This is a genomic window from Halobacillus litoralis, from assembly GCF_020524085.2.
Taxonomy (GTDB): domain Bacteria; phylum Bacillota; class Bacilli; order Bacillales; family Halobacillaceae; genus Halobacillus; species Halobacillus litoralis_E.
In genome coordinates, this window is the sequence record NZ_CP129016.1 from 1,930,236 (window position 1) to 2,852,981 (window position 922,746).

Below are 922,746 nucleotides of genomic sequence, written 5' to 3' on the forward strand. Positions count from 1 at the left end.
AGAAATGAACCGCCTAATCAAATTCGAGATGGAAGGTTCTATCGGTTAATATTAGAAAAAAAGCCGTGCAGATATCATCTGCACGGCTTTTTTCATCGTGGACTGGTGATTTTATGCTTATTAGTAGTTATTAAAGTATATGGCAGGATCTTGATTTCGAGATGTTTTTCTGGGTTCGTTGCTTTGTTAAGCGGCAGGGATGGTCGGGAAGCTACTCGCTTTCCTGTGGGGATGGCGGAGAGCCTCCTCGAGCTAAAGCTCTGCGGGGTCTCTCCAGCCAATCCATTCCCACGGGAGTCTCGCAGCTTCCCGACCACCCCTTTCGATGTATGCGTGAAACGAACCCCTTTGCTAAGTGGGGTGTCTTCCACTTTCCCGCTGTTATAGCATAAAGCCTTCTATATCAAGCTTTCAGCATCCAAATACACATAAGGTAGAAGGTTTAACGCTCATACTTTCATCAAGTTGGAAAACTTCTTATTCCAAAAGTGGTTTCGAGCCAATTATATGGTCAAAAAGCGGAGGGGAATGGCGAGACTCCTGCGGGAAAAAAGTGCTTGGTGAGACCCCGCAGGACGAAGTCCGAGGAGGCTCACCCGCTCCCGCGGAAAGCGAGCTATTCCCCGCAGCCCCTTTCCACTCAACAAAAGTCTCGAAACTGAGTCTTCCACCATAGCGAGCTTATGTAGTATTAGCAGCAGAATTCAAAAAAACCTATTTTTTATGGGACTGCTTTATACTCCAGTGGAGGCAAGATGTTTTATGAATACAAAACATGATACTATAATATTATCTATTAAGAGTTAAGGAAGATTCGATATGTATTTGATTATGTTTGTGATCGGTTTAATTACCGCCCTGGTCGGAAGTGTGGCAGGCCTTGGAGGAGGCGTTATTTTAGTTCCTGTTCTCCTGTTTTTAGGTGATCATTATGCTTCCTTCAATTGGGTGACCCCCCAGACGATCGTTGGAATTTCTTTAGTAGTGATGATTTTTACGGGGATGTCTTCGGCCATCTCATATATGAAGCACCACCGTGTGGATACGGGAATTGGGCTAGTTTTTTTGTGTGGAAGCATTCCGGGAGGCATTTTCGGCTCCTGGCTGAATCAATTTTTTGAAACTGATGGTTTCTCCCTTTTCTTTGGAATTGTTATGATTGCAGTTTCTTTATTGTTTTTCATTCCGAGAAGACAAGCAGGCCAATCGTTATTTAAAACAGGTATGTCTAGAGAAAAAACAGTGGACGGGAAAGTGTATAAATACCGGATGCCTTTTTGGGTTGGGTTTCTCTTATCGTTTTGCGTAGGGATGTTATCTGGTTTATTAGGCATAGGTGGAGGATCTTTAATGGTGCCAGCAATGATTTTACTATTGAACATCCCCCCTCATATTGCGACAGCGACTTCTATGTTCATGATTTTTTTTGCAAGCATAACAAGCTCTGCGACACATGTCCTTTTAGGGCATGTGGACTGGAGTCATACACTGTGGTTTATTCCGGGAGCTTACTTGGGGGGGACGCTTGGCGCATGGGTCAATCGACGACTTGATGGACAGGTAGTGGAAAGATTCCTGAGAGTACTGCTCGTATTGATTGGCATACGTTTAATTTGGCAAGGTTTAGGGTGAGGAGACTGAAGATGAAGGAAAAATTATACTTTTATTATACAAGCGATCTGCACAGTCACTTTGAAAATTGGCCACAAATCGTCGGGTATTTTAATGAACAGAAAAAGAAACATGAGAAAAAAGGCGAAGAGTACTGGCTTTTTGATAATGGAGATCATGTCGATCGTTTCCATCCGATTGCGGAAGGGTTGATGGGAAAAGGCAATGTTGAGCTATTGAACGACGCTGGATATGATGTGGCAACGATCGGTAATAATGAAGGCATTACTTTAGCGAGTGAAGATCTTCATTCCTTATACGATCATGCGACTTTCCGTGTCGTTTGTGCCAACTTGGATTGTAAGAGTTCCTCATCACCTGCTTGGTTAAAGCCTTATCACGTTCTTGAATCCAAATATGGGACGAAAATCGGTGTATTAGGCTTGACTGCACCATTTCAAGCGTTTTACCAGCAGTTGGGATGGGACGTGCTTCCTCCATTTGACATTCTGGATGGGATGATCGAAGAATTGAGGAATCAAACCGATATCATTATCTTATTATCACACCTTGGTATTAATGAAGATGAAGAAATTGCCAGGCGTTATTCAGACATTGATATAATCATCGGAGGACATACACACCACCTCTTCAAGAATGGTGAATATATTGATGGTGCTTTGTTGACAGCCGCAGGAAAACACGGGACGCATCTTGGTGAAGTTGTGGTTGAATGGAACATCGACACCCGTCATTTGGAGAAAAAAGAGGCCTATGCTATACCAACAGAACAACTGAAAAAAGATGATGAAGTAACTAAAAAAGTCAAGGAGATACGTTCTAAGGCTGTTCACGAATTAGGTACTCCCGTGTCTTATCTCAAAGAACCTCTGCACATTGCTTGGTTCCAAGACACCCCGCTTATGAACCGCTTAACAGAACAATTACGCTTATGGACATCGGCGGATATAGCGATGTTGAATGCAGGTGTGCTTCTCGACCATTTATCCGCTGGAGAGATCACTTATGAAGATATTCATCGCATATGTCCACACCCCATGAATCCCTGTCTTGTGGAGTTGAAAGGGGATGAGCTACTGGAAGTGATACGAGCGGCTCATACGAAAGAACTTACGGAAATAAGGCTGAAAGGTTTTGGATTCAGGGGCGAAGTAATCGGTAAGATGGTTTTTGCAGGTATTGACATAGAATTGGGCATAGATGATGATGGAGGTGAACATGTAAAGCGTGTCACGTTTGATGGTGAACCGATTGATTATGATCGGACCTATCAGTTTGCTACAGCTGACACATTTACGTTTGGCCGATTTTTTCCTGAAATCGCCTATGCCAAGTCAAAGAAATATTTTATGCCGGAACTATTGCGTGATTTATTATCAGAAGCACTTAAATCATAACATGGAGAGCTACCTCTTTAGGTAGCTCTCTTACATAACGGATCGTTAGGAGTTTATTATGAGAGTCGTGGCTGCAAATTCTCTAGTACCAGGGGCTGTTTTAGCTAAAACCATTTACAATGAAAGTGGGCGAGTGCTTCTTCAACAAGGTGTCGCTTTTACACCGCGGATTATTGACCGGTTAAAAGGCTTTGATATTACTTACGTGTATATTGAAGATGGACGAACATCGGATATCATTGCTGACTCTCCTCTTTCTGAAAAGACACGGATGAAGGCGATCCATTCTATTAAGCAGTCCTTTTCCACCATTCATCAATCTGTGTTATCTGATCATCGCTATGTTTTAGAGGAAACAGGCCAGTAAATGCGAGGGATTGTGCGTTCTTTAATTAAAGAATTACGGAATCACGGAGAAGTCATGTCCTTGTTGTCCGATGTTTTCACACATGATGATTACATCTTCACCCACTCACTGAACGTTACTATGTACGCTCTTGCTCTTGGGAAAGAGTTGAACCTGAGTGGTCCGAAGATGGAGGCTCTCGGCCTCGGGGCGATTCTTCATGATGTAGGGAAAATGAACGTACCGAGAGAGATTCTCTTAAAACCAGGAAGATTGACGGAAGATGAATTCAAGTGTATTCAAACTCACACAGAAGCAGGCTTTGAAATTCTTCGCCAGTCATCAAACATTCCCCTGTTAGCTGCTCATTGCGCTTATCAGCATCACGAGAGGCTGGATGGATCAGGGTATCCACGTGGTATCAAGAGTGAGGACATTCATCTATTTGGAAAAATCCTTGCTATTGCAGATGTATTTGATGCTGTAACAAGTAATCGTGTTTATCGGGAAGCCATGCTCCCTCATGAAGGCTTGGAAATTTTATATTCCGGTTCTGGCTGTTTATTTGATCAACGCATGGTAGAAGCTTTCAGACGTTGTATCGCTGTTTATCCGAACGGATTATCTGTGCAACTCGATGATGGGCGTGAAGCGATTGTAGTTAAACAGAACCCAAGTGTATGTGATCGCCCCATAGTAAGGGAAATAAACAAAGATGGGACGAGAGGGCGAGACATCGACTTGTCCAAAGAATTGAATATTATGATTTCCAATTGTCATCTGACATCAGTAAGTTGATGCTTAAACCCTTCTTTTCTTTCATATAGATAGATGAGGAGGGTTGTTCTATGCCAAAAAAGAGTGCGACTACTGGTTCCACGATCGGAAAAAGGATTGTGCTTAGTCTGCTGTTTTTCGCCCTTTTCACAGCGTTAAGCCTTTGGTTCATTAACCGAGGTGTGACTCCGGCGCTTGTTGAAATTGCTGAAACAAAAGCTCAACAGCTGGCTAGGGATGCCATAAATGAAGCCGTCAGTAAAACGATCGCAGAAGATTTACAATTCAATGATCTTGTGAATATGGAGAAGGATAACCAAGGAAACATCGTTTATATGGGGTGGAACTCTGTCGTAGTAAACCGGGCACTTCGTGATACGACCATACGTGTTCAAAACTTTTTAAAAAGGATGGAGCTTGGCGAGCTACCTATGGAGGATACGTCTTTAGAGCCGAATATTGATCCCGATCGCACACAGGAAGAATTAGGAGAACAGCCGGCAACCTTAATTGAACTTCCTATCGGGGTAGCGACGAACAACAGTTTACTTGCGAACCTTGGGCCAAAAGTTCCTGTTCAACTAAGAGTGATTGGAGACGTTCAATCGGAAGTCGATATCAAGATGACGGAGTATGGGATTAATGCAGCTCTGTTTGAATTGACCATTCATTTTGAAGTGAACGTGCGGATTGTTATTCCGTTTTCTACAGAAACGACTGTCGTAACGAATAACATTCCAATTGATCAAGCCACAATACTTGGTAAAGTACCTAATTTCTATGGTGGCATGGGTGGAGAAGGGGATCCATCATTTTCTTATCCAATGGACCCCTTGCAATAAATGCTTGGAATTGTTAAACTTACTGAGAATTGAATATGCGTGACCTTATCAGATCGGTGAGGTAGAGGTGCAAACACCATCAGTAATCAATTGGAGCGAGACAAGCGACGATGATTGATGGAAGGGGATGTTTGCCGAAGTGTTTTATAGTTCGTCAAGCTATAAGACGCTGGTGTATATCTGAACAAGAGATACACTGTCATGCATGCTTTTGGGTGCATGGGGCGCTACTGATCGAAATGGAGGATAATCAAATTGCCACTTACAAAGGCGATGGTAGGTTATTTTCTATCATTGTCTTTTTTTATTCCTCATTTTTTCATCCGCAGTAGCCTTCCATTCCCGTTACATCAAGATTTACGGAGGGGAAAAATCATGGAAGGAACCATCTATTCTTTAATTCCAGCAGTATTAATGTTAATCCTTGTTCTGCTGACAAGGAAAGTCATCCTGTCCTTAGGAATCGGGATCATCGTAGGAGCATTCCTGCTCACTCAAATGGATATTGGCGGAGGATTGACGTTAATTTGGTCAATTTTCGCAAGCATCTTCGTCAGTGAAGGCGCACTGAATATGGGCAACATTTATTTGTTATCATTTCTATTTCTACTAGGAATTACCACTGCCTTCATGACTGCCTCAGGAGGAAGTCGGGCCTTTGGTCGTTGGGCTGTTGAACGTATTCGCACGAGAAAAGGAGCAACACTTGTACCGGCTCTTCTTGGAATCATTATTTTTATTGATGATTACTTCAATGCACTAGCCGTTGGACAAGTGGCGCGCCCTGTAACCGATCGATACAAAGTATCACGGGCGAAATTGGCGTATTACATCGATTCCACATCGGCTCCGATTACTGTTATTTCACCGATTTCCAGCTGGGGAGCTTATATTATTGGAACAATAGGAAGTATCCTTGCTGCTAATGAAATCACACAGTACCAAGCTTTCGAAGCATTTGTGTTAATGATTCCAGCAAACTTATATGTATTTGCAGCATTGTTACTCGTATTCCTAACGATTTATTTAAGGTTGGACCTTGGTCCGATGAAAGTTCATGAAAAACGAGCTATTGAAACAGGTGAATTGAACAATCCTGAAAAGGGAGATGTTCCTGGTGATTTAAATGATGAGTTCAAAGAGCATAATCACGGCAAGATCTCTCATCTGATTTGGCCCATTGTAGCGCTCGTTGTCGGAACTGTGTTAACAATGATCATCACAGGAATGCGTAACACGGAAGGCAATGTTGACCTTCTCTCCATCTTTGCCAACACAAATGTTAATATATCGTTGTTCACAGGCGGAGTCGTTTCTGTAGTTGTTGCGCTTGTTCTGTATATCGGTCAGCCAAAACCTAAATCAGGAATTTCTCTTGTCTTTGGTCAAGGGATGAAAGCTATGTTACCAGCGATCTATATCTTGGTTTTTGCCTGGATGATCGGAGATCTTATCGGCCAGCTACAAACTGGTGAATATTTAGCCCAGCAATTTACTCAAGCAGATATCAATCTTGCCTATCTGCCTTTGATTATTTTCCTGTTGTCAGGCTTTATGGCTTTATCTACAGGTACTTCTTGGGGGAACCTTTGGAATTATGCTTCCCATTGCAGGGGAAATTGCAGCAGTATCTGATCCTACACTGATTCTGCCGGCACTGTCAGCCGTACTCGCTGGGTCTGTATTTGGTGACCATTGTTCACCGATATCAGATACCACGATTCTTTCCTCGACTGGGGCAGGGTCGAACCACATCGATCACGTACTCACACAGCTTCCTTATGCTTTTATCGCGGCAGGAGCTGCTTCGATCGGTTATGTCATCTTAGGCCTATCTGGTGGAGTTTGGCTGCCACTGTTGCTGACGTTGATTATTGTCACAGTTGTAGCATTTATTATTCACAAGTTTAATCATAGTCAACCAACGGAGTAAAATAAGAAGGAATAGTTTTTCCGGAGAGTATGGAACGTCCAACGTCCATACTCTTTTTTTGTTTCCATTCTCCCAAAAATAATTTTGAAATTCTGTCCCGGAATTATAGCTACATGTCTTTTACGTAAAAGGGTATTGTAAATAGATGTGAATCATTCCCTGACTCCCCAAGCACCTCCACTAAATTCTCAATTTGAGACTTACACCATCCGTCCATATAGATCAAATGGTTAAATGTTGAAAATATAAAACCATATTATGGTAGTTATATTTATTCATGTCTTTTATCTCACCTTCCAATTTTTAAAAATTTTAAAATTATTTTGACAAGCTATGCATTGCTAGTTATAATTTAAAGCAGAATAATCAGAAAAATAAAAATTTAAAAACATCTTTTCTAGGATGTTTAACTCAGGGAGGTCTTTCGCATGGAAAATCGTGCACAATGGGGAACACGAGCCGGTTTCATACTGGCGGCCGTTGGCTCAGCTATTGGTTTGGGTAACATTTGGCGTTTCCCGGCAGTAGCTTATGAAAATGGTGGTGGCGCATTTTTTATTCCTTATTTATTTGCTCTATTAACAGCAGGTATACCACTACTTGTCATGGAATTTACCATCGGTCACAAATTTAGAGGATCAGCACCACTTTCATTCTTCAGAATGAATCGTAAGACAGAATGGCTTGGCTGGTGGGCAGTACTTGTATCCTTTGTTATTTCGACATATTATGCTGTCATTATTGCCTGGGCAATTTCATACAGTATCTTCGCATTCAACCTTTCTTGGGGGGATGACACAGAAGGCTTTTTGTTTAGTGATTATTTGCAATTATCCGTAGATCCTGGTCAGACAGGAAGCCTTGTACCTGGTGTTCTTATTCCACTTCTTATCGTTTGGTTGATTACACTTGGTGTACTGTTCAAAGGAGTCAAAAAGGGTATTGAAGCAGCAAATAAAATCTTTATCCCGACATTGATTGTCCTTTTCATGATTATTGTCATCCGAGCGGTTACTCTTCCGGGGGCGGCAGAAGGTCTTCAGACGTTCTTTGCTCCAGATTTTAGTGCTATTACCGATAGTTCCGTTTGGGTAGCAGCTTATGGACAAATTTTCTTCAGTTTATCCATCGCCTTTGCGATTATGATTACGTACTCCAGCTACCTACCGAAGAAATCGGATTTAACAAACAATGCTTTCATTGCTGGCTTTGGTAACTCAAGTTTCGAATTACTTGCTGGTATCGGTGTTTTCGGAGCTTTAGGATTCATGGCTTCTCAAAGTGGCGTCCCAGTTAACGAAGTCGTCAGTGGTGGCGTGGGGCTTGCGTTTGTCGTGTTCCCACAAATCATTAATGAGTTTCCTGCATTGAATGGATTATTTGGTTTCTTATTCTTTGCATCATTAGTACTTGCCGGACTATCCTCATTAATTTCAATTTCTGAAACTTATGTAGCTGCCTTGAGCGAAAAATTTGGAATATCAAGGAAAGCTGCTGTAGGACTTGGTGGAGGATTAGCTGCCGTCATTTCCCTGCTTTTCGCAACACAGGGTGGACTCTATCTCCTAGATGCCGCTGATTACTTCATTAACCAGTTCGGAGTAGCATTTGTCGGACTTGTAGAAGTTCTCGTCATAGCATGGTTCTTACGTAACCTTAATGACTTTCAGGCTCATGCTAACGGTATATCTGATATCCATCTTGGTGGATGGTGGAAGATTTGTCTTGGTGTGATCACGCCAATCGTCCTTGGATTTATGATGTTTGATTTATTCAAGACGAACCTTCTTCAACAATTTGATACAGAAACAGGGAACTATGCAGGATATACAGATGGTTTCATTTTATTCGGGGGGTTGGTTTGTAGCAGCATTTGCCATTGTAGCCGGCTTCTTGATGACATTGAAACGCTGGGATTCTAAGGCCGTTGAAGAAGTTAAGAAGGAGGTAAGCTAATATGTCAGCTGGTGCAGTAACAATGATGATTATCGGAATAGTCGTTATATGGGGTGGCCTGGCTGCCAGTATTACGAATGCCGTTAAAAAATCCAAATCATAAGAAAAGCGTCGCACAATAAAGTGCGGCGCTTTTAATTTTTTGTCATCCTTTCCCATTTTCGCAGGAATGGGTAAGGGTCAAAGGACCATTCATTTTTTCCATTATCTTGATACATGCCATAATGAAGGTGGGGAGGGAACTTTCCGGAGGTTCCAGGTGGTCCATATCCAGAAGCTCCTACCGAACCAATAACATCACCAGGTTGTACAATGTCACCTACTTTAATTTCTTCTGAAAAACTGTGCAAATGGGCGTAATAGTGGTAAATGTTATAAATATCCCGAATCCCAATCCGCCAACCACCAAACTTATTCCACCCTTTCATCTCCACAACTCCATACGTTGTAGATTTAACGGGCACACCGTAATTAGCGAAGATATCGGTGCCTTCGTGAATGCGCCGTCCTCCAAATCCTCGAGCATCCCCCCATGTGCTTCTATAACTATAATTTGCTTGAAGAGGGAGGGGAAAGTCACGGTTTGTCAAATTAACGGTCTGGAATTTTTTAAATACTCCCGCTGTGTTCATAATGGTTTGAACGGTAAGGTCTCTCTTGTAATAATTCCATAAGGCAATTTTAATGTCATCACTCGTAGTACCGAAAGACTTCAAGTATGTGCCTATTGAATACAACACGTCTTCATCATTATCCAACTGAACCTTTTGATCACCATTTCCATCTAAACCCCAGCCTTCCGGAAAAAATGTTGAGGGCATTTCTCCAGCAGAACCGGTCCAAAACATCGGATCTGCTTCAATTGCAGTAACACGGCCATCTTTGGGGTCGTCATGAACTTGTCTCTCATATTGATCAATCGCCGCCAAATACTCCCAGGGAATATCTGTGATGGCTGAGGTTTTCTTATATAATGCCATTCGCGCATCACTCTCTTCATCTGCATGTATGGAACCAGCGAAGAAAAGAGTACACATGCCAAGACATAAGATCATTGAACCGATGTATTTCATAAACTCACCTTCAATGTTTTGATATCTATAGCATGAGGCAGGCATGCTTTTGTTATGAATGGAAAAATAGGGGTGAAATCAATTTTCCATGCCTGTTTCTTCTTTTGTATTCATATTAGGTCCAACATCCGGTTGACTAGGATTGGACTCATCGACTTTCCCTTGTGGTGACTTTTTCATTTTTTTGATAATGCTATCGATCGTATCGTTATACCCTTGATCATACACTGTAGAGTTACTGAGGCTTTGGATATCTCCGAAAGAAGCAGGATTGTCCGATACATATACATGGTAAAAGCTCGGAACTAAAGAATAAGCCGTTTTCTGAACCATATCAGCAGCTGATTCTCGATCTGTATCATCCGCTTTTTTATAGGCAACGAGTACCTCATTATCCGTTACTACTGTGGCTACGTCATCGAATTGATCATAACGGAGGATCATTCTAGAGATCATATCCGCCATTTCTTCACGATTGACTTTAATTTCGCGGTGCTCTTCAGCATCTTGATTTAATTGATCCTTGTTGAAGCGTACATAACCTACTTGACCATCTTTTGGCTTTTCGTTATATCCATCCATCGCATTGCCATTCAACGTGTCATCATCCATCATATTTTTTGCTTGCTCTTCTTTTGTTTCCTGACATCCGGAAACGATGAGTGTAACAAGGGCCAGAAGGGTGAATACATTCCATATTTTTTTCAACATTATTCCTCCTTAATGTAACTCTTTATAATTATTAGATTGAGCAGTTTTACCGGAAACATACTTTTTGCTTTTGTTGTATTACCTAACATGTGAAAAAATGTGATACACTGAAATAGGATAGAGGTGATACAAATGATTGAGCTCGCTGGGAAAACATATGATATCCTAGAGGATTATCAAGAGGGCTTTCAACAAGAAGAAGTAGAAAGTCGATTTAGTGATATCCTGAATAAATATGACTTTATCGTTGGGGATTGGGGTTATGGTCAGTTAAGGTTAAAAGGGTTTTATGATGATCAAAATTCCAAAGCAACGTTTGATACTAAAATCAGTACGCTTGAAGATTATTTGTATGAATACTGTAACTTTGGATGTTCTTACTTTGTACTGAAAAGAATCCGTCAATAAGAAACGGCGCGCAAATCATCGCACGCCGTTTCTTTTGTATTTCACCTATTTAATGAGCTTCCTCAGAAGGCTTCACGTTTTCACCTGTTTCATCATGCGTGGGGTGAGCACCATCCTCATGGCGAGGGAGGTCCTGGTGGAGCCCTTTATTTTCATAGTTGAAAGCGCTGTAATACCGCTGCTCCTCTGTCCATGGCGCACTTTTATCATTGGTTACAGGTTCATATTTGTTTCGGGGTGCACCATAAGGTCCCTCTGGAAGTTGTTCGGGAGTCAAGTAATTACGCTGGGCTTCGACATTGGCAAAATCCGAATATTTACGTTTTTCTTTACCCATAAAAAAACCTCCTTCCGCTTTATTTTTTGCGGAAGGAGATTTTTTATGCCTACTCTCAGAGAAGGTCGGGAAGATAATTCCTTAATTCTTCGGCTTCGATAGCACTGAGTTGAAACATATGTTCCAAGTGGCCGATTTCATTGATATTCTCATGATCAAGCAAAGCTTGACGGTTTTTTGGTAAATTGATCACCATCGTTTGATTTTGAAAATAATCGGCTTTCATGAGAGCAAGTTCAAACCGGTGACTCCCTGCTGTAAACGATACAAAACGTGTGCTTGTATTTTGAGTGACGTCTTCCAGAAGCGGACGTTGCATGATGTGATCATCTCCCATTCGTTGTATTATTTAATCCGCTGCGAAAAAACTTTAGGATTAGTATGCCCGATTTCTATGAATTAAGACACTAAAAATCAGGAAGCGTGAGAGGAAGTCTTTTATGGTATCATGAATTACAAAGCTCATTTTTTGTAGGAGGTTACAAAGATGTATTTCGTGAATCGAGAAAAAATTGAAGAAATTTTATCATATATGGAAAAAACACAAGGGGAATTGGCGGAACACTCTTACAAGCGTTTTGCAGACCAGCTACTCTTAGAACGGGTGACACATTTAAACATTGAAGCCATCATAGACGTCGGAAACATGATGATTGATGGTTTCATCATGAGAGACCCAGGAAGTTATGAAGATATCATCGACATACTGACAGATGAAAAGGTGTTACCTGAGGATGAGCAGGAAGCATATAAGCAATTTGTTCAACTGAGGAAAATGATTGTACAACAATATACGGAAGTCGACCATGAGCAGATCGTACAAGTGTGGCAGGAGCAACAAGCCTCGTTAAAAGCTTTTCCGAATCGAGTCCGTAATTACTTGGATAATGAGCTTGGACCTGTTTCTGCCTTTTCCAAGAGTTGAGGAGTGTAAAGTTATGAGCAAGAAGGAATACAAAGGCTATCTTATTGATCTCGATGGAACCATGTACAAAGGTGCTGAAAGAATTGAAGGGGCGGCTGAATTCGTCGAGTACTTAAAATCGAAGAACCTTCCATTTATGTATTTGACAAATAACTCTTCAAAAACTGTTGATAAAATTGCAGAGAAACTCAATCAAATCGGAGTCCAGGCTAAACCAGAGCAAGTCTATACGAGTAGTCTTGCAACCGCTGAATATATAAGGAGTGAAAAAGAAAATGCCCGCGTTTTTGCCATCGGGGAAGAAGGGTTATTCGATGCATTGCGCCAAGAGGGTTTGGAATTGGTGGAAGAGGGAGCAGACTTCGTGGTGATTGGTATTGACCGGGAAATTAATTATGAGAAGCTGGCCATAGCTTGTTTGGAGGTTAGGAATGGAGCTGCTTTCATAAGTACAAATGGAGACATTGCTATACCTACAGAGCGTGGGCTTGTGCCAGGAAATGGAGCTGTGACATCCGTGATTTCTGTGAGTACCGGTGTGGACCCAGTGTTTGTAGGTAAACCTGAGCCGTTAATTATGTCTAGGGCTCTGAAACGGTTAGGACATAATAAAAAGGACGTCTTAATGGTTGGGGACAATTACAACACAGATATTAAAGCTGGTATGTCAGCGGGTATGGATACATTAATGGTAGAGACTGGATTGAGTACGTTTGATGAAATCAAGGATAATGACCATCAGCCCACATACAAATGCAAAGATTTATTCCAATGGATCCAACATTTGAATTCGAATGAAGAGAAGTAGAAAAACGACCAGAGAATAGCTCTGGTCGTTTTTTCACATCAGGTAGGGACCAAAAAATACAGTAATGAAAAGAACGTGTATCCCTATAAAATAGGTTAATTGGATGGGATTGGACCAATCTTTTGAACGTGCCGCGGCTTTTAATATTCCGTAAGCAATGCCTGCAAAACCAAGTAAAAACAGTATAGGACTACCAGGAAAACTTAAATAATCGGGAGCTCTAGCGAGAAGCGCATCAGAAAACATTGGGTCTCTAACCACAATGGCTGCCACTAGGTATATGAGAATTCCTGTATAAAGAACCCAAGAGCGGTCTTGATCCAGAGCGTCGGCTTTAGAAAACATGATGAATATCATGAATAGCAAAGGCCATAGAAACCAGAATGTAGAGATGATTAGGGCAAATAATCCTGCGGAAAGCATACCAATCGTTTTCCCGGAAGCAAGCAACAACCCTTGTTTTGTTACCTGGTCAGCGCTCTGGACCACTTCAGGTTGGCTTGAAGCTAGTAATAGCTTATGATTGTCTCCTCCATTATCCACCCACAAAACTGTTTCTTCATTTAGCCTAACTGGAAAATTAGAGAATGACGGTGTATTGCTTAACCGTGTTACTGTTGTAGCGCTACTTTCACTGATCGTTGCTTGGTAAATGTTAAATTGTGGGCCAGGTCGAAATAGCGTGTCCGTCCAACCGTTTGCCTTAAAGAGAAGTACTGGTCCGTTCTCCGTATTATGAATGCTTAGGTCTGTTATTTCTTTCAGTTCATCCGTCGAGAAAGGATCTTGAAAATTCACCCTGTTCAGGTCAGGGTTTTCTCCAAAGGGAGCCTCTGCATAGTAATAATGATTTTGAATCCTACCAGATTGGCTTTGTTTTTGTATCGTTGTTACAAGCAGCTGATATCTGTTTTCTTTGGTCGTAAATTGGATATCGTTGACTTGTTCGGATTCTTTGACTGTGAAAGTTGCTTCACCGAGTAGATTTATACTGTTTTCTTCCACTTGGTAGTATTTCAGTAAGTTTCCTGAGGACGTCACTTCATCTGTCAATAAATAAGTACCGTTGTCTGTCTCTGTCATATGGACCGAGGCTTTCGGATTTTCCAGTGATAAAAGCTCTTCACTAGCAGATTCATTTATTTCAAAGCTATAAATCTTATCCTCATTCCTGTAAAAAGCTCCGCTATCGAGAGGGTAAAATGCTTGAACGTCAGTGATTTTCTCCCCTGTCCCTTGATCATACATACTGTAATAATCGGCATAAATCACTTTGTTTTCACCTATGTAGAATTGAGTGAATTTATCGACGGGAATCTCATATGAGTTTTCTTCCTTTATTTCATATTGAGCATTGTAAATGTTTTGTTGGATCCCATTTTCCGTAAGAAAGGAAACGGACGGGTTTCCTTCGTGAAGGCCAACATTAGGGGGCCGTAAAACAGGTGTGGTTCCAATATCCAAGGAACGGCTCCAATTCTCATCCGGAGGCTCGGTGACTTTTTGATAATTATGAGAAAACAGTAAGCTTACAGCGATTAGAACGATAATCGAAGGAAGCAGCCAAACCAACTTTCCTCTCCAACTTTTCATCTATTGCATCTCCTTCCTTTTTCTGTATCTTCTTGTAGTACGTAGTTAAGATTATAAAGGTTTCAGAAAAATAAAAATACGATATGAAAAAAAGTCTGAAAAATCATATATAGCTTATTTCTGCTCCTTATAAAGGTATATGGCAGGATTGTGTAAGGATCAGTTTCGAGATGTGTCCGGGGTTCGTTGCCTTGTTGGGCGTCAGGGTTGGCTGGGAAGCTACTCGCTTTCCTGCGGGGATGATGGCAAGCCACCTCGTGCTTCGCACTGTGGGGTCTTGCCAGTCCATCCATTCACGCGGGAGTCCCGCAGCTTCCCAACCACCCCTTTCGATGTAACGGAGAAACGAACCCTTGTACCATGTTGAATGGTTCTTCCACTATCCAACTGTTAGAGGTGTAAAGTTCTGTGGATCAAGCTTTAACGTACTGTTGATGTGTTCTAGTCATCCACTTCCCATAATCATTCGAGCTGCCCTTTTAGGAGTGGTTTCGAGAATCTTCTTTGGTAAAGGGGGCGGAGGGAAACGGTGAGACTCCTATGGGACGTGTGGGACAAGTGAGACCCCGGAAGGCGTAGCCTGAGGAGGCTCACCGCCCGCCCCATGGAAAGCGAACCTTTTCCCGGAGCCCCTAGAACCACTCAATTGTCTCGAAGCTGAGTCTTCCACAATCGGGAGCTTTTATTGAAGAAGAATTGAGGAAAATAAAAAAGCAGTTCAATGGGAAGGTACAGAACGTACAATACATTGAACTACTTTATACTTACATTATTCATCTTTTATTATACCTCGTTGTCTCCAGCGATGGTGTGGGCGAGTCTGCTGGAAGCGGCGGCAGCAATGGCCCCGACAATGTCATCTAAGAATGTGTGACATTCTCCTGAGGACTTATCATTTAGTTTTTGTAAGATTCATGGTTTTTGTTTATCAATATACCCGTAATTGGTAAAACCGATGGATCCGTAAACGTTAACGATGGAAAAGGCAATGATTTCATCAATTCCATAAAGGCTTTCGTCTACTTCAATGGTGGACTGTAATGGCTCTTCAAGCATTTTCTTTTCTGCCAGACGATCCATTTGAATCCCAGTAATGACTGCATTTTGAACTTCACGCTTTGTAAGTACTTTGTTCACATTAAAGCGGCAGTCATCCATGGATAAATCATCGTGATATTTAGACTGTAAGTAATAGACAAGGTCCGCAATGTCATCAATGGTGACCCCTCTTTCCACCAGCCAATCTCTTGCTGTTTTTTCAAGAGTGGATACTTTTCTTTCTTCTGCCATAGTGAAAAACCTCCCTGCTCATCATGACTTGCACAGCACCATACCCGCGTTTATTATTGCACAAACGGGCGGTGTTATGTTCATTATATCAAAACTTCTTCTTGAAGGTGCAAAAGTGTAGAAGGTTGGAAAGCCTCAATGGTTATTTCCTATGATAAAATAGTAAAAAATGAATGGAGGTTCGATCATTGACGAAACCAAAAGTGTTTATTACCCGCCGTCTCCCTGATGAAGTCGTGGACCCTTATAAAGAACACTTGGATATTGAGATGTGGCCAAGTGAAGTGGAACCTGTAAGTCGCCAAGTGTTGATGGAACATGCCCAATCTTCTCAAGGTTTATTGACCATGTTGACGGAAAATGTTGATGAACAAATGCTTCGAAAATCCAACAATCTGTCCATCATAGCGAATATGGCTGTTGGCTATGATAATGTGGATGTGAAAACAGCGGAGACATTAGATATTGCTGTAACTCATACACCAGATGTGCTTACGGAAACTACAGCGGATCTCACCTTCGGTTTGTTGATGGCTACAGCGAGGAGAGTCGTAGAGGCAAGCCAATACATAAAGGACAACAAGTGGGAGCATTGGTCTCCGCTGATGTTAGCCGGTACGGATATTCACGGGAAAACAATAGGTATTGTCGGGATGGGGAGAATTGGAGAAGCGGTTGCAAAAAGGGCGAAAGGCTTCGGTATGAATATATTGTATTATAATCGTTCTCGTAAACCTGAAGCCGAAGAGTCTCATGGTGCGAGCTATGCAGATTTTAAGGGGTTGCTTGAACAATCCGACTATGTCGTGTGTTTGACTCCTTTAACAGATGAAACCCACCACATGTTTAATAAGGAAGCATTCCATAGTATGAAAAAGGATGCTTTTTTTATCAATGCTTCCAGAGGTGCTACAGTAGATGAAGAAGCGTTATATGAGGCAATTATAAATAAAGATATTGCCGGAGCGGGGCTTGATGTGTTTGAACAAGAACCGATTTCCTCCGACCATCCATTGCTTTCATGCCCTGAAGTGGTCTGTTTGCCGCATATCGGTTCAGCTACGAAGGAAACAAGATATAATATGATGAAGCTTAGTCTGGATAACCTCGTTCATCACTTCCAGGGAAAACCGTTACTTACACCTGTTCCTTAAAATGTCTTTATTTATTTTTCGAGTCTGGAAGTCATCTTGGAGAATTGATTTCGAGATGTTTTTTGAGCGGAGGGGAACTGTGGGGAACGAGTCGCTTTCCAACCAGCCTTGACTTTAAAGATAGCAAACACTTCCCGGATCTAAGTTATCCACAATCGGGAGCTTATTTCACATTAAAATATGGATGAGTATAACAAAAAAAGAGCCGCTCTTATGGAGCGGCTCTTTCGGTCAGGTGTATTAAAATACTTGCTCGACTTCGTAAATTCATGGTACTTCTTGTGCAAGAGCTCTTTCGATCCCTGCTTTCAAAGTGATTGTGGAACTTGGGCAGTTTCCGCAAGCACCCATAAGTCGCAGACGGACGATTCCGTCTTCAACATCGACAAGCTCGACGTCCCCACCGTCACGTAGTAAAAATGGGCGAAGTTTATTGAGTACCTCTTGAACCTGTTCATTCATGTTCAATCTTCCCCTTTCTTAAGTATCATTATAAAACGAAACAGCTAAAAAATCTATGGTTGTCTAAGTCTCTGTATAATAATATTGAGAACTATTATCATTTTATCTTTTTTCTTTTCTTTTGTAAAATAGAAAAAACGGAATATAAAAAGGGAGAGGGTACGGATGGGGGAGCACCAGGAAGTTAGAGTAGCGGTTTATGGAGCTGATGTGAAATGTGCCAGCTGTGTGAACGCACCTGGTTCAAAGGAAACATATGAGTGGCTGCAGGCAGCTATTGGAAGAAAGTATAACGATTCAATGGTTACCTACAATTACTATGATATCCAGGAAGAAGCTCAGGATGGAGCGGATCCTTCTATTATCCAACAGCTGTTAGATGATGAGCTGTTTTATCCTCTCGTCCTTGTTGAGAATGAAATTGTAGGCGAGGGAGATCCTAGATTGAAAAATGTTTATAAGGCCTTGGATAAGAACGGACTCCATCGAAAGGAAAATTCATAGCAGACGTGGCTGACGGTATGATATGATTAGGATGAGATAGGGTTTCATCCAATTTAGAGGTGAAGCGGATGAATCCATTAATTGAATTTTGTATCAATAACTTGATCAGTGGATCGCAGGAAGCAAAAGAAACGCTTGAGAAGGATCCTGATCTTGATGTTGTCGAATATGGGTGTTTAAGAAACTGTGGACTATGTTCCCAGACGTTATATGCTGTTGTAGAAGGAGATCGTGTCATGGCCGATACACCGGATGAATTAGTCGATAAAATTTATGAACATTTGGACGAAACCCTATAAGACGGTGTTGCTATGGAAGGAAAAGGTATCCTTTAAACAAGGGTGCCTTTTCCTTTGCGAATACAGGATGTTTGATTAAAAGATCAGCCATTTAGTATACTGACGATAAGAAGAGAAAGGAGAGGCTTGGTATGATTCTGAATATCACAGAAGCCGCAAGTCACCAAATCAAAGAGATGATGAAAGAAGAAGAAGGAGAAGTTCGTCTTCGCTTCGGTGTTAAAGGTGGAGGCTGCAGTGGATTGTCTTATGCCATGGGCTTCGAAGATGAAATCAATGAGGAACTTGATCTTGTAGAGGAGTCCAGTGGGATCCCGGTAGTCATCAACCGTCAAGACGCCGCTATTGTGGAAGGTACGACCATCGATTTCAAACAGAATATGATGGGTGGCGGGTTCACCATTGATAACCCGAATGCGATTGTGTCATGTGGATGTGGATCTTCGTTCAAAACAGCAACCAATGCTGGAACACCAGATCCAAATTGTTAATATCAAACCTTTCTGTGTTTACAGAAAGGTTTTTCTTATCTCGGAATTAAAAAAGGAAGAAGTCCACTTAAGAGGCTTCTTCCTTTTGCTTTTTTATGAAAACATGCTTGTCGAGTGTTTAGGTTGAACACGAGCACCTGGGTCGATATAGGCTTTAGCGTTGTTAACTGCCGTAGGGCCTTCACCAAAGCCGGAAGCAATCAGTTTCACTTTCCCAGGGTAGGTGCAAATATCCCCCGCTGCATAGATCCCTTTGATATTGGTTTCCATCTTGGAATTGACGACGATGCTGTTCTTTTCGATTTCCAATTCCCAATCTTTTATCGGACCGAGGGAGGAGATGAAACCGTAGTTTACAATCACATCATCAACGTCAATCGTTTCTACTCGATCCCCTTTCACTTCTTTCAATTCCACCTGTTCAATGCGTTCATCACCAATCATTTTTTCAGGAGTGAATGGAGTCATAATTCTGACGTTGGATTCATTGAGCTGTGACACACTATGTTCGTGTGCTCTGAATTTATCTCTTCTATGGACTAGAGTCACTTGTTCAGCAATTGGTTCAAGCATAAGGGCCCAGTCGACAGCAGAGTCTCCGCCGCCGGCAATCATGACTTTTTTATCCCGGAACTTATCCATATTGCTGACGTGGTAATGGAGGTTCGTCTCTTCAAAACGTTCTGTATCTTCAATTTTCAGTTTCCGTGGTTGGAAAGCTCCGTTTCCTGCTGTGATAATAATGGTCTTTGTATAATGAACTTCTTTGTCTGTCGTCAGTTTAATGGTTTCATCATCCATTCTTTCAACGGAAACCACTTCATGGTTCAGAGAGATGGTAGGATTGAACATCATCGCTTGTTCCTCTAAGTTGTCAACAAGCTCTTGTGCTCGCACTTTTGGAAATCCGGCTACGTCGAAAATGTATTTTTCTGGGTAGAGAGCGGTCAGTTGACCTCCTAGATGGGGAAGACTTTCAATGATGTTTACACTTGCTTCACGCATTCCACCATAGAATGCTGTGAATAAACCAACCGGCCCACCGCCGATTACCGTTATATCGTATATTTTTTCACTCATAATAAACCTCCTGATGAAAATTTCACTAAAATACATTCTATCATAAAAAAATTTCTGATGGGAACAATGAGGGGATGTAAACCTTTACAAAGGGGTAATTGTTGTATAATTCCGATAAAGGATTTATGGGTTGAAAATGGTTAAAAAAAGGTCTAAGATAAAAACATAATAAATAGTAAGAATTTGTGACAATTTTCCCCTGAAGCCGATTCAGGTTTTTTCATGTTCTCTTTTGTGAAAATAGTCACAAGCATTAGTCAATGGATCATTATTACGAGATGGAAGTGATTAAATCATGAGAAACCCTAACATTGTGATTCTCGGTGCCGGATATGGCGGGATCATGACAGCAGTGAAGTTACAGAAAAGCTTAGGTGCAAATGATGCAAACGTGACACTTGTCAATAAACATAGCTACCATTATCAAACGACATGGTTGCATGAAAATGCTGCGGGTACTTTACACCATGACCGCACACGCATTCAAATCAAAGATGTCCTCAATACGAGTAAGGTGAATTTCGTCCAAGATACCGTTACGGATATCAAGCCCGAAGAGAAAAAGGTACGGCTAGAAGACGGAGAACTCTCTTATGACTACCTTGTGATCGGCCTTGGCTTTGAGGCGGCCACGTTTGGAATCTCTGGTCTTAAGGAGAATGCCTTTACTATAAACAGCATTAATAGTGCGCGGATGATTCGTCAGCACATTGAATATAACTTCGCAAAATATAACAATGAAGCGGAGAAGAAGCAGGAACGCTTGAACATCGTTGTAGGGGGTGCCGGATTCACAGGCATCGAATTCGTAGGTGAGCTCGCAAACCGTATTCCGGAGCTTTGTAAACAATACGACATCCCGCGTGAAAACGTACGTATCATCAACGTGGAAGCTGCTCCAACGGCACTACCAGGATTTGACCCTGAACTAGTAGAGTACGCAATGAACTCCCTGGAAGCACGAGGCGTTGAATTTAAAATCGGAGCGATGATCAAAGAAGTGACAGAGAACAAACTCGTGTTTGAAAAAGACGAGCAGCGAGAAGAGATTGAAACGAACACGGTTGTGTGGGCGGCTGGTGTCCGTGGAAACTCCCTTGTTGAAAAAGCAGGGTTTGAAGCGAACCGTGGTCGTACCCCAGTAGGAGAGGACTTACGTCCAGAAGGTTTTGACGATGTCTTTATTGTCGGGGATTGTGCTTTGATTATGAATGAGGAAACGGGACGCCCTTATCCACCAACGGCGCAAATTGCCATTCAGCAAGCGGAGCAAACAGCAGCTAACCTCACTCGTCTAATTAGAGGTGACGATCACCTTGAACCATTTGAGCCAGACTTGAAAGGAACCGTAGCCTCTCTTGGTCATAATGATGCCATAGGCGTGGTCTTTGATGACAAGAAATTGTTCGGATGGTCAGCGACGGCGATGAAGAAAATTATCGATAACCGCTACCTGCTGAAACTAGGTGGCGTACCACTTGTCCTTAAAAAAGGAAAACTAAACTTCTTCCATTAAACCTTACGAAAAGCGAAAGCAGAACCACTGCTTTCGCTTTTTTCATAAAAAAATTTACCGTTCTTCTCCTACAATAGCTCCTTATTCTTGAAGGGTCAGTTTCGAGACACTGATGTGGCGAAGAAGCGGAGGGGAATGGCGAGACTCCTGCGGGAAAAGAGTGCTAGGTGAGACCCCGCAAGGCGTCAGCCTGAGGAGGCTCATCGCGCTCCCGCGGAAAGCGAGTTATTCCCCGCAGCTCCAACCCATTCAAAAAAAGCCTCGAAACCGAGTCTTCCACAATCCTGCCAGTTTGTTTAGTAACAAACTGGATCGTTATGGAGAGCTCTTGCGCTTTTTATGTAACCGTTATAGAATGAAATTTGGATTCGTTTGTGTTTCGTTGAACATACATAGGGGGAAACGTTAGTGAATATCGTGCAGTTCATCGTGTCAATGTTGTTATTTTTCGTGTTATTCTTCGGAATCTCTTTCTTATTGAATATGATTTTGCGTTCTTCATGGTTGATGGCCTTTGTGTATCCGATCATCGTGCTTTTCATCGTGGATGACTTTTCATGGACAAAGTATTTATCGGCTCCAGGGACAGCATTTCCTACAGTCTTTGAACAATTATCTAACCTAAAGCTTGTGGATATCGTTATCTTAGCAAGTGGATTCGTAGGGACTATAGTGGCTGGGATTGTAATTAAAAAATTACGTAAAAGTGGATATCAAATGTTTTAAAATGGAAAGGCTAACAGCATGTCGTGCTGTTAGCTTTTTTTGATCTTACTAAAAAGGGGATGAAGCCTCGACTGAATAAAAAAATGGGGCTTGGACATGATTACACCTAGAGGTGATTTCATGAACAAGCGGACGAAGTCTATCTTTTTTATTCTCCTGTTCAGCTTTGCTCTTTATAGTACTTTTACAAATGTAACAAACCTATCGCTCTCAGATTTTGACGAATGGATTTCGTCTAAATTCAAAGGGGAAACCTTAGAAGGGGAGACTCTTCTTCAAAAAGATCGAGCTTTTTCTGAGAAAAGCTTAAAAATGAAAAATGCCCCACAGACCTACGTATCGAGTGCGGTCATAGAAGCGGTAGAACTGTTGGAAGAAACGATTGATTTCAGTCAATACCCGAGCCATGAAGTTGTAGCGACAGGTTATACGGCGGGGTATGAATCCACAGGTAAAACCCCGGAGCACCCTGGGTATGGAATTACGTATTCAGGGGTAAATGTGAAGCGGGATTTATATTCTACCATTGCTGCTGATTTAGAAATGTTTCCGTTAGGGACTGTGTTATTTATCCCTGGTTACGGGTATGGAGTGGTTGCAGATATTGGCGGGGCCATCAAAGGAAATAAGCTTGATCTTTATTTTCCAACCGTGAATGATGTTTACAATCAATGGGGGAAGCAAACACTTAATGTTTATGTAGTTGAAGAGGGCAACGGTCAACTGTCAGAAGAAGATTTTAAGAAATTGAATGAGGATGAATCGTTGCAAGTCTTCCGCTCCCAAATGAGCCAATAAAAAATCTCTTCCGTCCCAATGGATTCGGAAGAGATTTTTTATTTTTTAGTAGATCAGGGAATGAAGAAGGAAAGTGAGCAGAATACCTGTCAGCCCCCCGAAGAAAACTTCAATTGGCTGGTGGCCCAACAGTTCTTTTAGTTCTTCTTTCTTTTGATAGCCTTCTTTTTGCTGCCAGCTTTTGGCTTCACTTACGAACCGGTTGAAATCGTTTAGTAAGATATTCAGCATAATGGCTTGTTCACCCGTTTGTCGCCTTACTCCTGTACTGTCGAACATGACGATGATACTGAACACGCAGGCAATCGCAAAAACGGATGAGCCGAACCCTTGTTCAATACCAACACCTGTGGCCAGTGCGGTAACTGCTGCGGAGTGACTGCTGGGCATGCCGCCTGTACTGAAGGCGAGGCTTGTATTCAATTGTCTAGATGCTATGAATTGAATAGGGATTTTAATCACTTGGGCGAAAAGAATAGCAGCGATCGACGCCCAAAGGGGAAAGTTTTGCACTAAATCTAATAGCATGTTGACATCCTTTCTGATCTTCCGGGGAATAGAAATGACAATCTATGTAGTTGTTCATTCATACAATGTAGTATGGGTGAACAAATAAAGTGCATCCATAAGAGTATGGCATGTTCTTTTGTAGCATTTGTATGATGGTGGAGCAAAGTCATTATACCATATGTCCTGGGGAGCGAGATAGTTATATTCATGTTAAGTTAAGATAGAAAAACGGATCTTTTTCCCAAGGAAAATATAGTGAGATTGTGTATACTTGATATGGAGGTGTATCAATATGTTTACTGTAACAAACGAATGGAAAGATACGGGATCGTTACTTGTGGGACTTTTTGAAGATAAAGAAGTGAACACAGATACGATCGACATGGTGAAAGATTCATGTGGAGTCGATCTTGAAGCATACATAAAAGCCGGACATTTGTCTGCGAAAAGTAATAAACTCGATAAGGTTTTAGTCATGAATGAAAAGGAATTGAAGAGCATTTATGTCATGGGTCTTGGATCATCACATGAATTTGAGGAAAACAAGTACCGCAAAACGCTTGGTCGTGTATTTCAAAGCTTAGTTAAAGACGAAGTGTCCTCTGTTACTGTTTTACTCGAGAGTCTTATTCCTAAAGGGAAAGATACAGAACGGTACTCCGCTCTTCTTTCAGAAGCTATGCTGACATCGACGTATCGTCTTCCTTCTTTTAAAACCAACCAAAAAGAACCGGTGGACATCAATGAACTCACTGTTTGGACAAAACAAGAGGAAAAGACGGTCCTTGAAGCTTTAAATAGAGGGCAAGCCTTCGCGGATGGAGTGAACACGGCAAGGTATTTGGTTCATCTGCCTGCGAATGTTTTGACTGCATCTGAAATGGCTGAGTTCGCTACAACGATGGCAGAAGACTATCAGTTTGAATTGAGCATCCTTGAAAAAGAGGATATGGAAGAACTAGGGATGGGAGCTTTACTGGCTGTCAACCAAGGATCAGTAGAACCGCCCAAAATGATAGTACTCAAATATCAAGGCCCTGGAAGAATGGAAAGATGTCACAGCCCTCGTTGGAAAAGGAATTACTTATGACACAGGTGGCTATTCGATTAAGCCCAAAACCGGAATGCCAGGTATGAAAGGTGATATGGGTGGAGCGGCAGCTGTTCTCGGCGCTATGGAAACCATCGGTCAATTGAAGCCGAAAAAGAACGTGATTGCTGTCATTCCATCATCCGACAATATGATTTCAGGAGATGCCTTTAAGCCGGACGATGTGATTACGTCTATGAGCGGGCTGACGATTGAAGTGTTGAATACAGATGCAGAAGGACGTCTTGCCCTTGCTGATGGGGTCACCTACGCTCAGAGCCAGGGGAGCGAATCGAGTGATTGATGTTGCTACTTTGACTGGGGGCGTCGTTACGGCATTAGGTTCCTGGATGACAGGCGCTATGACAAATGATGAACAGCTTTACAAGGATGTTGAAGGGGCAGGGAAATCTGTAGGAGAGCCGATTTGGCTTTTACCTTACAATGATGATTATAAAGCGCAAGTGAGAAAAAGTTCGATTGCTGATCTGAACAACTCACCGACGAGAAAAGCACACCCAATCATGGGTGGAGCATTTGTCGGTGCCTTCGTTGAAAACGTACCGTGGGTCCACTTGGATATTGCAGGCACATCCATAGCGGATGGTCCTCACGATTTGGGTCCTAAAGGTCCGACTGGGGTCATGTCCAAAACGTTAGCTCAATATATTATGAAATAGTTTTAAAACCTCCCGCTTTTGGGGGGGTTTTTTCATGTTTTTATAGTTCCAGACCTCGCACCTCACAGAACACAGCCGTATAACATATAGGGAGGGAGATGAACGGGGAGGCTGGGAGATGTTCCAACTGACATCGTTGTGGCGGAAAATCCGTCCCTCGTCACGCAAGCGCACCATCCTAAAAATGATAAAAAAGAATCTAGGGACTTTCCTTACCGTTCATACGGTGAATGGTGCTTATTTCGGAAAAGTGGAAAGAGTGTGGGGCGAGAACGTTCTTATCAGCATTGGTGACCGAATCTATGTGGTCAAAATCAACGATATAGAGGAAATTGCACCAAAATGAAAGCACCCACTACATTCACTGTAGGGGTGCTTCTTCATTAGTCTTGAATCGCTGCTTCTAGAGCGACTTCGATCATTTCGTTGAATGTTGTTTGGCGTTCTTCTGCCGTCGTTTCTTCCCCTGTAAGGATATGGTCACTTACCGTCAATACCGATAGAGCCTGACGATTGTATTTTGCTGCTAGGGTGTACAGCGCTGTTGTTTCCATTTCTACTGCCAGCACATTGTATTTCGCGAGGAGATTGAAAAGATCCATCGCTTGATCGCGGTAGAAGCTGTCGCTGGTAAAGACGTTACCGACTTTTAGCTTCAACCCTTTATCTGTTCCCGCATCATACGCATTTTTAAGAAGGTTGAAATCAGCTGTCGGTGCAAAGTCAATGCCGCCGAAGACCATACGGTTCATTTGTGAATCGGTTGTGGATGTAGATGCAAGGATGACGTCACGGACTTTAACGTCGCTTTGCAATGCACCGCAGGAACCGACACGGATCAGCTTTTGAACACCGTAGCTTTCCATCAATTCATTAATGTAGATGGAGATGGATGGAACGCCCATGCCTGTTCCCTGCACGGAAATTCTTTCACCTTTATAAGTACCTGTATAACCGTACATGCCTCGTACTTCGTTATAGCATGTCGCATCTTCTAAAAAGTTTTCTGCAATGTATTTCGCTCGTAGCGGATCACCAGGAAGAAGGATCTTGTCTGCAATGTCTCCAGGTTTCGCTCCAATATGTGTTGTCATGGATATGACCTCCTCCATTACTTTTGACTATATAAAATTACCATACCCTTGAATAGAAAACAAATACGAAAAAAAGCGCTGTCATCCTTCCATTTACCCAAAGTACTGCTTCTCTAAATCATCCAGCTGTTTTTTCGCACTCTGGTTGAATTCCGTTTCTCTTCTCACAAGCTTCGTTTTAAGAGCGTCCACCGCTTCCTTCAAAGAGTCTTCGTAGGAGGGGATTTCTCCTTCAAAAGGCTTAACCGCTTCTTTTTGTACATTCGCTTTTTCATTGTAGCTTAAAGCTTTCCGCTGATGGAAAAAGACTTCTTCCGTTTTGCCTGGGTTATGAAGATCCCCTTGCATCGGGTGTTTAACGACGGCGAGTACTTTTACAAGGTAAAAGCGGTTGCGGTCTTCGACGACTTCTCCGATATAAATACCTGTTTTATAATGGGCTTTCACGAATGAACCGTTTGGAAAATCTGACATACACTCACTCCTCTCACTTACTCCTTCTATTGTAACAAAAATTGAAATTGTGAAGATATCGTGAAGCTCTTCATTGGTGAGGTGAATCTTTGATATACTTCTAGTTAGAAGGATGTGTTGCATTATGATGGAATTTCTATACTTTCCTGAAGATAAATCAGAGTATATTCCAGCAATCGTTATGTTAATGCTTTTTATTGTATTTGCCGCGGTAACAATGATTTGGTTCATTAAGATTTCTAAAAAAGAAGAGCAGAAAGTAGACCAAGCCTACAAAGTAGAAGAGCAAACCAATAGAAAAAATGAAAAGCCGCGTTAGGCCCTGGGCCTGACGGGGCTTTTGTTATATTTTTATAAATCGATGGAGATACTATCCATGGAGTATTTCATGGAACGGAGGATTTATATGAGAGTCTTAATCGGTTTATCGATTGCATTAGTGTTCATTCTTGCTGGCTGTTCGGGAGAAGAGCGTTCTCCCTTGAAAACGTCGATCTATAATGCCGACAACGATAAAATAGGCACGGCAACCCTGACAGAGCAGCCGGAAGGGGTAGAAGTCCAATTGAAAGTAGAAGGTCTTGAACCGGGCATGCATGCCGTGCACATCCATGAGTTTCCGAAATGTGAAGCTCCTGATTTCAAAAGTGCCGGAAATCACTTTAATCCCCTTTCTAAAGACCATGGTTTGATGAATCCAAAGGGCGCTCACGTCGGGGACATGCCGAATGTGGAAGCAGACCAGAGTGGTATGGTGGACACTAAACTAATGCTGCCGGAAGCTAAGCTGAAAGAAGGTCAGAAGTCTTTGCTTAGAGATGAGGGGACATCCATCGTGTTGCACAGCGGTCAGGATGATGGCATGACACAACCAGCAGGAGACTCAGGAGATCGTATCGCTTGTGGGAAAATTACTTTAAAAGCAGATGAAGATGAAACCAGTGATCCTACAGAGCCAGATAAGAAGCAGGAAGAATAAAAAAAGTCTCCCACATAGGGAGACTTTTTTTATTGTTCTTGCGCTTTCACAGCGTCAATGATACGGGTGACGCCGTCTTCAATAATCGGTTTCGGGGCGGCTATATTGAGGCGCATGAACCCTTCCCCTTCATCACCGAAAGAAGCACCATCGTTCAAGCCCACTTTCGCTTCTTTTTGCATAAAACGCTTCAACTCTGTTTGGTCCATCTTCAGTTTTCTACAGTCCAGCCATAGAAGGTAGGTGCCTTCTGCTGGAAAAACGCGGATGGAAGATGTTTCGTTGTGGAAGCGGTGAGTGACGTAATCACGATGATTTTTCAGAACATCCATTAATTCTTCTAACCATTCTTCCCCATGTTCATAGGCCGCTTCCATAGCTGTGAGGCCTAATGTATTCAACATCAACATGCCTTGGTTTTTAAAGTAACGATCGACTTTTTTCTTGTTTGATTCATCTGGAATAACGACGTATGAAGCCTGAAGCCCTGCTAGATTAAATGTCTTTGTTGGTGATAAGCATGTGATGGTTTGTTTGGAAGCTTCTTTTGACAAACTTGCTACAGGAACATGGACGTGTCCATGGTAGATCAAATCTGCGTGAATCTCATCTGCAACCACTTTGACATCGTATTTTAAGCAGATGTCCATCATTTTTTGCAACTCTTCTTTTTTCCATACGCGTCCGACAGGATTGTGAGGATTGCAAAGGATGAACATGGAGACGTTGTGATCTTTGATTTTCTTTTCGAAATCAGTGAAATTAATTTCGTACTGCTCTTCGTTCAATTGAAGAGGATTCTGTACTACATGTCTTCCATGATCCTTAATGACGCTATAAAAGGGAGGATAGACAGGAGTCTGAATAATGATATGGTCACCAATTTCCGTGAGCGATTGAATAATCATATGGAGGGATGGAATAACTCCAGGGCTATACGTGATCCACTCTGGATCTATTTTCCATTGATGACGGCTTTCGAGCCAATGAGTGATGCTTGCTTTGACTTTGTCATCGGGAATCGTGTATCCGAAAATTCCGTGTTCTGCTCTTTCTTTTATAGCCTTCGTTACAGCTGATGGAGTCTTGAAGTCCATATCAGCGACCCACATCGGCAGCACTTCTTTATCCTGATAAAGATCTTCCGCCATGTCCCACTTGACGGACCTTGTTCCTTTTCTTGAAACGACTTCTTCAAAATGTTCCATATCGTTTTCCTCCAATACTCCATTTTGTTATCTATCTTACCCGAATCACTCAGTTGAATGAAAATATGTTGTTTGGGTGCAAGGAGTCCATGAATAGCAAATGGTTCATGGTAGGTGCGGGAGAATAATGAGGATACCTTTAATGGAAAAACGTGGATGTTATAGGTGTGTATTTAATAAAAGGCAAAAAAAAAGCAAAGCGAACGTTCGCTCTGCTTACACAGGGGGAATACGAGAAAGTCTTACGTTATTTAATATAACCATCTTTCATAGATTATAAACCTATTTTTTTAATTTTTTTGTTGATTTAAATCATAGAGGAGATTCATTGCGCGAAGGACGTCCTGTTCTGAGAAGTCACGGGCTTTTTTTTAGGAGGAGTTTTGAACGCTTCACGCCAATTTCCTGTATCAGGTTTTGTAATTCTTCATCCATTTCTGATGAGTTTTCCTCATGGTTTTCCAACAATTCAGAGGCAGGGATATCAAGGACCGTTGAAATCTTAAGGATGGTATCTAATTCAGGAATACGTTCGTCAGTTTCATAACTTTCCAGAGTGTGGACCCCAATTCTTGCTTTCATTGCCAGATCTTCCTTTGAGAAGTTCTTCAATTCGCGGTATTTACGGATGTTGTTACCAGTGGACATAAACATACCTCCTCTGTTCTTTCCTATATTATACCACTTTATTGGATGGGAAATTTCAAACGTTTTGAGAAGTTTAAGTTTACTTTGCTAAATGGTCGCTTTTATGGTAAAATCATTTATTGCGTGAAAAGAAGCGAATAATAATTAAATCAGGAGTTGTATAGCATGTCAGATAAGTTTCAAGAAGGTCAAGTATTAGAAGGTAAAGTCACAGGAATTCAGCCATACGGTGCGTTCGTCGCTTTGGACGAACAAGTACAAGGTCTTGTACACATTTCCGAAGTTACTCACGGCTACGTGAAGGATATCAACGAGCACCTATCCGAGGGTGATGAAGTACAAGTTAAAATTTTGAACATTGATGAGAAGAGCAATAAGTATTCTCTTTCTATCCGTGCGACGCAGGAAGCTCCAAAAGCAGCAACACGCCGTCCACGTAAGCAAGCAGCACCTAAACAAGAAGAGTCAACAGCTGGTTTCAACACGCTGAAAGACAAGTTGGAAGATTGGATCAAGCAATCCGACGACCGTGAGAAATTCCGTAAATAAGAAAGATATGAAAAGGATCAGCCCTATAGGGCTGATCCTTTTTTTATGTTGATTCATTTCTTTAAGATTATTCCGCCGGATCGGATGCCGGTGCGTCCTCATGCTCGGCTATCGGTGAAAAATAAAGAGATATGACGATAAGTCCGCTAATACCGACAAGTGTGTAGATGACTCGTGCAAGCCATGCTCCTTGTTCACCACCTCCGAAAAGTCCAGCAACAAGATCGTATTGAAATAAACCAATCAATCCCCAGTTAATCGCTCCAACAATGACTAGAAGAAGTGCTACACGATTTAACCAATTCATTTAAAACACCTCCTTTCCGCAATTCTTTATTAGCTTAAACACAGGGAAAAATATTATACGAATTGCATATCTTTTGAGAATACCTTGGAATTCGGGGATAATATCATCGTACGCTCAGTTTAGAAAGGAGAATTCCATTATGGATGCTTTTACGTTTCATAATCCGACGAAATTGATTTTCGGTAAAGACCAATTGAATCAATTACCTTCCCAGTTACCGACAGGCACTAAAAAAGTGCTCGTTGTATATGGCGGAGGAAGTATAAAGAAGAACGGTGTCTATGACCAAGTGATGAATCAATTGAACGAAGCGGGTGTAGAAGTTCAGGAACTATCTGGTGTAGAACCCAACCCGAAATTGACGACTGTTGAAAAAGGGGTCCAGATTTGTAAAGAAGAGAACATCGATTTCCTTCTTGCTGTAGGTGGAGGAAGTGTCATTGATTGTACAAAAACGATTGCCGCTGGCGCGAATTACGATGGAGCTCCGTGGGATCTCGTTACAAGAAAAGCGAAGCCTGAATCAGCTCTTCCATTCGGAACCGTACTGACCCTGGCAGCTACAGGATCCGAGATGAATGCAGGTGCTGTCATTACAAATTGGGAAACGAACGAAAAATATGGATGGGGAGCAGCGCCACTAACGAACCCGACTTTCTCTATTCTTGATCCCGCCTACACGGTGAGCGTTCCGAAAGATCAAACGATCTATGGAATTGTTGATATGATGACACACTTGTTTGAACAGTACTTCCACAACCCAACACAATCTCCTGTGCAAGATGAGATGGTGGAAGGTGTATTGAGAACTGTCATCGAAACAGCTCCTAAATTGCTTGAAAACCTAGAGTCACTAGAGCATAGAGAAACGATTTTGTATGCTGGTACCGTGGCACTAAATGGTATGCTTCAAATGGGATATCGAGGCGATTGGGCCAGCCATAACATCGAACACGCAGTATCTGCTGTTTATGATATTCCACACGCAGGCGGACTCGCCATTCTATTCCCGAACTGGATGAAACACAACATGGAGGTCAATGAACAACGTTTTGCGCGTTTGGCTACAAAGGTATTCGGTGTTAATCCAGAAGGAAAAGCGGATAAAGAAGTCGCTGAAGAGGGCATCAAAGCTCTACGTTCTTTCTGGAGTTCAATTGGAGCTCCTGAAACATTGGCTGATTACGATATTGGTGACGACAAATTCGATGTCATCGTCGACCGTGCAATGAAACGAGGACCATTCGGAAACTTCAATCAATTGCATGAAGAAGACGTCCAGAAAATCTTGGAGATGTCCAAATAAAATATGTGAAAATCGGAGGGGTTCCCCTCCGATTTTTTTATCCATTTATTCAGCTAAATGGCAGGATTGTGTAAGACTCAATTTCGAGATGTTTGTGTGCGTGTAGGGGCTCCGGGAAACCGTTCGCTTTCCATGGGGCGGGCGGTGAGCCTCCTCGGACTTCGTCCTGCGGGGTCTCACCTGTCCCACACGTCCCATAGGAGTCTCACCGTTTCCCTCCGCCCCTTGGCCGTATGAGTGTCTCGAAACCACCTCTAGAATATGCAGTTGGGAGTATAAGGATAAAACTCCCATGCCCAGGTATTTGAATCTTGGGAGCTTGATACAGGGCGCTTTATGCTTATAACAGTAGTATAGTGGATGACAATCCAAATGGGTAAAGGGGTTCGTTTCTCACATTCATCGAATGGGGTGGTTGGGAAGCTGCGAGACTCCCGCGGGAATGGATTGGCTGGCGAGACCCCACAGAGCGGAGCTCGAGGAGGCTTGCCGTCATCCCCGCAGGAAAGCGAGCGGCTTTCCAACCACCCCTAACGCTCATTATGGCAACGAACCACGGAAACATCTCGAAACTGAGTCTTCAACTGAAGGAAGCGTTTGTTGAGTTGGTTGGTTATTCTTGGATAAGTAATATTCCAATATTTTTACAGATGTATGAAAGTTTTGTATGTATCCGTTTACAATTTCGGGATGGCTTGATTTGAAGGTAAGGTTTCGATAAAGTGAAATTGGTCAAGCAAAAAATGACGATTTGGAGGGTCATAAATGACACATGTTCGTTTTGATTACGAAAAAGCTTTACCTTTCTTTGGTGAGCATGAACTAGAATACATGCAAGGAGCTGTATCTCTTGCACATAAATCCCTGCACGAAAAAACAGGAGCAGGAAATGACTTCTTAGGGTGGTTGGAACTACCAGAAGCTTACGATAAAGAGGAATTTGCGCGTATTAAAAAATCCGCTGAAAAGATTAAATCAGACTCTGATGTCTTGCTAGTTATCGGAATCGGTGGATCATACTTAGGGGCACGTGCTGCGCTTGAAATGTTGAACCATAGTTTTTATAATGAGTTGTCTTCTGATGACAGAAACACTCCTCAAGTGTTCTTCGTTGGTAACAGCATCAGTGCACCATATATGAATGAACTTTTTGATGTACTTAAAGACAAAGATGTTTCCATTAATGTGATCTCTAAGAGTGGAACGACAACAGAACCGGCTATTGCTTTCCGTATCTTCCGTAAGTTCCTTGAAGAGAAGTATGGCGTAGACGAAGCGCGTAAACGTATCTATGCAACAACTGACAAAAATAAAGGGGCCCTTAAGACACTGGCTAGTGAACAAGGCTACGAGTCCTTCGTGGTACCTGATGATGTAGGCGGTCGTTATTCTGTTTTGACTGCGGTTGGTCTTCTTCCTATTGCTGCAAGCGGAATCGATATTGATGAAATGATGAAAGGTGCACAAGCAGCTCAAAGTGAGTTGAGCACGGATAAGCTTTCTGAAAACCCTGCGTATCAATACGCGGCTGTCAGAAACGTCCTTTATAACAAAGGAAAAACGATTGAAATGCTTGTGAACTATGAACCATCTCTTCAATATTTTGCTGAGTGGTGGAAGCAATTGTTCGGAGAGAGTGAAGGAAAAGACCAAAAAGGAATTTTCCCTGCTTCTGCAAACTTCTCCACGGACTTGCATTCTCTTGGTCAATACGTGCAGGAAGGACGTCGAGACCTGTTTGAAACGGTATTGAACGTAGAAACGCCATCTTCAGACATTACGATTGAGGAAGACAGCCAGAACTTGGACGGCCTCAATTACCTTGCTGGAGCAACAGTGGACGAGGTAAATGAAAAAGCTTACCTTGGTACTATGCTTGCACACACAGATGGGGATGTGCCGAACTTGATCTTGCACCTGCCTAAACGCGATGCATTTACATTTGGATATCTCGTGTACTTCTTCGAAAAAGCATGTGCCATTAGTGGTTATCTATTGGGTGTAAATCCATTCGACCAGCCAGGTGTAGAGGCATACAAAGTCAACATGTTTGCTCTACTTGGTAAGCCTGGATTTGAAAAAGAAAAAGAAGAACTTGAAAATCGCTTGAAATAAAAAAGAAAAGCTCAGGTCATCCAGAAAATGGATGACCTGAGCTTTTTTTGTTTGGGCATAGTAAGGAATAAAGGAGTGATGACAGTGATTCCATTATCTTCACCAATTACAGGGCAAGTGTACACATATAATGATGTAGAAAGTGAACTGAAGGCTATCGGCTTTAAACTTTCCGATAATTGGGATTATGAGCATGGGTACTTTGATTACAAAATTGACGACCATGTAGGTTACCAGTTCATTCGTCTTCCGTTCGTCGTAACTTCAGGCTCTTTAGATGCCCCTGGCGATTATGCCATGATTGAAATGAAAGAACCGTTTCTGCTATCTCATAAATATAATCCAGGACTTGATGATAACGTTAAAGAAGGGAACTTCCGTGCTATTTTCGATCAGTTCCAGGAGCCGGTGGATAAAGATGCCTCTTTTCCTGAAGAACACATCAATAAGGGAAGAGAGCTGCTTGCTCAAGTTGAACAAGTGTTACTTTCGAAGGGGTGAAAAAACGACAAGGACATCCCCTTCTTCCAATACAATATCGGGGTGAAGGTCGAAGGAGAGATCTTCGCCTTTTTTTATGCCGATAATTTGATAATGTTCTTTCAAGTAATGTTCGAAAGCTTTGAGCATAGGTTTTCCAATGAGCTCACCACGAATTATTTCTTCATGAAATTGGCGTTCCGTCAACAAGTCAAGAAGAAGCTCAAAAGGTTTGACCGGATCGTTACGATAGAGCTCCTGGTAAAAGAGGCTGCTCATAAAGTCATTAGAACGAATAATGGTATTGGCGCCTGCCCGTTCTGCATTGATTTTTTGTTTTTCAGTCAGTACTTCCGCGATGATGAACAACCCTGGATGGTGTCCTTTAAGCGAGACAATTTGATGAATGACCGTCTGATCCGACTGTTCTTCTTCCATGGATGGATCAGCGGTTATGATTGCCATTCTCGCTTCACTTACATTGGCTTGTTCGAGCGTTTCTTCATTCGTGGCACTTCCGTTAATGAAATGAACACTGGATAAACGCTGATAAAATTGGTTCATCGTCCGGTCGATCAGAACGATTCTTTCTTGCAGGTTTTGTTCTTCAAGCATGTCCAGCAAGTGACGGGTCCTTTCATTCCATCCAACAAGAATCAGGTGACCGTTTCCTCTGTAGGGTACTTTTCCTTCTGTTAAGTCCGTTTCATGTTTCACTGTAGATGCTGAAAGTGTCGCCATATAGAAGGTTACGAGGCCTCCACCTGACAGAATCAGAAGAATCGCTATGATTTTCCCTGTTGCACTTAACGGGACATAATCACCATAACCGACGGTGGCACCTGTCACAAATGCCCACCAGAGACCATCAAAGAAAGTAGGGAAGTTCTGCGGCTCAATGATATGAATGATCAACCCGAATAATGACATGGTAAACAAAACGGTAGTCAATAACCGCAAAAACAGCGGCATTTGGAAGTATAGGCGGATTAAGGATTGCATGACATATGCCCCTTTTTTATCCTCAGTATGGCTGTTCTGGTCTATATTCAAACATAAAAGGACTTCCTTACATAGTAAGGAAATCCTTTTGGAAATGGGGTTATGAAATTTTTTCTTTCAAATCTTTATAGACACAAGACCAGAAGTCTCGGTTATCGCGATAAGCCTTTGTAATGAACGTAAGCATTTCCTTACGTTTTTCGTTAAAATCGTCAGCATCATGATCTGGGAGATTCGCTAATGAATCATCGATATATGCTTGGATTTCTGGAGCGCGTGGTCCCCAAGTTCCCACTTCATTCCCTTTGGTGTCGATGAAAATAATTTTAGGGATGGATCTAGATTGTCCGTTTGTCAAATATTGATCCATCAACTCTAGATTTTCATCACGCAAAAGGAAGTGAACGGGAATATGTCCCTGCTCTGCAATTTTTAAGAAAATCGGCAGGTTCAGCATCGCATCACCACACCAGTCCTCTGTAAGAACTAGGGCACGTAATTTCTTGCTTTGTACTTTTTCGAATAAGGGCTGATCTTCAACGGGGACCGGGAAGTTTTCATATATATAGATGAAGTCTTTCTGGTGTGTTTGCATGTGATCGACGTAGGTCTGGGCTGTCATTCCTCTGTTAAACCAGTTTTCTAAGTTCATTCCAATTCCTCCTCTACAAACTCCGTACAAGACCATGTTCCCTCATTAGGGTCAGAATAAGCGTCTAATTATAATGGGATTCCTCTTTTTTGGTATGATAAAAGAAAAGGGGGATGATTATGAAAAAAGAACGATTGGACTTTTTGATGGAATTGCTAAACACACCTTCACCATCCAGCATGGAAATGGAAATACAAAAAAGATGGATTAAAGAGATGCGACCATATGCTGATGAAATCAAAACCGATCATGCCGGGAATGCCATCGCTGTATTGAACCCGGAAGCAGAATTCAAAATCCTGTTAGCTGGGCACTGTGATGAAATTGCTCTCGTCATCAACCGTATTGATGAGCAAGGTTATCTTCATTTTGACAAAATGGGAGGCATTAACCCGAAAGCAGCCGTAGGAATGAAGGTTAACATCCTTGGCTATGAAAAGGAACTGACAGGGGTTATTGGAGTGAACGCTCAACACCATGGTGGATTGAAAGGGGACTTCGGTTTAGACGATCTTTTTATTGACTGTGGAGCAAAGACGAAAGAAGAGATGGAGCAATTTGTCCAAATTGGTGACCTTGCTGTTTATAAAAGAGAGCCGGAACTGTTAATGGATCGATACATAGCCGGACGTGGTCTGGATAACCGTACAGGACAATTCATTGTGGGGGAAGTATTGAGAAGGCTTTCTAAAGAAAATATTCAAGTGGGAGTCTATGCGGCAAGCACTGTTAATGAAGAGACCAACATGGGGGGAGCTTATTTCGCTGCGGCAGGCATTGAACCAACGATGGCGATTGCATGTGACGTGACGTTTGCTACCGATTATCCCGGGGTTAACAAAAATAAACACGGGGACGTACGATTAGACGGGGGACCTGTACTGGCAAAAGGAGCCCCGATCAACCGGAAGATTAACAAGCTTCTAGAGAATACAGCGAAAACTCTTGAAATGGATGTGCAGTATGAGCTGACACCTAGAATGACTGGGACGGATGCCGATAAGATGAGACTTACCGGAAAAGGTGTTCCAGTCAGCCTCGTTTCCCTGCCGCTCCGTTATATGCATTCTCCTGTAGAAACTGTAAGTGTTCAGGACATCGAAGAAGAGATCACCTTGATGGTAGAAATGATTAAGAATATGACAGGGAACGAAAGTTTGAATCCGCTAGAAGAATAATCCTTTAAGCACCGAGGGGTCTCCTCGGTGTTTTGTTTATTTAAAGCATAATTGGAGAGAATAGCAGATATAATCTTCTATATTAAGGAGTGATCTGCATGGATCGGGAAGTGCTGCATCAACAAATTTTGACGTTGAAAGGGAAGATTTGTGCCGGACAGCTACAATTGCATGGGTATGATGAATACATTCTCATGCAGCTTGATAAGGTAAAAGATTGCGAAGATGGTCTCGTCGATGTATCTACTGTTTCTTCAACTCTCCGTCTTTTTATAGATGCTACAGAAAAAATGCAGTCTCCATCGGCATGAAGAATAACCACAAGGTGCAATCATGCGCCATGTGGTTATTTTTTTCTTAACATTCTACGCTACTATTAAGGGAAGGCAGTCAAGAAGGTGACGGGTTAAATCAGTAGATAGACCCATCGAATTTGTTATAGATTTTAAACGATACAGGTGACGTTTTAGTTTCACAAAAGAACAGAAAACAATCAGTCACAGAACATTCTACTTGCGCTATCCCGGCGTTTTGTATAAAATAAATTTACAATAATATATCGATTCCATCTTCGGGGCAGGGTGCAATTCCCGACCGACGGTAAGAAGAATTTTGATTCTTCAAGTCCGTGACCCGTATGGTTCGGCCATGCGGTGGACCCGGTGAAAGTCCGGGACCGACAGTTAAAGTCTGGATGGGAGAAGATGTCGAACGGAACTGGTAGATTAAACACTACCTCTATTTCCTATGGACACGACTACCCTTAGCCCTAAGTGCTACAGGGTTATTTTTATGTGTTTTTATAGGCCGTTTACCTTCATCTGGGATGTGAATCGATGAAAAGATGAAGGAGGAGATCGATGATGAACTCATACACGGGGCAATCATCAAAACTGCAAAAGTTAGTCATTTTAGCGTTACTTGGTACAATATCTATGGTGTTAATGTTTTTGAAATTTCCACTTCCTTTTTTACCCCCTTATTTAAAAGTGGACTTTAGTGACATTCCTGCACTTCTAGCTGCGATTTTATTTTCACCACTCGCAGGTATTGTGGTGGAAGCGTTGAAAAATGGCCTATATATGATTTTTACAGGAGTTTCTGATCCCATTGGAGTCGTTGCGAACTTCTTTGCCGGAGTCCTTTTTGTTGTTCCGGTTGCCATTATCTATCGAAAAGGAAAAACGATGAAGTCACTCATTTTAGGTTTGGTTTTTGGTTCCCTCTTTATGGCAGTAACGATGAGCGTACTCAATTATTTCCTTATCCTTCCTGCATACAGCTGGTTTATGGGCTGGGAGACAATGAGTACAGATGTGAAATGGATGACGATAGTAGCGGGTATTCTTCCATTTAATGTAATTAAAGGAGCCATCGCTGGATCCTTGTTTATCATGTTATTCGTGAAGATGAAGGACTGGATCGAACAAAAAAGTGTACGGCAGTCAGCCGCATAAAGAAAGCGAGGGGAATAAACCCCTCGCTTTCTTTTAATTATTTTTTTCTTTTTCAATTTCTTCCACTTTATAACGAGCTGTCGGCATAGCTTCCAAACGCTCAATTGGAATGGGTTCACCTGACTTTTCACTCAAACCATAACGTCCTTCTTCCATACGCTGCAGGGCGTCTTCTACTTCCATTAATTTTTCTCGCGCCTGCTCATAAAATGTTTGTTCTTTCGCTCTCTCAAATTGATCCGTTCCCTGGTCGCCAGGATGGTCAGCCACGCTCGATATTTCACCGGTTCGGTCGTTCTCATAATCTTCTTTCGCTTGATCTTCTTTGTATTCTTCCATTTGTGCTTCTGCTTCTTCCTTCATTTCTAAAAGACGGTCTTTGAATTTTTGTTTTTGATTATCATTCAACATGCTAAACGTGACTCCTTTCAATTAGACAATTCGGTTATTTTTTGGGGACAACCCCTACCGTGCATCGGGATATACACAACAACTCATCAGCTTCATTGACAATTTGTATTTCCCATACCATTGTATTTTTGCCGATATGAGCAGGAGTCGCTGTTCCCTTTACATATCCATCGCGGGCACTTTTTATATGGTTGGCATTGATTTCTATACCAAAAACTTGTTGTTGATCAGGGTCAATGTTCAAAAATGCCCCGATGCTCGCAGCGCTTTCGGCTAATGCCACACTTGCTCCTCCATGGAGAAAACCCATAGGCTGATGGGTACGGTGGTCGACAGGCATACGAATTTGTACCTTTGCTGCGTCTGCCGTCAGAACTTCCATCCCAAGTGCTTCCATCAATGTATTCTTCATCATAGATTTGTTCATTTTCATCCCGTCCTTTTTGTATTATTCCCATTGTAAAAATGGTCAAACCTTCATGTTACATACTGAAATTATAAATGACTTGTTCCACAATCTGTCAGGATTATGGAAGACTCAGTGTCGGGACTATTGTTGAGTGGATGGGGGCTGCGGGTAATAGCTCGCTTTCCGCGGGAGCGCGGTGAGCCTCCTCGGACTGCGTCCTGTGGGGTCTCATCAAGCACTTTTTTCCCGCAGGAGTCTCGCCATTCCCCTCCGCCCTTTTTACAAGTAAGATTCTCGAAATCACTACTTGTAAGATCACCTTGTATGGTTATGGGAAGTGAATCATATAAACTCTACTCAATGGACATTTAGAAAACGTAAATGCTTGATACAAAGCACTTTATGCCTGCCTATGTGGGGAAAATTGGAACCTTACTTATAAGTTTAGGGGTTCTATAATCCACCTTCCACAATCGGGAGCTTTAGTGAAAATAAAAAAGGATGGTGGGGACCATCCTTTTTTTGTTGCTCCTGATGTGTTTTTTCTGGTTCTCTCTTTTAGGAAAGAGGGAAGTTAAGGTGTAATAGTAAGGATAGACCTAGGAGAAAACCATAAATGGTGTTCGTCTGGGCCGTCGCTTTCATCGCAGGCATCATTTCGAGAGGTTGAGTTTTTCCTATAAATCCCTGAATGGCTTTTGTTGCTTTTATTACACTAAAGAAGGTAATGGATGACCATAAAGGCAGTGTACCCAGAATGATTAACACACCTGTCCAGATAAAGGCTACTAGGAAAAGTGAACCGATGAAAACGATAGATCCTTTGTGGCCGAAAAGAATAGCCAGCGTTTTTCTCCCGTTTTCGGCATCACCGACGCGGTCCCTGATGTTGTTGGCTAATAGGATGGTACCGACAAAGATAGCCACAGGAACAGAAACGATGATTACTTCAGCCGTAATCGAAAGAGTTTGAATGAAGTAACTGATTCCAATAATGATCGTTCCCATGAAAAAACCTGCTGTTATTTCACCAAATGGAGTATAGGCGATCGGTAATGGCCCTCCAGTGTAAAGATAGCCGAACAGCATGGAAATCAATCCGATTACAGCTATCCACCAGCTTGAAGAAGCACAAATATAAACGCCTAGTAATCCTGCAAGTATAAAGAAAAGATAGGCTAACGAAAGTACGGTCTTAGGGTTGATTCCGTCACGGACAATGGTCCCTCCGATACCGACCGAATTTTCATTATCTAAGCCTCGCTTGTAATCATAATACTCATTAAACATATTGGTGGCGGCTTGAATGAGGATAGAGGCGAGCAACATGGCTGCAAATAACCAGAAGTTGATCGATTGTTCCATAGCAGCAAGCATTGTCCCTACGAAAACAGGGACAAAGGCAGCCGTCAGTGTGTGTGGTCGCAGCAAACGCCACCATACTTGGAAACCTTCACGTTCATTCAAGGAAGCTTTTAGGTTTTGGTTTTGAACAGAGCTCATTGGTGTTCTCTCCCTTGTCACTATACTCTTGTTATGATAACAGTTTAATTTTAGGGAAACCGTCCTGGAGTGTCAATCAATGTAAGAAAATGTTGGTTTTAAAGTAAGATTCCTTGAGTCAAGAGAAAAAAGAGAATAAAATAGAGAGTGATGCATGCACACAAGAGCATTCATTTGGTGTGTGTGGAGAGAGTAGATAACGTCCCTTAAAGAATGGGAGGAATATATATGCTTCATACGAAGGCCCCTCATATAGAAGAAATGGTAGGGGAAGCTCTTCAGAAAGCACATCATCTTGGGGAACCTCTGTTTATTAGTATTGTTGAACATATAGATGAACAAAATCCCTTTCAATTTTTTGAAACGGGTCAGAATATTGATCACCATCGTTCGTTTTGGCAGAGTGCTGAAAATGATTTGACCATGGTCGGAATAGGGAAGGCCAGTCAATTGTATGCAAAAAGCAAACAACGGTTTCGTGAAGTCCAATCCCTGTGGAATCATTTACAGGAAAATGCGATGTTGCATGATGATTATAATAAAAAAGGAACAGGAATGGTGGCTCTTGGCGGGTTCAGTTTTGACCCTGAACAAAAAGAAGATACACCATGGGAGTCTTTTCCTGATAGTCAAATGACGATTCCTGCTTTTCTGCTTACGAAAGTAGATGGAGAAACTTATTTAACCATCAATGCCCTGATTTTTCCTGAAGATCATCAGCAGCAGATCGCTACTCAAATACAAGAACACCGTGACTTTCTTCTTAAAGAAGGAGAGGTGGCCGGTTCGCTACCTGACATTGAGAAGACTTTTGAGGTAGCTCCTGAAGCTTGGAAAGAATCGGTTAAAAAAGCCACAGAAGACATTACAGCAGGGTTAATGGAGAAAGTCGTCCTGGCAAGAGAGCTCCGTGTCACATTCAAAGAGGATGTGCACATCACCGCTGTTTTGAAAGCTTTGGCTGATAGTCAGCCAAACAGCTATATCTTCTGTTACGAAAGTGAAGGGGACTACTTTATTGGTGCAACCCCTGAGAGGCTTGCGAAAGTGGTAGACAGAGAACTAGTATCCACATGTCTTGCAGGGACGGTTCCTCGTGGTAGGACCGAACAGGAGGATCTGAAGCTTGGGGAGGAATTGCTTGGAGATCCGAAAAATCGTCAAGAGCATCAATTTGTAGTGGAAATGATTAAAGAGGCGGTAGAAGCATGCAGCAGCCAAGTAGAAGTGCCAAATGGACCTGTCCTTTATCCGCTCCGGAACTTGCAGCATTTGTACACACCAGTGAAAGCTGTATTAGATCAAGGATACACATTGCTTGATGTGATTGAAAAGCTCCATCCGACTCCGGCTCTTGGTGGGATGCCTCAGCAGGTTTCCGTCGAGTATATTCGTGCACATGAAACCTTGAATAGAGGCTGGTATGCTGGACCGATTGGTTGGTTTGATGCACAGGATAACGGTGAGTTTGCTGTAGCGATTCGTTCCGCTCTCATTCAGCAAAAGGAAGCTTCATTATTCGCTGGGTGTGGAGTAGTCGAAGATTCCGACCCTGAAGCGGAATATGCTGAAACAGCTGTTAAATTGAAACCGATGATGGATGTATTGGGAGGATCTGAATGGGACATGTAGAAGCTTTATCGAAATATGTCACTCATTTTGTAGACCAACTCGTGTTCTCAGGTGTCGATCATGTCGTCATATCACCAGGTTCCAGGTCTACTCCATTAGCCATGACTTTTGCTGAGCATTCCGAGGTGAATCACTGGGTTCACCTTGATGAACGCTCAGCTGCTTTTTTTGCTCTGGGGATAGCGAAGCAAGAACAAAAGCCGGTAGCGCTCGTTTGCACCTCGGGAACCGCAGCTGCGAATTATTATCCGGCTATTGTCGAGGCTTTTTATAGTCGGGTACCCCTAGTGGTGTTGACCGCTGACAGGCCGCATGAATTAAGGGAAGTCGGGGCCCCTCAAGCCATCAATCAAATACAAATGTACGGCAGTTATGTTAGATGGTATCAGGATCTTGCATTACCAGAAGAAAACAACTTTCACTATGCGAGACAACAGGCAGCGAGAGCGATGGAAGAAGCGATTGCCGGGCAAGGTCCTGTGCATTTGAATATTCCATTTCGTGAACCATTAATTCCAGACTTCGAGTTGGCAGAGGCATGGCGCGGCGGCACCCAGCCGATTCCGAGAGCTCAGAGAGGGAAGTTAGCGATGCCTGATGATCAGGTGAAGCAATTATTTGAACGTCTGGCTCAGGGAGAGAAGGGTTTACTGGTCGTTGGGCCACAAGCGGATTCCCGTTTAGCTGAGGCCGTCACACATCTTGCCTCCTGTCTTGGAGTTCCTGTATTTGCCGATCCTTTATCACAGCTTCGTACAGGGAGTCACGATAAAAGAAATATCATTGAAAATTATGATGCTCTGCTGAAGTCTCCCTCGATTAAAGGTCAAGTCGTGCCCGATTACATCGTACGGTTCGGAGCCATGCCTGTTTCCAAAGCATACTTAAAATGGATCAAGGAATATAAAGACCAGATCGATCATTATGTTGTGGACGATCAACAGGAATTTCGTGAGCCTGCGGGCATTGGGGCGACATTCGTTTGGAGTGAGCCCGTAACATTATGTGAAAGCTTGGCCAGTTTTATGCCTGACGGGAATGTAGAGACATCATGGCTTTCAAGGTGGCAGCAGATGAATGTTTTAGCGAAGAATGAAATGCTGCTCGAACCAGAGCCTTCCCTCAATGAAGGTCATGCGGTCGTTTATTTGGCAGAAACGATTCCTGACCATTCAAATTTATTTGTGGGCAACAGCATGCCGATCAGGGATGTCGACAGTTTCTTCATGTCTTCACCTAAAAATGTCCAGCTGATGGCGAATAGAGGAGCAAATGGGATCGATGGTGTGGTTAGTACAGCAATCGGAACAGCAGCTACAGGCAAACACACAACGCTTCTGTTAGGGGATATTTCATTTTTCCATGATTTAAACGGACTATGGATGGCAAAGAATAAGGGGATCCCGTTGACCATCGTTGTTATTAACAATGACGGAGGGGGGATATTTTCTTACCTGCCTCAATCCAAACATCCGGATCACTTTGAAGAGCTCTTCGGCACTCCTTTAGGTTTGGATCTCGCACCTGTTATCAGCATGTATGGAGGCAAACACAGGCAGGTGACGACTTGGGAGTCTTATAAACGTGCCTTAGCAGAAAGTTATGCAGATCCAGGGCTGAACGTCGTCGAAGTGATGACAAGTCGTGACGACCATGTAGCGTTTCACAGAGAGCGTTGGTCGAATGTAGAAAAAGCGGTTTTGGATTGGAGCGAAAGTTTATGAAAATGAAGGTGAACGGCAGAGAATATTGGGTCGAGGAAGAGGGGGGAAGGTCAAGCTCTCCTCCTGCTCCACGGGTTTACAGGCCGAGCTTCAACTTTTGACTCCATTACTTCCCGTTTGGAAAAATCCTATCGACTAATAAAAGTGGATTTGCCCGGTCATGGAAAAACAGGATCGATTGGAAGGGTAACGATGGAACGTTTTTGCCGGGATCTTAAAGCTTTACTGGATCAGCAGGGATTAGAAAAGGTGTCCTTGCTTGGTTATTCCTTAGGAGGAAGAACAGCTCTATCATTTGCCATGTTATACCCTGAATATGTCGATCGATTAATACTCGAAAGTGCTTCTCCAGGTTTACCGACAACCGAAGAACAGCTGTCACGACAAGCAAAAGATAAAGGTTTGTCAGAAAAATTGATGGAAGAAGGAATCGAATCGTTCGTAGACTTCTGGGAAAGTATCCCGCTTTTTGATTCACAACGAAAGCTTCCTAATGATGTGAAAAAAGCGTTGAGAGAAGTACGCCTGAGTCAGACGGCTGGAGGTCTTTCTGAATCACTTCTCGGTATGGGGACAGGCCACCAGCCCTCCTGGTGGGATCGGTTATCTTCGCTCAAGTGCCCGGTCTTATTAGTGACAGGAGAGGAAGATACAAAGTTCCGAAGCATCAATAGGGAAATGGCTGAGCGTTGCCCACGTGCCACTCATCGGGTTGTAAAAGATGCTGGTCATACTGTCCACCTTGAGAATCCTGGGATTTTTGCTAAAATTGTAGATGGCTTCATGATAAAATGAAAATTGCAGGAAAGCGTTTTTCATGAGGAATTTACGAATTGAATGTAGAAAAAGGAGGAAATACTATGTCTTTTGATTGGGTTAGTGAACGCGAATATGAAGATATTATGTACGAGAGATTTGAAGGGATTGCTAAAATTACGATCAACCGTCCGGAAGTTCGTAATGCTTTCCGTCCGCAAACGGTACATGAATTAATTGATGCTTTTGCTTATGCTCGCGATGACTCCCGAATCGGGGTTATTGTTCTTGCAGGAGCTGGCGATGATGCTTTCTGTGCTGGTGGAGACCAGAAAGTACGTGGCCATGGTGGTTATGTTGGGGATGACCATATCCCTCGTTTGAATGTACTTGATTTGCAACGTTTGATCCGTGTCATTCCAAAGCCTGTGGTAGCTATGGTTTCCGGATATGCAATCGGTGGTGGACATGTATTACATATCGTTTGTGATTTAACGATTGCTGCTGATAACGCCATCTTCGGTCAAACAGGACCAAAAGTGGGAAGCTTCGATGCTGGTTACGGTGCAGGATTGCTTGCTCGTATCGTCGGTCATAAGAAAGCCCGTGAAATTTGGTACTTGTGCCGTCAGTACTCTGCGAGAGAAGCGGAGGAAATGGGACTGGTCAACACAGTTGTACCATTGGAAGATCTTGAAGCGGAGACCGTACAATGGGGTCGTGAAATGCTTGAGAAGTCACCGACTGCCTTGCGTTTCCTGAAGGCTTCTTTCAATGCCGATACCGACGGTTTAGCTGGTCTTCAACAAATGGGGGGAGACGCTACTTTGTTGTATTACACAACAGAGGAAGCCAAAGAAGGGCGCGACGCCTTCAAGGAGAAGAGAAAGCCTGACTTCGATCAGTTCCCTCGTTTCCCTTGATTCGACTCTATATATGAAACCACGTGTGAAGGGGCATCCTGTAGAAAGGATTGCCCCTTTTGTGGTTTGAGCGGAAGTATAAAAGAACTGAGTAAAGGAAGGGTTGAAATGGGCGAACGTATTCCACATTGGTTAGATAAACAGGCATCACTAAACCCACAGCGTACAGCGATTGAAACATCAGACGGGAGGAACATTAGTTTTTCTGAATTAAGGGAAAAAAGCCGTAGGATGGCCGGTGAGCTTATGAAAAACGGGGTGAAGCAGGATGACCACATAGCCCTAATAGCGAGCAATAGTACGCTGTACACGGTTTTCATACACGCGGTAAGCTATGTTGGAGCGGTAGCTGTTCTGTTGAACACGAGGCTGACTGCAGCCGAAATTACGTACCAGCTTACGGATGCGCATGTTTCACATTTATTTTCTGATGATCACCACGTGCCAGTTGCTGCCGAATCGGTAACAGAGATGAACCTTGAGGTGCATAGACTTGAACATCTGAAAATGGAGAAAGGAGTCCCCCATGAACTTCAAACGGACCTCGATCTCGATGACGTTTATACGATGATGTACACATCCGGGACGACAGGGAACCCGAAAGCCGTGATGCATACGTATGGAAACCATTGGCACAGTGCGGTCGCTTCTGCCTTGAATTTAGGAACAGGAGAAAAGGACAAGTGGTTGAATTGTTTGCCTTTGTTCCATGTTGGTGGCTTTTCAATCCTAATGAAGAGTGTCGTTTATGGTATGCCGGTCATGCTTTTTGAAAAGTTCGATGCATGCAAGGTTCACGAAGCTGTTATGGAAAAAGGGGTTACTCATGTATCCGTGGTGACGGTTATGCTGCAGAGGCTAATCGAGATGCTTGATGATGGTACGTATCCAGACGACTTCCGCTGCATGCTTCTTGGTGGGGGACCTGTTCCTGAAGTATTACTCGAAAAGGCATCAGTAAAAGGAATACCTGTTTTCCAAACATATGGAATGACAGAGACTTCCTCCCAAATCGCCACACTCAGTCCAGAATTCGCTTTCTCAAAACTTGGTTCAGCAGGTAAGGCTTTAAGCTCTGCGCATCTTTATATAGACTGCAATGAAAGAGGCGAGGTTGGCGAAATTATCGTTCGTGGTCCGATGGTGTCAAAGGGATATTACAATCGGGAGAAAAGAGAAAACGCGTATTTGCGGACAGGGGACCTCGGATTTGAAGATGAAGATGGATTTTTGTTTGTCGTAGACCGGGTGAAGGATGTGATCATTTCAGGAGGAGAAAACATTTATCCTGCAGAAGTGGAGAGCGTGTTATCATCCATGCCAGGAGTACGGGAAGCAGGTGTGGCCGGTCGTCCTGATGAACATTGGGGAGAAGTTCCTGCAGCGTATATAGTGACTGAAGATGGGTCCAGTCTGACTGACGAAGAAGTGCTGAACTGGTGCAGGAAGCGTTTGGCGAAATATAAATGTCCGAAAGAGGTTCATTGGATCGATGAACTACCGAGAAATGCCTCGAACAAACTATTGCGTAGAGATTTGTCATCCTGCCTCAAGCAAGGGGGAGACGAATGAGAATCCAGTCCGTCCGTTTAAGGAAAGTCTCCATGCCATTAAAAGCTCCGTTCGTTACTCACCAGGCTGAATTGAAAGAGCGTCCTCTTATTATTGTAGAAGTAAGAGATGATGCAGGTTGTATAGGTTATGGCGAGGTGACGGCATTTCCTACCCCTTTTTACACCTATGAAACGTTAGGTACTGCTTGGAATATTTTAGAAAATCATCTGATTCCGTCCCTTTTGAAAAATGGAGCGGAACACCCTTCTGATGTGGCAGAACAAAATGGGGGAGTGCAGGGTCATCCGATGGCAAAAGCGGGTCTGGAAGCAGCGCTATGGGATTTGTATGGAAAGCAAACAGGCAGAAGCCTTGCCGATCTCCTGGGAGGTATCCGTTCATCAGTAAGCGCGGGGGCGGTGATCAGCCTAGGAGATTCGTTAGAAAAAGATGTATCCAGGTTGAAGGAAGAAAGTTTTCAAAGATATAAATTGAAAGTGGTTAAAGGAAAAGAAAAGGAAGCGATCGAAACCATCCAAGAAATCGACCCGTCCCTTCCGATCATGATCGATGCGAATGGTCAATACAATGCAGAGGATATAAGCCATTTACGTTCATTGGATGATTACGGGTTAACAATGATTGAGCAGCCTTTTCCAGGAGGGGACTTTTATTGGCATAAAAAGTTGCAAAAGGAAATGAAGACCCCGATTTGTTTGGATGAATCGATCATGTCTTTACACGATGCCATCCAAGCGGTTGAACTGGGAAGTTGTCAAATCATTAACATAAAAATCAGTCGTGTCGGTGGATTAACCGCAGCGATTCAAATTCATGACTTCTGTCAATCGCGTGGGGTTCCTGTGTGGTGCGGAGGGATGGTGGAATCTGGGATATCCAAAGCGCATAATCTTGCGTTAGCATCCCTGCCAAATTTCACGATTCCAGGTGATTTGTCCGGTTCTACAAGGTATTTTTATAAAGATCTTGTACACCCTGAGATTGTTATGCGTAAAGGTACCATTGAGGTTCCTGCGAAAGCGGGAATGGGTATGGAAGTGGATGAAGAATATTTGGATGAAGTAACACTCGTTTACAAGACCTTTTCCTGAATCATCAATCTGTAATAGGTTTCCCCTCCGTGGTTCACACTAGAGAAGAGGAGGGCGAATGATGGATAAGGATAAGTATTATATCAACATGGGAACAAGGGAAATTTCTTTAAACCACGATGCAAACAATGATGATTTCACGATTTATGCAACGGAAGAGGAAGTAAAAGCGCTAAGAGAAGTATTTGATGAGATTTATAATGCAGATGAAGAGTCTTTCTGGCGGTCCCACGTTCCGTATAATCCCTATCATAACGATCAGGCGAACGATGAAGTGGATCTTGGTATGAAAAAAGCGTTTCAAAAGATTTACGACCTTGGAGATGAAGCGACTAAACATCATATCAGTGAGATGGGTGTATTGAATGAATAATCGAACCGCTTCTTAAAAAGAAGCGGTTTTCTATGCTTCATTAGAATATCACCAGGCATATCTTCCATTTTCTCTGCTTGATTAAGAATGTCCTTAGGTACGACAATCTCTTTAATTTCGTTAAAACGTCTGAATTCACTGTATATGGATTGATTTACCTCAATTTGTTCCCCCATGATCCTCAATTTCAAGTTTCATATCCATACGGAACATTCGGGGTTCGTATGCATCTTAATCGTCGCTACATAGGTTCGCTGAGCCATTATTGTTCTATTCACTTTTTTGCTTTCTTTCTTGTAGATGATAAGAATCGAACGTTTCATGTTTGTGGGTGTTTTTACAATTTTTTCAGAAAAGCGGGAAGTTTGTCTGCTGACCGGTTTGTATTTAGCGTGGCTTGTGGTACGATTTAAACAGGTGAAAGACAGAACGTATATCAAGGATTAAAGGCAGTTGAGCAGACATGAAAACATTTTATGATTATTACCACAACCCTGTCCGGTTATCTTTTGAGGATCATCCTTTTTCCGAGACACCGAAACATGTGTGGGTGATATGCCGATACAAGGATCAATGGCTGCTCACCAAGCATAAAGATCGTGGTCTAGAATTTCCAGGCGGAAAAGTTGAAGAGGGAGAATCAGCGGAAGACGCCGCTGTCAGAGAAGTCAGAGAAGAGACAGGAGCCGTTATTTCTCATTTATCCTACATTGGTCAGTACCATGTAGAAGGGAAAGGGGGGACGGTCATTAAGAATGTGTATTTTGCAATGATTGATTCGATCGATGATCAGGATCATTATTTTGAGACGCACGGACCAGTATTGTTCCGTCATCTCCCGCGTAATTTAAAATCGAATGATCGTTTTAGTTTCATGATGAAAGATGAAGTGTTGCCAGAGTGCTTGAAAAAGGTAGAAAAGTTTAACTAAACTTTTCTACCTTTTTTCTAATGTTTCTTCAACAATCTGGCAGGATTGTTGAAGACTCAGTTTCGAGATGTTTCCGGGGTTCGTTGCTATGTTGGGCGTCAGGGGTGGTCGGGAACCTACTCGCTTTCCTGCGGGGATGACGGCAAGCCTCCTCGTGCTTCGCACTGTGGGGTCTTGCCAGTCCATCCATTCCCGCGGGAGTCTCGCAGCTTCCCAACCACCCCTTTCGGTGTAAGGGAGAAACGAACCCTTGTGCCAAATTGGACGGGTCTTTCACTATCCAACTGTTAGAGGTGTAAAGCGAAGTGGATTAAGCTTTAACGTACTGTTGAGGTGTTCTAGTCATCCACCTCCCATAATCATACGAGCTGACCTTTTAGGAGTGTTTTCGAAAATCTTTCATGGCAATGGGGCGGAGGGAAACGGTGAGACTCCTATGGGACGTGTGGGAGAGGTGAGACCCCGGAAGGCGTAGCCTGAGGAGGCTCACCGCCCGCCCCATGGAAAGCGAACCTTTTCCCGGAGCCCCTAGAATCACTCAATTGTCTCGAAACTGAGTCTTCCACAAACGGGAGCGTTTGTGAGTGGAGGGCATAGAGAAGGCCCCGCTGGAAATCCAGCGGGGCCTTCTTTTATATGAGGAGATGAGGAAACAATTGTTATGACCTGTGGTAGGTCGGTCCTGCATTTTTGATTTCTTCGCTTGCATATGTGAATTTCTTGAAGTTTTCATGAAACTTGCTTGCCAATGACTTGGCACTTTGATCATATGCATCGGCGTCTGCCCATGTTTTTCTAGGAAATAATACTTCATCTGGTACACCAGGGCAGTGTGTAGGAATATTCAAACCGAAAAATGGATCTTGATAAGTTTCAGCAGAGCTTAACTCTCCCTCCAGTGCGGCATGAATCATGGATCTTGTGTAGGCCAGTTTAATTCGCTGCCCTTCCCCGTAAGATCCTCCTGACCAGCCTGTGTTGACCAAATAAACATCTGCGTTGAATTGGTCAATTTTTTCCCCGAGCATTTCTGCATAAGTGGATGGCGGGAGAGGAAGGAACGGTGAACCGAAGCAGGCAGAAAATGTAGCTTGTGGTTCTGTGATTCCTCTTTCAGTCCCTGCAAGTTTACTCGTATATCCACTCAAGAAATGGTACATGGCCTGCTCTTTGGTCAATTTACTGATTGGTGGGAGGACACCTGTTGCATCAGCTGTTAAAAAGATGATGGCATTCGGATGACCGGCGATACTCGGTTGTACAGTATTATCAATATGCTCTAATGGATAAGCCGCTCGTGTATTTTCAGTGAGACTTGTGTCATTGTAGTCGGGCTGGTGGGTCTGTGGATCAAGCACTACGTTTTCCAGGACAGAGCCGAAATGAATGGCATCAAAAATCTGGGGTTCCTTTTCTTGAGAAAGGTTGATACATTTCGCGTAACATCCACCCTCAATATTAAAAACTCCGTAGTTTGACCATGCATGTTCATCATCACCAATCAACCTACGTTGAGGGTCCGCTGATAATGTTGTCTTTCCTGTTCCGGAAAGGCCGAAGAATAAAGCCACATCTCCCCTCTTTACCTACGTTAGCTGAGCAATGCATAGGGAGAACGTTCTTCTCGGGAAGAATATAGTTCATGACAGAGAAGATAGACTTTTTAATCTCTCCGGCATATTCGGTGCCACCAATTAAAACAATACGGTGTTTAAAAGAGATCATGATGAATGCTTCTGAGTTCGTTCCATCGGTCTCCGGATTAGCTTTGAAGGTTGGAGCAGAGATTACAGTAAACTCTGCTTCATGATCTTCTACTTCCTGTTCATCTGGACGAATGAACATTTGCTGTGCGAATAAGTTGTGCCAGGCGAACTCTGTGAGTACCTGAAGAGGAAGACGGTGCTTTTCATCTGCCCCCGCAAAGCCCTTAAAGACAAAAAGTTCATTCCGTTCTTTCAAATAATCCAATACTTTATGATATAGTTTTACAAACGTTTGATCATCTATGGGCTGGTTGACAGCTCCCCAGTGAACTTTATCTTGTGTAACATCATCCTGAACGATGAATTTATCTTTCGGAGATCTTCCAGTATAAGTACCCGTCGTTGCCTGGATGGCCCCTTTTTCTGTCAGGGTACCTTCATTACGGTATAAAATCTTTTCCACTAAGTGTGGAACAGATAGCTGGTGGTGGACATGTTCTTGGGCAAGTAAAAGATTCAGTTCAGACATTTGATTTATGGTACTCATATGTGTCGACCCGCCTTTGCATTTATTATGATCAACCTAATGTGAGATTAGTATAACACATTGAATTCTTTAGTCCATACTATACGTGAAAAAGCTTACATTTTATTTATTCTGAATTATCAAACTAGAAACCCACTCTTTTGTTCAACAATCTGGCAGGATTGTGAAAGACTCAGTTTCGAGACTTTTGTTGAGTGGATGGGGGCTGCGGGGAATAACTCGCTTTCCGCGGGAGCGCGGTGAGCCTCCTCAGGCTAACGCCTTGCGGGGTCTCACCAAGCACTCTTTTCCCGCAGGAGTCTCGCCATTCCCCTCCGCCCCTTTGCTATATCAGTGTCTCGAAACCACTCCCCGAATAATCAGCTATTCAGTTTAATGGGAGTATAAGGATAAAATCCCCGTGCCCAGGTATTTGCACTCTGAGAGCTTAATACAGAGCGTTCTATGCTTTTAACAATCGAGATAGCGGAAGACAATCCAACTTGGTAAAGGGGTTCGTTTCTCACATACATCGAATGGGGTGGTTGGGAAGCTGCGAGACTCCCGTGGGAGAAGGAGATAGGCGAGATCCCGCAGGACGCAGTCCCAGGGAGCTCGGCGCTCCCCTACAGGAAAGCGAGTAGCTTCCCAGCCACCCCTGACTCCCATTATGGCAAACGAAACCCTAAAGCATCTCGAAACTGAGTCTTCAACAAACGGGAGCTTATATGGAAGAGTGGGATATTTCTTATTGAAAAAAGTTTCTAATAATATATGTGAATTTCATTCAAACGTTTACTAAATACGAATACGTTAGAATGAGGTGGAATTCAATTGACAACAAATGAGGTTTTCGATACGATAACGGAGAACGGATACTCTCTTATCCAGAGTTGGTGGAGGGACAGGCCCTTTGAAACCCAGCAACCGTCATGCACATGACACGGTGCTAACCTGAAGCAAGGAGGACATGCTCCTTGGACGATAAGAGCGAAAGGAAGCAGCCCCTTTCCTCGAATAGGAAAGGTTTTTTCTTTTTATAAGGCTTTTTTTCAAACAGAGGGATGAGATTGATTCATCCACTCATTAAAACTCAGCCTTTAATGAAGAAATATTCGAACAGGATAACCTGTAGATATTCCTATGTAATTGCTCCATTGGTTGTGAAAAGAGGCAACATGAACATATATGAAACGTATAAAAGTTTCTGCACATACTGGTAAAGAGTTCCGTCTAATACTTTGTACTTACAGAAGGAGGAGTTTTTAAGAATGCCTGCAAACCGCCGGTTATTCACATCAGAATCCGTCACGGAGGGTCATCCGGACAAAATTTGTGACCAGATTTCTGATGCGATATTAGATGAAATTTTAAAAAACGACCCTAACGCGAGGGTTGCATGTGAGACAACAGTGACAACGGGACTTGTACTGGTTTCTGGTGAGATTAGTACAAATACTTACGTGGATATTCCATCCATCGTACGTCAGACGATCAAAGATATCGGATATACTCGTGCGAAGTACGGGTTTGATGCGGATACATGTGCTGTTCTGACTGCGATTGATGAGCAATCCCCTGATATTGCAGGAGGCGTGGACGTTGCTCTTGAATCCCGTGAAGGAAAAATGAGTGACGATGAAATTGAATCGATTGGTGCAGGAGACTAGGGATTGATGTTTGGTTTTGCTAATAATGAAACCAAAGAATTGATGCCTCTTCCAATCTCCTTGGCTCATAAACTCTCTAAACGTCTATCTGATGTTAGAAATGATGGTACACTTGATTACCTTCGTCCAGATGGAAAAACACAAGTGACGGTAGAGTACGACGAAAATGATCAGCCAGTGCGCGTGGATACAATTGTTATTTCTACCCAGCATGCGGAAGAAGTGACTCTGCAACAGATCCAGGAAGATTTGAAGAAACATGTGATTGGGCCGATCGTGCCTGAAGGATATATTGATGAACAGACGAAGTACTTTATTAATCCAACCGGACGCTTCGTCATTGGAGGTCCACAAGGTGACGCCGGGCTAACCGGAAGAAAGATTATCGTCGACACATATGGTGGCTATGCTCGTCATGGAGGGGGAGCCTTCAGTGGTAAAGATGCTACGAAAGTAGACCGTTCTGCTGCATATGCTGCCCGTTACGTTGCGAAAAATATCGTAGCTGCAGGACTTGCGGATTCTGTTGAAGTTCAGCTTGCTTATGCCATCGGTGTTGCGCAGCCTGTTTCTATTGCTATTAACACGAATGGAACAGGTGCGGTTTCTGAGGAGCAACTGGTGGAAGCTGTCCGTGAACTGTTCGACCTTCGCCCAGCAGGAATTATTAAGATGTTGGACCTGCGTCGTCCTATTTATCGTCAAACGGCTGCTTACGGTCATTTCGGACGTACAGATGTGGAGTTCCCTTGGGAGCGTACAGATAAAGCCGAAGAATTGAAGGCACGCTGTCAGTAATAAAAAAAAACCGTTCCAAACAAAAGTTTGGAACGGTTTTTTTCGTTCAAGTGATCGATTTGTGGCTTCATGATTTTCGTAGTTCTTTATAATATTGCCCTTTTTCCACATAACTCTTTCTGATCCTGTTGAGTTCCTTAATGTCTTCTTCATTTAGTTCTCTTATGACTTTGGCCGGCCGTCCGAAAGCGAGAGTATTTGGTGGAATCACTTTCCCGGGGGGAACAAGACTCCCGGCGCCGATGAAAGCTTGTTCTCCAATAACAGCGCCATCCAGAATAAGAGATCCCATGCCGATCAGCGCGTTTTCTTTTATATGGGCGGAATGTAAAGTGACTTGGTGGCCGACGGTTACCCCGTCCTCAATGATTAATGGTTTGTCTGGGCTTTGATGTAAGAGGCTTAAATCTTGAATGTTGGTGTTCTTGCCAATATGTACGGGAGCTACATCTCCTCTGATCACGGTCTTGAACCAAACACTGGCCTTTTCCTGTATGGTTACATCCCCTGTGATCACAGCATCTTCAGCAACATACGCGCTCGGATGTATGTCAGGTACCTTTCCTTTATATTCGCAAATCATGAAAAACCCCCTTATACTTATACTATTGATAGTATAGCAGAAGAAAAGAGGGAGATGCTGTGAAGAAAGTAGAATCAGTCAATGATCGTGCAACGGTTGTGCTCGTTCATGGGGCCTTTGAACATTCAGGACGGTATCATGAACTGGTCGACCAACTTCAAAAGGATGGGTATTCCGTTATTTATGGGGACCTGCCAGGTCAGGGTCGTTCTTCAGGGAAGAGTGGCCATATCCGTTCTTTTCAGGACTATATCAATACCATTATGATGTGGATTCAAGAGGCGGACCCCAATAAAAAAGTATTTTTAATGGGGCATAGCATGGGAGGCCTTGCGGTTGTTCGTACAATGGAGACCGCTCAACCAAAGGTGGATGGTGTTATTCTTTCTTCTCCTGCGCTAGGGCTCCTGAAAAAAAGCGAGCATCCCCTTGGAAGCTGTGTCTTATATGTTAAATACTTTTATTCCATCATTAAGAATCAAAGCTCCTCAAGATCCCGAATATATCACACGTAATAAGGACAAAATTATAGAGTTTCAACAAGATCCTTTGATTATTGATAAAGTCTCTGTTCGCTGGTACCGTGAATTTCAGAAAGCGACGAGAGAAGCGTTTTCTGATATTCAACGCTTTCCTGATATCCCATTGCTACTGATGCAGGCCGAAGAGGATTATATGGTGAGAATAGAGAAGACCGCTGAATGGTTTGACCGGGTTCAGGTAAAAGAAAAAAGGTACAAACAGTGGCCAGGTCTTTATCATGAAATTTATAACGAGCCGGAATGGAAAGATGTCTATCAACATACGCTATCTTTTTTAGAGGATCATCTAAAGTAAATCGGAAAGGAGGCTTTCTTTTGAGACGTGCAGTCCCAGGTAACGCCATGTTTTTGATGTACAGAGTTTATCGAAATATTTTTCCTGCTGTTCATAATGAATTATCTTACTGGATTGAAAGGGCGAAATCGATTCCTGACGAAGAACTTAGAAGTCAAGCTTTGGCGAGTATTGAAGAAAAGACGTTTCACTGTGAAGGGGGATCTATTTACTCTGCTCTCTCCCGCGGCAACGATAAACAGGCCATTCGATTCATTGTTGCTTATCAAACCATCAGTGACTACTTGGACAACCTTTGTGACCGTAGCACCTCTATGGATCCTGACGATTTCCGCATGTTGCATGAATCTATGATCGACGCCTTGACACCAGGTAACCCATTACAGGATTATTACCAATATCGTGACGAGCAGGATGATGGGGGGTACCTCCATGATCTTGTGAACACGTGCCAGCAAGTCCTTTCCGAGGCGGAAGACTATCAGATCGTCAAGAAGCAGGCGGTAAGGTTAGGTCAGTTGTATGGTGATTTGCAAGTTCATAAGCATGTGATCGAAAACGAGAGGATTCCGAGGCTTCAAAATTGGTTCAAGCACTACCAAAAAGAATGGCCGGAACTCAGCTGGTATGAGTTTTCCGCATGTACAGGGTCTACGTTGGGAATTTTTTGCCTTGTTTCCTATACGCTTAGTGGAAAGATGGATGCAACGTTATCTAATCAAATTGAAAGAAGTTATTTTCCTTATATGCAGGGATTACATATCTTGCTTGATTATTACATTGACCAAGAGGAAGATGAGAAAGAGGGGGATTTGAATTTCTGTGCTTACTACGACCATGAGGATGAAATGAAGAACCGCTTCCGGTATTTTGTTGAAAAGGCCCATGAGGAAATTCAAAGGCTCCCGGATGCAGCGTTTCACCAAATGATACATGAAGGTCTGGTTGGCATGTACTTAGCGGATCGTAAAGTAGGCAGACTTTCAAATGCTAAAAGCTTTGTGAAAGAGATGTTGAAAGTAAGTGGTAAGAAAGCAACGTTCTTTTATTACAATACAAAGGTGTATCATAAATTAAAGCCTGGTCGTGAGATTTAAACGACCAGGCTTTTTCCTTTTAGGAATATAAGAAGTTACGCGGTTTGCTGTTTTTATCCTCCGTCTGGATTTCACCTTAATCCTTAGGAAAGCTTCTCGATGGCTAAGATAAAGGGAGGTGTTCTTTTTTTATTGATAAATCCGTAATGAAGGACTTGGTAGTACTTGGAATCCAACTCTGATACATATTCCATGATGGCATCTTTCTCTTCGGCTCCCCCAGGGTGTCCGTGATAGACAACTAAGACCACCAACCCACCTTTCTTTAGAGTAGCCAGTACGTTTTCAACCGACTGGATCGTCCCTTCAGGCTTGGTTACCACAGTTTTATCACTGCCTGGCAGATAACCTAAATTGTAAATGGCTGCGGATATATTGGTTTGGTGTTTGTCTTGTAGGTAGTTTTGTACGTAGGCATGGGAATCATGGATAAGACTCGTATGGTTTGCAAGCCCATGTTCCTTTAAACGTTCCTGAGTTTTTGAGATCGCTTGATCCTGCACATCAAAGGCATACACATGCCCTTTCTCTCCTACAAGTTGGGCGAGAAAAGCTGTATCGTGACCGTTGCCGCACGTTCCATCTATAACGACATCGCCAGGTTCTATCGTTTTTTTCATCAATGAATGGGCGTAGTCTAAAATTCGTTCAATCGTCATGCTGCATCCTCCAATAGTATTGTTCTTTAGTATTGTAGCACGAATAGACTTTTCATGTAGATGGACGAAAAGCTTGGGCGAATGCCGCTTGACAAAGCTGTTTTCATTCATTAATATACGGTTATAATAGCATGACGTTGAAAAGGAGTAGTAGTGACTCTTTCAAGTGGTAGAGAGGCAGCGGCTGGTGGAAGCTGTCCTTGAAAATCATGAACTCGCCTTGGATGTCGCAGAAGTGAACATAAGTAGTTTCTGCCGGTGTGGTCGCCGTTATCGATGTCAAGTTGAACACAGATGTGTTAATTTGGGTGGTACCGCGGGAATCAAGCCTCTCGTCCCATACTGGGATGAGGGGCTTTTTATATTTTTTAGAGAGATTATGAGGAGGCAATGAAATGGCTTTTGATCATAAGACCATTGAAAAGAAATGGCAAAAATACTGGCTTGAAGAAAAGACATTCAAGACAGACAGTTACTCAGACAAAAAGAAATTCTATGCATTGGATATGTTCCCTTATCCATCAGGTGCCGGTCTACACGTTGGACACCCGGAAGGATACACAGCTACAGACATCCTTTCCCGTATGAAGCGGATGCAGGGATATGAAGTGCTTCATCCGATTGGTTGGGATGCTTTCGGGCTTCCGGCAGAGCAATATGCATTGGATACAGGAAATGATCCTGAAGAATTTACAAAACAAAACATTGACACCTTCCGTAGGCAAATACAAGAACTGGGTTTCTCCTATGATTGGGATCGAGAAGTGAATACAACAGACCCTGATTACTATAAATGGACGCAATGGATCTTTTTGAAACTTTATGAAAAGGGTCTGGCTTATATTGACGAAGTAGCCGTGAACTGGTGTCCGGCTCTTGGCACGGTACTTGCGAATGAAGAAGTTATCGATGGTCGAAGTGAACGAGGAGATCACCCTGTTGAACGTCGCCCGATGAAACAGTGGATGCTGAAGATTACAGCTTATGCGGATCGTCTACTTGAAGACTTGGAAGAGTTGGATTGGCCGGAAAGCATTAAAGATATGCAAAGAAATTGGATTGGCAAGTCAGAAGGGGCAGAGGTCACTTTTGAAATTGATGGTTTTAACCAATCTTTTGATGTGTTTACCACTCGTCCAGACACATTATTTGGTGCAACTTATGCCGTCGTGGCTCCAGAACATCCACTGGTCAATGAAATTGTAACAGCTGAACAGAAAGGTGCCGTATCCACATATATTGAAAAAGCGCAAAACAAGAGTGATCTTGAGCGTACGGACTTGGCTAAGGATAAATCAGGGGTATTCACTGGTTCTTATGCGATCAATCCGATCAATGGTGAAAAGCTTCCAATCTGGGTGGCTGATTACGTATTGATGAGCTACGGCAGCGGTGCCATTATGGCGGTCCCTGCCCATGATGAAAGAGACTTTGAATTCGCCCAGAAATTTGACCTTCCGATCATCCCAGTCGTAGAGGGAGGAAATGTTGAGGAAGAAGCATATACAGGAGATGGTCCTCACATCAACTCTGACTTCTTAAACGGCCTTGGGAAAGAAGAGGCAATTGAAAAGGCAATTCATTGGCTTGAAGAAAACGGGAAAGGTAAGAAACAAACAACTTACCGCCTTCGTGACTGGCTCTTCAGCCGTCAGCGCTATTGGGGTGAACCAATCCCTGTCATCCACTGGGAAGACGGTTCGATTACTGCAGTCAAAGAAGAAGAACTACCTGTTAAACTTCCAAAGACGACGGAAATTAAACCATCCGGCACAGGGGAATCCCCGCTTGCTAATATTGATGAATGGGTTAATGTCGTAGATCCTGAAACAGGCATGAAGGGGCGCAGGGAAACGAATACGATGCCTCAATGGGCAGGTAGCTGCTGGTATTACCTGCGTTATATTGATGCTAATAATGAGGAAACCTTTGCTGATTATGAAGCATTGAAAAAGTGGCTTCCGGTCGATGTGTATATTGGTGGCGCGGAGCACGCGGTTCTTCACTTGTTGTATGCACGTTTCTGGCACAAGGTCCTTTACGATGCAGGAGTTGTTCCAACGAAAGAACCATTCCAAAAGCTATTCAATCAGGGCATGATCCTTGGAGAAAATAATGAAAAAATGAGTAAGTCTAAAGGGAATGTTGTCAATCCTGATGACATCGTCTACTCTCACGGGGCAGACACTCTGAGACTTTATGAAATGTTTATGGGGCCGCTTGATGCATCAGTAGCATGGTCTGAGAATGGCTTGGACGGGGCTCGTCGTTTCCTTGATCGTGTATGGCGACTATTTGTTACTGAAGGTGAATTGTCAGAAGCAGTTAAAGAAAATTCAGGGGATACTACGTTGGAGAAGGTCTACCATGAAACCGTTAAAAAAGTGACTGAAAACTTTGAAGCCCTTCGTTTCAATACAGGAATCTCTCAAATGATGGTCTTTATCAATGATGGGTATAAAGCAGACGTTTTACCGAAAGAGTATGTAGAAGGCTTTGTTAAACTTCTATCTCCTGTCGCTCCACACCTAGCAGAAGAACTATGGCAGAAGCTTGGCCACTCTGAAACGATCAGCTATCAGCCTTGGCCGGAGTTTGACGAATCTAAACTTGTAGAAGATGAAGTGGAAATCGTGGTCCAGGTTATGGGTAAAGTGCGTGCGAAAATGATGGTAAATAAAGAAGCTTCCAAAGAAGATCTAGAGAAGCAAGCACTTGAAAATGACGACGTCAAGCAATGGCTGGAAGGAAAGACAATCAGGAAAGTTGTTGCTGTACCAGGTAAACTAGTCAACATTGTAGCCAATTAAATCATTTGTAAGCACCCTGTTTGTATAGCAGGGTGCTTTATTTGTTATTGGTCATATGCCTTGACTTTAATTAACAGTAAATTAAAATTAATGTGCAAACGATTAATATGGAGGGATGAAAATGAGTCAAATTAAAGAAATCACGCCTCAACAAGTGGAAGAGAAAATCAACAATAACGATGACTTTACTATAATCGATGTAAGAGAAGATGAAGAAGTTTCACAAGGGATGGTTCCGAATGCAAAGCATATACGCCTTGGGGATATTCCTGAAAAAATTGAGAGCCTGCCTAAAGATCAAGAGTATGTGATGATCTGCCGTTCCGGTCGCCGCAGCATGAATGCTGCCGAATTCATGAAAGAACGTGGATTTGGGAACGTACAAAACATGGAAGGCGGAATGTTGAAGTGGCAAGGAGAGCTCGTTTTTTAACACGAGCGGTGTTAAGCGATAACTGCTACAAATAATTTAATACGTTGTGTCAGATGTAACTACACACATTTGATCGGCCCTTTCTATATAGAAGGGGTTTTTTTACTCTCTAATAATGGTTGCATTTATATCAAAGAAATTCTATTAAACTATTGACGTGGGAAAGTTCACCGTGTATTATAGGTAACGTTGCTTATTCAGCAGCACAGAAAACATCTCATTAAGAGATTTATTTCAACAAATTCTATTAAAGCTATTGACGACATATAGTCGATTATGCTAGAATTTGATTACTGTCGGGTGAGGCAGTACTTGATCTTTGAAAACTGAACGAACCAACCAGTACGTCAAAACATTTCTTCTTTATAGAAGAGATTTGAAACAAGCACATTCGGTGTGCAAATGAGCAAGTCAAACTTAACTTTTATGGAGAGTTTGATCCTGACTCAGGACGAACGCTGGCGGCGTGCCTAATACATGCAAGTCGAGCGCGGGAAGCGAGTGGATCCCTTCGGGGTGAAGCTCGTGGAACGAGCGGCGGACGGGTGAGTAACACGTGGGCAACCTGCCTGTAAGATCGGAATAACCCCGGGAAACCGGGGCTAATGCCGGGTAATACTTTCTTTCGCATGAAGGAAAGTTGAAAGATGGCTTCTTGCTATCACTTACAGATGGGCCCGCGGCGCATTAGCTAGTTGGTGAGGTAACGGCTCACCAAGGCGACGATGCGTAGCCGACCTGAGAGGGTGATCGGCCACACTGGGACTGAGACACGGCCCAGACTCCTACGGGAGGCAGCAGTAGGGAATCTTCCGCAATGGACGAAAGTCTGACGGAGCAACGCCGCGTGAACGATGAAGGTCTTCGGATCGTAAAGTTCTGTTGTTAGGGAAGAACAAGTACCGTGCGAATAGAGCGGTACCTTGACGGTACCTAACGAGGAAGCCCCGGCTAACTACGTGCCAGCAGCCGCGGTAATACGTAGGGGGCAAGCGTTGTCCGGAATTATTGGGCGTAAAGCGCGCGCAGGCGGTTCCTTAAGTCTGATGTGAAAGCCCACGGCTCAACCGTGGAGGGTCATTGGAAACTGGGGAACTTGAGGACAGAAGAGGAGAGTGGAATTCCACGTGTAGCGGTGAAATGCGTAGATATGTGGAGGAACACCAGTGGCGAAGGCGACTCTCTGGTCTGTTTCTGACGCTGAGGTGCGAAAGCGTGGGTAGCAAACAGGATTAGATACCCCTGGTAGTCCACGCCGTAAACGATGAGTGCTAGGTGTTAGGGGGCTTCCACCCCTTAGTGCTGAAGTTAACGCATTAAGCACTCCGCCTGGGGAGTACGGCCGCAAGGCTGAAACTCAAAGGAATTGACGGGGGCCCGCACAAGCGGTGGAGCATGTGGTTTAATTCGAAGCAACGCGAAGAACCTTACCAGGTCTTGACATCCTTGGACAATCCTAGAGATAGGACTTTCCCTTCGGGGACCAAGTGACAGGTGGTGCATGGTTGTCGTCAGCTCGTGTCGTGAGATGTTGGGTTAAGTCCCGCAACGAGCGCAACCCCTAATCTTAGTTGCCAGCATTCAGTTGGGCACTCTAAGGTGACTGCCGGTGACAAACCGGAGGAAGGCGGGGATGACGTCAAATCATCATGCCCCTTATGACCTGGGCTACACACGTGCTACAATGGATGGTACAAAGGGCAGCGAAGCCGCGAGGTGTAGCAAATCCCATAAAACCATTCTCAGTTCGGATTGCAGGCTGCAACTCGCCTGCATGAAGCCGGAATCGCTAGTAATCGCGGATCAGCATGCCGCGGTGAATACGTTCCCGGGCCTTGTACACACCGCCCGTCACACCACGAGAGTTGGCAACACCCGAAGTCGGTGAGGTAACCTTTTTGGAGCCAGCCGCCGAAGGTGGGGCCAATGATTGGGGTGAAGTCGTAACAAGGTAGCCGTATCGGAAGGTGCGGCTGGATCACCTCCTTTCTAAGGATATAACGGAAACGTACTGTGTTGGTTGTTCAGTTTTGAGAGATCAAACGATCTTTCAACTTGTGAACCTTGAAAACTGGATAAGGAATCATTGTTTCATCTAACGATGAGACAATTGATGACAAGACATCTAATTGAAATTGTAAACGTCTTTTCACGAAGATAGTTAAGTGAATAAGGGCGCACGGTGGATGCCTTGGTACTAGGAGCCGATGAAGGACGGGACTAACACCGATATGCTCCGGCGAGCCGTAAGTAGGCTTTGACCCGGAGATTTCCGAATGGGGAAACCCACTGTTCGTAATGGAACAGTATCCTATACTGAATACATAGGTATAGGCAGGCACACCCGGGGAACTGAAACATCTAAGTACCCGGAGGAAGAGAAAGCAAACGCGATTTCCCAAGTAGCGGCGAGCGAAACGGAATCAGCCCAAACCAGAAAGCTTGCTTTCTGGGGTTGTAGGACACTCCATTGGAGTTACCAAAGAGGAAGATAGGCGAATCGATCTGGAAAGGTCAGCCAGAGCAGGTAACAGCCCTGTAGTCGAAATCTTTCTCTCTCCGGAGTGGATCCTGAGTACGGCGGAACACGAGGAATTCCGTCGGAATCCGGGAGGACCATCTCCCAAGGCTAAATACTCCCTAGTGACCGATAGTGAACCAGTACCGTGAGGGAAAGGTGAAAAGCACCCCGGAAGGGGAGTGAAAGAGAACCTGAAACCGTGTGCCTACAAGTAGTCGGAGCCCGTTAATGGGTGACGGCGTGCCTTTTGTAGAATGAACCGGCGAGTTACGACCGTATGCGAGGTTAAGCAGCAGAAGCGGAGCCGCAGCGAAAGCGAGTCTGAATAGGGCGAGTGAGTATGCGGTCGTAGACCCGAAACCGTGTGATCTACCCATGTCCAGGGTGAAGGTCAGGTAACACTGACTGGAGGCCCGAACCCACGTAAGTTGAAAATTACGGGGATGAGGTGTGGGTAGGGGTGAAATGCCAATCGAACACGGAGATAGCTGGTTCTCTCCGAAATAGCTTTAGGGCTAGCCTCAGAATAGAAAGTCATGGAGGTAGAGCACTGATTGGACGAGGGGCCCCTATCGGGTTACCGAATTCAGTCAAACTCCGAATGCCATAGACTTTGTTCTGGGAGTCAGACCGTGGGTGATAAGGTTCATGGTCGAGAGGGAAACAGCCCAGACCGCCAGCTAAGGTCCCAAAGTGTGTGTTAAGTGGAAAAGGATGTGGAGTTGCTTAGACAATGGGATGTTGGCTTAGAAGCAGCCATCATTCAAAGAGTGCGTAATAGCTCACTGGTCGAGTGACTCTGCGCCGAAAATGTACCGGGGCTAAACACACCACCGAAGCTGCGGATTGATCTTATGATCAGTGGTAGGAGAGCGTTCTAAGGGCCGTGAAGTCAGACCGTAAGGACTGGTGGAGCGCTTAGAAGTGAGAATGCCGGTATGAGTAGCGAAAAAGAGTGAGAATCTCTTTCACCGAATGCCTAAGGTTTCCTGAGGAAGGCTGTCCTCTCAGGGTTAGTCGGGACCTAAGCCGAGGCCGAAAGGCGTAGGCGATGGACAACAGGTTGATATTCCTGTACCACCTCCTTTCCGTTTGAACGACGGGGGGACGCAGGAGGATAAGGAGAGCGCGCCACTGGATGTGCGCGTCCAAGCAGTGAGACGGTCGGATAGGCAAATCCGTCCGGCAACGTCAAGCTGTGATGGGGAGGAAATATAGTACCGAAGCTCCTGAGTTCACACTGCCAAGAAAATCCTCTAGTGAGGAAAGAGGTGCCCGTACCGCAAACCGACACAGGTAGGCGAGGAGAGGATCCTAAGGTGAGCGGGAGAACTCTCGTTAAGGAACTCGGCAAAATGACCCCGTAACTTCGGGAGAAGGGGTGCTCCTCTGCCGAGGAGCCGCAGTGAAAAGGCCCAAGCGACTGTTTACCAAAAACACAGGTCTCTGCGAAGCCGTAAGGCGAAGTATAGGGGCTGACACCTGCCCGGTGCTGGAAGGTTAAGGGGATGCGTTAGCTTTTGCGAAGCGTTGAACCGAAGCCCCAGTAAACGGCGGCCGTAACTATAACGGTCCTAAGGTAGCGAAATTCCTTGTCGGGTAAGTTCCGACCCGCACGAAAGGTGCAACGACTTGGGCACTGTCTCAACGAGAGACCCGGTGAAATTATACTATGTGTGAAGATGCACATTACCCGCGACAGGACGGAAAGACCCCGTGGAGCTTTACTGTAGCCTGATATTGAATGTTGGTACAGCTTGTACAGGATAGGTAGGAGCCTTGGAAGCCGGAGCGCTAGCTTCGGTGGAGGCGCTGGTGGGATACTACCTGGCTGTACGGACATTCTAACCTGGACCGTAATCCGGTCCGGAGACAGTGTCAGGTGGGCAGTTTGACTGGGGCGGTCGCCTCCCAAAAGGTAACGGAGGCGCCCAAAGGTTCCCTCAGAATGGTTGGAAATCATTCGCAGAGTGTAAAGGCACAAGGGAGCTTGACTGCGAGACCTACAAGTCGAGCAGGGACGAAAGTCGGGCTTAGTGATCCGGCGGTTCCGCATGGAAGGGCCGTCGCTCAACGGATAAAAGCTACCCCGGGGATAACAGGCTTATCTCCCCCCAAGAGTCCACATCGACGGGGAGGTTTGGCACCTCGATGTCGGCTCATCGCATCCTGGGGCTGTAGTCGGTCCCAAGGGTTGGGCTGTTCGCCCATTAAAGCGGTACGCGAGCTGGGTTCAGAACGTCGTGAGACAGTTCGGTCCCTATCCGTCGTGGGCGTTGGAAATTTGAAAGGAGCTGTCCTTAGTACGAGAGGACCGGGATGGACACACCGCTGGTGTACCAGTTGTTCCGCCAGGAGCATCGCTGGGTAGCTACGTGTGGTCGGGATAAGTGCTGAAAGCATCTAAGCATGAAGCCCCCCCTTGAGATGAGATTTCCCTTACCTATAAGGTAATAAGATCCCTCAGAGACGATGAGGTTGATAGGTCCGAGGTGGAAGCGTGGTGACACGTGGAGCTGACGGATACTAATGGATCGATGACTTATCTATCTGATTATAATCATTCGTGAATGACAGTTACTTTTCATAACAGATGTTTCCTTATTCAGTTTTGAAGGTTCACTTCAAACTTTAAATTGATGTGGTAGTGAAGGCGAAGAGGTCACACCTGTTCCCATGCCGAACACAGCAGTTAAGCTCTTCAGCGCCGATGGTAGTCGGGTTTACCCCCGTGAGAGTAGGACGCCGCCACGTCATTCGACAACCCTTCAGGAATATTCCTGAAGGGTTGTTTATTTATGGATATCTGAAAAACATTTGGTAAAATAGTAGTGTACATAGCATTCCTAATTTTTATTAAGTTGAGCCAACCGTAGAAATGACGATTTATTTATGAGAGGAAGGATGTAGACCATGGCAGAATTGGTAAGGAAAAGGAATACGTTTTGGAATTGGAAATACGCAATGATGCTTTTATTGATTCCAATTGGTTTTTATTTCGTATCGTTGAAGGAGGAAATTGGTTTTCTTCAACATATCTTCTTTGTAGCGATTATTATTTGGCTGGCATTTGTCGGAGTATTTGGCATTACCAACCGTTATGAAAGACTAAAAACGTATGGATTCTTATATTTATCTAGTAGTCTTCTTTTCGCTTATTTAGGACTTGTATTTATTTGGTAGAAATGGTTGAGTTTCCTAGTATTCCTCGTTATACTGAATGAGAGAATGTATGTTCGGAGGGACCCAGATGCAACTAGTGCGTTGGAGCTACTCAAGAAGAAAAATGGTCCGAGGGTATTTTGACAAGTTTCCACATTCTACGATTTATTTTAGACGAATTCGAAGGTTTTACATTGTGTATATGGTGGATTGGGATGAGACAGATCCTCTCGTTTCTCAGGAGGATCGTGAAGAGATGCAGCATTTAATAAATGAGGAACTAGGTAGATTGAAAGAGTATGAACAAAGAAAGTCGAGAAAGGGCTGACCCTTTCTCGACTTCTTTTTTTTCAACAATATTGTACTTTAGTTCCGAAGACGCTCGCTTTACTGTGGGTGTGCCACCAGCCAATCCGTTCCTGCGGGAGTCTCCTAGCTTCCCTACAACCCAATCAAGTAGAAGAGAAAAGAACCCTATTCCCCAGGAGCCACTGCCTCTGTGATATAAGCAATAAGCACTCTGCATCAAGCTTTAACGGTTATGAAGCGCGCACCATGGAAAAAGCACATTCCGACTCCCCTATAATCTCACAAATATCTCGAAATCGTGTCTTCCACAATCCAGTCATAAAGGTGAACAAGTTATTGAAGCTACAGATATTTTAAAGTTATGACATAGCTTCCCATGCTGCATGCATACCAGCGACCCTGCCTGTGACCATGGCAGAGGTGATATTGTATCCACCAGTATAACCGTGGATATCAAGGATTTCCCCGCAGAAATAAAGGCGTTCCATAAGCTTGGATTGCATCGTGTTTGGAATGATCTCTTTTATAGAGACACCACCGCCTGTGACGAATGCTTTTTCGATTGGCTGAGAGTCGTGAACATGGACATGGAAGTTCTTCAAAATATGAGTGAAATTCCGCAATTTTTCATTTGAGATGTTGGCAGACTTTTCATCTGGAGATATTTCGGATGTTTCAAGAATGAAATCAAGTAAGCGTTCAGGCACCATACCTTTAATCACATTCCTGAAAGATTTCTTCGAATGTTCTTCCATCATCTTTTGAAGTTTGTTTAATAGATCATTTTCTTTCTCATCAGGCATCGCATCAATTTCAATGGTTACCGGGCGGTGTCCTTTCATGAATTCTTTTACAACATATTGAGAGCATCTTAAAATAGCAGGGCCTGATAAGCCAAAATGGGTGAACAACATGTCCATCCGGTGGGTAACGATTTTTCTTCCTTTTTCATTTAACACAGAGACATCCACGTCCCTGAGAGAGAGACCTTGTAACGTTTTGTTTTTTATAAATGAATCTTTGGAAAGAAGAGGGACCTCTGTAGGAAATAGTTTGGTAATGGTATGCCCAGCTTTTTTTGCCCATGCGTATCCATCACCGGTGGAGCCTGTATGGGGCACAGCTTTACCTCCTACTGCCAGAATCAAGGACCGGGTCACAATCTTTTCTTTTGACTTTAAAATAACGTGGTGTTCGTTTTCTCCGTAATGAATGGCCTCCACGGGAGTTTCTTTACGAACTTCAATATTCAATTCGTCCATCCGATTCAGAAGGGCTTGTACGACATCTTTGGCCTTATTACTGACAGGAAACATTCGTCCGTGGTCTTCTTCTTTCAGTTCGACACCAAGGCCTTCGAAGAAATCGATAATGTCATAATTGTTAAATACTGAAAAAGGACTGTATAAAAATTTCCCATTTCCAGGTATGTGTTTGATCACTTCATTTTCTGGAAGGCGGTTGGTGACGTTACATCGCCCTCCTCCTGATATAGCAAGCTTTGTTCCTAGTTTTTTTCCTTTATCAATGAGTAGAGTGTCTACACCTTGCTCGGCTGCAGCAATAGCAGCCATGAGTCCTGAGGGTCCTCCACCAATGACAGTTACTTGGTAAGTCATGGATGTCTTCCTTTCTTAGGTCATTCGTTCCTTGTTCTTCCTTTATCTATGATAAAATAGATGAGGTCGATTCTACAATAAAATTGAAGGTGAAAAGCGAATTATGTCAAAGATACTTAAAGGTACGATGTTATTAACGGCCGGAACATTTTTGTCAAAGTTTCTAGGAATGATTTATACCGTTCCGTTTGAAAATATGGTAGGTACGGAAGGAACGGATTTATTTTCGATTGCTTACGTACCATACAGCATATTACTTAGTCTTTCCAGTATGGGGGTACCTGTAGCTGTCTCCAAGTTTGTGTCAAAGTATAACTCTTTGGGAGACTATGAAACAGGAAGGAAGATGTTAAAAGCTGGTCTGACTCTCATGTCCATTACTGGTGTATTGGCATTCTTAATTTTGTTCTTTTCTGCAGAGCAGGTGGCTGCATGGACGATCGGGGATGACTCTGATCGCCTTGGACATGCTACGATGGTCATCCAAATGGTCAGCTTTGCATTGCTTGTCATCCCACCGATGAGTATTACCAGAGGATTCTTCCAAGGGCATGAATCCATGGCTCCAACAGCTGTATCACAGGTGATTGAACAAATTGTTAGAATTGTCTTCTTGCTTGTTTCTGTTTTTATTATTGTACAAGTTCTACAAGGGCCTATTCCACAAGCGGTTGGTTTTGCAACGTTCGCCGCTTTCATTGGTGGAATTGCTTCGTGTATCGTCCTTTATTGGTATTGGCGAAAGAGAAAGCCGTTCCTGGATCGTCAGTTAGAGGCTCAGGAGTACACGTATGGTCTCTCCAACAAGGAGATGTTCCAAGAGTTATTCGCCTATGCAGGACCATTTATTTTAGTAGGGATTGCTACACCACTGTATCAGCTTGTCGATCAGTTCACATTAGAAAAAGCAATTAAAGCCTCAGGCTTAGAGTATAACAATGCTTTTTCAATCATTAATTTCCTGAGTCATAAATTAATTATGATTCCGGTCACCTTAGGACTCGGGTTGTCGTTAGCCCTGTTACCGGCGATCACTCAGGCTTATACTAAAAATGAAATGAACCGTCTGAATCACCAGATTAACCAGGCACTGCAAATCGTCGCCCTGTTGATTATCCCAGCGGTCGTTGGTCTTTCAGTTGTTGCCTTTGAGGCCTATGGGACATTCTATGGGGTTGATGAGCTCGAATATCGGGGAGATCTATTGCGCTGGTATGCGCCTGTCGGATTGTTCCTGGCCTTATATACTGTAACTTCATCCATCCTACAAGGGATCAACAAACAGAATTTTGCTGTCATAAGTCTCGGGACAGGAATCCTATTAAAGCTGGGACTGAACTGGTGGCTCATTCAACTATTTGGAGCAAAAGGTGCAATCATTGCAACAGGCATTGGTGTTGCTGCAGCGGTTATCCTTAACTTTGGACGTATTTTCACTTCCATTGAATTTTCTTACCAACAATTGTTTAAGAGGACGTTGCTCGTTCTGATTTTGACGACCATCATGGCCATTGTTGTGCTTTTGATCAAATGGGTGCTTGGTTTCATTTTAGATCCGATGGAAAGTAGACTGGATGCACTGATCGTTCTGTTCTTCAGTATTGGTGCTGGTGGTCTTGTTTACCTGTGGTTAACCTATCAGACAACACTGCTTGAGCGTATCTTAGGTGATCGTGTTCGTGTACTGGATAGATTTTTAAAGAGAGGATAAAAGGAGGTTTTGTCCAAGATGAGAATTGATAAACTTTTAGCTAATATGGGGTATGGCACGAGGAAAGAAGTGAAAACTCTTTTGAAGGGTGGAAACGTACGAATTAATGGCAACCCTGAAAAGAGCCCGAAAACCCATGTGAACCCTAATGAAGATCTGGTCACGGTGATGGGAGAGGAAGTAGAGTATAGAGAATACATTTATTTGATGATGAACAAACCAGGCGATTTAATTTCTGCGACGGAAGATGCGCATGATCCGACGGTGATTGATATTTTGCAGCCAGAGGACCAGGTGTTTGACCCGTTTCCTGTCGGCAGATTAGATAAGGATACAGAGGGGTTGTTGTTGATCACGAATGATGGGCAGCTTAATCATCGACTAACTTCTCCTAAAAAAGATGTCGGGAAGACTTATTTCGCTGTCATTGATGGAAAAGTAACAGAAGAAGATGTGAGGAAATTCTCTGAAGGAGTCACTCTGGATGATGGGTATCACACCAAGCCTGGGAAATTGGTTATTCTCGAATCCGGGGATGTTTCCGAAATAGAGTTAACCATCACAGAGGGGAAATTCCATCAGGTGAAACGGATGTTTGAAGCCGTTGATAAGAAGGTCACGTATCTTAAAAGGGTGATGATCGGCGAGCTTGGTCTGGATGAGGATCTCGACCTTGGAGAATACAGAGAGCTGACAGATGAGGAAATTGACTATTTGATGGGAATTACAAACTTAGAACTGTAGACAACTTTGAATGAGTAACCAAAAAAACACCCGGAATCTTTTCCGGGTGTCATCTATATCCTCATCTTCTATGATATTTTGACTTTCTTTTCAGTGATTGTCCATTTTCCACGGTGCGGACTTGATACCAGCCCGTTGTATTCCAAAATGCTTAAGTCCCTCTGCATAGTACGGTCAGTGATACCGAACTCGTCTGCTAACTCATTAGTCGATACTGTTCCTCGGTCTCTAATATAGAGGTAAACAGCTTTAATCCGATTTAGCATGCGGGATGATGGATGATTCAAAAAACCACTCCTTAATCGTCATTGTATGGAACTTGTGGTGCATGTGAATCTCTGAAGTTGGTTTCATTCTACAATAATGAGACGGAACGTGCTACTATAATCGTTTTAATTTACAGATTATTCATCTAATTTACAAAATATTAAAAGTTAGGAGGCTGGAACTATGATGTTACTTCGGAAAATCTTTTTGAAGATGGTCAGAGTAAACAATACGATACTTTTTACGGCAAGCGCTCTTCTTATTCTTTTCTCGAGTATTTTAATCGTTGTGGTAGAAAATGATACATTCCCAACTTTTTTTGATGGCTTCTGGTGGGTGATGACAACAGTTACGACTGTAGGATATGGGGATTATTATCCGGTGACTGTGGCAGGTCGTTCCATTGCGATACTATTATATGTTATAGGTATTGGACTTATTGGTATTGTCATAGGAAAAATTATTGATGGCTTAGCCATTTTTCGAAAAAAACGACTGGAAGGTGATATCGTGTATAAAGATAGCGGTCATTTCGTCATTATTGGATGGTCCCAAAAAGCCCATTTTGCAGTAAAGGAAATGATGGAAACCAATGAGGAATGCAATATTGTCATCATTGATCAATTAAAAGAAGCTCCTATTCTTACAGAAAATATCCATTACATAAAAGGCGAAGCTTCGGACGAAGAGACTTTGGAAAAGGCAAACATATCCCGAGCAAAGGCTGTCCTTATTTTTGCAGATGAGCGAATGGGGAATGAACAGATGACAGATGGGAAAACTCTCTTAATTGCTTCTTCTATTGAAACCGTAGCCCCGAATGTGCATACCATTGCGGAAATCATGGAAGAGAAACATGTGAAAAATTTTAAACATGCTCAAATCGATGAATTCATTGTTTCAAATGAAACGATTTCTTCCCTAGCCGTTCGTTCTGCTTTCAGAAAAGGTGTCTCCGGCATCTATGGACAGTTGCTTAAGAGATCGGTAGGGGAAGACTTATATTACATTCCGAAAAAAGGAGGCTGGAGCACATACCGAGATGCTTTTCAGTCTTTACTTGATGATGGTGCGACTTTAATTGCTGATCGGAATGACCTGACCATTAATCGAAAATTAGATGAATCCATACCGGACGAGGCTGAGTTATACGCTGTATGTGACAAGCCGACTTATGAAAAAATTCTTAGTAAAGGAGAATGAGAATGGATTTTCATGCTTTGAGTAAGAGGTACGAAAAGGAATATTTAGACAACGTAATGGAATTGTTGAAAATTCCGAGTGTTTTCGAGGAAGATCATGTGTATCCCTATGGAAAACCTATACATGAGGCACTGGAAAAAATGTTGAGTATCGGGGATGAAGACGGTTTTCTTACTAAAAATGTAGATGGGCATGGCGGGCATATTGAATTTGGCGATGGGGATGAGATGATTGGTGTTCTTGGCCATCTGGATGTTGTACCTGCAGGAGAAGGTTGGACTACGCCTCCTTTTGAACCGACAATCCGGGACGGCAAATTATTCGCCCGCGGTGCTCAAGATGATAAAGGACCTGTGATGGCTGCATACATTGCTATGAAAATTTTAAAAGAGCAAGGGTTTCAACCCAGGAAAAAAATCCGTTTAATCCTTGGTACCGATGAGGAGCGGGATTGGAAGGGAATCAATTATTATTTTAAAAACGAGACGATGCCTTCTCTCGGCTTCACCCCTGATGCATCATTTCCGGTCATTCATGCAGAAAAAGGGTTGTTAGACAGCTACATCACTTATCCAGTACCTGAAAATGAGGGGGAAACAAAGGTGGTTTCCGTGCATGGTGGTGACCGCTTGAATATGGTTCCTGACGAAGCAGTGGCATGGATTGAATCGCCGCTGAATATAGTTGAGGTTTTCAATGATTATTCAGCTCAGTACAAGCTTAAAGGGACAGTAAGGGCCGCAGGCGGGCGGTATGAGGTGAAAGTGAAAGGGAATGCCGTTCATGCCAGCAAACCGGAAGAAGGATTGAATGCTATTACAGCTTTATTACGTTTCCTGCAATTCCTACCGCTGGATGGTGAGTATGAGTTATTTATCCAGAAGATATATAAGGCTTTTGAAACGACAGATGGTAAAGGGTTGAATGTAAAACAAATGGATGAAGTGTCCGGAGCCCTCACTTCAAACCTAGGATCGATCGTAATAGATGAACATACGTGTAAGCTTGGGTTCAACCTTAGGTACCCTGTGAGTGCAGATTATAATGGCATTGATCAGCAATTAAAAGATTTTGCTGCAAAAAATAGGGGTACGTATGAAGTCTATGATCACCTAGCATCGATTCACTTGGAAAAGGACCATCCGTTTGTAAGAACATTGCTTTCTGTTTATAACAAAGTTACAGGTGAAGAAGCGGCAGTGAAGACGATGGGAGGGGCGACCTATGCAAGAGCCCTTGAAGCGGGAGTAGCATTCGGAGCGTTATTTGATGATAGTCCGGATACGGCTCACCAAAAGGACGAACATGTCAGGATATCTGATATGATCAAGGCCATTGAAATCTATGCCGAAAGCCTCTATGAATTGACAAAATAAAGAGAGGGACCACTTGATGGCCAGACATTCCACGGAGAGAACATATCGCTTTATTCAGTTGTTTTACTTTTTTACTTTTTTTGCATTCGGTTCAATCTTTCCACTACTTTCTGTCTTTTTAGAAGAGGAAAAAGGGCTGAGCCACACTCAGATTGGCATGGTTATCGCAGCCCTTCCTCTTGTCACCATTTTTGTACAACCTGTTTGGGGAATGCTTAGTGATTATACAAGGAAGCCGAAACGATTGTTAATGATCGCTTCCACTTTCGCTTCCGTGCTTGGAATTTTTTATCCCTGATTGCAACTATTCCCTATCCTTTTACTAGGCATCATTTGTATCGCATTGTTCCAGTCAGGGATCGTCCCATTGTCTGACAGCCTATCATTAAATTTTGTCCAACGGAATGGAAAGGAATATGGAAACATCAGGTTATGGGGAGCGGTGGGCTTCGCTGTCGCTGTATTTGTCTTAGGCCGGTTGACAGAAGCAACTGGTTCGATGACCTGGATTTTTTATTCTTTTTCGTTAGGATTACTGTCCGCCTTAATCACGTTATTTGAATTTCCAAAGCGCGCCGATGAAGTGACGGTTTCCTTTAGTGAAGGATTAAAGACCTTAATCCATGAAAAGCCTTTCCTGCTTTTTCTTGTATCTAATTTTCTCATTTTTGGTCCGGTCCTAGCGAATAATTATTATTTTGGTACGTTTATTTTAGCTGTAGGGGGTACACTTTCAGGTATAGGGCTTGCTTTTTTGCTCGCGGCTGGAAGTGAAGCTCCATTTATGAAATTCGCTCAGATGGTCATCAATCGTTTTGGAGTCGTATTGATTATTATATTTAGTGCATCGGTTTCTTGTTTGAGGTGGTTGTTTTATTATTTTGAACCTTCAAGTACAGTTGTCTATGCAACAACGATTGCTCAGGGGATATCCGTAGGGCTTTACATCCCCGCTGCTCTCATTCTAGTACGTGAATTAGCTCCAAACAATGCAAGGGCGACTGCTGTAGGCTTATATTCAGCGGTCGGGAACGGTCTTGGGAATGCTTGCTTTACATTTGCTGGAGGGTTCATTATCGATCTTTGGAGTGTGTCTTTCATGTATGGTGTGTTTTCTTTCATGACTTTTGTAGGGATCATCATCCTCTTGTTCGTTAACAAAATGGTTCAACCTGAAGTGAAGGGGCGTATAGCATGAGTCACTATTTTATAGGTATAAAAGTCCAATCTGAGATTAGGGAAAAATTAATGAATTGGCAATCCATTCTAAGAGATGCGATGAAGTATAAAGATTGGACCGCAAAAGAAGATCTGCATGTGACATTAAAGTTTCTTGGTAGTTGTTCCGATGAAACGGTTGAACGATATGTCCAACGTTTAAAAAATGAAAGTTGGCCTTCTGAGTATTCTCTAACTGTTGGTCCAGCCGGTGGATTCGGTGATCGGCAGCGACCGAGGGTCTTTCATGCTCAAGTTCAGAGGGCACCTTCTTTAATGGAAACTAAAGAAAAAGTGGACAGTGTTGGTGAAGAATTAGGCTTTCAAAAGGAAAAACGTAAGTTTAATCCGCACATTACATTGGCGAAAAAGCAGGCAGAAGGAGTGTCCCCATTAATGGAGGCATCTAAGGAATCTGTCCTATTTGAGACGTATGAAATGGTTGTAACCCAATTCTCCTTATTCCGTATCCATCCTGGAAGCCATCCAAAATACGAAACTGTTACGACGATTAAAGGTGGTCAGAATATATAATATGGCACAACTGATTAAATTAAGGGATTATATTTCTAGATATGAAACGAATATCTATCAATATCCAAGCCAATTCGTGAAATTAAAAAGTGACCATTGGAATAAAATGAAAAAACGGTTCGAACAAGGATGGGGCGAAGAACCAATAGAAGAAAGCATAAGAAAAGAAGAAGACGTGCAAAAAGGAATTAAAAAGTTTTTCAAAAAGAAACCAAGAGAAGAAGAGGAAAAAAACAGGGAAGCCCCGGTGAGCGGAGATGGTTTCCCGTCCACTCAGGAAGAGTTGAAACAATACTACCTGGATGGTTTGATCCCTTTTCAATTGAAATGGGCTACAACTACTCTAAGAGAAAAATCGTTTCTTGATCCCTCATACAAACAAAATTCTGACTTGAAGTACTTTTTACAACGGTTCCCGGATACTTTCCTTCTTATGTTTGAGCCCGTTGGGCAAATGAAAAGCGCAGAATTGGAGATCGATCATCTGCTAATCGGTCCATCTGGTATTGAAATCATCTCCCTCCTTTCTCACCAAAACGGTGAAGCTATTCATGCTACTTCAGAAAAGAGTTGGTATATTGAAAAAGAGGGAGTGCAAAGTAAGGTGCTGAGCCCGATGCACTCACTCAGGAGAACGGAAACATTTGTGAAAAGTGTACTGAATAAATACCAGTTGGACTTTCCCTATCGTAAAATCGTCTTATCTAAAGACATGTCATTTGTTTCGGGACAAGTGCCCTATAGAACCGACTGGATTGGTAAGGATGGATATTCCTCATGGTTGCACGAGAAAAGGTCGGTAAGAGCTCCTTTGAAGCACGATCAATTAAAGGTAGCAGAAGCCTTGATGAAACATTGCAGGACCATTGCTGTTAAACGTCCGGAGTGGGACATGGACGAAAGTTTTACGGAAGGATGAGTTCCTTTTCCGGCACAGCCTGAGGCTTTCCGATATAGTAACCTTGACCAAAATCAACGCCTAATTGTTGAAGCCATTCCCATTCTTCTTGCAATTCGATCCCTTCAGCAAGAACGTGGATGTTTAACTGTTTTGCCCGCTCCATTACATCGAATAGAAAAGCTTGATTGTTCACATCCGAATGACAATTTTGAATGTAAGAGCGATCAATTTTTAAATAATCCGGTTGAAGCAGGCTGAGCATCTCTAATGTGCTGTAACCGGAACCGACATCATCCAATGCAACTTTCATTCCTGACGCTTTATACGTTTCGAGAATGGATTTTAAATGCTCCACATCATCGATTTTTTCCGTTTCAACGACTTCAAAGACGAGATCTTCGGGGTCAATGTTGAATTCTTTAACGATTTGAAAGGTGTGCTTCAAGCAAAATTCAGGGACATAAATCGTGGATGGAAGGAAGTTAATAAATATCTTATCCCCGGCATTCAGATGTTCTGATTTTGCTTTTACTGCGGTTCTACGGGCTTTTTGATCAAGCATGGACTGTAGACCAGAGCGGCTGGCATATGAGAATAATTGCCCGGGAGGTACAGAAAGGTCTTTCGTTCGAAGAAGCGACTCATATCCGTACACATGGTTGTTCTTCATGTCAACAATCGGTTGTAAGTGCGATTGGAAAAGGCCGGAATGTATCAACTCCGCTAATTCAGGATATTGCAATCTTTCATATAAATGTTGAATAGATATGGGAAATGATTGAGAGCTTTCGGTATTTAAAATATGTATCCAATAATCAGGGGGCGATCCTTCAAACCAATCAACCAGCGCAAGTCTTAATTCCTCTTTACTCCTATAGGTATAAACTTTAGCGTCCTCACTCTTATGGGTGAGAGGAAGTGATGGTTCTTTTCCTGCTTGATTTGAGTGTTTAGGGTTCAAGACTAATGCACCCTGTTCCGGAATAAATACAGAAGTCCCGCAATATTGACAATCCTTCGCCAAAATAAATTCCTCCTTTTTTACTAATAGTATACTAGAATAATAGAAAAGTTGTATAATGATATGATTACACAGGTAGGAGAAATGTCTCATGTACATAATGATTGTCAATCCAGAAGCTGGTAATGGTAAAGCAATGAGCCTGTTTCGGCGCATACAAAATGAACCGCTTTATAAAAAAGAGAATTGTCGGTCATTCCTAACTGAAGAAGCCGGTCATGCAGAAAGCCTCGCTCTTCAAGTAACCAAAATCCATCATGAGTCTTTAAAAGGAATTATTGTCCTTGGTGGGGATGGGACCCTCCACGAAGTCGTGAATGGAATAAGAAATTATCCTGAAACTCCTGTTTGTTTTATACCAGCGGGTTCCGGGAATGATTTTGTCAGGGGGATATCCTTGAAGAAGCGAGGGCTTAAGTTGTTTCGATCTTATGTGAGAAGTCCAAAGAAGTCGAAGGTATTTCTTGCGAATTACAGTCTTAATCAAAGGCAGAAGCATGGAAGGCGTACGTTTATGAACAGTATCGGCTTTGGTCTAGATGGTGTGGTGGCAGCAACAGCCAACCAGCAAAAATACCGATCATGGACTAGGAGGCTTCACCTAACTAAACTTACTTATCCACTAGCTCTTCTTCGATCCATATCGAAGGCTGAACCCGTCCATTTTAACCTTTTTCTTGATGGCAAACAATTGAACATGCATCAAGCCATGATGGTGACCATAACCAATCATCCTTACTATGGTGGTGGAATGAAGATTGCTCCAAAGTCGAAGATAAACAGTAAAGAGATGTCCATCCTTGTAGTCAAACCAATATCAAAGAAGAAGTTATTGGCCATGTTTATCAGTGTATTCTTTGGTCTACATACAAAGATGAAGGAAGTGGAAGAGTGGAAAGCTTCCTCTGTACATATACGCTCAGAACAACCGCTTCCTTTCCAAGTGGACGGTCAAAGTGGCTCTTGCTTTGATTGCAGCATTAAGAAAGCGGAAACATCGACAACATTCTACTCGGATTGATAGATATCTCTTGAAAGTTGACAGAATGATGGGTTAATCTAAAATAAGGTAACTGTTGAATCGGTATCATGAAAATTTTGGATCATTACCAAAGTACGATATACTAGAACAACAAACAAAGACGTGATTCAATCACAAGAGGATTTGAGGAATTGAAGGTGAATTGGTTGGAACATATTCTTGGTAGTAATTGGACGATAACACCAGCAGGCGGTTCGACAGGAGAAGCCTACTACGCTCAGACCGAAGGGAAACGTTTATTCTTAAAACGAAATTCTTCCCCCTTTTTAGCCGTTTTATCTGCTGAAGGTATTGTGCCAAAGCTTGTTTGGACCAAACGGCTTGAGAACGGAGATGTAATTACAGCGCAGGAGTGGCTGGAAGGGCGCGAATTGAAGCCTGAAGAAATGAAACATAGACGTGTGGCAAACCTTCTTAGTAAAATCCACCATTCTACCGAACTTCTTGATATGCTCATGAGGCTCGGGAAACATCCATTAACACCGGATGAAGTACTGAAAGATATAAAAGAAAACCAAAAGATCCTGGATCAAGTAGATCCTCGTATTGAAATACATCAAGCCATCAAGTTCTTAGAAAAACACGCTCACCATGTCCACCATGATGTACACGTCGTTTGTCATTGCGATACAAACCATAATAATTGGTTATTGTCTTCCAAAGACCAGCTGTACCTTATTGACTGGGATAACGCAATGGTAGCTGATCCTGCTCTTGATCTTGGCATGCTATTGTATAATTATATCCCTGAAGACCACTGGAACGTATGGTTAAAAGAATACGGAATCTACCCTGACTCGCATATGTTTGAGCGAATGAAGTGGTACTCTGTATCCCAGGCGCTGGCTTTCATCCAGTGGCATCAAATGAGAGGCGAATACGATGAAGCTTCCATTCGGACAGAGAAGCTGAAAATAATTATGAAAAAGCATGAAATCCTATAAAAAAGTTCCATCTGAATTTATTCAGATGGAACTTTTTAAATTTCATACATTTTCAACTAAATGGCAGGTTTGTGGAAGACAACCCCACTTGGTAAAGGGTTCGTTACTCACATACATTGAATGGGGTGGTTGGGAAGCTACTCGCCACTCCTCACAGGAAAGCGAGTAGCTTCCCAACCACCCCTAACTCCCATTATGGCAAACGAAACCCGTAAACATCTCGAATCCGATTCTTCCACAATCGGGAGCGTTAGTGAAAGAGTAGAGGGTTTAATGTGAAAAAAAAACCGCTGCTTAAGCAACGGTTTTTTCAGTAGCTGGTGTATATTTAAGTTTCTTTTCTTTAACTTCAGCGCTCATCATTTCTGATAATTTTTCAAAAGGATATATAAATAGTGCGTAACCTGCGAATAGTACAGAGAAAACAGCCAATACAGTCAGTTCAATCGCTTTAGAGATCATTTTCATAATTTCGATCATCACTCCTGTTTATTTAATAAGGCACGATATTAATGCTATATCAGTAAGCGCTTACAACCCAACCCCCTAAACCATTCATATTTCGAAATTTATCGTTGATATTCATAGTGGTGTATCATTAGCTCATCCATCGTCTTATATATACGATTTAGATCAGTTTTTCCTCATATAGCAAGGAAAACGAGAAAAATTTTTATTTTTAGCAGCTTCGTGGTACCATTTTATCGATAAGAAGGAGGAATCCATTACATGCGTTTAAGAAATAAACCGTGGGCCGATGATTTTTTAAGGGAAAATGATGAAATTGTCGTCCAACAACCGTTTGAAATGAAAGGTAAATGGAAGGAGCTATTCGATAACCAAGAACAGCCCTTGCATTTAGAAATAGGTTCAGGTAAAGGGCAGTTTATTGCTGGTATGGGGAAACAGCATCAGGATGCTAATTTTGTCGGATTGGAATTTGTAAAGAGTGTAATTGTCGGAGCTGTCAAGAAAGTACTGGCAGCTGAAACAACCAATGTCCGTATGGTTAACGAAAATGCAAAAGATCTAAGGGATTTGTTTGAAGATAACGAAGTAGATCATATTTACTTGAACTTTTCAGATCCATGGCCGAAGAATAAACATGAAAAACGTCGTTTGACTTTCCACACGTTCTTAGAACAGTATAAAGCGGTGTTGAAGGAAGAAGGACAAGTTACATTGAAGACAGATAACAAAGGGCTCTTTGAGTACTCTCTCGTAAGTTTTTCAAATTTCGGGATGATATTGGAAGATGTCTCAGTGGACTTGCATGCAGATGAAGACCTTTTAAATGTGGAGACAGAATACGAGGAGAAGTTTTCCGCAAAGGGACAGCCCATCTATCGTTGTACAGCACGTTTCTCTCAATGATACCGTTTTCATTAGCTCTAGTTATTGTGATAAACTAGAGCTATCTTTGGTATTGGGAGGAGATTTCCTTGGAAAACCTGAAAGTGGGACGGGCTTCATTGACATGGTTGAATGGCGGGGTGACTCATATGGATGGAGGAGCTATGTTCGGAGTGGTTCCGAAACCTTTATGGAGTAAAAAATATCCCGTCAATGATAACAATCAAATTGAATTGAGAACAGACCCGATTTTGTTAGAGGTTGATGGGAAAAAGATGCTGATCGATTCAGGAATAGGAAATGAAAAGATGACAGATAAGCTAAAGCGGAATTTTGGGGTTTGGGAAGAATCATCTGTCGTCCGTTGTTTAGATAGCTTAAATATCAAGCCGGAAGAAATTGATGCATTGCTTATGACACATATGCATTTCGATCATGCTTGCGGAATGACGCGGTGGGAAGAGGATCAGCTTGTTCCTACTTTTCCTAATGCCGTTATTTATACGAGCGAAGTGGAATGGAATGAAATGCGCCATCCCAACATGAGGTCAAAGAATACGTATTGGCAAGCGAACTGGGAAGCTGTTAAAGGAAAGGTACATACATTTAAAGATTCAATGGAGGTGCTGCCTGGTTTGAAGATGATTCATACAAGCGGTCATAGTGATGGACACTCAATCATCACTTTTGAAGATGGCGATGATGTATTCATTCATATGGCAGACCTTATGCCAACTCATGCTCACCAAAATCCACTTTGGGCGCTTGCATATGATGATTATCCTGTCACTTCTGTTCATGAGAAGAAAAAGTGGATGGAGTATGGTTATCAACGACGTGCGTGGTATGTTTTTTACCATGATGCCCTATACAGAGCTTTGAAGTTTGATGAGGAAGGCCAGATCCTGGACACAATTAAGGAAGAAGAACATCACTATCAAATAAAAAATACCCTCGGTCCCGAGGGTATTTTTGTATTTAAGCTGTCGTTTCAGCAACGTCTACAATCGTTCCTGTTTCCGTATCGATGTAAAATTCAAATTGAGATGTTTCGCCGTCCTGGTTTTTAGAAATCCCTCCACGGTACACATCGTAATTGATTCCGTTTTTGTTCAATTCTTCAGGCTTCATGTAAATCCAAGAGCCACTGATCGGTCCTTGCTTTTTAAAAGCTTCTTTAGCAATTTTTAATGCTTTTTCAGGAGTCACTCCTTGGCCATTACTTAATTGCTCTTTTACTACGTAGCCTGCTAATGCTCCTACACCAGCTGCTAGTGCGACTTTTTTCCAGTTCATCAACCAATCACCTCACAACTTATTTCTAATCTTCAGTATACTAAATATTCCCGATAAAAGGAAATCAAAACTTATAAACGTGACTCATTTGTAGAAACGTTTTCAAAATTCCGTTAAACTATGGAAAGAAGGAAAAAAAGGAGATGTACATACTATGAATCAAGAAACGCAAAGTCTTTTTAAAACATTGACCGAACTTCCAGGCGCACCTGGGAATGAACACCTTGTCCGTCAGTTCATGAGGCAGGAACTTGAAAAGTACTCAGATGAGATCGTACAAGACCGTTTGGGCGGCGTTTTTGGATTGAAGAATGGAAAAGGACCTACCGTTATGGTGGCTGGTCATATGGATGAAGTAGGTTTCATGGTTACGCAAATTACGGATAACGGGATGCTTCGCTTCCAAACCCTTGGAGGGTGGTGGAATCAGGTCATGCTTGCACAGCGTGTTCAAGTCATGACGGAGAAAGGTCCTGTAGTAGGAGTGATTGGCTCTATCCCTCCACATAACTTAACACCAGAACAACGGAAAAAGCCGATGGAAATTAAAAATATGCTCATTGACATCGGTGCAGATGACAAAGAAGACGCCAAGGAAATCGGAATAAAGCCCGGTCAGCCGATTGTACCCATTTGTCCATTTACTCCGATGGCTAACGAAAAGAAAGTCCTTGCTAAGGCTTGGGACAACCGCTATGGCTGCGGCCTTTCCATTGAGCTCTTGAAAGAGTTGCAAGGAGAAAACGTTCCAAACAAACTATATTCAGGTGCTACGGTTCAAGAAGAAGTTGGACTTCGGGGAGCACAGGTTGCGGCAAATATGATTCAACCAGACATTTTTTATGCTTTAGATGCGTCTCCTGCCAATGATATGAGTGGGGACAAGAAGGAGTTTGGCCAGTTGGGTAAAGGGGCACTTCTAAGAATCCTAGACCGTTCGATGGTTACGCATAGAGGGATTCGTGAATTTATTCTAGATACTGCTGAAACCAACAATATTCCTTATCAGTATTTTGTTTCTCAAGGAGGAACAGATGCAGGAAGAGTTCATATGGCGAACGATGGGGTACCATCCGCGGTTGTTGGTGTATGTTCCCGTTACATCCATACATCATCCTCCATTATTCATGTGGATGACTATGCTGCAGCGAAAGAACTACTGATCAAGCTTGTAAAAACAACAGACCAAAACACAGTGGATCAGATCAGAAGAAACGTGTAATGGGGTAAAATAAGTCATCCCAGCTGATTTCAGCCAGCGTGACTTTATGCTAAAATTGGTGAACAGGTCCCATTAATCTTGTATGAAGTCCTCGATCAAGAGAAATAATGGCAATAAACGGCTAGAGAAGGAGAAAGGTGCTCGCTATGCTGAAAATTTATGTGGGATCCAAAAACCCTACTAAAATTGAATCCGTAAAAGGTGTATTTCCGGAGATGGAAGTCATCGGTATGGAAGTAGAATCGAAGGTTGCAGCTCAACCTTTTTCTGATGAAGAGACATTAGAAGGGGCAATCAACCGTGCAAGGGAATGTGCATCGCAAAACAAAGCCAATATAGGAATTGGACTTGAAGGTGGGGTCATGGAGATTGAAGATGATCTCTACCTATGTAATTGGGGCGCACTAGTAGACGGTAAAGAGAACATATACACCGCGAGTGGTGCTCGTATCCCCCTTCCTGATGAAATTAAAGCAGGTTTGGAAAAGGGGAAAGAGCTTGGAGAAGTCATGGATGAATTTACGGATAAACATGATGTAAGAAAAAACGAAGGGGCCATCGGTATTTTTACGAATGGTGTCATTCACAGGGAAGAAATGTTCACCCATATAGTAAAATTATTAAAAGGGCAGTGGTCCTACGATCAATAAGAAAAGGATGCATCTAGTTAAGATGCATCCTTTTCTTATGTCCAAGAGTTTATAGTATATAAGCTCCCTATTCATGAAGACTCAGTTTTGAGGTTTCCGGGGTTCGTTTGTCATATATAGCGTTAGGGGTGGTTGGAAAGCGAGTTATTCCCCGCAGCCCCTTCCACTCCATAAATATCTCGAAATTAAATATTCAACAACCCTGCCATATACTTTAATTACTTATTTAAGGCTTATTCGTATAGGTAGGAGAGGACGTCAAGCGCTTGTTCTAGAGTCTCAACGGTTACATCAGCCTGGTTGGATAATTCTTTGAGTGGATGAACAAGAGATTCAGGTCTTACTAAAATTAACGGCTTTCCTGCCTGGAGAGCAGCACCTGCATCCATTGCTGTATTCCACTGTTTGTAAGATTCACCGAAATAGGCAATGACGGCGTCAGATTTTTGGAGCAAGACTCGAGTTCTGAAATTATTTATGCTGGATGCAGCATCATCACGATACACTTTATTTGGCTGTTCACCCAGAATCTTCTCCCCGATATCATCAGAGAGTGCATGATTCTCCTGAGGACTTACAAAGTGAATGGGTAGCTTTTCTTTTTCTGCTTTTTTCCTTATCTCGTTTCGCCAATCATCATGAATTTGACCTGCTAGATAAACGGTTAATTCCATTAGTGCTTCCTCCTTAAATTTCCCTTTTCTTTAGTATGAAAGATGTGAAAAAAGAAGTCCAGCAAAGGAGCTTTTGCTGGACTTCCTTGTAGTTATGATGATAGCCTTTCCTCTTCATGGATAGGTTCTACTTTCTGAATAGATTCCGCGTTTGATTGTTCTTCAATGTTTCTCGTTTCTAATTGGTCTTCTGCTTCATCAAAAGCTTCATCAGTGTCGATTCCTTCCTGATGATCCTCTATGTTTTCTTCTGTTGGTTGATTTTCATTAATGTGGAACTGGCTGATTTCAGCAGATAGTTCTTGAGAAAGTCCTTGAAGGTCAGTAGCTGAATGGTGAACTTTTTCAATGGATGTTAATTGATTTTCACTAGATGCTGCGACTTCCTCTGCTGTAGCTACTGCTTCTTCAGAAATGATACTAATACTTTGCAATCTTTCTTTCACTTCTTCATTTACACGATCCACGCCTTCAACGGCTTCATTTACTTCTTGAATTTGTTCATTCATAGATTGTACATAGGAGGCGATCCGATCAAAAGCATCCCTAGTCTGTGTGACTGCTTGATCCTGAGAGGATTGAAAATGTTTAAATTTCTCTGCTTCATCAGAAAGGGTGGTCATCTGGTTAGACATGGTAGCTACCATGTCTTGAATGCTGCCTGCTTCCTGTTTCGAACGCTCTGCCAATTTTCTTACTTCATCGGCAACGACGGCAAATCCTTTTCCTGCTTCGCCAGCCCGGGCTGATTCAATAGCAGCGTTTAAAGCTAAGAGATTTGTACTGTCTGCGATACCTTCAATGGTTGTAACCACTTTATTAACTTCTTCAGATTTTCTTGATGCATTTTGAACTTCCTGTGTCATATGTGAGGCAAGTTCGATAAAGTCTCTGGAAGTCTTTTCTAATTCAGCGACTGTTTGTAAACCGGCACGTCCTTCTGTTTCTGCTTCCATCAGGTTCGATTCGATCGTTCCCGTGGCTTTTTTTGTATCTGTGATAGCTTCTGTTACTTGCTGGATGAATTGATGAGTTTCATCAATCTTTTGAGCTTGATCCTGAGATCCAGCAGCTACCTGACTAATCGCTTCGTTCACTTCTTCTGCTTGATTTGTTGTTTGATCAGAAATAGATGCCAGACTTTCAGAAGATGTATTAAGGACACCCGTTGCTTCAAGCACTTTACGTACAGATTGTTCCATTCTGTTAGCCATATGGTTGAACTGTAAACCAAGCTCAGCCATCTCGTCTTTGGAAGTCAAATCCACACGATGAGATAGATCCCCATCACCAATAATCGTCGCACTTTCCTTAAGACTGTCGATGGATTTTTTAATAGAACGAATTAAGATGAATCCAGTGGTCAAGATCACTAGTAAAATGATTCCGCCGATAATAGCGAGTAATGTTGTAAGCCATTGCTGCCGCTGTTTCTGATCTTCAAGCATGGCTGCGTTTAATTCATTTGCTGTTGACATGACAAGATCGACTTGACTGGAAACATCTCCTGCAATACCTTCAAATGTTTTGCGGATGGCGTTGGCCTGTGAGAAGGTACTATCCATGGAGTTTATAGTTTGTTCATATTTTAAAAGGTTCCGGCTTAAGGTGGAAGACTGGTTGTCATCCAAATTCATTTCTTTAATCGTATCTTTGAAATTTTGAGAGCTGGCTTTAAATGCGGATAATTGCTCGGAGTTTGGCTCGTTAATGTAATTTCGTTCGCTCACCTTCATGGCGAGCAAAGAATTTTTTAATGGTTCACTATTTACAGACTCAATGACATCATTGAAATTTTCATAAGATGTTTGAATGTGTTGGTGCATCCCTTCATCTTCATTAAATCCTACCAACTTATACATATTGACCAATGGACCTAATTCTTCTTCATATTGAGATGCTTTCTTAGTGATTTCGTTGAACTGACTTTCGATTTTAGGATAACTTTTATACGTACTAGCAAAGTTAGTGGCTGTCTCTTTTACTGATTGGATAGCGGTTGCTGCCGCCTCCCCTTGCTCAGCGCTCGGGTTATGAAAGAACTTTTGCTGCTCAATCAACGTTTTAGACATTAAGTAATTAATTTTTTGACTATCAGCGAGTGACTGTTGTACCTCTTTCGTTCGTTGTGCCATCTCTTTTTGTTCTTGGGAAAAATATGTAGAAAAACCAAAGATAGCAAAAATCCCAACCACCGCCACGATTAACAGAAAACGCATTCGACCTCTAATTGACTTCATTCGACCCCTCCTTTTAAAATTTCACAAATTTCTCTATATACTGATTAATTATAGATCTTTTTATCTAGTAAAACAATAGGAGGAACACGCGATAGAGGGGGCCTTTTGGCTTATATTGATGAGTGTAAGTGTATTTACACCTGTTTAAAATGGGTGTATGATAGTTTTGGTTAAATTCAGGAGGTTGAGCAATGCTTACATTTTTAAAAAGAAAAGGAGTCCAACTGTCCTTTCAGGCTTATTTTGTCACCGCATTAAGCTACATGGCATTAGGGCTGTTTTCTTCATTGATTATTGGATTAATTATTAAAACGATTGGCGAGCAGACAGATATCATCGTTCTTTCTGAATCATTCATCGAGATGGGTACTTTTGCAATGGACACGAAAATATGGGGCGGAGCGATTGGAGCTGCAATTGCATATGGTCTTAAAGCACCTCCGCTTGTGATTTTTGCAGCTTTATTCAGTGGAGCCGCCGGGGCAGAGCTGGGTGGTCCTGCTGGAAGTTATATCGCAGCCTTATTAGCGACCGAATTCGGAAAAATCGTCAGTAAAGAAACAAAAATTGATATCATATTGACTCCCTTTGTTACGATTATTGTGGGTTATTGTGTAGCAGCAGCGATCGGGGCTCCGATCGGACGTTTTATGACAGGCCTAGGGAGCATTATTAACTGGGCAACACAACAGCAGCCAATCATCATGGGAGCTCTTGTAGCTGTTTTAATGGGGATTGCTTTGACAGCACCTATATCCAGCCTGGCTATTGCTTTGATGCTCTCTTTAGAAGGTGTGGCAGCAGGAGCAGCCACCGTAGGATGTGCAGCACAGATGATTGGTTTTGCCACTATCAGTTACAAAGATAACGGGTTTGGAGGAGCTCTCGCTCAAGGGATCGGAACATCCATGCTTCAAATTGCGAACGTGGTGAAAAAACCTCTTATCATTCTTCCTCCAACCATAGCAGGAGCTGTTCTGGCTCCTATTGCAACCGTTTGGTTAAGTGTAGAAAACAATGCCGCGGGGTCAGGGATGGGGACAAGCGGATTTGTCGGCCAAATTATGACATTTGAGTCTATGGGTTTCTCCTGGGAAATCTTCTGGATCATCATCAGTTTTCATTTTATAGGCCCAGCCTTGATCAGCTATCTGGTAGCGTTTTGGTTTCGCAGGAAAGGTTGGATCCAACCCAGGTGATATGATTATTCAATACGATTGATGGTGTGCTAGAATAACGTTGGAGGTGACCTGAAATGATTACATTAGAATCAGATCAACAAATGAAAGAACTTCAAAATAATGAATCTGTCATTTTCTTATTCTCTGCAGACTGGTGTCCAGATTGCAGGGTGATTGAACCATTCCTTCCGGAGTTGGAGGAGAAGTACACAGCTTGGAAATTCGTATATGTCGATCGTGATCAATTCATCCACATCTGCGCAGAAAACGATGTTTTCGGTATTCCGAGTTTTCTCGCTTTCAAAGGTGGAGAAGAAGTCGGCCGTTTTGTCAGTAAAGACCGAAAAACAAAAGAGCAGATCGAAGAATTTATCAACAAACTTGACCAATAAAAGAAACAGACCGTGCGAAAGCGCGGTCTGTTTTTTATTCAATCTAATTTCATTACTAAAGCTCCCTTTTCTTGAAGACTCAGTTTCGAGACGAGTGTGTGGTTCTGGGGCTCCGGGCAAAGGTTCGCTTTCCATGGGGCGGGCGGTGAGCCTCCTCAGGCTACGCCTTCCGGGGTCTCACCTGTCCCACTCGTCCCATAGGAGTCTCACCGTTCCCCTCCGCCCCTTTACCATGGAAGATTCTCGAAACCACTTCTAAAAGGTTAGTTCGTATGATTGAGAGAAGTAGATCATACGAACCCTCCTTAGTACTTAACAGCCTGATCCAGAGCGCTATATATCTCTAACATTTGGATAATGGAAGATCCTCCACTTTGGTACAAGGCGTTCGTTTATCTCTTCTTCGAATGGGGTGGTTGGGAAGCTGCGAGTCTCCCGCAGGAAAGCGAGTAGCTTCCCAGTCCCCCCTGGCGCTTAACCCGGGCAAAGAACCCTGAAAACATCTTGAAACTAAGTTTTCCACAATCCTGCCAGATAGTTGAATAGCGTTGTGCTTTTGTTATGTAGGGGGAAATGTGTATAATAGAAAACGATGTAGTTTGAAGAAACGAAAATAGTAAACAAATTCTTTCTTCCCATAATAAAGGAGGAAAAAAGATGAAGATGACAAGTATTAAAATGAAGAAAAAGCTTGAAGAACGTCTAGCGAATGATCAATGGAAAACGACATTCAATAGAGATAAAGATACTTTCCGTGTCGAGTGGAGCAACACAGGAAAAGGAATTACTATAACTTTGCCTAATGTGATTTCAAAGTATGAAGCACGCGGGGAAGAAGCTATTGATGAGCTCGAAGACCATGTGAAAGAAGCTCTTCGAGTTATGAATGAAGATCACAAGCTGACAGGGAAAGAACAACACATCTTCCCAGTCATACGAGCAGCTTCTTTTCCAACGGAAACCGAACAGGGGAAAAAGTTAGTTCATGTCGACCATACGGCAGAAACACGTATATATTATGCTCTTGATCTAGGCAAATCTTATCAATTAATTGATGAGAAAATGTTAGAAGAAGAAAGTTGGTCTCTAGACAGGATTAAGGAAGTGGCTGGCTTTAATGTGCGTTCTCTTCCTGTTGAGATGAAAAAAGACACTGTGTATGGCAATGACTTTTATTTTCATTCGGCAAGGGATGGCTATGATGCAAGTCGTATCCTAAATGAAGCCCTTCTTGAAAAGCTTAAAGCCGAATGTAAAGGAGAGCTCGCCATCAGCATCCCTCACCAGGATGTCATTATCTTTGCCGATGTCCAAAATTCAGAAGGGTATGATATATTAGCTCAGATGGCTATGAAATTCTTTGCAGAAGGAACGGTGCCCGTTACTTCCTTATCGTTTTTATACGAGGATAAGCAGCTGGAACCGATTTTCATTCTTGCTCAGAAGAAACCGAATAAGGATCGAAAGGAAGAGTAGAACATGGATGTATTTTACAACAAGCAAGGAATCGGAGATGTCCTGATCATCCCTATTAAAGAAGGAGACCGTGATACTTTTAAACAGGAAGCGTACGGAGATGTAGTCAAAATTACCGATAACAAGGATGGTTCTTTGCTCGGCTACAATATTTTTAATGCTTCTAAGTATTTTAACATCGATGGGCAAGGGAAAATGCGTTTGACCGAAGAGATGCTATCCCCAATCAAAGACCTTTTTACAAAAAATCAACTTGACGATGTTCTCGACTTCGATTTAAGTCCTAAGTTCGTCGTTGGATATGTGAAGGAAAAAGCGGGACATGAGAACGCCGACAAATTAAGTGTTTGTCAAGTGGACGTTGGAGATGAGACCTTACAGATTGTCTGTGGTGCTCCAAACATCGATCAGGGGCAAAAAGTCGTTGTTGCTAAAGTAGGAGCGGTTATGCCTGGTGGAATGAAAATCAAAGATGCAGAGTTGAGAGGCGTTCCTTCATCTGGCATGATTTGTTCCGCAAAAGAGTTGAACCTACCAGATGCACCACAAGAAAAAGGAATTTTAGTGCTTGACGAAGATGCTGTTATTGGGCAGCCTTTTGAAGTTTAATCAGGATACAGATAAGCAAAGTAGCCCAGCTGCTTTGCTTTTTTTGATTCAAAAGTCATTTTTAAAGGTATTGTAAACCAACCAATGCCTCAAACCTGTTAAAATAGGAATAATCCTATAAGTGATTTTAAAATTGAAAAGAGAGTGAACGTAATGTGGAAAGACTTAAGAAATAAGATGAAAAAATTGCTGGATACAGAAGAAAAAAATGACCAGGAGACGCTACATAATATAGAAGAAAGAAACGATGTAAACGCTAAAACAAAAATGACGTACCGCTATCCGAAACAAGGGGAATTTCGTTTTCCTGTCATTCCCGATGCTCCAGGAACAGCTCAAAATGATGATGGAAATTATCCTCGTCCTCGACGCAAAAAAGTCAGTTGAAAAACAAGAACATGAAGATGGTGTGTCCCAAAGAAAGAAAAGGCCTAGAAAGAAGGAGGAGGGTTCTGAGGAGTTGCCTGAAACTTCATCGATCCCTTTCACCCCGACCGATGTTCCATCTCCTATTTACGGCTACCAAGCAAGACAACTTACCAAAGGCTTGGAAAGGTTGGAATATGCCGTAGAAGAACAAAAGTCACAGCCGGAATTTTTCACTGATTCCAATGATGAAAAACAATGGCAGGAATTACGTAAACGGATGAGAGCACGTGTCGATGAAGAGAATTCTAGACCAAGAACTGCTTCTGAGCTTCCAAAAATTCTTGAGCGGGAAGAGGCTGCCACCACCGAAAGCACCTTGTCTGAGGAGAAAAAGGAAGAGCGTATAAGTGAGTACAGAGATGGCACTAGACCGAATGTGTCAAATGAGTATTCAGGCCTCTCATTCGCTGATGATGAGTTTGATCATGCAGGAGCCGACCACATCGATGAAACTACTCCAGAAAATGGAAATGTGGGTAAGGGTGTCAGTGGGGATATACTGGAAACTGGGAAAGATGAAGAACACCAAGTGGTTGAAGTTGAAAAAAGTGGACAAGAAAACCTAAACCTTTCAGAATCTCTGCAAGAGGCGATTAAAAGAGGGGAAGAAGACTCATTAAAAGCGGCAGAGGTGAGCGAAAATAAAGAGGAAGAGGATACTGGAGTAGGAGCTTCTGATGGTGAACAAGAAACGTATGATATACAAAATAATTCATCGACAGAATATGAGGAAACAAACAGGGAAGGCACTCCATTCAATCCAGATGAAGAAGTGTCCACTTTATCCATGATGGAAGATCAAGAGGAGTCTCGCTTGACCACGGGAGGTATGGAAGATCAAGAGCTGGAAAATGCAGATCCTGAAACGACGGAGAAACAGGCTGAGGATGAACAAACGAAGATAGAAAGCGAGCAATTGAACAATGAGGTGGACGGTGCTCGTCATGAAGAAGAACGATCTTCCTTAAACGGGAAAGAAGAAACGGTGTCTCAGGAATCCGAAATGCCTAATGAGCAACCAGCAGAGGATGGAGATGATCACTCGATCACAACCGAGTCTTCCAAAGAAAAAACAGAAATGTATCAACAAGCAGAAGTGGAAAAACCTAATAGGGAAGAACAACCTCCATCACAGAACGAAACGAAAAGTAAAGTGGATTCAAATACGGATGAACGTTCGAAAGAGAAAGAAGGACAAAAGCGCCGTGTGCCTTTTAATGTCCTTATGACGCCACGGGATAAAAAAAATCGCGATCATGAGAAAAAGCAAAACATACCAGTAGATAAGCCTGAACCAAAAAAAGAAGAGCCTGCAGCCAGGGGTGTGGAAGAAGAAAAAAGCGTAAGGGTCGAGTATCAGACACCTTTACACTTGCTGGAAGACCCTGTACGTCCAACATCTCTAGATGATAGTTGGATCACAGAACAGATGGAGCTGCTTGAAACGACTCTTCGACACTTCCATGTGCGTGCCAAAGTGGTTAACGCAATGAAGGGACCGACAGTAACAAGGTTTGAAGTGCAGCCTGAACCAGGAGTCAAGGTGAGTAAAATCACAAACTTGTCGGATGATATCAAACTTAGTATGGCTGCAAGAGACATAAGAATTGAGGCCCCGATCCCAGGAAAACAAGCCGTGGGAATCGAAATTCCTAACAAACAATCCATGATGGTCGGTTTACAGGAAATTTTTGAATCTGCTGCTTTCCAGAACGATCATTCTCCTTTGACTGTTGGTCTTGGCCTGGATATCGGTGGAGATTCGATTGTTACAAACCTGAAAAAAATGCCTCACGGGTTGATTGCAGGGGCTACGGGTTCAGGAAAAAGTGTATGTATCAACACAATCTTGATCAGTCTTTTGTATAAAGCACACCATGAAGATGTGAAGTTTTTGCTTATTGATCCAAAAATGGTTGAACTTGCACCATACAATGACCTCCCACACCTTGTGTCCCCGGTCATTACAGACGTTAAAGCTGCCACAACAGCATTGAAGTGGGCTGTGAAGGAAATGGAAGAACGTTATGAGAAATTTGTAGAAGAAGGCGTAAGGGATGTTGAGCGTTATAATGAGAAAATGAAGAAGCAACAGCGGGACTCTGAGAAACTCCCTTATTTAGTCATTGTCATTGATGAACTCGCCGATTTAATGATGGTTTCCCCACAGGATGTTGAAGATGCCATTTGCCGCATTGCACAAAAAGCAAGGGCATGTGGAATTCACTTACTACTAGCAACCCAGCGTCCATCTGTGGATGTCATCACCGGATTAATCAAAGCTAATATACCGACAAGAATCGCTTTCAGTGTGTCATCACAAGTGGATTCTAGAACGATTATTGATTCAGGGGGAGCTGAAAAACTCCTTGGAAGAGGGGATATGCTGTTTGTTGAAAATGGTTCCGGGCAGCCTGTTCGCATCCAGGGAGCTTTCGTATCTGATGACGAGATTGAAAGAGTGACTCACTATGTTAAAAAGATCGCACCACCACAATATCTCTTTCACCAAGAAGAGTTGATGAAGCAGGTTTCAACAGAAGAAGAAACGGATGAGATCTTTGACGAAGCTGTAGATTTTGTGGTCGAGCAGAACGGTGCGAGTGCTTCACTCATTCAACGCCGGTTCAAAGTAGGGTATAATCGTGCTGCCAGATTAATTGACCAGATGGAAGCTTATGGTATTATTTCGGAACAAAAAGGAAGCAAGCCGAGAGACATTTTATTAACGAGGCAGCAAATTGAAGAAATGATGGAGTAACTCCATCATTTCGGCAAAAACCTTGTGCAAAACTTCTCAATTTTATATGATTAACAATGAATGAAAATGAGAGTGATCATGACCTCTATGTTTAAGGAGTTAAGCCATGAAGGAAATAGCACTGAAGTTAAATGGAGAAATCAGCCGGTTAACAAATAAAACGTTTAAGTTTGATGAACGTGTAGCAGAAGGCTGGTTTTCTGCTGTCTACTTTTTAAAGACACGAGATATTGTAGAAAATCATCTACCTGATAATAAAGTAACGATGCAATTCTTTCAAAAGGATCATGCGGTATTGTGTGGGACTGATGAAGTCATCGCATTGATCCATACGTTCGCCGAGCATCCGGAGGAACTTGAGATCCATTCACTGAAAGACGGAGATAAAATCAGTCCTTATGAGACGGTGCTTACGGTAACTGGACCTTATCAGTATTTTGGATTTTTAGAAGGAATCATTGACGGGATATTAGCAAGGAGAACCTCTGTTGCTACCAATGTATATAATGTCGTCAAAGCAGCCCGTTCATCCGGCAAGCAGAAGCCAATCATTTTCATGGGTGACCGGGATGATCATTTCACGCAGCAATCCGGTGATGGATATTCTGCTTTTATCGGTGGTTCCACGGCACAAGCGACACATGCAATGAATGAATGGTGGGGGAAAGAGGGCATGGGAACAATGCCACACGCCCTGATCCAGATGTTCAAAGGGGATGTTGTAGCTGCAACGAAAGCCTATCACCAACAATTTCCAGATGACCAGTTAATGGCCCTGATTGATTACAACAATGATGTCATCACTGATTCTCTCAAGGTAGCTCGGGAATTTGGAAATGAATTGAAAGGTGTTCGCCTAGATACATCACGTAACTTGGTGGACAAGTACTTTTTAAGAAATCAGCATCTCATGGGTACTTTTGACCCAAGGGGAGTGAACCCTGAGCTGATTTTTGCTCTAAGACGTGCCTTGGATCAAGAAGGCTATAAGCATGTGAAAATTGTAGTCAGCGGTGGATTCACAAAGGAACGAATTCGGGCGTTTGAAGAAAAGAAAGTACCTGTAGATATGTATGGCGTCGGCGGTAGCTTATTGAAAATCGGGATCGGTTTTACAGGAGACAATGTATTAATCGATGGTGAACCAGAAGCCAAAGAAGGTAGAAGGTACAAACATAATCCACGCTTGGAATATGTTGAATATACAGGAGCAGAGGAATGATCGCTTGAGAAAGGCACGGACAGTGTTTGTTTGTGCCTTTTGATTGGGTCATATTTACTTTTTCTGTCGTCCATTCCGTGATATGATTGGGTAATGCAGATGCGTGGTTTTTGAAGAGTGCAACTTTAAATCGCATATCCATGAAGATTACATATACTATACTTAAAGTGACCCACTTTATTTTGGAGGTTCTTGTTTATGACAACTTACCATTTCATTGGTATCAAAGGAACAGGAATGAGTTCGCTTGCCCAGATTCTTCATGATTCTGGTGAGAAGGTTCAAGGATCAGATGTTGAAAAACGTTTTTTCACTCAAGAAGTTTTAGAATCTAAGAATATAGAAATTCTGCCTTTTTCAAAGGAAAACATTCAAGAAGGATTGACGATTATTGCAGGGAATGCTTTCAGTGATGATCATGAGGAAATACAAGAAGCAAAAGAGCTGGGACTGCCGTTTTATCGTTATCATGAATTTTTAGGGGAGTGGCTGCAAAACTATACAAGTATTGCAGTGACTGGCGCTCATGGTAAGACCTCAACAACAGGATTATTGGCACATGTTTTATCTGAAAATTATCCGACTTCTTATCTTATTGGAGATGGTACAGGTAAGGGCCATGAAAATAGTCAATACTTTGCTTTTGAGGCTTGCGAATATCGACGTCATTTCCTCTCCTATAAACCGGATTACGCGATCATGACGAATATTGATTTCGACCACCCTGATTATTTCAGTAGTGTGGATGATGTATTCCAGGCTTTTCAGGAGATGGCGAAACAAGTTAAAAAAGGAATCATTGCTTGCGGAGATGATGAGCATCTCCAACATATTCAAGCGAATGTACCGGTTCTGTATTATGGACTGGCAGATACAAATGATTTCCAAGCTCAGAACATAACCGAAACATCAGAAGGAACTTCATTTGATGTTTTCGTCAGAAACAATTATTATGATACCTTTACCATTCCACAGTATGGCAATCATACCGTATTGAATGCGTTAAGTGTCATAGCGTTATGTCACTATGAAAATATGCAGTCAGAGGAAATTAAAAAGCTTGCTACATTTAAGGGTGTTAAACGACGGTTTACAGAAAAACAGTGGCATGACCAGATTTTAGTAGATGATTATGCCCACCACCCGATCGAAATTAACGCCACGATTGAAACGGCTCGTAAAAAATATAAGGATCGACCTGTAGTCGCGATTTTTCAGCCTCATACATTCACCAGAACGAAAACGTTCCTCAATGAGTTCGCTGAAAGTCTGAACGAAGCGGATAACGTTTACCTTTGTGATATTTTCGGCTCTGCACGAGAAAATGAGGGCAAATTGACCATTAATCATTTGCAAGAGTTGATTCCAGACTCCCGCGTTTTACACTTAGAGGAAGTCCAGCAGCTTTCCGCACATGAAAATGGTGTTCTATTGTTTATGGGAGCAGGGGATATTCAGAAGTTCCAAGAGGCTTATGAAAAGCAGAACGATTAAGTAAACATGCGGCTTAAAAAAGCCGCATGTTTTTTTGTTTCTCGAACTCTGTTCCATTGGGGTTGAACAGGATCCATCCAGTGGAAGTTTCCAAGCTTTCCAACCACCCCCATTTGGTATAATGGAGAAACGAACGCTATAACAAATGGGAACGTTCTATTTCCTGAAGGTTTCGCTTCCAAGACCTGATAAATTTAACGGAAACAGACCAAAAGTCTTGAAAATGAGTATAATTTCTGTGTAAGCGCTTGTTGGAATGACCTTTTATCATAGGATAAACAGCAAAAGGTAACTTTTTTGAACAAAATATCCGAATGGTGAAGGAATTTGGGGATAGGATAGCGAATAAGTCCATTTATAGTAGCCATCACGTTTAGAAATGACCATTTAGGGTATAAACTAAACTGTGTTGATTACATAAGAAGGAGTGTGCAGGGGGAATGATTATTATTCTGTACATTGCTGCACTAATTGCAGCAGTGGCTTTTGCTGTTCTTGTCATCTTTTTGGCGAGGACGCTTACGGCCGTGCGCCGTACAATGAACAATGTTGCTGACACACTTGAAGGTGTGGAAAAGCAAATGGAAGGAATCACCTTAGAGACAACCGAGCTCTTGAATAAAACCAATAAATTGGCTGAAGATGTCGGAGAAAAGTCACAAAAGTTGAATACTTTAGTTGACGGAGTCAAGGGAATTGGTGACACAGTTCAAGAATTCAACCAGTCAATTCGATCTGTATCCAAAGGGTTAACCCAGTCAGCCCATGAAAACACGGATACAGCAGCTCAAGCCATGAAATGGGGGCAAGTGGCCATTAATTTGTGGAAGAAAGCAAAGAAAGAAGAGACTAAATCTTAAGGAGGAATTCGTTTATGAGTCAACAAAATCAACAAAATGGTAATGGAAGAGATTTCGTTCTAGGTTCTTTAATTGGTGGACTCGTAGGAGCTGCCGTAGCCCTATTGTTCGCACCAAAATCTGGTCGTGAACTTCGGGATAATATCAATAGCAGCTCCAGTGAATGGAAAGAGCGTGCTGGAGAGTGGAAAGACGTTGCTTATGAGAAAAGTGGCGTATGGAAAGATAAGGCCGTAGAGTCTTCTTCCCAACTTTCTAAAAACGTAACAGAAAAGTCTCAGCAGTTCAGTGGAGCTGTGAAAGATAAAGTGAAGAACTTCCGCTCAAATGAAGAAGATGAAGCTGAAAAAGCAGCTCAAGAAGTGGCAGAAGCCATTGAAGAAGCTGCACAAGAGCTTGAAAAGCAACAAGATTCCACGACATCATCTAATTTATAATGAAAAGTGAGATGGAGGTTGAACATTCAACCTCCATCTTTTCTGTTGAAGGAGGAATTAGCTTGAAACAAGAAGTGATTAAAAACAAAGAGGATTTTATTAACATCGTAGAAGCTTGTAAAGAGTTTTTCTTACTGAAGCATAGTCTAACCTGCCCGATCAGTGCGGCTGCTCATCAACAGTTTGATCGTTTTGCTGAAGAGACATCTGTACCTTGCTTTATTCTATTTGTTCAGGAATCAAGAGCATTATCGGACCATATTGCTGAATACACAGGAATTCGTCATGAATCCCCTCAGGTTATTCAGTTTCAAGAAGGAGAAGCTGTATGGCATGACAGTCATTCGGCTATCACTAAAGAAAGATTGTTAGAAGTCTAACTTCTTATTGGCCTGTATCCAAGCAGGCCTTTTTTGTTTAGGCCGGTATTATGATGGAGGGAATATAAACTTTTGATAAAGAATTTCAGGAAAACCTTATATAGGGGTGACAACTGTCTAAATATTAGCTATAATTGTCCCTAATTATTTAAAGTATTCATCCATTTCATAACACTAAATTCTTGGTAGGGGGACGAACATAATGAGTAATCAAAATCTTGACCAGTTACGTAGCCAATTAGATGAGGTTAATTTACAGCTTTTGAATTTAATCAATAAACGCGGTGATCTGGTAAAGGGAATTGGTCAAATTAAAGAGCAGCAAGGGATGAACCGCTTTGACCCTGTAAGGGAAAGAGCCATGCTCGATCAATTATCTCAACATAATAACGGTCCTTTCGAGGATTCAACAATCGTTCACTTATTCAAAGAAATCTTCAAGGCTGCTTTGGAGTTGCAAGAAGATGACCATAGAAAGGCTCTGCTTGTATCACGGAAGAAAAAGCCCGAAGATACCGTTGTAGAAATCAAAGGGGAAAAGGTCGGAAATGGAGCACCTTCCTTCATCATGGGACCTTGTTCCGTAGAAAGTTACGAACAGGTATCAACGGTTGCAAAAGCTGTTAAAGACCAAGGGCTTAAACTTCTGCGCGGAGGTGCATTCAAGCCGAGAACTTCTCCTTACGACTTCCAAGGACTGGGCATTGAAGGCCTTAAAATGCTCAAGCAGGCAGCGGACGAACAGGATTTAGCCGTTGTCAGTGAAATCGTAAATCCTGCGGACCTGGAGGAGGCACTGGATTACTTGGATGTAATACAAATTGGTGCACGTAACATGCAGAACTTTGAACTACTTAAAGCGGCCGGCTCTGTGAATAAACCGGTCCTATTAAAACGAGGAATGTCCGCGACAATTTCTGAGTTCATTAATGCAGCAGAATACATTATTTCTAGAGGAAACCAGGATATCATTCTTTGTGAACGAGGTATCCGGACGTATGAGAAAGCAACGAGAAACACCCTTGATATCTCTGCTGTACCTATACTAAAACAAGAAACTCATTTACCTGTAATGGTGGATGTGACACACTCTACAGGGCGTCGTGATCTTTTATTGCCTGCAGCGAAAGCAGCTTTAGCCATTGGTGCTGATGGCGTCATGGCAGAGGTTCATCCAGATCCAGCTGTAGCCCTGTCCGATTCAGCGCAACAAATGGATATCCCTACGTTCCACTCATTCATGGAAGAGTTGAAAAAGATTTAACGACTCAAAAAACGAGCAACAGAGATAAAAAGTTAGGCTGGTCAGCCAGTCTAACTTTTTTTGTGTTCAGAGCTATTCCAACAGATTAATCTATGGAAATCTCAATGATGAAGTTTACTTGTATCTTATTCTTTTGCAGGGAAACGGCTATCCGTTATAATAATTAGGGTATAATAATACAGAGAAAAGCTACGAATATTGCGCGGGTAAGCGATTTATCGTATGATTATCCTATTGAACAAAAATGAACGACTGGATTTGACGAAGGAGGATGCATGATGAATGTAACAATATATGATGTAGCAAGAGAGGCCAATGTATCGATGGCGACGGTATCGAGGGTGGTTAATGGGAACCCCAATGTAAAACCAGCGACTCGGAAAAAGGTACATGATGCCATTGAGAGACTTGGGTATCGACCGAACGCTGTCGCTCGTGGATTAGCAAGCAAAAAGACAACAACTGTCGGAGTAATCATTCCCGATATTTCAAGTATTTTCTTTGCAGAATTAGCGCGTGGAATTGAAGATATTGCAACGATGTACAATTACAACATTATTTTGAGCAACTCTGATCAGAATAAAGATAAAGAACTTCATTTAATTAACGCCATGTTAGGTAAACAAGTGGACGGGCTGATCTTCATGGGCGGAGACATTACTGAAGATCATATCCGTGAATTCAAAACTTCATCTGTCCCGATTGCTCTTGCTGCAACGGTAGATGAGACAAAAGAAACACCATCTGTAAATATTAATTACGAAGAAGCTGCTTATGATGCAACGAAGCTGCTACTTGAAAATAATAAGCAAATTGCTTTCGTATCAGGACCTGAAAATACAGTCATTAATACAGGAAAAGTTGAAGGCTTCAAACGTGCCATGAAGGAAAGTGGCGAAGACCAGCCGGAAAAATGGATGGTTACGGGCGATTACTCTTATGATTCAGGACTAGAAGCTGTAGAACAGATCGTGGAGATGGACAACCAGCCAACTGCGATTTTCGTCTCTTCAGATGAAATGGCTCTTGGTGTCATTCACGGAGCCCAAGACCGCGGCATTCGCGTTCCTGAGGACATGGAAGTCTTTGGCTTTGATAACACACGTCTAGCTACAATGGTACGTCCAACGCTTTCTACAGTGGTGCAGCCAATGTATGATATTGGAGCGGTGGCCATGCGTCTTCTAACGAAATTAATGAATAAGGAAGAAGTAGAAGAGCAGAACGTCATTTTGCCACACAGAATTATCGAAAGAAACTCAACTCAGCAAAAATAGTACCGATATATGTACTATAAGGTACTTGTTCGAAACTGAGGAGAGAGTGGAATGACAAAAAAAGATTTATTGACTCCCATCGGAATTACTGTCGGTTTTGCCATGGTCATGTTTGGGATCATGGCAAACGCCGGTTTCGGGGGAGTTAAGTCGTTTATTCAAGTTTCTTCAATCTTTATCGTTCTTGGGGGACTTGCAGCTGCGATTCTAGTAAACTTCAATATGAGCGAAGTGAAGCTCACGTTCCGTGTGACAAAAGAGGCTTTTAAAACGAGTGACATGAATTTAAGAGAGTTGATTTCCTTGTTCGTAAGCTTATCGGAAAAAGCAAGGAGAGAAGGTTTACTTGCTCTTGAGTCAGAACTGGAAGAAGTAGAAGATCCTTTTATTAAAAAGGGGATTCTTCTGGCTGTAGATGGAATTGAACCAGAGGTTATCAACGACATTATGAAAGCAGAAATCGTAGCCGTTGAGGAACGTCATCAAAGAGGGAGAGCCATCATTGAGAAGGCAGGGGAGTATGCACCTGCTTGGGGAATGATTGGGACATTGATTGGGCTGGTGCTTATGCTGCAAAGCTTATCCAATCCTGCAACTCTTGGCCCTCAAATGGCTGTAGCCCTGCTCACTACTTTTTACGGTACATTGCTTGCCAACTTAGTCTTTATTCCAATGGCTGGGAAGCTTGAAAACAAAACTTATGAAGAAATATTTATTAAACAAGTCATTATTGAAGGTGTCATAGGTGTTCAGTCTGGGCAGAACCCTAAAATCTTAGAAGAGAAACTAAGTGCTTTTTTATCTGAAAGTGATAAGAAAGTAGAAGAGAAGGAACAACTGGAGGAAGATACATTAGGAGCTACGGCTAATGAATCTTAAGCGAAGAAAGGATAATAAGAAAGGCGCACCTAAATGGATGACTACATATGCGGATATGATCACATTGGTGCTCGTGTTTTTTATTCTTTTATTCTCCATGTCTCAAATCAACCTAGTAAAGTTTGAAGCCATAGCAGAGTCTTTTCGTAATCGGATGATTTTTGATTTTTACCCATCGGCTATTGAGAGTGATTATCCTACTGAACAGACGAAGATTCAAGAGAGTGGGGAAAAAAATAATGAGTTTGAAGACCCCATAGAAAACCCGGATCATGTGGCATCTAATGAGGCTGAGCAGACGGAAGATCTCGAAGAATTAAAAAAAGAAGTCGATGAATATTTAGAAGAAAACGAACTCAGTGACATCATTGCTGCCACTCAAACAGAGCGGGGTGTCGTTTTGGTATTAGAAGAACAATTGCTGTTTGAAACGAGCCGTGCTGAAATTTTGGATGGGGCAAAACCTTTTTTGGCTAAAGTCGGGAAACTCTTAAAGAATATTCCTAATTTCGTTAAAGTGGAAGGTCATACCGATAACCGGCAAATCAACACTTATCGTTATCCTTCTAACTGGGAGTTATCTGGAGCTAGAGCAAGCAGCGTCATCCGGTATATCATTCAAAATACGGAAGGGTTAGAACCCGAACGTTTTACTGCTGTGGCTTATGGAGAAACAAGGCCGATAGCACCGAATGATTCAGAAGAGAATTGGAGTAAAAACCGGAGAGTTGAAATCGTGATTCTTGATCCGGATTATGAAAGCCCCTCTACTTAATAAAAAGGAAAGCCACTACTGAAAAAGTAGTGGCTTTTTTCGTTTTTACATAGAATTAAACTTTTTTTGATTATGGATTAATTGTAAGGCCTTTGCTAACACTTTTTTGTTCTTTTCCGTTATTTCTTCTCGCCGTGGAATAGGCTTGAAAGCACCTGGCGGATCATGCCATGTTTCCATCAAGTTCACAGGAGCTTCCTTTTGCCATTTTTGTACCCATTCCACTGGTAAGGAACCTTGGAAAGGGGTTTGGTCATTCATCACCTTCCAAATTTGTGCCCACGCCCGTGGAACGACTCTCCAGATGTCATATCCGCCCCCTCCGAGAGCAATCCACTTACCTTCACAGTATTCGTGAGCGAGTTCATGTGCCAATTTGGGAATGGCTTCGTAAATTTTCATTGTAGAGCATAAATGAGTTAAAGGATCAAAATGGTGGGCATCGGCGCCATTTTGTGTGACAATGACATCTGGCTTGAAGAAATCGACAATTTCCCTGAAAGCGGATTCATAAACGTTTAAAAAAGATTCATCTTCTGTAAAGGCATCGATCGGTACATTAAAGGAATAACCGTAGCCTTCTTTCAGTCCACGCTCATTTACGTTTCCCGTGCCAGGAAAGAGGTATCGTCCTGTTTCATGAATGGAAAAAGTGCATACGTTCGGATCATCATAAAAAGCCCACTGTACACCATCGCCATGGTGCGCATCGGTATCCACATACAGGACTTTAGCATCGTATTTTTCTCTTATATATTTAATTCCTACGGCACCATCATTATAGATGCAAAATCCAGAGGCTTTACGTTCAAAACCGTGATGCAAGCCACCGCCCAGGTTCAATGCGTGCTTCACGTTTCCTTCCATGACTGCATCGATTGCCGATAATGTACTCCCGACGAGTAGCTGAGACGCTTTATGCATGCCCTTAAAGATCGGAGTATCTTCGGTGCCTATGCCATATTCCATACCCTCATCTTCTGTCAATAACCCTTGCCCAGCCTTCTTGACAGCTTCAATATACTTTTTACTATGCGCGAGCGATAACTCCTCTTCTGTAGCCAGACGGGGAGCAATAATGTCCTTGTCAGATAATGCACCTGCAGCTTCTAACAATTCTTTGGTCATCACCACACGCATTTGATTGAAAGGGTGATCGTCACGGAAACGGTACGTCGTAAATTCTTCGGAGTAGACGAAACCAGCATGACACGTCATGTTGGAATCCCTGGCATTTGAGGCCACAGAACTTCGTAACCTTCAGATTTTAAATCCTCGATCGTAGGCAAGGGGTTCATTGTTTGGATTCTTACGACAATGATTTTGTATTTAGGGTCAGGTTTATAAGGATAGATCAGCACAGAGCTGATATTTACTTTCCTTTTACCGAATACTTGAGTGACTTGGGGGAGTATTCATGGTTTGTTAATCACTTTCACTTCAATTTGGGAACTTTGGACGTGCGTACCCGTTAGTTGAATGAGCGTGTACAACATATCTTTTTCAGTAATAATTCCGACCAGCTTTTCATCGCGAGTCACGGGTACACAGGCAATTTCCTGCTCATAAAAAATTGAAGCCACTTCTTCTACAAAATCCAGAGGATGGACCGTCGTCACGGGCGAGGTCATGATGGAGCGAATCGGATTCTTCAGCTCATCATGATCGGTTTCTTTTTCAAAGGTTGATGGACTGGCATCTCTTACATCGCGATCTGAGACGATTCCAATGACTTCATTTTCTTCGCTGATAATCGGGATATGACGAATGTGATGTTCATGAAGGAGTTTCAGTGCTTTCTCAATGGTTTCTTCAGGGGAAAGTGTGATAACTTTCTCTTTCATAATTTCTTCCACTAACATATAACTACCTCCTCATTCGATATTGGTGTCTAGTTAAGAACCTTAATTTATCAAATTGTTCAACAGAAGTTTCGGGAACATGGCGTCCTATTTTCACCATCAAGCAGTTTGCAGGGTGGGATATAATTTCCGGATCATCGGTCGGGGAGGGGGTCAGTCCTCCTGCTGCCATCATTTTTTCCATGACTTTTCGATAATCCCAAATGTTCAGTCCCGTACCTTTAAGATCCCAGTGCCAATAGTATTCGGTAGAAATAATGATGTAATTTTCCATATACTCATCCATCATAGAGACTCTTAATAGACGCGAGCCGATACGATAGCCGCGGAATCTTGGAATGACTTCTATAGCTCCAAGCTCTATGAGGTCTTCCATATTTCCTTCTGACCAACGTTCCAGGGGGTCAGGGTGGAGGTAGGTTACATACCCGACAATTTCTTCATTATGCCTTGCAATAATAATGCGTCCTTCTTCAAAGTCTGCAATTCCTTTAATGGCCTCGAATTGTTTTTCTGGGGGACGGAAGGCTGTCAAACCTTCGTTGAATGTGTATTTCTCAAGATCTTCGGAGGGCAATGGACCTTCTACGATGACAGGTCCATGTTTTGTGTCAAATGCCTCGTAATTATACGTTTTTTCATGATTCATTCAGCCACCACCTGTCATAGATTAATAGATAACTTTACTAATTTCCTCCATTATACATGAAACTCTGGTTGTTTTTCATGATGAATAAAAAATCCGACCGGCAAGCCGATCGGATTTTTTATTCATTGTTAATTTTCCTGAGAGTCTGATCCATCATCTGATCCATCATCTGATCCAGAATCATTTCCTCCTGAACCATCGTCAGATCCTTCTCCGGAGCCGGAACCAGAACCATCTCCTCCAGTTCCACCTTCAGAACCATCTCCTCCAGAGTCCTCTCCAGAGTCCTCTCCGGAGTCATCACCTTCGGATCCACTGTCACCAGAATCATTGTTTCCTGATCCATCACCATCGTTTGACTCTCCACCACCTGAATTTCCTTCACCATCTCCAGAATCATTTCCGTTTGAACCGTTGGAGTTACCGTCCCCTTCATTGGAAGATCCGTTATTGGAAGAGTCATTCCCTGAGTTGGAATTTCCTCCAGAATCATTAGAAGAGGTGTCTTCCTCCTCTGACGGTTCTGGTGCGCCTGGGTTCCCTACGGTCGTCGTTCCGGATAATCCTGAAGATTGACCGAAGTAATCGACGGCTCTTACAGCATAAATTCCGCTTCCTCCTGAGAACCCGAGGGAGTTGTCGACCGTACTTCCAATTTGAGTGAATGATCCTCCTGGTGTAGAAGCGCGGTAGACGCGGTATCCGACAACATCGCTACTGGATGATGGTGTCCAGGAAAGAGCCGATCCACTAGCACTCACAGACCTGGTGCGGCTGGTGCTTGTCCATCATTATCAATGGATGAAGCTGTGGAGCCGATACTTTCTGTGGAAGGGAGAGCCACATTAGACCATGCACCTGAATTCGGCAAGAGTTCTCTCAATACTTCAGAACTTGTGTATCCATTTTCTTCTAAGAATTCAGGGCTGAGTGTAACTCCGCCACCATCGATAATAAATTCACCAGGTGTATTTGGACCTGCTACGACCAGTTGATCTTTGACACGTACAAAATCACCGCTAATTAAACTGTCATCTACTTTAGTTGGAGCATAATCGGCGTCGTATAGATCGCTCTTGGCAAGACCGACAGAAGAACATAGATCAGATGCCAGCAATCCTGATGTTGCACAATAAGACCGTGTAACTAAACCACCTGGGCTTTGAAAGTCGTTCTCTGGAATCATCAACTCTGGTCGGAGTTCAGACACGGCATTGACAACGTCCGCCCATAAGCCCTGCGTACGCGAGTTGTAGTTCAAGTGCTGCATGTTTCCTTCCGCAAAACCTGTCCACATGCCTACTGTAACATTAGGGTTCGTAGCTACAAACCAGGAGTCTCGGGTTGATTGTGATGTCCCGGTTTTTCCAGCCCAGTCGACGCCGCGATTGTACAGTAACCCGCGGACTCTTGAACCAGTTCCGTATTCCAAAACATCCCGCATGACATCAATAGTAAGGTAAGCTGCCTGTGGACTGTACACTTCTGTTTCTTCCACTTCATGTTCGTAGATGGTTTCTCCATCTTTTGTTTCGATTTTTTCAATCATGTATGCATCCACGAATTTACCCTTATTCCCAAATGTAGCATAAGCGTTTACGTTGTTTTCAACTGTAATTCCGTACCTAAGCCCACCAAGTGCCATTGACTCATTCGTGTAGTCATCTTTAACTAAGTTCTCTTCCATTCCCATTTTAACTAAATAGTTTTCTACAGGCTTTTGAGATTGAATTTTTTTGTATTGTTTTACTGCAGGCACGTTATAAGATTTGGCAAGGGCATAACGTGCAGAAACAAACCCTCTATGGTTTCTCGAGAAGTTACGAACTTCCTTCCCGCTATTATAGTAAAACGGAACATCTGCAATCACAGAACCAGGTTGAGCTGCTCCCATATCAAAACTAGGTCCATATACTAGTAGCGGCTTCATAGTACTACCGTTTGAACGGCGGGCCTGTGTTGCGTGGTTGAGATTTTCTTCTTCAAAATCATAACCCCCGATGAAACCATAAATCTTGCCTGTAGAGTTTTCAATAATCATACTTCCCAGCTGGAGAGGTGAGTCAACCTTTACCTCCTGGCCTTCACTGTTCAATGCCGTTTCTTTACCCCAAGGCCAGTTCCCTTCCGTATAGGAATCTCTTACTTTCTGCATAGCATCATAGACTTCTTTGTCTAGTGTGGTATGAATCTGGTATCCCCCGGCAGAAAGTTCACTCTCTGCCATCGTCTCATATTCCTCACTTAACTCTTCGTCTTCTGCAAGGTCTTTTTCGGTATGACCGTTTTCTTTCATTAAGTAATCTTTAATGAATGCTTTCGCTCTACCTTGGACTTCCTGGTTAATAGCAGGATATGTCCCTAAAACCGTAGCTTTTGGATCTGTTAACGTTTCTTCATTAATCTGGAACTTCATCGCTTCATCATACTCTGCCTGGGTGATGTACCCAGCCTCATGCATACGTTCCAGAACTTCGTGCATACGGTCGATTCCCGCTTCTAAGTTTTCTGGTTCTTTAATCGTTCCATCATTATAAAAAGGAGTATATCCGAACGGGGATTGAGGTAATCCTGCAATAAAAGCGGATTGAGCCAATGTTAAGTCTTTGGCATCCACACCAAAAATACCTTGGGCGGCTGTTTGTACGCCTGCCACATTTTGACCATTCGCATTTCTGCCAAAAGGTACGATGTTTAAATAGGCTTCCAAAATCTCATCTTTATCAAGGAATCGTTCAATTCTCAGTGCCAGCAGCATTTCTTTGGCTTTACGTTCAAATGATACTTCGTTCGTCAGGATTTGGTTTTTGACCAGCTGTTGGGTCAAGGTACTTCCACCTGTCTTGACGGAGGAGTTGGTTACTTCCTGAACAACAGCCCGCATAACCGCTTTCGGAACCACACCTTTGTGTTCCCCGAAATATTCATCTTCTGTCGCAATTACAGCATTTCTCAAATGTTCATTAATCTGCTCTAATTGGACTTCTTCACGATAGAGATCCGATCTGACATCTCCAATCTCTGTTTTTTCATCGTTGAAGAACATGGTCGAGGTTTCTGAATAGTTATAAATCGTTTCTTTCATCTGCTCTTCACTTCTGACTTCTTCATCTTTCACAAGAGAAGCGAAATAGCCGGCGCCTACACCACCTGCGAAGAATAACCCGATAACACCGATGATGATAAAAAATAAGATGACGTTCCATACGACATCATAGGTGATCCGGCCATTTTTCTGGATGGTGCCACTCTGCCATAAAGAGCGTATATCCAGCTTCTTTCGCCCGTTTTCCGGTTTATTAGACATGATAATACCTCCTAAAAAATCCACCAATATTATAACACACCCAGGGGAGATAGGATATAATTCTACCCCTGGTTTATTGCTTTTTGGATTATGTTGTGATAAATATATACGTAGATGAATATATGTGCGTTGAAGGACTGGAGTAAAAAACAATTCCCTGTCTCAGAGAATCGGCGGCGGGTGAGAGCCGGTACACAATTGTTTTTGAATTACGACCTCCTGGAGCATTCTTCTGGTATGAATCAGAAGACGGTGAAATGCCGTTATCGATCGGAGTGGCACATGATACGTATGTGCAACAAGGGTGGTACCGCGAGACCTCGTCCCTTTATACAAGGGGATGAGGTCTTTTTTGTTTTCAGAAAATTCATCTCTTAGACCTTAGCACAAGTCTACTTATAACAGATTGAGGAGTGATCCAATGGATATTTTGAAGGACTTGCAACAACGTGGTTTAATCAACCAGATGACAGACGAAGAAGGATTGAAAAAGCACCTTGAAACAGAACAGGTAACGTTATACTGTGGCTTTGATCCGACAGCGGATAGTCTGCATATTGGACATCTGCTTCCAGTTCTCATGTTGAAAAGGTTCCAACAAGCAGGGCATCGTCCGATTGCCCTTGTTGGCGGCGGTACAGGCATGATCGGGGACCCGAGTGGCCGCTCAAGTGAAAGGCAGCTGAACAGTGCAGAGGTCGTTCAAGGGTACAGTGAGAGTATCAAAGAACAATTAGCGAGAATCCTTAATTTTGATGAAGGTGAAAATGCAGCGGTTGCGCGAAATAACCATGAGTGGTTATCTCAAATGACCATCATTGATTTCCTTCGGGATACAGGAAAACATTTTGGCATCAACTATATGTTGGCGAAAGATTCTGTAGAGTCCCGCATTGAGCAGGGAATCAGCTATACAGAATTCTCATACATGATCCTGCAGTCTCTTGACTTCCAACAGTTGTATCAAAAAGAAAATTGCACGCTTCAAATCGGTGGAAGCGATCAGTGGGGGAACATTACAGCCGGTCTTGAACTGCTGAGACGATCTGCAGCTGGAGAAGAAGAAGTGGAAGCCTATGGTTTGACTGTTCCATTAATTACGAAAGCCGATGGATCAAAGTTCGGGAAGACAGCTGGCGGTGCAATCTGGCTTGATCCTGAGAAAACGTCCCCTTACGAATTCTATCAATTCTGGATCAACGCAGATGATCGTGATGTCATCCGCTTCCTGAAGTATTTCACGTTCTTGAGCTTAGATGAAATTTCTGAACTTGAAAAAGAAGTAGAAGCTCAACCGGAAAAACGTGTGGCTCAACGTCGTCTAGCTGAAGAAATGACAAAGCTCGTCCATGATGAGGAAGCTTTGAAACAGGCGGAGCGCATTTCTGCTGCTTTATTCAGTGGAGATATCAAGGCTTTATCGGGTGCAGAAATTGAGCAAGGGTTTAAAGATGTTCCGACTTACCATTCCGAAGAAAAAGAACCACAGCTGCTGGAACTACTTGTGAACGCAGGCATTTCCTCTTCTAAGCGTCAAGCGCGGGAGGATATCGGCAATGGTGCTGTTTATATTAACGGAGAACGTAATCAGGATCTGAAACACACGATCAGTGAGGAAGATCGTATTGAGGATCGCTTTACCATTATTCGTCGCGGGAAGAAAAAGTACTTTTTAATTAAATTCCAATAAAAAATAAAGAGGCAGGCCGTTGAGGCCTGCCTCTTTATTTTTGAGCACTTATGAAAAGGGAAGGAGTGTACTTCCTTTTCTGTATAATGTTAAGACATAAAAAAGCACCTTTGAAATGTAATTCACATTCCAAAGGTGCTTTGTCGCCATTCTGCAAAAGCAGAAATTAACGAGAGTAGAATTCAACGATAAGAGCTTCGTTGATTTCAGAAGGAAGCTCAGAACGCTCAGGGAAACGAGTGTACGTTCCTTCACGCTTGTCTTCGTCGAAAGTAAGATATTCTGGTACGAAGTTGTTTACTTCGATCGCTTCTTCTACGACGTTAAGCTTTTGAGATTTTTCGCGAAGGCTGATCATTTGACCAGGAGCTACGCGGTAAGATGGGATATCAACGCGACCGCCATCTACTGTAACGTGACCGTGAGTAACTAGCTGACGAGCTTGGTTGCGCGTACGAGCTAGACCTAGACGGTAAACGATATTATCCAAACGGGATTCAAGAAGGATCATGAAGTTTTCACCGTGGATCCCTTTCATGTTACCCGCTTCTTCAAACAAGCGACGGAATTGACGCTCAGTCAAACCGTACATGAAACGAAGCTTCTGCTTCTCTTGTAGTTGAAGACCGAATTCGGATAGTTTTTTACGTTGGTTTGGACCGTGTTGTCCAGGAGCGTAAGGGCGCTTTTCAAGCTCCTTACCAGTTCCGCTTAAAGAAATACCATAACGACGTGATTTTTTCCAGGTTGGACCTGTATAACGTGCCATAGGAATTTCCTCCTTTTTATTTTATTTTGCATAAAATAAAAACAGTGTGTCCCTTCGGTCATTGCTCATTATGTTTTCATGCACCTTCGCCCCAGCAGCAGAGAGTTACACGATGCACCTCAAAGAGAGGAACAAAATGATGACAATGGTGGTTCACATAGGCTGCCATTTATTTTACACAACGAATATTGTAATCTTATTAGAGATGGAAGTCAAGGGGGTGATCTGAAAAATATAGATATGTATGGGTAAGAGGAAAATGGAATACTTGATCAACATTCTATATATATACATTTAGGGCAGAAACTTCAGCTGGTAATGAGGGAAAGCGATCTCTGAATCATCTTAAGTACAATTTTCCTGTAACCTTATATCCCTGGAAATTCCGCATGCTCTACACGATTGTACCAAAGGGTTGTCCGCATTAGAAAAAAAGGACCAAGTCTTATAAGGGTAAGGTTCAATGTTGGATGATTCCGAACATACAGAAATAGAGTGCTATAATATTGAACATACAGTTAATAATGATATATTTTTACATATTCATGGTCGTATTTGTGATTAAAGTAATGGTACAATATACTCAAATCATTTGTTAGGGAAGATAGGTGAGTCGAATGATTGTCCAATCCCTCATGAAAAAGAGAGTAGAAAAACTACAAAGTCTTTTGTTCCAATATCTTATTTCAGAATCACCCTATACGTATGAACAGTTTGTTGTCAACCTGACTGATGAAATAAAAGAATTTTCAAAAGCCTCTTTTTGTGCCATTTATTTGCTGGATGAGTGGAAAGGTCGGTTTCAAATTCATTCAAAGGATGCGGCTGTGAAAGAATCATTGAGAAGCCACTTTTCTTTGGATGATCTATATGACGAAACAACAAGTCAATCAAATGTGTCACACATCATCGATGCAACATCAACTGTCTCCTCATTAAGAGTTACTTCCCTACACTCCGGGGAAACCGTCTTTGGATATCTAGTTTTGAAGGGGAAGTCTGCCGTCGATATGGAGGAGAAGTTACTACGTGCGATTAGTTCAGAGGTTACGAAGTGTATAAAAAAGTTCGAAGGTTTTTACGCATCCATGGAGGAAGAGAAAAAGTACGAGTTATTATACAAAGTAACTTCTCACTTTCATTCCTCTATTGATACGGATGGAGTGTTAAAAGAAATCATAGACACCTTAAGAAAAACCTATCCAGATTTTCAATACTATTTATTGTTGTCGAATGATTATACAAAAGATAACGATCTTCCTGTCCGCGAGCTCACTTACGACATGGATCTTGAGTCAAGTGCAAGTACACAGGCTTATTTAACCGGAGAAGTACAAATGGAAGATCACCTGGTAGAAAAACGCTCCATTCTGTATGCTCCTCTTAAAGGGAAACAAGGCATCTATGGAGTATTGCAGGTTGTAACACCAGGGTATTTATATTTTCCCAAAAAAGATGTTGAATTTTTCATTTTCATAGCAAACACAGCAGGGAAAGCTCTTGAAAATGCCCAGCTTTATCAGCAATCAAGAAAGTTAAACAGTGATCTGCAATTAATTAATTCCACCTCGCAAAAACTTAACTCCAATATGCGATTAACAGAAAAGATCCGTTACATGGCGCATAAAATTCAACAGTCTTTTCACGCAGATGAAGTCGGTTTTGTTACGTATGAAGAACTTTCAAGTCACACGGTTCTTGAGGGAAGTACAGAATACTTTGCTTCATCCGACTCAAGCACACTGGTGCAATATGTAAAAAGAACCATATCCCATCAAGAGGTCCCGCTTTTTATAAGTGACCTGGAGGCGAAGCCGTTTGAACATGTCCTGCCATACCGTTCTCTGATGGCCGTGCCGATGAAAGATCACGAACATATCAGTGGTCTTGCCATTGTCCTCCATAAAGATCCGTATTTTTTTACATTTGAGTCATTTAAACTTCTGCAATCGCTTGTCGCCCATTCTACACTGGCATTTGCGAATTCAATCCTGAGAGAAGAGTTGGAGAAGGCGGTCATCACTGATTATCTAACAAAACTTCATTCCAGGGTTCATCTGGACCAGTGTGTGGAACACCATGTTAAGCATGATGAGATCGGTAGTTTGATTTTGTTTGATATTGATAATTTTAAAAACATCAATGACACTTATGGGCATCAGGTTGGTGATGAAGTCATTTGCCAGGTAGCTGATATCATTAAATCCGTCATTGGAGGTCAAGGCCTTTCCGCACGATGGGGAGGAGAAGAACTCGCGGTCTACCTTCCTATGGTTCCATCTGAAAAAGCACATGATTTAACGGAAACGATCCGTGAAAAGATAGCGATGTCAACTTCCCCTGCTGTAACGGTTTCCTGTGGAATTGCTCCTTGGAAGGCCGAATGGCTCAGGCCGGACCGCAAGCAAATTGTACAACAGGCGGATCAAGCCTTATATAAAGCTAAAAGTTCGGGAAGAAATCGAATTGTAACCGCTCATCCAATTAAAGAGAGAAGCTAAAAAGAAGCCGCTGGAGTAAAAAACACCCAGCGGCTTCTTTTTAAATATGTTCTTGCAAAGTTTGTACGAATTCGACTAGTTTCTCCTCATCCACTTCATCAAATCTTCCTTTAGAAGGGCTGTCGATGTCAAGGACACCAAAAATTTCACCATTCTTTACTATGGGTACAACAATTTCAGATTGACTGGCGGCATCACAAGCAATATGCCCCGGAAACGCATGGACGTCTTCAATGCGCTGAACTTCATTATCGGCAACGGCTGTACCACAAACCCCTTTGCCTGATGGGATCCGGACACAAGCAGGAAGGCCTTGGAAAGGACCAAGGACAAGCTGGCTTTCTTTCCACAAATAGAAGCCGACCCAATTGACATCCTCTAAGAACTGGTTGAGAAGAGAGGAAGCATTGGACAAGTTTGCGATTTGATCTGGTTCGTCCTCGATGAGAGCTTTTAATTGTTTAATGACCAGATCGTATTTTTCTTTTTTTGTACCTGTATAAGAAGTTGTTTGAAACATCGTTATACCTCCTGAACTTATAATATTCGACAAAAACAGAAATTTCTGTCGGTATTTGATGGACGATTGCAAGCAGGAAATCCACCAATCATGGAGAATCTTTTCCTGAGGGGGAAAAATAATGAGCCGATTAAACGTAACGCGTGACAAAGTGTTAGATGTAGCCTGCCGCCTTTTTTACAGCCAGGGTTTCAATGGAACATCTGTCCGAGATATCGCAAAGGCAGCTAATGTCAATGTCTCGTTGATCCATTACTACTTTAAGAGCAAGCAAGGCCTTTTTGAATCGCTCGCTGTCAGCTATTTTGAGCCTTATCTTGAAATGCTGGAAAACGAGCAACCCTCAGAAGGTGAATATCGTCTAAATGAATTAGTGAAAAAAATTCTACATTATAAACAGTCGAATTATCAACTATCTTGTTTGTTAAATAGGGAGCTGACGTTGAACACAACGTTTGCAAGAGAAATGCTCGTCACTTACTTAGCGAAAGAGAATCACTTACTTACCCAAATCCTTTTCCATAAAAACTCCCATATTGAAGTCACGTTCAAAGAAAAATTATGCTTATTACAATTAAAAGGACTTTTAAATGCTCCGTTCATGATGCCGCATGAATTTAAAGATCCATTTATTACAGATGCTTCCCTCAATCACTTTGTAGAAATATATAGCGGACTAATGAACGATCATCGTTCCGTTCAGGAGCTTGCTAAAGCTTGAGAATCCGGTGGTCGATTGAGCTGTATCCTTGACCTAGGCCTGATGCTGTATGAGCGTCAGAACCATATATTAAAGGAATGCCCATGGAAGAGGCTTGTCTTGCCATTTGTAATGGCGGATAAGTCTCTTTGCAGTGCTCTTTCACTGTCCCTGCCCCGTTATAATCAAGGGTATAGCCGTGATCCTGAACGAGTTGAAGGAACGAATGAGCCTGCTTTTCCCAATTTTCCGGCGCGGGATAGAGGCGTTGGAATTTCTTCACAAGGGTCATATGCCCGACACGGGTTGGTTTGTAATCTCCTAAATCACTGAGTACCGATTGGGTGAGCGTATTGTAGTAGGCTTGGTAAAGTTGACCCACTCCACCGAAATCATGAATAGCTTCTTTATACATGTCCGGGCTGTAGTCGATACAGTACCACTGACTTTGACCCCTTAAGAAGTGAACGGACAGGATGCTGTCATCAAGAGAGGGGCCATAGGTATGAAGAAAGCTTTCCACCTCTTTTTCATACCCTTCGATATAATCCACTTCAAAACCCTTCTGAATGTGAATTTCATTTTTGTATTCTACTTTTAGCTGATCGATTTCTTTTAAATACGCTTCCACTTGTTGAAAAGACATCCCGCTGTCCTTTTCCGGGACGGGATCTTCAAATGTGGAAGGAAGTGGCGCATGCTCTGTAAATGTCATGGAATGATATCCGCATTTTATGGCTTCTTCAATGTAACTTTTAAGCGTGTCTGAAGAGCCGTGGGGGCAATAAGGTGTATGGATGTGACCATCAATCATAGTCGTCTCTCCTTTGCGCTTGAAATTTTTGTCAATATGATAATAAATTTGAAATATTTTAGCCAAAAGGATGTTTTACATGGTATCATTATAAACAACTAAATCACAATTCGGAACGTAATACATCCGTATGGCACGTTTATTGTAAGGAGGCTGTTTATGAAGTACGTCATCGGGGCTATTTTACTACTCATCGCATTGTTCATCATAGGGCTGATTTGGCGGAAAAAGGTCTATGATGAAGTGGATCGCCTGGAAGGTTGGAAAATGGATATCATGAACCGACGCGTCACTGAAGAATTATCCAAAGTGAAAAGTTTAAACCTTTCTGGTGAGACTCAGGAAAAGTTCGAGGCGTGGCGGGCTCGTTGGGATCAAATTTTGACAAAAGAGCTGCCTGAGCTGGAGGAAGACCTTTTCGATGCAGAAGAAGCGGCGGATCGCTATCGTTTTAAACGAGTAAAAGTCGTCTTGGCAAACACCGAGAAAAAGTTAGTAGCCATTGAGGAAGACATCAAAATGATGCTTCAAGAGTTGGAAGACCTCCTTGATTCTGAAAAGCAAAGCCGTTTGGAAATTGAATCGATGGAGCCGGAATTGAAAGAACTAACCAAACTTCTTATTCAAAATCGTCATCAATACGGTAAAGCGGTCCGTGTTTTTGAACAAAGAGTGGGTGAATTGAAGGACAAGCTCAGTGAATATGAACAATTAACCGAGCAAGGGGATTACATCGAAGCCAATACCCTTGTGCAAACGATACGTCAAGAGACTACACAATTGCAGGAGGATATCCAGTATTTTCCTGATCGATTGAAACAAGTGAAAATTGAATTACCTGAACAGTTGAAAGAGCTGAAAAACGGTGTGGAAGAGATGAAGGCGGAAGGTTACCGTATTTCTCATTTTGATTTCCTTCCAGAGTTACATAATTATGAGCGGTCTCTGGAGGAAATGCTCGTTCAAATGGAGCAGGGAGATCAATCAGGAATGGAAGAAACCTTGGCAGAAATACAGACAAGAATCCAGGAAATGTATCAGCTGCTAGAAAGTGAAGCAGTGGCCCATCATTATGTGGAAAAGCAATTTGTACCGCTTAAAGCTCAGTTGGATGAGTTGGAATATGTTTTGGCAGACACGGAACGGGAACTAGAGGAAATACAACAAACGTATCAAGTAGAGGAAGGACATTTGGATTCTCACCGAAGCTTGAAGAAGTGGTTTAATCAAATGCGTAAACGCGTGACGAGTCTTGATTTCAGGCGGGCAGATGGTGAAACATCCTATGTCCTCCTCCGCGAAGAGGTTGAAGATACGGAAAAACAATTGCAAGAACTTGAAGAACAACATGGGTATTTCCAAGAGCGTGTTCAAAACCTCAGAAAAGATGAACGGGAAGCCAAGCAGAAATTGACCAAGATGGAAAACCTTCTTTTAGATACTCATCGTAGATTAAAGAGAAGCAATATTCCTGGTGTTCCTACGTCTATCTATGAAGATATGAAAGCAGCGAGTCATCAAGTAGATGAGGTATTTCAAAGTCTTGAAGCACAGCCGCTGGATATGGCTGTAGTCAATGAAAAACTGGATGAGGCAATGGAAATGACGGAGCAGTTAAGTCGAGATGCTGAAAAGGTAATGGAAACAGCTCAGCTTGCAGAACGTGTCATTCAATGCGGCAATCGTTATAGAAGCAAATATCCAATCTTAGCAGCGAAACTTCTTGAAGCAGAGGAGAAATTCAGGTCTTATCACTATGATCAAGCACTGACTCTTGCTACAGAAGCCATTAAAGAAGTGGACCCAGCTGCACTGTCCAAAATTGACAAAGAGGAAGAAGTCCTAGTTTAGGAAGTGTTTCATTTGAATAAAAGAATCATCATCGGATTAATTTCAGGAACAGTTCTAATATGGGCAAGTGTTCTTACCGTTTTTATTCTAACTTCAGATACCAACGTGTTAGAAAGCGGGGAACATGGTTTTACTCGTTCCATGACAATGGGCAAAAACTTGAATGATCAATCAACCGCTGATTTTTTTGAAAGAAACCAAGGAGTTGAAAATGCTACTCGAACAATCATTGGAGAAAAAACTTTGACAAAAGACTGGGTCCACGATGTTCGTGAAGATGGAAAACTGAGTATCGATACCCTCCTTGAATCTCTTGAATTAAATGATACGGACAATAGTTAGGATGAAGAGCATCTGCTTATGGCAGATGCTCTTTTATTGTTCCTAAACCAGGTGTTTCCTTTGGCTTCGTGTTATGATAAAATAATGAGCTGCAATTCGAAAATAAAGGAGTCAGAGCCCATGATTTACCTAGATAATAGTGCCACAACTCATCCGCACTTCGAAGTGTTGGAGAGTTTTAAAAAGGTCGCAGACCAATATTTTGCCAACCCATCTTCCGTTCATGCTTTCGGGAGTGAAGCTGAACGCTTATTGGATCGATCGAGGAAACAAGCGGCCCAGCTATTAAACGTCCATCCTCAGGAAGTGGTTTTCACATCCGGGGGTACGGAAGGGAATAATATGGCCATTAAAGGGGTTGCGCTTCAACATCAATCCAGAGGGAAACATTTGATTACAACTGCGATTGAACACCCTTCTGTGATGGAAGCATTCAAGGCACTGGAAACATTGGGTTTTGAAGTCACTTATATAAATGTTGATCAGAACGGGAAAGTTAATCCTGAAGATATTAAGCAAGCATTAAGAGAAGATACGATCCTTGTCAGTGTGATGAGTGTAAATAATGAGCTTGGTACCGTTCAACCCGTGCGAGAAATCGGGGAATTACTCAAGGCTTTCCCTAAGGTGTTCTTTCATGTTGATCATGTTCAAGGGTTAGGGAAAATAGAGTTTTTTGTGAAAGATTGGGGCATTGATCTTTGCACCCTTTCTGGTCATAAGATTCATGGATTGAAAGGGACTGGAGCTCTACTCATGCAAAAGCATGTGCGAATTTTTCCCTTATTGCATGGAGGAAGCTAGGAAGGAGAAGTCAGAGCAGGAACAGAAAATCTACCTGGAACGGTATCATTTGTAAAAGCTCTTCGACTGCTTCACGAGAATCGCGCACAAAAAGTGAAACACTTAAGTGAAATGAGAACCAAGTTATGGGAAGGGCTTATGCTTCGAGATTATTGTAAAATTAATTCACCCGAGAACGGGGCTCCCCATATAATGAATTTTTCCGTTCCAGGATATAAACCTGAAGTTGTTATTCACGCTCTTGGGGAAGAAGGAATATTCATCTCAACCAAGTCTGCCTGTTCTTCCAAACAGCCGGACGTGAGCGCTGTACTCAAGGCATGTAACTTAGACTATGAGCGGACGACTTCTGCCTTGCGTGTCAGTCTTTCTACAATAAATGAAATCGATGAGATTGATTTGTTCCTGAAAAAATTAGATCAAACTATTGAAAACTTACAAGCGACGATGGGGTGAGCATAATGAATTTTGACCGGATTATGATTCGATATGGTGAAATGGCGTTGAAAGGGAAAAATAGACGGGCTTTTGAACAAAAACTGCAAAGTAATATCGCCATAAAGCTGAGAAAATATCCAAATACAACGATATAAAAAAAACACAAGGGCGCATGTTCGTCCTGCTGAATGGAGAGGACCCTCACGAAGTAATGAAAGAATGCCAGGAAGTCTTTGGTATTCACAGTCTCAGTTTCGCTGTAAAAGTGGATAAAGAAGAAGAGCAAATGAAAGATGCTGCGATGCTGGCCTTTCATGATGCAAGGAATGCCCACACATTCAAAATATCATCAAAGCGGACCGACAAAACTTTTCCTATCGCTTCCCAGGAGATCAACCCTTTATTAGGTGGACATATCCTTCGTCAAACGGAAGATACAAAGGTTGATGTACACAATCCTGATGTAGAAATAAAAGTAGAGGTCCGTCATGAAGGGTGTTATGTGACCGCACAAGATTACCCAGGAGCGGGTGGATTGCCTGTCGGTACCACAGGAAAGAGTTTGTTGATGCTTTCAGGTGGAATCGACAGTCCTGTCGCCGGTTATTTGACTATGAAGCGCGGAGTTGAAATTGAAGCGATTCATTTTCATTCGCCTCCATACACAAGCGAACGGGCGAAACAAAAAGTCATCGATCTCGCCCAGGCCTTATCCAACTTTGGTTCCAAAGTGAAGATTCATGTCATTCCATTCACAGAAATTCAGCAGAAGATTCACCGTGAAATGCCAGAAGGTTACAGTATGACAATCATGCGCCGAATGATGATGAGGATCAGTGAGCAAGTGGCTGCTAAGAATGAACTTCTTTCCATCACTACCGGCGAAAGCCTAGGACAAGTAGCCAGTCAGACGATGGAGAGCATGAATACCATTAATGAAGTAACCAATTACCCGATTATCAGGCCGCTTGTTTCAATGGACAAAATAGAGATTATCGATATATCAAGAAAAATTGGAACGTATGAGATTTCTATACGCCCTTTTGAAGATTGTTGTACAGTATTTGTGCCAAAAGCACCTAAGACCAAGCCGACAAGAAAAAATGCCAATTATTATGAATCCAATTCAGATTTCACCGAAGATATTGAAAAAGCATTGGAAGATTCCTATATCATTGAAGTCTCCCCTGATCGTCAATCGGGTCAAAAAGACGAAGAATTCGATGATTTACTGTAGATTATATAATCTCTGGTCTCTAAGGCCAGAGATTTTTTATTGTCCAGGAAATAATGAAACCTTACACTGTGATTTAATCAGATAGAACTTTAACATCTCGATGCCTTAGCACAGACACTCACATTTGTTCGTTTAGTAGCTTGTACTTCATTTCTGGCCACATATCGATTATGGTATAGATAAAAGGAAGAAAGAAGGAGTGTTAAAAGTGAAGCTCTGGTATGGTGGAAAAATATATACGATGAAAAAAGAAGGAGAATGGGTGGAAGCGGTCGTGACTTCCAAGGGAAAGGTGAAAGCAGTTGGCGATACACAGCTTTTATATCAAACCTACAAAGATCAAATCAAAGAAGAACACGACCTAAAAGGGGCTGTCATGTACCCGGGATTCACGGATAGTCATTTACACATCATTGGCCACGGGGAACGTCTGATGAGGCTTGACCTTTCATTTATGAAATCTGCAGAAGAAGTGAAACAGGCTTTACAACAGCACGCAGAACAACTGCCACCTGGAGAATGGATCATTGGGGATGGTTGGAATGAAAATCAATGGGAAGAAAAACGCATCATACATAAAGATGAGCTTGATGAAATTTCTTCCGAACATCCTATGATGCTGACAAGGGTGTGCCGACATGCTTTATTAGCCAACACAAAAGCGATGACCATGGCTGGAATTAAGAGAGACACCAAAGACCCTCAGGGAGGCGTGATTGTAAGGGATGGTCATGGTGAGGCGACTGGGTACTTTCATGATCAGGCGCAGGAACTTATTAAAGGGGCCATGCCTGAAGTGACGCCTGAGTATCTAAGAAAAGCTACGGATTTAGCTGTTAAAGATATGCATTCTTTTGGGCTCGTAGGCGGCCATAGTGAAGATTTAAATTATTATGGGGGTTTTAGAAAAACGTACGATGCGTTCCTGAATGTTATTGACGGTAAGGAAACTAAATTCCGTGCCCATCTTTTGATCCATCACGGTGTCATTGAACAGGTAGATCAAGAAAAACTAGGGTTTAAAAAAGGGACGGACTTCGTGGAATTAGGAGCTTTGAAAATTTTCTCTGATGGAGCATTAGGCGGAAGGACGGCATGGTTAAAAGATGCGTATGCAGATGATCCGGAAAACCATGGTGTGGCCATTCACACTACTGAAGAGCTTGATCACCTTGTAAAAGAAGCAAGAAAAAGGGATATGCCGGTTGCTGTACACGCCATTGGTGACGGAGCTGTTGAAGCGGTGGCGAATGCCATTGCGTCTAATCCTCTTAAAAATGGGGAACGTGATCGTATCATTCATGCGCAAATCCTAAGCCCTGCGTTAATCCATCAGTTGCAGCGCTTAAATATCGTTTTGGATATTCAACCAACCTTCGTTGCTTCTGACTTTCCGTGGGTCATAGAACGCCTGGGAAACTTAAGGTTAAAGAATTCCTATTCATGGAAAACGCTGCTTGATGCGGGAATTAAATGTGCTGGAGGATCGGATGCTCCTATAGAAGAAATTAACCCTTTGCTGGGTATCCGAGCAGCTGTAGACAGAAGGGCCTCCTATGATCACGCTGTCTATCAGGCAGAAGAGAAGCTGACCGTTTATGAAGCCATTTCCCTTTATACGAAAGGGAGTGCTCAAGCCATTTACAAGGAGAACGAACAGGGGATGATTCAGGAAGGATTTCTTGCTGATTTTACCGTGTTAGATAGAGACCTTTTTGCTTTGAAATCTCATGAACTCGCAGACGCAACTGTTACTATGACCGTCGTTGATGAAGAAATTGTCTACCAACGCTCCTGACGGCTGATCTATCGATGGAAAGCGCTCTATATCACGCGCTCAACAGGTACTACTGAGCTTGGACGTTTAAATTCTTCCAGCTCCCTTATAAATGAAAGCTTTTTATTCAGAAGGTGGTTTCGAGAGCCGCCATCCACTAAACAAAAGTCTCGGAACTGAGTATTTCACAATGGAGATCTTTAGTAATAGCAGATATATTTAAAACATAAAAGGAACTTCCGATGCCTCGGAAGTTCCTTTTCAGGTGTTAGTCGATATTAAAGAAACGTACGTTTCACGCGGTCCCAATACGTATTATTTTTAAGCTTGACAGTCTTAATAACGTTCTCACTGAGGTTGATCGTGACGTCACGAATGTTACGAACGGAGAATGCCTCGTTATCCATGCCAATAATCGGATAATCATTCCCATCTTGGCGGACTTTGAGCTTGAGAGACCGTTCCCCGCTTAAAATAAAGGAAGAGCCGAGTGTGCGGTAGCGGTTATTGTTAAGAGAAGCAAGCTCACTAATTTGGAAGCACGGAAGCTTCGGATCTACGACCGCACCGTTAATGGATTTATTGTATGCGGTGCTCCCAGTAGGGGTGGCAATAATTAAGCCGTCTCCACGGAAGGTTTCAAAATGCAAGTCATCAATGTGGACATCAATGACGATTGACTTGATCAACGTGGATCGGACGCTGCATTCATTCAAACACATGAATGTGGATTCGTCATTAATTGTTGTTTCAATGACTGGGAAGCGGCGTACTTCAACTTCAGAATTCTTCATCGCATCAATCATTTCATCATGATCATCGATGTCGAAATCGCAGTATAGCCCTGCTTCATGACCGGTTCGAATCCCTACATATAGACAGTCCTGTCGGAAGCCCGTTTTGCGGACAGCCTGCAAGAAGGTGCCATCGCCGCCTACAGCGATGATGATGTTAGCATCTGTGGAATCTTCGACAATGTGAAAATCATTGTCGCGTGCGAGTTGGAATAAGGATTCCAATTTATCATTTAGTTCTTCGGTTTGTTGATAAAAAAAGTATAAATTTCTTCGTTGGTCGTTCATCAAGCATCCTCCTTTTATGTATAGCTTGATGTCATTTTATCATTTCATTCTTGAAACCGCACACAATTTTCAAACAAATCGGGAAAGTTTAACATTGTTGAATTGAAGGGTGGAATTCGATATGGTGGAGATAGATGAAAACGTAAATGAAGGTTGGCGCATCATGTTTGCTTCAAACAGCTGCGCCAATTTCTTTTGAGTTGGTCCTATAAATTTCATTAAGTATGGAAGCAAGATTCTATTTTAAGGAGAATGATTATGAAGCAGGAACAAGTGGAAAAACTATTTCAATGGATCGATGATACTTCAACGGTCATATCCGAAGACTTGAATATCACCTATTTAGAAGCGATTGCAGAAACAATGGATGTCCTGTTCAATGGACAACCTTTTGATGATATGGGCGATTCTTTGCAAACCTTTCTTACGAACGAACTGCTGAAAGTGAAAAAAGAAGAGTTCGAAAAAGAAGAAATACGAAAAGCGGTTCAACTTGCCATTCTAAAAGGAATGAAAGGTGCCACTCAGCAGCAGCATTTGATCACACCAGACTCTGTGGCCATGTTCATGGGTTATCTGGCTTCTAAATTGTTCGAAGGAAAAGAAAGCTTGAAACTCTTTGATCCAGCTTCTGGAAGCGCAAATTTAATGACATCCGTTATGAACCAGCTGGATATGTCGCTGCAAGCATATGCCAGTGAAGTAGACCCTACACTTATTCAGCTTGCCGTTGCGAATGCCAACTTGCAAAAAAATGAAATTGAATTCTTCCACCAGGACAGCCTGGCTCCGTTCTTAATGGAGCCTGTCGACTTTGTACTGGCTGATCTTCCTGTCGGATATTATCCGGATGACGCTCAAGCAGCAAGATATAAGCTTAAAGCGGACGAGGGCTTGTCCTATGCTCACCACCTGTTTATTGAGCAGGGGTTGAATTATACAAAAGAAGGCGGCTTCCTCATGTTCATCGTGCCGAATTTCCTTTTTGAGAGTGAGCAGTCTAAGGCGCTGAATGAATTCTTACGTGAGCATGCTCACATCGTGGGAATGCTTCAGCTTTCCGATAGCTTATTTAAAGATGAAAAACATGGAAAGAGCATTTTGATTTTACAAAAAAAAGGTCAAGAAACGAAGGCGCCGAAGCAAGCATTGTTGGCCAAGCTTCCTTCCTTTAAGAATCCGAACGGAATGGCGGATATCCTTGCTCAAATGAACCAATGGTTTGATGAATATAAAAGGACGCAATTGTGAGAAAATAACGAATATAACAAGTAAACGTTATCATAGCTCAGCGACCTTGAAATCGATGATAACGGGTGATTAAATAGTAGTGGTAGAAAATTACGAACCTATATTTTTAAGGGGATGAGCAACGTTGAGTAATAAAATTCTTGCTATAAACGCAGGTAGTTCATCACTGAAATTCCAACTGATTGAAATGCCTGAAGAAACTGTAATTACCAAAGGTCTAGTAGAGCGTATCGGCTTGAATGATGCTGTATTTACAATTGAAGTAAATGATGAAAAAGATGAAACCGTAACAGATATCCCTGATCATGGAGAAGCTGTAAAAATGCTTCTTGATAAATTGACTGCTAATGGAATCATCGACTCTCTTGATGAAATCAATGGTGTGGGTCACCGTGTCGTTCACGGAGGCGAGCGTTTCAGCGAATCTGTACTCATCACGGATGAAGTCATCCAAGAAATCGAGGAAGTATCCGACTTGGCTCCATTGCATAACCCTGCTAACTTGACTGGAATCAACGCTTTCCGTGAAGTGCTTCCGAATGTACCTCACGTAGCTGTATTTGATACGGCATTCCACCAGTCCATGCCGGAACAGTCTTACCTGTACAGCCTGCCATATGAGTATTATGAAGACTATGGCATCCGTAAGTATGGTTTCCATGGTACTTCCCACAAGTATGTTTCAGAACGTGCTGCTGAGATGTTGGGACGCCCAGTGGAAGAGCTTCGACTTCTTTCCTGCCACCTAGGAAATGGTGCAAGTATTGCAGCCATCGAAGGCGGCAAGTCCATTGACACATCTATGGGCTTCACACCACTTGCTGGGGTTACCATGGGGACGCGCTCTGGTAACATCGACCCTGCATTGATTCCATTCATCATGGAGAAGACAGGTAAAACAGCGAATGAAGTCATGAATGTCTTGAACAAAGAAAGTGGTATGCTTGCACTTTCTGGTTTCTCCAGTGACTTGAGAGATATCGAAAAGCGTGCAGAAGATGGGGACGAGCGTGCGGAGCTCGCTCTTGAAGTCTTTTCCGCTCGTATTCACAAATATATCGGTTCTTACGCTGCGCGTATGCACGGCATCGATGGAATTATCTTCACAGCTGGTGTAGGTGAAAACAGTGTTACGATGCGTGAGCGTGTCTTGAAAGGACTTGAGTTCATGGGTGTGTACTGGGACCCTGCTCTTAACAAAGTTCGTGGAAAAGAAGCATTTGTAAACTACCCTCACTCCCCTGTTAAGGTCATGATTATTCCGACAAACGAAGAAGTCATGATTGCTCGTGACACCGTTGAAAAAGGACTATAATAGGAAAAGCAATCGCACCTGGGTGCGATTGCTTTTTTTTGAGCTTTCAGTCTACAATATATGGTAAGGAACAAAGACGAGGAGGGAGCGCTTTGTCACACCAACGAATTCGTACGGAATTAAAGACATGGTTAGAGCAATACCAACAGTATCAGCCGAATGATTTTGAGATGGTTTATGATCATTGGGTTCAACAAAGTATGATGAATGTAGATCCTCAGGTGAAAAAAGCATTTTTCTCAAAATTAGATGCCTGGTTTTTCCATACCCATGCTTTTTTGCAAGGAACTTCTTATCAATATGAGGCCAGAGAACGAATCTTAACAGTGGGGAGGATTTTTTCCAATCAGATTGAAAAAATCGAAGATATGGAGAAAGAGCTGACCGTGGAACAGTTGACCTACATAGCCGAGCAGCAGATGGCTCGCGGGCGGCTTTATTCTTTTGCCCAGGGTGGCTTGACAGGGGCCGGGGGCTGGCTTTTCTTAGGGATGGATTATCCTTTGATGATGTTAATGAACATAAGAGCCATTCAGCTGATTGGTCTAACATTTGGCCATGAGATGAACCACCCTTACGAAATGATGATCTCCCTCAAAGTTTTTCATGCTGCTACCTTGCCGAAAAGACTGAAAGCAAGTGCTTGGAATGAGTTAATTGAAGAAGTGAAAAAGAAAGAACACCCTTTTATCTTTGCAGGAGAGGATCAATTGACTGATGAAGGTTGGATGGAACAACCGATGAAACAATGTTTCAAATCCTTATTCATCCTCATGTTCAGAAAAAAGCTCGTTCAAGGTCTGCCATTCATCAGTATCGCAATAGGTGCTTATTCAAACTATCATTTAACAAAACAAGTGACAGAGTTCGCTATGAAGTTTTATCAATATCGTCACCTTATGAACAAGGAAGGAGCGTCTTGATTGGCTGTTGAAGAACATAAAACAAGCGCTAGGGATTCGATTTCCTGTCTTGTGCTCACAGTAAGCGACACCCGTACAGAAGAAACGGATAAAAGTGGTAAGCTGATGATTGATAAGCTTACGAAGGAGGGACACACGGTCGGGGCATACCATATTGTTAAAGATGAACAAAGTCAAATTCATGACTATGTGAAGCAAGGTGTGGACCACCCTGATATTGATGCAGTCTTACTAAACGGAGGGACTGGGGTGGCCAAAAGGGATGTAACGATCGAAGTGATTAAAAAAAATGCTGGATAAAGAGATGCCTGGTTTTGGAGAAATCTTCAGAATGCTTAGCTACAAAGAGGATATCGGATCAGCGGCAATTTTATCCCGCGCCATAGCAGGTGTATCTGGACGAACGGCTGTTTTCTCTACCCCGGGTTCTTCCGGTGCTGTCAAACTAGCGATGGATCAATTAATTCTTCCTGAACTTCCACACGTTGTTGGAGAACTGAATAAAGACAAATAAAAGAGCCCTGACCAGGGCTCTTTTATTTGTCTTGGCTTTCTTCTGTGTCATCCGGTCGGACAACAAGTACATCGCAAGTAGCGTATCTTGTGATGTGCTCGGACACACTCCCGATAAAGAAACGTTCCATTGCATTCAATCCTGTTGCACCGCAGATGATTAGGTCGGCATTATATTTCGGAGCGACATCTTTAGCAATTTTTACTTTTGGAGAACCGTATTCAATGTCAACCACTACATTTTTCACACCGGCTTTTTTTTGCTTTTTCCTGGTAGTCATTTAATAATTCGGTCGCATATTGTTCCGCGCGGATCGCAAGGGAACGGTCATAGGCTTCTACGGTCGCAAAGGCTCGTGTATCCACCACGTGAGCTAAAACCAGTTTCGCCTCATTCCGGTTCGCAATGTCAATGGCTTTATTGAATGCCACTTCTGCCGTTACAGAACCGTCGACCGCCACAACAATATCCTTATATTCAAAAGTCATGCTTGATGCCTCCTCTCTTTTCTATATCATTATTATATCATGCCAGTTTGTTGGATAGTCGGGCAATTCATGCATAATTATAACAATTTTTCGAAAACTAAACAGGGAGGTGGTCACATGAAGAAACCGAAGAATCCAATGGAAAAAGAAAAAGAAATGCAAAAGGAACAACAACTCATGCAGTCGATAAATGAAAGTTACCAATCAGGATATAAGAAAAAAGATAAACGTTAATAAAAGCCCCAGCAGCTTTAAGCTGCTTGGGTACTTCTATGATCTTCTTTTTATAAAAAATGGGTAAATGGTGAAGATGACTAAGAACGTTAAGAACCCTGGAGACCATGCATCAGGAAGAAGGAAATAAAGTAGGCTTCCTGTCATTATTGCTCCCATAGCCAAGCAGTTCACATAACGGGGCTTCGTTAAAAGAATTAAATCTTCTTCGTTCAATCGGTTTCTCTTTACAATAAGGTAATCACTACAAATAACAGCTGAAATTGGAATGATCAAACCGCCAAGCAAAGAGATGAATGATTCTGCTTCATTTACAAGGGCGGGGAAGCCACTAAGGAACACACCTACTGAGCCGAAAGCAACCGCCGCTTGAACTCTAGAGAGTTTGGGGAAGGTATTCAAAAGGCTGAACCCTCCTGTGTAAGCATTACTGACATTAATGCTGACCATAGAAATGATGGCGGTTGCAGTAATGATCGCTATAAGAAGCGGAGAATTCGTCAAGTCAGTGGATGATACATATGGGTTGATATCGTGAAATAAATAGGCGGATGCACACCCGATGACCGCTGTTATAAAGAAGCCGATTCCATTTCCGATTAGTAGTCCATAAAAACCATGAGAAGGGGTTTTTGCATACCTTGTCATATCCGCTGATGCACTTACGCCTGATACATACTGCACAAAAGCAAGGCTTGCAAAGAATAACATGGAGGAGAAAGACCCTTCCAAACCTCCCATTTGAAGCATCAACAGTGAATCGGTTGTGTGATTTGTAGTAAAGTAAACATACAAGATCGTTGCTTCACCGATGAGTAATAAAGGTAAAAAATAGCTCATGGCTTGTTTTACCGCATCAAAACCAACAATTGCAAGTGTAACCATGAGGATAGAAAGCGGAATAGAATAAACCCAAAATGGGAGTTCAATACCTGTTAAACGTAGTATCAATTGTTGGATGACATATGTACCACCAATGGTTTGTACACTGAACCAATAAAGAGAAGTGAGACTTCGAATCGGTGCGGATAAAAAACGTGTCCCATTAACTCCAAGAATGGTACGTAATGCATATTGCGCCGGGATGCCGAGTCTTGCACCTGGTAAGGATAAAAATGATACAAGTAAGAAGCCGAGGAGGGCCCCGAGGCTTGTGGAGATGACACCTGTCCAGAAGGAAAGTCCACCTTCCAAGACAGCCAGTGCGGGCACAAGAAAGTTACCTGCGTTGGCAGCTATGGCAATCTGAATGAAAGCAAAGCGGTACCAGGGTGTATCCCCGTCGATCAGGAGGGACAGCTTCTAAACCATATTGTTCAATCACACGTTTCCGTGGTGCATAAGCTTTCAACACATTCACGTCCTTTCTGACCCAATCATTGTACAGAAAGGTGACTCAAGTGTAAATGAAAATGGAGACTTAAGGAGGTTTGGGAAGATGAAACATGCATTGATTACAGCTGGGACCAAGGGGCTTGGCAGGAAAGTAGCCGAACACATGTTGAAACAAAATCATTCCATTACCGTTACATATAGAAATGATGAAGCTAAAGCCCTCACTTTACTCGATGATTTCCCGGGTGATCATGACAGAATACAAATCATACAGGCTGATGTGACAGTTAAAGAAGACATCCATCGCCTTACAGAAAGTACACTGAAGCGCTTTGGAAGAGTAGATTATCTAATCAACAATGCAGGGCCTTATATTTTTGAACGGAAAAAGCTGATGGACTACACAGATGAGGAATGGAACTCGATGATTCGAGGGAATCTTGATGCTGTGTTTTATCTTATGAAAGCCACTATTCCTCATATGAGGAAGCAAAATTTCGGCAGGATCATTAATTATGGGTTCCAAGGTGCACAATCTGCCTCAGGGTGGATCTATCGTTCTGCTTTTGCTGCAGCAAAAGTTGGACTTGTATCCCTGACTAAAACCATTGCCTATGAAGAAGCAGAATATGGCATCACATCAAATATGATATGTCCGGGAAACATAACAGGAGAGTGGAAGGAATCGTGCATTGAGGTGAGCAGAAAAAGTAAAGATGAAGAAACCCCAATAGGACGTCCAGGAACAGGGGAAGATGTGGCACGAACCATTGCTTTTTTATGTGAAGAGGACTCGGATATGATTACGGGTACGATCTATGAAGTCACCGGAGGATTAGACGTTATACACAGACACCGGTAATGGATGTGGAAATGGTCAATCCTGGAGTATTTCCATCACATTTAAAAGATTTGGTACAATGGAAGGGCTTTCTTTTGTTAGTAGTTGTTTTGTTTGAGACCCATTACGAGAAACAGCATAAGGAGGTAGGGTTGCGGTGAAGATAGGTGTACCAAAAGAAGTGAAAAATAATGAGAACCGTATAGCAATGACGCCTGCAGGAGTGGTCAGCTTAACCAATGCAGGACATGAAGTGTTTGTAGAATCAGGTGCAGGATTAGGCTCAGGATTCACTGATGATCAATACAAAGAAGCAGGTGCTTCAATCGTTGAGTCAGCTCAGAAAGCATGGAGTCAGGAAATGGTCATGAAAGTGAAAGAACCTGTTCCGGAAGAGTACGATTATTTTTATGAAGGTTTAATCCTATTCACTTATTTACACTTAGCGCCGGAAGCTGAATTGACAAAGGCTCTCGTGAATAAGAAAGTAATTTCAATTGCATATGAGACCGTCCAATCACCGAATGGATCATTACCGCTTTTAACACCGATGAGTGAAGTAGCAGGAAGGATGGCTTCCCAAATCGGCGCTCAATACCTGGAAAAATCAAAGGGTGGAAAAGGAATTCTGTTAGGAGGCATCCCGGGTGTAAGACGCGGAAGAGTCACTGTTATCGGTGGAGGCGTTGTAGGTACAAATGCAGCTAAGATTGCCATGGGACTCGGAGCGGATGTCACCATCATTGACCTGAACCCTGAACGGCTGCGCCAGCTTGATGATATTTTTGGTTCTGATATCAACACGTTGATGTCGAACCCGCTTAATATTCAGGAGGCCTTGGAAGAGTCTGATCTAGTTATTGGAGCTGTTCTTATTCCGGGAGCTAAAGCGCCAAGCCTTGTTACAGAAGATATGGTCAAATCAATGAAAGAAGGATCTGTCATTGTGGATGTAGCCATTGATCAGGGAGGTATTTTCGAAACGACCGATCGAATCACCACTCATGATGACCCTACTTATGAAAAACATGGGGTGCTTCACTATGCAGTAGCAAACATGCCGGGTGCCGTTCCAAGGACGTCCACCATCGGTTTAACGAATGTAACCGTTCCTTACGCTCTTCAGTTAGCGAATAAGGGGTATGTGAGGGCGTGTCAGGAAAATGGGGCGCTTTATAAGGGACTAAACACGCTTGGTGGACATGTGACCTACAAAGCGGTCGCTGAAGCTCAAGGTCTTGAATATACAGATGCCAAGCAACTTTTTAATAAATAATGATTTAAAAAAGCGAGGACTTTACGTCCACGCTTTTTTTCATAGTCCTAAACCATTCTTACGCCATATAGCAGGATTGTGGAAGATTTGATTTCGATACTTATGTTGAGTGGGTGGGGCGGAGGGGAATGACTCGCTTTCCGCGGGAGCGCGATGAGCCTCCTCAGGCTGACGCCTTGCGGGGGGCTCACCAAGCACTCTTTTCCCGCAGGAGTCTCGTCATTCCCCTCCGCCCCTTTGCTATATCAGTGTCTCGAAACCACTTCCCGAATAATCAGCTATTCAGCTTGATGAGAGGATTAGGATACAACTCCATGCATAGGTATCTGAATCCCTAAAGCTTGAGACAAAGCGTTTTATGCTTTAACAATCGGTGTAACGGAAGACAATCCAACTTGGTAAAGGGTTCGTATCTCACAAACATCTGAATGGGGTGGTGGGAATCTGCGAGACTCCCGTGGGAAAAGGAGATAGGCGAGATCCCTTAGTGCTTCAGACCGCCCGAGGAAGCTCGCCACTCCCCCACAGGAAAGCGAGTAGCTTCCCGGCCACCCCTGATGCTCATGTTGGGCAACGACCCCCGAGAACATTTCGAAACTGAGTTCCACAATTGGGAGCTTTAGTTGAATAATTGGTTGTTAACTGTAGTCTTTTAGGCTGATTTGATATGGTTCTTATTTGTATCTTTTGTGTCTGCATCTTTCTGTTTTCTAAAGATGGTTGCAAGGATCGGGCCTGAGATGTTGTGCCAAACACTGAAAATAGCGCTGGGTACAGCAGCGAGCGGGTTGAAGTGAACTGCTGCGAGAGATGCGCCAAGGCCGGAGTTTTGCATACCAACCTCAATAGAAATGGCTCGTTGTTTTGCCGGCTCCATGTTGAACAACTTTCCTAAACCGTAGCCTGCTAAATAACCGAGGAGGTTATGGACGACGACGATTGCGAATATAGCTGCTCCTGTCTCGGCAATTTGAGATTGATTGACACTTACAACTGCTGCGACGATGGCTACTATACTAATAACCGATATAAGTGGCAGGGCTTTGACTGTCGCTTGTACTTTTTTCTTGAATATGGATTGCACGATAAGACCTAGAATAATCGGCACAAGAACGACCTTAACGATGGAGACGAAAAGATCTCCTGCTGAAACCGGAAGCCACTGGCTAGCAAACACCAAAACGAGTAACGGGGTGAAGAGAGGGGCCAACAGGGTGGATACAGCTGTAATTGAAACAGAAAGAGCGGTATCGCCTTTGGAGAGATACGTCATAACATTGGAAGAAGTCCCTCCTGGACAACATCCCACAAGAATGACACCGACCGCTACTTCTGGTGAAACGGGAAGGATTGTGACTAATAGAAAAGCGAGAAGCGGCATAAGCGTAAACTGTGCTCCCACACCGATCGCTACATCTTTCGGTCGTTTGAAAACTTCATGGAAGTCTTGTTTAGACAGAGTCAATCCCATTCCAAACATGATAATCCCTAATAAGGGAACAATATATGGGGCGATCCATGTAAATCCTCCTGGGAGAAAAAAAGATAAGGCCGCAAAAAGAAGGACCCATATAGCGAAGGTGCTGCCCGCAAATTGACTTATTCTTTCTAATGTTTTCATTCAATTCAACTCCTTATGTAAAAAGATATTTTCTGATTATACGCTCTTTTCAGAAAAAACAAAGGATTAACGACCAGAAAAAAATGAAAAAAACATGAAATGAGCAAGGATTTGAGATTCCTTAAGATCATGCGTAAAATAAAAAGAAAAAAGTGAAACCTTTTAAGAACTTATTGCGTACATACAGGTACACAGGGTCACAGTTGAAGGAGAGGTGAAGATTTGGGTTTCTTTTCTAGATTGTTTTCGAAAAATGAGAAGCAGGCACCAGAAGTGAAAGAGCGAACACCATTGAATATCCAAGTCGGGGACATTGTCACATACGATCTTGTGGATTATGAAGTTGTTGGGAAAATTACGTATCGTGACGGAGGTTACGAGTGGTTCTCTTATCAGCTATTGGAAGGGAATCAAACAAAGTGGCTGGCAGCTGAAATGGATGATGAGCTGGAATTAGGGGTGTATGAGACGGTCAAACTCCCTGTATCCATGCCCTTCCCTGAGAAACTTGAGTATGAGGGCCAAACCTTCTTCAAAGATGAAGAAGGAGAAGCGCGGGTTACGGGAGAAGGAAGAAGTACGAACATTAATGGGCGTACCTCCCGATATGCGGAGTATATCTCAGAAGATGAAGAGACGTATTTAAGCCTTGAATCATGGGGCAGTGAAGTAGAAGTCAGTGTAGGGTATGACATAGAAGCCTATGAAATCAAAATCCTGGCAGGTTCAAAATAAGGAGGAAGAAAAATGTTTAAATTTTTTAATCGTGTAAAGACAGTCGTAGGTTCAGAGTTAAACGCTATGTTGGATAAAGCAGAAGACCCTGTGAAAATGCTTGATCAATTCATGCGTGATATGGAGAATGACATCCGTGAAGCTGAAAGTGCGGTAGCCAAGCAGATTGCTAACGAGAAAATGTTGAAACGAAAATACGATGACTCTCAGGCTCTTGTAGATAAGCGGATGCAGCAGGCAGAGAAAGCCATTGAAGCAGGAAATGAAGATTTGGCTCGTCGTGCCTTGGAAGATAAGAAGAACCATCAGGATCAGGCAGATCAATTCAAGGCTTCCTGGGAGCGTGCTCAACAGGATGCGAATAACCTTCGTCAAAAGCTCGATGAAATGAAGAAGGAATATCAGGAAATGAAATTGAAGAAAGATTCCTTGAAAGCACGTGCCGAATCTGCGAAAACACGTACTAAAATGAACCGTACCATGTCGAACATCGGCGGAGATCAGTCACGCCAAGGTTTTGAACGTATGGAAGAAAAAGTCATGCACTATGAAGCAGAAGCTGAAACGAGTGAGGATATGTCTTCACAATCCCGCTCCTTAGACGATGAATTTGAAGATTTGGATAACAAAGGCAGTGTAGACAGTGAATTGGAAGCGCTGAAGAAAAAGATGAACAAAGAGTAATCTCTGGTCTAACATTCGTGCCTGGCTTAGTGGTCAGGCACGGCTGTTTTATGGACTGGAAAATAACAAATTCCGAGTCGTGGATGGATTGCCTTACTATTGACATCCGGCTTTAGCGCTCAGTGTAACCTGAGCGATTGTTATGTGGAAGGAGGATGTGTGTTGAAAGATTATGCAGGGATCATAGTCGTAGGAATCATTGCCTTTTTCTTATTGTTCAATGTATTCGGTGGGAATGACCAAAGAGGGATGTCCGGTTCTTATACCGAAGATACATATGGAGAACTACCTTCAGAGCCTGATCGGTCAGAGATACTAAGTGGGTTAGAAAATTCAGAAACAAACGATATCGAATCGCTGATTCAGAATCATTTCCCCTTATTGGATACAGTCCGATCTGATCAGGGCATCTCTAGAATTTATATGACAAAAGAATTGTCGTTAACCGAGGTCTCAGATTCTTTGACCTCAGCTATTCCTCCTGAAGAAATAAGTGAAAGGCAGGAAAATAAGCAAGCTCTCATTTATCCTGATCATTTTGTGATCCTCCAGGAAAGTACGGAAGAACCTGGGGTCATTACAATTGAACTTGCATCAGATGATTTTGTGAGAAATCATTATTCTCCCGGTTTCTTTAGTGGGTTATTTTTAGGATCTATTCTTAACCGTTCTTTGGGATCTAATGACTGGTATGAGCGCCGAAGGGCCAATTGTCAGCAAACAGGGAACTGTTATGGTGGATATGGGATGTACGGGAATTATAATTCAGGTGGAACCACTTCTATGAGAGGGTCATCGAATCGTGGTGGAGGTCCTGGTACAGGAAAATAAAGGAGGTTATCATTATGGAACCATTTTTGGCTACGTTAGGTTATTTTGTAATGGCAATTGTGATTGTTGTAATTGGATTGGTTATCTTCGAATGGTTAACCAGGCAGTATAAGGATTGGGAAGAGGTAAAGCAAGGGAATCAGGCAGTGGCGATGTCAATTGCAGGAAAAATCATCGGCATATGTATTGTTCTGTCATTCGCAATCTATCATAGTTTCACTGTATGGGATACGTTGATTTGGGGAGCGTACGGGGTTGTACTTCAAATGATTGCCTACCTATTGTTTGAATTGTTCACACGCAAGTTTTCTGTAGAAACGAAATTAAAGGAAAATAATACAGCGGTCGGAATCATTACAATGGGTGTATCGATCGGTTTAGCTTTTGTTATCGGTGCGTCGATTACATAACGGCCTTGGAATATTTGAGAGAAGCCACTATGATCCATTCTCATAGTGGCTTTTTAACATTCAAGTTTAAGTGGAGTGAACGAAGTGGAAGCGAATATTAGAAAAAGTCATTTTATATACTGGGCCTCAGGCATTGTTTCCATTTGTGGGATTATTTTTGAAGTGTTATTTGGGGCTCTTGGATCTTATATTCTTGGTGATGGTGTAAAACAGTACACATTGACAATCAGCCTGTTCCTTACCGGGATGGGGATTGGTGCGAGCATAAGTGAGAGAGTGATGAAGCAATTGATTGTCACCTTCATCTGGATTGAATTCATGGTGGCCTTAATCGGTGGCTTTTCCAGCTTCACGATGTTTGGGATGACAGCTTTTGCTCCCTCAGGAACGGATGCTCTGTTCTTATATTTAGTCACATTCACCATTGGTGCACTGACCGGTCTTGAGCTGCCTATTCTTATCAGAAAGGCAAATGAAATAGGTGTAGAGCTCAACAGGAGCACGGCGAGGGTACTGTTTTCTGACTACGCAGGTGGATTGATCGGTGGTCTGCTGTTTGCTTTCTATCTCAGGCCGCAAATGGGTATGGTGAAAAGCGCCTTCTTTGTGGCGTGTATCAATTTGGCCGTTGCCGTTTTAGTCTTGTATTTATTCCGCTCTGAAATTAAGACTTTCTCCATCCATTTGACAGGAGCCATTATCATTGGCGTCCTTCTTATTGGTGGGCTGTTTTTCGGTGAAGAAATGGCCTTCTCGTTCGAACAGAAGCTGTATAAAGATCCGATCATTCATATGGAAGAGAGTGCTTATCAACGGATCGTACTTACAAAGGAGCAGGGAGACACACGTCTTTTCTTAAACGGATCCTTGCAGTTCAGTTCAACAGATGAACATCGCTATCATGAAACACTTGTCCATCCTCCCGTCGCTTTTTCTGACAAACATGAACATGTGCTTATCCTTGGGGGAGGAGATGGAATTGCGGCTAGAGAGTTATTAAAGTATGAGGAAATCAAAGAGATTACGCTTGTCGATCTTGATTCTGCAGTCACAAACCTTGCACGATCCAATTTTCATCTGCTGCAAGTAAATAAAGGAGCTCTTGATGATCCGAGGGTTCATGTATTGAATAAAGATGCGTTTAAATTTTTGGAGAATGCGGATCAATTCTATGATGTGATTATTATCGACCTCCCTGATCCGAATAACGAAAGTCTGAACAAACTCTATACACGGGAGTTTTATTCTTTAGTGAGAAACCATCTATCCCCTGGAGGAGCAGTGATGATCCAGGCGACAAGTCCTCTCTTTGCGACAGAAGTGTACTGGACAATCGATAAAACGGTAGCCTCTACGGGACTTTACACTGAGAATTTTCATGTGGATGTTCCGAGCTTTGGAAATTGGGGATTTATTCTGGCTGCACGGAAACCACTGGCGGTTGAAGAGGTCCAATTTAATGTGGAAACTGAATTTCTAACAGAGGAAGTTTTTCAATCTATGACAGTGTTTGGAAAAGATGAAGATGGGGAAATCTTGAATGGAGAAGGCCAAGTGGTCAAGTTGGAACCCAATACTCTGATCAACCCACATCTTATTCAGAAGTATGAACAAGCTTGGCGTAATTATTAAATAAGCAATGTTTAAAAGGAGTGTTATGGATGAAAGTTTCTTATCATGGTCATGCCGTTGTGAAAGTTGAAGCCAATGGAAAGACGATTCTTTTTGATCCTTTTATTTCGGACAACGGGAATACAGATCTCGATGCTGACCAAGTAAAAGCAGATGTGATTCTGCTTACTCATGGTCACAACGATCACGTTGGGGACACATTTGAGATTGCAAAAAGAAATGATGCTCAAGTCATCGCTCCGTTCGAGTTAGCTACTTACCTTGGAAATAAAGGCCTGAACGCTCACCCTATGTATATCGGTGGAGGTCATGAATTCGACTTTGGACATGTGAAATTCACCCAAGCTTTTCATGGTTCTTCTTATCAAGAAGAAGATGGAACGATCGTGTACACAGGAATGCCTACAGGTATATTACTAACGATTGATGGAAAGACCATTTACCATGCCGGAGATACCGGATTGTTCTCTGATATGAAGATGATTGGGGAACGGAACGATATTGATCTTGCTTTCCTCCCTATTGGAGACAATTTTACGATGGGACCATCTGATGCGCTCGTCGCTGCTGAATGGATCCAAGCGAAACAGGTTGTTCCCGTTCACTACAACACCTTTGATTTAATTGCCCAGGATGGGGATGCCTTTGCTCATGAAGTGAAACCAGGTAAAGGGAAGGCTTTAAAGCCGGGAGAATCCATCGAGCTTTAACACCAGGATATTCAAAGCCGTTTGTCTACTCTATGACAAACGGCTTTTTCTGAAACTTCAGGAAGAAATTGCGGATCATCTGTATCAACTGTATAATAACAATTATAAGAAATTGGATTAGTACAGTTAGAAAGTTTGGTGGGCGTATGGCAACAAAACACGAACAGATCCTTGAACATATAGAATCCCTGTCGGTCGGCAGTAAAATATCTGTCAGAAGAATAGCGAAAGCATTGAATGTCAGTGAAGGTACAGCCTACAGGGCTATCAAAGAAGCGGAGAATCAAGACCTTGTCAGCACGATGGAACGGGTCGGGACCATCCGCATTGAAAAGAAGAAAAAAGAAAACATAGAAAAATTGACGTTTGCTGAAATTGTGAATGTCGTTGATGGTCAAGTACTTGGTGGACGGGAAGGTCTTTATAAAACACTAAGTAAATTTGTCATAGGTGCGATGAAACTTGAAGCGATGATGCGTTATACAGAAGCGGGTTCTCTTCTTATAGTGGGAAACCGGACAAATGCACATGAGCTTGCTGTGAAAGAAGGGGCAGCCGTTTTAATTACGGGTGGATTCGATACGAGTGAGACAGTCAAAAAGCTGGCTGACGAGAAGAAGCTCCCCGTCATCTCTACCAGTTATGATACATTTACCGTCGCAACGATGATCAATCGAGCGATTTATGATCAATTAATTAAAAAAGAAATTGTGCTTGTCGATGATATTTATACTTCTTATGAAGATTCAAAGTTCCTTCAAGCATCAGATGCGGTTGCCAGATGGCATGAATTTAACACAACCACAGGCCATAGCCGCTATCCGGTTGTAGATCAGCAGAATCGTGTAGTTGGCATCGTTACTTCAAGAGATGTGATTGGAAAAGATAAGGAGGCACGGATTGAAAAAGTCATGACTCGAAACCCGATGACTGTTCATGCCAAAACCTCCCTTGCGAACGCTGCCCATGTCATGGTTTGGGAAGGGATTGAGTTGATGCCCGTTGTCGATCCTTCACATAAACTCCAAGGGATCATTTCCCGTCAGGATGTGTTAAAAGCCTTGCAACATATCCAGAGGCAGCCTCAGGTAGGCGAAACAATAGATGATCTGGCGACAAATCGCATGGAGGTTATTACAGAAGACGACTCAAACCCTGTGTGGCAAACGAAAGTAACTCCCCAAATGACGAACCCACTTGGAACAATGTCTTATGGTGTTTTTATTTCGTTAATCACAGAAGCCTCGAGTCGATTATTAAGAAAGTATAAAAAGGGCGATCTTGTTGTAGAAAACATTTCTGTCTATTTTATTAAACCTGTTCAAATCGAAAGTGATATAGAAGTGCGTCCGCAAATTTTGGAGGTAGGTAGGAAATTTGCCAAAGTAGACATCGAGGTTCACCATGAGAAATCAATCGTTGGGAAAGCTCTTCTCATGGCTCAGCTCATCGACCGATAAAAAAGTCGCTGAACAACAGCGACTTTTTCTTAGACTTCATGATTGAGGGCTTGTCCGGTGTTTTTGAAACTCTGCTTGGTAGTGCTTGCTTGCTTTCCATCCCAAACGAGCTTGGAAAATACCAAGCGCAATGAATACAAGGCCTACAAAAAGTGAAAGTTTCGTTTGATAGAATACATACTGGTTAATTCCAAAAAAGAAAATGAAACTTCCAAGGAAAAGCTTGGATTTACTATTTAAGTATTCTTGAGTAAGTGGATCATTGGAACGGACAATCATCACCTTGTAGTAAATGTAGAGCACAAAAGAGACTAATATAAGGATCGGAAAAATAATCATTTGATCGACTCCTGCGTTTAATTTTCCCTTTTATTGTAGCTTGTTTCTACGGAAAAGGCTACCTGTACAAAGAATTCTACGATTAAATGACACGGAAAACAAAAGAGGAGGACCTTTTTATGAGTAAGAAGGCCATTATAAAAGCTATTAAAGATTACGAAGTGATCATCATCCATCGTCATGTGCGTCCAGATCCGGATGCCTATGGATCGCAGGCTGGTTTAGCAACATTGATCCAAGCCACTTTTCCACAAAAACAAGTATTTATCACCGGCGCAGCTGAATCGTCTTTGGAGTTTCTTGCTTCGATGGATGAAGTTCCTGATGGAGCCTTTAAAGGAGCTCTTACAATCGTGTGTGATACCGCAAATCAGGCTCGCATCGATGATCAGCGCTATAATCAGGGAGACTTATTAATAAAAATCGATCACCACCCGGAAGTAGATGCTTATGGAGATATCCAGTGGGTGGACACAACAGCAAGCTCCACTTCTGAAATGATCTATCAATTGTACTCTGAGTACGCAGAGGAAGGGTTGGTCCTTACTGATGAGGCAGCTCGACTTCTTTACGCAGGAATTGTAGGGGATACGGGGCGGTTCCTCTTTCCAAGTACGACGAAACAGACGCTGTCTTATGCAGCTGACCTTGTGAATTTTGAGTTCGATCGACCATCATTATACAACGAAATGTATAAGACGCCTGTTCATGTCGCCAAGCTGAAAGGATATGTTTTACAAAATTTCACCGTTCATGATGCTGGCTATTCAACCATCCGTCTGGATCGTAAAACGTTGGATCAGTTTAACGTTTCACCGTCAGAAACGAGTCAGCTCGTAGGTTTGCTGGGAGACATAGAAGGGATGCTGGCATGGGCATTTTTCGTGGAGGAAGAAGATACCATCCGTGTCCGTTTACGTTCGAAAGGTCCGGTGATTAATGGGATCGCAGCCAACCATAATGGAGGAGGTCACCCGATGGCTTCAGGTGCTTCTGCTTCTTCATGGGACGAAACCGCTGAAATCGCAAAAGAACTTGAAGCTGTATGTCTGAAGTATAAAAAAGAGCAGGCGGACTAAGCCTGCTCGGATTTCTATCTTTTTAATTTAATTTCGAGGTGCAGGGTCATGGTTTCACTAACAATTAATTTCGTTACTTTCAACTCATAAGTGAAATCATCGACCACATAGTTTTTGTTTTCGATCGTCGAGATGATGAGATCCACTTGATCAGCAACGATGGAGACATCCTTACCCGATACAGTTACCAGTTGATCTTTGACTAAAGCATTCAGCTGATGCTGAGTTAACAGGTCAACCTCTAGTTTTTTGGCATTCGTAAACGCAACGCTTATTTCTTTGACACTCATGGGCTTGCCTTCAGATTTTTGATTCTGATTGTTTAGGAGAGCTTCATATTTGGTTTCCCACTCACTTAATTGGGCGGTCATTTCTATATGTTCTTCTGTGTATTTTTGCTGTAATTGGCCATGCACGTAAATGAAAAAGGTATAACCGATAATCGCTCCTAAAACAAGACCTGCAAAAAAACGTCTCCATTCCTTGTTTTTATGGTAGGCAGGAAAGTGCATTACGTCACCTCATCACCTAATAACCATTCAAATAAAAGCAAGGCTGTTTTTACTCCACCCATGGCGGCTATAATGATCATCACCTGCTTGAAGATATCAAAAGTGGAACCATCAAAAATTCCTTTTTCAAAATTGCTTATGGCATCAAATGTTCCGCCGATGGCTGCGACAATAGCCCAAATCCTTAAGCCTTTTGCGATCCGAAACATGGATGTCAATGCGGCTTCCCCTGTCAATAAACTTCCTATACTTCCGATAATGGTTCCACCTACAATCACCCCGAACGCGATAAAGAAGCATTGAATCATGGATATGACTAAACGATCTTCCATCTTGTCCCTCTTTTCGCTGTCTGAAAATACTCTCTTATCTAACCATTATTCTTCCACCCCTCTCTTTATGCAGAAGGCTTTCATCCAGTCCCCAGAGTAGCTATAATTTATATGAAAGAAGGTGTGCGAAATGACGTTTACCCATTTGAATGTGCAATCAGGGTACAGCTTGATGAATAGTACGATTAAGATCAAGGACCTTGTACGTACAGCAAAAGCATCCGGGTTTGGTGCTGTTGCCCTCACTGATGAGGGTACAATGAGCGGAGCGGTCTCATTTTATGAGGCATGTAAAAATGAGGGGATTAAACCAATCATTGGACTAAAGACCTCTGTCGTGGATCAAGCATTCTCCTTTCCGATGATTTTGTTGGCGGAAACTACCAGGGGTTATCACAACCTGCTAGAAATAAGTACATTAGTTCAAACAGAAAACTTAACGCTTGAGCAATTGACCATGTACAAAGAAGGTTTGATTTTTATCCAATTGACCTCAAGTTCTCCGTGGGCTGAGTCGATTTCTAATCGTATGACTGACAGCATAGAGAAGTCTAGGAATCGCTGGGTAAATCTCTTGGGTAAGAATCGTTTATACTTGAGTATCCAGGATCGTGATCTGCAGTCAGAGCGACACTTACATACACCTTTAAAAGAATGGGTGGATAAAAACGGAATGAAGGTCGTGGCCATTGGAGATGTCCGTTATTTGGATCGCGGGGATGCGGATGCTTTCCAATGTCTGCGTGCGATTGACGAGGGAATACGGTACAGCCCTGAAAACAATGATCACCACTCCTATTTCAAATCTAAAGAAGAAATGGAGAATTTCTTTGGAGAATGGTGGCCGGAATCCATTGCAGCAACAGAAGAAATTGTGAATGCGTGCCAGGTGGATTTAGAATTAAACAGGCAATTGCTCCCTTCCTATCCTTCCCCGGAAAATAAAAGCTCGGATGATTACTTGCGACAGCTTTGTGAATCCTCATTGCCAGATAAATACGACAAAAAGAATCGCCAACAAGCTGTGGAGAGACTGAATCATGAATTGTCCATCATAGCCTCTATGGGTTTCAGCGATTATTTCTTGATCGTTTGGGATTTCATCAGTTATGCGAGGGAGAACGGCATTCACGCCGGGCTAGGGCGTGGGTCGGCCGCGGGGTCCATCGTCTCCTATTTGCTGGGGATCACTCAGGTTGATCCGTTAGAGTATCATTTGTTATTCGAACGGTTTCTCAATCCTGAAAGAATAACAATGCCGGATATAGATATTGACTTTCCGGACCATCGCAGGGACGAAGTGATCTCCTATGTAGCTGAGAAATATGGGAGTGACCATGTGGCACAAATTTGTACATTTGGTACGTTTGCAGCCAGGAGTGTTTTGAGAGAGTTGTTTAAGGTATTGAAAATAGATGAAAGTGATGCTTCCTTTATTCTTAACCAAATGCCTAAGACGACCGCTTCGTCACTCGTTGATGTCGTGAAGAAATCGGAGGAGCTGAAAGAGTACATTAGAAACTCGGATCGTTTAAAGTTGTTGTTCCGGGTGGCTACGAAGCTTGAAGGGCTTCCGCGACATGTATCGACCCATGCGGCAGGCGTTGTATTGAGTGAAGAACCACTAGTGAACTATACGGCTCTATTGAAAAGTCAGGGACCTGTATCTTTAACCCAGTATGCCATGGGGGACCTGGAAAAAGTGGGGCTCCTTAAAATTGATTTTCTCGGTCTCCGGAATCTCTCTTTCTTGGAAAGAATGGAACGGAAAGTAAAACGATATCGTCAAAAGGACTTTTCAATCAGTCATATTCCGTTGGATGACGCTCTAACTTTTGAACTCTTAAAAGAAGGAAGAACCAATGGAGTTTTTCAACTGGAGTCTCAAGGAATGAAAAATGTACTTCAACGGTTAAAACCGAGTCATTTTGAAGATGTTGTCGCAGTCAACGCTCTTTACAGACCAGGACCGATGGAGTACATCCCTTTGTATATTGAAAGAAAGCATGGACGCGAAAATATTGAATATCCACATCCTGACTTGAAGCCGATTCTTGCCCATACGTTTGGAGTGTTGGTGTATCAAGAACAAATCATGGAAGTGGCTCGTCGTGTGGCGGGATATTCATTGGGAGAAGCCGATCTTTTAAGACGAGCAGTGAGTAAAAAGCAAGCTGGAGTTCTAGAGAAGGAACGGATGACGTTTGTACAAGGATGTAAAACGAAAGGCTATGTTGAGTCGATTGCTCACCAATTGTTTGATTGGATCGTTAAGTTCTCGAATTATGGATTTAACAGGAGCCATGCGGTTGCTTATAGTTTGATCTCTTACAGATTAGCATTCATGAAAGCTCATTATCCTTCTTACTTTATGGCAGAGTTAATGAACGCCCACCTTGGTGATCACGAAAAGATGACGATGTATATTCGTGAAGCCAGGGATATGAACGTAAAAGTTAAAGCTCCATCTGTGAATAGAAGTCAAGCGCTTAACCATGATGACGCAGGGGAAATCAGGATCGGAATGACGGCTGTCAAAGGGATCGGCTATCAAGCTGCCCAGGCTATCATTGAAGAGAGAACAAAAGGACCGTTCCGAAACCTCAACGACTTTTGTTTGCGTGTGGACGGAAAGATTGTTTCAAGAAAAGTAATTGAAGCCCTTGTTCTTGCTGGTGCCTTCGACGACCTGCATCAAAATAGAGCGAGTGTTCTTGCGAGCATTGATCAAGCTTTAGAGCAGGGGGAACTTTTTAAGGAGTTTCAAGATCAACCGGGATTTTTCGGCAATGAATTGGATATGGAAATGGTGGAAGTGGAACCATTCCCTCCTTTAAAGCGTTTGTCGATGGAAAAAGAGGTGTTGGGCACCTATATGTCTCAACATCCATTGGGACACCAACGGAAAGACCTCGATGAGAAGGGGGTTCTTCCCCTTCGAGAGGCTCACCGTTTTACCAAGAAACAAGTGGAGGTTGCTGTTGTAATTGATGGCCTTCGTGAAATACGGACAAAACGAGGCGATCCTATGGCATTTTTGACGATTAGTGATGAAACCGCTGAGATGGATGCCGTCCTTTTTCCGGAAACTTATAGGAATATAAAAGTATGGGTGAAAGAACAAATGCTCGTGCACTTGCAAGGGAAAGTTGATGAGAGAAAAGGGCAGAAACAATTGATCATTAACCATGCAGATCCTTTAGGTATGGATGAATTCCAAGGTGAAAAAAAGCAACGCTTGTTTATTAAGGTGACAGAAGAACATGAACACTATTCCATAGAAAAATTAAAAAAGCTTGCTGAATATTTCCCGGGTAATACACCAATCTTCATTTTTCGATCTGAAGACCGAGTGACTTATAAACTGGATGAAACCTATTGTCTTGAGGTGAATGATGTTTCGATGGGTAAATTGAATGAATTTTTCGGAGAGTCATCCGTAGCAGTCAGACCTGTGAAAGATGGGGCCGGGTAATAAAAGCTCAGTCCGGATTTTTGTATTTCTTTACACTCTATATTCATCTGTTATAATTAAGAGGTTAATGGTGGTCAGACCACCAGGGTCGGTTCACTATAAGTTTAAAAGGAGAGTGTCGTCGTGTCGAATTTAAGAGATGAAGCTTTGCACATACACCGTGTTAATAAAGGGAAACTCGAAACCCATTCTAAGGTTCCTGTGAGGAATGCTAGAGACTTGAGCCTTGCTTATTCCCCTGGGGTGGCAGAACCTTGTAAAGAAATTTATGATCACAAGGATACGGTGTACGATTATACAATGAAGGGCAATATGGTAGCCGTCGTCAGTGATGGATCGGCTGTTCTTGGACTCGGGAATATTGGCCCTGAGGCTGCTTTGCCAGTCATGGAAGGTAAAGCTGCTTTATTCAAGAGTTTTGCAGGAGTAGATGCATTCCCTATTTGTTTGAACACACGTGATATTGATCAGATCGTGCAGACAGTAAAATTGATGGAACCTACTTTCGGCGGTGTGAACCTGGAAGATATCGCAGCACCCAACTGCTTCATCATCGAAGATCGACTGAAGAAAGAGACGAATATCCCGATTTTCCATGACGACCAACATGGTACGGCAATCGTTACAGTAGCAGGATTAATGAATGCATTAAAAATAACCGGGAAAACCTTCTCGGAAATTAAAGTGGTGGCAAACGGCGCTGGAGCTGCTGGAATTGCTATTATTAAATTGCTCTATCACTTCGGTGTCCGTGACATCATCATGTGTGATTCCAAAGGAGCTATCTTTGAAGGACGCGACTACGGAATGAACGATGTGAAAGATGAAATTGCTAAGATTACGAATAAAGACCGGACAGAAGGGAATCTTGAAGAGGTCATGGAAGGTGCGGATGTGTTTATTGGTGTATCCGTTGGTGGATTGCTTTCCAAAGAGACCGTATCTAAAATGAATGATGATTCTATCATTTTTGCCATGGCAAATCCTGAACCTGAAATTATGCCTGAGGATGCAAAAGAAGCCGGAGCGCGTGTCATCGGGACAGGTCGTTCAGACTTTCCTAATCAGGTAAATAATGTGCTGGCATTCCCCGGCATCTTCCGTGGTGCGTTGGATGTAAGAGCGACTAGAATTAATGAAAAGATGAAGATTGCTGCAGCTGAAGCCATTGCCTCCTTAGTAAGCGAGGATGAATTGAGTGAGGACTATGTCATTCCTGCACCATTCGATTCACGAGTGGCCCCAGCTGTTGCTGCAAGCGTAGCGAAAGCGGCGATGGAGTCCGGGGTAGCCCGCCATCATGTAGACCCAGAGGAAGTTGCAGAAAAAACAAGACAACTGACATTAATTGATGAAGATTGATATGAGAGGGAGAAGCCTTTTTGGTTTCTCCTTCTACATAAAATGATTGTGGTTAGAGATGAAAAGAGGTGTCCGTGTAACGTGGCCCAGGAGCAGCGAGGAAAAGTTTATGAAGGTGTTCTTCAACAGTTGAAATCCTACATTGAAGAGCATCGGTTAAAGCCTGGAGATAAGCTCCCTTCAGAACGAGAGTTAAGTGAACAACTGAATGTAGGCAGATCCTCAATCCGGGAAGCCTTTCGGGCGATGGAGCTCTTAGGATTGATTGAAACAAGAAGAGGCGAAGGCACCTATATGAGAGCATATCGTCCTTACCATATGGTCGAGCTGCTTTCCAACTTCTTACTTAACGAATCAAGGACCAAGAGTGAATTGATGACTGCTAAACAAATGATAGAAAAAGAAGTACTGCTTTTGTTGAACGGAAGTTTAGCCCGCCAGGATATGAGCGCATTAAAATCAATCATATCCGGCCATTCCAACACTCAGAGGCACCAAAAGGTATTTGAATATTTGTTCAGCCTTTGTGATCAACCTCTCCTTCTGTCGATGTGGCAATTCATCTCAGGATTTACCCATACCTTCCATGATGTAAGCTATTCTGATGAATGGTATGAAGAATTAGTAAGCGTCATGGAAGAAGAAGAAGATACAATGAAAATTATACGTCTATTTCAATGATCGTATCGTTTAGTGTCGAATCTAATTCGACAGAATGAGTCATATTGCGAATTGGAATTTATGTATATTGTAAAGAAAGGAAGCTTTGTCCCAAAGGAGGAATCACCTTGCTAAGAGACTTTTTCAGCAAGAAAAAAAGATACGCATCCATCCCGAGCCAAGAAGCAAAGCAGGATGTACCTGAAGGTTTGATGCAGAAATGTCCAAACTGCCAGAAAATCTTCTATAGAAAAGAATTAAATCGAAACATGAATGTTTGCCCTCATTGCGATCATCATCATCGTCTAAGTGCGTACGAACGTATCCAACATTTATTTGATGAGGAATCCTTTGTAGAATGGGACAAACATATGATTTCCAACAACCCATTGCATTTCCCGGAATACGAAGAAAAATTGGAAAAGGACCGTCAAAAGTCTGACTTGAATGAAGCGGTTGTCACTGGAAAGGCGAAAATGAATGACATGGAGACAGCTGTGGCCGTCATGGATGCCCGCTTCCGAATGGGAAGCATGGGATCGGTGGTAGGTGAGAAAATTACGAACGCCATCGAAAATGCTAGAAAAGAGAATCTTCCATTTATCATTTTTACAGCATCCGGCGGTGCAAGAATGCAGGAAGGTGTGCTTAGCCTTATGCAAATGGGGAAAACATCGGTCGCTCTCCAGCGTCTTCATGCAGACGGAGGTCTTTTCATTTCCGTCATGACCCATCCGACAACAGGCGGTGTTTCTGCAAGTTTTGCCTCATTAGGTGATTATAATTTTGCAGAGCCTGGTGCTTTAATTGGATTTGCAGGTCGGAGAATCATTGAACAAACGATTCGTGAAAAGCTTCCAGAAGATTTTCAGACAGCTGAATTCCTCCTGGAACATGGTCAACTGGACAAAGTCATTCACCGGCATGACATGAAAAAGACACTAACGACGGTTCTTGATCTTCATAATGTGGGAGGTGACCAATCGTGAAGCACGTACTTGAATTCGAGAAACCGGTCATTGAACTAAGAGAAAAAATCTCTGATTTAAAGCGACTGACTGAAAATAGTGAAATGGATCTAAGTGACGAAATCGTCACGTTAGAGAAGCGATTGGAAAGACTTGAAACAGATGTGTATGATCGAATGGCTCCATGGGATCGTGTGCAAATGGCAAGGCACCCTGAGAGACCAACGACGCTAGATTATATCGAATATCTTTTCACAGACTTTCTTGAGCTTCACGGGGACCGTAATTTTGGTGACGATGCTGCAATCGTCTCTGGAATTGCAAAATTCAAAGGTCGCCCCGTAACCGTGATTGGTCATCAGAGGGGTAAAGATACAAAAGAAAATATACGCCGTAATTTCGGCATGCCTCATCCTGAAGGGTACAGAAAAGCTCTCCGCTTAATGAAACAGGCAGATAAATTCAAGAGACCGATCATTACATTTATCGACACAAAGGGTGCCTATCCTGGGAAAGCAGCAGAGGAAAGAGGCCAAAGTGAAGCAATTGCCAGAAACTTGATGGAAATGGCAGGTCTCACAGTTCCTGTAATATGTATAGTGATTGGTGAAGGTGGTAGCGGTGGTGCGCTCGGCCTTGGTATTGGAGATCGTATTTTCATGCTCGAGAATTCCACATATTCTGTGATTTCCCCAGAAGGGGCTTCCTCTATTTTATGGAAGGATGCAGGCCTAGCCCAGGAAGCGGCAGAATCCATGAAAATTACTTCCTATGACTTGAAAAAATTGAATGTCATTGATGGTGTCATCCCAGAGGTAAGAGGGGGAGCGCACAGGGATATTCAGGCGCAGGCTCAAGAAATTGAGAAAATCATTGCCGAATCTTTAGAGACGTTGAGTACTCTTGAAGTTGAGGAATTATTAGAAAAACGTTTCTTAAAGTATAAAAATATTGGCGATTACACGTATCTTGATTTATAATAGGATGGTTGAAATTAATAAGTCCGTAAAGAAAGGTCGCACTTGGGTGCGGCTTTTCGCATCTTAACAGGATGGTAACGCTATCATTGATGAATGGAATGTTGAAGTTTTATTAATTGTATAGACTAGAGGATAGGCTATCCTTATAAAAATAGACGGAGGTTTCGATTCATCTTTGGGTGGGGACAACATAAATAGAAAACTTTTGAGGTGATGAGAATGAAGAAAATCGGAGTACTTACTAGTGGGGGCGACGCTCCTGGAATGAATGCCGCGATTCGTTCAGTCGTTCGTAAAGCGATCTACCATGGTTTAGAAGTCTATGGAATCAAATACGGTTACCAAGGTTTGATTGATGGGGATATCGAAAAGATGGAACTTGGTTCTGTCGGAGATATCATTCAGCGAGGGGGTACAAAGCTTTATTCTGCTCGTTGTGAAGAATTCAAAACAGAAGAAGGTCAACTTAAAGGGATCGAACAAATGAAAAAACATGGCATCGAGGGCTTGATAGCCATCGGCGGTGATGGTACCTTTATGGGGGCTAAAAAAATTACGGAAAAAGGATACCCATGCATTGGTGTACCAGGAACGATTGATAATGATATTCATGGAACTGATTTCACAATCGGGTTTGACACAGCCTTGAATACCATCATTGATGCCATTGATAAAATTCGTGACACCGCTACATCTCATGAACGCACGTTCATTATCGAAGTGATGGGTCGTGATGCAGGTGATCTTGCACTTTGGGCAGGACTTGCGGACGGTGCTGAAAGTATCATCATTCCAGAAGCTCAAGATGATTTTGAAGATATCATCGATCGTTTGAAGCGCGGACATGATCGTGGCAAGAAGCACAGCATTATCATTGTAGCTGAAGGTGTCGGAAGTGCTGTGGACCTTGGTCGGAAAATTGATGAGGCTGCTGGTTTAGAATCACGTGTGACCGTACTTGGTCATACGCAGCGTGGTGGTTCTCCAAGTGCTGCTGACCGAGTACTAGCAAGCCGCCTCGGTGCGTATGCGGTGGACTTGTTGTTGAATGGACACGCTGGTCGTATGGTAGGTATACAGCAGAATAAATTGGTGGATCATGATATTGTAGAGATCCTGAACAGGAAGCACGAAATCGACTTTGATATGTATCGTCTTTCCAAAGAACTATCTATATAATGCAAGAGGCACTTGAGGAGGAAATAAAATGTTTAGAAAAACAAAAATCGTTAGTACAATCGGACCTGCTTCTGAGTCTGTCGAAAAATTGACCCAGCTGATTGAAGCAGGGATGAATGTCGCTCGTTTGAATTTCTCACACGGAGATTTTGAAGAGCACGGAGCTAGAATCGATAATATCCGTGAAGCTTCTAAAGCGACAGGTAAGACTGTAGCTATTCTACTTGATACAAAAGGTCCGGAAATTCGTACCGGGACATTGAAAGATGGAGAAGCTTATTTGGAAAAAGGCTCAACGACTTATGTATCTATGGACGAAATTGAAGGGGATGCTGAACGCTTCTCTGTCACTTATCCTGGATTGATCAATGATGTTCACCCGGGCTCTAAGATCTTGTTGGATGATGGCCTCGTAGAACTTCAAGTAGAAGAAATCGACAAAGAGAAAAATGAGATTAAGACGACTGTATTGAACAATGGCCCATTGAAAAATAAAAAAGGGGTCAACGTTCCCAATGTAAGTGTCAACTTGCCTGGAATTACGGAAAAAGATGCGAAGGATATCGAGTTCGGAATCGAGCAAGGCGTTGACTTTATCGCTGCATCTTTCGTACGTCGTGCGTCAGATGTTCTAGAAATTAAAGAACTTCTTGAGAAACATAACGCCAGTCACATTCAAATCATTCCAAAAATCGAAAACCAAGAAGGTGTCGACAACATCGATGATATCCTTGAAGTCAGCGATGGCTTGATGGTTGCTCGTGGAGACCTTGGTGTTGAAATTCCAGCTGAAGATGTACCACTTGTACAAAAGCGTTTAATTCGTAAATGTAATGAAGCAGGTAAGCCTGTCATTACAGCTACTCAAATGCTTGACTCAATGCAACGTAACCCACGTCCGACTCGTGCAGAAGCGTCTGACGTTGCGAACGCTATTTTTGATGGTACGGATGCAATTATGCTTTCTGGTGAAACAGCTGCAGGAGATTACCCTGTTGAGGCCGTTCAAACGATGCATAATATTGCAAGCAAAACAGAAACAGGTTTAAACCACATGGCTCTATTGCAAGAACGTTCCAAGCACAGTGACATGACAATCACGGATGCGATCAGCCAGTCGGTTACTCATACGGCGATTAACTTAAACGCAGCAGCTATCGTTACACCTACAGAAAGTGGACATACGGCTCGCATGATTTCTAAGTATCGTCCGAAAGCCCCGATTGTAGCTATTACTTCTGATGAAGAAGTGAACCGTAAGCTATCCCTCGTTTGGGGAGTTTATGCCGTAATGGGACCACGTGCTTACTCTACGGATGATATGCTGGATGTCGCAGTTGAACGCAGCCTTGCTTCCGGTCTTGCTATTCGCGGTGACCGCGTAGTTATCACTGGTGGTGTGCCTGTTGGTGAGAGTGGTACAACGAACTTGATGAAAGTCCACGTCATTGGTGATGTCCTAGTAAAAGGACAAGGCGTTGGCCAGAAGAGTGCTTATGGACGTGCCATCGTAACTAAGAATGCGCAGGAAGCTATCGATCGTGTCGAGGATGGAGACATCTTGGTCACACAAGGAACAGATCGTGACATGATGCCAGCCATTGAAAAAGCTGCCGGTATCATTACAATGGAAGGTGGACTTACTTCTCATGCAGCGGTGGTCGGATTAAGTCTTGGTATTCCAGTCATTGTTGGAGTTAACGATGCTCTTGAATTGATCAAGGATGGTTCTGACATTACCATTGATAGTTCACGTGGTGATATTTATGAAGGGCACGCAAGTGTATTATAAGACTGAAACGAGAGAAGGCAGGGGAGTGTTTACTCCTCTGCCTTTTCTTTTCATTGTATCCTCAAAAGAGGTATAATAGAGGAAATGGAAAGAAGGGAAGATTCTATGTTTCGTTGGTTATTGCTTTTTATTTTAGTGGTACCCGCATTAGAAATTGGTGTACTCATATGGACAGGAAATTTAATCGGACCAATATGGGTCATTCTTTTAATTATATTGACAGGCGTTTTAGGTGCATGGTTGGCTAAAAAGCAGGGGTTAGAAACAATCAGGAACTTTCAGCAGTCCGTACAATATGGACAAATGCCTCAAGATACACTTTTAGATGGTGCCTGCATACTTGTCGGTGGAGCTGTATTGCTTACACCTGGGTTTATCACAGATGCGATTGGATTCTTATTGTTGTTCCCGGCAACCAGGTCCCCTATCAAACGAGTCATACGAAAAGCGATCGAAAAAGCCATGCAAAAAGGAACGATTACCATATACAGAAAATAAAAACAAACTCAGAGATTTATTTCTCTGAGTTTTTTGCTTTTGAACTTACACCCTATTGATTTAACTTAAGCTGTATATAATGTGGAAGATGGGGTTTTGATATAACCAGGTATCAAATCCGTATCAAGAACCAGGGGATCCGGGGAACCTCTCGCTAGTTTTTTCCTAATATATATGTCCAAATTTCTTTGGTCACTCCTGTTTTAACTAATGTCTGAATGGTCATGAGGACGATAGGGCTGATCAGCATCCCTATTCCTCCAAATAGTTGAAAACCGAGAAAAAGACTGATGAGAAGGATAATAGGAGGGACACCAAAGTGATCAGCCAGCAATTTTGGTTCGAGTGTTTGTCTTGTCAGCATGACAACCATATAGAGGATGGATAAGCAGATCGTCATCATAAATTCTCCGGTGAGAAATTGGTAGATAATCCACGGGAGAAAGATGATGCCTGTTCCTACATAGGGGATAAAATCGACAAGAGCTGCGAGAAATGTTATGGTCAAAGGGTGTGGAGCACCGATGATGAGTAACCCCATTGCAATGATAGAAGTTGAAATCATAACGAGCGTGCACTGAGCACGGATCAGTCCTTTGATGGTATGAATAAATTCACCCTGGAAGATATACATACGTTCAGAAAGGTTATCAGGAAAAATTTTATTCAAAAACTTCATTATAATATACCAGTCTTTGCATATGAAGAAAGTAGCAAGCAGGGTAATAAAGACGAAGGCGAAAGAAGATGGAAGCTCTGCAAGAAAAATCCCTGTTGCTTCAAGTGCACTGTTTAACAAGGAGAGACTTGTCTCACTGAATTTCTCCTGAGCTACCTTCATATATTCTTCCAATGTTTGCTGCTGGTTTGCACTTAATTTGTCGGTGAATGCTTCTCCCCTGGATATTAAAGGGCTCAAGAGATGCATAAATCCTTGAGTTAAGTAGTTGGTTAGTAGAGAAAAATGACCAGGAACTCCAGACGCTAAATACTGAATACCTCGAATGATTTCTGCCACTAATAGTGCTAAGAGCCCTCCTGCAAGCCCACCGAAAATGAACAGAACAAGCAAAATAGACGCACCTCTTGGAATCCGCAGGTGTTTGTTAAACAATTGAATAAAGGGTTGGAAGAAGACAGATAACACAATAGCAAATATAAACGGCTGCAAGTATATCCAGGAAAAATAAGTGAAGAATAGAAGGCTGACAGCGATTATGACAACGAAAATAAACCGTAGAATTGCTTGTAATATTTGGTTATCCATATCATCCACCTCCCCATGGTAAAAATGAGTTTGAGCTTTGATTAGGCAATGAAAAAATAGATAGGAACGAATGTATAATTATAATAATTATGTAGGAATATTCGATAAAATCCTGCAAAATTAAACGGTTTCAATTCACATTCTCTTCAGAATACTTTATAATTGTCTGTGGGGTAGTTTTCCTAAAAGGTAAATAAGCAAATAGTAAAGCGTTTTCTTATTAGAGTTTTAAGGAAAAAGGAATTTTTGAAAGGGAGAGATTGTATGTCATCATCAACTAAAGGTCTTGAAGGAATTACAGCAACTGAATCATCCATAAGTTCAATCATCGACGATAAACTGACATATGTCGGATATGATATCGATGACCTGGCAAATAACTCCAGTTTTGAAGAGGTTGTCTACCTTCTCTGGAATCAAAAGCTACCAAATAAAGAAGAATTGGATGCTTTTAAGGAAGAACTTATTTCAAATATGGACATTCCGACTGAAGTTGTCGATCATCTGAAGTCTTATGATCTGTCGACAGTACACCCTATGGCTGCTTTGCGTACGGCTGTTTCCATGCTTGGACTCTACGATCCTGAGTCTGATGTCATGGAAGAGGAAGCGAATAAGCGGAAAGCGCTGCGTTTACAAGCGAAAATCCCTACGGTTGTAACTGCATTTGCTCGTATCCGTAAAGGAGAAGAGCCGGTATCACCTAAAAAAGATTTGAGTTTTGCAGGAAACTTCCTTTATATGCTCAACGGAAAAGACCCTGAAGACTTAGAAGTGGAAGCTTTCAATAAAGCACTTGTCCTTCATGCCGATCACGAGTTGAATGCGTCTACATTTACAGCCCGTGTCTGTGTAGCTACGCTCTCTGATGTGTACTCTGGAGTGACGGCTGCTATTGGAGCTTTGAAAGGCCCATTGCATGGTGGTGCGAATGAACGCGTCATGAAGATGCTTACAGAAATCGGAAGTGTCGAGAACGCAATTCCTGCCATCGAGAAAAAGCTGGAAAACAAAGAAAAAATCATGGGTATGGGGCACCGTGTCTACCGTTCAGGAGATCCACGTGCAAAACACTTGAAAGAAATGTCCCGTGAATTGACAGGACTTACAGGTCACTCCAAATACTATGAAATGTCTATTAAAATTGAGGACTATATTAAAGAGAACAAAGGTCTTCCAGCGAATGTGGACTTTTATTCAGCATCTGTTTATCATAGTCTTGGAATCGATCACGATATTTTCACACCAATCTTCGCCGTTTCCCGTGTGTCCGGCTGGTTGGCGCATATTCTCGAGCAGTACTCCAACAACCGTCTGATTCGTCCACGTGCGGAATACGTAGGACCTAAAGGCCAAAGTTATACACCAATTGAGGATCGATAAGAGAGCAGCCGGTACGCCGGCACGCCTCCCTTTTTATTCAACTTATTTTAACGTATGATAGAAGAGGATGATCCATCCATATTTCTTACAAAATATTAGGAGGGTTTATTGTGACACAAGCACAAAAAATTACAGTAGAACAAAACGGATCACTAAATGTACCAGAGCGTCCGGTTATTCCTTACATCGAAGGTGATGGAATCGGTCCTGATATTTGGGCAGCCGCTAGCCGCGTGATCGAAGCTGCCGTTGATAAAGCATACAATAGTGAGAAATCCATCGAGTGGAAAGAAGTACTTGCTGGTCAGAAAGCTTATGATGAAACAGGTGAGTGGCTTCCAGAAGCAACTCTGGATACAATCAGAGATTACAAGATTGCAATCAAAGGTCCTTTGACGACTCCAATTGGTGGCGGAATCCGTTCATTGAACGTAGCCCTTCGTCAAGAGTTGGACTTGTTTACATGCCTACGTCCTGTACGCTACTTCGAAGGGGTACCTTCTCCGGTTAAGCGTCCAGAAGATACAGATATGGCAATCTTCCGTGAAAACACTGAAGATATTTATGCAGGTATCGAGTGGCAAAAAGGAACACCAGAAGTGAAGAAAGTCATCGACTTCCTTCAAAACGAAATGGGTGTACATAACATTCGTTTCCCTGAAACTTCCGGAATCGGAATTAAGCCGGTATCCGAAGAAGGTACGAAGCGATTGGTTCGTGCAGCAATTGATTATGCATTGAATGAAGGACGTAAAAACGTCACGCTCGTACACAAAGGAAACATTATGAAGTTCACAGAGGGCTCCTTCAAAGCTTGGGGTTATGAAGTTGCTGAAGAGGAATATGCTGATAAAGTATTCACATGGGCAGAATATGACCGTATTGTTGAAAAAGAAGGTAAAGACGCTGCAAACAAAGCTCAGGACGCAGCAGAAGCTGAAGGTAAGATCATCGTAAAAGATGCGATCGCAGATATCTTCCTTCAACAAATTCTTACTCGTCCGAAAGAGTTCGATGTTGTTGCAACGATGAACCTAAACGGAGACTACATCTCTGATGCACTCGCTGCACAAGTGGGTGGAATTGGAATTGCTCCAGGTGCAAACATCAACTTTGAAACAGGACATGCAATCTTTGAAGCGACACATGGTACAGCTCCGAAGTATGCGGGTCTTGATAAAGTGAATCCATCTTCTGTTATCCTTTCTGGTGTGCTTATGCTTGAGCACCTCGGTTGGAGAGAAGCGGCTGATTTAATCACGAAATCTATGGACAAAACAATCGGAAGTAAGGTTGTCACATATGATTTCGCTCGTATGATGGAAGGCGCAACAGAAGTGAAATGCTCTGAGTTCGGTGATGAACTGATTAAGAATATGGATTAATCAATAAGGGAGAGTGGGTCATGATGGCTATTCGTAGAAACAAAGTATCCGTAATCGGTGCTGGTTTCACTGGTGCTACGACAGCGCTTATGCTCGCACAAAAAGAGCTGGGAGATGTTGTACTCGTTGATATTCCCGATATGGAAGATCCAACGAAAGGAAAAGCTCTGGACATGTTGGAAGCGAGTCCTGTTCAGGGATTTGATGCGAAGGTTACTGGAACTTCTGACTATAAGGATACGAAAGATTCAGACCTTGTCATCATCACTGCAGGAATTGCTCGTAAGCCTGGTATGAGTCGTGATGATCTAGTCAATACAAACTCGAAAATAATGAAGAGTGTGACGAAAGAAATCGTCAAAAACTCTCCAGATTGTTTTATCGTTGTGTTGACGAACCCTGTTGATGCCATGACTTATTCTGTATTCTAGGAGGCTGGTTTACCAAAGAATCGTGTCATCGGACAATCCGGTGTCTTGGATACAGCACGCTTCCGTACATTTGTTGCAGAAGAGTTGAATGTATCGATCAAAGATGTAACTGGTTTCGTTCTTGGTGGTCACGGTGACGATATGGTACCACTTACACGTTATTCTTTCGCTGGCGGAATTCCTTTGGAAAAATTAATTTCCAAAGAGCGTTTAGATGCAATTGTAGAGAGAACGCGTAAAGGCGGCGGAGAAATTGTCGGTCTTCTTGGAAATGGAAGTGCCTATTATGCACCTGCGGCTTCGTTAGTCCAAATGGCAGAAGCAATTCTGAAGGATCAGCGTCGTATTCTTCCTTCCATAGCTTACTTGGAAGGGGAATATGGATATGACGGTATCTATCTAGGAGTTCCTACGATCCTTGGTGGAAATGGAATTGAAGAGGTCATTGAGCTTGAACTGACAGAAGAAGAAAAACAGCAGTTGGATAAATCGGCGGATTCTGTTAAAAATGTGTTGAATGTATTAAAATAAAGGTGAAGGGATTCGGGGAAAACCCTCGGGTCCCTTTTTTTAACACTAAAGAAAACGCTTACAAGAGGTGAGGATATGTTAGGAAAAAAGAGAAAGCTTGGAAAGAAAATCAATGATTTGAAAACCGGCGAAAAATTCACGACTTCTTTTACAGTCGAAGACCGTGATTTACTTATGTATCTAGGTTTGACCAATGATGCAAACCCTTTGTATATTCAGCATGATTATGCTTCACAAACACCTTTTAAACGCCCGGTCGTACCGACAGTTATGGTATTTGGTATGGTGTCGTCTATTGTATCCATGCATTTGCCTGGTCCGGGGAGTCACATCATAAAGCAAAATATAGAATACCCTAAACCTGTTTATCATTATTCAGACGTCCGTTTTGACGCTGAAGTAACAGCTATTCACAAAGAAGAACATCAAGTTGAACTGCAAGTGGTAGGACTTGATGAAGAAGGCGACGAGGTCGTGAGAGGAATGCTTGTCGTTCAACCACCGTATGAACCCGATTCTATGAATGCAATCTCATTGGAGAACTTTTATTAAATTCGGAACTGCCGCTTAGTTCTCACTTATTACAACAAGCCGCTCGGACTAAAAAGAGGCCAGCGGCTTATTCCTCTTTTCGCCATACCCCTAAAGATAGGCACACCATCCGCTTCCTTTTCCACATAATCTAAGAGTCTTTAAACGGATGAAAAAGAGCTTAATGTCTATATTAAGATTAAGTAAAAATGGTAAAGATCCGTATTCAAATTGTAAACTTCATTGTATGATGAAAGTAACTTGTAGTAGAGGTGATGGCATTGGAACAAAAAATTCTAATTGTAGATGATGAAGAATCTATTGTAACTTTATTAAAATATAATATTGATCAAGCAGGATATGAGACAGATGTGGCCTTTAACGGAACGGATGCTCTTGAAAAAGCCTCGAAAGACCATTTTGACTTAATCGTCCTTGACGTTATGCTTCCGGGGATGGATGGTATGGAAGTATGTAAGAAATTGAGGCAAATGCAAGTGAATACGCCTGTCCTCATGTTGACTGCTAAAGACGATGAGTTTGATAAGGTACTTGGTCTTGAGCTTGGTGCAGACGATTACTTGACCAAACCATTCAGCCCTAGAGAAGTCGTAGCTAGGATCAAAGCAATCTTGAGAAGAATGGTTCGGGAAAATGTGGTAAACGATCAAAAAATTATTCAAATTGCTGATCTATCTATTTACCCTGAACAATATGAGGCAACAATCAAGGAAGAGCCTTTAACCTTTACCCCGAAAGAATTTGAGCTTCTCTTATACCTGGCTCAAAACTTAGGTCGTGTACTTTCCAGAGACCAACTATTAAGTGCCGTTTGGAATTATGATTTCGCCGGAGACACTCGTATTGTCGATGTCCATGTTAGCCATTTACGTGAAAAAATTGAACCCGAGACGAAAAAACCAGTGTATATAAAAACAATACGTGGGCTCGGTTATAAAATGGAGGAGCCTAAATAAATGAGCTCCAATACTAGGCCACTGATGACCTATACGGTTTTAGTGGTCATTGTCATGCTAGGGCTGGGTATTATTCTTGCTCAACTGACCCGTGGCTATTTTATCAATATATTTGAAGAGCGAGTAGAGTTGGAAAGTCAATATTTCATCACGTACTTGGATCAGTTTACGGAAGATAGGGAAGTAAGTCAGGATGAGTTGTATAATTTTAGTGAACAGTTGAATACAGGCATGATTTTTATATCGGATTCTGGAGAGAGAATAATTGATACGGTTGATGCTGTACCTGTCATAAATACTGATGAAAAGCAGGAAGTGATCAAAAGGGTTGAGAATGGAACCTCCCCGATGAATGAAGGGCAGATGCTGGATGAGATCTTCTATTACCCTGTGAATAATAGTGTGGATGATATTGATGGCACACTTATTCTTCTGTCGCCCGTGGAAGCATTAACTAATATTACAAAAAATATCTGGCTTTTAATCGGGTTTACATTACTTCTTGGTCTTTTAGTTATATTTGTCATTGGCTTTAACGTGTTTTCTAAATATATCCGCCCTATTCGATCAGCCGCTAATGTCGCTACAGAACTTGCGAAAGGAAATTATAAAGCAAGGACTTATGAAGGACATTTTGGTGAAGCTGGGCAACTTAGCCAGTCGATTAATATCCTGGCAAGGAATCTGCAGGAGATGACGAGTACAAAGGGTATGCAGGAGAACCAATTAGAAGCTGTCATCAATAATATGGGGAATGGGTTAGTATTGATTGATGAAAAAGGGTATATTCTACTTTTGAACCGTGCTTTCTTAGAAACGTTTAAAGGAGAGCAAAAAGACTTTATCGGTCATTTGTATCACGATGCTATCCCTTACACAACCATTCACGAGACAGTACAGAAGATTTATATGTTTGAAGAAACGGTGAGTGAAACGTTTGTCCTGCCTGTTAATATAGACAGGAAACACTTGGAGGTCACCGGGGCTCCCATATTCAGCGAAGGCCAAAAATGGAGAGGAGTCGTTTTGGTTTTCCATGATATATCTGAACTGAAACAGTTGGAGCAAATGAGAAAAGACTTTGTAGCTAACGTTTCTCATGAATTGAAAACTCCAATTACTTCTATTCGTGGTTTTTCAGAAACACTGCTTGACGGGGCTATGAAAGATGAAAAGATGCTCGAGCAGTTTTTACAAATCATCTTAAAAGAAAGTGGCCGGTTACAGTCCTTGATTCAAGACCTTTTGGAATTGTCCAAACTTGAAAGGGATGACTTCCTCTTAAATGTTGAACAAGTGGAAGTCCAACGGTTGTTAAATGATTTACTACCAATTGTGGAACAACATGCCGAGCAAAAAGAAGTGAAGTTCCATGCTTCCGTGCATGGGAATACTATGATTCAAGGTGATTCCAGCCGCTTGAAACAAGTGTTTATGAACTTGTTAACGAATGCCATTAATTATTCAGGAGATGAAGGAGAAGTTACATTAGAATTTCAAGAATTAGAAAATCATGTAACGATTAAAATCACTGATAATGGTGTGGGAATACCAGAGGAAGAAATATCCAGGATCTTTGAGAGGTTCTACCGTGTGGATAAAGCGAGAAGCAGGAACTCAGGTGGTACAGGTCTCGGGCTTGCCATTGTAAAACACATTGTAGAAGCTCATGAAGGGACCATCCATGTAGAAAGTGAAGTGGATGTCGGGACGGCATTTTATGTTGAGATTCCAAAGAAGTTTACGGAAAATTAATATTTCATTAAATTAAGGTTAACATTACTTCGATAGAATACCTTTGAAACCCTTTCATCCAAGGTGTTTTCTCTTTTTGGCAGAAGCTTCCCTCGCTTCTGCCTTTTTTTGTTTCGATTCCGTTAAAACCTTGTAAAAATACACCCCCATACTTCCCATTCAAAATTCAATCCCTTAACCAATGTTCTGCTATAGGATGCATTCAATATACTGCAGTTATTATAATAAAGTGCTCTATAACAAGCTTTTCTCATGCGGAATTGCGTCCTTAGTAGTGCATTCTCTTCCAATTACCAAGTGCATAAAGGCAGCTTATTTCGAAGTGGTTTAGAGATACTCATCGGGCAAAGGGGCAGAGGGGAATGGGGAGACTCCTGCGGAAAAAAAGTGCATGGTGAGACCCCACAGGACGAAGTCCGAGGAGGCTCACCGCGCTTCCGCGGAAAGCGAGCCATTCCCCGCAGCCCCCATCCACTCAATAAAAGTCTCGAAATTGATTCTTCAAGAATAGGGAGCTTTAGTGATGATAAAACGAAGGTTACTTTTTTGAAACCTTTTTGTTACATAACCGTAATTATAGTATCCATAAAAGATAAAGGGGAAGTCGATATGAGTCTTAAACAATTTTACAAATGGACGGGCCTTGTCGTCGTGGGGGTGTTGCTGGTCATAGCACTACTTACAACATGGTACACCGTGGATGAATCGGAGCAGGCGGTCGTCCTTACTTTCGGGAAAGCTGAGGATGGCATAACAGAACCAGGCTTGCACTTCAAAATGCCATGGCCGGTCCAAGAAGTAGAAAAAATGTCGAAAGAAACGTTTAGCTTGGATTTCGGGTTCGATGACAGCGGAGACGAAACGGATAAAGTAACGATGATTACAGGAGACGATATGATTTTACAGGCTGATCTCGTCGTCCAATGGAAGATTACGGATCCAGCTGCTTATTTGTTTGCCTCGGAGAAACCTGAACAGGTTTTATTTAATGCCACATCTTCTTCACTTAGAGGTGTCATTGGAAGTAGTGAAATTGATGAAGCTCTAACATCTGGTAAAGCTGAAATTGAAAATGAAGTGAGAGAAGGGTTAGTCAGTTTAATTGATAGCTATGAAATTGGTGTATCCATTATAGATGTTCGTCTGCAGGAGGTCGATCTTCCGAATAAGGAAGTACGCTCGGCGTTTACAAAGGTGACAGATGCGAGGGAACAGAAACAAAGTAAGGTGAATGAAGCGGAGAAGTATGCCAACCAGAAACGCGAAGAAGCGCTTGGTGAAAAAGACGCGATTATTCAAAGGTCGGAAGGTGCGAAAGTAGAGAGAATTCAACAAGCAACCGGTGCTGTTGCTAGTTTTAATGCCTTGCTTGAGGAGTATCAGGGGAACGAAGCGATTACCCGTGAGCGTCTTGTGATGGAGACACTTGAAGAAGTGCTTCCAGAGGCTAACGTCTACATTATGAATGATGATGGAAACACATTGAAATACCTTCCATTAAATCAAGGAACCGTTCAAAATGTTGTACCTCCTAGTTCGGCGGAAGACGAGGAGAGTGAAGAATCATGAGTGAAGAAATCTTTAATGAAAATGAAAAACAAAAGAAGGACCTCAGAAAGTACGTGAAAGCTGGAGTCACATTACTAGTCATTATAGGGATTCTCCTTATAGGTATAAATTCAATGGTGATCGCTAAAGAAGGGGAGTATAAGGTCGTTCGCCAATTTGGAGATGTTGTGAAGATTCACGAAGAGCCGGGTCTTAAGTTCAAGATCCCATTAGTGCAAGAAGTATCCACCCTCTCTAAAAAGAAGATGGTCTACGATGTAGATGAAAAAGAGATCACCACTTTGGATAAAAAGCGGATGATTATCGATAATTATGCCATTTGGAGCATCACTGACCCCGAAAATATGATTGCTAATGCCCGGACTGAGATGAATGCAGAAGCGAGAATGGGAGAGTTTATTTTCTCCATTGTCCGATCTGAATTAGGGAAGATGAATTTTTCTGAGATAATTAATGAGGAAGAGAGTTCCAGAGGCGTATTGAATGAAGAAATTACGGCCAAGGTTAACGAATATCTGCAAAGAGACAATTATGGCATCGTTGTAGATGACGTACGAATAAAGCGGTCTGACCTGCCGGAGGCAAATGAGGAAGCTGTTTTCAATCAAATGATTACAGACCGTGAAAAAATAGCTCAACAGTACTTGTCAGAAGGAGAAGCGGATAAGAGTAGAATTCATGCAGAAGTTGACCGGGAAGTACAGGAAATGTTGTCTACAGCTCGGGCAAATGCTGAAAAAATAAGAGCAGAAGGCGAAAAGGAAGCTGCTCAGATATACAACAATGCCTTTTCTCAAGATCCGGAGTTCTACCAACTTTATCGAACCCTGGAATCTTATAAGAAGACGATTGATGGGGAGACGACCATTATTCTTCCTCAGGATTCTCCTTATGCTGAATTACTTTTAGGTTATTTTGAATAAACGATCAGGCGCGCCTTTTTCCTCTCTACTGCAAACGTGGTAGAATGATGAAAAAGGCGTTTTTACATACCAATGGAACCTCAGAATCCTTTGAAGAAATATACATTGATTCATTAAACCAACGAAGACTAAAAAAAGAAACAGATGGAGATCATCGAGTATCTTCTATAACGAGGAGTGAGCCAATGGCTGAGAAAGTGGTATTAATTGATGGGAACAGTATTGCGTACCGGGCATTTTTTGCATTGCCTTTGTTGAACAATGATAAAGGGGTCTACACGAACGCCGTGTATGGGTTTACAACTATGTTGTTGAAAATTCTTGAAGAAGATCAACCGGATCATCTGCTCGTTGCTTTTGATGCTGGTAAAACAACATTCCGTCATAAAACTTATGAGGATTATAAGGGTGGCCGGCAGAAAACTCCTTCTGAACTATCTGAACAGTTCCCTGTCCTTAAGGAGCTCCTGGATGCATTTGAAGTCAATTATTATCAGCTTGAGAATTATGAAGCGGACGATATCATAGGAACTCTTGCGACACAGGCGGGGGATAAGGGTCTTGAAGTCAAAGTGATTTCAGGGGACAAGGACCTCCTTCAACTTGTGAATGAGAAAATCACCGTGAGCCTGACGAAAAAAGGGATTACTAATGTGGATACATACACCCCTTCCTTCCTTATGGAGAAGATGGAAGTCCGGCCGGATCAGATTATTGACCTGAAGGCGCTCATGGGAGATAGTTCTGATAATATTCCTGGTGTCCCCGGGGTTGGTGAGAAAACGGCGGTCAAACTTTTGAAGCAATTTGATACGCTAGAAAACCTTTATGATAACTTAAGTGATGTGAGTGGGAAGAAGTTGAAAGAAAAACTGGAAACAAATAAGGAAGAGGCGTTGATGAGTCAGCAGCTGGTTACCATCGAGCGTGAAGCGCCGATCGAAATCAACATCTCTGATATTGGTTATCCTGGTTATCAATCTCAAAAAGTGAGTGAGTTTTTTAAAGAGCTTGGATTCCAATCGCTGCTTTCCCGTGTCCAAGAAGGCGGTGCAGAATCTGAAGAAGCCAATGAACTCCCGGAGATTGATGTAGAAGTGGTACAGGAAATAACAGCAGATCTTTTTACAGGGAAAGAGTCGGTGGTTGTCGAAATGCTTTACGACAATTACCATACGGCGCCAGTGGAAGGAATCGCTATTGTAAATGACCAACGAAAATTCGTCCTCACCATGGAAGAGGCTAAAAATTCGGATGCGTTTCAAACGTGGGCGGAAAGTGAAGAAAATGAAAAATGGGTCTTCGATGCGAAAAGGACGTGTGTGGCTCTTTTGCGTCATGGGATTGAGATGAAGGGAATCACATTCGATTTATTGCTTGCTTCTTATTTGATTAACCCTGCTGAGAATAACCATGATATTCCTGCGATTGGCCATCGTTTAGGTGAAACAGCCGTCAAGTACGATGAAGAAGTGTATGGAAAAGGCGCTAAAATGAAACGTCCAGATGATGATCAGGAGTTCTATGAGCATATCGGAAGAAAAGCATCTCTTCTTTACAACATGAAAGAGGATATGGAAAAGAAATTGAAAGAAAATGAACAATATCAGTTATTCAGAGAACTTGAAATGCCGTTAGCGCTTATTCTTGGTCGAATGGAGCACCGTGGTGTGTGTGTAGACGTCGAGAGGTTGGAAAATATGGGGGAGGAACTGGAAGAACGGTTGAATAAGGTTGAACAGGAAATTTACGAACTTGCAGGAGAGAACTTCAACCTCAATTCCCCTAAGCAACTAGGACCGATTTTATTTGAGAAGCTGGAGCTTCCGGTTATCAAAAAAACGAAGACCGGTTATTCCACTTCTGCGGATGTTTTAGAGCAATTGGAAGATCAACATGAGATCATCCCTAAAATCCTTCTTAACCGTCAGCTCAGGAAGCTGAAGTCGACATATATCGAAGGTCTTCTTAAGGTCGTTCATGAAGAGACAGGGAAAATTCATACACGCTTTAACCAAGCTCTTACACAAACCGGGCGACTAAGTTCCACGGATCCTAACTTACAGAACATCCCGATCCGCCTTGAAGAAGGGCGTAAAATAAGGCAGGCCTTTATCCCATCTCAAAAAGGGTGGGTCATGTTTGCCAGTGACTATTCTCAAATTGAACTTCGTGTCCTCGCCCATATTGCCCAGGATCAAAAGCTTATGCAGGCATTCAAAGAAGGCGCAGATATTCACACCCAAACAGCAAGTGAAGTTTTCGGTGTATCCAGAGACGACGTTACAAGTGAAATGAGAAGACAGGCGAAAGCAGTAAACTTCGGGATCGTTTACGGAATCAGTGATTATGGCCTGTCACAAAGCCTTGGTATTACTCGGAAAGAAGCACAAGCTTTCATTGATAAATATTTTGAGAGCTATCCTAGAGTCAAGTCTTATATGGATGAGACCGTGAGGGAAGCGAAAGAGACAGGATATGTATCAACATTTATGAACCGTAGAAGATACCTGCCTGACATTAAGAGCCGGAATTTTAATAAACGCAGCTTTGCCGAACGAACGGCGATGAACACACCGATTCAGGGAAGTGCAGCCGATATTATTAAAAAAGCGATGATTGACCTTGAAGAAAAACTTCAAGAAGAGAACATGCAAGCCAAAGTCCTCCTTCAAGTGCATGACGAATTGATCATTGAAGCACCGAAAGAAGAAGTGAAACAACTAGAAGAGATTGTATCATCTGTCATGGAAAATACCGTTGATTTAGATGTTCCTCTAAAAGTCGATTCTTCTTATGGGGACACTTGGTATGATGCAAAGTAAGAGGAGAATGAAACGATGCCAGAGTTACCTGAAGTAGAAACAGTCAGAAAAACATTGAAACATCTCGCTTTAGGAAAAGAGGTTGAAAAGGTATCCGTGTTTTGGGGGAATATCATTAAACAACCTCAAGATCCAAAAGAGTTTGAGCAGTTATTGGTGGGGCAGACCATTCAAGATATCGATCGTAAAGGAAAGTTTTTAATCTTCCATATGGATGACATTGCACTCGTTTCCCATTTGCGCATGGAGGGGAAGTTTGGTGTTTACGATGGTTCGATCGAAAAGCCGAAGCATACCCACGTGATCTTCCATTTTACTGATGGAACAGAACTTCGATATAACGATGTGCGGAAATTTGGGACGATGCACGCTTTTCCAAAAGGAATGGAGCTTAAAAATAAACCGCTTATTCAATTAGGGCCTGATCCGTTCAATGAAGCTTTCACCGTGGATTATTTTTATGGGAGGCTTAAGAAAACATCTAGAAACATGAAAGCGGTCCTGCTTGACCAATCGATTGTAGCTGGACTAGGGAATATTTATGTAGACGAAGCCCTCTTCAGGGCAGGCATTCATCCTGAGCAAATCGCCAATACTCTGACAAAAATTGAGGTTGAAAAGATTCGTGAAGCTAGTATTTCCGTTATCCTTGAGGCTATTGAACAGGGCGGAACGACCATTCGCTCTTACTTGAACAGTCAGGGAGAAATCGGGATGTTTCAGCAGAAGCTCCGTGTTTATGGAAAGCAGGATTCGGAGTGTGTCGAATGTGGCACGCCGATTACAAAGTTGAAGGTCAGCGGAAGAGGGACTCACATCTGTCCTAATTGTCAACCTTTACACACTACTAGGTAAAACCCCATATACTATCCCACAGCTTAAGATATGAAGGTGTGGGATGCATGGGGATTGGGATGTTCATTTTTTTGTTCGTTACAGCAGTAAGCATCGATAGCTTTGGAATCGGCTGCGTTTTGGGTTTGAAAAAGGTCGGCCTTACTTTAAGAGGCGTCTTTTTAATTGCGAGTGTCTCCGGTTGTATGTTTCTTTTGTCTTCTTATTTTGGACATTTGCTGGCAGCGGTGGTGGCAGCAGAAGACGCCGAACGTGTGGGGGCACTTGCGTTAATCGGAATCGGGATCTACTTCTTATGGCAATTTTTTAAGAAAGAGAAGGATAGTGAAGAAAAGAAAGAGCCTTGGCTTAATCCGGCCAAAGTACTGAACGACCCCTTAGCTGCGGATGTAGACCACTCCGGTGGGATCCAAGGGAAAGAAGTATGGCTGCTTGGAGCAGCACTATCCCTTGATACCATTGGAGCTGGAATCAGCGGAGCGCTTATTGGAATTCCTATCTTTTTTACAGCGGTCATGATTACCGTAGCGACTTTCTGCATGCTTGGGTGTGGAATTTTGAGTGGCTCAAAGCTTAGTGATAAAGCGGAAAGCTTGTCCATTTTACCTTGAGTGTTACTTATCATCATCGGGCTGATCAAGTTGTCTTAAGGAGGTGACAGGATGACTTTAGTCATCGGATTAACAGGAAGTATTGCGAGTGGTAAAAGTACCGTAGCAGAGATGTTCAAAAACATGGATATTCCTGTTATTGATGCTGATCAAATATCAAGGGATGTCGTCCAACCTGGAGAACCTGCCTATCAAGAAATTGTTAAAACCTTTGGAGAACAGGTGCTTGAAGAAGGCGGGGGGCTGGATCGGAAAAAACTCGGCAAGATTGTCTTTAGCGATGAAATGAAGCGGAAGCAGCTAAATGGAATTGTTCACCCTAAAGTAAGGGAGGAGATGATCAGGCGGCGCGAGCAGTATAAGCAGCAACAATATCAAGCAGTCGTCCTGGATATTCCATTGTTGTTTGAAAGCAACTTAACCGATTACGTAGAAAAAATTCTCGTTGTATATGTCGATGAAAGAACGCAATTAGAGCGCTTGATGGAAAGGGATCAGTCTGGGCGAGAGGAAGCTGAAGAGCGGATTCACGCACAGATCCCTGTGAAAAAGAAAGCAGAAATGGCGGATGCGGTCATTGATAATACCGGAACAATTGAACAAAGTTCACAGCAATTAAGAGACATACTGCAAGGTTGGGACATCGTATAATAACACGTCTGGGCAGACGTGTTATTTTTTGTGGAAAGTTTTCGTTCTGTATGTAAAACCGCTTACAATATGTTATACTAATCTAGGAATTACAGAGTAAAAGTATATCATATATAGGGGGCTGGAACAGCATGGGGAAAACAAAGATTGCTATTAACGGGTTGGGAAGAATTGGTCGCATGGTATTTAGAAAGGCTGTGGCGGATGAATCTATGGAGTTGGTTGCCGTTAATGCAAGTTATCCAGCTGAAACAATTGCTCACATGATTAAATACGACAGTGTGCATGGTCGTTTTCAAGGAGAGGTCAATGTCGTAGATGGGGATTTAGTCGTTAATCGGAAAAAAGTGAAATTGTGCTCAACAAGAAACCCATTGGAACTTCCATGGGACGAACTGGATATTGATATTGTAATTGAAGCAACGGGCAAGTTTAAAACAAAAGAAGAAGCAGGTCTTCATTTAGAGTCTGGAGCTAAAAAAGTCATTATTACAGCGCCTGGAAAACAAGTAGATGCGACGATTGTGATGGGTGTTAATGAGGAGACATATATGCCGGGCAGTCATGATGTCATTTCCAATGCTTCCTGTACAACCAATTGTCTTGCCCCTGTAGTGAAAGTGTTGGAAGATGAATTTGGCATCGAGAATGGTTTGATGACAACAGTCCATGCCTTCACCAATGATCAGAAGAATTTAGATAATCCACATAAAGATTTACGAAGAGCCCGCGGGTGTACTCAATCCATCATCCCGACATCCACAGGTGCAGCCAAAGCCTTAGGAGAAGTGATTCCGAGTCTTCAAGGAAAGTTGAATGGCATGGCATTACGCGTACCGACGCCCAATGTATCTCTTGTTGATCTTGTCGTCGATTTAAAAAGGGAAGTTACGGCAGACGAAGTAAATGAAACATTTGAGAGAATGGCTAAGGGTGGAATGAAAGGGATATTGGAATACAATGAAGAGCCACTCGTTTCCATCGATTACACGACTTCTTCATCCTCAGCCATCATAGATGGTTTATCTACACAAGTTATCGATGACCGTAAAGTAAAAGTACTGGCCTGGTATGATAATGAGTGGGGATATTCCTGCCGTGTGGTAGATCTTGCGAAGTATGTCGGTAATATGATGAAAGAAGAGAAAGAGGCACGTGTTTCATAAATGATCGGAACCCTATTGAATCTAAGTCCCCTTGGGAGCGGTGAGGACGGTTGTACAAAAGCCAGTAAAATATTTCTTGCAAATTAAGGGTAAACCATATATACTTTCTCTTGAACTTCTGAATTTCATATAAATTCATGTCTACTCAAAGGGTTAGGACCTCTCAGGACTAACTTTCCCCCGTGGTAGTTCATGGCTGTTATTTCAGAGGTATTGAAGTGAATGTACAAAGGGGGATCCTTAATATGGATACAATGGGAAGACACGTAATTTCTGAATTATGGAATTGTAATGAAGAAAAATTGAACGATATGTCGTATATAGAACAAGTCTTTGTAGATGCTGCTCTTAAAGCTGGTGCAGAAGTGCGGGAAGTCGCGTTTCACAAATTCGCCCCTCACGGCGTCAGTGGAGTAGTCATCATTTCTGAATCACACTTGACGATTCATAGTTTTCCAGAGCATGGATATGCAAGTATTGATGTTTACACATGCGGAGACCGCATTGACCCTAATGTTGCCGCTCAGTACATCGTCGATGCACTAGAAGCGGGTAAGAATGAAACGGTAGAAGTACCAAGAGGAATGGGACCTGTAGAAGTACAGCAGTCTCGTGCTCTATAATGCGAAAAGAAGCCACGCAGGAATCCTGCGTGGCTTCTTTTTGCATTAATCTATATAGTTATTTGCTCTGTGCTATTCGGTAGTATTTCCTTGAGAACATCTGTGAGATGTTAGATGGAGTATAGGGGCTTAAGGGAAGGGCTAGTCTAGTTCTGACACAAACACTACAAACTGTAAAAGAACCTTAGGTTTCAATAATCATTTCTTATTTTCATAAGTCATGTTAAAATAAAGGGAGATTATGTCGAATGGAATTGAAGGGGTTAGGTAAGTGAAAGCATTTATTTCCAGGTATTTCAGCAACCATTCCGAGACGAGTGAAGAGCATAAGGATTCAGCGCTTGTCACACACTATTATAAAGCCAAGCATGATGATCTTTTCCGTGCTGTTGAAGGGTTGTTTTCGTCGCCTTCAGAAATTGTAGCAAGTTCTAAAGAACGTGGAGAACTGACCGTGAAATATAAAGGGAACAGACGCGCGTTTATAGTGGCCACGATCATAATGGTACGCCCATTTCGAACGGCCGTTGACTTTTCTGTCACCACGGACTCAGGAGGTCCTGTTGATTTTGGACACAGCCGAAATCTCATCGTTCAGCTTTATAAAAAATTGGACAGTCAGTTCACAACGGTGGATCCTTCCTGAGTGCTGCCGAAAAGAAGATGATGTGGAGTTGATCATACGTGAAGTGCCCGAATTGCCACTATAAAAGTACAAAAGTCCTTGATTCCAGGCCGATAGAAGAAGGACAGGCGATCAGACGACGCAGAGAGTGTGAACAATGCCAATTCAGGTTCACAACTTTCGAACGGATTGAAGAAGTTCCACTGATTGTCGTGAAAAAAGAAGGCACAAGAGAAGAGTTCAGTCGTGAAAAATTGATGCGTGGACTGATTCGAGCTTGTGAAAAGAGACCGGTGGCCGTGGAGGAACTGGAAAGAGTAACAATGGATGTCGAGAAGGAATTAAGAAATCGTGGCGTTTCTGAAGTCATGAGTGAAGATATTGGTGAAATGGTGATGGAGCGTCTGTCTAACATTGATGAAGTTGCTTATGTTCGTTTTGCTTCCGTATATCGACAGTTCAAGGACATCAACGTTTTCATCGACGAATTAAAAGAATTAATTAAACATGAAGACAATGAATGAGCCTGTTCCGGCTCATTTTCTTTTTCTAGGATCATAGATTGTGGAAGCCATTTGTTGTTTTAGGTTTGAAATGAATTTTAGCTTCCTGTTTGAAATAGAATGAACAAGCTTTAACGATTGAAGGAGGTGGAGGCGGTGAGTTACTCTATTGGCAAACTACTCCCCGTGGACGGATTTAAGATTATACGGAATGGAGAGCTGCCTCGAAGTTTTCATCGTTCCTTATCACATTTATATCAGCCGATTGTAGGAAGGTTGGCGGTTTCGCTATATCACGTCCTGATATCGGAATCGGACATGATTGAAGGGGGGCAGGTACAGTCTCATCATACATTGATGTCTTACCTTTCTGCTCCTTTGGATAAAATTTATGAGGCTAGGGGGAAATTGGAGGCCATCGGACTACTACGAACGTTCCGCTCCATGGATGAGGATCAACAGGCGGTGTATCTGTACTCCGTACACCCTCCTTTTTCTCCTGAGGAGTTTTTTCTTGATGATATGCTCTCTTTGCTTTTGCATCATGAGTTGGGGAAGGAAAAGTATGATCGCTTAAAGAGCCGTTTATTGAATACTGGACAAACGCTTGAGGGTTTCACTGAAGTAACCGCCACTTTTGATGAAGTCTTCCATAATAAAATGATTGAAACTGTCCAAAGAGAAACGGAGACCATTGCGAAGCAGCAAAATTATCAACAAGAATCCAGAGGACCCGTTGCATCCATGAATCGAGTGGATTTCGATTGGCTGAACCATGCATTAAAGAAGCGCATGTATCCATCAGAACAAATATTGACTGGTCGCAACAAAAAATTGATTGTCCAACTGGCGACGTTGTATGACCTTTCAAACACGGAGTTGGAAAAAGCGGTCACCTGGGCTATTGATGAAAACCATTATTTAGTGGAAGAAGAGTTGAAGGCGGCCTGTCATGATTTTATGAAAGAACAAAAAAATAACAGTCAGCGGGATTCAGCTCTAGACCGCAGAGAGAAAATGAAAGTGGAAAACAAGTCAGCCAATGGTACGAAAGAGGACCAGTTTATACAAATGCTAGAGGAAATCTCTCCTAGGGAATTGCTTGAGGATGTATCCAATGGTAACCGTGCTTCTGAACAAGACCTAAAAATGATCCGTGACGTGATGACAGAACAAGGAATTGAACCAGGTGTTATGAATGTGCTTGTCCATTACGTATTATTAAAAACAGATATGAAATTGTCGAAACCTTATCTTGAGAAAATCGCCAGTCACTGGGCGAGGAAAAATGTAACGACCGTGAGACAGGCGATGAATCTGGCTAAGGCGGAGCATCAGAAATATCAGCAATGGGGGAAACAGAAGTCCCAAAAGCGTAAAAACCAAAAAGAAGAAGTCATCCCAGCCTGGTTTAAACAGCAGGACGTGCCCCAGCATGAGGAAAAGGAAGCGGTACAAGTTAATACGGATGACATAGCAGCAAGGATTAAGAAGCTGACGAACAAAGGTAATTAAAAGGGGGGATACCAATGGAACCTATCCAACAATCTTTAAAAAAATGGATGCGTAACAATGAGCAGTTTCAAAAACGAATGAACCATATGAAATCGGAAGTTATGCAATCCTCAGAAGTGAAAAAGTTGATGCAGGAGCATGTAGAATTAACGGAAGAAGCCATTGAGAAACAGTTGATTAAACTGTACGAATACCGGACTCAATCAAAAAATTGTGAGAAATGTCCAACACGGGAAGAATGTATCAACATCCTTCCAGGTTATGTTCCAAGAGTAGAAGTGGAAGGTTCTGATGTGAAGTTGATTTATGATAAATGTCGCCGTCAACGGAAACATGAACAACAGGAAGAGCAAAAGTCCTTAGTGAGAAGTCTCCATATGCCACGTGAAATTCTTGAGGCTTCATTAGAACGGATGGATCTTCAAGACCCGGATAGGGGAGCTGCTGTGGAGCGAACCGTCCACTACATTGAAGGTCTTAATGATGAATTGCCAAGTAAGGGACTTTACTTTCATGGACCATTTGGTGTGGGGAAAACTTATTTCATGGGAGCTATTGCCAATGAACTAAGCTCTAAAAATATTCCTTCCATGGTCATCTACATGCCGGAATTTGTAAGAGAAATTAAAGCATCCATCAAAGACGATTCCATGAATGAGAAGATTGAGGCATTCAAAGAAATTCCTGTACTCATGCTCGATGATATCGGGGCGGAATCTCAATCTGCGTGGTTTAGAGATGAAGTCCTCGGAAGTATCCTGCACTACCGAATGATGGAAAGACTTCCGGTTTTCTTCACATCTAACTACAATTTAAATGAGTTGGAGAAAGTTTTGATGACGAGTAACCGTGGAGATGTAGAACAAGTAAAAGCAAAAAGAATTACAGAGAGAATCCGCCAACTGAGTGAAGGAGTCCACGTGAATGGGCGGAATAGGCGAGGATAACGATTATAAAAAGGAAGTCAATAGCATGATTCCTCCCCTTGTCACATAAATATAACAGGGAATAGCCAACTTTATGTCATAGGTGCGTCATCTTTTAATGGTTGATTTCCAGAGGCTTGTCCTTGAGGTCGTCCATTGAACATAGAAGTTGAATGAAGTCGGGACGAGGGGGAATTTTGGTGTTTTGCATTCATTTTTCTAATCGTACGGAAGCGATCCTATTCTATAATGCGATTGTCTCAGAACAAAAACTTTGGATTTTCAAGGAACACAAAGACGGGTTTGATGTGAAGTTGATGAATGCTTCATTGAATGGAGCGGCTTATGTGCAGGCGATCCGCGCCTTTTTACAAGTTATTCGGAAAAGGAAAATGCTCGGATGGATGGAAGGGGTATTAAAATATCGGTACTACTACGAGGATCCACAAGAAGTTCAACGAATGCTTGAAATTGGACAGGACTTTGAAGATAAACCACCCGCAGGACTCCACCTGCCACCGATTTACCACTACTTACGAGCTTTTATCCAGGACTATTTGATTGCCAGAAGTTTTGTGGAGTTTGATGAACTCAGTGCTGCTTGTTTGCAGTCCGTCCATGACTCGCTGATTGAATATACCGGTAAAATCATTGACGAATATAAACAAGAAGAGTCTTATCAACTGATGGTGGATTCATGGCGTTATCGCGTCCATCATAAGGACACAGGCGTGCAACTGCTTCATTTGCTTGATGATGGTCGCTTGACCTACTACCATGATGAAGGGAATCCGATCAGTGAATCCGAAACAAAACTGTACATGAAGCAATATCCCGATGAAAGCATTGCTCATCTGCCGATTGAATGGCCGGTCACCCCGGCTCTTGCCCATGCCCCTGATGAGCTGATTATCTATTCAGATGAAACGGATCATTCAAATTTAGAGTTATTGATGAATATTTTTGAAGAAAAAGCTTCTTGGAGACCAAAATCACAATTTCCTTTTAAAATGGGTTGATTTCCTTTTCCTAAATGGATATAATAACGTACATATCTAAATAACGGCTTGGAAAAGGACACGAACATAAAGTGGCGCAAGACCAGAGAGAGGGGCCATCGGCTGGAAGCTCCTCGTTGACGGCTTTATTGTTTACCACCTTGGAGCTCTGTCTGTGAACAAACGATTAGTAATGGACAGCGTCTGATCCGCGTTAAGGAGAATGAAGCCGCATTGTATAACTTTGCGGGAATTTGGGTGGAACCACGAGTGATAACGCTCGTCCCTTAGCATATAAGCTGAGGGACGGGCGTTTTTTATATTTATTTAAGATAAAGGAGTGTTAAACATGTCGAATGCGATTCAAATCAAATTTCCAGACGGTAACATGAAGGAGTTTGAGAGAGGGACGACAGGCGAAGAAATCGCACAATCGATCTCCCCTGGCTTAAAAAAGCAAGCCTTGGCGATCAAATTAGACGGCGAACCTTATGATTTAAGAAGGCCGATTGAAGAAGATGGTGCCATTGAAATCTTGACATATAAAAACCCTGAAGGTTTGGAAGTGGTGCGCCACTCCTCTGCTCACTTGATGGCACAGGCAATTAAACGTCTATATGGCAACGTGAAACTTGGTGTCGGTCCAGTGATCGAAAACGGATTTTATTATGATATAGACATGGAAGAATCTCTTACACCAGAGGATCTTCCGAAGATTGAGAAAGAAATGCAGCGCATCGTCGATGAGAATTTAGAAATTGAACGCATCGAACTTTCCCGTGAAGAAGCGATTGAAAAGTATAAAGAGATCGGTGATGATTTGAAACTTGAGCTGATTGAAGCGATCCCTGAAGGAGAGCAAGTGACCATTTATCAGCAAGGAGAGTTCTTCGATCTTTGTCGTGGGATTCATGTTCCGCAGACAAGTAAAATCAAAGTCTTCAAGCTATTGAGCATTTCTGGTGCATACTGGCGTGGAGACAGTGATAATCAGATGCTGCAACGTATTTATGGTACAGCTTTTGAAAAGAAAGCTCATCTGGATGAGTACCTGCAAATGCTTGAAGAAGCAAAAGAAAGAGATCATCGTAAATTAGGAAAAGAACTCGACATTTTCACAGTCAATCAAAAGGTTGGTCAAGGATTGCCGATGTGGCTTCCAAAAGGAGCGACAATCCGTCGTACAATCGAACGGTACATTGTAGATACAGAGGAACGTCTTGGATATGACCACGTGTACACACCTGTTCTTGGAAGTGTAGATTTGTATAAAACAAGTGGACACTGGGATCATTATCAAGATGACATGTTCCCGACAATGGAAATGGACAACGAAGATCTCGTCCTTCGTCCAATGAACTGCCCACACCATATGATGATTTACAAAAATCAATTGCACAGCTACCGTAATCTTCCTGTGCGTATCGCTGAGCTCGGCATGATGCACCGTTACGAAATGTCCGGCGCACTAGCAGGATTGCAGCGTGTACGCGCGATGACATTGAATGACGCACACATCTTCGCTCGTCCGGATCAATTGAAGGATGAATTCAAACGTGTCGTTCGACTTGTTCAGGAAGTGTATCGTGATTTTGGTATCAATGATTACTACTTCCGTCTTTCCTACAGAGATCCAGAGGACAAAGAAAAGTATGTCGACAATGACGCGATGTGGGATAAAGCCCAGGCGATGTTGAAAGAAACAATGGAAGATATGGAGCTTGAGTATGTGGAAGCTGAAGGGGAAGCGGCCTTCTATGGTCCAAAACTCGATGTTCAAGTGAAGACAGCTCTTGGAAAAGATGAAACATTGTCTACTGTTCAGCTTGACTTCCATCTGCCGGAGCGCTTTGATCTGACATACGTTGGAGAAGATGGAGAAGATCACCGCCCGGTTGTTATTCACCGTGGAGTCGTATCAACAATGGAACGCTTTGTTGCTTTCCTTATTGAAGAATATAAAGGTGTATTCCCGACTTGGCTCGCTCCTGTCCAGGCGAAAATCATCCCTGTCTCCGCAGATGTGCATCTTGATTATGCGAAGAAACTTGAAGATGAGTTGCGTGAAGCTGGTGTGCGTGTGGAAGTTGATGAGCGTAATGAGAAAATCGGTTACAAGATCCGTGAAGCTCAAATGCAAAAAATTCCTTTCCAGCTTGTGGTTGGTGACAAAGAAATCGAAGACAATGCCGTCAACGTCCGTCGTTACGGAGAACAAGATTCCGCAACTAAACCGCTGGATACATTCAAACAGGAAATCCGCAACGAAATTGACCAAAAACTTCTACGCAAGTAAAAGAATAAAACCCGAAAGCCTCTCAAAAGGCTTTCGGGTTTTTGTTTTTTATACCCATTTCGCTATATGGCAGGATTGTAGAAGGCTCAGTTTCGAGATGTTTATTGAGTGGTTGGGGCTACAGGAAATGACTCGCTTTCCGCGGGAGCGCCATTTCCCTCCGTCCCTTTACGAAGGAAGATTCTCGAAACCACTTCTGAAAAAATCAGCTTGTATGATCGAATAAAGAGGGTAATATTAATTCTATCCAGTGGGCATTCAGAAAGTAAAAGCTTGATACAAAGCGTTTTATACCTACTCAAGAGGGGAGAGTGGTAGACACTCCATCTCAGTATAGGGGTTCGTTTCTCCCTTACATGGAATGGGGTGGTTGTGAAGCTGCGAGACTCCCGTGGGAGAAAGGAGATAGGCGAGATCCCACAGGAAAGCGAGTTGCTTCTCAGCCACCCCTAACGCTCAATCAGGCAACGAACCCCGGAAACATCTCGAAACTGAGTCTTCCACAATAGGGAGCTTTAGTGGAAGAAGGTGGATTGTGGGTGCTGGCTAAAAAAGGCTTGATTTTTGTGGGGGCATGCCTTATCCTAGTTAAAGTAGTCATGTCGGCGGAGTTTAGTTGTTGACATGCATCATAAGGCATGCTATTATAATTTAGGTAACTGAATGAACGGATCTAGAGACAAGTAGGAGCACCCGCTTCTCACCTGATCGACGCATAGCGCAGTTGGCAGGTCACTTATTCCTTTGATTATTAGGAGTCGTGTGGGTGCAGTATGTGTACCGACACTTTTTTTATTTGCATCAGGAAATCTTGTCGATGACAGATCTCATATAAGTTTTCTAAAATTTGTTGGAGGTGGCTCGATATTAGCAAGGATAACATGAACGTTAATGAAAAAATCCGTGCCCGTGAAGTTCGTCTGATCGACGTGAATGGTGAGCAACTTGGAGTTAAATCACGTAACGAAGCTCTTGATATTGCAGCAAATGCGAATCTTGACCTTGTTATGGTGGCACCAAATGCGAAGCCTCCGGTTTGCCGAGTGATGGACTACGGTAAATATCGTTTCGAGCAGCAAAAGAAAGAGAAAGAAGCTCGTAAGAAACAAACGGTCATCAAAGTTAAAGAAGTTCGTCTCAGCCCTGGGATTGAAGACCACGACTTTAACACAAAACTTCGTAATGCACGTAAGTTCTTGTCTAAAGGTGACAAAGTGAAAGCATCTGTCCGTTTCCGCGGTCGTGCAATCACACACAAAGAACTTGGACAAAAAGTACTTGAACGCATGGCGGAAGAGTGCAAAGACATTGCCCAAGTTGAGACCAAGCCTAAAATGGAAGGTCGTAGTATGTTCTTAATGCTTGCTCCTCTTAACGAGAAGTAAGGAATTGTATCAAGTTAAAGGAGGAAATTCACATGCCAAAAATGAAAACCCATAAAGGTTCTCAAAAACGCTTCAAAAAGACTGGAACAGGTAAGGTGAAACGTTCTCACGCTTACACTAGCCACTTGTTCGCGAACAAATCTACAAAACAAAAGCGTAAGTTGCGTAAAGATGCACTAGTTTCTGCTGGAGACTACCGCCGCATCAAGCACATGCTTCCAAACGACTAATATACATTGATTTAAATAGGAGGGATTATCATGCCACGAGTAAAAGGTGGAACAGTGACACGCCAACGTCGTAACCGTGTCCTTAAACTAGCAAAAGGTTATTATGGTTCAAAACATGCACTATTCAAAACTGCAAAACAACAAGTAATGAAATCAGGTCAGTATGCTTACCGTGACCGTCGTCAGAAAAAGCGCGACTTCCGTAAGCTATGGATCGCTCGTATCAACGCTGCAGCGCGTTTGAACGACATTTCTTACAGCCGTCTAATGCACGGTTTGAAGCTTGCAGGTGTTGAAGTTAACCGTAAGATGCTAGCTGATCTTGCTGTAAACGATGAGCAAGGTTTCGCAAGCCTAGCAGAGCAAGCTAAATCTGCTCTTAAGTAATAAAATGACAATGATAAAGAGCCATTTCCGATCGGTAGGAAATGGCTCTTTTTTATACTCGTAAACTTAGTCATTTACATAGTACATTATTTTTGGGGTTCATTTTCGAGACGTTTGTTTTTGCAAATGGTCTAGATGGGGAGGAATTTTTATGGATATTGTTATCCTTGTTGGTATATATGGAATGGTCATCAATCTGGTCCTTTTCATTATGATGGGCGTGGATAAACGTCGTTCTAAAAGAGGATCTTGGCGTATTGAAGAAAAGAAATTATGGGGAATAGCTTTAGCAGGAGGAGCCCTTGGGGGATGGATTGGAATGAGTGTATTCAGGCATAAAACGAAACATACCTCTTTCAAATTCGGTTTCCCAATCCTAAGCCTCTTCTATATCGCTGGAGCAGCCTACCTAGTGTACCGGTTCTATCTCTAGCTGCTCTGTCATATTATGTAGACAGGGAGGGGGATGAGATGGGCGAAACAACAAGTACCATTTTTGCATGGTTAGAACATCAAGAAGCCTGGGCACCGCTCTTATTTATCGCTATTCATTTATTACGGCCTTTTTTGTTTTTACCTGTTATGCTCGTTTGTATCACGGGTGGCGTTTTGTTTGGTCCGATTGCGGGAAGTGCCTATTCGGTGGTGGGTACAATGCTCTCTAGTTTATTGTTTTATCGCACCATCAGGCTCGTTCCTTCTGGCTTTAAGAAATTGAGATCCTTAAGAGAAAAATGGTTGAAAAAGAACTCTCATTTGACGGTGAAACAGGTCGCAGTCTTAAGACTTGTACCTTTTATTCATTTTCATTTACTTTCCTACTGTTTATTGGAAATCAGTGCAGACTTTAAAGAATATGCGAAGTCCTCATTGTTTGCAAACTTACCCTTGGCCGTCGTTTATACGTCTGTCGGACAATGGATCTCCTTGTTTTCCATTCCAATGATGATTCTCTTTTCGGGAGCTTTGATTGGTTTATGCTTCTTGATACGCAAAAAATATGAAGTTTTTTTATGGAGGGACTTTTTCCAGACGAGTCCATAAAGGCAAGCCTCACTCAAAGGAGTGAGGCTTTTTTTCATCGTGATTTTTTAATGGCTGAATAATTAAACGATTCATCGGGTATTTCCACTCGATGGATGCATAAGGATAGCGGATCAATATTTCTTTTTCCATAAAGTAAAGGTCTTCTCTGTCCAGACCCTGCAACTTTTCAGGGTTGTGTACACTCAAACTAATGTTAATGACTTCAAACGAATCCTCTGTGGTACCTAAGTATTTCTCTCCTTCAAAGACATGTCCCTTTAGAGTCATCAAAAAGTTTTCTTTTGTATTCTCCTTGTTATCATGGAAATAAAATTGTTTTTTGTCTCTAGCAAGCTCCAATTTTCTCCTTGGATTGACAATGAATTTATAGGCGGTATAAATAATGAAGGCTATGGCAATCAGTAAGAGCAAACGGAATAATAAGATGATCATTTCTTTCATCTCCCTGTAAACTGTTCTTTTGCTTCCATACGTATGAACGTATCCTTTTGTTTCAAAAAATGATACATTTAATTAGAAAATTTTTTAATAAGGCCTCACAGGTACTGATGCTTATTAGTAAAGCATATGGGGGATTATGTAAGATTTGATTTTGAAATGTTTCGGGGTTCCTTGCTGAGTGGAGCTCTTAGTTTCACACCATCGCATCAAAACGGAGTCTTCTAAAATTAGCTTATTTAAAATGATTATAGAAGGCTTGTTAAAGGTAATATGAAGGAGTGTCAGGGTATGAATTGGGAAAGATTGTATGAAATGCAGCGGAAACTAGATCAATATATAGAAGAGCAGCACGAGATAAAAGAAGGGCAGAAGATTGAGGAGAAAGTATTAGCTCTGCTTGTTGAGTTGGGTGAGCTTGCAAACGAAACAAGATGCTTCAAGTTCTGGAGTACAAAAGGCCCCAGTGAAAAAAGTGTGATATTAGAGGAGTATGTGGATGGAGTTCACTTCCTTCTTTCTTTAGGTTTGGATCTTGGGTATCGTCATTCATCCACTTCACTAGTGGAGTCTGATTCCCAAACAGCAGCATTTCTTTCTGTCTATTCTTCTATAGAGGATTTAAGGTTGAAACAGAATGAAAGCTCCTATGTAAAAGCTTTTTATGATTATTTAGTTCTCGGTCTTGCACTAGGGATTACCGAGAAAGAATTGATTGAAGCGTACGAAAGGAAGAACGCCATCAACTTCGAGCGTCAAGATGAAGGTTATTGATTTTTGGGAAGACTGTATTTTTGTGAAATCGCTTCAAAAGGTTTATAATATCCATTGGATAGGAAAAGGAGGAATTGTTACATATGGTTAAAAAAGACGAAACATTACAAATGTTAAAAGATTTGACGGACGCTAAAGGCGTTCCTGGAAATGAGCGGGAAGCTCGTGATGTGATGAAGCAGTACATCGCTCCTTATGCAGATGAAGTGTTTACAGATAATTTAGGCAGTTTGATCGCGAAAAAGATCGGAAATAAAAAAGGCCCAAGTGTTATGGTTGCAGGTCACTTGGATGAGGTAGGCTTCATGGTTACCCGTATTGATGACCACGGCTATATTTATTTCCAAACGGTTGGCGGTTGGTGGAGCCAGGTCATGCTCGCCCAGCGCGTGACGATCATGACACGTAATGGAGATTTGACCGGGGTGATTGGTTCTAAACCACCACACATTCTGCCTCCGGAGCAACGTAAAAAAGCCGTGGATATTAAAGATATGTTTATTGATATCGGTGCTTCAAGCAAAGAAGAAGCGATGGAGTTTGGTGTGAAACATGGAGATTCAGTCGTTCCATATTTTGAATTCACACAAATGAAAAATGAGAAGATGCTTCTTGCGAAAGCATGGGATAACCGTATTGGATGTGCGATTGCCATTGAAGTATTGAAGCAGTTGAAAGGTGAAAAACACCCGAATATCGTTTATGGTGTTGGAACCGTCCAGGAAGAAGTAGGTCTTCGTGGTGCTCGTACTTCTGCCAATGTGATTAATCCGGATATCGCTTTTGGTGTTGATGTTGGAATCGCTGGAGATACACCTGGTGTGTCTGATAAAGATGCTTCAAGTAAGATGGGCGAAGGTCCACAAATCATTCTCTATGATGCGTCCATGATTTCACATAAAGGCCTTCGTGATTTCGTAACAGACACCGCGGATGCCAATGAGATTCCGTACCAATTCGATTCTCTTGCAGGGGGCGGAACGGACTCTGGTGCGATTCACTTAAGCCATGATGGTGTTCCTGCGCTATCCATTACGATTGCAACACGCTACATTCACTCTCATGCAGCGATGCTTCATCGTGATGACTTTGAAAATGCGGTACGTTTGATTGTTGAGGTCATTAAAGGACTTGATGCAGATAAAGTCCAGGAAATAACATTTAACTAATGACGTATGATATAAAAAGCCAACCTTTTTCAGGTTGGCTTTTTCTTATTGATTTTGCTTCAATCCCTGCTCTAACGTATCAAGGATTTCTTGTCTTTCTTGTTCATCGGATTCTTTCCATAACATTTCAAAAGACACCAAGGCCAGGAAGCATTTTTTCTTCGCCTTTTTGAAGGGCATCATCGATGGTTGCTTCCAACTGTTCCGCGTTATGTCCGCTGACGTTAGAAAGAATCGCAGCTCTTAAGTTCAAGTTCATCGGTCATTCAACCTCCTTTTCTGCATAACTTCGCGAATATTCTTCTTTAGTTTGACCAACCATGGTCCTGCTATGTATGATGAATGAGAAATAAACACGCAAATGAGGGACTATTATGTTGACTTCCTTACAAAATACAAAAGTGAAGGAATGGAAAAAACTACATAAACGCAAATATAGAAATCAAACAGGAAACTTTATTGTAGAAGGCTTTCATCTCGTAGAAGAAGTGCTGAAGAGCGATTGGGAGATCGTTGAAATGATTGTCCGTGAAGGAACAGACTTTTCAATCCCTGGAGATATTCCTGCGGTAATGGTCAATGATGCTGTGTTTCAGGCAATTGCAGAAACTGAAACACCCCAAGGGATTGCAGCAATCGTCAAACAGAAGGAAGCATCTGTAGATCAAGCTGCATTAACCTTAATGCTTGACTCCGTGCAGGATCCCGGGAATGTAGGTACACTAATTCGGACAGCGGATGCAGCAGGATTCGACCAGGTGATTTTAGGTTCCGGTACTGTGGATGTTTACAATGATAAAGTCATCCGGGCGACGCAAGGATCTATCTTTCACATTCCCGTCATCACGGGCGAGCTAGAAGACTTTGTAGAACCGTTGAAAAAAGAAGGGGTGCAGATTTGGGCATCTGCTCTGAAAGATGCTGCCCCTTTTCAACAACTGCAAGCTCCTTCTAAAGCTGCACTCATTGTAGGGAATGAAGGTCAAGGGATCCAGGAGAACCTTTTGGACCAAGCCGATCAACGGGTCTATATCCCGATTTATGGACAGGCCGAGTCCTTGAATGTAGGAATCGCAGGGGCTGTTCTTATGTATCATTTAAAGGGATGAGGTTGCATCCTTAGTCTTCTTTGACTATAATATATTCAGTTGATAAAAATTAAACAATGAAAAGCAAAGAAAGAGCAAAGTAGATGATGTAAATCGTTATAGGGAGGAAGCACCTTGGACTGGAAGTGCTTCTAACGTGGCATGCATCGAAATTTCACTCTGGAGCTGGCCGCTGGCCCGGATTATATCCGTTATTTTCATCAAAGTGGGCACATGTAATGTGTCAACAAGGGTGGTACCGCGAAACGACCATACAAGTCTCGTCCCTTTTCAGGGAGGAGGCTTTTTTTTATTTTCCAGCCGTTTTTTAACAGTAAAAAGTTCTGAAGCATCAAGGGAAAATGAGTCGAAACGATTTTAAAGGAGGAAAAAGCATGAAGGAACGTTTAGAAGAGCTGCAACAGGAAGCCTTGGCCAAAGTCGATCAAGCGGATTCTGTTCAAGGCTTGAAGGATGTAAGAGTCGAGTACTTAGGGAAAAAGGGTCCTATTACGGAAGTTCTGAGAGGAATGGGCAAATTGTCCAAAGAAGAGCGTCCGGTCATCGGTCAATTGGCTAATGATGTTCGTGAAAGTATTGCTCAAGCCATTGAGACAAAGCAAACAGCACTTGAGGATGCGGAATTAGAGAAACAATTGGAAGAAGAAAGCATTGATGTCACACTCCCTGCCCGTCCTGTGAAAGTCGGCGGTCCGCACTTATTGACGAGCATCGTAGAAGAAATCGAAGACCTCTTCATCGGTATGGGGTTTGAAATCAAAGAGGGTCCTGAAGTGGAGACGGACTATTATAACTTTGAAGCGCTGAATTTGCCGAAAGGCCACCCGGCTAGAGATATGCAGGATTCTTTTTATGTTACGGAAGAACTCTTGATGCGTACCCATACGTCTCCTGTTCAAGCACGAACAATGGGAGCTAAAGATGGCAGTGAACCCGTCAAAATGATCTGCCCTGGTAAGGTGTACCGTCGTGACACAGATGATGCTACGCACTCTCACCAATTCACACAAATTGAGGGACTGTTAGTTGATAAGAACGTCCGAATGAGTGATTTGAAGGGGGTTCTGAATGCATTCGCGAAGCAAATGTTCGGAGCGGATCGTGAAATCCGTCTGCGTCCAAGCTTCTTCCCATTCACAGAGCCATCTGTAGAAATGGATATCTCCTGCAAAGTTTGTGGAGGAAAAGGCTGTTCAGTATGTAAAGGTACCGGCTGGATCGAAATTCTCGGTGGAGGAATGGTTCACCCGAACGTGCTTGAAATGGCGGGCTATGATCCGAAAGAATATTCCGGATTCGCATTCGGTATGGGACCAGAGCGGATTGCGATGTTGAAATATGGAGTAGATGATATCCGTCACTTCTACACCAATGATATTCGATTCTTAGAACAGTACCATAAGGCTTAAAGGAGGAATGAAACCATGCTTGTATCATTGAATTGGTTGCAAGAATATATTGATGTCAGTCGTTACTCGCCAGAAGAGCTGGCAGAAATCATTACGAAGACTGGAATTGAAGTGGAAAGTGTTGAACCTGTAGCAAAAGAGGTCACAGGCGTTGTTGTTGGGTATGTCCGTTCCTGTGAACAGCACCCGAACGCCGATAAATTGAACCTTTGCCAAGTGGACGTAGGAGCAGAAACGCTTCAGATCGTTTGTGGGGCACCGAATGTCGCTGAAGGTCAAAAAGTGGCTGTAGCTACACCAGGAGCGGTACTCCCAGGGAACTTCAAAATTAAGAAGACGAAACTCCGCGGAGAAGAATCCAATGGAATGATTTGTTCGCTTCAGGAGCTTGGAGTCGATGAAAAAGACGTCCCGAAAGAATACGCTGATGGTATTTTCGTATTTCCAGAAGACGTAGAAGTCGGAGCAAATGCCGTTTCCTTGTTGAACCTTGATGATTTAATCATCGAGCTTGGTTTGACACCAAACCGTTCGGATGCTCTAAGCATGGCTGGCGTAGCCTATGAAGTGGCAGCGGCGATCGATGGCACGTATGAATTGGCTGATGAAAATGTCCAAATGTCTGATGAAAAAGCAACAGATCATGTCTCTGTAGTCGTGGAAGACTCTGAAGCGAACCCTTATTATGGAGCTTTCATTATTAAAGACATCCAAGTCGGCCCTTCTCCACTGTGGATGCGCAACCGCCTGACTGCCGCAGGCATCCGTCCAATTAACAATGTCGTGGACATTACAAACTACGTACTTATGGAGTATGGACAGCCGCTACATGCTTTCGATTACGATCGCTTTGGCTCGAATACCATCGTCACACGTCATGCGAAAGATGGAGAAAAGATAACCACACTTGATGACCAGGAACGGACGCTGAAAAGCAATCACCTCGTTATTACAAACGGGGAAAAAGCTCACGCCATTGCTGGTGTCATGGGTGGAGCGGAGTCTGAAGTTCAAGATGATACGAAAAATATTATTTTAGAAGCCGCATATTTCCACCCGTCTGTGGTACGTGAAGCTTCTAAAGGTCATGGACTCCGCAGTGAATCCAGTACACGATTTGAAAAAGGTGTTGATCCGAATCGTGTAGAACGTGCGGGCTTGAGAGCCTGCGAACTTCTTGCAAAATACGCAGGAGGAACGGTATTGGATGGTGTCGTGTCCCATGACGAACTGGACCGCACTGAAAAGCAAGTCACTGTAAACACAAGCACCATCAATGATCGACTAGGAACAGAAATATCCGATGAGGATATCGCTGACATTTTCCGTCGTCTTCAGTTCAATTATGATCAGAATGGGGATGAGTTCCAGGTATCTGTTCCAACGCGCCGTGGGGACATTACGATCTTTGAAGATATGCTGGAAGAAGTGGCGAGGATTTATGGCTATGATAATCTTCCGTACACACTTCCACAAGGTGCGTCTCAAGCAGGAGGCCTTACACTTGAGCAACTGCTGAAACGTAAAGTGAAAGCATACTTTGAAGGTGCGGGACTTCATGAGACCATCACTTATTCCCTTACTCATAAGGATAAAGCTCAAATGCTTGTCAGTCCTGAAGTGAAAGAAAAATCCGTGAGCCCTGTCGCTTTAGCTATGCCTATGAGTGAAGATCATGGAACGCTTCGGTTGAGCATGGTTCCTGAGTTGTTAGAGTCCTTATCCTATAACGTGGCACGTAAACAAGAAAACCTTGCTTTCTATGAAGTTGGTACCGTGTTTATCAGTGAAGAGGAAAACGTAACGAAACAGCCGCAGGAAATGTTGCGTGCATCAGGCGCATTGACAGGGGAATGGCTCTCCCATCCATGGCAGCAGGAGAAAAAATCGGTGGACTTTTTCGTTGCTAAAGGTATATTGGAAGGATTAAGTGAACAGCTGGATCTTCCTTTCACTTATGAAAAATCGAAGTTGGATCATATGCACCCAGGACGTACGGCGACCGTGTCGATCAATGGAGAAGTGATCGGATTTGTGGGGCAGGTTCATCCGAAGCTTCAAAAACAGCTTGGATTGAAAGAAACCTATGTCTTTGATGTGAATTTGGAAGCTCTCATTGAGGAATATCAGAAAGAAGAGAAGTTCCAGACCATCCCACGCCACCCATCTGTTTCTCGTGACATTGCACTCGTCGTAGATGAAAATGTCACTGCAGGATCAATTGAGGAGACGATTGCAGAGGCTGGAACCCCATTAGTGAAGGATGTTCAAGTATTCGACCTATATCAAGGTGAACATTTAGATGAAGGGAAGAAGTCTCTCGCTTTCCGTCTGCTTTACCTGGATCCCCTTCGTACGTTGAAGGATCAAGAAGTAGAAGAGGCACACAACGCTATCCTGGAAGCGGTGAAAAATCAGCATCAGGCTGAGCTTCGGGGATAAACCATAGAATAAACTAAAAAGCTCAGAGTTTCCTTAACTCTGAGCTTTTTGTATAAGCAACTACTGATTATTTAACAAATTTCTTCGCTTTTTCCGTGGTTGCAAAGTGGACTTTGGCTATTTCCTCAAGCTTCTCTTCACCGTAAGCTTCAATGATAGCTGCAGCAGCACGATCGACTTTTCCGGAGGCGCCTTTTGGTACCGGAAGACCTGTATCGAATTCCATCTGGTTCATCGCTTTTACAAAAGCAGATCGTGCAATGATGGAAGCTGTTGCAACAGCAATCGAATAACTTTCCGCTTTTGTCATAAAGTAAACATGTTCTTGGAGCTGCTGATTTTCACTTCTTAAATGCTTCTCGTACACATGTGGTTCTGAGAATTGGTCTATTAAAATTCCATCCGGTTTGACAGGTGCAATTTTCTCGAGAAGACGGTTCAAGGCTTGATGATGGAGGAGCGTTTTCATCTTCCCCTGACTCCAGCCTTTTCTCTGCCACTGGTTGTATTTTTTATTCGGCAGCCGCAGCAGACTGTAAGGGATATTCATGGCCACAATATCTTTCGCCAGATCTGTGATTTGAGCATCCGATAGGTTTTTTGAATCTTTGACACCGATCGCTTTCAATTGTGGAATCTGTTCTTTCGTTACAAAAGCGGCTGCTACAGTTATGGGTCCAAAGTAGTCCCCGGTCCCCGCTTCATCAGATCCAATATGAGAGCTTACGAAAAGCTCCTGATCAGGATGGTAAGCGTGGCGTTTATTCTTGCTCTTGCTATTGCTCTGACCTCCCGAGGTCGGGGATGAAACGGTTCCCCATTTCTCAGCTTCTTCTTCTGGTTTTTGACCTTGGAAAAGCACCTTGCCTGATTTGTAGGCTGTAATCGTACAGTTCGCTGTTTTAGCGGCAAACAACGCCGTCGGAGGACAGTTTTTTTGACTTGAGGCGTAATGCTTCTTCATCTTCTCTAGTGTAGAGGCAGGTAATTTTAATACAACTTGGGGCATAATGGATTCCTTTCTGTCTAAAATGATAGGATTAGTATAGCAAAGTGAATGGGAAAAGAGAACATTTGCGAAAAACATCCATATTGGTTTCCTATTTGTCAAGCTTCGTGTTAATATAAAGTTTAGGATTGAGAGAAACTAGGGGGTATGAATGTGTCGCAGTCAGACCAAGAGAAAAAAAGAATTACAGTGGAGATCAACAAACGATCTTACACTATAGTTGGTCATGAAGAGCCCCATCATATCCGTATGGTATCCAGTCTAGTGGATCAAAAGATGCGAGAGATCCATGAAGCAAACCCAAGCCTGGATACGGCAAAGCTCGCCGTTTTGACCGCTGTGAATACGATGAATGAATATATGAAATTAAAGGAAGAATGTACAGAACTTATGAACTATATTGAAAAGAAAGAGAAAGAGGACAGAGGGTAAAATGATTGATTTATTGTTGTTGTTTATTTTGTTTATTGGTGTAATAACGGGTTTGAAAAGAGGTTTCATTCTACAGCTTTTCCATCTCATTGGATTTGTTGTGGCCTTTGTACTCGCTGTTATCTACTATGATGACCTTGCGCCGAAATTGACGTTATGGGTACCTTATCCAGAACTACCTCAGGATTCTTCATGGGCGATCTTCTTAGGAAATCTGCCATTGGAACAAGCCTTTTATAACGCTGTTGCTTTTGCCATTATCTTTTTTGGAGCCAAAATCATCTTACATATTATTGCGTCCATGTTGGACTTTGTTTCAGAATTGCCGATTCTGCACTCGTTGAATACGTTGTTAGGTGGAATTTTAGGCTTTATTGAAAACTATGTCATCTTATTCGTGGTGCTGTACATAGCGGCACTTGTACCTCTAGCTGGGGTGCAAAGTGCTTTGGACGGATCGATTCTTGCACAGCTGATCATCGAACACACACCAGTCTTTTCAGAACAATTGAAGACGCTGTGGATTGAACATGTAGCTGGCTGAGTGGAATGTTAGGATGAAAGTACAGGTAGAGCCGCTATGATTATGATCATGGCGGCTCTTTTTCATCTTAAAAACAGAATAAAACATGAAGGAGTCGATAAAACATGGCTATCGATAAAAAGCAAGTCATTAAACTGTTGGAGAAAATCGCCGTTTACTTAGAGCTGAAAGGGGAGAACCCTTTTAAAATTTCCGCTTATCGTAAGGCTGCCCAAGCTTTAGAGCGTGACGACAGATCATTAAGTGAGATCGATGATTTCACCAAAATGAAAGGAATCGGAAAAGGTACAGCAACGGTCATCGATGAATACTTAGAAAACGAAGAATCAGATACGTTAAAACAATTACAAGCAGAAGTTCCGGCTGGTCTTGTCCCATTACTTGATCTTCCAGGTCTTGGCGGAAAGAAATTGGCCAAACTTTATCAACAATTAGGTGTGACCGATGCTGAGACATTAAAAGAAGCTTTGGAGGCTGGCAAAGTGGAGGCACTGGACGGTTTCGGGAAAAAGTCTGCTGAAAAGATGTTGAAGGCGATTGAAGAAGCAGGCGCACGTCCTGAGCGTTTACCGATTGCTGTTATGCTTCCTTTAGCTGAGAAAATTGAGCGGTATCTGGAACAGGGGAAGACATTCACACGGTTTTCAAGAGCGGGTAGTTTAAGAAGAATGCGCGAAACGATCAAAGACTTAGATTTCATCATTGCTTCTGAACATGCTGTAGAAACTCGAGATGAGCTATTGGCGTATCCAGATATAAAAGAGGTTATTGCCTCTGGGGAGACGAAAGTTTCTGTGGTTGTTAATGAGGGCTATGATATAGGCATTGATTTCCGTATTGTTGCACCAGAAGAGTTTGCTACGACCTTACACCATTTCACAGGGTCCAAAGACCATAATGTCGCTATGAGACAGCTAGCAAAAGAGAACGATGAAAAAATCAGTGAATATGGGATTGAAAAAACGGAAACCGGAGAAGTCCAAACGTTTGAAACGGAAGAAGAATTTTTCCAACACTTTGGTCTTCATTTCATTCCACCTGAAGTCAGAGAAAACTATGGGGAAGTAGAGAAATTCAAAGAACCTATCGAGCTCGTGGAATTAGAGGATATCCACGGGGATCTTCATATGCACTCGACTTGGAGCGATGGGGCCCAGTCTATTAAAGAAATGGCGGAGAAAGCAAAAGCGAAAGGGTATGAGTACATCGCCATTACCGATCACTCCAAATATTTGCGTGTAGCAAACGGTTTGAATGAAGAGCGCCTGCGTTTGCAAAGAAAAGAAATTGAAAAGGTGAATGCGGAAATGGAGGATTTCCATATCTTTGCAGGCATTGAAATGGACATTCTTCCAGATGGATCACTGGATTTTGATGATGAGTTCCTGAAAGAGATGGACTTTGTCATCGCATCCATCCACTCAAGCTTTCAGCAATCCCAGGATCAAATTATGGAGAGGTTGACCAATGCCCTAGAAAATCCTCATGTCCATATGATTGCTCATCCCACCGGCCGCTTAATCGGACGGCGTGATGGATATGATGTGGATCTTGAAGCATTGATTGAAGGGGCGAAGCGAACAGGGACCATCCTTGAACTCAACGCGAACCCTAACCGATTGGATTTGAGTTGGGAATGGTTGATGAGAGCTCAGGAAGAGGGCGTAAATATTGCTGTTAATACGGATGCGCATAGTTATCCAATGTTGGAGCATATGAAAATAGGAGTTGGATCAGCCAGAAAAGGATGGCTGAGAAAAGATACAGTCATCAACACGTGGACGAAACAACAGTTGATGGATAAGTTCAAGATCCATAAGGAGTAATAAAGGAGACGGTTACACATGAATCAACGCATCCTTCATGTACTAGAATTTAAAAAAAATCATAGAACAATTGAACGAGCAAGCAGCCTCTTCCTTAGGGAAAGAAAAAACGGCGGCTTTGAAACCATCTTCTGACTTGGAAGAGGTTCGCCATTTGCAAATGGAAACAGATGAAGCCGGGCAAGTGCTGCGCTTGAAAGGCCATGTCCCACTTGGCGGCATTTTCGATATTAAGCCAAGCTTGAAGCGGACCACAATAGGGGGGACGCTGAGCGCATTAGAATGCCTGGATGTCGCTAGTACCATTTATGGTGGAAGACAACTGAAGCGTTTCATTGAAGATATGGAAGAACCCGAAATGCCGATTTTAAGAGACATGGTTTCTAAAATCGCTCCATTGAGGGAATTGGAGAGTGAAATCAGAAACTGTATCGATGATCATGGAGGAGTCATGGATGGGGCTTCTGAGAAATTGAGATCCATCCGTTCGAAAATCCGTACCTATGAGAGTCGGGTAAGGGACAAAATGGAGTCTTTTACAAAATCTAAATCCAAAATGCTTTCCGATGCAATTGTCACTATAAGAAATGAACGTTACGTTCTTCCAGTTAAACAAGAATACCGGGGATCTATAGGCGGGATTGTTCATGATCAATCATCTTCTGGGGCGACATTGTTCATAGAACCCCAAACGGTTGTTGATTTGAATAACCAACTGCAGGAAGCCCGAGTCCAAGAAAAAAATGAAATTGAAAAAATCTTGAAAGAACTTTCCGATGCGATTGCTGAGAACCATGAACCATTATATGAAAACGTGAATGTCTTAGGGCATATGGACTTTATGTTTGCCAGAGCGAAGTTGGGTAAGCAGATGAGAGCCGCTATGCCTAAGATGAATGACGAAGGCCGCATTGATATGAAGCAAGCGAGACACCCGCTAATACCTGAAGATGAAGTCGTGCCGAATGACATCGAAATAGGCACGGAATACACATCCATTGTTATTACTGGTCCGAACACAGGGGGAAAAACAGTTACTCTTAAACTCGTAGGGTTGTGCACTTTGATGGCACAGTCCGGATTACAGGTCCCTGCATTGGATGGATGTGAGATGGCTGTATTTAAGGAAGTTTATGCTGACATTGGCGATGAACAGTCCATTGAACAAAGTTTATCTACTTTTTCTTCCCATATGACCAATATCGTAGACATTTTGGATAAAGTAGATGATCAGTCTTTAGTTTTGTTTGATGAACTTGGTGCTGGAACGGATCCGCAGGAAGGGGCAGCTCTTGCGATGTCCATACTGGATGAAGTCGTCAACCGGAAAGCGCGTGTTATCGCAACCACTCACTATCCTGAATTAAAAGCTTATGGCTACAATCGTCCCGATGTTATCAATGCTTCAGTCGAATTTGATATTCAAACGCTTAAACCGACCTACCGCTTGTTGATAGGCGTTCTAGGACGAAGTAATGCGTTTGAGATTTCCAGGCGCTTAGGTTTAAGAGAATCTGTGATTGAATCCGCAAAGGGTCATATTGGAGTAGATTCTCAAAGTGTTGAAAATATGATTGCTTCATTAGAGGAGTCGAAGCGGGGAGCAGAGCAGGATTATGAAGAAGCAGAACGATTGCTTGCAGAAGCGGAAGAGCTACGGAATGAATTGAAACAAAAATGGGACCAATTCGAAGATCAGCGTGAAAAGTTATATGAGAAGGCTGAACAAAAAGCAGAAAAAGCCATTCGACAGGCGAGAGAAGAAGCGGAAACAATCGTTGGCGAAATCCGGAACATGAAATCACAGGCACAAATGAAAGAGCATGAATGGATTGAAGCTCGCAAGATGTTTGATGAAGCACAGCCTGAACTGGCGAAGAAAAAAACGAAAGCATCTCCAGCACCTAAGAAAGAGTCGAAAGAATTGAACCCTGGAGATGAAGTGAAACTACTGACCCTCAACCAGCAAGGAACCATTGTGGAACAAACAGGGAAGAATGAATACCAAGTGCAGGTTGGGGTAATGAAAGTGAAAGCCAAACGCAAAGAAATTGAATTCGTTAAGGCCAAGCAACCATATAAGGAAAAGCCCATGGCGACAGTCAAAGGTAAGGACTTCCATGTGAAAACAGAACTCGATTTACGTGGCGAACGATATGAAGATGCGTTGAACCGTTTAGAGAAATATGTTGATGACGCTCTCTTAGCAGGCTACCCACGAGTATCTATCATTCACGGAAAGGGAACAGGCGCACTTCGGACAGCCGTTCAAAACTTTGCAAAAAACCACCGCAGCATCTCCAGTCAACGGGCAGGAGGCATGAATGAGGGTGGAAGTGGAGTGACCGTACTTGAGTTTCGATAATTCGTTAAAAAGGGAGCGGAGGAATGAGTAATTTTTGGGAATACACGTTAGTGGAAACCGCCGCTCGTTACAGTGTGGTTGTGCTGTGTTTAGTTCTTTTTATGGCGATTTTTGAAATCGTCACTTCTTATAATAACTGGGAAGAGATCAAAAAGGGCAACATTGCTGTAGCGATGGCTACCGGGGGAAAACTATTTGGAATTGCAAACATCTTTCGTTTTTCGATTGAACATAATGACTCACTCACCCAGACAATGGGATGGGGTTTGTATGGATTTGCTCTTCTCCTTTGCGGGTATTTCATTTTCGAATTTTTGACCCCATCTTTTAAGATTGATGAGGAAATTACAAATGATAACCGTGCTGTAGGATTTATTTCCTTAGTCATTTCTATCGGGCTTTCGTATGTAATTGGAGCGAATATCATTTAAGGAGAGAGACAGTGGAAACCTTAGCCAAAATTTTAATGGTCGTTGCCGCGGTATTTCTCATCGTAGGCATCCTGTTTTTTATCATATAAGTATAGGATTCATCATCAAACAAGAAGCTCGATAATAATCGGGCTTTTTGTTTTTTATGTTAATGTAGTAATAGTTATTAAAGTATATGGCAGGTTTCTTAAAGACTCAGTTTCGAGACTTTCCGGGGTTCGTTGCCCGAGTTGAGGGCTAGTCGTGTCTACCAGGGCGATTCCGCATTTGAACACTTTCCTGTGGGGGAGTGGCGAGCTATTCCCCGCAGCTCCCTTCCACTCAACAAAAGTCTCGAAACTGAGTCTTACAATCGGGAGCTTATGTGCAAGAATGGGGTTGGTTTTTAGGGTAATATTTTCAATTTTTTAAATAATAATTCAAATATGAGCCTTTAGTCGTTATAATAGGAGAGAAGACAATTATTAGGGAGGTCTGTCAAAATGAGTGATTTTCAACGTCCATGGCACAAGTTGTACCCACCAGAAGTCCCTGTCACCATTGATTACAAAGAGCAACCACTCCATGATTACCTTAAAGAAAGTGCTGAAGTTTACGGAGAAAAGAAAGCGCTTTATTTTATGGGCAAGGAGTTGGAATATAAAGAAATTTATGAACAGGCCCAAGCATTAGCAAGCTATTTACAGGACCTTGGGTTAGAAAAAGGCGATCGTGTTTCCATTATGTTGCCGAACTGTCCTCAATCCGTCATCTCCTATTATGGAGTCCTTATGGCTGGAGGAATCGTTGTGCAGACGAACCCGCTTTATATGGAAAGGGAATTGGAGTATCAAATGAAAGATTCTGGAGCTAAGATGATCATTTGTCTTGATATCCTTTATCCGAAGGCTGCCAATATCAAACCTGATACCCCTCTTGAACACATCATCGTGACAGGTATTAAAGATTACCTTCCTTTCCCAAAAAACAAAATCTATCCTTTTATCCAAAAACGCCAGTATCAAGTGCTCGTTAAACCGGAACAATCAACGGATACCCATCTGTGGACCCATATCTTGAAAAGCGCAAGTGGAAATGTTGAAGAAGTAGAGATTGATCCTAAAGAGGATCTTGCTTTATTACAATACACCGGGGGAACGACCGGATTTCCAAAAGGTGTGATGCTTACTCACTACAATCTGATTGTGAATACGCAGATGTCGAAAAAATGGTTGTACAAATGCAAAGATGGTGAAGAAACCGTTCTCGCTATTTTACCGTTCTTCCATGTATATGGAATGACTTCGGTTATGAACCTGTCTGTTATGATGGGGAACAAAATGATTCTCATGCCGAAGTTTGAACCCGAAGATGTTTTGAAAGTAATCGAAAAACAAAAACCGACATTATTCCCTGGAGCACCTACCATTTATATTGCATTATTGAACCACCCGAACTTGAAGAAATATGACCTTTCTTCTATTGAAGCGTGTATTAGCGGTTCGGCGCCATTGCCGGTCGAAGTACAAGAACGTTTCGAGGCAGTGACAGGTGGACGGCTTGTTGAAGGGTATGGGTTGACCGAAACCTCTCCAGTTACCCATTCCAACCTTGTGTGGGGACAGCGTATGAGTGGAAGTATCGGTGTACCATGGCCGGATACCGACGCGAAGATCTATAAGATGGATGCTGATGAAGAGGCTGAGAACGGAGAAATCGGAGAAATCGTGGTGAAAGGTCCTCAAGTGATGAGGGGTTACTGGAACAGACCAGAAGAAACCGCCCAAGTTCTCAGTGAAGATGGCTGGTTCCGAACAGGAGATATGGGGTATATGGACGATGCGGGTTACTTCTATATCGTCGATCGAAAAAAAGATATGATTATTGCAGGTGGGTATAACATCTATCCTCGAGAGGTGGAGGAAGTCCTTTATGAGCATTCGGAGATTCAAGAAGCTGTCGTTGTAGGAGTTCCAGATCCTTATCGGGGAGAAACCGTAAAAGCCTTCATCGTTAAAAAACAGGGAAGCGAAATTACAGAAGATGAACTGAATGAATATTGTCGTAAAAATATTGCTTCTTATAAAGTCCCAAGGTTGTATGAATTCAGAGATGAGCTACCAAAAACAGCAGTCGGTAAAATCTTAAGGAGGACTTTAATCGATGAAGAAAAACGTAAGTATGAGGAATCTGAGAGTATTCAATAAACTCAAAAAAGAAAGTTGACAGAATATTTCTTTGCTTGTAGAATAATAGATGAATGATGATTCATTCATTTTTCAGTTCGCAATAGCAAGGAGATATACCATTGAAGAAAAATAAACCGAAATTCAAACAAATCATTGATGCAGCTGTCGAAGTCATTGCTGAAAATGGCTACCACTCTTCACAAGTTTCCAAGATAGCAAAAAAAGCAGGAGTGGCAGATGGAACCATCTATCTTTATTTCAAAAACAAGGAAGATATCCTTGTATCATTGTTTCAAGAAAAAATGGGGCAATTCATAGAAAAAATTGAGCAGGAAACAACCTCTAAGCAGTCAGCGGAACAAAAACTTTTGACTTTAATTCAAACACATTTTGAACAGCTGGCTGCCGATCACCACCTGGCGATTGTGACACAGTTAGAATTGCGCCAATCCAATAAAGAGTTGAGGCAAAAAATCAACCATGTATTGAAGCGCTATTTGAATGTCATTGATCAAATTGTTGAAGAAGGTGTCGAGGAGGAGTTGTTCCGTAGTGGCCTGGATCGCCGTCTTGTACGTCAAATGATTTTTGGGACGATGGATGAGACGGTGACCAACTGGGTTATGAAAGAGCAACGGTATAACATAGAAGAACAGGCCAAAGAAGTCCATAGCTTAATTGTGAATGGATTAGCCCGTCATGATAAGTGAGAAAGGTGATGATGTTTTGTCGACTTTAACTTCACAGGTAAAAGGGAATGTAGCAGAAATCACGATTCAGAGCCCTCCTGCAAACGCACTGTCCAGCTCCATCCTTCAGGATCTTTCCAAGGAACTGGATCAGATTGAAAGCAATCCTTCCGTAAAAGCCATCCTTCTTAAAGGGGAAGGACGCTTCTTCTCTGCAGGAGCAGACATCAAAGAATTTACTTCTCTCCAAGGAGCGGATGATTATAAGGGGTTGGCAGCCAAGGGGCAGCAATTGTTTAGCAGAATTGAAAATTTCCACATCCCCGTGATTGCTGCTATTCATGGAGCAGCACTAGGGGGAGGTCTCGAGCTAGCCATGTCCTGCCACATCCGCTATGTAGCAGATGATGCAAAGTTAGGGTTGCCTGAATTGAATCTTGGAATTATCCCTGGCTTTGCAGGGACGCAAAGGTTGCCAAGGTACGTCGGCACAGCCAAAGCTTATGAAATGATATTGACAGGTGTGCCGATTAGTGGCGAAGAAGCTGCCCGATTAGGTCTAGCTAATCAAAGTTTTTCAAGTGAGGAACTTTTTGAGAAAGCAGAGCAACTGGCTCAAACGATTTCACAGAAAAGCGGGCCGACCATTCATCACATCATGAAGTTGATTCCGTTCGCCCATACTCCTCAGTTTGAAGCAGGGAACCATGCGGAAGCGGACGCCTTCGGAGAGGTGTTTGGGAATGAAGATGCTAAAGAAGGCATCCAAGCATTCATTGAAAAAAGAAAACCAGCATTCAAAAACCAATAGTCCAGGAGGTATATAAACATGAATATTTACGTTTTGTTGAAAAGAACGTTCGACACAGAGGAAAAAATCTCTGTAAGTAATGGAGTGATTGCTGACGATGGGGCAGAGTACATCATCAACCCATACGATGAATATGCGGTGGAAGAAGCGATTAATCTGCGTGACGAGCACGGCGGTGAAGTTACAGTCGTGACCATTGGAGAAGAGGAAGCAGAGAAACAGCTGCGGACAGCTCTGGCTATGGGCGCGGATAAAGCGGTTCTTATTAACACGGAAGATGATCTTGAAGAAGGTGACCAGTTTACAACGGTTAAAATTCTTGAAGCATTCTTTGAAGATAAAGAAGTCGACATTATTCTTGGAGGTAATGTAGCCATTGATGAAGCAAGTGGTCAAGTAGGTCCTCGTCTTGCCGAACGTCTGGATATGCCATGTGTAACGACAATCACGGATATTAAAATTGACGGCACGACAGTAAACATTGAGCGGGACGTCGAAGGGGATGTCGAAAAGGTAGAAACGACACTTCCTGTGTTGGTTACATGTCAGCAAGGCTTGAATGAGCCGAGATATCCGTCTTTGCTAGGAATTATGAAGGCGAAGAAGAAGCCGCTTGATGAGCTTGAAATCGATGATCTCGATCTGGATGAAGATGACGTAGAACCAAAAACAAAAACAACTGAAATTTACCTTCCACCTGAAAAAGAAGCAGGTAAAGTCCTCGAAGGAGAAGTCGATGACCAAGTAAAAGAACTTGTATCATTATTAAAAACAGAAGCGAAAGTACTGTAAATAGACAAGGGAAAGGAGAATCTTTATGAGTAAAAAAGTGTTGGTGATCGGGGAAGCTAGAGAAGGATCTCTTCGTAATGTTACATTTGAAGCCATTGCAGCAGCTAATATCGTCAGTGATGGGGGAGAAGTTGTTGGTGTCCTTTGTGGAGATGGCGATTTAAATGAAATGGGCTAGGAGATGGTTTACTATGGAGCTTCCAAAGTAATCACTGTTTCAAACCCAGAATTGAAAACGTATACATCTGATGGTTATGGTCAAGCGGTATATCAAGTGATCCAGGATGAATCACCAGAAGGAATTATCATGGGTCACACAGCGATTGGTAAAGATTTGACTCCTAAACTGGCCAGTAAGCTAGAATCCGGACTTATCTCAGACGCTACTGAAGTTGTGGCTGAGGGTGGAGATGTTGTTTTCACACGTCCGATCTACTCCGGAAAAGCTTTTGAAAAGAAAGTGGTTACTGAGGGATTGGTATTTGCTACTATTCGCCCAAATAACATTCCACCACTTACAAGAGATGAATCTTTAACAGGAAGCGTATCCGGAAAAGATGTGGAGATTTCAAATATCCGTACGATTATAAAGGATGTGCTTCGCAAGTCTTCGGATGGTGTCGATCTTTCGGAAGCAAAAGTGATCGTCGCCGGTGGTCGTGGCGTGAAGAGCGCGGAAGGTTTTGAACCACTTGAGAAACTTGCCGAAGTTCTTGGTGGTACAGTTGGCGCATCACGTGGAGCTTGTGATGCTGGATACTGTGACTACTCTTTGCAAATTGGTCAGACAGGTAAGGTTGTAACGCCAGACTTGTACATTGCATGTGGTATTTCTGGAGCTATTCAACACTTAGCTGGAATGTCGAACTCTAAAGTCATTGTGGCAATTAACAAGGATCCGGAAGCGAACATTTTCAATGTTGCTGATTACGGAATTGTCGGTGATTTGTTTGATGTTGTTCCTAAATTAATTGAAGAAATTAAAGAAATGAAAGTAAACGCCTAACCATAAAGCCGAAGCCAAATATTTGGCTTCGGCTTTATTACATGTTTAAATAAGGTATAAACAAATTGTTAGTCACTAAAAATAGATAGTGATATACTCTTAACAGACTATTAGGTCGAGGAGGAATTATAGAATGTCAATTGTAAAAGCAACTGATCAAAACTTTACAGAAGAAACAAGTCAGGGTCTTGTCCTAGCTGACTTCTGGGCACCATGGTGTGGACCTTGTAAGATGATTGCACCCGTATTAGAAGAATTGGATGCGGAAATGAGCGATCAAGTGAAAATCGTCAAGCTTGATGTTGACGAAAACCAAGAAACAGCAGGAAAATTCGGTGTCATGAGTATCCCGACACTGCTTCTATTTAAAGATGGTCAAGTGGTTGATCAGGTTATCGGCTTCCAACCGAAAGAAGCCCTGGCTGAACTGATTCAAAAACATTCTTAATGAATGAACTTACTAGGAAAGCCGCGTTGCCAAGCAGCGCGGCTTTCCTCATCTTCACAGGGTGTTCTCAGGTTCAAGATCTTAAGCAGCTTTTTGCGTGATATGAATGACTCGAGACGTTGCTTAAGTTGGTCCCGACGCATTGAACCTGCATACTTGTTCCATAGTTGTGGTATTTTTCAATATATATTCTACAAGTCATGGAGTGAACTTATATGAACTCAACAATTAAAGAAAAACTGGCTGTACTCCCGGACCAGCCTGGCTGTTATTTAATGAAGGATAAAAATGATACAGTCATTTATGTAGGAAAGTCTAAAGTGTTGAAAAACCGAGTCCGCTCCTATTTTACCGGGGCACATGATGGTAAAACGCAAAGACTTGTCCGTGAAATCGTCAACTTTGAATATATCGTGACTACTTCAGAGATTGAAGCTTTAATATTGGAAATGAATTTAATAAAAAAATACGATCCAAAATACAACGTATTATTAAAAGACGATAAAACGTACCCTTATTTGAAGGTAACAGCAGAGAGACATCCCCGGCTGATTGTCACAAGAAACGTGAAGAAAGATAAAGGGAAGTATTTCGGCCCCTATCCAAACGTCATTGCTGCAAGGGAAACGAAGAAGCTTCTGGATCGATTGTACCCGTTAAGAAAATGTAATACCATGCCCGACCGTGTTTGTCTTTATTACCACATGCATCAGTGTCTCGGGCCATGCGAGTATAAGGTCTCTAAAAAAACGAATGAAGAAATTGTTCAAAATATAACGTCCTTTCTAAATGGCGGCCATACGGAAATAAAGAAAGATTTGAAAAAGCGAATGCTTGAAGCATCAGAAGAGCTTGATTTTGAACGTGCGAAAGAGTTGAGAGATCAAATTGAACACATCGAGTCTGTCATGGAACAGCAGAAGATGACGATGAATGATCAAGTAGATAGAGACATATTCGGTTATTCCTATGACAAAGGATGGATGTGCGTACAGGTCTTTTTCGTCCGTCAGGGCAAACTCATCGAACGTGATGTTACGCTGTTTCCATTTTTTGATGATCCAGAAGAAACGTTCATCAGCTATATCGGCCGCTTTTACTTGCATCAAAACCACCCATATCCTAAACAGGTCCTCGTCCCGGTGGCGACGGATGTCGATGTGTTGGAGGGAGCATTAGATACGAAAGTTCACATTCCCATGCGTGGTCGGAAAAAAGAATTGGTTGAGCTTGCAATGAAGAACGCAAAAATTTCGTTAGAAGAAAAATTTGCTTTAATCGAACGAGATGAAGAGCGAACCATAAAAGCTGTGGAAGCACTTGGCAATCATCTCCATATTGAAACACCTCATCGAATTGAAGCTTTTGATAACTCAAATATACAAGGAGCAGATCCTGTCTCTGCGATGGTTGTTTTCATTGATGGAAAACCTCAGAAGAAAGAGTACAGGAAATACAAGATTAGGGATGTAGAGGGTCCAGATGATTATGAAACCATGAGAGAAGTGATTCGAAGAAGGTACAAGCGGGTGTTAAAAGAAGACCTGCCTCTGCCTGATTTAATTGTCGTCGATGGTGGGAAAGGTCAAATGACAGCCGCACTTGATGTCCTGGAGAATGAACTAGGTGTTGATGTTCCTTTATGTGGCTTAGCTAAAGATGATAAACACAAAACCAGTGAATTATTATACGGAGATCCCCCAACTCCTATCGACCTTGATCGTCAGTCGCAAGAATTTTATCTAGTCCAGAGGATTCAAGATGAAGTACACAGATTCGCTATTTCCTTTCACCGTCAGCTTCGTGGCAAGGGTGCCATCCAATCTGAACTGGATCGTATTCCAGGAGTTGGACAGAAACGTAGACGGTTATTGTTGAGGCACTTCAAGTCTGTAACGGAAATTAAGAATGCAGACATTGAAGATATTACAAAGTTAGGTGTTCCTGAACCTGTAGCTAATACCATTCTTATCCATCTCAACCAGGATAACGTAGAAGAACCAGCTGAAGAATAACAGCTGGTTCTTTCCTTTCTTCATTTATCCTTTTAGTGCTTTGATCTCAACAAAGTTTTCTTTGTGGTTTTTCTCTTCAAAACATTCATATGTATGATCACTAATTTGGGAGATGATTTCAGCCATGAACCCACACTCCATGCGGAAATCGACTTCGAACATCTTCTGGTTCAGCCGCTTCTCTATCATATGGCCACTCAATTGAAAAATCATTTCTTTTCTTTTTTCTTTGGTTAAGACAAGTTCTCCCCAGCCCATGTATTGGAAAAACTCATAGAGGTCGTCCAGGGTGCTGATCTCTGTCTGTCTAGCCATGTTTTTCCCCATATAATAAAGGAGGTAGGGGGCATCTTTCCCTAAAAAATCGGGGAGGGTGTAATAACGCATCAGATCAAAGCCTGCGCCTGTCCCTACAAGCGATGAAATGTTGCCGGTTGTTAGCTTCGTAGATTCTTTCAAAACGCTCAGTCCTTTCTCTCCTTATTATCACTCGAAACGAGATTCGGTGCAATAAAAATTGTCCCTTTTCATCGAAAGGAAATAAATGTGTATTTTTGAGCAAATTATGAACGTGCTTTCTTGACGCTCATACGGGATAGAAGTACAATAAACATGTCACAAATTGTACATTGGTCAGACAAGTTAGAAGGGAAGAGGGGCTTTTCCCATTATTTTTAACGCTTAATTAAAGCGCTTAACTGTCTGAAAAATGTCCACATTCAAACTGTTATCATCTTGAGGGGGGTAAATATGGCGGGAACACGCGGATACGTTAATCGAAGACTGCATTCACTTTTGGGAGTCGTCCCAATCGGGATCTTTTTGATCCAACACTTGACTGTGAACTATTTTGCAACACGTGGACCAGAAGCATTTAACGCTGCAGCTCATTTTATGGAGAGCTTGCCATATCGTTATGTACTGGAGACTTTAATTATCTTTTTACCACTGTTGTTTCACTCTATTTACGGGGTGTATATAGCATTCACAGCAAAAAGTAATTTATCCAACTTCGGTTATTTTAGGAACTGGATGTTCATCTTCCAACGAATCACTGGAATCATCACACTCATATTCATCGCATGGCATGTATGGGAAACGAGAATTGCTATTGGTTTCGGTTGGGCAGAATTGAACTATTCGTTGATGGAAGGCATTCTTACTGAACCGTTCTTCTTTTGGTTCTACATAGTAGGGGTCATTTCAACGACTTTCCACTTTTCTAATGGTCTTTGGTCGTTCTTTGTCAGCTGGGGAATCACCGTATCACCTCGCTCACAGAAGATTATGACCTATGCAAGCATCATCATTTTCCTTGCGATTTCTTATGTTGGTGTTCGAACACTGATTCAATTCGCATATGGCATATAAACAATGAAAATTTTAATCAAGAAGCGGTAGATTTTTAGTATTCAAGGGAGTGAGCTTCAATCATGACAAACCGTAATATTGTTGTTGTCGGTGGTGGTTTAGCCGGCCTAATGGCAACAATTAAAGCAGCAGAACAAGGGGTTCACGTGGACTTGCTTTCCATTGTTCCTGTTAAGCGTTCTCACTCTGTATGTGCCCAAGGTGGAATAAATGGGGCAGTTAATACGAAAGGGGAAGGCGATTCCCCATGGGAACACTTTGACGATACAGTTTATGGGGGCGATTTCTTAGCGAACCAGCCTCCAGTAAAAGCAATGTGTGATGCAGCACCGGGAATTATTCACTTGCTTGATCGTATGGGCGTTATGTTCAACCGTACTCCGGAGGGACTGCTTGATTTCCGTCGCTTCGGTGGAACACAACACCACCGTACAGCATTCGCCGGAGCAACGACTGGACAACAACTTCTTTACGCTCTGGATGAGCAAGTGCGTCGTCACGAAGTAAATGGTCTAGTAACAAAATATGAAAACTGGGAATTCCTATCCGCCATTGTCGACGACAATGGCGTAGGCCGAGGCATTATTGGTCAGAACCTTAGTGACCACGAAATTAAAGCCTTCCCAGCAGATGCTGTTATCATGGCAACAGGCGGACCTGGAATCATTTTCGGTAAATCAACAAACTCAGTCATCAACACGGGGTCTGCAGCAGGTTCCCTTTATCAGCAGGGTGTAAATTACGCAAATGGTGAATTTATACAAATTCACCCTACAGCGATTCATGGGGATGACAAACTACGTCTCATGAGTGAATCCGCTCGTGGTGAAGGTGGACGCGTATGGACATATAAAGATGGAGAACCTTGGTATTTCTTGGAAGAAAAATACCCGGCCTATGGAAACCTCGTTCCACGTGATATTGCGACACGGGAAATCTTTGATGTGTGTGTCAATCAAAAGCTTGGGATCAATGGTGAAAACATGGTTTATCTTGACCTTTCCCATAAAGATCCGAAAGAATTGGACGTTAAGCTTGGCGGAATCATTGAAATCTATGAAAAATTCGTAGGGGATGATCCGCGTAAAGTACCGATGAAGATTTTCCCTGCGGTTCACTATTCTATGGGTGGAATGTGGGTTGATTATGACCAAATGACCAATATCCCAGGAATTTTCGCTGCCGGAGAATGTGATTATACTCAACACGGCGGGAACAGACTTGGGGCCAACTCACTTCTTTCTTCCATTTTTGGTGGAATGGTAGCTGGACCGAATGCTGTTAAATATACTGATGGATTAGAAACACTGGCGGATGATATGACATCCAAGCTGTTCGAAGAGAAAGTAAAAGAAGAACAGGATAAATTCGAGGAAATTATGAAGATGGATGGCGATGAAAATGCATACCAAATTCATAAAGAGCTTGGAGAATGGATGACTGATAACGTAACAGTTGTTCGGGAAAACGAAAAGCTTCTTAAAACAGATGAAAAAATCGTGGAATTGATGGATCGTTACAAACGAATTAACATCAATGACACTTCTCGCTGGAGCAACTAGGGAGCGATGTTCACGCGTCAGCTTTGGAACATGCTTCAATTGGCTCGTGTTATTACTCAAGGTGCTTACAATCGTAATGAAAGCCGTGGCGCACACTATAAGCCTGAGTTCCCTGAACGTAATGACGAAGAGTGGCTGAAGACAACGGTTGCCAGCTTTGATAAGGAAAACAATAAGCCGGTATTCCGTTATGACGAAGTCGATACATCCTTAATCGAGCCTCGTAAACGTGATTACTCGAAAAGTAAATAAAGGAGGTAACGATCATGAGCGAAAATAAAACGATCACGATGATCATTACTCGTCAGGACCACCCTGATGAATCATCTTATGAAGAGAAATTCGAGATTCCGTATCGTGAAAATATGAACGTCATCTCTGCGCTTATGGAAATTCGTCGTAACCCTGTCAATGCAGATGGTGAACCGACGACTCCTGTTTATTGGGATATGGGTTGTCTTGAAGAAGTGTGTGGCGCTTGTTCCATGGTAATCAACGGGACACCTCGTCAATCTTGTACAGCACTTGTCGATCAACTCGAACAGCCAATTCGTTTGGCTCCTATGACGACATTCCCGGTCAACCGTGACCTGGCTGTTGACCGTAGCCGGATGTTCGATTCATTGAAGAAAGTAAAAGCCTGGATTCCAATTGATGGAACATATGATCTTGGCCCAGGACCTAAGATGCCGGAAAGTAAACGTCAGTGGGCATATGAGCTATCCAAATGTATGACATGTGGGGTATGCCTGGAAGCTTGCCCGAACGTCAACAGTAAGTCGGACTTCATCGGACCTGCTCCATTGTCTCAAGTTCGTCTATTCAACTCTCATCCTACAGGGGAAATGAATAAGAGCGAACGCTTGCAGACCATTATGGATGAAGAAGGACTTATGGGTTGCGGGAACGCGCAAAACTGTGTACAAGCGTGTCCAAAAGGAATTCCATTAACGACTTCCATTGCTGCACTTAACCGTGACACAGCTATTGAATCTTTCAAAAGCTTCTTCGGAAGTGACCAACGCGTCTAATCTACTACTAAAGAAGCCTCCATTCTATATGGAGGCTTCTTTTTTTGTCATAAACCTATCTCTTCCACAAACGCTCCCGATTGTGGAAGACTCAGTTTCGATACTTTTGTTGAGTGGATGGGGCTGCAGGGAATAGCTCGCTTTCCGCAGGAGCGCGGTGAGCCTCCTCGGACTGCGTCCTGCGGGAAGTGCGTGGTAGATGAGACCCCGCAGAGCATTAGCTCGAGGAGGCTCTTCACTCGCCCGCGGAAAGCGAACCTTTTCCCGGAGCCCCTAAACTCCAATAAAAGTCTCGAAATCAAGTCTTACACAATCCTGCCATATAGCTGAATAACCATAGTCTTTTGACTGGGCAAAAGACTATGGGTTGTAGGCTGTAAGTTCCATAGTATAATAGACATGGTTGAATAATGTACGAAGGTGGATTTATATGCTTAATTTCAAATGGTCACAGTGGCTGGTCCTATCCTTTTTCGTCCTATCTGCTTGTTATATGATCGTATTATCTGTCACACAGCCCTACCTTGGAATCGATGTGAAAGAAAGACAAGGAGAGTGGGTGGTGACCTCTGTCCATAATGGAAGTTGGGGAGACCGTCACAATGTTCCTCTAGGAGGCGAAGTCAATTCAATAAATGATGCCCCCCCAGAGGATCATCGTTCTATTTCTATGTTCAATGAATTGGAGGGGGCCCATTCATTTTCAATACAACATAATGGACAAGAAATTGTCTACAATGATATAGAAAATTCAAGTCCGATTCATTGGTTATTGTATATTGTTCTGCCTGCTCTTTTCTTTTTAGTTATTCTTGGAATATCCTATCTGGTCCATAAGCGGGTCCCGAAAAGGTATTCAGCGGAACAGTTAATTCTGTTTTTCATGGCGATTGCTACTGGATATTTAAGTAATGGTGGGGCAGTAAGGGATGACTTTTATGGCTTGTTTTTAAATACAGGGTTATTTTTGTTTGCGCCTGTGATTTTAATTCACTTCTTATTTAATTATTTCCAGGAACTGAATTTGTATTGGTTTTCTAAAAGAATCGTTCACCTGTTATACGTTACTGTAGGGGTTGTATCGTTACTTGAAGGATACTTTCTTATCAGTGAATCTTACCCAGCTTTTTTTGAACCGGTTCATGGCGGCTTGCTTTTGGTTTTGTATATTATTTCTTTCTATATCATTTACCGGGGACTGTTCATCCACAAAGATACAGCGGTCGGACCTATTTTCAAATATATGTCTATAGGAGTGACGGTTGCGTTCTTTCCTTACATTTTTCTTTATTTGATTCCAGCTTTGGCTTTTGGTGTGAAGGTGATTTCACTTGAGGTTGGAGCTATGTTTCTTATCGCTTTACCCATTACTTTCATGTATTTGGTAACGAGGGAAAGATTGATTGATATTGATTTTGTCATAACACGTGTGCGGTATTACATGATTCTGTCTGTGATCCCGAGTTTAGCTCTGATGTTTACAATTGGCTGGATTGTTGAGGAAGATTTATACGTTGTTAGTTACATTCAAATGTTTTTGTTGTTGCAATCTTCTTTAGTTATATTTTTATCCGTTAAAGAAGTATTGGATTTCAAACTACAGCGTTATTTGTTTTCCGCTCGTTACGGTTATCAGGAGAGCATGCACCGGATGGCTCAGGATATGAAGGACCAGTCCAACGCGGTGGACTTGATGAAGGTCATGCGTGATGAAGTGAAAAATGTACTGAATGTTCGAGATATATACATTTATTCCAAGCATAATAAACGAAATGTGTATTGTGTGTATGACCAGATTCCTGAGGACATCATCGACCATTTTGATGATCATCTGAATAGCCACCATTATGATATTGGGTCCGTGATTGAAACCGAGAAAGGGTTTGGAGTTATTGTAGGCTACTCGTTAGAAAAGCTGACCATGATGTGGTGTGAAGGGAAAAAAGATTACACTAACCTGAACCGTGATGAGAAGACCTATTTGCAGACCATCTCTCATAATGCAAATATCGCCATTCAAAACATGAACACGATTGAAGATTTATTAAAAGAACTTCGTAAGTTGCGAAGCGACCAAACACAAAAATATCCAACCTGGCTTTCAAGGTTATTGTTCACGATTGCTGAAAATCAAAGAAAACAGCTTTCCATTGATTTGCATGACACCGTGTTGCAGGAGCAGTTGTATCTTTATAGAAAGATGGATGATTTGATCAGACAAAGAAATGATTTAACTCCAAGTTTGCACGCAGAGTTGATGGTTTATAAAGAATCCCTCCTTGACAGTATTCACTTGATTCGCGAGACGTGTAATGAGCTGCGCCCGGCATTCATTGAGGAGATGGGACTTGTGCAATCATTAAAAAATTTGATTCATCAATATCAGCTCCGTTCGAACTTTACGGTTTATTTTACGAATGAACGTTTTGATGCAGAATTAGATCAAGAGCGGATCTTAGCTATCTTCAGGGTCGTTCAAGAGCTATTGACAAATGCCATGAAGCACTCTGATGCCAAAATTGTCAAACTGTCATTATCCAGCCAGGAAAATCACGTCATGCTCTTGTATTCCGATAATGGAAAAGGCATGGACTATTCTGTTCAACGTGATTTGTTCTCACATATTGGATTATCGGGTATTGAGCAACGGGTCAATGGTTTAAATGGACACTTGGAAATTGAAACCGCACCAGGCGAAGGCTTTAAGACGATCATTACGTTTCCGATTGAAATAAAAAGGGAGGTCCAAGTATGATGAATGTGTTAATTGTAGATGATCATCCTGCGGTAGGGGCAGGTACGAAATCAATGCTCGAGCAAGAAGGGGATATGCAAGTGGATGTCACTCATGAAAATGACAGTGTAGAACCCCTCTTAAGAGAAAAAAACTACGATATCGTTTTGTTAGATTTATATATGCCCGGAATGAACGGAATTGAATTGGCAAAGAAAATACGGAAGTCCTATCCTGATCTAAAGCTCCTTATTTATACAGGGTTTGACTTAAACACCCACTTCAATATGTTAGTGGAAGCGGACATTAATGGTTTTGTCAGCAAAACAGCGACTAGTGACCAACTGGTAACGGCTATTCGTTGTGCGTGCAGAGACGAGGTTGTCATTCCTTTGCATTTATTTAAACAATTGAGAAGGTCAGAAGCGAGTGTTAGCGCATCTTCTGAAACAGAAAAAGGTAATGGTTTTTCTTTGAATGAAAAAGAACAATCCATCTTACAGGAGGTGGCGTCGGGTTTTACGAATAGAGAAATTGCCCAAACCCTTCACATGTCGCAGCGAAGTGTGGAATACACATTGACCGGCATTTTTAATAAACTGAATGTTAGATCTCGTACAGAGGCGCTCTTCAAAGCCCAAGAACTCGGGCTTGTGTCTAAATCATGAAACCGTAGCACAGGGCGACCTTCCTGTTCATACGATACAGAGACTAAATAATTCCCCTCATATAAGCTCAGGGACAACAAGGAGGGGTACGCTTGTGAAGGAGGACGGCTATCGGCCAACACAAATTCTTACCAAGCGGGAGCGAGAAGTTTTCGAGCTTCTAGTACAGGATAAGACGACACGTGAGATCGCAAAAGAGCTCTTTATTTCAGAGAAAACTGTGCGGAATCACATCTCGAACGCAATGCAAAAGCTAGGGGTGAAAGGACGTTCTCAGGCAGTGGTAGAACTGCTGCGAATGGGAGAACTGGAATTGTGATCTCCATAGAACAGCAAACCATTGCTTTTGAGATGGAGGGGGTCCTTTCAGGTAAGGTCGCGTTTAACGCAGCCATACCTGAAAGGGTTTTTCTTATAATGAGAAGTTAGACCTTGAATTTTTCTGCTCAAACCATGAGAATGGGATTTATAAAGTATTTTCGTTAGGAGTGCTGAATGTGACCAAATCACAACAGACGTCCATGATGGCTGATGTAGAAAAAGAGTTGAGATACATAGCCGGGATTATTAAACAAAGAGGACGAGTTATCTTAAATCATTATCCAATTACAGCTCCACAATTCGTTGCTCTCCAGTGGCTTTTAGAAAAAGGAGACATGACAATCGGAGAGCTCTCAAACTATATCCACCTTGCTTGCAGCACAACGACAGACCTTGTAGATCGTATGGAAAAGAACGAGCTTGTAGAGAGAGTCCGCGATCCTAAAGACCGTCGTGTTGTTCGTATTCATGTCTTGGAAAAGGGAGAGAAGATCATCCATGAGGTGATTGAGAAACGACAGAATTATCTTGAAGAAGTCTTGAAGGGCGTACCTGATGAGGATGTAAAAACACTCAACCGCTTACTCCACGTTCTTCATGAAAACATGAAAGAGACAGATAAGGAATCAGACAACTAAGATAAAAAAGAGGGATGCGAATTGAAACAACCGATAGGAGTCATAGATTCAGGCGTGGGCGGTTTAACGGTGGCAAGAGAATTGATGCGCCAATTACCTAAAGAGACTTTTCTCTATCTAGGGGACACAAAAAGGTGTCCATATGGTCCCCGTTCTGAAGAAGAAGTTCGGGCATTCACTTGGCAAATGGTTAATTTTTTACTAGAGAAAAATATCAAGATGTTGGTGATTGCCTGTAATACAGCCACGGCCTATACGCTAACCGAACTTCAGGAAACGCTCGATATTCCTGTGATTGGTGTTATTGAACCTGGCGCCCGTGCAGCGATTAAATTCAGTCGTAATAAACGTATTGGTGTAATCGGTACGGAAGGAACAATTGAAAGCAAAGCGTATCCAAATGCACTTGTTGCCATTGACCAAAACATCCGAGTCAATGGCCTTGCATGCCCTCCTTTTGTACCGATGGTAGAAGACGGAATTCTATCCGGTCCGAAAGCAGAAGGAATCGTTTCCAATACTCTACAACCTCTGAAAGAGATGAATCATATTGACACCCTTATTCTAGGTTGCACCCATTATCCGTTGATTAAGGACCTCGTGCAAAAAGAGATGGGAAATCATATACAAGTGATTAGTTCTGGTGAAGAAACAGCAAGGGAAGCAAGTTTAATCCTTGCTTATCATAAGTTGTTAGTGAAAGATAATTCTTCACCTGTTCATGAATTTTATACGACGGGAGATCTCGAAAAGTTCCGCTTGGTTGCAAATAGCTGGTTTGACGAACCCGTACAAATTCTTAAATCCGTACAGATTGAACATGTTCCGAGCTCTGCTTATTAAAGCAGAGCTTTTTTTATTTGAAAGACCTGTGGAACTCTTTTCAATCACTGTCTCATTTTCATTCATAAAATCTTCTGGTCTAATCCTCCAAGGGGCTCGTATATATGGTAGTACAATCTATCTCAGGAGGGAAAACTATGAAGAAATACGGCTACAAACCCTTCATGCTCGCAGTTCTATTGCTGTTGAGTACAGGGTTACTTTCAGGCTGCCTTTTTGAAGGAGAGCAATCATTAGAGAAAATGGATACACCTGAAGAGGCGGTTACAACAACGCCAGATCCGAGTAGTGATGAACCTCAACCTGAAGGAGAAGGTGAAAATACAGAAGGGGAAGAAGGAGAAGGAACAGAAGATGCGCCTTCTTCAGCGACGGTCGCTCGTGAGGTGTATTTATTGGACGCGAACGGCATGGTTGCCCCGCAGACCTTAGAGTTGCCGGCATCAGAAGAGGTAGCCACACAGGCCCTTGAGTATATGGTGAAAGATGGACCTGTAACCAACTTGCTGCCAAATGGTTTTGAAGCGGTTCTTCCTGCTGGAACAGAAATTCTTGGAGTGAACGCCAAAGAGGATGGAACGCTTATTGTAGATGTATCGGAAGACTTTAAAAATTATGCGGCTGAAGATGAAGAGAAGATTTTACAAGCCATGACTTATACATTGACTCAGTTTGAAAATGTAAAACGAATTAAGCTTTGGATCAACGGTCATGAGCAGCAAGTAATGCCTGTCGACGGGACTCCAATTTCTAAAGGGGTCTCCCGTGCTGACGGGATCAACCACAGTGTCGGGAACAACACAGATATTATGAACAGTGAGGCGGTCACGGTTTATTTTCCGGCCCAAAATGGGGAACAAGTCTACCAAGTTCCAGTGACTACTCGTGTAGCTAAAGGAAGTGACGAATATACCGCTATGGTACAGGCGTTATTAGAAGGACCTGAACTTGGAAGTGCACTGATGAACCCATTCAATGAAGGAGCAGAGTTGGTCAATTCCAAGCTTGAAAATGGTGTCCTGACGGTTTCCTTTAATGAAAACATACTGACGAGTGTGGACGAGCAACCATCTTTATCTGATGCTGCGTTAGCAAGTCTTGTCATGAGCCTTACCGATCAAGCGGATATAGAATCAGTCGAAGTCCATGTAGATGGAACCGAACAAGTATTCAATGAAGCAGGAGAGCCATTGGCTGAGCCTGTTACAAGACAGGATATCAATGGAGCAGAAGCCATGTAATCACAAAATATTATCATGCATGAAGCGCTTCAAAAGTGAAAAGCTTTTGAGGCGCTTTTCCATTTGAGCTTTAACTACCTCACACATGTAATTTGTGTTAAGATGGGCAAGGATAATGGTGTAGGCAAAAGGAGGTCGTTACTGATGAGAAATGATCATCGGGAAGTCAACGAACTAAGAAAAGTAACAATCGAAACGGATTATGTAAAGCATCCAGAAGGGTCCGTGCTGATCAGCTTTGGAGATACGAAAGTAATTTGTAATGCCAGCGTAGAGGATCGTGTACCTCCTTTTTTACGTGGACAAGGAAAAGGTTGGATTACAGCTGAATATGCAATGCTGCCTCGTGCAACGGAACAAAGAAATATCCGTGAGTCGTCAAAAGGGAAAGTTTCTGGGCGCACGATGGAAATTCAACGTTTGATCGGACGTTCCCTAAGGGCCGTTGTCGATTTAGATAAAATCGGCGAGCGCACGATCTGGGTCGATTGTGATGTCATCCAGGCTGACGGAGGAACACGTACAGCTTCCATTACTGGAGCATTTGTCGCCGTCGTTATTGCTTTAGGCAAACTAGTGAACAAAAAAACCATTAAAGAGCTGCCGATTACAGATTTCTTGACTGCTATTTCTGTAGGTGTAATGCCTGGCGGGGATGAAGTTCTGGACCTTTGCTATGAAGAAGACAGCAAGGCACAGGTGGATATGAACGTCATCATGACTGGAAAAGGTGAATTTGTTGAATTGCAAGGTACTGGAGAAGAAGCAACATTTTCTATGCAGCAGCTGCAAAAGATGTTGTCCCTCGCTGAGGAAGGTGTTACAGATCTAATCAAACTCCAAGGAGAAGCCATTGGAGAATGGTCAGACGTCATTCGTACAAAAGCGGAGGCGACAAAGTAAAATGAAGGAACTGATAGTGGCGACGAAGAACCCAGGTAAAGTGGATGAGTTCCGCCAGATGTTTTCCAAATACAATATTTCTGTGAAATCCTTGTTAGATATTGACCGTTCCATTGACATAGAAGAAACAGGGGCGACATTTGAAGAAAATGCAGCCATTAAAGCAGAAGCTATGGCCGAGCATTTCGGAGTGCCTGTCGTGGCTGACGATTCAGGTTTGGAAGTCGATGCCTTAAACGGGGAACCAGGTGTTTATTCCGCCCGCTATGCAGGAATAGAGAAAGATGACGGGAAAAATACACAAAAACTCTTAAATGAGCTCCATGATGTACCTGAAGAAAAACGTACAGCTAGGTTTGTTTGTGCCGTAGCGGTGGCAAGACCTGGAGAGAATACTTTTGTTAAAAGAGGAACGTGTGAGGGCACGATCGCCAACGAACCTCAAGGTACAAATGGTTTCGGTTATGATCCTGTATTCATACCGGCGGGGTCTTCCCGTACGATGGCTGAACACTCCTCTGAAGAGAAGAACGCAATCAGTCACCGTCATCACGCCATACAAAAAATTGAAGAGTGGTTGAAAACTCAAAGCTAATCGAGGTGAGTCGTATGCCGAAAGTTCTAATTGTGAGTGATACACACGGTTTAAAAAATGAAGTGATCGATATTAAGGAAAGACACCAGGATGTCGATGCTATGATTCATTGTGGGGATTCTGAACTTGCTTATGATTCCAAAGAACTTGAAGGCTTCTCTTATGCAAAAGGGAACTGTGATTTCGAACCAGAAATGGAAGAAGAACAAACCCTGCAAGTAGGAGAAGTGATGTTTTTGGTGGTTCATGGACATTTGCATCAAATCAAATCAACGTTGATGCCCCTCTCTTACCGTGCAGAAGAAGTTGGTGCACAAGTTGCCTGCTTCGGCCATTCCCATATAGCAGGAGCAGAAAAAGTTGGCGACACTCTATTCATTAACCCAGGAAGTGCAAGGCTCCCGAGAGATCGTGAAGAGCCGACGTATGCAATTTTGGAGTGGGAAGATTTAAGTGAAGTCCACTTGCAATTTTATCATGTGAATGGCGACGCTATGCCTGACTTATACATGACAACAGCACTTGCAGCGAAGAATTAAATTCTTTGCTGCAACCTGTTGACATTTTTCCGTATCCTTAATATAATAGTTCTTGTCCGCTTCACAAGACAGCAACAAAACTTGTTTTCTTATAAGCTAACTTTTAACTACGCGGGTGTAGTTTAATGGTAAAACCTCAGCCTTCCAAGCTGATGACGAGGGTTCGATTCCCTTCACCCGCTCCATTACATATCTTAAACTTTAATAAGTATGTCCCAGTAGCTCAGCTGGATAGAGCAACAGCCTTCTAAGCTGTGGGTCGGGAGTTCGAATCTCTCCTGGGACGCTAAAAGAAAAAACTGTTTCTTTTGCTAAAGCAAAGGAAACAGTTTTTTTGTGCTCTACAAGCATCTGCATTCAAGAGGGAATGGTACCATTCCCTTTCAAAGCATTAAAACGGACATAGCGATGATAAACGGTTTTTGACACAGTCTTCTGAACTTATTAAGCATTGCGTCCAGTTCCTGAGATTTGATAAGTGCATTGGTATAATTTTGATCGATGAGATAGGCTTGGTACATTTCTCTTCTCTTAACTTCAATTTTATTTCTTAATCCTTCACAATCCATACAGTATCCCCTTTTTAAATTATTTTACCTTATATAGTTGACGAAGAGTGAAATTTTGAAACCGTTTAGAAAAAATGTCACAATTTAAAGATTATTTTCTGTTTAGGACGCATTAGAAGGAAGGGGATCGCGAGCAAATTCTTTATGCAGTACATCACTATCTTAATTCATTTTAATGATAGTAAAAAGAAGTATAAAAGTATTCATATAAACCTATGAAACTCATAAGTGTAATCCTGAGTTCATGAGAGGGATTGACTTGCGAAAATATCAAGGTTGCAGGAGTAAGAATATGAAGGAACTTTCTGAAGAACATGGCATCAATTATACGTGGGAGGATTGGAATAAGAAGTTCTTGCTTTGTGTAAATCCGTTAATGAGTTATAGGGATCGGTTTTAGGCAATAAAAGGAGCGCCCTTATTTAGGACGCTTCTTTTTGGTGGCAAGGAGTTTATAAAAAGCGCTTTTTGACTTCTGGTGAAGGCATTTGACAGGCTTCCTTTTTACCGAACCATTTGTAACGATTTTTAGACAAGAGGTTGTACGACCAATCCCTTATCCGCTTAGGAATAATAACCATAGCAAAACCGATTTTCCAAATCCCTTTCAAATTTCTACATACTCTCAACGCAGCCGAGGAGTGAAGGTAAGCCTTGGAACCTTCAATGAGGACTAGGCTGTCTACTTCTTTTGGAACTTCATATTTCCGCATGAACGATTCTCCAACTTCACTTTGTTGAGAAGCGAATTTGAAACGTCCTTCTGGATCTCTCTTAATAATGAACTGCACACTTTGATTGCAAAAATTACATTCTCCGTCAAACAGGATGATCCGTTCCATCTTCAATCACCTCTACAAACATTTTACCATGTTTAACGCCATACGTTGTTAAAAGGTTTGCTTGTGGTGGGGCACATGTCACGTATTCTTCATACGCTATGGTGTAGAGGAGTGATACGTTTGATAGCCTTCGCTTATATCCTGATTGGTATGTTTTTTTGTTTTCAACAAGAAGAACCTGTAAACCAGAGCAGAGAAGAGAAGTCCATATACATGTTCGTATTATTAGGTTGGATCATTCTTTGGCCGCTATTCTTAATCCGTTTGTTATTTAAAGGTAAATAAAGGATAGAGAAGATGGTTTTAACTCACATACTTGTCCCTTCTCAAGCACACAATAGGATTGGCTATTAGCCAAGCGATTTGAGGAGTGATCAGGATGGAGAAGAAGAATGTTCAGTGGTTGCCGATTGTCGCTTCTATCGGAATCGGTGCTGCCACCTACAGCATGATGACTGGTCAGGCAGGGCAGTTGCAAAACGTTATCCCGAGCATTGCTAAAATGTCCGGGCAACGTCAGAGCAACTCAACCTCTAATCAATAAAAAGAAAGGGTGTGCTTTCCAGCACACCCTTTCTAAATTCCTCTATAAAAACGTTCTCATTAGGGAGAGCGTTCGATGTCGATTCATGTAAGTTGGAGATTTCCTTCAGGCAATTCCATAGATCGTTTATCAATTTCTTTCGTCAATAAGTGGACGAATTCATCATCTAATTGAAGTTTCACGGATTCTATGTACGTTTCCAGCAATGTTTGATCATCTAGCAATGACAAAACGATACATCTCCTTAAAATTTAATAATTCGGTGAAATTTTATTCACATTCACTTATTTTAGCAAAAAAAACAAAATCATCATGAGCATAAAGTCCTGTTTTGTGCTAATATCAAACATTTTCAGATAACATAGGAGGATAAGGTTTTCGATTGATTGAAGGAATTGTCGCTCCTTGTCTTTACTTAACGGATCATGATGTACAGAAAACGGATTCCAGACCGAGAAGTGTATTCTTTGTGTTTATTGTGAATATACTTTAGTATATCCTAATAAGCTGAATGAATAGAGGTTTGAAAAACAAACGATAAGGATAAAATGAGGGAAGTATAAACTCTAGGGAAGGGTGTCTTATGGAAAATAAAAACGGGAACTTAGTGATGTTCCCAAAATGGAAAACCACTCTGCAACGAGTAGGACTGGAAGCATTAAAGGAAAAAAGGTATAAAGATGCTTCAGAAGCTTTGGAGCCACTAGTAGAGTATGGCGTTGCAAATGCGGATGTCATCACGGGACTTCTGATGAGTTGGATCGAACTTGGTCTGTTCGATGAAGCGGAAGAATTATGTCAAAAGCAAATGAAGGAAGATTACGAACAGTACTATCATTATTTACATATCTATATCACCATCTTATTCCAAAGTAATCAGTATGAAGAAATCATAAATCTTTTGGAAGAAGTGTTTGAATCAGAGGACATCCCTCATCAAAGTCGTACTCAACTCTGGCAGATGTTTGAGGTAAGCCGGAAACTTCTGGAGGATCGTCATAAAGAAGAAGGTACGAAATATTTTGATGAATTTAAACAGGCCTTGGATTCCGATGATATACATAAGCAATGGCAAGCGATAGACCAATTAAAAAAACAATCACCTGACCCTTTTGCGGTGGACTTCCAACGTGTATTAGTGAACGAAAAGGTCCACCCGATAATAAAATCGTCCATCTTAGAATGGTTTCGGGACACAGGTTGGAGTGAAGAGTTGACAATTAAGAAATTTGGGCAGGCATCCACCGTTGTCCCCTCGGAATTAACACAGCTTCATTCTGATTACATCATTAAACAGATTCAGATGAGACTTGGGCAAATTGAACAAAACAACCCGACGATGTACGAGATGATTAATCGCCTTTTATATCATTATTGCTATGTGCGTTATCCAATATTTCCTAATGAAAAGGAAGTCCCGATTCTTGTCGAAGCCCTTAAACAATTAGGGCATGATTATTTACAGCTTCCAATGCCTGAGAATGATGAATGGGAACAAGTGGAGAAATACAAATCTGAAATCGAACTATGTGAACAGCATTATGTATTGATCGTAGGGGAATAAATGAACAGCTCACGGCTTGAAAGGCTGTAGGATTATGTTATAATGTAGTGGTTGCAAACGAGATTCGTATGTAAAAAGAGTCATAGAATCATCAGATCATCGTCTTCGGACGAAAATGAATGAATAGATGTTGGAGGGAATTTTTTATGTCAGCAAAATGGGAAAAGCAAGAAGGCAATCAGGGGACTTTGACAGTAGAAGTACCTGCAAGTGAGTTCGACAAAGCACTTGACCAAGCCTTCAAAAAAGTAGTTCAACAGGTACAAGTACCTGGTTTCCGTAAAGGTAAAGTACCTCGTAAACTTTTCGAACAGCGCTTCGGAGTGGAGTCACTTTATCAGGATGCCCTTGATATTGTACTTCCACAAGCTTATACAGAAGCTGTTGAAGAGACAGGAATCGAACCTGTTGATCGTCCAGAAGTAGACGTGAAACAAATCGAAAAAGGTCAAGACCTTGTATTCACAGCTGAAGTTACTGTGAAGCCAGAAGTTAAGCTTGGCGACTACAAAGGCCTTGTTGTAGAAGAGCAGGATACTGAAGTATCAGATGAAGATGTTGAAAACGAACTGAAGCAGATGCAAGAGCGTCAAGCTGAGCTAGTTGTTAAAGAAGATGCAGCTGTTGAAAATGGCGACACAGTCGTTATGGATTTCGAAGGTTTCGTTGATGGCGAAGCATTCGAAGGTGGACAGGCAGACAACTACTCCCTTGAAGTTGGTTCTGGCTCCTTCATCCCAGGTTTTGAAGAACAGCTGGTTGGTAAAAAAGCAGGAGAAGAAACTGACGTTGAAGTGACTTTCCCTGAAGAATACCATGCGGAAGATCTAGCTGGTAAATCGGCTACTTTCAAAGTGAAAATTCATGAAGTAAAAGGAAAAGAACTTCCTGAGCTTGATGATGAGTTCGCGAAAGATGTCGACGAAGAGGTTGAGTCTCTTGAAGAACTGAAGACAAAAACTCGTGAGCGTCTAGAAGAGCAGAAGAAAACAGATGCTGAAAACAGCAAGCGTGACACGCTTGTAACGCAAGCTTCCGAAAATGCAGAAGTTGAAATTCCTGACGCTATGGTGGACACAGAGCTTGACCGTATGGTTCAAGAATTCGAACAACGTCTACAAATGCAAGGGATGACTAAAGACATGTACTTCCAATTCACTGGTCAAGATGAAGATGCCCTTCGTGAGCAAATGAAAGAAGATGCAGCGAAGCGTGTGAAGACGAACTTGACTCTTGAAGCGATTGCAGAGGCAGAAAATGTTGAAGCTTCTGAAGAAGATGTGAATGCTGAACTTGAGAACATGGCTTCCATGTATCAAACAGACGTTGCTCAACTGACGCAAATGCTTGGCGGGAACACTGACATGATCAAAGAAGATCTTAAAGTCCGCAAAGCCATTGACGTTCTAGTTGCAAATTCTAAAGCTGAATAATAAACTAAGAAGACAAGGTGCATGATCGTACCTTGTCTTCTCATATATTTCTATATTATAGAGTATAGAGGTAGAGATTAATGGGGAAGATAGTTGATACTTCTCCAACAGTTTACATACAATAGTACTGGTGCTCCATCGTTTGACTTATCTGCCGTTGAATTACATAATGAGGATGGTGCAGGAAAAGTTGCGCACACCTCTGAAAAGGTATTGCTTTTTTGTTTGAAGTTAATCTGATATGATGGGCAAAAGAAGTGAAGTGGAAACGTAAACGTCGTATCATGAAACTTCAGTCGCAACGATTGCGTCATTATAATAAGGGGTGAAACGAATGTTTAAATTTAACGATGAAAAAGGACAGTTGAAATGTTCTTTCTGCGGTAAAAGTCAGGAACAAGTCCGTAAACTCGTAGCAGGACCTGGCGTATATATATGTGATGAATGTATTGAACTTTGTACGGAAATCGTTGAAGAAGAGCTGGGTAATGAAGAAGAAGTGGAATTCAAAGAGGTACCGAAACCTCAAGAAATCCGCGAAATCCTCAGTGATTATGTTATTGGTCAGGATCAAGCTAAAAAGAACCTGTCCGTAGCGGTATATAACCACTACAAACGTATCAATGCAGGTGTTAAAAATGATGATGTAGAACTTGCGAAAAGTAACATCCTCATGCTTGGACCTACAGGTAGCGGTAAAACTCTACTTGCTCAAACATTGGCCCGTATTCTAAATGTGCCATTTGCAATTGCTGATGCTACTTCCTTAACAGAAGCCGGTTACGTTGGCGAAGACGTTGAAAACATTCTGTTGAAGTTGATTCAAGCAGCAGACTATGATGTGGAAAAAGCAGAAAAAGGAATCATTTATATCGATGAAATCGATAAAGTGGCTCGTAAATCAGAGAACCCTTCCATTACAAGAGATGTGTCTGGTGAAGGAGTGCAGCAAGCGCTTCTGAAAATCCTTGAAGGTACTCAGGCGAGTGTGCCTCCACAAGGTGGACGTAAACATCCTCATCAAGAGTTCATCCAAATCGATACAACCAATGTATTGTTTATCGTTGGGGGAGCCTTTGATGGAATCGACCAGATCATTAAGCGTCGTCTAGGACGTAAAGTGATCGGCTTCGGTTCTGAACAAGCAGCTGATGAAGCTGAGAAGAAAGAATTGCTTACAAAAGTGCTGCCAGAAGACTTGTTAAGCTATGGCTTGATTCCAGAATTCATCGGTCGTCTTCCAGTCATCGGCAGCCTCGAGCAGCTTGATGAAGATGCGCTTGTAGAAATCCTAACAAAACCGAAGAATGCGCTTGTGAAGCAGTATCAAAAACTATTCCAAATTGACCATGTTGAGTTGGAAATGGAAGAAGATGCGCTTCGGGAAATCGCACGCTTAGCTATAGAACGTAAGACAGGGGCTCGTGGATTGCGCTCGATCATTGAAGGAATCATGCTGGATGTCATGTATGAACTTCCTTCCCGTGATGACATTGAGAAATGTATCATTACGAAAGAGACAGTCACTGCTAAAAATGGACGTCCTAAGCTGGTTTTGACTGACGGCACTGTTGAAGATGATAACAAACAATCTCCTAAAGAGAGTGCGTAAACCTTAAGGAATAAATCCAAGAAGCCGTGCTACGAACATGATGTAGCACGGCTTCTGTTTTATAAAATTGACAAATGGCTACATAAGCATGAAAGGCTGGTTTCTGTTCATAATAAAGTATTAGAGGAGTGAGCCCCTTGACAGTAGATGGTTAGGGGATTTCGGTGATGGCATCATTTGGTGCCGTTTCGTTTACTTTCCAAGTACATTTATATATGATAAAAATACGTAGTTGCAATAATCGGAGGTGCAAGAAATGGCGGATAAACATAGAAAAAAGATACCTCTACTTCCTCTCAGAGGGTTGCTTGTGTACCCTTCAATGGTCCTCCACTTGGATGTGGGGCGTGAAAAGTCGGTACAAGCACTGGAGCAATCCATGATGGATGATAATGAAATTTTTCTCGTGTCACAAAAAGAAGTGAATATTGATGAACCTTCAAACGATGACCTTTATGAGATTGGAACGGTTGCAAGAGTTAAACAAATGGTTAAATTGCCGAACGGCACCAATCGAGTCCTTGTAGAAGGTTTATATAGAGCTCATGTTGAAGAATTAGTCGATGATGAGGACTTTTATCACGCGAACATCTCAAAAATTGAGGATGAGCATGTAGGAGAAAATGAGGAAGAAGCTCTCATGCGCACGCTTTTGGATCAATTCGAAAAGTTCGTCAAAGTTTCTAAAAAAGTAAGTCAGGAAACCTTTAATACCGTGTCCGACATCGATGAACCAAGCCATATGGCAGACATGATCGCTTCCCATTTGCCTGTGAAGCTAAAAGAAAAGCAGTCGATTCTGGAAACAGCGAATGTAAAAGAGCGGCTTCAAAAGCTTGTCGACATGATTGGGAATGAACGTGAAGTTCTGCAAATTGAACAAAAGATTGGAAAAAGGGTAAAAAAATCAATGGAAAAAACGCAAAAAGAATATTATTTGCGTGAACAGATGAAAGCGATCCAAAATGAACTTGGGGATAAAGATGGAAAATCAGGTGAGGTGGCTCAGCTTAAAGAAAAAATAGAGCAGGCCAATATGCCTGAACGAGTGGAAGAAATCGCTTATAAAGAGCTTGGAAGATATGAAAAAGTTCCACAAAGCTCAGCGGAAAGTTCCGTCATCCGTAATTACATTGAATGGCTCGTAGCCTTGCCATGGTCGAATGAGACGGAAGATAATCTGGATGTGAACCGTGCTGAGAAGATCTTAGACGAAGACCATTATGGTTTGGAGAAGGTCAAGGAGCGCGTTCTTGAATATTTAGCGGTTCAAAGACTGACTCAAACGATCAAGGGGCCTATATTGTGTCTGGCTGGACCTCCAGGAGTGGGAAAAACATCCCTTGCTAAGTCTATCGCTCGTTCCATTAATCGAAAATTTGTAAGAATCTCTTTGGGTGGTATTCGAGATGAAGCTGAAATCCGTGGCCATCGCAGAACTTATATTGGGGCTATGCCCGGACGTATTATTCAGGGAATGAAACGTGCAGAGACCGTGAACCCTGTATTTTTACTTGATGAAATTGATAAAATGGCAAGTGATTTCAGAGGAGATCCCTCTTCAGCTATGTTGGAAGTCCTTGACCCGGAACAAAACGGTACGTTCAGTGATCACTTCATTGAAGAGAACTACGATCTATCAAAGGTCATGTTTGTCGCTACAGCCAATAATATTTCAAACATACCGGGGCCATTGCGTGACAGAATGGAGATTATCACCATTGCTGGATATACGGAAGTTGAGAAAGTTCATATTGCTAAAGAGCATCTGCTTCCTAAGCAAGTCAAGGAAAATGGCTTGAAGAAAGGCCAGCTTCAATTACGTGATGATGCGCTCTTGAAATTGATCCGACGGTACACTAGAGAAGCGGGTGTACGGGGGTTGGAACGTGAATTAGCAAGCCTATGCAGAAAAGCTGCCAAGATCATCGTTTCTGGTGAAAAACAACGGGTGGTTGTGACGGAAAAACAACTGGAAGACCTTCTTGGCCGCCCGAAATTCCGTTATGGACGTGCTGAACTGGAAGATCAGATTGGGGCAGCTACAGGCCTTGCTTATACGACAGCAGGTGGAGATACATTATCAATTGAAGTTTCAATTTACCCTGTAAAAGGAAACCTCACATTAACAGGGAAATTAGGAGATGTGATGAAGGAATCTGCACAAGCGGCTTTCAGCTATATTCGTTCTAGAGCGAATGAACTGAACATCGACCCTGAGTTTGTGGAAAAGAACGATATCCATATTCACGTACCTGAAGGCGCAACACCAAAAGATGGCCCTTCTGCCGGCATCACGATGGCGACAGCCCTTGTATCGGCACTGACAGGCCGCCCTGTTCGTAAAGAAGTGGGCATGACTGGTGAAATTACTCTTCGAGGACGCGTTTTGCCTATCGGCGGTTTGAAAGAAAAATCCTTGAGTGCCCACCGTGCAGGATTAACAAAAATCATCATTCCAGATCAAAACGAAAAGGATTTGGAAGATATTCCTGACAGCATCAAGGAAGGTTTGACTTTTGTTCCTGTGAAGCATTTGGATGAAGTTTTAGAACAAGCATTAACGGAGGCAGTACATGAAAGTTAACTCGGCTGACATCGTCATCAGTGCGGCGAGCAAAAAGCAGTACCCAAAAACACCGATTCCTGAAATTGCACTGGCAGGAAGATCGAATGTTGGTAAATCTTCATTTATTAATCGGATGATCCAACGTAAAAATTTAGCAAGAACTTCATCAAAACCTGGGAAAACGCAAACATTAAATTTCTACATCATTAATGATAAATTCCACTTCGTCGATGTGCCTGGTTACGGGTATGCGAAAGTTTCTAAAAAGGAACGAGCGAAGTGGGGAGCGATGATGGAAGAATATTTTGCAGAGCGTGATCAGTTAAAAGCGACAGCTTTAATTATCGACATCCGTCATAAACCAACAGAAGATGATCAATTGATGTATGATTATTTGAAGCACTTTGATCTCCCTGTTATGGTGATCGCTACAAAGCTTGACAAAATCAAAAAGGGTCAACGAAAGAAACAACTGAAGATGATTTTTGATGTCTTGGAAATGGAAGAGGAAGATGCATTGATTCCCTTCTCATCCGAAACCGGTGAAGGTAAGGATGTGGCATGGAGAACCATGCTTTCCCATTTGAATTTATAATGACAGAACCACTTCTCTACACAGGGAAGTGGTTTTTTTAGTGTGTATGTATATTCATGCAAATTTATATTATATTAGAGCAAATTCATGCATTTATACGAAAAGTCTGGCATTTTGCAGGTCATGTCTATTAACAGCAGTATTTAGTAGATTTTGGACTATGTTTAATTTTGGGAATTGTTAGATAACTAGATATAATTTAAAGTGTCGCTATTATTACAGAGAAATGACAAATTGATGAAGGGGAGAATTTTGGTTATGAAAAAATATTTACTAATGATCACCCTAAGCATCTTCATGATTTTCACACTGGCTGCATGCGGTGGAAGTGAGGATGAAGGAGAAACTTCAGGGGATACAAACGAAAATGATTCTAGTAGTGAATCATCAGAAGAAACAGCATATGACCTTGTTGAGGATGGAAAGTTCACGTTTGCTGCTTCTGGTGAATTCCGACCATTCAGTATGACAGATGCAAGCGGGGAAATGACAGGTTTTGATATTGATGTGGCAAATGCCATTGCTGAGGAATTGGGCTTGGAACCAAACCCGCAAAAGCAGAAGTTCGCAAGTATCGTAGAAGGTGTGAAGACAGGCCGTTTTGACGCGGCAGTAGCAAGTCACACCATTACGGAAGAAAGACAAAAGGAAGTGGATTTCTCTACTCCTTACTATTATTCTGGAGCGCAAATTTTCACGCGTCCTGACAGTGATGTGGAAACATTAGAAGATTTAGAAGGAATGGAAATCGCCATTTCTAAAGGTTCTACTTATAGCACGTATGCGGAAGAAGTAACAGAGAATATCAAAACATATGACAGTGATGTTGTAGCATTACAATCGCTAGCAAAAGGTCGTCATGATGCTGTAATCACAGATTTCTTGACCGGGAAGGAAGCTTCAGGAGAAGGTCTTGAAATTGAAGCGAAAGAAATGATTGAGCGTAGTGAACAGGCGGTTGCTGTTGCAAAAGAAAACGAAGCCTTACTTGAAGAAATCAATGCAGCTCTAGAAACACTTCGTGAAGATGGAACACTTGCTGAAATCAGTAAAGAATACTTTGGTGAAGACATTACGACTCTGCCGGAGTAAACGCTCGTTTTTCAGTTGAAGACCGAAGTCAAAAAGAGTGCGCAATGAGCGTACTCTTTTTGACATTATAGAGGAGTTGAAGTCAATTGTATTTGTATTCTGCAAACTTTTGGACAGCACTTATAGATAGTCGAGGCATGTTTTTTGAAGCCGCTCAAATGACCTTGGCCCTTACTGCGGTCTCTATTTTAATTGCGATCGTCATCGGGTTAATGTTTGCTTTTATGAAGATATCCAAAATTAAGCCGTTGGAATGGATCGCGAATGTGTACATTTATGTGGTAAGGGGAACCCCTCTCATTGTTCAAATCTTCGTGTTCTATTATGGACTGACAGAAGTGTGGATGATTAGTGGGTTCTGGTCTGTAGCCCTTGGACTTGCCTTCCACAATGGCGCCTATATTGCAGAGATTTTCCGTGGATCCATTCAATCCATTGGTAAAGGTCAGACAGAAGCTGGTCGTTCACTTGGAATGAGCGGTACCTTGACGATGCGTCGGATCATCCTGCCGCAGGCTTTTAGACGTGCATTGCCTCCGCTTGGCAATCAGTTTATTATTGGTTTGAAGGATTCATCATTGGCAGCATTCATTGGTGTATCCGAAATATTTGCTGTAGCCACCACTCAAGGGGCCAATACATTCGACTATATGACCTGGTTGCTCGTAAGTGCCGTATGGTATTTGATTCTCGTATTCCTTCTGACACTCGTTGTCAGTGCAATTGAGAAGAAAATGGCTGCGAGTGACTAACAGAGGAGGAAAGACAATTGTCAGAGCAAATGATTCGAGTAAATAAATTGAATAAATCGTTTGGGGATCTGCATGTACTCAAGGACATTGATTTTCACGTGGAAGAAAGTGAAGTGGTTGTACTCATCGGGGCCAGCGGGTCCGGAAAAAGTACCATGCTGCGCTGTTTGAACTTTTTAGAAATGAAGAACAGTGGGGAGCTCTTTATTAAAGGCGAACAAATTGATCCTAAAAAAGATAATTTGAACAAAGTAAGACAACAAGTGGGGATGGTATTCCAACACTTTAACCTGTTCCCTCATATGACGGTATTAGGCAACGTTATTGAAGCGCCTACCCAAGTCAAAGGAATCTCTAAAAGTCAGGCGAAAAAAGAAGGCTAGGAGCTTTTAGATAAAGTTGGACTTGGTGATAAGGCCAATGATTACCCATCAAGACTATCAGGTGGTCAGAAACAACGAGTTGCGATCGCCAGGGCTCTTGCAATGAAACCAGAAATCATGCTGTTTGATGAGCCTACATCAGCACTCGACCCTGAACTGGTCGGAGAAGTTCTTGCTACTATGAAAGACCTTGCGAAAGAAGGAATGACAATGGTCGTGGTCACCCACGAAATGGGATTCGCAAGAGAAGTTGCCGACCGCGTTGTTTATATGCATGATGGAAAAATCGTAGAGTCAGGAACTCCGAAAGATTTGTTCGAAAATCCACAAGAAGAAAGAACCCAAGCGTTTCTAAGCTCCATTTTATAAGACGAAAAACAAACCCCAGAGCCTGTCTCTGGGGTTTGTTTTTCGTCTTATTCCTTTAAAGGTAGTTGTTAAAGCATTGTGGAAGACTCAGTTTTCAAGATGTTCTGGTTCGTTGCCCGGTTTTAGCGTCAGGGGTGGGTGAAAAATGAACCCCTCCTCGGCGACAGAATGACTTTCACTATTCTGATGTTAAGCATAACGCGCTCTATAACAAGCTTTCCACATGCAGAATAGCTTCCCTGGGAGTTGATTCCCCTTCCAATTACCATGTGGATCAAAGCAGCTTATTCTAGAAGGGATTTCGAGACACTTCAATGGCAAAAGGGAGGAGGGGAATGGCGAGACTCCTGCGGGAAAAAAAGTGCAGGGTGAGACCCCACAGGACGCAGTCCGAGGAGGCTCACCGCGCTCCCGCGGAAAGCGAGCTATTCCCCGCAGCCCCCATCCACTCAACAAAAGTCTCGGAACTGAGTCTTGTAAAATGTGGAGTTTTAACACAAGAATGGTTATTTCTTTTTTAATAGGTAAAATCCAAAAGCGATCAGGGCAAGTGGCCAGAAACGTTCGATCAATTGAAAAACGCCCTGAATCCATTGGAACCAAGTGGGACTGGTAGGGGCGAACGTGGCAAACAAACCGATGCCAAGAAATAGAAGTGCAGGAATCAACCCATTCTTCGTTTTTCTATAATGCAATAGAAAAGCTACGCCCACAATTATCAGATACATTCCCCAGTGATCGCGCCAGAAAGGGACATGATCAACGGCAATGAAATGCAAGCCGAACCCAGCCAAAATCACACCAGTGAACAAGGATGAATGATCTTTTGTCCAATAGCTATGTAATAGAAAGGCCATTCCTATGAATATTACTAAAGTGGGCCATGAGTAAAACAGGGTCAGTTCGGGAATATTGAGGTGACGAAGGAAATAGTAAACGCCCACCCCGATAAATAACAGTCCGATCAGTGAATTTTGCTTATTCAGCATGAACACATCCTTTTCTATCGTACAAAAATGTCGCATCCTTGCGATTATGCGAAGGTTTTGGTATATTACAATCGGATTATAATTTAAAGTTCTTCTAAACAAATCGTTATTATTTTCTATATTATCTAATTTCATCCTATCATAAGGGATTCAAAATCTGTTCATATTTCTAACGGAAATTCGTCCGGATTTTGTGCTATACTAGTGGATATGTGATAAGTCTTGAACGTTTAATGGGGGTAGATGAAATGCACATTTTAGCTATCGGTCTTAATTACAGAACAGCCCCTGTGGAAATTCGCGAGAAGCTCACATTTTCCGAGGATAAGCTCACAGAAGCCATGCAGCGCCTCAACACTCAAAAAAGTGTTTTGGAAAATGTGATTATTTCTACATGCAACCGAACGGAAATTTATGCGGTTGTGGATCAAATCCACACAGGCCGTTATTATATTAAGCAGTTTCTATCCGACTGGTTTGACATCGACAAAGAAGAGTTCTCTCCTTTTCTTTCCATTTATGAAACTGATGGTGCGATTGAGCACCTGCTGCGTGTCACGGCAGGTCTTGACTCCATGGTCCTTGGAGAAACTCAAATCCTCGGTCAAATGAAGCAGTCTTTCCTTCAGGCACAGGAAGCAGGGACAACAGGTACCATCTTCAATCAGTTGTTCCGTCAAGCGGTCACCATGGCGAAAAAGGGCCATAAAGAAACGGAAATCGGTGAGAATGCTGTATCTGTAAGCTATGCGGCGGTAGAGCTTGCTAAAAAGATTTTTGGTGATCTTGTCCACAAGCATATTGTCATCCTGGGTGCAGGGAAAATGGGGGAATTAGCTGCCAAGAACCTTCATGGTTCTGGTGTGCGAAAAGTTTCGGTGGTCAACCGCACGTTAGCAAAAGCTCAAAACGTAGCGGATCAATTCAACGGACATCCGCACACGATGGACGAGCTTGAGGGTGTGCTGGAGAATGCTGATATCGTCATCAGCTCAACAGGTGCAACAGATTATGTCATTACGAAGGAAAAGATGGAACCTATTCATAAGAAACGAAAAGGGAAGCCTCTCTTCTTTGTAGACATCGCTGTTCCACGAGATTTAGACCCGGCAATGGAAGCGCTGGAAAGTGTATTCTTGTATGATATTGATGACCTGCAAGGGATCGTGGATGCGAATCTCGCACTTCGAAAACAAGCGGCAGCAGAAATTGAAATCATGATTGAAGCGGAAATCGTAGAGTTTAAGCAGTGGTTACAAACGATAGGCGTTGTTCCTGTGATTTCAGCTCTTCGATCAAAAGCTTTGAATATCCAGGCAGAAACGATGAAGAGTATTGAAAGAAAAATGCCGGAGCTTACCGATCGTGAACGAAAAGTATTGAGTAAACACACGAAAAGTATTATCAATCAAATGTTGAAAGAACCGATCTCTCAAGCGAAAGAAATGGCAGCTCAGCCAGATTCAGAGGAAACCCTGCGTTTATTCACTCAGATTTTTGGTATAGAAGAGCAGGTGAAAAAAGAGGCGGAAGAACAAGAAAAAAAAGAACAGCGCGAAGGTGAAGAACGATACAGAGGCCAGTGATTCCATCTCCATCATCAGCCCTGTAGCCCATTCATAAGGTGGAAGTGAAATGCTTGAATTTAAATGGGTTTACGAACTTATCCTTTTTCTATATGGATTGAGTATCATTGGATACTTCATCGACTTTGTACAAAATAACCGGAAGGCGAATATTTCTGCCTTCTGGTTACTTAGTATGGTTTGGGTTTTGCAAACCTTCTTTCTGCTTTCGCAGGTTTTTGTAAAAGAAGATTTTCCGATCATGACCGTTTACGATGGGTTATATTTTTATTCGTGGATTCTAGTGACGTTCTCGCTCATCATTAACAGACTCTTCAAAGTGGATTTTCTCGTATTTTTCACCAATGTGGTTGGTTTTTTAATCATGATCATTCACATCTCCACGCGGGCTCAAAATGTCTTGGAAAACAGGGGAGTGGCTCTCGTCAATGAGCTGCTTGTCATCCATGTCAGTCTAGCGATTATATCTTATGGTTTCTTCACGTTATCTTTTATCTTTTCTGTTATGTATTTGTTGCAGTACCGTCTGTTGAAGAAAAAGAAATGGGATGCAAAATTATTCCGTCTTGGTGATTTAACTAAGCTGGATCACTTCTCTTATGTGTCCATCATATTAGGTGTTCCTCTGTTGTTGATCGCCATCATATTGGGGGTCGTTTGGGGATATGTCTCTACAGCTGTTTTCTACTGGTATGATTCTAAGACACTTGGGTCGTTACTGGTATTAGTCGTCTACATTGTTTATTTGACGCTGAGAGTCATCAAAGGTTATCAGGGACGGACGATCGCCATTTTTAACGCAGCAGCATTTCTATTTCTATTGATCAACTTCTTCTTATTTGGTTCACTATCTAACTTTCATTTTTAGTTTCGAGGAGGAAATGTTTTGAGAAAAATCGTTATCGGATCCCGCAAAAGTAATTTAGCGATCACACAAACAGAATGGGTGATCGAACAGTTGAAACAGATCGATCCATCCTATGAGTTTGAAATCAAACGAATTTCGACGAAAGGTGATCAAATCCTTGACGTCACCCTTTCGAAGGTTGGAGGCAAAGGGCTTTTCATTAAAGAGATCGAGCAGGCCATGTACGATGGAGAAATTGATATGGCTGTGCATAGTATGAAGGATATGCCTGCAGTTGTTGCAGAAGGGTTGATGGTGGCGGCTGTTCCGATTCGTGAAGACCACCGTGATGCTTTTGTTTCTAATGGAAACGTGGCTCTTAAAGATCTTCCCGCTGGAGCAATCGTTGGAACAAGCAGTTTGAGACGAGGATCTCAAATTAAGGCTGTCCGCCCGGACGTAGAGATTAAATGGATTCGTGGAAACATTGATACACGTCTCCGCAAGTGTAAAGAAGAGGACTACGATGCCATTGTCCTTGCAGCTGCAGGATTAAAACGCATGGGCTGGGATGATGATGTCGTAACCGAATATCTAGAGCCTGATGTATGTGTTCCGGCTGTTGGGCAGGGAGCGCTTGCGATTCAATGTCGTGAGAACGATTCTGAATTACGCGATTTCCTTAAAAAATTGAATCATGAATACACTGAAACCACGGTTGCAGCTGAGCGTAAATTCCTCCATGATTTGAATGGTGGATGTCAAGTTCCAATCGGTGGCTATGCCTACCGTAAAGGAGAGGAAATCGTTTTGACAGCGCTTGTCGGAACTCCTGATGGAAAGACCATCTTGCATGAAACGGTTTCAGGTAAAGATCCAATTGAAGTTGGAAAAGAAGCAGCAGATCGTTTGAAAGCTCAAGGGGCACAGGAAATTGTGGATCGTGCGAAAGAGGAGTATGACCAATAATGCAGCCACTGCAAGGGAAGAGAATTCTCGTTACTAGAGGACAGTCCCAAGCACGCTCATTTATTGAAAGAATAGAAGCAGAAGGTGGAGTGGTCTATCATACTCCCCTTCTCTCCTTCCAATTGAATGATTCTGAATCTCATCAAGAGGTTTTGACACGACTTCACGACTATTCATGGGTGTTTATCACAAGCGCGAATGGTGTGAAGTTTTTTTTCGATCTACTAAAAAAGTACAAAGTCGAGATTCCGCATCACCTTAAATTTGCCATCATTGGGTCAAAAACCGAGAAACATTTAAACGAACTTGGATTTCAGGCCGATTTCATCCCCTCAAAATATCATGCGTCTTCGATGGGGGAAGAGTTTTTAGCAAGAGAACCTCTGCCTGGTCACATTTTGTACATAAGAGGAAATCGTTCAAGAGACGCTCTGCCCCGCATGTTTGAGGACAAGGGTGTATTTTTCCATTCCATGACCGTATATGATACGCTACTAGTGGAAGATAAAAAGCCTGAACTCCATGCGTGGATTCAGGAACGAAAAATTGATGCACTGACCTTTACAAGTCCGTCGACTGTCCGTGCATTTGTGTCTATGGTCAGGAATAAAGGGGCGGAGATTCCTTGTTTCTGTATTGGTCCGACGACAGCCAAAGAAGCAGATAAATGTGGGTTTACCAACGTTCATGTCCCGGAGCAGTTCACCATCACCCACATGCTAAAAGAAATGACTTACTATTTTTCTAACGAAGGGAAAAGATAAATATGAATGATTTGCAGTTCAAACGCCACCGTCGCTTGCGCCGAACGGATTCTATGAGAGCGCTTGTGAGAGAGACTCACCTTCGGACGGAAGATTTAATCTATCCGATTTTTGTTGTAGAAGGAGAAGACATCAAAAATCCAGTTGCTTCTATGCCGGGAGTTCATCAAGTCTCCCTCGACCACTTGAACGAGGAAATGGACGAGCTGGTAAAGTTAGAGATTAAATCCGTCATCGTCTTTGGTGTTCCTGCGGAAAAAGATGAGGTAGGAAGTCAAGCCTATAACGATGAGGGGATTGTTCAACGTGCCATTCGTCAAATCAAAGAAGACTTTCCTTCCTTAACCGTGATTGCAGATACTTGCCTATGTCAATATACTGATCACGGTCATTGTGGAATTGTCCGTGATGGGGATATTGCTAATGATGAGTCCTTGACTTACATTACAAAAACGGCGATTACTCAAGCGGAAGCAGGTGCCGATATTATCGCCCCATCCAACATGATGGATGGTTTTGTTGCCGCTATTCGTCAGGGCCTTGATGAAGCTGGCTTCAGCCACATCCCTGTCATGTCTTACGCTGTTAAATATGCTTCTTCTTTTTATGGCCCGTTCCGTGATGCGGCTCACAGTTCCCCTCAATTTGGTGACCGTCGTGCTTACCAGATGGATCCAGCGAACCGCCTGGAAGCTTTAAGAGAGGCAGCATCGGATGTAGAGGAAGGCGCTGATTTCTTAATTGTTAAACCAGCTCTTTCTTATCTTGACATCATGCGTGAAGTGAAAGATCGTTTTAACTTGCCACTGGTCGCCTACAATGTCAGTGGGGAGTATTCCATGATCAAAGCAGCTGCCCAAAATGGCTGGGTCAACGAAGAAGAGATTGTCCTTGAAAAACTGACCTCCATGAAACGAGCAGGAGCGGACCTCATTATTACTTATTTCGCTAAAGATGCAGCTCGTTGGTTAAATCAATAACGCGGACAGAAAGGGTGTCGTATAAATGAAAACATTTGATCGTTCAAAACAAGCCTATACGAAAGCGGTAGAATTAATGCCGGGTGGAGTGAATTCCCCTGTACGCGCATTTAAATCTGTCCAGATGGACCCAATTTTTATGGAAAAAGGCGCAGGTTCTAAACTTTATGACCTCGATGGCAACGAATATATCGATTATGTATTAAGCTTTGGCCCCTTGATTTTAGGCCATGCCGATGAAAAGGTAACAGAAGCGTTAACCAAAGCGACAGCGAATGGGACGAGCTTCGGTGCTCCTACAGAAATGGAAAACAAATTGGCTTCCCTTGTGAGAGAACGCGTGCCTTCTATTGAAATGCTGCGGATGGTGAATTCAGGAACTGAAGCAACGATGAGCGCCCTTCGTGTTGCTCGTGGGTACACAGGTCGCGATAAAATTTTGAAGTTTGAAGGAAATTACCATGGCCATGGAGACTCCTTGCTGATCAAAGCGGGCTCTGGTGTAGCGACTCTTGGCCTGCCTGACTCTCCTGGTGTACCGGAATCTATTGCACAAAATACAATTACGGTCCCATATAATGATATAGAAAGCGTTCGATATGTCTTTGAAGAGTTTGGAGACGATCTAGCAGCTGTCATTATTGAGCCTGTCTCCGGAAATATGGGTGTCGTCCCACCAAACGAAGGTTTCCTGCAAGAGTTAAGAACAATGACGGAAGACAATGGAACGGTTCTGATCTTTGATGAAGTTATGACTGGCTTCCGTGTTGGATACCACAGTGCTCAAGGACACTTTGATGTGACACCTGACATGACATGCCTTGGAAAAGTGATTGGAGGCGGTCTTCCTGTAGGAGCCTATGGTGGAAAGCGGGAAATTATGGAGCGGGTCGCTCCTGTCGGTGACATCTACCAAGCAGGTACGCTTTCTGGAAACCCGCTCGCAATGACGGCAGGTTTTGAAACGATCTCTGCTATGACGGAAGAAGCGTATGCTTCCATCAATAAAAAAGTAGACCGTTTAATTGAAGGTTACCAGCAAGCCGCTGAAAAACACAACATTCCACTGACAGTGAACCGGGCTGGTTCCATGGTCGGTTTCTTCTTTACAAACGAACCTGTGACGAATTTTGAAACAGCCAACCAATCGGATTTGGACATGTTCACGAGTTATTTCCAAGGAATGATTGAAGAAGGGGTATATCTGCCGCCTTCCCAATTTGAAGGGTTGTTCTTGTCTGTCAAACATACGGATGAGGATATCGAGAAAACCATTCAAGCAGCGGAGAAAGTCTTTTCACAAATTAAATCTTAATGTTATAAGCGCATGGGGGTCCTCCATGCGCTTTCGTTATGTATATTACTCTAACTCTCGCATAAGGTGATAATAGAGAAAAGTGTTTATTACCTTAGGGAGGGGACCGAACTTTGCAAAACAAACAAAATGTATTTTCCTTTTATTTAGATGAATCCATATGGTTCAAGGAAGGACAGGGCGTTCGCGAGTTAATCGGTATATCATTAGAACCTGAAATTACTATTGAAGAGCTTGGAGATGAGGTCCGGTTGAAAGGGACCGTCGATCTTGCGGGTGAATACATTCCGACTGGAAGCCAGGATGCGCAGGATGAAAGTCCTCTTGCATCCTCTGTTCGAACCATGGACGTAGTCGAACCATTAGAAGAAGGCATTCATACATTCAACCACTCATTTCCAGTGGAAATTACGGTACCTTTAGAAAGGGTATCGAATTTAGAAGATGTGCTCATCGACATTGAAAGTTTTGATTACGAACTTCCCGCCAATCGTCAACTCAGGCTTCATGCCCATGTGAATATCAATGGACTGGAAGAAAGGCAACAAGAAGCATCGAATAAACCGAATTTTGATGAATCAGCGACTGTGGGTCCCGTCAATTTTCAAGAACAGAGTCAAAAAGAATCGCCTGTTCTGCCAGAGCGGGAAGCCCCTATTTTTCGGATTGATGAAAAAGATGAAAGTGAGCATACAGAAGAAGACGATGGACGATGGTTTTATAAGAAATCACAAAGCTTCCCAGAGTTCTTTGGTCATGCTCAGGAAAATACCCAATTAACTCCGGAAGAGCCATCCTATGATAGTGGGGATTGGGGAGAAGTCAGTATCGAAGAGTCCAGCAGTGAAGAATCAAGCAGCGAAGAGTCTGATCAAGAAAGTGCTCAAGCACCTGGAGGCATGGATGGGATCAAACAAATTTTCAAACACTTGTTCCCGAACAGAGAAGACACGTACACACAGATGAAAATGTATATTGCCCAGGAAGAAGAAACGTTATCTTCGATTGCGGAAAAGTATGACGTATCGGTAAAACAATTAGAACGAGTTAATGATTATAAAGACGACGTTTCTCCTGGGCAGATTGTGTATATTCCGAACTAAATCCATTTATATTTGAAAGCGAGATACAAACCGAGGACCAATCCGAGAAGGAAGATGTCGAAAGTAGTCGGGAAGATGATGGTTCGCAGGGCTTGGAAAATCACGATGGGCAGCAAAGATTTTTCAATGACAAACAGCCACGTTCTGCACCATGGAGGCAGACGATAACGATACAAACGACTCATAAAGAGCACCTCTTTTCATTGGAGGATAAAGGCTCCTGGGCAATCGGCTCAGGGGTTTTCGCCTTTTTCTTTGACGTAGTTGACTAAATGCCTCTTTTTTATATACAATATGTAGTATAGTCTTTATACGTGAAATGCTTAGATAGGGAAGAGTACATGAACAATTCCTTCAGAGAGGAAAACGATTGGTGAGAGTTTTCCAGGAACCCTGTTAATGGAAGGTCGCCCTTGATGCAGCTTCTTTGAACAATGAGTAGGAGAAGCCGGTTAGAAGCCGTTATTTTTATTTGAGTGTACAGGAATGACTTCCTGTAAATTAAAGGTGGTACCACGGAAATGAACCCTTTCGTCCTTTTTTAGGATGAAAGGGTTTTTTATTTTTATAAAGAGAATAAAAGGAGGAAGATCACATGGATCAACAAGATCTTTCAATGCCTACAAAGTATGATCCGGCCGCTGTTGAAAAGGACCGGTATCAGTACTGGGTAGATGGTAAATTTTTTGAAGCTACAGGAGATAAAAACAAGGAACCTTATACAATCGTCATTCCACCGCCGAACGTAACAGGGAAGCTGCACCTCGGTCATGCGTGGGACACGACATTACAGGATATCCTGACACGTGTGAAGCGGATGCAGGGCTATGATGTACTATGGCTGCCAGGTATGGACCATGCGGGGATTGCTACACAAGCAAAAGTGGACGCGAAACTTCGTGAAGAAGGTATCTCCCGGCATGACCTCGGCCGTGAAAAGTTTCTCGAAAAATCGTGGGAGTGGAAGCATGAGTATGCGAAATTCATTCGTGCCCAGTGGGAAAAACTAGGGCTTGGACTGGACTATTCTCGTGAACGTTTCACTCTTGATGAGGGTCTTTCTGAGGCTGTCAAAGAAGTTTTTGTAACACTTTACGAGAAAGGCCTGATCTACCGCGGAGAATATATTATCAACTGGGACCCTGCCACCCAAACAGCTTTGTCTGATATCGAAGTGGAGTATAAAGATGTGCAAGGTGCATTTTACCATATGCGCTACCCATTGAAAGATGAAGAAGGTACGATTGAGATTGCGACCACACGTCCGGAGACGATGCTTGGGGATACAGCCATTGCGGTACATCCGGAAGATGAGCGTTACAAGCACCTGATCGGTAAAAAAGCGGTCCTGCCGATTGTTGGCCGGGAAATTGAAATTGTTGCTGATGATTATGTAGATATGGAATTTGGATCCGGGGCTGTTAAGATTACTCCAGCGCACGACCCTAACGACTTCGAAATCGGTAACCGTCACAACCTGGAACGAATTCTTGTCATGAATGAAGACGGAACGATGAATGAAAATGCCGGCAAGTATAAGGGTATGGATCGATTCGAATGTCGTAAACAAATCGTTAAGGACCTTCAGGATCATGGTGTTCTTTTTGAAATTGAAGAACACATGCACTCGGTTGGTCATTCTGAGCGAAGCGGAGCGGTTGTTGAACCTTATCTTTCCACGCAGTGGTTCGTTGACATGAAGCCACTTGCTGATGCGTCGATCGACTTGCAAAAAGGGAGACGATCAAGTACAGTTTGTTCCTGATCGATTTGAAAAGCCATATCTACACTGGATGGAGAATACAAGAGACTGGTGTATTTCCAGACAATTATGGTGGGGTCACCGTATACCAGCCTGGTACCATAAAGAAACAGGCGAAGTATATGTTGGCAAAGAAGAACCGAAAGATCCAGAAAACTGGAAGCAGGAGGAAGATGTGCTTGATACGTGGTTCTCGTCCGCGCTTTGGCCTTTCTCGACGATGGGGTGGCCGGATGAAAACAGTGAAGATTATAAACGTTACTTCCCAACTAACGTACTCGTAACAGGGTATGACATCATTGGATTCTGGGTAAGCCGCATGATCTTCCAATCCCTTGAGTTCACAAATGAGCGTCCATTCAATGATGTTCTTATTCATGGTCTTGTTCGTGATGCTGAAGGTCGTAAGATGAGTAAATCGCTTGGGAATGGTGTCGATCCAATGGATGTCATCGATAAATATGGAGCCGATTCTCTTCGTTATTTCTTATCTACAGGATCATCTCCTGGTCAAGACCTGCGCTTCCATTGGGAGAAGGTAGAGTCTACGTGGAACTTCGCCAACAAGATTTGGAACGCTTCCCGTTTTGCCTTGATGAACATGGGCGATTTAAAATATGAAGACATTGATATCACTGGTGAAAAATCAGTAGCCGATCAATGGATCCTGACTCGTCTTAACCAGACGATTGAGCAAGTGACGATAAACATCGATAAATATGAATTCGGTGAAGCCGGCCGTCACCTTTACAACTTCATTTGGGATGACTTCTGTGATTGGTATATCGAAATGGCGAAGCTGCCATTGTATGGAGAAGACGAAGCGCGTATCCATACGACCCGTTCTATTCTCGCGTACACGCTCGATCAGACGATGCGTATGCTTCATCCATTCATGCCATTCATTACTGAAGAAATCTGGCAGCACCTTCCTCATGATGGAGAGTCCATCACACAGGCTTCATGGCCGGTGGTAAGAGAAGATTTCCATAATGAAGAAGCGGTGGAAGAAATGAATCGTCTGGTATCCATCATCCGTTCTGTTCGTAATATCCGTTCAGAAGTGGATACACCAATGTCTAAGGAAATCCAGTTGATGATTCAGGCGAAAGATGACGCCATTGTAAAAGAGCTTGAGAAGAACCGTGACTATTTAGAAAGGTTCTGTAACCCTAGTGAATTGACGATTGCCACAGACTTGCAGGCCCCTGACAAAGCGATGTCAGCCGTCATTACTGGAGCCGAATTGTACCTTCCATTAGCGGGCTTGATCAACATCGAAGATGAAATCAAGCGCCTTGAGAACGAATGGAAGAAATGGGATCAGGAAGTCACGCGTGTTCAAAAGAAACTTTCCAATGAAGGTTTCGTAAGTAAAGCCCCGGAACATGTCGTTGAAGAAGAACGCAAAAAAGAAACAGATTATCTTGATAAGCGTGCTAAAGTAGAAGCACGAATCAAAGAGTTAAAAGCATAAAGAAGACGGAGGGTATTCTACGGAGTACTCTCCTTTTTTGAAAAGAGGGAATAGAAATGGAGTATGAAGAAGCAATTGCTTGGATTCACTCTAGAGAGAAATTCAAAGTGAAGCCAGGGTTGAAGCGGATGGAATGGATGATGGAGAGGCTTGGTCATCCAGAGAAAAAATTCAGATCGGTCCATATTGCAGGAACGAACGGGAAAGGGTCCACGCTTTCTTTCCTGCGTCATATTCTTCAACAGCAGGGAATGTCTGTGGGAACCTTCACTTCTCCCTATATAGAGAGGTTCAATGAGCGGATTAGTGTTGATGGACAAGCCATTCAAGATGAAGTTTTAGCTGAGTTAGTGATTAGAATTAGACCGCTATCGGAAGAATTGAGACAAACGCCATTAGGAGAACCGACCGAGTTTGAAATTATAACAGCGATGGCCGTGCTTTACTTTTCCGAGGCTGCACTTGATATTGTATTAATGGAGACCGGTTTAGGAGGAAGGTTTGATTCTACCAACATCCTAACCCCTGTTCTATCTGTTATCACCAATATCGGACATGATCATATGAATGTTCTAGGTTCTACCATAGCAGAAATTGCAGAAGAGAAAGCAGGAATCATCAAACCTGAAATTCCTGTAGTTACGGGCGTCAAGCAGCAGGAAGCTATAAAAGTAATCACCAAAAAAGCGCAGTCATGTCATTCTAAGGTGTTCAAACTTTACCATGATTTTGATGTCACTCATCAATCCAGTAGTCATGAAGGTGAGAGTTTCGTCTTTTCAAATGAATCGTTCCATTCTGAAACCTATGTCAGTCAAATGAAAGGTCCTCATCAGGTGGAAAATGCGTCGTTGGCCATTCAGTCTGCAGAAGTTTTAAGATCCCTTGGAATTCAAATGGATCGCAGTCGTTATGAAAAAGGAATTGCATCCACACGTTGGCCTGCAAGGTTTGAGAAAGTGAAAGACGCTCCTTTGACGATTATAGATGGTGCCCATAATGAAGAAGGCACGAGCGCTCTTGTAGAAACAGTGAAACGTCATTACTCTGGTAAAAAGATTATCCTCGTCTATTCAGCATTAGAAGATAAGCCTGTTAAAAAAATGTTGAAACAATTGGAGAGTGTTGTCGATACAGCATATATGACAACTTTTGATTTTCCGAGAGCCTTGAAAGGTCATGAGCTTGCTGATTACTCGGGGATTACGAAAACCATCGCTATAGAAGATTATAAGCAAGCGATTCGTAAAGCCTCTTCCAATGTTGGAGAAGGTGACGTCCTGCTCATTACGGGATCGCTGTATTTCATCTCTCAGGTAAGGGAATATTTTGAAATTAAAGAAAATTTAAGGTAGGATAGTAATGATCTGAATATTCTTATGATAAAATGGTCATGTTCTAGTATAGGTCTTTAGGTTGGGGTGGTAGGATGACAAAGCAAAAGAAATATGCCGTTTGGTTTGTGTGGGCATCGATTTGGCCTGCTAGTTTAGTTTACTTGTATTTATGGTTATCCCCTGTCTTTGAAGGAAACAGGATAGAGATTGCTGCATTTATTATCCTTGCTTCGATCGTAGCATTATTTCCTCTACAAATTGGAGACCACCCTGTATTTTTTACGCATGGAATTGCCTTTGCCGTTTTTCTATATTATGGACTTTTCATAGAAATCATCGTTTCTCAAGTGGCCATTTTAGCATTGATGGCAAAAATGAGGCTTGGCAGAACAAACCTTCACCGGTTACCGATCAATTTGTTTATGTTTTTACTGATTTCAGTGGTGTCCGCAGGCATCTATTACGCACTTGGAGGCACACACGGCCCCTCAGCTGTGAATGATACAGGAGATGCCCTTCCAATCGTGAGTTATGCACTTTCGCAGATTGTCCTCAACCAATTTTCCATAAAATTTGTAGCCAAAGTACTTTACCATAAAGAGATTAAGTGGCTCGATAAAGGGTTTGTCTGGGAATTGCTAACAGCAAGCCTTGTCCTGCCCATCGGCTTTGTCCTTTATATGGTTTATTCAGAATTCGGAATGAGTGCGATCTTCTTTGTCGGCATTCCTTTTATCTTTATTTCAGGGATGTTAATGCTTTATCATAACAGCAATCAAGTGAATACATATTTAAAAAAGACAAGTATCATAGGCCATGAACTGACAGGAAAACTCGGAGTGAAAGAAGTGCTTGATATTTTCGTCGATCGCTTGAGCGAACTCCTTCCCGTGGATTATATCTATGTGTATGACGTTAGTAAAAACAAGCGGATGGAGCTGATCCGTTTCTTTGATCGATCAGGTGAAATCGATTTTCCACACATTCAACTTTCCAAGGGGCAAAGCATCAGCGGCAATACATGGCAGGAAGGAAAGAGTGTCTTTTATAGAAAGAAAACAGAATGGTCCCACTTGGAAAATCAATATACCCCTGACCGTGCTGAAACAGTCTTGTCTGTCCCTGTGGAGAGAAATGGAGAAATTGTTGGAGTCATTACCATCTACTCCAACAAAAAGCGAGCTTTCTTACAGTTTCAGTTTATGATTTTAAATATCCTGGGAAACTATTTAGGTGTGGCGATAGATAATGCCAGGCACTATGAGAAAACAAAAGCAGAAAGTGAGCATTGTGCTCTTACTGGCTTATACAATTATCGGTATTTTGAGGACCACATCGTGAATATCTTTGAAATATATCAAGGTCAAGAGAAAGTGGAACCTATTTCCCTCGTATTATTAGATATTGATCATTTTAAACGTGTGAATGACACTTATGGACATGAAAGTGGCAATACAGTCCTTGCTGCATTGGCGGAAAGACTTCAAGAAGTAGTTGCAGGGCGAGGGACACTTGCAAGGTATGGTGGAGAAGAATTTGTGCTCCTTTTGCCAGGGCATTCTCAAAGTGAGGCATTAGAAGTGGCTCGTTCCATTCGCAAGAAGATCATACAAAAACCTTTTAGTTCGAACCTGCACATTCATGAAACGCAAGGACCCGTCTCTATCTCAGTCACGGCAAGCATTGGTGTAGCTACGTCCCCGGATCATTGTGAAGGACCTTTTGATCTTATCCGTCAAGCGGATCGAGCGATGTACATTGGCGCAAAACAGAGAGGTAGAAATCGTGTGGCAAGTTACGAAGAACTAATTCAAACTGTTCAATGAAAAGAATTGAACAGTTTTTTGTTTGGTCAATGGGAAATTTGTCGAATGTCACAGGACAAAGTCCTATATTTACGATATAATTTTGATATTAAGTGCAAATTGGGGGAGAAGCAGGATGCCTTACCTTAGGGAGGAGAAAGCATTCTCACTTGTAGAAGTGATTGTTGCCATGGCTTTGCTTCTTGTCGTATTCATTGTTTCGACGCAAATCGTCATGAATACGCTGACACAATCGAATACGATTAATGAGGACTTTACAACTATGGAAATTGCTGATGGTGTGCTGAAAGCCTATCAATCTAAATCTCTTGAAGATTTGGACGATATAAAAGGCGAAGGGGAAATACTTGTGAACATCCCTGACCTGCTGGAATTGCCATCCGCCACAAGTGTCGAACAATATGAAGGTCGTGTGCTGGTGACAGACCCTGATGAGACTAGTTTGGAGAACTACTTAACGAAAATTGTTGTTACGGTCTCGTTAAACAATAAAGACACTCAACTAGAAGGGTATGTTGAGCGATGAACATCAAAAGTGAAAAAGGGATGACCTTAGTAGAGCTTCTAGCGGTTGTCAGTCTCTCGATGATTGTTATGGTGGCCGCTTATCATGCGTTTTACTTTGTCACAGGTGCCGTTGAAACGTCCTCGACAAAGACTGAAATTAGGAAAGAAGCGAACATCCTCATCTTAGCTTTAGAAGAAAACTTGATCAATGTGGATTCAATTGAAGTCCAGAACGATCATACAACTACCTTCCAAGCATTCACTGCAACTTCGACTCGTTTAGATGACATGGATGAAGAATCAACTTTTACTTACATAGATGAAACAACCGATGTCTCCATTCAGAATGGTCATTTACTTATAGGCGGCATTCAGCAAAATGCTGAAGGCATGGACTTATCTAATACATTATTCGAGTTGGATGGTAATAAGTTGACCGTCCATTTAGAAATATTTAAAAAAGATACAGATGAAACCTACAGCCTTGTAAAAATCTTTCGCTTGGGGACTGAGTGATTTTAATGAGAACTCTTTTGAAAAAAGAAGATGGCTATGTCTTAGTTACTGTTCTAATTATGTTTGTTATTTTTAGCATCTTAGGCTTGAGCTTAATGAGTTATACAATCGGTTCTCAGCAATTTTCTTCTGCAAATACCGATTTTATAGAAACGAAAGCGGATGCTGAAATGACAGTACAGGAAGCCCAGGCTTATATTATGAAAGGTGTCGATGAAATTAATGATGATCTAACTGAAGCGACCCCTGGTCTAGGAGGAGTGATCAGCAAGATTAATCGTGTGATTCATCAAGCAGAGCGGAACTTAGGTGAGAAAGGGGTCATTAAGAAAAAGATTTTAAAAGATGGAAAGACTGGTGTTTTTCTACAAAGGGTTGATATAGAGGTTGATGTAGAAGAGTCTGATAAAACGCTTGTCCGCACGTTTACGATTTCTACGATCGCAGATGTATTCAGGTATGGAGCTGTGACCCCGGGGAATATGAAATTGAATGGTGCGCCCTTTATTAAGGGAGATGTATTTGTTGGAAATGATTTAAGGTTACATAACAAAGCCTATTTCATTTCTGAATATGGTCGATGGGCGAATACCTCCTACCCATCCATCCAGGGGGATTTATCCGTAAAGGGAAGGTATGAGATTCATGGTTGGTTTTGGGACTGGAGAATATCAGAAGAGGAATTGAATTCTTACTTTGAGATAAAACCTAGGATAGTGGACGAAAATCCTGATGTTGCCCCGTTAGATGTGATCGAATACATCGCTGAAAAAAGAAATGACCCAATGGGCGACATCACTACAAGAGGATATTCCGGCAACATAGATGAAGTGGATGGTTATCAGGTTATTAAAAAAGGTTACGAAAGACAAGGAAAATCTCCAAAAGCTCCGGATCGGTTTTATGGAGATACCTATATACGTGGTGATCTTAAATTACAAGGGTCTAACTTGAAGGTGGATGGAAACTTAATTGTGGACGGTGAATTGATTATTGAATCCGAAGGAAACGTTGAATCCTCTCTCACCGTTGAAGGTTCCATTTATGTTCATGAGAATGCTGAATTAACTGGAACAATCATATTGCCAGAAGATAAATTTATGTATGTCAATGGATATCCCAAAAATGAGAATTGTAATGGAAACAACTCTCAAAACAATAAGTGCGGTATTTATATAAGTGACCTGACCTTTCAAGGAAGCCTATACACAAATCATGAAATTGATATAAGAGAAGATTTGAATATGAACGGGACACTTTACACGCGTTTGGGCGGTCGTATAGAAAACTTATCCAACGAAAGTGGTGGGACACTCGTTGTAGTAAGTGAAGGGGAATTAACGATCGCCAACAATAATTTGTATAACAATGAACCGAAAGTCATCCATGCATTCTTTTATACGAATAGCGATTTAGATATCTATGGTGTTGGCTCAAACTTAAAAATCCGTGGCGGCGTATATGGAAGAAATGTCACGTTGAATGCCGTTAAAGGGTCATCCAGCGATGATTATTTTCATGGTTCCACCAATTTTTCAAGTAGTCGTGACCCCTTGTATGTACAAAATAATCAAGAATCTATAAACCCTCAATTATCCAGGCTGACCATAGAGTACACTCAAGAGCTTATTTTAAATCCACCTGATGGCATACCTACGGTCGATAAAGTAACAGTGAAAGAAATTGATCAACACTTTTATAGTAAATAAAGAGAGGAGGCAACCACATGATAGATTTTGTTATATGGTTCGTAACAATTGCTATCGCTTTTCTCATTCTTCGATATATTCCAATAAACTTGACTGTGAAGGGCCGGGTTATCTTATGGCTCACAGGATCGTTGATTAGTTCATTAGCTCTGCTGGCAACCATTTCATATACTTTCTGGATGGGGATTCTTGCCTCGCTTGTCCTTGGAGTTGTATTTTCAATCCTATTGCAGGAAAAAGCTCCTCGAGTGTTTGCAGATGAAGCTGATATTACAGGCGAAACATCGGTTGAACCGAAGAGTCACCCTCATACAGGAGACTATGATGAGTGGCACCGTAACGGAAGTGTTGAAGAGCGCATTTTAGAAGATGAAGATTCGAAAGGATTTGTGAATATTCAGTCTGACGAAGGATCTGTCCAAAATGAAGATTTCCCACCCGAAAACCTTGAAAAGGAAGAAGAACAACAAGGAGTTCCTGCTATGGAAACAACGGTTGGGGAAAGAGAACGTTCACAATCATTGGACACTGAAGTTAACTTAAATGAATCTGAAGATTTCATTCATGAGACCGATGATTTGACTGAAGGTTCTTATGTAGAAGATAAACAAAAGCAGGGAGATAAAAGTAGTTTTACTGAGGATGATGAAGCATTTTTATTAGAAGAGGAGCTTGCCCAGCTAAGAATGGGAGAAGAAAGCGTAGGATATGGGGAAGAGCTTGAGGAACCCGAAGATGTTACAGAAGAAGAGTTAATGGCAGAAAGAAATCTTCAGTTAGATATTGAGGGAAATGATCTCGACCGTGATCCTGTAAAAAATGAGAAGTTTCCAAGTAATCTAGACGATACATACGACAGTATTGTCGAAGAAGAATTAGAATCTGAAGAAGAAATCATAAATGAAATCAACGAAACAACAGATTCTGACAAAGATATTACCCGGGAAATGAACATACAGGCAGAAGAGGTGCCTGTAGATAATCAGGAAAAAATCATATCCCCACTCCCTAATCATGATAAGGACCCGGATATTGAAGATAACGAGGACAGCCTAGCTCTTGAGGAAGATCAAGTTGAAGAATTGATAGCGGATGAAGCGTTAAGGAAAAAGCTGCTTGAGTTGATGATTGAAAAGATTGCATATATGGAAGAGCAAATGACAGGAGTCGAGTATGAGAAGTATATTAAAGCTCATCTATCTGAGAAACTACCGGATCTGGAATACTACTCCGTCTCCAAATATTTGATTAAGTATTACATCAAGTACGAAAGAACAGATGAGCTTGAACGGTTTGTAGGCGGGTTGATCGATAAGTTCGCATCCTACTCACTTCTTGTCGAAGAGTTGAGGTATGTGCTTCACCAACAAGTTCAATATACAAAAAAATGATGGGTGTGTAGAATGACTTGAAAAAAAGCCTAGAAGAGTTTTCACCAGGAGAAGTGGAAACTAGAGGATCGAAAGAAGCAAACTCACAAGTCGAACCAAAGAAGACATTTCATTTCTCTACCACCGCTAATCAGGAGCGTGTGAATGATCTTGATCGTAAGCAAGATGAATTGTTAGAAGGGAAACAAGCGACAAAAGACATCGTGAATTCCCAGGGTGAGACCGTTGTCACAGAAGGAGCGGTCTTAACTAAAGATGAAATTGATCAGTTGAAGCGGCACGGTCCTGGTGTCATGGTTGAATTAAGCATGAATGTGAAGTGATTCCGTATTATTCATTGGAGGTGTTCATAGTTGAGACAATCCTTAAACTTTAAGTTGATTTCTTTGGTGGTGGCTGTTGGCATGTCAATGTTTCTGTTTACAATGGGAAGTTCAGCGGCTATTCAATATGTCACCAATGGTGAACACCTCCCGGAGAATACCGTCATCGCTTCTGTTAATCTATCTAAGAAAAGTAAAGAAGAGGCGGTACAACTTCTTTCAGAAAAGGTGCAGAATTGGAAAGATAACCATTCGGTTGTAGTTAGATTGGACGGGAAAGAACTGACCGTTGACCCGGAGATGTTCCAGTTTGATGTAATTGGAACGGTTGAGCAAGCCATGAATACAAGCAAGCGAGATCTGCAGGTGACCATTGATGATTCGTATGTGACGGATTTGAGATCTCATATGAATGATTCACTGGCCACTGAGTTTTATCAGGAACAATTCATTGAAACTGTGAAAAGGGATGCAGCCCAGTTGATAGAATCACCTTTAGAGTACGTGGCATATGAATTTGTAAAAGGGAATACGGCTTCACTTTACGAAAGCATAGGTGAACACAAGGTCATCGTACCACACGAAACGAGCATGGATCGATCTGTGAAGTTATTTGATGGAGAAGAGCTTGAAAATGGGGCGGTCTTTTCATTTAATCGTTTGTTAAACAATGATGGAGTTTACGATGAAGTTTCCTTGGATGTGCTGGCTTCTGCGATCTATGGAGCTAGTTTGAACGCGGGGATGATCATTCAGGAAAGACATATCAGCCATCGATTGCCTGAGTACGCAAGGATTGGTATGGAAGCGAATGTGGACCTTAATCAAGGTCAGGACCTGAAAGTGTATAACCCATTTTCAGGAGATTATCAATTGTCGGTAAGTGTAGAAGAAGGAAGTGTTGATGTTCAATGGATTGGATACCCGACAACCTCTGACTTTCATGTTCAGGTGTTGGATCGTGAAGAAATACCTCCTAAAACGATCATCCAATACTCTTCCCTTGTTAATAAAGGGACATTCAATCTTTTACAAGAAGGCGTGAATGGTGAGGTTGTCTTGGTCTATCGTGTGGATAGATCTTTACCCGAAGGTGTGCAGGAGTTTATTTCTGAAGACTATTATCCACCGATAGCTAGAGTGGAGGAGCATCCTTCTGTTGACGACGAGAGCCCAACAGAGAATTCGGGATCCGATACTGGAGACAGGAGCTCTAATACTGGAAATGCAATAAATGATACGGATGAGTATGACACCGGAGGGAACTCCAGCGACCCTAAATCAATACATAGAGATGAAGACGGGATTTGGGAGGTCGTTCCTGAAGGAGAATCTAAGTGATGGACGAAAAGGGTGAGTCGGTCATGATCAAGAGAAAAAGATTAGGCGATTTGTTAAAAGATGCGGGGATTATCGAAGAGCACCAGATTCAAGAAGCTTTGGAAAGCAAAAAGACGGACCAGAAGCTTGGCGACGTTCTTGTGGAAAAGGGATATGTGACGGAAAAACAATTGATTGAGGTGTTGGAATTCCAACTTGGAATTCCGCATGTCTCTTTGTTTCACTTTCCTATTGATCCTAATGTGATCACCATTGTCAGTAAGGAATTTGCCCTTCGGAATCTACTTGTTCCTATCCAACGGAAAGGGGAAGAGTTGACAGTAGCTATGGCGGATCCAATGGATTATTTTTCTATCGATGATTTGAAAATATCTACGGGTTTCAAAATTTCTCCTGTCATTGCAACGAAGCATGAAATCCTTCAAGCTGTTAACCGACATTATAACTTGAATGATTCGAACCTGGATGAAAATGAAGAAGATACAGAGGAAGCCCCCGCCATTAAGTTAGTCGACCAGTTACTTCAAGCGGGTGTTCAACTGAAGTCGAGCGACATCCATATCGATCCTCAGGAATCGCGGGTTTTAATTCGCTATAGGATTGATGGTGTTTTAAGGACGGAACGTACGTTACCGAAGTCTTTTCAGAACAGTCTAATCGCCCGCGTAAAAATATTGGCTAATCTAAATATCACAGAAAATCGGCTGCCACAGGACGGGCGGATCAAAACGACCGTTGATCGTTCACCGGTTGATTTAAGGATATCCATCCTTCCTACAGTCTATGGAGAAAAGATTGTCATTAGGATTCTTGACCTTTCGAACGCGTTAAGTTCAATAGAAGACCTGGGTTTCAATAAAATCAATGCGCAAAAATATAAGCAATTGATTGAGCAACCTTCTGGTCTTATCCTCATTACAGGCCCTACAGGGTCGGGGAAATCATCCACTCTTTATGCATCCTTGAATCGTTTGAATACAGACGATGTCAACATTATCACAGTAGAGGATCCTGTGGAGTATCAAATCGAAGGACTAAACCAAGTCCAGGTGAACACATCCATTGGATTAACCTTCTCTAAAGGGCTCCGCTCGATCTTACGTCAGGACCCTAACATTGTCATGGTCGGTGAAATCAGGGATTCGGAAACAGCAGAGATTGCTATTCGCGCTTCTCTCACGGGGCACTTAGTCTTGAGCACGTTACATACGAACAGTGCCATTGCCACCATCCCCCGTTTATTTGATATGGATGTGGAACCCTACCTTGTCGTTTCTTCTCTATCAGGTGTTGTCGCTCAGCGCTTGGTCAGAAAAATATGCCGTGATTGCAGACACGCACATCCACTTACTGAGATGGAGAAAAAACACTTTCAAAAACGTGGAATGACGGCAGATACCATTTACAAAGGATCGGGTTGTGACAGTTGTCAAAATACAGGGTACCGTGGCCGTATGGCCATTCAAGAAGTGTTAGTCATTGATGATGAAATCCGGACCATGATGATGAACAATGGCAGCATGGACCAAGTCCGGCGTTACGCATTGAAGCAGGGAATGCTTTTTTTATTAGACGATGGTTTGTTGAAAGTGAAGCAGGGGCTTACGACGTTAGAAGAAGTGATTCGCGTCGCCAAAGTCGACTAGCGAGGTGGTAAGACATGAGAGAGAAATTTGATCAGCTCCTGACGGTTGCGAACGGATATGAGGCCTCTGACATTCATTTGACAGTAGGAGTGCCTCCGATATTCAGAATCCACGGTCAGTTAAGGAAGTATGGTAAAACTCCACTTAAACCAGTAGATACGGATGGGATGGCGAAAGCAATCTTATCTGATGATTTACACCAACAGTTGTTGAGTAACCGTGAAGTGGATGTATCCTACGGTATTGCAGGCGTTTCGAGGTTTCGTATTAATATTTACTATCAAAGAAATTGCCTTTCGATGGCGGTCAGGATTGTTCCCCGGGAAATCCCTTCAATTGAAGACCTTCATATGCCGCAAGTATTAAAGAAAATCAGCGGCTATGCCCAAGGTCTTGTTCTTGTCACAGGTCCTACAGGATCAGGGAAATCGACGACGCTCGCTTCAATGGTTGATTACATAAACCAATCCGCCCGCAAACATATCATCACCTTAGAGGATCCAATTGAGTACACCCATAACCATAAGAACTGCATTGTCGATCAGCGGGAAGTCGGGTTTGATACGAGGAATTTTGCAAATGGATTACGTTCTTGTCTTCGTCAGGATCCTGATGTCATTTTGGTTGGGGAGCTTCGGGACTTTGAAACAATTTCGACAGCACTGACGGCTGCAGAAACCGGTCATCTGGTATTTGGAACCTTACATACGACCAATGCACCAGATACGATTGACAGAATCATTGATGTATTTCCGCCCAATCAACAAGGGCAGGTAAGGGTACAGCTTGCAAACGTCTTACAGGCAATTGTCTCCCAGCGCTTATTCCGCCGTCTGGATAAACAGGGAAGAAGAGCTGCGGTTGAGGTTCTGTTGAATACACCAGCGGTCAAAAATCTGATTAGAAACGAAAAGATACATCAAATAGAAAATGTCATGCAAACGTCCGGGGCTCAGCACATGCAGACGTTGGAGATGTCGATCCAGGAATTGCTGAGAGAAAAAGTCATTGATGAACGTGATGCGGCTCCATATATGAAGGAAGGGGGCTTTTAGCATGCCCTATTATTCCTATCAAGGACGCAGCCTACTTGGCAAAGCTCAAAAGGGCAGGCTGCGTGCAAATTCTAGAAAAGAAGCGGTCATGTCATTAAAAGAGCGGGGTATTACCATTTCGGAAATTAAAGAAATCGATAGTATCTTCCTAAAAGATATTCAAATAGGAAACCCGGTAAAGCCTAAGGATTTTGTTATTTACTTGAGGCAATTTTCTACGCTCATGAGAGCCGGAATTTCTTTGCTTGAGTCGACAAAAATTCTTGCAAAACAATCAAATAGCCGGGCGTTAAGTGAAGCGCTCTATGATATCAGTGAGCAATTAGAAAGTGGGCGCTCTTTTTCTGAAGCAGCTGGTTCCCATTCGAAAATCTTTTCGAACCTATTCATCAATATGGTACGAGCGGGCGAAGTTGGAGGTAATCTTGACGACATCCTGGAACGTTTAGCTGTTTATTATGAAAAACAATACGATACAAGACAGAAAATCATATCCGCATTAACCTACCCACTTGTGGTTGGTCTGATAGCCATTGGCATCGTCATTTTTCTGTTAACCTTCGTAGTACCGAGGTTTGCAAGTATGTTCGACACAATGGGAGGAGAGCTTCCATGGATCACTCAATTGACGCTTAGTATGAGCCAGTTTTTCCAAAACTATTGGTATGCGGCCATCCTTATCCCGGCGCTGTTTATTGTCATATTTAAACTGCTCGTAGATAGAAATCCAAAGCTCCAATATACAGTGGATGTACTGAAGCTTAAAATTCCTGTTTTCGGTCCATTGATACAAAAAGCCGCCCTGGTACGCATGACAAGTACACTGAGTTCTTTAATGAATAGTTCCGTTCCTATATTAAAATCTCTACAAGTGACACAAAATGTCGTAGAAAATAAAGTAGTGGAACGAGCAATCATGAATAGTTACAAATCGTTGGAAAAAGGAAACAACCTCTCCGATCCATTACGGCAGTATCCGATTTTCCCACCATTAGTGATACAGATGATGGCTGTAGGGGAGGAAACAGGTTCTCTCGATTACATGCTTTCAAAGGTGGCTGAATTCTACGAATCTGAACTTGAATATACGACAGACCGATTAAAAACGTTGATTGAGCCATTAATGATCTTAGTCCTCGCACTTGTCGTCGGAGGTATAGTTGCGGCTATCGCTGTGCCGATGTTTTCGATTTTCGACACGATCAATTAAGTTTTTGTAAGAATGTGCAAAAATGCTAGTTTGCAAACTTTTTATCCTTTATAATGAACATAGGACATTTTGCTAATGAAAAAAGTAGTACATATCCGTTAGCAGAAAATCGAAAGTACTACAAAAGGGGAGAGAAAATGAAGAAGTTAAGAGAAATGTTAAAGAATGAGAAAGGTTTCACGTTGATTGAGCTTTTGGCTGTTATTGTTATTTTGGGGATTATTGCTGCGATTGCTATTCCGGCGATCGGAGGGATTATAAATAATACAGAAGCTGATGCACATGATGCTAATGGCTTGTCTCTCATTGAGTCTGCAAGATTAGCTGAAGCAAGTGGTTTAGCAATGGATGATGTGGGTGACGGAACAGATAACGGATACACTATGGATACTCTAGTAACTAACACTTTCTTAGATGCAGTTCCACAAGATCCTGAAGGTGATGGAGGTTATGATAGTGGCTTTGTAGAAATAGCAACGGGTGATGATGGAGTCACTTATACTGTTACCCTAGTTGGATCTGATGGAACTACTAACAGAGTTAATGCTCAAACTAAAACCCAATTATCGAATTAGATCTGTATGATTATAAGAGGAGGACATAATAACCAAGTCCTCCTCATTTACTTAAGGGGAAAATAAATCAAATGCTCAATATATATATGTTTATTACCGGTACCATACTTGGCTCTTTTTTCAACGTCGTCGGCCTACGCTTACCAAAAAACATCCCATTCACAACCTCACGCTCTGCTTGCCCTCACTGTTCCACACCTCTGCAAGCGAGAGACTTAATTCCGCTCTTCTCTTACCTCATAGCTAAAGGTAAATGTAGACACTGTCAGCATTCGATTTCCGTTACATACCCACTCGTTGAACTGATCACAGGGTTCCTTTTTTTAGTTGCATATTTGTATCTAGGCTTATCATGGGAATTCGCAGGGGCTAGTCTGCTAATTTCTCTGGCGGTTATAGTGACAGTGAGTGATTTCCACTACATGTTGATCCCGAATAAACTGTTACTTTTCTTTGCGGCAACCTTTGTTATTTACCGAACTATTAGTCCATTGCAGCCATGGTATGACTCAATTTTTGGTGCACTAGCCGGATTTGTCATCATCTTTCTAATTATTCTAGTGAGCAGAGGTGGCATGGGAGCGGGGGATATGAAACTGTTAGGAACGTTAGGAATTCTGTTGGGTTTTAAATTAACGTTGCTTACTTTATTTTTAGCCACTTTAATTGGGACGGTTGTCAGTCTGACTTTATTGGCCTTCAAAGTGATTGGAAGGAAAGATCCCTTTCCATTTGGACCATCCATTGTGCTCGCTGCGGTCATTAGTTATCTTTACGGCTTTGACCTCTTGCGATTTTATTATGATACGTTTTTCTTATAGGAGGAGAGTCTTTTGTTTCGTTTTTTTAAATCAAGCGGCCGGGTGAACTTCGTTATAAAAAACCACTGCATTCGATATGTGTTTTCAAAATCAGAGAATGCATGGGAGATCGATGACACTGGTGAAATCGTTCTCCCTCCTCATATTATGGAGGACGGGAAAATCAAAGACTCCAGGGGAGCTTATGAGAATTGTTGATAGCTTCATTGAAAATAAAGGGTGGAGCAACAAACGACTCTATTTCACTGTACCGGATCACTCGGTTGTAGTTCGACCTTATGAAGTGCCCGTTCACTTGAAGAATGATGAGATCAAAGGTTACTTATATATGCAATTGGGGGAAACCCTGCATCTTCCTTTTGATGACCCTGCATTCGATTATAGTGTCCTCAGTGAAAATGAGGAAAAGAAAAAGCTGCTTCTCTTCGCTTTTCCAGAAGAACAGATTCGAGTGCTGGACCAGGTATTCAGAGGTGCCAAGCTGAAAACGAAAGCGGCTGATATTAGTGCGCTGTCTATTTATCGTTTATACGAGTATTTGGATTTAACCGTAGACGGAGAACATTTACTGTTGATCGATTGGAATTTGGATGGTTGTGTGCTGACGGTCTTTAACGAACACTTGCCGGCATTTATCAACCATACAAGAAGTCCGCTTCCTATGACGTTATGGAAAAGAGAAAACGGCTGCTACCTATGGCAAGGGGATGAAGAAGGTCCAACCGAATTTACTTATGATCAGGTAAATGAAGTAGAAAGAATTATGGATTTTTATAAATTCTCTGTAATGAATGGTGAAGCCTCGGTATCCAAAGTGCTTCTTACAGGAGATTGGCCGGAGAATGAACGGGTAAGGGAGTTGCTTGAAGAAAGAGGGATCCAGGTCGCTGCTTTGAAAGATGCAGACGTATTCTTGGATGCAGACCAATCTTCAAGCGTTGAATATATGGATGCGATTGGATTATCCATCAAGCCTTAAAGGATGGAGGGGATGAGAGAATGGTAGTAGAAATTAATTTACTGGAACAAAAAGAAAAGAGAAATATCCTCCCGTATCTAGTTGTCGCTTTCTTTGCTCTCCTTTTATTAATTATGTCAATCGTATTCAATGCTCAAAAGTCAACCCTGGTCGAAGAATCTTATCATTTGGATGAGCAGATCTCACAGGTACAGATTGAACAGGAAAGCTTTGCAGCGACATCTGGAGGAGAAGGGACCGAAAGAGAACAGTTGAAGAATTCTCTTGAGCAGCTGAAGGGTACGGTTATTCCTACGATCCCTGTGCTCGAGGGTCTTGTATCTTTGCTCCCGGAGCGAGGATTCTTTGAATCGTTCGCTTTAACAGGAGCGTCTGAAATAACCGTGAATGTAAGGTTTGACACTATCCAGGAAGCGGCTAAATACATGGATATCCTTCTTCAACAATCATTTATCTCTGACGTTGAATTAGCAGGGGTAGATACAGAAGTTGTGGATGATACAGAGGACCTATACGATTATCAACCCCGTTATATTGCGAGTTATTATATCGTTCTTGAGGAATCTATGCTCGCTACTGAGGGGGTGTCTACCCAATGAAAGTCGAATGGAATCGTTCGAGATTATGGGGCATCATTGCTGGAGTTGTCCTTATCATAGCGTTTTACATACTAGGTCAAAGAGTCATTTTGGATCCATACCAGGAGCGGGTGGCAGAAAAGGAAGCGACCTTAGCTCAAGAGCAAAAAATCCTCTCTGCCATAGAGAATAACCAGGAAGAAAGTGATCGAGAACAAATTCTCAGTTCCCGTACAATTCAGCAGCAATTGCCAGTCATTCCTCTCATCGACCAAATGTTGATCGGTCTGGACCGGGCAGAGAATGCTTCTACAAGTTTGATCACCAGTATAGGTATTGCTGATTCTGAGTCATCCGTATCTATTTTACAACAAGAAGATGAATTGAAAATGAATGGTGAAAATGATGAAAGTGAAGAGGTTGTAGATCTACAGAGTGATGAGCCCGTGGAAGATGAGGCTGGGCAAAGGATTGAAGGGCTGCATACCCTTCAGTTCAATGTAGATGTGACTTCTGAAAACTATGATGAAATGGTTTCATTTATGAAAGAGATTCAATCGTTATCACGGGTCATACAAATCGAGTCGATCCAGTTTGATGCACCGGAGAGCGAGAATGAACTTGGCTATTCCATCGTTATGAATAGTTATTATCAGCCATTATATGCCAATCTTGCTAATGAAGCGCCACAATACCATTATGGTGGAAGTTCGAACAAGGTGGACCCTTTTGCTATCGAACAGTGGGATAATCTGAAACCATCTGCATCTACAAGAACTGAGGAAACAGATCAAGAAGAGTCTTTGGATGAAGAAGGTCGTGATCGAGTAGAAGAAAACGAGGAAGAATCCTCCGGTTCAGAAGCTGAAAGTCAATTGTAAGCCGAAATTGTCGAAGGACTACTGACAAATTTCAGCGTCGTTTTCAAAACTGCTGTGATAGGGTTGGAACAAACCTTGCAGGAGTGATCAAACCATGGATTCCAAAAATAAGATCTCCATCTCATTTAGGAACGAACATCAGCAGGAAACAAAACATGAAGTTGTTCGGACACAAAAGGAACAGGCCGCTGCCATAGAGGAAGATAAGGAAGATGAACGTCCCGCTACACGGGTGTACCACATTCCTTTTAAAAAGAAACGCTTTTCTTCAACACCGGTGAGGCCGATAATCACTACCGCTCTAACCGCACTATTTGTTAGTCTTGGTCTTGGTTTCTTGCTACTTCGAATGTTTGTATCTTTAACGGATTCATCCACTACAGATTCAGAAACCGCTCCGGTGTCGGGGGAAACAAATGCAGAAACGGAAGTGGTCACTTCTCAAGAGGCGCCTATGTCTGAGCTTCCAAGTGGTCCTACGCAAACGTTTGATACATATATCGTTCAAGCGGGGGCCTTTTCAACGGAGGGAAAGGCGAATGAATGGCAGAGTAAGTTGACAGCTCTTCTTGTACCTTCACTGGTTTGGCAAAGGGATGGTCAATATTTCTTGTTTGTTGGGAGTGCACCGAATAAACAGGAAGCGGATCAAATTGCTGATCGACTTGCAGGAAAGAGCATTGAGACTTATGTAAAGCCATTTGTTGTTACGGTCGATAAAGAAATACCTCAAGAGTTGACCACCGCAATAGATACCCATGAAATGGGGAGTTTGTCAGAGAATGAAAGAATGAAGCTTATGGATGAAGTGGGTAAGAATACATCACTTGGACAAGCGTTGAATGAATGGGAATCCCAGGATGATACGAATATTAATTGGCTAAAAGTTGCTCAATCATTAGAATAAGGAAAACAACACGTGATATTCTATAAAAAAAGAGTTTTCTAATTAGAAAACTCTTTTTTTATATTATTTTCTTGAAGAAAAAGATTCTTTCTATAATCCTCGGTTTTATGGAAATCTTGTAGAATAGAAAAAGCCCCATGTTTAGAAAGGATGATATTAGAATGAAGCGCTTAGTTTTAGGGTCCCAGTCTCCCAGAAGGAAGGAACTGCTCGAGCTTGCAGGATATCAGTTTGATGTCCGTCCTTCCTATGCTGATGAAGTAATTGAGGAAGGGATGTCACCTGAGGAAGCCGTCCTTCACTTAACGAGGTTAAAGGCTGAAAACGTAAAGGTGGGGGAGAGTGAAGTGCTCCTCACTTCTGATACTGTCGTCGTTTACAATGGTGAAATCCTGGGGAAACCAAAGGATAATCAAGATGCAAGGAAGTATCTAAGAACTTTAAGTGATACGACACACGAGGTTTATACAGGGGTTTGTTTAAAGACAGATCAAACAGTGGATATGTTTCATGTTAAGACAGAAGTGACCTTTTACATGTTGTCAGAGGATGAGATCGATGCCTATATCAGGACCGGGGAGGCCTGGGATAAGGCTGGTGGATACGGCATCCAAGGCAAAGGATCTTTGTTTGTAGAAAAAATTCATGGAGACTATTACAGTGTAGTCGGTCTGCCGCTGTCAAGAGTGGCACGTGAACTTAAGAGGTTAGGCATTTTCCCTGAGTAACTCCTTCTAGCATGGGGACTTAGAAGGAAAGGATGCGGATCATTGACCCAGACGAGTGTTATGATTAAGGATGTTCCGAGGCAAGACCGCCCAAGGGAGCGGCTGATTGAACTCGGAGCTTCTCATTTATCGAATCAGGAATTGTTTGCCATTTTGTTAGGAAGCGGGACGAAACGTGAGTCCGTCATGGAGCTCTCCAACCGGCTTCTAGTCCATTTTGAAGGGATCATGCTTCTTAAAGATGCAACCATTGAAGAGCTGACTGCTATTCGCGGGATTGGATCAGCAAAAGCTGTTTTGCTTCTGGCAGCAATTGAATTAGGAAAACGCATGCAAAAAATGAAGCCTGTGGAACGTTATATGATCAGAAGTCCAGAAGATGGGGCAGACTTTATCATGGAAGAAATGAGAGATTTGAAGCAGGAGCACTTCATCTGTTTGTTTTTAAACACGAAAAATCAGGTCCTCCATCGACAAACCATCTTTATCGGCAGCTTGAATGCTTCGATTGTCCATCCTAGAGAGGTGTTCAAAGAAGCGGTGAAAAGGTCTGCCGCCTCTATTATTTGCGCTCACAACCATCCTTCTGGAGACCCAACTCCATCACAAGAAGATATCCAAGTGACACGCAGGTTAAAAGAATGCGGAAAGATGATTGGCATCGAATTGCTGGATCATCTTGTCATTGGTGATCGCAAATTCATTAGTCTTAAAGAAAAAGGCTATTTGTAACACTATCTATTTTTGTGGATTTTTCGTATAATTGAATAGATGAAAAAGAAAAAGCGCCATTTATAGGATCTCCTTATAAATAGGCGCTTCTTCTAATCATGATTCTATATAGATGCCTAACCCCCGTTGATAGGAAAACGGGTTTTAGAAAGGAAGATATTATTGGGGATTTTTGGATTCTCTCAAGATTTAGGAATTGATTTGGGCACTGCAAATACTCTTGTCTTTTTGAAAGGTAAAGGAGTCATTGTTCGAGAGCCTTCAGTTGTTGCCAAAAATACACAAACTGGTGAAATTGAAGCTGTCGGAAATGATGCACGAAACATGATCGGGCGAACGCCAGGTTACATAAATGTTATCCGACCGATGAAGGATGGCGTAATTGCCGATTATGATACCACTGCTCAAATGATGAAATATTATATAAAAAAGGCGTTAAAAACGCGTTCCTCTTTTGCAAGTAAACCAAATGTCATGGTTTGTGTACCCTCCGGCATTACGATGGTTGAAGAGCGTGCGGTCATTGATGCAACGAAACAGGCGGGAGCAAAAGAAGCCTATCCGATTGCGGAGCCATTTGCGGCCGCCATTGGTGCAGGACTTCCTGTATGGGAACCGACCGGAAGCATGGTTGTTGATATTGGTGGAGGCACAACAGAGGTGGCGATCATCTCTCTTGGTGGAATCGTTACAAGCCAGTCCATCCGTATTGCAGGAGATGAGATGGATGACAATATCATTCAACATGTGCGCAAAAAGTACAACTTGATGATTGGTGAGCGTACGGCTGAAGAAGTGAAAATGGAATTGGGTGGAGCAGGAGAAGTCTCTGAAGTTGACGAAATGGACATTAGGGGACGGGATTTGCTCAGCGGCCTGCCGAAAACCATTACAATCCAAAGCGACGAAATTGTAAGTGCTATGAAAGATACGATTGATTCAATTATAGAAACGGTCAAAAATACGTTAGAAAAAACCCCTCCAGAACTAGCGGCGGATATCATGGAGCGCGGGATTGTCCTTACCGGGGGAGGCGCCTTGCTAAGGAACATCGATACAGTCATCAGTGAAGAAACGAACATGCCCGTATTTATTGCCGACAATCCTCTTGATTGTGTGGCGGTTGGAACAGGAAAGTCTTTGGAGTACATCCATCATTTCCGTTCTCAGCCGAATGTAGCAAGCCGGGCGAAAATGGAGTAATATAACCCGTTATGCCCTCGTTATTTCGTAGAAAAAGACTGATGATTGTATTAGTAGGATTTATCGTACTCGTAGCATTAATCGGCTTTTCGATCCGTGACCGTGATTCGTTAAGCACACCAGAGAAATTTCTACAAGATTCGGTCGGTTGGATGCAAACCGTCTTCCATAAACCGGTCAGTCTTGTGGACAATACCATTGAAAATATTCAAGACATGTTTGGTGTATATGAACAGAACGAAGTATTGAAGGCGAGGCTTTCTGAATATAAGGGTGTCATTCAGGAAAATCAAAGACTTCGTAGTGAAATTGGTGAACTCCAGCAAACGTTGGATAAGTCAGATAGTTTGAGTGAGTATTCCCCTGTGCAGGCAACAGTCATTGCCAGAAGTTCAGACCGTTGGTTTGAGCAGATGACGATCAATAAAGGGGAAGAGCACGGCGTTGAAAAAGATATGGCTGTTATGACAAGTGACGGTCTGATTGGGAAAATCAAGTCTGTTGGTGCTTTTCATTCAACGGTTCAACTCTTAAGTGGGTTCGATCGTTCGAACAAAATTTCAGCTTGGGTCGTTCGGGAGGATCAGGATGAAGCCTTCGGCCTGATTGAAGGCTATGATGATGAAACCGGACGCCTATTACTAGAGGAAATCAAGTTAGATGAAGAGCTTAAGCCTGGGGACAATGTGATCTCATCTGGCTTAGGAGGAGTTTTTCCGAGCAACTTGAGAATCGGAACGGTCGAAGAAGTCGTCAATGACCAGTTTGGGTTGACGCAGACCGCCTATGTAGAACCGTTTGCCGATTTGTTTGATATCAATCATGTAATGGTTGTGGATCGTACAGCAGAAACGGTGGATCCGGAAGCTGAACAGGAGGAAGAAGCATCATGAGTCGATACTTCATTGCACTCCTATGTTTGTTTTTCTTGATCATGCAGGGGATGGCCATGAGTATGCTGCCGGCTAATCTTGTTTACTCTGATTTACTTATGACCCCCCATTGGATTTTGATCTTCCTTTTGATTATTGCCATTTTCTATGACAAGGACGATACGTACAACGCTGTGTGGTATGGCCTGCCTTTCGGCTTATTGATTGATGTCGTCTACACAGGCGTTCTCGGGGTATATATGATTACATATACTTTGATCATTTATACCGTGCATGGTCTAAACAAATGGCTGCATGCCAACTTTTTTTGCGGCTTCCTTATTGGCGGTCGTCGGTGTGGCTTTAGCTGATACGATGTTGTATATCATTTATTCATTCGTACAAATTACATCCATGACTTGGGGAGATTATGCTCTATTGAGACTGCTGCCGACCTTGGCAGCAAATATGATTTTCTTCATCCTCCTCTATCCACTTGTGAAGGAAAAAGTGTATGCCTGGGGAGAAGAAGTGAGCAATATCTAATCTGATGGAAATGTTTGAGGTTTGAGGTGAAAGAGCCTATGGCTGCTAATGTACAGAAGGTGATGATTAAAGGAACAAGAGACGGTCTGACATTGCATTTGGATGATCAATGTTCCTTCTCATCCCTTTTAAAAGAATTGCAAAACCAATTGTCAATGAACGGACTGACAGATGAACATCCGATGATCCGTGTGACGATCAAGCTTGGCAACAGGTATTTGACTGAAGAACAAAAAGAAAAGCTCACAGAGGTTGTACGGGAAAAGCAGAAACTCGTCGTTGAAAAAATCGAGTCGGATGTTTTGACGAAAAAGGAAGCCCTTGAGTGGAAAGAGAATACGGAAATCACCCCTGTCGCTAAAACCGTCCGGTCCGGACAGTTGGTTGAAGTCAAGGGAGATCTACTTTTGATTGGTGATGTGAATCCGGGTGGCCAAATCAAAGCCACGGGTAACATTTTTGTCATGGGAAGTTTGCGCGGAATTGCGCATGCAGGATTTGAAGGGGATACGAATGCGGTGATTGCATCCTCTTACATGCAGCCGAGCCAACTAAGGATTGCCGATCAATTAAGTCGTTCACCAGACTATGAATCTGAGGGTGTGTATATGGAATGTGGATTCATCGATGAGTCCATGGAGAAAATTCGTATCGATCGCATACAAGAGGTTGTAAAAAAGAGACCGGATCTGGTTAGTTTTGAAAGGAGAATGATCAATGGGTGAAGCGATAGTCATTACCTCTGGAAAGGGAGGGGTCGGAAAAACGACAACTACTGCGAACCTGGGGACCGCTTTGGCCTTGCAGAAAAAGAAGGTGTGTCTCGTTGATACTGATATCGGTCTCAGAAATTTGGATGTCGTGATGGGACTTGAAAACCGCATCATCTATGACATTGTCGATGTCGTAAACGAACGCTGCAAAACGAAACAGGCCTTAATTACGGATAAGCGCTTTGATTGCCTTCATTTGCTTCCAGCGGCCCAGACATCAGATAAATCTGAAGTGACTCCGGAAGCGGTCAAAGCCATTGTTCAGGAATTGAAGCAGGAGTATGATTATGTCGTCATCGATTGTCCGGCAGGGATAGAGCAAGGGTATAAAAATGCGGTCGCAGGTGCGGATAAGGCGATTGTAGTCACGACTCCTGAAAAATCAAGCGTCCGTGATGCAGACCGGATTATTGGATTATTAGAGCAAGAAGAAATGGAATCTCCGAAGCTTGTGATCAACCGTATCCGGAATCATATGATGAAGAACGGGGACATGCTTGACGTTGATGAAATCGTCAATGTCCTGTCTATTGATCTATTGGGCATCGTTATTGATGATGACGCAGTTATTAAAGCATCCAATAGTGGAGAGCCTGTGGCCATGAAGCCCAATTCCAAAGCTTCTCTTGCTTATCGAAACATTGCAAGAAGAATTCTAGGGGAAACGGTACCCCTTATGAAGCTTGATGAAGAACGAGGCGTTCTTGCGAAAGTGAAGAAATTCTTCGGCATGCGCACATAACGATCGTTGTTTCACCTGTCACACCTTGTGGCAGGTTTTTTTATTTTGAATTAATAAACCTTCTCCTTGTCCCATAGACTGATAGAAAAAGACGTAGAGAGGGGTTTGGTTGTGAAAAAGAACATCCGCGATGTACGCAAGAATATAGCCGATCGTAAAAAGAGAAAAATGCATAGTCAGGGGACAAGCCCGCCGGGACGTTTCTCTCCACCACAGGATGAAGAAATGCATGGCTATCCCCCACTGGTTAATACCTATGGCCATAAACCGGTGAAGAAGGAAGATCAGTCAAGTGCTACGTCTCGTTTAGGCCTACAGGTGTTATTCGCTGTTTTACTTTTTGCCGTCGTAGCCGTAGGGAAAAATACGGATCTCGCTGTTGTGAAAGTGCCGGGCGATTGGGCAGTTAGTCAAATGCAGGAAGAATTCCCTTTTGCCAAAGTAACGGCCTGGTACAGCGACCGTTTCGGCGATCCATTACAAGTCATCCAGCCGGATGATGATGCGGATCAAGAACCTCTTGCCATGCCTGTAAATGGAACCGTGACGACTCCCTTTCAAAATGATGGGAAGGGGATTATTTTAACAACGGAAAATGGATCTCAAGTAAAAGCGGTGCGAGAAGGAACTGTCATTTTTGCAGGCAATGACCCGGAGTCAGGAAAGACGGTGGTTTTACAGCATGAAGATGGAACGAAAACCACGTACGGGTATCTATCCGCTATCGATGTCCATTTATATGAACATGTCCAATCGCAAAAGGATTTGGGATCCGTGAAAGCGGAAGAGGGGCAGGCAGCTGAATTTTTCTTCGCTATTGAAAAAGACAATACATTTCTAGATCCAGTACAGGTGATCAAAGTGAATGAAAGTCCTTAAATTTCACGACTATATCCATGTTCACCCCCTCTTCTTTTTGCTCGCTCTTTCTGCTTTGTTGACAGGGGCGATTTATGAATTTATCGTTTTATTTTCTATCGTGTTTGTTCATGAACTGGCCCATTTCCTTATGGCCAAACGGTTTAAATGGCGTGTGGAAAAAATGGAAATCTGGCTGTTCGGTGGGGCTGTAGTGAGCGAAGAGCACAACACAAGGCCCTTCCGGGAGCAGATGTTTGTAGTCATGGCTGGTCCTTTTCAGCATTTGTGGATCTTTGTCTTACTTATGACCATTCAATCCATGATAGGCGTTCACCCTTTATTAGATGCCGCCTTTTTTTATAATGGGGTAATTTTTATTTTTAATATGCTCCCGGTTTGGCCGTTAGATGGGGGTAAATTGCTCTTTTACTTATTGAATCGTTTCTTTGCATTCAGAGTTAGTCTTGCTCTAGCTCTCAGCCTATCACTTCTATTCATGACAGTTGCTGGATTTTGGATGTTTATGGAAGGACGCTGGACGTTAGCTGCTATCCTTCTCACCGCTTTTTTAGTTATTGAGAACATCCTGGAATGGAAACGGAAGACTTACACGATGATGCGTTATCTCCTTTATTGCACGTATCAAGACAGGGAAACATTGAAAACCAAATACGTAAACGTGCATCAAGAAACGCTCGTCCGTGATGTGCTGAAGAACATCCACTCCAATCGGCGCCACAAGTATGTATTGAAACATACGAATCCTTTCTATATAGTAGATGAACAAGAGTGTCTCCGCGCTTTTTTTGAACAAAAAAAACCGCATTTAAAAGTCCGGGACATTGCTGAAATCGCTATATGATGAGGGATGACATGAGAAAACTAGTATTACATACAAAGGCAGCTGAAAAATCGGGAGTGGTCATTGAAAATGGGGAAATCCATGAATATGTTATCGACCGGCCCGGTGCTGAAAAGCTCACGGGCTCTATTTTTTTAGGTAAAGTAGAACGGGTGGATCAAGGTTTGGATGCCGCCTTTATTGACATAGGAGCGGATCGATCAGGTTTTCTAAGGAAGGATATGGTTCCATGGTGCGAAGGGAACTTATCAACTGCATTGAATGAAGGGCAGAGAGTTGCTGTACAAGCGATAAAGGAACCTGTGGGGAACAAAGGTGCTGCACTGACCGCTAACGTGACTTTGCCTGGGTTGTACACCGTCTATCAACCTTTTGCTCAAGGGAAACTTTCGATTTCACGAAAGCTGGAAGTCGAGAAAAGAGCTGAGCTGGAATCATGGTTAGAGCAGGAATTGGAAAGTCCTGAAGGTTGTATCATACGAACGGCAGCTGGAGACGTTGCTCCCGAGACCGTTATCGAAGAGCTAAGAGGCCTCCGGGCTGAGTGGAAAACGATGGTACAAAATAACCTTAATCAACCTTGCTGTTTATGGAGTGAGGCGAGCATTCCTGATGCATTCCTTCGTAAATTTCCAGTGACGACCATTCAAGAAGTGCTCATTGATGAAGCGAGCACATCTAAGCGTTTAAAGGAAAAGTTTCCTTCTTTGGCAGAACGCATCCGCTGGGAAAGTGATGTGGAAAAAAAATATGCCTGTATCCTTGGCGCGTCTCCAGGAGCAACTCATCAATCCTCTTGTTGAATTGAATAATGGGATTAGCTTAGTCATTGAAGAAACGGAAGCGATGACAGTGATCGATGTCAATAGCCATAAGATGAAAGGGCGTTCTTTTTCAAACTCCCAGGCTCTTGATGTCAATAGGGCAGCAGCAAAAGAAATTCAAAAGCAGATTCGTTTAAGAAATTTATCCGGCATCATTCTTATTGATTTCATTTCAATGAAAAATGAGAATAAAGAGAAACAGATCGTCTCAGAAATGAGAGATCTTGTGAAAAAGGATCCTACGAAGACGAACGTGTTCGGAATGACTAAGTTGGGACTTTTAGAATTGACCCGGAAAAAGGAAAATGCCAGCCTCCCTTCGTTATTAACCAACCCTAGGGAAGTGAATTTCACGGATGAGACGGCTGTTTATCGTTTAGAAAGAGAGCTTCTTCGGAAGAGAGAAGCGGAGGCCTTGATGATCGCTGTGCATCCGAAGTTCATGGATTGCAAAAAACGATTGCTTTCTGAGCCGATTTCTAGTAAAATTCCACAGGAGCTGTTTGTTAGGCAGGATGCTGACATCTGTGGCTATCAAATAGAGCTTGAAGGGTCTTTGGACATGATCCGGGAAGCTGTTCAGCGTCGCGGATATCATGTTGACAACTTGTTTTGATCTGTGGTAACATTGTTTTGTTATTCTAGTAGCACTCCGTTGCTACAACCGCACAGAACAGGTTTTAAAACCGATTTCCGGTACCTGAATGGCGAGTCTGAGTATATTGAGGAGGTGCAAGTATGTACGCAATTATTGAAACTGGTGGTAAGCAGGTAAAAGTAGAAAAAGGCCAGGAGATCTATGTTGAAAAAATGGACGTAGAAGCTGGTGAGTCTATCACTTTTGACAAAGTTCTTTTCGTAGGTGGAGATAACACGAAAGTTGGTGCTCCATACGTTGACGGTGCTTCTGTAACAGCTAAAGTTGAAAAACAAGGCCTTCAGAAGAAATTGACTGTCTTCAAATACAAGCCTAAAAAGAACTACAAGCGCAAACAAGGTCATCGTCAGCCGTACACGAAACTTGTCGTTGAAGAGATCAACGCGTAAGGTTCGTAACGGATGATACAAGTATCGATGTTTCGCACACAAGGAGAAATTACAGGCTTTGAAATTTCCGGACATGCGGAGAGTGGCCCTTATGGTCATGATCTCGTTTGTGCAGCCGTATCGGCTGTTTCGTTCGGTGCTGTCAATGCCGTTATAAGTCTTTGTGGATTCGAACCTGATGTCGAACAAGGTGGTGAAGGTGGTTATTTAAAAATCACTCTTCCTGAAGATTTGGATGAATCCATTCATTCAAAAGCTCAAACCTTATTAGAAGGCATGCAGGTGTCCTTGGAAACGATTGAACAAGAATACGATCAATATATGAAAATATCCCAACGATAAGGAGGTGAAGACTCATGCTACGTCTTGATTTGCAGTTTTTCGCCCAGAAGAAGGGTGTAGGTAGTACAAAAAACGGTCGTGACTCTGAGTCCAAACGTCTTGGAGCTAAACGTGCAGACGGACAACAAGCAACTGCTGGTTCCATCCTTTACCGTCAACGCGGTACAAAGGTGTACCCTGGTGCGAACGTTGGCCGTGGTGGAGACGACACATTGTTCGCGAAAGTGGACGGTGTTGTTAAATTCGAACGTTACGGACGTAACCGTAAAAAAGTCAGCGTTTATCCTGTAGCACAGGAAGCGTAAGCGAATAGTCCATCAGCAAAAAAGCCGCGCTTTGCTTTTCGCATAAGCGCGGCTTTTTTTATATCTTCAACTTCATTTTTCTATTTAGCAGGTTTGACAGGGATTTTTACTCGTTCGTGTGGGGGGAGATTCTCTAGTCCAATTTAACCCATCCATGTTCAATGGGTTTGTTCTTCCTTCCACTCACCCGCACATAAGTAACGGAACCTACACGCTGAGGTTTTTTGTTTCCTTGAATTTTTGCTATACTTTTTATTATTATGGGTTGAACGAGGGAGCTGAAAGGATGGAAGAAAAAGAAATTATTGCGTTGCTCAGACATAAGCGTCATGACTGGATGAATCAAATTCAATTGCTTCAAGGATACGCTACCCTTGGAAAGCAGGACCGTTTGCTTTCACAAATGGAAGAAATTAAAGAAGAGGCGGAAGAAGAACGGAAATTATTGAACAGTGATGCTCTGAAATTTCCTTTATGGTTGTTATCTTTTAATTGGGTACATAAGACCTACCGACTGCGCTATTTCATAAGGGGAGAAGTTGATTTATCCCGTCATGATCATACATTGTTGGCTTATGGAAAACGGATGATTGAAATCATGGATGGACATATTGGGAATGAAGAACTTTATGAAGGTACATGTACCATCTATGTAGGTGGGCAGGACACGCTTGGATTGAGCTGGGAATGGGAAGGTCTATTTCATGAGCCGGACCGTTTGAAAGAGACGCTCAATGGAGAAGGATTTATTGCAACGATTTTTGACAGTAAAGAACTTTCTATTGAAATGACAATAGAATGAAGAGGTGAATAGACATGTTTGTCGATCAGGTGAAAGTATTTGTAAAAGGTGGAGACGGTGGAAATGGTCTTGTAGCTTATCGCCGTGAAAAATTTGTACCACGAGGCGGACCCGCAGGTGGCGATGGTGGAAATGGTGGAGATGTCATTTTTGAAGTCGATGAAGGTCTCAACACGTTGATGGACTTCAGATATCAACACCATTTTAAAGCGGCTAAAGGTGAAAACGGAATGAACCAGAAGCAGCATGGGAAGAACGCTGATCCATTGGTTGTCAGTGTTCCTCCGGGTACGACAGTGAAAGATGCGGAGACAGATAAAGTCATCGCAGATTTGACGGACCATAAACAAAGAGCGGTCATCGCTAAAGGTGGGCGCGGAGGCCGTGGAAACGCGCGTTTCGCTACAGCAAGGAATCCCGCTCCTGAAATCGCTGAAAATGGAGAGCCAGGCGAAGAGCTTGATGTCGTCGTCGAATTGAAACTGTTGGCCGATGTCGGATTGGTCGGTTTTCCGAGTGTCGGTAAATCAACATTCCTATCCGTCGTAACCGCAGCAAAACCGAAAATTGCGGATTATCATTTCACTACTCTTTCTCCAAACCTTGGGGTGGTTGAAAGTCAGGACCATCGTAGTTTTGTGATGGCCGATCTTCCCGGGCTTATCGAAGGAGCGCATGAAGGAGTCGGTCTTGGTCATCAATTCCTGCGCCATGTAGAGCGGACGCGTTTGCTGCTGCATGTCATTGATATGTCTGGAATGGAAGGCCGCGATCCATATGAGGATTATGTAACGATCAATAATGAATTATCATCTTATGATCAACGGTTAGAAAACCGTCCTCAAATCATTGTCGCGAATAAAATGGATATTCCAGATGCTAAAGAAAATTTAGAACTGTTCAAGGAGCAGCTGGGGAATGATGACATTCCCATTTATTCCATCTCTACCGTTACACGGGACGGATTGGATGAATTGTTATATGCCGTAGCGGATAAACTGGATGAAATTCCGAAACAGGAAGAACAGGTCGAAGAAGTGGACGAGCGAGTCATCTACAAATATGAAAAAGAAGAAGCGCCATTTAAGATTACGCGTGATGATGATGGTGCCTATGTCCTTTATGGAGAAAAGATTGAATCCCTGTTCAAGAGAACAGACTTTTCCCATGACCAATCCATCAACAGGTTTGCACGTCAGATGCGGAGTATGGGTGTGGATGATGCACTCAGAAAACGTGGCGCGAAAGATGGCGACACGGTCAGATTAATGGATTATGAATTTGAGTTTGTCGATTAAAGGGGAGGATTTTTCATGGCGGATTACAATGAGAAATTTTATTTAGTCCGTAGCGACATTCTTCCTGAAGCTATGATGAAAACCATAGAAGCGAAAGAATTATTAGAGCGGGGGAAAGTAGAGTCCATTTTTGAGGCTGTCCAGCAAGTGGGCTTGTCCCGGAGTGCTTTTTATAAATATAGAGATGCTGTTTTTCCTTTTCAGGCAATGGTCAAGGAGCAAATGATTACATTGTTCTTTCACCTTGAAGATCGAAAAGGAACGTTGTCGAATTTGTTAATGACGGTTGCTAAGTCGGGTTGTAATGTTTTGACCATTCATCAGACAATTCCTCTTCAAGGAAAAGCGAATGTGACGCTCTCTTTGAATACTTCCGGAATGGAAGACAGCATAGAAAAACTGTTGCAGCAGCTGCACAAGTTAGATTTTGTAGATCGTGTAGAGATCTTAAGTACGGGAGCTTAATTGGAGGGGAAATCATGACGGAACAACGGATTGGATATTTAGGACCAAAGGGTACGTTTACAAAAATGGCAGTGGATGCTTTGTTTGAAGGTGGAGAGTTCATCGGTTACGAGAACATTCCTGCTTGTCTGGACGCGGTAGAAGCAGGGGAGATTAGTACAGCCGTTGTCCCGATTGAAAATGCGATCGAAGGTTCCGTACACTTGACGGTCGATTACCTCGTGCATCACGTCAACCAATCGATTATTGCAGAGTTAACAGTCCCGATCAAACAACACCTCCTCGTCCATCCGGATCATGAAGGGGAAATTAAAAAAGTTTATTCTCACAGCCATGCCATTGCCCAGTGTCACCAATACTTGCACACAAAGTACCCAAACGCTGAAGTTGAATACACAGCTTCGACAGGGAAAGCCGCTGAAATTGTAGCAAGCGAAGGCCCGGGTGTCGCTGCGATTGCCAATCATTTAGCGGCAGAGCAAAACGGTTTGACATTTATGGATACAGATATCCATGATTATGACAATAACCATACACGGTTTGCGGTCGTTCAGAAGGTCCCGACCACTTTGAAAGTAAAGGATCATCCTATAACAAAACATAAAACGACAGTAATGGTCACACTGCCGAAGGATTATGTCGGCGCCCTGCATCAAGTACTCGCAGCCTTTGCATGGAGAAAAATGAACTTATCTAAAATTGAATCAAGGCCGCTGAAGACTGGTCTTGGTAACTACTTTTTCTTGATAGATGTCGATCAACCATACGATCACGTGCTGTTTCCCGGCGTGCAGGCAGAACTTGAAGCGTTAGGATGTCAGTTGAAGGTGCTCGGAACTTATCCGAGTTACCAAGTCGATGTACCGACCCCTGTGAAATAAGCGTGACCCTCATAACCCCTGAATCCCTTTGTTAATAGGGATTCAGGGGTTTGTTTATATTTTCTTTCAAATTATTATAGGCTTTTTCATCAATGTTTTGGCTTGTGTTGCATAGAGTGTTATGAAGCTATTATTGCCTTATTGTTTTTACAGAATTACAGGAAGGGAGTTGCAGATGTGAGAATTCACATTGTACAAAAAGGAGATACACTCTGGAACATAGCCAAGAAATACGGGGTCGACTTTGAACAGTTGAAATCCATGAATACCCAGCTTTCCAATCCTGATATGATTATGCCGGGTATGAAAATCAAAGTCCCTCAAGGTACAAAGCAAGTGAAAAAAGAGGCTCCTAAAAAAGAAGCCCCTAAACAACAAGCACCCGCACCTAAGAAGGAAATGCCTTCACAACCACCATATAAAGATACGTCACCAAAACCGATTCCGAAGATTAAAGAAGATGAGAAGAAGCCAGTAGCTAAAGGTGTTATGGAAAAACCGATGAAACCGATGCAGCCCATCAATATGAATATGCCGATTACCATGCCGAGTATTGATCAGCAGATGCAGAATTATTATACAACTTTCCACCTTCCACAAATGCCGATGCCGCAGCCTAAAGAAGAATCACCTAAAGAGGCTCTGAAAGAAGAGGTAAAAGGAGAAAAGATGGAAGATGTGAAGGGGATGCAGTCTCCGGAACAAGCTCCAATGCCTCAGCAGCCGTATTATCAACCCATGCAGCAACCTATGCAGCAACCTATGCAGCCGCAGGCGATGCAGCCACAGTTGGTTCACACAGACTTTTACTGCTGCCCACCGTATCCTGTTATGATGCCGATGCACATGCCTATGCATCAACAGCCGATGCCAATGCAGCAGCCCATGCACATGACGGGGGACGAATCAAGCGATGATATGGTCCAAGGCGTGCAAGCAGGTGGAGACTGTGGGTGTGGTGGCGGACAGGGGCAGCAACCATATGGACCAATGATGGGACCGTGGGGTCAGTCTCCTTACGGCGCTCAGCAGCCATGGGAGCAAGCGCCATATGGGGGGGATGCAGCACCCAATGGGTTATGGACCGCAGCAACCTCCTCACATGGGATGGGGTCAGCCACAGCAAGGTTGGGGTCAACCGTATCCACAACAAATGGGGCAGTGGGATCCCCAACAGATGGGCCAAGGATATCAACAGCCTTGGAGGGAAGATGATGTAGATGAAAGCTGAACATCGAATGGGCGATTCATACACGGATCGCCTTTTTCAATGGATGCAAACAGAGGAAAAGCTTCCGATTGAATATGAACAGACCATCAAACCGAAGGTGTACAAAATCCAGTATGACGGGCAGCCATTTATTTTAAAGGGATACCGCCGGTTTCATGTGATTGAAAAACAAGTGGAGTTTTTCGAACATTGGAATTATGCGTATAAAATAGCTGCAAGACCGTACCCTTTCTATGATCGAGTTTTTACCATCAGTAAACTTGGTTGTGACTGGGCTTTATTTGAATGCGTGGAAGGAAGGCATGCAGACTTCAGCCGGCATATGGACAGAAAACAAGCGGTCCGTATTCTCCATCACTTTCATCGAACAACCAAAGGAATTGGAGTATTGTCGGTTCCTAAAGATCCACTATATGTTAAATGGGAAAGGCGCTTAGAACAATTTGAAGAAACGAAAGATCTATTCACAGAGTTACGGAAGCGGGAAATGTACCAGGAACTGCATGCTTGCATGAGCAAGCGTTTGGAAGATTTTACGAATCATCCCTTGGGGGAAGTTGAGGAGAGAGCCTGGGATCGTAATGAATGGCTTCATGGAGACGTGGCTCATCATAACTTCATTGTCGGTTCCGATAAGAATATAAAAATGATTGATTTTGACCTTTTGCATACAGGTCCTCGTTTATATGATCACATTCAATTGGCTCAGCGTTTTTTACCATACGTGGAGCTTAGGAAATCTACATTGTTGCCGTACTTTCCACATGTTAATGATAAGGAGATCTGGTGGAAAGGGGTCCTCGTCCCGGCTGATCTTTTAAGGGAATGGCTATATGGGTACCGCTTAAGCCTGAGAGAAGAAGCATCAATGCCGCGCCATATGAGAAAATTGGAAAAAGCATGGGAAAACCGGAAGAAGTTTGTCCGATATGCTGAGCATATGCTATGATTAGATATCATATGTGTGAAAGGATGAACAATCCGGTGGAACAGAAAGTTGAAAAAATCGTATCCTGGCTACAGGAAAAAGTCAAAGAGGCACATGTAGAAGGGTTAGTCGTCGGGGTCAGTGGTGGAATCGATTCCGCTGTCGTTGCCAACCTGATAAAGAGAGCATTCCCCGATAATTCTTTGGGTGTAATCATGCCATGTAAAAGTCAATCCGATGACCAAGTTCATGCAAAAAGCGTTGTGGAAGCATGTGACCTTCCAATAATGACCGTTGATTTAACGGAAACACACAACGTCATGTTCCGAACGATCAAACAGCAATTGAATGATGCTGGATCTTTCAATGAAGAACAAGAAAAGTTAGCTGATGCTAATTTGAGAGCCCGCCTACGAATGAGTACCCTCTATACAATTGCAACCAACCATAAATACTTAGTGGTTGGTACAGATAATGCAGCCGAATGGTACACCGGGTACTTCACGAAGTTTGGGGATGGAGGCGTGGATCTCGTTCCTATTTCCAACCTCACTAAAGGTGAAGTACGAGAAATGGCTAAATATTTGGGTGTACCTGATGAAGTGATCCATAAACAACCAAGTGCAGGATTGTGGGAAGGGCAGACAGATGAGAACGAAATGGGCACGAGTTATGATATGATTGATCGTCATTTGAAAGGGGAAGAAATCCCTGAAGAAGATCGAAATATTATTGAAGCGATGCACAAGCGCTCTGCGCACAAACGTCAAATGCCACCTGCGCCTCCGAAATAAGCTTGGCGAATATTGACAGACTAAAACATTCTTCTTGAACCCATAGTAAGGGTAAAAGGAGAATGTTTTTATGTGGAAAATTGTTAGTATTCTTATGTTGACCTCGTTATTCATGTTCGCATGTCAGGCGGATGAAACCGCGGAACCGAAAGAAGAAGAATCTTCCCCTTATCAACCTCTTGGTTATGCACAAGATGGAGCCATTGAAAGACGGGGGCAGATTCCTACAGGGAAAGACAGTTATTTCAAACGTACAGCAGAGGAAGAGTTCAGAAATGCGAAGTATGGCGAAACCAATCGTTCCCACGACAATGATTTTAATAACGAAGATGCCATGGCAGTTGTGGAGAAAGTCAATGAACTAAAAGAAATTACGATGACTCAAGCCTATTCGACCGATGAACGTATGTACGTGGCGGTCATGATTAACCCGTATGATCTCAGAGATAAGTCGATCCCGGAGAAAATAGAAGCCAAGGTAAAGCAAGTGACAGATAAAGACTTGATTGTCTATACGAATAACAATAGCTGGGATGAAATGAAAAACTTCAATGCAAGAGAATCGGAAGCACCTGATAAAATTAGACAGAGATTTCGTAACTTTTTCAATCAACAATAGGGGCAAAGGGTTTGCTTTCAAGAAAAATGGGGATTGTGATATATTAGAGAATAGAGTCCAATGCGTAAGTGAGCTTACGTAAAGATACATGGAACTATAAGATTTGTCTGGGAGAGGAGAATGTCCAATGGCTGGCCATTCAAAATGGAGTAATATCAAGCATCGAAAAGGTGCTCAAGATGCGAAACGCGGAAAACTCTTCATGAAGCTTGCTCGCGAAATTTTCATGGCGGCGAAACAAGGAGGCGGCGATCAAGAAACCAATCCTGCCCTGCGTATAGCTGTAGATAAAGCAAGATCAAACAATATGCCGAAAGATAACATCGATCGCGCCATTAAGAAAGCGACCGGAGATCTCGAAGGTGTCAATTATGAGGAATATACGTATGAAGGATACGGTCCTGGCGGGGTAGCGGTCATGGTTAAAGTGTTGACAGATAATAAAAACCGTACGGCAGCAGACGTCAGACACGCTTTCAATAAAAATGATGGCAACTTAGGGGAAAACGGCTGCGTGTCCTTCATGTTCAACCGCTCAGGCTATCTCGTCATCGACCGGGAAGCAACAGAGGCCGATGAAGAAGAAATGATGCTTGAAGTCATAGAAGCCGGTGCAGAGGAAATGGAAACAACAGAAGAACAATTTGAGATCTACACAGATCCGGAATCTTTTTCTGATGTAAAACAGGCCTTGGAGTCTAGTGGATATGTGTTTACCACAAGTGAAGTGACCATGATTCCTGAAACCTATACGGAACTAGGTGAAGAAGGCGTGGAAAAAATGTTGAAACTGATTGATATGCTCGAGGATAATGACGACGTTCAAGAAGTCTATCACAACCTTGATGCAGATGAGGCGATTCTGGAAAAATTATCGTGATCTCCCATTGCTATGATAATAACTTCTGTTTCTGGACACACTAGAAACAGAAGTTATTTTTATTTAGGGGGGATCCTGTCATGAAACGATGGGCCTTAATTGTTGGGTTAGCCATAGGCGTTGCTGTATTGAGTTGGTCGATCATTGATCAAACTCCACCGAAAACCTTTAAAGATAACACGCCACAAAGAGTCATCCAGGGCAAGGAGGAGCAATCAGAGTCAGTGGAAACATTGGTTAAGCCTGAACCTTTGAAATTGACAGTCATTCTGAAGGAGCATTATATAGATGGTGTGACAGAAACCACAAAGAAAGAAGAAACCATCTGGTCTATGATGGATTTTTGGGCTTCCTATGAGGGATGGACGGTTGAAGAACAGGAATTGGATCAAGTAGTTTTTCAAAGAGAAGTTGATGATATTTCTCCTTTGACAAAACAGACAGGGTATTTTGGTTTGACAGAGGATGGGGAATTAGCCGTCTTTCAAGGTCTTCCTGATCAAGGGAAGGTCATTGAGTCCTTTAAACCTATCCCCATTAAGCCGCTTGAAAGTAAAAGAGAGCATGAGTTGAAACAGGGGATTAAAATCAAGGACCACCGGCATTTTGAGCAAGTCGTTCGTCAATTTTCCAAAGAAGAGGAAGTATAAGAGACGTGAAACAGCCACCATTAGTTGTGGCTGTTTTGTTCCGTTTTAAGGGCGATTCACGGCTTTTATTCATGGGCGAACATGTGCTTGTATGTTACAATAGGAAGGATAGCAATAAAGGGTAGAGAGGGAATTTTACAATGATTAGTTACGTGAAAGGTCAATTGACGACACTCGATGAAGGGTCGTTGACAATAGAAACAGGCGGCATAGGATATGAAGTGCTATGCGCAAATCCATATCATTTTCAAGATTCGATGAACAAGGAAGTCAAAGTACATACGTACCATTATATAAGAGAAGATAATCAATCGCTTTTTGGATTCAAGAAAAAAGAAGACAAACAACTATTCGCTCAATTACTGAACGTTTCCGGGATTGGACCTAAAGGAGCTCTTGCTATTCTTGGAACCGTCAGCGTACCAGAATTCGTATCGGCCATTGAGCAGGAAGACGATAAATACTTAACGAAATTTCCGGGAGTAGGAAAGAAGACAGCTCGTCAGATGATCCTTGACTTGAAAGGGAAACTTATTGTCTGGCTTCCTGATGAAGATAATGAGGACACCCTTTTCTATCAGGAAGATTTAACATCGAAAGAGAAAAGGGCTGTAGTGGACGACGCAATTGAAGCGTTGAAGGCTTTAGGTTATACAGAAAAAGAAGTGAAGTTTGTCCGTACAGAACTTGAAAAAGCCAAACATGGCAGCGTGGATGATTATGTCAGACAAGGGCTGCAACTATTGATGAAATCTTAAGGTGAGGAGGGATGAATCTTGGAGGATCGCATGATATCTGGAGAACAACAGGATACCGATCAGGAGATTGAGCTTAGTTTACGACCAGAAACTCTGAAGCAGTATATTGGTCAGGATCAGGTGAAAAATAATCTAAGCATCTTCATTGAAGCAGCAAAAATGCGAAACGAGCCGCTTGATCATGCGCTGTTGTATGGACCACCTGGGTTAGGTAAAACCACACTTGCTTCGATCATTGCTAATGAGATGGGCGTTCAGTTTAGAACAACAGCTGGTCCAGCGATTGAGAGGGCTGGGGATTTGGCCGCGATATTATCATCTTTGGAACCAGGGGATGTCCTCTTCATCGATGAAATCCATCGCCTTCCACGTTCTGTAGAAGAAGTCCTCTATCCTGCAATGGAGGATTTCTGTCTTGATATCGTCGTAGGTACGGGGCCAAGTGCCCGTTCTGTAAGGCTCGATCTTCCCCCTTTCACATTGGTCGGTGCCACCACTCGAGCCGGGTTGCTTTCCGCACCTCTCAGAGATCGGTTCGGGGTGCACAGCCGTCTGGAATATTACGATACCAAAGCGCTTTGTTCCATCGTAGAACGGACAGCAGAAATATTTTCTGTTGAAATCGATGGTGCGGCAGCTGTTGAAGTCGCGCGTCGTTCCAGAGGAACCCCAAGGATTGCCAACCGCTTGTTAAAGCGTGTCCGCGATATTGCTCAAGTAAAAGGTGAGACAGTCATTAGCAAGGAAACGACAAAGGAAGCGTTGAACATGCTGCAAGTAGATGCAGAAGGTCTTGATTTTATCGATCACAAGTTGCTGAAAGGGATCATGGATAGCTTCCAGGGAGGGCCTGTAGGCTTGGATACGATTGCCGCAACGATTGGAGAGGAGCCTCAGACGATTGAAGATGTATATGAGCCCTTCTTGCTGCAAATCGGTTATATCCAACGGACACCAAGAGGCCGTGTGGTCACACCTAAAGCCTACGCTCATTTCAACAGGGAGGTGCCTGGCTCTTGACGGGCTTTGGTAAAATCTTTATTGTAATAGGGATTGTGTTCATATTGATCGGTATACTATGGAGTATATTTGGAAAATTACCAGGGGACCTTAGCTTTAAAAAAGGAAACGTTACGTTCTATTTTCCCATTATGACTTCCATTATTGTGAGCATTGTCCTTTCGTTAATTTTCTATTTCATAAGAAAATTTTGATACATTAAACATAAGAATAGGGGATTCACATGGATATCAAGCAATACGATTTTGATTTGCCGGAGGAGCTGATCGCTCAGGTTCCATTAGAAGATCGGACTGCTTCCCGGCTTATGGTTTGTGATCGTACAGAACAAACCATTGAACATCGGCATTTTTCTCAAATCACTGATTACTTAGAAAAAGGTGACTGCCTTGTATTGAATGACACGAAGGTGTTACCTGCTCGGCTATACGGTGCTAAAGAGGGGACCGGTGGAAAAGTAGAGGTCCTTCTTCTTCACCAGACTGAAGATGATGAGTGGGACGTGCTTGTCAAACCCGCGAAAAAGGTAAAAGTAGGCACCAAGATTGTCTTCGGAGAAGGGAAACTTGTAGCCGAGTGTACGGAATTGCAAGAGCATGGAGGACGCAAGGTCAAATTCAGCTACGAAGGCATTTTCCTTGAGGTATTGGAATCTCTAGGAGAGATGCCTTTACCTCCATATATCAAAGAGCAGTTGTCTGATAGAGATCGATATCAGACCGTCTATGCGAAAGAAGAAGGTTCAGCAGCTGCTCCTACAGCCGGACTGCACTTTACAAAAGAACTGTTAGAGGATTTGCAGGCAAAGGGGATCGAACTTGCGTATTTGACACTTCACGTAGGGCTCGGCACCTTCCGACCCGTCAGTGTAGATCAAGTGGAGGAACATGATATGCATGCCGAATTCTATCAGTTGAGTGGAGAAACAGCCAATCAGTTGAATACGGTCAAAGAAAAAGGCGGAAGAATTATATCTGTTGGTACAACCTCAACCAGAACGCTCGAGACGATCATCCGTGATCACGGAACATTCAAAGAGGCAAGCGGTTGGACGGATATCTTCATTTATCCTCCTCAAAAGCTGAAAGCCATCGATGGATTGATTACAAACTTCCATTTGCCGAAGTCCACATTAATTATGCTGGTCAGCGCCTTTGCCGGTCGCGACTTTATTTTAGAAGCCTATAAACAGGCAGTAGAAGAAAGGTATCGTTTCTTCAGTTTTGGAGATGCGATGTTCATAAAATGATCTTATGGATCAAGAGTGAGAAAGGGTAGAAATCATGGCAATCACATATGAATTGATTAAAACATGTAAGCAGACAGGCGCACGTTTAGGAAAGGTCCATACTCCACACGGATCTTTTGAAACACCAATGTTTATGCCTGTTGGTACACTAGCAACCGTTAAGACAATGAGTCCGGAAGAGTTGGAGCGCATGGGCGCACAAATCATCCTCTCGAATACGTATCACTTGTGGCTGCGCCCCGGGGAAGACATCGTTGAAGAGGCGGGTGGCCTTCACAAGTTCATGAATTGGAACGGTTCCATTCTAACGGACTCCGGCGGATTCCAAGTCTTCAGTTTGAGTGATCTTAGAAAAATTGAAGAAGAGGGTGTCCATTTCCGTAACCATATTAGTGGGGAAAAGCTCTTCTTATCTCCAGAAAAAGCGATGCACATTCAAAACGCCCTTGGACCGGATATTATGATGGCCTTTGATGAGTGTCCCCCATATCCTGCCGAGCATAAGTACATGAAAGATTCTGTAGAGCGTACGAGCCGCTGGGCTGAGCGCTGCTTGGAAGCACACAAACGTCCGCATGATCAAGGCTTATTCGGGATCATTCAGGGTGGAGAGTATGAAGATTTACGCCGTCAAAGTGCTCGTGACCTGACGTCTATGGACTTTCCGGGTTACGCCATCGGTGGTTTGTCTGTTGGTGAGCCGAAAGACGTTATGAACCGTGTTCTTGAATTCACCACTCCTCTGATGCCGGATCAAAAGCCCCGTTATCTGATGGGTGTCGGTTCTCCTGATTCACTTATCGATGGAAGCATCCGCGGAATCGATATGTTTGACTGTGTACTCCCAACACGAATTGCAAGGAATGGTACGCTGATGACTTCTGAGGGAAGACTTGTTGTGAGAAATGCGAAATACGCACGTGATTTCCGTCCCATTGATGAGAATTGTGATTGCCACACATGCCGGAATTACAGCCGGGCTTATATCCGCCACTTAGTCAAAGCTAATGAAACATTCGGTTTCAGACTTACGACTTATCATAATCTTTATTTTCTGTTAAACTTAATGAGGCAAGTGCGTGAAGCCATTAGAGAAGATCGACTCGGTGACTTTAGAGAAGAATTCTTTGAAATGTATGGTTTCAACAAACCAAACGCAAAGAACTTTTAGAAAGGGGGAAAATAAATGGATACATTAGTAGGTTTACTTCCTATAATCCTAATGTTTGTCATTTTCTATTTCCTATTGATTCGACCGCAGCAAAAGAAACAGAAGAAAGTACAACAAATGCAGTCGGACCTCCAAAAAGGCGATAGAGTTATAACAATCGGAGGACTTCACGGAACGATTCATGCGATTGATGAAGGTACGCTTGTGATTTCTGTACAAGATGGTACTCAACTTAAATTCGATCGTTCATCCGTACGTGAAAAATTGAGCTAATCAAATGCAATCCCGCTACATATTCTTGTAGCGGGATTTTACGTTTTATCACCTTTTTACGGTTTTCCTTGGCAGGTTGACCCCTATCATGCCTCCAAGCCAGGCAGCAAGAACCAGGCCTCCAAAATAACTCAACTGAGGCAGGGACACCCATGAGTTTTCAAAAATGACCTGAAATAGAACCATGGCACTGACGAAGATCAGCCCTGTCATCCCTCCAGAGAGCCATCCCTTCTGTTCTCCCTTATAAGCAGCCAGCATGCCACCTATGGCTAATATGCTAATACCGGCGACTAAAGCCAATTGATTGAGTGTCTCATATTCCATCCCAGTAAACCTTAGTAAAAGTGCTAACACTCCAGCAAATACAATCATCAAAATGAAAATAGAGCCGACTCCATACCCCAGGACCCCTGACAATAACTTTTTCATCCCATCCCCCCTTGATATGCTTGTCACTTTTATCTATATGCATGAAAACTCTATAGATAGAAGCAGATATTTTCTTCTGGACTTGAATAAGTATTAGTAAAGTCCGTCCAAAAAGGGGAAGATCTATGTCAACTGTACTCGCAATCCTTATCTTTGTAGCTAGCTATGTACTGATTATGACGGAGAAGTTAAACCGTGCACTGGTAGCTGTAGCAGGTGGCGTTCTTCTTTTAATGACAAAGATTTATGAGTGGGAACAAGCTTTTGGTTTTATAGACTGGAATACCGTTGCCCTCCTTTTTTCTATGATGGTTTTGGTTTCTATCACGAAAAAAACAGGGATTTTCACTTTTTTAGCTATTTGGTTAGCTCAGCTTGTAAAAGGAAGACCTGTTCCGCTTTTGCTAGTAACAGCTCTGTTTACAGCGGTAGGGTCTGCTTTTTTAGATAATGTTACGACGGTCCTCTTGTTTGTACCTGTATTATTAACCCTCGTAGATCGTTTGAAATTACCGGCGTTCCCTTATCTGATCATGACGATTTTCAGCTCTAATATTGGGGGTACGGCTACACTTATCGGTGATCCTCCGAACATTATGATCGGACAGGCGGTGGACCATTTTAGCTTTGTATCCTTTCTTTATCATCTAGGACCTGTGGTATTGATTATCTTTATCCTCGTAACGATTGGCGTCATCTTGTTATTCCGCAAAGGACTCACGTATGATCGGGCATTAGCTGAAGATTTAATGAAAGTAGAGGCGAAAGAACATTTGAAAATGTCTCCTTTGCTCTTTCAATCCGTTTCCGTAATGCTGCTGACTATCATCGGTTTTATGATGCATCCGTTTATCCATATGGATATTACGACTATTGCTGTCAGTGGAGCCCTCTTGTTATTGTTTTTGTCAGAGAAAGAGCTTGATGTGGAACATGTCTTTCAAGAAGTCGAATGGGTGACGTTATTCTTCTTCATGGGCTTGTTTATGCTTGTTGGGGGATTAGAGACGGTGGGCGTGATTGATGAGTTAGCTAGGGGAATGGTATGGATCTCTGGTGGAGATATGCCGGTCACTTCAATGGTGATGCTTTGGAGTGCAGGAATTCTTTCGGGTGTGGTCGACAATATTCCGTTCGTGGCCGCTATGATCCCTGTAGTGCAGGAGCTTCAGGGATATGGAATGATGAACGTCGATCCGGTCTGGTGGTCTTTAGCTTTAGGGGCATGTCTTGGAGGGAACGGCACCCTTGTCGGAGCATCTGCCAATGTGGTTGTTGCCGGTTTAGCAGCCAGCCAGAATAAACCGATCCCTTTTATTAAATTCTCACTCTACGGCCTTCCGGTTTTAATACTCTCCTTAATCGTTTCATCCATTTACGTTTGGTTCCGATATTTGCTGCCATTTCTTTAATAAAACAGGAAAAATAGGTGATGTTAACTAAAGGGAAACCTTTAGGAAAGGTTGTGCTCGGGTTGGTAGTCAGCATTATCATTCGCACACTTATCACCTATTTGATTATCCTTCTTGTTTTCCGCTTCATGGGAAAAAGGGAAATTGGTGAACTTAGTGTTATGGATCTGGTCGTATTTATTATGCTCGCTGAAATTGCCGTCTTCCTTATAGAAAATCCAGATGAGGCTATTTGGAAAGCCATTGTACCGATGGCCGTTCTCCTTGCCATCCAAATTGGTAGTGCATGGATTTCATTGAAAAACCAGCGGTTCAGAAATTGGTTCGATGGAAAGCCTTCCATTATTATTAAACATGGAAAAGTAGATGAGAAAGAGATGAAGCGGCAGCGTTATAATTTCAATGATTTATTGTTACAATTGCGAGAACACGGCATTCAACAAGTCGGTGACGTCGCTTATGCGATCCTGGAACCATCTGGGAAGCTCTCAGTATTCGAAAAGAAAGATGACGGCAGCTCTGATTATGCCGTTGTTTTAATTGCTGATGGTGAAGTGCAATATAGTGGTCTTCAAACAATCCGAAAAAATAAACAATGGCTCGTAAATGAAGTACGAAAGCAAGGGTTTCATTCTTTCAAGGAAATTTCATTATGTACGATTAACGATCAGGGAGAAGTCCAAATCGACCAAAACAACGAATTCCAATAATCCATCTCTTTCTTCGAGAAAGATATCTAAGTTATTCAACAAACTGGCAGGTTTCTTGAAGACTTGATTTCGAGGCTTTTGTTGAGTGGGTGGGGGCTGCGGGGAATCACTCGCTTTCCGCGGGAGCGCGATGAGCCTCCTCAGGCTGACGCCTTCCGGGGTCTCACCTAGCACTCTTTTCCCGCAGGAGTCTCGCCATTCCCCTACGCCCTTTTGCTATATCAGTGTCTCGAAACCACTTCTGGAAAAATCAGCTTGTATGATTGTGGGAAGTGGATAATATTAACTCTCCCAAGTGGACATTCAGAACGTAAAAGTTTAAAACAGAGGGCTTTATGCCTGCTTAGGAGTAAGAATGGGGGACACTTTCTCTCAGTGTAGGGGTTCGTTTCTTCCTTACATGGAATGGGGAGGTTGGGAAGCTGCGAGACTCCCGTGGGAGAAAGGAGATAGGTGAGATCCCGCAGGGCGTTAGCCCGAGGAAGCTCGCCACTCCCCCCACAGGAAAGCGAGTAGCTTCCCAGCCACCCCTGACGCTTAAGTCGGGCAACGAACCCCAAGAACATCTTGAAACTGAGTCTTCAAGAAAAGGGATCTTTAGTGAACGAAGTGAAATTAACAAAGAGGACAAAAAAATAACCGCTTCCAGGCGGTTATTTTTTGTGGAAGAGGCGGTTCCACCAGGGGATCATTTTCACTTCTTCCATTCGGATTAGACGAAAAACGAACAATAGTACAAGGTATAAAACAGTAAGTCCCATCCCCATCGTTAACAACTGCGAAAGAGGTTTACTCTCAAGAAGCCACCAGTGTTTCCATTGAAACCCTACGACCCCGATGATACCGATAACGAGGCCGAATCGAATGAACATCTGTAAAGGAAAGGAAATGACCTTATATTTCATAAGTACAGCTAAGTGCAGCAGTGTAACAACAACGACACCGACTACGATGGCAAGGGCAACTCCATGAATACCGAACTCAGGACGAGAGCTTAACCCGACAAGGACAATAAACTTGATTATGGCTCCAATTAATGTATTCCACATGGCAGGGCGGGCAAGGTCCAATGCTTGCAAGGTTGCTTGAAGAGGTGTCTGGATATAATGAAGTAGAAAGAATGGTGCCATAAACTGAAGCATGAAAGAAGCCTGGCTCGTACCATACACAGTCGTCAAGATGACTGCTGGAAAGATCATAAACACAATTGTGATCAGACCTCCGGATGCAATGGATAATCGGATCGACTGCATGATTCGGTAAGCAATCGTTTCGTTTTTTCCTTGGGCTGCAGCTTCACTAATTGACGGTACGAGTGAAATTGACAGAGCGTGAGTCAGAAAAGTTGGTAAAAACAGCAAGGGCAGCACATAGCCCGTGAGCTCACCATATTGTTTGGTAGATTCTATAGCGGTGATTCCAGCAATAGCCAAACTTTGTGCGACGAGGATCGGTTCAAAAAAATACGTTAAGGAACCAATAAAGCGGCTTCCTGTCGTTGGAAGAGCAATAGTCATCAGTTCATTAAGCGTCTTCTTGCCCTCATGGATATGCTTTTTCCACGATTTACGCAGCCGAAAACTTTTGTGGATATTGAATTGTCTCAACATGTACATCAGGGAAACGAATTCGCCTATGACTGCTGAAACCATAGCTCCAGCGGCTGCATATTGGACGCCGTACGGATAAAGCATTTTTGTGAGGACCACAACTGAACCGATCCGGACGATTTGTTCAATCACTTGAGAAATCGCCTGTGGTTTCATGTTTTGTCTTCCCTGAAAATATCCTCGAATGACAGATGATATGGCGATGATAGGGATGATGGGAGTGACGGCTAGCAAGGGATATAAAGCTCGTGAATCTGTAAGGAAATAATTGGCTACTACGGGGGCTAACAGGAAGAGTCCGATCGTAAACAAAATGCTCAAGGACCCCGTAATTGCAATAGATACCAATAGGATGCGTTTGATTTTACTTTCGTTCCGCGTCGCTTCTGCTTCTGATACTCTCTTTGAAATGGCCACAGGAAGACCGAACTGGGTGATGGTAATAGCTAAAATCAAAGTAGGTAGAGCCATCATGTAGAGCCCCACACCTTCAGGTCCCATTACGCGGGCAACGACGATCCTGTTAATGAAACCGAGTAAACGGGTGATCAGTCCAGCAGCAACCAGAATCAGTGCACCATGTAAAAAAGATTGTTTTGACATATGATTGATCCGCCTTCTCAAAGAAATGAAATTCCGCTACAATGAAGTATATGCGTAAGGATGGACAAGGCATGACACCCGTTTACGAAAACCTTAGAGTGAGGAGTAACCTAATGGATCAGAAAAAAGTGGTCACAAGCTGGAGAAATGAATTGAAAATAGTTTTGCAAAGCAAGGTAGAAGAGTTTCACTTATTAGGTTATAAACGTGCGACCGAAGAAGATGTGTGGGATTGTTTGATAAAAAAAGTTTGGAATGGTGAACCTGAAAAGAGGCTGCACCAAATAGTCCAGGATATCTTGCATTTGCAGACCCATACATACACGAGTTATCTGACAACAGAGGCTTATCAGAATGACGATCTGCTCGCCTCCATTGAAGCATTGAAGGGGCCTTCGGAATATGAATGAGGCGTGATTTCTTTATGGTGATCAGCCTAAACTTTTTCCTATTGTTGCGAAAGTTTGAAAAAGTAGTAGAATAGGTACGGGGATTATCAAATATTGTCTATTAAGCATTTATACATATAGTCGATGGATCATCGCATGTGTTCGTACATAAAGGAGGAACAGGACAGTATGGTGAAACGAGGGCGGATCGTAGCCTTTTTTATCGTGGTTTTATTACTGGCGGCTACGATTGGGACGACCATAACAGGTGTTACAAAAGATATTAAGTTAGGATTAGATTTGCAGGGTGGTTTTGAAATCTTATACGATGTCGAGCCGTTAGATGAGGACCAGGAAGTCAATGATCAGGTTCTTGAGGCTACGGCACGTTCATTGACGGAACGTGTGGATACCCTTGGTATAAGTGAAACGAACATCACTATTGAAGATGGGGGAAGAATCCGAGTACAGCTTGCTGGTGTGGAAGATCAGCAGACAGCAAGAGAACTGCTCTCGACAACCGCTGAACTTTCTTTCCGCGGCACGGATGGGAAGTTGTATATGGATGGTTCAGATCTTGTTGAGGGAAGTGCTCAGCAGTCCTATCATCCAGATACGAATGAACCCATCGTAACGCTGAAGGTTAAAAGTGCTTCAAAATTCTATGATGTTTCAGAGGAAATTTACAACACTCCGAACGATCCAAATACACCATATCCGGACAATCTTTTAGTGATATGGTTGGATTATACTGAAGAGACTTCCTTCGCTGAAGAGTGGGGGAAAGAAGATCCTGCTTATATTTCTGCACCAGGATTTTCAGACGGTCCCGTTCGTAGTAATTCTGTAATGATCAGTGGAGATTTCACGCAGGAATCGGCTAAACAATTGGCAGATATTCTGAATGCTGGATCACTACCAGTAAATCTTGAAGAAACCTATTCAACATCTGTTGGAGCTCAATTCGGGGAGCAAGCCATGAATAAAACAATCCTGGCAGGCTTTATCGGAATTGCAGCGATCTTTTTGTTCATGATTGCTTATTACCGTTTTCATGGGGTCATTGCAACACTTACTTTAAGTGTGTACATCTATTTGATTCTCGTGGTCTTCGAGTTGATGAATGGTGTCTTGACATTGCCTGGAATTGCAGCCTTGATTCTTGGGGTCGGTATGGCAGTAGACGCCAATATTATTACGTATGAACGGATTAAGGAAGAATTGAAATCAGGTAAATCTCTTCTATCAGCATATAAGGCAGGAAACAAACGTTCCTTAGCTACTATTCTTGATGCGAACATTACCACGTTGATTGCAGCGACTGTTCTATTCATTTTCGGAACTAGTTCTGTCAAAGGTTTTGCGACGATGTTGATCGTAAGTATTCTCGTCAGTTTCATAACAGCTGTATATGGTACTCGTTTATTCATGAGTTTATGGGTGAAGAGCCGCTTCTTGAATAAGCGACCGAAGTGGTTTGGAGTGAAACCAGAGGATATCCATGATATTGCTGAAGGAGAAGAAGTAGAAGCGACCTTCATGAAGCGGAAATTCGATTTCGTAGGGCTGAGAAAACGCTTCTTCACGATTTCTATCGTCCTCGTCCTGGCGGGAATCCTGACCCTTGCTTTCTTCCGATTGAATCTAGGAATTGATTTTACAAGTGGCTCTAGAGTGTCGATTTTGTCTGATGGTAACATCACTTCAGAACAAGTGGAACAAACCATGCAAGAAGAATTTGATGTCAGTCCGAAACAGGTCATTATATCCGGGGACAACAGTGAAATTGCAGTTGCTCGGTTCGATGATGAGTTGAGCAAAGGCAAAATTGGCGAAATTCAAAGCTACTATGAAGAAGAGTTCGGTAATACTCCGAACGTCAGCACGGTATCACCGATTGTTGGTCAAGAGCTTGCTAAAAACGCAGCCCTGGCTGTGTTATATGCATCGATCGGAATCATCATCTACGTGACGATCCGATTTGAGATCTTCTTTGCTCTAACTGCCATTATCGCCTTGCTGCATGATGCCTTCTTCATCGTTGCGTTCTTCAGTCTTACAAGATTGGAATTCGATATTACCATCATTGCAGCCATTCTTACCATTGTCGGTTATTCGGTGAACGATACGATTGTCACGTTCGACCGGATCCGGGAAAACTTGAGGATGAAGAAAAAAGTCAAATCCTTTAAAGAGCTTGCTAAAGTCGTCAATGACAGTTTGATGCAGACGCTTGCCCGTAGTTTCAACACGGTCCTTACCGTCATTTTCGCGGCTGTAATGTTGTTATTCTTCGGTGCCTCATCCATTACGAACTTCTCGTTCGCTCTAGTCATCGGACTATTGGCAGGAACGTATTCGTCTCTGTTTATTGCGTCTCAGCTATGGCTCATATGGCGTGGTCGCAATATTAAAGATAACCCGATCAATTATGTGAAAAAGAAAAAAACAGACGGCCCTCAAGTGTAAGACTAGAGGTTCCACATAAAAAAGACCATCCTCGGTGAGGATGGTCTTTTTTGGTTATTACAGCCTCGTTAAGGGTATATGAATAATATAAAGTGAACCTTTATCTATGAAGGAGCGTGTAAGTTATGAAAGGACAAAGCTATCTCATTTTGGCTTTCATTTTTGCATTAGTAATTGCTATTTTTGCCGTCATTAATGTAGATCCTGTTCAGGTCAATTACTTGTTTGGGTCAGGTGAAGCACCACTGATTCTTGTTATTCTAATATCTGTTTTATTAGGTGGGTTAGCCACAGCATCTGTCGGGGCATTACGTTATTACAAATTAAAGAGAGAAAACAGCAGATTGAAATCAGAAGCTGCTTCCTCCCCTGACCGTTTTACAGAAGAAAATGTGAACGTTTCAGGTGAAAAGGAAGCGGCTCCTGAAGAGGAAAGTTCTTCTTCGAAAGTCACATAATTGCGTTTGCTACCCCTGGTTCCCTCTTGTATAATAGATGGGTCAGGGGTGAACTTATGATACAAAGCAAGATGAAATGGAAATTTACATATAGAAATCCGGAAGAAAGTTCTGCAGATCTTCCAGGCGTTACTCCGCTTACTCAGCAGCTTTTAGAAAAAAGAGGGGTGCTTAGTGCGGAAGCGGCGGATCGGTTTTTAAAGCCTTCAATTGATCAGCTTCACGATCCTATGCTCATGGAGGGGATGGATCGTGCCGTGGCTCGTGTGAAAGAAGCCATCGCTTCTGATCAGTCTATTCTTGTTTTTGGTGACTACGATGCAGACGGTGTGACCTCTACATCTGTCATGGTGGAAGCACTCAGAAAAGCGGGAGCGGACTGTGACTTCTATATTCCCAACCGTTTTACAGAAGGGTATGGTCCAAATAAAGAAGCTTTTCAATTTGCCTATGATTCCGGTTATGCTCTGATCATAACTGTGGATACAGGTATCGCTGCTATGGAAGAGGCAACATTCGCGAAAGATTTGGGTATCGATTTGATTATCACCGATCACCACGAAGTACAGGAGGTCCTTCCTGATGCTTATGCCATTATCCACCCGAAGACTTCAGCGGATTATCCATTCCAGTAATTAGCGGGTGTCGGTGTTGCTTTTAAATTCGCCCATGCTTTATTAGGCCGGTTTCCAAAAGAGTTTCTTGACCTTGTTGTGATCGGTACGATTGCCGACCTTGTCCCACTAAAAGGGGAAAACAGGGTGCTTGCTTCCATTGGTCTACAGGCAATCTCCCACTCCTCCCGTCCTGCAATCCAGGCTTTGAGGAAAGTGTGCAGCATTGAGGGGGATATGAATGAAGAGACGATCGGTTTTACAATCGGCCCCCGGCTCAATGCGGTAGGGCGACTGCAAGATGCAACTCCTGCGGTTGATTTATTGCTTTCGGAGCATTCAGAAGAAGCGGAACAAATTGCAACTTTCATTAACCAGTTGAACCAGGAAAGGCAGAAAATTGTCGCTGCTATCGCAAAGGAAGCCGAAGAAATGGTTTCTGTAGAAAATGGGGAAGCTGAGAATGTCATTGTGGTTGCTAAAGAGGGGTGGAACCCAGGCGTTCTTGGAATCGTCGCCTCTAAACTCGTCCGCCAATTTGACCGCCCGGCGATTGTCCTGGCCATTGATGAAGAAAAAGGGGAAGCCAAAGGTTCAGCACGAAGTATTGATGCTTTCGATTTATTCTCAAACTGTATGGAAATTCGCCATCGCTTTATACACTTCGGAGGGCATGCTCAAGCTGCAGGTATGACACTTGCCCTTGATCAAATCGATGATTTGCGAAGCGATTTAATTTCCTTAGCTGAGGAAAAACTATCGGATGACGATTATCAACAAGTCCTTGATATTGAAACAACGGTTGAGTTGGAAGACATATCGCTGAAACAAATTGAGGAAGTCGACCAGCTCCGTCCATTTGGAATGGGCAACCCGAAACCTTTGTTTCATCTTAAGCATACCCCGAAAGAAGTACGATTGATCGGCAGTAAAAAAAATCATCTGAAATTCCAATTCCAAAGCCAGCAGTCTCGCTTGGATGGTATAGCATTCGGAATGGGAGATCTTTATCAGCAAATATCCCCTCAAGCAGCGTTGGATGTTGTAGGAGAACTTGGAATCAATGAATGGAACGGCAGGAAAAACTTACAAGTGATGATCAAGGATCTCCGTGTGAGCGAATGGCAGCTTTTTGATCACAGAGGATCGAAGCATATAGAGAAGAATTTGATTATTCCACCAGATCAAAAGTATGCAGCTGTCAGCTTCCAAGGGGAAGAACAAGCTCCATGCGACGTTCCTGTCATTCAGGCAGAGACAGTAGAACATGGTGATTCCTATGATGGCCTTCTGATTATCGATCTTCCTAAAAGGATGTCGGATTTGACTGAACTTTTATCTAAACTGGAAACTCGTAAAGTTTTTGCCTGCTATCACATACAGGAGAGTACTTTTCTAAAAACATGGCCTTCAAGGGACCACTTCAAATGGTTTTATGGTATGCTATTGAAGCGTGGTCGGTTCAACCTTCATGAAGAAGCAGATTTACTTGCCAATCGTAAGGGATGGGACAAGTCCATGGTGGAATTTATTTCTGAGGTGTTTTTTGAACTCGACTTTGTTAAAATAAAAGACGGGATTATTACAGCAGAATCCGAACCTTCTCAAAAAGATTTACGCGAATCTTCGCTTTATCGTCAACGGGAAGAACAGCTTCAAATCGAACGTACCTTGTATTATTCCACATATAAAGAATTGAAGAGTTGGTTTGACCAATATATGAACCAGCGTTTTAAGCAAGTCAAGGAGGAAGTAACGAATGGATTATAAAGAGCATATTGCGATCGTTGAAGATTGGCCGAAAGAAGGTGTCCAATTTAAGGACATCACTCCATTGATGGACAATGGCCCGGCATTTAAAGCAGCGGTTGATGAAATTGTAGAATACGCAAAAGACAAAGAAATCGATATTGTAGTAGGACCGGAAGCACGTGGATTCATCGTCGGATGCCCTGTCTCTTACGCGTTGGAAATCGGGTTTGCACCTGTGCGTAAAGAAGGAAAGCTTCCACGTGAAACAATTAAAGTGGATTATGGCCTGGAATACGGAAAAGACGTATTGACGATTCATAAAGACGCAATTAAGCCAGGTCAACGAGTACTGATTGTCGACGACCTTCTTGCGACTGGTGGTACAATTGAAGCGACCATCGACCTTGTCGAGCAGTTGGGCGGGGAAGTAGCTGGGTGTGCGTTTTTGATCGAACTCACATACTTAGACGGCCGTAGCAAATTGGACGGACATGACGTCCTTACTTTAATGCAATATTAATGGAAAGAGTGCCCTTATTAGGGGCGCTCTTTGTTTTACAATTGATCATCGGGCTTTTCCCTTTACAAGAAGAGTCCTTTTTTTGATAATGTTAATCAAATATATTTTGAAAGTTCTAAAGAAACTAGGGTGATTGAATGGCGAAAGATACAGTTCTAACTGCGGAAGAAGTCATAGAACAAGCGAGTCAGTATTTGAACGAGTCAGATCTGGCGTTTATTCGTCGTGCTTATGAATTTGCTGAAAAGGCCCATAGCAACCAGTTCCGGAAGTCGGGAGAACCTTACATCATCCATCCCATTCAAGTAGCAGGTATTCTTGTGAATTTAGAGATGGATCCTGAAACAATCGCAGGCGGTTTTCTTCATGATGTCGTAGAGGATACGGATGTCTCTCTGAAAGAAATTGAAGAAGCCTTCAATGAAGAAGTTTCTATGCTGGTTGATGGGGTTACGAAACTGGGTAAAATTAAATATAAATCCAAAGAAGCTCAGCAAGCGGAAAACCATCGAAAAATGTTTGTCGCTATGGCAAAAGATATGCGCGTCATTTTAATTAAGCTTGCCGACAGACTTCACAATATGCGTACATTGAAACACCTTCCAGCTGAAAAACAACGCCGGATTTCAAATGAAACGCTGGAGATTTTTGCCCCTTTGGCTCATAGACTTGGTATTTCCACCATCAAATGGGAGCTGGAAGATACAGCTCTTCGATACTTGAATCCTCAGCAATATTATAGGATCGTTCATTTGATGAAGCAGAAGAGGAATGAACGGGAGCATTATATCGAGGAAGTCATTGATGAAATCCGAGCTCAATTGCAGGAAGTTAACATTGATGCGGATTTATTTGGAAGACCAAAGCACCTTTACAGTATCTACAGGAAGATGGTTCTTCAGAATAAACAGTTCAACGAAATTTATGACTTGTTAGCCGTTAGAATTACAGTCAACAGTATCAAAGATTGTTATGCCGTACTCGGCATCATACACACATGTTGGAAACCAATGCCGGGCCGCTTTAAAGATTATATAGCTATGCCGAAACCTAATCTATATCAATCTCTGCATACGACAGTGATCGGACCAAAAGGAGATCCTCTTGAAGTCCAGATCCGTACACACGAAATGCATGAAATTGCGGAGTATGGAATCGCTGCTCACTGGGCTTATAAAGAAGGGAAGCAAACATCTTCAGAACAATCGTTTGAAGAGAAGCTTACATGGTTCCGTGAGATTCTAGAATGGCAAAGTGAAACACATGATGCTGAAGAGTTCATGGAATCTCTTAAAGTGGATTTGTTTTCTGACATGGTTTACGTCTTCACACCAAAAGGAGACGTTATAGAGCTTCCATCTGGTTCAGTACCTGTGGATTTCGCCTATCGCATTCATACGGAAGTTGGAAATCAAACGATTGGTGCAAAAGTGAATGGCAAGATGGAACCCCTGGATTACGAGTTGAAAACCGGGGACATCGTCGACATCATGACTTCTAAGCATGCGTATGGACCTTCCAAGGATTGGATAAAGCTTGCTCAAACATCACAGGCAAAAAATAAGATCAAGCAATTCTTCAAGAAACAGCAAAAAGACGAGAACATTTCCAAAGGGAAAGAGCTTGTCGAGCGTGAAATTCGCAATTTCGGTATTCAACCTAAAGATGTGTACACAACAGATAATTTGAATCGTGTGTCTGAAAAGTTCAATTTCACAAATGAGGAAGATATGTTTGCCGCTGTTGGATACCAGGGGATTACCGCCGCTCAAATTGCTACTCGGTTAACAGAGAAAATCAGGAAACAGAAGCAGCAGGAGCAAGACCTGGAGCAGACACTTGCTGATGTGAATACAACAGAAATCAAAACACCTGCAAAAACAGGGAAGAAGGATTCCGGAGTACGAGTGGAAGGCGTAGACAATCTTCTTGTACGTCTATCCAAATGCTGTAATCCAGTACCTGGTGATGAGATCGTCGGTTATATTACAAAAGGGCGAGGAGTATCTGTCCACAGAAGCGACTGCCCTAATGTCCATACAGAAGAAGCGCAAACACGTCTATTGCCTGTTAAATGGGAGACTTCAGTTACAGATTCCAAGCAGTATCATGTGGATCTTGAGATTTGGGGATATGATCGACGTGGTTTGCTTAACGAAGTGCTTCAAGCTGTCAATGAAACGAAAACGAATATCACAGCGGTCTCAGGGAAGTCAGATCGTAATAAGATGGCAACCATTCATATAACCATCTTAATACAGAATACGAGCCATTTACGGAAGATTGTTGAGCGAATCAAACAGATTCAGGAAGTGTACACGGTTCGTCGTGTCATGCAATAGAAGTAAAAGGGGAATCTACGATGAAAGCAGTGGTTCAAAGGGCTGTAAACGCCTCAGTCACCGTTGAGGATAAAGCCGTAGGTACCATAGATCGGGGCCTGGTTGTTTTATTAGGTGTAACTCATGAGGATACAGAAGAAGATGCACGGTATTTAGCAAAAAAGATTCCATATTTGCGGATTTTTGAAGATAAAGATGGAAAAATGAATCATTCACTGGTTGATTTAGGCGGACAACTGCTGTCTATTTCTCAATTCACTTTATACGGCGACTGTCGGAAAGGTCGCCGTCCCAACTTCATGCAAGCAGCGAAACCTGACCAAGCTGAAGAGTTGTATGAATCCTTTAATCAGATGGTGGGGCATGAAGGTGTTAAAGTGGAAACAGGACAATTTGGTGCAATGATGGACGTTCAATTGACCAATTCAGGACCAGTGACATTAATCATCGACAGTAAGGAACGATAAGAAAAGCTGTACTCATTCGAGTACAGCTTTTTTGTAGGTATTGTTGAAATTTTAAATGTTCATATTGCTAGTTGAAGTAATTGATCAAACCTTCGGTGATTCCTTGACTGGCTTTCATTTGGTAAGATCGCGTTTTTACTGTTTGTTCTTCTCGTGCATCAGATAAGAAGCCAAGTTCTAATAGAACAGACGGCTTATTGTTCTCTCTGATAACATGGAAATTGCCTTTTTTCGTACCTCGATCTCTAAGCCTTGTCTGTGAAACTAGGGATGTCTGCAAGGCATCCGCAAGTGCTTTGTCATTAGGAGAGTAATAGTAACTATTAAGTCCTCTGGCAATGATATTCAATGGTGCTGCATTGTAATGCAGACTAATGAAAGCATCAGCATTGGAACGGTTCGACTGGAATGAACGGATGGAAAGAGAAATGTATTGATCATTCGTCCTGGTCATCAGTACTTTGGCTCCTTTGCTTTCCAACTGGCTTTTAAGAAGAAAAGCAGTATCCAGAGTTAATGTCTTTTCGAAGCTTCCACTTCTTCCAACTGCTCCGGGGTCGCGTCCACCGTGTCCAGCATCAATCATGATGGTTTTCCCTTTAAGGGAGTTTGAAGTTGCCGGGGCTGTGGAGGCACTTTCTTGATTAACCTCTTCTACAATCCATCCAGCCACATAAGCTGTTTTACTGTTATATGAAATCTTGTACCATTGCCCTTCTTTACTTAAGACTTCAAATCGATCGCCTTTGTGCCCGCGACCGACAATTTTGTAATTAGTAGATGGGCCTGATCTTAAGTTCGTGCCGTTATAGTTTAGGGATACATAGGTGTTTTTCGAAGCAGGGGTGTTCGTTTGATCGTTGTCTGTTTCATTTACAAGCCAACCGGCTACCCAACCTGTATTTCCGCTGCTGTATTTAATTTGATACCAGCGGTCTTTCTTCGCTATGTATTCATAGGTTTCACCTTTACGTATAATTGTAAGGATTCGCCCTCTTGTAGAGTTTTCACTTCTGACATTAAGAACGGCTGTTCCAACTTTCACTTTTCCTTTGACGGTTGATGACGGCCCTTCATCTGCTTCCTTTTCTTTTGGAGGTTCATGAGTTTCACTATTTTGTTTCGTCAGATAGTCCCCATGTACCCAGCCTTTCGTACTTCCTTTTTGTACATAAACCCATTTCCCGTCTTTTTTCTTTGGCTCTACTACATCGCCTTTCATCAAATAGCCTTCAATTTTCCCATCTAAATTCGGAGCCGATCGAATCCTTAGGTAGTCATACTTGGAATAATGGCGCTCGGCTGTGACTTGATCCGCTTTTACTTTTGTCAGCCATTTGGCGACCCATCCGTCCTTGCCGCTTCGCTGAATTTTTAACCAATCGTCTTTCTTATCTAAAATCATGTACGTTTCCCTTGTATGAACTTTGCCAATACGGTCGTAATTCGTTCCGGGTCCGGTCCTTACGTTCAAGTGATCGACCTGGATGACCGCTTTGTCTGCATACACGGATGGAGTCTCATAAAAGCTAAGAACTCCTAAAATAAAAATGAAGAAAATAATTCCTTTTTTCAAAAAATATCCCACCTCCTCTATAGTCTCCTTTCACTATTCGACAAATGCGACCAATATCCTGCTCCATAGGAAAAAGATTGATCTCATTAATTTGTGGTCATAAACTTGACATAAGGTTAAGGAAGATTATATGATTATAATCAATTCTAAAATGATTCGAACAAAACCATTGAGGAAAAAAGTAGTCAGTTTCCATGCGGACAGAGAACGAATGCCTTAGGCTGAAAGCATTCGAACGTTATAATCTGATGAAAGACGTTTCTTAGGTTCTACATCGAAATGACAGTAGGTGTGGACGTACACAGGCGTTAACTGTTTTGAGTGGAGGCTCTCAAGCCTCAAATCAGGGTGGCAACGCGGGTAATCCCGTCCCTTTTTCGCGAGCGCGGAAAAGGGACGGGATTTTTTGTGGTAAAAAATGGTTTATTTCGTTAGGAGGAGTTAGAAATGAGTATGAATGCCCCTCGTGGTACGCAGGATATTCTGCCTGGTACATCTGAAAAATGGCAGTACGTGGAAGAACAATTAGCTGACCTATGCCGTCGCTATCATTATAAAGAAATCAGAACACCTATTTTTGAACATACCGAACTTTTCCAACGTGGTGTCGGGGACAGCACAGACATCGTCCAAAAAGAAATGTACACGTTTGAAGATCGAGGAGGAAGAAGCATTACCTTGAGACCTGAGGGAACAGCTTCTGTCGTTCGTTCCTACGTACAGAATAAAGTTTACGGTTTACCGAACCAGCCGACCAAATACTTCTACATGGGTCCTATGTTCCGCTACGAACGACCACAACAAGGAAGAATGAGGCAGTTTGTGCAGTTTGGTATCGAAGCCTTGGGCAGTGACGATCCGGCCATTGATGCAGAGGTGCTTTCCCTTGCTTTGAACTCATACAGAGAGCTAGGGCTGAAATCATTGAAACTAGTGGTCAACAGTCTCGGTGACAAAGAAAGCAGAGAGGCGCATCGAGCAGCTCTGGTCCGTCACTTTGATCCACACCGGGAGGAACTTTGCGCGGATTGTCAAGTGCGGCTTGATCAAAATCCACTTAGAGTTCTGGATTGTAAAAAGGACCGTGAACATCCGGCGATGAAAACAGCACCATCCATTCTTGAATACTTGAATGATTATTCCAAAGATTATTTTGAACAAGTCAAACAATATTTGGATGTAATGGACATCGATTATGTCGTCGATCCAAACCTCGTTCGCGGACTGGATTATTACAATCACACCGCTTTTGAAATTATGAGTGAAGCTGAAGGTTTTGGTGCTATTACTACACTGAGCGGTGGTGGTCGTTATACAGGTTTAGTTCAAGAAGTGGGCGGTCCTGAAACCTCTGGAATCGGTTTTGCCATGAGTATTGAACGCTTGTTGATGGCATTAGAAGCAGAAAACGTGGAACTCCCTACGGATGAAGGCTTAGATGTGTTCTTTGTTTCACTTGGCGATGAGGCGAATCGTACAGCTGTCAAGTTAACAGATGAATTACGTCGTGCTGGTGTACAAGTGGACAAGGATTACTTAGGGAAAAAAATGAAAGCCCAGTTTAAAGCAGCTGATCGTCTTGGCAGTAAATTTGTACTTGTCCTCGGAGATCAGGAACTTGAAAATGGGGTCATTAATGTAAAAAACATGACATCAGGAGAGCAGCAAGAGGTGGCTCTTGATGGCATCATCGACCATATGAAGAAAGAACTGACAGGAGGCAAATAAGATGGAAAGAACAAAATGTGGATCTATACGCAGAGAACATCTGGAACAAGAGGTCACACTTAATGGATGGGTACAAAAACGCCGTGATTTAGGTGGTTTAATTTTCATCGATTTAAGAGACCGTTCAGGCTTAGTACAGGTCGTTTTCAATCCTGAGACTTCAGGGGAAGCTTTAGAGAAGGCTGAGAATGTTCGCAGCGAATATGTCCTTGAAGTTAAAGGGACGGTTGTTGCACGAGACGCTCAAACCGTTAACAGCAATCTAGGCACGGGAGAGATTGAAGTCGCTGCAAAGGAATTGACGATCCTTAACAAAGCGAAGACGCCTCCGTTCATGATTGAAGATCAGTCAGAGGTATCTGAAGATCTTCGTCTTAAATACCGCTACTTGGACCTGAGAAGAAAGGAAATGCAGGAGACGTTTAAAATGCGTCATCAAACGACTCAGTCGATCCGTAATTTCTTGAACGAAGAAGAATTTCTGGATATGGAAACACCGATGTTGACGAAGAGTACACCAGAAGGAGCACGTGACTATCTTGTTCCGAGTCGGGTTCATGAAGGTGAATTCTATGCATTGCCTCAATCTCCTCAGCTTTTCAAGCAGCTGTTGATGATGTCTGGGTTCGAGAAGTATTATCAGATCGTCCGTTGTTTCCGTGATGAAGACTTGCGTGCTGACCGTCAGCCTGAATTCACACAAGTGGATATTGAGACTTCATTCATGACAACAGAAGATATCATGGCCCTGACTGAACGTATGATGAAGCGCGTCATGAAAGAAGTGAAAGGCCAGGAAATCGAAACCCCGTTCCTTCGTATGCCTTATGATGAGGCGATGGAACGGTACGGTTCTGACAAGCCCGATACTCGCTTCGGTCTTGAATTAGTGAATTTGTCTGACGATGTGAAGGATTCCGGTTTTAAAGTCTTTAGCGGAGCGGTGGCTTCCGGGGGCCAAGTAAGCGCCATTAATGTGGAAGGAAAAGCCGATGAGTTTTCCCGAAAAGATATTGATAAAATGACAGAGGATGTCAAAGTATATGGAGCCAAAGGATTGGCATGGTTGAAAGTGAAAGACGGGGAGTTCAATGGGCCGATTGCGAAATTCTTCTCTGAAGAAGAGACGGCATCGATCAAAGAAAAATTGGCTGCAAAAGATGGGGACCTTCTTCTCTTTGTAGCGGATCAGACTTCCGTTGTTCATGACAGTCTAGGAGCTTTACGTCAAAAGCTTGCCCGTCGATTAGACTTGATTGATGAGACCAAGTTCAATTTCCTTTGGGTGACGGACTGGCCGCTATTTGAGTATGATGAAGATGAAGGCCGATATCATGCGGCGCACCACCCGTTTACGATGCCAGCAGGCGGCCGTATGGATGAACTGAAGAAAAATCCAAAAGACGTCCGAGCAGAAGCCTATGACATCGTCCTAAATGGTTACGAACTTGGTGGAGGTTCCCTGCGTATTTTTGAAAAAGAAATGCAGCAGGAAATGTTCGAGGTGCTTGGTTTCAGTCAGGAAGAAGCGAACGAACAGTTTGGGTTCCTTCTTGAAGCATTAGAATACGGTACGCCGCCGCACGGGGGGATTGCCTTTGGACTGGACAGGCTCGTCATGCTACTAGCTGGCCGTACGAACTTGCGTGACACCATCTTGTTCCCGAAAACGGCGTCAGCCCAAGATCCAATGACAAACGCTCCGGGCCCTGTAAGTGAAGCACAGCTGGATGAACTTCACCTGCAGTTGAAGTTATCTAGTCAGTCTGACTCAGATGAATAAATGTGCTGGTTAATTGTTGATTCTGTTTAGGTTATATGCTAAGATTACATTACAAAATTAAAGAGACCAATCCTGATGTGTACGTTGTTCGAATGTACGTTTTGACCGAACATTTTTGAAACGGGAGCCTGGTGTTTCCATATGGAATGCATGCCTCTTAACCATCATTGATGGGAGGACGCAAGAAATGTGGAACAGGGCACCCACCTGCCTAGAGCGGGTTCAAAACTCATGATACGACGGCACAATTGGGATTGGTTTTTTTAATTGATCTGAAATGAAGAAGAGTGAATAATGGTTGAGCAAAAAAAGCGTTTCCCTGTCAGGGAAACGCTTTTATTAATGGTATTTCAAATGATAAAAAACACCTGTCTACCTATTTACTTATGAAAGAGACATACATCTCCAGCGTTTAGACGCTCAGTTTTTTACTGGTTAACGTGCAAGATTCTCTAGATTCCCGTTTTTCTCCATACGAAATTGAGGTTTATAAGCATGCTCAGAGTCATCAAACATGACCATTTTTCTAGCACGATCCATAATTTGAATCAAGGCCTGGTAATCTTCGGTCATAGCTTCAAGTTGGCCATTTAATTGCTGGTTTTGTTCTACTAACTCTTTATTTTGACGCTCTAGTTCTGAAAGGCGGTTTTGAAGAGAACCAGATTGTTTACTGTCTTGCGTAAGGTTTGTTAAAAATGCAATCACGTCTTCTAAATCAAATTCATGAGAAGACGTTTTCTCTTCATGATTTTCCGAGGTAGCGGGCTCAGGAAGTAGGTAGTCATCTTCCTCTATTTCTGCTTGATACAAAACAGGGGCCTGTGGTCTTTGATAGACGGGTTGCTGCTTCGCTTCTTTCCGCTTCTTCTCTTTTCGTTGCTTCTTCGCAAGCTCAACGGCCTGTTCATATTTTTGTCTGACTTCTGCATTCCATCTGAACCCACAGGCTGCGGAAGTTCGATTCAAAATATCGCCGACTTCATCAAAAGCTTTTAATTGTGTGCTTCCTTCGCGTATGTGTCTCAGGACGGTTTCTGCTAATAAAAGATCATCTTCATGAGACCAAGCATCTTGTCTTACTTTAGGCATATTCACCACTCCTAATTTTACCTTTTAAGATAATAGTTTGTCAGATTTAGTAGTAGTGTAGCCAAGAAGAAATGGAAATATACTCAGGTAGACTTTTGCTTTTTTATTTTACTATAAACTTGCTCAAGAGCTTGTTCGAATTTACCCGTCCGTTTTGGTTCATAGTACTGACGTGTTCTTATGGAATCTGGAAGATATTGCTGATTCACCCATGCATTCTCATAATTATGAGGATACTTGTAATCAATCCCTCTTCCTAGCTTTTCTGCTCCTTTATAATGAGAGTCTTTTAAATGTTGAGGAACCTCTCCGCTTTTTCCATTCCTAATATCAGCAAGCGCCGCATCAAGTGCTTTGTATGCACTGTTGGATTTCGGGGAGAGAGCAAGCTCAGTTACAGCTACCGCTAATGGGATGCGTGCTTCAGGAAACCCGATTCTCTCTGCTGCTTCCACGGCAGACAGGGCTCTAGGCCCTGCCTGGGGGTTGGCGAGACCAATATCTTCGTATGCAATGACTACTAATCTTCTAGCGATACTATCAAGGTCTCCAGCTTCGATTAATCGGCCTAAATAATGAAGGGAAGCATCGACATCACTGCCCCGAATCGATTTTTGAAAGGCTGAGAGGACATCATAGTGAGCATCTCCATCTTTATCGTGTGAGAAACTTTTCTTCTGCATACATTCTTCGGCAACCTCTAAGTTGATCTTTACAAACCCATTTTCATCAGCAGGTGTAGAAAAAGCGGCCAGTTCCAACCCATTCAGAGCGGCGCGCAGATCGCCATTGGAAGATTGAGCAAAGTGGTTAAGAGCTTCGTCCGTAATTTGGATGTTCATGTGACCAAGCCCCTTTTCACGATCCTCGAGCGCCCTGTAAATGGCTTGTTTGATATGATCACTATCTAATCGAAACAGTTCAAATAAATGACAACGGCTTCGAATCGCGGGATTAATGGAATGATAGGGATTGCTTGTTGTACAACCGATCATGGTCAAGCGATTGCTTTCCAGGTGAGGCAGAAGGAAATCCTGCTTTGCTTTATCCAGGCGGTGGACCTCATCAAGTATTAAGACGAGTTGCCCGTGCATCTTCGCTTCTTCAACAGCGATCTCCATATCTTTTTTCTTATCGGTTACCGCATTCAACGTTTTATGAGGGATATTTAAGCTTTTGGCAAGTGCGGTCGCCATCGAAGTTTTCCCTGTCCCAGGTGGCCCGAATAAAATCATTGATGCCAAGCGATCAGCCTTGATCATACGGTTGATGGTTTTTCCTTCGGCGACGAGGTGGGACTGTCCGATAATTTCATCTATATTAGCTGGTCGCAATCGAAAAGCAAGTGGTTGCTGACTCATAGAACATTCTCCTTTTGACAGTTATGATTGTAAGCGTAGAATGATTCTTAGGAAAATGCAAGGGACTTGCCATTCATGCTATAATAGCGTTTGGTATGATAGAGAGAGGAAGATGGCCATGACTTATTTACAAAGGAAAAAGCGCGAAAACTTCATTCGCTGGAGCTTTTTCTTTATTGGTTTAGTCATCCTGGGCCTTGGCATTTCGATGACAATGCAGGTGAAAGAGTTTGGAATTGGACCATGGGATGTCTTTCATTATGGTCTATTTCTTCAACTGGGTCTTACCGTAGGGACCTGGTCGATTATCGCAGGATTGCTGATCGTTCTGACTAGTTCGGTTTTACAAAAAAAGTGGCCGCAGGTAGGGACAATCTTGAATATGATCCTCATCGGTGTTTTTATTGATTTCTTTAATTGGCTATTGCCAGAACCTGAAACATTGATTATGCAATTGTTTATTTTTATATCTGGAACGTTTGTCATTGCTCTAGGAATTGGTGTGTATGTTGCACCTGAAATTGGAGCAGGACCCCCGAGATAGTCTTATGTTACTGATTACAAAGGCAACAGGATGGAAAGTGTCGAGTGTTAGAAATGGAATTGAAATCATCGTAGCCGTTTTAGGCTTTGCCCTTGGAGGGCCGGTTGGAGCAGGAACAGTATTTATTGCTCTGTTTCTAGGTACATTCGTTGAATATACCTTACCACAGGCGAAAACATGGCTACAGTTTTTAATAATGAAGGGTGACATGTATGAAGATATCTACCAAAGGCCGTTACGGGCTAACCATCATGATTGAATTGGCAAGGAAATATGGAGACGGTCCTATTTCTTTGAAACAGATTGCAAGAGACAATGACTTATCCGAACATTATCTGGAGCAGTTGATCGCTCCATTGCGAAACGCAAGTCTTGTGAAAAGTGTTCGTGGTGCCTATGGAGGATATATGCTCACGAAGGCTCCTCATGAGATTACAGCAGGAGATGTGATTCGTGTCCTGGAAGGACCGATCACCCCTGTCGAAGGTATTGAAAATGAAGAGCCTGCCAAGCAAGCCTTGTGGAAGAGGGTCAGAGATGCAGTGAAAGATGTACTTGATACTACGACTCTTGAAGACTTGAAAGATCATGTCGATGATCAGACTCAGGATGCTTATATGTTTTATATTTAATGGTCGGAGGTGAAAAGATGAAGTCAATTTATTTGGACCATGCGGCGACTTCACCAGTCCATCCCAAAGTGATCGAAGAAATGATGCCTGTTTACAAAGAAGTATTTGGTAATCCGTCTAGTGTTCATCAGTTTGGAAGGAAAGCCCGTCGGATTTTGGACGAAGGGCGTAGAAGAATTGCCCATGGCCTCGGTGCGAATGAGAAGGAAATTGTTTTTACAAGCGGAGGAACCGAAGCGGACAATTTAGCGATCATCGGGACGGCAAGAGCCAATCGATCCAAAGGCAAGCATATCATTACCACTTCGATTGAACATCATGCTACATTACATGCAGTCGAATACTTGGAGTCTCATGACTTTGAAGTGACCTATCTGCCTGTGGATGAGCATGGGATCGTAAAAGTGGATGATGTAAAAGATGCGCTTCGTGAAGATACCATTCTTGTCTCCATCATGATGGTCAATAATGAAACGGGAGCCATTCAGCCGGTTGATGAAATAGCCGCTGAGTTAAAGGAACACCAGGCTTATTTTCATTCTGATATCGTACAGGCATACGGTCTGATGGATATTGATGTTTCACAACTTGGCGTTGACTTGATGGCGGTGTCCGGTCATAAGATCAATGGCCCGAAAGGTATCGGATTTTTGTATATCCGTGAAGGCACAGTGATTGAATCGCTTCAATATGGTGGAGAACAAGAACGGAAAAGACGAGCAGGTACAGAAAACATCCCCGCCGTTCAAGGGTTGAAGACAGCTGTAGAGATTATGAAAGCTGAGCGTTCGACGTATAAAGAAAAATACCTTCATTATAAGCAGCTCTTTCTTCAAACACTGAAGGAAGAGAACATTTCATTCGAAGTGAACGGGTCTCATGAGAAAACAATAGAATCAATCGTAAACATCAGTTTTCCGGGAATGAATGTGGAAACACTGCTCACGAACTTTGATTTATCAGGGATCGCTGCCTCTAGTGGAAGTGCCTGTACAGCAGGGTCTGTAGAGCCTTCTCACGTTCTTTCAGCAATGTTTGGTTCCGACCATCCGAAAACGACAAATTCGATTCGGTTCAGTTTTGGACTAGCAAATAATGAAGATGATATAACAGAATCAGCAAGAAGAGTCAGTCAAATTATCAAACGTCTGGCTTGATAAAGGAAGGTGTAAGAAATGAAAGATCCTAAGGATACACGTGTAGTCGTTGGTATGAGTGGCGGGGTCGATTCTTCCGTTGCAGCTCTACTATTGAAAGAACAAGGCTATGACGTCGTCGGTATTTTCATGAAGAACTGGGATGATACGGATGAGAATGGTGTCTGTACAGCTACGGAAGATTATGAAGATGTCATCCGCGTCTGCAACCAGTTGGATATTCCGTATTTTGCAGTGAATTTCGAGAAACAGTATTGGGATAAAGTGTTCACGTATTTCCTTGATGAATATAAAAAAGGTCGAACACCGAATCCAGATGTCATGTGTAACAAAGAGATCAAATTCAAAGCGTTCATGGATCACGCGATGTCTCTTGGTGCAGATTATTTGGCGACAGGCCACTATGCGCAAGTCCGTGAAAACGACGGCACGTATGAAATGCTTCGTGGAGTCGATCACAATAAAGATCAAACGTACTTCTTGAACCAGCTATCACAGGAAGTGCTCTCTAAAGTAATGTTTCCACTAGGCCATCTTGAGAAAAAAGATGTGCGTGTGATTGCTGAAGAGCATGGTCTAGCCACAGCTAAAAAGAAGGATTCCACAGGGATTTGCTTTATCGGCGAGCGTAACTTCAAGGAGTTCCTAAGTGAATATTTACCGGCACAGCCAGGTAATATGGAAACTCTTGATGGTGAAGTGAAAGGGAAGCATGATGGTTTGATGTACTACACATTAGGTCAGCGTCAAGGGTTAGGCATTGGAGGAGCTGGAGATCCATGGTTCGTTGTAGGTAAGAATGTTGCAGATAATATTCTCTACGTTGGGCAAGGGTTCCATCATGATGCACTTTACTCTGACGGTCTCATCGCTTCTGAAGCGAGTTGGACAAAAGGAGATGTACCGACTGAATCATTCAAATGCACCGCTAAATTCCGTTACCGCCAAGAAGATAGTGGAGTGACGGTGTACCCTATGGAAGATGGAACGTGGAAAGTCATGTTTGACGAACCAGAACGTGCCATCACCCCAGGGCAGGCGGTCGTCTTCTACGATGGAGAAGTTTGCTTAGGTGGAGCGACAATCGATGTCGTGCTCAAACAAGATGAAGCGATCACTTATGTAGGATAGAATGAAAAAGTCATGTCCGTATCTTTTGGACATGACTTTTTTATGAGGATAAGGAAAAAGTGAGATAACACTGTTAGTAATGTGTTAGGTGGCATGAAAATGTCGATCAAGGAGAATATGGGAAGGAGAATTTTGAGAATGGATAAACTAAAGCAAGGAATTGAACAGATGCAAAACCATAATTATGAGGAGGCAGCGAAGCTGTTTACGGAGGCCATTGATGAGAATCCAAAAGAGCCTGTTGGGTATATCAACTTCGGTAATTTGCTGACACATATGAATGATCATGAAAGAGGAGAGCGCTTCTTTCTCCGTGCCATCGAATTGGATGAGACGGCCGCAACCGCCTACTATGGTCTAGGTAACGTGTACTATGAGCAGGAGAAGTACACAAAAGCGCAGGAACAGTTCATCCAGGCGATTCAGCATGGGCTGGATGAAGCGGATGTCCACTTCATGTTAGGAATGACATTCATCCATCAAGAATACGTAAAACTTGCTCTGCCTTATCTTCTTAGAGCCTCAGAACTCGCCCCGGAAGACGTTGATGTCCAATTCCAATACGGCTTGTGCCTGGCTCAAAATGGACAGATTGATCAGGCTGAACAAGTGATGAACCATGTGCTACAATTAGAAGAACAACACAGTGATGCGCATTATAACCTTGGTGTCGTTGCTCTTCATAAGGAGAATGCCAAGAAAGCTTTGGAGCATTTTTCTAAAGCTTTGGAAATTAATCCTGAGCATATGCTGGCAGCACATGCTAAGGGGCAAGTTGAACAAGCGTTAAACGAGTAGAGGAGTTCGATGGTCATGACTCAACAATCGCTCTTTCAAGATTCGAATGAAGAACGTCCGTACGTCAAAGGGGAATTGAGTCGGATGATTTTTCATAATGAATCCGAGCACTTTTCGATCGCTTCCATTAATGTTAAGGAAACAAATGAAGTTTTCGAGGAAAAGTCCCTTGTGATCAAAGGGCATTTTTCTCCTTTGGAAGAAGGCGAAACGTATATGTTTTATGGAGAATTCAAAAACCATAAGAAATTCGGGCTGCAATATGAGGTCGACATGTACAATCGTGTCCTGCCTGAAACGAAAGATGGAATCGTCCTTTACTTGTCCAGCGACCTTTTTCACGGCATCGGAAAAAAAACGGCCGAACGAATCGTAGATGAGTTAGGAGAACAAGCGATATCGAGGATACTGGAAAACCGTGATGTGCTGGACACTGTTCCAAAGCTCCCTAAAGAAAAAGCGGATCAACTATATGAAGCCTTAAAAGAGCATCAAGGGTTCGAGCACGTCATGATTCATTTGTCCCAATATGGATTTGGTTTGAAGCTTGCTCAGAAAATTTATGAAGCCTTTAAGGATCAAACGATGGCCATCATTGAAGAGGACCCTTATCAGCTCGTCTTCCATGTGGATGGTTTTGGTTTTCATCGAGCGGATGAAATGGCGAAGATGCAGAACCTTTCCCATGATCATCCCACAAGGATTCGGGCGGCGTGTTTGTATATGATGCAAAAAAGTATGAGTGCGGGTCATGTTTATTTACCTACAGAAGAGTGTCTCGTCCAGGTTGAACAGCTTTTGAATCAGGGTTCCGATCCGGCCATTACTTTTGAACAGCTATCTGAGCAAATGATCCACCTTGGTGAGGAACGTTTTGTGTATATTGAAGAGGAACGTATCTACCTTCCGACACTATATTTTGCCGAAAATGGCTTTTGTGGTCATGTGGATCGTATTCAAGAAAAAGAGGTTGATGCAGCCCATACACAGGCAGATTTGATGAAAATCATCGGGGATCTGGAAGAAGAGGAAGCGATGAGCTATGGGGAAGATCAGTTCACTGCCATCGAAAAAGCTCTTCATTCCAAATTGATGATTTTAACAGGTGGACCGGGAACGGGGAAAACTACAGTTATTAAAGGAATCATCCATACGTATGCAGAATTGAACGATCTTTCTATTGATCCCGGAGATTATGATAGTGACAAGCCATTTCCATTCGTTCTTGCAGCACCTACAGGGAGAGCGGCAAAAAGGATGACAGAATCGACGGGGCTTCCGGCAAGCACTATCCACCGTTTGCTTGGGTGGGATGGGCATGACTCCTTTGAACGCAATCAGAACAACCCACTGGAAGGGAGTGTATTGATCATCGATGAGTTTTCGATGGTCGATATTTGGCTTGCTAACCAGTTGTTCCGTGCCATTCCTGATGATATGCAGGTCTTGCTAGTGGGAGACGAAGACCAACTGCCTTCGGTAGGGCCTGGCCAGGTGCTTGCTGACCTCCTGGCTTCTCACACGCTTCCTTCTGTGAAGTTAACAGAAGTCTATCGTCAAAAGGAAGGTTCGAAAATCATCCAGCTTGCTCATGAAATAAAAAAGGATGCTTGTACTTCTGCCTCTCTTGAAAAGGATCATGATTTCAACTTTATCCCAGCAAGAGAACACCAGTTAAGTGATCTCGTGACAAACATTGTTCAAAAAGCGTTGGACAAGGGGAATGACTTGAAAGATATTCAAGTACTTGCGCCGATGTACCGTACAGACGTGGGGATTCATAAGTTAAATGAAAGCATCCAGCAGACGGTCAATCCGAAAAGTAAACAAAAACGCGACTTGAGGCACTTCGATGTGACCTATCGAAAAGGGGATAAGGTCATCCAATTGGTAAATCAGCCGGAAGATGGTGTTTACAATGGAGATATCGGTGAGATTGTAGCGATTTTCCGAGCGGAAGAAAACGTCGATGGCGTTGAGCAGGTAGTCGTCGATTTTGAAGGAAAAGAAGTAGTTTATCCAAAAAAAGACTTGAACAGTATTATGCACGCCTATTGTACATCCATCCATAAATCACAAGGTAGTGAGTTTTCCATCGTTATTCTGCCAATCGTAAGAAGTTACCGTAGAATGTTGAGAAAGAATCTAATTTATACGGCTATTACAAGATCCAAACAGTCTCTCATCATTTGCGGCGACCCTGCCGCTTTTCTTGACGGTGTGGGAACGACCGATACAAATACGAGATATACCAGGTTGAAAGAGAAACTCCAGGAAGAATCAGCGCCTGAAGTGGACACAGAAGAAGAGGAAGAGCAGTTGTCACCATATGATTTTATGTAGGAGGGAACGTTTTGGCTCATTCTATTGGGTTGTCTGGAAGTACCATCTTGTCCCATCGTGACCGGTTTCCAGAGCTGTTTGATAAAGGATTGCCTCATGTGGAAATAGGAGAGTTTGGGGACAGAGATTCCTACCTCTCCTTTTTGAGTTTAGCCAGAGAGAACAAAGTTAGTTTTGGTATTCATGTTCCTCACTTCAGAGAAAACAGCAAGTATGACCTTTTAGAAGAAGTGAAAATGGAACCGTCCCATGCGAGGAAATTGTTTGTAAAGGAAGTGCAGGAAGCGGCTCGATCAGGGGCTTCCTATGTCCTTGTTCATTTTCCTTACTTCAAAGCTGAGGCGGAGTTTACGCACGAAAAGATAGAGGAAGGATTGCAGTTTTTACATCACTTACAGGAATTGTATGGAATTCCGATTGTGTGTGAACCAAAACTCGGCCAAAATAAATCACCTGCAGGCATTCAGTACTTGTATGATTTTCCTATGAAACTCTGGGAAAAATACGGGCTGAGTATTTGTATCGATATCGGAGATTATAGGATTGCAGTGGGAGACAAGTGGAGAGAGTATATCGAACCGCTTCTTCCATTTACAAAAGTCGTACATATGCATAACGTCCGTTTCACTGATGAAGGGTATATTTGGAGACCCATTCACCCGAATTTTGAAAAACAAGGCACGGCCTTTGATATGGCGCCTTGTATAGAGCTTCTGGCTAAGGGCAGGGACAAATATTTCATACTCGAGCACACCCCGCACACAAATCCTTCTGAAGAAGATGTCGATGAAGGGATCGAATGGGTTACCCAACAACTCAAGTAATGTATGAATCTCATTATCGTGGACATACTATTTGGTAAAAAAAAGGAGTATGTCCGATGAGATGTCCGAACTGCAATAATAAGAACCTTGGGAAAATCGGTAACGAACAATACTATTGTTGGAATTGTTGCCTGGAACTAACGATTGAAGATGGGAAAATGAATATCAACCAAATTGAGGAAGATGGCAGTTTAAGTTCTTTGAATGATATTTTTTATCAGCAAGGATCTTGATGATTCATGAGTGATCGCTCCTCTAAATGGTTGCGGAGATTCACCATCTTTTTTATTATCTTACTTTCTCTCTTATTGCTAGCCTGGTTGTTTCCATATTATGACGGTGTCCTCATCGTCATGGGTAAAGTACTCTTGCCATTTTTGCTCGCTCTCGTTTTGTCTCTTTTGCTGCATCCACTCGTCCACGCGATTGAGGATCTTGGCCTATCCCGTACGGTCAGCATACTTGTGATTTTTGTGCTGTTCTTTTCGTTGACGGCCTTTGGACTGTATAAAGGGATTCCACGTTTGCTTGATCAATTGAAACTTCTGAATGAGCATTTGCCTTATTTGGTTGAGTCCTATCAAAATTGGACAAAGCAGCTTTATGCCCAAACAGAAAAGTTACCGGATGGTCTGCATCATGAAGTGGATGCCCGTTTTGCAAGCTTTGAAGAATGGGTGAGCGGAAGAGTGCTAGCCCTACTAGCTGGTCTTAGCGGGATTTTTAACATGATTGTTCTTCTGGCTGTTGTGCCTGTGATGACCTTTTATTTTCTGAAGGACTATAAGAGCATAGGAAAAACTCTAGTTTTTTTACTTCCTTCTAAATGGCACGAGGAGTCCAAGCGATTGGTTAGAGAGTTGAATCATTCTCTAGGAGGCTATATTCGAGGGCAGCTATTGATCAGTTTATTTGTTGGTGTATTAGCTACCGCGGGTTTTTGGTTGATTGATCTACCTTACCCCTTGGTTTTAGGTTTAATTGCCGGCCTGACCAATATCATTCCCTATTTTGGTCCTCTTCTTGGAGCGGGGCCTGCCGTTATTGTTGCTCTTACTGTCAGTGTGAATACACTCCTTCTTACATTAGCTGTCGTTCTGATCATTCAATTGGTTGAAGGAAATCTCCTTTCTCCGTATATCATGGGTAAGAGTATCCATATCCACCCCTTGTTCATCATCCTGGCCTTACTAGTGGGCGGAGAGGTGGCCGGGATCCCCGGACTGATTTTGGCGGTTCCTGTATTGACTTGTTTGAAAGTAGTGGCGTCTGAAATCCGTACAGGAAGGTTAAATATTGACAGATGAACAACAGTTATCTATAATTACGCTTAGCAAAGACTCTAAGGACGATAGAATACGATGAAGGAAAAAAGTAGGCAATTTGTTCATGAGCAGAGAGGTGCGTTCCAGGCTGAAAAACGCACTGCATGGAGGTTGTTGAAAGCTATTCCGGAGTGCGGTTAATTCCCGCCGGGTTCATGCCCCGTTACAGGCATTCAAGCTGATAGACGTGAATTGTCTATAACCAGGGTGGTACCGCGGAAACAAAACCCCGTCCCTGCCGATACTAAAGGCAGGGACGGGGTTTTTTTGTTCCTTCGTCGTCCGGAACGGTCTCTATATTAACGATGAAACTGAGGAGGTTATTGAAAATGAAATCATTAACATCAGCAGAAGTCCGTCAATTGTTTCTTGACTTCTTTAAAGAGAAGGGACACAGCGTAGAACCAAGTGCGTCACTCGTCCCCCACGAAGACCCTACACTTCTATGGATTAATAGTGGTGTAGCAACATTGAAAAAATACTTCGATGGTCGAGTCATTCCTGAAAACCCGCGTATCGTAAATGCACAAAAATCGATCCGTACGAATGATATTGAAAATGTAGGCTTCACGGCCAGACACCACACCTTCTTTGAGATGCTCGGTAATTTTTCAATTGGAGATTATTTTAAGGAAGAAGCCATGGAATGGGCCTGGGAATTCCTTACGAGTGAACAATGGATTGGGTTTGATCCAGAAAGGCTATCTGTAACCGTACACCCGGAAGATGATGAAGCTTACCAAATTTGGAAAGACAAGATCGGACTAGATGAAGAGCGCATCATCCGCATTGAAGAAAATTTCTGGGATATCGGAGAAGGACCTAGTGGCCCTAACACAGAGATCTTTTATGACCGTGGAGAAAAATACGGAAATGATGCAAATGATCCAGAACTTTACCCTGGTGGAGAAAATGAACGCTATTTGGAAATTTGGAATCTGGTTTTCTCTCAGTTCAACCACAACCCTGATGATACTTATACACCACTTCCTAAGAAAAACATTGATACAGGAATGGGTCTTGAGCGTATTGTTTGTGTTATTCAAGAAACGGAAACGAATTTTGAAACAGATTTATTCCTTCCGATTATTGAAGCGACGGAAAAAATGGCTGACAAAAACTATGGAGACAGCTTCGATACAGATGCTTCCTTCAAAGTGATTGCAGACCATATGAGAACCGTGACATTCGCTGTCAGTGATGGAGCTCTGCCTTCGAATGAAGGGCGCGGATACGTGTTGCGTCGTCTGCTGCGTAGAGCTGTACGGTTTGCAAAGCAGATCGGGATCGACAAACCGTTCATGTATAAACTAGTTCCTGAAGTCTCTAAAATCATGGTCGACTTTTACCCTGAAGTGAAGGAAAAAGAAACCTTTATTCAAAACGTCATTCAAACAGAAGAAGCGCGTTTCCATGAAACATTGAATGATGGGTTGCAAATTCTTTCCACCATCATCAAACAAGAGACAGAAAAAGGAAGCAACGTGTTCCCTGGAACGGAGGTCTTCCGTTTATATGATACGTATGGCTTCCCGAAAGAGCTGACAGAAGAGTATGTAGCAGAAGCTGGCTTCACGATTGATGAAGAAGGTTTCCAAAGCGAAATGCAAAAGCAGCGGGAGCGCGCACGGAGTGCTCGTCAAAAGACCGATTCCATGCAAGTACAGGATGGAGTTCTTGGTGACGTTCACGTCGAAAGTGAATTCATCGGATATGACACCCTTCAAGTCGAAACGGAAATTGTAGAATTGATTAAAGGCAAAGAGTTCAGTGGATATGCAGAAGAGGGCGACACCATTTACCTTTTCCTATCCAAAACTCCTTTCTACGCGGAGAGTGGTGGCCAGATCGCCGATCGCGGTTTCCTGAGAACTGAATCTGCAGTAGTCGAAGTTACCAATGTCCAAAAAGCGCCGAATGGTCAGCATATGCATGAAGCGGTCGTTAAACAAGGTTCTGTAGAAAAAGGAGCCACAGTCAAAGCAGAAGTGGATCAAAGTGGACGTTCCTTTATTGTAAAAAACCATACCGCAACACACCTTCTGCATCAAGCATTGAAAGATGTACTCGGCGAGCATGTCAATCAAGCTGGTTCCCTTGTAGCTCCAGATCGCCTGCGTTTTGACTTTTCACATTTTGGTTCTGTAACGAACGAAGAAATGGAGAAAATTGAGGCCATCGTCAATGAAAAAGTATGGCAGTCTATTCCGGTCTCCATTGAGCTCAATTCCATTGAAGAAGCTAAAGCTAAAGGCGCGATGGCCTTGTTCGGTGAGAAATACGGCGACACGGTTAGAGTCGTTCAGGTTGGCGATTACAGCCTTGAGCTTTGCGGCGGTTGTCATGTCATGAACACAGCGGAAATTGGCTTGTTCAAGATTATTTCAGAATCCGGAATTGGTGCTGGCACCAGAAGAATTGAAGCTGTCACAGCTAAGGATGCCTATTTGTATATGAATGGCAAAGAAGCATTGCTGAAAAAAGCCGGACAGCAGTTGAAAACGAAGCCTGAGCAGGTGCCGGAACGAATTGAAGCTCTTCACAAAGAAATGAAAGATCTTCAAAAAGAAAATGAATCGCTAAGTGCCAAATTATCAAACATGGAGGCCTCCAATATTCTGGATGAAGTGGAGGAAGTCAATGGTGTGAAGGTTCTTGCTAAGCAAGTAGATGTGAAAGATATGAATGCTCTCAGAACCATGGTTGATGATCTGAAACAGAAACTGGACTCTGGAATGATCCTTTTAGCTGCTCCGAATGGAGATAAAGTTCAATTGATTGCAGGAGTATCGAAGGACTTAGTAGAAAAAGGATATCATGCAGGTCAATTGATTAAAGAAGCAGCTACCCGATGTGGTGGCGGCGGTGGAGGCCGTCCAGACATGGCCCAAGCAGGTGGTAAAGACGCTTCTAAAATTCCAGAAGCACTACAATATGCCAAGGAATATGCAAGTCAAAACGCCTAGTTTTTCCTATCGAAGAATTAGGTATATAATAGAGTAAATACTACAAAGTGCGAGGTGACTGTAATGAGTTCAATGGATAAAACGATGAGGTTCAACTTCTCTGAAGAACCGTTTGATCAAGATGTCCAATCCGTACTACTATCTGTTTACGGAGCATTACAAGAGAAAGGGTACAATCCGATCAACCAGATTGTCGGATATTTGCTTTCAGGCGACCCTGCATACATTCCTCGTCATCAGGATGCCAGAAACTTGATCCGCAAAATTGAGCGTGATGAGTTGATTGAAGAACTGGTTAAATCTTACATCAAAGAGAATAAAGAGGGCATTGAATGAAAAAAATAGGATTGGATGTGGGCGAAAAAACGATTGGCATCGCCATATCGGATGCTTTGGGCTGGACGGCCCAAGGCCTCACCACACTCCGTTGGGACGAGCAGGACTATAATACGGCTAAAGAGCCGTTAAGAGAAGTCATACGTGACCATGACGTGACGGAAGCGGTTGTAGGGTTTCCGAAGAATATGAATGGTACGGTCGGCCCTCGCGGAGAAGCGAGCCAGACTTTCGCCTCATGGCTAGAAGAAGAATTTCATCTCCAAACACATCTTTGGGATGAACGTTTAACAACAATGGCAGCCGAACGCGTGCTGCTGGATGCAGATGTCAGCAGGAAAAAACGGAAAAAGGTCATTGATAAAATGGCTGCGGTCATGATTTTACAGAGTTATTTGGATTCGAAACAATAAGGAGGACGTTTATATGGCACTAGAAAAAGAAGAACGCATCATCATTCCTGATGAAAATGGGGAAGAGCATTTATTTGAGGTCTTGTTCACATTTGATGTTGAACAAACAGGACATTCTTATATTGCAGTGGTCCCTGCTGAACAAAAGGATGGGGAAGAAGTAGAAGTCTTTGCCTTCCGTTACGAAGAAAAAGGGAACGAAGAGGATGACCTTGCTCTATTCCAAATCGAATCCGATGATGAATGGGAAATGGTTGAAGAAATGTTGAACACGTTGACAGATGAAGATTTAACATAATTCCTACCGCCTGCAGCGATCAGCTGCAGGCTTTTCTTATACTCTGAGGTAGAATACGCCTCCATACACCCTCTAATTCCATGGAATGAAACATAAAGAGTCTCTTCCCATTGTAGAAAATTAAGGGAATATGTAGAAAGATTCTTTCACTTTATAGTATAATGAACCGGATGAAAGGGGGAAGTCCGTTGTCTAATTCTGACTTTAAAAATCAATATAAAAAAAGATTGAAAAATAGAATAGAGGAAGCGAGTACGGTGAGAAAAATAGTGTCAATCATTCTCACGGTCTTGGTTCTTGCTCTTTTGATCGGCGGGGTTTCCGGCTATTTTTATGTGAAATCTGCTTTAGAGCCTGTAGAGCCGGAGAATGATAAACAGATCAATGTCGAAATACCTTTGGGATCTTCAACATCTTCGATAGCAAGTATTCTTGAAGAGAATGAAATCATTAAAAACGATTTAATTTTCCGCTTTTATACTAAATTCAAAAACGAATCCGGTTTCCAAGCGGGAAATTATCAATTTACATCTTCCATGACGCTGAATGAAATTATTGAGACGTTAAAAACAGGGAAGCTTGTCAAAGAATCTGTGTACAAAGTGACCGTGCCCGAAGGACGTAACCTTGAACAGATCGCAGAAGTTTATGCGGAAGATTTACCATTTACTAAAGAAGAATTCATGGAAAAAGTGGATGATGAGGCCTATATTAAAGAAAAGATGTCTGAATATCCTCAGCTATTGACAGAGGATATATTGAACGAAGAAATCCGCCACCCTTTAGAAGGGTATTTGTTTGCTGCTACCTATGACGTCTATGTTGAGGATCCAACCATTGATCAGATTGTAAAGAAAATGCTGGATCAGACCCAGGCGGTTGTCCTTCCTTATGTCAATCAGATGGGAGACCTTGAAGGGATTGAAAATGTCCACGATCTCGTCACGATGGCATCCCTTCTGGAAAACGAAGCTCGAACAGCAGAAAGTCGTAAAATGATTTCCGGTGTGTTCCAGAACCGTCTGGATAAAGATATGAAGCTTCAAACAGACCCGACCGTGCTTTACGCTCATGGAGAGCATAAAGACCGTGTCTTGTATGAAGATCTTGAAATCGAATCCCCATACAATACTTACTATATCACCGGACTGCCTGTCGGACCGATTTCAAACTTCAATGAGAACTCTTTACAGGCAGCTGCTAAACCGAAGGATCATGATTATTTTTATTTCCTAGCTGATAGTAGTGGAGAAATTCATTACGCCAGTTCACTAGAGGAACATAACCAACTGAAAAATGAGTATATTAATTAACATGTTTTTTGAAGGAATGCAAAAAGATACTCGCATTCCTTCTTTTTTTTATGTTAAAATAGTGGGGTTGTAAATCGGATGTAAAAATGATGGGAAGGGTGAAAACCGGTGAATCAAGAAGAATATTTGCAGTCATTGCTTTCAAAGCCTTCCACAGCTGTAAAGAAAATGGAATCCGATGCAGAAGAAAAGCGAGTGCCAATCATGGAACCATTAGGAATTGATTTTCTCATGCAGCTTCTCAGGATCCAACAACCAAAAAAAATCCTGGAGATCGGTACAGCCATTGGGTATTCAGCGCTACGGATGCTGGAAGCTTGTCCAGGTAGTCAAATAACAACGGTAGAACGTGATGAACAGCGTTACGAGGATGCTTTAAAAAATATTAAGGCTATGAATGCCGAGGAACAGATCCATGTTATAAAAGGAGATGCCCTAGAGGTAGCATCTACCATTGAAGAAGAAGGTCCGTTTGATTTATTATTTATTGATGCAGCCAAAGGGAAGTATGAAGAATTTTTCCACTTGTATTCCCCCATGGTATCCGACAAAGGCGTCATTCTTTCTGACAATGTACTATTTAAAGGTTTTGTTGCTGACGATTCAGAAGCAAATCCAAGAATGGCGAAAATCGCTAATAAGATCAGGAAATTTAATGAGTGGCTTGTCCAACACCCTGATTATTATACAACCATTGTCCCTATCGGAGACGGGGTTGCCATTACTAAAAAGAAAGAAACATAAGAGAAATTATAGATAAGAATGGAATGGATGAAAGGAGCACCCAGGAGCATGAGTGATAAACCAGTAGTGATTGGAGTAGCGGGAGGATCAGGATCAGGAAAAACGAGTGTGACTCGTTCGATCATCCAGCGCTTTACAGATAAGACGTTATTAATGCTAGAACAAGATTATTATTATAAGGATCAAAGTGATGTTCCGTTCGAGGAAAGGTTACAAACAAACTATGATCATCCTCTAGCTTTCGATAATGATCTTCTCATTGAGCATTTGGAACAATTGCTTGAGCAAAAGCCTGTAGAAAAACCGGTCTATGATTATAAGATGCATACCCGCTCAGATGAAACCATTCATGTCGAACCAAAAGAAGTGATCATCGTTGAAGGGATTCTTGTCCTTGAAGATGAACGCCTCAGAGATCTTATGGATATTAAAGTTTTTGTAGATACAGATGCAGATGTAAGAATTATCCGTAGATTAATGAGAGATATTAATGAGAGAGGCCGGTCACTTGACTCTGTCATTGAACAATATATCAACGTGGTTCGTCCTATGCACTTGCAATTCGTAGAACCTACCAAGCGATATGCGGATATCATCATCCCAGAAGGTGGACAAAACCACGTGGCGATTGATCTTATGGCAACGAAAATTCAAACGGTTCTATACGAAAAAGGACAATCAGTGACGAAAGAAAATAGTTGAAATACTACCAAAAATCTGGCATAGTTTTCACTAGTAGTTCTAAAACATAATGTCCTCGGGTAAAGTATAGTAAATCATCTTTAATGAGCGTACAGTCGTACTGCTCATTTCCTATATTAAGGACATCATTTTTTCTTGTATTTAAAGGAGTGTATTTGGACCATGGCAGAAGAAAAAAGTTATTATATGACGGAAGAAGGTAAACAAAAGTTAGAAGAAGAATTGCATCACTTAAAAACAGAGCGACGTAAAGAAGTAGTAGAACGGATTAAAATTGCTCGCGGTTTCGGAGATCTATCAGAGAACTCTGAGTACGATGCAGCAAAAGATGAACAAGCATTTGTAGAAGCACGAATTACACAAGTAGAAAACATGATTCGAAATGCAGTCATTATCGAAAATGATAATGAAAACCCTGACACTGTGACCATGGGTAAATCTGTAACGTTCCAAGAGCTTCCAGATGGAGACGAAGAGACGTACACGATTGTCGGAAGTGCAGAAGCTGACCCATTTGAAGGTAAAATCTCAAATGACTCTCCAATGGCTCAAAGCTTAATTGGACATGTTGTTGGTGACAAGGTCAAAGTCGCGACACCAGGTGGAGAAATCGACGTAAAAATCATTACAGTCGAATAATAAAGAAGGCAGGGGATTCCCCCTGTCTTTTTTTATGCCTACATACGGATCATCTTAAAGAATATGGCAGGTTTGTGGAAGACTTGATTTCGAGACTTTTGATGAGTGGGTGGGGCTGCGGGGAATAGTTCGCTTTCTGCGGGAGCGCGGTGAGCCTCCTCGGACTGTGTCCTGAGGGGTCTCACCCTGCACTTTTTTTCCCGCAGGAGTCTCGCCATTCCCCTCCGCCCCACTACTAAGGAAGATTCTCGAAACCACTTCTGGGAAAATAAGATTATATGATTGTGGGAAGTGGATGATATTAACTCTCGCCGACGAGAATAGTGGGAGATCTCCTTCTTAGTACAGGGGTTCGTTTCTCACCTATATCGAATGGGGTGGTTGGGAAGCTGCGAGACTCCCGTGGGAGAAGGAGATAGGCGAGATCCCGCAGGACGTAGTCCGAGGAAGCTCGGCGCTCCCCCACAGGAAAGCGAGTAGCTTCCCAGCCACCCCTGAATCCCAATATGGCAAACGAAGCCCGAAAACATCTCGAAACTGAGTCTTCAAGTAAAGGGAGCGATAATGTGGTTTGGAATATAGCCCGGGAAATGAGATAGGAAAAAGAAAGCATTGGTAACAATCAAAACTTCATGTATAATAAACGGCGAGTAAAAAGGAGGCAGGAAATCATGTCAAACAAACAATCCCCGTATTCCCGCTCAGGTCGTTATGAGAAAAAGCGTCGTGGTACGAAGATGTTGACTTGGCTTGTAGGGGCAGGCAGTGTTTTCATGGTGTTACTCTTCGGGTTGATGGTCTTCGGTGGAGAGGACCAAAAAGGGCAAGCAAAGGATACAGAAAGTGAAGAGGTCACAAAGGAAGAGCAAGGTTCAAAGGAAGATTCTCAAGCGGAAGCCGGCGAGACCAGTGACAAAAATGACAAAGAAGAAAAAGATAAACAAGAGGAAGATACTGAGGAAAAATCAGATAAGCAACAGGTTTCCATTGAAGAATTCGAAGAGCTGAAGCCGATTGAAGACGAAAAAGGTTTGAAAATTGAAAAAAGTGATGACCCTAATGTCGAGCGTGTCATCACAAAAGATTGGCCGGTTATTCCTACAGAAATGGAGACGAACGGTGAACATCGGATTACTTATCAATCAGGTTCCCAGGACTACAAAGAGTTACAAAAGGCAATCAGAAGCGCTGTAGGACTTTCTGAAGACAATATCATCTATTGGGATGTAAGTAATAGAGGTCACCATCAAAAAGCTAAGGCAACGGTCTCTGACAAAAATAAGACAGGATACCTCAGGGTACAGATTGACTGGATTGAAGGACAAGGATATAAACCAGTCAAACTTGAGATTTTAAAAAATAAAAACGGTTGAGAGAGGAAGTTCAGTTATGGCAATTGGAATCATTGGAGCAATGGATGAAGAAGTTGAATTATTAAAAGCGAATATGGATGTAGCCTCAGAGAAAGAGGTGGCGGGTAGTCTTTTTGTTGATGGCCTTTTGCATGGAAAAGAAGTCGTTCTATTAAAATCTGGCATTGGTAAAGTCAATGCTGCTATGGCTACGACTATTCTTCATGAACAATACAACATTGATGCTGTCATCAATACAGGATCAGCTGGAGGTTTTGCAAAAGACCTTGAAGTCGGAGATGTGGTCATTTCTTCTTTAGTGACACACCATGATGTGGATGTGACAGCTTTTGAGTATAAATATGGTCAAGTTCCAGGCATGCCTGACATGTTTACTGCGGATGAAAACCTTGTAAAACAAGCAATGGATGCTGTTGAGAAAACGGATGCTAAAGCAGCGAAAGGCATCATCGCTACAGGTGATTCCTTTATGCAAGATCAAGCCAGAGTAGATTTTGTTCGTGGTAAGTTCCCAGAGATGATTGCAGCAGAGATGGAAGCCGCTGCGATCGCCCAGGTTTGTTATAAGTATGGAACACCATTTGTTGTCATTCGAGCGTTGTCCGATATCGCTGGTAAAGAATCGTCCATTTCTTTTGATCAATTCTTACCGAAAGCCGCTGAAAATGCAGCCGTCATGATTATGGAAATGGTTAAGAATTACGAATGACAATCATTTCCACCGACACTATGATTCTCATATGTTAGGATTTTCATAGTAGGAGGTGGGCCGTTTTGAATACTTCCCAATGGTTAAAGAAGAAAGTAATGGATTACAAGCGGTTCGTAATGACACTTTTAATTATGAGCACGTATTTATATATAGGTACACTGATTAGCCTTTATGAATACGGTACAAAGGCTTACTTGTTTTTGTATCCTGTCATTGGTATAGCTCTTTTGACAGCATTTATCATGACTCTGAAAATAAGAAAATGGAAACGTCAACTCATAGAGGACTGAATGAAACAGCCACTCCATTCTCATAAGATGGTAGTGGCTGTTTTTTATCCATTCTTCCCTTGTTTACTCTGCTTGTAGAACTCATGAAAGATCTTCATTAATGCCCGCTTTTCAATCCTTGAGACATAACTCCTCGATATACCAAGCTCTTTGGCAATTTCACGCTGAGTTTTCTCTTCTGTTTGATTCAGTCCATATCGAAAAATAATGACTTCTTTTTCCCGCTCATCTAATACAGTGATGAAATCTTTGATCTTTTCTAATTCCATATGAAGTTGGATTTCCTCCACAATATCCGTGACATCTGCCTGTAAAATATCAAGAAGATTTAATTCGTTTCCTTCTTTATCATGGCCGATAGGATCTTGCAGCGATATGTCCTTACTCATTTTTTTCGTCGACCTGAGGTGCATAAGAATTTCGTTCTCAATGCAACGTGCGGCATAAGTGGCAAGTTTCGTCCCTTTTCCTGTCGAATAACTCTCAATTCCTTTGATTAAACCGATGGTACCGATAGAAATAAGGTCTTCAAAGTCTTCTTTCGTGTTTTCAAACTTTTTGACAATGTGCGCAACTAGCCGTAAATTGTGTTCAATTAGTTTGTTCCTGGCATCATGACTTCCTTCTGCCATCAATTGGAGCTGTTTAGCTTCTTCTTCTGGAGGCAGGGGGTTCGGAAAAGCCTGATTTTTTACATAAGACATGAAGAAGAGAGACTCTTTGAAAAAATAAAGGATGGAAGCGATGAGACTGCTCATAGGACGCACCTCCTCAAGGATTAGGCGAATGCCTACAACATACTTATGTCCTTGAGAAGTTGTCTGTGCTTGTCTATGGTTAAAAATAATGTTCATAAAGGGAAAAAAATGCCCCCATTAGAATGGGGGCATGTCGTATTATGTGTCTGGTGCTTGTCGCTTCTGCTCATCTTTGAGAACTTCTGCGTATTCATCCTTTACACTCTTTTCCCAAAGAGGAACGCCGGCGCGGTAGGCAGCTCTCGAAATCATATGTCCGGAGACAGGAGCAGTCAACAGGACGAAGAATATTCCTAGAAGCAGCTTACCACTTACAATGTCATGTTCTACGTAGTGGAATAGAAATGCACCGATCATAATTCCCGCCACTCCCAGGGTCGAACTTTTTGTCGCCGCATGAAGTCGTGTGTACACATCAGGAAAACGTAAAATCCCAATGGAACCAGAAATAAGGAAAAAGGCACCAATCAATAGCGACAGACATATGGTGATGTCGAAAATTAAATTAATCCATGTCCCGCTCAATGATAACACCCTTTTCTAAGAATTTCGCCAGTGCGACCGTACCGATGAATAGAAGAATACCAATCAGCAGGACGACATCATTAAACCTTGTTGTTACGAGCAGGACGGCGATTAGTCCTGCTAAGGCCATTAAATTGATTCCAATGATATCAAGGGCAACCGCCCGGTCAGGATTCGTAGGGCCGAGGATCGCCCGATACAAAAGGAGGATCACGGAGATTGCTACAGTTACAACAGCGATGGTAGCTGATATTTGGATCCATGTTTGTGTCATATCAAGGATATCTTCCATTTAACGGGTCACCTCCATGATACGCTTTTCAAATGAATTTTTAATTTCGCTGACAGATTCTTGAACATCCGGCATATCCATCGCATGAATAAAGATTTTTGTATGATCTTCACTTACGACGACCGACAATGTTCCCGGGGTCAAAGAAATCAAGTTGGCAAGAAGAGTGATTTCAAAGTTTGTTTTCACATCGATTGGTAATGCGAATATCCCTGGCTGCATATCCATTTTTGGCTTATAGACATGCTTCACAATGTCGATGTTGGATAGGACAAGCTCCCGTATAAACAAGAGAATTAGAAGGAAAAACTTCCACGCCCGTTTCATATAGAATGAATCTGGTACAAAACGCTGCAGGACGAAGAGGAGTATGATTCCTAAGATATAACCGACAAAGAACGTTGTGAAATTGTATGTTTCACTCAGGAACATCCACATCATAGCGATGATGATGTTCAGTACGATTTGTAAAGGCATCAGCTTCTACTCCTTTAACACAGAATCAATATAGAGTTCTGGATCCATCATGTATTGAGCAATGATTTCTATTGTCGGGAAAAACCATTCAGCACCTACACCGAGGAGAATGGAAACCGTAAGCAGCCCAGCAGCAGGAAGAGCCATCCGTTTTCCTTTCTTTTTCCGTTCAGGAACAGGAATGTCCATTTTTTCTCCCCAATACCCACTGATGAAAATCCTGATCATCGAGAATAGAATCAATAGACTTGAAATGAGAGCGATAATGACGATGAAAATTTCCTCTTCGCCTAGTCCGCCTCGCAACAATAATAGTTTCCCAATGAAACCACTGAATGGTGGTATACCAGCCAAAACTAATGATGCTAGAAACATAAGCCATCCGAGGACAGGGTAGTGATGGATCAAGCCCCCCATTTTACGAAGATCAGATGTGCCCGCTACATAAGCAGTGGCTCCCACCAGGATGAAGAGTGCTCCTTTGATCACCATATCATGAACAAGGTAATAGATAGTCCCGGTTATGGAAACCTCTGTAAAGATCCCTATACCCATAAGCATAAAGCCTACGGCTGGTATAATATTATACGCGACAATCAGCTTGATATTGTTTGTTGACAGAGCACCAACGACTCCAAAAATCATAGTCAAAGCGGCTAAGTAAATGAACAATGTGTGTGTCAATTCAACCTCTTGATTGAAGATCAGGGTGAACGTCCGCAAGATAGAGTAAACCCCTACTTTCGTTAACAGAGCTCCGAACAAAGCGGATACGACCGGATTTGGAGATATATAAGGCCGTGGCAGCCAATAATAAAGAGGGAAGACCGCCGCTTTTGTTGCAAATACAAAGAAGAACAAAATAGCAATTGTTGTCAAAATCCCTTGCTGTTCCACTTCATGGACACGCTGAGCGGCTTGAGCCATGTTGACTGTTCCTACAACCGAATAAAGAAAGGCGATGGTCGTGACGAACAACATGGAAGAAAATAAGTTGATCAACACATATTTAATCGATTCCCTAAGTTGTGCCTTCCCATTCCCTAGTACGATCAATCCATAGGAAGCCATCAAAAGGACTTCAAAAAACACGAAAAGGTTGAATAAATCTCCGGTTAAAAATGCACCACTTACTCCTGAAATCAACATGAAGAAGAAAGTGTAGAAGTAAAAGGACTCTTCTTTTTCTGATAAGGATTGAGGTGCAAAGAAAACACTAGCTACAGCAATGATGTTTGTCGTAAAAACTAATGTCATTGCAAGTAGATCAGCGACAAGGACGATGCCGAAGGGAGCATCCCAGCTACCCATTTCAAGGACGATGTTCCCGTTGTTTCTCACTTGCATGAAAATCACCCCGGCAACGAGGAGATTAATAATCGCGAAAGCTTTGGATAAAATGCGAACTAATTTTGTTTTTTTGTGTATGAAAGCTAAGAAGATGCCTGCTAATAAAGGCAGCAGAATAGGCAATACAGCTAAATTACTCATAATCGTTACCCCTTAATTGCTCCATATTATCGGTGCCGTTAATTTTCGCAGCACGATAAGCTAATACAAGTAGTAGGCTTGTAACACCGAAACTGATGACGATTGAAGTCAAGATCAACGCCTGCGGGAGCGGATCCGTGTAATTTTCTACTCCTTCAGTCAGTACTGGTGGTGCTCCTGTTTTCAACTCTCCCATTGTCAGGATGAACAGGTGGGCCCCATGAGAAATGAGGCCTGTTCCTATGATAATACGTAACAATTGTTTTTGAAGGAGGTTGTAGACACCCATTGTGAAGAGAATGCCGGCAAGAATGGCCATAATAATTTCCATGTATTATTCCTCCTCCTTGTTCTTTCTTAAACGGATTAATCCGTAGATTGCCATAGCGGCAATCCCTAATACAACAATTTCAAACAATGTATCTAATCCACGAAAGTCTACGAGGATGACGTTTACGATGTTGTCCCCGCCGCCAAGCTTGTATGAATTGTCTGTAAAGTAATCAGAAATAGACTCAAAGAACTTACTGCTGTGAGAAGAAATGGCTACCATTGTCATTAGTGCACCAAAGCCGATAGAAATGACGAGATTGAGTACCTTCGTGCTTGCTGGTTCATCTTTTTTACGAAGCTTTGGTAAATGATAAAAAACAAGCAAGAATAAAGCGACGGTTACCGTTTCAACAATCAACTGAGTAAGAGCTAGGTCGGGTGCTCGGTATAGAACGAATAACATGGACAATCCATAACCTACGACACCTAAAATAAGGATTGCGGCAATTCGGTTATTGGTAAGAGCGGTTCCTATGGCTGCGATGACCATCGTAATGGCGACAAATATTTCAGGAGCCGTAATTTCCGCTACATTAGATGTATCCAATGTAAATCCACCCGTCATCGCCATAAAGGCAAATGAAATGACGATGATGGCTGCTAGAATCAGTCGGACATATCGTCCTAGAGAACCATTCATGTATCCTTTTGTGATCGTAGTAGAGTATCGTTCTACTCGATCAACGGTACCATCGTAAACTTTGTTCATGCTTAATACTCCGGGTACGACATTGTACACGGGTGCCCATACTTTTCTGGAAAGGGCCAAAATACTACCAAAGACGAGTACTGTAAGGGACATAATGAATGGGGGGATGAATCCGTGCCAGAAATATATGTGTTTCTCTTCTAACGCGGCCCCTTTGACAGCTTCAGCAGCATGGGCAATGAATGGCTCATTGATGAAACTCGGGAACAAGCCAATGACAACAACACCTGCGACTAGAACAATCGGTGATATGAGCATACCAATGGGTGCCTCATGCGGTTTCTTAGGCAGTTCATTCAAGTGAGATTGACCACGGAAAGTACCGAAGAAAAAGTACATGGAATAGACGAACGTAAATATACTACCGAAAACAGCTAAGTAAGGTATACTCGTTTGTAAAATTCCAGCAATCCCGGTACTCGCTGCTTCCAAATGCAGCGAAGATTCAAAGAACATTTCTTTACTATAGAACCCGTTTAAGAATGGAAGGGGTACCCCGGCCATTGAGAAAGAAGCAAATAATGCAAGAGTGGCTGTCATAGGCATAAATGTCATTAATCCGCCTAGTTTACGGATGTCTCTAGTTCCTGCCTCATGGTCCACAATACCGGCTACCATAAATAGACTACCTTTGAACGTAGCATGGTTAAGAATATGGAAAACAGCCCCAAAGATCGCGGCTTTTGTACCGAAACCAAGCATAGCCATAATCATTCCAAGCTGACTGATTGTGGAAAAAGCTAGAATTCCTTTCAAGTCTGTTTGTCTTACAGCCATATAAGAACCCCAGCATAATGTGACTATCCCTGCAATGGATACAATGATAAAGAACCACTCATTAGCGGAAAGCATGGGGGAATACCGGGCAACCAGATAGATGCCGGCTTTTACCATTGTTGCCGAGTGTAAATAAGCACTGACCGGAGTGGGAGCTTCCATAGCATCTGGCAGCCAGATGTGGAACGGAAACTGAGCGGACTTTGTAAAAGCACCAAGCAGTAATAGAATCAAAATCAATGGGAAATATTCACTGTTAAGGATCAACTGTTGCTGATCGATCATTCCTCTTATGCTAGACGTGTTCGTTAATACACTCATGAAGATTAGAGCACCCAAAAGACTTAACCCACCAAAAACAGTGATGAGCATCGATTTTAATGCACCGTATCTTGATTCTTTCTTATAGTTCCAAAACCCGATCAATAAGAAAGATGATAGGGAAGTGAATTCCCAAAAACTGTACAGGGCAAATACGTTATCAGATAATACAACTCCCAGCATAGAGCCCATAAATATGAGGAAGTACACATAAAAATGTCCCAGTTGCTCCGATTTATGTAGGTAAAAAACCGAATAGAAGGCAACTAGGGCGCCAATTCCGCTGATTAATAAAACAAATAGTAAGCTCAGTCCATCCAGATGAAAGACCATATTCATATCCAGGGATGGTATCCAGGAGTACTTTTGGACGACCGGTTCAAAACCAGTACCTAAAAAGCGGGCAAAATAAATAAAAATCAACACAGGTACAATCGTAACGAAGAATCCTGTGTGTACTTTTTCTTTCCATTTACTTAAAAATGGGATGAAAATTGCAATAATAAAGGGCAATAATACAGCCACCAACATGTGGTATGTTCCTCCTTTGACGTAACTTTCCTCTATTTTTAATTGGATTTTGGATGATCGTAACGATGTGTTCACTCAATTGTAATCAAAAAAAGGTTCATTATTCAACTGTAGCATACCGGGGATATGCGCCGATAGGCCTTATTTAGTTTGTCCTTATAAATAAGAAGAAAGACATCATTTAACTAAATAAAAAAAGTCATAAAAAAAACTCGTCCTCTGCTGGATGGACGAGTATTCTCCGAATGGAAAGCTATTATTTGTCATTTAGTGTAAAATTTATCCTACATGTGAGATATGCTTATCTAATAGGTGCTGGATGGAACGCAAGTTAATTTCCCGTCTGATTTGTTCAATAAACTCATCTGAAAGATTGAGTTCAATGGCTTTGTGGTAAGATTGTATTAGTAGGGAATCCGATAATTGCTTCATGCCGCTGTCACACATGTGACAGTCACCTCCCGCTTAAATTGGATCACTGAACGTTCGAATTTTTAATGTATTCTTACCTTATCACGACCCTTATTTCGCCACAATATGGAAGTTATCTACATAAAATTGTAGATAACTTTTTGAAAAAAGTGGTTTAGGTGAGTGATAACAAAGAAGTTACTGTGTGGAATATGTGAATAAACTTATCCACAACCTATGATTGTCGGGATTTGTCGAACGATTTTTGTTCTTATCGTAAGTCTTTTTGAAACATGCTTCGATTTTGTATATGATGGTGAAGGAGATTTTGCGGTTGTATGAGGAGATGAACTGTATTGATGTTTAAAAACTTTTTACCAGATGAACATGTACCGAGTGTTTTTGATATCGACCCTGACCATTTAAAAGTAAAAGGGATTAAAGGTGTCATTACCGATTTAGATAATACTCTCGTCGCCTGGGATGAACCGGATGCAACAGAAGACATCAAAGCATGGTTCGATAAAATGAGCAAGCACGGCATCCAGGTTACAATTGCTTCTAACAATAATGAAACGCGAGTAAAGCTATTTTCTGAGCAGCTTGACACTAGGTTTATCCATAGTGCCAGAAAGCCATTATCGAAGGCTTTCAAGAAGGCTCAGAAGCAGATGAAGCTCAAGAAGGATGAAGTAGCTGTTATTGGAGATCAACTGCTCACCGATGTCCTGGGCGGGAATTCTGCTGGTTTCCATACAATCTTAGTTGTTCCTATCGTTGAAACGGACGGTTTTTTTACGAAGTTCAACAGAAAGATTGAAAGACGGATATTAAATTGGATGCGAAGAAAAGGGAAGATTACATGGCAGAGGAGAGATCAGTGATGGCTGAAATACAATGTCAAGGATGCGGAGCCGTCATTCAAACGACAAACCCAGAAGAAGCAGGCTATGCACCTGCTTCAGCACTAGAAAGGGAAGACATCATTTGTAAGAGATGCTTCCGCTTAAAACATTATAATGAAGTGCAGGACGTTCCATTTCAAGATGATGACTTCATGGAGATGTTGAACCAAATCAGTGATACAAAAGGGCTGGTAGTGCAGCTTGTAGATATCTTCGATTTCAATGGAAGTTTTATTTCAGGATTGAAGCGTTTGACTGGAAACAATCCTGTTATTCTTGTAGGGAACAAGATGGACGTCCTTCCAAAGTCAGTGAACCACGGGAAAGTCAAACATTGGTTAAAACGCTCAGCTAAAGAGAATGGCTTAGAGGTTGAGGATGTGTACTTAATCTCAGCAGAGAAAAACCAAGGGATTCAGCAATTATCACAAGCCATCGATCATTACCGTGAAGGTGGAGATGTTTATGTGGTAGGTACGACAAATGTTGGGAAATCAACATTTATCAATACCCTTATTTCCAATACATCTGGTGTTAAGGATGCTATTACAACATCGTATTTTCCGGGGACAACTTTAGGATTTATCGATATTCCTTTGGATGAAAACAGCTCCCTATTCGATACACCTGGAGTCATCCAACGTCATCAGATGGCTCACTACGTATCTGATAAGGATTTAAAGCTAATTACACCACGTAAAGAAGTAAAGCCGAAAGTGTATCAGTTGAATGAAGAGCAGACGCTTTTTATAGGCGGGCTCGCTAGGCTGGACTTTGAGACAGGCGAACGTAGCTCTTTTGTATGTCACTTCTCTAATGAATTGAATATTCATCGAACTAAAATGGAAAAAGCAGATGAACTGTATGAAAATCATTTGGGAGAACTATTATCACCACCAGACCAAGATACAATGACAAAACTTCCTCCGTTAAAAGGACATACGTTAAAAATTAAAGAAAACAAAATGGATATCGTCTTTTCTGGACTCGGATGGGTGACTGTTCCAGAAGGTGGCATTACGGTTACAGCACATGTGCCTGAGGGAGTGAAAGTGTCCTTGAGAGAGTCACTCATATAGGAGGGGATCACTTGTACAAACTAGGATTGATCGGCCACCCGATTGGTCATTCCATGTCTCCATGGATTCATGAGAAGCTTATGGAACAGCAGGGGATTGAAGGAAAGTATGAACTGCTGGAAATCCAGCCGGATGAGTTTGGTGAAAAAGTCAATTTATTGAAAGGAAAAGGGCTGGATGGTTTCAATGTAACCGTGCCTTATAAAGAGAAAATTATCCCTTACCTTGACGGCCTGGACGAAAGCGCACGGCACTTGGGCGCAGTGAACACTGTTCATCACACCGATCAAGGTTGGATCGGATATAACACCGACGGCAGGGGATTTGTCCATTCTTTGAAGAATCGTTTCCCGGATATTTTTCACAAAGATGCAAAAGCCTTGTTGTTAGGAAGCGGAGGGGCAGCAAGAGGGATATTTGAAGCTCTTACGAGAACTGAAATGTCTCGTGTAGATATAGCGAATCGTACGATAAAGAGAGCCGAAGACCTTATTCAGGATATTCCTTCAAAGGGGTATGCTGGTGCTTTGACGCTTGAACAGGCAAAAAATACTCTCATGGATTATGACTTAATCGTTCAAACGACGACGGTCGGGATGAACCCTGATCATGACCAAATGATCGTATCATTGGATCACTTGACAAAAGGCACCGTTGTAAGCGATATTGTTTACCGTCCTATGAAAACGAAATTCTTAAACGAAGCGGAAAAAAGAGGAGCGCGTCTCCATTTTGGACATGAAATGCTGTTACAGCAAGCCGTTTATGCCTTTCAAATATGGACAAACACCGAGCCAGAGTCCTCGCTTTTGCTCACTGAATTCGAACAGAAATTGAAAGGGGTATAGAATGTTAACAAGTAAACAAAAGAAGCACTTACGAGCAGCTTCCCATAATATACAGCCGATTTTTCAAGTAGGAAAAGCTGGCGTGAATGAAAATATGACGAAACAAATTGATGAAGCCCTTGAAAAAAGGGAACTGATAAAAGTGAGCATTTTACAAAATTGCTTTGAAGATAATCATGTTGTGGCTAATGAAATTGTGGAAGCCACAGATGCTCATATTGTTCAGGTGATTGGAAATACAATTATCCTTTATAAAGAGTCCAAAGAAAATAAACAAATCGAATTACCATAAAGGGGAAGATCAATGAAAAAAGTTGGAATTCTTGGTGGTACGTTTGACCCTCTTCATCAAGGTCATTTAATAATGGCTGAGTTTTCCCGTGAAGCCATGACCCTTGATGAAGTATGGTTTATGCCTTCCTATATCCCCCCCCATAAGCAGGAGTCTACAACTAAGCCGGAAACAAGACTTGCCATGGTACAGACAGCAATCGCGAAACATCCGCACTTCCGTATTTGTGATGTTGAATTAGTCCGGAAAGGAACCTCGTTCACGGTTGATACCATGACTGATTTGGTCGAGAGGTTTCCTGACTATCAGTTCTTCTTCATCATTGGAGGGGACATGGTGGAGCATTTACCAAAATGGCACCGGGTCGAAGACCTCTCGAAACTGGTCCAATTTATTGGGGTTGAGAGGCCTGGATATGGGTGGAATAATGAAATTCCAGTCCATTTTGTTGATATTCCATCGGTCGATGTATCCTCGACAATGATACGCGAACGTATTGCACAAGGGAAAAGTGTTCGGTACTTATTGCCGGAAGTTGTTGATTCTTTTATAAAGGAGCATCATCTGTATGAAAATTAGTCGTGAAGAGGCACTTGAATTTGTGCGCCCTGCCTTAAAAACGGCCAGATATGAACACACAGTGAGGGTGACAGACCAGGCGGTTGAACTTGCTGAGAGGTTTCAAGTAAATGTTAAAAAGGCAGAACTGGCAGCTGCCTTTCATGATTATGCGAAATATAAACCTATAGAGCTCATGGAACGTTGGATTGAGAATGACCGCCGACTGCCTAAGGATCTCTTGGATTATCATCATGAGCTGTGGCATGGACCCGTAGGGGCTTTAATGCTCGAGCAAGAGGTAGGGCTTACGGATGCTGAAGTCATTTCTGCTATCAGCTGCCACACGACCGGAAAAAAACATATGTCCACGTTAGATAAAGTTGTGTTTTTAGCCGATTATATAGAACCTGGGCGTGAATTCCCGGGAGTGGATCAAGTTCGGAGGAAAGCAGAAGAAAATTTGGATGAAGCATGTGCCTTAGCTTTGAAAAATACGATCATTTTTCTTATTGGTAAGGAAAGGACCGTTTATCCGGACACGTTTCATGCATATAATGATTTAATATGATCTTTGGATCATGGAAAAGATAGAGATGAAATAGGGAGGAAACTCATGGAAAGTAAAGAACTAGTAAATTTAGCAGCACAAGCGTGCGATGAAAAAAGAGCGCAGGATATTGTTGTTTTAGATATGTCCGAAGTTTCATTAATCGCAGACTATTTCTTAATTTGCGAAGGGTCGAATGAACGCCAAGTGCAGGCTATCGCAAGGGAATTGAAAAATCAAGCGGAAGAAAACGGGATAGAAGTGAAACGAATGGAAGGATTTGAGCAAGCACGCTGGGTCCTTGTCGATCTTAATGACATCGTTTGTCACATTTTCCATAAAGATGAACGCCATTACTACAACCTGGAAAGACTATGGGGCGACGCAGATACGGTCGCTGTAGAAGGGCTAGAAAACTAAAATGAGCTACGGGGATATGGCGCGCGTATATGATCTCCTTATGCAGGATGCACCATATGAACAATGGGTGAATTTTACGAAGCAAATGCTTCAACAATATCATGCCAAAGGTCAAAAAATTCTTGATGTAGGTTGTGGTACAGGGGAGATCACCCATCGTCTCCATGATGAGGGGTACCAAATGACGGGTATCGATTTGTCTTCTGATATGTTGACCGTTGCGCAACAGAAAAACCCTCGAGCTGCAATTGAGTGGATTCAACAGGATATGGCTTCATTAGAAGGATTGTCAGGTTATGATTGTGTCATTAGTTATTGTGATGTCGTCAACTATTTAACCGATGAACAGAAGGTGCAGCAAGCTTTCCGATCTATTTACCAAACCCTTACCCAAGGGGGAGTATTTATATTTGATGTGCACTCTATAGATCATATTCGTAATGATCTCAGTGGTGCAACATTTGCTGAAGTCCGTGATGATCTATCGTTCATCTGGTTTTGTGACCCTGGGGAACTAGAGAATAGCCTTGTACACGATTTGACATTCTTCGTTGAGAGTGATGGAAAATATCAGCGTTTTGATGAAATTCACCAACAGCGAGGGTATGATCATACGGTTTTGCAGTCCTGACTCGCTCAATCAGGCTTTAAGGTGCAAGGAACATTTTCTGATTTTAGTGAAACTCCATCCATCGACGGAGAACGCTGGTTCTTTGTTTGTACGAAGGAATAAAAATTGTGAAAGAGTCCGTAAATGACGGACTCTTTTTTTACGGTCTTTATTATTGAAAAAGGTCCCAAGGTTATTTTTTGCAGGAATTTAGGAACTCATGTCGAATATAAGGGTTATAAATCAATGTGTTTTTTATCCTCTTTATGTTTATTTTGAGTAGCCTCAAACATTTTTTGGAACAAAGGTCCAATGTGATCTTCTAAAGCTTGCAATCCCTCACCTGTAACTCCGCCTTTCACAGTAACCTTTTCCATCAATTCCTCTAACGTCATAACTTTTTGTGCGAGAAGTTCTCCCAGTCCAACCATCATATTTTCCGTTAACGAGGTAGCTTTATCTTTGGGAAGACCAGCAACATCACCAGCAGCTTCAATCCATTGGCTGAGTAAATAACTAATGAAAGCAGGCCCGCAAGAGACGATGTCAGACGCTACACGAATGTGTTCTTCTTTGACTTCGATGGGAGTAGAGATATGCTGGAAAGTCTGCTTTAGTAACTCTCGATTTTCGTTCTTTATTTTCGATCCAAAGGTAAATAAACTTACACCTGACCACGCATGATTTGTAATAGATGGAACAATTCTCGCAACCTGACAAGGAGTTACTTTTTCTAACTGCTCGACAGCGACAGGGCTCGTGATGGAAACAAGACATTGGTTTTCAGACCATTTTCCCTCCAGTGCATCAATGATGTTTTTGTAGTGATGCGGTTTTACACAGATGAAAATGATATCGCTGTTATTTTGTAGTGCGGCTAAATCCTTCGCTACTTGTAGGTTTGGAAATTCTTCTTGGATTTTTACCGCTTTTTCTAGTGTTCGATTGTAAATCGTCAACTTCTCAGCAGGTACGGCCCCGCTTTTAATAAGCGTTGAGATGAGCATACTTCCCATATTCCCTGTGCCGATGATTCCCCATTTCATTGGAATCCCTCCTTAATGATTACCTATATATCCTTATTCCAAAAATTTATATTTATGAAAGAAGGTCAGAACATGAGCGTATTAAAAAAGATACGTGTGGATCATTATTGTCCTTGCGGTCATTGCCTTCCTTTATCTTTCCAATCCATCTAATGAAGGAGAGGTCCAGCTGACGGAGGTGGAGGAAGTGACTATTCAGGACACAGTAAAGAAGAATGCTTCTTCAGGGAGTGTGAAGGTTGACGTGAAAGGAGAAGTGCATAACCCAGGTGTTTATACAATGACAGAGGAAACAAGAGTGGATGATGCCATTAAAAAAGCAGGGGGGAATGACAGAATGGGCAGATCTCACCAGTGTGAATCTGGCGCAAAGAATACAAGATGAAATGGTTATTTTCGTAGCCTCTGACCAATCATCCTCTATTGACTCAGATGAAGTTGCATCACCGACTGGAGAAAAAGTAAGCATCAATCGTGCTTCAGCAAGTGAGATGGAAGCCTTAAATGGAATTGGACCATCAAAAGCTGCTAGTATTATTAAATATAGAGAAGAGAATGGCCCATTTTCCTCTGTGGAAGATCTTGTGAATGTGCCAGGCATTGGTGATAAGACATTAGAAAGTTTAAAGGAACTGATTACTGTTCCCTAGTTTGACGGAATTTAAAGGTCAGAGTAAACTTGATGAAAAAAGTGGGGGTTACATAATGGAGCGGATTACTTGGAATCAATATTTTATGTCTCAAAGCTATTTATTAAAATCACGCAGTACGTGTCAGAGGTTAGCGGTCGGTGCAGTCATTGTAAGAGATAAGCGTATGATTGCCGGAGGGTACAATGGAAGTGTCTCCGGGGGTGTTCATTGTATCGACGAAGGGTGTTATGTGGTGGATGGGCACTGTGTCCGTACCATTCATGCTGAAATGAATGCACTTCTCCAATGTTCAAAATTCGGTGTGGCTACAGAAGGGGCAGAGATCTACGTGACTCATTTTCCTTGTGTGCACTGTACGAAGGCAATTATTCAAGCAGGGGTGAAAGCTGTTTATTACAGCGAAGATTATAAAAATGATCCGTATGCAATTGAATTGTTGCAACAGTCGGGGGTACGTATGCAAAAGGTTCCCGTTGAAAAGGAACCGCTTCAACAGGAACAGCACCTGCTTATACGCCAAATGCTGGAGAAGCTTGAGTCGAATGATGACCCTGAGTCAGAGCAACTCGTACAAGAAGCAGCTCAACTGCTAAGATTGGACAACCGGTGATATTCTTAAGAGGATCTTGGCACATTCCCGTCATAGCCTTTGTGCTTGGCGGGGTGTTATCTATCCAGGAAGGTTTTACGTTTTATGTCGTTGGATGTATGTTTCTTACCTTGTTGTATAGTCAGCGCCAACATCTTCTGTTCCTCTTGATTCTCCTCCTATTCGGGATAGGTGGGTATATCCATCTTCCACTCGATTCCTCTCCTCTTCCTCCTCAACTCCTCTATAATGAATCCATAGAAGGTAAAATCGTATCTGATTTGACAGAAAGTGATCAATCCATTTCCGTCATATTAAAAGGGGAAGGTGGTAAAGTACTCGTTCGCTATTTGAAAGAGAAAGGAAATGAGCCTCCTCTTCCTGAAAGTTTGAAACATGGAGCTTTTTGTAGGGTCCAAGGAGAGATGGAGCCTTTTGAGGGTGCGAGGAATCCAGGACAATTTGATTATCGTACATATATGGCAGGCAAAGGAATTCATTCTCAAATTACTATAGAAGAGGAAGCGGCTCTTCAGTGTGAAGGGGAATCGTGGATCAGCCATTTGTACGACACAAGAAGACATCTGAAAGCGACTGTTAAGGACCGTGTGCACCCAAGCACTTATGTATGGATGGAAGCTCTAATATTTGGGGATACAGATCTTATCGCTTCATCGACGGTGGAATGGTTTAGAGAATTTAATTTATCCCATATTCTTGCTATCTCAGGGTTGCACGTGGGCCTTATACTTGGAGGGACCTATTTCCTTTTATACCGGACAGGTATAGCTACAAAAAAGCAATCCAAGCTCTTCTTACTTGGACTACTGCCTTTTTATATGTTTATTTCAGGTGGTGCTCCATCTGTCATGCGCGCAGGATTAATGGGCGTGCTTCTTATTTTCTCAGGTTCAATCCAGAAGAAGATCCCTATCATTGACCTCTTATCCCTCACCTGTTTTCTCTTATTAATTTCTTCTCCTTCTTATTTTTACCATCTAGGTTTTCAGTTTTCGTTTTTAGTCACCTTCAGTTTGTTGCTTACGATTCCGATTTTGAAACAATATGAAAGTAAATGGATTCAGTCTGCAATTATAGGGTTGGTCAGTCAGCTTTCCCTACTTGCCTTACAGGTCCATTATTTTTATGAATTTCAGCCTTTTTCTTTATGGATCAATATGATTGCTGTTCCATACTTTTCATTCTTCGTCATCCCCATATTGATGATTATTTTCCTCCTTTCCTTTTTAATACCGTCTATAAGCTTCTTTCTTTCCTATTCATTTTCCGTCGTTCATGAACTGGTTTTATCCATCTTTATCACCCAATCGGAATCCCTTGATTACCCCTGGGTGATTGGTGAGCTTCCCTCTTTCTACATCGTTTTGTATGCCGTCCTTTTCGTAATCATGATGGAAAAATGGGAACAGGAGCAGAAGGTGAAAACATTCCTTGCATCTATAGCGGTTGTTTTTGTATTTGTATTTTATAGTTCGCTTCCGTATTTCTCTGAAAGAGGAGTTGTAACCATGTTAGATGTTGGTCAAGGGGATTCGTTTGTTATCGAGCTGCCACATAGGAAGGGCGTCGTTATGATTGATGCCGCAGGGCCGCCGGTTTTTACTATGAATAAAGAAAAGACTGCGAATGAGGTGATTTTACCTTTTTTAAAGTCAAGGGGTATCCATCGTATTGATGCTTTATTCATTACTCACGAAGATTCTGATCACAGTGGAAGTGTTCCTTTCATCCTTCAGGAAATGAAAGTGGATCGAATTTATGTGAGTCCTTTCCATACAGAAAAATACGAAACTGAAGTTAAGGTAGAGAAAATAAGCGCGGGGCAGAGCATTTGGCTTGCTGGAAATGAAATTCACGTCGTACATCCTGTGAGCGATAAAAATCATGGAGACCCAAATGACAATTCGCTTGTATTGGATGGTCTGTTTGGAGGAGAGCGTTGGCTCTTTACTGGAGATATCTCTTCTGCAATTGAAGAGGACATCGTAGAAAGGAATTCGACATTACAGGCAGATATATTAAAAGTGGCTCACCACGGAAGCCATACATCCACCTCAGATGAATTATTGATAAAGCTGAACCCAAAAATCGGCTTAATTTCAGCGGGAGTGGATAATCGTTACGGCCATCCGCATGAAGAGGTGATGAAAAGGTTAACTGACCATGGGATCGTCTCGCTTCAGACGAACCAATATGGTGCTGTCCAATACTTTTTTTCTGGGCAAAGTGGAACGTTTTCAACGTTTTTTCCGTATAATGCGAGCAGAGAATAAAAAAAGACTGCCAAAACAGCAGCCTTCCGGTTTTGCATCTCATTACTGTCCAAGAAAAGAAAACAAAACTCCGATGAAGAAGATGACGAAGAAGAAAACAAATGAAAATACAAACCCTAACCCAGAGTCGATCACATCATTAGTTTTGGATTGAATATCGTTTTTAAACTCGTTCACTGTTACCCCTCCTATATCAATTACTAAGTATAGTCCATTTTTAACCAAAAATCTACATTTACCGGGCATGAAAACGAATTTTATTGATGATTCATACCTTTCCCACTCCTAGCAAGACTTGTCACAGATAATTCTTACTTAAGCGGTCAAACTAAACGCAAGAGAGGAACAACATCGTCCTCTTCAAGAGCTTCCGGGGCTCTTGGAATGGCGTTTATATAGATGGTTCATACGGCGATATCAGCACACCATTTTGACAGAAATTCCAAAGAAACATAAAATGGTGACACTGAGTTCCCCATTTTGGGGCGCCGTACTCTTTTTTTATAAAGGAAGGACAACCACTTTATGGTCAATGTAAAACAATCACAAGTGTACTTATTATATGGAGAAGAATCCTATTTAATCCAAGAACATAAAAATAAAATCATTGAAAAGACGTTAAAGAAAGAAGACCGGGAGTTTAACATCTCCCAGTATGACTTAGAGGAGACACCCATTGAGGATGTCATTACAGATGCAGAAACCTTTCCATTTCTTGGTGAAGGGAAAGTTGTCATTGCCAATCATCCCGTCTTTTTAAAGGCTAAACCGGATAAGCTTCCATTCGAACATGACACGGACGCACTACTGGAATATCTTCAAAATCCTGCTGAATACACAGTACTGATTTTAGTTGCTCCTTATGAAAAGCTTGATGAGCGTAAAAAGGCGTTCAAACAATTAAAGAAGAACGGAGAAGTGATCAGTTGCCAACCGGTTAAAGAATGGGACGTTGACAAATGGATTCAAACATTAGCAAACGATTTACATATTAACGTTCCTCATGAAATTCATGAACTGTTTACTCAAGAAATTGGTGCGAATCTCATGGCACTGAGAAAAGAAATGGAAAAATTAGCTTTGTATGTAGGAGAGGGCGGCGTGGTAACGAGAGAAATCGCAGAGCAGCTCCTCTCACACAGTGCTGAAGCTTCAGGTTTAAAACTTGTCGATGCTGTTATGGAAAAAGATTTGGGGAGAGCTATTCGGATTTATAAGGACCTGGAAAAACTGAATGAAGAGCCGATCGCTCTAACTGCTCTTCTGGCTTCTCAATTTAGGATAATTAGTCAAGCGAAGGTACTCAAGCAGAAAGGGTACGGCCAAAACCAAATGAAAAGTTATATAAAGGCCCATCCGTATGTCATTAAAATGGCGCTTAAAAGGGAGCGTGCCTTCTCCCAACAGGAATTGAATCAAATTATGAATCAGCTTGCAGAAACTGATCACAACCTGAAGCAGGGAAAAATGGAGAAAGCATTAGCTTTTGAAATGCTTCTCTATCGCTTAATCAATATCAAACAAAATACTCCAGTCTCTCCATAAATTCTTTTATTTTGATGTATGGGGAGGCCTGGTGAGCCTTAGGTATAGGGAAAAAATATAACGAAGCCCTCCGATAAATCGGAGGGCTTCGTTCATGTAAAAACGACCCATTCAATAAAGAAGGATCGTCTGTTGGTCATAAATTACGAATGAATTATAATGCGTTGACTAGTTTTGTTAGGCGGGATTTTTTACGGTTCCCTGTGTTCTGGTGAAGGGCACCACGTTGAACAGCTTTGTCGATTTTCTTAACAGCTGTAGGAAGTGCTTCTTTCGCGTTCTCTACATCCTTGCTTTCAACAAGCTTTTCTACACGTTTAACCGCTGTACGCATGTCAGATTTGAAAGCTGCATTCAAAGAACGAGCGTCATCATTCGTACGTACACGTTTTTTCGCTGATTTAATATTAGGCATAGTTTCACCTCCTAGGTAAAAACAAAAGACTCATTCATATCGAACAAGAGACATTTTACCAGAGCGGTGTGCTGTTTTCAATACTTATCTCAATACCAATCCCTTCATTTGCATAGTTTTTATCTGCTTGGGAGAAGATTTTCTTAAGGAGGTTGAAGTGAATGGAGGAAAATTTCGACTATACGTTGAGAACGGACCTGGCGCTTGAAGCCCCAGGAGATGAATGTAAAAGATGAACCGGGATCCTCAGACACTGATGGGGTCGAGGTTCATGAGAATGAAAAGAATGATATTAAAATTACGTATGTAACGGTGGATGAAGAAGGTGCTGAAAGAATAGGGAAAAAAGCGGGGCATTATGTCACGTTGGAATCACTCGCTATTCGTAAACAGGATCATCAATTACAAGTGAACTTAGCAAAGACATTATCCGGACAGTTAAGGAAATTAATGAATGAATGTGGAATAAAAGAAATGGACCGGGGTTTAATCGTCGGGCTTGGTAATCATAATGTGACGCCAGACGCTCTGGGGCCGTTAGTAACTGAAGAAGTCTATGTTACAAGCCACTTATTTGAGCTTCATCCAGAAACCGTATCTGATGGTTACCGGCCTATTTCTGCATTCACACCTGGGGTTATGGGTGTGACTGGGATTGAAACCAGTGATATGGTCCATGGGATCATTGAACAGACGAAGCCGGATTTTGTTTTGGTCATCGATGCCCTTGCTTCACGTTCGATCAATCGTATCAATGCAACCATACAACTTTCTGATACAGGGATTCATCCAGGGTCCGGGGTAGGTAACAAGCGGAAAGAAATCAGCAGAGAGACATACGGCATCCCTGTGATCTCCATTGGAGTACCAACAGTAGTAGATGCCGTAACAATTACAAGTGATGCCATTGATTATGTGTTAAAACATTTTGGCAGAGAGTGGCGTGAAAAAGATCGTCCTTCTAATGCATTGTCGCCCGCCATGAACCCGTTTGAAAGAAAGACGCTGACGGATGAAGACCATCCGAATGAAGAGCAAAGCAAAGCGGTTATGGGCATGTTCGGCCAATTAGAAGAAGTGGAAAAGAAACAACTGATTAAAGAAGTGCTGACCCCACTTGGCCACAATTTGATGGTTACACCTAAAGAGGTGGACAGCTTCATTCAGGATATGGCGCATGTCATCGCGAAGGGGATCAATGGGGCGCTGCATCCAGGGATAGAAGATGGCGAAGCACAATCTAATTTTTAATAATGATTTAATAGAGAGGTTCTATTAAATTCCTCTCTCTCATACCATTTACTAGATAGTGGATGAGGGGGAGGATTTTTCATGTCTCGTTACCCGATCATGAAGAAAAATAAGAAAAGCTATATGAAGCAGGGGACAAGATGGACCATCATCGCAGTCACCGTTTTGCTTTTATTGTTTATTGGAATCGGTATCCTTACAGGAGCAAAAACAACGTATCGTATTTATTCAAGTACGATACAAGAATGGACAACTAAGCTTGAAGGTAGTGCTTTTTTATATCTATTTGAAATGGAAAACCGCGCCTTTAAAGACGCCCATCCGGAAGGGAATCGAATTCCGAGTTTGACGACATTGTCTTTTCAATTACTCACGAGCCTAACACCCAATGATCCGCGAAGCCTGCTGGGGAGAGAAATACCGGGATTATCTTCTTACAACAGTCAAATTATCATTGCTGGTAAAGGGACAGACTACTCCACGCTCCCTATTGAATCAGAACCTCCTATGATTGTAGATAACCGCGGGGAGGAAGGGGATGTGGAAGAAAATAAAGAGGACAAGGGCGAGACAGAAGATAGGCCGGTGGGGGAAGAAAGGGTTTACATTTACCATACCCACAACACAGAATCTTTCTATCCGCATTTACCGGATGAGTCCACGGACCATGATGGAAAAGTAAATATTACTCTTATCGGAGAGCGTCTTGGCGAAGGGTTAGAAAAAAGAGGCATTGGAGCAATTGTTGATACAACAGATGTAGCTGCATTAAGAAACGAAAAAGGCATGGAATATTATCAATCTTACGATGCGATGAGGCCTGTGGTGGAAGAAGCTATCAGTCAAAACGAAGGCATTCAGTATCTGTTTGACCTTCACAGGGATTCTCTATCCAAGGAGCACACCACAACCACAATAAACGGAAAAGATTACGCACGCTTTGCTTTTGTCATAGGTGCTGAACACCCTCAATATGAACAAAACTTACAACTCGCATCCAAAATTCATCAGCTCTTGGAGGAGAAATATCCAGGGATCAGCCGAGGTGTTATAACGAAGAAGGGTTCAGGGGTTGATGGCGTCTATAATCAGGACTTAAATCCGAATGCCATACTCATTGAGTTTGGCGGTGTTTATAATCATTTAGATGAATTGTACCGTTCGGCTGATGTTATGGCTGAAGTTTTCAGTGATTATTACTTTGAAGATGAAAAAGTATCCACGGAGTAATGGAGGAGGGGCGCAATGAAATGGTTGGCGGGGGGACTCATCGTTGTCATTGTTTTTGTGACGGGAGCTTTTTATGGCATTGATAAAACGAATGAAAAGCTGGATGACCGCCCTATTGTGGAGGCGCCTGAAAAATCAGAGCAAGAATTGGATCATAGGGTGGAAGAGCAAACATCCACATCACCGGATTCTGATGATTTCTGCGCTCCTCTTAAAATAGACTCTGATGCGCCCTGGATCTCCCGGCTTGCCGGAGGATTGGGGAAAGGAGTAGCCTCGAGCTTCAATGGAGTCATAGTCGTTTTGTCTGAAATCATTCAGGCAGGAGAATAAGATTGAGATGTTGTTGGGGTTTACATTGAATAATGCTTCCCGTATTGCTATAATCAACCTAGATATTTGTGTCGAATTCAGTAGGAGTGATTTAAGTTGACAGCACAATCTAAACAAGAAAGGGTCCGCAATTTTTCGATTATTGCCCATATCGACCATGGGAAATCGACACTTGCTGACCGTATTCTGGAAAAAACAAAAGCACTAACCCAAAGAGAAATGAAGGAACAATTCCTTGATGCCATGGATCTTGAACGTGAACGGGGAATCACGATTAAATTAAATGCCGTTCAATTGTCATATGAAGCGAACGATGGACAGGATTATACGTTCCACTTAATCGATACCCCAGGCCACGTCGACTTTACATATGAGGTCTCTCGTAGTTTGGCGGCCTGTGAAGGTGCGATCCTGGTTGTAGATGCTGCCCCAGGGAATAGAAGCACAAACATTAGCCAATGTTTATCTAGCATTAGAAAACGATTTAGAAATCATCCCGGTCATTAATAAAATTGACCTACCTGGTGCAGACCCTGATCGTATCAAACAAGAAATTGAAGATGTCATCGGAATCGATGCTTCTGACGCCATTCTTGCTTCTGCTAAAGAAGGAGTTGGGATTGATGAGATTTTAGAGCGGATCGTAAGCGATATTCCGGCTCCTGAGGGCGATGTGAAAGACCCGACGAAGGCTCTGATTTTTGACTCCTTGTACGATTCTTACAGAGGTGTCGTTGCCTATACGTGTGTTCGTGAAGGCTCTATCAAACTTGGCGATAAAATTAAAATGATGGCCACGGGCAAAGAATTCGAAGTGAATGAGCTGGGCGTATTCCGTCCGACTCCGACCCCATTGAAAGAGTTGAATGTTGGGGATGTCGGTTATTTAACGGCATCAATCAAGAATATTGGCGATAGCCGTGTGGGGGATACCATTACACTTGCCAATAATCCTGCTGCCGAACCGCTGCCTGGGTATAAAAAGATGAATCCGATGGTGTTCTGTGGTATGTATCCGGTTGATGCGAGCAAATATAACGACCTTAGAGATGCTCTTGAACGATTGGAACTCAATGATTCCTCCCTTCAGTTTGAACCGGAAACTTCCCAAGCACTTGGGTTTGGGTTCCGTTGTGGTTTCTTGGGAATGCTTCATATGGAAATCATTCAAGAACGTATCGAAAGGGAATATAAGATCGATCTTATTACGACCGCACCAAGTGTTATTTATCAGGTGACCCTTACAGATGGATCCGTCTTCAATGTCGATAACCCTTCCATGATGCCGGATAACCAGAAACTTGAAGAAGTTCAGGAACCTTTTGTTAAAGCAACGGTCATGGTCCCTAACGATTATGTCGGTCCAGTCATGGAAATCTGTCAGCGTAAACGCGGCAATTTTATAGATATGCAGTATCTGGATGACAATAGGGTCAATATCGTTTATGAGATTCCATTGTCTGAAATTGTTTATGATTTCTTTGATTCCTTGAAGTCCCAAACAAAAGGGTATGCATCTTTTGATTACGAGTTGATTGGGTACCGTGTCTCCAACCTCGTGAAAATGGATATCTTGTTGAATGGGGATACCATTGATGCATTGTCCTTCATCGTACACCGTGACTTTGCGTACGAACGTGGAAAGCTCATAGCTGAAAAGCTCAAGGAATTAATTCCGAGACAGCAATTCGAAGTCCCTGTCCAAGCTGCCATCGGAAATAAGATCGTTGCTCGGACCACAATCAAAGCAATGCGTAAAAACGTTCTTTCCAAATGTTACGGCGGAGACATTTCCCGTAAGCGTAAATTGCTTGAAAAGCAAAAAGAAGGTAAAAAGCGCATGAAGATGGTCGGTTCTGTTGAGGTCCCTCAAGAGGCCTTCATGTCCGTCCTTGACCTGAACGAAGATTAAAGCTAAAGGAAGACAGTTGAAACCGCAGGAGATTCTTCTCTTGCGGTTTTCCTTATGAAAGGTGGTAACATCCATGAAAATCCCATCCGCATATATACACATCCCTTTCTGTCAGCAGATTTGTCACTATTGTGATTTTACGAAGTTTTTCTATAATGAGCGTCTGGCAGACGACTATTTGGAGGCCCTTGAAAAAGAAATACACACGTATATCCCGGGAGAAAAAGCGGACGTGCGAACTATTTTTGTCGGAGGCGGAACCCCGACAGCTGTAAACCACAAGCAGTTAGAAAAGCTTCTGAAAATGATTGATGATCATTTTGATATTTCTGGCTGTGAAGAGTACACCTTTGAAGCGAATCCGGGAGATTTAGATGTTGAAAAAGTACGTTTGTTGAAGGCATATGGCGTCGATCGCATATCACTCGGCGTTCAAGTTTTCGATGATGACATGCTTGAAAAAATTGGTCGTGTACACAAAGTGAAAGATGTTTATACGAATATCGATCGTCTCGTTCAAGCGGGATTGACGAATGTGAGTATAGATCTTATGTATGCTCTCCCTGGGCAAACGGTTGAAGACTTTGAAAAAACCATTGATGAAGCGATGCAATTCGGTTTGCCGCATTACTCTTCCTACTCTCTTCAAATTGAACCGAAAACCGTGTTTTATCAACGGTACAAAAAGGGTAAGCTCTCCAAGGCTAAAGAAGATGATGAAGCAGAAATGTACGAACTACTTCAGCGTAAATTAGCTGATGCTGGAGCCGTGCAATATGAAATCAGTAACTTCGCAAAGCCCGGGTTTGAAAGTAAACACAACCTGACATACTGGAATAATGAATATTATTATGGCATTGGAGCGGGCGCGCATGGGTACCTGCCGGGAAAACGAACGATCAACATCCGCCCACTGCCTGCCTATGTGAAGAAAGCCACGGAAGATGGAATGCCCGTTCTCCATAAGGAACCTATTGGTCTGAAAGAGCAGTTGGAGGAAGAAATGTTTCTCGGCTTGAGAAAGACAAAAGGAGTATCGAAAGAACTTTTTCAACAAAAGTATGGAAAAACACTTGTCGATGTCTTCGGAAACAAGCTTACTGAATTGAAAGAGCGCTCATTAATAGCAGAAGACACCGGCCATATCCGTCTTACATCCAAGGGTCGTATTCTTGGTAATGAAGTATTCCAGTAATTCTTATTAGATGAATAATCATAAGAACGTGCTTTATCATAAAAAGATCGGTTGAGGGGGGAGTGAGGGAAACGGTGAGACTCCCGTGAAGTTAGCCCTATGCAATGTCCATGGAAAACTTTTTCTATGGATATTTAGAGGTTGCTTAGTGATCATTGATCCATTTCTCTCTCTACCTTGAACTTTTATTACGACGCTTGATAGGGACACATGTTCTAAATGTGAACAAGGACTTGGAGGAATGAGCAAAAAAAAGAGTTTTATCCGTTGACATCCCTCAACCCTTTTGATAATTTATTATTAGATTTAGCACTCACTGCAAACGAGTGCTAACAGAGGTGATCATCGATGTTAACAGATAGACAATTGCTCATTTTGCAAGTCATTATTGATGATTTCATTCTGACCGCACAACCTGTAGGTTCTCGGTCAATAGCCAAGAAAGATGCTGTAACATTCAGTTCAGCAACGATAAGGAATGAAATGGCTGATTTAGAGGAATTGGGTTTTATTGAAAAAACCCATTCATCTTCAGGAAGGGTCCCTTCTGAGAAAGGGTATCGCTTCTATGTCGACCATCTTCTATCTCCATTGCGCCTTTCCAGTCAAGAAATAGTGACCATTCGGGAAGCATTCGATGATAAAATGATGGAGTTTGAACGTGTGGTTCAGAAGTCAGCCGGTATTCTTTCCGATTTGACGAACTACACATCCATTGTTCTCGGACCTGAAGTATTTGAAACAAAACTAAAACAACTGCAGATCGTTCCATTATCTGATCAGTCTGCTATTGCGATTTTAGTTACGGATACTGGTCATGTGGAGCATCGTGCTTTCAACGTTCCGGTTGAGATTAAGGGTGCAGATCTGGAAAAGATGGTGAACATTTTGAACAGCCGGCTCCAAGGAGTCCCGTTGGTGAAATTGCATGAAGTACTCTATTCTGAGATTAATGATCTATTGAAAACACATACCGATCATCACGAAGAAGCTTTTCAGTATTTGCGTGCAGCTCTCGTGGATGAGCATCCGACGAAACTGTACATTGGTGGAAAGACAAACATTCTCATGCAACCTGAATTCAGGGACCTTGATAAAGTCAGGTCTTTATATGCCACCATCGAACGGGAAAGTGAGATGGCTGATTTGCTGCGGACCGGTAAGGAAGGGATTCAAGTCCGAATTGGACAAGAAAACCCTTTTGATGCTATGCAAAACTGCAGTTTGATTACAGCAAGTTATCAGCTAGGGAATAATCAAGTGGGAACGATTGCCCTCTTGGGCCCTACTCGCATGGAGTACAACCGAATGTTTTCATTGATGAATGTCTTATCCAAGCATATGACAGATACGTTCCGTGGCTGGTATTAGTACGGAAGAAAAGAAGAGGGGTATGCGCCCTATCGCTTCTTTATGTCTCATACTTTTTCAGGATAAGGATTCATGTTATAGTCAGTAACGGTGTAATGGAAAGTAGGAGGTGGAAGTCGTGGAAGAGAATAAACAAGAGATCATTGATGAAAAAGATGAAGCTCAAAATGAGGAACCTGAACAAACGGTAGTCGAAGAGACGGATGAGGCGGAAAAGCTTCGTCAGGAAAAAGAAGAGCTTAATAATCGACTGCTTCGTTTGCAAGCGGATTATGATAATTTCCGCCGTCGTACTCAGAAAGAGAAAGAGGCGGACAGGAAATATAGATCCCAGAGCCTTGTAGAGGAATTAATACCGGCTCTGGATAACTTTGAAAGAGCTCTCCAAGTGGAAGTGGATGGCGATGCAGCCAAAAACTTCGCAAATGGAATGAAAATGGTTTATGACCAATTCAAAGCAGCTCTGGAAAAAGAAGGCGTCGAAGAAATCCCTGCCAAAGGGGAAGAATTCGATCCTCATATGCACCAGGCGATCATGCAAGTCGAAGACGAAAATTATGAAAGTAATATTGTCGTCGAAGAGTTGCAAAAAGGTTACCGCCTGAAAGATCGGGTCATTCGCCCGTCAATGGTAAAAGTAAACCAGTAAAAATTATCTTATGAACGAGTACGTAAAGGAGGACATTTAACCATGGGTAAAATCATTGGTATTGACTTAGGTACAACAAACTCTTGTGTAGCAGTAATGGAGGGTGGAGAAGCGAAAGTAATTCCTAACCCTGAAGGGAACCGTACAACTCCATCTGCTGTTGCATTTAAGAATGGTGAACGTCAAGTAGGGGAGGTCGCTAAACGTCAGGCGATCACAAACCCAAACACGATTCTTTCCATCAAACGTCATATGGGAACAGACTACAAAGTAGAAGTTGAAGGTAAAGAGTACACGCCTCAAGAAGTTTCTGCTATCATCCTTCAGTATATCAAGAGCTATGCAGAAGACTATCTTGGAGAGACAGTAGATAAAGCGATCGTTACAGTCCCAGCTTACTTCAACGACGCAGAGCGTCAGGCTACAAAAGATGCTGGTAAAATTGCTGGTCTTGAAGTTGAGCGTATCATCAATGAGCCGACAGCTGCTGCACTCGCATACGGCATCGATAAAGAAGATCAGGATCAAACGATTCTTGTTTATGACCTTGGTGGCGGTACATTTGACGTATCCATTCTTGAAATTGGAGATGGAACATTTGAAGTTATTTCTACAGCCGGTGACAACCGTCTAGGTGGAGATGATTTCGACCAAGTCATTATTGATCACATGGTAGCTGAATTCAAAAAAGAAAACGGCATTGATTTGTCCCAGGATAAAATGGCAAAACAGCGCCTGAAAGACGCGGCTGAGAAAGCGAAGAAAGACCTTTCCGGCGTTGCTCAGACACAAATTTCTCTTCCATTCATCACTGCAGGAGAAGCGGGACCGCTTCACCTTGAGATGAACTTGACTCGTGCTAAATTCGAAGAGCTTGCATCTGACCTTGTTGAGCGTTCTATGAAACCGACACGTCAAGCGCTTAAAGATGCAGACATGAGTGCAAGCGACATCCACAAAGTTATTCTTGTAGGTGGATCTACTCGTATCCCAGCTGTACAAGAAGCCATTAAGAAAGAAATCGGAAAAGAACCATCTAAAGGTGTAAACCCTGATGAAGTTGTAGCTCTTGGTGCATCCATCCAAGGTGGCGTACTTCAAGGTGATGTGAAGGACGTTGTGCTTCTTGACGTTACTCCACTTTCCCTTGGAATCGAAACAATGGGTGGCGTAACAACGAAATTGATCGAGCGTAACACGACAATTCCGACAAGCCACTCTCAAGTGTTCTCAACTGCTGCTGACAACCAGACAGCTGTTGATATCCACGTCTTGCAGGGTGAGCGTGAAATGGCTCAAGATAACAAGACACTTGGCCGTTTCCAGTTGACAGATATTCCACCAGCACCACGCGGTGTGCCTCAAATCGAAGTAAGCTTCGACATTGATGCCAACGGAATCGTTAACGTACGTGCGAAAGACATGGGTACAAACAAAGAACAATCCATCACGATCAAGTCTTCTTCCGGCCTTTCTGACGAGGAAGTTGAAGAAATGGTTCGTCAGGCGGAAGAAAACGCTGAAGAAGACAAGAAGAAACGTGAAGCGATTGAATTGCGTAACGAAGCAGACCAGCTGATCTTCACAACAGACAAGACCATCAAGGATCTTGGCGAACAAGTAAGTGAAGAAGAAAAACAAAAAGCTGAATCTGCGAAAGAAGAACTTCAGACTGCCCTTGAAGGCGAAGATCTAGAAGCGATTAAAGAGAAGAAAGAGGCTCTTCAAGAACAAGTGCAAGCTCTTTCTGTGAAGCTTTATGAGCAAGCCCAAGCACAAGCTGAAGCTGCTCAAGGCCAAGAAGGCGGCGGAGCTGACGATGATGTCGTTGATGCGGATTATGAAGAAGTTAACGACGATGAGAACAAGAAGTAAGAAAAGGTAGAAAAAAAGTCAAAGTCAGGTTCTTCTTGACTTTGACTTTTTTCATGAATAGGCAAACAGGTGACGTTTGCCTGCCTAGATTTTCAATGTTAATATAAACCTTATGTAATAGCGTCCGGGAGAGTGATCGACAAGTGAGTAAACGTGATTATTATGAAGTCCTTGGCGTGTCCAAGGATGCTTCCAAAGATGAAATAAAGAAAGCCTACCGTAAACTGGCGCGTAAGTATCACCCTGACGTCAGTGAGGAAGAAAATGCTTCTGAAAAGTTCAAAGAAGCGAAAGAAGCTTACGAAACATTGAGCGACCAGCAAAAACGTGCCCAATATGACCAATTCGGTCATGCCGGTCCGAATCAGGGCGGCTTTGGCGGTTTCGGTGGAGGCGCAGAAGATTTCGGCGGCTTCGGCGATATTTTCGACATGTTCTTTGGTGGCGGTGGCCGCCGCCGTGACCCGAACGCCCCACGGAAAGGTGCAGATCTTCAATATACGATGACCCTCCAGTTTGAAGAGTCTATTTTTGGTAAGTCTACCGATATCGAAATTCCAATGGAGGAAGACTGTGACACTTGTGATGGTTCCGGTGCTAAGCTAGGAACATCACCTGAAACTTGCTCCCACTGTCAAGGTTCTGGACAAGTTAATCAAGAACAGAACACACCGTTCGGTCGCGTCGTTAACCGTCGTGTTTGTCACCACTGCCAAGGCACAGGGAAAATCATTAAAGACAAATGTAACACTTGTGGCGGCGATGGCCGTGTGCAAAAACGCAAGAAAATTCATCTCGATATCCCAGCAGGTATTGATGATGGTCAACAAATTCGTGTGCAAGGTAAAGGAGAAGAAGGGGTCAATGGAGGGCCGGCTGGAGACTTGTTTGTAGTCATCCGCGTCCAGCCTCATGAATTCTTCCAACGCGAAGGCGATCACATTTTCTGTGAGATTCCTCTTACCTTTGCACAAGCAGCACTTGGCGATGAAATTGAAGTCCCTACCGTACACGGGAATGTGAAGTTGAAAGTGCCTGCAGGAACGCAAACTGGAAAGACATTCCGTCTGAAAGAAAAAGGTGCACCGAACGTCCACGGCCGTGGCCAGGGTGACCAGCATGTGAAGATGAAAGTCATCACTCCTAAGAATTTGACGGAAAGACAGAAAGAATTGCTGCGTGAATTTAATGATATTAGTGGCAATGATGCAACAGATGAGCAACATGGGAACTTTTTCGAACGTATGAAACGTGCGTTTAAAGGAGACAGCTAAAGCTTAAAAGGAAGGTGTCTGTACGATTGGTTGATGGGTAGTTCATGTAATTTCCCGTTCTCTCGTGCAGGCACTTTTTATCTTGAGAGTCTGGTTAACTATCCATTAGTACTTAGAAAAAATATTGAAGAGGGTGGATCATCAATGAAATGGTCTGAAGTATGTGTCCATACGACAACAGAAGCAATTGAACCGGTATCGAATATTCTCCATGAGTCTGGAGCGAGTGGCGTCGTCATCGAAGACCCGTCAGATATGAAAAGAAAGAAAACGAAACTGGGAGAAATTTATGAATTGAATCCAGACGATTATCCGGCAGAAGGGGTGTATGTTAAGGCCTACCTGCCCATGAATAGTTTTCTTGGTGAAACCGTTGATGGAATTAAGAAAACCGTATCCAACCTGACAGAATTCGGCATTGATATTGGGCATAATCATGTGACGATCAGTGAAATTCATGAAGAAGATTGGGCAACCGCATGGAAAAAATATTATAAACCAGTCAAAATTTCTGAAAAAATCACGATCATCCCGACATGGGAAGACTACACGCCGGTATCCAGTGATGAAATCATTATTGAAATGGACCCTGGAATGGCCTTTGGAACCGGTACGCACCCGACAACAGTTCTTAGCATACAAGCCTTGGAGCAGTACTTAGAAAAAGGAGATAAAGTACTGGATATCGGTGCAGGATCTGGAATACTAAGCGTAGCTTCTGTCCTTTTGGGTGCCGAGCATGCTTATGCTTATGATCTTGATGATGTAGCCGTTTCGAGTACAAAGAACAACGCTGCTTTAAATGGTGTGGAAGATAGAGTGACGTCTAAACTTAATGACCTTCTTGAGGGAGTAGACTGGGAAGCAGATTTAATCGTGTCGAATATTTTGGCGGAGATTATCATCAAATTCACAGATGATGCCTACCGTGTCGTCAAGCCTGGAGGATATTTCATTACGTGCGGGATTATTTCTGGTCGTAAGGAAATGGTTCGAGAGCAGTTGATCCAATCAGGTTTTGAGATTGTCGAGACGAACAAAATGGAAGACTGGGTCAGCATCATTGCTAAAAAACCGGAGTGATTGAATGCAACGTTATTTTGTTGATCAAGAATGTTGGAACGGGGACACTGTTTATGTGAATGGGGAAGATACTCATCATATTGTTAGAGTGATGAGAATGAAGGAAGGGGACAACCTAGTAGCTATCCACCCAGAAAGAGGCCCCGCTTTATGCGAAATCACGAAAGTGGCAGAGGACGTTGTTCATTGTAATGTTGTTACATGGATGGAGGAAGACCGGGAGCTTCCTGTCCATGTGACAATTGTAGCGAGCCTTGGTAAAGGGGATAAGCTGGAGCAAATTGTCCAAAAAGGGACAGAGCTTGGTGCTTCTGCCTTCATCCCCTATCAAGCCGATCGTTCCGTTGCCAAATGGGATAATAAAAAAGCTGATAAAAAGATCCAGAGATTACAGAAAATATCTAAAGAAGCGAGTGAACAGTCTGAACGAAACATCGTTCCAGAGATTCAATCTGTTCATACTCTTCATCAGCTTTTGGAAATAAAAAAGAACTATGACCATTGTTTGTTTGGATATGCAGAAAGTGCGAGGCAGGAAAATCCCCATTTGTTAAGTGAAGCTTTCGAATCATTAAAGCGGGAGGAAACTGTTTTAGTGGTATTCGGACCTGAAGGTGGATTTTCTGAAAATGAAGTGGGAAAACTATTACACCAAGGGTTCAAATCGATTCGATTAGGCCCGCGAATTTTACGAATGGAAACAGCTCCTCTTTATTTCCTATCCAGTCTCTCTTATAAATTGGAAGAAGTTTGAAATATCAGGGTGAGCTCGCATTTTAATCGCTTTCATGCTAAGATAGAAGAGATGTACGAACAACTTAAACTTGAAAGGACGATCTACAAATGGAACAAAATCTAGCTAAAATGATTGATCATACACAGCTTAAACCAGATACACCGAAAGATAAAATTACACAGATTTGCAAGGAAGCTAAAGAACAAAATTTTGCTTCCGTATGTGTCAACCCTCACTGGGTATCATACTGCGCAGAGCAACTAGAAGGAACAGATGTGAAGGTTTGTACAGTCATTGGTTTTCCACTAGGGGCGACAACGAAAGAAACGAAAGCCTTTGAAACAAAGCAAGCGATCGAAAAAGGCGCAACTGAAGTTGATATGGTGATCAATATCGGTGAGTTGAAATCAGGGAACAAAGAACTTGTTCAACAAGATATCGAAGCAGTCGTTCGTGAAGCGGAAGGGAAAGCTATTGTTAAGGTAATCATTGAGACTTCCCTACTTACGGAAGATGAGAAAGTTACAGCATCTGAACTGGCAAAAGCTGCAGGGGCAGATTTTGTTAAAACATCTACTGGTTTCTCTGGTGGAGGCGCAACGGTTGAGGATATCAGCCTAATGCGTAAAACAGTTGGACCAGACATGGGTGTGAAAGCTTCCGGCGGAGTGCGTGATTACGAAGGTGCAAAAGCAATGATCGAAGCTGGCGCTACTCGAATCGGTGCAAGCTCAGGAATCGCTATCGTAAACCACGAACAAGGAACTTCTGATTATTAATTAACTGAAAGAAGCCATCTCCAGAAGGAGATGGCTTCTTTTTATTAGTTTCCGCCTTTATTAAAGAATAAGGCAGGATCGTGGAAAACTTAGTTTGGAGATGTTTGTGTGCTTTTAGGGGCACCGGGAAACAGTTCACTTGCCTGATGTAGTGCGCTTTGTACAAAAGGCGTAGTGATTGTGGAAGACAATCCTGCGCGGTAGAGGGGTTCGTTTCGCTCTTACATCAAATGGGGGTGGTTAGGAAGCTGCGAGACTCCCGCGGGAATGGATGGGCTGGAGAGGCCCTGAAGTGCTATTACTCGAAGAGGGCGACCATGAATGGGTAACCGGTGAGATTAAGGGTTGTCACTACAAAGAAGAAAAATTTCTTGAAAATGGGTTGCCGAACTCTAAAGATTTGAACATTCCGCTCTACCTCAGGCGTTCAAGTTACATGAAGCTAAATGACAATGTAGAGATTAGTAAAGTTAACGACCCTTTATCTTTCAAAAAAAGTTGACCATATGACATGCATATAATATAATTGTCAAAGGTATGGGGGGTTCCCATACAAGAGAAACAGTTTTGTTTGCTTCGGAGGGAGGGAAATTAGCATGTCAAAAACAACTCGCGTTCGTAAAAACGAGTCTCTTGAAGATGCTCTTCGTCGCTTTAAGCGTGATGTATCAAAAAGTGGTACATTAGCGGAATATCGTAAGCGTGAATATTACGATAAGCCTAGCGTACGCCGTAAGAAAAAGTCTGAGGCGGCTAGAAAGCGTAAGTAATTAAAGAGGGTGTTGAAGAGATGACAATTACAGACCGTCTCACCCAGGATATGAAAACAGCCATGAAAGCCCGCGATAAGGAAAGATTATCGACGATTCGCATGGTGAAAGCTTCTATGCAGAATGAAGCCATAAAACTGGGAAAAGACTCATTATCTGAAGAAGAAGAATTGACTGTTTTATCTCGTGAGGTAAAGCAGAGAAATGATTCCCTCCATGAATTCAAAGAAGCTGGACGTGAAGATCTTGTAGAAGGACTCGAACGTGAAATTGAGATTTTACAAGTATATATGCCGAAACAGCTGACAGATGAAGAACTCAAGCAAGTCGTTGATGAGACGATTCAGGAAGTAGGAGCTACTTCTAAGAGTGACATGGGTAAAGTCATGAGTGCCGTCATGCCTAAAGTCAAGGGCAAGGCCGACGGAACCAAGGTCAATAAGCTCGTTCTTCAGCAACTATCGTAAATATAAAAGGCCTCTCTTCGTTAAGAGAGGCCTTTTTACATATGCTAAACATCTCTTGGACGCGTTTATGAAAGTCTTAAACTTTTTGAAACCAACGATGGTTTTGATTCGTAAACGTATTATATGGTGGGAAGGCTACCTGTAAAGGAGGTGAAAATGAATGAAGCGGTCTTTACGAATAGGTGTTTGGGGCATGCTCCTTGTTTTAGGAAGCGTTTTATCATTCTTGCATCTACAATCATCGGTTCAAGCAGATGGAGAAGGTCAGACGGTGTACGTCATTCCTGTAAAAGATACGGTGGAACGAGGGATGGCTGCGTTTCTTAACCGTACGACAGAAGAAGCTCGTGAAAATGGTGTGGATCATATCATATTTGAAATCGATACACCCGGGGGACGCGTAGATGCAGCGGGAGATATCGGAGAAATCTTTCAAGATTTGGACGTTCCTAATAGTGCATTTGTGACGAACAGGGCATATTCGGCAGGCTCATACATTGCTTTAAACGCAGATTCGATCTACATGAAGCAGACAGCGACCATGGGTGCTTCCGGGGTTATTAATTCTGATGGAACAGCTGCTGATAAGAAAGCACAATCCGCCTGGATATCAGCTATGGTAGCCGCGGCTGAATCTACAGGACGTGACCCTTTATATGCGCGTGCTATGGCCGATGCATCCGTCGATTTGAAGGATTACGGGGCTCCTGAGGGAGAATTTTTAACATTAGGTGCAACGGATGCGGAAGAGGTAGGCTATGCTGAAGGAATTGTAGACGACCGTAATGAGCTTCTCAGTGTTCTTGGTTTGTCTGATGCAACCGTCATAGAGGAGAACCCTACCCTTTCTGAGAATATTGCCAGATTCCTGACAGATCCTGTTGTTATACCGATCTTATTATCCATAGCAAGTATTGGTCTTGTTGTTGAGTTGTATTCGCCTGGTTTCGGCCTACCAGGAACAATGGGAGCGCTCGCGCTTGTCCTGTTTTTTTATGGTCACATTGTTGCTGGCCTTGCCGGGTATGAAGCAATTATTCTATTGGTCCTCGGAATCGGGTTAGTGATAGCTGAATTCTTTTTACCAGGGGGCATTGCAGGAATAGCGGGGGTCGTTGCTATTGTATCCTCATTGATGCTTTCATCAGCGGATATGGGCCATATGGCTATGAGTATAGGAATTGCTCTATTGGTGACGATTGTTGTATCCATTGTATTATTTAAGTTTGTTGGTTTGGAAAGAGGCTTCTTTCGTCATATCATTTTGAATGATTCTGCTTCATCTGAAAAGGGATATGTATCTTCACAAAATCGTTTGGATTTGATTGGGATGGAAGGGGAGACGATTACACCGCTTCGCCCTTCCGGCACAGCTGATTTTGATGGTGAACGTTTAGATGTCGTGACTGAAGGTGGTTTCATTCCTGCCCTTCAAGCAGTGAAAATCATGAAAACAGAAGGCTCACGGATTGTGGTGCGTGAGATTAAAAAAAACGAACATGAGGAGGAAACAAAGTGACACTTGAACAATTAATGCCAATCATTATTATTGGTATCATTATTATCGTAATAGCGGTGTTGTTTACGTTTATTCCTGTCATGCTATGGATTAGTGCTCTAGCTGCAGGTGTAAAAATTAGTATTTTCACATTAGTAGGAATGCGACTGAGAAGGGTTATTCCTTCCCGTGTGATTAATCCTTTGATCAAGGCTCATAAAGCTGGAGTGAATGTAAATACAAACCAACTGGAGAGTCACTACCTAGCAGGTGGTAATGTGGACCGTGTAGTGAATGCTCTTATTGCAGCACAGAGAGCAAATATTGAACTTAGCTTTGAACGTTGTGCAGCCATTGATCTCGCTGGGCGAGATGTGCTGGAAGCCGTTCAAATGAGTGTTAATCCAAAAGTTATTGAAACGCCGTTCATCGCAGGTGTAGCAATGGATGGAATTGAAGTGAAAGCAAAAGCGCGTATTACTGTAAGGGCGAATATTGATCGACTTGTCGGTGGTGCCGGCGAAGATACAGTCATTGCTCGTGTTGGTGAAGGAATCGTATCAACGATCGGGTCAAGTGAAAATCACAACAAAGTACTTGAGAATCCGGATAGGATTTCCCAGAATGTATTAGGTAAAGGATTAGATGCTGGAACGGCCTTCGAAATTCTTTCTATCGATATTGCGGACATTGATATCGGGAAGAACATCGGTGCTATTTTGCAAACAGATCAAGCAGAAGCCGATAAGAATATCGCACAGGCGAAAGCGGAAGAACGTCGTGCCATGGCGATTGCTCAAGAGCAAGAGATGCGTGCACGTGTACAAGAAATGCAGGCGAAAGTGGTCGAAGCAGAAGCTCAAGTCCCTCAGGCGCTTGCCGAGGCTTTGCGTTCCGGTAAGATGGGTGTTATGGATTACATGAACTATCAAAACATTAACGCGGATACGGATATGAGAAACACGCTTGGTAAAATGTCCGATGAAGAAGAAGAAGAAAAATAATCCTTGATTAACTTAAAGGAGAATTTGTATGGGAGATCTGATTGAACTCATTTTCAGCAATTTCCTTATTCTTGCCGCTATAATTGGCGGAATTATCAGCTGGTTTAGCGGGATGACCAAAGAAAATGAGAATAAACATAAGCCTGAAAAGAAAACATCTCCAATTCCTCCTGCCTACCCAAGTGGTCCTTCTCGGGATTTACAAGAAACAGAAACGAAGGATAAGTCTGGGGAAGAAAGGTTAAGGGATTACTACGAGACCAAACAGAAGAAGCTTGCTGAAGCCGAAACGGCACATGCTGAAGATCGTCAAAGAGAAGATGAAGAGATGCACCCTCATATGGCGCCGTCAAGAAAAAAGCAAAAAGTGTCTTCTGAGTTGAATTTAAATGGTCCACTCATTGAAAAAACTAGAAAGTGGGATAGAAAGCGGTTAGCTGAAGGGATTTTAATGGCTGAAGTACTCGGTCCACCCCGTGCTCGCAAGCCTCACAGCTCTCACCCACGAAAAAGATAAGCAGAACGCACGAATTGTAGTGATACAATTCGTGCGTTTTTCGTATAAATGAAAAGAGGGGAGGGCGTCGCATGTCAAAATGGCAGCAGCAAATACGGACTTGGATCAGTCGTTACTTTGATTTACCATCGGATGTCATGTTGGATCTTCCTAGAATAACGACAATCGGGTCCATTCATGTGTACATAGAAAATCACACAGGCCTCCTTCATTTTTCTGATGAAGAAGTTAGGATTCAATACAAAAAAGGTCAGGTTCGTATATTGGGAAAAGACCTTGGTGTGAAAATGATGCTGAAGGAAGAGTTATTACTGGAAGGTGAACTCAAGTCCGTAGAATTTTTGCCGGAATCCAAAGGGGGGTGAGACGATGAAGAACCAGCATGATTTCTTTCAGGGAATCATGACGGTACAAGTAGAGGGACCGTTGATTGAGCCTTTTTTACAAGCATGTACGAAACGTGGGTGCCAAATTACAAATATGAGAAGATTAGATGCTTCTCTAGTTATTTTAACGATTCGGCTGAAGGATTGGAAAACCCTAAGGCAATTGAGGAAGAAGTACCGTTGTAAAATATCCATCAAAGGTGGAAAAGGGCTTCCGTTTCTTATACAGCATATGATTGGGAGGCTGTCGGTTCTTCTCGCCTTCATCGCAGCGGTTGTTATCATTTTTGTTCTCGCGAATACGTTGTGGTCCATCAAGGTGGATGGTCTTTCGCCGGAGCTTGAAGCCGATGTAGAAAGTAAATTGAATAGTTATGGTGTCTCTCCTGGAAAACTAACGATAGGGATGAAGGACCCCATTGAAATACAACAGCAGTTGTTGGAAGATATCCCGGACCTGTTATGGATTGGTGTAAAAAAACAAGGGACGAGCTATCATTTGTATGGTGTGGAAAAAACGAGATACGACACAGAAATGAACACTCGACCTTCGAACCTTGTAGCAGCAAAAAAGGGGATGATTATTGAGACCTTTATTAAAAAGGGGCGCCCTATGGTCTCGGTCTACGACGTAGTACAAAAAGGACAAATCCTTGCCACAGGTCAGTTGGTGGAAGAAGAGGATCTATTTATACATTCTGAAGGAGATGTCATTGCAGAAACATGGTACCGTGTCGCTCAAAATCTTCCTATGAAACAAGTGCTTTCCTTAACGGATGGTTCTGTGGAAAGTGAATACCACTTGAAATTCGGGAAGCTTTCTATTCCTATTTGGGGCTTCTGGCGTGGTGAAAAAGGAGACTTCAGGGAAGAATCGCATACCTCAGACTGGAGTGTCTTGGGGTACCAAATTCCTGTGAACATGAAGACAATTGATTACTATTCTATTGACCGAAAAGCTTATGAATCGTCCCGGAAGAATATTGAGAAAATAGGGATGACATCAGCAAGGAGTAACCTTCAGCAAGAACTAGATCCGGATGCAGAAATTAAGGATGAAAAAGTTTTGCACCTCAGTGAGGAGAATGGTAAAGTAAAATTAATCCTAATGTACAAAGTTTATGAAAATATTGCAGTGACCAAGTATGTAAGTCAAGGAGATTGAGTATGCCAGAAGATTTAAAAACAATGGACATTCAATTAGATAATACAACAGAAGCATTAGCCCTTTTTGGTACAGAAGACCGTAACCTCAAGCAAATTGAGGAACAGCTGAAAGTCACGATCATTTCACGTGGGGAACAAGTCAGGGTATCCGGCCAAGCAGAACATGTTCAGCTTGTTGAAGAAATACTCAACAGTGTTCTTGCAATTATTCGTAAAGGTTTGACTGTGACGGAACGGGATGTCGTTTACGCTGTAGAGCTCGCTAAAAAAGGGAAAATTAATCAATTCGAAGCATTGTTCGAAGATGAAATCACGAAAAACTCAAAAGGGAAATCAATCAGGGTGAAAACCCTTGGTCAAAGAAATTATATCGCAGCGATCAAGAAGAATGACCTTGTCTTTGGTATTGGCCCTGCTGGTACAGGTAAGACCTACCTTGCTGTAATTATGGCAGTCAACGCTTTGAAAAATGGTGATGTGAAGAGGATTATCCTGACTCGTCCTGCAGTGGAAGCAGGAGAAAGTTTAGGTTTTCTTCATGGTGATTTAAAAGAGAAGGTCGATCCTTACTTAAGACCGCTTTATGATTCTTTGCACGATGTATTTGGCGCAGAACATACGGCACGCTTGATCGATAGAGGAACGATTGAGATTGCTCCGCTGGCTTATATGAGAGGGCGGACGTTGGATGATGCATTCGCAATTTTGGATGAAGCTCAAAATACGACACCTGAACAAATGAAGATGTTTCTGACTCGTTTAGGATTCGGTTCGAAAATGATTATCACTGGAGATATCACGCAAGTGGATCTACCTAAAGGTGTGAAGTCCGGTTTGCGAGTCGCTGAGGAGCGGTTAGCTAAAGTCAAAGGGTCTGCCTTCATTCATTTGGATCAATCCGACGTTGTCAGGCACCCACTTGTACAGCGGATTATCGATGCATATGAAGAGGAAAGTAAATAAGACCCAGCCACTGGGTCTTATTTAATGTCTTTACTTGGAATAAAATGGGAAGGGGTGGGGTGATTTGAAGGCGCGATTCCTTCATCAGCTCCAAAAACTTAACATGAACAAGTCAAAGCTGTTGTTTGCATTACCCGCGTTAACTGTTGCTGTTTTCTTTTTTGCGCTTGCCATTCCAAATGTCTACACGCAAACGTATGAGCTTGAGAAATACAGCACGGCCCCTGAAACGATTCGTTCCCCTATCACCATAGAGAACAAGCAAAAGACAGAGCAGCAGCTGAGAGCAGTTACTCAGGCCGTTGAAGATCAATATACGATTTCTGAAGATATTGCGGAAGAACGTCTGAGTATGATAAGCGAGATTTATGATGTCGTAGAAGAAACGAAGAGCCAGGGAGAAAATCTAACTAATGAAGAACAAGTAACTATGATTGAATCGCTCTTGACGGATGAACTTTCTGAGGGGCTTCCCACAGAAGTTTTTCTTCCGTTGCTCAGGGCGGATCAACCTTCGTTGAATGAGAGCCAGCGGATGCTTGAAACCCTTTTACATAACTATTATAAAGAAGGGGTCCAAGTATCAGAAGTTGAAGATCTGGAACGAAGGATTGATCTGGAAGTTCAATATTCAAAAACGCCTTTGCCTTTGAAACCAGTCATTTCGGACATAGGGGCTTATGCCCTTGTCGAGAACTCCTTGTTCGATCCTGAAAAAACAGATAGAGCCATAAAAAAAGCGGCTGCTACTGTCGAGCCAGTCATGATTAGAGCTGGAGAAGTGATTGTTTCAGAAGGGTCTACGATCACAGGGGATATCTATGATGATCTTTTATTGACCGGACTGCTCGATCAACAGCGTAATATACTTCCTTCCATTGGACTGGCCATGTTTGCCCTTCTATTAGGCGCTATTTTGTATGTAGAATGCAGAAAGGCCGTTAAAAAGGACAACTGGACTGTACGTCATATTTTTATATCCACGTTGGTATCCTTATTAATGATTACGCTCATGAAAGTGTTCAGTTTATTTGGATCCATGGAACAACCTGTCTACTATCTTTTCCCAGCCGTCACAGGTGTCATGATTATCAAGATTCTCTGTTCTGAGCGGTTTGCGATTGTAATGGCGGTGGTCTATTCTTTAATGGCGTGCTTGTTGTTCAACGGACAATTAGCTGGAGCTCTTCATGCAACCGCAGGAATGTATTTACTTCTATCTCAGCTGGCAGGGATCTTCTTCCTTACCCAAAGTAAAGATAGGTTATCCATTGTGCGTGCAAGTGCAGGTGTTGCTTTTACCAATATATGTGCAATCCTGTTCTTTCTATTCATTTCTTTTGAAAAATACTCATGGTCGGAAGTGCTTTTGTATAGTGGGTATGGGGTCAGTGGCGCCTTTCTTTCCACAGTTTTGACGCTTGGCTTTCTTCCTTTCATAGAGACCGGTTTCGGAGTTCTTTCTGATCAGAAATTGCTGACACTTGCCAGCCCTAACCACCCTCTTTTACGTAAAATACTAGTGGAAGCACCAGGTACGTATCATCACAGTGTCATGGTAGCTAATTTAAGTGAAGCGGCGTGTGAATCAATTGGAGCTCATGGTCTTCTTGCACGTGTGGCATCCTATTACCATGACCTCGGAAAAACCGTCCATCCCCATTATTTTATTGAGAATCAAATGGGGATGAGAAATCCACATGATTTTCTGGAACCTGAACAAAGCGCTGAAATGATCATTAACCACCCCTATGAGGGTGCGAGGATGCTGAAGAAGAGTAAAATTCCAGACGAAATCATTGATATCGCTGAACAACATCATGGGACGACGCTTTTAAAGTATTTTTATTATCAGGCTAAGGAAATGAACGAAGATACCAAAGAATGTGATTACAGGTATCCAGGTCCGAAGCCTCAAAGTAAGGAAGCGGCAATCGTTTGTATTTGCGATTCGGTGGAAGCGGCGGTACGCTCATTAAATCACCCGACAGAAGAAAAAATCCATAAAATCGTGAAGTCTATTTTGGAAGACCGCATGCTCGATGGTCAACTGGATGACAGTAATTTAACGTTTAATGAGTTGAAGACAATGGAAACAGCCATATGTGAAACGATGCATGGCTTCTTTCACTCAAGAATCGAATACCCGGAAAACAAACCATTAGTCAAGGAGGCAAAATAATATGATTACCATTGATTTTCAAGACGAAACCAATTCAGTAGATGAAGCATTTGTCGATATGATTCAGCGTATCATCCGTTTTGCAGGAGAAAAAGAAGGGGTTACAGGAGATGCGGAAGTTTCTGTCAGCTTTGTGGATAACAAAGAAATACAGGAAATCAACCGTAATTACCGTCAAAAAGATGAACCCACAGATGTCATTTCTTTTGCCATGCAAGAACTTGGGGAAGATGAAATGAATGTGTTGGATGAGAACATGCCGCTCATGCTGGGTGATATAATCATTTCTGTCGATAAGGCGAAAGAGCAAGCCGAAGACTATAACCATTCTCTTGAACGAGAATTTGGCTTCATGGCGTTGCATGGGTTCTTGCATCTGCTTGGTTATGATCACATGAATGAAGAAGATGAGAAGAAGATGTTCGGCAGACAAGAGGAAATTTTACATGAGTTCGGACTTCAAAGATCGTAAACAGAAGACAAGGATCGGTTTCCGTTTCGCTTGGAATGGAATAAAAGAAGTGTATCAGTCGGAGCGGAATTTTCGGATACATCTCTCTGTAGCTTTATTAGTCTTCATAGCAGCCTTTGTATTCGGTTTATCTAAAGGGGAGTGGATGACCATCTTCCTCATTGTGGTCATCGTCCTCAGCCTGCAAATGGTTAATACAGCTGTGGAAAGACTGCTTGATTTTTACCATCCGGAACAACACCCCGTCATTGGCTCCATTAAAGATATTACAGCCGGGGCGGTCCTTGTAGCGAGTATTGGATCGGTCATCATAGGACTCATTATTTTCATCCCTAAGCTTTTCATGATATGAGAATAGGAATGAACCTGAGAAGATGATATAGTAAAATGGAGCAGAACGACTGCGTGAACATTTATTGGAGGAACATTTATGACAGAGAATTTCAAATCAGGTTTTGTTACAATCGTTGGTCGTCCCAATGTAGGAAAATCAACGTTTATGAATCGTGTAATCGGTGAAAAGATTGCCATTATGAGTGACAAGCCCCAAACCACTAGAAACAAAATCCAGGGAGTAATGACAGATAAAGAGTCGCAAATCATTTTTATTGATACTCCCGGAATCCATAAACCAAAGCACAAGCTTGGAGACTATATGGTGAACGTTGCAGAAAATACATTGAACGAAGTGGATGCCGTTCTTTTTATGATCAATGCAGAAGAAGGATACGGTAGAGGAGACCAATTCATTTTGGACCGTCTGCAACGTGTCGACCAGCCTGTATTTTTAATCATTAATAAAATTGACAGGGTTCATCCAGATGACTTACTGCCTTTAATTGATCAGTACAAAGAGAAGCTTGATTTTGAAGAAATCATTCCAATCTCAGCGCTTGAAGGGAACAACGTCAACCATTTGTTGGACGTCCTAAAACAGCATCTGCCTGAAGGGCCGCAGTTTTATCCGGAAGACCAAATCACGGACCATCCGGAACGCTTTGTGATCAGCGAATTTATTAGAGAAAAAGTGTTACATTTGACTCGTGAGGAAATCCCTCATTCCATTGCTGTTGTCATTGAAGCAATTGAGCCTAGGAATGAACATGATAAAGTACAAATTCAAGCGGCTATCATCGTGGAACGAAAGTCTCAAAAAGGCATAATTATCGGTAAGCAAGGCAGTATGTTAAAAGAAATCGGTAAGAGAGCCAGAAGAGACATCGAGTCACTTTTAGGGAGCAAAGTGTATTTGGAACTTTGGGTCAAAGTACAGAAAGACTGGAGAAACAAACAAATCCAACTTAGTGATTTCGGCTATCGCGAAGACGAATATTGAGGGTTGGAAAATATTAAGCCTTATGTTTTCAGTCAGGGGAAGCATTCTAGTAATGTACACTCGTTTAGCGATGATAAGAAAGGCGGTGTTTCTTGTGCGCGACAAGCTTTCATGGAACGTTTTCAGTCAAACAGGTAGTGTGGAAACTTATTTACTGATGAAAGAATTGGAGTCTCAAGATCAGCAGTCTCAAGAACAGCTCGCTTCCCCTACTGAACCAATATCTACGGATGATCTTCATTCGTAAACGGAGCAGGTGAGCCATTTGATGGACAAGGTGGAAGGAGTCGTCATCCGGACGAATAATTACGGTGAAACACATAAAATCGTCACGATGATGACACGAGAAAAAGGGAAAATTGGTGTAATGGCTCGTGGGGCTAAAAAACCAAAGAGCCGGATGTCCTCAATCACCCAACCATTCATCCACGGCACATTTTTAATTCAAACAGGGTCCGGCTTAGGATCAATGAGTCAGGGGGAGATGTTATCTTCCCTCAGGTCTATTCGCGAGGATATTGTAAAAACGGCTTATGCTTCTTACATCGCAGAATTGACAGATAAACTCATTGAAGAAAAGCAGCCGGATCCTTTTCTTTATGAACAGTTGCTTCAAACCTTCCAATGGATGAATGAAGGGAAGGATCCAAACATTCTGACATTGATGTATGAGTTGAAAATGTACAAAAAAGCGGGATTCGCTCCTGTCGTCGATCACTGCATCCAATGCGGCAGTCAGGAAGGACCTTTTGCATTTTCTATGATAGAGGGCGGCCTATTATGCTTTCGTTGTAAGCAGCGGGACCCGCAAGCCTATGGTTTGCCAGATCCTTTACCTAAACTGCTGAGAGTCTTCTTACATATGGATGTGAAGCGGCTTGGTCAGATTACGATGAAAGAAGAGAATAAAAAATTGTTGCGTCACATTATGGATGAGTACTATGATCGATATGGTGGATATTTCATTAAATCCAAGAAATTTTTAAAACAGCTGGATTTGTTTTCAGACTGAGGTTTGACAATTTTGCTGAAATTAGAGTATGATTCTATTACTAAATAACGTGTTGCTGTGAAGGAGAGTAGTAACCGGTCCTTCTGTTTCCAAAAGCGAGCTTGTGGTGGTGAGAGACAAGCGGAAACCAACTGGTGAAGGCGTTCTGGAGCAATGATTAAAGTGGCTTCCTATCAGTGGAAGCAATTAGGGTGGAACCGCGGAGACCCCGTCCCTATGTCTGGATGCAGACGTAGGAACGGGGTCTCTTTTCATTTGAGTAAGTCATTTTTAGGAGGGTACGTATGAATATTCAAGACATGATCTTAACATTGCAAAATCATTGGTCGAAACAAGGTTGTCTGCTTATGCAAGCTTACGATACAGAAAAAGGGGCAGGGACGATGTCTCCCATGACGCTTTTACGAAGCCTCGGACCTGAACCTTGGAACGTTGCCTATGTAGAGCCGTCCCGTCGTCCTGCTGACGGACGATATGGCCAAAACCCGAACCGTTTATATCAACACCATCAGTTTCAGGTCATTATGAAACCTTCTCCGGATAATATTCAGGAATTGTACTTAGAATCACTCGAAGCTCTTGGGATTGATCCGAAGAAACACGACATCCGATTCGTAGAAGATAACTGGGAAAACCCAACCCTCGGTGCCGCAGGTCTTGGGTGGGAAGTGTGGCTTGATGGTATGGAAATCACGCAATTTACGTATTTTCAACAAATCGGTGGCCTTGAAGCTAAGCCGGTCTCTGCTGAAATTACGTACGGCCTGGAACGACTAGCCTCTTACATTCAAGATAAAGAAAATGTTTTTGAATTAGAATGGACCAATGGAGTAACAGTAGGAGATATTTTCACTCAGCCGGAATATGAACATTCGGTTTATACATTCGAAGCTTCTGATGAGGATATGTTGTTCAATCTCTTCTCAACTTATGAAAAGGAAGCACAGCGTATCATGGAACAAGGGCTTGTTTTCCCAGCTTATGATTATGTGTTGAAATGTTCCCATACATTTAATTTGCTGGATGCGAAAGGGGTCATTAGTGTAACCGAAAGAACGGGTTACATCTCCCGTGTAAGAAATCTGGCGCGGAAAATTGCTAAAACCTATGTAGAAGAAAGGGAGCGTCTTGGCTTCCCAATGTTGAAGAAGGAGGAGGGGCATCATGAGTAATACCGTATTATTTGAACTAGGTGTGGAAGAGCTTCCTGCTCGTTTTATTAATGATGCATTAGATCAGCTGCAAGAAAAGACTGCTCAATGGTTTAAGGATAACCGAATTCCTTATGGAGACATCACCGGCTTTGCAACCCCGAGAAGGTTGGCTGTTAAAATTACAAACGTTGAAGAAAAGCAGCCGGATATTGAAGAGGAAGCGAAAGGACCAGCCAAGAAAATTGCTCTTGATGAAGAAGGAAACTGGACGAAGGCGGCCATCGGTTTTTCCAAGGGGCAAGGCAAAGATGTAGAGGATATTTATTTTAAAGAAATCAAAGGCACTGAATATGTTCATGTCAATAAGTTCATTGAAGGAGAAGCAACCACCAAACTCCTTCAAAACTTCCGGGATGTTTTCTTATCGCTTACTTTCCCTAAAAACATGAGGTGGGGAAATCGTGAACTTCGTTATGCACGTCCAATCCGTTGGATGATCGGTCTTTTCGGTGAAAAAGTCATTCCTTTTTCAATCGAAGGTGTGGAAACAGGTAATAAGACATTCGGGCATCGTTTCTTAGGATCCGAAACGACAGTAACTGAAGCGGATGCTTATGAACAAACGTTGAAAGAACAGTATGTCATGGCTTCCGTCGAGGAAAGAAAAGCTGAGATTGTCGATCAGCTGAAGAAGCTTGAAAGTGAAAATGAGTGGAAGCTGATGATTGATGAAGATTTATTGAACGAAGTGACGCACTTAGTTGAATATCCAACCGTTTTCAGTGGCACTTTCTCTGATGAATTCCTTGAAGTTCCCGAAGAAGCACTGGTTACTTCAATGAAGGAGCATCAGCGTTATTTTCCGGTTCGTGCTCTTAATGGAGAATTGAAACCTCATTTCGTTGGGGTCCGCAATGGGGATGACCAACATCTTGAGACAGTTTCAAGAGGGAACGAAAAGGTATTGAAGGCACGTCTTAAGGATGCTCAGTTCTTTTATGAAGAAGATCAAAAGGGAAGCATTGATGAAAAAATGCAGAAGCTTTCTCGCATGGTCTACCAGTAAGAGCTTGGCACGTTAGCAGATAAAGTCCAACGGATCGTAGCCATTACCGGCAAACTCGGAGAATGGATCGGTCTTGAAGAAGCTCAACTGCAAAAAGCGAAACGGGCAGCAGAAATTTGTAAATTTGACCTTGTGACCCAGATGGTCGATGAATTTACAGAACTGCAAGGAACGATGGGCGAAAAGTACGCGCGAATCTTCGGTGAGGATGAAGAGGTAGCTGTAGCCATTAATGAACATTACATGCCTCGTCAAGCAAATGGAGACGTACCTTCGTCAACCATTGGTTCACTTGTCAGCATTGCAGATAAGCTGGATACAATCGTTGGTAGTATTTCCATCGGTATTATTCCGACTGGTTCACAGGACCCTTACGGATTAAGGCGCCAGGCTTTAGGGATTCTGCAAACCTTAACGGCTCATGGATGGTCCATTCCAGTTGAGCAATTGATCGATCTCGTACATCAATTTTATTATGAACTGGAGCTCCCGACTCGTGAGGAAACAGAAGTCCATAACGATTTACATGAATTCTTCCGCGTACGTGCGGCTTATTTAATGAGAGAGGAAGGAGTCGCACCCGATGTTGTGGAAGCTGTTTTGGCAAATGGAATCGGCGTCTATCCAACAACGAAGGAAAAAGCGGTTCTTTTAGTAGAAAAACGCCAGGACCCTTCATTCAAAACTGTGCATGAAGCACTAGGTCGTGTGTTGAACTTGGCTAAGAAGACAGATGCGGCAAATGTCGATCCTACATTGTTTGAAAATGACCAAGAGCGAAAGTTGTATGATGTTTATCAGCAAGTACAGGAAGATTATCGACACGCATTGCGTGAGACTCACCTGGGTCTTGCTCTTGATCAGTTATCCAAGCTTGCAAACCCAATCCATTCCTTCTTTGATGCAACGATGGTAATGGCAGAAGACGAAAGCATCCGCCGTAACCGCTTAGGTCTATTGAAACAGATTTCTAAGGACGTCTATGCATTCGCCGACTTGAATGCCATTGAATGGAAACAACAGTTCTAATCAGCTTTCTTTTACCGATAATTAAAATGAGCTATAATTAAGAAATAGTATGTCACAGTTAGTGATCGGGGTGAAGAAAGATTGGAACTATCAAACCGGCAAGAACAAATTATTCAAATCGTTAAAGAGAACGGGCCGATTACAGGTGAGAATATAGCGGATCAGCTGAACTTAACAAGAGCGACGCTTCGTCCAGACCTAGCCATTCTTACAATGGCGGGTTTCTTGGACGCCCGCCCGCGTGTCGGTTATTTCTTTACAGGGAAAACAGGGTCTGAGCTTTTTACGGAAAAGCTTAAGAAGTTCAAAGTGGATGAATATCAATCTCGCCCGATTGTTGTGGAAGAAGATGTATCGGTTTACGATGCTATTTGTGCTATGTTCTTAGAAGACGTAGGGACACTTTTCGTAACAGATCAACACTCCATTTTAACAGGAGTCTTATCAAGGAAAGATCTGCTGAGAGCGAGTATCGGTAATCAGGATCTTACTTCCGTTCCTGTCCATATCATTATGACGAGGATGCCGAATATTACGGTTTGTGAACCTGAAGATTTGTTGTTAGATGCCGCTCAGAAGTTAATTGAAAAACAAATTGATGGTCTGCCTGTAGTCCAACCTACTGAAGAAGGGTTGAAAGTGGTCGGGCGACTGACAAAAACAAATATCACGAAAGCACTTGTGGAATTGGCTAGGGACCAACACTTGTAATTTTATAGGGGAAGAGGGATAGTATGGAAAAGCCCTTAATTTATGTTTTATCTGATTCAGTAGGTGAGACGGCGGAACTGGTCGTGAAAGCGTGTCTCAGCCAGTTTGATGACGGGCCTTTTGACTTGCAGCGAATCCCTTATGTGGAAGACAAAGGGACGATCAATGAGGCGGTGCAGCAGGCGAAAGAACATAATGCGATGATCGGTTTTACACTAGTGATTCCAGAGTTCAGACAACATCTGAAGCAGGAAGCTGAAAAGCACGGCATTCAGTGCGTCGATATTATGGGTCCGATGATGGAGGTCATGGAAGATCATCTGCAAATCAAACCTCGCCTTGAACCGGGACTTGTTCATAAGTTAGATGAAGATTACTTTAAGAGAGTAGAGGCTATCGAATTCGCTGTCCGGTACGATGACGGTCGAGATCCACGTGGCATTTCCAAAGCCGATATTGTCCTGATTGGCGTTTCAAGAACATCGAAGACTCCATTGTCTCAGTATTTGGCTCACAAACGCCTGAAGGTAGCGAATGTCCCGATTGTACCGGAAGTGCAGCCGCCATCGGAATTGTTCCGTGTCGATCCCGATAAATGCATAGGCTTGAGTATCAGTGCAGAAAAGCTAAATGATATTAGAAAAGAAAGATTAAAGTCATTAGGGCTTGGGGATCAAGCAAGTTATGCGAATATGAATCGCATTCAGCAGGAAATCGACCACTTCAATCGGATTGTGGATCGGATCGGTTGTCCGGTGATTGATGTTTCGAACAAAGCCGTAGAAGAGACAGCCAATGTCATTATGAACAAATTACGTCAGAATGCCCAAGAATAGTACAAATAACGGAAGTCGCGCTTTGATTAAGCGCGACTTTTGTTGGGAAGAATGAAATTAGGTACAATTAGACATAGCGTAAATGATAGGAATGTATTATAATATCTATTTGTGGTAAAAATCCTTATAAAGAAGGGATGTCCATTCCTACGAAGTTTTTCTGAAACGGAGTCGGAAAAAGCACATACTTTTCAGAAAAATAAAACATTCACTTTTAAGGAGGATTCTACCGCTTATTGTAGAAATATTGATACTATGCCAAATTTAAATGTTCATATTTATGTTGATGCAGATAGCTGTCCAGTACAAGAAGAAATCATCGATGTGTGTATGCAGTATGATCTCCATCCTTATTTCATCGCAACCGTCAATCACTATAGTCGGGAGAAAGCAGAAGCTGGATGGATGTTCGTCGATGACGGATCGCAATCTGTCGATCTGTATATCCTTAATCAAGTGGACGAAGGTGATGTCGTTATAACCCAGGATCTATCTCTGGCTGTATTATTGACTTCCAAAGGGGTTTATGTCCTTACTCCAAGAGGTAAACTGGTTAGAGAAAATGATGCAGACAACATCATGAATCAAAAATTTATAAGGCAGCAGACAATGAAGCAGAGAAAGAAATGGAAGGGCCCATCGGCATTCACAGCGCAGGATCGCGAAAAGTTCCGATCTGTTTTCCAAAAATTGTTGTCAGAACATGAAGGATTTTAAGCATTGAACGAGAATAATTGAGTAGTATGGTGATCTTATGGCTGGACATATTCCAGAAGAAAAAGTTGATGAAATCAGAAGGTCAACGGATATTGTAGAAGTGATCGGTAATTATGTCGATTTGAAAAAACAAGGCAGGAACCATTTCGGCCTTTGTCCTTTCCATGGTGAGAACACTCCTTCCTTTTCCGTTTCTCAAGATAAGCAGATCTTTCATTGCTTTGGTTGTGGAAAGGGAGGGAATGTCTATACCTTCCTGATGGAGATTGAAGGGTTTAGTTTTATCCAGGCATTGAAACAACTGGCTGAGCAGACAAGTATTGATCTGCCTGATCAATTATCTGAAGAAGCCCCGTCAGAAAAGAGCCAAGAGTCCCAGGCGATGCTTGAGGCACACCAATGGTTGACTAAATTATACCATCATTTGTTAAAGAATTCCAAAGATGGTCGGGAAGCTTACCAATATTTAATCGACCGTGGCTTTACGGATGAAACGATCCAGAAATATCAAATTGGATATTCACCGGATTCCAAGGACTTTGTTGTTACGTTCCTTGAAAAGAAAGGATATCATCCACAGACGATGGTCAAAGCAGGATTGCTCAGTACCAATGATCATGGAGAATATGCGGACAGGTTCCGTGGGAGAGTGATTTTTCCACTTAGGAATCATTTAGGAAAGACGGTGGCTTTTGCGGGAAGATCTCTTGGGCAGCAGGAACCAAAATATTTAAACAGCCCTGAGACAGAACTTTTTCATAAAGGACGTCTACTTTATAACTTCGACCTTGCCCGCTCCGCTATTCGAAAAGAAAAAACGGTCATTCTGTTTGAAGGTTTTGGAGATGTCATATCTGCAGACCAGGCAGACATTCACAATGCCGTGGGTACGATGGGTACTTCGCTATCAAGCATGCAGGCAAACCTTTTGAAGAAATACGCCGAGCAGATCATCATTTGTTATGATGGTGACCGCGCAGGTATTGAAGCGGCTGTCAAGGCAGCGAAGCTATTAAAAAGTGTGGGCTGTCAAACATACGTTGCTCGTGTCCCAGATGAACTTGACCCGGATGATTTCATCCAAAAGTATGGAGGGGACCGATTCAAACGTGAAATTATCGATACTAGTGATACGTACATTTCCTTTATGATGAATTACTTGCGTAGAGATTATAATCTGCAAGTAGAAGGAGATCGCATTACTTATATCGAAAAGGTATTACAAGAGATCGCAGGGCTTGATCGTGCGGTCGAACGAGAGCATTACCTTAATGAGATCGCTACAGAATTTCAGCTCTCCGTAGAAACTCTGAAAGAAGAAATTCAGCGTATTCGATCACAAAGCGGTGTAAAGGATAAGGAGCCTAAGAATCGATATACTAATGATACAAGGCAGCCAACGGTTCAAAAAAAACTTTTACCCGCTTTTCATAATGCTGAAAGAAAGCTAATTGCGTATATGTTGAGAGATCCATATATCGCTGATAAAGTTCAAGAGGAAATCGGAGGAGCTTTCAATATTGAAGACCATCAGGTCATTGTCACCCATCTTTATGCATATTATGAAGACGGCAATGAATCGGATATCAGTCAGTTCGTCGAGATGATTGAAGATGCTTCCATCAAGAATTTAGCGATCGAGCTAGCAATGGCCCCTGTCAGCGAAGAAGTTTCTGATCAGGAAATCCATGATTACATCACAAGGATTCGGTCAGAACAATGGGATCGAACGGATATTAGAAACCTTGAATCTGAGTTGAAAAAGGCTGAACAACAAAATGAGCCGATCAAAGCAGCAGAAATTGCGATGGAAATCATCAAACGCAAGAAAGAGTTAAAACATCACTAGGTAGAGTTTGTATAGATTGTTGGAAGGAGGGGGACTTATGGCAGATAAGCAACAGCAGCCATCACGTTCTAAAGAAAATGAGAATCAAACAGAATTGACACTTGAGCAAGCGAAAGAGCAAGTGGTAGAGTTAGGGAAAAAACGAGGGATCCTCGCATATGAAGAGGTCGCGGAAAAACTATCGAGCTTCGAATTGGATTCTGATCAAATGGACGAATTCTATGAACATCTGAATGAGCAGGGTGTAGAAGTAATCGGAGATTCGGAATCAGATCCAAGTATGAAGCAATTGAATAAAGAGGAAGAGTTCGATCTTAATGACTTGAGTGTACCACCTGGGGTCAAAATCAATGACCCTGTGCGTATGTACCTTAAAGAAATCGGCCGTGTGAACCTGCTATCTGCGAAAGATGAAATCAGCCTTGCTCAACGCATTGAGAATGGCGACGAAGAAGCGAAACGTGACCTAGCGGAAGCCAACTTACGACTTGTCGTAAGTATCGCTAAAAGATACGTAGGCCGAGGTATGCTTTTCCTTGACTTGATCCAAGAAGGTAACATGGGTCTGATCAAAGCGGTAGAAAAATTTGATTATCGTAAAGGTTATAAATTCAGTACCTATGCTACATGGTGGATTCGCCAAGCGATTACACGAGCAATCGCTGACCAAGCTCGTACCATCCGTATCCCTGTCCACATGGTGGAGACAATTAACAAACTGATTCGTGTCCAGCGTCAGCTTCTTCAGGATCTTGGTCGTGAACCAACGCCGGAAGAAATTGCACAGGATATGGACCTTACTCCAGATAAAGTCCGTGAAATTCTAAAGATTGCTCAAGAACCGGTATCTTTAGAAACACCGATCGGGGAGGAAGATGATTCTCATTTAGGTGACTTCATTGAAGACCAGGAAGCGACATCTCCTTCAGATCATGCGGCCTATGAACTGTTGAAAGAACAGCTTGAGGATGTCCTTGATACATTGACAGATCGAGAAGAAAATGTACTCAGACTCCGATTCGGTTTGGATGATGGACGTACAAGAACACTTGAAGAAGTAGGAAAAGTGTTCGGGGTAACTCGAGAGAGAATCCGTCAAATCGAAGCGAAGGCTCTGCGTAAACTCCGCCACCCAAGCCGGAGTAAACGTTTGAAGGACTTCATGGAATAAAGATTCTCCGACTCAGGGGTGCTTTCGCCAATGGATGCGAGAGGGCTCCTGAGTTATCTTTTCTTTTGGAGGCTGCTATGAAACATGATAGGACAAAAATTATCATTGATGAAATTAGGCACTGGAAACAAAGTCACTTGCTTCCAGATGAATATTGCAACTTCTTGTTAGCGCTTTACACTCAAGGTGAAAGCCAGGAAAACGAAGAGAGCACGGAAGGTTCACAAACACTCGCCTTTTATATGCTCATGGCAATGAATGTTTTTTTGTTAGCCCTTTCATTTCTTGTCATTTATTTTACTGAAATGGGAATCATAATGCAAACAGTGGTTTTGTCGAGTTTTGTAATCGGGGTATGGATTCATATCCGTTGGTTACAATATAAAAAGTCGGACTGGCTTTTTGTTCCGCTACTGAATGGAGCTTTAATTTTTCTGCTTCTGACCGTTCACCTTAATCAATATATGATGGGTTTTGGGTTACCCTTTTACATAACACTTGCTTCAAATTTGATTTTTTGGCTTTTTCTTGGCTGGTTATGGAAGGTGAAAACGCTTTTCTATTCAGGTGTCATTGGCTTCATTTTTTTAATTATTTACATTGTTTCACAAGTTTTCACATGATATCTCTTTAATAAGTAACGGTTTTCAAGTAAAATAAATATAGTCGAATAGACACGAAAATTCTATTTTAGGGAATACATAAGGAGGTTGCAACAAATGAGAAAGAACCCTGTGATTCCATTCGCAATTATCGCTGTGCTGGGGATTGTGGTCATGATTATTGTATCTGCAGCGGGGATTAATCAACGCGAAGCTATTCAGAATGAAGAAGAAGGTGGCGGTGAGAAGCACGAAGAAACCGCAAGTGCGAATCCTGAAGAATTGTTTCAGAACCAATGCGCAAGCTGCCATGGAGGAGACCTTGGCGGGGGAGCAGGCCCTAACCTTCAAGAAGTAGGAAGCCGCTATTCAGCTGAAGAAATCAATGACATCATCGTAAATGGTAAAGGTTCTGCCATGCCTGCTGGTCTATACACAGGAGAGCAAGCAACTAAATTGGCCGAATGGCTAGCTGAAAAGAAATAACAATAAGAAGAAGAACGAAAAGCTTTCTGGCTAATCAGAAAGCTTTTCTTTTATGAGAGGAAAGAGTCTATGAATGTAAATCAATTATCTAAACGTTTAGCACTGGTTGCCGGCTATCTACCGAAGGGAGCCCATTTTGCAGACATCGGTTCTGATCACGCCTATCTTCCGTGCTTTGTATGTATGAAAGACCCGGAAGCAAGAGCAGTGGCAGGTGAAGTGAATCAAGGACCATATGATAGTGCCAAAAGTGAAGTGGAAAAACATAAGCTTGAGGAACACATTGATGTCCGCCTTGGTGACGGGCTTGCTGTTGTCGCTCCTGGAGAAATAAAACAGGTGGTCATTGCTGGAATGGGCGGACCTTTAATCCGTGATATTCTTGAGGGAGGTAAAGAGAAGCTTACAAACGTCAATCGAATTATCGTCCAGCCCAATATCGACTCAAGGTCTCTTAGAAGGTGGTTCTTCCAGCATGGCTATACACTTGTCGATGAAACGATTGTAGAGGAAGGCGGCCACATTTATGAAATTCTTGTTGCGGAAAAGGGAGACCCATCCTCCTCTTACAATCAACAAACGATAGACAAAGAAATGTGGCTTGGACCGTTTTTATTAGAGAAAAGACCAGAGGCGTTTATTAAGAAATGTAAAGAGGAATGGAAGAAGAAACAATATATTGTGAAACAGATGAAACAAGCAGCTTCTCCTGATGAAGACAAACTGAAACAACAACAAAAAGAAATGGAATGGTTAGAGGAGGTATTGCAATCATGAATCGAACATACGCAGCCCAGGACATCATCCGTGAATTTGAAAAATGGTCACCCAAGGGGCTGGCATTTGATTGGGATAATGTGGGCCTCCAAGTCGGCACACTCAATAAACCGGTGAAAAATATCATGGTTACCCTCGATGTGTTGGAGAATGTTGTAGACGAAGCAATTGAAAAAGAAGTGGATTTAATTATTGCCCATCATCCCCTGCTTTTTGTCAAATTGAATCAAATCAATTTAGATACACCAAAAGGAAGAATCGTCCAAAAACTGATTAAACATGACATTACGGTCTATGCCGCTCACACGAACCTTGATATTGCCAAAGGCGGTGTGAACGATGTCATGGCTGAACTGATTGGAGTAACGAATAGCCGTCCGCTGATTGAAACAGGCAGCGATTCTCTCGTAAAGCTCACTGTTTTCGTCCCTGAAAGTCACGCAGATGAATTACGTAATGCCATCAGTGAGGCAGGAGCAGGGCATATCGGTCATTATAGTCATTGTACGTATCAACTTTCCGGACAAGGAACATTCAAACCGGAAGAGGGTACCGATCCGTATCTCGGTGAACAAGGAAAACTTGAGGTCGTTGATGAAAAACGAATCGAGACGATTGTTCCAAAGTCACGCTTATCCGGAGTATTGAAAGCGATGGAAGAGGCTCATCCATATGAGGAAGTCGCATATGATGTTTATCCATTATTAAATGAAGGTGAACCAATGGGAGCGGGGCGTGTAGGAGAACTTGAAAATCCATTGCCTTTGCATGAGCTTGTTGAGCTGGTTAAGAGGCAATATAAAGTTCCGCATCTGCGTGTATCTGGAAAAATGGATAAAAGAGTAAGGAAAGTTGCCCTTCTTGGAGGCAGCGGAGAAAAGTATATTCATAATGCTAAGAGAAGCGGTGCGGATGTTTATATTACAGGAGACATGACTTTTCATATGACCCAAGATGCCATGGAAATGGGGCTTTCCATCATTGACCCTGGGCATCACGTTGAAAAAGTCGTTTGTCCCAAAGTAAAAGAATATCTTGAAGCGAAGTGTAATAAAGAAAGAGATTTGAACATTTTCGTGTCGGAAGCGGATACGGAGCCATTTACAGTAGTATAAGAAAAGGATGAAAGCTGAGGCTTTCATCCTTCTTTATTATCTCTTTACTTTTTTTCTAGCGCGGACAGGAGGTAAAATCTTTTTCTGCTCCACTTTTGACTCGCGGACCCACGTGCTTTCATCATTGTGATCGAACTGCTCGATGAATTTGATGACTTCTTTCGTTATAGGAGTTGGAGTTGAAGCACCCGCTGTAACAGCTACTTTCTTGACACCTTCCAACCACTCTAATTGGATTTCTGTCACATCAGCAATACGATAAGCTGTTGTACCTGCTTTTTCCATAGAGACTTGGGCAAGTCGATTGGAGTTGTTACTCATCGGATCACCAACAACCAGTGTCAAATCAGCTTCGCCCGCCTGTTCGGAAACGGCTTCTTGACGAACCTGGGTCGCCATGCAAATCTCTTGCTGCTTTTCGAGTTGCGGGTACTTTTCCTTTGCTTTTTCCATGACATCATAGACGTCCCATTGACTCATCGTCGTTTGGTTGGTGATCATCAATTTGTCATGATCAAGGTTTTAATTCTTCAACATCTTCTTCCGTTTGGACGAGATGGACTTTACCTGGTGCTACTCCCATTGCGCCTTCTGGTTCCGGATGTCCTTTTTTACCTACGTAAATGACTTCAAAACCTTCAGCTACTTTTTTTTCTAATTAAGTTGTGGGTATTCGTCACATCAGGACATGTGGCATCTAATACGGTGAGCCCTTTCGCTTTTGCGCGTTCCTTCACTTGAGGTGAAACACCGTGAGCGGTAAAAATAACCGTGCCATCATGAATGCCTTCCAGCATGTCACTTCGATTCTTTCCATCTACAGTAATGATCCCTTCTTCCTTAAAGGCATCGGTTACGTGTGTGTTGTGGACAATCATACCTAATATATATATAGGACGTGGCAGATTCGGGTCTTTAGCTGCGTTTCGAGCAATGACCATTGCATCTACTACACCATAACAATAACCGCGAGGGGCGATTTTAATGACTTCCATTGATTAACGTCCTCCTCTATAAATCCAATCCAATAACTTTAAAGATACCATTATCATTATAAAGGGTAAAGGGAAAGATGACAAAGAAAGACGTTCTAAGACAAGGTTATCGTGCAATTTGTCTTCTGCTCTATTATAATAAGGAAGGAACATTTTACATTAAAGGAGAACGGTTATGAGTAAGCATACATTTGATCAATATGCCATTACTTCTACAGTCAGTCGAATTGTAGAGGGATTAGGCTTTAAGAAACCCACCCCCATTCAAAAGCAGGTGCTGCCTGCAGCTTTGAGAGGCGAGAGTCTCATCGGACAGTCCCATACAGGTTCAGGTAAGACACATGCCTACTTACTTCCACTGTTCAATCAGATGGATGATGAGGCAGAACATGTGCAGTTTGTGGTTACAGCACCTACAAGAGAATTAGCCATTCAAATTCAAGATGAAGTAAAAAAAAGCCATTCAAATGGCTGGAAAAGAAGAGATTTGGCGTTCAAAGCTCCTCATAGGTGGTACGGATAAGCAAAAAATGGTCGGAAAACTATCTTCCAGACCTCCTCACATTGTGGTCGGCACACCAGGCCGTATTTTAGACATGGTTAAAGAAGAAGCGATTGACCTTTATCAAGCCAAAGCATTTGTGCTGGATGAAGCAGACCTGATGCTGGATTTAGGCTTCATTGAAGAGGTCGACCAAATTCTTGTGCGGATGGACCAGGATGTACAGATGCTCGTCTTTTCAGCTACGATTCCTGAACGTCTGCAACCATTCTTAAAGAAGTATTTGACGAACCCTACACACATTCAGATTGAAGATGACAAACCATCACCGGAAACGATGGAGCATCGACTAGTCCCGCTAAGACATAAGGATCCAGCTGATGTCATTGTGGAAATATCAAAGGCCATCCAACCTTATTTGGCCATCATTTTTACAAATGGAAAAAATCACGCTGATGAGCTTGCTGATGAGTTGATGAAGCGAGGTCTTGAAACAGGAATTCTTCACGGAGGTCTTTCACCAAGAGAAAGAAAAAGAATGCTTAAAGAGTTGCAAAACTTGCGCTATCAGTATATTGTAGCCACAGATCTTGCTTCAAGAGGCATCGATATTCAAGGTGTCAGTCATGTGATCAATGCACAGATGCCGAAAGAGGAAGAATTCTACATTCACAGAGTCGGACGAACAGCTCGAGCTGGATTGCAAGGAACGGCTATTAACTTGTATAAGGAAGCTGACCTGCCGCTCATTCAAAAACTTGAGAAAAAAGGTCTTACATTTGAATTTTATGAAGTGAAAAACGGAGAATGGAAAGAAACAAATGCCTACAACGAGAGGCAGAACCGTGAACGACATGCCTCGGATTTAGAAAAAAGCAAAGCAGATGGTTCGAAAACCAAAGAAAGTGAAGCCTGGTTATAAGAAAAAAATGAAGCAGCAAACCGATAAAAACATGAGAAAGCTGAAACAGAGTCGTTTCAAGAAGAAATAAGAAAGGGTAGATCGTATGTTGAAGATTGGATCGCACGTATCTATGAAAGGGAAAAAAATGCTGCTGGGCGCTAGTGAAGAAGCCGCGTCCTATGGTGCAAGCACATTTATGATCTATACAGGTGCCCCGCAGAACACAAGACGCCGCCCCATTGAAGAACTGAACATTGAAGCTGGAACGGAGCACATGAAAGCGAATGGCATCGGCGACATCGTGGTACATGCTCCTTATATCATCAATATCGGAAACACCACCAAACCGGAAACATTCCAGTTAGGTGTTGATTTTCTAAGAAATGAAATCGAACGTACTGAAGCACTCGGAGCAAGGCAAATCGTACTTCACCCAGGGTCTCATGTTGGACAAGGGTTAGAAAAAGGGTTACCTAAGATCATTGAAGGATTGAACGAGGTCCTTCATAAAGATCAAAAGGTTCAAATCGCTCTTGAGACGATGGCAGGGAAAGGTTCTGAAATCGGTAGGAACTTCGATGAATTGGCACAAATTATTGATGGCGTGACCCACAACGAGAAATTATCAGTCTGTATGGATACGTGTCACATTCATGACGCAGGCTACAATGTCGTGGAGGATTTTGATGGAGTATTGGATGAGTTTGATAAAATCGTCGGCATCGATCGTCTGAAAGTGATTCATGTGAATGATAGTAAAAACATTCAGGGAGCAGCCAAGGACCGCCACGAAAATATCGGATTCGGTCATATCGGGTTTGATGCTCTTCATAAGGTGATTCATCACCCGACACTCAAAGAGCTTCCTAAAATTCTTGAAACGCCTTATGTAGGGGAAGATAAGAAGAATAAAAAGCCTCCATATCGTTTTGAAATTGATATGGTCAAAGAAGGCATATTTGATGAAGGTTTAAAAGATAAAATCATGCAACAATAAAGAAGGAGCCCTTGTGCTCCTTCTTTTTTTCGTTAGTTATTAAAGTAAATGGCAGGATTGTTGAAGTCTCAGTTTCAAGATGTTTCCGGGGTTTGTTGCTATGTTGGGCGTTAGGGGTGGTCGGAAAGCGAGCTATTCCCCGCAGCCCTCATCCACTCATCAAAAGTCTCGAAACTGAGTCTTCATTGGTTAGTGTTTTTTATTTTAGCCAATGCTCTACCCCGTATTCTTTTGCCATTTTCATGAGCAGTTTATTTACAGATCTCGCGGTATCTTTCGAAGTTATTTTGGCGAGTCTGCTTAACATTCGTTTCCGTCCATCCGGGTCGAAGGGGTTATCCTTGTTAGTCTTCAATGCTTTGACAATAGCAGCAGCTTCATCCTTTGTTATCGGGATTTGGTATTTCTGACTATAAAAAAGTAGTTCTTTTCCGGTTAACTGCTTCAATTTCTGGGTAATTAACTGTTGTGCCACATTCTTCATAGGCTTATACTCCCTCTCTCCTTATTTACTACACCATATGAATGTTGAGAAGGATTTGTGTTTTTAAATAATTATGTCTATAAGTATTTCAATTGAATTACATATTTCATTCGGTTAGTATAAGCCAATGGGTTTAGTGGGGAACTGGTCAAAAGTACCAGTGTGCATAAAGTGAAGGAGTGAAACATATATGAAGGAACAAAAACCTCTTTGGACAATGGGTGTGTTGATGCTGCTCGTTGTGGCGACATTCTTTACTATAAACCAATGGAACCAAAAGCAGGAAAAAGCCTTGGCTGACCAAAAACAGGAATTAAAAAATAAAAATGAAAAGCTATCTCTGGAAATTGAGCGGTTACAATCCACGAATGAATATTTAAAGGATCAGCCGTCAGCAGAACAAGAAAAAAATGGGTATCATACATGGCCGGAAATCGAAAAAAATGCAGAAATCCTTGTAAGTGAAAGTGATGGGAATTTCAAAAAATCGTGGGCAATGTACCTCGTTAAGGAAGCGCAGCGCTATGAGATCAACCCCTTCCTTGTTTATGAACTACTGAAGGTGGAAACAGGGGGAACCTTTGACCCTAAGCTCGTGGGACCTGAAACAAAATATGGACATGCTTATGGGATGTCACAATTTATGAAAAACACGGCCCCTTGGATTGCCGATATGGCTGGTTTACCTTATGAAGAAGAGTTGCTTTTCGATCCTTATTATTCCATGCAATTATCCTTAGTTTATTTAGATTTCTTACAAAACAAATATGATGATTGGGATGAAGCACTTACGGCGTATCACCGGGGGATGGGCGGTTTAAAGGAATATAAAAAAGAAAATGGACATGCCGAAAGCTGGTATGCAAAAGAAATTCAAAAGAAGGCAGAAAACCATACGGCCGTCGTATTAGCGAATTGATTAGAAGCGTCTGACGTTAAGTCAGGCGCTTTTTTACCATCAAATCCCTCATGTAATTTCTTGTACTCTCCATATAATAATCATGATTCTTCAAACAGAAAGTGAGGGTATTCTAATGCATGATCCGAAAGATACTGTTGAGAATCAGCATAAAACGCAAAAAGCCCCAGAACATGGCGATGAATTAGAGCAAGTTCATGAAGAGGCTGTGGACGAGCATGATGAGCCGTCGACAGAACAAGTACTGAATGAAGCTTTTGAAGAAATACAAGACCAGGATTTAAGGCAGGAAGCTGGTTATAAAGAAGCTAGAGCTTCTGACTTTGATGACGTTGTAGCGGTCGATGATCATGGCCGTGGGTCAGATCAGCCTGTTTATGGGGATAGTTATGAGGAAGAGTTCGCTCAGGAAGCGGCTGTAGGCCCTATAGATGAGCCGATGAATAACGAGGAAAAGGAAACAACAATGAAAGAAGAGGAAGATGTAAAAGTGGGGATGGGCTGGTTGGGGTTATCCGCCGCAATCCTTTCTTTCTTTTTTGCTCCATTAATTCTTGGTGCTGCCGGGATTGTTCTCGGTATCATTGGTAAGCGACGCGGAGCCGATACACTAGGGAATATGGCGATTATTGTCAGTGTTGTTTCCATCGCATTTTCATTATTCTTCGCCCCGATATACAACTTGATATAAAAAAAAGGTGACCCTGATCAGGGTCACCTTTTTTAGGATTGTTCTTGCTCTTGTTTTAATTTTTCTTTTTCCTGACGCTCTTTTTCGTAGTGTTCCTCAGCCAATTTATCGACTTCTTTCTTCAATTCATCCACCATGATGTCTTCCGGTACTTTACGGATGATTTCCCCGTGACGGAAGAGTAAACCTTCTCCTCGGGCACCGGCAATACCGATGTCTGCTTCTCTAGCTTCACCTGGACCATTGACAGCGCAGCCGAGTACGGCTACTTTAATTGGTGCTTTAATCGTCTGGATATATTCTTCAACCTCATTGGCAATAGAAATCAAGTCGATTTCAATCCGTCCACAAGTCGGACAGGAAATTAGAGTCGCGGCGTTCGATGCAAGACCGAATGATTTGAGAAGCTCTTTCGCTACTTTTACTTCTTCAACAGGGTCAGCACTCAAGCTGATCCGTACGGTACTTCCAATTCCTTTACTCAAGATGGCTCCAAGTCCTGCAGCACTTTTCACTGTACCTGCGAAAAGGGTTCCTGATTCAGTGATTCCCAAGTGTATCGGATAGTTGAAAGCTGCCGCAGCTTTTTCATAAGCTTCGATAGCCAATTTCACATCAGAAGCTTTAAGGGATACGATGATATCGTGGAAATCAAGGTCCTCAAGAATCTTAATGTGATGCAAGGCACTCTCAACCATCCCGTCTGCGGTCGGATAACCGTATTTCTCAAGGATATGGCGCTCAAGTGAACCTGCATTAACTCCGATTCGGATTGGAATGCCTTTTGCTTTTGCCGCTTTCACAACTTCTTCAACTTTTTCGCGTTTGCCGATGTTCCCAGGGTTGATACGAATCTTGTCTGCTCCACCTTCAATGGCTTTCAATGCTTTTTTATAATCGAAGTGGATATCAACGACCAATGGGATGTTGATGCGTTTTTTAATTTCAGGAATTGCGTCAGCAGCTCTGTCATCAGGGCACGCCACTCGGACGATCTGACAGCCGGCTTCCTCCAGGCGCTTGATTTCAGCGACTGTTGCTTCTACATCGTGTGTTTTGGTGGTAGTCATGGATTGGATCACAACCTCATCAGATCCACCTATCGTAACGTCACCGACTCTTACGGGACGAGTATCTTTTCTGTGCGTAATTGCCATTAATATCGCTCCTTTGTATATTCACAAAAAGGTATGCAAGATGAATTCCAATCTTCATTATAAGGGCTATTTTTGTAAATGAGAAGTCTGGACCCTTAAATATGAACATTTGTGAGTTAAATTTGTGTAAACCCATAAATGCTGACATCATTATATCATGGGGATAATAAAGAAAAAATAATTGTAACTTTGAAACAAAAGAAGCTTTTCAAACGTACATATAGTAATTAAGGAGAGGATGTGAACCATCATGTTTACTTATGATTGGATCGCTTTATTTATTACTTTTCTCGGCACGATGTTTTTAATTGGTGAATTACTCGTCAACATGCGCGGTGTATTCGCTATTATTGGCTTCGGCTTTATAACCGTTTATTTCTCGGGTTATCTTGAAACTGAAATGTTCATAGTCATGATGCTCGTATATTTTCTCGGAATTATTCTTATGATCATTGATGGTAAACTCCTGAATGATGGGACACTTGCGACAATCGGCGCTGTAACGATGATTATTGCCGTGGGCTTCAGTGCGCCTAATTGGGTGGCTGGTTTATACAGTGTGATAGGGGTCATTTTAGGAGGTGCGGCTTCCTTACTGTTCTTGAAAGTTTTCAAGCATAGAAAGATGTGGTCCAAAATGGCTCTCAATGATCAAATGTCCTCAGAAATGGGGTACAACTCAATGAATGAAAAGTACCAGTATTTACTTGAACAACAAGGAGAAGCTCTGACAGATATGAGACCTGTAGGGACGGTGAAAATTGAGGAAGAAGAATATAGTGCCGTTTCAAATGGTCAATGGATTACTCGCGGCGATCATATTAAAGTTGTTAAAGTAGATGGTACAAAAATCCTGGTCAAGAAGTTGTGAAATTACTAAACCTTAAAAGATCATTAACAATTCCTTAACACTCTGTCGTCATACTTTGTTTGTGCAATCAATCAAAGAGATGGAGTGTTTATTTATGAAAAAAAGGATTCGACTCAAACCGATGGCACCAAAATTGGGATGGCCGCAAATCAACTTGCAGATAAGGTTAACAGCCATCGTTTGTGCCCTTGTGCTTATTTCAGTTTCTATGATTGGTTTCTTTTCTTATACAAAAGCTAAGGAAAATCAAATGAATTTGGTCCAGGATCGTCTGGAACGGGAGTTGTTGATGGCTCAGGATGTGGCAGAACAACTGATGTATGCCTTCGTTGGCGACCAAGAAGAATTCACAAAACGCATGGAAGGATATTCAAATACTCAACAGGCGCAACTCCAACAAGATGGCTTATCCTCTGCAGCTTATATCATTAATAACGAAGGAGTCTATTCTTATCCGACAATGGATCAAGCATCTCTTCCTGATTCACTTGGGAAGCAATTCCTGAGTAGAGAGAATGGCACAGAAACCATACAGTTGAACGGGGAAAGCTACGTACTATCTTATTCTCCGGTCCAAGAACTGCAAGGAATCTATGTTCTTGGAGTGCCAGAGAAGGATTTTATGAGTGGCGTGCGCCAAATGGCTATGTACACAGTGTTATTAGGAATAATAACCGTACTAGCAGTTGGCGTGGTTGTTTATTTTGTTGTTGGGAAAATTGTTCATCCTGTAAAACAGATGCAGCGTGTCATGAAACAAGCAAGAAATGGGGTCTTATGTGAGGCGAGTTCCATTAAAACGAGTCTCCCTGAAATCCAATCGTTAAGAAAAAGCTATGAAGAACTGATACATAAAATTGCGGATATCCTGTCTTCCCTTCAAGGGGCTGTTGATCAACTTGAAAAGGGTGGTGAACAAATGGATGATTCCTCCAGGGAGTTAAAACTTGTCCATCAAGATCTCAGCAAAAGTGTGAATCAAGTCCAAGACGAAAGTGATCGAACTTCAGAATACATGGATAGTCAAAAAGAAGTTTTCGATGAATTGAACAAGGTGTTCGGTCAGTTACATGAAACATTGGAAACCCTATTTGGTGAACAGGGGCGAATGAACGATGCTGTTCACTCAGGAAATGGCGGGGTGGAGCAGGTCGAACAATCTTTCCATAGCTTTAGAAAAGAACTTCAGGGGATGACATCAAGAATCGAATCTTTCCAAGATTACATGTTGAACATTCAGGATTCGGGCACCAAAATACAAGATATTGCAGAGCAGACGAGAATGCTTGCATTGAATGCCTCCATTGAAGCTGCCCGTGCTGGCGAACATGGAAAGGGGTTTGCCGTGGTCGCACAGGAAGTCAGAAAACTTGCCGACCGATCCAGAACAGCAGCTGTGGATATTGACCAGCGGATGAAGCAGGTCATGTCGCTCGGAGGAGATCTTTCCGCACAATTTGATCAAATGGAAAAAGAGATACAGGAAAGACAACTTCAAATGAATGTATCAAAGAAAGCTTTCAGAAACCTTTCTGAAGGAATGAGCTCGTTTAATCTCCAATTAGAGTCCACGAAAGACCAATTGAAAAATGGCAATGAGGTTATGCCGCGTATGGAAAATGTTATGGCAGGTATGAAGAAAGTTATATTAAATCAAGCTCGTTCCACTGAACGATTAGTAAAAACTTCTGACCGACAACAAATTACGATGAAAACGTTCGATGCATTTACCTATGACTTAATTGCACTTACTCAAGAGCTTTCCAGTATTATTGCTTCCAATCAATTTGAAAATGATGAAATGGTAGAGGAACAATCCCAGTTAACTTTAAGAGAAGAACTTGAAGAAGACACTATAATAGAAGAGAAGGTTTCATAAAGGGTCCTATGAGGGCCTTTTTTTTATCGGAAAATTCGAATATCATACAACAGTTGTGTCAGTATTATACGAATGTAAATTTAATGTTAAGATTCATGAATTATCTTTACAAAAGCTTTTTCCATGGTTAATATGAGTGAGGTTGTTTTAAAAAGAGAAAAATGATGAAACTTGGATGAAGAAAGGGTGGAGAACATGGAAATCGATGTGCAACAGATGATATTTGAATTCATCGGTGGACTCGGTATCTTTCTATTTGGATTGAAGTATATGGCGGACGGGTTGCAACGTTCTGCCGGGGACCGTTTGAGGGAACTTTTGGACCGATTTACAAGCAATCCTTTTATGGGTGTTATTGCAGGTACAGTCGTTACAATCTTGGTGCAAAGTAGTAGTACAACTACCGTATTGACTGTAGGACTTGTTAATGCGGGTTTCATGACCTTTAGACAAGCGATTGGTGTTATTATGGGGGCCAACATTGGTACAACCATGACAGCATTTATCATAGGTATAGATATTAAGGATTATGGATTGCCAATCCTTGCTGTGGGTGCATTCTTACTATTCTTCTTCAAAAGTAAGAAAGTGGTGAGCTTTGGACAGACTGTCTTCGGTTTAGGATCTCTGTTCTTTGGACTTGAAGTGATGAGCGGAGGGGTAAAGCCACTTCGATCATTACAGGCTTTCCAAGATTTGACGGTGAATATGAGTGATAACCCGATTCTGGGTGTTATTGTAGGTACCTTATTTACAGTTATCGTGCAAAGTTCCAGTGCAACAATTGGGATCTTGCAAACGTTGTTGGGAGAAGGGCTTGTCGATTTACAAGCAGCAATTCCTGTATTGTTTGGTGATAATATCGGGACCACGATTACCGCTGTTCTTGCATCCATCGGTGCAAGTGTAGGGGCGAAGCGAGCTGCATTTGCTCACGTCATATTCAACGTGTTAGGTGCTACCGTATTTTTGATATTACTCGTTCCATTCGAGAGGTATGTGAACTGGTTACAAACATCGATGGATCTTGAACCTGAAATGACCATTGCATTTGCACATGGTTCATTTAACATCGCTAATACAATTGTTCAATTCCCGTTTATTGCAGTCCTCGCATGGATTGTCATTAAATTGGTGCCAGGTAAGGATTCAGAAATTGACCATAAACCACAGCATTTGGATCCGATCTTTATTGAACAATCTCCATCCCTTGCTTTAGACCAAGCAAAAGAAGAAGTAGTTCGTATGGGTGAATATGCTTATAAAGGTCTTGAAGAAACAAGCCTTTATTTGAACAATAAACAACAAAAGCACTCTGAACTTGCTATGCAAATTGAAGATGCTTTGAACAATCTTGACCGTAAAATTACTGATTATCTTGTTGATCTTTCTCAAGCATCTCTTTCAGATGAGGAAAGTCATAAGCATTCCGCACTAATGGATTCTGTCAGAGACTTAGAACGGATTGGTGACCACTTCGAGAATATTATTGAGTTGATTGACTATAAGAACTCAAATAAAGTAAACCTTACTCCTCAGGCGATCGAGGATTTGAATACAATGTTTGACCTTACGTTAATGACTGTTAAGCAGGCAACAAGATCTCTTGAAACAATGAGCCGTGAAGAAGCATTGGCTGTTGTCCAAAAAGAGAATGAATTGGATCGTATGGAACGGAGTTATCGTAAGAAACATATCATCCGTTTGAACGAGGGTGTATGTACAGGACAAGCAGGAATTGTATTCGTAGACATGATCAGCAACTTAGAGCGTATCGGTGACCATGCCGTGAATATTGCTGAGGAAGTTTTGGGAGAAAAAGAAAGTTTATAAAGTAAAAAGGCGGCTGACAAAGCCGTCTTTTTTTTGGATAAGCACCACAAAGAATTTTTTGAAAAAGAGTAAAGAGTGAATGGGGAAGGTTTAATATCAAGATCATATGTTGATTTATCCACTCTCTATAAAGAAATGAAATAGTTATTCCAGTAGTAGATAAAGCTACGTCTATGCTAAAGGGGTAGATGGACGGTGAGACTCTTAAAGGATGTTCAGAGAGCTATCTCTTCCGTAGTAAGAATACAAGGATGTTTTTTAAGTTCTTGTTCAAAGGAAAGCGAACCGAGAACCTTTCCTGCTGTCCTTAAAGCACACAAATTTCATGGGAATGTTATTACCCCTTCAAGGAACTAATGTGATGGAATATTCAATACATTATTTTTTCTTCAAAAAACCCTTGAAAGGAAAAGGAGGGCGTGATATATTATTTTTGTCGCTGATTTGAGAGAGAAAAAACAGTTGACGTCATGAGATTGAAATGGTATATTAATTAAGTCGCTCATAAGCGATATTAAATGGCGGTGTAGCTCAGCTGGCTAGAGCGTACGGTTCATACCCGTGAGGTCGTGGGTTCGATTCCCTCCACCGCCACCAAATATACATAATTAAAAAACGTGGCGGTTGTGGCGAAGTGGTTAACGCACCGGATTGTGGTTCCGGCATTCGTGGGTTCGATTCCCATCAACCGCCCCATGTGGACCCTTAGCTCAGCTGGTTAGAGCTATCGGCTCATAACCGATCGGTCGCAGGTTCGAGTCCTGCAGGGTCCACCATAACATCTTACGGAGGAGTACCCAAGTTTGGCTGAAGGGAGCGGTCTTGAAAACCGCCAGAGGCTTTACGGCCCGCGGGGGTTCGAATCCCTCCTCCTCCGCCATCATACATACTCAACGAAATAACATGATAGCACAGAACATCTTTGAAATAAGATGTAGCAAAAGTAGAAAAAATTTCTTATCTCACATGGCTCGGTAGCTCAGTCGGTAGAGCAACGGACTGAAAATCCGTGTGTCGGCGGTTCGATTCCGTCCCGAGCCACTCTTTCTAAACAATCAAGTGATACTTGGTTGTTTTTTTATGTTTTAAAATTTTCTTTCAGGGAATTCTTAATATCGTGATGCAAAACATTTGCTAATCAAAATTCCGTTTGATAATGTAAAATGTGAAGCGTAATGCTTCGGTTTTACATATTAATTTAAAGGAGGAGTTACATTATGGCTAAATTTGAACTACCAGAACTACCTTATGCTTATGATGCGCTAGAACCTACTATTGATAAGGAAACAATGAACATCCACCATACGAAGCACCACAACGGATATGTGACAAAGCTTAACAATGCACTTGAAGGACACGCAGATCTTCAAGATAAATCTTTGGAAGAGCTTCTTTCCAATAATCTTTCTGTTGTACCTGAGGATATTCGCACAGCAGTGCGCCGAAACGGTGGCGGCCACTCAAACCACAGCCTTTTCTGGACAATCATGTCTCCGAATGGCGGCGGTGAACCAACGGGCGATCTTTCTACAAAAATTAACGATACGTTCGGCGGTTTCGACCAGTTCAAAGAGAAGTTTGAAGAAACGGCAAAAGGCCGCTTCGGATCTGGTTGGGCTTGGTTAGTAGTCAATAATGGTGATCTTGAAGTAATCGATACTCTTAACCAAGATTCTCCGATTATGGAAGGTAAAACTCCAATCTTAGGTCTTGATGTTTGGGAGCATGCGTATTACCTGAACTATCAAAACCGTCGTCCTGATTATGTTTCAGCATTCTGGAACGTTGTAAATTGGGAAGTTGCTAAGCGTTTTGACGCTGCTAAATAATTGAAAATTACGGAGAGGCATGGATATTAATCCATGCCTCTCTTTTTTGTATATCTCCTTTTGTTCTGAAAACACTAAAGGTGAACACAAAGGAGACATGGATATGGTGAGTAAGCTGCGTGTGTGGCTCAGCCACGAAAATGTATCAAAAGATTTATTGCTGTTACTTCTCATTGGAGGCTTATATTCTCTCGGTATTTTCTTATCCAGTACATTTGTGAATATATACTTATGGAAACAATCCAATAGCTATATTGACATAGCTCTATATAATTTAGCCATTTATGTCTTACAACCCTTAACTTTCATAATAGCGGGAAAGTGTGCGAAGCGAATAGATCGGGTGATCGTATTGAGAACCGGCGTGACCGTACTTTCTTTGTTTTTTTTAACCGTTTTACTTGTCGGAGAGCGGGCTGCCACATTCAATATTATGCTTGGTTCATTATTAGGGGTAGGGTATGGTTTTTACTGGCTTGCTTACAATGTATTGACCTTTGAAATCACCGAACCCGATACTAGGGATTTTTTCAATGGATTTCTTGGTGTGCTGCAATCTCTTGGAGGAATGACCGGTCCGTTACTTGCTGGTTATATCATTTCTAGACTGAACAATTTTACTGGATATACCGTAATTTTCACGATTTCCTTCGGCTTGTTCATCATTGCTGTCCTTGTGAGTTTCGGTATATCGAGAAGAAAGGCTAAAGGGAATTTTTCGTTTCGGCGTATTGTATCAGAGAGAAAGAATAACTCAAATTGGAGACGCATTTTAAATGCTCATGTTTCGCAGGGCTTTAGGGAAGGGACTTTCTTATTTGCAGTCTCTATCTGGATCTTTTTAATGACTGAAGATGAGCTGTCTTTGGGTGTTTTTAATTTGGTCTATTCTGGTTTTTCTTTTCTATTTTACTTTCTTGTCAGTCGTTGGGTTAAACCCAGGCGTAGAAAAAAGGCGATCCTCATATCAGGATTGGCTTTATATTTAAGTGTATTGATTTTACTGTTCAGTGATACCATGGCTCTATTGCTCATCTATGCGGGTATTGCAGGAATATTTTTCCCGTTGCTATATGTGCCTTATATATCTTTGACCTATGATGTTATAGGTAAATCCTGGAATGCTGCTGAAATGAGAATCGAATATATTGTCGTAAGGGAAGTTTTCTTGAATTTTGGCAGGGTTTTGTCCATTGTGATTTTTCTTTTAGCCATTACTCTAATTCCACCAGAAACTGGAATACCATATATCCTGTTAATTGTTGGAGGTGGTCATTTCTTCATCTACTTCTTCGTAAAAGGTATTGACACACAGTGCAAGGAATCGACACATAATTGAAACCAATAACCCATGAGCTTCGTCTATTCTATGATGCATAAAAAATGCTATAATAAATGAAGCATGATAGAGAAGGAGAGGAGTTCATGGGAAAGAAGCATAAAAACAAAACGAAACACAAGTCACACCTTTCTTTCCGATTGAACGTGGTGTTTTTTGTTGTATTCCTTATATTTGCTGGAATTATACTACAGCTTGGGGTCGTTCAAATTCTTAACGGGGAAGAGGCCCAGGAAGAAATTGACCGTACAGAAAACACAACGACCAGCATACCAGTCCCGAGGGGAGAAATGTATGATCGGTATGGCCGTGTAGTGGTTGATAACCAGCCTTTGTATTCGATTACTTACACACCCCCAAAAGGTGTGCAGCCCACAGACAAGCTGCAATTAGCTGGAGAAATATCTAAGTATATCGATATGGAATACGAAGGGAAGTTAACGGATAGAGATCTTAAGGAGTATTTCTTTCTTCAAAATCAGGAAAAGGTTACGGCCCGTATTGAAAATGAAGATACCTCCGAATTGGATAATGGTGAAGTTTATCAACTTCAACTAGACAGCATTAGAGATGATGAAATTGCTGGCTACGACAATCAAACGAAGGAAATCATAGCCGTTAAGAAGGAATTAGATAAAGCCTATGCGCTTGCACCTCACGTTTTGAAAAACACGGATATTTCTGAAAGGGAGTATTCTGTCGTTGCTGAGCATTTAGCTGAGTTGCCGGGGATAAACGTGACATCAGATTGGGAGCGTACATATCCGTATGATTCTGTTTTCCGCAGTTATATTGGTAGCATCACATCGAAAGAACAAGGGGTTCCGAGAGATCAACTGGATTATTTCATGTCGCTGGATTACAGTCGTAATGACCGTGTGGGAACAAGTGGGCTTGAGCAAGAGTATGAGGATGTCTTAAGAGGCACAAAAGAAAAGGTGCAATACGAAACGGACAAGAACAATAATGTGATTAATTCCAAGGTGATACGAGAGGGAGAGAAAGGCAAAGACCTCGTGCTCACGATTGATATGGATTTGCAGGAAAGAGTCAACAAGATTGTTCAGGAAGAGCTGGAAACAGCAATTCGCAAAGCCCCAGGGCCAAACAGACACCTGGAGAATGCGGTGGCAGTCGTTTCTGATCCGAACACAGGTGAGATTTTGGCAATTACAGGTCAAACCTATAATAGAACTCCTGAAGATGGAGAATCTAGATTCACTGACACCTCACACCAGGCGCTCTATAATTCCTATATGCCTGGGTCCATAGTAAAAGGAGCTACTGTTCTAACGGGGTTACATGAAGGGGCGGTTACACCTAACACATGGATTAATGATAGACCAGTTAACATAGGCAGAAGTCAGAAAAGCTCGTATACTTCCAATATAGGAACAGTCAATGATATTGCGGCTCTTCAACAGTCTTCAAACGTTTATATGTATTTTCTCGCTATGTACTTAGGTGGAGAGTACAGTAACAATTATGATATGAACTATCTGTCTCTAAAGAGTGGAACATTTGACAACTTTATTTTTAATTTTAATCAGTTTGGTCTTGGCGTAAAAACAGGTATAGATTTCCCTTATGAAGGTTTGGGGGTTACTGGTGATCCTGGAGGGCCCGGACACATCCTGGACTTTTCCATCGGCCAATTCAGTACCTATACACCCATGCAGTTAAACCAATACGTATCCACCATAGCAAACGGCGGTGACCGGATGCGGCCAAGATTGGTAAAAAGTGTTCATGAGCCGTCGCTGGAAGATGGGTTAGGTCCATTGTACAAAGATTATAGTCCAGAAGTTTTAAACCAACTTGAAATGGACGAATCTTATATCGAAAGAGTACAGGAAGGGTTCAGGCAGGTGGCTCAAACGAATCAGGGAACAGCCAGTCATGTTTTTTCTAAAGAACCTTTTGCCCAATATAATATGGCTGTAAAAACAGGAACAGCCCAATCATTCAAGGCAGTGTTTGATGAAAATGGTGAGAGAACAACCTACAAAAATCTATTAAATAAAACCTTGGTTGGATATGCACCTTCGAATGATCCGGAAATTGCTTTTTCTATTGTCTCCCCTTATTTAGGAGAAGAGGCCTCGAGTACATTTAATATAAGTAATAATATAGGCGCCCGGATCGGACAAGCGTACTTTGAACTAAAAGAGGAACGTAAAGAGAACGGAATAACTACGAATAATTCAACTGAAGAAGCAGAAACTGAGGAGTGATACGACTTGTATCACTCCATTTTTTTATATTAACAGAAGAATCGGGTGTATTATCTAACCATAAAGGGGGGTTATTCAACAAAAAACGCCAATTTACAAAACCTTTACGTTTGGTTCATATGTCATTAAAACTCTCTCGTTAATATATAAAATGTGAGTTGGCCAAGCCGTCAAACACAAAACCTAATTATAGAAAATAGGGGGAGAAAGAAATGAAAAACTTTAAAAGTTTGGCACTAATGCTTATGTTCATCTTAGTGCTAGGAGTACTAGCAGCTTGTGGAGGATCCGAAGAAGAGCCTACAGCTGAAGAAGGCAACACATCAGAAGAAGGTTCTGAAGGAGTTTCCGGACCAATCGCTATTGATGGTTCTTCTACAGTATTCCCGATCATGGAAAACTTGACTTACACTTACAATCAGAAAAATCCTGATGTGAATGTAACTGTGAACGCTTCTGGTTCCGGCGGTGGATTCAAAAAATCTACAGTAGGTGAGATTGATCTAAGTAACGCTTCTCGCCCTATTAAAGAAGAAGAAAAGGCAACTGCTGAAGAAAACGGCATTGAATTAAAAGAGCTAGAATTAGCTTACGATGGTCTTTCTGTTGTTGTAAGTCAACAAAATGATTTCGTTGAAGAATTGACAATTGATCAATTGAAACAAATCTTCCTAGAATCTTCAGACGCTACTAAGTGGTCTGATATCAACCCAGAATGGCCTGAAGAAGAAATCAAAATCTTCAGCCCTGGACATGATTCCGGTACATTCGACTACTTCAACGAAGTAATTCTTGAAGAAGAGCCGATGAAAGAAGGCTCAAATACTACACTTTCTGAAGATGACAACGTGCTAGTTCGCGGTATTGAAAACGACCCTAACGCTATCGGATTCTTCGGCTATGCTTACTATGCTGAAAACAAAGACTCATTGAAAGTACTAGGAATTTCTGAAGGCGGAAACGAAGCTGTAAAACCAGGTCCTGAAACAATTCAAGATGGTTCTTACACTCCACTTTCCCGACCACTATTCACTTATGTAAACGTGAATGCTTTTAAAGAGAAAGCACAAGTTCGTGATTTCGTTGAGTACACTTTGAACAACGCTGGAAAAGCTGCTGAAGAAGTAGGATATGTAGCTCTTCCTGAAGACAAGTATCAAGAGCAACTTGAAACAGCAAAAAGCTGGGCAGAGTAATTGATTTGAAAACCTAACAAGGAAGGTGAGACTTAATTTGGGGTCTCACCTTGCCTTATGGATGAGAGGAGTTTTTAACATGGACAAGGGGTTACAATCAGAGGGAAAAATGATTGACGTCCAACAAATGATTGAAAGGAATAAGAACAAGAAAAGTTTCGGGGAAAGAATAGAGAAAATCATTCCTTTTTTCTTGCTTCTTTGTGCTGCAGTTAGTGTCTTAACAACTGTAGGGATATTGTTTACTTTGTTGAGAGAGTCTATTGGCTTCTTTTCCAATGTGTCTTTAATTGATTTTTATACAGGAACAAGTTGGTCACCATGGTCTGGTGAGTATGGAGTCGCTCCATTGATAGGTGGTACGTTACTCATCACTTTGATTGCCACACTTGTAGCTGTACCTTTGGGACTTATGTCAGCCATATTTTTGAGTGAATATGCAAATGATAAAGTAAGACGCGTCATCAAACCTGTTCTTGAAGTATTAGCAGGAATCCCGACGGTCGTTTATGGTTATTTCGCTTTAACGTTCATTACACCAATGTTTCAAGCTTTCATTCCTGATTTAGGAATTTTCAACGCCTTGAGTGGTGGTTTTGTAGTCGGTATTATGATTATTCCTATGGTCGCATCCCTTTCGGAAGATGCAATGAACTCTGTTCCTAACGCTTTAAGGGAAGGAGCTTACGGGTTAGGTGCTACAAAATTAGAAGTTGTATTTAAGGTTGTCCTACCTGCCGCACTATCTGGAATCATTGCATCCATCGTTCTTGCAATTTCAAGAGCTATCGGAGAAACAATGATTGTAACGATTGCAGCAGGAGCAACACCTAATCTGACGTTCGATCCGTCAGAATCAATCCAAACCATGACTGCTTTCATTGTGCAGGCAGCCACAGGGGATACCACTTTCGGATCTACCATTTACTACAGTTTGTATGCAGTAGGAATGACATTGTTTGTTTTTACGCTTGTCATGAACCTTATTGCTCAGTACATTTCTCGTAAGTTCAGGGAGGAATATTGATGCTTGGTCAAAATGAACAAAATATCAAAAAACGTATGGAAGGGAGAGTAGCCATCAACAAAGTCCTTATGGTTCTGTTTGGTCTGGCTACTACAGTAGGGTTAGTCTTCCTAGTCTTGCTTTTTTATCGTGTATTGACTCAAGGAATTGGTTATCTGAGTCTTGATTATATTTTAAACTTTCCAGCACCATATCCAGAAGAAGCTGGTATTTACGCCGGATTAATTGGATCCATCTTCTTAATGGTTATCGTGGCAATTTTCGCCGTCATTATTGGGGTTGCGACCGCGATTTACTTGGAAGAATACGCACCTAAAAATAAGTTCACGGATTTTATCAGAGTAAACATTCAAAACTTAGCTGGTGTGCCATCCATTGTATTCGGTCTATTAGGATTAACTTTCTTTGTTTATATGTTTAATTTCGGGTATACACTTATTGCGGGGGGATTGACGATGGCTTTGTTGATTCTTCCAGTTATTGTAGTAGCTGCTCAAGAAGCTGTCCGTTCAGTTCCAGCCGAGATCAAGGAGGCATCCTATGGCATGGGAGCGTCTAAATGGCAAACTATTGCACGCGTTATTCTTCCAGCTGCAATTCCGGGAATTCTTACCGGTGCCATTATCGCATTGTCCCGTGCAATTGGTGAGACAGCCCCATTAATTATCGTAGGTGCAGCAACGGCCATCTATACTTTACCGGATTCATTACTGGCTAAATACACTGTCATGCCGATTCAGATCTATAACTGGACGGGTAGACCACAGGAAGAATGGCAGTTTGTTGCAGGAGCAGGAATAATTGTTCTCTTAGCTGTGTTGCTACTCATGAATTCGATTGCTGTTTTAATCAGAAACAAATATCAACGTCGTCTTTAATTAGGATGAGGAGGGTTTCAATATGAATAAAGTAATGGAAGAGAAAACAAATAATAAGGTAAACCAGGGAACAACGAAGCCTGAGGTTAAAAAAGAGGGAATTAAAAAAGAGAAAGCGAATAGCATTATCGAAGTGAATGACTTGAATTTATGGTATGGTTCGGACCAAGCTCTATACGAGGTGAACATGGAGGTTCCAGAAAAACAAGTAACGGCCATTATCGGACCTTCTGGTTGTGGAAAATCTACGTTCTTGAAGACTTTAAACCGCATGGTTGAGATGGTTCCGATTGTAAAGACTTCCGGTTCTATCAAATATCGTGATCAGGAAATCTTCAGCAGCAAGTATAAAGAAGAATACTTGCGTACGAAGGTAGGAATGGTTTTCCAAAAACCAAACCCGTTTCCAAAGAGTGTATATGATAACGTAGCCTATGGACCTAGAATCCACGGCATTAAAAAGAAAGAAGTGTTAGATCAGATCGTTGAGAAAAGTTTAAAAGGTGCAGCGATTTGGGATGAGTTGAAAGATCGTTTAAATGAAAATGCCTATGGTCTTTCTGGTGGTCAGCAGCAGCGTGTATGTATCGCTCGTGCTTTAGCGGTTGAACCGGATGTTATCTTAATGGACGAGCCGACTTCAGCGTTAGACCCTATTTCTACAGCAAAAGTAGAAGAGCTTGTTCAAGAGTTGAAAGAAAAATACAGCATCATTATTGTTACACACAATATGCAGCAGGCCGCGCGTATTTCTGATAAAACAGCCTTCTTCTTAAATGGAGAATTAATTGAGTTCGCTGACACCGATGACTTGTTCCAAAACCCTAACGACAAGCGAACAGAAGACTATATTACTGGACGCTTCGGCTAATTATTCAGGGGGGATTATCCATGTCAATCCGTGTTCATTTCGAAGAAGAACTCGAAGACTTAAAGAAACAAATTAAAGAGTTAGCTCATGATGCGAAAGATTCACTTGACCGAGCGATTTATGTCCTATATCAAGGGGACGTAGAGGCTGCCAAAAAAATCTTGGAAGATGATGCAGCCATCGATCGTAAGGAAGAAAAGATAAACGATGATGCCATTTTGATGCTGGCGAAGCAACAGCCTGTAGCAAGGGATTTGAGAAGGATTATCATTGCTATCAAAATTTCTAGCGATTTGGAACGTATGGCTGATCATTCGACCAATATTGCGAAGGCAACCATTCACTTGGGTGAAAATCATGGGATTGAAGTAGATCCTGAGTTGCGTGAAATGGCTATCCTAGCTATGGATATGGTGGACCTGGCAATTAAATCTTTTGAGTATGAAGATATTTCGTTAGCGAAGAAGCTTGCTGAAATGGATGATGTTGTAGATAAAAAGTATGGCTCGATTGTAAAAGAAATGTTGGAATTCACCGCGATTAATCCACAACAGATCCAGCACATCATGCAGATGGCTTATGTAGCCAGATATATTGAGAGGTTTGCTGATCATATTACGAACATCGGCGAAAGTATTTTCTATCTGGTAAAAGGAAGAACCTACGATTTGAATAAATAACACAGAAGACATGAATCGATTGTTTCGATTCATGTCTTCTTAATTTTGAAGTATTTCACGCTCTATCGTTATTAGGTAGTGTATATTTGGTTTCATGTATGGAAATTTATGATGTGACATGATTTTCCTTATAGAAGTTAAAGCGGATTTGTAGTTACGTTAATTAAAGGAGAAAATAAAAAAAGCCGCTAAAGTGCAGCTTTTTTACTTAGATGTAATAGCTTCAGCAATTTCTTGAAGCGACATTTCTGAATTTAGTGTAGCTTGGCCAATCTGAATATAGCGGCTGTAGTCATTTTCTTTCATGAAGGATTCAAACTCGGCAGCATCTTCTATGATATTGGCCTGGATCAGTTTAGCACTTATATCATCTGTAGTAGTACCTGAGACGACGTCTATGGAGAAAGTAGTTATTGGCTTCTCAACAGGTGTGGGAGTCTGTGACTGCCTATGATCGTTTTCCTTGAGTGTTTTCCACTCGTCCATAGTTAGTGCTTGATATCCTTTGCTTTCAAGCTGTTCAATCAATTCTTCTGTACTGTACTCCATTTCAACGACCGTCGAGGAAGTGGTCTCTGTATTCCAGTAGACTATGGCAAGCACTATCACTGCTGTAAGTAAGCCCAGGGCATAGGAGCGTATCCATTGTTTCATGTTCGAACACCGCCACTTTTTTGTTGTTGGATCATTGAATGGACATCATACTCACTTAAATTCGTCTGTTTTGCTATGTAATGGGTTTTGTAACCCTTCTGATACATGGATAGAACAGTATCGAGTAAAGAGAGGCTTTGGGGGGCTTCTTTTTTCTTTGGTGGCTGTTTCATGATTTCTTGAGATAAATCTTCAGCCAAAAGTTCTTCTTCCAAAATTTTCATTTTCTTTTTTAGCTGGTAATTGCTTTGCATCATTGTCATATTGACTTGTTCGACTTGGTTTTCAAGTTCTTTCATGCGGTCATTCATGAAGTATGAAAGAATAAAAAGACCAAGGGCAACGGCAGTCAATGTACCAAATACATAAATCAAGCTGTATCACTCCTTTAGTTTTCCACATTTATTTATATCATAGAAATAGAAGCGTGGCTATGGGATATTTCACCGTTTTTAGCTGAATAACTACTTGAAAGGTTCCATCGTTTTTGGTATTATGTATTAGTCTGATAATGTGAATGAGACAGTGAATAGCTTTTATGATTAGGAGGAATAATAATGCGCGTAAACATTACACTTGCATGCACCGAAACTGGTGACCGCAATTATATTAGCACAAAAAACAAGCGTAAAAACCCAGAGCGTCTAGAGCTTATGAAATACAGCCCACGCGTAGGGAAGCACACGCTTCACCGTGAAACAAAGTAAGCAGTAGGATTATTTCCTACTGTTTTTTTTATATCCAAAGCTATGCTAAGTACTGGAAGCTCAGTTATTGAACAAGATGGCAGGATTGTGTAAGACTCAGTTTCGAGATGTTCTCGGGGTTCGTTACCCGGGTTGAGCGTCAGGGGTGGCTGGGAAGCTACTCGCTTTCCTGTGGGGGAGTGCCGAGCTTCCTCGGGCGTTATGCCGCACTAAGGGATCTCGCCTTTCTCCTTTCTCCACGGGAGTCTCGCAGCATCCCAATCACCCCATTCTATGAAGGTGAGCAACGAACACCATTATGTGGGAGGATGCCTTCCACTATCCTGCTGTTATAAGAATAAACGTTCTAAAACAAGCTTTTCGCATGCAGAATTGCTTCTTTAAGAGCTCTTTTTCTCCAGTTATTATGTGTATTAAAGCAGCTTATTCCCAATGTGGTGTTGAGATACTTATATGGCAAAGGGGCGGAGGGGAATGGCGAGACTCCTGCGGGAAAAAGTGCATGGTGAGACCCCACAGGACGCAGTCCGAAGAAAGCGAGCTATTCTCTGCAGCAGCCCCCATCCACTCAACAAAAGTCTCGAAACTGAGTCTGCAAGTAAAGGAAGCTTTTGTGAAATTAATCTAAAGAGTAGCAAAGGAGGTATGGGAATGGAAAAGAACGAACTTAGGTTCAAAGGAAAGAAGATTCTTCAGGACATAAGTGTGAAAGAGCGACTCCAAATTGAAGCAAAAATGCAAGAGAGTTTGTTCAAGAGTGAAATATGGAAGAGTGCCCATGTCGTGGGTGTCACTTTATCACAAACTCATGAATGGTCTACAGAACCTATTATTGAGGAAGGGTGGAGGACCGACAAGAAGGTGGTCGTACCCAAGTGTATTCCAGAGAGTAGAGAGATGGAGTTTTACCACCTGGAGAAGTATGATCAGTTAGAGAGAGTCTATTTTGGTTTAAGAGAACCGAAGCCTGAGAGTTCAGCCTTGGTGAAGAAAGATGATATTGACCTTCTTCTTGTACCAGGACTATTGTTTGACGATAAAGGGTACAGAATAGGATATGGCGGAGGTTATTTTGATCGATTCATTGAAGGGTTTCGGGGGAAAACATTAATGATTGCTTCTGAACGACAAAGATACACACCACTTCCTTTTGAAGAATATGACCAGAGGGTGGAATATGTTCTTACCGAAAGTGGGATTCATTCTACATACCATTTTTAGTTCTGAAGATGTCACAAAACATTCATTCATTGTGAAATGTTGAGCAAACTTTTAAGTTATAATAAGGTTAGATTAATTGAGGAGGGGTTAGATTGGAACATGTAAATCGAGTGGCATTGATCGGTACAGGTGCGGTGGGTTCTAGTTATGCGTTTGCTTTATTAAACCAGGGAGTAGCAGATGAACTGGTAATGATTGATTTAAATAAAGAGAAGTCGGAAGGCGATGCGATGGATCTGAATCACGGCCTCGCGTTTGCTCCTGCAAACAAGAAGATATGGTTTGGGGATTATGCCGATTGTGAAAGCGCTGATCTTGTCGTCATTACTGCAGGGGCCAATCAGAAACCAGGCGAAACAAGGTTGGATTTGCTTGAGAAAAACACGGCCATATTTAAGTCCATTGTGGATTCCGTTATGGAAAGTGGATTTGATGGGATCTTCCTTGTAGCAACAAACCCTGTTGATATCTTAACCTATATGACTTGGAAGTTTTCTGGTCTTCCTGCTGAACGTGTGATTGGATCTGGAACGATCCTGGATACAGCTCGGTTACGTTTCAAACTAAGTGAATATTTCAATATTGATACACGTAATGTCCATGCGTATATTATGGGTGAGCACGGAGACTCTGAGCTCCCGGTGTGGAGCCACGCGAATGTCGCTGGACGCTCTGTGTTTGACCGTATCAAAGATCATCCCGATCTGTATGATGAAAATGACCTTAAAGGTATTTTTGAACAAGTCAGGGACGCGGCGTATCACATTATCGCACGCAAAGGAGCCACTCATTATGGAATCGCAATGGGACTTGTCCGTTTAACAAAAGCGATTCTGCATAATGAACATGCGGTTTTAACTGTCTCAGGTTATCTGCAAGGGCAGTATGATATGGATGACCTTTATATAGGAGTCCCAGCGATTGTAAATCGCAAAGGCATTCAAGAAATCATCGAATTGAACCTTGACCAAGACGAAATGAGAAAGTTTCATGCATCTGCTTCATTATTAAAAGAAACGATGGAACCAGTCATTCATAACTATGTGAATAAGGATGACATCTCAAGTGAAAAATAAGTTCACCTAATAAAAAAGAGGTGGATGAGATGCGTCAATTTTTCAGATGGGTTATGATCATCGGCTCGGTTACAGCAACGGTTTATAAATATAGGTATAAAGCGTTGGACGTTGTTACGAAAATTCCTTTTCTTCGTAAGCTCCTTGTTCGTTTGTCCATGAACATCCCTTGGATTCGGCAAAAATTTCTTTCACAAATGTTTCGTGGGCTATGAATATAATAAGCTGTCGGGGTATGTTCCTGGCGGCTTTTTTAATGCTTTCAGTTAGCTCCTTAACAAAGGGGCATGATATGATGAAGGTGTGATCGAGGGGGGTGCAACGTGTTTATTGAACAAGAGTATTATTTATGGAAACTTACTTATGACCTGGTTGTAGCACATGATTTTCAAGTGCTTAACATGAGTACAGAAAAAAGGGGAAGTATGGCTTGAGAAGGAACAGGATTGGCAAACGCATGTCATCCGCTTAACTCAAAAACAAATCAATTGGAGAAATGAGCTGCGGAGGGACCTGGAAAAATCATATCGACAGTTGTCTCAAAATAAAAAATTATTCCGGGGCGGAAAAGTTCAATTCCACGTATTGTATGTTTCGGAATATCCACCTGTGGAAGATTGGGAGAATGTTGAAAAAGACATCTCGTCACAAAAAAATCCAATCTGGCTTTACTATATGGATGACGAAAACAAAGAAATAGAAAAGAAAAAGTTTTACAGTGCCTTTCAAATAGAAGAACCTCTCATGGATCAGCAGGTTAGTGAAACCGAAATGGAGGCTATGCTTCCATACTTGAAACATCAACTTGTCAAGAAACAACAAGATCAAAGAAGACAAGTCATGTCGATTTTCGATTATGGCAAACCCCGAATGACCTACTTTTTACTCGCTATCAATGTATTGATTTTTCTTTATATTGAATGGGTGGGTGACAGTACTTCAGTTGAAACACTCATACAGTACGGAGCAAAATTCAATCCAGCAATTATGGATGGGGAATGGTGGCGGATCGCCACTTCTATGTTTCTGCACATAGGGATTCTCCATCTATTTATGAACATGTTCGCCCTTTATTACTTAGGTACGGCGGTTGAAAAACTGTATGGAACCTGGCGTTTTGCATGGATCTATTTACTTTCAGGATTGTTTGGGGGTGTGGCGAGTTTTATGTTGAATCCCCATGTGGCAGCTGGAGCATCAGGCGCCATTTTCGGATTGTTTGGAGCGCTCTTGTTTTTTGGTGTCCAGCATAAACAGTTGTTTTTCCGAACAATGGGTTGGAATCTCATTTTTATCGTCATCCTCAACATTTCATTCGGACTGCTCGTTCCTCAAATTGATAATGGAGCACATATCGGAGGGATGATTGGTGGTTTTATCGCCACTGCTGTCGTGCGGTTACCTAAACAAATGAATAGGTCCAAACAGCTTGCTGCTCTTGTTGTCTTTTTATTACTTATTTCAAGTATGGCGATTACTGGTTATATGGGATTATTCAATGATGCGAAAGGTTTTAGCGAGGTCCAAGAGACACAGGAGCTAAATCAATCGGGAGCCTATGACGAAGTGATTGAAATCACGAGCGAAGCCTTGGATAATCCTGGTCAATATGAAGCTGCCCTACGTTTCAACAGGTCATTTGCGTTCTTACAAAAAGGCGAAACCAGTGCAGCGAGGAAAGACTTGCTCCGTGTCCTTGAACTTTCTCCTGAGATGGCAGAAGCGCATTATAATTTAGCGCTATTATACCAACAAGTCGGAGAAAAAGAGAAAGCGGCTGACCATGCAAAACGAGCCGCTGACCTTAATCCCGATCAAAAGGATTTTAAAGAACTATACAACAACCTCCGTTAATAAGACTGGATGAGGCGATGTTTTTTTCCAGTATCATCCTCATAAAGGACAATCAAATGTTTCCCTTTTTTATCAAAAAGAATGAGCGGAATATAGCTTTGAATGGGGTGGGAAGATTTTGTATCACTAATGCCCAGCACATAGTTTTTATACAAACCTTCCCATAGTTGTCCTTTTATTCGCTCAGAGTCATCTTCATTCGTTCCAGGTAGCGGCTTGTCTTCATAGTCTGCGAGGTCAGTCAAAGGGACAAGCGTGTAGTCTTCTTTATTTATGCCGTAGTACGTAAGCAATTCTTCCCATTGGACTTCCAGCTGCTGCTGAATGGAGTGGTTGAGTCTCTTTTTCCATTCTTCCTCCTCTTGATTTGCTGGTTCTTTGAATGCCGTTCGCTTCGAGTGAGGCGAATCAATGACGTAAAGCTCGTCCTTTGAGCTTGCCTGAATGCTTTTAATCGGACCACTATCCTCATGTATTTCCCCATGGTGGAAAGAGATGGCCTGATACTTTTGACTATCTTCCCCGTGTAAAGACGTTTCTTTATTTATTTCTGATGCGTTTTCCTCCCACTTACTGACAACACCTTTTAGTCGTCCATTTACATATAAAAGGGAGACGTCTTGTCTCAAGTACATGGCTTTATCACTTTCAGAAAACATATTCCATAGGATTTCATATTCGTCCTCATCTTCTTCGGAAGCAAAATTCAAAGAAGTTCCATATGATTGAAAGTCACTCCTGTCATCTAATGGGAAATACTTGATGACCGCTTCATCATTAAAGTATTGAGTATAGATTGCGATAAATATAGCTAAGGCCAAAGGACCAAGTACCCAATGTACCCACACTTTTCTCAAACCATCATCTCCTCATACATCCTCTCTGCATAGGTGATCTATAGTTCAGGATATGTTCCATTTTCCATGGACATGCGTATAATCCTCCCCCTTGCTTCTGTGTATGAATAATTGGATTTAGAAGAAACTATGCCAAGAAGGTTAAGAGGAGGATGCGTTTTGGAAGAACAACGTTTATTTGATAGTTATGAAAAAAATGTATCGTATCTCAAAGATCGGCTTGGCGTGGAAGAAAGTTTTGATATGGTTCATCTCGATCTTGTCTACGCTGGTAGGGGTATGTCCTTATTCCTTGTAGACGGTTTTGTAAAAGATGATATTCTTCACTACTTAATGAAGCTCCTCTCAAGATTGGACCCGGATCAACTGGACCCGGATCCACTTGAGAAGTTACTAAAAACCCATCTTCCTTATGTGGAATTAGAGAAGAAAAAAGATTTGAATGCAGCAGCGGATTGGGTGCTGGCCGGCCCAACAGCGTTAGTCGTCGAAGGCGTCGATGAAATCATTATGATTGATGCGCGTACTTATCCTGTCCGTGGACTGCAAGAGCCAGATCTTGAAAGAGTTGTAAGAGGATCGAGAGATGGGTTCGTTGAGACCATTATATTCAACACGGCTTTGACTAGAAGAAGGATCAGAGACCGTTCTTTAAGAATGGAATATTTGCAAGTCGGCCGGAGGTCATTAACGGATGTGTGTATTTGCTATGTTAAAGACATTGCAGACTCCGACCGGGTCGAAGAATTGAAGAAAGTTTTACAGGATATTGATACGGATGCGCTCCCAATGGCAGAAAAGACCATTGATGAATATATCAGCGGTCGTTATTGGAACCCCTATCCAGTTATCCGGTACACAGAACGTCCTGATACGGCAGCTGCCCACCTTTATGAAGGGCATATTCTTGTCATAATTGATGGGTCACCGAGTGTCATGATTACTCCATCAACCTTTTGGCATCATCTACAACATGCAGAAGAATACCGTCAAAAACCGTTAGTCGGTGCATATTTACGTGCTGTGCGATTTTTTGGTTTCTTTGCATCGATCTTTATTCTGCCTCTGTATTTTCTTTTTTCGAAGAGGCCGGATTTGCTTCCTGAAGCTCTAGCATTCATTGGACCTACGGACACCGGCACCTTGCCGCTCATCGTCCAGTTTTTGATCGCCGAAATAGGTATAGACATGCTGCGGATGGCAGCGATCCATACTCCATCTACGCTTGGGACCGCTCTCGGTTTAGTAGCTGCCATATTAATTGGCCAAGTGGCTGTAGAGGTTGGCATGTTTTCGAGTGAAGTGGTTTTGTATTTAGCCCTTGCTGCTATTGGTACGTTTGCTACACCTAGTTACGAATTAGGGCTGGCCGATCGAATAACAAGACTTGTGCTGCTTCTCGTTACGGGCTTATTCGGATTGAAAGGATATGTACTGGGAGTGACCCTCTGGCTCCTTTATATTTCCAGCATGAAGTCTTTCAAAACACCGTACATGTGGCCATTTCTACCTTTTTCATGGAAACCGTTAAGAGATGTTTTACTTCGTTCGCCGATTCCTTTAAAAAACCGGAGACCGGCATTTCTACACCCGGATGACCCTGATCGTTGATCGATCGGGGTTTTTGCGTTTTCAAGTCTTAAAGGTATTGGTATAATGAATGGTGGTGATGCAGAATGAAAACTATTTATGATATTCAGCAATATTTGAAAAAATTTGGAACGATCATTTACATAGGTAACAGGTTGGCCGATTTAGAAATGATGGAAGATGAAGTAAGGGAGTTGTACAAAGCCCAATGCATGCCTTCAGAAGACTATCAAATGGCTATCCTGCTTTTAAGGAGTGAAATCGCTAAACAAAAGGATCGTCAAATAAGGGAGGAAAGATGATGAGTCATTATTATATCGGTGCAGATATCGGTGGCACCACAGTAAAATTGGCTATTATTGAGGAAACGGGAACAATCAAAAGAAAATGGGAGATCCCAACTAATACAGCTAATCAGGGAGAAACCATCCCTTCTGATATTGCCGATTCCATCAAAGAAACTTTGAAAGAAGTGGCGATTGACACGTCGATGGTTGTAGGGATTGGTGCAGGCGCTCCGGGGTTTGTTGATACGACTACAGGTTATATTCATGAAGCTGTGAACATCGGGTGGAAAGATTTTGACTTCGGTAACCTTCTCAAAGAATTGACGGGAATGACTGTGTTGGTAGATAACGATGCTAATTTAGCTGCTTTAGGTGAGAATTGGCTTGGTGCCGGAGAAGGGTGCACAGAACTGATTGCGGTTACCCTCGGTACGGGTGTAGGTGGTGGCATTATTGCCAACGGCCAGATTCTTAATGGGGCCAATGGTACAGCAGCCGAACTTGGCCATGTCACAGTGGTACCTAATGGAGGAGCTCCTTGTAACTGTGGAAAAACCGGGTGTCTTGAGACCGTTTCTTCAGCTACAGGTATTGTTAGAAAAGCAAAAGAAGCAGCAGAAAAACACCCAGAATCTAAATTAAATGAGTTTATAAATGATTCGACGTTGACATCTAAGGATGTATTTGATGCATCCAAGGATGGCGATGAAGCAGCAAATGGTGTGATTGCGGAGATTACAGATGTCCTTGGAATGGCGATTGCTAACATGGCTATTGCTATTAACCCTGAAAAAATCGTGATTGGTGGCGGAGTCTCCAAAGCAGGAGATTTGCTGCTGGAGCCGCTTGAAAAAGCGTATAGGAAATATGCTTTACCAAGAACAGCAGAAGCATCGAGTTTTGGAATAGCTGAATTAGGGAACGACGCGGGTGTCATTGGAGGAGCTTTCTTAGTTAAAAAGAATAAATAAAAAGTTGGAGCCTCAAGGCTCCAACTTTTTTATGTTTTATTCGTATAAAATTTGTAAATAAATTTTAATCGTTAGGACTTCTTTTTATTATGTTTTTGTCTTATGATAAGAAAAGCTCCACCCTATTATTTTGAAAATGATGGAAAATGTGAATTTCATGAAACTTTATTGGGACCATTTACGTCATATATGAAGAAAGAGTTTAATATGGATTATAAGTGGAAATTGTTAAAGAAGATAAGGAACCTGGTTAATTTTTGTTAAAATGGACCAGTATCGTACTAGAGGAGGAACCATGATGCAATGGAGAATGAAGAACATGCCATTATTTATCATTGCGACATTGTTATTTGGTCTGAAGACATATGTCGTGTATAGATTCATGTTCGATTTATCGATTGAGAATCCAATGCAAGAATTCATACTTTTATTTAATCCGATTGCCAGTGCCTATTTGATTTTTGCAATTAGTGTATGGATGAAACCAAAAAATCAAATGAAATATTTACGCTGGACAACGTTGATCGGTTCATTGGTCTTATTCTTAAACTTGATTTTCTACAGGAACTTTACAGACTTTATTACCATCCCCGTGCTTTTTCAGGGGAACAATGCTGCAGATCTCACAGGAAGTTTTTTGACACTGCTTCACATCGAAGACATTTTCATCTTCGCTGATGTAGCACTTGTATGGTATTTGAGCCGCAAAAAATTTGACCTTACTGTAAAACTACCCAAACGCGGGAAAATTGCAGCCACAGCTGTTACATTTTTGCTTCTGGCTGGGAATGTGGTGCTTGCAGAGATTGAGCGCCCAATGCTTTTCGTACGGGCCTTTGACCGCGAATACTTGGTGAAGAATATTGGGATATACAACTACCATCTTTATGATGCAAGCATGCAGACGAAAACAAAAGCTCAGCGTGTATTTGCAGACGGCAGTGAAATCAGTGAAATAGAAACGTATTTGAAAGAAACATCTCCTGATCAATCAAACAAAGATTCGGAGTTGTATGGGATTGCAGAAGATAAAAACGTTATTTTTGTGAGTGTGGAGTCGTTCCAGAACTTTCTGCTCGACTCAGAAGTTAATGGTACAGAAACGACGCCATTCCTTAATGATTTGAAAAAAAGTAAGGACACCATAACTTTTGAAAACTTCTACCATCAAACAGCACAAGGGAAGACCTCCGATTCGGAGTTTATTGTTGAAAATTCCCTTTACCCATTAGGAAGAGGTTCTGTGTACTTTACACATGCAGGAAATGAGTACAATGCTCTCCCGGAAATATTGAATGAAGAAGGTTATGAAACATCTGTCTTCCATGCCAATAACGCAAGTTTTTGGAACAGGGACGTCATGTATGACAATGTAGGATATAATCAGTTTTATGATGAGAAATCGTTCGAAGTGACCCCTGAAAATTCTTTTGGTTGGGGACTGGAAGACAAAGCGTTTTTCGAACAATCCATTAAATATTTGCAATCACAGGAAAAACCATTCTATAGTAAATTTATTACTTTGACTCACCATTTTCCATTTGAACTTCCTGAAGAAAAAGCAAATATCGATAAATACGATTCCAATTCAAAAACATTGAATTCTTATTTTCAAACCGCACGCTACACAGATGAAGCATTGGAACAGTTTTTTCAGCAGTTGAAAGACGCGGGTATTTATGATGATTCCATTATTGTTCTGATGGGTGATCATTATGGGATTAGTGATTTTCACAATAAAGCCATGGGGCAATTCATGGGAGAAGAAGTGGACCCTTATGTGCAAACACAACTTCAACGAGTGCCATTTATGATCCACATTCCAGGTTACGAAGATGGGGGAGTTCAGGATAAGGTTGTCGGACAGATTGATGTCAAACCTACATTACTCCACCTCCTTGGTATTGAAGAGAATGGAGATTTGACCTTCGGTGACAACATGTTTTCCGAAAAGAATAAAGACTTCGTTGCTTTAAGAGATGGCAGCTTCATTACAGAAGATTATTTATATTCCAATGAAACGTGCTATGATCGCTCTTCAGGAGAACCTCTTCCTGAAGAAAATGCACAAGCATGCCAACCCATTAAAGAAAAAGTAAGCAAAGAAATGAATTATTCGGATAATATCATTTATGGTGACCTGTTTAGGTTTTACGATTTCGAACAATCCGATAAATAGGTGAAAGCCGCTGGGACTTAGTCTTAGCGGCTTTATTTTTGCTGGTGTAAGAAATGAACTTCGATAAAAAATGGGAGGCTCAAGCGGCAACTGGAGCGAATCCAGAGTGATTTCCGGCCTGCAATTTAGAAAGCTTTATAAAAAACTGATAAGCTTTGTAAATGAGGACAAAGGATATTAGGGTATCGATGCGATGGAGTGAAGGGTCGAAACTCTTTCTTCTACAGGGATTTATGTAAGAGCGAGAATAGGCAGCCATAATAGAAGCAAACGCAGCTTTTCGTTTGCTGTTCACATAAATTCGTACATATAAGGGTAATGATATTTACAAACAATGTTTTATGGAGAGAGGGAATGGTATGTTTCGTTTTGAGCATGTGTACCAAGGGGTGCTTCAAGATATTAATTTTACAATGGAAAAGCAGGATAAAGTCATCCTCTTTGGACCGTCAGGGGCTGGGAAGAGTACTTTACTATTCTTATTAAACCGTCTGAATGATCCGGAGCAGGGGAACATTTATTTTAACGGGGAACCGATTGAACAACATTCCATCACTGACTTGAGAAAACAAGTGGGACTTGTTCTCCAGGCGCCTAATCTATTTCCGGGAACCGTATTGGATAACATTAAATATGGACCTTCCTTGTTTGGTGAGTGGGAAGAACAACAAGGGAAAAAATTATTGGATTACGTACAACTCCCCTCCGATTATTTGGAACGTGACGTAGATCAACTCTCAGGTGGGGAGAAGCAACGTGTCTCTCTAGCAAGGACATTGGCCAATTCACCCGAAGTTTTGTTACTCGATGAGCCGACCAGTGCCTTGGATTATCGCACGGCAGAAGAAATTGAAGAGGTACTAGAGGGTTTAATGGAAGAACATAAGCTCACTATGCTCATGGTTACCCATAATTTGAATCAAGCACGGAGGCTGGGGAACCGGGGTTTGTTTATTAGTGATGGACAGATCGTAGAAGACGGAAAAATACCAGATATGTTTGATGATCCGAAATCAGAAGAACTTGCGAAGTTTTTAGAGCAGTAGGGAGGAAGAAGGTTTGGAACCAGAAATATCGAATCAGTCGCTATTCTTTTTAATTATATTTGTCATCGTTCCTTTAGCATTGTCTTATTATTACCAGCTGGGTGTGAGCAAAAATGTTATTTGGTCTACGGTTAGAGGAACGGTCCAGTTGTTTGCCATCGGTTACATATTAACATTCCTTTTTGATCTACCCGCTCGTTACGGGATCCCATTTATGTTGACAGTCATGATCATCATTGCAACTTTTCATGCCAGGCAAAAAGGGAAGGACTTGCCTTATGTAGGTTTTATACTTTTTGGGGGGACTTTTGGCCATTGAAGTAGGGGTGTTGAGTTTGTGGCTCTTATTTGACATGATCCAGTTCAAACCTTCTGAAGTTATCCCCATGAGTGGAATGGTCATTGGTAACAGTATGACCGCAATGGGGCTTGCTCTTGAACGAATGAAAAATGAGTTTAAAGAAAACAACGGCCGGTTGCTCGCTTCCTTATCCTTAGGAGCGGAACCTAAACAGGCGTCACATCTGATTGTTCAAAATACGTTGCATGCATCCTTAATACCTAACGTCGATCGACTAAAAACGATCGGTCTTGTCCAGCTTCCGGGAATGATGACTGGTTTGATTCTTGGTGGTGTTTCACCTGTCATGGCCATCAAGTATCAGTTAGTCATCTCTCTTAGTATTTTTTCTTCTGTATCATTGAGTGCCATGTTCATTACATTATGTATGTACAGGTACTTCTTCAACAAAAATAAACAGCTATTGCAAACGGATGAGGAGATTAGAAGTTCTCGTTCCTGATATGATCAGCAAGAAAAGCAAGCAGACCTGATAGGCCTGCTTGCTTTCATTGTTTAACCGAATAAGTTGTACCAGATGGTCATGACTGAGAACCATCCGAAAATCAATGCTGATGCACCTGCAAAAAGAACGGCAAAGAAGTTTTTTGTTTTAAGTTCACGGAAGATTGCCCAAACACATAAGATTGTTACGAGTAAAAGAAGAATAGCTGTTACCAAATTCAGCACCCCCCTAAGTCTCTTTTCATTATTATCATCCAGAAAGGATAGATGTTATACTATATGTAGTTATTGGTACTTATCTATTTTATAGTATAAACAAAAAATTGTCGAGTTATCTACATCTTTTTTACACATTGTACGATCAAGCCGATAATTTTATAAGGAAATAAATGAGGTGTGAAGAATGAAGAAAATTACTAGGTTACCGCTTGGTCCTATAGCAACGAATGCTTATATTATCCATGAAAACAATAAAGCGTTGGTCATTGATCCAGGTGGGGATTTTGAAAAGTTACAGAACTATTTACAGGAAAGAAAACTTGAGGTTATTGCTGTCCTACTCACCCATGCACACTTCGATCATATTGGAGCTGTTGATGCAGTAAGGGATGCTTATGGAGCTCCGGTTTACATACATGAAAGTGAAGCAGAATGGCTGGGGGACCCAGAAAAGAACGGATCCGCATTATTCGGGTTAGGTGAAATTACTGCTAGGCCAGCGGATTACTACTTTGAAACAGGTCAAATGCAAATAGGAGATTTCCCATTTGAAGTCCGTCATACCCCGGGACATTCACCAGGAAGTGTTTCCTTTGTTTTTAGGAACCAGCGACTTACCATTGCTGGAGATACTTTATTCCAAAGAGGCATCGGACGTACAGATTTGCCGGGAGGAAGTCGCGAAGTTCTTGAGAAAAGCATTAGGGAACAATTATTCCCATTACGTAATGATATGCGAATCTTTCCTGGCCACGGTCAGCCGACAACAGTAGGCGAAGAGCGGGAAGAAAATCCTTTCCTTAATTAAAATGAAGACTAAAAAAGAACCTGTCACCCTTTAAAAGGATGACAGGTTCTTTTTTTAGTGTCCACCAAATCCTGGTACTAAGATAAAGGAACAATAATACGTGAATCCAATCATAAAGACTGTCAAGTATGAGAAGAATATGTACACATACATACGTTCTGACAGCTTAAGGTAACCAATAGTAAGGAAAAAAGCCGTTTGAACTAGTGATAATAAGGAAGCTTCCATCATATCGCCTGTATAGAACATGACAGCGAAGATACCTGTCCAAAAGGCCAGTACTCGAAACATTCGATCCATGCTTTTTCCCCCTCCTTTTCTATCGTTAAACTATCATTCATATTATAAACGACCCGGATACAATTGTAAATAAAACGTATTCATCTTTCATTCTTCAGTATTTGTATTCCCACTTGTCCTTATTCTTTAACCCGCCAAGTTGTGAAAATAATTTGTCTAATAGAAAAAAGGAGTTTAAAATATTGTACAAAGGTTATACAATCAATATACAATATAGCTATACAAAAAAGCGAGGAGCGTTAAACATGGAAAAGTTAAAATTCTACACATACCCAAGTTGTACATCCTGTCGGCGCACGAAATCATGGTTAAAGAGTCAAGGGGTGGATTTTAACGAACAGCACCTGTTTCGTGAGACTCCTACCGCTGATGAATTAAGAAGGATCCTATCACTGACCACCCATGGGATTGATGAAATTTTAGCGAAAAGAAGCAAAGAATTTAAAACACTTGAACTTGATGTTGAGGACCTAACCTTGAATGAATTTCTAGAGTTGGTTATTGAGAAGCCTAAGCTTTTGAGACGTCCGATCCTGACAAATGGCGATAAATTAGTTATTGGGTATGATTTAGATGGGCTTCGTGGGATTACAGATAAACGGATGGAATATAAGCAAAATATCTCATAAAAGCATCGTCCCTCAGTGAGGGGCGATTTTTTTATGGGATTTGAAAAGTTCTAACCTGGGATTGATTGTTGTTTACGACTATATTCCAAAGGCAATCCCAATGACTTTCTTCACGTTTGCAGTCAACTACACTTTCACCATCAGGAGTATGAAAGGCAGAAGAGTATTGCATTTGCTCTATGGGAAGTGTTTCTAATTTTACATTTAATCTCATTCGTGAAGTGTCGAGGATGTGTTGTTTTCTAACCGAAGATTGATGACTTTTGACAAGGAGAAGATGATTATTATATTGGTTGATGGTTGATAAAGTGACAATGAGAAGTAAAAAGCAAAGAATGAGCACCCAAGGGAAAACAATTCCTTGAGCATTATGGAAGATGGACTTTTCTGGTGTAAGTTTGGTCATGAATTTTCACCTCCATACGAATTGAAGGAGATTCATGTTCAAAAGAAATAGTATCTACATTTTGAATGAGGGTTTCATGTCCAGATCCGTCGACGGTTCTCCTGAAAATTTTTCCATAATGCTCCATTACAATGTGACGATTCTGCTTATCAATCAATGAGATAGAATGATCGGAAACGTTATAGGAACGGCACTGGTTGATTTCCCATTGTATGACTGCACCGAGCTGATCAATTGATAACTCAGAGTAATAGTCAAATCCTTTCAGTAAAGAAAATAATGGAACCGAAATCGTTAATAGGATCATGGTCACCATTAGGCTGATCAATACTTCTGCTAATGTGAATGCTTTTTCACTTGACCTATTCCCTTTTCTCATACAAGCAGAACTCCTTGTTTTCATTTCTCAGGTTTTCCCATAATATGCACCCTACGACCCATTCTTCCTCGGTCTGAATGGTCAGAGTAATTTCAGTAGGTAAGGAATGTTGTGATGTATAAGGGAGTGGACCACTCCTCATCCTGTGTTCAAAAAATTCGTCATGAAGCAGCGTGATGGCTTCTCTTTCTATTTGAAGGTCCTTCTGCGCGCTCCTTATTTCAGTGAGCAAAGGAATTGTGAATAGTGCGATGACCATTAGAAGGGTAAAAGCACTCATGGTCTCCAGTACCGTGAAACCCTCAGATCTCTTCAATGCGTAACCTGCTCGAACCGAAAGGAAAAACGATTTTGTAAGTTTTATTTGGTGCATACAGGTACATCGTTCCTGCTCTTTGAATGATTCCCTTCTGATTGAACCGCACCGTTGGCTGAAGAGTAGTCAAAAGCATGACCCATTTTTCAGGGAGTTTTCGAGTGAATATGGTTTTTCTTTCTTTCGTGTCATATAAAACATAGCCTCCCGCTTCTTCGTCGAAATTCAGTGTATAGTAAACATGTTCGTTCATGGAAAGGTGTTGAGTAAGGAGAAGATCTTCCTTTAATTGTTGAAGGATAAGGTTTGCTTCAAGTTCTTGGAAGGTACGGTATTGCAAAGGAATGAAACAGGAGAGAAGTATGGACCAGCACAATAAAACGATGACCATTTCTGTAAAAGTGTAGCCGTTACGTTCCTTCTGTTGACACTTTTTCACTTACATCTCCCTCTGAGCTTATAACCAATTCTTTACCATTTGGACATTTAGCCTGAGATATATAATTTTCATCCACCAATATTTGAATAGAAGCGGGGGGAGTACCTGTTTCTATAAAGTATGCTTGTACTTGAGCCTCTACGGTTTTTTTGAGTGCTTCACACCCTTTTGTCTTTACGGAGTCAGTGTTTTTGGCCATGTTAGGGATTGTGATGATGAGCAATACAGATATAACTAGCAGAACAATGAGCATCTCAATTAATGTAAATCCTTTTTCGTTTTTTACCATGAGTGGTCCTCCTTGTTTAAATTTGGTTCATCCACTGGTACAGGGGCAGCATGATGGATGCGTAAATCAAGATGATAACGATGGCGATGATGATAAAGAAAGCAGGCTGTATGATGTGGAGCCATGTGGAAATCCTTTGGCTTAGGTATTCCATTAAGAATTCGGCAAGAAGTTCAAGTTCATCCTTTAAAGCTTCGATGTCGTTGGTATGATGAAAAATATTGGTGAGTTCCGGCCTGAATAACGGACAGCTGTAAATCGCCTGAGCAAAAGTTTTGCCGTTGGACAGTTCTTGCAACAATTCATTGCAATAATGAGAGAGCAATTCATAATTTTTATTCCCGTTGATCATTTCTATTGCATCCTTTAGTGGAAGGCCTGCCTGGAGTAAAGAGTGGAGGTGGGTTGTAAATAGAAAGGAGACGGAGTAGGAATGGTATAGCTTTAAGAGAGAGACTTTTTCATATAACGACAGCTTTTTTTTTAATGACATCCGCGGTAAGATAATTATAATGGTCAAAATGAGAAAAGCAGTCAGAAGGATGAGGATGCCCGTTCCATTCATGACATGCATAATGATGACCATCAGCCGAAAAGTTCCATCTTTCTCACCTTCAAATAGATGTAAAAAATTCGGGATCACTGTTCTTTGTAAGATTGTGCAAGCAATAATAAGGAAAACAAATAAAAATACGGGGTACCGGATAACTTTTACGAATTTCTCTTTGTAATCCTTTTTCAATTGCAACATGTCCTTACACTGCATAAAACTTCTGGACAAGTTATGGTGAACCTGACTGAAGTAAAGGAAGTTGGTAACGGAAAGGGAGAAGCGGGCTTTCTTAAAAGCTTCATGGATGGGATCGCCAGCGCTAAGGTGTCGTGTCAAGGTATCACAAGTGGATTTCAGTTTTGTATCCCAGCTAGTCATTTGCAAAGCGTCGAGAAGGGGATAGCCTTTGTCTAGAATATGACTGCACCTTTTGAAAAACAGGATCTGTTGACTGACAGGCAAAGGCGGGTCACGAAAACGAGTCCACTTCGGTTTTTGCAACGAAACCAAGTGCATAGGCTTTCCTCCTTAAGTGTCTGAACGATTGAAAGTTCTGATGGTGTTTGGCCTGCCCTTCAATCGCTTTTTTTAATTGAGGTCCTTCCAATAGTTCAAGAATTGCCGCTCTTTTAGGTAAATGCTTGGCTCCTTCAAGAGATACGAGTTGTTGAGAGGCGATGGCAATCATGGTTTGGTCGATATCCGTTTGTTTGATACTCATTTCTCTAAGCCGATGTATGGTGCCGTGTGCATCTCGGGCATGGATGGTGCTAATGACTAGGTGTCCGCTTAAAGCAGCGCGAAATGCGAACTGTGCGGTTGACTTGTCACGAATTTCTCCGACCATTAAGAGGTCTGGATCATGTCTTAAGGCTGCTTTTAACCCCGTATCATAAGTCACTCCTGCACGCTCGTTCACTTGTACTTGAATGATGTTGTTTAAATTCTTTTCAATTGGGTCTTCAAGGGTGATGGCCTGAAAAGAGCTTGTGGAGGTAAGGGATTGGAGCAAAGCATATAAGGTGGTGGTTTTCCCGCTTCCCGTCGGTCCTGTGAAGAGGATCATGCCACTGCGGTTATTCATCCAACGCTGGATTTTTTTTAGTTGGTAAGGAAAGAGGAAAAGTTGCTCAAGCGGGGTATGATCCATCGGTCTTAGAATTCGGATGGCCAAACTTTCGGTGCCAGTTATGGGAAGCGTTGATAGACGTAAGTCGAATGTGTTCTGATTGGAGCGGTGTTGAATCGTACCGTTCTGAGGACGTTTGTGTTCTCCTATATCCATTCCTGAAGTGAACTTGAAGTAGGAAAGTAGTTTCTTGTACAAAGGGAGTGGAGCTGTCGAGTGGAAAATCCTTTTGCCATGAATGCGGAAATGAATGGAGGCTGTTTCTTCAAAAGGGGAAAAGTGGATGTCTGTAGCGGTTTGCTGGATAGCAGAAACGATTAGCTCGTGGGCATATTGAGCGATGGATTTCAATCATTTACCACCTCTTTCGTATTATTTGGCCTTTTATAATATTCGACATAAAGAGCGTCATTCCTGCAACGATTTTTTAAAGGGGGAATATTGAGTGATATTTTTAACAGGGTTCATGGGAAGTGGCAAATCTACAATAGCAAAAATGGTAAGTGAAAAAATGAAATATCCATACATAGAAATGGATGAGGCCATAGAAGAAGCGGAAGGAATGAAGATCCGGGATATGTTTGCTTTAAAAGGAGAGAATTACTTCCGAAATAAGGAAACAGAATTCTTGAGCAACTTAAAGGAAGAAGTTGTCGTATCTACAGGGGGAGGAGTCATCCTCCGGGAAGAAAATCGAACGCTCATGCAAGAGGGGACCGTTGTGTACTTAAAAGCAGAATGGGAAACGATTGTGGAGAGGTTGACAGGTGATACTGACCGCCCATTATGGAAAGGAGATGACTCCGAAAAGAAAAAACGGTTTGATGAACGTCTGAATTTATATGAACAAGCGGCAGATGTTGTTATTAACGTGGATCAGAAAACCCCTGAAGAAATCACCGAAGAAGTGGTGGCACGTCTAAAATAGCAGGGTTTGGAGCATACTAAAGGTAACAATGGAAAAAAAGAGGGGTTCTCATGAATCAGAATGATTATGTAAAGTTTTTGACAGAAGAAGTTGTCAAGTATATGCACATGTCTAAGGATGAGAAGCAGCAACGAAAAGAATCCAAGCCCTCCAAAAAATCTTCCTTTTACTGGTTCGGATTGCTTCCTTTAGCTTTGAAAATGTTCAAAAGGAAACGAATCAACAATCATTGAAAAAGTAAGAAAAGCCGCTGAAACTCTCAGCGGCTTTTTTCGTCTTTTTAAACTTTGCATTCACGCAGGTACATGGCAGAGTTATTCGCGGCATGTTCCCGTGCTAGGCTGTCATCAGCTGTCTGTACCTGTTAATTCTAAACTCTTGGAATGTCTCCAGCTTCGTTTTGCATCCAAGTCTTACTGGTTTCCTGTGAAATATAAAACAGTCCCCCGTTGATGACTTCCATTTCTATATATGGCTTGTATCGATTGTCGAGTTGCTCCCGTTCTTTTGTGAAAGAATCCAAATCGATGTCTTCAGACTCATAAAAGGATTCAAGCAATTGAGTTTCTTTTTCAAGATGATGCAAAGAATCCTTCGCCCATTGATGATCGAGCGATCCTACATACGTTTCAATATGTCGTTCCATGCGTTTATAAGCATGAGATAAAGAAATGACCGGCCTCATCGGAAATGTATAATCCGAAACGGTTGTTTCAAAATTCATATCCATCATTTTGTCCATCATTCCAAGCATCATCGTTCCATGAATCAAGTTGATTCCTATGGAAACGGCTTCATCCCTAGTGTGCTTTCCACGAAAGTGCAAAAGCCCGTTAACAACCAGCCATGGACTCATGGCCCTGTTTTGTCCGGTCGTCTGATGGACCACTTCATAAAGTCTAGCTGTCCGTGCTTTAGAAATGGCTGTATTGTACAAGCGGTGAAGTTTAGGGGTTCCTGCATGAAGATAAATGCCGCCCGTCTGTTTCTGATCTGTATCGCTGAAGGTCAGCTTCATAGGAACGCCTTCTCGATTCATTTTCTTCATGTAATGCCAGTAGAAAGGTCGATTCATGATTTCCTCATCCATCTCATTTGTAAGCTGTACTGTGAATTGGGAGGGGGCATCATTTATAATTGTACAGCCCTGTGATGAAAAGAACTGCTTGACGAATGATTTGTATGGGTTTGGTGCATTCAACTCGATTCTCTCCTTTCATTCACCGTATGCTCGACATAACTGACCAAGTTGTTGAGTTTGATGTCGACCTCACCTTGACTTTCCGACTGTTTGAGAATGGACTGGATTTGATGTTCGAACGAGCCACTAGGAATTTGTTCAAGAATATGATCCAGATCACCGACCGCATTTTTGAACATTTCGATTTTCTCATACAGCATTTTCATGATGTGATCTTCGATCGTATCTTTGATTGCAAAGTTAAAGATTTTAACGTCGTGCTCCTGTCCGAAGCGGTGGATTCGCCCGATCCTCTGTTCGAGACGCATTGGATTCCAAGGAAGATCGTAGTTAATCATGTGATGACAAAACTGGAGGTTGATTCCTTCTCCGCCAGCTTCTGTTGCCACCATTACCTGGGCTTTGGTCTTGAACAATTGTTTCATCCAATCCCGCTTGCTCTTATTGAATTTTCCACTGAATGGAACGGAGGTGATTCCATTCTGCTGGAGATACCACTGCAAATAAAATTGGGTGGCACGGTATTCAGTAAATACAATGAATTTTTCGCCTGTATTTTCAATGAGTTCCGTCATCCGTTTAGCTTTCACATGATGAGGAACCTGACCAATCGCTTCAATGTACTCATCATATACGCCTGCTTTTTCTTCAGGAGCTTTTTTCTTCAATTGGTTCAGGGACATGTAACAAGCTTCTCTAGACGAACATAGTTCTTTTGCTAGTGTCAGCCAAGTAAAGGAGGGGTGATTCGCTTTCAGAGCTTCTAGTTTTCTGTACATGTTCATTTCTTCCTCAGAGAACGAGAGCCTCTCATTGACGACTTTACGCTTGGATGAATCGAGTCCGGTATCTTTTCTCCGATTCCGGATCATTAAGTGTCCGACGAGGGAATGAATGTGTTGGATATTATCCTCATCATCCGCGTTTTCTTTATACTTTTTCTTGAAATCAGTCAGGTTTCCAAGATAACCGGGTTTAAGAATGGAAACTAAATTAAACAAATCACTCAGTTTGTTTTGAATGGGTGTGGCTGTTAATAATAGACAATAAGTTTTTTTCAAAGATTGTACGAACTGATAATTTTTTGTTTGGTGGTTCTTTAGCTTATGTGCTTCGTCAATAATGATGAGGTCATAGTCGATATCCAAGATGACTTCTCTGTGTTTATCACGTTTAGCCATATCTATGGAAGTTACGGTCACATCCCATTCATTCCAGGAGGCGTGTTTTTTCCGGGGGGATGCAGCCTGAATATAAAACTTTTCATTTAACTCCTGGATCCACTGGTTTACAAGTGAAGCCGGAGTCAAAATAAGGATTTTTTTAGCTCTTCCCCTGATCATATACTCTTTTAATATCAGTCCTGCTTCTAATGTCTTTCCAAGCCCGACTTCATCAGCTAGAATGGCCCGTCCATTCATCTGATGAACGGCTGTTTCTGCTGCTTCAATCTGGTGTTCCATAAAATCTACATGGGGAAGGTGTTCAAGAGCAAGGAGGCCGTCGAATCTTGGTACGGTTTTAAATTGAGCAGCTTGATAAGCGAGCTTAAAACCATCCCATGTTGTAAGTTTATCGGGATGTTCAAGGTTCTCGCTCAATAATCCAATAAATGACTGGTCTGGATGTATTTCGATCATATTAGTAGCCCTCCATCAATAGGAATGATAAAAGATTGCGAATTATTGTAGAATTATCATGTCTTTTGTGAAAGACGCGTGATATAATGATGCTGAAAATATACACAACATTGTGTGAACGTTACACAACATTGTGTGAACGTTACACAATAGTATGCCCGGTAAAATCTAGAAAAATACGAAAGCGAATGACTGTAGAGGGAGAGACCACGACCGTGGCGCCGAAGGAGCAAGCATTCATTTGTGAATCTCTCAGGCAAAAAGACCTCTATAGGACGCAACTCTGGAGAGTGTTTGCATTTTGTGTGCAAACCACCCAAGAAGCAAGCATCAGGTCTTCCTGTTGTGAAACTTTCTGGTGAAACGGACAGAGACTCCCGTGCAAGCGGTGAAGTCTCTTTTTTTTTTATGGGCGAAATCAGTGACAAGGAGTGGTTCTAATGGCAGATTTGAAACGAACACCGTTATACGCTGAATACAAGAAACTAGGAGCGAAAACCATCGATTTTGGTGGGTGGGATTTACCCGTACAGTTCTCTAGTATCAAAGAGGAGCACCAGGCCACACGAACAGCAGCAGGATTGTTCGATGTCTCTCATATGGCAGAAGTGATGGTAGAAGGACCGGATAGTCTTCCTTTCCTGCAAAAAATGCTCACCAACGACGTGTCTAAGCTTGAGCCAGGGAAAGCCCAATACACGATTATGTGCTATGAAGACGGAGGAACGGTTGATGACTTGATCGTCTACCATCTTGATCAAGATAAATATCTCCTTGTCGTCAATGCAGCGAACCGTCATAAGGACTATGAGTGGTTGAAAGAACATCAAGAAGGCGATGTAATCGTGGAAGACGTCTCTGATGAATATGTACAGCTCGCGGTCCAGGGACCGAAAGCGGAAGAAGCGCTTCAAACCATTACGGACACGGAACTCTCCAACATCAAGTTTTTCCGTTTTGAACAAGGTGTGACATTGAAGGGCGTCGATGGAGAGGCTCTTGTGTCCCGCACAGGATATACGGGTGAAGACGGGTTTGAAATTTATCTGCATGCAGATTCGGGTGCCCAGCTGTGGCAAGCCATCCTTGAGGCTGGTGAACCGTTTGGGTTGAAGCCAGTTGGACTGGGAGCACGTGACACACTTCGATTTGAAGCGAACCTTGCGTTGTATGGCCAAGAGCTTAGTAAAGAGATTACTCCCATTGAAGCTGGATTGAACTTTGCTGTGAAAGTGAATAAAGAAGCAGACTTCATTGGTAAAGAAGTTTTGAAGAGGCAAAAGGAAGAGGGACCTGGTCGAAAGCTTGTCGGAATTGAGATGATCGACAAGGGGATTCCGCGTACCCATTACGACGTTCTGGATGGAGAAGAAGTTATCGGTTTTGTTACGACAGGGACCCAGTCACCGACCCTTGGGAAAAACGTCGGTTTGGCACTTCTCAACAGCGAATATACGGCCGAAGGGACAGAAGTAACGGTACAAGTCCGTAAACGGAAATTAAAAGCGAAAGTCGTAAAAACACCTTTTTATAAAAGATAAACCGAGGGGGATGGAAGCATGGAGTTTCGTTATTTGCCCATGACAGAAACAGATAAAAAAGAAATGCTGGATGTAATCGGTGTCGAACATTCCGACGAACTTTTCTCAGATATACCGGAAAATATTCGTTTTAAAGGCGAGCTGGAAATTAAAGAACCTAAAAATGAATTCCAACTCATGAAAGAATTGACGGAACTTGCAGGGAAGAACGTCAATTTGAAGTCTCATATCTCTTTTCTTGGTGCAGGTGTCTATGATCATTACATTCCTTCTATTGTAGATCATGTGATTTCAAGATCAGAGTTCTACACAGCCTATACTCCTTATCAACCTGAAATCTCTCAAGGAGAGCTGCAGGCAATCTTTGAATTTCAAACGATGATTTGTGAATTGACAGGGATGGATGTGGCGAACTCCTCGATGTACGATGGTGGAACAGCTCTAGCTGAAGCGGTCAACTTGTCTGCAGGACAAACGAAGAAAAAGAAAGTACTCGTGTCGAAAGCCATTCATCCTGAGTCCTTAGCTGTTATCCATTCTTATGTTAAAGGACCAGGCGTTGAAGTGGTGGAGATTGATCACAAGGACGGTAGAACAGACCTTGAGCAGTTAGAAAGAGAAATAGATGAAGACACGGCAAGTGTTGTTATTCAGTATCCGAACTTCTTCGGTCAAATCGAACCGCTGGACCAGGTTAGATCTATTGTAGATACACAGAAAAAAGCGATGATGATTACATCAAGCAACCCCCCTCGCTCTAGGATACTTAACGCCTCCAGGCGAATTTGGAGCTGATATCGTTGTCGGAGATGCTCAAGTGTTCGGAATACCAGCACAATATGGCGGCCCGCACTGTGGATATTTTGCGACGACGAAGAAATTGATGAGAAAAGTACCAGGGAGACTCGTTGGACAGACGGTGGATGAGGAAGGTCGTCGTGGTTTCGTGTTGACTTTGCAGGCGAGAGAGCAGCACATCCGTCGTGATAAAGCCACTTCAAACATTTGTTCCAATCAGGCTTTGAATGCTCTCGCTTCATCCGTAGCGATGTCTTCCCTTGGTAAACAGGGACTGAAAAAGATGTCCTGGATGAACATTCAAAAAGCAGCCTATATGAAGAAACAACTCCAGGAAAAAGGTATAGAGGTTGTTTTTGATGGAGCATTTTTCAACGAAATTGTAGTCAAATTAGACAGAGACGTAAAAGAGTTCAACCACAAGCTGCTTGATCGCGGTATCATTGGAGGATATGACCTGGGTGAGGCAGACGAAAAACTGAAGAACTGTATGCTAGTAGCCGTAACAGAAATCCGGACAAAAGAAGAAATTGATACGTTTGTCAAGGAAGTGGGGGATCTTCATGTCTAATCAGGACTTTCCATTGATATTTGAATTGAGCCAAGAAAGTCGTACCGGCTATAGTTTGCCAGAGTTTGATGTGCCGGAAACGAATGTTGATGATGTAATCGGAGAAGCCTATGTTAGAAAAAGTGAACCGGACCTTCCGGAGGTGAGTGAACTGCAGATTATGCGTCACTACACCGCTCTTTCTAAAAGAAACCACGGGGTTGACTCAGGGTTTTACCCTCTTGGATCTTGTACGATGAAATACAACCCGAAAATGAATGAAGATGTAGCTCGGCTGACTGGTTTCAGTCATATCCACCCTTACCAACCGGTGGAAAGTGTACAGGGAGCTCTACATCTAATGTATGATTTGCAAGAATCCCTGGCTGCGATCACTGGAATGGATACCGTTACTTTACAGCCAGCTGCAGGCGCACACGGGGAATGGACGGGATTAATGATGATCCGTGCTTATCACGAAGCAAAAGGAGAAACGAACCGTACGAAAGTGATTGTTCCAGACTCGGCTCATGGTACGAACCCTGCCTCAGCAACAGTCGCAGGTTTTGAAGCGGTTACGGTCAAGTCAGATGAGCGAGGTCTTGTGGACTTGGAAGACTTGAAGCGTGTCGTAAATGATCAAACGGCAGCGTTAATGCTCACCAACCCGAATACCCTCGGTTTGTTTGAAGAGGATATCGAAGAAATGGCAGCCATCGTGCATGAAGCTGGCGGTAAGCTCTATTATGATGGAGCGAACCTTAACGCCATTCTTGGCTATGCGCGCCCAGGAGACATGGGTTTTGATGTCGTTCACTTGAACCTTCATAAAACATTCACAGGTCCTCATGGTGGCGGAGGTCCGGGGTCAGGTCCAGTAGGAGTAACGGCAGAATTTGCTGAATACCTACCAGCACCGATTTTGACGAAGAAAAATGATCTATATGTGTTTGACTATGATCGTCCTAAATCCATCGGGAGAGTGAAACCGTATTATGGGAACTTCGGAATCAATGTACGTGCCTATACGTATATCCGTACGATGGGACCAGAAGGGCTGAAAAAAGTGAGTGAGTACGCCGTCATCAATGCAAATTACATGATGCGACGTCTTCAAGAGGAATTCGATCTTCCATTCGACCGTCATTGTAAACACGAATTCATTTTGTCAGGGAAGCGGCAGAAAAAACTTGGGGTCCGCACATTGGATATGGCGAAGCGTCTCCTAGACTTCGGCTATCACCCGCCAACGATCTACTTTCCGATCAATGTGGAAGAGGCACTCATGATCGAACCCACGGAAACGGAATCAAAAGAAACCCTGGACGATTTCATTGACCGTATGATTCAAATCGCACACGAAGCGGAAAATGATCCTGAAAAAGTACAGGAGGCTCCTCATACAACGATTGTGAGCCGTATGGATGAAACTCAGGCAGCGCGTAAACCTGTTTTAAGATACCAAAAAGAGCAATAACAAAAACCCGGCGTCCGTCTAGATATGGACGCCGGGTTTTATCTCTTAAACAATATGGCAGGATACTTGAATAGCCAGTTTCCAGACTTTTATTGAGTGGTTGGGGCTACGGGGAATAGCTCGCTTTCCGCGGGAGCGATAGTTTAATGGGAAGAAAATAAAATCCCGGTTCTTAGGGGAACCGGGAGGGTTGATTATTTTTTCGTTTTGACCTTACCATTCCACTTTTTGAAGCCACCTTCAAGCATATTGAGGTCTTCATATCCTTGTTTGTGGAGCATCATTGCGGCACGCGCGGACCGGGCGCCGCTTTGGCAGTATAGATAAACAGGTTTGTCTTTGCGGATTTCAATAAGGCGGTTCTTCATTTGAGACAATGGAATATTTCTTGCCCCTAAGATGTGACCGCCATCAAATTCCTTCGGTTCACGAACGTCAATTAACTGGGCTTTTCTGTAGCCCTCGCGGAACTTGTCTTCCGGTAATGTGGTCATGATTTTTCTTGCTTTGAAGAATCTATACAAACCGAAAGCGATAACCACTAGGATCGCTGCGATTAAGATCCATAAATCCATCTTTCCATCCCCCTCATTTCTCTATTCCTCTATCTATTATAGGAGGGAATGATGAGTATTTCAAAAAAATTTTTCCGAAACTTGCGGGGAATTGTTATTTTGTCGAGGATTGTAGAAGGTGTTTGGATGCAAATGATGAAAAAGCTGATACAAACAATAGGGAGCAGGTTTTTCTTTCAATCTCTGGTATATCCGTTTAATATCTCAAGATTTTTCGATTGACAAGTTTCTACATATTCGTTCAACAGCACAATATATGGTGACTGAAAATTATCACAACACAATATATTGATTATCTTTTTGTAGATGTGGTATGTTACTTATATCAAATGAAAATTACTTAGTTTTTAGTTTAAAGGGAGAGATGCAAAATGCAGACGACCACCTCCACAGATGTACACACGAAAATTGACGTGGACCGCCTCAATGCGGATATAAGGCAATTTCCACAGGTCCATGAGATTACTGAATCCATGACAATTACGCACAAAGGTGTATCAAGACTTGTGATGCTAGACAGGTATGCGTTTAAAGATACAGAAAAGTTGACTCTTGCAGAGGGAGATTTCGTTGTTCTTACAGTTAAGGACGACCCTAAGTTTCCTGCTCGAGGATTTGGATTTATTCATTCCATTGACTGGCAGTCCCATCAAGCCATTGTGAAAGTGGAGAATGAATTCTTAAATGTTCTTGAACATGAAGAGGAACGAAGAACGGGATTGATCAAGCGCAACCTTGATACCATTGATAAACCTCTGGAAGTCTATTATGAGCAGATTGCACTTCGAAATGCGTCAGGTCTCTCAGAAGTAGAAACAGACACAGAAAAGAAACAGCAGAGCTTCCATGACTTTTATGAAGAGTTATCGGAGTTGAATTTCATTCCAGCTGGACGTGTATTGTATGGCGCAGGTTCACAAACCGACGTTACGTATTTTAATTGTTATGTCATGCCATACATTCAAGACTCCCGCGAGGGTATATCGGACCATCGTAAGCAGGTGATGGAAATCATGTCCCGTGGAGGTGGAGTTGGAACAAACGGATCGACGTTACGCCCACGTAATACGCTGGCTCGAGGAGTGAATGGTAAATCTTCAGGTTCGGTTTCCAGGCTCGATGATATCGCGAAGCTTACACATCTTGTGGAACAAGGCGGTTCGAGACGAGGGGCGCAAATGATCATGTTATCCGACTGGCACCCCGACATCTTGGAGTTTATTATCTCTAAAATGCAAAATACGAGAATTCTTCGATTCCTCATTGAGAATACCGAAGATGAAACGATCAAGCAGTTGGCTAAAGATAAATTGAAGTTTACCCCTCTCACGGAAACGGAGAAAGACTTGTACCAGAGTGTTGTCAATTATAAGCACATTCAGGGACAAGGAGGGTTTACGGACCAAAGCATTCAAGAAGCGGAAGAAAAGCTGCACTTGGGTGGAAACTATACCGTTCATAATTCTGAATTCCTGACAGGTGCCAACATTTCAGTTTGTATCACCAATGAATTCATGGAAGCAGTGGAAAATGATGCTGATTATGAGCTGCGTTTCCCGGATGTAGAAAATTACTCAGCGGAAGAAATGGAAAGATACAATGAAGAATGGCATCAAAGTGGAGATGTTCGTGAATGGGAAGCTCGCGGATTTGGTGTACGCACGTATCGTACTGTGAAAGCTAGCGAACTATGGAACCTCATCAATATTTGTGCTACGTATTCGGCTGAGCCGGGGATATTCTTTATTGATAATGCCAATGAGAAGACAAATGCAACAGCCTATGGACAGAAGGTCGTTGCTACGAACCCTTGTGGGGAACAGCCGCTTGCCCCTTATTCTGTTTGTAATTTGGCTGCTGTTAATTTGGCAAATCTTGCAGATAAAGATCGTAAGCAGGTCGACTTTGAAAAGCTTAAGAAAACGGTACGCCGTGGTGTGCGTTTGCAGGACAATGTAATTGATGCAACTCCATATTTCTTAGAGGAAAATAAAGTACAGGCCCTTGGAGAACGAAGAATTGGACTTGGTGTCATGGGACTGCATGACTTGTTGATTTATTGTGAAACAACATATGGATCAGAAGAAGGGAATCAACTGGTCGATGAAATTTTTGAAGCTATCGCAACTACGGCATACCGTGAGTCCGTTGAACTTGCGAAAGAAAAAGGAAGCTTCCCATTCTTAACAGGAAAAACGGATGCAGAGACGAAAGAGCTGCGAGAACGTTTTATTCAAACCGGTTATATGAAGGAAATGCCGGAAGATATACGCCAGGATGTATTGACTTATGGTATTAGAAACTCCCATCTCTTAACTGTTGCACCTACAGGAAGTACAGGTACAATGGTAGGCGTAAGTACGGGTCTTGAGCCTTACTTTTCATTCTCCTATTATAGAAGCGGTCGATTAGGTAAATTTATCGAGGTTAAAGCAGATATTCTTCAGGAATATTTGGATGCTCATCCGGAACAAGATCCAAATGAGCTGCCGGATTGGTTCATCACCGCAATGACTATGACACCGGAGGCACACGCGGATACACAGTGTATTATACAGCGCTGGGTGGATAGCAGTATATCCAAGACAGTCAATGCTCCGAAAGGATACACAGTTGAAGAAGTGGAACGAGTGTACCAACGACTATACCGTGGAGGTGCCAAAGGCGGTACGGTGTATGTTGATGGAAGTCGAGATAGTCAAGTACTATCTTTGAAAGCAGAAGAAAATGACTTCGAGGGAGAACAGACGGAACTGTTTGAATCTGAAGACAAAAAACCCCATGTTGTTCTTATGGATACCATTCATGAACTCGACAAGACTAACGTTACGATTGGATCTGAAGTAGGAGATACTTGTCCAGTCTGCCGCCAAGGTACGGTTGAAGATATCGGTGGTTGTAATACTTGCACAAATTGTAATGCCCAACTGAAGTGTGGATTGTAAAGAAAAATAACCGGTCGTTTTTAACGACCGGTTCATTTTTTATTGCGATTTATTACATTCTTGCTCTAACCATCTTGGTTTTAGAGCTTCCCGAATTCAAATGCACAAAAATTCAGAAGTACAGCCCTCGCTTGTCACTGGTAGGAATCTGGTGTATCATTTTATTGTGCAAACATATGCTATAAAAACCGTCCGTCATATTATGTATGGCGTGTACATAAGACAGGGTATTGGGGGTTCAACATGCCGACACCTAGCATGGAAGATTATATTGAACAAATATATATATTGATTGAAGATAAAGGGTATGCACGTGTTTCTGATATTGCTGAAAATCTGCAGGTGCATCCGTCATCCGTGACGAAGATGGTTCAAAAACTTGACCGAGACCAATACTTGAACTATGAAAAATATCGCGGGTTGATCCTAACACCAAAAGGAAAGAAAGTTGGGAAACGGCTTGTATATCGTCATGAACTTTTGGAGCAGTTCTTAGAGATTATCGGTGTCGATCAGGAGAACATCTATGATGATGTTGAGGGTATTGAGCACCACATGAGTTGGAATTCCATCGACCGTATAGGAGATCTCGTTCAATATTTTGATGAGAACCCGGAGCGAGTGGATTCTTTGAGAGAAGTCCAGAAAAAGAATGAAGAACAGAATGATGAGTAAGTAGACGCATGGGATCCCATGCGTCTTTTATTTGCTGATAAACTTGTGCTCCTAAACGACAGGGGCAGCTCTCTTAAAGATATATTGGATATGTTTTGGGATCTGCAGGGTCGTCTGATCCTTTTCACCAATCTTTTCTCACCAGAAGGTCCAGCCCCTAATTAGCTAAGGTAAGGAAGCTACTAAGTGTCAGCGAAAGACATGATTTAGCAGTATGAATAACCTTACATTTCAATTCGGCTGCTTTCGTTCTAATTTGCCAAACGCGTGTTTATAATGAAGTAAAGTGGGGTGAAGCAGGATGAAAGTGGACGGAGTTTTTTCCGGTGGCGGTGTGAAGGCCCTTGCTTTCATTGGGGCACTTGAAGAACTGGAAGAGCAAGGATACACATTCAAACGAATGGCCGGAACATCCGCTGGTGCCATTTTAGCGAGTTTGACAGCTGCCGGCTACACGGCTAAAGAACTGAAGGAAAGACTCAATAATCTTTCGTTTCTTAGTCTAGTAGACGTTCCATTGACAGATCGCCTGTTTCCATTTATGAAATGGCTTCTTTTGTATTACCGGATGGGGCTTTATAAAGGGAATCAGTTGGAAAATGTTCTTGAAGAGTGGCTTGGTGAAAAAGGTGTTCGTACGTTTGCCGACTTACCGCCTGGGTCTTTAAAGGTGATATGTTCTGATCTAACACAGGGGAGAATCGTTGTCATACCTGATGATTTGAAGAAAGTTTACGGCATTGATCCGGCTACCTTTTCTGTAGCAAAAGCAGTAAGGATGAGCTCGGGACTCCCCTACTTTTTCATTCCCGTTAAAATACATGGGAAACGCGGAAGATCCATTATTGTAGATGGAGGAGTGTTGAGTAACTTTCCTCTGTGGATTTGGGAAAAACAGGACGGATGCCGTACTAGACCTATCATTGGAATGAAGTTAAGTGATGAACCAGATAAACTACCCGAACAGAAAATTAAAAATGCGATTCAAATGTTCCACGCCCTTTTTAAAACGATGCAGCAGGCTCATGATGCAAGGTACATTTCCAAGGCTCTAAGTAAGGATATTATCTTCATTCCGGTCAGTGGAGTGGAAACGACGGATTTTGATATGAGCAAAGAAGAAAAAGAAACATTGATGGAATTAGGTCGAGAACATGCGGGGAAATTTTTAAAAAGGTGGAGCCGATAATACTAAAATATGAAATGAAAAATCGAGCCATCAGAAGGTGGCTCGATTTTTTCCTTTGCTTTTATTGCCTTCAATAACACGAAGCTGTGGACCGTTCATACGTTTGCGGTTTTTTCGACCTAATGAAGAGGCCTTGGTCTGTGCTTTGGCTACAGGGCTTTTCTTAATTGCGGGGGTTGGTTGCTTGTATTTTTGTTTAGATTGCTTGACCGCTTGCTTATATTTTTTCATTTCATTTCGGTTTCCACCTGCCGCTCCTCCAAAGCCGCGTTTGCGGAGGAAGAAGAAGTAGATGGCTCCATAAATGAGAGCGGCGATTCCGATCATCGTGACGATCGAAGTGAGAAAGCCAGTCGTGTTTGTAAACAGCTGGATGCCAACAAAGAAGATGGCTAAACCGATCAACGTGTAAATGACAGGAGTCATCCAATTACGCATGATATTTTCCTCCCTTCTCGTAGTGGTCGACTATGAATATCTGGTTATTGAACTATACCCTTATTTCAACACTATTCATCATCAGATGCGGCGGATGGTAGGCTGTTATGTGCTATTTAAGATTGTTTCCTTTATAGAGTAAAATATGCAGCCCCATCTTAATTTTTGAATGGTGGAAGAGTACATTTTAGTAAACTCTTACCTTCAAGCGGGCTGTTTAAACAATAGAATATTAAAATTGGTTGGACTTCTATTTTACCTTAAATCTCCATGAATCACTAGCCCAACAATTGAAAAGAGCATGAAAAAATTGGGGTTGGTTAAAATGAGAATAGAGGTGATGAAGATGGCTGAAAAACAAAAAGACCAAAAACAAGACCAAAGACAACAAGAACCACAGCAAAGTGTCATATCAAAAGCATTAGTCACAGGTTTTACCGCCGGAGTTTTATGGAGTGGTTTAGGGACAATCGCTTATTATTTTAATTTCACAGAGGTGTCTCCTGCCTCCTTCATATTTCGCTCATTTTGGCAGACGGAATGGACCGGAACATGGCTTGCTGAAGTGTTAGCCGTTCTTATTGTCGGTATTTTATCTTTAGGAACGGCTCGTTTACTACCTTCTCTTGAAAAAAAGGAATGGAATCTGGCCTGGGAGTCTTTTATGGAATCGGGCTATGGGCGATTGTTTATTTTCTATTGACTCCGATCTTTCCGGCAATCCCGACTTTCATGGAACTCAATAGTGATACATGGGTTACAACCGGCTGTTTATTTATTTTATACGGTGTTTTTATCGGGTATTCCATTTCCTATGAATACAGGGAGTTCAATGAGACAGTGAATTCTTATTCAAATCAAGGGAGAGTATGATAAACTTAAAGTGTATGACAATTTTGGAAATGGTGGGATTGTTGAATGGGGAAGAAGCGGCTGTTTTTAATCAATGGGCCGAATTTGAATATGTTAGGCAAGAGAGAACCGGCTACCTATGGGAAAAAGTCTCTTGAACATGTTGAGACATTGGTCAAAGAAGTGGCTGCTGAGCAAGGGTTTGAAGTCACTTCTTTTCAATCCAACCATGAGGGGGAGCTCGTAGACTGGATCCAGCGAGCGGAAGAAGAAGCTGAAGGAATCATCATTAATCCAGCAGCTTATACACACACAAGCATCGCTTTACGGGATGCTGTCAGTTCCATCTCAAAACCTGTGGTAGAGATTCATATATCAAATGTCCATGAACGGGAATCTTTCCGCCATACTTCGATGTTAGCACCGGTATGCTCAGGACAAGTGGTCGGATTTGGAATTGATGGCTACCGATTAGCGACATTGGGGCTGATCCAAAAGATAGAAAGTGAAGGGAGAAATCATTCGTGAGTAAACTTTCAAATTTAAGAAAATCGATGGCTTCAAAAGAATTAGACGGTCTTTTAATTATGAGTCCGAAAAACAGAAGGTATATATCAGGTTTTGTAGGCTCTTCTGGAGCTCTTTTAGTGACAAGCGATGAAGCTGTTTTAATTACAGATTTCCGCTATACAGAACAAGCGGCAGAGCAAGCCAAGGAGTTTGAGATTCTTGAACATAAAACGCCTATGCCGAAAACGGTAGCTGAAAAAGCGAAAGAACTAGGTTTGAAACGAATCGGGTTTGAAAAAGATCATGTCACCTACACCCTTTTTGAACAATATAAAGAAGCATTAGACGCAGAGCTCGTCCCTACATCAGGCATTGTGGAAAAATTACGCTTGATTAAGACGGATGAGGAGATTAGTATATTAAAGGATGCCGTTAAGATTGCTGATGATGCTTTCGAACACATTCTTGGTTACATAAAGCCTGGTGTGAAGGAAATTGATGTATCGAATGAACTTGAGTTTTTCATGCGTAAGCAAGGGGCGACCTCCTCAAGTTTTGATATTATTGTTGCATCAGGCTACCGTTCAGCTTTGCCACATGGAGTGGCCTCCGAGAAGGAAATCCAATCCGGAGAGCTTGTAACGCTTGATTTTGGTGCCCTTTACAAAGGGTATTGTTCTGATATTACAAGAACTGTAGCTGTGGGCGAAATCAATGATCAGTTAAAAGAAATCTATGATACCGTTTTACAGGCTCAGTTAAAAGGTATGGAAGGAATAAAAGAAGGCATCACCGGCAAAGAAGCGGATGCATTGACACGTGATTACATTAAAGAAAAAGGGTATGGCGAGTATTTCGGTCATTCCACGGGCCATGGAATCGGCCTGGATGTCCATGAAGGTCCTGGCCTATCCTTCCGTTCCGATGTCACGCTTGAAGAAGGTATGGTCGTTACAGTCGAGCCGGGCATTTATGTTCCGAACGTCGGCGGCTGCCGGATTGAAGATGATACAATCGTTACGAAAACAGGAAATGAACGATTGAGCAAGTCTACCAAAGAATTAATCACGTTGTAATTAAAAGGAGGAAGGTCAAATGATTTCAGTAAACGATTTTCGTACAGGTCTGACAATTGAAGTTGATGGGGGTATCTGGCAAGTAATGGATTTCCAACACGTGAAGCCAGGAAAAGGAGCGGCTTTTGTTCGTTCAAAACTCCGTAACCTACGTAATGGAAATATTCAGGAAAAAACATTCCGCGGCGGTGAAAAAGTAGAGCGCGCTCACATTGAAAACCGTAAGATGCAATATCTTTATGCGAATGGTGATATGCACGCGTTCATGGATATGGAGACATACGAGCAAGTAGAAATCCCTACGGCTACCATCCAGGACCAATTAAACTACCTAAAAAGAGAACATGGAAGTTCAAATCCAGTCTTATGAAAGTGAAACAATCGGTGTTGAACTGCCGAAAAACGTTGAGCTGGAAGTTACAGAAACGGAACCTGGCATCAAAGGCGATACAGCAAGCGGGGGTACAAAACCTGCTACGCTTGAAACGGGCCTTACTGTCCAAGTGCCATTCTTCATCAATGAAGGTGAAGTATTGGTCATCAGTACTACAGATGGAAAATACGTATCCCCGTGCCTAATATGTTTTCTCGAAGAACTTGTCCGAACCGGGCAAGTTCTTTTTTGTGAAAACATTTCTGTATTCCAAGGTGAGCAATCATAACTCTTCCATACTTTCTTCCTATAGAATCCATTTCATTATCCATGTGTTAGAAAAGGATGGGGGGAAAGCGAACCTATTCCCGTAGCCACTAAACTCAAACAACCCCCTCGGAATTAAATGTTCACTAAGTCTGCTTTATTGTGGTATGCAGCTTAGGAATAAGGTGGACACATACGGACATATATTGATTAAGGCTTGTCTTCGCAGTGTCTATCAATCGCTCTATTACCTCTCTATTACCTCTCTTAAAATCTTCTAGTTTTATACTATTTCACAGTCATAAGCTCTCAGTAAGCACATACATATGAAGTAAACCAAATAAAGGAGTAGGAGAGGATGAAGGAGATTATACGTTTGTTTCCACCCTCTATCCAACATCTCTTAAAAAGTGAGGTCCAATGGAAGAGTGTGCAGGAGATCCGTTTAAGGATTGGTCGTCCGATAGAGATTCTTGAAAATAATCGTCATGAATCCATTGAGAATGCAGTGATGACCGTTGAGCATCTCTCTTTCGTCCTAAATCAGATCAGTCAGTTCTCACTCTACCGTTTCAAGGAAGAGTTGAAAGAGGGGTTTATTACCATTGAGGGTGGCCATAGGGTAGGTTTGGCTGGTAAGACGAACACTCATCAAGATCATGTAGAAACGTTAAAGCACATATCCTTTATGAACATCAGGGTTGCTAGAGCTACTTCCGGGAATATTGAACCTCTCATTCCACACCTTTATGAATCTGGGCGTTGGATGAGTACACTGGTCATCGGACCTCCACAATCAGGGAAAACCACACTCCTGCGGGAATTGGCGCGTTACATTGGATCTGATCAACAAGGGTATCGCGCGGCGAAGGTCGCAATTGTGGACGAGCGTTCCGAAATTGCAGCAAGTATGAGGGGGGTTCCTCAGCTGGATGTCGGGTTCCGTACAGATGTGATGGATGCTTGCCCTAAAGCAGAAGGCATGATGATGATGATCCGTTCCATGTCACCTGAGGTGTTAATTGTAGACGAAATTGGTGGACAAAAAGACGCGGAAGCGGTCCGAGAGGCGACTTACACAGGTGTCGAAGTCATTTGCAGTATTCATGGTCAAAGTTTTTCAGGTGTAAAGAAACGCCCATCAGCCAAACAATTGATGGATGAGAAAGTGTTTCAACGCTACCTTGTCTTGGACCGAATGTCACCTCATAGAGAAAGAAATTGGACAGTACTCGATCAATCGGGAGACCTATTGATTCAGGGCAAGGGGAGGGGAGCGAATGCAATGGATTGGGGCCGTCATCGTATTGACCGTTACGACCTGGGCAGGGTTTGATATGGCTTCCCGTTTCAAGAAGCGTCCGGGACACATTAGGCAATGGAAAAATGCTTTACAGATGATAGAGGCAGAGATGGTTTATGGACAATCTTCGCTGCTGGAAGTTTGTGAGAATCTATCTACACATTTACCGAGACCCATTAATCAGTTCTTTGAAGGGATTCTGAACGAAAATGGAGTTTGGGATGACTTTTATTCCTTATGGTCCAAACAGTTAAAGAAACACTGGTCGTTGAACGCGTTGTCGAAAAACGAATATGAAATTTTGATGCAGTTTGGAAGGACGCTTGGTCAGCACGATCTGGAGCAGCAGCAAAAACAGATTCAACTCACCATCCATCACCTTGACCGCGAACTGCATGATGCCCTGGAAGTCGGTGATCAATACCAAAAGATGGCGAAAGGGATGGGGATATTAAGCGGGCTGCTCGTCATCATTCTAATCATGTAGATGGCTTAGCATGGTTTATATGGATTTTACAAAAGGGGGAAGAGGCATTGTGCTCCAAGATGCAACGATATTATTCCAAATAGCTGGTGTCGGTATAATTGTCGCGATGATCCATAGCATCCTTAAACAGATGGGAAAAGAAGAGATTGCACAGGCTGTGACCTTGACAGGTTTCATCATTGTATTATTTATCGTCCTTCACAGGCTCGCCGATCTGTTTCAACAAATCAAGTCTGTTTTTCTCTACCAGGGGTAACTCATGGATATCATTCAAATTGTTTCTTTAGGATTAGTGGCGGCCCTGTTGATTTTACTTTTAAAGGAACACAAATCTTCGGTCGCTTTTCTTCTCCTTTTATTCACAGTCATCATCTTGTTCTTAACCATCCTTGATCAGGTCAGGCATATCTTTTCCCTGTTGTCTTACATGGCAGAAAAGGCTCAGGTCGAACCTGTGTACTTCAAGACCATTTTGAAAATTATTGGCATCGCCTATATTGCTGAATTTGGTGCTCAACTTATTCGAGATGCCGGTCTAAATTCCTTGGCTTCTAAAGTGGAACTCGCAGGGAAATTGTTCATCTTAATGCTTGCCATACCGATTGTGACAGCTGTGATTGAGACCATATTGAATTTCATTCCAGGGGCATAGGAATTTCGGGAGGGATGCCATGAAACGGATCGTGTTGTGTTGTCTGATCATAATCGGTTGCTTGAACTCTCCAATCATCGTTGCCGCGTCTCCCTCCCCAGCCCCTGCAGATGCTGATATATCTATGCTCGACCAGGTATCTACAGAAGAGTTGGAGGAAAGTTGGAATCAATTGAATCAACAGTATGGAGATTACCTGCCTAGCTTTCATACGAATAATTTCCGTGAATTTATTCAAAGTGAAAGTTCCGTTGAATCATCCGATTGGTTTTCGGGTATTCTGGAATTCTTTTTCCATGAACTTCTCCTCAACGGAAAATTGCTAGCTTCACTACTGTTTTTGACACTGTTCAGTACTTTGCTTCATTCGGTGCAGTCCGCATTCGAAAATTCTGTGGTAAGTAAGATTGCTTACATGGTGGTTTACCTTGTTTTATTAACACTTGCTCTCGAGAGTTTTCGGCAAGTCATTGAATATACACTAGGGGCCATCGAACGGATGAGCAGCTTCATGATCGGGTTGATTCCCCTTCTTCTTGGAATCATGGCTTCCTTCAGTCACTTGATGTCCATTTCCTTTTTTTCACCCTATTATTATTGCCCTGGTCCCAATCCAGCGGCCTGCTAGTCAAATACTTGCTCATCCCATTGTTTGCATCCTCCGCTCTTTTGCTGATTGTGGGAAGCTTGAATGAGACATATAAAGTGGACCAATTGGCTGAACTTCTTAGGAAAACCGGCATGGCTATCATGGGTGTGTTTTTAACCATTTTTCTTGGAGTGATATCTGTCCAGGGGACTGTGACTGCGGTACAGGATGGAATTACGATGAAAACAGCTCGATTTGTCACAGGAAATTTTGTCCCCGTGGTCGGGAGACTGTTTACGGATGCCACCGATACAATCCTAGGGGCTTCCCTTGTACTAAAAAACACACTAGGAATTGCTGGTGTCGTCATATTACTTGGAATCGCTGTGTTCCCGGCTATTAAAGTGCTGGCCATTGCGCTAATTTATAAAATCGCGGCTGCTCTCCTTCAGCCTCTGGGGGATGGGCCGATCATCCAGGCGATGGATGTCGTCAGCAGGCACATCTTCTATATTTTCGCAGCACTCTTAATGGTCTCCATGATGTTCTTCCTTGTAATCGTCATCATGGTGGCGGCTAGTAACATTACGATGATGGTCAGATAGGATGGTGAATATGGAGTATCTGATTGAGTGGATCACAAAGATTGTACTTTTTCTTTTATTAGCAATGGTAGCAGACGCCCTTCTGCCGTCCGGCGTCATGAAGAATTATGCACGTCTTGTCATGTCTATTTTGTTAGTACTGATTTTTATGGGGCCGCTTTTACAAATATTAAATATCGACCCTGAAAGCCTTGTCCAACGTGCAGATCAGACCATGCAGCAACAATTGGATGCAGAAGTTTTTGAGGAAAAAGTAGAATCAAAGAAAAATGAAATACTCGCCGGACAAGATGCATATAAATTAGAACAAGTTACTCAGGCTCTTGCAGCTGAAATTGAAACACCATTAAAAGAAGAACAAAACTTGGTTCTCGTCGATGTTCAAATGAGCTTCCATCAACAGCCCTACAGTTTGGAAACGTTGGACAAGCTGACCCTCACGCTTTCTCGTGATGAACTGACCCAGTCGGTCGAAGATGTAGAGATCTCTATCATGGATGAAGGGGATACAGAAGAAGAAAAGCAAGATCCAGGATTATTAAAATGGGTCGCTGACTATCTTGATTTGAACAAAGAACAAATCATTATCCGCTGGGAGGATGAGGATGAATAAATGGTGGAACAAACTGACGGAACCTCTATCAAACAAAGAGGGGAGAAAGTTGAATAAAACGAAGTATTTGATCGCCATTGGCATTATCGGAGTTTTGATTATTCTAACAAGTAATTGGTTTCAGCCGAACGATCCTCCTTCAACGGCTCTTGATGAAGGAAATGTCCAAAGTCAATCCGGAGAGGGTGCATCTGCTGCTCAAACTCCAGAAATGACGGACTCTATTTCACAGTTGGAAAAAGAGTATGAAAAACAGCTCAAGCCACTTCTCGAAAACATTCAAGGAGTGAGTGCTGTGGACATAATGATCAATCTGTCATCGACACATAAAAAAGTGTACGATAAAAATTTAATCGTCGGAAAACAAACCACCAAGGAAAATGATAAGAACGGAGGGGAACGTGAAATTGAGGATTATTCGAGAGAACAGCAGCTAGTTCTCGTCCGCCAAGGCGATCGGGAAGTTCCGCTGTTAACACAAACATCTAAACCAGACGTAAGCGGGGTTTTCGTAACAGCCGAGGGGGTCGATCAAATGCAGGTGAAAGCGTGGGTGGTGGAAGCTGTCTCTAGAGTTTTGGATGTCCCGACCCACAGGATTTCTGTTTTGCCTAAACAATAAGGAGGGGTTACTTTGGTTAAAAAACAAACGGTTTGGTTGTTGACAATGTTGAGTCTCTTGATTGTACTAAGCGTATATTACATGACATCCCCGGACAATGGTGAAATGGCTTTTATACAGGAAGATGAATGGGCAGAAATTACAGAAGACGCTGCCGGAGAAGAAGGCGTAGAAACCACAGGGGATGGCACTGTCATCTCGCAAATTTCTACAGATGAACTTTTCTCAGCTATCCGCCTAGATATGCAAAATCAACGGGATCAAATGCAGGAACAATTATCCGAAATCGTTGCTTCCAGTGACTTTAGTACAGAAGAAAAGAATGAAGCTTTAGAAAAAATGGAGACCATTAAAGCAAACCAATCCAAAGAATCCATTATCGAAAATACAATCCGTGCAAGTGCTTCCTACGATGATGTATTAGTAAGAGCAGAAGATGAGGTCGTGCACGTAACAGTAAAAGCAGATGAGTTATCGAAAACAGAAACGAACAACATCATACAAATGGTCTCTGACGAATTCGGGCAGAAAGAAGTCCAAGTACAATTCCAGCCAGCAGGATAAAAACAAAACAAAAGCCTCACTCCTTCAAAAAAGGAGTGAGGCTTTTTTATCTTTTCTCTTCATTTATTATCCAGGTATTCTTGAACAATTTGGCGGGATTTTGGAAGACTTGATTTAGAGACTAATATTGAGTGGATGGGGGGCTGCGGGGAATAACTCGCTTTCCGAGGAAGCTCACCACTCCCCCACAGGTAAGCGTGTGGCTTCCCAACCACGCCTGATGCTCAACCTAGGCAACGAATCCCGAATACATCTTTAAACGGAGTCTTCAAGTAAAGGGAGCTAATATGAATAAAGGTGGGGGGATGTGATAGTTGTCAGAATATTACTGAGGGTTATTCTTGTCGCGAGTTGCAGGGAGGTGGTAATGTATAATAGAATATGAAGAGGTATTAGTACCAGTTTATAAAAAGTAACTTTACATAAGAGGGGTGCCAAAAATGCTAAAGGTACAAGAAATCAGAGAAATCATTAAGTTGATTGATCAATCCAATATCGATGAGTTTTCCTATGAAGCAAACGGAACTAAAGTTCACATGAAAAAGCCACAGGGAGAGGTTGTTACTGAACCTGTACAAGTCAAACAAGCAGTACAAGCTCCACCAAAACCAGAGCCTAAACAAGAAGCTGTTGAAGAAGCACCTAAACAAGAGGTGAAAGAAGAATCAGCTGAGAAAGAAGCTCCTAAAGCTCAAGGGAATGCCGATTACGATGCAGAGGTGAAATCACCGATGGTCGGAACTTTCTACGCATCTCCTTCGCCTGAAGAGGATGTATATGTGAAAGTTGGAGACACAGTCAAAGAAGATTCCGTCGTCTGTATCGTTGAAGCGATGAAGTTATTTAATGAGATTGAAGCGGAAGTATCTGGGGAGATTGTTGAGATTCTCGTTAAAGACGGTGAATTAGTGGAATATGGACAGCCGTTGTTCCGCGTGAAGTCCAAGTAAACGGGGGTTTGAGACGTTGATTAAAAAAGTTCTGATAGCAAACAGAGGAGAAATCGCTGTCCGTGTCATCCGCGCTTGTAAAGAGATGGGGATTGAAACGGTCGCGGTATATTCCGAAGCTGATAAAGAAGCATTGCACGTCCAGATGGCTGACGAAGCGTATTGTGTCGGTCCGACGCTGAGTAAAGATAGTTATTTGAATTACACGAACATTATGAGTGTAGCCACATTAACGGGGACAGATGCGATCCATCCAGGATACGGATTTCTTTCCGAAAATGCAGAGTTTGCTGAGATGTGTGAAGAGTGTAACATCACTTTCATTGGACCTTCCTCTTATGCCATCCAAAAGATGGGAACGAAGGACGTCGCTCGTGAAACGATGAGAGATGCAGGAGTGCCTGTTGTTCCTGACTCAGCGGGCATTATTAAAGATGAAGAAGATGGAATGAAAGTCGCTGAAGAGATTGGATACCCGGTTATTATCAAGGCGACAGCAGGCGGGGGAGGAAAAGGGATCCGTGTTGCCCGCAACGAGGAAGACTTGAAAAAAGGAATTCGTATGACCCAGCAGGAAGCAGAAACTGCCTTCGGAAATCCTGGTGTCTATATTGAAAAATTCATTGAAGATTTCCGCCATGTTGAAATACAAGTCCTTGCCGACAACCACGGAAACGCCGTTCACCTTGGTGAAAGGGATTGTACCATTCAACGCCGCCTTCAAAAGCTGATTGAAGAAACACCTTCTCCAGCTATTTCTGAAGCTATGCGTGCCAAAATGGGAGATGCAGCAGTAAAAGCTGCTCTTGCCGTCAACTATTCAGGTGCGGGTACCGTTGAGTTTATCTACGACAAAGAAGATGATTCTTTCTACTTTATGGAAATGAATACAAGAATACAAGTTGAACACCCCGTTACAGAAATGGTTACAGGTGTAGACTTGATTAAAGAGATGTTGTTGATTGCGGAAAACAAGGAACTTTCCTTCAAGCAAGAAGAAATCGAATTCGAAGGTTGGTCCATTGAATGCAGAATCAATGCAGAGAATCCTCACAAAAACTTTATGCCTTCCGCTGGGAAAATTGATATGTACCTCCCTCCAGGTGGACTCGGTGTAAGGGTTGATTCAGCAGCATATCCTGGCTACATGATTCCGCCTTATTATGATTCTATGGTCGCTAAATTGATTACTTATGGTCGTGATAGAGATGAAGCGATTCGCAGGATGAAGCGTGCCCTTGATGAGTTTGTCATTGAAGGTGTTCATACGACGATTCCGTTCCACCAACGGATGATGGACCATGAAGTATTTGTTGGCGGAGACTTTAACACAAAGTTTTTAGAGAAATATACTATAATGAAGGATGAATCATAAAAAGGAGTGGTCATTGTGAGTGATAAGCAATTGTTGAATGTGACAGATGGATCGACATTAGGCAACATCGAGATTGCTCCTGAAGTCATTGAAGTGATCGCTGGAATCGCTGTTTCTGAAGTGGCTGGAGTTGCATCGATGAGAGGCAATTTCGCCTCTGGTGTGGCTGAACGCCTTGGTAAGAAGAACCACGGAAAAGGCGTTAAGGTGGAGCTCACTGAGAGTGGCATTTTAATTGATGCCTATGTAGTCATGGATTATGGGATTTCCATTCCTGACACGGCACAAAAAATTCAGGACAACACAAGGCAAGCGCTTAAAAACATGACAGCACTTGATATTAATGAGATCAATGTCCACGTTGTTGGCGTGCAAATGGAATCAGGGAAAGAGGAAGAAGTAGAAGTAGAAGAATTGTGAGATTAATCAGAAAGGGGGGCCGCTCCCTTTCTGATTTTTTTGTTTTACTCTTAACCCTTTCGTTTGAAAAGAGGCAAATTTTGCGATCACCTGATTACAATGGCTTTTATCAAGCTAAAATGTTATTATTCTAACGGATATTACCTTAAAGGAGAATGAAAATGAAACGACGCACAGCACGTGAAAAAGCTTTCCAGGCGCTTTTTCAAACGATTACGAGTGATATTGAAACCGATGAGGCCATTGCTCATGTAGTCGAAGGCCAGGAAGTGGACGAGTTTTTATATGACCTCGTACATGGAGTCATGAATAATCGAGAAGAGTTGGATCAATGGATTTCTGACAATCTCGATCATTGGACGTTTCCACGGGTTAGCCAAAGTTGAGAAGACCGTCCTTCGAATGGCTGCCTATGAAATGAAATACAAAGAAGACGTCCCTGCACAAGTAGCCATTAATGAGGCGATTGAGCTAGCGAAAATTTTCGGAGAAGATGATTCAGGGAAGTTTGTAAACGGCGTATTATCAAAAATGGTATAAACAAATAAGGGGGAAATGGGACATGTCAGCAGAAGTGATCTATGGAAAACAACTGGCAGAAGATCTACGACAAGAAATGAAAGAAGAAGTGAGTGCACTGCATACAAAAGATATTCGTCCGAAGTTGGTCGTCGTCATATTGGGTGAAGATCCTGCTTCGATGTCTTATGTAAAAGGAAAGCAGCGCGCTTCTGAGAAAATCGGTATGGATTCTGATCTCATTGAATTACCTGTAGAAACTTCAGAACAGGAACTGCTGGATTTGATTGACAAACTGAACCAGGATCCTACTGTTCATGGGATTCTTGTTCAATTACCTGTGCCTGACCATATTTCTGACCAAAAAATCATTGAAGCCATTCATCCAGATAAGGATGTGGATGGTTTTCATCCCGCAAATGTCGGCAAGATGATGACCGGCTAGGACACCTTTTTCCCATGTACACCTTATGGAATACTCGTCATGCTTAAACGTGCAGACATTACGCTTGAAGGAAAGCATGTGGTGATCATCGGCCGTAGTAACCTTGTAGGAAAACCTGTAGGCCAGTTGCTGCTCAACGAAAATGCAACAGTTACCCATTGTCACTCCCGTACAAAACATCTGCAGTCGCATACGAAGCAGGCAGATATTCTTATCGTTGCTGCAGGTAAACCTTCCTTAATTTCGGGTGAAGATATTAAAGAAGGTGCTGTGGTGATCGATGTTGGAGTCAACCGTGTGGATGGTAAGCTGACAGGTGATGTGGATTTTGAGTCTGCGAAAGAAGTAGCTTCCCATATCACTCCAGTCCCTAAAGGTGTAGGTCCAATGACAATCACCATGCTCCTCCATAACACGATTAAAGCGGCAAAGCGAATTCATAATCAGTAAGGAGGATGGGCATGCAGGATCAGTACTTGAGCGTTACGGCGTTAACGAAGTACATTAAGCGTAAACTTTCAGGGGATCCGCACTTGAAAACGGTTTGGTTAAGAGGAGAAATTTCGAATTTCAAACACCATAGTCGAGGTCATATGTACCTTTCCTTGAAAGATGACCAAGCCAGAATACAGGCCGTCATGTTTGCCGGGAATAATCGTTCCCTGAAGTTTATGCCTGAGAATGGAATGAACGTCCTCGTCAAAGGGGAAATCAACGTATACGAACCTATGGGTCAATATCAGCTGTATATTAAAGAGATGCAACCAGATGGAATTGGAGCTCTTTACTATGCTTTTGAGCAGTTGAAGGAAAAATTAGAAAAAGAGGGCTTATTCTCTCTTGAACGTAAAAAGCCTCTTCCTACATACCCAAAACATATTGGTGTCATCACTTCTCCTACCGGGGCAGCTGTAAGAGATATAATGACAACGATAAAAAGGCGTTACCCTATTGTGCCAGTCACTGTCCTGCCTGTACTCGTCCAGGGGGAGCGGGCAGCTTCTTCTGTCGTTAATGCCATCCAATACGCGAACGAAAAAATGGATGTAGATGTGTTAATTGTGGGTAGGGGCGGCGGTTCTATTGAGGATTTATGGGGATTTAACGAAGAGGTGGTTGCCAGAGCGATTGCAGAATCCGAAATCCCCGTCATCTCAGCCGTTGGTCATGAGACGGATACCACCATCAGTGATTTTGTGGCAGATGTAAGAGCAGCGACACCAACGGGAGCTGCTGAAGTCGCTGTACCATCCATTGTAGAGTTGCGTGATCAGGTTAACGCGTTGGACCACCGCCTTCATAGGGCTATGGAAGTGAAGAAGACAGAGGCGAAGCAGCAATTGGAGCGTTTAAAAAAATCATATGCTTTCAAGTATCCTGAACAGATGATGAAGCAAAAAGAGCAGGACTTGGATCGGGTCATGGAACGTATGGCGATACAAATGAAGCACATTCATCAAAAAAGTTTCGTAAATTGGGGCAACATGGCACGAAGGTTACGACAGCAGGGGCCGGAGTTGAAAATCAGAGAAGGCGCGGAGTCTCTAGAGCGCCAGACGAACCAGCTGCAGAAGCGGTTTCAGGCTCTTCTCCAGCAAAAGAAAGAACGCTTCTATACAAATGTCGATAAACTGACCTTAGTCAATCCTTTAGACATTATGAAGCGAGGCTTTGCTGTACCTTTTGATTCTGAGGGAGACGTTATAAAAAGTACTTCTGACATTACAAAAGGCCAATCCCTCTCCTTGAAAATGCAAGACGGAATCGTTGATTGTCACGTAACGGATGTAAAGGAGGATGAAAATGACAGATAAGCAGGAAACCATCAGTTTTGAAGAAGCGATGAAGCAGCTCGAAGAGATTGTCGAGAAATTGGAAACAGGAGAAGTCCCCTTGGAAAAAGCGATCCAGTATTACCAAGAAGGCATGAAACTTTCCAAGCTTTGCAGTGAAAAGCTGGGGAATGTGGAGACTCAAATGCAGCAAATCATGAATGAACACGGAGAGTTGGAACCGTTCTCTGTCCAGGAGGAAGACTGAGCAGTGCATTTAGCTGAATATCTTACAGAAAAAAGACAACGAATCAATCAGCAGCTTGAAATGCTTGTTCGCGACTATACGGTTTCAGGACGACTTCAAGATTCCATGTTATATTCCATTCATGCTGGGGGTAAACGGTTGCGTCCCATTCTATTGATGGCTACTGCTCAAGCTTTTCGAGTTCCTGAAGAGAGAGTGATGGGAGTCGCCTCAGCTCTCGAAATGGTCCATACTTATTCCTTAATCCATGACGATCTCCCTGCTATGGACGATGATGATTTAAGACGAGGGAAACCAACGAATCACAAGCGTTTCGATGAAGCAACCGCCATCCTTGCAGGCGATGCATTATTGACGCTGAGTTCCCAGGTTATTTCGGAAGATGAAGGATTAAGTGATTCTGACCGCGTCTATTTAGTCCGTGAATTGACCAAAGCCAGCGGTGCGAGAGGCATGGTCGAAGGCCAGATGCAGGACATGCTGAGTGAAGGAGCTGAAATCTCCTTAGAAGCCCTTGAAAACATTCACAGGAATAAAACAGGGCAATTGCTGAGGTTCTCTATCCTTGCTGGAGCGTATTTAGGCGGAGCTTCAGAAGAAGTCCTCGAAGAAATGACTGAGATGGCTGAAGCACTTGGACTTTTATTTCAAATTCAAGATGACATCCTGGACGTCACAGGAGACTCTGAGGTTATCGGTAAGCCAGCCGGAAGTGATGAAGGTAACCATAAAAGTACTTACCCGCAGCTTTTAGGACTAGATGGAGCTATAGCGCAAAAAGACAAATACGTTCAAAAGGCTCAACAGGCTCTTAAAAATGCAGGGGTTGAGGGGACCACTCTTTCTGAACTTATTCATTACTTGAGCACCCGTGATCATTGAGGTAAATGATTTCGATTGAGCCACGTGACAAAATGTGATATATTATGATTACAAAAGGAATGGTGCAGTATTCTAGTCGGCCCTCCGTTCCTGAAGGCGGGCCTAAAAATCCGCCGAAGGGCACATCGATGAAGTTCCTTGTGTTGGCTTGAGGCGCCCAGCCTTGGGTCGATGCTGGGAGTTAAGGTCGCAGGGCGATCCACAAAGGCATGTGGGCGTTGACCCTGCTTCCGCGGAGGCCCATTATTGTAATGGTATCTGAGCCAGATACTGTTATGAAATGGGGTATGAACCTGCAGCATATGGAGTAACATCTATATGCGCAGCGTAGCCTGCCTTGAGTGGTTCTTGAGGGGATTATAGTCAGTGAACATCAAGCAGCTTCAGATGGCCACTGAGGTGCTGATGCAGAAACTATATGAAATCAGAACTGCAAAAGAGGCTAAGGAACGGCTAAAGGCTGTCGGGGAAATCCCCTAGACTGTTCTATGGACATGATTTAGGAATTATAGTGCGGACTAAGTGGCAATCTAGTCCAGCTGCCGGAGACGGGGCTGAGTCGAGTTTAAAGGGGAACCGCCAGAATGGTGACATTCGGTACTCGACTGGGAAAACCTACTAGACCTAAGCCGCAATTTTTACTTGAATCATGACCATTCCTTTCCTTACATAGGACACATCAATTTAGTGATATAGAGGGTATATATGGATAACAAATTAAAAAAATCTTTAAAATTCAGTCTGAGTATCGCCGTTATCACATTCGTGTTAGCGGCTATTTTTTCAGTTATATCTTCTTCCGTTTTAAGTGGAGTCGTATGGATCATCGGCCTCGTCCTTGTATTCATTATCGTCTTTACGGGTGTCGTATTTGACATGCTGGGTATCGCAGCCACTGCTGCTCAAGAACAGCCTTTCCATGCGATGGCGTCTGAAAAGGTGAACGGAGCAAAAGAAGCGATTGCCATTGTCAGAAACGCTGATCGATTCGCAAGTTTCTGTAATGACGTTATAGGGGATATATCTGGTATAGTTAGTGGTACGGCGTCTGCAGTTGTGGTCATCCAACTGGCCAACAACTTCGGCTATAGTGATGGATCAACAGTCCAGATTGTAATATCAGTGATCCTGACAAGTATTGTAGCTGCACTTACCGTCGGTGGAAAAGCCCTTGGTAAATTTTTTGCCATCAATAAGTCCACGGACATCATTTTCTTCGCTGCAAAGGTCATTTCATGGTTAGAAAAGCGGCTGAAAGTAAGAATAGTAACAAGTGCACCGTCGTCCACTAAAAAATCAAGATAAATACAAGGGGGTCCTTCAATGGATCTGTGTAAAATTAAAGACCCTTCAATTCTAAAGGGTATGAATACAAACCAATTAGAACAACTGGCAGATGAAACGAGGCAGTTCCTCATTGAAAACCTGGCTACGACAGGAGGTCACCTGGGGGCGAATCTGGGGGTCGTTGAGCTTACCCTCGCTCTTCATAAGGTATATAAAAGCCCGGAAGACCGCTTTCTTTGGGATGTCGGTCATCAATCTTATATCCATAAAATACTGACGGGTCGTGGTGGACAATTCGAAACGCTCCGACAATATAAAGGGCTGTGCGGCTTCCCTAAACGTGACGAAAGTGAACATGATGTCTGGGAGACAGGACACAGTTCCACATCATTATCTGCAGCGATGGGAATGGCCATTGCAAGAGACCTGAATAACGAAAAGCATTCGATTTTACCAATCATAGGTGATGGAGCTCTTACAGGGGGAATGGCATTAGAGGCCTTGAACCACATCGGACACGAGAAGAAGAATGTAACCGTTATCCTTAATGACAACGAAATGTCGATCGCTAAAAATGTCGGGGCTCTTCACGGTGCGCTAGGCAGGATGAGAAGTGCCGGGAAATACCATCGCGTAAAAGATGACCTTGAGTGGGTATTAAAAAAAATTCCTGCGGTTGGCGGAAAAATTGCGCAGGCTGCTGAAAGACTAAAGGACAGCATGAAATACTTTGTTGTACCTGGTATGTTCTTTGAAGAACTTGGCTTTACGTATTATGGTCCAGTAGACGGGCATGATTTCAACGATCTTATCGAGAACTTGAATTATGCTAAAAAGACGGATGGTCCTGTTATTGTCCATGTGATGACACAAAAAGGAAAAGGTTATCATCCTGCAGAGACCGACGTGAAAGACAAATGGCATGGTGTGGGACCCTATAAAATTGAGTCGGGTGAGAAAATTAAACCCGTGGATGCTCCTCCTGCTTGGAGTTCGGTCATCAGTGAAGCCTTGCGCAAAGAAGCAAAGAAGGATGACCGTATCGTTGCCGTAACACCAGCGATGATTCTTGGGTCTAAACTAGAGAAATTTGGGGAAGAGTTTCCGGATCGTCTCTTTGATGTAGGGATCGCTGAACAGCATGCAACCACGATGTCAGCAGGCCTGGCTACTCAGGGAATGAAACCGTTTTTGGCTATCTATTCTACCTTTTTGCAGAGGGGATATGATCAGGTTGTCCATGATGTGGCAAGGCAGAAATTAAACGTTATTTTTGGTATCGATCGCGCTGGATTGGTAGGGGCTGATGGCGAGACCCACCAGGGAGTATTCGATATTGCCTTCCTGCGGTCTGTTCCGAACTTTGTGATTTCCATGCCTAAGGATGAAAATGAAGCGCAACACCTTGTTCATACCGCCACACACTACGATGATGGCCCTTTTGCTATTCGTTATCCAAGAGGTAATGCGAAAGGTGTACAAACAGATGAACAGCCTGAAATCATACCGATTGGAAGCTGGGAAGTGTTAAAAGAAGGAACGGATGCCGTCATCCTTACTTTTGGTACAACCATTGATATGGCTCTTGAAGCTAGTGAAAAGATGGAAAAGGATGGCCGATCAGTAAAAGTCGTGAATGCTCGTTTCATTAAACCATTAGACGATGCAATGCTTCATGACATAATGAAAGCGGGTATGCCGATTCTTACTGTAGAAGAAGGCGTTCTACAAGGTGGATTCGGTTCAAGCGTGTTAGAGTTTGCAGAGGAAAATGAATACTCCTCCCAATGGGTCAAGCGTATGGGGGTACCGGACCGCTTCATTGAACATGGCAGTGTTCATAAGCTTTGGGAAGAAATCGGGTTAACAACTGATCACATTGTACAAAATTTGAAACATATGATACCGAATAAACAGCAAAGGGCTTAATGATATGGGAAGAAAAGTAAGGCTAGATGTTTTATTAGTAGAAAAAGGGTACGTGGAAACACGTGAAAAGGCGAAGAGAACCATAATGGCAGGGCTTGTTTTTCACAATCAAGTCCGCCTGGATAAGCCTGGTCAAAAAATAGAGGAAGCAACAGAGCTTACCGTCAAAGGCAAAGCGATTCCTTATGTAAGTAGGGGGGGGCCTGAAATTAGAAAAGGCCTTAAAGGTTTTTGACCTTTCAGTGAAGGATAAAGTGATGATTGATATCGGTTCGTCAACCGGAGGTTTCACAGATTGCGGTTTGCAAAATGGAGTGAAGCTTAGCTATGCCATCGATGTCGGTTATAATCAGTTGGACTGGGGCCTTCGTAATCATGAACAGGTTGTTGTCATGGAGAGGACGAATTTCAGATACGTGACAAAAGATGATTTGAAGGAAGGACAGCCACAGTTTGCTTCCATTGATGTTTCCTTTATTTCTTTAAGAATCATCCTTCCGGTACTAGCAACGCTTTTGGACAAAGAAGGCGATGTTGTTGCATTGATTAAACCTCAATTTGAAGCTGGTCGTGAGCAGGTAGGGAAAAAAGGAATTGTCAAAGACCCGTCCATACATAGACAGGTGATTGAAAATATTCTTGATTTTGCAACTCAACACAGCTATTCTGTACATGGACTCACTTTTTCTCCGATTACAGGTGGAGACGGGAATATCGAATTCCTTGTCCATTTGCGCTTGAATGAGGTAGGACAAGGCGGAATTTCTGAAGAAATCAATATTGAGGCGGTCGTTGAAGAGGCGCATGAAGCGCACCGCAAAAACGCATAATGAACATAAAAGGGCTTATGAAAAGCCCTTTTCTTATGGAAGGACTGGAAACGGAGGATGGTCATGAACAAAGGACAACGTCATATCAAAATCAGGGAATTGATTACGAATGACGATATTGAAACCCCAGGATGAGTTAGTCGATCGATTAAAGGGTATGGGCTATAATGTTACTCAAGCTACCGTTTCAAGGGATATCAAAGAATTGCACCTTGTCAAGGTACCTATGATGGATGGGCGTTATAAGTACAGCCTGCCGGCGGATCAGCGTTTTAATCCTTTTGAAAAGTTAAAACGTTTGATGATGGATGCGTTTGTAAGCATCGATCGCGCTGGTCATTTCATCATATTAAAAACTCTTCCAGGAAACGCGAATGCGGTAGGGGCACTTGTTGATAATTTGGAATGGGATGAAATTATGGGCACGATTTGTGGAGATGATACATGTCTAATCATCTGTCGCAGTGCAGAACAAACAGAAACGATAAGTGAGCAGCTGCTCAATATGTTATAACTGAGGTGAAAGTTTCATGCTAACAGAATTGTCTATTCGTGATTTTGCAATTATTGATCGAATTTCAATTACGTTCAAAGAAGGTCTCACCGTACTCACAGGAGAAACAGGTGCGGGTAAATCGATCATCATCGATGCCATTCAACTGCTATCGGGTGGACGAGGGTCCGTCGAGTTCGTGCGTCATGGAACAAAAAAAGCCGAAATTGAAGGATTGTTTACCATTGGAAGTAATCACCCTATTCATAAAGTGGGGGAAGAATTTGGCGTTGATATTGATGATGATGGAATGGTCGTTCTGCAAAGGACCATTACGCATCAAGGGAAGAGCATTTGCCGGGTGAACGGGAAACTAGTCACACTTGGAATTATGAAAGAATTCGGTCATTCTTTAATCGATATCCATAGCCAGCATGAAACACAATCACTAATGGACCCAGAACGTCATATTGAACTCTTGGATATTTTTTCGGGTGACGATATGAAGTCCTCCTTGGATGAATATCAACGGGTATATGATAAATACCGTGTACTGAAAAAACGTTACAAGGAACTGAGCGAAAATGAGCAGGAAATGGCTCAACGGTTGGATTTGCTTGAGTTTCAGCTCAGAGAACTGCAAGAGGCTGAAATGCAGCCCCTTGAGGATGAGGAACTTTCAGAAGAGCGAAAAAAGCTTATGAATTACGAAAAAATATATCAAGGAATCCATGATGCTTATTATTCCTTATATGGCGAACAAAAAGGCCTGGACTGGTTGAGTCATGCTATGACATCCTTGGAAAGTACGGCAGACGTAGATGAGGAATTGGCCAAACTTTCAGAAGAAATGTCGAACTCTTACTATATTATTGAAGAACTGACCTTCCAATTGAGCAATCAAATGGCAGCACTTGAATTTGATCCTGAACGTTTAAATCAGATTGAATCACGGTTAAACGAGTTGAATCGACTGAAGAAGAAGTATGGGGCAACGGTCGATGATATGCTACAATACGCTTCGAAAATCGAAGAAGAGATTGACGAGATTAAAAATAAGGATTCTCATTTGAGTAAAATGGATAGCGAAATTCATGAACTGGGTCAGGATGCTGTAATGGAGGCGAAAGCTCTTCATGACATTAGGACGAGTTCAGCAACGACCTTATCTGAGTATATCCATGAAGAGTTAAGGGATTTATATTTAGAAAAAGCGTCTTTTGCAGTCGATATCAACTTGAAAGAAGGCCGGGAATCTGATCCTGAACTTGAAGGCCATCCCGTACAATTGCTCCCCAATGGAATAGACATCGTTAAATTTCTAATTACCACAAATCCAGGGGAACCATTAAAAGAATTACATAAAGTTGCATCAGGAGGAGAAATGTCGCGTATTATGCTTGCTTTGAAGCGCATCTTTTCACGACACCAAGGCGTTACGAGTGTGATTTTCGATGAGGTAGATACGGGTGTAAGCGGTCGAGTAGCTCAAGCGATTGCTGAAAAAATCTACGGGATATCGGAAGGTTCACAAGTCTTGTGTATTTCACACCTTCCACAAGTAGCTGCTATGGCCGATACTCACGTAAGAATTGAAAAAAGAGTGGATAATGATCGAACTCATACAGCAGCAAAAGAATTGACATATGATGAGAAAGCAGATGAAATTTCCAGAATGATTACAGGCGCAGAACTTACAGAAACAACGGTTGAACATGCGCGTGAACTGCTACTCATGGCAGATAAACATAAGAAACGGTGAAAGAACAAACGATAAGCGTATGGATTTACAATCCATACGCTTTTTTATCTATCCTGTATTCTCTGCAAAATTTGATTCTATATTCCAATCTTTACATATACGTTGGAGAATGTTTCTACACAAGGGAAAGGGTACTATAATTACTGTGATTATGCTCGTTTAAAAATGCTTGTGGAAGACCACATTATAAGTAAGCCATTTAGTTGGTACTGGAGTGATAAGGAGTGTGAACCCGTGAAAGATCAACAGACATTTAAATATATATGTGGTTCCGTTCTCCTGCTGTTCATGCTCATTTTACCTTTGATAGCCCCTGTTCATGATTATCTGTCCATCCCTACCGATGTAAAAATCAGTGCATCCAATGATTCGGAATCCTTTTCTGAATTAGAAGATACAGAAGCGTTAACTGCATTTTCATCCACGGATGACCACCAAGTCTTTTATGAGTTCGCTGGAGTCCCGCTTAAGAAAACAGATGTAACTCAAATGCGTGACATTCGTTTGATTCCTGGCGGTCAGTCCGTCGGGGTTGAATTGCATACAAAAGGAGTACTGGTGGTCGGTCACCATTTAGTCCATGGAGAAAGGGAGACGAAGAAATCACCAGGTGAGGAAGCGAATGTCCTCGTTGGTGACATTCTCCTTGAAGGGAACGGCCAAGAACTCAATAGTATGGAAGAACTGTCAACCATCGTTAAAGAGTCCGGCGAAGCGGAGAAACCCATTGAACTTAAAATCAAGCGAGGAAAAGAGATGATCTCCACCTCTTTAACCCCTGTCTTTAACGCCCAGGAGAAGGAATATCAAATAGGTCTCTACATCCGTGATTCAGCTGCGGGTATCGGGACAATGACGTTTTATGATCCAGAGACGAAGAAATATGGAGCACTTGGACATGTGATTTCCGATATGGATACGAAGAAACCAATTGAAATCCATGAAGGAACGATTGTTCGTTCCCACGTAACCTCTATTGAAAGGAAGCCAGGGAATTCCTGGTGAGAAAAAAGCGAAATTTTCATTACGCGATGATCGCTTAGGAACAATTACAAAAAAACACACCATTCGGCATCTTCGGAGAATTAGACGGAGACATGAAGAATGATACGTATCCTAAAGGTGTCCCTGTTGGATTTGCAGAAGAAGTTGAAGAAGGACCTGCGCAAATTATGACTGTCTTAGATGGTGAGGAAATGCAGACCTTTGATGTGGAAATCGTCAGTAACATGCCGAAAAAATCGGCGGTTACAAAAGGAATGATTGTTAAAATTACAGACCCTGAACTTCTTGATAAAACAGGTGGTATTGTTCAGGGAATGAGTGGAAGCCCGATTATTCAAAATGGAAAAATCATTGGTGCAGTCACTCATGTGTTCGTCAATGACCCGACAAGTGGCTATGGTGTACACATTGAATGGATGCTACAAGAAGCCGGAATAGAATTATACGAAGATAATATCAATAAGCAGAAAGCAAGTTAGAAGAGCCTTCCTAAGGGCTCTTCTTTTTTTATTGAATTCAATAAATATTCATTCGACAAATTTCGACAAAAGGTAAATGAGGTTGTCGAATATGTGCGAATTCATGAGTATTTTAAAGCTTTTTCAAGATAATCTCAAATATTGAAATTTTTTTGTTATAATAAAAGAGGGTTAAATTCCTGGGTGTCGAATATGTGTATTACGGAAAAAAGAAGGACTATTTTGTAAGGAGGAAAAATAAATGGAAAAGATTCGAGTCTGTCTTGCTGATGATAACCGTGAGCTTGTAAAGCTACTTGAGGAATATTTTGATGATGCGTCGGATATTGATGTCGTAGGTACGTCTTATAATGGTAAAGATTGTCTTCAAATGGTTGAGGAGAAGAAACCCGATGTATTAATTTTGGATATCATTATGCCGCATTTAGATGGTCTTGCTGTGTTGAACAAGTTAAAAGACATGGACAAGCATCCAGAAGTTATCATGTTGACGGCGTTCGGTCAAGAAGAAGTCACAAAGAAAGCGGTGGAACTTGGAGCCGCTTACTTTATGATGAAACCATTCGACCTTGACCATCTCGGGGAGCAAGTTCGTCAGATAAAACATGCAGGCGACCCCATCAATCGTGCATTGGGGAACAGTTACACATCAACCAAATCGAAAAAACCTGACCTTGATACAAGTATCACTCACATTATCCATGAAGTGGGAGTACCTGCACACATTAAGGGTTATCAATATTTAAGGGAAGCCATTACGATGGTTTACCATGATCTTGAACTTCTAGGCTCAATTACAAAAGTCCTTTATCCGGATATTGCCACGAAATATAACACGACGGCATCCCGAGTGGAGCGTGCCATTCGGCATGCGATTGAAGTAGCCTGGAATCGAGGAAACATCGATGCCATTTCTTCTCTTTTCGGCTATACAATCTCCAATACAAAAGCAAAACCGACAAACAGTGAGTTTATCGCCATGGTGGCGGATCGCTTACGTTTAGAGCATAAAGCGAGTTAAGGAAAAAGCACGAGAGATGTACAAACATCTTTCGTGCTTTTATTTTTGTGTTGTCATCAGTTCAGTGATTTCTTTGGCTAGGTGCACATTTTCATATATACCTGCATCAATGTCTTCAATTTCGTTGTGTAAGAAATCAAAAAGCTCTTCCTCTAATAAAAATAATCCATCTCTGTTAATTAGCCGGTAACTGAAAGGGAGGTCCAAGTATTGAATGATGACAAAGGTGTGCCCTTGATCCTCGTATGTACATAGTATGGTTAATTCACTATCTTCGGGATAATACCTGAATCCACCAAATCCATCCCTTTTTAAAACCATAGAACCACCCTTCCTCTTATCATCCATCATATCTAAAAATACCAAAAGATGTAACAAATTTATAGAATAAATGTAAAAATTCCCATGTTTCCGTCAAATTTCGCAGTTCGTTTGTTTTTTTCTAATTTTTTGTTCAATTGTGCACCTTTTTTGTGATACAATTCTTAATTATTAATTACTTTCGTTCTCTAATGGGGTGTTGCATAAATGAAGGTTGTAAAATTCGGAGGCAGTTCTCTAGCTGATGCCGGACAAATTAAAAAGGTAAAAAAAATCATGGATTTAGATGAAGATCGACGCGTAGTTGTTGTGTCAGCTCCAGGAAAACGTCATAGTGAAGACGAAAAAGTGACGGATCTCCTAATTGCTTTAGGTACATCCATACAAATGCACCAAATGGATGAGACCGTTTATAAAAAAATCATCGATCGCTTTCAATCGATGACCGAAGAGCTCGAGCTCTCCTTCCATGTGGTGGAACAAGTGAAGGATAAAATTGATGAAGCGATCCAACTGGTGAAAGATGGATCTGAGCATGCGCTTGATGCTTTGAAAGCTTGTGGAGAGGATGGATCTGCACATATAGTGAGTGCATATTTACAGAAGACGGGGGCTGAAGCTTCTTATGTAAATCCTAAAGAAGCAGGAATTCTCGTCCGAGATCAACCTGGTGGAGCGTTGGTTTTAGAAGAAAGCTTTGAAAAATTGTATAGCTTGAGGCATCGTAATGAAATTCTTGTTATTCCAGGGTTTTTTGGCTATACGCCAGAAGGTGAATTGGTGACGTTCTCCCGCGGTGGATCTGATATTACCGGGTCCATTGTAGCAGCCGGTTTAAAAGCAGATTTATATGAAAACTTTACGGATGTGGATTCCGTTTATTGTGTGAATCCCATGTTCGTCGACCAGCCAAAAGAGTTGACCTCATTAACTTATCGAGAAATGCGAGAGCTTTCCTATGCAGGTTTTTCAGTCTTTCATGACGAAGCACTTATCCCTGCATTCAAAGAAAAAATTCCTGTATGCATTAAAAATACGAATAACCCTGCGGCACCTGGAACGATGATTGTAGCAGAACTACCAGAAAGGGAAAGTCATGTCGTGGGTATTGCAAGCGATGACGGATTTTTGAACTTATATGTGAGTAAATACTTAATGAACCGGGAAATCGGCTTTGGTCGCAGGTTGCTACAAATTTTAGAAGATGAAGAAGTATCTTTCGAACATGCTCCTTCTGGAATCGATGACATGTCCGTCGTCATTCGTGAACATCATCTTCCACCTGAAAAAGAGGAAAAGGTTATAAAGCGGATTAAGGAAGAACTTGAAGTAGACACCGTCTTGATTGAAAGAGAAATGGCTATGATTATGATCGTAGGGGAAGGTATGAATCAGACAATTGGTATCGCCAGCCGTGCAGCAGCAGCTTTCCGTGAGGCAGAGGTCAATATTGAGATGATTAACCAAGGGTCATCTGAAGTATCAATGATGTTCGGTGTCAAGTCCTCAGGTTTAGGCAAAGCGGTCCAATCTCTATATCGCACGTTTTTTGAATAGGCCACTTTACTTTCCGTGCTGAGGGAAGTTATTAAAGGATATGCCAGGATTGTGGAAGACTTAATTTCGAGGCTTTTGTTGAGTGGTTAGGGCTACGGGGGATGACTCGCTTTCCGCGTTGCCCCACACGAGGTGGGGGCGTTCGATGTTGGCGCAGGACGTGCCGAACTTAATCGAACTTCCTCTATTCTTTTGAGCCTCCTCAGAGGACTGAAGATTAATACTCCCATACCCAGGTATTTGAACCCTGAAAGCTTGATACAGAGCGTTTTATGCTTGTAACAATCGGGGTAGCGGAAGACAACTCATCTTGGTAAAGGGGTTCGTTTCTCACCGATATTGAATGGGGGATTGGGAAGCTGCGAGACTCCCGTGGGAGAAAGGAGATAGGCGAGATCCCGCAGGGCTTTAGTCCGAGGAATCTCGCCACTCCCCCACAGGAAAGCGAGTTGCTTCCCAGCCACCCCTGACGATCAACCAGGCAACGAACCCCGGGATCATCTGGAAACTGAGTCTTCAATAATCAGGAGTTTATGTGTAAAAGGTAGAAAAACGAAGCAGTGATTTTCACTGCTTCGTTTTTTTCTGTTGAGCCAAAACTTCATTCAATTGTCCCAATGTGTGAACGTCATAATCAATCGTTTCTGAAAGCAAATACCGAAATAATTCTGCCGTCATAATAGCATCATTCAATGCATGGTGTCGCTCCCTTTTATCAATGCCCACGTACTTTAGCAAGGGGTCAAGCTGATGCTTTACGTTCGGCAGAAGCCATTGCGCCATAAGTTGGGAGTCGATTACATGTGGTTCATAATCAGGAAGCTTCCACCTTTTTAACATAGCCTTTAAGAATCGCATATCAAATTTAGCTGGATGGGCGACAAGAACAGACCCTTCACTGAAATCCATGAAGTTCCGGAAACCTTCAATGAAAGGACTGGCATTATCGAGGCGGTCCCGAGATAGTCCTGTTAAACGCAACGTTTGTTTATTAACAGGACGAATCGGCCGGATTACCTGATGGAACTTCTCCATTCGGCAAGCATGCAGTCCTTGAAGCCTGATTGCCCCTATCGATATGATCTCATGTCCGATTTCTGGTAAGAACCCGGTGGTTTCAAGGTCAAAGATGGTATAGTCCAAATCCTTTAATGGCTTTTTGTGAAAATGTTCCTTTTTATTGAATACATGCAGCTGTTTTTCTAATTCATGGTATGTGTGCCATTTCAGGTAAGGTTTGATCTTGAAATAGTACATCGGTTTTTCAAAAAGCAGGTACTTTATTATTTGTAAGTCAACTGGAAGCATCATACCACCCGATTTCGGTTATAGCTCAATTCCAGCACCTGCTGCAGGCGTTTGGCGATAATGAGAGCTTCTCTGAGTGATCGACGTTCTTCTTTTTTCATAGGTCCGAGTTTTAAATCATTGCTTAATGGTTCTTCGTCGTCCAACTGTTGAAGATTAGCTTTCAAACGAAACAACATAAGACGGTGCAAGGCTGTTTTCGCATTTTCCACATCACGCGGGTGGAAACGTTCCTGTTCAGCTAAAGCTTCAAGCCTGTTTACGGTATTAATTTCTTCAATTCCATATTTCATACTGTAAATACGGATGGCATTGACAATTTGCATAATCGCTGATTTTTTCAAGTTGAGCGTCCGCTTTTTACCAATTCCTGAAATTCTTCCAAATGGTTGGACAGGGACCCGGAAACGAAGCGTATCTTTCATAAGCAATTGATGTAGGTTTAAGGATTTTTGAACGCGTTTCGTTACATATTTCTTCAAATCATAAGCAAGAGAATAATCGCCGGTAATTGGACGGAAATCCATGAAGATGGTGAAATCCCGAATTTCTTCTGCGTCCATTTTGTTGATCCACTGGTCGATACTTCCTTGCCAATCGCTCATTTGCTGACGCCACTTCGGTTCCTTTGCCATAATACCACCTGTACAGTAAGGAAAGCCGCATTCATTCAACATATCATTGATTTTAAGGGTGAAAATTTCGAAGTATTTTTCGATTTTCGCTTTATGCTTACTCTTGTCATAGTCGGCAAGAATAATGGCGTTATCCTGATCCGTGGAGAAAGCCTGTTCTTTCCGTCCTTCACTGCCCATAACCAGAAAACAGTAATTGACCGGCGGAGCTCCATGACCTTCACGAATCATTTCGTCTTCTGCGATCTGCACCACTTGTTTGTGAATCCGATCGTTATAGTTCGTCATCAACTCCGCTATGTCATAAGCGAACGTGTGTTCTTTAATCAAGCTCGCAATGAATTTTTGGAAACGTTCATTATGAATCGGTGACAGCGGTTTGATTTCTTCGATAGTCGTAGCGTTTGAAATTTTATAGGTCAGATCGAAGTACACGGAATTTTTAATCGTGAAAAACGAGGACTGCCTCAAAATTCCGACAACCTTGTCCTTATGAAGAACAGGGATGATTTCTGTAGGATGATGCTTCAAATAACTCAATGCATCATAGATGAATTCTTGCTCATTGATCTCATAAGCTTCTTCAGACATATAAGCTTTGACAGGGTTCTTGTGATCGTTCTCAAAGTAAGCCTTCAATATTTCACCATATCCAATCATGCCAAGCATGGATTGCTGGTCATCACTGACAATCAGTGCTTCTATCTTCTGCTGTTGCAGCATGCGGGCAGCTTTCTCGATTGAGGCTTCTGGATGTATAAAAGTAGGGGGCTCCATATAAGCGTCTGCACGCTTCTTGTACAGTTCGCGATCATCCTGTTCATCTGTTGTAGAGCTTTTATATTTTACTTCATCATATAAGCTTTTCATCAAGTGGCTGATGCCATCCATCACAACTTTTGAAAAGTGGTTGTTGTTTGACATCACTTTCAAGAAGGATTCACGTTCAAAGCAAATGGTTTTGATCGGTTCTAATGCCTGAACAGAAAATCGCATTTCCCCACTTGTGAGGAGAATCATTACACCTACCAGGTCTCCCGGGTAATAGAATCTCACTGATAATTGGCGGCCGTTCGACCGGTGCATGATATTTTTAGCAAGTCCGGAGACCATGAAGTGGATATCGATCGTGTCATCTTCATGGTCTTCATGGATGATGAATTCGTTTTTTGAAAATTCTCTGACCATGGCTTTCCCAAATACTTCTTCAAATTCTTCCTCAGAAAGCAAATCGAAAGGGTATTGCTTTCTAAACATTTCAAACTCTGTCACAGAGCAAAACTCCTTCTTCGCAGGTGTTATTTTCACTATGTCCTAATCCTTTTATTTGAACCGCCCTTTGGTCAAGTTGCGCTTTCTGTCTCTGTGAAGGATAAACCCCCCAATGAAGGCCATTCCGCCAACAACAAAGAGAATTCCAACAAGTCCTTGAATGGCAATGTGAAAAAAGATGGAGTGAAATTCGCCAAAAAGGGCATCTCGAATCAATTTTATCCCATAAACGGCGATCAAACCTGGGGTGACTAATAAAAGTAAAGCAATTAATCGCATACTCATAACTCCTTTAATTCAATCCATGAATAAGTATATCAAATGGCAGGGCAGGTTGGAACTATAGACACACTTGCTAAAATGTGCAGATTAAGGTACGATAAAGTTACGCAAAAAGTTGCAGGGTGTGGTGAAATGAAACGTGTGTTGATAGTCGGAGCGGGGAAAGGTGGAACCGCCCTGTTGAAATTGTTGAAGAAAATGGATCGTATGTTAGTGGTTGCAGTAACTGACATCGACCCGAATGCACCGGGGATAGCGCTTGCTGAGAGTTACGGAATTTCTACAGACCGCCAGTGGCAGGATTGGATACATAGAGAGATTGATATCGTGATCGAAGCCACAGGGGATGAACATGTTTTCAATGAAATTCGTGAAACCAGAAAACGCTCAACGGTTGTCATCCCGGGATCGGTCGCTTATGTGACCGCAGAATTACTGGAAGAAAAGGAAACGCTCGTGCAAAAATTGAAGCAGCAGACGGAAAATCAACACCTGATCTTGAACAGCATTCATGATGGAATGATTGTGATAGATGAGGAAGGAAAGGTTTCATTTATCAACCGAAGCGCGGAGCGCATTGTAGGTATGGGGCGTTCATCTATGATTGGAGAACCCATCAATGAAATCATTCCGGATTCGAGGCTTCCTCAAGTCCTGGCCTCCCGTGAAGAAGAAGTAAATCAGAAGCTTGCCTTAGGAAACGGAAAGACGGTCGTGACTACAAGAATTCCGATGATCGGGCAGAATCAAAGAGTGATCGGTGCTTTTGCTGTTTTCAAAGATATTACAGAAGTTGTCTATCTCGCTGAGGAAATCACAGACCTTAAAGAAGTGAAAACGATGCTTGAGGCCATCATTCATTCTTCGGAAGAGGCGATTTCGGTTGTCGACGAAAATGGAAGCGGTTTAATGATTAACCCTGCATACACGAGGATTACAGGACTTTCTGAAGGGGAAATTGTAGGAAAGCCGGCAACGGTTGATATATCTGAAGGAGAAAGTATGCACATGAAAGTCCTTCGTACGAGAAGACCTGTCCGGGGAGTGCGTATGAAGGTTGGACCTTCGAAAAAGGACGTTCTCGTTAATGTCGCCCCTGTGATCGTTGATGGAAAGCTTAAAGGGAGTGTGGGGGTTCTTCACGACGTTTCGGAAATTCAAGCGTTGACGAGTGAACTTAAAAGAGCGCGACAAATCATACGCAGTTTGGAAGCAAAGTACACGTTTGATGATATTATCGGAGACTCTCAGGAAATGACCCTGGCTCTTGAACAAGCGAAAGTCGGTGCGCGTACGCCAGCTTCCGTCTTGTTGAGAGGGGAGTCGGGGACGGGAAAAGAACTTTTCGCCCATGCGATTCATAACGAGAGCAAGCGGCGCCATAATAAGTTTATCCGTGTCAATTGTGCGGCCATAGCAGAATCCTTACTCGAAAGTGAATTGTTCGGCTACGAAGATGGTGCTTTCTCAGGTGCGAAACGAGGCGGTAAAAAAGGGTTGTTCGAGGAAGCGAACCACGGAAGTATTTTTCTTGATGAAATTGGTGAATTGACTTTGCCGATGCAGGCAAAATTGCTGCGGGTGCTGCAAGAGAATGAAATCATCCGGGTCGGTGGTACGAAGCCTGTCCATGTAGATGTCCGTGTCATTGCTGCCACGAATGTGAATTTGGAAAAAGCGATTATGAACAAGAATTTCCGTGAAGATCTTTATTATCGTCTAAACAGGCTTCCGATTTACATTCCTCCCCTTCGTGAAAGAATCGGAGATGTTCAGCTTTTGACGCACCATTTGATCCAAAAGCTGAATGAAGACTATGGAAGGCATGTAACCTCAGTCGATGAGGAGGCATTTAGGATATTGAAAGACTACGATTGGCCGGGAAATGTAAGAGAGTTAGAAAACATTATCGGCCGGGCGATGATTTATATGGAGAATATGGAAGATACGATCAAAGTGGAACACCTTCCTCGGCTGAAAAAGGCAACAACGGAATCAGGCGGTACTACGGAAAATGCGCCATGGCTGGGAGAGACCTTGCAAGAAGCTGTAGATGAATATGAAAAGAGTTTGCTTGCTGATGCTTACCGGTCTCATGATTTTAATAAAACGAAAACAGCCAAAGCTCTAGGGATTTCCATTCGGAATTTATATTATAAATTAGAAAAATATCAACTGGACAAAAAAAGCATGCAAAATTTTTCGTAATGCAAACTTTTGCAGGACAATAAACCTCCAGGTGAACCTATTTTGGTGTTTACAGGAGTTGGCATGAATATTGCATGTATAGAAGAGGGGAAGAGGTGACGCATGAAAAAGTTAGATGAACTAGTCGATCAAATTGACCGTCGCTCACCGAAAACGGTCGCTGTTGCTCAAGCAGCAGATCATGAAGTATTGAAGGCAGTTAAAATGGCCCGGGCATCCAACCTGGCTGAGTTCTTTCTTGTAGGAGATCAATCAGAGATTGAAGACAAGTCAAAAGCTGTTGATTTGGATTTATCACAGGAAGGCATTGAAGTCATTCATGCAAGTGAGAAGGATAGTGCACAAGTCGCTGTGAAAGCTGTACACTCCGGCGAAGCTCATGTTGTCATGAAAGGCCATATCGATACAAAATCTCTGTTGAAAGCCGTCCTGGATAAAGAGTACGGACTCAGGAAAGGTTCGGTACTGTCTCACGTCGCGTTGTTTGAAATTCCAGGCCGGGATAAACTGATTTACCTTACAGATGCAGCGATGAATATCGCGCCAAGTCTGGAGGAAAAAGCACAAATCATCAACAATGCGGTGGAAGTAGCTACACGGGCTGGTTGGGAGAACCCGAAGGTAGCTCCACTAGCTGCAGTAGAAGTAGTGAATCCTTCCATGACAGCCACTCAAGATGCTGCGATGCTCACGCAAATGAACAGGCGCGGGCAACTGAAAAACTGTATCGTTGATGGTCCCCTTGCCTTTGACAATGCTGTCGATCCAAAAGCGGCAGAACAAAAAGGGATCGTATCAGAAGTAGCGGGGCAGGCGGATATCCTCGTCGTTCCATCCATTGAAGTGGCCAATGCCTTATATAAGTCATTCATATATTTCGCCAAAGGAAAAGTGGCGGGTGTGATCAGTGGGGCTAAAGCTCCGATCGTATTGACGTCGCGAGCGGATGATGCTCAAAGTAAAATTTATTCACTGGCTTTAGCTTTACAAGCCAGTCAACAATAGGAGGAATTAAAATGAAAATTTTCAGCTATATGCAAGAGTACGATTACGAGCAATTGCTATTTTGTCAAGATGAACAATCAGGTCTAAAAGCAATCATTGCCATCCACGATACAACACTTGGGCCTGCTCTTGGTGGTACACGTATGTGGACATACGCTTCTGAAGATGATGCAGTGGAGGATGCCCTTCGTTTGGCGAAAGGGATGACATACAAGAATGCTGCAGCAGGACTAAATCTCGGTGGAGGGAAAACGGTCATCATCGGAGACCCTAAAACAGAGAAAAATGAAGAGATGTTCCGTGCCTTCGGTCGTTATATCCAAGGGCTGAATGGTCGCTACATCACAGCAGAAGATGTGGGAACAACCGTTCAGGATATGGATCTAATTCATGAGGAAACGGATTATGTGACAGGGATTTCTCCAGCTTTCGGATCTTCCGGAAACCCGTCACCAGTAACAGCTTATGGCGTATATCGTGGAATGAAAGCAGCAGCGAAGGAAGGGTTCGGTACGGATTCCTTAGAGGGAAAAACAGTGGCTGTTCAGGGTGTTGGAAATGTAGCCTTTACCTTATGCCGTCATCTCCACGAAGAAGGGGCAAATCTTGTAGTAACAGATATTAACAAAGAAGCGGTTCAGCGTGCAGTTGAAGAATTTGGTGCAAAAGCGGTTGATCCTGACGATATTTACAGCGTGGATTGTGACATTTATGCACCTTGTGCTCTTGGAGCAACGATAAACGATGAAACGATTCCTCAACTAAAAGCAAAAGTCATTGCTGGTGCAGCAAATAACCAGTTGAAGGAAACAAAACACGGCGATATTTTGCATGAAAAAGGCATCGTTTATACGCCGGACTATGTAATCAATGCGGGCGGCGTCATCAACGTAGCAGATGAGCTTCACGGATATAATAAAGATCGTGCGATGAAGCGGGTGGAAACGATTTATGACAACGTATCCCGCGTATTTGAAATTTCACGCCGCGATAACATTCCAACATATGCAGCTGCAGACCGTATGGCGGAAGAACGGATTGAGCGTATGCGCAGGTCCCGCAGTCAGTTCCTTCAAAATGGTCAACACATCTTAAGCAGAAGACAGAACGGTTAACGGGGGTTTAGGAATTGCAAACACATCGTATTCTGGTCATCAACCCAGGTTCCACATCTACGAAGATCGGAGTCTTTGATGATCAGGAAGTCGTTTTTGAAAAAACCATCCGTCACACGGCGGAGGATATCAGTTCATACAAGAGAATCATTGATCAATATGAATTCCGTAAACGCGTCATTCTCGACGAACTTGACCGTGAAGGCATCAACATCAGCAAATTGAGTGCCGTGTGCGGGAGAGGCGGATTGCTGCGTCCCATTGAAGGTGGGACGTATGAGGTCAATGACGCGATGCTTGAAGATTTAAAAAATGGATACAATGGAGAACACGCGTCTAATCTTGGTGGGATCATTGCCAATGAAATTGCACAAGGGTTGAACATTGGAGCTTATATCGTCGACCCGGTCGTGGTGGATGAACTCCATGAATTAGCCCGTGTTTCTGGTGTGCCTGAAATACCAAGAAAAAGTATCTTTCATGCCTTGAATCAGAAAGCTGTCGCGAGAAGAGCGGCAGCTGATCTTGGTCTGTCCTATAAGGATGCCCGCCTGATCGTCACTCATATGGGTGGAGGAATCACGGTAGGTGCCCATGTTGGAGGCCGAGTGATTGATGTCAACAATGGTTTACATGGAGATGGACCTTTCTCCCCTGAACGGGCAGGGACCGTTCCTGCTGGTGACCTTGTTTCCCTATGCTTCTCCGGCCAATATTATCGCGATGAAGTAATGAAGAAGCTGGTCGGGCAAGGCGGGCTTATGGCGTACTTGGACACAAACGATGCCCGTGAAGTTGAAGAGATGGTCGCCAATGGAGACAAAAAAGCGAAAGTTGTCTTTGACGCCATGGCTTACCAAATTGCCAAAGAAATCGGAAGCATGAGTGCTGTGATGGAAGGTAAAGTGGATGCGATTGCGCTCACGGGCGGACTTGCCTACGGGAAAGCGTTCGTTGAAGAGATATCAAAACGTGTGCATTGGATTGCAGATGTTCTTGTGTATCCGGGTGAAAATGAGCTGGAAGCGTTGAATGAGGGGACGTTGCGTGTGCTTAATAAAGAAGAAGTTCCAAAACAATATCCTAACTTTCAAGAATAGGAAGGAGAATCCAAGGTGGCACAAGAATACGATTTGGTCATTCTCGGAGGTGGCACAGGCGGTTACGTCGCCGCCATCCGAGCTTCAAAATTAGGCCTGAAAACGGCGATTGTAGAAAAAAGAGAACTTGGTGGGACATGCTTACACAGAGGGTGCATCCCTTCAAAAGCATTGCTTCGAAGTGCTGAAGTATTCAAACAGACGAAAGAAGCTGACCGGTATGGGGTTTCAACAGAAAACACAACCTTGAATTTCACAAAAGTCCAAGAACGGAAACAATCGATTGTAGACACACTACATAAAGGTGTTCAAGGATTGATGAAAAAAGGAAAGATCGATATCTATGAAGGCTTTGGCCGTATCTTAGGTCCTTCTATTTTTTCACCGACAGCAGGAACGATTTCTGTGGAGATGAACAATGGGGAAGAAAACGAAATGTTGATTCCTAAAAATGTGTTGGTGGCGACAGGTTCACGTCCTAAATCATTGCCGGGACTTGAAATCGATGGTGAAGTTGTCATGAGTTCTGATGAAGCTCTTCATATGAAAGAACTTCCAGAATCGATCATCATCGTCGGTGGAGGGGTCATCGGAATTGAGTGGGCCTCTATGCTTGCGGACTTCGGTGTTAAAGTGACCGTTCTTGAGTATTTGCCACACATCCTTCCTACCGAAGATGAAGATATTTCCAGGGAAATGTTGAAGCAGATGAAAAAGAAAGGCGTCGACATTGTTACAAGCGCTAAAGTCCTTCCTGATACGATCGAGAAAGACACTGGTGTAAAAGTTGATGCAGAAGTGGACGGCGAAACGGTTACGTATGAAGCGGAACGCATGTTGGTTTCTGTCGGTAGAGCAGCAAATGTTGACAATATCGGTCTTGAAAACACGGATATTCAAGTTGAAAACGGGACCATTCAAACGAATAATGTCTACCAAACGAAAGAAAGCCACATATACGCGATCGGAGATGTCATTGGAGGCATGCAGCTTGCTCACGTAGCTTCTCATGAAGGAATGATTGCTGTTGAACATATGGCAGACCAAAACCCACATCCGATGAACCCGGAGCAAGTGCCAACCTGTATCTACTCCAATCCTGAAGTTTCAAGTGTTGGTTTGACGGAAAAAGCGGCAAAAGAGAAAGGGTTCGATGTGAAAGTAGGAAAGTTTCCGTTCCAAGCGATCGGGAAAGCGCTCGTACACGGAGAAACCGATGGCTTTGTCAAAATCGTAGCTGACAAAGAAACTGAAGACCTATTAGGTGTGCATATGATCGGTCCTCACGTAACGGACATGATTTCAGAAGCAGCCTTGGCTCAAGTTCTTGATGCCACCCCTTGGGAAATCGCTGAAACGATTCACCCCCACCCAACGCTCTCTGAAGCAATCGGGGAAGCGGCTATGGCCGTTGACGGCAACCAAATCCATGGATAAATATGAAGGAGGGATCCTCATGGCTGAAAATCGCCATAAAGCTTTAGGCTTAAGTGATGATCAAGTGTTGGACATGTTTCGCACGATGTTGTTAGCAAGAAGAATCGATGAACGGATGTGGTTATTAAACCGCGCCGGTAAAATCCCATTCGTCATTTCCTGTCAAGGTCAGGAAGCTGCCCAAGTAGGGGCGTCCTACGCTCTTGATCGTGAAAAAGATTATGCTCTGCCTTACTACCGTGACATGGGTGTTGTTCTGTCATTCGGTATGACCGCTCAAGATCTGATGCTCTCTGGTTTTGCAAAAGCAGAAGATCCAAACTCAGGTGGCCGCCAAATGCCAGGTCACTTCGGCCAAAAGAAAAACCGGATCGTTACCGGTTCTTCACCAGTTACTACGCAAGTTCCGCATGCAGTAGGGATTGCTCTGGCAGGGAAGATGGAGAAGAAAGACTTTGTTTCTCTCGTAACATTCGGTGAAGGTTCTTCCAACCAGGGGAGATTTCCACGAAGGTGCGAACTTTGCAGGGGTACACAAGCTTCCTGTTATCTTTATGGTTGAAAACAATAAATATGCCATTTCTGTTCCAGTATCCAAGCAGCTTGCCTGTGAAAAAGTTTCTGACCGCGCCATCGGTTATGGTATGCCAGGTTTCACAGTAGACGGCAATGACCCTCTAGCTGTTTATGAAGCGGTAAAAGCAGCGGCTGATCGTGGCCGTAATGGAGAAGGACCGACACTAATTGAGACTGTATCCTACCGCCTCACCCCGCACTCCAGTGATGACGATGACCGTACGTACCGAGAGCGTGAAGAAGTGGATGAAGCGAAGAAAAAGGATTCGATCGTCACTTTCGCCCAGTACTTGCGTGACACAGGTGTCCTGACGGATGAGAAGGAAAAAGAAATGAATGACGAAATCAGTGAAATCGTCAATGAAGCGACTGACTATGCCGAGAATGCGGCGTATGCGGAAGCAGAATCAGCAATGAAATATGTGTACGAAGAGTAAGGAGGGGGAGCAATAATGGCAGTTATATCTTATATTCAAGCCGTCACTCAAGCTTTAAAAGAAGAAATGAAGCGGGATGAAAAAGTGTTCGTCCTTGGTGAAGATGTTGGAAAACGCGGGGGCGTATTCCGCGCGACAGATGGTCTTTACGATGAATTTGGTGAAGACAGAGTTCTTGATACCCCACTAGCTGAATCCGCAATTGCAGGAGTTGGAATCGGTGCAGCTATGTACGGCATGCGTCCGGTAGCTGAGATGCAGTTCGCTGATTTTATCATGCCGGCGGTTAACCAGATTATTTCAGAAGCGGCTAAAATCCGATACCGTTCCAATAACGATTGGAGTGCTCCAATTACTATCCGTGCCCCTTATGGTGGCGGTGTCCACGGGGCTTTGTACCATTCCCAATCCGTTGAAGCGGTTTTCGCAAATCAGCCGGGATTGAAAATTGTGATGCCATCGACTCCTTATGATGTCAAAGGTTTGTTAAAAGCGTCGATCCGCGACAATGATCCGGTTCTTTTCTTTGAACATAAACGAGCGTACCGCTTAATCAAAGGTGAAGTACCTGATGAAGACTATACACTTCCCATCGGAAAAGCAGATGTGAAGCGCGAAGGTTCTGATATTACAGTCATTACGTACGGCCTTTGTGTCCATTTTGCTCTACAAGCTGCAGAGAAACTCGCAGAAGAGGGCATTGATGCACATATCCTTGACTTACGTACAGTGTATCCACTGGATAAAGAAGGAATCATCGAAGCGGCATCTAAAACGGGTAAAGTCCTGCTTGTAACCGAGGACAATTTAGAAGGTGGAATCATCTCAGAGGTATCCGCAATCATCAGTGAGAATTGCCTGTTCGACCTGGACGCTCCCGTGAAGCGCCTGGCCGGTCCGGACGTGCCATCCATGCCTTATGCTCCTACGATGGAGAAGCACTTTATGATGAATCCAGATAAAGTAGAAAAAGCGATGAGAGATCTCGCGGAATTTTAATTGAAGGAGGAGGTTTCCTGTGGGTTTAGAAAAAATCAATATGCCTCAGCTTGGTGAAAGTGTCACAGAAGGAACGATCAGTACATGGCTTGTCCAGCCTGGAGATCAGGTGAATAAATACGATCCCATTGCAGAAGTCATGACAGATAAAGTGAACGCAGAAGTCCCATCTTCTTTTTCCGGAGAGATCAAAGAGCTTGTCGCATCTGAAGGAGATACCATTGAAGTCGGGGAACTCATGTGCTACATCGAAGTAGAAGGTGCGGGGTCTGCCGAAGCACCTGAAAAAGAAGAGAATAAGCATGCGCCTGCACAGGAAACGCCGGTGGCTGAAGAAAAATCAGCAGCTTCCAGTAAACCTGAGAAAAAACAGGACAAAGGCAATAAAAAGCGGTATTCTCCAGCCGTAATGACGCTAGCACAGGAACATGATATTGACTTGAATCAAGTCGATGGTTCCGGTCGTGGTGGACGTATTACGCGTAAAGATATCGAGAAAATCATTGCAAGCGGAGATATTCCTAAAGAAGAGGAAGCTAAAGCAGCTGCGCCAGTCGAGCAACCTGCACAAGCGGAGCAAAAGGCAGCACCATCTCCAGCCCCTTCACAACAGACACCGAATGTACAAGCAGGTGAAGGAGACATCGAGGTCCCTGTCACTGGTGTCCGTAAAGCCATTGCAGCAAACATGGTGAAGTCGAAGACGGAAATCCCTCATGCCTGGATGATGGTTGAAGTGGATGTCACGAATTTGGTTGAACTTCGCAATGCAAAGAAAAACCAATTCAAACAACAGGAAGGTTTCAGCCTGACTTATTTCGCTTTCTTTGTGAAAGCCGTCGCTCAAGCATTGAAGGAATATCCACAATTGAACAGTATGTGGGCAGGCGACAAGATCATTCAGCGCAAAGCGATCAACTTGAACATCGCCGTGGCAAAGGATGACCAGTTGTTCGTTCCTGTTATCAAAGATGCTGATGAAAAGAGCATCAAAGGAATTGCAAAAGACATTACAGACCTTGCGAACAAAGCTCGTCAAGGCAAGCTGACATCGAAAGATATGGAAGGTGGTACATTCACCGTCAATAACACAGGTTCTTTCGGTTCCGTCCAGTCTATGGGTGTGATCAACCACCCTCAGGCTGCTATTTTGCAAGTGGAATCCATTGTGAAAAAGCCGGTTTACCAAAATGGTATGTTCGGAGCACGTGACATGGTCAACCTATGCCTATCGTTAGACCACCGGGTTCTTGACGGCCTCGTTGCCGGCAACTTCCTTGCTCGCGTGAAAGAGATCTTAGAAAAAATGTCAGAAGACAACACATCGGTATATTAAGTAAAAAGAAAAAAGCTATCCTCCACTTGTGAGGGTAGCTTTTTTGAGATATATATTCTGGTTAAGATCATTGGTAATAAAAAGTGAGGCAAGCTTAATGGTGGATAGAAACACTTTTTTCAAAAGCCATTCCCAGATAGTTATAATGTATAATCACTTCATTTATTTCTTTATTGTTAATGATGCTTAAACCGTAGCTATTATCTTTTTTTAGTAGCGGTACCATTATTCACCTTATCTAACTGTGATGATGGAGAAGTATTTGGCTTAATGACCACGTCCTGAATATCGGTCAGCCCATACTCTACCGCCTCCCCATCAAAGCTGTCTGCTACGATAAAACCTTTGAGTGGATCGCTTACTTGAACTTTTTTATCCAAAGGTTCTTCATTCGTATTTATTCGCACATCCTCAATTTTTATATTACTGAATCCTTTATTTCCGATACTAATAACTACGGACTGTTTATCTGCCGAAGAACCAATCGCCCCGTTTACTAATGGTGTATGAAATTTAATAAAAGAAAAAAGTCCAATGAAACATGAGGAAATGATCAGAACGATTATGACACTTACTTTTTTCAAGTCTCCTCCCCCTTTTGTCAGCTCGCTTCCTTATTTTTATAAAGTATGATGTTTAGACCGCGCCTTCAGATAACATAAGCGTACCATACGTTTCTGATGCTTAAGAAGTCATACTAGTGTAATCCTTGGGTTTCTGTCTCTTAACTATACAATTCAATTGAAAGATGTCAGATATCTTGGTAAAATGTTCATAGCATTTCTATAAAGGGGCCATGTCAAATGGATTTTAATATTTTTATGAACGACGTTGTTTCAAAAGCACGTGAAGAAATTACACAAGCAGGATATACGGAACTGACGACACCTGAAGAAGTCGATCAGGCTCTAAATAAAGAAGGTACAACACTTGTGATGATCAACTCTGTATGTGGGTGTGCAGGAGGAATTGCCCGTCCAGCAGCAGCTCATGCGATTCACTACGATAAGCGCCCGGATCACCTTGTTACTGTTTTTGCTGGGCAGGACCGTGAAGCGACAGATCGTGCTCGTGAATATTTTGAAGGTTATCCGCCTTCCTCTCCATCTTTTGCGCTTTTGAAGGATGGCAAAATCCAGACAATGGTCGAGCGTCACGACATTGAAGGTTTTGAACCGATGGAAGTCATCGGAAAGCTTCAGCGCAGTTTTGAAGAGTATTGCGAAGAAGTATAAGAATACAATAAGCGTAGGATCTTTGTTTATAAAGCAAAGATCCTTTTTTACGTAAAACCCGGCCCTTACATAATAGTCCGCTCGATCTTTTTAGATCAGCGAGATAATGAAAGAACAGAGGTGAACACAGGATTGAAGATAGGATATCGGACTATAAAGACGGCATTGGGAACACCGTTTGCCATCTGGATTGCTCAGATGCTTCAGCTGGAGAATTTCGCATCAGCAGGAATCTTGACCATTCTCTGTATTCAAATAACGAGAAAACGTTCCTTTTTAAGTGCGTGGCATCGCTTTTCTGCTTGTTTATTAGCGATGGGGTTTTCATTCGCCTTTTTTGAACTATTGGGATACAACCCCATTGCGATTGGATTAATGTTGTTTGCCTTTATTCCGGCGACGGTGTGGTTCAAAATCACACCTGGAATCGTAACCAGCTCAGTCATCATCCTTCATCTCTACGGTTCAGGTGATATCGGCTGGAGTGTTATTTGGAATGAAGTGTTGTTAATTACCGTGGGGATTGGAACCGCCTTGCTTCTGAATTTATATATGCCTAGTCTGGAGAAGAAGTTGAATCAGTATCGAAATCAGGTGGAAAACAACTTTTCCATTATTTTGAGAGAAATTGCTCAATTTTTACGTAATGGAGATAATGATTGGTCTGGCAGGGAGTTAACGGAGACTGCTAACCTTCTTGAGAAGGCCAAATCTCTCTCCTATCGGGACGTAGAAAATCATTTGCTTCGCTCCCACAATCATTTTTATCACTATTTTCATATGCGAACCAAACAGTTTGAACTTCTGGAACGTATGCTGCCACTCGTATCCCGGATATCGACATCTGATGCACATGGCATTCGAATGGCCGAATTTTTCGATGATTTAGCTGATGCTGTCCATCCCGGGAATACAGCCCTTATCTATTTAAGGATGCTGAAAGAGATGAAAGAGGACTTCCGGGAAGACCGGCTGCCGGAGACGCGGGAAGAGTTTGAAGTAAGAGCCAGTCTATTCCATTTATTAAATGAAATAGAGGACTATCTGATCATAAAAAGATCATTCAAAAAGAGTGATGTATAGGGGGAAACCGTGAGGGGAAACTCTTAGTAAAAGAGGATGATTGCGTTGTACAGCTTTCTTTTACTTTTCAGTTTATTAAACCCTCTACTTCCTCCTCACACGCCGGCTGACCCCGTTATTATTGTAAACAAAGCGACCCATGAGGTTGTCCTCTACCAAAACAACCAGGTTCTATTCAAGGCTCCTGCGGCCATAGGAAAGACGAAGGACTTGACGCCGGAAGGACAGTTCAATGTTAAAGTGAAAGCTAAAGATCCATACTATCGGAAAAAAGACATCCCAGGCGGTGATCCTAAGAATCCACTAGGGAGCAGGTGGATCGGGTTTGATGCAAGAGGAACAGATGGTAGAATTTATGGAATTCATGGAACAAATCAGCCGGATTCTATCGGCAAATCAGTATCGGCTGGTTGTATCCGCATGAATAACAAAGATGTCGAAGCTTTATTTGACATGGTTCCCGCTGAAGCAGATGTATGGATTGTAGACAGCGAAAAGGAAATGTCTGATTTATATCGCCACTGGGAAGAAAATAACCTACAAAAACAACTCTAGAAACTAAGAAAGCCGAACAGATGGTCATTCCATCTGTTCGGCTTTTTTCATTCATTTATTATAAGAAGAAACTCGCGCCAGCCAATGCACTAGATAGAAGCATAGACAAAATCATGACATAGATCACGACTTTCATACGGCGTTCGCGTTTTGAACGTTTTTTTGTAGCCAAGGTGTGTAACCTCCTTCTCAGTCAATCCTACTGACATTCTACATAAAAAAGAGAAATTGGACAAGGGCGTGAAATCATTTACAATAAAATTGTGAATGATAGTAATTTTTAGATAGGTAAGCGCTTCATTTCTGGTATGCTAGTAGTGTGAATGGACTGAATAAGGAGGCCTTTCTTATGAACAGATCATCAAGTGACCAACACCCGAAGCAAAAATGGGAAAAAGATGTAGAAAAAACGACGGAGCGTTTTCCTGAAAGGAAAGAGGCGTTTCATACGAGTTCCGATATTCCGGTAGAGCGATTATACACTCCGGAACAGATGGATGAGGATTACATAGAGGAGATCGGCTTTCCAGGCCAATATCCTTATACGAGAGGGATTCAGCCGACCATGTATCGAAGCCGCTATTGGACGATGCGTCAATATGCAGGATTTGGATCGGCAGAAGAAACAAATGAGAGATTCCGATATTTATTGAAGCAAGGTCAGACCGGCTTATCGGTCGCCTTCGATCTGCCGACACAGATCGGCTATGATTCTGATGACCCTATGGCTGATGGGGAAGTAGGGAAAGTCGGCGTCGCCATCGATTCATTAAAGGACATGGAGCAGTTATTCGATCAAATTCCACTCGATAAAGTAAGTACGTCGATGACAATTAACGCACCCGCCAGCATTCTGCTTGCGATGTACATCGCTGTTGGAGAAAAGCAGGGGGTAGCTCCTGAAAAACTGACAGGGACGATTCAGAACGACATTTTGAAAGAATATATTGCTCGAGGTACGTATATCTATCCACCTAAACCTTCCATGAGGCTCATCACAGACATATTCGGGTATTGCCAGGAACATTTACCGAAATTCAACACGATCAGCATCTCCGGCTATCATATCCGGGAAGCAGGGTCCACGGCCGTGCAGGAAGTCGCCTTTACGATTGCGAACGGCATGGCTTATGTGGATGCGGCGATCGAGGCTGGACTCGAAGTCGACCAGTTTGCGCCAAGGCTTGCCTTCTTCTTCAATGCTCACAATCAATTTTTTGAGGAAGCGGCCAAGTTCCGGGCAGCCCGCCGCATGTGGGCAAAGATCATGAAAGAACATTATGGAGCAGAGAATCCGAAAAGTTGGAAGCTACGTTTCCATACACAAACAGGAGGAAGTACACTAACGGCTCAGCAGCCGGATAACAATATTGTACGTGTCACATTACAAGCACTCGCTGCTGTTATGGGAGGAACACAGAGCCTGCATACCAACTCAAGGGATGAAGCTCTTGCCCTTCCGACAGAAGATTCCGCAAGAATTGCGTTACGCACACAGCAGATCATTGCTAATGAGAGCGGTGTAGCAGACACGATTGACCCTCTCGCTGGTTCCTACTTCGTGGAGTCCCTTACAGACCAAATCGAAAAAGAAGCTCATGCATACCTTGACCGTATTAAAGAATTCGGTGGAGCGGTCCAGGCGGTAGAAGAAGGGTATATGCAGCGTGAAATTCATAAAGCTGCCTACGATGCACAAAAACGGATCGAATCGAATGAGGACATCGTCGTCGGAATGAACGAATTCAAACTTGAAGAAGAGATACATGCAGACTTGTTACGCGTGGATGAAGCACTGGAACAAGCACAAATCAAGAAAACACAGGAAGTGAGATCTTCCCGCGATCAGGACTCCGTGGAGACAAGCCTTAAGTCACTAAGAGAAGCTGCAAAAGGGGCAGAGAATGTCATGCCGCATATCGTGAAAGCGGTAAAAGCGTATGCCACCGTCGGGGAAATTGCGAACGTTTTACGAGAGGAATTTGGAGAATACACGGGAATGTAGGAAGGGATGATGAGGATGAAACCAATACGTGTACTTATAGCGAAACCAGGGTTAGATGGACATGACAGAGGAGCTTTAATTATCGCCCAGGCACTCAGAGACCATGGGATGGAAGTCATTTACACAGGTCTCCGGCAATCAGCCTTACAAATCGCAAGAGCCGCCATTCAGGAAGATGTGGATGTGGTCGGGCTATCCTCTCTCTCCGGTGCTCACAAGTCATTGTTTCCTAAAGTGGTCCAGGCGCTGGAAGAGCAGGGAGCATCTGATATTCCTGTCATCGGGGGCGGTGTCATACCTGCAGAAGATATTCCTTTTCTTGAAGAAAAAGGAGTGAACAAAATCTTTACAAGCGGGTCACCGACAGATGCAATCGCTATTTACATTAAACAGCTTCTTAACAAGGAAACCATCCATGCACCGAAACAAATTGCCCATATCGGTATTGCTGTCGAAAGCATCGATGCAGCCTTGCCGTTCTACCAGCATAACCTTAGCTTAGAGCTTGAGGCTGTTGAAATTGTGGAATCAGAACAAGTGCGTGTCGCTTTTCTTAGAATCGGAGAAACGATGTTTGAATTGTTGGAGCCTTTGAGTGATGACTCCCCGATCCAATCGTTTTTGACGAAAAAAGGAGAAGGTGTCCACCATATTGCCTTGGAAGTGGACGATCTTACGAAACGTTTGGAGCAGTACAAAGAGCAAGGGGTCCGTCTTATTCACGAACAGCCGAAACAGGGCGCTCATGACAGCCAGATCGCCTTTTTGCATCCGAAAGCAGCGAATGGTGTATTGTTTGAACTATGCCAGCATGGAGAGGAGGAGTAACCGTGGATATTTTTGATAAAATCAATGAATTATACGATAAGCGTCGCCAAGTTGAATTAGGAGGCGGAGATGAGCGGATTGACAAACAGCACGATAAGGGGAAATGGACAGCGAGAGAACGCATTGAACACCTGTTGGATGAGGACTCTTTCATTGAGTTGAACCCATTTATTGAACATCGGCATGATGCCTTCGGGATGGATGGGAAATCAGCACCGGGTGAAGGGGTGGTGACAGGGTTTGGTAAAATTCATGGACGTGATGTGTATCTGTTCGCTCAGGACTTCACGGTTTACGGTGGAGCCTTAGGAGAAATGCATGCGAAAAAAATTGCCGCTGTCATGGACCTTGCTGCGAAAAATGGCACCCCATTTATTGGCTTGAACGATTCTGGAGGAGCACGAATCCAGGAAGGCGTTTCTTCCTTGGATGGGTATGGCCAAGTCTTTTATCGGAACTCGATCTATTCCGGAGTCATTCCGCAAATATCGGTCATTATGGGGCCGTGTGCTGGAGGAGCTGTTTATTCTCCCGCAATCACTGATTTCGTCATCATGGTGGAAAAAACATCGCAAATGTTTATTACCGGTCCGAAAGTCATCGAAACAGTAACCGGCGAGCAAATTTCCGCAGAAGATCTCGGCGGTGCTGGCGTCCATAATTCTTTGAGTGGGAATGCCCACTTGAAAACCTCTGATGAAGCTTCGGCGCTGGATGCTGTTCGTGATCTCGTCAGTTATCTGCCACAGAACAATGAAGAACTAACCCCTGAAGTCGAAGTGGAAGCTGATGAAAACTTCAGACCTGACATCACAGATAAAATACCTTTTGACCCGATCCGACCTTATGATGTGCGTATCGTTATCGATGAATTTGTTGACGAAGATTCCTTCTTCGAAATCCATAAGGACTTCGCCAAAAACATCGTCGTCGGATTTGCACGTCTGCAAGGGAAGACTGTAGGACTTGTATGTAATCAGCCGAAATACATGGCTGGAGGACTTGATATCGACTCTAGCGATAAAGCTGCCCGTTTTATCCGTACGTGTGATTCTTTCAATATCCCTCTCATCACATTTGAAGATGTGACCGGCTTCTTCCCGGGCATTAAGCAGGAACATGGGGGAATCATCCGCCACGGAGCCAAAATTTTGTACGCTTATTCTGAAGCCACCGTTCCTAAACTGACAGTTATTACGAGAAAAGCTTATGGTGGAGCGTATGTCGCGTTGAACAGTAAATCGATCGGGGCGGACCTTGTCTATGCCTGGCCAAACGCGGAAATTGCTGTAATGGGTCCTGAAGGGGCGGCGAATATCATTTTCGCAAAAGAAATCAGAGAAAGCGAAACCCCAGAGGAAACGCGACAAAATAAAATCAATGAATACAGGGAACGATTCGCAAACCCTTACGTGGCAGCAGGACTTGGGATGATTGATGATGTCATCGACCCAAGAGAAACACGTTCCACACTGATTAAAGCCCTGGATATGCTGAAGAATAAACACGAAGAACGCCCATATAAAAAGCATGGCAACATCCCTCTATAATTGACACAGTCCTTTCATTCCGCTAACGTACTAAGAGGAATGTGTTTACATATGAAGGAGGCAGACATAGATGGTAGCCATTAATAAAGAACGCTTACTGAAGGAATTTCTAGAGTTGGTTCAAATTGACTCAGAAACGACACAGGAAGCAGAAATCGCTAAAGTATTGAAAAAGAAATTCCAGGACTTAGGTTTGGAAGTCATGGAAGATGATGCAGCCTCGATCACAGGTCATGGGGCAAACAACCTTATTTGTAATTTAGAAGGATCTAAAAAGGACGCAGAGCCGATTTACTTCACTTCTCACATGGATACGGTGGTTCCAGGTAACGGTGTGAACCCTTCTGTTGAAGATGGTTATATCGTGACCGATGGTACAACGATCCTTGGAGCCGATGACAAAGCGGGTGTTGCTGCGATTCTCGAAGCGATCCGTTCTCTTCAAGAACAAAATGTCGAGCATGGATACCTGCAGTTCGTCATCACTGTAGGAGAAGAAAGCGGCCTTGTTGGCGCGAAGGCTCTTGATGCTTCCATGCTCAAAGCGAAATACGGGTATGCGCTCGATAGTGATGGTCAAGTTGGAAACATTATCGTAGCTGCTCCTACACAGGCGAAAATCAACGCCGTTGTTAAAGGGAAGACAGCTCATGCAGGGGTTGCTCCTGAAAAAGGGATTTCAGCAATTACACTGGCTTCACGTGCGATTGCTAAAATGCCGCTGGGGCGGATTGATGATGAAACAACAGCGAACATCGGTCGTTTTGAAGGTGGTCAAAAAACGAATATCGTTTGTGACCACGTAGAAGTATTAGCCGAAGCCCGTTCTTTAGACCCTGAAAAAATGGAAGCGCAAGTAGAGAAGATGAAACGAGCGTTCCAAGAAACAGCCGAAGAAATGGGTGGCGAAGTCGAACTTGATGTCGAAGTCATGTACCCTGGCTTTAAACAACAAGCCGGAGACCAAGTCGTAGAAGTCGCACGTTCTGCTGCGAAACGCATTGGTCGTGAAAGTGAACTGTTAACAAGTGGCGGCGGAAGTGATGCCAACGTCATCGCAGGCCACGGCGTCCCTACAGTCAATTTGAGTGTAGGATACGAAGAAATTCATACAACCAACGAGCGCATGCCTGTCAGTGAGCTTGAAAAAATTACAGAGTTCGTAACGGCGATCGTTGAAGAAGTAGCACAATAACTTGCTACCCCGATACTCCCTGAATCTTCAGGGAGTATTTTTTATGATCTATATTACACTCTTCCACATAAGCTCCCGTTTGTAAAAGACTCAGTTTCGAGACAATGGGTTGGGTCTAGGGGCTCCGGGAAAAGGTTCGCTTTCCATGGGGCGGGCGCTGAGCCTCCTCAGGCTACGCCTTCCGGGGTCTCATCTGTCCCACACGTCGCATAGGAGTCTCACCGTTTCCCTCCGCCCCTTTACCATATAAGTGTCTCGAAACCACTTCTAAAAGAGTCAGCGTGTATGGTTGAGGGAAATGAATAATTAAAACACCTCCAAAGTACGTAAAAGCTTGATCCAGTGCGCTTCACACCTCAAATGTTTGATAGTTGAAGACCTTCCAACTTGGTACAGGGGTTCGTTTCTCACCTTAATCGTACGGGGTGGTTGGGAAGCTGCGAGACTCCCGCGGGAATGGATGGACTGGCATGACCCCACAGTGCGAAGCACGAGGAGGCTTGCCGTCATCCCCGCAGGAAAGCGAGTAGCTTCCCAGCCACCTGACGCCAACAACGTAACGAACCCCGGAAACATCTCGAAACCGTGTCTTAAAGAAACCTGCACGTTAGTTCAATAATGCGATTATGAGTTTTATGTATTGGACAAACAATAAATAAAGCGTTGTTGAACATGAACGAAGCATGACATGATATAATAGAGAACAAATGTTCCAATGGAGGAAGAACGTTATGCAGTCCAGATGGTATCCAAAAAAAGGACGCGTCATTTTTCATGTTGATATGAATAGTTTCTATGCATCTGTGGAAGCAGCTTTTGATCCATCCTTAAAAGGAAAGCCGCTTGCTATTGCAGGGAACCCTGAAGAAAGACGTGGAATCATTGTCACAAGTAGCTATGAAGCCCGCAACTACGGAGTTAAAACGACGATGCCTTTAGGAGAGGCTAGACGGTTGTGCCCTGAACTTATTGTTATGGGACCAACGTTTGAACGGTACCGTACAGCGTCCAAAGAAATGTTTAAAATTCTAGCTGATGTGACACCGCTCGTTCAGCCGGTTTCCATAGACGAGGGGTATATGGATATTACCGGCTGTGTGGACCAAGGCTCACCTCCGGAAATAGCCAAGCGTATTCAGCAGCGTATCAATGACGAGCTCGATCTTCCTTGTAGTATTGGGATAGCTCCAAATAAATTTTTGGCAAAGATGGCTTCCGATATGAAAAAGCCTATGGGAATTACGATCTTACGGAAAAGAGATCTTGAAACAAAATTATGGCCATTGGCGATAGAAGAAATGTATGGAGTCGGTTCAAAAACAGCAGAGAAACTAAGAAAAATCGGCATTGAAACCATTGGAGGATTAGCTGAACACCCTGTCCTTGAATTGAAGGGTGTTCTTGGAATCAATGGAGAGCGATTGAAAAATAGAGCGAATGGAATCGATGATCGGCCTGTCGATCCTGATGCTGTTCATGAATTTAAAAGTATCGGCACATCAACAACGCTTCCCGAAGATACGACGGATGACACAGAGGTACAAACCGTCATTCGGAGGCTTTCCAATAAAGTAGAAGGTCGGATGAAGAATAAGAAGGTTCTTGCAAGAAATGTGCAGTTGACGATTCGTTATCATGATCGAAAAACAGTGACACGAAGTCGGCAGCTGCAGGAATTCATCCACTCGTCGGAGGACCTTTTTCAAGTGGCGATGCAGTTATTCGATGATCACTGGAATCAGCAGCCTGTTCGACTGCTTGGCGTTACAGCGAGCGACTGGCGGAGAAATCAGAGGTCAGTCAACAACTTGATCTTTTTAATTTTGAACAATATGCCAGCAAGGAAAAATTATATAAGACGATTGATGATCTGACTGAGAAATACGGCAAAAACCCTTTCCGTGATCTCAGTAATCCGACAAATCCTCAGGTGAATACGAGCTTTCAAAAGGATTTTCTCGATGATTTCAAAAAATGATTCCCAGGCATATCCTCCATCTTCTTTTCCATACTAAGAGAGAAGGGAGGCGTTTTAGAATGGGTAGAGATCGACAGGAGAAAAAGTTGAAAACATCCGGCAGAGTGGAGTCCGATCGTGATCAGCGCTTAAGTTATCCCGGTGCGACCGCGATGGAGGGGCCAGAAGCAGCTCGTAAACGCAGATAATCAAGGAGGCGGATTTTATGGGTAGACGCACATGGGACCAAAACAGCAAGAACAACCAAACTTACCTCTAGGGCCGAAACAAGCATACGGGGAACCGGCTCAAGGATCTCATAAAGTGAAAAACAGACAGCATTCGCGTCAAAAACAAAAATCTTCTCACGATATGTAAGGTGAAAAGGCAGCCACTTGGCTGCCTTTTTATTTTTCTAACCATCCAATAATCCCCAACGGATTGAATGGCATATGATCTCAGTTCTTGGACAAAATAATTATTGAGGAGGTTGAGAATGATGCCAGAACAAATTGTCGCCGTTAGAAAAAACGGGCAAGGTAGCATTGTTGAAATGCAACTGTCGTCAGGACAAGTGATCGATTATAAACGAGCACATGAAATGGCGCGCAGTGGTGAACTGGAACACGTGAACCTCATTAGAGGTAAAGATGGAGAAGACCATCTGCGCAGTGAACCAGATGGCATTCAATCCAACAACTTGGACAACCTTCCATCTTTTTAATAGAGAACCCAGGCAAAGCCTAGCGCTTGCCTGGGTTTTCTTTATTCCACTAAAGCTCCCGTTTGTTGAAGACTCAGTTTCGAGACGTTTGTGTGATTCTAGGGGCTACGGGAAAAGGTTCGCTTTCCATGGGGCGGGCGGTGAGCCTCCTCAGGCTACGCCTTCCGGGGTCTCACCTGTCCCACACGTCCCATAGGAGTCTCACCGTTTCCCTCCGCCCCTTTGCCAAGGAAGATTCTCGAAACCACTCCTGAAAAGGCAGATCGTATGATTATGGTAAGTAGATGACTAGAACGCCTCAACAGTACGTTAAAGCATGATCCACAGCGCTTTACACCTCTAACAGTTGGATAGTGGAAGAACCACCTAACTTGGTACAAGGGTTCGTTTCTCCCTAACACCCAACAAGGCAACGAACCCCGGACACATCTCGAAACTGAGTCTTACACAATCCTGCCATTATCTGCAATAAAAAATAGTGAGCGGGATGATAAATAATGAAATATATACATATAAATATTTCAAAAAGTTATTGACTTCTTTTTTTATTGAGGTACACTAAAAATGAAATAATTGATGTATTTCATTACAAAATTTTTAATTGGAGATGATGAAATGGCAATCTTCGCAAATCAAGTCAATAAAACGTATCAGAGCGGAGAAGTGACAGTTCAGGCGCTGCGCCAGGCGTCATTGGAAGTACCAGATAAAAAAATCGTAACGATTCTTGGACCTTCAGGGTCAGGGAAATCAACACTACTTAATGTCATTGGGGGGATCGATCGTTACGATTCAGGATCAATCAAAGTAGGAGACACGATCCTGGATCAATTAAAGGATCGTCAACTTACGGATTACCGCCGGAGATTCGTAGGGTTCATTTTTCAACAGTATAATTTAATTCCAACGCTGACCGTCGAAGAAAATGTTGAAGTCGGGCGGGAATTGAGTCAGCAACCGCTTACTATGAAAGATATTTTAGAAAAAGTAGGAATGTGGGATAAGAAAGATAAATTTCCTTCTCAACTAAGTGGGGGTGAACAGCAACGTGTCGCAATTGCGAGAGCGCTAATAAAGAACCCGCAGATTTTACTCTGTGATGAACCTACAGGGGCCCTGGATGAAGAAACAGGGAAGAATATCCTGAAGTTGTTGAAGTTCGTAAATGAGCAGTATGGAACGACGGTCTTAATCATCACTCACAACCAGGGGATCGGCGAGATGGCTCATTCCGTTATCCGAATGAAAAGCGGTGAAATTGTAGATTCCTATGAAAACGAAAACCCGGTCCAGCCAGAGAAGGTGACATGGTCATGATCCTAAAGAAATCTGTGTACAGGACTTTAAAAGAAAAGAAATTCCAATATGCCGGGGTGGCTGTTCTTCTTTTACTCGCAGTTATGCTTTATGTGTCCTTATCCATGGCCATCACGACACTGGAATCAAGAAATGAAACATTTTCAGAGGACTATAAACAGGAAAGCTTTCATTTTGTAGCTGGGGGGGAAGTTACAGATGACCAGCTCTCCCTATGGGGAGATGAGTATAATGCCACTTTAGAAAAACGGAAGTATGCAGATTTTGAGGTCGATGATTCGACATTGCGCGCATTTACGATTACTGATTCTGTTAATATCCCTTACATTGCTGAAGGGAACGCACCATCGAGCGATCAAGAGCTGGCTATTTCCAAAGTGTATGCGGAAAAACATCAATACGAACTGGGCGACATCATCACACTCGACGACCAAAAGTTTGAAATCACAGGATTTGTATACTTACCTGATTATATTTATATGGTCGAACAAATGACTGATTTGTTAGCGGATGCTGAAAAATTTGGTGTAGCAGTCGTTTCCGGTTCAGATTTTTCCGTAAATGCTCAAACGGAAATTCTAGGCTGGACGGAGAATGAAGACGTTCCTGATGGGTTTAGGGAAGCGGTAAGTGAAGAAACATCTCTTTTGCAATTCGTGAACTCAGAAGATAACCCGCGCATAGGTTTTGTGGAAACAGAGATCGAAGGTGCTAAGGGAATGACGACGACATTACCCCTGTTCATTCTTGCCCTCTCCATCGCTATGGTTTTGATGCTGATGAAGCGACGTATGGAAATGCAGAGAAAAGAAATCGGCACGCTGATGGCGCTTGGGTACCGGAAGAAAGAATTAGTCCGTCATTACTTAGGCTATGCCTGGGTCATTGGATTGGCAGGAACAGTCGGTGGTTTAACTGCGGGTGCTGGTCTGTCTGTACCGCTTTCGAATCTGTACGCGAACTACTTTAACTTACCAGCTCTTTCCATGTTTGACTGGGATCCTTTTGTTCTTGTCATAGGATTTGTCATTCCTTTAATACTTTTGATCTTGCTAACGACTTTCGTCATCAGTCGGACGTTACGAACAGAACCACTGACGCTCCTGAGGCCTAAAGAGATGTCCAGTGGGAAAAAATCCTGGCTTGAAAAACTTCCACTTTTGCAAAAAGGAAGTTTTATCCGCAGGTTCCGTTTGAGGTTACTGGTGAGAAACAAAGCGAGAAGCTTCTATATTTTTATCGGGGTCATGTTCTCAACCGTTTTATTATTGTTTGGATTGATTACGTTCAATAGCATGGATCAGCTCGTAGAAACGACGTATAAGGAAATTTTGAAATACGACTATGCTGTCCACTATCAATCGTTAATGACAGAAGAAACGGATGAAGAACAAAGTCCTTTTATAATGAACGAACTTGGTGTCGTGGATGAAGACGTGAAAATTACAGCATATGGAATGGAAAAAGATAACGAGTTTATTCAATTGAGTGCTGAAGGAGAAAGCTTGCAATCCAAATTATCAGAAGGGGTGATTATCAGTGCTCCTCTAGCCGCGGTTCTTGGGGTAGGGGAAGGGGATGAAATCCACCTCGAAAATTCATTGAACTCGGATACGATACAGGTAGAGGTTGCTGCAGTGGCCGATCTTTATATTGGTAATAACCTGTATCTTCCTCGCGAGGAATTGAACGATTTCCTTGGTTTCCCTGAAGAGGCCTATACAGGTACATGGCAGAAGCAGCCCCCTGAGAATAGTGGAAATGTTTATATGGTAGAAGATAAGCAGAAGGCGATCGACAGTTTTGAATCGACGACAGGAGCAACTAGAGCGTCGGTTGCAGGGATGGCCGTTTTCGCTGTATTAATTGGAGTGATTGTTCTTACTTTGCTCACCAATTTGATCGTTGAGGAAAATACGCCTTCCATTTCGTTGTTTAAAGTGATGGGCTATCATGATAAAGAAGTTTCTAAACTTGTTTTGAGTGTGTACACCCCGATTGTACTCATCGCTTACTTTGTTTCAATTCCGCTCGCGAGTTTAAGCTTGGAGCAAACGATGAACACGCTGGTTCAGGAGACCGGTTTTCTTATGCCGACTGATGTAGCGTGGTGGATGGTCGTGATTGGATTCATTGTCATCCTGCTTACGTATTGGCTCTCTCTTGGACTATCCAAACGAAAGTTGAAGAATGTATCGTTGCAGGAAGCATTGAAAAAGCAACAAGACTAGAGCAAAAGGACAGCGGCCCGGCCGCTGTCCTTTTTCGCGCGCAAGAAGCCAGGAACGCGCAAAAAAAGCGAGCGCAATGCTCGCTTTTTACTATCCAAAGAATTTCTTCAGCACTGTCATACCTAGTTGAGACCCGGGATAGCGGAAGTTCTGATCGAATCGTGTTGTTTGTTTTGTGATGCTTTTTTCGTGCGTGAACGTATCAAAACTTCGCTTGCCGTGATAGCTGCCCATGCCGCTCTCGCCGACACCTCCAAATGGAAGGTGTGGATTGATGATATGGTAAAGGGCGTCGTTAATGCATCCGCCGCCGAAAGAAATCGAGTTGAGGATACGCTGCTGTTCGACTTCGTTTTCGCCGAAGTAATACAGAGCAAGCGGCTTAGGACGGCTGTTGATTTTATCAATTACTTCATCTAATTCATGATAAGTCAATACAGGGAGCACGGGCCCGAAGATCTCGTCTTTCATGACCTGATCCTCCCAGGACACCTGGTCGAGAATGGTAGGCGCGATTTTGTGTTTAGATTCATCCAAAGAACCGCCTACAACGACCGTTCCGGAATCGAGATACGAAGAAACGCGTTCAAAATGCGTTTGGTTAACGATCTTGGTGTACTCTTCATTGTCCAAAGGATTTTCTCCGTAAAACTGCTGGATGTACTTCTTCATGGTACGGATTAAGTCCGCTTTCACTTCATGGTGGACATAAAGGTAATCAGGCGCAATACACGTTTGCCCTGCATTGGTGAATTTGCCCCAGACGATCCGCTTGGCGGCAAGATCGATGTTTGCGTCTTTGTGAACGATCGTCGGGCTCTTTCCTCCGAGTTCCAGCGTGACAGGAATGAGCTGTTTGCTCGCTTTCTCCATAATGATTTTCCCGACGGGGACACTTCCGGTGAAGAAAATATAATCAAGCGGTTGTTCAAGCAGCTCCTGGGTCACCTCTTTACCGCCTTCAATCACGGCAATAAAGTGAGGAGGAAAATATTGTTCAATCATTTTTTTCAACACCCATGAAACGGTTGGTGTTAGTTCAGACGGTTTAATGATGACCGTATTCCCTGCTGCAATCGCACCGATCACCGGAGCGAGGGCAAGTTGGACAGGATAGTTCCACGGAGCGATGACCAGTACAGTGCCATAGGGTTCTTTTCGAATAAAGTTTTTTGAACCTGTATGGGTAAGTGGGGTCTTCACTTTAGTGGGCTGCATCCATGTTTTTAACTGTTTCACATGGTGATCGATTTCACTTTTCAAAAAGGCGATTTCTGATGCGTACGCTTCATATTCCGATTTGTTCATGTCGAATTTCAAAGCATTGAGGATCGGTTTTTCAAAGGTCGTCAGCATCTTTTTCATTATTAACAGCTGTTCTTTTCGGAAAGCATAACTCTTCGTATGTCCTTCTTGGAACCATGATTTTTGTTGCTTGACCGTTGCGTGCATACAGCTCCTCCTTTGTTAAGTCCGTGTAATAGGATGTTGATAAAAATCGTATGCAATTGTCGTATTCGGGAATATCTGCTGTGCTTCTTCCAGGAGCTCCTCCACGGAATCACCCTGATATCTGGAAGAGACGTGATTAAGGATCAGTTCCCCAACATTTGCTTTCTTTGCAAGGGTGGCGGCTTGTTTGACGGTGGAATGAAAATAATCATGAGCCATCTTTACTTCATCTCCAGCGAAAGTTGCCTCATGGACGAGGACATCGCTGTCTTTCAAAATCACTTCAAGGTGTGGAAGGTAGCGGGTGTCACCCAAAATGGCAACTTTACGCCCCTTTTTTGGCGGTCCTATCACATCTTCGCGACGGATGATTCTTCCATCTTCAAGGACCGTCCTTGGCTGATTTTTAATCTTTTGATAAATGGGGCCGGGTTTGACACCCAGCATTTTCAGCTTGTCCGGCTGTAGTTCACCAAGTTGGTCTTTTTCCTTCAGGATATATCCATAGCTTTCAAGTCCATGTTCCAGTTTGACGGCTTCTACAACAAACTGTTCGTCTTCGAAAAGCTCACCTTCCTCCACTTCCTCTATGTAAAGGGGATAACGAAGGTGCGTTCCGCTTAATTCGAGACTGATATCAATGTAATCTTTTAACCCGCGCGGACCGTAAACGGTTACAGGTGTTTCTCCACCTTGGAAAGAACGGCTGCTCAATAATCCAGGCAGTCCGTATATATGATCCCCGTGAAGGTGGGTGATAAAAATCACTTCAATTCGTCGCGGACGTATGTTTGTATTCAATATTTGCTGTTGTGTGCCTTCTCCACAATCAAAGACCCATGTCGTTCCCCGCTCTTCAAGAAGGCGGAGGACAAGGGAGGAGACATTTCTTTCTTTTGATGGGACACCAGATCCCGTACCTAAAAAAAATAGTTCCATTGCCAACACTCTCCTACACTTATCATGATACCACCAGAAGGGGGAGAACACACTTGAAAAGCCATAAAAAAACTGCCGGATGTGTATCCGGCAGTTCACAGGTGTTTACCAAGCGCGAGTGTATTGTCTTGGTCCTTCTAATTGGTAGCCGAGTTCATCAGCTGCTTCTTTCGGCCAATACGGGTTTCTTAAGAGAGCACGGGCTAGGAAAATCAGGTCGGCTCGTTCATTTTGCAAGATTTCTTCTGCCTGGTTGCCACTTGTAATCAGGCCGACGGCCCCCGTGTCGATGCCAGCTCCCTGTTTGATTTGTTCTGCATACGTGACCTGGTATCCTGGGTAAGGGTCGATCGCAGCAGGAACGACACCACCGGAGCTGACGTCGATGAGGTCAACACCTTGAGACTTCATCTCACGGGCAAAATAGATAAAATCGTCCATGTTGTTTCCATTATCATGATATTCTTCTCCAGAGATTCGGACGAACAGTGGTCCATCCCATTCTTGCTTGACCGCTTCAATCGTCTCACGCAAGAAACGATATCGGTTTTCACGGGTGCCTCCATATTCATCGTCCCGCTTGTTTGTAAGAGGGGAGAGGAATTGGTTGATCAAATACCCGTGGGCTCCGTGAAGTTCAATGACATCAAAGCCCGCTTTTTCAGATCGGGCAGCCCCCACACGGAAGGCTTCCACTGTTCGCTCGATGTCTTCTTTTGTCATTTCTGTCGGGACCTTCATGGATGCACTGAAAGCTTCAGCACTCGGGGCGAAAATTTCATCCCTTAAGTTGGCTTTTCGTCCGGCGTGAGCCAGCTGAATGCCTGCTTTAGCTCCATGGCGATGGATGCCTTCATTGATTTTTTGTAAACCTTCAATATGCTCGTCACTCCAGATGCCAAGGTCTTCATGTGAAATACGGCCTTCAGGTAAAACAGCTGTCGCTTCTGTAATGATCAGTCCAACTTGTCCAGCCGCGCGGCTTTCGTAATGGGTAAGGTGAAAAGGCTGTGCATAGCCGTCCTGATTGTCTGAAGAATACATACACATCGGAGACATAACGATACGATTTTTTAACGTGATGTTTTTTATTGTATAAGGTTCAAATAATTTATGTTTCAACGGTGATCCTCCTCCGAGTTACGGAAAAATTGTTTTAGTTCTTTGATGGAATACCGGTTCCCGCGCCATTCAATTCCTCCACGAACCCATGTCAGGATAAGTGCTCTGCCTAGCATAAAAACAAACAAAAGAGCAAAAATCGGCAGACCGAAAATCATCCCTAATGGATAGTTTGTGAAAGAACGGGTCGTTAAACCATATAAACAAAATAACAAAAGGATGTTGATTGCGCTAATGATTTGAACGGAAGGATCACCGGAAAAGACGAAAATGAACGGAAACACCTGCGAAAACAGGACACCGAAAAGAGCAAACAAGGAGAGGGAAATAGAATAATTCAATCCAGCAAACGCATTCTTTTCGAAACCTTGAAGAGCGGACTTGAAGTCAGGGTACCATTCGACAGAAAGAAGCTGCTTGGCCGTTACGAGTTTTTGTCTGAAGCCAGCCGCCTTGATCCTCTGCCCGAGGGCAAGGTCATCATCAGGTCGGAAACGCACCGCTTCATGGGTTCCGGTCTTTTGATAACAGGAATTTGTCATTAATTGGAAAGCTCCGATCCCCATACCCCCTCTAGTTTTCTTCTGGTTCGCCGTCCATGGTCGTTTTAAATAACCAAAACCAAACAAAAAGTAGGAGATCAAGCCTCGTAACGCAAAAGAACGGGCCTTTAGATCCGGTGCTGCTGTGAGGTGATCGAGCTCTTCAACTTTCATGGCTGTCATCGCTTTAGAGAGGGTCTGTTCGTCAAATTGAATGTCCGCATCTGTAAAAAGCAAATAAGCGCCAGCGGCAAGCTCGGCGCCTTTTTTCAGAGCATGATTTTTCCCCAGCCACCCTTCTGGCAGGTGGTTAATATGAACCGCTCGAATGGTAGAGTATAACGCAGCTGTTTTGTCGATGAACTCACCTGTTCGATCACTGGAGCGGTCGTTCACAGCGATGATTTCACACCTCACGTTTTTTTGATGCGCAAGGGTATGCAGCGTTTCACGAATGGAGTCTTCTTCGTCTTTCGCCGCAATGATAACAGAAACGAGCTCATCCGTTTGCGAAGGAACGGTATCTTCAAGCCTTGGAATTTTCCTGATTCCTAGAAGGAAGTCCACAAGGAGAATCATCCATACAAACAGAAGTCCAAAAAACACCCAGAACATATTATCGATTTCTCCGTTTTCGATAAAGATCTCGATATTCAATAGCCTGATGAGGAACATCTGTGAAAATTCCATTCACACCCAGGCTGTAACACTTTTTCATCATGGCAGGACGATTTACTGTATAGATGCGAAGGTCGAGATTTTCCTTGTGGCAGCGTTTTACAAGCTTTTTATCCAGCAGTCGGTGTTTTACATGCAAAGCGTCACACCCTTCGGACTTCGCGTATTGAGGGAGGTTCCGCATTTTGGTCGATGTTAAGAATGCTGTCTGAATCGATGGATTGATTTCTTTCATGCGTGTGAGGGATTCAGCATTGAAACTTGAAATAACGGTCCGTTCCAGAACGTGATACCTTTTTAGAGATTCATAGACAAGCCGCTCGATGTTTTTATATGCAATGACGTTGGTTTTCAGTTCGACATTTAAAAACATGGGCTGGTCCCGAAACCAGCGAAGAAACTCGTCCAGTGTTACAATATAAGTGTCAGAAAATTTAGGAGAAAACCAGCTTCCTGCATCAAGCAGGCGGAGCTGAGCATATGTATAATCTTGTACGAACCCTGTTCCGTTGGTGGTGCGTCTCAGGTTTTCATCATGGATGAGGACGGGGATTTGGTCTTTCGTAAGCTGCACATCGGTCTCGATTCCATCAGCTCCGGCTGCACGTGCCAGTTCAAAGGCGGGCATCGTATTTTCCGGCGCCAGCTTACTCGCTCCTCGATGAGCGTAAATAAGGGTTTTCATCGTGACGTTCACCTCTTCCAAGTAGCTTATGAGTTTGATTGTGTTTGATAATCCAGGAAAAGTCAATAAGGAGTGTGACCCCATGACAGTTTGGCAGACGAAAGAGCAGTTGACGGATCTACTATGTTCTCTTGTTGAGTACCCTAGTATAACGAACAGCAATGAGGAAATCGCAATCATCGAATACTTATATTATATTTTAGAAGATCGCGATTATTATAAAAAACGGCCCAGCCACCTCAACTTGCACCCGCTGGACGATGGGCGTCAATTACTGACAGCCTTAGTGAAAAAAGATGAGGCCAAGGAGACGCTTGTGTTGATTTCCCACGTCGATGTCGTAGGGATTGAAGATTACGGCTCCTACCAGAACCTTGCATTCTACCCGCGTGAGCTCACTCAAGAGCTACATAAGAATATCGAAGATCTGCCAAAAGAGGCGGCCCGCGATTTGGAGTCCGGAAATTGGCTTTTCGGACGTGGAACGATGGATATGAAAGCAGGCCTTACCGTCCACCTATCCCTTTTGGAAAAAGCGATGGCCGGGGGCTTTGACGGCAATCTACTTCTCGTAGCTGTCCCTGATGAAGAAGTGAACTCCGAAGGCATGCTGGCTGCTCTTCCTGCCCTCGCGGAGATTCGGGATAAGGAAGACCTCGTCTATAAAGCGGCTTTGAACGGGGAGCCGATGTTCAGCAAATATCCAGGCGATCCAGCTTATTATTTGTACACAGGTTCCATAGGAAAGACACTGCCGGGTTTTTTATGTTACGGAAAAGAAACGCATGCGGGTGAACCGTTCGGAGGATTGAATGCCAATCTGATGGTCAGCTATTTAGCACAGGAAATGGAATTGAATGAAGCCTTTATCGAAAAGGTCGGAGGAGAACGGACGCCGCCCCCGCTCAGTCTGATGCAGCGTGACTTGAAATTTGAATATTCGGTGCAGACTCCCCAGGCAGCGGTCGCCATGTATAATGTCCTCTATATGAAGCAGTCGATAGCAGAACTGAATGAAAAACTTTTACAGGCAGCGCAACGGGCGAAAGCTAAAATCATTAATCATTATCATCATCAGGCATCTTTTTATCTGGAAGGAACACAAACGTCCGCTTTCCATCCTGATATCACCATTCTGACATATGATCAGTTGTACAAAGAAGCGGTCGCACGGTATGGAAAAACGGAGGTCGACCGCCGGCAGAATCGGTTAGTTAACTTAAGGGACTAGGGCGATCGTGATTTCTCTACGACTCTTGTCCAAAGTCTGGCGTCCATATGTAAAGATATCAGCCCGATGATTGTCCTTTTCTACAGTCCACCTTTTTATCCGGCGGTGTCGTCGAACGATGATCCTTTCATCCAGCATGGGGCCAAAACGGCCATCGATTATGCCAGGGAGAAGTTCGGAGAAGAGCTTGAAGTGGTAGAGTATTTTACAGGTTTGAGCGATTTGAGTTTTATCGGACCCACATCCTCTACGTCTTCATTATCGGATTTGACGAAACAGATGCCAATTCACGGCAATGGTTTTGAGTGGCCGACAGAAGTGATGGAATCGATCACAATGCCAATTATCAACATCGGACCATTAGGAAGGGATCCGCATCAATGGACGGAACGTCTGGAATTATCATACAGTTTTGAAAAGCTGCCGAAGATTTTGACGCAGGTCATTCATGAGTTCTTTAAGAAGGACCGGGGATGAAAGGATCTTTGAGCAAACTTCTCTAAAAGGTCGGTGGTAGAGTGGGAGTTATTTTTGTGACAGGGTTATCTGGTGTCGGTAAAACAAGTGTACTGCAAAGGTTGGAAAATGAAGGGTACCATGTGGTGGATACCGATAATCACGGCTACACAAAGAAAGTCACTACAGGAGAAGGGGAGGAAATCGTGTGGGATGAAGAAAAAATCTCCCATCTCATCGAAAGAAAAAGGCACACTCATTTAATCCTGTCAGGGTGTTATTCAAACCAAGGGAAGTTTTATAAATCTTTTGATTACGTTGTTCTCCTCGAGGCTGCCTTGGATGTTATGCTTGATCGTGTGAATCAAAGAGAAACAAATCCTTATGGAAAGTCTCCAAAGGAGAGGAAGGAAATCATTGAAAGTTTCACTCATGTGCTGCCAAAACTAAGGGCCGGCGCAGATGTGGTGATTGATACTTCAAAGGTGGGCATCTCTGACGCGACCGATTGTTTGAAAAGTTTAATGATCCTGTCCCATCAGGTAAGGATATAGGATAAAAAAAGCGTCCGGAAATGAAATCCGGACGCTTTCGTTTATGATGGATTATCCATTGTATTCGAATCCTGCTCCAGGACCGATTGGCAACCCGGTCAGCATCCAAATCAACAGCATCAATGTCCAAATGACAAAGAATGCAATGGAATAAGGAAGCATGGTAGAAATCAATGTACCAATACCGACCTTCTTATCATACTTTTGGGCAAACGCAATGACGATTGCGAAGTATGGCATCAATGGTGAAATGATGTTCGTCGTAGAGTCGGCAATCCGGTAAGCAAGTGTCGTAAGCTCCGGAGAGTAGCCGAGCTGCATCATCAACGGAACGAATACGGGAGCCATAATCGCCCACTTCGCTGACGAGCTTCCGATGAACAGGTTGATGAAACCAGCTACGAACATGAATGCAATGATTAGACCAATGCCTGTGAAACCGATGGAATCCAAGAACTCAGCACCGCTGACAGCAATGACTTTTCCGAGATTCGTATGGTTGAAATAGGCAACGAATTGACCAGCCGTGAAGGCAAGGACAATGTAAATTCCCATGCTTGCCATCGTATCAGACATTTGATTGGCTACGTCCTTATCATTCTTGATCTCGTCTGTAATCTTCCCGTAAACATAACTAGGAACGAAGAACATGATCAGAATGACAGGCACTAAGCTATGGAAAAATGGAGATGCTAAGAAATCATCAGGGTTACGCAATGGTCCCCAGGATGGTACGACGAGCAGGGATAGCAGCCCGATCGTCACGATGAACGCGATCAGAGCACCAATCATACCTTTTTTCTCGAGTGGAGAAAGGTAGTTGACTTCTTCTTCCACGCCACCCTTGTAATCTCCCAGACGTGGCTCGACGATTTTGTCTGTTACAAGTGTACCGACAATCGTAAGAACAAAAACAGATGCAATCATGAAGAAATAGTTCATCGTATAAAGGATCGTATCCGCATACGCAGGATCAATGGTCGCTGCCGCTTGAATCGTCAAATCACCAAGCAGTGGATCCAATGATGTGAGGAGCAAGTTGGCACTGAAACCAGCGGAAACACCCGCAAATGCTGCAGCAAGACCTGCAAGTGGGTGACGTCCAAGACCAGCAAATAGAACTGCTCCGAGTGGTGTCAAAACAACGTAACCGGCATCAGCTGCCATACTGGACATGATACCACCGAATACGAGCGCTGCTGTCATCAGTGAACGTGGTACGGATGTAACGAGTCCACGAAGCATAGCACTGATCAGCCCTGAACGCTCGGCGATTCCGATACCAAGCATCGTAACGAGGACGGTACCTAGCGGCGCGAAGCCTACGAAGTTTTCTACCATGCTTTCAAACATGTATTGAATGCCGTCACTGGAAAGCAAGTTGACGACTTGTAACGTTTCGCCGGTTGCTGGGTCTTCAACTTCCACGTTCATCGTGGAGAAGATCCAGGAAGCGACGACAACCATGAGTGCAAATATTGCGAACAATGTGACAGGGTGTGGCAATTTGTTCCCGACGCGCTCAATCCAGTCGAGTATGCGCATTGTCAACCCTTTCTTTTCTTGTTGTTCCATGATCTTCCTCCTTATTGACCTTTACATTTCTTTAAAATTTACAATGACGCGTTAAAGTATAATGGTATGTAATTTTTATTTGAAGTCTTTTGGAAAAAGTCCCACTAGAAAAAGAATTATGAATAATAAGACGCTCGTAATCTTTGTCATATAGGAGGAAAAGATCTGGCAATCATGCTACAATGTAGAAAAGTGAATGATCATTCAGTATGGAGGAAGTGTTATGAAAACATTGAAGGATACTATTATACAGTTCACATTGCCGACCCCGTATGCGGTGGGGGATGTTCATGTTTATCTAGTAAAAGGTGACCGGCTCTCCCTTATCGATGCAGGTGTGAAGACAGAAGAGTGCTGGAAAGTCTTGGTCGAACAGTTAAAGGAAGCGGGATACGAACCGGAAGATATCGAACAGGTGATTTTGACTCATCACCATCCCGATCATATGGGGCTTATCGAACGACTGCCAAACGTGAGAACCATCGCCGGCCACCCCATATTGAAGCCTTGGCTTGAGCGGGAAGAAGCATACTTTTCTCATTATGAGGAATTTTTCAAAGGCATGTACAAGGAATCTGGAGTTCCTGAGCGCTTTTTCCCATTGTTAAAGGGATTGAGGAAGACATTGAAATGGACGTCAGAAGGAAAGCTCACGCATGAGTTGACCGAAGGCGATCGGTTACCAGGTCATGAAGAATGGGTCACGATTGAAACTCCCGGCCATGCCCAAAGCCATTTGTCCTTTTATAGAGAAGGCGACGGGGCTTTGATTGGTGGAGATCATCTACTTTCCCATATTTCTTCAAACCCTTTACTTGAGCCACCTCACAATAAAGGAGAGGCACGGCCAAGGCCATTGCTTGATTATCGCGATTCTATGGAAAAGTTGTTACAGTGGGAGATTGGTATGGTCTATCCAGGGCACGGGAAAATTTTCGATCAAGCGCACGACCTGATTCTAGAACGATTGAAGAAGCAGGAACAGAGGGCGGAAAAGGTGCTTCGGATGTTTAGCGAGGGGCCATTACGTGCATATGACGTATGCAAGCGTCTCTTTCCGAAACACATCGAAAATCAATTCGGTTTGACGATGTCAGAAACAATCGGACAACTGGACTACTTAGAAAGCGTGGAGAAACTTAAGGTTTCTTACGTAGACGGAGAAAAATTCTATCAAGCAAATAGGTGATCGAATGAATGAACGAGTAAAAGGAAAAAAAGTGCTGATTACTGGGGCCTCGAGTGGAATTGGCGAATTTCTCGCGATTCACGTTGCACAGCAAGGCGGGACTCCGATCCTTGTTGCACGGACCGCACACAAATTAGAAATTATCGCAGAGAAGATTGAAGAAGCCTTTGGTGTTAATAGTCCCTGGTACCCTGCAGATTTATCCAATGATGCCGAGTGGAAAGATACGATTGATCGGATTTGTTATGAACATGGATCCATTGATGGGCTGATTAACAATGCAGGGATCGCCGTGTTTGATCCAGTGGCCGAATCGAATTGGCAGGATATCGAGCGTATGCTTTCTGTTAACGTGAAGTCGTTGTTTCGTGCCACACATCAGCTGTTGCCTCATTTGGTGCAGCATGGAGAAGGACACATCATCAATATAGCGTCGCAGGCAGGCAAAATCGCCACACCGAAATCAGCGGTTTATGCAGCGACTAAGCACGCGGTCATAGGGTTCACAAATGCGTTAAGGATGGAAGTAGAGCCTTTAGGCATCTATGTCACTTCCGTCAACCTCGGACCTGTGAGAACGAATTTCTTTCAACAGGCGGACCCGAGCGGGAAGTATGAGAAGTCTGTCGATAAGATCATGCTTGACCCGAACCACGTAGCAAGGACTGTCGTCGACCATTTATTTACGAAACAGCGGGAGATCAATATGCCTTCCTGGATGGATTCCGGAAGCAAAGTCTACTCTCTCGCACCAGTCGCAATGGAAAAACTCATGCAAAAACAATTCAACAAAAAATGATTCAAAACAAACCTCTTTCCTCATAAGGAAGAGGTTTTTGTATGGGATCCAGTGGAAAAATATGTATGACCTGGTACACCAATATTTGTAAGGACCTGGTCAAACAGGAAAGGGTAGAAGGAATTGGTACTTGCAAATGCGAACATATATTCGCATAATGAGGATATACTAGGTAAAGGAGGTGGAGGCGGCATGGGACATCCGAGCATTGATTATGGAAGGTACCCGGACAGGGGAATTTTGTGTGTGGATATGAAGAGTTTCTATGCAAGCTGCGCGGCCATTGACCGGGGACTCGATCCGCTCACGGTTCCGCTTGCTGTCGTGGCGGATACGAACCGGAAAGGTAGTGTCGTACTGGCTGCGACTCCGGCGATGAAAAAGAAATACGGCATCCGTACAGGAAGCCGTCTGTTCGAAATTCCTTCCGCGCCGGAAATCGTCATCGTCTCCGCACAAATGAGGAAGTACTTAGAAGTGTCCACTCAAGTGACGAACCTTTTTCATAAATTCGTTCCAAAAGAAAAGATCCATACGTACAGCGTCGACGAAAGCTTTTTAGAAGTAGGGGACAACAAAGGAAAATTCGGCGTCCCGGAGGAGACGGCTCAAATGATCGTGGATGAATTAAAAGAAACGTTCCATTTGGATGCTGCAATCGGCATTGGTCCGAACATGCTGCTTTCCAAACTCTGTCTTGATCTTGAAGCAAAAAAGAAAGGCATCGCTCGCTGGACGTATGATGACTTTCAAGAGAAGTTGTGGTCGGTCGCTCCTCTGTCAGAAATGTGGGGGATTGGACCACGACTTGAGCACCGTCTGAATCGTATGGGCATCTGGTCTGTTGGTCAACTGGCAAAATTCCCACTCGATCGCCTCGAGAAAACGTTCGGTGTGATGGGAAACCAGCTTTACTACCACGCGAATGGCATCGACTTGTCCGATCCCGGTGCTCCCATCATTCACGGTCAGGTAAGCTATGGAAAAAGTCAGATTCTCCTTCGTGATTACCAAGATCCGGAAGAGGTGAAGTACGTCATTCTCGAAATGTGTGAGGAAGTCGCCCGTCGTGCCCGGAAAAAAGGCCACGCAGGGAGAACGATTTCCCTTGGGATCGGTTATAGCAAAAGTGAAGGTGCGGGTGGCTTTCACCGGTCGGTATCCATTGAGCATCCGACGAGCATTACCATGGACATCTATCACGCCTGCCTCACCCTGTTCCACCGCTTTTATAACGGCGGAGTCGTCCGCCGCATTTCCGTTACCCTCGGAAACATTACGGAAGATGCGAATGTTCAACTCGACTTGTTTGATGACGGGCGCGATAAAAAAAGGGACCTCGGTTATGTGATGGATGAAATTCGCGAGCGTTACGGACAGGATATGCTTCTCCGCGCGGTTTCATGGACAAATGCAGGGACCGCACGCCACCGCAGTCGCCTTGTCGGCGGACACTACGCAGAATAAAGCAGAACCGTTGCCTCCGAAGCTCTGTTTTCTTACAATAGAAGAAACAGGAGGGATGAACGATGAAATTACGCATCACTGAAGAAGCGAAGCAGCAGCTAGAACAAATCCATGATCCCAAGCGTCCGATCATCCGGCTTTTCTATGACACTGAAGGATGTGGCTGTGGCGTGAATGGACTGCCAACCATTCGTCTGGAGAAAGAGGAGCGCTCTACCGATCGAAAAGTAGAAAATGATGATTATGCCGTCATTATTGATGATCAGCAGGCGACCTTTTTCAAAAAGGATATGAAGCTCGACTTTATGAAGGGCACGTTCCGCCTTTCCAGCCCGGACGGGATCCTGAATCCGATCATCCCGATCAAAGACGTGAAAGAAGGAGCGACCGTATGAGTAAGAAAAAGCCACAATCTGGATCACTCGGAGACCAGCTGAATGCCGATGTTCTTTCCAAACTGAAATCAAAAAAGACGGAACTGAAACAGCAGGCCGTCGAGCGGGAAGAACAGGAAAAGCAACGCCGCATTGAAGAGCGCAAGCGCGCAGAAGCGAACAAAAGCTTTGAAGAATTGCTGAACGAAAGTGAGCTTGATTGGAAATCCTACAAAAAATAAGCACTCCGCAGGGGGTGCTTATTTTTTGTGATTTTTTAAGTTCAGTCAACTATGAATTAGAGTTGGGGCGCTACTTCCTCTTGGTAGGGCGCTATTGCGCTCTATCAGATGAATATTCGTTTCAAGACGGTCGTTATTCCTTTTGCTTAGGTTGCTATTCATTTAATTTTTTGGAAAAATTGAAACATTCGGATCCTATCGACCGTATAGAAAGGCAGGAGGGAACAAAATGATCGATTTTTTCCTTGTATTCTTCATTGGAACGATAGGAGTGACGCTCGCTGTCATCGGGTGTTTTCTTGGGGTTGTCCGTAACATTCGATCAACAGGCGAGGCGGAGCGGATTCAACGTTTGGAAAAAGAAGTGGAAGCATTAAAGGAGAGTGAACGGAGTGAGATGTAAGGCATGTGGCCGCAGTTGGACATTTGGAAAAGCGCTGCTTTCATCGATAAAAGTCACCGGAAGGAAAGAATGCCCGCATTGTGGAGCGGAACATTTCTCTACGAGACGATCTTATCATCGTTCAGGGATATTAGCAGTTTCGGCATTTTTAGTGTTTATGTTTTTAATAGAAACGTTCCAAATGCGCCTGCCGTCAGCCCTGTTTTTCGCTGTCTTCCTTTTAGTAATCGTCCTATTCGTCCAACCGCTGGTGATCCACTTGTCTGATGAGGAAGTCTTGCATAAGGAGTGAGGGTTTTGTTTGGGATATTCAAAAGATTTCAACAAAATCCAAGACCTTAGTTTTCCACTCATCCGTATCATTCTGGGAGAATCCGAAGAAACTTGAATCAGTCTTTTCATAGTCCACTAGGGAGATCAGTTTAGCAGAAAGAGGTTGAAGAAGGTGATATCTTGAATTATAAATATAGCAACACAGAACGATGGAGAAAAAAAGCGTGGGGGTCTTTGTTTAACGTTTTCACAGGTATATTACCGCTAGGACTTTCTCTGTATTTGCACGGACGTGTTGAATCGTTTATCGTTTTCGGATCAGGTGTAATCTTTCTATTAGGGCTTTGGCAAATGATTCATTATTACAAAATGCCTGAACGTAATTATGTGTGTTTAGAGGATGATGTTCTCGACATACGGGTTGGAATCGCTGATCCAAATACGCGTCTGACAGATGAAGAAGTTCATCGTATTCAGAAAATGGATGATGTGATTTCCATAAAATTAGACAAAGGTGAGGAAGAGAACATTTACTTAGAAAACTTATCCGATGAGGATGCAGTATCTCTTATAGACGAGCTTAAATACCAATATGGAAACCGTATGCACACCAGTGGCCATTCAGCTTGAACTTCTATCATTTAAAGAGGGAAGCAAAAACTTACGGATTGAAAAAAGAGGGGAAGAGAGAGATGAGCCAAACGACAGAACATAACAGTAAAGCATGGGACAAAAAAGTGGAAGACGGGGTACGTTACACCCAAAGCGTCACGCATGAAACAATCGAAAAAGCTCGTAGCGGGGAGTGGTCGATCGGTGTGACCGCCGATCGACAGGTGCCGAGAAGCTGGTTCCCCGAACCGTTGAAAGGGATGAAAATCCTCTGCCTCGCATCCGGAGGCGGCCAGCAGGGCCCTGTTCTTGCTGCTGCAGGTGCTGACGTCACCGTTTTTGATTTATCGGAAAAGCAGCTTCAACAAGACGAAAGGGTAGCTGAACAAGAAGCGCTGGAATTGAAAACGGTTAAAGGTGACATGACCGATTTATCCGCATTCGCAGATGAGACGTTCGATCTGATTGTCCACCCTGTCGCTAACGTATTCATCGAGAATGTACGACCGGTTTGGGAGGAAGCGGCCCGTGTTTTGAAGGATAAAGGAACGCTCATTTCTGGCTTTATGAATCCTGTCCTTTATTTGTTTGATGCAGATAAAGAGGACGAAGGCAAGTTGGAAGTGGCTCATACGATTCCTTACTCCGCACTTGAAGAAGAAGAAGTGATTGAAGGCGAAACGCTTGAGTTCGGTCACACACTGGAAGACCAACTACAAGGCCAGACGGATGCAGGCTTCGTCATTGCAGGAATCTATGAGGATGACTTCGGCGGTGGAAGAACGATTGATCACCATATAAAAACAATGCTTGCCACAAGAGCCGTTAAATTAAAAGTGTAAGGAGCGGTTTATGGTTTCCACAATCATTACAGTGCTGTTTTCCTGCTTGATTGTTTCCGTTGTCCTGCGCACCGCTTATCGTATGTTTGTGAAAAAGCAGTACCCGGACAACTCCTATACACCGTTCGATTACGTGAGCGGACAAGCAGAAACGCCTTTTCATGAAGAAGAAAGGGAAGAGGAAGAAGAAAATGACAGAAAAGGGCAGCGTTATAACTAACGCCTGCCCTTTTTCTTTTTCCTGAGTCATTAAAGAATATGGCAGGTTTCTTGAAGAATCAGTTTCGAGAATTTTGTTGAGAGGATGGGGGCTGCGGGGAATAGCTCGCTTTCCGCGGGAGCGCGGTGAGCCTCCTCGGACTTCGTCCTGTGGGGTCTCACCCTGCACTTTTTTCCCGCAGGAGTCTCGCCATCCCCCTCCGCCCCTTTTCAATATCAGTGTCTCGAAACCACTTCCCGAATAATCAGCTATTCGGTTTGAGCGGAGTATAAGGTTAAAACTCCCATGCCCAGGTATTTGAACCCTGAAAGATTGATACAGAGCGTTTTATGCTTTTAACATTGTAATAGCGGAAGACAATCCAACTTGGTAAAGGGGGGCGTTTCTCGTATATAACAAATGGGGTGGTTGGGAAGCTGCGAGACTCCCGTGGGAGAAAGGAGATAGGTGAGATCCCGCAGGGCTTTAGCCTGAGGAAGCTCACCACTCCCCCACAGGAAAGCGAGTAGCTTCCCAGCCACCCCTGACGCTCAACCTGGGTAACGAACCCCGAAAACATCTCGACACTGAGTCTTCTACAAACGGGAGCTTTTATTTCATTAGAAATCTATGGTGATGGAAGGAGTTTCAAGGGTTTGGTGGAATACATATATCGATAGGAGGACGACGAATCATGAACCATTCATTAATCCGAGTAGGGACCATTTATTTACCTGTTAAAGAAGTGGATAAATCCGCAATCTGGTATCAAGAAAAGCTTGGAGCTGACATCAATTATCAAGATAACCAGAAAGCCATCATAGGTTTAGCAGGCCTCAGTATATTCTTAGTGAAATCATCGCCGGAACAAACATCCAACTTCATGGATGTGGGCGGAAGCTCTTGTTTTGCGATTACATTCGAAGTGAATGGAGTAGAAGCTTTGAGGGCTTTACATAAAGAATTAAAAGGCAAAGGAGTCTCGGTCGGCGAAATCGAAGACAGGGGCCATCCTGGTTTGAATTTTGTATTTGAGGATCTGCAGGGGAACCGGTTGGATGTCTGGAGTGAGTTAAGTCCTTCTTATGAAGTTTGATGGTGAGTTTTGGTCTGTGACGGGTGATAGTTCTCCTGGAAATGATAAATATAGTTTTTTACATGAGTGATCGTAATGATCCAACTATTTGTTTCTATTAGCAGGATTGGACATCGGAGGAGGGTGTTTGATTTGGCTATCCATCCGTTAAGGAAGCAGAAAGTCGGACGTAACGAGTGGAATGAAGAATCTAGACAGGCATTGAACTATGTTGGCTATCGCCCGAAAAGCTTCCTTGCGGCGTATGAAGAAGATCAATCCGCCAAAAAATAGTGGAGGGATTATGAAGGAAACCCTGTCTATCCAACCTTCTCTGCGTCACTGTCATCAGCGCGAATCATCCTTCCGAACATTGGCAGGAGTACCAGCAGTTGTTAGCAGAACTCACCCCAAGCACAGAGCAAGTTTTTGCTGATACCGGCGATTCTGTTCATCTGGAAATTCCGGACTTATCGTTTGTAAGGTTCTCGAACGGATCCAACAAACATCTCAAGGAAACCAGTTACATAGCTAAGGACGGTCTCCGGATCGTCCTTCTGTGTTTTGAAAGAAGGCATGTTTCGTTTGGGAGGCGAACTCGATTTCTTCCAACGTCCGGCAGTACAACGATTCAATATCTCCACTGAATTCCTTTGCATTTTTTTTCATCAATTCGAGGATATTTACACTTTTGAACCAATCACCTGTCTCCGCCTCTGCATGGACCCAGTCCTCCCATACAATCTCCAACCGGGGACTGTAGATTTTTGGCCCGTTCTGATTTCGTTTGCATGGGTTCACGGTCATTTCATGGACATGACCTGGAGGTGTTTCATTGACATCGTTGAAAAGTTGCGGCCAGTAATCTTTACGCGAGCCCGTGTGAGCATGAGCGGAGCACCATTGGACGATTTGATCCAAGCGGGATCGCACACCATAAAGAAGCTCGTAAAGGGATCTTCCGAGCAGAATGCGTTCATCCACGGCCGAAAAGTGGTGAACGGTTCCACCGACGAGTTTTATCTTTTGCTGGATCGGGGTCATATAAGGGAAGAGGATATGATTCATAGAAAGCACATCTTGAAGTTTGAACATTACTTTGTCCATGACTGTCGCCATATAGAGGTGGTTTCTTACCACACGATTTTCAATATAATGCTGTTCATTAACGATCAGTGCTTTGGTCAGTTCTTCACTATTTCCATTTTCCCAAAAGCGTTCCCAAAAAGGCTTCATGAATTTAGATACGTTCAACGCATCCAACAGATGGTAGAGGGGGCGGCCATGCTTCAAACTGGCATCATACAATAATAGTTGTGGATAGGCATCCTGAAAAATGAGCCAATTTCCCCGTTCTAAGAAAACGAAAAAGTCTGTTCCTTCTTTTCCTGTCAGCAACTTTGGTAGATATTCACCCTTCAGGTCAGTCATGTTCCAGCCGGCGTTTCTGGATACGAGATGGGCGAGCAGTGCCCAGTGAATTTCAGGATGCTTCTCAAAAAAATGAAAATACGCCATCGTTCGTGTCGCGTTGTTTCGGTTCTTTTCCTGAGTGATCTTCCTCATTTCCTTCACTAGCATGTCTTCCTCTGCGGTCAATGAGACTGGAGTCGATTTCAATGCGGCCTTCAACTCTTTTTTCAGCATGCGCCATTTGGATGAAAACATATCGTCCTCACCTCCTACTACGAATATATTTCTGAAACGAAGGCATCATGATTAACTTAGTATTTGTCCTTCATCATTCTCTATGTAAAAAAAGGAAGGAATTTCAATTCAGGTAGCGAATTTTAAGAGAAGGAGGAGCGAGATGGTATTCCCTTTGAAAAAAAGATAACCATTGACGAGTACTGCCAATTCAAATTGTAGCAGTAACCGTATAACAAACAGCTTCCACAAGCACCCGAACAAAAGCGTGAAAGCAGTGAGGGATGCGGCCAGCTAGAAAGAGTTTGGAACTGTATGACAGAGGTTGATCTTTTTCAGATGGAGAGGAGGAGTTTTGGCACGTAGGGGGGCCTTCCGCGTCATGACGTTCATTCATCCCGCCTTACTTCTACGATGTTTTGCAGAAAATGGAGGGTGCAGGATGGTTCAGTTCCGAGCGATTGATTTGGAAGAAGACCGGCAGTCCATCATCGATTTCCGTAAAGATTCGTTTAAGGTGAGCTTCGGAAACACCGAAGACTTTAATGCACAGGTTTACTTATTCTATGTGCTTGAAAAAGTAGAGCAGTACCCTGATGGTTTCGTTATGGCAGAGGTGGGCGGAGAAGTCATTGGTCAGCTCGAGTTATCCGTGAAAATATATAAGGGCCGGAAGATCGGATACATTCACTTGTTTTACCTGATTCCATGCAAGCGCGGGAAAGGCATGGGGAAAGTTCTTCATAACTATGCGGTCGATTTTTTCAAAAAACGTAACCTGGAGGAATATCATTTGCGAGTGGCCCCTGATAATCTTCGGGCGCGTCGGTTTTATGAGAAGACAGGGATGAATTCGATCGGTTCTGAACTTGATGGCAAAGTCATTCGGATGAAAGGGTCTGTCACAAAATCCATTTAGGAGGGAATCATATGGAGCAACGTGTGATTTGGAATCACCTGGAGTCTGCTGGGGCAGAGCATTTAACTTTGAAAAAGTTAACGAATCATATGGAGGTACGAGGGACGGTTTTGCTTGTGGATCAGGGAGTGCCACATCATCTTACTTATGATTTGAAGCTCGGACTAGATTGGAAAACAAAAAAAGTGAAGATTTATCAAGAAAAAGAGACCGAGCCTTTTGTAGTCCAGGCGGAAAATCAGGATAAGTGGTGGGTCAATGGAAGATACGATGAGAATCTGGACGGTGCGACAAACATCGATTTGACGATCACCCCTTTTTCCAACACATTGCCGATCAATCGTGTGACCTGGCATATAGGAGAACGACGAACGTTCAAAATGGTTTTTATCGATGTATTAAAGAAAGAAGTATTTCCCCTGCTTCAAGTGTATACGTATTTAGGTGACAACGACGGTTATAGGATCTTCCAATATCGCTGCAGGGATTATGAGACCGCTCTAGTCATTGATGAAGAAGGTTGGGTCGTTGAGTATCCTGGAGCTTTTGAACGCAGAGCCCTGTTGACAACGGGTGACCGTCCGATCGGAAAACAACCACAGCCTCTTCTGGCCAATGCACCATCATCACCTGGTGGGTTTTATTAAAAGCTGGAAAGGTTATGACGACGGTCTAAGAGAATCATGTGAAAGTTCCTACCTTCGAAGTGTGATGAAGAGAAATTCTTCATCACACTTTTTTTGCTTTGGAACCCTTTATAAAATTTCTTCATATCGCACATTTCATTGAAGGATAAATGATTCAAGATATTCGACTTGCACACAAAATCGCCCAGTTTTTCATAGGATAGGTTGATGACTTCTAAAAGGAGGGTGGATTTATTGTATCGGAATCAGTATGGATATACATTCAACCCATATGGTTATGATGGTTATTTTCGTATCCAAAATGATCAGTCCCTCGTAAAAGACGTGGAGAAAGCCATTAACGGGGAGTACGGTGCGATTGCTTGTTACAATAAGTTGGCTGATTTAGCCCCTACACAGCAGGCAAGACAGCAAATTTATGAGATTCGGCAGGATGAAATTCGTCATTATGAGGCTTTCACCAATATTTATAAGCAACTGACAGGGAAGCAACCAACCCCGAAAATCACTGAGCCATGTCCCGATCAATATAGGGATGGAATAGAAGCGGCGTTTGTCGATGAACAAAAGACGACTGACTTTTATTATGAAATCGAGCGTAAAGCACAGGATCTCTCCATCAAAGAAACGTTCCGTCAGGCTGCGGCTGATGAACAGAACCATGCCGTTTGGTTTCTTTATTTTCATTCATTTCCCCAAAGGGATCGTTCTGAGATAAGGCAGCAGGAATATGGAGCAACGGGTGCCTTGAGCGCTTCTTCATTAACTCTTTCAGACATGTTGACATATGCCATCCAGGATGAATACCTTGCACAAGCCCGCTATGACGATATTAGGAGGGTATTTGGTGATATCCAGACATTCGTCCGTATCCAGGAAGCAGAGAAACGGCACATATCTGCTCTGAATACACTTTTCACAAGGTATCAAGTTCCTATACCATCCGATGATGCGAGTCAGTATGTAAGCACTCCTGACAGTGTGAAAGCAGCGTATGCTGCTGGTGTCCAGGGGGAAATTGAGAACATATCCATGTATGAAAAGTTCTTATTGTACGACTTGCCAGAAGATGTGAGAACTGTTTTTACACAGTTAAGGAACGCCTCACTGAACCACCTCGCAGCCTTCCGTCGCGGCCTTGCCCGTTTTGAAGAGTCCTAAGAGCTGCCTGACAGCTCTCTTTACATAAACCCCTGTAACCTTCAGCAGTAAATGATGTAGTGTGAGTGATTAAACTATAGGGCAGAATTGTGTAAGCCTCAATTTTGAGATGTTTTCTGGGTTCGTTGCCCAGGTTGAGCGTCAAGGGTGGTTGGGAAGCTACTCGCTTTCCACCGCCCCATTCGATATAGGAGAGAAATGCCCCCCTATACTGTGGGGGGAGCCTTCCACTATTCATGTAGTATAAGCAGAAAGCGCTCTATATCATGCTCTCACGCTAGGAATGAGCGAATATAGAGGTTTCCATTTAGTTCATTACCTTAAGCACACATGCTGGTTATAGTTCAAATGGTTTCGAGACACTTATTAGTAAAGGGGCGGAGGGAAACGGTGAGACTCCTGTGGGACGTGTGGGACAGGTGAGACCCCGGAAGGCGTAGCCTGAGGAGGCTCACCGCCCGCCCCACGGAAAGCGAACCGTTTCCCGTAGCCCCGAAACTCACACAAACATCTCGAAACTGAGTCTTCAAATAAAGGGAGCTTATATGAAACATGTAAAGCAGAAGTGGATCGTGATTTTTCTGATGACTTATGGTATTCTTTATCTAAATGTTAACCTTTAATTTTAAAGGTTAACTAAATGAGGCATCAGAAAGGGGAATCTGTATGTGGAGTCGTCTAGCGGAGAAATCGTTGAATGGAGAAGAAATTACAGATCAGGAAGCGTACGATGTGTTGAACTGTCCAGATGATGAACTTCTAAACTTATTACACCAAGCTTATCAAGTTAGGAAAACGTATTATGGAAACAAAGTGAAACTGAATATGATTGTCAATACGAAGTCCGGGTTCTGTCCGGAAAACTGTGGGTATTGCTCACAGTCCAGAGATTCGAGTGCGCCCATTCAGAAATATCGTATGATGGATAAGGATACGATTGTAAAAGGTGCCGAAAAGGCGTCTAGAATGGGATCGGGGACTTACTGTATCGTGGCGAGTGGCCGGGGCCCTTCCAAGCGGGAGCTTGATGTCGTCACATCAGCAGTCAAAGAGATCAAAGAAGCGTATGATATGAGAGTTTGTGCGTGTCTAGGTTTATTAAAAGCCGAACAGGCGGAGCAATTGAAAGAAGCAGGGGTGGACCGCTACAACCATAATATAAACACTTCAGAAAATCATCATGATGAAATAACAACGAGCCATACATACCATGACCGGGTCGGGACGGTCAACTATGCCAAACAGGCCGGTATTTCGCCTTGCTCAGGGGTCATCGTAGGGATGAAAGAGACGAAGCAGGACGTCATTGATATGGCGCGTGCTTTGAAAGCGCTTGACGCTGACTCCATCCCCGTGAATTTTTTGCATGCCATTGATGGAACAGCTTTAGAGGGGACAAATGAACTGACTCCTTCTTATTGCTTGAAAGTACTTTGCTTGTTTCGTTTGATCAACCCAACGAAAGAAATCCGCGTCTCTGGAGGACGTGAAGTGAATTTAAGGAGCCTTCAGCCTTTCAGCTTGTATGCAGCGAATTCTATTTTCATCGGCGATTACCTAACGACGGATGGCTAGGAGAGTACGAAGGATCATCAAATGATAGAAGACCTTGGGTTTGAAATCGACGTAGTAAATGAAGACAAAGTGATGATGTGAAAAAACTGCTTAACGGCAGTTTTTTCTTTTGCCTGAAATTATCTGTTTGGGTACACAATATCCATTCATCTATTGATATAGTACAGGTTTGCAATTAGAATAATATGTAAGCGCTTAATAAAATTGCTAAAGGGAGAGGGTATCCGATGCATGTTCCATTGATATTGACAGAATTTCTTGACAGGGCGGTACAGTTATATGGGGAAAAACCGGCCATCATTGATGAGGAGTGGACACTGACGTACCGCGAGTTAAACGCTCGGGTCAATCAGTTATCAAGAGGGCTTGAATCCTTAGGTGTAAAGAAAGGGGACAAGGTCGCATACCTTGCTCCAAATTCCACGGAAATGCTTGAGGGATTCTACGGTGTCTTTCAATTGGGGGCCGTAATGACTCCGTTAAATACAAGGTTGAAACCGACGGACTACCGATTCATTTTAGAGCACAGTGAAAGTAAAGTACTTCTCGTCGATCATACGCTTCTGCCGTTAGTGCAAGAAGTTGTGCAAGACCTTCCTTCCATTGAAAAAGTAATTGTCCATGGAGATCCCTCCAGTGAAGGGTATGAGTCGTGGCTGTCCCAGTTTTCAGCCGACCGTTTTGAACGGGAGAATGTAGAGGAGACAGACATCGCGTCTTTACTTTATACGAGCGGAACGACGGGAAATCCTAAGGGGGTATTGTTGAGTCATCGATCTAATTACCTCCATGCTTTGTCATCTATGCATCACCTAAAGGTTTCGGATCAGGATACGCTCCTTCATGTCCTGCCAATGTTCCATGTGAACGGATGGGGATCTCCTTTTTATTATACGGCAAATGGTGCTACACAAGTGATGCTTCGCAAGACAGATCCGCAATTGATCTTAGATAAAGTAGAGGAACATAAAGTATCCGTGCTACATATGGCGCCGACCGTGTTGAACATGGTCATAGGGGCGTACGAAGAGAAGCAGCCATCCATCGACCATGATGTCAGAGTAGTGATCGCAGGTTCTGCCCCGCCACCGGCGTTCGTCCGTAAAGTGGAAGAAGACTTGAAGTGGAAATTCGTTCAGGTGTACGGCATGACAGAAATCTCACCATTGATCACTACGTCGGAACTTCGATCTATGGATGTCGATCGACCAGCGGAAGAACGTTACCGATTAAAAGCGAAAGCTGGTTACAGTATGATCGGCAGTCAGGTAATGGTCGTGGATGAGTTGGGAGACGAAGTTCCGAACGATGGAACATCCATTGGGGAAATCGTGACAAAATCAAACAACGTGATGGAAGGTTATTATAAAAATGTGGAAGCGACTAATGAAGCTATAAGAGATGGATGGCTTCATACGGGAGATATGGCAGTGGTTGATGATGGAGGAAATATTGAAATTGTCGATCGTAAAAAAGATGTTATCATCAGTGGGGGAGAAAACATATCTTCGATTGAGGTAGAGGCGGCCTTATATGAACACCCGTCCATACTGGAAGCGGCTGTAGTTGCTGTTCCAGATGAAAAGTGGGGGGAGGTACCCCATGCGGTAGTGGTAGTGAAAGAAGGAGAAACCCTTTCAGAAGAAGAGGTGATCCTGTTTTGCCGGGAGAAACTGGCTCATTTCAAAGCACCAAAAAGTGTATCTTTCATTGAAGAATTACCAAAAACTGCGTCAGGAAAAATCCAAAAAGTCGTCATTAGGAAAAAGTTTTGGAAAGACCAAAATCGAATGGTCAATTAAGGAGATTCATTAGCCTAAAGCCTAAGCTTTAGGCTTTTTCTTATCCGGCGAAGGTGGTAGAGAGGGTTCCGATTATCATCGGAGAGTGAATAATTAAGCCACAAGCCCTTATTCTGGAAAATAGGCTCAATCTCTGCTTAAATATTCCTTGGAAACAAGAACTTTCATTGTTGACACATATACCTTGTAGGGTATAAAATGTTTTTAGTTCAAGACAAAAGGAGGAACATCATGTCATTACTAATGATTGTAACGTTGATTGTTGGATCAGGGCTTTTTATCCTTCATCGTTATCTCCCGGTTTCTCATGTGAAAAAGATGGACATGTCCGAAATAGCTGCTAAGAATGATGGCATGGTTGTTCCTGTGGATACGAGGGATTATCAAACATCATCTCAAGATAAAATGGATCATGCCATTTGTCTGCCACTGGCTTATTTAGAAAGACATCATCAAGATATACCGCAGCGTCCGATTGTTTTGGTTTGTTCAGATGAAGTTGAAAAGAATTTGGCAGCGAGACTTCTGAAAAGGAAAGGGTACGAAGTGGTCGGTTATACCATTCCTGCAAAGCACCAGGAGTGCCGAGCGATGCCTTGTATGATTGAAAAATAAGGAGTGAAACAAATGGAAGCTATCCTTCCTTTGGGAATTGGCCTGTTGATAGGTTGGTTTATTATTAAAAAGCTTTTACCAGTAAAAGGTGTTCAAAATATATCGGTTCAGGAATTACAGAATCGATTGAAAGAAAAAAATGTGCAATGGATTGATGTCCGCACCCCCGGTGAATATCGAGCGAATCATAAAAAGCCATTTAAAAATCTGCCTCTCTCCAATCTTCCAAAGCGGACGAGTGAATTGGACAGAGATAAAGAAGTCGTTATCATTTGCCAAAGCGGGATGAGAAGCATGAATGCAGCCAAAGTTTTGAAAAAGCAGGGTTTTTCAAAAATCACAAATGTAAAAGGCGGAATGAGTGCTTGGAGTTGAAGGAGCTTTCGTTGAAAAGATCAGAAAAATCTGGTCTTTTTTTATTTTTCTGAAACCTCATCCTCAGTTGCTTCGTAATCGTAGGTAGTAGTGGGGTGATGATATGTTTTGGATGTATATAATACTTGGTGCCGCCGTTGGTATCGGCATGTTTTTATTTTTCAACTGGTTGATGGGTTACCGGAAGGGTCATATCCAAATTGATTTTGATGAACGTTATATGGATCACCAAGAGTACGTACAAGCGATAAGTAAAGAATTGAGAGAAAGAGGATATAAAGAAGTACACTATAAAGGGGATTATATTTTTATAGTGGACGGAAAACCGTATGTTTTTTTTGAAAGGAATGTTCCCATGGGTGGTGTTCCTTTGCAGAGGACAATATTGAAACCACAAAAACAATGACTGTGAAACCAGTTCCTAAAGGGAACTGGTTTTTTGTTTGGAGAGACTTTCCGTTTTTTAGTCGGGATAAGCGAGCTTATTACCCACAAACTAATTAAAAAGGAAAGGGGTGCTTCACTTGAAAAAATCCACCCTGTATCTTTTAATACTAGTCATTGGTTTTCACATGAACATTGTAAGCGTTTACGGGAATGATCATCCTAGAAATTATTATGAGGAGCAAGGGAAGGCGATTTGGGACGTACCCATTTCATCAAAGTATATAGCTATCACTTTTGATGATGGTCCAAGCTCAGAGTACACGCCGGAAATTTTGGATATTTTACAAGAGTATAACGCGAAAGCCACTTTTTTCGTAGTAGGGTCAAGAGCTCAGGAGAATCCGTCCATCATCAAGTCTATGGTGAAAAGTGGTCACGAGCTTGCCAACCACAGTTTTCACCACCCTGACTTTACAGGTATTACGAAAGAAGAGCTGATCCATGAGATGGACAACACCTCAGAAGTTCTTGAAAGCTTGACTGGAGCTCCGCCGAGGTTATTCCGTCCTCCTGGAGGCGTCTATAACGATATTATCGTCAATACGGCCAATGAAGAAGGTTATATGGTGGTCATGTGGTCCTGGCATCAAGATACGAGAGACTGGAAAAGTCCCGGCGTCCATAATATCGTAAAAACTGTTTTAAATAATACGAGGAATGGGGATATTGTTCTTTTTCACGACTTTGGAGGCGATCGTTCACAGACAGTTGAAGCATTGAAACAGATTCTCCCTAAACTGAAAAAGGAAGGCTATCAATTCGTTACCGTCTCGGAACTACTTCAAAAGCATACAAAATATAACCTCCTTCATGGAGTCAATGGCGTAGAATGACTCTAGATCCCAAACGACTGGGATCTTTTTTTTATTTTAAAATGTAAAAAAAGACTGTCGTGGAGGCTTTATTAGCAACTTAGGAATTTTTATTCATATCCTATGTTAAGAAACCTGACATTTATAGTTGTGTAAATATTGCGACTTTGATACAATGCTTAATAACATAAAATGTAATAAAATCTAACATAAGGGGAGTTAAGAGAATGGACGCTACTTTTTTAATGAATAATCTTTGGATCATCGTCTGTACGATCCTGGTTTTATTGATGCAAGGGGGCTTCATACTACTAGAAGCTGGTTCGACACGAATGAAAAACGCAGGCCATATTGCAGGGAAGACGGTTTTCACTGTCGGTATTGTTTCCATGGTATTCTGGGCATTAGGATATGGACTGATTTATGGTGAGGGTAATGGATTTATTGGCTTTTCTAATTTCTTTTACGGGGATGCAACGACAATGGGGGAAGGCTTAGCTGGTTCCACAGACTTTTTGTTCCAGCTGGCTTTTGCAGCTATTGCAATGACGATTGCCTTCGGTGGCTTTGCTGAGAGGGCAAAACTTGTCGCTTACGTGATTTTCGCCATTTTATTCTCTATTCTTGTTTATCCTGTTATTGCTCACTGGATCTGGGGCGGCGGCTGGTTAGGTGAACACGGGAAACAGGACTTCGCTGGTTCAACAGTTGTCCACTTGACAGGTGCCATGGCTGCTTTAGCGGCCACAATTATTTTGAAGCCTCGTATTGGAAAATATAACAAAGATGGTTCTTCTAATGAAATTGCCGGACATAACCAGGTCTTTACAGCACTAGGTGTCCTCCTCTTGTGGGTTGGTTGGTTCGGATTTAATGCAGGAAGTACCTTTGGGGTAGCGGATGCATTCTTTGGTTACGTAGCCCTGAACACCCAGTTGGCAGCTGGTGCTGGTGCGATCGGCGCGATGCTGATGGTGTGGGCAGTGACTGGGAAAGCAGATGTACCGACAACATTGAATGGTGCTCTTGCAGGGCTTGTTGCGATTACAGCTTCTTGTGCTTTCGTTGAACCATGGGCAGCCGTTTTGATTGGCTTGATTGGTGGTGGAATCGTATTCTTCAGTATGCGTTTCTTTGATAAAAGGAGAATTGATGATCCCATTTTCGCTCTCTCTGTCCATGGTGTCGTAGGAGTGTGGGGAACGTTATCCAATGGACTGTTTGCAACACCAGAACTTGCTTCTGTGGGGCGCCCCGGTTTGTTTTACGGTGGTGGATTGGAGCAGCTATGGGTGCAGACGCTCGGAGTAGTTAGTAGTGGGTTGTATGCGTTCATCGTTTCATTCATCATTTTGAAAATCATGGATAAAGCAATGGGTGGTCTTCGTGTATCTGAAGAGGAAGAAATCATGGGTCTTGACTTAAGTGAACACGGCGGTTATGGATACCCGGAAAATTTAACGCCTCCACAAAAGAAAAAATCAGGGGCGTAAAGACGTAATCATAAAGGATGGAATGAATGTTTAAGACATATGAGGAAATCAGAGTATGGCGGGAAGAAATGATTGAATCAGTAAGCAAAGATCATTTCCAGTTGAACGCTTTTCATGACCAATTAATCCATCACACTTTCCATCTGGCAAAAGCAAAGGTTGAACGTGAGCAGGGGCCGCCTCCTGCTCCTTTTGCATTTTTTCTAATGGGGAGTGCCGGAAGATATGAGCAGTCATTATGGAGTGATCAAGATCACGGAATTTTGTTTGATGGGAATGAGGAGCATCAGGACTATTACTTATCACTGGGGGAAGAGATTAGAGAAGGAATGGCCATTGTTGGTTACGAACGGTGTGAGGGGAATGTGATGGCTTCCAACCCTTTGTGGTGTCAATCCGTGGAAATGTTCACGCTGCAAATCTCAAAGTGGTTGAAAGAAGCCGAGTGGCAGTCACTGCGGCATTTTCTTATTTTTTTCGACTCCAGAGTATTGGTGGGCGAATCAGAACTATTACTTAACGTCAAAGAAACTTCTTTTGCAGTGATTAATGAAGAACCTGAGCTTTTGACGAGGTTGATGGATAATGTCAATTACGTAAAAAAGGGCGTGGGGGTTTTCGGTCAATTGCTTCCAGATTACAGTGGAGAGAAAAAAGGTCATTTCAATCTGAAACAAACGGTCTATTTTCCATACATTAATGCTTTGAGGATCCTGTCTCTTTTTCAGCATGTCGCAAGTTCTTCAACGTTATCAAGATTTGAAGAGCTACGTTCACTCTATCCTTCTCTTTCTGAATATGAGAAGGGGTTCCGGCAATTTCTTCAGCAGCGGTTAGAACTGAAAAAAAATGCTGAAAATTATCAACATGTCCACGTCATTAAAGTGGAACAGTTATCGAAAGAGGAAAAACAGCAATTGAAAAAGCAAGTCAAAAGGGCTCAAAAACTACATCAAATGGCGAAAACCATCATTAAAGAGGGTCGAACATGAACCCTTTTGTACAATTTGTGAAGGATTTGTCCGGAAAGCTCGGTGGTGGACTTTCTTCATTGAATCAGAATGATCCATCGAATATGGCCTATTTAAGGAATCTGGAAAGAGAGATGAAGAATGAGAACACTCTGGATCTTCCTTTTGAGGACTTGAGTATTACGGTTTTCGATTTGGAAACGACCGGCTTTTACCCATACAGTGGAGACCAGATTTTATCCATAGGTGCTGTGAAGGTTAAAGGCGATCAAATTGTCGATACCCAAACATTTTATACGTTGGTCGGAACAGATGCTGTGCCATCCAATGAGGTTGCAGCCTTAACGGGGATTACGAAGGAAATGATTGAAGAGGCACCACCCCTTCGCGATGCTTTGAAAAGCTTTTACAATTATGTAAAAGCGGATGTGCTTGTCGCGCATCATGCGAATCATGAAAAACAGTTCATGAATCATGCGACATGGATCGCTTTGAGAAAAAGGTTCCAGCATAGAATTGTGGATACAGCCTTTTTAACGAGGATTCTTCAAAATGAGCAAGCGCTCACGACGTTAGACGAATGTTGTGAGCATTATGGGATTGATATAAAAAAACGTCACCATGCGCTTTATGATAGTTTGGCAACCGCTGAATTATGGGTGGCCTGTATAAATGAATTAAAGAAAGAGGGAATAACAAACTTGAGCGAGATTTATGCACGAATTGCTACGATGGAGTGATGGTCCATCCCCTTTCATGTATTTCAATTTTTCAGCATAAAATGATAGGACACCATGAAGGGGGATGGCAGCGTCATGTATCCATACGGACCTTATCATTATGGTTATGGGGGACCGCCGGATTCTTATGGGAATAGGGGTTACCCTATGGAAGGTAATGCCCTTTATCCATACGTACCTTATCCGCAGGGCTACTACGGGCAACCAGCTTACCAAGCTTATCCTTATCAGGGCAATCGGGCATTTTATCAATGGAGGGACAACTGGAAGAGATGGGAAGACCTCGGATCACCGCCAAGAGGATTTAGAGGATCACCATGTGTGTCCTCATGGCAGGCGAATCGGTTGGATTGCTTTGTCAGAGGAAGTGATAACCGTCTCTGGCACAAATGGTGGGATGGCTCAACATGGCGGGACTGGGAAGACTTAGGTGCCCCGCGTGGAGGGGTAAGAAGTTCACCTGGGACTGTTTCTTGGGGACCGAACCGAATTGATTGTTTCGTTAGAGGGACGAATGACCGAATGTGGCATAAATGGTGGGACGGTTCCAGATGGAGGGAGTGGGAAGATCTAGGTTCGCCACCTCCTGGGTTTGATGGATCTCCAGCTGTATCCTCCTGGGAGAGGAATCGCTTGGACTGTTTCGTCCAAGGAGACGACAACAATCTTTGGCATAAATGGTGGGACGGTGCCCGGTGGCGAGAGTGGGAAAACCTCGGTGCGCCAAGAGGGGGTGTCCGGAGTTCTCCGGCAGCTGTATCCTGGGGGCCGAATCGGATTGATTGCTTTGTCCGTGGAAGAAATGATGGCATGTGGCACAAGTGGTGGAACGGAACGCGCTGGAGTGAGTGGGAGGATTTGGGATCACCAAGAGGTGGATTTGATGGTGCCCCTGGTGTTTCCTCCTGGGCGCAAAACCGGCTGGATTGTTTTGTCAGAGGTGATAATAATCAGCTCTGGCATAAATGGTGGGACGGTCGGCGTTGGAGAAATTGGGAGAACCTTGGCGCACCAAGAGGTGGCGTACGTTCCTCGCCGTCTGCTGTATCATGGGGAAGAAACCGGATTGATTGCTTCGTGCGCGGGGCGAATGATCATATGTGGCACAAGTGGTATTCATAATAAATCAAGCAAAAACCTGAGGAACATTCCTCAGGTTTTTCCTGTTTATTCATTCGCTCCAGGTCCTTGTTTGGGGCGGTTCTTATTGGTGCGGTGACCGACTTCTTCTTCAATCGGCAGGCTTTCTTTCGGTGTTTTATTATTCGTTTTCGCTGCGTTCATTTGAGACGTTCTTTTTCCCATCAACATCTACCTCCTCTTATGGGCATAGTTTGTATATAATGAAGAGAGGTAAAACGAGGAAATTTTTTCATCCATGAAACCTTCGATCGCTAAGAACCGTAGGATAAATTAGGAGGTGGCCCGATTGAGGCAATGGTTGAAAAGTAAGAAGCAGGTGTTGAAACGGCGGAGGCAAGCCACTGAGAAATGGAGTGTTTTTGAGGTATTGTTTGAACTAGTGCTTTGGTTACCTGAGCTGATCATTTTCCCGATTCGAGCGGCCATTTGGTTATTGAAAGGGATAGGAAGGTTAATCAACCTCATATCCGATATCAATTAATCTCCCTCCGTAAAAGATGTTAATCATCAGTTATTAAAGTATGAAGGCTCAGTTTCCAGATGTTTAATGACTGGATGAAGCTGCGTGGGATGATTCGCTCACCGCGCTCCCGCGGAAATCGAGTCATCCCCCGTAACCCAAACCCCCTGCATAAACATCTCGAAACTGAGTCTTCCACAATCGGGAGCTTATACAAAATAAACAGAAAAAATGAAAAGGGGGAAGGTCATGCGTACGATTACATTAGCGAATGGAGACACGGTGGAAGTAGACTGCCTCAGTTGTGCTTTGACCAGCGGCAAAATCGAACCTGAAGGGGGAGTTATTGCAGAAACAGCGCATTTCCACGCCCATCAGGATGTCGCTTATCCAATCAGAGGGCTGGTCATTGTAGCTTCCAAAAGGCACATCAAAGGACTTGATGAGTTGACGGAAGAAGAACAACACGATTACATCACATTCATCACGAAGATCAGAAAGGCGCAAAGGGCAGTGTTAGGGATTGAGAATGTGTATTATTTCTATAATGAGGACACGACCCACCACTTCCATTTATGGATGGTGCCCCGTTACGACTGGATGTATGAATTTGGGCGTTCGGTGGAATCGGTCCGTCCCGTTTTGCTTCATGCTAGGAATAACGTCACAGATCATGTAGAAGTGTTGGAAGGCATTCACTTGTTAACGAAGGTGCTGAATGAATAGGGTCATTCTCCTGTTCTTTTGTGGTCTTCTTTTTTTAAACATAACGGCTCAAGCGTCCAGCCCATTTGTCATTAGCGAAGAGGGGGCAGCCGGTTATTATTATCAAGTTACTAAAAATGAAGATACATACACATGGTTGATTGAAGGGAAGGGCAGAATGCTGACCGTCATAGAAACCGAAGAAAATGAACAAGACTTAGAGTCCTTCCGATTTGGTGTGGAAAATGTATCCAGCCATTTGTCTGCCCTCTGGATGACGGGTTTGTTTTTTGTCATTGCCTCTACTCTTACCCTTTATTTAGGGAATAAGCAAAGGCGTGTGGTTAAGGAGTCGTTACCTGTCATCATCCTAGCGTTGTGTGTACCTATTTATATCTTGGTCTCGGCTTCCGTCGATTTGAATCATGCGCTGCATAAAACGGAGTTATACTTTCAATTGCTTTTAAAATAGGAAGATATCGATATGTACAGTATCTCAATGGTGTTCTTTGCTTTTGTCATCTGTTTTGGGATCAGTGCAGTCCTGAATATATTATTGAAAACTACGAAAAAAAGAGATTGGGCAGTATCGGCTCTTTTGAGTATGGCATTAGACCTGTTTCTTGGAGGTTTTATGGGAGGTTGAAAGGAACATGGAATGGAGAAGTGAGGCAGGGCCACGTCTACGAATTTTAAACATCCTACGATTTATTTTTGGCGGGTTTGTATTAAGTTTAAGCGGTTATGGTTTATGGACAGAGGATTTTCGGGTTTTGCCATTCATGATGCTGATGTTAGGTTGTTTGATGTTTGTTACAGGAATGGTTGAAATCGAAAAGGGCAAAGAAGCTTATTCGATTCCTCATTTCCTAACCGCTACAGGCATCTTTGTCTTTCTTATTTATACATATGTCATATAATAGGAAGTCCCTCTGGATTACAGAGGGACTTTTTTCATTCACAATCATTCATTTATTAACTCAGAAATGATTTCATAAGAGCGTAAACGTGCGCTGTGGTCGTAGATTTGTGAAATGACCATCAGTTCGTCAGCCTCTGTTTCCGCCTGGAATTTCTTCAGTTTTTCTCTCACCGTCTCTTTACTTCCAATAACGGAAGCGCCAAGTTGCTGTCTAAGGGCAGCTTTCTCTTGTGCTGTCCATACTTCATCCATGTCATCAACCGGTGGCTGGAGCAAATGATTCGTATTTCGTACGAGATTCAGGAATTGTTGCTGCAGGGACGTCGCCAATCTTTCAGCTTCTTCATCCGTATCTGCTGCTATAACATTGACACCGACCATCACGTAAGGTTCATCAAGCACCTCCGAAGGCTGGAAACTGGAACGATACAAATTCAAAGCACCACGCGTATTGTTCGGTGAAAAGTGGCTGGCAAATGAAAACGGCAGTCCGAGTTGGCCTGCAAGTTGTGCGCTGAATCCACTAGAACCGAGAAGCCAAACTGGAATGTCCATGCCTTCTCCTGCAATTGCGCGAATATGGTGGTCTCCGTCAAAATAGCCTCTTAACTCATCTAACATCGCGGGAAACTCATTAGGATCAGAGTCCAAGTTTCTCCTTAAAGCCCGAGCTGTCATTCCGTCCGTTCCTGGAGCACGCCCAAGACCTAGATCCACACGTCCGGGAAACAGAGTTTCTAGTGTGCCGAATTGTTCTGCGACCACAAGTGGAGCGTGATTTGGAAGCATCACTCCGCCTGAGCCGACTCGGATGGAGTCCGTATGGTGCAACACATGACTGATGGCAACAGATGTTGCGGAACTTGCGATAAAAGGCATGTTATGGTGTTCGGCCATCCAGTATCTTGTGAATCCCCATTTTTCTACATGTTGAGCAAGGTCCACCGTATTTCGGAAAGAATCCGCCGGTGTTCCACCCTCAATCACAGGGGCAAGGTCGAGGACCGAGAATTTAGTATTTGCTAATCCTTTTACAGACATAGGATAACCTCTTTTCTATTTGACTTTATAATAGACGGGCATGATCTGATTACCCTTCCCTTCTATAACAACACTTATCATATCAGCTGTATTTCGTGTCTCAAAATAATTTGTTTGCAACTTATTCTAAATGTAGACGTCTATTTTCAAAAGGAGGGAGACGATGCGGGTATTGGTTACACTCTGTTGTTTACTTTTCCCATTTTTCTATTTATCTACAACGGCTTCAGCCACATCATGGGTCTACCCTTTCGTCGTCTATGATGGTTTCATTTATGTGGTTGAAGAAGAAGCGACAGAAGTGAAAGTGGAAGAGAGAATTGGCGAAGTAACCGCTTATTCAGATATGCACCAGTATGAAGGGAATTTCTCCAATGTTTTTGAAAAAGGAACAGACTATTATAAAATTGCCGGCCATCCCACCACACAAGTGATTGCTGTTGAGGTACGTGAGGGCGTGTTTAGAAAAGCAGAACGAGAAGCTGCTTACACCTACGTGAGTGAAGGGCAGGAAGCGACAGGCTCTTTTCAGGAAAAAGGGAAGCCTGTGGAGAGGAAAGACCTCATCTTTGGTACGGGTGTGTTTGTGAGCTTTCTCGCCTTCGTCGCTGGTACGCTCTATCTTTTTCAACGTAAAGGGACGTGAGCATGTGAAACCGGCATTTAGTTATGCTGAACCCGGTGAAGGAGGGTAACTTTGCTGAATAATTTGAAGAACATATTTTCACGAAAATCTTGTGCCATCTGTAAGAAAAAGCCCGTGGATCCGAAGCATTACATCAATGACGAGGGTGCTCCAGTGCTCGTTTGCAGGTCATGTGTTCCTTATGCTGAACGTAGGGCTATGAGAAAAAGGTGAGTCTATTGATCTTTATCATGATTGCATGTTTTTGATGATATAATGAATACAGAAAAACTTTTTAGAAACGGAACATCTATAGACAAGCTCCTCAACTTTTTCCTAGGAGGCTTTAGATGGACAATATTAAAGAGACGTTTCTTGAAGTCGTCCTCTCCATTCTCCCCATCACGATTGTCATTACCATCCTTCAATTCACTTTAGTCTGGCTTCCGTTAGACATGTTTTTGCAATTCATCATCGGCGTAGGAATGGTTGGGGCAGGTTTAGTGTTGTTTTTGCTCGGAGTCAATATCGGGTTGTTACCTATAGGGGAAATGATCGGTTCTGCCTTGTCTAAAACGAAGAGAGTCTGGCTGATTATTTTTTTCGGTTTCCTCCTGGGTCTTGTAGTGACCATAGCAGAACCTGATGTCCGTGTACTTTCCTCTCAGGTGGATCAGGTCTCTGGTGGACAGATTCCGATGGATATTCTAATCCTTTCCGTTGCGATAGGGGTAGGCGTGTTTGTTGCCCTGGCTATGTTCCGGATCATCTTCAGTATCAACATCGTTTACTTGCTTGCAGGAGGATACGCGCTGGTCTTTCTTCTGGCAGCCTTCACACCGAATGTTTTCGTCCCGATCTCCTTTGATGCCGGTGGAGTAACTACAGGGCCACTGACAGTGCCGTTCATCCTTTCACTCGGTGTTGGTGTGGCCGCGGTTATGCGTGGAAAGACGTCATCGGGTGATGGCTTTGGACTTGTGGCCCTGGCATCGATCGGCCCGATTTTATCGGTTCTCCTTTTAGGGGTGATTTATGGGTGAACATTAAAATTTTCGATGGTTTCTGGCACGTCCTGTTTGATGTCGCGACAGCACTCATTCCACTATTCTTCTTATTCCTTCTCTTTCAACTTGCCTTTCTAAAGCTCCCATGGAAAAAGTTACAGGACATCCTTGTTGGTTTCTTTTTGACTTATGCAGGACTGTCATTGTTTTTGCAGGGGGTTCATATCGGTTTCTTGCCCGTCGGTAGCATGATGGGGGGAGAAACTGGGAACGATTGAACACACGTGGCTGCTTGTACCCATCGGTTTTGTCCTCGGTTTTGTGGCCATTTACGCAGAGCCTGCGGTCAGTGTGTTGACCCATCAGGTTGAAAAAGTCTCCGGTGGATATATCCCGCATAAATTATTACTCTATACACTTTCGTTTGGCGTCGGCCTTTCCATCGCTCTGTCCATGGTGCGTATTTTAATCGGAATCCCTATTTGGTATTTAGTGGTGCCTGGTTATCTGTTCGCCTTGATCATCGTTCGGTTTTCCAATAAAACATTCACATCGGTCGCCTTTGACTCTGGTGGAGTAGCCACAGGTCCGATGACCGCCACTTTTTTTACTGAGTCTATTTGTAGGCATTGCCTCTGTCACAGAAGGACGTGATCCGCTCCTGGACGGGTTTGGAATGGTGGCTCTCGTCGCTTTGGCCCCGATTATTTCTGTCCTTACACTAGGAGTGATCTACAGGAGAAAGGAGCAGGAACAGTATGACAAAGAACAAATCCGGACAAAAGCTCATAGTAACGATCGTTAAAAAAGAAAAAGCAAAAAAAGTCGTACATGCCTCTACTCTTGCAGGTGCCCAAGGAGGAACGACTCTTTTTGGGAAAGGCTTCAGAATGGATGAAAAGAAGCGTTTTCTTGGCATACCTGTAGAAAGGGAGCGGGAAGTCATTTTAACTCTCGTATCCCATTCTATTTATGAGTCGGTCATGGAAGCAATCATCCAAGCAGCAAAACTGAACCGCCCGAGGCAGGGCATAGGATTTGTCATCGACACGAAAAATATCAGCGGGATTAATCATATGATCGGGCTTGGACTTGAACCAGAACCAGAACAAAACGCAGATGAGGATGTGATGCAGGTGGAGAAGCAGAAACTGGACTATGACCTAATTGTGACAATCGTCAATAAAGGGGATGCAGAAAAAGTCGTAGATGCCTCTAAAGAAGCGGGAGCAGAGGGAGGTACCATCGTCACAGGTCGGGGGACAGGAATACACGAGAAGGCGAAGCTTTTCAACATACTCATTGAACCTGAAAAAGAAGTTGTGCTGACATTGATCGTGAAAGAAAAGTGTGAGGGAGTCCTGCGTGCGATTGAACGAGGAGCAAGACTCGATGAGCCGGGACGTGGGATTGCCTTTGTATTAGATGTTGAACGGACGGTAGGGATCAATCATTTATTGAATCAACAATGGAGTGAAGAAATGAAGGAGTAAGAGCAACTATATGGAACAGAGAGGAAAGGGAGTACGGAGAATGAGAAGTCACCTTTTCGAATGATTCATAGAGTTTATGGCATAAGGGGGAGAAATGTTGAGGAAGCTTTTCATTTTTATGTTTGGAGTGTTTGTCCTTCTTGCTGGATGCAGTTCAGAAAAAGCGAAGTTGATGGATGAAATAACCTCAGGGGTGGAAGGACGCTATAGTGTTCTAGCCTTTAAAAGTGAAAAGGATTCTGTAGAAACGTTCCAAAACGCAATCAATGAAATGTTCAGTGACCCCGAAGTCTGGGAGACCAGGCTCTACTCATTTAACGTTTTAAAAAGCGTACCGGATCAACCCTATGATTATAAGAAGCTTTTGAATATCGAGGAACTGCCCCAATTCATCGTTTTAGATACGAAGGCGATTGTTTTCAGAACTCCCCATATTGAGGAATTAGAAAGGTTTCTTCTGGGGGAGGGTGACCATTCATCTCAGGAGCATTAAAAACGGAAGCTGAAAAGCCTCCGTTTTTTGTGCCTTTAAAAAGGTTTCGTATGTTTTGGGTCGGCTGCTTTTTTGGCAGCACCTTGGTTATAATACATTTCTTCGTAGGCTTCTTTGTTTTCATTAGCCATATTGACATGAGGCTGTGCTTTTCTTTTTCGGGCGAAGTAGATAGAGAGAGCAATCAATGCGATTGGGATCAACAGTAAGAGCCATAACATGTTTCGTCCCTCCTCAATGTTTTTGGCTTTCAGTAATCCCTATTCCCTTTTTATCCGCTTTCATGTTGTTTATGACAAGAAATCCATCTAAGGAACTGCTCCCTGTAATAAACGAAATAAATCCTTCATATGAAATATAAGGAAACCGGTTTACTAAAAAACGAGTATAATTGTGAAAAAATTTAAAAAAACCATTGAAAACGGATACATTTGTCGATATAATCAAGCTAACCTAATAAATCAATTGATTTTTTTTAAACATTAACGAAACCGGTTTCGTTGATGAGGGGGAAGAGAAATTGGGCAGGAATACGAAAGGAATGGTGAATGTGAAAAAGAATTTATTTGTCGTTATGTTGTTGGTCTTATCAATGTTCCTTTATGCATGTAGTAGTGGCGATGAAGAATCAGCATCAGGTGAAGGCAAAGTCACTCTTGATTTCTGGGTTTTCGGTGCTACCAACTATGAAGATTTAGCGAAAGAGTATGAAAAAGAAAATCCAAATGTCAAAATCAATATCAAAAACTCAGAGCTTGGCGATCATCATGATAGTTTGTTCACATCGATTTCAGCTGGAACAGGCGCTCCGGATTTGACGATGATCGAGGTTGACCAGTTGGACCGATACCGCGAAGCGCAGGATCGCTTTGTTAACTTGTACGACTTAGGTGCAGATGAGATTCAGGATCAATACTTAGATTGGAAATGGAAAATGGCTGAAAATGGTGAAGGAGATTTCTTGTTCGGTTTACCGACAGACATAGGTCCGAAAGCGATGTACTTCCACACAGAAGTATTCGAAGAAGCTGGCCTGCCGACAGATCCTGATAAAGTTAGTGAAATGATTTCAACTCCTGAACATTTTACAGATGCAGCGACAACAGTTTTAGATAAAACAGGTAAGCCAATGGTGGACAGTATGGAAATGGCGTTCCGTGCAAACATGGATGCTCTTGAAGTCAGCTACTTCAACCGTGATGGTGAACTATTGATCGGTGAAGCTGACAATGGAGTAAAAGAAGCTTATGACTACGCGGTTGAACTTCATAATAAAGGTGTCGTAGGATCATTCGAAATGTGGACACCTGAGTGGGCGAATGCGTTGAACCAGGGTGGATTTGCTGTAGAAATGGCACCGGCTTGGTTGAAAGGTTACATGACTGAAAACGCTCCAGAAGGCGCAGGTAAGTGGAGAGTGACTACTCTTCCAACAGACTTCGCTGGAAACTGGGGAGGTTCTTACGTAGCCATTCCATCCGAAACGAAACATAGCGAAGAAGCTTACAAATTCGCTAAATGGATGCTTTCTCCTGAGAACCAGTTAGAGTCCTTCGTACAAAGTGGTTTGTTCCCATCTGCTCCGGAAGTTTACGAAATGGAAGAGTTCGTGAACAACTCTGATGAATATTTCGGTGGGCAGAACACGGCTGCTTACTTCGCAGAAGCAGCAAAAGAAATTCCTGAAGTTTACAAAGGACCAAAATACGTAACGGTAAACAATGAAGTATTGACGGCTCTAAGAAACGTGCAAGAAGGTGCAGATCCTGAAGAAGAGTGGGAAGCAGCTGTCAAACGTATTGAAGGTTTAGTGAGTCGCTAAAGGTTTTATGGGCTGGATGGATTTCATCCGGCCCTCCTACATAAAGGAGGGAATAGAGTGGAGAACGTACAAAAACGTCAGCATGCCTCAAAAATGAAATCCACTACCCAAATGTCTGAAAAGAAAAAAGATATGCTGTCTGGATATTTATATATTGCGCCCTTTTTCATTATTTTTGGCATCATCGGTCTTTATCCAGCTGTATTTAGTATCGTACTGGCCTTCCAGGATTGGAATGGTCTAGGGGAGATGGACTTTGTAGGATTGAACAACTTTGTCGTCGTCCTTCAGGATCCATTATTTTGGAAATCCCTGTATAACACCGTCATCATCGGCTTGATGGGGACAGCTCCTCAACTGATTGTTGGAATTATTCTGGCCTACTTCCTGAACATGGCTGTCATCCGTTTCACGAACTTTTTCCGTGTAACGATCTTTATGCCGTACATCACATCGATGGTAGCCGTCGCTTTGGTGTTCGGAGTGTTTTTCAGTAGTAGTGAGACAGCTTTGGCTAACTATGTCATCGGTTTATTCGGAATGGATCCCGTCAGTTGGAAAACGTCTGAGTGGGGAGCGAAAATTGCGATTTCCTTAATGGTTTTCTGGCGATGGGTCGGATATAACACGATCATCTACTTAGCAGGTTTGCAAAGTATTCCGAAAGACTTGTATGAAGCAGCAACCATCGACGGTGCTGGGAAAGTTCAGCAGTTTCTTCACATTACCATTCCAATGCTGAAACCATTCATCATTCTGACGGTTTTCATGTCTACCGTAGGAGCCTTGCAATTGTTTGCGGAACCAGCGGTATTCTTAGGTTCTTCCGCTTTCAACCGCGATGAAGCAATGACTGTCGTTATGTATCTTTATCGTGACGCCTTCAACTTAGGTTCATTTGGTACAGCATCAGCGACAGCAGTATTATTACTTATTATCATCGTCGGTGCAGCCGCTTTGAATACGTGGTTGACTTCCGGTGTCGGTCGTAAGCAGAAAAGGAGGGCGTTTAAGAAATGAGAAAATCTAAAGGATTGAAAAAAGGGACGCTTCCCGTTTACATCGTCTTATGGATCGCTTCCATTTTATCCATTTTTCCATTCTATTGGATGTTTGTCATGGCGACTAGGCCGAGTGCTGCTTACAATTCGATTCCGCCGACACTGCTGCCGGGTGATCAACTTGTAGAGAACTTCATGAAAGTCCTGGATACGATTCCATTCTTTCAGGCGATGTGGAATACGATCCTCTTATGTACCACGGTAACTCTCGCGGTATTATTGATCAGTTCGTTGGCTGGATTCGCATTTGCGAAATTCCAGTTTCTAGGTAAAAACTTTTTCTTCATCCTGATTCTATTGACCATGGTCATCCCTCCTCAGCTGGGATTGATTCCACAGTTCTATTTAGTTTCCCAGTTAGGATGGTTGGATACGTTACTTGGTGCAGGAGTCCTGTTCTTGCTGAATCCGTTGGGCATCTTCTTAATGCGCCAATACATCAGTGAATCTGTACCAGATGAGTTGATGGAAGCGGCGAAACTTGATGGCTGCTCGAACTTCAGAATCTTTCGGAGCATTGTGCTTCCGATCATCAAGCCTGCTTTTGCAACATTAGGAATCATCGTATTCACGCTTGTATGGGGAGAATTTTTATGGCAGTTTACCGTATTGCGTGACCCGGCGTCCTACACATTGCAAGTAGCGCTCGCATCATTGAACAATGCGTTCCGTGTTGACTTTGGTATGCTGCTTTCAGGTGTCTTCTGGGCAACTGTTCCACTAATCATTATTTTCTTGATTTTCAATCGCTGGTTCATTTCAAGTATTACAGAAGGATCGATCAAGTAAATCTATGCCATCCTCTATAAATTGTTGATACAATAGATGGTAATCACAGAGCGGCTAGCTTTTAAGGAGAGAACAAAATATGGATTTAACAATACGTGACATAGCAAAAATGGCAGGTGTTTCTCCAGCCACTGTTTCTAAGATCATCAACAATTATGGAGGCATCAGTGAATCCACGCGAAAGAAAGTCTATAAGATTATCGAAGATACAAAATATCAACCTAAGTTTTCAGCCAAATCTTTAGCTACGAAAAAATCGAATCTGATCGGTTTGATTTATGCCGGTAAGATCAACGTTGATTTTACGCACCCCTTTTTCAATGAAGTCGTCAATTCATTCAAGAGAGCTGTAGGAGCTTTAGGTTATGACTTGCTGTTGTTCTCAAATGAAAAATTTTATAAAGGGGAAAGCAAGTACTTGGAAAGGTGTAAGCATTTCCATGTCGATGGATGCCTTGTCATCGCTGGTGATGAAATCGAAGAGGCTGTTCATGACATTGCAAAAAGTGAGATTCCCTGCATCGGAATTGACTTGAAGCTTGAGGGTCCGAGATCCAGCTACATTATGACAGATAACGCAAAAATCGGAGCGAAAGTCGTCGAGTATCTTTATTTGAATAAAGTCCGCAACATCGCCTACATCGGTGGGAAACAAGATTCCCTCGTTTCAAGCATCCGGAACATCGGCTTTATTGATGCGATGAACCAATTCGGACTCACGATCAACAAGGACTGGATCTATTACGGTGACTTTTTCGAAGAAAGTGGATATGAAGGGATGAAGGAAATTCTGAAGGGGGACCGGCTTCCTGAAGCGGTTTTCGCAGCTTCCGATATGATGGCCCTCGGCGCATTAAAGGCCATAAAGGAAGAAGGATTGTCTGTTCCTGAAGATATCCAATTGATTGGTTGCGATGATATCGAAGCTTGCCGGTACAGTGATCCACCACTGACGACTGTAAAGCAAGACAAACAAAAACTAGGAAAACTAGCGGCGTATATGCTTGAAGACTTAATTAAGGACGATCACGACATCCAGGATGTCAAAGTGGACCCCGAACTGGTCCCGCGAGCATCTACCAAAGAACGCTAGACTCCTAAAGATTAACTGGAGGTAAAGGCAATGACAACGATTCAATTTCCTGACAAATTAACATGGGGGGCAGCGACAGCTTCCTACCAGATTGAAGGAGCCGCAAACGAAGGAGGACGCACTGCATCCATTTGGGACGTGTTCTCCCACACCCCTGGCAATGTGAAGAACGGAGATCATGGCGATCACGCGTGTAACAGTTACCATATGTACAAAGAAGATGTGCAGCACTTGAAGGAGCTCGGAGTCGATTTGTACCGCTTTTCCATTTCGTGGTCCCGCGTCATTCCAGATGGGACGGGTGATTTGAACCCAGAAGGTATCGAGTACTATCGCAACCTGATTGGGGAGCTGATTGATAACGGAATTGAGCCGATGATTACGCTCTATCACTGGGATCTTCCACAAGTACTGCAGGAAAAAGGTGGATGGGAGAATCGCGAAACGACAGAAGCGTTCTTGGCGTATGCGAATGCAATGTTCCAGGAGTTCGGCGGCCAGGTCAAAAAATGGCTGACGATCAATGAACCTTGGTGTGCCTCTTTCTTATCCAACTATCTAGGCATCCATGCACCAGGAAAAACGAGTTTGCAAGCGGCGGTAGATGTCTCTCATCACTTGATGCTCGCTCACGGAAAAGCAGTCCAGTCGTTCCGTACACTCGTTCCGGATGGAGAAATCGGATATGCCCCGAACGTTGGCTGGCTAGAGCCATACAGCCCGAAACAAGAAGATATTGATGCGTGCAAACGAGGGATGATGTGGCAAAAGGAATGGTTTATGGACCCCGTGTTCAAAGGTACATATCCAGAAACTTTGGTGAATTTGTTTGCTGAACACAACGCGACCTTGAACATGGAAGAGGGCGACCTTGAGATCATCTCTGAACCGATCGACATGATGGGGATCAACTACTATACAGGAGGTCTCGGCCGCTACAAGGAAGACGGCGGATTGTTCCAGGTCGAAGAGATTGCACTCGATGAACGCCGTACAGATATTGACTGGCCGATTTATGGGGAAGGTTTTTACAAAACTCTTACAGATCTTCATCAGACTTATGGGGATGTCCCGATTTACATCACGGAAAATGGCGCTTGCTATAACCATGGAGTAGAAGAAGATGGGAAGGTACACGACAAAGAGCGCGTGGATTACCTGAAACAACACTTGACCGCTCTAAACCGCGCCATGGAAGCTGGCGTACCGATCGTCGGTTATATCGTATGGTCACTTCTTGATAATTTCGAATGGGCGGAAGGTTATGAGAAAAGGTTCGGGATCATTCATGTGAACTTCGAGACGTTCGAGCGTACGAGAAAAGATAGTTACTACTGGTTCAAAGACACAGTGAAAAATCACAGCTTCGAAAGATAAAATTTTTTAACCATTATGGAAACCGGTTTCGTTGCGGAAAATTGGAAAAGGAGGGAGTGAATCCCTCCTTTATCTGTTTCCTTGATTTATCTTCTATATGAACGATGTGAAACTGGCAACCGGAGTTTATTATTTTAAGTCAAAAAATACAGCTTAGAGGATAACCACACCTAGTTTTTTAACAAAAAAGGAGGAGACGGATTGAAGAAAGCTATGTATTGTTTTATGGTGCTGTTTATCGTTTTAGGAAGTTTCACGCCTGTCTACGCTAAAAAGTCAGAAAGCAAACAGGTAACTGGACAGAACTGGTATGAAGCGGGACTGTTCGAAGGATTAAACAACAAGAAAAATGAAAACGCCTCCATGAGTTATGAAGAGTATGCCGTTGTATTAAGTCATTGGTTTGGCGTGGATAAGGAAGAGGCTGTTCAACAAACAAATGAAGCAGCGGGCGCTGATATCAACCTTCGTTCTGCCATAAAGCAGGGGGAAGCGAAGAACGTTTTAACTGAATTTCTTCCTTATCAACTGGAAGAAAAATTGGATGCTTGGAACGATTCAAGTAAGCCGGTGAAACGTAAAGGCGTCCTTCAGTTAGTGAGTGGATTTGTGGATGCTTACTATCATGAAGAAGGAGAATACACAGGACAGGACATCAAAGGCAATGGGTGGATCAATGCCTCTGGTGTGACGATCTCAGATTCTACTTTCGGTGGTGATTTGATCATTGCCAACGGAGAAAACATCCTATTGGAAGATATAAAGGTTTCCGGAACGGTTTATATCAATGAAGATATCCAAAACGAAGTGTCTACGGTGGACGCGGATTTAAACAATGTGGTCGTATACGATGCTGCAGACCAAGCTTCGGATTGGTCGCTCGTCTGGAACGATGAATTTTTAGCAGAAGAGATCGATTCAGACAAATGGACGTATGACATTGGAAATTGGATTGTCGATGAAAACGGTGAGGGTGTCGCTGCTGGCTGGGGAAACAATGAGAAAGAATATTATACAGATTCCAGCGAAAACTCCTATACCGAAGATGGCCACTTAGTCATCAAAGCGAAAAAGGAAGAAGAACCTGTTACAGATGAGTTTGGAAGCTATGACTATACATCTGCGAAACTGAAAACCAAAGGGCTCTTCAGTAAGAAGTATGGTAAATTCGAAGCAAAAATGAAACTTCCTGAAGGTCAAGGGTTCTGGCCGGCATTCTGGATGATGCCGGAGGATGATGTGTATGGACCGTGGCCGACTTCTGGAGAAATCGACATCATGGAAGCCGCTGGAGGCGACACGAGTAACATCGGAGGAGCGATTCACTACGGAGAAGAATGGCCGAATAACACGTACACAGCGAAAGATTATCACTTCCCTGAAGGAGAAGACTTTAGAGACTACCACACATATTCCGTCGAATGGGAACCTGGTGAGATTCGCTGGTATGTGGATGGCGAACTTTATCAAACCTTGAACGATTGGTTCAGCAAAGGTGAAAATCAAGGGGATAAATATGCGTATCCTGCTCCATTTGATCAAGAGTTCTACATGATTCTGAACCTTGCTGTCGGCGGATGGTACGGTGGTGATCCTGATGAAACGACAGAATTTCCCCAGGCACTATGGAAGTCGACTATGTGCGAGTATATGAATTGACGGGAAGAGATTACAGAGAGCCGGTCGAACCTGTCGTGGAAGAAGAGACTCTTCCTGAAGATGCTAAGCAGCCACTAGAAGATGGGAACTTTATTTATGATCAGAATTATGAAAAAGATATCAATGTCGTGGATGCTCCAGAAAAAACATTAGATCCAACCTATTGGAATTTCCTTAAGCTCCCTCAATTCGAAGGTGTAGGAAATCTAACCATTGAAGATGTAGATGGAGAAAATTTAGCGAAAACGGAAATTACAAATCCAGGGAATGCGCTGTGGTCTTTGCAGCAAATCCAAAAGCTTCCGGTTCTAAAAGGACACACGTACAAGGTGTCGTTTGATGCAAAATCCAATACGACCCGGAACATGATGACAAAAGTATCCGGTGGAGCCGAAAGAGGCTATGCGAATTACTCTGGTGAAAAAACGGTGGAATTGACGGAGAACCTTCAGTCTTATGACTACACATTTACGTTCAAACAGGATACAGATTTAGCCGCGCGTCTGGAGTTCAATCTGGGTGGTAATGGAACAGCACCGGTATGGATCGGCAACGTACGTGTGGAGGATATTACCGATCAAGTCGGAGAGGACACTTCGAAGCCGGCTTTGGGTGATGGCAACCTCATTTATAACGGGACCTTCGACCAGGGGGATATGACTCGTTTGAACTATTGGGAACTGTCCTCTCAAAATGGTGCGGATGCGAGTGTAGTCGTACCGGATTCTTCTCGAAAAGCTGAAATCACCGTTGAAGAGGAAGGTCAGCAGCCCGGAGACATTCTTTTCTCTCAAGGCGCCATTCCGTTTGTAGAAAACCAGGAATATGAATTGACATTTGATGCGAGCGCATCAGAATCAAGAAATATTCAAGTGGAAGTGGTCAGCGAAGATGGTTCTGTCCAATACTTCAGTGAAGAAGCGGTTTCATTGACGAAAGAGATGGCGGAACATACGTTAGAATTCCAACTGCCTGAGGACCTCTCTGGTGAAGTCGGCCAGCTGAGATTTCTTCTAGGTGGCGAAGATGGGGATGTGACGTTAGATAACATTCGTATGATTCAAACGTCCGTCATCGTGGCTCCGATCAATTTCCAAAATGGTGACTTTTCACAAGGAATGGAACCATGGGGAAGTTATATTCACTTTGATGCGAATGCGGATGTTACCGTTGTTGATGAAGAACTGAAAATAGCGATTGAGAATGCCGGCAATGAAACTTGGAGTGTTTTAGCAGAGCAACCAGGTCTTTCCCTTAGCAAAGGGGCTGCCTACACCTTATCTTTTGATGCTAAATCAACCATAGCCAGGGAGATCGAGGTTACTCTTGAGAACGCGAATTATACACGTTACCTCAGTGAGAAGGTCTCCTTAAATGAAGAAATGGAACATTATGAGTTTGAGTTTGAGATGGTTAAAGATGATGTTACTTCTTTGAAATTCTTGATGGGACAAGTGGCAGATGCCCATGATATTTATATCGACAATGTAAAAGTCGAAGTGAAATGAAAATAGAAGGACACGCTCTTCTTTAGAGGAGCGTGTCTTTTTTTTTTTGCGGTGGATTGAGGTGGCCTTGCTAAGTAAATGAGGAGGAAATGACGAGATCGAAGGAGAAAGTATACGGTAAACGTTAGCCCTTTTTTACTGGCGGAAGAGCTGACGAATCGAAGCAAGGAGGTTGTTTCTATCCCTGTCATAAGCGAAGATCTATCGAAGCTTGTTGAAAAGGATTCGAAGTTGATGGAGAAGAGGGGAAATCTTGCGCCCGAAATAATGGAAGAATTGTATCGTCAACGCTTTTTTCAGTTGTTGGTACCGAAGCAGCTTGGAGGTAGGATCTCAACTTTACCTGAAACATTGAAAGTATATGAACACGCCTCATTTATTGATGGGAATCTCGGCTGGTTATTGGCGGTATGTACTGGAAATATGTACCTCCTAAAATCGCTGGGAGAAGACATTTACAATAAGTATTTATCCAATGAAGACACCGTTCTATCAGGAAGCGGTTTTCCAACAGGATCTGCGAAACCTGTTCCAGGGGGCTATCAGGTTAATGGAGAATGGAAGTTTTGTAGCGGGTCTTCCATCGCTTCGTTTTTTATGATGAATGCAAAGGTTGACCATGGAGAAGAGGAATCATCGACAGAAGTTCGTAGTTTTATATTTAGAAAGGATCAAGTAAAGGTCATGGATGATTGGAATGCCTTTGGATTGAAAGCGACCAATAGCCACACCATTATCGTTGAAGACCGATTTGTCAAAGATGAGTGGACGATGGCGTTTCATTTGTCTGGTTCCAATTATGAAGACCCGCTATTGCGTTATCCATTTTTTCAATTCGCCAAATCTCAATTTGCATCGATCAGTTTAGGCATCGCTGGAAAATTCATTGTAGAATCGAAAATCTTAGCAAATCAGTTTAAAGGTGAATGGAGAAAAAGTGGACGGTATGATTTTGTCCAGAATAAAATTCAGGCGGCGGAAATGAGACTGACCGATATGAAAAACTCGTTTGATCGAGTCATTTCCCGAACCTGGAATCTGCATATTCAAGGAGATGAGCTTCCTGAAGAGCATTTGCACGAAGTCAATCACGTGTGTGAAAATGCAGCAAAAGAAGCCTTGAAATCAGCGCAGTCGATCTATAATTATTTAGGCATCACAGCTGTTTTAGAAGATACGATCATTAATAAAACCTACAGGGACTTGCATACGGCTTGCCAACACGGGTTAATCGTATCATTTAGAGATTAAAAATAAATGAGAGCAGCTGCCCATACCCTGATCAATCCATACACATAGGCTAAGAGGAATGAAGGGAAGGGGCGATCGGTTTGGATCGAGTCTATCATCACAGTCACGGCACTTACATCCCTGGGTATGGGTACCATCACGGTCATGGCACGTATATCCCAGGCTATGGATATCATCATGGTCAAGGGACGTATTCTCCTGGATATGGGTACGAACATGGGCATAGCACATATGCGCCGGGCTATGGATATCATCAAGGGCATGGGGTCTATCATCCCTGGTATGGAGGGTATCATCACGGTCATGGCGGATTTTATTAATCCATCACTAAAAAAGGAACTTTCCATAGGGAATGGTTCCTTTTTTTATGGGCGGACGCATAAGATGCTTGTACAGGACTTATGAGGAGGGCGATCACATGAAAAAGTTTTATCCTTTCATACTGCTCTTAGGCGTCTTTGCGTGGGTCGGTTACATGGAGTCACCCCAGATGAAACCGGAAAACCATTTCCAGGCACCCGTCGGAACAGAAGAGAATGAAACAGAAGCGGTGGCAACTAAAGATACGGAGGTCATAGGGACAACAATGGAGTTGGAGCTTAAACACGAGGGGACGAAAGTTGTGGGTGGATCCAGAGTAGAAGCCTATCGGGAATATGAAATGTATATGGATCATGATGGAAATATTATTGAGGAAGTGCCTACGGAATATTATAACTATATAAAGTATGAATGAAAAAAAGTCACTCTGATTGAGAGTGACCTTTTTTGTTCATCAAATGGATCGGCGGAAAGCTTTCACGATGATACCGTCATCCGCAGGCTCAAAGTCGTGCTCCGGCAAACGCTCAAATCCGTAGCGCTCATACAAAGCGATCGCGTCTTTCATAAAATCACCCGTATGCAGTCCGATCTCAGAATAGCCTTTCGTTTTCGCCCTTTGGATGCATTCTTCAATCAAAGCGGAAGCGATACCTTTGCCGCGTGCTTGTGGGATGACAGCGAGTACCCGGATCTCCGGGTAGTCGAGTTCATCTACGTAGCCTTCATATGCATCTGTCTTTGCAGGGAAAAGGGCTACACTTCCGAGAATGTCCCCATTCACTTCTGCCACTAATAAATCCACACCCGGCTGTTGGTCAGCTTGAGAGGAAATCGCTTTTTTCAAAGCTTTCCAATGTTTGTCTGGAATAGAGGCGATATGATCTTCATACGCCGCGATTCTCAGCTTCCTTATTTCAAGAATTTCTTCTTTTTTTGCATTGCGAATCGTAATGTTCATGTCGTACTCCTTTTATAGTTAAACTTTTCTGTCGTGCCGCTTAATTGTTTGCGGTGGTGAGGGGTATTCCATACAGAAAGGTCAGGGCCTTTGGGAAGAATCTTTTCCTCGGTGCGCTCAGGGTTGATGGTAATGGACAAGTGATAATGTTGTTTGATGGCTTGAAAATCAGTGGTATCACCAAATCCTTCTGTCTGATACAAGTCACGGGCGTACCCCCACAGGTTCGGAAACTCACGAATCAGGTTCCGGTTTGTTTTAAATCCGTTATAGTAAGCGACATCGAAACGTGCAAGGGTCGTATAAAGTCTTACATCGGAGTCTGTGATAAAGTCCCCCAATAGAAAACGGTTCTCTGTCAAATGGTCTTCAAGCTCATCGAGACGTGCAAAAAGTCGATCAAATGCCTGTTCATATGCCTCTTGTGATTGTGCGAAGCCACATTTGTAGACACCATTGTTGATGTCATGGAAAATGACGTCGCTCCAATGGTCGATATTTTCTCTCAAATGTTCAGGATAAAGGTCAGGAGCACCTTCTTTATGTAAGGGCGCCCAGGCTGTTTCGAAATCTGTAGTCAAGTTGAAATAATCATTGTTGACGGCTTTTTTCTCATCAATATCGACCATCACGGGTACAGTCGGCCGCCCGGTGTAGGATGCATCGGAATTGAAGTAGACTTCACTCACATATTGAATCCCCAGTTCAGGATCTTTGTGATTTTTATCTAAAGAAAATTCCCAATCCACACGGTCGATCTGCGGGCGAAGAGGGCTTGCGGCCCCAAGGCTGATGGAGGTATCGAGTCCTAGGATTTTCCGGACAATGACTGCACGGTGAGCCCATGGACAAGCGGGAGACCAAAGGAGGCGGTATTTGCCGGATTGTATGGGAAGTTCTTCACCAAACGGAGCGGTAAAGCGGTTCGTCTGCCGTTTGAAGGAACCGTCCTGTTCGATTTCTGCAGGTTTATTTTTAGAACTCATTCAACATCCCTCATTTTCAAGAAAATGACTTACCTTTTTTATCGCATGTTCTTATCCAAGGGTCAATAAAAAAGCATTGGCATTAAAAATTTATAAAAATATAGTGATCCGAACATCATTTCCTTTCGTAAGCTTTGTGAAACGTGAAAGATCTCCTTTGAAAAGATATACTAGAGAGACATGGCATAAGTAAAGGGGAATTTAGATGAGCAAACCCACGGACTATGAGCTATACGAACAAATCCGTAATAAAGACAAAGCAGCTCTCGAAACCCTCTACAACCGATATGAGAAATTATTATATTCTTTTGCTTATCGAATGATGAAGGATCAGCAAGCAGCAGAAGAAGTGATGCAGGATGTTTTCATCAAGTTGTGGAGAGGCAGAGGAGCCGGTCATTATGTGAAGGAGCGGCAAGTTTTCAAGCTGGCTGTTGACGATCACGCGAAATGCCTCCATCGACTTGATCAGAAAAAAGAAAGTCCAGGAAGTAGAGTGGGATCCTAGAGATTCGATGAATGAAGAAATGCCTGGTGTCGAAGAGGTCGTCACAAATAAAGAAGAGCGCGACCAATTGCGTAAAGCCATCGACACTTTACCTGATGAACAACAACGGATGATCTGCCTTTTTTATTTCCAAGGATTATCGCAACGGGAAATCGCTGAAAGATGTGACATTCCCCTTGGAACAGTCAAAGGACGGGTCCGGCTCGCATTGAAAAAATTGCGAGAGCATTTGGATGAGAAAGGGGGGACCACCGATGAATGACAAACAATGCGAGAATGTCCTTGATTACTTGAATGACCAGTTGACAGAAAAAGAGAAAAAAGAATTCGAAAACCATTTACGGGAGTGTCCCGACTGTCAGGAAGAAGTTAAGGAATTGGAAAACCTGATGGGAGATATCCCTGACTATATGAAAGAAACGACACCTCCGGCTGGTATGAGAGAACGTATCTTAGATGGTGTCTTCAATGATGAAGAAGAACATGAATCTGAAGCGGAAGAAAAACAGACACCGGTCCTCTCACCTAAAAAGCCGAACAAATGGAAGGTTTGGGCTGGTGCGCTGGCAGCAGGTCTTCTTTTGTCCGTAGGTGGAAATATATTCGCTGGCCTGCAGCTTCAACAGCTTTCTTCACAAAATGAAGATCTGGAGTCGAATCTTTCTGACCTTCAAGTGGCTTTATCCGAACTTGAAGATCGTGAAAATGAGGACGGTGATACGGTGACACCAACCAAGCGGACGCAGCTTGCATCAACAGGTGAAGCCGGATCCGGAGTTGCAACATTAGTTGATCGGAACATCGGTTCTGAATTGCTTGTCCAAGTGGAAGAACTGAGTCAACTCGAAGGGGATCAGGTCTATCAAGTATGGCTGATCCAAGGTGAAAATCCTGAACCAGCAGGTGCTTTTACGACAGATGGTGAAGGTAACGGTGCGGTGACTTTCCGAATTGGTGAAGAAAACCAGAAATCATGGGATGCCATAGCCATCACTAAAGAACCACAACCGAATAACCAGCTTCCTGAAGGAGAAGTTGTATTACAAGCGGAACTATAGGGAAGGTTTGAAGGGATTGGCTCATGGAGCCGATCTCTTTTTTGTATTAATTTTTTATTCAGGCACTCTCGCCCATAAATTCACTTGTAACTGAGAAACCGTCATAATTACGGTAGGTTCTTCTTTTACATCAATGGAAAAATGGAACCCGAATTGATCCCCATCTTGATCATTGAATGCAGAGAAGCCGGAAGGAGAAACCTCATAATCTACACCTTTATACATGGCTTCAGCTTCCGCTTTGAAATGAGAGGTGAAACCTTTGTTAGTCCGAGCATGTTCCAAACCAGAAACTAATGTCGCCCCATCCGCATCATAACTCCCGCTGGATTTGAAAATGATTTCGTATTCTGAACCATTACGCCTTACTTTTGTTACATAAATTTGATTATCACTATCCTCAAAGAGCACTCTTCCTTCGTTACTTTTTAAATCATCTACATTGATTTCTACCGTATACTTTCCCTCTATAGGGAAGGTCTTATGATAGTAATCATTCATGTTACTCGTGACATAGCTGATTCCTTTAGAATGCAGTTGGATCCCTTCTACGAAACGGGGGATCACCAGAATGCCGATGGCGATGATCATGATGAGAATATACAACGTATTTAACTGAAATATTCTTCTCATGGATTTTCCTCCTTATAAAACCGAATGGGAATCCAGCAAAGTAGAACGTTTCTTATCTCTTCTGTTAATCCTACCATAAAATGACATTTGTTTTATTTCAAGAAGCTGAGGCGCGTTATGCTTGGACTTATTCAAGTATTCTACTTGAAAATTTATATATTTCGACAGCCGTGTTCGACAATGATTGCCTCATCAGCCGGAGTATAATGTTGCCATATCAATGAAGGTGGTCATGGAGGTAAGAGAATGCTGCTAAAAAAACTTGTATTGGCTCTGGGGATCTTATTGTTGAGTTCCTGTTTGATGACAAATCCGGCAGATGCTGCTGAAAAGGAAGCCATCATTATTAACAAAAGCAATAATCAACTGGCATTTTATGAAAATGGGAAACTTCAGAAAGTCTTTCCAGTAGCAACAGGAAGAACGAGAAATTTGACGCCGGAAGGGAAATTTATGCTTGTAAATAAAGTCAAGAACAGGCCATGGTATAAAGAAGGAATACCCGGCGGTGATCCAAGAAATCCTCTAGGTGCGAGATGGCTTGGAATCAAAGTTCCCGGCGACTGGGGACATACTTCAGGGAATGTGTACGGCGTCCATGGGACCAATCAACCCTCTTCCATTGGAACTTATGCATCCAACGGTTGTATTCGAATGTATAACGAAGATGTTGTATGGCTGTTTGACCGTGCGGATAAAAATATCCCCGTATATATAACCAGTTCTTCCTTATCATTTACGGCATTAGCGCAAAATTATGGAGTGGGATCCAGCAAAGCAGTTGCAGGATATGAATTCTTCAATGAGACGTTAAGGTATGGCAGTAGAGGAGATTCAGTGGCCATTCTTCAGAGAAAACTCGGAATAACTGCTGATGGAATGTTTGGTCCGCAAACCTTAAAAGCTGTTAAGAAGTTTCAAACATCCAAAGGATTAGTAGCGGATGGTATGGTTGGTCCAAAAACAAGAAAAGCATTATTTAATAAATAGGTGAAAGAGTCCTTTAAGTTGAGAGCATCATAGACATCCGTGCGAGAAACTATTTTCTTTCATAAAATTTCCACTACCCTTTTTAGAAGCTGAACATTCCTTAGAATGTTCAGCTTCTTTTTTATGCACAGAGAACTTTTTTATTGAATGCTCAAGTAGGAACTCAGCTCCTTTTATTTTTTATGTAACTTTTCCATATTATGGTCGTCTTATAGTAGAGGGGGGATAGATGAGGAGAATCTTAGTGGTATCCGGCCTTCTATTATGCGCGCCATTGTTCCAAATGTCACAACAGCTGGAAGGAGTATCCCTGTTGACAGAAGGCTCCTATGGTTGGCATTGGATTTTAAAAGCTGAATGTGAAGATAAAGTTTCTCAGATCCCAAAGAGATGGGGAAACAATATGAACCGATCGAAGCAGCACTAATCAAGGAATAAGCGGGTATTTTTATAAAGCATTTAAACAGGAAATGAAATTGGAACTATGGGTGGAAGATGGATTGGTTGAGACCGTTGATCATAAGAGCCAATGAGTTATGACTCCACGCCAAAAATGAGTTTATGGCTACTACATGCAGGCTCAGTGGAAGGAGACGGCCTTTACGCTTTCTCAATAGTAGTAAAATAGGAAGGGGAGATGGATTTGTTATCTACTGACCGGACAGTGATGAAAGAGATTCAAAGCATGGATTATGAAGAGGTCAAAGAACTTTACTTGAATCCATTGGTTAGGAAGTACCTTGGAGGTCCGCGGGAAGAAGATGGTTTGGATGCGCTCTTGGATGGGATGCAGACATCAGGTGTAAACTCTCTCTATTTAGTGGTTCGTGAAAAAGGATCCAATCATTTTATTGGGTTCGTATCTCTTGACCCTCATCATGACGGGGATAGTATAGAGATTTCCTATCAATTCCTGCCTCATTGGTGGGGGAAAGGATATGGTTCTGAAATTGTGAGAGAAGTCGTAGACTATGCTTTTAGTGAGCTGAAACTCCAAAAAATTACCGCTGAAACGCAGATGGCCAATGTGTATTCTTGCAGGCTTTTAGAAAGAACAGGGATGGAATTGGATAAGACCCTCATTCGCTTTGGTGAAACACAATGTTTATACTCTTTAAGTCGAAGTGAACGGCGTTGATCTACATAGACTTTTCAACGATGGTGGACGAAGTAAATCATGGCACCATATGAGTTGATAAAAGAAAGGGATGACAAAATGAAGAGTTCTAAAAAGCGTTTATACACCCATCTGATTTTACTCTTCATTCTATTGATGACTGTTGGATGTCAAGATATAGAGGGTAAAGAAACAACATTAACTACTAGTGATGACGAGTCTGGTGTGGACCAACAAACAGAGACAGAGTCAACGATAAATGAAAGTGATCAAGCAAAGTCCACGGAAGAAAAGGGTGCATCTTCAAAAGGATCCGGGGAAGACGACTCAAATGCTGCCACCTCAAGTGATGAGAATTCTAAACAACCACCAGAGGAGAAAATGGTAGATTTGAGTTCCTACACATCCAGTGAAATAGAATGGGCAAGAGTTTGGCATCAACTAGCTCCAAACCAACAGATTGACACGATGTATGTGAAAAAAATTCCCGCTGGTAGTCTAATTAACCCTAATCACGAAGAGAGTGCTGTCTATCCTGAGGATGTGATTCAGTTGGAAGGGACTCGCTTAGTCGATGGAGCCGTCACTTATAGTGGTAACGGGGATGGTACCGTGAATGTCTATAATGTACCCGCCCGGTGGAATGAGAAGCTGACTGGGGAAGTGGACAAAGAGGAGATTAAAGAAGTCACGGAAGATGTGATCAAAAGCACCAAGCAAGTGAAGATCGAGCCTTTTTCCAATGAGGACATCGTAGAGTTGATCAAAAAGATACAAACGGTCCATCCAGGACAGTGATAAGGATCAGGATAGGGAGAACATAAATAGAAAGGGGATCTCATGCTGTTTGAAAATGATGATCTAATCGTCAGGCAACTAGTTAGAGAAGATCATGATGTACTAGCAAAGTGGCTTTCAGACCCTCGTGTACTTGAATATTATGAAGGGAGAGATCAGTCTTTAAACCTGAGTAGGGTGGAGAGTGAATTTATCTCCTCCGGGGATGAAAAGACTCAATGCCTTGTCCTTTATAAAGGTGTGTGAAAGAAGATAAGAATCGTGCATCGAGCATATCTTTTATCAAACGTTCTAGAATCGGAACTAAAAGAGGCAGGCTCCTTGGAGTCTGCCCCTATTTCTTGTATTAATATCTAAAAATCACTGATTCTTTTTCTATCCAAAGGTGTCATGATAGGGAAGTCTATGTCAATTTGATCTAGAGCCCATAAAAACTGATGCCATTTCTGGATGTCTCCAATGACTTTGATGGAAGAAGGAGAAGGACGGTTGTTGGTGGTGGCTAACTCATATAAAGTTTCTTTACTCATAATGACCTTCACTTGATCCTCGTCTAATTCATTAGATAAGTAACGAAAGATGCCTCGTTTAATCTCAGTTAAAGCTTTCTCCTTTCGATCAGGAATAATGAAGTTTAATTTGAAATCATAGTTACCAGCGATCAACCCGTTTATCCGTATACTTAACATGTTCAACACTTGTTCCAGTGACATGATATCCAGAACTTCTGTTGTGATGGTGGACTGCTGTATCGGAATAATTCCATAACGCAGTTCTTGTGCCCCCATCAAATACTCGTTACGCCATGGACCAGATTCAGCGATGTAGCCAAGCTGCTCCAAAGCGTCCGCACAAAGGTATTTGGCTTTCTTATTGGATGGGTTTGCAAAGATGACGTGCTTAGTGACTTCAGCAACCCATTGGTAATCGCCTTCTCTAAAGCTTTCTTTAGCTTTTTTGATAACTTCATCCTCTCCACCCATAAAATCCACATATTTCTTTGAGGACTCTTCCGGGAAGAGTTTGTTCAAATCAACTGGGTTTCCGTTATACCACCCCATATACTTCTGGTACACGGCTTTTGAGTTATGGTTGACCGTTCCGTAAAAAGAGCTGTTAAACCACTCGTCTCTTAAACTTTCAGGAAAAGTTACCATTCTTCCTACTTGATCGATGGTGTATCCCTGATTGATCAACCTTAGTGTCTGATCATTAATATACTGGTACATGTCCCGCTGTTTTTCCATATAATCGATGCAGTATTCTTTTCCGTGCCTTGGCCAATTATGCACTTCAAAAACAGATGTCATATTGTCTCCGAACAGCTCAATTGCCTGTTGGATGTATTTAGCCCAGGCGACGGGATCCCGGACTTCAGCTCCGCGTAATGTATAAATGTTATGAAGCGAAGCTGTACAGTTCTCCGCAATACAAAGGCTCTTTTCTTCAGGGATATAGGTGTTCATTTCAGCCGGTGCTTCTGTATCCGGGGTGATTTGGAATTGCACTCTTACACCATCGATGACTTTCTCGACATAGGGTTCATCCTTGAGAGGTGAAATTTCTTCAGCTGAATTAACTAAAGTCACAACGCCAGTGGACACATACTTTCCGATCCCACTGTCTACTTGACCTTTTTCGCCACGGGGAAGCACCTCACCATACATGTAAAATCCTCGCCTCGACATGGCAACACCTGCGGTCACATTCTCTTCCAAAGCGGCACTCAAAAATCCGCTTGGTGCGTAGATCTTCACATCATCTGTCGTTCCGCTATTGAGGACGCCATCCACACCGCCATAATGATCGACGTGTGAATGAGAAAAGATGATCGCACTAACCGGGAATTTGCCAAAATAGCTGTCGATCAATTCAAAAGCGGCTTCTGCTGTTTCTCTGCTGGTAAGACAGTCGATAACAATCCATCCTGTCTTTCCACGAATGATACTCAAATTAGCAAGGTCATATCCTCTGACCTGGTAAATGTTTTCTGTCACTTGAAATAGGCCAGCATTTAAATTCAGTTTTCCCTGGTACCATAGTTTCGGGTTTACGGATGGAGGGAGTTTGTCTTTCAGTAGGAATTCATAGCGTTTTAAATTCCAAACAGGAAGGAGCGAATCGTCTGGTTTGATCACGGGGAGAGAAACGCTTTTCAGCACATTTCGTGTGGCCCACTCCTGTTCAATCTTCAGTCTTTCCCAGGGCAGGTTCTTTTTTATCAATTCGTTGATTTTTTGGGTCTTCTTCGTGGCATCTTTGCGTAAAGGGGTCAATTCTGCCTCCATCTGCTCCTTATCGTTTTGTTCCATGAGATGTCACCTCCATGAACTATCGTATTCAGGTGAAAATCCCTTCATACATGGGGAAGGTTACAAAACATGAGATGGGAGGTTCCTGACTAACCACTAGCTCTTGTTCGAAAGTGGAAAAGTACAGTTTCATCCCGATTTGAAGAAACAAGGTTTCGTCAAATCGGGAGAACTATTGGCTATAAAACTATAAAAATTGTTAAGGATTTTGAATGGGAGTTTACCTTATGAAGTATAGTCTGGATAACCTAGACATTACTGCTTTCTTCTCCTTGTTCTTGATTCTCTTTCTGTAGTTCTATCTTTTTCTCTTCCAGCTCCAGCTTTTTTTCTTCAAGATCTAACTTCTTCTTTTTCAAATCAAAATGGATGACAAAATATAAGAAAATAAAAGTCATTCCTACAATGACTGAAATAAATAAAAACAGGTCCAAACTTATCTCCTCCTAGATAAAAAGATTTCACAGAATCGAGCTTGTAACTTCACTTCATAAAATATACGTAAGAGTCTTTGTATCATATTCATTGTATTCAAGGAAACCTTTCCGTTAGTTGAATGGGGAACTGTAAGCTTCAAAAGTCGGCGGTAGCCGTCCACTTGAAGATGAAGGAGGGATTGAATCTATAAAATTCCTTCCCAAACGCTAATCATCCACTTTAACACAGTCTGCATTTAAGAGCGAAAGCAAATGTAGCATCTTCCTATAAGAGGTTGAACTTGCTATATTCATAATATGAAAGAAAAAATAACGGAGAGGAAAGGTTTTATGAAACAGATCCTCATCAACTATATGAAAAGATATTCTGATCTTAGTGAAGCAGAATTGAATAACATGGCTTCTGATGTCACCATCACTCCTTTTCAAAAAGGGACTGTTTTGTTACAGCAAGGAGAAACCCCTGAGCAATGTTACTTTATCCTAAAAGGATGTATCCGGAAATACACCGTGAGCGAATCAGGAAAAGAAACGACCGTCAATTTTTATACAGAGGAACAGAGTGTGACCATTTTCAACCAGCATGGCGACGATCAAGTTTCTAAGTATTCATTAGGATGCGTGGAAGATTGTGTCTTGGTCGTTGGGGACTTATTAATAGGACAAGATGCGTATGACAAATCCCCTGGTCTGGAAACCATGATCCTTAAGATGGTAGAAAGCGACATGGGTGGAATGCATGATGATTTTGCTGCATTCATATCTTCCACTCCTGAAGAGCGATACCAATCCCTAATTGAAAAAAGGCCTGAATTATTGAAACGGGTACCTCAGCACCAGCTGGCCAGCTACTTAGGTATGACCCCTGAATCCTTGAGTCGAATCAAAAAGCGATTAGGAAGCCCCCGAATATGACGGTCGCGTGCTGAATTTGACTTTCATTCCTTTGACTAACAGCCACATTCCGAATCCTAATTCGCCAATCATCATCGGAAGACTAAGAATGTTCTCCATCGTGGCTGTTAAAGTTTCATATTCAGGAAGTGCATGGTACATGGAGTGGATCAGTAGGTAGCTTACACCAGCCAAGATCAATAAACCATTCAGAAGCTTTGGAATGAAACCAGCTTTTGAGGCTGCCATACCTACCATGATTAAATGGAATCCGAATACGATCAACCCGAGGGACCATGTTTTTTCAAAGCTAAGAATGTCGACCATCACTTGGGACGCTGAGCCTGAGTCGCTTTGAATGACCTGACTGACCATCCATAACCGGAAGACAGCTGCTGCAAGAATGATGGTATAGAAGAGGCGGAGAAGTCCTGCCAATATGGCATAAAAAGAATGGAAAGGTTTTAAAACTTTGTAAAAAGCCCACGATACGATGAGATCTGTTAAGATGATGACTACCCACCCGGCAATTTCTAGGTGAAACAAGGAAAGAGAGGATTGTAAAAGGTCATACGTTTTATCAGCATTTTCATGTATTACCAATGTGCTATGGGCGTAACCATAGGAGAAAAAAGCGGCAAGGGTCATCAAAATTAAACTCAGTCCAGCAATAATGGCTGGTTGTCTATGGAATTCTTCACTTCTATGCAGTTTTTTCATCAGGATTAAGATCCTCCTTGTTCTTTTATTTGTATTTTACCTTCTCCGAAGAACCATCACATTGACTTAAGTCAATGAAGCCATGAATCTTAAGTTTTTTCTGAAGAGGTAAAAGTCACTGTTTTTCTCGATTCATAGTAAGGGAATACAAAAATGCAGCCTTGCGTTATTTAAGTTGATGGTGCATTTTCCATGTTGGATATTTGATCTCAACCTATGGAGATAGCAGGAATAGAAGTATTCGTGGAGAAAAAGTTTATGAGGAAAGAATGAATGGTCGATATCTTTTATTAGAATCAAAAAATCTCTTGGAGGGAAGAAATGGATCCGAAAATCATAGCACTAGAGGAAAAAAAGTTGATAGGAAAGTCGAAGCGGATGTCTTTAGATGAAGATTCCACCCAGGAACTTTGGAAAAGTTTTATGCCGCACCGTCATTCCATTCCCCATCGAACCGATGAAATGCTTTACAATCTAAAGGTTTTTGAGCAAGGGTGGGGTGCTGAGAATTTTAATTCTTCTACACCTTTTGTCAAATGGGCGGCGGTCGAGGTTAATCGAATAGACACTGAAAAAATGTCTGAAATGGAAACCCACCTTTTGAGTAGTGGTCTCTATGCGGTTTTCCTGCATCGCGGCCCCGCAAGTGAATTTAACCAAACGCTGCAATACATTTTCAAGGAGTGGCTGCCATTTTCATCCTACGTCCTGGATGATCGGGAGCACTTTGAACGATTTACTGAAGATTATCGTCCAACGGATCCTGAAGCTGTGGAAGAGGTATGGATACCTGTTAAATATCAGGGGGCAGAGCTCTAAAAAGTTCTAAAGAATCTCAGCACTAGGGTGCGCAGGTAAAGGTTATGAATGTATTTGCCAGAGTAGAAACCTAAATACAATTCTTCCTTTTAGGATAGGGAAGAGTCTCATATGTAAGGGTCGTGAGTAGTTGTATGGAATTCTTAACAGAAAAAGTCCTTTATATTGCTTTATTCATTTTGGTGATCCATACCATTGAAACACTGGCCTATGCCGTACGGTTGTCGGGGGCTAGAGTAGGTTTGATCGCTTCCGCTTTATCGCTGTTCAATTTGATGGTCATCGTCTCAAGGATGGCGAATATGATGCAGCAGCCATTTACGGGTAGTTTAATTGACACAGCTCCGTCGGTAGATCCTCTTTCATTTGTTGAGAGTCAATACAGGGCCATCCTGGGAGCTTCCACGGTAGGTACAATTATAGGAATGATACTACTTCCGACCTTTGTCGCCTTGTTCTCCCGTTCAATCATTCGGTTATCAGAAAAAGGCGGGTCGATCCCATCCTTGTTTCGAATGCTGTTTACCATTGAATACATAAAGAGAGGGCTCCACCTGATCCATCTTCCTAAGAAAAGGTACCTGAAAGGATTTTCTTTAGAACATATCCCGAAACGGTTGTTTTTTATCAATATGCTCGTGACATCGATTTATACAGTGGGGGTTTTATCAGCCCTATATGCAGCTCTATTGGTACCAGAGAGGGCATCCACAGCCATCATGGCGTCTGGGTTGATCAATGGGATAGCTACCATTCTATTGGTCGTATTCGTAGATCCTAAGATCTCAGTCATGTCAGATGATGTCATCAATAAAAAAGGCGATTATAGTAAACTCAAAAATGTATCGCTTATGATGATCACCTCAAGACTTTTCGGCACGCTGTTGGCTCAACTCGTTTTCATACCAGGTGCGAAGTACATTGCCTGGTTCACAAAGTTCATCGTGTAAATGTAAAAGGGGGAGTTTGGTGGGAGACATAAAGAAAATACATATCATCGGTTCTGTTGCGAGTGGGAAGACGACTCTCGCAAAAAAATTATCCAGGGAATTGGACCTTCCCTATTTTGAGTTGGATAATGTCGTTTGGGAAAGGCAACAGACTGGCGATATTCGAAGAACAGAAGAGGAGAGGGCCGAATACTTGAAGCAGATTGTCGGAATGGAAGGATGGATCATGGAAGGTGTCCACAATGAGTGGTGGGTGGAAGAAAGTTTCCGTCACGCGGATGTCATCATCTTCCTTGATACCAACTACTCCGTCCGAACGTACCGAATCATCAAACGGTTTATTTTACAAAAGTTACGGTTGGAAAAGGCTCATTATACTCCCACCTTCCGGATTTTTCTAAAAATGTTCAAATGGAATAAGTACTTTGAAGAAAACGGGAAGCCACATTTCTTTGAAGCATTTAAGGAAGTTCAAGATAAGGTAATGAAGGTGAGCACGATCAAAGAGTTGAACCAGAGAATATATTCCCTGCGAACGACAATGCCAGCAGAGAAAGAGTGAGGCAGGTTTTAAAATGACCTATTGAAAACCACTGTAACAAGGTGGTTTTCTTTTTTTTGAAAAAATATTTGTTGGTATGACAGGGGTTTTAGCCTTTTTTGAAACTTTTTTTGTTTTTTTGTGATCCAAAATGAATCTCTTCCCGTTAGCTTAGTGAAATCAAAATTAAGAGGAGTGGTTGGAAATGAAAAAACAAATCAACTGGAAAAAGTCTTTGATCGCTTTGCCTATGTCCGCAGCGCTTATGTTGCCGACAGCCACGGTTACATTTGCAGATGATCATGGTGATCACAATGAAAAAATGTCAGATGTAACGGTATCGACTCCCGCAGCTGATCTAAGAGCAACACTTGATCAGTCGCTTTCCGAGCACGCCTATCTTGCCGTTGTAACGATGCAGAAAGGAATTGAGGGTGCTGATGATTTTGATGCAGCAGCGGCTGCCCTTGAAGAAAATACACAAGATTTGACCGCAGCGATTGCTTCTGTGTATGGAGATGAAGCGGGGCAGCAGTTCGAATCGATGTGGTCTGAACATATCGGATATTTTGTTGATTACGTCAAAGCGACAGCTGAAGAAGATGAAGCAGGACGTGAAGAAGCGTTGAACAACTTGGACAACTATCGTGAAGATTTCTCCATGTTCTTGGAAACAGCTACGGATGAACGATTGGAAGCCTCCGCACTAGCTGAGGGTCTTCAAATGCACGTGAATCAACTCATCGGTGCTTTTGACAATTATGAAGAAGGCGACTTCGATGAAGCTTATCAAAAACTCCGCATGAGTATCGACCATATGTATGGGGTCGGAAAAGGTCTATCAACAGCGATTACCGACCAATTCCCGGATAAATTCGAAAACACGAATCCAGCGACACCGGCTGCAGACCTTCGTGCAGACTTGAACCATTTGCTATCTGAACATGCAGCACTTGCCGTCCTTGCGATGCAAAAAGGTGGAGATGGTGCGGAAGACTTTGAAAATGCCGCAGCTGCGCTCAGCAACAATACAGAAGATCTGACAGCGGCCATTACTTCTGTTTATGGTGACGAAGCTGGACAACAGTTTGAAGACATGTGGTCTGAGCATATCGGTTACTTCGTGGACTACGTAGAAGCGACAGGGGCAGGAGATGAAGAAGCGAAAGAACAAGCGCTGACTGCTTTGGACGGTTACCGAGCAGACTTCTCCAAATTTCTTGATACGGCGACAGAAGGTGGATTAGAAGCAGAAGCTACAGCTGAAGGTCTGCAAATGCACGTGAACCAATTGACGGGGTCTTTTGATAGTTATGTAGATGGTGACTTCGATGGTGCCTATGACCAGCTTCGTGAAGCTTATGCTCACATGTATGGAGTAGGTGAAGGACTGTCTGGGGCCATCGTCGCCCAAAACCCTGACATGTTTGCCTCCGACATGCCTTCTGAAATGCCAGATACAGGTCTTGGTGGAACAGCAGATAACGGATTGAACGCTTGGATGATCGCCTTCGCAAGCATGGCAGCCGTCCTATTCGCCGCAGTCATCGGCGTACGCAAAAGCAAAAATAATGCATAATGAATAACACCTAAAATTTACCACAACAGGTCATACGGATATTTCCATCTTAAATCTCTAGCACAGGGGAATTTAATAAAGAAGCATGGACCGCATGATGAACGGGTGGTCGATTATGCCGACCATAAGATGATAGGAACCCTGGATAAACAGGCATCTACTAGAGTAGATGCCTGTTTTTATTTTTAATTTTTGCCTTTTACAAGCTTAATTGTTGAATGAATATATATTTGGAAATGCTGATGTAACTCAGGAAATAATGATATGATGGCCGAATAATGGTTAGCCAACTCTCCATAAATATAGATCAAAAAATCAGCTTATCATACGGCTGAAGTATTATATGTTAGATTTATAGGTAGACGCTGAAGGAGGGATGGAGATGCAATACTTAGGGATTGATTTATCGGGGCCCAGTAACAGTAAGGACACGGTACTTGTTCATTTTAAGAAGCAGAGAGACAAACTCTATTATGAACACCATGAAACGTCTATAAATGACCATGCTTTAATTACATATATTGAATCTCTAGCAAATACAGATTCTGTCACCATCGGCATAGACGCTCCATTATCCTATGAAGACGGTGGAGGAGACAGGGAAAGTGATCGAGACTTAAGGTCATTTGTAACTGGTCTGGGTATGAAAGGGGCCTCTATCATGCCGCCGACGATGATGCGCATGGTATACTTATCGTTGAGAGGGATCCGCATCACGAGGGAAATCGAACGCCTTTGCACGCAATATGAGATTCATCTCGTGGAAGTTCATCCTGGTGCTGCCCTTGGAGCAAGAATGGAAACAGTTGACGATGTCCTTCACTACAAGAAAGAGCTCTCCATTCGTAAGAGGATTAGGGAATGGTTTGAAACACAGCAATTAATCCGTATCCCGAAAGCAATGGCCGAGGAATCCCATACCATCGATGCTTGTGCTGCTGCTCTTGCTGCCTGGCACTGGCAGGATCCTGACTACGAACCCGCATGGCTTTATAAAGCTGCCTTACCTCTTCACCCTTATGATTTTTGTTGTTGATTTGAAAATTCCTCTTTGAAGATTTCAGGTAATAAGTTATGTAAATTACAACTTAATGGTATATACGAAATAGACGGTTAGATAAGGAAGGGGACTAGATCATTATGGAAACCTATAATGAAAGAAGAGCCATTCGAAAGGAAGAAAACACCGGTACAACTTCCGGTTTATGCGAAGGATATATTCAGACCAATATGGTGACACTGCCGCAAGAATATGCCTTCGATTTCTTGTTATTCTGCATGCGGAATCCGAAGCCTTGTCCTTTGGTCGAAGTGATGGAAGCGGGGCAGACCACACCCAAAGTGGCGGACGCAGATATAAGAACTGACTTGCCACGTTATCGGGTTTATCGAGAAGGGAAGTTTTCGGAAGAAGTCCTGAATATATCAGACGTGTGGCAGGATGATTTTGTGACATTCCTGATCGGGTGCAGCTTCACTTTTGAAAAAGCGCTCCTTGATGGTGGGATTCCGTTGTTCCACCAGGAGCAGAAAAAAGTCGTGCCGATGTTCGATACAACGATCCCGTTAGAGACAGCTGGTATTTTTAAAGGGAACATGGTCGTCAGTATGCGGGCGGTCCCTAACCATTTAGTTGATCAGGCACTTGCCATTTCCGATCGGTTTGAACAGTCTCACGGCAGTCCTGTCCATATCGGATCTCCAGAAGAAATCGGCATCAAGGATATACAGAATCCGGATTACGGGGAAGCGGTCAATTTTGATTCTGCAGAAGCGACGCCTGTGTTTTGGGCATGTGGTGTAACCCCACAAAATGCTGCCCTCCAAGCGAAGCCTTCCATTATGATTACCCATGCCCCCGGCCATATGTTGATTACCGATCAGTTGGATCCGAATTATGAAAATGGGTAACTCTTACCAAACGAGATTCCGAACTTGCAACAAAGCCCCTGTAGTGATAAGTTTTTCTTAACAAAACCTTTACAAAAACAGGAGCGATACATATGGATACACAATCTCAGATGAAGCTTTTTACATTAAACTCCAATGAACCATTGGCTCAAGAAATATCAGAAATTCTCGAAGTTCCTTTAGGGAAAAGTAAAGTTGTCCGTTTCAGCGACGGAGAAGTTCAAATTAATATTGAAGAAAGTGTCCGCGGTGACGATATCTACCTGATTCAGTCCACATCCCAACCCGTCAATGAGCATGTGATGGAGATGTTGATCATGGTCGATGCGTTGAAGCGAGCTTCTGCCAAAACGATTAATGTCGTCATTCCTTATTATGGCTATGCACGACAGGACCGCAAAGCCCGTGCCCGTGAACCGATCACGGCGAAATTGATTGCCAACCTTCTGGAAAAAGCAGGAGCTGACAGAGTCATCTCCTTGGACTTGCATGCCCCACAGATTCAGGGTTTCTTCAATATTCCTGTTGATCAGCTGCAGGGAATTCCGATTCTAGGGGAGTACTTCAGAACGAAAGACATCAAAGACCTCGTGGTCGTCGCTCCTAATACAAGCGGCTTGAACCGTGTAAGGAAAATGGCGAACATCCTTGATGCTCCACTCGCGTTCATCGATAAACGAAAAGCGGAGCCCGGAGAACCTGAAGTCCGTGACGTCGTCGGAGAAGTCGAAGGGAAGAACGTCATCATCGTTGATGATATGATGGATACAGCCGATACCGTTACTGTGGCTGCCGATATTCTCTATGAGAATGGCGTCAGTGATATTTATGCCTGCGGTACGCACGCGGTGTTATCCGATCCGGCTGTTATAAAAATCGAACAGTCGCCGATTAAGGAATTAGTGATTACGAACTCCATCTTCCAGCCTGAAGAAAAACAGATTGATAAGATGACCGTTCTTTCTGTCGCGCCATTGTTGTCCGATGCGCTGCTGCGCGTCCAGCACGAGCATTCCGTGAGTGTCTTGTTCGATTAATATCTAGTATTTGAAAGAACCTCTTTCCGAAGAGGTTCTTTTTTTATGTGAACAATCATTCTAGATCTATGAAAATACAGTTGCACATACAATACTGTATGACATATACTAAGTGTAGATAGTGTTTGTCGTACAGTATGAAGAGGAGTGAAGATTTTGAGTCAACTACTGAACTCATTGCTGACCGAACAGCGGAGGGGGAATCTGACGTTAGCGGTTTTAAGTCAGCTCCGTACCCCGCAATATGGGTACTCTCTCGTTAAACGATTAGAAGATTCAGGCATCACCATCGAACAAAGTACGCTGTACCCTTTGCTTCGCAGGTTGGAAAAAAAGGACCTGGTCACGAGCAGTTGGGATACATCAGAGTCTCGCCCCCGGAAATATTATGTGTTGAGTGATTACGGGGAAGGTGTTTTTCAGATATTGAAGGAAGAATGGAAAAAAGCCACAAATGAATTGTTCCGTTTATTGGAGGAGGAGAACAATGAGATGGATTGATGTCTACTTACAAGAAGTTGAACGCCGGCTTCCGGAAAAGAATCGGGAAGACATCTTACTTGAAATCCGGTCGACCATTGAGGATATGCTTCCGGAGAACCCCACAGAGGAGGAGGTCAAAGATACCCTTCAGGAATTGGGCGATCCTGTAAAGCTTGCGCATGGATATAGTGAAAGACCCATGCATCTCATTGGGCCGCGCTATTATGATACTTATATTTCTCTTATCAAAATGATCCTGCCGATTGCGATTACGATTTCTTTAATCACGCTTATCGCCGAGAATATCATGGGTTCTGTCGATGAAGGCAACTTGATCATGATGATCCTCGCCATTGTCGGGGAAGGCGTCTGGCGAGTAATTTCCGTTGGCGTCCAAGTCTTTTTCTGGATTACGATCATTTTCGCCCTCCTTGAGCGTGTGGACCTCGGCATAGATGGCGAAGATCTAAGGTCTCAACGTAAAAAATGGGTACCAGAAGATTTGAAAAAAGTCGCTCATGTCCCTAAGAAACGTGCGATCTCCCAATGGGAAGTATATGGTGCTTTTCTCTGGACAGCGATCTGGGGCACCGTTTACTTCCACGCTGACCATTTGCTAGGGATCTATGAAAACCAAGGCGAAGGGCTCACCTTCATCACCCCGGCCCTTAATCAAGATGTCCTGATCAGCTATTGGGCCGGAGTCGTCCTGGTCATTGGCCTGGAGATCGCTTTGGCCCTTTATAAATTATTGAAAAAAGAATGGACCAAAGGCGTAGTATGGTTCAATACCATTCAGGAACTCCTATCCATAGGGATTTTCGTTTGGATCATTACGAACGAAAGGCTGTTTCAACCAGCGTTCATCGGCTATATCGCGGATCTTTTCGGGGTGAATGCAGCACAAGTCGAGAGCGGCCTAGCTTGGAGGATAGCTGCGATCTTTATCATTTTCGCCGTGTGGAACATCATGGATGGATGGATAAAGTATAAAAGAGGCGTAAGGAAGACGAAGTTAAAACATGAATTCGAGTAAGATAGAACAAAATGGATGGTACTAGCATTATGTACGTTAACGATCGTCAAGGGTATTTCCTTAGTTGGCACGCAGTCATACTTTAATATCAAAGAGATTGAGAATGCCAGTAATCATGTAATGAGAACGGTGGAACACCAAAAATTGAACGTGACTTTCTGGCCATGAATTATTCTTTTGATTTTTGAATGTCAAACGGAAGCAGGTTCAGGAATCTAACACGGTAGAGAGTGATCACGTATTAAAATGCAAGCAGCACATGTTCGAACATGTGCTGCTTTTTTTCTATGTTCTTTTATTATTTTCTTAGAAAAATCAGCAAAATGTGTGGACGAAGGAGTGTCGCGTCATAGAATAATCGCTCACAGTTAATTAGAGTGTCTCAGCTGTCAAATGCTCTAACATCCTATCAATCTTTACCTTCCTTCGATTTGACGAGTTGTACGAACATCTCTATAATTAGTCCCTATGTGTTCAAAAAAGTCTTAATACAAGAGGAGTATTCGTTTTCTGAACGTCTAAAGAACAAAGCCATTGTATATTCGTCATCGATTTAAAAATATATTAACTATCACAGGTTAGAAAACCTAGGAGGAAAATAATGAACGAAAAAACGAATAGGAGAACGAGAATTGACTGGATCACATTCAGCATCAGCGGAGGCTTTCTCGTCTTATTTTTACTATTGTCTCTATTAAACAAAGACCTGATGGGAGAATGGATCTCAAGCTCGTTCGACTTTTCTGTTACATTCTTTGGTGCCTTTTGGCAACTGCTGCTGCTTGCTACATTCGTAGTCGGCGTCGCGCTTGCCCTATCGAAATATGGAAAAGTGAAATTAGGAAAAAAAGATTCACCGGAAAACGGCTGGTTCCGCTGGGTCTCTATGATTCTTTGTACATTACTGGCAAGTGGGGGCGTTTTCTGGGCAGCCGGAGAACCGATCTATCATTTCTTAACGACGCCACCTCTTTTTGCGGATGAGGGGATGACAAGTGCACAGGCCGTGGTCCCTGGTTTAGCCCAAAGCTTTTTCCACTGGGGCTTTACCGCATGGGCATGTTTAGGTACGGTAGCTACAATTGTACTGATGTATGCGCACTATCATAAAGGATATCCGTTAAAACCACGGGCGATTTTGTATCCGATGGTAGGAGAGAAAATTTTCAATAAGAAAAGCGTTTTGGGAGCTGCAGCAGATATTGTTTCCGTCATTGCCGTAGCCGCTGGAACCATTGGACCAATCGGCTTCTTAGGCTTACAAGTCGGTTATGCTCTCAATTATTTATTCAATATCCCGGATACCCTGTTCACTCAGTCACTCGTGATCATTTTCCTTGTAACGATTGCTGCCATTTCTGCAGCTTCAGGCGTGGATAAAGGGATCCAACTGCTCAGTCGTCTGAACGTAGGATTTGCCGTGGTTCTGATGATCGGCATGCTCATTCTAGGACCAACTATGTTTATCATCGATTCATTCATCTCCGCAGAAGCATTTCAACTTCAAAACTTCCTGCGCATGAGTCTTTACAGGGGCGATAGTGGCTGGCTCGGTTATTGGACCGTCTTCTTCTGGGGCTGGTTCCTCGGTTTCGGACCGGCGATGGCGATGTTCATCAGCCGCATTTCCAGAGGTCGTACGATTCGTGAACTGATTCTTGCCGTAGCGATCCTCGCTCCAATCGTAAGTAACTTCTGGTTTGCCGTTGTCGGAGGATCTGGTTTATTTTATGAATTGGAATCACCAGGAGCTGTTTCCACAGCCTTGAATGAAACAGGCATGCCTGCCGCCGTCATGGCGATTATGGAACAAGTACCATTCGGAATGGTCATGGCCGCCGGGTTCTTAATTGTAACAATCATCTTTGTCGCAACCACAGCCGATTCGATGTCCTATTCCGTCGCAGTTACCATCACAGGCGATACCCATCCGCCACGTGTCCTTCGCGTCTTTTGGGCCCTGTTATTTGGAGGAATTGCTGCAACACTTCTTGGTATTGGAGAAAGCAGTATTCAAACCCTGCAAAACTTCATCGTAGTTACCGCTGTTCCAGTGTCTCTACTGTTGTTGCCACCTGTCTGGCTGGCACCGAAAGTGGCTAAGCGGATGGCGAAGGAACAAGGGCTGATTACGGAAAGAAGTGTACCTGTCTCTGTTGAGGAAAAAGAACGTAAAACATCATAAATAATGCCAAGCCGCTATTCTATCGTTTGTCACAGATAGAATAGCGGTTTTTTGCTATCCTGCTCAACGTGATTGTTCCAATTGATTGTGTAACGTGTATGTACCTCTTCAGCAGACCTTTACACGGTCAGGTTTGAGGTCTGCTGAAGATTTAATATACATACGATAATTAGAGGAAATGGAGTACCCTTTTTCTGTTTAAGTTTGTTCATCAGGAGTTTATTTCAACTTTTCTAATGTAGACCATTTTCCTCAACGATCTTCATTTCTTTTGGAATATGGTACAAGGAAGTGATAAATATTATGAATTCTAACAAAGTAAGAATGATATTATGGGTAACAGTTGGAATTATTCTTTTGGCTCTCCCTATCCTAACCAACCAGCTTATGACGTTTCGTTGGTTCAAAGTTGTCGGGGATGAAAAAACCTGGATCGCTTTCTACGGTAGTTACCTTGGTGGAATCATTGGAGGGTTGATGACTCTGGCAGGTGTTCTGCTAACCTTAAACGTTCAAACAAAAAATAAGCATCAAGAAGATGAAGTGAATGAACATAAGACGCTTCTCATGCTCTATCCGAAATTTCTTTTGATCAAATCAAATTTAAAGGACATTCGAATTTCTTTGGAAAACAATCATCAAATGACCGGAAAGGGACTCGAGTGGAATAAGATAGAGCGCGACATGTTTAAGTGGAGAATAAACAGGTTGGCAGAAAAACTTAACTTTCTGGAAGAAATAGATTCTAGTAAGCTGCTTCCAGAAACGATTGTAAAACTCATGGACTTGAACAGAGAATTAGAAAACATATATGTTGCCGTATCAGTATTGGAGGGGAACTTTGAAAGTGGGTTTCCACCTGAATCATGGGAGGAATATTCCCGTGGAGTTAAAGGTGCTATTGACCTGTTGGATTTAACGATTAAGGATTTGATTATTCGTTAAAGTTTCGGTTCCACCGAATGAGAACTGGATTAGTGATCTCCTAACTAAGGTGTCTTACACAAAATTCCTTCCTATTCTTTCTCAAGAGATTTGTTCTTAACTTGCGTTTTCGCTATGTCGTAGAGTAGGTTTCTGCCTTTTCCTATTAGGGAAAATGGTTTTTATAAAACCTACTCAGGAGGAATCACAATGCCTAAAGAAACCAAGCAAACCTTTCACATCACAGATTACAAAGACTTCAACCGTGTCTGCGTAGAAAATGATGGACTAGCCTTTCCTGAACTCAAAAAAATGATGGAAGACTACATACTAAGTCAGGCCACCATGGAGTTCAAAGAATGCTGGATCCAGGATCAGCAGGTGGCAGAAGGCGAAGTCAGAACGGTCCAGGTCAATTTCGTGGATACGAACTCAAATAACTTTATCCGCCTTTGGGGTTCGAAAAACAATCAAACCGAAGAAGTATTGAATATGAAAGTGGATGCGATTGATTTGAATACGGAAGAGCTCGTCTATGAGCGTCAATTAGTATAAAGTGTAGAGAAGGCTGACAGCAGAGGCCTTCTCTTTTTTATGGGAGTTATGTATAAATATATTTATACATAACACTATATTTACTAATTTGTATTATACCTGACGCCGTTCTACAATTAGACTCGTAAATAAATTCACTTTCTCAGGAGGAATGAAAAAAATGAGTAATCATATACTGATGGTCGTTACGACGGCGGATAAAATGAATGATGAGTTGGACACGGGTCTTTGGCTTTCTGAATTTGGGGAAGCTTATGTAGAATTTGCGAATAAAGGGTATGATATTACTATCGCAAGCCCGAAAGGTGGGAAAGCGCCGGTGGATGATCGTAGTCTGGAAGGTGGCGAAACACCTCAGGAAATTCTCGATACGGCGAAGTATTTGGAAGATACCGTGAAGATTGATGACGTCAAAGACGTTTCCAAGTTTGATGCGATCTTCTTGCCGGGAGGTCATGGAACGATGTTCGATCTTCCAGATAACAAGAAGCTCCATGAAACCATCCGTGACCTTTATGAAGCGGACAAAGTAGTGGCAGCGGTTTGTCATGGTCCGGCAGGTCTTGTGGGTGTGACGCTTTCCGATGGTTCACCGATTGTGAAAGGACAAACGGTTACGGCATTCACAGATGAAGAGGAGCGTGCAACGACGTTGGATGCGCACATGCCATTCCTGCTGGAAACGCGTCTGCGTGAGCTTGGGGCAGACTTCGTCGGTGAAGATAATTGGACGGACCACGTGCAAGTATCCGGCCACCTGATTACAGGCCAGAACCCTCAGTCAACCATCAGCGTTGCCAAAGCAGTCATCAACCAGCTTGAAAAATAATGAAGTTTGGAGGAGCCTGTGAGATGAACATCTTACAGGTTCTTTCGTTCTGAAAAGGAGAGAAACCATGATAACGATCAATGCAATCATTCAAGCGAAACAAGGACAGGAAGACGCTCTGTTCACGGAATTGAAAAAGGTGGTTGAACCTTCAAGGAAAGAAACGGGGTGTGTGGAATATACGTTGCACCAATCATTGGACGATGAAGGGACCTTTGTTTTTTATGAAACGTGGGAAGATGAAACGGCGTTGAAAGCGCATGTTGAATCAGGTCATTATCAAGCTTACCGCGAGGCGACAGCCGAACTAACTGAATCACGCTCGGTTCATAAACTGCGGAAAGTATGAATCCATGATTGATTTTGAATGGTATCGCAGTTTCATCAGTATTTACAAGCACGGTTCCGTGTCCGCGGCTGCCAAAGCGCGCTTCATGACTCAACCAGCGATGAGCCAGCATTTAGCTGCACTGGAGTCAGAAGTCGGAGAACCGCTCTTTAATAGGGCACCAAGAAAAATGGTTCCCACGGATCGAGGAAAGGAATTGTACACGAAACTTGTGCCACTCATTGAGAACCTGGAAAGCACGACACAGGAAATTAAACAGACCTCCAACCATCCGTCCGAGATGCCGCTCCTCAAGCTGGGTTCACCGGTAGAGTTTTTTACAGGGAGAGTTCTGGAGAAGGTCAGGTCTCTGGATATCCGGTACCTTGTCCACTTTGGTACGGCGTCCACGCTTCTGAACCAACTGATTAACGAAGAAGTTGATGTAATCATGACACCGCAGAAACAGACAGTTACCGGAATTGAATACACCCAATTGGAAGTGGAGACATTCGTTGTCGTGGCACCAAAAAATATGAAGGTTGAGGAAGAATGGAGTGACATCGAATCCTGGCTGCACGAGCAGGCCTGGCTGAGTTATGGACTCGATCTTCCGATCATTCGTCGGTATTGGCGCGAACATTTCAACAAACGGCCGGATGTAAAAGCGAAACATATCATCCCCAACCTGCAGTCGATTCTGAAGGCTATTGAAAAAGGGATGGGGATCAGTGTGCTGCCGTTGTACTTGATTGAAGAAGCAGTAAAAGAAACGAAGGTACAGATCCTCTTTCCTGAAGTATCTGTAGAAAATGCTCTTTACGCTGCTTACCGGATCGACCAGCGTGATGAGCCGAATATCAAGACCATGATTCAACAGTGGAAAAAATAAGACCGTGTCCTCCTCATGGTAGAGAAGACACGGTCTTTGTGTGTTATGAGTTGACGGTTGTTCCTTTTACCTGTTTCACAAACTCTTTCATAATCGAAGGCAGGTCTGGCCATGCGTGACCAGAGATGAGGTTGTCATCGACATAATTCATTTCATCCATGTATTCGGCACCGATACTCTCTACTTCAGGTCGACATGCATGATAGGCGGTCATCTTACGTCCTTCTACAACATCAGCGATTGTTGTCAGAACAAGGCTGCCATGGCACATGACGGCAATCGGTTTTTCAGCGATGAAGAAATGGCTGACGATTCCCGGAAGATCATCGTGCATACGGATATGTTCAGGGGCGCGGCCTCCTGGAATGATCAGCGCATCATAATCATTCGGGTCGACTTGTTCGAAAGTCATGTTTGAGTCAATCATGTATCCTTTTTTCTCAGTGTATGTTTCCCAGTCTTCAAAATCGTGGATAACCGTATTCAGTTTCTTCTGGTGAGGTGCGGCAATATCGACATCAAAACCTTCTTCCAAGCAGCGGAAATAAGGATAGTACACTTCTAAAGCCTCGACAGCATCTCCGGTGACGATCAACACTTTCTTTGCAGTCATCTTTCACCCTCCTAAAGTAGAATTACATAAGGTGTAGTACCCTTATTTTCATCATTGATAACCACATTTTTTTTGCAGTTCAACGAACATATCGGCATGTTCGTTGGTTTTGTTAAACTCCAAGAGAAAGTTAAAAAGGCTTAGTGGAAGATAACTTTTATTATGAAGAAAACCTGACAACAGGAAGCACTCGCTGTCAAGTTTTCATGGTAAGGTATAGGTAGAATGAAAGTAAGGGAGGGGGCGCCATGACTTGGATCCAGTCGATGCAGAAGGCGATTGACTTCATGGAAGAGCACTTATTAGAAGACATCACCATGGAAGAAATCGCACAGGCTGCTCATACATCACCCTTCCATTTCCAGCGCATTTTCAGCCTGCTTAGAGATACGACGGTCGCGGAATATTTGCGCAGGCGGAGGTTGACGCTCGCAGCGCAGGAATTAAGAAAAGGGAAGTGTAAAATCATCGATGTCGCTTACTCGTATGGCTATGAAACTCCCGAGTCTTTTTCCCGGGCGTTCCGGAAGCAGCATGGCATCTCACCACGAGAAGCGCGAAGTTACCGAGGGAAGATGACCGCATACAACCGCCTGGTCATTCAGGTGAATTTGAAAGGAGCTGATCCGATGGAGTATGAAGTGGTGGAAAAAGATGCGTTTCAGGCTGTTGGTTTGAAAGAAGAGTTTTCTTGTGTAAACGGTGAGAATTTGAAAGGGATTCCTCAATTGTGGGGAAAAGTGAATGGAGAGGGTACAGACCAGAAATTATTAAAAGAAAACAATGGTCCTGTAAAAGGTCTTCTGGGCATTTGTGTCGACAAAACGGCTGAGAAAAAGAACCACATTGACTACTGGATTGCAGCTGCTCACGAGGGTGGAGAAGTGGAAGGTTTGGAGATGATGGAGGTTCCTAAAGCGAAGTGGGCGATCTTCGGTGTTCATGGCTCCATGCCGCATGCCATGCAGGAAACGTGGAAGAAGATCTATTCGGAGTGGTTTCCATCGAGCGGTTATGAAAATGCCGGTGGTCCAGAACTCGAAGTCTATCACGATGGGAACCCGAACAGTGAAGATTATTACTCGGAAATATGGATTCCAGTCAAATAAGTAGGAAGAGCACAGTCCTTTGTCGGATTGTGCTTTTTCTTATAGAATAAAGGATTTTATTGCCAAAATGTAGAAGATAAAGAGTGTTAATCCTATCAAACGGGGGGAAGTCGTGAGATTATTTTTTCTGTTTCTCGCTGTTTTGCTGATCACGGAAACCTAAAAGGGTCATTTTGGAGAGGAAGGAAAGACCGTGAGCTTTTTTACAGGAGTCTATCAAATTAATGTGAGAGTAAAAGAAATCAAAAAGGCTAGAGATTTGGATGGAAATCTATTAGAAGCTTATTTACCTGGGCTTTATGAGGAAGACTGGTTCAAGCCGTATCGTTGAGGAGGGGAAGGTTTGGAAGTCGGTTATACCATATGTTTCATCAAGCGTGGAGATGAATTGCTGCTGTTGAATAGAAACTCGCCTCCTGTTCAGGGAATGTGGAACGGTGTAGGAGGAAAAATAGAGGATGGAGAAACGCCCCTTTCCTGTGTGCAGCGTGAAGTGGCAGAAGAAACAACTCTGTTCCTTGAAGAACATCTATTCGAATATAAAGGGACCATTTCATGGGCAATAGATGGGGAGAGATCAGGCGGGATGGAGGCGTTTATCGTGACGGTCAATGATGATGACCTCTATCCTGCCCCTGTCGAAATCGATGAAGGCATTTTAACTTGGAAAAACGTGTCCTGGGTCCTTTCAGAAGACAATCACGGGGTCAGTCCGATGATCCCTTATTATTTACATACGGTATTGAATGTGAATCAAGAAGTTCATCACCATTTTACAGTAGATCATGGGAAAATCGTTGAATACGTCAAAGGGGAGGAGAGAGGGCATGTTGTTGTTCCGTGAGTTGAAACAAGAAGACTGGAAAAAGATCCATACCTATGCATCAAAACCGGAGGTCTCCCAATATCAGCCGTGGGGCCCGAACTCTGAAAAGGATACACAGGACTATGTCCAGCACTTGGTCCATGAAATCAGGCAGCCTGAACCCCAAAAACATGCGTGGGCCATTTTACGTGAGGTGGATGAAGAGCTCCTAGGCGTTGCGGAATTGACGATTTTGAATACCTATCATCAAGTCGGCGAAATAGCTTACATCCTACATCCCGACGAATGGGGCCGGGGCATGGGGACAGAAGTAGCGAAGAAGTTGATTGGCGACGGATTCCAAACTTTCCAGCTGAAGCGGATCCAGGCGACTTGTCATCCTGAAAACAAAGGTTCGATAAGGGTGTTGGAGAAGTGCGGCATGGAGATGGAAGGGCGATTGCGAGGGCACTTGAAAATGAAAGAGGGTCGTCGTGATTCCCTGCTTTTTAGTGTGGTGAACGATGGATAAGTGGCGAGGGGCGGCAGCTGTCTGTATGAATGATAAGAACGAACTTTTGATGGTCCTTCAGGGTAAGCCGGAAGAAAAGAAAACCTGGACCGTGCCTTCTGGAGGGATTTTTGAAGGGGAAAGTTTGGAACAATGCTGTGAGAGGGAGACGTTTGAAGAAACAGGTTATCTCATCCGTGTGGGTGAAAGGCTGCAAACGAAGAGAGGAAGGATCGGGAAGACGGATATCCGTGTCGATTACTTTTTCTGCTGGGTCACTGGTGCAGCTATGCAGATTCATGACCCTGATCATTTGATCCATGAGATTCGTTGGGTTTCAAAAGAAGAGCTGACCAAATTGCAACTTTCTTTTCCTGAAGACCAGCCTTTTTTAAATCAGATGCTGATAAAACAGAAGGAAGGAGTGGATCGTACATGAAGCTGCTTGTCATTGGCGGGACGAAATTTCTTGGAAGGCACATCGTTGAATCAGCTTTGAACAAGGGTCATGAGGTGACGTTATTTCATAGAGGGAAGACCAATCCGGGCTTATTTGAGGAGGTGACCAACATTTTCGGGGACAGGGAAAAACGAGAGGACCTGGAAAAGCTGGGAGATCAGAAATGGGATGCGGTCATAGATACGTGCGGGTATAAACCTTCCACCGTATCGAAGAGTCTGGATGTCCTTGCCGCCTGCACGGAGAAGTACGTGTTCATCTCCACGATATCTGTCTACCCGGATTTGACCAGTGTTCATAATTTGGAAGAAACCGTAGAACCGATAACTTTGACTGAGGAAGAACTGGAACGAGCGGAACAAACAGAAGAGTTTGAGCCAGCCTTATATGGACCTTTGAAAGCTCATTGTGAGCAGGAAGTCCAAAAACGGATCAAAGATAGAGGAATCATCATCCGTCCGGGATTGATTGTAGGACCTCATGATCCGACTGATCGTTTTACATACTGGCCTTCAAGAATTGCGGAGGGAGGGGAAGTGCTCGCTCCCGGCAGGAAGGATCAACAGATTCAGTTCATTGATGTAAGAGATTTAGCGGATTGGATTGTCCACCTGTCTGCTACTGAACACACAGGTGTCTTCAATGCCAACGGTCCTGAATCCAAGCTGACGATGCAAAATTTACTGGATACATGTGCCTCGACGTTTAATGAAGAGGTGTCTTTGACATGGATACCTGCACAGTTTTTGACAGATGAAGGCCTACAGCCGTGGAAAGATCTTCCGGTTTGGATTCCGACAGAAAAAGATTTCAGTCAGGATGTGTCGAAAGCGATTCAGTGTGGGCTGAAATTCCGTCCGTTAAAAGAGACAATTTTGGACACGTACCACTGGGATAAGCAAAGAGTGGATGGTGTTAGAGATGCAGGATTGACAAAGGATCAAGAAGCTTCCGTTTTGAAAAAGTGGCATAGACAATGAGTCCGTCCATGGGCTATCAGGGAATCAAATCGCAGCAAGGTTTCATTGGGGAGCAAAAGTAAGGAACCAATGAGCAAAACATTTAGGAGGACTGTATGGAACGTTATTTTATAAAAGTCCGAGATAAAAAAGTCCGTGTTACCGAATGGGGAGAAAAGAGTCATCCTGTCATTTTCTGTTTACATGGACTAGGGTCGACGAGTCTCAGCTTTATCGAGATTGCGGAGGCCTTGCAAAAAGAATACCATGTCATCTCTATAGATACCCCTGGACATGGGCAGACAGATCCTTTTGACACAGTGGAAGAGTATGAAATGAAAGCAATGGTTCGCTGGTTGAAGGACGTACACTATGAGTTGAACCTTGAAGAATTCTATTTTCTTTCTCATTCATGGGGAAGTTTCATCGCTTTATTTTATGTTGATGCCTATCCAAACGATGTGTTGGGAAGCATCCTTCTGGACGGTGGATATCAGACGAAGCGTTTGGGGAATCAAACCGTCGAAGAGGAAGTGGTTTTTTATGAAGAAGACTTTGAAGAATCGATGGAAAGTTGGGAAACGTTCTTAGATGGAGCCGTCTTCGCACCGGGTGCCCGACGTTCAGATTCATTGGAGCTCGCTGCAGAGGACCTCGCTTTGAAAAAAGACGGAAGGTTTTATTGGCATGCCAGAGGCCGAACTGCGGCGTCGATGGTACGAGCGATGCACAAAGATGAAACCGCAGACCTTTATTACCGACTGCCTTCGGATCTGCTTTTATTACGATCCACTCAACAAGAGAGTATGGAGGTGCAAAGGAAGAAAACCGCTTCTATTTTTGAAAAAGAAACAGGGGCCGAGGTCGTGGAGGTGCCGGGAGCTTCTCATATGCTGCACTGGGATCGTCCCGAACTGGTCGTTCAATATATCAGAAATCAATGGAGTTGAAACGCCTCATGAAAAATTTAAAAGGGAAAGTAGCCATTGTCACGGGTGTGAGTCGTGAGAATGGGATTGGAACAAGTACGTGCTATAGACTCGCTGAAGCAGGAGCGGATATTTTCTTTACACATTATCGTCCTTATGATGAAACAGATGGAGAAGGAGTAGAAGAGCATTGGCCGGAAACGCTTGCGAAACAGCTGGATGACCGAGGGGTGCGAGTCGCTCACATGGAATCAGATTTGAGGGATGAAGACCTGCCGCAGAAATTGCTAGAAAAGGTCGTAAAAGAAATCGGCGTGCCCTCGATTCTCGTCCATAATGCTACATACAGTGTGAACTCGAACTACAAGGATTTGACTTCAGGCCTGCTGGATCATCACTATGAAATCAATAATAAAGGGCCGATTCTGCTGACACAGGCCTTTGCCAAGCTGTATGAAAAAACGTTCCAATCAGATGAAGAAGGAAGCATCGTCTTTTTAGTATCCGGAGGTCCCGACCCGGATAATCTTGCTTATATAGCTACAAAGGGTGCTTTGAAGGCAATCACCCCGCCTTTAGCAACAGGACTTGCGCCCATCGGAATCAATGTGAATGCCGTCGATCCTGGACCGACGGATACCGGCTGGATGGATCAGGAAACGAAAGAAGGCCTTTTGCCCTTATTCCCTAAAGGGCGCCTTGGAACAGCGGATGATGCGGCGAAGCTGATTCGATTCCTAGTGAGCCCGGATGCTTCGTGGGTCACAGGGCAGGTCATCCACTCGGACGGTGGATTTTTAGGTCGATAATAAAAAAGGAGGACGATCCGGTGAAAAGCCCGATTCAAAACGAAGTAGGAGCCATTTTTGTCCCAGTCAAGGACATTGAGAAAGCACGCGACTGGTACTGTGATTTGCTTGGAGTGCCAGCGGAAGAGGACTTTCCAGGCGGTCACCTTTACGTATTACCTATGAAACATGCAGGAGTTGTGCTGGATAGCAAGATCTATTCAGAAGAAGCGGTTTTTGCCACGCCAGCCTTTCATTTCAACACCGATGATATCGAGGCTGCATACACGTACATGGATGAAAAAGGAATCGATGTGGTTTCTGATATCCAATTCGGCCATTTTTTCAATTTCAAGGATCCAGATGGCAATCTATTGATGATTTGTAAATGCTAGGAGGAGAACAATGATTTTACATACAGAGGTGGCAGGAGACGGTGAACCTCTCGTCTTCCTGCACACCGGCTTACAAACGGGAAAAACGGATTTTGATAAGCAACGGGAGTATTTCTCCTCGAAATACCAGGTGATTTCACCTGATTTACGTGGGCATGGGGAATCGCCGTCTGATGATTTGGAGGACTATTTCAACAAGGCAGCCGACGATTTGGCAGAAACGTTTCGTTCATTAGAAATCAATCATGCTCATATCACGGGGTGTTCATTCGGAGCACTTGTAGCGATCTTTCTAGCAAAAAGACACCCTGAATTTGTGTGGACTTTGACGATTTCAGGGGTGACTCCACTCAAGCCGGACAATTGGAAATCTATGAATGAAGAAGAGTCAAAGTTCCGCCTGAACCTATTAAAAGACGAAGAGACATGTGCCTATTTCGATTCGCTTCACGGAAATGGGTGGCAAAGGTTTATTCATATGGGACAGGACGACGAATGGTACCCGTTTGAAGCGATCCGTTCCATTCAGTCACTGAACATGCCCATCCTTTATGTGATCGGGGAAGGACTGGAGCATGAGGTTAACGGCTTGATGGATTACAAAGAACAATCGGATTCTGTTCATACAGCCGTTCTACCCTATGCTTCTCACTTGGTCCATTCAGAACAACCCGATTTATACAATAAGACGTTGGAAGTGTTCCTTTCCAATTGGGAATCCTAGTAACGTTTCCGGCATAGAATGAAGAAAAACCGAACGTCCCCGTTCGGTTTTTAAAGACTTATTATGCGAGTCTTCTGATATTAATGGTACTAATATCTGTCATATGAGTGGACTGGTCACTGTCATCAACCCACAAAAGGAAATCGTTGTTAAGGTTGAGTACTTCATCAGCAGTAGTGAACTGGATGAAGACGCCTGTCCCGATCGACCTTCCAGCCGAAAACACTTCAATGCGGTCTCCTGTACGAAGCATATCTCTCACCTCCTAACATAGAGGGATAATCTATTCTATGAAAATGGGAAAAGGAAAGCTTGGACTCGTATGTACTTTTATATGTTTGGCTCTATTAAAGTTCGTTGTTGATGGTTATTATCTCGAAACTAAGTCTTCGATGAACCGGCAGGATTGTAGAAGACTTGATTTCGAGACTTTTGTTGAGTGTATCGGGTCTGCGGGGAATAACTCGCTTTCCACGGGAGCGCGTTGTGCCTCCTCAGGCTGAAGCCTTGCGGGGTCTCACCTAGCACTCTTTTCCCGCAGGAGTCTCGCCATTCCCCTCCGCCCCTATGCTGTAAGAGAGTCTCGAAACTCCTTCTTAAATATTTATAGGATTTGTAATTAAGAGTGAGGATATAACGAGCCTTCGTAGTGTGAAACCTTGATATAGAGCACTTTATGCCTGCTTCGAAGTGAGACTCATCTTGGTATAGGGATTCGTTTCTCTCCTGCATGGAATGGGGTGATTGGGAAGCTGCGAGACTCCCGTGGGAGAAGGAGATAGGCGAGATCCCGCAGGACGTAGTCCGAGGAAGCTCGGCACTCTCCCACAGGAAAGCGAGTGGCTTCCCAATCACCCCTGGATCCCTATATGGCAAACGAATCCCGGTTATTTCAAAACTGATTCTTCAAGAATAGGGAGCGTTAGTTGAATAAGTTAATACAAAAAAAGAAATTTAATAAATTTTGGAGGTTCCTCTTCTTTTGCTAATATGATCATTACTAAAGTTTAACAGAGCCATATGTATAATAGGGAAGGAGGGCGTATGGATGAAGAGGTTTGCTGTGATGACAGATGTCCATGGAAATATCTATGCCTTACAAGCTGTGCTTCGTGATATCAAAGAACAGAATGTAGATTTCACGGTGTGTACGGGAGACCTGATAGGGATCGGTCCTTTTTCCAATCAAGTGTGCGAATGGTTATATTCCTTAAAGGACACAGAAATTGTGACTGGAAATCATGATGAAGCGGTTCTTGCCCTTATGAATGGTGAGCCTTATCCTGAAAGTAGGATCAATGTGAAAGAGCATCATCAGTGGATTGCCGATCGATTGTATAAGAGATACGCAAGATGGTTGGAAAGACTACCACGGCAGATTGTTACAGAGATCGAAGCACGTACATTTCAGTTCACACACTATCCTATGGACACAAAAGCAAGTAACCTGCCTATAAATGAAGATCCATTCGACCAAATCGGTCCACCGAATGGAGTAAACTTTTCACGATTGGTTGAATTAGAAGCGGAGACTGTCCTATGCTTCGGTCATGACCATGATGACCACCATTTTTCCATGAACGAGAGGGTATTTTTTAATCCAGGTGCTTTGGGTTGTAACAACGTACCTTATGCACGCTATGGAATCATAGAAGTAGACAATGGAAATGTCCGGTTCATCAAGCGTCAAGTGCCTTATCCAATGGCTACATACTTAGAACACTTAAATCGGATCGACTTCCCGCGCAAGGAAGTGATTCTGAAGATTTTTCAAAAAAATAGGAGGACCCATCATGACACCACCGAAACACATTGTATCAGCAGCGACTATTATAACGAATGAAGAAAAGGAAGTACTCCTAATTAAAGGACCGAAGCGGGGCTGGGAGATGCCTGGAGGTCAAGTGGAGGAAGGCGAATCATTGAAAGCGGCCGCGATCAGAGAAACGAAAGAAGAGTGCGGGTTGGAAGTTGAAGTCACTAGGTTTTGCGGTGTGTTTCAAAACGTCGATCGTTCTATTTGCAACACGCTGTTCTTAGGAAAAGCGGTTGGAGGAACATTGAGGACGACAGATGAAGCGTTGGAAGTCGGTTTCTTTCCATTGGAGAAAGCGCGTGAAATGGTAACATGGGGCAACTTCTGGGAGAGAATCGAGCTCTGTTTAGATGAAAGCCGTCAGCCATTTTTAGTGGACTTCTGATTTTCTTACTTATAAAAAAGGAACTTCCGCGAAGGAAGTTCCTTTTCTATTTATTCCACCCATTTCACGACATCGTCGAGAGAACGGCGTGACTTTTCAGGCTGCTCCTGTGCACGGTAACCGAATGCACACATGACGGAAATGCGGAAGCTTCCGTCCTCGAGAAGGCCTTCGTTTTCCAGGAGTTCATTCATTTTGGTCATATTGAAACCTTCAATCGGGCAGGAGTCGATGCCGATTTCAGCTGCAGCTGTCATCATGTTGGATAGAGCAATATACGTTTGCTTTCCAGCCCAGTCATAAAGAGGGCGATCGCCTTCTAGAAGGTCGAAATCTTCTTTTTGAAACTCTTCGATCCGGCTCAAGTATTTTTCCAGAAAATCATCGGGCAACTGTTTAACGTTCTTGAAGTGATCTTGCAAGTATTCGGAATCGTACTGGGTATCTTTCCTCGTCCTTGCTAGGAAAATGACGAAGTGACTGGCATCTGGAAGTTTCCCATACGCTCCCCAGGCCGTTTCTTTGATTTTTTGTCTCAGTTCAGGATTCTGAACGACGACAAAACGCCAAGGTTCAAAACCGAACGAGCTTGGAGATAACCGGCCGACTTCCAGGATGAATTTGAAATCATCTTCTGGAATAGTTTGATCCGGGTCAAATTGCTTGGTCGCATGCCTGAACTTGGCCGCGTCTAGAATTTCCTGCTTTTTCGTTTCTTTGTCACTCATCTTTCTTTCCCTCCTTGTTTCGTTTACAAAAGTAATATACCACGGAGGAGAAGGTAGATTCATGACTTTTGCTTTAGACGGCTTCCTGGTATGCAGTTTCTCCTCCAGGGTGCAAGCGATAATAGATCGGATACGCTCTCGTGTAGAAATATTGAATTACGGGCCCGAGAAAGAGCATCGGTGCAAGGGTGCCCAATCCGACCGGCCCACCAATGGCCAAGGCAAGGCTTGTCATAATCACCGCCACCAAAGTTTGACCTGTCTGAAGACTCAACTGAAACCTGGAACTTACCGCCAAGGAACAGCTGATCGACTGGAGCTCTCGGGAATTGAGGCAGGATATAGATGGCAACTCCCAATCCGATGAATCCGACTCCCGCAAACAGCGTCACGACTTGCAAAGCGAATGGGGCGGTGGACAAGTTGACCGGAGCAAATACAAATTCCAACCAAAAGTCCAAAATCAAACTTTCCAGAAACACAGGAACGACCGCCCTCGATTCAGGCAGGGAATTCATCAATTTGGCATTGATGAAGATGATGATCAGTTGAAAAGCTCCGTACCAAAACCCGACGGTATAACCGAAGTGATCGGATACCCCGATGAAAAACGAGGTCCAGAAACCAGCACCGAGCGTAGCGTTGATGAGTAGCGCGACTCCAAAGAAATTGATGAACATTCCGACAAGGTAAACCGTGGCACGATAAAGCATGACAAATGCCTCCTTTCCATAAAAAAAAGTGATCACGAGTAGAGAATTTCTCTAAATCGTGATCACATTTTATTAGCGATTGTTTTATAGGTCAATCTAAAAATTTTGGAAAGAAAACCGAGTCCCGGCATGGAGGAATTTCGACTTTTAAAAGACTTTTGTCGTCCAGTCTTCGCAGTTCCAAACATCTGTGACGACATCTTCGTAAAATTCAGGTTCGTGTGAGATAAGCATCACACTTCCTTTGTACTCCTTCAACGCTCGCTTCAACTCAGCTTTGGCATCCACATCCAGGTGGTTCGTAGGCTCATCGAGTACGAGCAGGTTCGTTTCTTTATTGATCAATTTGCAGAGGCGCACCTTCGCTTTTTCGCCACCGCTCAATACTTGGACTTTACTCTCGATATGTTTACGAGTCAGTCCGCATTTCGCAAGTGCCGCGCGCACCTCGTATTGGGTGAAGTGACGGAACTCTTCCCATACTTCCTCGATACACGTGTTGTCTCCGATCTCTTTCAACTCTTGTTCAAAGTAACCGATGTGCAAATGCTCGCCAAGCTCCACGGAACCTGAAACCGGCTGGATTTCACCAAGAATACTTTTCAGCAAGGTCGTTTTTCCGATGCCGTTCGCTCCGGACAAGGCGATTTTCTGCCCGCGTTCCATTGATAGGTTGAGGGGCCTGGAGAGAGGCTCATCATAACCGATGACAAGGTCTTTCGTTTCAAACAAATATTTTCCTGGTGTACGTGCTTGCTTGAAATTGAATTGCGGTTTCGGCTTTTCGGCATCAAGTTCAATGACGTCCATCTTATCCAATTTCTTCTGCCGGCTCATCGCCATTTTACTTGTCGCCGCATTCGCTTTGTTTCGGGCGACGAAGTCCTTCAGGTTGGCGATTTCTTTCTGTTGCTTTTTGTAGGCGGCTTCCAACTGCTGTTTCTTCATGTCATAGACTCGAAGGAATTCATCATAATCGCCAGGGTAGCGGCTCAGCTCCTGGTTTTCCATATGATAGATCAAGTTGACGACACTGTTTAGGAACGGGATGTCGTGGGAAATGAGGATGAAGGCATTCTCATATTCCTGCAAATACGTTCTCAGCCATTCGATGTGTTCGACATCGAGGTAGTTGGTCGGCTCATCGAGAAGTAGAATTTCCGGCTTTTCCAGTAACAGTTTCGCAAGCAGGACTTTCGTCCGCTGTCCGCCACTGAGGTCATGGACATCACGGTCAAGTCCGATTTCGTTCAGACCGAGTCCGTTCGCGACTTCTTCCACCTTGGCATCAATCGTATAAAAGTCGTTATTTGTCAGCATATCCTGAAGGACGCCGGTCTCTTCCAATAGGTCCTGGAGTTCATCCGGATCGACTTCCCCCATCTTGGCAAAAAGGTCGTTCATCTCCTGCTCCATGTCGAACAAGTATTGGAAAGCTGTCCGCAAAACATCGCGGATCGTCATGCCCTGTTTTAAATCGGCATGCTGATCAAGGTACCCGATACGGATCCGCTTCGACCAGGTGATCTTTCCGGCATCCGGTTCGAGTTTTCCTGTAATGATATTCATGAAAGTCGACTTGCCTTCACCATTCGCTCCGATCAAGCCGATGTGTTCTCCTTTTAACAAACGAAAAGACACGTCATCAAAGATCGCACGATCCCCGAAGCCGTGGCTCAAGTTTTTCACTGTGAGTAAGCTCATTGTCGTTAACACCTTTTCTATCGTTAGATTCGTCCTTCTATATTATAAAGGGGAATGAAGGGAAACGATAGGGGAAAAGTAGGAAGAGTTGAGGAAAGGAGTGGATGGACTTGTCTTATGATTGTGTCATCATCGGTGGAGGCATCGCCGGTTTGCAGGCAGGTATCATGCTTGGAAGGTATCGGCACCGAGTGTTAATGATCGATAGTGGCCGTGGGCGTTCCAGTCTTTGTCATAGGTATAACAATATTGTCGGGTTTCCGGATGGAGTCAGCGGCCGACAGCTACGCCAGGACGGGATCAAACAAGCACAATCCTCCGGGGCGGAAATAATGGAAGGAAAAGTCATCGATGTCCACTCAAATTTCATCGTTGAAACGGAAGAAGGGAAACCCTTTCCTACTCGGTCGATTTTGTTTGCTACAGGGATTGAAGAAAAATTCCCGCCTATCCCCGGTATTAAGGAATGTCTGGGGTTATCCGTATATGTTTGTCCGGATTGTGATGGATTTGAAATCATTGGTGAAAAGACGGCTGTCGTAGGAGAAGGAGAAGCGGGTGCGCAAATGGCACTCACTTTGAAAGACTGGAGCGGGGAGATTATTTTCTTTAATCATGGCGGGGCACCTCTATCCCTTGAGACGCAGGGGAAGCTTCGGGAGCACAGGGTCCTTGTCCAGCAGGCAGAAGTCATTAAGTTCGAGCATCACAGAGGTGTACTGGAAGCGATTCATACAGAAGGCGGTCACCGTTTGGATATAGGTAAAGCTTTTCTTGCTTTCGGTGGAAATAGGATTCAATCGGATATAGCGATCAAGCTTGGGGCTGAAGCAAACGATAAAGGCCACCTCCTTGTGCATCCCAGGACGAAAATGACCAATATCGAAGGAGTATGGGCCGCGGGTGATGTGGTGGATCACACTCAATTCGTCACAACAGCCATGGGTGACGGGGCACAGGCGGCGGTCTGGATACACAAATGGTTGAAAGGTGCAAGGTGATATCTTTGATTTCAGACCATGGATATAGGATAATGTTGGTTATACCATGGACGCTTCAAAACCAAAACATTCTACTTCTTATTCATTGATCCACGTTCCATCTACAGTTTTTCCAAGACATCAATCCAAAACATTCAAAACAAATTGAGTGCATAAGGAGAATCGATACCTACATGTTTTTTGACGCTTTTGGGACGGATTCATTTTTATTACTTACGGCATTATTACTGTTCAGTGGTGTGCTTGTAGCGAAGTTTTCTAGCCGTTGGGGCATCCCTGCATTGATTTTGTTCATCATGGTCGGCATGGCTTTTGGCAGCGAAGGTCTCGGGATCGTATATTTCAGTGATGCCGGAACAGCCCAGGTCATCGGCGTATTTGCCCTCGTCATCATTTTGTTCGAAGGTGGTCTACATACGAAATGGGGAACGGTGCGCGCCGTTGCCGTACCTTCGTTATCTCTTGCAACTATAGGGGTGCTGATCACCTCGCTTATCGTAGGACTTGCCGCTTATCTATTGTTTGAACTCAGCTGGTTGGAATCGTTCCTATTCGGTGCGATCGTTGGATCCACCGACGCAGCGGCCGTTTTTGCAGCATTGAAAGAAAGAAACATCAAGGCGAAAATGGGGGCCACCTTAGAAGCGGAGTCTGGAACGAACGACCCGATGGCCGTCTTTTTGACATTGTCTCTCATTGAATTGATCACAGCAGAACAATCATCGTTCTGGATGCTAATCCCGACGTTCTTCCTGCAGATGGGGCTTGGCCTTATCATCGGTCTGGGGTTAGGAAAATTAGCTTCTCTGTCTATTAATCGCATCAAACTGGACTCCAGCGCCCTTTATCCGATTTTTTCTGTAGCCTTTGCTTTAGCTACCTACAGCATAACCGCATTTAGTGGAGGAAGTGGATTTTTAGGTGTGTACGTAGCGGCACTGGTCATCGGAAATAGTGAACTGACGTATCGCTATTCGATTTTCCAGTTCAATGAAGGATTCGCCTGGATGGCGCAGATTCTGATGTTCGTGATCCTCGGCCTTTATGTATTTCCGAGTGAATTGTTTACAGCTTCGATCATGGTTAATGGCATATTATTATCCATTGTGCTTATTTTAATCGCAAGACCGATTGCAGTTTTCTTATCGATGATCAAGATGAACTATTCAACGAAAGAAAAGCTGTTCATTTCCTGGGCAGGCCTGCGTGGGGCCGTACCGATCGTACTTGCTACCTTTCCTATTGTAGAAGGACTGCAGAACAGCCAGGCCTTGTTCAATCTCGTATTCTTCGTCGTGCTGACCTCAGCACTCGTCCAGGGGTCGACGATTTCTTTGGTCGCGAAAAAAATGAACCTTGTGGGACCGAAAAAAAGACATCCCGCATCACAGCATCGAATTGATTTCCATGGGGAAAGCCAAAGCGGAAATGATTCAATACCAAACCAATGCAGAATCAGCCGTTGTCGGCAAGAAACTCCATGAAGTCAGCTTCCCTAACCGTGCCAACATCAGTGCCATCATACGAAACAATGAAGTGATCACGCCTTATGGGGAGACGGAAATCAAAGCCGGAGACTTCCTGTACATTCTAGTGGAAGAAAAGTACAAGGAACAGCTGAAGAAAACGTTAGAGCAGCGCGTACAGAAAAGTGAACAGCTCATGAAAGAAAAAGACGCTTCCTCCTAAAGCGTCTTTTTCTTATGGATACATATCTTCCACTAAAGCTCCTGATTGTGGAAAGCCCAGTTTCGAGACTTTTGCATGAGGATATGGTGGTTGGGAAAACGACTCGCTTTCCGTGGGCGAGTGATGAGCCTCCTCGAGCTGACGCTCTGCGGGGTCTCATCTACTACGCACTTCCCACAGGAGTCTCCTCGTTTTCCCAACCACCATCGATAATAAGATGCTCGAAACCATCTTCACGGGCACAGGGCTTTAGAGGGCGGATAATCCTATAACTACAGTGCTGGAAGATGTTTAAGCTCCTATTATAGTCAGCCCTTTAGCTGAATGATTTCGAGATACAATGAATGGCAAAAGGGGCGGAGGGGAATGGGGAGACTCCTGCGGGAAAAAAGTGCTTGGTGAGACCCCACAGGACGCAGTCCGAGGAGGCTCACCAAGCTCCCGCGGAAAGCGAGTCATTCCCCGCAGCCCCCGTTCTCTCAACAAAAGGTTCGAAATCGAGCCCTGTGCTAATAATGAATATATGATAAATTTAAGGCTTTAGGACATATGTCCTTTCCGGAATTGGCGTCATCCTTTTTAATGGAATTCAGAATAGGAGGATGAACGATGAAAGGTGCTTTATTTTCACTACTCGGAGGCTTGTGCATCACGATGCAGGGCATCTTCAACGCGAGGATGAGTGATTCCATAGGCGGCTGGCATACCACTTCGATGGTCCATCTGGTCGCCTTCACGATATCCATTCTCGTTTATTTTTATGTCAGAGATGGAAAAGGGAAAAGCTTTAAAAGAGTACCCTTCCTTTATTTGATCGGAGGGACGTTCGGAGTTGTCGTCGTATTTGCAGAATTGACGGCCATCAAAATGATCGGGCCGGCCAGTGCCATCGCGATTTTACTCGTCGCACAAATCGGTACGGCTTTTGTCATCGAATCGAAAGGCTGGTTCGGTGAGAACAAAATTCCTGTGACGAAACGGCAGGGAATCGGAATCGCTATGATGCTCGTGGGTGTCATCCTTTTCCAGTTGTAAAAAGGAGTTCGTTTTTATGAAAGAAAATAAAAAAATCAATCCACAACCTTATATCGAGAGGTACGATCTTGAGCGGATCTTTCCAGAAGAATTCATTCCAAAAATCAACGTGTACACCTTCATGAAAGGTGACGTTCTTTTTGCTCCTGATGAAACGTTGGATGACATGTATTTACTCGTTGAAGGGAAAATCAAAATTTTCACCCTGACACCGGAAGGCAAGTCTCTCATCAACCGTTTCAAAAGGCCGCTCGGAGTCATCGGGGATGTGGAATATGTCAAAGGAAATTCGGTCATTAATTCTGTCGAGGCTGTGTCTGACGGGGTGATGCTTGCTGCATCCTTTGAGGACTTGAAGGTTCTTGAAAGGAATCATCCGCCATTCATTCGTTTTTTACTGGAGACGGTGGCGCACAAGTTTTATTCTGAATCCCAGGCGTCGAGCCTGCATATGCTCTATCCTGTCGAAGTAAGGCTGGCCAGTTATTTCCTATCCATTTCTTCCGATGGGGAAGGGACACTTTTTCATCAGGAGATGCGGACGGCTAATTTGAGTGAGCTCGCGGAATGGGTGGGGACGAGTTACCGCCATTTGAACAGGGTGCTGAAAAAAATGGTATCCGATGAAATTATCGAACGGGCGAATGGATCGATTAAGATTAAAGATTTGGAAAAACTCCGGGACCTTGCGAACGGAAACATCTATGAATAAGGAGGGATACAATGCTTGGTGTCTTATTTTCAGTTGTGGCCGGCATTTTGATCAGTATGCAAAATGTGTTCAATGCGCGTGTCAGTGAAAAAACAGGAGCGTGGGCGACGACATCACTCGTGCTCGGTTTAGGGCTTGTCTGTTCTCTGCCCGTCTTTTATGCCATGGAAGAAAGGAGCTTGTTTGATTTCGGTGATGTGAACAAAATCTTTCTGTTCAGTGGCGTTTTCGGAGTAGGGATCGTATTCTGCCTCATGCGCGGAGTGACACTGATTGGTCCGGCCTATGCGATTTCCATCGCCCTCATCTCACAAATCGTCATCGCTTTTGTCATTAATACGGGAGGATGGTTCGGCTTTGATGCTTCTCCTCTCTCTGTGACGAAGCTTGCGGGGATCGCTTTGTTGATCGGTGGTGTGCTGGTGTATAAATTGGAAAAATCGCCTGTAGAAGAAGAACATGAGGAAGTGGAACGACTGAGAGCGTGACCTCACATGGAGGATCACGCTCTTTTTTTCGTTACATATTTTCCATCAGCTTCTTGGCAATTCGTTCGTAATCATCCCGGTCGATGCCAGGTGCGAATTCTTCCGGCAGGTCATCGAGGTCAGGAATCGGAGCTCCTTTTGGCGTCCCTTGGATGACCTGGAGCGGCTGCCCGTTCTCGGGGTTCGTCCCTTTCCATATCTTCTTGATTTCATGGTAGTCATAATCGCTCCATGTATACAGAATGTTATCCAGTCCCTGGTCAAGGTAGGGGCGGGCATAATCAAACTTAGAGTTGTCGAGGTCAGGAACAGGAAGCATTTTTTTCACATCGACCCCTGTAGCGATTTCCAATGCTTTCGCATAAGCAAGGGCATGTGTTCCTCCTCGGACAAGTAAGTAGCCAATCATTTCACGTGCCGTCGGGTGATCGGTCATTTCATAGACCCTCATCTTATGTGTTCGTGCACCGAGTTCGAGAAAGAAGTTGTGCAAAAGATCTAGCACCAGGTTTCCACTGGAAAAAACGTTATCGCCCGTCCAGGCACGTCCCATCGAATCGCCGGGGAGCGCCGTTTGGGCTGTGGCGATGAATTGATAGGAATTCCTTTTGTTCAACCCGTTTTGGAGGGGAGCGATATTGGGATCACCGGTAAAAGTCACTCCGCGGGTGAGGAGGTTGATCGAATTGTTCACCAGTTCGACATGTCCGAATTCTTCCGCTGTAATACTTGCCACTAGATCGTAGAATGGACGGTGTTTTTTCTTTTGGCGAAAAGCCAAGGACTGAAACATGTAGTTATTCAATGTAGACATTTCGCCGAACTTTCCACCTAAAAGTTCTTGAACAGCAGCTGCTGCATTAGCGTCGCCGTGTTCAGGAATGGTCAAAGCAATCTGCATCCGGTCGAGTCGCTTAAACATGACACCCTCCTTTTACTTGTATCGTTGATCAGGATACACCCAAACGATCTGCTGGGTCCTTACGAAAAATGGAGTTCCACTCACCTCGACGACAATATGATCCGGCATGACCGTCTTCAACCCGCCGCGTACAGACCCTTGTGTCGTCTGGACGACGACAGGTGCGCCTTGAATGGACAAGAGCGTCTGGTACACATATGGGTCGATTGCGGAATTCATGGACACGTTTTGAGAATTCATACATTCTGCTCCCTTCACAGGTAGTCTCACTTAAAGATGTATATGTACAAACCTCCTTTTTAGGCATCCTGTCCGGGAAAAAGAAGCGAAGGATCGTATGCTCGGCATTGTGACTTTACGTATATTAGCGAGTTTCCGGATTTTATTAGCAGGTTTTGGAGTTTTATTAGCGACTTCACTGATAATATTAGCAACTGTCTGCTATGTTGATGATCTTCTACGAGCTGAGCGATAAGTATTTCTTTAGCACAAGCAGCGGCCAAATGTAGTTGTAGCTATGATAGTAGATGTAAATGTTTCATGGCAGGCCTGCGCCTGTCGGGTATTCGTACGTCCAATCCTTCGCTTCCAGTTTTCGAAGCAAACAAGCGATTCCTTTTTCTATGCTCGGCGTCCGTTTTTCGTATACCATCATCAAGGCATCCAGAGCCCAGGAGGTTTGCGGAAGGGTGCTCTCTCCTAAAGGAATATAGATCTTCTCTTGATCACTTTTACACGATTCTCCCCAACCGCCGTCTTCGTTCTGTATGCTTTCAATAAATTGGACACCCCTTTTGACGAAGCGGTCGTCTTTGCTCACTCCTACAGCCCGCATACCCGTGAGAGCAGCCCATGTTCCATATATGTAGGTGATTCCCCAGCGGCCATACCAGGAACCATCGTTTTCCTGATGAGAGCGCAGCCAGTTCAGAGCTTTTTGAACACGAGGATCCGTCAGGGGGGAATCGAGCATCTGTACCGAGAAATTCAAGTGTCCGTCCCGTCAAGTCTGCTGTAGAAGGATCGATGCTTACGGACTCGGCCCCGTCTATGGGCACAAACTTCATGAGAGGATTTGTCTTCCCTTTCTCGAAGGCAGGCCAGCCACCGTCTTCATTTTGCATCGCGAGCACCCACTTTAAGCCTCTCGTGTAATGGCTCTGGAGAGAGGGGTCTTTACGAAGTGCTCTCAATGCAGCTGTCGTGTCATCAACATCCGGATGAATGCTGTTGCTTTTAGAAAATCCCCAACCCCCGGGTTCTGTATAGTTGGTATCTACCATCCAGTCACCGAATTTGGTCTGTTGATGCTGCAAAAGAAATTGTTCAGCTCCATGTAAAGGGACATCAGATGTGGGATGAGCTTGAAGGACATAACTCAACAATGCCGTATCCCATATATCAGAGGGCGAGTTTTGGATATGGAGGCCATGCTCCGTGACACATCCATGATGGATGATCAGCCCCTGGATAGCTTTTTTGATCAAGGGATCATGTTTCTGATAACCACAACTCACCAACGCATAAATCATATAAAAAGTGGAAGAGAAATAACTGTAGAGGGTCCCATCCGACTCGATGCGCTGCAACATGTATGTAAGCAGACGCTGCCTTGAAAGCATATAGAGTCTGTGAGGAAGTCCAGTCAAGGATTTGACCGCATCTTGAACACTCGTCAATAATGACCGGCTTTCCTCAGGAAGGAAGTCTTGATCCTCTCTAATGAGACAGTCACTCATATCAGGGACCTGCTTGTTTTTCATCACAAAAGGTTGATCGGATAAGAGCAGAACGGGTGCCATGTGCACACGAGCGTAACTACTGAAGTCATAAAAAGAAATAGGAGAAGATGGGGGGAGTAATATGATGTGAACAGGCAAATGGAACAGATTCGGCCATGGGTACTGTCCGTGGATGGCCAGTGTGATTTTGGTCATAGAATGAGCACGATTCAGGCCGCCGTGCTTCCGGATGAATGATTTGGCTTTCATGATCGGGAGGTCATCCTTTGAATAGTATCCAGCATAAAGAAGAGCGAAAACCGCTTCGATCGTTGCGGACAAGTTGCCTTCATCATCCGCATAGAGCTTCCAGTACCCCTTTTCATTTTGAAGGGAAGAGAGCCTCTGACACAACTTTGAGGTGAGCTCTTTTTCTTTCGTGAACGTTTGCAGCAAAAGAATCATATTGGCATCCGTCATCAAACTGTTTTCAAAACAAAAATGAAAACGCCCGTCGTCCGTCTGGCGTGATTGTATCTCAGCAATCAGTTGAGCTATGGCTTTATTAATATGTTCGTACACATTCATCACCCTCTTTGATTCCATCCTTCTTATTTTTATGATGAGGATGACGGATTCAGAAGGAGCTATTAGCACATAAAAAACGAGCTTCCTGAACAGGAAGCTCGTTTTTTCTTTATTTCAAATTCTCCCGGATATACTTGATGATCTTTCTGATTTCATCCGGATGTGGACGGCCGAATGGGCTTGTCTGTCGTTGTTGGTATAATACACGTCCCTGCTCGTCGGTTAAGAAGTAAGCGGGTTCCCCGTGGGTGCCGTGGTCTTCATAGGGCGCATGCTCATCATGATAATGAACTTGGTAGTGGGAAAGGAACTCGAGGTTTTCATCCATTAAAACCGGGAAGGTGAAGTCGTGCTCACTCACCATCTTTTCCAAACTGTCCTTGCTTTCGTGAGTAATCGCGGCGAATTTGATGTCATGTTCTTCAAAGTAACTCAACGTGTTTTGAAACTCGTCCAGCTCACTCATGCAGACAGGGCACCAGGAACCGCGGAAGTACACGAATAAGTACCAATGATTATTTCCTTTGAGATCCTCAGAAAAATGGAACTCTTCTCCCTGCACGGAAGACAGCTTGAAGTCCGGGGCATGTTGATATAATTTAAAGCTCATTGAATGACACTCCCTTATCATTTTTATCGCTCCTACATCCCCATACCCTTTTTTAGTTACATATAATTATTTTTTTCGACATCCAATGATAGGATTCGTTCATATGATGCCATTAGGAGCGAGAAGTAGGAGTTGGATCGTTTTTTCTTAAAGGATTTACACGTATGTTATTGAAGTTGTTAGGGGATGGGAGTTTTCATAGATGGACTGACATGAGTCTGGAAGGTAAAACTCTCATTCTATGAATATGTGTAAGAGAATCATCGTTCATACGGATAAAGAAAAAGATACCCATATTTTGGTATAATCGGGTTTGGGGGTGGGAAAAAAGTGAAAGCAATTCTTTGGATCATCGGAAGTATCGGGACAGTCGTCATTGCGATCGTCTTCCTTTTTATATATGAAATGACCCCGGATGCAAGTAAGGAAACGAAGGCAGAAGCGATGGGAGAAGAGTATATACAAAAGCATTTTGAGGGAAAGGCGGAAGTCTACGATGTGCTCTACGACAATATGGGGAATCATGAATTCGATTACGCCGCGAAAGTAACGCATAAGTCAACAGGGGTTGATTTTCTAATCTATCAAGCTCGGGATTCCGGGAAAGTGAAGGATACCTATGCAAAGAGTTTCTACGAAAATCAAATAGAGAAGGATCTTCAACCATTTGTAAGCGGCATGGAAGGAGTGGTTTCCCATTTGGTACATATTCCAGATGTCCCTGTCGAGTACCAGGGGGAGGATGAACTGCCTGAATTCAAAGACTTGAACCTTGTTCCAAGTGTCATTATAGACTTGAATCGAGAAGCGAGGGATGATGATAAAGAAACATTGGAAGGACTTTTCGTCTTCATGAAAGAGAACCTTGAGATTGAGCGGGGAAGTGGTCGTTTTGTGTATGATCCGTCCTCTGGGGATGAGACGCTGGACATGAGTTATTGAACGGCAGTGATTCTCAGGAAACATTCCTTGGGCCAACTGTTTTATTACTGTGGTCCCTTAGGAAGAGTTTTTTTCTTACAGCAGAATTACATAGGAGGTTGTTATGAAAAAAGTCGTATGGATCGTTTTCATTGTTATGTGTGTCAGCTGTCAGCAAGCAGGTAATGAAGAGGCCACAGTCAGCACAAAGGCTGAGGAGTTTGAAGTCGGTTCCTACACGATGAGGGGAATTCCTGACAGAGTCGCTTTTATCGATGCCCCATGGGTCGAAGGTGAGGCGCAAAAGTACATGTGGCATTTTTGGGGAAGCGAAGATGAACTTACGGGACCGTTCAAAGTCACGGGTACTCAGATGAAAACAGGTGAAACAGTCACCGTTTTCGAAGCTCGAGAGATTGCAGGACCGGTGAATGGCGCAGATGCATCCCTGCCATCCAATATGTCCTTGCCAGAGAGTGGAGAATGGAAATTGGAGACGAGTATGGATGGGGAGGCGTTTGGGACGATCCTTGTCCATGTAAAGGAATAGAGGAGGGATTCATATGGAAACGGCAGGCGTCATCATCATTTTAGCGATCGCCATTCTTCTTGATTACTTTTGGTTCGACCATGATCGGAAGCGTTGGGGATGGATGAAAAACTGGACGCGCATGCAAAGAGGTCTGTTTCTGGCAAGTTTCTTCTTAGCGGCTATGGTTATTTACATCGGTATGAGTCTTTAATTTTTTGAAAGGTTTTTATTTTATGAGAGTCCTAGTAGAGTTGTTACGGATCGTTTTCCTATTCATTTTCGGAGGGGCGCTGGTCTGGGGTGTTCTCGGACCTTTCTATCATGTCCATCCCATATCCGGCGAGTACCAATGGCTGGGCGTCCTCGGTGTGTACGGGATTCTATTCGTGCTATACAGGAATCGCTGGCAGTTTTCAGGATGGTACAAGGGCCGGGTGAAAAAGAAACGGCCTCGAAGGATGACTAGAATCATTGTGTTCGCATCGGTGCTGCTGATGGCATCACCATGGGTAATAACCACGATCAATCAATGAGGGGGAAAAAGCATGGCAGGGAATAAAGTGAACGAGTTGAAGACCACAGAGGAAATTAAATCTGCGTATCATGTAATGAAGGAATTGAGGTCCCATGTAAGTGAAGGGCAGTATGTGGATTTGGTGGAAGAGGCGATGGCGGTGGATCGTTATCATCTTTTTGCCTTATATGCGGATGAAGAGATCGTTGCCGTTACGGGATTTAAAGAAATGACCACCCTGTATTATGGACGTTTTGTGTGGGTTTGTGATTTAGTGACATCTTCTGAGCATCGTTCTCAAGGATACGGCGAAGAGTTACTGACGTTCGTTGAGGACTGGTCCCGGGAACATGGAATGGAAAGTGTCGCCCTTTCTTCCGGAATCAGCAGGCTGATGGCACATCGATTTTATGAAAGAAAGATGGATTACGACCGGGTCAGTTATGTATTTAGGAAATCCTTTCCTGAAGGTCGAGACAGGTGAATGGTGAGCAGTTGGATCGCAGGTGGCGATGGCAGAGAGTCAGAGAGAATGGGATGGGAATTTTCCTTCTATGCGGTTTGATCATCAATTATCCTTTGTTATACGGTATCGGACACCTTTGGGATCGCCAGGTGCCTCTGGTGGCCATGATTTTCTGGTTGTTGCTGCTCTGTGCACCTGTCGTGATCTATATAAAAAGGGCCGTGAAAAAGGGGAGGATAATCGTTGTCTTTTCCTTAGCTACTTTCTTACTTTCTTTGTTTTTCGGTTCGCTTCAGTACGTGTACGGATAAGGAATTTCATCCTGTGCAAATCATCACGATATTTCCGTCGGGGTCCTCGATGTTGAAAAAAGAGACATCGGCAAATCTTTGAATATCACTATTGATGATGTACCCGATCTCCTCAACGAAGCGATAGGATGCATCAATGTCATCCGTATGAAAATTGAAGAGGGGATGAGGAGAGGGTTCAACTTTTGCTGCCCCTGCATCAAGGGTGACGCCTGTAGGACTCTTCATGGGTAGGTTAAAGACTGGGGGATGGATATTTTCCTCGTCATAAGGTTCCCCGATCAATACACTGTACCATCGAACCGAACGCTTGAGATCCGTGACAGGAATGAATGTCGTATGGAGACGGTTACTAATAGGGCTTTTCAAATGGCTTCCTCCTCTAATCGTTATATTTCTACCATACCACGAAAGGGCGTTATTTTATGAAAATGAACAACAAGGTGGGAGAAAAAGACGCATTTACGATCATAGGGTACAGGGTCTTCTGTGATGGAGAAGATTATATTGCAGAAATTCCGAAAGCAGCAAGAATGCTGCACCAGCATTTTCCTGAAGCGAATGTCCAAATAGGAGCGTTTATCCCGGGAGAGTGTAAGGAAGAAAATGACGGGTACTGGATAGGCGTTCCTCACGATCATGACACAAGCGTCCCGGAAGATCTGACCCGATTGAAAATAGAAAAACAAACCTATGCCATTACTACATATAAAGGTTCAAATGAAAGAATTCGGGAGGCTTATGGCTCCCTACATGAATGGATGGAACGGGAGGGATATCCCCGGGATTTGGAAGCCTGGCATGTGGAAGTCTACCATTCGTGGCAGGACAAGGAAGAACTCCACATGGAACTCTGGGAAACGGTACGGACTTGACTCTGTGGTGCACCCCACGGTTTACTATAGGAAGTGGGAGGGCACACCGTGTATAAAATCAGCGAATTTTCACAACTGACCGGGCTCAGTAAAGAAACTCTCCGGTACTATGCAGAGGTCGGCCTGCTTGAGCCTGCGTACATTCATCCGGATAACCATTACCGGTATTATGATGATGGCAGTTATTTTTTAGCGCTCATGCTCGGGAAACTGCGGGCGCTTGGGTTCACCATCCAGGAAATGAAAGAAGTGATGGAGGATGAATCCTTCTTACAACTGGAAGCATTGCTACTTGAAAAACGGAAAAAGATTCATGATGAAATGCAGGTGCTGCAAGAAAGACTTGCTGACATTGATGCATTTTTAGAATCTGGCAGGGAGGAAGAAGAATGATCCAATGGGAAAACGATAGAGTGATTGCCGCACCCATCGATGAAGTGTGGGAGCTTTTCAGAGACTACAACATCAAACGAATCATGCCTAAAGTCGAAGAGCATGAACTGATTGAAAAAACGGAAACGGAAGTAGGGGCCAAACACCGCCAAACGTACCGGGAAGGCAAACGCCTGCAAACTTATATGGTTGAGACGCTTGCCTATGAAGAATCGCCGGAGCGCAAGCATAAGAAAATTGCGTTCGTCATCGGGAAAGCGTTCGAAGTGACGGCGTCCTTTCTATTGGAGAAAGTCGATGAGGAACATACAAGGCTTACTTATTCCGGACAAAATAAAGGGGTGAACTTCGTAGGGAAGGCCATGATGAAACTGGCGAACAAAAAAGGAAATGAGCGTGTAGTGGAAGAATTTCTCGATCGTGTTGAAAAAGAAGCCACCCATACGAACGTATAAGAACCCGTCCATAGACGGGTTTTTGTTTCGATTCCTCCATGAAATGGAAATGTGTACACGTATGATTTTCTCTTTCCCTGCATAGAAATGTTTATAGTTTGGAGAAGGGGATGAGGTGTATGAGTCACATTCCATATGGGTATGGATACCCGCATACTCGGGCGTATAGAAGTGCTGAGCAAAACAACGAAGACATTTTAGAGGGAATCAAAAAGAAGGAAACTGCCGTTCAGATCTTTCGTCAATTGGCCGAGGTTGCTCCTGATGAGTCCTACAAAAATGAAATCCGTCAAGCGTTGGAGAATGAGAAGAGACACTTGAATCATTTCCATAATTTATATACATCATTCACTGGCGAGCAACCGGAATATGAAAAAGAAGAAGCGAATTTCAACACGTTTGAAGAAGGATTGAGAGTTGGCTATGATCATGGAGTTGAAGAGTTTGAAAAGTACCAAAAAGCCTATATAGAAAACCAGGGAAATCAGCTGGCGGATGTATTCTATAGAGCCTGTCATGATAAAGCCGTCACGACCAATCGAATCGTCGCTTTTTCGCGAGGGGAAGGCCGAGTAGTGATCAAAGATTACGGCGGGCAGCCGTTCGTCCTCAATATCGAAGAAGCGACGACTCAAAACCGTACATTTCGAACAGCTTTATGGACGGGTGACCATCTACAGGTAACTTTGATGAGTATAGCGGTGGGCGATGATATCGGGTTAGAGGTCCATCCTGACGTGGATCAGTTTTTGCGAATTGAGCAAGGGCAGGGGCTCGTCCAAATGGGTGATACCAAAGATCAGTTGAACTTCCAGCAGCAAGTGTCTGATGATTATGCCATCATGGTACCTGCAGGCAAATGGCATAACCTGACCAACACAGGCCAGCAGCCGTTGAAACTTTATTCTATTTATGCCCCGCCGGAACATCCTTTCGGCACGGTTCATAAAACCAAGGCAGACGCTATGGAAGCAGAAGAATAAGATGAAACGCTTTTTGTAACACCGTGTAGCCCTAGTCGAGCAAGTTGCGTGTTCGTATAGGGAGGAGCAGACCAAATCGGACAGGATTTGGTCTGTTTTTATTTGACGAGGATGATTCGAAAATCTCTCTCCCCAGAACATATGGATGATAGTCGTTGTCCATGTGTCACTGTTATGTGAAGATAATGGAATTTGGTGTAGAGTTTATGAAAGGCTGTACCGGTAAGACCATGTAGAGTTTCAACGATAATATAAAAGGAGTGATAGAGTGTGATCACAGCGTTGATCGGGAGTATCGCTTTGTTTTCAGTGGCCATATTGTACGTGTTATTAGCTTCTGGTTTTCCTTATGGAGACTTTGCAATGGGCGGGAAATATAAAGTATTACCAAAGCCGATGCGCGTCGCCAGTGCGATATCTGTTTGGATTCAATTGGCTGCAATTCTATTTATCTTACAAGTGGGAAATGTCATTTCCATAGACTTCATGGCACCTATGGCAAAAGGAGCGTGTTACTTCTTCGCACTCTATTTATTTTTGAATACAGTTATGAATGCTCTTTCCAATAGTAATAAGGAGAAGCTTGTCATGACACCATTATCTCTGATCACAGCCGTTTGCTTTCTGATCACTGCTTTGAATGGTTAACCAGACTGTTTTTATAGATTGGAAGGATGAAAGGGAAGAAAACGACACAAACGCTTGGATCCTGGAATCCAAGCGCGTTTTTATTCTGGTATGTATAGGATCGATTTATAAAACCAGCCTACGGAAGCGAAGATCCATTAAATTCCCGGATATTATAGATAGAAAAAAATGAGTTGTCCTGTCATACTATTGGTAAAGTGTTCATTATAATCGCTCATGGGCGTTTGGAGGAGGGATATGTATTGGTATCAATGGTCATGTGGACGGTGATTTTTCTACTTATTGTTCAGTTATGTCTCCTTGGAGGGCTGGTCATTTCAAAGATCCACAGTTTGAAGGATGAGAGGCTTATTTCAATATACATAGACAAATACGAAGAGCCTTTCTTTCAATATTTAGAGAGAGAATCAGACGAATGTCCGGAACTTCCAAGCGACATCCGTTATCGTGTGCGGCTTGTCGAGCGGCTATTGAATCGCTTTGTGGACCAACGGAGGGGACAGATCGAATATACGAGAGTGCGAGATACCGCACAAACCTATCTCTCCCATGCTTATCGTCTTTACTTGAAAAATGGAAGTTGGTCTCAACGGGTGAACACCCTATATTATATAGAAGATTTCGACATGATTGATTTAAAAATCGACGTTTGGGGTTACTTCAACCAACTCACAGTGATGGACGAGGAATACCGGCAGGCCGTGAGGGTGCTTGCGGCCTTTCAGGACGAGCGAATCATTCGATTGCTGCTGGATAAAGAAACGCCCCAACGTCTCGTGAAACAAGTCCTTCGTCGTTTCAAAGACGACCTTTTTCAACAGATGGTGACGGTTTTAGAGAATGAACCAGGAAGGGTCCCCAGTCAGGTGCATCTGGCCGTTGTTTCCTACTGTGGGGAAAAAGGATCGTTGGATTATCTGCCGTTCGTTGAGCGGATGCTCCAATTTCCATCTAAAGAGATCCGACTTAAAGCTCTTCGGAGTCTTATGGAATTGAAAGCCTGTACCGATTACCAACAGCTGGATAAGTTCTACGAATCAGAGGTTTGGGAAGAGCGGATGTATGCGGCTAAAATTGCGGGTCGTCTGAAATTGGAATCTGCCCAGGATGCTTTGCTCAAACTTGCTGGAGACTCTCACTGGTGGGTGCGGTATGCGGCTTGTGAAGCGATGAAGAACCTTCCGGATGGTGCGCGTTTGCTTGAATATACTCACAACTACCATGAGGATAAATTCGCCCGTTCCATGGCAAGGCAGCATTTGACAGTGAAAGTAGGGGAACTGATATGAGTGTACAGCAAATTTACAGCTTATTAGAGATCATGGGTTACCTCGTGATTGTTTATATGGTTGTAGTAGCGGTCGTCTATCTTGCTTTATTCTTGATTGCAAGCCCTCAGATCCGCAAAGAGCGGGGGGCTTCACAGAGAGGAACTGATTGAAGATACAGCCATCAATTCAGACACTTTTCCGGTCTCCGTCCTGGTCCCTGCCTATAACGAGGAGGTCGGTGTCGTCAGTACAGCACGGTCGATGCTGGCCTTGAACTATCCTCAGTCCGAAGTGATTGTCATTGATGATGGCTCGAAGGATGAGACGGCTGCGCGTATGATCGATACATTTGCCATGGAACGAATGGAACTAGCCGTCCGGCGTCACTTTAAAACCCCAGGACATTTTGGAAGGGTATCAATCGAGGACTCATCCGAATCTCTATCTGCTGAGAAAAGAGAATGGGGGTAAAGCGGATGCCCTCAATGCAGGGATCAATTTTTCCAAATATCCTTATTTCGCAGCGATCGATGGGGATTCCATTCTGGACCGTGACGCGCTGTTAAAAACGATGAAACCGATCATCGATTCCAATGGGACCGTTACAGCGACAGGCGGTACAGTGAGAATTGCGAATGGCTCCAAAATCACCAAAGGGGTCGTCGAGCGGATCGGTTTACCAAAGCAGCCGATGCTTCTCATGCAGATCGTTGAGTATTTCCGTGCTTTCTTAATTGGAAGACTGGGTCTTTCCAAATTGAACATTCTTTTAATCATATCCGGAGCCTTCGGTGTTTTTGAGAAAAATCGCGTCATTAAAGCGGGAGGGTACGATCCGAATACTGTCGGTGAGGATATGGAGCTCATTGTGCGCATCCACCGGTCGCTGAAAGATGAAAAGTCACGACAGAGGATCGAGTATATCCAGGATCCGGTCTGCTGGACAGAAGCTCCCTCTACTTTTTCTTCCCTTAGAGCCCAAAGGAAGAGGTGGCAGAAAGGACTCGCGGAAACCCTGTGGAAACATAAAGAAATGCTGTTCAACCCCCGTTATAAGGGAATTGGCATGTTTTCTCTCCCTTATTATCTATTCGTTGAATTACTGAGTGCGATCTTTGAAGTGACCGGCTACTTGATCATCATTTCGGGAGTTTTCTTTTCTTTTGTATCGATAGAAATCACCATTGTCGTCGGTTTGTTGACGGTCTTTTATGGTTCGATGATTTCCTCTCTCGCCGTCTTATTAGAAGAGTGGACCTATCATAAAAACCCTGACCCGAAGAGCGTCATTCTCTTGTATGTATGGGCTCTCTCGGAAAGTTTCTGGTACCGTCCTCTTTTGGTCTGGTGGAGATGTGAAGGGTTGTTCCTGTTTCTCTCCAAAAGGAAAAGCTCGTGGGGCAATATGAACAGAAAAGGTTTATCGCAAGACTATTAAGTGCTTTTGGAATCTCCAAATCTCGATAAGCTGCACAGGTTTATAGAGGAAATGACTTCAGGCATGGAGAATCTATACAATCAAGGAGGTCATGTCGTGGAAGTCAACATTGTTGCTTTACCCGCGTTCAAGGTCAGGGGACGGAAATGGGAAGGAAGTTATGAACAAGTCCCTGGATTAAAAGACGTGATTAAAAAGGTGGAAACCGAAAAAGAAGAAATAAATCCTGTGGATCCGGATTATCAATGGGGGTTATCGGTTCATACGATTGAAAATGGCTTTGTCCATTTCAGCGGCTTCGAGGTGGAAGATTCGAAGAGCCGGGCATCGTATGAGGAAATGAACGTACCACATCATACATATATGACCGTTCATCATCCGAGAGGCAGAGAGATCGGTGAAACTTATGCATCGATCTACCAATGGTTCAGAGATGGAAATGCGAAGCCCTACCTTGAGCCGGAAACGAACTATTATGATGGGCTGCCATTGAAATTCGAAAAGTATCCCGTCGACCGGGATTTTGATGAGCCTCATTTTGATATTTACATTCCTATACAAGCATAATAAAAAGAGCCCGCTCGGGGCTCTTTTTTTAATAGACTTTATCTCCATTGAAGATGGAATTTTTAACGATGACATAGTCGACGTGGCGGATACTGTCAAGGTCTGTGCCACCAGCGTAACTGATTGCGGATTGCAGGTCCTGTTCCATTTCTGTCAGTGTATCTTGAAGGGCACCTTTATGTTCGACAAACATTTTCTTGCCTTCTACGTTCTTCTTTTCTCCTTTTTGGAACTCAGAAGCGGAGCCGAAGTATTCCTTGTAAAGCTTGCCTTCTCTTTCAACCGTGTCACCAGGGGACTCTTCGTGACCGGCGAAAAGAGAGCCGATCATGACCATCGTCGCGCCAAAACGTACGGATTTGGCGATGTCTCCATGTGTGCGGATACCGCCATCAGCAATGACAGGTTTGCTTGCCGCTTTCGCACACCAGCGCAGTGCTGCCAACTGCCAGCCGCCTGTACCGAATCCGGTTTTAATTTTCGTGATGCAGACTTTTCATGGACCAATTCCAACCTTGGTTGCATCCGCTCCAGCGTTTTCAAGTTCACGGACGGCTTCAGGTGTCCCGACATTTCCGGCGATCACAAACGTTTCCGGCAGAAGATGTTTGATGTGTTGAATCATTTCAATGACAGCAGTGGAATGTCCGTGGGCGATATCGATCGTAATGTATTCAGGGATCAGTTCCTTCGTTGCTAACGTCTGAACAAACTCGTATTCCTCCGGCTTCACACCAACACTGATGGAAGCGATCAACCCTTGAGCGTGCATCTTTTCAACAAAAGACAAACGAGTTTCCGGCTCAAAGCGATGCATGACATAGAAATAACCGTCTTGTGCTAATTGAGTAGCAATCGTTTCATCGATGATCGTCTGCATGTTGGCAGGGACGACAGGAAGCTTGAATGTATGGTTGCCGAGCTTTACGGATGGATCACAGGCCGATCGGCTGTTTACGACACATTTTGCGGGAATCAGTTGAATATCTTCATAATCAAATACGTTTTCCATGGATTTCACTCCTAAAAACCGAATATTTTTAAGGTTAATTAATTTTATTGTTCGTACATTTGTAATTTACCTTATCTTTGTTCTGTTGTCAAAGGTTCATGGTAAAATGATGAAAAAGGGGGAGAAAGTATGTTTGTACATAAGATCGATCATGAGCTATCACTTAAACTTGCAAGTCCAGAGGATGCGGAAGCATTATTTCAACTGACAGACGGGTCACGTAATTATTTGCGTGAATGGCTGCCTTGGCTCGATTCTACGAAAACAGTAGAAGACACGAAATCATTTATTCAATCTGGAAGGCGTGGATTTTCAGAAAACAAAAGCATGACGACTATGGTAATCTATAATGGTGACATTGCTGGTACCGCAGGATTCAATGAAATCGACCACACCAATAAAATCGTGAAAATCGGTTATTGGCTCGGGCAGGAGTTCTAGGGAAGAGGAATCATGACACGAGTCGCTGAAGCTTTGACTGATCATGCCCTTTTGGAAATGAATATGAACCGGGTGGAAATTCGTGTGGCCGAAGGCAATCAAAAAAGCGCAGCAATTCCGGCGCGCCTGGGTTTTAAGGAAGAAGGGAAAATCAGGTGTGCGGAATGGTTGTATGACCATTACGTTGACCATACGATCTATGGAATCTTAGCGGAAGAGTGGAAAAAGTAAAATGTTCGGATTTTAAATATAGAGAAGTAGAGGGATAGAGATGGAGAAGCACTACAATAGAAAGATCATACTCGTTACTTTCATGATCGGCGCATTTTTTGCTGTACTGAATGAGACGCTGCTTAATATTGCACTCACGGAACTGATGGAAGTTTTCGGGCTGGATGCGCCTACGGTCCAATGGATGGCCACCGGGTTCATGCTGGTGATGGGTGTGTTGATGCCGGTTTCCGCGTTACTGATACAATGGTTTACGACGAGACAAATGTTCATCGGAGTCATGACGGTTTTCTTAGCCGGAACGATCATAGCTGCATCGGCTTTGAATTTCCCCATGCTTTTGGCAGGGCGGATGATTCAGGCGGTGGGAACCGGGTTACTGATCCCTGTCATTATGAACGCATTATTACTGCTTTATGAACCGGAAGTGCGTGGCCGGATCATGGGGACGTTCGGCCGGTCATCATGTTCGCACCGGCCATAGGACCGACGCTTTCCGGCGTCATCGTAGACTTCCTGGGCTGGAGATGGTTGTTCATCACCGTCATTCCGTTTGCCCTGTTTTCCATATTATTTGCCGTCAAGTATTTGGAGAATGTAGGAGAAGTGACGCGTCCGAAAGCGGATATCATTTCAATCATTTTGTCATCTATTGGAATTGGCGGAATCGTTTATGGATTCAGCAGCGCAGGGGAAAGTGGAGAGGGATTTTCTTCAATCAGTATCATCATCATTTTAAGTGTCGCTTTCCTCAGTTTAATTTTATTTGTTTTAAGACAATTGAAATTAGAAGAACCGTTATTAGACGTTCGAGTGTTTACGTATAAAAGCTATGCGAGAGGAATTACGATATTTGTTATCGTCATCATGGCGATGTTCGCGTCTGAAATCGTCATGCCGATGTATTTGCAGGGGCCATTAGGGTTCTCGGCTAAGACCGCCGGGCTGTTGCTGCTTCCTGGAGCACTGCTAAATGGCTTGATGTCACCTGTCATGGGTACACACTTTTTGATAAGTTCGGTCCAAGAAAATTGATCATCCCAGGTACATTGGTCCTTGTCGGTGTCATGATTTTCTTCAGCAATATCAATCCTTCGATTCCCGTGTGGTCCTTTATTCTTGCCTATGTATTGCTGATGCTGGCGGTTTCTGCAGTTCTTATGCCGTCACAGACTAATGCATTGAATGAGCTGCCTAAGCATTTGTATCCACACGGGACGGCGATCGCAAATACGCTGCAGCCGATTGGTGGAGCGCTCGGCGTTTCTATATTCGTAAGTATCATGAGCCAGGGAGAAAGAAGTTATTTGAACAATGTATCCGGAGAAGTTAAAGGTGAGGTTATGGATCAAGCGATGACAGCAGGGGTTCATCAAGCCTATTGGTTTGCTTTAGGTCTTGCGATTCTCACATTCGTCGTTGCTTTGTTCATTAGAAAAGCCGTGGCTCCGGATTATTCACCAGAACAGCAATAATATAAAAGCAGGACCTTTCCGCTTGGAAAGGCCCTGCTTTTTTTATGCTTTCATGCGTTTGATAAAGGATTCGAGCGGTTCACGTGACTGGATATTTTCATTGCATTTCTTGCTGTCATGGCAGATATAATTGCCGCGGCTGATCGTTTCTTCATCATTTTTTCCCTTGAAGGTAGCCGTGAACATGCCCACCTTTTCATGTTCGTGGCAAATCGAACAAATGCTCTTTTGCCTTAGTGGTTTGTAATGGCCGTATAACCCTGTCAGCTGACCGTCTACCATCGTTATGATGTATTTTCGGTTTGTTGCCGCATCGTTCCACCCAATGTAGGAGAGCTCTGCCCATTCTTCATCAGAGATCGTAGGAACTCTCAATTTTTTCACTTTCGGGAACAACCTTTGGATGTCGGCTTGAGACAGTTTTGGAAAAGGAACGACATACTGCTTCAAGCGGGAGAAGTAAAGGATCGCATCGGTCTCGTCTTTGACGTCACTCGCTTGAGCGATCAATTGCTCCTGCTCTGGTGAAAGCTCCGTAAATAATTTCAACACTTTTTCGTTCGTAATCGATTGCAGAGCCTGGGTGACAGAGGCATCGTTCGTTGTCATATGACCATTCAACAGGTTGTGAGCCTGATTCTTTATAAAGTGATACTGATCGGAGCGGATAAATCGTTCCATAAGTAAACCCCCCGTTCAATTGTTTTCTTTTTATTATTTCAGAGCACGTCTTTACTATCAAACGTTATGCCTTCAAGTATATGGCTGTGCGGCCTGCTGGCACCCTGGCTCCTGGTTTGTTTCCGCGTACGCCTTTCTTACTGCTGCATACCTTTACGATTATTCGGAAATTGGAACCCGGTACCAACTCCTGGTTTTCCTTTACCAGGTACAGGAAAAGCATGAAACGTTTTCATGTATGGTATCGTAGAAGTAGATGTTCAATAGGGGGGGGGGATGGGAAAATGACGTGGAGACGGACAATGGTGAAAACAGACCGTGGAACCTTTGAAGTTTTTGAGAAAGGACAAGGCTCTCCGCTTGCTGTCACCCATTTGTATTCAGAGTTCAACGAAACGGGAGACTATTTTGCAGAAGCTTTTGTGGAAAGCCATAAGGTCTATTTAATCAACTTGAAAGAGTGCGGCAGGACGGACAAAGCCATATCTCCTCATGAATTGACGATGCTTGATAGCGTCTTAGGCCTTGAAGCGATCCGGAAAGCGTTGGGGTATGAGTGTTGGAGTTTTGCGGGGCACTCGACTGGAGGGATGCTTGCCGTCGTTTACGGGATCTATTTTTCAGCAAGTCTGGAAAGTCTAGTTATTGCGAATGCCGCAGCGCGAGAGTATATGACTTTTTCAGAGGGTTGCATCTACAATGAAGCGCACCCGAAATTCGATGAAATGCAATCCCTGATCGAGCAGTTGAAAAAGCAGGATCTTTCTGAGGCAAAAAGAAAAGAGCTAACGGTCGAACGGACGAAGCTTTCCTTGTGGAAGCCTCAAAATTATGAGCACTACTTTGATCGACCGATTGAAAAGAAGATGTCAGCGGTCCGAATGAACTTCTTTGCACGGGAGCTTCATACCTTTGATGTGACAAGGAAGTTGGGTCTCATCACGGCGAAAACGGTGGTCATATCCGGTCAGTACGATGTTCAATGCCCGCCTTCTTATTCTGAGGAAATCGCAGAGAGTATCCCAGGCGCTCTTCATATACAGTTCCATCAAAGCAATCACTACCCTCATCTGGAAGAGGAGCAGAAGTTTAAACAAGTCATCCGTGCCCCCCTTTGACTAGCCTGATCAGGGAGTGGTAAAGTTACTCTTGATGACAGCGTTTTAACAAGGAAGGTGATTATGGATGCATCAGGAAAAACAAAAAAGAAAAAGTGATTTTGCTAAGTTCAAAGAACTATGGTTTCTTTTGTTCATGCTGTTGTTCACCCTTTTTCATAACACGATGGTCATCCTCATTGGTGAGGGGTGGAGCTTTATTGGCTACAGCCTCTTGTTTCTAGTGATGTATGCCCTGTTCCGCTGGCTGCGGAAAGTCGTCGTGTTCATGAGAAAACCATTGTCCAGGGGGTCTCTGATCGGCTTTTACATTGCCGGTGTCTTCGTGCTCGGCGCGTTAATGATCCCATGAAGCAAAAGGGAGAGGAGTTCATGGGGATAAAAAGACGTCGATTTCTACACTTCTGAATTTAATAATGTTTGAATGATATGGAGCATTATGCACGTAGCGTACATATTGGATGGGGATACAAATGAATAAACGATCATTCGCTTTGTTTATGCATAACCATACTAGATAAAACAAGAATGACGGGGGATTCGATGCTGGAATTTTTCATGCTGATCATAACAGCTGTTTTGGTCGGGGGTTACATCTACTTGATCTATAAGAAGAGGAAAAATCTAAAAAAAGAGTATGGGTGGAAAAGCTATGTGACACCCGGTGCTTTCGTTGTAGCACCATTAGTAGCCTTGTTTTCCTATCTCTTTGAGTTTGGGGGCATAATCACTTGGTTTACCCTCGGGTTCTGCTTTATTACCGGAGCATTTTTCACAAAATATCTGCCTGAGCCAAGCGAAGGCTGACTCACACAGGACAGTAACCGTTCAAGGGTTGCTGTTTTTTGTTTTGGAAAACGTATGAACCAACTTTTCCTAATTAACATAAATATGACAGAAAAAGAAATAATAAAAGAAGAGGAGGAGGGTGCATATGGGTGAGTGGTTGGAGTTCGTTGCAACAGGGATCCTCGTATTTATTATACTCTACGTTTTAGCAAGAATCCTAAGCAAGAAGCTGATCTCACAAATGACGCTTTTCGACTTTATCGCCGGAATTACGCTTGGATCGATGACAGCAACAACATTCCTGGCTGATAATGTGACGCTTTCAAGGGGAGCTCTTGGATTACTTACCTTCGCTGCCCTTGTCCTTCTCATCGACTATCTCACACTTAAAAGTCTGACGATCAGGAAGCTTGTGAACAGTCAGCCCACTCTGTTAATGGACAATGGGAAAATTCTTATAAAGAACATGAAAAAAAGTACGTTTCAACGTCGACGAACTCATTGCGGAATTAAGGAAAGCAGGTGTGTTCCAGTTCAGCGATGTGCAGACAGCAATTTTGGAAACGGACGGATCTGTAAGCGTTCTAAGGAAATCGCAGTTTTCCCCTGTAACCCCTCTTGATCTGAAGCTTGACCCGAACCCTGTGACGTTTTCCCGTGTCGTCATGGTGCAGGGAAAAGTACTTCCTGACCAGTTGAATGCGAGTGGATACAGTGAAGCCTGGTTGGAAGATCGATTGCAGTCGCATGGCGTGTCCAACCGGAAAGACGTTCTCGTTGCCCAGGTCAATTCGGACGGAACTTTATATATTGAAACGATGGAATAGGTAAATATATGGGTATTCAGAGGAAATACAATAGGAGAGAGCAGACCATGAATTCATTCTTGGTTTGCTTTTTTATGTAAACGTGGGGTGAAAAACTCCTAGGAAGTAATTTGGAAAAATGTGTTTATTTATGAAGGTTGAAGGATATAGAGGGTTAGGTGGAAAATAGTGGGATGTTGAAGTCAGCCTTTGTATCTACATAGACCAGCCTCTTTTTTTACCGAATAAAATTCGGGAGTGTTTGGATGTTAAAAAAGTGTAACCTGCTGTTATTGAGTGCTCTGGTGTTGTTCCTGTTTCCTCTTCAAGTATTCGCTGCGGACATGACGCCAGAAGAATTGTTAAAGAAATCGAATGAAGCCATGATGAATCTTGATAGTTATTCTATGAAACAAGTATCAAAGGCTAAAATGCCGATGATGAATGAAGGAGAGGGAATGGAAACAAAAACCATGGCTGATGTAACGATGGATCCCCTCGCCTTTTATATGAAGACTGAATTGGCAGGAGAGACGACGGAGTCTTATTTTACAGAACAAGGCTACTTCAGTGAACTTCCAGGCCAGGGATGGGTGCAGCTATCCAATGATTCCAGCGAGGAAATGATGGCTTCTATGCTTGCAGAAGGTCAAATGGCACAGGCGCTCCCTCTAGCCGGGGATATGAGTGTGGAAGAAAGTGACGGTTCCTATGTTCTTCAATATGAGGGAGATGGGGAGAAGCTTTTGGAACTGTCGATGAAAATGCTTCAGCAGGGAATGGGTTCTAGTGAAGGTGAGCAAGGTTTAAAGGAATTGGGTGAAGAAATCCTTGATAAAATCTCCATCAATGATGTGACTTATAAAATGACCATAGACAAAGAGAATCATTATTTAACCTCCAGCCACATTCAATTGGAAATGGAAATCGAAACAGAAGAGGGCCAGCCGATGCCTATTACTCAAGAGACAGAAATGACGCTGGAAAACTTCAATGGTGTCGGAGAAATCCAAATCCCTCAAGAGGTGTTGGATCATGCTCAACCGATTGAAGATGCCATCGGAGGGGAACTTCCTGATACAGCAAGCCCGAATGTAATGTATGCGTTACTTGGCGCGACGATGGCGCTGTTTGCTGGGAGTGTTCTATTCATGAGAAAGAGATCTGTGCAATAAAAATAGAGCTGGGCTGAGGCCTGGCTCTTTCATCCTTCATTTGACGAGGAGGCTATTATGCTGAACAAAATTCTGTTTCTGCTTGTCGTTATCGGGTTTTCGTGTACTGCCTACTTCACATTTCAATGGTGGGATTCCACCCAGGCTGTTGAAAAAGTGACAGAAGCGGAAATAAAGGAATGGCAGTCCCATAATCAGGCAGAGAAACCCCATCCAGTGGTAATGAAAAAGAACGATGAATCTAACCCACCTACCTATTCGAATGAAAACCAAAAGTTTGATGATGGGGAGAAAGTAGGGCGGTTGATCATCCCCTTTTTAAATAAAGGCTATTCTACTTATTGGGGCACCGATGAAGAATCACTCCATCAAGGGGTAGGCATGTTCATAAGTCAATGGACCACGACACCTGATGAGAAACGCCATACCGTTTTGAGCGGTCATCGGGAGACCGTTTTTACACAGCTCGGCGAAATTGAAAAAGGAGCACCGCTTTTTTATGAATATGAAGGGAAACGGTACAAGTATGAAGTGGAGAAAACGTGGGTCACAGATGAAGATGATCGATCCGTCATCGTCGATCACGAGGATCCGACGCTTACACTTACGACGTGTTATCCATTCGATTTCATCGGGAGTGCCCCGGAAAGGTTTATTGTACAGGCGAAGTTAGTCGATGTGCAGGATATCGACTGATACGCACATGGCACACTTGATGTTATTTCATCGATCACACAAATTTCTCTTCATGGGTCACACGCGGTTCTTATGAAACTTATGAGTATTAAAGACGTCCGTAAAACCTTATCTACTACGGGGAAAGAAAGAGGGTTTAGGAATGTCTGCTTTATTTCTTGTCATAGGATTGTTAGGGCTGATTGCATATGTTTATTTCACACGAAGAAGCTTTTTTTCTGATGAGCGGAATGTGAAGTTGTGGATCATGCTGTTCGTATTTTTACCTTTAGTAGTGATGGGGTTGTGTATTTCCTTATCCTTTTAAAAAATGGGGGGAGAGGATAAACATCGGTCAGACAAGGATAAAGCCCGATAGAAGCAGGTAGTGTACGGATTCCTACATAAGGAACAACCCTCTTGGCCAAACTATGGAAAAACAGGGAGCAGGTGAAAAACATGACACGATACCGACTCGGATATGTAGCCATGAGTGTCCATTTACAAAATGCTTCCCCATCTCAAACGATGACCTATAAACGTTTTTCGGAAATTCGAGATGTTGAGGCTGCCAAACGGAAGCTGGAGCGGATTGCGAAATCAAACCTTCACAACTGTCTTCGATTACTGAAACATAATAAAGCCCATGACATCCACTTCTTCAGACTAAGTTCACGACTTGTGCCCCTGGCTACGCATGAACAATTGCAAGGGTGGGATTATTTGAATCCGATCAAGGAGGAACTTGCAGAATTAGGCGGTTTTGCGAAGGAGAACAACATGCGGATTGATTTTCATCCCGATCACTTTGTGGTCATCAATTCTCCGGATCAAGGAATTTTCAAAACGTCGATGGGCGTGCTCAAGTATCATTATCTGCTTCTCCATCATATGGGGATGGACCCGACCCACCGATGTGTTTTCCATCTTGGAGGCAGGTATAAGGATAAAGAAAAGTCGCTGGAGCGGTTCATCGAAAATTGGGCACTGGTCCCGACCGGCATTCAAAAGACTGTCATGATTGAAAATGATGATACGTCCTACACGTTAGCGGATGGTCTTTATGTCTGTGAAAAATTGAACATCCCACTCGTCTTTGATATCCACCATCATTATGCAAACAATGATGGAGAGAAGTGGGAGGAGCACTGGCCGCGTGTCGTGGATACTTGGAATCATTCTCCTCTTCCTGTGAAAATGCATATTTCGAGTCCCAAGAGTGATAAGGACTTTAAAAGTCATGCGGATTTCGTTGATTTGGATATGTTCCTTGAATTTGTAAAGAAAACGAATGGATCAACGGAACAAATCGACTGCATGATTGAAGCAAAACAAAAAGATGAAGCCTTGTTCCGTCTTGTAGAAGAGCTGAAGCAGCATCCGAATATAGAGATGCAGGATGATAGTTCGTTCATTTGGAAAGGGTAGATGCCGGTGAAAGGATCCTCACTTCATGAAATCTTTTTGTTTTGCACGTTCAAGGCCTTTTTTGATCAATTTTTTCAGGCGGCGCTTGATTCTTAAAAAAGGGATGAGTCTGTCTTCTTTCATCAGTTCATAGGTCAGGTGAGCGAATTCCTGTCTTTCTTCCGGTGTCAGAACGATGACTTCTGCAGGTTCTTTTTTAGGAAAAGGAATTAAATCTCCCACACGCATCGCCTCCTTCTTAAACGTTTATGCAGAAGGATACATAACATGCTATTTTTACGATACGGTTTTCCGATCAAAAAGCAGCTCCGTGCCATTGGCATAGAGCTGCTTTACTTGTGCTTAGATAAAGTCTGTTTGTATTTGATTCCTACCCTTTCCAATCTACTTGGTGGACCCGATTCAGAGTGTTATATTGGAATGGAAAGGAATGGTTCTAGTTCAATGAAGGTTGCTTACATGATCCAGTAAGAGAGGGAGTTTGCTATGTCTGAATTTAGGTTAACGATAGAAATCCGAAAGCCTTCATACGCACAGAACCGAACGGTAAGAGGTTCAATCCCCCAGTCCTTATGGAATTCTGTGCGCAATCATGTCCTTAAGGAAAACGATGATCAATGCCAAATATGTAGCTTTAATGATGAAAAGAAACTTCATGCACATGAAGTGTGGGAATATGATGAAGACAAGTTTCTCTTGATACTAAAGGAAATCCAGTGTTTGTGCAGGTCCTGCCACGATTTAAAGCATATTCACCATGTTGGCCATAGAGTAAACGAAAGTAAGAAAAGTGATTATGTGATGAGGAACTTAAAGAAACATTTCAAAAAGGTCAATGGGTGTACGGAGAAAGATTTTATCAGACATTATCGAAATCAATTAGCTAGGAGTACGACGGAACCTGTGAAAAGGTCCATGGAAGACTTCATAGAATTCCGAGAGTTGAGAGAGAGGGAAGCGTTCCTAATAGCGCAGGAATGGAAATTTGTCATCGGACAACATGTTCCATTAGCAGATGAGATGGAGGCGGCTCTCGATAAAATAGGGTTGCTTTATAAGAAAAATGATAAAGGTTCTTCTCCTTTGTCCTAAAGTTAAAGGATGATGGAGATTTTTGAGCTTTAGAAAGTAAAGGTTTAGTGATAACATACTCCCCTGGATTTTTTTTGAGAGCTTGTTTTATGTTAGTGTGCTAGAGTGCGCACACCTTACGTAAATCAAGGGGGAAGGTATATGAATCATCGTGCTTTAGGGATGTTATTAATTGGGTTGTCTTTATTAACCGGAGTCATTGTTTACTCTATTGGTGAGCTGATCACAGCAATAAAAATGTCAGCTGCCCATGTCTCATCCTCCATTTCAGGAGCGGATGGACCAGGAATTGGTTGGGGAGGGAACCCGGTTTTAACAACTGGTCCTATAATAGCGATTGCCTGTTGCATGATATTAGGATTTGTAATCACCAAACGCAAATAAATAGATCTTCAACAAGTCAGCAAACAAAGCTGGCTTTTTATTATGGAAAAGCTGTGTCCCAGTTTTCGAAACCGTAGGAATAAAAAGGGGATGAAAAAACGTGCGTGAATCATTCACGCACGTTCGTTTATTTAAAAAAAATCTCTTCGATTTATCCTTCCCACGCCGGAAGCATTTGACTGAGCGGTTTGTCCTTACGGTAACCGAGTACATATTCCGCCTGCATAATGGTGTGGATTTCCCTCGTCCCCTCATAAATCACAGGCGCTTTGGAATTCCGTAAATACCTCTCCACAGGGTATTCATTGGAGTAACCATACGCTCCGTGAATCTGCACGGCATCGTCCGCCGCCTGGTTGGCAAAATCACACGCCTGCCATTTCGCGAGCGAAGTCTCCCTAGTGTTTCTCACCCCTTTGTTTTTCAATGCACCTGCCCGGTAGACGAGGAGGCGGCTCATGTGCAGACCCGCTTCCATTTTTGCGATCATCTGCTGGACGAGCTGGTGCTTTCCGATCTCTTTTCCAAAAGTTTCTCTTTCATGACAGTAGTCCACGCTCGCTTCCAGACACGCCATGATCTGTCCGCACGCGCCTGCCGCAACCGTGAACCTTCCGCTATCTAGGGCGGACATGGCGATCTTGAAGCCATCCCCTTCATTGCCGAGCAGGTTTTCCTTCGGTACCTTCATTTGGTCAAAAAACAATTCTCCCGTATTCCCCGCGCGTATGCCCAGCTTTCCTTTGGTTGCTTTGGAGGAGAAGCCTTCATAGGTTCTTTCTACAATAAAACAGGAGATGCCGTGGTGTTTCTTGCTTTTATCCGTATAAGCAAACACTAAAAACTGATCGGCCACATCACAGAGGGAAATCCATGTTTTCTGCCCGTTCAGTACATAATGGTCTCCGTCGAGAGTCGCGGTCGTCTGCAATGCGGCGACATCAGAGCCTGCCGCCGGTTCCGTCAAACCGAAAGCTCCGATCTTTTCACCTTTCGCCTGCGGAACTAAGTACTTCTGCTTCTGGGACTCTGTCGCCCACTGCAGAAGGGTCATGCTGTTTAGGCCGGTGTGGACGCTGACAGCTGTACGGAAGGCCGTGTCTCCACGCTCAAGTTCTTCACAGACAATGGCGAGGGAATTGTAATCCATCCCGCTTCCACCATAGGTTTCAGGAATGCAGACACCCATCAGTCCGAGCTCCGCCAGTTTTTTCAACGTTTCCTGATCAAAGTGTCCGTTCGCATCCCATTTTCCGATGTAGGGCATGATTTCATGGTCGACGAAACTCCGGACCGCTTTCCTTAACATCACCTGTTCATCACTGAAATCGAAGTTCATTTCGTTCACTCCTTACACCTTGTGATCCTTTTTCCATTTATGGATCGTTTTTTTGTCATATCCGAGTCTTGTAAGAATTTCTTCTGTATGTTCACCCGCCTCCGGGGGATGCTGCTTGTATTCCACCGGCGTTCGGGATAGTTTCAGTGGACTTCCGATCATCTGCACATCACCGGCTTTTGGATGCTCGCAGGTAAGGAACATGTCTCGGGCTTTCAGCTGTTCATCTTTAGAAACCTCTTCGAGCGATTGAATCGGGCCGAAAGGGATGTGTTTTTCATGGCATCGGCTTTTCCAGTAAGCCGTATCCTCGTTCAAAAACTGTTCCTGTAAGATCATCGAAAGTTCCTCTCTGTTTTCCACCCTGCCTGCATTCGTAGAAAAACGAGCTTCCGCAGCAAGCGAAGGTTGTCCGACAATCGCGCATAATTGAGCGAATTGACGGTCATTCCCGACAGCGATGACCATATCCCCATCACGGGATCGAAACGTCTGGTATGGCACGATATTGGCGTGATGATTTCCGAGCCGCTCCGGGACTTTTCCGGTCATTAAAAAATTGCTCCCGATGTTGATGAGGGAACTGACGGCAGAATCGTATAAGGATAAATCGATTTTCTGACCTGCTCCGGATCGTTCACGTTCTAACAGCGCCGTTTGGATACCGATGCAGGCATACAAGCCGGTAAGGATGTCCGTAATGGCCACACCGAGTTTCTGCGGACCCGACTGATCATCCCCCGTGATGCTCATCAGGCCGCTCATCGCCTGGATGATGAAATCATAGCCGGGAAGGTGCTTGTATGGGCCTGTCTCTCCAAAACCCGTAATCGAGCAAAAAACGATGCGGGGGTTGAGCTCTTTTAAATGGTCATACCCGATCCCAAGCCGGTCCATCGTTCCCGTCTTGAAGTTGTTGATGATAACATCACTTTCTCTGACGAGTTTTTCCAACACTTCTTTTCCTTCAGTAGACTTCAGATCGAGCGTCAAACTCTTTTTATTCCGGTTGGCACAAAGATAATAGGCACTCACCCCTTCTTTGAAGGGAGGTCCCCACGTACGGGTTTCGTCACTACCTCCGGGAGCTTCGACTTTAATGATCGCAGCTCCGAGATCTCCAAGGATCATCGAACAATAAGGGCCGGCGAGAACCCGGGTCAAATCGAGGACGCGGATGCCTTCCAATGCGGCGGTCACCACTCATCACACCCTTTCACATTAGAAAAAGCCAGAAGAACCCATACGACGTATGAATCCAACTGGCTTGGGAAACACGGATCAATTCAGATAGGGGAGTTGTCCTTGACGGGCTATATCACACTATATGCAGCGATTTGGAAAAGATGACCTGGAAACTTTGTTTCATAGAATGAGGGATGGATTAATAGGATAGAGCGATGGGACAACCAGAATGTTTGAAGGGGGTCTTTCTATGATCCAAAGCTCGAAGCAGGTGCGAAGCCTGCCACCTTATCTATTTTCCATTTTTCATAAAAAGAAAGTCGCGTTGACCGCTCAAGGTGTTGATGTCATCGACCTGGGCATCGGGGCGCCGGATCTGCCGACACCACCTTTCATCATCGACCGTTTGACAGAAGAGGTACGTAAACCGAAGAATCACAAATATTCCCCGTACGGCGGCTGCCGGGAGTTCAGGGAAGCCGTTGCGGATTTCTATAGATCGCATTATGACGTGGATTTGGATCCAGAGACGGAAGTGCTGACACTGATCGGATCGAAAGAGGGCATCGCTCATTTGATCAGCGCCGTCCTCGACCCTAGGGACGGAGTTCTTGCGCCGGACCCGGGCTATCCTGTCTATCAATCCGCGATCCATCTCGCCCATGGAGTCACGGTCCGCTTTCCGTTGGATGAAGAAAACAGTTATGCCCCGATGTTCGATCAAATCTCTCCGCGGGATGTTTCAAGGTCGAAAATGATGCTGCTCAACTATCCGAACAATCCGACCGGCGGGACGGTCGATGTGGACACATTTGAGGAAGCGGTCCGTTTTGCGAAAGAACACCAACTTTCACTCATCCATGATGCCGCTTACGATCTTGTCACATTCGGAGATTACAAGGCTCCCAGTCTACTGCAGGTACCGGGGGCAAAAGAAATAGGAGTCGAATTCGGTTCACTTTCAAAAACGTTCAACATGTCCGGCTGGCGCCTTGGATACATCGTCGGCAATAAAGAACTGATCCGCTCTCTCAGTGTGTACAAGAGCAATATGGATACGAGTCAGTTTTTACCGGTCCAGTTGGCGGGCGCTACGGCACTTCGTAGTGATTTTTCATCAGTAAGAGCGAACAACCGGACGTACGAGCAGCGGCTCGATCTTATGATGAGTGCCTTCAACGGAATGAATATCTCTGCTGAAAAACCGAAGGGCACCTTCTTTCTATGGGCGCGTGTGCCTGATGGATATACGTCGCAGGGATTCTCTGAAAAGATGCTCGATGAAGCGGGCATCATCCTTACGCCGGGAACAGCGTTCGGTCAAAAGGGGGAGGGCTATTTCCGGATGAGCCTGTCTGTTCCGATTGAGCGGCTGCATGAAGCTTCAATACGCATGAAAAAAGCGATGAAAGGAGGCTGAAGTCTATGGACGAACGCCAGATGACGAGCGCGGAAGCCATCGTCTCCTGTCTAAAGAGACAAGGCATTTCCAAAGTTTTTTGCGTTCCAGGGGAAAGCTATCTTCCCGTGATGGATGCCATTTTGAAAGAGCCGGGCATGGAGCTCATCTCGGCCAGACACGAAGGTGGGGCCGCATTTATGGCGGAAGGGTACGCAAAGGCGAGTGGGACCCCAGGCGTTGTAATGGCGACAAGGGGCGTCGGTGCGAGTAACCTTGCCATTGGTGTTCATACCGCTTATCAGGACTCCACACCAATGGTCGTCCTCCTCGGGCAGGTGCACACGAACTTCAGTGGACGTGAAGGCTTCCGGGAAGTCGATCTTGAAGCTTTTTTCAGACCCATCGCTAAATGGGTGGCTGAAATCCGCGAACCGCCCCGGACGCCGGAACTCATCCAACGGGCGCTCAGGATCGCCATGTCGGGAAGGCCTGGACCTGTCGTCCTTTCTTTGCCTGAAGATGTTTTGAAAAAAGATGCATTCATGTCATTCGGCCCTGTTGTAAAAAAGCCAGCACCAAAGCCCTCGGATCATGAGGTCATCGAGGTGGTCGACCGGCTCCGTTTAGCGGAACGTCCGTTGATTTTAGCGGGTGGGGGAGTGAAGCTTGCGGGTGCAGAAATGGCTTTGAAACGGCTCGCTTATAAATGGGGAGCTCCGATTGTGAGTGCATTCCGACGGCATGATGTTTTTCCGAACGACGACATCCACTATTGCGGACATCTGGGGCTCGGCACGCATCCGAACATTCTAGAGACGATCGCTCAGGCGGATACAGTACTCGCTGTCGGGACAAGACTTTCTGAAGTGACGACACAGGACTATTCGCTTTTAAAAGGGCAGACCTTGATCCACTGTGATATCGATGACCGTGTCCTTGGCAAAGTCTATCCTCCTGATGTAGGCATTGTAGCGGATGCCAACGAAATGCTTGAAGCACTAGCGGATGCGGCCTACGGAAGGGATTTAATTTCGTGGACAAGCGCGCGGCGGAAAGCATATGAAGCGACGCTCGTTACCGATGGTCGCAAAAACTTGAATGGGGAAGTGATTTCGCTTCTTCAGGAAAACCTGCCGGAAGACAGCATCCTCACGAACGATGCGGGGAACTTCGCCGGCTGGCTGCACACGTATTTTCAATTTAAGAAACACCAATATATAGGGCCTACTTCAGGGGCGATGGGGTACGGTATGCCGGCAGCCCTAGGAGCGAAACTTGCGAAACCTGAGAAGAAGGTCGTTTCTCTTTCGGGCGATGGTGGATTCATGATGACGATTCAGGAGCTTGAGACGGCGGTCCGCTATGACATTCCAATCATCAGCATCGTATTCAATAACCGGATGTACGGAACCATCCGCATGCATCAGGAAATCCATTTTCCAGGCGAAGTCATCGGTACGGATTTAGGGGATGTCGCTTTTTCAAAAGTGGCGGAAAATGTAGGCGCTGCCGGTTTTCTTGTGAAAACAGCAGAAGAGTTCAGACAAGCCCTGGATCAGGCGCTGGTCTTGGACAAGCCTGTGGTCATTGAAGTTGAAACCGATCCTGAACAAATATCCTTATCAAGAACGATCAGCCAATTAAGAAAAAAAGGGGGAGAATCAAAGTGACATTGATTCATGAGGAGCAGTTAAAGAATTTCATAGATGGAAAATGGGTGGAGCCGTCTTCCGGCAAGGCGACAGCCGTCATCAATCCGGCGACATCCGAAACGCTGGTGAACGTCCCGCTATCAACAGCTTTTGATGTGGAAAAGGCGACAAGCGCTGCGAAAAAAGCACAGAAAAGCTGGGCACTCGTGCCGGCACCGCAAAGAGCAGAAGTGTTGTACCGCGTCGGTTTAATTATGAAAGAACGAAAAGAGCGGCTCTCCCAGCTATTGACGATGGAGAACGGAAAAGTCATCGAAGAAGCGCGGGGAGAAGTCCAGGAAGGCATTGACATGGCTTTCTACATGGCCGGGGAAGGACGCCGATTGTTCGGGCAGACGACACCTTCAGAGTTGAAGGATAAATTCGCGATGAGCGTCCGGGCCCCTGTCGGCGTCGTGGGCATCATCACGCCATGGAACTTTCCGATCGCGATTGCGACATGGAAGTCCTTCCCGGCGATCGTTGCCGGAAACGCGGTCGTTTGGAAGCCTGCGACAGAAACACCGATCATGGCCTATGAACTGGCGAAAATTTTTGAAGAAGCCGGCTTGCCGAAAGGGGTCATCAATGTCGTGTTCGGCTCGGGATCCACGGTAGGCGAAGCGATGATCGAGCAGGACGACATCCGGGTCATTTCGTTTACAGGATCGAATGAAGTCGGTCGCGGCATTGCAGCGAAATGCGGCCAGCGTCTCAAAAAAGTTTCTCTTGAAATGGGAGGGAAGAACGGCGTAATCGTGATGGATGATGCCGACTTGTCCCTTGCCGTCGAAGGGATTCTATGGAGTGCATACGGGACAAGCGGTCAGCGCTGTACGGCCTGCAGCCGTGTCATGGTCCACGAAAAGGTCAAAGATGAACTGGAAGAACGCCTGCAAAAGGAGATCGCCAAACTTTCGATCGGAAATGGTCTCGATGAATCGATCAAAGTCGGACCGATCATCAATCGTGCAGGTCTTGAAAAAGTGAAAAGCTATATCAGCGTCGGGAAGGAAGAGGGAGCGAAACTTCTGACCGGCGGCTATATCATGGAAAACGGCAATCACAAAAAAAGGAAACTATTTCGCTCCGACGTTATTTACGGACGTGAAACCAGACATGCGCATCGCCCAGGAAGAGATTTTCGGGCCGGTCGTTTCACTGATACCGGTGAAAAGTTTTGAGGAAGCTGTTGAAATCAACAACAGTGTGGAATTCGGCTTGTCGAGTTCGATTTTCACACAAAATGTGAACCAAGTATTCGCCGCTCAGCGGGATTTAGATACAGGCATCGTTTATGTGAATGCAGGGACGACAGGGGCTGAAATCCACCTGCCGTTCGGCGGGACGAAGGGAACCGGAAATGGCCACAGAGATTCTGGAGTGGCTGCCCTCGATGTGTTCACCGAATGGAAAGCGGTGTACGTCGATTTCAGCGGGAAATTGCAGCGTGCCCAAATCGATGTCGAGTAATTTTATAGAGAAAAAGGAGTGCGGACTATGAAAGTAGCTGTTCTAGGGTCTGGATTGATGGGAAAAGAAGCGGCGCGCGATCTTGTCCACAGTTCGGGAGTAGAGAAAGTCGGACTCGCCGACATCGATCTCGACCGTGCACAACGGGTTTCTGATTCGTTGAACTCTTCGAAAATACAAGGATTCAAAGTGGATGCCGGTAACCAGACCGAACTTGCTGAGTTCATCAGAAACTATGATGTCGTCATCAATGCCCTTTTCTACTCCTTCAATGAAATCGTCGCGAAAACAGCGATTGAAGTAGGGGTCCACTCGGTCGACCTGGGGGGCCACATCGGTCACATTACCGATAAAGTGCTGGAGCTTGATGAACAGGCGAAAGAAGCCGGAGTGACGGTGATTCCGGATCTCGGTGTCGCTCCTGGTATGATCAACATCCTATCAGGATACGGCGCAGGGAAGCTCGATAAACTAGAATCGATCCGCCTGTTCGTTGGAGGTATTCCAGTAAGGCCTGACCCACCGCTTGAGTACAACCACGTGTTTTCCATGGAAGGGTTGCTGGATCATTACTCCGATCCTTCAATGATCATCAGAGATGGAAAACTGCGGGAAGTCGAGTCGTTGACGGAAATCGAGAACATCTATTTTGAACGCTTCGGTCCACTCGAAGCTTTCCATACTTCTGGCGGGACGTCGACGCTTTTAAAATCGTATCCGCACATCGACAGCCTCGAATACAAAACGATCCGCTATCCCGGCCATGCAGAGAAAATGAAGCTGCTCGTCGATCTCAACCTGACCGGAGCCGATCAAGTCGTCAATATTCGAGGAATGGAAATCAAGACGAGGGAAGTGCTGCTGAAGAGCATCGATCCCCTTCTTGAGCTGAAGGATAAAGACGATGCCGTCCTGCTCCGGGTCATCGTCGGTGGAGAGAAAGACGGGGTACGGAAAACTTGTGAGTATGAAATGGTCACCTATAAAGACAGGGCGACGAATGTCACCGCGATGGCCCGCGCAACAGCGAACACCATCTCTGTCGTCGCTCAATTGATCGGGGGGAGGGACGATTACGAAACGGGGGGTATGCCCACCGGAAACGATCGTGCCAGGCGATGTGTATATTGATGAAATGATGAGACGCGGGGTTGTGATCAGAGAACAGGCGTAGATTTTATAAAGACCGGACTTTGTCCGGTCTTATTCGTTTTTGTGGTTTCATGTACAGTTTCCTGGTTGATTATTACCTGGTACACATAAACAAGCGCGAAGTACCACGTTTGATGCTCATACTTTCACATGTCCATTGAAATTTTTACATGGAGTTTAGGAATTAAAGAATGAAAACGGTTATCCTAGGGGTAAGCTGGACGGTTTGTTAAAGCTTTGTGAATAAAGCAACAAACGACAGATAATGAGTTTAAAAGAACGTATGATTAGGTATGTATAATGAAAAACGGGGAGTGCGTATAGTGCATATAAATGGGATTGAGAACCTGAAGTTTCATAGTCAGTTGAGTTTGAAGCAAGTAGAGGATCGTGTCATCATAACGGCAGACTTTCCAAAAGAATTGCGGGTAGAACTAGGGATGAGAGAACCATTCTTGTACGTCACGCTTTATGTCAGGGGCGGCGAAAGAATAAAAATCATTGATGAAGACAATGCGACATTACACATTCCATCCAAAAAAGATTTCGACCAGAAAACCTACAATAAGATCATCAGTTTTGCCAAGGAGCATGCGAAGCAATTCCGTTCTGAAAGGATTCAATAGCTAAGTTTTTCATACCATGGTCAAGCACTACTTTTGTAAACAGTTAAACCGTAAAACTAAACAAAGATATTTCAGTTATTTTGAGAAAAACCAAACCAGTAATGCTCCCTTCCAAAAAGAGGAGAACATTACTGGTTATTTCATTTATCTCGAAACTGAGTCTTCCGCACACGAGCAGGTTAGTTGAAGACTCAGTTTCGAGATATAGCTTATTTAATAAATAACTCTTGTCCGGGAATGTTAAATAAAAAAGTAAAAGGAGATCACATATATGTGGATCAATATAGTGATCGGTCTAGTTATTCCCTGGGTAACAATCGGTTATTTATTCAAAAAAAATCCAGTAGTAATCATATTGATGTATCCACTAGGGGTAGCTACTGCATTTATGGGCAGTGATTGGGGTTTCGGACTTTTTTGGGAAGTTACTCCGACTTATGAGCAGAACCGTTCTTTGCCAGCGTTTCCTTTCAAAATCGGTTACTTGCCCCTATTGTCCGTTTTGTTTGGTTACATAAAAGCAAAGGAAATAGTCAAAACACCTCTGCTTATTATTTTATTCACGATCATTACCGCTTTTATGGAACTTGTGGGGGTTTGGACGGGTAAAATTGTCTATTTTCATGGCTGGAACATTTTCTGGACACTTTTCATCTATTTATTTGGGTTTATGGGAGTTGCCTTCTATATCAAAATACTTAAGAAGTATAAAATTTTAGAGTAGAGATCTATTTCCCATTATAAAACGAGCTAGTGCAGGGGTAATGCTCTTTTAATGCAGGGTATCTCGAAAACAAGTCTTAAAGAAAAGGGGCTTCTTTGAAGAATTGAATATATCTAAGAGAGGGAGAGATAACAAACGTGGAAAATGTTATAAAAGCCTTTGAAAATACAGAAATTGAAAGTTGTGTTGATCTGTACACTAAGATATTCAACTCCGAACCCTGGAATGAAGAATGGTCGTACGATATAGCGAAGGAAAAACTCACTGATTTGTACAACACTCCTAAGTTTTTAGGGTTGACGTTATATCAGGGAAGTGAATTAGTAGGTTTCATTGGTGAAAACAGGAAGCGAACTCCCAAAGGTATCGTGTTTTATATTGCTGAATTGTGTATTAACAATGATATACAAGGAAAAGGATTGGGGTCTTTGCTCTTAGAATCTCTAGAAGAACAGCTAAATAAAGATAAGGTTTCTAGCATTTATTTGATTACTTCAAATGGTGGACTTGCAGAACGTTTTTACATAAGAAAGAATTACGAAATTAATGAGAATAGAGTTATCTTAAGAAAGGCTTTTTAAAGGATATTGGTATCATTGTTTTCTTTTATGTTCTAATTATCTCGAAATCAAGTCTTGAAGTAATGGGGGCTTTACTGCATGCAAGTGAAAGCATAGGTGCGAAATGGTGAATCGTTAAGAACTCGGTGTAGTCGATGGAATGATTGTAAGCATCATATATCTTTAATCTAACTTTCCACTTTGATCTCTAAACACTCTATTTTATTCACGTTAGGTATTTTTTATCATCAACAAAATTACTTTTCGAAGAAGGTGTGGGAAACGTGGGGGCAGTAAGATAACACACAAGCAGTGATCTACTCGTTCTCTACTTTAACAAAAAACACAATTAACTGTCTTTCATGGAGAAAAAAGAGAAGTGTCATCATTTTTAATCGATATGTCGAATAACAATCAAAACTTGAAAAGGATTTTTGGGATGGACAACCTTCTTGAAGTAAGTTAGATAAATACCGCGTCTTTTCGCAGTTATTTCTAATAGTGAAGTTTCGTTTAACATGGTTTTAGATAAATTCCCCGAATATATATTGGTCAGTAAAAAATGATAAAAACTAATTAACATTTCGTTATTAAGTTCCTCATAGGAAGAATCGTTCAAATTTAGCCTCCTGACCAAAGGGGACCATGTTAAAATACTTTCCAGATGACACTCAACTAAGTCCTCGACACTATATAACCATAACACTGCATCCATTTTATTAATAGAAGAAAAGAAAATTATTATTTAACGGATACGGATTTTTTTCTTCTGAATGATTAATAGATGGTTCAACCATTTCCATTATTGACCTCATAAGCAAAATCAGATGCTTGGTTTGGTGCGAACAGAGTAAAACACCCCGCAGAGAACTGGTATTGACTCCAACTATAGGAAGCACCTTTAAAAAGACCCTGTAAGGACTCTCGAATTCGTTCATCATTAGGTAAATTATTCCACAAGTTGGCGTTTTGTGCCCAACTATAACATGCAAGCATGATCCCTGGACCACCCTCTCCAATATTGTGACTAGGACTATACGTATATCGGAGTGGTTAATCAGTAATGATATTTCCAATGTTACCAGCTTCCCAAAACTTATATTTGAACTCTAATCCAACTTTTACAGATGAAGCTTCCACCTGTAATTTCATAAAATTTCAGGTCCTTATTGAAAACTTTACGTACAAAATCTAACAAAATGTCTACAATTGATAATTCAGGAAATCCCTCAATTGGGTCATTACAAAGATAAAATAAAAGATCCTTAGTTATGATGTAAGAATTGATTAGTGGGGAAGTTTATACACCGATATGTACAACAAAAAAAGTGAGGTTAACCTCACTTTAAAACAGCTCCGTAGATCAAGTTGTTTTACTAATCTCTTCTAATGCTCTTTTATATAACTCAATTTGGTTATTTACCATTGTTTTTTGACATTCAGAAATAGGTGAATCGCTGTATAATCTCTCAAGTATGGCGATTTCTCTTTGAAAAAGTAGCTTTTCGTCATATGACATCATTAGCTCTCCTGAAATTAGGACATAGGAGGCGCTTTCCCTTAGTGAGAACATAATAAACCGAGTTTTAATTACAAGAGAACTATCTAAAATGACATTCAAAGAGGAATTCACCAAGTCTTAGATGAATCTACTGAATTATGCCGAAGGTGGCTATTCCTTTGAAATACTTAAAACTTCCACATTCAGGCACTCTTTTCCAACATTCCATACTTATCAATCTAAGTTTGACACGATTTAGAGGAATCCATATATGAGAATTCACCCTTACGTATTTTATTATGAAGGGAATATGTTCTTTCTGTCGAATTAGTTCGATAGGAGGGAGGTGATGGAATGCAGCACCCATCATCAAAGCTTGATTATCTTATTGTTTACTTGGAAACCCTTTCAAAAATTAAGAGCGGGGATGAAGAAACGTATCCTGCGTGGGTCAATGAAAAGATGCAACAAACATGTCAACAGATTGAAGCCTTAAGTAAACAACTTTACTGAATTATGGCATCCCATAACGGGGTGCTTTTTCATGCAAACAAAACTATTAAATAAATTGGTTCAAAGGGAAGGTGCTATGAACAGTTGACGCAATGGCTTTAAAAGGGAAGTAAAAGAAGTCTTTAATATAAAGTTTTCTCCTCCTCATATATAGAAGTTAATATATTCGTAAATTTTGGGAAGAGGTGGGCGTAAATGAATATTAGTGATTCCATTAGAGTTGTAATTGGAGCAGGTGAACACTCAAATAATCCAAACTGGATTGAAACTCAAGAATCTGAACTAGATCTATTAAATGTAGAGGATTGGAAGCGTAAGTTTGAAGAGAATTCCTTAGATGCATTATTAGCTGAACATGTGTGGGAGCACTTAACTTACCAAGAAGGAAAAGAAGCTGCTGTAAATTGTCTTACTTATTTAAAATCAAATGGCTACATCCGTTGTGCTGTTCCAGATGGTTACTTTCCAGATGAAGAATATCAAGAAGGGGTTCAGGTTGGTGGCCCTGGACCGAGTGATCATCCTGCTGCTAGTCACAAAATTGTACATAACTACAAAACGCTAAGTGCCATGTTTGAAGAGGCTGGTTTTGAAGTGCGTCTCCTAGAGTATTGTAATGATGATGGCGAGTTCATATATAATGATTGGGATGAGAAACGAGGGTATATATATCGCTCAAAGAGATTTGATCATCGCAATAGAAATGGAAATTTAGGGTTTGTTTCGGTAATTGTGGACGCTGTAAAGCCTTAAACGGTAGAAAAGCATCTCATAAGGAGGTTTTTAGAAAAATATTTTGAAATCAAGTCTTCAAGATAAGGGCCGATTATTCAATAAGAATAGTCGCCTTTTTTTTATAATTTTAGGGAAGGAATGTGGAATGCGTGCTTGCTGAGTACTCTATTCTGCTTTTTTACTTATACAAATAAAAGGGGAAAAAATATCCTTTTGAAGAAGTGCTTATAAAGAAGAAAAAATATTACTCAAAGGAGATTAAGAATAATGGAAAAAATAAATTCTATAACTTTAGAAGGAGTAAAGGAATTTGCAAAGAAGAAGTTAGTTGGATTTCGTGTAGTTTGCGAAGATATGAGGGGTTATGGTAAACAGATCCCTGAGGCTTCCCTGTTATTAGAACGACGTAAATCTGAGATTAAACAACTTGTTGAGCCAGTTAAACTTATTGGAGCTTTTAAAGCTCAAGAGAGATCAGAAGAAGACGATGGATACTGGGTCTGTTTCGAGGTTCATGAATTTGAAAATATTCCTGAGGGTATGGTTCGTTTAGTTGTGCCAGCACAGAAGTATGCTGTTTTGAACTTTAAAGGGCATGCTTCAGAAATTTTCCAAGTATATACTCATTTGCACAAATGGATTAGTGAGAATGGATATGAGAGAGTACCAGGAAAGTGGTCATTAGAAATTTATTCAAAATGGACGGAAAGTGAAGATAAAGTGGATCTTTGTGATCCGGTAATTTAGTCGATAACGAAAATTGTAAAAGTGGAGTAGTGAGGAAGTAAATTGAATTATTATTCAATCCTATTCCAGTATAGGGGCTATTCTTTAAAAGGGTTAAGAGTCTCTCTTAAATAACTATGCACAATTAAAGCACGAAATTGAATATAGTACAGGGAGGAAACAAGCTGTGATAAGTGTTGAAAAAAGACAAGTCGCTGAAAAATGGTTCAAAGAATATTTTACTAAAGGTAATTTAGAAATCTTGAATGAACTTACAACTGAAGACTTTGTTTTCCACTCCCACCAAGGTGAACATACAAAAGAAAAGATGAAGGAATTTATGGAATGGTATCAATCGGTTTTTCAAGAGGATGAATGGCAAATTAACGACCTAATAGAGCAGGAACAAAAGGTGGCGGTTCGTTATACTGGCTGGATGACTTATAAAGGTGGATGGTTTGATATACCATCGGAAGATCAACGGGTTAAGGAAACAGGTATTATGATTTTTTATTTTAAAGGTGACAAGGTTGATGAACTATGGTGCGAAAACAGTGATGCAGCTATCTTATTTGATTTAGGTGCTTTGCAAAAAAATACTCATAAAGTTTTCTAGGGACCATTCGAAATAGACATGAAAAGAGGAAATGACTTTGTATCTCAAATTCAAGTCTTCCGGTAACGGGGTCATTAGCTTAATAGGATAACAATCGAATGTAGGGGTGACATATGAACCTTGATGATATAGGGGAACCATTTGCAGTCGGTAATACAGCAAATATTTATCTTTTTGAGAACAAGATCATAAAAGTATTCAATGATAACCTACCTGAGACGGAATCGATAAGTGAAGCATATAAACAAGAGTATGCTTATTCTTGTGGAATCCACGTTCCAAAAGTGTTGGACGTTATTAAAGTAGATGGTAAACAGGCCCTCTTGATGGAGTATATCCCTGGAAAAACAATAGGAGAAATCATATCACGTAATCCAGAACAAGAGGAACATTATATGAGTCTTACTATAGACATACAACAAAGAATTCATCAATGTGAAGGCCACTCTATTGAGCTTATGTCTGCAAAATTAAATCGACAAATAAAATTCGCTCCAAATTTAAAAAATAACCTCAAATCAATGTTATTAGATAAGTTAGATTCCATGCCCATTGAGAGAAGGCTTTGTCATGGAGACTATCACATATATAATGTGATCATATCTGACAATAGAGCTGCAACTATAGATTGGGTGGATGCAAGTGTTGGAAATATCCGGGCTGATGTATGTAGGACTTATCTTTTATATTCTCAGTTCTCACAGGAGATGGCGGACACGTATTTGCATCTATATTGTAAGAAGAGCGGCCTATCAAAATTTGAAATCTTAGAATGGACCCCTATTATTGCTGCTGCCAGGCTTTCTGAATGTGTATCAACGGAAAGTTCTGATCGACTTCTCAGAATCGTCAATCATTATATTGAAGAAAATTAAGGGTGTTTAAGAAGGTTATTTTGAATTCAAGTGTTCCACAAACGGTGGCGATTGCTCAATACTATATTAAGTTATGTTCATATTGCTTCACAATGGCGCATTCCCTAATGCGTCTTTTTTTATCGAAGAACTTTTGTAAAAAAAGATCTCCCCCATATATCATAGAACTTATTACGATAAAGTCCTTTTACTTAACCTTTTTTCGAAAAACATGGGACCTTTCTTTAAGAGAGCTCGTCTTAAGGTAAAGAAATAAAGAAAGTAGTGATATAGATTGGAAAAAGAAAAGTTAGAGAAGGATGAAGATATTCTCAATGAATCGATCGAAGAGGTAATGAATTATATCATTGATGAGTATGGTGAAGAGATAAAGCGTCTTATTTTTACATATGTGAAGGATTATGCTAGCACAGATGACATGTTTCAGGAATTTTTGATAAAGGTTTATAAAAAAATCAGTAGTTTTAAAAGGGAAGCAAAATTAAGATCTTGGCTTTATCGAATTGCTATTAACACTTGTAAAGATTATTTGCGTTCCCCCATAAATCGCTTACTTGCCTTGAATGACACTCTATTTTCTGAAAAGGAGAAGTCTGCAGAGGAAATGGTAATTCTAAAGGAAAATAACGTTCGTCTTGCGGAGGTTGTTCTTTCACTCCCCATTAAATATCGAGAAATTTTAGTATTACGATTTTATCAATCATTTAGTATTCAACAAATTAGTGAAGCTCTAAATATGAAAGAGTCAACAGTTAAGACAAGAATCTCTAGAGGAAAGTCTAAACTCCGACAGAAACTGGGGGGAGATATAAATGAATAATCGCTTCAAGAAAGAGTTAGATCAATACATAGGTGAATTTCCTCTATTGAAGGAAGAGGACAGGACGAACTTTTTCGAAAGTATTCATGATGGGAAACAGTATAAAAAGAAAGGAAGGTTAAAAAAATGGATAACTTCCATTTTGGTGTCCTTAGTGATCCTTTTTTCTGCTGGAGTTGCCGCGGCTTATACTCCTTTTATCAACAATTTAGTATCATTAGTCAGTCCTGAAACAGCTTTGCTATTGAAACCTATTGAAGAAACGACTGTGTATAACGACATCAAGATGGAGACAGTTGCTGCTATTAGCGATGATGAAATGGCAGTCATCTATGTAACACTACAAGATTTGTCTGGAGATCGTATTGACTCGACCCTTGACCTTTATAACTTCTCAATGAGTGGTGCTCAAATGTTCAACAGCCAGGTTGTTGCTTTTGATGAAAAGACGAAAACAGCCACACTTAGAATTCAGGCGAATGGTGGAGAGGAACTCAACGGAGAAAAGGTTAATTTTCAAATTCAGTCATTCTTAAGTCACAAAGAAACACATGCATTTGAAGAACGATACATTTCCTCTCTCTTAAAAGAAGAAGCACAGGATACAGTATCACTCGATATGAACAATATACCTGGCGGGGGAGGCGAGTTGTATCGCTCGTTAAAGAGCCAAAAAACGATACAGGTTCTCCAACCCAAACCCTCAAATACCATGATTTTTAACAATGATTTTATGGAAGTAATGAATGTTGGAGTCATTGAAGATCGTTTACATGTTCAAGTTCGTTGGAACGAGGGATATGTTGATAGTCACGGTCAGTTAACACTTACAGATCAGACGGGGAGTAGTATGAAGTCCTCCAGTGTCCATTTTGGGTTTGATGGGAGCAAACCTACTTATGGCAGAGAATACACGGAGTACATTTTTAAGATAGGTAGTGATGACCATTTGAATTATGAACTAAGCGGTAATTTTGTGACATCAGGGTTATATGAAGAAGGAGATTGGAGTACAACATTCAAATTACAATCAGAAGAATCATCATTGTTAGAAACGAAATTTGAAATGAGCCTGGGAGGGTGGACATCTAATCAATTAACGATTCATCCATTAGGAGTAACACTTCAGGGAGAAGGAGCCTTCAGTGAAGGAAACAAACCAAAGGTAGATATCAAGCTTAAAAATGATGAGATTGTGGCGCTTCATTCAAGTAAAGCCATTAACAAAAACGGACAGGTTATCATGAAGTTTGAGTCAGATCTACCTTTGAACCTTATAGAAATTGAGTCAGTAATTATTAATGGTACTGAAAAAATAATCAAGTAGTACGAACGAAGAAAGATAAAGAGCCAAGTTTTAGCTTGGCTCTTTTTTATCTGAAATTCTGCGATAATGGCTAACTTCAAACTAGGTTGGCATAGTTAACTGGATAAAACACTGAAGAACTAGGACCTTTCCTTTTGAAAAGATCTTGAATCTTTTTTTGAATCATGAGAGATGTTTTATTCTATTTAAAAAGGAAGGAGTTCTTTTTGTATTTCACTTTGACAAGCCCTAACCCTTCACTTATAATGATAATCGTTATCAATGAAAACGGTTATCAATAATTTTATAGAGTGGAAGGGTTGGGAATATGAAGCGCTGTCTATCAAGTTTCATCCTCGTATTATTACTATTTATACTTACACCTAACGTGACTGGTGCAACAACCAGTCAGCCAGTTCAAGGTTTGCTTGTTCCGGTAGAAGAAGCGATGACTTATGCAAAGGCAGGTCAAACGACCGAAGCAGAACAAGAATTATCTGAATTTCATGAGAAGTGGGAAGAGGTTGAAGAGCAAATAGAAGAGTCTTCTCCAGAAGATTATGAAAAAATTGAGTCTGCAATGGTCAAAGCGGAAGCTCTGGCGCAAAGTGAGAATGCTGAAAAGTTAAGCGAGGCATTAGAAGCTTTGGAAGGAACGCTAAGGTCTTATGGAACAGAGGAAAGTGAGTCTTTCCGAAATGCCCCAGGAGCTAAAGCGCTTCTAGGATACGCACATGAGCTGGAAGAAGCGAAAGAGTCCGTCGAGTCAGGCGAATGGAAACTGGCGAAGCAAGAGTATGAGGAATTCCATGAAGGCTGGGAAGGCGTAGAGGATTCCGTTCGTGAAACGGACGCGGAAGCGTATGAAGCGATCGAAACGAATATGAGCTTGGCACAGGCTTCCCTGGATGCTGGGTCTGATCCTGAGAAAGCGGAAAAGAACCTGGAGAAACTGATCGAATCGATTGATGGCTATGCCAAAGTGGACGAGGAACCAGCTTCTACCACAAAAGCCCCAGGAGCTAAAGCGCTTCTAGGATACGCACATGAGCTAGAAGAAGCGAAAGAGTCCGTCGAGTCAGGCGAATGGAAACTGGCGAAGCAAGAGTATGAGGAATTCCATGAAGGCTGGGAAGGCGTAGAGGATTCCGTTCGTGAAACGGACGCGGAAGCGTATGAAGCGATCGAAACAAATATGAGCTTGGCACAGGCTTCCCTGGATGCTGGGTCTGATACTGAGAAAGCGGAAAAGAACCTAGAGAAACTGATCGAATCGATTGATGGCTATGCCAAAGTGGACGAGGAACCAGCTTCTACCACAAAAGCCCCAGGAGCTAAAGCGCTTCTAGGATACGCACATGAGCTAGAAGAAGCGAAAGAGTCCGTCGAGTCAGGCGAATGGAATGTGGCGAAGCAAGAGTATGAGGAATTCCATGAAGGCTGGGAAGGCGTAGAGGATTCCGTTCGTGAAACGGACGCGGAAGCGTATGAGGCGATCGAAACAAATATGGGATTGGCACAGGCTTCCCTGAATGCTGGATCCGATGCTGAAAAAGCAGAAAAAAATCTGGAGAAATTGATTGAGTCCATTCGGGCGTATGCAGAAGGTGAAGAGTCGGAAGCTGCTGGAGTTCCAGAACAAAAAGGAATCTCTACTTTAGTTTCTATCCTAGGTGAAGTTCAGACAGCGATAGATTCTGGTGAAGCGGGATCAGCTGCTTTAGAGATGGAAGAATTCATATCTGTATGGCCGAGTATCGAAGGTGAAGTGAATACAAGATCTGTAGCGGTATATGAATCGATAGAAAACCAGATGACAGAAGCGCTTGGTCTACTATCCTCCACCCCTCCGAAAACAGAACAAGCACAGGAAGTTGTGGCCGATATGAAAAATCAACTGACTTCTGTTGCTGAAGAGTCGAGCTATACGATGTGGGATGCAGCAATCATTCTGCTGCGGGAAGGTTTGGAAATCATTCTCGTTCTGTCTGCACTGCTGGCCTTCTTGAAATCAAGTGGAAATGAGAACAAAAGAAAGTGGATTTGGGGCGGCGCTGGAGCAGGTGTCGTAGCTAGTATCGGTCTGGCATTTATACTCACTTCAATTGTTTCCGCAACGGTATCTGCAGAGAACCGGGAGTTCATGGAAGGTATTACGGGACTGATAGCCGTTGTCCTCATGTTCACGGTAGGAGCTTGGCTGCATAAGAAATCCAATATTGAAAGTTGGAATTCGTTCATCCGTGAATCTGTAGGGTCGGCGATTGCCAAAGGAAGTTTATGGTCTTTGGCTGGTGTAGCATTCATAACTGTCGTTCGTGAAGGGGCGGAGACGATCATTTTCTATATGGGGATCATTTCTGATATTTCCATGGTCAGCTTCTTCACAGGCCTTGGAGTCGCGATCCTTATCCTTGTGGTCTTAGGGGTAGCCATTATGTACTTTAGTGTGAAAGTACCCGTGCGCGCGCTGTTTCTTGGCATTACCGTGCTCATCTACTACTTGGCGTTCAAATTTACAGGTGAAAGTTTGCATGCCTTACAAGTCGTAGACAAACTTCCAGCGCACACTATTTCTGGTTTCCCAGAGGCTAACTTCTTAGGAATGTATCCGACTTGGGAAACAACGATTGCTCAAGCTGTTCTGCTTGCTATGATTGTCTTGCAGACGGTTCGTACAAAGAAAAATAATGAGTCTGCTTCGGAGCGAACGACTGCAAAAAAAGTGGCTCAATAATCACAAAGACTATACGATCAGAGGGTGCCCGCAGAATATGCTAGGGCACCTTTTCTGTTTGAATTTGAATCTATGAGAGTCATTCATATTTTATACATATTCGAGTCATAAACAAACGTGGGCGTTTGTGTAATAAGCAAAAACCTCCAAAAATGACTTCTGTAAAATTGGAAGTCCTTTTTATGGAAAGTATTAACACTAAACTTTAGCAGAGCCAAAAAAAAACGACTTTCTCGTTAAGAGACGGTCGGTTTTAAAGGTTTCTTATGCTTGAGTATTCTTCTTAGTAAATCGATTTCCAATGGTTACAGCAAGCGCTGCGAGGACAAGAAGTAATCCATTGCCCACGATGACAAGACCTATCATTATTCCATACACCATACCCCAACCACCACTTGACTGCATCATAATGATACCCGTTAAAAGGCCAAGTATAACACCCGCAATTGCCAGTAGAAGACCGGAAACCCATAAACGAAAACGTCCAGTTCTATACCACTTAATGGCGTAAAAGTTTGCTAGGACTAATAAAAAAAAAGAGAATGATATTAAGCGCTCCATCCAGATCGTTCATGAAATCCCTCCTAAATAAAATCCTATGTTTAATATAATGTATATAGGAAAATTTTCCAAATAAACTTTTACTGCACGAAATGACATTAGTAGTACTGTTTTTAATACCTGGGATTTCTGTTGGGGTGGATACCGGGTTATATCGTGTATGTCCTCTTTCATTCGATTCTTACATAATCGGGGGGCTTATCTGCAGTAAAGATAAGTCTCTTTTTAGTGAAAAAGGTTTGAGTTCCTGGATTTGATTTGAAATAATTGGAATTATGTATAGGGTTACTGAATCAATAAACACGCGACCATTAATTAAGGAGGCACTATGAAGAAAAGATTATTAGCTATATCAGTAATTGTTAACCTGTTTTTTACTTGATCAACGTACTTGCTGGTTTCGGAATCAGGTTGTCCAGTGTAATGAATGTTGTCTTGGGATTGATATTTGTAGTAAGCATTTTGGGGTCAATATTTTTCCTGATACGAGCTAAACAACATTCAGGCTATCACCCTTATCTTTCACTTACGGTGCTTACATTAAGTATCGCTTCCTTTGGATGGTTTGCTTTTATTAATTATTTATCATTAATCATGGGAGTGTAAGGTCTCTTATAAGGTTGGGATCTTGAAGTCTAGTATTCAACTATCAGGGGCTTATCTTCAATAAAACGAAACTAATTATTGTACCCCAAGCGAATAATATATTTCTTATAGGGAGGAAATTTATGACTTTTTACGTTTTACAAGTGTTGAGAGTCCTAGGGTTTATCATTGTAGGTAGTGGTCTGATTTTTCATATGCAAAGGACTTATGACATCGTGATCAATGGAATGTTATTAGGATTAATATTAATTGCGGCCACCACAATTTCTATTGAAAAGTTTTATGCCATTTATACTAATAGCAAAGAGTGACTATTGGATGTTTATTTAATTGGATGCTTTTTTCATGGATGAAACGAGCATGGTTAGAGGGGGATTCAGTTGTTTGATCTTTTCGAGGAGTTGAAATGAGGTAATCGGAAGCAAAGAAATGCATATAGAACCATTAAAGAACTGTGTATATTTGAAGAATTGAGTATGTACAATCCTGTGCTTTGTGGGACTATTCCATTGGTATTGACGTAGATCATTCAGATCTGGACATTGTTATGGATGTAAAAGACTTTAAGACCTTTGAAAAAAAGCTAGTCGATCTTTATGGAAGCAAGCTAGGATTTACCTTGAAAAGAACATGTATAAGAAGTCGAGAAGTTATTAAGGCGAACTTCATGTCTAATAGCTTTGAATTAGAGTTGTTTGGTCAAGACCAACCTATTTATTGTCAGAACGCGTATTTACATATGATTATTGAATATAAACTTTTGAAAGATCATCCGTCCCTTAAAGATAAAGTGATTGAACTTAAAAGACAGGGGTATAAGACTGAACCCGCATTCTGTGAGCTATTGGGTATTGCTGGGGATCCATATGAGGGTTTGGTTCAACATGGAATTAAAGAAGGATTGATTAATCTGGATGGCTGAAGTTTTTTTATACTGGAGAGTTTTCCATTCACTTCAAATGGTATTAGTACAATAGAAAAGCGTATGAAATCAAGATTTAACAATCTGGTTTCATACGCTTTTTCACTTTTAGTTAGAAATGTGAAACAGGACTTTTAACCAAGCTTCTTTTTCATATTATTGAACAGCAGCCTGTACGTCGATTACTCCGTTTCCATAATAGAAGGAATCACCAAGAGGAACAGCTGTGTCAATCAATGTCTGACGGATCTGATCATTCGTCATAGTTGGATCATCTGCTAATAGTAAAGCAGCTGCCCCTGCGACATGCGGGCTTGCCATGGAAGTACCATTATAGCGATCATAATCATTACCTGGGACAGAACTTAAAATATCAACACCAGGAGCCATCACTTCAAGTTCTTCTCCAACACTGGAAAATGAGGCTCTATTATTGGCACCGTCTACAGCACCGACAGCCATGGCTGCTGCATATTTTGCAGGATAACCGATGGTGTTTTTCTTCCCTCTAGACCCTTCATTACCAGCGGCAACTACGACCAATAAGCCTTGATCATCAGCATTGTTTACTGCTTGTTCTAGAGTGGCCGAACCACGGCTTCCTCCAAGACTCATGTTAATGATGTCCATGTCATTGCTAATGGCCCACTCAATTCCTTGAGCAATTCCACTGTAAGAACCGCTGCCTTCACTGCTTAATACTTTAACGGCATAGAGCTCAGTAGATGGTGCTACACCAAGCACACCTAGTGTATTATCCACACCTGCAACCGTTCCAGCTACGTGGGTACCATGACCATTTCCATCCACTAAGGCGTTAGGTTCACCGCTGACAAAACTCTCTCCGCCAGTTACGTTCAAGTCTTCATGTGCTCCATCAATACCAGAGTCCAGGATGGCTACCTTTACACCATTTCCAGTCGTTCCTTGAGCTTGGACATCATCTGCATTAATGTGTGAGATTCCATAGGGCGTCGTTTGGCTCGTTGCCTGTGCGGTATGATCTTTCTCAACATAGGCGACATTAGGGTTGTTGGATAAGGCTTTTACTGCTTGTTCCGGCAGCTTGGCATGTACGACATTCATATATTTATATTCATGAAGTACTTTCCCACCCACGCCTTTGACGGCATTTTGGTTCACTTTTGATTTAAAACCAATTAAGTATTCTTCGACCTGTGCCTTTTGCTCATCCGCTTTTTCAACGGCAGCTTGGGCTATGTTATTGAATGAAAAGACTAAAGCAAACACTAACATAATCCCGGCTACTTTCCACATGTGTTTACGCATCGTATTCCTCCTTTGTTTTCTACCCAGAATTAATTTTAAATTCTGAATAGTGTTAATATTACGATAACACATGTGGTGTGACTGGTGTTTGGGAAATACGTATGCAAAAACAGGCGCTTAAAGGGGTTCTGGAGGTGCAGCTTGGGCAAGTTGAATCAAGGAATTGTTTATGAAGCGTCATTAATAGATGATAAGACATGCGAGTTTGGCGTTTTATGGGAAAAAGTATGTAGATTTAACTAGCGAATCTAATAAACGAAAAGAAATTTCAAAAAACACTGACATTATCTTTTGGAATACATTACCATTAGAAGTACAACAGTATAAGGAGTGAATGGTAGTGAAGAAGCCTAAAGTTATCTTAAATGTCTTTTCTTCTATAGATGGAAAAATTACAACGGCTCCGAAAAGGGACGTAGCGGAATGGACAGCAGCGGGTATTGATGGAGAAGCCCACGAAGTAACACATCAACTATACGATGAGTTAGATTGTGATGGTTTAGTTTCAGGTAGCGAGAGTCTAATCGTATGGGGCGCGAATGGTGTAGAGTTGGAGAAGCCCATTTACGAACCAAAAAAATCTAAAGCTTATATTGTATTCGATGGACGGGGGCGCATTGATTGGTCTCAAACAGAGGGATTATTAGTAGTTACCAGGGAAGATGTTTCGAAAAATTACACACAACAATTAGAAGAAAAGGGTATTCCCTATATTTTGGCAGGTACCGGTGCACACATAGACTTACCTCTAGCTCTACATAAATTACACGAATTAGGATATAGAAGATTGGGGCTTAGCGGTGGTGGAGTAATAAATGGAGCATTCTTAAGGCAAGGTCTGATTGATGAAATAAGTTTAGTGATTGCCCCTTTAGCGATTGGTGGAACGACTACACCTTCGATTTTTGACTCAGAAGATTTAAAAGAATTAAAGGATGCGGCTAGGATAGAATTAAAAAATATGAAAACTGTCGGTAATGGATCCGTTTGGCTTCACTATAAAGTAGTGAGTTAAAAATTTATATTAGAGCATAAAAGTAAATAATGATCTAGGAGATATCTAGAACTCAAAGGAAATAGCTGCACAGTGGTTATCGTTTAGCCATTTGGTAGAAGATTGCACGGAACGTTTTTCTATAAAGGGGTGAAGTTATGGGTTTTTGGTATTTTTTAATATTATTTATAGGAATATTTTTAGTTGTTAAAGGGCTGCGTGGGAATAAAAAAATCACCTTGGTAATTATAGGGCTGATAAGTATTTCGTTTTCAATATTTATGTTTACTCCAGGAAGTGATGAATTCATTGAGGAATTATTTCATTTGAATTAGAGTGTGGGAATTGATCGATGACTTATTACCTGACTGTTTCAGGTGAATTTGTTATAGGTCATACCTATCCCATGAATCCTTTAGCTATAGGAAGAAAGTATAATTAAATACAAAGACAAAATCAGTCCATTTTAATTAAGAGGGGATCCAGATTATCTCAATATGAGTCTTACACAAACGGGCGATTCTTCATTTAGAGGAATCGTCCTTTCTTTATACTGGGATAGTTTGGGAAATTAATCCTTTGGTAATAGAGTTCTATAGGACAGTTTATGGAGAATTCTTATGAAGGATATAGTGGAATGTAAGGCAGTGGGAGATGAAGTTATGTATGAAGACGATAATTTTTTTAATCATATTTATTCTAGCGATTACATTCGATAATCAAATCGCTACAATTATTCAAAAAACACTTAATATAAACTCATTTTCAGCAGGAGTTATTTACGTACTGACAGTTTCAGTGACTTTACTCATAGCTTTACTAATCCACAATAAACGAACGACAAAATAACCGTAGCAAAAAACATGGGTTTCCATACCACTTGGATTGGAATGGGGGTTTAATCTAGCAACGTGATAATTATTACCTACTCCTATATATAGAAAACAAATCCTACAAAAGTGATTTTTAAAAAAAGATATGACACCACACGTATCTCTTGAAAAAAAGGTGGATTTTATGGAAATTAGAGTTGAGGAACTAAGATTAGAAGATGCAGAAGCAGTATTGAATTTTGAAAAAGAAAATAGAACCTACTTTGAAAAAATGGTACCAAGTCGAGGTGATAACTATTATAACTTTGACCATTTCATGATGCGCCACAAAGAATTATTAGATGAACAGAGAAAAAAGTTATCTTACTTTTATTTGATAAGAAGAACGAATGGCGAAATCTTAGGAAGGATTAACTTAGTAGACATAGACATATCTCAACATTCAGGGCACATCGGATATCGAGTGGGTGAAAAACATACAGGGCAAGGGGTTGCAGATAGGGCTTTACATATTCTGATGAATCATTTGAGTAGGGGTGGTTTCACTAAAATCTTCGCTAAAACAACAAATAATAATATGGCGTCACAAAAAGTCCTGGAGAAAAATGGATTTAAGAAGGGAGAAGAAAGTGACAATGAATTTGTTATGAATGGCGAAAAATTGAAATTTGTAAATTACATATGGGCTATATAACGCCTCATTAAACCGACTCAGTACTGCGTCTCCAACAGGCGGGGGCGATTATTTAATGAAAGCTTGTGGAGAACTCTTAAGTTTCTCGGCAAGCTTTATTTTTAGGTTAAATGAATAACTGGAAGATCGGACAAGGGAGGTCGGATAGAATAAAACTTTAACTGATTAACGTAGTACAAAAGCACTCCCTTTAAACAGTAGAATCTGTTCATACAGTTTCTGTTACTAATGGTATAAACTAGTAATTATATCTTTTTGACTAGGGGGTAAATAATGAAAAAAACAGTCATGACTGGTTTGGCAGCCATTACGATGCTTGCTACGCCTCTAATGGCCTTAGCGGAAGCGCCTGAATGGCACAATGTCAACGTGAATGAAACACTGCAGGAGGAAGATGGCAGTCCTTTTAACAGTGAAAACTATGATTTCACGAAGTACTCGAAGGTGGACGAAAAACTACAGGAAATTGCAAAAGGTAGTAACCGGATTACAGTGGAAAATTCAGCGGAATCTTCCGGCGGACACGACCTTTATACAGTAACCATTTCCGATCCAACGGCCAAAGGAAAATATGGGTACCAAAAATCGTTGCGACAGAAGATGTTCAAGAACCCTGATAAAGCACAGGCTTTCCTTGAAAAACATCCTGATTTTAAAGTGCCAGTGATGATTAATGCGTCTATTCATGGCACCGAGTTTGTGGGGTCAGATGCTGCGCTGCAGTTGATTGAGCGTTTTGCGACAGCGGATGATCAGCAAACGAAGGAGCTGCTTGAAAATCATATTCTTATTTTTAATGTGGTCGCGAATCCTGACGGCCGGATCGATGCGACACGTTTTAACAGCAACGGCATTGACTTGAACCGCGATTTCATTACACAGTCTCAAGCGGAAACCAAGCATACTGTGGAGTTGATCAAAGAGTGGAACCCTATGGTCTTCCTTGATCTGCATGGATATGTGAAAAGCTATGGCGGGGATGATCATCCAGGTTTAATCGAGCCTTGTACCCCACCGCACAATCCGAACTACGAATATGATTTATTCTCGAAGTGGGCGCTCGATCAGGCGGAAGCCATGGAAGGAAGCATTGTAGAAAACCGGGCAGATTACGACAATACTTCAAGCGTCGATTATCAGTCGATGACAGGTACATATATTCCGCAGCGGGATGATGAGGCAGGCTGGGATGATTATCCACCGATTTTCACACCGATGTATGCCATGTATCACGGGGCTTATGGGTACACACTTGAAGCACCGACGAATGATTGGGATGGGGTCCAATGGCATTATGATGCGGTTATGGGAGCCCTCGAATTTTCCAATGATAACAAAGAACAAATGATCAAAGACCAAATTGAAGTATTCAAACGGGGCATCCAATTTGATCACCCTTACCATACGGAAGGATTCTTCCCGGAAGCGTACATTTTACCCGTCGATGAAACAGACCCGACGGCAACTGAAAAAGCAGTTGAGCATCTGATGTTCAATGATATTGATGTCTCCGAGTCGAAGAAATCATTCGAATATGAGGGCGTCTCGTACCCGGCAGGAACGTATATCGTAGACATGAGCCAGGCGAAAGCTGGACTTGCGAACACGATGCTGTGGGATGGGGAGGATATTACCGACATCACACCATCGATGTATGATATTTCTGCCTGGAATTTACCAGAATTGTGGGGCTTTGAAGCGGTAGAGGTTGAAGCGGACAGCTCCTTTGATGTTAAGACGAACGAAGTGAAGAAAGTAAAAGCGGATGGGGAGTTAACCGGAAACGGTCCCTATGTGATTCCTAACTCTTCTGTAAAAGCTGTTCATCTTGTGAATACTTTGGTGGAGAATGGGTTTAAAGTGACCATGGATGGTGAGCGTTTCTATGTGGATGCCGACAAGTCGCCTGAACTGAGAAAACTTGTGGAGGCCTCCGGCATTACCGTCAAATCGACCGAGACTGTTGATGGTGAACCATTAACTTCTCAAAAAGTAACGATTTTAAAAGACGGAGGTATGAACAAAGCTCAATCCCACGCAGGCACCCTTTTAGCTTTGGAGCGATTAGGTTTTGATGTTCAGGAAATCACACCAAGAGAACTGGCAGAACAAGGATTAGGAGATACAGATGTCTTTTTCTACAGTGGCACATCTAACTTGATTTCCTATAACAATTGGGCTCCGAACGCTGAATTCGGGCTCGAAACGGAGGCCCAGTATCAGGCTTTTAAAGAAAATGTCGACTCCTTCGTTGAAGAGGGCGGAAAATATATTGCAGTTGGAGCTGGCGCCTCCGATGCCGCGAAGCAACTGGGGCTGACGGATGTGACTGTTCATAAAGGCGGCTACAATAGTAATGGAATCGTCCGAGTGAATTACGATTCTAGTTCCCTGACTTCTGGTTATGGAGCAACCGATTATGGTTTCGTCTACCGCCCTGTTTGGTATACGGATGTGGAAGAAACAGATGTCTATGCTACTTTTAAAGATAGCAGTAACTTCTTTATGGCGGGACACTGGGAAGACCGCACGGATGCCCAAGGGCAGGCGGTCATCATTAAGGAAAAGGAACAGGATGTAACGCTTATTGGACTTGAAGCAGGCTTCCGTGATCACACAGATTACTTATTCCGCCTGTTCTCGAACGCCATTTATAACAAATAGCAATACGGTAGGTCCACCACCTTCAGTCAACCAGATTATGGATGACTGAGGGTGTTCTTTTTTTGGTTTCTGAAATCGAAGAAAGGTGTGGTCCTCTTGATTAAGGGTTTTATATTATTTTGTAGATTGGAATAAACTATCTCCATAAAGGAGCTGGTAGCGTGGATGTTAACGGGAAAATAATTCGGGGAGAGTTTGATCGAATCAATGACGAATTTGTACTGAATCAAGTGAAGCACTTTACGACTCAATCCACCCTTAATAAAGACCAATTGGAGATCATTTATGACTATTTGAATAATCATAAAGATGAAGAAGATGGTCAAATCCTTACGTTGAATGAACAGATGATTGTTCGGTTGAGTCAGGAAGAGTCGAGTCAGTTTATAGAAGACTTAAACCAGATTCGTGGATTGTACCAATAAACAAGTTCCTATCATATTTAGATTTTATCTAGAACTATAATCTTCAACAAAAGGCGGCGATTGTAAAACATAGACAATCGCTTTTTTTATTTTAGAAGGGTATTTGTGTAATAGAGCACCTAGAGTGTAAATATTTTATTCATGTCCCGGAGTTTTTAATTGTGGATAAAAATGGAAGAGGTTATCATTTTTTGAAGAAGAAGCTGGGAATGTTCCTTTGAGACATACGTGTGGTCCTTCTTCATTAAGTTAGACATAGGGAATGTCTGAAGGTAATCAACTGTTTTCTTGCCATTGAAAGTTTAAGATGAAATTCATTCAAGAGGAACAAGTTTGGGATTTTCGTTGGAAATATAAACGACTCCGCCTTTCCTTAAGGGCGGTTTTTTATTTTGTAGGCTTTATTTTCAAGAACGATCACATCCTGGTCATAAGAATCATGAGCCGTCTTTTTTGTATGATTGACCAACTCCCCTATCAGAGGATGACATTTTTGCGCCCCTTTTATTAACAGAGGAACGCCGAGTGAATCTATACCCAATCCACGCGATAACCCTCCACCGATTGACATAACGAAAGGGACAGTAGGTGAAGTGTTGGAGAATACGATTTTTTCCTGGATGTCCAAGAGTGCGAATAGTACAAAACAAAGTTCTTTTAATGCGGGGACAACGATTTTTGAGTTTTTCCTACCCAGGGTATACACGTGATCTCCATCATGATCTTGTCCATGGTAGATCAATTTTCCGGCATCTTTTTTAGTGAGTTCATTAAAGAAAGGGATTTCTAATACTTGTTCATCGCTCAATTTTTGTCCTTGCTTAATATAACCCAAGTGATAAGCGGCAGCTATGGAAGTGGTATGAGTTCCAGCATAGTCATTGTAAATATATATCATAAATCCCTCTCCTTTCATTCATACTAAATTTAGGTGGCATATTATAAGGATGTGCCAGGAGGAGGAATTATATTTGGAAGAATTTCCGATCATCCACACAAATGTTTGGGATGCCGTTATTGCTGTCCCTTCCGTCATTATACTTACTGAGTTAATCAAAATATTTCTTAAGCCTTCAAAAGGATGGGTGCCAAGCATTGCGAACGTTCTGGGATTAGGTATTTCTATATTTATTGCACACAAAAGTAATTTATCGGCCGGGATATTCATGGGTCTTTTTTATGGGAATGCAGCAGTCGGAGGCTATGCTTCTATCAAGACATCTTTGCAGGTGTTAAGGGAAAAGAGAAAAAATAATGATTAAAAATACACGGACTCTTTTAATCTGAATACGATAGATGTAAACACAAAGGGATGTGGATTTGTGCCGCTATCTTTAGTTTTCAACCAAATTGTAGTAAATGCACTAAATGAAAACGGAACGATTGCAACGGGTCAAGTTAACCAACCTGATTGGACATGGCAAGGAAAGAATAATAACGCTGCAGGTATTACAGTAGGATTCTTTGTAGCTGCAAATACGATCAATAATTTAATTGACAATGATGTAGCAGACGCGAATACATCGAATCCTGAAGTAAGCAATCCTCAGCCAAACGTCCAATATTAAAGGGTATTCAAATATGTAAATGGAAACATTTGAGTGTTGCCTGATCTAGGAAATGATAACGTATTCCAATGAATTTTGATGACTCAAAATAGGAACCTGGACTTATAGAGCACGATGAACGGACGACAACGTTATGTCCATTCATCGTGCTTTTGTTCTATTTATCGTAATGATGTTTGGTCCATACTCCTCCAGGGAAAATGGGGCATATTCGGAGGTGCAGCTTATGAAAAAACATCGAAAATGGTGGATCGGATTGCTCGTATTGGTTGCCATCAGCCTTGGAGTGTTTGGATTCCAATCATCCATGTCTCATCAACAGGAAGAACAAATCGTCGCTCTCGGTGATTCATTGACTTACGGAGTGGGAGATGAAAGTGGCCATGGGTATGTCGAGAATTTACAACAATGGTTCGATAAAAATCACGACGATCCCGTCACCGTTGATAATTATGCCATACCAGGTCAGCAGAGTGATGGAATGCTCGGCCAAATGAATGAAGCAGCCGTATTGAAATCGATTGAACATGCGGATTATATTCTATTTTTTATCGGAATGAACGATATCATCAAAAGTAATGGAGGGGATCTTTCTCCATTACATGAAGATAAAATCGCCATTGGGAAAAAGGATTATGAGAAGAATGTCAAAACGATACTGGATCAGATCCGTGAGAAGAATCCGGAGGCACCGATATTATTTCTCGGTTTATACAACCCATATCCGGACAAACCTGATATCGGTCAAATCATCAAAGGCTGGAACACAACGAGTCAGTCGATCATAGAGCCTTATGAGAATGTCACGTTTATCCCAACGAACGATTTGTATGAAGAAAAGTCCTCGCGCTATTTCAGTGATGAAGTCCATTTGAATGAACAAGGGTACGAGAAGCTGACGGTGCGAATCATCAAAGCCTATGATTTCAAATAGGGCAATAAAAAAAGGGCTTCCTTGTGAGGAAGTCCTTTTTGATGGATTTTAACTGGAGAATATTCCTCCCAATTGGAAGCCGGTCCAGGCTAAAGCAATCCCAAGCGTGTAGCTGAGGACGGTATACAGGACGAAAATCTTCCAGTTCTTCTTGAAGCGAAGCTGGACCGATTCCAACTTGAAGGTAGAAAAGGTCGTAAAAGCACCGAGAATACCTGTGCCTAAGAAGAGCACCGAGAAATTGGAGAGATCAAGACCTGTGAGAAGCCCGAGTGTAAAAGAGCCGAGCAGGTTGACAAAAAGGGTGGCAACAGGGAGAGTGGAGACTGTACGTTTACTGATCCATTGGCTGATTCCATAGCGTAGGATCGCTCCTATGAACCCGCCCGCACCAACAAGCAAGAGTTTAGAGAGCATCAGGAAGCCCTCCTTTTTCCAAGGGTGAAACCGAGCATAGATAAGGCTAACCCACCGAAAATGCTTATGGCTATGTAAAGGAGGCTGAGGACCACATCTCCACGTTCATAGAGCGAAACGGCGTCCATACTCAGGGTGGAGAATGTCGTGTACGACCCGACCAGCCCTGTACCGAGAGCTGCTTTCCATTTTGAAGAAAGGGAAAACTTCTCGACGATTCCCATCGTAAACCAGGCCAGAAGAAAGCTCCCGGTCAAATTTACTGTCAGCGTCGAATACGGAAACCACTGGTCAGGCGCCTTCAGCCATTCGCCGATCAGAAACCGAAGGGATGCGCCGATCATCCCACCTATTCCGACATAAAAATAAATCATTCCACAAACCTCCTACAAATCTAATCGTTATTATATAGACTTTCGGAGTAATTTAAAAGGAATGCTTTTTTTACACGGCAAGAAGCCTTATAATTTACATAATAGTACCAAACGAAAGAGGGTTACGCATGATACGGAGAATTTTGAAGAACATAGATTTTACCATCCTATTCGCTGTATTGGCTTTGTCTGCTTTCGGTACGGTGATGGTGTACAGTGCCAGTATGGTCAGTGGTGTCATGGTTTACGAAGTAACCCCTGATTACTTTTTCAACAGGCAGTTGATGTCATGGGGAATTGGTTTGATTGCCCTATTCCTTGGGATCATCTTTCCTTACAAAAACTATCGAAGACTGTTCAAGCTGATTCTGCTTGGAACCGTCATCCTTCTTGCCGCAGTCTTTGTATTCGGACATACGTCCAACAATGCCCAATCATGGCTTCCGATTCCTGGACTTGGAAAATTCCAGCCGGCTGAATTGGCCAAGATGTCCTTGATCATTTACATGGCGACCATTTTCACGAAAAAGAGTGGGTATATTGAAGATTTCACGAGAGCGCTGTTGCCGCCGATCATTTTGATGATGCTGGTCGTAGCGATGATTTTGAAACAGCCGGATTTAGGGACAGCCCTGATTGCCCTCGCGGTATCCGGACTGATCATCATGTCGAGCGGATTAAAGAAGGTCCACCTCTTTTCCATGATCGGGATTGCTCTTGCAGGGGCGATCTTCATGTACAATTTCGGTCTCAGTGAAGAGCAACTCTCCCGTTTCGACGGTGCCTATCAACCGTTCGAATACGCCGATGATGCCGGGTACCAGCTGATCAACTCTTACCTTGCGATCCATAATGGAGGGTTGTTCGGCACAGGACTTGGTGCTGGCGTACAGAAACTCGGATACTTACCTGAAGCCCATACCGACTTTATCATGGCCGTCATTGCCGAAGAGTTAGGCGTAGTCGGTGTCGGTGTGGTGTTGTTGTTACTTGGTTTGATCGTGCTGCGTGGTTTCTATGTCAGTATGGAAAGCCATGACACGTTCGGCCGCCTGCTTGCCATCGGGGTCTCCGGTTTAATCGGGATCCAGGCGATTGTCAACCTTGGTGGTTTGACCGGCTTGTTACCGCTGACGGGGGTACCGCTTCCGTTTGTCAGTTATGGAGGAACATCGCTGCTCATGATGATGTTTTCTGCAGGAATTCTGATCAACATCCATGCCATATCAAAAATTAAAAAAGATCAGGAGCAGAAAGCAGCCGCCTAAGCGAAGAACGTCACCGATAAAGGTGGCGTTTTTTGTTGTGGCGCTTATCTTGTGGTCAGAGAATATGTGTGCCTCGGCAAAGAGTGGCCGAGTCGCGCCAAAGGATGGGTGAAACGCGCTAAAGAGTGCTCGAGTCGCGCTAAAGGACGGTTGAACCGCGCCAAAGGGAAGATGGAATACTCCAAAGAGCAGCAGTGGATAGCCCTAAAGAAGACCGTCACTTTAGGTCGAGAAAATTGCATAAAACAATAAGATAAATACTCCATGTGAATAGCATACAAATGTTTTCAACTATTGAAGGGAACTCGAAACGAATTTCTGAAAATACTGAAACGTAACCGCACTCTCATTCGTTAGTATAATAAGCAGGCATTTTAAGAACTTTATCAAATGATATATAGCGGTGACTATATTGGTTGAGATCTTGAACGATGATAAGCGGATAGATGTTTTTCAAACCATAAAGGGAAGGAGTGGCGCTGGTGGATATACTTATTTTCCTAATACTTATCACTCCATTTTTGCTCATAGGATATTTTGCATACAAATCTTCTGGATATCAGAAAGGCAATATCGTCATGCACCTGGATGAATGGTACAAAGATCATAATAGTTATATCAAAGCTATTGAGAAAGAATTGAAAAAACAAGGGAAAATGGTGACTTGCCATGGAAAGTTCAAATTTGAGATTGATGGAAAACCATACACCTTGCATCCACAAATCGTCACAGTTGCCCGCGTTCCGACGCAGCGAACAATATTAATCCCTGATAAATAATCGTTTATTTTTTGTAGAAAAACAAATGGAACCTAATGCAAGACAAGGCTGTATATTATTTCAAAATCGTTAGTTTAAAGTGCAATAGACTATAGTAGATAAAGAGAACAAGAGAGGAAAACAGAACGTATTTTTCTTCAATCGTGAGAATAACAAGGAGGGATCTTATGAATTTTATCATTGCCATAGCGATGATTGTAGCCCCCGCGATGTTTTTAATTTACTGGGGAAAATCAGGTTTCGATTTTGGCGGGAGAAAGGATGACGATGCAGAGTAGCTGGCTCGTTCTTCACCCTTTTTACTGGAAACGTTTATGAGGAGCACTATGTCCAACAGTACAGTTTGGCTGGTCGCTCGCAGGAATGCGCCCGAATCGCTGAGCGTTCAGCGACTATCATGGAGGTGAATCATGAGGGTACGAAAAGCAAGGCATGAAGATGTTCCAGCAATTGCAAAGGTCCATGTGGATGCATGGCTGGATACCTACCGAGGACTAGTGCCTGATGCTTACTTGAACCGGATGAGTTATGAAAAGAGAGAACGTCTATGGGAAAAGAATATGGAAACCTCTCACATTTTTGTGGTGGAGGACGAAGTGTATGGGGTTTTCGGTTTTGCCACATGGGAAAATCGTTCCTCTTTCGGAGGTTATGATTCAGAGTTGAGCTCACTTTACATCCAGGAAAAGTTTCATCAGCTTGGTGCAGGGAGCGCTTTGCTATCGGCCGTCTTCCGTGACATCTCAGAAAAAAGGCACCACAGCATGATTGTCAAAGTACTCTCAGAAAACCCTGCATGTAAGTTCTATGAAGCAAAAGGTGCAGTAAAGGTGAAAGAGGTTACGATTACGATCGAAGAAGAATCGCTGGATGAAACGATTTACGCTTGGGAATTAATTTGATTAACCATATTAATATTATGTAAACTTATCGTGGATAAAACTTCATAGATTAACAATAAAGAAGTGGTACTTGATCCACTTCTTTATTGTTTTAACGGATCACAATATCAATTTCATCCGTATCCAAAGTTTTGACGTCATTCTTTAACACCAGTTTCGTTTGAAGAAGGTATGTCGTTTCCGGATCATCCAACTCCACCGCATCCGGGAGAACGAAATGGAATGGATACTCACTTTCTTCTTTGGGATCAAGTTCACGGTTCATTAACACCGTCGTTACGGGTTGTAAGAGGCTTGGTTTTTCTCCCGCTTTTCTTTTCATCAAGTCACATTCAAGCCGCTGAATGATCTGCTGATTCAATCCGCCGATCAAATGGAAAGATCCGGTCACTTTTTCTCCTGGTGCATATTCTGTCTTAGGTAGAACCAAGTCGACCTTGGGCAGGCCGGGTCCGAACCAGTTGAATAGCTTCGCTAACATGGTCAAAGCCTCCTTATCTCCATCGTTCAAGACCGCAGGTAAACGCCGAGTCTGGAACTCTATCATTTCCATTTATAGTTGTATCATATTCGAGCGTGTACATCCCGTCAATCTTTTTTCGAAAATTCAGCAATCGACCATAAATCGCTTTCTTAGAGGTTAATCTTGGAAAAAATCTATGGTAAAGTAATCAAGGAGGAATCAAATGGATGGACTGATAAATTTGGTTGATTATTTGTTTTCCAATAAAAAAGCACTCATTTATACGACATTCGTTCATAAGGAATACTATAAAGTTGCATCAAAACTGTCTGCAGAGGGAGTGAAATACCGGGTCGCCACCGTCAGCAACACGTCCTCTGCAGGTGCACCGGTTTTCAATAATGATTACAGCGTAGAATTCAAATTTTATGTAAGAAAAGTCGATCGCCACATAGCGGAAGAAGCAATCCATAGATAGGAGATAAGTAAAATGGCAAAAAAATACTGGGCTGGCATTTTATTTTTTATCAGCGGCGTCATCCTTTATGGTTTTACATCGGTGGGGGCGGTCGTTTACTTGTCCTTCATCGAGGGTTGGAGCAATCCTCCGGGGAAGTATTGGAGTGCGGTTCTCGAGGGAGGGCTTCTATTTCCGATGATCTTCAGTTGGATTCTCATGGGGCTTGGTATTCTCTTTATGTTTTCGAAGGAATTGAAGACGATGTACATTCGCCTGAGCAATTAAAAAGAGCCGGGAGAGAATCCCGGCCCGCTTTTATGTGAAAATGCCGAACGGTTTCCCGATAGGCAGCGTGACTTTTCCAAAATGGACATTCAAGACACTTGCTGCGGAACCGTAAAAGCTCATGATCGCAATCATTAGTTCAGCTACGGCTGCTACCATATGCGTGGCATGTGGAGCAATTCCGAGTGTGGACAGGGAAAGGCCGATGAACAAGAAGTCGATCAAAACAAAAATGATGAACAATACTTTGTTCGTTTCCATAGCGCCGACCGTCATGAAAATGGAGAAAATCAGGTAACCGATGTAGGCGATGCCCAGTTGATGGGGATCCACCGCTTGGGATGCTGCTTCTCCGAAGACTCCAAAGTCGATGAGCCAGGACGTTCCGACACCGAACCAGAAGAGTCCGAAAGCGGCAAACGCCGTGGTTCCGAAGGTGTTGTTATGCTTTGCATCCTGAATGGCTGCGAACAGCTGGGCAAGCCCTCCGAGGAAAATTGCCCATGGAAGAATGAAAGATACCCCGTCTGTCCATCCAAGCTTGGCTGAAGATGCCACAAGTGTAACCATAGCGAGTCCAAAAAGTCCGATCGCGGAAGGGTCTGCTGTTGTCATTTGTACCCGTTGCGTCGTTGTTGATTGATTCATAGATGATCCCTCCTAAAAAACATACTTGTCTAATTTACATAAAAAATAGAAGGCATGCAATGAGTTTTTTCATGTAAGCGAAACTTTCATAGATTTCAAAGGGAAGGAGAGGAAGTGGAAGATGTTCCAGCATGTCATTTCAAATGAAGAAGAGCTTCGGGCCATCACAGGTGAACCGAGTGAACTTGTGAAAAACAAGGGGATCCACCACTTGGATGAGGGCTGCAAACAGTTCATCAGACAATCACCATTCTTGACGCTTGCGACTTCGGATGCAGAGGGGAATTGTGACGTGTCCCCACGCGGGGATGAAAAGGGTTTTGTTCACATTTTGAATGAACAGACACTTATTATTCCTGAGAGAACTGGAAACAAGCGGATGGATTCAATGAAGAATCTGCTATCAAATCCTCATGCAGGGTTGATCTTTTTTTATACCAGGAATGGAGGAGACGCTGCGGGTCAATGGCAGGGCGTGCATCGTGGCAGATAAGGATCTTCTTGAAAAAATGGCACATCGGGGAAAAGTTCCTTCCCCTCGGGATCGCCATAGAAGTCCAGGAATGCTTCATCCATTGCGCTAAAGCCTTCAAGCGTTCAGGTTTATGGGACCCCGGCACATGGCTTGCAAAAGAAGAACGTCCATCCGCTGCAAAAATGCTGGCGGAACATGCGAAGCTTCCTGAGCTGGATGAGGAAGCGGTCATCAGGCGTTTAAATGAAAGTTACAGAAAACGACTTTATTGAGAGGTGTGGGGAATATGGATTTTCAAGAATTAGAAACCGACCGCTTGAAGCTGATCGAGATTACGGATGAATATATTGACAGCTACTATGCCATCATGTCGAAGGATGAGGTCACGAAGTATTATGGAATGCCTTCCCTCACTGAACGTGAACAAGCGGAAAACATCGTCCGCTCATTCCGGGACAACTTTGCAGTGAAAAAGAGTATGCGCTGGGGGATCATTTGGAAAGAGACGAATACCTTCATCGGTACAGTCGGTTTGAACAACTGGAGTCCTCATAGCAGGAAGGCGGAAGTCGGTTATGAACTCGCCCCGTCCTTCTGGCGGAAAGGGATCACATCAGAAGCTGTATTCGCTGTTATGGAATATGCGTTTCGTGAGTTGGGTCTTTACAGGCTCGGGGCCGTGACTTTCCCTCAAAACAATGCTTCCTCAGGATTGTTGAAAAGACTGGGATTTAAAAAGGAAGGGGTTTTGAGAGGGTACCTCTTCCAGGACGACCAAAATCATGATGCGTTCATGTTTTCCCGCTTGCAGGAAGAGTACTTACAGGAAGAATTCTGATGGAAATCAATCGTTTCTTCCTCATGTTCGCTACGACGATGATGTTGATTTTTGGAGGCGTTTTCTCTTTTCGCTATCTTAGCAGTGGAGAATACCTTTTCTCTCATCTGCTGAGCGCTTTAGCAGGTCTCCTTCTTCTTATCATCGCACTCCTTTGGAGGCAAAAGAACAAAGAAAGGTGATTCATACATATGTGGAAATTTCTTTTTTGGGTACTTGGCGTAGGTCTTGTCTTCGGTGGGGGTTACATCGTTGGAATCGTCACATCAGATGACCCCTCCTATCAAATTACGATCCAGGAAGAAGGGGGAGAAAGCCAGCCACCAAATGGGGCGGTTCTTACAGATGTCGACCAACCAGCAAAAATGGATTCCATGCTTGGCATTCTTCTCGATAAACAACCCGCTGAAGGGGTGTCGGTGAATATAAATGAACCGGATGCCTATCTGAAACTGATGAGCCCGCAAAGGTCGATCGGATTGACGAATCACAGGTTATGGTTCACGGAAGATGGAGCGGTTTTGGCTGAAGAACGAAACGGCACATGGCAGGATGCTGTCTTTTTCACGATTTCAGAAAGGGATGCATCGTATATACAATCACTGATGGAGGAAGAGGAAGAGTAGCTTGGAGATCGAAAAGCTTCGCGGACCCATTTATTTTCTCGGCGTCTGTCTCCTGTTCGCCGGATGTGCCGCTTCTAGCGGGAATGAAGGTCCATCCTTTCAACAACAGGATTATTCTTATGAGCTGGAAGGCATAAACCAGGAACTTCAGATGCTGAGGCAGGAAGTCGAAATATTGAACGAACAATTGTCAGAGGACGAGTCAAGTGAACGCACAGGGACAAAGCGAACCTACTAAACATGGAGGGATCGACATGAAGAGCGAATTCAAGCGTTATTTTTGGAAGCGGTTCTGGTTGATTTTTGTACCCCTTTATCTCATGGCCATTGGTAACGAAAGCTACATTGTCTCAAATCCTCTGACAGAATTAGAGGATTATGGATCCTTTCTATATTTCATCGTCTTCTATTTCGTCGGTTATGGAGCGATTACAGCCGGAATCCTTCATCTATTATGGCGGGGTGGCAGGAAAATGGGAACTTTGAACCGTGAAGAAAAGGTAAGAGAGTAGAGCCCTGATGACTGCATTTCTTTTTACTGATAGAGAGGAGGGGGAGCTTTGTATTTTCCGCCAATAGAAACAGAACGTCTCCATCTGGTGAACGTGAGTCAGAAGCATACGAATTTCATTTTCAAACACTTCAGTGACAGCAAAGTTTGTGAGTATCTGTATGATGAAGAAGACTTGAAGACTTATGATCAGGCTCAAGCATTAGTAGATTGGTTCGCAAATCCTGAAGAAAAAGGGTACAACCGCTGGGTATTGGAAAGTAAAGAGATGGGCGGGGTTCCTGTCGGGACATGTGGTTTCCATTTATGGGACCGTCAGAATCGGATGGCGGAAATCGGATATGACCTCTTTCCTGACTATTGGGGTAAGGGGCTGATGAAAGAGGCTTTGGTGGCCTGCATCAACAGCGGCTTTCAAAACATGAATCTGAATCGTATCCATGCTTATGTAGCGGTGGAGAACCAGCGTTCCTCCGCTTTGTTAAAACGATTAGGTTTCACTTGTGAAGGCATTTTCAGGGATAAGCATTACTATCAAGGCAACTATTACGACCATTATACCTATTCCTTGCTCCGTAGAGAGTGGTAAGGTGGACCGATCATGAGGGGAAAAAGCCTAGTTGGACAAGGGTGAAGCTGGATGAAAAATAGATAAAAGCATTCCCCTTTACATAATCCATGTCCTGTTATAAGATGTAATTCGTAATCGTTACTATTAATTCGGATTAGGTTTCGCTCTCTAGAAACAGGAGCGTCCTATTTTTTTTATTCGTTTTTAAATCGTAATCATTACTAATATAGAAAGGTGTGAAGATATGGCTAAAAAGTCAAAAGTAGCAAAAGAGAAGAAACGTCAGGCCATGGTGCAAAAATATGCAGCCTTGCGTAAAGAGTTGAAGGAAAAAGGCGACTACGAAGCGTTAAGGAAACTACCGAGAGATTCCTCCCCCACACGCCTGACCGGCCGCTGTGAAGTAACCGGAAGACCGCGGGGTTACATGCGGAAATTCAACATGTCCCGCATTACCTTCAGAGGTTACGCCCACAAAGGCCAAATCCCAGGCGTGAAAAAATCCAGTTGGTGATTCTAAGTGTGGAGACACCTTGGTAGATGCGACAAGCATAAGCAAAATCACGTCGTGGCGGTTTATGTAGTTGCTTCATAATTGAATAAGAACAACACATTCAAAGATAAAAAGCTTGGGATATCCCAAGCTTTTTGTGTGTTCATAGTTTTGTTCATTTATTCGTTTGTTATGGATGCTACGAAAACGTATGTTATTTAAGCTGCAGTTTATAGTTTTCTCCCCATTAATCGTATATTGAATCCCTTTTTTCATCTGTGATAGAGCCGTTTCTTTCTTTCAACATTTCTAACTCAATTTGTTTCTCTTTCAAGTCAATTTCTCTTAGTTTTTGCTTATGGTTCAAATTATTCTTATGAGCATAATAAGCTAGAGAAAATGCAACAATTAACGGTAACCAGAGCCAATCCAACATTATTTCCACCTCTCGTTCGTTAACTATAAATGTAATTCATTATACCCGCTTAATTTTCTAGTCGTACATATACATATAGTTCTTTACCATATATTTTACCACATAATTGTTTAATTCCTTGAATTTATTAAACAGACCAAAATCGTATCTTCAATTACAATTACAAGTAAAAGAACACAGTAAATCACATACACGAACAAAAACAACCCTGTGATTTACTGTGCTAAAAGATACTATTTACTTTGTTTCTCCACGATAACGGAACTCCTTATCCTATTTTCGGAGCGCCTACTTTTTACATACAGCGACACCCAAAGGATAATAGACGCCTTCTCTCGGAGGCTCAATGGTAACGCCGCGCTGATTATAGATTTCTTTTTCAGAAAAGCCCTCGAACAATTCCTCGAATTCCTCTGGTGTCAGTTGAAAATAATGGAAAGGCTGCCCGCATTCGTAATCCCTTCCTTCACCGAATGGAGTGGAGAGGATAAGCGTGCCGCCTGGATTCAATAAATCATACATACGCTTTACGAACAAACGGTCATCTTTGACATGTTCGATCGTTTCGAAACTGAGAATCGTATCAAACGTCCCGATTTCCTCTGGCAGAGAAGCATCCATCGCATCTCCCTGTTTGAAAGTGAGCAGAGGATGATAATAGTTGTGAACCGCATATTGCAATGTTTCCTCGCAAATATCCATGCCTATGATTTCATCGATTTTCTCTTTTGTTTCTTTCGCTATTTTAAGACTTCCATAGCCGGTGCCACACGCGAGATCCAGTACCCTTCCTTCTACATAAGGAGTGGAAAACACATACCGTGCAATGTGCTCGAGAAGCATGTTGTTCATTGGATCCATTTGTTTCGGTATGACCCGTTCGCCCGTATCTTCTAACATAAACCATTCACCGCTTTGTCTGATTTTTCTTACTTTTGGCCAGTATAACATAGTCTGAAATTACAGATGGGTCATGACAAGTCCGTTCATAGGAAAGAGAGACGTTTAAGAGGCACTGTCCTTGGTTTGCTGCTGACTTTTGAGATGGCGGATCGTCTTCAACAAATCCTCTGCACAAGCCCTGCCGAAGGGACCCGTCTGTTTTTGCTGATAAAGCAATTCTCCCCTGTGGTTGATCAGGAAGAAAGCAGGCTCTCCGAAAGTACTGACTCCTTCTTTGGAAGTTGTTGCATGTTCCGTAAATACTCCGAATGCTTCAATGATAGAAAGGAATTCATCGGATAAAACGGGGAACGTGAGGTTTTCTTTTTCCGTCATACGGCTCAATTCCGCCAGGTTTTCTGCTGCAATCCCCAGGACCGTAACATGTTCACTTGTAAATTCGCTGAGTTGGTCCTCCATCTGATTTAAAAAGCGTATGCACTCCGGCGACCATGACCCTCGGAAGAAAACGATCATATGCCAGCAATCTTTATGGACTTCCTGATGGGACTCTAACAAAAACTGTTCTCCAGTGACGGTAGGTAAAATAAAATTCGGAACACGATCCCCGAGCCTCAACTCAGACATAGCTGCTCCTCCTCTCCTGTAGGTACTTCTTCAAGATAATCCAACCGCTCGTTAGTTGTGACTGTCCTTTAACGCTTTAATTATATGGATCATGAAGATAGAAAAACGGTCTTTTCCTTTAGATTAACCAAATTTTAAGATAATTATAATAAATGGACGAATGCATATGAAACTTTTGTTATTTTCAGCCGTATACACAAAGAAAGAGGTAAGAGGAAAGAGGGTTACAGATGAACATGGAAAGAGAGCTATATGAGGAAGCAAAAGAACTGGTACAACATAGATACCCGAGCGGGTGGGGAGGAGCGGCAGCGATAAGGATCGAAGACGGAACCATCCTCACCAGTATCGCTCCGGATGTCATCAATGATGCTGTGAATCTTTGCATGGAAACAGGGGCGATCCTTGAAGCCCATAAGCGGAACCAGCGGGTCACGCATTCCCTTTGCATCGCCCGGGACGATGAGAAATCCTCAGTTAAAGTGTTGTCACCTTGCGGGATTTGTCAAGAGCGGTTGTTTTACTGGGGAGATGATGTGAAAGTCGCTGTCACCCATGAAGGTGAAGACCTTCTATTTAAAACACTTGCTGAAGTCCAGCCCCATCACTGGTCGAGAGCCTATGAGGGAGAAGAATGAACCTTCAAATCCGGGATCAGAATTTGCAGGTATTGAAAAGATGGGCAGGTGAATCCATTCAAGAAATTCAGTCTGGCTTCTTCCATATGTATTTGGATGATTTTAAGAATCAAAGTTTCACCAGTAGTGAAACGCTCGTGCTTATGAATGCACCGAACGGTACCTCGTTTTTGGGATCGAATCTGATTTGACGCCTGATTTTGAAGATGTTTGGCAGATTACCGTCAGTGAACAGCAAACACCCAGCCCGCTTTCCTATGAGGAGAGGGCAGGTACTGCGCAGGCCACTCGTTCTTCAGGGGTGTCTTTGTTTAGTACCGTCGAAAGTATTGAGATTTATCAAAAGAACATAGATTCGTTTAATTTCGACTATGCCCTGGTGTTCACGATGAGCAATGGGGAGAGGTTTTGTATAGCTGGTGACACGTTCAGGTTCTGGGTGAGTTTTCATCCAGAACGGATAAAAGAGAAGCTTGCCGATTGCTCTGTGCGGTGGAAATGTAAAGCATAGAAACGTAGATTTGAAAGTTGGGAACCCATCGTGTTTCTTGCTAGTATCCTCCAAACTGAGATTGGAATGGGATTTTTGAATAGCTTGAACAAGCTTATCATTCTATCCGTGAAGTATGGCCTACTTATCAGTGGGTTAGAGGAATTTATCACCGACTTTTGCTTTTTTTTCGGTGGGTTTTGCACTTTTATCAGTCGCTTTTGCCATTTTATCGGTGACTTTATAAAGACTATAAAAGTAAATCTAATATCCTAGCATTTTTTAACAAAATATGACTATAAACCCATGTCAGTATTTTCAATTTATTCCATACATGGTACGCTTTTAGTAAGAATACAACGGAGAGCGCTGTCATTGTGTGCTCGAATTCGCAGAAAGGTGAGACATCGTGAAGAAATTACTTGTCGTTCTTTTACTCTTAGTCGTGGGTTGCAGTGTAGCAGGGAAAGACGTCAATGCATTTGATGGTCAAGTGACAGCAGTCAAAGTCGGCGGTCTGGAAGTCGAGTGCTCCTCAGCAGTGCAAGGGGAAGAGGAGGCAGACACGGAAGAAGGATGGCCCTGCCTCGTTCTCGTTCCTCATGATACTCCTGTCCATACAAATGATGGCGAGAACTTAAATATGGAAACGTTCAGAGAGCAGGCGAGAGAGGAGGAGCTTCTCAAAATCCGAGTGAAGCTCAGGGAAAGCACAGAGATCACGGAAGATCCAGAAACCAGGAAAGTGACAGCAGAGGAAATCACAGTCCTTGAATAGAGGTCATACATATACTTGGGTTGTTTTCATGAAAAGACTTTTGTTCCATCTGGGGTTTGCTGTATTTCTCATCGCCGCGATGATGGGGCTGCTGAGCATCCGCGGAGGACTTGTGGATCAGGCGGAGAAGGAATTCGACGTCGTGCCTCTGATGATTTTTGATTTTATCTTCCCGGTCGTCTTCGGGATGTTATTCGCTCTACCTTTTTTATGGCGCAGATATAAAGAAGGTCGATGGAAAGGTTTCACATGGCCCGAGTTCATCGGTATCGGTGTACCGAGCCTTTTCGTAACCTTATCGCACTGGTTGTTTTACACGAACTTCCCGATGAATCCAGTGACGAAGTTTTTTGCGATGCATGCGATCAATGGTCCCCTTCTTTTCGCGTTCATTTTTGGCTTCACCTTGATTTATTCGATTAGAAAAAGGGAAGATGCAGAATGAAAGGCATTTATATAGGGATGCTTGTAGCTATATTCCTTCTTTCTGCCTGTTCTCCCGGAGCAGGCGAGGGAGGACTTTTGAACCTTGGGCAGGTGCTCAGCATGAATCCTGATGCTGACTATGTAGAATTGGAAAATGGGGAAGTCTACACGCATGGAGCTGAGTGGGTCAATGAGAAGAACCTGACGAAAGGGGAAAGAATCGCAGAAGTTGAAAAAGGGATGGCGAGCGACCTTCCCGCAGGAACCGCCCTATATGAATCGGAAGAAATCCCTGCTATATTGATAGCGGTATATGACGGAAAAACGAAACGTTATCATCTGGCTATGGGGGAGTAGAAGGAGGAAAACATTGTCTATGCAAGAGAAAGTGGCACTTGTAACAGGAGGCTCCAAAGGTCTTGGTAAGGGAATAGCTCAAAATCTGGCGGCTTCTGGTGTGACGGTGATGATCAATTACAATCGTGATCAGGAGTCGGCGGATGGAGTCGTTCATCAAATCCGTGAAAATGGCGGTCAAGCTTTCGCCATCCAAGCCGATGTGACGAAAGAGGAAGAGGTGGACAGGCTGGTACGAGAAGCAGAACAACAAGCGGGCCGCCCAGTCAGTATCGTCGTAAACAATGCCACAGGTCCGCAACCCGAATATTCCCTAGAAGAAGTGACTTGGGACGATTATCTCGATCAGCTGCTGTTTACGACAAAGGCTCCGCTATTGCTGACAAAAGCCGTCCTTCCTTCAATGAAGGAAGAAAAATGGGGGCGGATCATCAATATCGGAAGCGAAGTCGTCGAACTCGGCAATGCGCATTTTTCCAATTATGTAACGGCGAAGTCAGCGGTCGTCGGCATGACGCGTTCTTGGGCCAGTGAACTCGGGGAGCATGGCATTACGGTCAATGCCGTCCATCCTGGCTTTACACCTGTTGAACGTCACGGAGAAGTATCAGAAGAGACAAAAGCTTCTTACCTTAAGGATGTTCCTTTGAAAAGGATGGGGGAGCCGCACGACATCGCGAATGCTGTCCGTTTCTTAAGCAGCGATGATGCATCATTCATTACAGGTCAGAACATCAGTGTCAATGGAGGGAAAACATTTTAGAGGGGTGTGTGATTGGGATGAACAAAGAGACGGTGACACGCACGAGCAAATGGATCAAAAGGAACGCACGACCACTGGAAGCGGCCCGTTGGCATGCGTTGATGGAGGGCGGTTTGAAGAGTGAAGTCATCCATTACATACGCGCCTTCCAAAACGAAGATGGAGGGTTCGGTCACGGCATCGAACCGGACTTTTGGCTGCCGCAATCTTCTCCAATGGCGACATGGGCTGCCGGTCAGTATTTGTACGAATTGGATGTCGCTTCTAAAGAGCGTGTCGTCCTTGATATGCTCTCCTACCTGTTGGAGATGTACGATGAAGAGACAGGCATGTGGCCCTCGGTCCTTCCTGAACATAACCATCACCCCCATGCTCCGTGGTGGCATTGGAAAGAAGGCGTCCAGGAAAATTGGATGTTCAACCCCGCAGCGGAACTAGCCGGTTTTCTCATCCACTGGTCGTATGAAGACAGTGAAGGGGCGAAAACGGGATGGGCGAGTGTAGAAAAAGCCGTCGCCCATTTAATGGCGGTCGATTTGATGGACTTTCATGAAGTCAACTGTTTTCAACGGTTGATGAATGTGCTGTTCCGTCATAAGGACAAAGTCGCTGTCCATACCCCTTTTACATTCGAAGAAGTGAATGCTAAAACGGTCCTGCTTGCTGAGAGGTGCATAGAGAAAGATCCGCAGAGTTGGGGCAGCAGCTACAAACCACTGCCTCTCGATCTCATCCATTCACCGAAACATATCCTGGCTGAAAAGCACCCGAGACTGCTGAAGGAAAACCTGGACTTTTACTTGGAAACGATGAACGAAGAAGGTGTCTGGGACATCTCGTGGGATTGGGGAGATGACTCTGAAGCTTTCGCCGTCAGCAAAAGGCAGTGGCAGGGGATCTTAGCCGTGGATCGCTATCAGAAATTGAAAGCCTTCGGCCGTTTGCCGGAGTGATGAGGGCGATGGAAAGAAGGAGAAAAGAAATGAAAATCGTAGACTTGAAGCACCTATCCACCGAAGAGAAGGTGGATTTTTTTCATACCCATTGGTGTGGCACAAAGATGGTCTTTTCGAGCGGCGTTTATGAATGCACGGATTTAGACGGCTTTGCTGCAGTGGAAAATGAAAAGATCCTAGGGTTGATTACCTATGTGAAAAAAGAGAGGGAGTGTGAAATCATCTCCCTCGACAGTCTGGTAGAAAACAAAGGCATCGGAACGTCGCTCATCCAGGCGGTAGAGGCTGAAGTGGAGCGGATGGATTGTCATTTCATCCGTGTCATTACGACGAACGACAATGTAAGAGCCCTCGCATTCTATCAAAAACGCGGGTTCCGTATGACTGAAATCTTACACGATGCCGTCCAGCGTGCCCGTGAAATCAAGCCGGAGATTCCGACCATCGGTAATCATGGCATCCCGATCGTTGATGAACTTTTATTGGAAAAGGAGATTTGATTGGATGCGGACGTGGCAGTTGGTAGGTACACTTCTCGTTGTAACTGGACCTGTGCTCATCCTCTCTGGTGTGCAGAATACGTTGCTCGTCCTCTCGCTGATGGTGCCGGGGGTTCTGATCCTGATGGTGAATGCACTTTTACAGAAAAATGAGACGAGCTTAAGGTGCAGGCTGGGGCTTCATACATATGAGCGCGTGAGTTGGAAAGAAGATGGCCCTGGGGAAATCATTGAATGCCAGCGATGCAAAAGAAGAAAAGAAGTGATGAGAGGCTTTTAATATAGAGATTAGGATTCATAAAGGAATAAAGGAGGCGTGGGCATGAAAGGTTTGTTAATCAAAGAGCCATGGATCGAGATGATCTTGAATGGAGAAAAGACGTGGGAAATCCGTGGCACGAACACGAAGCAGAGAGGGACGATCGGGTTGATAAAAAGCGGCTCCGGTCATGTATTCGGAACGGTGGATATCAAGGACAGCAAACTATTGACGAAAGAAGAATATGAGAAGAGCACACATTTGCATGGCATTCAGGAAGAGGATTGTCAGCCGATGCCATACAAGCGTACCTATGCATGGGAGCTAGGGAATCCGGTCCTCTATGAAGAACCGATCCCCTATACTCATCCACTTGGAGCCGTCATCTGGGTGGACTTGGACAAGGCGATGAAGGCGGAAGTTTAATCATCTACATACGGAAAAAGCCCATCTCTCCCTAAGAGAGATGGGCTTTCGCTTATCTTGGAATCCATATTTTCGAAAAATCGAAGTGACCGAACGACTGAAACCTGACGTCCTGGATCATCGGGTGGAACGTGCGGACTTTTACAGGATGGTATTGGAAAACCAACAGGTGCTGCTTTCGTATGTACGTTTCAATCTCGTCCATGACCTGCTCTCGTCCTTCATACGTTTCCTGACTTTTGAAATCCTCGAGTTTGTCATGGATCCACTGCAATCCCCAATCCGGGAAAAAGCGCCGGAAGAAGAGGTTTTTATTATAAAAAGCTCCTAAAAAAGAGAGGTGGGGGTCGAGTGAGGACACTTCTCCCATGAAGATCAAATCCACGTCTTCGCTCATGTCTTCGGTATAGAAATTGGAAAAGTTGAAGGGATGCCGCTCGAAATGGATGCCGTACTCCGCTCCGCTTTCCTCGAGCCATTCCGCTTCTTTCACTGCACTAGGAAATTCAAGATGAAACAGCTTCAACGGTTCTCCCGAATAGCCGGATTTTTTCAACAGCTCTGGAATCAATGCGCTCTTTTTCTCCAAGTGTGTGGATCGTTTTGGCGTGAAGCTGCTGGCTTCTACATACTGATGATCACCAGCCGGTTCAGTCGGATCTCCGAAGGCGCGCCAGCCGAAAGCGTCCGCCATTCTTCCGATATCGAGAAAGTGGTAGATCGCTTCCCGGAAATGAGGGTCCTGGACGATGTTGTCTTTATGAAAATTGAACGTCAGGAAGCGGAAACCGGTCTCGACTTCTTGCTTCTCGGCAGGATTCACATCTTCTCCGTCTGCCACTGTGAAATTGATGATGCTCGCCGCTTCCTGGGAAACTTTGAAAAATTGGACCTCATCAAGTAACGGACGTTCTTTGAAATACCCGTCGAAAGCGGCGAGGACGAGCTTGTTCTCTGTGTGCTCTTTCAAGTAAAAAGGTCCGGTTCCGATCCACTCGTGTTCATTGAAGGGCGTTCCGGAAGGGAGGATGCACAAATTCGATGCCGCCATGTATCTTGGGAAAAATGGGTTCGATTCGTCCAAATGAATGATGACTTTATAACGGCTTGGACTATCAATGCTCCGGATGCCTTCTGTCAGCCAGGACGTGGAGGCTTCCGTGTTCATTGCTCTCGATAATGTGGATTGGACATCCTCACTCGTCAGCTCTTCGTCATTATGGAACCGCACTCCTTTACGTAAATAGAACGTCCACGTCCTGGACGAGTCATCGACTTCCACATGATGCGCGATATGTGGGAGAATCTCATCCTTTTCCGCATCATATTTCAGCAGCGGATCACCGAGCTGTTCAATCAGATGGGCTTCGAACGTGATCGAAACTTCCAGTGGATCGAGGGTCGTCAGTGACCGTGCGATGAAAGCATGGAGCACGTCTTTCGGACTGCTCTGCTCCCTGTAGCTGAACATTTTGCGGATATCATAGGACGCTTTGGCGATCCATGACTTCGGGATCGGCAGGCGCAGCAGATGGGCCGCTTCATCCAGCTCGTCCCGCTCGACACACGCGGTGACGAAATCCTCCACTTCCTTTTGGAACGGTTTCGGAAAAAGGAGGGTGGACCGTTTTCCGCGCCCTTTGCCGGGAATGTACGTCAGCTTTCCATTCGCTTCTAGATCCTTCAAAATTCTCTTCGCATTTTTTTGTGAGCAATACCAAACGGCTTCAAGCTCCTGCAGTTTGAATGCGATCGTTTGGGCTGCTTCTCGTTCATACAGGTGGGCCCTCAGTGAAAAATACCGTTCGTCAAGCATCGATACACCTCCTAAAAGGGGACAGATTTTTCTAAATTGTACCCTTTTTACCCCTTTTTGGAAAGTCCATAATAGAAGGAACAAAGGGGGAGGTCACATGTTCAAAGAATTGCATCCCAACATCCGGATCCGCATTTATACATCATTTCTCAGCCGGGTTGTAGGAGCCGCTGTGTTTCCATTCATGGCCATCTATTTTACAAAAGAAATCAATGCGACGGTGGCAGGCGTTCTGCTGCTGATTCAAGTCGCGGCTCAGTTCCTGACGGGTCTTTATGGCGGGTACTTAGCAGATATCATCGGCCGGAAACGCTTGATGGTGACAGGGGAGGTCCTGAAGCTAGCAGCTTTCATCGGCATGTTCCTAGCGAACTCTCCGTGGTTCCAATCCGCATGGGTGACGTTTTTCATGCTGCTGCTCATCGGAATAGCCGGAGGTCTTGTGAACCCCGCGGCCGAGGCGATGCTCATCGATGTCAGCACGAAAGATTCTCGGGCGTTCATGTATGCGATCAACTACTGGGCGATCAACATGTCGATGATGATCGGACTCATGATCGGCGGCTGGTTTTTTGAGAGGAACCTGTTCGAATTGATCGCTGTCCTCCTAGGGATCAGCTTGTTGACGCTCTGGATGACGAGTACGAAAATCACAGATACATACGTCGTGAGCGAAGAGAAAGTGAGGGAAGGGTACGGACTGAAGCCGGTTTTGAAAAATTACAGCCTCGTCATGAAAGACATCCCGTTCCTCGCGTTCACAATCGGCGGGATTGCGATCTTAGGCATCGAATTCCAGCGCAACAATTTCATTTCCGTCCGTCTCGAACAGGACATCGCATCAAACATGATGGACCTTTTCGGACTGTTTTCTTTCGAACTGGACGGCATCCGGCTGCTCAGCCTGCTGACGGTCGCAAATACCTTGTTCATCGTTCTGTTCACATCACTTTTCTCAAGATGGATCAAAGGGAAAAGAGAAGAACCGATCATGTATGCCGGCTTCGCCTTGTTCGGACTGGGCTATGCTTTTCTTGCGTTCAGTAATCACATCCCCAGGGCTCTTCATCGCTGTCATCGTCCTTTCGATCGGTGAATTGCTGTATGTCCCGACAAGACAGTCGATCCTTGCCGATATCGTCGATGATACGCGCCGGGGAGCTTATATGGCTTTCAACGGCCTGGTCTTCCAGTTCGGAAAAATCCTCGGAGCCTTGGGAATCATCATCGGGAATGTCATCGGAGGGTACGGCATGGCTGTGCTTTATGTCGGACTCGTGTTTGTAGGCATCCACTTTTCCAGAATGGCGATTCGGCGTAGGAAATCACCGGAAGAAATCGTCCTTGAGGCGAGTGGTTCATAAGAAGGGAAGACAGGAGAGGGAATCCTCTCCTGTCTTTTTTTTGGATAATTTAAGATGAATTGCTAATATTTTGAAACGTAGAGCCTTACTCTTCCGTATGGAATGAGTAAGAGTAATAAAACGGAGGGGTAGTTTATGGAAATGATCAAAAAATATCTAAAGCCAATATTCTTGGTTGGCATCCTACTATTATCTGTAGGCTGCACCAATTCGGAAGACGCAGAGACCAATGCAGAAGAAAACGGAAGCGAAGAAAACATTCGTACGGTTCTACAACATAAGTTTACGGGTCCCAATGAGGAGCAGGAAAAGATTATCAAAGGGTATGATGGAGACATCGAAAAGTCAGTCAAGGCGTTGAGTGATTACTACATGGAACACTTCAAACCCTATATGAGTGAACGTTTTTTTGAGGATTATGTAGTAAATACGAACCAGGCCATGACTTTCCTCCGCATGGCATACCCTGATTATCAGATGGAAGTCGAAGACATAGATATGGAGGAAAAAGAAAACTATTACACCTTCACAATGAACGTATCCTATACGGATAATAGTAGTGAGGAAAGTAAAACGATGAATGTAAAAGGGCATGCACAAACGAATGAAGACGATCAATTATCGAGTATAAAATTTAGTAACTTCGAAGAGATTCGCACTTCCTTAGAAGGAAAAGAATAGACAATAGCAAACAGCCCCCGGCTAAAAACCGGAGGCTGTTTCATGTTACAGCTGTCCATCATACCTAGGAAAAGTAACCGAAATAGACCGAGACCGCAATCGTCGCCCCGAGCATCCCGAACATCATCACCGGGAAAAGCCAGTCTTTCCGCTGCACCTTCATCGGACGGTAAAACGTGCGGGCCTTCGCACCAGTGAATCCTTTCGATTCCATCGCAATCGCTGTTCGTTCCGCTTTCCGTATCGCACCGGCCAGGAGGGGAATCGCGAACCGTTGATACTGAAGAAGTTTTTCCTTCCACGAATCCGGCCGGTTGACCCCGCGGATGCGGTGCGCCGCACGAATCTGTTGGAATTCTGTCTTCAACATCGGGAGAAAGCGATACCCGGCCAGCACGCCGTAAGCGATTTTCGGTGGCAGCTTCAACTGTTGGATCAAACTCAAGATGAAATGGACCATGTTTGTCGTGAAAAGGAACAGCAGCGACAAACTGGCAAACGCAAGGACCCTCAGACCCAGAGCCGTCGCTGTCCAAATGTCTTCCGTTGGGAACTTCATCCCGAGGAATGAAACGGTTTCGGAAGTCGCGGAGGCGGTGTCCGAAAAGACGATCGTCGTCCAGAACATCCCGAAAGCGAACAGAGTGAACGGAATGAAATAATACAGGTAGTATCTTTTTTTGAATGTCCCGAACAGGAAGGTGACAAGGACGGTCCACACGATGTAGAGCAAAGGCGTGACCGGATCGAATACGAAAGCGAGGAGGAAGACGGTACCGATGATCGTCAAAGCTTTGACGGTCGGATTCAAGTCATGAAGAAACATACGCAGTCTCCTCTCGCTTCAAAACGGCTCGCTTCCATTGTTCTCTCGGAGGCAGTTCCAGGTTTTGGTCGGCCAAATCTGGACGAGCCCAGAGTTCTTCCGGCTGACCATCGAAACTGAGTTCGCCTTCGTTCATGACCAGCACTCTTGTCGCGTATTTGTCCACGAGCTCCATATCATGCGTGATCATGACGATCGTCGTCCCGTTTTCATGTTTTTCTTTCAAGAGCGACATCAAATCTGAGGTCGACTTTTCATCCTGCCCGAACGTCGGTTCATCAAGGAAAAGCATACTCTGATCTTCGACAATCATCGTTGCGACACTCAAACGCCGTTTCTGTCCCTGGCTGAGAAGGAAAGGATGCTGATCCTCCAATCCATCCAGCCGGCAGAACTTCAGTGTTTCTTCGACGATCCTGGTCCATTCCGCTTCCTTCATTCCTGCATGCCGGAGACTGAAGGCGACTTCCTCATAGACGGTATCCGTAATGAACTGGTGTTCCGGGTTCTGGAAGACATACCCGATCTCATGCCGCATTTCATTCTCTTTCCATTTCTTCAAGGAGCGGCCGTGCAGGGAAACCGTCCCCTTGCTCGGAGGCTGGATGCCCGCAAGGATTCTCGATAAGGAAGATTTCCCGCTCCCGTTTTCCCCGACGATCGCCACCCATTCCCCCTCATGAAAAGTGACATGGATGTTTTGCAAAATCGACTTCCAGTGCACATCCTCTGCTTTCAACAACACTTTCCCAACAGATTCTGATGGAGGGTTTTCTGGTGAAGCACAGGCCGGCATTTCTCTGATGTGAAGCGGGTAGGGAGGCGTCCATTCCTGTTCCAGAGCTGTCCTTGTTGCGTAATGAAGCTGGATGCCCATCTCATGAATGTCCCGGGCGTAGGTTTTCAAGTGGTCGTGAAGCGGACCATCGTGGGCGATCTCTCCCTTTTCATTGATGATGAGGACCCGTTCCAACAAGTCGAGCCAGCCTTCCAGCTTATGCTCGATGACAAGCAGGGTGAAAGACCGTTGCTCTTTCAAATTTTTCAAAAGATCGATGAATTCCTGCCTCGCCACCGGATCCAAATTCGCTGTCGGTTCATCGAGAATCAGCACTTCAGCCTCCATCGCAAGGATGCAGGCAAGAGCGACTTTCTGCTTCTGACCGCCGGAAAGCTCGGAGATGTTCGCCGTTTTGTAAGCTTCCATCCCGACTGAGCGTAAAGCCGTATCTACTTTTTTTACCATCGATTTATAAGGGGTATTCAAGTTTTCAAGCCCGAAGGCTACTTCATCTTCAACGGTGATCATGCAGAACTGCGTCTCCGGATCTTGGAAAACGACGCCGACATTCTGCGCCATTTCACCGGCGGGGTAGGCGTCGGTCCTCTGTCCTTTCACATGGACTTCTCCCTCCATGGAACCGTCAAGTTCCCTCGGGTAGAGACCGTTCAAACAGTGGGTGAGTGAGCTTTTCCCCGACCCACTCGGACCCAGGATCAGCATGTTTTCTCCTTTTTCGATGGAAAAATTCAGACAGGACAGCACTGGTTTCTGCCTTTCCTCATAATGGAGGGTGAGATCCTCGACGCGTATCACTTCCTGACTCATGCCGCGTGCTTCCTTCGGTGTTCTTTTCCGAGAGCGAAGCTTGAAAGGACACCTGTCTTCGCTAGGGCGTCACTGAGTGCTTTGCCTGCGACACCGGAGATGATGGCGCCGCTGATGATGCGGGTGATGAACATGGCGAGGACGTACCCTGTACTGAGTGCTGCGTAGCCGGAAAGGAAGTAACCCCAGACGAAGCTGAACACCGCAGCCATCACCCCGGCAAGCATGAGGGTGAACAGGTCATAACGCTTGTACCTCGTCATGGCGAAGGCAGACTCTGCCCCGAGCCCCTGGATCATCCCTGAAACAAGAAGCATCGGACCGACCGCATTGCCGAGCAGTACTTCGACCGCGGCCGCAATCGTTTCGGATAAAAACGCAGCACCGGGTTTGCGGATGATGTAAGCGGCGATGATCGATACGATGAACCAGATACCAAAGATGAGATCATAGCCGATCGGTCCGAAAAAGCCGACGAGGATTTTCCCGACCGGAAGGAAGGCCAAGTACACGACCGCAAAGACGACAGATAGGACGGACATGACGACGATTTCTTTCAGTTTCCAGCTGTTCATGAGTGCTCATCCTTATGAGAAGGGCTGTTGGCAGAGACCGTTACGGTCATCACGGTATGAGAAGATCCGCTCGCTTCCGTCTCCCTGAACACATCCTCAAGTCCTGTGAAAATGTCGCGCGTATCCCCGTCGAGGCGGGTGGAATAGTGGGCAGGAGTGACTTCGACGCCTTTTTCTTTCATCGCTTCGATCTGACGGTAAATCGTGTCCATATAATCGCCGCCACCCATCGGATACAGGGAGAACTTCGCCGCAATGCGCTGTTCGATGTCCTTGGATTGTGGCTTGTTCAATACTTCCTCTGATTCATCCATATGGACATCTCCGGACGAATCTCCCGGACAGCCGATGGAAAAAGTCCCTTGAAAAGCGACATGGACGCCCGTTTTCGCAATATGTAACAGAATCGCTTCGGTGACATCGAAGACGTGCTCCATCCGGCCGCGCACCGTCGTTGTGACGTCGTCCGTTTTCATCCACACTTTCGAGCTGTCCACCTCACGTAAGCTCGCTTTGATATAATCCACGAAGTTGTCCGACATCGGGTGCACGGAAAAAGAGCACCCCGCGATTCTTGAAGTTCCACAGTTGTTTTCCATTTCTAATTCCTCCTTTTTTTGAGCACAAAAAAACTGCATCCCACGGGAATGCAGTCTACCAATCATAAAGGAAGAACCAGTCAGGTCCTTGTGAATGACGACCGCACTTCCCCACGCTAGTATTATCTAGTTCGGGTTCCAAGGGTCGGAATTTCTCCTCTCAGCCGCTTCAAGCAGCTCCCCTAGTGCAAAACGCGTATGCAGTTCTTGTCCATTGCTTCCATCGTAGCCGAGAGTCATAGATTTGTAAACCATCTTTTTCTAGAAAATAAAAGGACCGGTTCCCCCAGAGGGCGGACCCGGTCCATGCCTTATGCTTTCGACAAGCGCAACTTCATTACGTTCTGATTTATGAAACAATCAATATACGGTACGCGTTCATAAGGATAATAAGTGACGGAGGTCGGCGTCAATTCCATTAGTTGATACAGGTCCTCCGTGGAAGCCACATCATTCAACACTAATTGGACGTCTTCACCAGTCAACGAGGAGAACTTGGCCGAAGTGTAACCTTCATTTTTCATAAATTGGAGTAAATCCATAGTAGTCTCCTTATTATCTGACCTTGAACATTAAATTTTCCCTGAATAGCAAATCTTGAAACATAAATCTTTAAAAATCAATTGGCGACAACTCTCTAACTGCTATTCTACTATAATAAGAGGTAGGAAGGAAGCAAAGAATTTCGACAATAAAACAGGCGCTTCGCCGCGCCTGTTCGTTCTTCAATAATAAGGGGAAATCATCAAGTAGACGATGACTCCGGTAAGACTGACATACAGCCATAACGGCATCGTCCATCGTGCGATTTTCCGGTGCTTGTCGACCTTCATCGCAAGCCCGCGGAACAATGTAAGCAGGGCAAGAGGCACGATGAGTGCAGCCAGTACGATATGGGTGATCAAAATGAAATAGTAGATCCCAGCAACAATTCCTTCACCGCCGAACGATGTCGACTCCGCCATCGAATGGTACGTCAGGTACGAAACAAGGAAAAGAGCCGTCGACGTGAAAGCAGCGAAAATGAAACGCTTGTGCCATTTCACGTTTTTTCTGATGATCATGAACAGCGCCGCCGTCAGGAAAACGAACGTAAAGGAATTCAAGACCGCATTCAGGAGGGGAAGGAGTTTAATATTGAACCCGAGATCCCCGTCAACATTCGGTAAAAACAATAAGGCCACAACGATAAGGTTAATGGCGATGGAAAGCCCCACGACCCATGGGACGTAATTGAATTTATTCATGGTATCGATCCTTTCTCAAAACTCTTTATATAGAATCCTAGTTAAGTATAAAGAAAGTGAGGGGAGAATGCTATGACAGAAAACGCACAATTTGTCGAATGAGCACATCCGTTTGAAAGATCTCCGGGAATTTGGTCGTAGGCAGGGATGAAAGAAGAAAAGGCGTTGACAAAGAGATGGGGCAAAAGCTCCATCTCTTTTTCGTCGTTCTGGGTGAATGGGCAAACCGATGACGACGAAAACCCATAGGATACTACACAGAAAGGAGGGACTTCTATGTCTGAAAGAAACTTGTTCCTCAGATTCATAGGCACAGGCCTTGAACTTATCGTATCCGGCTTCCTCGCCATCCTCTACACAGCAACACAGGACACAGGCCGCGGATTCGATCCGAACCCCGTCTTTTGGAAAGCCTTCATCATCATCCATGTAGCCCTTCTCATTGTCATTCCGCTACTTGCGAAAGGGAGGACGATCGGCATGCTGTTGACGCACCTCACCATCGAAACGAATTCAGGCAAGCCGCTGAACATCATGCAGATTTTCATCCGTGTCATTCTGGGGTTCGGTCCGGTCATCCTTACCCAGGGAATGTGGTACTGGATTTCATTCGTCACCGGTTTGATGGATTCGAAAGGGAGAGGGTGGAGTGAGATCATCTCTTTTACGACGATCAAATGGAAAGAGCCTCCGTTGGAATAAGAGGCTCAGGCTACCGCGGCTTTCCGGTATCGGAACAGGCGTGCCCCTATAAAAATGAATGTGATCAACACAAGGATCCACATCGCATCACGGTAAGTAGAATAGGATAGGGACTGGATCCAGTCATGATAAAGTTCAAGGGCGAGCCAGCCGATAGGGAAGATTGGTGCCGCTTTTGCATAGGAAGCGTTCAGCACCGCCTTTCCTTCTTCCGTTTTTCCCTTCCTGCCCCAAGTAAAGCGTAAAAGATACACGAGCGTTACTAGGAAGATCGGGGTCAAAAAAAGCCCTCCAAACATCATATTTATTTCTCCTTTCTTATCTATTGGTTTGATCCAAGGATTCACCCAAGGGATTTCTTTGTCTTTTTAGGCTACTGTTAAAGTACTGGCTAAGGTGATATCTACAGTCATGATAATAACCTCAGATAGAGAATCCTAATGAGCAGGAGATCCGTTCGATTTTTCAACAGATTATACGTTCTTTTGAGCTGGAAGGTTTCATGAATTCCTGAATATTCCTGTTTTTTATGGAAAGGAAATCCGGTCCGGGGTAACCAAGTGACAAACGTAAACACGAGGAAGATGATGTTCAAAGTCTTTACTATTAGAAGATAGGCGAATAGTTTAAAAGATTAGGTGATGAACAACGCGTAAGCATGGTTAATGAATACATAAGTATTGCTTTTTATGGTCAGCTATACCATCCCGGATCCTTACGTATACGTTCGACGTTAATCGATCAGAACTAGTGAAACATAAAGCACCTGCATTCTATCAAATTATAGACGCTTAGGCTTTTTTCTATTCCTATCAAGTTCCATTTATCTGCATGATCCAACTGTAGCTGAAGAAGCGGTGGATAATTTTACCTAGTAGGCTGTCGAACAGGCACCCACTACATTCTTGCATACGATGATAGTAAAAAGTATTAAGAGAGTGATAGTATGTATAACAAACAATACAAGGAGTGCTGTAACTATTGTGGATTAGCACTATGCTGCTGCCGATGCGGTCCTCATCCACCTAAATGTTCGAAGCGCTCTAAAGGGTACTTTCTTTGCTGTATGACATGTAAAAAGGGACCGTGCTGTTGCATGTGCCATTTTGGAATACAAAACACTTACCCTTTGTGCCAAGGCTGCAGGCTTCCTGTCTGTTGCTGTAAGAAAGCATCACCATTTCCTCCTAAACCGATTGTATGTCCGCCTTCTAGATTCAAAAAGATATTCATACAGGATGGGCAGGATCAATTTTTAGGGGAACAAGTCCAGAACCAGGCTCAGGCTCATGGAGATCAGGGTGGCCAATTGCAGGGGCCTCAAGTACAGAGGTTAAGACAAGAACATGGAGACCAAGGGAGGGCAAGCGCAAGGTCCTCAACAACAAAGGCTCAGACAGGAACACGGAGATCAGGGAGGGCAGGCCTTAGGTCCTCAACAACAAAGACTTAGACAGGAACACGGAGATCAAGGAGGGCAGGCTTTAGGTCCTCAGCAACAAAGGCTGAGACAGGAACACGGAGATCAGGGAGGGCAGGCTTTAGGCCCTCAGCAACAAAGGCTGAGACAGGACCATGGAGATCAGGGAGGGCAGGCGCAAGGACCTCAACAACAAAGGCTGAGACAGGACCACGGAGATCAAGGGGGCCAGGCGCAAGGACCTCAACAACAAAGATTGAGACAGGAACACGGAGATCAGGGAGGGCAATTGCTGGGCCCTCAAGACCAAAAGCAAAAACAACAACACGGAGATCAAGGGCAAACGCTTGAACCACAGGTCCAGAATCAAGAGCACGGAGATCAAGGGCAAACACTTGAACCGCAGGTCCAGAATCAAGAACATGGTGATCAAGGACAAATCCTTGGGCCGCAGCTTCAGAACCAGGAGCATGGCGATCAGGAACAAGGTCCTCAAATCATCGATGGTCATACCAATACATCACCGCTAAACAACGCTCAATCCATTGATACGTCTGTAAGTGGCGTCACCGTTAATGTGACCACGAACTGTAAGAGTGATATGGAATGTAGTGCAAAGGATGAGTGTGACGAGTGTGATGACTGTGAAAGAAAAGGAAGAAAATGCAAAATGGATAGGAAGTCAAAGAAAAATAAGCGGAAAGGATTGTGTGAAAAGGATTGTGACTGCTGTACGCAGGCGCTGTCCGATTTATTAGATGAGATTCGTATCTCTCAGCAGGCGGATATCTCTGGTAACCCTATCGATATATATTTAACCACGCCTCAAATGGATGGTCCGGTAACCCCTCCAGTGGGAAGTCCAGGTTGGACCATTACAAACGTTGTGGAATGTTCAACTGTAACATTTAAGGACGCAGTACAAGATGCGGTCATTCCAAACACCACCACTCAACTTTGTAAGGTTGCAGGGATTAGTGCTGACAGTACTGCAACTACACCCGAGTTCTTTCAGTTCCTATTAGATCTGGCGAATACGTGTGATAGTGATTCAGATTTAGATTGTGACTGTGACTGCTGTGCGAATGGGATTGGCGAGGGGCTTGCGTGTACCACAAGATTCGGAATTGAAGTAGATGTGAACATTGAAGGTCAGGATAGCCCGATAGAAGAATTATTTGTGAAAAGTATATGTGACTGCTTAGTCTTTTTTGTGGATGATCTGAATGATCCTACGGTTATCTATGTGTTTACTTTATGTTCGGTTACTGGGTACACGGTCCCTACTCAGTCACTAGGATAAACAATGATTAAATCCTTTAAAGCGTAGAAAGTGAAGAAAAAAACATCCCTCTTATGGAGGGATGTTTAATTATGCGAAGAAATCACTGTGGCTTATTTTTTAATTCTTTTGGTCCGATGAATCGTCTTCGGATTTGTTAATTTGGGAAGATAACTGTTCCATAGTCTCATTGAGCTTTTTCATTTGTTCAGACAATCCATGAAGAAGGGCAGGCAGCTCTTCTTTTGCTTCCTGTATAGGTTGCACGTTTTCTTCATTGATGGAGTATTCACGGCCGTTTATTTTAATAGTATTTGATTTTTGTTGCACGCCTGTTTGGTCTGCCATTTTGTTAGCTTCATTGATTTTCTTTTTCAATACATCCTTTTGATCTTTCATCAATTTTTTAAAATCAGAATTGAAACCTCTCATTAGTTTATTGATACCCTCTGTAATTTCTTTCTGCTTTTCTAAAGCTTCATCAACTATTTTGTTTTGATCATTATTCTCATTGGGAGTGTTCTCACTCATAATATCCACCTCTATCATTTTTAGTGTACTTATCCATATTTTATGTCCTGCATAAGAAGGCGTGTGGGTTTTACAGAGTGCGAACTTGGCCGAAGGAATGTAACTTCTAGAAAAGGAAAAAGTACGAATGGGGAGCGTTTGAAACCCGCTCCATTCGTACCTTCTGTTTACTGAGGAGGTCTGTAATTATATTTTAAAGGGTTGAAGACAGTTCCGCCTTGTTCCGCATTTTGGTATCTCTGCTGTTGTTGTCGTGCCAATGCACTTGGATTTGTTCTCGCCTTGTTTCGTTCAGGCTGTTTAGACAACGCAGGTTGAACATTTTGATGTTGTTTCAGAAATTGGTTGTTTGTTGGTGAACCATAACTTTGTGGTCGGGGAGCCTCCTGCTGTTTTATTTGCCTTGTTTCTCTATTTGTCTTCACTGCATTCGCTTGGTTCAGGGTTCGTAGCTTTTCCATTTCTAATTTTAATTTAGCTTCTATCTCTTGTTGTAATCTAGCTTCCATCTCCTGAATGAAAGCCTCTTCGTTCTCACTCAAATCATAGATTAGTTTTTTTACTTCATTGATTTGATTCTCGGAAGTTGTCAACCTTGAGGCAAGTTCTTTGTTGGATTGATTCGTCTGTTCTAACTCCTGTTCTATTTGTTTCATGTAGGATTGTTTAGAGGTAGAGGTCGATTCTTCAAATTGATGGATGAGGTCTCTAAGTTGAATGAATCTTTCGTCGAAATCCAATAACTTTGAATGGATGTCCTGGGTGGTTTCTAATTCCTTTTTCTCATTCTCTGCAATCATGCTGATGTAATAAGATTCTTTCTCTTTAAACGCGAGTATCGTTTTCTTAAGCTCATGGACAAGGTCTTTTTGCTCGGTCAGTTCTTTTTCCAGATGTTCGACCTTCAATTCTAAAGGGCTTTTGTCAGGGGCTTCATCATTCAGGGTCCAAAAGTTCTTGAACACTTCCATCCACGTCCTTTTTGTTTCATTTTCAGATTTTTCATCATCGGAGAATTGTTTTCCGCTGATGGGATATACAGGTAATGCTTCCTCATAAACCCGAGGCTGTGGATTTGAGGAACTGCTAGCGTGAAGTGATTGAATGCTCCGATTTTGTTCAAGAATCGTTGCGTTCAGTTCTTCGATTTTATTTTTATATTTTGTAATGATCCCGTCTTTTTGTCTTAACTTATATCGATATTCTTTGTTTGAAGCACGGAGGAGAAAGAGTTGCTGCTCCAACACTTTTATTTGTCGCTTTAGCATTTCATCCTCATCCTGCCATGTATAGGATAGAGGGAAGAGATGGGGGGAAGAGCGGCTCGGATCTGTTGTTTTAGTTTGTTCAGACATGACATGTTGTTTTTCAAGAGGGGTTCGTTGGATTCGATCCTGCTCCAACTTTTTCAGTTCTTGTAATAGGTCACCAAGCAGCAGCTGCTTTAGTTTGCTATTCCATTCCTGAATTTTTTCGGTTCTCTCTGTCATTTGTTTTTTTATTTGCTGGAGCTTACCGTGGGAGGAGGATAATTGCTTATTCACCGTATGAATCATTTGTTTAAAATTGCTGTTATCATCATTGAAGTTATGGAAAACAATGTTATTTTTCATCCTTCATCCTCCTCAGGTGGTGCATGCTATTATAGATATATGTAGAATTTTGTAAGAAGTGTATCGTGTGGAAAAATGTAAAGGGAGGGAGCGACCCCTGCCCCTTTTCAGCAAGCTGAACCCATATCATTAATCCTCAAACGTAACACAACCTTCTATTTTTAGTTCATCTTCTGGTACATCTGCTCCTTCAGCCTCAATGGTATTCCCGGCGATGTCCGTGAGAGTAAGGGTGTATTCACCAGCATTACCAAGACCAGTATCTATTACAAGCTCAAAAGATACACGGCGATTAAGAAGACTATTATCCTTGAATTTCAACCATCCCTGCCCTGTAACTGTCATAGAAGAGTCTCCGGATTCATCGATATTACAAACTTCAGGTAGATCAAATGTTGTAGCTTTGAATGTAAAGCTGTAATCCGGGTCTCGTGGGGTTCTCAAGTCTTTAAAGGTATAGCGCAGTGTACTTCCAGATAACGTACAGTTATTACAGATATTCGTATGCAATGTCGTCATGTTGTCAATACCATCAGGTGCTCCATTAAAACCGGTAAATGCTACTTCCTGACCAGTCAACATCGTCATCGCCCATGCTTGACAGTCACAGTTTTGACGAGGGAATATATCAGGACATTGCTCTGGAAATGTGATTTCCGGACATTCTACACGGTCTTTAACTTTGATGTCATTTGGACGTGGAGAACAGAATTTGCCCCAGACTTCCAGTTTTACTTCCGCTGCCACCTGTATCTCCTTACAAATCTCCAACTTAAGCTGAACCATATTTCCGAACAGAACCCTTTCGGTTGGTCTGCAGACAATTTGAGTGATTTTACAAGTGATATTGAATTCATTTAAGGGAGCAGGGATGCAGAGCGCATATTCATCTTCGAATTGGATAGGGGTTTCGAAGGTACATAGGAGTTTGTTTTTCGTTTCGTCGAATATTTTAACCGTTACCCATAGTGTCCAAAGGATTCGGACAACTCCAGGAGTACCATTTTCAATTTCAAGGATCTCGCAATCAATCTTCTTTTTCTTAGGATGCCGTCTTTTCTCATTTTCCTTATCACTATGGTCTTTGCAATCCTTGTTCCACTCATTTTTACATTTTTTGCACTAGGGGTCCTTGCATGGCCATGGATGGTGATAGTCCTTGTAATCATGGTTTCCCTTTGGAGGGGAATGAGGAGGATGGGGGTCTTCTTCTATTTCATCTGCTTGTGAAGGGTCATAAAAATCCGGAGCTTCACATTCCACCCTGAGGTTGTGATGTTTTTTTAAAGCTTCCTCGACTTTCTCGCGACACGATTCTTTACAATACGATCCATCCGGGATCACCGTTTTATTCTTATAGGTATTGACGTCGGTCACCCAATCATAAACTTTTTCTACTCGAATACATTCCGGCATGACACTGTTGTTTATTAATCGATCTTGGTTGTTCTGATGATCAGAAGAAGTCATGACAAACACCTCTTTAATGAATTACTTACGATTAGGCTATTCAACTAGTAAAAAAAGGTGTTAGCCTATCTTCCACTTTTGAGACATGAAAAAAAGGAGAGGGGTTCTCTCCTTCAGATGTAAGCAATTAGAACACTGACATTAAAATTTATAAAAAGGGGTTACTTTGATGTTACTCTGAATCACTTGTCATTTGTCACTGCATATATATGAGGGAACTAAGAACAACGATGAGCTCTCGCATTTTATCTATAAATTAGAATGAAAAGGCGATGCGGTTATTAGAAGGAAAGCGATGTTTTCCTTGATTCAAATAGATAAAACCATCGATCGCTATATTGGTCGTTTCAGCAGAGGGACGAAGGACGATTTGGAAGTTACGTAAACCTTCTTCTGTGCCAGGTGGAATCTCCATAGCTTGGATAGGGGCTATCCAATATTCCCCTTTGTCTTTCACTTTTTTCATCCAGTCATCATACACATATCTCCACCCCGTACCTCCGGATTGGTTTTGGACACTCATCGTATCCACCATGGATGGAGGAACGATTTTGCCACTGAAGTCCACGCTGTTCACGGGATCCTTCTTAATACAAATGATCGGATTTTCTAATGTTGCCGTTCCTGTATTTTTTATAATAAAACTTCCATTGATCAGATACTCGTTATCTTCATCCTCTGGTTCTGGGGGGATGACGGTGTAGTCGAAAAATCCTTCTGCTTTCGTTTCTTTTTGAGTCTGGGTGGGTGGAGGTGAAAATGCCTGAGATTCCACACTTTCTTTCCGATCATTCTTGGGATTTTCCACTTTGGATTTAACTTCTTTCTTATCGACTTTTGGTTCCTCTTTTGCGTCTTTCGTGTATCCCTCCAATAAGTTTTTCAACCAGTGTTTTTGTAGGTCTAAAGGAAGGTAAGGAACCGTACTCGTTGTATGTTGGTCCGTATAATATTGCAGGATGGCCCTAGTCAATCCTTCTGAAATGAGGTTCATAAAATCATTCTCTCGTTCATAAGGGGTAGGGATTTTAACGACAAGATACGGAACATCATGCTTATCCTGATGGCTTTTCTTAAACTGTGTCGATCTTGTATCGAGTTTTAATTCTTTGTTCAAGTAATTTTTAAATTTGATGTCTAAGGACGAATGATATTCAATCAGCAGTGCATACTCGTCTGAAACTTCTTTCCGATGGTGGAACTCAATGATTAGATCAGGTTTTATCGATAGATCAGAGTCCAATCGAACGCTGAATCCGAATGATTCTAAACCCCCGTAAAGATCTTCTTTCACCCGTTTAATAGAAGGAGATAATTTTGGATTGCTCGTGGATAGGTCAATGGTGTGCTTCCTTAAAGCAGGCATGAATTCAATTTGTTTATTATCCCGGTGATGGTTTGAACGTAGTCCATGTCTTTCGCAGAACATAGAAAACCCGGATAAGGAAGATTTAGAAAGTCTTCCTATAACGACTCCATCAAATAGAACCTCTGTGAACATGTGCAGCCCTCCCTGTATGGCATGGCAAACCTATTCTCAAAAAATAGTAACCTATGGAAATTTAATAATTTTATAGGCAAAGGTTGATTTATAACAGAAGCGTGTATATCGCCCGTAACAGCGGCAACCTCCTTTCATAATATGTTAGTGCAAATATTATATTGCAGGAAGGATGAATACTATTGTTAGAAAAGCCAATTAAAGGATCGCAACTGACTCCGAACAATGTCCAGGAGGAATGTGTGCGCGTCCAGAAAGTGTACGACTGGGTCGTTGATGCTGTTTCTAGAGATGATCGAATCACTGTGCCTGAAGAATGTCAAGCGGCGATCGATTTAGCTGTTGCAGAGGGGAGAATTCCGCTTGATGTAACATGTGAGGCGCCTGAAGTTCCGCCTTTGTTCCCGCTGATTCCAAAACCACAGCCGGACCCGTCGGGAGATGCATTCTGTGTCATTTCCGCGAACATTGAACGCCCGAAAACGGTTTATGTGGGTGGAGTACCTGTAGAGGTAGCCGTCATTAAAGCTGTATTCCGTGTTTTGCCGACTGTCACGGTCAGAGACAGCAATGGAGATATCATCTGTGAGTTCATGCCGGCCATCACGCAAAGCAAAAAGATTGCTGTATGTCTGCCAGAACCATTGACAAGAGATAATATCCTTTGCCGCATCACTCAAATCACTTGTGATGAGAACTTCCTTGAGGATGCGCCGGGCGGAGAATTGGATCTTCAGCTGGATGTTACGATCTGCTTCGAAATCCAAGTTGAAGCGGAAGTGAAATTAGAGATCTGGGCGAAGTTCTGTCACCCACGTGAGAATGACATCAGAGTTAAAGACCGTGTGGTATGTCCGGAATTCACATTCCCAGAGCAGTGTCCTGATTTGTTCCCTCGTCAGAACTGTGACTGTCAAGCCTGGGCAATGACCATGCAGGAAAACCAATCGGTAACCTTCACTGGTTTTGATGGTAGTGACCAACCAGATGAAAATACGACAAACATGACAACTTTGAATGCAAATATCTGTAATAACTGTACGCTATCAGGAAGTACGCTACGCTATACGTTTAGAGATTTGGATGATTCAGATTCGGTTGATTATAGTTTCACATTCAAAGCCAAGACTTTTGATCAGCCAACGTGTACCGACGATGACCCTGCTGTCCCAGTAGCAATGACAATTACTGGTCAGGGATGGTTGAAATTCCAAGACGAAACAAATAACCTTCTCAATCGACGAGTGAATTACACACTTGAAATTCAGAATGGCGAATATATGCTTACTTTAACGGATGTCTCTGGAAATACAATCGTTGCACTAGGAGAAACTGTACCAGAAGATGAACTGAAAGTAGAAGATTGTGTTACTTTCCAGGATCTTGATTAAGAATTAAATGATCAGTAAAGGTGCGAAAAATATTCGCACCTTTTTATTATTTAGAAGAAATGCAAAATTAAGGATTATATAAAATAGTCACTATTTAGATCTTATATGATAATCATCTAAGGTTAATAGATCGGAAACAGCCTTTTATTCAAGTGTTCAATCGATAAATCACCACAAAGATTACTACATAGCAAAGAATGATTGAAATGAACGGCAAAAAGCCTCCGGTAAACATCTCCAGAGCATAGCCCCCATGTGCTCAAAAGGACGGAGCACAACAACCTCTGTCCTTTTCACCCCCCTTTTTCTTCAGTTTGAGTACTTCGTTCCTTCCATTTAATAGAAGGAAATGAATCCTGATTTATCTTGGATAGATCGATGGTATGTTTCCTTAAAGCAGGGACGAATTCAATTTTATTCTTATCTTGGTCATGTTTCGAACGCAGTCTCTGTTTATCACAGAACATAGAAAACCCGGACACGGAAGAATGAGAGAGTCTTCCTATAACCTCTCCGTCAAATAGAACCTCAGTGAATATGTGCAGCCCTCCCTGAATTGCGTGGCAAACCTATTCTCGAAAAATAGTAACTTATGGAAATAAAATAATTTTATAGGCAATGGTTGATTTAGAACAGAGTCGTGTATAACGCACGTAACAGCGACACCCTCCTTACATAATATGTTAATGAAAATATTGTATTGCAGGAAGGATGAATACTATTGTTAGAAAAGCCAATTAAAGGATCGCAACTGACTCCGAACAATGTTCAGGAGGAATGTGTGCGCGTCCAGAAAGTTTATGACTGGGTCGTCGACGCTGTTTCCAGAGATGATCGAATCACTGTGCCTGAAGAATGTCAAGCTGCTATCGATTTAGCTGTGGAAGAGGGGAGAATTCCGCTTGATGTAACATGTGAAGCGCCTGAAGTTCCGCCTTTGTTCCCGCTGATTCCAAAACCACAGCCGGACCCGTCGGGAGATGCGTTCTGTGTCATTTCCGCGAACATTGAACGTCCGAAAACGGTCTATGTGGATGGAGTACCTGTAGAGGTAGCTGTCATTAAAGCTGTATTCCGAGTTTTGCCGACTGTCACGGTCAGAGACAGCAATGGAGATATCATCTGTGAGTTCATGCCGGCTATCACGCAAAGCAAAAAGATTGCTGTTTGTTTGCCAGAACCATTGACAAGAGATAATATCCTTTGCCGTATTACTCAAATCACTTGTGATGAGAACTTCCTTGAGGATGCGCCGGGCGGAGAATTGGATCTTCAGCTGGATGTTACGATCTGCTTCGAAATCCAAGTCGAAGCGGAAGTGAAACTAGAGATCTGGGCGAAGTTCTGTCATCCACGTGAAAATGACATCAGAGTCAAAGACCGTGTGGTATGTCCGGAATTCAGATTCCCAGAGCAGTGTCCTGATTTGTTCCCGCGTCAAAACTGTGACTGTCAAGCATGGGCTATGACCATGCAGGATAACCAAATGGTTACCCTTACCGGTACAGCTGGTAGCGTATCCCCGATGCCGAACATGACAACCTTGCACGCTAATATCTGTAATAACTGCACGCTCGCTGGAAGTACTCTTCGTTATACGTTCAAGGATTTACAAGATACAGGTGCAAACGATGTTGATTACAGTTTCACATTCAAAGCCAAGTCCTTTGATCAGCCGGAATGTGACGACACAGACCCTACAGCCCCTGTAATGACAATTACTGGTCAGGGATGGCTGAAATTTGATGACGAAACTAATAATCTCCTTAATCGACGAGTGAATTACACACTTGAAATTCAAAATGGGGAATATATGCTTACTCTTACGGATGTCGCTGGAAACACAGCTGTAGCAACAGGAACATCTGTACCGGCAGACGAGCTTATAGTTGAGGATTGCGTTACTTTCCAGGATCTTGATTAAAAAGTTAAAGGATAAGAAAGGTGCAAAATTTATTCGCACCTTTTCTTGTTAAAAGAATGCACTTAATAAAAAACATTGGGTAAAAAGAATGATTCTACATATTAAACACAATGTAGATGTTATACGAAAACCACTTAAGATTAATAGACCGGAAACAACCTTTCATTCAAGTCTTCAATTGATAAATCTCCACAAAGATGGCTGCATAGTAAAGAATGATTGAAATGAATAGCGAAAAGTCTCCTGTAAACATCTCCAGACATAGCCTTCATGTGCTCAGAAGGATGGAGTACTAACACCTCAGTCTTTTTCACCCCTTTCTTTTTCAGTTTAAGTACTTCGTTTCTTCCATCTAATAAAACACATTTCACAGGAATCGGAGGATATGACGCTATAAAAATCTTTTCATTAACTACCTCGGCTGTTGAACTGTCTGGAAAAAGCTTCAGTGAAGGATCAAGACGATTCAGCGGTATTTCTTCCGGTTCAATGTTATTTTTTTCTGTAAGGTATCGTGCTTTGGAGAGGCTCCATTTCATTTTATAAAAGTCATTATTCCCGACCGGTACCTTAATTTCAATTTGTGGGGATTTATCGACTATAAAAGGAGAGTTTTCAGCCTCCTTTAATTGATGCTTGTAATAGGCCAGAATATCTTCAAGGTTTGAAGGGGTGTGTACGATCTTCCGTCCATTCTGCCGGAGGAGCTTTTTCATATATTCAACAGACAAGAACTCATCCAATTTATAAATGTCCTGCATGATCTCACTCCTTTACTAATAAAACGTTCTACAATTATATGAAGGAAAAATTCCGCATATGATTTTCATGAAAATTTGTCAGAACAGAGGGATATGTCCATCCCTTATCCTATGCCGGTGAATAAGATAATCATAGGAAGGTTTATTAAAGAAGAACTCACAGAAGCACGAAACAACCTGCATCGAATTATAATGAAGTAAACCTTTTCATACACTCTGAATTTGAAGAAAGGGAGTGGACTTTTGACACCAGAAGATTTCAATGAACTCTTCCAGAAACGCAGAAGAGTTCCTGCAGGTCGAAACAGAACCCAAAAGAAACCCAGGCAACTCTCCACAACGCAACCAACAAGAAAAAAAGGGGGCTGCGGCTGCGGAAGAAGAAGCTGATAGCGGTCGGGTGATTTATATTCATCACCAGTGTTATGAAAAAATGATTGCCCATTGCCGACGAGAACTGCCTTTTGAGGCATGCGGACTTTTTTTCTGGAAGCGATGGCCGTAATCACACCCATTGGGAAATGGAGAGCATTGTAAAAAGCCCCGTTTCCTTTGAAATGGATGTTAACGAAATTAGAGAAGTGTTTAGGTGGATGGATCGTAATGATGAAACGTTGACAGGGATCTATCACTCTCATCCAACAGCAGCACCACATCCTTCCGTGGACGATATAAGGAACGCCTATTATCCAAATGCTGCTTATTTCATCGTATCCTTCGCTTATAAAGAACCTGTAGTCAAATGCTTTTATATTCGGGATGCTAAGGTGATCCCGCTAATCATAAAACCATATTAATACGTTTAACCTGTTAGGCCTGAAGTTTGGAAAGCTTCAGGCTTTTTACGTTCTTTGAAAGCTGGAATTCTTCATGTTTATTTTTCTGAGACATAAAATTGAGTAGAGGAATGGAGCGATGAAGATGAATAAACCTGGTGAAGAACAACAAGGGGGATGGCAGGATGAAGAGGAGAACTCAGGTTTCTTCTACAAGTAAAATGTCCCACATGGAGCTTCAGCAATTGGTCATCCATTTAAAGTCTGAACTTTCCAGATATAAAACGAAGGAAATAGATCATCAAACGATGAATCAGACCGTTGAAAAAATAACAAAGGAGAACAAGCAGCTTCTTCACGAAATTCAGAAGTTAAGAGGAATCATCGGTGATGGGAATGATGGAAACTGGGCGATGAAGTTAGTGGAGAAAAACAATCGTTTAACGAAAGATGTTGCTGCACTGAAGCGTGAAATTCAAGAAAAAGAGAGTGCTCATCAAACTTTGACCGACACACTTGAAGATGTGAATTATCAATATATAAAGGCATTAAAGGATAAGGAGCGGCTGAAAGATCAGCAAAGAGAATTAAAGAACCAACTCGCCGACTTGAAGGAAGTTCAAGCTGAACATACAAGAGAGATGGAGGATGCAACTAGCGAATTAGTCAAACAAAGGAGTGAAAATACCGCATGGAAAGTGAAAGGGTCGCTTTTGGAAAAAGAACTGGGAGTATTGAAAAAAGAGTATGAAGCGGTTCTAGATGAAAATCATGAGCAGAACAGCAGGATAATTCAATTACAAGAAGACCATGAAAAGTTAAGTCAAAAGATGGAAGAACAAGCGAACATGGACGTTCAATATAAAGAAAACATACAGCGGTACATGATGCGTGAACAGCAGTTAGAACGTGAGGTTGATCAGTTAAGAGAAGCCTCCAATCAAGATAAAGCGCACTTGGAGGAAAGTCTACAAAAACAAAGGGAAGAGAATGAAAGATTACAAAATGATAGAAAGCAATATAAAACGGAAGTGTCAAAAACAAAAGAGAAATATGAAACGCTTCTTACACAAAATGCAAAGCACCAACAAACGTTGAAAGAAGAGCAACAGGAAAAAGATGAGCGGGGTAGCAGGATTAATGAATTGGAAAAACAGTTGGATCAGCAAACACAGGCCTTTTCTCAAAAGGAGAAAGCCTTTCACCAAGAGATCTGTGAGTGGGAAGATACGGTCAATCATTTGAAGAAACAGCACCATGATGCCATGGAAATGCAAAACAACCAAAGGAACAACGAAATCGAATCCTTACAAATAAAAATAGAGGAACTCGAGGAGGAGTATCAGAAGTTAAATCAAGCATACGAGGGACTGGTTGCAGACAGTGATAAGCAGCAGAACTCGTTCAAAGAACTGAAAGATAAAAATGAAAAGTTAACCAATGAATGGAATCTCGCAATGAAGAGGAAACAGGAGTTAGAAGATCACCTGCTTCAAATGTCTACCAGAGAACAGAAGTTGCACCAAGATCTTAAACTTTACAAGGAGAAAACAGCTGAATTAGAAAAACAAAAGAAGATTTTTCTGAGCAAAGATGGAGGGACTAAACATCAGTTGGTGAAACATTTGGTAGCGGATCTGGACGCATTTCAAATGAAAACAATAGAAGAGCAGGAAACTATCCAAGAGTTAGAGTCAGAGATCAGTAAGTTGCAAAAAGAGATTACTCTCTTGAAGGAATAGTTTAAGATGTCGGTCACCCTTGTCCCTGACTAAGAGTTTTTGATCTGCTATATAGACACCTGCATTGTACGTATCCGTACAATGCAGGTGTTTTTTTGCATGTCATCGCTTGATCCTTCTATCATTTCTTTCGTTAGGTGGAAGCCGTTCCCATTCCATATTATAGAGCATCTATTAACTATAAGTACTTATCGTGAAGACGAATGTAAATGAAAGAAGGAGAAAGGATCATGGTTAATATTAATTTTAATTTTGTCGGTCCACAGCTTCAGATCTTTGAAGTTCCTGATAATGTGTGCAGGGTTACTATACAAGCAATCGGTGCAAGAGGTGGGAATACAGGTCCGAATGAAGGTGGAGCCGGAGCTTCCTTAAAGGGCGATTTTACTGTAACTCCAGGTGAGATACTGTCTGTATTGGTCGGAGAAGCAGGAATGGATACAAATGCATCTGGTGCTGGAGGAGGCGGTGGATCTTTTGTATGGCGAGGAAGTGGCTACGGTGCTTTAAATAACTCCAGTCTTCTTCTTGCTGCTGGAGGCGGAGGGGGTGCAGGAGTACGAACCCCAGGGAAGTCTGGCTCGATCATTGCGGATGGATTGCCAGGTTTTAATGGGGGAGATGATGATGGAGGAGAAGCTGGAGAAGGTGGTACCAGTCTTAACGGTGGTCCTGGTGGCGCTGGTGGCGGTATTGGTAGTGGCGACGGTATGATGGGTGGACCAGGCTTTGGAGGCGGAGGAGGCGGTGCCGGAGGATCGAATGTTGATGGTGGCGGAGGCGGAGGAGCTGGTGTCAGCGGTTTTGGAGGCGAAGGTGGAGATGGGGGATTCTTTGCGTTTGGTCGCGGAGGCGAAGGTGGCCAATCCATCGTAAATGGAGGAGCAGGAGGACCAGGCGGAAGCGGTGATGATGGTGCTGGAGGAAACGGTGGTTTTGGTGGCGGTGCAGGCGGTGGAGGAGATGGAAATAGTTTAGATGATGGTGGTGGCGGTGGTGCTGGAGGATTCGCAGGCGGCGGAGGCGGCGGAGGTAATGGCGGAGGCGGTGGTGGTGCCGGATCTTATAATGCCGGTGATAACCCAGAGAATGTAATCGGTGTCGGTACAGGAAATGGCTTGGTAGTCATCACGTTTTCGGCTGAGCCCCCAACCATCCAATGTCCAGATAATATCACCGTTGAAAAGGATTCTGGCGAGTGTGGAGCCTTTGTTTTTTACCCGGATCCAATCGTTCAGGATGACTGTCCTGCAACGTTCTCATGCGATCCTCCATCAGGAAGCTTCTTTCCAATAGGTACGTCGGTTGTGGAGTGTATCGCGATAGATGTGTTCGGAAATACAAGCGAGCCGTGTACGTTTGAGATAACTGTGACCGATACAGAACCACCTATGATCACTTGTCCCAATGATATTACAGATGCTGTCTATGAAGGGGCAGGTGGTAAGGTTGTCTTTTACCCGGATCCAGATGTCAGTGATAATTGTTCCACTGTTACATCTGTCTGTACGCCCGCATCGGGATCATTCTTCCCTGTAGGAACCACTGTGGTCACATGCACAGCGACAGACGCTTCTGGAAATACATCTACATGTACGTTTACCATAACTGTAGTAGAACTCCCAGTCGCTTGTATTCGAACTATAAAAGTGTATGACTGGCTCGTAGACTTCGTTTCCCGTGATGACAGAGTTGAAGTTCCAAGTGACTGTCAGGAGGTTATCGATGCCCTGCCAGAGGCCAGTTTTCCACTAGCTGTCACCTGTACGCCACCAGAAGTACCAGGAGCATTCCCTTTGATATCGAACTCGGAGTCTGAAGAAGATGCGTTTTGTATCATTTCTTCAAATATCGAGCGGAGGACATTCAATGTTGGAGGCACAGATGTCGAGCTTGCGATTATCAAAGCGGTATTTCGTGTGTCCTCAACCGTTTCCATAACTGATGCTAACGGAAATAACGTTTGTACTTTCACTCCCACAATCACGCTATCCAAGAAACTTGCTGTCTGTTTACCAGAACCTTTGACCAGGGATAACATTCTCTGCCGGATCACCCAGGTGACCTGTGATGAGAACTTCCTGGAGGATCCTCCAGGTGGAGACTTGGATTTGCAGCTGGATATTACCGTCTGTTTTGAAATTCAAGTCGAGGCAGAGGTGAAACTGGGCATCTTAGAAAAGCTATGTCAGCCGCGTCCAAATGATATTGATATCAGTTTGAATACAGTTTGTCCGACCTTTGAATTCCCAAGGCAATGTGAGACTGTGTTCCCAAGACCTCATGTAAGTCCACAACGTGTTCAACCTTCTGAAATGCCTCCGTGGCAACCTCTTAAAGAGGACCCAGACGGTTCTTCTGATGGAAGATAATCTTTGACTATTAGATACAATCGGTGATCTTATCGGAAGCCAACCAGAGTTGAGAAAGCCTGACCCCATCGAGTTCATGCATTACATGACCAAGGGGCAGGTCCTTTTTTTTATGATTTGATATAAGTGTTCATCTTTAAAAAGATTATGGAATACAAAAAAGACAGAAAACTCCTTCACTTCATTTACGAAGCAATCTTGAGATGGTAAAATTTATCATTGTAAAGAACTAAAGAATATAAAGGAGAGAGGATTATGGGGAACGATCTACTCTATGCAAAATCATATTTTGAGAGGCTGCCGGAACTTGGAGATTTGGCACCAGAAGCGTTCAAAACTTTTGTAGCATTCGATAAAAAAGCGCTCGAACCAGGAAAGCTTAATGGGAAATTAAAGGAATTAATCGCTGTAGCGGTTGCTCATGTGACAGGATGCCCTTATTGCATCGATTTGCATGTGAAAAATGTGAAAAAGCAGGAAGCGACAAAAGAAGAAGTTTCAGAAGCAATCCTTGTAGCGACAGCGCTTAAAGCGGGTTCATCCATCGCACACAGTGTAAATGCGTTGAATACATACGATGAAAAAGGCGACGATGCTTTATACAAAGCCTCTTACTTCAGCCGTCTTAAAGAACTTTCCAACCTTCATAGAGATGCCTTTCATGCGTTTGTCGATTTTGATCAGCAATCCATGAAAGAGGGAGCGATTTCCGCTAAAGATAAAGAACTCATTGCCGTAGCTGTCGCCCATACAACAGGCTGTCCTTACTGCATCGATGTTCATACGAAAGGTGCGAAGAAGCAGGGAGCTTCTAAAGAGGAGGTAGCTGAAGCCATTTTTGTTGCCACGGCTTTAAAAGCAGGTTCGGCTCTAGCTCACAGTGTGAATGCTTTAAATTCCTACGATGATGAATAAAAAGAATGTGGGATAAGCAATGATAAGTTTCCAGAAACAGAGGCGATTCCTTAATCAAGGAATCGCCTCTATTACATATAAGTGAGCGGTGTATCGAAGTGGGGGGGAACACACTTTTTTTAAGATGAATGTTTCTAAATCCCTGGTTATTCCCGCTTATTAGACCTTCATTTACCAGTTTACTTCTAAAGCCGTTGTGATAACATATACATAAATAGAACAAGCGTTCGCATATATGTTAAGGGATGTGATTGTAAATGAATGGAGTATTGAGAAGGGCTTTAGAGGAGAAGCAAAAACTGGAATTCATCTATATGGCTGACGAAGGGAAGATCTCACAGAGGGTCATCCGTGTTGTATCCATCAAAGAGGAGACCGTCCTGGCTTATTGTTATACACGTAAGACTGTTCGGACATTCAAGCTTGCCAATATTTTGTCTGTAACTCCTTATAAAGAGAGCAAGCGGTATAAAAGGACCCCTTGAAATCAAGTCTTCAAAAAAGGAGTAAATGTCTGTGTGCTCTAATGGAGGTACATGATGAGAGATGCCAGCAACAAAATAAAGAAGTTATTTATATGAATATAGAAAAAGAACCACAGTAATAGTGGTTCTTTAGTCTCTCATGGATCCAGCTTCACGGGATGTCATGGCCCCAATACCTGCGCTTACATCCTTTTGAATTTCCTGCTTTACTTTTTGTGGGTCTGTCCCGGAATGACCTGGATCCACCACTGATTTAGGATTCCCTATACTTCCTTGTCCAACCTCAGTTCCTGCCTTTGTCTGTTTCTTTGCCACTACCAATCACCTCCATACTTGTAGGTTTAGCCATAACTCAAATATTAATCGGGTAATAGTCCTGATAAAAGTGCTTGCCCCACGCTTTGATTAAGAGTTAACGCGGTGGAAGTCATTTTTTTGAGGTTCTATTAGCCAAATAGAGGACACAAATCGAGCGTCTTGAACGTTTGGTTTGTGTCCTTTTAACTACATAAGGAAGGAATTGGGTTTATTATATCGAATTGAATTAAATTAATATAACCATTTCAAAGGAAGTGAAAAATGTCTTTACCATCAGGGTGCAGGTATTGGTATGCTGACGAAAAGGTAAATGCAGTCATGGATGAAAGTGAAGAGTATAGGTACCTTTTGAAATGTGAATGGGATGATCATAAAGAAGGGGTAACCTTTGTCATGTTAAACCCTAGTTATGCAGATACAAAGATCTGTGATCGTACGATAAATAGATGTGTGGGGTTCTCCAGGTCATGGGGTTATGGAAGAATGAATGTTGTGAATTTATTTGCCCTTAGATCGAAAAATCCAGAATACCTTAAAAGCCACCCCGATCCAATCGGAAACGAAAACGACCGTTACATTTTGGAAGCTGCTTATGATTCGGAATTATTAATTTTTGCATGGGGAGAAAACCATTGTTCCATAAAAAATAGGGATAAGGAAGTTCAAGTTATTTTATCTATGTATAAACCTCATTGTATTAAGAAAACAGCTAACGGGAAACATCCAAGACACCCTTTGTTTTTGAGAAGAGATTTATATCCAATTCCTTTTTAAAAGAAAGAATCCTTACCATATCAACAACAAACTCTTGAAGAGGCAGGTCGTTTCTAAAAAAAATAAAAAAACTTTCAAAATTATAGACACCTAACACACACTTCCTTCGATTATAGAATTGAGGAAGTGTTTTTTTATGCACAAATCCTCCATCTTTCCATAAGAATAGGAGAATCCAAATGAACTATATCAAAGCGATCAACGCCTTCTACGATCACCAGGAATTCAACCCTCTGACTTCTGCCGCCATCAACCTTTGGCACAGCCTCATGCATGTGAATAACAATTCCCGCTGGAAAAAAGAATTTACGGCTTCGATGACCGTCCTTTGTCTGAAGTCCAACTTGAGCGAGAGCAGCATTCGTAAAGCACGCAAGGAACTCGTGGAGAAAGGGTATGTGACGTTCACTTCGAGACCGGGCAACCAGGCTCCCATCTATCGGATCCTCCCTTTATATGAAGAAATGGACAGCGAGAGCGACAGTGTGGAGGAGACCAGTGGCGGCAAGTCGAACGGCAGTGATACCGGCAAGTCGAACACATTAAGTAAACAAAACGAAAAGAAAGAAAAAGAAGCAGTAGTAGAAACGACAGCTGAGAATCCCCACCATTTTTACGAAAACAATATCGGGACGTTGTCGCCGTTCATCGCAGAAAAAGTCACTCAGTGGTGTGAAGAGATGTCTGATGAACTCGTCATCCAATCGATGAAGCTTGCGGTGGAGAGCAACAAGCCTTTCTTCAGCTATTGTGAAGGCATTCTGAAACAGTGGCAGCAAGCGGGCGTGCGGACTTTGAGAGCAGCGGAACGAGCTCAGGAAACTCACAAGAAAAAGAGGACCACTTCGAAGCATGAGAAAAACAAATCGGTGTTCAATAAGTTGAAAGAGGAGGTGCAGGTATGAAGAGAGAAGAAGCTATCGAGGTGCTCGAGACGATCAGTGAATTGTATCCGCAGAAATTCGATATCACTGAGCGTGTCGCGAATATGCTGATTCCGAAGCTTTTGGAGATGGATTATAGAGGGGTGATGGCCAAGCTTTCCGATTTCGCCGTCCGTAGTCCGTTCCCACCGACCATCGGAGAAATCGCTGTCTATCAACCTGAGGAAAACCGTCACTTGGAGCAGATGAAAGTGTGGGAAGCGGAAGCAGCGGAAGTTTCTGATGAGATCCGCCAGCGGTTCATGGCCAAGCTCCGTTCGCTGGCAGAGGAGAAGTCCCATGAGTCATAATCTACAGACGGAACAGGCCGTGTTAGGTATTTTTCTCGTCAACGGGGAGAAAATCAAGCAGACAACGCTCGCCCCTGAGCACTTCACACGACACGACCATCGACGCATTTTCCTAGCGATGCAGCAGGTGGACAACAACGGAACGCCAGTGGATATGGTGACGGTCACAACGAGTCTTGGAGATGAAATTGCCCAGGTGGGGGGAGTGAGCTACTTGTTAGGGCTGGCCGAATCTGTGCCGACGACCGAGAACTTCCACTTCTATGAAAAACTCCTCGTCGAATCCTACACGAACCAACAAATGAGGCAGTCGGCGATGGAGTACATCGAGAATCCGAGTGCTGATGCGCTGCTTGGCTTGAAACAGCAGCTCCATCTGATGGATCAGGACCCGGAAGCGGATGAGCAGACGGTGAAAGAGCAGCTCAGTGACATCGCAATCGAGATGATCTCCTTCCCCGTACAAACAGGATTAGCCACAGGATTCGAAGATTATGACAAAATGACCGGAGGCGCGCAGCGTGGCGATTTGATCATCGTCGCCGCCCGGCCCTCGATGGGGAAGACCGCCTTCGCCTTGAATATCGCCATGAACCATTGCAAGAACGGAGGAGCCGTCGACCTGTTCAGTCTGGAAATGGGATCCAAGCAGCTGCTGCAGCGGATGATTTCTTCCGAAGCACGCATCGACGGGCAGAAGTGGCGTTCGATGTGTTTCTCCACCGAAGACTACAAACGTTCCTTCCACGCCATCGGTGAAATCGCCGAGTGGGATCTGTCCATCCACGAGCGCCAACAAACGGTCCAGAACATCACGACGAAAATCAGAGCGTCCGTAGCTTCCGACCCCGACCATGATCATCTCATCATCATTGATTACTTGCAGCTGATGAACGTCAAAGGCCGCTATGAACGCCGCGACCTCGAAGTCGGCGCCATCACCCGTGAATTAAAACTCCTCGCTCGTGAACTCAACATCCCGATCATCCTCCTCTCCCAACTCTCCCGAAGTGTCGAACAGCGCCAGGACAAACGCCCGATGATGTCGGACTTGAGGGAGTCAGGAAACATTGAACAGGACGCTGACGTTATCAGTTTTTTGTACCGCGACGACTACTATTCGCAGGAAGGCAGTGATGTAGTGGAGGTGATTTTGAGGAAGCAGAGGAATGGACCGGTGGGGACTGTAATGATGGGATTTGAGAAAGAGTGTGGCCGTTTCGCGTGACTTGGATACTGTGAGTCATACAAAACTAACAATGGGTAGATGACCGATTGCAAGGAAAGATAACAGGTTTAAAAAAGAACATAAACTTCTTTTAAGCTTTCTACGGATTTTGATGATGATTAGTTGTAAACAGACATTAAAACGACTTAAGTAAAAGTCTCTGCCACGACTTCTCTAAAATATACACGTTTTGGAGGGCAGATACTTCACTCGTCTTTCTCAGAGAATTAATTATCCCCCTCATCATAATTTAAATCACCCTTTTTAAAAGGTTCTTTATGGTTTGATACATGGGTATTTCCATGGGGGCTATTTGTCCAACATTTTGATGTCGACTTCCAATAAATAGCCAGATAATATGATTTTTGCATTTCGCATTTATAAGAGGAAAGGTTTTCAAAGTTATAGATTTCAATTATTGATTTACATCATTTTGAAATAATATAATAATTTTTCTTTTAATACCCTTATTTAACTAGTAAAATAGTAGTGTAGCTGATAACTCAATTGAACCCTGAAGGGACAATATTTATAAATAATAATGGAGGAGAAATTATGAATATTAATTTAACACCTAACCCAAGAATACTTCAAATGTTGGGGCAAATCGATTTTGAGAATTGGCAATGTATTGCTGAATTAATTGACAATTCGGTGGATGCCCTTTTAAAAGATTTTAAAATGAATGGTGAATATAAAGGTGAAATAATGGTGGATATACCTAAGCATTCAGAATTCATAAAAGGGCGGCCTATTACTGTTTGGGATAATGGGCCGGGAATGGATGTAACACAATTAGAAAACGCATTGAAAGCAGGTTTTAGTAGTAATGATCCCGTTTCAAATTTGGGTTTGTTTGGCATGGGGTTCAACATAGCGACTGCAAGGATTGGTCAAAAAACAACTGTCTATAGTTCAAAAAAGGGAGCTACAGAAGAAGTAGGTATAGAAATTGATTTTGCAGAAATGGCACAAAGTCAGAGTTTTATAAGACCAGTTTTAACTAGACCTAAGGATAACTCCTACACTAGTGGGACAACAATTAAAATATACCAATTAAAAGATAGAGTTAGCCACCTAGGGCAGCAAGGACTTGCTTCACTAAGAAAAAAACTTAATTCTGTCTACTCAAAATTATTACGTGATCATAGTGTTGATATAATAATTAATGGGGAAAATCTCATTCCAAACAAAAAATGTATATGGGCTCCTGAACGATATGTTGTAAGAAATGGTGAAAAAATATTCTCCTATATTGAAGTAGATGAAGATTTAGGTAACATGTATTTTTGCTCCAATTGTTGGTTATGGTTAGACACACCTCACATAGAAGGTGAATCTCCTGTTTGTCGAATTTGTGATTCAAGCACATTAGTCAATAAAAGAGAAAGAAAACTTACAGGTTGGTTAGGGATACAAAGATATTTTGATATGGAAAACTTTGGTGTTGATTTTTATCGGAATGGAAGACTGATTGTTAATAATGATAAATCGTTTTTTAATTGGAAGAATCCAGAAACAGGGGAAGTTGTACTAGAGTATCCTATTGATACTACTCATTGGGGTGGCCGAATTGTAGGAGAGCTAGAAGCAAACTTTCTAACTGTTACATACACTAAAGACAGTATCGAAAAAAACGATCAACATTGGGATTCGGTTGTCAAACGTCTTCGAGGAGAGGCACCTATCAGGCCGAAGATCGCATCTACAAAAGGATATCCTAAGAATATCACTCCAATAGCACGCTTGTTTAGTGGTTATAGAAAAGGGAAAAAGCCTGGCTATGAGGATCTCCTTCCCGGGAAGTACAATCATAAATATAACAAGTGGGAAGCAAGTAATGCAGAACCTAAGGCGTGGGCTGAATTATTTTATAAAGGTGACGAAAACTATCAGGATGATACTAAGTGGTGGCAAATGGTCGAAGAAGCTGAAGCAGGCAGAAGATCCAGTACCGGAGACCCAACAGACCCAACAGACCCAACAGACCCAACAGACCCAACAGACCCAACAGACCCAACAGACCCGACAGATCCGACAGATCCGACAGATCCGACAGATCCGACAGACCCAGAAGAAAAAACTAATCCCGAAAAAGATATTTCTATTGATGATGAAATAGATGATGGAAACCCTAAAAAAGAAAAAACGGAACTACTAATTAAAGATGAAACTTTAAGTGGGCAATATTCTTTGGATGACCTTGAAGAAGAACCAATACTCCTAGATGTTTTTATTGATCCATCACTGAATGATGATCGCCCACTTATAGTAGAAAAACTTAGTCGATCCAATTATCGCACTTACTATAATGAGAATTCTCCATTATTTCTTAAACATGGAAACAGTGTTAAGGACTGTATCCTGATGGAACTATCGAATAGTTTATTTTTAAGAAAAAACGATCCTGAGGAATGGCCATTTTCAAGAATATTTTATAATTTAAAGAATGTATACAGTATTGATGAAGCATTAGATGTCGACACTGTTAAAGAAAGAATTAATTTACTCTTGTTGGAAATTAAGCAAATATTAAGCAATTCCAACAAGGATTTAGATGAAGAAAGAGAATTAGATAAAGAAGATTTAAAAGCTTTACAACGGTCAGTATTGAATAAATTAGGTGAAGGTGATAATAGGGTTAAACAGTTGGTCAAAACAACTGAGTACTTAACATATATGCCTAATAAGTATGTTATTAAATTTTTTAAAGAGTATCCAGAAATGTTTTTTGATGGTGTTGTTTGGAATAGGCCATATAATGAAATAAGTGATGAGGAAATCCAAGAGGAAATTGTGGACGAGTTTTACGCATATCTTTCAGATTTACTATGGATTTTAGAAAGTGAAGGTGAGAAATATAATATGTCTAGATTTAAAAGAAATGTAGGAAGTCTTGTTGTCTTAGAGGAGATTACATTTAATGGATAAATGGGGTTTTTTGGGAACTGAAAGGGTCTTTAATGGCCCTTGGCAAGCTTTTGAGAGGGCCCTGGGAAGATTATTGGTTCATAAAGGTTGGGAGCATGTAGCTGTAGTTGGGGGTTCAGGTGATAACGGTGCTGATGTAATTGCTTCAAATGGAAAGAAAGAAATGGTTTATCAAGTCAAATATAGAAGTAAAGGCGGTGCAGTCGGTAAGGAGATTGTTGAAGATGTTAAGCGGGCGATGGAGTTTTACAATATTAATAATGGTTGTGTAGTTACCAATGGATATTTAAGTAAGGGAGCACTAGATTATCTGAAAAATCTTAAGAAGAGTGCATATAATGTTTCATTTATTGAAGGTAGAAGGCTGTTAGCTATCAATGACAACCTCCCATTATGGCCGGTTTCTAATCATGAACTTAGAGAATATCAAGCTCTTGCGCTAAATAGCATTTTACAGTCTTTCAGAAATGGGGACCGTTCTGCTTTATTAGTGCTCGCAACAGGGCTCGGGAAAACTTTTGTAGCTGGAAAATTTTTATCTCAAGTTTATCGAAGATATAGTGACATGAAAGTATTAATATTAGCAAATAAAGATGATTTAATAAAACAGTTTGATACAGCATTATGGCCACACTTGCCAAAAGGGATTGCGACTCACTTATGGGATGAACAGGAAAAACCTAAATTTAATGAGGGAACTACATTAGCTACATTCCAGAGTGTATTTAATCAGATTAAATCCAATAGATCACTTCCAGATTATAATATTGTTATCATAGATGAATGCCATCACGCGGGAGCAGATACTTATAAAGCAGTTATTGAACATATATCACCTGATTTTTTACTTGGGATGACTGCAACGCCTTTCAGGACAGATGATAGGGATATTACAGAGATATTTGGTAAACCTGTTTACTCTATGGATATTATTAAAGGGATGAAACATGGTTTCCTTGCAAGAGTGGATTATCGTATTTACACAGATAATATTGATTGGGACTTTGTAGAAAAAAATAGCAAGAAATCGTTAACTGTAAAGGATTTAAATAAAAAATTATTTATCCCAAGTAGAGACGATGAAATTATTACTCTAATTAAAAATGTTTGGGAAAAAGAAAGAGTTAATAGAGCAATTTTATTCTGTGCTAGCATAGAACATTGTATGCAAATGGAAAAAAGCTTGTTAAGTTATGGTTATAAAGCAAGGGCTTTATTTGCTGGCTTAGATCCGTGGGCACGAGAAAAGTATCTCAGGGAATTTAGACAAGGAAAAATCGATATGCTATTGGCAGTAGATATATTGAATGAAGGAATAGATATTCCTGAAGTTGATCTAGTTATCTTTTTGAGAGTAACACATAGTCGTATTATTTTTTTACAACAGTTAGGAAGAGGACTACGATTGAGCCCAGGAAAGAAAAAAGTGACAGTTTTAGATTTTGTAACTGATATAAAAAGGGTTGCTTCTTTATTAAGCTTATCTAAACAAGGTAAAGAATATAAAGAAGATGGTGTAGAAGTATTAGATTTAAATAATTTCAGTATAAACTTTAGTGATACAACTTCCGAATCTTTACTAGAAGCAATTATAAAAGACAAATTTGAAATTGAAGATTATGATGATGCTTCTGAATTGTTTTTACCTTAGGAGAATTTACAGTGAATGTTATATCTTTATTAAATATAATTAATATACAAGAGTGTTTATACAATCAATCTTTTAATAAAAACTGGGAGAGATATAATTATTATATAAAGGATTATTTAGGTAGTTATCCAACTCCTAGCAAGGTATTAAGCCTTGGGAGTGAATTGTCCTCTGTTTTTTTTAAAAGTGACTCGGAAAGAGGGCAAAGTGAGGTGGCAGTTTCTGGTAATGTTTGGTCAAGGCTAATTAGCTGGTATTTAAATATTAGTTTTTTAGGTACTAATTGTTGGGCTACTAATTCCTTGAATCTTGTCCCTCCACAATTAAAGAGAGCTCTTGAATTAAAGATGAATGGAGAGAAAGTTAGCAAATCTAAGGAGATTATTATTATCCAATACCAAGGAAGTAATAACAACAATGTAGTTTTGCCTAATGATCTCTCAAGTGTAAACTTAAAAGAAACGTATAAAAGACACTATTACCACTTTTTTGAAACAATTAATTTAAATGAGCTTAAAGTAATATTACTTTCACCAAAGACAGCAGCCTCTGATATGTTGGCTATCCCATTGTTTTGGAATTTTTGTTACAAAGGTAACCAAATGGACAATGTTTTTGATGTGAAAGTAGGGAACAGCGAAGAAAACCCTGAATGTTTAATTGACAAGAAAGTGTATTATTCAATCGTGACAGTACCTACCGGGAAAGAAGATAAAATTAAAAAGGGAAATATACCGGGCAATGCACAAATTAATAAGTTGCAATTATTAGACGGAGGCTTTTATTGGGGAAGGGATAGTTCTAATAAGGTTAAATCATTTGATAACTTTTTCCAAGATAACTTTCAAAACACAATTCTTTTTGGAAAAGAAGTTAGTGAGAATTATGAATTTATAGAATATCCGAAATCTATTTATTATAAGCTTTTTAATAAACTAGTGTAGTGAAACACTTGTAAGATTGTGCAAATAGAAGATTCCTTAGTCATTTTAATAATAGCCTTTAACTTTTATAAGTTAAAGGCTATTATTTGTTTCTAATCTCAATTATTACAACTGTTTTCTATTTCTTTTCTATAAAAATCCATTTATCTTTGGATAATTCTCAACGAATTCATATTATATATCCGAATTTCTATAGGATTTTTACATTGTATGAATAATTTAAAGTTTTAATGCAAAGGTTTAATTATGGCTTTATGTACATAATAAACCTTTATATAGTAATATATATAATTATTTATAATAACCTGATTATTTGTGAAATTAAAAGTTCTTTATGTATTTGTTTAGGTTTGATAAAATAGCTGTGGTGTTTATCGTTTTTTCTTTAATAAACAATTTCAGGCTTAGGCAAAAATAGATTTTTCCTTTTTGTAAGGATTAAATACGAGCTTTACATCAACATATTCCTTTATGTTAAATCGCTAAGCTTATCCCTGGAAAAATACAAAATATGTAGTATAATGTAGTTTAGTAATATCCTATCTAAAGGAAGTGTTCTAATATGTCAAAATATGCAATAGACCTCTTTTGTGGCGCAGGGGGTATGAGCGAAGGTCTAATTCAATCTGGCTTTCATATATTGTTCTCAAGTGATATAAATGAGGATGTGGAGAGAACATACACTAGAAGACACCATCAGCTTGGCTTAGAGCAGGGGGTAAACACATATTTCCAAAGAGCAGATATATCTGAATTAACTGGTGAAAATATATTAGGTAGTATACAAAGACTTTCAATTTTTCGTGGGAGGGATATACCTGAAATAGATGCTATTTTTGGAGGCCCACCTTGCCAGGGATTTAGTTTGGCTGGTCGACGCAATAGAAACGATCCTAGAAATATGTTGTTTAGAGAGTATGTTAGAGTAATTTCAGAAATAGAACCTAAATATGTGGTAATGGAAAATGTAGAGGGCTTTTTGAATACACGCTTAGATGGTTTTATAGGCTTACAAGGAGATGTTTACGCGAACAATAGTTTAGTTACTGAAATTTTATATAGTGAGTTAAACGCAATAGGTTATACGGTATTGCCTACAAGGGTAATGGATGCCGCCCATTTCGGAGTTCCACAGAGACGGAGAAGAGCAATTTTTCTTGCATATAAGAATGATGAAACTCCTCCTGAATACCCACTAGGTAATGAGGAGCAAATTACTGTAGCTGAAGCTATCAGTGACTTAAGAGATGAGGGTGACCTCTTCCCTCAATCAAATTATCAACTAATGTCTCGTGAAGGAAGAACCCCAACTATAATTGAAGCCAGTGCAGACGATATTATTTTTGGAGATCCTTTAAATAATTTTAATGATTTTAACAACCATGAAATTTCAAAACATTCTTCTATTGTACAAGAGAGATTAAGTTTGTTTAATGAGGGTGAATCTACTGTAGCTCTTATCAAAAGGATCCAATTACAAGGGTTATCTAATATTTCGAAAAACTATCCTAACTTGACTAACTTTAGTTTTAAAAAGCAATCCAATTATCAAACTATTGAAAAAATGGAAGAAGCTTTTCGAGACGGGTCCGTACCAGTAGATATATTGAAGATTTTTTTATCCAAGAAAAGCAACAGATATAGATTAGATCGAGAAAGCGTCTCTCCTACCGTTGTCACTTTGCCTGATGATTACATTGTTCCTTTTGATAATAGGATACCTACAGTAAGAGAGTTAGCAAGGCTTCAAAGTTTTGATGATAGTTTTAGATTTTTGGGTAAGAGGACTACTGGCGGCCCGAGAAGAAGAGTAGAAGTTCCACAATATACTCAAGTTGGTAACGCAGTACCTCCATTACTCGCTAAAGCAATAGCAGATCAAATAATGATAGCTTTAAATCACGAAAACATTAATAATGGCCATCTTACCAATATATAGGATAGATGGCCTTTTCCTTACATAACTTCCCGTACATATCTAAACAATCTAAGCAAATATTTCTTGTTTTCTAAACGCCATAAGAAACCATGATCTCTAACTTTTCCATTTTTTTTGTGAATTGCGAAATCAATTCCAACTTGGTTCTCTTTGATTAAGTTAATAAATTCTTTAAATTGTACTTCTCTACAGTGAACTACACTATCATAGTGGAAGGATTCAATTCCTTCTCTATTATTTTTAGCATGGGCTGTCACAAACACGGTTTCCCCGTGCTTTTTTTCCAATGCGTCTTTTAAATCAGACATATTATAATGGACTACTCTTTTACCTTCGTTACATAAATAGATTTTTTGCTCTGTATCATCTATATCTAATTTCCAATCATAACTGTTTCCAGTTAGTTTTATTGTACAATATAGTCCTGTTCTCTCTTTTATAGGGTCATATTTTCCGTATTCTTCAACAAGGTCTCTTCTGCTTGATAATATTCCCCAATTAGGCACCAAAGAGAATAACGTTTGTTTTCCTGTAGAAGCTCTCCTTTTCTGTTTGATTTGTCTTGATCGTCCACATTTTATCTCTATTCCCTTAAAATCAGGATTTTTATTACTATTAGATTTTATTCCCAACTCTTCTTCAAAGGTGAAGCCAACTGCTGTATCGCCCTTTTTTTGTGATTGAATATAACCTTTTTCGTTTACTTTTTGTATTTTACTCATCAGCTCTTCAAAAATTTTCTTGTTGGAAGTTGAGTGGAAGATTTCTTCGAACGGAAGGAGAGCAGATCCCTCTACTCGATTGTTTAAATAGTTCAATCCAAAAAGGTCGATGACTTGATCGTAATGTTCACTACTTGGAGGAATAATGTGACACTCATATTCGAATTTATCTCGGTATTTTCCGAATACTAGAATAGTACCATCTTTCTTGTTATTTAATAATTCTGGGGATAAACTGGTCATCCTTCTTTCAGGATACCTATGGTAGTGTTTCCATTTACTTTCTTTTTTTTCCCACCCTGTAGATTCTTTCCAATGCGTAACAATACGAGCTTCATAGTTCTGTTTATCTTCGGGATTAAAATTGATAAAGTCTGGGAAAAGATGATAGGCGTAAACTGGTATTAAGACACCATGGCGCCCGCTGTCATCATTCTTTGTTAGCACCTTACAAAATACATCTTCAATCGAATCTTCCTTAAAAAATTCCATAATTGACATCCTTTCATTCAATCGGTTCTAAAAAGGTTTTTAGGGTCAATTTCCAGTGCTTTGGCTAACTTTTCTAAAGTATCTAAATATGGATTGTGAAACTCATTTTCTATTCTTGAAATAGTGGTCCTACCAATTCCAACTTTTTTTGCTAAATCATTTTGCGTGAGGCCTAGTTCTTTCCTCCTGTTCCGTATATTGATCGCTAACTCTTTCTTCCAATCAATACTCATTTTTCACCTGCTTTCTTAATCTGTTTCTAATAACTTATATGGTGTAGTTTTGAGCGAATCAGCCAAACGAAGAATAACTGATAGCGAGGGGTTTGCTTCCCCTATTTCAATTTTGAGAAGATAGCTTCTATCAATATTTGCTTTTTCAGCTAACTTTTGTTGTGTAAAACCACAGTCTTTTCTAATCCGAGAAACATTGGTCCCAAATTCGGTTGAAAGTGCTTTTTCCAAATTTTCCCCTCCCCCTTTTAAAATGTTAGCAAGTCATTCACCGGAAATATGCAGTCTATGTGATACAAATTAATGGACGAAAATAAAATGCTATTCTTTTTGAATAACATTTCGAGGGTGCACTGGAAGATTTAATAACTATAAGCCAAATTTTATATCTAGTTTTTTGTAATCGTTAGTTTATTACAATCAGAGAGTTATAGGATAGGAGTAGGAACCATACAAGTCTGGGAGGGGGGAATACACTGAGAAACACTTAATGAAATGGTAATCTTTTGAATACAATTAGAAGATTTTATTACAGAAAAAGGTTATGATGTAGAAATACGAAAAGCTGTCTGAAAAATAATTAAGGACTTAAGAGATGAAGGAGGAATATCACTGGAATAATTCGTTTATTAAGGCGGTATTGAAAAGACATATGTCATTTTAATTGAGCGAGGGCACGGATCTCCAATATTACCTATGTTTTATAAAATTATTCATGTTGTTAAAGTCCATTCAGGTAAGCTCTTAGTAGACATCAATGAAACACCAGGTCAATCTATAAATAACCGTTAGGAGGGAAAATTTATATTATACAAAGAGTACTTGTACCTTGAGGTTAAGAGTGCCCCTTTATTTATTGAGATTTATCAAGCGGATCAATGTATAGCTATGGCCAATTTTGACAACTGGCATTACAAAGTAGAGGCTCCCACTAAGAATGAAGCTGTTCAAGGTATACTAACGTCAATTAAGGACTTTGATTTAAATGATTATTAGAATAGAATATAGACCAATGCCAGATAAGTTTGTGAAACTTATCTGGCATTGGTCAAAGGGCTTTATTTTGGCGTATTTTGAAGAAGAATAACGAACAAAACATGTTACTTGTTGCGCAGTACAACGATACTCCGCATTTGGTGCGATTGTGGTAAAACCATAACCCTAATTCCTTGATAAAAATGGCAATGGTTTTGATTTCAAAACCATTGCCATTTTACTGTAGTAAACCCGTTAATAACAAATGGTAGAAAATTCGAAGCAACTACTAGTATAAAACCAGAGAATATTTGATGCTCAACAAAACACTGATATATCACACCTTTCGTACACAACGTTAAAGATATTACACGCTCTCATCTTACGGGCAGCATAATGTGATGACCGCTCAATCCCATGGTGTATAAGGGTTTGGATAACAAAATGTTAACATATCAGTATATATTATTAGAGGCTTCTCAAAAGTTTATTTAACTTGTGGGAGGCCTCTTTATTATTTCTTTCATATACATGAAGGTAATTTTTCAGACGTATGAGTAGTTTGAAAAGAAAGATGTATTCTTCCTCTTTGAAGAACGCTCCTTGAGACAACAGTCCCGCATTATATTGAATTTTTTGTATTTTTCATCCTAATGAGGGAAAGTCAATCCAATTTCTTGTTATAATATAATTAGATTGACTATATAAAAGGGGAATTTTGTATGAAATATAAATACCTAATCGATCGCCTGAATATGGAATGGATTAATCAGGTTTTTTCTATTTTAACCGATCAAATGGCGGTAGAAAAAATCGTGGAATTATCAGTTGAAGATGGTGTGGAATTTGGAAAAAGAAGAGATGTTTTTAATCGGTTAGTAGATTTAGATTTACTAGAAAAATCAAGAATAGGAAAATATAGCTACGTAACATTCACAGAACAGGGACAAAAGCTTAAGAATATCTACATTAAAAATTCAGCTAAAATACCAATGCTCCTGCATATGTTACATGTTTTAAAATCCTTTGATAAACATTCAAAAAGATATTTTTCAACCTATTACTTTACTACAAAGATTACAATTGAAGATAAAAAAAGCTCTATAGATCAGTACCAAACACTCATTAAATTGCTAGAAGAAAAATTTCCTGAGGAAGAGCATATTACTGGACTGGATAATACGACGATAGGGAAGGCAAATGTCTTTTTACATGAAATAATGGATAATCAATATAATTATCTTACATTTGTTGATCCTATCCTTTTTGCTTACGGTCTACAAAAATACATAGAAGCGAAGACTGGGAATAAATTAGGAAACATTCTAATAACAAATAAAGAAAAGGAGGAATTATCCATCTTATTTTTAGTTAGTCCGGATCAAATCGAACTGTTGGTGGAGAAATCCAATCGTTATACACGGGCATTTGAAACGAGATACACAACGACAGGGACGATTCTTAATTGCTTAAAACAAACTGAATTTTAAGGAGTGGCTAACTTGAGTAAAGTAGCAGAATTAGAAGAAGTAAGCAAAGTATTGAGTAAAAATCCGGTTATTAATACAGTTTCATCTGAGGAGCTAATTACATCACCTGATAATGTTGAAAGAAACTATATGAAGCATGCAATGACACATATGTCATTAGGGAATACCAAGGATTATGAAAAACGTCTATTTCGTTATTTGGTACAAAATAAACGCGCTTTCTCGGGACTTGTTACTGGTGACTTTGGTTTAGGTAAAACGAGCTTACTCGTATATTTGTGGAAGCAATGCAACGAGAAAGGAATTATGGCAATTCCTCCATTCAGCTGGCGTTCACTAGATGACCTTTTTCAAGGTGTTTCAAAGTGGATTAGCTATAAATTAGAACAATCCAATACGGAAGCTTTATATGAATTTATTGAAATTGCTGACAACTTTACTAAAAAAAGTATGAAAAAAGAAGTTAATTTACTAGTAAAGGCTGGAATGGACAGAGAGAGTGCAATTGAGCATATGGAGTTGAAGATACGTGAAGGAACGTATCGTCTTGATCGCACTATTAGTGAATTAATTCAGTTTCTTGATCGAGTTACTACTTTCCTTTTACGTCACGGTTATGAAGGATTAATGGTTTTTACTGATGAGCTTCAAATTACATTAAGCGAACTTGCTCCCGAAAAGGTATTCCAATATATGTTTGAGCTTGCCAATCAAACAATGGACAGACAAGGGAAGTTTGGTATTATGGTTGGCCTGCCTTTAAACTCTTATGTTCAAATGCAACAGGTGAAATCAGATGCCCTTGATCGATTTGGGGGACAAAAGATGCTGATTGATTTATCAAAAATGTACACAGCAGACTTTGCTACTGATCTATGGGAAAAGTATGCCAGTTATTTAAAATTTGAAAAAATATCAGGTGATATTATTGATGAACATGCGCTTAAATCATTAGGCCAACTGACCGATTGTACTCGTAAAGATATTGGGAATGGACCACGTTCAGTTATTTCAGCGTTTAATACGATTATTCAACATTTCGAGAGTACTAGTTATAAGTACACTGTAACCAACCTAGTAGAAGATATTCTTAAAGGTAATATTTTACTAGGTGAACGTTCGAAATATATACCAAAAGTGAAAAACTTATTGCAAAAAGTAGAGAATGATCCTGATTATAAACAATTCATTTATGTACTAGCTGGCTTTCCGCAAGGTTGTAAGCATGAAGTCCTTTCTTATTATGACTTGTTTAACAATAAAACAGAGAAACTGTTAGCTGAATGGCTTGGTAATGAAATACGTCAAAGTAGAATTGAAGGATACCGGCTAACGATGTTAGACGAAGTGCAGTCTGCACCAGAAGGTTTTTTTGAACAAGCCATTAAAGACTTCTTCCGCTTCTACCAAGCATCAGATAAAGAGTACCAAGAGAAGGCTATTAAATCATTTAATACTTCGGTTGTTCCTGAGTTATTAACAGAGAAAGGACAACTAAAATGGAACTGTTTGTTCGAGCAAGTTACAGAGGATCAGATCGAATTTCAGCTTGTATCACCAAACGTTTATGCAACAGATTTAGGCGGGACGTACGATAAAGTTAAAACTCGTTATCCAAATCGTCATTTGCATATCATTACGCAAAGTACGTTAACGAAACCAAGATTATTTGATACAGATGTAGGGGATCAACAAAATGCTTATGTTGGTCAGTGGGTATTTTATTTAGATTTATCTGGAGAAAAAAGAAATGCGATTATTAAGCAAGACCGTTCCAATCCTTGTTATTTGTTCACGGTAAACATGAAGGAAAAAATAGAAGATGCCCTTCCGATGCTATCGAATTTAGTTCCAATTGAAGCAATCGATGCGCAGTTAGCTTTAAATCTAATCTATTACTTAACAAAAACAACTGATGTACCACCAAGTGAGCAACAAGAGCTAGAGTATGTGTTAAAAGAGATTATTGATGCAACCATAACTACTTTGTTTAATCAAAACATGAAAAAAGTCAGTCATTCTTCTATTGAATTGCGTAATCATGGTAGAAGTGTTCTAGTAGAGCTTTTTGAACATATGTGTGAGGAACGTTTTCCGAATTACCACACATTAATGGTAGGAAAATTGAATCAACGCATGAAATATTTTAAAATTTTCTTAGAAAATGAAAATATTCAACTTTCGGTGAAGCGTGGTACTCAACCTATAGTAGAAAACTATAAAAGACTTTCTACTACAGATAAACGTGAAAAGGTAATGAGCAAATTTAATATCAATACTGTTTCACCATTTGAACAACTCATGCAGCACTTCCCTGCACTTCTTCAAGTTGGTGATGACGGTCACTTATACGCACGAATTCATCCAGCGGAACAGCTATGCTTAGAAACCATTCAGAATAGTGAGCTAGAAATTTATGAAAACAACAAACAATGTCAAGCTGCTAAGTTGTTCGACATATCGGATAAGTTAAAAGAATTGGGATATATCGCGGATGAGATTAAGTATATTTATTTGTTTGGTGCTTATCGTAAGCTATTCCAGTATGAAGAACGAAAACAAATGCTATATATCAAGCCACTTACGATTGAAGAGTGGAAAGTAACATTACAAGACAAACTAAACTACATTATCCAATTGAAGGATGAACTAGATTTAGTAAATGAAAAAGTAAAATTAGATACAAATGCCATTCAAGCAGGTATCGAGCATCTAAGTGATGAGAACATGTATGAAGATCTTTCTAAAACAGTGAGAGAAGAAGAGCAAGTTCTACAACAGAAAATGAGTCTTTATATTAATAACAAGATTAATATTTTAGGAGATAAGCTTGATAAATCTAGTCGTATCATAACAGAACTAGTAAATAATATGGAAGAGGTAACCGCTACTGATGATAATGAAATGCAAAGGTGGTATCAAAGCGGTGAAGATATACGTGATAAGTTAAGAGCTCTTCAAACGAAATACACAGATATTTATAATGCGAAGTTACGTCTTTCTAAGACACAACCAAATTGTTTTGGTATGAGTAATAATGGTATAGATTATTTCGTCGAGGTGTCTTCTACAGTAGAGGGACTTCACAAAGATTGGGATAGCTTAAAGGTTGAACGGAAAAATCTGGAGACAAACGTAGAGACATGGCTAGGATGGAAAAGTTATTTTAATGCAAGATTAGAAATACGGGAGTTAATTGAGCGTCTAGAAAAATTAGGACTATCTCATTTAATTGAAGAAATTAATAAAATTGATCAAGACCTTGACGTGGCTTGGGATAAAGCAACTATTATCTCCCATGAAACATGGCTAAACAGGCTGAAAAAGGTACGTATTGTAATTACAAGCGAAATTAATAAATCACGCGATCAGTTTAAATCAGAGAAGGAAAGTTATCAAAAGTTGTTGGATGAAAGTAAAGTTGGAGTAAGGTTGAAAACACAATTTAACGAAACAGAGCAATCTAAGAGCTATAAAAGCTTAAAGGAAGAATTTATAGAAACCATTGAAGAGCAAGTGAAAAAATTTCTGAAGCAAACGGATCGTTTAGAGCAACGATTAACGTATCTTAATGAGATATTGGAAGTTGATGTAACTAATATCGAGGATGAAGTCTTCTCGGTAAGCTCTACGTTATTTAGAGTGCAAGCAGATCTTCAAAAAAACTATACTATTAATGACCTTCATCCATTAACGAAAATACATAGTCAGATTCGTAATGCTCGTGAAAGTGTGGAAGGTGCTGTTCAAAAAGGCGTATTGAATAAAAAAGAAGAGGAATTGTTGAAAGCAATAAATTCTTCTTCTGTTTCACTTGAGGAATTAGTCCTAAATTACGCTGATAAAAATGACTCATTAAACCTTGAAGAAGTTTTACATCTTATCACAAACTTGTTTAAAAAAAATCACGTAAACATTCGAATTGAAAAAGGGGAGAATTAACAGATGGCAATTGTTCATCAGGCTGGAAGTACTGCTTCCGATGGCGAGAAACTGTTAATAAGAGAGCTAAAAGCATCGCTACCAGATGATTTTCATATCTATCATAATTTTGAGATTCCATCATCGAATGGACAATTTTTTGAATATGATGTTGTTGTGGTAGCCCCCCATGCGATTTATGTTATTGAAGATAAATACTGGCACGGAGAAATAGCTGGTAATGATGCGAAAATAACACTTGGAGCTTCTATCAAGAACAATCCTATTGGACAAGTATCTAGACAGGCAAAAATATTAAAATCGTATCTAGCTAATAAAGATCCATTTTTATCTAGTATTTGGATAGAGGATGTGATCCATTTTAGCGGACGTAATGTGCGAATTTCTGTTAAAGGGAATAGTAAAAAGAAGATGCACACGCTAAAATCAATCAAAAGCTTCATCCAATCACCAGATAAAATAAGTGGGAGTGTCCGTAATCCTGCTTTTACTACGAAATTACAAGAGCGGGCTTTGCAGTTATTCAGTATCTTTGACCCGATCAGGAATAATGAGAAAGGGTTTCGTGAGTTCAAAGTTAAGGACGATAAAATTGCGCAAACAGAGTTATACAATGAATATATTGTGTATCAGCCGGATATTAGGAGTAAGCCAGAATTTCTTTTGCGTGAATTTTTTATGGATCCATATCTTTCTGGTGATGACCAAAAGCGTCAAATGCATTTAATCAAAAATGATTACCAGACCTTATATCAATTAGAAGATGTTAAAGGAATTGTGCAGCCAAAAACAGGATTTGTACCAGACGGGGATGAAAGTCGTTTTTGTGTAGTTTATCCCGCTCCTAAAGGAACACCGTTAGTAGAATGGTTTTTAACCGATAGCCAGATAGGTGAATCTAAAACACGAGCACTTTTCGTTCAAGCTTTGAACATCTTAAAAGAGGTTCATAAGCACGGTATTATTCATCGTAACTTAACATCTTCGAATATTTTAGTGGATAGCGAAGATCAGTTATTCTTGCAGAATTTTGAGTTTTCCCGTGTAAGAGACGCTTCAACGAAATCAACCATAATGACGAAAACATTAGCGGAAAGTTTGGATGATCGATATACACCATTACGCGTCCGGGGTGATTTTTCACTAGCGAATGAGAGTTCTGATCTCTATTCGTTAGCGAGGATCTTTTATGATTTACTTTTGGGTTCTGATGAAAACACAATTGAAACAACGAATGGATTATTACCAGAGCTTCCTAATGTAAAAGACCAAGAACTTTTGAGAGTGATTCAAAAGATGGGACATGATCACTCTAATCAATGGTACGAATATGCATCTGAAGCTTTGGAAGATTTGAAAAAAGATGAAACAAAACCTTCAAGTTCATCCGAAAGTGTCGTAGACGATAAGGTTATTTATGAAGCGGGAAAAGATATTGAAGGACGCTTTTTGATTGAAGAACGACTTGGTCAAGGTGGGACGAGTAACGTATATAAAGCGTTTGTCATTCCAAGACAGGAAAGCATGGCTATAAAAGTGATGAAACGTAATGTTGCAAACGAAAATGTAGCATTAGACGAATACCATCGTTTGAAAACGCTTGATCACCCAAATATCGCAAAAGCCTATGATGTCGATAGTATTTATAACGGCAGTCAAATAGTTTTAAAAATGGAATACATACCTGGTAAGTCGATTCAGCAGCTAATCGATGAAGGTGCAGACTTTTCAATTACGAAGGTAATCAACTGGGCGAAGGAAATATTAGATGCATTATGTTACTTGCAGGATCGTCCTGAGCCGATCGTTCATGCTGATATTAAGCCAGGTAACATCATGGTTAATGATGGAAATATTGTATTAATTGATTTTAACATTAGTAGAAAACAAGATGACTCTAGATTATTAGGGGCAACTCCTAGGTACTCTGCACCTGATGTGCATACGATTGGTATAGATGCAAGTATTGATACTTTTTCATTAGGGGTGCTTTTGTATGAGCTTCTTAGTAATGGAGAGCATCCTTATCAAAATGGACAGCCAGATCTTGGGGTTGAGCCAACACCTTTAACTGATTATCGTAAAAGTATTTCACAAGAATTGAATTCTTGGATTGGGAAAGCATGTGCTTCATTAAAACAAGATCGATTTAAATCTCCGAAGGAAATGCTAGATGAATTAAATGAAATTCATAAAATATTTAAAGATGTAAAGATTACAGAGCCAAAAATAGATTTGAAAAATATTACTCCTTTATCTCCTAGCATCAATAAAAATTATTGTAATCATTTAATTCCTTATTACCAGAGCCTTTATAGCCAAAGCGCAATTAGTAATAAAGGGACAAGAGGCTTAGATAGGTTTGCAGAAGCAAATTATATTGATACACGTCTTGATCAAAAGCTACGTCAATCGATTATCGATGGAAAATATCAGCTTGTGATCATCACAGGGAATGCAGGGGATGGAAAGACAGCTTTCATTCAACGTCTTGAAAATATACTGCTAAAAAATGGTGGTAAAATTACGGCTGAAAAAGGAAATGGGAAAGAAATTGAATTTCAGCAAGTAAAACTAATCACCAATTATGACGGTTCACAGGATGAAGGAGAAGTGTTAAACAAGAAAGTATTAGAAGACTTCTTCCAACCTTTTACAACAGACAATGCATTTGAACAAAGCTTTGAAGATAAAAAAGAGGTTCGTTTAATTGCCATCAATGAAGGGCGTTTAATGGAATTTCTCGATGATTCCAAATATCATCACTTGTTTCAAACTGTAGAAGGCTATCTTCGTAAGCGAGTGAATGATGTAGGTGAGTTTGCACTTGTCAATTTGAATTGGAGGTCCGTCGTTGCTAGAACAGAAGAAGAGCCCTCGATTGTCGAGAAACTAATGAATCAATTTGCAGACCTTAATGTCATTAAAGATTGTGATGTATGTACGGATGAATTTATCTGTCCGACATGCTTTAACATAAAAACATTGAATGATGAAACGATTGGTCCACAAGTGAAGGAGAACATTCGTCGTGTATTTGAGTTGGTTCATTTACGGAAAAAATTCCACATTACGATGCGTGATATCCGATCTGCATTGTCATATATAATTTACGGATCAAAATCTAGCAAAGAAATGAAACAACTTATGAAAGATGGATCGTTAAAAAGCTTACAAGAAATAAGCAATATGTATTATTACAATTCTATGTTTAATGCAGGTAATAGTAGTGACCGTTTGATGAAAGAACTACAGGATATTGATGTATCAAAGGTGGCAATTCCACAGATTGAGAAAAAGCTGTCTCAAACAAGTAGTAGTGACCAAAAAATGTATGCAACTAAAGACTTTGATGGGGTTGAAAAAGAAGCAAACGTACTTGATGCTTTTTATAAGCAAAAGCCGCTCGAACAAGAGCAGTTAACCAACCTTTATCGTGTCAAGCAATTCAAGCACTTTGTTCAAATGAGCAAACGAAAATATTTCTTTGAGTCTTTAAATCAGGATTCTAGATTACCATATCCTTCCTTTAAACGTTTTTCAAAGTTATTTGAGGATAATGAAGACTTAGTGGAAGTGCGTGACCAAATTCTGCAGGCTATTTCATTTACTGAAGGAATCCTTAAACCGCTAAAAGGCTCTTTAAGTTTACGTGAAAGTAAATGGAGGACAGAAGATTTACTCAGTATGCGCGTGTATCCAAAGGATGACTTCAAGCTAGAAATGTTAACACTTGGAGATGGATTCGATTTTATTGAATACGAGCCAGATGCGTTTAAGTTGGTGTATAAACCTAATAAAAGGATTAGCTTTGAGGTAACACTAGATTTATATGAGCTATTTCATAAAGTGAATCAGGGCTATGTACCAACTGCTTATGAACTGCGTGGTGCTTTTATGAACCTATCTATTTTTAAGAGACAGCTGTTAAGTCAGCGATATGAAGAGATTATTTTATCGGATCATACTGGTAGATATATTGCCAAAAAAGATGGAAAGAAATTGGTGCTGGTAACGATTGAGGAAGGAGGTTCTGAACAGTGAAAACCCTTTTAAAAAACCACAAAGAATATTACGTTAATAAAGTATTAAAGGTGCAGGCAAAAACGATTAATAAAGACCGTATTATGATCAACCTTCTGCCGCTCCTTAAATTTAATGGGAAAACGCAATCCCCACTAGTAAATAATGTTGACGAATTGTTGGAGTACGTTTGGAATAATGAGCTACTTTTTGATGGTTTTTCCGATCATAAGGAGCTCGTAGAAAAATGGTTGAAGAATGATTACATGGATATGCTTCATAAGGAAAGTGAGAAAAAAGAAAGTAAGTTTGTTTCCCTATTACCCCTTTCCCTGAACGCATATAAAGCTAGTAATACTAAGAATCGAGATGATTACGGTGGTAGTGAAGAGCTTTGGCACTTACTTTATAAGGCAGATGAAGAACGAAAAGTGCAAAACCAAGATCTCATTATCCAAAAACTAACGGATTTCTTATCCAATGGTTACAACCGAGAACTCGATCAAGTGGAGAATGATGACCAACAGGATTTATCAACTTGGTTAATTTCTAGCATTACCAACCAATTAAGCAATGACCAAGACAATGATAAAGAAAGGATACACTCGGAGGATCCTCTTCTTTGTATGACACAAGCAAGATTATTAGCAGATGATATCGAGCGTTTACTTGCATACCAACATGTTATGTCAAGAACAGCATTAATAGAGTCATTATCCCAAGTGATGATGTTACATATTGGATTATATGTCTTGCGAGCAGCTCAAATGCTACCCGTGATGGTCAAAAAAAAGACCATGAATATAGATTGTGGTTGTTCTAGGACGAATAAATTAACGGATATGAATGCTTGCAAGTATCAACCATTCTTTCAAATGGACATGATGCAAAATTATTCCTCTCATCTCTCTAAAATATCTAGACGAAATATAGAGATTCATGAGCAACAGCTATCCTTATTTGTAGAATCTATGTTCTATATTCGTAAGAAGCTAGATTTCCTTGAGTATTTGGATGATGACAAAAACTACAGTTTAGAAGAAGTATTGCAATTTGATCTTTCTACTGAAAAGTTAAAGGTAGAAAATTACTTCAAGGTAAGGTTTGATGGACTTAAAGAGTTTGTAGATGATGTTGAGAAAGATCCAGAAGAAGATTACTTTACTAATTATGTAGCAGTGATAAATCGTGAATATAACAAATATTATGTAGCATTTTTCAAACGGTTGATTAGTTCAGCTTTTTCTAAAAATGATGAGCGCGGTATTTTACGTCAAGCTGGCTCACATAAAAAATACACAATTGGAAGTCAATTGTTAGATACGATAATTCACCTTGCTATGGTTGAAAAAAAAGGATATTCCTTTGAAACGAAGGTTCTGAGGCTCGATCAATTTTTGAACTGGATTCGGGATCGTTACGGATTTTATGTGGATGACATTATTCCAGGATATGAATCATCACAAGCCTTTCATTCACTACGTCAAAGCAAAAATTACTTTACGACTAAGCTTCAAGAAATAGGTTATTATCAGGCGTTAAGTGATGCCTATAATACACAATGGTTAATCGCCCGATACGATGTGAAAGGAGGCAAACGTGATGCAACAGCAGGAAAGGCAACATCTTGATGAACGTATTGGACAATTTGTAGCAAATAATTTAAAAGAAATGCTTATTAATAAAGAGCCTGGTCACTGTGCACAAGTGACGGATTTAAGCATCAATGTGATGGAAAAAGCAAACCAAGAGTTAAATGAGATTGGTGCTGGAAAGTTTGAAAGCTATATACTTGCTGGAAATGATGAAGAAAACGTAGAAAGTGGAAAAATTCATGCAACAAAGCTAGTGGAACGTAGAAATGCAGAAGAAAAAGTGGTGATTGTTTTTATTCCCCATAATTTAAAAACAGCAGCTGAAGATTCTTTTGACATAGCGACATTTGAACCGATCTCTTTTTATTACGTTTATGATAGTGTGAAAGAGAACTTAAAGCATGAAGTTATTCAACAATATTTGGGGAGTGAACGCACGGCCTTTGAACAGGCAATTGTGACAATCGAAAGAAACTGGAAGATACCTACTGCACTAGACTGGTCGCTCTATTTCCTATCCCTTATAAACCAGGGGTTTTCAGCAGAATCCATAGGGCGTAACCTACCTTATGTATATTTATTTCCTGATAATAAATTATTATCCAGTGGATCATTAACATCAAGAGTAGAAGAAAATATAAAGACGATGGATGGTTTAAGAAGTGTTTCGAAACCACTCCAGAACCGTGTAGAAGGTATTAATACAAAGAACAAGGAAATAAAAACGATTTTATTAAAGTTATTAAAGCAGTACGCTATTAGCTTTAATTTTGACCAATGGATCCAAGAAACATTAATCGATCCCAAATTGATGGAAAAGCTAAACTTTAATAACTTGAAACTTGAAGCACTAACCGATAATTTAGGCAGTTTCCAGATTGATCAAATCAAAGGACCTGCGTTAAAAAATAAGGATAGTGTTGTGGAGTTAACGATAGGTACAGGGAGTCACTTTTCAATTTATTATACAGTTGAACCTACCCCGCCTCGTTGTGAAGATTGGATGAAAATGCAGGTACATTTGATTGATGCAACGGCAGAAGAAGATTACACAAATGTGCATACTATCTCGTCTTCGAAAAAGCCAAACACAAATAAAATGAAACAAGTGAAAAAAGTAACTCCGAACCAGCTTCAAAAGCTAAAATCAGTAGAGCCTGGTACGTATAAGATTGGAGTCAGAGCGTTATCAGATGATAATTTTATTATTGCTGAATCGGTTTCCAACCAAGCGTTTGTACTTGTGAAAGAAGATGAAGAAGAGGTACCACAAGAGATCGGAACAGTTTTGTCAGGTGGTCAAGATATCCTGTTTGAAGGCAAAACTACTAGTATTGAACAAGATCAGCCGTTTATTTATAATAGCAATGATCTTGAGTTCGGGTTTGAACCCAATGAAGAAGGGCAAAACCTCCAAGCACCAATGAAAGTGTACAACGAAAAAGAAAATGTTATGTACAAGTTGTCTACAAACCTATTTTTACACAAGATACATGAAGTGTGGCTGAAAAATCCAGGGTATGTAGGGGCCATTGAACTTAAAAGATCTAATAGATTGACAGGCAAAAATTTAGAAGAATCGTTAGTCTTTGAGGATCAAGCTGAGCTTTCTGATGATTCTGTATCAATGTTGAAAAATTTTCTTAGGCTTAGGAAACAATTCTTTGAATCAATATTAGATATTGGACCATATCACTGGGATCAAATTATTAGTTTTGAAGAAGAGCTATTGTTAGATAATGCTTGGTCATATGTGGAGAGCTATCAGAATATTATCGAAAAACTTTTGGCTCAGGAATCAGAAGACATGCAAGAATTACTAAACAGACTTCGCATGATTGACTTAATTGGTGTCAACGACATGAATGGGGAAACAATTTATGTCATGACACCAACACACCCTTTAAATCTTTCATGGCTTTTATCTTATGAAGAGATAGGAGAACGATGGATTCGACAATCCGCCTTATTAGATGATAAAGCAAGTGAAATTAAAAAAATAAAAGAAATCTTACATGAGCAATCAAGTCTTCATTTTCCGTTTATCATGAAGGATAAGCATAACTCTTGGTTTGTAAATACAGATAATATTGGCAGTAGCTGGAGTGTATTTATACCATTAGAAAAAATGATGGAGGAGTCTTATTCACAGCAAATTAATTCTCTTCTAAAGTTAAATCAAGGGTTTAAACGAAAGGTGAAGTTTCCTGTTCCAAAAATAAACCAACACATTCTTCAGTATTTAGAAAGACGCCCTTATTTAAGTGTATTAACAATAAATGTATTTGAACCAGGTGATGGTGCTGAGTTAGTGCAATTATTGAAACAATTATATAAGTCGTTAGAAGACGATAAATACCAAGTGTTCGCTGACTTACGTATCAAGCTTCACTTGTTTACTGATGAAGAAGAAAACCTTGATCAACTAGCAAAAGCAATAGATTCCCTCATGTCTGCAGGGGAAAATAAGAGAGTTGATAGCTTTCAGGAGAAGTTGACTATGGAAGCGGAAAATCCATTGTTCCCACTTATCTCTTATTCGAAGCACTTGAAAAAAGATTTTCTACAATCACCAGGGCAGTTTGAATCAAACATATCAATTCTTTATCAAATGTTGACGGTTGAATCAGGATTTGTAACAGCAGAAGAAGCAAAATTGCATCGTTCTTCTTATTTTAAAGGATTAAACTATGAGCTAACGACACGTACTGGTGGCCGAAGTGATCGTGAACATGATTCGAGTTGGAAGAAGTTTATATCAACAAAATATGAACTTAAAGACTCTGGTAATATACGTTTGAATCGAATCATTGATGCATTCACTGGTCTAACTATGTTTGATGAGCCGAATAATCGAAGAGACCTACCTGCAATAGAAGTTAACATTAGTCCAAACAAAAAGTTGGAATTAGAAATAATTCATAACACTTCCGATTGGGTGCTATTGCTCGATGAATATCTGGGAGTAGATTTTCTTGATCGACCGGCATCAGGAAGAGATCGCTATCATTTGATTGATTACATCCCTGGTGAAGTATTAGAAAAAAGCGATGTCTATGTCTCAACCAATCAATTGGTTGAGATAGAAAATATGGTGCAGCCATTAGCTAAGCAATTAGATCTACATCTGGAAGAGGGTGCGGAGCGTGGTATCATTGATAGCTTAAATGCCATCTCTGGACGACTTGTGATGAAATTATCATCAAGTGAAAGTCAAGTTAAAGGTGCAATGGGTATGGCTCTTGCACGTCTTTATTTAAATGAGATGAACTGTCTTGATGGGAAGATGAAAGTAATCATTCTTCCTTTAGATGCCCATAAAGATTGGTTCCTAAAAGAACGAAAACATTTGTCATCGCAAAAAATGACCGACATTTTAATGATTGCGTGTAATGTGGAGACAAGAGAAATTACTTTCAATCTAATTGAAGTAAAATGGCGTTCTAATCTTCCAGGTGGAAATATTTCTAGTGCAGAAGACTTTAGAAACTCAATCAATGCGCAGTTAGAGAATAGTAAACAATTGCTGAAGCAAAAATTCCAACAGTATTCGTTGAATGAAGCTACTAATCTATATCGTGCAAGAGAGCTTTCGAAAATTCTTCAGTATTACTTGGATAGATCGTATCGATTTAAAAGTATTGATGAAGAATCGTATGTTAGCTTCTCACAGTTCTTTAGCCAATTGAGTGATCTAGATAATCCTTATTCACTCATGTTTAAAAAACATGCATTGTTATTTGTGTTGAGCGAACAAGATATTGATACAACAAATATTGGTGGAGTAAGTTATCACGTTATAGGAAAACCACATGTTGAAGAATATTTAAATAATGCTAAAAAGCAATTTAGTAATGATACACAAATATTCTCGCATGATTACTTAAAACAGCGCACTACCTTCTTTTTCTCACGTACAAAGACTGAAGCGAGTGTGGATGAAGAGGAGTCCGAGAAAGAGTCAAGGGAACAAGAAAATGATTCTAAGCAAGAACCTACCATAGACGAATCAAAAAACATTGATCATGATTCAGCAGAAAAAAAACCGGAAGAAGAGGAAGGTGTTTATTTTGATCTTGATTTAGGTGATAACTTTCGTGAAGAAGAGAATGAATCTGTTGATAATGAGGAAGGTGTATCTGAAACATCAAAGGAAGTAATTTCTTGTGATGAGCCTATCGCATTATTAGGAGAGCATCATATAACTAATCAATATGGCATCCTTGGAAAGTTAGCTTCTACTGGCGATACAGTTGGATTGGACTTGGATGGAACGTCGACCATTAGCTTATTTGGTGTGCAAGGAAGCGGAAAAAGTTACACGGTTGGAACCATTCTTGAGATGGCAACCAAACAATTTAACAAAGCGAATAAGTTACCTGCCCCCTTAGCTAGTGTTGTTTTTCACTATAGTAAATCGGAAAACTACCAACCAGAGTTTACTAGTATTAAGGAAGCGAACGCTAATTCTGATGAACTGGAACGCTTAAAACAAGAGTATGGTGTGAAACCAGATGGAATTGAAGATGTCATGATCATCACGCCAAAAGATCGTGTGGAAGAGCGTAAAGAGGAATATAAAAACATTGATGTACGACCCTTACAATTTAGTACAAGAGAATTAAATGTAGAGGATTGGAATTTCCTTATGAATACTGGGGATAGCTCTGCTCTGTATTTACGCCAATTAAAATCAGTCTTGAAAGAATATCGTAGAAATCTAACACTAGAAAACATCCGTAAGGGGGTACAGGAAGAAGATTTTGAAGATCGACCTAGAAGATTACTCGAGCAGCGAATGAAATTCGTAGAAGAATATATTAATGATCGAGCAAAAATTGGTGATATTTTACGGCCAGGGAGAGTTGTTATTGTAGATATTAGAGATGAATTTATTGAAGAGGATGAGGCATTAGGCTTATTTATGGTTCTACTCCGAATTTTCTCAGATGTGAAATATAAAAACCAATTGTTTAATAAAATGATTGTTTTTGATGAAGCACATAAGTACATGAAGGATCAAAGTTTAATGGGCAATGTAGTAGAAGTCATTCGCGAAATGCGCCATAAAGGTGTTTCGATGTTAATCGCATCCCAAAACCCACCTTCTGTACCAAAAGAAATAATAGAGCTTTCTAATATCGTTGTATTGCACAAATTTAATGCACCAGCATGGTTAAAGCACATCCAGAAGACATTAACTGCAACTGAGAGTCTGCAAGCAAAGCAACTTAACCAATTAAAAGCTGGTGAAGCGTATGTTTGGGCAAGTAAATCAACCCATTCTGTGTTCGAAAAGCAACCACAGAAGGTTCAACTGAGGCCAAGAATAACGATGCATGGTGGTGCTACTAAGAAAGCTACGGTGAACTAAACTATTTTTATTAGGATAAGGAGATAACTCCTTGTTCCAGAGATTATAGTCTTAATTTATAAAATTGCTAACATTTTGCTAACGCAATCTCGTGAAAAACGGTAAAATTCCGTTAAGGATGTTACAGACAGAAATTAGCAGAACCTTTATATACCACATTTTTCGCAACCAATGTTAAAGATATTACACACTTTCACTATAAGGGCGGCATGATGTAAGTATTCCCTTGTGCTAAATTTCATAAGTTAATCAAATAGTCGTCTAACATGAATTAGACTGGTAAGTATTATGAAAGAACTTTTGCGTAACTGAACAGGGTTAAGCAATGATACTAATGTGGCATAAGCCAGCAAATAAAGAATGGAAGTGCCTGACCCCCACTGCAATAAAGTGATAACGTGGTGAAGTCAGGCGCTTTTTTAGTATTCGCCTCGGTAAATTTATATTAAATTATTTACAAAACATTTAAGGAGGATTTGATGGTTTCTAAACGTAGTCATAGAAGCAAAGAAGAATTGATTGAACAGTTAAAAAATAAGAAAGAAACGTTTTGGCCTAATACATCTTTTGAACCTTATAACACGCTTGAAAAAAATCTGCCTATTCCGACCAAAGACCTTCATAAAGCAGAAGCGCTTCTTAAAAGGTTTACTCCATATTTAGCTAAGGCATTTCCAGAAACCAAAAAAATGAACGGAATCATTGAATCTCCCATCCGCGGCATACCTTCTATGAAGCAGGAATTGGAAAAGCGATATCAGCAATCCATTCATGGCCATTTGTATGTAAAGTGTGATCATGAGCTTCCAGTAGCTGGGTCCATAAAAGCGCGAGGAGGTATTTATGAAGTATTAAAATACGCTGAAGGGCTGGCAATAAAACATGGTAAGCTTACGAAAGATGACGACTATTCCAAGTTAGCTAATCCCGAATTCAAGCAGTTCTTTTCCAACTTCTCAATCTCTGTAGGATCAACAGGCAATTTGGCTCTAAGTATAGGCATCATGAGCGCTGTTTTAGGTTTTCAGGTGACGGTTCATATGTCCGTGGACGCGAAAGAGTGGAAAAAAGGATTACTCAGGGATAAAGGTGTAGTGGTGGTGGAGCATGATAAGGATTTTTCTTTTGCCGTAAACGAAGGACGGAGACAATGTCAGAAGCAAAAGAACTGTTATTTTATTGATGACGAAAATTCCAAGGATCTATTTCTAGGCTATGCCGTGGCTGCTTTGCGCCTCCATGAGCAATTAAAACAGAAGAATATCACGGTTGATGCGGACCACCCCCTGGTGGTTTATTTGCCTTGTGGTGTAGGAGGAGGTCCTGCGGGTATTACTTATGGACTGAAGTATGTTTTCGGGGATCATGTGCACTGTTACTTTGCAGAACCTACCAGCTCTCCGTGCGTGATGCTTGGACTTGCCACTGGAAAACATGAGGACATTTCTGTTCAAGATATCGGGCTTGATAATAAGACAGAGGCTGATGGATTAGCTGTTGGACGACCATCTGCTTTGGCCGGACGGCTGGTAGAAAATATGGTGAACGGCATTTATACGATCAACGACGAAAACTTGTATAAACTATTAGCTTTTTTACATGAATCAGAAGGTATTTCTCTCGAGCCATCGGCACTTGCAGGGATGTACGGTCCTGCTTCCATTGACATTCAACAACAGTTAGACCGCATGTATGGCTCCCGTTTAAGTCATGCTACCCATTTAGTCTGGGCAACAGGTGGAAGTTTGGTGCCAAAAGATATTATGGAAGGTTTTATTTCTAAAGGGACATCATTTCTTCGTCAGGAGGAATAGAAAAAACTCACCTATTAAAGGGGTCCTCGTGACACAATTGTGAAGCCGGAGGGCGTTCAGTCCAATTCTATTCTTCTTTCATGATACACAGAAAAATAGCATTTTTAACCCTTCTATTCATTTAGAAATAGGGGAGTGAAATGAGTGAGCAATTGACCTGCCCGCTACTTCAGAGAAAAGTCGAAGAGGGAGGAATACTTTAAATTGAAAAAAATCATAGCGCTATTAATTTCTACCTTCTTTTTTATAGCAGGTTGCTCTGATAACCCGGATGATAATAAACAGGAAGAATCGGCACTACCTGCTGAAGGTTTAGAAGTGATAGCAGATAATCTGGAAGTTCCGTGGTCCATCGAAAAACGGGAAGATACCTTTTATTTAACAGAAAGATCAGGGAACATTTTCAAAATAGAAGATGGTGAAGTAGAAAGGCAAAGGGTAGAGCTTGAAGAAGAGGTATCCACGGCTTCAGAGGCAGGGTTGCTTGGTTTTGTTCTTGCCCCTGACTTTTCCGAATCGAACCTTGCTTATGCCTATTACACGTATGAAGATGGTGAAGAACAATTTAATCGTATCGTAACGCTTCGGTTGGAAGATCGTGTATGGAGAGAAGAGGATCTGCTTCTTGATCAAATCCCCAGCGGTACTTACCATCATGGAGGAAGACTAAAAATCGGTCCTGATGAAAAACTCTACGCTACGGCTGGGGATGCTTCTGATCCTGAAATAGCACAAGACCTGGATTCATTAGGTGGAAAGATTTTAAGAATGAACGTAGATGGATCGATCCCGGATGATAATCCATTTGAGGATTCCTACGTTTATAGCTTTGGACATCGCAACCCTCAAGGGATGACTTGGTTGTCGGATGGTACGATGTATGCAAGTGAACATGGGGATAATGCAAACGATGAGATTAATTTAATTGAAGCTGGTCAAAATTACGGTTGGCCGGTTATAGAAGGATCTGAAGAACAAGATGGAATGGTTTCTCCTCTATTCACTTCTGGAGATAAATCCATCTGGGCACCCTCTGGAATGGACAATTATGAAGGTGAGCTTTTTGTTGCAGCATTAAGAGGATCTGCCGTTTTAGAATTCGACCTTGAAACAGGTGAATACCGTGAAGTGATCACTGGTCTTGGAAGGATTCGGGATGTACAGATTAAGGATAATAATCTTTATTTCATTAGTAATAATACAGATGGTCGTGGAAACCCACAGGACAATGATGACAAGCTATATAGAATTTCACTCTCAGATCTGGATTAACTAATGAAGAGTACCCGGTCAAAACCCGGTCCATACGAAAGAGCGCTTCAATCACGGAGCGCTCTTTGTTATTCATCTTTTCTGTATTTCTGTGCATGACCCCCCACTGTGATAAAGTGTTAACGTGGTGGGGGTCAGGCACTTTCACACTATTGAATCAGTCTGGATTGTTTTTTAGCTGATGAGCATGTAAACGAGGCAAGATTTTCATCCATAACCTCAAAGCTTCTTCATGAGCATGACATCTTCGGATATCTTTTCAAAGCCTGCTTCTTTCCGCGCATTGTCTGGTAAGGAACTCTCATGTATGCCTACTACCTCTGCACCCAGCTCTCGAAGTTTTTCCACTGTTGATTGGAGACAGGCGATGAAATCCTCTTCTTCATTTACACCAGAAGCGATTATTTCAGCGTATTTATTATCTTCACGGAATGTGACACCAAAATATCCCGATAGTTCTTCATCTTCATAACATGCCACGGAAAAATCAAAATCTACGGATTGATAATACTCCTGAAGCATAGCTAATTCTTCTTGTTGATAAGTTTGGTTTTTTACCGCTGCTTGTAAAAATGAGTCAAAATGAAATTCATTTTCCACTTTGACCTCTTTAGGTAAGGTTTGAAGTGTAAGCCATTTCTTAACATCCAATCCATAAATGGGTGACCGCCCAGTGATTTCGAAACCTTTACCTACAAAGAAATCAATCTGATCCTTCCACTGCGAACGGAAGCGCTGTGCAAACATCTTACCCCCATATTCATTGCTGGCAAATGTATAAATTTTATCAAACATTTCATCTTGAATATCCCCTTGATACCCATCTAGCACCCATGGATATCCCAGGGGAAATGAACTCATCACTTCCTGAAAATCCCATATGCCCCACCAGCTCTTCTCCGTCAAATACGAAACATCTTGACCTTGGATCAAATGCCGGCTGCTCATGAAAAATCAGTGGTGACCTTGTCGGCTTCCAGGCCCAGGGCAGATCTCTTGTCACTTTCCTCCAAAAATCGTACTGAAGTTCCATATCCTCAGGTCCTTGGTAAAACCTCATCGTTACATTCATGTTTTTCCCCACCCTCATAAGTAAATCTCCTTTATTTATTCTATCATGGATCATCCGTACAGTACCCATATGGAAAAAAAGGTTAAGAAGACGGGTGACCAGATTGCAAATTTCAGGACGTTTACATAACCCGTATGAAAAAGGAAAGTATCGCATTTTAATTAATATACTGGAAGGAGATGTGATAAAAATCAGAGGAGGTTAGTTGTGGACGCATTCTTACTGATTTTAATGTCATTGGCTTTAGCAGGGCTGATCGTCTTTTTTGTTTTTGCCTTTGTAAAAGGAAAGGATCACAGGCGCGGGAACTTTCTAAAAGCAGGGGGGTGTCTTTATGCTTTTTTCGTCCTGGCTATAATTTTAGGATCTGAAGATGGTGCTTTATTAACTTTCTTAGTGATTTTAATAGGTACAGCTTTAGCAGGAATGGTGACCTTTTTCATATTAGCTTTCGTGAAAGGAAAGGGATACAGGCTGCGAAACTTCCTGATATCAGGGGGCTGCTTTTTCGCCTCACTCGCCTTTGCACTTATTGTGGGAACGATGAGCGAGGCTGGCAGGGGTACGGAAGAGGCTAAAGCTAATGCTCCTGTAGAAGAACAAGATGCCGAGGCGAAGGTGAAACAGAAAGAAGCGGAAGAGCGAGAGGATAGAGATCAAGTAGAGAAAGAGCAGGAAGAACGAGAAGCTAAAGAAAAAGCACAAAAAGAGCAGGAAGCCAAAGAGGCTGAGGAACTGGCGAAGAAAGAAGCAGAAGAGAAAGCCAAGAAAGAAGAAGAGGAGCGTAAGGCTAAAGAAGAAGCAGAACGTAAAGCTAAAAAAAACAGCGTAACGGTTTCTCAGGAGCAGGCGGCTGCTATGGCACAGCAATATCTTAATTTCACGGCATTCTCTAAATCAGGGTTGATCGATCAATTGAAGTTTGAGGGATTCAGCGCTGAGGATGCTACTTATGGTGTGGAAAATATTTCGGTGGATTGGCAGGAACAGGCGGTGATCAAAGCCGAGGAATATCTTGATTTTATGGCGTTCTCAAGACAGGGTTTGATCGATCAATTGATTTTTGAAGGGTTCAGTCAAGAACATGCAGCGTACGCAGCCAGTCAAGTGGGTTTGTAATAGCAGGAGGCAGCAGATCAGGTGAAATTACAAATTTACAGGTAAGAAATTGAAGGATTTACTTAAATGGAAGTGCCTGAACCCTACTACGCTAAAGTTTTAACGTGGCGGGGGTCAGACACTTTATTTAATGAGTAGTACCTATAAACAATAAAAAGAGGTCTCATTATATTAATCAAGGGGACCTCTTTAGTATATGGACGATTAGTTTAATCACGTATTGAAGGAACCTCTTCTTCAGAGCTTTCTCGAAGACCTTTCCTTCGAAGCTTGTTGTTAGTTCTTATTCCTTTCCTGCCCACAATATCAACTAGTATTATGGAATCATTACCTTCTTCGTTTTTATCTATCGTAAAGATAAAACGATGCCCTCTATGCCTAAACACATATACATCTTCTTCATTTTGCACTTTACTAATAAGTTTTTTGAGTTCTAATGGAGGTTTTGACCTATCAAAACTCTCTACTAAACCAAGATTGTTAATAAAGGCGTTACTAGCAAATTGAAAAAAATTAAAGGCTTTTTTAAAAGTGTAACTTTTAACTAAGGCCTTTATTTTGTTCTTCGCTAGATCTGTCATTAGAAGCTGTTGAGCCATGTCCATACACTCCATTCGCGTATTTATTAGCCTCTTCCAAAGCATCTAAGTTACCTTTCCTTGCCTGTTCTTTTGCATATCGGGTTAGACCTTTATGCTGACCTTTGAAATAAGATCTCAATAGGACTCTATCATCCGACTTCTTTAAATTTTCGTTATTATCCATATCCCGCTTAATCATAGGAATACTATAACACAATAATAAAAACAACAAGACTAAAGACCACCAAAATAAAGGTATACTGGGCAAGGAACTATACATCAATTCTCCATCAACAGTAATTTCTGCAACTAGAGCACCGCAAATAAATGAGGGACCAAACATGGAAATTATTAAGAACAAACTTCTCCCCACGGGGCTGAAAAGGTAATAGCTCATAATATCTTGTCCTTTTTCCTTTTTTTTCATAATACCATATTATGAAGCAATCTAGGGATAAATTTCTAATGTACCTAAAAGTTTTCCTGCCGAATTAGTACCTAAGGATAGAGGGAACTTTTTCAGAGGTCTTACAGGGCTAAAAAGTCTTCTTCGAAAAATGCGTTATTTTTTTGGACGAGAGTAAAAAACCAAAGAGGAAGCAAGAAACTAGAAAAAGAATATATTTATTTAACAAGTTATGACTAACAACAATTAGCTACGGAAAGGCGGTAACACAGTGATGAATAGCGAAATTAACGCAGTTCGAAGCAAACTAGCAGAAACGATCACGCAGCGGAATTTGTCCAACAGTAATGCTGTAAAATTTAACAGCATTACTGTTGGGAAGTGCCTGACCCCCACTGCGGTAAAGTGTAAACGTGATGGGGGGTCAGGCACTTTTTTCCTTATGGTGTAGAAATATTTCGGTGGACATAAAATTGTGAAAATTACCTGTCTTAACTTGTAGTATTGCACAATGCATTGGTATAATTTGGTTGTGTTACTTTGTTGAATTTGTCGTAGTTCGGGAGGAGAGTCTTATGTCCGAGGCATCAGAAAGAGATGGTGGATACTATGCGGTTAAAGGATTTATCTATCAGTTTGACTTAACAATATTAGAAATACTAGATAATCCGACCTCAAAAGTTATGTTTGAGTTTCAGCAGGATATAAATTATGAACAATACGTAATACAGGTGAAGCATAAAGAAACTCAGACCTTTAAGAATAGCTTAATAAAAAAGCCAGTTATTCAACTATTGGAAGAGTTCAAATTAGATAGAAGTAAAACGTTCGCTTTATATGGATATTTCAAAGATAAAGAAATAGGCGAGAAGGTATATAATTTAGAAGAATTTAATAAATTGCTGGGGAATAAGCAAAATGAGTATGAGGAAGATTTGAAAAAAGAATTTGTGAAAAAATTCAAGGTTGTCTTTAAAGAAGATTATACTAGTCAGTTCGAGACAGTTATAAACAAAATCAAACAAGAATATGGCCTTAAAAGTAACGAGTTAGCAGTGATTTATCATATGATAATTCATTCTTCTCTCTTTAAATTAGCCATTAGAGAAAGAAAAGATAGATATATAGATAAATTGGAAGTAGATGAAATGTGTGCTAAAGCCACAGGTGTTGTTTTTCAGCACGCTTATAGAGAATATTTATCTGAAGGAAAGTATGAAAGAGAAATCAAAAAGCGTTATTTTTCACCCCGGGGACATAGTAGAAGACCGAGAGATAGGTTATTTATTGTAGATTGCGATAATGTTGCTTCCGCCAGTGATATCGCAAATATAATATATGAAATAATTCACAAGTATTATAAAAAACCTAAACCGCCTTATGTACTTCTTCGGAACATTTCCAATATAAAGCTAATTGAAGTGAAAAAAATGCTAATCAATGAACAATGGCCAATGTATTTCAATGATGGTTCATACTTTGATGGAGATGATATAAGTGTAGGGGCAATTGTTATGAGGGATAGCCGCTTTATTGACATTACATTCGTATTACTTTTAAAGGAAGAGAACCTTTCAGAGATAACTGCAGGAATTAATATGTCTGAGGTGTACGAATTCTTCATTAATAACCCTATTGTTCCAGAAGAAGTTAACTCCACGAGTATTCAAGTCAGCGAAACCAATCAGATTATTAGAATGATAAAATAAAAGATGGAAGGTGATTTTTTTGATAACACTCGATAATATAGCGAAAGTAGTATCTGTTCTGCCTAATAAAGTGAAGGTTCAAGTTCAAGATTTAGATAAATTCCACGAAGACAGCATGGAAAAAGTCTCTATAGGCTCTTATTTAAGAGTTTCAGACGAAAAAGATTGTTCTTTAATTGCAATGGTAGAAAATTTTACTATCGAAGAAAATAAAGATAATCCTGATGAACCTAAATACATAATAGAAGCTACACCAATGGGTTATTTAGACGTAGAAGGAGTTTTTCATCGCGGGAATTACAGCCTCACTATACCACCTACTGGAGTTGAGTTAGCAAAAAGAGACGAAATAAAACATATTTATGACACAGGTGAAGAAGAAGCCCGATTTTCTTTTGCGAAACTACAGCAAGATGAAATTACAACTGTACCTGTAGATGGAAATAAATTTTTTAATAAACACATCGCTGTTGTAGGTTCAACTGGTTCTGGTAAGTCACACACTGTAGCTAAAATACTTCAAGAAGCTATTAGTTCTAAAAATTCAGATTATGAAGGGCTTAACAATTCTCATATTGTAATATTTGATATTCATTCAGAATACAAATCTGCTTTTCCTGAGTCAAATTATGTCGACGTAGGAAATCTATTTTTGCCGTATTGGCTAATGAATGGAGAAGAGCTAGAAGAAATATTTGTAGAAACTGGGGATAATAATGCATATAATCAGATATCTTTATTGAGAGATATAATAACTAAAAACAAACAATATCACAACGATGATAATGAAAATATAACTTTTGATACACCAGTGCCCTTTTCTATGAAAGAGGTTGTAAGGTGCATAGTTAATTTAACAAATGAAACTGTAGATAATAATGATGCAACAAAAGTAACAATAATTGATGATGATGGGGAAGATAGTCACCTTGATAATGATAGCGAAAAATATAAACACTACTTTGAAAAGCAGATGGTTTTTCGTCCCCTTAAAAGAGGACAAGTTACCAGAGGCACTTACAATGATAGTGATAGAAAATTAGATAAGATGATATTTAGAATGAATGGGAAGATTAACGACAATAGATTGAATTTCTTATCTTTGGGCGACCAAGTCGATAATTATGACACTCCATTTGTTGATGTACTTGAAGATATTATAGGTTATAGTGAAACGAATAAATCAAATATTTCTATAATTGATATAAGCGGTGTTCCTTTTGAAGTATTAAATATAACTGTCTCTTTAGTATCTCGTCTACTTTTCGAATACGGTTATTACTTTAAAAAATACTATGAAGAAAAAACTGAAGGCAAAGAAATGCATGATGAAGACTATCTACCTTTAATGCTTGTTTATGAAGAGGCACATAAGTATGTTCCTAAAAGCTCAGAGGCGAAATATAAATCTTCGCGCATGTCTATAGAAAGGATTGCAAAGGAAGGGAGAAAATACGGAGTATCTGCTATGATTGTTAGTCAACGTCCCTCCGAAATATCAGAAACAATATTTTCTCAATGCAGCAATTTTGTAGCAATGAGATTAACAAACCCTGAAGACCAGAACTATATTAAAAGGCTTTTACCTGACAGTCTAGAGTCCCTTACCGCTTCTATTTCTACTTTGCAAAGTGGACAAGCAATTTTAACTGGTGAAGCAATAATAATGCCATCATTAGTTAAGATAGACCCTTGTTCACCTGCCCCGTCTTCGAGTGATATTAAATACCTAGAAGAATGGAAAAAACCTTGGATTGAAGCACAATTAGAAATAATTACGAAGCGATGGAATAATAGCTAGTTGAGCGTATTCCACCCCATATCCGAAAAAGGGACTCAAAATCGTGTGCCATCAAGGTTTCAGGAACTAATATAAGATTGTAAATACAATATAACCACATAAAAAAGAGCGCTTCAGTCACGAAGCGCTCTTTCTCTATAACTACTCGTCTGAGACAACCTCTGCCGCACATTCTCATTCAAAGCATCCATCTCCTCAATAAACTGCTCACTCGAAGCAATAATCCGCTCCGAAGACTGCTCCGTCGTTTTCAATGCATCAAATACGTTATCGAAAGACTCCTGAAGAGCTTCCATACTAATCGCAGGATTCTCCATCATCTCTGTCGTCTCTTCCGCATTCTCCTTCAGATTCATGGAGTTCGAAAGCAGCATCTCCTCGGTCGCTTTATTGACACCGTTCACCGTATCGATCACTTTCCGCTGATTGTTCAAAGCGAGCTGGATCGAAGCAGAGACAGTAATAATATTTTTCGTCAGTGTCACTGCATTACGAATCGATTCTTTCAGTTTTTCATTGTTTTTCTTGATGATATCCACGGAAGAAATGCTCTGATGCAGCACGCTCTTCATCTGCGTCATGTTTCTCGTACGTGTAATGATTTTCTCTTTTCCTTCGGTAAGCAGCGCCAAGTCGTATTCGCCGGTCGCTTCTTTTTCTTTCAAAAGCTCAAACAGCTTTTTCCCGAGATAGATCTGCTTGTCCAGATCATAGATGCGCTTCTGAGCATTTTCTTTGATCAGCTGTAATTCAACGCTGTCTTCTTCCAGACGGTCTTTCCCCGCCAGCAGGCTCCTAACAACCATATCGATCTTCGAGTCGACCGTTTCATATTTCTTCATGTAGCGGTCGATGGGCTGCTTTTTGCTTAGTTTATAAAAGAATTTCTGCACGCCGTTGCCTTCGGTTCGCTTCGGATCAAGGTCCGATACGATCGTTTCAAGTTCTCTCAGCGAATCGGGGATGTCGTTGTTGCCTTTGGTCATGAGGTCATTGACCGGTCGCTTCAACGTTTCCATCGTTTCGCCGGCGACGCGCTGTTCTTTTTCTCCGAGGTCTCCGAGTTCTCTCATCACGTCAGATAGGGAATCGTCCCTGGATGAATCGAACTTTCCTGCGTAGGCTTCGGCCTCTTCGTTCAGGCGGTCGATATCTTCTTGTTCAATAAGCGTCATCGCTTCTCTCAGATCCTGCTGGTTCATTTCCGCTTCTTTATCTTTATAGGGAGAATGTTTACTCATGTCCATACCTCCTGTATGTCATTCGTTGGTTTTAAGAAAAACAAAACGGCCGTTTACTTTCGTGAAAGGAAGTTTTCGTCTTCCTTATTATATTTGGAAGCAATGATTCCTTTGCTTCTGGCAAAGTTCTGCGTATAGCTTTCTTCTTCTTTTCGCTCCAGATTTTCAATGAACTTCTGCAGATCATACATCGTCTCCACCAGTTCATGTTTCCGGTTTTCCTTATTCTCATGTGACAATCGTTGGAACGATGCGATGAAGTCAGGGACGTCTTTGTCCATCATCGTCTCAAGGGCGTATTGTTCTTCGATGTCGAGTTCTTCCATTCGTCTGAACTGTTTCTCTGTCCGTTCCTTCAAAGATGACCACTCCTGTTGAAGGTCCGGATGGTTCTCGAGAAACGGGAAGTCCCAGTCTTCGAAGTTCGGTTCCTCAGGAGCTTCAAACATTGTACTCTCTCCGGATACTTCCATGTGCTCGACATAGGTATTCACATGTTTGAAAAGTACTTCTGAAAAATCTCTCATCGTGCCTCCGAGTCCTTTTTTTCTCGTGAATTCTTCTTTCAGAAAAGTAGGGAGGAAGGCTTTTTCTTCTTCGATCCATTCAAAGCGGCCCAGTAGCATTTTCGGCGGCTTGCCGTAAAACTCGAGGGTTCCCCTGAATGTGTTGGACTTCGGTATAACGGCGGAAAATAAGACACCGTTCCAAAACCCATCCATAATATATCTCTTCTTCATCTCTACCAGTTCTTCTATATCCAGATCGAAATAAACAGGGCGTTTCCCTTTGATCACCTGCTTCATATCTCTCATCGTTTGAAAATCGATGTAGCGTTGATATTCGGAGGTATGTGGCATGAATGTTCTTTCCAAGTTCTCAAGCATAAAAGAGTTGAGGTTTTCCATGCTTCGTCAGCCCCTTTTCCGTCTTTCCTTTTCCACGACTAAATGTATCTATGATACTTCAAGAATACCACAAAATGGGGTTTCAGACTAAGATTGGCCTACGTCACTTCCCAATGAGAAGGAGGAGGCGGAGTCATCGTCTGTGGAAAATCTATCTTCCATTTACTATGAATATACGTATATATGAGTTTAAATGTTTCACAATTTTACATATTACTCCTCAAAGTTCGAGTGGGAGTATTTATGCATATTTTTTCCTTTGTAGGGAATTGGTACCAAAAGAGAAGGACACTTGCTCTTGAAGAAAGAAGGAATATAAGGAGGAATTTCAAGGTGAAAAAGATTTTAATCGTAATAGCAACCATCCTATCCGTTTTATTCATTACCAGCGCCTGCTCAAATTCAAATCAAAGCTCTGGTGAACAAGGGGGAGATTCAAGTGAGGGAAACGAAGCCACAACCCCTTCAGATGAGAATCGTGAACGAGTACGGGAGTTTCTCGAACACGAATTTAACGGCCCGAGTGAAAAATCGGAAGAAATATATAGGGAGGGGACGACTGAAGAGCTCCGAAATTATATAGAGGAGACGTACAAACCTTACTTTAATGAAAAAGGATACGAAGACATAACACAATTACAAAAAGCTTCAATGTATATCAGTGAAGCAAGCAGGAGTGGTTATGAATTGAACGCAACAGACATTAACATTGATAAAGATGAAGAAAATAACGCTTACGCTTTTGAGGTAGATGTGGAATACAGCAAAAATGGCGAAACAAACGCTACAACGGTGAAAGGAAGAATCAACTTGGATGAGGATGGTAAATTTAGTTTCCTCAGATATTCAGATCGAGGCGGATTGCTTGAGAGTATGTGAGTTTCTTTAAGCATCATGTGTTGAAGTCCTACGAAAAATCAGGACCACGATACTAACCAAAGCTGTACATCTAAACATTTGGTTAAGTTTATTAAAATTTGAACTTTTGTCCAATGAATTATGATAGGTTGGTCATACAAGGACTCCTATTAAAATAGAAGCAGATAGAGTTTGGTACCACAAGTGGTTAACAGGAGGGGTTGAAGTGACGAGGGTTTTGCTTCATTTGGAAGGAGCATTCGTATTCCTGGCAAGTTTATATTTTTACCAGCAGAATGATTTCAGCTGGCTCGCCTTCGTGTTCCTTTTATTGATCTTCGACATTTCCATGCTCGGATACCTCGTCAATGAGAGAGTCGGGGCGGTTGTCTATAACCTTTCCCATAGTTATGTTCTTCCGTTATTGCTTATAGTAGCTGCTATAGCTGCCTCCCTAGACGGGCTCCAGATGATCAGCTTGATCTGGATCGCGCATAACGGGATGGACAGGATGTTCGGGTATGGGTTGAAATATCCGACCGGTTTTAAGGACACTCATCTTCAAAGAATCTAGGAGGGTAAATCAATGGTCGATGCTTTTCTCGTAAGATGTACGGAGAAGTTCTATGAAATTTTCGGTGAGAATATAACAGGCGTGTATCTGCATGGTTCGCTTGTCTTAGGTGGATTTGTGCCTGCGAAAAGTGATGTCGATTTGATTGTCGTGACGGAAAAACCGATGTCCCGTATGGATGCCGTTCAGCTGACAGATTTTCTGCTAGAACAGTCGAGCTCTCCTTATCCGATTGAAATCTCTGTATTGAACCGCAACCAGCTGGAGGAATGGCAGCACCCGTGTCCGTTTGATTACCACTACAGTGAGGACTGGAGAAATCGTTTCCTCGAGGGTGGATTAACCTATTCAAACGGGGAAGTACGGAAAGACGCAGACTTGGCCGCTCATCTGACCATCATCCATCACAGCGGGTGTGTGTTGTTCGGAAAGCCCATCGATGAAGTATTCCCTCCTGTTCCGAAGCGGGACTTTGTGGATTCGATTCTGAGCGACTATGAGGATTGTCTGGAAAATGTCGAGGTGGTACCGGTTTATAGTGTGTTGAACATCCTCCGGGTCTATTATTACTTGGAGGACGAACGCATCTACTCGAAGGATGAGGCCGGCCAGTGGGCCTTGAGTTCTCCTTTTTCAAAAACCGTGGTAAAAGTATTGAAGCGGAGGCGGGGGGATGCTGTTTCGATCTCAGAAGAAGAACTCTCTTCTTTCAAACGATATTATCAAGAGAAAATAGAGGCCTCCCTTCAGGAGAAGAATGTGAGGGTGAAGGGCTCTGTCAAAGTTGGTGATTGATCGTTGCTTGAGGGGGATCCACGATGAGCAGGGGGAAGACTGGAAGAGCAAACGATATCCTTAAAACCAATAGCTAACCGGAAAATCACCGTATACGTAAGCTTACGTGAATTCTTCCGTACACAGGAGCGATATCTTCCTGTCATCGATCAAAAACGGACTATCATCCTCCCTCTAATTCATGTATAGTAGGTAAGGCATATCTTAGGCTTTTTAAGCAGAAGATCAATTATTATTAGAGGTGAAACAGATGGACTACAATCAAATTACACAGAAAATTGAAGATATTGGCGGGAACTATATCACCATATCTTACTTGCAGGCCACCGAGGAAGATGACTCGCTATATGACGTTTTCGTGAATGTATGGCCCAATAAAAGTATGAAGAGAAAATTTGAAACGATCGTCGTTAAAACTGATATTCCAATGGAAAAGGCTGAAAACATTTCTAAACGCCTGCACACATCATTGGGACGTGTATATGGAGATGTTCATTACACAGGACTCGAAGCTTAATATCTTAGGAAAAAGCATGGATGGGATCCATGCTTTTATTTTTATGAAAATTTACTATAGAGACCTACCGGGGCCAAATAAAAAAAGAGAGAAAAGCGTCGATGGCCTTTCTCTCTCTAAAATTAAGAAATGGAGAAACTTTTTTCTTCCTGTACGCCTGCGTTTTCCGTGAACTCATCAAGCAGAGCGCGGACTTCATCGGTCGATTCCGTGTTCATCAGCTGGTTCCTGAGCTCGCCGGCTCCACGGAAACCGCGCACGTAAATCTTGAAGAAGCGGCGGAGCGGTTTGAAGAGACGCGGCTCAAGTTCTGCTGAGTACTTATCATGCAGGTCGAGCTGCAGACGCAGAAGATCGAGCAGTTCTTCACTACTATGCTCTTTCTTCTCTGTTTCGAAACAGAACGGGTTGTGGAAGACGCCACGTCCGATCATGACTCCGTCGACACCGTATTTCTCTACGAGTTCAAGACCCTTCTGTCGGTCAGGGATATCTCCGTTGATCGTCAGAAGGGTGTCTGGAGCTATTTCGTCACGCATTTTCTTAATTTCCGGAATCAGCTCCCAGTGCGCATCGACATTACTCATCTCTTTTTTCGTACGAAGGTGGATGGAAAGGTTGACGATATCCTGTTCCAACAGGTGCTTGAGCCATGTGCGCCATTCGTCCACTTCGGTATAACCGAGACGAGTCTTCACACTGACAGGAAGTCCGCCGGCTTTGGATGCCTGGATGATCTCTGCGGCCACATCAGGACGGCGGATCAGTCCACAGCCTTTCCCTTTCGTCGCAACGTTCGGAGCAGGGCATCCCATGTTGATATCGATTCCTTTGTAGCCCATTTCCGCCATCCCGATACTCATCTGACGGAAGTATTCGGGTTTATCTCCCCAAATGTGGGCAACGATCGGCTGTTCATCTTCTGTAAACGTCAGACGGCCGCGTACGCTGTCTTTTCCTTTCGGATGGCAATAGCTTTCCGTATTCGTGAACTCTGTGAAAAACACGTCAGGTCTCGCCGCTTCACTTACGACATGACGGAACACGACATCCGTCACGGCTTCCATCGGTGCCAGGACAAAAAACGGTTTCGGCAACTCATGCCAGAAATTCTCTTTCATATATATCTGAACCCTTTCTTTATTGAAAATAATCATAGTATTTTTGTAAATGTATTGTTTCTATTATATCCATTACCATTTAGGCAGGATTTGAACCATTATATACTTTAATGGTATCGCGTGAAAAGTGCAAGGGGAAGAGCTGGATTGGATCTATAAAGGTGTTTATTGAAGAAGATCATTAATTTCTCCTTTGACCGGTTTATGAGAAGTCAAAATGGTTTGTCAGTGCCATCTCCAGGTAATAGAGTCCTAAAGAGTAGTATGGAGGGCTATTATGAATGATACGCTTATGTCAGTCATTATTATTCTATTGGTTTCAGCGGGTTGGGGAGCTATTATCCTTAGAGACTTTGATATCGCAAAAGGAATAACGAAGGGAAATGGTGTTCACCTCGTGGCTGCAGCAGGTTTTGCTTTTTTACTCATTTGGATAGCGACAAGCTTATAAGAATAGAAAAAGCCAGTACTCCTGAAAAGGAGACTGGCACTTTTTTATATCTCATCAAGCACATCATTCAACTGCACACGCTGCTCATCCATCGCTTGTAGCACAAAATTGATATTCCGCTCATGAAGCTGCAAAATCAGTTGACCATACGTATCCCCAGGTACAGCCCATCGGCCGTTCAAGCGGGTCCACGTCGGTGCGATCCCGCGGGTAACGAGGTCGAAGCGCGGGTCGACTTTTTCAAATCCGTCTGGAATCGGATCCATTGATGCATAGGCATAGAGGTGCTGGATGTGGGCGTGGACGCCTTTTTCTGGTGTTTCGAAAGTGGCTCCTCGAACACCACCACCAGTCGCGCCGATACCGGCATAGTTGTTCTGATCCGCTCTCACATCTCCGGTAAAGCGGAAGTAGTTGGTTTCGTTGAGTGCCTGGGCATAAGCGACGTCACCGCGGATGCCGTAAGCTTCTCCGTATTTCAAATAGAAGCGGCCGAGGTCCGGAGCGTCTGGGTTGACGGTTTTCGCGTAAGTGTCGAGCTGGCAGGCCGTCAAATACATGTCACCGAGGATTTTGTAACCGCCGTCGTCGACGGGAGGTTCCGTTGGCGGTGTCGAGTCTCCTGTGACAATGAAAGCATCCGTGATACCAATGGAATTGAGTCGTTCTACTTGGGCTTCGGCGTTTTCCCTGTCCGCATAGGCTCCTGCCTGGACGCGGAAATAGGTCACACCGTTGATTTCGGTCGGCACGATGAAGCTATCGATGCCATTTTGTGAGAGGGTTCCTACTCGTTGTTCCGCATTCACGCGGTTTTGAAAGGAACCGGCGATGACGCGATACAAGCTCTCTTCAGGCTCTTCCGGTTCCGGCTGTGGTGGGGCAGGGGCATCATCTCCGCGTACGATAAAGGCATCCGTAATTCCGATGCGCTTGAGACGCTCCACCTGTTCTTTCGCGTTTTCTTCATTAGAAAAAGCGCCTGTTTGCACACGGTAATACGTTGACCCTGAAATGGTCGTTGGTACGATAATCCCAGTGAACCCCTGGGCGGCGAGTGTTTCAATCTGTTGTTGGGCATTCGCTCGGTTTCGGAACGATCCGGCGATGACACGGTATAATGTGTCCTCCTCCGGTGGAGACGGTGGGCTTATCATTCTCGGCAAATCGAGCATCCGCGACGCCTTCTGCAATCCCTCGGCTCACATCATTGATGAAGGCGGAATTCCTCAAAAGTGCAAGATCGCCGGGGTTGTCGACGAACAGGACTTCGATGAGCAGGGAGCTCATATCCGTTTCTCTCAATACAAAAAAATTGGCACTTTTTTTTCCCGCGGTCGCGTACATTGTACCCTTGAATTGTACGGTAAGTGGTGTCGTGGATGATATTTTGGTAGGTTTGTGTATTGGGCATCAACGGGCCGTTATAAATATAGGATTCGAATCCGCTTCCTCCGGCTGCATTGTTGTGAATCGATAGGAAAAAGTCAGCGTTCTCTTGATTTGCAAGACTTGTACGGGCTTCGAGGGATAACGTAACGTCTGTCGTTCGTGTCATCAGAACTCTCACTTCATAATTCAAAGAAAGGATGCGTTGGACATTCATGGCGATAGACAAATTGAAGGTCTTCTCCTGGAATCCGCGATAGGTTGCACCAGGATCAGACCCTCCGTGACCAGCATCTATAACAACAGTTTTCATACTAGTCGATCTCCTTTCTGTACTTCCCCCTATTATATGAAAATATCAGACAAAGAGTATAGTCACATATAATGTAAGATTCGCAATTATTTTCACTCTAGATGAAACTTTATTCCTACTCTTTCTTTTATTCCCCTTCTCTGTACCTATCATTTATATTTCGATGAAAAAATCATGTATAATGGAGGGAGATAAAGAAAAGCAGGAGGGGGAACCATGGATCCACTCGATATCTTAGGCAACTTACATAAAATCAGACCAGTCTTCCAGCCGATCGTCAGCGCGATCAATCAGGACGTCATCGGCCATGAAGTGCTGGCGCGTTACGAAGAAAATGGGGAATGGCACAGTTTAGGTCCTTTTTTCCTTGATCCCGACGTTCCGGAAGAATTCAAAGTCGAAGTCGATCAGCATGTACTGAGACTGGCCATCGAACAGGTTTTGGAAAAAGGCACCGATGGGTTGTTGTTCATCAACCGCAATGCGAAGCAGCTGATGATCAATGACGGGGAAGATCTCATGCAGTCGCTCCTTGAGTATGAAGAGAAAGGGCTGGACATGAACCGGGTCGTCATCGAAGTCACCGAGCACGATTTCGATGAGGATTTCGAGACGTTGAACCATTTGCTTCTCTATTATAAAACGTATGGCATCCAAATTGCTGTCGACCATGTAGGAGCGAAGAGCTCGAACATCGACCGCATCCGTCAGCTGGAGCCACATATTCTGAAGATCGACACGAGAATCATCCGGCAGCAGAACGGGGACACGTTCCATGACATCATGTTCTCGCTGTCGATGCTTGCCCACAGGATCGGGGCGGCACTCCTTTTTGAAAACATAGAAGATGACTACCAGCTCTATTTCGCATGGAAACATGGCAGCCGTTATTATCAAGGGTTCTATCTCGGATACCCTGCGTTCCAGCCGGTTACCCGGGAGTCGCTCGCCTTGAATATCGGTGAGCGGATGGCGGGTTACGTCCAACGTGAAAAAAGCCTGCTGCAGAAGCGCCATGATTTCATCAAAGCATGGGAGAAAAAAGTGAAGAAACTTCTGCCCAAGTGGGAAGGTCCGAAGAAGGCGGACGCTTTCATCGAAGGTGTCACAGAGGAGTTCGATGACGAAAGCTTCCGGATGTTCGTCTGCCATATCGACGGGCAGCAAGTGTCCTCGAACTTCAGGAAAAAGACGGATGTATGGGAACTGGAACCGCACAAACGTGGATCCAACTGGGCCTTCCGTCCATACTTCCTAGAAAACGTCATGCAGATGAAAGCCCTCAATACCGGCTTGCTTTCTGGTCTTTATTCCGATATCGAAACGAAGGAAATGGTGAGGACGTTCAGTTTTCCTCTGACGGATCAACACTTCCTTTTCATCGACTTGAGGTATGCCTACCTCTATGAGCACGAGTGTCTGCTTGCCTAAATGGATAAAGAGGTGCAGGAAGATGATGACAACCACGCCATTTGATACGTTCCTGTAGGGAGCGAGTAAGTGCCTTGAGCCTCCTTGCGGGATCGTGTCAAATCTCTAGGGACAGGACGTGGGTACGATGAAAAACAGAACGACCGATTATTACCGCCATCACAGGGAGCGCATCATCCGGAAGCATCTGGACATTCTGCTGAACGTGAGACAACATGAGGAAAGTGAACCCGGTCATCCGTGGCTGAAACACCCTAGGAAACTGGCGAAAGCGCACCGGAAAGGGGCGTATCGGTATGAAAAGAAACATAAAATCAAAACAGCACCGGAAAAGTCGCGGCTGGAGATGATGCTTGCCGAGATGGACCATTATGAAGAGGAGTGGTGCTGAGAGAGGGGGAGCAGGTTGAATCTTTCAGTACAAACAATGACGTATGAATATGCGGAAGAATCTCTCCGGTGGACGTACGAGCCGCCTTACGATTTTTATAACGTGGAACTGTCTGAAGAGGCGCTTGCCGAGCGGTTGGACGGAAGTTATCGTACGGTAATGGATGAGGATGGAGCACTCATCGGTTTCTTCTGTACGGGAGAGAGTGCGAAAGTTCCGGCCGGTGTGAAGGATGGCGTCTACGCGGAAGCGGCGGTCGACATGGGACTTGGCATGCACCCTTCGCTTACGGGGCAGGGGAACGGGGGTCTTTTTGGGAAAAAGGTCCTTGCCCAAATCCAGCAGGAAAACGAAGGGATTCCCATCCGACTTTCGGTGGCCACCTTCAACAAGCGGGCCATCCGTCTGTATGAAAACATGGGCTTTGTCGAACAAGCTTCATTTCAGACGGATGCGTGTCCCTTCATTACGATGATCAAAGAATAATGGAAAGTCCGGGACTGATGTTCCGGGCTTTTTTTATCCTGCTGCACTCTAATTGTCTAAAACATTAAAATTGCCAGACATCTTACTACTGGGTATAATGATGAATATACAGAGATGGGTATTATGGATTATTACACGGGAGAGGAATGATTGAATGGTACATAGGATAGAAAAAATGAGTGTGAATAAAGATTTAATGTTTGAAGCGGCGGAGAGGAATCTGGCGATGATTCAATTCGGGACAGACCGGAGAGTCTCTTACGTGAATGATATCTTTTCTTCAACGATGCAGTTCAAATCGACCGAGGATATGATCGGTTTACATCATAAGAACTTTTGTTTTGATGATTTTGCCAGAAGTAGAGAGTACGATACGTTCTGGAACGAGTTGCTGAGCGGGCGCAGTTTTCAGGATAAAATTGAGCGTAAGGATGCGAAAGGCCATCGTGTCTGGCTTGAAGCTACATACATGCCGGTTTATGAAGGCGCTGAAATCGTCGGTGTGATGAAAGTCGCGACAGATATCACCAAACGTCAGAGTGAAATTACTGAAGTGGTCGACAATTTGAAAGAAATGTCTTTCACCTTGAATACAAGGGCCGAAGAAGGGGTCCGCCAACACGAAGAATTGAACCTCAAAATCAATGAAATCGCTGCCAAATCGAAAGGGAATACCGATATCCTCATAGATTTACGTGCGCAAGCGGAAGAGATCCAGGGAGTCGTGAAGACGATCCGGGACATTGCCGCTCAGACGAACTTGCTTTCATTGAATGCCGCCATTGAAGCGGCGCGGGCAGGCGAACATGGCCGCGGCTTTGATGTGGTCGCGAAAGAAGTGCGTAAGCTTTCGACGAAAGTGGAAGAATCCATCGGAGAGGTCCGTGAAAATATTGATAACATCACCAAAGAGATTTCCAATATCACAGCAGGGACTGAGCAGATCGGAAAAGATGTGGAAAGCAGTCAAACGCAGATCATCGAAGCTTCTGCGGGCTACAAGGAAGTCGTAGGTTCGGCGGAATCATTGAAGCGGGAAGCGGAAGCCTTGTCTGGCATCATTTGAACATTGAATGGTTTCAAATGTAGTCGGAGGGGTATTTTCACCTTAGAGTAAATATACCTAGGTCTAAATGACTTATCAAAAGTATAATTATTCTTACCCCTTTGGAAAGGTCGTCTTGATATGAAATCGAATTATTTACGGTGGATGCTCGTCATCTATATCGTTCTCGGGACTCTCATGGGCATCATTTTTTCGCTTGTCCTCAATAAGTTCATCCCTATCCCTGAGCAGCTGTTCTTCTTCTTCATGATCGCTTCGGTCTTTGCAGGGGCACTGCTTGGGATAATCAACTATCTGGTTTATTTTCACTTCACAAAAGTTTTCATCCGTCACGTGAATCAGGTGTTGGACTCCGTTAGAAACGGGGACCTGTCAGCAAGGACGAAGTTCCGTTCTGGAGGCATCATCGGAGAATTGAACAGGAACATCAATAAGACGCTCATCAATTTGGAGCGCTCCCAGAACACCATCCTTCATGATGATCTGACCGGGATCCCGAACAGCAAGGCATTACAGCAGCGTTTTCTGAACGATGAGGAGAGCGGTGCCGGTGCGCTGTTGTTCATTGATGTGGATGAATTCAAAAGGATCAATGATACATACGGTCACGTGATTGGAGATGAAATACTCAAAGCCATCGCAGCTGTCCTGGAGGAAGCGGTGAAAGGGGACGGGCAAGTGTATCGGCTGAGTGGTGATGAATTTGTCATCCTTCAAAAAATGCAGGGCGGGGAAAGTGCGCATGAATTGTCTGCCCGCATCCATCATGCTTTTCATGAACCGTTCCATCAAAATGGTCACCAGATCCCTGTCAGCATCAGTATCGGCATAGGTGAATTCGAATTTGGACAAAAGGATTTTATCAGCATTTTGGATGAGGCGGACCAGGCGATGTATAAAGAAAAATATAGGCGTAAATGGAGGATCCAATCCTAAGGGTTGGTCACAAACGAAGGAAGCCGTTTGGACTGGGTCCAAGCGGCTTCCTTTTTTCAAAGGTTCTCTCGTCCTAAGAGCATCGACTTTGTTTTCCTTATGAGACTTGTTTTGTCCCGTCGTTCCTCTATTATTTCACAATGAACGTTAAGTCCCCGACTCCTATTTCAGCATCGATATGAATGTGTGTTTCACTGGAATCATAGGCTTCGTTCACCCATGAATCTCCCATTTTTGTTAGACCATCCGTTGTGATCTCGCCGATGCCTTTCTCTGCTGTAATTTTCACACCGGTTCTTTGAGGCAGGTAAACGGTGCTTTCCCCAACTCCTGTTTCCATTTTTACATCAAAGCTTTCCTCATAATCGCCGGATAGATCGACAATCAATTCACCTACACCCGCTTCGAGGGAGAGGTTCTGTAACTTCGCCGCTTTCAGGTCAAGTGTGGATTCCGCAGCACCCGTTTGGATGGATAAGTCGACAGGAATACGGTTAGTTAAGAGAACGTCCCACTCACTCTTTTGATTATTGATGAACTTCTTTTTCACTTTAGCCTGCGTAAGCTTGATCGTTTCGTTCTGATAGGAAAGCTCTGGAATCAAATAGCTTTCAGGGTAAAGGAACGACCCTTCCAGCCAGTCTTCCGATCCTGTACCTAACGTAAGCTCTCCGACACCCATATCGATGTCCACTTGTAGTTGATTTGCCTCATCTTGCTGGACTCGTTGGGTTTCTTCCACCTGTTCACCAGCATGAACGAATGAACATCCCGCCAATGTCATTAAGGTACTCGCGCCAACCAGAGTTTTGAATAACTTCTTCATCATCACCGCTCCTTTTTTCCAACTACAACTAGTATAGAGGACTTCCAGCAAATGGCTCACTGGCTGAGGGTGTATCTTTTATAGGTCTCGGGATGTATTTTCCTTCCATAAGTCCGTGAAAGAGGCGTTCTACTCTTTCGGATAGGGAATAGATTGGAAAAGAAGGAGGAGATGTTGTGAAGGTTGTTGCCTTAAAAGATGTGATCGGGACGAGCTAGGATGTTGATGGAGGGACGTGGAACAGCCGCCGTCTCATCGTCAAAAAAGACGGGATGGGCTATTCTGTCCATGACACGATCATCCGCGCAGGTACAGAAACCCACATTTGGTACAAGCATCATTTGGAATCGGTCTATTGTATCGAAGGGGAGGGTGAAGTCGTCACACTCAAAGACCGAAAGACATGGCCGATTGAACAGGGGGTCCTCTATGCGCTCGACGAACATGATGAGCATCTGTTACGGGCGAAAACGGATATGAGGATGATCTGTGTGTTCAATCCTCCCATCAGCGGGGATGAAGTCCATGATGAAGATGGGGTATATCCAGCCGATGAGTCGTAACCTTTCCTAGTGCAGGAAAGGTTATTTTTTTCCATAAAAAAGGGAAATTCTGTTACAATAGGACCCGTGGTGTTGAAGGAGGGTTCCTGTGATCAAGGTATGGGACAGGATTGGTATCATTTTTTTAGTCGCTGGATTCTTCGCCCTCATCCTACCGCTGTTTACAGATTTTCCTTTTCGATGGGAGTTATTAGGGATTTGCTCCGTCCCATCCATGGTGGTTATGAGAGTAAAAGATATTCAGAATGGAAAGAGAGTGGAACCGACTCTTACTATTTCTTTCGGTGCCCTTATTTTTGGGGTTTCCCTGTATCGTTTGTTATTTCATTCGTTATGAAGAGTGTTCTTATAAATGAGGACTCCTTGAGCAAATACTTGCTGCGATCAGACCAGTGTAGCTTGAAAGGGGAATGAATTTGAAGAAAATTTGGAGATGGGTGGGCCATATTCTATTCGGGGCTGCCGTCCTTATTTTTCTTTTGATGCTGTTCACAGATTCTCCATTTCATGCAGAATGGGGTTGGATTTTCATGGCACCTTCCGTTGTCATTACAAGAGTGAGGGATATGCGGGAATCAGGAAGGAAAGTGGAACCGCTGATCACGATCACACTTTGTATCCTCATTTTTAGTCTCTCCTTATACGGTCTATTATTTATCTGATGACATATTGCGAGGGGTTCATATGGAAGAAGCATTAAAACAAGAAAGTGTGAACCAGAAAAAGGTTAGAAACAAAGCACGCAGCTCTATGTGGCACCTTTTCCTGCTGATGGTTTTGTGTATTGGTTTTGGGCAGATTTTTTTCAAAATGATCCCGGGTCTCTTTTATCTTGGTGCTGTCATCTTTTATGGTTTTTTCCTTTATGAAACGTATATGAGCAGGAAAACGAATGAAGAGTTGTGGCAGATCTGGGATGAACGGTGGAGGGATCGCCGTTTTCTTTTTCAATTCCGGTCTTCACTGTCCAAGAGTTTAGAAGTCCTGTTCCCTGCCATTCTTGGGGCAAACGCTTCATGGATAATGTTTGGCCTGTTCCTGGCTATTGGGCTGGCGACTGGCTTTAGACAAGGCATTAAGAAATGGAAAGCCAAAGAGCATTACTATGAAGAATACATGAAGGATAGGAGCATGGCCGCATGAAAGCATTAAAGGTATTTAATGTCTTGTATGGGGGTGTGCGCTGATCTGGCTCTCCACAAGTTTGTTTCATGACGGCTTCAATCCTTCGGTACAACTCAATGGTGCGATCATTGGCGCGCTCTTATTATTGCTGGGGATTGACGACTGGGTGGATGACCGGAAAAAGTATGCGTTTTTCTATTTCTTTATGGCGTCTGTTTCCTTTTTTACGGTAATCGTTTAAAAAGAGCTAAGAACTGGCTCTATCTGTGGTGATAGGTTAGATCAATCATTAAGATTGTACATAATATCAGGATGGCCTGTTCTTCACTCCACGCGTGGCCTCTTATATGATAGAGGTCACCGGAAAGCCAGGCTTCTTTTGTAGTCGGCTATGATTTTTTGTGACACCACCCCTTTGAAATGGAGGTCGAACGTAGAATCTGCCGTTTGAATGGAGACATCGCTTGAGAGCCCTTCTTTCTATGAATATGAGCGGTGACTTCCTGTTTATAGGATAACAGCTTAATATGTAAGCTTGCCATTTGGTCAAGGTTGAACAATTTCAAGGCATGGTTCAGCCAGTGGCTAGACGTAGAAGAATCCTCCTCAAATGTCGCGACTCTCTGATTCTCACGATCTGAAATGCTGAATTGAGCGCTTTGATGAGCCATGATGGTTTCGGTCTGCGGTGTGTAGTAGGTAGAATGATGGAACATAATCGTCTCGCTTTCTATATATGGATTCCCATATAGTACGGATGACTGAGTGAGGTGGTTCCAACCATTTAAAAATAGCGAATCGCGCCAAAGGGAGCCTGAATCGCGCCAAAGAGAGCCCGAGTCGCGCCAAAGGAAGTCCGAACCGCGCGAAAAGAATACAAGTTAGGAAGATACATATGAAAGGAAAAACATTTATGATCTCTCTGCTGATCATTGCCATCAGTTGGGGAGGCAACCTATGGTTCTATCAATCCAAGCAATTGAAGGAACCGGTTTTTCTCGAACATTTTTACGGTGGTGTGGGGATGTTCGAGCTTTATTACTTAACCAATAGAGATGATCCGGCACAAGTCGTGAGTGTAGAGTTTAGTGATGGAACGACCTTACATGCGGAATCGGATTATTATGCTTTGCAAAACGAGAATCCAGCCTATGGGCCGGATGTGCGTAGCAGGTCCTCGCACTATTTGCTGAAAACAACACGGTTTGATGAGCAGCAAATGCGAGAGATGAGCGTTGATCATGAAGGCCAAGCTACGATCCATTTTAATAATGGAAAAACAATCATATCGGATATTGGCAAGGTTACAACCAGTGAACTCAGGGATGGAAATGGAATATTCCGTTCGCAATCAAGTTCCAGTAGCAGCAACGGGCGCTCCATTCGTTCTTTTACCGTCGTTGAAGATATAAAAATAGAATCGATGACCTCCCCGTTCCCTGATGTTGATGAAGATGTAAAGATGAAATTGTACACGTCATCCATTGGTTCGACAGGTACGCCCGATGGGGGAGGACCCCGCTCGTACTCGAAAGAAATGGATAAGGATTGGAGTGAAGTGGCAGGAGCTCCTCTGGAAAGCATCGATTTCCCCATCGAAATGAAGAGGGGAGAAAGAATCAGGCTGACAATGCAGGAAAAACCGAATGAGATTCGCTCTTATTCCTATGAGATCGTCATGGAAGGGAAGATGATCAATGGAGAGCAGCCGTTCATGCAACCATTCTACGTTTCGAATGATCCCCAATTCTCAACAGAACAGATGGACCTGCTGATCGAAAGGAGGAGAAGCCGATGAATCCTTTTCACCGGATCTTCGGAGGTTTACTGCTCGTTTTAATCGACATCCACCTCGGTCAAATTGAGATCTTAGCTGATTTCATCGGGTACTTCCTAATATTAAGTGCTTTGAATGGAATGGATGGAAAGTTAAAAGGGATGAAGGGGGCTAGAACCACAGCCTTGATCATCAGTGTTCTTGCAATTCCGCAAGCCTTTTTAGGTCAGCCGGCAGGAACGGCAGAAGGTGTGACTATGGGTTTCGATCTTCCTACGATTTACCATCAATCGTTAGGAGTGCTCAAGTTGATTCTGACCTTTTATCTGTTTCAGGTGTTCATCGATTGGGCGAGGAAAAAGACAGAGGAGGATCTTCAAGAAAGAGCACGAAAGCTATTTAGATTCTATCTGACCGCACACATCCTTTATTATGTTCTTTTGCCTTTCTCTATGAACTTCCCGGAAAACACAGTCATCCCGTTATTTATCGTAGGCATAGCTGTCATGATCATCCTTGAGATTGTGTTCCTGGTCTTAATCCGGTCTTTTCATAATGAACAACAGAAAATGGAACTCTATTAAAAAAGGCGCCCCGCTATGAGGCGCCTTTTTATGTCGGCTGTTTTTCCATTTCGGGGTCCGCCTCCGCTGCATCAATGAACAAAAAGATCGCTGTCAAAATGTGCATGACCATACCGACGAAAGGCACCCAGCCGATGCATGAGGTGACGATTCCGAGGATGCTTCCTCTCGTTTCCCTCCCTTTTTGCTGGGAAAGCACAAGGGTGATGATATGGAGAATGAGCATGACGGCCAGGGGAGTCCACAGTAACGAGATGACGAAGGTTCCCCCAATAAAAGGGATGCCTAAGAATGCTTCTAAAGCGGCGGTGACCCACATGAGTATGCGTGCTGCTGACATACAAACACCTCCCGGTAATCCTCCTTCAATGTATTCACAGAACCGATGTTTAGAACTTGGGACTATAGAAACAGGACAATCGTTTCCTTTTCGATCATTTTCTGAATATTTATTCACATTCAGGAAATGTATGGTATATTGGTTTGTGAAAGCGTTTGCACTAAATGGCGTGCATCGCACTCAGAACCTTTTTAAAGGAGGAAAATAATTTGAGGATGAGGAAACAGTGGTGGAAGGTTGTTATCAGTGTTGTGCTTGTGTTTTTGCTGGCGAGCCCGACCTCTTTAACATCGGTCAGCTCAACAAAAACTTTTGCAGAAACAAATGAAACCGTTACCATTCATTACAAACGATTGGATGGAAATTACGAAGGCTGGGGACTGCACCTATGGAATCAGGACGGATCCAACCCTGCGATTGAACAAGGAACGGATTGGTCGGATCCTGTGGAATTTACGAATGAAACGGACTTCGGAATGTCCGTGGAAATCCCGGTCATCGACATCAAGAACGGATTGAATTTCATCGTACATAAGGGGGATATGAAAGATACTCCAAATGATAGAAGTTTTCCAACAACCGGTGAAACAGAGTTCTGGCTGGTCCAAGGCAAGGAGGAAGTCTATCTCGAGGAACCTGTACTGACGACTTACGTCGAGTCGGCGAGAATCAAGAACGACACGCTCATTTCAGCGAAGATGAGCCAGGTGATTGAAAGTGCAGATCGTTCTGATTTTGTTCTGATGGGCGCAGATGGAGAGCGCGTCGACATTGAATCTGCTGATGTGGATGGACAAGACGTTCGTCTTGAAACAGCAGAAGCGCTGGATCTCACTCAGACTTACACCATCGAGTATGGAGATGAAGAAACGAATGTGATTGTAGACTGGAAGTTGATGGATGAAAAGTTCGCTTATGACGGAGATGACCTCGGAGCGACGTTACATGACGACGGTACAGCCGAATTGAAGCTTTGGTCACCGATCGCAACCGATGTGTCTGTCGTTCTTTATGATAAAGACGATCAGTACGAAGTCGTGAACCGTGATATCCCGATGGGAAAAGGGGACGATGGCGTCTGGTCGGTGACGCTGGATGAGTCCAATACGGGGATCAAAGACCTCAACAGCTACTACTATCAATATAAAATCGAAGCGTATGGAGAAGAGAAGCTTGCCCTTGATCCTTACGCTAAATCCATGGCGGCTTCGAACAATGAGGATAACGATGATGTAGGAAAAGCGGCGATTGTCGATCCTTCTGACATCGGTCCTAAACTTGACTTTGCCAAAATCAAAGGCTATGAAAAGCGTGAAGATGCAATCATTTGGGAGACACACGTCCGTGACTTCACATCTGACCCGAGCATCGAAGGGGAATTAGATTCCCAGTTCGGAACGTTCAATGCTTTTGTAGAAAAACTCGACTATGTAAAAGAGCTCGGTGTGACACACATCCAACTGCTCCCTGTCATGAAGTATTATTTCGGGGATGAGTTCAACAGCAGCACACGTGAGCGTGAGTATTCCGCTTCGGGGAACAATTACAACTGGGGCTATGATCCTCACAGCTACTTCGCTCTTTCCGGCATGTATTCCGAGCGTCAGGAAGATCCGGAAGAAAGAATCGAAGAGTTCAAGCAGCTGATTGACGAAATCCACAAACGCAAGATGGGCGTCATTTTGGATGTCGTGTACAATCACACAGCCAAAGTGAGTATCCTGGAAGACCTTGTCCCGAACTATTATCACTTCATGGATGAGGAAGGGAATACCAAAACAGGTTACGGCGGAGGAAAAGTGGGAACGACACACGAAATGTCCCGTAAGCTTATGGTCGATTCAATCGAATACTGGGTTGATGAATTCAAAGTGGACGGCTTCCGTTTCGACTTGATGGGTGATTTGGATGCAGAAAGTGTCCAAGCCGCTTACGACGCAGCAGAAGCTTTGAACCCGAACATTTTGATGCTCGGAGAAGGTTGGAGAACGTATGCCGGTGATAACGGAGGAGAAGGCGTTCAACCGGCCGATCAGGATTGGATGGATGAAACAGATGGAGTGGCGGTCTTCTCTGATGAGATCAGGAATGAATTGAAGTCCGGTTTCGGCAGTGAAGGGGAACCGCGTTTCATCACAGGCGGCGCTCGTAACATCGATACCATTTTCAACAACATCAAAGGACAGCCTGGAAATGTGACAGAAGATGATCCAGGCGATATCGTACAGTACATCGCGGCCCACGACAACTTGACGCTTCATGATGTCATCGCACAGTCGATCAAAAAGGATCCGGCGAAGCATGAAGAAGAAATCCAGAAGCGGATCCGTCTTGGGAATTCTATGATTCTGACAAGTCAGGGAATCTCTTTCCTTCATGCTGGTCAGGAATATGGCCGTACGAAGCAGTGGAAAGCAAATGGGGTTCCAGAGGATAAGTGGACCTACATGGAAGATGAAAACTGGAATCCGTTCGAGGATCCTTACTTCATCCATGATTCCTATGATTCTACGGATGTGATCAACCAGTTCGACTGGCAGGCCGTATCACAGCCGAGCATCCAACAGGAAACGATGGAATATACGAAAGGCTTGATTGAACTGAGACGCTGGACCGATGCTTTCCGCCTTGGTTCTGAGGAAGCCGTTGAAGAAAACGTTAAGCTTTTGGAGGCTCCTGAAATCCAGGAGACCGATTTGATGCTCGCTTATAAAGCTGTCGATCCTGGCAAGAAAGCGAAAGGAAGCTATTTCGTGTTCATCAACGCCGATGATGAATCACGTACGTTGACTTTAGATGAGAACTTGAAAAAAGGAAAAGTGCTCGTCGACAATGATGAAGCTGGACACAAAAAAGTGAAAGACCCATCCGGTTTCGAGCTGAGTAAAGGTGGAATTACCATCGATCCATTGACGACGGTTGTCATCCATACAAAATAAAGAGAAACCAGCTCCTTTTCTGAGGAGCTGGTTTTTTAGTGTGTGCGGTACAGGGCTAAGTGACTTAACGGAGAGCGAAAGTGCCCTATCGCACAACCAAAGTGACTTAACGGGAAGCCAAAGTGCCCTAACTCAACACGAAAGTGCCCTAACACCACCTCAAAGTGACATAACGATCAAGAAGCGGACTTCTCCCTCTGTTGCGCAGGCTTCTTTTTAGACTCCTGAACAATAATGACAGATAAAAGCACGAGCACGACTCCTGCATATTGGTAGATCGTCATCACTTCCGCATAAACGAAGTAACCAACGAGCGTCGCGACAACGGGTTCAATAGTGGCGACGATGGAAGCGCGGCTCGATTCCACATGTTCGAGGCCTTTGGTGTAGAGAAGGAAAGGCAGAACGGTCGAGATGAGTCCGAGGCCGACAATCAACAGCCAGACACGGATGTCAGTCAGGAATGCCGCATTGTTCCATAGCCCGCTGAAAGGGACCACCGCAATGGTTGCGAAGGCAAACGTATAGAAGGTCACTGTCAAGGAAGGGTACTTTTTCAAAACGACCTTGCCGAAGATGCTGTAAAGCGCGTAAAACAGTCCGGAACCCAGTCCAAAAAGTAAGCCGACCAGCGACAAGGAGGCCTGCAGTTCCGGAAGCAATCCGATGACGAAGGTGCACCCGGTAAAAGTTGTGACGAGGGCGATCAGTTTTTTTCCTGTCCAGGCTTCTTTGAAAAACACCTTTGAAAAAATGGTCACGAAAACAGGCGCTGTATAAAGGAGGACGAAAGCAATCGACATCGAAGTCGCCTCGATGGCGCTGAACAGACACCAGTTGAACAAAGCGATGCTGATGACACCTGTTCCGAAGAAATAGCGCGAGTCTGCAAGTTTTATTTTCAAAAGCTTCCGATTAGAACTGATGATGTAGCCGAACAGCATCACCATCGCAGAGGTCACCCGGAGAGCGACGACTTGAATGGGGGGAGAACCCATACTCGTACAATTCGTTTACAAACAGACCGATGATGCCCCATAGCGATGCGCCAAGGAAAATCATGAAAAACGCGCGGTTTCTCGTCATCCGATCCCTCCTTCATCCATGAATGTCCGTCTATTATACAAAAATTTAGAAAGGTTTGAATATAGCTGTTGCAAAAAATTAGGAATTCTTGTTTGATAGAGGATAAGGGTGAAATCGAATCACAAGGGGATGGAACAATGAATCCAGTTATGCGAGACGTCAAAACAAATATAGAAACAGAACGGTTAATTTTGAAAATGCCGGAGCCCGGTGACGGAAGAGCCGTCAATGCAGCGATTCAAAGGTCTGTGAATGAATTGAAGCCATGGCTTGGATTCGTCCAGGAGACGCCGACCGTCGAAGATACAGAAGCAAACGCGAGGGAAGCGCACGCAAAGTTTTTGCTGCGGCAGAACTTGCGGTATCTGGTTTTTCTGAAAGAGGATCGGACCTTCGTCGGCTCGACAGGCTTTCATCGAATGGACTGGGATGTGCCGAAGTTCGAGATCGGCTACTGGATGGATACGGCTCATAGTGGAAAAGGTTACATGCGGGAAGCGGTGGAGGCGTTGACGGCGTATGCCTTGCATGATTTAGGTGGAGCGCGTGTGGAAATCCGCTGCGAATCGGAAAATAAAAGAAGCCGCGCGATCCCGGAGTCTCTAGGTTTTGAGCTTGAAGGAATCCTACGTAACGACGATCTCTCTGTAGATGGGAAGCGTTTGACCGATACGTGCATTTATGCCAAAGTCCATGTAAAAGGAGAGTGATCCTGTGTATGACGTGACGATCATTGGTGCCGGCGTCAGCGGTGTGTTCCTTGCTTACACGTTAGCGAAAGAACATCCGGAATGGAACATTCATGTAATCGATAAAGGAAAACCTCTGGTTGAACGGACGTGTGGATTACAGCAGGAAGGGTGCACATGTGAAGGGCCGTGCGATCGGTACGTTGGATTTGCAGGGTTGGGGAAATCAGAAGGAAAATTCAATTATACGAACGACTTTGGTGGACAGTTGGGAAGGAAGATCGGGGAAAAAGAAACGCTTGCGCTCATGGAAGAAGTTGATGAGCTTTTGTGTTCTTATGGTGGCAACCTTGTGGAGAGATACAGTACGAAAAATGAGAAACTCTCTGCAAAAGCAGCCCAGCATTCCCTGCGAGTTTTCTCGACGGAAGTGCGCCATTTGGGGACACAACTCGCCCGGGGAATCTTTCAACGCATGTATGAGGAGATGTCTGAAAAGATAACCTTCACTTTCGAAGCGGATGTCACAGCAGTTACAAAAGAAGAAGGTCTGTTTTCAATCGATACCAACCACGGACGGTTCGAAAGCAGGAAAGTTGTGTTAGCGACAGGAATGAGTGGGAGTGACTGGCTGAAATCCAAGACAGCAGAATTAGGCCTGAAAGCAGGCGAGACACGGTTGGATCTTGGGATCAGAGTGGAGATGCGCGGCAATCAGCTCGATGCCATCCTCCAGGAAACCTTTGAGACGAAGCTGCATTACATAACCGAGCGTTTTTCCGCCACCACCTACTGCATGAATCCGCGCGGAAGGATCGTACGTAAGTATCAGCATGGTCTGGTGATGGCAGATGGTCAGAACCAGAACGAGGAGGAGCCGAGTCAAAATTTGAATTTCACTCTTTTCGTGCCGCGGTACTACAAAGATCAAGCCGAAGCCATGGCAGAAGCTCATCGTGTCATTGGAGGCATCAATCAAGGAAAGGGAAGGATTGTGGCGCAAAAGTTGGGAGATCTATTGGAAGGCAACCCGTCGGATCGCCTTTCTTCAGAAGTGATCCATCCCTCTTTGGAGGCGGAAGCTGGAGATCTCCAAAAAGAAGTTCCGCCTCTCTATATAGAAGCGCTTCTGGAGTTTTTCGAGGCGCTGGAAGGGCTGCTTGGGGAGAAAATCGATCGCGACACCATCCTTTATGGGCTGGACAGCAAATTTTATGAAGCGAAGATCTTCACAGATAAGCATTTTGAAACAGAGCTGTCAGGGTTGTATTTGATCGGGGACTGCTCAGGGGAAACGCACTCGTTGTCGCAGGCGGCGGCGAGCGGCATTTACTTAGCCCGTTGTATGAAAGCTTAGCTTTTTACCATGAGACTAAACTTTTTTCTACGGTCAGGATCGTTTCTTTCACTTGCGCTTGAGTTTGAATCCCCATGAGGTGGGTCGATTCACTTGGACGTGTGGAAGAGTATGAGATGGTATCTATATCATCCGGTGAATCTGCGTCTGGATCCTTGAGTGAGAGAGGCAGTCGCATGAAAATCGAATGTCAATGTTGAAAAATATAATTTAAAAAATTGAGAAAATTTATTTACAAACCCTATCACATGCGTTAAAGTGTTAAAACATATACGAAGATTCTTATTGAGAGTGATTGAGGGAGAAGGCCCGTAGACATCACAGCAACCTTCCACATGGAGTGGTGCTAATTCCTGCAGAATATTTTTATTCTGGGAGATAAGAGTTTGGCAGTCTTTCATGCGAAACTCTCTCCCGTAAAGGGCGGGAGTTTTTTTGTAGACTTGAATTTGTGAATGAGGGGGTAAGCCGATGATTTCATTGGAACAACTGAGCAAAGTCTATCAATCCAAGGCGAAAACCGTGATCGGAGTCGATGACGTCTCATTGGATATCAAGAAAGGTGAGATTTTTGGAGTCGTCGGGTACAGCGGGGCTGGGAAAAGCACCCTGCTGCGATGCATGAACATTCTAGAACGCCCGACAGAAGGGAAGGTCATGGTGGATGGAATCGATCTCATGACCTTGAATGCCAAAGAACTAAGAAAGGCGAGACAATCGATTGGGATGATCTTTCAAGGTTTTCACCTCGCGATGGCGAAAACCGTTTTAGAAAATGTGGCTTTTGCTCTTAAAGCTTCAGGCGTCAACCGTCAGGAAAGAAAAAGAAGGGCGCAGGAATTATTGGACCTCGTCGGTTTGTCAGATAAAGCCAGCGCGTATCCTGCCCAGTTAAGTGGAGGTCAAAAACAGAGAGTGAGCATTGCGAGATCTCTGGCCAATGACCCTAAGGTGCTTTTATGTGATGAAGCCACCTCAGCGTTAGATCCGAACACGACACAATCCATTCTGACGTTGTTGAAGAAGATCAACCGAGAGCTTGGACTGACCATTGTCCTCATTACTCATGAAATGGAAGTCGTAAAAGAAATCTGCGACCGCTGTGCCGTTATGGAAGACGGAAAAATTGTGGAACAGGGGTCTACATACGAGATCTTCGCTGCCCCTGAAAACGAACTGACGAAACGCTTCATCCAAACGGTGATCGACTTCCGCATCCCGGAAAAGATCCTGTCAGAAAGGAAAGGAACCATCGTACATATGACGTTTAAAGGGGACTCGGCCAACGATTCTATTGTGTCAGACCTCTTACAAGGGTATAACTTACGGGCGAACATCCTCCATGGGAAGATCGATTACATCCAGTACCAGGCTCTTGGCACCTTTGTGATGGAATTGACCGGAGAACAAAAGGTCGTCAAACAGGCTATACAAGAATTGAAAGATAAGCTTGGAGAAGTGGAGGTGCTGCAAGATGGTCGAACAGCTGATCAATCTCTGGCCAGAGCTGAATAAATCCTTCCTAGAAACACTGATCATGGTAGGCATCGGTCTTTTCGTCGCTTTAATCGCAGGTCTACCGCTCGGGCTGCTTTTGTTTGTGACAGACCGTGATCTGTTCCTTGAGAATCGACTCGTCAAAAGCATTGTGGGCGTTGTGGTGAACCTGATTCGTTCGGTTCCGTTCATCATATTACTTGTTTTCCTGTTTCCTTTTACAAACTTTTTAATCGGATCAACCACAGGTCCGGTAGCGGCTTCCGTAGCCCTATCTGTAGCTGCGATCCCTTTTTACGCAAGAATTGTGGAATCATCGGCGCGTGATATTGACAAAGGGGTAATCGAAGCGGCCATCGCCTGCGGGGCTTCTCCTTGGTTAATCATCAAGGATATCATTTTCCCGGAAATCAAATCGGGGCTGATCAGCGGATTGACCATCACAGCGATCAGTTTGATTGGATACTCAGCCATGGCAGGTGCCATCGGAGGTGGTGGAATCGGAGACCTGGCGATTCGTTATGGGTACTATCGCTACGATAACTTTGTCATGTTCACGACCGTCATCCTGCTTATTGTCCTTGTCCAAATCGTGCAGTACACAGGCGATTACATTGCAAAAACTGTGAAAAAGAATTAAAGCAAATTTAGGAGGAACCATCATGAAAAAAATCATTCTGTTATGTGTTACTTTACTATCGATTGCATTTCTCGCTGCGTGTGGCGAGGATGAAGAAAGTGCAGACGCTTCTGGAAAAGACACGATTCGATTTGGAGCCACTGCCGGACCATATAGCGATATGGTCACGAAAGCGATCGCTCCACTATTAGAAGAAAAGGGATACGAAGTGACGAACAAAGAATTCACGGACTATGTCCAACCTAACAAAGCCCTGGCAAACGGCGATTTGGATGCCAACCTTTTTCAGCATAAAATCTACTTAGAGTCTTTCGCCAAGGAAAACAATCTCGATCTATCTGAAGTCATCATCGTCCCGACAGCGCCGATGGGGATTTACTCCAATACATACGAGGATATAGAAAGTATTGAAGAAGGTAGCACGATGGGAGTCCCGAACGACCCAACCAACCTGGCTCGTGCTTTGATCGTGCTTGAGGATGAAGGTCTCGTTGAGGTTGACGACAGTGTCGATCCATTGCGTGCATCATTGAACGATATTACGAAGAATAAGAAAGATATCCAGTTTGTCGAAGTGGAAGCTGGCCAACTGCCGCGTCTTGTCGATAGCGAAGATTTATCCATGGTTCCAGGGAACTATGCCTTGGCAGCGGGAATGGACCTCTTGAATGCCTTAGCGCTTGAAGATATGCCGGATGACTACCGTAACCGTGTAGCAGTCAATACGGAAGATCTTGATGCACAGTTCGTAAAAGATATTAAAGAAGTTGTGGAATCAGAGGAATTTGAAAAAATCATCGATGAACAATTCAAAGGCTTTGGAAAACCACAATGGATGAAAGAGTAGAAGGTAAGGCTGACGTGGTTGCGTCAGCCTTCTTTTGAAGAAAAGGAAAACGCTTGGATGTTAAAATCCAGGCGTTTTCCTGATTTTCTCTGATATTAATATTATGGATGCTTCTGGGTATAGTCGATAAATTTAGAAAGGATTGGTCGCCCATTGAAGCGACTGCTTAATGAAGATACGGGGGTGTAATTTCAATTGAGAAACCATGTATTCAGCAAGGTCCTCCGGCTGCATGTACTTCTCTTTATCCTGTCCTTCCATATCTTCCCCTAAAGCAAGTTCTGTCGCCACGAGACTCGGATTCAACGTAAAGACACGGATGTTGTCCCTTCTCACTTCCTGCATCAAAGCTTCCATCATGCCTTGAAGAGCGAACTTCGAACCGCTGTAAGCCGTGGAGCCGGCTGTCCCCTTGAGACCGCTGCTTGAAGAAATGTTGATGATATCGCCTTGGTTTTTCTCTTTCATCATCGGCAGGACTGCTCTCGTCACGTGGTATGTACCGTAAACATTCACCTCGAACGTTCGCTTCCATTCCTCAGGTTCCAGTTCAAGGAATTTCCCGTACACACCGATACCCGCATTATTAATAAGGATGTCCGCTTCGCCTAGCTCTTCTTGTAACTGTTGGACCGCTTTTTCAACTTGTTCAAGGTCAGAAATATCAGCAGCTGCTACAGAAGCCTGAACACCATAGGAACGAGCTTCCTCGGCAACCTCCTTAAGACGGCTTTCTGTCCGAGCAATCAGCCCGACATGAACCCCTTCTCTCGCAAGCTGCAAAGCCGTCGCCCGTCCGATGCCGCGACCTGCACCCGTCACATAAGCGATTTTCCCTTTGATTTCTTGAGCCATGATCCTCACTCCTTTTCCTGTTCTTCATTCAAGTCTACGAGTTTCCGTTTTTGAAATCAAAAGATAGTGCCTACCTCTGCGAGGCTTCCTTTGATAAAGTATAGATGGGAGGGATTTTATGGAAACCTTTGTACTTTTGAGACCCGTATTCTTGTTATTAGTGATTGTATCCATTCTTTTAACTCTTTTTATTACTTTTCAGAAGGAAGAGAAGGTGAATGGATGGACACTTTTCTTCATTACATCTATGAGCTTGATTATCGGCAGCGTCTGCCTTTACAGCAGTGGGTATATCGTTGATGAATTTGGGATGAGCGGCGATCCAATGTCATTTTATTTGTACATCGCTTTATTCCCGGTAAGTTTATTGAATATTTTAGTGTACAGCTTCAAACCCAGGCTTGTGAAAGAAGCATGAGTCTTGAATTCCAAACGCAAGTATCCCAGTGGAGGTGCCTCGCAGTATTTTATGATTGTTATGAAGGGCGACAGCTGCACATTGGCTATCGGTTATTGTGCTAACAGATTAGGTGAAAATAATGATTACGGTCTAGTTATCTTTCAACAATCATTTTTAGTTTATTGAATAATAGAAGGAAATTCATATGTGATGTAGAAATGATTGATTATGTAATTTAATACATTGGCAGTATATGGATTGCTATGTTGGCAGATGCAGATGTGTAGTATTCTTCCATTTTATTGAGGGGAAAGGGTGTTATTTATGAAAACAACCCGGTCAAAAGACGGCACAACCTTAGCGTACGATGTCTACGGTAATGGTCCACCTCTAATTTACATAACGGGAGCAAGTTGCCATCGCTCATTTAAGCCTATCGTGCAAGATGCCAAAATATTTTCCTCTGAATTCACTGTTTACAATTACGACCGTCGTGGACGAGGCGATAGTGGTAACACACTGCCTTATTCTATAGAACGTGAAATCGAAGATATCGAAGCTATGATTGATGCGGCAGGCGGCATGGCGCATTTATATGGCCATTCTTCTGGTGCTGTGATTGCTCTTGAGGCAGCTCTTCGACTTGGCAATAAAGTGCAAAAAGTAACTATGTATGATGCGCCATATGTACGTGACGAGAAAGAAAAAGCCGAATACAAACAATTAAGCCAAAAAATACACAAACTTCTCGAAAATGAGAAAAATTCAGAAGCAATGCTTACCTTTTTAAAGGGGATAGGGATGCCCAAGATCTTTGTTTTATTGTTGCCGTTATTTCATGGCTGGAAAACTACGAAAGCTCTAGCTCCGACCCTTGCTTATGATATTACTCTAACTCAGGATATGCCACCCGTTAAACGAGCTACTCAAATTTCCATACCTATACAAATAATTGTTGGTGAAAAAAGTCCGGCTTCAATAAATGATGTTGGTCGTCAACTAACAAAGGCAATTCCAAACGCAAAATTTGTACAACTTGCAAAGCAAGACCATATGGTTGACGGAAAAAAACTGCTGCCAATACTTTCGACATTTCTCAAGTAATAATGTTTGAACAACTACATTATAAAAGGTTTTTGAAAAGAGTGGCTGTACTTGAGTGGCTAGATTATAGCAAATTCTTCACCAAGTTAACTCGAAATGAAGTCTTCTTAATTAGGGGGCGATTGTGCAATAGAGCCTTAGCACTTTATGACATAAGCACAAGGAAAGTCAGGGCATTAAGCTATTTAACTGACAAAGCAGGTTACTTTCAGATGGTCCAGTATAGTAAACTCCTTCCATTAAACACCGAATTGTTTTAAATGGTGGTCAAGATGCTTGTAAATTCCTTTTCCCCATTGTTCGGAAGTAAGTTTTCCGAAAAAAGGATGTGGGTGGTCTGTACAAGCCTCTGGTCCATTCTTTTGAAATAGGATTATTTTTTGTTTCAGTTTTTCTCTTTCCATTTCAAAATCTTTTTTAGATGTAATCAAAATGGTTGGAATAGTCGACATATTGTGGTCTAAAGGTTTGTCATTATAAAAGATGGGTTTTGCGAATCTACCTACTAATACCCCTAACCAACCTCTTGGGGGGAAAGAATATCCCATTGCGATATCTTGGAAAGATGAGCAATGAGCTAACATTTGAGCTGCATCCATTTTCCCCCATTTTGGCTGCGAATTAACATTTAAGTTTTCGATACGATTTAATATTTCATCTGTATACGTGATCTCAAAAATATTATTCATGAGAATACTCCTTTAGTTTTACTTTTATCCAAAAAAAGCCCTTGGTTATTTAATATATCATTCAACGGCAACCTTACTTTATCCTTTTATCTAGAAAGATCAGTTCGTAACATAAGGTTATCTCGAATTCGAGTCTTAAAGTAACGGGGGCGTTTCTTGAACAGAGGGATGCTTCCTTTTTTTGGGTTAGTCAATAAAGTTGAGGCTCAAATTCGAGACAACACATTGTGTAACTTTTCAAATTAGGTAAGTTGAAAATCAATAAGAATAAGGAGCTGATCTAATGGTTTCTTTGCAGAAGGTTCAAGTGACTGAAGAACCGAAATTACATAACCTAATGCAATTTTACATTTATGAATTTAGCAGATATATACCGGAAATAAGGTTAGAAAATAACGGATCTTACAAACCGTTTGATTTAGGAAAGTATTGGACTAACGATCAATATCACGCTTATTTTATTTTGTTAGACGATGAATTGATTGGATTTGCGCTTATAGAAAGTGCTACTAATTCTACTCCTAATTCAATTCAAGAGTACTTTATCATGACTAAGCATAGTGGGAAGGGTTATGGGAAAGTGATAGCCAAAGAACTGTTCGAGATGTTCCCAGGTGAATGGGAGATTACCCAGATAGAAAATAATGAACGTGCACATGCTTTTTGGAAAGGAGTGATTGACGAAGTAAGTGGAGGCGATTTCATGGAGCGTTATAAGGACGGAGTTTATGTCCAGTCATTTAATACATAGAATCAATTGAAATATACGGTTATCTCGATCTAAAGTCTTCAAGTAACGGGGGCGATAGCTGTATATTATCTATCACTTGAAAGTTTAGTTAATTGAATATCACACGGTGAGTAGGGTAGTTATGGCTACTTGGGGTTGGATAACATTATTTACGAGTATGTTCGTTGCTATATTTGAAGGTATTTATGCAGGGCAAAAGAAGAAAAAAAGCAAGGCCAAGTAAAGAAATAATAGGGTAAGGTTGTTGTTTAAAATTCGTGTTGTCATGTATTTACTAATTATTGTTACGCCCACGGAACTACAGCCCCCACACTTAGGAACTTAGACTGCACAGCCACGCTCCACTCTCCAGCCTTGCTGGATAGGGCGGTTTAAGTGATGTCGCTGTGGATCTGCGCGTGGACGATCACCTAGATCCGATTGAAGAGCTGGACCGGATCTATCAGCTGCAGCAGTTATATTTCGGTGAAACAGATCCGGAGGATGTCCTTGAAGTTAGGAATTACGTCAAAGGCGGAGTGCTTCAACACTTGACTCGATTAGGTTACATTTCTACTCAGGAGTTGAGTGACGAAGAACTTTATGAAGCGTTAATTACCTACCTTCACACAAAAAACTTTGAAGCGCGTCCGGTTTTTTACTTAGTTTACCGATAGATCATGGATTGATGTTTTCATGTGTTTAGATAGTTCCTGAAACATGTCAGCATTAAATTCCTTCATAGGGAGAACTTTGAAATTTTGGTCATTTTCAAAGTCTACATAAGTGAGTTTAAACCGGGGTTCCTTTATATCGATTGATGTTCCTTCCATCCCCTTCACTTTTTGAACAGTCACCCCCGCTATGCCACCAATCCGTCGGTACTTTTCTTCCTGGCCGGAGAGAAAATTGCCGAGAGAATAAAAAACGAGGCTTTTAGACCCATCTGTATTTTGAATCCATTCCGGTGGCTGCAGCACATGCGGGTGATGCCCGAGTATAATATCTGCTCCTTGTTCGGCCGCAAAAGCTGCCAATTCCTTCTGATCAGCACTTGGGTTTCTTTCATATTCATGGCCGAAATGTAAACTCATGACGATGACATCAGATTTGCTGGAGGCCCGCTTGATGTCAGAGGCAATCAGATCTTTATCAATCCTGTTCACCAGGTAAGGCTTCCCAACAGGGGTCTGAATTCCATTTGTTCCATAGGTGTAAGCCAAAAAGGAGAAAGTGATGTCATTCTTTTTGATCGTTGTGATCGTGTCTCTTTCTTCCGGTGACAAGTAGGAGCCCACCTTTTTAATTCCTAGGAAATCCCATTGATTGATAGCGTTTTCAATGGCGGGAACACCCCGATCCAAGGTATGATTGTTGCTCATAGAAACAATATCAATACCGTTAGCTTTTAACGTATCCCCTAATTCAAAGGGCGTGTTGAATGAAGGGTAGGTGGATACGCCAATTGCTGCACCACCCATGATGCTCTCTGAATTCGCAAATGTAATGTCAGCTTTTGAAAGATGGGGAGAGACCTCTTGAAACATAGGATTAAAATCATAGCCTGAAGAAGTCTTCGCATCATTGTACACTTCTTTATGTATTAACAGATCCCCTATGGCTGCGAGAGAAACTTCTGTCACTTCTTTCACTTCTGTCTTCTTCGTTGGTTTGTATAGCGTTCTCATATTGGATGACACGCGTTTTTCCATGTCTGCTTCGTTCGGTTGGGAGAAGATGGTGGAACCGCCAATGAAACTAGAAATCAAAATGATCACTAAAATAATAAGCAGGCTTTTATTTTTCATCATATCCTCCTAATTTGTAGATATTTTGATTCGGTTTTCCTATAAACCACCAGTAATATCTTTGAAAATGATGTTAAAGAGCACTTACAAAACCTATATAAGCAGGCACACGCGGTTTTTTTAAAGGCCATAAGCGGAATAGTTTCGACATATTAATATTTTTATTATAAAAGAATTGTAAAATTAAGGCAAATTATCCCATTATTATTTATTCTTCCCTAATATATATGGAAGAATGTAAAAGGAACAAAGTCAAGAGAGCCCTTTCTTTAGCGGAACGATCCTTTAGGACTCTTCTCTTTGGTTACCTTACTTGATGTGGATAGGGGTGTTTCCCACTACAAAGAAGAATTAGTATAGCAGATAGATAAAAGTGCGAAGCACCAAGTCACGATTCCTTTTTTGCTGGTTAGGGAAGAAATGTTCTTTAAGATCATGTCCACAAGATTTTAAAGAAAAGAGTGTCGCCCTTATTACACAAGCATAGGAGTTTATAGTGATTTAGATTGTATAACTGAAGGAGCAATTTAGTTTAGTAAGATTAAAAAGGGGATGCAAAATGAAAAATAATTTAATGGCTACATCAATTTTCTCATTAGCAATCGCTATCGTAATTGGTAGTTGGTTAATTTCGAGTGGATTAAATAATAATGGAGAACAGATGGGTAATGAAAAAAATAATACGGAAACGCCACAAGAAGAACAATTATTAACGTTATCCGAATTAGGAGACTATCTTGGAGTTACAGAAGAGGAAGTTCAAATGTTTGTTAATGAAGATGTTACAAAAAGCCAAATCCCATATGTGAAGATTGGAAATGAGTTCTATTTCTCTGTTAAAGCAATTGATAAATGGTTAACTGAAACTGGACCAATGAAAGTCGGACAATACTAAAACCTTCTTAACAAACGGGGCGTTTTCGATATAAGCATTCGCTCAATACATAGTTAAAAACCGGGTAGGTGACCAAAGAAGAGTGCTTTGGGAAGGAAGGTTGAGTTGAGCTGTTTTGTAGTATTTTTTATAGTGATAATGATTTTGGATTAATATTAGAACCTTCTGATCTAGGTGTTGATAGGATAGTTCGAGCTTTTGTTATCTCTTCTGCTTCTGCTATTGGATGGACCTTTGCAGGAAGAAAATTTGTAAAGAAATAATTTTAGAAACAAATAGGGTGATTTAAAATTTATTTAGAGATATCTTGAAATTAAATCATCCAGTATAGGGGCGGTAGCTGCGTAATGGTTATCGCTTATTGTACTAACGGAGCAGTTACACATAAAATTTTAAAAAATAGAAGGGATGAGATTTATGGAAAACACATGTATTAAATGCGAATCAGTAATGGTAGAAGCCAAGTTAGACAGTTATCCTATAAGAGTTTACAAATCAACTGTGAAGCCAAATGCAAAAACTATGAGTGAGGTTTATCCTTGTTATGCATGTCCTAACTGTGGCTTTATTGAACTTTACGCTTTGAACCCTGAAAGGCTGATTTAAATCAGAAAATGTTGAGGTTTAGTTATCCAAGGAACGGGGGCTAATGTGGAATAGACTCTAAGTGAAATACCGTAAAATATGTAATGTTTATGCAGAGTGCTTATTTTACGATTTTTAAAAGGTACTGAACAAATGAGGATGGTGGAAATGAAAACAGGATGGAAACGCTCGACTCCGGTGATCGTACCGGATGATCGAACATTATTGGACATGCTGCATTCTTTCTTGCGGGGCAGACGGATCACGGGAGTTGAACCGATCGGTGGAGGACTCAGCAATTCGAATATCAAACTCTCCCTTACGGATGGGGAGGTTGTTGTACTACGAATCTACAATGGTGGCGGCATGAAAGGTCATATTGAAAAGCGGATTCTGGAACGCGTCCAAAACCACCTGCCCGTTCCGGGAGTACTCTACCATGATTTTTCCTTGTCCCGGGTCGAGTACCCTTTTCTCGTGTTGAATTGGGTGGAGGGTTTTCAGCTTTCCGAGTTGTTTAAAGAAGGGGATACCAATAAATTATCGGATGCCGGACACGAAGTCGGCAGGTGGCTAGCCGAGATGCATTCCATTCAGTTCTCCGCACTAGGGTTCTTTGATGAAGAACTGAATGTGCAGGAGTTTTTGACGATAGGAGAGGATTCTTTCAGGAGTGTATTAGAGGATATCATCAGTGAGGGCTATGTAGAGGAAAACATAGGTTCAGAAATGGTCGAGAAGATCAGACGATTCGCTGATGAGCAGGCTTATTTGTTGAATCGAATCGGAGAGCAGCGTTCTTTAGTACATAGCGATTTCAACCCCTTGAACATTCTCGTCAAAACTGGCGGAGAAGGGGTGGAAGTGACGGGTATCTTAGATTGGGAGTTTTCATTCAGCCACTCTCCGTTACATGACATCGGAAACATGCTTCGCTATGAGGATGTGGAAAACTCTCCATTTCTGCGACCATTCATTTCGAGTTACCTTCAGCATGGAGGGGAACTTCCTGCGGAATGGCTGCAGCAAGCGAAAATGATGGATGTGATCGCGTTATGCGATTTGGTGAGTAAAAAGGGCTGTGAAGAAACGCGGTTGCGTGATATTCAAAGCCTTTTTCGAAAAACGTCTCGCGAATGGGAGCGTTATGCTGAGATTCAAGAGAATATAAGGTAGACGATGGCTTGTGCACCAAACGGCAGGTCTGCTAGGAACAGGTGTGCTTGTAGGCGCATCCTTTTATACAAAAGACTCTGTTAAAGATGGTTGTGGATATTTTTTATACCGAAGCTGGGTCTTCAAGTAGAAGGGTGATAGCTTCATGAGGATGGCTTAGATCAAGTCTTCTACAAATCAGGGAAGTTTGTTGAATATAAACATAGCTGGAAGTATAAAAAACATAAGTAGGAGTGAGCTGAAATGGATCGAGTTGATGTAGCATACGCTTTTATCTTTGATGAAATCGAAGAGAAAGTTTTAATGGTGAAGAATAAAGGGAGTGGTTGGTCTCTTCATGGAGGCGCTGTTGAAAAGGGTGAAACCTTTGAACAAGCAGCAGTGCGCGAGAGTAAAGAAGAAACAAATCTAACAATTGAAACTAAAAACATAGTTGCGGTAAATGAAGCTTTCTTTGAAAATAAGGGCCATCATGCTTTGTTCATTACTTATAGAGCGAAGATTGTGGAAGGTTCTCTACAAATATTACATAAAGATGAGATAGATGAAATTAAGTGGGTAGATATAAAAACTGCCAACAAACGCATGCCTTACCATGCAGACGGGGTAGAAAGTTTGATGAATTCCTCTGCTCCCTATACATTCCAAGGTTAAGAGTTTGTTTGCAATTGTGGATATAAGGTATTGAAGTTGAGGCTTAAACAGTAGGGCTTATCATTACCACTATACTCTTTAAGTATGAAAGGATGGATGTGATACAATCCCTTTTAAGGTATCCTTATCAATTGTCGTGAGAAAGGAAAGAGTTCAAAAATGGCAGATAATAAATTATATTATTGTAACGTTGAGTTATCTTTGGATATTATCGGTGGAAAATGGAAACCATTAATTATTCATCACATAGGTGGTGCTGGTGTCATCAGGTATGGGGAATTGAAAAGAAAGGTCCCAAACATTAATGAAAGGGTACTATCCAGGCAGCTTAGAGAATTGGAAGAATCAAAGATTATCCAAAGAACAGTGTATGATGAAGTCCCTCCAAGAGTAGAGTATTCACTGATAGAAATGGGAAAGACATTAGTTCCAATTTTGAATGAATTAGGTTTGTGGGGAATAGAGTATAATCAAAAATATAATCACGGAGAAATTCATTTCGAAGACGAATATAATAATTTATAAAAAGAACCGTATCCACATGAAATCCGATGTGGATACGGTTCTTTTTTTAGTGGACTTGTTAAGGGTGAAGCAATCAGGTGTTGTACTCAAATGTCTGTACGGATATTAATGTCAGTACTTGTTGCCTACCTCCAGGGATTATATACTGACCACGTAATTGAACTTCCTTTCACTCAAGTATCAGGAAGTTCAATAGGTTATAGATCCAGATGTATATGAGAAAAGGAGAGTATAACAATGGAACCGATAAAGGCATTAAATTACAGATATTCAACAAAGGAATTTGATCAAACAAGAAAACTATCTGAAGAAGATTTACAAACGATAAAAAAATTGCTGCAATTGTCACCATCTTCGGTAAATGTTCAACCTTGGCATTTTATTGTAGCTACAACGGAAGAAGGAAAGAAACGTGTGGCAAGTGCTGCGCAAGGGGATTTCAGTTTTAATGAACCAAAAATATTGGATGCATCAGCTGTTGTGGTCTTTTCTACAAAGACGGATATTTCAGATGATTTTTTACTGCATATCACTGATCAGGAAGACCAGGATGGACGGTTTGCCGAAGATCAACATAAAAAGGGCACGCATGCAGCAAGACAAATGTTTGTAGATCTACACAAATATGATTTCAAGGATCTTCAGCATTGGTCCGAAAAACAAGTTTATCTTAACCTCGGAAGCTTCTTGCTTGGTGTTGCAGAATTAGGGATCGATGCAGTTCCTATGGAGGGACTGGATATGAAGGCTTTAGATACAGAGTTTAACCTTCGTGAAAAAGGGTTTACTTCTTGCGTAGTGGTTTCATTAGGTTATCGTGCTTCAACAGACTTTAATGCGCCTTTGCCAAAGTCACGATTAAATAAAGCAGAAATCATTGAGCAAGTGTAACAAGATTAAAAAAAATATGGAGGGAATTAGAAAATGACTGAAAACATTATTTGGACGATCGAAGGTAAAATAAAACATGGACAAAGAGAAGAGTATGAAGCATTAATGAAAGAAATGGTAGTGGAAGTAAAAAAAGAAGCAGGTACGACAAACTACGAATGGACCATCGCACCAGATGGTGAAACCGTGCATGTATATGAGCGTTATAAAAATGCGGAAGCTGCAAAAGAGCATCTTGGAACATGGGCCAAATTCCAAGATCGATACATGGAAGTGACGGAGATCACGAGATTCACGATCTTTAGTCATTTAACTCCTGAATTAGAAGAGGCCGTAGCCGGGATGAATCCGATTTACATGAAACCCATTGGTGGATTTGCGAAATAAAGCAGAAGATATATTTTGAATGTTTGTGTGCATGGACAAAGGGGCAATGATCTATATTTGATCATTGCCCATGTATGTATATTTTTAAAGCAAGCTGGAACAATTAAATATTCATCTTCTGTGCAAAATTGTATTCTTAGAATCATTGCGTGAGATTTAATTGAAAGGGAATCGAAGCAGTATACGATACCCGTCGACTCACTGAAAAAATTCAGCTTCGAACAATTGTTCAATCCAAACAAGGGTTTTGACCCATAAATTATTCTGGAGGGATGGAGATGAAGATTTTAGTAACCGGTGCGACAGATGGTATTGGGTTAGCAACAGCCAGGATGTTAGTGGAACAAGGACATCAGGTGTTGCTTCATGGTCGCAATGAGGAGAAGTTAGAGAGCGTAGCAAAAGAGCTTGGCGAAGAAAATACGGAGCGATTTGTAGCAGATTTATCAAAACTTGCGGAAGTGAAAGAATTTGCGCAAAAAGTAGTGGAGGAGCACGATCAGTTAGACGTTCTTATAAATAATGCGGGTGTATATAGTGCACCCAATGTGGTGACTGAGGACGGCTTAGATATTCGATTTGCGGTAAATACCTCGGCTCCTTATCTTTTGACAAAAGCGTTACTCCCGCTCATGGATGAGTCCAGTCGTGTGATTAACTTGTCGTCAGCAGCTCAGCAGCCTGTAGATGAGAGGGCCATGATGGGTGAGGCGAAGGTCAGCGATGGCGAGGCGTATGGACAAAGTAAGCTGGCTATAACCATGTGGTCGTTTGAACTGGCTAAACATGTGTCTCCGGCAATCATTGCGGTGAATCCGATGTCGTTGTTAGGAAGTAAAATGGTGAAAAATGCATTTGGTACGGACGGACATGATATTAAAATCGGGGGCGATATTTTATGTCGTGCTGCACTCTCGGATACGTTTGCGGACGCGTCAGGGAAGTATTTTGATAATGATAGAGGAAACTTTGGTGACCCGCACTCCGATGCAAGAGACTCGGACAAATGTGCTGCGCTCATTCAGCAATTAGATGCAATTATAGAAGAGTAAAAAGATCCGACGCTTGTAAAGTCTTAACAAGCGTCGGATCTTTTTTACGGAGCAGAAGTTGTAAAAAAAGTATAGTATATGAAATTAAAAGTAGCTAATTGCACAATCGGGTTAAAAAATGAAAGCACTATTAGTAAACATCAGCTTAAATATCCATTAATAAACAGGAAAAAGGCACAGCTTTTGGTTATAACCAAAAGCTGTGCCCTTTGTATGAATAAGGGGAGTATTCTATATTTCTTAGTTCTTAACTAATTCTTGCTCTTTGAGTACATCTTCCAAACTTTCCATGATTTCTTCTTCCTTTTCACCCTCGGCTGTAACTTTGATTTCAGCTCCTTGAGAAATGGCAAGCCCCATGATTCCCATTATAGATTTTAAATTTATACTTTGACCATTATAATGCACCATAACATCCCCCTCAAAGTTCGTCACATGATTTACAAGCACGGATGCAGGGCGGGCATGTAAACCCTGACTGCTTTCTATTGTAAACTTTTTTTCTACCATATGCGTTCCCTCCTACTATTTAATAATTTGAATGGGTCTAGAAACTTCTGACCAAGGAGTTGCTGTCTCATTTACAGCTTTCTTTAACTTGTTCAAGTTATCTAGACCTTTTGTTTCCAACCATTCGTAAAAATGTTCCTTATCTTCTAAAGCAAAAGGGCGAATACCATCTTTCCATGTGGCGCGGCCGCATAGTACTCCACTGAACTGGGCTCCCGACTCTTTTGCGAAATAAAGAGTATCGTTGAACTGTTCATTGGTGACACCACCGCTTAAGTAAATATAGGGAATTCGTGATTTTTCTGAGCAAACACGATAATAATGGCTTGCTTCTTCCTTAGTAAATACCGGAGTGGAATTGTCATAGTCATAACCTTCAATGTTATAGATGGATACAGGGACCTCGACTTTTAGTAAATCGACACCATAGTCTTCTTTAGAGAACTCTTCCATAAAGAACTCGATGATTTCAGGTTTTTCTTTTGCAAAATCTTTTCCTTTGGAAGAGAGACCTTTTGCACTGTAGGAGACGGGTTCCAGAATGAATAACATATCGTTCTGTTTACATTCATCGCCTACACGTTTAATCAATGTCTTTTTAATCCTGTTATATTTTTCTTCTTCTTTGTGATCATAATAGACAAGCAGTTTTAAAGCGCTTACCCCTTCAGCGGCCATATCTTGGATAGACCAGTAATCTACCAGATTAGGAAGTCTGCCTTTTTCAGTTGTATCATATCCGGTTTTTTCATAGGCCATGATTAATCCGATTTCTTTATTTAATTTCTTGGTTGCCTCCCAACCATATTCAGGATCCAAAAGAAGAGAGGAAGATTGATTCCCCAGAACTTCACTAACCCCTTCTTTGAATTCTGATAAACCTTCTTCTATAGTAATATCTTCATTTAATGATTGGATCATTTTTCCTAAAGAACCTCTTTGGTCCATAGCTGTTGCCAAGATGATGTGATTCTCATTAGAGATAAGTTCCAGACCTTTTTGTTTTCCTTGTGATAAATTCATATTATTGTCCTCCTATTTTTGAGATATTGATTAGCGATTGATAGTGTTTCACATCATCTAAATTGATGTGTGGGTTCCAATAAAGACAGTTTGATAAGGAGTAGGCGCTAGCCATTCTTAAGGATTCTTCAATTGACCGATCACTATCGATGTTTTTTACCAATGCACCGAGGAAAATATCTCCTGAAGCTGTTGCGTTTTTAGCATCGATTTTTGGTAAGGTGATTTTAAACATCTGATTGTTAAACTTTGCCAAAGAACCTTCAGAGCCCAGCGTCACAATAATGTTTGAAGAGGTCTTTAAGGACTGCAGTTCTTCTTCAACCACTCTTTCTCCACAATCTTCGCTGTGCCCCCTAAGTTCTAAAAACTCAGATTTATTTACTTTGATTAACCATCCCTCTGCTTTTATTCCTTCCTTTAAAAACGTCCCACTGGTATCGAGAATACATTTTGCTCCTTTATTCTCTAGCGAACGAATCAGACGATAATAAAAATCTTTTTCTATACCTTGAGGGATGGACCCAGAAAAAATGACATAGTCGTTTGCTTTTACACTCTGCTTGAGTCCATCTACAAATGTATCTTTTTCCTTTTCTCGTATTATAGGGCCACTTTCGTTAATTAAATGAACATGGTTTTTCTCTTCATCGACAATGGCGGAACAAATGCGGGTCGTGTCATGGATGGTGGTAACGTTGCAATCAATACCTGTTTTTTCAATCATTTCTTGCAGGTAATTTCCCGTATAACCCCCTAGGAAAGTATGGACCTGAAAATCTGGCCTCTGTTTATGGACAAGAAACGATCGTAAAACGTTAAACCCCTTGCCACCAAGCAGGTCTTTCGAATATTTGGCCCTGCTAACATCATTGTGATGAAAGTTCTCTAAATGAATCGTTCGATCTAATGCTGGATTGGGACAAACAATATGAATCATCTGCTAACCTCCTATTCTTTGTGCGTTATATTTATCATAATAGAGTGAAAAAAGATAAAATGCAAAACTATTTTTTGCTTTTCGCAAAATAAACCAATAATTTAGTTTGCAATATTTTGCTTTTTGTTTTATAGTGAAATTAGAAATTGAGTAAGCGATTACAAGAAGAAGGGGGTGGAGAAAGTGGTTCCTCAGGATAGACAAAACGAAATTATGAAGTTGTTACAGGAATTCAGATCAATGAAGATCAACGTCTTATGTGAAAGACTTAAAGTATCAAGGGAAACAATACGAAAAGATTTATATGAAATGGAAGAACAAGGATTAATAAAAAAAGTCCATGGGGGAGCTATACTAAATAAAGCGAACTTTGAAACGAAATATGTAAATAGGAAAAATACAAACTTCTTCGAAAAGAAGAGTATTGCAGAAGAGGCTTCAAAGCTGGTTGAAGATGGTGACACCATTTATATTGACTATGGAACGACTGCATTATTATTTTCTAGGGAATTAATGCATCGAAAAGATTTGACGATCATAACAAATTCATTACCGATAGCGAATGAACTTGTAGATTATACTGATTTTCAAGTCGTTGTTCTGGGAGGAATTATTCGTAAGGGTGAGAAGTCCATGTATGGTTCCGTGGCAAATCTAGGTATTCAGAATCTATACGTCGACACGGGCTTCTTTGGAATCGCCGGTATAGATATAGAAGCAGGTTACACGAATTTCCATATGGGAGAATCTGAGGTTTCTCGTATGATGGTTCAACATAGTAAAAAAACAGTAATAATGGCGGATTTCTCAAAATTCAACACTACTGCAATGAATAAAGTTGCAGAACTCGAAGAAGTGGATGTATTGATTACAGATGAGTCTTCCAGTCCAGATGTTTTGCATGAATTTAAATCTAAAGAAATGAAAGTCATTGTAGCTGATGTAAAAAGGAGTGAAGGATTTGAGCAATTTATTAGATAGAAATTTAATTTTTTTACATTCAAGCCCGAGTAACTTTACGGAAGCACTCACAGAAATAGGAAATGTTATGATTGCGAAAGGTTATGCCAATAACGATTATGTAGAAGGGCTACTTAAAAGAGAGGAAGAATTCGCCACTGGTATTCCGGTAGAAGCTGCAGGAGTGGCAATTCCTCATACCGATGCCAGTTTCGTAAAAGATAATAAAATTGGGTTAATGATACCAAAACATCCTATCAACTTCGGAATTATGGGTGGAGATGGCGAAGAAGTTGCCGTGCAATTAATCATTCTGCTTGGATTCGCTGATTCACAAAATCATTTATCCGCTCTACAAAAAGTGATTGAATCTATACAGGATCCGTCCTTTATTGAAAAATTAGTGTCTGTTGAATCAGCAGACGAAGCGTATTCTTGTTTAGAAGAATATTTAACTATTAATCTTGAGGAGGAAATAAAATGAAAAAAGTATTAGTCGCATGTGGTGGAGCAGTAGCAACTTCAACAGTAGCAGCAAACAAAATCAAAGGAATTTTGAAAGAAAATAACATTGAGGCAAGTGTGGAACAGTGCAGGGTGAGTGAACTTTCATCTAAAGCAAGTGGAGCTGATCTCATCGTTACCACCGCTAAAGTAGAGAGAGATTATGGTGTCCCTGTGATTCATGGAGTAGCTTTCATTTCAGGTGTTGGAATTGATAAAACTAAGAAACAAATTCTTGATGAGTTAGGACAATAAATAATAGTTAATGTAAGGAGAGAGCCAATCAAATGAATATCCTCCAATATCTTTTAGATTTAGGGCCTTCTGTTATGTTGCCGATTGTAATTATTATCCTTGGACTGCTATTGAAGCAGGGCTTTGGGAAGTCGCTTCGATCAGGTATTACCATTGGTATCGGTTTTGTTGGAATAACCCTGGTCATTAGCCTGTTGACAGATAATCTTGGCCCTGCAGCCGAGGCTATGGCTGAACGATTCGAAATCGGTCTCTCTGTTGTTGATGTTGGATGGCCTGGGGCAGCGCCTATGGCCTGGGCATCCAGCATTGGGACTGTAGCTATTCCAGTAGCTATACTTGTAAACGTTTTAATGCTTGTGTTTAAAATGACAAAGGTAGTAAACGTTGATATATGGAACATATGGCACATGACCTTTACCGGTGCCATAGTATCTGCAGCAACCGGGAGTTTCTGGTTAGGTATAGTCGGGGTTGTGGTTCACTCCGCCTTGGTGTATAAACTCGGAGATTGGTTTGCGCCTACAATAGAAAAATTTTACGGACTACCGGGGGTAACCATTCCTCATGGGACGGGTGCTTATATGGCACCTTTTGCCGTAGTGATCGATGCCATATTAGACAAAATACCAGGTGTGAAAAAGATTAATTTTAACTCGAATAAACTGGAAGAAAAATTTGGAGTCATTGGGGAACCTGTCATTATTGGTTCCTTCCTAGGTGTAGTCATTGGTCTTTTGGCTGGGTTCCCTATATCTGATGTTTTACAGTTAGGGATTCAGATGGCTGCTGTCATGGTCCTTATGCCAACGGTTGTTAAATTCATTATGGAAGGACTCATGCCGATTGCAGAAGCAGCCCGTGAAATGTTGGATAAGAGGTTTCAAGGTGAGAATTACTACATCGGGTTAGATCCTGCCCTGCTATTAGGTAATTCACAAGTTGTAGCTGCTAGTCTACTGTTTGTTCCATTAACGATTATCATTGCTATCTTTGTTCCAGGTAATTCCGTGCTTCCATTTGGCGATCTAGCAACAATCGGTTTCTTTATCTCCCTGGCTGTAGGAATTCATAAAGGGAATTTATTCAGAACGATTATCTCAGGAACGGTTATCATGTTTATCACGATATGGATAGCAGATAAAATGGTCGGTGTTCATACTCAATTAGCCAATAACGTTGGTGCTGTTACTAGTGGTCAACAAGTAGCTTCTCTTGATCAGGGAGGAAGCCCGATTACATTTATACTCACGGAATTGTTCACCCTCGAAAATATTGTAGGTTTAATAGTTATCGGTGCTATTTATCTATTCTGTGTTTTATTTACGTTCGTTCAATTCAAAAGAAAGAAATTAGCTAACGACGAAAATGTCTCAGAAGAATCAGACGACATAAGGCAAACTATTTAAATAGGTGGCGATATTATATGAAAGCGCTTGTTTTAGAAGATAAACAGGAATTCTCGATAAAACAGGTAGATAAACCTTCTATATCCACTAAGGAAGTACTAATTAAAGTGGCGTACTGTGGAGTTTGTGGATCAGACTTAGCCAGATACTTTGAGGGGAAGGTTCACAATTTTCCCCTTATTTTAGGGCATGAGTTTTCAGGTATTGTCGAGGAAGTTGGAGAAGCCGTTCAGTCAGTGAAAAATGGTGATCGTGTGGCTATAGCCCCTTTAGTTCCATGTGGAGATTGTACGTATTGCAAACAAGGCAGCCCGGCTTTGTGCAATGAATACAGCTTTGTAGGATCCAGACAAGACGGGGCCATGTCTGAATATGTGTCTGTACCTGCTCAGAATCTGTTAGTCCTTCCAGAGGGAGTCAGTAACAAAGAAGCGGCTTTATTAGAACCTCTAACAGTAGCTATTCATGGTATTGAAAGAGTTCATGTGAAAGGTGGCGCAGAAGTCGTTGTTTTTGGAGCGGGTACCATTGGGATCATGACCTTACTTGCACTAAAAGCACGAGGAGCTGGAAATATCACAGTTGTTGATATTAATGATGAAAAATTAGCGGTAGCTCAGAGATTAGGAGCAAAGAATACAATTAACTCAAGCAAAGTGGATCTAAACGAACATTTTTCAGAATTCACTCGTCCAGAAGTTGTATTTGAAACCGCTGGTGTATCGCAGACTCAAGTTCAAAGTGTGGAGATTGTTGAAAAGCTTGGAAAAGTCGTTTATATAGGAACGGCTTCCAGTGATGTTACTTATCCGGCAAAAGTATTCGAACGCATCTTAAGAGGGGAAATTGAAATTACAGGCTCCTGGATGTCCTATTCTGCACCATTTCCAGGTTATGAATGGAAAGCTGCTCTACAATATATAAAGGATGGCGTTATTGACGTGAATCCATTAATAAATCATATCTATCATTTGGAACAAAAAGAAGTTCCTTTTGATCAAATGCGTGATCCTGAGAACCATTCAATCAAATTTCTATATCAACTTCTTAAGGAGTAATAGATAGGTAAAGAGGGATTCCAATGCTGGAATCCCTCTTTATAATGGAAGAAAAAATTACTTCCTCTTACAGATTCTATAACAACAAAGTGATTGTTTAGTGAAATTCACTGGTTTACTGCCCCGCTCTCAAAAAAGCGTTATTTCTTCATTATATATACACTCAAAGTCGTTTGCTTCTTTTGATTTTTCCTTTATATTGAGTGTAGTACAAAAAATGACAAGGGGAGGGAAACTGTATGCTTCCTCAAGAACGACAAAAGGAAATATTAAAATTGTTACAAGAGTATAGATCAATGAAAATTAATGAATTGAGTAAGCAGCTTAATGTGACTAGAGAAACGATAAGAAAAGATTTATATGAAATGGAAGATAAAGGGCTGATCAAGAAAGTTCATGGTGGTGCTATATTAAACAAAGCCAACTCAGAAACCAATTATGATCATCGAAAATACACAAATTATATTGAAAAGAAAAGTATTGCAAAGAAGGCAGCAGAATTAGTTGAAGATGGGGATACCATTTACATTGATTATGGTACGACAGCATTGTTATTTGCGAAAGAACTTATGAGTAAAAGTGATTTAACAGTGATAACAAACTCACTGCCTATTGCAAATGAGCTTGTTAATTATACTGATTTCCAAGTTGTAGTGATTGGTGGGACGATACGAAAAAATGAAAAATCACTTTTTGGTCCAGTTGCTAATCTTGGAATGGAACACTTATATGTTGACTCCGGATTTTTTGGCATGGGTGCTATTTCCTCTGAAGCAGGGTACACAAATTTTCATATGGGTGAGTCTGAAGTGTCTAGACGTATGATTAAACATAGTAATAAAACAGTGGTCATCGCTGATTTTTCAAAATTTAATACAGTAGCAATGAACAAAGTTGCTTCAGTTGATGATGTAGATGTTTTAATTACAGATGAAAACACAAATCAAGAAGCACTAAAAGAATTAGAATCAATAAGGACCCGCATAGTGGTTGCAGAGATAGTAGAAGATGAAAAGAGTGTTGAATAGTCATTAAGTATGATTAGATGAATACGTTTTAATAGAAAGTTTATAGTTAAGTGGAACACAGCCCTATTTGTGTTAGGAATGCAAACGTTAAAAAGATTATAGTGGTTTACCCTTACATGTAGCTTAAATTTGAAAAAAGAAGCGACTACAATATCGTAGTCGCTTCTTTTTTCTTTCTCTATATGGGTCAATGACTTCGTTGTTCTGAAAACCGCGTTCAAAAAATATTGAACTCATATGTTCCTGTTATGAACAGCTTATTCTAACTCATGGCATCGCACAATATCACTATTTGAATCGTTATCTTTCATGCCGAATGCAAACTGAAAAAACGTCTTGAAACTTAAGGTATATTATCCTTGAAACTCTATAGCGTTAAGCATCTTTCTTAGTTGTGGGAAACGATTGCATCTAGGTTCCCTATGAGTTGATATTCTCCTAGCCCAGCTGGAAGCAGGAAATGGGTGCCTTTTTGGATAGCATAGCAATGGTCATTATATACAATGCTTCCTTCACCTTCGATAATTGAAACTAGCAAATATTGATCTAGTACATTCCCTTTATAACTTCCTCTAATCTCCCACTTATATACATTGAAGAAAGGAGATTGGACAAGTCTGGTGATACGTGAGGGACCGAAATGGGATAGCCATTGGTTCGGTTGTTTTTCTTGGTGGGGGATGGTGGCCACTTCAACCGCTTGATCAATATGAAGTTCCCGTTTCTGTCCCTTTTCATCCACCCGGTTAAAGTCATAAACACGGTAAGTCGTATCGGAGCTTTGTTGTGTTTCCAACACAAGTGTTCCTTTCCCTATGGCATGCAGCGTTCCACTAGGTACGTAGAAAAAATCTCCAGGTTCTATAGGGATCCTCTTTAACAACTCTCCCCATTGGTCTGATCGGACCTGCTCGATGAACTGGTCTTTGTTCAACGCCGTGTGTCCGAAGATCAATTCAGCTCCTTCGTCACAATCAAGAATATACCAGCATTCTGTTTTTCCGGGCTCGCCACTGTGTATGAGGTTGTAATCATCATCAGGATGAACCTGAACAGAGAGATCCATGTTTGCATCAATGATTTTCGTGAGTAGGGGAAAATCCGATTGTTCTGGATTTCCGAACAATTCCGGATGGTCCTTCCATAAAACATCAAGAGTCTTTCCGGAATGTGCTCCATTCTCGACCACGGAAGGTCCGTTAGGGTGGGCAGAAATGGCCCAGCACTCTCCCGTTTTATTACTAGGAATAGAATAGTGAAATTGATCTTTCAAAGCTTGTCCGCCCCAAATTCTTTCTTTGAAGGTTGGTTTTAAGAATATAGGTTCCATTTATTCATTCCTCCCGGCTATTTTTTAAGAAGCAATAGTCTCCCTAATTGTTCTGCTGTTTGTTTAAGGTTTGAGTAAGTGGTTTGTGATGCCATCGCCTCATTGAGAGAAATAGGTCCTCTTACAATTGTGAAATAAGCATCAACTCCCTTGTTATGCACCTGGTCTTCCGCATCCGAAATATCTCCAGCTAACACAATTACGGAGGTGTTGCTGGTTTGAGCGAGCTTAGCAATCCCTGAAGGGGCTTTCCCCATTGAACTTTGAAAATCAAATTTTCCTTCGCCTGTGAAAACGATATCTGTATGACTTAACTTTTCTTTTAGGTTTAGTTCAGAAAGGATAAAGTCTACGCCTGCAAGCATGGGAGAGTGGAGAAAGCCTGAAAGGGCGGCTCCCAGTCCGCCTGCTGCTCCACTTCCAGGAATGATTTGCAGATCGATTCCAAGCTGATCCATGACGATAGTTGAGAAATGAGCCAGTCCTTGATCAAGGATGGTTACTTCGTCTATGTCTGCTCCTTTTTGTGGGGAAAAAACAAAGGCAGCACCATTCGGACCGTGCAAAGGGTTGTTTACATCGCATATCGTATGAAAATTTGTATGTTGTAGTAAGGGATGAGCTTGGCTGGTGTCAATTGCTGCAATTTCCTGCAAAGCTCTTCCTCCATGCCTGACCGGACAGCCTGATTTGTCGAGAAATTGAAAGCCAAGGGCCTGCAGCATACCGACACCCGCATCGGTTGTTGAACTGCCTCCAAGACCTATGATGATATCTGAGCATCCTTTTTTGATGGCGTTTGCAATCAACTCACCGACGCCGTAGGTTGTAGCTTTGAGTGGATGTAAATCACTTGGGCTCACTAGTGGGAGTCCGCAGGCTTCTGCAACTTCAATGACGGCGGTAGAGTCATTTTTGATCAGTCCATAGGAAGCATTCACAGGCTCCCCCAAGGGACCTGTGACCTGCTGATGGACCATTGTTCCACCAAGTGCGGATACCAGTGCGTCCACTGTGCCTTCCCCTCCGTCGGCAATGGGGACAGTATCAATCACAAGCTCTTTTGAAGCGAGAGTTAGACCATCAGCGATCGCTTGATTGGCTTCTTTTGATGACAAACTTCCTTTTAGTGAATCCATGGCTACAAGAATGTTCATAACTTTTTCCTCCATTTAAGTTGATAATGTTCCAAAGGAATCTGCTATAATGAATCCATTGTTATTAACGGGGTGAGACAACATGCGATTTGAAGAACGTGTTCATAAATTTGAATACAAATTGAACGATACGGATGACCAAATCATTGATTACATCAGGGAACATCACGAGGAAGTAATGCATCAATCCATCCAAAGTATTGCCTCCTATTCCTTCACGGTGCCGAATACGATTACAAGGCTTTCCAAGAAACTTGGCTATGACGGTTTCTCTCATATGAAAAATAGTCTGAAGGTTGAGTTGGAATCCCCCTACGAAGTGCCAGATGGTGATTCGTATGCTTTAATACAGAAGACCTTTGAAATTCTTGATAAGGACCGGATGCTGGATGCCGTACGTCTATTAGTTGAATCTAAACAGGTGTTACTTTTCGGAGTCGGCGATTCTTCGGATTTATGTGAAATGATGGCAAGAAATCTTAGGGTGATAGGAAAATCATCCAGTCACCATATTCATAGACATGAACTTCTTCACAGTCTGGCTCAATCCAATCATCAAAATGTCCTTTTTCTGATCAGCCTCTCAGGGGAAACACCGCTTGTATTAGAGGCAGCACAAAAAGCAAAGGAACAGGGAATTCCTATTATTTCCTTGACGCATTTTACGAAGAATCAACTACAGTCCATGGCGACAATCAACTTGTACTGCTATGCACCGAAGAAAACGAAAAACGGATATAACATTACAGCTCGAACTCCGGTTTTAGTTGTTTTGGAGACATTATCGCAGTATTTTTGGAATCATTATTAAAATTGTTAGCGCATACACAAGAAAACATTTTTTCAATTGAATCGTGTGTAAAAATAAGAAGAATCGATCTTCTTATTTTTTTTTTGGTAGGATGATGGCAAGTGATGAAAACACTTACAACAACGGAGGTGTAATCTATTGGAACTGAGTAAATTAACGTCACCTAATCTGCTGAGGACAAAATTAAAACTTCAATCAAAGAAAGAAGCGATTGACTACTTAGTGAAGCAGCTAGATGACGAGGGGAAATTGAAATCTAAAGAGGGATTTTTGAAAGCGGTTTATGACCGGGAAGAATTGTCACCTACTGGATTCGAAGGTGGATTGGCCATTCCACATGGGAAATCGCCTTCTGTAAAAGAAGCTGCCTTTGCCGTAGCAACGATTGAGAATCCAATAACGGATTGGGAAAGCCTTGATCCAACTAATCAAGTGGAGTTAGTCATTCTTCTGGCAATTCCTGATGAAGAGGCAGGATCCACCCATTTATCACTATTATCTGAATTTATGACACGACTTTCAGACCCTTCTTATAAAGAGGGACTGTTAAAAGCAGAATCAAGTGAAGAACTATTTAAACAATTGGATAATTTTGAACAAGAAGAAGAGCAGGAAGAAGAGAAGACGAAGACTGAAGAAAGTCGAACCATCCTCGCTGTGACAGCCTGTCCTGCAGGTATTGCCCATACTTATATGGCTGCAGAAGCCTTGACAAAAGCAGGGAAAGAGCTTGGCGTTCACGTCTACGTCGAGAAGCAGGGGGCAAACGGCATTGAAGACCGCCATTCCTCTGAAAAATTGAAGAAAGCCGATGCGGTCATCTTTGCAAATGATGTTGCAGTGAAAGATGAAGAGCGTTTCTCTCACTTGCCTAAAGTGAAAGCTGCTGTAGCTGCGCCGTTGCGCGATGCCAAAGGTTTGTTAACAAAAGCAATTGAGAAAGCAGAGAAATATCCTAAAGGAGAATATAAAGAGGAGATAGATACTGGATCAGATGCCGAAGAATCGGATCATAAGAAATTCAAGACCGAAATCAAGGATTCTATCCTAACTGGTATTTCTTACATTATTCCGATCATTGTTGCAGGGGGGATGACTCTTGCTGCAGCGGTTTTAATTTCTCAAGCATTTAATCTGCAGGGTGTATATGAAACAGAAGGTTCATGGCTCTGGCTGCTAAGGCAGCTGGGTGGAGGATTGCTTAGTCAGTTGATGGTACCGATATTGGCAGCGTACATGGCTTACTCTATTGCGGATAAGCCGGCTCTTGGACCTGGTTTTGCTGCAGGAGTTGCGGCGAATTTAATTGGATCCGGATTCCTTGGTGGAATGCTCGGCGGGTTCTTGGCTGGTTTCTTCCTTAAATTTTTGAAGAAAAACATCCAGCCTAAAGGTACATTTGCTGGCTTCATCAGTTTCTGGGTTTACCCGGTACTCGGTACTTTAGCGGTTGGCTCCATTATGTTGTTTGTTATTGGAGAGCCGCTGGCATGGCTGAACAATGGACTGATAGACTGGCTCGGTAGTTTGTCAGGTGCCAACGCCTTAATTTTAGGAGCTATTTTAGGGGGAATGGCATCGTTTGATTTAGGTGGTCCCGTGAATAAAGCGGCTTACACCTTCTGTATCGGAGCGATGGCAAGTGGAAACTTCATTCCTTACGCTGCTTTTGCCTCTGTGAAAATGGTTTCTGCTTTTGCTGTAACAGGAGCAACGATTATAGGAAAACAGTACTTTTCACTTCAAGAACAAGAGATTGGGAAGCAGACGTGGTTATTGGGGCTCGCCGGAATCACCGAAGGTGCTATTCCATTTATGATTAATGATCCTTTGCGGGTTATTCCTTCCTTAGTTGCGGGTTCTGCTGTAACAGGAGCGATTGTAGCGTACTTTGACCTTGGACTGAATGTACCTGGAGCTGGAATCTTCTCTCTTGCTCTGTTACAAGGAAAACCAATTTTACTAGGCGCCAGCATCTGGTTGGGAGCAGCTATATTTGGAGCGCTCATTTCAATGATTCTGCTGATCATAACCAGAAAAAGCAAACTTGCAAAAGAAGAACGTCTTGCTGCATAAAAGCACACGTAAATCGTTACTGAACGTATCTTAGGAGGATGGTTATAAATGAAAAAAGCACATATCGTACCCCATATGCATTGGGATAGAGAATGGTATTTTTCTACGGAAGAATCTCGTATTCTATTAGTTAATAATATGGAAGAAATTATGGAGAAGCTGGAGAATGATCCGGAGTATCCCTATTACGTATTGGATGGACAAACATCGATATTAGAAGACTATTTCGCAGTGAAACCAGATAGTAAAGAGCGTGTGAAAAAGCTGGTACAGGAAGGGAAGTTAATTATCGGCCCCTGGTACACACAAACAGATGAGATGGTTGTCGGAGGAGAATCAATTGTTCGAAACCTTCTTTACGGCCACATCGACTCTAAGGAATTCGGTGCTCCCATGAAAATCGGTTACTTGCCCGATTCTTTTGGACAATCCTCACAAATGCCGCAAATCTTTAATGGATTTGACATCAAGTACTCCATTTTCTGGAGAGGTGCCTCTGAGCGACATGGTACGGATAAGACGGAATTTCATTGGGAAAGCGATGATGGTTCCCGTGTCCTAGTCCAGCTGTTCCCTTTAGGCTACGCGATTGGCAAGTACCTGCCGGAGGATGAAGAAGCTCTCCAAAAAAGAATGGATAAATACTTTAGTGTATTGGACAGAGGTGCAACAACGGATCATATCATTCTTCCGAACGGTCATGATCAAATGCCTATCCAAAAAAATATCCATTTAATCATTGAAAAGCTTCAACGTCTATATCCTGATCGGGAGTTCTTTTTGAGCCGTTTTGAAAATGTGTTTGAAGAACTTGAAAAAAATGATGATCTTTCTGTCCTGTCAGGGGAGTTTCTTGATGGAAAATATATGAGGGTTCACCGAAGCATCTACTCTACCCGAAATGATATTAAGACAGCCAATACAAGAGTGGAGAACAAGCTGACTCATGAACTTGAGCCACTAGCTTCTCTAGCCTATTCCCTAGGTTTTGAGTATCATCATGGTCTCATTGAATTGATTTGGAAGGAAATAATGAAAAACCATGCCCATGACAGTATAGGGTGTTGTTGTTCAGATAAAGTTCATAAGGAAATTACCAATCGTCTTTTCATGGCTGAAGAGAAAACAGATCAGCTCATTGAGTTTTACAAGCGTAAAATTACCGATGCCATCCCAAATGAATCCGGTCACGATGTCATTACAGCATTCAACCTTCTCCCTTATGAACGGGAGGAAGTGGTGACAACTGAAGTCGTGACGAAGCTCAACGCTTTCACTCTGAAAGATTCGGAGGGGCATGTCATTCCTTTTGAAGTGCTTGAGAAAGAGGAACTTGATCCTGGGTTGATCGATAGACAGATTGTCCACTATGGAAATTATGATCCTTTCTATCAACTTAAAATACAATGGAGAGATACGCTTCCTTCAATGGGATATAAAACGTATTGGGTAGTACCTGAGGAAGGTCATTTGGAAGCACATCCTATGCAGGAGTCTCATGAACATTTAGTAGAGACAGATCGATATCGTATAAAAGTTAATCCAAATGGATCTTTAAAAATATTCGACAAACAAAGCGCAACTGAAATGGATCATGTCCTGCTTTTAGAGGATGGTGGAGACGATGGGGATGAGTATGACTATTCCCCACTTGAGAACGAAGAATTAATCTACAGTGATCAAACGGCAGCAGAAATAAGCGTTCATCAGAACGAACTGTTCGTAGATATGAATATTTTAGTAGATTTGAAGGTTCCACAGAACTTAGAAAGTCGAAAGCAAAACAAAAAGGATAGCCATGTTTCTGTCCGCTGGTCTATCCGAGTGCCAAAACATAAATCGGTCATTGAAATTAAGGCTGAGATTGACAATCAGGCAGAAGATCACCGGCTGCGTGCTTTCATACCTACAGAAATCGCATCTTCCCTGTCCTGGTCAGACAACCAATTCGGTTTAATCAAAAGAGGAGTTGTAGACAGTGCAATGGAGTATTGGGAACAGGAAGACTGGGATGAGAGACCTGATTCCATCTATCCGATGCTATCTTTTGTTGGGTTGTCTGATGATCAAAGAGGAGTGACATTGTTAACGAACAGTACACGTGAATATGAGATTGTCGGAGACTCATTTGATACAATTGCAGTCACCTTGTTCCGGAGTGTTGGGGTACTAGGAAAGGAAGAATTGCTGAGGAGACTAGGGCGCCCATCAGGAATCAAGCTCCCGACACCAGATTCTCAAATGATTGGGAAGCTGGAGCTTGATTTTGCTTTGGTTATGCACGAAGGAACGGTAGCAGAAGCGAATGCAGGTCGTATTGCCAAGGAATATACGACGCCAATTCATACGTATAACAAAATTCCTTACAACGCTATGAAACTAAATGAATCCAATGTGATCACGCCAGTATCTTATAGTCTCCTTAGAGAGAATACAGATACTTCCGTTCTAAGCACATTGAAAAAAGCAGAGGGGGAAGACAGGCTGTTGCTAAGGTTTTATAATCCAACTGAACAAGTAACACAGCATGCTTTTGAACTTTCCAAATTTGCAAATCAGATTGATGAAGCCAAACTTAATGAAGAGCCTATGGAAAACGTATCACATCAAGATGGAAATCTATTGGTATCATTAAAACCAAATGAAGTGACTTCCATTCTATTTTAAGGTATTTAATCCCGTCCTTTCAGTTTCACATGAAGGGCCGGGATTACTTTATTACCAAAAAAGGAAATGCACAGGAAATTCCGATAACATTTGGGGTAGTACAAATATCAAATTATCTATTGTAATTTAAGGTTCTTATTCTATGGATGTAAAACATTGTATCCTTGCAAAATACTTCCCTCCTTATCCACGGGTGTACAGTTGGTGTTTAATCTAGCTATATAATATGAAGAGGGAATCTACCGGAAAGTAGAATTCATTGGTAAAAGATGATGTGTTATTCCATTCATATATTTCCAATGCTGTAACCACATTTATTTGGGGGAAGGTTCCACTCTATAATATTTTTCTTAACCATAAAAGCCACTTCTGCTTGCTTAGCCAGAAGTGGCTTTTGACTTTTAATTAATGAACAGAAGAGAAGCACTTTACACTAGTGTGTTCATAGATACTTAGCAATTCCACACTTATTTCACGGATAAGCATGGGGAGCGTATCAAATGAGTAAGGCTTGTGAACACGTTCCGTCCATTTATGCCCGTCCTTTCCGTAGACCCCCATGTTTACTGAAGGAATGTTCAAATCACGAATCTCCTTAATCGGGAGGGGATACGTGTACTCATAATCTGGAAAGTTTTGCAGTAAAGAAGAGATCTCTTCGTCGGATTCATGGAGTGACAGGAAGCTTCCATCGCTCAGATAGGGAAAGAACCGCTTGATAGCAAATGATTCTCCTGTTTGTTCTTGAGTCTTCGATAAGTTCGCTTGAATGACTTCCAAGAGCGTTTGATCTCTTGAATTGTCAGCTTGCAAGTAATTATGCGGAAGATAGGGAGGTCCGAAAAACAGAAGAACTCTGGGCTTTTTATCAGGATCTAGCAGTTGTAATGTCTCCACTATTTTAAAACCCTTTATTCTGGGTTCTAGATTCTTGTACTGAACCCCAGCCTTGCGTATGATGTCAGCAACCTCGATCCCTTGTGAACGTAAGTATTGGATGTATTCTTCAAGGGTCTGAACATCTATCCCCCAGGACTGACTATAATTAGGAATGCCCACCTGCTTTGTGAATGCCTCATAGGAAGAGGCGAGTTTGTGTGTCACTTCTTCACAGGCTTCTTCTGTAATAACCTTTAACTTATCCATGACATCCTTGGCTGAAAGTTCATAAATAAAATAATTAAAATAAAGCTGGCTGCTCTTGGCTGTTTGAACATTGTAACGCTCTTTTTGATCTTTAGCATACAAACAAGACGGAGGTAAGATGTGTTCCCCTTTAATATCCTCCGTTAATTCTAAGTTATTGTTGATTCGACGGTTAATTTCAGCAGATACAAGTGTAGAATCTATTCCGGACAGCGTATCTCCCACATGAGTTTCTCTTCCGTATATATAGAAACAAGGAAGTAGTTTCCCTGCTGAACCGGTGTAAATGTAACGATTAGGGTCTTGATCATATTGGGGAGAGATAAAATCTGTATTCACAGCCATAATGTAATCTAAGTTTTCTTCAGATTTTAGTCGATTTAATTCAGGAATAGATGAAATGACACCACTATGCTGGCTTTCTTCGTCAGGATTTATCATGAGCAATAGGTTACCGGGAAGTTCATCTATGTGTTCTGAAAAATAAAGAAGGTTAGCGATGTGAACGGCGATCCCGCTTTTCATATCTAATGCTCCTCTTCCGAATAGCCACTCTCCGGATTGAGCATCTTCTCTTGCTTTTGAATCGAAGGCATAGTTTTTAAAGAAGTTTTCAAGAATGGTAGGATCACAGGCACTAGGCTTTAATGATCCGTAATCGTCTGTTCCTACTGTGTCCATGTGGGCGTGGTACACGATGGTTTGTTTGTGACCCTTATGACTTTTTAATAAGGCGAATATGTTTTTTCTCTTATGCTCATCATCAGGTACATGGACCTCAAATGTATGTTCCGGATGTTTTGAAAAGTAAGGGAATGACAGCAAGATCTTTTTAATGACGTTTGCCACATTGGCTTCTCCACTTGTTCCGTTTACACTTTCAACTTCGATAAGTGCACGTGAAATGGCTTCAACTTGTTTAGATAGGGGCAAATCCTTAATTTGATTATACATCGGTTCTCCACCTTTCCATATAAGATCTGAATTTCAAACGGATATTGTAGTGCAATATTGTACTACAATTTTGCACTACAATAATAACATTATAGTCACTTATTTTTCCCTTGTGAACCCGAGTGGATATTATTTTGGAAAGATCACATAGTTGGCAGGCGTTTTGTTTTTACTTAATAAAACTTATAATAAGGATAATGATTTCATTTTAAGATGGGAGAGATATTCCTGTGGGGACAAAAAAACCTGTGGAGAAAATAATTGTTGAAAAAATAAAACAAGCAATATTAGAACGAGAGCTGGCCCCAGGAACACAATTGAGAGAATCAGTGATTGCGAAAAAGCTGAATACGAGTAGGACGCCAATTCGTAATGCTTATCGGAAGTTAGAGGAAGAGGGGTATGTATATATCATCCCAAACCGTGGAGCCTATGTGATCCAGCCAGATATAAATGATCTTCTTCAAGCGTTTGAATTGAGAGTTGAACTGGAGTGTGTCGCTGCTAAGTTCGGATTGCAAAAAGTGACAGAAACGGATGTTATATATTTGAAGAACCTGATGAGGGATGAAGTAGAAGCCTACAAAACAAAGGATAGTGCTCAATATATTGAAATCAATAAGCGTTTTCATCTTTTACTTGCTGAAAAAAGCGGGAATAAATTTGCTATTGAATTCTTACATAAAGTCATTGATCAGGTGGATATCTATTTGAGGATTTATAATGTTATTGATTATAAGAGTGGAGAAGATAACCAAAGCTTGAGGAAGCATGAAGAAATCATTCAAGCTATAGAGCAAAGAGACCTTTCTGTGGTTCAAAAGTTATTGACGGAACACCTCGAGACCACTTTAACGACATTAAAAGGAACAGCAGAAGGTTATAAGTCTCTAGATGATATGCTGTGATTGTGAGGAGACTCACGAATTAAAGAGGACCTGTAAAAAGGGCAGTCCTGTAACTTTGAATTCCTTATGTTTGAGTGCCCATTCGGGTATAGCTTCTTTTGCTTCTTTTGGATTTAACTTTATTACAGCTATTTGATTTGAAATGACAGATAAATTCATTAGATTTCCTCCGTTCCTTGAAATAGTTTTGAAAATGCAAAAGCCCGGAAGATATCATTACTGATACCTCCCGGGCTTTTGTCCTCCGGTCCACAGGATACTTGTGTGTTCCCACTCGGACCGGACCGTAAAAACAAAACGCGGAACCCTAGGGAACTCTTTTACCTTATATATATATGATCTAAATGGACCGCAGAATTGTCAAATAATCGTTATATCGTATAGGAATCATTGAATCGCATGAAAATAGGAAAATAACCTTTGATGTCCATTTGCTGTCGTCCGCCCATTTTATTTGAAATTCTCTACAACAATTTTACCTATAGAGGAACCGGATTCTAGTAATTGGTGCGCTTGTTTTAAATTTTGTGCATTGATCGGAGAGAGTCGCTTGTTCAATGTTGTTTTTATTTCACTTTGATCGATTAAATCTGCTACCTCATTCAATAGGTTGTGCTGTTCAATCATGTCGTCCGTTTGGAACATAGCCCGAGTAAACATAAGTTCCCACACAAACGTCACGCTTTTCTGTTGCAATAAGGTTAAATCGACCGGTTCATCTGTTTCCACGATTGAACAGATCTTACCTTGAGGAGCAACAGAATCAGCCATATGATCCCAATGTTTTTCTGTAGCATTAAGACAGAAAATATAATCCACGTTCGTAATCCCTAATTCTCTTAACTGTGGGGTGAATGCTTTATAGTGGTTAATGGTATGATCCGCGCCAAGACCTAGCACCCATTCTTCCGTCTCGGGTCTGGAAGCAGTACCTACGACTGTCAATCCTGCTTTTTTAGCGAGTTGTGTCGCGATTGACCCTACGCCACCTGCTGCTCCAATAATAAGAATGGACTTATTTTGATTATTGATAGGTTCTGAACTGATATTCAAGCGCTCAAACAAACCTTCGTAGGCTGTTATAGATGTGAGGGGAAGAGCGGCTGATTCAGCAAAAGATAAAGTTTCTGGTTTCTTTCCAACGATTCGCTCATCAATAAGGTGAAACTCACTGTTCCCTCCTTGACGTGTGATGTCTCCCGCATAATATACTTCATCCCCTGGCTGGAATAGCGTACTATCCGGACCTACTTCTTCTACAATCCCTGAAACATCCCACCCAAGAATTTTAGGCTCTTCTTCCTTCTCGCCATTGGAGGCGCGTATTTTATAATCGACAGGATTCACGCCTACAGCTTTCACACGAACTAATAAATCTCTATTGTGGGCTTTAGGCTTTTCTACTTCTAGGTCTAATAAACTGTCTTGATGATCAATGGGTAAATGTTCATAAAGTCCAACGGCTTTCATTTTGGTCATAGTGTAAACACATCCTTCAATTAATTTAAAAACAAACCACCCGTTTGGAATCATCCATAGCTTCGAATGTTCCAATAGGAGTAAGTTGAATTTTCATCTACAAATAAAGCATAGTATATATTCTCAACAAACATAAGTACGCACATTTTTGTTTTGTAGTATCATTTTTTATACCTAAGGATAATTTCCTTCAGCGTCTCCCTGGTTGCAAGGATGATATGTTACCTTATTAAGGGTAAATAATAATCGTAACTAAAGGAAAAGTAACTAAGTATAATATCTATACTAAGAGGTGGTAGAAGTGAGAGCTAATGACAAAGGATCAGAAACGCACAAGCGATTCTTGAATTGTTATTCTTGTCCAGTAGAAGGGACCGTTGATGTAATCGGGGGCAAATGGAAAAGTGTCATCATCTATCATTTGCTGGATGGAAAGAAGAGATTTAATGAATTGAAAAAGCTGAACAGCGGGATAACCCAAAGAATGTTAACATTACAGCTCAGAGAAATGGAGAGAGATGGCATTGTGCATAGGGAAGTGTATCCGGTCGTTCCTCCAAAAGTAGAATATTCCCTAACTGATTTTGGACAGTCACTAGAGCCGATTATCCAGTTGATGTTTGATTGGGGCGAACAACATGTGGAAACAGTTTTAAATCTCAGAAAAAAAGAGGATGAATGAAGTAAGCTGTGAAAAGGTAAGGGTAGTACTTTCTTTTGTTTACTGGATCTTTATGGAAATGTCACCTTTGTGAAGTAGTGGGGCTTAAGCTATGATGTGGAACTAGTTTCAAGCAAATCATTTCACTCTTATAAGAGTATTGGTGTAAATATAAAAGAGAGAAGAATGAATTTGGAAGTTAAAGTAATAATGAAATTGGAGGGGATCGAATGGAATATAATATAACGGCAGCAACAGGTCATCTTGGCGAGAAAATTACCGAAGAACTACTTAAGCTAGTTCCGAAAAAAGATGCTGCAATCACTGTGCGTAACCCAGATAAAGCAAAGCAATTATTTGGAGATGACATAAATATAAAAAAAGCGGATTATAATTCTGAAGAGGAAATGACCAGTGCGTTTACGGGTACGGATGTCTTAATTTATATCCCTAGTTTTACTTTCCCAAGTCACGTTAGAATTTTAGAATTTGAAAAAGCCGTTAATGCTGCTGAAAAAGCAAATGTTAAACAATTCATATTTGTAGGATTTATGGCAGATCATGAAAATAGTCCCTTCAAGATGAGCCCGTTCTTTGGTTATGTACCTCGGAGGTTGGCTTCAAGCGAATTAAAATACACGTTGACCCGTAATGCGATGTATGCAGACCCTTTACCCCCTTATCTACCGGAATTAGTCGAAAAGGGTTCCTTACCTTACCCGGCGGGTGACGGTAAGATAAACTTTGTATCAAGACAGGATATTGCAAAAGCGGTTGCACAAATTGCCATTCGTCCAGAATTACATGGGGAAAAGTACACTCTAACTGGTGATAAAGACTATTCTATGGAGGAGCTAGCGTCTATCCTTAGCGATATTAGCGGTGAAACCATCTCTTATTCTCCGATAAGTAATCAAGAGTTCGCTGAGACTTATGATGAACCCAAAGGTTTCGGACCCACTCTTACTTCCTTGTACTCGGCGGCTAGTCGTCATTTAATGGATGAGACAACAAATGATATTGAGTTCATTACAGGTGAACCACCTGAGAATTTAAAACATTTTATAAAACGAAATTATAAAATGTAGCAGTTATTTTATATCACGTCTTACTTAAAGATAAAAAGGAAAATACTTTTTTTCATCAACAACAAGATACAGAATAAAGAAAAAGTCGATACCTCCCCTAGGAGGTATCGACTTTTTGGCCTTTCCCACAATTGAAGATTCTTCTTAGAGCAGATCAAATGATTATTTCATACTCTTTTTATCCTTGTGGCAAGGTTGTTGCAAAGCTGAGTAGGGAAAGTTCCAAGGGCTTAAGCATTAGCTCCTTCCCTTCTTAGCTTTACAAGAGCTTTTATTCTGTTTGTTAAGAGACAACATTTTCTGCATGGTTTCGAAACAATGTCTTGTCTTCTCGATGGTGAGTAAATATTGTTAGTCCAATACCTATGATCATAAACCCGCCTGAAATCAAGGTGAGCCATTCATAGGAAAAGCCATTTTGCAACAACATGGATCCTAGAGAGGAACCAATGAAGCTCGACAAGTTAAATGCTGATGCTGCTATCGTTCCAGAAAGTAAAGGTGCTTCTGTTGCGGCCATGACAATCTTTGAATTAAATATGGGGGTTGTGCCAAATGTTCCTGCCCCTAGTAAGAAACACATCAAAAATCCCATGACTGGTATATGAAGCAACAGAGTAAAGGTTGACAATACAATCGACAAAAATACGAAAGACGCCAGTAACCATTGGGTGAGCCGGTTTGGATGTATTCTGCCACAAACCATATTTCCCATGACTCCTCCCAAACCAAAGCAGAACAACCCAATACTTACCTCTATTAATCCAAAATTCCCAAACTCCCTAAGCATCGGTTCTACATAGGCATAAGTGATGAATACTCCTGAGAACCCGAATAAAATGACGGCAATAATCATGAGTACATTCTTATTTTTCAGGACCTTCAGTTCAGTTTTTAAATCAGGAAGTTGGGCAGGTCTTATATTAGGTGTAGTGAAAACAATCCCTAGAAGCGTGAGTACTCCTAAACTCGCCATTATCCAGAAAACGATTCTCCAGTCTAGCACACCACCAATTAGAGTCCCAAGAGGTACCCCGATCATTATAGCGAGGGATAGTCCGGACTGGACACGGGCCATTGCATTAGTTCCCTTCTTAGATCCTGCGATGTTAAAGGCAATCATCATACAAAGCCCAAAAAAAGGTGCATGCATAGAAGAAGAGAGTAGGCGTGAGAACATTAACACCTCGAAGCTTCCTGCAGTAGCAGCAATCACATTACTAAGAATGAAGACAGACATCAAGCTGATTAGTAATAGTTTTGGTGGGTAATTTATTGTACCCAGTCTAAGAATCGGCCCGAAGAAAGCGACTCCGACCGCATACATACTTAGTAATAAACCAGATGTTGAGATGGTAACATCAAATTCATTAGACAGTTGACTAAGCAAACCAGTCACAACATTACCTGTCATTCCTAAAGCAAAGGTACCTAGCACAAATACTGTTATTACTTTTTTAGATGAAGAATTGAAATTCAAAGTCTCCCCCTCGCATTATTTTTCGAATTTATAAAATACTTCATCATGATAACACATTGACTTCGAGCTACAAAAGCTGTCTTTAAGCTGTTTTTGAGCTGATTAGTTCTGTTTTTTTCTTGAAACTTCTCTACAACCAAGTTAATATGAACGGATATTGAAAATTCAGGAAAGAGGTGTATGAAGTGAAACGTTTCTTCCATTGAGTGTTTTTGAAGAGAGTGTTCCAAGTCAATCGTAGCTACCTGAGAAGCATGTATTACACAGCAGGCATTGTTATTCTCACGATGGGTATTGCTTTGACAATTCAGTCAAAGTTAGGTGCTTCCCCGTTTGATGCGCTCCTCGTCGGCTTATACCGGACGTATGGTTTAACGATTGGAAGCTGGGAAATCGTTGTTGGTTTTTCGATGATCATCGTCAATTCCATTGCTGAAAAGAGGCGGCCGGAATTCATTGCTTTGCTTACCTCATTCTTAACAGGAGTAGGTATCGATTTTTGGGTCCATAGCTTCAAGGGATGGATTGAGCCGGAAACAGTTATGGCTCAATATTTATGTTTACTTCTTGGGTTAGTCATTCTTAGTTTAGGCATTGCCGTCAATCTGCAAGCTGACTTTGCTCCCAATCCGTTTGACCGCATGATGCTTGTTTTAAGAAAATTAACTGGGTTGAATGTTTCTTACTCAAGAGCCATTATCAGTATCGTTCTCGTTCTGATCGCTGGTTTCTATGGAGGGGCAATAGGTGTGGGGACGCTAATTATCGCAATTCTTAGTGGCGTAGTGATTCATTATTTTATGGGGTATATAAACGGTTTGGACGGATGGCTGTCCAGGAAACTCCCAACGTACCATAATCAATAAGATATTTGTATTATTTGTATTTATGCTTCACTCATTCCTTTCGACCAAAAGGATTCGTAGTGATTCCGTATATCCCATTAAAGTTATATGAAAAAAAGCAGGAATAAATTAAAGAAAGTTTAAGAAAAAGTTTTTACACATTCAATAGTATCATGGTGCATTTCTCTATTAAGGAAGTGCACTTTTTTTATTCATTTGAATTCATCCCCTTTAACTAAGAGCGAAAAAAGATTTGTACAAATGATGAGGGACTAACAAAATCCGTTAGAAAATCTTGTATAATGGGTATGAAGTATAAATCAGTGGACAAGTCAAAATCCGTTTATTTTTTTAAAGGAATCTGTTTTTTTCTATGCGCCCGTTCAGTAAAATTCAGAGGAGGTGCCTATGATTGAATATGATGAATGAAAAAGAGACCTATGACGATCTCATGAATTCCTTTAAAAATGCACAATCGATAGAGGAAACCCGTTATTATTTTGTAGAAATCCAACAGTACTTAGATAATCTTCAATCAACCAATGAGCTGTCCATTACGAAACGCCAATTGGAAGAGTATCAACGGTTGAGAAAGGAATTGATTGACTCTACGTCGAAGAAGGAAGTCAGGTATTATGAAGATCAGATCCATGAATGGTTAAATAAAATCCACGTTTAGGTTGGTATAAGTTGTTATTGCAGACATTATTTTGCAAAATAGTATTTATTTTCTGATAATAATAGTGTACACTATAGTTACGGTGTTCATTATAGTGGGATACCTGTATTTAAAAAAATAACGGATTTAAACGGAGCGGCGAGCTTGGTTGAGGATTTAGTGCATAGTAGCGTATGTTTCTAAGTTTCTTTCTACCAACTGCCGCTCTTTTAGTCTAGGGGGAAAATTTCTTATGAATACGATACTTATTGCTGGGTGTATCGGGGGGATGACAGGCATTGTCTCTCATTTAATGAGAAATGGAAAGGTGCTGATCTTCCCTAAAAAAAGAAAACGGCCCAAGGGGATCTATTTAGGGTTCATGGCAGATTTCCTTATCGGGGCGGCAGCTTCAGTTTTCGCCGTTACCTATATTATCCCCGAGCCTGAGGTATTAAGGTCGCTTATCGGAGTTTCTATATTAGCGGGAATGACAGCGGAAAATGTATTGTTAAAAAGAGAATTGAATGTAGAAAAAGCGAAAGTAGAAGGATTGGATCGGATCAATAAGAGATTAAAATAGATAGGATCTACTCCAATCCTTATTTTTTCTTCAAAGTTGATGTCCTCTCGAATCCTCTTCTTCTACCCATACTAAAAAATAATCCCCTTTTTACCCCATCATTACACAAACGTGTAGTTTAATACATACTTAGATGGATAGCTGAATGCTGGATAACCCGTCATTCCGCGTAGAGCCCTGAACTTAAATGAATGAAACGTTGAAAACGGCCTGTCCATATTTCGGACAGGCCGTTTACTTATGCTCTCGTTTTATAAGAAGTAATATGATCCTGCAGCGTGTCGTCATTGCCGAACAGGAAGTGTTTCTCCATATCCGGGGAATACCTGGAGTTTACAGCTGTGCGGCCGACGGATTCTGCTACTTCACGAAGCATAGCAGGAGAAGCTCCACAGCAGAGTCCCAGGTAGTTCACACCAATGCTGTGCGCTTCTTTGGCCCACTCCGCAAGTTCATACCTGTTCGTGTAGAGCGGATCCAGGGATGTTGGGAACGTGGTTTCCGTTGGAAGTGTACAGGCACAGCCTCCGTCCGGCAGGTTGAAGAAGGTAGGGTGTTCTTCCGTCGTGCGGTAAGGAATGGGAAGGGCACCTACATAACCGTCTACCGTATGTCGGATCTTTTCTACATATGGCTGCATCGTCGCTGGACCGCGGAAGCAGTTCATACCGACGACAAGCGCGCCTTTTTCTTCTAATAAGCGGCAGGCTTCTTCCACTTCGTAGCCATCTCGCAGAATATTTTCTCCCATCAGACCGAATGTGATCACGGCAGGTAGGTCATGTTTTTGAATTTCTTCGAGAGCAATCAACGCTTCTTCGTAATAATAGAAGGTCTCGCCATTTACAAAATCTACGCCTTCTTCCTTACACCAGCCGATCATCTCTGCAAACATGCTTCTTGTTTTTTCAACAGCTTCAGGATCATCCGGGTTGAACAAGTTCGTGTTGGAAATGTTCCCGGCAACGAGCGCTTCTTCCTCGGGGTGCTCCTGAGCAACTTCTTTAGCCAGGCGGATGGCCTGACGGTTAAGCGGCTCTAATAGTTCCTCTTTGCCGATGATTCTCATTTTCTCGCGGTGCCCGTTATAGGTAAAGGCTAAGACGACGTCGGAGCCTGCGTGCATAAAGTCACGGTACGTCTGTTTCAGTGCCTGTGGGTTATCGAGGGCTACTTCAGGAACAAAGGATCCAGCCTGTAAATAGCCGCGGCGCTCCAGCTCAAATAAGTATCCTTCTCCACAAATGACGGGTCCATCCTGTAATCTCTGTTCTAATGATCGTTTCATTTCATTCCACAACCTTTCCATTTTGTATGAGTCTTTTATTAGAAAGCTAGCCCCCTTTTAACAGGGACACGCTGACTTTCTGCCAGGCATGAGCTGACATTGGTTCAACTCTGTTCGGAAATCATTTTCTTAAAAAAATAAAGGACCTCCTTGGATAAGGGGTCCTTTGTGTTTAAAGAGTCTCCTTATCTTCAAGGTAGAACAACTACCTTCTGGATTTAGCACCGTGCCAATGGCTCTGGCTGGTTGCTGAGGTATCAAAGGGCCAGTCCCTACACCTCTCTGGATAAGTTTCGCAATTATATAGTTTTGGAAAACCGTTGGATACGTGTTGTAAAGCGTATCCTCAAATCAATAGTAGATGTTTATCATTTCGCTTGCGATTTAGAATACAGGAAAATGAAGTAAGAATCAATGGAATTTTCAGAAAAAGTTTCGGGATTCTGTTTGAAAGTACCTGCAGCTCTTTCCACAAAAATAGAAACTTATGGTAATCTTGGTTTGAAGACTTAAACAGGTCCTATCTTTTAGGAGCAAGCAAATGAACGAAAGCAACCTTCCCATACATATGGTTTAATTCCTCAACGACACCAGTAAAGATTAGGCGTTTGAATAATGAATGGCATTAGAAAAAGATACCCAAGTATAAAAGAGCATGTTTCATTATCAACCTTATCAAGCCAGAATATCAGTGATGATGGCACCAACGTAGCTTTTGTCAAAAATACAGCGGACTAATAAAAATATCTAAGTTGAATGAGTAGGGAAGGTAATAAAGGATCAATTAAAAAGTGACTAGGGGAGAGAAAGAAATGGATGTATCTATTCGAACAGCCGAGCAGCACGATTATGAATCATTGTTGCCTTTATTTAGGCAGGTTCATGAATTCCACGTTCGTGTAAGACCGGATTTGTACAAAGAGAATGCAACTCCAGTCGAGGAAGAGTTCTTTGAAAGTCAGGTGATGGATAACAAACAGCACATGTTTGTCGCTACCTTAGGCAATGAGATCGTGGGAGTTGTAGTGACTAAGGAAGATGAAACACCTGAGAATTCTTTTGTCAAAGCGAGGAAGGTTTTATCTATCAATAGTTTGTGTGTTTCTGAAACGCATAGAAACAAGGGGATCGGAAAAAAACTAGCGGCCCACGTTTTTGATTTCGGAAGGAGCCTCAAGGTCGATAGTGTGGAATTGGGAGTATCTGAGAAGAATACTGCTGCCATAGAATTTTATCGGTCCATGGGGATGACAACAAAGAGTAGAAAAATGGAGATGAACTACAACGAAGGAGAGTAAGTTTCTTCCTAGTTCTTATACTTTTTGAAGCGTGCGCTTCAAACTTCCAGCCGAGACTCAATCGGTACAAGTCCTATGAAAGGTATAATCCTCTTAATAGTCGTTACATTTCCTTGAACCGGAATAAATGAAAGGGAGGGATATTATGATTAAGCCCCGTGCATTACAAGAGGGGGATCGGGTAGCAGTTATTGCGCCGGCGGGACCCCCGGATCGAGAGCACTTAAGCCAGGGAATACGTGTATTGGAAAAAATGGGTCTTGAAGTCATCATTGGACGCCATGTGTTCCAAACCGATGAAGAGCATACAACCGTCGATCAAAAGCGACTTGCTGATTTACATGAGGCCTTTAATGATCCTACGATCCGCGGAATTTTTTGCGCTAATGGAGGATTCGGCACAGCAAAGATTGCCCCTATGATTGATTACGAAAAGATAAAAAATCACCCTAAAATATTCTGGGGGTACAGCGATCTCACATATCTGCTTCATGCTATTTACAACTTTAGTGGTCTGGTGACTTTTCACGGGCCGATGGTGGCCTCAGATCTTAATGATGAACAGAGAACAGAAGAGACAGCAGCCTCGTTTTCATCTCTATTTACAGGCGAGATTATGACCTATGATTCTAACCGGTCAATTCTAAACACGCTCGCACATGGTAAGGGAGAAGGACGTTTAGTGGGAGGGAATTTAACACTCCTCACCAACGGTTTGGGCACGCCTTACCAAGTAGATACCAGAGGGGCCATCTTACTACTTGAGGAAGTTGCAGAACCACCGTTTCTTATTGATTTGAAGCTTACTCATCTTCAACAAGCGGGTGTCTTCGATGACGTGCAAGGTGTCGTATTAGGGAATTTCCAAGTGGAAACAGAAGAAGAATCGGAGTTGAAAAAAGTGCTTCACCGTTTTTTCGCTGGTTCTCCATTTCCTGTTGTTGAGAAATTTCACTTTGGTCATTGCCAGCCGAATTATGGTGTACCGTTTGGGGTAAACGCAAAGCTCACAACGTCGCCGCCTCAATTGGTCGTTGATTCAGGTGTGAAATATTGATTTCGAACAACTATAGGTGAGCTGGGTATCGCCTTTTTATATGTTGAAAAAGTTATGTAACATAGTAATAGTTGGAGGTTGAAAATGGATTTATTAAAACAATCAATAGATATGGCAGCTTTGTATGAAAAGAACCCAAAGGTTAAAGCCATTCTTCTTGCTGGTTCTGTGTCTAAAAACTTACAAGATGAACATTCAGATATTGAATTACATATTTTATGGTCAATTCCACCAACGGATCATGAACGGAAATCTCCCATTGAACAAATAAATGGCACCATTCTGTCCTATCACGCTTATGAAGATGAAGAATGGTCGGAAGCCTACTTAACTCGGGACGGTGTTAAATTTGAGATCAGCAGCTTTTTGGTTGAAACAGTAGAACGCTTCGTTTCCGATGTGGTGGATCAACACGATACCGATTATGACAAACAATGTATAATCGCTTCCATCCATGATGGTGTCAGTCTCTGCGGGGAAGAGAAAATCTCTGAATGGAAGAACAGGGTGGCTGCCTATCCTTCAGAACTTACAGAACGTATGATTTCAGAAAATCTATGGCTGGGTAATCGCTGGAATAACCGTGAAGCTCTCTTAAAACGGCAGGACTGGTTGATGCTCTATGATGTCCTGTGTGGAGTGCAGATGAAATTGTTTGGCGTTTTGTTTGGCCTGAATCGTATGTATGTTCACCACCCTGTTTTTAAATGGATGGAAAATAATATCGAACGGATGGAAATCAAACCGGAAAATCTCCACGCTCGTATGAACAAAACATGGATAGGGGACCCGGCAAGCGGTGTGAAAGAGTTAGAGGGTTTAATTGAAGAGGTTATGGAATTGGTAGAGGAATACCACCCTGGATTGGACATTAGCGAACAGAAGAATAGTATAGAATATGTTAAATAATAGGAACTTCAAAGGGTTTATTGAAACTTTCTCCAGACCAGATCAATCAAACCTTAGACATTGCCGGTAGTAAAGCTTTATTTTATCAATGCTGTAAAAGTTTGTGGCGGAATTAAGCAAACAGTAGGAGGGGGAAGAATGATCCGTGAACTTAATAAAGCTGAATTCTACAAATGCGAAAAGTTAACAAACGATGATGGACATTTAGAAGTTAAAGCGGTCATAGAAGGGAATAATCCTGGTCGGATTTTTGTAGATGATAACGATGCTCCTCAAACAGGACTGATCTGGCTGGGGAACCATGATGGTTTCTTCTTTATTGGAGATGAAGGAAATGAGTCATTTAATGACCATATCAACGGTTTTTTAAATCAAGTCATATTTCCTGAAGCAAAGAAGCTGGAGGTACATAATTTTATAGCCATCGGTCATCATCCCAGGTGGGAGAAGACCATTGAGAAGGTCTTTGGACATCGTGACATGCAGAAGACAAAGCAGAATGTGTATAAGTTGGAGAAAAGGCAGGATATCAATCAAAATGAACCTGATATGAAACAAGATTACATAGTATTTAAAATCACCAAAGATGTTTTTGAAAATCAGGATCATTCGCTTGAAAACATAGATTTTTTACACTCAAAGATATTAGAATTCTGGTCTTCTCCCATGGAATTTTTTCAAAAAGGGACGGGGTACGGTATTCTCTACCATAACAAGATTGTAAGCTTATGTTTTTCTGGATTTGTAGCTGGAAATGTGCACGGAATGGATATTGAAACCTTAGAGGACCATCAGGGGAATAAATTAGGGCAGAAGGGAGCCTATAGGGTTGTGAAAGAATGTGATAGGAAAGGATGGATTCCATACTGGGATTGTGAGGGGAGTAATACGCCTTCCAATAAAATTGCAGAAAATGTGGGATTGGATCTTTATTTAAAGTATCACGTGTACATCTTTCCTATTGATGCATAGGGAGGGACTATTGAAAGGGTCCTGGTATTCTTCCGGCGGAAGTAGAAGAGGGTTCTTCTAGGATGATTCCATCTCCCTCAACGAGTTATGAGGTTGAAGTGAAATTTACTCATGGTCAATCGCGGGTCTTTTTTTAAAACATTGTTTTAGTCAGAATATTTTGAGATGATTGACATTGAATCAGCATCATCAACTATCGACGGAGGTGGACGATTTGGAAATCCTTTCTTACCCGGTTGGGAAGACGAGAGAAACTCATGCAAAGCCTGTGAATGTATGGCGATTCTTTGCATGGGGTAACAAACGTTGATATCGTCATAAGATCGATGATTCATTTGGCTTTGCCCCTTATTATTTATTGATCATAAAAATAAGGAGCTGGCGGAAAATGAAATATGTGAATGCCAAAGATGCTTTACCGATAGAGTTGTTGAAAGAAGTACAAAAATATATTCAAGGGGAGACCCTTTATGTGCCCAAATCCGGGAATGCCCGGGAAAAGTGGGGGGGGCACGCACGGGTATCAGAAGAGAATTATCGGAGAGGAATAGGAAGATAAAAGAAGACTACGCAGATGGAAAGTCCATAGAAGCGATTGCGGGGAATTACCATCTCTCAGTAGAAACCATTAAAAAAATCATCTATTCCAGAAAAGAGATTACCTGATCAGGTAATCTCTTTTAGATGGTTTCGTTCTAAATAAAACTCGTCCTATTATTTGCGCATGTGACCTTTTATGATGAGAACAAGATTATGATAGGAGGAAAAATGATGAGTAAAGACATGATTAAGCTATTAGAGGACGATCGGGTTTATTTAAGGCCGTTGGAACAGGAGGATCTCGATTTATTTTATACAAAAGCTCTCTGGGATCGAGAAGGGAGAAGGCTGACGGGCACCCAAACGGTATTTAGTCGTAAGGGAGTTCAACATTGGTTTGATCGTATATCAATGGATGATTCCAGAGTTGATCTGGTCATCTTTTTACAGGAGACAGATCAACTGATTGGTGACATCGCTATGCTGGACATCGATTATCAAAACAGGAAATCTGTGTTTAGAATTTCAATTTTCGATAAAAAGTATTGGGGATATGGGTATGGTACAGAATCCATCTCCTTATTATTGCGTTATGGGTTTGAGATGTTGAATATGAACCGGATCGGGTTGGATGTATTTTCGTTCAATAAAAGAGCCTTGAAATGCTATCAAAATTTAGGGTTTCGAGAAGAAGGCAGGTTGAGGGATGATTTATTCTACGATGGGAAATATCATGATTCTATAGTAATGAGTATCCTGAAACGGGAATTTCATGAGTCTCCATGAGGGATTTCATTTACAGATTCTTATTGAGATTTGGTGAGACATAGGAATTCCTTGAGCCTAAGGGGCGAGGTTAACTTGTCTATATTCTGATGAGGAATTGACTTAGTACATACATAAGAAGTAATAGGCCGATTCCGATTGCGCTATATCCCAAACGTTTACGTTCCGACATCTTTTCCCCTTTGATCGCTTTCCAATCAGGATAAAAAAAGCCGATCACCCGGCTGCCTATGATACCGATCGTGATTAAAACAACAGCAAGAACTTCCATAAGAATGGCTCCTTTTTACCATACTAGTTTCCTTCTAGTTGCTAAGTAAAACAAAAAGGAGAGTCGTATGATCATCAGATATAATTGAAAAAGGAGATGGGAAGAGTGGATGCCAAGATTCGTGAAGTAGCAGAAGAAGAAGAAGGCTTTTCAGGATCTGTTGTCGTTGAAAAAGGAGAAGAAGTGGTCTATTCCAAAGGTTTTGGTTACAGAAACGTTGCCGAAAAGCTTCCTAACCAAAAGGATACCAGGTTCGGAATAGCTTCAGGTAGCAAGTTGTTCACAGCGGTAACCATCGCTCAGCTCGTTGAACAGAATCATTTCGCATACGATACACCTGTCCATCAGTTGTTGCAACAAAAGCTTTCTTGTATCGATGAACGCGTAACCATTCATCATTTGTTGACCCACACGTCAGGGATTCCTGACTATTTTGATGAAGCGGTGATGGACGACTTTTCGGAACTTTGGGAAGAGACACCGATGTATAAGATGGAGACACTGGATGATTTCGTACCGATGTTCAGAGATAAAGAGAAGATGTTCAACCCTGGAGAAAGATTTCACTACAATAATGCAGGGTTCATCGTTTTAGGTTTAGTCATTGAAGCAGTCGCAAACAAGCCTTTTACAACCTATGTCTCAGAAAACATCTTCAAAGCTGCAGGCATGCAAAGGTCTGGTTATTACCGTTTGGATCAGCTGCCGGAAAACACCGCGTTCGGGTATATAGAAAAGGAAGGTTCTTTAAAGACGAATGTGTACTCTATTCCGGTCGTCGGTGGGGCAGATGGTGGTGTTTTCGTAACCGCTCCGGATATGATTGGTTTTTGGGATGCGTTGTTGAGTGGAAAGCTTGTGGGTGAAAGACATATAGAGCGTTTGTTAACGAAACACGTAAAAGTCAAAGACGGTATTTCATACGGGTATGGCGTTTGGCTCGATGATATGGACGGAGAGACGGTTTATCATGCCATGGGGTATGACCCAGGTGTCAGTTTCCATTCATGCGTGTATCCGAAAGGTCATTGGAAAATAACGGTTCTTTCCAATAATGGTTCAGGAGCTTTTTCAATCGTGAAAGCGTTCGAGGAACTGTTCATAAAATAAATAAAGTGGAGGGGAACCCTCCACTTTATTCTGTATTGAAGTTTTGAGTACCGAAGTCTGTGATTTCGGTACTCACTTCCACCTTGAAGGTCATGTCCGGAAATATCTCACCCCAGTCTTTTTCATGTTTCTCCCAATACTCTGGTTCGTGAATTTGCACCCAATTGGATACATTAAGAAAATCAATACGGTATTCCTGTTGGGCGAGCTTCAGCACTTGTTCCACTTTTCCTTGGGTGACTTTGTTGGAAGCATCCTCAATTCCTTTTTTCCATCCTTTTCTATAGACGTCTCTTCCCGTCCCCCAGTCTTCCGCTAATGTGGTAGATGTTGCGATTTTAATCGTCATCTCCAGTTGCTCTCCGGTCACTTTGGTCTTGAATTTTGTATTCGAACCTTTGATTTCTAAAATGATCGGTCCATCATCCACCTTTTCTTCATCCAGGTAGATAAAACCGCCTTGCACCGTATTGTGTATATATCGGACGCCTTCCATATCCTCGACATCGATCCAGCCTACATAATTCGAACTCTCCGCATCAATGATTCCTGCACCAGAGGATTTGATTTTCCCCTCGTTTAACGTAATTCCAGGAATCAAAAAACTTTTATTTTCAGATATCAGTTGCGACAGATCACCGATGGATAAGTTCGTCGGGTTTTGATTGTTTTTTTGGAAGTTTTCACTAAGGGATTTGATCTGTATAGACGGAAAAAGTTCCTTTGCAGGCTCCGTATTTAGTATATCGAGGACGGGGTCCTTCGTTAGAAAAACAGGCGTCGTCCTTCTGAACTCATGATCTCGAATGAATAGGTCAATTACCTGGTCGGCGCGTTCTTTTTGAAACAAGGCCGTAGAAGCAAGGATGGACTTCAGGTGAGTGTAATTGGGCGGTCGGTTACTTTCCAACGAGTTGTTTCGGATGATCTCAAAAAAAGTCTTTCCTGATTGTGAAATGTTTTGATAAGGAGCGCTGTGCTGCTGGGCGCTGCTTTGCTGGGTCGGTATTCTTGCGGGAACTACATACTGATTAATCATCGTCAGTTCATCCTTTTCTTCATTGACATCCAGACCCATGCCTGTGACTATTCCGACATCTTCGATTTCTTTAATGTCCCAACATCCGGTCAACAAAAAAAGCATCAACAAGCCTGTGAAAATGATTTTACGTGGCATACGTGTTCCCCCTGATCAAGGATACAATCAAAAGAAGCGCGGGCAAAACGACGATGGCTGCAACGGATATCAACTGGATTTGGGTCGAGTAGTGGAAGACTTCCGTCAGGCCTTCAGGGTATAGAGTCAATGCCACGATCAATGCCCCAGCGACCGGTAGGAACCACTCGCTTGGTGTGAACATATTTTTCAATCCCAATGTCAAAGCATACATATAAGCGGTGAAGGATGTGTAGGCCGTCGTCAACCATCCAAAGAGAAAGATCAACTCAAACCGCTCGAAAAAGAAGCCTTGAAATTCGATGCTTTTTGCCATTTCGATCGTCGGAAAAGTGATTTCTTTCAACTCTTCTACTCCAAGTACTCCAATTGAAATGATATGGAAAACAACATAAATAAGGGCGGTCAAGCCGATACTCGTCCACATCGTAATCAGTAATTGTTTGGCTTTTTTCTTTTTGATCAATTTGGAAAAGATCAGTAAAAGCTCCATGCCTAAAAAAGAGAAGAAGGTGATTTGTGCTCCACTGATCGTCGTCCATATATTGTTTTGCAAGACGGGTCGAACGTTATTGAAATCCAGGTTTTTAATACTCAACAAACAAAGCACGATGAACATCACCATCATGATCGGAAAATAAAGTTGGAAAAACCGGACGATGTCACCGGCTCCATTATAGATCAAATACATACTGACGAGCATAAATGAGCCCACCACTACATACAAAGGCGTCGTATCCAGGAGATAGTTTTTTATGATTCCACCGGTCACTCTCAATATATAGGCAGCAACGATAAGGCTGTACACAGTGAAGAAGAAGTTGAAAAGAAAGCCTATGAATTTCCCCATGATCGTTGAAGTCATTTCGAAAAAAGTCAAGCCGGGATAACGTACAGCGAGCGCTACATAAATGCAGGAAACGACGCTTACGGCGACCGCCCCGAAAATGATGCTCAGCCATAAGTCCTGAGAGTCTACCATATTGGCTAGATCTCGCGGCATGAGGATAATGCCGATTCCAATCATCGAAGATATGAATACGATGACAAGCTGCAGCATGGTCAGTTGTTTCAAATCACTCAATGCGTCCGCCTCCTTTTTTCAGTTTGAATCGAATCAAGGAATCTTTCCAACGTTTTACGTAAAAAGGAGCAAATGGCTCTAAATATGGGACAGAAAAACTTTGTAGATGAACAAGGTGGATGCTGATGATAAAGACAGCCAGTATCAATCCATATATTCCTAGGAAGGCGGCGGCGAAAAGCATGACGAAACTGATGGTTCTCAATGCCAAACTTAACGCATAATCGGCGATGGTGAAGGAACAGATGGCCGCAAAGGAAACGACGATGACCATCAAAGGGCTGACGATTCCAGCTGTAACAGCCGCTTCACCAAGGACAATCGCTCCTACAATGCTGACGGCAGGTCCGATTGGCTTTGGTAATCGGATCCCAGCTTCTCTCAAAGTTTCAATGGTTAGCTGCATAATCAACGCTTCCATGAACGAAGGAATCGGTACACCTTCCCGCGTTTTAGCAATAGAAATGGCCAAATCTGTAGGAATCAATCCATGATGATAGGAAATCAAAGATATATACACAGAAGGAAGCATAACCGAAAAAAAAGCAGCCATGAATCGCATCAATCGGATGAGAGAGGCCGGAATCCACTTAAAGTTGTAGTCATCGGCCTGCTGAAATAAACTGTTCAACGTTGTCGGTGCTAACAGCACAGAAGGAGACCCCTCTACGAAAATCGCTACTTTCCCTTCCACAAGTGCGCTCGATACTTTCGTCGGTCTTTCTGTTTCATGGATTTCTGGAAACAAGGAATAGTTGTTCTTTTCAATCAATTGTTCCATCACACCACCATCAGGAATGTAATCCTCCTGTACGGCGTTAATCCTTGCTCGTACGTCTTTCAACAGTTCTTCATTGACCGTACGATCGATATAAGCGATGGATACATTGGTAAAGGAGCGGGTACCGACGGTGAATTCCTCAAACTTTAAATCTGTCGAGCGCAAGTGTACACGCAGAAGAGATACGTTTTGTTCGAGTGATTCGATAAATCCATCACGAGATCCACGCAGTGTCATCTCCGATACAGGTTCATGGATGGAACGGTACGCAAATTGTGCTGTGTCGATCGCATATACCGTTTGTTGTTCGACCAACAGAGTGAAACCGTCAAGCAGGTATCGATCGACGTCGTTTTTCTTCTCTAATTGCAGCAAAGGTTCTGCGGAAAAAGCATGAGGAAGAGGGGTCTCTTTATGGTTCCATTCTTGTAATGGAAGAAGGATTGCGTCCTGAACTTGTTTGATATCCGTGATGGCAGGTATGTAGATGACGTGGACAGGGTGATCTTCAAGCTCCAGTTTCTTGATAGTCACATGGTGGTTTTTCTTTTTTTCGCGAAGGATTTGTTCGATGTTCAATGTTTGATCCATGTGCTCACCTCGAATCCCAGGAGTTTTTTTTAGTATGTACATTTATTTTCAATTTACACGAACGTAAAATTGTTCATTTAGTGTATATTTACACTTATTTTTGTGGTACCATTTTCCATAGAAAAGGAAAGGAGCATCTACTATGAAGAAAAGAAAGCTCGCGGCATGGATTTTTACTGTAGTCTATGGATTCGTCGGTTGGTTCATTTATGGACTGGCTCGAATGGTGTCCTCGGGAAATGAATACATCTACATCGGTTTCGTGTGTATCGCTATCGGTTTAACGGTTAACTACTTTATTTTGAACATACATAAGAGGATGGCTAAAAAGTGGACATGGATCCTGGTCGGTGTGATATTCATTGTTCCATCTTTGCTCTATGGAAGTTATGACTGGTATATAAGGAGCATTGAAATAGCGAACGCCGAAGTCGATCTTTCGACTTACCAACCACACAAGCAAGGTGCGGACCTCGCTCGACTGGAAGAGCCAGCTACTTTTCAATTGGAAGAAGATCTTCCGGAATTAGACGGGGCGACAGCTTTATATCCTGTCTACGCGGCTTTTGCTGAAGCTGTTTATCCGGAAGGGACGTATGGATATGACGATCACAGTGAAAGTCCTGTCACCGTCTCAAAAACGAATGGAGCTTTTCAGCGTTTATCCAGGTTTCAGGCGGACATCATCTTTACGGCTGGACCTTCCGAACAGCAGCAACAGGCTTTGAAACAAATGAAGAAAACAGCCATAGGTAAAGAAGCTTTCGTATTTTTTGTACATAAAGATAACCCTGTCGATTCTTTAACCTTGAAACAGTTGAAAGGAATGTATTCCGGTGAAATTACGAATTGGGAAGAGGTTGGTGGAAGAGATCAAAATATCATCGCTTTTCAACGGCCGGAAGGGAGTGGGAGTCAAACAGGACTGCAGAATATGATGGGAGAGACGCCCATTATGGATCCTCCTAAAGATCAGAGAGTCGACGGGATGGGCGGAGTGATTGAGAAAGCTTCTGATTACCGGAACCATCGGAACAGCATCGGCTTCAGCTACCGGTTTTTCGCTACGAAGATGGTGGAAGATCATAACATTAAGTTATTAAATATCAATGGGATCGTCCCCAGTGTCCACCATATCAAAAGTGGCGAATATCCTCTGACCGGTAAGTTTTATTCGATTACGAATGGAACGAAAAATCCTCACGTCGAACCTTTCATCGATTGGATCTTGTCCAGCCAGGGTCAGAAACTGATTGAAGAAACCGGTTATATTCCTGTGAAAGAACCCGGCCTTCCCGCAGAGTAAGGGGTTCTTTAACTGAAGTCTTCCACCCTACATATAGTGGATGTTATTTCATTACATGGATTCTGGGCGGACATCACAAAATAAAGGGGAAGGGAGGTCTTCAGATATGGGTAAAAAAGCGAAAAACAAAAGTAAGAAAGACCTGAATGCGCTTCGACGTGAAAAAGGGGAGAAGAACGGTACGGGCAAACAGGATCCTTACCGTTAAGGATGAAAAACGCCTGCTTCCATTGGGAAGCAGGCGTTCCTTTTTTTATACCGTTTGTGGTCGTTGTTCGATCGAATCGTTCAGCTTCCTGAACTTATTCTTGATGACGGATGTATCCGCAAAAAGATCATGGATCCCTTGATGTCGTTTCGTGAAGGCGACGACTAAATAAGGGATGCCGAGAATCGCCATGCTGATGTAACGGCCGATGCACTCACGGAAAATGATCTGACCGTTCGATAATGATTCTCCTTTTAAAGAAACGACAGATAATCCCAGTATCATTTTTCCTAACGTAGCACGGAAAAATTTCGTCATCAGTATGAAGTAAGCAAAAAAGATGATCGATGTCGTAATATTCGCTGCACTGAACATAGGCACCCAAAGCTCTGCGTCTTCCAGGTTCACAAGTCGCAGCAAAGGTCGGGTCACAATGCTATTGACGCTCCAAATGACGATCAAGTCGATGATGTAGGCTAGGAATCTTGAACCGAATCCTGCGTACAGCAGTTTTTGGAGGTCTTTTTTCTGATGATGGATCAACGATGATAGTTGCCCATCGTTTTCGTTATGATTTGTAACATCCATATCGTTCCCTCCTTAATCTGTGTACATATACATCATGCGTGGTCCTTGGCGCTGACTGATCAATCCTTCGATGTAGCGGATCTCACTATTCGGCATCAAACTTTCTGCGAGCGGCAGGTTGAAGAAGGATCCCATTGTATTTTTGTATTGGAACACTTGTGGGTCGCCACCGATTTCTTTTTTCAGTGCCTTCAACGTATCTTCACGGAACCCGATCTCATCCACCAGTCCGTTTTCCACCGCTTGTTTTCCAGAGTAGATCCGGCCGTCGGCCAATTCTTTCACACGGCTTTCAGACATCTCGCGTCCCTCTACGATGACATTGACGAACTGCTGATAGGATTCATCGACAAGCGTTTGGAGGATTTCTCTGTCCGCTTCGGTCATTTCCTTCGTCGGACTCATGATATCTTTGAATTCACCACTTTTGATGGTGTTGAATTTCACACCATATTCATTGGCGAGCTCTTGATAATTGATGCTTTCCATGATGACTCCAAGGGAACCTGTGAACGTATCATTACTCGCAAAAATGCGGTCAGCAGGGGCAGAGACATAATACCCGCCGGAAGCGGCCATGTTCCCCATGGACACATAAATCTTCTTGCCTGCTTCTTTAATTTCAAGCAGTTTGTCATGGATTTCAGCACTTTCATAGACACCGCCACCTGGTGAATTGACATACAGGTGAACCCCTTTAATAGAGGCATCTTCTTTGATCGCTTCTAACTTTTTCATAAAGCGATCATGCTGATATCCGCCGCCCCCGAATGGATTCGGGTTCGTACTCGGGTTGTCGATGATGGCCCCTTCCAGGTTCAACTCAACAATTCGTTTGCTTCCACTTCCGCGTTCAACGACTTTTTCTTCTAAATTCTCATTGCCAGCGAAGAGCCCCATCGCCTCATTCTCCGCTTCTTCACCAGTGAAAACCGTTCCGATCAGCTGGACGACGAGAGCGAGGATCAAAATCGTTGCAGCAATGATACTTGCTGTTATTCGTTTGCTCATATGTAAACTCCTTTCCATCTGTTGTTCAGAGTTCAACCATACCATAAGGATATGTCCGAATGATACGAAATGAACCAACAAGTGTTTCTGAACACCTTTCTTACGATTGAAGATTTGTAAGGTTTCATATTTGGTTGATTTTTAAGGCTCTTTTTATTTTTTTGAGGTGACGATCCTTGGCCATAAAGTAATCGAGAAAATCTAAGCATAGTTGCTTGAAGGAACGGGTAGAGAAGGGGAGGAGGGATGGGACATTGAGTCAAAATAAGTTGAGAGTCATCATCATTGCCATCATTATTGTTTTTTTAATCGGACTTGTTGGATTATCCATACGAATGGCGCTTCAGGCTGAGGCCATGGATGGAAAAAGGACGGAAGAGACTTCCGTCCTTTAGTCCGGGTTCACGTGGACAAGTTGGAACTTCTCGCAAACAAGGTCCATATCTTCGCTGTATTCATATCCAATTTCATCCGCTTCCTTTTTGAAAAACTTCTTATGGACCTCTAACCAGTGGTCATAAGATAGGTCCCCTTCTCCTTCTGCTCTGGCAAACTCTGCGGTTACTTCATGAAAAGGGACAACTTCCACTTCTGTCGTTCGGATGATGGCTGCAGGTTCATCTTCTCCATTAAGAATGATGTTATATTCTCCGACTTCAGGAAGCGCCTCTTTTTCAACCTCATAAGCTTGACGAGCTGAGCATGTGGCTGTCTTAACCCCGTCCATAACCAGTCTTGCCATCCGATCAGGGGCGGTTCCGAATGACCAAGCCTTGACGCTTTCCGGTTTTTCTTTTCCTTTCCAATATCGATCCCAGTATGCTTTCGCCTGTTCGTTCATTGGTAAACACTCCTTTTCCAAACATGGATGGACTTCACGTTTACTCTCATTATGGGATGTTATCATGAATTCCATGCACTTTTTCCATTTCAAGGAGGGAGTAGTTCCGTGGATCTGGCCAGACCACCTCGTTGGGTTGTACTTTTTTTGCACCGATCTTCATATCGGACTAACGGGAGCAGGAAATAACCATAGTCAAGATTTTGACGTTTGCTCTGATTCTTCATATCCTTGGTCTTTTTCTTAACAATTAAAAAAAAGTGGATCAAATGATCGAATACCACGTGTGTTTTTTAATGTCAGGGTTTGGAAAGGGAGTAAAGAGAAGCAAAGCACCTAATAATGAAAGTGGAGGAGAATGTTCATGGGAAATTCCTTTTTCTCTTGAGACAGAGCAGGCAGAAGAAATGGAATGGACACGGAAGCTTTCGGGAGAATAAAAGCGAATTTCCATATTATTGACGGTTATATTAAGATTCATTTACATCTCTTCGACAATCCGCCTATACCGGTGTATTTTCCATTAGAATAGGGCATGCAACACGTAACATACATCAAAGGAGATACCGACGATGAACGTTGAACAGATATTGCAACTACTCAATCAAAAAACGAAAAAGAATATAGATCCTCAGTCGCTCATCACCGGTGTCACAGACGACTCGCGTACCGTTGAGGAAGGGTATGTCTTTGTAGCCGTAAGGGGTTATCAAGTCGACGGCCATGACTTCATTGACGAAGCGATTGGAAAAGGTGCGTCTGTTGTTGTCAGCGAAGTAAAAGTGGAGCACGAGGGAGTGTTATGTCTGCAGACTGAAAACAGCAGGAAAGCCCTTGGCCAGATCGCGACTGCTTTTTATGGGAATCCTTCAGAGGGTAAAATCGTGATCGGTGTGACAGGGACGAACGGGAAAACGACGATTTCCCATATGATTAAACACCTTTGTGAAAGAAACGGTTACTCATGCGGGATGTTCGGAACCATTGATTATATGGTCAATGACAAAGTCGTTCCCGGTATTCAGACGACACCGAGCGCACCATTGCTGCAAAAGCTCCTCTTTGAAAGCGAGGATGATGTGGTCGTAATGGAGGTCTCATCCCATGGACTGGCTCAGTACCGTCTTGAGGGAGTTCAGTTCGATTATGCGGTATTTAGCAATTTATATAAAGATCACTTGGATTATCATGACTCGATGGAATCGTATTTTGAAGCGAAATCGAAACTGTTCCATATGTTGAAACCAGGAGGGGAAGTCTGTCATCAACACGGATGATCCCTGGGGTGAAAAGCTGGCACACCTTTTGGAAGAAAAAGGATCGGCCATTTGTAAAGTCGGCCACCACCTGGAAAATGAAATGATTCTGAAAGATATCGATACAGATAATTTCACAGCCTGCATTCAATACGGGGGAGAAAACCGCAAAGTAACTTCTCCGCTCAAAGGTACGCACAACGTCTACAATACTTTGGAGGCGTATGCTGTCGGTCTTGAGCTCGGATTTTCATTCTCTGACATGGAAAAGGCGATGACTTCCTTGCCTGGCATCCGCGGTCGCTTCGAGCTCATCGATTTTAAAGAAGGACCGACCGTCGTCATCGATTATGCCCACACGGCAGACAGTATTGAACACGTCCTGGATACGGCAAGACAACAAGGGGCTGCTTCACTGACGCATGTGTTCGGCTTTCGAGGAGACAGGGACGTATCTAAAAGAGGGGAAATGATTGGTGCATCCGCTATACGTGCCGACCATTATATTCTCACGCTTGATGACTTGAATACGGCTACGTTTGAGGAAATGGTATCTACGCTTGAAGACCTGCAGAAAGAGTTCGGCGACTCGTCAGGCAGGTTGATTCCAGACAGGACGCTTGCCATCGAAGAGGCCGTCCTGAACAGTGGAGCGGGAGATTGGGTGGTCATCACGGGGAAAGGCCACGAGAGCTATCAGCAGCATTATCATTATCCTGTAAATTCGGACAAGGAAATGGTGGATGAGCTGAAACGGAAGTTTCAGTCAATCACGAAAGATGTCCTGGCATGAACCTGTTTGTTAAAGCAGGTTCTTTTTTTGTGCTTATACAGAATCATTGCCATTGAAACGATTTGAAGCGAGACCTAGATATGCTTTTATCATCCCTTGAATTCTATGAAGGAACTCTGGACTCTTTTAGAGAAAAGTACAAAGGACAAAGAAAAAGGATGTGAGTAAATGGGGAAAGAAGTATTGATCGTCATTGATGTACAAAGAGCTGTCATGGAAAACGCGTATCGGTGTGAAGAGAAAATCAACAATATGAATCGAGCGATCCACCGGGCGAGAGAAAAGCAGATTCCGGTGATTTATGTTCAACATGAATACCCTGAGGGTCCAATGAAACGTGGAGCGGAAGGGTGGCAGCTGCATCCTGATTTGGAGAAGCCGTTGGAACAAGATGCTGTGATCTTCAAGACGGTCCCGAACGCTTTTGTAAACACATCCCTTAAGAAGACTCTTGATAAAGTAGAGGCGGATCACCTCTTCATATGCGGAGCGCAGACGGATTATTGTGTTGACTCTACATCCCGTGGGGCTTTTGATCATGGTTATCGCGTTACATTGATTTCAGATGCCCATACCACCTGTTCGAACAAGTACTTGACAGCTGTTCAGATTATTGAACACACACAGCATACGTTAACGAACTTTTGGAGTGAAACGGCAACGATTGATTTGAAGTCTTCCCATGAGCTTGGGTGGGAGAAGGTGAAATAATTGTTTCGAGTGTTCATTCTTTGAGGATTTAATAAAAAGGTCTATTAGAATCTCAACAAGTGAGGGTATTTTATGCTGTTTATGTTGATTGTCAAAGCCTCCGAAAATTCGCAAGAGGGAAAGCTCCCGAGTCCTGAACTTATTGAAGCCATGACGAAGTATAATGAGGAATTAGTCAAGGCAGGTGTGCGGGTTTTAGCTAAAGGACTTCATCCTAGTTCAAATGGGATGCGTTTTTCGTACTTGAAACCAGGGGAAAAGCCGGTGATTACCGAGGGCCCGTTTAAAGAAACGAAAGATTTGATCGCCGGGTTCATTTTAATTGATGTGAAGTCGAAGGAAGAAGCCATCGAGTGGGCCATGCGGATGCCGGATCCTCAAGGACATGGTGAAGGTCAGGTTGAATTACGTCAAGTATTTTAAAGATGTGGAGAATGAAGAGAAAATCTTTAGGAGGGTTTTTGTGGCTGAAGGGTTACTCCATCATGTAGAAATTTATGTATCCAATTTAGAGGAAACAGAATCATTTTGGGGATGGTTTTTAGAAGAATTAGGTTACCAATCTTATCAAAAATGGGGGGGAGGGACAGAGTTGGAAGTTAGGAGAAACTTATTTAGTGTTTGTCCAAGCTGAAAATAGGTTTTTAGGCGTTCCTTATCACAGGTGCAGGCCTGGTTTGAATCACTTGGCTTTCCATGCTCCTTCACGTGAAAGAGTAGATGAGATGACCAGGATGCTTAAGGAAAGAGGCATACATATTTTATACGAAAACCAACATCCTTTTGCAGGCGGTGAGGATTATTATGCCGTTTACTTTGAAGATCCCGATCGGATAAAAGTAGAATTTGTTGCTCCATAAAAACAGAGTAAGTCAGTACCTGCCCCCAACCTCCATGATAACTGCAGCAGAGCTATAGTTGAGCACTATAAAAAGGTTAGTAAATGAAACGTGCACATATAAATTTTTACGATGGAGGATAGGAAGGCGGGGGCATTAGCTCTCCCGCTTTTTCCACTTCCAACCATTCGTTATGACCCCGATCAAGCCCGCTATCGTAAGTATGTAAGCTATAAAAAGTGGTATCTCTTGAAGGTCAGCTGTGAATAACCGGAATAGGCCGACCATGAATATTAAAAAGCTGCTGATCAGTGCGATGCCTATTTTCATCTCTTGATTCATAGGATTTCCTCCCTTTCTTTCCATACTAGATTAACATATAGACTTGGTTTGGTTCATGCTATAGTAAAGGTGATTGATGTTTCTGAATCTATGAAGGTGGTGGAAGAATGAAAGAAGAAAGCTTATTCCAACAGATGCGTTTTGTCAGGAAAAGGAGTCTTGCAGCGCTTAATGCGACGACAGAAGAGATAGCGGATGCGAAACCGGAGGGTTTTCTGAATAACATCCGTTGGAACTTTGGACATATTTTCGTCTCACAAGAAAACTTGCTGGCCAGATTTACAGGGGGGAGAAGCCCATCTGCCAGAAGGATATATCCATCTATTCAATGGTGGTACCTCACCAGACGAATGGCCGGAAGAAGTCCCACGTTTGGGCGACCTTAAAAAAGAACTGGAATCTCAAACCGAGCGCTTGATTCAAACATACCAGGGGCGCTTGTCTGAAGAAGGGGAAAAGCCTTTTGACCTTGGTGGGGGGAATCGTCTTTCGGACGTTGGATGAAGTGTTGAATTTCACGATCTGGCATGAAGGACTCCATCAAGGAACGATATCTGCCATGAAAAGAGCTCAAGGTATCGAAAACTTATTCTGATGATACATAAGAACCTTGAGAATCTAACAACACGGAAAGCGTGCCATCCCCGCAGCCCGATCCAACTCATACTAGCATTAGGAAACTGAATCTTCTCCAATCCTGCCATAGGGCTAAATCAATCTACAATGAAAGTTTCCTATGTTTCTTAAACAAATGAATAAAATGAGGTGGACTCTAGTACGCTCTAATAGAAGGTTGAAGGGGGTACGTTATGCATAAATGGAAGAGTCGTTCGCCACTTGGTCAACTGCCGGCATTCAAAAAAGATCCACTGTCATTCCTGATGGAAATGGAAGAGACACAAAAGCCGGTTACAAGATTCAGATTTGCCCACAGGCCGGTTTTTATGTTGATGCATCCAGCCTTGATTCAAGAAGTACTCGTAAGAAAGGCGGACTTTTTTTACAAATCCAAACCTTTTCAGGAATTAGAGCCGCTTCTAGGAAAAGGCCTGTTATTGAGTGAGGGGCAGCTTCATAAACAGCAGCGCCGGAAAATCCAGCCCTTTTTTACTCCTAAACATATCCAGCGCTATTGTGAAACGATGGGGAGAGTCGTTAAGGACCATACCTCTCTCTGGAAGGAAGGCGACCGGCTGATTTCTGAAGATATCAGAAGTCTTACGCTCCAAATCATTACGGAAACGATGTTCGGTACAGAAGTGAGAGCAGATCATGATCTAGTGGGACAACAGCTGGATACAGCGATGGAAATCGCCACCCAAAGGATCCGTAGTGTTTATAAAACGCCACGTTCATGGAAGACGGTTCGTAACAAACTGTTCGATGATGCGGTCGATAAGTTGGACGAGGTGGTCTATTCAATTATCCATCAGTCGGGCGACCCCGGGGAGCACCTTCTCAGCGTCATGAAGGACGCTGAAGATGCCAACGGTAATAAAATGGATGACGGGCAACTCCGTGATGAAGTGATGACAGTATTTTTAGCCGGCCACGAAACAACAGCGTCGGCTTTGACATGGACTTTCCACTTACTCATGGAGCACCCCGATTGTTATCAGAAAGTCGAGAGTGAAGTGGAAGAGGTCCTTTCAAATGATACGCCATCCGTGGAAGAAACCGGGAACCTTTTGTATACGAGAAAAGTGCTCCTCGAAAGCATGCGCTTGTATCCACCGGCCTGGATGTTTGGACGACGTGCCAAAGAAGACGTGAACATTGGATCCACGTTCATTAAAAAAGGGGCGACCGTTATGGTCAGTCCTTATCTGATGCATCGTCACCGGAGATATATCGACTATCCAGAGGAATTCCTTCCTGAACGCTTTGAGGATGGACGTCTCCTTGGTGGGCCTGATTATTTGTATTTGCCATTCGGGGGCGGCCCCCGCGTATGTATCGGACAGCACTTCGCTATGCTTGAAATGCTCGTCATTCTCTCGTCCCTGATCAAATCGTTCACGTTTGATCCTTCTTTTGACGATTCTCCTGTAAAGGCCGAGCCATTAATCACGCTTCGAATGAAGCATGGCTTGAAACTTCACCTCTCAAAAAAGGAGTCAGGGGTCAAGTAACTCGTTATTTTCTGTACCCTGTCTTTCTGTTCATGTACAATAACAACAGATGAAATGACAGGGATTGAAGGTGTTACTATGAAAACCATCATTATTGGAGCAGGAATATTAGGGGCGTCTACAGCCTATCATCTGGCGAAAAAAGGAGAAGAAGTGCTCGTCATCGACCGGAATGATCCGGAACAGGCGACGCGGAATGCCGCTGGAATTGTCTGTCCGTGGCTGACAAACCGAAGCAACAAAGTGTGGTATCCCCTTGTCACGGGTGGGGCGAAATATTACCCTGCTTTAATGGAGGAGCTTGCTGAAGCTGGGGAAACAAAAACCGGATATAAGCGAGTGGGAGCCATCAATATCTTTGATACGGAAGAAAAGTTGGAAAAGAAACGGCGGGTTGCTCTCGAAAGGAAAGAGCAGGCTCCGGAAATGGGGGAGATTACCTGCCTTTCCCCACAAGAAACGAAAGAGATGTTCCCACCTGTAGCGGAACACTATCGAGCGCTTCACATCTCGGGAGGTGCTCGAGTGAATGGGGCGGAAGTGACATCCTCTTTATTAAAGGCAGCCAGGAAAAGTGGAGCGACTTTTATAAGTGGTGAAGCTGCGTTTTTGTATGATAATAAGCGTGTAGAAGGGGTCTATGTAAATGGAGAAAAAAATCTTTTCTGACCGGATTGTTGTCGCCAACGGAGCTTGGACGAAGCAGTTATTCGAACCGTTAGGAATGAGCCCGAATGTCACCTTTGAAAAAGCGCAAATCGTCCATGTGGATATGGAAGATTACGATACGGAGAATTGGCCTGTGATGCTCCCGCCGTTCAACCACTATATTCTCACCTTTGGCAAAGGACGGGTCGTCATTGGCGCAACGAAAGAGAAGGCGTCTGACTCCAGCGTCACCGCAGGATCTGTCCATCAGCTGATGGATAAAGCTCTCCGTGTAGCTCCTGGACTTGCGAACGCCACTTATATCAAAACAAATGTCGGGTTCCGGCCCTTCACCCCGGATTCAACACCGGTGATTGGAAAAGTGCCGGGGCATGAAAATGTAGTGGTGGCTAATGGTTTAGGTGCATCGGGTCTGACAAGTGGACCTTATATTGGAGCTGAGCTTGCAAACTTCTTGTTAGGTGAAGATACCGAACTCGATTTTACGAACTATACAGCTGATCATTTATTTGAATAAACACAAAAAAAGGTTCCCTCAACAAATGAGGAAACCTTTTTTTGTACGGCTTTATGATTCGAAAAAACATGGCTAACAGTTTTCTAATAGTTTTCTGCTTTTTGAACGTCACTGCTTGTTTCTGGTTCACTGACTTGTTCTTCATCCGGTGGATAGGTTCGCTTAACGAAGAAAGCCAGAATTAACCCGGCAAGCGACAAAGCAGTAACGATAAAGAAGGCAATATTCACTCCGTAAATCGCAGGATGGTCGATCGTCGGATTGCTTTCGGCAGATTGAGCGGTTGTCGTCATCACCGTAACAAGAATGGCTGTTCCGACAGAGGCTGCTACCATCCGCATCGTGTTGCTCATAGCGGCCCCGTGGGGAATGAGTTTTTTAGGCAATTGATTCAATCCCGCCGTCGTCACTGGCATCATGACCATCGATAATCCAAACATGCGGATCGCGTATAGTACAGTGATCGTTGTAAATGTCGTTTCAATATTCAAGAATGAAAAGGCGAGAGAAGCCCCTGTAATAATCGTGAGTCCGACAACAGCGAGCATACGTGCCCCGATTTTATCAAAAATTCGGCCGGTGATCGGTGACATGAATGCTGTGATGACTGCTCCCGGAAGCAGGGCGAGACCGGATTCAAAGGCAGAAAAATCGCGCATATCCTGCATGTATAACGGAATCAAGGTTTCTGCTCCGATCAATCCTAAGAAGGTAATCATGGCAATAACGGTCGTGATCGCAAAGACTGGGTACTTGAAGACACGGAACTCAAGCATCGGGTGGTGCATCCGTAATTGTCTTCGAATGAATAAGGTTAAGGTTACCGCGCCAATGACCAAGACCGTTACTGTGTCGATGCTCGTCCACCCCTGGTTTCCAGCGAGTGTGAAACCGTATAATAGTCCTCCGAAACCTATGGAAGAAAGAATGATGGAAACCGGATCGACCTTAGGATAGGAGAGTTCGGTGACATTTTTCAGGATGAAATAGGCGAGAACAATAATTAAAAGGGCCAAAGGTAAAATCATCCAAAACAAATATCTCCAAGAATAGGCGGAGGTAATATAGCCGCTTAGCGCAGGTCCGATCGCTGGTGCGAATGAAATGACAAGTCCGATGTATCCCATGGCCGCCCCGCGTTTATGGACAGGGAAAATCATGAGAAAGACGGTCTGCATCAAAGGAAGCATTACACCGGCACCTGCAGACTGGACGACTCTACCTAAAAGCAGGAGGGGGAAGTTCAATGCCAGTCCACCAAGAATCGTTCCGAATGCAAATACACCCATAGCAGAGATGAAAAGCTGCCTCGTTGTGAATCGTTCGATAAGGAAAGCACTGACAGGGATCATCACACCGTTCACGAGCATGAAAACAGTGGTCAGCCACTGGGCGGAGTTCGCTGTCACATTCATCTCATCCATGATGGGAGGAATGGCTGTAATCATAAGGGTCTGATTTAATATCGTAATAAAGGAACCAGCGAGTAAAAGGGCTGCCATCAGCACTTTGTTGGTGCCTTTGGATGTCATAATGTCGTCCTCCTATGAATCAACTAATATAACATTATACTCCTCGCTATGATCGGAGGACAACTCATCCAACTCAGTTTACCAGTTTAATATTATGTAAACTATACTGTGGTTTTCTGCCGAAATCTCTTGACCATTACTTGGATTAGAATAGGGGGAGAATACTCTTATCCAGTACCATATCCGAGACAATCGTAATAGGAGAACATCCTTGGAAGAGCGCATTCCAAGGATGTTCTCCTATTTTACAAAGGTATTTGCAAGCGTGATCTTGGATGAGTAATCAGATTCCTTCTCTAATAAAATGGTTATTGATGGACGCAAAAAAACATATAACCCTAGAGCCTGTGTCTATGCCTATTTGCATGGATTCCCCTATATGTTTTGCGTCCTACAGAATGGTACTCGATGTTTCTTCCCTCGAAGTCCTCGCGTGCATAACAATTGCGCCCATCGAATAGGACGGGTTCCTTCATGGTGTTTTCATAGACTTCTAAAGGTAAGTCACTTATGGAAGGCCATTCCGTACAGACCATTGCAAAGTCGGCCCCCTTTAAGACCTCATGGATCGAATCGGTCACAGGGCAGAAGGGGATACGTTTGACTACAGGGTCATAAGCGACAGGTGTGGCCCCGAGTTCCTGCAGACGTGCGATCAGCGAAACGGCCGGAGATTCACGGACATCATCCGTATTCGGTTTGAAAGCCAGTCCAAGAACCGCTACTCTTTTTCCTCTCAAACTTCCATAACGTTTGCGTGCTTTTTCAATCAAGAGATTCTTCTGCCTTTCATTCACATCAATGACTGTAGATAGAAGCTTGAACGGGTGACCGGTTTCCTTTGCGACCTGCACCAGAGCTTTCGTGTCTTTTGGAAAACAAGAGCCGCCGTATCCGATTCCTGCCCGTAGGAATTGTTCCCCTATGCGGACATCCATTCCCATTCCTTGGGCCACTTGTTCTACATCTGCTCCCAACTCCTCACAAACGGAAGATATTTCATTGATAAAACTGATCTTCGTCGCCAGAAAAGCATTGGACGCATATTTGATCATTTCCGCACTCAAGGGGTCTGTCTGCAGGATTGGTGTTTTGATCTTGCTGTAGATTTCCTCTAATCGTTGTCCTGCACGGACATCTGAAGAACCTATGATCATACGGTCTCCGTAAAAGAAATCATTGATCGCAGACCCCTCTCTTAGGAACTCTGGATTGGATATGACGTGGTGGATACGTTCCGTTCCAGACTGAATCCATGACTGGACCTGCTTATTTGTTCCAGGAGGGACGGTACTTTTAATGATGACCAGAGTCCCATCGCCGACATAATGGGAAAGATCATGGACTGCACTCTTTAGGTAAGAAAGATTGGCAGACCCATCCTTGTTCTCAGGTGTTCCGACGGCAATGAAAATAGCCTCAGCCTGTGGAATGGCTTCTTTCAGGATGGTCGTGAATCGCAGTCGTTTTTCACGGAGGCTGGATTGCAACAAATCTGGAAGACCGGGCTCATGAAGGGGACAACACCCGTCTTGGAGGGAGGAAATCCTTTCTTCGTCAATGTCCACACAAGTGACTTCATGACCAAGACTCGCAAGGCAGGTCCCCGTGACCAAACCGACGTAACCCGTTCCGATGACCGCGATTTTTCTCATATTCATCTTCTCCTATCCCTAAGCGAAGGAGGCGAGTTTAGCATCGCCGATCGCTTCATTATAATCTCTCATGAGCTGATCGAAAATTTCTTCCCACGATCTCCGGAGTGCCTCTTGACGAGCTTGTATCCTCATCGATGCTAGTTGTTCTTGATCAGAAAGAAGATCTATAATTCCTTGAGTGAAGGAGTAATCATCATTCGGTGTACACAACAATCCTGTTTTGCCATGGTCCAAGATTTCTTTGACACCACCAGCGTTTGCTGCGACTACGGGTGTCCCGGAGGATAAGGATTCGAGAACGACGTTACCGAATGTTTCGGTGGCTGAGGGAAAAACAAATAGCGTGGAGGAAGCATAAATGCGAGCAAGACTTTCTCCATCCTGATAACCTGCGAACGTCATGTTGTGTGGGGCAATCGATTGAAGGTGGTTTCGTAAGGGGCCGTCTCCTACGATCAGCCAGTGAATGTTTTTATTCAAGTTATGGGGGAGTGCCTTGGCCACATTTATGAGGGTGTCGAGTCCTTTTTCCGGCGCGAGTCTTCCGACATAAGTTAATAGAATAGGGGCGTCGATTTTGAAATGTCTTCTTACGATGTCATCCCTATGAGCGGGTGAAAAGTGCTCATGATCCACACCTCTTTGCCACAGGCCGATATTATGAAGACCGTGCAGCTCTAGTTCTCTTTTTGTATGAAGGGAAGGGACAAGCGTTTTTTTGAAAGGCTGATGGAACCATTGCATATATTTCCAGACAAATGGGGAGAGGAAAGATAACTTGTAATAGTCTAAATATTGGTCGAAGTGCGTATGATAAGAACCCACGAGTGGAATGCCCATCTTCTTTCCAAAGTGCAGCCCGGCGAGTCCCAGGTTAAAGGGAGTGGCGATATGAATCAGGTCGGGCTGAAAATCGTTAAGGTCTCTTTTGATTTTAATCAAATTTGGAAGCGCCAGACGGCATTCAGGGTATAACCAGAAAGGGACGCTGTTAAATCTATGAATATGATCCACGTACTCCTCATTGCTACGCACGTCTGGAGCATACACCCTGTAGGGGATGCGTTTCTTTTCGAGATATTCGCTCCACCGTTTTAACGTACGAGCGACTCCATTGACCTGCGGTACATACGTATCTGTGAAGATCGCCACTTTCACCTTCCATTCCCCCTTTTAACCGAAGAGCGCTGCGTCCTTGTCCTTCGGTACTTATCTATTCGCTGGAAAAAGGGTTTATGCAGGAAAGGGAAGAATGGAACACAACTTTACATGAACTTGATAAAAGGAAGAGAACGACAAAAAAACCTGCCTATGCAGGTTTTTGTCAGAAGAATATGGAGGCTGCTTCCGGGTTGGGTTGGAAAGTATGGCGATGGAATGAAGAGAGTTTCGTGGAAGGCTGTGTATAATTACGCTGATTTTTTTGTAAGAGAGTGTTGGCTTACGGCTTTTAAAAGGGTCATCTTGTCTTGGTTTGTCAACTTGTTCCAAATGCCCACTTTAATGTTCATCGTAGGTTTCCTCCTCAAAATTTAATGGGGCTAGCAAATGTTAGACGAACAGACCTCACCGCTTTGTTCATACTTAGCATATACCGTCATTTAAACAAGATTAAACAACAAAAATATCTACAAAATTCGAGTGTCTCAACGTTTTGAAGAAGGTTCAGGCATAAAAGTGTCGAATATGTTTAAGGAGCCAGTAATAAAACATAGAATCCGGGCTCAAAAGCTGAGAAATTGTAAAATAGAAAAGGAGGAAGTTTTCATGATTTCTTATCAAGTTCAATCAGAAAAAGGTTTTTCTGAGAAAATCGGGGAACTCGTATGTATGCTTGAACACGCACGTGCGGTGACGATCCAGGAAGTAGCGGACCTCACGCAGGAAGAACTTGATGAGTGCGAAACCGGTGGGAACTCCATTGGTATGCTTCTCTCCCACATGGCAGCGATTGAGTTTGTCCATCAGGTCATCAGTTTTGACGAGAGGGATTTAACGACAGAGGAACAGGAAGAGTGGGGAGCGGCACTTGAACTGGGGGACAAGGCACGCGCGAAGTTCCGTACTTTACCGGTGGACGACTATTTGGACCTCCTTGAGACGACGAGAGATACGACGCTTGAGTACTTGAAAGAAAAGGACGATGATTGGTTGTTTGAGGAACGCTCCTGACCGAACGGAGTGAAATACAACCCTTACTACCTCTGGTTTCATGTCATGGAAGATGAAATCAGTCACCGCGGACAGATCCGTGCCATGATCCGTTCGAATAAACAGCGGAAAATCAGTAGTTTCTAACATAAAAAAGTAGTTTTATAAGATCATACTAAAATAGAACTTCCTTACCATAGGAAGTTCTATTTTTTAGTATGGAACGATGCATTCACATACTCGTTCACTCAATCAGAATGCTGTCCAATACCCTTTCCGCCTCTTGTTTGTAAGGTATTTAATCTCTCCATTCCCGTTATAATTGGTTTTGCACGACGGATTAACGATTGTGTAGTTTCAAGATTCAGAGAATCTTGATGAGCTTCTTCGCTCTTCCACATTTCATAAACATAAACAGCATTTGATTCACTTTCAGAAATATTCACGAGATAGACCTCGCATTCATCAAGGTTTTTCAAGGATTCTGCTGCTTCCAACAAAAGATTTACCATTGTATCACGTTCGCCTTCTTGTACAGTAAACTTACCGAACAAACTGAATTTGCTCATGATCGTCCTCCTTTTTTGATGACCTGTTCAATGTTCTACAACCGTACTCCAATCACCTTTTATTTCACAGCTCTTACTAATAAAGGTTCTACATAGCATTAAAAGGAACCGGCCCCCCTACAATTCGTAGCGGAGCCGCTTCTTTTTAACTCTACAGTCTATGACGGTTATGAGCATCATTTTTATGTGATATAGTTTTCTGATCTCTTGAGGTAATCCTCAATGGCTTCCTCCAAGGGGCGGAATGACTCGTTCCAGAACGTCCGTGTATTTAGGTCTTGGCCGAGAAAGGCTGCGCACAGTTCATCCATCGGCAGATCTCCGGAACGACCCAACAAGCCATCGTACTTTTCAGGGAATGACGCAGGGTGTTCTTTGTATTGTGAGTACATGCCATTACTGAACAGATAACCGATGGTGTAGGGAATGTTATAAAAAGGTTTTTCGGTATCATAGAAATGAGGAATGCTCATCCAATGATAAGCATTCACCTGTTCCAGCTGGTCTCCGAACCAGTCCCTTTCTTTTGCTTCCATTAAATCGATCATCTCTGAAGAGGAGAGCTTTCCTTGTTTCCGCTTATCATAAAAATCCTTTTCAAATTCAAATTTTGCTGGGATGAACGTGGTGTATTTCAGTCCGTTGAGTATTTTCATTTCTAAGAGGGAGAGGGCGTCTTCTTCTGTTTTTGCAAGATCAATGGCCGCGTCCAGTACAAGATTCTCTGCGAACGTGGACGCTGTTTCTGCAAGCCCTGTCCCTGCATGCTGGGCAAATCCGGGTTGTTCATGAAGCAACGTATTGTGATAAGCATGTCCAAGTTCATGCGCCAAGGTCACGACATCCTGATACGTTCCGTGGAAAGAAAGGAGTACCCGGCTTTCTTTCGCATGCGGTAATGAGGCGCAAAAGGCACCTTGGCGCTTGTTTTCATGTGGCTCCGCATCGATCCATCCGTCCTGCAAAGCCTGTTTAGCAAAGTTTCCGAGTTTCTCACTATATTGAGAGAACTGCTTGATCACTATTTCCGTTGCCTCTTCATATGTAAGTGTTGTCTTAGCTGTGAAAGAAGGTGCATATAAATCATACCAGTCCGGGTTTGCAATATTATCGATCTGGGCTTTTCTTTTCAGGAATTGATACAGAAGATCCTTATGGTCGTGCAGAGCTTCCATCATGCTGTTGATAGAGGGTTCTGTAATTCTGTTCTGCTCATACATTTCTTTCAGGGGATTCGTCCAACCTCTTAGCTCATATAGATCATTCCTGAAACCGGCGAAATGGTTAAAAATAAGGGCGAAACGGTCCTGGTTTTGTTTGCAAACCTCCATGATGGACGCTGCAATGGAAGAACGGACAGAACGATCCTTGGACAACATCGCCTTCATGAATGCCATATCAAATGACAATTCTTTTCTCTCACCACCTTCTTCCACGGGTACACGAAGGCGGGCAAATTCCTGCTCATAAAGATCTTCCCATCCCTCGAAGCCATTTATAGACAATGTGTGGATGGCCTGTTCCAATTTGGGTGCTAACCGCTCTTCAATCTGCCTTCTCCGCTCCATTAGAGAAGTGCGGATCCCGGCCAGTTCCTCTGCTTGGATCCATTCATGCCAGGAAGATTCATGGATGGCAGCGATATATTGGTCGAAGGTCAGTAACAAAGTTTCCATTTTTGCTTTTAATCTTTGACTTTGATCCATAAAGTAGTGGCCATTACGATCCTGAACATCTTGAGAGGATAGGCAGATTGCGTATTCATCGATCGCGAAAACATCAGAGTAAAGCTTTTGTACTTCTTCTACAGTCAGTAGAAAATCTTTGAAGTCATCGGGAGTTTTTGAGTTCTTTATCTGGTCATGAAGAGCTTCCATTTGTTCATTCTTTAGTTGCAGTTCATGCTCAAGCCCATCAGGAAAAAGACGCTCCAGATCCCATTTTTTCATTACCGTATTTTTCATATCATTCCTCCTAAGGTTTTGATAGTATTAGTGTAATCCACTTTGGAAAAATCTTCATCATCCTCAAGACGGACTCCTGCTCCCATTCCCTAAGCAGGAGTGCTATCAATGAATGCTTGTCAAATGCATATACGTTATATCTAATTAAAGAATAGGATAGGATTGTGTAAGGGCTATATTGAGATAACCGAGGTTCGTTACCAATTATGTGAGTCAGGGGTGGTTGGGAAGCTACTCGCTTTCCTGCGGGGATGGCGGCAAGCCTCCTCGGACTTCGTCCTGTGGGGTCAGCCAATCCATTCCCGCGGGAGTCTCGCAGCTTCCCAACCACCCCATTTGTTGAATGTGAGAAACAACCCTCTTTACTACGTAAGAATGCCTTCGATTATCCTGTTGTTATAAGCTTAAAAGCTCTATAACAAGCTTTCTGGGACGTAGAATCTTGTCTTTGGAAGTTTGTGTTCCTCCAATTAACATGTACATAAAAGCAGCTTATGCCAGAAGTCATTTCGAGATAATTATTTGGCAAAGGGACGGAGGGGAATGGCGAGGCACCTAAATTAAGTGTGCAGGCGTCTTGATCAGCGGCGTATGGACTGGACTGAGCTGGCGGAGATAAAGGAAACACGAAGAACGGAGTGATTCGATGTTGACTTATCGTACAGAAGCGAGGGAAGTCTCACTAGCCGCTAGGCGCCGGAACCGGATATCGAAGAGGAAAAAAGTGCTTGGTGAGACCCCGCAGGACGCAGTCCGAGGAGGCTCACCAAGCTCCCGCGGAAAGCGAGCCGTTCCCCGCAGCCCCCTATCCACCCAACAAAAGTCTCGAAATTGCGTCTTCCTCAACCTTTATGGAGGAAAATGATGATTTTTAAGGAGGAATAGTAGATGAAAGTGCCGTTCATAGATGGACACAATGATACGCTGATGAACTTTGAAGATGGGGTGAAGCCCTTCTTTACAGGGACGAAAAAAGGGCACATCGATTGGCCGCGAGGGAATCGTTCCGGCCTGGCCGCAGGCTTTTATGCCGTGTTCTGCCCGAACCCTGATACCGACCCACGCCCCGTCGCCTACAATACAGAGAAGGGTTATGAAAAACCGCTGCCACGACCTCTGTCTTATGCGTATGCTTATATATACACCAACAAAATGATTGCGCGTTTCTTAAAAATGGAAGCAGAATCTGGTGGGAAATTCAAAGCGGCCCGAACTGTTGGGGATCTAGAACGGGCGATCGCTGGAGAGTACATGGCCGGAATTTTACATATTGAGGGAGCAGAAGGCATCGATGAAGACTTGCATGCGTTGTCTGTATTATACGAAGCAGGGTTGCGTTCCGTCGGTCCTGTCTGGAGCAGAGCGAACGCATTCGGGGAGGGAGTTCCGTATCGTTTCCCATCCTCTCCAGACACAGGTCCCGGCCTTACACAAGCTGGGAAAAACCTTGTGCGGGAGTGTAACCGGTTAGGAATCATGATTGACCTTTCTCATTTGAATGAAAAAGGGTTTTGGGATGTCGCCGCCATCAGTGATGCTCCACTGGTAGCTACTCATTCCAATGCCCACCGGTTGTGTCCGGTCACCCGGAACCTGACAGACAAACAAATCGATGCCATCGGTGAGTCGAACGGTTTGATCGGGGCCACCTATAGCATTAATCCCAATATGGTGACAGAAGATGGCGAGAGTAACGAAGGAGCCGCTTTATCTGACATCACGAAACATATCCATTACATGGTGGATCGCATCGGAATCGACCATGTCGCTTTAGGTTCAGATTTTGATGGAACCCGGGTGCCGGCAGCTCTTAAAGATGTGACCGGGGTGCCTAGATTATTTGATCAATTGAAAAAAGAAGGGATGGGCAGGGAAGATATCGAAAAAATCGCCTATAAAAATTGGCTTCGTGTACTAAAGGAAACATGGAAGGACAACAGCTGATTCAAGCGTCCTATAGAAAAAAAGACGAGAATGCCCTCAGAGGAGGGGGTTCTCGTCTTTTACTTGCCATCCTTTATTAAGCTCTATGTTTTTGATAGGTGATTCCTCTTGTCAGTGTCTGCATTTGCTTGTAAGTCTGCTCCGTCAATGAAGGAGATTCAAGGTAGCGCAAGTTGTCATTCAACTGCTCCACTGAGCTTGCTCCAAAGACAGCAGTTGCAACTGTAGGGTTTTGCAGCACATATTGAAGCGCGAGCGTTTCTGCCGTTTTTTCGTCAGTGGTGAACGACTGCCACTGCTTTGCGATTTCCAATACTTCTTCCTGGCTGTACTCTAAAAATCCATTTTCTGCTTTTTCCTGGGCTTTTTCCTGTCCTTTTGATGATAGCATCCCTTTTGCTAGCGGGCCCCTTGCCAGGACACTAATTTCATTGTCTGAAAGCAGTTCGAGTATCTCTTCTTCCGGCCTGCGGTCAAGAGCATTGTACTGCATCATCACACTGACGATGTTGGATTTTTCTACATATTCTTTGATGACATTCGGCCGGATCGATGAGATGCCGTATTCTCTGATCAAACCTTCTTGCTTGAGCTCTTCAAAAGCTTCGATGCTTTCCTCTATCGGATCATCGATGGTCCCGCCATGCAGCTGGTAAAGGTCGATATAATCGATTCCCAGTCGTTTCAAGCTGTCTTTCACACCTTCTATGATGTGTTTTTTGGACGGGTCCCAGTGCCAGTCCTTTTCATCAGGATTAAAGTTGTTGCCGACTTTCGTTCCGATCACTAGGTCGTCTCTCTTTCCTTTGATTGCTTCCCCTACGATTTTTTCGTTTTCCCCAAAGTCGTATAAGTCGGCCGTATCTAAGTAATTGATGCCGGCATCGACGGCTCGGTCGATGATGTCTTTTGCTTTGTTATGATCGGTCCCGAGCGACATGCACCCTAGACTGATTTCTGACACGTATAAATCTGAAGATCCTAGTTGACGTTTGTTCATGTAATCATCCTTTCCATTTAAGTGTAGCGGATTGTTCCGGTTCCATGCCACTCCTGTGATAAAATGACGATAGGAACAAGAGAGGATGAATGTTTTGAAGAAATTTGAAGAGAAAACATATGAAACCGAAACGATTTATAAAGGTAAAATTGTTCAATTGGATATCGACAGTGTTACTTTACCCGATGGCAACACATCTAAACGAGAACTGATCCGTCACCCAGGAGCTGTGGCCGTCATCGCAGTCACTGAAGAAGGAAAGCTCGTTTGTGTGGAGCAGTACAGGAAACCGATGGAGAAAAGCATCATCGAAATCCCTGCAGGTAAGCTTGAGCCTGGGGAAGAACCGAAAACATGTGCGCTTAGGGAACTGGAAGAGGAAACAGGGTACACATCCGATGACCTTGAATTCATTACCTCTTTCTACACTTCTCCTGGTTTTGCTGATGAAATCGTTCATCTTTACTTTACCGACGAGATCAAACCGATGGAGGAGCAGCCGGATGGGGATGAAGATGAGTTTGTAGAGCGAATGGAACTGACGGTCGAGGAAGCAGAAGCTTTGGAAAAAGAAGAGCGGATCCATGATGCGAAAACCGCCTATGCCATCCTTTATATGAAATTGAGAAATGCAAGGTGATGGATACGTTTTTCGTCGATCTACATATTCACATCGGGAGGGATTGGAACGGAAAGCCTGTGAAAATCACAGGGTCCAAATCGCTGACACTCTCGAATATCCTTGAAGAAGCGACGAATCGAAAAGGGCTCGATATGGTTGGTGTCATTGATGCTCAGGCCCCTTCCGTACAGGAAGAAATGTTGGATCTTATTGACCGAGGGAAAGCAGTGGAATTAAAGGAAGGAGGAATTCGTTATCAAGATACGGTCCTCCTTCTTGGTTCTGAAATCGAAGTATATGATGCGGCTTGTTCCGGTCCCATTCATGTGCTCTGTTATTTCCCGACAGTGAATCAAATGAGGGCGTTCACCGCGTGGCTTTCTCAGAAGATGAAAAATGTCAATTTAAGCTCTCAACGTTTTTATGGCACCGCTCGCGAGCTCCAGCAATATGTGAAAGAACATGAGGGGATCTTCATTCCTGCTCATGTTTTCACTCCTTTTAAAAGCCTTTATGGAAAAGGAGTGAAAGAAACTTTAAGGGAAGTGCTTGATCCTGACAAAATCGACGCCGTAGAACTCGGGTTGAGCGCTGATACGGACATGGCTGATTTGATCGGGGAACTGGAACCGTACACTTACGTGACCAATTCGGACGCTCATTCCTTAGGGAAGCTTGCACGGGAATATCAGCAGGTGGATTTAAAGGCATTGAATTTTGAGGAATTGCGGCTGGCTCTCCATAACCAGGAGGGAAGGAAAGTCGTAACCAATTATGGAATGAGCCCCGCCATGGGGAAATACCACCAGACCGTTTGTGCCAAATGTCTGTCTCCAGCTGAGCTTTCTACTTCTCAATGTGGAGCATGTGGATCGAAAAAGATCGTCAAAGGCGTGAAAGACCGTGTGGAGGAGCTGAAATCTAGTTCCCAAAAGAAAGAGAGACCTCCATATATCTATCAAGTGCCTCTATCATCTCTACCTGGAGTAGGGAAGCGTACCTACGAGAAATTAATGGATGCGTTTGGCACTGAAATGGCTGTGATCCATGAAGTTTCAAGGGAAGAATTGAAGACGGTCATCCCTGAACAAGTGGCTGGACGGATCATGGCCATGAGAAAAGGTACACTCACCATCCAGGCAGGTGGGGGCGGAAGATATGGAAGAATTCAATAGAAACTGAGCTGGATTTGGTCTACTTTTTCCATCTCTCTCATAGATTGGTCATAGACCGGTGAAGAGAAAGGTGGATAAAAGATGCAGCAGGGTATGCGAATGGTTAAAAACGACGTTCAAACACATATGAACATCTTCGTGTTTATTTTCGTTCTATTTATTATGGGGATGATTTTCGGGGCAGTGATCGTAAACAGTATGAACTTTGTCCAAAAACAGGACCTCTTCTTCTATCTGAAGCAATTTTTTGAGCAGCAGACGATGATTGGAGGAACAGGAAAAGCTACCCTTTGGAAAGATAGCGTTCTTTACCATCTCAAGTATATGCTTCTCTTATTTCTGTTAGGAATCTCTGTCATCGGGATGCCGATCATCACAGTACTACTTTTTATCAAAGGATTGGTGATCGGATTTTCCGTCGGTTTTCTAGTCAATCAGATGGGCTGGTACGGACTGTTGATCTCATCGGTTTCAATTGCTCCTCAGAACGTCATTATTATACCTGTATATCTGATTGCAGGCTCTCTAGCTTTAATTTTTTCACTAACCTTATGTAAGCAGCTTTTCATTCGTAGAGTTCATCAGCCGATTATGAAGGGCTTTGTAAGGTATAGTGCACTCTTCGGAGCCTTGATTGCGATCCTGATGGTTTCTTCTGTTGTAGAAGTCTTTATCAGCAACACTTTTTTGGAATATATATTGAAATGGATTTACAAGTAAATGATATCAGATAATAATGATTATCGTTAACAGATTAAAATAATTATAATTTGACACTCGTTCTGTCTCTGATTATAATGAAATTGGTATTACGAGGGAGGGACGAACGATATGGAACATCGTATAGATAAAATCAAAAAGCAGCTGCATTCCCAAAGTTATAAGCTCACTCCGCAGCGTGAAGCCACAGTACGAGTACTTTTGGAAAATGAAGAAGACCACTTAAGTGCGGAAGATGTTTACCTCCTCGTAAAAGAGAAAGCACCAGAAATTGGTCTAGCAACCGTCTATCGAACATTGGAATTGCTATCAGAACTAAAAGTTGTCGATAAAATTAATTTCGGAGATGGCGTCTCCCGATATGACTTGAGAAAAGAAGGTGCTGAACACTTTCACCATCATCTCGTATGTATTGAGTGTGGATCTGTGGAAGAAATCGATGAAGATCTCTTAGGGGATGTAGAGAAAATCGTTGAAGGTCAGTGGGGTTTCGAAGTGAAAGACCACCGCTTGACGTTCCATGGCATATGTCGTGTGTGCCAAAAACAGGCCGTGACTACATCATCTGCAAAATCAAATGAAGAATAAAAGACCGCCGCTATGCAGGACATAGTGGCTTTTTATTTTGCTCTTTTTTAATCATCCAGCAGAAGGCAGAAAAGGGGTAGCGGTATAGATGGTTCCTCTGTATGCGTTTTCTAAAATCTCTGACTCTTGTATTTTTATTTACAAACGAATGAAAATCGTGTACGTTAAACCTAGATAGGACTTGTACTGTTTGTTCAACGGTTCCATCATCTGATTCTCTCATCATTCTACGTATATTTGTAAGGAATTTAGGCATATCCTTTACAAAAAGGTACGGAAATGAGGGGAGTGCCAATGACTCGTTTGAAGAACAGTTTAAGAGATTTAATCAAAGTCCTGATTGTATTCACTGTTTGTACTTGCGTTTTTTATATGGCTCTACGTATGGTGCATGAAGAATACGAGCGCCAGCATCGATACGATCCGCCAGGAGGTACGGCAATCAAAGTCTATCAACCCCTGGAACAGCCATGGACGGATCGTCTGTCGATATTTTTTCGGTTAGGGGAGTAGATGTACGATGCAGCATGCGCTGGAAGATTTTTTTCATTATTTGACCGTCGAGCGCGGGTTATCACCTAACACGATTCAATCTTACAAGCGGGACCTGTCTCAGTACGACCGCTTTTTACAGCAGGAATTAGGAGTGAATAACTGGGATGAAATGACCCGCTCCCATATTATGAAGTACCTGCATCACCTCAATGACCAGGGGCGCTCATCAGCAACCATCGCACGGTTGTTGTCATCCATTCGTCTTTTTCACCAGTTCCTCATCCGGGAAAAGGTAACAGAGCAGGATCCGAGCTTACATATAGAGACACCTAAGAAAGAAAGGAAGCTTCCGAAAGTGCTCTCTTCGGACGATGTGGACAAGCTTTTGAACATTCACGCGAAAGACCCGCTCTCAGCGCGGAATAAAGCGATGTTTGAAATGCTGTATGCTACGGGTCTGAGAGTGACGGAGCTTGTCTCTCTCAAAGTGACGGATCTGCATTTGACGATGGGTTTTGTCCGTTGTCTAGGCAAGGGATCGAAAGAGAGGATCATTCCTCTCGGTGACATGGCCAAAGATGCGGTTGAAAATTACTTGCAAATCGGTCGCGATGCACTCGTCAAGCATAAACAGACCGAAGAGCTGTTCGTCAATCATCACGGCAACGCCTTGTCACGACAGGGTTTTTGGAAGATATTGAAAGCGGTTGCTAGAGAGATGGGCGTCAATAAAGAATTGACCCCCCATACATTGCGCCATTCATTTGCTACACACCTTCTGGAAAATGGAGCCGATTTGAGGGCTGTTCAGGAAATGCTTGGACATGCAGACATCTCCACGACTCAAATCTATACCCATGTCTCCAAGACAAGGTTAAAAGACGTTTATCGCTCGTATCATCCACGGGCATAAACTCTTTTGTGTTTTAAGTTGTCTGACATCCTACATCTCAAGAATGTAGGGTAGTTTTTCACGAATTTGGGAAATTAAACATTAGGAGGGATCTTTGATGAATTCATTCAAACGTGTATTTTTAGTAGTTATGGACTCTGTAGGAATAGGTGAAGCACCAGATGCAGAGAAGTTCGATGATAAAGGGGCGCATACTCTGGGGCATATCGCCGAGCATATGAACGGCTTGTACATGCCGCATATGGGATCGCTTGGACTAAGCAATATTCGTCAGATTCAAGGCATTGACAAGGCTGAAAAGCCGAAAGCGCATTACACAACCATGGTGGAAGCGTCGAACGGAAAAGATACGATGACTGGCCACTGGGAAATCATGGGCCTTTATATCGACCAGCCTTTCCGTACATTCCCGGACGGTTTCCCAGATGAACTGCTGGACCAGATTAAAGAAAAGACCGGTCGCGGCATTGTTGGAAATAAACCGGCTTCAGGGACGGAGATCCTTAAGGAGCTGGGAGAACATCACATGGAAACGGGAGATTTGATCATTTACACGTCTGCCGATTCAGTCTTACAGATTGCTGCCCATGAAGATGTCATTCCGCCTGAGGAGCTTTATGAAATCTGTGAGTTCTGCCGTGAAATCACGAAAGATGAAAAATATATGGTCGGACGCGTTATTGCCCGTCCGTTCATCGGGGAACCAGGAGCCTTTGAACGTACATCCAATCGTCATGACTATGCCTTGAAGCCATTCGGACGCACAGTCATGAATGAGATGGAAGATGAAGGACTCGATGTTGTCGCCATCGGTAAAATCTCTGATATTTATGATGGAGAAGGCGTAACAGAAGCCATCCGCACGAAAGACAATATGGATGGGATGGATCAGCTTGTGAAGACATTGGATAAAGATTTCACCGGAATGAGCTTTTTGAACCTGGTCGATTTCGATGCCAAATATGGGCACCGTCGTGATCCTCAAGGATACGGGGAAGCGCTGCAGGAATATGATGCACGTCTTCCTGAAGTATTGGAAAAAATGCAGGATGATGATTTATTGATCATCACGGCAGACCACGGCAATGATCCTGTGCATCATGGCACAGACCACACACGTGAACTTGTTCCATTGATTGTCTATCACAATGGCATAAAAGAAGGGCAGGAGCTCGATCAGCGCCAAACCTTCGCAGATATCGGTGCGACGGTTTCTGAAAACTTCTCGATCCAAATGCCTGAACACGGCAAGAGCTTTTTAAAAGATATTCAATAAAGGAGGAGAAACAAAATGAACCAAACACAAGTAAAAGAAGCAGCTCAATTCATCCAAGGGAAATTGACTCATGAACCAAGTGTCGGACTGATTCTAGGATCTGGCCTCGGCGTACTAGCAGAGGAAATTCAAAATCCGACAACCATTCCTTATACGGAAATCCCTCACTTTCCTGAATCCACGGTTTCCGGCCATAAAGGACAGCTGGTCGTTGGTGAATTAGAAGGGCGACAAGTCATCGCGATGCAAGGGCGCTTCCACTATTATGAAGGCTATGATATGAAACAGGTGACTTTCCCTGTCCGCGTCATGAAAGCGCTGGGTGTGGAAACTCTTTTCGTTACAAACGCTGCCGGGGGCATCAATGAAACCTTCAAGCCGGGCAACTTGATGATCATAACCGATCATATCAACAATATGGGAGACAGTCCGCTGATTGGACCAAATGATGAGGATCTTGGACCACGTTTCCCTGATATGTCTGAAGCGTATGATCGCGCTTTGATTGATCACGCGAAGCAGTCAGCCGAGCGTATGAACCTTCAAGTACAGGAAGGGGTTTATGTAGGAAATACAGGACCTGCCTATGAGACAGGGGCAGAAATACGTATGCTGCGTACACTCGGAGGAGATGCCGTTGGAATGTCCACGGTGCCAGAAGTGATGGTGGCGAACCACGCAGGAATCCGCGTCCTTGGAATCTCTTGTATTTCCAATATGGCTGCCGGAATTTTAGATCAGCCGCTTACGCACGATGAAGTCATCGAAACGACGGCTCAAGTGCGTGAGGATTTCCTAGGATTCGTTAAAGAACTTTTAAAAACATTACCAGCATAAAAAAAGAAAGCGTCTTGAGAGGCGCTTTCTCACTTAAACTTTAAGTAAAGGGTGATCGAGATGAGAATGTATGACATTATTGTAAAAAAACGCGATGGCGGGGAATTGACTAAGGAAGAAATCGAATTCTTCGTTGAAGGTTACACAAAAGGTGAGATTCCTGACTATCAGGCCTCTGCTTTTACGATGGCGATTTATTTCCGGGGCATGACGGCTGAAGAAACGGCGACGTTGACTCAAGCCATGGTGGACTCTGGTGAAACCATCGACCTCTCAGCGATTGAAGGGAAGAAAGTCGATAAGCACTCTACTGGTGGCGTAGGAGATAAGGTAACATTCATCGTTGGACCACTAGTCGCTTCTGTCGGCATTCCTGTTGCGAAAATGTCCGGACGTGGACTTGGGCATACAGGTGGAACACTGGATAAACTAGAGTCCATCAAAGGCCTTGAAATTGAGATGACGAAAGAGAAATTCATCGAGAATGTAAATACCCACAAGCTTGCGGTGGCAGGTCAAACCGGGAACCTTGCTCCTGCAGACAAAAAGCTCTATGCACTGAGAGACGTGACGGGTACCGTAAACTCCTTACCACTGATCGCTGGTTCCATCATGAGTAAAAAAATTGCATCAGGAGCAGACAGCATTGTGCTTGATGTGAAAACAGGTTCTGGAGCCTTTATGAAAACACTCGAGGACTCTGAAGCACTTGCTCGTGAGATGGTGAACATCGGAAATAACCTGGGACGTAACACGGTAGCTGTCATTAGTGACATGAATCAGCCCCTTGGCTATGAAGTTGGAAATGCGAACGAAATTAAAGAAGCAGCAGAAATTCTTAAAGGGAAGAACGTAGAAGACTTGCGTTTGCTCTCCCTTGAAATTGCTTCCCACATGGCCGTGCTTGCTGAGAAGTTCTCTTCTTATGAAGAAGCGTATAAAGCAATCGAAGCGAATATCGAAAACGGAAAAGCCTTCCAGTCCCTGCGTACGCTAATTGAAGCACAAGGTGGAGACGTTTCTATGATTGATGATCTTGATCGTCTACCTAGAGCGGCTCATGAAATTGAAGTCACGGCGGATCAGGATGGCTACGTATCTGCCATTGATGCAGAATCCATCGGCATAGCCGCCATGTATCTTGGAGCCGGCCGTGCTACCAAAGAGGATGAAATCAATCACGGAGTAGGAATCAGTCTGAAGAAGAAAATCGGCGATCCTGTCAAAGCCGGCGAAGCTCTTGTCGTCTTGATCAGTGATGACGAACAGCCGGATGATTCTATCCAGAAAGTGAAAGAAGCGTACACGATTTCTGGTGAAAAAGTCGAGAAACCGACATTGATTCACAATATCATTAAATAATTTTTCAAACTTAAAAAAGAAGCGGACCGTCTACACTCGTAGGTCGGTTCGCTTTTTCTTGTCTATCCGAGCCTGTTTTTTTGTAGAGAAGAATAATCGGAGGCGAAGTGGTATTGGATATTCATAAACGGGGAGGTTCATGATATTATTCTTGTAGAAGGGGGAAAAGGATGTTCCGGGTTTTAGAGGTGATAGTCGCGTCAGCTACTCTTATTCTTTTATTGTCCCATTGGATTTTCTCTTTTAACGTAAGCATTGATCTCATAGCACTCGTGTCGGCTTTTTTGTATGTATTCTTAGGCATGCGTTATTTGAAAGAGGATCGTGTCATCAGAGGAACGATCATTCTTGTTGTTTCGTCCATGATGGCTTTTATCTTCATTGAAAGTTTCATACCCATTACATAGGGAGGGGAAGACATGGATCAATGTATATTATGCTCACCAGAAACGGATGAAAAGCAGAAAATCATATTTGAGAATAATTCCTGCTACTTCGTTCAAAAGGATCAGCGTATTTTAAAAGGATCAGGATTGATTGTCCCCAAATCACATAAAACAACGGTGTTCGACCTTTCGAAAGAAGAGTGGATGGATACACAGGATATGATCCAACAGGTCAAAGAATGGCTGGATGACACGCTTCAACCAGACGGCTACAACATTGGTTACAATTGTTACGAAACCGGCGGGCAGCATATTTTCCACGCTCACATGCACATCATCCCCCGCTTCCAAGACGAACCCCACGCAGGTAAAGGCATCCGCCACTGGCTCAAACAAGAAGAAAACAAACGCCACATTTAAAACACGACCTCCTCAGGTCGTGTTTTTTGTTGTTCACCTTCACCCGTTTTCTACCAAAACGTTCCCTATACTTAAGGGCAAAGTTTCAAGATACCGGTCTTCGTTTGCCATATTGAGAGTCAGGGGTGGTTGGAAAGCCGCTCGCTTTCCTGCGGGGATGACGGAGAGCCTCCTCTAGCTCCGCTCTGCGGGGTCTCACCTGTCCCCCTCGTCCTTTTAGTTATCCGGTTCCGGCGCCTAGCGGCTAGTGAGACTCCCATCGCTTCTGTACGATAAGTCAACATCGAATCGCTACGCTCTCCGTGTTTCCTTTATCTCCGCCATCTCAGTCCAGTCCATTCGCCGCTGACCAAAGCGCTTTCACACTTAAAGATAGGAGTATCACCGTTTCCCTCCGCCCCTTGGCCATAAGAGTATCTCGAAACTATTTCCAGAATAAGCAGCTTTTCAGCTAAAGGAGAGTTGGTGGATTCAACTTTCAAACAGGCAGACATTTGTTTTCTAATGAGATCGAGTTCTTCTTTGTTAGATAGCATTGTTGAAGACACTCAATTGGTGTACGTGAGTTCGTTTACCCCATTGCTTGTATGGTAGAACCTAACCCCTATATCGTGGATAGTCGTCTATCACTTCTCTACCGAGCGAGCGTGAACCCCTCTGTATCAAGCCACTACTTCTCTAGTGCCATCTGTGGAAGGTTTTTATGATCCACTCTCCTCAATCATATAAGCCGATGTTTCCATAAGTGATATCGAGAGCCTCACTTGGCAAAGGGGCGGAGGGGAATGGCGAGACTCCTGCGGGAAAAGAGTGCTTAGTGAGACCCCACAGGACGAAGTCCGAGGAGGATCAAAAGAATAGAGGAAGTTCGATTAAGTTCGGCACGTCCTGTGCCAACATCGAACGACCCCACCTCGTGTGGGGCACCGCGGAAAGCGAGCTATTCCCCGCAGCCACGATCCACAGCACAAAAGTCTTGATATCATGTTGCCATATTGTTGAATGCCTAGAGGTGCTGTCTTGGATTATGTATAGAAGATGATGGTAAGGGAATGCTAGGGTCACTTAAAGCAATGGGAGGTTTTGGTTATGAAAAAAATGATGGGTGTGTGTCTCGCTCTTTGTTTAGTTGTCTCACTTTTTCCGTTAAACATGACATTTGCAGAAGAAAGGGAGTCAACAGAAATCGTCAATTCGGCGAAGTCCGCGATATTGATGGAGAAGAACAGTGGGATGACGCTTTATGATAAGGATTCAAATAAAAAGCTGCCCCCTGCGAGTATGACGAAGGTCATGACGCTGTTGTTGATCATGGAAGAACTCGATAAAGGTGGCATCAAACTGGATGAAAAAGTCCGTATTAGTGAACACGCCGCTTCTATGGGAGGGTCTCAAATCTTCCTTGAAGCTGGGGAAGAGATGACTGTTGAAGATTTGCTCAAAGGGATTGCTGTAGCATCTGGAAATGATGCGAGTGTCGCTATGGCTGAACGGATTGCCGGCAGCGAAAAAGAGTTTGTGGCTCAAATGAACAAAAAAGCGAAAGATCTCGGTTTGAAGAATACACAATTCCAAAACCCGACAGGTCTTCCAGCTGAAGGTCACTTCAGTACAGCTCATGATATGGCTGTCATGGCGAGAGAATTACTACTTCATGATGAAGTAACGAATTACACAAAAATTTATGATGATTATTTACGAAAAGGGCAGGAAAATGAATTCTGGTTAGTCAACACGAACAAGTTGATTAAGAATTACCCAGGAATGGACGGATTGAAAACAGGTTATACAAGTGAAGCGAAATATTGTCTCACGGCTTCTGCTAAACGAGACGATATGCATATGATCGCCGTAGTTATGGGAGCAGAAAATCCGAAAATGAGGAACTCGGATGTGACAAGCCTATTGGATTACGGGTTCAGTCAATATGAGGGTGTGAAACTCTATTCTAAAGATGACACGATGAAAACGATGAAAATCACACGAGGGAAACCTCTGGAGTTGAACCTTTCCCCGGAAAAAGATGTCGTCGTTCTGAAGAAGAAAAATGACAAGAAGAGCAAATATGAAACGGAATTGAAAGTAGCGGAAAAATCAGACCTTCCATTGGAAAAAGGAGCCCATATGGGATGGGTGATCGTGAAGAACGGAGATCAGGAAGTCGCTAAAGTCCGTTTGGAAACATCCGAGAACGTGGAGAAAGCAGGTTTCCCTGCCCTATGGCAGCGTTCATGGAAGAATTTGACGAGCTTTCAGAGGTTTTAGCATTTTCCCACTAGTTATGTTTTTGAGCAGGAAATGACAGCGAAAAGTACGAAAAGACATAGTGACTCTTATAAAGTCAGAGGAGGTAATTCACTTGAGTCTTCAAGTTAATTTTGCTGTCAGAGAGAATGTTTTGCTCGTCCGATTAAATGGGGAGCTGGATCATCATGAAGCCACAACGCTTCGGGAAGCTTGGCAGAAGGAGCTCGCGAACAACGGTGTCGAACATGTGATTGTCAATTTAAAAAAATTGTCCTTCATGGATAGTTCAGGCCTTGGTGTGATGCTCGGTCGTTATAAAGAAGTACAAGCGAAAGGGAACGAAATGGTGCTTTGTTCGATTTCGCCTGAGGTTCGGAGATTGTTTGATATGTCGGGAATGTTCAAAATCATGAAGCTCGTGGATGATGAGGCATCCGCGCTTGAGATGTTGGGGGTGGCATCATGCGAAATGAAATGACCCTGGAGTTTACGAGTGTAAGTGAAAATGAATCTCTTGCCCGCTTATCTGTTGCCGCTTTTGTCAGCCAAATCAATCCGACGATGGAAGAGCTTACGGATATTAAAACCGTCGTCTCTGAAGCTGTCACGAATGCCATCATCCATGGTTATGAAGAGAAAAGTGATGAGAAAGTCATGCTTACTTGCGCTATTGATGACGGAGAAATCGAATTGATCATCCAAGATCGCGGTCACGGAATTGAGAATATCGAGATCGCCAAAGAACCGCTCTACACGTCAAAACCGGAATGGGAACGCTCGGGAATGGGTTTTACCATCATGGAGAATTTCATGGATCGCGTAGACATTACTTCAGAGCCCGGGGTCGGAACGACGATCCGAATGACTAAGCAGTTGACGTCAACCCGCGCTTTGTGCAATTGAGGCGCCGCTTATGAGCGATACGACAAAAGAACGTCTGTCCGACAAAGATGTCAAAGAGCTGATCAAAAAGAGTCAGGCGGGCGATCAAGAGGCGAGGGACTTTTTAGTTGAAAAAAATACCCGTCTCGTATGGTCGGTCGTCCAGCGATATCTCAGACGTGGATACGATCAGGATGATCTGTATCAAATCGGCTGTATCGGCCTGCTCAAATCGATTGACAAATTCGATTTGAGTTATGATGTGCGTTTTTCAACGTATGCCGTACCCATGATCATTGGTGAAATTCAGCGTTTTATTCGTGATGATGGCAGTGTGAAAGTAAGCCGTAGTTTAAAAGAACTGAATCATAAGGTCCGTGCCAAAAAAGAAGAGCTTTTAAAGGAATATGGACGCTCGCCGACAGTTAATGAGCTGGCAGATGCGTTGGGTCTGACAAGGGAGGAAATCGTCCAGGCGGAGGAAGTTGGACGAACCCCTCAGTCCATTTATGAAACGGTTTATGAGAATGAAGGCGACCCGATCACGCTCGTCGATCAGATTGCCGAAGAGGAAAGCAACTGGTTCGATCATCTCACCCTGCAGGACGTGATGAGTAAACTGGACAAGAGGGAACGGCTCATTATTTACTTGCGATATTACAAAGATCAAACGCAGACCGAAGTGGCGGAGCGCTTGGGCATATCGCAAGTACAAGTATCACGGTTGGAAAAGAAAATCCTAGCTGATATGAAAGAAACAATGAATGATACCAGCTGATGGCTGTACCTCAAGAGGTACAGCTTTTTTTATGGTCACAGAAAAATTCGGATGATGAACGGTTCAAGGCGTTTCGTTCCACCATTTCTCTCACTATTCAATCTCCGAGGACTCTTCGTATGATTTTTACGTTCTCACACATAATAAGTCTAAGAAAATTCATACAGGGGAGGCGGTAGGATTGGCGACTCCTGTCTATATTCGTATAAAACAATCGATTTATGTTCAACCTTTGGCAAAAATTCGTTTGCAGGATGTGGCTCGTGTAACGGGTCAAAAGCGTCATAAACCTGTCTTGGAGCAGATGGTCTTACATCAAGTGACAGAAGAGGATCATAATATCGTGGTCATTGACTCTTTCATGATCATTGAACAAGTGATTGAGAAATTCCCGGAGCTTGAAGTTGAACTGATCGGCCCGAATCAATGCGTGGTTCATGTGGAGAAACACCAGAAGCAGCCGTCTCCTCTCTTAATCAGCGCGATATGGATCCTGCTATTTATCGGGGCAGCGATGGCGATTATGAACTTCCATTATGATGTGAGCATGCAGGCCGTTCAACAGAAGTTGCATTTTATGTTGACGGGAGAGAAAGTGGAACATCCATTATGGATTCAGGTGCCGTATTCCATAGGTCTTGGAATTGGAATGATTTTATTTTTTAACCACTGGTTTCAAAAACGGTTCAATGAAGAACCGAGTCCGATGGAAGTAGAGATATTCAATTATCAGGAAGACCTCGACCATTACGTGGCCATTAAGGAGAATAAGGTGGAAAAACAGGATGTGGATCGTTGAAGTACTCATTGGGCTTGCTGCTGGTATTGCTGTCGGAACCGGCTTCGTCGCTTTTTTGACAGTGCTTGGGATTGTACCCAGGCTCATGCAGTTGAGCCATTCAGAGTCCAAACTCCGTAGTTATGAAATGGCCGTGATTTTAGGTGTTTTTGCAGGGATTTATCTTTCATTTGGAGATGGCCCCGTGAAAATGACATTGATTGGACTTGTGATATGGGGGCTTTTTCATGGCATTTTCGTAGGAATGTTAGCTGCTGCTCTTACAGAGGTCTTAAACGTCTTTCCCCTGTTATTTAAACGAATCGGTGTGGATGGCTTTCTATTTACACTTTTAATGGCTCTGGTCCTTGGGAAAATTGCGGGGTCGTTGTTTCAATGGATTATTTTTGTCAGGTGAACGATGTGTGATTAGGAGGAAACCGTGTGGATAAACAACCACTGAACGAGAAGAATTTTGATAAAGCGAGAAAATCGTACCAGCCGAAACCACCCTATGTAATGAATTGTTTGAAAGCATTTATCGTGGGTGGGTTGATCTGTGTGTTTGGTGAACTTCTGACACAAATGTATATCCACTGGTTCGATTATAGCGAAAAGAATGCCATCAACCCGACGGTAGCGACTTTAATCCTTCTATCTGCGCTCGCTACAGGGTTTGGTGTTTATGATAAACTCGGACAGTTTGCTGGAGCCGGATCGGCGGTCCCTGTGACTGGATTTGCAAATTCTATTACTTCAGCCGCTCTCGAGCATAAATCCGAAGGTCTTGTGCTAGGGGTTGCAACGAATTTGTTCAAGTTAGCAGGTTCGGTCATTGTATTCGGTGTCGTTGCTGCTTATGTACTGGGAATGATTCGTTACGTGTGGTCGCTTATTTTTTAGGAGGAAAAGCATATGGGTAAAACGGGAACACAATCATGGACATTTACAGAACCTGTGTACTTACAATCCACGGGTACGGCTGTCGGACCGATGGAAGGCGAAGGCCCGCTGAAAGAAACGTTCGACGTCATTCATGAAGAACTTCATTGTGGAGAATCCAACTGGGAGCTTGCCGAACGTAAATTGATGACGGATGCAGTGTACACGTGTTTGCAAAAAGCAGGGATCGACCAGTCCAATATCGATTTGTTTTTAGCTGGGGATCTGTTGAACCAAAACGTCACGGGGAACTATGTGGCAAGACAATTAGGCATTCCTGTACTAGGGATGTTCGGGGCGTGTTCGACGAGTATGGAAACCCTTGCGACAGGAGCTGCACTCGTTTCGTCTGGATACGCCAAACAAGCGTTGGTGGCTGTTAGTTCTCACAACTGTACAGCTGAGCGTCAGTTTCGCTACCCAACGGAATATGGAGGACAAAAGCCGAAAACCGCTACATTTACTGTGACGGGAAGTGGTGCAGCCATCCTTTCGAAAACACCTTCGAAAATCAAGGTGGAAGCGGCAACCATAGGGAAGGTCATGGATTATAGTGTCAAGGATCCTTTTGATATGGGATCAGCAATGGCTCCAGCCGCTTGGGACACGATTAAAACGCATCTGGAAGACATGGGACGAGTGCCCGGAGATTATGATGTCATCGCAACCGGTGACTTGTCTGCAGTGGGAACGCCCATTCTTAAAGATTTGATGAAACAGGATGGCTATGACATCAGTGATGTTCATAAAGATTGTGGACTACTGGTCTATCACAGCGATCAACCTGTCTTCGCAGGCGGAAGCGGGTGCGCATGCTCAGCGGTCGTCACTTATGGGAAAATTGTGCAGGATTTAATAAGTGGGAAGTACAATCGTGTGTTGATTGTTGCGACAGGTGCACTCATGAGTCCGATGATGCTTCAACAGAAGGAATCGATTCCAGGGATCGCTCACGCCGTTGTTCTCTCGAGAGGGGAGGGGGGATCATGACATTTTTATGGGCGTTTATCGTCGGGGGAAGCATTTGCGTGATCGGACAAATATTATTGGATGTCTTCAAATTGACACCTGCCCATGTGATGTCTTCCTTTGTTGTAGCTGGTGCAGTCCTGGATGCTTTTGATCTCTATGACAATCTTATTGAATTTGCTGGGGCAGGAGCGACCGTACCGATTACAAGTTTTGGGCATTCGCTTTTGCATGGAGCGATGGAACAAGCGGATGAACATGGCTTTATCGGAGTTGCCGTAGGAATTTTCGAATTGACATCTGCAGGTATTGCATCAGCCATATTGTTTGGCTTTATCGTTGCTGTGATTTTCAAACCTAAAGGATAAATCGAGATCAAGGAGTGGAGGTTTATGCCAGAGAAGAAAAAAGAAACGCCCATCGTTATGAAACTCGATCAAAACCGGAAGACGATGAATGAACGCATTGGTGTAGACCAATCATTTGATGCCGGTTTCCGTACGCTGACCCTGTTGGGTGTTGAAGTGAACTTCTATTATGTCACCGGATTGGTGGAAACTCCAATCGTTGTAGAAGTGATGCGACAGTTGATGGAAATGAATGATACAGAGGATCACGTCGATTCTGTTTTTAAATCCATAAAAGATGAGATCCCACACCAACAAGTAGAAACGACTTCAGACCTTGATAAGTGTATCACCCAGATGCTTTCCGGGTTGATGGTCATTTTTGTTGATGGAGAAACAGAAGCCTTCATTGTTGATGTGCGTACGTATCCCGGAAGGACGCCGGAGGAACCGGATACGGAAAAGGTCATCCGTGGTTCGAGGGACGGTTATACAGAAAATATCATAGAGAATACGGCACTTACACGGCGCCGCATTAGAGATGAGCGTTTGAGAAATGAAATCATGCAGGTCGGAAATCGTTCGAAAACAGATGTCTGTATCACATACATCAAAGATGTAGCCGACCCAGGTCTCGTACAGCTATTAAAGGAGAAAATTCAAAAAATCGATATCGACGGCTTATCAATGGCGGATAAAAGTCTTGAAGAGTACATTGTCAATCAAGGAAAGAATCCGTTTCCGCTCGTAAGGTACACGGAACGCCCGGATGTCGTCGCCTCCCATTTGTTTGAAGGACATGTGGTCATCATGACTGACACGTCCCCGAGTACGATCATTACGCCTACTACGTACTTTCACCATGTGCAGCATGCGGAAGAATTCCGGCAGTCTCCTCCTGTAGGGACTTTTGTACGATGGGTGCGTTTCTTTGGAATCTTTGCCTCTGTATTTGTTCTGCCATTATGGATGCTGTTCGTCATGCAGCCGGATCTGCTTCCCGAACCGTTTGCTTTTATCGGCCCCAATGAAGAAAGTACGATTCCTATCATCTTTCAAATTTTAATTGCAGATTTAGGCTTGGAAATGTTAAGGATCGCAGCCATCCATACACCGACGCCTTTATCGACAGCTATGGGACTTATTGCCGCTGTTCTTATAGGACAAATCGCCATTGACGTAGGAATGTTTGTACCGGAAGTCATCCTTTACGTAGCTGTTGCGGCCATCGGATCCTATTCAACGCCGAGTTATGAATTATCTGTAGCCAACAAAATGGCACGTATCCTGTTTGTGATTTTAGTCGCTATATTCGGAATCAAAGGGCTTATGTGCGGATTTTTGGCTTATGTTCTGCTATTAGCCAATACCAAGTCGTTGAACACTCCATATTTGTGGCCGTTTCTCCCGTTCAACGGAAAAGCGGCGATCCAAATTATCCTGCGTCTCAGTATGCCATCGTTGAAAGTGCGGCCGAGTGTTGTTCATCCTCAAAACAACCAGCGTCAAAAATAATCGTATTGCCCGTTCTTTAGCAATGTGATAAATTAAAATAAATCTTGATGTCCTTTGATTTCCAAGGGGCATTTTCTTTTTATCATTTCTCCGTTAGTAGAAAAGGTGGGTTACGATGAATCATGAAGTGAATGAAAAAGGGCAATTGTTGATCGGGCAAGTCCCGGCTGCAGATCTTGCCGAACAATACGGCACCCCTCTTTATGTATATGATGTAGGTGAAATTAGAAAAAAGGCGCGGGCCTTCGTGCAGACGTTCAAAGAGAACCAGGTAGCTGCTCAAGTCGCCTATGCGAGTAAAGCTTTTTCATCTGTCGCTATGCTCCAGGTTGCGAATCAGGAAGGTCTTAGTTTGGACGTCGTTTCGGAAGGAGAACTACATACTGCCCTTGAAGCAGGCTTCCCGGTAGAGAAGATCCACATGCACGGGAACAATAAAAGTATCCGTGAATTGGAGATGGCCGTGGAACATGGGATCGGATGTATCGTCGTTGATAACTTTTATGAAATCGAACTCCTTCATTCCATCCTCGAAGAGAAGAAGAAAGAGATGGATGTATTACTGAGAGTGACACCGGGGATCGAAGCCCATACCCATGATTATATTTTGACCGGGCAGGAAGACTCGAAATTCGGCTTCGATTTGAGCAGTGGCCAGGCTGAAGAGGCGTTCATGAAAGTCAAGGAGAATGCCAATATCCGTTTAGTCGGACTTCATTGTCACATCGGCTCACAAATCTTCGAGACAAGCGGTTTCGAGATGGCTACGCGTAAGCTTTTCACTACTTTGAACGATTGGCGTAACCGTCACGGATATGAAGCCTCCGTACTGAACTTAGGTGGCGGATTCGGTATTCAATATACAAAAGAGGACGAACCGCTTGAGCTGGATCAATATGCCCATGCCCTCATCCGTGAAGTGAAAAACCTGTCATCACAGTACGATTATCCTATGCCGGAAATCTGGATAGAGCCGGGGCGTGCCATTGTCGGGGAAGCGGGTACAACGATCTATACCATCGGTTCTACCAAGGAAGTCCCTGATGTGAGAACCTATGTATCTGTCGACGGTGGGATGACAGATAATATCCGGCCAGCTCTATATCAGGCGAAATATGAAGCGGCGCTGGTAGAAAAAATGAATCAAAAGCCGGAAAAAGAGTATTCCATAGCTGGAAAGTGCTGTGAATCTGGAGATATGCTAATATGGGATGTGGCACTTCCGCCGGTTGAACATGGAGATAGACTTGCAGTTTTCAGCACGGGAGCGTATGGTTATGCTATGGCTAACAATTATAACCGCTTTCAAAAAGCGGCCGTCGTGTTTGTCGAAGAGGGTAAGCATCAGCTTGTCGTCAGAAGAGAGAGCTATCAAGAGATGACACGACTTGATTTAAGTTATGAAAAATGAAAAGGGGTATGAGAAATGAAACAAGCAACGATTGAATTTGAAAATGGAGAAAAAATGCTGATTGAACTTTACGAAGAAGCAGCACCGAATACAGTAGCGAATTTTGAAAAACTTGCCAATGATGAATTTTACGATGGATTGACTTTCCACCGTGTCATCCCAGACTTCGTCATTCAGGGCGGATGCCCGAATGGAACAGGAGCGGGTGGTCCAGGATATACAATCAAATGCGAAACAGAAGGCAATCCTCATAAGCATGAGCGAGGATCCCTTTCCATGGCCCACGCTGGAAAAGATACAGGAGGAAGCCAATTCTTCGTTTGTCACTCTCCTCAACCACACTTAGACGGCCGTCACACCGTATTTGGCAAAGTGATTGAAGGTGTGGACACGGTCGATCGTGTTCGTGTCGGAGATGTGATGCAGAAGGTCCGCGTCGAGGACAAATAATCACTAGAAGAGCCCTTCATGATTGTCACATTACTAGTATTGATTTTTTTAGTGGCACCTTTAAGCCTGTTCATCCATGAACTTGGTCACCTTTTTCCCGGCTTGTACTTTCGGGCGGATCAAAGTATCCTACACCTCGGCCGGGGAAAGGTCATCGGGCGATGGAGAAAAAACGAGGTCTGTGTGTACATCCACCTTTTTTTCTTCCAGGGAGCTTACTCGGTGAATGAACGGAAACCTCCATTCACGGATTTTGAAAAAGCTTGGATCAGTATGGGCGGCCCCTTGTTCAATGCTATAACGGCTTTGGTATTGTTCTTATGGTTTAGAGACCAGGGTGGTCATCTACTTCGTGTCTCCTTTCTTTTTAATACTTATCTTGCCATCATGAATCTTGTTCCGTTTTCTATCAAAGGAAAAGATTCTGACGGATATCGGCTTTGGTCGATTGTGAAACGCCGGTTTTTAGACAGGCTTGAATAATTGTGGGCTATGCTATATTCTATGTAGCGGGGCAAATCACAAAAAACCGGGGGCAACGTATAATGAAAATGAAAAATTGGATGCTGTTTACGTTTTTATCGTTGTTCAGCATCGGTTGGGGTTTATACTACTGGTTCGTCATCGTCATGTAAGCTTGACATATAGGATGAATTGGACAATGATTGAAAGTAACCATTTTCTTTTTCGATCCATTGATCGATCATCTGGAACTCTAGGAAAGTTATTTTCATAATTGAGGGGTTAATATGTTAATTCGATATAAAAAATCATTTGAGAAGATTGCGATGGGTTTGCTTTCTTTCATGCCTGAAGTATCAGACGTGAAGACGCTTCAGGAAATCATTAGGGAATATGATTCCAATCCGGATTGGAATCTATTTTTGTGGAAAGAGGAAGATATCCTCGGCGCGGTCGGAGTCCGTTTGGAAGATGGCAAAGCCGTTATCCAGCACTTATCCGTCAACCCTTCCCATCGTAATACTGGGATTGGACGACAGATGATTCACCGTGTCCGTGATCACTTCAAAGATGAGTGTGACGTGTGCGCTGATGTGGCCACTGAATCATTCATTGAGAAATGTGATGAAGAAAGTGCCTCTTCACAGTTATAAAGAACAAGGAGGTGTCGCGAATCGACACCTCCTTTGTTTCGTTTTATCATTGAACTCAAAATGACTTTTTTCTCCTCTTGTGTTTGAATACAAGGTTTTCATCGGAAAGGTCACTGGGAGATCCATAAGCAACGCCCCATTGTTGGCATAACTGTTGGACTTCTTTTAGAAGCTCCATATCAATGATGGGCAAATTCCAGCTGCGGTAAGGGACTTCTGTGTCCAAACGGGTTTTGAATTCTTCCAGCTGTTTCTCCAGACGTTCTCCATCCAAGCCGAGGAGTGGAAGTTCTTTCTCGTGTTCTATCTTCTTTTTTAAACACCGTTGTACCAGGGTTTTAGCACCAGCTTGATTGCCTCTGCGATCATGATACATAGCTACGGCGATTTGGATGAGCCATACCCAGATGGAAGATTGGTTACGGGAGTCTACTTCATTCCAATGCTCTTCAAGGACCTCATGACACTCAAAGTAATCTCTCGTTCCGTGGAAATGGGCAAGAAATTCAATATAAGCTTTCGGATACATATAATCCATCCATTCCTTTGATACAACCATGAGATGCCTGGTTGTTGATTAAACAGGTTTTAGTACTTATAACTATAGTATAACTTAAGAGAAGAAGTAAGGCTAAAGACATTCATAATCATAGAATACATGCTGTCACAGCAGGGTATTTTTTGATACCATTATTAAAAGAACATTGGAACGTAAAGGAAGAATGATATGAAAAAAAGCTACCAAGTGAAAGTAGAAGGTTTTGAAGGGCCTCTTGATCTTCTTTTACATCTGATCAATCGATACGAAATCGATATCTATAATATACCCGTTTCCCAAATTACCGACCAGTACATGAACTATATCCATACGATGCAGGAGCTGGAACTGGATCTTGCGAGTGAATATCTCGTAATGGCTGCTACTTTACTTGCCATGAAAAGTCAGATGCTTCTTCCTAATCAGAACATGGAGGATGACTTCGAGAATGGGGAGATGGAAGATGACCCTCGCGAAGATTTGATGCGGCGCTTGATTGAGTACCGAAAATATAAACAGGCGGCAGAGGAACTAAAAGAAAAAGAACTCGATGCCAACCGCATTTACACCCGACCTCCCTTGAATATGGAAGGATGGGAAGAAGAGATGCCGGAAGTACGCCCGGGAGAAGCTTCTGTTTATGATATGATTCAAGCGATGGGGAATCTTTTAAAGCGGGCCAAAACTGAAAAACCACAGGAAGCGAAAATCCGAAGAGATGAGATTCCTATCCAAATGAGGATGGAAGAAATTCTTGGTAAAATTGATGTACAAGCAGGTGGCACTCCTTTTCATCAGTTATTTGAAAAACGAACACGACCGCATATTGTCGTTACTTTCATCGCTTTACTTGAGCTAATGAAGAGTAATGATATCGTGTGTGTACAACAACAACATTTTGATGAACTAATCGTATATAAGATGGAGGATGCACCATGGAGTTAGAAGACTACAAAGCCATAACCGAAGGTCTGCTGTTTGCCGCCGGAGAAGAAGGGATCACAAAAAAGAAACTGACCAATCTATTAGAAATGGATGCGAAGGCGTTCAAATCATTGTTGGAAGAAATGATGAAAGACTATCAATCCAAGAACAGAGGTCTCACTATCATGGATTCACAAGGAACTTTGCATTTGACCACAAAGCCTGAGCATGCTTCGTATTATAAGCGTCTTTTAGATTCACCAGGATCGACAAGACTGTCCCAAGCGGCACTTGAAACTCTCGCAATCATTGCCTATCAACAACCGATTACAAGAATAGAAGTCGATGATTTGAGGGGTGTCAAAAGTGATCGTGCCATCCAGACACTCGTCAATCGCAGTTTGATTGAAGAAAAAGGCCGGAAGGATGCTATTGGACGCCCGATCCTATATGGTACGACCAAAGACTTTCTGATCTATTTTGGATTGACATCCATTGAAGAGCTCCCACCTCTTTCTGAACTCAAACAGGGCGATGGTGATGAAGAAGGAGAAGCCGACCTGTTCTTCGAAAAATTCAGCGAAGACCCCTTCGCCGACGAATAAAAAGCTGTTCCCCACCAGGAACAGCTTTTTTCTATATAAGCTCCCGATTGTGGAGAAATCGATTCCAAGAAAATTCGGGATTCGTTTATCATATTAAGAGTCGGGGGTGGTTGGGAAACCACTCGCTTTCCTGTGGGGGGAGCGCCGAGCTTCCTCAGGCTATCGCCTTGCGGGATCTCGCCTATCTCCTTCTCCCACGGGAGTCTCGCAGCTTCCCAACCACCCCATTCAATATAGGAGAGAAACGAATCCTATAGCTAGAATGAGTGGCTTACACTCTTCCTTACTAAGTAAGCATAAAACGTTCTGTATCAAACATTTACGTTCGGAGTGACAGCTGTGGAGAGGTCTATACTCTCCACCTTCTTCAATCATAAGAGCTAATTTTTCCAGAAATGGTTCCGAGAATTTTCCATGGCAAAGGGGCGGAGGGGAATGGGGAGACTCCTGCGGGAAAAGAGTGCTTGGTGAGACCCCGCAAGGCGTCAGCCTGAGGAGGCTCACCGCGCTCCCGCGGAAAGCGAGTCATTCCCCTCCGCCCCCATCCACTCAATAAACATCTCGAACCTGATTCTTCAACAATCCTGCCGTGTTTGGATTTTTCTATTACTCATAAGCTTGTACGCTTTCGCATAAGTTGAAGCAAATGATGTGAATAGGAGGAAGTCCTCTTGAGAAGGTTCTTTTATATGATTATGGCACTGACTATACTATTCCCAATCTTTATGGTGGATCGGGCTCAGGCGCAGCCTAATATCTCGGTATCTGCAGAACGGGCGGTTCTGATGGATGCAGAATCGGGCAGGGTCCTGTATGAAAAGAATGCCTATGATCCTACACTGATTGCCAGCACCACAAAGATCATGACCGCTATCATAGCGATTGAATCAGGAATGATGGAAGAAAAAGTGAAAGTAAGTAAAAGGGCCGTTTATACAGAAGGGTCCTCCATCTATTTGACAGAGAAAGAAAAAATCCCTCTGAAGGATTTGGTATATGGGTTGATGCTGAGGTCTGGAAATGATTCCGCTGTAGCCATTGCCGAACATGTAGGGGGGGAGTGTCGAAGGCTTTGTGCAGCTGATGAATGAAAAAGCGGCTTGTTGGCTTGGAATGAATAACAGCCATTTTGAAAATCCGCATGGCCTGGATGGAGAGACTCATTATTCAAGCGCGTATGATTTGGGTCTTCTTATGGCCTATTCCATGAAAAATGATACGTTCCGGGAAGTGACAGGCAGTGAAATGTATCGTTCTGAAAATCGTGAATACTCCTGGAAGAATAAAAATAAAATGCTCACTCAATATTACGAGCCAACGAACGGTGGGAAAACCGGATTCACAAAAGCCGCTGGGCGGACGTTGGTGACGAGTGCCCAAAAGGATGGCATGGAGCTGATCGCTGTAACCTTGAATGCCCCGGATGATTGGAATGACCATACAAAGATGTTCGAGTGGGGGTTCGATAATTTTGAAACGGTGAAACTTCAAAGTGAAGGTACCGTTCAAGTGAACGGACAATCTCTATATATTCCGCGGGATATCTATTATCCTCTGACTTTATCTGAAAAAGAAGATTTGCAGGCTACATTTTATCGATATGATCAGCAAGGGGAGTCGAATTTAGCAGGTGTGACGTACTTCATGGTCGGAAAAACACCATTAGTTGAAGCGCCTGTGTGGAATGAGCGTCCTTCTCAATCCTTCTTTTCAGAAGTGAAGAACTTCCTGAACAGGATGATGGGGGTCGCGCCATGGTCAACTTGATTTGGGCGTTCCTTGCGGTTACGGGAATTATTTATGCAGCGTTCAATGGTACGATGGCGGAAGTGAACAAAGCGATTTTTTCAACATTGGATGAGGCGATTATGATTACTTTGAGCCTTGCAGGTGTGCTCATTTTTTGGCTGGGACTGATGAAAATCGCTGAAGAGGCGGGGCTGCTTGCCGGCCTGGCTAAAATCTTCCGTCCTTTTGTCAAACGCATCTTCCCTGAGATTCCAGAAAATCACCCGGCTCTCGGTTATATCCTGTCCAATATGACGGCCAACATGTTCGGTCTTGGAAATGCGGCCACACCGATGGGATTGAAAGCGATGAAGGAGTTGAAAGAGTTGTCAGGTTCGGATAAAGCGAGCAGATCTATGATTACACTGCTTGCCATCAATACCTCCTCCCTGACACTCATTCCGACCACCGTTATTGCGATTCGGATGAAGTATGATTCACAAGATCCGACTTCCATCGTAGGTGCGACCATTTTGGCAACCATTATTTCTACCATTGCCGCTTTATTGATCGACCGTTATTTTCATTATAAAAGGGAGAGGGCGATGCGCTTATGATCAGCATATGGCTTATCCCATCCATCATCCTGCTTGTGCTGGTCACAGCCACCATCAAGAAGGTGCCGTCTTACGAGGTATTCGTGGAAGGAAGTAAAGAGGGGATTCAAATTGCCATCAGTTTACTTCCTTTTTTATTGGGGATGATGGTGTCGATTGCTGTGTTCCAAGCCTCAGGTGCCATGGGTGCCATCGTGAAACTGTTCGAACCTCTCATGTCTTTGTTTGGAGCCCCGGCTGAAATCCTCCCTTTGGCCTTCATACGACCTATTTCAGGCACGGCCGCCCTCAGTATGACGACGGAGCTGATCCGTACGTTCGGTCCTGACTCATTCATAGGCCAGCTCGCCTCTGTAATGCAGGGAAGTACGGATACGACGCTGTATATTATCACTGTCTATTTTGGTGCGGTAGGTATCAAAAGAATGGGGGATGCTTTGAAAGTTGGACTCCTGGCCGATTTGGTTGGTATAATAGCATCAATTATCATTGTCATCATCCTATTTAGTTAATAGGATGATTTTTTGTTCAAAACTTTATAGAATGTGTATAATGTAGATGAACGGAAGAGCTGCGCTTTGTGAGCGTGGCTCCGTTTCATGAAAAAAAGTGATTTCAAAGAAAGTTGGTGACGGTCGTATGGCAGATATGGAACGACTACAAAAGGTGATCGCCCACGCAGGTGTCGCATCACGAAGAAAAGCAGAAAAGATGATTGTTGACGGCAAGGTTACGGTCAATGGAGAAGTAGTAACAGAATTAGGAACAAAGGTTGGTAAAAACGATGATATAGAAGTAGAAGGAGTACCGATTGATAAAGAAGCGCCTGTCTACTATTTGCTATATAAACCACGCGGGGTCATCTCGAGCGTCAGTGATGATAAGGGACGTAAAGTAGTCACAGACTTTTTACCTGAAGTTCAAGAGCGGATTTTCCCAATCGGCAGACTGGACTATGATACATCTGGATTGATTTTGTTAACGAACGACGGGGAGTTTGCGAATTTACTTATGCATCCGAGTCATGAAGTGGACAAAGTGTACATCGCAAAGACAAAAGGCATCCCTACCAAAGATCAGTTGAAGCAGTTGAAGAAAGGGATGACCGTAGACGGTGAATACTTGAAAGCCGTTCATGCGAAAGTCACTTCCACCGATTCGAAGAAGAATACGGCGATTGTGCAAATCGTTCTTCATGAAGGAAAGAACCGTCAAGTCCGCCGGATGTTTGAGGCCCTTGGATACCCTGTCGACAAATTGAAGCGTGAGCGTTACGGGACACTGGACTTACAAGGAATGAATGCCGGTGATTCTCGTCCTTTGAAACCGTTTGAAGTGAAACAGCTTCGTGCACTTGCCGAAAAAACTGTTGAATAACGTTCAAATTTACAGCCTTCAATCAATGTTATAATGGTTTGGGAGTGAGTCAAAATGAAGGAATCAACCATTAGAAAAAAAAGAAAGCGCCTTATTTTCAGAACAGCCATGCTTGCCGTCATGGTCGGACTTGTCGTGTTCGCTCTCGTCGCTAACGGCAAGGATGAACAGGCGGTGATCGCCAAAGGGGAGAAAGCCCCCGATTTTCAATTGAAAAAGTTCGGTACAGATGAGACGGTTCAATTGAGTGATTTGCGAGGAAAAGGCGTCATGGTCAATTTTTGGGCGACGTATTGTAAGCCATGTAAAGATGAAATGCCTTATATGGAAGAGTTGTATCCCGAGTATAAAGAGAAAGGTGTCGAAATTCTGGCTGTCAATTTGGATTCAACCGAACTTGTGGTGAAGAATTTTGTGAACGAATACAATCTGACCTTTCCAATTCTCCAGGACAAAAATGGAGAAGTGATGGATCTTTATAACATCGGTCCGATTCCTTCTACGCTGTTCATCAATCCTGAAGGTGAAATTGAAGAGCAAGTCATCGGCCCGCTGACGTTGGACAAACTCGAAGGCCACTTGCAAAAGATTGCACCGGGGGAATAGAGTCTACTTGACATTGTGAGGTTTTACTATGAAAGAGATTACCTGTGAATGTGGTCATGTGAATCCTGAAGGCACGGTTCTTTGTGAAGCTTGCGGAAAACCTGTCGAGCAGAACCAGCATATTGATGGGAATGAGGATAAAAAACTCCTCAACATGCGTTACGATGGAAGTGCCCGTCGCTCCCAAACGTATAATCGTACGATCGTTGATAAAATATGGAACTTCTTTTCTTCCGTGAAGGTCGGGGTCACCCTGATCTTTATCACCGTCGTGGCATCTGCGATCGGAACGATCTTCCCTCAATCCGTGTTTATTGGCGGGGCAGATCCTGCCACCCACTACAAGGATCAATACGGGATAGCCGGACAGATTTATTATCAACTCGGATTTCATGACCTTTTCAGCTCGTGGTGGTATATGCTTTTAATCGCCATGATTGGCATATCCATCGTCATTGCATCCATCGATCGTTTCTTCCCGCTTTATAAAACGTTGAAAAGGCAGAAGCCGAAGCGTCATGAACTCTTCATGAAAAAACAGCGGGTGTTCGGGGAGACGACATCGGATTCTATCGATTATGAAACATTCAAGACCAATTTGAAAAAGAGACGCTTCAAGGTTTATGAACAAGATGGGCATATACTGGCAGAGAAGAACCGCTTTGCAAGGTGGGGGCCTTATGTCAATCATATCGGTCTTATAATTTTCCTATTAGGCGCAATACTCCGGTTTATCCCTGCTTTTTATGTCGATGAACATGTATGGGTGAGAGAAGGGGAAACAACATTAATTCATGGTACGGAAGGCGAGTACTATATAAAAAATGAGTCCTTTACTCTAGAAACCTATGATAAAGACAACCCGGAAGATGCAAAATTTAAAGAAGCCATCGAAAATCAGGATGGAGCGATCCCGAAAACATTCCGTACAGACGCGGTTATTTATGAGCGGACGAATCAAGGAGTCGCCGGAGCTGATCCGGAGCTTGATACGATCAAAGAAGGTTCGGCAACGTTAAATAATCCATTGAAGTTTGATGACTTTGCGCTCTACCAGGCGAGTTATCAACTGGACGAGTTCAGTGAAATGTCTTTCAAAATCCATGATCAGGATGATGAAGATACCAACTATGGTGAGTTTACAGTCGATTTGACGGACCCCCAATCTACATATGAGCTGGACGGCGGGTTCCGAATAGAGGTCGTAAATTATTTTCCAGAGTATGAAATGCAGGATGGCCAGCCTGCCTCCGTATCCAAGTATCCGAAGAACCCAGCGTTCGTATTCAATTTGTACCCACCAGGTGAAGAAACGCCTGAAACTAGTTTCCTAGGTATAGGAGCGAATATCGGTGCTGGTGAGGATAACCAATATAAACTTGGACTTACAGGTTTCGATACGCGGGACGTCACAGGCTTGACCGTGAAAAAGGACCATACATTGGGGATTATTTCACTAGGAGGCGCGATCTTCATGATCGGCGTTATTCAGGGGATGTATTGGAACCATCGACGGATCTGGCTGCAGCCAAGATCAGACGGAGCATGGATTGCAGGACATACCAATAAAAACTGGTACGCTTTGAGAATGGAAATTGAAAAATCAATTGAAGGCACTCACATCGAGGCCCCTCAGGATCAGTATGAAATGAAATCATAGAGTCAGGAGGATGAAATTATGGGAGATTGGACAGCCATAAGCGGCAATCTGCTCTATGCTGCTTTTTTCATCTATTTAATAGCGACTTTCTTCTTTGCGGGCACGATCCGTGATAAAAAGAAAGGGAAGAGCCGCATAGCTGGAAACATTGGAATTACGCTTGCGATTATCGGTTTCCTCACTCAAGTCGGTTATTTTATTACAAGATGGATCGCAAGTGGTCACGCCCCCATCAGTAACTTGTTTGAGTACACGACGTTTTTTGGAATGATGCTTGTATTCGCATTCATTGTTCTCTACTTTATTTACAGAGTAGACCTCTTAGGATTATTTGCACTGCCGATTGCCTTATTGTTGATCGCATTCGCAAGTATGTTCCCGACAGAGATCTCACCTCTGGTACCATCTTTACAATCGCACTGGTTATACATCCATGTAACCACAGCTTCTCTGGGTCAAGGGATTTTATCCGTTAGTTTTGTGGCAGGTTTAATATTCCTGATCAGCCAGGTGGACCAGAGCAAACGTTCAAAACATACGGTATGGCTCGAGTTTGTCATCTATATTATTGCCGTAACTCTGGCTTTCATTATTGTTTCAACGTCGTTCAGTGCCATGAATTATGAAGCGACTTTTGATGCACCGATTGAAGGGCAGCAAGCAGAGATTACGTACAACATGCCAGCCATTACAGGACCTTATAATGGAGAATTGATAACTGAAGATGCTATGTCTCCATTGTTCCAGGCTCCAGAATGGATGCGCGGAGAAGATGCAGCTAAGAAATTCAACACCTTCCTGTGGTCCCTTCTTGGTGGAGTAGTCCTATACTGGGGAGCAAGACTGATTTTAAGAAAACGGATCGCTGCAGCTATCCAGCCACTCTTAAACAAGAAGGTAAATCCTGAACTGGTTGATGAAGTGAGCTACCGCGCCGTGGCTATCGGTTTCCCGGTCTTCACATTAGGAGCGCTTATCTTTGCCATGATATGGGCTCAACAAGCCTGGGATAGATTCTGGGGATGGGACCCGAAAGAAGTCTGGGCTCTGATTACTTTCTTCTTCTATGCGGCCTATCTTCATTTGCGCCTATCCAGAGGTTGGCAGGGAATGAAGTCCGCGTGGCTGGCAGTCGGTGGATTTGGAATCATCATGTTCAATTTGATTGCGGTCAATTTAATTATTTCAGGCTTACATTCTTATGCATAAAAACAAAAGGCAGGCGAGAAGTCTTTATACTCCGCCTGCCCTTTGTGTAAAGAATTAAATGTCATGTAACCATAGGAGCAATTATTCTATGATTTGGAGGTTTTTATATGGATCAAGAAGCCAAAGTGTTAGTAGTGGATGATGAAGAACGAATTCGACGTCTGATCCGCATGTACCTTGAAAGGGAAGCTTATATCATTGATGAAGCAGAAGACGGGGAAGAAGCGTTACAAAAAGCGCTTCAAAATGAATACGATGTGATTTTGCTTGACTTGATGCTTCATGGAAAAGACGGAATCGAAGTGTGTAAAGAGCTGCGTGAAAAGAAAGCCACTCCTGTGATCATGCTTACGGCAAAAGGGGAAGAGGCTAATCGTGTGCAAGGTTTTGAAGTTGGGACGGACGACTATATTGTTAAACCATTCAGTCCAAGAGAAGTTGTATTACGAGTGAAGGCTCTTTTACGAAGGAGTTCCTCCACGAAGTTCTTAGAAACGGAAACATCAGCCCGCAATGTGCTTGTTTTTCCTCATATGACGATTGATAATGACGCCCACCGTGTGACGGCTGATGGGAAGGAAGTGGCTCTGACTCCGAAAGAGTACGAACTTCTTCATTATATGGCGCAGTCTCCGGATAAAGTTTTTGACAGAGAACAATTGCTGAAAGAAGTCTGGCAGTATGAATTTTTTGGCGATCTTCGGACGGTGGATACGCATGTCAAACGTCTCCGCGAAAAATTAAGCAAAGTTTCTGCAGAAGCAGCAGGGATGATTGTTACCGTTTGGGGAATCGGCTATAAGTTTGAGGTATCTGGTGACTGATGTTCTGGCGTAGCGTAGTCGGGAAGTTATGGTTTACCATCTTACTATTGGTTTGCTTTGTCTTGTTTATTTTAACTGTTCTTCTCCTCGAGTTCTTTCAAAACTATCATGTTGTCGAAGCGGAGAGGCATTTGCTGCAAACGGCTGACCGAATTACAGATGTCGTGGATCGTTATGAACAAGAGGAAGACCTCTTACTTTCAACGACAGCCCTTGTCAAAGATCCGGCGAGTCGCGCGGTCATTGTCATGGAAAAGGATGAGCAGCTGGTCGCGGAAAGTGATTCCGATTCTCTTCCTGTGCTTGATTATGCGTGGTTTGAAAATGACGAAGAAACAGCAACTGTTTTGAGTGAAGGCGCAGATGTCAAAAAAGTTGCTGATCTAGGAAATGGAGAGACTGGAGTCATGGTTGTCGGCACCCCGCTTGATAACCGGGACGGGGCGGTCTTTGTCTACCAATCACTGGATACGATTGAAGAAACGTCGGAACAGACGACGAAAATCATATTCATGGGTGCTGGAATTGCCATTGTATTAACGACCATTTTCGCCTTTTTCCTCTCCACTCGAATCACAGCTCCTTTAATTAAAATGAGAGAAGGAGCACTCGAACTTGCTAAAGGCGAGTTTAACACGAAGATTCCTATCCGTACTCATGACGAAATCGGTGAATTGGCGATGGCCTTTAATCGGATGGGCCGGGAGTTGAAATTTCATATCAACGCTTTAAATCAGGAAAAAGAACAGCTCTCTGGGATTTTGAGGTCGATGGCAGATGGTGTCATTACGTTCAATCGGGAAGGGGATGTGCTCATTTCCAATCCTCCTGCCCAACAATATCTAGAAGCCTATGAGTTTGAAAAGAACGCTGCGTCTACCTCTGCTGATCAAACGGTGCTCCCAGAACCACTGAAGGAATTGTTTAACGATGTCATCACTGATGAGAATGAGTCCATGATCGAAATGACATTGCAGGGCAGGTCCTGGGTCATCATCATGACACCTTTGTATGACAAAGAAAAAGTACGTGGGGCTGTCGCAGTACTTCGGGATATGACAGAAGAAAGAAGGCTGAACAAGCTTCGTAAAGATTTCATCGCGAATGTATCCCATGAACTCCGAACTCCTATTTCCATGCTGCAGGGATATAGTGAAGCTATTGTAGATGACATTGCCGAGTCAAAAGAAGACAAAAATGAACTCGCGCAAATCATCCATGACGAATCATTGAGGATCGGCCGTCTTGTAAATGAGCTGTTGGATATCGCACGGATGGAAGCGGGACATATTCAGTTGAACGAAGAGTCGGTGGAAATGGAGCCTTTCTTGAACAAGATCATTCGTAAATTCAGTGGAATCGCCAAAGAAAAGGAAGTGGACCTTCACTTGAAGGTAGAAGGAAAGTTCGGGTTCCTCGACTTCGATCCTGACCGTATTGAGCAGGTGTTTACAAACTTGATTGATAATGCGATCCGACATTCCGATCCAGGTAGTGAAGTTCAGGTGATTCTTGAAAAAGAGGGGAATGAATGGATTGCAAGTGTCAAAGACTCCGGGTACGGGATTGCTGAGGAAGATCTTCCGTTTGTATTCGAGCGATTCTATAAAGCAGATAAATCGAGAAAACGCGAAAATAAAAATTATAAAAAAGGAACAGGTCTTGGGCTTGCCATTGCGAAAAACATTGTAGAAGCTCATGAAGGTACCATCAGTGTGCATAGCAAGTTGAAAGAAGGGACGACTTTCACTTTTAAGATCCCTTATTCAGATAAGGAAAAATAATGTTGCTATATTCGGAAAATTGTTGTAATCTTGTTTATGGAAACTTCATATGAAGAGGATTCAGGTGTCTGTAAAGACTTAATAGGGAATCTGGTGCAAAACCAGAGCTGTCCTCGCAACTGTAAGTGTAGACGAAAAGGAAATTCCACTGTGCCATCGGCATGGGAAGGATCCTGATTAGGATGACGCACAAGTCAGTAGACCTGCCTAATCCAATGTTTCAAAGCTTCGGGGATTGAGCATTTGAGACAACCGATCGGTATGACATGAAACGTAGATCTTATCCTTTCGTTTGTCTTAAGCTTACCCTTGTACAAGGGTAAGCTTTTTTTGATAGAAAAGAATTTTACGATGTCTACCATACATGTTACGTGGTTGTCTCTGCTTTTCTCTCCTCCTGGCCGTGAAGTAAAAAGAAAAGGGAGAGATGGTTATGAGAAAATGGAACACTGTTTTAACAGCCATGATTCTGGCTGTTGCTGTACTAGCAGGATGTGGTACACAAGAGGAAAAGGAAACATCGGCGACTCAAGAAGAACAGGTGCAGGAAGTTACGGTACAAGTACAGTTATCTAAAAACAATGGCGAAGAAATGATGGCTGAAGATGAAATTACGGTAGAAGAAGGAACCACCCTCATGGAAGTCATGGAAGATAACTATGAAGTAGAACAGTCTGAAGGGTTCATCAACAGCATTGAAGGGATTGCTGGGAATCAAGAAGAAAAAAAGGCTTGGATGTACACCATTAACGGTGATGAAGCCATGGTTGGAGCAAATGAATACGAAGTAGAGGATGGAGACGAAATCGTTTTTGATTATCAATCTTGGGAATGATGAATGATGAATACCTATAAGCTTACATTGATAGCCATGCTCGCATCCTTAGCCATAGCAGGAAGGATGGCTTTAGCCCATTTTCCGAACATCCAGCCGGTGACCGCCATTATCATTATTGCGGGCTTCTGGCTCGGGCCTAGTGCAGGAATTCTCATTGCTCTGCTCACTACTTTTGTATCCAATGTGTTGTTGGGGATGGGGATTTGGACGATCTGGCAGATTATCGCCTGGTCAATCATAGGAATTATTGCTGGACTGCTAGGGAAATATTGGTCTAAATTGCCGCATTGGGCGCTTTCCATCTATGGCTTTGTCAGTGGACTTTTCTTCGGCGTCATTCTTTCCTTGACCATGAGGGCAGCAGGGCAGCCATTTTGGGCGTATTATTTAGCCGGCCTCCCGATGGATATCAATCATGCGGTTTCTAATACTGTGTTCATATTGGCGCTATCTCCAATACTCGGAACACTTTTCCAACGCTACGAAAAAAGAAACGCCATATCAAAAGTCACTTAGCTACCCAAACCAAGGGTAGCTTTTTTGCTATCTTAATCCTCTCATTTATTAAAGTTAATGTTAGGATTGTAGAAGACTCGAATGTGAGATGTTTCGGGGTTCGTTTGCTGTATTGAGAGTCAGGGGTGATGGGAAGCAACTCGCTTTCCTGTGTGCGGGCTTCCGCGGGTGGGCTTCCGTACTTAGGGATCTCGCCTATCTCCTTTCTCCCACGGGAGTCTCACAGCTTCCCAACCACCCCTTTCAATGGAAGTGATGAACGAACCCCTTCTCTCAGATGGACTCTCTTTTCCACTCTCCCGCTTTAATAAGCATAAAGTGTTCTATATCAGGTTTTTAGAATTCAATTACACATAAGGTAGAAGCTTAACGCTAACACTTCCATAAAGCCGGAAAGCTGCTTATTCTATAAGTGCTTCCGAGAGACATATAAGGTAAAGGGGCGGAGGGAAACGGTGAGACTCCTATGGGACGTGTGGGACAGGTGAGACCCCACAGGACGTAGTCCGAGGAGGCTCACCGCCCGCCCCATCGAAAGCGAACTGTTTCCCGGAGCCCCTAGCCACTCATCAAACATCTCGAAACTTAGTCTTCAAGAATAGGGAGCTAAAGTTGAAGGTCGGGTAGAGGTATTCGGCAGGGGATTTTCTTTCGAAAACGCGGTTCCTTTTTCTTTTTTTGCATATTAAGATAGATAGTGTAACTTTTTTCATACATAAAGCGACTATTAAAGTGAACCAGGAGGTACCACCATTGCGAACGTTCTTTGATGAACTATACGAAAATTATCACCATGACCTGTTTCAGTTTCTTATCTATATGGTCAAGGACAGAAGTCTTGCTGAGGACTTGGTTCAGGATGTATATGTGAGGGTCATGAAATCATATGATTCATTCAATGGAAAAAGCTCAGAGAAAACATGGTTGTTTTCCATAGCCAGGCACGTAGCCATTGATTATTTCCGCAAACAAAAAAGAAAGAGAAACCGATTCATGGAGTTCTTTGATTGGAGTGAGAAAGGGGAGCAAATCAAAGACCAGAACAAAATGCCTGAAGAGATTGCCGTGCAGAATGATGAAATTCAACAAGTCTATCAAGCTCTTGATAAATGTACGGTTGATCAGCGAAGTGTGTTGATTTTCCGTTTCATTCAAGGGATGTCTATAAAAGAAACAGCAGAAATCTTAAGCTGGAGTGAGAGTAAAGTGAAGACGACTCAACATCGAGCCATGAAAGCTCTTAAGGAAATACTTGAAGACATGGAAGAAGGGAGGGGAGACCGTGAAGAAGCGTAACGACGAAGATATCAAAAAAGCATTAGGGAAGCTCCCTTCTATGGAAGACCGCCAATCGAAAGATATGCTTTACCAAAAGGTTTCTTCACGCGTTCATACACCAAAAAGGAGAGTAGCTCCATGGGTGTTTCCCGGGTTAGCTACGATCGCTGTTTTGCTGGTACTTGCTGTGTTCATTCCTGTCTTTTTTAGTAACAATGGAATGCTTACCGTAGAAGATTCTGCCGATCATGCGAATGAAAGTACAGAATCTTCCACAGCAAATCAGGAAACGGGTCCTTCCCTTGATGCACCTACTACAGAGGGGGAAGAGGAAAGCGCTGAAGTCCAGGAAGCCGAACCCTCCAGCGAAGAGAAAAGTCTCCCTCCAGAAGAAAATGAAGAGGAAGGATCACAAGCGAGTGAATCAAACCTTCAAGAAGAACAGGAATCGTCTGAGACCGAGCTTGAATCACTGGTCTTAAAAAGTGACGAAGGGAGTTTTATTACGCTTTCTTATCCAGGGAAAAATGCGGAAGTCATCCTTCCTACGCTCCAGAGTCAGCAGGAGTCCAGCGCATTCTCACCTGAGAAATACGGTTTAGCTGAGAGGGCTGTAAGTGAACTGGAATATGAGGTGGATGAAAAACAAGGTTCGGCTGTCGTTACGTTTCCTGATGATTTCACTGTCAGTGGTGCTGCGTGGGCAAGTGCGATCATAGAAAGCATCCGTTGGGACTTGGCTAACTTTCAACTGGAAGAAATCACGGTTCAAACAGAATCAGGGAACCCTGTCACTCTGGGAAGCTACGGAGAAATGTCTGAAGTTCCTGTTATTCAACAAGGAGAGTACATCTTTCAATTGTATCAATACGAAGATTCATCTGAACGTTTACTAGCTCCTATTTCTGTTGAGGATTCTCCAACGTTCCGTGATGCTCTTTCATTGATGAAAGAAAAAGGCAACGGTCTCTTTGTGACGCCGGCCGTGCCGGAACATGTTCAGTTCACTTCCACGACAGTAGATCAACAAACAGTGAATATCAACCTTCAACATGAATCATGGGCAAGTGAACAGCAGCTTTTGACTATGATTGAAGCTATCCTTGCAACAGCAGGACAGTTTGGTTTTGAAAAAGTCAAGTTCAACGGAATCAACGTACGTGAGTTTTCCACCTATGATCTTGAAGAGCCAATCGATGTTCCGGAAAGAATTAATCCTGTTGTGGAGTAATGACTTAGAACCCTCTGCGGTGATTGCAGAGGGTTCTTTATATTCATTAGGAAATGATAGGGCGGTTGCTGGCCATATAAGCGGCACGAGGGAGTCAACCGTTCTACTGAATTTCCACTTCTATGTTTCTTGTCTAACCGGACGCTCCCAGAGCCTTTGTTCTAGGATTGCCCCTCTTGCTCGTGTTAAAATAGAGAAACGTAGTAAAGGGGACGATAGGTAATGGATAAACAGGAAGTGCGCAAAAAGGTATCTGAAAAAATAAAGTTAATTCGTGTCGAGCATGGATATACGCAGGACAAGATGGCAGATATTCTCGGATTATCTAAAAAGACTCTTGTCCAAATTGAAAAACAAAGAACTTTGGCTGGCTGGACAACTGTTGTCGCCATATGTGCTCTTTTTCAAGAAAGCGATGTTTTGAAAGGCGTGTTAGGTGATGCTCCTGTAGAAATCGTAGAAACCATTGCCCATGAGCAAGTAGAGCCTCAAGGGAAGAAGACGCTTGGCGGGAAGGTATGGTGGCAGACGATTGCAGAAGGGGAAAACTACATCCTTCAGCAAAACCTGATTAGTCACCATTATAGAATCATTGATTCCGAAGATTATCGTCTGTTTTCTACCATTAATCGGACCGAGGCGGAAATCCGTTTTGAAGAACTAGTCAAATAAAAAAGCCCCTTTTCAAGGGGCTTTTGGTCACGAGGTACATTACTCTTCGTATTTCAAAGGGTCTCCGTGAAATGGAGCAGTAGAAATTTTTATAGAATCTGTAGGACACCCTTCCAACGCATCTTCCATGTCTTCTTCGTACAGTTCCGGAACTTCCTCTGTACCCTCGTTATCATCAAGGACGACATAAGCGATACCTTCATCATCGTAATCATATAAATCAGGGGCAGCAGCACCGCAGGCCCCGCAAGCAATGCAGGTCTCTTTATCTACGATGGTATATTTGGCCATAGAACGACCTCCTTCATGAGACTTTCTGTATGATCGAGGAATTGAATACATAAGTACAACGTTTATTGTAAATCGCACACGAGTGGTTTTCAACTAAACCATATTGAACACGTACGGGAAGGGGGGAGAAGATGTTTGGTCATTTGGTTTTAACATGTGTGGATCGATTCAGAGGGGAGCGTACAGTCTCGGGCATCTATCACTTACTGACAGGCAAGCGGTCATCGCAAACATTACAGGATGCCAAAGGATACGAGCTTGATATGCTTTTCGGTGTTTATCCATCACTAAAGCGCGAGACATTGGGAACACAGGTTCAAAAGCTGGTTCATGACGGGTGTATTCAAATCAATGAACAATCTTTCCCTTCTATAACTCCTGAAGGAATTCGGCAATTGTCTTCCTTTCCTGTTTATGAACTAGAATACTTTGAAGGTATGGTCTGGCATGATGTCATTCCTACTTTTATGAAGAGAGTCTATCTTCTGTTACAGACGGTGGCGAACACCAATGCTGGCATTCACCAATATGTACCCATCGTGGATGATTTCGCCACACAGAAATGGGTGCGTACGGTTTATCTTCAATTCCAGGATAAATTGCCGAAGATGGTAGAATCGATGTATGAAGAGATTCACCACCTACTAAAAAAACACCCCTCACAACAAGCTGATTTGTTCGCCCATCGCTTAACAGGGGGTGGAGTGATCGGCATGACGATCGATCAGCTCAAAAGGGAGTTCACGTTGAATGTAGAAGATGTCGAGCTCATGCTGCAACATACTCACTATTATTTGTTTCTTGAATCCAAAACGAAAAAGGATGACTACCCTGTCCTGCACCTTTGTACGAAAGGGCTCGATGCGACAAACTTGATTACAAGGTCTGCTAGAAAAACGTATCAATATATGAAGCAAGGCTTGAGCTTGCAGGAAATTATGAATGTAAGGAGATTGAAAAAAAGCACCATCCAAGACCACATCGTAGAATCCGCTTTAATCATCCCGGATTTTTCAATCACGTCTTTTTTGAGTGAGGAAGACGTACGAGAGATCAATAAAATGGGAAGTCAAATGAATACAAAAAAGCTAAAGCAAATCTATGAAGCGCTGGAAGGAAAATATGATTATTTTGAATTGCGCCTCGCATTAGCGAAAGGACAGCACGCAATAAAGGAAGGTATGACACAGGATGAGGTATGATCTAAATTCAGTACTGAAAGAAAATTTCGGCTTTAACGAATTTCGGGAGGGGCAGAGAGAAGTGATTACAGATGTTCTCGAGGGCAACGATGTATTAGGAATCTTACCTACCGGAACAGGGAAATCGCTATGCTATCAACTTCCTGCCAGGATCCTTGGTGGTACAACACTTGTCGTCTCCCCACTCATATCATTAATGGTGGATCAGGTGAAGCAATTGAAAGCATCTGGTTTTAAGGCAGTTACGGCTATGAACAGTTTCATGGATCAGCCTGAAAGAAGTGCTGTATTAAAAAACCTTCATAAATACTCTCTTGTTTATATATCACCTGAAATGTTGCAGAACGATTGGTTGCAGCAGCGATTGAATCGTATCGATGTCAATCTCTTTGTTATTGACGAAGCCCACTGCATTTCTCAGTGGGGACACGAGTTTAGAACAGATTATCTCAAGCTTCACCAGACCATCGAAGACCTTGGCCACCCAACCGTAATGGCTTTAAGTGCAACAGCTACCCCTGATGTGCAGCAGGACATCAGGGAAAAGTTGAGACTTCCTCACATGAAAAAAAAGAATCTATCCGATGGATAAACAAAACATTAGTTTTGCTGTTGAAGAATGCACGAGTCCTGAAGAAAAAACGGAACGGATTGTTCAATTGCTCAAAAAGAACCTGGCACCAACGATGATCTATTTTTCAAGCCGGCAGTGGGCGGAAAAGGTTAGTTTTGAACTAAGGGACCGTTTAAAGCAGAGAGTCGCTTTTTACCATGGTGGTATGGAGCAAACAGATCGAATGCTGGTGCAACAGCAATTCATGAATAATCAATTGGATGTCATTTGTTGCACGAGTGCTTTTGGAATGGGTGTAGACAAAAAAAGACATACGGATCGTCCTACACTTCCATTTGCCCCCTCAATTAGAATCCTTCATTCAAGAGGTCGGGAGGGCAGGACGGGACGGAGGAGCGGCTGTTAGCCTTCTGCTCTATACACGTCAGGACCATTTTCTACCTCAAAGGCTCATACAGAGTGAATTACCGGGAAGGAATGACCTTCAACAGGTATTTTCCTTTTTAACGAAAAATCAAGGAGAAGAAGTTCCTGAAGATGATGTGATGATCGAACGTTTTGAATTATCCGAATCACAATGGAACTTTATCAAGTTTCAATTAGAAGAAGAGGGCGCGTTGCATGGCGGGAGATTAATAGGCGTGACCCCTGAACTCATTCAAGAAATTCATCGCTTCTTAGAGGAGAGATGGCAGTATAAACACAACAAACTGAATGAAATGTTGAGGTGGATTCATGTATCCGATTGTCGCAGAGAAGCGTTGTATAAACCGTTTCAGGACATGATCCGAACGCCTACCGTCCCATGCTGCGACGAATGTGATTTCAACATAGATGAGCTATCTTTCCAAGAGGAGAGACAAACATATGATACATTCAGCTGGGAAGATCGCTTAAAGCTTATTTTTAAACAAGGAGTCGGTTTATGAAACGAAAGAGTCAATCAGAACTGATTATGGAAATGGACGACCGGGAAATCACATTACAATTGGTTCTAACTCAGTTGAGTATACTGATTCTTGCACTCATAGGAAGTGTATTCCTTTTTGACGCGTTTTGGGCCGATTGGAGCAGTCAATTTGATTTTCACGTGAACGAACTGTTGGTTTATGGGTTCCTCCCAGGACTTATGGTGCTTCTCATCGACCTTTTTCTCGTGTATCGTTTACCTCAAAGGATGTACGATGATGGCGGGATTAATGTCAAAGTGTTCAAAAATCGTTCCAGCTTAAGTATTATAGGGATTACTTTGTTGGTTGCGGTAAGTGAAGAAATGTTATTCCGCGGGGTCCTGCATGCTGAGTTTGGATATGTTATTGCAAGTGTCCTCTTTGCCGTTATGCATATCCGTTATTTAACAAAAATCGTGTTATTGGTTTCGGTTTTATTTGTCAGTTTTTTTATCGGTTATATGTATGAGGTGACCGGTAATTTACTTGTGACCATCCTGGCACATTTCCTTATTGATGTTGTATTAGCTTTTTGGATACGTTTCGGAAAATGGGGGGAAGTCGATGAGTGATCAGCATTCATCAGAAGATCAAGCAGAAAACTTGAGGGGATACACAAAGGAGCGAGGGTTTGAAAGGGAAGAGTTAGACATCCTGGATCTGCCTCCAAGAAAAGATGTACATGAAGGAAAGAAAGAAAAGACGAGATGGAAGGTGAATGCGATTTGGATGCGCTTCCTCTTTGTCATCCTTCTTATTTTGATCATTGTGATCCTATCCTATCCTTATTGGGACGTGTGGTTCGGACAAACCTTTCCTGAACCGGCCGTCATAGAAGAATCGCCCTACCATGAACAAATCACAGTAGAGCGATGACCTTTAGAAAAATTGCTTTCGATCCCTTTCGAACTTAAGTATTTCAACCGCTTCTCTGAACCTTTGGGAGTGAATCACTTCTCTTTCACGCAAAAATTTTAAACTGTCATTCAAGCAAGGGTCATCGGACATGTTAATGATCCACTGATAGGTCGCCCTGGCTTTCTCCTCGGCGGCAATATCCTCATAGAGGTCAGCAATCGGATCTCCCTTCGCCTGGATGTAAGTGGCTGTCCATGGGTTTCCGCCTGCATTATTGTAATACAAAGCATGATCATGGCTTGCATAATGCGCACCAAGTCCAGCTGCTTTCATCTGCTCCGGTGTAGCATCCTTGGTAAGTTTATAGATCATCGTGGCAATCATTTCTAAATGGGCGAATTCCTCTGTCCCGATATCTGTTAAAAGTCCGATCACTTTATCCGGTATACTGTACCGCTGATTCAAGTAACGAAGGGCTGCGGATAATTCGCCGTCCGCTCCTCCATACTGTTCAATCAAATATTTGGCAAGTCTCGGATTGCATTCTGTTACTTTCACCGGATATTGTAACTTCTTTTCGTAATACCACATAAGCGCCCTCCTATTTCCTTCATGAATGAAGGGTTATAATTGCCATGGCCACGGGCTGTCGCCCCAATTCCATGGATACCCTGAAAAACTGCCCCCGTACTGCCTTAATGGCCCAAAGCGCTGCTCATAGGCGGATTTTAGATCCCTGCTTTCAACGGCAAGCTGATTGAACTGCTGGATTGCCTGAGTGTCCTGTGGATGGGTATCCAGGTAAAGGGTAAGTTCCACCAAAGCGAAATCCACCATCTGAATCTTTTCCATTAAAGCATACCGGTCTTTTGCAGGGTTGGCCGTTTGCTTCATCGTTTTGCCCCTTTCTCTGAAGGTGTAGGGTATGGATCGTACAATGCCGGCCAAAGAGTTCCTTTATACAAAGCTTCTTGAATAGGGAATTGTTGCAAATTTGGAGGCTGGAATCCCAGATAAAGGTTGGGAGGTGTTTGGTAACAAATCGTCCCTCTAGGCGGACAAGGATCGAAAAGGCCACGGTATGGCTGGTAGCATTTGATTGGTGTGTACATCCTAAATCACATCCTTTTCCTTGGAATTTTATGTGTCCCTTCCTTGTCCTATTCGACCCAGGCAGGATATTAGACGGCTGATGGCGAAATTATTACCGTGTAAATCAAAAGAAGAGGTGAGTGTATGTTTGTTAAAGGTATTATGAAACCCGCCCACAAATCCTTCACGGCGGAATCATCCACTTCACTTTCAGAAATCTTGAAAGTGCTTGATGAGAAAGATATTGAGGCCATGCCTGTTTTGAAATCGGGTCAATTCACAGGAATGGTTTCTAAAGAGATCATCTTTCGGGCCCTATTTTAATTCAGAAGAAGGAATGGATCGAAAAACGTTTCTTAATGAGACCACTGCTGGTGATGTTGCCATGCATAAAGATTATTATATTCACGATGAAGAGGTTTTCGAACATACGCTGCCTATGTTCAAAGGTTTTTCTGTACTGGCTGTTGTCAACCAATCTGAGAAGTTTCTCGGTCTCGTCACAAGGTTTGACGTCATAGAACAGTTCGAAAGTGCATTTGGGGTCAACAAAAAAGGAGTAAGGATTGCCTTTACGTCTGAAGAGTCATCAGGAAGGATCGAAAGGCTCGGGGATATTATCAAGAGTTATCATGAAAACGTGATTTCACTTGCCACTTTCGATGAAACCGATAAGCTTGCCAGAAGAATTGTTTTGAAGATTGAAGAAAACGATAATATTGAAGCATTCACTAAGAAACTCGAAAAGACGGGTTTTAGAATTCTGAGCGTAAAGAACGTGTGAGTGAATCATACGTTAATGCCTCATATTAAAAACATGACATAGGAAGATAACGAAACCGCTCACGATGTGTAATCATGAGCGGTTTTTTCTAATATGCAGGTTTGGTGCAGTATAATTTTTCTTTTGCCAGAGGGCCTTTGTAGAATGCAAGGGTAAGAATCATACTTGCGAGCAAAGCTATGACCAGAATCCAACGCTGCCCTTACCACCTAAGTCCTTGAACTCTGTCAACCATATCTTATGCTCCATATTTTAATATCCTGATGACTTTTCCCTTTGTATGATGAAACGTAAGGTTTTCATAGGGGTACATTTTATAAAGTTTGGGCGTTTATGATAATATAAGAGTTCTAATACTATACTGAGGGGGTGCACATATGATAGGGGCGCTGATCATTGTCCTGTTAGGTGGACTCATCGTGTTGGGTTATATGTATTTTTTGTCAGAGAACGATCATTTACAAGAAAAGCAATTGCCCTGTAAAGGTTTGGATGCGTATCAAAGGGTACAACTACTATTCATAAGTGATATACATAATCGAATATTAAATGAAGCGACGTTCAAAAAAATAAACACCGTCGATATTGTAGTGATCGGTGGGGATTTTGTAGATAAACGGACATCTTATGAACGTTTCATGCACAACCTATCCATATTAAAACAATGGGGCGCACCGGTTTATTTCGTTCCAGGTAATAACGATCATGAGTGGAAATATGGATCATTCTTGGATGACTTGATTAAAGAAGAAGTCACCCCCCTTTCAAATGAGGATGAGTATGTAGAGTTACCAAACGGAACGGCCGTTGTATTGAGTGCTCTAGATCCCTATTTCATGAAACCTAACCGAAATGCTTCTTACTTAGAGGATCAAAATTGTTTGCAGATCCTTTGCGTACATGACCCTTATGTATTTAAACGAATGAACCAAGGGTCCAAGGAAAGGTTTGATATGGTTTTGAGTGGACACACACATGGGGGACAAATCCGGTTGTTAGGCTTCGGACCTTATGAACGGGGCGGGTGGCAGATCAATGAAAACCAATCTTTTCTCGTAAGTGAGGGATATGGAACATCCTTATTGCCACTACGTCTAGGAACACAAGCAGAATGCCACTGGATTGAATTAACCCCCAAAAATTAAATCAACCTCCTAAACATATAAAGAGAATATTGAAATTTTACACACATTCTTGACATCCTATATAATAAAGGAAAATGGACGGGTGGAGGCAGACTTATGGCGACAACGAAAGCAAAATACAACATTAAAGCTGTGTCACAGTTATTGGGAATTCAGCCGGGTACGCTCCGTGCCTGGGAAAGAAGATATAAAATGATTCGCCCATCAAGAAATGAGGCTGGCCATCGTCTCTACACCGATGATCATGTCCGAATTTTAAAATGGCTAATGGAAAAAGTGAACAAGGGATTTACTATATCGCAGGCTGTATCTTTGTTAGAAAGTAACGAAGATGCGCTGTCGAAACCGGATCACTCTGAACACAAAAATGAGCTGGATAAAATTGGAGATGATCTGCTTAACAGCCTGCTCTCATTCAATGAGAACGATGCTCAGCGTCATCTGGATCATGCGTTTAGTTTATTTACACCAGAAACAGTTGCTATTGATATTATTGGTCCTATTCTTGTAAAAGTCGGTGATTTATGGGAGGAAAACCGGATCACGAGTGCTCATGAGCATTTTGCCAGCCAATTTATTCGTTCAAGGATAGGTATGATGCTGTTGTCTATTCCAGTGGATGGAATGCTGCCAAAAGCTCTGCTTGTGTGTGGCCCTAATGAACGGCATGAATTAGGGCTGCTCATCTTTGCTCTGTTCTTGAAACGTAAAGGATATGACGTCATTTATCTCGGCCAAAGTATCGCTGGTGGAGATATAGATATTGTCATTGATGAGATTGAACCGATGTACATGTTTATGTCCTGTACGCTCAAAAAAAATATTCCCATTACGGTAAGGCTCGCAGAATCGTTACAAAAACAATACCCTGACTTGAAAATTGGTCTTGGTGGATATGCTTATGACCGCCTTTCTGAGCTCGATAAAAAACGTATCCAGCCATTTATTGTAGGGAATTCAAAAAAAGCATGGGAACGTTGGTTACAAGCGACCTAGTGTTTGTTTCTATAATTAATTTTTAATTTGAAACTGAATAAACGCTTAATAATGGAACGGAACCTTGTTAAAAGGGTCCGTTCCATTATTAACATTGGAAGGATGCCGGTATGTTTGCGCCTTTCTGAGATTACTGTCCGACCAGTTGAAGACTTAAGGGTGGTGTATAAGCAAGTTAGCTTATGAACCTTTTGAGAGGATGGTTCATTTACATAACCATTGAAGGGGAGCGGGAAAATGTTTGCCCACGCCCAAATCGTTAGATATAATTTGAAAAAAGGTGCCATAATCGCATCAGTCATCATAAGATATAGATAACACATCGTGACAGGGGGGCGATCATGTGCGAGTGGAAAGAATGACAAATGAGAAATTTAAGATTTTCCTTACGTTTGATGATCTGATGGATCGGGGATTGTCTCGTGAGGAGCTTTGGAGTGATTTACCTAGAGTGCATCGCATTTTCAGCGATATGATGTATGATGCAGGCATAGAACTAGGTGTGGAACTGTCAGGTGTCCTGTTGGTGCAGGTATATCTCCTGCAAGCGCAAGGCATGTTAGTCGTCGTAACGAAAACAGAGCCCGCCGATATAGAAGACGATGAAGATTACATTGAAATGAAGGTCACTTTGGATGAAAGTAAAGAAATGATGTTCTCCTTTGAAGACTTCGAACATGTCATCCGAGCAGGGCACCAACTTTATCAGCTGGATGTAACCGGGGGCAGTGTTTTCTTTTATCATGAATCCTATTATATGCTTCTTGAAGATGAAGATATCTTTCATTTAGATCAAGATCAAGTCATTGCGTTAATGTCTGAGTTCGCTTCCGCTACAGCAGCAACATCGCACCGCTTGATTGAATATGGAAAACAAATCATGGACAAAGATGCATGTCGAACCATCTATAAACATTTTTCATAAACTGCAAGAGCGACGCTTCATAAGAGTCGTTCTTTTTTTATGACTTAAGATGTCACTGACTCATACTTGTCTCGAAACTTTGTCACACAATCTGGACAAATGTTGGAGTTAGAGGCTTAGAATTTATAGAGGATTAAAAATTGTCCGGAGCTTTATTTTTAAATAGAAGCTTGAAAGGGAACATGTTAAGATAAGAGTTGGTGTAAGTTAATTATTATTTAGTGGTCTATGAAATGGAGTGTAACAAATGAAGATTGCGGTTTTATATGGTGGTACATCAGGGGAACGAGAAGTTTCTCTCTCAACTGGAAAGGGAATCATTAAAGCATTGGAGAACAAGGGACACGATGTTACGCCGATCGACTTTTCTCCTGAAAAAATGGAAGAAGTACTGAAGTTGGATGTGGACTTGGTTTTCATCGGGCTGCATGGACGTTTTGGTGAAGACGGAAAGATTCAGGGGCTTTTAGATATGCTCGGCATACCTTATGTCGGTTCAGGAGTTTTAGCTTCAGCCCTGGCCATGGACAAAGCTAAATCCAAGCAAATCTTTTCCTTGAATGGTTTACACACAGCGAAAAGTGAAGTGTTTGATGTTACAGACCACGGTCAATTCTCCGTGATTGAAGATGAAATCAAACAGACGTTCACTCTCCCATTCGTCATAAAACCGAATCAAGAAGGTTCTACTTTAGGTTTAACTATCGTCAAAAAGGAACAGGATATACGCCAGGCGATCGAAATGGCTGCACATTCTGACTCTATGATTCTAGTTGAAGATTACGTTAAAGGCAGAGAAGTAACCGTACCTGTAATGGGGTATAAAGGAAAAGAACAGGCTCTTCCTGTAATAGAGATCATTCCTAAGAATGATTATTATGATTTTGATTCAAAATATAAACCAGGAGGCAGTGAACATATCGTACCGGCCCAAGTGAGTGAAAAGTTGACAGCTCAACTGCAACAAGACGCCGTCTTGGCTCATCAGCTGCTTGGTTGTGATGTTTATTCGCGTGTTGACTTCATTATTAATGAGAATGAAGAACCGGTCATTTTAGAAGTGAATACCTTGCCGGGAATGACACCAACGAGCCTTTTCCCTGATTCTGCTCAGGCAATCGGCTTAAGTTATGACGACCTTATCCAAAAATTCGTAGAGCTATCGTAATAGAATAAAGCCACACAAGTGTAAACGTTTACAATTTTTCTTTGAAAACGGTTAGAAAAAGCCGCATTCAGCTTTCCTAATTAGTAGTGAACGTGTATACTAATCACTGAAGAACGAGCCCTAATCGAATGGATTGATATAGGAGGTAAATGGATGGTAGCCGATAAGCCAACAGATTCTGCAAACCAAAATAACGATAAACTTGATGTGTTAAAGTCCACTCAGACGGTGGTTAAAAAAGCACTAGATAAATTAGGTTATCCTAATGAAGTATATGAGTTGATGAAAGAACCTGTAAGAATGATGACGGTAAGAATTCCTGTTCGTATGGATAATGATCAGATTAAGATCTTCACAGGCTATCGTGCCCAGCATAATGATGCGGTTGGTCCAACTAAAGGAGGCGTCCGTTTCCACCCGAACGTTTCTGAAAAAGAAGTAAAAGCGCTCTCTATTTGGATGAGTCTCAAAGCAGGAATCGTTGATCTTCCCTATGGAGGAGGTAAAGGGGGAATCGTATGTGATCCACGCGAAATGTCCTTCCGTGAACTTGAAGGAGTCAGTCGTGGGTATGTGCGTGCCATCAGTCAGATTGTAGGCCCTACAAAAGACATTCCTGCACCAGACGTGTTTACTAACTCTCAAATTATGGCTTGGATGATGGATGAATACAGCCGGATTGACGAATTCAACAATCCTGGATTCATCACAGGGAAGCCCCTGGTTCTTGGTGGTTCACATGGCCGTGAAACAGCCACAGCCAAAGGTGTGACCATATGTATAGAAGAAGCGGCCAAGAAAAAAGGAATCAACGTAGAAGGGGCAAGAGTCGTGGTCCGGGGCTTCGGTAATGCAGGAAGTTTCATGGCGAAATTCATGCATGACCGCGGGGCGAAAGTGATAGGGATTTCAGACGCCTACGGTGGACTTCACGATCCAGATGGACTGGATATTGACTACTTATTAGATCGCCGTGACAGCTTTGGTACAGTCACAAATCTATTCAAAAATACCATTTCAAATGAACAGTTATTGGAGCTTGATTGTGACATTCTCGTACCCGCAGCGATCGAGAATCAGATTACGGAAGATAATGCCCATAACATAAAAGCAACCATCGTTGTAGAAGCAGCCAATGGTCCTACGACATTGGATGCCACAAGAATCCTTTCTGAACGTGGAATTCTACTTGTCCCTGACGTGTTAGCTTCCTCAGGCGGAGTGACTGTATCCTATTTCGAATGGGTCCAAAACAACCAGGGATATTATTGGACAGAAGAAGAAGTGGAAGAAAAGCTTCATAAAGTCATTGTTAAAGGCTTTGATAACGTTTATCGTACGGCTGAGACGCGTCGTGTAGATATGCGACTTGCCGCTTATATGGTCGGGGTTAGAAAAATGGCGGAAGCTTCGAGATTCCGTGGATGGATCTAACTTGATTCTAATAATGCAATCTCCTATCATGGTTATGGTAGGAGATTCATTTTTTATGAAAAGATAATTCTCCATGATAGGTACTTCTCCCAAAATATGAGCATACTCGGTATTTTACACATAACCAGTAAATGTATAGAGCACTATTTGGGAATTTGTAACATGGAAACCATACCAGAATGATATAGGATTGAATTAAAGGATTGACCTGTATTGGGAATGAAAGAGGAGTGTTGGTCGTGCAAGAAGAAAAAGTCATTATCATCGGTGGTGGACCATGCGGAATGAGTGCAGCCATCGAATTGCAAAAAGAAGGAATAGAACCACTCATTATAGAAAAAGGAAACATCGTCAATTCAATTTATCACTATCCTACACACCAGACGTTTTTCAGTTCGAGTGAAAAGTTAGAGATAGGGAACATCCCCTTCATTACAGAGCGCCAAAAGCCAGTACGCAATGAAGCATTGGCCTATTACAGAGCAGTCGCAGGAAGAGAAAACCTCCGAGTGAATACGTATGAAAAAGTAACGGAGGTAGAACGCAATGAGGATGGGTTCATCATCCATTCAGAAACAAGAGACGGACAAGGAAAGAGTTACCGTGCGAGCCAAATCATTATTGCTACTGGGTATTACGATCAACCGAACTATATGAATGTTAAAGGTGAAGAGTTACCGAAAGTGAAGCACTATTTTAAAGAAGGGCATCCGTATTACAAGAAAAACGTTGTAATTGTTGGGGGCAAGAATTCCGCAGCCGATGCGGCGTTGGAATTAGAAAAATCAGGAGCTCACATTACCGTTCTTTACCGTGGTGAAGATTACTCGAAAAGTATAAAGCCATGGATTCTCCCACAATTCGAAGCATTGGTCAGAAAAGGCATCATAGACATGGAATTTTGTGCGAACGTTAAAGAAATTACCAAAGATGAAGTTGTCTATGAATGTCATGGCGAGGTAAAGAGAATTGAAAATGATTTCGTGTTTGCTATGACTGGATACCGTCCTGATCATGACTTTCTCACTAAAATGGGAGTAGAAATGGATGAAGATACAGGTAGACCTTCATTTGATGAGGATACAATGGAGACGAATGTCGAGGGGATTTATATCGCAGGTGTAATCGCAGCTGGATATAACAACAATGAAATCTTTATTGAAAATGGTCGTCATCATGGAGGGAAAATAGCAAAAGCCGTTACAACTAAATAAACCCTAGAAAGCCTGGAGTCCATGGACTCCAGGCTTTTATTTAGGCACGATCATTGAATCATCGATTTCCTCAGCTGAACATATGTTCCAGTTCCGTCATGTTTGTGGTCATTTCAAGTGCGACCATCAGTTTAATGCGAGCTTTTGGACCAGTAAGACCATTCGCAAAAATAATTCCCATTTCTTTCAGCTGACGACCACCACCTGGATAACCGTATGTATCCTGGACAATTCCTTGATAGCATCGCGAGACCAGCACAATAGGAATGGCATCACCAAGAGTACGCTGTAAAGCATCAACCGTTTCTGGTGGTAGATTCCCTTGTCCTAAAGCCTCGATGACAAGTCCATCCACTTGGCTTTCCCGAACGGCATCAATCAAAGTCCCATCCATGCCTGCGTAAGCTTTGATGAGTGCCACTTGCTTTCCTATATCTTGAATAGGATAAGAATCACGACGTGTCATTTTATGATGGAAAAAGACTTCCGTTTTTGTAGTAATCCCAACTGGACCATATTGGGGGCTTTGGAATGTCGCTACATTACTCGTACTTGTTTTAGTTACGTTCTTAGCTGTATGAATTTCATCATTCATGACAACAAGTACACCTTTGTCCTGCGCTTCGTCACAATTGGCTACCCTGATCGCGCTTAATAAGTTATACAGACCATCTGATCCAATTTCATTACTTGAACGCATAGCGCCGGTGACGACTACGGGTTTTCTCGTCTGCAAAAACAGATCCAAGAAATATGCGGTTTCTTCTAACGTATCTGTACCATGAGTGATCACGATGCCGTCATAATTTTTTCTGGACATTTTCTCATGGATGGACCGCCCGAGTTTCAGCATGTGATCCGGTCGGATATGCGGGGAAGGGAGGTAGAACAAAATTTCGTCTTCTATGACCGTGTTCCCTTTCAGCATGGTGGAGATCTCATCCAAAGGATGCTTGGATGACGTGTTCACTTCACCTGTCTCTTTGTTTTCCTTCATAGATATTGTGCCACCCGTGTGGATGACTAGTATACGCTTCATACTTACACCATCTTCCATTTAAATGTTCCTTTTCTCATACCTTCATGATACGATGAAACGTAGGTGAAAGAAAGAGAGAGGGTTGAGAAATATGGCCATTTTGACTGCCGCTATATCTCCTGCCGTGGCCATCATGACATTTATATACTTAAGTAAACGGATCGAATTAGAACCCCTTCCGTTAATTATCCGTATGTTCATCATAGGCGTAATCATGGTTTTTCCTATCATGTTCATTCAATATGCTTTCGAAACTGAAAACGTATTTCATTCCTCATTCCTGAAATCTTTTTTCCTCGCTGGATTGCTTGAAGAATTCTTCAAATGGTTCTTTTTGTTATTCGTGGCGTATCGTCACTCTGATTTTGATCATCATTATGATGGGATCATATACGGGGTGGCCATCAGTTTAGGATTTGCAACGATAGAGAACATCATCTATATCTTTCAAAACGGAATTGAAATTGCCATATTACGTGCTGTTTTTCCAGTTTCATCACACGCCCTTTTTGGTATCATAATGGGATTTTACATGGGAAAAGCCAAGTTCAGAACGAAACGTTCGAACTGGTGTCTAGCGTTAGGTCTGGCTATTCCCGTCGGATTACACGTCATGTATGACTATATAATTACCGTGAAAGAAATGACATGGATGTACTGGATTACCCCTTTTATGATTATTTTGTGGCTTATCGGGTTTCGTAAGATCAAAATAGCGAATCAGCATCATGAAAAATTATTAAAACCATGAAGAACAGCCATCGAGCTGTTCTTTTTTTATTAAAAATGATGGCTAAATATTATTTCTGACTCAAAATAATATTGAAAAAATCAGGTTTGTGGATAGCTCGGAACTGAGTCTTGATTATATAAAAGGTGTGGATGAATATCATGCCTTTTAAAGTTGTTGGGCGTAGAAATGAAAATATGCATAATCTTTTGGTTCTGTTAAAAACTACCCCTATAACAAAACTTTTGGGTCAGGGGTGGATATTGGATGGTATGGAAGAAGACGATGGTCGTTTTTTTGGGTCTAGCCTTGTTGCTTTTCCCGTTATCAGAGTTGACCTATGTCAAACCTGTCCTAGGTTTCTCAAATCAGGTCATTCAGCAAGGGGCCACAGGTGATGATGTCATTGAACTTCAATCCAGGTTGCAATACTTAGGGTTTTACAATGGAGAAATTGATGGAGTTTTCGGTTGGGGAACCTACTGGGCGGTACGTAATTTTCAGTATGAATTCGGTCTGGAAATTGATGGACTAGTAGGGCAGGAAGTAAAAAATAAGCTGAATAAAGCAAGCAACTATGATGAGGGTTATGTGAAAGAACAGATCAAAAAAGGTAATGATTTTACGCATTATGGAGGCACTCCGAAGTCTCAACAAACAAAACAAGGAAATCAAAATCAGCAAAATCAGCAAAATCAACAACAACAACAACAAAACGAGCAGCCGCAACAACCAGAGGAACCGACAGCCGTCAATGTTCCAAGTGGTTATTCGCAGAATGACATACAGTTGATGGCGAACGCTGTTTACGGTGAAGCTCGCGGAGAGCCTTATGTAGGCCAGGTGGCCGTAGCAGCTGTCATATTGAACAGGGTCAAGAGTGCATCCTTCCCTAACAATGCATCTGGTGTCATTTTTGAGCCTCGTGCTTTTACTGCTGTAGCTGATGGCCAAATATGGCTGGAACCTAATGAGCAGGCCAAAGAGGCAGTCATGGATGCCATTAACGGCTGGGATCCTTCTGGTCAGGCCCTTTACTATTTCAATCCGGCTACAGCGACATCAGATTGGATCTGGTCAAGGCCACAAATCAAACAAATCGGCAAACATATTTTCTGTAAATAGGAGGTGGGCGTATGGGAAAATGGATCGCCATCATATTACTGAGTATAACAACGATCGGTGCAGGTATATGGGGATATAAAGAGAACTAGGACAAAAATGCTGTCTTGATTCAAGCTGAAAACAGCTATCAACGAGCATTTCATGAACTGACTTACAATGTGGATCTTCTCCATGACAAAATCGGTTCAAGTTTAGCCATGAACTCTCGAAACCGGTTATCACCTCAACTCGCTGAAATATGGAAAATTTCTTCTGATGCAAGTTCAGATGTAGGTCAACTGCCACTGACGCTTCTTCCTTTCAATAAAACGGAAGAATTCTTACACGACATCGGTGAGTTTACTTATCGGACAGCCGTACGGGATCTCGAAAAGAAACCCCTTAGTGAAGAGGAGATTCAAATACTTGAAGAACTTCACAAAAAGTCGGGTGAAATAGAAGGAGAACTAAGAAAAGTACAAAATGTCGTAATGAAGGATAATCTAAGGTGGATGGATGTTGAACTTGCCCTGACCACTAATGATGAAGTTGGAGATAATACGATCGTTAATGGATTCAAGACCGTCGAAAAATCGGTGGATGGTTTCGAAGAATCCGTGACGAAAACAAGTCTTGGTTCCTCCGGCCCGGAGAAAAGCTTCCGACACCTTAAAGGTGAAAAGATTGATGAAAAACAAGCGAAGAAAATCGCCAGTCAATGGCTGGAAAAAGTATCTACCGATAAACTCACGGTAACAAAGTCTGGGAAAGGCGCCGATGTACCGATGTACACGGCTTCCTTCCAAGACGGTGATAAGAATGGGTACATTGACTTAACGGAAAAAGGAGGACATCCTTTGACCATTATGATCAGCCGTAAAGTGGGAGAGCCGAAAATTTCACTTTATGAAGCATCTGAAAAAGCCAAAGAGTATGCGGAAGACTTGGAAATATCTAATCTAGAGCTTGTGGAAAGCAACCAATATGACAACATGGGGGTTTTTCGTTTTCTCTACACGCAAAATGATGTCAGGTTCTTCCCTGATTCAGTTGTGGTGAAAATAGCGCTTGATAATGGCGAAGTGCTGGGAATGAGCGCGCGTGAATATTATAATTTCCATAGTGAGCGAGAACTAAATGAACCTGAAATATCGTTGAAAGAAGCAAGAACGAAAGTTAACCCGAATGTTGAGATCCAGGAGGATCACCTTTCTGTGATTGAAAATGATGTCAACGAACAAGTTCTTTGTTACGAATTTCTTGCTACGATGGAAAATACGACCTATCGGATTTTCATTAACGCGACCAATGGAAAAGAAGAAAAAGTGGAAACGTTGAAGAAAGCGGAAATGAAGTTCAATCAGGAAGTCTGAAAAAGAACCCTTTGACCAGGGTTCTTTTTCTGTGTCTTTAGACCTAACATCTTCCTTTTTCTTAAGAGACATGAGATAATATGATCATGTTTATTGAGGGGGAGCATGATGCAGAATTTGAAGGTGGGGACACCTCTGACGCTAAAGTTAAGAAAATCGGAAGTTGATGAAGTTGATCAATACAAGTGTAAATTGGTGGACTTTGAAGATGGTAAAATTTACATTGATTATCCTGTACATAATAAGACCGGAAGGACAGGTTTTTTTCTGGATGGCACACAATTCCAAGCAAGTTTCGTCGGTCAGGACGAATCTGTTTATTGGTTTAAGACAGAGGTAATATCAAGGGAAAAAAGGAATATCCCAGTCATCGGTTTATTTTTTCATGGTATGGAAGAATTGAATAGGGTCCAAAGACGCAAATATGTTCGTGTCGACGCTTCTGTCGATGTGGCTGTAGGGAGGGGTACTTGTTCCTTTCCTACAATTACGAATGATATTAGTGGAGGAGGCGTCATGTTAAAACAATTGCCCTCTGAAAAGTTAATGGAAGAGGAAAAGATCGACTTGACTCTGGTCCTTCCTATGAACACAGGAGAAACCCATTACGTATGGGCAAAGGGTAAGGTGACCCGAGTGATTTCAGCGAAAAATTCCCAGCCTGAAAGGGTTTCTATTGAATTTATTGATATTCATGAAAAGGATAGGCAATGGATTATTAAATATTGTTTCGACCAGCAAATGCAGTCACGAATGAGAGCACTCAAATAAAATGGATTTTCATAGTAGAATTATGTTATTCTTGACTGTGATCATTAAGCAAAAATTTTAGAGAAAACGCGCTGTGCCAGTGCGTTTTCTCTTTGATAAGACAGATGGAGGATACGGATCGTATGAACACAATGACAATTGCCATTGACGGCCCAGCGGCAGCCGGAAAAAGTACTGTAGCAAAAAAAGTCGCAGAAAAGCTATCATTTATTTATGTGGATACAGGTGCAATGTATCGAGCATTGACATGGAAGGCATTAAAAAGTGGAGTCTCGCTTGAAGATGAGTCTGGTCTGGCTCTGCTTCTAAGTCAATCTGATTTGAACCTTATTCAAGGTGATGCCGGACAAAGGGTCATCCTCGATCAACGCGATGTTTCTGAGGAAATCAGAACAGCAGAGGTCACTAATCAAGTGTCAATCGTCGCTAAACACAAAGATGTGCGTGAAGAAATGGTGCAAAGACAACAGGAACTCGTCAAGGACAAGGGTGTGGTCATGGATGGCCGCGATATTGGAACCCATGTGCTTCCAGATGCAGAAGTGAAGATCTTTATGATTGCCTCTGTTGAAGAAAGAGCAGAGAGGCGTCATAAAGAAAACCTTGAAAAGGGCTTTCCCTCTGATTTGAAGCAATTGAAGGAAGAAATCCGAAAAAGGGATGAAATCGACTCCAATCGAGAAATTGCCCCTTTAGTTAAAGCAGAAGATGCCATCGAGATCGATACAACGTCCATGAATATCGACCAAGTAGTCGAAGAGATACTAAATATCGTGAAAAAGAACTGGGAGAAAGGGGAGCAGGGATGAATTTATATAAATTAGGGAAAGCCTTGTGCAGCATTGTCTTATTTCCGATGTACAGAATAAAAATTGTCGGGAAAAAGAACATTCCTGCAGAAGGTCCAGTCATTATTTGTTCCAACCACATCTCCAACCTGGATCCGCCGGTTGTAGGTATCACGAGCAGTCGGAATATTTACTTCCTTGCGAAGGAAGAGTTGTTTAAAAACCCAGTAATTGGGGGTATATTGAAAAAAGTCCATGCTTTTCCGATCAAACGTGGCATGAGAGATCGAAACGCTCTAAGAAAAGGCCTGGATGTATTGAAAGAGGGTCATGCCCTTGGACTATTTCCTGAAGGGACAAGGCAAAAAAACGGGGAAATCGGTAAAGGTCTTGCCGGGGCTGGTTTCTTTGCTTTGAGGTCCGAAGCTGCGATTGTTCCTTGTGCGATTATCGGTCCATACAAAAAGTTCAAGAAACTGAAAGTGGTCTATGGTGAACCGATAGATATGTCGGAATATCGCGAACAGAAGGCTTCTGCCCAGGTTGTTACTGATCGGATCATGGAAGAAATCAGACAATTGAATAAAATTCATCAATGATGAGGCGTAATCACTTGACAAAATGCTCTAAATATTAGAAGTTAGACAAAAGGGCATTTCTGTATTATTAGGTTGTGTCGGAATTTGAAGGAGGTAGCTTGGTATGGATGAAATGAATCAAGAAGTATCTGGAATGAAAGAATTCTCTGCAGGGGACATCGTGACTGGTAAAGTCGTGAAGATTGAAGAAAAACAGGTCCTCGTAGATGTTGGATATAAAGTCGAAGGTATTGTACCTATCAGTGAATTATCCAGCCTTCATGTAGAAAAAGCTTCAGACGCGGTGAGTGAGGGAGATGAGCTCACTCTACAAGTGAAGAAAGTGGAAGATGATGAAATCGTACTTTCTAAGCGTGCCGTAGATGCGGATCAAGCCTGGGAAGATCTAGAAGCTAAGTTCGAAAGCGGAGAAATCTTTGAAGCTGAAGTTAAAGATGTTGTTAAAGGCGGCCTTGTGGTTGATATTGGCCTGCGTGGATTCATTCCAGCTTCTTTGGTTGAAACGTATTACGTTGAAGATTTTGAAGACTATAAAGGAAAGACCCTTTCCTTGAAAGTCGTGGAATTGGATCGTGAACAAAATCGTGTTATCCTTTCCCACCGTGCAGTCGTTGAACAAGAAGAGTCAGCGAAGAAGCATGAAGTGCTACAATCTCTAGAAGAAGGACAAGTCATCGAGGGTACTGTACAACGCTTGACAGACTTTGGTGCTTTTGTAAATCTTGGAGGTATTGACGGGCTTGTACATATCTCCCAGTTATCCCATCAGCATGTCGAAAAAGCATCTGATGTTGTAGAAGAGGGCCAAGAAGTTAAAGTCAAAGTGCTTTCTGTCGATCGTGACAATGAAAGAATTTCTCTTTCACTGAAAGCTACACAACCAGGACCATGGCATGATATCACTTCAAAAGTTAACCCTGGTGAAACTCTTGAAGGAACGGTTCGTCGTCTTGTAAGTTTCGGTGCTTTCGTCGAAGTGTTCCCAGGAGTGGAAGGCCTTGTCCACATTTCTCAAATTTCCAACCGCCATATTGGTACACCTGATGAAGTGTTAGAAGAAGGACAAACGGTTGAAGTGAAAGTTCTGGATGTTGATGAAAATGCTAAACGTCTTTCATTAAGCATGAAAGAGTTGGAGCGTGACGAGGCTCGTGCTGAAATCCAACAGTATGAGAAAGAAGAAGACAATTCAGGATTCTCATTAAGTGACATGATTGGCGACAAACTTGATAAATATAAAAAATAAGCTCTTGAACAATTAAATGGTGGTTTTTGAACCGAACTTGTTGAGCTTTAAAAAAGTAGGGATGGATATGAGCAGATCTAAAAGAAAGATTGACCATATCCGCCATGCCATCAGTCACGAGCGGGAGATTCATAATCATTTTGATGATATCGAAATTGTTCATCAAAGTCTTGCTCGTCTCAATTTTGAGGAAATACAAATGAATATACAAGTAGGGGAACTTTATTTAAGTTCCCCTCTTTTTGTTAATGCGATGACTGGCGGGGGCGGAGAAGAGACCATGGTGATCAACCGTAACTTGGCTCTAGCAGCAAAAGAGACAGGAATCGGGATGGCTGTCGGTTCTCAAATGTCAGCTTTGAAAAATGCAGAAGAACGGAAAACATATGAAATTGTTCGAGAGATGAATCCTGAAGGAATCATCTTTGCCAATGTGGGGAGTGAGGCTACTTTAGATCAGGCAAAAGAAGCAGTTCGCATGCTCCATGCCGATGCCCTCCAAATTCATATCAACACTCTTCAGGAGATGATTATGCCTGAAGGGGATCGTGACTTTACACATCGGATGCATAGGATTCAAGACATCCTTGATTATATCGATGTTCCGGTAATTGTGAAGGAAGTGGGCTATGGAATGTCTAAAGAAACGGCTGATACACTCTATCAAATGGGAGTCCGCCACCTTGACGTAGGCGGAAGAGGGGGGACGAATTTCTCTAAAGTGGAGAACATGAGACGTGAGCGCGCGTACACTTCGTTCAACAATTGGGGCATCCCCACTCCAGTGTCTGTCCTTGAGGCATCGATACGGGATGATTTGCATGTCTTCGCATCAGGAGGGGTTCGTAACGGCCTTGACGGAGCAAAGGCTATGGTGCTTGGAGCAAAAGGTTTTGGTATGGCCGGGTCACTGCTAAAGGTACTAGTCAATGAGGGAAGAGAAGCCTTAATCGAAGAAATTCATCATGTCCTACATGAATTCAAAATAGCTATGATGCTTCAAAATGCTCTCCAACCTAAAGAATTGAATGGAAAAGCACACGTTCTGTTCGGTTATACAAAACAATGGTATGACCAAAGAATGAATTAAGCCTATGACAAATCTGTCATAGGCTTTTTTTGTAGATTTTCTTATGCATATTTAACATAAGCTCCCTATACTTGAAGACTCAGTTTCGAGACTTTTGTTGAGTGGATGGGGGCTGCGGGGAATGGCTCGCTTTCCGCGTGAGCGCGGTGAGCCTCCTCGGACTGCGTCCTGTGGGGTCTCACCATGCCCTTTTTTCCTCTTAAATATCCGGTTCCGGCGCCTAGCGGCTAGTGAGACTTCCCTCGCTTCTATATGATAAGTCAACATCGAATCACTCCGTTCTTCGTGTTTCCTTTATCTCCGCCAGCTCAGTCCAGTCCATACGCCGCTGATCGAGGCGCCTGCACACTTAAGATAGGAGTCTCGCCATTCCCCTCCGCCCCTTCGCCATATAAGTATCCCGAAACCACTTTTGGAATAAGCTGCTTTTGCACGTTGTCATTCGAATGGAATGGATTTCTAAGAACGCTATCCAGCATGCTGTAAGCTTGTGATAGAGCGCTTTATACTAATCACACCAGGGTAGTGGGAGACCTTTCAACTTGGTACAGGGGTTCGTTTCTCCCTTACACCCAACATAGCAACGACCCCCGGAAACATCTCGAAACTGAGTCTTCCACAATCCTGCCATATTCTTAAATAACTAATAATCACAGCCACTGGTTAACAGACCATTTCTTTATAGAAAATGTTTAAAGCATTCCCGAACCACACATAATAAATGGTGAAGCTTGGGAGGTGTGGGGTCTTGGAGGTTACGTTTTATTGGTTTGCTTGGTCGCTAACGATCATAGCCATCTTTTTCATTCAACGGCGGAAACTGAAACGCGATTTATTACTGATTTTGGGTGTTTTTATGTGTACATATGACATGCTTTCATGGAGTCAAATAGGGCAGGTTTACTTTCACGTATTTATCCTTGTATTCTTTGGAACTTATCTTTTTATATCGATTAGTAGGGCATGGTTTGATTATTTCTGGCCGTTTATTTTCAGTATTGGGTACGCAGCTGTTTGTTTGTTTCTCATTGTCCATCCTGTGTGGGTGAATTTCCCCGGAATTTCTCTGTTTCTCCTTGTGATCGTAAGTCTTCTTCGTGTGTTTATCAACGATATAGGGGGGCAGATAGGACTATGGATGTTAACAAATGCAGGGGGGACCTTTTTTTCATTCCTTATCTTCTCCCTTTACCAAAACGAAGGGCTGATTGACACTCATGTCATGCTTTCTCTCTCGATAAAAGGGGTGTTTGTACTGCTCCTATTTCATGGTGTGGGTCAATTGAAAAGGTCGATACGTAAAAAAAGAAAATCCATATCAAAAGGAGCTGCTTTTGTGTGAATGAATACACCTATCCAATTATTTTAGGGATCCTTGTCGGTACTGTACTTCGAGTCTTTATGTTACGAACTGACTATAGGCAGTATCCCACATACCTACATGGGAAGATCATCCACTTATCCTTAGGGTTTATTGCAGCTGCGCTTGGAACCATCGCAATCCCCTCTATTATGGAAAAAGAATTCACCGCCGTGACCTTCTTGACGTTAGCTGCTTCTCAATTCCGGGAAGTACGTAATATGGAGCGGAATACATTGACTGAAATGGACTCTTATGAACTTGTCCCGCGAGGCAATACGTATATTGAAGGTATAGCCGTCGCTTTCGAGAGTAGGAATTACCTCGTCATTTTCACTTCTTTTGTGGTCACTCTTTGCTATTTAGCCCTTAATATTTGGGTCGCTTTAGCAGCTGCAGTCGTATGCTTTTTTCTCTCAGGAATGTTAATGAGCGGTTCGAAGCTCTCGGATATCGTGACGGTAGAGGAGAAACCCATTTCCTTCGACGGAGCCGGGTTATATGTCGATAACATTTATATCATGAACATTGGTTTACCTGAGCGTCAAGAAGAGATCATGAAATATGGAATGGGCTTCGTATTGACCCCTAAAGAATTCAGCGTGCGGTCTACCATTGCAAATCTAGGCCAGAGGCAAGCCATTTTACATGATGTATCTGTAACATTAGGAGTCTTCAGGGATTCAGGGACTCCCGCTCTTGTGCCTCTAATCAAAAGAGACTTGAATGATGGAAGGATTGGGGTGTTCATTCTTCCTCAAGAGAAAGATTCAAAACGAGCGAAAGAAATTATTGAACACGTACCCGTCCTTGAAAATGCAATACAAATGCCTTCGAGAAAAGGTAGGAGGAATCATTCATGAAAATGGAGAAGGCCATTTTGGCAGCCGTGACTACGGAGGATGATCGGGTCCATGGCAGTGCAGCTGTGTTTAAATGTGACACGAAGGAAGAGATGGAAGCTGTTGCAGCAAACTTAGAAGCTATTTTAGATGGAATCGCTCATGCATTAAGTGATCAACTATATATTATCGTCAAGCATTGAGAAAGAATTGTTTCTTTTTCTAAAGTTTGCTAAGATAATAAAGTTAATGGCTTCCTGCTGTTCTTCGGAAGATGGGCTATTAAACCATCGCCCGGGGGAGAGCAGTATTTTTTTGCTTTTCACTACTGAGGAAACATGGAATAATGAAAATAGAAATAAAGAAAGGATGATCCTTTCATGAGAAAATCAGTAATTGCTGTTGTAGGACGACCGAATGTTGGGAAATCAACGATATTCAACCGACTGGTCGGAGAGAGAATCTCTATTGTAGAAGATACCCCCGGTGTCACTAGAGACCGGATTTATGCAGAAGCCGAGTGGTTGACCACACGATTCAATGTTATTGATACCGGTGGGATTGAACTTGGCGATGAGCCGCTGCTCGTACAAATGAGAGCACAGGCACAAGTAGCTATTGATGAAGCAGATGTCATTGTATTCATGGTAAATGGCCGTGATGGAATTACGGGTGCTGACGAAGAGGTCGCCAAGCTTCTATTCAAATCGAATAAACCGGTGGTTCTTGCAGTGAATAAGGTGGACAATCCTGAAATGAGAGAAAACATTTATGAATTCTACTCTCTCGGTTTTGGAGAACCTTTCCCAATCTCGGGCACACACGGGCTTGGACTTGGAGATATGCTTGATGAAGTAGTGAAACACTTCCCAGAAAAAATTCAGGAAGAGATCGATGATGATACCATTCGTTTCAGCTTAATTGGCCGACCGAATGTAGGGAAATCATCGCTCGTAAACAGTCTACTTGGACAAGAACGCGTAATTGTCAGTGATATTGCAGGTACGACAAGGGATGCCATCGATACTCCTTTCACGAAAGACGATCGAGATTATGTGATCATTGATACAGCTGGAATGAGAAAACGAGGCAAAGTTTATGAAACGACCGAAAAGTACAGCATCATGAGGGCGTTGAAGGCGATTGAACGCTCAGATGTTGTCTTGACTCTAATTGATGCAGATGCAGGCATTCAAGAACAGGACAAGAAGATTGCGGGCTATGCTCACGAAGCAGGAAAAGCTGTCATTATTGTCGTCAACAAATGGGATACCATAGAGAAGGAAGAAAAAACGATGAAGGAGTTTGAAGATAAGGTTCGGGATCAATTCCGTTTCCTTGACTATGCTCCTATTGTCTTTTTATCTGCCAAAACGAAAAAACGGATTCATACATTGATTCCAAAAGTTCTGGAAGCAAGTGAGAATCATGCGAAGCGTGTACAGACGAATCTGCTTAACGAAGTAATTATGGATGCCCTTGCTATGAATCCTTCTCCATCCATCAAGGGGCAGAAGCTGAAAATTTTCTACGCTACTCAAGTTTCTGTTAAACCGCCAAGTTTTGTGGTATTCGTTAATGAACCTGAATTGATGCACTTCACCTATGAGCGATTCTTGGAAAATAGGATCCGCGAAGCCTTTGGTTTTGAAGGAACGCCAATCAAGATCTTTGCAAGAAGACGTAGCTGATTCATTCAGGAAGGGAGTAGGTAGCATGGAGAAAGTAGCTGTACTTGGGGCGGGGAGCTGGGGCACAGCTCTTGCACTCGTTCTTGCTGATAACGGGCACGAGGTTCATCTCTGGACACACAGGGCGAACCTTGCTGATGAAATTAACCAAACACATCGGAATGAAAAATATTTGAAAGATATTGATCTTCCTCATTCGATTACCGCAAGCCATGATCTAGAATCGACTGTCGAAAATGCCAAGCATGTCATTTTAGTCGTTCCTACAAAAGCTATGAGAGAAGTTTGCAGCCAATTGGAGCAAGTACTACACGAAAAAGTGATTATTACACACGCTTCAAAAGGGATAGAGCCTGGCTCTTACAAGCGTGTTTCTGAAGTCATTGCCGAAGAGATTCCTAAAGAGAGATATGAGGATATCGTCGTCCTATCTGGTCCCAGTCATGCGGAAGAAGTGAGTCTCAGGCAGCCAACTACTGTAACCGTTTCTTCAAAGGAACTAGAAGTAGCGGAGAAAGTACAGGGCCTCTTCATTAACCGTCAATTCCGCGTTTACACATCTCCGGATCTGGTTGGTGTGGAACTTGGTGGGGCATTGAAAAATATTATCGCCCTTGGTGCTGGTATTTCTGATGGGCTTGGTTACGGGGATAACGCCAAAGCGGCTCTTATTACTAGAGGGCTTGCTGAAATTGCCCGTCTTGGAACTTCGATGGGAGCAAACCCACTTACCTTTTCCGGCCTGACAGGAATCGGCGATCTTATTGTAACTTGTACGAGCTCACACAGCCGAAATTGGAGGGCTGGTAATAAACTAGGACAAGGGTACCCATTGGATGATGTTTTGGATCAAATGGGAATGGTCGTAGAAGGTGTAAGGACGACAAAAGCCGCTTTTCAACTTGCTCAAGAACAAGGAGTGGAAATGCCGATCACTTCAGGGATCTATAGAATTCTATTTGAATCGGCGGATCCAAGAGATGTCGTTGACGAATTAATGACAAGGATTCGACGCCATGAAATGGAGGATTTGACAAATATTCTTGATGAAAAGATGAATGACTGACACATATCGACTCTCGTGCATATACTACACAGAACCTAACGCACGAGGAGGTCAATTGTTCATGAATGATTTTCAGAAGAATATTTTTGATCATCTGAAGAAAAAGGCAAACATCGACCCGGAAGATGTTTTTAAAGTGGCGAATTCTGTACAGAATGCTGATTTCAGTGATGAAAAGACGGTCAGACGTCTTGTTCGCCAGCTCGCTAAGGTTGCTAATAAGAACGTTTCAAAATCTAAGGAAGATAAAATCGTTGAAGCAATCACAAAACAAAACATGCCTTTGGATATGAATACTTTAGGCAAGTTTTTAAAATGATTACGAACCAATAGGCGCCTGAGGAGGCGGTCCTTCATTCGTATGCATAAGATATTACGCAGCAATCATTACACATGAGCTGGTCAGGGAATTGTTTAGTCAACCGGGGCAAACCGTTTTGCCCCGGATTTTTTATGCTTTTTTACAGATGAACAGCTCGGTTAATCGCAATATTCATTCCATATAAGATACCGGGGTTCGTTTGCCGTATTGGGAGTCAAGGGTGGTTGGAAAGCCACATTTGATATGCGAAAACAAACCTCTTTACCACAATGGCTTGCTTTCCACTATCCCACTATTAGAATTATAAATCCCTCAGTATGCAGCTATTACGTTCTGTGGAGCGGTTTATATGATTCACCTCCTTCAATCATACAAGCTGATCTTTTAGAAGTGGTTTCGAGACTCTTTCATGGCAAAGGGGCGAAGGGGGATGGCGAGACTCCCGCGGAAAGCTAGTCATTCCCCGCAGCCCCATTCGCTCAATATACACCTCGGAACCAATTTTGAATGAGGACATTATGAAAAAAGTTGTAAGAATGGATTGAAAGACTGATAGACTCTGTTTTCTCATCTGTCCGTTTATAGAGACTTGTGGTATAATACCATCAGCAAAGTGTGCTTGAAGGAGGAAGAGCTGTGTCAGAATCAATGCTCAATGTACATATCCTTCGCAGGAATTATTTCATTGTTCCTCCTGGCTGTTGGTTTAATTTACTTAAGCAGGTATAAATTAAAGGGCTTTCTATCAGTAATGATCGCTGTATTCGCTTATTTGTTCATGATTTTCGGAGGAATAATTATTTTTTACATCGTCCTGAGCGGACCGACGGCCTAACAGGAGGGAGTCCACACATGAAACGCTTTTTATTCATATTATTGCCCTTGACGGCATTTCTGCTTTCCGGATGTCTATATCCGCAGAACAAGTTGGCGAAGAACCAGGTACCGAATGACCAGCAGCTTGAGATGGTTCAAAATGCTGTAGACACCTATCAGGAGAAGAAAAACGGTCTCCTGCCTATCAAAACAAAAGATCAGGACACGCCGATTTTTCAAAAGTATCCCATTGAATTCAGTAAGTTGAAAGAAATGAATCTGCTCACTGATTTACCAGGTACGTCCTTTGAAAACGGCGGCCATTATCAATATGTTATCATCCATCCAGAAACAGATCCGACCGTAAAAGTACTGGACCTTCGAACCACGGAGGAGGTACGGTCTCTACAGGTTAAAGTGAAGTTCTACAGAGATAATAATAAATACCCGCCTTTCGGGGATTTTGTAGCTCCTGGGGTGTATGAACTGGATCATGAGAAAATTGGAATGGACGAGCCGCCTATGGTCAATAGCCCCTATTCCGACCAAAAACTTCCCGTTTACCTTGATGAACAGGGGAGAGTGTATATTGATTATCGAAAAGACTTGTACACATATTTAAGAGAAGAAGAGCACAGTTACGAGCATGGGGAAGATATCCGTTACTTACTGACGGATCATACTCCATTTGTCCCTGCCTATTCGACCACTTATACAATAGAAAATGGTGAGCCGGTGTTTTCAAATGCTCAGCCATCGACATGATTGTTAACCGTTCCTGCATAGAGGGACGGTTTTTTTCATAGATTTTAGTGAGCATAAACTAAACTTGATTATATCTTACCGATCCAGCGTTTCTCTTCTCCTGTTTATGCGGATCATCTATGATCGTTCGTCCAGTATGGGATTCCGTAGTTATAATTTCTTGCATATTTCACTAGGACAACGTCATAGAATTAGATTGTCTAGGCTTGTATGAAGGTGAAATTTTATTTGGGAGGGGATCCTTTGGAAAAGGTTGATATCTTCAGTGATATTTCCAAACGGACAAATGGAGATATTTATTTAGGAGTCGTAGGGGCTGTTCGTACTGGAAAGTCTACATTCATAAAAAAATTCATGGAGCTCGTTGTTTTACCAAATATGGAGGAAGAATCAGAGCGTGAGCGTGCGTTAGATGAATTGCCTCAAAGCGCGGCTGGAAAGACGATTATGACGACAGAACCTAAGTTTGTCCCTAATACGGCCGCGAACATCAATATTGATGACCACCTTGACATCCGCGTCCGCATGGTCGATTGTGTCGGTTATGCAGTGAATGGAGCGGTTGGGTATGAAGATGAGCACGGACCAAGAATGATTCATACACCGTGGTATGAAGAGGCGATCCCTTTTCATGAAGCAGCGGAAATCGGTACGCAAAAAGTAATTCAGGAGCATTCGACCATTGGGATCGTTGTGACGACGGACGGTACCATTGGTGAAATCGCTCGGGCTGATTATGTAGAAGCAGAAGAAAAAATTGTAGAAGAGTTAAGAGAAGTCGGTAAACCTTTCATAATGATTGTGAACTCCGCACAGCCTCATCATCCCAACACAGAAAAATTGAGGGCGAACCTGTCTGGAAAGTACGATATACCTGTTCTTGCATTATCCGTAGAAAGCATGCGAGAAAACGACGTTCAAAATGTATTACGTGAAGCATTATTTGAATTTCCTGTATTGGAAGTGAATGTGAATTTACCGAGCTGGGTGATGGTTCTTGATTCCCGCCACTGGTTAAGGAATAACCTTCAAGAGGCGATTGAAGATACGGTTAAAGATATTAAACGGTTACGAGATGTAGATACGGTCGTAGGAAACTTCGATCAATACGAGTACATTACGGGTGCTCATATATCAGGGATGGACCTTGGGGAAGGAATTGCTGAAATCGATCTTCAAGCCCCAGAACATTTGTATGATCATGTCTTGAAAGAAATTGTCGGAGAAGAAATTCGAGGGAAAGACCATTTACTTGAGATCATGCAGGATTTCTCTCATGCGAAGAGAGAGTATGACCAAGTGGCGGATGCCTTGCAAATGGTCAAACAGACAGGTTATGGAATTGCCGCACCGACCTTAGAGGATATGACTCTTGATGAACCTGAAATCATCAGACAAGGCTCGAGGTTCGGAGTAAGGTTGAAAGCCGTGGCGCCATCTATCCATATGGTTAAAGTGGATGTTCAATCAGAATTTTCACCGATCATAGGAACAGAAAAGCAAAGCGAAGAACTCGTCAGGTATCTCATGCAGGACTTTGAGGAAGATCCGCTATCCATTTGGAATTCAGATATATTTGGCAGATCCTTAAGTTCTATCGTCCGTGAAGGTATCCAGGCCAAACTGGCACTCATGCCGGAAAATGCAAGATACAAACTACAGGAAACACTCGAACGTATCATCAATGAAGGATCAGGTGGTATGATCGCAATTATTTTATAACGGCTCCGTGTGAGCCGTTTTTAATTTTTCCATTTTCATGGATGTAAAAAACTAACCTGATTCCTTCTACTGGGTGCTTATTGAAGGAACTTGAATGAGAAGAATGAAGGTTCCACTTTTAACTGAATAGACCGCATCCCCCCTCCTATTTCCCTTCTCAAAACACCAGAAATCCTTACTTTTCAGTGTTTTTAAGAAAAAAATTACGAAGTTTAAAGGATTTTTTAAGCTGGATGTCGTAATTACCTAAGTGAAGGTCAATAAAGTTGGGTGAATCCCGTCATATCAACGTTTTTGAGGGTTTTCCACTCAAAGAAGATTATGGCAGTTTACACTTGAAATGAAGCGGAATTCAGCTTGTAAGTCGCGTTGTTACGCGTTTTTAACATGATTATCTATTGAATTTCGCTTTAAACTCGTTTATTATAAGGCTTGTCATCAAATGATGGCACCTAAATAAACATTTGAAGTGGATGAAACCACTTGAATGAGTTAAACCTTCTTGGGAGGAGGTGAATGGCATGAATAAAACAGATCTTATCAACGCTGTATCTGAAAAAGCTGATCTTTCTAAGAAAGATGCTACACAAGCTGTAGATTCTGTATTCGAATCTATCATGGATTCACTTAAAGACGGTGATAAAGTCCAATTAATTGGATTCGGTAACTTCGAAGTACGTGAGCGCGCGGCACGTAAAGGCCGTAACCCACAAACTGGAGAAGAAATCGAAATCTCCGCGAGCAAAGTACCAGCTTTCAAACCTGGTAAAGCCCTTAAAGATGCGGTTAAATAATAGCTACATAGGGCTTCGAAAAAGGGTGCATGTGCACCCTTTTTCTTTTTATTTTTATTAAAAAAACTGCTTTGTGGCCATAATGATGAAAAGGCCGTTTATTCACAGTGTTAAACAAGGTGGATGTTTTGACAAAAGTCCCCTTTGTAAGAGATAGTAATGATACTAGAAGGAGGCGATCCTTATGACTACATCCAACAATGATTTCTTCGTCATAAAAGCCCTTGAAGATGGCGTGAATGTCATCGGTTTGACCCGCGGTACGGACACGCGTTTCCACCACTCCGAGAAGCTTGACAGTGGAGAAGTAATGATCGCTCAGTTTACCGAGCATACTTCTGCAGTAAAAGTCCGTGGGAAAGCGGTCATCCAAACGAGCCACGGGGAAATGACGAATGATGCAGAGTGACCATTCGCTCTGCGAACGTGTACATAGTAAACAGTAGATGGTCAAATATGCTATAATAGGAATGGTTTAATAGTGTTCAGGAAGGGACAAGGTGATCAAGTTGAATTCTTCAGATAAGGACATCAAACAACTCAAACGAAAAATTGCATCGAAAGTTCGCCACCCTTATTTAGTACGTTTTATCCCTGAGCCGACGATAGATGAAGACAAACTTGTGATCCTTTCTTCAATCATGGATCACACGAATTTGACGGAAGTGAAAAAAGAGCAATATATCATTACAACGATGCTTGTTCAGATTGCTCTTGATACTCATGACCTCGTTACTTTATCTGATGAAGATGATGATCGAGATATCGTTCGCAGCCGTCAATTGACGGTTCTTGCCGGCGATTATTATAGCGGCCTATATTATTATCTGCTCTCCCAACTTGATGACATTCCTATGATTCATACACTTGCGGGTGCAATCAAGGAAATCAACGAATTGAAGATGGAACTTTATTATAAAGATGTGGAGTCATTCCAAGAATTTTTAGAAGGTTTGAAAAAAATCGAATCGCTTCTAATTCAAAGGGTTGCTTCGTATGTCCAAAAGACAGCCATTAATGATATGGCGGGTGAATGGTTGTTAGCTAAAAAATTGCTGGAAGAAAAGCGGAGCTATCAGGAAGGAAATTTTTCCCCTCTCATTGATGCGCTCATCAAACGTCCGGCATTGCTTGGAAATAGTGGCCAAGTATTGGGGAACATTGAACAAATGCTACAAAGTCATATGCACCGTTTGGAAGCAACAATCACCCAGCTTCCCGTCCATTTCAACTGGCTGAAGTCTTACATGCACGCGGCCATTCATCATCAATTCAACTATAGACAGATAGCGGAAGAAGGGTGAACATGGAACCACAATCAAAAGAAGAACGAGTACATCACGTATTCGAAAAAATTTATGAACGATATGACAGTATGAATTCAATCATTTCCTTTCAACAACACCGGTTATGGCGTAAAGATGTCATGAAACGAATGGGTGTGAAAGAGGGTGACCATGCACTTGATGTCTGCTGTGGTACGGGTGATTGGACGATGGCATTAGCGAATGAAGTCGGAACAGAGGGAAAAGTCATTGGCCTTGACTTCAGTGAAAACATGTTATCAGTCGGTATAAAGAAAAAGCTTGCAGGCAGAGTCAAGCAAGTCGAATTCCAACATGGGAATGCTATGAGTTTGCCCTATGAAGATCACCAGTTCGACTTTGTCACGATTGGCTTTGGATTACGAAATGTACCAGATTATCGACAAGTATTAAAGGAAATGTATCGTGTTGTAAAACCTGGAGGCAAAGTGGTCTGTTTGGAAACATCACAACCGACCAATCCACTCTTCAAAAAAATCTATTATTTCTATTTCGGTAAGATCATGCCCGTATTCGGAAAGCTTTTCGCCAAAAGTTATCAGGAATACAGCTGGCTTCACGAATCAGCCAAAGACTTTCCTGGTAAAAAGGAACTGAAAGAGATGTTTGAAGAAGTCGGATTCACAAAGGTAACAGTAAAATCCTATACGGGCGGCGTTGCAGCCATGCATATGGGGGAAAAGCAATAACTAAGGATGAAATGCCATGAAACTAGCAATGATTTATTCTTTTCTTAAAAATGATTTAGCGGTAATCGAAGAGGCTGTAAACGACACGATTCAATCTGACAACCCAGTACTCAGGGAAGCGTCCAGCCAATTGTTACAAGCAGGAGGGAAACGCATCCGTCCTGTCTTTGTCTTGCTAGGCGGTAAATTCGGGGATTATGATATCGAGCGAATGAAAGCAGTCGCTGTTTCTTTGGAACTTATACATACTGCATCCCTTGTCCATGATGATGTCATTGATGAAGCTGAGCTGAGGCGAGGAGAACCGACGATCAAATCACGATGGGATAATCGGATAGCTATGTACACAGGAGACTATATTTTTGCGAGGTCACTCGAGAATTTATCTGTCCTTGAAAACCCACGTGCTCATCAAATTCTTGCCGGCACAATGGTCGAATTATGTTTAGGGGAGATTGAACAGATTCGGGATAAATATAACATCGAGCAGAACCTTCGCACCTACCTCAGAAGGATCAAAAGGAAAACCGCATTGCTCATCGCTGCCAGCTGTAGGCTTGGTGCCATAGCTGCAAATGCAGATCCTGCTCATGAGCGTGCGCTTTATCAGTATGGGTATTACGTCGGGATGTCCTATCAAATTATCGACGATGTTCTCGATTTTACAGCATCTGAGAAAGAATTAGGGAAACCTGCAGGCAGTGATCTTCTTCAAGGGAATATTACTCTACCCGTACTTTTTTCTATGGAGGATCCTGAGTTCAAAAGGGAATTGGAACTTGTTTTTCAGCAGAAAGAAGATTTGAACGCGGAACAACTTGAACCCTTGATTGAGAGAGTCCAGTCCAATGGTTCGATTGAACGGTCACTGGAACTGAGCGATCGTTATTTGAAAAAAGCTTATCAAGCCTTGAACAAATTACCGGCGAACCGTGCAAAACAGACCCTCAAAGGGATTGCGAAGTATATTGGTAAAAGAAGGGCATAAATCTATTGCCTTTCTTGCCTTTGTTTGATAGACTTTTTTATGGCACTTATTAAAAGCGCTTTCACACTATACATAAGATGAGGTGTTTGTCATGGAAAAGACTTTTTTGATGGTTAAGCCAGATGGTGTACAACGCAATTTGATCGGTGACATTACAGCAAGATTTGAACGCAAAGGGTTTAAACTAGCAGGGGCCAAATTGATGGCTATTCCTACAGAACTTGCAGAAGAGCATTATGGTGAACATAAGGAAAGACCATTCTTCGGTGAGCTGGTAGAATTCATTACATCAGGTCCTGTCTTCGCTATGGTTTGGGAAGGCGAAGATGTAATTGCAACTGCACGTACAATGATGGGAGCTACAAAACCTGCTGAAGCTGCACCGGGAACCATCCGTGGTGATTATGGTGTAACAGTTGGGAAAAACGTCATCCATGGCTCTGATTCGAAAGAAAGTGCTGAAAGAGAAATCGGTTTGTTCTTTGATGAAAAAGAACTCGTCGATTATGAAAAAGATTCACTCAACTGGATCTACTAAAGAAAAAGCCACCCTCCAAGGTGGCTTTTTTTATTTCATTAACAAAAAATGCTATTACACAATATGGCAGGATTATGAGACTCGATTTTGTGATGTTTTCGGGTTTGTTGCAATGTTGGGGTTGGGCGTCAGGGGTGGCTGGGATGCTACTCTCTTTCCTGCGGGGGTGACGGAGAGCCTCCTCGAGCTAAAGCTCTGCGGGCTCTCTCCAGCTCATCCATTCCCCGTAGCCTCCATCCACTCAACAAAAGTCTCGAAACGGAGTATTTAAGATAAGGGAGCTTTTGGTGGATCATGGTAGTTACTCGTTTACAACCTGACGATGCTGGAGTACGCTTATATGGAATAAGCAGAGGGAGTTTTTGGGATGAGTCAGGATTACATACAATTCATAGAGAAAGTTCATCGTAAGACAGGGGTAGATTTATCACAGTACAAGGAAGCTCAAATGAAGCGACGACTGACTTCATTGAGGGACAAGCGGGGCCATCATGATTTCAATAGCTATTACAATGCCCTTGAGAACGATTCATTGTTGTTGGATGAATTATTAGATCGTATGACCATCAATGTGTCTGAATTTTACCGGAACAGGAAGAGGTTTGAAGTACTTGAACAAAAAGTCATTCCGTATTTGCTACGAAAAAAGAAGAAGTTACGGATATGGAGTGCCGCATGCTCCACAGGCGAGGAACCGTATACGTTGGCTATGATATTGAATAGATACATGTCTCTTCATCAAGTAGAGATCCTGGCGACAGATCTCGACGGTAATGCCTTGGAGAAGGCTGAACAAGCCTTGTACCATGAAAGGTCATTGAAGGAAGTATCACCTGAGATACTTAGAAAATACTTTAGAAAAGAAGGTAGCTCTTATCGAGTAGTTGATGAGATAAGAAATAGTGTCAACTTTAAAAAGCATAATCTTTTAGCTGACCGTTACCAAAAGGATTTTGATCTCATCGTCTGTCGTAATGTGATGATTTATTTTACGGAAGAAGCGAAAAAGACCATCTACAAAAATTTCAGCCATTCTCTTGTAGAAGGTGGGATCTTTTTTGTTGGAAGCACGGAGCAGATTTTTTCTCCACAAACTCATGGATTTGAAGTTTATGACACGTTTTTTTATAAAAAATGGCAAAAATAAGTGACCGGAAACGCTTTCTAATCTTATTTTATAAAAATTCCGATATTTTGACGACACAAATTTACATCCATATGATATAGTAGTATCTAAAATTTAGAACAGCCCCTACATGGGGATGAATACATAGGAGGTACGTTTATGCGCTACTTGACCGCTGGTGAATCACATGGAAAGCAATTGACAACGATTATCGAAGGAATCCCCTCTCATCTTCCTTTACTGAGAGAACAAATAAATGAATCATTGATCAGACGCCAAGGCGGATATGGGCGTGGGAAGCGTATGCAAATTGAAAAAGATTTAGTTGAAATAACAAGCGGAGTTCGTCATGGATACACTCTTGGCTCTCCAATCACTCTAGTTGTAAATAATGATGACTTTAAACATTGGACAGATATTATGGGAGAGGACCCTCTGCCTGAGGATACGCAAAAGATCCGTCGAACTGTGACCAAGCCTCGCCCAGGTCATGCAGATTTGAATGGTGGAATGAAATACGGCCATCGAGATATGAGGAATGTACTCGAACGTTCCTCAGCAAGGGAAACGGCAGCACGTGTCGGGGCAGGTGCTGTTGCCAAGGTGCTTTTGAAAGAACTGGGCATTGAAGTGACAGGCTATGTGCGTGAAATCGCAGGCATTGTGTCAGAGGTTGATGAAAACCTAACTTTACAACAACGCAGAGAAATTTCAGAAGCTTCTCCTGTTCGTACTTTTGACGAAGAAGCGGCAAAAAAAATGATGACCGCCATTGATGAAGCAAAGAAAGAAGGAGACTCGATTGGTGGGGTTACTGAGGTGTATGTAGAAGGAATGCCACCTGGAATCGGTTCTTATGTTCAATATGATCGCAAGCTGGATGCAAAAATTGCAGGCTCTGTGATGAGTATTAATGCCTATAAAGGTGTTGAATTCGGGATCGGTTTTGAAGCCGCTCGTAGAAACGGAAGCGAGGTTCATGATGAGATCTTATGGAACGAGGAACGTGGATATTACCGTCGTACCAATCGACTAGGTGGGTTTGAAGGTGGAATGACGACGGGAATGCCGATTGTTGTAAAAGGGGTCATGAAGCCGATTCCTACCTTGTACAAACCGTTACAGAGTGTAGATATTGAAACGAAAGAACCGTTTAACGCAAGTATAGAACGCTCCGATTCTTGTGCTGTTCCGGCCGCTTCTGTTGTGATGGAGCATATCGTTGCTTTTGAACTGGCTAAAGCCATAACAGATGAATTTCCAGCTGACTACTTCCCGCGTCTAAAACGTGCTGTTGACGATTACCGCAAGGAAGTACGTGAATTTTAATGGCTTCTGTTACGGTCCGATCAAGCAGTCATGACTATGAAGTTTTGATTGGAAAAGGTCTACGTCATGGTTTGGGTGAGTTTATTTCATCTAACTATACTTCTATATTAGTCATTACAGACAGCACGGTGAAGGATTATTACTTGCAGGATGTGAAAAAAAGCTTACCAGAAACAGTTCCTGTATTTACGGCAGTAGTGCCTTCAGGAGAGTCTTCGAAAAGTATGGAAAGGTATGAAGAGCTCCTTGACATTTGTGTGGACGTGAAATTAGATCGCAAATCTCTCATCGTCGCCCTGGGTGGGGGGATGATTGGAGATTTGGCAGGGTTTGTAGCATCGACCTATTTACGAGGGATTGATTATATCCAGATGCCTACTACGATCTTAGCTCATGACAGCAGTGTGGGTGGTAAAGTGGCCATCAATCATCCTAAAGGAAAGAATTTAATTGGTTCGTTTTATCATCCCGTGCAAGTCATCTATGACATGGAAACGATCGAAACCTTGCCGGAGAGTGAACTACGCTCCGGATATGGGGAAGTTATCAAACATGCTTTTCTCAGTGACGAAGAATGGGCACACCGCCTGTTAAAAGGGTCGCTCTCCAAAAGTTCAGGTGACAAGTTAGAGAGTGATTTAATGAAAGGGATTCAAGTGAAGGCTTCGATTGTAGAGAAGGATGAAAGAGAAGCTGGAATTAGGAAATACTTGAATTTAGGTCATACCCTTGCTCATGCGATTGAAGCGGAGCTGGGTTACGGGGAAATCACTCACGGTGAAGCTGTCGCTGTCGGTCTTTTGTTTATGATGAAGTTGAGTAACGATCTTAAAGGGGCGCAGCTTCCTATACAAGCCTATAAGGAATGGTTGGATAGAAATAACTATCCAGTTTCCGTTTTATCGAAAATCCGTCCCGATCGAATGGTGGAAAAGATGATGTTGGATAAGAAGACCCTTCGGCGGAAAATCAATTTTGTCCTACTTCATGAACTGAGTGATCCGTATGTTGTGGAAGTCGAGAAAGAGCAACTACTAGAACAAATGTCCCTTTTAATAAACGAGGTGAGTGGAGAATGATGATTCGAGGTGTAAGGGGAGCAACAACGGTTGAAAAAAAATGAACATGATGAAATTGTAGAACAATCCTATCAGTTGCTCCGAGATGTCATAGCTTCCAATCATATAGAAGCAACGGATGTCGTGTCTGTCTATTTTACAGTGACGGAAGACCTGGATGATGCCTTTCCTGCAAAGTCCCTTAGAAAAATAGATGGATGGACATATGTACCCGTCATGTGCATGCGGGAAATTCCGGTACCTGGTAGTCTAAAGAAGTGTATCAGGGTCATGGTGACCGTCCAGACGGGAATCGCCCAAAAAGATATCCAGCACATCTATCATAATCATGCAAAACAACTGAGGCCAGATTTAAAGAGTTGAGAGGAGTATCCCAATGAAAGCCAAAGACATTCTAAAAAATATGAAACCATACAAACCTGGGAAAGGTATTGAGGAAGTAAAGAAGGAATTCGGTTTGGATCGGATCGTGAAACTTGCCTCTAATGAGAATCCATTCGGTTTTTTCCCCTGTGGTGGAGAAAGAATTGCCGAAACTGATTTCGAATTTAGAAATCTATCCTGATGGATATGGCGCAGAAATTAGAAAGAAAGTCGCCCGTTTCATCGGTGTGGAAGAAAACCAATTGATTTTCGGGAATGGGTCAGACGAAGTGGTTCAAATCATTTGTCGCACGTTCCTCGAGCCAGGTGCCAATACAGTCATGGCGACACCGACGTTTCCGCAGTACCGGCACAATGCTTTGATTGAAGGTGCAGAGGTCAGAGAAGTCCCTCTGATCGATGGTCACCATGACTTAGACGGCATGCTTCAAAATATCGATGAACAAACGCGTGTCCTGTGGATTTGCACTCCGAATAATCCGACAGGTGTCCATATCGATCAAGCCACACTACAGTCGGTTCTGGAACAAACTCCTGATCACGTTCTTGTTGTTATCGATGAAGCGTATTACGAATATTTGGAAGCGGATGATGCCTTTGATTCTGTAGAAGCATTGAATCATTATCCTAACTTGATGGTACTTCGTACTTTCTCTAAAGCTTACGGTTTAGCAGGTTTGCGAATTGGCTATGGTATCGGCCATCCAGAGGTCATTCAAATTCTTGAGCCATCCCGGGAGCCCTTCAACACGTCAACGGTTGCACAAGCGGCTGCTCTCTTAGCTTTGGATGACCAGAAGTTCATTGAAGAAACCGTTCAAGAAAACCAGAAAAATAAAAAAGCTTTAATGCAATTCTGTGATGATCATGGATTGAAATATTTTGATACCCAGGCCAATTTCCTTTTGATTCATTTGCCTTGCAGTGGTGATGAAATGTTTGAATACTTGTTGACCAAAGGGTTTATCGTTCGCTCCGGGGGAAGCGTTAGGTTTACCGAATACCATCCGGTTGACCATTGGGAAGAAAGAAGACATGCAGGAGATCCAGGAAGCGATGAAACAAAAGCTTGCTTCTGTCGGTGAACAATGAAGCAGAAAATACTCATCGTTGGTTTAGGACTCATCGGTGGTTCCATAGCTATGAACGTCTCTAAGAAAGAGGATGTATTTATCATTGGAATGGACGGGGATGACGAAACCCTCAACATGGCTTTGAAGCAAGGGGTCATCGATCAGGCCTCTTTCAACTTTGAAGAATCTGCTCAGGAAGCGGATATCTGTATTTTAGCCACGCCTATTTCCATTACCATCGATTACATCCATAAACTCGAGTCTATGGATTTGAAAAAACCGTTACTAGTGACAGACGTGTCGTCTGTGAAAAACCAAGTGCTTGAAGCGGCGAACAGATTATCACACCCTCTTCTCTCCTTCGTAGGGGGACACCCGATGGCAGGTTCGCACAAACATGGCTATACAGCTGCCAAACCCCACTTGTTCGAGAATGCGATTTATGTGTTGACTCCGTCCGTTCATGCAGATGAAAAGGAAGCGGAAGTGATTAAGGATTTGTTATCAGAAACGAAGGCTCGTTTCGTTACCTTCACGACTCAAGAACATGATGAGATGACCGCGGTCATCTCTCATTTTCCGCATCTGATCGCTTCTTCTCTCGTCCATCAAGCAAAAGAGTGGGAAGTTACACACCCATATATTAAACAGATGGCAGCCGGGGGATTCAAAGACATTACTAGAATCGCCTCTAGTAATCCGAAATTGTGGCAGGATATTTTCTTTCAAAATAAAAAGCTCCTCATTTCCATGCTTGATGACTGGATTGGGGAAATGGAGAGGATAAGAACCTACCTTTCCGAAGGGGAGAAAGAGAAGACTTACAAGTATTTGTCCGATGCTAAATTGTACAGAGATGGTCTTCCAATGAAAGACAAAGGAGCTATCCCTTCTTTCTATGACATCTATGTGGATATTCATGACCAACCAGGTGCGATCCGGGATGTGATCGGAATCTTAGCTGAAGAAGCGATCAGCATTAAAAATATCCAAATCCTCGAAATTCGAGAAGGGATCACCGGGGTGCTTAGAATCAGCTTTGCTACAAATGAAGAACAATCGAAGAGTAAAGAAATATTAGATCATTATCAATATGAGGTGATGATCCAGCAGTAGAGGAGGATTCCTATGTCTAGCATTGAGTTGAAACCTACAGATAAACGACTAAACGGAGACTTATCTGTACCTGGAGATAAATCCATCTCCCACCGATCCGTCATCTTCTCAGCATTGGCGGAAGGAACTTCTGTCATTACGAATTTTCTTACCGGTGAAGATTGCTTGAGAACCGTCGAAGCCTTCCGTCTCATGGGGGTTAATATCGAGCAAGAAGGGAATAAAATCACGGTTCATGGAAAAGGGATTTCCCACCTAAGCGAACCTTCCCAACCAATCAATTTTGGAAATTCAGGGACAACGGCCCGGTTAATGAGCGGGGTGCTTGCAGGGCTTCCTTTATTTACGACAGCATTCGGAGACGAGTCATTGTCCAAGCGTCCCATGGACCGGGTCATCCAACCGCTTCGTGTCATGGGAGCAGACATACAGGGGCGTGAAAATGATTCTTTGCTGCCACTTGCCTTCCGAGGTAAAAAGCTTGTAGGGACCCGTCACGAATTGACAGTGAAAAGTGCTCAAGTGAAGTCTGCATTGCTTTTAGCCGGAATGCTTGCAGAGGGTGAAACAGAAGTGATAGAGCTTGGGGAAACAAGAAATCATACGGAAATGCTTCTTCCTGAATTCGGAGTGGATGTAGAAGTTGAAGGAAGATCTATCAAAATCCAGGGCGGACAAAAGCCTAGTGCTTCTGATATCAAAGTTCCAGGGGACATCTCTTCGGCAGCCTTTTTCCTAGTCGCCGCTTCCATTGTTCCTGATAGTGAATTAGTGATTCGGGATGTCGGGCTCAATCCAACCCGTGACGGAATTGTAAAAGCATTGAAAGATATGGGAGCGAATATAGAGGTCCAGGTACATACTCATATTGGCAGTGAACCTGTTGGTGATATCGTTGTCCGTCATGGTCAACTGAAAGGAATGACGTTAGAAGGCGATCTCATACCGAACGTGATTGATGAAATCCCGATCCTTGCTTTGGCAGCGACGCAAGCTGAAGGGAAAACAATCATTAAAGATGCGGAGGAACTGCGTTTCAAGGAAACAGATCGAATTGAGGCCGTTGTTGAAACGCTCTCTAAATTAGGAGCAGATATCCAAGCCCAGGAAGATGGGATGGTTATCCAGGGAGGTACAACTCTAAATGGTGGGACCATCGATTCTTATGGAGATCACCGTATAGGTATGATGGGTGCAATTGCCTCCTTAATTTGTGAAAGTGGTGTCACAGTTAGGAACAAAGAATGTATTAATATTTCTTATCCATCATTTTTCAATGACTTAAATCAAGTCTTGAACTAAATTAACTTCATAGTTTATGTAAAGCTCTCATACGATATAAAAAGCCTACTTGGAGGTTTAGTCGTATGGGAGCTTATTGGTTTCAAGGGTATGTTGAAAATGACAAAGGTCCCTGTTTTAGTGAATGCACAGTTAAAGAAGAGAAGTTCGTCAGAGATCGAACCGGAAAAGAACCCTATACGTTGATGGTAGTGGATGGTTTTTACGTCAGTCCGGGGCATGTGATGATAGATCTTAAAGAACCGCTTGCTTTTTCACCCTCCATGACCGACACAGGGAATCGTTACATAAAAAGAGGGTGTACCTTGTTACTCACACAACACCTAGTGACTAGTTTACGTCACTACCGAAATCAATATGACCAATTTTTGAATCGATGTGAATCACTGCCTCTCGATTATATGGTCATACCTGTTGTGCCGGCAAAGATCCTCCGGCCTGAAATGGTCCGTTTCTTTGCCAGAAAAGGAAGCCCCTTTTTATGTGTGGAAGTGCAGTCCGTAGGAGACCTTACTGAGGTTTGTTGGGAGTGGGTAGCTCAGGCGCAGGCTTATAAACGAATGCCGTTGACAATGTTCGTCAAAGATACAGAGAATACGTCGAACAACTATGCAGAATTGTGGTCTTCACTTTGCGAACATGGTATCATAAAGCTAACAGATGTACAGGATGATGAAATACTCTCTCTGAAAAACTTAAAAGACAGCGGGATCTATCCTCACAAAGGTGGTATCGTCCCCAGGAGGGCAGGCGGATTATAACCTTTATCGCCCTTCAGAAGTCCGAACGTTTGAAGAGACGGAGGATTTTAGATATCATGATTCTGTTCCGAATGTAACGGTTATGAATGGACAGGTGAAACAGGTGAACCAGAAGGTCATCAATGAGAAGCCTGGATCCCACATACAAGTGAAGATTCACAAGCATTTTGTTTAAACGGAAAGGATGTCATCATGGAGGAAATACAAAAAGCCATCCGTCAAATGGAAGCACATAAGACGGAAGATGCTATAAGAACTCTAACACAATATTTACCAGAGGCTGACGAAGAAGAGAGATTCACGATTGCTGAACTATATATGCAATGGGGGATGCTCGAAGAAGCGAAGATGGTGTTGCACGAACTGATTCAACGGTATCCTAAAGAACAAGAACTGAAAGTCATGATGGCAGAGATTCACATTGATCTTGATGAAGATGACGAAGCGATTGAACTGCTGGACCAATTTGGGCCGGAAGATGAAGACTATTTGCAAGCTCTTGTGCAGCTTGCCGACCTTTATCAAGCTCAAGGACTTTTTGAAGTTGCTGAACAGAAGTTGCTGATGGCGAAACAAGTGGAGCCGAATTCAGCAATCATTGATTTTGCATTAGGTGAGCTCGCATTCTCCAATGGGGAATATTCAAAGAGTATCCCTTATTATGAAAATGCGATGCATCATCAGCCGGTTATTGGTGATATTGAAGTTGCCACAAGACTTGCCGAAGCTTATGCGGCGAATGGTGAATTTGAACAAGCGCTTGAGTATTTCCAAAAAGTCGAAGAAGATAATCCTGATGTAATGTTTCGTTATGGTTTCGTAGCTTTCCGGGCAAATCGTAACGACATTGCGATCCATGTTTGGGAAGAGTTGATTGAAAAGGACCCTTACTTCCAATCCGTGTATCCACACTTAGCTCAAGCTTATGATTCAGAAGGTATGCCGAAGGAAGCGCTGGAAATGGCTAAAAAAGGGCTTGCCAAAGATGAATTCAATAAGGAACTCTATCATCTTGCCGGTACGTTATCTCATAGACAAGGGAATAAAGAAGAAGGTTATGAGTGGATGAGAGAAGCGGTTGCTTTGGATCCTGGATATAAAGAAGCGATTCTTTTCCTCATCGAGAATTATAAGTCTGATGATATGAATGATAAGATCATCGACTTGATCAATGAATTGATCTCCCTTGGAGAGGAAGACCCGAATTACTTGTGGGAACTTGCCCAAGCTTATGAAGAGGAAGAGAGGTTCAAGGAGGCTTACGAACAATACCAACAAGCGTATCCTTCCTTGAAGGAAGATACAGATTTCCTGAAATCTTATGGTTATTTCCTTGTAGAAGAAGGAAGGATGTCTGAAGCACGACAGATTTTCGAAGAATACCTGGCTATTGATCCTACAGATACAGAAATTGAGGACTTCGTTGAGCGGCTGAAAGAACAATGAGCTGATTAATAAAGCGCAGGAGGGGCGCCCATATGCAAACACCAATCTCTGTGGATGAGAAAAAAGACTTTGTCCGCTGGTTTTTAAATCACTTTCAGTTAAAAAAGCGAGAGAGTGTTTGGATTCTTAATTATTTGATGAACCATGAATCTCTTTTGTCAAGTGTCCATTTTGTCCAGGAAGTGAAGTTTTGTCCGCGCGGCATGGAAATTAGTGCCCAGGGTGTTTCTGACCCACCTTTCCGTTTTTATAAAGGCTAGGTTATGACGAATGATGCCGAGAAGTCGTTTCATGATTTAAGGATGAATCAAGGAGAACCAGTCTATATTCAGATGAACTTTGAGAATGCACAGCAATGCTCAAAATATGCTCTCGTACTCGAAGAGAATCCTTATCTTCCAAAAGACTACTACTTAAATGACAGAGATAAGAATGAAGCGGAACGTCTGTTGTCTCTCAGTCTTTTGCAACATAGACAGAAAAGCATAGAGGACCGAATTGACGAAGCTCTTATCAATGGGGCACGCGATGAATTCAAATCATTATGTGGAAAGCTTGAAAAAGTTAAACAGGATTTGAATGCCTTTCTATAAAATACGGAAGCCGGGACCTTTTAAAAAGAGGTCCCGGCTTTCATTTTTGTATAAATGTAGTAAAATAAAGAGAAAATGATACATAGATAAAGGATGGAATGAATTATGAGATGGACAAAAGCAGATACTACGCAATACATACCAGAAAAACAGTATATTGATACTGTAATCATCCCCTTGATTCCATTTGATCCCGGGAACGATCAACACATGGTTAAGCAAGCTTTCCAGCGTGAGTTGAACCAAGTGTTTACGAATTTGATCGAAAAAGAATACAAGGGAAGGATATTTCTAGCGCCGGATTATCATTATCTTGAAGGATCACATGCTGACGAAGTAGAGAGGATCAATCGTTGGATTCATAAGTTCAAAGAGCAGCCTTTCCAACACATTTTTCTTTTTACTTTCGACAGTAAATGGAAAAAATTCGAAGCAGAGCTTGAAGGACACGTCCTATGGGTTCCTGGTATGGGTTCTGGCGATATTCAGTCTACTGAAACACAGTCGTTCGTTCGGGAGCAAGCTCACCAGATCAGCGAATTGATCCAGGCTTATTGGTAACTGGATAAAAGTTCCGACAAGGTTTGATAATTTATTGACCGCGCCTTGAGATTGCGCTATCATGGTAATGTCCTAGTAAACTGTGTGTAATCAATCCATGTCGCATGGATTACAGCATAGAGGGGGGAAAAGTATGAGCGATAAAAAACGAGTATCCCGACGTCAATTTCTAAACTACACACTCACTGGTGTAGGCGGTTTCATGGCAGCGGGAATGCTTGCACCGATGGTTCGTTTCGCAATTGATCCTGTATTGAAAACAAAAGAAAGTGGAGATTTCGTCTCCGTAGCTTCCGTTGATGAACTTACGAATGAACCGCAACGTTTTGAATGGACGATCGATCAAGTGGATGCTTGGTATGAATCAGAAGTTCAGAAGACGGCTTGGGTGTACAGAAACGAGAATGATGAAATTGTAGCACTATCACCGATTTGTACTCACTTGGGATGTACGGTCGACTGGGCTTCCAACCAGGAGTACCCGAACCAATTCTTCTGTCCTTGTCACGGCGGCCGTTACACGAAAGACGGAACCAACGTGCCATAGGAACTCCACCGACGGCACCACTGCCTCATTTTGAGTTCAAAGTAGAAGAAGGTATGCTTTACCTAGGTGAAACGAAAGATTCAGGAGGGGGGGCATAATACATGCTTCAGAAAATTTACGACTGGGTGGACGAGCGTGTAGATATTACCCCGCTTTGGCGTGATATCGCAGATCACGAAGTGCCTGAACACGTTAACCCAGCACACCATTTTTCAGCATTCGTTTATTGTTTTGGTGGATTGACATTCTTTATTACAGTCATCCAAATCCTGTCTGGCATGTTCCTGACCATGTACTATGTGCCGGACATTGAAAACGCTTGGAAATCTGTTTATTACTTGCAGCGAGAGGTTGCTTACGGTCAAATCGTCCGTGGTATGCACCACTGGGGAGCGAGTCTCGTTATCGTCATGTTATTCTTACATACGCTACGGGTATTCTTCCAGGGAGCTTATAAAAAACCTCGTGAGTTGAACTGGGTTATTGGTGTACTTTTGTTCTTCGTCATGTTGGGATTAGGCTTCACAGGATATCTGTTACCTTGGGATAACAAAGCTTACTTCGCGACTCAGGTTGGTCTAGAAATAGCAGCAGCCACACCATTTATCGGTGACCAGATTCGGACGTTACTTGCCGGAGATCCATCGATTGTTGGTGCACAAACGCTTACACGTTTCTTTGCTATTCACGTATTCTTCTTGCCGGCTGCACTGTTCGGGTTAATGGCGTTCCACTTCATTTTAATCCGTAAACAAGGAATTTCCGGACCACTATAAAATGTATCGTTAAAAAGGAGGGAAAGCTGTGCATAGGGGAAAAGGGATGAAGTTCGTCGGTGATTCACGAATCACGGCTGAACGAAAAGCCAACTTACCAAAAGACTATTCGGAATACCCAGGCCGTACAGAAGCTTTCTGGCCTAACTTCTTGTTGAAGGAGTGGCTTGTAGGATCTGTCTTCTTGATCGGATTTCTTATTTTGACTGCTGCTCACCCATCACCACTTGAGCAACAGGCGGATCCGAACAACGCAGGTTATATTCCATTGCCTGACTGGTATTTCTTATTCTTGTATCAATTTCTTAAATATCAATTCGCAGGTGGAGATTACATCGTTCTTGGTGCCATCGTTATGCCGGGATTAGCTTTCGGTGCTTTGCTGCTTGCGCCATTCCTGGATCGTGGTCCAGAACGACGCCCTCAAAAGCGTCCGATTGCTGTAGGATTAATGCTTATCGGTTTTATCGCTACTTTTTGGTTGACTTATGAATCTGTTTCTCATGCCGATTATGAAATGCGTGCAGAGAAATACGGGGTCAACGTGGAAGCGGTTGAATCAACGATTGATAAAGAACATCCTGGTTATGCGGTTTACGAAGCAAACTGCTTGAGCTGTCACGGAGATGCCTTGCAAGGACAAGGAAACTATCCATCCTTGATTGAAGCTGATGTGACTGTAGAACAAGTCAAAGATATTGCAGTGAATGGTGTTGGAGAAATGCCTTCTGGTATTTTTGGCGGAAGTGATGAAGAGCTTCAACAACTTGCTGAATTTGTCGTACAAGCTGGCGGCGGTGAAGCTGGTGGTGAAGATGGAGAGTCTTCTGGTGAAGGATCCGAAGGCGGATCTGAAGAAGGTTCCTCTGGTGAAGAATCTGAAGGGAATTCTGAGGAAGGATCCGAAGGTGGATCTGAGGAAGGATCTGAAGAAGGATCTTCAGAAGAAGACTCTAGTGATTCAGAAGGTTCTGGATCTGAAGAGTAATTAGATACTTAATTCAATGTAGCCGCGCTTTTAAAAAGCGCGGCTACATTTGTATTGGAGGTACAAGGTAACATGAAACAAATAATCACCTACCTACTCACGAGCCGATCATTTTTAATCCTGCTTTTCTTCATTAATTTATTTGGAACCATTTACGGATACATATGGTATGAACCTCAGCTTTCTGTGACCGAACCTATCTTTCTGTTGTTTGTTCCTGACAGCCCTACAGCCAGTTTGTTCTTTACTATATTCCTTGGGTTTTATATTTTCGGAAAAAATGTTCCTTACATAGAAGCACTCGCCATCATCACACTTCTTAAATATGGAGTATGGGCAGTTGTTATGAATGGTTTAACTTTATTAGAATATGGATCGCTTCCGTGGACCGGCTATATGTTAGTTTTTTCCCATGGAGCTATGGCTGTTCAAGGACTTCTGTATGCCCCGTTTTATAAAATAAAAATGAGACATATTGTCGTTGCTGCTATATGGACGCTTCACAATGATGTGATTGATTACGTTTTCGGTCAAATGCCTGTGTATCCAGCTATTGTTGAGCATATGGATGATATTGGATATTTCACATTTTGGCTTAGTATCGCATGTATCCTTTGTGCCTATGTCTTATGTGTGAATAGAAAATCCAGAGTCTAAATCTGTTTTCCTTTTCATAAGATGAAATAATACTTGTGAGAGGGGAGAAGTGAAATGGGACGTGTTATATTGGTGTTCATTTGTTCCCTTATTTTCACACTCGTACCATCCGGCCTTGCGCATTCAGGGTCGGGGGGAATCTCCTGATTGGGAAGCTTTTGCAACACAATACCGTCGGTTGGCTGCTGATGGAAAGTTTGAGCTTGCTGAGCGGCTGTGGAATAGTAAATATGCAGAAATGGAACAATATGTCCAAACCCTACCGGCTCACCATAAAGAAGCATGGACACAACTGGATATCTATAGCTCTACAGATGATTTTGAAGAAACCAGGTGGGAAGAGGGCCTCATTACTTTTCTGGAAGTTACTTCATCTGACAATCCATACCCTATCATAGCAGAAACCCCTGGAGCATTTTTCAAACCATACCGTATCTTCTGTTTCTCTTGAAGATATCCAGGATGAGTGGAATTTGATACGGCCAGTCGTCAATAGTTATGTAGACGCGGCCAAAGTGAACGAAGCAGATCAAGCGCTACGTGAATTGTCGATTATTGACTCTATTACTGGCAGGGAAAAATTCAGCGGGAAAGTTACAGAACTCGTTAAAGGACAGTCCCAGCAAGACTGGAATGCTTTTCTATCTACAGCCCTTTTCATAGGTGGCGCGATTTTAGTGACATTACTTTATGTTGGCACGATCAATTATAGAGAAAGTTCGAAAAATAGACACAGATTAAAGAGTGGTCATAGTTGATTTTTTATGTGTTTTTGACTAAAATTGACCTATATACTCACATCCAAGATGGAGGAATGAAAGATGAGTTTTATTCTTTACTTTGCGCTAATATTAATTATTCCACTCTGGGCGCAGTCAAAGGTGAAAAGCACCTACAAAAAATATTCAAAAGTTCCGACATCCTCAGCCATGTCAGGAGCTGAAGTAGCTAGAAAAATTCTTGATGATAATGGATTATACAATGTTGCTGTAGAAGAAGTTCGCGGGCATTTAACCGATCATTATGACCCTCGTTCGAAAGTGATCCGTCTTTCAACCGATATTTATCATGGTCGGTCAACAGCAGGAGCAGCTGTAGCCGCACACGAAGTCGGACACGCGATTCAAGATGCACAAGATTATGCATTCTTACGCTTCCGCAGTGCACTTGTTCCCGTTGCAAGTTTCGGTTCTAACATTTCCATCTTCCTAATTATCGGTGGATTTCTTCTTGGAATGGCTGGACTTGCTTTAGCAGGAATTGTATTCTTTGCGGCTGCTGTGTTATTCCAATTGATCACTTTACCTGTAGAGTTTGATGCTTCAAACCGTGCGATGAGCCAGTTGGTATCAACTGGAGTCATCAGAAACGATGAAGAGCGCAAGACGAAAAAGGTATTGAACGCTGCGGCGATGACTTATGTCGCTGGTGCTCTTGTTGCACTTGCTGAATTGCTGCGTTTTGTATTCATGTTCGTAGGTATGAATGAAGAATAAATAAGAAAAACCGACCCTTGTTAAAAGGGTCGGTTTTCTTGTTTAGGTCTTTTTATTAAGAAATCTAATCGATAGGGTTTTTGTTCTCATCAAGAGTAAACCCTTCGCCCATCACATCATGTACATGACTAACAGCAACAAATGCATGAGGATCAATGTGGTCGATAATTGTTTTTAGTCTGACAATTTCATTTTTACCGATGACGCAATAAAGCACATCCCTCTTTGAACCAGAAAAGGATCCTCTTCCTTCGAGCACGGTTACACCTCTATCCATCTCTTCCATTACGCGCCTTGAGATCTCTTCACTTCTTTCAGATATAATTGTTGTACCTCTCGCCGCGTACGCTCCTTCTTGTATGAAGTCTATGACTCTTGCTCCGACAAAAACAGCTACCAGTGTGTACATACCTCTAGTGTACTCGAGGTATGTAATAATGGATACAAAAATGACAAGGGCATCAAAAAGGAACATGGCTCTTCCCATACTCCAGCCAAGGTATTTATTAACAAGACGTGCGATGATATCGACTCCGCCTGTGGTTCCCCCGTACCGAAAAATAATGCCCAGTCCTACACCTATGAACACACCTGCAAACAAGGCAGCCAAAGTAAGATCATCAGACAGGTTAAATTCAATCATATAGTTTTGAGAAACGGAAATGAAAACGGAAACGGCAAGGATTCCGATTAAGGAATAAAAGAATGTGGTACGACCAAGAATCTTCCATCCGATGATGAGGACCGGAATATTGAGCACAATATTCATAATGGCAGGATCCCACTGGAATAAGTATAATAGCAGCAATGTAATTCCCGTAAAGCCGCCTTCTCCTAATTCATTTTGAATGTTGAAATGAACGAGTCCGAAAGAAAAGATGGCGGATCCTATTAGAATCCATATAATATTTTTCACGCGCAACCCAAAGACTTTCATATGTACACCTCCAATAGTTGTTTCACACGACTTCCATTATAGATAATTGAATGGGTGGCGGCAATATCTTCCGGTTTTTAAATTCTGGCTATGTAACTTTGGTATTGATTATTCATAAGGAAGTTATTAAAGGGATTGTGGAAGTCTTGGTTTCGAGACTTTTATTTAGTGGATGGGGCTCCGGGAAATAGATCGCTTTCCTTGGGAGCGCGATGAGCCTCCTCGGACTGCGTCCTGTGGTATCTCATCATGCACTTGGTAGCTTCCCAGCCATTCCTGACGCTTAACCTGGGCAACGAAGCCCGAATAACACCTCGAAACGGATCCTTCAACAAACGAGAGCTAATATATAACAATAAATTTTACCGGATCAAACTAAAAAATTTGTCAAATGGCGGCCTTTTGGCTAACATTTAGAGAGAGTCCTTAAAGAAACGAGGGTTTAGCATGAATTATACGACAAAGGATATCCAACAAAGGGTAGATGATTACATATCACAATTTAAAGAAGGTTATTTTTCTCCCCTTAGTCTTCAGGCACGATTGACGGAAGAAGTCGGAGAGATGGCAAGAGAAATAAACCATCGGTATGGGGAGAAACCAAAAAAGAGTACAGAAAAAGATAAAGCTCTGGAAGAGGAGCTTGGCGATGTTATTTTCGTACTCACATGTTTTGCAAATTCACTGGACATCGACCTCGCTGATGCTTTTGAACAATCCATGAGTAAAATTGAGACAAGGGATAAAGATCGCTGGACACGGAAAGAAGGAGGAATGAAAGGTGAGTAATATTAAAGTGATTGTCGCAGGCCCCCGTGGTAAAATGGGCAAAGAAGCATTAAAAATGATTCATAACCAATCCACTCTTTCGCTGGTGGCTTGTATAGATCGAAAGCACGAAGGAATGAGTGTGAAAGAACTGGATGGTTTTCCTGATATGGAAGCGATCATTTATACGGATGCTGCAGAATGTCTCAGTAAAGTGGAAGCTGATGTTCTCATTGATTTGACTACACCTGAGAATGGGTACAAACATACAAAGCTTGCTATTGAAAACGGAGTCAGACCCGTCGTTGGAACAACAGGGTTTTCAGAAGATGAACTTTCCGAGTTAACCAATCTTGCATCCGAAAGAGGTATTGGGACAATCATTGCTCCTAATTTCGCGATTGGTGCAGTCCTCATGATGCAATTTTCAAAGTGGGCAGCTAAGCATTTCCCAGAAGTGGAAATTATTGAAAAGCATCATGACCAAAAGCTTGATGCTCCTTCAGGGACAGCGCTTAAAACCGCTGAATTAATTAAAGAGGTCCGAGATCCTCACAAACAAGGTCATGAATCAGAAACAGAGACGCTTGAGGGTGCACGTGGGGCTGATGTAGATGGAATGAAAATTCACAGTATGAGACTTCCGGGTCTTGTGGCTCACCAGTAAGTCATTTTCGGTGGGCATGGGGAGACATTGACCGTTAAACATGACTCCATTCATCGTGAATCATTCATGAGTGGAGTAAAACTTGCTGCAGAGCGTGTGATGGAACTTGACGTCCTCGTGTATGGTCTTGAACACATACTTGACTAACAAGGAGAGGTTTACCATGAAAATTGCATTGATTGCGCACGATAAAAAGAAAGAAGACATCATTCGTTTTGCAAAAAAATACCATTCTATCTTATCGAAACATGAATTGTTTGCTACAGGTACAACAGGAATGAGGATCTCAGACGAAGCCGATTTGAAGGTGACGAGGTATCAATCAGGACCGCTCGGTGGGGATCAACAAATCGGAGCAAAAATAGCAAGTGAAGAGATGCATATGGTTGTCTTTTTCCGTGATCCGCTAACAGCACAACCTCATGAACCAGATATTAGCGCATTGTTGAGGTTATGTGATGTTCATCAAATACCGGTAGCGACTAACCAAGCGATGGCAGATATCATGATTCAAGCTTTGGATCATGAAGACTTTGATTGGAAAGGCATCATTGAAATGAACAGATAACAGGAGTGATCGATTATGGCTAAAATAGGTATCACTTGTTACCCCACCGTAGGGGGATCAGGTGTCATTGCTACAGAGCTTGGGAAGTTGCTGGCAGAAAAGGGGCATGAAATCCATTTCGTTGCCTCTCAGGTGCCCTTTCGTCTGAACCGTGTATATCCTAATATATATTATCATGAAGTGGAAGTCAGCAATTACCCAGTCTTCCAGCATCCTCCTTATGACTTAGCTCTAGCAGCTAAGATGGCCGATGTAATCAATAGAGAGGAATTGGATATTCTTCATGTCCATTATGCGATGCCGCATGCCATTTGTGCGATTTTAGCCAAACAAATGTGTGAACGTGATGTGAAAATTATTACGACCCTACACGGTACAGATATTACTGTTCTAGGTATTGATTCCAGCCTTAAACAAATGATTCGGTTTGGAATCGAACAGTCAGACAGAGTTACAGCTGTATCACAAAGCCTTGTTGATCAGACGAAAGAGATGTTACATACAGACCGTTATATTGACGTCATCTATAACTTTGTAGATGAACGGGAGTATTATCGTAGAGAAGATCAACGTCTGAAAGAACATTATGGCATTCAGGAGGAAGATGCGGTACTCATCCATATATCTAACTTTCGAAGAGTGAAAAGAGTGACCGATGTCATTAAAACCTTTGCAGCTGTCGCAGAGCAAATGCCTGCGAAGCTGCTACTTGTTGGAGATGGTCCGGAATATTCAGAATGTCATCAACTTGTCCAACAGCTGGGTTTAGAAGACCATGTCCTCTTTTTAGGAAAGCAGGAAAATGTAAGTGAACTGCTTTCGATTTCAGATCTGAAATTATTGTTATCTGAAAAAGAGAGCTTTGGACTTGTCCTGCTTGAAGCAATGGCTTGTGGTGTGCCCTGTATCGGAACTAATATCGGTGGAATCCCAGAGGTCATTGATCATGGGGAAACCGGGTTTATCGCAGAACTTGGAAATGTGGAACAGATTTCTTACTTCGCCACAAAGCTTCTAGAGGATAAGGATCTGCATCAAAGGATGGCTGAACAGTCGAAAAGAGTCGTTCATGAAAAATTCGCAACGAATACAATCCTTAGACAGTATGAAACTTTATATGAACAGGTCTTGAACTATGAGTAGTCACGAAGTATTCGAACCTGCTTTTGAAGTGATCCAAAAGATTGAAGAAGCGGGTGGTGAAGCTTACATCGTCGGTGGTGCTGTGCGTGACTACTTGAGCGGCAGGCCGGTCAATGATATCGATATTGCGACATCGGAAAAGCCCGAGCGGATTCAGGAAATATTTGAAAAAGTTATCCCTGTAGGAATCGAACACGGGACGGTAATCGTGCGCCATCGTTCTGTTTCTTACGAAGTGACAACGTATCGGGTAGAAGAAGGCTATGAAGATTATCGCCACCCAGATGAGGTGACATTCGTACAGGATATCACTCTTGATCTGGCTCGAAGAGATTTTACGATCAATGCAATCGCTATGAGCAGGGACGGCAGGCTTATTGATCCTTATCACGGACATGATGCCATTCGGAATAAGAGGATTGAAGCTGTTGGTGAGCCGTCTGAGCGTTTTCACGAAGATCCATTGCGAATGATGAGAGCGGTCAGGTTCGCCAGTCAACTTTCATTTAAGATTGAAGAGAGGACCGAAGAAGCCCTGAATCATTTGTCACCTTTACTTCAACACATTTCCATTGAAAGAATTGCAGTGGAAATGGAGAAAATTTTCGGAGGCTCGAATTATGCTTTAGGCTTGCAGCTTCTGCAATCAACAGGGTTAAAGAATCATTTGCCAATTCTTAAAGACTTGGACATTCATAGGAATGTTCCTTATTCTCTAATATTAGGTTGGCACGAAATCATCGCTTTTTATGTGTTGCAATATCCACATTTAACTGCAGAAAATTTCATGAAGTCATGGAAACTTTCAAAGGATACAAAGAAGAAAACAGAACAGTTGTTACACGCCTATAGAAAGTATGAAAATGAAAAGAATGTGACAGCATGGCTTATCTATCAATTGGAAGAAGAACTTTTCCCGTCTTTCTCTAGGTTGGTCTCAGCTTTACATCGAGTAGATAAGATTTCGGGTGAGGTTTTGACTGAGGCGAAAAAACAGCTGCCTATTCATAATAAGAGGGAGCTGACTTTCCAGGCTAGAGACCTTTTGCAATTGTTCACAGATCTGCCGAAAGGTCCATGGATCTCAGAGTGGATGGACAAGATTGAATACCATGTGGTCACCGAGGAAATAGAAAATGATTATGAAAAAATAAAGGAGTGGGTGAGGGAATGGAATCCACCCGCAAGGAACTAATCGAGTTACTGAATAACGTAGAAGGTCATATTTCAGGTCAGCAACTTTCTGAGCAGCTGGGAATATCAAGGACAGCTGTTTGGAAGCACATGAACGAATTGAAAAAAGACGGATACAAAATTGAAGCCGTCCAACGGAAGGGTTACAAAATTATGTCTTCCCCTGATAAGATCAGTGAAAACACGCTCAGATGGGGGTTGGATACCAAATGGATTGGTCATGAATTGCATCATTACGACCAGGTGGAATCCACCCAGTAAATTGTGCATCAATTAGCCAAACAGGGAAAACCCCATGGAACTGTGGTCATTGCAGATGAGCAAGTGAAAGGGAAGGGAAGAATGTCGAGGAATTGGGATTCACCAAAAGGAAAAGGGATATGGATGAGTGTCCTCTTACGTCCGAATCTACCTCCTGTACAAGCACCTCAAATCACTCTTCTGGCAGCAACCGTATTAGCCAGGATGGTTGCAGAAAGATCTTCGTTGGTCCCGCAAATCAAATGGCCGAATGATCTATTGATCAATCATAAGAAAGTGTCAGGCATTCTTACAGAAATGCAAGCAGAGCAGGATACGATTCAATATATTGTTCTGGGTATGGGGATGAATGTAAATCAAGAAGATCGTGAAATCCCTGAAGATATTAAATACAAAGCGTCTTCCCTTAAAGTCGAATCAGGCCAGCATTGGAATATTCAACAAACGGTCCAACACATCTTACGCCTTTTTGAAGACACCTATGAACGGTTTGAAACCCATGGGTTTGCATCCATCAAAAAGGATTGGGAGCATTTCGGTTACAAAATCGGTGAAGAGGTGACCATATCTACCATGAGAAAAACCTGGCAGGCGACTCTCATAGGGATCGAGCCAGATGGAGCTTTGCGTGCGAGAAGCAAAGACGGACAGGAAGAGAAACTATATTCAGCGGAAATTCACTGGGGAGAGGGAGGATACCATGCGTAATAAGGCACAGTTCCTGCGTATGAAGCATGAAGAAGAAAAAATCGTCATGATCACAAGTTATGATTATCCATCAGCGAAAATGTCCGAAGAAGCGGATGTTGATATGATTCTGATCGGAGACAGCTTGGGAATGACGGTACTAGGTTATGACTCAACAATTCCGGTAACCATGGAAGATATGATTCATCATGGAAAAGCTGTCTACCGTGGTGCTCCTGACACATTTAAAGTGATTGATATGCCCTTTATGTCTTATCATATATCCATAGAGGACACATTGAAGAATGCTCGTAGACTCTATCAGGAAACAGGAGCTCAGGCATTGAAGCTTGAAGGAAGTGGTGAGGTCTCTGAAGCAATGAAAAAGCTTGTTCATGCCGGAATTCCTGTGGTTGGCCATATAGGTTTAACTCCGCAGTCCGTCAATGTTCTTGGAGGCTACAAGGTTCAAGGTAAAGACCATGGATCCGCAGAACGACTCATCGAAGAAGCGCTTGAAATCGAAGCGGCCGGGGCGATGGCTCTCGTCCTAGAGTGCGTTCCCAGACAGTTAGCAGAGAGAATCACGAACCGCTTGTCTATCCCTACGATTGGGATCGGTGCCGGCGCAGAGTGTGATGGTCAGGTTCTCGTCTACCACGATATTCTCAAATATGGGGTTGATCGATTGCCGAAGTTTGTAAAACCTTATATCGACAGCAACCACCTTCTAGGAGAAGCGGTACAATCTTATGTGAAAGAAGTGAAGATGAAAGCTTTTCCGGAAGAATCCCATACATTTACTATGAACCTTAATGAATTGCCGGAGGAGTAAGGAGATAAATGAAAGTATTAAGAGAAATTGATCATGTAAACACATTCATTTCCGAATGGAGGAAGAATGGGGAGACCATTGGTTTCGTTCCTACGATGGGCTACCTTCATGAAGGACATATCCGCCTTATTCAGGAAGCGAAGAAGGAAAATGACAAAGTGATACTCAGCATTTTTGTAAACCCGCTTCAGTTTGGGGAAGGAGAAGATCTGGATACATACCCTCGTGATGAGGAGCATGATCGTAAAGCAGCAGAAGAAAACGGCGTCGATCTTGTTTTTCTTCCCACAAATGAAACGATGTATCCACAATCATTATCCGTGAATATGACGGTTAACAAACGGACGAATGTCTTGTGTGGAAAGAGCCGTCCAGGGCATTTTGATGGTGTAGTTACTGTGCTCACGAAGCTTTTCAATATCACGAGGCCTGACAACGTCTATTTCGGAATGAAAGATGCACAGCAAGTAGCTGTCGTAGATGCCTTAATCAAAGATTATAATATGCCTGTCCATCTCATCCCTGTCCCTACAGTACGGGAGGGAGACGGTCTTGCGAAAAGTAGTAGAAATGTCCGTCTCTCCGATGAAGAGCGAAAAGAGGCTCCTTCTATACAGGAAGCGCTGCAGTATGGCAGGAAACTTGTTTTGGAAGGGCAAAAGTCAAAAGAATTGATTGTTGAGGCGACAGAGAAGTTTCTTGAAGAGAAAACTCGTGGTAAGATAGATTATATTGAATTATTATCTTATCCTGAGTTAGAATTTATAGAGAAGATTGATCGTCCTGTAATTCTCGCAGCGGCTGTTTTTTATGACAATGTGAGGTTGATTGATAATGTCGTATTTGATGAAGAAGGACATGTCATTTATGGGTGATCGTCAAGGAGGCCATTTGTTATGTTACGTACAATGATGAAAGCAAAAATACACCGTGCTCGCGTAACGGAAGCGAATTTGAACTATGTTGGGAGTGTGACGATCGATCAGGATTTGCTTGATCAAGTCGGTATACTTCCCCATGAAAAAGTGCAGATTGTGAACAATAATAATGGCGAACGACTTGAGACCTACGTGATCGCAGGTGAGCGCGGTAGTGGTGTCATCTGCCTGAATGGTGCAGCGGCCCGCCGTGTTCAGCCAGATGATATAATCATTATTGTTTCCTATGCGATGCTTGATGAAGAGGAACTTGAAGAGTTTCGACCAAAGATTGCCCTGATGGATGAGAACAATAAAGTCGAGCAAATCATCGAGGAAGAACCACCTTTACAAGCATTGCCATTATAAGAAATGACTAGCGAGTGAAGAAAGGATCTATGCCACGGTCTTAGGCAAGGTCCTTCCTTTTTGTTGTGAAAGTAGGGATGAACATGAACAGATTTGCAATTGTGGATTTAGAGACAACAGGAAATGCGGCTTCAAAAGGGGATCGCATCATAGAAATCGGTGTCGTTGTTATGGAGGAAAATGGGACCATCGTGGAAGAGTTTTCTTCCCTTGTTTATCCTGAAAAAGAGATTCCTCCGTTTATCCGTTCATTAACCGGAATTGAAAATGACGATGTTTTAGATGCACCGCTTTTCTCTGAAATTGTCGAGGATGTTTATCCTCTTTTTCAGCATGCTTATATTGTGGCACATAATATTGAATTCGATCTTGGATTTCTAAATGACGAATTAGCACGGTGCGGTTATCAACCTTTACATAATCCGATTATTGATACTGTCGAATTCGCACGCATTCTCATGCCAACTTCTCCTACTTTCAAGCTAGGGCAGCTGGCAGAACGGTTAGAAATGGGCCATGATCGTCCACACCGTGCATTGTCAGACGCTCAAGTAACGGCTGATTTACTTCTTTATCTATTAAGAGAACTTCAGAGTCTCCCTGAGCGTACGATCCATCATTTGTTGAAGATCGAAGGGAAATTGAAAAGTGATTTCCGGGAGTTCTTTCTGAAGTATTTGGAGGAAAAGCGGTATGGCACCAATAGTGAATCTGATGTGATGCTGAAGCACGGGATTGCCGTCAGGAAGCAAGTGCAGGAGCGTGCATCTAAAACCGTTCAACTTCCAGTGTTCGACACTTGGAAAAAGCAAGTGTTTGAAGGAGATAATGGCCTTGGAAGTCTGCTCCCTGAGTATGAACTCCGAAAAGGTCAGCAGGAAATGACATCAAGTGTCAAGCAGGCTCTTGAAGAAAATAGACATGCAATCTTAGAGGCAGGTGCTGGAACGGGCAAGTCAGTTGCTTATCTACTATCCGCTGCTTTCCAAGCTATGGAAAGTGGTAAGCGCGTCGTCATCTCCACTCACACAACGAGTCTTCAAAAACAATTGCTAGAGGAAGAAATACCAAAAGTTGAGCGGATGTTTCCTCGTCCGATCAAAGCTGTCCTCTATAAAGGGAAAGCTCATTACATTAGTTTGATACACTTTCAGTATGAACTTGAAAGGTCGTACCAGGATAATTATGATATTGCACTGACAAAGGCCATGATTCTCGTTTGGTTGACCAAAACGCGTACGGGCGACGTAGATGAAATTCAACTTCCATCAAATGGAAGGCAGTTTTGGCATAAAGTATCATCGGAACAGTCAAGCAAAACCGTTAGACTCGGATTCACGGATGATAGTTTTTTCCAGTGGGCTCAAGAAAAAGCGGCTCAAGCAGACCTTGTCATTACCAATCATGCCCTGCTGTGTATGGATATAATGAAAGAGGAATCGGTACTGCCAGATTATGAGCATGTGATTATTGATGAAGCTCATCATTTGGAAGCAGTAGCTAGTCGGTACTTTGGTGTGCGAATGAACTATCGTGAACTTCAACGGCATTTGACCCAATTTGGAGAGATCTTTCATAAGAATCTTTATAAGGAATGGTCTTTGCAGGAAGATTTTTATACCAATCTAATCAAAGGCCAACAATCCATTGACGAGGCGAAGGAAGAGCTGAGTCATCTTTCACGTTATATTTATCAAAGTGTCAAAAAGCAGAAGCGGTTAGGGAAAGGGAAAAGTGATATTGGCCGTACCCAGCTTCTTTTGAAGTCAGGAGATATGCCAGCATTTATTGACACAGCCAAAGAAATGTCTCATCGTTTCTTGGCTATGATCAAAAAGTTGATTGTCCACATGGGAAGAATGGAAGAACAGTTGAGAATGCAGCTTGCTGTTAAAGAAGACTACAGTATCCCGATTCTTCTCTCCCGATTGAACAATCAAATCGATGTCTGCCACCAAATTCGCTCTCAACTCATTCATTATTTTGATTTTACAAGAGAAGAAGAAGTGAAATGGATTGAAATTGAAGGAGAAGGGGCCGTAAACGCGATCTACTTATTTAGTGAGCCGTTTGATGTCGCCCAACTTCTTGAACAACGACTATTTAGAAAGAAGAGCAGCGCCGTTTTAACGAGTGCCACCTTAACAACAGATGGTTCTTTCGAATACATTCGAAAATCCTTGGGGATGCAGGACCTTGCGAACACGATTGAATCCGTGATTCCATCTCCTTATCAGTTTAAGGAGCAGGTCCAGCTTATGGTCCCAAATGATTTCCCGAATATAAAAAATGACCCCGACTCGTTTGTTGAAGCACTCAGTGAAGCGATTTATTCTGTGGCGGAAGTGACAAAAGGAAGAATGCTCGTTTTATTTACTTCTTATGAAATGCTTCGTCAAACCTATTCACTTTTAAAAGAGTTTATTGACCCAGAAGAGTTCATGGTTTTCGCACAAGGCGTATCCAGTGGTAGCAGGGACCGTTTGAAAAAGAACTTTCAAGCGTTTGACCAGGCTATTCTTCTCGGGACGAGTTCGTTCTGGGAAGGGGTGGATATACCCGGAGACGATCTTTCCTGTTTGATGATGGTACGATTGCCTTTTCAACCACCAGATCAGCCGATACAATCGATAAGGAATGAGCGAATGCAGAAAGAAGGAAAAAATTCCTTTATGGAGAAATCCCTTCCTCATGCCATTATTCGATTCAAACAAGGCTTTGGAAGGTTGATCCGAAGCAGCTCCGATCGAGGAATCGTCTTTATTTGTGATCAACGGTTGATGGAGGCGCGATATGGAAAATACTTCTTGAATTCTTTGCCGGAAGTCCCTGTTTCTTATGAGTCCACCCGTCAATTGATTAATAAGATCGACAAATGGCTCTGACTCCAGCGCATGGGATTGGACGTACCTGTTATAATATAAAGCGGACCCCGCACAATGGAGGTTTTTAACGATGGAAAATAAAATTGAAACGTTATCGACAGTCAGGATTCAAAAGTCTGATGATCTTTATAAAATTGTCGATTCGTTGAACCGCACACTTAAAGAAAATAATCTGATGTTTGGATTGGCACTGGATGATGACGATGCTGAGACCGCAGTCTTCACCATTTACCGTACCTAGTTGGTTGAAGTGGAGCCTTGCGATAGCAGGAACCCTTTTTATTTTAGTTCTTATCCTTTTCCTATGGGTATATATAGATGTGAACCAGGACCGTAAAGAAGGTCATCCTGAAGCAGAGACGATTGCGCTGGAACAAGGGGACCTTGCTACGATCAACCATGTTTCTACATACCATGGCAAAAGGGAGTTCCATATCGTCCAAGGAATGAACGAGTCCAAAGAAGCATCGATCTTATTCATAGACATTAAAGAAGATAAAATCCTTGATGAGGTTTCTGGAGAAGAAGCGCTTACTTTGGAGGAGATGCGTTCCCGGTGGGTGAATACGTGCTCCAGTTGTACATTCAAAGATATACAATATGGTTTTGAGGAAAACGAACCTGTGTTTCAATTGACCTATATCGATGATCAGAACCGTTATGTATTGGATTATTTCACATTGCAGGGTGAAGCGTTTGATCAGCGCTTTGCTTTCAGACAGAATGAGTAAAAGGAGTGAACGATTATGGAATTAGCACAACGAGTGAAAGCTTTAACACCATCAACGACATTGGCAATCACAGCCAAAGCGAAAGCATTGAAGGCTGAAGGCCATGATGTGATTGGATTAGGAGCAGGGGAACCGGACTTTAATACCCCGTCATATATTTTGGATGCTGCTAAGCGTGCGATGGATGAAGGGATGACGAAATATACACCAGCTGGTGGAGTCCCTGAGCTGAAAAACAGTATTACAGCAAAACTTAAGCGTGATCAAGGTTTAACGTACACGAATGAGCAAATCATTGTTACTACAGGTGCGAAGCATGCTTTGTTCACTTTATTCCAGGTTCTTCTGAATGAGGGAGATGAAGTCATCGTTCCGGCTCCATACTGGGTGAGTTATCCAGAACAAATTAAGCTCGCTGAAGGTAAGCCCGTGATCGTTTCAGCAGATGAATCCAATGATTTTAAGCTCACACCACAGCAATTGAAAGAAGCGATTACATCTAAAACGAAAGCTGTTATCATTAATTCACCAAGTAATCCGACAGGTATGATGTATTCAGAATCAGAATTAAAGGCGCTCGGAGAAGTGTGTCTTGAGCATGACATCCTGATCGTGTCAGATGAAATCTACGAAAAATTGATTTATACAGAGGAAAAACATGTTTCCATAGCTCAACTGTCTAAAGAACTGTATGATCAAACGATCATTATCAATGGAGTTTCCAAATCTCATTCGATGACAGGGTGGAGAATCGGTTTCGCTGCGGGGAATAAAACGGTGATTAAAGCGATGACCAATATGGCTTCACACTCGACATCAAACCCGACGACCATTGCCCAGTACGCGGCACTCGCTGCTTATACGGCTTCTGAAGAAAAAGTAGACGAAATGAAAGAGGCATTTAAAGAACGGTTGGATGTCCTTCACAAGCGCCTGGTACAAATTCCTGGTGTGCACTGTGCGAAACCATCCGGCGCATTTTACCTTTTCCCGAACGTGAAAGAAGCTGTGGAGAACGGCGGTTTTGAGGACGTCGATGCATGGGTGAAAGCTCTATTAGATGAAGAAAAAGTTGCGCTCGTTCCGGGTTCAGGGTTTGGAAGCCCGGATAATGTGCGCCTGTCCTACGCGACATCTTTGGATCAGCTCGAAAAAGCAGCTGATCGAATCGAACGATTTGTAAACAAATATCAATCTTAAGCTTTTGGAGGTTTTAGTGTGAAAACAACTATATCTGAAGTATCAAAATATGTAGGAGAAGAAGTAACGTTAGGAGCCTGGCTTAGTAACAAACGCTCCAGTGGTAAAATTGCTTTCTTGCAACTCCGTGATGGAACAGGTTTTATGCAAGGGATCGTCGTTAAAGCAGAAATTGGTGAAGAAAAGTTTCAAGATGCTAAGGCTTTAACACAGGAGTCTTCTCTTTATGTAACAGGTGTAATCGTGGAAGATACCCGTTCTCCACTTGGATACGAAATGCAAGTCAAAGATTTTGAAGTCATTCATGAAGCGGTCGACTATCCGATCACACCAAAGGAACACGGTCCAGAGTTCCTAATGGATCACCGCCATTTGTGGTTGCGTTCTAAACGTCAGCACGCCGTCATGAAAGTGCGAAATGAAATCATTCGCTCCACTTACGAATTTTTCAATGACAATGGGTACGTAAAAATTGATCCTCCTATTCTTACAGGCTCTTCTGCAGAAGGAACGACAGAACTTTTCCATACGAAATACTTTGAGGAAGATGCCTACTTGTCTCAAAGTGGTCAACTTTACATGGAGGCTGCTGCGATGGCTTTCGGTCGTGTATTCAGTTTCGGCCCAACCTTCCGTGCTGAGAAATCAAAAACCCGCCGCCATTTGATTGAATTTTGGATGATTGAGCCTGAAATGGCCTTCATGGACCATGAAGACAGTCTTCAAGTCCAGGAACAATATGTTTCTCACGTGGTTCAATCGGTTCTTAAGAACTGTAAGATCGAACTTGATGCACTCGGGCGTGATACAGAGAAACTTGAAAAAATCCAGGCTCCATTCCCGCGCATTAGTTATGACGATGCCATCCAACTTTTGAAAGATAAAGGGTTTGATGATATCGAATGGGGAGAAGATTTTGGAGCCCCGCATGAAACAGCGATTGCTGAAAGTTATGATAAGCCTGTATTCATTACAAATTATCCTGCTGACATCAAAGCATTCTATATGAAGCCGGATCCTGAGCGACCTGAAGTGGTTTTATGTGCAGACTTGATCGCTCCTGAAGGATATGGTGAAATCATCGGTGGGTCTCAGCGAATCGATGATCTAGAGTTGATGCAACAAAGGTATGAAGAACATGATCTCACAGGAGATGCTTACAAATGGTATTTACAATTACGTGAGTACGGAAGTGTTCCGCACTCTGGCTTTGGATTAGGGCTTGAACGTACCGTTGCTTGGATTTCTGGAGTCGAGCACGTTCGCGAGACGATCCCGTTCCCTCGTCTATTGAATCGACTGTACCCGTGATCACCAATCATGCCGATGAACGAACACCGATCTAACGCCCACGGCGTATCGGTGTTTTTCATTCCATGAAGATTAAGAATGGAGGGATTGATTTGGCTAAATACCAAAGCTTTCAGAACATCATGGATAACCAAATGGTCGTTCCAACGAAACTTCTTGAAAATTTTCATCAATTGAAGTTAAATGAAACGGAATTGGTCGTTCTCCTACAAATTCATCGTTTCCGTACAGAAGGAAATGGATTTCCGACACCTGAACAACTGGCGACTCATCTAACCATTACTTCCCAAGAATGTTCACAAGTACTGAGGAGCTTGATACAAAAAAGGATGATGACCATTGAGCAAAATCAAAATGAGCATCGAGTCCTTAATGAATATTATTCACTAGAACCATTATGGGAAAAAATCTTCGCCGTATCACCGAAGCCTCAAACGAATGATCGGTCTTATGATGAGAATATATTCCCTCTATTTGAGCAGGAATTCGGGAGACCCTTGTCTCCATTCGAAATTGAGACCATTAATATATGGCTTGATGAGGAAGAGCAATCTCCAGCACTGATCAAGGCTGCGTTAAGAGAAGCGGTATTAATGAGTAAACTGAACTTCAAGTACATTGACCGTATCCTGAGAGAGTGGAAGCGGAAAGGTGTAAAAACGGTGGAACAGGCCCGTGAACAGGGCAGGCAGTTTCGCCAAGGACAACAGGGCTCTAAAACGCAAAAACAGGAAAATAAGAAGCGTGACATTTCCCTTTACTATAACTGGTTGGAGGAGGATTCTTAAAACAAACGATGTTGAACAAACAGCAAATCCGTCATTGTCTAGATACGTTTGAAGAAATGTTCCCTGAGGCCGAGTGTGAATTGACGCACAGCAATCCTTTTGAACTCCTCGTTGCTGTCGTTTTATCTGCTCAGGCCACTGATGCACTAGTGAACAAAGTGACCCCTCAACTTTTTGAAAAATATAAAAATCCGGAGGACTACATTGCTGTTCCTTTAGAAGAGCTCCAAAATGACATCAAACGGATCGGTTTATATAGGAACAAGGCAAAGAACATAAAGAAGCTTTCGCAAACACTTGTTGAAAAGTTTAATGGGCAAGTACCCCCTACAAAAAAAGAGTTGGAAAGTTTAGCTGGAGTGGGGAGGAAAACGGCAAACGTAGTAGCTTCCGTCGCATTTGATGAACCTGCCATAGCGGTGGATACACACGTGGAGCGTGTTTCTAAACGCCTAGCTTTTTGCAGGTGGAAAGATTCCGTCTTGGAAGTAGAAAAAACATTGATGAGGAAAATACCGGTGGAAGAGTGGTGTGTTACTCATCACCGGATGATATTTTTCGGGCGCTACCACTGTAAAGCACAGCGTCCGAATTGTGAGGAATGTCCTTTGTTATTTTTGTGCAGAGAAGGGCAGAAACGAATGAAAAAGAAAGAGAAATCCCAATAAAAACACCCTCTCGAAATTATTTCGAGAGGGTGTTTTTTGTTTAAGCTGCATCTTGCTGTTCCTGATCCTCTTCAGCGGGCGGTTGTTCTTCATCAGAACCACTGTCCCCATCTGAACCAGAACCATCATCTTGGTTTTGACCATCGTTTTCACTATCATTCGTGTTGTCAGATCCATCGTCCTGGCCATTACCTTGACCATTCCCCTGATCACTTTCTTGACCATTTCCGTTACCGTCATTATTTCCTTGGCCGTCTCCTTCGTTGTTTTCTTCAGGAGGACCTTCGCCTTCCGTGTTCTCTCCTTCTTCTTCCTGATTTTCGCCGTCTTCGGATTCTTCAGGATTTTCCTGTTCAAGAGAACCTGGGGCTTGAACCATGACAGTAGCTGGCTCACTATTCGCTGTATTATCGTCATCACTGATGACCACCACAGCAAATTCGTAGGAGGCACCCGGATCGACGTTCGTAATTTCGACACTTGTTTCTTTCGTTGTCGTCAACTCTCTCATTTCTCCACCATCAATGGAGGCAGCAATACGGAAACTGATTCCATCTGTATTTCCATAGGACCATGAAAGATCAATACTAGAGGTTTCTTCATTGAATTTTCCGGCCAGAGATTGAACAGGATCCAATTTCTGATACGTTTCTGATACTTTAGATGGCTGATTGTCTACGTGGAATAGTTCTGTGACAATGCGGTCCGAAGGTGTATATTCACTCGGTAGACGTGCAGGTCTGGACCCTTTTTCTACGTCAACCCAGGCAACGGAATCCGGTTTAGTAAAGTCAGCTGTTTCTATTCCTTGAGATAATTGACTCATCAAAGGCTTATAAATCTGTTTTGGTATATTTTTTGCCGCCTGAGACATTGGATCTTCTTCATCGTAACCTGCCCAAATGGAAATGGAGTAGTTCGTTGTGTATCCATTGAACCAAGAGTCTGATGCATAATCCCCGCGGTTCGTCGTTCCGGTTTTACCTGCATCAGGTAGACCCCAGGTACGTTAGCAGCTGTACCAGTACCTTCACTCATTGTGGTTTGTAGCATGTTAGAGATCATGAAGGCCGTGTAGCTGTTCATGGCAGACTTAGGCTCCGGAGTTAGCTCAATGGTTCCTTCACCAGGTACTTCAACTTTTGTTACGGTATGTGGTTCATTATATACGCCTTCATTACCAAAAGCAGCGTACGCGGCAGCCATTTCTTTAGGATTCGTTCCAACTCCTCCTCCAATGGCATCTGAGAGCATAAAACCTTTGTCAGGTACTTTAAATCCGAGTCCTTTTGCAAACTCTTCCGCCTTATCGATCCCTACTTCTTCCATTAACTTAATGGTAGGAATATTTAATGAGCGGCTTAAAGCGTATCTAGCGGATACCCATCCCCTGAACTGATTATCAAAGTTATTAGGTGTCCAACCATCATTGACATCAAATTCAGTTTTTTCATCTTTAATTTGATGGTAGGTGGACATCTTATTATATTGGATTGCCGGACCATAGGCTGTGATTGGTTTAAACGTTGAGCCTGGTTGACGGTTGATTTGAGTGGCCGTATTGAATTGACCTTTTTGGTAGTTTCGGCCTCCGCCAATTGCTCGAATGGCACCTGTTTGTGTGTCTGTGACAGTAACTCCAGCCATTAATTTTTCATCCGGCCACGGGGGTAGGACCCTCATTGCTTAATAGCTGCTGTACTTGTTCCTGTGCTTTAGGATCTAAAGTGGTATAAATTTTCAACCCATCTTTATAGATATCTGAGCCATCCATTTTCTCTTTAATCTCTCGTTCCACTTCATCCAGGAACGCTTGGAATGGTGCTTCTTTTTCAGGTTGTCTCTCGATCAACATGTCTTCGATCTTCACTTGACGTGCTTCTTCTGCTTCAGCTTCTGTAATTTTGCCGTGTTGCACCATCAAACTAAGGACCGTGTTCATTCGATCTTTCGCTAAATCCGGATTTTCAAATGGCATGTAGCCACTAGGCCTTTGCGGGAGACCTGCCAACAAGGCAGCTTCAGGCAATGTAAGCTCACTGAGGTCTTTCTTGCCGAAATAAGTTTCGGCACCTTCAGCCACCCCATAAGCCCCAGCACCATAGTAAATCTTATTGAGATACATTTCTAAAATCTTTTCTTTAGAATATTCCTGATCTAACTTAATAGCCAAATACTGTTCTTGAACTTTACGTTTTATGGTCTTATCTTTCGTCAAAAATGACTCCTTGACAACTTGTTGGGTGATAGTACTGGCTCCTTCAGCACCGAACCCACCAGTAATGTTGGCCAGGACGGCGCCTCCGATCCTTCTAAAGTCTATTCCGATATGATTGTAGAAGCGTACATCTTCTGTAGCTAAAACGGCGTCCTCAAGGACGGAAGGGATGTCGTTGTATGTGATTTTCGTACGTCGTTCATCTCCCGCTAAGTCAGCAAACAAGTCACCGTTTTTGTCGTAAACTTTGGAAGAGAATGGATCGGATAATTTCGATTCATCTAAACTCGGAGCCGTAGCGACATAATAAGCAAATAGTGCTCCAACTCCTAACATCAGAACAACTCCGATGGTTAAGAGGGTCATGAAAATTCTCTTGAATTTTGAAGTGCTTTTTCCTTTTTTCGATGATTTCATCTGATTTCTTCGTGCTGTACGTGACTGGCTATCGTTGGCCATTTACATTTCCTCCATTTCAGAAATAAAGCTTATCGATGGCAGTGGCATAGTGAACCCGTGCCTGATAATGAAAAGGGATTTTGATTCCTTCTTTAGTAATGTAAGCATAAGGAATCGATTTCCTTCCACCGTTCCACTGATCTTCCCAAAAGGAAAAAATCGAAGATGATGGGAGGAGGTAAGTCTCTTCTAAAGGTGTAAACTTTATGATCATAAAGCTGATTCCACCATGTGTTTGGACAGCCCTCATATGGTCAATCTGGTGCTGATGGACATTACTTAAGGGAAAAGAAGTTTTGTTTTTCGTTTCTTTTGCCTCAAAATCGATGTACTTCCCACGATAAACACCATTAAAGTCTGTTGTAGAAGCTTGTTTGAAATATGCTTCTTTAATGACGGCGGCGCTTCGTTTTGGGTAATCCACTTGTACAATTTGAACAGGCGTAGGTTTTTTATGGACTACCGCTACTCCTGCTTGCAGATAATATTCATTTGTTACATTAATGTCTTCTTCAAGTGACATTCCCCTGTTACTGAAATCCGGTTTTGCTTTTCCTTTGGGAGCTGAATTTGCCTTGGATCCACGTCTCCCATTGGGATAATTCACAATCAATCCCTCCCTATAGCCATGAGAGTATCATACCAAATTTTCATGTCCAAGAATATATACATGAGACTCATTTTATTTAGACGTATAAAAGAAAGGAAAGTTTCATCTGTTCACATGATTGACACATATAAGGAAACCGCCATGACTATCTTCCCTTACCTATTCTATTTAAAACCCTAATCATATTCCTTCGATTATGGATACAGTTTTTTGACTCGTGCAGAGAGAGGAGGGCTTCCTTCATATTTGAAATGTAACGACGAAAAAGATAGAAAATAGCCTTGTTCATATCCCAGTTTTCAAGTGATTGATAAAAAAAGCTGCTGCTATAAAAAATAGCAACAGCTTCTGTCCAATCACGTAGAAGGGCGGTTCTCACCAGCAAGTTTAGGATTGTCCGTTTTTGCCGGGGCCGGTTTTTTATTTTTCTTTTCTTTTTTCTTAGCCATATGCTTTTCTCCTTTTATGTCGAAGATTAATGTCTGATTTGACTTGTTTTGTTGCTTTAGTTCTAGTCTTGTCATCCTCAGAGGAGTTATGCATGCAATAGAGAATTTGTTAAACACCAATAAAAGGGGGAGTAGTGTATGAAGAAAAATAGTGTCATCACACCGTATGAATTTGAGGAGCAGCTCTCGCACTTACAGGAAAAATTCTCCTTACTTGAGCGTAGGTTGTCAATCAAAGCAGATGAAATCGTGTTTAATATGGCCGTCTCCCACCGTAAAGAGATCGATGAATTGAAGAATGAAGTCTTCGGGCTTCGAGATGAATTAAGAAAGATGAAAAGAGAACGCCGGTATGAATATATGGAGAAAGTTGCTCAACAGGCCAGACGTCGTTCTGTAGGTTGATTTTGAAGCCCTTTTTCCCTCATGGTATTATGAAGAGGGAAAGGTGTGGGATGTTATGAATTTGAAAGCTAATACGAACGAACTAAAGCGACTAATTGATGAACAACATCAACGCTTTTTAAATACGGAAGGTCCCGTAGATAAAAAAAGCTATGATTTTTTTAATCAGGTAAAAAAAGAAACAGCTCCGATGTTCCGATTGACAAGCGAATGGGTAAAGGAAGCAGAGGATTTCGTGAAAGACCGAAAGACGAATGTTCATCCTAACCAAGTGAAATCAACGCACGAAAATATGGAAATGATCATCCTCCATAGCTATTATCTGGATGTACATCGCAAAAGGTTTAAAGAATTATATCAGTCCTCCCATTACGTATTGGATATGGTCCTTGACGATATAGAACAAAATGAAAAAAGCTCCCAATAAGGGAGCTTTTTTCATTGAATTAATTCTTCAGGAAATTCGCTAATAATAAATCATCCAGTTGTTTTTTTTCTGGATAGTAACAAATAAAACGATGGAACAAGCAACAGTGTGAGTACGGTTGAAAAGGCAAGCCCGGATACGATCGATACCGCCAATGGCTTGAATAATACATCACCTGTATAAATGATTGGAGCTAGGGCTGCAATCGACGTTAATGATGTTAAGACTATAGGACGAATTCTTGCTCTGCCTGCTTCGATTACAGCTTCCACATTACTGCTGTAACGTTCACGGTTTTGCTCGATGAATTCGATGAGAATGACGGAATTCCTCACAACAATACCTGATAGGGAGACAATCCCTAATACTGCTAAGAAACTGAGAGGTTCACCAGAAACGAATAGTCCTACAATAGCACCTGTAACAGCTAAAAATACAGTTCCTGTAATCAGTAAAGGCATAAGCAGGGAATTGAACTGGATGGCAATTGTCAAATAAATTAAGAACAAAACGATGACAAAGAGTTTTGTTACTTCTACAAAGAACTCGGAACGAGCATCGGATTCGCCGCTTTCAACGAGTGAATAACCTTCTGGAAGGTTGTTTTTAATGTCACTTACGACTTCCGATGACTGTTCAGAGAAGGTGCTTTCCATCCCCTCTTCAGGATATGCTTCAACCGTAATGGTCCGCTCCCCATCTAGATGTGGAATCACACCAATCCGTTCGCTTGAATCTGTCGTGATAATTTCATCAAGCGTAAGGATTTCTGGCGGTCCACCATCCTGATTCGTCTGCTGACTAACTACATTCAGTTCAGATAGGGCCACGCCATTTTCTACACCATCGTCTACTACTACTTCGATCGGCAGACGTTCAACACCATTGTCAAAGGTGCCTAAAGGTGCTCCGATATTTGCCAGCTGGAGTTGAGAAGTGATTTGGTTGATCGGTATGTTATTTTCAGCAAGTAATGAACGGTCTGCATTGTATTCTGTGAAAGGCTGTGTCTCGGCATTAAGTGTCGCTATTTCAGCACCTTCCAGCTCACTCAATCGATTCTTTGCATGATTAGCCTCAGAAATTAACGTTTCAATCTCAGGACCTTGTATTTGAATCTGGACAGGTGGGGAAGGTGGTGGACCAGAAACAATGGTTTCAAGGAAAATTTCACTATCTGGGAATTCTTCCCTTAAAGGTTCTTCCCATTCTTCAATAAAATCGCTTGCGCTCGTCTGGTCTCTGTTGACTCGGACAAGAACCTGACCTGTGTTCTCACCTGATCGTTGTAATCCCGAACTGAACAAATTGGGAAGTCCACTTCCTGAATAAACCGCCGTTTCAGTGATGGTGTCATCAGAATCCTCCAGAAATCCTGTCAATTCTTGTAACCTATCTTCTGTTTCCTCAATCGTTGTCCCTTGAGGATTTTCAACAGAAATGGTGACTTCAGGACGATCAGCAGCAGGGAAGAATTCAAACGGAATTCTTATGGCCAGTGTGGCTAAAAGAGCACATATAACAAGTCCAATCAGGGATGTGACCAAAGGTTTCTTCGTAGTCTTAGGAAGAATCCTGTCAGCATAGGTACGTTCTAACCGGTCAAACAAACCACCAAGGAGTCCAGACTTTGCTTTTCTGGATTTTTTCTTCCGTTTTTTTCTAGCATATTGAACGGTGGGGATAAATGTCAGCGCAATGATTGTGGAGGCCAGCACCGTAAAGATTAAGACAGATGGTAAGGCTCTGATGAAATCCCCATTGGTTCCAGATAAGAAGGTTAAAGGCAAGAAACTGAAAATGATCATAAGTGTTGAAGTAATGATCGACTTGCCGACTTCTTTCACACCACGGAGGGTACCTTCCATCGGACCGTCTCCAAGTTGGAACCTTCTTTGAATGTTGTCGTTGACGACGATAGCATCGTCAACCAATATCCCAATCGCTATAATCATTCCAATAACTGATATTTGGTTTAAATCGACTCCGACATATGGAAGAGGGATTAAACCGATGAGAATGGATATTGGAATTGATAAAGCAACGAGAATCGCTGAAGATAACGGAAGACCCAGTACCATAATGATGATGACAGCAAGAAACGAAATGGCAAAGGAAGTAATCAGGTTCGAAAAGACTTCATCAATGACTGTACTTTGTGTGTAAAAACGATCGACCTGGATTTCTTCTGGTAACTGCTCTGACAAAACGTTAATCTTGTCTGTCAATTCTTTTTGAAGGGCACTAATGTTTACTCCTTCTTCAGTAAGCACGGTGACGGATAAGGCAGCCTTGTCTTTATAAGTAATAAGATCTTCTACTTCTTTGTTGGTGATCTCAATGGACCCGACTTCAGAAAGGGGCACAGGCTCTCCTTGAGAGTTATTTCCTACAAATAGACTCTCCAATTCTTGTATGTCTGAATATTTTTCAAAGATCAGTTGATGAATGGTACCATCTCTTTGTTCTGTACCAATTGGTGAAGGTCCTAATTCATCACTCAACGAGCGGATGACAGAAGATGGTGAAATTTGCAGCTCATTCAATTGGTCATTATCCAAGCTGACAGCTACTTTTTGATCAGGTAGTCCTTTGACTAAAACGGAATCGACACCAGGAGTCTTTGTCAATTCTGCCTTCCATTCTTCCATGTCATCCCGCAAGTTGAATAGTTCTGATCGCTCATCGCTGTATAAATGATAGGATGCAACAGCTGACATAGTCATGTCAGTGTTCACATTGGGAGCTTGGACTTCATCAGGAAAAGACCTGGATACTTCTGATACAGCTTGCCGGATCTTGGCATTCGTTGTATCTGTATCCTCCCCCCCGGATAGAGTAGCGGTCACTGTACCAAACCCTGTGGTGGACGCAGAGGTGATCTCATCAATCCCTTCTGTATTCAAAAGCTCTTCTTCTAGAGGGTTTACGATTGTCCTTTCCACCTCTTGAGGTGTTGCTCCAGGGTACACCGTGGAAATAGATGAGACATTTACATTAATCTCCGGGATTTCCCTTTTCGGTAGTTGCAGATATGTGAAAATCCCTGTAAAAATCAATAATAAAATAAAAATCCAAATGATTTTGTTGTAATTTAAAATTGACTTCATTATGTTCCTCCTAACCCATATGATTTAATTGCTCTTTCAGTATAAACTTTTTTTCGACACATGTGTCAATTAAATGCTCTATCGATGTGCTGTACAAGCGTGAAAATGAAACCGCTTTACATTTCGCTCATATTCATATATAATTACCTTCCCATGATTAGGGAGGGATATAGATGGAAACGAAACAACTAATAAATGAAGCTAAAAAGATAAGGGAAAAAGCTTATGTCCCTTATTCAAAATTCCCCGTTGGTGCTGCTTTAGTAACCGAAGACGGGACCCTTTATACAGGATGCAATATAGAAAATGCCGCTTATCCTGTTACATGTTGTGCTGAAAGAGTGGCGATTTTCAAAGCCGTTTCTGATGGGCATGATAAATTTAAAGAACTGGCCGTTGTCGCAGACACGAAAAGACCTGTTCCACCATGTGGATCTTGCCGTCAGGTCATGAGTGAATTTTTCCAGTCGGATGTTAAAATTTATACAACAAACCTGCATGGGGACACAAAAACATTTACAATGGAAGAAATTCTGCCATTTTCGTTTTCTTCTGCTGATTTATCTGAAGAGGATGCGAATTAGAAAGGAAAAGGATGAGACTCTCATCCTTTTTTTATTTTGATGATTTCTCTGACTCATTAGAAATGAGAGGACTTGGCAATGGTTCATACAGTTCAAAGACTTTCAAACCTTGCTGATCGTTTGTTCTTATCCTACAAGTCTGTCCAAATTTTGTATAAAAGAATAAGGCTTTTTAGAGACAAATTGCTAATTTTTATAAAAGTGAATAGGTGTCTGTTTATAAGAAAGTAATGGATATGATGATATCGCCTAGTACATTCACGCTCTTTGTGACATACGCTGATAAGGAATAACAGAACAAGGAGTGAAAGCACAATGCATCAACAGTCTATGCAGGACTCTTGCGGATGTGGACCGATGTCCCCAATGTCGCCAGCCGGAAACCGTAGACCAATCGTATGTCCGGTTCAACACTGTGTAGTGGATAACTACTTCTGTGAAAATCAAGATTATATCCATCCTACGCACATTCTCGTACGCAACAATCATACGTTGAACAACAACCATTATTTCCCATACATGGTTTCTGAGCAAAACAACTTCCGAACTCAAGACTTCGCTTTTCCTCAAGGATCTTCACCAGATTATAACTGGATGGATTATATGAATCCTCAAGACATGGGTCAAATGCCTATGGGGCAAGGTCAAGGCCA

The 922,746-nt window shown here is 42.6% G+C and carries 921 protein-coding genes, 7 tRNA genes, 3 rRNA genes, 1 other RNA gene, 58 pseudogenes, 9 riboswitches and 8 other annotated features (2 of these 1007 running past the window's edge); of the genes and pseudogenes, 782 read left to right on the forward strand and 208 right to left on the reverse strand.

The features are described 5' to 3' along the window. From sufB to LC065_RS09735, 9 genes and pseudogenes are all read left to right on the forward strand, one after another. On the forward strand, positions 1-49 hold the 3' end of the coding sequence (sufB, locus tag LC065_RS09700) for a Fe-S cluster assembly protein SufB (protein ID WP_146816698.1). Its footprint begins 1,349 nt before the window's first position; only the last 49 of its 1,398 coding nucleotides appear in the window; its start codon lies off the left edge, out of view; the stop codon is at positions 47-49. A gap of 770 nt (positions 50-819) precedes the next feature. Further along, positions 820-1,632: a sulfite exporter TauE/SafE family protein gene (locus LC065_RS09705; RefSeq protein WP_226591831.1), complete on the forward strand. Its 813-nt coding sequence runs from the start codon at positions 820-822 to the stop codon at positions 1,630-1,632. Positions 1,633-1,643: 11 nt separating this feature from the next. Further along, entirely contained in the window at positions 1,644-3,029 is a 1,386-nt protein-coding gene (locus tag LC065_RS09710; RefSeq protein WP_226591829.1) for a bifunctional metallophosphatase/5'-nucleotidase, read from the forward strand. Positions 3,030-3,087: 58 nt separating this feature from the next. Then, entirely contained in the window at positions 3,088-3,396 is a 309-nt protein-coding gene (locus tag LC065_RS20495; RefSeq protein WP_371933429.1) for a hypothetical protein, read from the forward strand. Further along, the gene (locus tag LC065_RS09715) at positions 3,397-4,173 is read left to right on the forward strand and encodes an HD-GYP domain-containing protein (RefSeq protein WP_371933430.1); all 777 of its coding nucleotides are present in this window, start codon (positions 3,397-3,399) and stop codon (positions 4,171-4,173) included. A 50-nt stretch (positions 4,174-4,223) separates the two neighbouring features. After that, positions 4,224-4,994: a sporulation protein YunB gene (yunB, locus tag LC065_RS09720; protein WP_146816690.1), complete on the forward strand. Its 771-nt coding sequence runs from the start codon at positions 4,224-4,226 to the stop codon at positions 4,992-4,994. A gap of 54 nt (positions 4,995-5,048) precedes the next feature. Then, positions 5,049-5,232: riboswitch (Lysine riboswitch) on the forward strand. 137 nt (positions 5,233-5,369) lie between these two features. Continuing rightward, positions 5,370-6,927: pseudogene (locus LC065_RS09725) on the forward strand (Na+/H+ antiporter NhaC family protein). 428 nt (positions 6,928-7,355) lie between these two features. Next, positions 7,356-8,883: pseudogene (locus LC065_RS09730) on the forward strand (sodium-dependent transporter). A gap of 1 nt (position 8,884) precedes the next feature. Then, on the forward strand, positions 8,885-8,986 hold the full coding sequence (locus tag LC065_RS09735; protein ID WP_226591821.1) for a methionine/alanine import family NSS transporter small subunit: 102 nt from the start codon (positions 8,885-8,887) through the stop codon (positions 8,984-8,986). A 31-nt stretch (positions 8,987-9,017) separates the two neighbouring features. On the opposite strand, the gene LC065_RS09740 is transcribed toward LC065_RS09735, so the two are convergent. Beyond that, complete coding sequence (locus LC065_RS09740) at positions 9,018-9,956, reverse strand: M23 family metallopeptidase (protein ID WP_371933431.1); 939 nt, start codon at positions 9,954-9,956, stop codon at positions 9,018-9,020. Positions 9,957-10,034: 78 nt separating this feature from the next. Next, a complete protein-coding gene (locus LC065_RS09745) occupies positions 10,035-10,664 on the reverse strand; it encodes a YhcN/YlaJ family sporulation lipoprotein (RefSeq protein WP_226591819.1) in 630 nt (209 codons plus the stop codon). Positions 10,665-10,799: 135 nt separating this feature from the next. Here LC065_RS09745 and LC065_RS09750 point away from each other — a divergent pair, with 135 nt between their 5' ends. Beyond that, positions 10,800-11,075, forward strand: coding sequence for a YutD family protein (locus tag LC065_RS09750; protein WP_160911690.1), 276 nt, complete (start codon positions 10,800-10,802; stop codon positions 11,073-11,075). A gap of 49 nt (positions 11,076-11,124) precedes the next feature. Here LC065_RS09750 and LC065_RS09755 read toward each other — a convergent pair whose 3' ends face one another. Further along, positions 11,125-11,412 carry a cytosolic protein gene (locus LC065_RS09755; RefSeq protein ID WP_226591817.1) on the reverse strand — a complete coding sequence of 96 codons (288 nt, stop codon included), beginning with the start codon at positions 11,410-11,412 and terminating at the stop codon, positions 11,125-11,127. A 55-nt stretch (positions 11,413-11,467) separates the two neighbouring features. Beyond that, positions 11,468-11,731, reverse strand: coding sequence for a DUF3055 domain-containing protein (locus tag LC065_RS09760; RefSeq protein WP_226591815.1), 264 nt, complete (start codon positions 11,729-11,731; stop codon positions 11,468-11,470). A gap of 168 nt (positions 11,732-11,899) precedes the next feature. Between LC065_RS09760 and hepT (LC065_RS09765) the strand changes: the two genes are divergently transcribed. Both hepT (LC065_RS09765) and LC065_RS09770 read left to right on the forward strand, forming a co-directional pair. Then, positions 11,900-12,337 (forward strand): type VII toxin-antitoxin system HepT family RNase toxin, encoded by a 438-nt coding sequence (gene hepT, locus LC065_RS09765; RefSeq protein ID WP_226591813.1) that lies wholly within the window; start codon positions 11,900-11,902, stop codon positions 12,335-12,337. Positions 12,338-12,350: 13 nt separating this feature from the next. Continuing rightward, positions 12,351-13,145 (forward strand): TIGR01457 family HAD-type hydrolase, encoded by a 795-nt coding sequence (locus LC065_RS09770; RefSeq protein WP_226591811.1) that lies wholly within the window; start codon positions 12,351-12,353, stop codon positions 13,143-13,145. 33 nt (positions 13,146-13,178) lie between these two features. Here the strand turns inward: LC065_RS09770 and LC065_RS09775 are convergent, their stop codons facing one another. Further along, positions 13,179-14,738, reverse strand: coding sequence for a hypothetical protein (locus LC065_RS09775; RefSeq protein ID WP_226591809.1), 1,560 nt, complete (start codon positions 14,736-14,738; stop codon positions 13,179-13,181). A 783-nt stretch (positions 14,739-15,521) separates the two neighbouring features. Further along, positions 15,522-16,028 (reverse strand): annotated as a pseudogene (locus LC065_RS09780) (phosphatidylglycerophosphatase A family protein). A 188-nt stretch (positions 16,029-16,216) separates the two neighbouring features. Here LC065_RS09780 and LC065_RS09785 point away from each other — a divergent pair. After that, positions 16,217-17,182 carry a 2-hydroxyacid dehydrogenase gene (locus LC065_RS09785; protein WP_226591805.1) on the forward strand — a complete coding sequence of 322 codons (966 nt, stop codon included), beginning with the start codon at positions 16,217-16,219 and terminating at the stop codon, positions 17,180-17,182. A 267-nt stretch (positions 17,183-17,449) separates the two neighbouring features. Here the strand turns inward: LC065_RS09785 and LC065_RS09790 are convergent, their stop codons facing one another. After that, on the reverse strand, positions 17,450-17,644 hold the full coding sequence (locus LC065_RS09790; RefSeq protein ID WP_306163930.1) for a NifU family protein: 195 nt from the start codon (positions 17,642-17,644) through the stop codon (positions 17,450-17,452). 165 nt (positions 17,645-17,809) lie between these two features. On the opposite strand from LC065_RS09790, the gene LC065_RS09795 reads away from it, so the two are divergent. The 3 genes from LC065_RS09795 (at position 17,810) to LC065_RS09805 (ending at position 18,938) form a co-directional block, all read left to right on the forward strand. Next, positions 17,810-18,148 (forward strand): YuzD family protein, encoded by a 339-nt coding sequence (locus LC065_RS09795; RefSeq protein ID WP_226591803.1) that lies wholly within the window; start codon positions 17,810-17,812, stop codon positions 18,146-18,148. 68 nt (positions 18,149-18,216) lie between these two features. Further along, positions 18,217-18,447, forward strand: a complete 231-nt coding sequence (locus LC065_RS09800) for a YuzB family protein (RefSeq protein ID WP_089654142.1) — start codon at positions 18,217-18,219, stop codon at positions 18,445-18,447. Between the two features lie 131 nt (positions 18,448-18,578). Continuing rightward, positions 18,579-18,938 (forward strand): HesB/IscA family protein, encoded by a 360-nt coding sequence (locus tag LC065_RS09805; RefSeq protein WP_146816668.1) that lies wholly within the window; start codon positions 18,579-18,581, stop codon positions 18,936-18,938. A 93-nt stretch (positions 18,939-19,031) separates the two neighbouring features. On the opposite strand, the gene LC065_RS09810 is transcribed toward LC065_RS09805, so the two are convergent. Next, a complete protein-coding gene (locus LC065_RS09810; RefSeq protein WP_306163931.1) occupies positions 19,032-20,018 on the reverse strand; it encodes an NAD(P)/FAD-dependent oxidoreductase in 987 nt (328 codons plus the stop codon). Between the two features lie 295 nt (positions 20,019-20,313). On the opposite strand from LC065_RS09810, the gene LC065_RS09815 reads away from it, so the two are divergent. The 3 genes from LC065_RS09815 (at position 20,314) to LC065_RS09825 (ending at position 23,058) form a co-directional block, all read left to right on the forward strand. After that, complete coding sequence (locus LC065_RS09815) at positions 20,314-21,534, forward strand: NAD(P)/FAD-dependent oxidoreductase (RefSeq protein WP_226591799.1); 1,221 nt, start codon at positions 20,314-20,316, stop codon at positions 21,532-21,534. Positions 21,535-21,942: 408 nt separating this feature from the next. Then, a complete protein-coding gene (locus LC065_RS09820) occupies positions 21,943-22,260 on the forward strand; it encodes a YuiB family protein (protein ID WP_226591797.1) in 318 nt (105 codons plus the stop codon). A 96-nt stretch (positions 22,261-22,356) separates the two neighbouring features. Further along, the gene (locus tag LC065_RS09825; RefSeq protein ID WP_226591795.1) at positions 22,357-23,058 is read left to right on the forward strand and encodes a 3D domain-containing protein; all 702 of its coding nucleotides are present in this window, start codon (positions 22,357-22,359) and stop codon (positions 23,056-23,058) included. A gap of 45 nt (positions 23,059-23,103) precedes the next feature. Here LC065_RS09825 and LC065_RS09830 read toward each other — a convergent pair whose 3' ends face one another. Continuing rightward, positions 23,104-23,586, reverse strand: coding sequence for a divergent PAP2 family protein (locus LC065_RS09830; protein WP_089654136.1), 483 nt, complete (start codon positions 23,584-23,586; stop codon positions 23,104-23,106). A gap of 274 nt (positions 23,587-23,860) precedes the next feature. On the opposite strand from LC065_RS09830, the pseudogene LC065_RS09835 reads away from it, so the two are divergent. Continuing rightward, positions 23,861-25,338, forward strand: a pseudogene (locus tag LC065_RS09835) (leucyl aminopeptidase). A gap of 118 nt (positions 25,339-25,456) precedes the next feature. After that, on the forward strand, positions 25,457-25,684 hold the full coding sequence (locus tag LC065_RS09840) for a hypothetical protein (RefSeq protein WP_226591791.1): 228 nt from the start codon (positions 25,457-25,459) through the stop codon (positions 25,682-25,684). 37 nt (positions 25,685-25,721) lie between these two features. Here the strand turns inward: LC065_RS09840 and deoD are convergent, their stop codons facing one another. After that, positions 25,722-26,432, reverse strand: a complete 711-nt coding sequence (gene deoD, locus LC065_RS09845) for a purine-nucleoside phosphorylase (RefSeq protein WP_226591789.1) — start codon at positions 26,430-26,432, stop codon at positions 25,722-25,724. A 93-nt stretch (positions 26,433-26,525) separates the two neighbouring features. Then, positions 26,526-26,906, reverse strand: coding sequence for a kinase-associated lipoprotein KapB (locus LC065_RS09850; protein ID WP_226591787.1), 381 nt, complete (start codon positions 26,904-26,906; stop codon positions 26,526-26,528). 124 nt (positions 26,907-27,030) lie between these two features. Between LC065_RS09850 and LC065_RS09855 the strand changes: the two genes are divergently transcribed. Both LC065_RS09855 and LC065_RS09860 read left to right on the forward strand, forming a co-directional pair. Further along, the gene (locus LC065_RS09855; protein WP_226591785.1) at positions 27,031-27,225 is read left to right on the forward strand and encodes a hypothetical protein; all 195 of its coding nucleotides are present in this window, start codon (positions 27,031-27,033) and stop codon (positions 27,223-27,225) included. Positions 27,226-27,312: 87 nt separating this feature from the next. Beyond that, positions 27,313-27,885: a superoxide dismutase family protein gene (locus tag LC065_RS09860; RefSeq protein WP_226591783.1), complete on the forward strand. Its 573-nt coding sequence runs from the start codon at positions 27,313-27,315 to the stop codon at positions 27,883-27,885. A gap of 29 nt (positions 27,886-27,914) precedes the next feature. Here the strand turns inward: LC065_RS09860 and LC065_RS09865 are convergent, their stop codons facing one another. Both LC065_RS09865 and LC065_RS09870 read right to left on the reverse strand, forming a co-directional pair. Beyond that, entirely contained in the window at positions 27,915-29,093 is a 1,179-nt protein-coding gene (locus tag LC065_RS09865) for a MalY/PatB family protein (protein ID WP_226591781.1), read from the reverse strand. A gap of 357 nt (positions 29,094-29,450) precedes the next feature. Next, entirely contained in the window at positions 29,451-29,741 is a 291-nt protein-coding gene (locus tag LC065_RS09870; RefSeq protein WP_371933322.1) for a helix-turn-helix domain-containing protein, read from the reverse strand. 165 nt (positions 29,742-29,906) lie between these two features. On the opposite strand from LC065_RS09870, the gene yugI reads away from it, so the two are divergent. After that, entirely contained in the window at positions 29,907-30,290 is a 384-nt protein-coding gene (gene yugI / locus LC065_RS09875; RefSeq protein ID WP_146816654.1) for a S1 domain-containing post-transcriptional regulator GSP13, read from the forward strand. Between the two features lie 67 nt (positions 30,291-30,357). Here yugI and LC065_RS09880 read toward each other — a convergent pair whose 3' ends face one another. Then, positions 30,358-30,597, reverse strand: a complete 240-nt coding sequence (locus LC065_RS09880; protein ID WP_226591777.1) for a DUF378 domain-containing protein — start codon at positions 30,595-30,597, stop codon at positions 30,358-30,360. Between the two features lie 139 nt (positions 30,598-30,736). Here LC065_RS09880 and LC065_RS09885 point away from each other — a divergent pair, with 139 nt between their 5' ends. The 3 genes from LC065_RS09885 (at position 30,737) to LC065_RS09895 (ending at position 34,519) form a co-directional block, all read left to right on the forward strand. After that, complete coding sequence (locus LC065_RS09885; protein WP_226591775.1) at positions 30,737-31,903, forward strand: iron-containing alcohol dehydrogenase; 1,167 nt, start codon at positions 30,737-30,739, stop codon at positions 31,901-31,903. A gap of 765 nt (positions 31,904-32,668) precedes the next feature. Continuing rightward, positions 32,669-34,018, forward strand: coding sequence for a glucose-6-phosphate isomerase (locus tag LC065_RS09890; RefSeq protein WP_226591773.1), 1,350 nt, complete (start codon positions 32,669-32,671; stop codon positions 34,016-34,018). An 84-nt stretch (positions 34,019-34,102) separates the two neighbouring features. After that, positions 34,103-34,519 carry a YugN-like family protein gene (locus LC065_RS09895; protein ID WP_226591771.1) on the forward strand — a complete coding sequence of 139 codons (417 nt, stop codon included), beginning with the start codon at positions 34,103-34,105 and terminating at the stop codon, positions 34,517-34,519. Here the strand turns inward: LC065_RS09895 and LC065_RS09900 are convergent. Continuing rightward, the gene (locus tag LC065_RS09900; RefSeq protein WP_226591769.1) at positions 34,502-35,500 is read right to left on the reverse strand and encodes a potassium channel family protein; all 999 of its coding nucleotides are present in this window, start codon (positions 35,498-35,500) and stop codon (positions 34,502-34,504) included. The two genes, LC065_RS09895 and LC065_RS09900, sit on opposite strands and share 18 nt — an antisense overlap. Before the next feature lie 100 nt (positions 35,501-35,600). Beyond that, positions 35,601-36,152, reverse strand: a complete 552-nt coding sequence (locus tag LC065_RS09905) for a thioredoxin family protein (RefSeq protein WP_226591767.1) — start codon at positions 36,150-36,152, stop codon at positions 35,601-35,603. 119 nt (positions 36,153-36,271) lie between these two features. Between LC065_RS09905 and LC065_RS09910 the strand changes: the two genes are divergently transcribed. The 3 genes from LC065_RS09910 (at position 36,272) to LC065_RS09920 (ending at position 38,787) form a co-directional block, all read left to right on the forward strand. After that, entirely contained in the window at positions 36,272-37,330 is a 1,059-nt protein-coding gene (locus LC065_RS09910; RefSeq protein WP_226591765.1) for a M20/M25/M40 family metallo-hydrolase, read from the forward strand. Positions 37,331-37,428: 98 nt separating this feature from the next. Beyond that, the gene (locus LC065_RS09915; RefSeq protein ID WP_226591762.1) at positions 37,429-37,641 is read left to right on the forward strand and encodes a hypothetical protein; all 213 of its coding nucleotides are present in this window, start codon (positions 37,429-37,431) and stop codon (positions 37,639-37,641) included. Between the two features lie 252 nt (positions 37,642-37,893). Continuing rightward, positions 37,894-38,040: riboswitch (FMN riboswitch) on the forward strand. Positions 38,041-38,193: 153 nt separating this feature from the next. Further along, entirely contained in the window at positions 38,194-38,787 is a 594-nt protein-coding gene (locus LC065_RS09920) for an ECF transporter S component (RefSeq protein WP_226592787.1), read from the forward strand. A 33-nt stretch (positions 38,788-38,820) separates the two neighbouring features. Here the strand turns inward: LC065_RS09920 and LC065_RS09925 are convergent, their stop codons facing one another. The 3 genes from LC065_RS09925 to LC065_RS09935 all read right to left on the reverse strand — a co-directional run bounded on the left by LC065_RS09925 (position 38,821) and on the right by LC065_RS09935 (position 41,110). Continuing rightward, entirely contained in the window at positions 38,821-39,198 is a 378-nt protein-coding gene (locus LC065_RS09925) for a TraR/DksA C4-type zinc finger protein (protein ID WP_226591760.1), read from the reverse strand. 34 nt (positions 39,199-39,232) lie between these two features. Beyond that, on the reverse strand, positions 39,233-39,625 hold the full coding sequence (locus LC065_RS09930; RefSeq protein WP_226591758.1) for a hotdog fold thioesterase: 393 nt from the start codon (positions 39,623-39,625) through the stop codon (positions 39,233-39,235). 540 nt (positions 39,626-40,165) lie between these two features. After that, positions 40,166-41,110: a 1,4-dihydroxy-2-naphthoate polyprenyltransferase gene (locus LC065_RS09935; protein ID WP_226591756.1), complete on the reverse strand. Its 945-nt coding sequence runs from the start codon at positions 41,108-41,110 to the stop codon at positions 40,166-40,168. 228 nt (positions 41,111-41,338) lie between these two features. Between LC065_RS09935 and LC065_RS09940 the strand changes: the two genes are divergently transcribed. The 7 genes from LC065_RS09940 (at position 41,339) to LC065_RS09970 (ending at position 49,184) form a co-directional block, all read left to right on the forward strand. Continuing rightward, positions 41,339-42,742 carry an isochorismate synthase gene (locus tag LC065_RS09940; RefSeq protein ID WP_226591754.1) on the forward strand — a complete coding sequence of 468 codons (1,404 nt, stop codon included), beginning with the start codon at positions 41,339-41,341 and terminating at the stop codon, positions 42,740-42,742. Next, positions 42,730-44,466 (forward strand): 2-succinyl-5-enolpyruvyl-6-hydroxy-3-cyclohexene-1-carboxylic-acid synthase, encoded by a 1,737-nt coding sequence (menD, locus tag LC065_RS09945; protein ID WP_226591752.1) that lies wholly within the window; start codon positions 42,730-42,732, stop codon positions 44,464-44,466. Before LC065_RS09940 ends, menD begins: the two co-directional genes overlap by 13 nt. A 105-nt stretch (positions 44,467-44,571) precedes the next feature. Then, complete coding sequence (menH, locus tag LC065_RS09950; protein ID WP_371933452.1) at positions 44,572-45,261, forward strand: 2-succinyl-6-hydroxy-2,4-cyclohexadiene-1-carboxylate synthase; 690 nt, start codon at positions 44,572-44,574, stop codon at positions 45,259-45,261. Positions 45,262-45,326: 65 nt separating this feature from the next. Then, positions 45,327-46,145 (forward strand): 1,4-dihydroxy-2-naphthoyl-CoA synthase, encoded by an 819-nt coding sequence (gene menB / locus LC065_RS09955; protein ID WP_089654878.1) that lies wholly within the window; start codon positions 45,327-45,329, stop codon positions 46,143-46,145. Positions 46,146-46,253: 108 nt separating this feature from the next. Next, complete coding sequence (locus tag LC065_RS09960; RefSeq protein ID WP_226591748.1) at positions 46,254-47,717, forward strand: o-succinylbenzoate--CoA ligase; 1,464 nt, start codon at positions 46,254-46,256, stop codon at positions 47,715-47,717. Next, complete coding sequence (menC, locus tag LC065_RS09965) at positions 47,714-48,811, forward strand: o-succinylbenzoate synthase (RefSeq protein ID WP_226591746.1); 1,098 nt, start codon at positions 47,714-47,716, stop codon at positions 48,809-48,811. The genes LC065_RS09960 and menC overlap by 4 nt, the downstream gene beginning before the upstream one ends. A 61-nt stretch (positions 48,812-48,872) precedes the next feature. After that, a complete protein-coding gene (locus tag LC065_RS09970; protein ID WP_226591745.1) occupies positions 48,873-49,184 on the forward strand; it encodes a hydrolase in 312 nt (103 codons plus the stop codon). Here LC065_RS09970 and LC065_RS20500 read toward each other — a convergent pair. Continuing rightward, complete coding sequence (locus tag LC065_RS20500) at positions 49,151-49,360, reverse strand: DUF6612 family protein (RefSeq protein ID WP_371933453.1); 210 nt, start codon at positions 49,358-49,360, stop codon at positions 49,151-49,153. The genes LC065_RS09970 and LC065_RS20500 overlap by 34 nt on opposite strands. Before the next feature lie 287 nt (positions 49,361-49,647). Between LC065_RS20500 and ytkD the strand changes: the two genes are divergently transcribed. Next, a complete protein-coding gene (gene ytkD, locus LC065_RS09975; RefSeq protein ID WP_226591741.1) occupies positions 49,648-50,115 on the forward strand; it encodes an RNA deprotection pyrophosphohydrolase in 468 nt (155 codons plus the stop codon). Positions 50,116-50,774: 659 nt separating this feature from the next. On the opposite strand, the pseudogene pckA reads toward ytkD, so the two are convergent. Continuing rightward, a pseudogene (pckA, locus tag LC065_RS09980) lies at positions 50,775-52,368 on the reverse strand (phosphoenolpyruvate carboxykinase (ATP)). A gap of 859 nt (positions 52,369-53,227) precedes the next feature. Then, a riboswitch (SAM riboswitch) is annotated at positions 53,228-53,338 on the forward strand. 280 nt (positions 53,339-53,618) lie between these two features. On the opposite strand from pckA, the pseudogene metK reads away from it, so the two are divergent. Then, positions 53,619-54,815, forward strand: a pseudogene (gene metK / locus LC065_RS09985) (methionine adenosyltransferase). Positions 54,816-54,882: 67 nt separating this feature from the next. Here metK and LC065_RS09990 read toward each other — a convergent pair. Further along, complete coding sequence (locus tag LC065_RS09990; protein ID WP_226591735.1) at positions 54,883-55,398, reverse strand: gamma carbonic anhydrase; 516 nt, start codon at positions 55,396-55,398, stop codon at positions 54,883-54,885. Between the two features lie 59 nt (positions 55,399-55,457). On the opposite strand from LC065_RS09990, the gene LC065_RS09995 reads away from it, so the two are divergent. From LC065_RS09995 to LC065_RS10005, 3 genes are read left to right on the forward strand one after another with little or no spacing between them, the layout of a single operon-like run. Further along, positions 55,458-55,913: an alpha/beta hydrolase gene (locus LC065_RS09995; protein ID WP_306163378.1), complete on the forward strand. Its 456-nt coding sequence runs from the start codon at positions 55,458-55,460 to the stop codon at positions 55,911-55,913. After that, entirely contained in the window at positions 55,846-56,235 is a 390-nt protein-coding gene (locus LC065_RS10000) for a serine aminopeptidase domain-containing protein (protein WP_306163379.1), read from the forward strand. Before LC065_RS09995 ends, LC065_RS10000 begins: the two co-directional genes overlap by 68 nt. Positions 56,236-56,282: 47 nt before the next feature. Further along, a complete protein-coding gene (locus LC065_RS10005; RefSeq protein ID WP_226592785.1) occupies positions 56,283-57,332 on the forward strand; it encodes a tetraprenyl-beta-curcumene synthase family protein in 1,050 nt (349 codons plus the stop codon). Positions 57,333-57,415: 83 nt separating this feature from the next. Here the strand turns inward: LC065_RS10005 and LC065_RS10010 are convergent, their stop codons facing one another. Continuing rightward, on the reverse strand, positions 57,416-57,991 hold the full coding sequence (locus LC065_RS10010) for a tRNA 5-(aminomethyl)-2-thiouridylate-methyltransferase MnmM (RefSeq protein ID WP_226591731.1): 576 nt from the start codon (positions 57,989-57,991) through the stop codon (positions 57,416-57,418). Positions 57,992-58,119: 128 nt separating this feature from the next. Beyond that, positions 58,120-58,334, forward strand: a binding site (T-box leader). A 52-nt stretch (positions 58,335-58,386) separates the two neighbouring features. Here LC065_RS10010 and leuS point away from each other — a divergent pair. From leuS to LC065_RS10045, 7 genes are all read left to right on the forward strand, one after another. After that, positions 58,387-60,801: a leucine--tRNA ligase gene (gene leuS, locus LC065_RS10015; RefSeq protein ID WP_226591729.1), complete on the forward strand. Its 2,415-nt coding sequence runs from the start codon at positions 58,387-58,389 to the stop codon at positions 60,799-60,801. 121 nt (positions 60,802-60,922) lie between these two features. Continuing rightward, the gene (locus tag LC065_RS10020; RefSeq protein ID WP_226591727.1) at positions 60,923-61,234 is read left to right on the forward strand and encodes a rhodanese-like domain-containing protein; all 312 of its coding nucleotides are present in this window, start codon (positions 60,923-60,925) and stop codon (positions 61,232-61,234) included. Between the two features lie 423 nt (positions 61,235-61,657). Continuing rightward, positions 61,658-63,223: ribosomal RNA gene (locus LC065_RS10025) — 16S ribosomal RNA — on the forward strand. Between the two features lie 170 nt (positions 63,224-63,393). After that, a 23S ribosomal RNA gene (locus tag LC065_RS10030) occupies positions 63,394-66,305 on the forward strand. A 90-nt stretch (positions 66,306-66,395) separates the two neighbouring features. Next, positions 66,396-66,509, forward strand: a 5S ribosomal RNA gene (gene rrf, locus LC065_RS10035). Together the 16S, 23S and 5S rRNA genes form the textbook arrangement of a ribosomal RNA operon. 159 nt (positions 66,510-66,668) lie before the next feature. Continuing rightward, positions 66,669-66,938 (forward strand): hypothetical protein, encoded by a 270-nt coding sequence (locus LC065_RS10040; RefSeq protein WP_226591565.1) that lies wholly within the window; start codon positions 66,669-66,671, stop codon positions 66,936-66,938. 67 nt (positions 66,939-67,005) lie between these two features. After that, complete coding sequence (locus tag LC065_RS10045; protein ID WP_226591563.1) at positions 67,006-67,245, forward strand: hypothetical protein; 240 nt, start codon at positions 67,006-67,008, stop codon at positions 67,243-67,245. Between the two features lie 340 nt (positions 67,246-67,585). Here the strand turns inward: LC065_RS10045 and LC065_RS10050 are convergent, their stop codons facing one another. Next, positions 67,586-68,845, reverse strand: a complete 1,260-nt coding sequence (locus LC065_RS10050; RefSeq protein ID WP_226591561.1) for a BaiN/RdsA family NAD(P)/FAD-dependent oxidoreductase — start codon at positions 68,843-68,845, stop codon at positions 67,586-67,588. 103 nt (positions 68,846-68,948) lie between these two features. On the opposite strand from LC065_RS10050, the gene LC065_RS10055 reads away from it, so the two are divergent. Further along, a complete protein-coding gene (locus LC065_RS10055) occupies positions 68,949-70,556 on the forward strand; it encodes a putative polysaccharide biosynthesis protein (protein WP_226591559.1) in 1,608 nt (535 codons plus the stop codon). An 18-nt stretch (positions 70,557-70,574) separates the two neighbouring features. Then, positions 70,575-71,300 carry a pseudouridine synthase gene (locus LC065_RS10060; RefSeq protein WP_226591557.1) on the forward strand — a complete coding sequence of 242 codons (726 nt, stop codon included), beginning with the start codon at positions 70,575-70,577 and terminating at the stop codon, positions 71,298-71,300. Between the two features lie 68 nt (positions 71,301-71,368). On the opposite strand, the gene LC065_RS10065 is transcribed toward LC065_RS10060, so the two are convergent. Beyond that, entirely contained in the window at positions 71,369-71,566 is a 198-nt protein-coding gene (locus LC065_RS10065) for a DeoR family transcriptional regulator (RefSeq protein ID WP_370551134.1), read from the reverse strand. A gap of 184 nt (positions 71,567-71,750) precedes the next feature. On the opposite strand from LC065_RS10065, the gene LC065_RS10070 reads away from it, so the two are divergent. From LC065_RS10070 to LC065_RS10090, 5 genes and pseudogenes are all read left to right on the forward strand, one after another. Continuing rightward, a complete protein-coding gene (locus tag LC065_RS10070) occupies positions 71,751-72,770 on the forward strand; it encodes a potassium channel family protein (protein ID WP_226591555.1) in 1,020 nt (339 codons plus the stop codon). A 2-nt stretch (positions 72,771-72,772) separates the two neighbouring features. Next, positions 72,773-74,146, forward strand: a complete 1,374-nt coding sequence (gene pepV, locus LC065_RS10075; RefSeq protein WP_264187752.1) for a dipeptidase PepV — start codon at positions 72,773-72,775, stop codon at positions 74,144-74,146. 16 nt (positions 74,147-74,162) lie between these two features. Next, positions 74,163-75,344, forward strand: a pseudogene (locus LC065_RS10080) (MFS transporter). After that, positions 75,341-75,898, forward strand: a complete 558-nt coding sequence (gene thpR, locus LC065_RS10085; RefSeq protein WP_226591548.1) for an RNA 2',3'-cyclic phosphodiesterase — start codon at positions 75,341-75,343, stop codon at positions 75,896-75,898. The pseudogene LC065_RS10080 and the gene thpR overlap by 4 nt, the downstream one beginning before the upstream one ends. 1 nt (position 75,899) lies before the next feature. Further along, the gene (locus tag LC065_RS10090) at positions 75,900-76,817 is read left to right on the forward strand and encodes an NERD domain-containing protein (protein WP_226591546.1); all 918 of its coding nucleotides are present in this window, start codon (positions 75,900-75,902) and stop codon (positions 76,815-76,817) included. Here the strand turns inward: LC065_RS10090 and LC065_RS10095 are convergent. Next, positions 76,804-77,823: an EAL domain-containing protein gene (locus LC065_RS10095; RefSeq protein ID WP_226591544.1), complete on the reverse strand. Its 1,020-nt coding sequence runs from the start codon at positions 77,821-77,823 to the stop codon at positions 76,804-76,806. The two genes, LC065_RS10090 and LC065_RS10095, sit on opposite strands and share 14 nt — an antisense overlap. Positions 77,824-77,911: 88 nt before the next feature. On the opposite strand from LC065_RS10095, the gene LC065_RS10100 reads away from it, so the two are divergent. After that, on the forward strand, positions 77,912-78,841 hold the full coding sequence (locus LC065_RS10100; protein WP_306163382.1) for a diacylglycerol/lipid kinase family protein: 930 nt from the start codon (positions 77,912-77,914) through the stop codon (positions 78,839-78,841). Positions 78,842-78,999: 158 nt separating this feature from the next. Then, positions 79,000-79,806 carry a phosphotransferase family protein gene (locus tag LC065_RS10105; protein WP_226591540.1) on the forward strand — a complete coding sequence of 269 codons (807 nt, stop codon included), beginning with the start codon at positions 79,000-79,002 and terminating at the stop codon, positions 79,804-79,806. A 294-nt stretch (positions 79,807-80,100) separates the two neighbouring features. Here LC065_RS10105 and LC065_RS10110 read toward each other — a convergent pair whose 3' ends face one another. Further along, on the reverse strand, positions 80,101-80,286 hold the full coding sequence (locus tag LC065_RS10110) for a hypothetical protein (RefSeq protein ID WP_226591538.1): 186 nt from the start codon (positions 80,284-80,286) through the stop codon (positions 80,101-80,103). A gap of 249 nt (positions 80,287-80,535) precedes the next feature. On the opposite strand from LC065_RS10110, the gene trmB reads away from it, so the two are divergent. Together trmB and LC065_RS10120 are read left to right on the forward strand one after the other, a co-directional pair. Continuing rightward, positions 80,536-81,180 carry a tRNA (guanosine(46)-N7)-methyltransferase TrmB gene (trmB, locus tag LC065_RS10115; RefSeq protein WP_226591537.1) on the forward strand — a complete coding sequence of 215 codons (645 nt, stop codon included), beginning with the start codon at positions 80,536-80,538 and terminating at the stop codon, positions 81,178-81,180. A gap of 68 nt (positions 81,181-81,248) precedes the next feature. Next, positions 81,249-82,085: pseudogene (locus LC065_RS10120) on the forward strand (YtnP family quorum-quenching lactonase); the annotation flags it as partial. Positions 82,086-82,137: 52 nt separating this feature from the next. Here LC065_RS10120 and LC065_RS10125 read toward each other — a convergent pair. Then, on the reverse strand, positions 82,138-82,455 hold the full coding sequence (locus LC065_RS10125; protein ID WP_075034533.1) for a PepSY domain-containing protein: 318 nt from the start codon (positions 82,453-82,455) through the stop codon (positions 82,138-82,140). Between the two features lie 154 nt (positions 82,456-82,609). On the opposite strand from LC065_RS10125, the gene LC065_RS10130 reads away from it, so the two are divergent. Together LC065_RS10130 and LC065_RS10135 are read left to right on the forward strand one after the other, a co-directional pair. Then, on the forward strand, positions 82,610-83,677 hold the full coding sequence (locus LC065_RS10130; protein ID WP_226591533.1) for a M42 family metallopeptidase: 1,068 nt from the start codon (positions 82,610-82,612) through the stop codon (positions 83,675-83,677). Positions 83,678-83,826: 149 nt separating this feature from the next. Continuing rightward, positions 83,827-84,327 (forward strand): DUF84 family protein, encoded by a 501-nt coding sequence (locus tag LC065_RS10135; protein WP_226591698.1) that lies wholly within the window; start codon positions 83,827-83,829, stop codon positions 84,325-84,327. A 233-nt stretch (positions 84,328-84,560) separates the two neighbouring features. On the opposite strand, the gene LC065_RS10140 is transcribed toward LC065_RS10135, so the two are convergent. Then, entirely contained in the window at positions 84,561-85,001 is a 441-nt protein-coding gene (locus LC065_RS10140; RefSeq protein ID WP_226591531.1) for a YtoQ family protein, read from the reverse strand. Between the two features lie 92 nt (positions 85,002-85,093). Then, on the reverse strand, positions 85,094-87,241 hold the full coding sequence (locus tag LC065_RS10145) for a methyl-accepting chemotaxis protein (protein WP_226591529.1): 2,148 nt from the start codon (positions 87,239-87,241) through the stop codon (positions 85,094-85,096). A gap of 191 nt (positions 87,242-87,432) precedes the next feature. Between LC065_RS10145 and LC065_RS10150 the strand changes: the two genes are divergently transcribed. The 15 genes from LC065_RS10150 to motS all read left to right on the forward strand — a co-directional run bounded on the left by LC065_RS10150 (position 87,433) and on the right by motS (position 102,677). Continuing rightward, on the forward strand, positions 87,433-88,440 hold the full coding sequence (locus LC065_RS10150; RefSeq protein ID WP_306163384.1) for a PTS sugar transporter subunit IIC: 1,008 nt from the start codon (positions 87,433-87,435) through the stop codon (positions 88,438-88,440). Between the two features lie 56 nt (positions 88,441-88,496). Then, positions 88,497-88,814 carry a thioredoxin family protein gene (locus LC065_RS10155; protein WP_226591525.1) on the forward strand — a complete coding sequence of 106 codons (318 nt, stop codon included), beginning with the start codon at positions 88,497-88,499 and terminating at the stop codon, positions 88,812-88,814. Between the two features lie 657 nt (positions 88,815-89,471). Continuing rightward, entirely contained in the window at positions 89,472-90,290 is an 819-nt protein-coding gene (locus tag LC065_RS10160; protein ID WP_226591523.1) for a DUF1444 domain-containing protein, read from the forward strand. Positions 90,291-90,293: 3 nt separating this feature from the next. After that, positions 90,294-90,899, forward strand: coding sequence for a YtpR family tRNA-binding protein (gene ytpR, locus LC065_RS10165; RefSeq protein ID WP_226591521.1), 606 nt, complete (start codon positions 90,294-90,296; stop codon positions 90,897-90,899). A gap of 153 nt (positions 90,900-91,052) precedes the next feature. Next, positions 91,053-91,286 carry a hypothetical protein gene (locus LC065_RS10170; protein ID WP_306163385.1) on the forward strand — a complete coding sequence of 78 codons (234 nt, stop codon included), beginning with the start codon at positions 91,053-91,055 and terminating at the stop codon, positions 91,284-91,286. Then, on the forward strand, positions 91,240-94,089 hold the full coding sequence (locus LC065_RS10175; RefSeq protein ID WP_306163386.1) for a DNA translocase FtsK: 2,850 nt from the start codon (positions 91,240-91,242) through the stop codon (positions 94,087-94,089). Before LC065_RS10170 ends, LC065_RS10175 begins: the two co-directional genes overlap by 47 nt. Before the next feature lie 106 nt (positions 94,090-94,195). Further along, the gene (locus LC065_RS10180; RefSeq protein WP_306163387.1) at positions 94,196-95,311 is read left to right on the forward strand and encodes a nicotinate phosphoribosyltransferase; all 1,116 of its coding nucleotides are present in this window, start codon (positions 94,196-94,198) and stop codon (positions 95,309-95,311) included. Between the two features lie 198 nt (positions 95,312-95,509). Then, complete coding sequence (gene murC, locus LC065_RS10185; protein ID WP_226591515.1) at positions 95,510-96,805, forward strand: UDP-N-acetylmuramate--L-alanine ligase; 1,296 nt, start codon at positions 95,510-95,512, stop codon at positions 96,803-96,805. A 440-nt stretch (positions 96,806-97,245) separates the two neighbouring features. Further along, positions 97,246-97,665, forward strand: a complete 420-nt coding sequence (locus LC065_RS10190) for a DUF948 domain-containing protein (RefSeq protein ID WP_089650496.1) — start codon at positions 97,246-97,248, stop codon at positions 97,663-97,665. Positions 97,666-97,679: 14 nt separating this feature from the next. Next, positions 97,680-98,102 (forward strand): YtxH domain-containing protein, encoded by a 423-nt coding sequence (locus tag LC065_RS10195; RefSeq protein WP_226591513.1) that lies wholly within the window; start codon positions 97,680-97,682, stop codon positions 98,100-98,102. A gap of 62 nt (positions 98,103-98,164) precedes the next feature. Continuing rightward, positions 98,165-98,482, forward strand: coding sequence for a bacillithiol system redox-active protein YtxJ (ytxJ, locus tag LC065_RS10200; protein WP_226591511.1), 318 nt, complete (start codon positions 98,165-98,167; stop codon positions 98,480-98,482). Positions 98,483-98,684: 202 nt separating this feature from the next. Then, complete coding sequence (locus LC065_RS10205; protein ID WP_226591509.1) at positions 98,685-99,746, forward strand: bifunctional 3-deoxy-7-phosphoheptulonate synthase/chorismate mutase; 1,062 nt, start codon at positions 98,685-98,687, stop codon at positions 99,744-99,746. Positions 99,747-100,024: 278 nt separating this feature from the next. Continuing rightward, entirely contained in the window at positions 100,025-101,023 is a 999-nt protein-coding gene (ccpA, locus tag LC065_RS10210; protein ID WP_226591507.1) for a catabolite control protein A, read from the forward strand. Positions 101,024-101,074: 51 nt separating this feature from the next. Then, positions 101,075-101,902, forward strand: a complete 828-nt coding sequence (motP, locus tag LC065_RS10215) for a flagellar motor protein MotP (protein ID WP_226591505.1) — start codon at positions 101,075-101,077, stop codon at positions 101,900-101,902. Beyond that, on the forward strand, positions 101,892-102,677 hold the full coding sequence (motS, locus tag LC065_RS10220) for a flagellar motor protein MotS (protein ID WP_226591503.1): 786 nt from the start codon (positions 101,892-101,894) through the stop codon (positions 102,675-102,677). The genes motP and motS overlap by 11 nt, the downstream gene beginning before the upstream one ends. A 45-nt stretch (positions 102,678-102,722) precedes the next feature. Here motS and LC065_RS10225 read toward each other — a convergent pair whose 3' ends face one another. From LC065_RS10225 to LC065_RS10245, 5 genes and pseudogenes are all read right to left on the reverse strand, one after another. Then, positions 102,723-103,895, reverse strand: a complete 1,173-nt coding sequence (locus LC065_RS10225; protein WP_226591501.1) for an acetoin utilization protein AcuC — start codon at positions 103,893-103,895, stop codon at positions 102,723-102,725. Beyond that, a pseudogene (locus tag LC065_RS10230) lies at positions 103,892-104,539 on the reverse strand (acetoin utilization AcuB family protein). The gene LC065_RS10225 and the pseudogene LC065_RS10230 overlap by 4 nt, the downstream one beginning before the upstream one ends. A gap of 4 nt (positions 104,540-104,543) precedes the next feature. Further along, positions 104,544-105,188: a GNAT family N-acetyltransferase gene (locus LC065_RS10235; protein WP_226591498.1), complete on the reverse strand. Its 645-nt coding sequence runs from the start codon at positions 105,186-105,188 to the stop codon at positions 104,544-104,546. Positions 105,189-105,316: 128 nt separating this feature from the next. After that, positions 105,317-105,949, reverse strand: a complete 633-nt coding sequence (locus LC065_RS10240; RefSeq protein WP_306163388.1) for a hypothetical protein — start codon at positions 105,947-105,949, stop codon at positions 105,317-105,319. Continuing rightward, on the reverse strand, positions 105,946-108,495 hold the full coding sequence (locus LC065_RS10245; protein WP_306163389.1) for a transglycosylase domain-containing protein: 2,550 nt from the start codon (positions 108,493-108,495) through the stop codon (positions 105,946-105,948). The genes LC065_RS10240 and LC065_RS10245 overlap by 4 nt, the downstream gene beginning before the upstream one ends. Positions 108,496-108,615: 120 nt before the next feature. Then, positions 108,616-108,826, forward strand: a binding site (T-box leader). A gap of 90 nt (positions 108,827-108,916) precedes the next feature. On the opposite strand from LC065_RS10245, the gene tyrS reads away from it, so the two are divergent. Beyond that, positions 108,917-110,185 carry a tyrosine--tRNA ligase gene (tyrS, locus tag LC065_RS10250; RefSeq protein ID WP_226591494.1) on the forward strand — a complete coding sequence of 423 codons (1,269 nt, stop codon included), beginning with the start codon at positions 108,917-108,919 and terminating at the stop codon, positions 110,183-110,185. A gap of 166 nt (positions 110,186-110,351) precedes the next feature. Here tyrS and rpsD read toward each other — a convergent pair whose 3' ends face one another. Next, positions 110,352-110,954 (reverse strand): 30S ribosomal protein S4, encoded by a 603-nt coding sequence (rpsD, locus tag LC065_RS10255; protein WP_160916284.1) that lies wholly within the window; start codon positions 110,952-110,954, stop codon positions 110,352-110,354. Between the two features lie 617 nt (positions 110,955-111,571). Here rpsD and LC065_RS10260 point away from each other — a divergent pair. Further along, positions 111,572-113,455, forward strand: a complete 1,884-nt coding sequence (locus LC065_RS10260) for a sensor domain-containing diguanylate cyclase (RefSeq protein WP_226591492.1) — start codon at positions 111,572-111,574, stop codon at positions 113,453-113,455. 40 nt (positions 113,456-113,495) lie between these two features. On the opposite strand, the gene LC065_RS10265 is transcribed toward LC065_RS10260, so the two are convergent. Next, complete coding sequence (locus tag LC065_RS10265) at positions 113,496-113,975, reverse strand: GAF domain-containing protein (protein ID WP_226591490.1); 480 nt, start codon at positions 113,973-113,975, stop codon at positions 113,496-113,498. A 121-nt stretch (positions 113,976-114,096) separates the two neighbouring features. On the opposite strand from LC065_RS10265, the gene refZ reads away from it, so the two are divergent. Next, entirely contained in the window at positions 114,097-114,696 is a 600-nt protein-coding gene (gene refZ, locus LC065_RS10270; RefSeq protein ID WP_226591488.1) for a forespore capture DNA-binding protein RefZ, read from the forward strand. On the opposite strand, the gene hisJ is transcribed toward refZ, so the two are convergent. Continuing rightward, a complete protein-coding gene (gene hisJ, locus LC065_RS10275; RefSeq protein WP_226591486.1) occupies positions 114,686-115,489 on the reverse strand; it encodes a histidinol-phosphatase HisJ in 804 nt (267 codons plus the stop codon). The genes refZ and hisJ overlap by 11 nt on opposite strands. Positions 115,490-115,648: 159 nt before the next feature. Here hisJ and ezrA point away from each other — a divergent pair, with 159 nt between their 5' ends. The 5 genes and pseudogenes from ezrA to LC065_RS10300 all read left to right on the forward strand — a co-directional run bounded on the left by ezrA (position 115,649) and on the right by LC065_RS10300 (position 121,959). After that, complete coding sequence (ezrA, locus tag LC065_RS10280; RefSeq protein WP_226591483.1) at positions 115,649-117,340, forward strand: septation ring formation regulator EzrA; 1,692 nt, start codon at positions 115,649-115,651, stop codon at positions 117,338-117,340. A gap of 12 nt (positions 117,341-117,352) precedes the next feature. Beyond that, the gene (locus tag LC065_RS10285; RefSeq protein ID WP_226591481.1) at positions 117,353-117,682 is read left to right on the forward strand and encodes a hypothetical protein; all 330 of its coding nucleotides are present in this window, start codon (positions 117,353-117,355) and stop codon (positions 117,680-117,682) included. Between the two features lie 120 nt (positions 117,683-117,802). Continuing rightward, a pseudogene (locus LC065_RS10290) lies at positions 117,803-118,942 on the forward strand (cysteine desulfurase family protein). Between the two features lie 5 nt (positions 118,943-118,947). Then, positions 118,948-120,161, forward strand: a pseudogene (gene thiI / locus LC065_RS10295) (tRNA uracil 4-sulfurtransferase ThiI). 208 nt (positions 120,162-120,369) lie between these two features. After that, complete coding sequence (locus LC065_RS10300) at positions 120,370-121,959, forward strand: amidohydrolase (RefSeq protein ID WP_226591476.1); 1,590 nt, start codon at positions 120,370-120,372, stop codon at positions 121,957-121,959. A gap of 257 nt (positions 121,960-122,216) precedes the next feature. On the opposite strand, the gene LC065_RS10305 is transcribed toward LC065_RS10300, so the two are convergent. Further along, on the reverse strand, positions 122,217-123,020 hold the full coding sequence (locus LC065_RS10305) for an NAD kinase (protein ID WP_226591474.1): 804 nt from the start codon (positions 123,018-123,020) through the stop codon (positions 122,217-122,219). Between the two features lie 258 nt (positions 123,021-123,278). Between LC065_RS10305 and LC065_RS10310 the strand changes: the two genes are divergently transcribed. The 4 genes and pseudogenes from LC065_RS10310 (at position 123,279) to LC065_RS10325 (ending at position 127,023) form a co-directional block, all read left to right on the forward strand. Continuing rightward, positions 123,279-124,271 carry a class I SAM-dependent methyltransferase gene (locus LC065_RS10310; protein ID WP_226591472.1) on the forward strand — a complete coding sequence of 331 codons (993 nt, stop codon included), beginning with the start codon at positions 123,279-123,281 and terminating at the stop codon, positions 124,269-124,271. A 124-nt stretch (positions 124,272-124,395) separates the two neighbouring features. Then, positions 124,396-125,586 (forward strand): acetate kinase, encoded by a 1,191-nt coding sequence (locus LC065_RS10315; protein WP_226591470.1) that lies wholly within the window; start codon positions 124,396-124,398, stop codon positions 125,584-125,586. Positions 125,587-125,678: 92 nt separating this feature from the next. Further along, complete coding sequence (locus LC065_RS10320) at positions 125,679-126,509, forward strand: EcsC family protein (RefSeq protein ID WP_226591468.1); 831 nt, start codon at positions 125,679-125,681, stop codon at positions 126,507-126,509. After that, positions 126,510-127,023, forward strand: a pseudogene (locus LC065_RS10325) (MogA/MoaB family molybdenum cofactor biosynthesis protein). It begins immediately after the preceding gene. 22 nt (positions 127,024-127,045) lie between these two features. Here the strand turns inward: LC065_RS10325 and LC065_RS10330 are convergent. Further along, positions 127,046-127,511 (reverse strand): annotated as a pseudogene (locus LC065_RS10330) (universal stress protein). Positions 127,512-127,781: 270 nt separating this feature from the next. Continuing rightward, positions 127,782-128,957, reverse strand: a complete 1,176-nt coding sequence (locus LC065_RS10335; RefSeq protein WP_306163390.1) for a cytosine permease — start codon at positions 128,955-128,957, stop codon at positions 127,782-127,784. Between the two features lie 226 nt (positions 128,958-129,183). On the opposite strand from LC065_RS10335, the gene LC065_RS10340 reads away from it, so the two are divergent. Continuing rightward, positions 129,184-129,942, forward strand: a complete 759-nt coding sequence (locus tag LC065_RS10340; RefSeq protein WP_226591461.1) for an SDR family oxidoreductase — start codon at positions 129,184-129,186, stop codon at positions 129,940-129,942. A gap of 136 nt (positions 129,943-130,078) precedes the next feature. Next, a complete protein-coding gene (ald, locus tag LC065_RS10345; protein ID WP_226591459.1) occupies positions 130,079-131,197 on the forward strand; it encodes an alanine dehydrogenase in 1,119 nt (372 codons plus the stop codon). Positions 131,198-131,849: 652 nt separating this feature from the next. Here ald and LC065_RS10350 read toward each other — a convergent pair. Then, positions 131,850-132,818 carry a bile acid:sodium symporter family protein gene (locus LC065_RS10350; RefSeq protein ID WP_306163391.1) on the reverse strand — a complete coding sequence of 323 codons (969 nt, stop codon included), beginning with the start codon at positions 132,816-132,818 and terminating at the stop codon, positions 131,850-131,852. A 222-nt stretch (positions 132,819-133,040) separates the two neighbouring features. On the opposite strand from LC065_RS10350, the gene LC065_RS10355 reads away from it, so the two are divergent. From LC065_RS10355 to LC065_RS10385, 7 genes are all read left to right on the forward strand, one after another. Continuing rightward, positions 133,041-133,553, forward strand: a complete 513-nt coding sequence (locus LC065_RS10355; protein WP_226591455.1) for a DUF4178 domain-containing protein — start codon at positions 133,041-133,043, stop codon at positions 133,551-133,553. Between the two features lie 12 nt (positions 133,554-133,565). Further along, the gene (locus tag LC065_RS10360) at positions 133,566-134,237 is read left to right on the forward strand and encodes a PspA/IM30 family protein (protein WP_226591453.1); all 672 of its coding nucleotides are present in this window, start codon (positions 133,566-133,568) and stop codon (positions 134,235-134,237) included. 159 nt (positions 134,238-134,396) lie between these two features. Beyond that, positions 134,397-135,068 (forward strand): DUF4247 domain-containing protein, encoded by a 672-nt coding sequence (locus tag LC065_RS10365; RefSeq protein WP_306163392.1) that lies wholly within the window; start codon positions 134,397-134,399, stop codon positions 135,066-135,068. Between the two features lie 14 nt (positions 135,069-135,082). Next, on the forward strand, positions 135,083-135,478 hold the full coding sequence (locus LC065_RS10370; protein WP_226591449.1) for a DUF350 domain-containing protein: 396 nt from the start codon (positions 135,083-135,085) through the stop codon (positions 135,476-135,478). Between the two features lie 84 nt (positions 135,479-135,562). Next, entirely contained in the window at positions 135,563-137,110 is a 1,548-nt protein-coding gene (locus LC065_RS10375) for a polyamine aminopropyltransferase (protein WP_226591447.1), read from the forward strand. Between the two features lie 29 nt (positions 137,111-137,139). Further along, positions 137,140-137,820, forward strand: a complete 681-nt coding sequence (locus LC065_RS10380) for a metal-dependent hydrolase (RefSeq protein ID WP_226591445.1) — start codon at positions 137,140-137,142, stop codon at positions 137,818-137,820. Positions 137,821-137,966: 146 nt separating this feature from the next. After that, positions 137,967-139,280: a DRTGG domain-containing protein gene (locus LC065_RS10385; protein ID WP_226591443.1), complete on the forward strand. Its 1,314-nt coding sequence runs from the start codon at positions 137,967-137,969 to the stop codon at positions 139,278-139,280. Between the two features lie 36 nt (positions 139,281-139,316). Here LC065_RS10385 and LC065_RS10390 read toward each other — a convergent pair whose 3' ends face one another. Beyond that, the gene (locus tag LC065_RS10390) at positions 139,317-139,619 is read right to left on the reverse strand and encodes a YtpI family protein (RefSeq protein ID WP_226591441.1); all 303 of its coding nucleotides are present in this window, start codon (positions 139,617-139,619) and stop codon (positions 139,317-139,319) included. A 119-nt stretch (positions 139,620-139,738) separates the two neighbouring features. Here LC065_RS10390 and LC065_RS10395 point away from each other — a divergent pair, with 119 nt between their 5' ends. Continuing rightward, positions 139,739-140,698 (forward strand): DHH family phosphoesterase, encoded by a 960-nt coding sequence (locus LC065_RS10395; protein WP_226591439.1) that lies wholly within the window; start codon positions 139,739-139,741, stop codon positions 140,696-140,698. Positions 140,699-140,712: 14 nt separating this feature from the next. Here the strand turns inward: LC065_RS10395 and ytrI are convergent, their stop codons facing one another. Together ytrI and LC065_RS10405 are read right to left on the reverse strand one after the other, a co-directional pair. Further along, on the reverse strand, positions 140,713-141,210 hold the full coding sequence (gene ytrI / locus LC065_RS10400; RefSeq protein ID WP_226591437.1) for a sporulation membrane protein YtrI: 498 nt from the start codon (positions 141,208-141,210) through the stop codon (positions 140,713-140,715). Then, entirely contained in the window at positions 141,210-141,542 is a 333-nt protein-coding gene (locus tag LC065_RS10405; RefSeq protein ID WP_089650537.1) for a sporulation membrane protein YtrH, read from the reverse strand. The genes ytrI and LC065_RS10405 overlap by 1 nt, the downstream gene beginning before the upstream one ends. A gap of 130 nt (positions 141,543-141,672) precedes the next feature. On the opposite strand from LC065_RS10405, the gene dnaE reads away from it, so the two are divergent. The 8 genes from dnaE (at position 141,673) to LC065_RS10445 (ending at position 152,456) form a co-directional block, all read left to right on the forward strand. Continuing rightward, positions 141,673-145,017: a DNA polymerase III subunit alpha gene (gene dnaE, locus LC065_RS10410; RefSeq protein WP_306163393.1), complete on the forward strand. Its 3,345-nt coding sequence runs from the start codon at positions 141,673-141,675 to the stop codon at positions 145,015-145,017. A gap of 123 nt (positions 145,018-145,140) precedes the next feature. Then, positions 145,141-146,379, forward strand: a complete 1,239-nt coding sequence (locus LC065_RS10415; RefSeq protein WP_226591431.1) for an NADP-dependent malic enzyme — start codon at positions 145,141-145,143, stop codon at positions 146,377-146,379. Between the two features lie 81 nt (positions 146,380-146,460). Continuing rightward, positions 146,461-147,060, forward strand: coding sequence for a FadR/GntR family transcriptional regulator (locus tag LC065_RS10420; protein ID WP_226591427.1), 600 nt, complete (start codon positions 146,461-146,463; stop codon positions 147,058-147,060). Positions 147,061-147,167: 107 nt separating this feature from the next. Then, on the forward strand, positions 147,168-148,028 hold the full coding sequence (gene accD / locus LC065_RS10425) for an acetyl-CoA carboxylase, carboxyltransferase subunit beta (RefSeq protein ID WP_226591424.1): 861 nt from the start codon (positions 147,168-147,170) through the stop codon (positions 148,026-148,028). Next, positions 148,025-148,987 (forward strand): acetyl-CoA carboxylase carboxyltransferase subunit alpha, encoded by a 963-nt coding sequence (locus LC065_RS10430; RefSeq protein WP_226591421.1) that lies wholly within the window; start codon positions 148,025-148,027, stop codon positions 148,985-148,987. The genes accD and LC065_RS10430 overlap by 4 nt, the downstream gene beginning before the upstream one ends. Positions 148,988-149,206: 219 nt before the next feature. Next, positions 149,207-150,166, forward strand: coding sequence for a 6-phosphofructokinase (pfkA, locus tag LC065_RS10435; RefSeq protein WP_306163394.1), 960 nt, complete (start codon positions 149,207-149,209; stop codon positions 150,164-150,166). Positions 150,167-150,194: 28 nt separating this feature from the next. Next, complete coding sequence (gene pyk, locus LC065_RS10440) at positions 150,195-151,958, forward strand: pyruvate kinase (protein WP_226591417.1); 1,764 nt, start codon at positions 150,195-150,197, stop codon at positions 151,956-151,958. A gap of 105 nt (positions 151,959-152,063) precedes the next feature. Beyond that, the gene (locus tag LC065_RS10445) at positions 152,064-152,456 is read left to right on the forward strand and encodes an FxsA family protein (RefSeq protein WP_226591415.1); all 393 of its coding nucleotides are present in this window, start codon (positions 152,064-152,066) and stop codon (positions 152,454-152,456) included. Positions 152,457-152,610: 154 nt separating this feature from the next. Here LC065_RS10445 and ytvI read toward each other — a convergent pair whose 3' ends face one another. After that, positions 152,611-153,723, reverse strand: coding sequence for a sporulation integral membrane protein YtvI (ytvI, locus tag LC065_RS10450; RefSeq protein ID WP_226591412.1), 1,113 nt, complete (start codon positions 153,721-153,723; stop codon positions 152,611-152,613). Positions 153,724-153,987: 264 nt separating this feature from the next. On the opposite strand from ytvI, the gene citZ reads away from it, so the two are divergent. The 25 genes and pseudogenes from citZ to LC065_RS10575 all read left to right on the forward strand — a co-directional run bounded on the left by citZ (position 153,988) and on the right by LC065_RS10575 (position 179,848). Then, entirely contained in the window at positions 153,988-155,106 is a 1,119-nt protein-coding gene (citZ, locus tag LC065_RS10455) for a citrate synthase (RefSeq protein WP_226591411.1), read from the forward strand. A gap of 110 nt (positions 155,107-155,216) precedes the next feature. Further along, on the forward strand, positions 155,217-156,491 hold the full coding sequence (gene icd, locus LC065_RS10460; protein ID WP_226591409.1) for an NADP-dependent isocitrate dehydrogenase: 1,275 nt from the start codon (positions 155,217-155,219) through the stop codon (positions 156,489-156,491). Positions 156,492-156,514: 23 nt separating this feature from the next. Beyond that, a pseudogene (gene mdh / locus LC065_RS10465) lies at positions 156,515-157,453 on the forward strand (malate dehydrogenase). 75 nt (positions 157,454-157,528) lie between these two features. Beyond that, the gene (locus LC065_RS10470) at positions 157,529-158,005 is read left to right on the forward strand and encodes a MaoC/PaaZ C-terminal domain-containing protein (RefSeq protein ID WP_226591407.1); all 477 of its coding nucleotides are present in this window, start codon (positions 157,529-157,531) and stop codon (positions 158,003-158,005) included. A gap of 260 nt (positions 158,006-158,265) precedes the next feature. Next, positions 158,266-158,961 carry a response regulator transcription factor gene (locus tag LC065_RS10475; RefSeq protein ID WP_226591405.1) on the forward strand — a complete coding sequence of 232 codons (696 nt, stop codon included), beginning with the start codon at positions 158,266-158,268 and terminating at the stop codon, positions 158,959-158,961. Further along, the gene (gene pnpS, locus LC065_RS10480; protein WP_226591404.1) at positions 158,962-160,716 is read left to right on the forward strand and encodes a two-component system histidine kinase PnpS; all 1,755 of its coding nucleotides are present in this window, start codon (positions 158,962-158,964) and stop codon (positions 160,714-160,716) included. 609 nt (positions 160,717-161,325) lie between these two features. Beyond that, on the forward strand, positions 161,326-162,285 hold the full coding sequence (gene hflK / locus LC065_RS10485; protein WP_226591403.1) for an FtsH protease activity modulator HflK: 960 nt from the start codon (positions 161,326-161,328) through the stop codon (positions 162,283-162,285). Beyond that, positions 162,282-163,208 carry a protease modulator HflC gene (hflC, locus tag LC065_RS10490; protein ID WP_226591402.1) on the forward strand — a complete coding sequence of 309 codons (927 nt, stop codon included), beginning with the start codon at positions 162,282-162,284 and terminating at the stop codon, positions 163,206-163,208. The genes hflK and hflC overlap by 4 nt, the downstream gene beginning before the upstream one ends. Before the next feature lie 185 nt (positions 163,209-163,393). Further along, complete coding sequence (gene polA, locus LC065_RS10495; protein ID WP_306163395.1) at positions 163,394-166,033, forward strand: DNA polymerase I; 2,640 nt, start codon at positions 163,394-163,396, stop codon at positions 166,031-166,033. Positions 166,034-166,048: 15 nt separating this feature from the next. Further along, complete coding sequence (gene mutM / locus LC065_RS10500; RefSeq protein WP_226591398.1) at positions 166,049-166,888, forward strand: DNA-formamidopyrimidine glycosylase; 840 nt, start codon at positions 166,049-166,051, stop codon at positions 166,886-166,888. Between the two features lie 47 nt (positions 166,889-166,935). After that, complete coding sequence (locus LC065_RS10505; RefSeq protein ID WP_306163396.1) at positions 166,936-167,499, forward strand: manganese efflux pump; 564 nt, start codon at positions 166,936-166,938, stop codon at positions 167,497-167,499. A gap of 51 nt (positions 167,500-167,550) precedes the next feature. Next, positions 167,551-168,150, forward strand: a complete 600-nt coding sequence (gene coaE, locus LC065_RS10510) for a dephospho-CoA kinase (RefSeq protein ID WP_226591394.1) — start codon at positions 167,551-167,553, stop codon at positions 168,148-168,150. A gap of 131 nt (positions 168,151-168,281) precedes the next feature. Continuing rightward, positions 168,282-169,316: a glyceraldehyde-3-phosphate dehydrogenase gene (locus tag LC065_RS10515; protein ID WP_226591393.1), complete on the forward strand. Its 1,035-nt coding sequence runs from the start codon at positions 168,282-168,284 to the stop codon at positions 169,314-169,316. 245 nt (positions 169,317-169,561) lie between these two features. After that, a complete protein-coding gene (speD, locus tag LC065_RS10520) occupies positions 169,562-169,939 on the forward strand; it encodes an adenosylmethionine decarboxylase (RefSeq protein WP_264187743.1) in 378 nt (125 codons plus the stop codon). 271 nt (positions 169,940-170,210) lie between these two features. Further along, positions 170,211-170,585: a cytosolic protein gene (locus LC065_RS10525; RefSeq protein WP_226591391.1), complete on the forward strand. Its 375-nt coding sequence runs from the start codon at positions 170,211-170,213 to the stop codon at positions 170,583-170,585. A 38-nt stretch (positions 170,586-170,623) separates the two neighbouring features. Beyond that, positions 170,624-171,088, forward strand: coding sequence for a transcriptional regulator NrdR (gene nrdR, locus LC065_RS10530; protein ID WP_226591390.1), 465 nt, complete (start codon positions 170,624-170,626; stop codon positions 171,086-171,088). 135 nt (positions 171,089-171,223) lie between these two features. Beyond that, positions 171,224-172,582 carry a replication initiation and membrane attachment family protein gene (locus tag LC065_RS10535; RefSeq protein ID WP_226591388.1) on the forward strand — a complete coding sequence of 453 codons (1,359 nt, stop codon included), beginning with the start codon at positions 171,224-171,226 and terminating at the stop codon, positions 172,580-172,582. A 14-nt stretch (positions 172,583-172,596) separates the two neighbouring features. After that, complete coding sequence (gene dnaI / locus LC065_RS10540) at positions 172,597-173,529, forward strand: primosomal protein DnaI (RefSeq protein ID WP_306163397.1); 933 nt, start codon at positions 172,597-172,599, stop codon at positions 173,527-173,529. A 179-nt stretch (positions 173,530-173,708) separates the two neighbouring features. After that, complete coding sequence (gene ytxC / locus LC065_RS10545) at positions 173,709-174,527, forward strand: sporulation protein YtxC (RefSeq protein ID WP_226591385.1); 819 nt, start codon at positions 173,709-173,711, stop codon at positions 174,525-174,527. Between the two features lie 328 nt (positions 174,528-174,855). After that, on the forward strand, positions 174,856-176,802 hold the full coding sequence (gene thrS / locus LC065_RS10550; protein WP_226591384.1) for a threonine--tRNA ligase: 1,947 nt from the start codon (positions 174,856-174,858) through the stop codon (positions 176,800-176,802). A 675-nt stretch (positions 176,803-177,477) separates the two neighbouring features. Next, positions 177,478-177,601: a sequence feature (ribosomal protein L20 leader region), on the forward strand. Between the two features lie 82 nt (positions 177,602-177,683). Beyond that, positions 177,684-178,187, forward strand: a complete 504-nt coding sequence (gene infC, locus LC065_RS10555; RefSeq protein ID WP_035509569.1) for a translation initiation factor IF-3 — start codon at positions 177,684-177,686, stop codon at positions 178,185-178,187. Positions 178,188-178,219: 32 nt separating this feature from the next. Further along, positions 178,220-178,417: a 50S ribosomal protein L35 gene (gene rpmI / locus LC065_RS10560; RefSeq protein ID WP_079479460.1), complete on the forward strand. Its 198-nt coding sequence runs from the start codon at positions 178,220-178,222 to the stop codon at positions 178,415-178,417. Between the two features lie 30 nt (positions 178,418-178,447). Continuing rightward, entirely contained in the window at positions 178,448-178,804 is a 357-nt protein-coding gene (gene rplT / locus LC065_RS10565; protein ID WP_089650567.1) for a 50S ribosomal protein L20, read from the forward strand. A gap of 151 nt (positions 178,805-178,955) precedes the next feature. Continuing rightward, positions 178,956-179,237 (forward strand): DUF1294 domain-containing protein, encoded by a 282-nt coding sequence (locus tag LC065_RS10570; protein ID WP_264187741.1) that lies wholly within the window; start codon positions 178,956-178,958, stop codon positions 179,235-179,237. Positions 179,238-179,275: 38 nt separating this feature from the next. Further along, positions 179,276-179,848 (forward strand): TVP38/TMEM64 family protein, encoded by a 573-nt coding sequence (locus LC065_RS10575; protein ID WP_226591383.1) that lies wholly within the window; start codon positions 179,276-179,278, stop codon positions 179,846-179,848. 9 nt (positions 179,849-179,857) lie between these two features. Here the strand turns inward: LC065_RS10575 and LC065_RS10580 are convergent, their stop codons facing one another. Further along, positions 179,858-180,283, reverse strand: a complete 426-nt coding sequence (locus LC065_RS10580; RefSeq protein ID WP_226591382.1) for a sigma-w pathway protein ysdB — start codon at positions 180,281-180,283, stop codon at positions 179,858-179,860. 297 nt (positions 180,284-180,580) lie between these two features. Between LC065_RS10580 and LC065_RS10585 the strand changes: the two genes are divergently transcribed. Beyond that, positions 180,581-181,063, forward strand: a complete 483-nt coding sequence (locus tag LC065_RS10585) for a dUTP diphosphatase (RefSeq protein ID WP_226591380.1) — start codon at positions 180,581-180,583, stop codon at positions 181,061-181,063. Between the two features lie 83 nt (positions 181,064-181,146). Beyond that, positions 181,147-182,232: a M42 family metallopeptidase gene (locus LC065_RS10590; RefSeq protein ID WP_306163398.1), complete on the forward strand. Its 1,086-nt coding sequence runs from the start codon at positions 181,147-181,149 to the stop codon at positions 182,230-182,232. 45 nt (positions 182,233-182,277) lie between these two features. Here the strand turns inward: LC065_RS10590 and sspI are convergent. After that, positions 182,278-182,491 (reverse strand): annotated as a pseudogene (gene sspI / locus LC065_RS10595) (small acid-soluble spore protein SspI). Positions 182,492-182,606: 115 nt separating this feature from the next. Here sspI and LC065_RS10600 point away from each other — a divergent pair. The 3 genes from LC065_RS10600 to pheT all read left to right on the forward strand — a co-directional run bounded on the left by LC065_RS10600 (position 182,607) and on the right by pheT (position 187,192). Continuing rightward, positions 182,607-183,341 (forward strand): TrmH family RNA methyltransferase, encoded by a 735-nt coding sequence (locus LC065_RS10600; RefSeq protein ID WP_226591376.1) that lies wholly within the window; start codon positions 182,607-182,609, stop codon positions 183,339-183,341. A 57-nt stretch (positions 183,342-183,398) separates the two neighbouring features. Further along, positions 183,399-183,612 (forward strand) — a binding site (T-box leader). A gap of 103 nt (positions 183,613-183,715) precedes the next feature. After that, positions 183,716-184,750, forward strand: a complete 1,035-nt coding sequence (pheS, locus tag LC065_RS10605) for a phenylalanine--tRNA ligase subunit alpha (RefSeq protein ID WP_226591372.1) — start codon at positions 183,716-183,718, stop codon at positions 184,748-184,750. A gap of 15 nt (positions 184,751-184,765) precedes the next feature. Then, positions 184,766-187,192 carry a phenylalanine--tRNA ligase subunit beta gene (gene pheT, locus LC065_RS10610; RefSeq protein WP_226591369.1) on the forward strand — a complete coding sequence of 809 codons (2,427 nt, stop codon included), beginning with the start codon at positions 184,766-184,768 and terminating at the stop codon, positions 187,190-187,192. 67 nt (positions 187,193-187,259) lie between these two features. On the opposite strand, the gene rnhC is transcribed toward pheT, so the two are convergent. Beyond that, the gene (gene rnhC / locus LC065_RS10615) at positions 187,260-188,201 is read right to left on the reverse strand and encodes a ribonuclease HIII (protein WP_226591366.1); all 942 of its coding nucleotides are present in this window, start codon (positions 188,199-188,201) and stop codon (positions 187,260-187,262) included. A 147-nt stretch (positions 188,202-188,348) separates the two neighbouring features. On the opposite strand from rnhC, the gene zapA reads away from it, so the two are divergent. The 12 genes and pseudogenes from zapA to uvrC all read left to right on the forward strand — a co-directional run bounded on the left by zapA (position 188,349) and on the right by uvrC (position 201,728). Continuing rightward, a complete protein-coding gene (gene zapA, locus LC065_RS10620; RefSeq protein WP_089650576.1) occupies positions 188,349-188,633 on the forward strand; it encodes a cell division protein ZapA in 285 nt (94 codons plus the stop codon). A 1-nt stretch (position 188,634) separates the two neighbouring features. Beyond that, entirely contained in the window at positions 188,635-189,177 is a 543-nt protein-coding gene (locus LC065_RS10625; RefSeq protein WP_226591362.1) for a CvpA family protein, read from the forward strand. Positions 189,178-189,281: 104 nt separating this feature from the next. Further along, complete coding sequence (gene polX / locus LC065_RS10630; RefSeq protein ID WP_226591360.1) at positions 189,282-191,003, forward strand: DNA polymerase/3'-5' exonuclease PolX; 1,722 nt, start codon at positions 189,282-189,284, stop codon at positions 191,001-191,003. Between the two features lie 18 nt (positions 191,004-191,021). Next, positions 191,022-193,368 (forward strand): annotated as a pseudogene (locus LC065_RS10635) (endonuclease MutS2). A 23-nt stretch (positions 193,369-193,391) separates the two neighbouring features. After that, entirely contained in the window at positions 193,392-193,799 is a 408-nt protein-coding gene (locus LC065_RS10640; RefSeq protein ID WP_226591355.1) for a DUF350 domain-containing protein, read from the forward strand. Positions 193,800-194,281: 482 nt separating this feature from the next. Further along, a complete protein-coding gene (locus LC065_RS10645) occupies positions 194,282-195,985 on the forward strand; it encodes a long-chain-fatty-acid--CoA ligase (RefSeq protein ID WP_226591352.1) in 1,704 nt (567 codons plus the stop codon). A gap of 101 nt (positions 195,986-196,086) precedes the next feature. Further along, a complete protein-coding gene (locus tag LC065_RS10650) occupies positions 196,087-196,677 on the forward strand; it encodes a fatty acid metabolism transcriptional regulator FadR (RefSeq protein WP_115822610.1) in 591 nt (196 codons plus the stop codon). Between the two features lie 16 nt (positions 196,678-196,693). Next, positions 196,694-197,467 (forward strand): enoyl-CoA hydratase, encoded by a 774-nt coding sequence (locus LC065_RS10655; protein WP_226591349.1) that lies wholly within the window; start codon positions 196,694-196,696, stop codon positions 197,465-197,467. A gap of 18 nt (positions 197,468-197,485) precedes the next feature. Continuing rightward, the gene (locus tag LC065_RS10660; RefSeq protein WP_306163399.1) at positions 197,486-198,259 is read left to right on the forward strand and encodes an electron transfer flavoprotein subunit beta/FixA family protein; all 774 of its coding nucleotides are present in this window, start codon (positions 197,486-197,488) and stop codon (positions 198,257-198,259) included. A 25-nt stretch (positions 198,260-198,284) separates the two neighbouring features. Further along, a pseudogene (locus LC065_RS10665) lies at positions 198,285-199,265 on the forward strand (electron transfer flavoprotein subunit alpha/FixB family protein). Between the two features lie 133 nt (positions 199,266-199,398). Further along, entirely contained in the window at positions 199,399-199,713 is a 315-nt protein-coding gene (trxA, locus tag LC065_RS10670; RefSeq protein ID WP_226591341.1) for a thioredoxin, read from the forward strand. A 215-nt stretch (positions 199,714-199,928) separates the two neighbouring features. Next, positions 199,929-201,728, forward strand: a complete 1,800-nt coding sequence (gene uvrC / locus LC065_RS10675) for an excinuclease ABC subunit UvrC (RefSeq protein ID WP_226591339.1) — start codon at positions 199,929-199,931, stop codon at positions 201,726-201,728. A 24-nt stretch (positions 201,729-201,752) separates the two neighbouring features. On the opposite strand, the gene LC065_RS10680 is transcribed toward uvrC, so the two are convergent. Continuing rightward, positions 201,753-202,187 (reverse strand): YslB family protein, encoded by a 435-nt coding sequence (locus LC065_RS10680; protein ID WP_226591336.1) that lies wholly within the window; start codon positions 202,185-202,187, stop codon positions 201,753-201,755. 291 nt (positions 202,188-202,478) lie between these two features. Between LC065_RS10680 and LC065_RS10685 the strand changes: the two genes are divergently transcribed. The 14 genes and pseudogenes from LC065_RS10685 to LC065_RS10750 all read left to right on the forward strand — a co-directional run bounded on the left by LC065_RS10685 (position 202,479) and on the right by LC065_RS10750 (position 214,460). Continuing rightward, positions 202,479-203,099: a succinate dehydrogenase cytochrome b558 subunit gene (locus LC065_RS10685; protein WP_226591334.1), complete on the forward strand. Its 621-nt coding sequence runs from the start codon at positions 202,479-202,481 to the stop codon at positions 203,097-203,099. Between the two features lie 62 nt (positions 203,100-203,161). Beyond that, a pseudogene (sdhA, locus tag LC065_RS10690) lies at positions 203,162-204,913 on the forward strand (succinate dehydrogenase flavoprotein subunit). Between the two features lie 14 nt (positions 204,914-204,927). Beyond that, on the forward strand, positions 204,928-205,692 hold the full coding sequence (sdhB, locus tag LC065_RS10695) for a succinate dehydrogenase iron-sulfur subunit (protein ID WP_226591330.1): 765 nt from the start codon (positions 204,928-204,930) through the stop codon (positions 205,690-205,692). Positions 205,693-206,122: 430 nt separating this feature from the next. After that, a complete protein-coding gene (locus LC065_RS10700) occupies positions 206,123-208,447 on the forward strand; it encodes a sensor histidine kinase (protein WP_306163400.1) in 2,325 nt (774 codons plus the stop codon). Continuing rightward, entirely contained in the window at positions 208,444-209,094 is a 651-nt protein-coding gene (locus LC065_RS10705) for a response regulator transcription factor (RefSeq protein ID WP_226591326.1), read from the forward strand. Before LC065_RS10700 ends, LC065_RS10705 begins: the two co-directional genes overlap by 4 nt. Positions 209,095-209,188: 94 nt before the next feature. Then, the gene (locus tag LC065_RS10710; RefSeq protein WP_008635211.1) at positions 209,189-209,413 is read left to right on the forward strand and encodes a helix-turn-helix domain-containing protein; all 225 of its coding nucleotides are present in this window, start codon (positions 209,189-209,191) and stop codon (positions 209,411-209,413) included. 202 nt (positions 209,414-209,615) lie between these two features. Continuing rightward, on the forward strand, positions 209,616-210,053 hold the full coding sequence (locus LC065_RS10715; RefSeq protein ID WP_226591693.1) for a MarR family winged helix-turn-helix transcriptional regulator: 438 nt from the start codon (positions 209,616-209,618) through the stop codon (positions 210,051-210,053). Between the two features lie 21 nt (positions 210,054-210,074). Next, positions 210,075-210,896 (forward strand): glutamate racemase, encoded by an 822-nt coding sequence (gene racE, locus LC065_RS10720; protein WP_226591324.1) that lies wholly within the window; start codon positions 210,075-210,077, stop codon positions 210,894-210,896. Between the two features lie 137 nt (positions 210,897-211,033). Then, positions 211,034-212,137, forward strand: a complete 1,104-nt coding sequence (locus tag LC065_RS10725) for a GerMN domain-containing protein (RefSeq protein ID WP_226591322.1) — start codon at positions 211,034-211,036, stop codon at positions 212,135-212,137. A gap of 144 nt (positions 212,138-212,281) precedes the next feature. Next, positions 212,282-213,040 carry a ribonuclease PH gene (gene rph, locus LC065_RS10730; protein ID WP_226591319.1) on the forward strand — a complete coding sequence of 253 codons (759 nt, stop codon included), beginning with the start codon at positions 212,282-212,284 and terminating at the stop codon, positions 213,038-213,040. A gap of 1 nt (position 213,041) precedes the next feature. Continuing rightward, positions 213,042-213,635 carry an XTP/dITP diphosphatase gene (locus tag LC065_RS10735; RefSeq protein WP_226591317.1) on the forward strand — a complete coding sequence of 198 codons (594 nt, stop codon included), beginning with the start codon at positions 213,042-213,044 and terminating at the stop codon, positions 213,633-213,635. Between the two features lie 14 nt (positions 213,636-213,649). Then, a complete protein-coding gene (locus tag LC065_RS10740; RefSeq protein WP_226591314.1) occupies positions 213,650-214,174 on the forward strand; it encodes a metallophosphoesterase in 525 nt (174 codons plus the stop codon). Between the two features lie 111 nt (positions 214,175-214,285). Next, a tRNA-Gly gene (locus tag LC065_RS10745) sits at positions 214,286-214,359 on the forward strand. A 27-nt stretch (positions 214,360-214,386) separates the two neighbouring features. Beyond that, positions 214,387-214,460, forward strand: a tRNA-Arg gene (locus tag LC065_RS10750). Between the two features lie 97 nt (positions 214,461-214,557). On the opposite strand, the gene LC065_RS10755 is transcribed toward LC065_RS10750, so the two are convergent. Beyond that, positions 214,558-214,743: an aspartyl-phosphate phosphatase Spo0E family protein gene (locus LC065_RS10755; protein WP_226591311.1), complete on the reverse strand. Its 186-nt coding sequence runs from the start codon at positions 214,741-214,743 to the stop codon at positions 214,558-214,560. 452 nt (positions 214,744-215,195) lie between these two features. Next, a complete protein-coding gene (locus tag LC065_RS10760; RefSeq protein WP_226591309.1) occupies positions 215,196-215,585 on the reverse strand; it encodes a thiol-disulfide oxidoreductase DCC family protein in 390 nt (129 codons plus the stop codon). A gap of 120 nt (positions 215,586-215,705) precedes the next feature. Between LC065_RS10760 and LC065_RS10765 the strand changes: the two genes are divergently transcribed. Both LC065_RS10765 and LC065_RS10770 read left to right on the forward strand, forming a co-directional pair. Continuing rightward, entirely contained in the window at positions 215,706-215,870 is a 165-nt protein-coding gene (locus LC065_RS10765; RefSeq protein ID WP_226591306.1) for a hypothetical protein, read from the forward strand. 94 nt (positions 215,871-215,964) lie between these two features. Then, positions 215,965-216,129 carry a hypothetical protein gene (locus tag LC065_RS10770; RefSeq protein WP_226591304.1) on the forward strand — a complete coding sequence of 55 codons (165 nt, stop codon included), beginning with the start codon at positions 215,965-215,967 and terminating at the stop codon, positions 216,127-216,129. Between the two features lie 83 nt (positions 216,130-216,212). Here LC065_RS10770 and sda read toward each other — a convergent pair whose 3' ends face one another. After that, positions 216,213-216,359 (reverse strand): sporulation histidine kinase inhibitor Sda, encoded by a 147-nt coding sequence (gene sda / locus LC065_RS10775; protein ID WP_226591301.1) that lies wholly within the window; start codon positions 216,357-216,359, stop codon positions 216,213-216,215. Positions 216,360-216,712: 353 nt separating this feature from the next. Here sda and LC065_RS10780 point away from each other — a divergent pair, with 353 nt between their 5' ends. The 8 genes and pseudogenes from LC065_RS10780 (at position 216,713) to LC065_RS10815 (ending at position 226,498) form a co-directional block, all read left to right on the forward strand. Next, positions 216,713-217,693: a tetratricopeptide repeat protein gene (locus LC065_RS10780; RefSeq protein ID WP_226591299.1), complete on the forward strand. Its 981-nt coding sequence runs from the start codon at positions 216,713-216,715 to the stop codon at positions 217,691-217,693. Positions 217,694-217,839: 146 nt separating this feature from the next. After that, positions 217,840-219,126 carry a trigger factor gene (gene tig, locus LC065_RS10785; RefSeq protein ID WP_226591297.1) on the forward strand — a complete coding sequence of 429 codons (1,287 nt, stop codon included), beginning with the start codon at positions 217,840-217,842 and terminating at the stop codon, positions 219,124-219,126. Between the two features lie 334 nt (positions 219,127-219,460). Further along, positions 219,461-220,738 (forward strand): ATP-dependent protease ATP-binding subunit ClpX, encoded by a 1,278-nt coding sequence (gene clpX, locus LC065_RS10790; protein WP_160915501.1) that lies wholly within the window; start codon positions 219,461-219,463, stop codon positions 220,736-220,738. A 256-nt stretch (positions 220,739-220,994) separates the two neighbouring features. Next, positions 220,995-223,325 carry an endopeptidase La gene (gene lon, locus LC065_RS10795; protein ID WP_306163401.1) on the forward strand — a complete coding sequence of 777 codons (2,331 nt, stop codon included), beginning with the start codon at positions 220,995-220,997 and terminating at the stop codon, positions 223,323-223,325. Then, positions 223,315-223,902 (forward strand): ribosome biogenesis GTP-binding protein YihA/YsxC, encoded by a 588-nt coding sequence (gene yihA / locus LC065_RS10800; protein WP_226591293.1) that lies wholly within the window; start codon positions 223,315-223,317, stop codon positions 223,900-223,902. Before lon ends, yihA begins: the two co-directional genes overlap by 11 nt. 258 nt (positions 223,903-224,160) lie before the next feature. Beyond that, a complete protein-coding gene (locus tag LC065_RS10805; RefSeq protein WP_226591291.1) occupies positions 224,161-224,994 on the forward strand; it encodes a transporter substrate-binding domain-containing protein in 834 nt (277 codons plus the stop codon). A gap of 137 nt (positions 224,995-225,131) precedes the next feature. Next, the gene (locus LC065_RS10810; RefSeq protein ID WP_226591691.1) at positions 225,132-225,746 is read left to right on the forward strand and encodes an amino acid ABC transporter permease; all 615 of its coding nucleotides are present in this window, start codon (positions 225,132-225,134) and stop codon (positions 225,744-225,746) included. Between the two features lie 29 nt (positions 225,747-225,775). Continuing rightward, a pseudogene (locus LC065_RS10815) lies at positions 225,776-226,498 on the forward strand (amino acid ABC transporter ATP-binding protein). 506 nt (positions 226,499-227,004) lie between these two features. Here the strand turns inward: LC065_RS10815 and LC065_RS10820 are convergent. Continuing rightward, positions 227,005-227,487 (reverse strand): LiaI-LiaF-like domain-containing protein, encoded by a 483-nt coding sequence (locus tag LC065_RS10820; protein ID WP_226591289.1) that lies wholly within the window; start codon positions 227,485-227,487, stop codon positions 227,005-227,007. Positions 227,488-227,735: 248 nt separating this feature from the next. Between LC065_RS10820 and hemA the strand changes: the two genes are divergently transcribed. From hemA to spoVID, 7 genes are all read left to right on the forward strand, one after another. Then, positions 227,736-229,073 (forward strand): glutamyl-tRNA reductase, encoded by a 1,338-nt coding sequence (hemA, locus tag LC065_RS10825; RefSeq protein WP_306163402.1) that lies wholly within the window; start codon positions 227,736-227,738, stop codon positions 229,071-229,073. A gap of 49 nt (positions 229,074-229,122) precedes the next feature. Beyond that, positions 229,123-229,941, forward strand: coding sequence for a cytochrome c biogenesis protein (locus LC065_RS10830; RefSeq protein ID WP_226591285.1), 819 nt, complete (start codon positions 229,123-229,125; stop codon positions 229,939-229,941). 18 nt (positions 229,942-229,959) lie between these two features. Next, on the forward strand, positions 229,960-230,889 hold the full coding sequence (hemC, locus tag LC065_RS10835; RefSeq protein WP_226591283.1) for a hydroxymethylbilane synthase: 930 nt from the start codon (positions 229,960-229,962) through the stop codon (positions 230,887-230,889). Continuing rightward, positions 230,889-231,653: a uroporphyrinogen-III synthase gene (locus LC065_RS10840; RefSeq protein WP_226591280.1), complete on the forward strand. Its 765-nt coding sequence runs from the start codon at positions 230,889-230,891 to the stop codon at positions 231,651-231,653. The genes hemC and LC065_RS10840 overlap by 1 nt, the downstream gene beginning before the upstream one ends. Positions 231,654-231,655: 2 nt before the next feature. Beyond that, positions 231,656-232,633 (forward strand): porphobilinogen synthase, encoded by a 978-nt coding sequence (hemB, locus tag LC065_RS10845; protein ID WP_226591277.1) that lies wholly within the window; start codon positions 231,656-231,658, stop codon positions 232,631-232,633. 25 nt (positions 232,634-232,658) lie between these two features. Then, positions 232,659-233,948 carry a glutamate-1-semialdehyde 2,1-aminomutase gene (gene hemL / locus LC065_RS10850; protein ID WP_226591275.1) on the forward strand — a complete coding sequence of 430 codons (1,290 nt, stop codon included), beginning with the start codon at positions 232,659-232,661 and terminating at the stop codon, positions 233,946-233,948. Between the two features lie 113 nt (positions 233,949-234,061). Next, entirely contained in the window at positions 234,062-235,051 is a 990-nt protein-coding gene (gene spoVID / locus LC065_RS10855; protein ID WP_226591273.1) for a stage VI sporulation protein D, read from the forward strand. On the opposite strand, the gene LC065_RS10860 is transcribed toward spoVID, so the two are convergent. Continuing rightward, on the reverse strand, positions 235,048-235,236 hold the full coding sequence (locus LC065_RS10860) for a hypothetical protein (protein ID WP_089652686.1): 189 nt from the start codon (positions 235,234-235,236) through the stop codon (positions 235,048-235,050). The two genes, spoVID and LC065_RS10860, sit on opposite strands and share 4 nt — an antisense overlap. Before the next feature lie 130 nt (positions 235,237-235,366). Further along, positions 235,367-235,593: a binding site (T-box leader), on the forward strand. 53 nt (positions 235,594-235,646) lie between these two features. On the opposite strand from LC065_RS10860, the pseudogene LC065_RS10865 reads away from it, so the two are divergent. The 50 genes and pseudogenes from LC065_RS10865 to yajC all read left to right on the forward strand — a co-directional run bounded on the left by LC065_RS10865 (position 235,647) and on the right by yajC (position 278,748). Beyond that, positions 235,647-238,290 (forward strand): annotated as a pseudogene (locus LC065_RS10865) (valine--tRNA ligase). 56 nt (positions 238,291-238,346) lie between these two features. After that, positions 238,347-239,645 carry a bifunctional folylpolyglutamate synthase/dihydrofolate synthase gene (locus LC065_RS10870; RefSeq protein WP_264187739.1) on the forward strand — a complete coding sequence of 433 codons (1,299 nt, stop codon included), beginning with the start codon at positions 238,347-238,349 and terminating at the stop codon, positions 239,643-239,645. Positions 239,646-239,719: 74 nt separating this feature from the next. Beyond that, positions 239,720-241,453, forward strand: a complete 1,734-nt coding sequence (locus tag LC065_RS10875; protein WP_226591269.1) for a sensor domain-containing diguanylate cyclase — start codon at positions 239,720-239,722, stop codon at positions 241,451-241,453. Between the two features lie 115 nt (positions 241,454-241,568). Next, positions 241,569-241,979, forward strand: coding sequence for a prepilin-type N-terminal cleavage/methylation domain-containing protein (locus LC065_RS10880; protein WP_226591266.1), 411 nt, complete (start codon positions 241,569-241,571; stop codon positions 241,977-241,979). Next, entirely contained in the window at positions 241,976-242,476 is a 501-nt protein-coding gene (locus tag LC065_RS10885) for a PulJ/GspJ family protein (RefSeq protein WP_226591265.1), read from the forward strand. Before LC065_RS10880 ends, LC065_RS10885 begins: the two co-directional genes overlap by 4 nt. Before the next feature lie 17 nt (positions 242,477-242,493). Continuing rightward, positions 242,494-244,185: a hypothetical protein gene (locus LC065_RS10890; RefSeq protein ID WP_306163403.1), complete on the forward strand. Its 1,692-nt coding sequence runs from the start codon at positions 242,494-242,496 to the stop codon at positions 244,183-244,185. A 17-nt stretch (positions 244,186-244,202) separates the two neighbouring features. Next, positions 244,203-245,576: an MFS transporter gene (locus LC065_RS10895; protein ID WP_226591260.1), complete on the forward strand. Its 1,374-nt coding sequence runs from the start codon at positions 244,203-244,205 to the stop codon at positions 245,574-245,576. A 17-nt stretch (positions 245,577-245,593) separates the two neighbouring features. Continuing rightward, complete coding sequence (locus LC065_RS10900) at positions 245,594-245,899, forward strand: hypothetical protein (RefSeq protein ID WP_226591257.1); 306 nt, start codon at positions 245,594-245,596, stop codon at positions 245,897-245,899. 30 nt (positions 245,900-245,929) lie between these two features. After that, on the forward strand, positions 245,930-247,240 hold the full coding sequence (locus LC065_RS10905) for a VanW family protein (protein ID WP_226591255.1): 1,311 nt from the start codon (positions 245,930-245,932) through the stop codon (positions 247,238-247,240). Further along, the gene (locus tag LC065_RS10910) at positions 247,240-248,886 is read left to right on the forward strand and encodes a GspE/PulE family protein (protein WP_226591685.1); all 1,647 of its coding nucleotides are present in this window, start codon (positions 247,240-247,242) and stop codon (positions 248,884-248,886) included. The genes LC065_RS10905 and LC065_RS10910 overlap by 1 nt, the downstream gene beginning before the upstream one ends. Before the next feature lie 14 nt (positions 248,887-248,900). After that, positions 248,901-249,941 carry a type IV pilus twitching motility protein PilT gene (locus LC065_RS10915; RefSeq protein ID WP_306163404.1) on the forward strand — a complete coding sequence of 347 codons (1,041 nt, stop codon included), beginning with the start codon at positions 248,901-248,903 and terminating at the stop codon, positions 249,939-249,941. A gap of 1 nt (position 249,942) precedes the next feature. Beyond that, positions 249,943-251,151, forward strand: a complete 1,209-nt coding sequence (locus LC065_RS10920; RefSeq protein WP_226591250.1) for a type II secretion system F family protein — start codon at positions 249,943-249,945, stop codon at positions 251,149-251,151. Between the two features lie 137 nt (positions 251,152-251,288). Then, positions 251,289-251,726 carry a prepilin-type N-terminal cleavage/methylation domain-containing protein gene (locus LC065_RS10925; protein WP_226591247.1) on the forward strand — a complete coding sequence of 146 codons (438 nt, stop codon included), beginning with the start codon at positions 251,289-251,291 and terminating at the stop codon, positions 251,724-251,726. 86 nt (positions 251,727-251,812) lie between these two features. Next, on the forward strand, positions 251,813-252,547 hold the full coding sequence (locus LC065_RS10930) for a prepilin peptidase (RefSeq protein ID WP_371933454.1): 735 nt from the start codon (positions 251,813-251,815) through the stop codon (positions 252,545-252,547). Between the two features lie 12 nt (positions 252,548-252,559). Further along, positions 252,560-252,745 (forward strand): hypothetical protein, encoded by a 186-nt coding sequence (locus LC065_RS10935; protein ID WP_306163405.1) that lies wholly within the window; start codon positions 252,560-252,562, stop codon positions 252,743-252,745. Beyond that, positions 252,732-253,526, forward strand: coding sequence for a type IV pilus biogenesis protein PilM (gene pilM / locus LC065_RS10940; RefSeq protein WP_306163406.1), 795 nt, complete (start codon positions 252,732-252,734; stop codon positions 253,524-253,526). Before LC065_RS10935 ends, pilM begins: the two co-directional genes overlap by 14 nt. A gap of 20 nt (positions 253,527-253,546) precedes the next feature. Further along, entirely contained in the window at positions 253,547-254,125 is a 579-nt protein-coding gene (locus tag LC065_RS10945; RefSeq protein ID WP_226591241.1) for a PilN domain-containing protein, read from the forward strand. Continuing rightward, a complete protein-coding gene (locus tag LC065_RS10950; protein ID WP_226591239.1) occupies positions 254,122-254,985 on the forward strand; it encodes a hypothetical protein in 864 nt (287 codons plus the stop codon). The genes LC065_RS10945 and LC065_RS10950 overlap by 4 nt, the downstream gene beginning before the upstream one ends. 94 nt (positions 254,986-255,079) lie before the next feature. Further along, positions 255,080-255,892, forward strand: a complete 813-nt coding sequence (locus LC065_RS10955; RefSeq protein WP_226591237.1) for an SPOR domain-containing protein — start codon at positions 255,080-255,082, stop codon at positions 255,890-255,892. Positions 255,893-256,053: 161 nt separating this feature from the next. Beyond that, positions 256,054-256,620: a Maf family protein gene (locus LC065_RS10960; protein ID WP_226591234.1), complete on the forward strand. Its 567-nt coding sequence runs from the start codon at positions 256,054-256,056 to the stop codon at positions 256,618-256,620. 60 nt (positions 256,621-256,680) lie between these two features. Then, on the forward strand, positions 256,681-257,352 hold the full coding sequence (radC, locus tag LC065_RS10965; protein WP_143015261.1) for a RadC family protein: 672 nt from the start codon (positions 256,681-256,683) through the stop codon (positions 257,350-257,352). Positions 257,353-257,514: 162 nt separating this feature from the next. Then, a complete protein-coding gene (locus LC065_RS10970) occupies positions 257,515-258,555 on the forward strand; it encodes a rod shape-determining protein (RefSeq protein WP_264187738.1) in 1,041 nt (346 codons plus the stop codon). A gap of 41 nt (positions 258,556-258,596) precedes the next feature. Beyond that, positions 258,597-259,448 carry a rod shape-determining protein MreC gene (gene mreC, locus LC065_RS10975; protein WP_371933324.1) on the forward strand — a complete coding sequence of 284 codons (852 nt, stop codon included), beginning with the start codon at positions 258,597-258,599 and terminating at the stop codon, positions 259,446-259,448. Further along, positions 259,445-259,798, forward strand: coding sequence for a rod shape-determining protein MreD (gene mreD / locus LC065_RS10980; protein WP_306163407.1), 354 nt, complete (start codon positions 259,445-259,447; stop codon positions 259,796-259,798). Before mreC ends, mreD begins: the two co-directional genes overlap by 4 nt. Beyond that, positions 259,785-259,973, forward strand: coding sequence for a hypothetical protein (locus LC065_RS10985; protein WP_306163408.1), 189 nt, complete (start codon positions 259,785-259,787; stop codon positions 259,971-259,973). Before mreD ends, LC065_RS10985 begins: the two co-directional genes overlap by 14 nt. Before the next feature lie 38 nt (positions 259,974-260,011). Beyond that, positions 260,012-260,698, forward strand: coding sequence for a septum site-determining protein MinC (gene minC / locus LC065_RS10990; RefSeq protein WP_226591226.1), 687 nt, complete (start codon positions 260,012-260,014; stop codon positions 260,696-260,698). After that, a complete protein-coding gene (gene minD, locus LC065_RS10995; RefSeq protein ID WP_226591224.1) occupies positions 260,691-261,488 on the forward strand; it encodes a septum site-determining protein MinD in 798 nt (265 codons plus the stop codon). The genes minC and minD overlap by 8 nt, the downstream gene beginning before the upstream one ends. A 111-nt stretch (positions 261,489-261,599) precedes the next feature. Further along, positions 261,600-262,367 (forward strand): M23 family metallopeptidase, encoded by a 768-nt coding sequence (locus LC065_RS11000; protein WP_226591221.1) that lies wholly within the window; start codon positions 261,600-261,602, stop codon positions 262,365-262,367. Continuing rightward, positions 262,354-263,211, forward strand: coding sequence for a site-2 protease family protein (locus tag LC065_RS11005; protein WP_306163409.1), 858 nt, complete (start codon positions 262,354-262,356; stop codon positions 263,209-263,211). Before LC065_RS11000 ends, LC065_RS11005 begins: the two co-directional genes overlap by 14 nt. An 11-nt stretch (positions 263,212-263,222) precedes the next feature. After that, positions 263,223-264,014 carry a ribonuclease E/G gene (locus tag LC065_RS11010; RefSeq protein ID WP_306163410.1) on the forward strand — a complete coding sequence of 264 codons (792 nt, stop codon included), beginning with the start codon at positions 263,223-263,225 and terminating at the stop codon, positions 264,012-264,014. Further along, positions 263,962-264,651, forward strand: a complete 690-nt coding sequence (locus LC065_RS11015) for a ribonuclease E/G (RefSeq protein ID WP_306163411.1) — start codon at positions 263,962-263,964, stop codon at positions 264,649-264,651. The genes LC065_RS11010 and LC065_RS11015 overlap by 53 nt, the downstream gene beginning before the upstream one ends. A 36-nt stretch (positions 264,652-264,687) precedes the next feature. Further along, positions 264,688-264,760, forward strand: a sequence feature (ribosomal protein L21 leader region). Between the two features lie 13 nt (positions 264,761-264,773). Beyond that, positions 264,774-265,082: a 50S ribosomal protein L21 gene (gene rplU / locus LC065_RS11020; protein WP_226591213.1), complete on the forward strand. Its 309-nt coding sequence runs from the start codon at positions 264,774-264,776 to the stop codon at positions 265,080-265,082. A gap of 12 nt (positions 265,083-265,094) precedes the next feature. After that, positions 265,095-265,424: a ribosomal-processing cysteine protease Prp gene (locus LC065_RS11025; protein WP_226591211.1), complete on the forward strand. Its 330-nt coding sequence runs from the start codon at positions 265,095-265,097 to the stop codon at positions 265,422-265,424. Positions 265,425-265,438: 14 nt separating this feature from the next. After that, the gene (gene rpmA, locus LC065_RS11030) at positions 265,439-265,729 is read left to right on the forward strand and encodes a 50S ribosomal protein L27 (RefSeq protein ID WP_035509352.1); all 291 of its coding nucleotides are present in this window, start codon (positions 265,439-265,441) and stop codon (positions 265,727-265,729) included. Positions 265,730-266,015: 286 nt separating this feature from the next. Next, positions 266,016-266,531: a Spo0B domain-containing protein gene (locus tag LC065_RS11035; RefSeq protein ID WP_264187736.1), complete on the forward strand. Its 516-nt coding sequence runs from the start codon at positions 266,016-266,018 to the stop codon at positions 266,529-266,531. A 14-nt stretch (positions 266,532-266,545) separates the two neighbouring features. Next, positions 266,546-267,829 (forward strand): GTPase ObgE, encoded by a 1,284-nt coding sequence (gene obgE / locus LC065_RS11040; protein ID WP_226591207.1) that lies wholly within the window; start codon positions 266,546-266,548, stop codon positions 267,827-267,829. Between the two features lie 15 nt (positions 267,830-267,844). Then, the gene (locus tag LC065_RS11045; RefSeq protein WP_206945807.1) at positions 267,845-268,294 is read left to right on the forward strand and encodes an ACT domain-containing protein; all 450 of its coding nucleotides are present in this window, start codon (positions 267,845-267,847) and stop codon (positions 268,292-268,294) included. Positions 268,295-268,308: 14 nt separating this feature from the next. Further along, positions 268,309-269,175, forward strand: coding sequence for a prephenate dehydratase (pheA, locus tag LC065_RS11050; RefSeq protein WP_226591205.1), 867 nt, complete (start codon positions 268,309-268,311; stop codon positions 269,173-269,175). 177 nt (positions 269,176-269,352) lie between these two features. Then, entirely contained in the window at positions 269,353-270,390 is a 1,038-nt protein-coding gene (gene safA, locus LC065_RS20505; protein WP_371933325.1) for a SafA/ExsA family spore coat assembly protein, read from the forward strand. A gap of 5 nt (positions 270,391-270,395) precedes the next feature. Continuing rightward, positions 270,396-271,355, forward strand: a complete 960-nt coding sequence (locus LC065_RS11060; protein ID WP_306163412.1) for an aminoglycoside phosphotransferase family protein — start codon at positions 270,396-270,398, stop codon at positions 271,353-271,355. A gap of 35 nt (positions 271,356-271,390) precedes the next feature. Next, the gene (gene nadE, locus LC065_RS11065; RefSeq protein ID WP_226591200.1) at positions 271,391-272,128 is read left to right on the forward strand and encodes an NAD(+) synthase; all 738 of its coding nucleotides are present in this window, start codon (positions 271,391-271,393) and stop codon (positions 272,126-272,128) included. A 70-nt stretch (positions 272,129-272,198) separates the two neighbouring features. Continuing rightward, positions 272,199-272,747 (forward strand): YhcN/YlaJ family sporulation lipoprotein, encoded by a 549-nt coding sequence (locus LC065_RS11070; RefSeq protein WP_226591197.1) that lies wholly within the window; start codon positions 272,199-272,201, stop codon positions 272,745-272,747. Positions 272,748-272,874: 127 nt separating this feature from the next. Then, the gene (locus LC065_RS11075; RefSeq protein ID WP_226591195.1) at positions 272,875-273,627 is read left to right on the forward strand and encodes a YebC/PmpR family DNA-binding transcriptional regulator; all 753 of its coding nucleotides are present in this window, start codon (positions 272,875-272,877) and stop codon (positions 273,625-273,627) included. Positions 273,628-273,707: 80 nt separating this feature from the next. After that, on the forward strand, positions 273,708-274,277 hold the full coding sequence (locus LC065_RS11080) for a BofC C-terminal domain-containing protein (protein ID WP_226591193.1): 570 nt from the start codon (positions 273,708-273,710) through the stop codon (positions 274,275-274,277). Between the two features lie 140 nt (positions 274,278-274,417). Beyond that, positions 274,418-275,035, forward strand: coding sequence for a Holliday junction branch migration protein RuvA (gene ruvA / locus LC065_RS11085; RefSeq protein WP_146812731.1), 618 nt, complete (start codon positions 274,418-274,420; stop codon positions 275,033-275,035). Between the two features lie 18 nt (positions 275,036-275,053). Continuing rightward, positions 275,054-276,055 carry a Holliday junction branch migration DNA helicase RuvB gene (ruvB, locus tag LC065_RS11090; RefSeq protein ID WP_226591191.1) on the forward strand — a complete coding sequence of 334 codons (1,002 nt, stop codon included), beginning with the start codon at positions 275,054-275,056 and terminating at the stop codon, positions 276,053-276,055. Then, entirely contained in the window at positions 276,052-276,249 is a 198-nt protein-coding gene (locus tag LC065_RS11095) for a DUF2905 domain-containing protein (RefSeq protein ID WP_089652644.1), read from the forward strand. The genes ruvB and LC065_RS11095 overlap by 4 nt, the downstream gene beginning before the upstream one ends. A gap of 29 nt (positions 276,250-276,278) precedes the next feature. Further along, positions 276,279-277,304, forward strand: a complete 1,026-nt coding sequence (gene queA / locus LC065_RS11100) for a tRNA preQ1(34) S-adenosylmethionine ribosyltransferase-isomerase QueA (RefSeq protein WP_226591189.1) — start codon at positions 276,279-276,281, stop codon at positions 277,302-277,304. 31 nt (positions 277,305-277,335) lie between these two features. Then, on the forward strand, positions 277,336-278,475 hold the full coding sequence (gene tgt / locus LC065_RS11105; RefSeq protein WP_226591679.1) for a tRNA guanosine(34) transglycosylase Tgt: 1,140 nt from the start codon (positions 277,336-277,338) through the stop codon (positions 278,473-278,475). Between the two features lie 15 nt (positions 278,476-278,490). Continuing rightward, the gene (gene yajC / locus LC065_RS11110) at positions 278,491-278,748 is read left to right on the forward strand and encodes a preprotein translocase subunit YajC (protein ID WP_226591186.1); all 258 of its coding nucleotides are present in this window, start codon (positions 278,491-278,493) and stop codon (positions 278,746-278,748) included. Positions 278,749-278,796: 48 nt separating this feature from the next. Here the strand turns inward: yajC and LC065_RS11115 are convergent, their stop codons facing one another. Then, complete coding sequence (locus LC065_RS11115; RefSeq protein WP_226591184.1) at positions 278,797-279,180, reverse strand: TIGR04086 family membrane protein; 384 nt, start codon at positions 279,178-279,180, stop codon at positions 278,797-278,799. Positions 279,181-279,305: 125 nt separating this feature from the next. Here LC065_RS11115 and LC065_RS11120 point away from each other — a divergent pair, with 125 nt between their 5' ends. Both LC065_RS11120 and LC065_RS11125 read left to right on the forward strand, forming a co-directional pair. Further along, entirely contained in the window at positions 279,306-280,592 is a 1,287-nt protein-coding gene (locus LC065_RS11120) for an ArsB/NhaD family transporter (protein WP_226591181.1), read from the forward strand. A 20-nt stretch (positions 280,593-280,612) separates the two neighbouring features. Continuing rightward, on the forward strand, positions 280,613-281,302 hold the full coding sequence (locus tag LC065_RS11125; protein ID WP_226591179.1) for a DUF421 domain-containing protein: 690 nt from the start codon (positions 280,613-280,615) through the stop codon (positions 281,300-281,302). 653 nt (positions 281,303-281,955) lie between these two features. On the opposite strand, the gene spoVB is transcribed toward LC065_RS11125, so the two are convergent. Further along, positions 281,956-283,515: a stage V sporulation protein B gene (gene spoVB, locus LC065_RS11130; RefSeq protein WP_306163413.1), complete on the reverse strand. Its 1,560-nt coding sequence runs from the start codon at positions 283,513-283,515 to the stop codon at positions 281,956-281,958. Positions 283,516-283,628: 113 nt separating this feature from the next. Here spoVB and LC065_RS11135 point away from each other — a divergent pair, with 113 nt between their 5' ends. From LC065_RS11135 to dtd, 8 genes are all read left to right on the forward strand, one after another. After that, positions 283,629-283,925, forward strand: coding sequence for a post-transcriptional regulator (locus tag LC065_RS11135; RefSeq protein WP_226591172.1), 297 nt, complete (start codon positions 283,629-283,631; stop codon positions 283,923-283,925). A 168-nt stretch (positions 283,926-284,093) separates the two neighbouring features. Continuing rightward, on the forward strand, positions 284,094-286,373 hold the full coding sequence (gene secDF / locus LC065_RS11140; RefSeq protein WP_306163414.1) for a protein translocase subunit SecDF: 2,280 nt from the start codon (positions 284,094-284,096) through the stop codon (positions 286,371-286,373). Positions 286,374-286,498: 125 nt separating this feature from the next. Continuing rightward, positions 286,499-286,831, forward strand: a complete 333-nt coding sequence (locus LC065_RS11145) for a LapA family protein (protein ID WP_226591167.1) — start codon at positions 286,499-286,501, stop codon at positions 286,829-286,831. A gap of 56 nt (positions 286,832-286,887) precedes the next feature. Continuing rightward, on the forward strand, positions 286,888-287,466 hold the full coding sequence (locus LC065_RS20510) for a DHH family phosphoesterase (protein WP_371933326.1): 579 nt from the start codon (positions 286,888-286,890) through the stop codon (positions 287,464-287,466). A gap of 78 nt (positions 287,467-287,544) precedes the next feature. After that, positions 287,545-289,215 carry a single-stranded-DNA-specific exonuclease C-terminal domain-containing protein gene (locus tag LC065_RS11150; protein WP_371933327.1) on the forward strand — a complete coding sequence of 557 codons (1,671 nt, stop codon included), beginning with the start codon at positions 287,545-287,547 and terminating at the stop codon, positions 289,213-289,215. Beyond that, the gene (locus LC065_RS11155; protein ID WP_146812750.1) at positions 289,205-289,717 is read left to right on the forward strand and encodes an adenine phosphoribosyltransferase; all 513 of its coding nucleotides are present in this window, start codon (positions 289,205-289,207) and stop codon (positions 289,715-289,717) included. The genes LC065_RS11150 and LC065_RS11155 overlap by 11 nt, the downstream gene beginning before the upstream one ends. Positions 289,718-289,854: 137 nt before the next feature. After that, positions 289,855-292,059: a RelA/SpoT family protein gene (locus tag LC065_RS11160; RefSeq protein WP_226591160.1), complete on the forward strand. Its 2,205-nt coding sequence runs from the start codon at positions 289,855-289,857 to the stop codon at positions 292,057-292,059. A 20-nt stretch (positions 292,060-292,079) separates the two neighbouring features. Then, positions 292,080-292,526 carry a D-aminoacyl-tRNA deacylase gene (gene dtd, locus LC065_RS11165; protein WP_226591158.1) on the forward strand — a complete coding sequence of 149 codons (447 nt, stop codon included), beginning with the start codon at positions 292,080-292,082 and terminating at the stop codon, positions 292,524-292,526. A 67-nt stretch (positions 292,527-292,593) separates the two neighbouring features. On the opposite strand, the gene LC065_RS11170 is transcribed toward dtd, so the two are convergent. Further along, positions 292,594-294,102 carry an N-acetylmuramoyl-L-alanine amidase family protein gene (locus LC065_RS11170; RefSeq protein ID WP_226591155.1) on the reverse strand — a complete coding sequence of 503 codons (1,509 nt, stop codon included), beginning with the start codon at positions 294,100-294,102 and terminating at the stop codon, positions 292,594-292,596. Between the two features lie 160 nt (positions 294,103-294,262). Further along, positions 294,263-294,479: a binding site (T-box leader), on the forward strand. A 70-nt stretch (positions 294,480-294,549) separates the two neighbouring features. Here LC065_RS11170 and hisS point away from each other — a divergent pair. The 3 genes from hisS (at position 294,550) to ssrS (ending at position 297,872) form a co-directional block, all read left to right on the forward strand. Continuing rightward, complete coding sequence (gene hisS / locus LC065_RS11175; RefSeq protein WP_226591153.1) at positions 294,550-295,830, forward strand: histidine--tRNA ligase; 1,281 nt, start codon at positions 294,550-294,552, stop codon at positions 295,828-295,830. Between the two features lies 1 nt (position 295,831). Continuing rightward, positions 295,832-297,613 (forward strand): aspartate--tRNA ligase, encoded by a 1,782-nt coding sequence (aspS, locus tag LC065_RS11180; RefSeq protein WP_226591150.1) that lies wholly within the window; start codon positions 295,832-295,834, stop codon positions 297,611-297,613. A 66-nt stretch (positions 297,614-297,679) separates the two neighbouring features. Next, a non-coding RNA gene (gene ssrS / locus LC065_RS11185) (6S RNA) lies at positions 297,680-297,872 on the forward strand. 176 nt (positions 297,873-298,048) lie between these two features. Here the strand turns inward: ssrS and LC065_RS11190 are convergent. Next, a complete protein-coding gene (locus LC065_RS11190) occupies positions 298,049-298,705 on the reverse strand; it encodes an RsfA family transcriptional regulator (RefSeq protein WP_226591147.1) in 657 nt (218 codons plus the stop codon). An 83-nt stretch (positions 298,706-298,788) separates the two neighbouring features. Next, a complete protein-coding gene (locus LC065_RS11195; protein ID WP_226591145.1) occupies positions 298,789-300,066 on the reverse strand; it encodes a replication-associated recombination protein A in 1,278 nt (425 codons plus the stop codon). A gap of 118 nt (positions 300,067-300,184) precedes the next feature. On the opposite strand from LC065_RS11195, the pseudogene LC065_RS11200 reads away from it, so the two are divergent. From LC065_RS11200 to LC065_RS11295, 20 genes and pseudogenes are all read left to right on the forward strand, one after another. Continuing rightward, positions 300,185-300,869, forward strand: a pseudogene (locus LC065_RS11200) (YczE/YyaS/YitT family protein). Beyond that, positions 300,823-301,242, forward strand: a complete 420-nt coding sequence (gene cymR / locus LC065_RS11205; protein ID WP_146812759.1) for a cysteine metabolism transcriptional regulator CymR — start codon at positions 300,823-300,825, stop codon at positions 301,240-301,242. The pseudogene LC065_RS11200 and the gene cymR overlap by 47 nt, the downstream one beginning before the upstream one ends. Positions 301,243-301,259: 17 nt before the next feature. Next, positions 301,260-302,399 carry a cysteine desulfurase family protein gene (locus LC065_RS11210; RefSeq protein WP_226591140.1) on the forward strand — a complete coding sequence of 380 codons (1,140 nt, stop codon included), beginning with the start codon at positions 301,260-301,262 and terminating at the stop codon, positions 302,397-302,399. 18 nt (positions 302,400-302,417) lie between these two features. Beyond that, positions 302,418-303,530, forward strand: a complete 1,113-nt coding sequence (gene mnmA, locus LC065_RS11215) for a tRNA 2-thiouridine(34) synthase MnmA (RefSeq protein ID WP_226591137.1) — start codon at positions 302,418-302,420, stop codon at positions 303,528-303,530. Positions 303,531-303,668: 138 nt separating this feature from the next. Further along, complete coding sequence (locus tag LC065_RS11220) at positions 303,669-304,328, forward strand: tetratricopeptide repeat protein (RefSeq protein WP_226591135.1); 660 nt, start codon at positions 303,669-303,671, stop codon at positions 304,326-304,328. A 15-nt stretch (positions 304,329-304,343) separates the two neighbouring features. Continuing rightward, entirely contained in the window at positions 304,344-306,671 is a 2,328-nt protein-coding gene (gene recD2 / locus LC065_RS11225; RefSeq protein ID WP_226591132.1) for an SF1B family DNA helicase RecD2, read from the forward strand. A gap of 11 nt (positions 306,672-306,682) precedes the next feature. Then, positions 306,683-307,495, forward strand: a complete 813-nt coding sequence (locus LC065_RS11230; RefSeq protein WP_226591129.1) for an apurinic/apyrimidinic endonuclease family protein — start codon at positions 306,683-306,685, stop codon at positions 307,493-307,495. A gap of 56 nt (positions 307,496-307,551) precedes the next feature. After that, entirely contained in the window at positions 307,552-307,728 is a 177-nt protein-coding gene (locus LC065_RS11235; RefSeq protein ID WP_089652618.1) for a hypothetical protein, read from the forward strand. A 6-nt stretch (positions 307,729-307,734) separates the two neighbouring features. Next, the gene (locus LC065_RS11240) at positions 307,735-308,802 is read left to right on the forward strand and encodes an AI-2E family transporter (RefSeq protein ID WP_226591126.1); all 1,068 of its coding nucleotides are present in this window, start codon (positions 307,735-307,737) and stop codon (positions 308,800-308,802) included. A gap of 45 nt (positions 308,803-308,847) precedes the next feature. Beyond that, positions 308,848-309,060 (forward strand) — a binding site (T-box leader). Positions 309,061-309,149: 89 nt separating this feature from the next. Continuing rightward, positions 309,150-311,786 carry an alanine--tRNA ligase gene (gene alaS / locus LC065_RS11245; protein ID WP_226591124.1) on the forward strand — a complete coding sequence of 879 codons (2,637 nt, stop codon included), beginning with the start codon at positions 309,150-309,152 and terminating at the stop codon, positions 311,784-311,786. Between the two features lie 63 nt (positions 311,787-311,849). Continuing rightward, a complete protein-coding gene (locus LC065_RS11250) occupies positions 311,850-312,122 on the forward strand; it encodes an IreB family regulatory phosphoprotein (RefSeq protein ID WP_115822523.1) in 273 nt (90 codons plus the stop codon). Continuing rightward, positions 312,119-312,535 (forward strand): Holliday junction resolvase RuvX, encoded by a 417-nt coding sequence (ruvX, locus tag LC065_RS11255; RefSeq protein ID WP_146812767.1) that lies wholly within the window; start codon positions 312,119-312,121, stop codon positions 312,533-312,535. The genes LC065_RS11250 and ruvX overlap by 4 nt, the downstream gene beginning before the upstream one ends. Positions 312,536-312,548: 13 nt before the next feature. Beyond that, on the forward strand, positions 312,549-312,833 hold the full coding sequence (locus LC065_RS11260; protein ID WP_089652614.1) for a DUF1292 domain-containing protein: 285 nt from the start codon (positions 312,549-312,551) through the stop codon (positions 312,831-312,833). A 188-nt stretch (positions 312,834-313,021) separates the two neighbouring features. Continuing rightward, positions 313,022-314,146 carry an endolytic transglycosylase MltG gene (mltG, locus tag LC065_RS11265; protein ID WP_226591121.1) on the forward strand — a complete coding sequence of 375 codons (1,125 nt, stop codon included), beginning with the start codon at positions 313,022-313,024 and terminating at the stop codon, positions 314,144-314,146. 168 nt (positions 314,147-314,314) lie between these two features. Continuing rightward, positions 314,315-314,890 carry an O-methyltransferase gene (locus tag LC065_RS11270; protein ID WP_226591677.1) on the forward strand — a complete coding sequence of 192 codons (576 nt, stop codon included), beginning with the start codon at positions 314,315-314,317 and terminating at the stop codon, positions 314,888-314,890. Positions 314,891-314,938: 48 nt separating this feature from the next. Then, positions 314,939-315,592, forward strand: coding sequence for a uridine kinase (gene udk, locus LC065_RS11275; protein WP_226591117.1), 654 nt, complete (start codon positions 314,939-314,941; stop codon positions 315,590-315,592). Positions 315,593-315,754: 162 nt separating this feature from the next. Beyond that, positions 315,755-316,231: a transcription elongation factor GreA gene (greA, locus tag LC065_RS11280; protein WP_146812772.1), complete on the forward strand. Its 477-nt coding sequence runs from the start codon at positions 315,755-315,757 to the stop codon at positions 316,229-316,231. A 671-nt stretch (positions 316,232-316,902) separates the two neighbouring features. Next, positions 316,903-317,604 (forward strand): YrrS family protein, encoded by a 702-nt coding sequence (locus tag LC065_RS11285; protein WP_226591115.1) that lies wholly within the window; start codon positions 316,903-316,905, stop codon positions 317,602-317,604. Between the two features lie 16 nt (positions 317,605-317,620). Next, positions 317,621-318,313, forward strand: coding sequence for a 5'-methylthioadenosine/S-adenosylhomocysteine nucleosidase (gene mtnN / locus LC065_RS11290; protein WP_226591112.1), 693 nt, complete (start codon positions 317,621-317,623; stop codon positions 318,311-318,313). Between the two features lie 65 nt (positions 318,314-318,378). Beyond that, a complete protein-coding gene (locus tag LC065_RS11295) occupies positions 318,379-318,606 on the forward strand; it encodes a YrhC family protein (protein WP_226591110.1) in 228 nt (75 codons plus the stop codon). A 44-nt stretch (positions 318,607-318,650) separates the two neighbouring features. On the opposite strand, the gene sigK is transcribed toward LC065_RS11295, so the two are convergent. From sigK to LC065_RS11335, 8 genes are all read right to left on the reverse strand, one after another. Further along, positions 318,651-319,364: an RNA polymerase sporulation sigma factor SigK gene (sigK, locus tag LC065_RS11300; protein ID WP_146812776.1), complete on the reverse strand. Its 714-nt coding sequence runs from the start codon at positions 319,362-319,364 to the stop codon at positions 318,651-318,653. A 138-nt stretch (positions 319,365-319,502) separates the two neighbouring features. Further along, on the reverse strand, positions 319,503-319,889 hold the full coding sequence (mnhG, locus tag LC065_RS11305) for a monovalent cation/H(+) antiporter subunit G (protein WP_226591107.1): 387 nt from the start codon (positions 319,887-319,889) through the stop codon (positions 319,503-319,505). Continuing rightward, the gene (locus tag LC065_RS11310) at positions 319,870-320,181 is read right to left on the reverse strand and encodes a Na(+)/H(+) antiporter subunit F1 (RefSeq protein ID WP_226591105.1); all 312 of its coding nucleotides are present in this window, start codon (positions 320,179-320,181) and stop codon (positions 319,870-319,872) included. Before LC065_RS11310 ends, mnhG begins: the two co-directional genes overlap by 20 nt. Continuing rightward, positions 320,182-320,658 carry a Na+/H+ antiporter subunit E gene (locus LC065_RS11315; RefSeq protein WP_226591103.1) on the reverse strand — a complete coding sequence of 159 codons (477 nt, stop codon included), beginning with the start codon at positions 320,656-320,658 and terminating at the stop codon, positions 320,182-320,184. Between the two features lie 6 nt (positions 320,659-320,664). Beyond that, complete coding sequence (locus LC065_RS11320) at positions 320,665-322,149, reverse strand: Na+/H+ antiporter subunit D (RefSeq protein ID WP_306163415.1); 1,485 nt, start codon at positions 322,147-322,149, stop codon at positions 320,665-320,667. After that, complete coding sequence (locus LC065_RS11325) at positions 322,142-322,480, reverse strand: Na(+)/H(+) antiporter subunit C (RefSeq protein WP_226591097.1); 339 nt, start codon at positions 322,478-322,480, stop codon at positions 322,142-322,144. The genes LC065_RS11320 and LC065_RS11325 overlap by 8 nt, the downstream gene beginning before the upstream one ends. 3 nt (positions 322,481-322,483) lie before the next feature. Beyond that, the gene (locus LC065_RS11330; RefSeq protein WP_226591095.1) at positions 322,484-324,820 is read right to left on the reverse strand and encodes a Na+/H+ antiporter subunit A; all 2,337 of its coding nucleotides are present in this window, start codon (positions 324,818-324,820) and stop codon (positions 322,484-322,486) included. Positions 324,821-325,099: 279 nt separating this feature from the next. Continuing rightward, positions 325,100-325,252 (reverse strand): sporulation histidine kinase inhibitor Sda, encoded by a 153-nt coding sequence (locus LC065_RS11335; protein ID WP_226591675.1) that lies wholly within the window; start codon positions 325,250-325,252, stop codon positions 325,100-325,102. Between the two features lie 338 nt (positions 325,253-325,590). Here LC065_RS11335 and LC065_RS11340 point away from each other — a divergent pair, with 338 nt between their 5' ends. Genes LC065_RS11340 through LC065_RS11375 form a run of 8 tightly spaced genes read left to right on the forward strand, consistent with a single transcriptional unit; the run spans position 325,591 to position 330,514 of the window. Next, positions 325,591-326,115: a YqeG family HAD IIIA-type phosphatase gene (locus LC065_RS11340; RefSeq protein ID WP_226591673.1), complete on the forward strand. Its 525-nt coding sequence runs from the start codon at positions 325,591-325,593 to the stop codon at positions 326,113-326,115. Continuing rightward, a complete protein-coding gene (gene yqeH, locus LC065_RS11345; protein ID WP_306163416.1) occupies positions 326,115-327,215 on the forward strand; it encodes a ribosome biogenesis GTPase YqeH in 1,101 nt (366 codons plus the stop codon). The genes LC065_RS11340 and yqeH overlap by 1 nt, the downstream gene beginning before the upstream one ends. Before the next feature lie 11 nt (positions 327,216-327,226). Then, a complete protein-coding gene (gene aroE, locus LC065_RS11350) occupies positions 327,227-328,063 on the forward strand; it encodes a shikimate dehydrogenase (RefSeq protein ID WP_226591090.1) in 837 nt (278 codons plus the stop codon). 1 nt (position 328,064) lies between these two features. Continuing rightward, on the forward strand, positions 328,065-328,355 hold the full coding sequence (gene yhbY / locus LC065_RS11355) for a ribosome assembly RNA-binding protein YhbY (RefSeq protein WP_115822509.1): 291 nt from the start codon (positions 328,065-328,067) through the stop codon (positions 328,353-328,355). A 12-nt stretch (positions 328,356-328,367) separates the two neighbouring features. Then, entirely contained in the window at positions 328,368-328,934 is a 567-nt protein-coding gene (locus LC065_RS11360) for a nicotinate-nucleotide adenylyltransferase (protein ID WP_226591088.1), read from the forward strand. After that, positions 328,924-329,484 carry a bis(5'-nucleosyl)-tetraphosphatase (symmetrical) YqeK gene (gene yqeK, locus LC065_RS11365; protein ID WP_226591085.1) on the forward strand — a complete coding sequence of 187 codons (561 nt, stop codon included), beginning with the start codon at positions 328,924-328,926 and terminating at the stop codon, positions 329,482-329,484. The genes LC065_RS11360 and yqeK overlap by 11 nt, the downstream gene beginning before the upstream one ends. A gap of 45 nt (positions 329,485-329,529) precedes the next feature. Further along, positions 329,530-329,883 carry a ribosome silencing factor gene (gene rsfS / locus LC065_RS11370; RefSeq protein WP_089654329.1) on the forward strand — a complete coding sequence of 118 codons (354 nt, stop codon included), beginning with the start codon at positions 329,530-329,532 and terminating at the stop codon, positions 329,881-329,883. Between the two features lie 16 nt (positions 329,884-329,899). Then, a complete protein-coding gene (locus tag LC065_RS11375) occupies positions 329,900-330,514 on the forward strand; it encodes a class I SAM-dependent DNA methyltransferase (protein WP_306163417.1) in 615 nt (204 codons plus the stop codon). A gap of 215 nt (positions 330,515-330,729) precedes the next feature. Here LC065_RS11375 and comER read toward each other — a convergent pair whose 3' ends face one another. Beyond that, positions 330,730-331,539: a late competence protein ComER gene (comER, locus tag LC065_RS11380; RefSeq protein ID WP_226591080.1), complete on the reverse strand. Its 810-nt coding sequence runs from the start codon at positions 331,537-331,539 to the stop codon at positions 330,730-330,732. Between the two features lie 94 nt (positions 331,540-331,633). Between comER and LC065_RS11385 the strand changes: the two genes are divergently transcribed. From LC065_RS11385 to LC065_RS11400, 4 genes are read left to right on the forward strand one after another with little or no spacing between them, the layout of a single operon-like run. Next, complete coding sequence (locus LC065_RS11385) at positions 331,634-331,924, forward strand: SLBB domain-containing protein (protein ID WP_306163418.1); 291 nt, start codon at positions 331,634-331,636, stop codon at positions 331,922-331,924. Beyond that, the gene (locus LC065_RS11390; RefSeq protein WP_306163419.1) at positions 331,869-332,189 is read left to right on the forward strand and encodes a helix-hairpin-helix domain-containing protein; all 321 of its coding nucleotides are present in this window, start codon (positions 331,869-331,871) and stop codon (positions 332,187-332,189) included. The genes LC065_RS11385 and LC065_RS11390 overlap by 56 nt, the downstream gene beginning before the upstream one ends. A 55-nt stretch (positions 332,190-332,244) precedes the next feature. Beyond that, positions 332,245-332,802, forward strand: coding sequence for a ComE operon protein 2 (locus LC065_RS11395; protein WP_226591073.1), 558 nt, complete (start codon positions 332,245-332,247; stop codon positions 332,800-332,802). Continuing rightward, complete coding sequence (locus tag LC065_RS11400) at positions 332,799-335,075, forward strand: DNA internalization-related competence protein ComEC/Rec2 (protein ID WP_306163420.1); 2,277 nt, start codon at positions 332,799-332,801, stop codon at positions 335,073-335,075. Before LC065_RS11395 ends, LC065_RS11400 begins: the two co-directional genes overlap by 4 nt. Positions 335,076-335,117: 42 nt before the next feature. Here LC065_RS11400 and LC065_RS11405 read toward each other — a convergent pair whose 3' ends face one another. Then, positions 335,118-335,252 (reverse strand): YqzM family protein, encoded by a 135-nt coding sequence (locus tag LC065_RS11405; RefSeq protein WP_089654323.1) that lies wholly within the window; start codon positions 335,250-335,252, stop codon positions 335,118-335,120. Between the two features lie 348 nt (positions 335,253-335,600). On the opposite strand from LC065_RS11405, the gene holA reads away from it, so the two are divergent. Then, positions 335,601-336,620, forward strand: coding sequence for a DNA polymerase III subunit delta (holA, locus tag LC065_RS11410; RefSeq protein ID WP_226591068.1), 1,020 nt, complete (start codon positions 335,601-335,603; stop codon positions 336,618-336,620). Between the two features lie 154 nt (positions 336,621-336,774). Here holA and rpsT read toward each other — a convergent pair whose 3' ends face one another. Beyond that, positions 336,775-337,035, reverse strand: coding sequence for a 30S ribosomal protein S20 (gene rpsT / locus LC065_RS11415; RefSeq protein ID WP_160910952.1), 261 nt, complete (start codon positions 337,033-337,035; stop codon positions 336,775-336,777). Positions 337,036-337,196: 161 nt separating this feature from the next. On the opposite strand from rpsT, the pseudogene gpr reads away from it, so the two are divergent. The 38 genes and pseudogenes from gpr to LC065_RS11605 all read left to right on the forward strand — a co-directional run bounded on the left by gpr (position 337,197) and on the right by LC065_RS11605 (position 374,010). Continuing rightward, positions 337,197-338,286: pseudogene (gene gpr / locus LC065_RS11420) on the forward strand (GPR endopeptidase). Positions 338,287-338,367: 81 nt separating this feature from the next. Further along, positions 338,368-339,516 carry a stage II sporulation protein P gene (gene spoIIP, locus LC065_RS11425; RefSeq protein WP_226591062.1) on the forward strand — a complete coding sequence of 383 codons (1,149 nt, stop codon included), beginning with the start codon at positions 338,368-338,370 and terminating at the stop codon, positions 339,514-339,516. A gap of 15 nt (positions 339,517-339,531) precedes the next feature. After that, a complete protein-coding gene (locus tag LC065_RS11430) occupies positions 339,532-339,849 on the forward strand; it encodes a hypothetical protein (RefSeq protein WP_226591059.1) in 318 nt (105 codons plus the stop codon). Positions 339,850-339,945: 96 nt separating this feature from the next. Then, a pseudogene (gene lepA, locus LC065_RS11435) lies at positions 339,946-341,761 on the forward strand (translation elongation factor 4). Positions 341,762-341,834: 73 nt separating this feature from the next. After that, on the forward strand, positions 341,835-342,956 hold the full coding sequence (gene hemW / locus LC065_RS11440; RefSeq protein ID WP_306163421.1) for a radical SAM family heme chaperone HemW: 1,122 nt from the start codon (positions 341,835-341,837) through the stop codon (positions 342,954-342,956). Between the two features lie 348 nt (positions 342,957-343,304). Further along, the gene (hrcA, locus tag LC065_RS11445; protein ID WP_226591051.1) at positions 343,305-344,327 is read left to right on the forward strand and encodes a heat-inducible transcriptional repressor HrcA; all 1,023 of its coding nucleotides are present in this window, start codon (positions 343,305-343,307) and stop codon (positions 344,325-344,327) included. Positions 344,328-344,445: 118 nt separating this feature from the next. After that, positions 344,446-344,976, forward strand: a complete 531-nt coding sequence (grpE, locus tag LC065_RS11450) for a nucleotide exchange factor GrpE (RefSeq protein WP_226591048.1) — start codon at positions 344,446-344,448, stop codon at positions 344,974-344,976. A gap of 42 nt (positions 344,977-345,018) precedes the next feature. Continuing rightward, positions 345,019-346,851: a molecular chaperone DnaK gene (gene dnaK, locus LC065_RS11455; RefSeq protein WP_226591045.1), complete on the forward strand. Its 1,833-nt coding sequence runs from the start codon at positions 345,019-345,021 to the stop codon at positions 346,849-346,851. 143 nt (positions 346,852-346,994) lie between these two features. Then, the gene (gene dnaJ / locus LC065_RS11460; RefSeq protein ID WP_306163422.1) at positions 346,995-348,125 is read left to right on the forward strand and encodes a molecular chaperone DnaJ; all 1,131 of its coding nucleotides are present in this window, start codon (positions 346,995-346,997) and stop codon (positions 348,123-348,125) included. A gap of 144 nt (positions 348,126-348,269) precedes the next feature. Next, entirely contained in the window at positions 348,270-349,208 is a 939-nt protein-coding gene (prmA, locus tag LC065_RS11465) for a 50S ribosomal protein L11 methyltransferase (protein ID WP_226591040.1), read from the forward strand. A gap of 4 nt (positions 349,209-349,212) precedes the next feature. Further along, positions 349,213-349,962, forward strand: a complete 750-nt coding sequence (locus LC065_RS11470; protein WP_226591038.1) for a 16S rRNA (uracil(1498)-N(3))-methyltransferase — start codon at positions 349,213-349,215, stop codon at positions 349,960-349,962. Positions 349,963-350,051: 89 nt separating this feature from the next. After that, entirely contained in the window at positions 350,052-350,723 is a 672-nt protein-coding gene (gene deoC, locus LC065_RS11475; protein WP_226591036.1) for a deoxyribose-phosphate aldolase, read from the forward strand. A gap of 292 nt (positions 350,724-351,015) precedes the next feature. Then, the gene (locus LC065_RS11480; RefSeq protein WP_226591034.1) at positions 351,016-351,225 is read left to right on the forward strand and encodes a hypothetical protein; all 210 of its coding nucleotides are present in this window, start codon (positions 351,016-351,018) and stop codon (positions 351,223-351,225) included. 94 nt (positions 351,226-351,319) lie between these two features. Then, positions 351,320-351,493, forward strand: a complete 174-nt coding sequence (gene rpsU / locus LC065_RS11485) for a 30S ribosomal protein S21 (RefSeq protein ID WP_008638284.1) — start codon at positions 351,320-351,322, stop codon at positions 351,491-351,493. A 20-nt stretch (positions 351,494-351,513) separates the two neighbouring features. Next, the gene (locus LC065_RS11490) at positions 351,514-351,960 is read left to right on the forward strand and encodes a GatB/YqeY domain-containing protein (RefSeq protein WP_146812806.1); all 447 of its coding nucleotides are present in this window, start codon (positions 351,514-351,516) and stop codon (positions 351,958-351,960) included. 160 nt (positions 351,961-352,120) lie between these two features. Beyond that, positions 352,121-353,479 carry an NfeD family protein gene (locus tag LC065_RS11495; protein WP_226591032.1) on the forward strand — a complete coding sequence of 453 codons (1,359 nt, stop codon included), beginning with the start codon at positions 352,121-352,123 and terminating at the stop codon, positions 353,477-353,479. A 14-nt stretch (positions 353,480-353,493) separates the two neighbouring features. After that, on the forward strand, positions 353,494-354,462 hold the full coding sequence (floA, locus tag LC065_RS11500; RefSeq protein WP_226591671.1) for a flotillin-like protein FloA: 969 nt from the start codon (positions 353,494-353,496) through the stop codon (positions 354,460-354,462). Between the two features lie 28 nt (positions 354,463-354,490). Further along, entirely contained in the window at positions 354,491-354,979 is a 489-nt protein-coding gene (locus tag LC065_RS11505; protein WP_226591030.1) for a hypothetical protein, read from the forward strand. Between the two features lie 71 nt (positions 354,980-355,050). Beyond that, the gene (yqfC, locus tag LC065_RS11510; RefSeq protein ID WP_160910986.1) at positions 355,051-355,344 is read left to right on the forward strand and encodes a sporulation protein YqfC; all 294 of its coding nucleotides are present in this window, start codon (positions 355,051-355,053) and stop codon (positions 355,342-355,344) included. A 4-nt stretch (positions 355,345-355,348) separates the two neighbouring features. Next, a complete protein-coding gene (gene yqfD / locus LC065_RS11515) occupies positions 355,349-356,530 on the forward strand; it encodes a sporulation protein YqfD (RefSeq protein WP_226591028.1) in 1,182 nt (393 codons plus the stop codon). A 2-nt stretch (positions 356,531-356,532) separates the two neighbouring features. Further along, positions 356,533-357,495 (forward strand): PhoH family protein, encoded by a 963-nt coding sequence (locus LC065_RS11520; RefSeq protein WP_306163423.1) that lies wholly within the window; start codon positions 356,533-356,535, stop codon positions 357,493-357,495. 64 nt (positions 357,496-357,559) lie between these two features. Then, positions 357,560-359,677 (forward strand): HD family phosphohydrolase, encoded by a 2,118-nt coding sequence (locus LC065_RS11525; protein WP_226591025.1) that lies wholly within the window; start codon positions 357,560-357,562, stop codon positions 359,675-359,677. A gap of 1 nt (position 359,678) precedes the next feature. Further along, on the forward strand, positions 359,679-360,149 hold the full coding sequence (ybeY, locus tag LC065_RS11530) for an rRNA maturation RNase YbeY (protein ID WP_306163424.1): 471 nt from the start codon (positions 359,679-359,681) through the stop codon (positions 360,147-360,149). Then, positions 360,124-360,501, forward strand: coding sequence for a diacylglycerol kinase family protein (locus LC065_RS11535; RefSeq protein ID WP_306163425.1), 378 nt, complete (start codon positions 360,124-360,126; stop codon positions 360,499-360,501). The genes ybeY and LC065_RS11535 overlap by 26 nt, the downstream gene beginning before the upstream one ends. A 78-nt stretch (positions 360,502-360,579) precedes the next feature. Then, complete coding sequence (era, locus tag LC065_RS11540) at positions 360,580-361,485, forward strand: GTPase Era (protein ID WP_226591018.1); 906 nt, start codon at positions 360,580-360,582, stop codon at positions 361,483-361,485. A 70-nt stretch (positions 361,486-361,555) separates the two neighbouring features. Then, the gene (locus LC065_RS11545; RefSeq protein ID WP_160912888.1) at positions 361,556-361,732 is read left to right on the forward strand and encodes a YqzL family protein; all 177 of its coding nucleotides are present in this window, start codon (positions 361,556-361,558) and stop codon (positions 361,730-361,732) included. Between the two features lie 18 nt (positions 361,733-361,750). After that, positions 361,751-362,497, forward strand: a complete 747-nt coding sequence (recO, locus tag LC065_RS11550) for a DNA repair protein RecO (protein ID WP_226591015.1) — start codon at positions 361,751-361,753, stop codon at positions 362,495-362,497. Positions 362,498-362,781: 284 nt separating this feature from the next. After that, entirely contained in the window at positions 362,782-363,669 is an 888-nt protein-coding gene (gene glyQ, locus LC065_RS11555; protein WP_226591013.1) for a glycine--tRNA ligase subunit alpha, read from the forward strand. Further along, positions 363,662-365,746, forward strand: a pseudogene (gene glyS, locus LC065_RS11560) (glycine--tRNA ligase subunit beta). Before glyQ ends, glyS begins: the two are co-directional and overlap by 8 nt. 81 nt (positions 365,747-365,827) lie before the next feature. After that, positions 365,828-366,457 carry a transcriptional regulator CcpN gene (locus LC065_RS11565; protein WP_226591007.1) on the forward strand — a complete coding sequence of 210 codons (630 nt, stop codon included), beginning with the start codon at positions 365,828-365,830 and terminating at the stop codon, positions 366,455-366,457. Between the two features lie 23 nt (positions 366,458-366,480). Next, on the forward strand, positions 366,481-367,293 hold the full coding sequence (locus LC065_RS11570; RefSeq protein WP_146812818.1) for a pyruvate, water dikinase regulatory protein: 813 nt from the start codon (positions 366,481-366,483) through the stop codon (positions 367,291-367,293). Between the two features lie 255 nt (positions 367,294-367,548). Then, on the forward strand, positions 367,549-368,010 hold the full coding sequence (locus LC065_RS11575; RefSeq protein WP_226591006.1) for a YaiI/YqxD family protein: 462 nt from the start codon (positions 367,549-367,551) through the stop codon (positions 368,008-368,010). 37 nt (positions 368,011-368,047) lie between these two features. Further along, positions 368,048-369,859 (forward strand): DNA primase, encoded by a 1,812-nt coding sequence (dnaG, locus tag LC065_RS11580; RefSeq protein ID WP_226591003.1) that lies wholly within the window; start codon positions 368,048-368,050, stop codon positions 369,857-369,859. Between the two features lie 37 nt (positions 369,860-369,896). Beyond that, positions 369,897-371,030 (forward strand): RNA polymerase sigma factor RpoD, encoded by a 1,134-nt coding sequence (rpoD, locus tag LC065_RS11585; RefSeq protein WP_089654288.1) that lies wholly within the window; start codon positions 369,897-369,899, stop codon positions 371,028-371,030. 77 nt (positions 371,031-371,107) lie between these two features. Then, positions 371,108-371,653, forward strand: coding sequence for a hypothetical protein (locus LC065_RS11590; RefSeq protein ID WP_226591001.1), 546 nt, complete (start codon positions 371,108-371,110; stop codon positions 371,651-371,653). A gap of 96 nt (positions 371,654-371,749) precedes the next feature. After that, positions 371,750-372,118, forward strand: coding sequence for a cytochrome c550 (cccA, locus tag LC065_RS11595; RefSeq protein ID WP_226590998.1), 369 nt, complete (start codon positions 371,750-371,752; stop codon positions 372,116-372,118). 69 nt (positions 372,119-372,187) lie between these two features. Next, positions 372,188-372,895: a tRNA (adenine(22)-N(1))-methyltransferase gene (locus LC065_RS11600; RefSeq protein ID WP_226590996.1), complete on the forward strand. Its 708-nt coding sequence runs from the start codon at positions 372,188-372,190 to the stop codon at positions 372,893-372,895. Continuing rightward, positions 372,892-374,010, forward strand: a complete 1,119-nt coding sequence (locus LC065_RS11605) for a Nif3-like dinuclear metal center hexameric protein (RefSeq protein WP_226590994.1) — start codon at positions 372,892-372,894, stop codon at positions 374,008-374,010. The genes LC065_RS11600 and LC065_RS11605 overlap by 4 nt, the downstream gene beginning before the upstream one ends. Before the next feature lie 36 nt (positions 374,011-374,046). Here LC065_RS11605 and LC065_RS11610 read toward each other — a convergent pair. Next, positions 374,047-375,005 (reverse strand): annotated as a pseudogene (locus LC065_RS11610) (4-hydroxy-3-methylbut-2-enyl diphosphate reductase). 175 nt (positions 375,006-375,180) lie between these two features. On the opposite strand from LC065_RS11610, the pseudogene LC065_RS11615 reads away from it, so the two are divergent. Next, a pseudogene (locus tag LC065_RS11615) lies at positions 375,181-376,499 on the forward strand (DEAD/DEAH box helicase). 15 nt (positions 376,500-376,514) lie between these two features. Next, positions 376,515-377,408, forward strand: coding sequence for a deoxyribonuclease IV (locus tag LC065_RS11620; protein WP_226590987.1), 894 nt, complete (start codon positions 376,515-376,517; stop codon positions 377,406-377,408). Between the two features lie 199 nt (positions 377,409-377,607). Here the strand turns inward: LC065_RS11620 and LC065_RS11625 are convergent, their stop codons facing one another. Continuing rightward, positions 377,608-377,892, reverse strand: a complete 285-nt coding sequence (locus LC065_RS11625; protein WP_226590985.1) for a DUF2624 domain-containing protein — start codon at positions 377,890-377,892, stop codon at positions 377,608-377,610. 190 nt (positions 377,893-378,082) lie between these two features. On the opposite strand from LC065_RS11625, the gene LC065_RS11630 reads away from it, so the two are divergent. Beyond that, positions 378,083-378,811 carry a lytic transglycosylase domain-containing protein gene (locus tag LC065_RS11630; RefSeq protein WP_226590982.1) on the forward strand — a complete coding sequence of 243 codons (729 nt, stop codon included), beginning with the start codon at positions 378,083-378,085 and terminating at the stop codon, positions 378,809-378,811. Between the two features lie 115 nt (positions 378,812-378,926). Next, positions 378,927-379,502: a hypothetical protein gene (locus LC065_RS11635; RefSeq protein ID WP_226590980.1), complete on the forward strand. Its 576-nt coding sequence runs from the start codon at positions 378,927-378,929 to the stop codon at positions 379,500-379,502. 32 nt (positions 379,503-379,534) lie between these two features. Here the strand turns inward: LC065_RS11635 and ispG are convergent, their stop codons facing one another. Further along, a complete protein-coding gene (gene ispG, locus LC065_RS11640) occupies positions 379,535-380,659 on the reverse strand; it encodes a flavodoxin-dependent (E)-4-hydroxy-3-methylbut-2-enyl-diphosphate synthase (RefSeq protein ID WP_160915033.1) in 1,125 nt (374 codons plus the stop codon). Positions 380,660-380,909: 250 nt separating this feature from the next. Between ispG and LC065_RS11645 the strand changes: the two genes are divergently transcribed. From LC065_RS11645 to phoU, 16 genes are all read left to right on the forward strand, one after another. Then, positions 380,910-381,530: an NfeD family protein gene (locus tag LC065_RS11645; RefSeq protein ID WP_226590978.1), complete on the forward strand. Its 621-nt coding sequence runs from the start codon at positions 380,910-380,912 to the stop codon at positions 381,528-381,530. A 94-nt stretch (positions 381,531-381,624) separates the two neighbouring features. Continuing rightward, the gene (locus LC065_RS11650) at positions 381,625-383,409 is read left to right on the forward strand and encodes a methyl-accepting chemotaxis protein (protein WP_226590976.1); all 1,785 of its coding nucleotides are present in this window, start codon (positions 381,625-381,627) and stop codon (positions 383,407-383,409) included. A gap of 195 nt (positions 383,410-383,604) precedes the next feature. After that, positions 383,605-385,242: a Na/Pi cotransporter family protein gene (locus tag LC065_RS11655; RefSeq protein WP_226590973.1), complete on the forward strand. Its 1,638-nt coding sequence runs from the start codon at positions 383,605-383,607 to the stop codon at positions 385,240-385,242. 520 nt (positions 385,243-385,762) lie between these two features. After that, positions 385,763-385,839: transfer RNA gene (locus LC065_RS11660), tRNA-Met, on the forward strand. Positions 385,840-385,862: 23 nt separating this feature from the next. After that, positions 385,863-385,938, forward strand: a tRNA-His gene (locus tag LC065_RS11665). 3 nt (positions 385,939-385,941) lie between these two features. Continuing rightward, a tRNA-Ile gene (locus tag LC065_RS11670) sits at positions 385,942-386,018 on the forward strand. Between the two features lie 11 nt (positions 386,019-386,029). Beyond that, positions 386,030-386,122 (forward strand) — tRNA-Ser (locus LC065_RS11675). 88 nt (positions 386,123-386,210) lie between these two features. Continuing rightward, positions 386,211-386,283: transfer RNA gene (locus LC065_RS11680), tRNA-Phe, on the forward strand. A 176-nt stretch (positions 386,284-386,459) separates the two neighbouring features. After that, positions 386,460-387,071, forward strand: a complete 612-nt coding sequence (locus LC065_RS11685) for a superoxide dismutase (protein ID WP_306163427.1) — start codon at positions 386,460-386,462, stop codon at positions 387,069-387,071. Positions 387,072-387,174: 103 nt separating this feature from the next. Further along, a complete protein-coding gene (locus tag LC065_RS11690; RefSeq protein WP_226590967.1) occupies positions 387,175-388,410 on the forward strand; it encodes an MFS transporter in 1,236 nt (411 codons plus the stop codon). An 86-nt stretch (positions 388,411-388,496) separates the two neighbouring features. Then, positions 388,497-390,644 (forward strand): peptidoglycan D,D-transpeptidase FtsI family protein, encoded by a 2,148-nt coding sequence (locus tag LC065_RS11695; protein ID WP_226590965.1) that lies wholly within the window; start codon positions 388,497-388,499, stop codon positions 390,642-390,644. Positions 390,645-390,856: 212 nt separating this feature from the next. Further along, positions 390,857-391,840, forward strand: coding sequence for a PstS family phosphate ABC transporter substrate-binding protein (locus tag LC065_RS11700; RefSeq protein WP_226590962.1), 984 nt, complete (start codon positions 390,857-390,859; stop codon positions 391,838-391,840). Between the two features lie 79 nt (positions 391,841-391,919). Further along, on the forward strand, positions 391,920-392,867 hold the full coding sequence (gene pstC, locus LC065_RS11705; protein WP_226590959.1) for a phosphate ABC transporter permease subunit PstC: 948 nt from the start codon (positions 391,920-391,922) through the stop codon (positions 392,865-392,867). Beyond that, positions 392,867-393,745 (forward strand): phosphate ABC transporter permease PstA, encoded by an 879-nt coding sequence (gene pstA, locus LC065_RS11710; RefSeq protein ID WP_226590956.1) that lies wholly within the window; start codon positions 392,867-392,869, stop codon positions 393,743-393,745. Before pstC ends, pstA begins: the two co-directional genes overlap by 1 nt. A 22-nt stretch (positions 393,746-393,767) precedes the next feature. Beyond that, on the forward strand, positions 393,768-394,616 hold the full coding sequence (pstB, locus tag LC065_RS11715) for a phosphate ABC transporter ATP-binding protein PstB (RefSeq protein WP_226590953.1): 849 nt from the start codon (positions 393,768-393,770) through the stop codon (positions 394,614-394,616). Positions 394,617-394,636: 20 nt separating this feature from the next. Then, positions 394,637-395,296 carry a phosphate signaling complex protein PhoU gene (phoU, locus tag LC065_RS11720; protein WP_226590950.1) on the forward strand — a complete coding sequence of 220 codons (660 nt, stop codon included), beginning with the start codon at positions 394,637-394,639 and terminating at the stop codon, positions 395,294-395,296. 204 nt (positions 395,297-395,500) lie between these two features. Here the strand turns inward: phoU and LC065_RS11725 are convergent, their stop codons facing one another. Then, a complete protein-coding gene (locus tag LC065_RS11725; protein WP_226590948.1) occupies positions 395,501-395,950 on the reverse strand; it encodes a hypothetical protein in 450 nt (149 codons plus the stop codon). After that, positions 395,947-396,324, reverse strand: coding sequence for a hypothetical protein (locus LC065_RS11730; RefSeq protein ID WP_226590945.1), 378 nt, complete (start codon positions 396,322-396,324; stop codon positions 395,947-395,949). The genes LC065_RS11725 and LC065_RS11730 overlap by 4 nt, the downstream gene beginning before the upstream one ends. 183 nt (positions 396,325-396,507) lie before the next feature. Here LC065_RS11730 and rpmG point away from each other — a divergent pair, with 183 nt between their 5' ends. The 4 genes from rpmG to LC065_RS11750 all read left to right on the forward strand — a co-directional run bounded on the left by rpmG (position 396,508) and on the right by LC065_RS11750 (position 400,808). Next, entirely contained in the window at positions 396,508-396,657 is a 150-nt protein-coding gene (rpmG, locus tag LC065_RS11735) for a 50S ribosomal protein L33 (protein WP_035509116.1), read from the forward strand. Positions 396,658-397,308: 651 nt separating this feature from the next. Then, on the forward strand, positions 397,309-397,878 hold the full coding sequence (locus LC065_RS11740; RefSeq protein WP_226590942.1) for a 5-formyltetrahydrofolate cyclo-ligase: 570 nt from the start codon (positions 397,309-397,311) through the stop codon (positions 397,876-397,878). Between the two features lie 92 nt (positions 397,879-397,970). Next, positions 397,971-398,954 carry an L-lactate dehydrogenase gene (locus tag LC065_RS11745; protein WP_226590939.1) on the forward strand — a complete coding sequence of 328 codons (984 nt, stop codon included), beginning with the start codon at positions 397,971-397,973 and terminating at the stop codon, positions 398,952-398,954. A 609-nt stretch (positions 398,955-399,563) separates the two neighbouring features. Further along, positions 399,564-400,808: a rhomboid family intramembrane serine protease gene (locus LC065_RS11750; RefSeq protein WP_306163428.1), complete on the forward strand. Its 1,245-nt coding sequence runs from the start codon at positions 399,564-399,566 to the stop codon at positions 400,806-400,808. On the opposite strand, the gene LC065_RS11755 is transcribed toward LC065_RS11750, so the two are convergent. After that, the gene (locus tag LC065_RS11755; protein WP_226591667.1) at positions 400,805-401,656 is read right to left on the reverse strand and encodes a hypothetical protein; all 852 of its coding nucleotides are present in this window, start codon (positions 401,654-401,656) and stop codon (positions 400,805-400,807) included. The two genes, LC065_RS11750 and LC065_RS11755, sit on opposite strands and share 4 nt — an antisense overlap. A gap of 138 nt (positions 401,657-401,794) precedes the next feature. Between LC065_RS11755 and LC065_RS11760 the strand changes: the two genes are divergently transcribed. From LC065_RS11760 to LC065_RS11790, 7 genes are all read left to right on the forward strand, one after another. After that, positions 401,795-403,276, forward strand: coding sequence for a spore germination protein (locus LC065_RS11760; RefSeq protein WP_226590930.1), 1,482 nt, complete (start codon positions 401,795-401,797; stop codon positions 403,274-403,276). Between the two features lie 65 nt (positions 403,277-403,341). Beyond that, a complete protein-coding gene (locus LC065_RS11765) occupies positions 403,342-403,557 on the forward strand; it encodes a YqgQ family protein (protein ID WP_226590928.1) in 216 nt (71 codons plus the stop codon). Beyond that, on the forward strand, positions 403,554-404,513 hold the full coding sequence (locus LC065_RS11770) for an ROK family glucokinase (RefSeq protein ID WP_226590925.1): 960 nt from the start codon (positions 403,554-403,556) through the stop codon (positions 404,511-404,513). The genes LC065_RS11765 and LC065_RS11770 overlap by 4 nt, the downstream gene beginning before the upstream one ends. 298 nt (positions 404,514-404,811) lie before the next feature. Continuing rightward, a complete protein-coding gene (locus tag LC065_RS11775) occupies positions 404,812-406,692 on the forward strand; it encodes an LTA synthase family protein (RefSeq protein WP_306163429.1) in 1,881 nt (626 codons plus the stop codon). Between the two features lie 359 nt (positions 406,693-407,051). Next, positions 407,052-407,738 (forward strand): ABC transporter ATP-binding protein, encoded by a 687-nt coding sequence (locus LC065_RS11780; protein ID WP_226590917.1) that lies wholly within the window; start codon positions 407,052-407,054, stop codon positions 407,736-407,738. 13 nt (positions 407,739-407,751) lie between these two features. Further along, positions 407,752-408,057 carry an ABC transporter permease gene (locus LC065_RS11785; protein ID WP_306163430.1) on the forward strand — a complete coding sequence of 102 codons (306 nt, stop codon included), beginning with the start codon at positions 407,752-407,754 and terminating at the stop codon, positions 408,055-408,057. Next, a complete protein-coding gene (locus LC065_RS11790; protein ID WP_306163431.1) occupies positions 408,047-408,541 on the forward strand; it encodes an ABC transporter permease in 495 nt (164 codons plus the stop codon). The genes LC065_RS11785 and LC065_RS11790 overlap by 11 nt, the downstream gene beginning before the upstream one ends. A gap of 53 nt (positions 408,542-408,594) precedes the next feature. Here LC065_RS11790 and LC065_RS11795 read toward each other — a convergent pair whose 3' ends face one another. Further along, the gene (locus tag LC065_RS11795; RefSeq protein WP_089651730.1) at positions 408,595-408,759 is read right to left on the reverse strand and encodes a DUF2759 domain-containing protein; all 165 of its coding nucleotides are present in this window, start codon (positions 408,757-408,759) and stop codon (positions 408,595-408,597) included. A gap of 187 nt (positions 408,760-408,946) precedes the next feature. Between LC065_RS11795 and LC065_RS11800 the strand changes: the two genes are divergently transcribed. Then, positions 408,947-409,570, forward strand: coding sequence for an MBL fold metallo-hydrolase (locus tag LC065_RS11800; RefSeq protein WP_226590915.1), 624 nt, complete (start codon positions 408,947-408,949; stop codon positions 409,568-409,570). A 54-nt stretch (positions 409,571-409,624) separates the two neighbouring features. Here LC065_RS11800 and LC065_RS11805 read toward each other — a convergent pair whose 3' ends face one another. Next, positions 409,625-409,870, reverse strand: a complete 246-nt coding sequence (locus LC065_RS11805; RefSeq protein WP_146812856.1) for a DUF2626 domain-containing protein — start codon at positions 409,868-409,870, stop codon at positions 409,625-409,627. A gap of 245 nt (positions 409,871-410,115) precedes the next feature. On the opposite strand from LC065_RS11805, the gene LC065_RS11810 reads away from it, so the two are divergent. Then, positions 410,116-410,499 (forward strand): Spx/MgsR family RNA polymerase-binding regulatory protein, encoded by a 384-nt coding sequence (locus tag LC065_RS11810; RefSeq protein WP_226590913.1) that lies wholly within the window; start codon positions 410,116-410,118, stop codon positions 410,497-410,499. Positions 410,500-410,530: 31 nt separating this feature from the next. Here LC065_RS11810 and LC065_RS11815 read toward each other — a convergent pair whose 3' ends face one another. From LC065_RS11815 to comGA, 6 genes are all read right to left on the reverse strand, one after another. Further along, the gene (locus LC065_RS11815; protein WP_226590911.1) at positions 410,531-410,905 is read right to left on the reverse strand and encodes a hypothetical protein; all 375 of its coding nucleotides are present in this window, start codon (positions 410,903-410,905) and stop codon (positions 410,531-410,533) included. Next, on the reverse strand, positions 410,868-411,284 hold the full coding sequence (locus LC065_RS11820; protein WP_226590909.1) for a competence type IV pilus minor pilin ComGF: 417 nt from the start codon (positions 411,282-411,284) through the stop codon (positions 410,868-410,870). The genes LC065_RS11815 and LC065_RS11820 overlap by 38 nt, the downstream gene beginning before the upstream one ends. Before the next feature lie 302 nt (positions 411,285-411,586). Next, entirely contained in the window at positions 411,587-412,039 is a 453-nt protein-coding gene (gene comGD, locus LC065_RS11825; protein ID WP_226590906.1) for a competence type IV pilus minor pilin ComGD, read from the reverse strand. Continuing rightward, positions 412,011-412,328, reverse strand: coding sequence for a competence type IV pilus major pilin ComGC (gene comGC, locus LC065_RS11830; protein WP_226590903.1), 318 nt, complete (start codon positions 412,326-412,328; stop codon positions 412,011-412,013). Before comGC ends, comGD begins: the two co-directional genes overlap by 29 nt. Before the next feature lie 16 nt (positions 412,329-412,344). After that, positions 412,345-413,397, reverse strand: coding sequence for a type II secretion system F family protein (locus LC065_RS11835; RefSeq protein ID WP_226590900.1), 1,053 nt, complete (start codon positions 413,395-413,397; stop codon positions 412,345-412,347). Next, entirely contained in the window at positions 413,351-414,361 is a 1,011-nt protein-coding gene (comGA, locus tag LC065_RS11840) for a competence type IV pilus ATPase ComGA (protein WP_226590897.1), read from the reverse strand. Before comGA ends, LC065_RS11835 begins: the two co-directional genes overlap by 47 nt. 94 nt (positions 414,362-414,455) lie before the next feature. Here comGA and LC065_RS11845 point away from each other — a divergent pair, with 94 nt between their 5' ends. Both LC065_RS11845 and LC065_RS11850 read left to right on the forward strand, forming a co-directional pair. Then, a complete protein-coding gene (locus tag LC065_RS11845) occupies positions 414,456-414,938 on the forward strand; it encodes a shikimate kinase (RefSeq protein WP_226590895.1) in 483 nt (160 codons plus the stop codon). A gap of 50 nt (positions 414,939-414,988) precedes the next feature. After that, complete coding sequence (locus LC065_RS11850; protein WP_226590892.1) at positions 414,989-415,171, forward strand: YqzE family protein; 183 nt, start codon at positions 414,989-414,991, stop codon at positions 415,169-415,171. A 137-nt stretch (positions 415,172-415,308) separates the two neighbouring features. Here LC065_RS11850 and LC065_RS11855 read toward each other — a convergent pair whose 3' ends face one another. Together LC065_RS11855 and LC065_RS11860 are read right to left on the reverse strand one after the other, a co-directional pair. Next, positions 415,309-416,139: a YqhG family protein gene (locus LC065_RS11855; protein WP_226590888.1), complete on the reverse strand. Its 831-nt coding sequence runs from the start codon at positions 416,137-416,139 to the stop codon at positions 415,309-415,311. Beyond that, positions 416,136-417,779 carry a DEAD/DEAH box helicase gene (locus tag LC065_RS11860; RefSeq protein ID WP_306163432.1) on the reverse strand — a complete coding sequence of 548 codons (1,644 nt, stop codon included), beginning with the start codon at positions 417,777-417,779 and terminating at the stop codon, positions 416,136-416,138. The genes LC065_RS11855 and LC065_RS11860 overlap by 4 nt, the downstream gene beginning before the upstream one ends. Before the next feature lie 188 nt (positions 417,780-417,967). After that, positions 417,968-418,057, forward strand: a riboswitch (glycine riboswitch). 3 nt (positions 418,058-418,060) lie between these two features. Further along, positions 418,061-418,152, forward strand: a riboswitch (glycine riboswitch). A 67-nt stretch (positions 418,153-418,219) separates the two neighbouring features. Here LC065_RS11860 and gcvT point away from each other — a divergent pair. The 3 genes and pseudogenes from gcvT to gcvPB all read left to right on the forward strand — a co-directional run bounded on the left by gcvT (position 418,220) and on the right by gcvPB (position 422,145). Then, positions 418,220-419,320: a glycine cleavage system aminomethyltransferase GcvT gene (gene gcvT, locus LC065_RS11865; RefSeq protein ID WP_226590881.1), complete on the forward strand. Its 1,101-nt coding sequence runs from the start codon at positions 418,220-418,222 to the stop codon at positions 419,318-419,320. An 18-nt stretch (positions 419,321-419,338) separates the two neighbouring features. Further along, positions 419,339-420,689: pseudogene (gcvPA, locus tag LC065_RS11870) on the forward strand (aminomethyl-transferring glycine dehydrogenase subunit GcvPA). Then, positions 420,682-422,145, forward strand: a complete 1,464-nt coding sequence (gene gcvPB, locus LC065_RS11875; RefSeq protein WP_226590874.1) for an aminomethyl-transferring glycine dehydrogenase subunit GcvPB — start codon at positions 420,682-420,684, stop codon at positions 422,143-422,145. The pseudogene gcvPA and the gene gcvPB overlap by 8 nt, the downstream one beginning before the upstream one ends. Positions 422,146-422,339: 194 nt before the next feature. On the opposite strand, the gene LC065_RS11880 is transcribed toward gcvPB, so the two are convergent. Further along, the gene (locus LC065_RS11880) at positions 422,340-422,720 is read right to left on the reverse strand and encodes a rhodanese-like domain-containing protein (RefSeq protein WP_226590871.1); all 381 of its coding nucleotides are present in this window, start codon (positions 422,718-422,720) and stop codon (positions 422,340-422,342) included. 371 nt (positions 422,721-423,091) lie between these two features. Between LC065_RS11880 and LC065_RS11885 the strand changes: the two genes are divergently transcribed. The 3 genes from LC065_RS11885 to LC065_RS11895 all read left to right on the forward strand — a co-directional run bounded on the left by LC065_RS11885 (position 423,092) and on the right by LC065_RS11895 (position 427,529). Continuing rightward, positions 423,092-425,665, forward strand: a complete 2,574-nt coding sequence (locus tag LC065_RS11885; RefSeq protein ID WP_306163433.1) for a vitamin B12-dependent ribonucleotide reductase — start codon at positions 423,092-423,094, stop codon at positions 425,663-425,665. 243 nt (positions 425,666-425,908) lie between these two features. Continuing rightward, on the forward strand, positions 425,909-426,340 hold the full coding sequence (gene mntR / locus LC065_RS11890; RefSeq protein ID WP_226590866.1) for a transcriptional regulator MntR: 432 nt from the start codon (positions 425,909-425,911) through the stop codon (positions 426,338-426,340). Positions 426,341-426,641: 301 nt separating this feature from the next. After that, on the forward strand, positions 426,642-427,529 hold the full coding sequence (locus LC065_RS11895) for a patatin-like phospholipase family protein (RefSeq protein WP_226590864.1): 888 nt from the start codon (positions 426,642-426,644) through the stop codon (positions 427,527-427,529). Positions 427,530-427,559: 30 nt separating this feature from the next. Here the strand turns inward: LC065_RS11895 and LC065_RS11900 are convergent, their stop codons facing one another. Next, positions 427,560-427,967 (reverse strand): SA1362 family protein, encoded by a 408-nt coding sequence (locus tag LC065_RS11900; protein WP_226590862.1) that lies wholly within the window; start codon positions 427,965-427,967, stop codon positions 427,560-427,562. 346 nt (positions 427,968-428,313) lie between these two features. Between LC065_RS11900 and LC065_RS11905 the strand changes: the two genes are divergently transcribed. From LC065_RS11905 to spo0A, 28 genes and pseudogenes are all read left to right on the forward strand, one after another. Beyond that, complete coding sequence (locus tag LC065_RS11905; RefSeq protein ID WP_306163434.1) at positions 428,314-428,670, forward strand: YqhR family membrane protein; 357 nt, start codon at positions 428,314-428,316, stop codon at positions 428,668-428,670. After that, positions 428,607-428,840: a YqhR family membrane protein gene (locus tag LC065_RS11910; protein WP_306163435.1), complete on the forward strand. Its 234-nt coding sequence runs from the start codon at positions 428,607-428,609 to the stop codon at positions 428,838-428,840. The genes LC065_RS11905 and LC065_RS11910 overlap by 64 nt, the downstream gene beginning before the upstream one ends. A gap of 45 nt (positions 428,841-428,885) precedes the next feature. Continuing rightward, positions 428,886-429,347, forward strand: a complete 462-nt coding sequence (gene aroQ / locus LC065_RS11915) for a type II 3-dehydroquinate dehydratase (RefSeq protein WP_226590857.1) — start codon at positions 428,886-428,888, stop codon at positions 429,345-429,347. Beyond that, a complete protein-coding gene (locus LC065_RS11920; protein WP_226590854.1) occupies positions 429,344-430,405 on the forward strand; it encodes a M24 family metallopeptidase in 1,062 nt (353 codons plus the stop codon). The genes aroQ and LC065_RS11920 overlap by 4 nt, the downstream gene beginning before the upstream one ends. Before the next feature lie 19 nt (positions 430,406-430,424). Further along, positions 430,425-430,974, forward strand: a pseudogene (gene efp / locus LC065_RS11925) (elongation factor P); the annotation flags it as partial. 429 nt (positions 430,975-431,403) lie between these two features. Beyond that, a complete protein-coding gene (gene spoIIIAA / locus LC065_RS11930; protein WP_226590848.1) occupies positions 431,404-432,381 on the forward strand; it encodes a stage III sporulation protein AA in 978 nt (325 codons plus the stop codon). Continuing rightward, positions 432,326-432,835 carry a stage III sporulation protein SpoIIIAB gene (gene spoIIIAB / locus LC065_RS11935; RefSeq protein WP_226590846.1) on the forward strand — a complete coding sequence of 170 codons (510 nt, stop codon included), beginning with the start codon at positions 432,326-432,328 and terminating at the stop codon, positions 432,833-432,835. The genes spoIIIAA and spoIIIAB overlap by 56 nt, the downstream gene beginning before the upstream one ends. Positions 432,836-432,884: 49 nt before the next feature. Then, positions 432,885-433,091 (forward strand): stage III sporulation protein AC, encoded by a 207-nt coding sequence (gene spoIIIAC, locus LC065_RS11940; protein ID WP_008637060.1) that lies wholly within the window; start codon positions 432,885-432,887, stop codon positions 433,089-433,091. Positions 433,092-433,094: 3 nt separating this feature from the next. Beyond that, positions 433,095-433,487, forward strand: coding sequence for a stage III sporulation protein AD (gene spoIIIAD, locus LC065_RS11945; protein ID WP_146812886.1), 393 nt, complete (start codon positions 433,095-433,097; stop codon positions 433,485-433,487). Between the two features lie 19 nt (positions 433,488-433,506). After that, positions 433,507-434,681 (forward strand): annotated as a pseudogene (gene spoIIIAE / locus LC065_RS20665) (stage III sporulation protein AE). A 10-nt stretch (positions 434,682-434,691) separates the two neighbouring features. Then, positions 434,692-435,294, forward strand: coding sequence for a stage III sporulation protein AF (gene spoIIIAF, locus LC065_RS11960; RefSeq protein WP_226590842.1), 603 nt, complete (start codon positions 434,692-434,694; stop codon positions 435,292-435,294). Continuing rightward, a complete protein-coding gene (gene spoIIIAG, locus LC065_RS11965; protein ID WP_226590840.1) occupies positions 435,287-435,916 on the forward strand; it encodes a stage III sporulation protein AG in 630 nt (209 codons plus the stop codon). Before spoIIIAF ends, spoIIIAG begins: the two co-directional genes overlap by 8 nt. A gap of 12 nt (positions 435,917-435,928) precedes the next feature. After that, positions 435,929-436,480 (forward strand): SpoIIIAH-like family protein, encoded by a 552-nt coding sequence (locus LC065_RS11970; RefSeq protein ID WP_226590839.1) that lies wholly within the window; start codon positions 435,929-435,931, stop codon positions 436,478-436,480. Positions 436,481-436,920: 440 nt separating this feature from the next. Next, positions 436,921-437,430, forward strand: coding sequence for an acetyl-CoA carboxylase biotin carboxyl carrier protein (accB, locus tag LC065_RS11975; RefSeq protein ID WP_226590836.1), 510 nt, complete (start codon positions 436,921-436,923; stop codon positions 437,428-437,430). 16 nt (positions 437,431-437,446) lie between these two features. After that, on the forward strand, positions 437,447-438,805 hold the full coding sequence (accC, locus tag LC065_RS11980) for an acetyl-CoA carboxylase biotin carboxylase subunit (protein ID WP_306163437.1): 1,359 nt from the start codon (positions 437,447-437,449) through the stop codon (positions 438,803-438,805). A gap of 15 nt (positions 438,806-438,820) precedes the next feature. Further along, entirely contained in the window at positions 438,821-439,225 is a 405-nt protein-coding gene (locus LC065_RS11985; RefSeq protein WP_226590830.1) for an Asp23/Gls24 family envelope stress response protein, read from the forward strand. A gap of 161 nt (positions 439,226-439,386) precedes the next feature. Beyond that, positions 439,387-439,765, forward strand: a pseudogene (gene nusB / locus LC065_RS11990) (transcription antitermination factor NusB). Positions 439,766-439,787: 22 nt separating this feature from the next. Beyond that, positions 439,788-440,639 (forward strand): annotated as a pseudogene (folD, locus tag LC065_RS11995) (bifunctional methylenetetrahydrofolate dehydrogenase/methenyltetrahydrofolate cyclohydrolase FolD). An 11-nt stretch (positions 440,640-440,650) separates the two neighbouring features. Beyond that, entirely contained in the window at positions 440,651-442,003 is a 1,353-nt protein-coding gene (gene xseA / locus LC065_RS12000; RefSeq protein WP_226590822.1) for an exodeoxyribonuclease VII large subunit, read from the forward strand. Continuing rightward, entirely contained in the window at positions 441,993-442,229 is a 237-nt protein-coding gene (locus LC065_RS12005; RefSeq protein WP_089651772.1) for an exodeoxyribonuclease VII small subunit, read from the forward strand. The genes xseA and LC065_RS12005 overlap by 11 nt, the downstream gene beginning before the upstream one ends. Before the next feature lie 3 nt (positions 442,230-442,232). Next, a complete protein-coding gene (locus LC065_RS12010; RefSeq protein ID WP_226590820.1) occupies positions 442,233-443,111 on the forward strand; it encodes a polyprenyl synthetase family protein in 879 nt (292 codons plus the stop codon). Between the two features lie 705 nt (positions 443,112-443,816). After that, positions 443,817-444,416, forward strand: coding sequence for a hypothetical protein (locus tag LC065_RS12015; protein ID WP_089651773.1), 600 nt, complete (start codon positions 443,817-443,819; stop codon positions 444,414-444,416). An 18-nt stretch (positions 444,417-444,434) separates the two neighbouring features. Continuing rightward, a complete protein-coding gene (dxs, locus tag LC065_RS12020) occupies positions 444,435-446,327 on the forward strand; it encodes a 1-deoxy-D-xylulose-5-phosphate synthase (protein ID WP_226590818.1) in 1,893 nt (630 codons plus the stop codon). Positions 446,328-446,331: 4 nt separating this feature from the next. Further along, positions 446,332-447,157: pseudogene (locus LC065_RS12025) on the forward strand (TlyA family RNA methyltransferase). A 63-nt stretch (positions 447,158-447,220) separates the two neighbouring features. Then, positions 447,221-447,671, forward strand: a pseudogene (gene ahrC, locus LC065_RS12030) (transcriptional regulator AhrC/ArgR). 16 nt (positions 447,672-447,687) lie between these two features. Next, positions 447,688-449,412, forward strand: coding sequence for a DNA repair protein RecN (gene recN, locus LC065_RS12035; RefSeq protein WP_226590813.1), 1,725 nt, complete (start codon positions 447,688-447,690; stop codon positions 449,410-449,412). Positions 449,413-449,700: 288 nt separating this feature from the next. Further along, positions 449,701-450,896, forward strand: a pseudogene (gene spoIVB / locus LC065_RS12040) (SpoIVB peptidase). A gap of 241 nt (positions 450,897-451,137) precedes the next feature. Then, a complete protein-coding gene (gene spo0A, locus LC065_RS12045) occupies positions 451,138-451,917 on the forward strand; it encodes a sporulation transcription factor Spo0A (protein WP_160914906.1) in 780 nt (259 codons plus the stop codon). Positions 451,918-451,956: 39 nt separating this feature from the next. Here spo0A and LC065_RS12050 read toward each other — a convergent pair whose 3' ends face one another. After that, on the reverse strand, positions 451,957-452,238 hold the full coding sequence (locus LC065_RS12050) for a hypothetical protein (protein ID WP_226590810.1): 282 nt from the start codon (positions 452,236-452,238) through the stop codon (positions 451,957-451,959). A 207-nt stretch (positions 452,239-452,445) separates the two neighbouring features. Between LC065_RS12050 and LC065_RS12055 the strand changes: the two genes are divergently transcribed. Then, complete coding sequence (locus LC065_RS12055; protein ID WP_226590807.1) at positions 452,446-453,795, forward strand: aspartate kinase; 1,350 nt, start codon at positions 452,446-452,448, stop codon at positions 453,793-453,795. Between the two features lie 567 nt (positions 453,796-454,362). On the opposite strand, the gene LC065_RS12060 is transcribed toward LC065_RS12055, so the two are convergent. The 3 genes from LC065_RS12060 to LC065_RS12070 are packed head-to-tail and all read right to left on the reverse strand — an operon-like array spanning position 454,363 to position 457,289. After that, positions 454,363-455,103 carry a 3'-5' exonuclease gene (locus LC065_RS12060; protein WP_226590804.1) on the reverse strand — a complete coding sequence of 247 codons (741 nt, stop codon included), beginning with the start codon at positions 455,101-455,103 and terminating at the stop codon, positions 454,363-454,365. Next, complete coding sequence (locus LC065_RS12065; protein ID WP_306163438.1) at positions 455,103-457,010, reverse strand: DUF294 nucleotidyltransferase-like domain-containing protein; 1,908 nt, start codon at positions 457,008-457,010, stop codon at positions 455,103-455,105. The genes LC065_RS12060 and LC065_RS12065 overlap by 1 nt, the downstream gene beginning before the upstream one ends. A gap of 51 nt (positions 457,011-457,061) precedes the next feature. Beyond that, positions 457,062-457,289: a DUF2627 domain-containing protein gene (locus LC065_RS12070; protein WP_226590797.1), complete on the reverse strand. Its 228-nt coding sequence runs from the start codon at positions 457,287-457,289 to the stop codon at positions 457,062-457,064. A 135-nt stretch (positions 457,290-457,424) separates the two neighbouring features. On the opposite strand from LC065_RS12070, the gene LC065_RS12075 reads away from it, so the two are divergent. The 8 genes and pseudogenes from LC065_RS12075 (at position 457,425) to LC065_RS12110 (ending at position 467,505) form a co-directional block, all read left to right on the forward strand. Then, positions 457,425-459,500: a sigma-54 interaction domain-containing protein gene (locus tag LC065_RS12075; protein ID WP_226590794.1), complete on the forward strand. Its 2,076-nt coding sequence runs from the start codon at positions 457,425-457,427 to the stop codon at positions 459,498-459,500. A 102-nt stretch (positions 459,501-459,602) separates the two neighbouring features. Continuing rightward, positions 459,603-460,505 (forward strand): phosphate butyryltransferase, encoded by a 903-nt coding sequence (gene yqiS / locus LC065_RS12080; protein ID WP_226590790.1) that lies wholly within the window; start codon positions 459,603-459,605, stop codon positions 460,503-460,505. Positions 460,506-460,516: 11 nt separating this feature from the next. Beyond that, positions 460,517-461,620: a Leu/Phe/Val dehydrogenase gene (gene bcd / locus LC065_RS12085; RefSeq protein WP_226590787.1), complete on the forward strand. Its 1,104-nt coding sequence runs from the start codon at positions 460,517-460,519 to the stop codon at positions 461,618-461,620. 14 nt (positions 461,621-461,634) lie between these two features. Further along, positions 461,635-462,720, forward strand: a complete 1,086-nt coding sequence (buk, locus tag LC065_RS12090; protein WP_226590784.1) for a butyrate kinase — start codon at positions 461,635-461,637, stop codon at positions 462,718-462,720. A 15-nt stretch (positions 462,721-462,735) separates the two neighbouring features. Continuing rightward, entirely contained in the window at positions 462,736-464,157 is a 1,422-nt protein-coding gene (gene lpdA, locus LC065_RS12095) for a dihydrolipoyl dehydrogenase (RefSeq protein ID WP_226590781.1), read from the forward strand. A gap of 19 nt (positions 464,158-464,176) precedes the next feature. After that, a pseudogene (locus LC065_RS12100) lies at positions 464,177-465,170 on the forward strand (thiamine pyrophosphate-dependent dehydrogenase E1 component subunit alpha). A 15-nt stretch (positions 465,171-465,185) separates the two neighbouring features. Next, the gene (locus LC065_RS12105; RefSeq protein ID WP_226590777.1) at positions 465,186-466,169 is read left to right on the forward strand and encodes an alpha-ketoacid dehydrogenase subunit beta; all 984 of its coding nucleotides are present in this window, start codon (positions 465,186-465,188) and stop codon (positions 466,167-466,169) included. Between the two features lie 19 nt (positions 466,170-466,188). After that, positions 466,189-467,505, forward strand: coding sequence for a dihydrolipoamide acetyltransferase family protein (locus tag LC065_RS12110; RefSeq protein WP_226590774.1), 1,317 nt, complete (start codon positions 466,189-466,191; stop codon positions 467,503-467,505). Between the two features lie 200 nt (positions 467,506-467,705). On the opposite strand, the gene LC065_RS12115 is transcribed toward LC065_RS12110, so the two are convergent. Beyond that, a complete protein-coding gene (locus LC065_RS12115) occupies positions 467,706-468,089 on the reverse strand; it encodes a hypothetical protein (protein ID WP_306163439.1) in 384 nt (127 codons plus the stop codon). Positions 468,090-468,308: 219 nt separating this feature from the next. Between LC065_RS12115 and LC065_RS12120 the strand changes: the two genes are divergently transcribed. The 3 genes from LC065_RS12120 to LC065_RS12130 all read left to right on the forward strand — a co-directional run bounded on the left by LC065_RS12120 (position 468,309) and on the right by LC065_RS12130 (position 470,378). Then, positions 468,309-468,740 carry a BrxA/BrxB family bacilliredoxin gene (locus LC065_RS12120; protein ID WP_226590769.1) on the forward strand — a complete coding sequence of 144 codons (432 nt, stop codon included), beginning with the start codon at positions 468,309-468,311 and terminating at the stop codon, positions 468,738-468,740. Between the two features lie 132 nt (positions 468,741-468,872). Beyond that, complete coding sequence (locus LC065_RS12125; protein ID WP_226590766.1) at positions 468,873-469,823, forward strand: aromatic acid exporter family protein; 951 nt, start codon at positions 468,873-468,875, stop codon at positions 469,821-469,823. Positions 469,824-469,859: 36 nt separating this feature from the next. After that, entirely contained in the window at positions 469,860-470,378 is a 519-nt protein-coding gene (locus LC065_RS12130) for a L,D-transpeptidase (RefSeq protein WP_226590763.1), read from the forward strand. A gap of 58 nt (positions 470,379-470,436) precedes the next feature. On the opposite strand, the gene prli42 is transcribed toward LC065_RS12130, so the two are convergent. Continuing rightward, positions 470,437-470,550 carry a stressosome-associated protein Prli42 gene (gene prli42, locus LC065_RS12135; RefSeq protein WP_226590761.1) on the reverse strand — a complete coding sequence of 38 codons (114 nt, stop codon included), beginning with the start codon at positions 470,548-470,550 and terminating at the stop codon, positions 470,437-470,439. 177 nt (positions 470,551-470,727) lie between these two features. Here prli42 and LC065_RS12140 point away from each other — a divergent pair, with 177 nt between their 5' ends. The 10 genes and pseudogenes from LC065_RS12140 (at position 470,728) to LC065_RS12185 (ending at position 482,185) form a co-directional block, all read left to right on the forward strand. Next, positions 470,728-472,383 (forward strand): acyl-CoA mutase large subunit family protein, encoded by a 1,656-nt coding sequence (locus LC065_RS12140; RefSeq protein ID WP_226590758.1) that lies wholly within the window; start codon positions 470,728-470,730, stop codon positions 472,381-472,383. A 15-nt stretch (positions 472,384-472,398) separates the two neighbouring features. Beyond that, entirely contained in the window at positions 472,399-473,211 is an 813-nt protein-coding gene (mce, locus tag LC065_RS12145) for a methylmalonyl-CoA epimerase (RefSeq protein ID WP_226590756.1), read from the forward strand. Then, positions 473,187-474,761: an acyl-CoA carboxylase subunit beta gene (locus LC065_RS12150; protein ID WP_226590754.1), complete on the forward strand. Its 1,575-nt coding sequence runs from the start codon at positions 473,187-473,189 to the stop codon at positions 474,759-474,761. The genes mce and LC065_RS12150 overlap by 25 nt, the downstream gene beginning before the upstream one ends. Before the next feature lie 70 nt (positions 474,762-474,831). Further along, positions 474,832-475,956, forward strand: a complete 1,125-nt coding sequence (locus tag LC065_RS12155; RefSeq protein ID WP_306163440.1) for a M20/M25/M40 family metallo-hydrolase — start codon at positions 474,832-474,834, stop codon at positions 475,954-475,956. 731 nt (positions 475,957-476,687) lie between these two features. Then, positions 476,688-477,934: pseudogene (locus tag LC065_RS12160) on the forward strand (DNA polymerase IV). Positions 477,935-477,993: 59 nt separating this feature from the next. Next, entirely contained in the window at positions 477,994-478,122 is a 129-nt protein-coding gene (locus LC065_RS12165; RefSeq protein ID WP_226590748.1) for a YpzI family protein, read from the forward strand. 31 nt (positions 478,123-478,153) lie between these two features. Continuing rightward, complete coding sequence (locus LC065_RS12170; protein WP_306163441.1) at positions 478,154-478,291, forward strand: small acid-soluble spore protein P; 138 nt, start codon at positions 478,154-478,156, stop codon at positions 478,289-478,291. Between the two features lie 121 nt (positions 478,292-478,412). Then, entirely contained in the window at positions 478,413-478,637 is a 225-nt protein-coding gene (locus LC065_RS12175; RefSeq protein WP_226590746.1) for a DUF3892 domain-containing protein, read from the forward strand. A gap of 615 nt (positions 478,638-479,252) precedes the next feature. Then, a complete protein-coding gene (locus tag LC065_RS12180; RefSeq protein WP_226590743.1) occupies positions 479,253-479,954 on the forward strand; it encodes an ABC transporter ATP-binding protein in 702 nt (233 codons plus the stop codon). Further along, positions 479,951-482,185 carry an ABC transporter permease gene (locus LC065_RS12185; protein ID WP_226590740.1) on the forward strand — a complete coding sequence of 745 codons (2,235 nt, stop codon included), beginning with the start codon at positions 479,951-479,953 and terminating at the stop codon, positions 482,183-482,185. Before LC065_RS12180 ends, LC065_RS12185 begins: the two co-directional genes overlap by 4 nt. Before the next feature lie 90 nt (positions 482,186-482,275). Here the strand turns inward: LC065_RS12185 and LC065_RS12190 are convergent, their stop codons facing one another. The 5 genes from LC065_RS12190 to LC065_RS12210 form a co-directional block, all read right to left on the reverse strand. Then, complete coding sequence (locus tag LC065_RS12190; protein ID WP_226590737.1) at positions 482,276-483,637, reverse strand: aldehyde dehydrogenase; 1,362 nt, start codon at positions 483,635-483,637, stop codon at positions 482,276-482,278. 15 nt (positions 483,638-483,652) lie between these two features. Then, on the reverse strand, positions 483,653-484,576 hold the full coding sequence (rnz, locus tag LC065_RS12195) for a ribonuclease Z (protein ID WP_226590734.1): 924 nt from the start codon (positions 484,574-484,576) through the stop codon (positions 483,653-483,655). A gap of 105 nt (positions 484,577-484,681) precedes the next feature. Then, a complete protein-coding gene (namA, locus tag LC065_RS12200; RefSeq protein WP_226590731.1) occupies positions 484,682-485,698 on the reverse strand; it encodes an NADPH dehydrogenase NamA in 1,017 nt (338 codons plus the stop codon). Then, positions 485,695-486,915 (reverse strand): glycosyltransferase family 2 protein, encoded by a 1,221-nt coding sequence (locus tag LC065_RS12205; RefSeq protein ID WP_226590728.1) that lies wholly within the window; start codon positions 486,913-486,915, stop codon positions 485,695-485,697. The genes namA and LC065_RS12205 overlap by 4 nt, the downstream gene beginning before the upstream one ends. Next, positions 486,857-487,603, reverse strand: coding sequence for a glycerophosphodiester phosphodiesterase (locus tag LC065_RS12210; RefSeq protein WP_226590725.1), 747 nt, complete (start codon positions 487,601-487,603; stop codon positions 486,857-486,859). Before LC065_RS12210 ends, LC065_RS12205 begins: the two co-directional genes overlap by 59 nt. 82 nt (positions 487,604-487,685) lie before the next feature. Here LC065_RS12210 and LC065_RS12215 point away from each other — a divergent pair. Together LC065_RS12215 and LC065_RS12220 are read left to right on the forward strand one after the other, a co-directional pair. Further along, positions 487,686-489,311 (forward strand): annotated as a pseudogene (locus tag LC065_RS12215) (M20/M25/M40 family metallo-hydrolase). A gap of 56 nt (positions 489,312-489,367) precedes the next feature. After that, on the forward strand, positions 489,368-489,844 hold the full coding sequence (locus LC065_RS12220; RefSeq protein ID WP_306163442.1) for an AAA family ATPase: 477 nt from the start codon (positions 489,368-489,370) through the stop codon (positions 489,842-489,844). 51 nt (positions 489,845-489,895) lie between these two features. Here the strand turns inward: LC065_RS12220 and LC065_RS12225 are convergent, their stop codons facing one another. Further along, positions 489,896-491,419 carry an AbgT family transporter gene (locus LC065_RS12225; RefSeq protein WP_306163443.1) on the reverse strand — a complete coding sequence of 508 codons (1,524 nt, stop codon included), beginning with the start codon at positions 491,417-491,419 and terminating at the stop codon, positions 489,896-489,898. A 223-nt stretch (positions 491,420-491,642) separates the two neighbouring features. On the opposite strand from LC065_RS12225, the gene LC065_RS12230 reads away from it, so the two are divergent. From LC065_RS12230 to LC065_RS12285, 12 genes are all read left to right on the forward strand, one after another. Further along, a complete protein-coding gene (locus LC065_RS12230) occupies positions 491,643-492,608 on the forward strand; it encodes an MBL fold metallo-hydrolase (RefSeq protein ID WP_226590716.1) in 966 nt (321 codons plus the stop codon). Positions 492,609-492,612: 4 nt separating this feature from the next. Then, complete coding sequence (locus tag LC065_RS12235) at positions 492,613-493,407, forward strand: SDR family NAD(P)-dependent oxidoreductase (protein WP_226590714.1); 795 nt, start codon at positions 492,613-492,615, stop codon at positions 493,405-493,407. 192 nt (positions 493,408-493,599) lie between these two features. After that, positions 493,600-494,874 (forward strand): Y-family DNA polymerase, encoded by a 1,275-nt coding sequence (locus LC065_RS12240; RefSeq protein ID WP_226590712.1) that lies wholly within the window; start codon positions 493,600-493,602, stop codon positions 494,872-494,874. A 62-nt stretch (positions 494,875-494,936) separates the two neighbouring features. Then, positions 494,937-495,269 (forward strand): iron-sulfur cluster biosynthesis family protein, encoded by a 333-nt coding sequence (locus LC065_RS12245; RefSeq protein ID WP_226590710.1) that lies wholly within the window; start codon positions 494,937-494,939, stop codon positions 495,267-495,269. After that, on the forward strand, positions 495,266-495,490 hold the full coding sequence (locus tag LC065_RS12250; protein WP_226590708.1) for a YqkE family protein: 225 nt from the start codon (positions 495,266-495,268) through the stop codon (positions 495,488-495,490). The genes LC065_RS12245 and LC065_RS12250 overlap by 4 nt, the downstream gene beginning before the upstream one ends. Positions 495,491-495,719: 229 nt before the next feature. Continuing rightward, entirely contained in the window at positions 495,720-495,893 is a 174-nt protein-coding gene (locus tag LC065_RS12255; RefSeq protein WP_226590704.1) for a hypothetical protein, read from the forward strand. After that, positions 495,883-496,185 carry a TIGR04104 family putative zinc finger protein gene (locus tag LC065_RS12260; protein WP_226590701.1) on the forward strand — a complete coding sequence of 101 codons (303 nt, stop codon included), beginning with the start codon at positions 495,883-495,885 and terminating at the stop codon, positions 496,183-496,185. The genes LC065_RS12255 and LC065_RS12260 overlap by 11 nt, the downstream gene beginning before the upstream one ends. A gap of 161 nt (positions 496,186-496,346) precedes the next feature. After that, positions 496,347-496,796, forward strand: coding sequence for a hypothetical protein (locus LC065_RS12265; RefSeq protein WP_226590698.1), 450 nt, complete (start codon positions 496,347-496,349; stop codon positions 496,794-496,796). A 62-nt stretch (positions 496,797-496,858) separates the two neighbouring features. Continuing rightward, complete coding sequence (locus LC065_RS12270) at positions 496,859-497,620, forward strand: class I SAM-dependent methyltransferase (protein ID WP_226590697.1); 762 nt, start codon at positions 496,859-496,861, stop codon at positions 497,618-497,620. A gap of 10 nt (positions 497,621-497,630) precedes the next feature. Then, positions 497,631-497,840: a DUF3951 domain-containing protein gene (locus tag LC065_RS12275; RefSeq protein WP_226590695.1), complete on the forward strand. Its 210-nt coding sequence runs from the start codon at positions 497,631-497,633 to the stop codon at positions 497,838-497,840. Between the two features lie 673 nt (positions 497,841-498,513). Next, a complete protein-coding gene (locus LC065_RS12280; RefSeq protein WP_226590694.1) occupies positions 498,514-498,915 on the forward strand; it encodes a VOC family protein in 402 nt (133 codons plus the stop codon). A 132-nt stretch (positions 498,916-499,047) separates the two neighbouring features. Further along, positions 499,048-499,188 carry a hypothetical protein gene (locus LC065_RS12285; RefSeq protein WP_226590692.1) on the forward strand — a complete coding sequence of 47 codons (141 nt, stop codon included), beginning with the start codon at positions 499,048-499,050 and terminating at the stop codon, positions 499,186-499,188. Positions 499,189-499,425: 237 nt separating this feature from the next. Here the strand turns inward: LC065_RS12285 and LC065_RS12290 are convergent, their stop codons facing one another. Beyond that, a complete protein-coding gene (locus LC065_RS12290; RefSeq protein WP_226590690.1) occupies positions 499,426-500,562 on the reverse strand; it encodes a DUF2515 family protein in 1,137 nt (378 codons plus the stop codon). Between the two features lie 421 nt (positions 500,563-500,983). Here LC065_RS12290 and LC065_RS12295 point away from each other — a divergent pair, with 421 nt between their 5' ends. The 13 genes and pseudogenes from LC065_RS12295 to LC065_RS12355 all read left to right on the forward strand — a co-directional run bounded on the left by LC065_RS12295 (position 500,984) and on the right by LC065_RS12355 (position 513,220). Continuing rightward, positions 500,984-501,460, forward strand: a complete 477-nt coding sequence (locus tag LC065_RS12295) for a GNAT family N-acetyltransferase (protein WP_226590688.1) — start codon at positions 500,984-500,986, stop codon at positions 501,458-501,460. Between the two features lie 11 nt (positions 501,461-501,471). Continuing rightward, the gene (locus tag LC065_RS12300; RefSeq protein ID WP_226590685.1) at positions 501,472-502,107 is read left to right on the forward strand and encodes a putative glycolipid-binding domain-containing protein; all 636 of its coding nucleotides are present in this window, start codon (positions 501,472-501,474) and stop codon (positions 502,105-502,107) included. 234 nt (positions 502,108-502,341) lie between these two features. After that, on the forward strand, positions 502,342-503,268 hold the full coding sequence (locus LC065_RS12305; RefSeq protein WP_226590683.1) for a ferritin family protein: 927 nt from the start codon (positions 502,342-502,344) through the stop codon (positions 503,266-503,268). Between the two features lie 666 nt (positions 503,269-503,934). Then, positions 503,935-504,924, forward strand: a pseudogene (gene bioB, locus LC065_RS12310) (biotin synthase BioB). 146 nt (positions 504,925-505,070) lie between these two features. Next, on the forward strand, positions 505,071-506,645 hold the full coding sequence (locus LC065_RS12315) for a long-chain-fatty-acid--CoA ligase (RefSeq protein WP_226590679.1): 1,575 nt from the start codon (positions 505,071-505,073) through the stop codon (positions 506,643-506,645). 231 nt (positions 506,646-506,876) lie between these two features. Beyond that, positions 506,877-507,260: a rhodanese-like domain-containing protein gene (locus LC065_RS12320; protein ID WP_226590677.1), complete on the forward strand. Its 384-nt coding sequence runs from the start codon at positions 506,877-506,879 to the stop codon at positions 507,258-507,260. A gap of 12 nt (positions 507,261-507,272) precedes the next feature. After that, positions 507,273-507,635: a rhodanese-like domain-containing protein gene (locus LC065_RS12325; protein ID WP_226590675.1), complete on the forward strand. Its 363-nt coding sequence runs from the start codon at positions 507,273-507,275 to the stop codon at positions 507,633-507,635. Between the two features lie 103 nt (positions 507,636-507,738). Continuing rightward, positions 507,739-508,041, forward strand: a complete 303-nt coding sequence (locus tag LC065_RS12330; RefSeq protein WP_371933330.1) for a hypothetical protein — start codon at positions 507,739-507,741, stop codon at positions 508,039-508,041. 118 nt (positions 508,042-508,159) lie between these two features. Continuing rightward, positions 508,160-508,915, forward strand: a complete 756-nt coding sequence (locus LC065_RS12335) for a polysaccharide deacetylase family protein (RefSeq protein WP_226590673.1) — start codon at positions 508,160-508,162, stop codon at positions 508,913-508,915. Between the two features lie 206 nt (positions 508,916-509,121). Then, the gene (locus LC065_RS12340; protein ID WP_226590670.1) at positions 509,122-510,387 is read left to right on the forward strand and encodes an ammonium transporter; all 1,266 of its coding nucleotides are present in this window, start codon (positions 509,122-509,124) and stop codon (positions 510,385-510,387) included. A gap of 26 nt (positions 510,388-510,413) precedes the next feature. Beyond that, positions 510,414-511,379: a DUF294 nucleotidyltransferase-like domain-containing protein gene (locus tag LC065_RS12345; protein WP_226590667.1), complete on the forward strand. Its 966-nt coding sequence runs from the start codon at positions 510,414-510,416 to the stop codon at positions 511,377-511,379. After that, positions 511,376-512,098 carry an exonuclease domain-containing protein gene (locus LC065_RS12350; protein ID WP_226590665.1) on the forward strand — a complete coding sequence of 241 codons (723 nt, stop codon included), beginning with the start codon at positions 511,376-511,378 and terminating at the stop codon, positions 512,096-512,098. The genes LC065_RS12345 and LC065_RS12350 overlap by 4 nt, the downstream gene beginning before the upstream one ends. 75 nt (positions 512,099-512,173) lie before the next feature. Next, positions 512,174-513,220, forward strand: coding sequence for a PLL family lectin (locus LC065_RS12355; protein ID WP_226590664.1), 1,047 nt, complete (start codon positions 512,174-512,176; stop codon positions 513,218-513,220). A gap of 45 nt (positions 513,221-513,265) precedes the next feature. Here LC065_RS12355 and LC065_RS12360 read toward each other — a convergent pair whose 3' ends face one another. Beyond that, positions 513,266-513,403, reverse strand: coding sequence for a hypothetical protein (locus LC065_RS12360; protein ID WP_167356029.1), 138 nt, complete (start codon positions 513,401-513,403; stop codon positions 513,266-513,268). A gap of 124 nt (positions 513,404-513,527) precedes the next feature. On the opposite strand from LC065_RS12360, the gene LC065_RS12365 reads away from it, so the two are divergent. From LC065_RS12365 to LC065_RS12380, 4 genes are all read left to right on the forward strand, one after another. Further along, a complete protein-coding gene (locus LC065_RS12365; protein WP_226590662.1) occupies positions 513,528-513,722 on the forward strand; it encodes a hypothetical protein in 195 nt (64 codons plus the stop codon). A gap of 228 nt (positions 513,723-513,950) precedes the next feature. Beyond that, entirely contained in the window at positions 513,951-514,427 is a 477-nt protein-coding gene (locus LC065_RS12370; protein ID WP_226590660.1) for an HIT family protein, read from the forward strand. Beyond that, positions 514,420-514,878, forward strand: a complete 459-nt coding sequence (locus tag LC065_RS12375) for a hypothetical protein (protein WP_226590658.1) — start codon at positions 514,420-514,422, stop codon at positions 514,876-514,878. Before LC065_RS12370 ends, LC065_RS12375 begins: the two co-directional genes overlap by 8 nt. Before the next feature lie 181 nt (positions 514,879-515,059). Then, positions 515,060-515,326, forward strand: a complete 267-nt coding sequence (locus LC065_RS12380; RefSeq protein WP_226590655.1) for a hypothetical protein — start codon at positions 515,060-515,062, stop codon at positions 515,324-515,326. Between the two features lie 44 nt (positions 515,327-515,370). Here the strand turns inward: LC065_RS12380 and LC065_RS12385 are convergent, their stop codons facing one another. Beyond that, positions 515,371-516,369 (reverse strand): LLM class flavin-dependent oxidoreductase, encoded by a 999-nt coding sequence (locus LC065_RS12385; RefSeq protein ID WP_306163444.1) that lies wholly within the window; start codon positions 516,367-516,369, stop codon positions 515,371-515,373. A gap of 163 nt (positions 516,370-516,532) precedes the next feature. On the opposite strand from LC065_RS12385, the gene LC065_RS12390 reads away from it, so the two are divergent. The 5 genes and pseudogenes from LC065_RS12390 (at position 516,533) to LC065_RS12410 (ending at position 519,987) form a co-directional block, all read left to right on the forward strand. Then, positions 516,533-517,015: a hypothetical protein gene (locus LC065_RS12390; RefSeq protein WP_226590649.1), complete on the forward strand. Its 483-nt coding sequence runs from the start codon at positions 516,533-516,535 to the stop codon at positions 517,013-517,015. A 329-nt stretch (positions 517,016-517,344) separates the two neighbouring features. Continuing rightward, positions 517,345-518,037, forward strand: coding sequence for a DUF1538 domain-containing protein (locus LC065_RS12395; RefSeq protein ID WP_226590647.1), 693 nt, complete (start codon positions 517,345-517,347; stop codon positions 518,035-518,037). After that, positions 518,034-518,806: pseudogene (locus tag LC065_RS12400) on the forward strand (DUF1538 domain-containing protein). The gene LC065_RS12395 and the pseudogene LC065_RS12400 overlap by 4 nt, the downstream one beginning before the upstream one ends. Next, the gene (locus LC065_RS12405; RefSeq protein WP_226590641.1) at positions 518,760-519,494 is read left to right on the forward strand and encodes a P-II family nitrogen regulator; all 735 of its coding nucleotides are present in this window, start codon (positions 518,760-518,762) and stop codon (positions 519,492-519,494) included. Before LC065_RS12400 ends, LC065_RS12405 begins: the two are co-directional and overlap by 47 nt. Before the next feature lie 97 nt (positions 519,495-519,591). Beyond that, positions 519,592-519,987, forward strand: a complete 396-nt coding sequence (locus LC065_RS12410; protein ID WP_226590639.1) for a hypothetical protein — start codon at positions 519,592-519,594, stop codon at positions 519,985-519,987. Positions 519,988-520,022: 35 nt separating this feature from the next. On the opposite strand, the gene LC065_RS12415 is transcribed toward LC065_RS12410, so the two are convergent. Further along, a complete protein-coding gene (locus tag LC065_RS12415) occupies positions 520,023-520,208 on the reverse strand; it encodes a hypothetical protein (protein ID WP_226590636.1) in 186 nt (61 codons plus the stop codon). Between the two features lie 320 nt (positions 520,209-520,528). On the opposite strand from LC065_RS12415, the gene LC065_RS12420 reads away from it, so the two are divergent. The 10 genes from LC065_RS12420 (at position 520,529) to LC065_RS12465 (ending at position 531,283) form a co-directional block, all read left to right on the forward strand. After that, a complete protein-coding gene (locus LC065_RS12420) occupies positions 520,529-521,809 on the forward strand; it encodes an ABC transporter substrate-binding protein (protein WP_226591663.1) in 1,281 nt (426 codons plus the stop codon). A gap of 93 nt (positions 521,810-521,902) precedes the next feature. Continuing rightward, on the forward strand, positions 521,903-522,829 hold the full coding sequence (locus tag LC065_RS12425) for a carbohydrate ABC transporter permease (RefSeq protein WP_226591661.1): 927 nt from the start codon (positions 521,903-521,905) through the stop codon (positions 522,827-522,829). Beyond that, entirely contained in the window at positions 522,826-523,659 is an 834-nt protein-coding gene (locus LC065_RS12430) for a carbohydrate ABC transporter permease (RefSeq protein ID WP_306163445.1), read from the forward strand. Before LC065_RS12425 ends, LC065_RS12430 begins: the two co-directional genes overlap by 4 nt. Before the next feature lie 79 nt (positions 523,660-523,738). Next, positions 523,739-524,752, forward strand: coding sequence for a LacI family DNA-binding transcriptional regulator (locus tag LC065_RS12435; RefSeq protein WP_226590633.1), 1,014 nt, complete (start codon positions 523,739-523,741; stop codon positions 524,750-524,752). A 30-nt stretch (positions 524,753-524,782) separates the two neighbouring features. Then, on the forward strand, positions 524,783-526,129 hold the full coding sequence (locus LC065_RS12440) for a GH1 family beta-glucosidase (protein WP_226590631.1): 1,347 nt from the start codon (positions 524,783-524,785) through the stop codon (positions 526,127-526,129). 201 nt (positions 526,130-526,330) lie between these two features. Beyond that, on the forward strand, positions 526,331-527,788 hold the full coding sequence (locus tag LC065_RS12445; protein WP_306163446.1) for a glycoside hydrolase family 16 protein: 1,458 nt from the start codon (positions 526,331-526,333) through the stop codon (positions 527,786-527,788). Then, the gene (locus LC065_RS12450; RefSeq protein WP_306163447.1) at positions 527,770-529,296 is read left to right on the forward strand and encodes a carbohydrate binding domain-containing protein; all 1,527 of its coding nucleotides are present in this window, start codon (positions 527,770-527,772) and stop codon (positions 529,294-529,296) included. Before LC065_RS12445 ends, LC065_RS12450 begins: the two co-directional genes overlap by 19 nt. Positions 529,297-529,530: 234 nt before the next feature. After that, positions 529,531-530,547: an acyl-CoA dehydrogenase family protein gene (locus LC065_RS12455; RefSeq protein WP_226590626.1), complete on the forward strand. Its 1,017-nt coding sequence runs from the start codon at positions 529,531-529,533 to the stop codon at positions 530,545-530,547. A gap of 80 nt (positions 530,548-530,627) precedes the next feature. Further along, complete coding sequence (locus tag LC065_RS12460) at positions 530,628-530,867, forward strand: hypothetical protein (protein WP_226590624.1); 240 nt, start codon at positions 530,628-530,630, stop codon at positions 530,865-530,867. A 98-nt stretch (positions 530,868-530,965) separates the two neighbouring features. After that, entirely contained in the window at positions 530,966-531,283 is a 318-nt protein-coding gene (locus LC065_RS12465; RefSeq protein WP_226590622.1) for a hypothetical protein, read from the forward strand. Positions 531,284-531,322: 39 nt separating this feature from the next. Here the strand turns inward: LC065_RS12465 and LC065_RS12470 are convergent, their stop codons facing one another. Then, positions 531,323-531,829, reverse strand: coding sequence for a GNAT family N-acetyltransferase (locus LC065_RS12470; protein ID WP_226590619.1), 507 nt, complete (start codon positions 531,827-531,829; stop codon positions 531,323-531,325). Beyond that, positions 531,826-532,815, reverse strand: a complete 990-nt coding sequence (locus LC065_RS12475; protein WP_226590616.1) for a glutathione S-transferase family protein — start codon at positions 532,813-532,815, stop codon at positions 531,826-531,828. Before LC065_RS12475 ends, LC065_RS12470 begins: the two co-directional genes overlap by 4 nt. Before the next feature lie 205 nt (positions 532,816-533,020). On the opposite strand from LC065_RS12475, the gene LC065_RS20515 reads away from it, so the two are divergent. Genes LC065_RS20515 through LC065_RS12485 form a run of 3 tightly spaced genes read left to right on the forward strand, consistent with a single transcriptional unit; the run spans position 533,021 to position 534,381 of the window. Next, the gene (locus LC065_RS20515) at positions 533,021-533,323 is read left to right on the forward strand and encodes an RNA polymerase sigma factor (protein WP_371933331.1); all 303 of its coding nucleotides are present in this window, start codon (positions 533,021-533,023) and stop codon (positions 533,321-533,323) included. Then, positions 533,280-533,585 (forward strand): RNA polymerase sigma factor, encoded by a 306-nt coding sequence (locus tag LC065_RS20520; RefSeq protein ID WP_371933455.1) that lies wholly within the window; start codon positions 533,280-533,282, stop codon positions 533,583-533,585. Before LC065_RS20515 ends, LC065_RS20520 begins: the two co-directional genes overlap by 44 nt. Beyond that, on the forward strand, positions 533,578-534,381 hold the full coding sequence (locus LC065_RS12485; RefSeq protein ID WP_226590611.1) for an anti-sigma factor: 804 nt from the start codon (positions 533,578-533,580) through the stop codon (positions 534,379-534,381). Before LC065_RS20520 ends, LC065_RS12485 begins: the two co-directional genes overlap by 8 nt. 54 nt (positions 534,382-534,435) lie before the next feature. Here LC065_RS12485 and LC065_RS12490 read toward each other — a convergent pair whose 3' ends face one another. Further along, positions 534,436-535,014, reverse strand: a complete 579-nt coding sequence (locus LC065_RS12490; protein WP_226590609.1) for a hypothetical protein — start codon at positions 535,012-535,014, stop codon at positions 534,436-534,438. Positions 535,015-535,260: 246 nt separating this feature from the next. Between LC065_RS12490 and LC065_RS12495 the strand changes: the two genes are divergently transcribed. The 5 genes from LC065_RS12495 (at position 535,261) to LC065_RS12515 (ending at position 538,165) form a co-directional block, all read left to right on the forward strand. Further along, positions 535,261-536,004, forward strand: coding sequence for a L,D-transpeptidase family protein (locus tag LC065_RS12495; protein WP_226590606.1), 744 nt, complete (start codon positions 535,261-535,263; stop codon positions 536,002-536,004). Between the two features lie 229 nt (positions 536,005-536,233). After that, the gene (locus LC065_RS12500) at positions 536,234-536,431 is read left to right on the forward strand and encodes a hypothetical protein (RefSeq protein WP_226590603.1); all 198 of its coding nucleotides are present in this window, start codon (positions 536,234-536,236) and stop codon (positions 536,429-536,431) included. A 210-nt stretch (positions 536,432-536,641) separates the two neighbouring features. After that, on the forward strand, positions 536,642-537,142 hold the full coding sequence (locus tag LC065_RS12505) for a GNAT family N-acetyltransferase (RefSeq protein WP_226590601.1): 501 nt from the start codon (positions 536,642-536,644) through the stop codon (positions 537,140-537,142). A 78-nt stretch (positions 537,143-537,220) separates the two neighbouring features. Beyond that, a complete protein-coding gene (locus LC065_RS12510) occupies positions 537,221-537,919 on the forward strand; it encodes a hypothetical protein (RefSeq protein WP_306163448.1) in 699 nt (232 codons plus the stop codon). A gap of 42 nt (positions 537,920-537,961) precedes the next feature. Next, positions 537,962-538,165, forward strand: a complete 204-nt coding sequence (locus LC065_RS12515; RefSeq protein ID WP_226590595.1) for a GNAT family N-acetyltransferase — start codon at positions 537,962-537,964, stop codon at positions 538,163-538,165. Between the two features lie 107 nt (positions 538,166-538,272). Here the strand turns inward: LC065_RS12515 and LC065_RS12520 are convergent, their stop codons facing one another. Then, a complete protein-coding gene (locus LC065_RS12520; RefSeq protein WP_226590592.1) occupies positions 538,273-540,231 on the reverse strand; it encodes an alkyl/aryl-sulfatase in 1,959 nt (652 codons plus the stop codon). A gap of 248 nt (positions 540,232-540,479) precedes the next feature. Beyond that, the gene (locus tag LC065_RS12525) at positions 540,480-540,665 is read right to left on the reverse strand and encodes a hypothetical protein (RefSeq protein WP_226590589.1); all 186 of its coding nucleotides are present in this window, start codon (positions 540,663-540,665) and stop codon (positions 540,480-540,482) included. Between the two features lie 333 nt (positions 540,666-540,998). Between LC065_RS12525 and LC065_RS12530 the strand changes: the two genes are divergently transcribed. Continuing rightward, positions 540,999-541,583, forward strand: coding sequence for a Crp/Fnr family transcriptional regulator (locus LC065_RS12530; protein ID WP_226590586.1), 585 nt, complete (start codon positions 540,999-541,001; stop codon positions 541,581-541,583). Here the strand turns inward: LC065_RS12530 and LC065_RS12535 are convergent. Continuing rightward, positions 541,563-542,282, reverse strand: a complete 720-nt coding sequence (locus LC065_RS12535; protein WP_226590584.1) for a DUF4386 domain-containing protein — start codon at positions 542,280-542,282, stop codon at positions 541,563-541,565. The two genes, LC065_RS12530 and LC065_RS12535, sit on opposite strands and share 21 nt — an antisense overlap. 321 nt (positions 542,283-542,603) lie before the next feature. On the opposite strand from LC065_RS12535, the gene LC065_RS12540 reads away from it, so the two are divergent. The 15 genes from LC065_RS12540 to LC065_RS12610 all read left to right on the forward strand — a co-directional run bounded on the left by LC065_RS12540 (position 542,604) and on the right by LC065_RS12610 (position 556,351). Beyond that, positions 542,604-543,101: a GyrI-like domain-containing protein gene (locus tag LC065_RS12540; protein WP_226590580.1), complete on the forward strand. Its 498-nt coding sequence runs from the start codon at positions 542,604-542,606 to the stop codon at positions 543,099-543,101. A 134-nt stretch (positions 543,102-543,235) separates the two neighbouring features. Further along, on the forward strand, positions 543,236-544,051 hold the full coding sequence (locus LC065_RS12545) for a lipid II flippase Amj family protein (RefSeq protein ID WP_226590577.1): 816 nt from the start codon (positions 543,236-543,238) through the stop codon (positions 544,049-544,051). Between the two features lie 19 nt (positions 544,052-544,070). Further along, positions 544,071-544,613, forward strand: a complete 543-nt coding sequence (locus tag LC065_RS12550) for an AAA family ATPase (protein ID WP_371933332.1) — start codon at positions 544,071-544,073, stop codon at positions 544,611-544,613. Between the two features lie 196 nt (positions 544,614-544,809). Continuing rightward, the gene (locus LC065_RS12555) at positions 544,810-546,171 is read left to right on the forward strand and encodes a copper amine oxidase (protein WP_226591659.1); all 1,362 of its coding nucleotides are present in this window, start codon (positions 544,810-544,812) and stop codon (positions 546,169-546,171) included. Positions 546,172-546,553: 382 nt separating this feature from the next. Beyond that, positions 546,554-547,207, forward strand: a complete 654-nt coding sequence (locus LC065_RS12560) for a DUF429 domain-containing protein (RefSeq protein WP_226590572.1) — start codon at positions 546,554-546,556, stop codon at positions 547,205-547,207. Positions 547,208-547,311: 104 nt separating this feature from the next. Then, positions 547,312-548,082: a putative hydro-lyase gene (locus LC065_RS12565; RefSeq protein ID WP_226590568.1), complete on the forward strand. Its 771-nt coding sequence runs from the start codon at positions 547,312-547,314 to the stop codon at positions 548,080-548,082. Positions 548,083-548,174: 92 nt separating this feature from the next. Continuing rightward, positions 548,175-549,119: a ribose-phosphate diphosphokinase gene (locus LC065_RS12570; RefSeq protein WP_226590566.1), complete on the forward strand. Its 945-nt coding sequence runs from the start codon at positions 548,175-548,177 to the stop codon at positions 549,117-549,119. Positions 549,120-549,275: 156 nt separating this feature from the next. Continuing rightward, positions 549,276-549,620: a PadR family transcriptional regulator gene (locus LC065_RS12575; RefSeq protein WP_226590563.1), complete on the forward strand. Its 345-nt coding sequence runs from the start codon at positions 549,276-549,278 to the stop codon at positions 549,618-549,620. Beyond that, positions 549,607-550,638, forward strand: a complete 1,032-nt coding sequence (locus LC065_RS12580; protein WP_226590561.1) for an HAAS signaling domain-containing protein — start codon at positions 549,607-549,609, stop codon at positions 550,636-550,638. The genes LC065_RS12575 and LC065_RS12580 overlap by 14 nt, the downstream gene beginning before the upstream one ends. A gap of 601 nt (positions 550,639-551,239) precedes the next feature. After that, complete coding sequence (locus tag LC065_RS12585; RefSeq protein ID WP_226590559.1) at positions 551,240-552,823, forward strand: BCCT family transporter; 1,584 nt, start codon at positions 551,240-551,242, stop codon at positions 552,821-552,823. A 303-nt stretch (positions 552,824-553,126) separates the two neighbouring features. Beyond that, positions 553,127-553,768, forward strand: a complete 642-nt coding sequence (locus LC065_RS12590) for a hypothetical protein (RefSeq protein WP_226590557.1) — start codon at positions 553,127-553,129, stop codon at positions 553,766-553,768. Positions 553,769-553,957: 189 nt separating this feature from the next. Then, complete coding sequence (locus tag LC065_RS12595; RefSeq protein WP_226590555.1) at positions 553,958-554,302, forward strand: hypothetical protein; 345 nt, start codon at positions 553,958-553,960, stop codon at positions 554,300-554,302. A gap of 160 nt (positions 554,303-554,462) precedes the next feature. Further along, complete coding sequence (locus LC065_RS12600) at positions 554,463-555,131, forward strand: type 1 glutamine amidotransferase domain-containing protein (protein ID WP_226590552.1); 669 nt, start codon at positions 554,463-554,465, stop codon at positions 555,129-555,131. A 67-nt stretch (positions 555,132-555,198) separates the two neighbouring features. Beyond that, complete coding sequence (locus LC065_RS12605) at positions 555,199-555,480, forward strand: putative quinol monooxygenase (RefSeq protein ID WP_226590550.1); 282 nt, start codon at positions 555,199-555,201, stop codon at positions 555,478-555,480. Between the two features lie 4 nt (positions 555,481-555,484). Continuing rightward, positions 555,485-556,351, forward strand: coding sequence for a LysR family transcriptional regulator (locus LC065_RS12610; protein ID WP_226590548.1), 867 nt, complete (start codon positions 555,485-555,487; stop codon positions 556,349-556,351). 43 nt (positions 556,352-556,394) lie between these two features. On the opposite strand, the gene LC065_RS12615 is transcribed toward LC065_RS12610, so the two are convergent. After that, a complete protein-coding gene (locus tag LC065_RS12615; RefSeq protein WP_226590545.1) occupies positions 556,395-556,964 on the reverse strand; it encodes a DJ-1/PfpI family protein in 570 nt (189 codons plus the stop codon). Positions 556,965-557,212: 248 nt separating this feature from the next. Here LC065_RS12615 and LC065_RS12620 point away from each other — a divergent pair, with 248 nt between their 5' ends. From LC065_RS12620 to LC065_RS12665, 10 genes are all read left to right on the forward strand, one after another. Further along, positions 557,213-558,073: an AraC family transcriptional regulator gene (locus LC065_RS12620; protein ID WP_226590542.1), complete on the forward strand. Its 861-nt coding sequence runs from the start codon at positions 557,213-557,215 to the stop codon at positions 558,071-558,073. 193 nt (positions 558,074-558,266) lie between these two features. Next, entirely contained in the window at positions 558,267-558,404 is a 138-nt protein-coding gene (locus LC065_RS12625) for a hypothetical protein (RefSeq protein ID WP_226590540.1), read from the forward strand. A gap of 12 nt (positions 558,405-558,416) precedes the next feature. Then, positions 558,417-558,917: an NUDIX hydrolase gene (locus LC065_RS12630; RefSeq protein ID WP_226590537.1), complete on the forward strand. Its 501-nt coding sequence runs from the start codon at positions 558,417-558,419 to the stop codon at positions 558,915-558,917. After that, positions 558,901-559,410, forward strand: coding sequence for a GNAT family N-acetyltransferase (locus LC065_RS12635; RefSeq protein WP_226590534.1), 510 nt, complete (start codon positions 558,901-558,903; stop codon positions 559,408-559,410). The genes LC065_RS12630 and LC065_RS12635 overlap by 17 nt, the downstream gene beginning before the upstream one ends. Continuing rightward, the gene (locus LC065_RS12640) at positions 559,403-559,828 is read left to right on the forward strand and encodes an NUDIX hydrolase (protein WP_226590531.1); all 426 of its coding nucleotides are present in this window, start codon (positions 559,403-559,405) and stop codon (positions 559,826-559,828) included. Before LC065_RS12635 ends, LC065_RS12640 begins: the two co-directional genes overlap by 8 nt. Beyond that, the gene (locus LC065_RS12645) at positions 559,825-560,829 is read left to right on the forward strand and encodes an SDR family oxidoreductase (RefSeq protein WP_226590528.1); all 1,005 of its coding nucleotides are present in this window, start codon (positions 559,825-559,827) and stop codon (positions 560,827-560,829) included. The genes LC065_RS12640 and LC065_RS12645 overlap by 4 nt, the downstream gene beginning before the upstream one ends. 95 nt (positions 560,830-560,924) lie before the next feature. Then, positions 560,925-561,758 carry an alpha/beta fold hydrolase gene (locus LC065_RS12650; RefSeq protein WP_226590526.1) on the forward strand — a complete coding sequence of 278 codons (834 nt, stop codon included), beginning with the start codon at positions 560,925-560,927 and terminating at the stop codon, positions 561,756-561,758. Between the two features lie 8 nt (positions 561,759-561,766). Then, on the forward strand, positions 561,767-562,546 hold the full coding sequence (locus LC065_RS12655; protein WP_226590524.1) for an SDR family oxidoreductase: 780 nt from the start codon (positions 561,767-561,769) through the stop codon (positions 562,544-562,546). 20 nt (positions 562,547-562,566) lie between these two features. Further along, entirely contained in the window at positions 562,567-562,920 is a 354-nt protein-coding gene (locus LC065_RS12660; protein ID WP_226590522.1) for a VOC family protein, read from the forward strand. Positions 562,921-562,930: 10 nt separating this feature from the next. Then, entirely contained in the window at positions 562,931-563,644 is a 714-nt protein-coding gene (locus tag LC065_RS12665; protein WP_226590520.1) for an alpha/beta fold hydrolase, read from the forward strand. A 61-nt stretch (positions 563,645-563,705) separates the two neighbouring features. On the opposite strand, the gene LC065_RS12670 is transcribed toward LC065_RS12665, so the two are convergent. Next, on the reverse strand, positions 563,706-563,897 hold the full coding sequence (locus tag LC065_RS12670; RefSeq protein WP_226590518.1) for a hypothetical protein: 192 nt from the start codon (positions 563,895-563,897) through the stop codon (positions 563,706-563,708). A 795-nt stretch (positions 563,898-564,692) separates the two neighbouring features. On the opposite strand from LC065_RS12670, the gene LC065_RS12675 reads away from it, so the two are divergent. After that, a complete protein-coding gene (locus LC065_RS12675) occupies positions 564,693-565,487 on the forward strand; it encodes a metallophosphoesterase family protein (protein ID WP_226590516.1) in 795 nt (264 codons plus the stop codon). Then, positions 565,438-565,845, forward strand: a complete 408-nt coding sequence (locus tag LC065_RS12680; RefSeq protein ID WP_226590513.1) for an NUDIX hydrolase — start codon at positions 565,438-565,440, stop codon at positions 565,843-565,845. Before LC065_RS12675 ends, LC065_RS12680 begins: the two co-directional genes overlap by 50 nt. A gap of 50 nt (positions 565,846-565,895) precedes the next feature. Here LC065_RS12680 and LC065_RS12685 read toward each other — a convergent pair whose 3' ends face one another. The 3 genes from LC065_RS12685 to LC065_RS12695 form a co-directional block, all read right to left on the reverse strand. Continuing rightward, positions 565,896-566,573 carry an NAD(P)H-dependent oxidoreductase gene (locus tag LC065_RS12685; protein WP_226590510.1) on the reverse strand — a complete coding sequence of 226 codons (678 nt, stop codon included), beginning with the start codon at positions 566,571-566,573 and terminating at the stop codon, positions 565,896-565,898. A gap of 59 nt (positions 566,574-566,632) precedes the next feature. Next, complete coding sequence (locus tag LC065_RS12690; RefSeq protein WP_306163449.1) at positions 566,633-567,286, reverse strand: YczE/YyaS/YitT family protein; 654 nt, start codon at positions 567,284-567,286, stop codon at positions 566,633-566,635. A 147-nt stretch (positions 567,287-567,433) separates the two neighbouring features. Further along, positions 567,434-568,990 carry an ABC-F family ATP-binding cassette domain-containing protein gene (locus LC065_RS12695; protein WP_226590504.1) on the reverse strand — a complete coding sequence of 519 codons (1,557 nt, stop codon included), beginning with the start codon at positions 568,988-568,990 and terminating at the stop codon, positions 567,434-567,436. A 110-nt stretch (positions 568,991-569,100) separates the two neighbouring features. Between LC065_RS12695 and LC065_RS12700 the strand changes: the two genes are divergently transcribed. From LC065_RS12700 to LC065_RS12720, 5 genes and pseudogenes are all read left to right on the forward strand, one after another. Continuing rightward, on the forward strand, positions 569,101-569,991 hold the full coding sequence (locus tag LC065_RS12700) for an NAD(P)/FAD-dependent oxidoreductase (RefSeq protein ID WP_226590502.1): 891 nt from the start codon (positions 569,101-569,103) through the stop codon (positions 569,989-569,991). A gap of 173 nt (positions 569,992-570,164) precedes the next feature. After that, positions 570,165-571,680 (forward strand): annotated as a pseudogene (locus LC065_RS12705) (potassium/proton antiporter). Positions 571,681-572,289: 609 nt separating this feature from the next. Beyond that, a complete protein-coding gene (locus LC065_RS12710) occupies positions 572,290-572,715 on the forward strand; it encodes a DMT family transporter (protein WP_089652086.1) in 426 nt (141 codons plus the stop codon). Between the two features lie 16 nt (positions 572,716-572,731). Further along, positions 572,732-573,427 (forward strand): Crp/Fnr family transcriptional regulator, encoded by a 696-nt coding sequence (locus tag LC065_RS12715; RefSeq protein ID WP_306163450.1) that lies wholly within the window; start codon positions 572,732-572,734, stop codon positions 573,425-573,427. Positions 573,428-573,438: 11 nt separating this feature from the next. After that, positions 573,439-573,915: a DMT family transporter gene (locus LC065_RS12720; RefSeq protein ID WP_226590495.1), complete on the forward strand. Its 477-nt coding sequence runs from the start codon at positions 573,439-573,441 to the stop codon at positions 573,913-573,915. Positions 573,916-573,946: 31 nt separating this feature from the next. Here the strand turns inward: LC065_RS12720 and LC065_RS12725 are convergent, their stop codons facing one another. From LC065_RS12725 to LC065_RS12745, 5 genes and pseudogenes are all read right to left on the reverse strand, one after another. Next, positions 573,947-574,837 (reverse strand): manganese catalase family protein, encoded by an 891-nt coding sequence (locus tag LC065_RS12725; RefSeq protein ID WP_306163451.1) that lies wholly within the window; start codon positions 574,835-574,837, stop codon positions 573,947-573,949. Between the two features lie 12 nt (positions 574,838-574,849). Continuing rightward, positions 574,850-575,077, reverse strand: coding sequence for a YuzF family protein (locus LC065_RS12730; protein ID WP_226590491.1), 228 nt, complete (start codon positions 575,075-575,077; stop codon positions 574,850-574,852). Positions 575,078-575,375: 298 nt separating this feature from the next. Then, positions 575,376-575,810 (reverse strand): prenyltransferase/squalene oxidase repeat-containing protein, encoded by a 435-nt coding sequence (locus tag LC065_RS12735; RefSeq protein ID WP_306163452.1) that lies wholly within the window; start codon positions 575,808-575,810, stop codon positions 575,376-575,378. Between the two features lie 61 nt (positions 575,811-575,871). Then, a pseudogene (locus LC065_RS12740) lies at positions 575,872-577,164 on the reverse strand (squalene--hopene cyclase); the annotation flags it as partial. 91 nt (positions 577,165-577,255) lie between these two features. Next, entirely contained in the window at positions 577,256-577,756 is a 501-nt protein-coding gene (locus LC065_RS12745; RefSeq protein ID WP_226590487.1) for a peroxiredoxin family protein, read from the reverse strand. Positions 577,757-578,086: 330 nt separating this feature from the next. On the opposite strand from LC065_RS12745, the gene LC065_RS12750 reads away from it, so the two are divergent. The 6 genes from LC065_RS12750 (at position 578,087) to LC065_RS12775 (ending at position 580,500) form a co-directional block, all read left to right on the forward strand. Beyond that, positions 578,087-578,698 (forward strand): hypothetical protein, encoded by a 612-nt coding sequence (locus LC065_RS12750; RefSeq protein WP_226590485.1) that lies wholly within the window; start codon positions 578,087-578,089, stop codon positions 578,696-578,698. Positions 578,699-578,801: 103 nt separating this feature from the next. Continuing rightward, positions 578,802-579,227 carry a DUF4871 domain-containing protein gene (locus tag LC065_RS12755; RefSeq protein WP_226590483.1) on the forward strand — a complete coding sequence of 142 codons (426 nt, stop codon included), beginning with the start codon at positions 578,802-578,804 and terminating at the stop codon, positions 579,225-579,227. A gap of 13 nt (positions 579,228-579,240) precedes the next feature. Continuing rightward, positions 579,241-579,420, forward strand: a complete 180-nt coding sequence (locus LC065_RS12760) for a hypothetical protein (RefSeq protein ID WP_226590481.1) — start codon at positions 579,241-579,243, stop codon at positions 579,418-579,420. Positions 579,421-579,442: 22 nt separating this feature from the next. Beyond that, a complete protein-coding gene (locus LC065_RS12765) occupies positions 579,443-579,742 on the forward strand; it encodes a hypothetical protein (protein ID WP_226590479.1) in 300 nt (99 codons plus the stop codon). A gap of 12 nt (positions 579,743-579,754) precedes the next feature. After that, positions 579,755-580,207, forward strand: a complete 453-nt coding sequence (locus LC065_RS12770; RefSeq protein WP_226590477.1) for a GNAT family N-acetyltransferase — start codon at positions 579,755-579,757, stop codon at positions 580,205-580,207. Beyond that, positions 580,204-580,500: a hypothetical protein gene (locus tag LC065_RS12775; RefSeq protein WP_226590475.1), complete on the forward strand. Its 297-nt coding sequence runs from the start codon at positions 580,204-580,206 to the stop codon at positions 580,498-580,500. The genes LC065_RS12770 and LC065_RS12775 overlap by 4 nt, the downstream gene beginning before the upstream one ends. Before the next feature lie 6 nt (positions 580,501-580,506). Here the strand turns inward: LC065_RS12775 and LC065_RS12780 are convergent, their stop codons facing one another. Then, positions 580,507-580,869, reverse strand: a complete 363-nt coding sequence (locus LC065_RS12780; RefSeq protein WP_226590472.1) for a VOC family protein — start codon at positions 580,867-580,869, stop codon at positions 580,507-580,509. Between the two features lie 56 nt (positions 580,870-580,925). Between LC065_RS12780 and LC065_RS12785 the strand changes: the two genes are divergently transcribed. The 8 genes and pseudogenes from LC065_RS12785 (at position 580,926) to LC065_RS12820 (ending at position 587,130) form a co-directional block, all read left to right on the forward strand. Further along, complete coding sequence (locus LC065_RS12785; RefSeq protein WP_226590470.1) at positions 580,926-581,375, forward strand: GyrI-like domain-containing protein; 450 nt, start codon at positions 580,926-580,928, stop codon at positions 581,373-581,375. 48 nt (positions 581,376-581,423) lie between these two features. Then, complete coding sequence (locus LC065_RS12790; RefSeq protein ID WP_226590468.1) at positions 581,424-581,768, forward strand: MerR family transcriptional regulator; 345 nt, start codon at positions 581,424-581,426, stop codon at positions 581,766-581,768. Next, positions 581,765-582,223: an SRPBCC family protein gene (locus LC065_RS12795; RefSeq protein WP_306163453.1), complete on the forward strand. Its 459-nt coding sequence runs from the start codon at positions 581,765-581,767 to the stop codon at positions 582,221-582,223. Before LC065_RS12790 ends, LC065_RS12795 begins: the two co-directional genes overlap by 4 nt. A gap of 119 nt (positions 582,224-582,342) precedes the next feature. Continuing rightward, positions 582,343-583,206, forward strand: a complete 864-nt coding sequence (locus LC065_RS12800) for a cupin domain-containing protein (protein WP_226590464.1) — start codon at positions 582,343-582,345, stop codon at positions 583,204-583,206. A gap of 270 nt (positions 583,207-583,476) precedes the next feature. Next, complete coding sequence (locus tag LC065_RS12805) at positions 583,477-583,854, forward strand: hypothetical protein (RefSeq protein WP_306163454.1); 378 nt, start codon at positions 583,477-583,479, stop codon at positions 583,852-583,854. A gap of 251 nt (positions 583,855-584,105) precedes the next feature. Further along, positions 584,106-585,143 carry a HEAT repeat domain-containing protein gene (locus LC065_RS12810; RefSeq protein ID WP_226591657.1) on the forward strand — a complete coding sequence of 346 codons (1,038 nt, stop codon included), beginning with the start codon at positions 584,106-584,108 and terminating at the stop codon, positions 585,141-585,143. Next, positions 585,140-586,563 (forward strand): annotated as a pseudogene (locus LC065_RS12815) (glycosyltransferase). The gene LC065_RS12810 and the pseudogene LC065_RS12815 overlap by 4 nt, the downstream one beginning before the upstream one ends. A 96-nt stretch (positions 586,564-586,659) precedes the next feature. Then, a complete protein-coding gene (locus tag LC065_RS12820) occupies positions 586,660-587,130 on the forward strand; it encodes a GyrI-like domain-containing protein (RefSeq protein ID WP_226590457.1) in 471 nt (156 codons plus the stop codon). 28 nt (positions 587,131-587,158) lie between these two features. Here the strand turns inward: LC065_RS12820 and guaC are convergent. Further along, positions 587,159-588,142 (reverse strand): annotated as a pseudogene (guaC, locus tag LC065_RS12825) (GMP reductase). A gap of 129 nt (positions 588,143-588,271) precedes the next feature. Here guaC and LC065_RS12830 point away from each other — a divergent pair. Both LC065_RS12830 and LC065_RS12835 read left to right on the forward strand, forming a co-directional pair. After that, positions 588,272-588,814: pseudogene (locus LC065_RS12830) on the forward strand (GNAT family N-acetyltransferase). Positions 588,815-588,854: 40 nt separating this feature from the next. After that, positions 588,855-590,289, forward strand: a pseudogene (locus tag LC065_RS12835) (MDR family MFS transporter). Positions 590,290-590,331: 42 nt separating this feature from the next. Here LC065_RS12835 and LC065_RS12840 read toward each other — a convergent pair. Further along, positions 590,332-590,970: a FusB/FusC family EF-G-binding protein gene (locus LC065_RS12840; RefSeq protein ID WP_226590447.1), complete on the reverse strand. Its 639-nt coding sequence runs from the start codon at positions 590,968-590,970 to the stop codon at positions 590,332-590,334. Between the two features lie 284 nt (positions 590,971-591,254). Between LC065_RS12840 and LC065_RS12845 the strand changes: the two genes are divergently transcribed. The 8 genes and pseudogenes from LC065_RS12845 to uvsE all read left to right on the forward strand — a co-directional run bounded on the left by LC065_RS12845 (position 591,255) and on the right by uvsE (position 596,961). Then, positions 591,255-592,088, forward strand: a complete 834-nt coding sequence (locus LC065_RS12845; RefSeq protein ID WP_306163455.1) for an alpha/beta fold hydrolase — start codon at positions 591,255-591,257, stop codon at positions 592,086-592,088. Positions 592,089-592,155: 67 nt separating this feature from the next. Then, positions 592,156-592,440, forward strand: coding sequence for a hypothetical protein (locus tag LC065_RS12850; RefSeq protein ID WP_306163456.1), 285 nt, complete (start codon positions 592,156-592,158; stop codon positions 592,438-592,440). Positions 592,441-592,631: 191 nt separating this feature from the next. Next, a complete protein-coding gene (locus LC065_RS12855; protein WP_264187716.1) occupies positions 592,632-592,895 on the forward strand; it encodes a hypothetical protein in 264 nt (87 codons plus the stop codon). 464 nt (positions 592,896-593,359) lie between these two features. Further along, positions 593,360-593,704: pseudogene (locus LC065_RS12860) on the forward strand (DUF421 domain-containing protein); the annotation flags it as partial. A 245-nt stretch (positions 593,705-593,949) separates the two neighbouring features. Continuing rightward, complete coding sequence (locus tag LC065_RS12865) at positions 593,950-594,858, forward strand: DUF6612 family protein (RefSeq protein WP_226590438.1); 909 nt, start codon at positions 593,950-593,952, stop codon at positions 594,856-594,858. A gap of 57 nt (positions 594,859-594,915) precedes the next feature. Next, on the forward strand, positions 594,916-595,554 hold the full coding sequence (locus LC065_RS12870; RefSeq protein WP_226590436.1) for a class D sortase: 639 nt from the start codon (positions 594,916-594,918) through the stop codon (positions 595,552-595,554). Positions 595,555-595,696: 142 nt separating this feature from the next. Next, positions 595,697-595,861, forward strand: a complete 165-nt coding sequence (locus LC065_RS12875) for a hypothetical protein (protein ID WP_226590434.1) — start codon at positions 595,697-595,699, stop codon at positions 595,859-595,861. 131 nt (positions 595,862-595,992) lie between these two features. Next, positions 595,993-596,961: a UV DNA damage repair endonuclease UvsE gene (gene uvsE, locus LC065_RS12880; RefSeq protein WP_226590432.1), complete on the forward strand. Its 969-nt coding sequence runs from the start codon at positions 595,993-595,995 to the stop codon at positions 596,959-596,961. Between the two features lie 18 nt (positions 596,962-596,979). Here uvsE and LC065_RS12885 read toward each other — a convergent pair whose 3' ends face one another. Beyond that, positions 596,980-597,183 (reverse strand): hypothetical protein, encoded by a 204-nt coding sequence (locus LC065_RS12885; protein WP_226590429.1) that lies wholly within the window; start codon positions 597,181-597,183, stop codon positions 596,980-596,982. Between the two features lie 45 nt (positions 597,184-597,228). Between LC065_RS12885 and LC065_RS12890 the strand changes: the two genes are divergently transcribed. The 3 genes from LC065_RS12890 (at position 597,229) to LC065_RS12900 (ending at position 598,437) form a co-directional block, all read left to right on the forward strand. Beyond that, on the forward strand, positions 597,229-597,432 hold the full coding sequence (locus tag LC065_RS12890; RefSeq protein WP_306163457.1) for a hypothetical protein: 204 nt from the start codon (positions 597,229-597,231) through the stop codon (positions 597,430-597,432). 330 nt (positions 597,433-597,762) lie between these two features. Then, a complete protein-coding gene (locus tag LC065_RS12895) occupies positions 597,763-598,053 on the forward strand; it encodes a hypothetical protein (protein ID WP_306163458.1) in 291 nt (96 codons plus the stop codon). A 141-nt stretch (positions 598,054-598,194) separates the two neighbouring features. Beyond that, the gene (locus LC065_RS12900) at positions 598,195-598,437 is read left to right on the forward strand and encodes a hypothetical protein (protein WP_226590423.1); all 243 of its coding nucleotides are present in this window, start codon (positions 598,195-598,197) and stop codon (positions 598,435-598,437) included. Positions 598,438-598,588: 151 nt separating this feature from the next. Here the strand turns inward: LC065_RS12900 and LC065_RS12905 are convergent, their stop codons facing one another. Together LC065_RS12905 and LC065_RS12910 are read right to left on the reverse strand one after the other, a co-directional pair. Next, a complete protein-coding gene (locus LC065_RS12905) occupies positions 598,589-599,776 on the reverse strand; it encodes an acyl-CoA dehydrogenase family protein (protein ID WP_306163459.1) in 1,188 nt (395 codons plus the stop codon). Between the two features lie 12 nt (positions 599,777-599,788). Further along, a complete protein-coding gene (locus LC065_RS12910; protein WP_306163460.1) occupies positions 599,789-600,976 on the reverse strand; it encodes a CaiB/BaiF CoA transferase family protein in 1,188 nt (395 codons plus the stop codon). A gap of 235 nt (positions 600,977-601,211) precedes the next feature. Here LC065_RS12910 and LC065_RS12915 point away from each other — a divergent pair, with 235 nt between their 5' ends. The 7 genes and pseudogenes from LC065_RS12915 to LC065_RS12945 all read left to right on the forward strand — a co-directional run bounded on the left by LC065_RS12915 (position 601,212) and on the right by LC065_RS12945 (position 608,610). Continuing rightward, complete coding sequence (locus tag LC065_RS12915) at positions 601,212-602,381, forward strand: aminotransferase class I/II-fold pyridoxal phosphate-dependent enzyme (RefSeq protein ID WP_306163461.1); 1,170 nt, start codon at positions 601,212-601,214, stop codon at positions 602,379-602,381. A 5-nt stretch (positions 602,382-602,386) separates the two neighbouring features. Beyond that, positions 602,387-604,033: a thiamine pyrophosphate-dependent enzyme gene (locus tag LC065_RS12920; RefSeq protein ID WP_306163462.1), complete on the forward strand. Its 1,647-nt coding sequence runs from the start codon at positions 602,387-602,389 to the stop codon at positions 604,031-604,033. Then, positions 604,030-605,527, forward strand: a pseudogene (locus LC065_RS12925) (aldehyde dehydrogenase family protein). Before LC065_RS12920 ends, LC065_RS12925 begins: the two are co-directional and overlap by 4 nt. Positions 605,528-605,554: 27 nt before the next feature. Further along, positions 605,555-606,701, forward strand: a pseudogene (locus LC065_RS12930) (saccharopine dehydrogenase C-terminal domain-containing protein). Positions 606,702-607,002: 301 nt separating this feature from the next. Beyond that, positions 607,003-607,305, forward strand: coding sequence for a hypothetical protein (locus LC065_RS12935; protein ID WP_226590407.1), 303 nt, complete (start codon positions 607,003-607,005; stop codon positions 607,303-607,305). A 271-nt stretch (positions 607,306-607,576) separates the two neighbouring features. Then, positions 607,577-608,029: a hypothetical protein gene (locus tag LC065_RS12940; RefSeq protein WP_226590405.1), complete on the forward strand. Its 453-nt coding sequence runs from the start codon at positions 607,577-607,579 to the stop codon at positions 608,027-608,029. 137 nt (positions 608,030-608,166) lie between these two features. Beyond that, a complete protein-coding gene (locus tag LC065_RS12945; protein WP_226590402.1) occupies positions 608,167-608,610 on the forward strand; it encodes a GNAT family N-acetyltransferase in 444 nt (147 codons plus the stop codon). Positions 608,611-609,952: 1,342 nt separating this feature from the next. On the opposite strand, the gene LC065_RS12950 is transcribed toward LC065_RS12945, so the two are convergent. Next, positions 609,953-610,108, reverse strand: coding sequence for a hypothetical protein (locus LC065_RS12950; RefSeq protein WP_226590399.1), 156 nt, complete (start codon positions 610,106-610,108; stop codon positions 609,953-609,955). A 336-nt stretch (positions 610,109-610,444) separates the two neighbouring features. Here LC065_RS12950 and LC065_RS12955 point away from each other — a divergent pair, with 336 nt between their 5' ends. The 9 genes and pseudogenes from LC065_RS12955 (at position 610,445) to LC065_RS12995 (ending at position 620,507) form a co-directional block, all read left to right on the forward strand. After that, positions 610,445-610,603 (forward strand): hypothetical protein, encoded by a 159-nt coding sequence (locus LC065_RS12955; RefSeq protein WP_226590397.1) that lies wholly within the window; start codon positions 610,445-610,447, stop codon positions 610,601-610,603. A 195-nt stretch (positions 610,604-610,798) separates the two neighbouring features. Continuing rightward, positions 610,799-611,356, forward strand: coding sequence for a class I SAM-dependent methyltransferase (locus LC065_RS12960; RefSeq protein WP_226590395.1), 558 nt, complete (start codon positions 610,799-610,801; stop codon positions 611,354-611,356). A gap of 249 nt (positions 611,357-611,605) precedes the next feature. Further along, complete coding sequence (locus LC065_RS12965; protein ID WP_226590393.1) at positions 611,606-612,085, forward strand: GyrI-like domain-containing protein; 480 nt, start codon at positions 611,606-611,608, stop codon at positions 612,083-612,085. Between the two features lie 166 nt (positions 612,086-612,251). Next, entirely contained in the window at positions 612,252-612,680 is a 429-nt protein-coding gene (locus LC065_RS12970) for an ester cyclase (protein WP_226590391.1), read from the forward strand. Between the two features lie 113 nt (positions 612,681-612,793). Then, a complete protein-coding gene (locus LC065_RS12975) occupies positions 612,794-613,555 on the forward strand; it encodes a phosphotransferase family protein (RefSeq protein WP_226590389.1) in 762 nt (253 codons plus the stop codon). A gap of 274 nt (positions 613,556-613,829) precedes the next feature. Next, positions 613,830-614,375, forward strand: a complete 546-nt coding sequence (locus tag LC065_RS12980) for a sigma-70 family RNA polymerase sigma factor (protein ID WP_226590387.1) — start codon at positions 613,830-613,832, stop codon at positions 614,373-614,375. 46 nt (positions 614,376-614,421) lie between these two features. After that, positions 614,422-615,702, forward strand: coding sequence for a hypothetical protein (locus LC065_RS12985; protein WP_226590385.1), 1,281 nt, complete (start codon positions 614,422-614,424; stop codon positions 615,700-615,702). A gap of 307 nt (positions 615,703-616,009) precedes the next feature. Further along, positions 616,010-618,418, forward strand: a complete 2,409-nt coding sequence (locus LC065_RS12990) for an FTR1 family protein (RefSeq protein WP_226590383.1) — start codon at positions 616,010-616,012, stop codon at positions 618,416-618,418. A gap of 1,610 nt (positions 618,419-620,028) precedes the next feature. Then, positions 620,029-620,507, forward strand: a pseudogene (locus LC065_RS12995) (DUF4269 domain-containing protein). Between the two features lie 156 nt (positions 620,508-620,663). On the opposite strand, the gene LC065_RS13000 reads toward LC065_RS12995, so the two are convergent. Beyond that, on the reverse strand, positions 620,664-621,797 hold the full coding sequence (locus tag LC065_RS13000; protein ID WP_226590376.1) for a S8 family peptidase: 1,134 nt from the start codon (positions 621,795-621,797) through the stop codon (positions 620,664-620,666). 340 nt (positions 621,798-622,137) lie between these two features. Here LC065_RS13000 and LC065_RS13005 point away from each other — a divergent pair, with 340 nt between their 5' ends. From LC065_RS13005 to LC065_RS13020, 4 genes are all read left to right on the forward strand, one after another. Continuing rightward, entirely contained in the window at positions 622,138-622,812 is a 675-nt protein-coding gene (locus tag LC065_RS13005) for a RibD family protein (RefSeq protein ID WP_226590373.1), read from the forward strand. Between the two features lie 996 nt (positions 622,813-623,808). Beyond that, positions 623,809-624,318: a GNAT family N-acetyltransferase gene (locus LC065_RS13010; protein ID WP_226590370.1), complete on the forward strand. Its 510-nt coding sequence runs from the start codon at positions 623,809-623,811 to the stop codon at positions 624,316-624,318. A gap of 273 nt (positions 624,319-624,591) precedes the next feature. Next, the gene (locus LC065_RS13015; protein WP_226590368.1) at positions 624,592-626,982 is read left to right on the forward strand and encodes a M14 family zinc carboxypeptidase; all 2,391 of its coding nucleotides are present in this window, start codon (positions 624,592-624,594) and stop codon (positions 626,980-626,982) included. Between the two features lie 161 nt (positions 626,983-627,143). Beyond that, the gene (locus LC065_RS13020) at positions 627,144-627,407 is read left to right on the forward strand and encodes a hypothetical protein (RefSeq protein WP_226590365.1); all 264 of its coding nucleotides are present in this window, start codon (positions 627,144-627,146) and stop codon (positions 627,405-627,407) included. Between the two features lie 373 nt (positions 627,408-627,780). On the opposite strand, the gene LC065_RS13025 is transcribed toward LC065_RS13020, so the two are convergent. Further along, positions 627,781-628,305: a DUF3189 family protein gene (locus LC065_RS13025; protein WP_226590363.1), complete on the reverse strand. Its 525-nt coding sequence runs from the start codon at positions 628,303-628,305 to the stop codon at positions 627,781-627,783. 73 nt (positions 628,306-628,378) lie between these two features. Between LC065_RS13025 and LC065_RS13030 the strand changes: the two genes are divergently transcribed. From LC065_RS13030 to LC065_RS13040, 3 genes are all read left to right on the forward strand, one after another. Beyond that, a complete protein-coding gene (locus LC065_RS13030) occupies positions 628,379-628,669 on the forward strand; it encodes a hypothetical protein (RefSeq protein WP_226590360.1) in 291 nt (96 codons plus the stop codon). Positions 628,670-628,729: 60 nt separating this feature from the next. Next, entirely contained in the window at positions 628,730-628,975 is a 246-nt protein-coding gene (locus LC065_RS13035) for a hypothetical protein (protein ID WP_226590358.1), read from the forward strand. A gap of 226 nt (positions 628,976-629,201) precedes the next feature. Then, positions 629,202-629,909 (forward strand): GDSL-type esterase/lipase family protein, encoded by a 708-nt coding sequence (locus LC065_RS13040; RefSeq protein ID WP_226590355.1) that lies wholly within the window; start codon positions 629,202-629,204, stop codon positions 629,907-629,909. 48 nt (positions 629,910-629,957) lie between these two features. On the opposite strand, the gene crcB (LC065_RS13045) is transcribed toward LC065_RS13040, so the two are convergent. Next, positions 629,958-630,326 carry a fluoride efflux transporter CrcB gene (gene crcB / locus LC065_RS13045; RefSeq protein ID WP_226590352.1) on the reverse strand — a complete coding sequence of 123 codons (369 nt, stop codon included), beginning with the start codon at positions 630,324-630,326 and terminating at the stop codon, positions 629,958-629,960. Then, positions 630,326-630,700 (reverse strand): fluoride efflux transporter CrcB, encoded by a 375-nt coding sequence (gene crcB, locus LC065_RS13050; RefSeq protein ID WP_226590350.1) that lies wholly within the window; start codon positions 630,698-630,700, stop codon positions 630,326-630,328. The genes crcB (LC065_RS13045) and crcB (LC065_RS13050) overlap by 1 nt, the downstream gene beginning before the upstream one ends. A 128-nt stretch (positions 630,701-630,828) precedes the next feature. Here crcB (LC065_RS13050) and LC065_RS13055 point away from each other — a divergent pair, with 128 nt between their 5' ends. The 3 genes from LC065_RS13055 to LC065_RS13065 all read left to right on the forward strand — a co-directional run bounded on the left by LC065_RS13055 (position 630,829) and on the right by LC065_RS13065 (position 633,649). Then, positions 630,829-631,968, forward strand: coding sequence for an FtsW/RodA/SpoVE family cell cycle protein (locus LC065_RS13055; protein ID WP_226590348.1), 1,140 nt, complete (start codon positions 630,829-630,831; stop codon positions 631,966-631,968). A 482-nt stretch (positions 631,969-632,450) separates the two neighbouring features. Next, complete coding sequence (locus tag LC065_RS13060; RefSeq protein ID WP_226590347.1) at positions 632,451-632,747, forward strand: hypothetical protein; 297 nt, start codon at positions 632,451-632,453, stop codon at positions 632,745-632,747. A gap of 410 nt (positions 632,748-633,157) precedes the next feature. Next, positions 633,158-633,649 carry a GNAT family N-acetyltransferase gene (locus LC065_RS13065; protein WP_226590344.1) on the forward strand — a complete coding sequence of 164 codons (492 nt, stop codon included), beginning with the start codon at positions 633,158-633,160 and terminating at the stop codon, positions 633,647-633,649. A 91-nt stretch (positions 633,650-633,740) separates the two neighbouring features. On the opposite strand, the gene LC065_RS13070 is transcribed toward LC065_RS13065, so the two are convergent. Beyond that, entirely contained in the window at positions 633,741-634,130 is a 390-nt protein-coding gene (locus tag LC065_RS13070) for a sporulation protein (protein WP_226590342.1), read from the reverse strand. Between the two features lie 205 nt (positions 634,131-634,335). Here LC065_RS13070 and LC065_RS13075 point away from each other — a divergent pair, with 205 nt between their 5' ends. Both LC065_RS13075 and LC065_RS13080 read left to right on the forward strand, forming a co-directional pair. Beyond that, a complete protein-coding gene (locus LC065_RS13075) occupies positions 634,336-634,590 on the forward strand; it encodes a hypothetical protein (protein WP_226590340.1) in 255 nt (84 codons plus the stop codon). A gap of 12 nt (positions 634,591-634,602) precedes the next feature. After that, a complete protein-coding gene (locus LC065_RS13080) occupies positions 634,603-634,857 on the forward strand; it encodes a hypothetical protein (protein WP_226590337.1) in 255 nt (84 codons plus the stop codon). Positions 634,858-634,887: 30 nt separating this feature from the next. Here the strand turns inward: LC065_RS13080 and LC065_RS13085 are convergent, their stop codons facing one another. Next, positions 634,888-635,505 (reverse strand): acetate uptake transporter, encoded by a 618-nt coding sequence (locus tag LC065_RS13085; RefSeq protein WP_226590334.1) that lies wholly within the window; start codon positions 635,503-635,505, stop codon positions 634,888-634,890. 121 nt (positions 635,506-635,626) lie between these two features. Between LC065_RS13085 and LC065_RS13090 the strand changes: the two are divergent. The 8 genes and pseudogenes from LC065_RS13090 (at position 635,627) to rpsN (ending at position 639,040) form a co-directional block, all read left to right on the forward strand. Continuing rightward, positions 635,627-636,252, forward strand: a pseudogene (locus LC065_RS13090) (pyridoxamine 5'-phosphate oxidase family protein). A 14-nt stretch (positions 636,253-636,266) separates the two neighbouring features. Then, entirely contained in the window at positions 636,267-636,818 is a 552-nt protein-coding gene (locus LC065_RS13095) for a GNAT family N-acetyltransferase (RefSeq protein ID WP_226590328.1), read from the forward strand. Next, the gene (locus LC065_RS13100) at positions 636,818-637,000 is read left to right on the forward strand and encodes a hypothetical protein (RefSeq protein WP_226590326.1); all 183 of its coding nucleotides are present in this window, start codon (positions 636,818-636,820) and stop codon (positions 636,998-637,000) included. Before LC065_RS13095 ends, LC065_RS13100 begins: the two co-directional genes overlap by 1 nt. Before the next feature lie 9 nt (positions 637,001-637,009). After that, complete coding sequence (locus LC065_RS13105) at positions 637,010-637,444, forward strand: hypothetical protein (RefSeq protein WP_226590322.1); 435 nt, start codon at positions 637,010-637,012, stop codon at positions 637,442-637,444. Between the two features lies 1 nt (position 637,445). After that, entirely contained in the window at positions 637,446-637,682 is a 237-nt protein-coding gene (locus LC065_RS13110) for a hypothetical protein (RefSeq protein WP_226590319.1), read from the forward strand. Between the two features lie 16 nt (positions 637,683-637,698). After that, positions 637,699-637,956 carry a hypothetical protein gene (locus LC065_RS13115; protein ID WP_226590317.1) on the forward strand — a complete coding sequence of 86 codons (258 nt, stop codon included), beginning with the start codon at positions 637,699-637,701 and terminating at the stop codon, positions 637,954-637,956. Positions 637,957-638,004: 48 nt separating this feature from the next. After that, complete coding sequence (locus LC065_RS13120; protein ID WP_226590314.1) at positions 638,005-638,544, forward strand: GNAT family N-acetyltransferase; 540 nt, start codon at positions 638,005-638,007, stop codon at positions 638,542-638,544. Between the two features lie 226 nt (positions 638,545-638,770). Next, on the forward strand, positions 638,771-639,040 hold the full coding sequence (rpsN, locus tag LC065_RS13125; RefSeq protein WP_226590311.1) for a 30S ribosomal protein S14: 270 nt from the start codon (positions 638,771-638,773) through the stop codon (positions 639,038-639,040). A 226-nt stretch (positions 639,041-639,266) separates the two neighbouring features. On the opposite strand, the gene LC065_RS13130 is transcribed toward rpsN, so the two are convergent. The 3 genes from LC065_RS13130 to LC065_RS13140 all read right to left on the reverse strand — a co-directional run bounded on the left by LC065_RS13130 (position 639,267) and on the right by LC065_RS13140 (position 640,985). After that, the gene (locus LC065_RS13130) at positions 639,267-639,455 is read right to left on the reverse strand and encodes a hypothetical protein (RefSeq protein WP_226590308.1); all 189 of its coding nucleotides are present in this window, start codon (positions 639,453-639,455) and stop codon (positions 639,267-639,269) included. Positions 639,456-639,743: 288 nt separating this feature from the next. Continuing rightward, positions 639,744-640,355, reverse strand: a complete 612-nt coding sequence (locus LC065_RS13135) for a class I SAM-dependent methyltransferase (protein WP_226590305.1) — start codon at positions 640,353-640,355, stop codon at positions 639,744-639,746. A 105-nt stretch (positions 640,356-640,460) separates the two neighbouring features. Further along, the gene (locus tag LC065_RS13140; protein WP_226590303.1) at positions 640,461-640,985 is read right to left on the reverse strand and encodes a peroxiredoxin family protein; all 525 of its coding nucleotides are present in this window, start codon (positions 640,983-640,985) and stop codon (positions 640,461-640,463) included. Between the two features lie 230 nt (positions 640,986-641,215). Between LC065_RS13140 and LC065_RS13145 the strand changes: the two genes are divergently transcribed. From LC065_RS13145 to LC065_RS13190, 10 genes are all read left to right on the forward strand, one after another. Then, the gene (locus LC065_RS13145) at positions 641,216-641,623 is read left to right on the forward strand and encodes a cytidine deaminase (RefSeq protein WP_226590300.1); all 408 of its coding nucleotides are present in this window, start codon (positions 641,216-641,218) and stop codon (positions 641,621-641,623) included. Then, positions 641,620-641,814, forward strand: a complete 195-nt coding sequence (locus LC065_RS13150) for a hypothetical protein (RefSeq protein ID WP_226590298.1) — start codon at positions 641,620-641,622, stop codon at positions 641,812-641,814. Before LC065_RS13145 ends, LC065_RS13150 begins: the two co-directional genes overlap by 4 nt. 708 nt (positions 641,815-642,522) lie before the next feature. Then, complete coding sequence (locus LC065_RS13155) at positions 642,523-642,891, forward strand: hypothetical protein (protein WP_226590295.1); 369 nt, start codon at positions 642,523-642,525, stop codon at positions 642,889-642,891. 28 nt (positions 642,892-642,919) lie between these two features. After that, entirely contained in the window at positions 642,920-643,336 is a 417-nt protein-coding gene (locus LC065_RS13160) for a hypothetical protein (RefSeq protein ID WP_226590293.1), read from the forward strand. Continuing rightward, positions 643,333-643,674 carry a hypothetical protein gene (locus LC065_RS13165; protein WP_226590290.1) on the forward strand — a complete coding sequence of 114 codons (342 nt, stop codon included), beginning with the start codon at positions 643,333-643,335 and terminating at the stop codon, positions 643,672-643,674. Before LC065_RS13160 ends, LC065_RS13165 begins: the two co-directional genes overlap by 4 nt. A gap of 19 nt (positions 643,675-643,693) precedes the next feature. After that, complete coding sequence (locus tag LC065_RS13170; RefSeq protein WP_226591655.1) at positions 643,694-644,437, forward strand: SDR family NAD(P)-dependent oxidoreductase; 744 nt, start codon at positions 643,694-643,696, stop codon at positions 644,435-644,437. Between the two features lie 17 nt (positions 644,438-644,454). Further along, entirely contained in the window at positions 644,455-645,390 is a 936-nt protein-coding gene (locus tag LC065_RS13175; RefSeq protein ID WP_226590288.1) for a hypothetical protein, read from the forward strand. 29 nt (positions 645,391-645,419) lie between these two features. After that, positions 645,420-645,893, forward strand: a complete 474-nt coding sequence (locus tag LC065_RS13180; RefSeq protein WP_226590285.1) for a GNAT family N-acetyltransferase — start codon at positions 645,420-645,422, stop codon at positions 645,891-645,893. Between the two features lie 4 nt (positions 645,894-645,897). Then, on the forward strand, positions 645,898-646,173 hold the full coding sequence (locus LC065_RS13185; protein ID WP_226590283.1) for a hypothetical protein: 276 nt from the start codon (positions 645,898-645,900) through the stop codon (positions 646,171-646,173). 42 nt (positions 646,174-646,215) lie between these two features. Next, a complete protein-coding gene (locus LC065_RS13190; protein WP_226590280.1) occupies positions 646,216-646,578 on the forward strand; it encodes an ASCH domain-containing protein in 363 nt (120 codons plus the stop codon). Positions 646,579-646,630: 52 nt separating this feature from the next. Here the strand turns inward: LC065_RS13190 and LC065_RS13195 are convergent, their stop codons facing one another. Beyond that, complete coding sequence (locus tag LC065_RS13195; RefSeq protein WP_226590278.1) at positions 646,631-648,394, reverse strand: ABC transporter substrate-binding protein; 1,764 nt, start codon at positions 648,392-648,394, stop codon at positions 646,631-646,633. A 97-nt stretch (positions 648,395-648,491) separates the two neighbouring features. On the opposite strand from LC065_RS13195, the gene LC065_RS13200 reads away from it, so the two are divergent. From LC065_RS13200 to LC065_RS13210, 3 genes are all read left to right on the forward strand, one after another. Beyond that, positions 648,492-649,490 (forward strand): MFS transporter, encoded by a 999-nt coding sequence (locus LC065_RS13200; RefSeq protein WP_306163463.1) that lies wholly within the window; start codon positions 648,492-648,494, stop codon positions 649,488-649,490. Continuing rightward, the gene (locus LC065_RS13205) at positions 649,429-649,758 is read left to right on the forward strand and encodes an MFS transporter (RefSeq protein ID WP_306163464.1); all 330 of its coding nucleotides are present in this window, start codon (positions 649,429-649,431) and stop codon (positions 649,756-649,758) included. Before LC065_RS13200 ends, LC065_RS13205 begins: the two co-directional genes overlap by 62 nt. 135 nt (positions 649,759-649,893) lie before the next feature. After that, positions 649,894-650,439, forward strand: a complete 546-nt coding sequence (locus LC065_RS13210) for a hypothetical protein (RefSeq protein WP_226590274.1) — start codon at positions 649,894-649,896, stop codon at positions 650,437-650,439. 64 nt (positions 650,440-650,503) lie between these two features. On the opposite strand, the gene LC065_RS13215 is transcribed toward LC065_RS13210, so the two are convergent. The 6 genes from LC065_RS13215 to LC065_RS13240 all read right to left on the reverse strand — a co-directional run bounded on the left by LC065_RS13215 (position 650,504) and on the right by LC065_RS13240 (position 655,295). Then, the gene (locus LC065_RS13215; protein WP_306163465.1) at positions 650,504-651,265 is read right to left on the reverse strand and encodes an energy-coupling factor transporter transmembrane component T family protein; all 762 of its coding nucleotides are present in this window, start codon (positions 651,263-651,265) and stop codon (positions 650,504-650,506) included. Next, positions 651,252-652,874: an ABC transporter ATP-binding protein gene (locus LC065_RS13220; RefSeq protein ID WP_226590270.1), complete on the reverse strand. Its 1,623-nt coding sequence runs from the start codon at positions 652,872-652,874 to the stop codon at positions 651,252-651,254. The genes LC065_RS13215 and LC065_RS13220 overlap by 14 nt, the downstream gene beginning before the upstream one ends. Beyond that, the gene (locus tag LC065_RS13225; RefSeq protein WP_226590268.1) at positions 652,871-653,449 is read right to left on the reverse strand and encodes an ECF transporter S component; all 579 of its coding nucleotides are present in this window, start codon (positions 653,447-653,449) and stop codon (positions 652,871-652,873) included. Before LC065_RS13225 ends, LC065_RS13220 begins: the two co-directional genes overlap by 4 nt. Next, positions 653,446-654,048: a Ykof family thiamine-binding protein gene (locus LC065_RS13230; RefSeq protein WP_226590266.1), complete on the reverse strand. Its 603-nt coding sequence runs from the start codon at positions 654,046-654,048 to the stop codon at positions 653,446-653,448. Before LC065_RS13230 ends, LC065_RS13225 begins: the two co-directional genes overlap by 4 nt. Positions 654,049-654,139: 91 nt before the next feature. Beyond that, positions 654,140-654,242: riboswitch (TPP riboswitch) on the reverse strand. Between the two features lie 117 nt (positions 654,243-654,359). Next, positions 654,360-654,590, reverse strand: a complete 231-nt coding sequence (locus LC065_RS13235; RefSeq protein ID WP_226590263.1) for a hypothetical protein — start codon at positions 654,588-654,590, stop codon at positions 654,360-654,362. A gap of 183 nt (positions 654,591-654,773) precedes the next feature. After that, positions 654,774-655,295 carry a DUF420 domain-containing protein gene (locus LC065_RS13240; RefSeq protein ID WP_226590261.1) on the reverse strand — a complete coding sequence of 174 codons (522 nt, stop codon included), beginning with the start codon at positions 655,293-655,295 and terminating at the stop codon, positions 654,774-654,776. 276 nt (positions 655,296-655,571) lie between these two features. Between LC065_RS13240 and LC065_RS13245 the strand changes: the two genes are divergently transcribed. After that, positions 655,572-655,997: an RDD family protein gene (locus LC065_RS13245; RefSeq protein ID WP_226590259.1), complete on the forward strand. Its 426-nt coding sequence runs from the start codon at positions 655,572-655,574 to the stop codon at positions 655,995-655,997. A gap of 5 nt (positions 655,998-656,002) precedes the next feature. On the opposite strand, the gene LC065_RS13250 is transcribed toward LC065_RS13245, so the two are convergent. Then, positions 656,003-656,299, reverse strand: a complete 297-nt coding sequence (locus LC065_RS13250) for a hypothetical protein (protein ID WP_226590257.1) — start codon at positions 656,297-656,299, stop codon at positions 656,003-656,005. A gap of 1,044 nt (positions 656,300-657,343) precedes the next feature. Here LC065_RS13250 and LC065_RS13255 point away from each other — a divergent pair. Further along, positions 657,344-658,720: a hypothetical protein gene (locus LC065_RS13255; RefSeq protein WP_306163466.1), complete on the forward strand. Its 1,377-nt coding sequence runs from the start codon at positions 657,344-657,346 to the stop codon at positions 658,718-658,720. A gap of 99 nt (positions 658,721-658,819) precedes the next feature. Here the strand turns inward: LC065_RS13255 and LC065_RS13260 are convergent, their stop codons facing one another. The 5 genes from LC065_RS13260 to LC065_RS13280 form a co-directional block, all read right to left on the reverse strand. Beyond that, on the reverse strand, positions 658,820-659,230 hold the full coding sequence (locus tag LC065_RS13260) for a hypothetical protein (protein WP_226590253.1): 411 nt from the start codon (positions 659,228-659,230) through the stop codon (positions 658,820-658,822). 167 nt (positions 659,231-659,397) lie between these two features. Further along, positions 659,398-660,843: a coiled-coil domain-containing protein gene (locus LC065_RS13265; protein WP_226590251.1), complete on the reverse strand. Its 1,446-nt coding sequence runs from the start codon at positions 660,841-660,843 to the stop codon at positions 659,398-659,400. Positions 660,844-660,972: 129 nt separating this feature from the next. Then, positions 660,973-661,590: a hypothetical protein gene (locus LC065_RS13270; protein WP_306163467.1), complete on the reverse strand. Its 618-nt coding sequence runs from the start codon at positions 661,588-661,590 to the stop codon at positions 660,973-660,975. A 375-nt stretch (positions 661,591-661,965) separates the two neighbouring features. Beyond that, positions 661,966-662,313, reverse strand: coding sequence for a hypothetical protein (locus LC065_RS13275; RefSeq protein ID WP_306163468.1), 348 nt, complete (start codon positions 662,311-662,313; stop codon positions 661,966-661,968). Positions 662,314-662,569: 256 nt separating this feature from the next. After that, complete coding sequence (locus LC065_RS13280; RefSeq protein WP_226590247.1) at positions 662,570-663,814, reverse strand: hypothetical protein; 1,245 nt, start codon at positions 663,812-663,814, stop codon at positions 662,570-662,572. A 182-nt stretch (positions 663,815-663,996) separates the two neighbouring features. On the opposite strand from LC065_RS13280, the gene LC065_RS13285 reads away from it, so the two are divergent. Further along, positions 663,997-665,205, forward strand: coding sequence for a BMQ_0737 family morphogenetic spore coat protein (locus LC065_RS13285; protein ID WP_226590245.1), 1,209 nt, complete (start codon positions 663,997-663,999; stop codon positions 665,203-665,205). 721 nt (positions 665,206-665,926) lie between these two features. Then, positions 665,927-667,129 carry a BMQ_0737 family morphogenetic spore coat protein gene (locus LC065_RS13290; RefSeq protein ID WP_226590242.1) on the forward strand — a complete coding sequence of 401 codons (1,203 nt, stop codon included), beginning with the start codon at positions 665,927-665,929 and terminating at the stop codon, positions 667,127-667,129. A gap of 140 nt (positions 667,130-667,269) precedes the next feature. Here LC065_RS13290 and LC065_RS13295 read toward each other — a convergent pair whose 3' ends face one another. After that, positions 667,270-667,890: a hypothetical protein gene (locus LC065_RS13295; RefSeq protein WP_226590241.1), complete on the reverse strand. Its 621-nt coding sequence runs from the start codon at positions 667,888-667,890 to the stop codon at positions 667,270-667,272. Between the two features lie 262 nt (positions 667,891-668,152). Between LC065_RS13295 and LC065_RS13300 the strand changes: the two genes are divergently transcribed. The 6 genes from LC065_RS13300 to LC065_RS13325 all read left to right on the forward strand — a co-directional run bounded on the left by LC065_RS13300 (position 668,153) and on the right by LC065_RS13325 (position 674,180). Continuing rightward, on the forward strand, positions 668,153-668,395 hold the full coding sequence (locus LC065_RS13300) for a hypothetical protein (protein ID WP_306163469.1): 243 nt from the start codon (positions 668,153-668,155) through the stop codon (positions 668,393-668,395). A gap of 16 nt (positions 668,396-668,411) precedes the next feature. After that, positions 668,412-668,687 (forward strand): M67 family metallopeptidase, encoded by a 276-nt coding sequence (locus LC065_RS13305; RefSeq protein ID WP_371933456.1) that lies wholly within the window; start codon positions 668,412-668,414, stop codon positions 668,685-668,687. 164 nt (positions 668,688-668,851) lie between these two features. Continuing rightward, positions 668,852-670,408, forward strand: coding sequence for a hypothetical protein (locus tag LC065_RS13310; protein ID WP_226590237.1), 1,557 nt, complete (start codon positions 668,852-668,854; stop codon positions 670,406-670,408). A gap of 230 nt (positions 670,409-670,638) precedes the next feature. Beyond that, positions 670,639-672,780: a BMQ_0737 family morphogenetic spore coat protein gene (locus LC065_RS13315; protein ID WP_264187712.1), complete on the forward strand. Its 2,142-nt coding sequence runs from the start codon at positions 670,639-670,641 to the stop codon at positions 672,778-672,780. A 255-nt stretch (positions 672,781-673,035) separates the two neighbouring features. Then, positions 673,036-673,695 (forward strand): carboxymuconolactone decarboxylase family protein, encoded by a 660-nt coding sequence (locus LC065_RS13320; RefSeq protein WP_226590235.1) that lies wholly within the window; start codon positions 673,036-673,038, stop codon positions 673,693-673,695. Positions 673,696-673,952: 257 nt separating this feature from the next. Next, positions 673,953-674,180: a WYL domain-containing protein gene (locus LC065_RS13325; RefSeq protein ID WP_226590234.1), complete on the forward strand. Its 228-nt coding sequence runs from the start codon at positions 673,953-673,955 to the stop codon at positions 674,178-674,180. A 129-nt stretch (positions 674,181-674,309) separates the two neighbouring features. Here the strand turns inward: LC065_RS13325 and LC065_RS13330 are convergent, their stop codons facing one another. Beyond that, the gene (locus LC065_RS13330; protein WP_226591700.1) at positions 674,310-674,495 is read right to left on the reverse strand and encodes a hypothetical protein; all 186 of its coding nucleotides are present in this window, start codon (positions 674,493-674,495) and stop codon (positions 674,310-674,312) included. Between the two features lie 264 nt (positions 674,496-674,759). Between LC065_RS13330 and LC065_RS13335 the strand changes: the two genes are divergently transcribed. From LC065_RS13335 to LC065_RS13370, 8 genes are all read left to right on the forward strand, one after another. After that, positions 674,760-675,272, forward strand: a complete 513-nt coding sequence (locus tag LC065_RS13335) for a DUF1643 domain-containing protein (protein ID WP_226590232.1) — start codon at positions 674,760-674,762, stop codon at positions 675,270-675,272. Between the two features lie 179 nt (positions 675,273-675,451). Further along, a complete protein-coding gene (locus LC065_RS13340; RefSeq protein ID WP_226590231.1) occupies positions 675,452-676,177 on the forward strand; it encodes a DnaD domain protein in 726 nt (241 codons plus the stop codon). After that, positions 676,174-676,506, forward strand: coding sequence for a hypothetical protein (locus LC065_RS13345; protein WP_226590229.1), 333 nt, complete (start codon positions 676,174-676,176; stop codon positions 676,504-676,506). Before LC065_RS13340 ends, LC065_RS13345 begins: the two co-directional genes overlap by 4 nt. Beyond that, positions 676,496-677,734 carry a replicative DNA helicase gene (gene dnaB, locus LC065_RS13350; protein WP_226590228.1) on the forward strand — a complete coding sequence of 413 codons (1,239 nt, stop codon included), beginning with the start codon at positions 676,496-676,498 and terminating at the stop codon, positions 677,732-677,734. Before LC065_RS13345 ends, dnaB begins: the two co-directional genes overlap by 11 nt. Before the next feature lie 555 nt (positions 677,735-678,289). Beyond that, positions 678,290-680,665 carry an ATP-binding protein gene (locus LC065_RS13355; RefSeq protein WP_226590225.1) on the forward strand — a complete coding sequence of 792 codons (2,376 nt, stop codon included), beginning with the start codon at positions 678,290-678,292 and terminating at the stop codon, positions 680,663-680,665. Continuing rightward, positions 680,658-682,316: a DEAD/DEAH box helicase family protein gene (locus LC065_RS13360; protein WP_226590224.1), complete on the forward strand. Its 1,659-nt coding sequence runs from the start codon at positions 680,658-680,660 to the stop codon at positions 682,314-682,316. Before LC065_RS13355 ends, LC065_RS13360 begins: the two co-directional genes overlap by 8 nt. Positions 682,317-682,327: 11 nt before the next feature. Then, the gene (locus tag LC065_RS13365) at positions 682,328-683,260 is read left to right on the forward strand and encodes a hypothetical protein (RefSeq protein ID WP_226590216.1); all 933 of its coding nucleotides are present in this window, start codon (positions 682,328-682,330) and stop codon (positions 683,258-683,260) included. A gap of 562 nt (positions 683,261-683,822) precedes the next feature. Continuing rightward, complete coding sequence (locus LC065_RS13370) at positions 683,823-685,199, forward strand: DNA cytosine methyltransferase (protein WP_226590214.1); 1,377 nt, start codon at positions 683,823-683,825, stop codon at positions 685,197-685,199. 17 nt (positions 685,200-685,216) lie between these two features. On the opposite strand, the gene LC065_RS13375 is transcribed toward LC065_RS13370, so the two are convergent. From LC065_RS13375 to LC065_RS13385, 3 genes are read right to left on the reverse strand one after another with little or no spacing between them, the layout of a single operon-like run. Beyond that, positions 685,217-686,413 (reverse strand): MvaI/BcnI family restriction endonuclease, encoded by a 1,197-nt coding sequence (locus tag LC065_RS13375; RefSeq protein WP_226590212.1) that lies wholly within the window; start codon positions 686,411-686,413, stop codon positions 685,217-685,219. 17 nt (positions 686,414-686,430) lie between these two features. After that, a complete protein-coding gene (locus LC065_RS13380; RefSeq protein ID WP_226590210.1) occupies positions 686,431-686,646 on the reverse strand; it encodes a helix-turn-helix domain-containing protein in 216 nt (71 codons plus the stop codon). Positions 686,647-686,661: 15 nt separating this feature from the next. Further along, on the reverse strand, positions 686,662-686,877 hold the full coding sequence (locus tag LC065_RS13385) for a helix-turn-helix domain-containing protein (protein ID WP_226590206.1): 216 nt from the start codon (positions 686,875-686,877) through the stop codon (positions 686,662-686,664). Positions 686,878-688,343: 1,466 nt separating this feature from the next. On the opposite strand from LC065_RS13385, the gene LC065_RS13390 reads away from it, so the two are divergent. The 7 genes from LC065_RS13390 to LC065_RS13420 all read left to right on the forward strand — a co-directional run bounded on the left by LC065_RS13390 (position 688,344) and on the right by LC065_RS13420 (position 707,131). Further along, positions 688,344-689,111 (forward strand): hypothetical protein, encoded by a 768-nt coding sequence (locus LC065_RS13390; protein WP_226590203.1) that lies wholly within the window; start codon positions 688,344-688,346, stop codon positions 689,109-689,111. Positions 689,112-689,123: 12 nt separating this feature from the next. Next, positions 689,124-693,053, forward strand: a complete 3,930-nt coding sequence (locus LC065_RS13395) for a hypothetical protein (RefSeq protein WP_226590201.1) — start codon at positions 689,124-689,126, stop codon at positions 693,051-693,053. Positions 693,054-693,056: 3 nt separating this feature from the next. Beyond that, positions 693,057-697,097: a protein kinase domain-containing protein gene (locus LC065_RS13400; RefSeq protein WP_226590198.1), complete on the forward strand. Its 4,041-nt coding sequence runs from the start codon at positions 693,057-693,059 to the stop codon at positions 697,095-697,097. Then, entirely contained in the window at positions 697,094-698,707 is a 1,614-nt protein-coding gene (locus tag LC065_RS13405; protein WP_226590196.1) for a methylation-associated defense system protein MAD7 family protein, read from the forward strand. The genes LC065_RS13400 and LC065_RS13405 overlap by 4 nt, the downstream gene beginning before the upstream one ends. Beyond that, positions 698,679-704,045 carry an ATP-binding protein gene (locus LC065_RS13410; protein ID WP_226590194.1) on the forward strand — a complete coding sequence of 1,789 codons (5,367 nt, stop codon included), beginning with the start codon at positions 698,679-698,681 and terminating at the stop codon, positions 704,043-704,045. The genes LC065_RS13405 and LC065_RS13410 overlap by 29 nt, the downstream gene beginning before the upstream one ends. A 479-nt stretch (positions 704,046-704,524) precedes the next feature. Next, positions 704,525-705,859 carry a D-serine ammonia-lyase gene (locus tag LC065_RS13415; RefSeq protein ID WP_226590192.1) on the forward strand — a complete coding sequence of 445 codons (1,335 nt, stop codon included), beginning with the start codon at positions 704,525-704,527 and terminating at the stop codon, positions 705,857-705,859. A 204-nt stretch (positions 705,860-706,063) separates the two neighbouring features. Next, complete coding sequence (locus LC065_RS13420) at positions 706,064-707,131, forward strand: PQQ-dependent sugar dehydrogenase (protein WP_226590190.1); 1,068 nt, start codon at positions 706,064-706,066, stop codon at positions 707,129-707,131. A 219-nt stretch (positions 707,132-707,350) separates the two neighbouring features. Here the strand turns inward: LC065_RS13420 and LC065_RS13425 are convergent, their stop codons facing one another. Then, entirely contained in the window at positions 707,351-707,926 is a 576-nt protein-coding gene (locus tag LC065_RS13425; protein WP_306163471.1) for a hypothetical protein, read from the reverse strand. Position 707,927: 1 nt separating this feature from the next. Further along, on the reverse strand, positions 707,928-708,203 hold the full coding sequence (locus tag LC065_RS13430) for a hypothetical protein (RefSeq protein ID WP_306163472.1): 276 nt from the start codon (positions 708,201-708,203) through the stop codon (positions 707,928-707,930). A 207-nt stretch (positions 708,204-708,410) separates the two neighbouring features. Between LC065_RS13430 and LC065_RS13435 the strand changes: the two genes are divergently transcribed. Beyond that, positions 708,411-709,322, forward strand: a complete 912-nt coding sequence (locus LC065_RS13435) for an Ltp family lipoprotein (protein WP_226590185.1) — start codon at positions 708,411-708,413, stop codon at positions 709,320-709,322. Positions 709,323-709,531: 209 nt separating this feature from the next. On the opposite strand, the gene LC065_RS13440 is transcribed toward LC065_RS13435, so the two are convergent. Then, the gene (locus tag LC065_RS13440; RefSeq protein ID WP_226590184.1) at positions 709,532-709,921 is read right to left on the reverse strand and encodes a hypothetical protein; all 390 of its coding nucleotides are present in this window, start codon (positions 709,919-709,921) and stop codon (positions 709,532-709,534) included. A 963-nt stretch (positions 709,922-710,884) separates the two neighbouring features. Between LC065_RS13440 and LC065_RS13445 the strand changes: the two genes are divergently transcribed. Beyond that, entirely contained in the window at positions 710,885-712,018 is a 1,134-nt protein-coding gene (locus tag LC065_RS13445; protein ID WP_226590181.1) for a hypothetical protein, read from the forward strand. Positions 712,019-712,037: 19 nt separating this feature from the next. Beyond that, on the forward strand, positions 712,038-713,819 hold the full coding sequence (locus LC065_RS13450) for an ATP-binding protein (RefSeq protein ID WP_226590180.1): 1,782 nt from the start codon (positions 712,038-712,040) through the stop codon (positions 713,817-713,819). A gap of 113 nt (positions 713,820-713,932) precedes the next feature. On the opposite strand, the gene LC065_RS13455 is transcribed toward LC065_RS13450, so the two are convergent. Beyond that, positions 713,933-715,060: a toxic anion resistance protein gene (locus LC065_RS13455; RefSeq protein ID WP_306163473.1), complete on the reverse strand. Its 1,128-nt coding sequence runs from the start codon at positions 715,058-715,060 to the stop codon at positions 713,933-713,935. 53 nt (positions 715,061-715,113) lie between these two features. After that, entirely contained in the window at positions 715,114-715,968 is an 855-nt protein-coding gene (locus tag LC065_RS13460; RefSeq protein ID WP_226590177.1) for a hypothetical protein, read from the reverse strand. Positions 715,969-716,301: 333 nt separating this feature from the next. Here LC065_RS13460 and LC065_RS13465 point away from each other — a divergent pair, with 333 nt between their 5' ends. From LC065_RS13465 to LC065_RS13480, 4 genes are all read left to right on the forward strand, one after another. After that, on the forward strand, positions 716,302-716,847 hold the full coding sequence (locus LC065_RS13465) for a hypothetical protein (RefSeq protein WP_226590175.1): 546 nt from the start codon (positions 716,302-716,304) through the stop codon (positions 716,845-716,847). Positions 716,848-717,052: 205 nt separating this feature from the next. Continuing rightward, positions 717,053-717,400 carry a DUF4260 domain-containing protein gene (locus LC065_RS13470; RefSeq protein ID WP_226590174.1) on the forward strand — a complete coding sequence of 116 codons (348 nt, stop codon included), beginning with the start codon at positions 717,053-717,055 and terminating at the stop codon, positions 717,398-717,400. 12 nt (positions 717,401-717,412) lie between these two features. After that, positions 717,413-718,195, forward strand: a complete 783-nt coding sequence (locus LC065_RS13475) for an aminoglycoside adenylyltransferase domain-containing protein (protein WP_226590172.1) — start codon at positions 717,413-717,415, stop codon at positions 718,193-718,195. A gap of 250 nt (positions 718,196-718,445) precedes the next feature. After that, a complete protein-coding gene (locus LC065_RS13480; RefSeq protein WP_226590171.1) occupies positions 718,446-718,712 on the forward strand; it encodes a hypothetical protein in 267 nt (88 codons plus the stop codon). A 122-nt stretch (positions 718,713-718,834) separates the two neighbouring features. Here LC065_RS13480 and LC065_RS13485 read toward each other — a convergent pair whose 3' ends face one another. Beyond that, positions 718,835-719,833, reverse strand: coding sequence for a tRNA dihydrouridine synthase (locus tag LC065_RS13485; protein ID WP_160914693.1), 999 nt, complete (start codon positions 719,831-719,833; stop codon positions 718,835-718,837). 277 nt (positions 719,834-720,110) lie between these two features. Between LC065_RS13485 and LC065_RS13490 the strand changes: the two genes are divergently transcribed. Continuing rightward, the gene (locus LC065_RS13490; RefSeq protein ID WP_226590168.1) at positions 720,111-720,284 is read left to right on the forward strand and encodes a hypothetical protein; all 174 of its coding nucleotides are present in this window, start codon (positions 720,111-720,113) and stop codon (positions 720,282-720,284) included. A 44-nt stretch (positions 720,285-720,328) separates the two neighbouring features. Here the strand turns inward: LC065_RS13490 and LC065_RS13495 are convergent, their stop codons facing one another. From LC065_RS13495 to LC065_RS13505, 3 genes are read right to left on the reverse strand one after another with little or no spacing between them, the layout of a single operon-like run. Continuing rightward, positions 720,329-721,459, reverse strand: coding sequence for an SPOR domain-containing protein (locus LC065_RS13495; RefSeq protein WP_371933333.1), 1,131 nt, complete (start codon positions 721,457-721,459; stop codon positions 720,329-720,331). Beyond that, positions 721,347-721,589: an N-acetylmuramoyl-L-alanine amidase gene (locus tag LC065_RS13500; protein WP_371933334.1), complete on the reverse strand. Its 243-nt coding sequence runs from the start codon at positions 721,587-721,589 to the stop codon at positions 721,347-721,349. Before LC065_RS13500 ends, LC065_RS13495 begins: the two co-directional genes overlap by 113 nt. Next, entirely contained in the window at positions 721,492-721,986 is a 495-nt protein-coding gene (locus tag LC065_RS13505; protein ID WP_306163475.1) for an N-acetylmuramoyl-L-alanine amidase, read from the reverse strand. The genes LC065_RS13500 and LC065_RS13505 overlap by 98 nt, the downstream gene beginning before the upstream one ends. Positions 721,987-722,202: 216 nt before the next feature. Between LC065_RS13505 and LC065_RS13510 the strand changes: the two genes are divergently transcribed. From LC065_RS13510 to LC065_RS13530, 5 genes are all read left to right on the forward strand, one after another. Then, positions 722,203-723,417: an EAL domain-containing protein gene (locus tag LC065_RS13510; RefSeq protein ID WP_226590165.1), complete on the forward strand. Its 1,215-nt coding sequence runs from the start codon at positions 722,203-722,205 to the stop codon at positions 723,415-723,417. A 127-nt stretch (positions 723,418-723,544) separates the two neighbouring features. After that, positions 723,545-723,808, forward strand: a complete 264-nt coding sequence (locus LC065_RS13515) for a hypothetical protein (protein WP_306163476.1) — start codon at positions 723,545-723,547, stop codon at positions 723,806-723,808. A gap of 15 nt (positions 723,809-723,823) precedes the next feature. Then, positions 723,824-724,294, forward strand: a complete 471-nt coding sequence (locus LC065_RS13520; protein ID WP_226590160.1) for a GNAT family N-acetyltransferase — start codon at positions 723,824-723,826, stop codon at positions 724,292-724,294. Between the two features lie 175 nt (positions 724,295-724,469). Continuing rightward, the gene (locus tag LC065_RS13525) at positions 724,470-725,360 is read left to right on the forward strand and encodes a methyl-accepting chemotaxis protein (protein WP_306163477.1); all 891 of its coding nucleotides are present in this window, start codon (positions 724,470-724,472) and stop codon (positions 725,358-725,360) included. 120 nt (positions 725,361-725,480) lie between these two features. Further along, a complete protein-coding gene (locus LC065_RS13530; RefSeq protein ID WP_226590157.1) occupies positions 725,481-726,296 on the forward strand; it encodes a GGDEF domain-containing protein in 816 nt (271 codons plus the stop codon). A gap of 130 nt (positions 726,297-726,426) precedes the next feature. Here the strand turns inward: LC065_RS13530 and LC065_RS13535 are convergent, their stop codons facing one another. After that, positions 726,427-727,122 (reverse strand): toast rack family protein, encoded by a 696-nt coding sequence (locus LC065_RS13535; protein ID WP_226590155.1) that lies wholly within the window; start codon positions 727,120-727,122, stop codon positions 726,427-726,429. A gap of 176 nt (positions 727,123-727,298) precedes the next feature. Between LC065_RS13535 and LC065_RS13540 the strand changes: the two are divergent. From LC065_RS13540 to LC065_RS13555, 4 genes and pseudogenes are all read left to right on the forward strand, one after another. Next, positions 727,299-727,685: pseudogene (locus tag LC065_RS13540) on the forward strand (ectoine synthase). An 88-nt stretch (positions 727,686-727,773) separates the two neighbouring features. Beyond that, entirely contained in the window at positions 727,774-728,022 is a 249-nt protein-coding gene (locus LC065_RS13545) for a hypothetical protein (protein WP_226590149.1), read from the forward strand. Between the two features lie 79 nt (positions 728,023-728,101). Further along, the gene (locus LC065_RS13550) at positions 728,102-728,347 is read left to right on the forward strand and encodes a hypothetical protein (RefSeq protein ID WP_306163478.1); all 246 of its coding nucleotides are present in this window, start codon (positions 728,102-728,104) and stop codon (positions 728,345-728,347) included. Between the two features lie 22 nt (positions 728,348-728,369). Then, complete coding sequence (locus tag LC065_RS13555) at positions 728,370-728,828, forward strand: hypothetical protein (protein ID WP_226590145.1); 459 nt, start codon at positions 728,370-728,372, stop codon at positions 728,826-728,828. Positions 728,829-729,199: 371 nt separating this feature from the next. On the opposite strand, the gene LC065_RS13560 is transcribed toward LC065_RS13555, so the two are convergent. After that, complete coding sequence (locus LC065_RS13560; RefSeq protein ID WP_226590143.1) at positions 729,200-729,526, reverse strand: hypothetical protein; 327 nt, start codon at positions 729,524-729,526, stop codon at positions 729,200-729,202. A gap of 179 nt (positions 729,527-729,705) precedes the next feature. Here LC065_RS13560 and LC065_RS13565 point away from each other — a divergent pair, with 179 nt between their 5' ends. Both LC065_RS13565 and LC065_RS13570 read left to right on the forward strand, forming a co-directional pair. Beyond that, positions 729,706-730,608, forward strand: a complete 903-nt coding sequence (locus LC065_RS13565) for a hypothetical protein (RefSeq protein ID WP_226590142.1) — start codon at positions 729,706-729,708, stop codon at positions 730,606-730,608. Beyond that, a complete protein-coding gene (locus tag LC065_RS13570; RefSeq protein ID WP_226590140.1) occupies positions 730,605-731,171 on the forward strand; it encodes a hypothetical protein in 567 nt (188 codons plus the stop codon). Before LC065_RS13565 ends, LC065_RS13570 begins: the two co-directional genes overlap by 4 nt. 28 nt (positions 731,172-731,199) lie before the next feature. Here the strand turns inward: LC065_RS13570 and LC065_RS13575 are convergent, their stop codons facing one another. Further along, positions 731,200-731,511: a hypothetical protein gene (locus LC065_RS13575; protein WP_226590138.1), complete on the reverse strand. Its 312-nt coding sequence runs from the start codon at positions 731,509-731,511 to the stop codon at positions 731,200-731,202. A 215-nt stretch (positions 731,512-731,726) separates the two neighbouring features. Here LC065_RS13575 and LC065_RS13580 point away from each other — a divergent pair, with 215 nt between their 5' ends. Further along, positions 731,727-734,450 (forward strand): pullulanase, encoded by a 2,724-nt coding sequence (locus tag LC065_RS13580; RefSeq protein ID WP_226591650.1) that lies wholly within the window; start codon positions 731,727-731,729, stop codon positions 734,448-734,450. A gap of 176 nt (positions 734,451-734,626) precedes the next feature. On the opposite strand, the gene LC065_RS13585 is transcribed toward LC065_RS13580, so the two are convergent. Both LC065_RS13585 and LC065_RS20525 read right to left on the reverse strand, forming a co-directional pair. Further along, positions 734,627-735,400 (reverse strand): DMT family transporter, encoded by a 774-nt coding sequence (locus LC065_RS13585; protein WP_371933335.1) that lies wholly within the window; start codon positions 735,398-735,400, stop codon positions 734,627-734,629. After that, on the reverse strand, positions 735,366-735,536 hold the full coding sequence (locus LC065_RS20525) for a hypothetical protein (protein WP_371933336.1): 171 nt from the start codon (positions 735,534-735,536) through the stop codon (positions 735,366-735,368). Before LC065_RS20525 ends, LC065_RS13585 begins: the two co-directional genes overlap by 35 nt. A 137-nt stretch (positions 735,537-735,673) precedes the next feature. On the opposite strand from LC065_RS20525, the gene LC065_RS13590 reads away from it, so the two are divergent. The 5 genes from LC065_RS13590 to LC065_RS13610 all read left to right on the forward strand — a co-directional run bounded on the left by LC065_RS13590 (position 735,674) and on the right by LC065_RS13610 (position 740,566). Then, positions 735,674-736,246 (forward strand): GNAT family N-acetyltransferase, encoded by a 573-nt coding sequence (locus tag LC065_RS13590; RefSeq protein WP_226590133.1) that lies wholly within the window; start codon positions 735,674-735,676, stop codon positions 736,244-736,246. Positions 736,247-736,250: 4 nt separating this feature from the next. Beyond that, complete coding sequence (locus tag LC065_RS13595; RefSeq protein ID WP_226590131.1) at positions 736,251-737,582, forward strand: FAD-binding oxidoreductase/lyase; 1,332 nt, start codon at positions 736,251-736,253, stop codon at positions 737,580-737,582. Between the two features lie 279 nt (positions 737,583-737,861). Beyond that, positions 737,862-737,967: riboswitch (SAM riboswitch) on the forward strand. Positions 737,968-738,053: 86 nt separating this feature from the next. Beyond that, the gene (locus tag LC065_RS13600) at positions 738,054-739,097 is read left to right on the forward strand and encodes a methionine ABC transporter ATP-binding protein (RefSeq protein ID WP_306163479.1); all 1,044 of its coding nucleotides are present in this window, start codon (positions 738,054-738,056) and stop codon (positions 739,095-739,097) included. Then, positions 739,057-739,719, forward strand: a complete 663-nt coding sequence (locus tag LC065_RS13605) for a methionine ABC transporter permease (RefSeq protein WP_226590128.1) — start codon at positions 739,057-739,059, stop codon at positions 739,717-739,719. Before LC065_RS13600 ends, LC065_RS13605 begins: the two co-directional genes overlap by 41 nt. A gap of 22 nt (positions 739,720-739,741) precedes the next feature. After that, the gene (locus LC065_RS13610; protein ID WP_226590126.1) at positions 739,742-740,566 is read left to right on the forward strand and encodes a MetQ/NlpA family ABC transporter substrate-binding protein; all 825 of its coding nucleotides are present in this window, start codon (positions 739,742-739,744) and stop codon (positions 740,564-740,566) included. A gap of 132 nt (positions 740,567-740,698) precedes the next feature. On the opposite strand, the gene LC065_RS13615 is transcribed toward LC065_RS13610, so the two are convergent. Then, entirely contained in the window at positions 740,699-741,421 is a 723-nt protein-coding gene (locus LC065_RS13615) for a 3-ketoacyl-ACP reductase (protein WP_226590124.1), read from the reverse strand. Positions 741,422-741,539: 118 nt separating this feature from the next. On the opposite strand from LC065_RS13615, the gene LC065_RS13620 reads away from it, so the two are divergent. Both LC065_RS13620 and LC065_RS13625 read left to right on the forward strand, forming a co-directional pair. Then, a complete protein-coding gene (locus LC065_RS13620; RefSeq protein WP_226590123.1) occupies positions 741,540-741,839 on the forward strand; it encodes a hypothetical protein in 300 nt (99 codons plus the stop codon). A gap of 306 nt (positions 741,840-742,145) precedes the next feature. After that, complete coding sequence (locus LC065_RS13625; RefSeq protein WP_306163480.1) at positions 742,146-742,925, forward strand: alpha/beta fold hydrolase; 780 nt, start codon at positions 742,146-742,148, stop codon at positions 742,923-742,925. Positions 742,926-743,164: 239 nt separating this feature from the next. Here LC065_RS13625 and LC065_RS13630 read toward each other — a convergent pair whose 3' ends face one another. Beyond that, positions 743,165-743,614, reverse strand: coding sequence for a DUF1569 domain-containing protein (locus LC065_RS13630; protein ID WP_226590118.1), 450 nt, complete (start codon positions 743,612-743,614; stop codon positions 743,165-743,167). 283 nt (positions 743,615-743,897) lie between these two features. On the opposite strand from LC065_RS13630, the gene LC065_RS13635 reads away from it, so the two are divergent. Beyond that, a complete protein-coding gene (locus tag LC065_RS13635) occupies positions 743,898-744,365 on the forward strand; it encodes a GNAT family N-acetyltransferase (protein WP_226590115.1) in 468 nt (155 codons plus the stop codon). A 386-nt stretch (positions 744,366-744,751) separates the two neighbouring features. Continuing rightward, positions 744,752-745,021: a putative peptidoglycan binding domain-containing protein gene (locus LC065_RS13640; RefSeq protein WP_226590114.1), complete on the forward strand. Its 270-nt coding sequence runs from the start codon at positions 744,752-744,754 to the stop codon at positions 745,019-745,021. Here the strand turns inward: LC065_RS13640 and LC065_RS13645 are convergent. Beyond that, entirely contained in the window at positions 745,007-746,152 is a 1,146-nt protein-coding gene (locus LC065_RS13645; protein WP_306163481.1) for a CapA family protein, read from the reverse strand. The two genes, LC065_RS13640 and LC065_RS13645, sit on opposite strands and share 15 nt — an antisense overlap. Positions 746,153-746,711: 559 nt before the next feature. Here LC065_RS13645 and LC065_RS13650 point away from each other — a divergent pair. The 7 genes from LC065_RS13650 to LC065_RS13680 all read left to right on the forward strand — a co-directional run bounded on the left by LC065_RS13650 (position 746,712) and on the right by LC065_RS13680 (position 752,317). Then, positions 746,712-747,047 (forward strand): helix-turn-helix domain-containing protein, encoded by a 336-nt coding sequence (locus tag LC065_RS13650; protein WP_226590109.1) that lies wholly within the window; start codon positions 746,712-746,714, stop codon positions 747,045-747,047. 753 nt (positions 747,048-747,800) lie between these two features. Continuing rightward, the gene (locus tag LC065_RS13655) at positions 747,801-748,808 is read left to right on the forward strand and encodes a phosphotransferase family protein (RefSeq protein WP_306163482.1); all 1,008 of its coding nucleotides are present in this window, start codon (positions 747,801-747,803) and stop codon (positions 748,806-748,808) included. A 243-nt stretch (positions 748,809-749,051) separates the two neighbouring features. Further along, on the forward strand, positions 749,052-749,462 hold the full coding sequence (locus tag LC065_RS13660; protein WP_306163483.1) for an NUDIX hydrolase: 411 nt from the start codon (positions 749,052-749,054) through the stop codon (positions 749,460-749,462). Between the two features lie 159 nt (positions 749,463-749,621). Beyond that, positions 749,622-749,987 carry a winged helix-turn-helix transcriptional regulator gene (locus LC065_RS13665; protein WP_226590102.1) on the forward strand — a complete coding sequence of 122 codons (366 nt, stop codon included), beginning with the start codon at positions 749,622-749,624 and terminating at the stop codon, positions 749,985-749,987. Positions 749,988-750,224: 237 nt separating this feature from the next. Continuing rightward, on the forward strand, positions 750,225-750,878 hold the full coding sequence (gene nfsB, locus LC065_RS13670; protein WP_226590100.1) for an oxygen-insensitive NAD(P)H nitroreductase: 654 nt from the start codon (positions 750,225-750,227) through the stop codon (positions 750,876-750,878). A 33-nt stretch (positions 750,879-750,911) separates the two neighbouring features. Then, positions 750,912-751,265 carry a putative quinol monooxygenase gene (locus LC065_RS13675; RefSeq protein ID WP_226590098.1) on the forward strand — a complete coding sequence of 118 codons (354 nt, stop codon included), beginning with the start codon at positions 750,912-750,914 and terminating at the stop codon, positions 751,263-751,265. Positions 751,266-751,543: 278 nt separating this feature from the next. Further along, positions 751,544-752,317: an SDR family NAD(P)-dependent oxidoreductase gene (locus LC065_RS13680; RefSeq protein ID WP_226590096.1), complete on the forward strand. Its 774-nt coding sequence runs from the start codon at positions 751,544-751,546 to the stop codon at positions 752,315-752,317. A gap of 240 nt (positions 752,318-752,557) precedes the next feature. Here the strand turns inward: LC065_RS13680 and LC065_RS13685 are convergent, their stop codons facing one another. The 3 genes from LC065_RS13685 to LC065_RS13695 are packed head-to-tail and all read right to left on the reverse strand — an operon-like array spanning position 752,558 to position 754,790. After that, positions 752,558-752,827, reverse strand: a complete 270-nt coding sequence (locus tag LC065_RS13685) for an HPr family phosphocarrier protein (RefSeq protein ID WP_226590094.1) — start codon at positions 752,825-752,827, stop codon at positions 752,558-752,560. Positions 752,828-752,842: 15 nt separating this feature from the next. After that, entirely contained in the window at positions 752,843-753,850 is a 1,008-nt protein-coding gene (locus LC065_RS13690; protein WP_226590091.1) for a tagatose 1,6-diphosphate aldolase, read from the reverse strand. A 1-nt stretch (position 753,851) separates the two neighbouring features. Next, on the reverse strand, positions 753,852-754,790 hold the full coding sequence (locus LC065_RS13695; protein ID WP_226590088.1) for a 1-phosphofructokinase family hexose kinase: 939 nt from the start codon (positions 754,788-754,790) through the stop codon (positions 753,852-753,854). A gap of 183 nt (positions 754,791-754,973) precedes the next feature. On the opposite strand from LC065_RS13695, the gene LC065_RS13700 reads away from it, so the two are divergent. The 6 genes from LC065_RS13700 to LC065_RS13725 all read left to right on the forward strand — a co-directional run bounded on the left by LC065_RS13700 (position 754,974) and on the right by LC065_RS13725 (position 760,004). Continuing rightward, the gene (locus tag LC065_RS13700; RefSeq protein WP_306163484.1) at positions 754,974-755,771 is read left to right on the forward strand and encodes a DeoR/GlpR family DNA-binding transcription regulator; all 798 of its coding nucleotides are present in this window, start codon (positions 754,974-754,976) and stop codon (positions 755,769-755,771) included. Then, positions 755,752-756,234: a PTS sugar transporter subunit IIA gene (locus LC065_RS13705; protein WP_226590086.1), complete on the forward strand. Its 483-nt coding sequence runs from the start codon at positions 755,752-755,754 to the stop codon at positions 756,232-756,234. The genes LC065_RS13700 and LC065_RS13705 overlap by 20 nt, the downstream gene beginning before the upstream one ends. Continuing rightward, complete coding sequence (gatB, locus tag LC065_RS13710) at positions 756,231-756,509, forward strand: PTS galactitol transporter subunit IIB (protein WP_226590084.1); 279 nt, start codon at positions 756,231-756,233, stop codon at positions 756,507-756,509. The genes LC065_RS13705 and gatB overlap by 4 nt, the downstream gene beginning before the upstream one ends. A 32-nt stretch (positions 756,510-756,541) precedes the next feature. After that, positions 756,542-757,918 carry a PTS galactitol transporter subunit IIC gene (locus LC065_RS13715; protein WP_226590082.1) on the forward strand — a complete coding sequence of 459 codons (1,377 nt, stop codon included), beginning with the start codon at positions 756,542-756,544 and terminating at the stop codon, positions 757,916-757,918. A gap of 17 nt (positions 757,919-757,935) precedes the next feature. Next, on the forward strand, positions 757,936-758,976 hold the full coding sequence (locus LC065_RS13720; RefSeq protein WP_226590080.1) for a galactitol-1-phosphate 5-dehydrogenase: 1,041 nt from the start codon (positions 757,936-757,938) through the stop codon (positions 758,974-758,976). 239 nt (positions 758,977-759,215) lie between these two features. Next, entirely contained in the window at positions 759,216-760,004 is a 789-nt protein-coding gene (locus LC065_RS13725) for a DeoR/GlpR family DNA-binding transcription regulator (protein ID WP_226590078.1), read from the forward strand. Between the two features lie 388 nt (positions 760,005-760,392). On the opposite strand, the gene manA is transcribed toward LC065_RS13725, so the two are convergent. After that, the gene (gene manA, locus LC065_RS13730) at positions 760,393-761,334 is read right to left on the reverse strand and encodes a mannose-6-phosphate isomerase, class I (protein WP_226590076.1); all 942 of its coding nucleotides are present in this window, start codon (positions 761,332-761,334) and stop codon (positions 760,393-760,395) included. Between the two features lie 17 nt (positions 761,335-761,351). Beyond that, entirely contained in the window at positions 761,352-762,491 is a 1,140-nt protein-coding gene (locus tag LC065_RS13735) for a glycerate kinase family protein (protein WP_226590073.1), read from the reverse strand. An 82-nt stretch (positions 762,492-762,573) separates the two neighbouring features. On the opposite strand from LC065_RS13735, the gene LC065_RS13740 reads away from it, so the two are divergent. The 3 genes from LC065_RS13740 (at position 762,574) to mngB (ending at position 768,045) form a co-directional block, all read left to right on the forward strand. Then, a complete protein-coding gene (locus LC065_RS13740) occupies positions 762,574-763,302 on the forward strand; it encodes a MurR/RpiR family transcriptional regulator (RefSeq protein ID WP_226590070.1) in 729 nt (242 codons plus the stop codon). A 138-nt stretch (positions 763,303-763,440) separates the two neighbouring features. Next, entirely contained in the window at positions 763,441-765,378 is a 1,938-nt protein-coding gene (gene mngA / locus LC065_RS13745) for a PTS 2-O-a-mannosyl-D-glycerate transporter subunit IIABC (RefSeq protein ID WP_226590067.1), read from the forward strand. Positions 765,379-765,426: 48 nt separating this feature from the next. Next, on the forward strand, positions 765,427-768,045 hold the full coding sequence (mngB, locus tag LC065_RS13750) for a mannosylglycerate hydrolase (protein ID WP_306163485.1): 2,619 nt from the start codon (positions 765,427-765,429) through the stop codon (positions 768,043-768,045). 405 nt (positions 768,046-768,450) lie between these two features. Here the strand turns inward: mngB and LC065_RS13755 are convergent, their stop codons facing one another. After that, positions 768,451-770,145, reverse strand: a complete 1,695-nt coding sequence (locus tag LC065_RS13755; protein ID WP_226590061.1) for a M20/M25/M40 family metallo-hydrolase — start codon at positions 770,143-770,145, stop codon at positions 768,451-768,453. Between the two features lie 230 nt (positions 770,146-770,375). Here LC065_RS13755 and LC065_RS13760 point away from each other — a divergent pair, with 230 nt between their 5' ends. Then, positions 770,376-771,053 (forward strand): GntR family transcriptional regulator, encoded by a 678-nt coding sequence (locus LC065_RS13760; protein ID WP_226590058.1) that lies wholly within the window; start codon positions 770,376-770,378, stop codon positions 771,051-771,053. A 12-nt stretch (positions 771,054-771,065) separates the two neighbouring features. Here LC065_RS13760 and LC065_RS13765 read toward each other — a convergent pair whose 3' ends face one another. Together LC065_RS13765 and LC065_RS13770 are read right to left on the reverse strand one after the other, a co-directional pair. Beyond that, positions 771,066-771,212 carry a hypothetical protein gene (locus LC065_RS13765; protein WP_226590056.1) on the reverse strand — a complete coding sequence of 49 codons (147 nt, stop codon included), beginning with the start codon at positions 771,210-771,212 and terminating at the stop codon, positions 771,066-771,068. A gap of 291 nt (positions 771,213-771,503) precedes the next feature. After that, positions 771,504-772,532, reverse strand: a complete 1,029-nt coding sequence (locus LC065_RS13770) for a zinc-binding alcohol dehydrogenase family protein (protein ID WP_226590054.1) — start codon at positions 772,530-772,532, stop codon at positions 771,504-771,506. Positions 772,533-772,833: 301 nt separating this feature from the next. Here LC065_RS13770 and LC065_RS13775 point away from each other — a divergent pair, with 301 nt between their 5' ends. Next, positions 772,834-773,214, forward strand: coding sequence for a winged helix-turn-helix transcriptional regulator (locus LC065_RS13775; RefSeq protein ID WP_226590052.1), 381 nt, complete (start codon positions 772,834-772,836; stop codon positions 773,212-773,214). Positions 773,215-773,423: 209 nt separating this feature from the next. Beyond that, positions 773,424-774,281: an SDR family oxidoreductase gene (locus LC065_RS13780; protein ID WP_226590050.1), complete on the forward strand. Its 858-nt coding sequence runs from the start codon at positions 773,424-773,426 to the stop codon at positions 774,279-774,281. Between the two features lie 283 nt (positions 774,282-774,564). Here LC065_RS13780 and LC065_RS13785 read toward each other — a convergent pair whose 3' ends face one another. Continuing rightward, a complete protein-coding gene (locus LC065_RS13785) occupies positions 774,565-775,761 on the reverse strand; it encodes an MFS transporter (protein WP_226590048.1) in 1,197 nt (398 codons plus the stop codon). Between the two features lie 221 nt (positions 775,762-775,982). Here LC065_RS13785 and LC065_RS13790 point away from each other — a divergent pair, with 221 nt between their 5' ends. The 3 genes from LC065_RS13790 (at position 775,983) to LC065_RS13800 (ending at position 777,847) form a co-directional block, all read left to right on the forward strand. Continuing rightward, a complete protein-coding gene (locus tag LC065_RS13790) occupies positions 775,983-776,627 on the forward strand; it encodes a YczE/YyaS/YitT family protein (RefSeq protein ID WP_226590047.1) in 645 nt (214 codons plus the stop codon). Positions 776,628-777,018: 391 nt separating this feature from the next. Then, on the forward strand, positions 777,019-777,285 hold the full coding sequence (locus LC065_RS13795; RefSeq protein ID WP_226590045.1) for a hypothetical protein: 267 nt from the start codon (positions 777,019-777,021) through the stop codon (positions 777,283-777,285). Positions 777,286-777,517: 232 nt separating this feature from the next. Continuing rightward, positions 777,518-777,847, forward strand: a complete 330-nt coding sequence (locus tag LC065_RS13800; protein WP_306163486.1) for a DUF4257 domain-containing protein — start codon at positions 777,518-777,520, stop codon at positions 777,845-777,847. Positions 777,848-778,085: 238 nt separating this feature from the next. Here the strand turns inward: LC065_RS13800 and LC065_RS13805 are convergent, their stop codons facing one another. After that, positions 778,086-779,135 (reverse strand): homocysteine S-methyltransferase family protein, encoded by a 1,050-nt coding sequence (locus LC065_RS13805; protein WP_226590040.1) that lies wholly within the window; start codon positions 779,133-779,135, stop codon positions 778,086-778,088. 182 nt (positions 779,136-779,317) lie between these two features. Further along, positions 779,318-779,428, reverse strand: a riboswitch (SAM riboswitch). A 519-nt stretch (positions 779,429-779,947) separates the two neighbouring features. Here LC065_RS13805 and LC065_RS13810 point away from each other — a divergent pair. From LC065_RS13810 to LC065_RS13835, 6 genes are all read left to right on the forward strand, one after another. Further along, positions 779,948-780,433 (forward strand): GNAT family N-acetyltransferase, encoded by a 486-nt coding sequence (locus LC065_RS13810; RefSeq protein WP_226590036.1) that lies wholly within the window; start codon positions 779,948-779,950, stop codon positions 780,431-780,433. A 145-nt stretch (positions 780,434-780,578) separates the two neighbouring features. Then, positions 780,579-781,490, forward strand: a complete 912-nt coding sequence (locus tag LC065_RS13815) for a S66 peptidase family protein (RefSeq protein WP_226590033.1) — start codon at positions 780,579-780,581, stop codon at positions 781,488-781,490. A gap of 84 nt (positions 781,491-781,574) precedes the next feature. Next, entirely contained in the window at positions 781,575-782,399 is an 825-nt protein-coding gene (locus tag LC065_RS13820) for a DUF4037 domain-containing protein (RefSeq protein ID WP_226590030.1), read from the forward strand. Positions 782,400-782,537: 138 nt separating this feature from the next. After that, positions 782,538-783,371, forward strand: a complete 834-nt coding sequence (locus LC065_RS13825) for a GNAT family N-acetyltransferase (protein WP_226590028.1) — start codon at positions 782,538-782,540, stop codon at positions 783,369-783,371. A 388-nt stretch (positions 783,372-783,759) separates the two neighbouring features. Then, positions 783,760-783,930, forward strand: a complete 171-nt coding sequence (locus LC065_RS20530; protein ID WP_371933337.1) for a hypothetical protein — start codon at positions 783,760-783,762, stop codon at positions 783,928-783,930. Positions 783,931-784,142: 212 nt separating this feature from the next. After that, positions 784,143-784,697, forward strand: a complete 555-nt coding sequence (locus LC065_RS13835; protein ID WP_226590025.1) for a GNAT family N-acetyltransferase — start codon at positions 784,143-784,145, stop codon at positions 784,695-784,697. Between the two features lie 79 nt (positions 784,698-784,776). On the opposite strand, the gene LC065_RS13840 is transcribed toward LC065_RS13835, so the two are convergent. Beyond that, positions 784,777-784,968 carry a hypothetical protein gene (locus LC065_RS13840; RefSeq protein ID WP_226590023.1) on the reverse strand — a complete coding sequence of 64 codons (192 nt, stop codon included), beginning with the start codon at positions 784,966-784,968 and terminating at the stop codon, positions 784,777-784,779. A 105-nt stretch (positions 784,969-785,073) separates the two neighbouring features. Between LC065_RS13840 and LC065_RS13845 the strand changes: the two genes are divergently transcribed. Further along, positions 785,074-786,078 carry a serine hydrolase domain-containing protein gene (locus LC065_RS13845; protein WP_226590020.1) on the forward strand — a complete coding sequence of 335 codons (1,005 nt, stop codon included), beginning with the start codon at positions 785,074-785,076 and terminating at the stop codon, positions 786,076-786,078. Positions 786,079-786,103: 25 nt separating this feature from the next. Here LC065_RS13845 and LC065_RS13850 read toward each other — a convergent pair whose 3' ends face one another. Genes LC065_RS13850 through LC065_RS13860 form a run of 3 tightly spaced genes read right to left on the reverse strand, consistent with a single transcriptional unit; the run spans position 786,104 to position 789,711 of the window. Beyond that, positions 786,104-787,255 (reverse strand): Ger(x)C family spore germination protein, encoded by a 1,152-nt coding sequence (locus LC065_RS13850; RefSeq protein WP_226590017.1) that lies wholly within the window; start codon positions 787,253-787,255, stop codon positions 786,104-786,106. Beyond that, on the reverse strand, positions 787,245-788,339 hold the full coding sequence (locus LC065_RS13855; RefSeq protein WP_226590014.1) for a GerAB/ArcD/ProY family transporter: 1,095 nt from the start codon (positions 788,337-788,339) through the stop codon (positions 787,245-787,247). Before LC065_RS13855 ends, LC065_RS13850 begins: the two co-directional genes overlap by 11 nt. Further along, positions 788,332-789,711, reverse strand: a complete 1,380-nt coding sequence (locus LC065_RS13860) for a spore germination protein (protein WP_306163487.1) — start codon at positions 789,709-789,711, stop codon at positions 788,332-788,334. Before LC065_RS13860 ends, LC065_RS13855 begins: the two co-directional genes overlap by 8 nt. A gap of 142 nt (positions 789,712-789,853) precedes the next feature. Here LC065_RS13860 and LC065_RS13865 point away from each other — a divergent pair, with 142 nt between their 5' ends. Beyond that, entirely contained in the window at positions 789,854-791,017 is a 1,164-nt protein-coding gene (locus LC065_RS13865) for a substrate-binding domain-containing protein (protein WP_226590008.1), read from the forward strand. A 253-nt stretch (positions 791,018-791,270) separates the two neighbouring features. Here the strand turns inward: LC065_RS13865 and LC065_RS13870 are convergent, their stop codons facing one another. Together LC065_RS13870 and sppA are read right to left on the reverse strand one after the other, a co-directional pair. Continuing rightward, on the reverse strand, positions 791,271-791,813 hold the full coding sequence (locus LC065_RS13870) for an RDD family protein (protein WP_226590005.1): 543 nt from the start codon (positions 791,811-791,813) through the stop codon (positions 791,271-791,273). 12 nt (positions 791,814-791,825) lie between these two features. Then, positions 791,826-792,824 (reverse strand): signal peptide peptidase SppA, encoded by a 999-nt coding sequence (gene sppA, locus LC065_RS13875; RefSeq protein WP_226590003.1) that lies wholly within the window; start codon positions 792,822-792,824, stop codon positions 791,826-791,828. A 254-nt stretch (positions 792,825-793,078) separates the two neighbouring features. Here sppA and LC065_RS13880 point away from each other — a divergent pair, with 254 nt between their 5' ends. Beyond that, positions 793,079-793,219, forward strand: a complete 141-nt coding sequence (locus tag LC065_RS13880; protein WP_226590000.1) for a hypothetical protein — start codon at positions 793,079-793,081, stop codon at positions 793,217-793,219. Here LC065_RS13880 and LC065_RS13885 read toward each other — a convergent pair. Further along, positions 793,216-793,665, reverse strand: coding sequence for an ASCH domain-containing protein (locus tag LC065_RS13885; RefSeq protein WP_226589997.1), 450 nt, complete (start codon positions 793,663-793,665; stop codon positions 793,216-793,218). The genes LC065_RS13880 and LC065_RS13885 overlap by 4 nt on opposite strands. Before the next feature lie 572 nt (positions 793,666-794,237). Between LC065_RS13885 and LC065_RS13890 the strand changes: the two genes are divergently transcribed. The 5 genes and pseudogenes from LC065_RS13890 (at position 794,238) to LC065_RS13910 (ending at position 797,285) form a co-directional block, all read left to right on the forward strand. After that, positions 794,238-794,942: a Mur ligase family protein gene (locus LC065_RS13890; RefSeq protein WP_306163488.1), complete on the forward strand. Its 705-nt coding sequence runs from the start codon at positions 794,238-794,240 to the stop codon at positions 794,940-794,942. A 28-nt stretch (positions 794,943-794,970) separates the two neighbouring features. After that, the gene (locus LC065_RS13895; protein WP_306163489.1) at positions 794,971-795,714 is read left to right on the forward strand and encodes a glutamate ligase domain-containing protein; all 744 of its coding nucleotides are present in this window, start codon (positions 794,971-794,973) and stop codon (positions 795,712-795,714) included. Between the two features lie 168 nt (positions 795,715-795,882). Further along, on the forward strand, positions 795,883-796,425 hold the full coding sequence (locus LC065_RS13900; RefSeq protein WP_226589992.1) for a cysteine hydrolase family protein: 543 nt from the start codon (positions 795,883-795,885) through the stop codon (positions 796,423-796,425). Between the two features lie 72 nt (positions 796,426-796,497). Beyond that, a complete protein-coding gene (locus LC065_RS13905; protein WP_226589989.1) occupies positions 796,498-796,848 on the forward strand; it encodes a YciI family protein in 351 nt (116 codons plus the stop codon). A gap of 40 nt (positions 796,849-796,888) precedes the next feature. Then, a pseudogene (locus LC065_RS13910) lies at positions 796,889-797,285 on the forward strand (VOC family protein). 135 nt (positions 797,286-797,420) lie between these two features. On the opposite strand, the gene LC065_RS13915 reads toward LC065_RS13910, so the two are convergent. Then, entirely contained in the window at positions 797,421-797,606 is a 186-nt protein-coding gene (locus LC065_RS13915; RefSeq protein ID WP_226589985.1) for a hypothetical protein, read from the reverse strand. A gap of 107 nt (positions 797,607-797,713) precedes the next feature. On the opposite strand from LC065_RS13915, the gene LC065_RS13920 reads away from it, so the two are divergent. From LC065_RS13920 to LC065_RS13935, 4 genes and pseudogenes are all read left to right on the forward strand, one after another. Further along, positions 797,714-797,992, forward strand: coding sequence for a DinB family protein (locus LC065_RS13920; RefSeq protein ID WP_306163490.1), 279 nt, complete (start codon positions 797,714-797,716; stop codon positions 797,990-797,992). 77 nt (positions 797,993-798,069) lie between these two features. After that, positions 798,070-798,201: a hypothetical protein gene (locus LC065_RS13925; RefSeq protein ID WP_306163491.1), complete on the forward strand. Its 132-nt coding sequence runs from the start codon at positions 798,070-798,072 to the stop codon at positions 798,199-798,201. 214 nt (positions 798,202-798,415) lie between these two features. Beyond that, complete coding sequence (locus LC065_RS13930; RefSeq protein ID WP_226589980.1) at positions 798,416-799,738, forward strand: cytochrome P450; 1,323 nt, start codon at positions 798,416-798,418, stop codon at positions 799,736-799,738. 78 nt (positions 799,739-799,816) lie between these two features. After that, positions 799,817-800,924 (forward strand): annotated as a pseudogene (locus LC065_RS13935) (NAD(P)/FAD-dependent oxidoreductase). A gap of 83 nt (positions 800,925-801,007) precedes the next feature. On the opposite strand, the gene LC065_RS13940 reads toward LC065_RS13935, so the two are convergent. The 3 genes from LC065_RS13940 to LC065_RS13950 form a co-directional block, all read right to left on the reverse strand. Next, positions 801,008-802,456, reverse strand: a complete 1,449-nt coding sequence (locus tag LC065_RS13940) for a DHA2 family efflux MFS transporter permease subunit (RefSeq protein WP_226589976.1) — start codon at positions 802,454-802,456, stop codon at positions 801,008-801,010. A 338-nt stretch (positions 802,457-802,794) separates the two neighbouring features. Continuing rightward, positions 802,795-804,111 (reverse strand): UDP-glucose dehydrogenase family protein, encoded by a 1,317-nt coding sequence (locus LC065_RS13945; RefSeq protein WP_226589975.1) that lies wholly within the window; start codon positions 804,109-804,111, stop codon positions 802,795-802,797. Positions 804,112-804,129: 18 nt separating this feature from the next. Beyond that, the gene (locus tag LC065_RS13950) at positions 804,130-805,272 is read right to left on the reverse strand and encodes a glycosyltransferase family 4 protein (RefSeq protein WP_226589973.1); all 1,143 of its coding nucleotides are present in this window, start codon (positions 805,270-805,272) and stop codon (positions 804,130-804,132) included. A 609-nt stretch (positions 805,273-805,881) separates the two neighbouring features. Between LC065_RS13950 and LC065_RS13955 the strand changes: the two are divergent. Then, a pseudogene (locus tag LC065_RS13955) lies at positions 805,882-806,412 on the forward strand (DinB family protein). Positions 806,413-806,513: 101 nt separating this feature from the next. Here LC065_RS13955 and LC065_RS13960 read toward each other — a convergent pair. Both LC065_RS13960 and LC065_RS13965 read right to left on the reverse strand, forming a co-directional pair. Then, complete coding sequence (locus LC065_RS13960; protein ID WP_226589969.1) at positions 806,514-806,834, reverse strand: putative quinol monooxygenase; 321 nt, start codon at positions 806,832-806,834, stop codon at positions 806,514-806,516. 182 nt (positions 806,835-807,016) lie between these two features. After that, positions 807,017-808,798 carry a M3 family oligoendopeptidase gene (locus LC065_RS13965; protein ID WP_306163492.1) on the reverse strand — a complete coding sequence of 594 codons (1,782 nt, stop codon included), beginning with the start codon at positions 808,796-808,798 and terminating at the stop codon, positions 807,017-807,019. An 888-nt stretch (positions 808,799-809,686) separates the two neighbouring features. Between LC065_RS13965 and LC065_RS13970 the strand changes: the two genes are divergently transcribed. Further along, the gene (locus LC065_RS13970; protein ID WP_226589964.1) at positions 809,687-810,742 is read left to right on the forward strand and encodes a dipeptidase; all 1,056 of its coding nucleotides are present in this window, start codon (positions 809,687-809,689) and stop codon (positions 810,740-810,742) included. Positions 810,743-810,818: 76 nt separating this feature from the next. On the opposite strand, the gene LC065_RS13975 is transcribed toward LC065_RS13970, so the two are convergent. Further along, positions 810,819-811,742, reverse strand: coding sequence for an aldo/keto reductase (locus tag LC065_RS13975; protein WP_226589961.1), 924 nt, complete (start codon positions 811,740-811,742; stop codon positions 810,819-810,821). Positions 811,743-811,836: 94 nt separating this feature from the next. Between LC065_RS13975 and LC065_RS13980 the strand changes: the two genes are divergently transcribed. The 25 genes from LC065_RS13980 to LC065_RS14100 all read left to right on the forward strand — a co-directional run bounded on the left by LC065_RS13980 (position 811,837) and on the right by LC065_RS14100 (position 831,970). Further along, on the forward strand, positions 811,837-812,382 hold the full coding sequence (locus LC065_RS13980; protein ID WP_226589960.1) for an NUDIX hydrolase: 546 nt from the start codon (positions 811,837-811,839) through the stop codon (positions 812,380-812,382). After that, entirely contained in the window at positions 812,382-813,539 is a 1,158-nt protein-coding gene (locus LC065_RS13985) for an endonuclease Q family protein (RefSeq protein WP_226591648.1), read from the forward strand. The genes LC065_RS13980 and LC065_RS13985 overlap by 1 nt, the downstream gene beginning before the upstream one ends. 81 nt (positions 813,540-813,620) lie before the next feature. Continuing rightward, the gene (gene spoIIM, locus LC065_RS13990) at positions 813,621-814,259 is read left to right on the forward strand and encodes a stage II sporulation protein M (RefSeq protein ID WP_226589956.1); all 639 of its coding nucleotides are present in this window, start codon (positions 813,621-813,623) and stop codon (positions 814,257-814,259) included. Between the two features lie 111 nt (positions 814,260-814,370). After that, positions 814,371-814,847, forward strand: coding sequence for a ferric iron uptake transcriptional regulator (fur, locus tag LC065_RS13995; protein WP_226589953.1), 477 nt, complete (start codon positions 814,371-814,373; stop codon positions 814,845-814,847). Positions 814,848-815,141: 294 nt separating this feature from the next. Continuing rightward, positions 815,142-815,360, forward strand: a complete 219-nt coding sequence (locus LC065_RS14000) for a DUF4227 family protein (RefSeq protein WP_089654070.1) — start codon at positions 815,142-815,144, stop codon at positions 815,358-815,360. Between the two features lie 7 nt (positions 815,361-815,367). Beyond that, the gene (gene xerD / locus LC065_RS14005; protein ID WP_226589950.1) at positions 815,368-816,255 is read left to right on the forward strand and encodes a site-specific tyrosine recombinase XerD; all 888 of its coding nucleotides are present in this window, start codon (positions 815,368-815,370) and stop codon (positions 816,253-816,255) included. A gap of 97 nt (positions 816,256-816,352) precedes the next feature. After that, a complete protein-coding gene (gene deoB, locus LC065_RS14010; protein WP_226589948.1) occupies positions 816,353-817,531 on the forward strand; it encodes a phosphopentomutase in 1,179 nt (392 codons plus the stop codon). A 15-nt stretch (positions 817,532-817,546) separates the two neighbouring features. Further along, complete coding sequence (locus LC065_RS14015) at positions 817,547-818,368, forward strand: purine-nucleoside phosphorylase (protein WP_226589945.1); 822 nt, start codon at positions 817,547-817,549, stop codon at positions 818,366-818,368. A 60-nt stretch (positions 818,369-818,428) separates the two neighbouring features. Then, positions 818,429-819,730, forward strand: a complete 1,302-nt coding sequence (locus LC065_RS14020) for a pyrimidine-nucleoside phosphorylase (protein ID WP_306163493.1) — start codon at positions 818,429-818,431, stop codon at positions 819,728-819,730. Between the two features lie 170 nt (positions 819,731-819,900). Beyond that, the gene (locus LC065_RS14025; protein ID WP_226589941.1) at positions 819,901-820,137 is read left to right on the forward strand and encodes a hypothetical protein; all 237 of its coding nucleotides are present in this window, start codon (positions 819,901-819,903) and stop codon (positions 820,135-820,137) included. A 12-nt stretch (positions 820,138-820,149) separates the two neighbouring features. Beyond that, positions 820,150-820,536, forward strand: coding sequence for an HIT family protein (locus LC065_RS14030; RefSeq protein ID WP_226589939.1), 387 nt, complete (start codon positions 820,150-820,152; stop codon positions 820,534-820,536). 1,089 nt (positions 820,537-821,625) lie between these two features. Next, positions 821,626-822,801, forward strand: a complete 1,176-nt coding sequence (locus tag LC065_RS14035) for a D-alanyl-D-alanine carboxypeptidase family protein (protein ID WP_226589937.1) — start codon at positions 821,626-821,628, stop codon at positions 822,799-822,801. 94 nt (positions 822,802-822,895) lie between these two features. Then, positions 822,896-823,261 carry an anti-sigma F factor antagonist gene (spoIIAA, locus tag LC065_RS14040; RefSeq protein ID WP_226589936.1) on the forward strand — a complete coding sequence of 122 codons (366 nt, stop codon included), beginning with the start codon at positions 822,896-822,898 and terminating at the stop codon, positions 823,259-823,261. Beyond that, positions 823,246-823,686 (forward strand): anti-sigma F factor, encoded by a 441-nt coding sequence (spoIIAB, locus tag LC065_RS14045; protein WP_226589935.1) that lies wholly within the window; start codon positions 823,246-823,248, stop codon positions 823,684-823,686. The genes spoIIAA and spoIIAB overlap by 16 nt, the downstream gene beginning before the upstream one ends. 10 nt (positions 823,687-823,696) lie before the next feature. Further along, complete coding sequence (sigF, locus tag LC065_RS14050) at positions 823,697-824,443, forward strand: RNA polymerase sporulation sigma factor SigF (protein ID WP_146817825.1); 747 nt, start codon at positions 823,697-823,699, stop codon at positions 824,441-824,443. Positions 824,444-824,624: 181 nt separating this feature from the next. Next, positions 824,625-825,242, forward strand: coding sequence for a stage V sporulation protein AA (locus tag LC065_RS14055; protein ID WP_226589933.1), 618 nt, complete (start codon positions 824,625-824,627; stop codon positions 825,240-825,242). Next, complete coding sequence (locus LC065_RS14060) at positions 825,229-825,639, forward strand: stage V sporulation protein AB (RefSeq protein ID WP_160913667.1); 411 nt, start codon at positions 825,229-825,231, stop codon at positions 825,637-825,639. Before LC065_RS14055 ends, LC065_RS14060 begins: the two co-directional genes overlap by 14 nt. 41 nt (positions 825,640-825,680) lie before the next feature. Continuing rightward, positions 825,681-826,124, forward strand: a complete 444-nt coding sequence (gene spoVAC / locus LC065_RS14065; protein WP_264187800.1) for a stage V sporulation protein AC — start codon at positions 825,681-825,683, stop codon at positions 826,122-826,124. A 12-nt stretch (positions 826,125-826,136) separates the two neighbouring features. Further along, a complete protein-coding gene (gene spoVAD, locus LC065_RS14070; RefSeq protein WP_226589929.1) occupies positions 826,137-827,153 on the forward strand; it encodes a stage V sporulation protein AD in 1,017 nt (338 codons plus the stop codon). After that, positions 827,150-827,500, forward strand: coding sequence for a stage V sporulation protein AE (spoVAE, locus tag LC065_RS14075; protein ID WP_206945248.1), 351 nt, complete (start codon positions 827,150-827,152; stop codon positions 827,498-827,500). The genes spoVAD and spoVAE overlap by 4 nt, the downstream gene beginning before the upstream one ends. 24 nt (positions 827,501-827,524) lie before the next feature. Next, positions 827,525-828,994 (forward strand): spore germination protein, encoded by a 1,470-nt coding sequence (locus LC065_RS14080; RefSeq protein ID WP_226589927.1) that lies wholly within the window; start codon positions 827,525-827,527, stop codon positions 828,992-828,994. 115 nt (positions 828,995-829,109) lie between these two features. After that, on the forward strand, positions 829,110-830,405 hold the full coding sequence (gene lysA / locus LC065_RS14085; protein WP_226589925.1) for a diaminopimelate decarboxylase: 1,296 nt from the start codon (positions 829,110-829,112) through the stop codon (positions 830,403-830,405). Positions 830,406-830,420: 15 nt separating this feature from the next. Next, positions 830,421-830,855, forward strand: coding sequence for a peptidylprolyl isomerase (locus tag LC065_RS14090; RefSeq protein WP_226589922.1), 435 nt, complete (start codon positions 830,421-830,423; stop codon positions 830,853-830,855). An 18-nt stretch (positions 830,856-830,873) separates the two neighbouring features. Beyond that, positions 830,874-831,338, forward strand: a complete 465-nt coding sequence (locus LC065_RS14095) for a site-2 protease family protein (RefSeq protein WP_226589920.1) — start codon at positions 830,874-830,876, stop codon at positions 831,336-831,338. A gap of 266 nt (positions 831,339-831,604) precedes the next feature. After that, the gene (locus LC065_RS14100) at positions 831,605-831,970 is read left to right on the forward strand and encodes a GNAT family N-acetyltransferase (RefSeq protein WP_226589918.1); all 366 of its coding nucleotides are present in this window, start codon (positions 831,605-831,607) and stop codon (positions 831,968-831,970) included. A gap of 55 nt (positions 831,971-832,025) precedes the next feature. Here the strand turns inward: LC065_RS14100 and LC065_RS14105 are convergent, their stop codons facing one another. Beyond that, positions 832,026-832,529: a DUF309 domain-containing protein gene (locus LC065_RS14105; RefSeq protein WP_306163494.1), complete on the reverse strand. Its 504-nt coding sequence runs from the start codon at positions 832,527-832,529 to the stop codon at positions 832,026-832,028. Positions 832,530-832,697: 168 nt separating this feature from the next. On the opposite strand from LC065_RS14105, the gene LC065_RS14110 reads away from it, so the two are divergent. The 17 genes from LC065_RS14110 to LC065_RS14185 all read left to right on the forward strand — a co-directional run bounded on the left by LC065_RS14110 (position 832,698) and on the right by LC065_RS14185 (position 848,377). Next, positions 832,698-833,453, forward strand: coding sequence for a segregation/condensation protein A (locus tag LC065_RS14110; protein WP_226589914.1), 756 nt, complete (start codon positions 832,698-832,700; stop codon positions 833,451-833,453). Next, positions 833,444-834,037, forward strand: a complete 594-nt coding sequence (gene scpB / locus LC065_RS14115; protein ID WP_226589912.1) for an SMC-Scp complex subunit ScpB — start codon at positions 833,444-833,446, stop codon at positions 834,035-834,037. Before LC065_RS14110 ends, scpB begins: the two co-directional genes overlap by 10 nt. Before the next feature lie 671 nt (positions 834,038-834,708). Continuing rightward, the gene (locus LC065_RS20535; RefSeq protein ID WP_371933338.1) at positions 834,709-835,128 is read left to right on the forward strand and encodes a D-alanyl-D-alanine carboxypeptidase family protein; all 420 of its coding nucleotides are present in this window, start codon (positions 834,709-834,711) and stop codon (positions 835,126-835,128) included. Further along, positions 835,121-835,804 carry a D-alanyl-D-alanine carboxypeptidase family protein gene (locus tag LC065_RS20540; protein WP_371933457.1) on the forward strand — a complete coding sequence of 228 codons (684 nt, stop codon included), beginning with the start codon at positions 835,121-835,123 and terminating at the stop codon, positions 835,802-835,804. Before LC065_RS20535 ends, LC065_RS20540 begins: the two co-directional genes overlap by 8 nt. After that, entirely contained in the window at positions 835,792-836,382 is a 591-nt protein-coding gene (locus LC065_RS14125; RefSeq protein WP_226589910.1) for a nucleoside recognition domain-containing protein, read from the forward strand. The genes LC065_RS20540 and LC065_RS14125 overlap by 13 nt, the downstream gene beginning before the upstream one ends. Further along, positions 836,379-836,894, forward strand: a complete 516-nt coding sequence (locus LC065_RS14130) for a spore maturation protein (protein ID WP_226589908.1) — start codon at positions 836,379-836,381, stop codon at positions 836,892-836,894. Before LC065_RS14125 ends, LC065_RS14130 begins: the two co-directional genes overlap by 4 nt. A gap of 136 nt (positions 836,895-837,030) precedes the next feature. Beyond that, positions 837,031-837,759, forward strand: a complete 729-nt coding sequence (locus LC065_RS14135) for a pseudouridine synthase (protein WP_226591646.1) — start codon at positions 837,031-837,033, stop codon at positions 837,757-837,759. Between the two features lie 54 nt (positions 837,760-837,813). Next, on the forward strand, positions 837,814-838,365 hold the full coding sequence (gene resA, locus LC065_RS14140) for a thiol-disulfide oxidoreductase ResA (protein ID WP_226589906.1): 552 nt from the start codon (positions 837,814-837,816) through the stop codon (positions 838,363-838,365). 28 nt (positions 838,366-838,393) lie between these two features. Continuing rightward, entirely contained in the window at positions 838,394-840,025 is a 1,632-nt protein-coding gene (gene resB, locus LC065_RS14145) for a cytochrome c biogenesis protein ResB (RefSeq protein ID WP_306163495.1), read from the forward strand. 18 nt (positions 840,026-840,043) lie between these two features. Beyond that, on the forward strand, positions 840,044-841,234 hold the full coding sequence (ccsB, locus tag LC065_RS14150) for a c-type cytochrome biogenesis protein CcsB (protein ID WP_226589902.1): 1,191 nt from the start codon (positions 840,044-840,046) through the stop codon (positions 841,232-841,234). Positions 841,235-841,341: 107 nt separating this feature from the next. Continuing rightward, positions 841,342-842,058: a response regulator transcription factor gene (locus LC065_RS14155; protein WP_306163496.1), complete on the forward strand. Its 717-nt coding sequence runs from the start codon at positions 841,342-841,344 to the stop codon at positions 842,056-842,058. Next, positions 842,058-843,842, forward strand: a complete 1,785-nt coding sequence (locus LC065_RS14160; protein ID WP_306163497.1) for an ATP-binding protein — start codon at positions 842,058-842,060, stop codon at positions 843,840-843,842. Before LC065_RS14155 ends, LC065_RS14160 begins: the two co-directional genes overlap by 1 nt. Before the next feature lie 45 nt (positions 843,843-843,887). Continuing rightward, a riboswitch (cobalamin riboswitch) is annotated at positions 843,888-844,066 on the forward strand. Positions 844,067-844,275: 209 nt separating this feature from the next. Then, positions 844,276-844,677 carry a DUF4430 domain-containing protein gene (locus tag LC065_RS14165; RefSeq protein ID WP_226589894.1) on the forward strand — a complete coding sequence of 134 codons (402 nt, stop codon included), beginning with the start codon at positions 844,276-844,278 and terminating at the stop codon, positions 844,675-844,677. 6 nt (positions 844,678-844,683) lie between these two features. Further along, positions 844,684-845,196, forward strand: coding sequence for an ECF transporter S component (locus LC065_RS14170; protein ID WP_226589890.1), 513 nt, complete (start codon positions 844,684-844,686; stop codon positions 845,194-845,196). A gap of 753 nt (positions 845,197-845,949) precedes the next feature. After that, entirely contained in the window at positions 845,950-846,492 is a 543-nt protein-coding gene (sigX, locus tag LC065_RS14175) for an RNA polymerase sigma factor SigX (protein ID WP_226589888.1), read from the forward strand. Next, positions 846,479-847,705, forward strand: a complete 1,227-nt coding sequence (locus LC065_RS14180; RefSeq protein WP_226589886.1) for a hypothetical protein — start codon at positions 846,479-846,481, stop codon at positions 847,703-847,705. Before sigX ends, LC065_RS14180 begins: the two co-directional genes overlap by 14 nt. A 222-nt stretch (positions 847,706-847,927) precedes the next feature. Then, entirely contained in the window at positions 847,928-848,377 is a 450-nt protein-coding gene (locus LC065_RS14185) for a helix-turn-helix transcriptional regulator (RefSeq protein WP_226589884.1), read from the forward strand. Between the two features lie 39 nt (positions 848,378-848,416). Here LC065_RS14185 and LC065_RS14190 read toward each other — a convergent pair whose 3' ends face one another. After that, positions 848,417-848,668, reverse strand: a complete 252-nt coding sequence (locus LC065_RS14190) for a ferredoxin (protein ID WP_115823726.1) — start codon at positions 848,666-848,668, stop codon at positions 848,417-848,419. 131 nt (positions 848,669-848,799) lie between these two features. On the opposite strand from LC065_RS14190, the gene LC065_RS14195 reads away from it, so the two are divergent. From LC065_RS14195 to LC065_RS14220, 6 genes are all read left to right on the forward strand, one after another. Beyond that, complete coding sequence (locus LC065_RS14195; RefSeq protein ID WP_226589881.1) at positions 848,800-849,870, forward strand: YpbB family protein; 1,071 nt, start codon at positions 848,800-848,802, stop codon at positions 849,868-849,870. A 61-nt stretch (positions 849,871-849,931) separates the two neighbouring features. Beyond that, a complete protein-coding gene (locus LC065_RS14200) occupies positions 849,932-850,462 on the forward strand; it encodes a DEAD/DEAH box helicase (protein WP_306163498.1) in 531 nt (176 codons plus the stop codon). Next, positions 850,455-850,850, forward strand: coding sequence for a helicase-related protein (locus LC065_RS14205; RefSeq protein WP_306163499.1), 396 nt, complete (start codon positions 850,455-850,457; stop codon positions 850,848-850,850). The genes LC065_RS14200 and LC065_RS14205 overlap by 8 nt, the downstream gene beginning before the upstream one ends. A gap of 139 nt (positions 850,851-850,989) precedes the next feature. After that, positions 850,990-851,373, forward strand: coding sequence for a RecQ family zinc-binding domain-containing protein (locus LC065_RS14210; protein ID WP_306163500.1), 384 nt, complete (start codon positions 850,990-850,992; stop codon positions 851,371-851,373). Continuing rightward, the gene (locus tag LC065_RS14215; RefSeq protein WP_226589877.1) at positions 851,370-851,966 is read left to right on the forward strand and encodes a CPBP family intramembrane glutamic endopeptidase; all 597 of its coding nucleotides are present in this window, start codon (positions 851,370-851,372) and stop codon (positions 851,964-851,966) included. The genes LC065_RS14210 and LC065_RS14215 overlap by 4 nt, the downstream gene beginning before the upstream one ends. Continuing rightward, on the forward strand, positions 851,959-852,270 hold the full coding sequence (locus LC065_RS14220; RefSeq protein WP_226589874.1) for a hypothetical protein: 312 nt from the start codon (positions 851,959-851,961) through the stop codon (positions 852,268-852,270). The genes LC065_RS14215 and LC065_RS14220 overlap by 8 nt, the downstream gene beginning before the upstream one ends. 3 nt (positions 852,271-852,273) lie before the next feature. Here the strand turns inward: LC065_RS14220 and LC065_RS14225 are convergent, their stop codons facing one another. From LC065_RS14225 to LC065_RS14235, 3 genes are read right to left on the reverse strand one after another with little or no spacing between them, the layout of a single operon-like run. Next, positions 852,274-852,843: a manganese catalase family protein gene (locus LC065_RS14225; protein WP_226589872.1), complete on the reverse strand. Its 570-nt coding sequence runs from the start codon at positions 852,841-852,843 to the stop codon at positions 852,274-852,276. A gap of 33 nt (positions 852,844-852,876) precedes the next feature. Beyond that, positions 852,877-853,146, reverse strand: coding sequence for a spore coat protein CotJB (locus LC065_RS14230; protein ID WP_226589869.1), 270 nt, complete (start codon positions 853,144-853,146; stop codon positions 852,877-852,879). Next, positions 853,143-853,364 (reverse strand): spore coat associated protein CotJA, encoded by a 222-nt coding sequence (locus LC065_RS14235; RefSeq protein WP_226589867.1) that lies wholly within the window; start codon positions 853,362-853,364, stop codon positions 853,143-853,145. Before LC065_RS14235 ends, LC065_RS14230 begins: the two co-directional genes overlap by 4 nt. 124 nt (positions 853,365-853,488) lie before the next feature. Here LC065_RS14235 and LC065_RS14240 point away from each other — a divergent pair, with 124 nt between their 5' ends. From LC065_RS14240 to LC065_RS14275, 8 genes are all read left to right on the forward strand, one after another. Continuing rightward, positions 853,489-853,668, forward strand: coding sequence for a CBS domain-containing protein (locus tag LC065_RS14240; protein WP_306163501.1), 180 nt, complete (start codon positions 853,489-853,491; stop codon positions 853,666-853,668). A 13-nt stretch (positions 853,669-853,681) separates the two neighbouring features. After that, on the forward strand, positions 853,682-854,128 hold the full coding sequence (locus LC065_RS14245; protein ID WP_306163502.1) for a CBS domain-containing protein: 447 nt from the start codon (positions 853,682-853,684) through the stop codon (positions 854,126-854,128). 377 nt (positions 854,129-854,505) lie between these two features. After that, positions 854,506-855,273, forward strand: a complete 768-nt coding sequence (locus LC065_RS14250; RefSeq protein WP_226589862.1) for a metallophosphoesterase — start codon at positions 854,506-854,508, stop codon at positions 855,271-855,273. 96 nt (positions 855,274-855,369) lie between these two features. Continuing rightward, positions 855,370-856,269 carry a MerR family transcriptional regulator gene (locus LC065_RS14255; RefSeq protein WP_226589859.1) on the forward strand — a complete coding sequence of 300 codons (900 nt, stop codon included), beginning with the start codon at positions 855,370-855,372 and terminating at the stop codon, positions 856,267-856,269. A gap of 343 nt (positions 856,270-856,612) precedes the next feature. Next, a complete protein-coding gene (locus LC065_RS14260) occupies positions 856,613-857,194 on the forward strand; it encodes a genetic competence negative regulator (RefSeq protein ID WP_226589856.1) in 582 nt (193 codons plus the stop codon). A gap of 247 nt (positions 857,195-857,441) precedes the next feature. Then, positions 857,442-858,362, forward strand: coding sequence for a D-alanine--D-alanine ligase (locus LC065_RS14265; RefSeq protein ID WP_226589854.1), 921 nt, complete (start codon positions 857,442-857,444; stop codon positions 858,360-858,362). A gap of 153 nt (positions 858,363-858,515) precedes the next feature. Further along, positions 858,516-859,796 carry a Glu/Leu/Phe/Val family dehydrogenase gene (locus LC065_RS14270; RefSeq protein ID WP_306163503.1) on the forward strand — a complete coding sequence of 427 codons (1,281 nt, stop codon included), beginning with the start codon at positions 858,516-858,518 and terminating at the stop codon, positions 859,794-859,796. Positions 859,797-860,035: 239 nt separating this feature from the next. After that, positions 860,036-861,010 (forward strand): YpdA family putative bacillithiol disulfide reductase, encoded by a 975-nt coding sequence (locus LC065_RS14275; RefSeq protein WP_226589852.1) that lies wholly within the window; start codon positions 860,036-860,038, stop codon positions 861,008-861,010. Positions 861,011-861,080: 70 nt separating this feature from the next. Here the strand turns inward: LC065_RS14275 and LC065_RS14280 are convergent, their stop codons facing one another. Beyond that, positions 861,081-862,049: an asparaginase gene (locus LC065_RS14280; protein WP_226589849.1), complete on the reverse strand. Its 969-nt coding sequence runs from the start codon at positions 862,047-862,049 to the stop codon at positions 861,081-861,083. Between the two features lie 91 nt (positions 862,050-862,140). Between LC065_RS14280 and prsW the strand changes: the two genes are divergently transcribed. The 41 genes and pseudogenes from prsW (at position 862,141) to LC065_RS14485 (ending at position 897,902) form a co-directional block, all read left to right on the forward strand. Next, entirely contained in the window at positions 862,141-862,800 is a 660-nt protein-coding gene (gene prsW / locus LC065_RS14285; RefSeq protein WP_226589846.1) for a glutamic-type intramembrane protease PrsW, read from the forward strand. Between the two features lie 246 nt (positions 862,801-863,046). Next, positions 863,047-863,904 carry a spore cortex-lytic enzyme gene (gene sleB / locus LC065_RS14290; RefSeq protein WP_226589844.1) on the forward strand — a complete coding sequence of 286 codons (858 nt, stop codon included), beginning with the start codon at positions 863,047-863,049 and terminating at the stop codon, positions 863,902-863,904. A 104-nt stretch (positions 863,905-864,008) separates the two neighbouring features. Next, positions 864,009-865,256, forward strand: coding sequence for a germination protein YpeB (gene ypeB, locus LC065_RS14295; protein WP_371933339.1), 1,248 nt, complete (start codon positions 864,009-864,011; stop codon positions 865,254-865,256). Between the two features lie 108 nt (positions 865,257-865,364). Then, positions 865,365-866,027, forward strand: coding sequence for a flagellar brake protein (locus LC065_RS14300; protein WP_306163505.1), 663 nt, complete (start codon positions 865,365-865,367; stop codon positions 866,025-866,027). A 122-nt stretch (positions 866,028-866,149) separates the two neighbouring features. Beyond that, positions 866,150-866,836 (forward strand): (d)CMP kinase, encoded by a 687-nt coding sequence (gene cmk, locus LC065_RS14305; protein WP_226589836.1) that lies wholly within the window; start codon positions 866,150-866,152, stop codon positions 866,834-866,836. Continuing rightward, positions 866,833-867,414, forward strand: a complete 582-nt coding sequence (locus LC065_RS14310) for a lysophospholipid acyltransferase family protein (RefSeq protein ID WP_226589834.1) — start codon at positions 866,833-866,835, stop codon at positions 867,412-867,414. The genes cmk and LC065_RS14310 overlap by 4 nt, the downstream gene beginning before the upstream one ends. 103 nt (positions 867,415-867,517) lie before the next feature. Further along, complete coding sequence (gene rpsA, locus LC065_RS14315; RefSeq protein ID WP_371933340.1) at positions 867,518-868,660, forward strand: 30S ribosomal protein S1; 1,143 nt, start codon at positions 867,518-867,520, stop codon at positions 868,658-868,660. A gap of 67 nt (positions 868,661-868,727) precedes the next feature. Then, positions 868,728-869,750, forward strand: a complete 1,023-nt coding sequence (fni, locus tag LC065_RS14320) for a type 2 isopentenyl-diphosphate Delta-isomerase (RefSeq protein ID WP_226589832.1) — start codon at positions 868,728-868,730, stop codon at positions 869,748-869,750. Positions 869,751-870,498: 748 nt separating this feature from the next. Beyond that, a complete protein-coding gene (locus LC065_RS14325) occupies positions 870,499-871,092 on the forward strand; it encodes a YphA family membrane protein (protein ID WP_306163506.1) in 594 nt (197 codons plus the stop codon). Continuing rightward, positions 871,089-871,973: a YIEGIA family protein gene (locus tag LC065_RS14330; RefSeq protein WP_226589830.1), complete on the forward strand. Its 885-nt coding sequence runs from the start codon at positions 871,089-871,091 to the stop codon at positions 871,971-871,973. Before LC065_RS14325 ends, LC065_RS14330 begins: the two co-directional genes overlap by 4 nt. After that, positions 871,970-872,155: a capping complex subunit for YIEGIA gene (locus tag LC065_RS14335; protein WP_206945209.1), complete on the forward strand. Its 186-nt coding sequence runs from the start codon at positions 871,970-871,972 to the stop codon at positions 872,153-872,155. Before LC065_RS14330 ends, LC065_RS14335 begins: the two co-directional genes overlap by 4 nt. 177 nt (positions 872,156-872,332) lie before the next feature. After that, complete coding sequence (der, locus tag LC065_RS14340; RefSeq protein ID WP_226589829.1) at positions 872,333-873,643, forward strand: ribosome biogenesis GTPase Der; 1,311 nt, start codon at positions 872,333-872,335, stop codon at positions 873,641-873,643. A gap of 25 nt (positions 873,644-873,668) precedes the next feature. Further along, positions 873,669-874,709, forward strand: coding sequence for an NAD(P)H-dependent glycerol-3-phosphate dehydrogenase (locus LC065_RS14345; RefSeq protein WP_226589827.1), 1,041 nt, complete (start codon positions 873,669-873,671; stop codon positions 874,707-874,709). A 61-nt stretch (positions 874,710-874,770) separates the two neighbouring features. Further along, positions 874,771-875,028, forward strand: coding sequence for a stage VI sporulation protein F (locus LC065_RS14350; RefSeq protein ID WP_089652586.1), 258 nt, complete (start codon positions 874,771-874,773; stop codon positions 875,026-875,028). Positions 875,029-875,686: 658 nt separating this feature from the next. After that, positions 875,687-875,866: a DUF2768 family protein gene (locus LC065_RS14355; RefSeq protein ID WP_306163507.1), complete on the forward strand. Its 180-nt coding sequence runs from the start codon at positions 875,687-875,689 to the stop codon at positions 875,864-875,866. A gap of 17 nt (positions 875,867-875,883) precedes the next feature. Next, positions 875,884-876,612 (forward strand): YajG family lipoprotein, encoded by a 729-nt coding sequence (locus LC065_RS14360; protein ID WP_226589825.1) that lies wholly within the window; start codon positions 875,884-875,886, stop codon positions 876,610-876,612. A gap of 243 nt (positions 876,613-876,855) precedes the next feature. Then, positions 876,856-878,334, forward strand: a complete 1,479-nt coding sequence (spoIVA, locus tag LC065_RS14365; RefSeq protein ID WP_226589822.1) for a stage IV sporulation protein A — start codon at positions 876,856-876,858, stop codon at positions 878,332-878,334. A gap of 521 nt (positions 878,335-878,855) precedes the next feature. Further along, positions 878,856-879,128 (forward strand): HU family DNA-binding protein, encoded by a 273-nt coding sequence (locus tag LC065_RS14370; RefSeq protein ID WP_008638574.1) that lies wholly within the window; start codon positions 878,856-878,858, stop codon positions 879,126-879,128. Between the two features lie 184 nt (positions 879,129-879,312). Then, on the forward strand, positions 879,313-879,537 hold the full coding sequence (gene mtrB / locus LC065_RS14375) for a trp RNA-binding attenuation protein MtrB (RefSeq protein WP_089652583.1): 225 nt from the start codon (positions 879,313-879,315) through the stop codon (positions 879,535-879,537). Between the two features lie 91 nt (positions 879,538-879,628). Further along, entirely contained in the window at positions 879,629-880,432 is an 804-nt protein-coding gene (locus LC065_RS14380; protein ID WP_226589819.1) for a heptaprenyl diphosphate synthase component 1, read from the forward strand. Between the two features lie 2 nt (positions 880,433-880,434). Further along, complete coding sequence (locus LC065_RS14385) at positions 880,435-881,142, forward strand: demethylmenaquinone methyltransferase (RefSeq protein WP_226589816.1); 708 nt, start codon at positions 880,435-880,437, stop codon at positions 881,140-881,142. A 16-nt stretch (positions 881,143-881,158) separates the two neighbouring features. Continuing rightward, the gene (gene hepT, locus LC065_RS14390) at positions 881,159-882,130 is read left to right on the forward strand and encodes a heptaprenyl diphosphate synthase component II (RefSeq protein WP_226589814.1); all 972 of its coding nucleotides are present in this window, start codon (positions 881,159-881,161) and stop codon (positions 882,128-882,130) included. A 91-nt stretch (positions 882,131-882,221) separates the two neighbouring features. Then, on the forward strand, positions 882,222-882,668 hold the full coding sequence (gene ndk / locus LC065_RS14395) for a nucleoside-diphosphate kinase (protein ID WP_226589811.1): 447 nt from the start codon (positions 882,222-882,224) through the stop codon (positions 882,666-882,668). 367 nt (positions 882,669-883,035) lie between these two features. Continuing rightward, positions 883,036-883,815 (forward strand): CheR family methyltransferase, encoded by a 780-nt coding sequence (locus tag LC065_RS14400; RefSeq protein ID WP_226589808.1) that lies wholly within the window; start codon positions 883,036-883,038, stop codon positions 883,813-883,815. Positions 883,816-883,953: 138 nt separating this feature from the next. Further along, positions 883,954-885,123 (forward strand): chorismate synthase, encoded by a 1,170-nt coding sequence (gene aroC, locus LC065_RS14405; protein WP_226589805.1) that lies wholly within the window; start codon positions 883,954-883,956, stop codon positions 885,121-885,123. After that, positions 885,123-886,202 carry a 3-dehydroquinate synthase gene (gene aroB / locus LC065_RS14410; RefSeq protein WP_226589803.1) on the forward strand — a complete coding sequence of 360 codons (1,080 nt, stop codon included), beginning with the start codon at positions 885,123-885,125 and terminating at the stop codon, positions 886,200-886,202. Before aroC ends, aroB begins: the two co-directional genes overlap by 1 nt. A 30-nt stretch (positions 886,203-886,232) precedes the next feature. Further along, complete coding sequence (gene aroH, locus LC065_RS14415) at positions 886,233-886,565, forward strand: chorismate mutase (RefSeq protein WP_371933341.1); 333 nt, start codon at positions 886,233-886,235, stop codon at positions 886,563-886,565. A gap of 13 nt (positions 886,566-886,578) precedes the next feature. After that, positions 886,579-887,678, forward strand: a pseudogene (gene hisC / locus LC065_RS14420) (histidinol-phosphate transaminase). Beyond that, positions 887,675-888,775, forward strand: coding sequence for a prephenate dehydrogenase (locus tag LC065_RS14425; RefSeq protein ID WP_226589797.1), 1,101 nt, complete (start codon positions 887,675-887,677; stop codon positions 888,773-888,775). Before hisC ends, LC065_RS14425 begins: the two are co-directional and overlap by 4 nt. Positions 888,776-888,787: 12 nt before the next feature. Beyond that, positions 888,788-890,077, forward strand: coding sequence for a 3-phosphoshikimate 1-carboxyvinyltransferase (gene aroA, locus LC065_RS14430; RefSeq protein ID WP_226589793.1), 1,290 nt, complete (start codon positions 888,788-888,790; stop codon positions 890,075-890,077). Between the two features lie 65 nt (positions 890,078-890,142). Then, a complete protein-coding gene (locus LC065_RS14435; RefSeq protein WP_306163508.1) occupies positions 890,143-890,838 on the forward strand; it encodes a hypothetical protein in 696 nt (231 codons plus the stop codon). 192 nt (positions 890,839-891,030) lie between these two features. Beyond that, complete coding sequence (locus LC065_RS14440) at positions 891,031-892,284, forward strand: tetratricopeptide repeat protein (protein WP_306163510.1); 1,254 nt, start codon at positions 891,031-891,033, stop codon at positions 892,282-892,284. 32 nt (positions 892,285-892,316) lie between these two features. Further along, positions 892,317-892,877 (forward strand): annotated as a pseudogene (locus LC065_RS14445) (ReoY family proteolytic degradation factor). A 105-nt stretch (positions 892,878-892,982) separates the two neighbouring features. Further along, positions 892,983-893,438 (forward strand): YpiF family protein, encoded by a 456-nt coding sequence (locus LC065_RS14450; RefSeq protein ID WP_226589783.1) that lies wholly within the window; start codon positions 892,983-892,985, stop codon positions 893,436-893,438. A 133-nt stretch (positions 893,439-893,571) separates the two neighbouring features. Then, a pseudogene (locus LC065_RS14455) lies at positions 893,572-894,083 on the forward strand (ubiquinol-cytochrome c reductase iron-sulfur subunit). 3 nt (positions 894,084-894,086) lie between these two features. After that, complete coding sequence (gene qcrB / locus LC065_RS14460; RefSeq protein WP_160913544.1) at positions 894,087-894,761, forward strand: menaquinol-cytochrome c reductase cytochrome b subunit; 675 nt, start codon at positions 894,087-894,089, stop codon at positions 894,759-894,761. A 28-nt stretch (positions 894,762-894,789) separates the two neighbouring features. Continuing rightward, the gene (locus tag LC065_RS14465) at positions 894,790-895,749 is read left to right on the forward strand and encodes a menaquinol-cytochrome c reductase cytochrome b/c subunit (protein WP_371933342.1); all 960 of its coding nucleotides are present in this window, start codon (positions 894,790-894,792) and stop codon (positions 895,747-895,749) included. A 72-nt stretch (positions 895,750-895,821) separates the two neighbouring features. Continuing rightward, positions 895,822-896,406, forward strand: coding sequence for a lipoprotein heptaprenylglyceryl N-acetyltransferase LhaT (locus LC065_RS14470; protein WP_226589779.1), 585 nt, complete (start codon positions 895,822-895,824; stop codon positions 896,404-896,406). 49 nt (positions 896,407-896,455) lie between these two features. After that, positions 896,456-896,857: a hypothetical protein gene (locus tag LC065_RS14475; protein ID WP_306163511.1), complete on the forward strand. Its 402-nt coding sequence runs from the start codon at positions 896,456-896,458 to the stop codon at positions 896,855-896,857. Between the two features lie 22 nt (positions 896,858-896,879). Continuing rightward, complete coding sequence (locus tag LC065_RS14480) at positions 896,880-897,164, forward strand: hypothetical protein (RefSeq protein ID WP_306163512.1); 285 nt, start codon at positions 896,880-896,882, stop codon at positions 897,162-897,164. A gap of 63 nt (positions 897,165-897,227) precedes the next feature. After that, positions 897,228-897,902 (forward strand): zinc metallopeptidase, encoded by a 675-nt coding sequence (locus LC065_RS14485; protein ID WP_226589773.1) that lies wholly within the window; start codon positions 897,228-897,230, stop codon positions 897,900-897,902. 64 nt (positions 897,903-897,966) lie between these two features. Here the strand turns inward: LC065_RS14485 and LC065_RS14490 are convergent, their stop codons facing one another. Beyond that, positions 897,967-898,839, reverse strand: a complete 873-nt coding sequence (locus LC065_RS14490; RefSeq protein WP_226589771.1) for a YitT family protein — start codon at positions 898,837-898,839, stop codon at positions 897,967-897,969. Between the two features lie 447 nt (positions 898,840-899,286). Here LC065_RS14490 and LC065_RS14495 point away from each other — a divergent pair, with 447 nt between their 5' ends. From LC065_RS14495 to nth, 17 genes and pseudogenes are all read left to right on the forward strand, one after another. Beyond that, a complete protein-coding gene (locus LC065_RS14495; protein ID WP_226589769.1) occupies positions 899,287-899,628 on the forward strand; it encodes a nucleotide pyrophosphohydrolase in 342 nt (113 codons plus the stop codon). After that, a pseudogene (gene dapB / locus LC065_RS14500) lies at positions 899,621-900,421 on the forward strand (4-hydroxy-tetrahydrodipicolinate reductase). Before LC065_RS14495 ends, dapB begins: the two are co-directional and overlap by 8 nt. Positions 900,422-900,437: 16 nt before the next feature. Further along, positions 900,438-900,842, forward strand: a complete 405-nt coding sequence (mgsA, locus tag LC065_RS14505) for a methylglyoxal synthase (protein WP_226589762.1) — start codon at positions 900,438-900,440, stop codon at positions 900,840-900,842. Between the two features lie 12 nt (positions 900,843-900,854). Further along, positions 900,855-901,985: an N-acetyl-alpha-D-glucosaminyl L-malate synthase BshA gene (gene bshA, locus LC065_RS14510; protein ID WP_226591643.1), complete on the forward strand. Its 1,131-nt coding sequence runs from the start codon at positions 900,855-900,857 to the stop codon at positions 901,983-901,985. Beyond that, positions 901,978-903,180 (forward strand): CCA tRNA nucleotidyltransferase, encoded by a 1,203-nt coding sequence (locus LC065_RS14515; RefSeq protein ID WP_226589759.1) that lies wholly within the window; start codon positions 901,978-901,980, stop codon positions 903,178-903,180. Before bshA ends, LC065_RS14515 begins: the two co-directional genes overlap by 8 nt. Then, positions 903,156-903,440 (forward strand): biotin operon repressor, encoded by a 285-nt coding sequence (locus tag LC065_RS20545; RefSeq protein ID WP_371933343.1) that lies wholly within the window; start codon positions 903,156-903,158, stop codon positions 903,438-903,440. The genes LC065_RS14515 and LC065_RS20545 overlap by 25 nt, the downstream gene beginning before the upstream one ends. A gap of 3 nt (positions 903,441-903,443) precedes the next feature. Then, positions 903,444-904,148, forward strand: coding sequence for a biotin--[acetyl-CoA-carboxylase] ligase (locus tag LC065_RS14520; RefSeq protein ID WP_371933344.1), 705 nt, complete (start codon positions 903,444-903,446; stop codon positions 904,146-904,148). Further along, a complete protein-coding gene (gene panB, locus LC065_RS14525) occupies positions 904,141-904,962 on the forward strand; it encodes a 3-methyl-2-oxobutanoate hydroxymethyltransferase (RefSeq protein ID WP_226589753.1) in 822 nt (273 codons plus the stop codon). Before LC065_RS14520 ends, panB begins: the two co-directional genes overlap by 8 nt. An 8-nt stretch (positions 904,963-904,970) precedes the next feature. Beyond that, positions 904,971-905,837 carry a pantoate--beta-alanine ligase gene (panC, locus tag LC065_RS14530; protein ID WP_226589750.1) on the forward strand — a complete coding sequence of 289 codons (867 nt, stop codon included), beginning with the start codon at positions 904,971-904,973 and terminating at the stop codon, positions 905,835-905,837. Between the two features lie 21 nt (positions 905,838-905,858). Beyond that, the gene (gene panD / locus LC065_RS14535) at positions 905,859-906,248 is read left to right on the forward strand and encodes an aspartate 1-decarboxylase (RefSeq protein WP_226589747.1); all 390 of its coding nucleotides are present in this window, start codon (positions 905,859-905,861) and stop codon (positions 906,246-906,248) included. A gap of 83 nt (positions 906,249-906,331) precedes the next feature. Further along, positions 906,332-909,133, forward strand: a complete 2,802-nt coding sequence (dinG, locus tag LC065_RS14540) for an ATP-dependent DNA helicase DinG (protein WP_226589745.1) — start codon at positions 906,332-906,334, stop codon at positions 909,131-909,133. Positions 909,134-909,203: 70 nt separating this feature from the next. Further along, complete coding sequence (locus LC065_RS14545; protein WP_226589742.1) at positions 909,204-909,374, forward strand: YpmA family protein; 171 nt, start codon at positions 909,204-909,206, stop codon at positions 909,372-909,374. Continuing rightward, complete coding sequence (locus LC065_RS14550; RefSeq protein ID WP_226589741.1) at positions 909,337-909,864, forward strand: cell wall elongation regulator TseB-like domain-containing protein; 528 nt, start codon at positions 909,337-909,339, stop codon at positions 909,862-909,864. The genes LC065_RS14545 and LC065_RS14550 overlap by 38 nt, the downstream gene beginning before the upstream one ends. A 15-nt stretch (positions 909,865-909,879) precedes the next feature. Further along, complete coding sequence (locus LC065_RS14555; RefSeq protein WP_226589738.1) at positions 909,880-911,064, forward strand: pyridoxal phosphate-dependent aminotransferase; 1,185 nt, start codon at positions 909,880-909,882, stop codon at positions 911,062-911,064. A gap of 18 nt (positions 911,065-911,082) precedes the next feature. After that, on the forward strand, positions 911,083-912,375 hold the full coding sequence (asnS, locus tag LC065_RS14560; protein ID WP_226589736.1) for an asparagine--tRNA ligase: 1,293 nt from the start codon (positions 911,083-911,085) through the stop codon (positions 912,373-912,375). A gap of 92 nt (positions 912,376-912,467) precedes the next feature. Next, positions 912,468-913,163: a DnaD domain-containing protein gene (locus tag LC065_RS14565; protein WP_226589735.1), complete on the forward strand. Its 696-nt coding sequence runs from the start codon at positions 912,468-912,470 to the stop codon at positions 913,161-913,163. 8 nt (positions 913,164-913,171) lie between these two features. Then, complete coding sequence (nth, locus tag LC065_RS14570; protein WP_226589733.1) at positions 913,172-913,831, forward strand: endonuclease III; 660 nt, start codon at positions 913,172-913,174, stop codon at positions 913,829-913,831. A gap of 40 nt (positions 913,832-913,871) precedes the next feature. On the opposite strand, the gene LC065_RS14575 is transcribed toward nth, so the two are convergent. Genes LC065_RS14575 through recU form a run of 4 tightly spaced genes read right to left on the reverse strand, consistent with a single transcriptional unit; the run spans position 913,872 to position 917,115 of the window. After that, complete coding sequence (locus tag LC065_RS14575; RefSeq protein ID WP_306163513.1) at positions 913,872-914,705, reverse strand: fibronectin type III domain-containing protein; 834 nt, start codon at positions 914,703-914,705, stop codon at positions 913,872-913,874. After that, entirely contained in the window at positions 914,657-915,478 is an 822-nt protein-coding gene (locus tag LC065_RS14580; RefSeq protein ID WP_306163514.1) for a penicillin-binding transpeptidase domain-containing protein, read from the reverse strand. The genes LC065_RS14575 and LC065_RS14580 overlap by 49 nt, the downstream gene beginning before the upstream one ends. Positions 915,479-915,485: 7 nt before the next feature. Next, complete coding sequence (locus tag LC065_RS14585) at positions 915,486-916,508, reverse strand: transglycosylase domain-containing protein (protein WP_306163515.1); 1,023 nt, start codon at positions 916,506-916,508, stop codon at positions 915,486-915,488. Positions 916,509-916,524: 16 nt separating this feature from the next. Further along, the gene (recU, locus tag LC065_RS14590; protein ID WP_371933345.1) at positions 916,525-917,115 is read right to left on the reverse strand and encodes a Holliday junction resolvase RecU; all 591 of its coding nucleotides are present in this window, start codon (positions 917,113-917,115) and stop codon (positions 916,525-916,527) included. Between the two features lie 590 nt (positions 917,116-917,705). On the opposite strand from recU, the gene LC065_RS14595 reads away from it, so the two are divergent. Both LC065_RS14595 and LC065_RS14600 read left to right on the forward strand, forming a co-directional pair. Beyond that, a complete protein-coding gene (locus LC065_RS14595) occupies positions 917,706-917,972 on the forward strand; it encodes a hypothetical protein (protein ID WP_226589728.1) in 267 nt (88 codons plus the stop codon). 55 nt (positions 917,973-918,027) lie between these two features. Next, complete coding sequence (locus LC065_RS14600) at positions 918,028-918,399, forward strand: YppE family protein (protein ID WP_226589727.1); 372 nt, start codon at positions 918,028-918,030, stop codon at positions 918,397-918,399. A 50-nt stretch (positions 918,400-918,449) separates the two neighbouring features. Here the strand turns inward: LC065_RS14600 and LC065_RS14605 are convergent, their stop codons facing one another. Further along, positions 918,450-921,509 (reverse strand): efflux RND transporter permease subunit, encoded by a 3,060-nt coding sequence (locus tag LC065_RS14605; protein WP_226589724.1) that lies wholly within the window; start codon positions 921,507-921,509, stop codon positions 918,450-918,452. Positions 921,510-921,682: 173 nt separating this feature from the next. On the opposite strand from LC065_RS14605, the gene LC065_RS14610 reads away from it, so the two are divergent. Together LC065_RS14610 and LC065_RS14615 are read left to right on the forward strand one after the other, a co-directional pair. Then, positions 921,683-922,093, forward strand: a complete 411-nt coding sequence (locus LC065_RS14610; RefSeq protein ID WP_226589722.1) for a cytidine deaminase — start codon at positions 921,683-921,685, stop codon at positions 922,091-922,093. Between the two features lie 315 nt (positions 922,094-922,408). Next, on the forward strand, positions 922,409-922,746 hold the 5' portion of the coding sequence (locus LC065_RS14615; protein ID WP_226589720.1) for a CotD family spore coat protein. Its footprint extends 280 nt past the window's final position; 338 of the gene's 618 nt are visible here — the first part of the coding sequence; the start codon lies at positions 922,409-922,411; the stop codon falls past the right edge of the window.

Bases quoted from the DNA above. Each gene is read 5' to 3' on its own strand.
- LC065_RS13320 (WP_226590235.1), top strand. From the start codon at position 673,036: ATGGGGAACGATCTACTCTATGCAAAATCATATTTTGAGAGGCTGCCG.
- LC065_RS13570 (WP_226590140.1), top strand. From the start codon at position 730,605: ATGAATCCTTTTCACCGGATCTTCGGAGGTTTACTGCTCGTTTTAATC.
- LC065_RS10470 (WP_226591407.1), top strand. From the start codon at position 157,529: ATGTTAGGAAAAAAGAGAAAGCTTGGAAAGAAAATCAATGATTTGAAA.
- LC065_RS10045 (WP_226591563.1), top strand. From the start codon at position 67,006: ATGCAACTAGTGCGTTGGAGCTACTCAAGAAGAAAAATGGTCCGAGGG.
- LC065_RS10125 (WP_075034533.1), bottom strand. From the start codon at position 82,455: ATGAACTGGAAAAAAGTCGCACTAGCAGCTGGTGTAGGAGCATTAGCA.
- LC065_RS11075 (WP_226591195.1), top strand. From the start codon at position 272,875: ATGGCTGGCCATTCAAAATGGAGTAATATCAAGCATCGAAAAGGTGCT.
- LC065_RS14135 (WP_226591646.1), top strand. From the start codon at position 837,031: ATGGAACGACTACAAAAGGTGATCGCCCACGCAGGTGTCGCATCACGA.
- minC (WP_226591226.1), top strand. From the start codon at position 260,012: ATGGCTGCTAATGTACAGAAGGTGATGATTAAAGGAACAAGAGACGGT.
- LC065_RS14000 (WP_089654070.1), top strand. From the start codon at position 815,142: ATGACTCGTTTGAAGAACAGTTTAAGAGATTTAATCAAAGTCCTGATT.
- LC065_RS12490 (WP_226590609.1), bottom strand. From the start codon at position 535,014: ATGAGAAGAATATTTCAGTTAAATACGTTGTATATTCTCATCATGATC.
- hemB (WP_226591277.1), top strand. From the start codon at position 231,656: ATGAATGATTTGCAGTTCAAACGCCACCGTCGCTTGCGCCGAACGGAT.
- LC065_RS13425 (WP_306163471.1), bottom strand. From the start codon at position 707,926: ATGTTTGATAAAATTTATACATTTGCCAGCAATGAATATGGGGGTAAG.
- spoVB (WP_306163413.1), bottom strand. From the start codon at position 283,515: ATGTCAAAACAATCTTTTTTACATGGTGCACTGATTCTGGTTGCTGCT.
- resB (WP_306163495.1), top strand. From the start codon at position 838,394: ATGAAAGAGATTACCTGTGAATGTGGTCATGTGAATCCTGAAGGCACG.
- LC065_RS11910 (WP_306163435.1), top strand. From the start codon at position 428,607: ATGGAATCTGGCCTGGGAGTCTTTTATGGAATCGGGCTATGGGCGATT.
- LC065_RS10925 (WP_226591247.1), top strand. From the start codon at position 251,289: ATGAAGAAGTTAAGAGAAATGTTAAAGAATGAGAAAGGTTTCACGTTG.
- LC065_RS13835 (WP_226590025.1), top strand. From the start codon at position 784,143: ATGAGTAAAGACATGATTAAGCTATTAGAGGACGATCGGGTTTATTTA.
- LC065_RS12210 (WP_226590725.1), bottom strand. From the start codon at position 487,603: ATGAAAACCCTTATTTACGCTCATCGAGGAGCGAGTAAGCTGGCGCCG.
- LC065_RS11005 (WP_306163409.1), top strand. From the start codon at position 262,354: ATGAAAGTCCTTAAATTTCACGACTATATCCATGTTCACCCCCTCTTC.
- crcB (WP_226590350.1), bottom strand. From the start codon at position 630,700: ATGATTTATTTTTATGTCGGAATAGGTGGGATGATCGGCGCATCCCTT.
- spoIIP (WP_226591062.1), top strand. From the start codon at position 338,368: ATGTCTCGTTACCCGATCATGAAGAAAAATAAGAAAAGCTATATGAAG.
- LC065_RS10130 (WP_226591533.1), top strand. From the start codon at position 82,610: ATGAATCAAGAAACGCAAAGTCTTTTTAAAACATTGACCGAACTTCCA.
- LC065_RS11820 (WP_226590909.1), bottom strand. From the start codon at position 411,284: ATGAGAAAAGGGAATAGGTCAAGTGAAAAAGCATTCACATTAGCAGAA.
- LC065_RS10645 (WP_226591352.1), top strand. From the start codon at position 194,282: ATGAGTGATTTTCAACGTCCATGGCACAAGTTGTACCCACCAGAAGTC.
- hepT (WP_226591813.1), top strand. From the start codon at position 11,900: ATGTATTTCGTGAATCGAGAAAAAATTGAAGAAATTTTATCATATATG.
- LC065_RS10265 (WP_226591490.1), bottom strand. From the start codon at position 113,975: ATGTTTCAAACAACTTCTTATACAGGTACAAAAAAAGAAAAATACGAT.
- LC065_RS11800 (WP_226590915.1), top strand. From the start codon at position 408,947: ATGAAGAAAATTACTAGGTTACCGCTTGGTCCTATAGCAACGAATGCT.
- ytkD (WP_226591741.1), top strand. From the start codon at position 49,648: ATGAAAACATTTTATGATTATTACCACAACCCTGTCCGGTTATCTTTT.
- yunB (WP_146816690.1), top strand. From the start codon at position 4,224: ATGCCAAAAAAGAGTGCGACTACTGGTTCCACGATCGGAAAAAGGATT.
- LC065_RS12475 (WP_226590616.1), bottom strand. From the start codon at position 532,815: ATGAGTTCTAAAAATAAACCTGCAGAAATCGAACAGGACGGTTCCTTC.
- LC065_RS13325 (WP_226590234.1), top strand. From the start codon at position 673,953: ATGAATGGAGTATTGAGAAGGGCTTTAGAGGAGAAGCAAAAACTGGAA.
- LC065_RS13960 (WP_226589969.1), bottom strand. From the start codon at position 806,834: ATGAGCAAATTCAGTTTGTTCGGTAAGTTTACTGTACAAGAAGGCGAA.
- LC065_RS09715 (WP_371933430.1), top strand. From the start codon at position 3,397: ATGCGAGGGATTGTGCGTTCTTTAATTAAAGAATTACGGAATCACGGA.
- LC065_RS10885 (WP_226591265.1), top strand. From the start codon at position 241,976: ATGAACATCAAAAGTGAAAAAGGGATGACCTTAGTAGAGCTTCTAGCG.
- hemL (WP_226591275.1), top strand. From the start codon at position 232,659: ATGAAAACATTTGATCGTTCAAAACAAGCCTATACGAAAGCGGTAGAA.
- LC065_RS13685 (WP_226590094.1), bottom strand. From the start codon at position 752,827: ATGGTAGAAAAAAAGTTTACAATAGAAAGCAGTCAGGGTTTACATGCC.
- uvrC (WP_226591339.1), top strand. From the start codon at position 199,929: ATGAACTCAACAATTAAAGAAAAACTGGCTGTACTCCCGGACCAGCCT.
- LC065_RS12535 (WP_226590584.1), bottom strand. From the start codon at position 542,282: ATGAAAAAACTGCATAGAAGTGAAGAATTCCATAGACAACCAGCCATT.
- LC065_RS13680 (WP_226590096.1), top strand. From the start codon at position 751,544: ATGAAGATTTTAGTAACCGGTGCGACAGATGGTATTGGGTTAGCAACA.
- LC065_RS10945 (WP_226591241.1), top strand. From the start codon at position 253,547: ATGGTAGTAGAAATTAATTTACTGGAACAAAAAGAAAAGAGAAATATC.
- LC065_RS11650 (WP_226590976.1), top strand. From the start codon at position 381,625: ATGAAAAAAAGGATTCGACTCAAACCGATGGCACCAAAATTGGGATGG.
- LC065_RS10810 (WP_226591691.1), top strand. From the start codon at position 225,132: ATGTTTTTTGAAGCCGCTCAAATGACCTTGGCCCTTACTGCGGTCTCT.
- LC065_RS12290 (WP_226590690.1), bottom strand. From the start codon at position 500,562: ATGTTTTCATCCAAATGGCGCATGCTGAAAAAAGAGTTGAAGGCCGCA.
- LC065_RS13360 (WP_226590224.1), top strand. From the start codon at position 680,658: ATGGATAAATGGGGTTTTTTGGGAACTGAAAGGGTCTTTAATGGCCCT.
- LC065_RS13555 (WP_226590145.1), top strand. From the start codon at position 728,370: ATGGAAGAAGCATTAAAACAAGAAAGTGTGAACCAGAAAAAGGTTAGA.
- spoVAD (WP_226589929.1), top strand. From the start codon at position 826,137: ATGGGTAAAACGGGAACACAATCATGGACATTTACAGAACCTGTGTAC.
- LC065_RS10235 (WP_226591498.1), bottom strand. From the start codon at position 105,188: ATGAATCATGAAAAAACGTATAATTACGAGGCATTTGACACAAAACAT.
- LC065_RS12530 (WP_226590586.1), top strand. From the start codon at position 540,999: ATGAAACAGATCCTCATCAACTATATGAAAAGATATTCTGATCTTAGT.
- LC065_RS10225 (WP_226591501.1), bottom strand. From the start codon at position 103,895: ATGACGTGTCATGCTGGTTTCGTCTACTCCGAAGAATTTACGACGTAC.
- LC065_RS11725 (WP_226590948.1), bottom strand. From the start codon at position 395,950: ATGAAACAATGGATACGCTCCTATGCCCTGGGCTTACTTACAGCAGTG.
- LC065_RS12185 (WP_226590740.1), top strand. From the start codon at position 479,951: ATGATCCTAAAGAAATCTGTGTACAGGACTTTAAAAGAAAAGAAATTC.
- LC065_RS14485 (WP_226589773.1), top strand. From the start codon at position 897,228: ATGAGTTTTATTCTTTACTTTGCGCTAATATTAATTATTCCACTCTGG.
- spo0A (WP_160914906.1), top strand. From the start codon at position 451,138: ATGGAAAAGATTCGAGTCTGTCTTGCTGATGATAACCGTGAGCTTGTA.
- LC065_RS13230 (WP_226590266.1), bottom strand. From the start codon at position 654,048: ATGGAAAACAACTGTGGAACTTCAAGAATCGCGGGGTGCTCTTTTTCC.
- LC065_RS13715 (WP_226590082.1), top strand. From the start codon at position 756,542: ATGAATATCCTCCAATATCTTTTAGATTTAGGGCCTTCTGTTATGTTG.
- LC065_RS11770 (WP_226590925.1), top strand. From the start codon at position 403,554: ATGATGAGTCATTATTATATCGGTGCAGATATCGGTGGCACCACAGTA.
- LC065_RS13870 (WP_226590005.1), bottom strand. From the start codon at position 791,813: ATGGATGTTACAAATCATAACGAAAACGATGGGCAACTATCATCGTTG.
- LC065_RS12515 (WP_226590595.1), top strand. From the start codon at position 537,962: ATGCTGTTTGAAAATGATGATCTAATCGTCAGGCAACTAGTTAGAGAA.
- LC065_RS14600 (WP_226589727.1), top strand. From the start codon at position 918,028: ATGAATTTGAAAGCTAATACGAACGAACTAAAGCGACTAATTGATGAA.
- LC065_RS11625 (WP_226590985.1), bottom strand. From the start codon at position 377,892: ATGAAGAATGTGGCACAACAGTTAATTACCCAGAAATTGAAGCAGTTA.
- LC065_RS12325 (WP_226590675.1), top strand. From the start codon at position 507,273: ATGGAAGCTATCCTTCCTTTGGGAATTGGCCTGTTGATAGGTTGGTTT.
- pheA (WP_226591205.1), top strand. From the start codon at position 268,309: ATGACGGAACAACGGATTGGATATTTAGGACCAAAGGGTACGTTTACA.
- rpsD (WP_160916284.1), bottom strand. From the start codon at position 110,954: ATGGCACGTTATACAGGTCCAACCTGGAAAAAATCACGTCGTTATGGT.
- LC065_RS12745 (WP_226590487.1), bottom strand. From the start codon at position 577,756: ATGAGCTTTAAATTATATCAACATGCCCCGGACTTCAAGCTGTCTTCC.
- LC065_RS13040 (WP_226590355.1), top strand. From the start codon at position 629,202: ATGAAAAAACATCGAAAATGGTGGATCGGATTGCTCGTATTGGTTGCC.
- LC065_RS13600 (WP_306163479.1), top strand. From the start codon at position 738,054: ATGATTTCATTGGAACAACTGAGCAAAGTCTATCAATCCAAGGCGAAA.
- LC065_RS20540 (WP_371933457.1), top strand. From the start codon at position 835,121: ATGAATGAAAAAGCGGCTTGTTGGCTTGGAATGAATAACAGCCATTTT.
- LC065_RS13225 (WP_226590268.1), bottom strand. From the start codon at position 653,449: ATGAACAGCTGGAAACTGAAAGAAATCGTCGTCATGTCCGTCCTATCT.
- mutM (WP_226591398.1), top strand. From the start codon at position 166,049: ATGCCAGAGTTACCTGAAGTAGAAACAGTCAGAAAAACATTGAAACAT.
- LC065_RS14185 (WP_226589884.1), top strand. From the start codon at position 847,928: ATGGATAAACAGGAAGTGCGCAAAAAGGTATCTGAAAAAATAAAGTTA.
- hflC (WP_226591402.1), top strand. From the start codon at position 162,282: ATGAGTGAAGAAATCTTTAATGAAAATGAAAAACAAAAGAAGGACCTC.
- yajC (WP_226591186.1), top strand. From the start codon at position 278,491: ATGGATACATTAGTAGGTTTACTTCCTATAATCCTAATGTTTGTCATT.
- LC065_RS14235 (WP_226589867.1), bottom strand. From the start codon at position 853,364: ATGTACACACCAATCAAATGCTACCAGCCATACCGTGGCCTTTTCGAT.
- holA (WP_226591068.1), top strand. From the start codon at position 335,601: ATGGTCAATGTAAAACAATCACAAGTGTACTTATTATATGGAGAAGAA.
- ezrA (WP_226591483.1), top strand. From the start codon at position 115,649: ATGAAGTACGTCATCGGGGCTATTTTACTACTCATCGCATTGTTCATC.
- LC065_RS10840 (WP_226591280.1), top strand. From the start codon at position 230,889: ATGCAGCCACTGCAAGGGAAGAGAATTCTCGTTACTAGAGGACAGTCC.
- LC065_RS11080 (WP_226591193.1), top strand. From the start codon at position 273,708: ATGAAACGATGGGCCTTAATTGTTGGGTTAGCCATAGGCGTTGCTGTA.
- sppA (WP_226590003.1), bottom strand. From the start codon at position 792,824: ATGAGCAAACGAATAACAGCAAGTATCATTGCTGCAACGATTTTGATC.
- LC065_RS11315 (WP_226591103.1), bottom strand. From the start codon at position 320,658: ATGCCTTTACAAATCGTACTGAACATCATCATCGCTATGATGTGGATG.
- mtnN (WP_226591112.1), top strand. From the start codon at position 317,621: ATGGCAATTGGAATCATTGGAGCAATGGATGAAGAAGTTGAATTATTA.
- LC065_RS10155 (WP_226591525.1), top strand. From the start codon at position 88,497: ATGATTACATTAGAATCAGATCAACAAATGAAAGAACTTCAAAATAAT.
- yqfD (WP_226591028.1), top strand. From the start codon at position 355,349: ATGAAGAACCAGCATGATTTCTTTCAGGGAATCATGACGGTACAAGTA.
- LC065_RS13250 (WP_226590257.1), bottom strand. From the start codon at position 656,299: ATGATGTTTGGAGGGCTTTTTTTGACCCCGATCTTCCTAGTAACGCTC.
- LC065_RS12275 (WP_226590695.1), top strand. From the start codon at position 497,631: ATGGTTTCCACAATCATTACAGTGCTGTTTTCCTGCTTGATTGTTTCC.
- LC065_RS12770 (WP_226590477.1), top strand. From the start codon at position 579,755: ATGGCAGGGAATAAAGTGAACGAGTTGAAGACCACAGAGGAAATTAAA.
- LC065_RS12180 (WP_226590743.1), top strand. From the start codon at position 479,253: ATGGCAATCTTCGCAAATCAAGTCAATAAAACGTATCAGAGCGGAGAA.
- murC (WP_226591515.1), top strand. From the start codon at position 95,510: ATGACAACTTACCATTTCATTGGTATCAAAGGAACAGGAATGAGTTCG.
- hemW (WP_306163421.1), top strand. From the start codon at position 341,835: ATGAAAATCCCATCCGCATATATACACATCCCTTTCTGTCAGCAGATT.
- LC065_RS13100 (WP_226590326.1), top strand. From the start codon at position 636,818: ATGGAAATCAATCGTTTCTTCCTCATGTTCGCTACGACGATGATGTTG.
- LC065_RS11210 (WP_226591140.1), top strand. From the start codon at position 301,260: ATGAAGTCAATTTATTTGGACCATGCGGCGACTTCACCAGTCCATCCC.
- LC065_RS12690 (WP_306163449.1), bottom strand. From the start codon at position 567,286: ATGCTTTATCGTGCCACGGTTTACCTTGTCGGAATGTTCATCAATTTC.
- LC065_RS14035 (WP_226589937.1), top strand. From the start codon at position 821,626: ATGAAAAAAATGATGGGTGTGTGTCTCGCTCTTTGTTTAGTTGTCTCA.
- LC065_RS13175 (WP_226590288.1), top strand. From the start codon at position 644,455: ATGAACAAAGAGACGGTGACACGCACGAGCAAATGGATCAAAAGGAAC.
- LC065_RS13210 (WP_226590274.1), top strand. From the start codon at position 649,894: ATGGAAATGATCAAAAAATATCTAAAGCCAATATTCTTGGTTGGCATC.
- LC065_RS11025 (WP_226591211.1), top strand. From the start codon at position 265,095: ATGATACAAGTATCGATGTTTCGCACACAAGGAGAAATTACAGGCTTT.
- LC065_RS12695 (WP_226590504.1), bottom strand. From the start codon at position 568,990: ATGAGCTTACTCACAGTGAAAAACTTGAGCCACGGCTTCGGGGATCGT.
- LC065_RS13940 (WP_226589976.1), bottom strand. From the start codon at position 802,456: ATGACATCCAAAGGCACCAACAAAGTGCTGATGGCAGCCCTTTTACTC.
- LC065_RS13885 (WP_226589997.1), bottom strand. From the start codon at position 793,665: ATGAACGAACAGGCGAAAGCATACTGGGATCGATATTGGAAAGGAAAA.
- LC065_RS12725 (WP_306163451.1), bottom strand. From the start codon at position 574,837: ATGTTTAAGCGACTCGACCGGATGCAGATTGCTTTGACCATTCCTGAA.
- LC065_RS11310 (WP_226591105.1), bottom strand. From the start codon at position 320,181: ATGGAAGATATCCTTGATATGACACAAACATGGATCCAAATATCAGCT.
- LC065_RS12890 (WP_306163457.1), top strand. From the start codon at position 597,229: ATGCTATTTTTACGATACGGTTTTCCGATCAAAAAGCAGCTCCGTGCC.
- rpsN (WP_226590311.1), top strand. From the start codon at position 638,771: ATGGCTAAAAAGTCAAAAGTAGCAAAAGAGAAGAAACGTCAGGCCATG.
- mgsA (WP_226589762.1), top strand. From the start codon at position 900,438: ATGAAAATTGCATTGATTGCGCACGATAAAAAGAAAGAAGACATCATT.
- LC065_RS13160 (WP_226590293.1), top strand. From the start codon at position 642,920: ATGAAAAGACTTTTGTTCCATCTGGGGTTTGCTGTATTTCTCATCGCC.
- LC065_RS14095 (WP_226589920.1), top strand. From the start codon at position 830,874: ATGATTGTCACATTACTAGTATTGATTTTTTTAGTGGCACCTTTAAGC.
- LC065_RS14210 (WP_306163500.1), top strand. From the start codon at position 850,990: ATGATCGAACGTTTTGAATTATCCGAATCACAATGGAACTTTATCAAG.
- LC065_RS14205 (WP_306163499.1), top strand. From the start codon at position 850,455: ATGGATAAACAAAACATTAGTTTTGCTGTTGAAGAATGCACGAGTCCT.
- ccsB (WP_226589902.1), top strand. From the start codon at position 840,044: ATGGGAGATTGGACAGCCATAAGCGGCAATCTGCTCTATGCTGCTTTT.
- sleB (WP_226589844.1), top strand. From the start codon at position 863,047: ATGGTATGGAAGAAGACGATGGTCGTTTTTTTGGGTCTAGCCTTGTTG.
- prmA (WP_226591040.1), top strand. From the start codon at position 348,270: ATGAAATGGTCTGAAGTATGTGTCCATACGACAACAGAAGCAATTGAA.
- LC065_RS09870 (WP_371933322.1), bottom strand. From the start codon at position 29,741: ATGTCCACTGGTAACAACATCCGTAAATACCGCGAATTGAAGAACTTC.
- LC065_RS12375 (WP_226590658.1), top strand. From the start codon at position 514,420: ATGAATAGGGTCATTCTCCTGTTCTTTTGTGGTCTTCTTTTTTTAAAC.
- LC065_RS12875 (WP_226590434.1), top strand. From the start codon at position 595,697: ATGTCTGCTTTATTTCTTGTCATAGGATTGTTAGGGCTGATTGCATAT.
- LC065_RS13765 (WP_226590056.1), bottom strand. From the start codon at position 771,212: ATGAATTTATCTGTCATTTCAAATCAAATAGCTGTAATAAAGTTAAAT.
- mntR (WP_226590866.1), top strand. From the start codon at position 425,909: ATGCCGACACCTAGCATGGAAGATTATATTGAACAAATATATATATTG.
- LC065_RS14020 (WP_306163493.1), top strand. From the start codon at position 818,429: ATGAGAATGTATGACATTATTGTAAAAAAACGCGATGGCGGGGAATTG.
- coaE (WP_226591394.1), top strand. From the start codon at position 167,551: ATGACTTTAGTCATCGGATTAACAGGAAGTATTGCGAGTGGTAAAAGT.
- LC065_RS14160 (WP_306163497.1), top strand. From the start codon at position 842,058: ATGTTCTGGCGTAGCGTAGTCGGGAAGTTATGGTTTACCATCTTACTA.
- LC065_RS11895 (WP_226590864.1), top strand. From the start codon at position 426,642: ATGAAAGTGGACGGAGTTTTTTCCGGTGGCGGTGTGAAGGCCCTTGCT.
- LC065_RS09705 (WP_226591831.1), top strand. From the start codon at position 820: ATGTATTTGATTATGTTTGTGATCGGTTTAATTACCGCCCTGGTCGGA.
- alaS (WP_226591124.1), top strand. From the start codon at position 309,150: ATGAAATCATTAACATCAGCAGAAGTCCGTCAATTGTTTCTTGACTTC.
- LC065_RS14015 (WP_226589945.1), top strand. From the start codon at position 817,547: ATGAACCAAACACAAGTAAAAGAAGCAGCTCAATTCATCCAAGGGAAA.
- LC065_RS12060 (WP_226590804.1), bottom strand. From the start codon at position 455,103: ATGCTTCCAGTTGACTTACAAATAATAAAGTACCTGCTTTTTGAAAAA.
- LC065_RS12730 (WP_226590491.1), bottom strand. From the start codon at position 575,077: ATGAATTCTCAAAACGTGTCCATGAATTCCGCAATCGACCCATATGTG.
- LC065_RS10705 (WP_226591326.1), top strand. From the start codon at position 208,444: ATGATGAATGTGTTAATTGTAGATGATCATCCTGCGGTAGGGGCAGGT.
- LC065_RS13890 (WP_306163488.1), top strand. From the start codon at position 794,238: ATGAACGTTGAACAGATATTGCAACTACTCAATCAAAAAACGAAAAAG.
- LC065_RS14030 (WP_226589939.1), top strand. From the start codon at position 820,150: ATGGATCAATGTATATTATGCTCACCAGAAACGGATGAAAAGCAGAAA.
- comER (WP_226591080.1), bottom strand. From the start codon at position 331,539: ATGAAATGGGGAATCATCGGCACAGGGAATATGGGAAGTATGCTCATC.
- LC065_RS14605 (WP_226589724.1), bottom strand. From the start codon at position 921,509: ATGAAGTCAATTTTAAATTACAACAAAATCATTTGGATTTTTATTTTA.
- LC065_RS09970 (WP_226591745.1), top strand. From the start codon at position 48,873: ATGGATAAGGATAAGTATTATATCAACATGGGAACAAGGGAAATTTCT.
- LC065_RS12615 (WP_226590545.1), bottom strand. From the start codon at position 556,964: ATGACTGCAAAGAAAGTGTTGATCGTCACCGGAGATGCTGTCGAGGCT.
- dnaB (WP_226590228.1), top strand. From the start codon at position 676,496: ATGAGTCATAATCTACAGACGGAACAGGCCGTGTTAGGTATTTTTCTC.
- LC065_RS14195 (WP_226589881.1), top strand. From the start codon at position 848,800: ATGTTTGGTCATTTGGTTTTAACATGTGTGGATCGATTCAGAGGGGAG.
- LC065_RS13720 (WP_226590080.1), top strand. From the start codon at position 757,936: ATGAAAGCGCTTGTTTTAGAAGATAAACAGGAATTCTCGATAAAACAG.
- LC065_RS13985 (WP_226591648.1), top strand. From the start codon at position 812,382: ATGGATACGTTTTTCGTCGATCTACATATTCACATCGGGAGGGATTGG.
- LC065_RS11600 (WP_226590996.1), top strand. From the start codon at position 372,188: ATGAATGTAAATCAATTATCTAAACGTTTAGCACTGGTTGCCGGCTAT.
- LC065_RS12225 (WP_306163443.1), bottom strand. From the start codon at position 491,419: ATGGAACAACAAGAAAAGAAAGGGTTGACAATGCGCATACTCGACTGG.
- LC065_RS13620 (WP_226590123.1), top strand. From the start codon at position 741,540: ATGGAAACCTTTGTACTTTTGAGACCCGTATTCTTGTTATTAGTGATT.
- LC065_RS12870 (WP_226590436.1), top strand. From the start codon at position 594,916: ATGCTGAACAAAATTCTGTTTCTGCTTGTCGTTATCGGGTTTTCGTGT.
- LC065_RS11570 (WP_146812818.1), top strand. From the start codon at position 366,481: ATGGAAAAGCCCTTAATTTATGTTTTATCTGATTCAGTAGGTGAGACG.
- LC065_RS09900 (WP_226591769.1), bottom strand. From the start codon at position 35,500: ATGCAATCCTTAATCCGCCTATACTTCCAAATGCCGCTGTTTTTGCGG.
- LC065_RS11325 (WP_226591097.1), bottom strand. From the start codon at position 322,480: ATGGAAATTATTATGGCCATTCTTGCCGGCATTCTCTTCACAATGGGT.
- rplT (WP_089650567.1), top strand. From the start codon at position 178,448: ATGCCACGAGTAAAAGGTGGAACAGTGACACGCCAACGTCGTAACCGT.
- rpmG (WP_035509116.1), top strand. From the start codon at position 396,508: ATGCGCGTAAACATTACACTTGCATGCACCGAAACTGGTGACCGCAAT.
- LC065_RS13610 (WP_226590126.1), top strand. From the start codon at position 739,742: ATGAAAAAAATCATTCTGTTATGTGTTACTTTACTATCGATTGCATTT.
- LC065_RS12500 (WP_226590603.1), top strand. From the start codon at position 536,234: ATGAGGAGAATCTTAGTGGTATCCGGCCTTCTATTATGCGCGCCATTG.
- LC065_RS12620 (WP_226590542.1), top strand. From the start codon at position 557,213: ATGACTTGGATCCAGTCGATGCAGAAGGCGATTGACTTCATGGAAGAG.
- LC065_RS13655 (WP_306163482.1), top strand. From the start codon at position 747,801: ATGAAAACAGGATGGAAACGCTCGACTCCGGTGATCGTACCGGATGAT.
- LC065_RS14355 (WP_306163507.1), top strand. From the start codon at position 875,687: ATGTACATATCCTTCGCAGGAATTATTTCATTGTTCCTCCTGGCTGTT.
- LC065_RS10715 (WP_226591693.1), top strand. From the start codon at position 209,616: ATGATGGCTGATGTAGAAAAAGAGTTGAGATACATAGCCGGGATTATT.
- LC065_RS12425 (WP_226591661.1), top strand. From the start codon at position 521,903: ATGAAATCCACTACCCAAATGTCTGAAAAGAAAAAAGATATGCTGTCT.
- ispG (WP_160915033.1), bottom strand. From the start codon at position 380,659: ATGGCAATTACGCACAGAAAAGATACTCGTCCCGTAAGAGTCGGTGAC.
- pstA (WP_226590956.1), top strand. From the start codon at position 392,867: ATGCTTGGTCAAAATGAACAAAATATCAAAAAACGTATGGAAGGGAGA.
- dnaG (WP_226591003.1), top strand. From the start codon at position 368,048: ATGGCTGGACATATTCCAGAAGAAAAAGTTGATGAAATCAGAAGGTCA.
- LC065_RS09990 (WP_226591735.1), bottom strand. From the start codon at position 55,398: ATGATTTGCGAATATAAAGGAAAGGTACCTGACATACATCCGAGCGCG.
- LC065_RS11635 (WP_226590980.1), top strand. From the start codon at position 378,927: ATGCATGATCCGAAAGATACTGTTGAGAATCAGCATAAAACGCAAAAA.
- LC065_RS10060 (WP_226591557.1), top strand. From the start codon at position 70,575: ATGAGAATTGATAAACTTTTAGCTAATATGGGGTATGGCACGAGGAAA.
- LC065_RS13015 (WP_226590368.1), top strand. From the start codon at position 624,592: ATGAAAAAAACAGTCATGACTGGTTTGGCAGCCATTACGATGCTTGCT.
- pilM (WP_306163406.1), top strand. From the start codon at position 252,732: ATGAGAATTGTTGATAGCTTCATTGAAAATAAAGGGTGGAGCAACAAA.
- LC065_RS13630 (WP_226590118.1), bottom strand. From the start codon at position 743,614: ATGAATAATATTTTTGAGATCACGTATACAGATGAAATATTAAATCGT.
- LC065_RS09935 (WP_226591756.1), bottom strand. From the start codon at position 41,110: ATGAGCTCTGTTCAAAACCAAAACCTAAAAGCTTCCTTGAATGAACGT.
- LC065_RS12785 (WP_226590470.1), top strand. From the start codon at position 580,926: ATGAAAATGAACAACAAGGTGGGAGAAAAAGACGCATTTACGATCATA.
- LC065_RS13000 (WP_226590376.1), bottom strand. From the start codon at position 621,797: ATGCGTAAACACATGTGGAAAGTAGCCGGGATTATGTTAGTGTTTGCT.
- LC065_RS10195 (WP_226591513.1), top strand. From the start codon at position 97,680: ATGAGTCAACAAAATCAACAAAATGGTAATGGAAGAGATTTCGTTCTA.
- LC065_RS12245 (WP_226590710.1), top strand. From the start codon at position 494,937: ATGAAATTACGCATCACTGAAGAAGCGAAGCAGCAGCTAGAACAAATC.
- LC065_RS13430 (WP_306163472.1), bottom strand. From the start codon at position 708,203: ATGAATGTAACGATGAGGTTTTACCAAGGACCTGAGGATATGGAACTT.
- LC065_RS10310 (WP_226591472.1), top strand. From the start codon at position 123,279: ATGAAGCAGGAACAAGTGGAAAAACTATTTCAATGGATCGATGATACT.
- LC065_RS13770 (WP_226590054.1), bottom strand. From the start codon at position 772,532: ATGACCAAAATGAAAGCCGTTGGACTTTATGAACATTTACCCATTGAT.
- LC065_RS13340 (WP_226590231.1), top strand. From the start codon at position 675,452: ATGAACTATATCAAAGCGATCAACGCCTTCTACGATCACCAGGAATTC.
- polX (WP_226591360.1), top strand. From the start codon at position 189,282: ATGGCTATCGATAAAAAGCAAGTCATTAAACTGTTGGAGAAAATCGCC.
- tyrS (WP_226591494.1), top strand. From the start codon at position 108,917: ATGGATATTTTGAAGGACTTGCAACAACGTGGTTTAATCAACCAGATG.
- trxA (WP_226591341.1), top strand. From the start codon at position 199,399: ATGTCAATTGTAAAAGCAACTGATCAAAACTTTACAGAAGAAACAAGT.
- LC065_RS09855 (WP_226591785.1), top strand. From the start codon at position 27,031: ATGATGGAATTTCTATACTTTCCTGAAGATAAATCAGAGTATATTCCA.
- LC065_RS12680 (WP_226590513.1), top strand. From the start codon at position 565,438: ATGACACCACCGAAACACATTGTATCAGCAGCGACTATTATAACGAAT.
- LC065_RS12240 (WP_226590712.1), top strand. From the start codon at position 493,600: ATGGGACATCCGAGCATTGATTATGGAAGGTACCCGGACAGGGGAATT.
- LC065_RS10875 (WP_226591269.1), top strand. From the start codon at position 239,720: ATGACAAAGCAAAAGAAATATGCCGTTTGGTTTGTGTGGGCATCGATT.
- prsW (WP_226589846.1), top strand. From the start codon at position 862,141: ATGGCCATTTTGACTGCCGCTATATCTCCTGCCGTGGCCATCATGACA.
- LC065_RS09860 (WP_226591783.1), top strand. From the start codon at position 27,313: ATGAGAGTCTTAATCGGTTTATCGATTGCATTAGTGTTCATTCTTGCT.
- LC065_RS11035 (WP_264187736.1), top strand. From the start codon at position 266,016: ATGGAAGAAAAAGAAATTATTGCGTTGCTCAGACATAAGCGTCATGAC.
- LC065_RS12165 (WP_226590748.1), top strand. From the start codon at position 477,994: ATGGGTAGAGATCGACAGGAGAAAAAGTTGAAAACATCCGGCAGAGTG.
- LC065_RS13800 (WP_306163486.1), top strand. From the start codon at position 777,518: ATGAATACGATACTTATTGCTGGGTGTATCGGGGGGATGACAGGCATT.
- LC065_RS10950 (WP_226591239.1), top strand. From the start codon at position 254,122: ATGAAAGTCGAATGGAATCGTTCGAGATTATGGGGCATCATTGCTGGA.
- LC065_RS13690 (WP_226590091.1), bottom strand. From the start codon at position 753,850: ATGAATTTATCACAAGGAAAACAAAAAGGTCTGGAACTTATCTCTAAT.
- LC065_RS11775 (WP_306163429.1), top strand. From the start codon at position 404,812: ATGCAATGGAGAATGAAGAACATGCCATTATTTATCATTGCGACATTG.
- LC065_RS10575 (WP_226591383.1), top strand. From the start codon at position 179,276: ATGGGCGAAACAACAAGTACCATTTTTGCATGGTTAGAACATCAAGAA.
- LC065_RS11805 (WP_146812856.1), bottom strand. From the start codon at position 409,870: ATGGATCGAATGTTTCGAGTACTGGCCTTTTGGACAGGTATCTTCGCT.
- LC065_RS14440 (WP_306163510.1), top strand. From the start codon at position 891,031: ATGGAGGAAATACAAAAAGCCATCCGTCAAATGGAAGCACATAAGACG.
- LC065_RS13820 (WP_226590030.1), top strand. From the start codon at position 781,575: ATGGATTTATTAAAACAATCAATAGATATGGCAGCTTTGTATGAAAAG.
- menB (WP_089654878.1), top strand. From the start codon at position 45,327: ATGTCTTTTGATTGGGTTAGTGAACGCGAATATGAAGATATTATGTAC.
- LC065_RS14255 (WP_226589859.1), top strand. From the start codon at position 855,370: ATGGCGACAACGAAAGCAAAATACAACATTAAAGCTGTGTCACAGTTA.
- LC065_RS11145 (WP_226591167.1), top strand. From the start codon at position 286,499: ATGAAAGGACAAAGCTATCTCATTTTGGCTTTCATTTTTGCATTAGTA.
- LC065_RS12800 (WP_226590464.1), top strand. From the start codon at position 582,343: ATGAGTCACATTCCATATGGGTATGGATACCCGCATACTCGGGCGTAT.
- LC065_RS10055 (WP_226591559.1), top strand. From the start codon at position 68,949: ATGTCAAAGATACTTAAAGGTACGATGTTATTAACGGCCGGAACATTT.
- LC065_RS12655 (WP_226590524.1), top strand. From the start codon at position 561,767: ATGAAAAATTTAAAAGGGAAAGTAGCCATTGTCACGGGTGTGAGTCGT.
- LC065_RS13490 (WP_226590168.1), top strand. From the start codon at position 720,111: ATGAATGATACGCTTATGTCAGTCATTATTATTCTATTGGTTTCAGCG.
- LC065_RS10515 (WP_226591393.1), top strand. From the start codon at position 168,282: ATGGGGAAAACAAAGATTGCTATTAACGGGTTGGGAAGAATTGGTCGC.
- rpsT (WP_160910952.1), bottom strand. From the start codon at position 337,035: ATGCCTAATATTAAATCAGCGAAAAAACGTGTACGTACGAATGATGAC.
- LC065_RS11685 (WP_306163427.1), top strand. From the start codon at position 386,460: ATGGCTAAATTTGAACTACCAGAACTACCTTATGCTTATGATGCGCTA.
- dxs (WP_226590818.1), top strand. From the start codon at position 444,435: ATGGATCTGTGTAAAATTAAAGACCCTTCAATTCTAAAGGGTATGAAT.
- LC065_RS11260 (WP_089652614.1), top strand. From the start codon at position 312,549: ATGGCACTAGAAAAAGAAGAACGCATCATCATTCCTGATGAAAATGGG.
- LC065_RS10175 (WP_306163386.1), top strand. From the start codon at position 91,240: ATGATGATGGAAATTATCCTCGTCCTCGACGCAAAAAAGTCAGTTGAA.
- LC065_RS10205 (WP_226591509.1), top strand. From the start codon at position 98,685: ATGAGTAATCAAAATCTTGACCAGTTACGTAGCCAATTAGATGAGGTT.
- LC065_RS14400 (WP_226589808.1), top strand. From the start codon at position 883,036: ATGAGTCAGGATTACATACAATTCATAGAGAAAGTTCATCGTAAGACA.
- LC065_RS12735 (WP_306163452.1), bottom strand. From the start codon at position 575,810: ATGCTCGATTCCCCCCTGACGGATCCTCGTGTTCAAAAAGCTCTGAAC.
- xerD (WP_226589950.1), top strand. From the start codon at position 815,368: ATGCAGCATGCGCTGGAAGATTTTTTTCATTATTTGACCGTCGAGCGC.
- LC065_RS11375 (WP_306163417.1), top strand. From the start codon at position 329,900: ATGGCGCGCGTATATGATCTCCTTATGCAGGATGCACCATATGAACAA.
- scpB (WP_226589912.1), top strand. From the start codon at position 833,444: ATGGAGTTAGAAGACTACAAAGCCATAACCGAAGGTCTGCTGTTTGCC.
- LC065_RS13315 (WP_264187712.1), top strand. From the start codon at position 670,639: ATGGTTAATATTAATTTTAATTTTGTCGGTCCACAGCTTCAGATCTTT.
- LC065_RS13970 (WP_226589964.1), top strand. From the start codon at position 809,687: ATGAAAGTGCCGTTCATAGATGGACACAATGATACGCTGATGAACTTT.
- xseA (WP_226590822.1), top strand. From the start codon at position 440,651: ATGCAGGATCAGTACTTGAGCGTTACGGCGTTAACGAAGTACATTAAG.
- aroC (WP_226589805.1), top strand. From the start codon at position 883,954: ATGCGCTACTTGACCGCTGGTGAATCACATGGAAAGCAATTGACAACG.
- LC065_RS12300 (WP_226590685.1), top strand. From the start codon at position 501,472: ATGGAGCAACGTGTGATTTGGAATCACCTGGAGTCTGCTGGGGCAGAG.
- rpsA (WP_371933340.1), top strand. From the start codon at position 867,518: ATGGATGAAATGAATCAAGAAGTATCTGGAATGAAAGAATTCTCTGCA.
- LC065_RS20495 (WP_371933429.1), top strand. From the start codon at position 3,088: ATGAGAGTCGTGGCTGCAAATTCTCTAGTACCAGGGGCTGTTTTAGCT.
- LC065_RS14545 (WP_226589742.1), top strand. From the start codon at position 909,204: ATGGAAAATAAAATTGAAACGTTATCGACAGTCAGGATTCAAAAGTCT.
- LC065_RS14225 (WP_226589872.1), bottom strand. From the start codon at position 852,843: ATGTGGTATTACGAAAAGAAGTTACAATATCCGGTGAAAGTAACAGAA.
- LC065_RS09925 (WP_226591760.1), bottom strand. From the start codon at position 39,198: ATGTTGAATGATAATCAAAAACAAAAATTCAAAGACCGTCTTTTAGAA.
- LC065_RS12540 (WP_226590580.1), top strand. From the start codon at position 542,604: ATGGATCCGAAAATCATAGCACTAGAGGAAAAAAAGTTGATAGGAAAG.
- LC065_RS09810 (WP_306163931.1), bottom strand. From the start codon at position 20,018: ATGAGTGAAAAAATATACGATATAACGGTAATCGGCGGTGGGCCGGTT.
- nfsB (WP_226590100.1), top strand. From the start codon at position 750,225: ATGGAACCGATAAAGGCATTAAATTACAGATATTCAACAAAGGAATTT.
- mtrB (WP_089652583.1), top strand. From the start codon at position 879,313: ATGACTACATCCAACAATGATTTCTTCGTCATAAAAGCCCTTGAAGAT.
- LC065_RS14130 (WP_226589908.1), top strand. From the start codon at position 836,379: ATGATCAGCATATGGCTTATCCCATCCATCATCCTGCTTGTGCTGGTC.
- LC065_RS10170 (WP_306163385.1), top strand. From the start codon at position 91,053: ATGTGGAAAGACTTAAGAAATAAGATGAAAAAATTGCTGGATACAGAA.
- LC065_RS12900 (WP_226590423.1), top strand. From the start codon at position 598,195: ATGAATCATCGTGCTTTAGGGATGTTATTAATTGGGTTGTCTTTATTA.
- LC065_RS09770 (WP_226591811.1), top strand. From the start codon at position 12,351: ATGAGCAAGAAGGAATACAAAGGCTATCTTATTGATCTCGATGGAACC.
- pheS (WP_226591372.1), top strand. From the start codon at position 183,716: ATGAAGGAACGTTTAGAAGAGCTGCAACAGGAAGCCTTGGCCAAAGTC.
- aroB (WP_226589803.1), top strand. From the start codon at position 885,123: ATGGCTTCTGTTACGGTCCGATCAAGCAGTCATGACTATGAAGTTTTG.
- dtd (WP_226591158.1), top strand. From the start codon at position 292,080: ATGAAAGCAGTGGTTCAAAGGGCTGTAAACGCCTCAGTCACCGTTGAG.
- LC065_RS09760 (WP_226591815.1), bottom strand. From the start codon at position 11,731: ATGCAACGTCCGCTTCTGGAAGACGTCACTCAAAATACAAGCACACGT.
- LC065_RS10070 (WP_226591555.1), top strand. From the start codon at position 71,751: ATGATGTTACTTCGGAAAATCTTTTTGAAGATGGTCAGAGTAAACAAT.
- LC065_RS12430 (WP_306163445.1), top strand. From the start codon at position 522,826: ATGAGAAAATCTAAAGGATTGAAAAAAGGGACGCTTCCCGTTTACATC.
- nth (WP_226589733.1), top strand. From the start codon at position 913,172: ATGTTGAACAAACAGCAAATCCGTCATTGTCTAGATACGTTTGAAGAA.
- LC065_RS12360 (WP_167356029.1), bottom strand. From the start codon at position 513,403: ATGGGAAAAAGAACGTCTCAAATGAACGCAGCGAAAACGAATAATAAA.
- LC065_RS14100 (WP_226589918.1), top strand. From the start codon at position 831,605: ATGTTAATTCGATATAAAAAATCATTTGAGAAGATTGCGATGGGTTTG.
- LC065_RS12390 (WP_226590649.1), top strand. From the start codon at position 516,533: ATGCGGGTATTGGTTACACTCTGTTGTTTACTTTTCCCATTTTTCTAT.
- rph (WP_226591319.1), top strand. From the start codon at position 212,282: ATGAGAAATGATCATCGGGAAGTCAACGAACTAAGAAAAGTAACAATC.
- LC065_RS12505 (WP_226590601.1), top strand. From the start codon at position 536,642: ATGGATTTGTTATCTACTGACCGGACAGTGATGAAAGAGATTCAAAGC.
- dnaE (WP_306163393.1), top strand. From the start codon at position 141,673: ATGACGTTTACCCATTTGAATGTGCAATCAGGGTACAGCTTGATGAAT.
- LC065_RS14435 (WP_306163508.1), top strand. From the start codon at position 890,143: ATGGGAGCTTATTGGTTTCAAGGGTATGTTGAAAATGACAAAGGTCCC.
- LC065_RS20510 (WP_371933326.1), top strand. From the start codon at position 286,888: ATGATACAAAGCAAGATGAAATGGAAATTTACATATAGAAATCCGGAA.
- LC065_RS12765 (WP_226590479.1), top strand. From the start codon at position 579,443: ATGAGAGTCCTAGTAGAGTTGTTACGGATCGTTTTCCTATTCATTTTC.
- rpmA (WP_035509352.1), top strand. From the start codon at position 265,439: ATGCTACGTCTTGATTTGCAGTTTTTCGCCCAGAAGAAGGGTGTAGGT.
- LC065_RS12280 (WP_226590694.1), top strand. From the start codon at position 498,514: ATGAACCATTCATTAATCCGAGTAGGGACCATTTATTTACCTGTTAAA.
- sdhB (WP_226591330.1), top strand. From the start codon at position 204,928: ATGAGCGAAAATAAAACGATCACGATGATCATTACTCGTCAGGACCAC.
- deoB (WP_226589948.1), top strand. From the start codon at position 816,353: ATGAATTCATTCAAACGTGTATTTTTAGTAGTTATGGACTCTGTAGGA.
- LC065_RS09830 (WP_089654136.1), bottom strand. From the start codon at position 23,586: ATGCTATTAGATTTAGTGCAAAACTTTCCCCTTTGGGCGTCGATCGCT.
- LC065_RS10760 (WP_226591309.1), bottom strand. From the start codon at position 215,585: ATGGAACGGATCATCCTGTTTGACGGAGAATGTAATTTTTGCAATCAA.
- LC065_RS12510 (WP_306163448.1), top strand. From the start codon at position 537,221: ATGAAGAGTTCTAAAAAGCGTTTATACACCCATCTGATTTTACTCTTC.
- LC065_RS09920 (WP_226592787.1), top strand. From the start codon at position 38,194: ATGAACTCATACACGGGGCAATCATCAAAACTGCAAAAGTTAGTCATT.
- comGC (WP_226590903.1), bottom strand. From the start codon at position 412,328: ATGGTAAAAAACGAAAAAGGATTTACATTAATTGAGATGCTCATTGTT.
- motP (WP_226591505.1), top strand. From the start codon at position 101,075: ATGACAAAAAAAGATTTATTGACTCCCATCGGAATTACTGTCGGTTTT.
- LC065_RS11835 (WP_226590900.1), bottom strand. From the start codon at position 413,397: ATGCACTTGGTTTCGTTGCAAAAACCGAAGTGGACTCGTTTTCGTGAC.
- LC065_RS14555 (WP_226589738.1), top strand. From the start codon at position 909,880: ATGGAATTAGCACAACGAGTGAAAGCTTTAACACCATCAACGACATTG.
- LC065_RS13190 (WP_226590280.1), top strand. From the start codon at position 646,216: ATGAAAGGTTTGTTAATCAAAGAGCCATGGATCGAGATGATCTTGAAT.
- LC065_RS14585 (WP_306163515.1), bottom strand. From the start codon at position 916,508: ATGGCCAACGATAGCCAGTCACGTACAGCACGAAGAAATCAGATGAAA.
- LC065_RS10245 (WP_306163389.1), bottom strand. From the start codon at position 108,495: ATGTCTAATAAACCGGAAAACGGGCGAAAGAAGCTGGATATACGCTCT.
- LC065_RS12520 (WP_226590592.1), bottom strand. From the start codon at position 540,231: ATGGAACAAAACGATAAGGAGCAGATGGAGGCAGAATTGACCCCTTTA.
- LC065_RS13370 (WP_226590214.1), top strand. From the start codon at position 683,823: ATGTCAAAATATGCAATAGACCTCTTTTGTGGCGCAGGGGGTATGAGC.
- LC065_RS12760 (WP_226590481.1), top strand. From the start codon at position 579,241: ATGGAAACGGCAGGCGTCATCATCATTTTAGCGATCGCCATTCTTCTT.
- LC065_RS13400 (WP_226590198.1), top strand. From the start codon at position 693,057: ATGGCAATTGTTCATCAGGCTGGAAGTACTGCTTCCGATGGCGAGAAA.
- LC065_RS10395 (WP_226591439.1), top strand. From the start codon at position 139,739: ATGAGTAAGAAGGCCATTATAAAAGCTATTAAAGATTACGAAGTGATC.
- LC065_RS12560 (WP_226590572.1), top strand. From the start codon at position 546,554: ATGCAATACTTAGGGATTGATTTATCGGGGCCCAGTAACAGTAAGGAC.
- LC065_RS12640 (WP_226590531.1), top strand. From the start codon at position 559,403: ATGGATAAGTGGCGAGGGGCGGCAGCTGTCTGTATGAATGATAAGAAC.
- LC065_RS11545 (WP_160912888.1), top strand. From the start codon at position 361,556: ATGATAAGAAAGGCGGTGTTTCTTGTGCGCGACAAGCTTTCATGGAAC.
- LC065_RS12855 (WP_264187716.1), top strand. From the start codon at position 592,632: ATGCTGGAATTTTTCATGCTGATCATAACAGCTGTTTTGGTCGGGGGT.
- LC065_RS13665 (WP_226590102.1), top strand. From the start codon at position 749,622: ATGGCAGATAATAAATTATATTATTGTAACGTTGAGTTATCTTTGGAT.
- LC065_RS11155 (WP_146812750.1), top strand. From the start codon at position 289,205: ATGGATTATAAAGAGCATATTGCGATCGTTGAAGATTGGCCGAAAGAA.
- LC065_RS11860 (WP_306163432.1), bottom strand. From the start codon at position 417,779: ATGATCGAAATACATCCAGACCAGTCATTTATTGGATTATTGAGCGAG.
- LC065_RS13825 (WP_226590028.1), top strand. From the start codon at position 782,538: ATGATCCGTGAACTTAATAAAGCTGAATTCTACAAATGCGAAAAGTTA.
- LC065_RS13070 (WP_226590342.1), bottom strand. From the start codon at position 634,130: ATGTTAGCGAAGCTATTCAACTGGTTCGGACCCGGCCTGCCCAAGGTC.
- LC065_RS11285 (WP_226591115.1), top strand. From the start codon at position 316,903: ATGTCAAACAAACAATCCCCGTATTCCCGCTCAGGTCGTTATGAGAAA.
- LC065_RS11250 (WP_115822523.1), top strand. From the start codon at position 311,850: ATGAGTTCAATGGATAAAACGATGAGGTTCAACTTCTCTGAAGAACCG.
- LC065_RS12960 (WP_226590395.1), top strand. From the start codon at position 610,799: ATGAATATTAGTGATTCCATTAGAGTTGTAATTGGAGCAGGTGAACAC.
- LC065_RS10820 (WP_226591289.1), bottom strand. From the start codon at position 227,487: ATGCTGAATAAGCAAAATTCACTGATCGGACTGTTATTTATCGGGGTG.
- spoIIIAD (WP_146812886.1), top strand. From the start codon at position 433,095: ATGGATATCATTCAAATTGTTTCTTTAGGATTAGTGGCGGCCCTGTTG.
- LC065_RS09775 (WP_226591809.1), bottom strand. From the start codon at position 14,738: ATGAAAAGTTGGAGAGGAAAGTTGGTTTGGCTGCTTCCTTCGATTATC.
- LC065_RS14025 (WP_226589941.1), top strand. From the start codon at position 819,901: ATGTTCCGGGTTTTAGAGGTGATAGTCGCGTCAGCTACTCTTATTCTT.
- sigK (WP_146812776.1), bottom strand. From the start codon at position 319,364: ATGAGCAGTCTCATCGCTTCCATCCTTTATTTTTTCAAAGAGTCTCTC.
- LC065_RS12670 (WP_226590518.1), bottom strand. From the start codon at position 563,897: ATGCTTCGTACAGGAGACCGCATTGAAGTGTTTTCGGCTGGAAGGTCG.
- LC065_RS12590 (WP_226590557.1), top strand. From the start codon at position 553,127: ATGAATTCTAACAAAGTAAGAATGATATTATGGGTAACAGTTGGAATT.
- LC065_RS13495 (WP_371933333.1), bottom strand. From the start codon at position 721,459: ATGCTCGATTTGCCGAGAATGATAAGCCCACCGTCTCCACCGGAGGAG.
- LC065_RS11905 (WP_306163434.1), top strand. From the start codon at position 428,314: ATGGCTGAAAAACAAAAAGACCAAAAACAAGACCAAAGACAACAAGAA.
- LC065_RS11815 (WP_226590911.1), bottom strand. From the start codon at position 410,905: ATGACCAAACTTACACCAGAAAAGTCCATCTTCCATAATGCTCAAGGA.
- cccA (WP_226590998.1), top strand. From the start codon at position 371,750: ATGAGAAAGAACCCTGTGATTCCATTCGCAATTATCGCTGTGCTGGGG.
- LC065_RS13560 (WP_226590143.1), bottom strand. From the start codon at position 729,526: ATGTTCCATCATTCTACCTACTACACACCGCAGACCGAAACCATCATG.
- LC065_RS14495 (WP_226589769.1), top strand. From the start codon at position 899,287: ATGAATTATACGACAAAGGATATCCAACAAAGGGTAGATGATTACATA.
- hisJ (WP_226591486.1), bottom strand. From the start codon at position 115,489: ATGATTGATGGTCACATCCATACACCTTATTGCCCCCACGGCTCTTCA.
- hemA (WP_306163402.1), top strand. From the start codon at position 227,736: ATGCACATTTTAGCTATCGGTCTTAATTACAGAACAGCCCCTGTGGAA.
- LC065_RS11070 (WP_226591197.1), top strand. From the start codon at position 272,199: ATGTGGAAAATTGTTAGTATTCTTATGTTGACCTCGTTATTCATGTTC.
- LC065_RS13975 (WP_226589961.1), bottom strand. From the start codon at position 811,742: ATGAACAAACGTCAACTAGGATCTTCAGATTTATACGTGTCAGAAATC.
- LC065_RS12865 (WP_226590438.1), top strand. From the start codon at position 593,950: ATGTTAAAAAAGTGTAACCTGCTGTTATTGAGTGCTCTGGTGTTGTTC.
- LC065_RS09885 (WP_226591775.1), top strand. From the start codon at position 30,737: ATGGATGCTTTTACGTTTCATAATCCGACGAAATTGATTTTCGGTAAA.
- LC065_RS10050 (WP_226591561.1), bottom strand. From the start codon at position 68,845: ATGACTTACCAAGTAACTGTCATTGGTGGAGGACCCTCAGGACTCATG.
- ybeY (WP_306163424.1), top strand. From the start codon at position 359,679: ATGATTACCATTGATTTTCAAGACGAAACCAATTCAGTAGATGAAGCA.
- spoIIIAA (WP_226590848.1), top strand. From the start codon at position 431,404: ATGAAGGAGATTATACGTTTGTTTCCACCCTCTATCCAACATCTCTTA.
- LC065_RS10505 (WP_306163396.1), top strand. From the start codon at position 166,936: ATGGGGATTGGGATGTTCATTTTTTTGTTCGTTACAGCAGTAAGCATC.
- spoIIM (WP_226589956.1), top strand. From the start codon at position 813,621: ATGCAGCAGGGTATGCGAATGGTTAAAAACGACGTTCAAACACATATG.
- LC065_RS11495 (WP_226591032.1), top strand. From the start codon at position 352,121: ATGAAGCGGTCTTTACGAATAGGTGTTTGGGGCATGCTCCTTGTTTTA.
- LC065_RS13140 (WP_226590303.1), bottom strand. From the start codon at position 640,985: ATGTCTGAGTTGAGGCTCGGGGATCGTGTTCCGAATTTTATTTTACCT.
- LC065_RS13755 (WP_226590061.1), bottom strand. From the start codon at position 770,145: ATGTATAATCAAATTAAGGATTTGCCCCTATCTAAACAAGTTGAAGCC.
- LC065_RS14220 (WP_226589874.1), top strand. From the start codon at position 851,959: ATGAGTGATCAGCATTCATCAGAAGATCAAGCAGAAAACTTGAGGGGA.
- LC065_RS10390 (WP_226591441.1), bottom strand. From the start codon at position 139,619: ATGATTATTTTTCCGATCCTTATATTAGTCTCTTTTGTGCTCTACATT.
- LC065_RS10350 (WP_306163391.1), bottom strand. From the start codon at position 132,818: ATGAAAACATTAGAAAGAATAAGTCAATTTGCGGGCAGCACCTTCGCT.
- rpsU (WP_008638284.1), top strand. From the start codon at position 351,320: ATGTCAAAAACAACTCGCGTTCGTAAAAACGAGTCTCTTGAAGATGCT.
- yqeH (WP_306163416.1), top strand. From the start codon at position 326,115: ATGGCTGAAATACAATGTCAAGGATGCGGAGCCGTCATTCAAACGACA.
- deoD (WP_226591789.1), bottom strand. From the start codon at position 26,432: ATGACAACACATATTGGAGCGAAACCTGGAGACATTGCAGACAAGATC.
- LC065_RS20500 (WP_371933453.1), bottom strand. From the start codon at position 49,360: ATGGGGGAACAAATTGAGGTAAATCAATCCATATACAGTGAATTCAGA.
- LC065_RS13810 (WP_226590036.1), top strand. From the start codon at position 779,948: ATGGATGTATCTATTCGAACAGCCGAGCAGCACGATTATGAATCATTG.
- LC065_RS11590 (WP_226591001.1), top strand. From the start codon at position 371,108: ATGAAACATGATAGGACAAAAATTATCATTGATGAAATTAGGCACTGG.
- LC065_RS13390 (WP_226590203.1), top strand. From the start codon at position 688,344: ATGAAATATAAATACCTAATCGATCGCCTGAATATGGAATGGATTAAT.
- LC065_RS10580 (WP_226591382.1), bottom strand. From the start codon at position 180,283: ATGATCATCTTATTATTCCGTTTGCTCTTACTGATTGCCATAGCCTTC.
- LC065_RS11340 (WP_226591673.1), top strand. From the start codon at position 325,591: ATGTTTAAAAACTTTTTACCAGATGAACATGTACCGAGTGTTTTTGAT.
- LC065_RS09840 (WP_226591791.1), top strand. From the start codon at position 25,457: ATGTTCCAACTGACATCGTTGTGGCGGAAAATCCGTCCCTCGTCACGC.
- LC065_RS13505 (WP_306163475.1), bottom strand. From the start codon at position 721,986: ATGAAAACTGTTGTTATAGATGCTGGTCACGGAGGGTCTGATCCTGGT.
- LC065_RS12415 (WP_226590636.1), bottom strand. From the start codon at position 520,208: ATGTTATGGCTCTTACTGTTGATCCCAATCGCATTGATTGCTCTCTCT.
- LC065_RS12070 (WP_226590797.1), bottom strand. From the start codon at position 457,289: ATGCGATTAATTGCTTTACTTTTATTAGTCACCCCAGGTTTGATCGCC.
- LC065_RS14595 (WP_226589728.1), top strand. From the start codon at position 917,706: ATGAAGAAAAATAGTGTCATCACACCGTATGAATTTGAGGAGCAGCTC.
- LC065_RS13805 (WP_226590040.1), bottom strand. From the start codon at position 779,135: ATGAAACGATCATTAGAACAGAGATTACAGGATGGACCCGTCATTTGT.
- LC065_RS10040 (WP_226591565.1), top strand. From the start codon at position 66,669: ATGGCAGAATTGGTAAGGAAAAGGAATACGTTTTGGAATTGGAAATAC.
- LC065_RS12140 (WP_226590758.1), top strand. From the start codon at position 470,728: ATGAACAGATCATCAAGTGACCAACACCCGAAGCAAAAATGGGAAAAA.
- LC065_RS11520 (WP_306163423.1), top strand. From the start codon at position 356,533: ATGCCAGAAGATTTAAAAACAATGGACATTCAATTAGATAATACAACA.
- LC065_RS12485 (WP_226590611.1), top strand. From the start codon at position 533,578: ATGAATGACAAACAATGCGAGAATGTCCTTGATTACTTGAATGACCAG.
- LC065_RS12315 (WP_226590679.1), top strand. From the start codon at position 505,071: ATGCATGTTCCATTGATATTGACAGAATTTCTTGACAGGGCGGTACAG.
- LC065_RS12340 (WP_226590670.1), top strand. From the start codon at position 509,122: ATGGACGCTACTTTTTTAATGAATAATCTTTGGATCATCGTCTGTACG.
- LC065_RS13510 (WP_226590165.1), top strand. From the start codon at position 722,203: ATGGATCCACTCGATATCTTAGGCAACTTACATAAAATCAGACCAGTC.
- LC065_RS11470 (WP_226591038.1), top strand. From the start codon at position 349,213: ATGCAACGTTATTTTGTTGATCAAGAATGTTGGAACGGGGACACTGTT.
- LC065_RS12990 (WP_226590383.1), top strand. From the start codon at position 616,010: ATGAAGCGCTGTCTATCAAGTTTCATCCTCGTATTATTACTATTTATA.
- LC065_RS14450 (WP_226589783.1), top strand. From the start codon at position 892,983: ATGAGATGGACAAAAGCAGATACTACGCAATACATACCAGAAAAACAG.
- LC065_RS10180 (WP_306163387.1), top strand. From the start codon at position 94,196: ATGAAGGAAATAGCACTGAAGTTAAATGGAGAAATCAGCCGGTTAACA.
- clpX (WP_160915501.1), top strand. From the start codon at position 219,461: ATGTTTAAATTTAACGATGAAAAAGGACAGTTGAAATGTTCTTTCTGC.
- LC065_RS13650 (WP_226590109.1), top strand. From the start codon at position 746,712: ATGAAAAATAATTTAATGGCTACATCAATTTTCTCATTAGCAATCGCT.
- LC065_RS13075 (WP_226590340.1), top strand. From the start codon at position 634,336: ATGGATGGACTGATAAATTTGGTTGATTATTTGTTTTCCAATAAAAAA.
- LC065_RS12120 (WP_226590769.1), top strand. From the start codon at position 468,309: ATGGATTTTAATATTTTTATGAACGACGTTGTTTCAAAAGCACGTGAA.
- LC065_RS12235 (WP_226590714.1), top strand. From the start codon at position 492,613: ATGAATGAACGAGTAAAAGGAAAAAAAGTGCTGATTACTGGGGCCTCG.
- LC065_RS10960 (WP_226591234.1), top strand. From the start codon at position 256,054: ATGAAGCGCTTAGTTTTAGGGTCCCAGTCTCCCAGAAGGAAGGAACTG.
- LC065_RS12330 (WP_371933330.1), top strand. From the start codon at position 507,739: ATGTTTTGGATGTATATAATACTTGGTGCCGCCGTTGGTATCGGCATG.
- LC065_RS09905 (WP_226591767.1), bottom strand. From the start codon at position 36,152: ATGAACTTAGAAAACTGGTTTAACAGAGGAATGACAGCCCAGACCTAC.
- LC065_RS12350 (WP_226590665.1), top strand. From the start codon at position 511,376: ATGAACCCTTTTGTACAATTTGTGAAGGATTTGTCCGGAAAGCTCGGT.
- LC065_RS14360 (WP_226589825.1), top strand. From the start codon at position 875,884: ATGAAACGCTTTTTATTCATATTATTGCCCTTGACGGCATTTCTGCTT.
- LC065_RS11810 (WP_226590913.1), top strand. From the start codon at position 410,116: ATGGAAAAGTTAAAATTCTACACATACCCAAGTTGTACATCCTGTCGG.
- LC065_RS13145 (WP_226590300.1), top strand. From the start codon at position 641,216: ATGAACATGGAAAGAGAGCTATATGAGGAAGCAAAAGAACTGGTACAA.
- mreC (WP_371933324.1), top strand. From the start codon at position 258,597: ATGATTGTATTAGTAGGATTTATCGTACTCGTAGCATTAATCGGCTTT.
- LC065_RS09805 (WP_146816668.1), top strand. From the start codon at position 18,579: ATGATTCTGAATATCACAGAAGCCGCAAGTCACCAAATCAAAGAGATG.
- LC065_RS10660 (WP_306163399.1), top strand. From the start codon at position 197,486: ATGAATATTTACGTTTTGTTGAAAAGAACGTTCGACACAGAGGAAAAA.
- LC065_RS13605 (WP_226590128.1), top strand. From the start codon at position 739,057: ATGGTCGAACAGCTGATCAATCTCTGGCCAGAGCTGAATAAATCCTTC.
- LC065_RS10340 (WP_226591461.1), top strand. From the start codon at position 129,184: ATGAAACATGCATTGATTACAGCTGGGACCAAGGGGCTTGGCAGGAAA.
- LC065_RS10100 (WP_306163382.1), top strand. From the start codon at position 77,912: ATGTACATAATGATTGTCAATCCAGAAGCTGGTAATGGTAAAGCAATG.
- lysA (WP_226589925.1), top strand. From the start codon at position 829,110: ATGAATCATGAAGTGAATGAAAAAGGGCAATTGTTGATCGGGCAAGTC.
- LC065_RS11850 (WP_226590892.1), top strand. From the start codon at position 414,989: ATGAATCAGAATGATTATGTAAAGTTTTTGACAGAAGAAGTTGTCAAG.
- LC065_RS13105 (WP_226590322.1), top strand. From the start codon at position 637,010: ATGTGGAAATTTCTTTTTTGGGTACTTGGCGTAGGTCTTGTCTTCGGT.
- LC065_RS13345 (WP_226590229.1), top strand. From the start codon at position 676,174: ATGAAGAGAGAAGAAGCTATCGAGGTGCTCGAGACGATCAGTGAATTG.
- LC065_RS10150 (WP_306163384.1), top strand. From the start codon at position 87,433: ATGCTTACATTTTTAAAAAGAAAAGGAGTCCAACTGTCCTTTCAGGCT.
- LC065_RS10860 (WP_089652686.1), bottom strand. From the start codon at position 235,236: ATGAGTCGTTTGTATCGTTATCGTCTGCCTCCATGGTGCAGAACGTGG.
- LC065_RS13135 (WP_226590305.1), bottom strand. From the start codon at position 640,355: ATGTTAGAAGATACGGGCGAACGGGTCATACCGAAACAAATGGATCCA.
- LC065_RS14080 (WP_226589927.1), top strand. From the start codon at position 827,525: ATGCCAGAGAAGAAAAAAGAAACGCCCATCGTTATGAAACTCGATCAA.
- rpoD (WP_089654288.1), top strand. From the start codon at position 369,897: ATGGCAGATAAGCAACAGCAGCCATCACGTTCTAAAGAAAATGAGAAT.
- LC065_RS11390 (WP_306163419.1), top strand. From the start codon at position 331,869: ATGACAGAATGGGCAGATCTCACCAGTGTGAATCTGGCGCAAAGAATA.
- LC065_RS13725 (WP_226590078.1), top strand. From the start codon at position 759,216: ATGCTTCCTCAAGAACGACAAAAGGAAATATTAAAATTGTTACAAGAG.
- menD (WP_226591752.1), top strand. From the start codon at position 42,730: ATGGGACATGTAGAAGCTTTATCGAAATATGTCACTCATTTTGTAGAC.
- LC065_RS13010 (WP_226590370.1), top strand. From the start codon at position 623,809: ATGGAAATTAGAGTTGAGGAACTAAGATTAGAAGATGCAGAAGCAGTA.
- LC065_RS13635 (WP_226590115.1), top strand. From the start codon at position 743,898: ATGGTTTCTTTGCAGAAGGTTCAAGTGACTGAAGAACCGAAATTACAT.
- speD (WP_264187743.1), top strand. From the start codon at position 169,562: ATGGATACAATGGGAAGACACGTAATTTCTGAATTATGGAATTGTAAT.
- LC065_RS14240 (WP_306163501.1), top strand. From the start codon at position 853,489: ATGTTTGTTAAAGGTATTATGAAACCCGCCCACAAATCCTTCACGGCG.
- LC065_RS14155 (WP_306163496.1), top strand. From the start codon at position 841,342: ATGGATCAAGAAGCCAAAGTGTTAGTAGTGGATGATGAAGAACGAATT.
- thrS (WP_226591384.1), top strand. From the start codon at position 174,856: ATGTCGAATGCGATTCAAATCAAATTTCCAGACGGTAACATGAAGGAG.
- yugI (WP_146816654.1), top strand. From the start codon at position 29,907: ATGTCAGATAAGTTTCAAGAAGGTCAAGTATTAGAAGGTAAAGTCACA.
- LC065_RS13840 (WP_226590023.1), bottom strand. From the start codon at position 784,968: ATGGAAGTTCTTGCTGTTGTTTTAATCACGATCGGTATCATAGGCAGC.
- LC065_RS12895 (WP_306163458.1), top strand. From the start codon at position 597,763: ATGAGGAACTTAAAGAAACATTTCAAAAAGGTCAATGGGTGTACGGAG.
- LC065_RS13900 (WP_226589992.1), top strand. From the start codon at position 795,883: ATGGGGAAAGAAGTATTGATCGTCATTGATGTACAAAGAGCTGTCATG.
- LC065_RS13920 (WP_306163490.1), top strand. From the start codon at position 797,714: ATGAAAGAAGAAAGCTTATTCCAACAGATGCGTTTTGTCAGGAAAAGG.
- aroQ (WP_226590857.1), top strand. From the start codon at position 428,886: ATGGGGAAGAAGCGGCTGTTTTTAATCAATGGGCCGAATTTGAATATG.
- LC065_RS13055 (WP_226590348.1), top strand. From the start codon at position 630,829: ATGATACGGAGAATTTTGAAGAACATAGATTTTACCATCCTATTCGCT.
- LC065_RS11880 (WP_226590871.1), bottom strand. From the start codon at position 422,720: ATGGATTTATGGATCTTAATCGCAGCGATCCTAGTGGTTATCGCTTTC.
- LC065_RS14265 (WP_226589854.1), top strand. From the start codon at position 857,442: ATGAAGATTGCGGTTTTATATGGTGGTACATCAGGGGAACGAGAAGTT.
- recN (WP_226590813.1), top strand. From the start codon at position 447,688: ATGCTAACAGAATTGTCTATTCGTGATTTTGCAATTATTGATCGAATT.
- LC065_RS14280 (WP_226589849.1), bottom strand. From the start codon at position 862,049: ATGAAGCGTATACTAGTCATCCACACGGGTGGCACAATATCTATGAAG.
- LC065_RS12150 (WP_226590754.1), top strand. From the start codon at position 473,187: ATGCCAGCATGGAGAGGAGGAGTAACCGTGGATATTTTTGATAAAATC.
- yqeK (WP_226591085.1), top strand. From the start codon at position 328,924: ATGAAAATTAGTCGTGAAGAGGCACTTGAATTTGTGCGCCCTGCCTTA.
- LC065_RS12635 (WP_226590534.1), top strand. From the start codon at position 558,901: ATGTTGTTGTTCCGTGAGTTGAAACAAGAAGACTGGAAAAAGATCCAT.
- LC065_RS13150 (WP_226590298.1), top strand. From the start codon at position 641,620: ATGAACCTTCAAATCCGGGATCAGAATTTGCAGGTATTGAAAAGATGG.
- LC065_RS11690 (WP_226590967.1), top strand. From the start codon at position 387,175: ATGGTGAGTAAGCTGCGTGTGTGGCTCAGCCACGAAAATGTATCAAAA.
- aroA (WP_226589793.1), top strand. From the start codon at position 888,788: ATGTCTAGCATTGAGTTGAAACCTACAGATAAACGACTAAACGGAGAC.
- LC065_RS10010 (WP_226591731.1), bottom strand. From the start codon at position 57,991: ATGACGATTGAACGAATTTTAGACTACGCCCATTCATTGATGAAAAAA.
- LC065_RS13815 (WP_226590033.1), top strand. From the start codon at position 780,579: ATGATTAAGCCCCGTGCATTACAAGAGGGGGATCGGGTAGCAGTTATT.
- LC065_RS13245 (WP_226590259.1), top strand. From the start codon at position 655,572: ATGTCTGAAAGAAACTTGTTCCTCAGATTCATAGGCACAGGCCTTGAA.
- LC065_RS11115 (WP_226591184.1), bottom strand. From the start codon at position 279,180: ATGAAAAAGTTATTGTCAGGGGTCCTGGGGTATGGAGTCGGCTCTATT.
- greA (WP_146812772.1), top strand. From the start codon at position 315,755: ATGGCAGAAGAAAAAAGTTATTATATGACGGAAGAAGGTAAACAAAAG.
- LC065_RS10585 (WP_226591380.1), top strand. From the start codon at position 180,581: ATGAATTGGGAAAGATTGTATGAAATGCAGCGGAAACTAGATCAATAT.
- LC065_RS13180 (WP_226590285.1), top strand. From the start codon at position 645,420: ATGAAAATCGTAGACTTGAAGCACCTATCCACCGAAGAGAAGGTGGAT.
- LC065_RS11060 (WP_306163412.1), top strand. From the start codon at position 270,396: ATGAAAGCTGAACATCGAATGGGCGATTCATACACGGATCGCCTTTTT.
- LC065_RS11535 (WP_306163425.1), top strand. From the start codon at position 360,124: ATGAGTTCGGACTTCAAAGATCGTAAACAGAAGACAAGGATCGGTTTC.
- LC065_RS12320 (WP_226590677.1), top strand. From the start codon at position 506,877: ATGTCATTACTAATGATTGTAACGTTGATTGTTGGATCAGGGCTTTTT.
- LC065_RS14515 (WP_226589759.1), top strand. From the start codon at position 901,978: ATGAGTAGTCACGAAGTATTCGAACCTGCTTTTGAAGTGATCCAAAAG.
- LC065_RS20515 (WP_371933331.1), top strand. From the start codon at position 533,021: ATGAGCAAACCCACGGACTATGAGCTATACGAACAAATCCGTAATAAA.
- LC065_RS13310 (WP_226590237.1), top strand. From the start codon at position 668,852: ATGAAGAGGAGAACTCAGGTTTCTTCTACAAGTAAAATGTCCCACATG.
- LC065_RS12105 (WP_226590777.1), top strand. From the start codon at position 465,186: ATGGCAGTTATATCTTATATTCAAGCCGTCACTCAAGCTTTAAAAGAA.
- LC065_RS12665 (WP_226590520.1), top strand. From the start codon at position 562,931: ATGATTTTACATACAGAGGTGGCAGGAGACGGTGAACCTCTCGTCTTC.
- LC065_RS11330 (WP_226591095.1), bottom strand. From the start codon at position 324,820: ATGTTGGTGGCTGTATTATTGCCCTTTATTATTGCAATTTTCATCCCA.
- LC065_RS12975 (WP_226590389.1), top strand. From the start codon at position 612,794: ATGAACCTTGATGATATAGGGGAACCATTTGCAGTCGGTAATACAGCA.
- LC065_RS13240 (WP_226590261.1), bottom strand. From the start codon at position 655,295: ATGAATAAATTCAATTACGTCCCATGGGTCGTGGGGCTTTCCATCGCC.
- LC065_RS11740 (WP_226590942.1), top strand. From the start codon at position 397,309: ATGGAAAAGAACGAACTTAGGTTCAAAGGAAAGAAGATTCTTCAGGAC.
- secDF (WP_306163414.1), top strand. From the start codon at position 284,094: ATGGTGAAACGAGGGCGGATCGTAGCCTTTTTTATCGTGGTTTTATTA.
- LC065_RS10805 (WP_226591291.1), top strand. From the start codon at position 224,161: ATGAAAAAATATTTACTAATGATCACCCTAAGCATCTTCATGATTTTC.
- LC065_RS10405 (WP_089650537.1), bottom strand. From the start codon at position 141,542: ATGGAAGATCGTTTAGTCATATCCATGATTCAATGCTTCTTTATCGCG.
- mce (WP_226590756.1), top strand. From the start codon at position 472,399: ATGAAACCAATACGTGTACTTATAGCGAAACCAGGGTTAGATGGACAT.
- LC065_RS13660 (WP_306163483.1), top strand. From the start codon at position 749,052: ATGGATCGAGTTGATGTAGCATACGCTTTTATCTTTGATGAAATCGAA.
- manA (WP_226590076.1), bottom strand. From the start codon at position 761,334: ATGGAACCTATATTCTTAAAACCAACCTTCAAAGAAAGAATTTGGGGC.
- LC065_RS10600 (WP_226591376.1), top strand. From the start codon at position 182,607: ATGTTGACTTCCTTACAAAATACAAAAGTGAAGGAATGGAAAAAACTA.
- panD (WP_226589747.1), top strand. From the start codon at position 905,859: ATGTTACGTACAATGATGAAAGCAAAAATACACCGTGCTCGCGTAACG.
- LC065_RS12650 (WP_226590526.1), top strand. From the start codon at position 560,925: ATGGAACGTTATTTTATAAAAGTCCGAGATAAAAAAGTCCGTGTTACC.
- hepT (WP_226589814.1), top strand. From the start codon at position 881,159: ATGAAACTAGCAATGATTTATTCTTTTCTTAAAAATGATTTAGCGGTA.
- LC065_RS13275 (WP_306163468.1), bottom strand. From the start codon at position 662,313: ATGACTTCTTCTGATCATCAGAACAACCAAGATCGATTAATAAACAAC.
- LC065_RS12715 (WP_306163450.1), top strand. From the start codon at position 572,732: ATGAAAGAAAATAAAAAAATCAATCCACAACCTTATATCGAGAGGTAC.
- menC (WP_226591746.1), top strand. From the start codon at position 47,714: ATGAGAATCCAGTCCGTCCGTTTAAGGAAAGTCTCCATGCCATTAAAA.
- LC065_RS13300 (WP_306163469.1), top strand. From the start codon at position 668,153: ATGAACTCTTCCAGAAACGCAGAAGAGTTCCTGCAGGTCGAAACAGAA.
- LC065_RS10090 (WP_226591546.1), top strand. From the start codon at position 75,900: ATGGCACAACTGATTAAATTAAGGGATTATATTTCTAGATATGAAACG.
- LC065_RS11010 (WP_306163410.1), top strand. From the start codon at position 263,223: ATGAGAAAACTAGTATTACATACAAAGGCAGCTGAAAAATCGGGAGTG.
- LC065_RS11190 (WP_226591147.1), bottom strand. From the start codon at position 298,705: ATGCCTAAAGTAAGACAAGATGCTTGGTCTCATGAAGATGATCTTTTA.
- LC065_RS13265 (WP_226590251.1), bottom strand. From the start codon at position 660,843: ATGAAAAATAACATTGTTTTCCATAACTTCAATGATGATAACAGCAAT.
- LC065_RS10110 (WP_226591538.1), bottom strand. From the start codon at position 80,286: ATGATCGAAATTATGAAAATGATCTCTAAAGCGATTGAACTGACTGTA.
- der (WP_226589829.1), top strand. From the start codon at position 872,333: ATGAGAAAATCAGTAATTGCTGTTGTAGGACGACCGAATGTTGGGAAA.
- hflK (WP_226591403.1), top strand. From the start codon at position 161,326: ATGAGTCTTAAACAATTTTACAAATGGACGGGCCTTGTCGTCGTGGGG.
- LC065_RS12270 (WP_226590697.1), top strand. From the start codon at position 496,859: ATGAGCCAAACGACAGAACATAACAGTAAAGCATGGGACAAAAAAGTG.
- LC065_RS12205 (WP_226590728.1), bottom strand. From the start codon at position 486,915: ATGTTCCTCATCAGGCTATTGAATATCGAGATCTTTATCGAAAACGGA.
- radC (WP_143015261.1), top strand. From the start codon at position 256,681: ATGATTAAGGATGTTCCGAGGCAAGACCGCCCAAGGGAGCGGCTGATT.
- LC065_RS09825 (WP_226591795.1), top strand. From the start codon at position 22,357: ATGATTACACCTAGAGGTGATTTCATGAACAAGCGGACGAAGTCTATC.
- pnpS (WP_226591404.1), top strand. From the start codon at position 158,962: ATGAGCTCCAATACTAGGCCACTGATGACCTATACGGTTTTAGTGGTC.
- LC065_RS11430 (WP_226591059.1), top strand. From the start codon at position 339,532: ATGAAATGGTTGGCGGGGGGACTCATCGTTGTCATTGTTTTTGTGACG.
- LC065_RS13255 (WP_306163466.1), top strand. From the start codon at position 657,344: ATGGAGACCAAGGGAGGGCAAGCGCAAGGTCCTCAACAACAAAGGCTC.
- LC065_RS12565 (WP_226590568.1), top strand. From the start codon at position 547,312: ATGGAAACCTATAATGAAAGAAGAGCCATTCGAAAGGAAGAAAACACC.
- LC065_RS12585 (WP_226590559.1), top strand. From the start codon at position 551,240: ATGAACGAAAAAACGAATAGGAGAACGAGAATTGACTGGATCACATTC.
- crcB (WP_226590352.1), bottom strand. From the start codon at position 630,326: ATGCTCTCTAAACTCTTGCTTGTTGGTGCGGGCGGGTTCATAGGAGCG.
- LC065_RS12605 (WP_226590550.1), top strand. From the start codon at position 555,199: ATGATAACGATCAATGCAATCATTCAAGCGAAACAAGGACAGGAAGAC.
- fur (WP_226589953.1), top strand. From the start codon at position 814,371: ATGGAACATCGTATAGATAAAATCAAAAAGCAGCTGCATTCCCAAAGT.
- rplU (WP_226591213.1), top strand. From the start codon at position 264,774: ATGTACGCAATTATTGAAACTGGTGGTAAGCAGGTAAAAGTAGAAAAA.
- LC065_RS14345 (WP_226589827.1), top strand. From the start codon at position 873,669: ATGGAGAAAGTAGCTGTACTTGGGGCGGGGAGCTGGGGCACAGCTCTT.
- LC065_RS13615 (WP_226590124.1), bottom strand. From the start codon at position 741,421: ATGGCTCAAGAAATCAAAGGGAAAATCGCTTATGTGACGGGTGCAGGT.
- LC065_RS12295 (WP_226590688.1), top strand. From the start codon at position 500,984: ATGGTTCAGTTCCGAGCGATTGATTTGGAAGAAGACCGGCAGTCCATC.
- LC065_RS10955 (WP_226591237.1), top strand. From the start codon at position 255,080: ATGGATTCCAAAAATAAGATCTCCATCTCATTTAGGAACGAACATCAG.
- LC065_RS11620 (WP_226590987.1), top strand. From the start codon at position 376,515: ATGTTGAAGATTGGATCGCACGTATCTATGAAAGGGAAAAAAATGCTG.
- bcd (WP_226590787.1), top strand. From the start codon at position 460,517: ATGAAAATTTTCAGCTATATGCAAGAGTACGATTACGAGCAATTGCTA.
- dnaI (WP_306163397.1), top strand. From the start codon at position 172,597: ATGGAACCTATCCAACAATCTTTAAAAAAATGGATGCGTAACAATGAG.
- tig (WP_226591297.1), top strand. From the start codon at position 217,840: ATGTCAGCAAAATGGGAAAAGCAAGAAGGCAATCAGGGGACTTTGACA.
- LC065_RS14090 (WP_226589922.1), top strand. From the start codon at position 830,421: ATGAAACAAGCAACGATTGAATTTGAAAATGGAGAAAAAATGCTGATT.
- LC065_RS11885 (WP_306163433.1), top strand. From the start codon at position 423,092: ATGCAGACGACCACCTCCACAGATGTACACACGAAAATTGACGTGGAC.
- LC065_RS14610 (WP_226589722.1), top strand. From the start codon at position 921,683: ATGGAAACGAAACAACTAATAAATGAAGCTAAAAAGATAAGGGAAAAA.
- LC065_RS13475 (WP_226590172.1), top strand. From the start codon at position 717,413: ATGGTCGATGCTTTTCTCGTAAGATGTACGGAGAAGTTCTATGAAATT.
- spoIIAB (WP_226589935.1), top strand. From the start codon at position 823,246: ATGCGAAATGAAATGACCCTGGAGTTTACGAGTGTAAGTGAAAATGAA.
- LC065_RS20525 (WP_371933336.1), bottom strand. From the start codon at position 735,536: ATGACGAGAAACCGCGCGTTTTTCATGATTTTCCTTGGCGCATCGCTA.
- LC065_RS13515 (WP_306163476.1), top strand. From the start codon at position 723,545: ATGAAAAACAGAACGACCGATTATTACCGCCATCACAGGGAGCGCATC.
- LC065_RS14105 (WP_306163494.1), bottom strand. From the start codon at position 832,529: ATGGTTGTATCAAAGGAATGGATGGATTATATGTATCCGAAAGCTTAT.
- LC065_RS10370 (WP_226591449.1), top strand. From the start codon at position 135,083: ATGGAACCATTTTTGGCTACGTTAGGTTATTTTGTAATGGCAATTGTG.
- LC065_RS11015 (WP_306163411.1), top strand. From the start codon at position 263,962: ATGCCTGTATCCTTGGCGCGTCTCCAGGAGCAACTCATCAATCCTCTT.
- LC065_RS11900 (WP_226590862.1), bottom strand. From the start codon at position 427,967: ATGCGTAATTGGATGACTCCTGTCATTTACACGTTGATCGGTTTAGCC.
- LC065_RS09940 (WP_226591754.1), top strand. From the start codon at position 41,339: ATGCTTCATACGAAGGCCCCTCATATAGAAGAAATGGTAGGGGAAGCT.
- LC065_RS12470 (WP_226590619.1), bottom strand. From the start codon at position 531,829: ATGAACATTACGATTCGCAATGCAAAAAAAGAAGAAATTCTTGAAATA.
- LC065_RS12370 (WP_226590660.1), top strand. From the start codon at position 513,951: ATGCGTACGATTACATTAGCGAATGGAGACACGGTGGAAGTAGACTGC.
- LC065_RS14165 (WP_226589894.1), top strand. From the start codon at position 844,276: ATGAGAAAATGGAACACTGTTTTAACAGCCATGATTCTGGCTGTTGCT.
- LC065_RS10005 (WP_226592785.1), top strand. From the start codon at position 56,283: ATGTTTTTGATGTACAGAGTTTATCGAAATATTTTTCCTGCTGTTCAT.
- LC065_RS12055 (WP_226590807.1), top strand. From the start codon at position 452,446: ATGAAGGTTGTAAAATTCGGAGGCAGTTCTCTAGCTGATGCCGGACAA.
- LC065_RS12175 (WP_226590746.1), top strand. From the start codon at position 478,413: ATGCCAGAACAAATTGTCGCCGTTAGAAAAAACGGGCAAGGTAGCATT.
- LC065_RS09750 (WP_160911690.1), top strand. From the start codon at position 10,800: ATGATTGAGCTCGCTGGGAAAACATATGATATCCTAGAGGATTATCAA.
- LC065_RS13905 (WP_226589989.1), top strand. From the start codon at position 796,498: ATGCTGTTTATGTTGATTGTCAAAGCCTCCGAAAATTCGCAAGAGGGA.
- LC065_RS10830 (WP_226591285.1), top strand. From the start codon at position 229,123: ATGCTTGAATTTAAATGGGTTTACGAACTTATCCTTTTTCTATATGGA.
- LC065_RS12155 (WP_306163440.1), top strand. From the start codon at position 474,832: ATGGTAGCCATTAATAAAGAACGCTTACTGAAGGAATTTCTAGAGTTG.
- uvsE (WP_226590432.1), top strand. From the start codon at position 595,993: ATGACACGATACCGACTCGGATATGTAGCCATGAGTGTCCATTTACAA.
- LC065_RS13460 (WP_226590177.1), bottom strand. From the start codon at position 715,968: ATGGAAAACCTCAACTCTTTTATGCTTGAGAACTTGGAAAGAACATTC.
- LC065_RS14245 (WP_306163502.1), top strand. From the start codon at position 853,682: ATGGATCGAAAAACGTTTCTTAATGAGACCACTGCTGGTGATGTTGCC.
- LC065_RS10780 (WP_226591299.1), top strand. From the start codon at position 216,713: ATGGAAAATAAAAACGGGAACTTAGTGATGTTCCCAAAATGGAAAACC.
- LC065_RS14350 (WP_089652586.1), top strand. From the start codon at position 874,771: ATGAATGATTTTCAGAAGAATATTTTTGATCATCTGAAGAAAAAGGCA.
- LC065_RS11270 (WP_226591677.1), top strand. From the start codon at position 314,315: ATGGAATCCGATGCAGAAGAAAAGCGAGTGCCAATCATGGAACCATTA.
- LC065_RS13965 (WP_306163492.1), bottom strand. From the start codon at position 808,798: ATGAAAAATACGGTAATGAAAAAATGGGATCTGGAGCGTCTTTTTCCT.
- LC065_RS13695 (WP_226590088.1), bottom strand. From the start codon at position 754,790: ATGATTCATATTGTTTGTCCCAATCCAGCATTAGATCGAACGATTCAT.
- LC065_RS11320 (WP_306163415.1), bottom strand. From the start codon at position 322,149: ATGAGTAATTTAGCTGTATTGCCTATTCTGCTGCCTTTATTAGCAGGC.
- thpR (WP_226591548.1), top strand. From the start codon at position 75,341: ATGAGTCACTATTTTATAGGTATAAAAGTCCAATCTGAGATTAGGGAA.
- spoIIIAF (WP_226590842.1), top strand. From the start codon at position 434,692: ATGGAGTATCTGATTGAGTGGATCACAAAGATTGTACTTTTTCTTTTA.
- LC065_RS11120 (WP_226591181.1), top strand. From the start codon at position 279,306: ATGTCAACTGTACTCGCAATCCTTATCTTTGTAGCTAGCTATGTACTG.
- LC065_RS14550 (WP_226589741.1), top strand. From the start codon at position 909,337: ATGCTGAGACCGCAGTCTTCACCATTTACCGTACCTAGTTGGTTGAAG.
- LC065_RS13735 (WP_226590073.1), bottom strand. From the start codon at position 762,491: ATGAACATTCTTGTAGCCATGGATTCACTAAAAGGAAGTTTGTCATCA.
- LC065_RS11125 (WP_226591179.1), top strand. From the start codon at position 280,613: ATGTTAACTAAAGGGAAACCTTTAGGAAAGGTTGTGCTCGGGTTGGTA.
- LC065_RS13080 (WP_226590337.1), top strand. From the start codon at position 634,603: ATGGCAAAAAAATACTGGGCTGGCATTTTATTTTTTATCAGCGGCGTC.
- LC065_RS11395 (WP_226591073.1), top strand. From the start codon at position 332,245: ATGGAGCGGATTACTTGGAATCAATATTTTATGTCTCAAAGCTATTTA.
- ytrI (WP_226591437.1), bottom strand. From the start codon at position 141,210: ATGCACTTTCCTGCCTACCATAAAAACAAGGAATGGAGACGTTTTTTT.
- motS (WP_226591503.1), top strand. From the start codon at position 101,892: ATGAATCTTAAGCGAAGAAAGGATAATAAGAAAGGCGCACCTAAATGG.
- LC065_RS14190 (WP_115823726.1), bottom strand. From the start codon at position 848,668: ATGGCCAAATATACCATCGTAGATAAAGAGACCTGCATTGCTTGCGGG.
- ytpR (WP_226591521.1), top strand. From the start codon at position 90,294: ATGGATGTATTTTACAACAAGCAAGGAATCGGAGATGTCCTGATCATC.
- accB (WP_226590836.1), top strand. From the start codon at position 436,921: ATGCTAAAGGTACAAGAAATCAGAGAAATCATTAAGTTGATTGATCAA.
- LC065_RS12720 (WP_226590495.1), top strand. From the start codon at position 573,439: ATGCTTGGTGTCTTATTTTCAGTTGTGGCCGGCATTTTGATCAGTATG.
- trmB (WP_226591537.1), top strand. From the start codon at position 80,536: ATGCGTTTAAGAAATAAACCGTGGGCCGATGATTTTTTAAGGGAAAAT.
- LC065_RS12920 (WP_306163462.1), top strand. From the start codon at position 602,387: ATGGACGAACGCCAGATGACGAGCGCGGAAGCCATCGTCTCCTGTCTA.
- LC065_RS10190 (WP_089650496.1), top strand. From the start codon at position 97,246: ATGATTATTATTCTGTACATTGCTGCACTAATTGCAGCAGTGGCTTTT.
- LC065_RS10735 (WP_226591317.1), top strand. From the start codon at position 213,042: ATGAAGGAACTGATAGTGGCGACGAAGAACCCAGGTAAAGTGGATGAG.
- cmk (WP_226589836.1), top strand. From the start codon at position 866,150: ATGAACACAATGACAATTGCCATTGACGGCCCAGCGGCAGCCGGAAAA.
- spoVAE (WP_206945248.1), top strand. From the start codon at position 827,150: ATGACATTTTTATGGGCGTTTATCGTCGGGGGAAGCATTTGCGTGATC.
- LC065_RS14215 (WP_226589877.1), top strand. From the start codon at position 851,370: ATGAAACGAAAGAGTCAATCAGAACTGATTATGGAAATGGACGACCGG.
- LC065_RS12685 (WP_226590510.1), bottom strand. From the start codon at position 566,573: ATGAGTGACAAAGAAACGAAAAAGCAGGAAATTCTAGACGCGGCCAAG.
- LC065_RS11335 (WP_226591675.1), bottom strand. From the start codon at position 325,252: ATGAAGCAATTATCGGATTCCCTACTAATACAATCTTACCACAAAGCC.
- LC065_RS14230 (WP_226589869.1), bottom strand. From the start codon at position 853,146: ATGAAGCAAACGGCCAACCCTGCAAAAGACCGGTATGCTTTAATGGAA.
- LC065_RS13525 (WP_306163477.1), top strand. From the start codon at position 724,470: ATGAGTGTGAATAAAGATTTAATGTTTGAAGCGGCGGAGAGGAATCTG.
- LC065_RS13675 (WP_226590098.1), top strand. From the start codon at position 750,912: ATGACTGAAAACATTATTTGGACGATCGAAGGTAAAATAAAACATGGA.
- LC065_RS12250 (WP_226590708.1), top strand. From the start codon at position 495,266: ATGAGTAAGAAAAAGCCACAATCTGGATCACTCGGAGACCAGCTGAAT.
- LC065_RS13215 (WP_306163465.1), bottom strand. From the start codon at position 651,265: ATGTTTCTTCATGACTTGAATCCGACCGTCAAAGCTTTGACGATCATC.
- LC065_RS12845 (WP_306163455.1), top strand. From the start codon at position 591,255: ATGACGTGGAGACGGACAATGGTGAAAACAGACCGTGGAACCTTTGAA.
- pyk (WP_226591417.1), top strand. From the start codon at position 150,195: ATGTTTAGAAAAACAAAAATCGTTAGTACAATCGGACCTGCTTCTGAG.
- LC065_RS10915 (WP_306163404.1), top strand. From the start codon at position 248,901: ATGAGAGAGAAATTTGATCAGCTCCTGACGGTTGCGAACGGATATGAG.
- rnz (WP_226590734.1), bottom strand. From the start codon at position 484,576: ATGGAACTATTTTTTTTAGGTACGGGATCTGGTGTCCCATCAAAAGAA.
- LC065_RS11760 (WP_226590930.1), top strand. From the start codon at position 401,795: ATGCCAAGAAGGTTAAGAGGAGGATGCGTTTTGGAAGAACAACGTTTA.
- LC065_RS12355 (WP_226590664.1), top strand. From the start codon at position 512,174: ATGTATCCATACGGACCTTATCATTATGGTTATGGGGGACCGCCGGAT.
- dnaK (WP_226591045.1), top strand. From the start codon at position 345,019: ATGGGTAAAATCATTGGTATTGACTTAGGTACAACAAACTCTTGTGTA.
- LC065_RS12395 (WP_226590647.1), top strand. From the start codon at position 517,345: ATGGACAATATTAAAGAGACGTTTCTTGAAGTCGTCCTCTCCATTCTC.
- LC065_RS10445 (WP_226591415.1), top strand. From the start codon at position 152,064: ATGTTTCGTTGGTTATTGCTTTTTATTTTAGTGGTACCCGCATTAGAA.
- ndk (WP_226589811.1), top strand. From the start codon at position 882,222: ATGGAAAAGACTTTTTTGATGGTTAAGCCAGATGGTGTACAACGCAAT.
- obgE (WP_226591207.1), top strand. From the start codon at position 266,546: ATGTTTGTCGATCAGGTGAAAGTATTTGTAAAAGGTGGAGACGGTGGA.
- LC065_RS12465 (WP_226590622.1), top strand. From the start codon at position 530,966: ATGAAAAAGTTTTATCCTTTCATACTGCTCTTAGGCGTCTTTGCGTGG.
- LC065_RS10725 (WP_226591322.1), top strand. From the start codon at position 211,034: ATGAAGAAATACGGCTACAAACCCTTCATGCTCGCAGTTCTATTGCTG.
- LC065_RS14125 (WP_226589910.1), top strand. From the start codon at position 835,792: ATGGTCAACTTGATTTGGGCGTTCCTTGCGGTTACGGGAATTATTTAT.
- pepV (WP_264187752.1), top strand. From the start codon at position 72,773: ATGGATTTTCATGCTTTGAGTAAGAGGTACGAAAAGGAATATTTAGAC.
- LC065_RS10640 (WP_226591355.1), top strand. From the start codon at position 193,392: ATGAGTAATTTTTGGGAATACACGTTAGTGGAAACCGCCGCTCGTTAC.
- LC065_RS11360 (WP_226591088.1), top strand. From the start codon at position 328,368: ATGAAAAAAGTTGGAATTCTTGGTGGTACGTTTGACCCTCTTCATCAA.
- ccpA (WP_226591507.1), top strand. From the start codon at position 100,025: ATGAATGTAACAATATATGATGTAGCAAGAGAGGCCAATGTATCGATG.
- LC065_RS13185 (WP_226590283.1), top strand. From the start codon at position 645,898: ATGCGGACGTGGCAGTTGGTAGGTACACTTCTCGTTGTAACTGGACCT.
- LC065_RS13455 (WP_306163473.1), bottom strand. From the start codon at position 715,060: ATGAGTAAACATTCTCCCTATAAAGATAAAGAAGCGGAAATGAACCAG.
- LC065_RS13220 (WP_226590270.1), bottom strand. From the start codon at position 652,874: ATGAGTCAGGAAGTGATACGCGTCGAGGATCTCACCCTCCATTATGAG.
- yihA (WP_226591293.1), top strand. From the start codon at position 223,315: ATGAAAGTTAACTCGGCTGACATCGTCATCAGTGCGGCGAGCAAAAAG.
- dinG (WP_226589745.1), top strand. From the start codon at position 906,332: ATGAACAGATTTGCAATTGTGGATTTAGAGACAACAGGAAATGCGGCT.
- LC065_RS13535 (WP_226590155.1), bottom strand. From the start codon at position 727,122: ATGAAGAAGTTATTCAAAACTCTGGTTGGCGCGAGTACCTTAATGACA.
- rpmI (WP_079479460.1), top strand. From the start codon at position 178,220: ATGCCAAAAATGAAAACCCATAAAGGTTCTCAAAAACGCTTCAAAAAG.
- LC065_RS13945 (WP_226589975.1), bottom strand. From the start codon at position 804,111: ATGAGAAAAATCGCGGTCATCGGAACGGGTTACGTCGGTTTGGTCACG.
- LC065_RS13445 (WP_226590181.1), top strand. From the start codon at position 710,885: ATGTCCGAGGCATCAGAAAGAGATGGTGGATACTATGCGGTTAAAGGA.
- LC065_RS10590 (WP_306163398.1), top strand. From the start codon at position 181,147: ATGGTTAAAAAAGACGAAACATTACAAATGTTAAAAGATTTGACGGAC.
- LC065_RS14575 (WP_306163513.1), bottom strand. From the start codon at position 914,705: ATGTCTCAGGCGGCAAAAAATATACCAAAACAGATTTATAAGCCTTTG.
- LC065_RS13860 (WP_306163487.1), bottom strand. From the start codon at position 789,711: ATGGATCAAACATTGAACATCGAACAAATCCTTCGCGAAAAAAAGAAA.
- LC065_RS12940 (WP_226590405.1), top strand. From the start codon at position 607,577: ATGTGGATCAATATAGTGATCGGTCTAGTTATTCCCTGGGTAACAATC.
- LC065_RS14470 (WP_226589779.1), top strand. From the start codon at position 895,822: ATGAAACAAATAATCACCTACCTACTCACGAGCCGATCATTTTTAATC.
- LC065_RS20545 (WP_371933343.1), top strand. From the start codon at position 903,156: ATGGAATCCACCCGCAAGGAACTAATCGAGTTACTGAATAACGTAGAA.
- LC065_RS10160 (WP_226591523.1), top strand. From the start codon at position 89,472: ATGAAGATGACAAGTATTAAAATGAAGAAAAAGCTTGAAGAACGTCTA.
- LC065_RS13065 (WP_226590344.1), top strand. From the start codon at position 633,158: ATGAGGGTACGAAAAGCAAGGCATGAAGATGTTCCAGCAATTGCAAAG.
- LC065_RS14385 (WP_226589816.1), top strand. From the start codon at position 880,435: ATGGAACCACAATCAAAAGAAGAACGAGTACATCACGTATTCGAAAAA.
- yqiS (WP_226590790.1), top strand. From the start codon at position 459,603: ATGAAAAAGTTAGATGAACTAGTCGATCAAATTGACCGTCGCTCACCG.
- LC065_RS13260 (WP_226590253.1), bottom strand. From the start codon at position 659,230: ATGAGTGAGAACACTCCCAATGAGAATAATGATCAAAACAAAATAGTT.
- phoU (WP_226590950.1), top strand. From the start codon at position 394,637: ATGTCAATCCGTGTTCATTTCGAAGAAGAACTCGAAGACTTAAAGAAA.
- LC065_RS10570 (WP_264187741.1), top strand. From the start codon at position 178,956: ATGGATATTGTTATCCTTGTTGGTATATATGGAATGGTCATCAATCTG.
- LC065_RS12170 (WP_306163441.1), top strand. From the start codon at position 478,154: ATGGGACCAAAACAGCAAGAACAACCAAACTTACCTCTAGGGCCGAAA.
- hisS (WP_226591153.1), top strand. From the start codon at position 294,550: ATGAGTATGAATGCCCCTCGTGGTACGCAGGATATTCTGCCTGGTACA.
- LC065_RS13355 (WP_226590225.1), top strand. From the start codon at position 678,290: ATGAATATTAATTTAACACCTAACCCAAGAATACTTCAAATGTTGGGG.
- LC065_RS12435 (WP_226590633.1), top strand. From the start codon at position 523,739: ATGGATTTAACAATACGTGACATAGCAAAAATGGCAGGTGTTTCTCCA.
- LC065_RS12345 (WP_226590667.1), top strand. From the start codon at position 510,414: ATGTTTAAGACATATGAGGAAATCAGAGTATGGCGGGAAGAAATGATT.
- LC065_RS12385 (WP_306163444.1), bottom strand. From the start codon at position 516,369: ATGTCTGTAAAAGGATTAGCAAATACTAAATTCTCGGTCCTCGACCTT.
- LC065_RS09815 (WP_226591799.1), top strand. From the start codon at position 20,314: ATGAGAAACCCTAACATTGTGATTCTCGGTGCCGGATATGGCGGGATC.
- LC065_RS11700 (WP_226590962.1), top strand. From the start codon at position 390,857: ATGAAAAACTTTAAAAGTTTGGCACTAATGCTTATGTTCATCTTAGTG.
- floA (WP_226591671.1), top strand. From the start codon at position 353,494: ATGCCAATCATTATTATTGGTATCATTATTATCGTAATAGCGGTGTTG.
- LC065_RS14060 (WP_160913667.1), top strand. From the start codon at position 825,229: ATGTGGATCGTTGAAGTACTCATTGGGCTTGCTGCTGGTATTGCTGTC.
- LC065_RS11135 (WP_226591172.1), top strand. From the start codon at position 283,629: ATGGATCAGAAAAAAGTGGTCACAAGCTGGAGAAATGAATTGAAAATA.
- LC065_RS12965 (WP_226590393.1), top strand. From the start codon at position 611,606: ATGGAAAAAATAAATTCTATAACTTTAGAAGGAGTAAAGGAATTTGCA.
- LC065_RS12380 (WP_226590655.1), top strand. From the start codon at position 515,060: ATGGAATGGAGAAGTGAGGCAGGGCCACGTCTACGAATTTTAAACATC.
- LC065_RS10065 (WP_370551134.1), bottom strand. From the start codon at position 71,566: ATGCTAAATCGGATTAAAGCTGTTTACCTCTATATTAGAGACCGAGGA.
- yqfC (WP_160910986.1), top strand. From the start codon at position 355,051: ATGTCAAAATGGCAGCAGCAAATACGGACTTGGATCAGTCGTTACTTT.
- ruvA (WP_146812731.1), top strand. From the start codon at position 274,418: ATGATTAGTTACGTGAAAGGTCAATTGACGACACTCGATGAAGGGTCG.
- LC065_RS12580 (WP_226590561.1), top strand. From the start codon at position 549,607: ATGAGATGGATTGATGTCTACTTACAAGAAGTTGAACGCCGGCTTCCG.
- deoC (WP_226591036.1), top strand. From the start codon at position 350,052: ATGGAACAAAATCTAGCTAAAATGATTGATCATACACAGCTTAAACCA.
- LC065_RS09915 (WP_226591762.1), top strand. From the start codon at position 37,429: ATGGATCGGGAAGTGCTGCATCAACAAATTTTGACGTTGAAAGGGAAG.
- LC065_RS12130 (WP_226590763.1), top strand. From the start codon at position 469,860: ATGATTGCGTTGTACAGCTTTCTTTTACTTTTCAGTTTATTAAACCCT.
- LC065_RS09850 (WP_226591787.1), bottom strand. From the start codon at position 26,906: ATGTCAGATTTTCCAAACGGTTCATTCGTGAAAGCCCATTATAAAACA.
- LC065_RS13590 (WP_226590133.1), top strand. From the start codon at position 735,674: ATGAATCCAGTTATGCGAGACGTCAAAACAAATATAGAAACAGAACGG.
- ruvX (WP_146812767.1), top strand. From the start codon at position 312,119: ATGAAAAAAATAGGATTGGATGTGGGCGAAAAAACGATTGGCATCGCC.
- LC065_RS12190 (WP_226590737.1), bottom strand. From the start codon at position 483,637: ATGCACGCAACGGTCAAGCAACAAAAATCATGGTTCCAAGAAGGACAT.
- LC065_RS09790 (WP_306163930.1), bottom strand. From the start codon at position 17,644: ATGAATGAACAGGTTCAAGAGGTACTCAATAAACTTCGCCCATTTTTA.
- LC065_RS13580 (WP_226591650.1), top strand. From the start codon at position 731,727: ATGAGGAAACAGTGGTGGAAGGTTGTTATCAGTGTTGTGCTTGTGTTT.
- LC065_RS20530 (WP_371933337.1), top strand. From the start codon at position 783,760: ATGAAATATGTGAATGCCAAAGATGCTTTACCGATAGAGTTGTTGAAA.
- LC065_RS13115 (WP_226590317.1), top strand. From the start codon at position 637,699: ATGAAGAGCGAATTCAAGCGTTATTTTTGGAAGCGGTTCTGGTTGATT.
- mngB (WP_306163485.1), top strand. From the start codon at position 765,427: ATGAAAAAAGCACATATCGTACCCCATATGCATTGGGATAGAGAATGG.
- LC065_RS10020 (WP_226591727.1), top strand. From the start codon at position 60,923: ATGAGTCAAATTAAAGAAATCACGCCTCAACAAGTGGAAGAGAAAATC.
- spoIIIAB (WP_226590846.1), top strand. From the start codon at position 432,326: ATGCAATGGATTGGGGCCGTCATCGTATTGACCGTTACGACCTGGGCA.
- LC065_RS13930 (WP_226589980.1), top strand. From the start codon at position 798,416: ATGCATAAATGGAAGAGTCGTTCGCCACTTGGTCAACTGCCGGCATTC.
- LC065_RS13295 (WP_226590241.1), bottom strand. From the start codon at position 667,890: ATGCAGGACATTTATAAATTGGATGAGTTCTTGTCTGTTGAATATATG.
- LC065_RS13095 (WP_226590328.1), top strand. From the start codon at position 636,267: ATGGATTTTCAAGAATTAGAAACCGACCGCTTGAAGCTGATCGAGATT.
- LC065_RS10930 (WP_371933454.1), top strand. From the start codon at position 251,813: ATGTTTATTACCGGTACCATACTTGGCTCTTTTTTCAACGTCGTCGGC.
- LC065_RS12755 (WP_226590483.1), top strand. From the start codon at position 578,802: ATGAAAAAAGTCGTATGGATCGTTTTCATTGTTATGTGTGTCAGCTGT.
- LC065_RS13645 (WP_306163481.1), bottom strand. From the start codon at position 746,152: ATGAAAAATAAAAGCCTGCTTATTATTTTAGTGATCATTTTGATTTCT.
- LC065_RS10305 (WP_226591474.1), bottom strand. From the start codon at position 123,020: ATGAACGACCAACGAAGAAATTTATACTTTTTTTATCAACAAACCGAA.
- fni (WP_226589832.1), top strand. From the start codon at position 868,728: ATGAGCAGATCTAAAAGAAAGATTGACCATATCCGCCATGCCATCAGT.
- gcvPB (WP_226590874.1), top strand. From the start codon at position 420,682: ATGTCTAATCAGGACTTTCCATTGATATTTGAATTGAGCCAAGAAAGT.
- LC065_RS09960 (WP_226591748.1), top strand. From the start codon at position 46,254: ATGGGCGAACGTATTCCACATTGGTTAGATAAACAGGCATCACTAAAC.
- LC065_RS12850 (WP_306163456.1), top strand. From the start codon at position 592,156: ATGCATCAGGAAAAACAAAAAAGAAAAAGTGATTTTGCTAAGTTCAAA.
- glyQ (WP_226591013.1), top strand. From the start codon at position 362,782: ATGAATATTCAAGACATGATCTTAACATTGCAAAATCATTGGTCGAAA.
- qcrB (WP_160913544.1), top strand. From the start codon at position 894,087: ATGCTTCAGAAAATTTACGACTGGGTGGACGAGCGTGTAGATATTACC.
- LC065_RS09930 (WP_226591758.1), bottom strand. From the start codon at position 39,625: ATGAACAAATCTATGATGAAGAATACATTGATGGAAGCACTTGGGATG.
- leuS (WP_226591729.1), top strand. From the start codon at position 58,387: ATGGCTTTTGATCATAAGACCATTGAAAAGAAATGGCAAAAATACTGG.
- LC065_RS13530 (WP_226590157.1), top strand. From the start codon at position 725,481: ATGAAATCGAATTATTTACGGTGGATGCTCGTCATCTATATCGTTCTC.
- udk (WP_226591117.1), top strand. From the start codon at position 314,939: ATGAGTGATAAACCAGTAGTGATTGGAGTAGCGGGAGGATCAGGATCA.
- LC065_RS13025 (WP_226590363.1), bottom strand. From the start codon at position 628,305: ATGATATATATTTACAATGACTATGCTGGAACTCATACCACTTCCATA.
- LC065_RS13380 (WP_226590210.1), bottom strand. From the start codon at position 686,646: ATGAGTATTGATTGGAAGAAAGAGTTAGCGATCAATATACGGAACAGG.
- LC065_RS12255 (WP_226590704.1), top strand. From the start codon at position 495,720: ATGATCGATTTTTTCCTTGTATTCTTCATTGGAACGATAGGAGTGACG.
- zapA (WP_089650576.1), top strand. From the start codon at position 188,349: ATGAATGTGTCGCAGTCAGACCAAGAGAAAAAAAGAATTACAGTGGAG.
- gatB (WP_226590084.1), top strand. From the start codon at position 756,231: ATGAAAAAAGTATTAGTCGCATGTGGTGGAGCAGTAGCAACTTCAACA.
- queA (WP_226591189.1), top strand. From the start codon at position 276,279: ATGGATATCAAGCAATACGATTTTGATTTGCCGGAGGAGCTGATCGCT.
- LC065_RS11490 (WP_146812806.1), top strand. From the start codon at position 351,514: ATGACAATTACAGACCGTCTCACCCAGGATATGAAAACAGCCATGAAA.
- ytvI (WP_226591412.1), bottom strand. From the start codon at position 153,723: ATGGATAACCAAATATTACAAGCAATTCTACGGTTTATTTTCGTTGTC.
- LC065_RS12610 (WP_226590548.1), top strand. From the start codon at position 555,485: ATGATTGATTTTGAATGGTATCGCAGTTTCATCAGTATTTACAAGCAC.
- LC065_RS10910 (WP_226591685.1), top strand. From the start codon at position 247,240: ATGGACGAAAAGGGTGAGTCGGTCATGATCAAGAGAAAAAGATTAGGC.
- LC065_RS13170 (WP_226591655.1), top strand. From the start codon at position 643,694: ATGCAAGAGAAAGTGGCACTTGTAACAGGAGGCTCCAAAGGTCTTGGT.
- LC065_RS13305 (WP_371933456.1), top strand. From the start codon at position 668,412: ATGGAGAGCATTGTAAAAAGCCCCGTTTCCTTTGAAATGGATGTTAAC.
- LC065_RS09880 (WP_226591777.1), bottom strand. From the start codon at position 30,597: ATGAATTGGTTAAATCGTGTAGCACTTCTTCTAGTCATTGTTGGAGCG.
- LC065_RS13780 (WP_226590050.1), top strand. From the start codon at position 773,424: ATGGAATATAATATAACGGCAGCAACAGGTCATCTTGGCGAGAAAATT.
- LC065_RS13440 (WP_226590184.1), bottom strand. From the start codon at position 709,921: ATGGCTCAACAGCTTCTAATGACAGATCTAGCGAAGAACAAAATAAAG.
- LC065_RS12810 (WP_226591657.1), top strand. From the start codon at position 584,106: ATGGTCATGTGGACGGTGATTTTTCTACTTATTGTTCAGTTATGTCTC.
- LC065_RS13195 (WP_226590278.1), bottom strand. From the start codon at position 648,394: ATGCTTGACGAACGGTATTTTTCACTGAGGGCCCACCTGTATGAACGA.
- LC065_RS14170 (WP_226589890.1), top strand. From the start codon at position 844,684: ATGAATACCTATAAGCTTACATTGATAGCCATGCTCGCATCCTTAGCC.
- LC065_RS14370 (WP_008638574.1), top strand. From the start codon at position 878,856: ATGAATAAAACAGATCTTATCAACGCTGTATCTGAAAAAGCTGATCTT.
- pstB (WP_226590953.1), top strand. From the start codon at position 393,768: ATGAATAAAGTAATGGAAGAGAAAACAAATAATAAGGTAAACCAGGGA.
- LC065_RS13575 (WP_226590138.1), bottom strand. From the start codon at position 731,511: ATGTCAGCAGCACGCATACTCATGTGGGTCACCGCCGCTTTAGAAGCA.
- LC065_RS12840 (WP_226590447.1), bottom strand. From the start codon at position 590,970: ATGGAACGATTTATCCGCTCCGATCAGTATCACTTTATAAAGAATCAG.
- polA (WP_306163395.1), top strand. From the start codon at position 163,394: ATGGCTGAGAAAGTGGTATTAATTGATGGGAACAGTATTGCGTACCGG.
- LC065_RS12420 (WP_226591663.1), top strand. From the start codon at position 520,529: ATGGTGAATGTGAAAAAGAATTTATTTGTCGTTATGTTGTTGGTCTTA.
- LC065_RS13850 (WP_226590017.1), bottom strand. From the start codon at position 787,255: ATGCCACGTAAAATCATTTTCACAGGCTTGTTGATGCTTTTTTTGTTG.
- LC065_RS09890 (WP_226591773.1), top strand. From the start codon at position 32,669: ATGACACATGTTCGTTTTGATTACGAAAAAGCTTTACCTTTCTTTGGT.
- LC065_RS11645 (WP_226590978.1), top strand. From the start codon at position 380,910: ATGTTTACTTATGATTGGATCGCTTTATTTATTACTTTTCTCGGCACG.
- LC065_RS10625 (WP_226591362.1), top strand. From the start codon at position 188,635: ATGATTGATTTATTGTTGTTGTTTATTTTGTTTATTGGTGTAATAACG.
- LC065_RS13740 (WP_226590070.1), top strand. From the start codon at position 762,574: ATGCGATTTGAAGAACGTGTTCATAAATTTGAATACAAATTGAACGAT.
- refZ (WP_226591488.1), top strand. From the start codon at position 114,097: ATGAGCCGATTAAACGTAACGCGTGACAAAGTGTTAGATGTAGCCTGC.
- LC065_RS09735 (WP_226591821.1), top strand. From the start codon at position 8,885: ATGTCAGCTGGTGCAGTAACAATGATGATTATCGGAATAGTCGTTATA.
- LC065_RS09755 (WP_226591817.1), bottom strand. From the start codon at position 11,412: ATGGGTAAAGAAAAACGTAAATATTCGGATTTTGCCAATGTCGAAGCC.
- infC (WP_035509569.1), top strand. From the start codon at position 177,684: ATGAACGTTAATGAAAAAATCCGTGCCCGTGAAGTTCGTCTGATCGAC.
- LC065_RS12495 (WP_226590606.1), top strand. From the start codon at position 535,261: ATGCTGCTAAAAAAACTTGTATTGGCTCTGGGGATCTTATTGTTGAGT.
- LC065_RS13165 (WP_226590290.1), top strand. From the start codon at position 643,333: ATGAAAGGCATTTATATAGGGATGCTTGTAGCTATATTCCTTCTTTCT.
- LC065_RS12675 (WP_226590516.1), top strand. From the start codon at position 564,693: ATGAAGAGGTTTGCTGTGATGACAGATGTCCATGGAAATATCTATGCC.
- rsfS (WP_089654329.1), top strand. From the start codon at position 329,530: ATGGAAAGTAAAGAACTAGTAAATTTAGCAGCACAAGCGTGCGATGAA.
- spoIIIAG (WP_226590840.1), top strand. From the start codon at position 435,287: ATGAATAAATGGTGGAACAAACTGACGGAACCTCTATCAAACAAAGAG.
- LC065_RS11235 (WP_089652618.1), top strand. From the start codon at position 307,552: ATGAGATGTCCGAACTGCAATAATAAGAACCTTGGGAAAATCGGTAAC.
- LC065_RS13200 (WP_306163463.1), top strand. From the start codon at position 648,492: ATGTTCAAAGAATTGCATCCCAACATCCGGATCCGCATTTATACATCA.
- LC065_RS13480 (WP_226590171.1), top strand. From the start codon at position 718,446: ATGGACTACAATCAAATTACACAGAAAATTGAAGATATTGGCGGGAAC.
- LC065_RS10870 (WP_264187739.1), top strand. From the start codon at position 238,347: ATGGAGTATGAAGAAGCAATTGCTTGGATTCACTCTAGAGAGAAATTC.
- LC065_RS13565 (WP_226590142.1), top strand. From the start codon at position 729,706: ATGAAAGGAAAAACATTTATGATCTCTCTGCTGATCATTGCCATCAGT.
- LC065_RS13915 (WP_226589985.1), bottom strand. From the start codon at position 797,606: ATGAATCAAGAGATGAAAATAGGCATCGCACTGATCAGCAGCTTTTTA.
- LC065_RS13235 (WP_226590263.1), bottom strand. From the start codon at position 654,590: ATGGATTTACTCCAATTTATGAAAAATGAAGGTTACACTTCGGCCAAG.
- LC065_RS12955 (WP_226590397.1), top strand. From the start codon at position 610,445: ATGCAGCACCCATCATCAAAGCTTGATTATCTTATTGTTTACTTGGAA.
- LC065_RS12600 (WP_226590552.1), top strand. From the start codon at position 554,463: ATGAGTAATCATATACTGATGGTCGTTACGACGGCGGATAAAATGAAT.
- LC065_RS10385 (WP_226591443.1), top strand. From the start codon at position 137,967: ATGGCAACAAAACACGAACAGATCCTTGAACATATAGAATCCCTGTCG.
- rnhC (WP_226591366.1), bottom strand. From the start codon at position 188,201: ATGCCCCAAGTTGTATTAAAATTACCTGCCTCTACACTAGAGAAGATG.
- LC065_RS10740 (WP_226591314.1), top strand. From the start codon at position 213,650: ATGCCGAAAGTTCTAATTGTGAGTGATACACACGGTTTAAAAAATGAA.
- LC065_RS12905 (WP_306163459.1), bottom strand. From the start codon at position 599,776: ATGAACTTCGATTTCAGTGATGAACAGGTGATGTTAAGGAAAGCGGTC.
- LC065_RS11220 (WP_226591135.1), top strand. From the start codon at position 303,669: ATGGATAAACTAAAGCAAGGAATTGAACAGATGCAAAACCATAATTAT.
- LC065_RS14250 (WP_226589862.1), top strand. From the start codon at position 854,506: ATGATAGGGGCGCTGATCATTGTCCTGTTAGGTGGACTCATCGTGTTG.
- pstC (WP_226590959.1), top strand. From the start codon at position 391,920: ATGGACAAGGGGTTACAATCAGAGGGAAAAATGATTGACGTCCAACAA.
- LC065_RS12595 (WP_226590555.1), top strand. From the start codon at position 553,958: ATGCCTAAAGAAACCAAGCAAACCTTTCACATCACAGATTACAAAGAC.
- LC065_RS12075 (WP_226590794.1), top strand. From the start codon at position 457,425: ATGAAACGTGTGTTGATAGTCGGAGCGGGGAAAGGTGGAACCGCCCTG.
- resA (WP_226589906.1), top strand. From the start codon at position 837,814: ATGAAGGAATCAACCATTAGAAAAAAAAGAAAGCGCCTTATTTTCAGA.
- aspS (WP_226591150.1), top strand. From the start codon at position 295,832: ATGGAAAGAACAAAATGTGGATCTATACGCAGAGAACATCTGGAACAA.
- LC065_RS13585 (WP_371933335.1), bottom strand. From the start codon at position 735,400: ATGGTGATGCTGTTCGGCTACATCATCAGTTCTAATCGGAAGCTTTTG.
- panC (WP_226589750.1), top strand. From the start codon at position 904,971: ATGAAAGTATTAAGAGAAATTGATCATGTAAACACATTCATTTCCGAA.
- pheT (WP_226591369.1), top strand. From the start codon at position 184,766: ATGCTTGTATCATTGAATTGGTTGCAAGAATATATTGATGTCAGTCGT.
- pfkA (WP_306163394.1), top strand. From the start codon at position 149,207: ATGAAGAAAATCGGAGTACTTACTAGTGGGGGCGACGCTCCTGGAATG.
- LC065_RS14310 (WP_226589834.1), top strand. From the start codon at position 866,833: ATGAATTTATATAAATTAGGGAAAGCCTTGTGCAGCATTGTCTTATTT.
- citZ (WP_226591411.1), top strand. From the start codon at position 153,988: ATGTCATCATCAACTAAAGGTCTTGAAGGAATTACAGCAACTGAATCA.
- LC065_RS14425 (WP_226589797.1), top strand. From the start codon at position 887,675: ATGAAGCAGAAAATACTCATCGTTGGTTTAGGACTCATCGGTGGTTCC.
- LC065_RS12545 (WP_226590577.1), top strand. From the start codon at position 543,236: ATGGAATTCTTAACAGAAAAAGTCCTTTATATTGCTTTATTCATTTTG.
- LC065_RS13410 (WP_226590194.1), top strand. From the start codon at position 698,679: ATGCAACAGCAGGAAAGGCAACATCTTGATGAACGTATTGGACAATTT.
- LC065_RS13415 (WP_226590192.1), top strand. From the start codon at position 704,525: ATGGTTTCTAAACGTAGTCATAGAAGCAAAGAAGAATTGATTGAACAG.
- LC065_RS10260 (WP_226591492.1), top strand. From the start codon at position 111,572: ATGATTGTCCAATCCCTCATGAAAAAGAGAGTAGAAAAACTACAAAGT.
- LC065_RS12570 (WP_226590566.1), top strand. From the start codon at position 548,175: ATGGATACACAATCTCAGATGAAGCTTTTTACATTAAACTCCAATGAA.
- LC065_RS13625 (WP_306163480.1), top strand. From the start codon at position 742,146: ATGAAAACAACCCGGTCAAAAGACGGCACAACCTTAGCGTACGATGTC.
- LC065_RS09800 (WP_089654142.1), top strand. From the start codon at position 18,217: ATGAATCCATTAATTGAATTTTGTATCAATAACTTGATCAGTGGATCG.
- recD2 (WP_226591132.1), top strand. From the start codon at position 304,344: ATGACTCAACAATCGCTCTTTCAAGATTCGAATGAAGAACGTCCGTAC.
- LC065_RS11780 (WP_226590917.1), top strand. From the start codon at position 407,052: ATGTTTCGTTTTGAGCATGTGTACCAAGGGGTGCTTCAAGATATTAAT.
- LC065_RS14300 (WP_306163505.1), top strand. From the start codon at position 865,365: ATGCAGAATTTGAAGGTGGGGACACCTCTGACGCTAAAGTTAAGAAAA.
- LC065_RS11655 (WP_226590973.1), top strand. From the start codon at position 383,605: ATGGAAATCGATGTGCAACAGATGATATTTGAATTCATCGGTGGACTC.
- LC065_RS10755 (WP_226591311.1), bottom strand. From the start codon at position 214,743: ATGGATTGTGAAGGATTAAGAAATAAAATTGAAGTTAAGAGAAGAGAA.
- LC065_RS11630 (WP_226590982.1), top strand. From the start codon at position 378,083: ATGAAGGAACAAAAACCTCTTTGGACAATGGGTGTGTTGATGCTGCTC.
- LC065_RS11160 (WP_226591160.1), top strand. From the start codon at position 289,855: ATGGCGAAAGATACAGTTCTAACTGCGGAAGAAGTCATAGAACAAGCG.
- LC065_RS12795 (WP_306163453.1), top strand. From the start codon at position 581,765: ATGATCCAATGGGAAAACGATAGAGTGATTGCCGCACCCATCGATGAA.
- LC065_RS09910 (WP_226591765.1), top strand. From the start codon at position 36,272: ATGAAAAAAGAACGATTGGACTTTTTGATGGAATTGCTAAACACACCT.
- LC065_RS11605 (WP_226590994.1), top strand. From the start codon at position 372,892: ATGAATCGAACATACGCAGCCCAGGACATCATCCGTGAATTTGAAAAA.
- minD (WP_226591224.1), top strand. From the start codon at position 260,691: ATGGGTGAAGCGATAGTCATTACCTCTGGAAAGGGAGGGGTCGGAAAA.
- LC065_RS12015 (WP_089651773.1), top strand. From the start codon at position 443,817: ATGGATAACAAATTAAAAAAATCTTTAAAATTCAGTCTGAGTATCGCC.
- LC065_RS12710 (WP_089652086.1), top strand. From the start codon at position 572,290: ATGAAAGGTGCTTTATTTTCACTACTCGGAGGCTTGTGCATCACGATG.
- LC065_RS10360 (WP_226591453.1), top strand. From the start codon at position 133,566: ATGTTTAAATTTTTTAATCGTGTAAAGACAGTCGTAGGTTCAGAGTTA.
- LC065_RS12405 (WP_226590641.1), top strand. From the start codon at position 518,760: ATGACAAAGAACAAATCCGGACAAAAGCTCATAGTAACGATCGTTAAA.
- LC065_RS11195 (WP_226591145.1), bottom strand. From the start codon at position 300,066: ATGAGTCAGCAACCACTTGCTTTTCGATTGCGACCAGCTAATATAGAT.
- hrcA (WP_226591051.1), top strand. From the start codon at position 343,305: ATGTTAACAGATAGACAATTGCTCATTTTGCAAGTCATTATTGATGAT.
- LC065_RS12230 (WP_226590716.1), top strand. From the start codon at position 491,643: ATGAAAACATTGAAGGATACTATTATACAGTTCACATTGCCGACCCCG.
- LC065_RS10770 (WP_226591304.1), top strand. From the start codon at position 215,965: ATGGAGAAGAAGAATGTTCAGTGGTTGCCGATTGTCGCTTCTATCGGA.
- LC065_RS14335 (WP_206945209.1), top strand. From the start codon at position 871,970: ATGAAAATGGAGAAGGCCATTTTGGCAGCCGTGACTACGGAGGATGAT.
- sigF (WP_146817825.1), top strand. From the start codon at position 823,697: ATGAGCGATACGACAAAAGAACGTCTGTCCGACAAAGATGTCAAAGAG.
- LC065_RS10685 (WP_226591334.1), top strand. From the start codon at position 202,479: ATGGCGGGAACACGCGGATACGTTAATCGAAGACTGCATTCACTTTTG.
- LC065_RS11695 (WP_226590965.1), top strand. From the start codon at position 388,497: ATGGGAAAGAAGCATAAAAACAAAACGAAACACAAGTCACACCTTTCT.
- yhbY (WP_115822509.1), top strand. From the start codon at position 328,065: ATGTTAACAAGTAAACAAAAGAAGCACTTACGAGCAGCTTCCCATAAT.
- gcvT (WP_226590881.1), top strand. From the start codon at position 418,220: ATGGCAGATTTGAAACGAACACCGTTATACGCTGAATACAAGAAACTA.
- LC065_RS10920 (WP_226591250.1), top strand. From the start codon at position 249,943: ATGCCCTATTATTCCTATCAAGGACGCAGCCTACTTGGCAAAGCTCAA.
- LC065_RS12645 (WP_226590528.1), top strand. From the start codon at position 559,825: ATGAAGCTGCTTGTCATTGGCGGGACGAAATTTCTTGGAAGGCACATC.
- LC065_RS11240 (WP_226591126.1), top strand. From the start codon at position 307,735: ATGAGTGATCGCTCCTCTAAATGGTTGCGGAGATTCACCATCTTTTTT.
- cymR (WP_146812759.1), top strand. From the start codon at position 300,823: ATGAAGATATCTACCAAAGGCCGTTACGGGCTAACCATCATGATTGAA.
- LC065_RS12950 (WP_226590399.1), bottom strand. From the start codon at position 610,108: ATGTCATATGACGAAAAGCTACTTTTTCAAAGAGAAATCGCCATACTT.
- LC065_RS10000 (WP_306163379.1), top strand. From the start codon at position 55,846: ATGTTAAATACTTTTATTCCATCATTAAGAATCAAAGCTCCTCAAGAT.
- LC065_RS11505 (WP_226591030.1), top strand. From the start codon at position 354,491: ATGGGAGATCTGATTGAACTCATTTTCAGCAATTTCCTTATTCTTGCC.
- LC065_RS13280 (WP_226590247.1), bottom strand. From the start codon at position 663,814: ATGTTCACAGAGGTTCTATTTGATGGAGTCGTTATAGGAAGACTTTCT.
- LC065_RS12005 (WP_089651772.1), top strand. From the start codon at position 441,993: ATGACAGATAAGCAGGAAACCATCAGTTTTGAAGAAGCGATGAAGCAG.
- LC065_RS09795 (WP_226591803.1), top strand. From the start codon at position 17,810: ATGGGGGAGCACCAGGAAGTTAGAGTAGCGGTTTATGGAGCTGATGTG.
- panB (WP_226589753.1), top strand. From the start codon at position 904,141: ATGCGTAATAAGGCACAGTTCCTGCGTATGAAGCATGAAGAAGAAAAA.
- LC065_RS11575 (WP_226591006.1), top strand. From the start codon at position 367,549: ATGCCAAATTTAAATGTTCATATTTATGTTGATGCAGATAGCTGTCCA.
- LC065_RS14490 (WP_226589771.1), bottom strand. From the start codon at position 898,839: ATGAAAGTCTTTGGGTTGCGCGTGAAAAATATTATATGGATTCTAATA.
- LC065_RS11045 (WP_206945807.1), top strand. From the start codon at position 267,845: ATGGCGGATTACAATGAGAAATTTTATTTAGTCCGTAGCGACATTCTT.
- LC065_RS12455 (WP_226590626.1), top strand. From the start codon at position 529,531: ATGGAGAAGAGGGGAAATCTTGCGCCCGAAATAATGGAAGAATTGTAT.
- LC065_RS09865 (WP_226591781.1), bottom strand. From the start codon at position 29,093: ATGGAACATTTTGAAGAAGTCGTTTCAAGAAAAGGAACAAGGTCCGTC.
- era (WP_226591018.1), top strand. From the start codon at position 360,580: ATGACAGAGAATTTCAAATCAGGTTTTGTTACAATCGTTGGTCGTCCC.
- LC065_RS10140 (WP_226591531.1), bottom strand. From the start codon at position 85,001: ATGGAATTAACCGTTTATCTAGCAGGTCAAATTCATGATGATTGGCGA.
- LC065_RS13335 (WP_226590232.1), top strand. From the start codon at position 674,760: ATGTCTTTACCATCAGGGTGCAGGTATTGGTATGCTGACGAAAAGGTA.
- LC065_RS10700 (WP_306163400.1), top strand. From the start codon at position 206,123: ATGCTTAATTTCAAATGGTCACAGTGGCTGGTCCTATCCTTTTTCGTC.
- lon (WP_306163401.1), top strand. From the start codon at position 220,995: ATGGCGGATAAACATAGAAAAAAGATACCTCTACTTCCTCTCAGAGGG.
- LC065_RS13130 (WP_226590308.1), bottom strand. From the start codon at position 639,455: ATGTTGGATTGGCTCTGGTTACCGTTAATTGTTGCATTTTCTCTAGCT.
- LC065_RS12440 (WP_226590631.1), top strand. From the start codon at position 524,783: ATGACAACGATTCAATTTCCTGACAAATTAACATGGGGGGCAGCGACA.
- LC065_RS14110 (WP_226589914.1), top strand. From the start codon at position 832,698: ATGAAAAAAAGCTACCAAGTGAAAGTAGAAGGTTTTGAAGGGCCTCTT.
- LC065_RS13485 (WP_160914693.1), bottom strand. From the start codon at position 719,833: ATGAAAGAGAATTTCTGGCATGAGTTGCCGAAACCGTTTTTTGTCCTG.
- LC065_RS09710 (WP_226591829.1), top strand. From the start codon at position 1,644: ATGAAGGAAAAATTATACTTTTATTATACAAGCGATCTGCACAGTCAC.
- mreD (WP_306163407.1), top strand. From the start codon at position 259,445: ATGAGTCGATACTTCATTGCACTCCTATGTTTGTTTTTCTTGATCATG.
- LC065_RS13375 (WP_226590212.1), bottom strand. From the start codon at position 686,413: ATGGAATTTTTTAAGGAAGATTCGATTGAAGATGTATTTTGTAAGGTG.
- LC065_RS10380 (WP_226591445.1), top strand. From the start codon at position 137,140: ATGAAAGTTTCTTATCATGGTCATGCCGTTGTGAAAGTTGAAGCCAAT.
- LC065_RS13865 (WP_226590008.1), top strand. From the start codon at position 789,854: ATGAAGAAAAGAAAGCTCGCGGCATGGATTTTTACTGTAGTCTATGGA.
- LC065_RS10895 (WP_226591260.1), top strand. From the start codon at position 244,203: ATGATAGATTTTGTTATATGGTTCGTAACAATTGCTATCGCTTTTCTC.
- LC065_RS10880 (WP_226591266.1), top strand. From the start codon at position 241,569: ATGCCTTACCTTAGGGAGGAGAAAGCATTCTCACTTGTAGAAGTGATT.
- LC065_RS14270 (WP_306163503.1), top strand. From the start codon at position 858,516: ATGGTAGCCGATAAGCCAACAGATTCTGCAAACCAAAATAACGATAAA.
- LC065_RS14580 (WP_306163514.1), bottom strand. From the start codon at position 915,478: ATGGCTGGAGTTACTGTCACAGACACACAAACAGGTGCCATTCGAGCA.
- LC065_RS13085 (WP_226590334.1), bottom strand. From the start codon at position 635,505: ATGAATCAATCAACAACGACGCAACGGGTACAAATGACAACAGCAGAC.
- mnmA (WP_226591137.1), top strand. From the start codon at position 302,418: ATGAAAGATCCTAAGGATACACGTGTAGTCGTTGGTATGAGTGGCGGG.
- LC065_RS09740 (WP_371933431.1), bottom strand. From the start codon at position 9,956: ATGAAATACATCGGTTCAATGATCTTATGTCTTGGCATGTGTACTCTT.
- LC065_RS11765 (WP_226590928.1), top strand. From the start codon at position 403,342: ATGAAAACTATTTATGATATTCAGCAATATTTGAAAAAATTTGGAACG.
- LC065_RS12050 (WP_226590810.1), bottom strand. From the start codon at position 452,238: ATGGTTTTAAAAAGGGATGGATTTGGTGGATTCAGGTATTATCCCGAA.
- LC065_RS10145 (WP_226591529.1), bottom strand. From the start codon at position 87,241: ATGAAGTCAATTAGAGGTCGAATGCGTTTTCTGTTAATCGTGGCGGTG.
- LC065_RS12915 (WP_306163461.1), top strand. From the start codon at position 601,212: ATGATCCAAAGCTCGAAGCAGGTGCGAAGCCTGCCACCTTATCTATTT.